This window comes from Cystobacter fuscus (genome assembly GCF_044360685.1).
In the GTDB taxonomy this organism is placed as follows: Bacteria; Myxococcota; Myxococcia; order Myxococcales; family Myxococcaceae; genus Cystobacter; species Cystobacter fuscus_C.
This window is the reverse complement of the sequence record NZ_CP043491.1, coordinates 10,325,466-11,248,211: the sequence shown is the minus strand read 5'-3', so window position 1 is coordinate 11,248,211 and position 922,746 is coordinate 10,325,466. Positions and strand designations below refer to the sequence as shown.

General features: G+C 68.6%; 727 protein-coding genes, 8 pseudogenes and 1 riboswitch (2 of these 736 running past the window's edge). Of the genes and pseudogenes, 392 read left to right on the top strand and 343 right to left on the bottom strand.

Annotated elements, in window-relative coordinates; translation table 11 throughout:
• Window positions 1-84: the 5' portion of an LEA type 2 family protein gene (locus tag F0U63_RS45995; RefSeq protein ID WP_395841347.1), read on the bottom strand. It extends 756 nt beyond the left edge of the window; 84 of the gene's 840 nt are visible here — the first part of the coding sequence; it begins with the start codon at window positions 82-84; its stop codon lies beyond the left edge, outside the window.
• A 108-nt stretch (window positions 85-192) separates the two neighbouring features.
• Between F0U63_RS45995 and F0U63_RS45990 the strand changes: the two genes are divergently transcribed.
• Genes F0U63_RS45990 through F0U63_RS45980 form a run of 3 tightly spaced genes read left to right on the top strand, consistent with a single transcriptional unit; the run spans window position 193 to window position 3,571 of the window.
• Window positions 193-1,671 carry an alpha/beta hydrolase gene (locus F0U63_RS45990; RefSeq protein WP_395848530.1) on the top strand — a complete coding sequence of 493 codons (1,479 nt, stop codon included), beginning with the start codon at window positions 193-195 and terminating at the stop codon, window positions 1,669-1,671.
• Window positions 1,668-2,402 (top strand): ATP-binding cassette domain-containing protein, encoded by a 735-nt coding sequence (locus F0U63_RS45985; protein ID WP_395841345.1) that lies wholly within the window; start codon window positions 1,668-1,670, stop codon window positions 2,400-2,402. The genes F0U63_RS45990 and F0U63_RS45985 overlap by 4 nt, the downstream gene beginning before the upstream one ends.
• Window positions 2,399-3,571: an ABC transporter permease gene (locus F0U63_RS45980; RefSeq protein ID WP_395841343.1), complete on the top strand. Its 1,173-nt coding sequence runs from the start codon at window positions 2,399-2,401 to the stop codon at window positions 3,569-3,571. Before F0U63_RS45985 ends, F0U63_RS45980 begins: the two co-directional genes overlap by 4 nt.
• A gap of 494 nt (window positions 3,572-4,065) precedes the next feature.
• Here the strand turns inward: F0U63_RS45980 and F0U63_RS45975 are convergent, their stop codons facing one another.
• Both F0U63_RS45975 and F0U63_RS45970 read right to left on the bottom strand, forming a co-directional pair.
• The gene (locus F0U63_RS45975) at window positions 4,066-4,446 is read right to left on the bottom strand and encodes a hypothetical protein (RefSeq protein ID WP_395841341.1); all 381 of its coding nucleotides are present in this window, start codon (window positions 4,444-4,446) and stop codon (window positions 4,066-4,068) included.
• On the bottom strand, window positions 4,443-5,342 hold the full coding sequence (locus F0U63_RS45970) for a TIGR02587 family membrane protein (RefSeq protein ID WP_395841339.1): 900 nt from the start codon (window positions 5,340-5,342) through the stop codon (window positions 4,443-4,445). The genes F0U63_RS45975 and F0U63_RS45970 overlap by 4 nt, the downstream gene beginning before the upstream one ends.
• Before the next feature lie 171 nt (window positions 5,343-5,513).
• On the opposite strand from F0U63_RS45970, the gene F0U63_RS45965 reads away from it, so the two are divergent.
• Window positions 5,514-6,125, top strand: coding sequence for a gamma-glutamylcyclotransferase (locus F0U63_RS45965; RefSeq protein ID WP_395841337.1), 612 nt, complete (start codon window positions 5,514-5,516; stop codon window positions 6,123-6,125).
• On the opposite strand, the gene F0U63_RS45960 is transcribed toward F0U63_RS45965, so the two are convergent.
• From F0U63_RS45960 to F0U63_RS45945, 4 genes are all read right to left on the bottom strand, one after another.
• A complete protein-coding gene (locus F0U63_RS45960; RefSeq protein ID WP_395841334.1) occupies window positions 6,122-6,601 on the bottom strand; it encodes a DUF4126 family protein in 480 nt (159 codons plus the stop codon). The genes F0U63_RS45965 and F0U63_RS45960 overlap by 4 nt on opposite strands.
• A gap of 113 nt (window positions 6,602-6,714) precedes the next feature.
• On the bottom strand, window positions 6,715-7,440 hold the full coding sequence (locus tag F0U63_RS45955) for a hypothetical protein (protein ID WP_395841332.1): 726 nt from the start codon (window positions 7,438-7,440) through the stop codon (window positions 6,715-6,717).
• A gap of 66 nt (window positions 7,441-7,506) precedes the next feature.
• Window positions 7,507-8,571 (bottom strand): MBL fold metallo-hydrolase, encoded by a 1,065-nt coding sequence (locus tag F0U63_RS45950; protein ID WP_395841330.1) that lies wholly within the window; start codon window positions 8,569-8,571, stop codon window positions 7,507-7,509.
• Between the two features lie 391 nt (window positions 8,572-8,962).
• Complete coding sequence (locus F0U63_RS45945; protein ID WP_395841328.1) at window positions 8,963-10,513, bottom strand: SIR2 family protein; 1,551 nt, start codon at window positions 10,511-10,513, stop codon at window positions 8,963-8,965.
• A gap of 300 nt (window positions 10,514-10,813) precedes the next feature.
• Between F0U63_RS45945 and F0U63_RS45940 the strand changes: the two genes are divergently transcribed.
• Entirely contained in the window at window positions 10,814-11,881 is a 1,068-nt protein-coding gene (locus F0U63_RS45940) for a DUF2804 domain-containing protein (RefSeq protein ID WP_395841326.1), read from the top strand.
• 73 nt (window positions 11,882-11,954) lie between these two features.
• Window positions 11,955-13,079 carry a hypothetical protein gene (locus tag F0U63_RS45935; RefSeq protein WP_395841324.1) on the top strand — a complete coding sequence of 375 codons (1,125 nt, stop codon included), beginning with the start codon at window positions 11,955-11,957 and terminating at the stop codon, window positions 13,077-13,079.
• 3 nt (window positions 13,080-13,082) lie between these two features.
• On the opposite strand, the gene F0U63_RS45930 is transcribed toward F0U63_RS45935, so the two are convergent.
• Together F0U63_RS45930 and F0U63_RS45925 are read right to left on the bottom strand one after the other, a co-directional pair.
• Window positions 13,083-14,447 carry a hypothetical protein gene (locus F0U63_RS45930; RefSeq protein WP_395841322.1) on the bottom strand — a complete coding sequence of 455 codons (1,365 nt, stop codon included), beginning with the start codon at window positions 14,445-14,447 and terminating at the stop codon, window positions 13,083-13,085.
• 127 nt (window positions 14,448-14,574) lie between these two features.
• Window positions 14,575-17,130 carry a M1 family aminopeptidase gene (locus tag F0U63_RS45925; protein ID WP_395841320.1) on the bottom strand — a complete coding sequence of 852 codons (2,556 nt, stop codon included), beginning with the start codon at window positions 17,128-17,130 and terminating at the stop codon, window positions 14,575-14,577.
• 208 nt (window positions 17,131-17,338) lie between these two features.
• On the opposite strand from F0U63_RS45925, the gene F0U63_RS45920 reads away from it, so the two are divergent.
• Window positions 17,339-17,911 (top strand): HutD family protein, encoded by a 573-nt coding sequence (locus F0U63_RS45920; protein WP_395841318.1) that lies wholly within the window; start codon window positions 17,339-17,341, stop codon window positions 17,909-17,911.
• A gap of 79 nt (window positions 17,912-17,990) precedes the next feature.
• Window positions 17,991-19,280 carry an MFS transporter gene (locus F0U63_RS45915; RefSeq protein WP_395841316.1) on the top strand — a complete coding sequence of 430 codons (1,290 nt, stop codon included), beginning with the start codon at window positions 17,991-17,993 and terminating at the stop codon, window positions 19,278-19,280.
• Here F0U63_RS45915 and F0U63_RS45910 read toward each other — a convergent pair.
• Complete coding sequence (locus tag F0U63_RS45910) at window positions 19,274-20,986, bottom strand: trehalase family glycosidase (protein ID WP_395841314.1); 1,713 nt, start codon at window positions 20,984-20,986, stop codon at window positions 19,274-19,276. The two genes, F0U63_RS45915 and F0U63_RS45910, sit on opposite strands and share 7 nt — an antisense overlap.
• 98 nt (window positions 20,987-21,084) lie before the next feature.
• On the opposite strand from F0U63_RS45910, the gene F0U63_RS45905 reads away from it, so the two are divergent.
• The gene (locus F0U63_RS45905) at window positions 21,085-21,756 is read left to right on the top strand and encodes a hypothetical protein (protein ID WP_395841312.1); all 672 of its coding nucleotides are present in this window, start codon (window positions 21,085-21,087) and stop codon (window positions 21,754-21,756) included.
• Window positions 21,757-21,766: 10 nt separating this feature from the next.
• On the opposite strand, the gene F0U63_RS45900 is transcribed toward F0U63_RS45905, so the two are convergent.
• Together F0U63_RS45900 and F0U63_RS45895 are read right to left on the bottom strand one after the other, a co-directional pair.
• Window positions 21,767-22,345: a hypothetical protein gene (locus F0U63_RS45900; protein WP_395841310.1), complete on the bottom strand. Its 579-nt coding sequence runs from the start codon at window positions 22,343-22,345 to the stop codon at window positions 21,767-21,769.
• The gene (locus F0U63_RS45895) at window positions 22,345-23,103 is read right to left on the bottom strand and encodes a hypothetical protein (protein WP_395841308.1); all 759 of its coding nucleotides are present in this window, start codon (window positions 23,101-23,103) and stop codon (window positions 22,345-22,347) included. The genes F0U63_RS45900 and F0U63_RS45895 overlap by 1 nt, the downstream gene beginning before the upstream one ends.
• 84 nt (window positions 23,104-23,187) lie before the next feature.
• Here F0U63_RS45895 and F0U63_RS45890 point away from each other — a divergent pair, with 84 nt between their 5' ends.
• Window positions 23,188-24,606 carry a phosphatidylglycerol lysyltransferase domain-containing protein gene (locus F0U63_RS45890; RefSeq protein WP_395841306.1) on the top strand — a complete coding sequence of 473 codons (1,419 nt, stop codon included), beginning with the start codon at window positions 23,188-23,190 and terminating at the stop codon, window positions 24,604-24,606.
• A 6-nt stretch (window positions 24,607-24,612) separates the two neighbouring features.
• Here the strand turns inward: F0U63_RS45890 and F0U63_RS45885 are convergent, their stop codons facing one another.
• From F0U63_RS45885 to F0U63_RS45870, 4 genes are all read right to left on the bottom strand, one after another.
• Window positions 24,613-24,852: a DUF2171 domain-containing protein gene (locus F0U63_RS45885; RefSeq protein ID WP_002621976.1), complete on the bottom strand. Its 240-nt coding sequence runs from the start codon at window positions 24,850-24,852 to the stop codon at window positions 24,613-24,615.
• 109 nt (window positions 24,853-24,961) lie between these two features.
• A complete protein-coding gene (locus tag F0U63_RS45880) occupies window positions 24,962-25,996 on the bottom strand; it encodes a rod shape-determining protein (protein ID WP_002621977.1) in 1,035 nt (344 codons plus the stop codon).
• A gap of 186 nt (window positions 25,997-26,182) precedes the next feature.
• Entirely contained in the window at window positions 26,183-26,656 is a 474-nt protein-coding gene (locus tag F0U63_RS45875; protein WP_395841303.1) for a hypothetical protein, read from the bottom strand.
• 147 nt (window positions 26,657-26,803) lie between these two features.
• Window positions 26,804-27,523: a glycosyltransferase family 2 protein gene (locus tag F0U63_RS45870; protein ID WP_395841301.1), complete on the bottom strand. Its 720-nt coding sequence runs from the start codon at window positions 27,521-27,523 to the stop codon at window positions 26,804-26,806.
• 102 nt (window positions 27,524-27,625) lie between these two features.
• Here F0U63_RS45870 and F0U63_RS45865 point away from each other — a divergent pair, with 102 nt between their 5' ends.
• Window positions 27,626-28,435, top strand: a complete 810-nt coding sequence (locus F0U63_RS45865) for a GNAT family N-acetyltransferase (RefSeq protein ID WP_395841299.1) — start codon at window positions 27,626-27,628, stop codon at window positions 28,433-28,435.
• On the opposite strand, the gene F0U63_RS45860 is transcribed toward F0U63_RS45865, so the two are convergent.
• On the bottom strand, window positions 28,425-29,336 hold the full coding sequence (locus F0U63_RS45860; protein ID WP_395841297.1) for an alpha/beta hydrolase: 912 nt from the start codon (window positions 29,334-29,336) through the stop codon (window positions 28,425-28,427). The genes F0U63_RS45865 and F0U63_RS45860 overlap by 11 nt on opposite strands.
• Window positions 29,337-29,501: 165 nt before the next feature.
• On the opposite strand from F0U63_RS45860, the gene F0U63_RS45855 reads away from it, so the two are divergent.
• From F0U63_RS45855 to F0U63_RS45845, 3 genes are all read left to right on the top strand, one after another.
• The gene (locus tag F0U63_RS45855) at window positions 29,502-30,257 is read left to right on the top strand and encodes a tRNA(His) guanylyltransferase Thg1 family protein (protein ID WP_395841295.1); all 756 of its coding nucleotides are present in this window, start codon (window positions 29,502-29,504) and stop codon (window positions 30,255-30,257) included.
• A gap of 105 nt (window positions 30,258-30,362) precedes the next feature.
• Window positions 30,363-31,268: a LysR family transcriptional regulator gene (locus F0U63_RS45850; protein WP_395841293.1), complete on the top strand. Its 906-nt coding sequence runs from the start codon at window positions 30,363-30,365 to the stop codon at window positions 31,266-31,268.
• 24 nt (window positions 31,269-31,292) lie between these two features.
• The gene (locus F0U63_RS45845) at window positions 31,293-31,814 is read left to right on the top strand and encodes a GNAT family N-acetyltransferase (protein WP_395841291.1); all 522 of its coding nucleotides are present in this window, start codon (window positions 31,293-31,295) and stop codon (window positions 31,812-31,814) included.
• A gap of 3 nt (window positions 31,815-31,817) precedes the next feature.
• Here the strand turns inward: F0U63_RS45845 and F0U63_RS45840 are convergent, their stop codons facing one another.
• The 3 genes from F0U63_RS45840 to F0U63_RS45830 form a co-directional block, all read right to left on the bottom strand.
• Window positions 31,818-32,765, bottom strand: a complete 948-nt coding sequence (locus F0U63_RS45840) for a hypothetical protein (RefSeq protein WP_395841289.1) — start codon at window positions 32,763-32,765, stop codon at window positions 31,818-31,820.
• Between the two features lie 69 nt (window positions 32,766-32,834).
• Window positions 32,835-33,617, bottom strand: coding sequence for an SDR family NAD(P)-dependent oxidoreductase (locus tag F0U63_RS45835; RefSeq protein WP_395841287.1), 783 nt, complete (start codon window positions 33,615-33,617; stop codon window positions 32,835-32,837).
• Window positions 33,618-33,721: 104 nt separating this feature from the next.
• Window positions 33,722-35,296: a hypothetical protein gene (locus F0U63_RS45830; protein ID WP_395841285.1), complete on the bottom strand. Its 1,575-nt coding sequence runs from the start codon at window positions 35,294-35,296 to the stop codon at window positions 33,722-33,724.
• Between the two features lie 115 nt (window positions 35,297-35,411).
• On the opposite strand from F0U63_RS45830, the gene F0U63_RS45825 reads away from it, so the two are divergent.
• The gene (locus F0U63_RS45825; RefSeq protein WP_395841283.1) at window positions 35,412-36,614 is read left to right on the top strand and encodes a glycosyltransferase family 39 protein; all 1,203 of its coding nucleotides are present in this window, start codon (window positions 35,412-35,414) and stop codon (window positions 36,612-36,614) included.
• 27 nt (window positions 36,615-36,641) lie between these two features.
• On the opposite strand, the gene F0U63_RS45820 is transcribed toward F0U63_RS45825, so the two are convergent.
• On the bottom strand, window positions 36,642-36,917 hold the full coding sequence (locus tag F0U63_RS45820; protein WP_395841281.1) for a hypothetical protein: 276 nt from the start codon (window positions 36,915-36,917) through the stop codon (window positions 36,642-36,644).
• Window positions 36,918-37,070: 153 nt separating this feature from the next.
• Here F0U63_RS45820 and F0U63_RS45815 point away from each other — a divergent pair, with 153 nt between their 5' ends.
• The 7 genes from F0U63_RS45815 (at window position 37,071) to F0U63_RS45785 (ending at window position 42,625) form a co-directional block, all read left to right on the top strand.
• Window positions 37,071-37,673 (top strand): Coq4 family protein, encoded by a 603-nt coding sequence (locus tag F0U63_RS45815; RefSeq protein ID WP_395841279.1) that lies wholly within the window; start codon window positions 37,071-37,073, stop codon window positions 37,671-37,673.
• Between the two features lie 281 nt (window positions 37,674-37,954).
• Window positions 37,955-38,623, top strand: a complete 669-nt coding sequence (locus tag F0U63_RS45810; RefSeq protein ID WP_395841277.1) for a hypothetical protein — start codon at window positions 37,955-37,957, stop codon at window positions 38,621-38,623.
• A 219-nt stretch (window positions 38,624-38,842) separates the two neighbouring features.
• Complete coding sequence (locus F0U63_RS45805; RefSeq protein WP_395841275.1) at window positions 38,843-39,142, top strand: PRC-barrel domain containing protein; 300 nt, start codon at window positions 38,843-38,845, stop codon at window positions 39,140-39,142.
• Between the two features lie 49 nt (window positions 39,143-39,191).
• On the top strand, window positions 39,192-40,016 hold the full coding sequence (locus F0U63_RS45800) for a 2,3,4,5-tetrahydropyridine-2,6-dicarboxylate N-succinyltransferase (RefSeq protein WP_395841273.1): 825 nt from the start codon (window positions 39,192-39,194) through the stop codon (window positions 40,014-40,016).
• A gap of 56 nt (window positions 40,017-40,072) precedes the next feature.
• The gene (locus F0U63_RS45795) at window positions 40,073-41,215 is read left to right on the top strand and encodes a bestrophin family protein (RefSeq protein WP_395841271.1); all 1,143 of its coding nucleotides are present in this window, start codon (window positions 40,073-40,075) and stop codon (window positions 41,213-41,215) included.
• 25 nt (window positions 41,216-41,240) lie between these two features.
• Window positions 41,241-42,317 (top strand): succinyl-diaminopimelate desuccinylase, encoded by a 1,077-nt coding sequence (dapE, locus tag F0U63_RS45790; protein ID WP_395841269.1) that lies wholly within the window; start codon window positions 41,241-41,243, stop codon window positions 42,315-42,317.
• Window positions 42,318-42,346: 29 nt separating this feature from the next.
• On the top strand, window positions 42,347-42,625 hold the full coding sequence (locus F0U63_RS45785; RefSeq protein WP_395841267.1) for a hypothetical protein: 279 nt from the start codon (window positions 42,347-42,349) through the stop codon (window positions 42,623-42,625).
• Window positions 42,626-42,644: 19 nt separating this feature from the next.
• On the opposite strand, the gene F0U63_RS45780 is transcribed toward F0U63_RS45785, so the two are convergent.
• On the bottom strand, window positions 42,645-43,697 hold the full coding sequence (locus tag F0U63_RS45780; protein WP_395841265.1) for an NAD(P)-dependent alcohol dehydrogenase: 1,053 nt from the start codon (window positions 43,695-43,697) through the stop codon (window positions 42,645-42,647).
• A 116-nt stretch (window positions 43,698-43,813) separates the two neighbouring features.
• Between F0U63_RS45780 and F0U63_RS45775 the strand changes: the two genes are divergently transcribed.
• Window positions 43,814-44,776, top strand: coding sequence for a LysR family transcriptional regulator (locus tag F0U63_RS45775; protein WP_395841263.1), 963 nt, complete (start codon window positions 43,814-43,816; stop codon window positions 44,774-44,776).
• Window positions 44,777-44,821: 45 nt separating this feature from the next.
• On the opposite strand, the gene F0U63_RS45770 is transcribed toward F0U63_RS45775, so the two are convergent.
• Genes F0U63_RS45770 through glpK form a run of 3 tightly spaced genes read right to left on the bottom strand, consistent with a single transcriptional unit; the run spans window position 44,822 to window position 47,869 of the window.
• A complete protein-coding gene (locus tag F0U63_RS45770) occupies window positions 44,822-46,057 on the bottom strand; it encodes a hypothetical protein (RefSeq protein ID WP_395841261.1) in 1,236 nt (411 codons plus the stop codon).
• The gene (locus F0U63_RS45765) at window positions 46,057-46,368 is read right to left on the bottom strand and encodes a 4a-hydroxytetrahydrobiopterin dehydratase (RefSeq protein WP_395841259.1); all 312 of its coding nucleotides are present in this window, start codon (window positions 46,366-46,368) and stop codon (window positions 46,057-46,059) included. Before F0U63_RS45765 ends, F0U63_RS45770 begins: the two co-directional genes overlap by 1 nt.
• Window positions 46,369-46,384: 16 nt before the next feature.
• Complete coding sequence (glpK, locus tag F0U63_RS45760; protein WP_395841257.1) at window positions 46,385-47,869, bottom strand: glycerol kinase GlpK; 1,485 nt, start codon at window positions 47,867-47,869, stop codon at window positions 46,385-46,387.
• 99 nt (window positions 47,870-47,968) lie between these two features.
• Between glpK and F0U63_RS45755 the strand changes: the two genes are divergently transcribed.
• The 4 genes from F0U63_RS45755 to F0U63_RS45740 all read left to right on the top strand — a co-directional run bounded on the left by F0U63_RS45755 (window position 47,969) and on the right by F0U63_RS45740 (window position 51,755).
• The gene (locus F0U63_RS45755) at window positions 47,969-48,505 is read left to right on the top strand and encodes an FHA domain-containing protein (RefSeq protein ID WP_395841255.1); all 537 of its coding nucleotides are present in this window, start codon (window positions 47,969-47,971) and stop codon (window positions 48,503-48,505) included.
• A 75-nt stretch (window positions 48,506-48,580) separates the two neighbouring features.
• Window positions 48,581-49,336: an MBL fold metallo-hydrolase gene (locus F0U63_RS45750; protein WP_395841253.1), complete on the top strand. Its 756-nt coding sequence runs from the start codon at window positions 48,581-48,583 to the stop codon at window positions 49,334-49,336.
• A 281-nt stretch (window positions 49,337-49,617) separates the two neighbouring features.
• Window positions 49,618-51,000 carry a Tox-REase-5 domain-containing protein gene (locus tag F0U63_RS45745; RefSeq protein WP_395841251.1) on the top strand — a complete coding sequence of 461 codons (1,383 nt, stop codon included), beginning with the start codon at window positions 49,618-49,620 and terminating at the stop codon, window positions 50,998-51,000.
• 14 nt (window positions 51,001-51,014) lie between these two features.
• Window positions 51,015-51,755: an Imm52 family immunity protein gene (locus tag F0U63_RS45740; protein WP_395841249.1), complete on the top strand. Its 741-nt coding sequence runs from the start codon at window positions 51,015-51,017 to the stop codon at window positions 51,753-51,755.
• Between the two features lie 24 nt (window positions 51,756-51,779).
• Here the strand turns inward: F0U63_RS45740 and F0U63_RS45735 are convergent, their stop codons facing one another.
• A complete protein-coding gene (locus F0U63_RS45735; protein WP_395841247.1) occupies window positions 51,780-52,358 on the bottom strand; it encodes a hypothetical protein in 579 nt (192 codons plus the stop codon).
• Between the two features lie 216 nt (window positions 52,359-52,574).
• Between F0U63_RS45735 and F0U63_RS45730 the strand changes: the two genes are divergently transcribed.
• Window positions 52,575-55,139, top strand: a complete 2,565-nt coding sequence (locus F0U63_RS45730) for a PAS domain-containing protein (RefSeq protein ID WP_395841245.1) — start codon at window positions 52,575-52,577, stop codon at window positions 55,137-55,139.
• 45 nt (window positions 55,140-55,184) lie between these two features.
• Here F0U63_RS45730 and F0U63_RS45725 read toward each other — a convergent pair whose 3' ends face one another.
• The 4 genes and pseudogenes from F0U63_RS45725 to F0U63_RS45710 all read right to left on the bottom strand — a co-directional run bounded on the left by F0U63_RS45725 (window position 55,185) and on the right by F0U63_RS45710 (window position 61,640).
• Window positions 55,185-57,356, bottom strand: coding sequence for an AbfB domain-containing protein (locus tag F0U63_RS45725; protein WP_395841243.1), 2,172 nt, complete (start codon window positions 57,354-57,356; stop codon window positions 55,185-55,187).
• 234 nt (window positions 57,357-57,590) lie between these two features.
• Window positions 57,591-59,366: a T6SS phospholipase effector Tle1-like catalytic domain-containing protein gene (locus F0U63_RS45720; RefSeq protein WP_395841241.1), complete on the bottom strand. Its 1,776-nt coding sequence runs from the start codon at window positions 59,364-59,366 to the stop codon at window positions 57,591-57,593.
• A gap of 62 nt (window positions 59,367-59,428) precedes the next feature.
• Window positions 59,429-60,888: pseudogene (gene tnpC / locus F0U63_RS45715) on the bottom strand (IS66 family transposase).
• 116 nt (window positions 60,889-61,004) lie between these two features.
• The gene (locus tag F0U63_RS45710) at window positions 61,005-61,640 is read right to left on the bottom strand and encodes a DUF3304 domain-containing protein (protein ID WP_395841239.1); all 636 of its coding nucleotides are present in this window, start codon (window positions 61,638-61,640) and stop codon (window positions 61,005-61,007) included.
• 270 nt (window positions 61,641-61,910) lie between these two features.
• On the opposite strand from F0U63_RS45710, the gene F0U63_RS45705 reads away from it, so the two are divergent.
• The 3 genes from F0U63_RS45705 (at window position 61,911) to F0U63_RS45695 (ending at window position 70,137) form a co-directional block, all read left to right on the top strand.
• Window positions 61,911-63,167, top strand: coding sequence for a patatin-like phospholipase family protein (locus tag F0U63_RS45705; RefSeq protein ID WP_395841237.1), 1,257 nt, complete (start codon window positions 61,911-61,913; stop codon window positions 63,165-63,167).
• A gap of 200 nt (window positions 63,168-63,367) precedes the next feature.
• On the top strand, window positions 63,368-68,647 hold the full coding sequence (locus F0U63_RS45700; RefSeq protein WP_395841235.1) for an AAA family ATPase: 5,280 nt from the start codon (window positions 63,368-63,370) through the stop codon (window positions 68,645-68,647).
• Between the two features lie 161 nt (window positions 68,648-68,808).
• Complete coding sequence (locus F0U63_RS45695) at window positions 68,809-70,137, top strand: vanadium-dependent haloperoxidase (protein WP_395841233.1); 1,329 nt, start codon at window positions 68,809-68,811, stop codon at window positions 70,135-70,137.
• Between the two features lie 81 nt (window positions 70,138-70,218).
• Here F0U63_RS45695 and F0U63_RS45690 read toward each other — a convergent pair whose 3' ends face one another.
• Window positions 70,219-71,178, bottom strand: a complete 960-nt coding sequence (locus F0U63_RS45690; protein WP_395841231.1) for an AraC family transcriptional regulator — start codon at window positions 71,176-71,178, stop codon at window positions 70,219-70,221.
• On the opposite strand from F0U63_RS45690, the gene F0U63_RS45685 reads away from it, so the two are divergent.
• From F0U63_RS45685 to F0U63_RS45640, 10 genes are all read left to right on the top strand, one after another.
• Window positions 71,153-72,259 (top strand): oxidoreductase, encoded by a 1,107-nt coding sequence (locus tag F0U63_RS45685; RefSeq protein WP_395841229.1) that lies wholly within the window; start codon window positions 71,153-71,155, stop codon window positions 72,257-72,259. The genes F0U63_RS45690 and F0U63_RS45685 overlap by 26 nt on opposite strands.
• Window positions 72,260-72,380: 121 nt before the next feature.
• Window positions 72,381-75,632 carry a PPC domain-containing protein gene (locus F0U63_RS45680; RefSeq protein WP_395841227.1) on the top strand — a complete coding sequence of 1,084 codons (3,252 nt, stop codon included), beginning with the start codon at window positions 72,381-72,383 and terminating at the stop codon, window positions 75,630-75,632.
• 232 nt (window positions 75,633-75,864) lie between these two features.
• A complete protein-coding gene (locus F0U63_RS45675) occupies window positions 75,865-77,367 on the top strand; it encodes an alpha/beta hydrolase (RefSeq protein ID WP_395841225.1) in 1,503 nt (500 codons plus the stop codon).
• A 325-nt stretch (window positions 77,368-77,692) separates the two neighbouring features.
• Complete coding sequence (locus F0U63_RS45670; protein ID WP_395841223.1) at window positions 77,693-78,427, top strand: class I SAM-dependent methyltransferase; 735 nt, start codon at window positions 77,693-77,695, stop codon at window positions 78,425-78,427.
• A gap of 148 nt (window positions 78,428-78,575) precedes the next feature.
• Complete coding sequence (locus tag F0U63_RS45665; protein ID WP_395841221.1) at window positions 78,576-79,169, top strand: VanW family protein; 594 nt, start codon at window positions 78,576-78,578, stop codon at window positions 79,167-79,169.
• Between the two features lie 105 nt (window positions 79,170-79,274).
• Window positions 79,275-80,825 carry a Tox-REase-5 domain-containing protein gene (locus F0U63_RS45660; RefSeq protein WP_395841219.1) on the top strand — a complete coding sequence of 517 codons (1,551 nt, stop codon included), beginning with the start codon at window positions 79,275-79,277 and terminating at the stop codon, window positions 80,823-80,825.
• A 13-nt stretch (window positions 80,826-80,838) separates the two neighbouring features.
• Window positions 80,839-81,591 (top strand): Imm52 family immunity protein, encoded by a 753-nt coding sequence (locus F0U63_RS45655; protein WP_395841217.1) that lies wholly within the window; start codon window positions 80,839-80,841, stop codon window positions 81,589-81,591.
• Between the two features lie 340 nt (window positions 81,592-81,931).
• Window positions 81,932-83,692, top strand: coding sequence for a tetratricopeptide repeat protein (locus F0U63_RS45650; protein WP_395841215.1), 1,761 nt, complete (start codon window positions 81,932-81,934; stop codon window positions 83,690-83,692).
• Window positions 83,693-84,058: 366 nt separating this feature from the next.
• Window positions 84,059-84,487: a hypothetical protein gene (locus tag F0U63_RS45645; protein ID WP_395841213.1), complete on the top strand. Its 429-nt coding sequence runs from the start codon at window positions 84,059-84,061 to the stop codon at window positions 84,485-84,487.
• Window positions 84,488-84,678: 191 nt separating this feature from the next.
• Complete coding sequence (locus F0U63_RS45640; RefSeq protein WP_395841211.1) at window positions 84,679-85,149, top strand: NUDIX hydrolase; 471 nt, start codon at window positions 84,679-84,681, stop codon at window positions 85,147-85,149.
• A gap of 18 nt (window positions 85,150-85,167) precedes the next feature.
• Here the strand turns inward: F0U63_RS45640 and F0U63_RS45635 are convergent, their stop codons facing one another.
• From F0U63_RS45635 to F0U63_RS45620, 4 genes are all read right to left on the bottom strand, one after another.
• The gene (locus tag F0U63_RS45635; protein WP_395841209.1) at window positions 85,168-86,352 is read right to left on the bottom strand and encodes a lipocalin-like domain-containing protein; all 1,185 of its coding nucleotides are present in this window, start codon (window positions 86,350-86,352) and stop codon (window positions 85,168-85,170) included.
• Window position 86,353: 1 nt separating this feature from the next.
• Complete coding sequence (locus F0U63_RS45630; RefSeq protein WP_395841207.1) at window positions 86,354-88,906, bottom strand: FtsX-like permease family protein; 2,553 nt, start codon at window positions 88,904-88,906, stop codon at window positions 86,354-86,356.
• Window positions 88,903-89,598 (bottom strand): ABC transporter ATP-binding protein, encoded by a 696-nt coding sequence (locus F0U63_RS45625; protein ID WP_395841205.1) that lies wholly within the window; start codon window positions 89,596-89,598, stop codon window positions 88,903-88,905. The genes F0U63_RS45630 and F0U63_RS45625 overlap by 4 nt, the downstream gene beginning before the upstream one ends.
• An 85-nt stretch (window positions 89,599-89,683) precedes the next feature.
• On the bottom strand, window positions 89,684-90,391 hold the full coding sequence (locus F0U63_RS45620) for a Crp/Fnr family transcriptional regulator (protein WP_395841203.1): 708 nt from the start codon (window positions 90,389-90,391) through the stop codon (window positions 89,684-89,686).
• Window positions 90,392-90,514: 123 nt separating this feature from the next.
• Between F0U63_RS45620 and F0U63_RS45615 the strand changes: the two genes are divergently transcribed.
• The 15 genes and pseudogenes from F0U63_RS45615 to F0U63_RS45545 all read left to right on the top strand — a co-directional run bounded on the left by F0U63_RS45615 (window position 90,515) and on the right by F0U63_RS45545 (window position 106,601).
• Window positions 90,515-91,564, top strand: a complete 1,050-nt coding sequence (locus tag F0U63_RS45615) for a zinc-binding dehydrogenase (RefSeq protein ID WP_395841201.1) — start codon at window positions 90,515-90,517, stop codon at window positions 91,562-91,564.
• A 14-nt stretch (window positions 91,565-91,578) separates the two neighbouring features.
• Complete coding sequence (locus F0U63_RS45610) at window positions 91,579-94,761, top strand: bifunctional cytochrome P450/NADPH--P450 reductase (RefSeq protein ID WP_395841200.1); 3,183 nt, start codon at window positions 91,579-91,581, stop codon at window positions 94,759-94,761.
• Window positions 94,762-94,911: 150 nt separating this feature from the next.
• Window positions 94,912-97,038, top strand: a complete 2,127-nt coding sequence (locus F0U63_RS45605) for an ATP-binding protein (protein ID WP_395841198.1) — start codon at window positions 94,912-94,914, stop codon at window positions 97,036-97,038.
• Between the two features lie 218 nt (window positions 97,039-97,256).
• Complete coding sequence (locus tag F0U63_RS45600) at window positions 97,257-98,141, top strand: alpha/beta hydrolase (protein WP_395841196.1); 885 nt, start codon at window positions 97,257-97,259, stop codon at window positions 98,139-98,141.
• Window positions 98,142-98,224: 83 nt separating this feature from the next.
• Window positions 98,225-98,314 (top strand): annotated as a pseudogene (locus F0U63_RS45595) (DUF3467 domain-containing protein); the annotation flags it as partial.
• Window positions 98,315-98,436: 122 nt separating this feature from the next.
• Window positions 98,437-99,198 carry a hypothetical protein gene (locus F0U63_RS45590; RefSeq protein WP_395841194.1) on the top strand — a complete coding sequence of 254 codons (762 nt, stop codon included), beginning with the start codon at window positions 98,437-98,439 and terminating at the stop codon, window positions 99,196-99,198.
• Window positions 99,195-100,094 (top strand): oxygen-dependent coproporphyrinogen oxidase, encoded by a 900-nt coding sequence (gene hemF, locus F0U63_RS45585; RefSeq protein WP_395841192.1) that lies wholly within the window; start codon window positions 99,195-99,197, stop codon window positions 100,092-100,094. Before F0U63_RS45590 ends, hemF begins: the two co-directional genes overlap by 4 nt.
• 1 nt (window position 100,095) lies before the next feature.
• On the top strand, window positions 100,096-100,572 hold the full coding sequence (locus tag F0U63_RS45580; RefSeq protein ID WP_395841190.1) for a hypothetical protein: 477 nt from the start codon (window positions 100,096-100,098) through the stop codon (window positions 100,570-100,572).
• Between the two features lie 63 nt (window positions 100,573-100,635).
• Window positions 100,636-102,519 carry a hypothetical protein gene (locus F0U63_RS45575; RefSeq protein WP_395841188.1) on the top strand — a complete coding sequence of 628 codons (1,884 nt, stop codon included), beginning with the start codon at window positions 100,636-100,638 and terminating at the stop codon, window positions 102,517-102,519.
• 43 nt (window positions 102,520-102,562) lie between these two features.
• The gene (locus tag F0U63_RS45570; protein ID WP_071896319.1) at window positions 102,563-103,180 is read left to right on the top strand and encodes an RNA polymerase sigma factor; all 618 of its coding nucleotides are present in this window, start codon (window positions 102,563-102,565) and stop codon (window positions 103,178-103,180) included.
• A 72-nt stretch (window positions 103,181-103,252) separates the two neighbouring features.
• A complete protein-coding gene (locus tag F0U63_RS45565) occupies window positions 103,253-103,921 on the top strand; it encodes an anti-sigma factor family protein (protein WP_395841186.1) in 669 nt (222 codons plus the stop codon).
• 2 nt (window positions 103,922-103,923) lie between these two features.
• Entirely contained in the window at window positions 103,924-104,400 is a 477-nt protein-coding gene (locus F0U63_RS45560; protein WP_395841184.1) for a hypothetical protein, read from the top strand.
• Between the two features lie 331 nt (window positions 104,401-104,731).
• The gene (locus F0U63_RS45555; RefSeq protein WP_395841182.1) at window positions 104,732-104,971 is read left to right on the top strand and encodes a chaperonin; all 240 of its coding nucleotides are present in this window, start codon (window positions 104,732-104,734) and stop codon (window positions 104,969-104,971) included.
• A 130-nt stretch (window positions 104,972-105,101) separates the two neighbouring features.
• Window positions 105,102-106,430, top strand: coding sequence for a hypothetical protein (locus F0U63_RS45550; protein ID WP_395841180.1), 1,329 nt, complete (start codon window positions 105,102-105,104; stop codon window positions 106,428-106,430).
• A 9-nt stretch (window positions 106,431-106,439) separates the two neighbouring features.
• Entirely contained in the window at window positions 106,440-106,601 is a 162-nt protein-coding gene (locus tag F0U63_RS45545; RefSeq protein WP_395841178.1) for a hypothetical protein, read from the top strand.
• On the opposite strand, the gene F0U63_RS45540 is transcribed toward F0U63_RS45545, so the two are convergent.
• The 3 genes from F0U63_RS45540 to F0U63_RS45530 form a co-directional block, all read right to left on the bottom strand.
• A complete protein-coding gene (locus tag F0U63_RS45540; RefSeq protein ID WP_395841176.1) occupies window positions 106,598-107,731 on the bottom strand; it encodes an NAD-binding protein in 1,134 nt (377 codons plus the stop codon). The genes F0U63_RS45545 and F0U63_RS45540 overlap by 4 nt on opposite strands.
• A complete protein-coding gene (locus tag F0U63_RS45535) occupies window positions 107,728-109,320 on the bottom strand; it encodes a cation:proton antiporter (protein WP_395841174.1) in 1,593 nt (530 codons plus the stop codon). The genes F0U63_RS45540 and F0U63_RS45535 overlap by 4 nt, the downstream gene beginning before the upstream one ends.
• Before the next feature lie 110 nt (window positions 109,321-109,430).
• Window positions 109,431-110,285, bottom strand: a complete 855-nt coding sequence (locus tag F0U63_RS45530) for a hypothetical protein (RefSeq protein WP_395841172.1) — start codon at window positions 110,283-110,285, stop codon at window positions 109,431-109,433.
• 316 nt (window positions 110,286-110,601) lie between these two features.
• On the opposite strand from F0U63_RS45530, the gene F0U63_RS45525 reads away from it, so the two are divergent.
• From F0U63_RS45525 to F0U63_RS45515, 3 genes are all read left to right on the top strand, one after another.
• On the top strand, window positions 110,602-111,837 hold the full coding sequence (locus F0U63_RS45525; protein WP_395841170.1) for an acetyl-CoA C-acetyltransferase: 1,236 nt from the start codon (window positions 110,602-110,604) through the stop codon (window positions 111,835-111,837).
• 22 nt (window positions 111,838-111,859) lie between these two features.
• On the top strand, window positions 111,860-112,444 hold the full coding sequence (locus tag F0U63_RS45520; protein ID WP_395841168.1) for a TetR/AcrR family transcriptional regulator: 585 nt from the start codon (window positions 111,860-111,862) through the stop codon (window positions 112,442-112,444).
• 239 nt (window positions 112,445-112,683) lie between these two features.
• On the top strand, window positions 112,684-113,430 hold the full coding sequence (locus F0U63_RS45515; protein WP_395841166.1) for a transglutaminase domain-containing protein: 747 nt from the start codon (window positions 112,684-112,686) through the stop codon (window positions 113,428-113,430).
• Here the strand turns inward: F0U63_RS45515 and F0U63_RS45510 are convergent.
• The 3 genes from F0U63_RS45510 to yedA are packed head-to-tail and all read right to left on the bottom strand — an operon-like array spanning window position 113,394 to window position 117,028.
• Window positions 113,394-113,762, bottom strand: a complete 369-nt coding sequence (locus F0U63_RS45510) for a hypothetical protein (protein WP_395841164.1) — start codon at window positions 113,760-113,762, stop codon at window positions 113,394-113,396. The genes F0U63_RS45515 and F0U63_RS45510 overlap by 37 nt on opposite strands.
• Window positions 113,763-113,812: 50 nt before the next feature.
• The gene (locus tag F0U63_RS45505) at window positions 113,813-116,050 is read right to left on the bottom strand and encodes an RCC1 domain-containing protein (RefSeq protein ID WP_395841162.1); all 2,238 of its coding nucleotides are present in this window, start codon (window positions 116,048-116,050) and stop codon (window positions 113,813-113,815) included.
• 54 nt (window positions 116,051-116,104) lie between these two features.
• The gene (gene yedA, locus F0U63_RS45500; protein WP_395841160.1) at window positions 116,105-117,028 is read right to left on the bottom strand and encodes a drug/metabolite exporter YedA; all 924 of its coding nucleotides are present in this window, start codon (window positions 117,026-117,028) and stop codon (window positions 116,105-116,107) included.
• Between the two features lie 261 nt (window positions 117,029-117,289).
• On the opposite strand from yedA, the gene hrcA reads away from it, so the two are divergent.
• Window positions 117,290-118,321, top strand: a complete 1,032-nt coding sequence (hrcA, locus tag F0U63_RS45495; protein WP_095991187.1) for a heat-inducible transcriptional repressor HrcA — start codon at window positions 117,290-117,292, stop codon at window positions 118,319-118,321.
• Between the two features lie 35 nt (window positions 118,322-118,356).
• Here the strand turns inward: hrcA and F0U63_RS45490 are convergent, their stop codons facing one another.
• The 4 genes from F0U63_RS45490 to F0U63_RS45475 form a co-directional block, all read right to left on the bottom strand.
• On the bottom strand, window positions 118,357-119,358 hold the full coding sequence (locus tag F0U63_RS45490) for a lipid kinase (protein WP_395841157.1): 1,002 nt from the start codon (window positions 119,356-119,358) through the stop codon (window positions 118,357-118,359).
• A 131-nt stretch (window positions 119,359-119,489) separates the two neighbouring features.
• On the bottom strand, window positions 119,490-120,200 hold the full coding sequence (locus F0U63_RS45485) for an HAD family hydrolase (protein WP_395848529.1): 711 nt from the start codon (window positions 120,198-120,200) through the stop codon (window positions 119,490-119,492).
• A 71-nt stretch (window positions 120,201-120,271) separates the two neighbouring features.
• Window positions 120,272-121,039 (bottom strand): hypothetical protein, encoded by a 768-nt coding sequence (locus F0U63_RS45480; protein ID WP_395841155.1) that lies wholly within the window; start codon window positions 121,037-121,039, stop codon window positions 120,272-120,274.
• A gap of 84 nt (window positions 121,040-121,123) precedes the next feature.
• Window positions 121,124-121,474, bottom strand: a complete 351-nt coding sequence (locus F0U63_RS45475; protein ID WP_395841153.1) for a hypothetical protein — start codon at window positions 121,472-121,474, stop codon at window positions 121,124-121,126.
• A gap of 173 nt (window positions 121,475-121,647) precedes the next feature.
• On the opposite strand from F0U63_RS45475, the gene F0U63_RS45470 reads away from it, so the two are divergent.
• From F0U63_RS45470 to F0U63_RS45450, 5 genes are read left to right on the top strand one after another with little or no spacing between them, the layout of a single operon-like run.
• Window positions 121,648-122,634, top strand: a complete 987-nt coding sequence (locus F0U63_RS45470) for a site-2 protease family protein (RefSeq protein ID WP_395841150.1) — start codon at window positions 121,648-121,650, stop codon at window positions 122,632-122,634.
• Window positions 122,631-123,791 (top strand): hypothetical protein, encoded by a 1,161-nt coding sequence (locus tag F0U63_RS45465; protein WP_395841148.1) that lies wholly within the window; start codon window positions 122,631-122,633, stop codon window positions 123,789-123,791. The genes F0U63_RS45470 and F0U63_RS45465 overlap by 4 nt, the downstream gene beginning before the upstream one ends.
• A 5-nt stretch (window positions 123,792-123,796) precedes the next feature.
• A complete protein-coding gene (locus tag F0U63_RS45460; RefSeq protein ID WP_395841146.1) occupies window positions 123,797-125,089 on the top strand; it encodes an ATP-binding protein in 1,293 nt (430 codons plus the stop codon).
• On the top strand, window positions 125,086-125,646 hold the full coding sequence (locus F0U63_RS45455; RefSeq protein WP_395841144.1) for a response regulator transcription factor: 561 nt from the start codon (window positions 125,086-125,088) through the stop codon (window positions 125,644-125,646). Before F0U63_RS45460 ends, F0U63_RS45455 begins: the two co-directional genes overlap by 4 nt.
• 10 nt (window positions 125,647-125,656) lie before the next feature.
• The gene (locus F0U63_RS45450) at window positions 125,657-128,107 is read left to right on the top strand and encodes a PAS domain-containing protein (RefSeq protein WP_395841142.1); all 2,451 of its coding nucleotides are present in this window, start codon (window positions 125,657-125,659) and stop codon (window positions 128,105-128,107) included.
• A gap of 3 nt (window positions 128,108-128,110) precedes the next feature.
• Here F0U63_RS45450 and F0U63_RS45445 read toward each other — a convergent pair whose 3' ends face one another.
• From F0U63_RS45445 to F0U63_RS45405, 9 genes are all read right to left on the bottom strand, one after another.
• Window positions 128,111-128,665 (bottom strand): glutathione peroxidase, encoded by a 555-nt coding sequence (locus F0U63_RS45445; RefSeq protein ID WP_395841140.1) that lies wholly within the window; start codon window positions 128,663-128,665, stop codon window positions 128,111-128,113.
• A gap of 48 nt (window positions 128,666-128,713) precedes the next feature.
• A complete protein-coding gene (locus F0U63_RS45440) occupies window positions 128,714-130,060 on the bottom strand; it encodes a DUF6986 family protein (RefSeq protein WP_395841138.1) in 1,347 nt (448 codons plus the stop codon).
• Between the two features lie 9 nt (window positions 130,061-130,069).
• On the bottom strand, window positions 130,070-130,411 hold the full coding sequence (gene uraH / locus F0U63_RS45435; protein WP_395841136.1) for a hydroxyisourate hydrolase: 342 nt from the start codon (window positions 130,409-130,411) through the stop codon (window positions 130,070-130,072).
• Complete coding sequence (gene uraD, locus F0U63_RS45430; RefSeq protein ID WP_395841134.1) at window positions 130,408-130,920, bottom strand: 2-oxo-4-hydroxy-4-carboxy-5-ureidoimidazoline decarboxylase; 513 nt, start codon at window positions 130,918-130,920, stop codon at window positions 130,408-130,410. The genes uraH and uraD overlap by 4 nt, the downstream gene beginning before the upstream one ends.
• On the bottom strand, window positions 130,917-131,933 hold the full coding sequence (gene alc, locus F0U63_RS45425; protein ID WP_395841132.1) for an allantoicase: 1,017 nt from the start codon (window positions 131,931-131,933) through the stop codon (window positions 130,917-130,919). Before alc ends, uraD begins: the two co-directional genes overlap by 4 nt.
• A 27-nt stretch (window positions 131,934-131,960) precedes the next feature.
• Complete coding sequence (allB, locus tag F0U63_RS45420) at window positions 131,961-133,322, bottom strand: allantoinase AllB (protein WP_395841130.1); 1,362 nt, start codon at window positions 133,320-133,322, stop codon at window positions 131,961-131,963.
• Window positions 133,319-134,773 carry an FAD/NAD(P)-binding protein gene (locus F0U63_RS45415; protein ID WP_395841128.1) on the bottom strand — a complete coding sequence of 485 codons (1,455 nt, stop codon included), beginning with the start codon at window positions 134,771-134,773 and terminating at the stop codon, window positions 133,319-133,321. The genes allB and F0U63_RS45415 overlap by 4 nt, the downstream gene beginning before the upstream one ends.
• Window positions 134,774-134,885: 112 nt before the next feature.
• Window positions 134,886-135,635, bottom strand: a complete 750-nt coding sequence (locus F0U63_RS45410; RefSeq protein WP_395841126.1) for an Imm52 family immunity protein — start codon at window positions 135,633-135,635, stop codon at window positions 134,886-134,888.
• A gap of 9 nt (window positions 135,636-135,644) precedes the next feature.
• Window positions 135,645-137,153, bottom strand: a complete 1,509-nt coding sequence (locus F0U63_RS45405; protein ID WP_395841124.1) for a Tox-REase-5 domain-containing protein — start codon at window positions 137,151-137,153, stop codon at window positions 135,645-135,647.
• Between the two features lie 321 nt (window positions 137,154-137,474).
• Between F0U63_RS45405 and F0U63_RS45400 the strand changes: the two genes are divergently transcribed.
• A complete protein-coding gene (locus F0U63_RS45400) occupies window positions 137,475-138,839 on the top strand; it encodes a cellulose binding domain-containing protein (protein WP_395841122.1) in 1,365 nt (454 codons plus the stop codon).
• 161 nt (window positions 138,840-139,000) lie between these two features.
• Here the strand turns inward: F0U63_RS45400 and F0U63_RS45395 are convergent, their stop codons facing one another.
• Window positions 139,001-139,750: a hypothetical protein gene (locus tag F0U63_RS45395; protein ID WP_395841120.1), complete on the bottom strand. Its 750-nt coding sequence runs from the start codon at window positions 139,748-139,750 to the stop codon at window positions 139,001-139,003.
• Between the two features lie 140 nt (window positions 139,751-139,890).
• On the opposite strand from F0U63_RS45395, the gene F0U63_RS45390 reads away from it, so the two are divergent.
• Both F0U63_RS45390 and F0U63_RS45385 read left to right on the top strand, forming a co-directional pair.
• Entirely contained in the window at window positions 139,891-140,583 is a 693-nt protein-coding gene (locus F0U63_RS45390) for an NADPH-dependent F420 reductase (protein ID WP_395841118.1), read from the top strand.
• A 335-nt stretch (window positions 140,584-140,918) separates the two neighbouring features.
• A complete protein-coding gene (locus F0U63_RS45385; RefSeq protein WP_395841116.1) occupies window positions 140,919-143,597 on the top strand; it encodes an FG-GAP repeat domain-containing protein in 2,679 nt (892 codons plus the stop codon).
• A gap of 127 nt (window positions 143,598-143,724) precedes the next feature.
• Here the strand turns inward: F0U63_RS45385 and F0U63_RS45380 are convergent, their stop codons facing one another.
• Complete coding sequence (locus F0U63_RS45380) at window positions 143,725-145,506, bottom strand: WD40/YVTN/BNR-like repeat-containing protein (RefSeq protein WP_395841114.1); 1,782 nt, start codon at window positions 145,504-145,506, stop codon at window positions 143,725-143,727.
• A 321-nt stretch (window positions 145,507-145,827) separates the two neighbouring features.
• Here F0U63_RS45380 and F0U63_RS45375 point away from each other — a divergent pair, with 321 nt between their 5' ends.
• Entirely contained in the window at window positions 145,828-148,476 is a 2,649-nt protein-coding gene (locus F0U63_RS45375) for an FG-GAP repeat domain-containing protein (protein ID WP_395841112.1), read from the top strand.
• Window positions 148,477-148,492: 16 nt separating this feature from the next.
• On the opposite strand, the gene F0U63_RS45370 is transcribed toward F0U63_RS45375, so the two are convergent.
• Complete coding sequence (locus F0U63_RS45370) at window positions 148,493-149,440, bottom strand: sigma-70 family RNA polymerase sigma factor (RefSeq protein WP_395841110.1); 948 nt, start codon at window positions 149,438-149,440, stop codon at window positions 148,493-148,495.
• Entirely contained in the window at window positions 149,437-150,732 is a 1,296-nt protein-coding gene (locus tag F0U63_RS45365) for a phytoene desaturase family protein (protein WP_395841108.1), read from the bottom strand. The genes F0U63_RS45370 and F0U63_RS45365 overlap by 4 nt, the downstream gene beginning before the upstream one ends.
• A 172-nt stretch (window positions 150,733-150,904) precedes the next feature.
• Between F0U63_RS45365 and F0U63_RS45360 the strand changes: the two genes are divergently transcribed.
• Window positions 150,905-151,555 (top strand): hypothetical protein, encoded by a 651-nt coding sequence (locus F0U63_RS45360; protein WP_395841106.1) that lies wholly within the window; start codon window positions 150,905-150,907, stop codon window positions 151,553-151,555.
• 366 nt (window positions 151,556-151,921) lie between these two features.
• On the opposite strand, the gene F0U63_RS45355 is transcribed toward F0U63_RS45360, so the two are convergent.
• Complete coding sequence (locus F0U63_RS45355; protein WP_395841104.1) at window positions 151,922-153,058, bottom strand: epoxide hydrolase family protein; 1,137 nt, start codon at window positions 153,056-153,058, stop codon at window positions 151,922-151,924.
• Window positions 153,059-153,660: 602 nt separating this feature from the next.
• On the opposite strand from F0U63_RS45355, the gene F0U63_RS45350 reads away from it, so the two are divergent.
• The gene (locus tag F0U63_RS45350; protein WP_395841102.1) at window positions 153,661-155,382 is read left to right on the top strand and encodes a CotH kinase family protein; all 1,722 of its coding nucleotides are present in this window, start codon (window positions 153,661-153,663) and stop codon (window positions 155,380-155,382) included.
• Window positions 155,383-155,514: 132 nt separating this feature from the next.
• On the top strand, window positions 155,515-157,503 hold the full coding sequence (locus F0U63_RS45345) for an ATP-dependent DNA helicase (protein ID WP_395848528.1): 1,989 nt from the start codon (window positions 155,515-155,517) through the stop codon (window positions 157,501-157,503).
• A 10-nt stretch (window positions 157,504-157,513) separates the two neighbouring features.
• Here F0U63_RS45345 and F0U63_RS45340 read toward each other — a convergent pair whose 3' ends face one another.
• The 3 genes from F0U63_RS45340 to F0U63_RS45330 form a co-directional block, all read right to left on the bottom strand.
• The gene (locus tag F0U63_RS45340) at window positions 157,514-158,644 is read right to left on the bottom strand and encodes a type IV pilus twitching motility protein PilT (RefSeq protein ID WP_395841100.1); all 1,131 of its coding nucleotides are present in this window, start codon (window positions 158,642-158,644) and stop codon (window positions 157,514-157,516) included.
• Between the two features lie 3 nt (window positions 158,645-158,647).
• On the bottom strand, window positions 158,648-160,294 hold the full coding sequence (locus tag F0U63_RS45335) for a type IV pilus twitching motility protein PilT (protein ID WP_395841098.1): 1,647 nt from the start codon (window positions 160,292-160,294) through the stop codon (window positions 158,648-158,650).
• 256 nt (window positions 160,295-160,550) lie between these two features.
• Window positions 160,551-161,087, bottom strand: coding sequence for an N-acetyltransferase (locus F0U63_RS45330; RefSeq protein ID WP_043430744.1), 537 nt, complete (start codon window positions 161,085-161,087; stop codon window positions 160,551-160,553).
• 289 nt (window positions 161,088-161,376) lie between these two features.
• Between F0U63_RS45330 and F0U63_RS45325 the strand changes: the two genes are divergently transcribed.
• Together F0U63_RS45325 and F0U63_RS45320 are read left to right on the top strand one after the other, a co-directional pair.
• Window positions 161,377-162,081 carry a GTP-binding protein gene (locus F0U63_RS45325; RefSeq protein WP_395841096.1) on the top strand — a complete coding sequence of 235 codons (705 nt, stop codon included), beginning with the start codon at window positions 161,377-161,379 and terminating at the stop codon, window positions 162,079-162,081.
• The gene (locus tag F0U63_RS45320; protein WP_395841094.1) at window positions 162,078-163,556 is read left to right on the top strand and encodes an ATP-binding protein; all 1,479 of its coding nucleotides are present in this window, start codon (window positions 162,078-162,080) and stop codon (window positions 163,554-163,556) included. Before F0U63_RS45325 ends, F0U63_RS45320 begins: the two co-directional genes overlap by 4 nt.
• Before the next feature lie 81 nt (window positions 163,557-163,637).
• On the opposite strand, the gene F0U63_RS45315 is transcribed toward F0U63_RS45320, so the two are convergent.
• Window positions 163,638-163,832 carry a hypothetical protein gene (locus tag F0U63_RS45315; RefSeq protein ID WP_395841092.1) on the bottom strand — a complete coding sequence of 65 codons (195 nt, stop codon included), beginning with the start codon at window positions 163,830-163,832 and terminating at the stop codon, window positions 163,638-163,640.
• A 144-nt stretch (window positions 163,833-163,976) separates the two neighbouring features.
• Between F0U63_RS45315 and thiL the strand changes: the two genes are divergently transcribed.
• The 12 genes from thiL to F0U63_RS45255 all read left to right on the top strand — a co-directional run bounded on the left by thiL (window position 163,977) and on the right by F0U63_RS45255 (window position 178,211).
• A complete protein-coding gene (gene thiL / locus F0U63_RS45310; protein ID WP_395841090.1) occupies window positions 163,977-164,945 on the top strand; it encodes a thiamine-phosphate kinase in 969 nt (322 codons plus the stop codon).
• Between the two features lie 64 nt (window positions 164,946-165,009).
• The gene (locus tag F0U63_RS45305; RefSeq protein WP_395841088.1) at window positions 165,010-166,371 is read left to right on the top strand and encodes a methyl-accepting chemotaxis protein; all 1,362 of its coding nucleotides are present in this window, start codon (window positions 165,010-165,012) and stop codon (window positions 166,369-166,371) included.
• A 91-nt stretch (window positions 166,372-166,462) separates the two neighbouring features.
• The gene (locus tag F0U63_RS45300) at window positions 166,463-166,888 is read left to right on the top strand and encodes a chemotaxis protein CheW (RefSeq protein WP_071896373.1); all 426 of its coding nucleotides are present in this window, start codon (window positions 166,463-166,465) and stop codon (window positions 166,886-166,888) included.
• Between the two features lie 72 nt (window positions 166,889-166,960).
• On the top strand, window positions 166,961-167,329 hold the full coding sequence (locus tag F0U63_RS45295; RefSeq protein WP_002632150.1) for a response regulator: 369 nt from the start codon (window positions 166,961-166,963) through the stop codon (window positions 167,327-167,329).
• 38 nt (window positions 167,330-167,367) lie between these two features.
• On the top strand, window positions 167,368-169,596 hold the full coding sequence (locus F0U63_RS45290) for a chemotaxis protein CheW (protein WP_395841086.1): 2,229 nt from the start codon (window positions 167,368-167,370) through the stop codon (window positions 169,594-169,596).
• Window positions 169,593-170,189, top strand: a complete 597-nt coding sequence (locus F0U63_RS45285) for a chemotaxis protein CheC (protein WP_395841084.1) — start codon at window positions 169,593-169,595, stop codon at window positions 170,187-170,189. The genes F0U63_RS45290 and F0U63_RS45285 overlap by 4 nt, the downstream gene beginning before the upstream one ends.
• A gap of 212 nt (window positions 170,190-170,401) precedes the next feature.
• Window positions 170,402-171,940 (top strand): alpha-amylase family glycosyl hydrolase, encoded by a 1,539-nt coding sequence (locus F0U63_RS45280; RefSeq protein ID WP_395841082.1) that lies wholly within the window; start codon window positions 170,402-170,404, stop codon window positions 171,938-171,940.
• A 63-nt stretch (window positions 171,941-172,003) separates the two neighbouring features.
• Complete coding sequence (locus tag F0U63_RS45275) at window positions 172,004-173,098, top strand: ABC transporter ATP-binding protein (protein ID WP_395841080.1); 1,095 nt, start codon at window positions 172,004-172,006, stop codon at window positions 173,096-173,098.
• Between the two features lie 47 nt (window positions 173,099-173,145).
• The gene (locus F0U63_RS45270; RefSeq protein ID WP_395841078.1) at window positions 173,146-174,378 is read left to right on the top strand and encodes an extracellular solute-binding protein; all 1,233 of its coding nucleotides are present in this window, start codon (window positions 173,146-173,148) and stop codon (window positions 174,376-174,378) included.
• Window positions 174,379-174,388: 10 nt separating this feature from the next.
• Complete coding sequence (locus tag F0U63_RS45265) at window positions 174,389-176,443, top strand: carbohydrate ABC transporter permease (RefSeq protein ID WP_395841076.1); 2,055 nt, start codon at window positions 174,389-174,391, stop codon at window positions 176,441-176,443.
• On the top strand, window positions 176,443-177,321 hold the full coding sequence (locus F0U63_RS45260) for a sugar ABC transporter permease (protein ID WP_395841074.1): 879 nt from the start codon (window positions 176,443-176,445) through the stop codon (window positions 177,319-177,321). Before F0U63_RS45265 ends, F0U63_RS45260 begins: the two co-directional genes overlap by 1 nt.
• Before the next feature lie 47 nt (window positions 177,322-177,368).
• Window positions 177,369-178,211, top strand: a complete 843-nt coding sequence (locus F0U63_RS45255; protein ID WP_395841072.1) for a glucodextranase DOMON-like domain-containing protein — start codon at window positions 177,369-177,371, stop codon at window positions 178,209-178,211.
• A 59-nt stretch (window positions 178,212-178,270) separates the two neighbouring features.
• Here F0U63_RS45255 and F0U63_RS45250 read toward each other — a convergent pair whose 3' ends face one another.
• Entirely contained in the window at window positions 178,271-179,926 is a 1,656-nt protein-coding gene (locus F0U63_RS45250; protein WP_395841070.1) for an alpha-amylase family glycosyl hydrolase, read from the bottom strand.
• A gap of 206 nt (window positions 179,927-180,132) precedes the next feature.
• Between F0U63_RS45250 and pulA the strand changes: the two genes are divergently transcribed.
• From pulA to F0U63_RS45225, 5 genes are all read left to right on the top strand, one after another.
• Window positions 180,133-183,597: a pullulanase-type alpha-1,6-glucosidase gene (pulA, locus tag F0U63_RS45245; RefSeq protein WP_395841068.1), complete on the top strand. Its 3,465-nt coding sequence runs from the start codon at window positions 180,133-180,135 to the stop codon at window positions 183,595-183,597.
• A 135-nt stretch (window positions 183,598-183,732) separates the two neighbouring features.
• Window positions 183,733-184,485, top strand: a complete 753-nt coding sequence (gene larB, locus F0U63_RS45240) for a nickel pincer cofactor biosynthesis protein LarB (RefSeq protein WP_395841066.1) — start codon at window positions 183,733-183,735, stop codon at window positions 184,483-184,485.
• 12 nt (window positions 184,486-184,497) lie between these two features.
• The gene (gene larC, locus F0U63_RS45235; RefSeq protein WP_395841064.1) at window positions 184,498-185,670 is read left to right on the top strand and encodes a nickel pincer cofactor biosynthesis protein LarC; all 1,173 of its coding nucleotides are present in this window, start codon (window positions 184,498-184,500) and stop codon (window positions 185,668-185,670) included.
• 47 nt (window positions 185,671-185,717) lie between these two features.
• Window positions 185,718-186,794, top strand: coding sequence for a dipeptide epimerase (locus tag F0U63_RS45230; protein ID WP_395841062.1), 1,077 nt, complete (start codon window positions 185,718-185,720; stop codon window positions 186,792-186,794).
• A gap of 13 nt (window positions 186,795-186,807) precedes the next feature.
• Window positions 186,808-188,457, top strand: coding sequence for an FAD-dependent monooxygenase (locus tag F0U63_RS45225; RefSeq protein WP_395841060.1), 1,650 nt, complete (start codon window positions 186,808-186,810; stop codon window positions 188,455-188,457).
• A 1-nt stretch (window position 188,458) separates the two neighbouring features.
• On the opposite strand, the gene F0U63_RS45220 is transcribed toward F0U63_RS45225, so the two are convergent.
• Window positions 188,459-189,304 (bottom strand): DMT family transporter, encoded by an 846-nt coding sequence (locus tag F0U63_RS45220; protein ID WP_395841058.1) that lies wholly within the window; start codon window positions 189,302-189,304, stop codon window positions 188,459-188,461.
• A 128-nt stretch (window positions 189,305-189,432) separates the two neighbouring features.
• Here F0U63_RS45220 and F0U63_RS45215 point away from each other — a divergent pair, with 128 nt between their 5' ends.
• The 4 genes from F0U63_RS45215 to F0U63_RS45200 all read left to right on the top strand — a co-directional run bounded on the left by F0U63_RS45215 (window position 189,433) and on the right by F0U63_RS45200 (window position 194,276).
• Window positions 189,433-189,930 (top strand): transcriptional regulator, encoded by a 498-nt coding sequence (locus tag F0U63_RS45215; RefSeq protein WP_395841056.1) that lies wholly within the window; start codon window positions 189,433-189,435, stop codon window positions 189,928-189,930.
• An 84-nt stretch (window positions 189,931-190,014) separates the two neighbouring features.
• Entirely contained in the window at window positions 190,015-190,890 is an 876-nt protein-coding gene (gene grpE, locus F0U63_RS45210; protein ID WP_395841054.1) for a nucleotide exchange factor GrpE, read from the top strand.
• Between the two features lie 6 nt (window positions 190,891-190,896).
• Window positions 190,897-192,729 carry a molecular chaperone DnaK gene (gene dnaK, locus F0U63_RS45205; protein WP_395841052.1) on the top strand — a complete coding sequence of 611 codons (1,833 nt, stop codon included), beginning with the start codon at window positions 190,897-190,899 and terminating at the stop codon, window positions 192,727-192,729.
• Between the two features lie 53 nt (window positions 192,730-192,782).
• A complete protein-coding gene (locus F0U63_RS45200; protein ID WP_395841050.1) occupies window positions 192,783-194,276 on the top strand; it encodes a serine/threonine-protein kinase in 1,494 nt (497 codons plus the stop codon).
• Window positions 194,277-194,279: 3 nt separating this feature from the next.
• Here F0U63_RS45200 and F0U63_RS45195 read toward each other — a convergent pair whose 3' ends face one another.
• Window positions 194,280-194,984, bottom strand: a complete 705-nt coding sequence (locus F0U63_RS45195) for a hypothetical protein (RefSeq protein ID WP_395841048.1) — start codon at window positions 194,982-194,984, stop codon at window positions 194,280-194,282.
• Window positions 194,985-195,230: 246 nt separating this feature from the next.
• On the opposite strand from F0U63_RS45195, the gene F0U63_RS45190 reads away from it, so the two are divergent.
• From F0U63_RS45190 to F0U63_RS45170, 5 genes are read left to right on the top strand one after another with little or no spacing between them, the layout of a single operon-like run.
• Entirely contained in the window at window positions 195,231-196,433 is a 1,203-nt protein-coding gene (locus F0U63_RS45190) for an ABC transporter substrate-binding protein (RefSeq protein WP_395841046.1), read from the top strand.
• On the top strand, window positions 196,433-197,362 hold the full coding sequence (locus tag F0U63_RS45185; protein ID WP_395841044.1) for a branched-chain amino acid ABC transporter permease: 930 nt from the start codon (window positions 196,433-196,435) through the stop codon (window positions 197,360-197,362). The genes F0U63_RS45190 and F0U63_RS45185 overlap by 1 nt, the downstream gene beginning before the upstream one ends.
• A gap of 8 nt (window positions 197,363-197,370) precedes the next feature.
• On the top strand, window positions 197,371-198,426 hold the full coding sequence (locus F0U63_RS45180; RefSeq protein ID WP_395841042.1) for a branched-chain amino acid ABC transporter permease: 1,056 nt from the start codon (window positions 197,371-197,373) through the stop codon (window positions 198,424-198,426).
• Window positions 198,426-199,292, top strand: a complete 867-nt coding sequence (locus F0U63_RS45175) for an ABC transporter ATP-binding protein (RefSeq protein ID WP_395841040.1) — start codon at window positions 198,426-198,428, stop codon at window positions 199,290-199,292. The genes F0U63_RS45180 and F0U63_RS45175 overlap by 1 nt, the downstream gene beginning before the upstream one ends.
• A complete protein-coding gene (locus tag F0U63_RS45170) occupies window positions 199,289-200,044 on the top strand; it encodes an ABC transporter ATP-binding protein (RefSeq protein WP_395841038.1) in 756 nt (251 codons plus the stop codon). The genes F0U63_RS45175 and F0U63_RS45170 overlap by 4 nt, the downstream gene beginning before the upstream one ends.
• Before the next feature lie 22 nt (window positions 200,045-200,066).
• On the opposite strand, the gene F0U63_RS45165 is transcribed toward F0U63_RS45170, so the two are convergent.
• On the bottom strand, window positions 200,067-201,122 hold the full coding sequence (locus tag F0U63_RS45165; protein WP_395841036.1) for a hypothetical protein: 1,056 nt from the start codon (window positions 201,120-201,122) through the stop codon (window positions 200,067-200,069).
• 105 nt (window positions 201,123-201,227) lie between these two features.
• On the opposite strand from F0U63_RS45165, the gene F0U63_RS45160 reads away from it, so the two are divergent.
• Window positions 201,228-203,342 (top strand): hypothetical protein, encoded by a 2,115-nt coding sequence (locus tag F0U63_RS45160; RefSeq protein WP_395841034.1) that lies wholly within the window; start codon window positions 201,228-201,230, stop codon window positions 203,340-203,342.
• A 122-nt stretch (window positions 203,343-203,464) separates the two neighbouring features.
• Window positions 203,465-204,205: a hypothetical protein gene (locus F0U63_RS45155; protein WP_395841032.1), complete on the top strand. Its 741-nt coding sequence runs from the start codon at window positions 203,465-203,467 to the stop codon at window positions 204,203-204,205.
• Window positions 204,206-204,253: 48 nt separating this feature from the next.
• On the opposite strand, the gene F0U63_RS45150 is transcribed toward F0U63_RS45155, so the two are convergent.
• Both F0U63_RS45150 and thpR read right to left on the bottom strand, forming a co-directional pair.
• The gene (locus tag F0U63_RS45150) at window positions 204,254-206,551 is read right to left on the bottom strand and encodes a MopE-related protein (protein WP_395841030.1); all 2,298 of its coding nucleotides are present in this window, start codon (window positions 206,549-206,551) and stop codon (window positions 204,254-204,256) included.
• Window positions 206,552-206,652: 101 nt separating this feature from the next.
• Window positions 206,653-207,210 (bottom strand): RNA 2',3'-cyclic phosphodiesterase, encoded by a 558-nt coding sequence (thpR, locus tag F0U63_RS45145; protein ID WP_395841028.1) that lies wholly within the window; start codon window positions 207,208-207,210, stop codon window positions 206,653-206,655.
• Here thpR and F0U63_RS45140 point away from each other — a divergent pair.
• Window positions 207,209-207,373, top strand: coding sequence for a hypothetical protein (locus F0U63_RS45140; protein WP_395841026.1), 165 nt, complete (start codon window positions 207,209-207,211; stop codon window positions 207,371-207,373). The two genes, thpR and F0U63_RS45140, sit on opposite strands and share 2 nt — an antisense overlap.
• Here the strand turns inward: F0U63_RS45140 and F0U63_RS45135 are convergent.
• From F0U63_RS45135 to F0U63_RS45120, 4 genes are all read right to left on the bottom strand, one after another.
• Entirely contained in the window at window positions 207,357-209,081 is a 1,725-nt protein-coding gene (locus tag F0U63_RS45135) for a bifunctional metallophosphatase/5'-nucleotidase (RefSeq protein ID WP_395841024.1), read from the bottom strand. The two genes, F0U63_RS45140 and F0U63_RS45135, sit on opposite strands and share 17 nt — an antisense overlap.
• Before the next feature lie 95 nt (window positions 209,082-209,176).
• Window positions 209,177-210,610 carry a proline--tRNA ligase gene (proS, locus tag F0U63_RS45130; RefSeq protein ID WP_395841022.1) on the bottom strand — a complete coding sequence of 478 codons (1,434 nt, stop codon included), beginning with the start codon at window positions 210,608-210,610 and terminating at the stop codon, window positions 209,177-209,179.
• A 91-nt stretch (window positions 210,611-210,701) separates the two neighbouring features.
• On the bottom strand, window positions 210,702-212,081 hold the full coding sequence (locus F0U63_RS45125; protein ID WP_395841020.1) for a family 16 glycosylhydrolase: 1,380 nt from the start codon (window positions 212,079-212,081) through the stop codon (window positions 210,702-210,704).
• A 72-nt stretch (window positions 212,082-212,153) separates the two neighbouring features.
• Window positions 212,154-213,425 (bottom strand): saccharopine dehydrogenase family protein, encoded by a 1,272-nt coding sequence (locus tag F0U63_RS45120; protein WP_395841018.1) that lies wholly within the window; start codon window positions 213,423-213,425, stop codon window positions 212,154-212,156.
• Window positions 213,426-213,725: 300 nt separating this feature from the next.
• Between F0U63_RS45120 and F0U63_RS45115 the strand changes: the two genes are divergently transcribed.
• The 4 genes from F0U63_RS45115 to F0U63_RS45100 all read left to right on the top strand — a co-directional run bounded on the left by F0U63_RS45115 (window position 213,726) and on the right by F0U63_RS45100 (window position 217,977).
• Window positions 213,726-214,559, top strand: a complete 834-nt coding sequence (locus F0U63_RS45115) for an endonuclease/exonuclease/phosphatase family protein (RefSeq protein WP_395841016.1) — start codon at window positions 213,726-213,728, stop codon at window positions 214,557-214,559.
• A gap of 229 nt (window positions 214,560-214,788) precedes the next feature.
• A complete protein-coding gene (locus tag F0U63_RS45110) occupies window positions 214,789-215,874 on the top strand; it encodes a type III polyketide synthase (RefSeq protein ID WP_395841014.1) in 1,086 nt (361 codons plus the stop codon).
• Between the two features lie 70 nt (window positions 215,875-215,944).
• Window positions 215,945-216,226: an acyl carrier protein gene (locus tag F0U63_RS45105; protein WP_395841012.1), complete on the top strand. Its 282-nt coding sequence runs from the start codon at window positions 215,945-215,947 to the stop codon at window positions 216,224-216,226.
• Window positions 216,223-217,977 (top strand): fatty acyl-AMP ligase, encoded by a 1,755-nt coding sequence (locus F0U63_RS45100; protein WP_395841010.1) that lies wholly within the window; start codon window positions 216,223-216,225, stop codon window positions 217,975-217,977. Before F0U63_RS45105 ends, F0U63_RS45100 begins: the two co-directional genes overlap by 4 nt.
• A gap of 70 nt (window positions 217,978-218,047) precedes the next feature.
• Here the strand turns inward: F0U63_RS45100 and F0U63_RS45095 are convergent, their stop codons facing one another.
• The 9 genes from F0U63_RS45095 to F0U63_RS45055 all read right to left on the bottom strand — a co-directional run bounded on the left by F0U63_RS45095 (window position 218,048) and on the right by F0U63_RS45055 (window position 229,056).
• Window positions 218,048-218,929 carry a zinc metalloprotease gene (locus tag F0U63_RS45095; RefSeq protein ID WP_395841008.1) on the bottom strand — a complete coding sequence of 294 codons (882 nt, stop codon included), beginning with the start codon at window positions 218,927-218,929 and terminating at the stop codon, window positions 218,048-218,050.
• Window positions 218,930-219,046: 117 nt separating this feature from the next.
• Entirely contained in the window at window positions 219,047-220,891 is a 1,845-nt protein-coding gene (locus tag F0U63_RS45090) for a fatty acyl-AMP ligase (RefSeq protein ID WP_395841006.1), read from the bottom strand.
• Window positions 220,892-220,941: 50 nt separating this feature from the next.
• Window positions 220,942-222,003, bottom strand: coding sequence for a type III polyketide synthase (locus F0U63_RS45085; RefSeq protein ID WP_395841004.1), 1,062 nt, complete (start codon window positions 222,001-222,003; stop codon window positions 220,942-220,944).
• Window positions 222,000-222,338, bottom strand: coding sequence for an acyl carrier protein (locus F0U63_RS45080; protein ID WP_395841002.1), 339 nt, complete (start codon window positions 222,336-222,338; stop codon window positions 222,000-222,002). The genes F0U63_RS45085 and F0U63_RS45080 overlap by 4 nt, the downstream gene beginning before the upstream one ends.
• A 143-nt stretch (window positions 222,339-222,481) precedes the next feature.
• Window positions 222,482-224,281, bottom strand: a complete 1,800-nt coding sequence (locus tag F0U63_RS45075) for a methyl-accepting chemotaxis protein (RefSeq protein WP_395841000.1) — start codon at window positions 224,279-224,281, stop codon at window positions 222,482-222,484.
• 195 nt (window positions 224,282-224,476) lie between these two features.
• Window positions 224,477-225,214 carry an SDR family oxidoreductase gene (locus F0U63_RS45070; protein WP_395848527.1) on the bottom strand — a complete coding sequence of 246 codons (738 nt, stop codon included), beginning with the start codon at window positions 225,212-225,214 and terminating at the stop codon, window positions 224,477-224,479.
• Between the two features lie 12 nt (window positions 225,215-225,226).
• On the bottom strand, window positions 225,227-226,543 hold the full coding sequence (locus F0U63_RS45065; protein WP_395840998.1) for an FAD-dependent oxidoreductase: 1,317 nt from the start codon (window positions 226,541-226,543) through the stop codon (window positions 225,227-225,229).
• 10 nt (window positions 226,544-226,553) lie between these two features.
• Complete coding sequence (locus F0U63_RS45060) at window positions 226,554-227,882, bottom strand: UbiA family prenyltransferase (RefSeq protein ID WP_395840996.1); 1,329 nt, start codon at window positions 227,880-227,882, stop codon at window positions 226,554-226,556.
• A 133-nt stretch (window positions 227,883-228,015) separates the two neighbouring features.
• On the bottom strand, window positions 228,016-229,056 hold the full coding sequence (locus F0U63_RS45055; protein WP_395840994.1) for a methyltransferase: 1,041 nt from the start codon (window positions 229,054-229,056) through the stop codon (window positions 228,016-228,018).
• A 217-nt stretch (window positions 229,057-229,273) separates the two neighbouring features.
• Here F0U63_RS45055 and F0U63_RS45050 point away from each other — a divergent pair, with 217 nt between their 5' ends.
• The gene (locus F0U63_RS45050; RefSeq protein ID WP_395840992.1) at window positions 229,274-230,617 is read left to right on the top strand and encodes a response regulator; all 1,344 of its coding nucleotides are present in this window, start codon (window positions 229,274-229,276) and stop codon (window positions 230,615-230,617) included.
• Between the two features lie 39 nt (window positions 230,618-230,656).
• On the opposite strand, the gene F0U63_RS45045 is transcribed toward F0U63_RS45050, so the two are convergent.
• The 4 genes from F0U63_RS45045 to F0U63_RS45030 form a co-directional block, all read right to left on the bottom strand.
• A complete protein-coding gene (locus tag F0U63_RS45045; RefSeq protein WP_395840990.1) occupies window positions 230,657-231,289 on the bottom strand; it encodes a pentapeptide repeat-containing protein in 633 nt (210 codons plus the stop codon).
• A gap of 11 nt (window positions 231,290-231,300) precedes the next feature.
• On the bottom strand, window positions 231,301-232,869 hold the full coding sequence (locus tag F0U63_RS45040) for a hypothetical protein (protein WP_395840988.1): 1,569 nt from the start codon (window positions 232,867-232,869) through the stop codon (window positions 231,301-231,303).
• A gap of 210 nt (window positions 232,870-233,079) precedes the next feature.
• Window positions 233,080-233,385 carry a hypothetical protein gene (locus F0U63_RS45035; protein ID WP_395840986.1) on the bottom strand — a complete coding sequence of 102 codons (306 nt, stop codon included), beginning with the start codon at window positions 233,383-233,385 and terminating at the stop codon, window positions 233,080-233,082.
• A 35-nt stretch (window positions 233,386-233,420) separates the two neighbouring features.
• Window positions 233,421-234,404, bottom strand: coding sequence for a D-alanine--D-alanine ligase (locus F0U63_RS45030; protein WP_395840984.1), 984 nt, complete (start codon window positions 234,402-234,404; stop codon window positions 233,421-233,423).
• Between the two features lie 175 nt (window positions 234,405-234,579).
• Between F0U63_RS45030 and F0U63_RS45025 the strand changes: the two genes are divergently transcribed.
• Window positions 234,580-235,230 (top strand): GDSL-type esterase/lipase family protein, encoded by a 651-nt coding sequence (locus F0U63_RS45025; RefSeq protein ID WP_395840982.1) that lies wholly within the window; start codon window positions 234,580-234,582, stop codon window positions 235,228-235,230.
• Between the two features lie 8 nt (window positions 235,231-235,238).
• Here F0U63_RS45025 and F0U63_RS45020 read toward each other — a convergent pair whose 3' ends face one another.
• The gene (locus F0U63_RS45020) at window positions 235,239-235,616 is read right to left on the bottom strand and encodes a zf-TFIIB domain-containing protein (RefSeq protein ID WP_395840981.1); all 378 of its coding nucleotides are present in this window, start codon (window positions 235,614-235,616) and stop codon (window positions 235,239-235,241) included.
• A gap of 126 nt (window positions 235,617-235,742) precedes the next feature.
• On the opposite strand from F0U63_RS45020, the gene F0U63_RS45015 reads away from it, so the two are divergent.
• Entirely contained in the window at window positions 235,743-237,200 is a 1,458-nt protein-coding gene (locus F0U63_RS45015; protein WP_395840979.1) for a hypothetical protein, read from the top strand.
• A 1-nt stretch (window position 237,201) separates the two neighbouring features.
• Here F0U63_RS45015 and F0U63_RS45010 read toward each other — a convergent pair whose 3' ends face one another.
• Window positions 237,202-238,569, bottom strand: coding sequence for an MFS transporter (locus tag F0U63_RS45010; protein WP_395840977.1), 1,368 nt, complete (start codon window positions 238,567-238,569; stop codon window positions 237,202-237,204).
• Window positions 238,570-239,052: 483 nt separating this feature from the next.
• Here F0U63_RS45010 and F0U63_RS45005 point away from each other — a divergent pair, with 483 nt between their 5' ends.
• A complete protein-coding gene (locus tag F0U63_RS45005) occupies window positions 239,053-241,554 on the top strand; it encodes a discoidin domain-containing protein (protein WP_395840975.1) in 2,502 nt (833 codons plus the stop codon).
• A gap of 85 nt (window positions 241,555-241,639) precedes the next feature.
• Here F0U63_RS45005 and F0U63_RS45000 read toward each other — a convergent pair whose 3' ends face one another.
• Window positions 241,640-242,281: a hypothetical protein gene (locus F0U63_RS45000; protein WP_395840973.1), complete on the bottom strand. Its 642-nt coding sequence runs from the start codon at window positions 242,279-242,281 to the stop codon at window positions 241,640-241,642.
• Window positions 242,282-242,353: 72 nt separating this feature from the next.
• On the opposite strand from F0U63_RS45000, the gene bcp reads away from it, so the two are divergent.
• The 4 genes from bcp to F0U63_RS44980 all read left to right on the top strand — a co-directional run bounded on the left by bcp (window position 242,354) and on the right by F0U63_RS44980 (window position 245,665).
• Window positions 242,354-242,893, top strand: coding sequence for a thioredoxin-dependent thiol peroxidase (gene bcp, locus F0U63_RS44995; RefSeq protein ID WP_395840971.1), 540 nt, complete (start codon window positions 242,354-242,356; stop codon window positions 242,891-242,893).
• 76 nt (window positions 242,894-242,969) lie between these two features.
• Entirely contained in the window at window positions 242,970-244,589 is a 1,620-nt protein-coding gene (locus F0U63_RS44990) for a sigma 54-interacting transcriptional regulator (protein WP_395840968.1), read from the top strand.
• 99 nt (window positions 244,590-244,688) lie between these two features.
• Complete coding sequence (locus F0U63_RS44985) at window positions 244,689-245,024, top strand: hypothetical protein (protein WP_395840965.1); 336 nt, start codon at window positions 244,689-244,691, stop codon at window positions 245,022-245,024.
• A 206-nt stretch (window positions 245,025-245,230) separates the two neighbouring features.
• Window positions 245,231-245,665 (top strand): hypothetical protein, encoded by a 435-nt coding sequence (locus tag F0U63_RS44980; protein WP_395840962.1) that lies wholly within the window; start codon window positions 245,231-245,233, stop codon window positions 245,663-245,665.
• Window positions 245,666-245,703: 38 nt separating this feature from the next.
• On the opposite strand, the gene F0U63_RS44975 is transcribed toward F0U63_RS44980, so the two are convergent.
• A complete protein-coding gene (locus tag F0U63_RS44975) occupies window positions 245,704-249,339 on the bottom strand; it encodes a protein kinase (protein WP_395840960.1) in 3,636 nt (1,211 codons plus the stop codon).
• A 49-nt stretch (window positions 249,340-249,388) separates the two neighbouring features.
• Complete coding sequence (locus tag F0U63_RS44970) at window positions 249,389-250,105, bottom strand: hypothetical protein (protein WP_395840957.1); 717 nt, start codon at window positions 250,103-250,105, stop codon at window positions 249,389-249,391.
• Between the two features lie 213 nt (window positions 250,106-250,318).
• Here F0U63_RS44970 and F0U63_RS44965 point away from each other — a divergent pair, with 213 nt between their 5' ends.
• Both F0U63_RS44965 and F0U63_RS44960 read left to right on the top strand, forming a co-directional pair.
• Window positions 250,319-250,870: a hypothetical protein gene (locus F0U63_RS44965; protein WP_395840954.1), complete on the top strand. Its 552-nt coding sequence runs from the start codon at window positions 250,319-250,321 to the stop codon at window positions 250,868-250,870.
• A gap of 190 nt (window positions 250,871-251,060) precedes the next feature.
• A complete protein-coding gene (locus tag F0U63_RS44960; protein ID WP_395840952.1) occupies window positions 251,061-251,516 on the top strand; it encodes a hypothetical protein in 456 nt (151 codons plus the stop codon).
• Window positions 251,517-251,571: 55 nt separating this feature from the next.
• Here the strand turns inward: F0U63_RS44960 and nagZ are convergent, their stop codons facing one another.
• The 4 genes and pseudogenes from nagZ to F0U63_RS44940 all read right to left on the bottom strand — a co-directional run bounded on the left by nagZ (window position 251,572) and on the right by F0U63_RS44940 (window position 255,830).
• Complete coding sequence (nagZ, locus tag F0U63_RS44955; protein WP_395840949.1) at window positions 251,572-252,687, bottom strand: beta-N-acetylhexosaminidase; 1,116 nt, start codon at window positions 252,685-252,687, stop codon at window positions 251,572-251,574.
• A 156-nt stretch (window positions 252,688-252,843) separates the two neighbouring features.
• Complete coding sequence (locus tag F0U63_RS44950; RefSeq protein WP_395840947.1) at window positions 252,844-253,626, bottom strand: Rpn family recombination-promoting nuclease/putative transposase; 783 nt, start codon at window positions 253,624-253,626, stop codon at window positions 252,844-252,846.
• 502 nt (window positions 253,627-254,128) lie between these two features.
• A pseudogene (locus tag F0U63_RS44945) lies at window positions 254,129-255,241 on the bottom strand (recombinase family protein); the annotation flags it as partial.
• 244 nt (window positions 255,242-255,485) lie between these two features.
• Complete coding sequence (locus tag F0U63_RS44940) at window positions 255,486-255,830, bottom strand: Rpn family recombination-promoting nuclease/putative transposase (protein ID WP_395840945.1); 345 nt, start codon at window positions 255,828-255,830, stop codon at window positions 255,486-255,488.
• Between the two features lie 260 nt (window positions 255,831-256,090).
• On the opposite strand from F0U63_RS44940, the gene F0U63_RS44935 reads away from it, so the two are divergent.
• On the top strand, window positions 256,091-256,255 hold the full coding sequence (locus F0U63_RS44935) for a hypothetical protein (RefSeq protein ID WP_395840942.1): 165 nt from the start codon (window positions 256,091-256,093) through the stop codon (window positions 256,253-256,255).
• Window positions 256,256-256,273: 18 nt separating this feature from the next.
• Here the strand turns inward: F0U63_RS44935 and F0U63_RS44930 are convergent, their stop codons facing one another.
• Window positions 256,274-256,741: a MarR family winged helix-turn-helix transcriptional regulator gene (locus F0U63_RS44930; RefSeq protein ID WP_395840940.1), complete on the bottom strand. Its 468-nt coding sequence runs from the start codon at window positions 256,739-256,741 to the stop codon at window positions 256,274-256,276.
• A 181-nt stretch (window positions 256,742-256,922) separates the two neighbouring features.
• On the opposite strand from F0U63_RS44930, the gene F0U63_RS44925 reads away from it, so the two are divergent.
• A complete protein-coding gene (locus F0U63_RS44925) occupies window positions 256,923-257,702 on the top strand; it encodes an alpha/beta fold hydrolase (protein ID WP_395840938.1) in 780 nt (259 codons plus the stop codon).
• A 49-nt stretch (window positions 257,703-257,751) separates the two neighbouring features.
• Here F0U63_RS44925 and F0U63_RS44920 read toward each other — a convergent pair whose 3' ends face one another.
• The 3 genes from F0U63_RS44920 to F0U63_RS44910 form a co-directional block, all read right to left on the bottom strand.
• Window positions 257,752-258,252, bottom strand: coding sequence for a hypothetical protein (locus F0U63_RS44920; protein ID WP_395840936.1), 501 nt, complete (start codon window positions 258,250-258,252; stop codon window positions 257,752-257,754).
• A gap of 93 nt (window positions 258,253-258,345) precedes the next feature.
• Window positions 258,346-259,320: a hypothetical protein gene (locus F0U63_RS44915; RefSeq protein ID WP_395840934.1), complete on the bottom strand. Its 975-nt coding sequence runs from the start codon at window positions 259,318-259,320 to the stop codon at window positions 258,346-258,348.
• 259 nt (window positions 259,321-259,579) lie between these two features.
• Window positions 259,580-260,650, bottom strand: a complete 1,071-nt coding sequence (locus F0U63_RS44910) for a glycoside hydrolase family 5 protein (protein WP_395840931.1) — start codon at window positions 260,648-260,650, stop codon at window positions 259,580-259,582.
• 609 nt (window positions 260,651-261,259) lie between these two features.
• Between F0U63_RS44910 and F0U63_RS44905 the strand changes: the two genes are divergently transcribed.
• Window positions 261,260-263,563: a hypothetical protein gene (locus tag F0U63_RS44905; RefSeq protein WP_395840929.1), complete on the top strand. Its 2,304-nt coding sequence runs from the start codon at window positions 261,260-261,262 to the stop codon at window positions 263,561-263,563.
• A 93-nt stretch (window positions 263,564-263,656) separates the two neighbouring features.
• Here F0U63_RS44905 and F0U63_RS44900 read toward each other — a convergent pair whose 3' ends face one another.
• The 4 genes from F0U63_RS44900 to F0U63_RS44885 form a co-directional block, all read right to left on the bottom strand.
• Entirely contained in the window at window positions 263,657-265,045 is a 1,389-nt protein-coding gene (locus tag F0U63_RS44900) for a chitosanase (RefSeq protein ID WP_395840927.1), read from the bottom strand.
• Window positions 265,046-265,187: 142 nt separating this feature from the next.
• Window positions 265,188-267,284 (bottom strand): BatA domain-containing protein, encoded by a 2,097-nt coding sequence (locus F0U63_RS44895; RefSeq protein WP_395840925.1) that lies wholly within the window; start codon window positions 267,282-267,284, stop codon window positions 265,188-265,190.
• Window positions 267,281-268,159 (bottom strand): DUF58 domain-containing protein, encoded by an 879-nt coding sequence (locus F0U63_RS44890; protein ID WP_395840922.1) that lies wholly within the window; start codon window positions 268,157-268,159, stop codon window positions 267,281-267,283. Before F0U63_RS44890 ends, F0U63_RS44895 begins: the two co-directional genes overlap by 4 nt.
• 9 nt (window positions 268,160-268,168) lie before the next feature.
• Window positions 268,169-269,200, bottom strand: a complete 1,032-nt coding sequence (locus tag F0U63_RS44885) for an AAA family ATPase (protein WP_395840919.1) — start codon at window positions 269,198-269,200, stop codon at window positions 268,169-268,171.
• 277 nt (window positions 269,201-269,477) lie between these two features.
• Between F0U63_RS44885 and F0U63_RS44880 the strand changes: the two genes are divergently transcribed.
• Together F0U63_RS44880 and F0U63_RS44875 are read left to right on the top strand one after the other, a co-directional pair.
• Window positions 269,478-270,839: a hypothetical protein gene (locus F0U63_RS44880; protein WP_395840917.1), complete on the top strand. Its 1,362-nt coding sequence runs from the start codon at window positions 269,478-269,480 to the stop codon at window positions 270,837-270,839.
• A 121-nt stretch (window positions 270,840-270,960) separates the two neighbouring features.
• Entirely contained in the window at window positions 270,961-273,783 is a 2,823-nt protein-coding gene (locus F0U63_RS44875) for a TIGR02266 family protein (RefSeq protein ID WP_395840915.1), read from the top strand.
• A 20-nt stretch (window positions 273,784-273,803) separates the two neighbouring features.
• Here the strand turns inward: F0U63_RS44875 and F0U63_RS44870 are convergent, their stop codons facing one another.
• Window positions 273,804-275,240: an MFS transporter gene (locus tag F0U63_RS44870; protein WP_395840913.1), complete on the bottom strand. Its 1,437-nt coding sequence runs from the start codon at window positions 275,238-275,240 to the stop codon at window positions 273,804-273,806.
• 103 nt (window positions 275,241-275,343) lie between these two features.
• On the opposite strand from F0U63_RS44870, the gene F0U63_RS44865 reads away from it, so the two are divergent.
• Both F0U63_RS44865 and F0U63_RS44860 read left to right on the top strand, forming a co-directional pair.
• Complete coding sequence (locus F0U63_RS44865; RefSeq protein ID WP_395840911.1) at window positions 275,344-276,282, top strand: glutathione S-transferase family protein; 939 nt, start codon at window positions 275,344-275,346, stop codon at window positions 276,280-276,282.
• Between the two features lie 322 nt (window positions 276,283-276,604).
• Window positions 276,605-277,672, top strand: coding sequence for a glycosyltransferase family 4 protein (locus F0U63_RS44860; RefSeq protein ID WP_395840909.1), 1,068 nt, complete (start codon window positions 276,605-276,607; stop codon window positions 277,670-277,672).
• 14 nt (window positions 277,673-277,686) lie between these two features.
• Here F0U63_RS44860 and F0U63_RS44855 read toward each other — a convergent pair whose 3' ends face one another.
• Complete coding sequence (locus F0U63_RS44855) at window positions 277,687-278,988, bottom strand: inositol-3-phosphate synthase (RefSeq protein ID WP_395840906.1); 1,302 nt, start codon at window positions 278,986-278,988, stop codon at window positions 277,687-277,689.
• Window positions 278,989-279,165: 177 nt separating this feature from the next.
• On the opposite strand from F0U63_RS44855, the gene F0U63_RS44850 reads away from it, so the two are divergent.
• The 10 genes from F0U63_RS44850 (at window position 279,166) to F0U63_RS44805 (ending at window position 290,370) form a co-directional block, all read left to right on the top strand.
• A complete protein-coding gene (locus F0U63_RS44850) occupies window positions 279,166-280,053 on the top strand; it encodes a beta-xylosidase (protein ID WP_395840904.1) in 888 nt (295 codons plus the stop codon).
• Window positions 280,054-280,079: 26 nt separating this feature from the next.
• Window positions 280,080-281,048 (top strand): zinc-binding dehydrogenase, encoded by a 969-nt coding sequence (locus F0U63_RS44845; protein WP_395840901.1) that lies wholly within the window; start codon window positions 280,080-280,082, stop codon window positions 281,046-281,048.
• 77 nt (window positions 281,049-281,125) lie between these two features.
• Complete coding sequence (locus tag F0U63_RS44840; protein ID WP_395840899.1) at window positions 281,126-282,055, top strand: Gfo/Idh/MocA family protein; 930 nt, start codon at window positions 281,126-281,128, stop codon at window positions 282,053-282,055.
• Between the two features lie 294 nt (window positions 282,056-282,349).
• Complete coding sequence (locus F0U63_RS44835; RefSeq protein ID WP_395840897.1) at window positions 282,350-283,471, top strand: NAD-dependent epimerase/dehydratase family protein; 1,122 nt, start codon at window positions 282,350-282,352, stop codon at window positions 283,469-283,471.
• Window positions 283,468-284,553 carry an NAD-dependent epimerase/dehydratase family protein gene (locus F0U63_RS44830; RefSeq protein WP_395840895.1) on the top strand — a complete coding sequence of 362 codons (1,086 nt, stop codon included), beginning with the start codon at window positions 283,468-283,470 and terminating at the stop codon, window positions 284,551-284,553. The genes F0U63_RS44835 and F0U63_RS44830 overlap by 4 nt, the downstream gene beginning before the upstream one ends.
• A gap of 16 nt (window positions 284,554-284,569) precedes the next feature.
• Window positions 284,570-285,691 (top strand): glycosyltransferase family 4 protein, encoded by a 1,122-nt coding sequence (locus F0U63_RS44825; RefSeq protein WP_395840893.1) that lies wholly within the window; start codon window positions 284,570-284,572, stop codon window positions 285,689-285,691.
• A gap of 18 nt (window positions 285,692-285,709) precedes the next feature.
• Entirely contained in the window at window positions 285,710-286,849 is a 1,140-nt protein-coding gene (locus F0U63_RS44820) for a glycosyltransferase (protein WP_395840891.1), read from the top strand.
• Window positions 286,846-287,952 carry a glycosyltransferase gene (locus F0U63_RS44815; protein ID WP_395840889.1) on the top strand — a complete coding sequence of 369 codons (1,107 nt, stop codon included), beginning with the start codon at window positions 286,846-286,848 and terminating at the stop codon, window positions 287,950-287,952. Before F0U63_RS44820 ends, F0U63_RS44815 begins: the two co-directional genes overlap by 4 nt.
• A gap of 18 nt (window positions 287,953-287,970) precedes the next feature.
• Window positions 287,971-289,044, top strand: a complete 1,074-nt coding sequence (locus F0U63_RS44810) for a glycosyltransferase (protein ID WP_395840886.1) — start codon at window positions 287,971-287,973, stop codon at window positions 289,042-289,044.
• Window positions 289,045-289,065: 21 nt separating this feature from the next.
• Window positions 289,066-290,370: a UDP-glucose dehydrogenase family protein gene (locus F0U63_RS44805; protein WP_395848526.1), complete on the top strand. Its 1,305-nt coding sequence runs from the start codon at window positions 289,066-289,068 to the stop codon at window positions 290,368-290,370.
• Between the two features lie 22 nt (window positions 290,371-290,392).
• Here F0U63_RS44805 and F0U63_RS44800 read toward each other — a convergent pair whose 3' ends face one another.
• The 8 genes from F0U63_RS44800 to F0U63_RS44765 form a co-directional block, all read right to left on the bottom strand.
• Window positions 290,393-290,863, bottom strand: coding sequence for a DUF4328 domain-containing protein (locus F0U63_RS44800; protein WP_395848525.1), 471 nt, complete (start codon window positions 290,861-290,863; stop codon window positions 290,393-290,395).
• A gap of 419 nt (window positions 290,864-291,282) precedes the next feature.
• Window positions 291,283-292,635, bottom strand: coding sequence for an adenylosuccinate synthetase (locus F0U63_RS44795; protein WP_395840884.1), 1,353 nt, complete (start codon window positions 292,633-292,635; stop codon window positions 291,283-291,285).
• Window positions 292,632-293,603 (bottom strand): VWA domain-containing protein, encoded by a 972-nt coding sequence (locus F0U63_RS44790; protein ID WP_395840882.1) that lies wholly within the window; start codon window positions 293,601-293,603, stop codon window positions 292,632-292,634. The genes F0U63_RS44795 and F0U63_RS44790 overlap by 4 nt, the downstream gene beginning before the upstream one ends.
• A 37-nt stretch (window positions 293,604-293,640) precedes the next feature.
• Complete coding sequence (locus tag F0U63_RS44785; RefSeq protein ID WP_395840880.1) at window positions 293,641-294,663, bottom strand: lipopolysaccharide kinase InaA family protein; 1,023 nt, start codon at window positions 294,661-294,663, stop codon at window positions 293,641-293,643.
• 59 nt (window positions 294,664-294,722) lie between these two features.
• The gene (locus F0U63_RS44780) at window positions 294,723-295,769 is read right to left on the bottom strand and encodes an NAD(P)-dependent alcohol dehydrogenase (RefSeq protein ID WP_395840878.1); all 1,047 of its coding nucleotides are present in this window, start codon (window positions 295,767-295,769) and stop codon (window positions 294,723-294,725) included.
• A gap of 184 nt (window positions 295,770-295,953) precedes the next feature.
• Window positions 295,954-297,684, bottom strand: coding sequence for a peptidase MA family metallohydrolase (locus F0U63_RS44775; RefSeq protein ID WP_395848524.1), 1,731 nt, complete (start codon window positions 297,682-297,684; stop codon window positions 295,954-295,956).
• Window positions 297,684-300,842 (bottom strand): DUF4175 family protein, encoded by a 3,159-nt coding sequence (locus F0U63_RS44770; protein ID WP_395840875.1) that lies wholly within the window; start codon window positions 300,840-300,842, stop codon window positions 297,684-297,686. Before F0U63_RS44770 ends, F0U63_RS44775 begins: the two co-directional genes overlap by 1 nt.
• Before the next feature lie 151 nt (window positions 300,843-300,993).
• Window positions 300,994-301,578, bottom strand: a complete 585-nt coding sequence (locus F0U63_RS44765) for a MarR family winged helix-turn-helix transcriptional regulator (RefSeq protein ID WP_395840873.1) — start codon at window positions 301,576-301,578, stop codon at window positions 300,994-300,996.
• 258 nt (window positions 301,579-301,836) lie between these two features.
• On the opposite strand from F0U63_RS44765, the gene F0U63_RS44760 reads away from it, so the two are divergent.
• Window positions 301,837-302,598 (top strand): class I SAM-dependent methyltransferase, encoded by a 762-nt coding sequence (locus F0U63_RS44760; protein ID WP_395840871.1) that lies wholly within the window; start codon window positions 301,837-301,839, stop codon window positions 302,596-302,598.
• Between the two features lie 83 nt (window positions 302,599-302,681).
• The gene (locus F0U63_RS44755) at window positions 302,682-303,437 is read left to right on the top strand and encodes an SDR family oxidoreductase (protein ID WP_395840869.1); all 756 of its coding nucleotides are present in this window, start codon (window positions 302,682-302,684) and stop codon (window positions 303,435-303,437) included.
• 10 nt (window positions 303,438-303,447) lie between these two features.
• Here the strand turns inward: F0U63_RS44755 and F0U63_RS44750 are convergent, their stop codons facing one another.
• Genes F0U63_RS44750 through F0U63_RS44735 form a run of 4 tightly spaced genes read right to left on the bottom strand, consistent with a single transcriptional unit; the run spans window position 303,448 to window position 307,265 of the window.
• Window positions 303,448-304,509 (bottom strand): sulfate/molybdate ABC transporter ATP-binding protein, encoded by a 1,062-nt coding sequence (locus F0U63_RS44750; RefSeq protein ID WP_395840867.1) that lies wholly within the window; start codon window positions 304,507-304,509, stop codon window positions 303,448-303,450.
• On the bottom strand, window positions 304,506-305,354 hold the full coding sequence (gene cysW, locus F0U63_RS44745) for a sulfate ABC transporter permease subunit CysW (RefSeq protein WP_395840865.1): 849 nt from the start codon (window positions 305,352-305,354) through the stop codon (window positions 304,506-304,508). The genes F0U63_RS44750 and cysW overlap by 4 nt, the downstream gene beginning before the upstream one ends.
• Window positions 305,355-305,370: 16 nt before the next feature.
• On the bottom strand, window positions 305,371-306,210 hold the full coding sequence (gene cysT / locus F0U63_RS44740) for a sulfate ABC transporter permease subunit CysT (protein ID WP_395840863.1): 840 nt from the start codon (window positions 306,208-306,210) through the stop codon (window positions 305,371-305,373).
• An 8-nt stretch (window positions 306,211-306,218) separates the two neighbouring features.
• The gene (locus F0U63_RS44735; protein ID WP_395840861.1) at window positions 306,219-307,265 is read right to left on the bottom strand and encodes a sulfate ABC transporter substrate-binding protein; all 1,047 of its coding nucleotides are present in this window, start codon (window positions 307,263-307,265) and stop codon (window positions 306,219-306,221) included.
• Window positions 307,266-307,607: 342 nt separating this feature from the next.
• On the opposite strand from F0U63_RS44735, the gene F0U63_RS44730 reads away from it, so the two are divergent.
• The 6 genes from F0U63_RS44730 (at window position 307,608) to F0U63_RS44705 (ending at window position 316,822) form a co-directional block, all read left to right on the top strand.
• Window positions 307,608-309,236 (top strand): serine/threonine-protein kinase, encoded by a 1,629-nt coding sequence (locus F0U63_RS44730; RefSeq protein ID WP_395840858.1) that lies wholly within the window; start codon window positions 307,608-307,610, stop codon window positions 309,234-309,236.
• Window positions 309,237-309,545: 309 nt separating this feature from the next.
• On the top strand, window positions 309,546-310,532 hold the full coding sequence (locus F0U63_RS44725; RefSeq protein WP_395840856.1) for an arabinan endo-1,5-alpha-L-arabinosidase: 987 nt from the start codon (window positions 309,546-309,548) through the stop codon (window positions 310,530-310,532).
• Between the two features lie 124 nt (window positions 310,533-310,656).
• A complete protein-coding gene (locus tag F0U63_RS44720; protein WP_395840853.1) occupies window positions 310,657-312,498 on the top strand; it encodes a rhamnogalacturonan lyase in 1,842 nt (613 codons plus the stop codon).
• Window positions 312,499-312,581: 83 nt separating this feature from the next.
• Window positions 312,582-312,716 carry a hypothetical protein gene (locus F0U63_RS44715; protein ID WP_395840851.1) on the top strand — a complete coding sequence of 45 codons (135 nt, stop codon included), beginning with the start codon at window positions 312,582-312,584 and terminating at the stop codon, window positions 312,714-312,716.
• A gap of 338 nt (window positions 312,717-313,054) precedes the next feature.
• Window positions 313,055-315,787: a hypothetical protein gene (locus tag F0U63_RS44710; RefSeq protein ID WP_395840848.1), complete on the top strand. Its 2,733-nt coding sequence runs from the start codon at window positions 313,055-313,057 to the stop codon at window positions 315,785-315,787.
• A 63-nt stretch (window positions 315,788-315,850) separates the two neighbouring features.
• Window positions 315,851-316,822, top strand: coding sequence for a hypothetical protein (locus tag F0U63_RS44705; protein ID WP_395840846.1), 972 nt, complete (start codon window positions 315,851-315,853; stop codon window positions 316,820-316,822).
• A 377-nt stretch (window positions 316,823-317,199) separates the two neighbouring features.
• On the opposite strand, the gene F0U63_RS44700 is transcribed toward F0U63_RS44705, so the two are convergent.
• Window positions 317,200-318,768 carry an alpha/beta hydrolase gene (locus F0U63_RS44700; protein WP_395840844.1) on the bottom strand — a complete coding sequence of 523 codons (1,569 nt, stop codon included), beginning with the start codon at window positions 318,766-318,768 and terminating at the stop codon, window positions 317,200-317,202.
• Window positions 318,769-319,022: 254 nt separating this feature from the next.
• On the opposite strand from F0U63_RS44700, the gene F0U63_RS44695 reads away from it, so the two are divergent.
• Complete coding sequence (locus F0U63_RS44695; RefSeq protein ID WP_395840842.1) at window positions 319,023-321,179, top strand: family 43 glycosylhydrolase; 2,157 nt, start codon at window positions 319,023-319,025, stop codon at window positions 321,177-321,179.
• Window positions 321,180-321,353: 174 nt separating this feature from the next.
• Here F0U63_RS44695 and F0U63_RS44690 read toward each other — a convergent pair.
• From F0U63_RS44690 to F0U63_RS44675, 4 genes and pseudogenes are all read right to left on the bottom strand, one after another.
• Window positions 321,354-321,480 (bottom strand): annotated as a pseudogene (locus tag F0U63_RS44690) (IS3 family transposase); the annotation flags it as partial.
• Between the two features lie 105 nt (window positions 321,481-321,585).
• Window positions 321,586-321,978: a hypothetical protein gene (locus F0U63_RS44685; RefSeq protein ID WP_395840839.1), complete on the bottom strand. Its 393-nt coding sequence runs from the start codon at window positions 321,976-321,978 to the stop codon at window positions 321,586-321,588.
• Window positions 321,979-322,512: 534 nt separating this feature from the next.
• Window positions 322,513-322,863, bottom strand: coding sequence for a ComEA family DNA-binding protein (locus tag F0U63_RS44680; RefSeq protein ID WP_395840837.1), 351 nt, complete (start codon window positions 322,861-322,863; stop codon window positions 322,513-322,515).
• Window positions 322,860-323,117: a hypothetical protein gene (locus F0U63_RS44675; protein ID WP_395840835.1), complete on the bottom strand. Its 258-nt coding sequence runs from the start codon at window positions 323,115-323,117 to the stop codon at window positions 322,860-322,862. Before F0U63_RS44675 ends, F0U63_RS44680 begins: the two co-directional genes overlap by 4 nt.
• A 270-nt stretch (window positions 323,118-323,387) precedes the next feature.
• Between F0U63_RS44675 and F0U63_RS44670 the strand changes: the two genes are divergently transcribed.
• The 8 genes from F0U63_RS44670 (at window position 323,388) to F0U63_RS44635 (ending at window position 334,888) form a co-directional block, all read left to right on the top strand.
• Window positions 323,388-323,954, top strand: coding sequence for an FHA domain-containing protein (locus F0U63_RS44670; RefSeq protein WP_395840833.1), 567 nt, complete (start codon window positions 323,388-323,390; stop codon window positions 323,952-323,954).
• Between the two features lie 54 nt (window positions 323,955-324,008).
• The gene (locus F0U63_RS44665; protein WP_395840831.1) at window positions 324,009-325,964 is read left to right on the top strand and encodes a TonB-dependent receptor plug domain-containing protein; all 1,956 of its coding nucleotides are present in this window, start codon (window positions 324,009-324,011) and stop codon (window positions 325,962-325,964) included.
• Window positions 325,961-327,529 carry an MXAN_6577-like cysteine-rich protein gene (locus tag F0U63_RS44660; protein WP_395840829.1) on the top strand — a complete coding sequence of 523 codons (1,569 nt, stop codon included), beginning with the start codon at window positions 325,961-325,963 and terminating at the stop codon, window positions 327,527-327,529. Before F0U63_RS44665 ends, F0U63_RS44660 begins: the two co-directional genes overlap by 4 nt.
• Before the next feature lie 84 nt (window positions 327,530-327,613).
• Window positions 327,614-327,836, top strand: a riboswitch (cobalamin riboswitch).
• Between the two features lie 143 nt (window positions 327,837-327,979).
• The gene (locus F0U63_RS44655) at window positions 327,980-329,260 is read left to right on the top strand and encodes a hypothetical protein (RefSeq protein ID WP_395840826.1); all 1,281 of its coding nucleotides are present in this window, start codon (window positions 327,980-327,982) and stop codon (window positions 329,258-329,260) included.
• Window positions 329,257-329,955, top strand: a complete 699-nt coding sequence (locus tag F0U63_RS44650) for a cell surface protein (protein WP_395840824.1) — start codon at window positions 329,257-329,259, stop codon at window positions 329,953-329,955. Before F0U63_RS44655 ends, F0U63_RS44650 begins: the two co-directional genes overlap by 4 nt.
• Window positions 329,952-330,443 (top strand): ubiquinol-cytochrome c reductase iron-sulfur subunit, encoded by a 492-nt coding sequence (locus tag F0U63_RS44645; protein WP_395840822.1) that lies wholly within the window; start codon window positions 329,952-329,954, stop codon window positions 330,441-330,443. Before F0U63_RS44650 ends, F0U63_RS44645 begins: the two co-directional genes overlap by 4 nt.
• A 21-nt stretch (window positions 330,444-330,464) precedes the next feature.
• Complete coding sequence (locus F0U63_RS44640) at window positions 330,465-332,174, top strand: FHA domain-containing protein (protein ID WP_395840820.1); 1,710 nt, start codon at window positions 330,465-330,467, stop codon at window positions 332,172-332,174.
• 101 nt (window positions 332,175-332,275) lie between these two features.
• Entirely contained in the window at window positions 332,276-334,888 is a 2,613-nt protein-coding gene (locus tag F0U63_RS44635) for a serine/threonine protein kinase (protein ID WP_395840818.1), read from the top strand.
• Between the two features lie 48 nt (window positions 334,889-334,936).
• Here F0U63_RS44635 and F0U63_RS44630 read toward each other — a convergent pair whose 3' ends face one another.
• Entirely contained in the window at window positions 334,937-335,308 is a 372-nt protein-coding gene (locus tag F0U63_RS44630; protein WP_395840815.1) for a hypothetical protein, read from the bottom strand.
• A gap of 228 nt (window positions 335,309-335,536) precedes the next feature.
• Here F0U63_RS44630 and F0U63_RS44625 point away from each other — a divergent pair, with 228 nt between their 5' ends.
• Entirely contained in the window at window positions 335,537-337,588 is a 2,052-nt protein-coding gene (locus tag F0U63_RS44625) for a chloride channel protein (RefSeq protein WP_395840813.1), read from the top strand.
• A gap of 6 nt (window positions 337,589-337,594) precedes the next feature.
• Here the strand turns inward: F0U63_RS44625 and F0U63_RS44620 are convergent, their stop codons facing one another.
• On the bottom strand, window positions 337,595-337,939 hold the full coding sequence (locus F0U63_RS44620; protein ID WP_395840810.1) for a histidine triad nucleotide-binding protein: 345 nt from the start codon (window positions 337,937-337,939) through the stop codon (window positions 337,595-337,597).
• Between the two features lie 18 nt (window positions 337,940-337,957).
• The gene (locus F0U63_RS44615; protein ID WP_395840808.1) at window positions 337,958-339,346 is read right to left on the bottom strand and encodes a hypothetical protein; all 1,389 of its coding nucleotides are present in this window, start codon (window positions 339,344-339,346) and stop codon (window positions 337,958-337,960) included.
• A gap of 129 nt (window positions 339,347-339,475) precedes the next feature.
• Between F0U63_RS44615 and hprK the strand changes: the two genes are divergently transcribed.
• The 9 genes from hprK to F0U63_RS44570 all read left to right on the top strand — a co-directional run bounded on the left by hprK (window position 339,476) and on the right by F0U63_RS44570 (window position 346,823).
• Window positions 339,476-340,441 carry an HPr(Ser) kinase/phosphatase gene (gene hprK, locus F0U63_RS44610; protein WP_395840806.1) on the top strand — a complete coding sequence of 322 codons (966 nt, stop codon included), beginning with the start codon at window positions 339,476-339,478 and terminating at the stop codon, window positions 340,439-340,441.
• Window positions 340,438-341,301: an RNase adapter RapZ gene (gene rapZ, locus F0U63_RS44605; RefSeq protein ID WP_395840804.1), complete on the top strand. Its 864-nt coding sequence runs from the start codon at window positions 340,438-340,440 to the stop codon at window positions 341,299-341,301. Before hprK ends, rapZ begins: the two co-directional genes overlap by 4 nt.
• 258 nt (window positions 341,302-341,559) lie before the next feature.
• Complete coding sequence (locus tag F0U63_RS44600) at window positions 341,560-342,006, top strand: PTS sugar transporter subunit IIA (RefSeq protein ID WP_095991021.1); 447 nt, start codon at window positions 341,560-341,562, stop codon at window positions 342,004-342,006.
• A gap of 33 nt (window positions 342,007-342,039) precedes the next feature.
• Window positions 342,040-342,525, top strand: a complete 486-nt coding sequence (locus F0U63_RS44595) for a PTS system mannose/fructose/N-acetylgalactosamine-transporter subunit IIB (RefSeq protein ID WP_395840802.1) — start codon at window positions 342,040-342,042, stop codon at window positions 342,523-342,525.
• A gap of 4 nt (window positions 342,526-342,529) precedes the next feature.
• Window positions 342,530-343,246, top strand: a complete 717-nt coding sequence (locus F0U63_RS44590; RefSeq protein ID WP_395840799.1) for a PTS sugar transporter subunit IIC — start codon at window positions 342,530-342,532, stop codon at window positions 343,244-343,246.
• Window positions 343,243-344,010 (top strand): PTS system mannose/fructose/sorbose family transporter subunit IID, encoded by a 768-nt coding sequence (locus F0U63_RS44585; protein WP_395840796.1) that lies wholly within the window; start codon window positions 343,243-343,245, stop codon window positions 344,008-344,010. Before F0U63_RS44590 ends, F0U63_RS44585 begins: the two co-directional genes overlap by 4 nt.
• A 38-nt stretch (window positions 344,011-344,048) precedes the next feature.
• Window positions 344,049-344,327 carry an HPr family phosphocarrier protein gene (locus F0U63_RS44580; RefSeq protein ID WP_395840794.1) on the top strand — a complete coding sequence of 93 codons (279 nt, stop codon included), beginning with the start codon at window positions 344,049-344,051 and terminating at the stop codon, window positions 344,325-344,327.
• Between the two features lie 45 nt (window positions 344,328-344,372).
• Entirely contained in the window at window positions 344,373-346,136 is a 1,764-nt protein-coding gene (gene ptsP, locus F0U63_RS44575) for a phosphoenolpyruvate--protein phosphotransferase (protein WP_395840791.1), read from the top strand.
• Window positions 346,137-346,142: 6 nt separating this feature from the next.
• Window positions 346,143-346,823: a hypothetical protein gene (locus tag F0U63_RS44570; protein ID WP_395840789.1), complete on the top strand. Its 681-nt coding sequence runs from the start codon at window positions 346,143-346,145 to the stop codon at window positions 346,821-346,823.
• 18 nt (window positions 346,824-346,841) lie between these two features.
• Here the strand turns inward: F0U63_RS44570 and F0U63_RS44565 are convergent, their stop codons facing one another.
• From F0U63_RS44565 to F0U63_RS44540, 6 genes are all read right to left on the bottom strand, one after another.
• Window positions 346,842-347,342: an MgtC/SapB family protein gene (locus F0U63_RS44565; RefSeq protein ID WP_395840786.1), complete on the bottom strand. Its 501-nt coding sequence runs from the start codon at window positions 347,340-347,342 to the stop codon at window positions 346,842-346,844.
• A gap of 2 nt (window positions 347,343-347,344) precedes the next feature.
• Complete coding sequence (locus F0U63_RS44560) at window positions 347,345-347,941, bottom strand: MXAN_6521/LA_1396 family lipoprotein (RefSeq protein WP_395840783.1); 597 nt, start codon at window positions 347,939-347,941, stop codon at window positions 347,345-347,347.
• 138 nt (window positions 347,942-348,079) lie between these two features.
• Window positions 348,080-349,105 (bottom strand): anion permease, encoded by a 1,026-nt coding sequence (locus F0U63_RS44555; protein WP_395840781.1) that lies wholly within the window; start codon window positions 349,103-349,105, stop codon window positions 348,080-348,082.
• A gap of 1 nt (window position 349,106) precedes the next feature.
• A complete protein-coding gene (locus F0U63_RS44550) occupies window positions 349,107-349,733 on the bottom strand; it encodes a DUF47 domain-containing protein (protein ID WP_395840778.1) in 627 nt (208 codons plus the stop codon).
• A 171-nt stretch (window positions 349,734-349,904) separates the two neighbouring features.
• Window positions 349,905-351,431: a pyridoxal phosphate-dependent decarboxylase family protein gene (locus F0U63_RS44545; RefSeq protein ID WP_395840776.1), complete on the bottom strand. Its 1,527-nt coding sequence runs from the start codon at window positions 351,429-351,431 to the stop codon at window positions 349,905-349,907.
• 14 nt (window positions 351,432-351,445) lie between these two features.
• Window positions 351,446-353,032, bottom strand: a complete 1,587-nt coding sequence (locus tag F0U63_RS44540; RefSeq protein ID WP_395840774.1) for an FGGY-family carbohydrate kinase — start codon at window positions 353,030-353,032, stop codon at window positions 351,446-351,448.
• Between the two features lie 119 nt (window positions 353,033-353,151).
• Between F0U63_RS44540 and F0U63_RS44535 the strand changes: the two genes are divergently transcribed.
• Window positions 353,152-353,982, top strand: coding sequence for an urease accessory protein UreD (locus F0U63_RS44535; RefSeq protein WP_395840772.1), 831 nt, complete (start codon window positions 353,152-353,154; stop codon window positions 353,980-353,982).
• 46 nt (window positions 353,983-354,028) lie between these two features.
• Here F0U63_RS44535 and F0U63_RS44530 read toward each other — a convergent pair whose 3' ends face one another.
• Window positions 354,029-355,780 (bottom strand): helix-turn-helix domain-containing protein, encoded by a 1,752-nt coding sequence (locus F0U63_RS44530; RefSeq protein ID WP_395840770.1) that lies wholly within the window; start codon window positions 355,778-355,780, stop codon window positions 354,029-354,031.
• A 772-nt stretch (window positions 355,781-356,552) separates the two neighbouring features.
• Here F0U63_RS44530 and F0U63_RS44525 point away from each other — a divergent pair.
• Window positions 356,553-357,341, top strand: coding sequence for an SDR family oxidoreductase (locus tag F0U63_RS44525; RefSeq protein ID WP_395840767.1), 789 nt, complete (start codon window positions 356,553-356,555; stop codon window positions 357,339-357,341).
• A 71-nt stretch (window positions 357,342-357,412) separates the two neighbouring features.
• On the opposite strand, the gene F0U63_RS44520 is transcribed toward F0U63_RS44525, so the two are convergent.
• On the bottom strand, window positions 357,413-357,556 hold the full coding sequence (locus tag F0U63_RS44520) for a hypothetical protein (protein ID WP_187344895.1): 144 nt from the start codon (window positions 357,554-357,556) through the stop codon (window positions 357,413-357,415).
• A gap of 190 nt (window positions 357,557-357,746) precedes the next feature.
• On the opposite strand from F0U63_RS44520, the gene F0U63_RS44515 reads away from it, so the two are divergent.
• Window positions 357,747-359,042 (top strand): cytochrome P450, encoded by a 1,296-nt coding sequence (locus F0U63_RS44515; protein ID WP_395840764.1) that lies wholly within the window; start codon window positions 357,747-357,749, stop codon window positions 359,040-359,042.
• 43 nt (window positions 359,043-359,085) lie between these two features.
• On the opposite strand, the gene F0U63_RS44510 is transcribed toward F0U63_RS44515, so the two are convergent.
• Window positions 359,086-360,021, bottom strand: a complete 936-nt coding sequence (locus F0U63_RS44510) for a DMT family transporter (protein ID WP_395840762.1) — start codon at window positions 360,019-360,021, stop codon at window positions 359,086-359,088.
• Window positions 360,022-360,091: 70 nt separating this feature from the next.
• On the opposite strand from F0U63_RS44510, the gene F0U63_RS44505 reads away from it, so the two are divergent.
• Complete coding sequence (locus tag F0U63_RS44505) at window positions 360,092-360,877, top strand: helix-turn-helix domain-containing protein (RefSeq protein WP_395840760.1); 786 nt, start codon at window positions 360,092-360,094, stop codon at window positions 360,875-360,877.
• A gap of 285 nt (window positions 360,878-361,162) precedes the next feature.
• A complete protein-coding gene (locus F0U63_RS44500) occupies window positions 361,163-362,275 on the top strand; it encodes a YopT-type cysteine protease domain-containing protein (RefSeq protein WP_395840757.1) in 1,113 nt (370 codons plus the stop codon).
• A 123-nt stretch (window positions 362,276-362,398) separates the two neighbouring features.
• Here F0U63_RS44500 and F0U63_RS44495 read toward each other — a convergent pair whose 3' ends face one another.
• Window positions 362,399-362,977 carry a TetR/AcrR family transcriptional regulator gene (locus tag F0U63_RS44495; RefSeq protein ID WP_395840755.1) on the bottom strand — a complete coding sequence of 193 codons (579 nt, stop codon included), beginning with the start codon at window positions 362,975-362,977 and terminating at the stop codon, window positions 362,399-362,401.
• A gap of 343 nt (window positions 362,978-363,320) precedes the next feature.
• Here F0U63_RS44495 and F0U63_RS44490 point away from each other — a divergent pair, with 343 nt between their 5' ends.
• The 3 genes from F0U63_RS44490 (at window position 363,321) to F0U63_RS44480 (ending at window position 366,736) form a co-directional block, all read left to right on the top strand.
• Window positions 363,321-363,689: a DUF1330 domain-containing protein gene (locus F0U63_RS44490; protein WP_395840752.1), complete on the top strand. Its 369-nt coding sequence runs from the start codon at window positions 363,321-363,323 to the stop codon at window positions 363,687-363,689.
• A gap of 233 nt (window positions 363,690-363,922) precedes the next feature.
• Window positions 363,923-364,327 carry a hypothetical protein gene (locus tag F0U63_RS44485; RefSeq protein ID WP_395840750.1) on the top strand — a complete coding sequence of 135 codons (405 nt, stop codon included), beginning with the start codon at window positions 363,923-363,925 and terminating at the stop codon, window positions 364,325-364,327.
• A gap of 135 nt (window positions 364,328-364,462) precedes the next feature.
• Window positions 364,463-366,736 (top strand): M14 family zinc carboxypeptidase, encoded by a 2,274-nt coding sequence (locus F0U63_RS44480; RefSeq protein WP_395840748.1) that lies wholly within the window; start codon window positions 364,463-364,465, stop codon window positions 366,734-366,736.
• Between the two features lie 926 nt (window positions 366,737-367,662).
• Here the strand turns inward: F0U63_RS44480 and F0U63_RS44475 are convergent.
• Together F0U63_RS44475 and F0U63_RS44470 are read right to left on the bottom strand one after the other, a co-directional pair.
• Window positions 367,663-368,937: a hypothetical protein gene (locus tag F0U63_RS44475; protein WP_395840745.1), complete on the bottom strand. Its 1,275-nt coding sequence runs from the start codon at window positions 368,935-368,937 to the stop codon at window positions 367,663-367,665.
• A 6-nt stretch (window positions 368,938-368,943) separates the two neighbouring features.
• Complete coding sequence (locus tag F0U63_RS44470) at window positions 368,944-369,132, bottom strand: hypothetical protein (protein WP_395840742.1); 189 nt, start codon at window positions 369,130-369,132, stop codon at window positions 368,944-368,946.
• Window positions 369,133-370,079: 947 nt separating this feature from the next.
• Between F0U63_RS44470 and F0U63_RS44465 the strand changes: the two genes are divergently transcribed.
• The 5 genes from F0U63_RS44465 to F0U63_RS44445 all read left to right on the top strand — a co-directional run bounded on the left by F0U63_RS44465 (window position 370,080) and on the right by F0U63_RS44445 (window position 375,135).
• Window positions 370,080-370,727, top strand: coding sequence for a serine/threonine protein kinase (locus F0U63_RS44465; protein WP_395840739.1), 648 nt, complete (start codon window positions 370,080-370,082; stop codon window positions 370,725-370,727).
• 770 nt (window positions 370,728-371,497) lie between these two features.
• A complete protein-coding gene (locus F0U63_RS44460) occupies window positions 371,498-372,202 on the top strand; it encodes a hypothetical protein (RefSeq protein ID WP_395840737.1) in 705 nt (234 codons plus the stop codon).
• A 31-nt stretch (window positions 372,203-372,233) separates the two neighbouring features.
• Window positions 372,234-373,193: a DUF2381 family protein gene (locus tag F0U63_RS44455; protein ID WP_395840735.1), complete on the top strand. Its 960-nt coding sequence runs from the start codon at window positions 372,234-372,236 to the stop codon at window positions 373,191-373,193.
• A 413-nt stretch (window positions 373,194-373,606) separates the two neighbouring features.
• On the top strand, window positions 373,607-374,788 hold the full coding sequence (locus F0U63_RS44450; RefSeq protein WP_395840733.1) for a hypothetical protein: 1,182 nt from the start codon (window positions 373,607-373,609) through the stop codon (window positions 374,786-374,788).
• Entirely contained in the window at window positions 374,785-375,135 is a 351-nt protein-coding gene (locus F0U63_RS44445; RefSeq protein ID WP_395840731.1) for a hypothetical protein, read from the top strand. The genes F0U63_RS44450 and F0U63_RS44445 overlap by 4 nt, the downstream gene beginning before the upstream one ends.
• A 479-nt stretch (window positions 375,136-375,614) precedes the next feature.
• Here the strand turns inward: F0U63_RS44445 and F0U63_RS44440 are convergent, their stop codons facing one another.
• On the bottom strand, window positions 375,615-377,174 hold the full coding sequence (locus F0U63_RS44440) for a PAS domain-containing protein (RefSeq protein ID WP_395840728.1): 1,560 nt from the start codon (window positions 377,172-377,174) through the stop codon (window positions 375,615-375,617).
• 133 nt (window positions 377,175-377,307) lie between these two features.
• Window positions 377,308-378,291 carry a helix-turn-helix transcriptional regulator gene (locus F0U63_RS44435; protein WP_395840726.1) on the bottom strand — a complete coding sequence of 328 codons (984 nt, stop codon included), beginning with the start codon at window positions 378,289-378,291 and terminating at the stop codon, window positions 377,308-377,310.
• 64 nt (window positions 378,292-378,355) lie between these two features.
• Between F0U63_RS44435 and F0U63_RS44430 the strand changes: the two genes are divergently transcribed.
• On the top strand, window positions 378,356-378,907 hold the full coding sequence (locus F0U63_RS44430) for a dihydrofolate reductase family protein (RefSeq protein WP_395840723.1): 552 nt from the start codon (window positions 378,356-378,358) through the stop codon (window positions 378,905-378,907).
• Window positions 378,908-378,959: 52 nt separating this feature from the next.
• Here the strand turns inward: F0U63_RS44430 and F0U63_RS44425 are convergent, their stop codons facing one another.
• Window positions 378,960-379,157 carry a hypothetical protein gene (locus F0U63_RS44425; RefSeq protein WP_395840721.1) on the bottom strand — a complete coding sequence of 66 codons (198 nt, stop codon included), beginning with the start codon at window positions 379,155-379,157 and terminating at the stop codon, window positions 378,960-378,962.
• A gap of 466 nt (window positions 379,158-379,623) precedes the next feature.
• Here F0U63_RS44425 and F0U63_RS44420 point away from each other — a divergent pair, with 466 nt between their 5' ends.
• From F0U63_RS44420 to F0U63_RS44410, 3 genes are read left to right on the top strand one after another with little or no spacing between them, the layout of a single operon-like run.
• Window positions 379,624-380,385 (top strand): hypothetical protein, encoded by a 762-nt coding sequence (locus tag F0U63_RS44420; protein WP_395840719.1) that lies wholly within the window; start codon window positions 379,624-379,626, stop codon window positions 380,383-380,385.
• Between the two features lie 27 nt (window positions 380,386-380,412).
• A complete protein-coding gene (locus F0U63_RS44415) occupies window positions 380,413-381,891 on the top strand; it encodes a spherulation-specific family 4 protein (RefSeq protein WP_395840717.1) in 1,479 nt (492 codons plus the stop codon).
• 13 nt (window positions 381,892-381,904) lie between these two features.
• Window positions 381,905-383,503: a serine/threonine protein kinase gene (locus F0U63_RS44410; protein WP_395840715.1), complete on the top strand. Its 1,599-nt coding sequence runs from the start codon at window positions 381,905-381,907 to the stop codon at window positions 383,501-383,503.
• Window positions 383,504-383,516: 13 nt separating this feature from the next.
• Here F0U63_RS44410 and F0U63_RS44405 read toward each other — a convergent pair whose 3' ends face one another.
• Together F0U63_RS44405 and F0U63_RS44400 are read right to left on the bottom strand one after the other, a co-directional pair.
• Entirely contained in the window at window positions 383,517-384,749 is a 1,233-nt protein-coding gene (locus F0U63_RS44405) for a glycosyl hydrolase family 8 (RefSeq protein WP_395840712.1), read from the bottom strand.
• A 326-nt stretch (window positions 384,750-385,075) separates the two neighbouring features.
• Window positions 385,076-385,264 (bottom strand): hypothetical protein, encoded by a 189-nt coding sequence (locus F0U63_RS44400; protein ID WP_395840709.1) that lies wholly within the window; start codon window positions 385,262-385,264, stop codon window positions 385,076-385,078.
• Window positions 385,265-385,352: 88 nt separating this feature from the next.
• On the opposite strand from F0U63_RS44400, the gene F0U63_RS44395 reads away from it, so the two are divergent.
• Entirely contained in the window at window positions 385,353-386,069 is a 717-nt protein-coding gene (locus tag F0U63_RS44395; RefSeq protein WP_395840707.1) for a hypothetical protein, read from the top strand.
• A 79-nt stretch (window positions 386,070-386,148) separates the two neighbouring features.
• Here F0U63_RS44395 and F0U63_RS44390 read toward each other — a convergent pair whose 3' ends face one another.
• Entirely contained in the window at window positions 386,149-386,946 is a 798-nt protein-coding gene (locus tag F0U63_RS44390; RefSeq protein ID WP_395840704.1) for an SDR family NAD(P)-dependent oxidoreductase, read from the bottom strand.
• A gap of 65 nt (window positions 386,947-387,011) precedes the next feature.
• Here F0U63_RS44390 and F0U63_RS44385 point away from each other — a divergent pair, with 65 nt between their 5' ends.
• Window positions 387,012-387,881 (top strand): LysR family transcriptional regulator, encoded by an 870-nt coding sequence (locus tag F0U63_RS44385; RefSeq protein ID WP_395840701.1) that lies wholly within the window; start codon window positions 387,012-387,014, stop codon window positions 387,879-387,881.
• An 8-nt stretch (window positions 387,882-387,889) separates the two neighbouring features.
• Here the strand turns inward: F0U63_RS44385 and F0U63_RS44380 are convergent, their stop codons facing one another.
• From F0U63_RS44380 to F0U63_RS44360, 5 genes are all read right to left on the bottom strand, one after another.
• Window positions 387,890-391,171, bottom strand: coding sequence for a protein kinase (locus tag F0U63_RS44380; protein WP_395840699.1), 3,282 nt, complete (start codon window positions 391,169-391,171; stop codon window positions 387,890-387,892).
• Between the two features lie 137 nt (window positions 391,172-391,308).
• Entirely contained in the window at window positions 391,309-392,595 is a 1,287-nt protein-coding gene (locus F0U63_RS44375; RefSeq protein ID WP_395840696.1) for a sigma 54-interacting transcriptional regulator, read from the bottom strand.
• A 172-nt stretch (window positions 392,596-392,767) separates the two neighbouring features.
• Window positions 392,768-393,988: a cytochrome P450 gene (locus F0U63_RS44370; protein ID WP_395840693.1), complete on the bottom strand. Its 1,221-nt coding sequence runs from the start codon at window positions 393,986-393,988 to the stop codon at window positions 392,768-392,770.
• A 143-nt stretch (window positions 393,989-394,131) separates the two neighbouring features.
• Window positions 394,132-395,556 carry a hypothetical protein gene (locus F0U63_RS44365; RefSeq protein WP_395840690.1) on the bottom strand — a complete coding sequence of 475 codons (1,425 nt, stop codon included), beginning with the start codon at window positions 395,554-395,556 and terminating at the stop codon, window positions 394,132-394,134.
• A gap of 260 nt (window positions 395,557-395,816) precedes the next feature.
• Window positions 395,817-398,228: a glycoside hydrolase family 6 protein gene (locus tag F0U63_RS44360; protein WP_395840687.1), complete on the bottom strand. Its 2,412-nt coding sequence runs from the start codon at window positions 398,226-398,228 to the stop codon at window positions 395,817-395,819.
• A gap of 431 nt (window positions 398,229-398,659) precedes the next feature.
• Between F0U63_RS44360 and F0U63_RS44355 the strand changes: the two genes are divergently transcribed.
• The 9 genes from F0U63_RS44355 to ureG all read left to right on the top strand — a co-directional run bounded on the left by F0U63_RS44355 (window position 398,660) and on the right by ureG (window position 408,825).
• On the top strand, window positions 398,660-400,087 hold the full coding sequence (locus F0U63_RS44355; protein WP_395840685.1) for an MFS transporter: 1,428 nt from the start codon (window positions 398,660-398,662) through the stop codon (window positions 400,085-400,087).
• 98 nt (window positions 400,088-400,185) lie between these two features.
• A complete protein-coding gene (locus F0U63_RS44350) occupies window positions 400,186-401,823 on the top strand; it encodes a cell division protein FtsK (RefSeq protein WP_395840682.1) in 1,638 nt (545 codons plus the stop codon).
• Between the two features lie 158 nt (window positions 401,824-401,981).
• Window positions 401,982-402,815: a hypothetical protein gene (locus tag F0U63_RS44345; protein WP_395840679.1), complete on the top strand. Its 834-nt coding sequence runs from the start codon at window positions 401,982-401,984 to the stop codon at window positions 402,813-402,815.
• Between the two features lie 71 nt (window positions 402,816-402,886).
• On the top strand, window positions 402,887-403,858 hold the full coding sequence (locus F0U63_RS44340; RefSeq protein WP_395840677.1) for a hypothetical protein: 972 nt from the start codon (window positions 402,887-402,889) through the stop codon (window positions 403,856-403,858).
• Window positions 403,859-403,960: 102 nt separating this feature from the next.
• A complete protein-coding gene (locus F0U63_RS44335; protein ID WP_395840675.1) occupies window positions 403,961-404,824 on the top strand; it encodes an urease accessory protein UreD in 864 nt (287 codons plus the stop codon).
• 83 nt (window positions 404,825-404,907) lie between these two features.
• Complete coding sequence (ureA, locus tag F0U63_RS44330; protein WP_395840672.1) at window positions 404,908-405,684, top strand: urease subunit gamma; 777 nt, start codon at window positions 404,908-404,910, stop codon at window positions 405,682-405,684.
• The gene (gene ureC, locus F0U63_RS44325) at window positions 405,681-407,402 is read left to right on the top strand and encodes an urease subunit alpha (RefSeq protein ID WP_395840669.1); all 1,722 of its coding nucleotides are present in this window, start codon (window positions 405,681-405,683) and stop codon (window positions 407,400-407,402) included. The genes ureA and ureC overlap by 4 nt, the downstream gene beginning before the upstream one ends.
• A gap of 14 nt (window positions 407,403-407,416) precedes the next feature.
• Window positions 407,417-408,079: an urease accessory protein UreF gene (locus tag F0U63_RS44320; protein WP_395840666.1), complete on the top strand. Its 663-nt coding sequence runs from the start codon at window positions 407,417-407,419 to the stop codon at window positions 408,077-408,079.
• An 8-nt stretch (window positions 408,080-408,087) separates the two neighbouring features.
• On the top strand, window positions 408,088-408,825 hold the full coding sequence (gene ureG, locus F0U63_RS44315; RefSeq protein ID WP_395840663.1) for an urease accessory protein UreG: 738 nt from the start codon (window positions 408,088-408,090) through the stop codon (window positions 408,823-408,825).
• A 72-nt stretch (window positions 408,826-408,897) separates the two neighbouring features.
• Here ureG and F0U63_RS44310 read toward each other — a convergent pair whose 3' ends face one another.
• Together F0U63_RS44310 and F0U63_RS44305 are read right to left on the bottom strand one after the other, a co-directional pair.
• Window positions 408,898-411,549: an RND family transporter gene (locus F0U63_RS44310; RefSeq protein WP_395840661.1), complete on the bottom strand. Its 2,652-nt coding sequence runs from the start codon at window positions 411,547-411,549 to the stop codon at window positions 408,898-408,900.
• Between the two features lie 144 nt (window positions 411,550-411,693).
• Window positions 411,694-412,272: an ABC transporter substrate-binding protein gene (locus F0U63_RS44305; RefSeq protein ID WP_395840659.1), complete on the bottom strand. Its 579-nt coding sequence runs from the start codon at window positions 412,270-412,272 to the stop codon at window positions 411,694-411,696.
• A gap of 229 nt (window positions 412,273-412,501) precedes the next feature.
• Between F0U63_RS44305 and metK the strand changes: the two genes are divergently transcribed.
• Entirely contained in the window at window positions 412,502-413,704 is a 1,203-nt protein-coding gene (metK, locus tag F0U63_RS44300; RefSeq protein WP_395840657.1) for a methionine adenosyltransferase, read from the top strand.
• 87 nt (window positions 413,705-413,791) lie between these two features.
• Here metK and F0U63_RS44295 read toward each other — a convergent pair whose 3' ends face one another.
• The 11 genes from F0U63_RS44295 to F0U63_RS44245 form a co-directional block, all read right to left on the bottom strand.
• Window positions 413,792-414,307 (bottom strand): hypothetical protein, encoded by a 516-nt coding sequence (locus tag F0U63_RS44295; protein WP_395840655.1) that lies wholly within the window; start codon window positions 414,305-414,307, stop codon window positions 413,792-413,794.
• A gap of 83 nt (window positions 414,308-414,390) precedes the next feature.
• Window positions 414,391-415,437 carry a hypothetical protein gene (locus tag F0U63_RS44290; protein WP_395840653.1) on the bottom strand — a complete coding sequence of 349 codons (1,047 nt, stop codon included), beginning with the start codon at window positions 415,435-415,437 and terminating at the stop codon, window positions 414,391-414,393.
• An 11-nt stretch (window positions 415,438-415,448) separates the two neighbouring features.
• Entirely contained in the window at window positions 415,449-417,161 is a 1,713-nt protein-coding gene (locus F0U63_RS44285) for a FliG C-terminal domain-containing protein (protein ID WP_395840650.1), read from the bottom strand.
• 3 nt (window positions 417,162-417,164) lie between these two features.
• A complete protein-coding gene (locus F0U63_RS44280) occupies window positions 417,165-417,791 on the bottom strand; it encodes a flagellar motor protein MotB (protein ID WP_395840646.1) in 627 nt (208 codons plus the stop codon).
• On the bottom strand, window positions 417,788-418,588 hold the full coding sequence (locus F0U63_RS44275; protein WP_395840644.1) for a MotA/TolQ/ExbB proton channel family protein: 801 nt from the start codon (window positions 418,586-418,588) through the stop codon (window positions 417,788-417,790). Before F0U63_RS44275 ends, F0U63_RS44280 begins: the two co-directional genes overlap by 4 nt.
• A 4-nt stretch (window positions 418,589-418,592) precedes the next feature.
• Complete coding sequence (locus tag F0U63_RS44270; protein ID WP_395840641.1) at window positions 418,593-419,276, bottom strand: tetratricopeptide repeat protein; 684 nt, start codon at window positions 419,274-419,276, stop codon at window positions 418,593-418,595.
• On the bottom strand, window positions 419,270-420,430 hold the full coding sequence (locus F0U63_RS44265) for a hypothetical protein (RefSeq protein WP_395840638.1): 1,161 nt from the start codon (window positions 420,428-420,430) through the stop codon (window positions 419,270-419,272). Before F0U63_RS44265 ends, F0U63_RS44270 begins: the two co-directional genes overlap by 7 nt.
• Window positions 420,420-422,123 (bottom strand): hypothetical protein, encoded by a 1,704-nt coding sequence (locus F0U63_RS44260; RefSeq protein ID WP_395840634.1) that lies wholly within the window; start codon window positions 422,121-422,123, stop codon window positions 420,420-420,422. Before F0U63_RS44260 ends, F0U63_RS44265 begins: the two co-directional genes overlap by 11 nt.
• A complete protein-coding gene (locus F0U63_RS44255) occupies window positions 422,120-422,722 on the bottom strand; it encodes a hypothetical protein (protein WP_395840632.1) in 603 nt (200 codons plus the stop codon). The genes F0U63_RS44260 and F0U63_RS44255 overlap by 4 nt, the downstream gene beginning before the upstream one ends.
• Window positions 422,722-423,651, bottom strand: coding sequence for a hypothetical protein (locus tag F0U63_RS44250; protein WP_395840629.1), 930 nt, complete (start codon window positions 423,649-423,651; stop codon window positions 422,722-422,724). Before F0U63_RS44250 ends, F0U63_RS44255 begins: the two co-directional genes overlap by 1 nt.
• Before the next feature lie 168 nt (window positions 423,652-423,819).
• A complete protein-coding gene (locus tag F0U63_RS44245; RefSeq protein ID WP_395840627.1) occupies window positions 423,820-424,311 on the bottom strand; it encodes a YchJ family protein in 492 nt (163 codons plus the stop codon).
• A gap of 80 nt (window positions 424,312-424,391) precedes the next feature.
• On the opposite strand from F0U63_RS44245, the gene F0U63_RS44240 reads away from it, so the two are divergent.
• The 4 genes from F0U63_RS44240 (at window position 424,392) to F0U63_RS44225 (ending at window position 427,879) form a co-directional block, all read left to right on the top strand.
• On the top strand, window positions 424,392-425,285 hold the full coding sequence (locus F0U63_RS44240; RefSeq protein ID WP_395840625.1) for an undecaprenyl-diphosphate phosphatase: 894 nt from the start codon (window positions 424,392-424,394) through the stop codon (window positions 425,283-425,285).
• Between the two features lie 2 nt (window positions 425,286-425,287).
• Window positions 425,288-425,875: an NUDIX hydrolase gene (locus F0U63_RS44235; protein WP_395840622.1), complete on the top strand. Its 588-nt coding sequence runs from the start codon at window positions 425,288-425,290 to the stop codon at window positions 425,873-425,875.
• A 259-nt stretch (window positions 425,876-426,134) separates the two neighbouring features.
• Window positions 426,135-426,503, top strand: coding sequence for a response regulator (locus F0U63_RS44230; protein WP_395840619.1), 369 nt, complete (start codon window positions 426,135-426,137; stop codon window positions 426,501-426,503).
• A 131-nt stretch (window positions 426,504-426,634) separates the two neighbouring features.
• The gene (locus F0U63_RS44225) at window positions 426,635-427,879 is read left to right on the top strand and encodes a hypothetical protein (protein WP_395840617.1); all 1,245 of its coding nucleotides are present in this window, start codon (window positions 426,635-426,637) and stop codon (window positions 427,877-427,879) included.
• A gap of 13 nt (window positions 427,880-427,892) precedes the next feature.
• Here the strand turns inward: F0U63_RS44225 and F0U63_RS44220 are convergent, their stop codons facing one another.
• On the bottom strand, window positions 427,893-429,470 hold the full coding sequence (locus F0U63_RS44220; protein WP_395840615.1) for a ricin-type beta-trefoil lectin domain protein: 1,578 nt from the start codon (window positions 429,468-429,470) through the stop codon (window positions 427,893-427,895).
• Between the two features lie 172 nt (window positions 429,471-429,642).
• Between F0U63_RS44220 and F0U63_RS44215 the strand changes: the two genes are divergently transcribed.
• From F0U63_RS44215 to F0U63_RS44200, 4 genes are all read left to right on the top strand, one after another.
• Window positions 429,643-431,178 (top strand): glycosyl hydrolase family 18 protein, encoded by a 1,536-nt coding sequence (locus F0U63_RS44215; protein WP_395840613.1) that lies wholly within the window; start codon window positions 429,643-429,645, stop codon window positions 431,176-431,178.
• A 72-nt stretch (window positions 431,179-431,250) separates the two neighbouring features.
• Window positions 431,251-433,149, top strand: a complete 1,899-nt coding sequence (locus F0U63_RS44210) for a glycoside hydrolase family 30 beta sandwich domain-containing protein (protein ID WP_395840610.1) — start codon at window positions 431,251-431,253, stop codon at window positions 433,147-433,149.
• A gap of 90 nt (window positions 433,150-433,239) precedes the next feature.
• Window positions 433,240-434,715 (top strand): glycosyl hydrolase, encoded by a 1,476-nt coding sequence (locus tag F0U63_RS44205; RefSeq protein WP_395840608.1) that lies wholly within the window; start codon window positions 433,240-433,242, stop codon window positions 434,713-434,715.
• 119 nt (window positions 434,716-434,834) lie between these two features.
• Window positions 434,835-438,683 carry an SNF2-related protein gene (locus F0U63_RS44200; RefSeq protein WP_395840606.1) on the top strand — a complete coding sequence of 1,283 codons (3,849 nt, stop codon included), beginning with the start codon at window positions 434,835-434,837 and terminating at the stop codon, window positions 438,681-438,683.
• A gap of 16 nt (window positions 438,684-438,699) precedes the next feature.
• Here F0U63_RS44200 and F0U63_RS44195 read toward each other — a convergent pair whose 3' ends face one another.
• Together F0U63_RS44195 and F0U63_RS44190 are read right to left on the bottom strand one after the other, a co-directional pair.
• Window positions 438,700-439,632, bottom strand: coding sequence for a sterol desaturase family protein (locus F0U63_RS44195; protein WP_395840604.1), 933 nt, complete (start codon window positions 439,630-439,632; stop codon window positions 438,700-438,702).
• Window positions 439,633-439,744: 112 nt separating this feature from the next.
• Window positions 439,745-440,956 (bottom strand): glycoside hydrolase family 19 protein, encoded by a 1,212-nt coding sequence (locus F0U63_RS44190; protein WP_395840602.1) that lies wholly within the window; start codon window positions 440,954-440,956, stop codon window positions 439,745-439,747.
• 237 nt (window positions 440,957-441,193) lie between these two features.
• On the opposite strand from F0U63_RS44190, the gene F0U63_RS44185 reads away from it, so the two are divergent.
• Window positions 441,194-442,483: an amidohydrolase family protein gene (locus tag F0U63_RS44185; protein WP_395840599.1), complete on the top strand. Its 1,290-nt coding sequence runs from the start codon at window positions 441,194-441,196 to the stop codon at window positions 442,481-442,483.
• 393 nt (window positions 442,484-442,876) lie between these two features.
• Here F0U63_RS44185 and F0U63_RS44180 read toward each other — a convergent pair whose 3' ends face one another.
• From F0U63_RS44180 to F0U63_RS44165, 4 genes are all read right to left on the bottom strand, one after another.
• The gene (locus F0U63_RS44180) at window positions 442,877-444,730 is read right to left on the bottom strand and encodes a serine/threonine protein kinase (protein WP_395840596.1); all 1,854 of its coding nucleotides are present in this window, start codon (window positions 444,728-444,730) and stop codon (window positions 442,877-442,879) included.
• 13 nt (window positions 444,731-444,743) lie between these two features.
• A complete protein-coding gene (locus F0U63_RS44175) occupies window positions 444,744-445,613 on the bottom strand; it encodes a DUF2381 family protein (RefSeq protein ID WP_395848523.1) in 870 nt (289 codons plus the stop codon).
• A gap of 222 nt (window positions 445,614-445,835) precedes the next feature.
• On the bottom strand, window positions 445,836-447,005 hold the full coding sequence (locus tag F0U63_RS44170) for an IS4 family transposase (RefSeq protein WP_395840594.1): 1,170 nt from the start codon (window positions 447,003-447,005) through the stop codon (window positions 445,836-445,838).
• Between the two features lie 523 nt (window positions 447,006-447,528).
• Window positions 447,529-449,289 (bottom strand): ATP-binding protein, encoded by a 1,761-nt coding sequence (locus F0U63_RS44165; protein ID WP_395840591.1) that lies wholly within the window; start codon window positions 449,287-449,289, stop codon window positions 447,529-447,531.
• A gap of 473 nt (window positions 449,290-449,762) precedes the next feature.
• On the opposite strand from F0U63_RS44165, the gene F0U63_RS44160 reads away from it, so the two are divergent.
• From F0U63_RS44160 to F0U63_RS44125, 8 genes are all read left to right on the top strand, one after another.
• Window positions 449,763-450,869, top strand: coding sequence for a hypothetical protein (locus tag F0U63_RS44160; protein ID WP_395840589.1), 1,107 nt, complete (start codon window positions 449,763-449,765; stop codon window positions 450,867-450,869).
• Between the two features lie 73 nt (window positions 450,870-450,942).
• On the top strand, window positions 450,943-451,668 hold the full coding sequence (locus F0U63_RS44155) for a type 1 glutamine amidotransferase (protein ID WP_395840587.1): 726 nt from the start codon (window positions 450,943-450,945) through the stop codon (window positions 451,666-451,668).
• Window positions 451,669-451,801: 133 nt separating this feature from the next.
• Window positions 451,802-454,951 (top strand): tetratricopeptide repeat protein, encoded by a 3,150-nt coding sequence (locus F0U63_RS44150; protein ID WP_395840585.1) that lies wholly within the window; start codon window positions 451,802-451,804, stop codon window positions 454,949-454,951.
• Between the two features lie 159 nt (window positions 454,952-455,110).
• Entirely contained in the window at window positions 455,111-457,216 is a 2,106-nt protein-coding gene (locus F0U63_RS44145) for a hypothetical protein (RefSeq protein ID WP_395840583.1), read from the top strand.
• Window positions 457,217-457,294: 78 nt separating this feature from the next.
• On the top strand, window positions 457,295-457,726 hold the full coding sequence (locus F0U63_RS44140; protein ID WP_395840581.1) for a hypothetical protein: 432 nt from the start codon (window positions 457,295-457,297) through the stop codon (window positions 457,724-457,726).
• A 229-nt stretch (window positions 457,727-457,955) separates the two neighbouring features.
• Window positions 457,956-458,276, top strand: coding sequence for a hypothetical protein (locus F0U63_RS44135; RefSeq protein ID WP_395840579.1), 321 nt, complete (start codon window positions 457,956-457,958; stop codon window positions 458,274-458,276).
• Window positions 458,277-458,349: 73 nt separating this feature from the next.
• Entirely contained in the window at window positions 458,350-458,784 is a 435-nt protein-coding gene (locus F0U63_RS44130) for a hypothetical protein (RefSeq protein WP_395840577.1), read from the top strand.
• Window positions 458,785-459,031: 247 nt separating this feature from the next.
• On the top strand, window positions 459,032-461,308 hold the full coding sequence (locus F0U63_RS44125; protein ID WP_395840574.1) for a membrane dipeptidase: 2,277 nt from the start codon (window positions 459,032-459,034) through the stop codon (window positions 461,306-461,308).
• A gap of 68 nt (window positions 461,309-461,376) precedes the next feature.
• Here F0U63_RS44125 and F0U63_RS44120 read toward each other — a convergent pair whose 3' ends face one another.
• From F0U63_RS44120 to F0U63_RS44110, 3 genes are all read right to left on the bottom strand, one after another.
• Entirely contained in the window at window positions 461,377-463,503 is a 2,127-nt protein-coding gene (locus F0U63_RS44120; protein WP_395840571.1) for a hypothetical protein, read from the bottom strand.
• A 252-nt stretch (window positions 463,504-463,755) separates the two neighbouring features.
• The gene (locus F0U63_RS44115; protein ID WP_395840569.1) at window positions 463,756-464,844 is read right to left on the bottom strand and encodes a hypothetical protein; all 1,089 of its coding nucleotides are present in this window, start codon (window positions 464,842-464,844) and stop codon (window positions 463,756-463,758) included.
• Window positions 464,845-465,113: 269 nt separating this feature from the next.
• Window positions 465,114-466,499, bottom strand: coding sequence for a glycosyltransferase (locus F0U63_RS44110; protein ID WP_395840566.1), 1,386 nt, complete (start codon window positions 466,497-466,499; stop codon window positions 465,114-465,116).
• Between the two features lie 217 nt (window positions 466,500-466,716).
• Between F0U63_RS44110 and F0U63_RS44105 the strand changes: the two genes are divergently transcribed.
• Complete coding sequence (locus tag F0U63_RS44105; RefSeq protein WP_395840563.1) at window positions 466,717-467,739, top strand: hypothetical protein; 1,023 nt, start codon at window positions 466,717-466,719, stop codon at window positions 467,737-467,739.
• A 66-nt stretch (window positions 467,740-467,805) separates the two neighbouring features.
• On the opposite strand, the gene F0U63_RS44100 is transcribed toward F0U63_RS44105, so the two are convergent.
• From F0U63_RS44100 to F0U63_RS44070, 7 genes are all read right to left on the bottom strand, one after another.
• The gene (locus tag F0U63_RS44100) at window positions 467,806-468,321 is read right to left on the bottom strand and encodes a putative immunity protein (RefSeq protein ID WP_395840561.1); all 516 of its coding nucleotides are present in this window, start codon (window positions 468,319-468,321) and stop codon (window positions 467,806-467,808) included.
• A gap of 137 nt (window positions 468,322-468,458) precedes the next feature.
• Entirely contained in the window at window positions 468,459-469,274 is an 816-nt protein-coding gene (locus F0U63_RS44095) for a sterol desaturase family protein (protein ID WP_395840558.1), read from the bottom strand.
• Window positions 469,271-469,561, bottom strand: a complete 291-nt coding sequence (locus F0U63_RS44090; RefSeq protein ID WP_395840556.1) for a hypothetical protein — start codon at window positions 469,559-469,561, stop codon at window positions 469,271-469,273. Before F0U63_RS44090 ends, F0U63_RS44095 begins: the two co-directional genes overlap by 4 nt.
• A gap of 108 nt (window positions 469,562-469,669) precedes the next feature.
• Window positions 469,670-470,893, bottom strand: coding sequence for a sensor histidine kinase (locus F0U63_RS44085; RefSeq protein ID WP_395840554.1), 1,224 nt, complete (start codon window positions 470,891-470,893; stop codon window positions 469,670-469,672).
• A complete protein-coding gene (locus F0U63_RS44080) occupies window positions 470,890-471,564 on the bottom strand; it encodes a response regulator transcription factor (RefSeq protein WP_395840551.1) in 675 nt (224 codons plus the stop codon). The genes F0U63_RS44085 and F0U63_RS44080 overlap by 4 nt, the downstream gene beginning before the upstream one ends.
• Before the next feature lie 42 nt (window positions 471,565-471,606).
• Entirely contained in the window at window positions 471,607-473,397 is a 1,791-nt protein-coding gene (locus tag F0U63_RS44075; protein ID WP_395840549.1) for an ABC transporter ATP-binding protein, read from the bottom strand.
• Between the two features lie 150 nt (window positions 473,398-473,547).
• The gene (locus F0U63_RS44070) at window positions 473,548-474,624 is read right to left on the bottom strand and encodes an alkene reductase (RefSeq protein WP_395840547.1); all 1,077 of its coding nucleotides are present in this window, start codon (window positions 474,622-474,624) and stop codon (window positions 473,548-473,550) included.
• A gap of 757 nt (window positions 474,625-475,381) precedes the next feature.
• Here F0U63_RS44070 and F0U63_RS44065 point away from each other — a divergent pair.
• The 3 genes from F0U63_RS44065 to F0U63_RS44055 all read left to right on the top strand — a co-directional run bounded on the left by F0U63_RS44065 (window position 475,382) and on the right by F0U63_RS44055 (window position 480,360).
• Entirely contained in the window at window positions 475,382-476,203 is an 822-nt protein-coding gene (locus tag F0U63_RS44065) for a glycoside hydrolase family 19 protein (RefSeq protein WP_395840544.1), read from the top strand.
• 170 nt (window positions 476,204-476,373) lie between these two features.
• Window positions 476,374-479,562: a TonB-dependent receptor domain-containing protein gene (locus F0U63_RS44060; protein ID WP_395840541.1), complete on the top strand. Its 3,189-nt coding sequence runs from the start codon at window positions 476,374-476,376 to the stop codon at window positions 479,560-479,562.
• A 27-nt stretch (window positions 479,563-479,589) separates the two neighbouring features.
• A complete protein-coding gene (locus tag F0U63_RS44055; protein WP_395840539.1) occupies window positions 479,590-480,360 on the top strand; it encodes a hypothetical protein in 771 nt (256 codons plus the stop codon).
• 156 nt (window positions 480,361-480,516) lie between these two features.
• On the opposite strand, the gene F0U63_RS44050 is transcribed toward F0U63_RS44055, so the two are convergent.
• Both F0U63_RS44050 and F0U63_RS44045 read right to left on the bottom strand, forming a co-directional pair.
• A complete protein-coding gene (locus tag F0U63_RS44050; protein WP_395840537.1) occupies window positions 480,517-481,308 on the bottom strand; it encodes an SDR family NAD(P)-dependent oxidoreductase in 792 nt (263 codons plus the stop codon).
• Window positions 481,309-481,374: 66 nt separating this feature from the next.
• The gene (locus tag F0U63_RS44045; protein WP_395840534.1) at window positions 481,375-481,863 is read right to left on the bottom strand and encodes a cupin domain-containing protein; all 489 of its coding nucleotides are present in this window, start codon (window positions 481,861-481,863) and stop codon (window positions 481,375-481,377) included.
• Window positions 481,864-482,156: 293 nt separating this feature from the next.
• On the opposite strand from F0U63_RS44045, the gene F0U63_RS44040 reads away from it, so the two are divergent.
• Both F0U63_RS44040 and F0U63_RS44035 read left to right on the top strand, forming a co-directional pair.
• Window positions 482,157-482,888, top strand: a complete 732-nt coding sequence (locus F0U63_RS44040; RefSeq protein ID WP_395840532.1) for a TIGR02269 family lipoprotein — start codon at window positions 482,157-482,159, stop codon at window positions 482,886-482,888.
• A gap of 16 nt (window positions 482,889-482,904) precedes the next feature.
• Window positions 482,905-483,624, top strand: a complete 720-nt coding sequence (locus F0U63_RS44035) for a double-CXXCG motif protein (protein WP_395840530.1) — start codon at window positions 482,905-482,907, stop codon at window positions 483,622-483,624.
• A 212-nt stretch (window positions 483,625-483,836) separates the two neighbouring features.
• On the opposite strand, the gene F0U63_RS44030 is transcribed toward F0U63_RS44035, so the two are convergent.
• Both F0U63_RS44030 and F0U63_RS44025 read right to left on the bottom strand, forming a co-directional pair.
• A complete protein-coding gene (locus F0U63_RS44030; protein ID WP_395840527.1) occupies window positions 483,837-484,307 on the bottom strand; it encodes an NUDIX hydrolase in 471 nt (156 codons plus the stop codon).
• Window positions 484,304-485,737: a DUF2380 domain-containing protein gene (locus F0U63_RS44025; protein ID WP_395840525.1), complete on the bottom strand. Its 1,434-nt coding sequence runs from the start codon at window positions 485,735-485,737 to the stop codon at window positions 484,304-484,306. Before F0U63_RS44025 ends, F0U63_RS44030 begins: the two co-directional genes overlap by 4 nt.
• A 391-nt stretch (window positions 485,738-486,128) precedes the next feature.
• Between F0U63_RS44025 and F0U63_RS44020 the strand changes: the two genes are divergently transcribed.
• Together F0U63_RS44020 and F0U63_RS44015 are read left to right on the top strand one after the other, a co-directional pair.
• Window positions 486,129-486,947: a helix-turn-helix transcriptional regulator gene (locus F0U63_RS44020; RefSeq protein WP_395840523.1), complete on the top strand. Its 819-nt coding sequence runs from the start codon at window positions 486,129-486,131 to the stop codon at window positions 486,945-486,947.
• Window positions 486,948-487,013: 66 nt separating this feature from the next.
• Entirely contained in the window at window positions 487,014-487,376 is a 363-nt protein-coding gene (locus tag F0U63_RS44015) for a DUF3703 domain-containing protein (RefSeq protein ID WP_395840520.1), read from the top strand.
• 131 nt (window positions 487,377-487,507) lie between these two features.
• Here F0U63_RS44015 and F0U63_RS44010 read toward each other — a convergent pair whose 3' ends face one another.
• Window positions 487,508-488,275 (bottom strand): protein kinase, encoded by a 768-nt coding sequence (locus F0U63_RS44010; RefSeq protein WP_395840518.1) that lies wholly within the window; start codon window positions 488,273-488,275, stop codon window positions 487,508-487,510.
• 86 nt (window positions 488,276-488,361) lie between these two features.
• Here F0U63_RS44010 and F0U63_RS44005 point away from each other — a divergent pair, with 86 nt between their 5' ends.
• The 3 genes from F0U63_RS44005 to F0U63_RS43995 all read left to right on the top strand — a co-directional run bounded on the left by F0U63_RS44005 (window position 488,362) and on the right by F0U63_RS43995 (window position 490,022).
• Window positions 488,362-488,778 carry a hypothetical protein gene (locus tag F0U63_RS44005; protein ID WP_395840515.1) on the top strand — a complete coding sequence of 139 codons (417 nt, stop codon included), beginning with the start codon at window positions 488,362-488,364 and terminating at the stop codon, window positions 488,776-488,778.
• Window positions 488,760-489,317, top strand: a complete 558-nt coding sequence (locus tag F0U63_RS44000; protein ID WP_395840513.1) for an imm11 family protein — start codon at window positions 488,760-488,762, stop codon at window positions 489,315-489,317. Before F0U63_RS44005 ends, F0U63_RS44000 begins: the two co-directional genes overlap by 19 nt.
• Before the next feature lie 183 nt (window positions 489,318-489,500).
• A complete protein-coding gene (locus F0U63_RS43995) occupies window positions 489,501-490,022 on the top strand; it encodes a hypothetical protein (protein ID WP_395840511.1) in 522 nt (173 codons plus the stop codon).
• 270 nt (window positions 490,023-490,292) lie between these two features.
• Here the strand turns inward: F0U63_RS43995 and F0U63_RS43990 are convergent, their stop codons facing one another.
• The 6 genes and pseudogenes from F0U63_RS43990 to lepB all read right to left on the bottom strand — a co-directional run bounded on the left by F0U63_RS43990 (window position 490,293) and on the right by lepB (window position 495,693).
• Entirely contained in the window at window positions 490,293-490,583 is a 291-nt protein-coding gene (locus F0U63_RS43990; protein ID WP_395840509.1) for a hypothetical protein, read from the bottom strand.
• Window position 490,584: 1 nt separating this feature from the next.
• Entirely contained in the window at window positions 490,585-492,804 is a 2,220-nt protein-coding gene (locus F0U63_RS43985) for a hypothetical protein (protein ID WP_395840507.1), read from the bottom strand.
• Between the two features lie 162 nt (window positions 492,805-492,966).
• Window positions 492,967-493,110, bottom strand: a pseudogene (locus tag F0U63_RS43980) (transposase); the annotation flags it as partial.
• A gap of 42 nt (window positions 493,111-493,152) precedes the next feature.
• A complete protein-coding gene (locus F0U63_RS43975) occupies window positions 493,153-493,773 on the bottom strand; it encodes a hypothetical protein (protein WP_395840505.1) in 621 nt (206 codons plus the stop codon).
• Between the two features lie 9 nt (window positions 493,774-493,782).
• Window positions 493,783-494,724, bottom strand: a complete 942-nt coding sequence (locus tag F0U63_RS43970) for a nucleotidyltransferase domain-containing protein (RefSeq protein ID WP_395840503.1) — start codon at window positions 494,722-494,724, stop codon at window positions 493,783-493,785.
• Window positions 494,725-494,844: 120 nt separating this feature from the next.
• Entirely contained in the window at window positions 494,845-495,693 is an 849-nt protein-coding gene (lepB, locus tag F0U63_RS43965; protein ID WP_395840501.1) for a signal peptidase I, read from the bottom strand.
• A gap of 30 nt (window positions 495,694-495,723) precedes the next feature.
• Here lepB and F0U63_RS43960 point away from each other — a divergent pair, with 30 nt between their 5' ends.
• Entirely contained in the window at window positions 495,724-495,867 is a 144-nt protein-coding gene (locus F0U63_RS43960) for a hypothetical protein (protein WP_395840499.1), read from the top strand.
• Between the two features lie 357 nt (window positions 495,868-496,224).
• On the opposite strand, the gene F0U63_RS43955 is transcribed toward F0U63_RS43960, so the two are convergent.
• Complete coding sequence (locus F0U63_RS43955) at window positions 496,225-497,460, bottom strand: MBOAT family O-acyltransferase (protein WP_395840496.1); 1,236 nt, start codon at window positions 497,458-497,460, stop codon at window positions 496,225-496,227.
• Window position 497,461: 1 nt separating this feature from the next.
• On the bottom strand, window positions 497,462-500,209 hold the full coding sequence (locus F0U63_RS43950; protein WP_395840494.1) for a GDSL-type esterase/lipase family protein: 2,748 nt from the start codon (window positions 500,207-500,209) through the stop codon (window positions 497,462-497,464).
• Window positions 500,210-500,316: 107 nt separating this feature from the next.
• On the opposite strand from F0U63_RS43950, the gene F0U63_RS43945 reads away from it, so the two are divergent.
• The 3 genes from F0U63_RS43945 to F0U63_RS43935 all read left to right on the top strand — a co-directional run bounded on the left by F0U63_RS43945 (window position 500,317) and on the right by F0U63_RS43935 (window position 504,615).
• Window positions 500,317-501,381: a mannose-1-phosphate guanylyltransferase gene (locus F0U63_RS43945; RefSeq protein WP_395840491.1), complete on the top strand. Its 1,065-nt coding sequence runs from the start codon at window positions 500,317-500,319 to the stop codon at window positions 501,379-501,381.
• Between the two features lie 334 nt (window positions 501,382-501,715).
• A complete protein-coding gene (locus tag F0U63_RS43940) occupies window positions 501,716-503,413 on the top strand; it encodes a protein kinase (protein ID WP_395840488.1) in 1,698 nt (565 codons plus the stop codon).
• Window positions 503,414-503,496: 83 nt separating this feature from the next.
• On the top strand, window positions 503,497-504,615 hold the full coding sequence (locus F0U63_RS43935; RefSeq protein ID WP_395840486.1) for a leucine-rich repeat domain-containing protein: 1,119 nt from the start codon (window positions 503,497-503,499) through the stop codon (window positions 504,613-504,615).
• 2 nt (window positions 504,616-504,617) lie between these two features.
• Here the strand turns inward: F0U63_RS43935 and F0U63_RS43930 are convergent, their stop codons facing one another.
• Window positions 504,618-505,649 (bottom strand): Rpn family recombination-promoting nuclease/putative transposase, encoded by a 1,032-nt coding sequence (locus F0U63_RS43930; protein WP_395840483.1) that lies wholly within the window; start codon window positions 505,647-505,649, stop codon window positions 504,618-504,620.
• A 256-nt stretch (window positions 505,650-505,905) separates the two neighbouring features.
• Here F0U63_RS43930 and F0U63_RS43925 point away from each other — a divergent pair, with 256 nt between their 5' ends.
• On the top strand, window positions 505,906-506,496 hold the full coding sequence (locus F0U63_RS43925) for a hypothetical protein (protein ID WP_395840481.1): 591 nt from the start codon (window positions 505,906-505,908) through the stop codon (window positions 506,494-506,496).
• A 294-nt stretch (window positions 506,497-506,790) separates the two neighbouring features.
• On the opposite strand, the gene F0U63_RS43920 is transcribed toward F0U63_RS43925, so the two are convergent.
• The 4 genes from F0U63_RS43920 to F0U63_RS43905 form a co-directional block, all read right to left on the bottom strand.
• Complete coding sequence (locus F0U63_RS43920) at window positions 506,791-507,774, bottom strand: hypothetical protein (protein WP_395840479.1); 984 nt, start codon at window positions 507,772-507,774, stop codon at window positions 506,791-506,793.
• Between the two features lie 16 nt (window positions 507,775-507,790).
• Entirely contained in the window at window positions 507,791-508,258 is a 468-nt protein-coding gene (locus tag F0U63_RS43915; RefSeq protein ID WP_395840476.1) for an ABA4-like family protein, read from the bottom strand.
• 157 nt (window positions 508,259-508,415) lie between these two features.
• Complete coding sequence (locus F0U63_RS43910) at window positions 508,416-509,966, bottom strand: response regulator (protein WP_395840473.1); 1,551 nt, start codon at window positions 509,964-509,966, stop codon at window positions 508,416-508,418.
• Window positions 509,966-511,594 (bottom strand): PAS domain S-box protein, encoded by a 1,629-nt coding sequence (locus F0U63_RS43905; RefSeq protein ID WP_395840471.1) that lies wholly within the window; start codon window positions 511,592-511,594, stop codon window positions 509,966-509,968. Before F0U63_RS43905 ends, F0U63_RS43910 begins: the two co-directional genes overlap by 1 nt.
• Window positions 511,595-511,738: 144 nt before the next feature.
• On the opposite strand from F0U63_RS43905, the gene F0U63_RS43900 reads away from it, so the two are divergent.
• From F0U63_RS43900 to F0U63_RS43865, 8 genes are all read left to right on the top strand, one after another.
• Window positions 511,739-513,349, top strand: coding sequence for a Na+/H+ antiporter (locus F0U63_RS43900; RefSeq protein ID WP_395848522.1), 1,611 nt, complete (start codon window positions 511,739-511,741; stop codon window positions 513,347-513,349).
• Window positions 513,350-513,601: 252 nt separating this feature from the next.
• Window positions 513,602-514,612 carry a DUF2169 domain-containing protein gene (locus F0U63_RS43895; RefSeq protein WP_395840468.1) on the top strand — a complete coding sequence of 337 codons (1,011 nt, stop codon included), beginning with the start codon at window positions 513,602-513,604 and terminating at the stop codon, window positions 514,610-514,612.
• Window positions 514,609-515,658: a hypothetical protein gene (locus F0U63_RS43890; protein ID WP_395840465.1), complete on the top strand. Its 1,050-nt coding sequence runs from the start codon at window positions 514,609-514,611 to the stop codon at window positions 515,656-515,658. The genes F0U63_RS43895 and F0U63_RS43890 overlap by 4 nt, the downstream gene beginning before the upstream one ends.
• Window positions 515,659-515,671: 13 nt before the next feature.
• Window positions 515,672-516,835, top strand: coding sequence for a PAAR-like domain-containing protein (locus F0U63_RS43885; protein WP_395840463.1), 1,164 nt, complete (start codon window positions 515,672-515,674; stop codon window positions 516,833-516,835).
• 45 nt (window positions 516,836-516,880) lie between these two features.
• Window positions 516,881-517,609 (top strand): SMI1/KNR4 family protein, encoded by a 729-nt coding sequence (locus tag F0U63_RS43880; protein ID WP_395840461.1) that lies wholly within the window; start codon window positions 516,881-516,883, stop codon window positions 517,607-517,609.
• Between the two features lie 1,058 nt (window positions 517,610-518,667).
• On the top strand, window positions 518,668-520,038 hold the full coding sequence (locus F0U63_RS43875; protein WP_395840458.1) for a phosphomannomutase/phosphoglucomutase: 1,371 nt from the start codon (window positions 518,668-518,670) through the stop codon (window positions 520,036-520,038).
• A gap of 66 nt (window positions 520,039-520,104) precedes the next feature.
• The gene (locus F0U63_RS43870; protein WP_395840455.1) at window positions 520,105-521,037 is read left to right on the top strand and encodes an ROK family protein; all 933 of its coding nucleotides are present in this window, start codon (window positions 520,105-520,107) and stop codon (window positions 521,035-521,037) included.
• A 63-nt stretch (window positions 521,038-521,100) separates the two neighbouring features.
• Window positions 521,101-522,306: a BMP family protein gene (locus F0U63_RS43865; protein ID WP_395840453.1), complete on the top strand. Its 1,206-nt coding sequence runs from the start codon at window positions 521,101-521,103 to the stop codon at window positions 522,304-522,306.
• A gap of 69 nt (window positions 522,307-522,375) precedes the next feature.
• Here F0U63_RS43865 and F0U63_RS43860 read toward each other — a convergent pair whose 3' ends face one another.
• Both F0U63_RS43860 and F0U63_RS43855 read right to left on the bottom strand, forming a co-directional pair.
• Window positions 522,376-523,464, bottom strand: a complete 1,089-nt coding sequence (locus F0U63_RS43860) for an OmpA family protein (protein WP_395840452.1) — start codon at window positions 523,462-523,464, stop codon at window positions 522,376-522,378.
• A gap of 23 nt (window positions 523,465-523,487) precedes the next feature.
• A complete protein-coding gene (locus F0U63_RS43855; RefSeq protein WP_395840450.1) occupies window positions 523,488-523,862 on the bottom strand; it encodes a hypothetical protein in 375 nt (124 codons plus the stop codon).
• Window positions 523,863-524,118: 256 nt separating this feature from the next.
• On the opposite strand from F0U63_RS43855, the pseudogene F0U63_RS43850 reads away from it, so the two are divergent.
• Window positions 524,119-524,937, top strand: a pseudogene (locus F0U63_RS43850) (endonuclease/exonuclease/phosphatase family protein); the annotation flags it as partial.
• A 155-nt stretch (window positions 524,938-525,092) separates the two neighbouring features.
• The gene (locus tag F0U63_RS43845) at window positions 525,093-525,512 is read left to right on the top strand and encodes a hypothetical protein (protein WP_395840447.1); all 420 of its coding nucleotides are present in this window, start codon (window positions 525,093-525,095) and stop codon (window positions 525,510-525,512) included.
• A gap of 28 nt (window positions 525,513-525,540) precedes the next feature.
• Here the strand turns inward: F0U63_RS43845 and F0U63_RS43840 are convergent, their stop codons facing one another.
• The 7 genes from F0U63_RS43840 to F0U63_RS43810 all read right to left on the bottom strand — a co-directional run bounded on the left by F0U63_RS43840 (window position 525,541) and on the right by F0U63_RS43810 (window position 534,825).
• Window positions 525,541-526,329 (bottom strand): energy transducer TonB, encoded by a 789-nt coding sequence (locus F0U63_RS43840; RefSeq protein ID WP_395840444.1) that lies wholly within the window; start codon window positions 526,327-526,329, stop codon window positions 525,541-525,543.
• 15 nt (window positions 526,330-526,344) lie between these two features.
• The gene (locus F0U63_RS43835; protein WP_002626527.1) at window positions 526,345-526,779 is read right to left on the bottom strand and encodes a biopolymer transporter ExbD; all 435 of its coding nucleotides are present in this window, start codon (window positions 526,777-526,779) and stop codon (window positions 526,345-526,347) included.
• 3 nt (window positions 526,780-526,782) lie between these two features.
• Window positions 526,783-527,487, bottom strand: coding sequence for a MotA/TolQ/ExbB proton channel family protein (locus F0U63_RS43830; protein WP_395840440.1), 705 nt, complete (start codon window positions 527,485-527,487; stop codon window positions 526,783-526,785).
• 162 nt (window positions 527,488-527,649) lie between these two features.
• Window positions 527,650-530,043, bottom strand: a complete 2,394-nt coding sequence (locus F0U63_RS43825) for a DUF4215 domain-containing protein (protein ID WP_395840437.1) — start codon at window positions 530,041-530,043, stop codon at window positions 527,650-527,652.
• 11 nt (window positions 530,044-530,054) lie between these two features.
• Window positions 530,055-531,257, bottom strand: a complete 1,203-nt coding sequence (locus F0U63_RS43820; RefSeq protein WP_395840434.1) for a hypothetical protein — start codon at window positions 531,255-531,257, stop codon at window positions 530,055-530,057.
• An 8-nt stretch (window positions 531,258-531,265) separates the two neighbouring features.
• Entirely contained in the window at window positions 531,266-534,226 is a 2,961-nt protein-coding gene (locus tag F0U63_RS43815) for a protein kinase (RefSeq protein WP_395840432.1), read from the bottom strand.
• Window positions 534,227-534,471: 245 nt separating this feature from the next.
• Window positions 534,472-534,825, bottom strand: coding sequence for an SET domain-containing protein-lysine N-methyltransferase (locus tag F0U63_RS43810; RefSeq protein WP_395840430.1), 354 nt, complete (start codon window positions 534,823-534,825; stop codon window positions 534,472-534,474).
• Between the two features lie 315 nt (window positions 534,826-535,140).
• On the opposite strand from F0U63_RS43810, the gene F0U63_RS43805 reads away from it, so the two are divergent.
• On the top strand, window positions 535,141-536,919 hold the full coding sequence (locus tag F0U63_RS43805) for a M20/M25/M40 family metallo-hydrolase (RefSeq protein WP_395840428.1): 1,779 nt from the start codon (window positions 535,141-535,143) through the stop codon (window positions 536,917-536,919).
• A 157-nt stretch (window positions 536,920-537,076) separates the two neighbouring features.
• Here F0U63_RS43805 and F0U63_RS43800 read toward each other — a convergent pair whose 3' ends face one another.
• The 8 genes from F0U63_RS43800 to F0U63_RS43765 all read right to left on the bottom strand — a co-directional run bounded on the left by F0U63_RS43800 (window position 537,077) and on the right by F0U63_RS43765 (window position 546,321).
• Window positions 537,077-538,288 (bottom strand): ATP-grasp domain-containing protein, encoded by a 1,212-nt coding sequence (locus F0U63_RS43800; protein ID WP_395840425.1) that lies wholly within the window; start codon window positions 538,286-538,288, stop codon window positions 537,077-537,079.
• A gap of 3 nt (window positions 538,289-538,291) precedes the next feature.
• The gene (locus F0U63_RS43795; protein WP_395840423.1) at window positions 538,292-538,984 is read right to left on the bottom strand and encodes a phenylalanine--tRNA ligase beta subunit-related protein; all 693 of its coding nucleotides are present in this window, start codon (window positions 538,982-538,984) and stop codon (window positions 538,292-538,294) included.
• A gap of 35 nt (window positions 538,985-539,019) precedes the next feature.
• Window positions 539,020-541,320 carry a DUF5916 domain-containing protein gene (locus F0U63_RS43790; protein WP_395840420.1) on the bottom strand — a complete coding sequence of 767 codons (2,301 nt, stop codon included), beginning with the start codon at window positions 541,318-541,320 and terminating at the stop codon, window positions 539,020-539,022.
• Window positions 541,321-541,347: 27 nt separating this feature from the next.
• A complete protein-coding gene (locus F0U63_RS43785; protein WP_395840417.1) occupies window positions 541,348-542,574 on the bottom strand; it encodes a hypothetical protein in 1,227 nt (408 codons plus the stop codon).
• The gene (locus F0U63_RS43780; RefSeq protein ID WP_395840414.1) at window positions 542,571-543,836 is read right to left on the bottom strand and encodes an acetyl-CoA carboxylase biotin carboxylase subunit family protein; all 1,266 of its coding nucleotides are present in this window, start codon (window positions 543,834-543,836) and stop codon (window positions 542,571-542,573) included. Before F0U63_RS43780 ends, F0U63_RS43785 begins: the two co-directional genes overlap by 4 nt.
• Entirely contained in the window at window positions 543,833-544,132 is a 300-nt protein-coding gene (locus F0U63_RS43775; RefSeq protein WP_395840411.1) for a Rieske (2Fe-2S) protein, read from the bottom strand. The genes F0U63_RS43780 and F0U63_RS43775 overlap by 4 nt, the downstream gene beginning before the upstream one ends.
• Entirely contained in the window at window positions 544,129-545,352 is a 1,224-nt protein-coding gene (locus F0U63_RS43770) for an iron-containing redox enzyme family protein (protein WP_395840408.1), read from the bottom strand. Before F0U63_RS43770 ends, F0U63_RS43775 begins: the two co-directional genes overlap by 4 nt.
• 657 nt (window positions 545,353-546,009) lie before the next feature.
• Entirely contained in the window at window positions 546,010-546,321 is a 312-nt protein-coding gene (locus F0U63_RS43765; protein ID WP_395840406.1) for a hypothetical protein, read from the bottom strand.
• Window positions 546,322-546,513: 192 nt separating this feature from the next.
• Between F0U63_RS43765 and F0U63_RS43760 the strand changes: the two genes are divergently transcribed.
• From F0U63_RS43760 to F0U63_RS43740, 5 genes are read left to right on the top strand one after another with little or no spacing between them, the layout of a single operon-like run.
• Window positions 546,514-547,866 (top strand): hypothetical protein, encoded by a 1,353-nt coding sequence (locus F0U63_RS43760; protein ID WP_395840403.1) that lies wholly within the window; start codon window positions 546,514-546,516, stop codon window positions 547,864-547,866.
• Between the two features lie 15 nt (window positions 547,867-547,881).
• Window positions 547,882-548,877 (top strand): AAA family ATPase, encoded by a 996-nt coding sequence (locus F0U63_RS43755; protein WP_395840400.1) that lies wholly within the window; start codon window positions 547,882-547,884, stop codon window positions 548,875-548,877.
• Complete coding sequence (locus F0U63_RS43750; RefSeq protein WP_395840397.1) at window positions 548,870-550,657, top strand: hypothetical protein; 1,788 nt, start codon at window positions 548,870-548,872, stop codon at window positions 550,655-550,657. Before F0U63_RS43755 ends, F0U63_RS43750 begins: the two co-directional genes overlap by 8 nt.
• A gap of 25 nt (window positions 550,658-550,682) precedes the next feature.
• Window positions 550,683-551,660, top strand: a complete 978-nt coding sequence (locus F0U63_RS43745; RefSeq protein WP_395840395.1) for an ABC transporter ATP-binding protein — start codon at window positions 550,683-550,685, stop codon at window positions 551,658-551,660.
• 16 nt (window positions 551,661-551,676) lie between these two features.
• Window positions 551,677-552,588: a hypothetical protein gene (locus tag F0U63_RS43740; protein WP_395840392.1), complete on the top strand. Its 912-nt coding sequence runs from the start codon at window positions 551,677-551,679 to the stop codon at window positions 552,586-552,588.
• Window positions 552,589-552,591: 3 nt separating this feature from the next.
• On the opposite strand, the gene F0U63_RS43735 is transcribed toward F0U63_RS43740, so the two are convergent.
• The 11 genes from F0U63_RS43735 to F0U63_RS43685 form a co-directional block, all read right to left on the bottom strand.
• Window positions 552,592-553,404 carry a type VI immunity family protein gene (locus F0U63_RS43735; RefSeq protein WP_395840389.1) on the bottom strand — a complete coding sequence of 271 codons (813 nt, stop codon included), beginning with the start codon at window positions 553,402-553,404 and terminating at the stop codon, window positions 552,592-552,594.
• A gap of 71 nt (window positions 553,405-553,475) precedes the next feature.
• Complete coding sequence (locus tag F0U63_RS43730) at window positions 553,476-554,315, bottom strand: hypothetical protein (protein WP_395840387.1); 840 nt, start codon at window positions 554,313-554,315, stop codon at window positions 553,476-553,478.
• A gap of 3 nt (window positions 554,316-554,318) precedes the next feature.
• Window positions 554,319-555,221, bottom strand: coding sequence for a type VI immunity family protein (locus tag F0U63_RS43725; RefSeq protein WP_395840385.1), 903 nt, complete (start codon window positions 555,219-555,221; stop codon window positions 554,319-554,321).
• Entirely contained in the window at window positions 555,221-556,057 is an 837-nt protein-coding gene (locus F0U63_RS43720) for a hypothetical protein (protein WP_395840383.1), read from the bottom strand. The genes F0U63_RS43725 and F0U63_RS43720 overlap by 1 nt, the downstream gene beginning before the upstream one ends.
• Before the next feature lie 65 nt (window positions 556,058-556,122).
• Window positions 556,123-556,896, bottom strand: coding sequence for a class I SAM-dependent methyltransferase (locus F0U63_RS43715; protein ID WP_395840381.1), 774 nt, complete (start codon window positions 556,894-556,896; stop codon window positions 556,123-556,125).
• Between the two features lie 35 nt (window positions 556,897-556,931).
• Window positions 556,932-558,005, bottom strand: a complete 1,074-nt coding sequence (locus tag F0U63_RS43710) for an NAD/NADP octopine/nopaline dehydrogenase family protein (protein WP_395840379.1) — start codon at window positions 558,003-558,005, stop codon at window positions 556,932-556,934.
• A gap of 98 nt (window positions 558,006-558,103) precedes the next feature.
• Window positions 558,104-558,916 carry a putative DNA-binding domain-containing protein gene (locus F0U63_RS43705; RefSeq protein ID WP_395840376.1) on the bottom strand — a complete coding sequence of 271 codons (813 nt, stop codon included), beginning with the start codon at window positions 558,914-558,916 and terminating at the stop codon, window positions 558,104-558,106.
• Window positions 558,913-559,743 carry a DUF692 family multinuclear iron-containing protein gene (locus tag F0U63_RS43700; protein WP_395840374.1) on the bottom strand — a complete coding sequence of 277 codons (831 nt, stop codon included), beginning with the start codon at window positions 559,741-559,743 and terminating at the stop codon, window positions 558,913-558,915. The genes F0U63_RS43705 and F0U63_RS43700 overlap by 4 nt, the downstream gene beginning before the upstream one ends.
• Complete coding sequence (locus F0U63_RS43695) at window positions 559,740-560,468, bottom strand: c-type cytochrome (protein WP_395840372.1); 729 nt, start codon at window positions 560,466-560,468, stop codon at window positions 559,740-559,742. Before F0U63_RS43695 ends, F0U63_RS43700 begins: the two co-directional genes overlap by 4 nt.
• A gap of 81 nt (window positions 560,469-560,549) precedes the next feature.
• Window positions 560,550-560,957 (bottom strand): FixH family protein, encoded by a 408-nt coding sequence (locus F0U63_RS43690; RefSeq protein WP_395840370.1) that lies wholly within the window; start codon window positions 560,955-560,957, stop codon window positions 560,550-560,552.
• A 133-nt stretch (window positions 560,958-561,090) separates the two neighbouring features.
• Complete coding sequence (locus F0U63_RS43685) at window positions 561,091-561,609, bottom strand: gamma-glutamylcyclotransferase (RefSeq protein ID WP_395840367.1); 519 nt, start codon at window positions 561,607-561,609, stop codon at window positions 561,091-561,093.
• Window positions 561,610-561,707: 98 nt separating this feature from the next.
• Here F0U63_RS43685 and F0U63_RS43680 point away from each other — a divergent pair, with 98 nt between their 5' ends.
• The 6 genes from F0U63_RS43680 to F0U63_RS43655 all read left to right on the top strand — a co-directional run bounded on the left by F0U63_RS43680 (window position 561,708) and on the right by F0U63_RS43655 (window position 570,825).
• Window positions 561,708-563,183 carry an ABC transporter permease gene (locus F0U63_RS43680; protein WP_395840365.1) on the top strand — a complete coding sequence of 492 codons (1,476 nt, stop codon included), beginning with the start codon at window positions 561,708-561,710 and terminating at the stop codon, window positions 563,181-563,183.
• Complete coding sequence (locus tag F0U63_RS43675; RefSeq protein ID WP_395840363.1) at window positions 563,180-564,046, top strand: DUF58 domain-containing protein; 867 nt, start codon at window positions 563,180-563,182, stop codon at window positions 564,044-564,046. Before F0U63_RS43680 ends, F0U63_RS43675 begins: the two co-directional genes overlap by 4 nt.
• Window positions 564,043-565,779, top strand: coding sequence for a VWA domain-containing protein (locus F0U63_RS43670; protein ID WP_395840360.1), 1,737 nt, complete (start codon window positions 564,043-564,045; stop codon window positions 565,777-565,779). The genes F0U63_RS43675 and F0U63_RS43670 overlap by 4 nt, the downstream gene beginning before the upstream one ends.
• Window positions 565,776-568,508 carry a VWA domain-containing protein gene (locus F0U63_RS43665; protein WP_395840358.1) on the top strand — a complete coding sequence of 911 codons (2,733 nt, stop codon included), beginning with the start codon at window positions 565,776-565,778 and terminating at the stop codon, window positions 568,506-568,508. Before F0U63_RS43670 ends, F0U63_RS43665 begins: the two co-directional genes overlap by 4 nt.
• 83 nt (window positions 568,509-568,591) lie before the next feature.
• Window positions 568,592-568,987, top strand: coding sequence for a hypothetical protein (locus tag F0U63_RS43660; protein ID WP_395840356.1), 396 nt, complete (start codon window positions 568,592-568,594; stop codon window positions 568,985-568,987).
• On the top strand, window positions 568,984-570,825 hold the full coding sequence (locus F0U63_RS43655; protein WP_395840354.1) for a hypothetical protein: 1,842 nt from the start codon (window positions 568,984-568,986) through the stop codon (window positions 570,823-570,825). The genes F0U63_RS43660 and F0U63_RS43655 overlap by 4 nt, the downstream gene beginning before the upstream one ends.
• 24 nt (window positions 570,826-570,849) lie before the next feature.
• Here the strand turns inward: F0U63_RS43655 and F0U63_RS43650 are convergent, their stop codons facing one another.
• The 3 genes from F0U63_RS43650 to mgtE are packed head-to-tail and all read right to left on the bottom strand — an operon-like array spanning window position 570,850 to window position 574,370.
• A complete protein-coding gene (locus F0U63_RS43650) occupies window positions 570,850-571,752 on the bottom strand; it encodes a YIP1 family protein (protein ID WP_395840351.1) in 903 nt (300 codons plus the stop codon).
• A 42-nt stretch (window positions 571,753-571,794) separates the two neighbouring features.
• Window positions 571,795-573,006: a cytochrome P450 gene (locus tag F0U63_RS43645; protein WP_395840348.1), complete on the bottom strand. Its 1,212-nt coding sequence runs from the start codon at window positions 573,004-573,006 to the stop codon at window positions 571,795-571,797.
• Between the two features lie 41 nt (window positions 573,007-573,047).
• On the bottom strand, window positions 573,048-574,370 hold the full coding sequence (gene mgtE, locus F0U63_RS43640; protein WP_395840345.1) for a magnesium transporter: 1,323 nt from the start codon (window positions 574,368-574,370) through the stop codon (window positions 573,048-573,050).
• A gap of 144 nt (window positions 574,371-574,514) precedes the next feature.
• Here mgtE and F0U63_RS43635 point away from each other — a divergent pair, with 144 nt between their 5' ends.
• Window positions 574,515-574,847, top strand: coding sequence for a hypothetical protein (locus F0U63_RS43635; protein WP_395840343.1), 333 nt, complete (start codon window positions 574,515-574,517; stop codon window positions 574,845-574,847).
• Entirely contained in the window at window positions 574,819-576,423 is a 1,605-nt protein-coding gene (locus tag F0U63_RS43630; RefSeq protein WP_395840340.1) for a hypothetical protein, read from the top strand. Before F0U63_RS43635 ends, F0U63_RS43630 begins: the two co-directional genes overlap by 29 nt.
• 13 nt (window positions 576,424-576,436) lie before the next feature.
• Here the strand turns inward: F0U63_RS43630 and F0U63_RS43625 are convergent, their stop codons facing one another.
• The gene (locus F0U63_RS43625; protein ID WP_395840338.1) at window positions 576,437-578,749 is read right to left on the bottom strand and encodes an ATP-binding protein; all 2,313 of its coding nucleotides are present in this window, start codon (window positions 578,747-578,749) and stop codon (window positions 576,437-576,439) included.
• 536 nt (window positions 578,750-579,285) lie between these two features.
• Between F0U63_RS43625 and F0U63_RS43620 the strand changes: the two genes are divergently transcribed.
• Window positions 579,286-580,473, top strand: a complete 1,188-nt coding sequence (locus F0U63_RS43620) for a M12 family metallopeptidase (RefSeq protein ID WP_395840336.1) — start codon at window positions 579,286-579,288, stop codon at window positions 580,471-580,473.
• Between the two features lie 180 nt (window positions 580,474-580,653).
• Here the strand turns inward: F0U63_RS43620 and F0U63_RS43615 are convergent, their stop codons facing one another.
• The 9 genes from F0U63_RS43615 to F0U63_RS43575 form a co-directional block, all read right to left on the bottom strand.
• Window positions 580,654-581,844 (bottom strand): alpha/beta fold hydrolase, encoded by a 1,191-nt coding sequence (locus F0U63_RS43615; RefSeq protein ID WP_395840334.1) that lies wholly within the window; start codon window positions 581,842-581,844, stop codon window positions 580,654-580,656.
• Between the two features lie 74 nt (window positions 581,845-581,918).
• Window positions 581,919-582,200: a hypothetical protein gene (locus F0U63_RS43610; RefSeq protein WP_395840332.1), complete on the bottom strand. Its 282-nt coding sequence runs from the start codon at window positions 582,198-582,200 to the stop codon at window positions 581,919-581,921.
• A gap of 158 nt (window positions 582,201-582,358) precedes the next feature.
• Window positions 582,359-583,798, bottom strand: a complete 1,440-nt coding sequence (locus tag F0U63_RS43605) for an NAD(P)/FAD-dependent oxidoreductase (protein ID WP_395840330.1) — start codon at window positions 583,796-583,798, stop codon at window positions 582,359-582,361.
• A gap of 5 nt (window positions 583,799-583,803) precedes the next feature.
• Window positions 583,804-585,192 carry a radical SAM protein gene (locus tag F0U63_RS43600; protein ID WP_395840328.1) on the bottom strand — a complete coding sequence of 463 codons (1,389 nt, stop codon included), beginning with the start codon at window positions 585,190-585,192 and terminating at the stop codon, window positions 583,804-583,806.
• A 3-nt stretch (window positions 585,193-585,195) separates the two neighbouring features.
• Window positions 585,196-586,065, bottom strand: coding sequence for a hypothetical protein (locus F0U63_RS43595; RefSeq protein WP_395840326.1), 870 nt, complete (start codon window positions 586,063-586,065; stop codon window positions 585,196-585,198).
• Window positions 586,062-587,462: a hypothetical protein gene (locus F0U63_RS43590; RefSeq protein WP_395840324.1), complete on the bottom strand. Its 1,401-nt coding sequence runs from the start codon at window positions 587,460-587,462 to the stop codon at window positions 586,062-586,064. The genes F0U63_RS43595 and F0U63_RS43590 overlap by 4 nt, the downstream gene beginning before the upstream one ends.
• A 9-nt stretch (window positions 587,463-587,471) precedes the next feature.
• The gene (locus F0U63_RS43585) at window positions 587,472-588,953 is read right to left on the bottom strand and encodes a ferritin-like domain-containing protein (protein ID WP_395840321.1); all 1,482 of its coding nucleotides are present in this window, start codon (window positions 588,951-588,953) and stop codon (window positions 587,472-587,474) included.
• 233 nt (window positions 588,954-589,186) lie between these two features.
• Window positions 589,187-589,525: a peptidoglycan-binding domain-containing protein gene (locus tag F0U63_RS43580; RefSeq protein WP_395840319.1), complete on the bottom strand. Its 339-nt coding sequence runs from the start codon at window positions 589,523-589,525 to the stop codon at window positions 589,187-589,189.
• Between the two features lie 6 nt (window positions 589,526-589,531).
• A complete protein-coding gene (locus F0U63_RS43575; protein ID WP_395840316.1) occupies window positions 589,532-590,713 on the bottom strand; it encodes a DUF748 domain-containing protein in 1,182 nt (393 codons plus the stop codon).
• Window positions 590,714-590,937: 224 nt separating this feature from the next.
• On the opposite strand from F0U63_RS43575, the gene F0U63_RS43570 reads away from it, so the two are divergent.
• A complete protein-coding gene (locus F0U63_RS43570) occupies window positions 590,938-596,205 on the top strand; it encodes an AAA family ATPase (RefSeq protein ID WP_395840314.1) in 5,268 nt (1,755 codons plus the stop codon).
• A 39-nt stretch (window positions 596,206-596,244) separates the two neighbouring features.
• Here F0U63_RS43570 and F0U63_RS43565 read toward each other — a convergent pair whose 3' ends face one another.
• Together F0U63_RS43565 and F0U63_RS43560 are read right to left on the bottom strand one after the other, a co-directional pair.
• Window positions 596,245-596,946, bottom strand: coding sequence for a DNA-binding protein (locus F0U63_RS43565; RefSeq protein ID WP_395840312.1), 702 nt, complete (start codon window positions 596,944-596,946; stop codon window positions 596,245-596,247).
• Between the two features lie 114 nt (window positions 596,947-597,060).
• Window positions 597,061-600,219 carry a fused MFS/spermidine synthase gene (locus F0U63_RS43560; RefSeq protein ID WP_395840309.1) on the bottom strand — a complete coding sequence of 1,053 codons (3,159 nt, stop codon included), beginning with the start codon at window positions 600,217-600,219 and terminating at the stop codon, window positions 597,061-597,063.
• 406 nt (window positions 600,220-600,625) lie between these two features.
• On the opposite strand from F0U63_RS43560, the gene F0U63_RS43555 reads away from it, so the two are divergent.
• Window positions 600,626-601,285: a LysE family translocator gene (locus tag F0U63_RS43555; protein WP_395840307.1), complete on the top strand. Its 660-nt coding sequence runs from the start codon at window positions 600,626-600,628 to the stop codon at window positions 601,283-601,285.
• A 21-nt stretch (window positions 601,286-601,306) separates the two neighbouring features.
• Here F0U63_RS43555 and F0U63_RS43550 read toward each other — a convergent pair whose 3' ends face one another.
• Window positions 601,307-602,158 (bottom strand): phytanoyl-CoA dioxygenase family protein, encoded by an 852-nt coding sequence (locus tag F0U63_RS43550; protein WP_395840305.1) that lies wholly within the window; start codon window positions 602,156-602,158, stop codon window positions 601,307-601,309.
• A 297-nt stretch (window positions 602,159-602,455) separates the two neighbouring features.
• Here F0U63_RS43550 and F0U63_RS43545 point away from each other — a divergent pair, with 297 nt between their 5' ends.
• The 6 genes from F0U63_RS43545 (at window position 602,456) to F0U63_RS43520 (ending at window position 609,749) form a co-directional block, all read left to right on the top strand.
• Window positions 602,456-603,346: a CBS domain-containing protein gene (locus tag F0U63_RS43545; RefSeq protein ID WP_395840302.1), complete on the top strand. Its 891-nt coding sequence runs from the start codon at window positions 602,456-602,458 to the stop codon at window positions 603,344-603,346.
• A gap of 149 nt (window positions 603,347-603,495) precedes the next feature.
• Window positions 603,496-604,278 carry a hypothetical protein gene (locus F0U63_RS43540; protein WP_395840300.1) on the top strand — a complete coding sequence of 261 codons (783 nt, stop codon included), beginning with the start codon at window positions 603,496-603,498 and terminating at the stop codon, window positions 604,276-604,278.
• A 322-nt stretch (window positions 604,279-604,600) separates the two neighbouring features.
• Entirely contained in the window at window positions 604,601-605,530 is a 930-nt protein-coding gene (locus F0U63_RS43535; protein ID WP_395840297.1) for a transposase, read from the top strand.
• A 353-nt stretch (window positions 605,531-605,883) separates the two neighbouring features.
• Window positions 605,884-607,656, top strand: a complete 1,773-nt coding sequence (locus tag F0U63_RS43530; RefSeq protein WP_395848521.1) for an SLC13 family permease — start codon at window positions 605,884-605,886, stop codon at window positions 607,654-607,656.
• 120 nt (window positions 607,657-607,776) lie between these two features.
• Window positions 607,777-609,234: an AlkA N-terminal domain-containing protein gene (locus F0U63_RS43525; RefSeq protein ID WP_395848520.1), complete on the top strand. Its 1,458-nt coding sequence runs from the start codon at window positions 607,777-607,779 to the stop codon at window positions 609,232-609,234.
• The gene (locus F0U63_RS43520; RefSeq protein WP_395840294.1) at window positions 609,231-609,749 is read left to right on the top strand and encodes a methylated-DNA--[protein]-cysteine S-methyltransferase; all 519 of its coding nucleotides are present in this window, start codon (window positions 609,231-609,233) and stop codon (window positions 609,747-609,749) included. Before F0U63_RS43525 ends, F0U63_RS43520 begins: the two co-directional genes overlap by 4 nt.
• A 78-nt stretch (window positions 609,750-609,827) precedes the next feature.
• Here the strand turns inward: F0U63_RS43520 and F0U63_RS43515 are convergent, their stop codons facing one another.
• The 12 genes from F0U63_RS43515 to F0U63_RS43460 form a co-directional block, all read right to left on the bottom strand.
• The gene (locus tag F0U63_RS43515; RefSeq protein WP_395840292.1) at window positions 609,828-610,433 is read right to left on the bottom strand and encodes a DUF1801 domain-containing protein; all 606 of its coding nucleotides are present in this window, start codon (window positions 610,431-610,433) and stop codon (window positions 609,828-609,830) included.
• Between the two features lie 201 nt (window positions 610,434-610,634).
• Entirely contained in the window at window positions 610,635-611,570 is a 936-nt protein-coding gene (locus F0U63_RS43510; protein ID WP_395840289.1) for an SPFH domain-containing protein, read from the bottom strand.
• A 5-nt stretch (window positions 611,571-611,575) separates the two neighbouring features.
• Entirely contained in the window at window positions 611,576-612,463 is an 888-nt protein-coding gene (locus tag F0U63_RS43505) for an SPFH domain-containing protein (RefSeq protein ID WP_395840287.1), read from the bottom strand.
• 48 nt (window positions 612,464-612,511) lie between these two features.
• Window positions 612,512-614,626, bottom strand: coding sequence for a SulP family inorganic anion transporter (locus tag F0U63_RS43500; RefSeq protein WP_395840285.1), 2,115 nt, complete (start codon window positions 614,624-614,626; stop codon window positions 612,512-612,514).
• Window positions 614,627-614,838: 212 nt separating this feature from the next.
• Window positions 614,839-615,171 carry a hypothetical protein gene (locus tag F0U63_RS43495; protein ID WP_395840283.1) on the bottom strand — a complete coding sequence of 111 codons (333 nt, stop codon included), beginning with the start codon at window positions 615,169-615,171 and terminating at the stop codon, window positions 614,839-614,841.
• A gap of 201 nt (window positions 615,172-615,372) precedes the next feature.
• Window positions 615,373-616,692 (bottom strand): amidohydrolase, encoded by a 1,320-nt coding sequence (locus F0U63_RS43490; protein WP_395840281.1) that lies wholly within the window; start codon window positions 616,690-616,692, stop codon window positions 615,373-615,375.
• Window positions 616,693-616,784: 92 nt separating this feature from the next.
• Complete coding sequence (locus tag F0U63_RS43485) at window positions 616,785-616,961, bottom strand: hypothetical protein (protein ID WP_395840279.1); 177 nt, start codon at window positions 616,959-616,961, stop codon at window positions 616,785-616,787.
• Between the two features lie 132 nt (window positions 616,962-617,093).
• A complete protein-coding gene (locus F0U63_RS43480) occupies window positions 617,094-618,578 on the bottom strand; it encodes a Dyp-type peroxidase (RefSeq protein ID WP_395840277.1) in 1,485 nt (494 codons plus the stop codon).
• Complete coding sequence (locus F0U63_RS43475; RefSeq protein WP_395840274.1) at window positions 618,566-619,879, bottom strand: hypothetical protein; 1,314 nt, start codon at window positions 619,877-619,879, stop codon at window positions 618,566-618,568. The genes F0U63_RS43480 and F0U63_RS43475 overlap by 13 nt, the downstream gene beginning before the upstream one ends.
• Before the next feature lie 211 nt (window positions 619,880-620,090).
• Window positions 620,091-624,116 carry a protein kinase gene (locus F0U63_RS43470; protein WP_395840272.1) on the bottom strand — a complete coding sequence of 1,342 codons (4,026 nt, stop codon included), beginning with the start codon at window positions 624,114-624,116 and terminating at the stop codon, window positions 620,091-620,093.
• 194 nt (window positions 624,117-624,310) lie between these two features.
• Entirely contained in the window at window positions 624,311-625,711 is a 1,401-nt protein-coding gene (locus tag F0U63_RS43465) for a sigma-54-dependent transcriptional regulator (protein WP_395840269.1), read from the bottom strand.
• Window positions 625,708-627,171 (bottom strand): ATP-binding protein, encoded by a 1,464-nt coding sequence (locus F0U63_RS43460; protein WP_395840267.1) that lies wholly within the window; start codon window positions 627,169-627,171, stop codon window positions 625,708-625,710. The genes F0U63_RS43465 and F0U63_RS43460 overlap by 4 nt, the downstream gene beginning before the upstream one ends.
• A gap of 215 nt (window positions 627,172-627,386) precedes the next feature.
• Between F0U63_RS43460 and F0U63_RS43455 the strand changes: the two genes are divergently transcribed.
• Together F0U63_RS43455 and F0U63_RS43450 are read left to right on the top strand one after the other, a co-directional pair.
• Window positions 627,387-627,809 carry a response regulator gene (locus tag F0U63_RS43455; protein WP_395840265.1) on the top strand — a complete coding sequence of 141 codons (423 nt, stop codon included), beginning with the start codon at window positions 627,387-627,389 and terminating at the stop codon, window positions 627,807-627,809.
• 15 nt (window positions 627,810-627,824) lie between these two features.
• The gene (locus tag F0U63_RS43450) at window positions 627,825-629,900 is read left to right on the top strand and encodes a tetratricopeptide repeat protein (protein ID WP_395840262.1); all 2,076 of its coding nucleotides are present in this window, start codon (window positions 627,825-627,827) and stop codon (window positions 629,898-629,900) included.
• 46 nt (window positions 629,901-629,946) lie between these two features.
• On the opposite strand, the gene F0U63_RS43445 is transcribed toward F0U63_RS43450, so the two are convergent.
• Window positions 629,947-630,189, bottom strand: coding sequence for a hypothetical protein (locus F0U63_RS43445; RefSeq protein WP_395840259.1), 243 nt, complete (start codon window positions 630,187-630,189; stop codon window positions 629,947-629,949).
• 313 nt (window positions 630,190-630,502) lie between these two features.
• Between F0U63_RS43445 and F0U63_RS43440 the strand changes: the two genes are divergently transcribed.
• The 5 genes from F0U63_RS43440 to F0U63_RS43420 all read left to right on the top strand — a co-directional run bounded on the left by F0U63_RS43440 (window position 630,503) and on the right by F0U63_RS43420 (window position 636,968).
• The gene (locus F0U63_RS43440) at window positions 630,503-632,017 is read left to right on the top strand and encodes an SAVED domain-containing protein (protein WP_395840257.1); all 1,515 of its coding nucleotides are present in this window, start codon (window positions 630,503-630,505) and stop codon (window positions 632,015-632,017) included.
• A gap of 11 nt (window positions 632,018-632,028) precedes the next feature.
• Window positions 632,029-633,168, top strand: a complete 1,140-nt coding sequence (locus tag F0U63_RS43435) for a nucleotidyltransferase (protein WP_395840255.1) — start codon at window positions 632,029-632,031, stop codon at window positions 633,166-633,168.
• The gene (locus F0U63_RS43430) at window positions 633,165-635,021 is read left to right on the top strand and encodes a HesA/MoeB/ThiF family protein (protein ID WP_395840252.1); all 1,857 of its coding nucleotides are present in this window, start codon (window positions 633,165-633,167) and stop codon (window positions 635,019-635,021) included. Before F0U63_RS43435 ends, F0U63_RS43430 begins: the two co-directional genes overlap by 4 nt.
• On the top strand, window positions 635,018-635,554 hold the full coding sequence (locus F0U63_RS43425; RefSeq protein WP_395840249.1) for a Mov34/MPN/PAD-1 family protein: 537 nt from the start codon (window positions 635,018-635,020) through the stop codon (window positions 635,552-635,554). Before F0U63_RS43430 ends, F0U63_RS43425 begins: the two co-directional genes overlap by 4 nt.
• Before the next feature lie 961 nt (window positions 635,555-636,515).
• On the top strand, window positions 636,516-636,968 hold the full coding sequence (locus F0U63_RS43420) for a hypothetical protein (protein WP_395840247.1): 453 nt from the start codon (window positions 636,516-636,518) through the stop codon (window positions 636,966-636,968).
• A gap of 71 nt (window positions 636,969-637,039) precedes the next feature.
• Here the strand turns inward: F0U63_RS43420 and F0U63_RS43415 are convergent, their stop codons facing one another.
• Complete coding sequence (locus tag F0U63_RS43415) at window positions 637,040-637,399, bottom strand: hypothetical protein (protein ID WP_395840245.1); 360 nt, start codon at window positions 637,397-637,399, stop codon at window positions 637,040-637,042.
• Between the two features lie 550 nt (window positions 637,400-637,949).
• Here F0U63_RS43415 and F0U63_RS43410 point away from each other — a divergent pair.
• Complete coding sequence (locus tag F0U63_RS43410) at window positions 637,950-638,654, top strand: TIGR02269 family lipoprotein (protein ID WP_395840243.1); 705 nt, start codon at window positions 637,950-637,952, stop codon at window positions 638,652-638,654.
• Window positions 638,655-638,670: 16 nt separating this feature from the next.
• Window positions 638,671-639,390 carry a double-CXXCG motif protein gene (locus F0U63_RS43405; protein WP_395840241.1) on the top strand — a complete coding sequence of 240 codons (720 nt, stop codon included), beginning with the start codon at window positions 638,671-638,673 and terminating at the stop codon, window positions 639,388-639,390.
• A gap of 42 nt (window positions 639,391-639,432) precedes the next feature.
• On the opposite strand, the gene F0U63_RS43400 is transcribed toward F0U63_RS43405, so the two are convergent.
• Both F0U63_RS43400 and F0U63_RS43395 read right to left on the bottom strand, forming a co-directional pair.
• Window positions 639,433-644,148 carry a translocation/assembly module TamB domain-containing protein gene (locus F0U63_RS43400; RefSeq protein WP_395840238.1) on the bottom strand — a complete coding sequence of 1,572 codons (4,716 nt, stop codon included), beginning with the start codon at window positions 644,146-644,148 and terminating at the stop codon, window positions 639,433-639,435.
• The gene (locus F0U63_RS43395) at window positions 644,145-646,310 is read right to left on the bottom strand and encodes a BamA/TamA family outer membrane protein (RefSeq protein WP_395840236.1); all 2,166 of its coding nucleotides are present in this window, start codon (window positions 646,308-646,310) and stop codon (window positions 644,145-644,147) included. Before F0U63_RS43395 ends, F0U63_RS43400 begins: the two co-directional genes overlap by 4 nt.
• 122 nt (window positions 646,311-646,432) lie before the next feature.
• Here F0U63_RS43395 and F0U63_RS43390 point away from each other — a divergent pair, with 122 nt between their 5' ends.
• Complete coding sequence (locus F0U63_RS43390; protein WP_395840234.1) at window positions 646,433-646,762, top strand: hypothetical protein; 330 nt, start codon at window positions 646,433-646,435, stop codon at window positions 646,760-646,762.
• Between the two features lie 63 nt (window positions 646,763-646,825).
• Here F0U63_RS43390 and F0U63_RS43385 read toward each other — a convergent pair whose 3' ends face one another.
• On the bottom strand, window positions 646,826-648,373 hold the full coding sequence (locus tag F0U63_RS43385; RefSeq protein WP_395840231.1) for a 4-alpha-glucanotransferase: 1,548 nt from the start codon (window positions 648,371-648,373) through the stop codon (window positions 646,826-646,828).
• A gap of 135 nt (window positions 648,374-648,508) precedes the next feature.
• Between F0U63_RS43385 and F0U63_RS43380 the strand changes: the two genes are divergently transcribed.
• The 5 genes from F0U63_RS43380 to F0U63_RS43360 are packed head-to-tail and all read left to right on the top strand — an operon-like array spanning window position 648,509 to window position 651,756.
• The gene (locus F0U63_RS43380) at window positions 648,509-649,105 is read left to right on the top strand and encodes a DNA-3-methyladenine glycosylase (RefSeq protein ID WP_395840229.1); all 597 of its coding nucleotides are present in this window, start codon (window positions 648,509-648,511) and stop codon (window positions 649,103-649,105) included.
• Between the two features lie 34 nt (window positions 649,106-649,139).
• A complete protein-coding gene (locus tag F0U63_RS43375; protein WP_395840227.1) occupies window positions 649,140-649,754 on the top strand; it encodes an RNA polymerase sigma factor in 615 nt (204 codons plus the stop codon).
• Window positions 649,755-649,813: 59 nt separating this feature from the next.
• Window positions 649,814-650,053: an anti-sigma factor gene (locus F0U63_RS43370; protein WP_002622638.1), complete on the top strand. Its 240-nt coding sequence runs from the start codon at window positions 649,814-649,816 to the stop codon at window positions 650,051-650,053.
• Window positions 650,050-651,123, top strand: coding sequence for a radical SAM protein (locus tag F0U63_RS43365; protein WP_395840224.1), 1,074 nt, complete (start codon window positions 650,050-650,052; stop codon window positions 651,121-651,123). Before F0U63_RS43370 ends, F0U63_RS43365 begins: the two co-directional genes overlap by 4 nt.
• Before the next feature lie 18 nt (window positions 651,124-651,141).
• Window positions 651,142-651,756, top strand: a complete 615-nt coding sequence (locus F0U63_RS43360) for a DedA family protein (RefSeq protein WP_395840221.1) — start codon at window positions 651,142-651,144, stop codon at window positions 651,754-651,756.
• A 30-nt stretch (window positions 651,757-651,786) separates the two neighbouring features.
• Here the strand turns inward: F0U63_RS43360 and F0U63_RS43355 are convergent, their stop codons facing one another.
• Complete coding sequence (locus tag F0U63_RS43355; RefSeq protein WP_395840218.1) at window positions 651,787-654,951, bottom strand: ABC transporter substrate-binding protein; 3,165 nt, start codon at window positions 654,949-654,951, stop codon at window positions 651,787-651,789.
• A gap of 76 nt (window positions 654,952-655,027) precedes the next feature.
• On the opposite strand from F0U63_RS43355, the gene F0U63_RS43350 reads away from it, so the two are divergent.
• Entirely contained in the window at window positions 655,028-656,044 is a 1,017-nt protein-coding gene (locus F0U63_RS43350) for a transglutaminase domain-containing protein (protein WP_395848519.1), read from the top strand.
• 18 nt (window positions 656,045-656,062) lie between these two features.
• Here the strand turns inward: F0U63_RS43350 and F0U63_RS43345 are convergent, their stop codons facing one another.
• The 3 genes from F0U63_RS43345 to F0U63_RS43335 all read right to left on the bottom strand — a co-directional run bounded on the left by F0U63_RS43345 (window position 656,063) and on the right by F0U63_RS43335 (window position 659,468).
• Entirely contained in the window at window positions 656,063-657,088 is a 1,026-nt protein-coding gene (locus tag F0U63_RS43345; protein ID WP_395840216.1) for an arginine N-succinyltransferase, read from the bottom strand.
• Between the two features lie 147 nt (window positions 657,089-657,235).
• Complete coding sequence (locus F0U63_RS43340) at window positions 657,236-658,402, bottom strand: acetyl-CoA carboxylase biotin carboxylase subunit family protein (protein WP_395840213.1); 1,167 nt, start codon at window positions 658,400-658,402, stop codon at window positions 657,236-657,238.
• A 124-nt stretch (window positions 658,403-658,526) separates the two neighbouring features.
• Complete coding sequence (locus F0U63_RS43335; protein ID WP_395840211.1) at window positions 658,527-659,468, bottom strand: iron-containing redox enzyme family protein; 942 nt, start codon at window positions 659,466-659,468, stop codon at window positions 658,527-658,529.
• Between the two features lie 65 nt (window positions 659,469-659,533).
• Here F0U63_RS43335 and F0U63_RS43330 point away from each other — a divergent pair, with 65 nt between their 5' ends.
• A complete protein-coding gene (locus F0U63_RS43330; protein ID WP_395840209.1) occupies window positions 659,534-660,457 on the top strand; it encodes a dimethylarginine dimethylaminohydrolase family protein in 924 nt (307 codons plus the stop codon).
• Here F0U63_RS43330 and F0U63_RS43325 read toward each other — a convergent pair.
• A complete protein-coding gene (locus tag F0U63_RS43325; protein ID WP_395840207.1) occupies window positions 660,400-661,320 on the bottom strand; it encodes a methyltransferase in 921 nt (306 codons plus the stop codon). The two genes, F0U63_RS43330 and F0U63_RS43325, sit on opposite strands and share 58 nt — an antisense overlap.
• Before the next feature lie 235 nt (window positions 661,321-661,555).
• Here F0U63_RS43325 and F0U63_RS43320 point away from each other — a divergent pair, with 235 nt between their 5' ends.
• The 3 genes from F0U63_RS43320 to mug all read left to right on the top strand — a co-directional run bounded on the left by F0U63_RS43320 (window position 661,556) and on the right by mug (window position 664,736).
• A complete protein-coding gene (locus tag F0U63_RS43320; RefSeq protein WP_395840204.1) occupies window positions 661,556-662,539 on the top strand; it encodes a polysaccharide lyase in 984 nt (327 codons plus the stop codon).
• 71 nt (window positions 662,540-662,610) lie between these two features.
• The gene (locus F0U63_RS43315; protein WP_395840202.1) at window positions 662,611-664,131 is read left to right on the top strand and encodes a pyridoxal-dependent decarboxylase; all 1,521 of its coding nucleotides are present in this window, start codon (window positions 662,611-662,613) and stop codon (window positions 664,129-664,131) included.
• A 101-nt stretch (window positions 664,132-664,232) separates the two neighbouring features.
• Entirely contained in the window at window positions 664,233-664,736 is a 504-nt protein-coding gene (gene mug / locus F0U63_RS43310; RefSeq protein ID WP_395848518.1) for a G/U mismatch-specific DNA glycosylase, read from the top strand.
• On the opposite strand, the gene F0U63_RS43305 is transcribed toward mug, so the two are convergent.
• Complete coding sequence (locus tag F0U63_RS43305; protein WP_395840200.1) at window positions 664,733-665,080, bottom strand: hypothetical protein; 348 nt, start codon at window positions 665,078-665,080, stop codon at window positions 664,733-664,735. The genes mug and F0U63_RS43305 overlap by 4 nt on opposite strands.
• Window positions 665,081-665,581: 501 nt before the next feature.
• Between F0U63_RS43305 and F0U63_RS43300 the strand changes: the two genes are divergently transcribed.
• The 13 genes from F0U63_RS43300 to F0U63_RS43240 all read left to right on the top strand — a co-directional run bounded on the left by F0U63_RS43300 (window position 665,582) and on the right by F0U63_RS43240 (window position 686,167).
• Window positions 665,582-667,246 carry a hypothetical protein gene (locus tag F0U63_RS43300; RefSeq protein ID WP_395840198.1) on the top strand — a complete coding sequence of 555 codons (1,665 nt, stop codon included), beginning with the start codon at window positions 665,582-665,584 and terminating at the stop codon, window positions 667,244-667,246.
• Window positions 667,206-667,631 carry a DUF5372 family protein gene (locus F0U63_RS43295; protein WP_395840196.1) on the top strand — a complete coding sequence of 142 codons (426 nt, stop codon included), beginning with the start codon at window positions 667,206-667,208 and terminating at the stop codon, window positions 667,629-667,631. Before F0U63_RS43300 ends, F0U63_RS43295 begins: the two co-directional genes overlap by 41 nt.
• Window positions 667,628-669,997, top strand: coding sequence for a recombinase family protein (locus tag F0U63_RS43290; protein ID WP_395833432.1), 2,370 nt, complete (start codon window positions 667,628-667,630; stop codon window positions 669,995-669,997). The genes F0U63_RS43295 and F0U63_RS43290 overlap by 4 nt, the downstream gene beginning before the upstream one ends.
• Before the next feature lie 75 nt (window positions 669,998-670,072).
• A complete protein-coding gene (locus tag F0U63_RS43285; protein WP_395840194.1) occupies window positions 670,073-670,423 on the top strand; it encodes a hypothetical protein in 351 nt (116 codons plus the stop codon).
• Window positions 670,420-671,760 (top strand): hypothetical protein, encoded by a 1,341-nt coding sequence (locus tag F0U63_RS43280; protein ID WP_395840192.1) that lies wholly within the window; start codon window positions 670,420-670,422, stop codon window positions 671,758-671,760. Before F0U63_RS43285 ends, F0U63_RS43280 begins: the two co-directional genes overlap by 4 nt.
• A gap of 29 nt (window positions 671,761-671,789) precedes the next feature.
• Complete coding sequence (locus tag F0U63_RS43275) at window positions 671,790-673,070, top strand: TIGR04013 family B12-binding domain/radical SAM domain-containing protein (protein WP_395840190.1); 1,281 nt, start codon at window positions 671,790-671,792, stop codon at window positions 673,068-673,070.
• 72 nt (window positions 673,071-673,142) lie between these two features.
• A complete protein-coding gene (locus tag F0U63_RS43270; RefSeq protein WP_395840188.1) occupies window positions 673,143-674,399 on the top strand; it encodes an exonuclease SbcCD subunit D in 1,257 nt (418 codons plus the stop codon).
• Window positions 674,396-677,602 (top strand): AAA family ATPase, encoded by a 3,207-nt coding sequence (locus tag F0U63_RS43265; RefSeq protein WP_395840186.1) that lies wholly within the window; start codon window positions 674,396-674,398, stop codon window positions 677,600-677,602. The genes F0U63_RS43270 and F0U63_RS43265 overlap by 4 nt, the downstream gene beginning before the upstream one ends.
• A gap of 122 nt (window positions 677,603-677,724) precedes the next feature.
• A complete protein-coding gene (locus F0U63_RS43260) occupies window positions 677,725-680,316 on the top strand; it encodes a carbohydrate-binding protein (protein WP_395840184.1) in 2,592 nt (863 codons plus the stop codon).
• A gap of 132 nt (window positions 680,317-680,448) precedes the next feature.
• Complete coding sequence (locus F0U63_RS43255) at window positions 680,449-681,213, top strand: esterase family protein (RefSeq protein ID WP_395840181.1); 765 nt, start codon at window positions 680,449-680,451, stop codon at window positions 681,211-681,213.
• Between the two features lie 114 nt (window positions 681,214-681,327).
• Entirely contained in the window at window positions 681,328-682,725 is a 1,398-nt protein-coding gene (locus F0U63_RS43250) for an FAD-binding oxidoreductase (protein WP_395840179.1), read from the top strand.
• A gap of 132 nt (window positions 682,726-682,857) precedes the next feature.
• Window positions 682,858-684,483 carry a multicopper oxidase family protein gene (locus F0U63_RS43245; RefSeq protein ID WP_395840176.1) on the top strand — a complete coding sequence of 542 codons (1,626 nt, stop codon included), beginning with the start codon at window positions 682,858-682,860 and terminating at the stop codon, window positions 684,481-684,483.
• Window positions 684,484-684,757: 274 nt separating this feature from the next.
• Window positions 684,758-686,167 carry an MFS transporter gene (locus F0U63_RS43240; protein WP_395840173.1) on the top strand — a complete coding sequence of 470 codons (1,410 nt, stop codon included), beginning with the start codon at window positions 684,758-684,760 and terminating at the stop codon, window positions 686,165-686,167.
• Window positions 686,168-686,206: 39 nt separating this feature from the next.
• Here F0U63_RS43240 and F0U63_RS43235 read toward each other — a convergent pair whose 3' ends face one another.
• On the bottom strand, window positions 686,207-686,692 hold the full coding sequence (locus tag F0U63_RS43235) for a response regulator (RefSeq protein WP_395840170.1): 486 nt from the start codon (window positions 686,690-686,692) through the stop codon (window positions 686,207-686,209).
• Entirely contained in the window at window positions 686,689-688,827 is a 2,139-nt protein-coding gene (locus F0U63_RS43230; RefSeq protein ID WP_395840167.1) for an ATP-binding protein, read from the bottom strand. Before F0U63_RS43230 ends, F0U63_RS43235 begins: the two co-directional genes overlap by 4 nt.
• 625 nt (window positions 688,828-689,452) lie before the next feature.
• Here F0U63_RS43230 and F0U63_RS43225 point away from each other — a divergent pair.
• From F0U63_RS43225 to F0U63_RS43200, 6 genes are all read left to right on the top strand, one after another.
• Window positions 689,453-693,397, top strand: a complete 3,945-nt coding sequence (locus F0U63_RS43225; protein WP_395840164.1) for a Dyp-type peroxidase — start codon at window positions 689,453-689,455, stop codon at window positions 693,395-693,397.
• Window positions 693,398-693,492: 95 nt separating this feature from the next.
• Entirely contained in the window at window positions 693,493-694,773 is a 1,281-nt protein-coding gene (locus F0U63_RS43220) for a multiheme c-type cytochrome (RefSeq protein WP_395840161.1), read from the top strand.
• Window positions 694,770-695,627: a hypothetical protein gene (locus F0U63_RS43215; protein WP_395840159.1), complete on the top strand. Its 858-nt coding sequence runs from the start codon at window positions 694,770-694,772 to the stop codon at window positions 695,625-695,627. Before F0U63_RS43220 ends, F0U63_RS43215 begins: the two co-directional genes overlap by 4 nt.
• 3 nt (window positions 695,628-695,630) lie before the next feature.
• A complete protein-coding gene (locus F0U63_RS43210) occupies window positions 695,631-696,104 on the top strand; it encodes a hypothetical protein (RefSeq protein ID WP_395840157.1) in 474 nt (157 codons plus the stop codon).
• Window positions 696,105-696,206: 102 nt separating this feature from the next.
• Window positions 696,207-697,382: an RNA-binding domain-containing protein gene (locus tag F0U63_RS43205; protein WP_395840154.1), complete on the top strand. Its 1,176-nt coding sequence runs from the start codon at window positions 696,207-696,209 to the stop codon at window positions 697,380-697,382.
• Entirely contained in the window at window positions 697,375-700,746 is a 3,372-nt protein-coding gene (locus F0U63_RS43200; RefSeq protein ID WP_395840151.1) for an NACHT domain-containing protein, read from the top strand. Before F0U63_RS43205 ends, F0U63_RS43200 begins: the two co-directional genes overlap by 8 nt.
• A gap of 113 nt (window positions 700,747-700,859) precedes the next feature.
• Here F0U63_RS43200 and aceA read toward each other — a convergent pair whose 3' ends face one another.
• Entirely contained in the window at window positions 700,860-702,146 is a 1,287-nt protein-coding gene (gene aceA, locus F0U63_RS43195) for an isocitrate lyase (RefSeq protein ID WP_395840149.1), read from the bottom strand.
• Window positions 702,147-702,508: 362 nt separating this feature from the next.
• On the opposite strand from aceA, the gene F0U63_RS43190 reads away from it, so the two are divergent.
• Window positions 702,509-703,105, top strand: coding sequence for a Uma2 family endonuclease (locus F0U63_RS43190; protein ID WP_395840146.1), 597 nt, complete (start codon window positions 702,509-702,511; stop codon window positions 703,103-703,105).
• 3 nt (window positions 703,106-703,108) lie between these two features.
• Here F0U63_RS43190 and F0U63_RS43185 read toward each other — a convergent pair whose 3' ends face one another.
• Entirely contained in the window at window positions 703,109-703,591 is a 483-nt protein-coding gene (locus F0U63_RS43185) for an MOSC domain-containing protein (RefSeq protein ID WP_395840143.1), read from the bottom strand.
• Between the two features lie 87 nt (window positions 703,592-703,678).
• Between F0U63_RS43185 and fumC the strand changes: the two genes are divergently transcribed.
• A complete protein-coding gene (gene fumC / locus F0U63_RS43180) occupies window positions 703,679-705,076 on the top strand; it encodes a class II fumarate hydratase (protein ID WP_395840140.1) in 1,398 nt (465 codons plus the stop codon).
• A 240-nt stretch (window positions 705,077-705,316) separates the two neighbouring features.
• Window positions 705,317-706,546 carry a nitrous oxide reductase family maturation protein NosD gene (locus F0U63_RS43175; protein ID WP_395840137.1) on the top strand — a complete coding sequence of 410 codons (1,230 nt, stop codon included), beginning with the start codon at window positions 705,317-705,319 and terminating at the stop codon, window positions 706,544-706,546.
• Between the two features lie 9 nt (window positions 706,547-706,555).
• Here the strand turns inward: F0U63_RS43175 and F0U63_RS43170 are convergent, their stop codons facing one another.
• The gene (locus tag F0U63_RS43170; protein WP_395840134.1) at window positions 706,556-707,281 is read right to left on the bottom strand and encodes a hypothetical protein; all 726 of its coding nucleotides are present in this window, start codon (window positions 707,279-707,281) and stop codon (window positions 706,556-706,558) included.
• Window positions 707,282-707,504: 223 nt separating this feature from the next.
• Between F0U63_RS43170 and clpP the strand changes: the two genes are divergently transcribed.
• Together clpP and F0U63_RS43160 are read left to right on the top strand one after the other, a co-directional pair.
• Window positions 707,505-708,110 carry an ATP-dependent Clp endopeptidase proteolytic subunit ClpP gene (clpP, locus tag F0U63_RS43165; RefSeq protein ID WP_002622689.1) on the top strand — a complete coding sequence of 202 codons (606 nt, stop codon included), beginning with the start codon at window positions 707,505-707,507 and terminating at the stop codon, window positions 708,108-708,110.
• A gap of 53 nt (window positions 708,111-708,163) precedes the next feature.
• Window positions 708,164-708,547 carry a hypothetical protein gene (locus F0U63_RS43160; protein ID WP_395840131.1) on the top strand — a complete coding sequence of 128 codons (384 nt, stop codon included), beginning with the start codon at window positions 708,164-708,166 and terminating at the stop codon, window positions 708,545-708,547.
• Window positions 708,548-708,550: 3 nt separating this feature from the next.
• Here the strand turns inward: F0U63_RS43160 and F0U63_RS43155 are convergent, their stop codons facing one another.
• Window positions 708,551-709,522, bottom strand: a complete 972-nt coding sequence (locus F0U63_RS43155) for an alpha/beta fold hydrolase (protein ID WP_395840129.1) — start codon at window positions 709,520-709,522, stop codon at window positions 708,551-708,553.
• An 88-nt stretch (window positions 709,523-709,610) separates the two neighbouring features.
• Window positions 709,611-711,194 (bottom strand): bifunctional metallophosphatase/5'-nucleotidase, encoded by a 1,584-nt coding sequence (locus F0U63_RS43150; RefSeq protein WP_395840127.1) that lies wholly within the window; start codon window positions 711,192-711,194, stop codon window positions 709,611-709,613.
• A gap of 230 nt (window positions 711,195-711,424) precedes the next feature.
• Between F0U63_RS43150 and F0U63_RS43145 the strand changes: the two genes are divergently transcribed.
• Entirely contained in the window at window positions 711,425-713,236 is a 1,812-nt protein-coding gene (locus F0U63_RS43145; protein ID WP_395840125.1) for a M48 family metalloprotease, read from the top strand.
• A gap of 87 nt (window positions 713,237-713,323) precedes the next feature.
• On the top strand, window positions 713,324-713,584 hold the full coding sequence (locus tag F0U63_RS43140) for a hypothetical protein (RefSeq protein WP_395840123.1): 261 nt from the start codon (window positions 713,324-713,326) through the stop codon (window positions 713,582-713,584).
• A 3-nt stretch (window positions 713,585-713,587) separates the two neighbouring features.
• Here F0U63_RS43140 and F0U63_RS43135 read toward each other — a convergent pair whose 3' ends face one another.
• Window positions 713,588-715,411: an AMP-dependent synthetase/ligase gene (locus F0U63_RS43135; protein WP_395840121.1), complete on the bottom strand. Its 1,824-nt coding sequence runs from the start codon at window positions 715,409-715,411 to the stop codon at window positions 713,588-713,590.
• 183 nt (window positions 715,412-715,594) lie between these two features.
• Here F0U63_RS43135 and F0U63_RS43130 point away from each other — a divergent pair, with 183 nt between their 5' ends.
• Window positions 715,595-715,843 carry a hypothetical protein gene (locus tag F0U63_RS43130; RefSeq protein ID WP_395840118.1) on the top strand — a complete coding sequence of 83 codons (249 nt, stop codon included), beginning with the start codon at window positions 715,595-715,597 and terminating at the stop codon, window positions 715,841-715,843.
• 46 nt (window positions 715,844-715,889) lie between these two features.
• Here the strand turns inward: F0U63_RS43130 and F0U63_RS43125 are convergent, their stop codons facing one another.
• Window positions 715,890-716,474: a GAF domain-containing protein gene (locus F0U63_RS43125; RefSeq protein WP_395840116.1), complete on the bottom strand. Its 585-nt coding sequence runs from the start codon at window positions 716,472-716,474 to the stop codon at window positions 715,890-715,892.
• A 276-nt stretch (window positions 716,475-716,750) separates the two neighbouring features.
• Between F0U63_RS43125 and F0U63_RS43120 the strand changes: the two genes are divergently transcribed.
• Window positions 716,751-718,022 carry a phosphatidylserine/phosphatidylglycerophosphate/cardiolipin synthase family protein gene (locus tag F0U63_RS43120; protein WP_395840113.1) on the top strand — a complete coding sequence of 424 codons (1,272 nt, stop codon included), beginning with the start codon at window positions 716,751-716,753 and terminating at the stop codon, window positions 718,020-718,022.
• 4 nt (window positions 718,023-718,026) lie between these two features.
• Here the strand turns inward: F0U63_RS43120 and nth are convergent, their stop codons facing one another.
• A complete protein-coding gene (gene nth / locus F0U63_RS43115; protein ID WP_395840111.1) occupies window positions 718,027-718,725 on the bottom strand; it encodes an endonuclease III domain-containing protein in 699 nt (232 codons plus the stop codon).
• A gap of 78 nt (window positions 718,726-718,803) precedes the next feature.
• Window positions 718,804-719,301 (bottom strand): GNAT family N-acetyltransferase, encoded by a 498-nt coding sequence (locus F0U63_RS43110; RefSeq protein ID WP_395840108.1) that lies wholly within the window; start codon window positions 719,299-719,301, stop codon window positions 718,804-718,806.
• A 187-nt stretch (window positions 719,302-719,488) separates the two neighbouring features.
• On the opposite strand from F0U63_RS43110, the gene argC reads away from it, so the two are divergent.
• The gene (argC, locus tag F0U63_RS43105) at window positions 719,489-720,553 is read left to right on the top strand and encodes an N-acetyl-gamma-glutamyl-phosphate reductase (protein WP_395840105.1); all 1,065 of its coding nucleotides are present in this window, start codon (window positions 719,489-719,491) and stop codon (window positions 720,551-720,553) included.
• Window positions 720,550-721,398: an acetylglutamate kinase gene (gene argB / locus F0U63_RS43100; protein ID WP_395840102.1), complete on the top strand. Its 849-nt coding sequence runs from the start codon at window positions 720,550-720,552 to the stop codon at window positions 721,396-721,398. Before argC ends, argB begins: the two co-directional genes overlap by 4 nt.
• 41 nt (window positions 721,399-721,439) lie before the next feature.
• Here argB and F0U63_RS43095 read toward each other — a convergent pair whose 3' ends face one another.
• Both F0U63_RS43095 and F0U63_RS43090 read right to left on the bottom strand, forming a co-directional pair.
• On the bottom strand, window positions 721,440-722,183 hold the full coding sequence (locus tag F0U63_RS43095) for an Imm52 family immunity protein (protein ID WP_395840100.1): 744 nt from the start codon (window positions 722,181-722,183) through the stop codon (window positions 721,440-721,442).
• A 13-nt stretch (window positions 722,184-722,196) separates the two neighbouring features.
• Window positions 722,197-723,588, bottom strand: coding sequence for a Tox-REase-5 domain-containing protein (locus tag F0U63_RS43090; RefSeq protein WP_395840097.1), 1,392 nt, complete (start codon window positions 723,586-723,588; stop codon window positions 722,197-722,199).
• A 601-nt stretch (window positions 723,589-724,189) separates the two neighbouring features.
• On the opposite strand from F0U63_RS43090, the gene F0U63_RS43085 reads away from it, so the two are divergent.
• From F0U63_RS43085 to F0U63_RS43060, 6 genes are all read left to right on the top strand, one after another.
• The gene (locus tag F0U63_RS43085; RefSeq protein WP_395840094.1) at window positions 724,190-729,574 is read left to right on the top strand and encodes a hypothetical protein; all 5,385 of its coding nucleotides are present in this window, start codon (window positions 724,190-724,192) and stop codon (window positions 729,572-729,574) included.
• A 58-nt stretch (window positions 729,575-729,632) separates the two neighbouring features.
• The gene (locus F0U63_RS43080) at window positions 729,633-730,235 is read left to right on the top strand and encodes a DJ-1/PfpI family protein (protein ID WP_395840091.1); all 603 of its coding nucleotides are present in this window, start codon (window positions 729,633-729,635) and stop codon (window positions 730,233-730,235) included.
• Between the two features lie 101 nt (window positions 730,236-730,336).
• Window positions 730,337-730,945 carry a hypothetical protein gene (locus F0U63_RS43075; protein ID WP_395840089.1) on the top strand — a complete coding sequence of 203 codons (609 nt, stop codon included), beginning with the start codon at window positions 730,337-730,339 and terminating at the stop codon, window positions 730,943-730,945.
• Between the two features lie 53 nt (window positions 730,946-730,998).
• Window positions 730,999-731,754: an NlpC/P60 family protein gene (locus tag F0U63_RS43070; RefSeq protein ID WP_395840087.1), complete on the top strand. Its 756-nt coding sequence runs from the start codon at window positions 730,999-731,001 to the stop codon at window positions 731,752-731,754.
• 206 nt (window positions 731,755-731,960) lie between these two features.
• The gene (locus F0U63_RS43065) at window positions 731,961-732,827 is read left to right on the top strand and encodes an MbnP family copper-binding protein (protein WP_395840085.1); all 867 of its coding nucleotides are present in this window, start codon (window positions 731,961-731,963) and stop codon (window positions 732,825-732,827) included.
• 23 nt (window positions 732,828-732,850) lie between these two features.
• The gene (locus F0U63_RS43060; RefSeq protein WP_395848517.1) at window positions 732,851-733,978 is read left to right on the top strand and encodes an MbnH family di-heme enzyme; all 1,128 of its coding nucleotides are present in this window, start codon (window positions 732,851-732,853) and stop codon (window positions 733,976-733,978) included.
• A 4-nt stretch (window positions 733,979-733,982) separates the two neighbouring features.
• Here F0U63_RS43060 and F0U63_RS43055 read toward each other — a convergent pair whose 3' ends face one another.
• The 3 genes from F0U63_RS43055 to F0U63_RS43045 form a co-directional block, all read right to left on the bottom strand.
• The gene (locus F0U63_RS43055; protein WP_395840082.1) at window positions 733,983-735,050 is read right to left on the bottom strand and encodes a cytochrome-c peroxidase; all 1,068 of its coding nucleotides are present in this window, start codon (window positions 735,048-735,050) and stop codon (window positions 733,983-733,985) included.
• A 26-nt stretch (window positions 735,051-735,076) separates the two neighbouring features.
• A complete protein-coding gene (locus F0U63_RS43050) occupies window positions 735,077-736,174 on the bottom strand; it encodes an MbnP family protein (RefSeq protein ID WP_395840080.1) in 1,098 nt (365 codons plus the stop codon).
• Window positions 736,175-736,291: 117 nt separating this feature from the next.
• The gene (locus F0U63_RS43045) at window positions 736,292-738,895 is read right to left on the bottom strand and encodes a protein kinase (protein WP_395840077.1); all 2,604 of its coding nucleotides are present in this window, start codon (window positions 738,893-738,895) and stop codon (window positions 736,292-736,294) included.
• 311 nt (window positions 738,896-739,206) lie between these two features.
• On the opposite strand from F0U63_RS43045, the gene F0U63_RS43040 reads away from it, so the two are divergent.
• Both F0U63_RS43040 and F0U63_RS43035 read left to right on the top strand, forming a co-directional pair.
• On the top strand, window positions 739,207-739,521 hold the full coding sequence (locus tag F0U63_RS43040) for a YciI family protein (RefSeq protein ID WP_395840074.1): 315 nt from the start codon (window positions 739,207-739,209) through the stop codon (window positions 739,519-739,521).
• 556 nt (window positions 739,522-740,077) lie between these two features.
• Entirely contained in the window at window positions 740,078-741,313 is a 1,236-nt protein-coding gene (locus tag F0U63_RS43035) for a carbohydrate porin (protein WP_395840071.1), read from the top strand.
• Between the two features lie 98 nt (window positions 741,314-741,411).
• On the opposite strand, the gene F0U63_RS43030 is transcribed toward F0U63_RS43035, so the two are convergent.
• Window positions 741,412-742,416: a patatin-like phospholipase family protein gene (locus F0U63_RS43030; protein ID WP_395840068.1), complete on the bottom strand. Its 1,005-nt coding sequence runs from the start codon at window positions 742,414-742,416 to the stop codon at window positions 741,412-741,414.
• Between the two features lie 199 nt (window positions 742,417-742,615).
• Here F0U63_RS43030 and F0U63_RS43025 point away from each other — a divergent pair, with 199 nt between their 5' ends.
• Window positions 742,616-742,969, top strand: coding sequence for a hypothetical protein (locus F0U63_RS43025; RefSeq protein ID WP_395840066.1), 354 nt, complete (start codon window positions 742,616-742,618; stop codon window positions 742,967-742,969).
• Between the two features lie 68 nt (window positions 742,970-743,037).
• Here the strand turns inward: F0U63_RS43025 and F0U63_RS43020 are convergent, their stop codons facing one another.
• The gene (locus F0U63_RS43020) at window positions 743,038-743,562 is read right to left on the bottom strand and encodes a DinB family protein (protein WP_395840064.1); all 525 of its coding nucleotides are present in this window, start codon (window positions 743,560-743,562) and stop codon (window positions 743,038-743,040) included.
• A 225-nt stretch (window positions 743,563-743,787) separates the two neighbouring features.
• Here F0U63_RS43020 and F0U63_RS43015 point away from each other — a divergent pair, with 225 nt between their 5' ends.
• From F0U63_RS43015 to F0U63_RS42980, 8 genes are all read left to right on the top strand, one after another.
• The gene (locus F0U63_RS43015) at window positions 743,788-745,071 is read left to right on the top strand and encodes an ATP-binding protein (RefSeq protein WP_395840061.1); all 1,284 of its coding nucleotides are present in this window, start codon (window positions 743,788-743,790) and stop codon (window positions 745,069-745,071) included.
• A 29-nt stretch (window positions 745,072-745,100) separates the two neighbouring features.
• Complete coding sequence (locus F0U63_RS43010; RefSeq protein WP_395840059.1) at window positions 745,101-746,063, top strand: alpha/beta hydrolase; 963 nt, start codon at window positions 745,101-745,103, stop codon at window positions 746,061-746,063.
• Between the two features lie 323 nt (window positions 746,064-746,386).
• Window positions 746,387-747,811, top strand: a complete 1,425-nt coding sequence (locus F0U63_RS43005; protein ID WP_395840057.1) for a lipase maturation factor family protein — start codon at window positions 746,387-746,389, stop codon at window positions 747,809-747,811.
• A 286-nt stretch (window positions 747,812-748,097) separates the two neighbouring features.
• Window positions 748,098-748,970, top strand: a complete 873-nt coding sequence (locus F0U63_RS43000; RefSeq protein ID WP_395840055.1) for a fascin domain-containing protein — start codon at window positions 748,098-748,100, stop codon at window positions 748,968-748,970.
• Between the two features lie 118 nt (window positions 748,971-749,088).
• Window positions 749,089-750,252, top strand: a complete 1,164-nt coding sequence (locus F0U63_RS42995) for a polysaccharide lyase family 7 protein (protein WP_395840053.1) — start codon at window positions 749,089-749,091, stop codon at window positions 750,250-750,252.
• A gap of 646 nt (window positions 750,253-750,898) precedes the next feature.
• A complete protein-coding gene (locus F0U63_RS42990; protein ID WP_395840050.1) occupies window positions 750,899-753,124 on the top strand; it encodes a MopE-related protein in 2,226 nt (741 codons plus the stop codon).
• Window positions 753,125-753,303: 179 nt separating this feature from the next.
• Window positions 753,304-754,485, top strand: coding sequence for an acetylornithine transaminase (locus F0U63_RS42985; RefSeq protein WP_395840047.1), 1,182 nt, complete (start codon window positions 753,304-753,306; stop codon window positions 754,483-754,485).
• Between the two features lie 220 nt (window positions 754,486-754,705).
• Window positions 754,706-755,068, top strand: a complete 363-nt coding sequence (locus tag F0U63_RS42980) for a GFA family protein (protein ID WP_395840045.1) — start codon at window positions 754,706-754,708, stop codon at window positions 755,066-755,068.
• Between the two features lie 96 nt (window positions 755,069-755,164).
• On the opposite strand, the gene F0U63_RS42975 is transcribed toward F0U63_RS42980, so the two are convergent.
• Both F0U63_RS42975 and F0U63_RS42970 read right to left on the bottom strand, forming a co-directional pair.
• The gene (locus F0U63_RS42975) at window positions 755,165-757,255 is read right to left on the bottom strand and encodes an alkyl/aryl-sulfatase (protein WP_395840043.1); all 2,091 of its coding nucleotides are present in this window, start codon (window positions 757,253-757,255) and stop codon (window positions 755,165-755,167) included.
• A 138-nt stretch (window positions 757,256-757,393) separates the two neighbouring features.
• Window positions 757,394-757,987, bottom strand: a complete 594-nt coding sequence (locus F0U63_RS42970; RefSeq protein ID WP_395840040.1) for a hypothetical protein — start codon at window positions 757,985-757,987, stop codon at window positions 757,394-757,396.
• Between the two features lie 272 nt (window positions 757,988-758,259).
• Here F0U63_RS42970 and F0U63_RS42965 point away from each other — a divergent pair, with 272 nt between their 5' ends.
• The 6 genes and pseudogenes from F0U63_RS42965 to F0U63_RS42940 all read left to right on the top strand — a co-directional run bounded on the left by F0U63_RS42965 (window position 758,260) and on the right by F0U63_RS42940 (window position 761,886).
• A complete protein-coding gene (locus F0U63_RS42965) occupies window positions 758,260-758,745 on the top strand; it encodes a hypothetical protein (RefSeq protein WP_395840037.1) in 486 nt (161 codons plus the stop codon).
• Window positions 758,746-758,757: 12 nt separating this feature from the next.
• A complete protein-coding gene (locus tag F0U63_RS42960) occupies window positions 758,758-759,237 on the top strand; it encodes a MarR family winged helix-turn-helix transcriptional regulator (protein WP_395840034.1) in 480 nt (159 codons plus the stop codon).
• Complete coding sequence (locus F0U63_RS42955; RefSeq protein WP_395840031.1) at window positions 759,234-760,079, top strand: lysostaphin resistance A-like protein; 846 nt, start codon at window positions 759,234-759,236, stop codon at window positions 760,077-760,079. Before F0U63_RS42960 ends, F0U63_RS42955 begins: the two co-directional genes overlap by 4 nt.
• A gap of 15 nt (window positions 760,080-760,094) precedes the next feature.
• A pseudogene (locus F0U63_RS42950) lies at window positions 760,095-760,253 on the top strand (SRPBCC domain-containing protein); the annotation flags it as partial.
• Window positions 760,241-760,993, top strand: a complete 753-nt coding sequence (locus F0U63_RS42945; protein ID WP_395840028.1) for a hypothetical protein — start codon at window positions 760,241-760,243, stop codon at window positions 760,991-760,993. The pseudogene F0U63_RS42950 and the gene F0U63_RS42945, both read left to right, overlap by 13 nt.
• An 86-nt stretch (window positions 760,994-761,079) precedes the next feature.
• Window positions 761,080-761,886 carry a hypothetical protein gene (locus tag F0U63_RS42940; RefSeq protein ID WP_395840025.1) on the top strand — a complete coding sequence of 269 codons (807 nt, stop codon included), beginning with the start codon at window positions 761,080-761,082 and terminating at the stop codon, window positions 761,884-761,886.
• Between the two features lie 48 nt (window positions 761,887-761,934).
• Here the strand turns inward: F0U63_RS42940 and F0U63_RS42935 are convergent, their stop codons facing one another.
• Together F0U63_RS42935 and F0U63_RS42930 are read right to left on the bottom strand one after the other, a co-directional pair.
• The gene (locus F0U63_RS42935) at window positions 761,935-762,336 is read right to left on the bottom strand and encodes a hypothetical protein (protein ID WP_395840023.1); all 402 of its coding nucleotides are present in this window, start codon (window positions 762,334-762,336) and stop codon (window positions 761,935-761,937) included.
• A gap of 339 nt (window positions 762,337-762,675) precedes the next feature.
• A complete protein-coding gene (locus F0U63_RS42930; protein ID WP_395840020.1) occupies window positions 762,676-763,113 on the bottom strand; it encodes a hypothetical protein in 438 nt (145 codons plus the stop codon).
• 552 nt (window positions 763,114-763,665) lie between these two features.
• Between F0U63_RS42930 and F0U63_RS42925 the strand changes: the two genes are divergently transcribed.
• Window positions 763,666-764,442, top strand: coding sequence for a hypothetical protein (locus tag F0U63_RS42925; RefSeq protein WP_395840018.1), 777 nt, complete (start codon window positions 763,666-763,668; stop codon window positions 764,440-764,442).
• A 512-nt stretch (window positions 764,443-764,954) separates the two neighbouring features.
• Here F0U63_RS42925 and F0U63_RS42920 read toward each other — a convergent pair.
• Both F0U63_RS42920 and F0U63_RS42915 read right to left on the bottom strand, forming a co-directional pair.
• Window positions 764,955-765,551: a restriction endonuclease gene (locus F0U63_RS42920; protein ID WP_395840015.1), complete on the bottom strand. Its 597-nt coding sequence runs from the start codon at window positions 765,549-765,551 to the stop codon at window positions 764,955-764,957.
• Window positions 765,538-766,509 (bottom strand): hypothetical protein, encoded by a 972-nt coding sequence (locus F0U63_RS42915; protein ID WP_395840013.1) that lies wholly within the window; start codon window positions 766,507-766,509, stop codon window positions 765,538-765,540. The genes F0U63_RS42920 and F0U63_RS42915 overlap by 14 nt, the downstream gene beginning before the upstream one ends.
• A gap of 298 nt (window positions 766,510-766,807) precedes the next feature.
• Between F0U63_RS42915 and F0U63_RS42910 the strand changes: the two genes are divergently transcribed.
• From F0U63_RS42910 to ddpX, 4 genes are read left to right on the top strand one after another with little or no spacing between them, the layout of a single operon-like run.
• A complete protein-coding gene (locus F0U63_RS42910; protein WP_395840011.1) occupies window positions 766,808-776,350 on the top strand; it encodes a flagellar hook-length control protein FliK in 9,543 nt (3,180 codons plus the stop codon).
• A gap of 12 nt (window positions 776,351-776,362) precedes the next feature.
• Window positions 776,363-776,983, top strand: coding sequence for a hypothetical protein (locus tag F0U63_RS42905; RefSeq protein WP_395840008.1), 621 nt, complete (start codon window positions 776,363-776,365; stop codon window positions 776,981-776,983).
• Window positions 776,970-777,671 carry a 7-cyano-7-deazaguanine synthase QueC gene (gene queC / locus F0U63_RS42900; protein WP_395840005.1) on the top strand — a complete coding sequence of 234 codons (702 nt, stop codon included), beginning with the start codon at window positions 776,970-776,972 and terminating at the stop codon, window positions 777,669-777,671. Before F0U63_RS42905 ends, queC begins: the two co-directional genes overlap by 14 nt.
• Before the next feature lie 3 nt (window positions 777,672-777,674).
• The gene (ddpX, locus tag F0U63_RS42895) at window positions 777,675-778,271 is read left to right on the top strand and encodes a D-alanyl-D-alanine dipeptidase (RefSeq protein WP_395840002.1); all 597 of its coding nucleotides are present in this window, start codon (window positions 777,675-777,677) and stop codon (window positions 778,269-778,271) included.
• Between the two features lie 11 nt (window positions 778,272-778,282).
• Here ddpX and F0U63_RS42890 read toward each other — a convergent pair whose 3' ends face one another.
• On the bottom strand, window positions 778,283-780,037 hold the full coding sequence (locus F0U63_RS42890) for a HEAT repeat domain-containing protein (RefSeq protein WP_395839999.1): 1,755 nt from the start codon (window positions 780,035-780,037) through the stop codon (window positions 778,283-778,285).
• Between the two features lie 572 nt (window positions 780,038-780,609).
• Between F0U63_RS42890 and F0U63_RS42885 the strand changes: the two genes are divergently transcribed.
• The 9 genes from F0U63_RS42885 to F0U63_RS42845 all read left to right on the top strand — a co-directional run bounded on the left by F0U63_RS42885 (window position 780,610) and on the right by F0U63_RS42845 (window position 791,048).
• Entirely contained in the window at window positions 780,610-781,779 is a 1,170-nt protein-coding gene (locus F0U63_RS42885) for a hypothetical protein (RefSeq protein WP_395839996.1), read from the top strand.
• A gap of 420 nt (window positions 781,780-782,199) precedes the next feature.
• The gene (locus F0U63_RS42880) at window positions 782,200-783,144 is read left to right on the top strand and encodes a Hint domain-containing protein (protein WP_395839993.1); all 945 of its coding nucleotides are present in this window, start codon (window positions 782,200-782,202) and stop codon (window positions 783,142-783,144) included.
• Between the two features lie 113 nt (window positions 783,145-783,257).
• Complete coding sequence (locus tag F0U63_RS42875; protein WP_395839990.1) at window positions 783,258-784,046, top strand: hypothetical protein; 789 nt, start codon at window positions 783,258-783,260, stop codon at window positions 784,044-784,046.
• Window positions 784,043-785,494: a hypothetical protein gene (locus F0U63_RS42870; RefSeq protein WP_395839987.1), complete on the top strand. Its 1,452-nt coding sequence runs from the start codon at window positions 784,043-784,045 to the stop codon at window positions 785,492-785,494. Before F0U63_RS42875 ends, F0U63_RS42870 begins: the two co-directional genes overlap by 4 nt.
• Before the next feature lie 28 nt (window positions 785,495-785,522).
• Window positions 785,523-787,124, top strand: a complete 1,602-nt coding sequence (locus tag F0U63_RS42865) for a S8 family peptidase (protein ID WP_395839985.1) — start codon at window positions 785,523-785,525, stop codon at window positions 787,122-787,124.
• 125 nt (window positions 787,125-787,249) lie between these two features.
• A complete protein-coding gene (locus tag F0U63_RS42860) occupies window positions 787,250-788,284 on the top strand; it encodes a hypothetical protein (RefSeq protein WP_395839983.1) in 1,035 nt (344 codons plus the stop codon).
• 86 nt (window positions 788,285-788,370) lie between these two features.
• On the top strand, window positions 788,371-789,348 hold the full coding sequence (locus F0U63_RS42855; RefSeq protein WP_395839980.1) for a hypothetical protein: 978 nt from the start codon (window positions 788,371-788,373) through the stop codon (window positions 789,346-789,348).
• A gap of 114 nt (window positions 789,349-789,462) precedes the next feature.
• Window positions 789,463-789,852 carry an FAD-dependent monooxygenase gene (locus F0U63_RS42850; RefSeq protein WP_395848516.1) on the top strand — a complete coding sequence of 130 codons (390 nt, stop codon included), beginning with the start codon at window positions 789,463-789,465 and terminating at the stop codon, window positions 789,850-789,852.
• On the top strand, window positions 789,831-791,048 hold the full coding sequence (locus F0U63_RS42845) for a hypothetical protein (protein WP_395839977.1): 1,218 nt from the start codon (window positions 789,831-789,833) through the stop codon (window positions 791,046-791,048). The genes F0U63_RS42850 and F0U63_RS42845 overlap by 22 nt, the downstream gene beginning before the upstream one ends.
• A 53-nt stretch (window positions 791,049-791,101) precedes the next feature.
• Here F0U63_RS42845 and F0U63_RS42840 read toward each other — a convergent pair whose 3' ends face one another.
• The 3 genes from F0U63_RS42840 to F0U63_RS42830 form a co-directional block, all read right to left on the bottom strand.
• On the bottom strand, window positions 791,102-791,722 hold the full coding sequence (locus F0U63_RS42840; RefSeq protein WP_395839974.1) for a hypothetical protein: 621 nt from the start codon (window positions 791,720-791,722) through the stop codon (window positions 791,102-791,104).
• Between the two features lie 164 nt (window positions 791,723-791,886).
• Window positions 791,887-792,135, bottom strand: coding sequence for a hypothetical protein (locus F0U63_RS42835; RefSeq protein WP_395839971.1), 249 nt, complete (start codon window positions 792,133-792,135; stop codon window positions 791,887-791,889).
• A 358-nt stretch (window positions 792,136-792,493) separates the two neighbouring features.
• Window positions 792,494-793,897 carry a carotenoid oxygenase family protein gene (locus F0U63_RS42830; protein WP_395839968.1) on the bottom strand — a complete coding sequence of 468 codons (1,404 nt, stop codon included), beginning with the start codon at window positions 793,895-793,897 and terminating at the stop codon, window positions 792,494-792,496.
• A gap of 178 nt (window positions 793,898-794,075) precedes the next feature.
• Here F0U63_RS42830 and F0U63_RS42825 point away from each other — a divergent pair, with 178 nt between their 5' ends.
• Window positions 794,076-794,795: a TetR/AcrR family transcriptional regulator gene (locus F0U63_RS42825; protein ID WP_395839965.1), complete on the top strand. Its 720-nt coding sequence runs from the start codon at window positions 794,076-794,078 to the stop codon at window positions 794,793-794,795.
• A gap of 18 nt (window positions 794,796-794,813) precedes the next feature.
• Here the strand turns inward: F0U63_RS42825 and F0U63_RS42820 are convergent, their stop codons facing one another.
• From F0U63_RS42820 to F0U63_RS42800, 5 genes are all read right to left on the bottom strand, one after another.
• Entirely contained in the window at window positions 794,814-796,019 is a 1,206-nt protein-coding gene (locus F0U63_RS42820) for a threonine synthase (protein WP_395839962.1), read from the bottom strand.
• A 9-nt stretch (window positions 796,020-796,028) separates the two neighbouring features.
• Window positions 796,029-796,865 carry an aldose epimerase gene (locus F0U63_RS42815; RefSeq protein ID WP_395839959.1) on the bottom strand — a complete coding sequence of 279 codons (837 nt, stop codon included), beginning with the start codon at window positions 796,863-796,865 and terminating at the stop codon, window positions 796,029-796,031.
• Between the two features lie 116 nt (window positions 796,866-796,981).
• Window positions 796,982-798,265 carry a glycosyltransferase family 4 protein gene (locus F0U63_RS42810; protein WP_395839956.1) on the bottom strand — a complete coding sequence of 428 codons (1,284 nt, stop codon included), beginning with the start codon at window positions 798,263-798,265 and terminating at the stop codon, window positions 796,982-796,984.
• A gap of 109 nt (window positions 798,266-798,374) precedes the next feature.
• Complete coding sequence (locus F0U63_RS42805) at window positions 798,375-799,865, bottom strand: YcaO-like family protein (RefSeq protein WP_395839953.1); 1,491 nt, start codon at window positions 799,863-799,865, stop codon at window positions 798,375-798,377.
• 105 nt (window positions 799,866-799,970) lie between these two features.
• On the bottom strand, window positions 799,971-800,852 hold the full coding sequence (locus F0U63_RS42800) for an HD domain-containing protein (protein WP_395839950.1): 882 nt from the start codon (window positions 800,850-800,852) through the stop codon (window positions 799,971-799,973).
• Window positions 800,853-801,594: 742 nt separating this feature from the next.
• On the opposite strand from F0U63_RS42800, the gene F0U63_RS42795 reads away from it, so the two are divergent.
• Complete coding sequence (locus F0U63_RS42795) at window positions 801,595-802,461, top strand: type VI immunity family protein (protein WP_395839947.1); 867 nt, start codon at window positions 801,595-801,597, stop codon at window positions 802,459-802,461.
• Between the two features lies 1 nt (window position 802,462).
• Here the strand turns inward: F0U63_RS42795 and F0U63_RS42790 are convergent, their stop codons facing one another.
• The gene (locus F0U63_RS42790; protein WP_395839944.1) at window positions 802,463-803,500 is read right to left on the bottom strand and encodes a 6-phosphofructokinase; all 1,038 of its coding nucleotides are present in this window, start codon (window positions 803,498-803,500) and stop codon (window positions 802,463-802,465) included.
• Window positions 803,501-803,711: 211 nt separating this feature from the next.
• On the opposite strand from F0U63_RS42790, the gene nagB reads away from it, so the two are divergent.
• A complete protein-coding gene (gene nagB / locus F0U63_RS42785; RefSeq protein WP_395848515.1) occupies window positions 803,712-804,455 on the top strand; it encodes a glucosamine-6-phosphate deaminase in 744 nt (247 codons plus the stop codon).
• Here the strand turns inward: nagB and F0U63_RS42780 are convergent, their stop codons facing one another.
• From F0U63_RS42780 to F0U63_RS42765, 4 genes are all read right to left on the bottom strand, one after another.
• Window positions 804,456-804,947 (bottom strand): hypothetical protein, encoded by a 492-nt coding sequence (locus F0U63_RS42780; protein ID WP_395839941.1) that lies wholly within the window; start codon window positions 804,945-804,947, stop codon window positions 804,456-804,458.
• A gap of 74 nt (window positions 804,948-805,021) precedes the next feature.
• A complete protein-coding gene (locus F0U63_RS42775) occupies window positions 805,022-806,641 on the bottom strand; it encodes a von Willebrand factor type A domain-containing protein (protein WP_395839938.1) in 1,620 nt (539 codons plus the stop codon).
• Between the two features lie 58 nt (window positions 806,642-806,699).
• A complete protein-coding gene (locus F0U63_RS42770) occupies window positions 806,700-807,374 on the bottom strand; it encodes a lytic transglycosylase domain-containing protein (RefSeq protein ID WP_395839936.1) in 675 nt (224 codons plus the stop codon).
• A 59-nt stretch (window positions 807,375-807,433) separates the two neighbouring features.
• The gene (locus tag F0U63_RS42765; RefSeq protein WP_395839933.1) at window positions 807,434-808,504 is read right to left on the bottom strand and encodes a ketopantoate reductase family protein; all 1,071 of its coding nucleotides are present in this window, start codon (window positions 808,502-808,504) and stop codon (window positions 807,434-807,436) included.
• A gap of 125 nt (window positions 808,505-808,629) precedes the next feature.
• Here F0U63_RS42765 and F0U63_RS42760 point away from each other — a divergent pair, with 125 nt between their 5' ends.
• Complete coding sequence (locus F0U63_RS42760) at window positions 808,630-809,289, top strand: hypothetical protein (RefSeq protein ID WP_395839931.1); 660 nt, start codon at window positions 808,630-808,632, stop codon at window positions 809,287-809,289.
• Here F0U63_RS42760 and F0U63_RS42755 read toward each other — a convergent pair.
• Window positions 809,279-809,845 carry a hypothetical protein gene (locus F0U63_RS42755; protein ID WP_395839928.1) on the bottom strand — a complete coding sequence of 189 codons (567 nt, stop codon included), beginning with the start codon at window positions 809,843-809,845 and terminating at the stop codon, window positions 809,279-809,281. The two genes, F0U63_RS42760 and F0U63_RS42755, sit on opposite strands and share 11 nt — an antisense overlap.
• Before the next feature lie 13 nt (window positions 809,846-809,858).
• Window positions 809,859-810,560, bottom strand: coding sequence for a hypothetical protein (locus tag F0U63_RS42750; protein ID WP_395839926.1), 702 nt, complete (start codon window positions 810,558-810,560; stop codon window positions 809,859-809,861).
• A gap of 154 nt (window positions 810,561-810,714) precedes the next feature.
• Between F0U63_RS42750 and F0U63_RS42745 the strand changes: the two genes are divergently transcribed.
• Together F0U63_RS42745 and F0U63_RS42740 are read left to right on the top strand one after the other, a co-directional pair.
• A complete protein-coding gene (locus tag F0U63_RS42745; protein ID WP_395839923.1) occupies window positions 810,715-811,584 on the top strand; it encodes an SRPBCC family protein in 870 nt (289 codons plus the stop codon).
• 63 nt (window positions 811,585-811,647) lie between these two features.
• A complete protein-coding gene (locus F0U63_RS42740; RefSeq protein ID WP_395839921.1) occupies window positions 811,648-813,048 on the top strand; it encodes an FAD-binding oxidoreductase in 1,401 nt (466 codons plus the stop codon).
• A 52-nt stretch (window positions 813,049-813,100) separates the two neighbouring features.
• Here the strand turns inward: F0U63_RS42740 and serA are convergent, their stop codons facing one another.
• The gene (gene serA, locus F0U63_RS42735; RefSeq protein WP_395839918.1) at window positions 813,101-814,351 is read right to left on the bottom strand and encodes a phosphoglycerate dehydrogenase; all 1,251 of its coding nucleotides are present in this window, start codon (window positions 814,349-814,351) and stop codon (window positions 813,101-813,103) included.
• A gap of 50 nt (window positions 814,352-814,401) precedes the next feature.
• Entirely contained in the window at window positions 814,402-814,779 is a 378-nt protein-coding gene (locus tag F0U63_RS42730; RefSeq protein WP_095990729.1) for an STAS/SEC14 domain-containing protein, read from the bottom strand.
• Between the two features lie 210 nt (window positions 814,780-814,989).
• On the opposite strand from F0U63_RS42730, the gene F0U63_RS42725 reads away from it, so the two are divergent.
• The 5 genes from F0U63_RS42725 (at window position 814,990) to F0U63_RS42705 (ending at window position 822,089) form a co-directional block, all read left to right on the top strand.
• Entirely contained in the window at window positions 814,990-815,283 is a 294-nt protein-coding gene (locus F0U63_RS42725; RefSeq protein ID WP_395839915.1) for an acyl carrier protein, read from the top strand.
• Between the two features lie 173 nt (window positions 815,284-815,456).
• Complete coding sequence (locus tag F0U63_RS42720) at window positions 815,457-816,392, top strand: class I SAM-dependent methyltransferase (RefSeq protein ID WP_395848514.1); 936 nt, start codon at window positions 815,457-815,459, stop codon at window positions 816,390-816,392.
• Between the two features lie 287 nt (window positions 816,393-816,679).
• Complete coding sequence (locus F0U63_RS42715; RefSeq protein ID WP_395839912.1) at window positions 816,680-818,635, top strand: fascin domain-containing protein; 1,956 nt, start codon at window positions 816,680-816,682, stop codon at window positions 818,633-818,635.
• Between the two features lie 17 nt (window positions 818,636-818,652).
• The gene (locus F0U63_RS42710) at window positions 818,653-820,884 is read left to right on the top strand and encodes a LodA/GoxA family CTQ-dependent oxidase (RefSeq protein ID WP_395839910.1); all 2,232 of its coding nucleotides are present in this window, start codon (window positions 818,653-818,655) and stop codon (window positions 820,882-820,884) included.
• Between the two features lie 56 nt (window positions 820,885-820,940).
• Complete coding sequence (locus F0U63_RS42705) at window positions 820,941-822,089, top strand: NAD(P)/FAD-dependent oxidoreductase (RefSeq protein ID WP_395839907.1); 1,149 nt, start codon at window positions 820,941-820,943, stop codon at window positions 822,087-822,089.
• A 6-nt stretch (window positions 822,090-822,095) separates the two neighbouring features.
• Here F0U63_RS42705 and F0U63_RS42700 read toward each other — a convergent pair whose 3' ends face one another.
• From F0U63_RS42700 to F0U63_RS42645, 12 genes are all read right to left on the bottom strand, one after another.
• Window positions 822,096-827,090: an ATP-binding protein gene (locus tag F0U63_RS42700; RefSeq protein ID WP_395839904.1), complete on the bottom strand. Its 4,995-nt coding sequence runs from the start codon at window positions 827,088-827,090 to the stop codon at window positions 822,096-822,098.
• Window positions 827,091-827,320: 230 nt separating this feature from the next.
• Window positions 827,321-828,670: a TolC family protein gene (locus F0U63_RS42695; RefSeq protein WP_395839901.1), complete on the bottom strand. Its 1,350-nt coding sequence runs from the start codon at window positions 828,668-828,670 to the stop codon at window positions 827,321-827,323.
• Window positions 828,670-829,905 carry an ABC transporter permease gene (locus tag F0U63_RS42690; protein WP_395839898.1) on the bottom strand — a complete coding sequence of 412 codons (1,236 nt, stop codon included), beginning with the start codon at window positions 829,903-829,905 and terminating at the stop codon, window positions 828,670-828,672. The genes F0U63_RS42695 and F0U63_RS42690 overlap by 1 nt, the downstream gene beginning before the upstream one ends.
• Complete coding sequence (locus F0U63_RS42685) at window positions 829,902-830,648, bottom strand: ABC transporter ATP-binding protein (protein WP_395839895.1); 747 nt, start codon at window positions 830,646-830,648, stop codon at window positions 829,902-829,904. Before F0U63_RS42685 ends, F0U63_RS42690 begins: the two co-directional genes overlap by 4 nt.
• A gap of 22 nt (window positions 830,649-830,670) precedes the next feature.
• Window positions 830,671-832,032: an efflux RND transporter periplasmic adaptor subunit gene (locus tag F0U63_RS42680; protein WP_395839892.1), complete on the bottom strand. Its 1,362-nt coding sequence runs from the start codon at window positions 832,030-832,032 to the stop codon at window positions 830,671-830,673.
• A gap of 87 nt (window positions 832,033-832,119) precedes the next feature.
• Complete coding sequence (locus F0U63_RS42675) at window positions 832,120-833,496, bottom strand: sensor histidine kinase (protein ID WP_395839889.1); 1,377 nt, start codon at window positions 833,494-833,496, stop codon at window positions 832,120-832,122.
• Window positions 833,493-834,221: a response regulator transcription factor gene (locus F0U63_RS42670; protein WP_395839886.1), complete on the bottom strand. Its 729-nt coding sequence runs from the start codon at window positions 834,219-834,221 to the stop codon at window positions 833,493-833,495. The genes F0U63_RS42675 and F0U63_RS42670 overlap by 4 nt, the downstream gene beginning before the upstream one ends.
• 162 nt (window positions 834,222-834,383) lie before the next feature.
• Window positions 834,384-835,742, bottom strand: a complete 1,359-nt coding sequence (locus F0U63_RS42665; RefSeq protein WP_395839882.1) for a cation:proton antiporter — start codon at window positions 835,740-835,742, stop codon at window positions 834,384-834,386.
• On the bottom strand, window positions 835,739-836,566 hold the full coding sequence (locus F0U63_RS42660; RefSeq protein WP_395839879.1) for an iron-containing redox enzyme family protein: 828 nt from the start codon (window positions 836,564-836,566) through the stop codon (window positions 835,739-835,741). The genes F0U63_RS42665 and F0U63_RS42660 overlap by 4 nt, the downstream gene beginning before the upstream one ends.
• A complete protein-coding gene (locus tag F0U63_RS42655; protein WP_395839876.1) occupies window positions 836,563-837,957 on the bottom strand; it encodes a cytochrome P450 in 1,395 nt (464 codons plus the stop codon). The genes F0U63_RS42660 and F0U63_RS42655 overlap by 4 nt, the downstream gene beginning before the upstream one ends.
• On the bottom strand, window positions 837,942-839,021 hold the full coding sequence (locus F0U63_RS42650; protein WP_395839874.1) for an alpha-hydroxy acid oxidase: 1,080 nt from the start codon (window positions 839,019-839,021) through the stop codon (window positions 837,942-837,944). The genes F0U63_RS42655 and F0U63_RS42650 overlap by 16 nt, the downstream gene beginning before the upstream one ends.
• Window positions 839,022-839,042: 21 nt before the next feature.
• Entirely contained in the window at window positions 839,043-840,617 is a 1,575-nt protein-coding gene (locus tag F0U63_RS42645) for an NAD(P)-binding domain-containing protein (RefSeq protein WP_395839871.1), read from the bottom strand.
• Window positions 840,618-841,019: 402 nt separating this feature from the next.
• On the opposite strand from F0U63_RS42645, the gene F0U63_RS42640 reads away from it, so the two are divergent.
• The gene (locus F0U63_RS42640) at window positions 841,020-841,961 is read left to right on the top strand and encodes a DUF2167 domain-containing protein (protein WP_395839868.1); all 942 of its coding nucleotides are present in this window, start codon (window positions 841,020-841,022) and stop codon (window positions 841,959-841,961) included.
• A gap of 434 nt (window positions 841,962-842,395) precedes the next feature.
• Here F0U63_RS42640 and F0U63_RS42635 read toward each other — a convergent pair whose 3' ends face one another.
• On the bottom strand, window positions 842,396-842,587 hold the full coding sequence (locus F0U63_RS42635; protein WP_002622798.1) for a hypothetical protein: 192 nt from the start codon (window positions 842,585-842,587) through the stop codon (window positions 842,396-842,398).
• Between the two features lie 224 nt (window positions 842,588-842,811).
• On the bottom strand, window positions 842,812-842,985 hold the full coding sequence (locus tag F0U63_RS42630; protein WP_395839865.1) for a hypothetical protein: 174 nt from the start codon (window positions 842,983-842,985) through the stop codon (window positions 842,812-842,814).
• Window positions 842,986-843,535: 550 nt separating this feature from the next.
• Here F0U63_RS42630 and F0U63_RS42625 point away from each other — a divergent pair.
• The 4 genes from F0U63_RS42625 to F0U63_RS42610 all read left to right on the top strand — a co-directional run bounded on the left by F0U63_RS42625 (window position 843,536) and on the right by F0U63_RS42610 (window position 847,532).
• The gene (locus F0U63_RS42625) at window positions 843,536-844,534 is read left to right on the top strand and encodes a hypothetical protein (RefSeq protein ID WP_395839863.1); all 999 of its coding nucleotides are present in this window, start codon (window positions 843,536-843,538) and stop codon (window positions 844,532-844,534) included.
• A 160-nt stretch (window positions 844,535-844,694) separates the two neighbouring features.
• A complete protein-coding gene (locus F0U63_RS42620; RefSeq protein WP_395839861.1) occupies window positions 844,695-845,672 on the top strand; it encodes a fumarylacetoacetate hydrolase family protein in 978 nt (325 codons plus the stop codon).
• A complete protein-coding gene (gene maiA, locus F0U63_RS42615) occupies window positions 845,669-846,316 on the top strand; it encodes a maleylacetoacetate isomerase (protein WP_395839858.1) in 648 nt (215 codons plus the stop codon). Before F0U63_RS42620 ends, maiA begins: the two co-directional genes overlap by 4 nt.
• 52 nt (window positions 846,317-846,368) lie before the next feature.
• Window positions 846,369-847,532, top strand: a complete 1,164-nt coding sequence (locus F0U63_RS42610; protein ID WP_395839855.1) for a 4-hydroxyphenylpyruvate dioxygenase family protein — start codon at window positions 846,369-846,371, stop codon at window positions 847,530-847,532.
• A gap of 24 nt (window positions 847,533-847,556) precedes the next feature.
• On the opposite strand, the gene mutM is transcribed toward F0U63_RS42610, so the two are convergent.
• Entirely contained in the window at window positions 847,557-848,411 is an 855-nt protein-coding gene (gene mutM / locus F0U63_RS42605) for a bifunctional DNA-formamidopyrimidine glycosylase/DNA-(apurinic or apyrimidinic site) lyase (protein WP_395839852.1), read from the bottom strand.
• Between the two features lie 142 nt (window positions 848,412-848,553).
• On the opposite strand from mutM, the gene F0U63_RS42600 reads away from it, so the two are divergent.
• Both F0U63_RS42600 and F0U63_RS42595 read left to right on the top strand, forming a co-directional pair.
• On the top strand, window positions 848,554-849,279 hold the full coding sequence (locus tag F0U63_RS42600; protein ID WP_395839850.1) for an SDR family oxidoreductase: 726 nt from the start codon (window positions 848,554-848,556) through the stop codon (window positions 849,277-849,279).
• Window positions 849,276-850,112 (top strand): dihydroneopterin aldolase, encoded by an 837-nt coding sequence (locus F0U63_RS42595; protein ID WP_395839847.1) that lies wholly within the window; start codon window positions 849,276-849,278, stop codon window positions 850,110-850,112. The genes F0U63_RS42600 and F0U63_RS42595 overlap by 4 nt, the downstream gene beginning before the upstream one ends.
• Window positions 850,113-850,140: 28 nt before the next feature.
• On the opposite strand, the gene F0U63_RS42590 is transcribed toward F0U63_RS42595, so the two are convergent.
• Window positions 850,141-851,208, bottom strand: a complete 1,068-nt coding sequence (locus tag F0U63_RS42590) for a YgfZ/GcvT domain-containing protein (protein ID WP_395839845.1) — start codon at window positions 851,206-851,208, stop codon at window positions 850,141-850,143.
• Between the two features lie 38 nt (window positions 851,209-851,246).
• Here F0U63_RS42590 and F0U63_RS42585 point away from each other — a divergent pair, with 38 nt between their 5' ends.
• From F0U63_RS42585 to F0U63_RS42575, 3 genes are read left to right on the top strand one after another with little or no spacing between them, the layout of a single operon-like run.
• Complete coding sequence (locus tag F0U63_RS42585) at window positions 851,247-851,573, top strand: cupin domain-containing protein (protein WP_002622809.1); 327 nt, start codon at window positions 851,247-851,249, stop codon at window positions 851,571-851,573.
• Window positions 851,570-852,904: a thioredoxin domain-containing protein gene (locus F0U63_RS42580; RefSeq protein ID WP_395839841.1), complete on the top strand. Its 1,335-nt coding sequence runs from the start codon at window positions 851,570-851,572 to the stop codon at window positions 852,902-852,904. The genes F0U63_RS42585 and F0U63_RS42580 overlap by 4 nt, the downstream gene beginning before the upstream one ends.
• Window positions 852,905-852,913: 9 nt before the next feature.
• A complete protein-coding gene (locus tag F0U63_RS42575; RefSeq protein ID WP_395839838.1) occupies window positions 852,914-853,291 on the top strand; it encodes a translation initiation factor in 378 nt (125 codons plus the stop codon).
• Between the two features lie 3 nt (window positions 853,292-853,294).
• Here F0U63_RS42575 and F0U63_RS42570 read toward each other — a convergent pair whose 3' ends face one another.
• Both F0U63_RS42570 and F0U63_RS42565 read right to left on the bottom strand, forming a co-directional pair.
• Window positions 853,295-854,299, bottom strand: a complete 1,005-nt coding sequence (locus F0U63_RS42570) for an isocitrate dehydrogenase (NAD(+)) (protein ID WP_395839836.1) — start codon at window positions 854,297-854,299, stop codon at window positions 853,295-853,297.
• 66 nt (window positions 854,300-854,365) lie between these two features.
• Window positions 854,366-855,151: a DUF2270 domain-containing protein gene (locus tag F0U63_RS42565; RefSeq protein WP_395839833.1), complete on the bottom strand. Its 786-nt coding sequence runs from the start codon at window positions 855,149-855,151 to the stop codon at window positions 854,366-854,368.
• Window positions 855,152-855,230: 79 nt separating this feature from the next.
• On the opposite strand from F0U63_RS42565, the gene F0U63_RS42560 reads away from it, so the two are divergent.
• The 7 genes from F0U63_RS42560 to F0U63_RS42530 all read left to right on the top strand — a co-directional run bounded on the left by F0U63_RS42560 (window position 855,231) and on the right by F0U63_RS42530 (window position 862,210).
• Window positions 855,231-857,291 (top strand): response regulator, encoded by a 2,061-nt coding sequence (locus F0U63_RS42560; RefSeq protein WP_395839830.1) that lies wholly within the window; start codon window positions 855,231-855,233, stop codon window positions 857,289-857,291.
• A 149-nt stretch (window positions 857,292-857,440) separates the two neighbouring features.
• A complete protein-coding gene (locus F0U63_RS42555; protein WP_395839827.1) occupies window positions 857,441-858,067 on the top strand; it encodes a TIGR02265 family protein in 627 nt (208 codons plus the stop codon).
• A 13-nt stretch (window positions 858,068-858,080) separates the two neighbouring features.
• The gene (locus tag F0U63_RS42550) at window positions 858,081-858,773 is read left to right on the top strand and encodes an HAD family hydrolase (RefSeq protein WP_395839824.1); all 693 of its coding nucleotides are present in this window, start codon (window positions 858,081-858,083) and stop codon (window positions 858,771-858,773) included.
• 228 nt (window positions 858,774-859,001) lie between these two features.
• Window positions 859,002-859,625, top strand: coding sequence for a TIGR02265 family protein (locus F0U63_RS42545; protein WP_395839822.1), 624 nt, complete (start codon window positions 859,002-859,004; stop codon window positions 859,623-859,625).
• A gap of 28 nt (window positions 859,626-859,653) precedes the next feature.
• Complete coding sequence (locus F0U63_RS42540; protein ID WP_395839819.1) at window positions 859,654-860,256, top strand: TIGR02265 family protein; 603 nt, start codon at window positions 859,654-859,656, stop codon at window positions 860,254-860,256.
• 127 nt (window positions 860,257-860,383) lie between these two features.
• Complete coding sequence (locus tag F0U63_RS42535) at window positions 860,384-860,935, top strand: DUF2378 family protein (RefSeq protein ID WP_395839817.1); 552 nt, start codon at window positions 860,384-860,386, stop codon at window positions 860,933-860,935.
• A 33-nt stretch (window positions 860,936-860,968) separates the two neighbouring features.
• Window positions 860,969-862,210: a tetratricopeptide repeat protein gene (locus F0U63_RS42530; protein WP_395839815.1), complete on the top strand. Its 1,242-nt coding sequence runs from the start codon at window positions 860,969-860,971 to the stop codon at window positions 862,208-862,210.
• A 65-nt stretch (window positions 862,211-862,275) separates the two neighbouring features.
• Here F0U63_RS42530 and F0U63_RS42525 read toward each other — a convergent pair whose 3' ends face one another.
• Entirely contained in the window at window positions 862,276-862,899 is a 624-nt protein-coding gene (locus F0U63_RS42525) for a hypothetical protein (RefSeq protein ID WP_395839812.1), read from the bottom strand.
• Window positions 862,900-862,999: 100 nt separating this feature from the next.
• Window positions 863,000-865,723 carry a CHAT domain-containing protein gene (locus tag F0U63_RS42520; protein WP_395839810.1) on the bottom strand — a complete coding sequence of 908 codons (2,724 nt, stop codon included), beginning with the start codon at window positions 865,721-865,723 and terminating at the stop codon, window positions 863,000-863,002.
• Window positions 865,724-866,002: 279 nt separating this feature from the next.
• Between F0U63_RS42520 and F0U63_RS42515 the strand changes: the two genes are divergently transcribed.
• Together F0U63_RS42515 and F0U63_RS42510 are read left to right on the top strand one after the other, a co-directional pair.
• On the top strand, window positions 866,003-866,503 hold the full coding sequence (locus F0U63_RS42515) for an RNA polymerase sigma factor (RefSeq protein ID WP_395839808.1): 501 nt from the start codon (window positions 866,003-866,005) through the stop codon (window positions 866,501-866,503).
• Entirely contained in the window at window positions 866,500-868,140 is a 1,641-nt protein-coding gene (locus F0U63_RS42510) for a zf-HC2 domain-containing protein (RefSeq protein ID WP_395839805.1), read from the top strand. The genes F0U63_RS42515 and F0U63_RS42510 overlap by 4 nt, the downstream gene beginning before the upstream one ends.
• 26 nt (window positions 868,141-868,166) lie before the next feature.
• On the opposite strand, the gene F0U63_RS42505 is transcribed toward F0U63_RS42510, so the two are convergent.
• Entirely contained in the window at window positions 868,167-868,787 is a 621-nt protein-coding gene (locus tag F0U63_RS42505; RefSeq protein WP_395839802.1) for a DUF4230 domain-containing protein, read from the bottom strand.
• Between the two features lie 48 nt (window positions 868,788-868,835).
• Between F0U63_RS42505 and F0U63_RS42500 the strand changes: the two genes are divergently transcribed.
• Window positions 868,836-869,447, top strand: a complete 612-nt coding sequence (locus F0U63_RS42500; RefSeq protein WP_395839799.1) for a 2OG-Fe(II) oxygenase — start codon at window positions 868,836-868,838, stop codon at window positions 869,445-869,447.
• A 6-nt stretch (window positions 869,448-869,453) separates the two neighbouring features.
• Here the strand turns inward: F0U63_RS42500 and F0U63_RS42495 are convergent, their stop codons facing one another.
• Both F0U63_RS42495 and F0U63_RS42490 read right to left on the bottom strand, forming a co-directional pair.
• Entirely contained in the window at window positions 869,454-870,674 is a 1,221-nt protein-coding gene (locus tag F0U63_RS42495; RefSeq protein WP_395839796.1) for a zinc-dependent alcohol dehydrogenase, read from the bottom strand.
• Between the two features lie 163 nt (window positions 870,675-870,837).
• Window positions 870,838-872,340, bottom strand: a complete 1,503-nt coding sequence (locus F0U63_RS42490) for an HD domain-containing protein (protein WP_395839793.1) — start codon at window positions 872,338-872,340, stop codon at window positions 870,838-870,840.
• 170 nt (window positions 872,341-872,510) lie between these two features.
• On the opposite strand from F0U63_RS42490, the gene F0U63_RS42485 reads away from it, so the two are divergent.
• The 5 genes from F0U63_RS42485 to F0U63_RS42465 all read left to right on the top strand — a co-directional run bounded on the left by F0U63_RS42485 (window position 872,511) and on the right by F0U63_RS42465 (window position 876,738).
• On the top strand, window positions 872,511-873,221 hold the full coding sequence (locus F0U63_RS42485) for an Imm52 family immunity protein (protein WP_395839790.1): 711 nt from the start codon (window positions 872,511-872,513) through the stop codon (window positions 873,219-873,221).
• Between the two features lie 128 nt (window positions 873,222-873,349).
• A complete protein-coding gene (locus F0U63_RS42480; RefSeq protein WP_395839788.1) occupies window positions 873,350-874,927 on the top strand; it encodes an RAD55 family ATPase in 1,578 nt (525 codons plus the stop codon).
• On the top strand, window positions 874,924-875,289 hold the full coding sequence (locus F0U63_RS42475; protein WP_395839786.1) for a response regulator: 366 nt from the start codon (window positions 874,924-874,926) through the stop codon (window positions 875,287-875,289). The genes F0U63_RS42480 and F0U63_RS42475 overlap by 4 nt, the downstream gene beginning before the upstream one ends.
• A gap of 204 nt (window positions 875,290-875,493) precedes the next feature.
• Window positions 875,494-876,504: a serine/threonine-protein kinase gene (locus F0U63_RS42470; RefSeq protein ID WP_395848513.1), complete on the top strand. Its 1,011-nt coding sequence runs from the start codon at window positions 875,494-875,496 to the stop codon at window positions 876,502-876,504.
• 18 nt (window positions 876,505-876,522) lie between these two features.
• Window positions 876,523-876,738: a hypothetical protein gene (locus tag F0U63_RS42465; RefSeq protein ID WP_395839783.1), complete on the top strand. Its 216-nt coding sequence runs from the start codon at window positions 876,523-876,525 to the stop codon at window positions 876,736-876,738.
• A 7-nt stretch (window positions 876,739-876,745) separates the two neighbouring features.
• Here the strand turns inward: F0U63_RS42465 and queF are convergent, their stop codons facing one another.
• The gene (gene queF, locus F0U63_RS42460; protein WP_395839780.1) at window positions 876,746-877,165 is read right to left on the bottom strand and encodes a preQ(1) synthase; all 420 of its coding nucleotides are present in this window, start codon (window positions 877,163-877,165) and stop codon (window positions 876,746-876,748) included.
• Between the two features lie 178 nt (window positions 877,166-877,343).
• Between queF and F0U63_RS42455 the strand changes: the two genes are divergently transcribed.
• The 9 genes from F0U63_RS42455 to F0U63_RS42415 all read left to right on the top strand — a co-directional run bounded on the left by F0U63_RS42455 (window position 877,344) and on the right by F0U63_RS42415 (window position 894,438).
• On the top strand, window positions 877,344-879,293 hold the full coding sequence (locus tag F0U63_RS42455) for an ATP-binding protein (protein WP_395848512.1): 1,950 nt from the start codon (window positions 877,344-877,346) through the stop codon (window positions 879,291-879,293).
• Window positions 879,294-879,427: 134 nt separating this feature from the next.
• Window positions 879,428-883,981, top strand: a complete 4,554-nt coding sequence (gltB, locus tag F0U63_RS42450; protein ID WP_395839777.1) for a glutamate synthase large subunit — start codon at window positions 879,428-879,430, stop codon at window positions 883,979-883,981.
• A 4-nt stretch (window positions 883,982-883,985) separates the two neighbouring features.
• Entirely contained in the window at window positions 883,986-885,449 is a 1,464-nt protein-coding gene (locus F0U63_RS42445; RefSeq protein WP_395839774.1) for a glutamate synthase subunit beta, read from the top strand.
• A 111-nt stretch (window positions 885,450-885,560) separates the two neighbouring features.
• A complete protein-coding gene (locus F0U63_RS42440; protein ID WP_395839772.1) occupies window positions 885,561-886,175 on the top strand; it encodes a glutathione S-transferase family protein in 615 nt (204 codons plus the stop codon).
• 99 nt (window positions 886,176-886,274) lie between these two features.
• A complete protein-coding gene (locus F0U63_RS42435) occupies window positions 886,275-890,138 on the top strand; it encodes an SNF2-related protein (protein ID WP_395839769.1) in 3,864 nt (1,287 codons plus the stop codon).
• Between the two features lie 162 nt (window positions 890,139-890,300).
• Window positions 890,301-891,581: an amidohydrolase family protein gene (locus F0U63_RS42430; protein WP_395839767.1), complete on the top strand. Its 1,281-nt coding sequence runs from the start codon at window positions 890,301-890,303 to the stop codon at window positions 891,579-891,581.
• 101 nt (window positions 891,582-891,682) lie between these two features.
• Window positions 891,683-892,222, top strand: a complete 540-nt coding sequence (locus tag F0U63_RS42425; RefSeq protein WP_395839763.1) for a peroxiredoxin — start codon at window positions 891,683-891,685, stop codon at window positions 892,220-892,222.
• A gap of 161 nt (window positions 892,223-892,383) precedes the next feature.
• Window positions 892,384-893,607 carry an ATP/GTP-binding protein gene (locus F0U63_RS42420; RefSeq protein ID WP_395839760.1) on the top strand — a complete coding sequence of 408 codons (1,224 nt, stop codon included), beginning with the start codon at window positions 892,384-892,386 and terminating at the stop codon, window positions 893,605-893,607.
• Window positions 893,608-893,610: 3 nt separating this feature from the next.
• Window positions 893,611-894,438 (top strand): DUF3226 domain-containing protein, encoded by an 828-nt coding sequence (locus tag F0U63_RS42415; RefSeq protein ID WP_395839757.1) that lies wholly within the window; start codon window positions 893,611-893,613, stop codon window positions 894,436-894,438.
• A gap of 1,030 nt (window positions 894,439-895,468) precedes the next feature.
• Here F0U63_RS42415 and F0U63_RS42410 read toward each other — a convergent pair.
• Window positions 895,469-896,077: a glutathione S-transferase family protein gene (locus F0U63_RS42410; protein ID WP_395839755.1), complete on the bottom strand. Its 609-nt coding sequence runs from the start codon at window positions 896,075-896,077 to the stop codon at window positions 895,469-895,471.
• Between the two features lie 229 nt (window positions 896,078-896,306).
• On the bottom strand, window positions 896,307-897,050 hold the full coding sequence (locus F0U63_RS42405; RefSeq protein WP_395848511.1) for a patatin-like phospholipase family protein: 744 nt from the start codon (window positions 897,048-897,050) through the stop codon (window positions 896,307-896,309).
• 232 nt (window positions 897,051-897,282) lie between these two features.
• On the opposite strand from F0U63_RS42405, the gene F0U63_RS42400 reads away from it, so the two are divergent.
• On the top strand, window positions 897,283-897,723 hold the full coding sequence (locus F0U63_RS42400) for a hypothetical protein (RefSeq protein ID WP_395839752.1): 441 nt from the start codon (window positions 897,283-897,285) through the stop codon (window positions 897,721-897,723).
• Window positions 897,724-897,756: 33 nt separating this feature from the next.
• On the opposite strand, the gene F0U63_RS42395 is transcribed toward F0U63_RS42400, so the two are convergent.
• From F0U63_RS42395 to F0U63_RS42385, 3 genes are all read right to left on the bottom strand, one after another.
• Window positions 897,757-898,332, bottom strand: coding sequence for a redoxin domain-containing protein (locus F0U63_RS42395; RefSeq protein ID WP_395839750.1), 576 nt, complete (start codon window positions 898,330-898,332; stop codon window positions 897,757-897,759).
• Window positions 898,332-899,057, bottom strand: a complete 726-nt coding sequence (locus tag F0U63_RS42390; RefSeq protein WP_395839747.1) for a protoglobin domain-containing protein — start codon at window positions 899,055-899,057, stop codon at window positions 898,332-898,334. Before F0U63_RS42390 ends, F0U63_RS42395 begins: the two co-directional genes overlap by 1 nt.
• A gap of 428 nt (window positions 899,058-899,485) precedes the next feature.
• Complete coding sequence (locus F0U63_RS42385) at window positions 899,486-900,001, bottom strand: hypothetical protein (RefSeq protein ID WP_395839745.1); 516 nt, start codon at window positions 899,999-900,001, stop codon at window positions 899,486-899,488.
• 180 nt (window positions 900,002-900,181) lie between these two features.
• Between F0U63_RS42385 and F0U63_RS42380 the strand changes: the two genes are divergently transcribed.
• Window positions 900,182-902,668, top strand: a complete 2,487-nt coding sequence (locus tag F0U63_RS42380) for a ribonuclease H-like domain-containing protein (protein ID WP_395839742.1) — start codon at window positions 900,182-900,184, stop codon at window positions 902,666-902,668.
• Between the two features lie 197 nt (window positions 902,669-902,865).
• On the opposite strand, the gene F0U63_RS42375 is transcribed toward F0U63_RS42380, so the two are convergent.
• Both F0U63_RS42375 and F0U63_RS42370 read right to left on the bottom strand, forming a co-directional pair.
• Entirely contained in the window at window positions 902,866-906,855 is a 3,990-nt protein-coding gene (locus F0U63_RS42375) for a protein kinase (protein ID WP_395839740.1), read from the bottom strand.
• 591 nt (window positions 906,856-907,446) lie between these two features.
• Window positions 907,447-907,497: pseudogene (locus F0U63_RS42370) on the bottom strand (hypothetical protein); the annotation flags it as partial.
• Window positions 907,498-907,881: 384 nt separating this feature from the next.
• On the opposite strand from F0U63_RS42370, the gene F0U63_RS42365 reads away from it, so the two are divergent.
• On the top strand, window positions 907,882-908,652 hold the full coding sequence (locus tag F0U63_RS42365) for a transposase (protein WP_395839738.1): 771 nt from the start codon (window positions 907,882-907,884) through the stop codon (window positions 908,650-908,652).
• A gap of 924 nt (window positions 908,653-909,576) precedes the next feature.
• Here F0U63_RS42365 and F0U63_RS42360 read toward each other — a convergent pair.
• The 4 genes from F0U63_RS42360 to F0U63_RS42345 are packed head-to-tail and all read right to left on the bottom strand — an operon-like array spanning window position 909,577 to window position 917,562.
• Window positions 909,577-913,149, bottom strand: a complete 3,573-nt coding sequence (locus F0U63_RS42360; protein WP_395839735.1) for a M1 family aminopeptidase — start codon at window positions 913,147-913,149, stop codon at window positions 909,577-909,579.
• Between the two features lie 13 nt (window positions 913,150-913,162).
• Window positions 913,163-914,074: an ABC transporter ATP-binding protein gene (locus tag F0U63_RS42355; protein ID WP_395839733.1), complete on the bottom strand. Its 912-nt coding sequence runs from the start codon at window positions 914,072-914,074 to the stop codon at window positions 913,163-913,165.
• A gap of 54 nt (window positions 914,075-914,128) precedes the next feature.
• Window positions 914,129-915,523 carry a DUF1552 domain-containing protein gene (locus F0U63_RS42350; protein WP_395839730.1) on the bottom strand — a complete coding sequence of 465 codons (1,395 nt, stop codon included), beginning with the start codon at window positions 915,521-915,523 and terminating at the stop codon, window positions 914,129-914,131.
• 2 nt (window positions 915,524-915,525) lie between these two features.
• Window positions 915,526-917,562, bottom strand: a complete 2,037-nt coding sequence (locus tag F0U63_RS42345; protein WP_395839727.1) for a DUF1588 domain-containing protein — start codon at window positions 917,560-917,562, stop codon at window positions 915,526-915,528.
• A 182-nt stretch (window positions 917,563-917,744) separates the two neighbouring features.
• Between F0U63_RS42345 and F0U63_RS42340 the strand changes: the two genes are divergently transcribed.
• Window positions 917,745-919,781, top strand: a complete 2,037-nt coding sequence (locus tag F0U63_RS42340; protein ID WP_395839724.1) for a carotenoid oxygenase family protein — start codon at window positions 917,745-917,747, stop codon at window positions 919,779-919,781.
• Between the two features lie 13 nt (window positions 919,782-919,794).
• Here F0U63_RS42340 and F0U63_RS42335 read toward each other — a convergent pair whose 3' ends face one another.
• From F0U63_RS42335 to F0U63_RS42325, 3 genes are all read right to left on the bottom strand, one after another.
• A complete protein-coding gene (locus F0U63_RS42335) occupies window positions 919,795-920,679 on the bottom strand; it encodes a pirin family protein (protein WP_395839721.1) in 885 nt (294 codons plus the stop codon).
• 88 nt (window positions 920,680-920,767) lie between these two features.
• Window positions 920,768-921,223 (bottom strand): MarR family winged helix-turn-helix transcriptional regulator, encoded by a 456-nt coding sequence (locus tag F0U63_RS42330; RefSeq protein WP_395839718.1) that lies wholly within the window; start codon window positions 921,221-921,223, stop codon window positions 920,768-920,770.
• Window positions 921,224-921,342: 119 nt separating this feature from the next.
• Window positions 921,343-922,746 carry the 3' end of an OmpA family protein gene (locus tag F0U63_RS42325; protein WP_395839716.1) on the bottom strand. It continues 2,835 nt past the right edge of the window, so 1,404 of the gene's 4,239 nt are visible here — the last part of the coding sequence; its start codon lies off the right edge, out of view; its stop codon occupies window positions 921,343-921,345.

The window sequence follows — 922,746 nt, the reverse complement described above, 5'->3', positions numbered from 1 at the left end:
GGCCATCTTCTGCAGCGCGGCGCAGCCGGTACCGAGCGAGAGGCCAAGAACAGCGAGGAGGAGGAAGGTTCGGTTCGTCTTCATGGGTAGGGAGGCGGACGGGAAGAGCGCCGGGGCCATTCAATCGCCCCTCGCGCGGGCCGTCACCGGGACAGTGCACCGGGTGAGGGGCGATGGTAAGTCTTGAGCACCTTGAGACCGCGTGAATTCCGCTGGTTGTCCGTCCTGCTCGGCGCCTTGTTGTCGCTGTCCGCCTGCTCCCGGAGCACGGGCGGGGAGTCGAACCGTACGCTGCCGCTCGCTCCGTGCCGCCTGGAGGGCGTGGGACGGCAGGCCCTGTGCGGCACCCTGGAGGTGTGGGAGGATCGCGCGGCGAAGCAGGGGCGCAAGGTGCCCTTGAAGGTCGTGGTGGTGCCCGCGCTCGCCTCCTCGCCCCTGTCGGATCCACTGGTGCTCCTGGCCGGTGGCCCCGGACAGGGCGCCGCGAAGCTGGCCGGACAGGTGATGCCGCTGCTCGATCGCATCCAGCGCCAGAGGGATCTCGTCTTCGTCGACCAGCGCGGCACCGGCGACTCCCGGCCGCTCGAGTGCAACCCCGTCCCGCCCACCGCGCCGCTCACCGAGCAGTTCGACGACACCTTCCGCGAGAAGGAGGTGCGCGCGTGCCTCGCCAGCTACGACGCGGACGTGCGCCTGTACACCACGCCCATCGCCATGGATGACCTGGACGAGGTGCGCGCGGCGCTCGGCTACGACAAGCTCAACCTGTGGGGCGTGTCCTATGGCACACGCGCCGCGCTCGTGTACCTGCGCCAGCACCCCGAGCACGTGCGCACCGTCATCCTCGATGGCGTGGCACCCCTGTCCCTCGTACTCCCCCTCTACGTCGCGCGCGATGGCCAGCGCTCGCTGGACCTGCTGCTCACGAGCTGCGAGCAGGACGAGGTGTGCTCGCACCGCTACCCGAACCTGCGCGACCGCTTCACCACGCTCCTGGAGAGCCTGGCGCGTGAGCCCCTGAAGACCCGCGTGCAGCACCCCCTCACCGGTGCCCCCGAGGACGTGACCCTCACCCGCACGGCCTTCGTGGGCGCGCTGCACTCCCTGCTCTACCTGCCCGAGACGGCCGCCATGCTCCCGCTCGTGGTGGACCGCGCCACCCAGGGCGATTGGGGCCCCTTCGTCGCCCTCTACGTCACCATGCACGGCAGTCTCGAGCAGAACATGAGCCGGGGCATGTACCTGTCCGTGGTGTGCTCCGAGGACGCGCCCCTCATCACCGAGGAGGCCCTCGTGCGCGAGACGCGCGGCACGTGGATGGGCGAGCGCGAACTGCGCGACACGCTCCGGACGTGTGCGCTGTGGCCCCGGGGCAGCGTGCCCGCGGGCTACCGCGACCCGGTGACGTCGGACGTGCCGGTGCTGCTCCTGTCCGGGGAGCTGGATCCCGTGACGCCGCCCCAGTGGGCCGAGGACGCGAAGAAGACGCTGTCCAACAGCCTGCACGTGGTGCTGCCCGGCGTGGGCCATGGGACGAGCTCCGTGGGGTGCGCGCGCACGCTGATGGCGGACTTCGTGACGCGCGGGAGCGTGAAGGGACTCGAGCCCAAGTGCCGCGAGAGCCTGGCCCGTCCTCCCTTCTTCACCTCCTTCGCGGGGCCGGTGCCATGATCGACGTGACGAACCTGCACAAGCGCTTCGGCGCGGTGACGGCCGTGGAGGACGTGAGCTTCCGCGCCGAGGACGGCGTGGTGACGGGGCTGCTCGGGCCCAACGGCGCGGGCAAGACGACCACCCTGCGCATGCTCTACTCGCTCATCCGCCCGGACCGGGGCAGCGTGAAGGTGGACGGCCTGGACGTCGCCGAGCGCCCCCTGGACGTGCGCCGCGCCCTGGGCGTGCTGCCCGACGCCCGCGGCCTCTACCCGCGCCTCACCGCGCGCGAGCACGTGCGCTACGCCGGGGAGCTGCACGGCCTGTCCGGCGCGGCGCTCGACTCGCGCATCGCCGAGCTGGTGGAGCTGCTCGACATGAAGGACATCGCCGACCGGCGCACCGAGGGCTTCAGCCAGGGCGAGCGCATGAAGGTGGCGCTCGCGCGGGCGCTCGTGCACGGGCCGCGCAATGTGCTGCTGGACGAGCCCACCAACGGCCTGGACGTGATGAGCACGCGCGCGGTGCGCACGCTCATCCGCCGCCTGCGCGAGCAGGGCCACTGCATCGTGTTCTCCAGCCACGTGATGCAGGAGGTGGCCGCGCTGTGCGACCGCATCGTGGTGGTGGCGCGCGGCCGCGTGGTGGCGGACGGCACCCCGGACGAGCTGCGCGCGCGCACGGGCAAGGAGAACCTCGAGGAGGCGTTCGTGGCGGTCATCGGCAGTGATCAGGGGTTGATGCTATGAAGTCGCTGCTCTCGACGGTGTTTCGCAAGGAGCTGCGCGACCACCTGCGCGACCGCCGCTCGGTGTGGAGCGCGGTGGGCATCACCCTCATGGGCCCCATCCTCTTCGGGGTGATGTTCACGGTGATGGCCTCCTGGCTCAACAAGGACAAGCCCCTGGAGCTGCCCGTGGTGGGCCGCTCCCATGCCCCGAGCCTCGTCGCCTACCTGGAGCGCGCTGGCGCCACGCTCACCGAGCCCCCCGCGGACTACGAGGCGCGCATCCAGGCGGGCAAGCTGGACACGGTGCTCATCATCCCCGAGGACTACGGTGAGGACTTCGCCGCGGGCCGCACCGCCAAGGTGCACCTCGTCATGGACAACTCGCGCAACCAGGCGCGCACCACCATCCGCCGGGTGCAGCAGTTGCTCAACGGGTACTCGGGACTCCTGGGCGCGCAGCGGCTGCTCGCGCGCGGGGTGGCGCCGGAGCTCGCCTCGCCCATCAAGGTGGAGGAGGTGGACCTGTCCACGCCGGAGCGGCTGGCCGCGAGCCTGCTGTCCATCATCCCCATCTTCCTCGTGCTCGCCACCTTCTCGGGCGGAATGAGCGTGGCCATCGACGCCATGGCCGGCGAGCGCGAGCGCGGCTCGCTGGAGGCCCTGCTGCTCAACCCCGTGCGGCGCGAGGCGCTCGTGCTGGGCAAGTGGCTCACCGCCGTGGTGTTCGCCATCGCGGCGACGACGCTGTGCCTCGTGGCCTTCCTCCTGGTGATGAACCGGGTGCCCTTGCAGGACCTGGGCGTGAAGGTGCGGTTGGATCCGCTCGCGGTGCTGGGCCTGTGGGCGGGCGTGCTGCCCCTGGCGCTCATGGCCTCGGCGGGACAGATGCTCCTGTCCACCTTCGCGCGCTCCTTCAAGGAAGCACAGACGTACATGCAGGTATTGTCGTTCCTGCCCACGCTGCCCGGCATGGTGCTGGTGCTCTCGCCCGTGCAGAGCCAGACGTGGATGTTCGCGGTGCCGGTGCTGGGTCAGGAGATGCTCGTGCAGGAGCTGATGCGCGGCGAGCCCCTGGGCCCACTGCCCTTCGTGCTGGGGCTCGTGAGCTGTACGGCGCTCGCCGGGGTGTTCCTCGCGTGGACGGCCCGCCTGCTGCGCGACGAGCGCATCATCTTCGGCCGCTCCTGAGCCGCTCGCCTTCTGAAAAGCACCTCCCGTCGGAGTCGAGCGGCCCGAGGAGTCGCCCTGACGGGATTCAATTCGTGCACGCTCCCTTGTACCGGTGGGGCTCGCGGGTGACCCCACAGCTGTAGATGGTCTGGCCCGAGCATGAACAGAAGGTCTCTGCACAGGGGGGCGGCGGACCCATGCAGTGCGGCGCGATCTCAGGGCCACAACCCGCCTCGCTGTACCACAGTGACTGACCGGCCGGGCACGAAGCTTTTTCCAACTGTGGAGTGACGTCGTCCTGGCCAGAGCAAGCGGTCAGGGTGGCGAGGGTCCAAAGACAAATCAACGCGAGACGGAGAGAGTTCATCCGTCCATTGTACACGGACTGCCAGTCAAAAAGGGGGACGGGTACAACCTTCGATGAATGCTCAAGCCGAGGGCAGATAACAAAGCTCAAACTGCTCAAGCGCCAGAGGTCCGGTCGCGCCAGCTTTGACTTGCGCCTGAGCCGCTCAGGGCCTGGCGTAACCGAGTGGCCGCGCCTCCAGGTCGGCGGGGGAGGGGGGGTGCATGAAGGTCACCCACCCCTCCCGCCGGGAGTGCCGGGGCACGTAGGAGAGGAACAGCTCGGCGCGCTCCCGCACCTCGCCCCCTTGGCGCAGCTCCACCCCCACCCGGACCTCCTCCGCCGTCTGCTCGCCGCGGTTCTCCACCGTGATGGGCACCCGCCAGTGGCCACTGCCCTGAAGCGGTGTCCCCACGGTGATCACCAGGTCCGGTGGCATGTCGCTCATCGTCCACGCGTCCACCGCGATGAAGCCCAGCACCGCCGCCACGAGCACACAGCTCACCGCGAAGACGATCCGCTCCAGCCAGTTCCACTTCGCCGTCATGATTGGATGAGCAGCCTTCCCGCGGAGGCGCCGAGCACCCCCGCGAATCCCAGCACCACCACCTGCGCCACGCAGATGGACAACCCATTGCCGTCGAAGCGGCCGAAGAACCACAGCACCAGCGCCCCGGAGACGAGCGCCAGCGCGTAGGTGATGACCGTGCCCATCAGCACGTCCGCCAGCCGGCGATGCCTCGTGAAGCGGCTCGCCCCCGTGAAGTCGAGCTGGTACAGGATGAGCCCTCCGAGCAGCAGCGACAGCAGCGCCGTCCCCATCAGCCGCCACGGGGTCAGCTCCACGGCGATCATCACGATCTCCTCCGTGGGCGCCACGTTGGCCGCGAAGAGCACCGCTCCGCAGAAGCCGATGACGAGCTGCCCGGGCACGTGCTCGGCCGCTTCGCGCTCCTGCTCCTCGTCTCCTTCCTTGCCGCCCTCGCCCCCGCCTCCGCCCCCACCGCCGAACTGCGCGCTGCCCACCGAGATGCCAATGGCCACGCTGCCCGCCTCCACCGTCACCATCCCCACCACCTCCGGCCACGAGCTGTCCGCGGTGATGCGGCCAATCAGGAAGAGCACCGCCGTGGACACCAGCAACCCCAGCCCCAGCTCCTCCACCGAGTCCGTGAGCACCTCGCTCCAGTTCACGTCCCGCCGGAAGCCGCCATAGCGGTTGTAGCCGAGCAGCAGCACGAAGGTGCCCAGCAGGTAGAGCAGCAGGTGGACGGGCCGGGTGATGAAGCCCGCCCACCACACCTCCATCGTGTAGAGCAGCGGCAGGCTGAAGAGCAGCCCGCCCGCGATGCCCCGGCCGTACTCGCGCAGGGACTCCATCACCGGGCGGCGGCGACTCTCCGGCGAAGCGTTTCCCTCGGGCTCGTGCCGCGCGTCATCCATGGCGCCGCCCAATGTATCCAGCCCCCTTCAGGTGGACAGTTCCCGGAAGGCACGCCGCGGTGGGTCATGCGTATCCGGACTCGCCGCCATGTGCTCCCCCCGTTTCCCCTCCATGGGCCCCTTCTCCTCCCACCCGTCGCGCCCTACCTTCCCCCCACGCATCGAGGCTCCGTGAACTACCACCTCCGCACCCAGGCCGAACTCGACGCCTCGCTCGACCGGGCGCTCGCCGCCGCTCCCCATGACGTCACCCGGAGTGACTCCTGGTTGCTCGTCTATGGCTCCATGCTGGAGGCGCCGCCGTTCTCGCCCGAGGATCGCCGGCCCGCGACCCTCGAGGGCTGGGAGCGGGTCTTCTGCCTCGCCGACCCGAAGATGCGTGGCACCGGGCGGCGCCCCGGGCTCTGTCTGGGACTCGTCCGGGGACACCGCTGCCGCGGACTGGCCTACCGGCTCGCCGCGCGCACCGTGCGCGAGGATCTGCGGCGCGTCTGGGAGCGCGAGATGCTGTTGCCCTTCTACCTGCCCTGCTGGCTCAAGGCCCAGACGCCGCGCGGCGTCATCACCGCGCTGACGTTCTGTACCGACCCCGACGGCCCGCTGTACGAGCCGTCCCTGAGCGAGCCGGCGATGATCGAGCGCCTCGCCCGGTGCGAGGGCGAGAACGGCTCGAACGCCGAGTACCTCGACGAGACGGTGCGGCAGCTCGCCGAGATGGGCCTTCCCGACACGGGGCTGGACCACCTCGCCGAGCGTGTTCGCGCCGCGCGCCGCCGTGCCTAGCCCATCACCGCCGTGAGCCGGTGGCCCGCGGACGCGACGAGCGCGTCCTCGATGAAGCCCGCGATGATGTTGGGGATGTGCAGCTTGCGGGTCGCGAACTCGCGCACCGTGTAGAGCGCGAACGAGGAGGCCAGCGCGGCCACCGCGCCCACCACGGCGAAGCCCAGCACGGGCCGCTCCTTCTGCCGGGCCACGGCTGCCCCCACCAGGGCACCGGAGGCCAGCCGCATGAGGAGCACCGGCGGCACGATGCGCGCGGGCATCCCGGGCAGCTTGTCCAACACCAGCTCGCCCAGCGCCAGCACCGGCAGGACGCGCGCCGTCGTCGACGACGCGAGGAACTGCTCCACGGGATTCGCCTTCGAGCTCGCTCCCTCTTCGGCCAGGTGCTGGCTCAGGAAGGCCGGAGCACTCAGCGCCCTCATCCCCGCCATCGCCCCCATCCCCGCCGCGGTCATCATGTCGCTTCGATTCATGTGTCCACCCTCGTGGCTGAGACCACTTCGCCTGTCAGCGAGGATGGGGATGCCGACGAGGAGCGACCATTCCCCACACAAGGGTTGCCTGCTCGGCTGCCGCTCCCCGCGCGTCAGGGCTGGAGGGAGTTCGGGGTGGGCTCTGGCTTCTTCACGGGGACATAGCACTTGCCCTGGTACTCGGCCGTGCTGCGAGGGCAGGGGGCTGTTCGTGCGTGGGGGGTCCAGCAGCCGCCTCGGATTTCCACCTCCGCATCGGGGATGCAGGGGGGTCTCGCCTGCTCCTTGAAGGGGGCCTCCGGCATGGGGTAGCCAATGAAGGGGGGAGTGGTGCCCGGCCGGTTGGTGAAGGCGATCGGCTCATCGATCGCAGCGCGTGTCTCCATGGGTTCGGGAGCGTGCGGCCGGAGGGCGAGGGCGACTCCCGCCGCCGCGGCCCCCGCGAGTCCCCAGCGGAGCACCTGTCGCCGGAGGCGAACGTAGAAGCGCACACGGGTGAAGTGGGCGCGTGCGTCCTTGCGGTTCTCGATGTGCGCGGTGGCGCCCGCGAGCCGGATGAGCAGCAGCGTCAAGTCATGCAGGGAGGCGCGTCCCTGGGGCGTCTGCTCGACGTGCACGGCCTGGTAGGGCGGGTGGATGGAGCCCTCGGCCCGGACGCTCCAGGCGCTTCGCGGGCGTCCGTCCTCGTTCTCGCCCGGGAGCACCACCAGCGCCGGGGCGCCCGTCTCGACATGGTGCGCCTCGTGGATGGCGCCCTCGCCCGGGTCGGTGCCCCGGTAGCGTCTGCCCAGCCGATACGGCCCGATCCTGTCGCCCTTCTTGCCTGGGGTGCGGCCCATGTGCATGCCTCCCGCTGTCGGGGCCTTCCTACCTGGAATGTCGGATGCTTGTACAGACGTTGGAGGTCAGGGCGGAACGTCCCGGCCCTCGCCGAAGCCGAGCACCCACCACTTGGGGGCCTCCGCGCCGCGTTCCACCAGCGCCCCCGCCAGGTCCCACAGGGGCTCCGTCTCACCATCATCCGCGAGCCGGAAGGTCCCGTAGTGCATGGGCACGCTGTGGCGCGCGCCCAGGTCCACGCTGGCCTGCACGGCCTCGCGCGGCGAGATGTGCACCGGCGACATGAAGCCCTCGGGCTTGTAGGCCCCGATGGGCAGCACCGCCAGCCGCATCGGCCCGTAGCGCTCCCGGGCCTCGGCGAACTGCCGGCCCCAGCCCGTGTCCCCCGCGAAGTACGTCGCTCCGTGCGGCCCCCGGAAGACGTAGCCCGTCCACAGCGTGCCCCCGCTGTCGGTCATGCCCCGGTTGGTGAAGTGCTGGGTACGCGCGCTCACCAGCGTCACCTCGGGGGTGAGCGGGAACTCCTTCCACCAGTCCACCTCGGTCACCTGGCGCAGACCCTCGCCCTCGAGGAACGCCCCGTTGCCCAGCCCCGCGAACAGGCGCATCGCGGGGAACTTCTCCTGGAGCCGCCGCAGCGTGGCCACGTCCATGTGGTCATAGTGATTGTGGCTGAGCACCACCGCGTCGATGGGCGGCAGGTCCTCGAAGCGTATGCCCGGCGGACGCACGCGCTTGGGCCCCGCGAAGGACACCGGGCTGCACCGCTCGCTGTAGATGGGATCCGTGAGGATGTTGAGCCCGTCGAGCTGCAAGAGCACCGTGGCGTGGTTGATGAACGTCACGCGCAGGCCCCCGCGGCCCACGCGCTCGGGCGGAGGCGGGCCGTGCGGCACGTCGTGCCAGTCCTTCCACGGGCCGGGCCGGCGCGTCCGCATCCAGTCCATGAAGCCCATCTGCTGCTCGCGGGGCTCCAGGTTGAAGAAGCGCCGGCCATCGAAGTGATCGCTCGGAGGACCCTTCCAGGTGGGCGCGGCGAAGACGCAGCCACTCGCGCCCACCGCCATCCCCAGGACGAGCACTCCGAGGCCAAGGCGCCGCAGGAGACGAGAGGAGGGGAGCGCATTCATCCCTCCTATATACTTGAGGCTGTTGCGAGTCTGTCAGGGGCACGAACGCAGTGCCCACTGGCCGAGACTTTTCCCTACAACGTGCCTTCGGGTGTGACTCAGCCCCTCTGGGCTCCACTTGAAGGAATCGGCTCCTGGGCAGACTGCTCTGCCTGTCGTCTCGATTCCATCGACTCATGAGCCTCACGAGCCTTCTGGGCGATCGCTTTGACCTGAGCTCGGATGTTCGCTCGGCTAGTCGGCGAGGAGTCGGCCGCTGTCACCACGAACATTCCATCGACCTCAACCCGTTCGACCTTCCTCATCGTGATCTCCCCTACACCTGAGTGCATCTTCCATTTTCTTAACACACCTGCCTCTACCATTCACCTTCAGCATGGGAGTACTCGACCTAGATAGGGGCGTACCTCAAGACCTCGGTGAAGGTGTTGCGCAGTAACGTCTCCAGGGTGTCGTAATCCTGGGAGGAGTCGAGTTCTGCCCAGAAGGGGCTGGGCCGGTTCGATGTGAGATAGATGACCCCAATGGGGACCCAGTCCACCGAATCGTAGATGGGCACGCAGAGCATGGAAGAGAAGAGCTGATCGTTCGTCCATGTTTCCAACATCGGCTCTGTGAAGTTGTCGTGCAGTCGAGGGCTGCTCGAAGCTTCGAGTGTGACTCCACGGAGAAAAGCGCGTCCGGAGACACCTTGCGCCTGCTCCAGTGAGGCGACGCTCAGTCGCCGACTTTGAGCATACGACTCAGTGACGATGTCGTCCGTGTCTTTTCCACCTCGATAGCGGAAGCCCAACTGGATGACCGCACCCGCCGCCGGTACGAATCCCCCGATGTGGATCTCCTCCTCCTGTGCGACGGCGAACCGCCGCTTCAAGAAGGAATGCATTCCCTCGAGCACGCTGAGGGCCTTGCGCTGGACGTCCTCGCGGTAGAGATCCTTGAAGATCGGAGAGTTGTTTCGCAGGAATGCTTCTCCCTTCTCCGCCCATGTCCCTCCGTTGGAGCCCAGCCGGATCTGCCGCAGGTAGAAGGGCACCAACTCATGGCTCTCGATGTTGAGCACGTGCATTTGCCAGGAAGCCCAGAAATCTTCCTGGTGCCGCCGCACGAAGTTGCGCGCCAGTCGCTCCATGAGCTCCGCATCGGGGGATGGAGGACTGTTCGACAGCAACGCGTAGACGTGGGCCACGGGTTTGTTTCGTTGGGCCAGCTTCACGCGCTCCAGCAACAACCCACGCAGCCGGGGATCGGCCAGGCTCAAACCGACCATCAACACGGTCTTCTTCTCGTCCGTGAAGAGATCGTCGAGCTTGCGGCTTGCCCAGTCTCCCCGTGCCTCATGGTAGTCCTTCTCCGAGAGCACCACCGTGCCTGACGGCGCCTTGCCTGAAGTCGGTGGGGGGAGGTAGCCGTGAAGGTGCACGACGTGTGGCTCCGCAGACCGTTCCCCGGCCACGATGACCTCGGGCACTTTTCCCAGCAGGCGCTCCGCCGCACGCTCCAACAGATCATCGAAGTTGAAGGTGTAGAGCCCGTTCAATCTCCTGCTCGAGGTGCTTTTCGAGGCGGCCAGGATGGCGGCCAGTTCCAGGTGGATGCTGCTCACGTCCTTGGAGCCATTCAGGTACAGTGCGCCGCGGAGCATGTCGAGGTAGCGGCCGTCGGACTTGAGCTTATTACGGACGACGTCCACCACGGCTTCCCGGCCGAAGTTGTCCACGAAGATCTGGGCGGCCACATCCAGGTCCCTGGATTGGAACTCAAGATCGCTGTGCTCCTGAGCCAGGAAGGTGCTCAACAGTCGGCGGTTGAGTTCGTTCCATGTGGGCAAGCCCGAGGCAATGGATGCGCCCGCGCCCACGAGGAACTCCAAGGACCCTTCTTGGAAACTCTTCTGGAGGCTGGCAATGAAGTCACTTGCCGGAAGATTGGTCGTGCTCATGAGCACCTTGCTCCCCTGGGCTGCGATGATGCTGACGGATGTTACCTTACGGCCAGTGTCTGACACCTCTACCGGAAAAGTCACCAGGGAAGGTGCGCCGCGTCATCGGTGCCTCGTGCTCCCTCGGCGGGAGAGCGGGCAACCGCCCGCCGTTCATTCAGGTACAATCACTTCACCTAGCCCGCACGAGTGGGCTTCAACCACTTGTTCACACTGGGGTCGGATCTTCCGTGCGCGACGCTCCGGCCGTACCCACGGACAACAGACGGTGGGCGGGCATTGGCCCACCTTGGAGCCGATATGACCCCGGAGAGAGAACTCACGCTGATGTTGGCGCCGGCCTCCGTGGCCACGGCGTCGGGCGAGCCCCGATTCGGCACCTACCAGGGTGAACTGCCCGAGGTGGACCTGCAGAAGCTCAGCGGCCGGTGGGCCCCGTCGGCGGCGAAGGATCGCCTGCTCAAGCGCAAGCGCTGGCACTACACCCTGGCGGCCACGCGCGAGGTGCTGGCGCTCTTCGCGGTGGTGGACGTGGGCTACTCGGCCAATGCCTTCGCGGTGGCGTTGGACTTGAAGGAGCGGCGGGTGCTCTGCGACGTGAGCTTCCTGGGGGCACCGGGGCCGCTGGCCGAGGTGGGCAACCGGCCCGGGGCGGGGCTGTCCGTGTCGTTCCGCACGCTGGGTGGACGGATGACGGCGCAGCGCGGCGCGGAGGACGAGCGCTACCGGCTGCGCGTGGACGTGAGCCGCTTGCGCACCGGCAGCCTCCAGACCTTCCAGTGGGATGGGAGCCTGTTGGTGGCCGGGGGGGCTCCAGCGCTGTCGGTGATCGCCCCCGTGGAGGGGGACGGCTTCGTCAACGTCACCCAGAAGCGCGGCGGGATGCTGGCCTTCGGCACGCTCGAGGCGGGGGGCAAGCGCTTCCAGCTCGACGGGGGCGTGGGGGGCACGGACTACACCCAGGGCTACCTCGCGCGGCACACCGCGTGGCGCTGGGCCTTCCTGGCGGGGCGGCTCGCGGATGGCACCCCCGTGGGCCTCAACCTCGTCGAGGGCTTCAACGTGAGCTCCCACACCAACGAGAACGCCTTGTGGCTCGGCAACCGGCTCATCCCCCTGGGCCGCGCGAGCTTCGAGTACGACCGTCAGGAGTTGATGAAACCGTGGCGGTTGCGCACGGACGACGGGGTGGTGGACCTGAGCTTCCAACCCCTGCACGTGCACCGTGAGGACCATGACTTCAAGGTGGTGGTGAGCCACTTCGCCCAGCCCCTGGGCCTCTTCGAGGGCACGGTGCGCGTGGACGGCCACACGCACGTGCTGTCCGCGGTGCCCGGCGTCACCGAGGACCAGGACATGCTCTGGTGATCGGCCCCGGTGGGGGTGGGTGGCTGCGGTGGGAGTGGGACTGGCCTATGCTCGGGCCGCGCTCGGGGGCTCCATGCGTTGCTCGAAATGCGGTCACGTCATTGACGATGAGTCGTTGGACTATTGCGCCGAGTGTGGCGAGCCCCTGAACGTCGACGAGGACGGCGAGCGGACAGAGGTCTCCGAGGTGCGGTACGCCGCCGAGGACGAGACGACCGCCGTCACCGACACCGAGGACGACAATCCGGACGGTGCCGCGCCGGATTACGAGGAGAGGGCCCGGCCCGCTCCCGCGGACTCCTGGGGGGACTGGCTGTCCCAGGCCTCGGGCGCGCTGTTCGCCGCCGTGACGCAGGTGGGCGGCACGTTGCAGGGGCTGCTGGATGATCCCCGCTTCCGGGCGCACCTGCCGGGCGGCTCGCTGACGTTGGTGGGCGTAGGGCTCGTGGGATTGGGGCTGGTGCTCTCCGTGGCGCCCCCCATCCCAGGCATCGGGCTGATGGGCTCGGGGGTGGTGCTCCTGTGGGGCGCGCTCGTGGCGGTGAACGAGTGGCGCCAGGTGCACGAGGCGCCCGAGTACCCGGGCCGGCCCGTGCCGCCCCTGCCTCCGGCGCTCGCGAAGCTGCCCCGGGAGATGGAGCATCCGGCGGTTGGCCAGACGTTCGCGCTGCTCGTGTGCGCGTATGCCCTGTTGATGCTGGGCTACGGGCCCATTTCGTGGGTGTGGATGCTCGCCGCGGGGCTGCTCGGTTATGACCAGGGCCGGAAGTACTTCGTCCCCGCCGGGGACGGCCGGCCCGAGGGAGAGCCGGGGTCCGCGTCACACCCGTGGGTGTTGGCGGGCGTGGTGCTGTGCAGCGTCTCGCTCCTGCTGCCGTGGACGCCGGGGAGCACGTGGGCGTCGGGCATGCGGGGTGGAGAGTTGCCGCTGGTGGCGCTCACCCAGTTCACGCTGTTGTTCCTCGCGTGCACGGCGGTGAAGCACCGGGGGCTCGGGGGCCTGCACCCGCTCTTCCTCACCCTCATGACCGTGTGGCTCATGCTGTGGTTCTTCTTGATGAAGAACTCCCACAGCCCGGGCCCGTGGCTCTTCCTGCCGGGCGTGTTGACGCTCGTCATCGTCGTCGCGCGCCACCTCATTCCGCAACGCACCCCGGAGGCGAAGGAGTCGGCCTCGGACCTGGACCTCCAGGGGTGAGCCTTACGGTAGGGAAGGGTCGTTCGCGGAAGTCGAAGGGCTTGCGAGGGTGGGCATGAGTACCGGAGCCGTTGCCGCGCTACTCCGCGTGATTTGTCCGTAGAGCGGGTGGGAGGGAGTGACGAGGGCCGAATAGATCCGGCTGGTCCACTCCTTCGCACCACCCGCCTGGCTGAACTGCCCCTCCGTGGTCAGCTTGAGCGCAACACCAATCCAGCGCTGACCCTTCGTCCAGTCAATCTGGCTCAAGCGCTGGATGGCCGCTGACAGCGAAAGTGGGTTGCCCTGGGTCTTCTCATACAGGACCGCATGCCCCATCGCCCCCAGCGCGGCGAGCACCTGCGGGGTCGATGCAACGGAATTCCTGCTGGTCAGGTGGTCGCCCAGCGTCGTGGCAAGCGTTTCGGTCCAGTCGAGAGCTTTCTGGCGCAACCCATCCAGTTCGTCCGGATCCATGTCGTCGGGGATCTTCCCCTTCTGGAGTCCTCCCAGTCCGAGGCACAGACACGCGACATACTGAGACAGTGAGCCGAGAGTCAGCGGATGCTCGTCGGTCGCCTGACGCGCCTTCGGATGGAGCGACGCCTTGAGGGTGGGGAATCTCTGGAGGATGGAGTTCACCACCGAGATCATCGGATCATCGGAGTTGTTGATCGACAGACCCGAATGTTTGATGCCCTTGCGATTGCGCACCCAGAAGGAGTGTTTGGCCCAACTGAGCTGGGCCTCGAAATGCAGTTCCACGGTGATGGCCAGTACGTCCAGCCGCTGCTTCAGGCTCTTCAGCCTCTCCAGTTCGTGCGGATCCCCAGCACGCATCGCCTCGTGGCTCTGACTCGACAGCCGCTTGTACGTCTCGAAGAGAGCGGCGCACTGGGTCTCTGCATCGGTGTTGATGATGACGGAGCCAGGCATGAACCAGCAGGTGCACAGACCCAGAGAGCCCTCTCCCTCCGGCTCCTCTTCGATGTAACCACCCTTTTCGACATTGATGAGGCGCACGAGCACACTGTCCGGAGTGTAGAGACTCTGGGGCGGGAGCGAGTAGGGTTGCGCCGAGAGTGCCCGCCGCTCGATGTATTCGGAGAAGGATTGGACGTTCTGCACGCGAGCACCGACGAATTCGCGCTGCACCTCCTCACGTAGAACCTCGACGTCATCGTTGTCCAGGGTGAGAGAGAGGTTCTTGGAGCGCGAGGCCTTCTTGGCGGCCTTCTCCAGATCCATGGGGGACTGGTGGATGAACTGTGTACGGAACACCGTGAATGGAACGGAACCCACCACTTTGCAGTGGCTGCTATTCCTTTCCAGGCTTCCGTCCAGCCGGACACCCAGGCGGCGGACATTCATCGGATTGGGGGACGTCATCCGTGCCTTCTACGATCACGGTCCGTTCCGGAGGAATACGCCTCAAGAGGTAGGCTCTCATGTAAGAGCGCCCCGTGAAGCCGGGGCCTCACGGGGCGCTCAAGGAAACATCAGGGAAGACTGCCTGTCACTTCTGCTTCTGGAGCCACGCGCGCACCTCGGGCAGGGCGCGCTCGCGCAGCATCACGTCCTGCTCCAGCTTCTCGATCGTCTGGTTCATGGCCTGCTTGGCTTCCTCCACCGGGTGCGCCGTCAAGAGCTTGCGCACCTCGTCGAGCTGCTTGCGCTCGCGCAGCGCGCCCAGCGACTCCACCACCCGTCGCAGCAGCATGGGCGCCGCGCCCGTGCGCGCCAGCACGTCCTTCCAGCGCTTCTGCTTCTCCGCCCACCACGCGTCGCGGCCTGTGCGGTTGGCCATCAGCCCCGTGAGGAAGCTCGCCACGTCCTGCATCTTCACCTTCTCGCCGAAGAAGAGCTGCTGCGCGGCGGCCGCGAGCTGCGGATCCTCGAAGGCGGTGATGGCCATGAGGTAGCGCCGCTGCGTCGCCGGATCCGGCTCCACCGGCATCTTCTCGAGCAGCTTCTCGTACAGCGCCCGGTCGCCCTCGCGCGCCACCATGCTCACCGCCACGTCGAGCAGGTTGGGCTCCAGCGCGCTCGTGTCCCCGTTGAGCGCCCGCTCCACCCGGGGCCGCGCCTCGGCCAGCGCCTTGCGGCTGCGCGCCACGCCACCAATGGCCCGCACCAGCGCCGCGCGTCGCAGCTTCACCCGGTCCGTCTCTCCCGGCGCCGGATCCCACCCGAGCTTCTCGAGCCCCGCGCCCAGCAGCTTCTCCACCCACCGGCGGAAGCGCTCCTGGTCCTCGCCGTCCACCAGCCGGTTCTCCACGTACGAGAGCCGGCCCACCAGCTCGTCCAGCACCGCGTCGTCCTCCTCGTGGCCGAAGCGGCCCGCCAGGTCCAGGAACGCCGCCAGCGTCGCCTGCCCGCTGCGCGCCAGCGCCCACTGGTCCGCGAGCAGCGAGATGCGCTCGCTGGGCTCCAGCGCGTCCACGCTCGCCGACAGCCGCTCCAGCGCCCGCGCGTCGTACTGCACCCGGTAGAAGCCCGTGGAGTTCGCGTTGGCCACGAGCCACTTCACCTCGCCCGTGCTCTCCAGCTTCACCTCCGCGTGCGACTCGCGCAGCAACACCCGCTGCTCGCGCACTCCGCTCGCGTCCGCGTAGCGCAGCACCATGGGCACCGGCCAGTGCTCGTGGCTCTTCACCCCCGGCTCCGAGTAGTAGCGCTGCTGCGAGAGCTTCACCGTGCGGCCCTCCAGCGACACGCTCACCAGCGGGTAGCCGTTCTGGCCAATCCACGCGTTGGCCAGCTCCAGCACCGGCTGCGACGACGCGTTGGCGAGCGCCCGCCACAGGTCATCCGCCACCGCGTTGGAGCGCGCGTGCTTGCGCATGTACTGGCGCATGCCCTCGCGGAAGGCGTCCTCGCCGAGGAAGCCCTCGATCATCCGCAGCACCGCGCCGCCCTTCTCGTAGGTGATGAGATCGAAGCTCTCACCGGCCTCGTGCGCGTTGCGCACCTCCCCGCGGATGGGGTGTGTGGAGCGCAGCGCGTCCAGGTGCAGCGCCGCCGCCTTGCCCGCGTCGAAGTCCAGCCACACGCGCCACTCGGGCTTCCACGAGTCGACGATCTTGTACGCCATCCACGTGGCGAAGGCCTCGTTGAGCCAGAGGTCGTCCCACCACACCATCGTCACCCAGTTGCCGAACCACTGGTGCGCCAGCTCGTGCGTCACCACCTCGGCCACGCGCTTCTGCACCGACAGGGGCGCGGTGGCCGGGTCGAGCAGCAGGGCGATTTCCCGGTAGGTGATGAGGCCCGCGTTCTCCATGGCGCCGGCCTCGAAGTCGGGGATGCCCACCTGGTCCACCTTGCCGAAGGCATAGGGCAGGCCGAAGTAGGCCTGGAGCCGGGGCAGGGCCGCGAGCGCCGCGTCCTGGCCGAAGCGCGTGAGGTGCGCCTTCTCCGGCAGCGCCCAGGTGCGCACCGGAATCCCCTCCACCGTCTCCTCGATGGTGCCCACCAGCGGGCCCACCACGAGCGCCACCAGGTACGAGCTGAGCACCTCCGTCTCCTGGAAGTACAGCTTGCGCACGTGGCCGTCGGACTCCTCGCGCTCGAGCCGGCCGTTGCTCAGCGCCGTGAGGCCCACGGGTACCTGGACCGTGAGCGCCCAGCGCGCCTTGAAGGCCGGCTCGTCGAAGCACGGGAAGAGCCGCCGCGCATCCGCCGCCTCGAACTGCGTGGCCGCCACCTTGCCCGCCATGTACAGGCCGCGCAGGCCCTCGGTGAAGCGGCCCGTCCACGCCACGTCCAGCGCTCCGGCTCCCGCGGGCAACTGCTCCGGGAAGCGCAGCACCACCGTCTCGCTCTCCGGCGCCACGCGCACGTCGTTGCACACGCAGATGCGGCCATCGCTCGTGCGGAAGAGCACCTCGCCAATCTTCAGCGCGATGGCGTGCAGGATGATTTCGTCCGTGGGCCTCTCCAGCTCCAGCTCGATCGTCTGCACGCCCGTGAACGCGCGGGCCTCCAGGTCGAGCGTCAGGGTCGCCGCGTACCGGCGCGGGCGAACGGAGAGGGGAAGCCGGAAGTTCTTGTCTTGGGTCAGGTGAGCCATAGGCGCTGGCACTCTACCGGGAGCGCGAGCGCTTGCCGGGCCGGACGCGCATGCCTTTTCCCTCGGGCGTCCACCGGGTAACGGCTCCCCGTGCCACCCCTCCCGGCCCTTCGTTTCCCTGCTCACGCGAGAGGGTGTATGTCAGAAAACCACATTGTTCGAGCCAGGGCGGCGTGAGGTCATCGGCCGCGGCACGCGAGGGGTGACGATGAGACGATGGGGACCCACGGACTACCGCGACATGCCCTGGAAGAACGGGGGCGGCGTCACCCGGGAGCTGCTGAGGCTGCCGCATCCGAGGGAGCCGGAGCGCTTCCTCATGCGCCTGTCGATCGCCACGGTGGCCTCGTCGGGGCCGTTCTCCCTGTTCCCGGGGGTGGACCGGACGTTGCTCTTCCTCGAGGGCGAGGGCATGGCGCTGCGCCGGGAGGGAGCCCCCGAGGTGGTCCTCGGGCGGGGCAGTGCGCCGTTCCGCTTTCCGGGCGAGGTGCCCTTCGAGAGCCGGCTGCTTGGGGGGCCGGTGCGCGACTTCAACCTCATGGTGGACCGGGAGCTCGCCGAGGCCCGGTTCGACGTGGTGGAGCTGGCGGCGGGCGGCGAGCACTCCATCGAGGGCGTGGGGAGCGTGTGGCTGTACGGGCTTGAGGGGCGGGCGGAGGTGTCGGGCGAGCCACTGGCTGAGCAGGAGCTGCTCGGCTGGGAGGCCCCTGGGAGTCTCCGGGTGCGAGGCGTGGGAGCCTCACGCGTGGTGGTCATCCATCTCACCCCGCGAGGAGGGTGAGCCGCGAGCAGGGGCCTGCCCGCCCGACTGGGGATGACTGGCGACGAGGGGGGAGATTGCGTTAGAGCCCTCGGACCTCATGCCTTCGTCCGACACCCCCGAGCCCAGACCCTCCGTCTTCCGTCACCGTGACTTCCGCCTGTTCCAGCTCGCCCGCCTGTGCGCGGTGCTGGCGATGCAGGTCGAGTCGGTGGCCATCGGGTGGCAGGTGTACGAGCTGACGGGCAGCGCGCTGGCGCTGGGCTACACAGGCCTCGCGCAGTTCCTTCCCTTCCTGATCTTCGCGCTGGTGGGCGGACAGGTGGCGGACCGGGTGGACCGGCGCGCCATCCTCGTGGTGTGCCAGAGCGTCATGCTGCTGTGCAGCTTGATGTTGCTGTCCTTCACGATGGGCCACGTGCGGGATGTGCGCTTCGTGTATGGCGTGCTGGTGCTCTTCGGGACGGCGCGGGCCTTCTACTCGCCCGCGAGCTCGGCACTCGTGCCCCGCCTGGTGCCCGCCGAGGATCTCCCGCGCGCGGTGGCCCTCAACTCGACGACGTGGCAGGTGGCCACCATCGCGGGTCCCGCCGTGGGCGGCGTCCTCTACGGCTGGGCGGGAGCCATGGGGGCCTATGTGGGCTCCGCCTCGCTGTGCGCGCTCACCGTGGTGTGGATGCTGTTGCTGAAGGTCCGCACGGGCCGCTCCTCGAGCGAGCCCTTCTCGATGAAGACGTTGCTGGCGGGCTTCCACTTCGTGCGCCGTCAGCGGCTGCTGCTCGGCAGCATCACCCTGGATCTGTTCGCGGTGTTGCTGGGGGGCGCGGTGGCGCTGCTGCCCATCTACGCGCAGGACGTGCTGCACACCGGGCCCTGGGGCCTGGGGCTGTTGCGCAGCGCGCCCGCGGTGGGGGCGGCGGTGGTGGCGCTCCTGCTGGCCTCGCGTCCGCTGGGGGGCCGGGCGGGGTGGAAGATGTTCATCGGGGTGGCCATCTTCGGCGTGGCGACGCTCGTCTTCGGACTGAGCCACTCGCTGCCGCTGTCCGTGGTGGCCCTGGCGGTGGCGGGGGCGGCGGACATGGTGAGCGTGGTGGTGCGCGGCACGGTCGAGATGCTGGCCACGCCGGACGACATGCGCGGCCGAGTGGGCGCGGTGAACATGATCTGCATCGGCGCCTCCAACGAGCTGGGCGAGTTCCGCGCCGGCTCCTTCGCCGAGTACATGGGCGCGGAGAAGGCGGTGGTGTCCGGAGCGGTGGGCACGCTGGTGGTGGTGGTGCTGTGGGCCTGGGGCTTCCCCGAGCTGCGGCGGGTGGACCACCTGGAGACCGCGGCGCGCGAGCCCCAGCCGTCCGAGCCCGAGCCCCTGGCGGCGCAGTCGGCTCACTGAGCCGGAGGCCGCGGGGACGGTGAAGCGGGCCGAGCCGGGGGCGTGGGCTCACGGCGCAGGCCGTGCCACAGCTCCAGGAAGACGCCGTTGGTCCAGCCGAAGCCGATGACGTTGTGCGCGTAGCCCGCGGTGACCTGCACCTCGGTGGTGCGCTTCACCACGTCGTACTTCTCGCGCAGGTTGCCCTCGCGGTGGAAGTTCTCGGCGACCATGTCGAGGAACTTCCGGGACAGGCGATCCGCGTCGGTGTCATGGCCATGGCGGCGCAGGCCCTCGACGGCGAGGAGCTGGACGGGGGCCCAGCCGTAGGGCAGGTCCCACTGGGCCGACGTCCGCTCGCGGCTCATCGCGAGCCCTCCGGCCCGCTCGAAGTCCGGGAGGTGGGCGGCCACGGCGCGCGCCTGCTCGGGTGAGGCCAGTCCCGCCCAGAGCGGGTAGAAGGTCGTCGCGTACTCGTAGGTGGAGCGCTGGCGCTTCTCGACGTCGTAGTCGAAGTACATGCCCCGCTCGGCGTCCCAGAGGTAGCGGTCCACCAGTGCCCGGCGCTTCGTGGCGCGCTCGTGCCAGACGCGGGCCTCGGTGTCACGGCCGAGCAGCGTGCTGATGCGCTCCAGGTCCGTCTCCGCCTTGTACAGCAGGCTGTTGAGGTCCACCGCGGCGTAGTGGTGCGTGCGCGCGCTGAAGGGCCCGAAGCGGAAGGAGATGTCGAAGCCGGACTCGCGCATGGCGCGATCGCCCCGGTAGAAGTCCTCGGTGAGGGTGACGGCGCCCTGGGTGGTGCAGGTCGTGGCGCCGGGGTCGCGCTGGCACACCTGGGTGAGGAACACGGGGGCCGTCGTGCTCGGTGAGACGGCGTCCCGGTCCACCTCGCGCAGGAAGGGCCTTCCCTCCTCGGGGTGGCGCGTGAAGTAGCTCACCACGTCGCGGTAGTAGCGGGCCTGGTCCACGGCGAGCTCGGGCACCGGCCCCTCGTTGAAGTCGAAGTAGCGCGACAGGCCCGTGTCACCCGCCAGGTGCGCCTCACCCACCCACAGCGCATGGTCGCGCACGAGGAAGGGCCAGGCCTCGGTGAGCCAGGCGCGGCCCTCGTCCTCCGGCAGCGTCCGGTGGATCTCCATCACCATGGAGGTGAGGAAGGGCGGCTGGGAGCGGGACAGGAAGTAGGTGCGGTTGGCGTTGAGCAGCGCGCCGTAGTGTTGGAGCTCGAAGAAGAAGTTGCGCACCATGCCCTGGGCCAGCTCCCGCCGTCCGTCGCGCAACAGCCCCCGGATGATGAAGTAGCTGTCCCAGCCATACATCTCGTTGAACATGCCGCCGGGCACCACATAGGGGTGCTCGAGGTAGAGCAGTCCCTGGGTCTCCAACGCGCGCACGTCCACCTGTCCCGCTCCGGTGAGCTCCTCGGGCAGGCGGTGGATCTCCACCTTCGGGCACTTCTGGCGCAGCCGCTGGACGATGGCGGGCTCGGGCAGCTCCCGGGGCAGATAGAGCACGGCGCGGCCCGCGACCTTGGGGTCCGCGAACACCTCACAGGACTCGAGCGAGCGCGTGAGCGCGTCCCAGGTGCGCGCGATGTAGCCGCGCACGTCGGCATGCTCGGCGGCGGGCACTGGAGTGGGGGCGGGTGCCGCGCTCGCGGAGAGGGCCAGCGAGACGAGCAGCCCCGTCACCCACGGAGCACTCCTGGAGCGTCGAGCGGTGGCCATCGGTCCTCCCGGGCCCGTGCGTGACGGGCGGGCCAAGGGGGCAACGCTCGCCATCCCCGTGCGGGCGCGCAATGGGACGGTGGTGTAGAAGAACGTTCATGCCGCCCCCCGCGCCGCTCGTCTTCCTCCAGGACTCCGCCCTTCCCGAGGCCCACTTCCAGCGCCTGTGGCGGCGGGTGCGCGCGCTGGGCCGCGAGCGGTTGCGACAGACCTACCAGACGACCTTCTGGTTCGACCTGGGCGAGCCCACCAACCTCGTGGAGGAGGCCATCCTCGCGCTGCGCCCGCGCGTGCCGGTGCGCCGGGGGCTGGCGGGGGTGGAGTGGTGGTTGTCGCGCATGTACACCACGGACGTGCAGGTGGACTTCCATCAGGACCGCGACGAGAAGCTCGCCCTGAAGGGAGGGCCGCTCGTGCATCCGCGCTTCACCTCGCTGCTGTTCATGAACCGGGTGCGGGGTGGGGCGCTCGCGGTGACGCGGGCGCTGCCGTGCGAGGACAACCCGTCGCTCGCGCCCGACACGGACGAGTTCGATCTGGTGAGGCCCCGGCCCAACCGCTTCACGTGCTTCCGGGGCAATCTCACCCATGGCGTGCTGGACGCCCGCAACCAGATTCCCGACGGGAAGCTGCCGGGGACGTCGCGCCTGCGGGTGACGCTGGTGATGAACTGGTGGCACCAGCGTCCCACGGACCTGCCGACCTTCGCCGAGTCGCGCGCGTACCGCTCGCTCGCGCTGCCCGCCAGGCGTCCGGCGGGAGCGCGGTGAGAGCCGGGTTCTAGAGACCGGTGATGCCCAGCGCGCCCTCGAGGCCGTTGAAGTTCTTCTCCACGAGGACATGGAGGATGGCGTTATCCAGGCGGATCACCACGGGCAGGCCCCCGGGGCCGGGAGTCGCGTTGGAGATGGTGTTGCTCACGATGAACCAGATGCGCGGCTGGCGCACGGCCTTGAGGAACGTCTCCGAGCTGGGGATGGTGGTGTCCGTGCGCGAGTTGGGCCCGTAGGTGGCCGACAGCAGCTTCTGGCAATCGGCGAAGTACGGGGGCAGGTTGCGCGGGGTGTAGAAGTTGGGCTGATCCGGCGTGGCGGTGCCCGTGAGGGACAGGCACGCGGACGCGTTCAGCGTGAAGATGTTCGACGGGTTGACCACGGTCAGGGTGGCGGTCACTTCCTTCACGAGGACCGCGAGATCCTGCGTGTCCGCGGGCAGGTCGATGGCCACCTCGGCATAGGTGGGCTCGATGACGGAGTTGACCGGAATCTCCGTGGAGATGGGATCCGAGTCGAGGGCCACCTCGGCGGAGCACGCGGTGACCAGCGGGAGGCAGAGCAGGGCAAGAGCGAGGCGGTTCATTAGAAGGTCAGGGACAGGTCGAAGGCGGGGAGGAAGGGAACGCGGCCCTCGTTGTAGGGCAGCAGGGGCTCGGTGACGTCGACGTACGCGAGGCCGAGCGACACACCGAGCGTCGGGCCGCCGTAGCGCAGACCGAAGGCGCCGCGCAGGGGCCTGCCCTCGGAGAAACGGACACCGAGCTCGCCGACGGCGGACAGGTTGCCGATGATGTTGAACACCACCGCGCCGGTCACCGTGGTGAGGGTGTGCTGGTAGATGTAGTGGCGCACCTCGCCCTGCACCAGGAAGCGTCCGAGCACGATGCCGTAGAGCGCATAGAAGTTGGGTCCGCTGAAGTTCACGTCGACGCGCTGGATTTCGGGCACCTGCTCGCTGAGGGTGTTGGACAGCGTCTTGCCGCCGAGGAACCACGTGTAGCGCCCGCCGATGACGAAGCGGTGGATGCCCCACTCGGCGCCCCAGCGCACGCCCACGTTGGCGGCGGTGGCGATGTCCGCCAGCAGCGAGGTGTCCACGGCGATACCCAGGGCCAGGGGGATGGCGGTGCGCTGCAGGCCGATGGTCAGGTGCTTGATGGGCGCGGCCTCATCGCTGGACAGCAGGCGCGCGTTGCCGGCGTGGGGGAAGAGGCGCGTGTCCTCCTCGATTTCGTCGTCGGCGCGGGCCGCGCTCAGGGGAACGAGCGCGGTGAGCGCCCAGAGCGCGAGCCCCGCCGCCAGCGGGCGGCGCAGAGCGGAGAATACATGTCGAGGTGTCAACCCAACTCACTCCTTGCAGGGATGGGAGGGGATTTATCTACCGCGCCGCTCCGCGCCGTGTCACTTCAATGAGGGGCCGAGTGGGTGTTCGCCGACAGGGGCGTGCTCGGACCTGGACCCACACGCGAGTACGGCATGGCCATGAACGGGGAAGGCGGGGAGAAGTCTCGAGTCCTGGAGTTGTTGCGGCGTCACGGTTGGAACACCACGTCCTTCCAGGTGTTGGAGCCCGGGTACGCGTACTGGTTCGACGGGGACGACGCGTGCGTGGCCTACGTGGACACGGGGAGCGCGTGGGTGGTGGCGGGGGCGCCCATCGCCTCCACGGAGCGGCTCGCCGAGGTGTCCGAGCGCTTCGCGACGCACGCGGCGGCGAAGGGCCGGCGGGTGTGTTTCTTCGCCATCGAGACACGGTTGTTACACGCCACGCCGCTCGCGTCCCTACTCATCGGTGAGCAGCCGGTGTGGGACCCTCGACGGTGGGAGGAGTGCCTGCGCGACAGCCGCCACCTGCGCGAGCAGCTGCGCCGCGCGAGGGCCAAGGGCGTGCGCGTGCGGGTGGTGGACGTGGCGGAGGTGCGCGAGCCCACGAGCCCGGTGCGCGTGGCGATGGAGCGGTTGATGGCGCGCTGGCTGGAGTCGCGGCGGATGGCGCCCATGGGCTTCCTGGTGCAGCTGTCTCCCTTCGATCGGCCCGAGGAGCGGCGCTGCCTCGTGGCGGAGCGGGACGGGGAGGTGATGGCCTTCCTGTCGGCCATCCCCGTGTACGCGCGCGAGGGCTGGTTCGTGCAGCACCTGCTGCGCGACAAGCGGGCGCCCAATGGCACCGTGGAGTTGTTGGTGGATGGGCTGATGCGCGCCGCGGCGGCCGAGGGCCGGAGCTTCCTGACATTGGGCCTGGCACCGTTGTCAGGCGAGGTGGCCGGGGTGCTGCGGCTGGCGCGCCGGCTGGGCAAGCCCCTCTATGACTTCGAGGGCCTGCGAGCCTTCAAGTCCCGGTTGCGCCCCCATTCGTGGGACCCCGTCTTCCTGGCGTGGCCCCGGACGCGAGGTCCCGTGCTCGCGGTGTTCGACTCCCTCGAGGCCTTCGCCCAGGGCAGCCTGCTGCGCTTCGGTGCGAGGAGCCTGCTGGAGCATCCCCTGCTGCTCATCTGGCTGACCGCGGTGCTGCTGGTGCCCTGGACGGTGCTGCTCGCGCTGCCCATTACCACGAGCCACTTCCCCTCCTGGCACGTCCAGGCCGCCTGGGTGCTCTTCGACGTGGGGCTGACGGTGGCGCTCTTCTCGCTCGTGCGGCGCTGGCGCCGGGGGCTCGCCACCCTGCTGGCCTGGGTCATCACCGGCGACGCGAGCCTCACCCTGCTCGAGGCCCTGCTCTACAACCTGCCGCGCGCCGAGGGCTGGGGCGACTGGCTGGTCATGGTCGTTGCGGTGATGGCTCCGTCGCTGGCGGCGGCCCTGCTCTTCTGGGCGCGCGGACACCGGACACTTCAGCGTCCCTGAGGGGTCTCACGCCCGGCGGGGCGGAGGCTCTTCCTCGGGGGGCAAGGGGGGATGCGTCGGCGTGAGGTAGATGTCCGCGCCCTGGACACGCGCGACACGGTGGAACTGCACCGCGTATTCCCGGCGGGCGGGCGAGCCCTGTCCGAGCTCGAAGTGGGTGGTCCCCACGTTCTCCACCGTCCCGAGCTTGCGCCCGGTCCCGTCGCGCACCGTCATTCCCTCGTGGATTTCTCCAGGGTCGATCATCCTCCGCTCCTCTCGTGTGTGTGGCTGGACCCAAGAGATGAACACGGTGGAGTCCATCCACCCACGGCGCCTGCCCGTCCGGCTGGTGCTGGAGGGCAGGGAGGGCGGCCTAGCCCGGCTGGCAGACCTGCCGGAGGATGTCGAGCGTCTCCAGCGCCTTGCCCGCGCCCATCACCACCGCGGACAGGGGATCCTCGGCGAGGAACACCGGCAGACCCGTCTCCTCGCGCAGGAGCGTGTCGAGGTTCTTGAGCAGCGCGCCACCACCGGCGAGCACGATGCCGCGGTCGGCGATGTCGCCGGCGAGCTCCGGCGGGGTGCGCTCGAGCGTGAGCTTCACCGCCTCGACGATGCCGTTGACGGGCTCGGCGAGCGCGTCACGCACCTCGTCGCTGCTCACCGTGAGCGTGCGCGGAACGCCGGCCACCAGGTCGCGACCCTTGATCTCCATGGTCATGACCTCCTCGGTGGGGTACGCGGTGCCGATGCCCATCTTGATGAGCTCCGCGGTGCGCTCGCCGATGAGCAGGTTGTACTTGCGCTTGACGTACTGGATGATCGCCTCGTCCAGCTTGTCGCCGCCGATGCGCACGCTCTTGGCGAACACGATGCCGGCGAGGCTGATGACGGCCACGTCGGAGGTGCCGCCGCCGATGTCGACGATCATGTTGCCGCTGGGCTCGGTGACCGGCAGGCCCGCGCCGATGGCGGCCGCCATGGGCTGCTCGATGAGGTACACCTCGCGGGCGCCGGCGTTGGCGGCGGCCTCGCGCACCGCGCGGCGCTCCACCTCGGTGATGCCCGAGGGAATGCCGATGACGATGCGCGGGGAGACGAGCGACTTGCGGTTGTGCGCCGTCTGGATGAAGTAGCGCAACATCGCCGCGGTGATCTCGAAGTCGGCGATGACGCCGTCCTTCATCGGGCGGATGGCCACGATATTGCCCGGGGTCCGACCGAGCATCTCCTTGGCCTCCTTGCCGACGGCGAGCACCTTCTTGCCGCCGCGCGCGTCCTGCTGGACGGCCACCACGGAGGGCTCGTTGGACACGATGCCCTGGCCGCGGATGTAGATGAGCGTGTTGGCCGTGCCCAGGTCGATGGCGAGGTCACGCGAGAAGAGAGTGTGGAGCCAGTCGAACATACGGGGGCGGGAACTTTCCGGACTACGTCGTCAATTCCCACGGAACAGTGGGATCGCGCGGCAACCTACTACGCAGCCCCCGTTGCAGAAAGAAAAGGCAACGTCAAGCCCGGGGCCCGGCCGCAGAGCGTCCAACCCCGGAACCTTTTACTCCAGGTTTCCTTATCTGTCGGATTTTTTACGGATTCACGCGAGTGAGGGCTGGTCGGCCTCGGGGAGGGGGCGGCCGGAGAGGGCGGCAGCCCCAGGGCCCTGGAGGGTGGAGTTCGAGCCCGGGGTCTCGAGCGCGGGAGGGGCGCCAGGTGCGTGGCGCAGGGCCTCGCGGGTGACGAGCAGGAAGGCCTCGTGCATGGGCTCGAAGAGCAGGGCGGTGGCGTACCAGAAGGGAGCGTAGTCCAGGCGGATGAGCCCCTTCACGCTCCAGCCCTTGTCGTCGTAGTCCCAGGGGCAGCGGCCAAGCCCCTTGCGCAAGAGCCAGCCGCTGACGAACTCCGCGCCGAAGATGACGGCGGTGTAGGCGAGCGCCCGCAAGGGCCGGGAGAGGGAGCGCAGCCGCTGTTGGAGGGACTCCAGGCCCAGGGCCGTGGCGCCGTAGATGGGGTGCATCCACAGGTAGGTCTTCGCCGTGCCGCTCCGGTCCCCCTTCAGGGCGTTCTCCATGCCGGTGAAGCACACCTCCAGCACCCAACCCGCGCAGCCATAGAGGACGTATCGAGGTAGCACGCCCCGAAGTTGGGGATGCCCGTCATGCCGGGCACTGGGACCGCGGAACGGGCCGCCATGAAGCCCGTGGTCCCGGTGGGCGGCTCAGCGCTTGAGGGCGTACTTCCCGATGGCGTAGAGCGCTCGCACGCCATCCTTCCAGCCAATCTTCTTGCCCTCCTCGTAGGTACGCCCGTGGTAGCTGATGGGCACCTCGAAGACGCGCCAGCCGCCGCGAGCCACCTTGGCGGTGATCTCCGGCTCGAAACCGAAGCGGTCCTCCTCCACGGTGACGGAGCGGATGACCTCGGTGCGGAAGGCCTTGTAGCAGGTCTCCATGTCGGTGAGGTTCAGGTTGCTCGTCATGTTGCTCAACGTGGTGAGCAGGTTGTTGATGACCGAGTGCCAGAAGTAGAGGACGCGCCGGGGCGTGCCGGTGAAGCGGCTGCCGAAGACGACGTCCGCCTCGCCATCGATGATGGGCTGGAGCACGCGGGGGATGTCGCGCGGGTCGTACTCGAGGTCCGCGTCCTGCACGATGATGATGTCCCCGGTGGACTCGGCGAAGCCGCGCCGCAGGGCCGCGCCCTTGCCCTGGTTCTTCTCCTGCAGGAGCACGCGCACCTCGTTGCGGTTCTTCGGGGTGCCGCCCACGACCGCGATGCCCTCGGTGGTCAGACGCTGGAGCAACTCGCGGCTGCCGTCACGCGAGCAGTCGTCCACGAGGACGAGCTCCTTCGGGAAGTCCACCGCGGTGACACGGCGGATGATTTCGGCGAGCGTGGCGATCTCGTTGTAGACGGGGATGACGACGGAGACGAGCATGGCGAGTGGCGCTCTAACCGATTTCCGGGCTCCGCGCGACTCTTCGTTCTCCCCCCGGCCCGGGAAGTGAGACACCCGGCGCCCGCTGTCCGAGGATTCGCCATGAGCCCACTCATCGATCGCCTGCAGTCGTACATGCGCCGTGCCGCCGCGCAACGCTACGAGTCGCTCTGCGTGCCCCCCTTCACGGTGTTCCTCCACGCCTTCGATCCGCTCATCTATTTCAACTACGCCATTCCGGATGGGCCCCTCACCGGGGACGTGCGCGAGCCCTTGCGGCGGCTCCGGGAGGAGTTCCAGCGGAGGGGAAGGGTGCCGCGCTTCGAGTACGTCTCCGAGCTGGCCCCGGGCCTGGCGGACACGCTGCGGGCCGCCGGTTTCCGCCAGGAGGCCGAGGCCCGGGTGATGGTCTGCACGCCCGAGACCTTCACGCCCGTGGCGGTGCCGGAGGGACTCATGTTGTCGGTCCTCACGTCCAGCTCCTCGCGTGAGGAGGTGCGCGCGTACTGCACCACCGCGCGGCGGGGCTTCTCTCCGGACGAGCCCTACGAGGCCTCCGAGGAGGAGGTTTCCAAGACACTGGAGGAGCTCGCGAAGGGCAGGGCGATGGTGGGGCGGGTGGAGGGAGCGCCCGCCGTGGTGGGCATGTTCACGCCGCCCTCCGAGGGCATCGCCGAACTCGGCGGGGTGGCGACGCTCGCGCACTTCCGCAAGCGGGGGCTTGGCACCGCGCTGACGTCCCGGCTCGCCCAGGAGGCCTTCGCGCGGGGCGTGGACATGTTGTTCCTGAGCACCATCACCGAGGAGGCCGGCCGCATCTACGAGCGGGTGGGCTTCCGGTTCGCCACGCGGATGCTCTTCATGGTCGAGGGCTCGCACCCGGAAGGGGCGGTGCTGCCCGTCACGGGTTGAGGCGGCGAGGTGGGTTGGGGTGGAGCCTCGAGGCGCTCACGAAGTCGAGGAGGAGCTGCTGGTAGCGCTCGGGCTCGGAGTCCCGGAGCGTTCCATGGCGGCCCTCGCGGAACACCTCCAGCCGTGCATGGGAGGAGATGCGTCCCGCGAGATCCTCCACCTCGTCCAGATGGGCGTGGCGGTCCCTTGCCCCGGCCAGGAACAGCACGGGAACGTCCTGGGGAATGCCGGTCACGTGGTCGAGCGGGCGGATCCGCTCCGCGGACAGGGGCAGGAAGGCGTCTCCGAAGAGCCACATGCCGTGGAACGCCAGTCGGTCGAACCCCGGTGGCAGGTTGCTCTTCAGCCGGTTGCTCACGGCGGTGCGCAGGTCCCTATAGGGCGACTCGAGCACGTAGCCCTGAACGCGGGAGCCCACCTCCCGTGAGGCGAAGATGGCGGCAGCCGCCCCGAGCGAGGTGCCGAACACGATCCTCGGGCGATCCGGCGCCTCACGCTCGAGGAAGGCAATGCCGGCGAGCACGTCTTGACGGGCACTCCAGCCGAAGTCATTCACCTCACCCTCGGAATCCCCATGGGTGCGCAGGCTGAGGGCCAGCACGCAGTGCCCCCGTCCAGAGAACTCCTCGAGGAGGGAGCGCAGCGAGGTGCGAGAGCCCCCGTTGCCATGCAACATCAGCACGCAGGGCGCGCCGGGCTCTCCCCGCACCAGCCAGGCTCCGACTTTGATGCCATCGGCCACGATGAGGCGATGCTCCTCGACGCTACCTTGGGCGAGCGCCGGAGCTGGTTCGGGGAAGAGGGGCCGGGCCCGGCGCGTAAGCCGCCACGTCATCAGCGCGCCGGAGACCGCCCAGCCCATGCCCAGGAGGGCGAGCACGAGCACGATGTGGCGGAACACCCGAGCGCGAAGGGCTGGCTGGAGCACGGAGACAGACCGTACCCCAGTCCGGCACTTCCTCCGCAAGTGGAGCGGGGGCCGTGGTCGGGAAAGGCTTCTGCGTGCGCCAGTTCGTTCCGTAGAGTCGCCGGGTCTTCCTGTAGGACAAAGACTGGAGGATGGAAGATGGACCCAGGTGACTTCGAGTCCCGGATGCGCGAGGGCGAGTTCTTCCACTCGTTGCGGCTGCTGCGCGGGGCGTGGTGCGTGGTGCGGGTGGATGGCCGGGGGTTCTCGCGCTTCACCGAGACGCACTACGACAAGCCCTTCGACGTCCGGATGCACGAGCAGATGGTGCGGACGGCCTCGGCGCTGCTGGAGGAGTTGCAGGGCCTCTACGCCTATACGGAGAGCGATGAGGTCTCCATCCTCTTCCGGCCGGAGTGGTCGCTCTACGACCGGGAGGTGGAGAAGCTGGTGTCGCTCAGCGCGGGCCTGGCCAGCGCCACCTTCACGCACGCGGCGGGAGTGCCGGCCGTGTTCGACAGCCGGGTGTGGCTGGGCGTGAACGAGGACGCGGTGCTGGACTACTTCCGCTGGCGTCAGTCGGACGCGACCCGGTGCGCGCTCAATGGCTGGTGCTACTGGACGCTGCGCAAGGAGGGCCAGAGCGCGGCGCAGGCCTCGCGGGCCCTGCACGGCCAGTCCGTGGGTTTCAAGAACGAGCTGCTCTTCCAGCGCGGCATCAACTTCAACGAGCTGCCACCCTGGCAGCGGCGTGGCTCGGGCGTGGTGTGGGAGCAGTACGAGAAGGAGGGCGTCAATCCCGTCACGGGCCAGACGGTGCGCTCCACGCGCCGCAGGTTGCGCGTGGACCAGGAGCTTCCGATGAAGGACGCCTACGACGCCTATCTCCGCGAGCGGATGCGCCCCGAGTCCTGACCTCTTGTTTGCCTTGGCCGCACGAGGTGCAGGGGCGCTCCGCACTTGATAACCCGGCGGAGCACCCCATGATCTTTGAAGCGGTTTCACGGATGGGGAAGGCGAATGGACAATCGCGCGGGCGAGATGCAGGTGTTCGTGCGCGTCGTGGAGGCGGGGAGCTTCTCCGAGGCGGCGCGGCAGATGATGATGACTCCCTCCACGGTCAGCAAGCTCATTGGCCGCATCGAGGCGCGGCTGGGCGTGCGTCTCATCGAGCGCTCCACGCGCCGTCTTTCCCTCACCAACGAGGGGCAGGTCTACTACGAGCGCAGCACGTCGTTGCTCGGCGAGCTCGACGACATCGAGAAGGACCTGTCCCACGGGGCGCAGCACGCGAGCGGCACGGTGCGGGTCAACGCCTCGGTCGCCTTCGGCGTGTACGGGGTGGAGCCGTTGCTGCCCGCCTTCTGGGCGGCGCATCCCCACATCCTCGTCGACCTGTCGCTCTCCGATGAGATCGTCGACCTCTATCTGGACCGCACCGACGTGGCCTTCCGCGTGGGTGCCCTGGAGTCCTCCAGTCTGATCGCGCGCAGGATTGGCACCGCGCGACGCAAGATCGTGGCCGCACCCGCCTATCTCGAGCGGCACGGGGTGCCCCGCACGATCGACGATCTCGATCACCACAACTGCCTGGGCTTCAACTTCCGCCGGTCCGCGCCTGTCTGGCCACTCAGGCAAGGCGGGCGCATCGTCGACCGGATCGTCGGGGGCAACCTGCTCGCCAACAACGGCGAGACGGTCCGGCGGATGGCCATCGCGGGGGTCGGGCTCGCCCGGCTCGCTGATTTCCATGTGGCGGCGGACCTCGCCGCGGGCCGGTTGGTCGAGGTATTGGTCAGAGATGGCACGGGCGACGCGGAGGAAGTCCACGCGCTGCATCTCGGAGGGCAGCGCGTGCCCCGGCGGGTGCGTGCCTTCCTCGACTTCATGGTCCCCCGTCTCCAGGCCTTCATGAAGGGGAGCTGACGGGCGGCGTGCTAGGAAGGGCGCATGACCGTCCTCTTCCGTGCCGCGGACCTCCTCGCCGAGCGCGTGGCCGACGCCGACGTGGAGTGCTTGCAACCGTTGCTCGAACATTGCGAGGACTACCACCAGGTCGTCTATGGCCGGCCCGCCACCGAGGACGAAGCACGCCGGATGCCCTCCGAGCGTCCTCCAGGCCTGACGCCGGAGCAGCCCCACCTGATGGCCTTGCGCGACACGCACGGCCGGAGCGTCGGAGTCCTCGAGGGATTGAGGGACTACCCCTCGCCCGGTGAGTGGTACCTGGGGTTGCTGTTGCTGTCGCCCGAGGTGCGAGGCCAGGGGCGGGGCGAGGCCGTGCTCCGGGCCTATGTGGACTGGGTGCGAGCCGAGGGTGGCCGGCTGCTCAGGCTGGCGGCGGTGGAACAGAATGAAGCGGGCCGCCGCTTCTGGGCGCGCATGGGCTTCCGGGAGGAGAAGTGGGTGGGTCCCCTGGAGCAGGGGCTGCGCATGAACCGCCTGGTGCGCATGACGATGACGCTGGGCTGAGGGTCAGGAGGCCCGCGCGGGGTTCCCGCCCCCGGTGTAATAGACGGGGAGCACGAAGGTGATGTCCAGGTCCGCGCCGGACACCTCGCTGGAGAGCTTGAGCTCCCAGTGGCAGCTGCGCGCGGCGTGGAGCGCCGTCGAGTGCTCGGGCCCGCCCTCGGACAGCTCGAGGGGAAGGGCGAGTGCCTTGCCCTCGCGCAAGGCCGCCGCGTCCACGGTGTACGCGTGCGAGTGCGCGATGTGGATCACCGACTGGGTGCACTGGCTGTCGCCGGAGCCCGTCGTCTCCGCCCACTCCCGGATGCACCGCAGCTCGACCTTCACGTTCGACAGGTGGGCGAGGCTCGGCCGGGCCTCCAGGTGCACCTGGCACTGGGAGCCGAGTTCCAGGGGTACTCCAGGCAGGTGCAGGCGCATCCGGCCAGAGCGCAGCAGGGCGAGGGTGGCGCGCACCGTGGGCCCGAGCACCCTCGTGAAGATGATGACGTCGAAGGCGAGCAGGACGAGGCCCAGCATCGCACCGGGCAACACATGCCCCCGGCTGAAGGCCTGACTGTAGAGCAGCCAATGAACGACGGCGAGGATCGCCAGGAGGATGAGGCTGACGGGCCAGGAGACCAGGAGCTGGGTCAACCGCTGGTCGTACAACTCGCGCCGCCAGGAGTGGTCCCAGAGCCAGGGTTCATACGGATGCTTCTGCGAGCGCATGACCCGCAGGCCCCAGTGGCCCAGCGAGAGGAGCGCGGACAGGTAGGCGAGTGCGCCGACCGCGGCGAAAGGCATACCGGTGCCGTGGAACCAGGCGAAGCTCTCGTCGTCCAGGCCCAGGTAGCGCGCGCCCAGGGGCGACAACACCACGGCGCCCGCCCATCGGGGAAGGGAAGCCGGCCGGGCCTCGGTGAGAACCGGAGCGGAGGTTTCCCGTGAGGTGGCCGACAGCGGAGGGCTCATGGCCGGCAGCTTAACGCCCGGCCCGGCAGGAGAGCCATCCCGCCCCCCCGGGGTGGAGACGGTGGCGGTTCACAGTCCCGCCATGACTCCCCCATCCACCGTCATCACACAGCCATTCACGTACGAGGCCTCTTCCGACAGCAGCCAGGTGATGGCCCTGCCGCACTCCTCCGGCGCTCCCAGGCGCCCCATGGGAATCCTCGCCAGGTAGTACTGCTCCTCCGCCTTCTTGGGGTCCCCCGGAGACATCTTCTCCAGGAGCGTCTCCAGCATGGGCGTGCGGTGCGCCCCGGGGCACACCACGTTCACCCGGATGCCCTGCCGCGCGAACTCCATGGCCGCCGTCTTGCTCAGCCCATGCATGCCGTGCTTCGCCGCCGTGTACGCCGACCCCATCGGCGTCCCCGCCAGCCCGTTGATGGACGACACGTTGACGATCGCCCCGCCTCCCGCTCGCAACATCTCGGGGATCTCGTACTTCATGCACAGCCAGACGCCCTTGAGGTCCACCCCGAGGATGCGGTCGAACTCCTCCTCTGGCAGCTCCGTCAGCGGCACCAGCATCATGTCCGCCAGCGCCGCGTTGTTCACCGCCACGTCCAGCCGCCCCCACTTCTCCACCACCGTGCCCACCATGCGCCGGATGTCCTCGCTTCGCCCCATGTCCGCTGGCACGTAGAGCGCCTCCAGCCCCTCCTCCCGCAGGGCCCGCGCCGCCGCCTCGCCCCGCTCCTTCCCCCTGCCCACCAGCGCCACCTTCGCCCCCGCCCGTCCCAGCTCCCTCGCCGCCGCCAGCCCGATTCCCGAGCTTCCCCCCGTCACCAGTGCCACCTTGCCCGTGAGTCCCTTCATCGGAGTGCCTCCTTGTTCCCAGCTTGGGTGCGCCACCACCCTAGCCGCCCCACCTCCGGCCACGGCTCATGACGAGGAGGTTGGGATGGATACGCAACGGAGGCTCAGCGTCCCTGCCCGGGCTCCGGAGCGGTGCGCTGGCGGTTGAGCTCCCAGATGGCGAGCCAGCGCTCCTGGGAGAAGAGGGGGCCGCGCACCACGAGGTTCAGCTTGTCGAAGTACTCGGCGAGGGCGGGATCCGTCATGACGTTGCGCCCGGTTCTCAACGTCTCCAGGTAGCCGTGGGGCACGTCGCGGTCGAAGTGGCCGATGCGCCAGTCGCGCCGCGGGCGCACCGTGCGCGCGAGCAACGGATCCGCCAGGGCGTAGATGTCCACGTAATGGAGGGCGGGCCCGGCGCAGAAGCCCCTCATGCCGATGCTGTAGGCCAGGAGCACCGCGCCCTCGGGGTGGCGGGCGTGGTCCCTGCGTCCCTCGTCGCAGAAGTAGTAGGCGGGCCACGGCCGTCCCGGGCGCCAGTTGCGGAGGCCGACGCCCTCCGCGTAGAAGGCGCGCTCGTCGGCGATGCCCGGGGGGTCCGTCGGGTGTGTGATGTTCCAGTGCAGGGGCGCCACGCCCGTCGCCTCGGCCACGGCGGCGCCTGGCGGACCGGGCACCTGTGCCAGCACCAGCACGGCGAGCGTCAGCCTTGCTCCACGGGTGGACAGGGTGGGCCGCGCGAGCAGCCCCAGCATCACCGACGCATAGAAGGGCGCGGTGAAGAAGCGGCCCGCCATGAAGTCTCCGCCCACCCGCACCACGTAGAGCAGGTACAGGGCGACGCCCACCGCACCCGCCACCAGCACCGGCCGGCGCGAGCGCACCGCCGCCCCCAGGCCCACCAGCAGCGTCACCGAGGCGAGCGGATCATAGCGGGTGGAGATGTCCAGGTAGCGCAGCCCCTGGAGCGCGATCTCTCCCGAGGGCACACCGGTGTTGAGCTTGGCGTAGGCCGTGTTGGGGAAGGGGAAGCCGTAATAGACGAGCGAGAAGAGCTCCCACGCGAGGAAGGGCACCTGTCCCAGCACCAGCAGCCCCGCGGTGCGCCAGCTCCGCGCGTGCCACGCCTCCCAGAGCAGCGCGGGCCCCACCACCAGCCCCAGGTCCATGCGGTTGGTGATCAGCAGGGACGCGAGCAGCGACAGCAGCCCCATCCGGTACGTGCCTCCGGCTTCCGGCCGCGCCAGCGCGAGCAGGAAGGCGCCCAGCAGCAGGTGCGACAGCGGGTTCTCGAGACCGGAGGTGGCGTAGTCCACGAAGGCCCGCGAGCCGGTGAGCGCCAGCACCGCGAGCAGCGCATGGGTGCGCGTGGGCGCCGCGCGCAGGCACAGGGCGAGCGCCCCCAAGGTCACCGTGACGGAGAGGGCCAGGGTGGTGAAGAACTCCTCGCGAGTGAGGGCGTAGACGGCCGTGACGAGCAGCGTCCACAGCGGGCAGGTGAAGGCTTGCACCCGCTCGGCGATGTTCCAGCGCGGACCGTACCCCCGCACCGTGTGGTCCACCGAGCGCAGCAGGATGTAGGCGTCGTCGCTGAGCCATGCGTGCCACAGCACCACGCCGAGGAACAGCGCGCAGGTGGCCAGGAGCAGGGAGCGCGGAGGGAGACGGGGCTCTGCCGTGGAGAGTGTGTCGGGGGTCATGGTGGGAGGGGGGCTGTCGCGGGCCTCCATAGCACAGGCGTGTCGCGCGCTCGCGAGCCATGCCGGAAGGCGATGGGGGAGCGGTGGCTGTGGTAAGTACCCGCGCCCTTCGCCCATGCTCCTCCCGTCTTCCTCGCGCAAAGTCCTCCTCGTCCTCCTGGCCCTGGTCGCGCTTGGCTTGAGCCTGCGTCTGCCGCACTACGGGGGGCCCAACCTCTACGGGCTCCAGGCCCAGGGCTGGTTGGAGGGGCGGTTGGATGTGCCGGGTCCGGTGGAGGACTTGAGCCTGTATGGGGGCCGCTACTACGTGGCCTTTCCGCCGTTCCCCTCCCTGGTGGTGTTGCCGGTGGTGGCGCTCACGGGGCATGAGCACGTGCCCTACCGGGCCGTGGCGCTGGTGCTCGCGGGCCTCGTGGCGTGGCTCGCCTGGCGGGTGTTGCGGCGGTTGGACATCCCCGAGGCGGATCGCCCCTGGTTGGTGGCGGCGCTGCTGGCGGGGACGGCCTTCTGGTTCTGCGTGGTGCAGAGCGAGGGCGTGTGGTTCCTCGCGCACGTGGTGGCGGTGACGTGCTCGCTGCTGGCCCTGGAGGAGGCGCTGGGACCGGCGCGGGGCGCTCGGGCGGGGTTGTGGGCGGGGCTGGCCTTCCTGTCGCGCCAGCTGTGCGTCTATTTGATTCCCTTCATCCTGTGGGTGGTCTGGTGGCGCCACGCGGAGGAGGGCCGCCGGCGACAGGTGCGCGAGGGGGCGCTGGCGCTCGTGCTGTTGGGCGTCTGTGGCGGCGTGTACCTGCTGCTCAATGCCTTGCGCTTCGGGGACCCCTTCAACACGGGCTACGCGGGGATGCCCCTGAGCGATTTCCTGGCCGCGCGCGTGGAGCGCTATGGCCTGTTCCATCCCGCGTACGTGCCCTTCAATTTCTTCCACATGTTCCTGGAGGGGCCCCACTTCAACTTTGGTGGGCCGCGGCTGCTGGCGCCCACGGGAATCGATGGCATGGGCACGTCGCTCACCCTGGCCAGCCCCTTCCTCTTCGTGGCGCTGGCGGCGAGGCCGGAGCGCCGCTTGCGGTGGGCGGCCTGGACCATGGTGGGCCTCAGCCTCATCCACATGCTGCACTACTACAACAACGGCTGGGTGCAGTTGAACGCGCAGCGCTTCAGTCTGGATTTCCTGCCGGTGCTGTGGGTGCTGATGGCGCTGGGCACCCGGCATGTGGAAGCGCGGTGGTGGAAGGCATTGGTGGCCTGGTCCATCGGGCTCAACGTGTTCGTCCTGGCGCTCTTGCCCGTGCTCGGCCGTGCCCTGCGCAAGTTGTGAGAGGCCTTCCCGCGCCGCGCTTGAGGCTCAGGACGCGGGGCGCTTGTAGCAGGCGAGCAGGTTGCCAATGGCTATGTTGGTGGAGGTCACGCCCACCAACTCCCATCCCTTCTGCCCCGCCCTGTTCGCGGATTCATTGACTTCTCTGTCGTTGACATTTCGCTCGCAGAAATACTCCCACTTCTGGATGGGAGGGGCGGATGCCGCGGGAGCAGGGGGCGGGGTGCCCTGCGCCAGTGCACGCGAGTCCATCGACATTCCCGCCGCGCATCCCACGATGAAGACAATCAAGAAGAGAAGCATGTTCCGGTTCATCTTGGTCTTCTACCATGCATTTTCATGGTCTCCCACTGGCTCCGCCCCTCTCCTGGCGGGTGAAGCCTGAATCTTCGACGGACTCCGAGTAGACTCCCGAGCCCAGGAGTCCGGCTCCAGCGGGGGGACGGAGGAGACACCATGAAGTGGAGCATGCTGTGGCGTGCGGTCCAGAGCGCGAGGGCGGGCCGGATCGGCGATGCGGCGGCCCTGAAAGGCGCGGCGACGGGTGGCAGGGCCTACCCTGAACTCCATGCGAAGCTGGAGCTGCTCGAGGAGCCCTTTCCGTCGATCGACCTCGAGGTGCTGCGACGGCTTCCCGAGGGAACCTTCGGGCGCGAGTATGTGCGCTTCATGGATGACCAGGGATTGAAGCCCTTCATCGTCTCGCGGGAAGTGGCGGAGGAACTGGCGAGGACCTCTCGCCTGGAAGTCCGCTATCCCCTGCTCCACGACGCCTTCCATGTGCTGCTCGGCTTCGACACCAGCCTCGTGGGAGAACTCGGCGTCTGGTCCTTCGTGTCCGCCCAGCACTACAGCCCCGATTACGATCGCGCGGCCCGGTGGGGCCGGCGGCTCTACCCCCTCGTGCGCCCGGGGCAGGGCGCCGCGTTGCGCGAGGCCTCCGCGCGCGGCGAGGCCCTGGCCCGGCGGGCCCGGTGCCTCATCGCCGAGCCCCTGGAACAACTCTTCACGCTTCCCTTGCCGGAGGCGCGCGACCGCCTGGGCATCGTGCTCGAATAGCGGGGGACTCCTCCAATCAGCGCATCAGCTGGCTACGCCTGCGATGCCGTTGACAGCTATTGAAAGAAACCGCGGAGCTTCACTTCACACTCGCTCCGGTCCTGGAATTGCTTGCCCTCGCCAGAGCCGATTTCCTCACACACCCGTAGTTCAGAGTGAGACAGGAGTTGTGCGACCTGGGTACGACTGTCACTCCGTGGATTTCCGATTAGAAGCCCAGACGCGCCATGTAGCGCTGGCGCTCAACGCTTCCAACGGGAAGCAGAACCCAGGAGCACGTCATGGTTGCAATGCGGATGCAGTGGATGGCCGGACTGGCCGCGCTGCTCGCGGTGGTGGCTATTGCCGCTCCTGGCCCGGTCATGGCGCAGCCCCCCAACGGCTCCATCGCCGCCGCTCGCGAACAACCCCTGGGGACCACCGTGACGGTGGTGGGCGTGGCGACGTCATTCACGGGAGCCTTCTTTCCCAATGACAATGGCTTCGCCATCCAGGAGGAGAAGGTCGGCATCTACATCCTCGACTCGCTCGACGCGAACATCGAGGTCGGCCAGGTGGTCCGTGTGACGGGCACGCTGACCAACTCCTTCGGGCAGGTGCTCAGCGTGGCACCGACGTCCATCGAGGTGCTGGGGGAGGCGCACGCACCCCCACCCCATCCCGTGAAGACTGGCGACGTGAGCGAGGAGACCGAGGGCCGCCTCGTCCGCATCCTGGGCACCATCGTCAGCGACATCGAGAATGACCTTCCCTTCGGATACAAGTTCGCGGTGGATGACGGTACCGGTCCCACCTTCGTGTTCGTCAATGCCGGCACGGGCATCGACGTGAGCGAGCTCGAGCAGGGGCAGCGCGTCGTCATCCAGGGCGTCAGCGGAGAGTTCCTCGGCGAGTACGAAGTGGACCCCGTGTTCCCGGAGGACATCCGCATCCTCCCTGCGCGGTGGTGAGGGGCGCACGGGGAGGGGCCATGGGACGGGGTGCATGGCGCCAGCCGGCCCGGGCGTCAATCCTCTGGAACCCTGTCGCTCGGAGGGGCCCCCGCTACCCGGGGAGGCAGGCCCCTCGCGTGCCTGCTTCCGGCCAGGGAATCGGCGCGGAGGGGGCTCCCCTCCAGACGGCCCAGACCTCACATTGTCAGTTCGAGGTTGGGTCCAGGAGGTGGAGCCATGAACGCGGATTGGTTGAATTCCCCCTTCGAGCGGCGCTCGATCCAGCACGCGATGAAGGTGTGGGACGAGGACGGGAAACTGCTGGGTCGCGTGAAGGCGATTGGCCAGACGGTGGTGTTCGTCCATCAACGCTCCACGAAGGAGCTGTGGGCGGTGCCGCTGTCGCACATCCGGGGAGTGTCGGGGCGGGGTGTGACCGTGTCGGGCAAGGCGCTGGAGCCCGCGGGAGACCGGTGGCGCACGGAGATCGTCACGGCCATCCACCCCCTGTCCGAGTCCTCGCACGCTCCGGCTTGAGGCAGGAGGATGATGCGTCCCCAGGCGTTTCGTGCTTGAAGAAGTGACCATGTCCTCCATCGAAGAGTTGTCCCAGAAGGTGTCCGCGGCATTCGCGGACCGGGCGAAGTTGAAGGAGTCCGGGTACGCCGAGGCGGTGCGCGAGACGTTGGCGCTGCTGGACTCGGGGGCCCTGCGGGTCGCGGAGAAGGGCGCCGGGGGCTGGAAGGTGAACGCCTGGGTGAAGGAGGCCATCCTCCTCTTCTTCGGCATCTCCGACATGAAGGTGATGGAGGTGGGGCCCTTCGAGTTCTTCGACAAGATTCCGTTGAAGAAGGGGCTGGAGGCGGCGGGTGTGCGGGTGGTGCCGCCCGGCGTGGTGCGCTACGGGGCGCACGTGGAGAAGGGCGCGGTGGTGATGCCCGGCTACGTGAACATCGGTGCGCGCGTGGGCGCGGGGACCATGGTGGACACCTGGGCCACGGTGGGCAGCTGCGCGCAGGTGGGCCGGGACGTGCACCTGTCCGGTGGCGTGGGACTCGGGGGCGTGCTCGAGCCGCCCACCGCCTCGCCCGTCATCATCGAGGACGGCGCCTTCATCGGCAGCCGCTGCATCGTCGTGGAGGGAGTGGTGGTGGAAGAGGAGGCGGTGCTCGGGGCCAACGTGGTGCTCACCTCCTCCACGCCCATCATCGACGTCTCCGGCCCCGAGGAGAAGGTCTACAAGGGCCGCGTGCCGGCACGCAGCGTGGTCATCCCCGGCATGAAGGAGAAGCAGTTCCCGGCGGGCCGCTACATGGTGCCCTGCGCGCTCATCATCGGGCAGCGCAAGGAGAGCACCGACAAGAAGACGAGCCTCAACTCGGCGCTGCGCGACTTCGCCGTTTCCGTCTAGGCGCCGCTGGTCGAGGGGTTCAGGGGGGTGGCGCGGCCACCCCGGGAAGGAATGCGATGATTGTTGGCAAGACGCCGTCCTGGCGCATCGTGCTCAAGTACACGGGCCGTCCGGTGGCGGTGCACGTGCTGGTGGCCACCGCGGTGGTCATCGCGTACAGCGAACTCGAGCTCACCTTCCTGGCGGTGCCGGCACTGCCCGTGACGGTGCTCGCCGCGACCGTCGGTATCCTGCTCACCTTCCGCAACAACTCCGCCTATGACCGGTGGTGGGAGGCGCGCACGCTGTGGGGCTCGCTGGTGAACACGTCGCGCACGTTCTCGCGTCAGGTGCTCACCTTCCTGCCCGGCTCCCTGTCCAACGAGTCCTCCACCGTCTCCAGCGTGCCGCGGGCCACGTCGCGCCTCTTGCGAACGGCGGTGGAGACGTCTCCCCATGGCGGCACGCTCGGGGTGAGCGATGGCGCCGTGCGCGACCGCTTCGGCACGGCGCGGGGCGCGTTCATCGCCCCCCACGTCCCCACGGACCCGGCCGCCCTCGGTGTGCTCCAGGCCCCACCGGATGGGCGCGCCGACATCCCGGTACTCTTCGAGTCCATCACCACGGACGCGCGCGAGCTGGTGTACGCGCAGATCGGCTTCGTGAACGCGCTGCGCTGCCACCTGCGGCGCCAGGATCCCTTCCCCTCCATTCAGCCCTTCTTCCACCCGTCCGTGGTGGAGGCGCTGCGCGAGGAGCAGAACGTGCCCACGGCCATCGTCGTGTGGATGTCGGCACGGCTGCGCCGCGTGCTCAGCGAGGTCCCAGGCGTCGAGTCCATGCTTCGCTTGACCATCCTCAACAACTCGCTCACCGAGCTGATGAACATCCTCGGGGCCTGCGAGCGCATCAAGAACACCCCCATCCCGCGCCAGTACGACGTGCTGCCCCACGCCATGGTGCGCGCCTACCTCGTCCTGCTCCCGCTCGGCGTGGTCGCCGATCTCGGAATCCTCACGCCCTTCGTCACCGCCATCATCGCCTTCCTCTTCATCGCCATGGATGCCGTGGGCCGCGACGTCGAGACCCCCTTCGAGAACAGCTACAGCGACATCCCCATGACGGCGCTCAGCCGCACCATCGAGATCAACCTGCGGCAGATGCTCGGCGAGACGGAGCTGCCTCCCCCCTTGCAGCCCGAGGACGGACTGCTCTACTGACGGCTCCTCGGGAGCCCCTTCTTCCATGACCGATCTCGCCACCCGTCTCGCGCAGTCCACCCTGGCCCTGTGCCGCATCCCCAGCCCCATTGGCGAGGAGCGGGCGCTCGCCGACCACGTGGAGCACTGGGCCCGCTCGCACCTGCCCGGCAACGAGGTGTTCCGCCTGGGCCACTCGCTGGTGCTGGGCCACCTCCAGGACGAGCGGCCCACGGTGGCGCTGGTGGGCCACCTGGACACCGTGCCCGCCCACCCGGAGGACCGGCCGGCGCGCATCGAGGGCGAGCGGGTGTACGGCCTGGGCGCCTCGGACATGAAGGGCGGGCTGGCGGTGATGATGGCGCTCGCCGAGGACCTGCCCCGCGAGCGGCTGCCGGTGAACCTGGTGTGGGTGCTCTACGAGCGCGAGGAGGGCCCCTACCTGGAGAGCGGACTGGGGCCGTTGTTCGACGCGCGGCCGGAGCTCAAGCGGGTGAAGTTTGGCATCGCCATGGAGCCCACGGACGGGGTGGTCCAGGTGGGGTGCGTGGGCACGATGCACGTGACGTTGCGCTTCAAGGGCCGCAGCGCGCACTCGGCGAGGCCCTGGCAGGGGGAGAACGCTATCCACAAGGCGGGGCCGCTGCTCGCGCACCTGCTCACCCGGCCCCGGCGCGAGGTGGTGCAGGACGGCTTCACCTTCCACGAGGTGATGAGCATCACCAAGGCGTCGGGCGGGCGCGCGCGCAACGTGGTGCCGGAGTCCTTCGAGCTCAACCTCAACTACCGCTTCGCGCCGGGCAAGCCGGTGGCCCGGGCGCAGGAGGACGTGCGGGAGCTGGTGGGCGACGCGGCGGAGCTGGAGTTCCTCGACCTGGCGCCGAGCGGCCGGGTGTGCGCGGACAACGTGCTCTTCCAGCGGTTGATGGCGCTCACGGGCCTGCCGGCGGAGTCGAAGCAGGCGTGGACGGACGTGGCGCGCTTCTCCGAGCTGGGCGTGGACGCGGTGAACTTCGGGCCGGGCGAGACGGCCCAGGCCCATCAGGCCAACGAGAGCGCCCCCATTCCCGCGCTGGCGCTGGCTTACGAGAAACTGGCGCTGTTCCTGAAGCAGGCGGGCTGAGATTTCCCCCGGCGGTTGTTGGGAGGCTGATGACTCCACATCCACTCTTCCAGGAATCCGCGTCCCTGCGGCGCACGGTGGTGATGATGGTGTTGATCGCCATCCTGCTCTTCAACTGGCAGCCGGATCCCCGGCTGCTCGGTGCTCCCGCGCTCCGGCGGGAGGAGGACCGGCCGCTGCCCGAGGACGCCGAGGGCGTCGAGACCCACGCGGCCCGGCCCCCGCGCTCCGCGCACCTGGAGGAGGCGGGCCGGCAGTTGCCCGGAGGCCGCCAGGCCGCGAGGCGCCGTCCAGGCCGCCGGGGTTGAGCCCTCGAGCGCGCTCGCGCTACGCGCGCTCGAGGCTCGCGATGTCGATGACGAAGCGGTAGCGCACGTCGCCCTTCATCATGCGCTCGTAGGCCTCGTTGATCTTCTGGATGGGGATGATCTCGATGTCCGACACGATGTTGTGCTTCGCGCAGTAGTCGAGCATCTCCTGCGTCTCGGCGATGCCGCCGATCATCGACCCGGCCAGGCGCTTGTTCCCGCCGATGAGCGAGAACGCATGCACGGGCACCGCCTCCGGCGGTACGCCGACCACCACCATGGTGCCCTGGGGGCGCAGCATGCCCAGGTACTGGTTGTAGTCATGCGGGGCGGAGATGGTGTCGATGATGAGGTCGAAGCGGCCCGACAGCTTCTTGAAGGTGTCCGCGTCCTTGGTGACCGCGAAGCCCTGGGCGCCCAGGCGGCGCGCGTCGGCCTCCTTGGAGTGGGACGTGCTGAGCACCGTCACCTCCGCGCCCATGGACGCGGCGAGCTTCACGGCCATGTGGCCCAGCCCGCCCAGGCCCACCACGCCCACGCGGTCGCCCTTCTTGCAGTTCCACTGGCGCAGCGGCGAGTACGTGGTGATGCCCGCGCACAGCAGCGGCGCGGCGGCGGCGGGGTCGAGCCCTTCGGGCACCTTCAGCGCGAAGTGCTCGGTGACGACGATGCGGGACGCGTAGCCGCCGTAGGTCGGCGTCTTCCGGTCCATGTACGTGCTGTTGTAGGTGCCGGCCATGCCCCGCTCGCAGAACTGCTCCAGGTCGCGGCGGCACGTCTGGCAGTCGCGGCACGAGTCCACCATGCAGCCGACGCCCGCCATGTCGCCCACCTTCAGCTTCGTGACGTGCTGGCCCACCTGCTTGACGCGGCCGATGATCTCGTGGCCCGGCACCATGGGGAAGATGGCGCCGCCCCACTCGTCGCGGGCCTGGTGGATGTCGGAGTGGCAGACCCCGCTGTAGAGGATGTCGATGAGCACGTCATGGGGGCCGACCTCTCTCTGCTCGAACGAGAAGGGCGCCAGCGGCTTTCCAGCGGCGGGGGCGGCATAGGCAGCAGTCTTCGGCATGGGGTTCTCCTTGGGAGGTTTCGTGGCCTGGGGTTCCACGTGTCCCCAGGTATGCGCTCCGGGAACGGCGGGCGACACTGGCAGGATCCATATGGGTCATTTAGAAATACTTCAAGATGACCTCCACCTCGCTCAATGCCCTGAATGCGTTCCTCGCCGTGGCCCGGAAGCGCGGTTTCACGGCGGCGGCCGCCGAGCTCGGCATCTCTCCGTCCGCGCTGAGCCAGTCCGTCCGCCAGCTCGAGGAACGGCTTGGCATCCCCCTGCTCACGCGGACCTCCCGGAGCGTGGCGCTGACGGAGGCGGGGCGGCGCCTGCTGGAGAACGCCGGGCCGGCGGTGGACCAGGCGCTGGAGGCGCTGAAGACGGCCGCGGTGCAGCCGGGGGAGGTGACGGGCCGGGTGCGGCTGACGGTTCCCACCATGGCGGTGTCCACCCTCATCGCGCCGCTGCTGCCACGCTTCCTCGCGCGCTACCCGAAGGTGGAGGTGGACGTCCGGGTGGAGGACCGTTTCGTGGACATCGTGGCCGAGGGGCTGGACGCGGGAATCCGCCTGACGGAGTCCATCGAGCGGGACATGGTGCAGGTCCGGCTATCGGACGTGTGCCGGTTCGTGGTGGTGGCCGCGCCCTCGTATCTGGAGCGCAGGGGCACGCCGGAGACGCCAGACGACCTGCTGTCCCATGACTGCATCTGCATCCGCTCCCCCACGACGTCAGGCATCTACCAGTGGGAGCTGGAGCGCGGGCAGCGGAGCTGGCGCGTGCCGGTGCGGGGGCCCGTCCTCACCTCGGACAGCCACCTGATGCTGCGGATGGCGGAGGCCGGGGTGGGACTCGCCTACGCGTTCGAGCCCATGGTGACGGAGGAACTGCGGCGAGGCACCCTGCGCGTGGTGCTGGAGCTCTACGCGGCGTTGGTGCCGGGCCTGTTCCTCTACTTCCCCAGCCGCGCGCAGGTATCGCCCGCGCTGCGGGCCTTCGTGGACGTGGCCCGCGAGGCGGCGCCCCGGAAGAAGAGGGAGGCCCCGGAAGGCGCACGGAGCCCCTCGAGCCCTCGCCCACCGCGAAAAGCATGATGCGAGTTGACCACCTTCTTCCGGGACAATCCGAGGCCACGGGTCCTAGCGCCAGAAGCCCACGGAGATGCCGAAGTCGGAATAGCGCCGGGACAGGTCGAAGGAGGCCGTCACCGCCCAGTCATCCAGGTAGCGGAAGAGGAACAGCTCGAAGCCGCCGGTGAGGTGCGGCCGGGCCGGGCGGCCCTCGAAGGGCGAGGGCTCGATGAACGCCCCCATCCGCAGGCGCAACCGTCCGAGGAACGGCTCGTACTCCACCCCCGCGCGTGGTTGCACCAGGGCCGAGCCGCCCACGCGCTCGGCGGGGGTGAGCGCCGTGAAGGAGTGCACCGACACCGCGTTCTCCACCGAGGAGAGGAGATCCGCCTGCACGCTGAAGAGCCACCGTCCCTCGACGGCCCGGCTGTCGAGCTCGGGGGGCACCTCGGCGAAGTAGTCGCCCTCCAGCATCTGCTGGCGCGCGGCGGGCGAGAGCCGGTTGTACAGCTCGGCCCCCTCGCCCATGCGCCAGCTCAAGCCCAGGGACACCGTGGAGGGGGACACCACGGCCGAGTAGAGCTGCCGGCCCGCGATGAAGGGGGCCTGCCCCTCCTGGGGCTTCCAGGGTCCCCGCAGCTCCGGCCGCACCGACAGGCCCAGCCGGTAGGGCCGTCCGAGGGGCCGGTAGAGCAGATCCAACGCGACGCCCGTGTTGCCGTAGAACCAGTCGCCCTCTCCCCGGTGGTTGAAGACGGCCTGCGCGCTGTAGATGCCGAAGCCGAGGATGAAATCGTCCCGGCCCAGCGCCACGGCGCCCGCCAGCGAGGCGTGGAGCTGCGACACGCGGATGAGATCATCCCGGTCGCACGCGGGCGTGTTGCAGTAGCCCACGCTGTAGTTGCGCAGCGAGAAGCCCACGCCCACGTTGTGGTACTGCAACATGACGGCGCCGAAGAGCTGCAACGTCTCCGGGGCGTCGTCGGGCGCGCCGTCGTTGTCCAGGTCCTTGCCGCGCGCCTCCGCCAGCGGCAGGTCCATCCAGGACAGGGTGACGCCCACGTCCCATTCCTTGTCCAGGCGGGGGGAGCGGTGCGCGAGCGCCGCCAGGTTGCTCGCGAAGCCCACCACGCCCTCGGCGATGCCCACGTAGGCGCCGCCCATCCCCACCTCTCGCGAGGAGCCCATGAGCACCCCCGAGTTGAGGTACAGCCGCTCGGGCCGGGTGCTCACGGGCACGTCGTCCTGGGCCCGCGCCCCCGGCGCCGCCAGCACCACCCCCGTGAGGAGCAGTCCCGCGCGCATCAGCTCGAGGACGCCACCTGGGCGAACAGGGTGTCCGCCTCGGCCGCCAGCTTCGTGTCGCGCCAGGTGAGCCCGCCCGCGTCGTGCGTCACCAGCGCCAGCGTCACCTTGCGCCACCGGATGTCGATGTCCGGGTGGTGGTCCGCCGCCTCGGCCGCCTTCGCCACCCGGTTCACGAACTCGATGCCCGCGAGGAAGCTCGGCGCCTCGTAGGTGCGCCGCAACATGCCCCCCTCCTGCTTCCACCCGGTGTGCTCGGCGAGGAAACGCTCGAGCTCCGCGGCGCTCAACTGCGTCTTGTCGTAGGCCATGGTGTGCTTGCTCCCCTCAGGCGCGCTCCACCGCGCGCCGCCACTTGGTCAGGTACTTCTCACGCACCTCGGGCTTCATCTTCGGCTTGAAGACCTTGCCCACCTTCCACGCCTGGCGGATGGCGTCCGTGCCGCTCCACACGCCCGCGCCCAGGCCCGCGAGGAACGCCGCTCCGAGCGTCGTCGTCTGCAAGTCCTTCGGGCGCACCACCTCGGTGCCCAGCATGTCCGCCTGGAACTGCATCATCAGGTTGTTGGCCGACGCGCCCCCGTCCACCTTGAAGGCGGGAATCTGCCGGCCACTGTCCTGGCGCATCGCCTCGGCCAGGTCATGAATCTGCATCGCCACGCCCTCGAGCGCCGCGCGCGCCAGGTGCGCCACCGTGGTGGAGCGGTCCATGCCCGCGAACAGGCCGCGCGCCTCGGGCCGCCAGTGCGGCGCCCCCAGCCCCGCGAGCGCCGGGACGAACACCACGTCCCCGCTCTCCTTCACGCTCGCGGCGAGCGTCTCCACGTCCGAGGACTTCTTGATGACCTTGAGCCCGTCGCGCAGCCACTGCACCGCGGCTCCGGCGATGAAGGAGCTGCCCTCGAGCGCGTACGTCGTCTGGTCCCCAATCTTCCACGCCACCGTGGTGAGCAGCCCCGCCTTCGACGTCACCGGCGTCTCGCCCGTGTTCATCAGCAGGAAGGCGCCCGTGCCGTAGGTGCACTTGGCCTCACCGGGGGCGAAGCACGCCTGGCCGAAGAGCGCCGACTGCTGGTCGCCCGCCATGCCGGTGATGGGGATGCCGTCGGGCAGCGAGCGCATGCCGCGCGTGGTGCCATAGGACTCGGCCGAGCCGCGGATCTCCGGCAGGCACGCGGCCGGCACGCCGAAGAGGGTGCGCAGCGAGTCGTCCCACGCCAGGCGCTTCACGTCCATGAGCAGGGTGCGGCTGGCGTTGGTGACGTCCGTGACGTGCGACTGGCCCCCGGTCATCTTGTAGACGAGCCAGGTGTCGATGGTGCCGAAGCACGCGTCGCCCTTCTCGGCGCGCTTGCGCGCTCCCTTCACGTGCTCGAGCAGCCAGGACAGCTTGGTGGCGGAGAAGTACGGGTCCAACACCAGGCCCGTTGCCTCGCGCACCCGGGCCTCTTCGCCCTGCGCGCGCAGTTTGGCGCAGTGCTCGGCCGTGCGCCGGTCCTGCCACACGATGGCGCGGGCGAGCGGCTTGCCACTCGAGCGCTCCCAGAGGCCCGTCGTCTCGCGCTGGTTGGTGATGCCCACCGCGGCCATCTGCTTGCCCGACAGCTCGGCGTCCTTGAGGGCCGAGCGGATGCACTGCTCGATGGTGGCCCAGATTTCGTCCAGGTCGTGCTCCACCCACGAGGGCTTGGGGAAGTGCTGGGGGAACTCCCGGTAGGAGCTGCCCACCACCCGGAGTCTGTCGTCGAGGATGGAGACATGGGTCCCGGTGGTCCCCTGGTCCACTGCCAGCACGTACTTCGCCTTCGCCATGAGTGCGCTCTCCTGCGGCTGCCTGGAGGGTGTGGGGGTGCACCATACCCGAGCCAAGGCTCTTGGCACGCGCGGCGCGCGCGCCTAGCGTGGCGCGCCATGCCCTCGGTGAAGGAATTACGGGCGCGGGCCCGGGTGGAGTTGGAGACGTTCGTGGCCGAACATGGCCCCGTGGCGCTCATCCAGCAGCCGCCCTCGCTCGTGTTCCAGATGGTGGCCCAGCAGATGGGAGGCTCGCGCACGGTGTTCATGGCGCACCGCTCGCGGTTGACGGACCGGCTGCTCGCCATGTTGCAGGGCTTCGAGCACCTGCAGGTGCTCTTCCTCCACCCCAAGCAGGATGGCGAGGTCTTCGCCGTGGGCCGGTTGGAGACGAGCTGCTCCGTCGTGGTGCATGACCCGTCCGTGTCCAAGGTGCACGCCATGTTCCGCTGGAGCGAGGCGGATGGCGGTTGCACCCTGCGCGACGCGGGCTCGATGAACGGCACCTACGTCAACTCGGTGCAGCTCGGCGGCGAGGAGCAGGCGCTGCTCGATGGGGACGGGCTGGCCTTCGGGGACGCGCAGTTCCTGTATGTCAGTACCCAGACACTTCACGCGCACCTGAACGCGGCCGTGCCCACCTCCGCCCGCTGACGTCCGCCCCGGATCGTCGACTTCCGAGCGCCTGGGGTGTCCGGCGGGCCGCTGGACCTCGCTGGGGGGTGGACCGTGCCTAGGTTGACGCGGGTACTACTCGCGGCACGGACGGGGGTTGGGGTGAAGGGGCTCATCTTCGAGGAGCTGAACGGCGGAGCCAGTTGTCGCACGTATCTCATCGCCAGCGCGTGGACGCGCGAGGCGATCATCGTGGATCCGGTGTTGGAGCTCGTGCCGGGCTACCTGCGGCGGCTGGGCAAGGACCGGCTGCAGTTGATCGCCGTGGTGGACACGCATACCCACGCGGACCATCTGTCCGGGGGGCGGGAGCTCGCGCGGATGATGAACGCGGTGCACATGGGGGCGCCCGCGCACGCGGTGCAACGGCCGTTGGGCGAGGGGGATGTGCTCGCGGTGGGCGACGTGCGCGTGCGCGTCTGGGCGAGCCCGGGCCACACGGCCGATGGGCTCGTGCTGGTGCTGGACGACCGGGTGCTGACGGGCGACACGCTGCTCATCGGTGCCACGGGCCGCACGGACCTGCCCACGGGCGACCCCGAGGCCGAGTACGAGAGCCTGGAGCGCCTGCTGTCGCTGCCCGACGACACGCTCGTGTTCCCCGCGCATGACTACGGCGGGCGCACGTTCAGCACGATTGGCCACGAGCGCGTCTCCAACCCGCGCCTGCGCCTGGACCGCGAGGCCTTCCTCCAGTTGATGAGGATGCCGCGCTCGGAGAAGCCCGAGCGTCTGGCCGAATCGCTCGCCTACAACTCGCGGCCCCGGGACGCGCGCGATGCGCCTCCCGAGCAGGTGTTCTCGATCTAGGTTCGAGGAGCGTCAGCCAAGGGGACTACCCTGTTGGAGCGGTACGACCAACGGGGGGGTCTCTCATGTTGCCGTCAAAGACTCGCGGGTTCGTTCCCGGGAGTGGACATGTCGCGAAGGTGGGCCGCCGTGAGGCATTGTTTGCCCTGGCCGCCGTCGTTCTCCTGGCCGGGTGCGCCACGGGCGCTCCGCGCGGGAGCCTGACCCGCGGCATTGGCCTCCACTCGCGGGCCTCCTCATTCCACGACAACTCCACACCTCGGCGGCCCGAGGCCGTTCCCGTGCCTGGAGAGGCGGCGGGAGGCTCCGGCGGATTTCTCGAGGACACGGCGGACCCCTTTCAGGTGGTGCAGGAGGCCAGTGGCCTCGGGGAAGAAGCACGGCACCCGGCGGGCGCAGCGCTCTACCTGGGGCAGGCGCGTCAACTGCTGGCGCAGTTGACCAGGACGCCCGTGACGTACCGGAACTTCGCCCCGCGCCGGGTGCTGTGCTGGCTGCTGCGCGAGGTGCTCGCGGGCGGCGAGCGCGTGGAGTACGCCGACTTGAAGTGGCGTGCCGAGCGCTTCTGGCTGCTGGTGATGGTGCGACCGGATGGCTACCTGGCGACCGCGCTCACCGGCACGCCCCTGCAGCGCCTGGGGCAGCTCCAACTGGTGGAGGGCGAGTGGCGGGTGGGCAACCTCGCGGTGGGTGACTTCTACTTCTCGCGAGGCGGCGTCTTCTATCCGGTGAACGAGGCCTTGAGGCGCGTGGACAGCCCACCCCTGGCCGAACTGGGCCTGGGCAAGGACTGGCTCAGCGCCGCGCTGGATGGAGCCCAGGTCGCCCTGGGGGAAATGGTGGTGGCGACGGCCCAGTGCCTGCTCCATCCCATCCGCACCGTGGAGGACCTGGCCCAACTGCCCACCACGGTGGCGGGCCTCATCGCCTCCTCGCCGGAGTACTTCGCGCGCTACGGGGCCATGTCCCGGGAGGACCAGATTCGTGAGGCGGCGCGTCTGTCCACGCACGTGCTCATGCTGCTTGGGGGGGCGGAGGCCACGGTAGGGCGCATAGGAGGGCTGGGGGCGGAACTGCCGGTGCTGTCGCTCACGGCCAGGGGAGAACTGGCGCTGGGCGGAGCGGTCGTGGTGGGAGGCGCCGCGAGCACCACCGGGGGCATGGCACTGGGAAACCTCTCTCTCCTCCACATGGCGGGGAAAAGGCAGGGAGGCACCGGAGGCGCGAGCGGCAAGAAGGGGAAGTCCTCTCAGACGACCGTGGCGAAGGGTCCCGGCAAGTGGACGTACAAGAAACCCACCACCGAGTCCCAGCAGGCCCGCGAGTACCAGGAACAGATAACGGGACGGCCCGCGTGGTGGGTCTACATGATTGGAGAAGTGGAGTTCGATGGCATCCGGGGCAAGGAGCTGTTGGAAGCCAAGGGTCCTGGCTACTGCGCCTTCTTCAATCCGGATGGCACGCCCAAGTACTGGTACAAGAACTCCGGCAAATTCGACCAGATGATGGAACAGGCCGGTAAACAGTCAAGGTTGGCCCACGACTTGGGACTGCCGCTGACATGGCATGTTGCCGATGCCAAAGTCGCGCAATTCCTTCGGAAGGAAGCCACGCGAAGGGGATGGCACAACATGGCCATCCATCATACATCACCCACGCGCTAAGCGGAGGAACACTCATGACTGAAGACTACTACGTGGGGGCGTACTGGGGACCACGCAAGGAGACGGCGCTGGAGTGTGCACGGCGCGCGGAACTCTTCTTCCACATGCTGGCGCGGTGTGATCCGTCCTTCGTCCAGTGGTACAGGGCGGGCCGAGGCTTCCCCCGCGAGTTGCCAGGCCATCCTGTCAACACGGAGGTGGAGGCGCTGGAGAAGTGGCTCCTCAAGGGCAGGAGTCGCACGGACGTCAGTAAGCACGTCATCGAGGATATGGGCTTCAGTCAGTCGATGTGGAATGCGAAGAAAGAAGCCACGGACATCCGCATCCACTGTGGTATGTATACTTCGTGGGCGCCCAATTCATGTCTGTTGAAAGTGACCCGGGAGAGCCCGATACGGGAGCGGCTCCTGCGCGTCTCGGTTCTGGCCGAAGTGCTCACCGTCATGGCCACCGCGTGGGACCCCGACTTCGCCATGGCCAGCTCCTCGGAGATGGTGGAGCTGTTGGAGAAACAGGGGTTCGAGGTGCGGGTGGGCTGGTTGACGTACCTGTCACGCAGCCGGGGCCGGCTGCCCCCGCTGCCCGCGCCCGTGCGCATCGAGCCGGTGGGCACCCTCGGCTGGCTCCTCGTCCTCTCTCCCGAACCCATGACGGCGAGCAACCCCGAGCACGTGGCGTTCACCTCCCGTATCCGAGAGCTGCTCGACCGGGCGGGTCTCATTTCATGGCCGAGGCCCGCGCCCGTGGCGGAGTGAGCGACATCAAGTGCCGCCGAGGCGCTATCCCTTCGCGCCGCGCTTCTTGGCGACGAGATCCTTCCAGAGCCCTGAATACTTCTTGCGGTATTTCGGGTCTTCTTCGGTTTCGCTCAGCGCCAGGGCATGCTGTTTCAAGTGCTCGTCGTGCACCTGGTCGTAGATCTTCCGGAAGACCTCCAGGATGTCGTAGCGGATGAGGGTCCCGTTCTTCTCGGTGGCGCAGTCCCGGAAGCGCTGGCTCAAGCGGTCCACCACTTTTTTCTGGAGGGCCGGGCTGGCGGTCCCCACCCTCCAGAGCGATTGGAGGGAATGCCGGGCCGTGACGAACCTTTCATCCTTCGTCACCGCCATGAGTTGATCGAGATCCTTCAACATCCGTTGCTGGGGGTCGCTCCTGGCCAGGCCGCTGAGCAACTGCACCCCGATGGCCCGCTGGTGGTTGTCGCCCTCGCGCAGCAGCGTCAGCAACTCATCCCAGACTTCGTAGGCCCACTCCACCGGCTGCTGGGTGAGTTCCAGGAGGTGCATGAAGGAGGCCGCGCGGGATTCGGCGTCCGTGCCGTGCAGGCGGGTGAAGTGTTCGCGTGTGCTCTGGTCCATGGGCCGGAATCTTCCACGTTTCGACGAGCGGATGGGTAAGGGAACGTCTGGACGCCTCTGGTGTCGCGCACAGGCCAACGGGTTGTGTGCCTGGCATTCGAGCCGATGGGCAGAAGCCGCGGGAAGGTCTCCCTGTTGAACAGTGGAGACATGGCGGAAGGTGCCGCCAGACGGCCAGTCTCTCGCGAGCCATCCCGCCCGGGTCATCCCCTTCCCGTGACTCCTTGCCTGACCTGCTTCACCACGCCCATGCCCCTGCCGTCCCCACCTGACTTCCAGCTCCTCTTCGAGCAGAGCCCAGGCCTCTATCTGGTCGCCATCCCGGACGCGGACTTCACCCTCGTGGCGGTGAGTGATGCCTACCTGCGTGCCACCTTGACGACTCGCGAGGGCATTCTCGGCCGCCCCTTCTTCGAGGTGTTCCCCGACAACCCGGCGGATCCGAACGCCACCGGGGTGCGCAACCTGCGTGCCTCGCTCGAGCGGGCCGTGGCCACTCGCGCGCCAGACACCATGGCCGTGCAGAAGTACGACATCCGGCGTCCCGAGGCCGAAGGCGGTGGTTTCGAGGAGCGCTACTGGAGTCCCATCAACACCCCCGTCCTCTCCCCCGAGGGCGAGGTGCTTTACCTCCTGCACCGGGTGGAGGACGTGACGGACTTCGTGCGCCTGTCCCGCCGCCGCGAGGAGGAGCGCGATCGCACCGAGGCCCTCCAGTGCCGCAATCTGGAGATGGAGGTGGAACTCCTCCGCCGGGGCCAGGAACTCCAGTCCGCCAACGAGGCACTGCGGGAGGCGGTGCGTGTGCGCGACGAGTCGCTCGTCCTGGCCTCCCAGGCCCGCGCGCAAGCCGAGCGCCAGCGGGAGTGGCTCCACTCGCTCTTCATGCAGGCGCCCACCGCCATCGCCATCTTCCGGGGTCCCGGCTACGTCATCGAGCTGGCCAATCCCCAGGTGTGCCGTCTCTGGGGCCGCCGCCCGGAGGACGTGCTGGGCAAGCCCCTGTTCCAGGCCCTGCCCGAGGCCGCGGGCCAGGGCTTCGAGGTGTGCCTGGATGGGGTGCTCACCACGGGCGTGCCCTTCGTGGGGATGGAGATGCCCGCCCGGCTGGCTCGCCTGGAGGGTGGGGCCATCGAAGACGTGTATTTCAACTTCGTCTACGAGCCCATGCGCGGTGCCCAGGGGCAGGTGGAGGCCGTCATCGCCTTCGCCTTGGACGTGACGGAGATGGTGCGGGCGCGCCGGCGGGAGGAGGCGCTCGCCGCCGAGAAGGTGCGCGTCGCCGAGGAGCGGCTTCGCCTGGCGACGGAGGCCATGGAACTGGGCATCTGGGACATGGACCCCGCCACGGGCGCGCTGGAGTGGGACGAGCGCTTGCGGGTCCTCTTCGGGCTGCCAGCCGGTGCTCCCGTGGATTACCCCACCTTCCTCTCGCGCGTGCATCCCGAGGATCGCCTCCAGGTGGACCGCCTCGTATGGGAGAGCCTCGCGCCGGGCAGCACGGGGGCCTTCGCCATGGAGTTCCGTACCCTTCCCGTCGAGAACCAGCAGGAGCGGTGGGTGAGCTCGCAAGGCCAGGTCCACCGCGATGCCTCGGGGCGGCCCATCCGCTTCCTGGGCACGGCACTGGACATCACCGGACGCAAGTGCGCCGCGCAGGAACTGGCGCGCAACGCGGCCATCCTCGAGGCCATCCTCCAGAGCATCCCGGATGCCCTGTACGTGGGAGATGCCACCGGGATCCGGCTGGCCAACACTCCGGCGCTGGAGATGCTGGGCTTCGAATCACTGGAGGCGCTGAATCAGCACGTCACCCTCCTGGGGGAGCGGCTCCAGAACCGCTCCGCCGAGGACGGCCACCGGCTCACGCTGGAAGAGGAGCCCTTCATGCGGGCCTTCCATGGGCGGCCGACCATCCAAGAGGTCCTCGCCCGCCATCTGCTGACGGGCAAGGACCTGGTGGTGCGCTGCGCCGCCGCTCCCGTTCGCATGGGGGAGGACATCGTGGGCGCGGTCGCCGTCAACACCGATATCACCGAGCGCAAGCGTGCCGAGGCGGAGCTGCGGCAGGCGGCGGAGTTCCGCGAGCGCTTCATCGGCATCGTCTCCCATGATCTGCGCAATCCGCTCAACGCCATCCTCCTGTCCGTCAACGCGATGATGCGCTCGGATTGCGCGGTCCAGCACCACCTGAAAGCCGTGCGCCGGATCGCCATCAGCGCCGAGCGCATGGGGCGGATGATTGGCGACCTGCTCGACTTCACCCGCGGACGGTTGGGCGGCGGCATTCCCATCAGTCCCCGTCCGGCCAATCTGCTCGCCATCTGCCGGCAGGTGGTGGAGGAGCTCGAGGTGGGCAACCCCCAGCGACAGCTCCGGCTGAGCATGGTGGGAAGCTTCCAGGGCGAGTGGGATCCGGACCGGCTCGCGCAGCTCCTCGGCAACCTGGGCAAGAACGCGCTGGACTACAGCCCCGAGGGCATTCCGGTGGACTTCGTGCTGCGCGACGAGGGGGACGCCGTGTGCGTGGAGGTTCGCAACGGGGGTCCACCCATCCCGGCGGACCTGCTCCCGCTCATCTTCGAGCCCTTCCGGCGGGCCACGGACGGCCGACATCCGACGTGCGGACTGGGTCTGGGCCTCTTCATCGTCCAGCAGATCGCCCGCTCCCACGGGGGCCGCGTCGAGGTGCGCTCCACCGAGGCGGAGGGAACCACGTTCACCGTGTTGCTGCCGCGCTCCGCGGAAGGTGTCACGGAAGGTGTCAGAGGATTCGTCTAGCGCCTCGGCGGGCGCCGGCCCGAATCCTCTGACACCTGGATGGGCCTATTTGGCGGCCTTCTTCCTCACGATGATCGAGGCGGCCTTGTCGTTCCAGCCCGCGCCCACCAGACAGCTGTTGGTTCCGGTGGTGAGGGAGGCCTGATCGAAACGGCCGCCGTCGTACAGCACCGCTTCGTACCCATCGGCCACCTGGAGCGAGGAGATGACATCCGGGCTGAACCCCAGGGTCCTCATGGTGTCTTCGTCGTAGCTGCCCACGGGGAGGTGGATGCCCGGGCTGGTGAAGTTGCAGTCATTGTGGACCACGACGGTCGGCGCAACCGCCTCGACGACCAGCGAGTTGGCACGGTCATTCCACCCCGCGGCGACGAGGCAGCTGTCATCCGCGGTCTTGACGAGCGAGGCGCCCGTGAAGTCGGCGTTCTCGTAGAAGGTCACCTTGTAGCCGGGCTGCACCCGCACCGATGAGATGTCCTTGCCCGCGATTCCGCGGAACTGGAGGTCGCTCAGCTTGTAGCGGCCCACCCAGAGTCCCGCCCTCCAGTCTCCCGTGTAGTTGCAGTCCCTGAAGATCGCGACGGGATCCCTCGGCTTGATCGTTCCCCCGCGGGTGTTCCCCATCCGGGCGAAAGCGCGGGCGGCGGAGGCCTGGTACAGCAGGACGGGGTTGCCGGGCTGCCCCACGCTGTTCCACCACTCGGGGTACCTGCCGTTCGCGTCCTTGCCATTGTCACGCACGAACTGGAGGTAGCCCGCGACGATGTTCAGCCAGTTGATGTCGCCATCCGTCTCGTAGAGGTCCACATAGGCATTGGTCATGTCGTGACCCCCCCACTGCCCGGTCTCCCTCAGCGCGCGGGTCTGCCAGTCGATGTACGTCGACTCCATGGCGTAGGCCATGTGGCGCGCGTCATCCAGGTAGGTGTAGTTGCCCGTGATCTTGAACAACAGGAGGGCCGTCTGGGCCACCACGGCGTTCTCATACCCTCGGTAGCCAGGGCCGTAGCCGAAGCGATTGGCCTTCACCCAGTTGTACAGCCGCAAGCCGTCGGTCAGGTACTGCTGGGTTCCGGTGGCCCGGTAGATCATGAGGTTGGCCGCCATGGTCGGAGCCGTGGCGCACAGGCAATGGCCGCCGGTGTCCCCCTCATGCCAACGAATGCCGCCGTTCGGGTTGCTGGTCGCGGTGTTCTCCCCACTCATGCTGAACGCCACGACCTCCTTGGCCCTGTTCAGATAGGTGGTGTTGTTGGTCTTCTGGTACAGCTCCATCAAGCCCTTGGCCACCCAGGCGTTGTCGTCGTAGTACCGATCGCCACATCCATAGGCCACGGCGTTGTACGCCCAGCGGTTCTTCGTGTAGCACCAGTAGGCTTGGTGCATTTCGTTGGCGAAGGCCTCGGCCTGCTGGATTCTACCGCCCGCGATCAAGGCGTGAAGCTGAGTGCCCGCGTCCCAATTGAAGGCGGTCGCCTGGCGATCCGTGCCCTCGTAGTAGAGGTTGCTGCCGGGCTTCCTGAAGTCCTGCTCGATCTTGTTGAGGGTTTCGTCTCCCCAGGCCTTGAAGTCACTGCTGGCCTGGCTGATGGCCTTCCAGCTCGCGTCCTCGTTGAAGCTGACCGCCGTATCGCTGGGCAGCGAGCCGCCCCGCTGCGCGAGCCACACTTCCGAGTTGATGTGCCGCATGTAGCGGCCGGGGAAGTTGAAGGACTCCAGGCTGACGCCTTGCCCCGACAAGCCAGGGCGCGTGCACCACGTGGCATCCTCGTCGAACACGCGGGTGCTGTCGCGGCTGTCGAGGCGAATCCGTGAGTTGGAATGCCGCAGGTACTTGCCCGGGTAGTTCTGCGACTCCAGCGAATAGCAATCCTTGTCGGCCAGGCCGGCCACGACGCGGAAGCTCGAGTCCGCTTTCTCGGTCGCCGAGGTCCCGATGACATCCGTGCGCGCCAGGCTGTCATAATGACGCAGGACGCGGTTGGTGTAGTTCGGCGTCGTGACGCCAAAGCTGTAGTAGACGTTCAGCCTCAGCGGGACCCAAGACAAGACGGTGTTGACCGGTTGCGCGCCAGCACTGACAGCGGCGGCTTGGACCGTGGTGGCCTCGGGGTTGTTGCTCGCTGGATCCGCGTTGTCTGTATCGCGTGCACCGCCGCAACCCACCATCACGGTGGATGCGAGCAGCGTGGTGAGTCGCAGCCCTGCTCTCCTCATTCTTTTACCCTCATGCGGTTACCCGCCCATGAGAGGTGGGCTTGTATAACAAATTAGTCCGTTTAATCAAGTAAAACGAGGAGATGTGGGTGATGCCTGCCAGGGCCGGTGGTTGCCGCTGGATGAAGAAAGTTCAGGCAGGGACGGATGGTCGGTCGGTCGGGGGACTCGTTGGCGCCCTGCATCATCGATAGGGTCCGCCCGACGGGCCGCCAGCAGTGGGTGTTCGGAGACTCAGCCGAGGGCCGTGTGCGGCATGGGCTGGCCGCGCGGCGGACTCACGGCGTACTTCATCTTGTTGTTGCCTCCCGTATAGATGACGCGGGGATCGGACGGCAGGGTCGAGTCCTGGGCGAACGCCGCCAGCGAGTCGTGGACGTAGGTGTCGAAGAACTGGATGATCGTCTGATCCTTCAATCCCTGTCCGCGCTGCTCGTCCTCGTAGGCCTGGAGCAGTTGCTGATAGTGGGGCCGGAGCTTCTGCCGGCCGAGGAACTTCGCGAGCGCTTGGATGGCGCGAGCGTCCTCGAGGAGTTGTTCGTCGTAGACCTTCAGGGATTCCAGGAACGAACCGTCCGAACTGGGCAGGGTGTCCAGGCGGGCCTTGAGGGACAGGTAGTCATTCTTCATGGCTTTGGCCATGAATTGTTCCCTCTGCAGGAGTTGCTGACGACGCTGGGTGCCGAATGAATTTTGCAACTCACTGGTCCGTTGCGCTTGGGTGAAGTACTTTCGTTTGAGCGCTTCCGTGTCCTTGGACAAGCCCTGGTGCTCGGTCTTCCACCTGGTCTGGAACTCCCGGAGGAGTGTTTCGTCCTTGGTGGGTCGACGGGCCGCCCGGTCATTCTTGTCACGGGCGATCCGGTGGAAGCGCCACTGGTAGTAGCGCTTCATGTGGGCCAGGACTCCAGCGCCGAGGGACTGCTCGCCCCAACCCACGGCATTCATGTAGCCAGTGAATCGCTGGTGGAGCAGTTCGAATGACTCCTTGCTCGCGGCATCCTCGGCGAAGTCCTGGCTGTTGAGGGCATTGCCCAAGGGGACGCCTGCCTGAATTGCTTGCTCACGCATGACTCTCAAGGGGAGCATGCTCAGGAGCGAGCCATTCGTCCGGCTTCGGGCTCCTTCTCCCGGGCGATAGCCGCCACCCACGTCCGAGTGGGCTCCGGGATAGAGCATTTCGCGGCAGTTGGAAGGGTACTCCAGTCCCTGGAGAAGACTGTCCACGGGGAACGAATTACGGAGCTCATGGGCGGCCACCATGTGAAGACAATCCTCCACCATCTCGGGGATGCGGAGATCATTGGCCCAGGCCCAATGTCCGGTGGACAATCCCGGCGCGGGATCCGCACCCGGTTCGGTGCCAAACGCGAGTTTGGAGAGGTCACGGGCGTTGCGATCCATCATGCCCGCACGCGTGCTGACCGCGCTCAACAGCACGGAAGCCGTGTTGTTGAGACTGAGGGGTGTTCCCACCGAGGCCACGGTGTCGAACAGCCCCATGAAGTAAAGGCGAATGGGCGACGTGCGTTGACCCAGTGTGATGAGCCAGACGCCATCTCCACGGCGCTGGCATTTCTGTGCGATGCGCAGGGCAAATGCGCGTGCGAGCGTGGCGCCACGCGAGAATCCGAACAGCGCGAGATGGAGCGTTTGTCGGCCATTGCTCCGGGCAAGGCATTTCTCCAGTTTGGCCATCGCCCACTTGAGCCGGTCTTCACCCTTTCCTCCCGCTCCGTTGCCCAGGAGTTCGCCGCCGGGGTCTCCTATCTCCCGGAAATACGTTCCAATACCTGGCACGTAGTGGCGGTATATGCCTTGTTCCGGAGTTTCAAGATGGTCCAGGAAGAGCCGAGCCACGTTGCTGTGCTCTCCGGTGTCACGGTCTGCTTCCAGATTGTTTCCCGTACCATCGAAGAAGATGGAGACGTGTGTTCCACTGGAGAGAGAGGGCTTCTGGGCACTGTTTCCTTTGGCCCCGAGTGCTCGTGCGGTCTTGCTGCTGCGCATGTTCAAGAACGCGACGGACTTGCTCAGACTGGAAAGTACCTGGTTCGTAACCGTTCACCGACTCAGGCAGCGAGCGCGAGCTGAGATACGGGCAAGGCAGGAAGGAGCGAAGGCCCGCGCAAGCCGCGGCGGTGCGCGGCGAGGGTATCGGTCAGGAAGGCAAGCACGTCACGGCCCTGCAACTTGAGGGTGGTGGTGGCGGTGAAGATGCGCTCCACGAAGCGGCTGCCCTCCTCGCTCTGCGTGCCAAAGGACGTCTTCCTGTACATGACGGCGTGCCGGATGCAGCGCTCGCCGAAATTGTTGGTGGGCTCGAGGCCTGGCACATCGACAAACGTCCAGAGACACTTCTCCCACTGAAGGATTTCCCGGGCCATGCCAGCCGTCTTCTTCTCCGCCCGTCGCGCCGCCTCGCGCAGCAGTTGGCCGACTCTGTGTTCCACCTCGCGCATGCGCTCTTCAAAGTGCTCGCGTGCCAGGGTGCCGTCGCGCACGCGGTGGTACCACTTGAAGAAGCGGTTGCGTTCACGCATGAGTTCTCGGCCTATCCGCCCGCCCCGTCCTCCTCTGTCAATGAAGCCCTGGAAGTCGCGGGTGAGGTGTGCCCAGCACAGCTGGCGCAGCCCCGCATCCACCCACTCGTAGGCGCTCCACCTGTCGGTGGTGAGGAAGCCCGCGAAGTCCGCGCCGAGCAGTTGGCGGGCCACCTTGCCGCCGCGGCTGGTGGCGATGTGGAACACAACCACCAGCGCACTGGCCACCACCCACAGCCAGGCGCGGCCAGCCCGGCCGCCCTCTCGTCCTTGCGCGAATCCCGTCTCATCGGCGTTGGCTGCCTCCGAGGCTCGCACGTAGTCGAGGGCTTCGGCTGCCGCTGGCGCGAGCGCCTCCGACATCTCGCCCTCCAGGTTGCTGACGCTGCCCACCGACAACTCCACCCCCAGCATGTCCGACAAGGCGTCCTTCACCAGCCTTTTGGACAGGCGGTATTTGCCCACCAGCAATGAGGCGAGCGCCGCGAGCCTGTCACCGAAAACGCTGCGCGCGTGCGCGGGCACCTCCCCGCGCGTCACCACCCGCACTCAGGGCACTGCAATGCATGACAGCGGTACTCGGTGACAATGGCTGACAGGGGCGGCACCTCCACCACCTGGTGACGCCGGGGGGCGCTGTCCTGCCCCCGCAGCTGTCGCTTGCAACCCCTGCACTCCCGGGGCACCACCTCCACGGCGTGCTGCACCTGCTCGGGCGGTAACAGCGCGCGCTCATGCTTCTTGTGTCCAGGCTGGCCTCCCGGACGGCGGCCCGTGGGCCTCTTCGGCTGGCGCCTCGTCCCGGGCCCATCGGAGGACGGCGGCCTCGAGGAGTTGCTCGAATCCTGGCGCAGGCGCGCCTCCAATTCCGCCACCCGCGCCGTGAGTGCTTCCACCTTCGCCATCAACTCGGCGATGCGCGCGTCTCGCTCCGCCACCATCGCTTCCAACTGCGCGATGCGCACGTCTCGGGGGTCCACCTCGGCCATGCTTCTGCTACACCACGTCTGCCGTCCCCTTGTCCAGCACCACTTCTGCGGTCACCTCTCCTCTGCCTCCTCCTCAACCGAGCCGGGTCGGTGAACGGTTACCCTGGTTCTTCTGGTCACTGGGAGTTGACATTCTTGCACTTGGCGACTTGCTCGTCCAATACAGCGTTGCCGGACTGCTTGCGCTGTGTCGGGCTGTATCGCTCCAGTCGCAGTTTGAGTTCTGGATAGTCTTCCGTGAGTTCGATCTCGATGTGCCCGTCGGGGAAGAAATGCACCGCGAAGTTCTCTGGATTCGGAGGTACGGGGCCGGTGATCATGACTTCCTTCTCACAGCGGCGCATGTTGTCCCGTGTCCAGGAAACCTTGATGGGGATGGGAAGGGCCGCACCGGGATACCAGGGGATGCAGCACACGCCGCCACTGCTTCCGGCAGTAGGAGAACTAACGGGAATGTCGGCCCCTCCAATGCCCGACACGGAGAAGCTGCTGATATAGAGGTCGGTGTAGTTCAAGCCGTAGAGCGTCAGTTCGATGGGCTTGAGCGACTCGGGCAAGGGCTCGTTCCCCGACTCGTATTCGCGAAGCAGTTCCTCGTCGCTCTTCTTGCACGTGCAGGCGCCTGGGGCCATGAACAGCCCGAGCAGCATCAGGCTCTGGTACATCCTGGAGGTCATTGTCCGAATCCCGAGGGCAGAGGCATGGAGCGTTCTAGCGAAGCCACGGCCGAGCTTCTTCCAGAATTCCGCCAAGGGGTAACTCCAGCCCGTCAAAGGGGAAGGAGCTGGCCTTCCGTGGGGCCGTGCTCCCGAGGGTACGTCTTCCGTCCTCGGTCCAGCATCTTCTGCTCGAGGGTGCTCGGACCGGGTGGGTTTTTGCTGGGTACCGGTCACCCGAGGCTCGGGGAGAGCCGTCATCGCCTCGAATCCAGGCATGCTGCCGTTCGGGAGCCGACGTCCGGAGCCGGGCCTGCTTCCACTCAAGGCCGTCCTGCGAGTGTCCTTCGCATGAGGGGGCGCACCATGGAGCATTTCAAGATTCTCTCGCTGGATGGAGGAGGCACCTGGGCACTCATCGAGGTCCGGGCGCTCATTGAACTCTTCGGTCCCGAGGCGCGCGGCCATGAGGTGCTTCGGAGATTCCAGCTCGTCGTGGCCAATTCGGGAGGGAGCATCGTCGCCGCGGGGCTGGCGGCGGACTTCACCCTGGGGCAACTGCTGCAACTCTTTCGCGACGAGGCGAAGCGCCGGAGCATCTTCGTCGAGCGGCCGTGGTACCAGCGCATGCTGGCGGCCATTCCCGCGCTCCAGGATCTGGAGGCGCGTTACGCGGCGCGCAAGAAGTTGGAGGGGCTCGAGCGGACCTTCTCGGAGTCGAAGCTGGAGGGCTTCGCCCGGCTGACGATGGAGGAGTGGAAGGCTCGTGCCGGTCAGGGCCTGGCGGACATCATCATCACCGCGTTCGACTATGACCGTCGGCGTGCCATCTTCTTCCGGACCCGGCCGGCAAGCCCGGCGGCCTCGCGCTCGCCAGCGAAGAACCCGACCTTCGCCCAGGCGGTGCATGCCTCGAGCAACGCGCCCATTACCTTCTTCGATGAGCCCGCCACCTTCCTGGAGCGGCGTTTCTGGGACGGGGCCATGGGGGGCTACAACAACCCCACGATGGCCGGAGTGGTGGAGGCCTTGAGCCACATGGGCGACGGCGCGGCGCGAGTGGATCCCTCCACCCTTCGCGTGCTCAGCCTGGGCACGGGCATGGTGCTGTCCCTCCCTCCGGATGCCACCGGAGAGGTGGAGGACAAGCGGCTCTTGCACACCCCCGAGGAGCCGGGCCTCGCCAGTGACATCCGCAAGGCGGCGCTCTGCATCATCGATGACCCGCCGGATTCCGCCAGCTTCATCGCGCACGTCACGCTGGGACACCGGCTGCCCCGCGACCAGGGCGACGTCGTCCAGGATGGGCCGGTCATCCGGTTGAGTCCCGTCCTGCGTCCCGTCAAGCGCAACGGCCGCTGGATGTACCCGGAGAAGATCGATCCCGGCTTCTACCAGCGGGTTTCGGAGCTCGGCATGGATGCCGTGCAGAAGGAGCACGTGCTGCTCATCGACTCCCTGTGCGATGCCTGGCTCCAGGGCCGGATTCCCAACCAGTCCTTGCGCGCCAACCAGGACCTCGAGCCGGAGGTGGGCCACGCCCGCTTCAGCGACGCGCTCACGCAACTGCGGACGTGGCTCGACGGCGAGCTCGCTCCACCTTCCGTGGCGGCGGCACGTTGAAGTCGCCGGGCGCCCGACGTGTCGGTTGACACTTCCGCCGGAGACACTTCCGCCGGAGTCCTTCTCTGGTGGATGGTTCGGGAGCTACGCAGGGTGCGGGTGGGCGCGGAGGAGGGTCGTGGACAGGGGCATGGCGCTTGCCCGCTCGGAGGCTCCAGGCACTTCAAGGAGGCGCGCCCAAGGCGCTAGGCTCTGCCTGGATGCTGAATATTCCTGGCTACTCCCTGCTCGGGGCGTTCAAGACCACGGGCACGAGCCTGCTGTTTCGCGCGGTGCGCGGTGCCGATGGTCTGCGGCTCATTCTCAAGACGCCGCGGGTTTCAGCCCCTGGCCCCCGTGAGCGCGAGAGCTACCTGCGCGAGTTCGGCATTCTGCAACGGCTCCAGGACGTGCGCGGCGTCATCCGGGCCCACGCGTGTGAGCAGCTCCAGGGCCGGCCGGTGCTCCTCCTGGAAGACGTGGACGGCACGCCCCTGTCCGAGTCCACCGGCGAGCCGCTCGAGGTGACCCGGGCCGTGGACCTGGCCATCGCCGTGGCCTCGACGCTCGCGGAGCTGCATCGCCGCGGCATCGTCCACAAGGACATCAAGCCCTCCAACATCATCCTCACGCCCTCGGGGGAGACGCGCCTCATCGACTTCGGCATCGCCAGCCTCCAGCTCGTCGAGCACGTGGACGTGACGCAAGCCTCCCTGGTCGAAGGCACGCTGGCCTACATGTCCCCGGAGCAGACCGGGCGCATGAACCGCTCGGTGGACTACCGCACGGACTTCTACTCCCTGGGCATCACCCTCTACGAGCTGCTGGCGGGCCAGCGCCCCTTCCAGGGTCGCGACGCGCTCGAGTGGTTCCACGCCCACATGGCGCAGGCCCCGCGGCCCCTGACGGCACGGGTGCAGGGGCTGCCGCCCGTCCTGTCCGCCATCGTGATGAAGCTCCTGGCCAAGGTCGCCGAGGAGCGCTACCAGAGCGCCGAGGGACTCAAGGCCGATCTCGAGCGATGCCGGGAGGGGCTGAGCCGGGGGGTGCTCGAGGACTTCGTTCCAGGCCGGCACGACTACCCCAGTCGCTTCCAGCTCCCCCAGCGGCTCTATGGGCGCGACAGCCACGCGAAGGTCCTGCTCCAGGCCTTCGAGCGCGTCGCCGAGCGCGGCCGCCCGGAGCTCGTCCTGGTCAGCGGCTACTCGGGGATTGGCAAGTCCTCGGTGGTCAACGAGCTGCACAAGCCCGTGGTGCGGCAGCGCTCCTTCCTGCTCAGCGGCAAGTTCGACCAGTTCCAGCAGGACATCCCCTACGCCACCGTGGCGATGGCCCTTCAGGGACTGGTGCGGCAGTTGCTCGGCGGCACCGATGAGGAGCTGGCGCGGTGGCGTCAGGGCCTGAGCGACGCCTGGGAAGGCCAGGGTCAGGTGCTGGTGGACCTCGTCCCGCAGCTCGAGCTCGTCGCGGGCAGACAGCCCCCCGTCCAGGAGCTGCCGCCTTCCCAGCTCCAGCAGCGCTTCCACCGGGTGCTCTGCCGGTTCCTTGGCGTCTTCGCCACGTTGGGGCACCCGCTGGTGTTCTTCATGGATGATCTCCAGTGGGCCGATCTGGCCAGCTTCCAGCTGCTGCTGCATCTGCTGACCCACCCGGAGACACCGCCGCTCCTGCTGATCGCCGCCTATCGCGACAACGAGGTCCATTCCTCCCACCCGCTGGCGCAGACGTTGGAGCAGCTGCGCCGGGCGGGCGCGCGGATGTCCCACGTCCAGCTCGAGCCGCTGAGCCTCGAGGATGTCCGGCGGCTCGTCATGGACACGCTCCCCGGCGCGAGCGCGGAACTCGTCGGGCCGCTGGCGGCGCTGGCGCGAGAGAAGACCGGAGGCAACCCCTTCTTCCTCCTGCGCTTCCTGCAGACGCTCCACCAGGACGGTCTGCTGGTGCGCACGCCCGAGGGCTCCTGGCGCTGGGACGAGCAGGGCGCCCGGCAGAAGGGCTACTCCGACAACGTCGTCGACTTCATGGTGGCCAAGCTGCGCCAGTTCCCCCCCCGGACGCAGCACCTGTTGCGGCTGGCGGCCTGCGTGGGAAACACCTTCTCGCTGCGCACCCTGCTGGTCATCTCGGGACTGGAGGAGCCGGGCGAGGTGGAACAGGGCCTCGAGCTGGCGCTCCAGGAGGGCGTGCTGGCCACCACCGGCCCGGAGCAGTACCGCTTCCTCCACGACCGCATCCACCAGGCGGCCCACAGCCTCATCCCCGAGGCGCAGCGCAAGGCCGTCCACCTGCGCGTGGGCCGCTTGCTGCTGGCGAGTCTGTCGCCGGAGGAGGTACGCAAGAACCTCTTCGAGGTGGTGGGGCAGCTCAATACCGGCGCGGAGCTGCTCACCGATCCCGAGGAGTGCCACCGCGTCGCGCGCCTGAACGCCGAGGCCGGCGCGAGGGCCAAGGCGTCGACCGCCTACCGCTCGGCCATCACCTATCTGGCGATGGCCTTCCAGCTCCTCCCCGGAGATCCCTGGGAGGTGGATCACACGCTGGCCTTCAAGCTCCGGTTGGATCTCGCGAGCTGTGAGTTCATGAGCGGCAACGCCGCCCAGGCGCGCCGCATGGTGGAGGAGCTCCGTGGCCGCCCGCGCACTCCGGCGGAGATGGCCGCGCTCTACCGGCTCAAGTGCGACCTGCACGTGGCCGCCGGCGAGAACCAGGTGGCCGTCGATAGCCTCCTGGAGGGCCTGGCGATGATGGGGATGCCGCTCCCACCGCACCCCTCCTGGGAGGAAGTGGTGGCCGCCCAGGCGGAGGTGGGGGCCCTGTTGGGAGAGCGGTCCATCGCCAGCCTCGTGGAACTGCCCCGCCTGAGCGATCCGGTGAAGGAGGCGACGATGAGCCTCCTGGTGGCCCTCAACACGTCGGCGCTCAACACGGACCGGCACCTGTACCTGCTCCACCTCTGCAAGCTGGTCTGCTTCAGCATCCGGCATGGCAACACGCCGGCCTCCGTCCACGGGTACTCCACATATGGGATGGTGCTGGGGCTCGCCTTCAAGCGCTACCAGGAGAGCCTGGAGTTTGGCCAGCTCGCGTGCGCGCTCGCCGAGCGCTACGACGTGGCCGCGCTCCGGGGCAGGGCGCTCTTCGGCATGGGGATGCTCAGCCACTGGCTCCAGCCCATCTCCGAGTCCCTGAACAGCCTGCGCGCGGCCTTCCAGTACGCGCTCCAGGCCAGCGATTTCCAGATCGCCGGCTTCTGCTGCACGCACATCGTCTCGCAGCGGCTCACCCTGGGGCACGCCCTGGAGGAGGTCTACCAGGAGTCGGTGGCGCGGCTGGACTTCGCGCGGATGAGTGGCTTCGTGGACGTGCGGGACGTCGTCCACGTCTACCAGCGGCTCACCCAGCAGCTCCGGGGACGCACCGTCTCGTTCCAGTCGCTCGACGGAGAGGACTTCACCGAGGCGGCCTTCGAAGCCCGGCTCACCCCGCAGCGCACGAGCATCGCCCGGTGCATGTACTGGCTCGTCAAGATGCAGTCACGCTTCCTGAGCGGGGCGTACGACGAGGCGCGAGAGGCGGCGGACCGGGTCGCCCAGCTGAGCTGGTCGTTGCTGGGCCGCGTCCAGCTCCTGCAATTCCACTTCTTCCATGCCCTGACCCTGGCCGCCTGCTTCGGGAAGATGACACCGGAGGAGCGGGGGCCGGCCCTCGAACAGATCCGCGAGCACCAGGCGCGGCTGGCGGAGTGGACGAGCCATTGTCCCGAGAACTTCCGCGCGCTCGAGCGCATGGTGTCCGCAGAGCTGGCGCGCCTGCTGGGCCATGAGGCCGAGGCCCTGCGTGCCTATGAAGAGTCCATCCAGGCCGCGCGCGAGCAGGGGCGCATCCATGACCTGGCCCTGGCCAGCGAGCTGGCGTCGCGCTTCTGGTCCGAGCGCGAGGTGCCCACCATCGCCGAGGCCTACGCCCGCAAGGCACGGGAGGCCTGGCTGCGTTGGGGCGCCCTGGGCAAGGTCCAGCACCTGGATGCCCAATGGGCGCACCCGCCCGTCCTCCCGTCCTCGGAGGAGACCAGCACGGACACGAGCTCCACGCACCTCGACGCGCTCACCCTGGTGAAGGCCCAGCAAGCCATCTCCGGGGAGATCGTCCTGGACAAGCTGGGGGACACGCTGCTGCGGGTGGCCATCGAGAACGCCGGTGCCCAGCGCGGCGCCCTGCTGTTCCCACAGGGCGACAAGCTGTCGGTGGTGGCCCTCGCGGACCCCGCGCCGGAGGGGCCCGTCGCCGGCCCTCGGGACGAGCGCCTGCCGTGGACCCTGCTCTCCTACGTCCGGCGCACCCGGGAGCACGTGCTCATCGGAGATGCCTCTCAGCCCCACCCGTTCGCGGCCGATGCGTGGCTGCGGCGCGGCGAGGCCCGCTCGGTGCTGTGCCTGCCCCTGGTTCGCCAGGAGGAGTTCCGGGGGGTGCTCTACCTGGAGAACTGCCTGGCCAGCAACGCCTTCACTCCCGCGCGCATCTCCCTGCTCGGCCACCTCGCCTCCCAGGCCTCCATCTCCCTGGAGAACGCGCGGCTGTACACGGAACTCCAGCAGGCCGAGAGCGCCCTGCGCCGCGCCAACGACGAGCTGGAGAAACGGGTGGAGGAGCGCACACGCGAGCTCCGGCACGCCCAGGCCCAGCTGGTGGACACGGCGCGCGCGGCGGGCATGGCCGAGGTGGCCACCAACGTGCTCCACAACGTGGGCAACGTTCTCACCAGTGCCGTCATCAACGCCCAGGTGCTGACCCAGACGGTGAGCACCTCCCGCATGCTGCGGGTGAAGCAGGTCTCCTCGATGTTCGAGCAGCACGAGGGAGCCCTGGCGGACTTCCTCACCCGCGACCCCATCGGCAACCAGCTGCCGAACTATCTCTCGAGCCTCGCCGAGGAGCTGCTCCGCGAGCACGCGACGCTACAGGAGGGCCTGGAGGCGATGAACAAGCACATCGAGCACGTGCGGGCCATCGTCCAGGTGCAGCAGACCTACGCCCGCAGCACGCTGCTCACCGAGGAGTGTGATTTGTCGCGCCTCGTCGAGGACGCCTTGAGCATCCAGCTGCCCGCGCTCAAGCGACAGGACGTCCACATCGTCCAGTCGCTGTCCGCACTACCCCCGGTGCGGGTGGACAAGCACAAGGTGTTGCAGATCCTGATCAACCTCATCAGCAACGCCAAGAACGCGATGAGCGCGATTCCCACCAGCCAGCGGCAGCTGCACGTGCGGCTCGACGCGGCGGACAACATGGCGCGCATCCAGGTGGTGGACAGTGGGGTGGGCATCGCGCCGGAGCTCCGCGAGCATCTCTTCACCCAGGGCTTCACCACCCGTGAGGGTGGACATGGCCTGGGCCTGCACTCGAGCGCACTGGCAGCGCGGATGCTGGGCGGGCAGCTCTCGCTGGAGAGCGAAGGGCCGGGCAGGGGGGCCACGGCCACACTGCTGTTGCCGCTGGTGTAGCGGTGCGACGCGTTCTCCGGGTGGATTTGCCGCCCGCGGGACGGCGCTGTCATCATGGCGTGGGAACAGGGGGGGCCTGATGCGCCAGCTCACGCGCGGACGTTCACCGCGCTGGCTGTCTCATGAACGTACGAACGCATATGGCTCTGGGAGAAACTCCGATGATGCACGTCCTGGTCGCAGTGAGAAGAGTTTGGGAGAGAAGGCCGCGGGGCAATCCGCGTCACCGCCAGGGAGCCCTGGCCACGGTGCTGCTCGTGGGGTTGCTGGCCGCCGCGCCCGGCACGGCCCGGGCCAATGTGGTCGCCGACTGGAACCACCTGATGCTCAGGCTCGAGCCGACGCCGAGGTTCACGCCCCACACTCGCGGCGCGGCCCTGATGCACGTCGCGATGCATGACGCGCTCAACTCCATTCCCGGCTCGCGGCGATACACCACCTATCTGCCTCCCGTGCCCGCCTCCGCCGGTGCCTCCCCTGAGGCCGCGGCCTCCGCCGCCGCGCGTTGGATGCTGCGCAGCTATACCCAGACCGTCCACCCGGAGAACACCACGCTGCTCGGGCAGATCGACACGCTCCACGCCACCACCCTCGCGTCCATTCCGGACGGTCCCGCGAAGACGGAGGGAATCCGGGTGGGCGAGGCGGCGGCGGAGCAGCTCTGGACGGCGCGCGCCAACGATGGCTGGAACAACCCGGACCAGGTCCAGTACACCTTTCCCACTCCCGCGCCCGGCGTCTGGCGGCCCGTGCCGCCCTGGCCGTCCAACAACCTCCCGCCCTTCTACTGGTGGAACCGGGTGACGCCCTGGACGATGACCCAGGCCTCGCAGTTCATGTCGCCCCCTCCGTTGGACCTCACCAACATTCGGTTCTGGAGCGATGTCGTGGAGACCTGGGCCTATGGGGACAGCCAGAGCAAGGTGCGCACCGCGGACCAGTCGCTCGCCGCGCACTGGTGGGGCACGTGCGCGGAGAGCAACTTCGGCTCGCCCGGCCTCATCGCCCAGCAGCTCGTCCGGGATCACGGTACCGGGCTGTACGAGAGCGCTCGCATCTTCGCGCTCCTCGCGCTCGCGCAGGCCGATGCGATCATCTCCAACATCGAGAACAAGAACACGTGGAACTTCTGGCGCCCCATCACCGTGATTCGGCAGAGCGTCGACCCGAACTGGACGCCCTTCCTCACCACCCCTCCGAACCAGGAGTACCCGGCGGGCCATCCCATGGTCAGCGGCTCCGGGGTGTACGTGCTCGCGAAGTTCTTCCCCGGCCGGCTGGCGCAGCCCTTGCGCGTCACGAGCGCGGGCTGCAGCACCCGGACGTTCCTCCAGGTCTCGGATGCCGTCCAGGAGGTGGTGGGCGCGCGGATCTGGGGCGGCATGCACTTCCGCCACTCGGGAGAGGTGGGCGCGAGCCTCGGCGAGAAGATCGCCCACTGGGTGTCCCAGCGCTATCTGCTCCCGCTCGACGAGCCCCTCTCGCCGTGAGGCGGCTGCCCGCCCACCCGCCGCTCTGATTCAAGTCCCGGCCCGGGCGGCGGGTTCGCCGCCCGTGGGACGGCGCTGCCATCACGGCGCGGGAACAGCCGGGATTGGCGCGCCCGCTCGCGCGTGGAGCTTCGCCGCGCTCCGGTAGTGCTTGGGTGCACGGCCCGTGACGCGCTTGAAGGCGTTGCTGAACGCGCTCTCCGACGTGTAGCCCAACGACCGCGCGAGCTCGGCGACCGAGGCGTCCTCGTCTCGCAATCCCCGCTGGGCCAGACGCATCCGCCATGCGGTCAGGTAGGCCAGAGGCGAGATCCCGGCGACCGATTTGAAGTGCACGGCGAAGTGGGTCCGGGACATCGCGGACGCCCTGGCGAGTTCCTCGAGCCGCCAGGGGTGACCTGGCTCGCGATGCATCAACCGGAGCGCCGGAGCGATTCGCTGATCGCCCATGGCCCGGAGCCACCCGGCTGGCAGGGTGCTGGCTGTCGCGAGATGCGCGCGCAGGGTCTGCACGAGCATGAGCTGGACGAGCAGCTCCGACGTGAGGCTGACCCCCGAGAGGTTCGTCTCGTGCTCGTGAACGAGCCGGTCGATGAGCCAGTTCAACATCGTCGCTTGCGGCGAGGCGGCTCGAACATGCATCAGCGAGGGCAGCAGTTCCTCCAGAAGGCCGCTGCTCGCCGCGTCGATGCGCACGTGTCCGCCGAGCAGGAAGAAGTCTTCGCCTTCGCCCAGCTTCGGGAACCGGGTGGTGCTCGTGGCGAAGACACGCGTCCCGTCCTTTGGGATGGCCCGTGGATCACTCGAGAGAACGAAGGAGCGTTGCGCCGAGATGAAGACCACATCTCCCTCGTCGACTCGCACGGGAGCCCTCTCACCATCGATGCGAAGCTGGCATTCACCCTTCACGAGCGCGAAGAACTTGATGTTCTCGGGCGCCGGAACGCGGATCGCCCATGAACCTCCAGCCGTGAAGCCGCCCGACAAGACCGAGCGGGGATTCGCGAGCCGGAGGATGTCGGAGAAAGGATCATCGCTCATCTTCGAACGATCACGCATGTTTTCAGGACGTTCAAGCATTAAAAATTCGGAGACACGGGGGTATCTCTCGCTCATGTCTACTCCCCAAATTCCAATCGAGTCTGGCTTCGGTGCCGCATCCACGGCGGCCGAGGTCATCCACGGCCGGGACCTGACCGGCAAGATCGCCATTGTCACGGGAGGCGATTCTGGCCTCGGTCTGGAGACCGCGCGGGTATTGGGTTCCGCGGGCGCCAGGGTCATCGTCCCGGCCCTGAATCCCAACACTGCCCGGGCCGCGCTCGAGGGGCTCGCCAACGTCGAGTACGAAGTGATGAACCTGCTCGACCCCGCCTCGATCGACGCCTTCGCCGGGAGGTTCCTGGCGACTGGCCAACCGCTGCACCTCCTGGTGAACAACGCGGGAATCATGGCGTGTCCCCTGGCGCGTGATGCACGGGGATATGAGTCACAGTTCTCGACGAACTACCTGGGTCATTTCCAGCTCGTGGCGAGGCTCTGGCCCGCCCTGCGCCAGGCGAACGGGGCGCGAGTGATCTCGGTAGCCTCCTGGGGCCATCACTACTCTCCGGTCGTGTTAGAGGACCCCCACTTCGAGCGGCGGACCTATGACCGCTGGGCGGCTTATGGGCAATCGAAGACAGCCAACATCCTTTTCGCGCTCGAGTTGGACGCGCGTGGCAAGTCGTATGGGGTGCGTGCCTTTTCCGTCCACCCGGGCAGCATCGTGGCCACGGGTCTTGGCAAACATCTCACGCGCGAGGAACTCCAGGCGGTTGGCGTCCTCGACGCGCACGGCGATCCCATTGTCGACCCATCGAGGAACATCAAGACGGTCGCGCAGGGAGCCGCGACCAGCGTCTGGTGCGCGACGAGCCCGCGGCTCGACGGTCTGGGAGGCGTCTACTGCGAGAACTGCGACATCGCCCGGGTGGAAGATGAGAAGGCCGTGGCCGGTGGGGAGCTCGAGGGATCGGCGCGGCAGACCGGTGTGATGCCCTATGCCGTCGACCCCGAAGCGGCCCGGCGCCTCTGGAGCCTGGGTGAACGCCTTTCAGGCACGACCCTCTCGGAGCGGTGACCAGGTGGCAGGTGGAGGAACTCCTCCATCCCTCACTCCGCGTGATCGTTCATGTCGGACCTTCCGTGAATAATCCGTCCTCGCCGCATCTCGAGGACTTGAAGGTCCCAGGAACGAAACCATGCGCATCGAAAGTCGCGGTGTCCTGTTCGTTGGACTCATGTGGAGTTTGGCCGTGGGCTGCGGCCGCACGGAAGGAACCGGAGATCCTCCCCCCCTCGAATCCCAGGTGGCGAGCGCCGTCACGCTGCCTGGAACGGAGCTCAAGGACGGCATTCCCATCACGCTCAGCGGAGCCACCGGCTCGCTGACCTACTTCTACGTCAACCTTCCCGCCGGTCTTTCGGAAGTCTCCTTCGCGCTGATGGGTGGCACCGGCAACGCGAACCTGGCCGTCAAACGCGGTGAGATTCCCACCAACATCCTCTACGACTGCAGCTCACGCGGGAGCGACAACGAGGAGCGGTGCAACGTGCAGGCTCCAGCCGCCGACACCTGGAGCGTGAGGGTCGAAGGCCAGTCGGCGTACGACAATGCGAAGCTGGTCGTCTATTTCAATCAGCCCTTGCCGCTCGCCCCCAACGTCAATCTGTTCCACTACTCCAACAAGCCGACGATGTTCTTCGTCGACGTCCCCGCGGGAAAGGGCCGGTTCAAGATCGACTCCTCGGGCACCAGCACGGTGAGGGCACGGTTGGGCGCCCGTCCCACGGATACGCTCTACGACTGCGACGTCACGTGTGACATCTTCAAGCCCAAGGCGGGCCGGTACTACGTCCTGCTGACGACCAACAAGTCTCCGACGCAGATCCTCCCCTGGGTGACCGGAACGGCGAAGACGCCCGTGGCGCTCACGAATGGGCAGACGGTGACGGGCATCAGCGCGGCGAGGGATGACCTGGTCTATTACACGCTCAACGTCCCCTCGGGGCAGTCCCGGCTCGTGGTGGAAACCTCGTCCGTCATCCGCTCGCTCTACGTCCAGCGGGGAGACCCGTTCCCCGGGAGCAGCGCGGTGGATTGTCTCGCCAGTTACTCGAGCGGCCCCGCTTCGTGCACCTTCGACAATCCACAAGCGGGGACGTGGTACCTGATACTCCGGGCGGACACCGCGCTCTACAGCCTGAATCTGACTGCCCGCGTGGTGGCCTCCACGAGCAACGGAACGGTGACACCGCTGCAGAACTATCAGCAGGTGACCGGCCTCTCCGGCAGCCCGGTCGAGGACCGCTACTACTCCATCACCGTTCCCGAGGGCCTGCCGTACCTGAACGTCCAGACGACGCAGGGGACGGGCATCGCCGAGATGTTCGTCCAGCAGGGCACTCCACCGAAGCGGGGGCAGGGCACGGCCTGCGGCACCGGTTGCAGGTTCCAGGCTCCGGCGCCAGGCACCTGGTACATCCTGGTGCGCGGCTTCACCTCGTTCTCGGGCCTGAAATTCTCCGCGGGATATCCCCCGGTGTATGCGCTGTCGCAGGACCAGCCGGTGCAGTACGGCGGCGAGAGCCTCCACTACTACTTCGACGTTCCGGACGGGCAGTCGGAGGCCAACTTCACGCTCACGAACGAGTACGGCAACTGGGCCATGGTGAAGCACGGCACGTGGCCGACGAACCTCAGCGACGGTTGCAGGACTCCCTGCTCGCTGGCCAATCCCCTGCCCGGGCGCTACTACGTCACGGTGTATTTCACGACGGGAATCGTCTACGGCATGCTGGCCGCGTGGTACGGGGGCGGCCCGGTCTCCCCGCTGGCGGATGGCATTCCCGTGGCCTTCACCGCCAGCGCGCTGCGGGAGTTCCGGTACTGGCGAATCGACGTTCCGCAGGGACAGGCACAGCTGCGCGTGGACCATGTCTTCCAGGGCGGAACCCCGTCGCAACTGTATGTCCGGTACGGGGCTGTTCCCGCGACGTCCCTGTTCACGTGCAAGGGGACGTCCTGGACGTACAACGACGTCCCGGCCGGCCGCACCTGCGTCATCGACAATCCCCAGGCGGGTGCGTGGTACGTCCTGGTGGAGAGCAAGGCCGCGCTGCGGGGCCTCGTCCGGGCGACGACCTCCTCCACCCTCCCGCTCCTGACGCCGGGCTTCGAGGAGCAGCCGTTCGCGGGTTCGCCGACCAGTGAGCGCGTGTGGAAGGTCGAAGTCCCCTCCGGGCTCAGCGACTTCCGGGTGATGCTCAGCAGCGGCACGGGCAACGCGGACCTGTACGTGAAGTACGGCGAGGCGCCGGGCACGACGTCCGACTGCGCGTCCACCCATCCCAACAACGAGGAGAACTGCGAGTTCGCCAACCCGCGGCCGGGCACCTGGTACGTGGCCGTCCGGGGCACCCAGTCCTTCGCGGGTGCCCGCCTGGTAACGACTTTCGCGACAACGCCTGGAGAGGGCGTGAGGGCACTGGCCAGCGGGGAGAACGTGGTGGCGTTCAAGGGTGCCCTGGGCTCCGTGCAGTATTTCAAGGTGGAGGTGCCTCAGGGCAAGAACCGGTTGGTGGTGGGCATGTCCGGTGGCCGGGGCAATGCGGACCTCGCCGTCCGCCAGGGCGCCCGCCCGACGCTCACGGAAGCGGATTGCCGGAGCGAAGACCCCACCAACCTGGAGGTCTGTGTCTTCGAGAACCCGGCACCGGGGACATGGCTCATCCGCGTCGAGGGGAGGACGGACTTCAAGGACGTGGTGCTGACCGCCCGGTACAGCATCACCAACGAGGTCATCCCGCTGACGCTGGGCACACCGGTTCCCAACATCTACATCGGTCCCAATGAAGCCCAGCTCTTCTCCGTCACCATCCCTTCGGCCGCGGACATGATGCGGGTCGACATCCAGTCGGGCGTGAATCCGCCGACCGACGTGCGCTTCGCGGACATGTCCTACAACAACGTCTTCACGTGCACGACGTCCGGCCGCTTCACCCTGTGCCCGGATTCTTTCTCGTACAGCTCCCCGGGGCAGCGGCGCGTGTCCATCAAATCCAAGACGCCCGCGACCGCGTCCTGGGGAAACATGGTCACCATCAACGATGGCATCGATGGCTGGAACGACGACACGACCTACGCGTCCTTGATGAATGGAGTGGCCGTGACGGAACTCACCGGGAACGGCCGGTTCAAGATCGAGGTGCCCTCGGGGGCGACGAAGCTGACCATCACCACCCGGGGCCCCACGGAGACGTCGAGCGACCCGGGACAGCTCATCCTGTACGTCCAGGGCCTCAAGCCCGCCTCGAGCACGAAGTACAACTGTGCTTCGACGAATACGGGCGTCTCGCAGGGGTGCAGCTGGACCACCCCGACAGTGGGAACGTGGTACCTCGCGACCGACTGGACCAGTGGCTCCTATGACGTGAAGGCCATCTTCGAGTAGCCAGGCTCGCATTGGCGGAAGTGAGGGAGCGCTCTCGCACGGACCTGTCCACGCGTGAGCGCCTTCCCGCTGCGACCCAACGGGCGCACCCAGCACGTCCCGCCTCGTGTTTGGGATTGATAGGATGGATGAGCCCCCTCGGTGCGCTTGACTGGCCGCGGTGTGCACGCGAGCTTTCGCGGACACCGACAACGAGGGGCGCACCATGAGAAGGGTGGTTTTCGCACACGGAATGAAGTTCGTTGTTTCCATGTCCCTGATGGGAATCGCCGCGACGGCGATGGGGAAGGAGCCAGCCCCCAAGGTCGGATCCCTCGTCAGCGAGAGCCGTACGCTCACCACCGCCGACGGTGTGACGGTGAATTACGAGCTCGGCACGTTCTACGTGCCGGAGAACCGGCACAAGGCAGGTAGCCGTGCCATTGGCGTGGGGTTCGCGCGTATCCGCGCGCCGCGACCCACTGGAGCACCGCCCGTGTTCTGGCTGCCCGGAGGCCCCGGTCTCGCCGTGCTCGGCGCCTTCGACCCATCCGACAACGCGGGTCGTAGCCGCCTCAAGTCGTGGATCAATTTCGGCGCGGTTGGCGACCTGGTGGTGATCGAGCAGCGTGGCTACACCTCTCGGGGCGAGATGCTGGAGGTGAATACGGACGCCCATCCGCTGAATGAGCCAGCCACGATCGCTCAGTCGAAAGCCGGTGCGCTGGCAAAGGCACGCAGGGCGCTGGCCTCGTTTCCGGGCAAGGACCTCGCGGGATACGACATCGGTGCGTATGCCGACGATGTGGACGACCTGCGAGCGGCCCTCGGTTACGACAACATCACGTTGTTCGGCGGCAGCTTCGGCTCCCAGTGGAGTTTCGCGGTGATGAAGCGGCATCCCGGGTCCGTCGCGCGCGCGGTCCTCTCCGGCGTCGAGCCGCTCGACCATGGCTACGACATGCCGTCCCACGTGTATGCCTCGATGCAGCGGATCGCCTTCGACGCGGACCGCGATCCTGGCCTGAAGCCCTATCTGCCCGAGGGCGGAACGATGGCCGCCCTGCGTGCCGTGCACGCGCGACTCGCCGCCGCGCCGGCCGTCGTTTCCGTCGCGGACAAGGACTCGGGCAAGCCGGTATCGGTGACGCTCGGCGTGGGCGATTTCGAGAACGCGCTGGTCGAGCGTTCGGCCGATGCCAGTCAATGGCCGGCCTTCGTGCTCAGCCTCTATCGCCGGCACTACGACGACTGGGCGCGCGACACGATCGAGGGGCGCAAGGCGGGCACGAGCGCGGTCATCGGTCCGCTGGTGGATACGAGCCTCGGCGTCACGCCGGCCCGCGCGCACCGGCTGCGCACCGACCCGGCGGTCGGTGTGCTGGGCGAATGGAACTTCGCGCCGTATCTGGCGGCCGCCGATGCCTGGCCTACGGCCGACATGGGTGACGCGTTCCGCGGCGTCGTGCCGACGGACATTCCAGTGGTGTTCGTGCACGGCGACTGGGATACGTCGACGCCGATCGAGAACACGCTGGAGGTGCTGCCTTATTACTCGCATGGACATGCGATCGTCGTGCATCGGGGTGGGCACGATGGGACGTTCTATTTGTTGCGCGAGGATGCGAAGGCCAAGGCCGCCGTTTACGCGTTCCTGCGGACAGGGAGCATGGAAGGGCTGCCGTCGAGCGTGACGTTGCCGCTGCCAACGTTCGCGAAACCGACGTTCGCCGCGAATGGGACTGATCCGCTTTAGTGGACATACCCCATGAGTCGGCTACACGAGAGGCCGTGTCCATGGAGCGAAGGAAGAGGCGGAGTTTCACCCCGGAGTTCAGGGCCGAGGCAGTCAACTTCCCCTTCGCCGTCTCCTCCCTCTCTTCTGCCACTGTCTGAATACGAGCCCGTGTTGCAGGAGGCTTGTTGAGGACCTTGACCAGCGTCTCCTGGGGGTGATCCACCTGGAAGGACTTCTTGGCTGCCGGCACGGAGAAGCGCGTCTTGTGAGACGGCATCTTTGGACCCCCAGTCACCGGCCCACTCTACTCCATCGGGCAAGCATGATAGGTCCCCGTTCACGCATGACCCCCTCGTCGAATGATCCGTTCGAACACACCGCCGACTGGCCAGCGGAACTGCTCGGCGAGGCTCGTGAGGTGGTCGCCTACTACGATGCACTCGCCTCGACCTATGACGAGAGCCGCTTCGGTCACACCCATGGCACATGCCTGGATGCCATCGAGCGGTCGCTGCTGAAGGAGTGGCTCGTGGGGCCGCGGATTCTCGACCTGGCCTGTGGAACGGGACGATTCCTGGAGCTGGCGAGCGAGGGCGTGGATCTCAGTCCGGAGATGGTACGGCACGCCCGGGAGCGGTGGCCGGACAAGCGCATCCACCAGGCGCCCGCATGGCGAATCCCCGTGGAGGACGGCGCTTTCGATACGATCTTCTCGATGCACTTCTTCATGCACCTGCGACCTCGCACCCTGCACTTCATCCTGGAGGAGTGCTGGAGGCTGCTGCGGCCCGGGGGGCTGCTGGTGTTCGACCTCCCCAATGCCTTGCGCCGTCGACGCGCGGGCCCGTCGGCGTCACACCCGTGGCACGCGGCGACGACCCTCGAGGACTCCCAGCTCCTGGCTCACCTGGGGAGCCGCTGGCGGCGGACCGGTCAACGGGGGATCGCGCTCGCTCCCATTCACCGTGTCCCTTCCCCGCTGCGCAAGGCCCTCGTGCCCGCGGAGCGGCTCCTGGCCCGGACGCCCTTGAAACACCTGGCCTCCTATCACCTGGTGAAGCTTGAGAAGCGGGCTTGAACTGCTCCGGCCCTTCGTACCGGTTCCCGTCCGCGTCTGGATCGCGGCCTCCCGTCGCGCGCTGGTGGACGTGCGGACAGGCGCGCGGTGGCGGATGGTCCGGCGCCCTTCCCGGCCTCGGGCCGAGGGGGGAACGTGGAAGGAGTGTGTGTCCGTCACCCAATCCCTGGGCCAGTCGTCTCACCTGGAGGGGAAGCGGCACAACCTGACCGTGGCCCTCCATCGATTGGGGGAGCCGTGCATCGAGCCGGGTAGGCTGTTCTCGTTCTGGGCCCTGGTGGGCAACCCCTCGCACCGTCACGGCTTCATGCCCGGCCGGAACGTGGTGGGCGGGCACCTCCAGGCGAGTGACGGGGGCGGCCTCTGCCAGCTCTCGGGGTTGATCTACCTGCTGGCGCTGCGGGCCGGCCTGCGGATCGTCGAACGCTTCCCGCACTCGGTGGACCTCTACACGGAGGCCACGCGCTATACGCCCCTGGGGGCGGACGCCACCGTGGTCTACGGTTACAAGGACCTGCGCTTCCTCAACCCCCACTCCTTTCCCGTGGCCCTGGGCTTCTCCTTGAGTGAGAGCTCGCTCACGGGCTGGGTGCGTGCCCCCGTGGCCCTGGAGCCCTGCGCCCTCGAGTTCACGCTCCAGGAGGAGGGAGACTTCCGTTGCGTGAGGACGTGGAGATACCCGCCGGGTGCGTCCGCTCCGGAGAACCTGGGCGAGTCCCGCTACCGTCTCGCCCCCGCGTGAAGCTGTCAGGGATGGGGACTACCCTGTTGGAGCGGTACGACCAACGGGGGGTCTCTCATGTTGCCGTCAAAGACTCGCGGGCTTGTTCCCGGGAGTGGACATGTCATGAAGGTGGGCCGCCGTGAGGCGCTGCTGGCCCTGGCCGCCGTCGTTCTCCTGGCCGGGTGCGCCACGGGTGCTCCGCTCGGGAGCCTGACCACGGGGATTGGCCTCCACTCGCGGGCCTCTTCGTACCGAGAGGGCTCCGCACCTCGGCGGCCCGAGGCCACACCCATGCCCGGAGAGGCGGCGGGAGGCTCCGGTGGATTCCTCGAGGACACGGCGGACCCCTTCCAGGTGGTGCAGGAGGCCAGTGGCCTCGGGGAAGAAGCCCGGCACCCGGCGGGCGCGGCGCTCTACCTGGGACAGGCGCGTCAACTGCTGGAGCAGTTGACCAGGACGCCCGTGACCTACCGGAACTTCGCCCCGCGCCGGGTGCTGTGCTGGCTGCTGGGCGAGGTGCTCGCGGGAGGAGAGCGCGTGGAGTACGCCGACTTGAAGTGGCGTGCCGAGCGCTTCTGGTTGCTGGTGATGGTGCGACCGGATGGCTACCTGGCGACCGCGCTCACCGGCACGCCCCTGCAGCGCCTGGGGCAGCTCCAACTCGTGGAGGGCGAGTGGCGGGTGGGGCGCCTCGCGGTGGGCGACTTCTACTTCTCGCGCGGCGGCGTCTTCTACCCGGTGAACGAGGCCTTGCGGCGGGTGGACGTCCCGCCCCTTGGCGAGTTGGGCCTGGGCAAGGACTGGCTCAACGCCGCGCTCGATGGGGCGCAGGTCGCCCTGGGGGAAATGGTGGTGGCGACGGCCCAGTGCCTGCTCCATCCCATCCGCACCGTGGAGGACCTGGCCCAACTGCCCACCACGGTGGCGAGCCTCATTGCCTCCTCACCCGAGTACTTCGCGTGCTACGGGGCCATGTCCAGGGAGGACCAGATACGCGAGGCGGCGCGTCTGTCCACGCACGTGCTCATGCTGCTTGGGGGCGCGGAGGCCTCGGTGGGGCGCATGGGTGGGCTGGGGGCGGAACTGCCGGTGTTGTCCCTCACGGCCAGGGGAGAGCTGGTGCTGGGCGGATCCGCCCTGGCGGGAGGCGCCGCGACCGCCACGGTGGGCATGTCCCTGGGAGACCTCTCCCTTCTCCACATGGCGGGGAAGGGACAGGGGCGCACCGGAGGTGCGAGCGGCAAGAAGGGGAAGTCCGCCCAGACGACCGTGGCGAAGGGTCCCGGCAAGTGGACGTACAAGAAGCCCACCACGGAGTCCCAGCGAGCCCGGGAGTATCAGGAACAGATAACGGGGCGGCCAGCATGGTATGTGTACATGATTGAAGAGTTGGAGTTCGACGGCTTCAATGGCAAGGAACTGCTGGAAGCCAAGGGTCCCGGCTACTGCTCCTTCTTCAACCCGGATGGTACTCCCAAGTACTGGTACAGGATCTCAGGGAAGTATAACCAGATGATGGAACAAGCTGAGAAACAATGGAAGATGGCTCGACGGTTGGGCTTGCCGCTGACGTGGCATGTTGCTGATGCCAAAGTTGCTGGATTCCTTCGGAAGGAGTTCACGCGAAGAGGATGGAACAATACCGCCATCCATCATACATCACCCACGCGCTAAGGGAGGAGCACGCTTGATAGAGGACTTGGAGGACTACTACGTGGGCGCGTACTGGGGAGTGCGCAAGGAGACTGCGCTGGAGTGTGCGCGGCGTGCGGAGCTCTTCTTCCACATGCTGGCGCGGTGTGACCCCTCCTTCGTCCAGTGGTACAGAGCGGGTCGAGGCTTTCCCCGCGAGTTGCCAGGCCACCCTGTCAGGACAGAGGTGGAGGCGCTGGAGAAGTGGCTCCTCCAGGGCAGGAATCGCACGGACGTTGGTAAGCAGGTCATCGAGGACCTGGGCTTCAGTCAGATGATGTGGAATGCGAAGAAGGAGGCCACGGACCTCAGCATCCACTGTGGTGGATACTCTCCCTGGGGCGGCCCCAACTCATGCCTGCTGAAAGTGACCCGGGAGAGCCCGATACGGGAGCGGCTCTTGAGTGCCTCTGTTCTGACCGGAGTGCTCACCGCCATGGCCACCGCGTGGGACCCGGACTTCGCCATGGCCAGTTCCTCGGAGATGGTGGACCTGTTGGAGAAGCGGGGGTTCGAGGTGCGGGTGGGCTGGCTGACATACCTGTCGCGCCGCCGGGGACGGCTGCCCCCGCTACCCGCGCCCGTGCGCATCGAGCCGGTGGGAACGCTGGGGTGGCTCCTCGTCCTCTCCCCCGAGCCCATGACGGCGGGCAACCCCGAGCACGTGGCGTTTACCTCCCGTGTGCGCGAGTTGCTCGACCGGGCGGGGCTCATCGCGTGGCCGAGCCCCGAGCCGGAGGGCGCGTGAGTGAGCTGAAGTGACGACGCCGAGGCTCCATCCCTTCTCGCGAAAGAGGCGGCATGGGACTTGGTGCCCTCTCCCTTCGCGTCGATGTGAACGAACAGAGTCCTGGTATGCGCGGCTTCTTCGGACACTTGGGCATTTGGCTGGTGGGGCGCATGACGGTTTATAGTATGGGCCGAGCTTATTAATCCTGCATTGGCGCGAGGTCTGAGCAATCATGAAGTCAAGTCAGATGAGGCCATTTTTCAGCAGATCTCATACCCTATCAATGCGCGTGTTTATCATGGGGATTGTTACCATCCTGGTAGCTGCATGTACGGGACCCGTGAGGAGCGGTCGGTCCATGCATGATCGCTACGGGGTGATGGGGGCAGAGACGAACACTCCCGTTTACTGTGACGAAGAGACGGTTTCGCACGAGGTGTCCTGGCGCAAGGGAGCGACTCGCTTCGTGATAGCTGATTTTCGTCCCAGGTCTGAGCGTGCGGAGGATACGGAACTCGGGCGCAGGGCGGCCAATGTGGTGGACCGCTTGTTGAGGGATTATATGGGTCGCGTTTCTCTACCTGAAGCGGGAGAGTTTGAACAAGCGCGAGTAGCACGGGAGATGGACGTGCGCCGCCTGGGGTGCGTCATCAGGGATGAGACGGCAGCACTCACCGTTGGAAGGGCGACGGGCGCTGACCTGCTCCTGTGGGGAGATGCGGTGTGTCCGCTTGTGAGTGGGACAGGGACACCGTTGATCAACATTGTCCTCGAAGCCAACGACAATGCACGGATTCTCACGGAGAGGATCGTAGCAGAGGTGAAATTGCCGAAGGATGAACCCGGTTCGTTTTGTGCACGTGCATCACTCACCGCGTGGGGATGGCCAGCGATGGGAAGTAATAGCGACGAATTCCGCTCGGCTTCGGTGTTGGATTCGGGAGGTCTGGAACTGCCCCAAGTAGTAGCGGGAGATGCGCTGGGGCTCACGCTCTTCGTCGCTGGGTTGCATTTCTACGTTCGGGAAGATTATGCGCGGGCGCTTCCGCTGTTTCAAAGTGCCTCCAAGCAACTTCTGACGGACTCGAGGAGTGCCGCAGAACTGTTCCTGGCCATGGGGCTTACCGAGCACCGGGCGGGGCGATTCGATAGAGTCCCTGACTACCTCGGTCGTTGTGAACACTTGGCGAAAAGAGAAAGTGCCGTGTGGTGGCATTGTCGTATGTCCTTGGTGGATGCACTTGGTTTTGCGTCTGAGCCCACGAAGGCGAAAGAGCTTGCGAAAGAAACGGTTCACCTTGCCCGTACCACGGGGTTTCAACGGGCGGAGGCGAACATGCTGGGTGGGCTAGGATATTTAGCGCATACCACGTCGGAGTTCGAGGACGCCAAGAAGTACTACGAAGATTCATTGCATCTATACACGGTCCTTGGCGATCGCTTGGGCTTGGCGTTGACGCTGATGGGTTTGGGAGATCTGGCGCGAGACATGTCGGCCTTCAAGGAGGCCAAGGCTAGATACGGTGAGGCACTGTTGTTGTTTCGAGCCGTCGGTCAAACATCGGGAGTAGCACACATCCTGCATGGGCTGGGGGAGTTGGCGTTGCTCGCGGGAGATTTCGAGGAGGCAAAGAGAAAGTACGATGAAGCGCTGTCGCTCTTTCGGACGCTTGACTATCGGCGAGGCGAGGCGGCTGTTTTGAGGAGCCTGGGAAATCTGGCTTTGGATATGGAGGATTTGATGGAAGCCAGACCGAGGCTCGAAGAGGCGCTGGCGCTCTACCAAGCTATCAGCGATAAACAGGGTCAGGGAAGCGCGTTGCAGTTCTTGGGAATAGTAGCGCTTCGCAGATCGGAGTTGAAGGAAGCCAGGGAAAGACTCGATGCGTCGTTGTCGTTATTCCTGATTACCCGTGACCGACAGGGAGAGGCCATCACGCGTGTGTATCTAGGAGGAGTGGCGCTACGTGCGGGGATGTTATCGGAGGCCAGAGCGAGGTTCGATGAAGCACTGTTTCTGTTCCGGGCCATCGGAGACCGACGAGGGGAGGCTTTCGTTCTCTCCGCGTTTCGAAAACTTGCCGACGTCGCGAATCGTCATGACAAGGCCGAAAAATAGACACTTCTTCAGTGCCTTGCTATCTTTGAACGGAGCTTCAATTCGGAGGACGGAAAGATGACATACGGGTGCCGAGCCCTCTGTGGGATCTTGTTTTTCTTGTGTGGTGTGCGTCCTGGTCTCGCGCAGAGTCTTGGGTCTCGTGACGAGAGTTCCTCCGCCTGTCCCGGTACTTTGGTGAACGTCCGACGAGAATGTGGGTGTGAGCCTCGCGAGGAGGCGGTCTTCAACAGTCTGGCGCAGACGAAGCTGAGTTCGGATAATCTGCGGTCAAAAGTGATGGATTGTTTCAGGCTCGCTGGCGGGTTGAACATTGAGAGGTTACGGTTAAATGGGGATGCTGCACTCACCGGGTGTTTGTCAAAAATGGAGGAACAGTATCCAGAGTACCGGCAGACGCTCGCGGAACTGGTGAAGGCAGCCAAGGATGTCCCTCCGCGCAAGCTGGATATCTGGCTTGGATGTTATGGGAAGGTGCTTGGTCATGAGGGCAGGTCAAGCACTAAGCCACCCAAGAACACTCGCACAACGGGGGGCCGCCCGCTCACCGATGTCTCAACAACCGCTGCTACTCAGGCGGCAAGCCGTCTCAGCACCGGAAGAGCGATGCCACCGGCTACCCAGTCGGACATCGAGCAGCGCGTCGAAGCGGAGGGTGACGGCAGTGTCACGATGGAAGGCATGGAGGCAGTACATGACGGCAAGTCGGGCCTTGGCACCGTCCGTCAGGTCATTAAGGCAAGTGGCAAAAGTGCCATCCACACTGGTCCCATCAAGGCACACGTCGGTCATTAGCATTGTTCTGTGCTGTTCGCAGCATACATGGACTCCACGATGAACTGCCCTTCGTTCCGGAAGGGCGCGGAGTTGCCGGAGCAGGTGCGAACGCTTCGTCTGTCTGCATCAAGATGTTGGATGGGTTCGTTTGCTGCGGCATATGTCTATGTGTATTGGTTGTCTGTGAGATTCTCTCTCTGGAGAAGGCGATGAGCGATGGACCTTCCTGGGAGGGCAACTGGAAGGTTCGCCTCTATGAGCGGGTCCGCGAGCGTGGTTACGAGTCACTCACCGCTTTCGCGGAGGCTCGCCCTGCTGTCCCGTTGTACGTGTTGGCCGAGGAACTCGGTAAGGACGACGTCGCCGCCGTGCAGGTGTTGAGCGGATTGCTTGCCGAGGCGGAGCAGCGCAAACAGATCACGCGATCCACACGTGATGTGCTTGCGCGTGAATTGACCCAGAGTCTCCCCAATGGGTGGCCAACCGTGCTGGACGATGCGAACCGTTTCAAGGTCGCCAAGGCGCTCGGTCGATGGTCTGCTTACTCTCCTACCTCCCATGAGAAGCGCGTCGCGCAGGTCAGGGCAACGCTCCTCGCCACACCGCCGCCGCCCGGCTGGCGTCCGCTCGGCCCCGACGACGAACTGCTTCTCACGCTGCTTCCCGATGAAATGGTTTGACCCATTCAACACGGGTGCTCAGCGCGCGCGGGGCGGGGTATCTCCATAGCCCGTCAGTTCCACGTAGCCCCGGCCCTCCACGGGTTGTCCTTCATGGTGACCCGACAGGTGCACCGCTCCTTCCCAGTAGCGCACGGTCACGGGCAACTCCTGGTCGGCGAGTGCCGGCATCACTTCCAGAGAGAGGTCGCGTGAGGGCAGCACGAGCCGCCAGCGCGCGGGGTACTCCACGCCCGTCCGGGGGCTCTTCCACGTGTCGAGCACCTCCAGCCGTGTGTCCTTCGCGGTCAGGTGCACGGGCTCTCCCCGGGCGGGGATGAGGGTGCCCGAGGTGAAGTCATCCACCGTGCCGTCGCGTCGGCGCAGTTGGTAGTACATGAGCTCGCTCCCATCCGAGAGCTGGAGCGAGAACCAATCCCAGCCCACCTGCTCCTTGCCAAGCGCACTCGTGCTCCACTCGCGGTCCATCCAGCTCTCGCCCGTCACCGCGTAGGCACGGCCGCCCACCGTCACCTCTCCACGCGTGGGCATGCGCGGCAGTGAGTAGTAATAGGAGGCATTGCCCGGCTCGGACCCCTTCCGGCTCAAGCCCCGGTCTCCCTGGAGCACCACCGGCTTGCCCTCCTCCAGCACGAGCGATAACGACACGTCTCCACTCCGGGCGGTGAGACGCAGGGGCAGGGCCGCTCCGCCCACCGCCTCCGCGCTCCAGTCCTCCAGCCACACCCGGAAGGGCTCGGTCCGTGCCCCCGCGAGCCCCAGGGCGCTCCGGCTGAAGCGTTCGAAGGCGTGGAAGCGGCCCCCCTGGAGGTCAGACACCGTGAGGTGTCCCATGTAGATCTGCCGCGCCCCCCACGCGGACGCGCGCTCGGACTCACCGGGCGCCAGGGCACTGCGAAACAGGGTGAATTGGTAGCCGAACTCGCGTCCGTCCGCCGTGGCGAGGTGGCCCGTCCAGTACCACCACTCGTTGCGGAAGCCCGCGTGGGGCCCATGGTCCTCGGGGAAGTGGAACTCCCGGGGCTCGAGCGCCCGTGCGTACCCCTCGTCTCCTCCCGCCTTGGCCCCGAGCGCCTCGGAGACCTTCAGGGTGGTCGTCCGCGCCGGAGGAGGCGCCGCCTCGCGGGACACCCACCCCGCGCCCGCCGCGAGCCCCACGAGCACCACGCCCACTCCGATGACCAGTCCACCCGCGCGTGTCATCTCACTCCTCCCTCAGGGCCCGCGCGGGGTTGGCGCGCGACATCTTCCAGGATGGGTACAGACCCGCGAGCGCCGCCGCGAGCAGCGCCAGCCCCAGCGCCTGGAAGAGCACCGGGGGCGCCACCACGAGCTGCAACGTCCACCCGAAGGAGCGCTGGTTGATGACGTGGACGAGCACGTACGCGAGCGCCACGCCGAGCGGCAGGGAGAACAACCCCGCCAGCGCTCCGAGCAGCCCCGTCTGTAGCGACACGAGCGCCCAGAGCTGACGCGGGGTGAGTCCGGTGGCGCGCAGCACGGCGAACTCCCGGGCGCGCTCGAGCTGCAGCGCCATGAGCGCGCTGAGCACGCCCACGAAGGCCACGCCGATGGCCAGCAGCCGCAGCACGTGGGTGATGGTGAAGGTGCGGTCGAACACCTCCAGGGACGTCTCGCGCAGGGTGCGGTTGGCGCGGATGTCCAGCGTCTGTTCGGTGCCGACGCGCTCGCGCACCCGGGCGACGAGCGCGTCCACGTCCTGCCCCGGCGCGGCATAGAGGGCCACGCCGCTCACGGTCTCGTCCCGGAAGTGGTGCAGCCAGGTGCTCCGCAACATCATCACCGTGCCCGCGTCCGAGCCATAGTCGAAGTACACGCCCACCACGCGGAAGGACGCGGGGCCCTCGTCCGTCGCCAGCTCCACGCGCGAGCCTGGCCCCACGCGGCGGTGGGAGGCGAAGGGCTCGGAGACGATGACGGTGTCGGGCGCCTCCAGCTCCTTCCACACGCGCGCCGCCTCGCCCTCCTTGAAGCGGTAGGGGCGCGTGGGCGTCGCGCCAAAGTCCACCGCGCGCACGTCCGTGGGTACCCCGTCCACGCGCACCTGCGCCGTGCGCATCGTGCTGCTGCTGGCCACCCCCGGCGTGGTGCGCACGCGCTCGGCGAGCCCAGGGAGGAAGGCCGCTCCCCCCCGCCGGGCCACGAGCGAGGGCGGGGAGACATAGATGTCCGCCACCAGCGACGAGCCGAGCCAGTCCGCCACGGTGCCGCGGAAGCTCGTCACCATGAGTCCCACGCCCACCGTGGTGGCCACCGCCACCATCAGCGCCGCGAGCGCCACCGCGGTACGGCTCAGGCTCGCCGTCACCCCTCGCGCCGCCATGCGCCCGAGCAACCCGAAGGCTCCGCCCAGCGGTCCCGCCGCTCCTTGCGCGAGCAGGGCCGTGAGCCAGGGCACCAGCAGGGACGCGCCGAGCAGCACCGAGAAGAGGCCCGCGTAGGCGGGAAGCAGCTCCCGCGTGGGCAGGGCGAGCAGTCCCACGCCCGCGGCGAGCACGGCCACTCCCGTCAGCGCGAGCCGCGGTGCCCGGCCATGGGCCACGTCCTCCAGGGTGGAGCGGCGCAGGGTGAGCGCGGGCGCCGAGCGGGCCGCTTCCCACGCGGGGCGCAGCGCGGCGGCGAGCGTGGCTCCCAGGCCGAGCACCAGCCCCTTGCCCAGCGTGAAGGGCTCCAGCGCGAGGCCCCGCACGCTCACCGAGAGGTACAGGTCATTGATCGTCCGGGTGACGAGCTCCACCAGTCCCCGCCCGAGCAGGATGCCCAGCAGCACGCCCGCCACGGTGCCCACCACGCCCAGCACGCCCGCCTCTCCGAGCACCAGCGCGAACAGCTCGTTCCGGGTGACGCCCAGCGCGCGCAGCCGGCCGAGCTGTTCGCGCCGCTGCACCACCGAGAAGGTCATCGTGTTGTAGATGAGGAAGGTGCCCACCACGAGCGCCAGCAGCGACAGCGCGGTGAGGTTGGTGCGGAACGCCCGCGTCATCTGCGCCACCGCGTTGCCCCGGGCGCGCGGCCGTACCACCTCCACGCCCTCGGGCAGCAGCGGACGCAGGTGCTCCAGCGCGGCCTCCGCCTCCGCCCTCTCTGGCAGCCGGAGATCGATGCGCGAGAGGCGTCCCTCCTGGCCGAACAGCTCCTGCGCGGTGGCGATGTCGGTGAGCACGAGCCCCTCCATCGCCCGGGCGCTGCCCTCGTCGCCGGGCGTCAGCACCGCCAGCACGCGCAGCCGTTTCTCCACGCCCTCCACCGCCACCCTCAGGGCGTCTCCCGCCTTCACCTCCAGGGCCCGCGCGGTGCGCTCGGTGAGCAGCGCGGCGCCGGGCTCGGTGAGGAAGCTGCCCAGGTCCACCTGTCCTCCACCCTGGGGCACATAGGAGCGGAAGGGGCCCTCGGCGAACGGGTCCACCCCGAGCACGGTGAGGGGCCGCTGGTCGCCACTTCGCGCACGCACGGAGCCCTCCACCATCGGGGCGGACACGGGCGTGCCGGGCAGCAGGCGCACGTCGCGGTACAGCGTCTCCGGCACTCCCGAGGGCCCTCCGACGAGCTGGTGCGTGGCGCGGCCCGTCACCGTGTCCGTGGAGCGCTCGAAGGCACGCATCGCGCTCGCGTTGGCCAGGTCGATGGACACCACCACCGCCACCCCGAGCGCGATGCCCAGCAGCGACAGCGCGGTGAGCCACGGGTGGCCGCCCAGGTGGCGCAGGCTCGCGCGCAAGAGCAGGCGCTGTTTCACGGGCGGGCCTCCTCTCGCAGCCGTCCCGCCTCCAGCCGCAGCACGCGGTGGGCGCGCGCGACCATTCCCGGATCATGCGTGACGATGAGGGCGCAGACGCGCTCGCGGCGCGTGAGTTCCTCGAGCAGATCCAACACCCGTTTTCCCGTCGCCTCGTCGAGGTTGCCCGTGGGCTCGTCCGCGAGCAGCAGGGGCGGGGCGTGGGCGAGCGCCCGGGCCACCGCCACGCGTTGCTGCTCGCCGCCGGAGAGCCGGTCCGGGAAGCTCGCGGCCCGGTTGCCCAGGCCCACCGTGTCGAGCAACTCCCGCACCCGCTCGCGCGAGGCCGGGCCCGCGCGCCCGGTGAGCTCCAGCGGCAGGAGGATGTTCTCCTCCACCGTGAGCGTGGGCAGCAGGTTGAAGGCCTGGAAGATGAAGCCAATGCGCTCGCGGCGCAGCAGGGTGCGCCCGTGCTCGCTCAGGGCGCCCAACTCCTGCCCCGCCACCCGCACCGTGCCCCGAGAGGGCTGGTCGATGCCGCTGATGAGGTTGAGCAGCGTGGACTTGCCCGAGCCGCTGCGGCCGAGCAGCACGGTGAACTCGCCCGCGTGCAGGGTGAGGCTCGTGCCGGCGAGCACCTCGCGCACGGCATCGCCCTCGGCGTAGGACTTGGAGACGTCGTTCAGCTCGACCACGGGCGGGGAGGGGGACATGCAGGGGAGTGCCTAATGGAAGCGCGCCCCGCGTGCACGCTCCGTGTGCGCGGCGCTGCCTCGTCAGCCCGCTTGGGGCCCCGCGTCACCCGTTACCCGCCACCACCGCGCGCAGCTTCTCCAGGTCGAGGATCTCGATCTCCCCGTAGCGCAGCCCCACGATGCCCTGGGCCTCGAGCTGCTTGAGGATCTGATTCGTCGTCTGCCGGGAGATGGTGAGCATCATCGCCAGCTCCTCCTGCCGCACCTCGATGACCCGGCTGCTGTGGGCGTGCAAGTCCCCGTAGTTCTGGGCGATGAGCAGCAGGCGCCGCGCGAGCCGGATGGGGGCGGCCTCGTGCGCGACCTCGTCGATGGACAGCAGGGTGAGCCGCATGTGCTGCGCCATGAGGCGGCCAAATTCGAACCAATAGCCGGGCTGCTCCGTGAGCAGGGCCGCCAGGGGAGCGTGCGGCACATGGACGACGACGCTTGGCGCATCGGCGATGGCGTCGTGGGTCACCGGCAGGCCGTCGAAGAGGGCGATTTCTCCACACCAGGACGGGGGCTCGAGGAACTTGAGCAGGGCTTCCCGTCCGGACTGTCCGAGCGTACGCAGCCGGATGGCGCCGTCGACCACGCCGTAGAGGCCGCCGGGGAGGTTGCCCCGGGAGAACAGGTGCTGGCCCGTCTTCAGGGAGCGGAGGACGCCGAGCCGGAGCACTCTCTCCTGGAAGTCGGCCGGGGTGGCGCGAAACCAGCTCCCAGAGCGGAAGAGTTCCAGGTAGTCGAGTGCCGTGCGGTCAGGCTTCATGGTGGGCCACTCCGGGTGCCCCGCTCGGGGGCGCTTTTTCGCGAGTGTGTCGCGGTCGCGACAGAGTTTGGGAGGTGGAGTGCCCATCATTCTCCTCGGATTCGACGCGAGAGGAGAAGCGAGATGGCGACGATGTTGGCGGGTCGGCTCGACCTCGTGACGGGGAAGTTCGGGATGGAACAGGTGGCCATTCCCGAGCCGGGGCCGGGTGAGGTGCGCATCAAGGTGTTGGCGGCCGGTATCTGTCTGTCGGACGTGCACCTGATCGACGGTTCGCTGCGGCTGAAGCCGCGCCCGGGGTTCACTTCCGTCACCCTGGGCCATGAGGTCGCGGGCGTCATCGAGAAGCTCGGCGAGGGCACGGGGACCTGGTGGAAGCTGGGCCAGCGCGTCCTGCTCCAGGCGGGACAGTCGTGTGGGGCCTGTGCCCTGTGCATGACGCGGACGGGGTGTCTGCATCCGCTCACGCGTGGCGTGGATTACGACGGAGGCTGGGCCGAGTACGCGCTCGCCCGCCAGGACACGCTCATCGCCGTTCCGGACATGCTGCCCATCGAGCAGGCGGCCATCCTGCCCGACGCGGTCTCCACGCCGTACGCGGCCATCGTGGACACGGCGGCGCTGCGGCCCGCGGAGTCCGTGGGCATCTGGGGCATTGGCGGACTGGGAGCGCACGGCGTGCAACTGGTGCGCGCGTTCGGCGCGGCGCCCATCATCGCCTTTGATCCGCTCCAGGAGGCCCGGGAGCGGGCGCTGGCGCTGGGCGCGGACCTGGCGTTGGATCCCCAGCAGCCGGACGTGCGCGAGCAGGTGTTGCACTGGACGGATGGACGGGGCCTGGACGTGGCGCTGGACCTGGCGGGCGTGGCTCCCGTGCGTGAGCAGGCGCAGTCGGTGCTGGCGCCGCGTGGCCGGCTGGTGCTGGTGGGCCTGACGCCCGCGCCCCTGACACTCTCCCAGGGCATCGGCTTCTGCGCGGCGATGCAGCAGGTGCGGGGGCATTACGGCTCGCGGCCCGAGCACCTGCCGCAGCTCGTGAAGCTCACGCGGCTGGGCCGGCTCGACTTCTCCCGTTCGGTCAGCGCCGTGCTGCCCCTGGCGGACGCGCCCCTGGGCGTCGAGCGCCTGGTGAAGAAGCAGGGCAATCCCATCCGCCTCGTCCTCCAACCGTGATCCGGAGTCCTTCGATGAAGTCTTCCCATTCGAGCACGATTCCCCAGCCCCTGGTGCGTCCCCTCGTCGGCAATGTGCCGGACGTCGGCTTCGAGACGCCCACGCAGAACCTGATGAAGCTCGCGCGCGAGTTGGGGCCCATCTTCCGGCTGTCGTTTCCCGGGGGGCGCACCGTGCTGGTTCTCAGCTCGCATGAGCTGGTGGCGGATGTCTGCGACGAGAGCCGCTTCGACAAGCAGGTGAGCGGGGCACTCAAGCAGATCCGCGACTTCGCCGGTGACGGCCTCTTCACCGCGATGACGGAGGAGCCCAACTGGGGCAAGGCCCACCGTCTGTTGATGCCCGCGTTCGGTCCCGCGGCCATGCGCAACTACCACGACGACATGCTCGACGTGGCCGACCAGATGTTCACGCGCTGGGAGCGCTTCGGGCCGGAGGCCGTGCTCGACGTGCCGGACAACATGACGCGGCTCACGCTCGACACCATCGCGCTGTGTGGCTTCGGCTACCGCTTCAACAGCTTCTATCAGAAGGAGATGCACCCCTTCGTCGAGTCCATGGTTCGAGCCCTGGCCGAGGCGGGCAATCGCGCCCGGCGCGTCCCACTCCAGACGCAGCTCATGCTGCGCACCCAGCGCCAGTTCCAGGCGGACATCGGCTACATGCACGAGGTGACGCGCGAGCTCATCGCCAAGCGCCGCGCGCTCTCGCCGGAGGAGGCCCCGCGCGACCTGCTCAGCCTCATGCTCGGCGCGAAGGATCCCCTCACGGGCGAGGGGCTCGACGAGGAGAACATCCGCAACCAGATGGTGACCTTCCTCATCGCGGGTCACGAGACGACGAGCGGCCTGTTGTCCTTCGCCACGTACTTCTTGCTGCGCCACCCCGAGGTGCTCGAGAAGGCCTATGCCGAGGTGGACCGGGTGCTGGGCGACGAGCTGCCGCGCTTCGAGCAGGTCAGCCAACTGCACTACATCGATCAGATTCTTCGCGAGTCGCTGCGTCTGTGGCCCACCGCGCCGGCCTTCTCCGTGCACCCGAAGGCGGAGGAGACGCTGATCGCGGGCACCTACCCCATCCGCCGCGATGACACCGCGGTGGTGCTCACCACGATGCTGCACCGTGATCCCACGGTGTGGAAGGATCCGGAGCGCTTCGATCCGGATCGCTTCGCCCCCGAGGTGCGCGACAGCATTCCGCCACACGCGTGGAAGCCGTTTGGCAACGGGCAGCGCTCGTGCATCGGCCGGGCGTTCGCGCTCCAGGAGGCCACGCTGGTGCTGGGCATGATGCTCCAGCGCTTCCACCTCGTGGAGCCCGCGCCGTACGAGCTCCACGTCCGCGAGACGCTCACCCTCAAACCCGAGGGGCTCAAGCTGCGCGTCCGTGTGCGCAAGCCCGTCTCCCGTCCGCTCGCCTCGCGTCCCACGCCCGTTGCAGCCGTGCCCGCCGCGAAGCAGGAGGGGGTGGCCTCGCATGGCACGCCTCTGCTGCTGCTCTACGGCTCCAACTCGGGGGCCTCGGAGGCGTTCGCCCGGCGCATCGCCAGTGACGGGCTCGCGCGGGGCTACTCGGCGAAGGTGGCGCCGCTGGACGACTCCACCGGGAAGCTGCCCAAGGAGGGCGCCGTCGTCCTCGTGACGGCCTCCTACAACGGCCAGCCGCCGGACAACGCGCGGGCCTTCCACACGTGGATTTCGAACGTCCCCGAGGGCTCGCTGCTTGGTGTGCGCTACGCGGTGTTCGGCTGCGGCAACCGGGACTGGGCCGCGACGTACCAGGCCATTCCCAAGCACTTCGACGAGCGGCTGAGCGCCGCGGGAGCCGAGGCACTCGTCGCGCGCGGCGAGGCCGATGCGCGGGGGGACTTCTTCGGCGACTTCGAGCACTGGTACGCGCCCTTCTGGGAGAAGGTGGGCGCGGCGCTCGGCGTGTCCTCACGCGCGGTGTCGTCCGAGCCGCTCTACACGGTGGAGCTGGTGCCGTCCTCGAGCGCGGAGCTGGTGAAGCAGAACAAGCTCGAGCTGGCCACGCTGGTGGACAACCGCGAGCTCGTCGACATGACGTCGCCGCTCGGACGCTCCAAGCGGCACCTCGCGTTCAAGCTGCCCGAGGGCGTGACGTACGCGGCGGGTGACTACCTGGCGGTGCTGCCGGAGAACCACCCGGACCTCGTGGAGCGCGCCGCGCGGCGTTTCGGGGTGCGCACGGACGCCGCCGTCGTCCTGCACTCGAGCCGGGGTGCCATGGCGTCGTCGCTGCCCACGGACAAGCCGGTGTCGGTGCAGGAGTTGCTCGGCCGGCACGTGGAGCTGTCGGCGCCCGCCACGCGCAAGGACCTGGAGCGGCTGGCGGAGAAGAACCCGTGTCCGCCGCACGCCATGCACCTGGCGGCCCTCGCCCAGGACGCCGAGCGCTACAAGAAGGAGATCCTCGACAAGCGTGTGAGCGTGTTGGATCTGTTGGAGCAGTACACCTCGTGCATCCTCACCTTCGGGGACTTCCTCGAGCTGCTGCCGGCCATGCGCGTGCGGCAGTACTCGGTGTCGTCCTCGCCGAGGGCGGATCCCACGGTGTGCACGCTGACGGTGGCGGTGGTGGACGCGGAGGCGTGGAGTGGCCAGGGCCGCTTCCATGGCACGTGCTCGAGCTACCTGGCGCGGCTGCGTCCGGGCGAGCAGGTGGCGGTGGCGGTGCGCACGCCGAACGCGCCCTTCCATCCGCCCGCGTCGAACGCGACGCCCATCATCATGGTGGGAGCGGGGACGGGACTGGCGCCCTTCCGGGGTTTCATCCAGGAGCGTGCCCTGCGCCACGCGCGAGGGGAGGCGGCCGGGCCCGCGTTGTTCTTCTTCGGGTGTGACCACCCGGAGGTGGACTTCCTCTACCGCGAGGAACTGGCGACGTGGGAGCGGGAGGGCGTGGTGAAGGTGCTGCCCGCCTTCTTCCGCCAGCCGGAGGGCGACGTGCTGTTCGTGCAGCACCGGCTGTGGAAGGAGCGCGAGCAGGTGAAGGCGCTGCTGGCCCAGGGCGCGATGTTCTTCATCTGTGGGGATGGGCGGCGCATGGCGCCCGCTGTCCGCGAGACGTTGGCGAGAATCCACCAGGAGACGGTGGGCTGCTCCGAGGCGGAGGCCACGGCGTGGCTGGAGGGCATGGAGAAGCAGGGCCGTCTGGTGGCGGACGTTTTCGCCTGACGCGTGAGGAGGGGTTCACGAGGTGCGAGGAGGGACAATCGCCTCGTGTCCCTCCATGACTTTCAAATCGAGGGGTGGTGGGTCTCGAGGAGGGCTCTTAGAGTGGCTGGGACGACCGGGGCCGGGTCACGGCATCGGCAGGAGCTGACCATGGCACGCGTCCCCGACTCACCACCCACTGGAGGCGCGGTGGCCGCCCCACTGCCCGACAACGAGCAGGAGCGGCTGGCGGCCCTGCGCAGCTACGCGGTGCTCGATACGGAACCCGAGCTGTCCTTCGACGACGTCACCCACCTGGCCTCGCGGATCTGTTGCACCCCCATGGCCGCCGTGGTCCTGGTGGATGAGACGCGCCAGTGGTTCAAGTCCCGCCAGGGTGTGGGCATCGAGGGGTGCTCGCGGGAGGAGGGCTTCTGCGCCCACGCCATCCTTCAGCCCGAGCCCTTCATCATCGAGGACACCACCGCCGACGCCCGCTTCCGCGACAACCCGTTCGTCACCGCGCCCTGGAGCATCCGCTTCTATGCGGGCGTCCCCCTCATCAACCCGCAGGGGCATGCGCTGGGCACCGTCTGTGTCCTCGACTACACGCCCCGCCAGCTCACCCCGGAGCAGACCCGCTCGCTCGAGGCCCTGGCCCGGCAGGTGGTCAGTCTGCTGGAGCTGCGCCGCATGAATCACGAGCAGCGGCGGCTCATCGCCGAGCTGCGCGCCAGCCAGGAGCGCATCGACATCCTCCAGCGCACCACCCATGACGCCATCTGGGATTGGGATTTGAAGGCCAACCAGCTCACGTGGAACCCACGCGTCGCCGAGATGCTCGGTGATGAGTTGGAGCACGCGAGGAGCGACGCCTCCTGGTGGTTCGATCGCTTCCACCCGGGGGACCGGGCGCGTGTGAAGGAGAGCCTCAAGCAGGCCCTCGCCCAGGGCGCCTCGATATGGACGGATGAGTACCGCTTCCGCCTCGCCAATGGCACGTGGTCGCGAATGTTCAGCCGGTGCGCCATCCTGCGCGATACCGAGGGCCATCCGCTGCGCCTCATCGGCATGAGCCTGGACATCAGCGAGCGCGAGGCGCTGCGTGCTCGCGTGGCGCTGGCGGAACGGATGAGTTCGGTGGGCACGCTCGCGGCCGGGGTGGCGCACGAGATCAACAACCCGCTGGCGTATGTCATGGCCAACGTGAGCTACGCGCTGACGGAGGTGCGTGAGCGTCCGGCCGGAGAACTCGATGTGGACGAGCTGACCCAGGCCCTGGGGGAAGCGCACGAGGGAGGCGAGCGCATCCGGCGCATCGTGCGCGACCTGATGGCCTTCAGCCATCCGGCGGACGATCGCATGGAGTGGCTGGAGCTGCACCGGACCATCGACTCGGCGGTGTCGCTGGCGTGGAACGAGCTCCGCCACCGGGTGCGCGTGGTGAGGGAGTACCAGCCGGTGCCCCCGGTGTACGCCAACGAGGCGCGTCTGAGACAGGTGTTCCTCAACCTGCTGATGAACGCGGCACACGCCATCCCCGAGGGCGCGGCGGACCAACACGAGATCCGCATCACCACGCGCGTGGACGCCGAGGGGCGGGTGCTCATCGAGGTGAGCGACACGGGCCATGGCATCCCGGAGTCCATCCGCTCGCGCATCTTCGAGCCGTTCTTCACCACCCAGCCCGTGGGCGAGGGCATGGGGCTGGGGCTGTCCATCTCCCACACGCTCATCACCCACATGGGAGGGGAGCTTCAGTTCGAGAGCGAAGTGGGCAAGGGCACGGTGTTCCGGGTGGTGCTCCCGCCTCCCGCGCGGCGCGAGCCTGGCGGGCCCGAGGCCGCCCCACCCGGGCCCGTGCCCCCGCGCGCCGAGGTCCCGGCCATGCGGCGTGGTCGCCTGCTGGTGGTGGACGATGAGGCCCGGGTGCTCTCCTCCCTGGAGCGCACCCTGGGCCGGACGCACGAGGTCATCGCCTTCGATCGGGCCCAGGCGGCGCTGGCGTGGATGGAGCAGGGACAGCCGTGGGACCTGATCCTCTGTGACGTGATGATGCCCGAGATGACCGGGATGGAGTTCCATGAAGCGCTCGCCCAGCGCATGCCCGAGCGCGTCCGGGACATCATCTTCATCACGGGTGGGGCGTTCACGGCGACGGCCCGCGAGTTCCTCGCGCGTGTGGACAACGCCCGGCTGGACAAGCCGTTCGACCTCGAGGCCTTGTGTGCGTTGGTGGAGGCGCGGCTGGGGGGAGGGCTCCAGAAGCCCGGTGAAGAAGAAGCTCGAGCCGGGTGAAGGGGCGTTCCAGGGTCCGTCCGGGGTGGGGAGAATCCACCAGGAGACGGTGTGCTGCTCCGAGGGGTGAGGCCATGGCGGGAAGCAGGGTCAACGGGTGGCCGACGTCTTCGCTTGAGGGGTAGAGTGGCAAGGAGGGATAGGCCACAGGGTGTCCCTACAGACGTCGGTGGGGGCGGGTGCGGTCACCTCTCCCACCTCGCCGAGAACGGAATCCCATGACTCAAGCAACCCACCGAGATGCTTCACGCGAGAAGGGGCAGCCGACCTTCGTGTTCGTCCACGGAGCCGGCAGCAATTCGTTCAGCTGGGCTCCGCTGCTTCGCGAGCTCACCCTGCTGGGGCATCGCACGCTCGCCGTGGATCTACCGGGCCATGGCTTCGACGCGCAGTTCCCCATTTCGTACCAGGCCCCCCAGGACCTGGAGGCGTTCGCCAACGAGCCGTCGACGATGGCGCGGTTCAGCCTCCAGGACAACGTGGACCACGTCGTCGACATCGTGCGGCGCGTCGCCGTGCACGGGCCGGTCATCCTGGTCGGTGTCAGCATGGGCGGGGTGACCATCAGCGGAGTCGGCAACGCCATCCCCGACCTGCTCGCCCGGCTCGTCTACATCTCCGCCTGGTGCTGCGTCGATCTGCCCAGCATCGCCGAGTACAGCCAGGCGCCGGAGAACAACGAGAGCCTGCTGCCCAGCCTGGCGGGCGTGGCCGTGGGGAATCCCACGCAGATTGGCGTGGGCCGGGCCAACTACCGGTCGTCGGACCCGAGCTTCCTCGCCAATGCGAAAGCCGCCCTGATGGCCGAGGCCACCGATGACCAGTTCCGGGCGTTCCTCAATACCTTGCAGCCCGACGAGTCCATCTCCGTCATGGTGGCGGATGCGCGAGTCGATGCGCGCACCTGGGGGCGGATCCCCCACAGCTACATCCGGCTCACGCAGGATCGGTCGATCCCGCTCGCCATGCAGGACAAGATGATCGCCGAGGCCGATGCCCTGACGCCGGACAACCGGTTCGACGTGAGGACCGTCGAGTCCAGCCACGTCGGTTTCATCCTGAAGGCCCGGGAGGTCGCCGGGATCCTCGCCAGTCTCGTGTAGGGGGACCCTGACCCGGTCCCCGCGCGGCCCATCGAGGAAGCGGTCCCCCTGCGCGGCGGGCAGGGGGCCGCCAACGTTCCGGGGAGCGCTCGCGAATCATCCTCAACCCCAAACACCTCAAGCGCCTGCTCCTCGTGATGCGGGAAAGTCTTGCCTCCCATGAGGCGCGCTTCGGCCCCCTCGACCCTTCGGGCGAGGGCCCGTCCATGAACCGAGGTGGGACATGTGGGACGGAGCTCGAGAGGTTTCGCGACGCTGGCCTCCGACGCCGGGCCGGCGCAGACTCGGAGGCCTCGTGCGACTCGTCGGCTTGCTGCTCACTCTCTGTTTGTTCGTTCCCTCGGCCCATGCCGCCTGCCCCGCGGATGGCGTGCAATTGTTTCCCGCGCCGGGCTCGGTGGTTCCCACCAATACCCGCCTCCTGCTCGAGGGTGTGGGATCGCTCTCCGAGAAGGTGGGGGCGCTGCCCGGCCGCATCCTGCGGATGCAGACGGAGGGGCACGAAGTGGAGGTACGCATCCAGCGCGGCTGGACGAGTACCCTGGGCCGCACCCTCGTCGTCCTGCGGCTCGCGGGCCCGCTCAAGCCGGGCCTCGTCTACACGTTGCGCCTGGACGACGTGCTGCCCGGGGTGAAGGTGCTCAACAGCATGGGCCACTCGATGCCCGAGTGGAACAGCGGGCGGGGGCAGGATCTGGCGCGTCCGCGCTGGCTCAAGCGTCCCGTGGTGAGCGAGGGCATCTTCCGCCGCACCCGCGAGGGCAGCGAGCGCTTCGTCAAGCTGCGCATGTCCTTGTCCGAGGACAGCCCGGCGTACGCACAGGTGACGCTCAGCCGGAGCAAGGACAAGGACAACATGTCGCCCCAGCACTATGTCCTCCCGCTGCATGATGGCGTGGCCATGTTGGGCCATGGCGCCTGCGGAGGGGCGTTCGCCCTGGAAGACGGCAAGAGCTATCGGGCGAAGATCGATGTATTCGATGCGGCGGGCAACCTCGTGCAGGGGGTCGCTCCCCTGCAATTCGAGGCACCCGTGGCGACCCAGGAGAACCCATGACGGTGGATTTGGAGACGCTCAAGAAGCAGATGGCGGATCACATTCACGCCCTCCAGGATGACATCTGTGGCGCGTTGGAGCGGCTGGACGGCAAGGCCCGTTTCCGCGAGGACCACTGGAAGCGGCCGGGAGGCGGCGGGGGACGCAGCCGCGTGCTGGAGGAGGGGGCGTTCCTGGAGAAGGGCGGGGTGAGCACCTCGGTGGTGTTCGGCGAACTGGAGGAGGCGTTCGCGAACAAGCTGCAGGGCCAGGGGCGCACGTTCTGGGCGGGGGGCCTGTCGCTGGTGCTCCACCCGCGCAATCCGCATGTGCCCACCGTGCACGCCAACTACCGCTTCATCCACCAGGGCTCGAAGGCCTGGTTCGGCGGGGGCGCGGACCTGACGCCGTACTACCTCCAGGAGGAGGACGCGGTGCACTTCCACCGGGTGCACAAGGAGGCGTGTGACCGGCACGATCCCGCGTACTACCCGCGCTACAAGAAGGCATGTGATGAGTACTTCTACCTGCGCCACCGGGAGGAGGCGCGGGGCGTGGGCGGCATCTTCTTCGAGAACACGGGGGAGGGGCTGGAGCGTGAGTTCTCCTTCGTGAAGGACGTGAGCCGGGCCTTCCTGCCCGCGTACCTGCCCATCGCCGAGCGGCGCAAGGACACGCCCTACACCGAGGAGCAGCGCGCCTGGCAGGAGTTGCGGCGCGGGCGGTACGTGGAGTTCAACCTCGTGTGGGATCGGGGCACCATCTTCGGTCTGGAGACGAAGGGGCGCACCGAGTCCATCCTCATGTCCCTGCCGCCGCGGGTGCGCTGGCGCTACGACTACCACCCGGAGCCGGGCACCGAGGAGGCGCGTCTGGTGGAGGTGCTCCGTCGTCCGCGCGACTGGGTGGGTGCCTGACATGACTCGCAACGGGAAGATGCTCGTGGGCGGCGCGGTGGTCGCCGTCCTGGGGCTGGGCGCCCTCGGCGTCTTCGTGTTGCGAGCGCCGGGAGGCGCGGGGGCCGTGGTCGACGCGACGGCCCTGTCGCAGGAGGCGCGCGTCAACGTGCTGCGCCTGTGCGGTGACGCGCAGGCCTACCGGGATGAGAACGGCGTCTTCCTCGCGGCGGGCCCCGTGCCCGCCCAGGTGCCTCGCGGCGGACAGGCCGTGCCTTTCGCACCCGATGAGAACATGCGAAAGCTGGGGTTCGAGCCCGGCGAGCACGTGCGGCACCAGTACCAGGTGGTGGTGCAGGAAACCCCTCTGGGAGAGGCCGAGGTCACCTGCTTCGCGCGAGGTGATCGGGATGGGGACGGACAGGTCTCCGTCTTCAGCGTCACGTTGGATGTCAACGGGATGACGTCCGCGGTGAAGGTGGAGCGCGAGGAGGAGTGAAGGATCGACGGCCTGATCCCGCCCCCTGGAAACTTGCTCGCCATCCAGACGACAATCCAGGGGATGAGCCAGGCTGGAAACATCAAGGGGTCTCCGGGGTCCTCGGGCTTCGTGCCTTCTCGCGCTTCCGGCAACGGCTCGCCGGGTCGGGGCGACAGGCCGGGAATGGGGGAGGAGCGCACGCGCATCGGCCGCTCCCCGCTGGACACGGGTCGAGGCGACAGGCCGGGAATGGGGGAGGAGCGCACGCGCATCGGCCGCTCCCCGCTGGACACGGGGACCACGACGTCGGGAGGGCGACCCGTTCCGGAGGGAGAGTCCCCCCGTACGGGAGGTCCGCGTGAGACGAAGGGCGGCGGCATCGACTTCTCCCAGGATGAGTTGATGCCCCGGGAGGCGCCCCGCACCGAGCGCCCCCGGGAAGGCAAGTCCGCGGAAGTCTTCGAGAGCAGCCCCTCGACGGAGCGGCCCCGGACGCGTGGCCGCACGGAGGAGGGGGGCGCGCGCGGGTCGGATTTCGAGAGCTCCCGCCCCTCGGGAGAGCGGCCCCAGGTGCCGACCCGGGCACGGGACGCCGCGGATGCGTCTTCCGGTGAGTTCGATGCACCCCCGGAGCTGGGCGAGCCGACGGAGCGGCCCCAGGTGCCGACCCGGGCACGGGACGCCGCGGAGGCCTCCTCCGGTGAGTTCGACGTTCCGCGGGATGCGGATGATCCCTGGGCGTCGGCGGAGCGGCCCCAGGTGTCGACCCGGACGCGGGACGCCGCGGAGGCGTCTTCCGGTGGGTTCGACGTGCCCCACGAGCTGGAGGAACCCCGGGCTCCGGGAGGGCGGCCGGGTCAGCCCCGGAGCGCCGAGGACGCGGCGAGCGGGTTCGAGGCTCCCTCGGAGCTGGGGACGCCGGAAGCTCCGCCGCGGGGGCCCGGGCGGGGCCGGGTCGCCGACGGCCAGTCCACGGGAGTGTTCGGGGCTCCGCGCGGAGAGGCGGGGACCCGCACCGTGCGAGGTGAGCGGCTCGCCAATGCCGGCACGCTCTTCGAGTCCAGTCCCTCGACGAGGCCGGGTGGACGCCCCTCTCTTCCCGCCTCCGGGCCTGGCTCGCCGGTCGCCTCCCCGACGGGACCTGCCGGTGCTCGGGGCGAGGTGTCCCTGGAGGATCTGTTGCCGGATTTGTCCGGCATCATCGGCCAGGAGGCGCTCGCCGAGCACTTCGCGGAGAACCTGCTCCTGCTGCCTCCGAGGCAGTCCTCCGCCAGCCGCTCCCTGCGGCTGTGGGCCATGTTCAGCGCCTACGCCGAGGCGAACGCGAGGAATCCCCTGGGCCAGACGCCGGCGGGACGCCAGGCCTTCGCCGAGACGCTCACCGCCAACGGCTTCGCCGCCCTGCGGGACGTTCGCACGGGGCGCGATGGGGTGGAGGTGGCGCTCGAGCTGCTCGACGCCCCTTCGTTGGAGGAGTTCCACGCCCAGCTCGACCAGGTCCACATGGAGCCCGGTCTCGAGCGGCTCCCCACCGAGGTCTCCCTGCCGGTGGCCGAGGAGCGCCGCACGCCGGAGCAGCCCGAGGTGCGCAAGGAGGCCGCCGCGCGCCAGCCCCAGGGCCAACGGGTGACCGAGCAGAAGGAGAAGGAGGCGGAGCGTACTTCTCCGTCCGCTGTCCAGGCGGGCGTCCAGGCATCGGGTACGCAGCAGGCTCAGGTGCTCGCCCCTGGGCAGCTCGCCCCGCGCGACCTCCGTCAGGAGTGGGAGGAGGAGAAGAAGGAGCGGGAACGTCGAGGGACGAACAAACGCCTGGGGCCGCAGATGCTGTGGAGCGTGCTCCATTCGCTGCGCGCCTCGCCCGAGGACAGCGCGGTGCTCAAGGAGAAGTGGAGTCAACTGGCGTTTGGTGCCGTCATCTGCCTGATGGGGGCCGCTTTGTTGGTGGCCATGCTCGTGAGCCTCTGAGAATGCTTGGGAAGAGGGTGGCCCGTGCTAGGGTGGCCCACCCTTGGCCACCGACGACCTCACTCTCGTCAAGCGCGTCCGTGATGGAGACCAACGCGCCTTCAAGCTCCTTGTCGAGCGCTACCAGCGCAAGGTGTACGCCGTCGCGCTGGGCATGCTCAAGGACAAGGACGAGGCGATGGACGTCTCGCAGGAGGCCTTCGTCAAGGTCTACAAGTACCTGGACCACTTCAAGGGCGACTCGTCCTTCTACACGTGGCTCTACCGCATCACCGTCAACATCTGTATCGACGTGATGCGCCGCAAAGGCTCCTCGGGCGGGCAGATGGAGGAGTTCGACGAGTCCATCGCCACGGATCTGGGCGAGGCCCGCATCGGCGCCCTGGGCAGCCGCCTGGGCACCAACCCCCAGAAGAGCGCCCTGCGCCGCGAGCTGGCCGAGAAGATTCAAGAGGCCCTGGCCACCGTGCCGGAGAAGCACCGCGCCATCCTCCTGCTGCGCGAGGTGGAGGGCATGTCGTACGAGGACCTGTCGCGCACGTTGGACATCCCCAAGGGCACGGTGATGAGCCGGCTGTTCCACGCGCGGGCCAAGGTGCAGAAAATCCTCAGTGAATACCTGGAGTTGGACGAGGCCAAGAGCGGAGTGGGCAGTGAGTGAGACGGCTTGGAATATTGCTTTTCCATTACCGTCCAAGCCGCACGTCCCCTCTTGGAACGGGTAGGAAACACCATGGCCCCCGCCAATCCCGCATGTGAGCGTTTCATCCCGTTGTTGTCGCCGTACATCGACGGCGAGGTGTCCCCCGCCGAGCGCATCAACGTCGAGCGGCACCTGGGTGCCTGCCGTGACTGCGCCAGCCGGGCGGCCGACCTGCGCGCCGAGTCCGCGCTCCTGCGGGTGGGGCTGGAGATGGCGGTGGACGAGGTGGACTTCAAGGACTTCACCCAGAAGGTGATGGCCCGGGTGACGCCCGAGCGTCCGCCGCTGCTCGAGCGCGTGCGCATCTCGCTCTCGGAGATGTTCCTCTACCACCGCACGGCCATGCTCTCCTCGCTGGCCACGGCGGCGGTGGTGGTGCTGGTGGCCGTCCCCATGGTGATGAACCGTCCCTCGGCCCCCCTGGGCTATGGCGCCGAGCGCATGAAGGTGCGCGCCGTGCGTGCCTCCGAGGGCGCCACGGCGGCCCCGGTGGTGCTGGAGTCCGATGATGGTAACACCATCATCTGGGCGGTGGACGAGGACGCGCCCGCGGCGCACGATGCCTCTCCGGCCAAACCCCGCGGCGTGCCCGGTGATGAAACGGACGAGCTGGAAGGGGAGTCGCTCAAGGACGTGCCGGCGCGCCGGCCCGCGAAGCCCGCGGCGCCGGAGCAACCGCCCAAGGGAGGAGAGCTGTGACGATGACGACGCGCATCCTGGTGGCCCCACTGCTGTTGTCCCTGCTGGGGTTGTCCTTGCTTCCCACCCAGGCGCGCGCCCAGGCTCCCGCTCCCGCCGCCAAGGCCCAGAAGCTCCAGGTGGAGGTGGCGGTGGTGCTCGTCTCCCGGAATGGCTCGGAGGTGAGTCCTCCCGAGCTCCAGAAGATGAAGGAGACCTTCCAGAAGCAGAACTTCAACTTCACCTCCTTCAAGCGCCTGTCGCAGCAGGCCCTGGAGGTGGGCACCCAGGTGTCCGCCGAGGTGAAGCTGCCCAATGGGGTGACCGCCTCGCTGCGGCTGTTGCGCCTGCAGGGCGACACCGCCACCCTGCGCGTGGACGTGCCCCAGTTGTCCGCCGTGGACGTGGAGCTGGGCCGCGAGGGCGCCGTCTACCAGCGCGCCGGCAAGCACGTGGGGGGCGAGCTCATCCTCGTGCTCTCCTCTCCCGCCGCGAAGTAACACCCCTCCCTTCTCCTCCTCGCTTCTCCCACTCGGGCTCACCCGGCCGCCTCCCTGGCGCCGCGTGGGCCCGAGGTCGTTTGAGCGGCTCCCGACGCATGCATGCCCGCTGGTCTGGCGTCCGGTCATTCGTTCCGGGGGGAATTCCCCGCCACCCGGTAGAAATGTCAGTGCCTGGCCCGGCTCTTGTGCGCTCGTTCGCGGAGGTACCCCTCTGATTTCAAGGGGTTAAGTGCGGGCACGCCGGTTGCTAAGAGATATTCCCGTCGGGCGGCGGCGGTGGGCGGCGGGCAACACGGTGGACGAGCGACTCAAAGGGACGGGGCGAACCATGGCGAAGACCCAGCGGAGTGGTGCGGTGATGAACCAGGTGGCGCGTCAGGTGAAGAAGGCGGGGCGGGTGGTGGCCAAGGCGAAGGCGAGCCGTCCGGTGCACAAGGTGCAGGTGACGCTGGGGGATTTGATCGCCGCGGCGTTCGACGTGGCAGGGGAGACGAAGGCCGCCGCGAAGCTGGTGTCCTCGCGCGCCATGTCCCAGGCGACTGGCACGCACATCGTCGTCGTCGCCTGAGCGGCGCGTCGGGACGCGTCCAGTCGGATACTGGACGCCTGGTCGTACGCTGTTCAGAGGGACAAGGTGCACTCCTGGCGGGGCCGGAGTTCACGGACGTGTGGCGGAAGGCGGATTAGAGTGACGCGCCATGATTGGTGCCCTCCTCCTCGCTTACACGCTTCAGCAGACCCCTCGGGCCTTCGTCGAGAATCCCGCCCCGGCGGAAGAAGGCATTCGCTTCCATGCCTCACTCGAGGCGGGGGCACTCGCCCTTCCCTCCGGCCTGGGCACCAATGGGATGGACGGTTTCGTGGCCGTGTTTCCCCGTCTGGGCGTCAAGGGCGGCGAGGAGTTCGAGTTCGAGATGGGGGCGCCGCTGCGCTTGCGGCTGATCGACACGGAGCCCTCCCAGGCGGAAGCGGACCATGCCGCCCGGCTGCGGCGCCAGGACTGGGACGAGCTCAGTGACTTCGGTCAGCTCGTGCGTGAGCTGCGCATCGGCCGGGATGACGGCATGCTGCAACTGCGCGCGGGGGCGTTCTCCACCTGGACGCTGGGCGCGGGCTGGCTCATCAACCGCTACAACAACAACCTGTCCCAGGACTACCACCCCGCGGGGGCCAACTTCGTCGCCTACCTCGGCCCCACCCGGGTGGAGGTGTTCGCCAGCGACGTGCTGGGCGCGCGGCTCTTCGCGGGGGAGTTCCGCCTGGACCTGGGCCGCGTGCTGAGCGATCAGGACACGGCCTTCGACCGCTTCCTCCTGTCGGTGGACGTGGCGCATGACTTCGGGCTGGCGGGGGGCACGACGCCCTCCCTGTCCGCGGCGAGCCTCGGGTTGCAGGCGGGCGTGGTGCGCAGCGACACCTTGCAGTTGTGGCTCCAGGCCGCGGCGGGCGCGCGGGCGGACACCCTCATCGAGTCGGTGCCGGACTACGGCGCGACCGTGGGCCTCGTCGTGCGGGGCAAGCCGGATCCCTCGTTGGACATCACCGGCCGGCTCGAGGGCCGGCGCCAGGGCGGCCGCTTCCGCTTCGGCTTCTTCGGCGCGGGCTACGAGCTGGCGCGCTTCTCCGGGGTGGGCCTGAGCGCGGCGCCGCTCGCGGAGGAGGTGCTGCCGGGGACCTTCTCGGGGTATGGCGAGGTGGCGGCGGCGGTGATTCCCCTCAACCCGGAGGACCTGGCGCTGAGCGTCAGCGCCTCGGGCGAGTACTTCGTCACCACCGGACGGGTGGACGCGGACGCCGCGCTCCAGCTGCACCTGCCCGGCGACAAGACGGTGGGCGAGCTGCGCGTCATCCTCACGGACCTCACGGGCAGGCCGCGCTACTCCGTGGCCGCCGAGCTGCGCCACCGCTTCCTGCCCGCCCTCTACGGCGTGCTCATGGGCGGCACGGTGCACTTCCCCCAGGCGGAGGGCCACCTGCTGCAGGGCTTCTCCGCGGGCCTGGGCGTGGGCGTGGACTTCCAGCGCTGAGGGCCTCGCGTGGGAGCCGACTACGTGGTGACGCTGGCCCCCGCGCCCATCGAGGCGCGGTGGATGGCCGAACACCCGGAGCTCTTCCAGCCCGCCTTCGGCGACGCGAATCACGACAACGTGGCCTGGCGCGTCCTGCCCGTGGCCGCCGATGGACGCGGCGCGCGTTAGCGGCCGAACAGACCCTTGCGCTTGCGCGGCGCGGGGTCCTCCTGCGCCATGCGCGACAGCCGCTGGCCGAGGATGCGGCTCATCTCCAGGGCGATGACGGGATTGGCCATCACCACGCCGCGGAAGTCCTCGCGGCCCACGCTCGCCAGCTCGCACACGGTGGCCGCCGAGGCATGGGTGGCCCGCGGCTCGCCGGTGAGCAGGGCCAGCTCCCCGAAGAAGCCCCCGGGCTTCACCACCTCCACGAGCTTGTTGCCCTCGCCCAGGAGGTTCACCTGCCCGGAGACGACGACGAAGAACGTCTCTCCCGCGTCCCCCTTCTTGAAGATGGGCTCTCCGGCGTCCTTGCGCAGGTACTCGGCGCCGTGCGCCAGCTTGAGCACCTCCTCGGTGCCCAGCGGCGCGAGGAAGTCCACCCGGCGCAGCATGTCCGCCAGCGGCGTGTCCGGCGTGTGCTGGGGCTCGAGCGTGAGGCACTCCACCGCGCGGGCCAGCTCGGCGCGGCGCGCCACGAGGATGAGGGTGTGGCCCGCGCGCAGCACCGTGTTGCCGTCCGGCAGGGTGATGCGCCCCTCGGGGTCCACCATGCCAATGAAGACGCACTCGCGCGGGAAGTCCGGCTGGGCGCGCACCTGGGCCACCGTGCGCCCGGCCACCACCGCCTTGGTGTTCACCTTGAGCTCGAAGAGGATGGCGTCCCCGGCGGCCAGCGGCAGCGAGCCCGCCACCTGGGGGAAGTCGATGGCGGTCGCCATCTTCGTGACCACCACTTCCGCCTCTTCCACCAGCTCGCCCACCCCGGCGAGCCGGTAGGGCTCGCGGTAGCGGCTGTCCAGCATGCGCACCATGACTCGCGCCGGGCTCACCGCGCGCACCAGCGTGGCGAACGCCAGGTTCTCCGCGTCGCGCGCCAGCACCCCGGCCGCGATGTCCGCGTTGATGATGCCCGTGGACTCGAGCACCCGTGGGTCCGTGGCATCCCCGCACACCGTCACCACGCCGATGTCCTCGAACAGGCGGTGGCACGTCGCGGCGTCCCGGTCCACCACCGTCACGTGGTGCTGCTCGTTCACCAGCCGCGCCGCCAGCGCGCCTCCCACCCGGCCTCCCCCCGCGATGACCACCTTCATGTCGCCTTCCTCCCATTGCCCGGAGGCTCATCGGGCACATCCGACAACACGTGCTCCAGCTCCAGGGTGCGCGCGTCCAGCCGCGCGAGCTGTGCTTCCGCCGTGGCCTCGGGAATGAGGCCCGCGAGCCGCGCCGACAGGAGCGCCGTGCGCTCGGCGTCCACCAGGTGCCGGCGCGTCGTCAGCACCAGCCGCGCCGCCTGCGTCAGGTGCTGCTCGCTCAGCCGGCGCAGCTCCCGCTCGGCGCTGGCGATGCCCACCTGGTAGTCGCTGCGCAGGTGCTCGTAGGCCGCGCGCGGGATGAGCCCCTGGTCATGCAGCTGCTCCAGCTCCTGACGCGCGGCACGGCTGGCGATGAGCCGCGCCTGCTGCTCGCTCACCGCGTGGGCCACGGGGTCCTCGTGGATGAGCCCCAGGCGCCGCAGGAAGCCGGTGAGCGTCAGCCCCTGGACCACGAGCGACAGGAAGGTGACGCCGAAGGCGATGGACACCAGCTCCTCGCGCGCGGGTGTGCCCGCGGGCAGACCGATCGCGAGGCCGATGGACAGCGCGCCCTTGATGTTGCCGAAGATGAAGACGTGCTGCCAGCGCACGGGCACGCAGGCCGAGGGGCGCAGCCAGCGCAACAGCAGGAAGGGCCCGTAGATGGCCACCGCGCGCCCGGCGAAGACGCACGCCACCGCGAGCAGGGTGAGCGGCAGGTGGCGCACCAGCGCCCCGGGCTTCGTGGCGAGCCCCACCGACAGGAAGAGGAAGGTGTTCACCCCGAAGGTGACGTACTCCCAGAAGGTGTGGATGGCCACCTGGCTCTGGGGCGCCACGTGGCGGCGCAGGGTGATGCCCGTCGTCAGTCCGGCCGTCACCGCGGCGATGGCGCCCGACAGGTGCACCTGCTCGCCAATCGTGTACGCGCTCAGCGCGAGCGCCGTGGTGACCATGATCTCCGCGAGCGGATCCCTCGTGCGGCGGATGATGAAGCCCGCCCCGGTGCCCAGCGCCAGCCCGATGGCGACTCCCCCGATGGTGGCGAGCACCACCTGGGCGCTCAAGAGTGGCAGGGAGAAGCTCGTCTCGCCCCGCGTCACCACGCCGGCGATGGCCGCGTAGGCCACGAGCGCGGTGCCGTCATTGAAGAGGCTCTCGCCCTGCATGATGCCCGACAGGCGCCGGGGCACGGCCACGCGGCGGAAGGCGTAGAGGATGGAGACGGTGTCGGTGACGGAGAGCATGGCGCCGAGCAGCAGCGCCGGCCCCCAGCTCAGCCCCAGCGCGTAGTGCAGCGCGGTGCCGGTGGCGGTGATGGCCAGCACCATGCCCAGGCTCGCCAGCGTGGCGATGGGCACCAGGTTGGCGCGCACGTTGGCCACGTCCGCAGTGATGCCCCCCTCGAAGAGCAACAGCGGCAGGCACACGAGGAAGACGAACTCCGGGTTGAGCGGAGGAATGCCGGGCAGCAGGCCCGCCACGGAGATAAACAGGCCTCCCACCACCAGCGCGACGCTGTAGGGGATGCGCACGCGCTTGGCGGCGATCGCGAGGGTACTGGCGGCCACCATCAGGCCGATGAGCAGGGGCATCTCGAAGTGCACGCGGGGCGGAGCCTCGCAGATGCACCCGGTCCCTGCCTAGACACCGCGCACCGCCCCCACGGCATTTCCGCGCGAGCCCGGACCACCCGGGCCCTCGGTTGTCCGCCCGCTCAGTCGTCGCCGCCACCCCCGATGCCGCCGCCGTCGTTCTCATAGACGGGATCCGGCACGTCGTACTTGCCCTGGACGCGGTTCTGCGCCTGGCAGTCCTGGGTGCACGAGGTGGCGGGCGGCGAGTTCTCCACCGCGTCCTCACCGAGCACGCCTCCCATGCGGCCCCCGGACGTCACTCGCCAGACCGTCTCGCGCTCGCCCTGCACGAGCTTCGCCGCCACCTGGGGGCTGTCCTTGCCCCGGAGGAGGTTGGCGTTGCCGAAGTTGATCTTCCCGGTGTACGGATTGGTGAAATAGAAGACGTCGGGCCCCAGGGTGTGGGTGACGTCGATCGTCGCCCCGGCCGTCTCCGTCTCCGGCTCCATCTGGAAGATGCCGCCCTGGGCGCAGTCCTTCGCCTGGATCTTCATCTTGATGCGCTCGCCCCGGCGCAGCAGGAACAGGTCGCCCGCGCCCATCTCCACCTCGAGGTCGTCCTTCTCCAGCGTCTGCGTGCCGAGGTTGGGCACCTTGCCCGCGAAGAGCACCGTGGTCACCCCGCCCGTGATGTCCAGCGGGTTGCTCGTCGCCTTGAGCGTGTAGTTGTAGACGGCGAACGTCGACACATCGATGTCGAAGTCGATGTAGGTGCCGCGCACGCGCAGCGTGCCGTGCGAGGGCAGACTCCGCCGGTCGATCTTCGTGCGGACCGAGCCGGACAGCGTCTTGTTGTTGGGCAGCTCCAGGCGGAAGCCGCCTCCGGCGCACGCCTCGGTGCTGGCGGCCTGCGCGGAAGCGGGCGCGCCGAGCAGCGCGCAGAACCCAAGCGAGAGCATCGCGCCGAGGGCACGCGAGCGGATGGAGAGGGACATGGGGGCCTTTCCAGCGAAATGGTTATGGTTTGGGTTGAAACAAGAAAGAACGGCGAGGACTGGAATCCAGTGAAAGGCACCCTAGCGCTTGTGGCTGTCATAAACAAATCCAATCTGAGGCACGCTGAGAGGAGGGACTCCGAGTGGAGTTCATCCACACGCGCGAGCCGTCCGGGGAGGTGATGTCTGCCATTCCAATCATCTGGCCCGGGGTGAACACGCCACACACCGCCCATCCGGGTGCTGTCCTGGGGGCCGACTTGATTCTCCGGAGGAAGGCAGACATATTACGCTCATAATCCAAAGGAGCCGGGCCATGACCACCAGCTATGTCATCGACGCCGCACGCACCCCCCGGGGGAGGGGCAAGGCGGGCAAGGGAGCACTGTCGGGCATCCACCCGCAGGAGTTGTTCGCGCAGGTGTTGAACGCGCTCCGAGCGCGCGGGCGCTTCGAGGCGGGCGATGTCGATGACGTGATGGCCGGGTGTGTCTCCCAGGTGGGAGAGCAGGGCGCCAACCTGGCGCGCAACGCGGTGCTCACCGCGGGCTGGCCCCAGCAGGTGTCGGCGGTGTCGCTCAACCGCTTCTGCGCGTCGGGGCTGCAGGCGATCCACTTCGGGGCCATGGGGGTGGCCTCGGGCGCGATGGACCTAGCGGTCGCCGGAGGCGTGGAGAGCATGTCGCGCGTGCCCATGGGCGCGGACGGCGGCGGCCAGGATGGCAACAACCCGCACCTGCGCGAGCGCCTGTTCCAGGTGCCCCAGGGCATCAGCGCCGACCTCATCGCCACGCTCGAGGGGTTCTCCCGCGAGGACCTCGACGCCGTGGCGCTGCGCTCCCAGAGGAACGCGGCGCGCGCCATCGAGGAGGGCCGCTTCGTGAAGTCGCTCTTCCCCGTGAGGGATCCAGGCACCGGGGCGGTGGTGCTCGAGCGGGACGAGTTCCCCCGGCCGGACACCACGGCCGAGGGGCTCGCCGCGCTCAAGCCCTCCTTCGTCGCGATGGGGGAGACGGTCGCGGGGCCCCGGGGCGAGACGCTCGATCAGCTCGCGCTCGCGGCCTATCCGCGGGCCCGGGCCCTCCAGCATGTGCACACCGCGGGCAACTCGAGCGGCATCGTCGATGGCGCCGCCGCGGTGGTGCTCGCCTCGGAGCGCTACGTCCGGGAGAAGGGAATCCAACCGCGCGCCCGCATCCGCGCCATGGCGACCGTGGGCACCGAGCCGGTGCTGATGCTCACGGGACCCGCGCCGGCGAGCCAGAAGGCGCTGCGCCAGGCGGGCATGACGGCGCGCGACATCGACCTGTGGGAAATCAACGAGGCCTTCGCGGGGGTGGTGCTCCAGACCATTCGCGCGCTGGGCATCGACCCCGAGCGCGTGAACGTCAACGGGGGCTCCATCGCGCTCGGCCATCCGCTCGGCGCGACGGGGGCGATGTTGCTCGGCACGGCGCTCGATGAACTCGAGCGTAGCGGCAAGCAGACCGCGCTCATTACCATGTGCGTGGGGGGCGGTCAGGGGATCGCCACCATCATCGAGCGGCTCTGAGCCGTCGTACCGGGGTCCCTTCATGAACCAGAAGACGGAACAGAAGCAGAAGTCGCGTGAAGCCATCCTCGCCTCGGCGGCGGCGCTCCTGCGGGAGCGGGGCATCAAGGCCAGCTCGGTGATGGATGTCATGAAGGGCGCCGGGCTCACCGTCGGCGGCTTCTATGGGCACTTCGAGTCCAAGGAGCACCTCTTCACCGAGACCATCCAGAGCGCGGCGAGCACGATGTGGAACCGGCTGCTGGGCTCGGCCAAGGGCGATTCGCCCCGGGAACGGGTGCTGAGCGTGGTGGAGCGCTACCTGTCCCGCCAGCACCGCGACCATCCGGACATGGGGTGTGTGATGCCCAGCGTCGCCCCGGAGGTCGCGCGGGAAGGAGAGCCCTATCGCGGCGCGCTCGAGAAGGAGCTGTCTCATTATGTCCGCTCGCTCGCCGACCTCATGGGGTCCGAGGGCGAGCACCGGCAGCAGGCGCTCGGGTTGATCGCGCTCATGTATGGCGCGCTCTCGTTGTCGAGGGCGGTGAGTGGCACGCCCCTGAGTGACGAGCTCCTCCGGGCCGCGAGGAAGTTCTCCGAGCGCGCGCTCGGCCCCGCGCAGCCGTGACGGGACGCGTGGCGTCATGCCGGGGGCGGCCCTGATGACATCAGTCACCAGGAGGCGGGCGATCTGGTGACGGTTGTCACCGGGTCCTCGGAAGGGGAGGACTCAACTCTCGATAATGATGCTGGGAGGTTATGAGGAATCGAGAGGTTCGGAAGGCGCTGGCACGAGGACTGCTTTGGGGAGAGTGGGCGGCACGGGCTGATGCCGCTTCCTTCCCGACGACTCCGAGACCTCGCGCCATGTCCATTTCCCGCCTCCCCTCCTCGTCCTCCTATCGGCTCCCCCCGCGGGCTCCCATCGCTCCCGCCGAGACGAAGTACGCCGACGCTCCCGGGTCGAAGCAGCAGCCGAACATCGATGAGCTGATGAAGCTGTTGCAGGAGCTCATCAAGGCGCTGACCCAGGATGGCTTCGAGTCCTCGCAGAAGGGCGGCGGCGGTGGTGGTGGCGGTGGTGGTGGGATCCCGGGCGGTGGTGGCGGTGTTCCCCAGGCGGGCGGGCCGGGTGGGCTGGATGCTCTGGGGGAGGGTGGGCCGACGGACTTGGGGCTCGATTCGCCCCCCGGACAGGGCCCCTCGTTCAATGGCTCGGCCAATGCGGACGCGGTGGCGCAGCAGATCGCCCAGGACGCGACGAGCTGGAACTACGACAACTCGGGCGGCAAGTCGTTTGATGCCGCGGTGGACAACGAGAACAACTTCGATGGTTCCAAGTCCGGCATCTGCACGGACATGGCGGTCGAGGCGGCGCAGCGCTTCGAGGCGGCGGGCATCGATGCGCGCGTCGTGGGTGGAGAGACGAACAAGGGCAATCACGCCTGGGTCGAGTACAAGGGCGCGGATGGCGAGTGGAAGCGGTTCGATCCCACGGCGGCGGCCTGCACCAAGGACGCGAGCCAGGCCATCAACACCGACAACAACGTCTACAATTACGGCAACGTCATCGCGTACTACGAGGATGTGCCGGCCGAGGTGCCCTCGATCTGAGCAGGCAGGGCGTGGAACCACGCGGCATAGGGCGTGTTCTCCACCCGGTGGCGGTTGAAGTCCGGAGCGTCATCCGTCCACCACGGCGGGCCCCGCTCCCCGAGCGCCACCTTGGCCTTGTGGACGCGGGCGCGCGCCTGGCGCTCGGCCTCCGAGTCCCCGGCGCGAAGGGCCCGGCCCACGTCCCGCCGCGCGTGCATGAGCGCCTCCACGAGGAGCGCGCGCTGCTTGGGCCCGAGCCCCGGGTCCGAGCACCGCCACAGCACGCCCTTCATCACGAAGTAGCGCCCATCTGGGGTGGTGGGTGGCTTTTGCTTCGGCTCGCGGCTCATGGCTCCTCCAACCCAGATGCGGGCGTCAACGCCTGTTGTGCTCGACCCTGTCAGGGCACCTGCACGGGATAGGGGAAAAAGGCAGCGGTCCCATCACCGAGTTGTCCGTATTCGTTGTCGCCCCAGGCTCGTGCGGTCCCGTCCATACGCAGCGCCAGCGAGTGTCCTTGACCACCGGATAGACTGGTCGTGCCCGTGAGACCGGATACCAGGACTGGGGAGAAATGATGGGTGGTGGTGCCATCGCCGAGTTGGCCGGAGGAGTTGTCGCCCCAGGCCCGGACGGTTCCGTCGGTGCGCACCGCCAGGGAGTGGTTGTCGCCCGCGCTCAGCGCCACCACGTCTGTCAGGCCCGGCACCTGAACCGGGGAGCGTCGAGGGGTGGTGGTGCCATCGCCGAGTTGGCCGAAGGAGTTGTGGCCCCAGGCCCAGACGGTGCCGTCGGTGCGCAACGCCAGTGAGTGGTTGTAGCCCGCGCTCAGCACCACCACGTCCGTCAGGCCTGGCACCTGAACCGGGGTGAGTCGAGGGGTGGTGGTGCCATCGCCCAGTTGGCCGGAGCCGTTGTTGCCCCAGGCCCAGACGGTGCCGTCGGTGCGCACCGCCAGGGAGTGGTTGTAGCCCGCGCTCAGCGCCACCACGTCTGTCAGGCCTGCCACCTGAACCGGCGTGCGTCGAGGGGTGGTGGTGGTGCCATCGCCCAGTTGGCCGAAGGTGTTGTGGCCCCATGCCCAGACGGTGCCGTCGGTGCGCACCGCCAGGGAGTAGAGGTGGCCCGCGCTCAGCGCCACCACGTCCGTCAGGCCCGGCACCTGAACCGGGGAGAGTCGAGGGGTGGTGGTGCCATCGCCCAGTTGGCCGGAGGCGTTGTCGCCCCAGGCCCGGACGGTACCGTCGGTGCGCAACGCCAGGGAGTGGAAGCCGCCCGCGCTCAGCGCCACCACGTCTGTCAGGCCTGGCACCTGAAACGTCGTGAGTCGATGGCTGGTGGTGCCATCGCCCAGTTGGCCGGAGTAATTGTAGCCCCAGGTCCAGACGGTACGGTCGGTGCGCAACGCCAGGGAGTGGTTGCCGCCCGCGCTCAGTGCCACCACGTCTGTCAAGCCGGATACTGGGACTGGAGAGGACCGCTTTGTGGGGATGCCATTTCCCAATTGTCCTGAGGCGTTTCTGCCCCAGGCCGAGATGGTGCCGTCGGTGCGCAACGCCAGGGAGTAGTAGCCGCCCGCGCTCAGCGCCACCACGTTTGTCAGGTCTGGCACCCGAACCGGTCTGCGTCGATTGGTGGTGGTGCCATCGCCGAGTTGGCCGGAGGAGTTGTCGCCCCAGGCCCGGACGGTGCCGTCGGTGCGCACCGCCAGGGAGTGGTTGTAACCCGTGCTCAGCGCCACCACGTCTGTCATGCCTGGCACCTGAAACGGGGGGCGACTGAAGATGCTGCCATCGCCCAGTTGGCCAGAGGAGTTGTTGCCCCAGGCCCAGACGGTGCGGTCGGTGCGCAGCGCCAGGGAGTGGTCGCCGCCCGTGCTCAGCGCCACCACGCCTGTCAGGCCTGGCACCTGAACCGGGGTGAGTCGAGGGGTGCCGGTGTCATCGCCCAGTTGGCCAGAGGAGTTGTTGCCCCAGGCCCAGACGGTGCCGTCGGTGCGCAACGCCAGGGAGTGGTTGTAACCCGTGCTCAGCGCCACCACGTCTGTCAGGCCTGACACCTGAACCGGGGTGAGTCGAGGGGTGGTGGTGCCATCGCCCAGTTGGCCGTAGGAGTTGTTGCCCCAGGCCCAGACGGTGCCGTCGGTGCGCAACGCCAGGGAGTGGTAGCTGTCCGCGCTCAGTGCCACCACGTCTGTCAGGCCCGGCACCTGAACCGGGGTGAGTCGAGGGGTGGTGGTGCCATCGCCCAGTTGGCCGAAGGAGTTGTGGCCCCAGGCCCAGACGGTGCCGTTGGTACGCAACGCCAGGGAGTGGAAGCCGCCCGCGCTCAGCGCCACCACGTCTGTCAGACTTGGCACCTGAACCGGGGAGAGTCGAGGGGTGGTGGTGCCATCGCCCAGTTGGCCGTTGTGATTGTGGCCCCAGGCCCAGACGGTGCCGTCGGTGTGCAGCGCCAGGGAGTGGGCGTCGCCCGCGGCCAATGCGACCGTCGAGGACTCCAGCCGGGTGGCCGCACCCGAGGCGCGTGTGGCCAGGGTCAGGGCTGCTTCGTCATGGTCATCCGTCGCCGCACAGCCAATCTCCAGGACCGCACTCAGCACCACGGCCAGCCATGCCCACCTGAATGGATTTCGCATGGGGTGGAGAACACCACACCCTCATGGCTTTTTGATGCCGGAGAAGAAGCCGCTTCACGCCCGGGCGCGAGTGATGAGCACCACGGAGCCGAGGATGGCGCCCATGGCGACGAGGCCACCCAGGCTCAAGGACTCGCCCGCGAGCGCGACACCCAGGAGCACCGCCACCATCGGGTTGACGTACGCGTAGCTCATGGCGAGCGCCGGCCGCGTGTGGCGCAGCAGGTAGCCGTACGCGCTGAAGGCCACGAGCGAGCCGAAGATGACGAGGTAGGCGAAGCTGAGCAGCGCCCGCGTGGACGGCACGGCCGTGAGGTGCTCGCCCCGCAGGAGGCTGACCAGCAGGAAGAAGGCACCGGCGGTGAGCATCTGCGTGGCGCTGGCCATCAGCCCCCCGGCGAGCGGCAGCCGGCGCGAGATCACCGAGCCCAACGCCCAGCTCATCGGGCCCACCAACAGGGCCAGCGTGGCCCAGGTGTTGCCGCGCAAGTCATTGCCCATGTTGAGCACGATGAGGCCGCAGAAGCCGATGGCCAGTCCCCAGCGCTCGGCGCGTCCGGGCCACTGGCCCATCAGCCCGCCGAAGAGCGCCGCCCACAGCGGCACGCTGCCCACCACGAGCGCCACCACTCCCGAGGACACCCACTGCTGGGCGAACACCACGGCGCCATTGCCCAGGAGCAACAGCAGCACGCCCATCACCGCGCCCCCCGCCCACTGCCGGGCCGTGGGGTTCGCCGCGCCGCGCAAGCGCAGTGCCGTGTAGAGGATGAGCCCCGCCGTCAGGAAGCGCACCGAGGCCATCAGGAAGGGTGGCAGGCCGCCCTGGAGCGCCCAGTGCACCGCCAGGTACGTCGAGCCCCAGATGACGTAGAGCGCGAAGAGGCAGAAGACGAGCAACGCGCGGCTGCCCTCCGCCAGGGGCGCGGCGGTGGGCAAGTTCGAGGAGGCAGTCGTGGGCGAAGACAGGGTGGCCAAGGCGCGCTGCTTCTAACGTGCCTCCCGCCACCCCGCGATGTGTGCCCCCGGCGTACCCCGCCGCTGGTTCCTCCACCCGAACGCCGCTCTCCTGCCCGCTGAAGGTTCGACCTCCGAGCGCTCGGGTCCGGGGCAACCGGGGAGAAGGGGATTGAACCGTTCTCGCCGCCTTTTTAAACTTTCAGTGCACCCGCGGCGGGCCGTGCCGAGAGCCTGGGCGCAACCATCGTCACCGCACCGTCACCAGGGAATGTGAGCAAGATGTCCGAGGAGCTGGGCGATCGCGAGAAGGAAGTCCTCCGTGCCGTCGTGCAGGAGTACATCACGACGGGCGGGCCCGTGGGCAGCCAACACCTCGCGCGCAAGCCCGAGTTCGACGTGTCCTCGGCCACGCTGCGCAACGTGCTGGCGGACCTGGAGGAGCTCGGCTTCCTCGAGAAGCCCCACACCTCGGCCGGCCGGGTGCCCACGGACCGCGGCTACCGCTTCTACGTGGACACCCTGGTGCGCTTGAAGGATCCCGGTCCGCGCGATCGCGAGCTCATCCACGCGGGGCTCACCCACGAGGCGGGTATGGAGGAACTGCTATCGGAGGCCTCGCGCCTGCTTCACGCGCTCACCCGGCACGCGGGCGTCGTCGTCACCCCGCGCCCGGACGCCGCCGTGTTCCACCGCATCGAGTTCGTGCGCCTGCGCGAGGATCGCGTCCTCGCCATCCTCGTGGGGCAGAACGGCCAGGTGCAGAACAAGCTCCTCACGGTGGACTTCCCCGTCACCTCGGACGAGCTGCTCAAGGCGAGCAACTACCTGTCCGAGCTGCTGCACGAGGTGACGCTGGAGGAGGCACGCGAGCGCATCCGCTCCGAGCTGGACCACGAGCAGGCGCTCTACAACGCGCTCACGGCCAAGGCGCTCAAGCTGGGCGCGGCGGCCACGGATCTCCAGACGGGCGAGCGCGTGCTCATCGAGGGCACCGGCTCGTTCCTGGAGCAGCCCGAGTTCGCCGACGTCGAGCGCATGCGCGCGCTCTTCAAGGCGCTCGGGGAGAAGCACAAGCTGCTGTCGCTGCTCGACCGGGTGCAGCGCGCGCGCGAGATGCAGATCTTCATCGGCACCGAGAGCGACTTCTCCTCGGCGGGCGATGTGTCCGTCATCGCGAGCCCCTACGGCAGCCGCGAGCAGGTGCTGGGCACGGTGGGCGTCATCGGGCCCACGCGGATGAACTACCAGCGCATCATCCCCCTGGTGAACTTCACCGCCCAGGCGCTCTCGCTGGCGCTCGACAAGGCGTAGGCCCCCCAGGCGACTTCAGCCACCCCCGGGCTTCTTCAGTGGGGCCCGGCCGGGTGCGCGGGCACGAAGACGCGCAGCGCCGAGGGCGCGAGCTCGAAGCGCACGGGCGTCTGGCCAATCATCTCCCCGTCCGCGTTGACGTCCTGAGGAGGCGTGGCCTCCACGAGGATGCGCGGCCCGCTCAACGCCTTGACGGCGGGGTGGGCCAGGTGCTCGCCCCGGCGCACGGTGAGGGCCACGCGCGCCAGCGTGGACATGTCCTGCATGTGTCCGAGCCCCGTGCCCTCGCGGCCCGCCTCGGCGGAAGGCGCCGAGATGACGTAGGCGTCCAGCAGATGATCATCGAGCGTGGCGTCGGGCGTCACCATGTTGCCCGCGCCGTGGTAGCGGCCATTGCCCACCACGAGCTGGAGCACGTTCTGCTCCAGCTCCTCCGTGTCGGTCACCACGCGGACGCGAAAGGGTTGGTGCTCCCAGAGCTCGGCGGCGGCGGCCACGGGGTAGGCGAGCTTGCCCACGCGGCGCTTGAGCTCGGGGGTGAGCCGCTTGGCGATGGCCGAGGCCAGGCCAAGGCTCACCGCGTTGAGGAAGGGGTGGCCGTTGGCGAGCCCCACGTCCACGCGCGCGGTGTAGCCCGCGGCGATGACGTCGCAGGCGGCCTCCAGCGTGGGCTCGATGCCGAGCGAGCGCGCGAAGTCGTTGCCCGTGCCCAGCGGCAGCACGCCGAGCGTCACGTCCTGGCCGAGCAGGGGTTTGATGGCACAGTTGAGCGTCCCATCTCCGCCGCCCACGAGGATGCGCCGCACGCCGCCCGCCACGGCCTCGTGCAGCAACTGCTCCATCTGCTCGTGGTCCTGGACCTCGTGGCTGGCCGTCAGGCGGATGCCCCGGGCCTCGAGCGCGGCGAGCGTGGCCGACAAGGCCTCCCCGCCCATGCGCGAGTTGGGATTGAGCAGCAGGATCGCGGGCCCCTCATCGAGGGACACGCGCTCGGGGCTCGCGCGGAGCGCGGCATCTGGATGGATCTCGCTGTTCATGCCCGTTCAAGCTGTGCATCGGACGGCGGTCCAGCCAGCCGACAGCGGGGAATCCAGCGGGTGTGCCGTCATCCACTCCCAGGCACACCGAGCGGGAGGAGCGCGCCACCTGCACGCTCCTCCTGCCAGCGTCAGCGCGACTCCTCGTCCTTGGAGGACAGGGACTCGGCCGTCCACGGCCACGTGTTGGGCGAGGACTCGTAGCGGGCCAGCAGCTCCGCGGGATCCTTGTAGATGTCCCGGCAGCCCGCCGTGCGCAGGTCGTCCTCGGGGAAGCCGCCGCAGCGCAGCCCCACGCTGGCCAGCCCCAGCTTGCCCGCGGCCAGCGCGTCGAAGGGCGTGTCGCCAATCACCACCACGCTGTGCGGATCCGGCCGGCCCAGCCGCTCCATCGCCGCGTCGAAGATGTCCGGATTGGGCTTCGTCTTCGACACGTCGCCCTTGGACGTCTCGCCGTGCGTGAGCCCCTCGATGCGGCACAGGCGCACGTAGCGCTCCAGCTCGTCCTCGTTGGCGCTCGAGGCGAGCACCAGCTTCAGCCCGTCCTGGCGCAGCCGCTGGAACAGCTCGCGCACCTGCGGGAAGGGACGCAGCTTGGGCATGAACTCGCGCTTGAAGAGCGCGGAGCGGTAATCGCTCAGCTCCTGGCCGAACTTCTCCAGCTCGTCCTCGGTGAAGAAGACGGGCAGCAGTTGATCCGCGCCCTTGCCAATCTGACTGCGCACGTGAGCGAAGGGCACATCCCGGCCGAACTCCAGGAAGGCACGTCGCCAGGCCTCGGCGTGCTCGTCCACGGAATCCACCAGCGTGCCATCCACATCGAAGATGACGTTCTGCACCAGCGCCATACCGTCGCACTCCTTCCGGGAGAAGGTGGGGATGGCCCTGAAGGGGTTCAACCCGGAATAATTCGCTAGGGGCTTCCCTGGGGAGCGAATGTCTTGGAGCCGACATTGTAACCCCCTGGCGCGGTGAGTGCGAAGGTCTCCGCGGGCAGCACGGGGTTGAGCTCCACACGGGTGAGGACGGTCTGGGCCACCTGCTGGGTGCCTGCCCACTGGGTCAGCCGCCGGGGGACGCACAAGTCCAGGTCCGGCTCGCACTGCTCCTCTTCCACCCGGAGTTCCGAGAGCGCCTCGCCGCTGCGCATGCGCTTGCCGAGGAAGTCCAGGGCGGGCCAGCGCAGCACGTACGTCACCTCCACGTCGCTGCCCGCGGGCTTCACCGTCAGCTCCACGGCCTCGGGGCCCCGCGGGTGCGAGGCGCGGCGGGCCGTCACGCCCTGGCCCGGCAACAGCGGCGCGCGGAAGCCCTCGGGGACGAAGGGGGCGAAGAGCTGGGTGAGCACGCCCATGCGCCGCTCGGGCGTGAGCGTGTCCTCGTAGGTGAAGAAGCGGCGCGCCCCGTCATCGCGCTCCACCAGGCGCTCGCCGTCCCAGGCGAAGGTGCGCGAGGCGGGCGCCCCGAGCGTGCCCAGCATCTTGAGCGGGGCGCGGTAGGCGAACTGGAAGTCCATCGTCTGGGCCCCCTCGGTCGCCGTGCCCGCGAGCACGTAGCTGGTGAGCTTGCCGTCGCGCGTGGCCAGGCGTTGGCGCACGCCCGTCAGCAGGGCGGACGGGTCTTCTCCCCGGCGGCAGCCAGTGAGCACGAGCAGGACGAGGACAAGGAAGCGAGCGGGCATGTGCATGGGCCCAAACAGAAGAAGGCCCCACTGTCGCCAGCGGGGCCTTCGAAGAACCCTCCGTGCGGGACGGAGAGCGGGGAACTACTTCACCGCCACGCCGGTGGCCGTGGACAGCGGGAAGGCGATGATGGTGCCGGTGAGGGCGAAGATGCCGTGACGCGGCGTGGTGCTGGCGTCGAGCAGCTGCACCTTGTTGCCGCCCATGGCCTTGGCCTCGCTGACCAGCAGCCGGTTCACCACCGTGTCCAGGTCGCTCTGCACCAGGTCGATGACGTGGAAGATGGCGGTCAGGCCGAGGGCGGTGCCCTGGATGACGGCGATGGGCTCGCCACCGGTGGCCGCCACTTCATTGCCGGAAACCACCGCGGTCTCCACGCTGGTGCACGCCACGAGACCGCTCGCCAGAACCGCCGCAACAATCGCCTTCTTCATCGTGTGTTTCCTCCGAAACGCTCAGGCTCAGAGCCCCCGTCGAATGAAGCAAGCCCTCGACGAGTTGCTCGGCCTTCGAGTGGCGTGGGGGTCGTAGCAAAGGCCGCTTTCAAGTCAAGCAATGGATGGGCGTATTGAAATGCCCGGAACGGGTTGCTACCCCGTGATTCCCCATGGAGCGCGTCAACGTCCGTCCCGCCACCCACCGTCTCTGGCTCCACCTGCTGCTCTTCGTGCTCACGGTGGGGACGACGTCCTTCACCTTCGACCGGGCCTTCCCCAGCGGCCCCCTGCCGGATGCCGCGCGGCTCGCGCACGCGCTCACCTTCAGCGCCGCGCTGCTGTCCATCCTCGGCGCGCACGAGATGGGACACTACGTGCTGGCGCGTCTGCACGGGGTGGACGTGTCCCTGCCCTACTTCATCCCGCTGCCGTACCTGGGCGTGGGCACGCTCGGCGCCGTCATCCGCATCCGCGCCCCCATCCCCACTCGCAACGCGCTGGTGGACATCGGGGCGGCCGGGCCGCTCGCCGGACTGGCCGTGGCGCTCCCCCTGCTCGTCTGGGGCCTGGCCCACTCCGAATGGATCGACGCCCCCCCGGTGTCCGATACCGGCTTCCCCGGCTCCACCTCGCTGTGGAGCCTGGGGCGCCTGGCCGTGGAATGGGCCGGGGTGCAACTGTCGCTCCTGCCCGCCCCCGCCGAGGAGCCCTTCTTCGGCCACCAGGCCATCATCTTCAGTGACAGCCTGCTCATGCGCGGCCTCAAGGCGCTGGTGCTCGGACCCCTGCCACCTGGCCGGGACATCCAGGAGCACCCGGTGGTCATCGCCGGCTGGTTCGGCCTGCTGGTGACGGTGCTCAACCTCATGCCCGTGGGCCAGTTCGACGGTGGACACATGGCCTACGCCCTCTGGGGCCCTCGCGCCCGGTGGGTGGGCAAAGCCATGGCGCTGGTGCTTCTTTTCCTCACCCTCTTCTACACCGTCACCTGGGCGGTCTGGCTCCTGGTGGCCACCAGGCTGGTGGGCTTCGGTCATCCCGAGCTCACCCACCCCGCCGAGCCTTTGGGCTTCGGGAGAAAGCTGGTGTGCGCGCTATGCTTCCTCGCCCTGGCGGGATGTGCCATGCCCGTGCCTATCCGGATGGTGATCTGGTGAAGTACTTCTGTGAGGCGTGTGAGCGGCTCGTTCCCCCGGCGGCGTTCCGGGTGGAAGACGGTCTGCTCGTGCTCAAGTGCTCGCGCTGCAAGGTGGAGATGCGCGGCGCCATCGAGCAGGACGAGGGCGCGGCCCCGGCTCCGGCCGCCAGGAAGTCGGACAAGTCGGACGGGGGCGGACCCATCATCGCGCTCGGACAGGACGAGGCCGAGCCGGATCCCATCGAGAACGAGCCCACCCGGCGCATGGCGGTGCCCGCGGAGCTGCTGCAGGCCATCGAGGAGGAGGCCCGGGAGAACCGCCGCAAGAAGGAGAAGGGCGCCTCCAAGGACAAGGAGAAGCAGGACAAGGCGGCCGAGCCCGTGAAGCCGCCCGAGCCCGTGAAGGTGGCCGAGTTCCTCAAGGCGCCCGCGAAGCCGTCCGAGTCCGGGGCCGCCAAGGACAAGTCCTCCCGTCCGTCGTTGTCCGATGCGGCCGGGGCGAACCTGACGGTGTTGCGCTTGTCGGACGTCCAGCAGCCGCCGCGCACGCGCACGCCATCCGAGTCCCCCTCCGTGCCCCCGTCCGAGCCGCCGCCTCCGGCCGCTGCGCCCCCGGCGCAGGGCGCGCGCGCCTCGAGCAGCTCGCTGCGCGTGGTGCGCGACACGGGCTCCATGCCCTCGGTGGGCGCGGGCTCCTCGGTGTCGGAGGACGCCTTCATGCCCCCGGCGGGCTTCTGTCCCAAGTGCATCGGGACGCGCAAGGAGGGCTCGGTGGTGTGTCCCTTCTGCGGACTGGACTTCGCGCGCTACCGGCAGGACGACTTCCGCCCCTCGCCCGTGGTGTCCTCCACGTGGCTGGGCGTGCTGGAGCTGTGGGACAGCAAGAGCGCCCATGACAAGGTGCTCGCGCTGGCGTCGGAGCGCGGGGAGCTGCCGGCGCTCGGCCGGCTCTACCGCATCCGCCTGGCGCGCCATCCCGAGGACGCCATGGCGCTGCGCGGGCGCGAGGAGGTGCTGCGGCTGGCCTCGGCCGGCTCGGTCCTCCTGGCCACGCCGCCGCCGGACAAGGGCACGAAGTTCCGCATGGCCGCGCTGGGCGTCTTCCTCTTCATGCTGCTCATCCTGCTGGTGGCCATGGGCGTGCGCGTGTGGAAGCTCACCTTCGGGGCTCCGTAAACCCGGTGCGCGACGCCCACGCCATCGATCTGTCGTGGCTGCTGCGCCTGCGCTGGGGCGCCATCATCTGCCAGGTGGCGCTCGTGCTGGGGGTGCACTTCGGCCTGGGCCTGTCCCAACAACTCGTGCCCCTGTTCGCCACCATCGCCGTGGCGGTGGCGAGCAACACGGCCCTGGCCCTGTGGGAGCGGCGGCGCGAGCGCGCTCCCCCCGAGGTGGTGCCCGCGGCGGTGATGGCCCTGGACGTGGTGCTGCTCACGGTGTTGCTGGCGCTCAGCGGCGGTGCCTTCAACCCCTTCAGCGCGATGTACATCGTGCACATCGCGCTCTCGGCGGTGGTGCTGCGCGCCAGGTGGACGTGGGCGCTCACCGCCCTGGCCATCATCTGCTTCGGCGTGCTGTTCGTGGACACGCCCCATCACCACATCCACGACATGCGCATGCACCTGCAAGGCATGTGGGCGGCGTTCGCGCTGGCCGCGGCCTTCCTCGTCTACTTCGTGCGGCGGGTGACGGGGGCCCTGGCGGCGCGCGAGGCGGAGCTGGTGGCGGCGCGCGCGGCCTCGGCGCGTCACGACAAGCTCACCGCCCTGGCCACGCTCGCGGCGGGTGCCGCGCATGAGCTGTCCACGCCTCTGTCCACCATCGCCGTGGTGGCGCGCGAGCTGGAGCGCCACCTGCCCCGCACCCCCGATGCGGCCGGCTCGCTCGAGGACGTCCAACTCATCCGCGGCCAGGTGGCGCGCTGCCGTGACATCCTCGCGCAGATGGCTGCCGACGCGGGCGCCAGCCAGGGCGAGGCGCTGGGCTCGCGTGCGCCCGCGTCCCTGGTGGAGGAGGCGCTCGGGGGACTGCCCGGCAGCGAGCGGGTGCGCGTGGAGATGGAGGAGCGCGCCCGGCACGAGCGCACGCTCGTCCCCGCGCAGACCTTCGTCCGGGCGCTGCGCGGCGTGGTGAAGAACGCCCTGCAGGCCTCGCCGCCGGAGGCGCCCGTGCACCTGCGCCTGTCGTCCGGGCCGGAGGCATGGCGGCTGTCGGTGGAGGACTCGGGCGCGGGCATGCCGCCCGAGGTGCTCGCGCGCGCCGGGGAGCCCTTCTTCACCACCAAGGCGCCCGGCGAGGGCATGGGGCTCGGGCTCTTCCTCACGCGCGCCATGTTGGATGGGCTGGGCGGGCAGCTCTCGCTCCAGTCCACCCCGGGCCAGGGCACGCGCGTGGTGCTGAGCTGGCCCCTGGCCGGGGTGCGACAATCCGCCGCGTTGTCTCCGGGGTCCTCCTCGACACAAGTGGCTCCATGACGAGCCCCAATCCCCAGCTGTCTTCCGCTCCCACGTTGTTGCTCGTGGACGACGAGGCGGTGTTCCGTGAACGCCTGGCCCGCGCCTTCCGCGAGCGTGGCTTCGAGGTGGGCACCGCCGGCTCCTACGAGGAGGCGCTCGCCCAGGCCACGCGCGAGTCGCCCGAGGTGGCGGTGGTGGACCTGCGCATGCCCGGCCGCGGCGGCCTGGAGCTCGTGCGCGCCCTGCACGCGCTGGACGGCTCCACCCGCATCATCGTCCTCACCGGCTACGGCAGCATCGCCACCGCGGTGGAGGCGATGAAGCTCGGTGCCTTCAACTACCTGCCCAAGCCCGCGGACGTGGATGATCTGCTGCTGGCCTTCTCGCGCGGCCCGGGCGAGGCCGCCCACGTGACGGAGGACTTCCAGCCTCCCTCGCTCGCTCGCGCCGAGTGGGAGCACATCCAGCGCGTGCTCTCCGACTGTGGGGGCAACATCTCCGAGGCGGCGCGGCGGCTGGGCCTGCACCGGCGCTCGCTGCAACGCAAGTTGCAGAAATACCCGCCCGCCCAATAGGCACAGGTGCATGGACAGTGACGAACACGAGCTGGAGCGTCAGGCCGTCGAGCGGATGTTCCCGGGCGGAGGCCAGATGGGCGCCCGGATGCGTGCCACCGACTGGGCCTCGACGCCGCTCGGTCCCGTGCTCGCCTGGCCGCGTGAGCTGCGCGCCTGCGTGGGCATGGTGCTCGCCAACCACTTCCCCATGAACCTGCTGTGGGGGCCGGACCTCGTCCAGCTCTACAACGACGCCTACATCCCCCTCATGGGTGACAAGCATCCGGCCTACCTGGGCCGCCCCTGCCGCGAGGGGTGGCCGGAGGTCTGGCTCCAGCTCGAGCCCCGCTTCCGGCAGGTGCTCGACTCGGGCGAGTCCAGCACCCGGGCCAAGCTGCTGCTCTTCCTGCATCGCCACGGCTTCGTCGAGGAGTGCTACTTCACGGATTCCTATGCCCCTGTCTGGGGGCAGGGCGAGCAGGTGGCGGGGGTACTCGTCACCGTGGTGGAGGACACCCAGATGCTGCTCGCCGAGCGGCGGCTGCTCGCGCTGAGGGATCTGGCCACCGAGACCGCCGGAGTGGGCACGTCGCGCGAGGCCTGCGAGCGCATCGCGGACGTGCTGCGGTTCCACTCCGCCGATGTGCCCTTCGCGCTGCTGTACCTGTGCGAGGGCCACGATCGGCGCGCCCGCCTGGCCCTCGCCGTGGGGCTGGAGGCGGGGGGAGTGGCCAGTCCGAAGGAGATCGTCCTCGACGCCTCCGTCCCGAGCCCCTGGCCCCTGGCCGCCGCGCGGTCCGAGGCCCTGCTGCGCGTGGACCTGCGAGCCCGGGCGGAGCGCCTGCCGGGGGGTCCCTGGCCGGAGTCGCCGCGCGAGGCGCTCGTCCTGTCGCTGGGCATGGGGGAGTCGTCACCGCCGTTCGGCTTCCTGGTGCTGGGCACCTCGCCCCGTCTGCGGCTGGATGGGCCCTATCAGGACTTCCTGCGGATGTTGGCGGGGCAGGTGTCCACGCTCCTCTCCAGCGTGCGCGCGCGCGAGCGGGCCGAGCGGGAGCAGCGCGAGGCCCATCAGCGCATCGCCGACATCCTCGAGACCATGGGCGACGTCTTCCTCGCCGTGGACAAGGACTGGCGGCTCACCCGCGTGAATTCCATGCTCGAGCGGATGGCCGGCAAGCCCCGGGGGCAACTGGTGGGCCGCATCCTCTGGGAGCTGTGGCCGCATCTGCGCCTGCCCACCCGCGACTACTGGGCCGAGTACCACCGGTGCATGCACGAGCGGGTGCCGGTGCGCTTCCTGGACCACTACGAGGAGCTGAATTCCTGGCTGGAGGCCCGGGCCTATCCCACGCCGGACGGCGGCATGGCCGTCTTCCTGCGTGACGTGGGAGATCAGAAGCGCGCCGAGGCCGAGCTCGACCGCATCTTCACCCTCTCCAGGGAGCTGCTGTGCGTGTCGGGGCTCGACGGCTACCTCAAGCGCATCAACCCCGCGTGGGAGCGCACCCTGGGCTGGAGCGAGGCGGAGCTGTTGTCCATGCCCCTCGCGCGGCTCATCCATCCCGAGGACCTGGCGGCCCATGCCGCGACCGTGGAGCGGTTGCGCGAGGGCAAAGAGGTGACCCAGTCGGACATCCGCATGCGGCACCGCGACGGCACCTGGCGCTGGCTGTCGTGGAGCATCACCTCCGAGCCGCACCAGGGTCTGTTGTTCTCGGTGGCCCGGGACGTGACGGAGGCCAAGCGCCTCGCCGCCGACATGAAGGGCCGCGCCGACTTCGAGCAGCAGCTCATCGGCATCGTCAGCCATGACCTGCGCAACCCCCTGAGCGCCATCACCCTGGGCGCGCAGGCGCTCTTGCGGCACGAGACCCTGGACGCGCGAGCCACCCGCACCGCCGTGCGCATCCTCTCCTCGGCCGAGCGTGGCACCCGGATGGTGAGGGACCTGCTCGACTTCACCCAGGCCCGCCTCGGCGGTGGCCTGCCCATCCGGCCCGAGCCCATGGACCTGCACCTGCTCACCCGGCAGGTGCTGGACGAGGTGCAGATGAGCTTTCCGGAGCGCGACTTCCAGCTCTTCCAGCAGGGAGAGGGCCGGGGCGAGTGGGACGGCGACCGGATGGCGCAGCTCATCACCAACCTGCTGACGAACGCGGCGAAGTACAGCCCGGCGGGCACGCCCATCACCATCTCGACGCGCGGCGGTGCGCCGGGGGTGGAACTGGAGGTCCACAATGGTGGAACGCCCATCGCGCCCGAGGTGCTCGCGCGCCTCTTCCAGCCCATGCAGCGCGGGGATGGCCCGAGCGCGACGGCCTCGCGCAGCGTGGGCCTGGGGCTCTACATCGTGAAGCACATCGTGGATGTGCACGGCGGCCACATCGACGTGTCGTCCACCGAGGCCGACGGCACCGCCTTCCACGTCCGCCTGCCTCGCCGGCCGCCCTCCTCCTCGAGGGCGGAGCGGACCTCCTGACTCTCAGGCCCGGGCGAGCTCCGCTTCGATGGCCTGGGTCAGCGCGGGGTCATCCGGGGTCGTGTCCGGGGAGAAGCGCGCCACCACGTCACCCTGGCGGTTGATGAGGAACTTCTCGAAGTTCCAGAGGATGTCGTTGCTCTTCTGCTGCTTCATGCCGTGCTTCTCCAGCCGGGCGCGCATGGAGCTGTTGGTGGGAAAGCGCGCCTCGGGGAGCGTCTCCGTCAGGTGCTGGTAGAGCGGGTGCTGGCCCTCGCCCTTGACGACGATCTTCGAGAACATGGGGAAGTCGATGCCGAACTTGGAGCGGCAGAAGTCCTGGATCTCCGTGTTGGTGCCCGGCTCCTGGGCGCCGAACTCATTGGCGGGAAAGCCCATCACCACCAGCCCTCGGGCCTGGTAGTTCTTGTAGAGCTTCTCCAGGCCCTCGTACTGGGGCGTCAGTCCGCACTGCGAGGCCACGTTGACCACCAGCAGCACCTTGCCCTTGAAGGCGGCCAGCGAGGTCTCGGTTCCGTCGATGCGCTTGAGCGGCAGGTTCGCGATCTTCTCGTTCATCTGGGTTCTTCCCTTGGGTGAGAGGGTGATTCAGGCGGTGAAGGCCACTTATTCGGGAGGACGGCGGCCCTGGAGGATGCGGAGGAACGAACGGCCGCGCAGCTCCTCCAACGTCAGGCCCGTGGCGCGCGCTTCCTCCTCGGTGACGGCGCCGCAGGCCAGGCCGCGCAGGAAGGAGTTGAGCAGCCCCTGACCCGTGGCCGCGTCGTCGAACACCTCGCCCAGCCGCGTGGCCCGGGCCGCCTGCTCCACGAAGGACTTGAGCCGGCGCGAGGCCACCTCCAGTCCCTCCAGGAAGAAGGCGTACACGGCCGCGTAGCGCACCGGGAGCTGGGCCGGGTGCAAGTCCCACCCCTGGTAGAAGCCGCGCTCCAGGGCGTGGCGCGTGTTGGTGTACATGTGCCGCCACGCGCGGTGCACCACCTGGTGGTTCTCCTCGCGCTGGGCCTCGGTGAGCGGGTGGGCTCCCGGCTTGTGGGGCGCCACCGGCAGCACGTTCGTCGGGCCATCCGAGAGCGCCACGCCGCTGCCCGCCAGCGACACCTGCATCACGTTCCGGGCGAAGTCACATGCCGGGTGCGAGAGGTCCTGCTGCGCCGCGGTGATGTGGAGCGAGGCCGTGTAGTCATACGGCCCGAGGTGCGCCGCCACGCAGCGCCCATGTGCCGCCTCCACGAGCGCGGGCAGCGCGAGGCGTCCGTCCGGCGTGTAGAGCGCCCGGGGCGTCTCCACCATCAACTCCAGCTTCAGCGCGCCGGGCTCCAGGCCGTAGTCCGTCTCCAGCAACTCCAGCATGCGCACGAGCGCCGTCACTTCCTGGGGGAGGGAGACCTTGGGCAGGGTGACGACGAACCCCGGCGGGAGCCGTCCCCCGGTGCGATCCAGGAGCGTGCCGAGGAAGAGCCCGAGCGTGCGCGCGCTCCGGTCGAAGAGCTCCTCGGTCAGCGCCTTGACGCGGATGCCGACGAAGGGCGGCAGGGTGCCCTCCGCGAGGCCCCGGGCCAGCGCGATGGCGGCGCTGGTGGCATGGCCATCCTCCTCCTCGTCCGGGCGGTGGCCGTAGCCGTCCTCGAAGTCGATGCGGAAGTCCTCCACCGGCTCGCGCTCGAGCTTGGTGAGCACGCGCGCGTGGACCCGCTCGGCGAGCGCCTCGTCCAGACCGAGGCACGCGGCGAGCGCGCGGCCATCCGGCGCGTACTCGCGCAGCGCGTTCACGGCCGTGCGCCCCATCTTCTGGGCCGTCTGCGCGGTGAAGAGGTGGGCGCCGCCATACATCGTGTGCACGGGCTGCCGGCGCGGGGAGGCTTCCGGGTGGTGGCGCTCGTACGCCAGGTGGGCGTGGGCCAGCGCCGCGCGGGTGATGGCGAGTCGCTCGGAGGAGAGGGGAGAGCTCATGGCGAGAGGTCAACTCCCCCGGTAGGTGGAGTAGCCGAAGGGGCTGAGCAGCAGAGGGACATGGTAGTGCTCCTCGGGGGCGGCGAGCTCGAACACCACGGAGACATACGGGTAGAAGCCACGCAGGGCCTGGGCGCGGAAGTACTCGCCGGTGTGGAACGTCATCCGGTAGACGCCGGGCTCCAGCCGGGTGCCGGTGGGCAGGAAGTCGCGCACGCGGCCATCGGCGTTGGTGGTGCCCCGGGTCAGCTCGTGCCAGCCCTCGGCGGACTGGAACTCCAGGGTGATGGGGACGCCCGCCGCCGGGCGGCCCGACTGCGTGTCGAGGACGTGGGTGGACAGGGTGCTCATGGGGACGAGAGAAGCTTCTCCAGGCGGATGCGGGTGATTTTTCCCTGCTCCCCCGCCGCGACCCGCAGCTCCTGGTCCGGCGGGTTGTTCATGCGCTCGCGCAACAGGCCGAGCATCTCGCGGGCGCTCTTGCCCGTGGCGCACACGAGGAAGATGAAGCCGAAGCGCGCCTCGTACTCGCGGTTGCCATCGGCGAGCGCTTGAATCACGTCCTCGCCCGCGTCCCGCATGCCCTGCTGCTCCTGCTCGCTCCAGGCGCCGGTGGCCTTGAACTTCTCGCGCAGCCGCGACACGTCGCCGATGCGCGGGTGGTGCGTCATCGCCTCGCGCCAGTCCTCGGGCCCCGTCTGGGCCCAGAGCGTCTCGGCGCGCTCGTACAGCGCGGCCTCGCTCGGGAAGGGCCGCGCCTGGGCGAGCGCCGCGGCCCAGCGCTTCGAGCCGCAGCAGCGCGAGAACTCCGCCTGGGCCTCTTCGGCGGACAGCCCGTTGAGCCACGCGAGCCGGCTCACGCCGCCCGTCCGTGCACCCGGAGCCGGCTGATGCCTCCGTCCGGGAAGATGTTGAGCCGCACGTGGGTGAAGGGGCCCTTCTCGCGCAGCTCCTGCTCGTAGAAGTGGCGGTGGCTCGCCTGGAGCTTGGTGCGCGGGAGGATCTCCTGCCAGGAGATGTCCTTGGCGTTGGCGAAGTCGAGGATGTCGTCCTTGAGGAAGCAGCCCTCGAGCGAGCAGGTGTCGGGGAAGTTGCCCTTGAAGTGGTTGGTGTCCACCTCCACGCGCTGCACGGTGCCGGCGGTGGCGAGCTTCACGACGATCCAGTCGAAGCCCGGCACGCGCTTGCGGCGCGTCTCCCAGCCATCGCCCATGGTGGGCGCGCGGCCGGGGAGGATGAGGTTGTCCTTGGGGCCGAAGAAGGAGTCGTTGCAGGTGACGACGATGCCGCCGTTCTCCGCCGCGGCCAGGTCCACCAGCTCGCTTCCGCGCAGCTTCTCCAGGTCCGGCCGTACCACGCCGTGCACGCGGAAGCGCGCCACGCCACCATCCGGGAAGATGTTCAGGCGCACGTGCGTCCAGCGCGCCTCGCTCGCCACGGGGAGGTAGTTCTGCGTGCCGCCGTGGAGCTTCGTCCTCGGGACGATGGGCGTCCACGCGGCGTCCACGAGCGACTCGGGCGTGACGTCGCCGCGCGCCTCGAGCGCGTCCACCGAGGCGTACTCGGGGAAGTTGCCGACGAAGTGGTTGGTGTCGACGTTCACGCCGCGGATGGTGCCGGGCAGGCCGAGCTGGATGATGCAGAAGTCATGGCCCGGCACGCGCTTGCGGCGCGTCTCCCAGCCGTCCATCCACTTGCCGAACTCGGTGTACTTGTCGGGGATGAAGACGCCGCGCCCCGGCTTGAGCAGGTTCTCCTTGGGGGCGAAGAACTCGTCGTTGGCGTAGAGGGCACGGCCGCCGACCTTCTCGGCGGCCAGATCGATGAGCTCGGCGAAGGCGACACGCACCTTGCCTTCCTCGGGTGTCTGCATGGTGGGGCTTCTCCTCGAAGGGCTACCTTATTCCACGCGCCGCGCCGTGGAAGGGCGGCGAATCCACCGGCCCGTGGGAGCCGGCGGCGGCTCGCCCCGAGTGTGGACCTTCTGACCTCGCACCCAGGTGTGCTCCACCACGCCCACCAGCGCGCGGCCCGCGTAGGGGGTGAGCTTGTGGCGGTGCAGCACGCCCGAGGCGTCGGGAGTGAAGGAGGCGTCGGGGTCGAAGACGAGCAGATCCGCGTCCGCTCCCGGAGTGAGCGAGCCCTTCACGCCCGTGAGGCCGGTGAGCCGGGCGGGCGCGTGGCACATCCAGCGCACGAGCTGCTCGAGTCCCTGGCCGCGCTCGCGCATGCCGGTCCACACGGCGGGAAGGCTGAACTGGAGCGAGGCGATGCCACCCCAGGCACGGCCGAAGTCCCCGTGCTCCAGGTGCTTGAGGGCGGGGGTGCAGGGCGAGTGGTCGGACACCACCATGTCGATGTCGCCGCGCGCCAGGCCCGCCCACAGCTTCTCGCGGTTCTCCGACTCGCGGATGGGGGGCGCGCACTTGAACCAGGTGGCGCCGTCGGGGATGTGCTCCGCGTCGAAGGTGAGGTAGTGCGGACACGTCTCCACGGTGAAGGGCAGGCCCTCCTTCTTGGCGGAGGCGATCTCCCCGAGCGCGTCCGAGGAGGACAGGTGCACGATGTGCACGGGGCCGCGGTGCTTGCGGCACAGCTCCACCATCATGTGGATGGCGTCGTCCTCCCACTTGCGCGGGCGCGAGGCGAGATAGCTCCGGTAGGTGCGCGTGTCGCCCTTGGGCGGCTCTTCCGAGGCCGTCAGCTCCGCGTGGACGATGAGGGGCACGCCCCGGCGCGCGAGGATGGGCATGGCGCGCTCGAGGTCCTCGCGCGTCACGTGGGGGAACTCGTCCACGCCGGACTGGATGAGGAAGCATTTGAAGCCGGCGACACCCGCGTCGATCATCGCGTCCAGCTCGCCCGCGTTGCCGGGGATGACGCCGCCCCAGAAGCCGTAGTCGATGGCGCAGTGGCGCTCGGCGGCGGCGGCCTTCTGGGCGAGCGCCTCGCGCGAGGTGGTGGCGGGGATGGAGTTGAGCGGCATGTCCACCACGGTGGTGATGCCGCCGGCGGCCGCGGCGCGCGTGGCCGTCTCGAAGCCTTCCCACTCGGTGCGTCCGGGCTCGTTGATGTGGGCGTGGCTGTCCACCACGCCGGGCATGATGACCTTCTGCCCCACGTCCGTCACCGGCAGCCCCGTAGGTACGTCCTTGGGGCCGACGAGGGCGGCTACCTTGCCGTCGCGCACCACCACCGCGGCCGGGCGCACGCCCGTGTCCGTGACGACGCGCTCGCCGCGCAATACCCAGTCCTGGCTCATGGCTCGAACTCCTTCAGGTCGAACTTCATCAGCGAGTCGAAATAGGCGTCCTTGTCCTCGAGGTACAGCTGCCGGGTGATGCCCGCGACGAGCCGGGGCAGGCTGTACTTCATGCCGGAGATGCTCGCGCCGCCGAAGCCGAGCGAGAGCAGACAGCCGAAGGTGTAGTTGAAGACGGAGCCGAGGTAGGGGGCGCGGCCGGGCACCTTCTCCTGGAACTCGAAGCCGGGGCCCAGGTAGGGGTGGCGGGCGAGGTCCGCGTGGGCCTCCTGGGCAGGCGGGGTGTAGCGGTCCTTCCACAAGGCGATGTCGCCGATGAGGTGGGCCAGCTCCGGGCGCAGGGACAGGTCCGTCACCGTGCCGCTGCCGACGATGAGCTTGTCGAAGGTGAAGGTGGCCTGGGGCGTGGTGACCTGGGCCTTTCCATTCACGGCCTGGACGTCCTGCCAGGGGCTCTCCGCGTGGAGGAAGAAGTGGGGGAGGGCGCGGGCGCGGTGGTAGGTGTCGTGCGGGGGGAGCTGCCCCATTTCGAGGATGCGGCGGATGAAGCGCCAGCGGTCCGCGTCCGGCAGGTCGGCGTGGTGCTTGAGGAAGCCGACGAACTCGGCCCAGCGGTAGGCGTTGACGGTGGGCAGCGTCTTGCGGCGGTAGAAGAGGTGCACCTCGGCGGCGCCGCGCTCCAGGGCGACGGAGGCGTTGTCGAAGGCCGAGGCGCCCGCGCCGAGCACGCCGATGCGCTTGCCGCGCAGGGCCTCGAAGTCGATGTCATCGCGGGTGTGGAGCCAGAGCTCGCGGGGCAGGCGGGCCACGTTGGCGGGAGTCTCCCAGCGGCCCGAGCCGTCGATGCCGGTGGCGAGCACCACCTTGCGCGCCAGCAGCGTCTCCTCGGGAGCGTCCTTGGGGGCGTTCTTGTCGGTGGAGCGGACGGGGACGGCGAAGCAGCGCTCCTCGGGGAGCCAGGACAGGGCGCCGACGCGGGTGTGGCTGCGCACGGGGATGGAGAGGACGTGGCGGTACCAGTGGAGGTAGTCGGCCCACAGCTCCTTGGGGACGAAGCCCACTTCCTTCCAGGCGTCCTCGCCGAACTGGGCCTCGTACCAGGTCTGGAAGCAGAGGTTGGGGAGGTTGAGGTCGGGGCCGGTGAGGTGCTTGGGGGTGCGCAGGGTGTGCATGCGCGCGAACGTCTTCCAGGGGCCTGAGAGGCCGGGGGCGGAGTCGTCCACGACGAGGAGGTTGTTGACCTTCTCGCGCATGAGGCCGAAGGCGGCGGCGAGGCCGCTCTGGCCGCCGCCGATGATGAGCACGTCGAGGATGGGGCGGCCGTCGCTCGCGTGGCGGGAGAGGACCCAGGGGCGCTTGGGGTACTCGAGGCGCTCCAGGTCCCGGCGGATCGAGGCTTCGAGGGTGGACAGACCAGACGCGGACTTCGCGGCGGGGGACGGGAGGCTCATGGGGGAGTCAAATCACGCTCCGCGCCTCGGGCCAATGGCATGGGGGGGCAGTGTGGGCTGCTGGTCAGCAGGCGCGGGGTGCCTGCTTCCCTGGCCCCCTGGGAGGACTGGCTCAGGAGTCTTCGCTGGAGGGTTCGGGTTCCGGACGTTCGATGAGGCCGGCCCGGTCGAGCAGTTGGCGGATGCGGGCGGTGAAGGCCACGTGCTCGGGGTTGCTGGCGGTCATGGGCTCAGGGGAGAGAACGAGGAGCCAGCCGAGGGTGCCCACCGGCTCGATGCGCACGGGGGCGGGCAGCGGGGGCAGCGTGCCCAGACGGCGCGACAGGTACGTCAGCCAGCCTACCCGGACCTCTGGTTTCCGTTTCTCGATGAGACGCACCATCTCGGTCGAACTGGCCATGGCGAAGTCGGGGTCCCACGCGGTGGCCATGGCGGTAAGCACATCAGTGAGTACTGGCACGCGCAGAAGCCGATTCCTTATTGCGCCTTTACTGGGTGGGCTTAGCAGGCAAATGTTGGGGCCACCCCATGGCGAATATTTTCCACAAGAAAGGTGGAGGTCGGTGGCCTCTTCCTTGGCATTCCACATGATTCGGCTGAACCCCAGATCCTCGATGACCTTCTTGCCGACGTCCGTTCGATTCCTGCTCTGGAGAAAGAGTTTCTCCAACTCCTTTATCTCCGGGTGGACAGGGTGGCCCGGCAGCTCGCGAGGGAAGCCCCGGCCCGCGCGGTACCATTGGGTGAACGACGGGTCACATCGCGCCAGCATGTGGAAGAAGAGTTCCGCGCGTCGGGCACACTCCAGCGCTGTCTCCTTTCTCGGACCCCAGTACGCTCCGACGTAGTAGCTCTCGTCCATTTCTGCTCCCTATCGCATGGGTGGCGTATGGCGGACGGTCGTGTTGTTCCATCCACGCTTTTCAAATTCCTTACTGAGGAACTGCGCGACTTTGGCATCGGCGACATGCCAGATCAATGGCAGCCCTTTGTGTTGAGCCCGCCTTTTCTGTCTCTCTGCTTGGCTCATCATCTCGTCGAATTTTCCGGAGCTCCTGTACCAGGACTTGGGTGTGCCATCCGGGTTGAAGAACGAGCAATAGCCGGGACCCTTGGCCTCGAGTAGTTCCATGCCGTTGAAGCCGTCGAACTCCAGCTCTTCAATCATGTACACGTACCATGCTGGTCGTCCCGTGATCTGTTCCTGATACTCCAGGGCTCGCGTGGACTCGGTCGTGGGCTTCTTGTAGGTCCACTTGCCGGGACCCTTTGCCGCGGCCGTCTGGGCAGACTTCCCCTTCTTGCCACTCGCGCCGCCAGTGCGCCTCTGTCCTCTCCCCGCCATGTGCAGGAGGGAGAGGTCACCCAGCGCCATGCCCCCAGTGGCGGTGCTTGCCGCTACGGCCGCTCCGCCCAGCACCAGCTCCCCCTTGGCCGTGAGGGACAATACTGGCAGTTCCGCACCCAGTCCGCCCATGCGCCCCAGGGTGGCCTCCGCTCCTCCGAGCAGCATGAGCACGTGCGTGGACAGGCGCGCCGCCTCGCGAATCTGGTCCTCCCGGGACATGGCCCCGTAGCGCGCGAAGTACTCGGGCGAGGAGGCGATGAGGCTCGCCACCGTGGTGGGCAGTTGGGCCAGGTCCTCCACGGTGCGGATGGGATGGAGGAGGGAATGGGCCGTCGCCACCACCATCTCCCCCAGGGCGACCTGGGCTCCATCCAGCGCGGCGCTGAGCCAGTCCTTGCCCAGGCCCAACTCGCCAAGGGGCGGGACGTCCACCCGCCGCAAGGCCTCGTTCACCGGATAGAAGACGCCACCTCGCGAGAAGTAGAAGTCTCCCACCGCGAGGCGCCCCACCCGCCACTCGCCCTCCACGAGTTGGAGCTGCCCCAGGCGCTGCAGGGGCGTGCCGGTGAGCGCGGTCGCCAGGTAGCCATCGGGTCGCACCATCACCAGCAACCAGAAGCGCTCGGTCCGCCACTTCAAGTCGGCGTACTCCACGCGCTCTCCTCCCGCGAGCACCTCGCGCAGCAGCCAGCACAGCACCCGGCGCGGGGCGAAGTTCCGGTAGGTCACGGGCGTCCTGGTCAACTGCGCCAGCAGTTGACGCGCCTGCCCCAGGTAGAGCGCCGCGCCCGCCGGGTGCCGGGCTTCTTCCCCGAGGCCACTGGCCTCCTGCACCACCTGGAAGGGGTCCGCCGTGTCCTCGAGCAATCCGCCGGAGCCTCCCGCCGCCTCTCCGGCCATGGGTGTGGCCTCGGGCCACTGGGGTGTGGTCGAGGCGATCCTCGAGGGAGGGCCGAGGCCGTTGGTCAGGCTCCCGCCCGAAGCGCCCGTGGCGCACCCTGTCAGCAGCACGACCACCGCCAGAGCCAGCAAGACCCCTCCGATTCGAGGGCTCGGGAGACGAAGCGCCGCGAGGGACGACGGCCTCGTGTCGGGTGCATGACGTGTGTTCTTCACGAGCACCTGGAGTGTCAGGGGAACCGCGGTGCGGTCAATCACACTTGAAGTAAAGTTGCCTAGGCAGCTACAGGCTTCTCAGGAATTAATAGAATTAAAGTTATTGCGAATTAACCCGGATAAATCAGTATCGCGCTCTATTACATCGAACGTGGTCGCGCGCCGGTGCGTGCGTCACCCGAACCAATTTCCACGGAGATGGGCCCAGGCTCCCTCCGGGGAAAGGACCAGGAGCCGATGAAGACGATCTGGAAGCAGAGCCTGCTCGCCGCGATGTCGCTGGTGGTGCCCTTGAGCGAGAGCCTCGCGGGGACGGCGGATTTCACCGTTCAGTATCAGAACTACAACGCGGCGGGGCCCAACGACGACATCATCGAGGCGGGCATCCAGGTGCGCAACAACACCTCGGCCGCCATCCCCCTGAGCAACATCGTCGTGCGCTACTGGCTCACGAAGAATGGCGCCTCCACGGTGGCTCCGGCGTGCTGGTGGTGGAACGCGCCGGACTGCTCGGCCATCTCGCTGACCACCGGGAGTGCGTCCGCCTCCGGCGCGGATCAGTACGTGGAAATCCGCTTCACCAGCGCGGCCGGAAGCCTGGCCGCTGGCGCGACGACCGCGCCCATCGATCTCGGCGTCACCTTCGGGGGCGCCTTCGTCAACGAGACGGATGACTATTCCTACGGCAATCAGACGGCGCCCACCGACTGGAGCCGCATCACCGTGCACGACGCGGGCTCGGCGCCCACCGGCGGCCTGCGCGGCGGCACGCTCCCCACGGGCGGCACGACTCCTCCGCCGACGGACCCGCCTCCGCCCTCGAACCTGGCCGAGTTCTTCGATGACTTCACCTACTCGGGCACGGGTGACGCGGCGTTCACCAACCTCTGGAATGTGCGCACGTACGCGGGCGGCCCCGGCGTGAGTGGCGCCACCTGGTCCGCGGGCAACGTCTCCATGGTGACCGAGGGCTCGGACCGGCTGATGCGGCTGCGGGCGGGCACCAACGGCACCGCGGCGGGCACCACGCACTCGGAGGTCCTCACCCACGCGCAGAAGTTCCGCTTCGGCACCTACGCGACCCGGATGCGCTTCCGCGACACCCCGCTGTCCGGCACGCGCGTCTTCGCCGACAAGTACGTCGAGACCTTCTTCGCGCTCACGCCCTACAGCAGCCCCAGCTACTCGGAGCAGGACTACGAGTACCTGCCCAACGGTGGCTGGGGACAGGGCAACACCCCCACCATGTTCATCACCTCGTTCGACAAGAACAAGACGGCGAGCACCTCGGCCCGGCTCGGCTACAGCCATGATGGCTGGCACACGCTCGTGCTGCACGTGAGGCCCACGGGCAATACCTATCACATCGACGGCGTGGAGCGGGCCAACCACCCGGCCCAGTTCGCGCCGCTCATCAACCAGTTCCTCGACTTCCAGATGTGGTTCATCGAGCTCGGCCCCTCCGGCGGCGCGCGCACGTACTTCGAGGACGTGGACTGGGTGTACTTCGCCAAGGACGCGTACCTGGACACCAACACCGTCAATTCGAAGGTGTCGAGCCTGCGCTCGGCCTCCGTCCCGCGCAAGGACACGGTGCCCTGAGCGCTCGTGCGAGCCGGCTCGGCTACTTGTCGATTCGTTCCCTGACGTCGAGCCGGCCCGCCGTCACCTGGTGTCGTTCCACCGTGAGGGTGTCGGCCTTCAGCGTGCCACGAACCTCCAGGCTGTAGTCATAGCTCCTCGGCGGTAATGCGAGGGGGGGGTCATGGCGCCTGTCTACCCCAGCCATGGACCGTGGGGCATGAGACCGGTGTGCTCAGGAGCTCCAGGGCGAGGTTCTCGTAGAGGGACACCATGTCCGGCACGTTGACATGCAACAGCGACTCCAGGCTGCTCCGCGTGGGTGAGGACAGGCGGCCGCGGCGCTCCGAGAGGAAGCGCTGGATGGTTTGTGTCGTGTCCTGCGCCGTTGGCGGCTTGCCTCCACCCAGCGCGGAGAGGGCACGGCAGAGGGCTTCGAATTCCTCGCGGATTCGAGCCAGCTCGGCCTTGCGCTCGGCCGCCGTGGTGCTGAAACGCGCCTCGATCTCCACACTCACCTTCTCGCCCTGGCGGGCGGGGAAGGCGGGAAAGACCCAGGAGCGCACGAGCAGCCTGACGCAGTTGCGTTCCAGATAGAGACCTCCCACGTGAGGGATGTGTCCACCGCGCGCGTCATCCAGCACCTTGCCGTCGCGCCCCACCTCGAAGCGCAGCAGGATCCGATCATCCACATCGGGAGGAGGGTTCCAGGGAGTGTTTTCCCTGAGGGCTTCTTCCGTGAGCAGGCGCATGCAGGAGGCCAGCGCCGGCCGCTGCTGGTCGAAGACGCGCTTGACTGCTTCGGGAGAGAGGCCGGGGGAAGTCTCCACCCGGCTGGCGGGCGAGACCTCGGCCGCCTGAGCAGCGGGTGTCAAAAGGCAGAGGGCTAGAGCGAACCACCTGGGAACGATGTGGGAGGTGCAGAGGTGCATACGCTGCCTCCTAGCAGAAACGCTCTTCCGGCTCTGAATCCCCGCCGGGAATCCGGCTCGCACCGCGCAACCCCTCGCGGGGGTCGGGCATCGAACCGGCGCACGGAGTCAGGGGACTGACTCCCCAGGAGGATGGCGGCATGAAGATCGGAATCATCGGCGCGGGAATGATCGGTGGGACCCTCGCTCGGCGCTGGACCCGGCTCGGACACGAGGTCTTCATCGCGAATTCGCGCGGGCCCGAGACGCTTCGCGAACTCGCGGCGGAGACGGGCGCGAAGGCCGTTACTCCCGCCGAGGCGGCGAGGGCCGGCGAGGTCGTCGTCCTGACGATCCCTCAGAAGGCGGTCCTGGACCTGCCGAAGGACCTCTTCGCGAACGTGCCGAAGGACGTCGTCGTGATCGACACGGGCAACTACTACCCCATCCGCGACGGACAGATCGAGGAGCTCGACAGCGGAAAGGTCGAGAGCGAGTGGGTGGCGTCGCGAATCGGCCGCCCCGTCGTCAAGGCCTTCAACAACATCTTCTTCAAGCACCTTCTGGAGAAGGGCACGGCGAAGGGCACACCGGGGCGGATCGCGCTGCCAGTCGCGGGGGATCCGCCCGAAGCCCGGGCGAAGGTGCTCCGGCTCGTGGAGGAGCTCGGTTTCGATGCCATCGATGCCGGGAGCCTCTCGGACTCCTGGCGCCAGCAGCCCGGCACCCCGAGCTACACCCAGGACCTCGATGCGGCACGCCTGAAGCAGACCCTCGCCCAGGCCGAGCGTAGCCGCATCCCGGAGTACCGCAACGCCGCCAACGAATCCTTGAAGAAGTACCTGACGACGTAGTTCGACGGTGCGCTGGCCTGAAAGAGCGTCAAAGGCAGGCCGACAACCCCGCCCCGCCGCCACCTGGCGGGCCGGGCGTTGTCTGTCGTTCGTGAAGGTTGTCAGGCGAGGCGGAGAGGAGGCGTCGGTGGCCTCTCTCTTCCGGCTCGGCGCCATGCGCTGGGCGTGGGGAGCTTCCTCTCTTCCCTGCCACCCCCATGACTCCTCCTCGCACGCAGACCCTGTCCCGGCCCGTGGGCCTTCTCCAGTTGACGCTCCAGGTCACACATTGGATAAGGCGCCGTCCGAGTCGGCGGCGCCTTTCGCCGCCCTCGATCTCCAAAGGGGGGACGGCCATGTCACGGTATTTGTATTCGTTCATTGTCGCATCGATGGCGGTAGGGGCCGCCTGCGAGCCCCATCAGCCCGAGCCCGCGCGGCCCGTGCTCCCCTCCGGCACCGTGTCGTCCGCCTCGCCCGAGGTCCGGCTGCTGAAGGAACCCGCGCGGGTGACGGCCCTCTCGGTGCCGACTTCCTCGGACGGGTGCTTGTCCATCTCCTATACCCTCCAGCAGCCGGACGGGGAGCGCGCCGACGTCGTGGTGGAGGTGGACGCGGAGGGGGATGGCTCCTTCCAGCGCGTCACCCAGGCGGGCTCCACGGACCACGAGGGGCTGCTCGCGCGCTCCACCTCGCCCGAGGGTGTGGCCCACCGCTTCCTGTGGAATCGCGCCGTGGACGTGCGCGCGGCCACCTCGGTGAACGTGCGCGTGAGTGCCCAGGTGCCGGGCGCTGCGCTGGACTCGAGGACCGTGGCGCTGGCCCTGCCCGCCCTCGGCCGTGGCTGTGATGTGTGGATGGACAGCAGCCGCGTCACCAGCCTGTCGATGGACGTTCGCCGCCTCATGATGACTCGGGGCGACTTCGATCGGGATGGCAAGCTGGACCTGATCCTCGTCACGGATTACGGCCCCATGCAGCTGATGAAGGGGCTGGGCAATGGAGGCTTCCAGCCCGCCGTCCCGCTCGTACTCGGCTTCTCCATGCCCGATGACGCCCCGCCTGTCGCCGCGGACCTGGACGGAGACGGCGTGTTGGATCTGCTCTGGACGAGGGGCTATGAGCAGATCCTGTTCGTGGCGCGGGGCCTCGGGGATGGTTCGTTCGCCCCCGTGATTCAATACGGTGTGCAGGCGGGTATGCAGGCGGGCTTGTTGTCCGCTGGCGGCAAGTCGAGCCTCGTCGTCGCCGACTTCGACGGCAATGGCAGTCCCGACGTGGCCCTGAAGAAGGGATACAGCAGCCTGGTGCTCTTCTTGAACCAGGGCGATGGGACTTTGGCTGCCTTCCAGCCCCCGGAGACCTACTGGTTCTTCACGAGCAGGCTCGCCACGGCCGACCTCGATGAGGATGGTCTTCAGGACCTGGTGGCCACGAGTTATGGCAGGCCCTTCGTCGTGCTGTTGTCCAACGGGGATGGCACCTTCCGCACCCAGCAGCAGACGGGGGATGTCTGGATGCTGGACTCGGTACTGGGGGACTTCGACGAGGATGGTCACGTGGATCAAGTCATCGCCAGCCCTGGGTCCTCCACCACCGAGCTGCTCCTGCGCCGGGGCAACGGCCAGGGCGGATTCTCCGCGGCGGCGCCCGTGGCTTCGGTCCCGGGCGCTCCCAACTCCTCGAGCCCGACCCTCCTGGATGCGGACGATCTGGACGGCGATGGCCACCTGGACCTCGCGGTGACGATCGAGCAGGAGCAGAACGCCGGTCTCGAAGTGCGCAACACGCTCAACCTGGTGAAGGGGCTGGGAGATGGCACCTTCGCGCCGGCCGTGCGGCTGCCCTCGGGACGCAGGCCCTCCTTCGTCACCACCGGCGACTTCGATGGGAATGGTGTGTCCGACGTGGTGACGCTGCAGTGGGAAAGCAAGGACGTGCGTGTATGGCTCGGTGGCCCGGGGCGTACGACCCGGACGCTGCCCATCGGGTCCGAGGGCCCCTCCGCTGTCGGAGATTTCAACGGCGATGGGTGGACGGATGTCATCTCCACCACGGGGTACCCGTACCCGACGATGCAGGTGAAGATGAGCCTCGGGGGCCCAGGAGGCCTGTCCAACCCCGGACTCGTCGCCACGTTGAATTCCACCAGTGTCGCGTTGCAGGTGGCCCACGTGGATGTGGGAGCGACGCTGGACGTGGTGCTGTATTCCTCTTCTGGGCCCGCGCAGCTCCTGCTGGGCAATGGGGACGGCACCCTGCGTCCCGCCGTCGCGCTCCCGCTGGGCTCGCTCGTGGAGCATGTGGAATCCGGCGACGTGAATGGGGATGGCAAACCAGACCTCGTCTTCATCGCCGGACGCGAGGCCTCCTCCGGCTGGGAGGCGCGGCTGTTGATCGGCCGGGGAAATGGGACCTTCGAGCCGCCCGTCTCCCTGGCGACTGGAGACCTGCTGCGGCAGGCGGTGCTGGCGGACCTGGACCGTGACGGCAAGCTGGATGTGATGGTGCCGCGCTCCGGGGCCGACGCGGGCGCGCAGGTGCTGATGGGCAGGGGTGATGGCACCTTCACGCCTGGACCCGAGCTGTCGCTCGGAGTCAACGTCGCGACGGGCCAGCTGCGCCTGGCGGATATGGATCAGGACGGCGTCCTGGATGCCGTGTACTGCCGCGCTGTCTACGAGCAACCCATGGTGAAGTACTTCCTCGAGGTGCTGAAGGGCATGGGCACCGGGGGATTCACCCGCCTGGGCTCCTACTCCACGCAGGGCAGCTGCACGACCCTGACCCTGGCGGATGTCGATGCGGATGGATGGCAGGACGCGTTGTCTTCCAACCCCAACACGGACTCCGTCTCCGTGCTGCGGGGCGTGGGCCAGGGCGTGCTCGCTCCGGATCAGTGCTTCGGGCTCTATGAGCACGACCCGGTTGGCTGGCCACATCTCTCGGTGCTGGACGCGAATGGGGATGGCCGGCTGGAACTTCTGAGTGGGGGCGGCATTTTCAGGCGGAACGCGCTGCTGCTCCAGCGCTGAGGAGCTCGCCCGCTTCGGCGGGCGCCACGGTCCATGCCGCGCGAGGACACGGTGCCCCGCGCGCTTGTCCGGTCCGGCTCGGGATGCCTCTCCGGGCCGGGCGTTGTCTGTCTTTCGGGTCCCTTCATCAGAGGGACGTCCGCTCGAGCACCTCGTGCACGGCTTGATGGATGCCCAGGGCACGCGAATACGCGCTGAGAGGGTCAACGCCCAGGATTCTCAGGTACGAGAGGTCTTGAGGATCACAACTCGAATCATTGAGGCTCACGGACCTCTTCTTGATGGGTCCGGAAGGACAGGACCACTCGATGGAGGCCGAATACGATGTGGTGAAACCGCAGTCGGGCATTGTCTCCTGACGGGCCGCCGCCGCCATCAACTCCCGGATGATGCGCTCTCCATCACCGCGGGAGAGCTTCCTCCGCTCGCGCACCTGCTTGCCCTCCGCTCCCCCCGCGTCCCGCTCCACCGAGAGCAGGGCTTCACCTGGGGACAACTGCACGGAGAGCACTCCCTCGAAGACGTTGAAGCAACCGCTTTCCGTGTAGTGGACCTTCATCGACGCGGGCGCGGTGCCGGGAACGCACTCGAAGGGGTTGCCTGGGGCCGGGGTGCGGCCCGAGGCCAGCGCGAAGTCGTAGGCGTCCAGGGGACTCGTGCTCGTCTTCCAGGTACGCCCGAAGTTCTCCGAGCGCAGCAGCGCCCCCGTACCGAGTTCGGCGAGAACCGTCTGGGTCTTCAGGAAGGCGATTGCCCGGAGAGGGGTCTGGGGAACACGGCCCACCTGGAACCAGCTCCGGCCCTCATCGTGGGAGGCGACGATCTGGTCGCCGGCCCATCCCAGCCACTCATCGGGTGCCTTCCGGGCGATGCCCTCGAGTGGCGTCAGGACGCCTGAACCCTGGCTGACAGGAGGACCCGCTCGCAGCAGCTGGCCGGAGACGAAGGTGTACAGCCTCCCCTTGCCCAGCGCCACGACGGTGTCCTCACCCAGCGCGGCCGCCTTTTCCTCTCCGAGGAAGGGAACCCACTGCTCCACCGGAACGCCGTCGCCCGCGGGCCCTACGGTGATGATGCGCTGGCCACCGGGAGTCCGCGAGATGGAGAGGCTCGGGTCCTTCTCTTCCAGGGCCCTGGACTGCCAGGTCTTCCCTCCATCGGTCGTGAGGAACCGCTCGCCCGAGCCATGGAGCCAGGCGACCTGGGGGGTGAGACGGACCACGTGGTCCAAGCCCGCTGGATGTGTGATGTCGCCCAGGGGAAGGCGCTGCCAGCTCGTTCCTCCATCTTCCGTGGACCAGAGGGACGCTTTCGTTCCCATGGCCCATCCGCTCTCCGGGGAGAGAAAGGACATGCTCATACAGCGATCATCGTGATTGAAGGGCGAGCCCTTCAGCTCCTGCCAGCTCGCTCCGGCGTCATCACTGCGGAAGATGCGCCCGGACGAGCCACAGAGCCAGAGCCGATCCCCCAGGTGTTGCAGGTCGTAGACCCGCGGGTCGTCCGTGAGGGGAATGGATTTCCAGGAGCGCCCCGCATCCGTCGTTCGCAGCACCCGCGGGCCGATGTCGCCAGCGGCGATGCCCGTGTCCGGGCCGAGCCAGCTCATGTGATCGAGGGTGTTGTGCGAATGGGCGAGGAGCGCTTTGACCAGGGCCTCGGTGGCCTGGGCATCCACTCGCCACGAACGGCCGACGTCCGCGCTTCGCGATACCCGGACAGCGGACTGTGCGTCGCCGAGGACCCACAGGTCCTCCTCCGTCCGTTTGGAGACGAGCCGCGCCTGGAGACGGAGTTCGTGAATGCCCAGATCCACCGAAGGCAGCGGCGGTGGGGGGACCTGCGCCGAGGCGGGAAGGACCAGCAGGAGCGCGGCGGACACGACGGGCATCCACGAGCCAAGGTGCATGGGGAGAGCCTCCTGGCATCAGGGTAGACCGTCAGGTGGGCCAGGACCATGGGCGTGGGTGGTTGATGCTCCGGAGCTCCTTGTCAGGTTCGGCGCAGGGGAGGTGTCGGTGGACGCTCTCTTCCGGCTCGGCGCCAGGTGCCGGGTGTGGGGAGCTTCCTCTCTTCTCTGCCACCCACCATGACTCCTCCTCGCACGCAGACCCTGTCCCGGCCCGTGGGCCTTCTCCAGTTGATGCGCCAGATATCGCGTTGGGGTAAGGAGCCGCCCGAACGGGTGGCTCCTTTCGCCGCCCTCGAGCTCCATAAGAGGGGGAAAGCCGTGTCACGGTATTTGTATTCGTTCATTGTCGCATCGATGGCGGTGGGGGCCGCCTGCGAGCCCACGCGGTCCCTGTCGCCCTCCGGCGTCGTGTCGTCCGCCTCGCCCGAGGTCCGGCTGCTGAAGGAGCCCGCGCGGGTGACGGCCCTGTCGGTGCCGACTTCCTCGGACGGGTGCCTGTCCATCTCCTATACCCTCCAGCAGCCGGACGGGGAGCGCGCCGACGTCGTGGTGGAGGTGGACGCGGAGGGGGATGGCTCCTTCCAGCGCGTCACCCAGGCGGGCTCCACGGACCACGAGGGGCTGCTCGCGCGCTCCACCTCGCCCGAGGGTGTGGCCCACCGCTTCCTGTGGAATCGCGCCGTGGACGTGCGCGCGGCCACCTCGGTGAACGTGCGCGTGAGTGCCCAGGTGCCGGGCGCCGCGCTGGACTCGAGGACCGTGGCGCTGGCCCTGCCCGCCCTCGGCCGTGGCTGTGATGTGTGGATGGACAGCAGCCGCGTCACCAGCATGCAGAATGACATGCCCCGCATGGCAACCTCGGGCGACTTCGATCGGGATGGCAAGCTGGATCTGATCCTCGTCATGGATTCCGGCCCCATGCAGCTGATGAAGGGGCTGGGCAATGGCTCCTTCCAGCCGACCCTTCTGCTCGCGCTCGGCTTCTCCAGGCCCGATGAATTCCCACCCGTCGCCGCGGACCTGGACGGGGACGGCGCGTTGGATCTGCTCTGGACGAGAAGCTATGACCAGGGCCTGTTCGTGGCGCGGGGCCTCGGGGATGGTTCGTTCGCCCCCGTGCTCCGCCAAGGACTGCAAGCTGGCTTGTCGTTCTCTAGCGGCCAGTCGGGCCTCGCGGTCGCCGATTTCGACGGCAACGGCAGTCCCGACGTGGTCATGCAGCGGGGCTACAGCCTGGGCCTCTTGCTGAACCAGGGAGATGGGACTCTTGGCGCCTTCCAGTCCTTGGGGACCGATTTGTCCTCGGTGAACAGGTTCGCCGTGGCCGACCTGGATGAGGATGGTCTTCAGGACCTGGTGGCCACGGGCTATGGCAAGGTCTTCGCCGTGCTGTTGTCCAACGGGGATGGCACCTTCCGCACCCAGCGCCTGACGGAGGAACCCTGGCCGATGGACTCGGTGCTGGGGGACTTCGACGAGGATGGCCACGTGGATCAGGCCTTCTCCTCGACCAGGTCCTCCACCACCGACATCTTCCTCCGTCGAGGCAACGGCCTGGGCGGCTTCTCCGCGGCGGCGCTCGTGAGGTCGGTCCCGGGCGTTGCCAGCTTCATCGGCTCAACCGTCCTGGCGGCGGACGATCTGGACGGCGATGGCCACCTGGATCTCGCGTTGACGATTGACCAGAACTTCGATCTCACCGTGCGCAACACGCTCACCCTGGTGAAGGGGTTGGGGGATGGCACCTTCGCGCCGGGCGTGCGGTTGCCCTCGGGACGCAGGCCCGCCTCCGTCACCACTGGCGACTTCAACGGGGATGGTGTGTCCGACGTGGTGACGCTGCAGTGGGAAACCAAGGACGTGCGCGTGTGGCTCGGTGGCCCGGGTCGTACGACCCGGACGCTGCCCATCGGGTCCGAGGGTCCCTCCGCCGTCGGAGACTTCAACGGCGATGGGTGGACGGATGTCATCTCCACCACGAGGAACCATGCCTCTCCCACGGTGCAATCGCTGGTGAAGATGAGCCTCGGGGGCCCAGGAGGCCTGTCGGCCCCCGAGCTCGTCACCGCGTTGGATTCCTCCACTGTCGCGGTGCAGGTGGCCCACGTGGATGTGGGGGCGACGCTGGACGTGGTGCTGTACTCCTCTTCTGGGCCCGCGCAGCTCCTGCTGGGCAATGGGGACGGCACCCTGCGTCCCGCCGTCACGCTCCCGCTGGGCTCGCTCGTGGAGCATGTGGAATCCGGCGACGTGAATGGGGATGGCAAACCAGACCTCGTCTTCATCGCCGGACGCGAGGCCTCCTCCGGCTGGGAGGCGCGGCTGTTGATCGGCCGGGGAGATGGGACCTTCGAGCCGCCCGTCTCCCTGGCGACCGGAGACCTGCTGCGGCAGGCGGTGCTGGCGGACCTGGACCGTGACGGCAAGCTGGATGTGATGGTGCCGCGCTCCGGGAGTGGCGCGGGCGCGCAGGTGCTGATGGGCAGGGGTGATGGCACCTTCACGCCTGGACCCGAGCTGTCGCTCGGAGACTACGTCATGACGGGCCAGCTGCGCTTGGCGGATCTGGATCAGGACGGCGTCCTGGATGCCGTGTACTGCCGCGCTGTCTCCGAGCAACCCAGGGTGAAGTACTTCCTCGATGTGTTCAAGGGCACGGGCACCGGAGGGTTCACCCGCCTGGGCTCCTCCTCCACGCAAGGCAGCTGCACGGCCCTGACGCTGGCGGATGTCGATGCGGACGGATGGCAGGACGTGTTGTCTTCCAACCCCAACACGGACTCCGTCTCCGTGCTGCGGGGTGTGGGCCAGGGTGTGCTCGCTCCAGAGCAGTGCTTCGGGTCCTCTGAGCACGACTCGTATGGCCAATCGCATCTCTCGGTGCTGGACGCGAATGGGGATGGCCGGCTGGACCTTCTGGATGGGGGCGGCATTTTCAGGTGGAACGCGCTGCTGCTCCAGCGCTGAGCGGTTCCCGGACTGCTCACGCCGAGGTGGGCAGTCCCGTGAGCTTGCGGCTCGCCTGGATGGTGTGCAGCACCCGCACCCGTCCGTCCTCGCCGATGTCCAGGCGGATGACCACCCGCGTGGGGCGGCCGGGAGCGGGCTGCTTCCAACAGGCCACCAGCGCGGGCAGCCCGTTGATCATCCGCACCTCCAGCGCGTCCGCCACGCCGCCCAGCTCGTGCAGCCGCCGGTAGAAGAGCGCCACGCGCTTGACTCCCACCACGGGCACCCGCGCCGCGAACGTCTCACCGCCTCCGTCCGACAGCGCCCGCACGGGCTCGGCCAGCAGCGCCTCGGCCGCCGCCACGTCCCCCGACACGAGCGCCCCCAGGAAGTCCTCCAGCGCCCGCCGGGTCCGCTCCTGGAGCTCGCGCGTGGGCACGCACCGCTCCCGGTCATACGCCGCCATCACCGCCCGCGCCCGGTGGTGCGTCACCTTCACGTTCGTCTCGCTCATCCTCAAGCACCCGGCCACCTCGTGCACCGGGTAGTCGAAGACGTCGCGCAGGAGCAGCACCGCGCGCTGCCTCGGCGTGAGCGCCTCGAGCGCTAGCAGGAACGCGAACGTCACGCTCTCCAGCAGCTCGTAGCGGCCCTCGGTCGTGCCGCCTCCGGGCAGGTGCACCTCCACCGACGCCACCGCCTCCTCCCTCGTCTCCACCGGCGAGGGCAGCCACGGCCCCACGTAGCCCTCGCGCTTGCGCCGCCGGAGCCTGTCCCTCGCCAGGTTCATCGCCACGCGCGTGAGCCAGGGGCGCAGCTCCTCGGGCCGCCGCGGCGGCATGGCGAGCGCCCGCGCGTAGGTCTCCTGCACCAGCTCGTCCGCGTCCGCCGCGACGCCCGTCATCCGGTAGCACAGCCCCCACAGGAAGCGCTCGTGCTCCCGCGCCGCGTGCTCCAGCGCCTCGTGGCCCGCGGACGTCATGCCGCGCGGGCTCCCACGCGGCGGCCTGTCCACGCGCGCGCCACCGCCTCGGCGCTCGAGAGCGAGGCATCCACCAGCATTCCCTCGGGCCCCACCCAGTCCCCCACGAGGCCCAGTCCCTGGAGGTGCTCCACCACCGGCCGGGGTCGTCCCGCGAGGCCCGCGGTCTTCGTCGGCAGCGCGTGCATCACCGTCAGCCCCGGCAGGAACCGCCGCGTCACCACGTGCTGCCGCCAGCCCGGCTGCAACAGGTCCAGCACGCCCTCGAGTTCCGGCTCGCTCGCCTCCGCGTCGCGCGCCCCGAGGTACTTGGCCACGTGCACCAGCGCTCCTCCCTCCGGGGCCACTCGCGCCCACGCCGAGTGCACCGACGCATACCACGGCCGATCCACTCCGAATGCTATCAGCGCCCCGGGCTTCGGCAGCCGCGACAGCCCCACTTCCAGCGAGGCCGCCTTCACCGGCACCGCCTTCGCCGCCCAGCCCGCCGCCACCGCGTCCCCCGGCAGGAGCGCCGCCACCTCGTGAGGCCCCGCCGCCAGCACCACCGACTCGGCCGCCCACTGCGTTCCGTCCGCCAGCCGCACGCCGCGCACCCGGGGGCGCCCGCCTCCCTCCTCGCGCGTCACCTCTTCCACCCGCGCCGACAGCACCCGCTCCACTCCCGCCGCGTCGGCTAGCGCGCTCAGCCCGCGCACCAGCTCGACCCAGCCCCCATCGAGGTAGCGCACGCCCTGGGCCAACGCCGTCTGGTGTTGTGCCACCGCCGCGTCCGCGCCCAGGAGTGCCAGGTCCGCGCAGTACGTCGACACCCGGAAGAGCATCTCCACCGGAGCACGCACCTCGTCGCGAGACACGTTCGCGCGCAGCCATTCCTCCAGGCTCATCCCCTTGAGCGTCGAGGCGTTCACGCGCATCAAGTTCCCCATCACCCGGGCGAACTCCAGCTTGCCCGCCGTGCTCAGCAGATCCGTGGTCAGCAGCGACACGAGTCCCGAGGGCAGGGTGTGCAGCCGGCTTCCACGCAGCGCGAAGCCGCCCTCGCCGCGAGGCCCCCGTCCCTTGAGTTCCAGGCCGAGGTGTCCGAGCACCCGCGCCGCCGCTCCGGCCAGGTAGAGCGCGTGGGGACCCAGGTTGAAGTGGTAGCCCTCCTGCTGCGTGGTGTGTGCCCGGCCGCCGAGGTGCCTGGCCTTCTCGAACAGCACCACCCGTCGGCCTCCCCGCGCCAGCAGCGTCGCCACCGCCAGTCCGCCCAGCCCTCCGCCCACCACCGCCACGTCCATCGTCTTCATGGTCTCGCTCCCTTTCGAGCCCCGTGCTTGGGGCTTTCGGTGGGACCACGAAATGGGCCTTTAAAAGGTTACGGGGGTCCCAAAAAGCCACGAAGAGCCAACTCGTGCACTCGTTCGGTTCTCCTGGGATGCACCTGGAGCTCCTGTCAGGCCAGGCGGTGGTAGGGGGTCGGTGGCCTCTTCCTCCTTCACCACCATGATCCCTCCTCGGACGCAGACCCTGTACCGGCCCGTGGGCCTTCTCGAACTGGAGCTCATCCTCGACGCGGGCTCGCGGGCGTTTCCGCCGCGCCTGCCGGAGCAGCCCATCTTCTACCCGGTCCTCAACTCCGGGTACGCCGAGCAGATCGCCCGCGACTGGAACCCTCCCGACGTGCGCTCGGGCTTCGCCGGGTACGTCACCTCGTTCGAGGTGGAGGCCGACTACCTGCTCGCCTTCGACGTGAAGGTGGTGGGCGACTCGCGCCATCAGGAGTTGTGGGTTCCCGCCGGGGAACTGCCCGCGTTCAACGCCCATCTGGCCTCGCTCATCCAGGTGAGCGCCGTCTGGTATGGCGCCAGCTACACCGGACCCGTGCCCACCTCGGCTCAGCTCCAAGGCCTGTCTCCTCGGGAGCAGCTGCGCGCGCTCGACGTCTCGCGGCGCGACGACCCGGCGGCGTTCCAGGCACTCGTCCAGAGGGAGTGGAAGCTCGTGTTCTGCAACCATGCCCTCTGGCGGAGCCTCGCCTCCGGTGCGTCCGAGACCCGGACGTGTGAGGCCCTCGCGGCCATCTGGCGTTCTTCTCCGAGGGCCGCGCTCGCCTTGCCGGAGTGCCGCTGAGGCCCAAAAAGGAATCGGGGAGGAGCCGCTCCCCAGCAGCTCCTCCCCGACTCACTTTGCTTGCGCCACTTCCCCAAGTGGCGCTCCCCGTACTGCCCCCGTTCGACTCCTTCTCCCCCTGAATGAAATGGTTGTCTTTCCCGACCCCGACCCGCCCGTCCTGCCCCGTGTTACCCGTACCGCCCCGACCCGCCCGTCCTGCCCCGTGCTGCCTCATCCCGACTTCGTGCCAGAGGGCTATTGCAGTCCGAATGCCAGTGTGCTCACGAGAGATGAGGCCGTGATTTCAAGGGGTTACGTGGAGCGGGAGCCGGGGGCCCGTCCGGGAGCGGTAAGACTTACCGGGGAAAGACTCCCCCCATTTTCCTAGCGAAGCTCCCGGAAGAACGAGCGCACGTCCTTCAGGAACAGTTCCGGCTGCTCCGCGGCGGCGAAGTGTCCCCCGCGCGGCATCTCCGTGTAGCGCCGCAGGTCGTAGCGCGCCTCCACCCAGGGCCGGGGCGTGTGGGCGAGTTCCTTGGGGAAGTCCGCGAGCGCCGTGGGCACGCGCACCGGCTTCTTCAAGTCCAGGCGCTGCATGCCGAAGGTCTCGTAATAGAGGTTGGCCGCGCTCGCGATGCTGTTGGGCGCCCAGTAGAACATCAGGTTCGTCAGCAGCCAGTCCTTGGAGAAGGCTCGCTCGACGTCCCCGCCACAATCGCTCCAGGTGCGGAACTTCTCGACGATCCACGCGGCGAGCCCCGCGGGTGAATCCGCCTGCCCGATGCCCAGCGACATGGGCTTGGTGCCCTGCACGTGGCTGTAGCCGGACTCGACGGCGGAGAATGCCGCCATCTTCTGGCCATACTCTCGCGCCAGCTCGCTCTGCTCCTGTCCGGCCGGCGGCGCCGCGAGGGCGAAGTTGAGGTGGATGCCCACCAGGTGCTCGGCATGCTCCACCCCGAGCGCCGTGGTGACGATGCCTCCCCAGTCGCCGCCCTGCGCGCCATAGCGCGAGTAGCCCAGGTGCTCGACCATGAGCCGGTCGAACACGGCGGCCACGCGCGTGGCATCCCAGCCCGGCTCGCGCGGCTTGCCGCTGAAGCCATAGCCCGGCAGCGCGGGGATGATGACGTCGAAGGCGTCCCGGGCGTCGCCTCCGTGCGCGGCGGGGTCCGTCAGCGGCTCGATGAGGTGATGGAACTCGTAGATGGAGCCGGGCCAGCCGTGCGTCAGCAGGAGCGGCAGGGGAGCGGGACCCTTGCCCCGGACATGCCAGAAGTGGAGGTCCACGCCGTCCACCTCGCACAGGAATTGAGGGAAGCGGTTGAGCTCGGCCTCGTGCTTGCGCCAGTCGTAGCGCTCACGCCAGTACGCGCACAGCTCGCGGACATAGGCGACGTCGGCGCCGCGCTGCCAGGGCTCACCGGGTAGCGGCTCGGGGAAGCGCGTGGCCTCCAGGCGGCGTTGAAGATCCGTGAGCACGGCCTGGGGCACATCGATGCGAAAGGGACGCGGAGACATGGGGCTCCTGGGAAGAGGAAGGCACTTCTGGATTCACCGTGCCACGCGGGCCGCGAGCGGGAGACGCCAAAAAAGAATCGGGGAGGATCCGCCCCCAGCGGATCCCCCCCGACGCACTCCTCTACCCACTACCCCCGTAGTGTTGCTGCCGTGATGCACTGCCCCCGTACTGCTCAACCCCACTCGAAAACCTGTCCGCCCCGACCCCGCCCGTCCTGCCCCGACCTCGCCGTCCTTGCCCCGACCCCGAATCCGCCGTCCTGCCCCAACCCCGACTCCGCCCGTCCTGCCCCGACCTGCTGGTCCTCGACCCGCCCGTCCTGCCTGAGGTCCATAGCAGTCCGCATGCCAGGGGCCAGGAGGGGGAAGTACCTCCTGATTCCAGGGGGTTGTGAAGTGCGCGGCCTTGGCATTGTACCGGAGGGCAGTAAGAGTTACGGAAAGGGACTTTTCGGGGGGTGCAAGAAGTTCCACGCTTCGGGTGTGTGCCTTCCCTGGACGGGACTTTCCCGGAACCCGCTCGAGTCGCGGTCCGTCTGACGCTTCGTTCGTGGAGGAAGGGGACGGGCAGGGCCCCGATGACGCGCGCATGGGGCGAACGCATGTTCGCTCGCGTGAACAAGAGATTGCCGCTGGCCTGTCTCGTCGCGTTGCTCGCCGCCTGCTCACCGCCGACTCCGGAGCCCGAGCAGCCCGGTGAGGGGCCTCCGGCTTCTCCGGGCGAGCCGGTGCCACCCGGGCCCACGGAGCCCTCCGGGCCGCCGCCCGGGACCGAGGTTCCGTGTGAGTCAGCTCCGGTGGAAGCGGCGGCGCCCGTCATCGAGCGCCCCTCGCCCGAGGAGTGGGTGGTGCCCGGGGAACTGGTCCTCCAGGCAACGGGCTTCGAGAACTCCGGAGGCGCGGCGCCGGGCCGGGCCCGCTTCGAGGTGTGGTCCGTGGAGGACGGCGCGCCCGGGGTGCTCGTCTGGTCGGCCACGGTGAGCGCGCCCGAGGCGCGGCTGTCCGAGGGGAGTTTCGAGTCCACCAAGGCCGGCTTGTCCGAGCGGACGCGGTACGCGGCGCGGGTCCGCTACGCCTACGGGTCCTCGTCCTGTGAGGCGTGGGGGCCGTGGAGTGGCTTCCGCTTCTTCCGGACGGAGGATGGCTCCGCGCGGCTCTTCGACGAGGGGCAGGTGCTCGAGTTCCACCTCGACATTCCGCCGGACTCCTGGGCGGCGATGAACGCGGAGGCCGTTCCGCCCGACTGTGTTCCGCACGAGCGCAATGACTACCGGGCCACGCTGCGCTTCGGCGCCCAGGTGTTCGAGAACGTCGGCGTGCACGTGAAGGGGGGCTGTGGCTCGGCGCGCACGCTCGAGGGCAAGTCCTCCTTCAAGGTGGACCTCGAGTGGGATGACCCGGACGTGCCGGGAGGCGAGCCCTCGCGGGAGCTGCTGGGCCGCAAGAACTTCACCTTCGACAACAACGTGCAGGACCCGAGCTTCATGAACGAGCGTCTGGGCTTCGCCTTCTTCCGGGCGTTGGGGGTGCCGGCGCCCCGGGCGGCGTCGGTGCGGCTGTTCGTCAATGGCGAGCCCTGGGGCCTCTACACGCATGTGGAGACGATCGACCGGCGCTTCCTCGCGCGCTGGTTCGAGGACAAGGATGGCGCGCTCTACGAGGGCTCGTACTGGTGCGATCTGCTCGCGCGGAACATTCCGGCCCCGGGGGAGGACGCGAGTGGCTACTGCCTGGAGCGCAAGCTCGGGGGGGACTCCTCCACGGAGGAGGGGTATGCGCCCCTGCGCGAGCTCACGCACCGGCTCGAGGGACTTGGCCGGGGCGGGTTCTATCCCGAGGTCCTGGCGTTCTTCGACTACGACCGCTTCCTCACGACGTGGGCCATCGAGGGCGTGATTTCCCACTGGGACGGCTACTCGTTCGACACGCGCAACAACTACCGGGTGTACCAGGAGCCCTCGACGGGGCGCTGGACGATGATTCCGGGGGGAATCGATCAGACCTTCGGCCACCGCCAGGGCTCGAAGGCGGGCACGGTGCAGGACCCGTGGGCGGTGACGGGGCTGCTCGCCGCGCGCTGCCTGGAGGAGGCGGACTGCCGGGCGGCGTACGCGACGCGGCTGGAGGAGGTGACGCGGGCGTTCGAGAGCGCCGGGCTCGAGGCGCGGGTGCGGCGGATGCGCGAGCAGCTCGCCGGGCACGTCCGGGCGGATCCCCGCAAGGAGACGACCTCCGAGGGCTTCGAGCGCGCGGTGGAGGCCACGCTGCGCTTCATCCGCGAGCGTCCCGCGCGGGTGCGGGACACGCTTCCTCCCTCGCCCTGACAGGGGGCTTCGGGCGGGGCGTCATGCCCCCCGGGCGAGCGGCCTGCGAGAGTGGGTACAAAACCCGACGGGACAGGGGGTGGCTGTTATCTTTCCGTGCCCGTCTTCCCCCGCCTCGTGCCGCCCCCGACCATGGCCCTGCCTGCTTCCTCGCATCTTCCCTCGGTGGATTCCCTGCTCGGCCCTGGCGGTGCGCTGGAGGCGGCGCTGGAGGCATACGAGTACCGTCCGGAGCAACTCCAGATGGCGCGCTCGGTGGAGCGGGCCTTCCAGGAGCGTGGCTACCTGTTGGCCGAGGCGGGGACGGGGACGGGCAAGACGCTCGCCTACCTGGTGCCCGCGTTGTTGTCGGGCCGGCGGGTGGTGGTGTCCACGGCGACGAAGACCCTGCAGGAGCAGATCTTCTTCAAGGACCTGCCGCTGTTGCGCGAGCGCATGGGCCTGTCCTTCGAGGCGGTGTACCTCAAGGGGCGCAGCAACTACCTGTGCCTGCACCGCTACGACACCTTCAGCAAGGATCCGCAGTTCGCCTCGCGCGAGGAGGGGCGGTACTGGAAGCACCTGAAGACGTGGGCGGGGAGCACGGAGACGGGGGACCGCAGCGAGCTGGAGCTGCCCGAGTCCTTCAGTGCATGGGGCCGGCTGTCGACGACGTCTGACACGTGCCTGGGCTCGAAGTGCCCGGTGTACGACAACTGCTTCGTGACGCGGGTGAGGCGGGCGGCGGAGTCGGCGGACCTGCTGGTGGTCAACCACCACCTGTTCTTCGCGGACCTGGCGCTGCGGGGCCGGGGCCAGCGGGGCGAGGGCGTGCTGCCGCCGTATGACGCGGTCATCTTCGACGAGGCGCACGCGCTGGAGGACGCGGCGGGCAGCTACTTCGGGCACTCGGTGTCGAGCTTCCGGCTGGAGGAGCTGGTGCGCGACGCGCTGGGGGTGATGTCGCCGCAGGACTCGCGCTTCGGGATGTTGTCGTCGCTGGTGGTGCGCCTGCGCACGTATTCGGAGGCGCTCTTCTCGCAGGCGCCGCGGGTGCTGGGGCTCACCGAGCAGGAGGGCGCGGTGGCGCTCAAGCCCGAGCGGCTGGAGCAGCTGTCCGGGTCCATCGAGCAGGTGAAGGAGTCGCTCTCGGCGCTCTCGGCGTTCACCACGACGGAGCGCGAGCCGGAGCTGACGTTGCTCACGCGCCGGTGCGCGGACCTGGTGGCGGACTTCTCCTTCCTGCAGAAGGTGGAGTCGAACGACCACGTGTACTGGGCGGAGGCGCGGGGGCGGGGCGTGTTCTTGCGCGCGAGTCCCATCGAGGTGTCCCGCGAGCTACAGGAGCGGCTCTATGGCGGGGTGGACACGGTGGTGTTCACCTCGGCGACGCTGGCGGCGGCGGGCCGCTTCGACTTCTTCGCCAAACGCATGGGGCTGTATGACGACGAGGGCTCGCCGGTGACGAGCGTGCGCACGGTGGCGGTGCCGAGCCCCTTCGACTTCGAGCGGCAGTCGGCGCTGTACCTGCCCACGCACCTGCCGGACCCGGCGGCTCCGGGCTTCATCGAGGCGGCGGCGGAGGAGATCGTCCGGCTGTGCGAGGTGACGGGGGGGCGGGCCTTCGTGCTCTTCACCAGCTTGCGCAACATGGAGCGGGCGCATGCGCTTGCGCGCCACCGGCTGCCCTACCAGGTGTTGTTGCAGGGCGAGCGGCCCAAGCAGCAGCTCCTGGAGGCGTTCCGCTCGCAGCCCAGCGTGCTCTTCGCGGCGCACAGCTTCTGGGAGGGCGTGGACGTGCCGGGGGATGCGCTGAGCCTGGTCGTCATCGACCGGTTGCCGTTCGCCTCGCCGGGAGACCCGCTGGTGGCCGCGCGCATCCGCCAGTTGGAGGCGCGGGGCGAGGAGCCCTTCGGGGGCTACCAGTTGCCGCAGGCGGCGTTGGCGCTGCGGCAGGGCTTCGGGCGGCTCATCCGCACGCGGGCGGACCGGGGCATCGTGGCGCTGTTGGACAGGCGGATCGTCACCAAGAGCTACGGGCGGTCCTTCCTCGCGAGCCTGCCGCCCGCCTGGCGCACGCACTCGCACGACTCGCTCCATGCATGGTTCCACGGCGAGCCTGTGTACGACGTGGAGGAGTGAGGCACGGGCTTCAGTGCCCGAGCACCTCGCCCCCGTCGGCGGCGGAGACCTGGAAGTCGGGCTTGAGCCGCTGGAGCGTCTTGACGAAGGACTCCTTGTCCTGGGCCTTCTCGAGGGCGGCCTCGGGGGTGATGGTGTTGGCGGCCACGAGCCGCTCCAGGTGCATGTCGAGCGTCTGCATGCCCAGGCCCTGGCTCGACTGCATCTTGCTGGCGATCTGGAACACCTTGTTGTCGCGGATCATCGAGGCGATGGCGCTGGTGCCGATGAGGATTTCCAGCGCGGCGACGCGGCCCTTGCCGTCGGCGGTGCGGATGAGCTGCTGGGCGACGATGCCGGCGAGGCCCTCGGCGAGCATGCCGCGCACCTGGGGCTGCTCGTCGGCGGGGAAGGAGTTGATGATGCGGTCGATGGTGGCCGGCGCGCTGTTGGTGTGCACGGTGGCGAAGACGAGCACGCCGTAGCTGGCCAGTTGCAGCGCGAGCTTCATGGTCTCGTTGGTGCGCAGCTCGCCGATGAGGATGACGTTGGGGTCCTCTCGGCCCGCCGAGCGGATGGCGGTGGCGAAGCTGGAGGCGTGCAGGCCCACCTCGCGGTGGGTTACCTGGGACTTCACCGACTCGTGCACGAACTCGACGGGGTCCTCGATGGTGAGGACGTGCGCGGCGCGGGTGTGGTTGATGTGGTGGATCATCCCCGCGAGCGTGGTGGACTTGCCGCTGCCGGTGGGGCCGGTGACGAGCACGAGGCCGCTGCGGCGCTCGGCGAGCTTGCGCACCACCTCGGGCGTGTTGAGCTCCGCGAGCGACAGCACCCGGCTGGGGATGGTGCGGAAGACGGCCGCGATGCCGCTCGTCTTGTAGAAGTAGTTGGCGCGGAAGCGCGCGCGCGTGCCGTAGCTGTAGGCGAAGTCGAGGTCCAGCTCCTCGGTGATGTGGCGCTTCTGCTCGGGGCTGGTGAGCTCGAAGAGCATGGCCTCGAGCTCGCGCTGGGTGAGCACCTCCTCGCGCAGCGGCTGGAGTCCGCCCCGGATGCGGCCCAGCGGCGGGTGGCCGATGCTCAGGTGCAGGTCGCTCCCCTTGTGCTCGAGGAGCTTGTCGAAGAACGCGGCGATGCGCGGCGAGGCACTGGGCGTGCTCATGGGTCAGGCGCTCTTACGGTTGAGGAGGTTGCCCATCTTGGAGAGCAGCGGCTTGGAGCCGTCGGGAGGCGGGGGCTCGGGGGGCGAGCCGGGGCGCTTGCCCGTCACCACGGCCTCCAGCTCGTCGGGGTTCTCGGCGTAGAGGCGGGCGTGCTCGAGCGTGGTGCGGCCCGAGCGCACCAGTTCGGCGAGCGAGTCGTCGAAGCGCACGATGCCCAGGCTCTTGCCGCGCTGTTGGAGGGAGGGAATCTGGAACGTCTTGTTGTCGCGGATGAGGTTGCCGAGCGCGACCGAGCCGGGCAGCAGCTCGGCGGCGGCCACGAGGCCCTTGCCATCCGCGGAGGGCAGCAGGCGCTGGCTGACGATGAGGCGCAGGCTGCTGGCGAGCGTCATGCGCACCTGGGCCTGGTCGCCCGGGGGGAAGAGATCGATGAGCCGGTCGATCGTCTTCGCGGCGCTCTGGGTGTTCATGGTGCTCACGAGCAGGTGGCCCGTCTCGCTGGCGGCGAGCGCCATGCGCACCGTCTCGGTGTCGCGCAGCTCGCCCACGAGGATGACGTCCGGGTCCTCGCGCAGGCTGCCCTTGAGGGCGCTGGCGAAGCTCTTGGTGTGGGTGCCCACCTCGCGCTGGCTCAAGAGCGCCTTCTTGCGCGGGTGGAGGTACTCGACGGGGTCCTCCACGGTGAGCACGTGGTGCGTGGTGTCGCGGTTGATGATGTCGACGATGGCCGCGAGCGTGCTCGTCTTGCCGTGGCCCGAGGGGCCGGTGACGACGATGAGGCCCTGGTGGTGGTGGGTGGCCTTGGCGATGTCGGCGGGCAGGCCGAGCGACTCGAGGGTGGGAATCTCGCGGGAGATGAGCCGGAAGCAGCCCTTGTAGCCGGTGCGCTGGCGGGAGACGTTGACGCGGAAGCGGCCGGACGCTCCCAGGTCGAGCGCGAAGTCACAGCTGCCCTCGCGCTCGAGCACGAGGCGCAGCCGGTCGGGCACGTGGGGCAGCAGCATCTTCTCCACCGTCTCGGGCGGCAGCACGGCGCCGTGGGGCAGCAGCTCGCCCACCAGCCGGAAGAGGGGAGGGCGATCGGCGATGATGTGCAAGTCACTGGCGCCCACGCTCCGGGCGTCTTCCAGGAGCATCGCCAGGTTGCCCGCGGACGCGGGCCGCACGACGAGCCGGGGCCCCGCCGAGGCGTCGGCCCTGGACTCGGCCGAGGGTGGGGGCGCCGAGGGGGGAGGCTCGGTGGGCGCGGAACGCCCGGTGCTGGGGAGGATCTGCATGCCAGAGGATCGGGCGGGCCTGCCCGTGGCGGTGGGCGGCGGGGCGGGCGGGGGCGCCACGGTGGGCGCGGGCTCGCCGCGCAGGATGCGCACGTGGAGCACGTCGCCGCGGCGCATGGCGCCCACGATCACCGGACCGAAGCCCTCCAGCTTCAGGCCCCACTGCCCGGGCTTCTCGGAGAGCGAGGCGACGCGCGCGGCGCCCACCAGGCCCTTGAGCGTCTCCTGCAGTCCCTCCGTGGTGAGCAGGCTGTCATCCAGCGTCTCGAAGCCCGCGGCCGTCTTGGCCAGCGGCGCGCGCCCGCTGATGAGCGTCAGTTCCACCACGGCCGGTCGAGCCAGTTGGCGCAGCAGTTCCGTGAAGCTCTTCATTCGCGGGGCCACCCTTCGGGCCCTCCCGGGGAGTGGAGGGCCGACGGGAAAGGGTACAGCACAACTGGGAATGCCGGGTATTCCCGAAAGAGAGGACGGCGCGGCCATGCTCCTGGGCTGCCGGGGGGGAGGACGGACAGGCGGTGGGAAAAAAGAAACGCCCGGACGGGGACCCTCGCGAGAGGGCCCCGACCGGGCGGAATCAAACGAGGGAAGGAGCGGTCCCTCGAAGAGGGCCGGGCCTACCCAGGCCGGCTCACAGCTCGCGCGACATGAGCAGGCGCAGCTTACCGGACTTCTTGGACACCACCGTGGCGACGGTGGTGAAGCCCGCGTTGCGGTAGAAACTCACCGCGGGGGCGTTGGCCGGGTCCACGCGCAGGGCGATCGTCTTGCGGTACATGTCCCGGGCCACCTGGAGGGCCTGGTTGAGCACGGCCAGTCCCACGCCCTTGCGGCGCAGCTCCGGCTTGATGACGATGTTGCGCATATAGGCGGCGCCGGGAACCGGGCCGTCGCGCTCCACCGTCACGTAACCCACGACTTGGTTCTGCACCTTGGCCACCTGCACGAACGGCCGCAGCCCCGTGAGGGCCTTGAGGCTGTCCTCCAACGTCTCTCCGCGGCTCAGCCACGGCTCCGAATTGGCGCGCAGCGCGGCCACGGAGGCCATGTCCTCGTCGCTCGGGGCGTTGAATTTGACCGCCAGCGCCAGGTCATTGGGCATGGTCGTCATGTCCGGCACCGGCATCGCGCCTACCTCCACGCCCGGCTCCACCCGCTTCATCGTCATGCCTTGCTCCTCCATTGCGCTACGAATCCTAACCGCTTCATTGTCTCCCTTGCACGCCCTTGGGTTCAGCGCACATTTCCACTCATGGGTGGGGGGACCGGACTACCCCAAACTGCGCACGTGGCCCGGGCATTCCAAGGCCGTTGGCTGCCGCTTCGTTCCGGGGCTGCCCCATGCGACAAACCGGAGACGGCTTTCAATGATGAACACCTTTCACTATAAAAAACCGTCCTCCCCGAGCGGGTTGGTCGATCCTTTCCCTTCTTGCCCGGCACCCTGAGCTCCGCACGTGCAACTCAACCACGCCCAGCGCGAACTCACCCTGAAGATCGTCTACTACGGCCCTGGGCTGAGTGGGAAGACGACGAACCTGCGCTGCATCCACGCGCGGGCCCGGCCGGAGGCGCGCGGCCGGTTGCTCAGCGTGGAGACACACGAGGACCGCACGCTCTTCTTCGATCTGCTCCCCGTCTTCTTCACCAGCCAGTCGGGCTTCAAGGTGAAGCTCAAGCTCTTCACCGTGCCCGGCCAGGTCGTCCATGACGCCACGCGCCGCGTGGTGCTGCAGAACGCGGACGCGGTGGCCTTCATCGCCGACAGCCGCCGCAGCGCGGGCGCGGAGAACAACGCCTCCTGGCGCCGCCTCCGGGCGAACATGCGGGAGAACGGCCTGGACACCTCGCAGGTGCCGGTGGTCATCCAGTTCAACAAGCGGGACCTGCCGGACGCCCAGACGGACGAGGAGCTGGAGGCCGCGCGTCAGCGGGGCACCGAGCCCATCGTGGGCGCGGTGGCGCTGCGCGGGGAAGGGGTGATGGAGACCTTGCACGCGCTCTTGCAGTCGGCCTGGCGCAACCTGGACGAGCGCATGCGGCTGGCGCGCAACATCGGCCTGGAGGAGCGGGAATTCCTCGGCCACATCTTCCAGCAGATGGACCTCAAGGGGACGCCCCTGGAAGCGCTCTACCCCCCGTTGGGGGGCAAGTCGCGATGAGCGCCGAGAAACCGGGGCCCACGGGCAACGGGTCCGAGCCCACCGGCCTGGCCCTCCAGCGCAAGCTGTCGCTGGTGGACTTGCTGGATCCGCTCACCTTCGGGGACGTGGTGGAGAGCCTGGGCGCGCTGTACCAGGTGGGCGTGCGCGTGCTGGACGAGCGCAACCGGACGCTCGCGGACGCGCAGGGCGCGCACGGGGAATTCTGCGGCTTCATCGGCGCCAACCCCGCGGTGCGCGTGCGTTGCTCCGCCCAGGTGACGCGGGTGAAGGAGGGCCCGCTGGCGGCCCTGTTCTCCTCCCAGGTGCTGGGAACGGAGGGCGCGGGCGAGCTGCTGCTGCACACCTGCCTCACCGGCCTGTGCTACGTGGTGGTCCCCGTGGTGTGGGAGGGAGACGTGCTCGGGCGCGTCGTGTTCGGGCCCTACGCGTCGGAGGAAGGTGGCACTCCCGTCTGTCCCGAGGGGCCGGACGCGGAGCGGGTGCGCGAGGCTTGGGCGAGCGCGCGGCACCTGTCCCAGGAGGAGCTGGCGCGCATGGTGACGCACCTGGCCCAGGTGCTGGCGGCGCTCCTGGCGGCCGGACAGAAGTCCTATCTCACCGGGCAGCTCCACCTGGAGGCCATGGTGGAGACGCAGCGCGAGCTGGAGCACCAGAACTCGCAGCTGTTGCGGCTCAACCAGCGGCTCAAGGAGTCGGACCGCAGCAAGTCGAGCTTCCTGAGCACGGTGAGCCACGAGCTGCGCACGCCGCTCGCGTCCATCATCGGCTACTCGGAGATGCTCGCCGAGGGCCTGGTGGGCGGGCTCAATCCGGAGCAGATGCAGTTCGTGCGCACCATCATGGAGAAGGGCAACACGCTGCTCAAGCTCATCTCCTCCATCCTCGACATGAGCCAGATCGAGGCGGGCAAGGTGCGGCTGGCCTTCGAGTGGGTGGACGTGCGGGAGATGGTGGAGAGCGCCATCACCAGCGTGACGCCCCAGGCCCAGCGCAAGGGCCTGACGCTCGAGGCGAACCTGCCGGTGGGGCCGCAGCCGCGGGTGGTGGCCGATCGCGAGAAGCTGCGGCAGGTGGTGGTGAACCTGCTGGCCAACGCGGTGAAGTTCACGCCCTCCCTGGGCCGCATCGAGGTGCGGCTGTCGGAGGTGGGCACGCGCTCGGAGCTCGCCACCGCCGGCTACCACATCGAGGTGGAGGACACCGGGGTGGGCATCCCGGAGAACCAGCGCGACCGCATCTTCCAGAGCTTCTACCAGGTGGACGACAGCCCGACGCGCGAGTACGGCGGCGCGGGCCTGGGGCTGGCCATCGTGAAGAGCTACGTGGAAGGTCACGGTGGCCAGGTGTCGGTGCGCAGCGAGGTGGGCAAGGGCTCGTGCTTCCGGGTGGTCCTCCCGAAGGAGCCACCCCTGTCGGGCCAGGGCCCGGCCTATATCCCGCCCCCCGTGGACACCGAGCCCGAGCGCTTCTAGTCCCCCTTCTAGTCCCCCCATGACGCACCGAAGCTCCACCCGGCGGGACCGGATGGAGCTTCGCGCGGTGGGACGGGGTGCCTACTTCTTGTGTGGGTTCGGCAGGTACGGAGGAGGAACGGGCTCCTTGCCCGCGGCCTGCTTCAGGGTGTCGCCCACGTCCTGATTCAGATCCTGACCCTTCTTGTGGTTCAGGTCGTGCTTCGTCTGCTCGAGGTCGCGCTTGAGGGCTTCCTTCACCTTGCTCGTACGGCCCGGCTTCTTGTCGTAGTCCATGACGTGCCTCCCTGGGTTCGTCCCTCGTGGTGCGCCTCAACATGGGCCCGCCCGCCCCATCCGGCAGTCCGAGGCCCCGGGGCGGTCCGGACGGCGGACGGGCGGGCGGGCGCTTCACGGGCCGGGTGCGCTACCCTGCGGCGCGTGAGCCAGAAGCGCGCGGGCGAATTCGCCCTCATCGATCTCTTCCTGTCCCAGTTCCCCCGGGCCCGGGTGCCCGTGGGGCCCGGGGATGATTGCGCGGTGCTCGCGCCGTCCCGGGGCGCGCAGTGCATCACCACGGACGCGGTGGTGGAGGACGTGCACTTCACGCGCGCCTGGTTCTCTCCCGAGGACATCGGCCACAAGGCGCTCGCGGTGAACCTGTCGGACCTGGCCGCCATGGGCGCCCTGCCGCGCTGGTTCGTCTGCGCGCTCGCGCTGCCCCGCGACTTCCCCCGCCGCGCGCTGCTCGGGCTCGCGCGGGGCATGAGCGCGCTCGCGCGCGAGCACGGCATCGCCCTGGTGGGCGGCAACTTCTCCTCCGCGCGCGAGCTGTCCGTCACCCTCACCGCCGCCGGGGAGCTGCCTCCGGGCAGCCCGCCCCTCACCCGCGCGGGCGGCCGGCCCGGGGACGTGCTGTACGTCTCGGGCACGCTCGGCGAGGCCCGGCTGGGCCTCACCCAACTCCAGGCCGGCCGACGGCGCTCCTCGGCCATCCTCCGCCAGAAACGCCCCGTGCCCCGCATCGCGCTCGGCCGGCTCGCCTCGCGCTTCGCCTCCGCCGCGTTGGACCTCTCCGATGGCCTCGCGCAGGACCTGGGCCACCTGTGCCGGGCCTCGGGCACGGGCGCCGAGCTGGACGTGGACCGGCTCCCGGTGTCGCGCGCCGTGCGGGCCTCCCTGGGACTCGAGGGGGCCCTGGCGGGTGGGGAGGACTACGAGCTGCTGCTCGCCGTCCCACCCGGGCGCACCTCCGCCTTCGAGCGAGCGTGCCTCCGGGCGGAAGAATCCATTACCCGTATAGGCCGGCTCACCCCGGGTCCGGCCGGACACACGCGTGTCACGGGGGGGCGAGCGCTGCGCCTGCCCGCTGGCTTCGACCACTTCCAACAGGATGGGGGGGCGGATTGACCGTTCCGAACGGGAGGGCTAAACCCTGGAGTCCGCCGTTGCCGCCTTCCTGAAAAGCGAAACCGTGCGCCGCCCTCTTCGCGACGATCCACCTCCCGGCTTCACTCCCCGCCGCGACACCGTGCAGCGGCTGTTGCGCACGGTCGAGCAATCCAGCACGGGAGGCCATGAAGTCTCCCTCCAGCTGAAGATCTTCGTGGGCTACCTGATGATGGGGTGCGTGCTCACCGGCACGCTCTTCATCACCGAGCCGCTGCTCACCTTCTGGTGGCGGATCGCCCTGGCCCTGGGCATCACGCTCGCCCTGTCCCTGACGCTGCCGCGCTACCTGCCGCGCGTGACTCGCCTGCGGGTGCTCTCGCGCTCCGCCTTCGAGATCTCCCAGGGCGATCTGTCCAAGCCCCTGGTGGTCGAGCCGCCGCGCGCCTGGCGCCGCGATGAAATCGACGAGCTGGCCCTGGCCATCCGCAAGATGCAGGAGAACCTGCGCGAGCTGGTGGGGAAGATCCAGGACACCGCCAAGAGCGTGGCGGACACCGCCAAGGACCTGCAGGGCTCGGCCGAGAACGTCAACGGCACCAATGAAGAGGTGGGCTTGTCCATGGACAAGATCGCCCGGGGTGCCGAGACGCAGTCGCAGCTCGTGGGCCGCACGTCCAAGGTCATCACCGAGATGGCCAGCAGCATCCAACGCACCGCGGCGAGCGCCGAGGACGCCGCCCGCACCGCCGCCGAGACGAGCAGCGCCGCGGAGAACGGCAGCAAGGCCGCCCTGCTCGCCGGCGAGAAGGTGAAGAAGGTCTTCAACCGCATCGAGGCGGCGAGCCAGCAGGTGTTCGCCTTCGGCGAGAAGACGCAGGAAATCTCCAAGATCGTCGACGCCATCACCCAGGTGGCCCAGCAGACCAACCTGCTCGCGCTCAACGCCACCATCGAGGCGGCGCGCGCGGGCGAGTACGGCCGCGGCTTCGCGGTGGTGGCCGACGAGGTGCGCAAGCTCGCCGAGAGCGCGGGCCGCTCCGCCGAACAGATTTCCCGCCTGGCGCGCGACATCTCCGGCCAGTCCACCGCCGTGGTGAGCGCCATGAAGGTGGGCATCGAGGAGCTGGCGGAAGGCCGCGAGGACCTCACCGGCATCGTGCGCTCCATGGGCTCCATCACCGACACGGTGCGCAAGGTGGCCGAGAAGGTCCACCTCATCTCCGACAGCGCCCGCGAGCAGCAGAAGGGCAGCGAGGAGATGGTGAAGGCCACCGAGGAGATCTCCCTCGTGGCGCGCAACAACGCCACCTCCACCGAGGCCATCCAGTCCGTCATCCAGGAGCAGACCGACGCCATGGTGCGCATGACGTCGCTGGCCAGCGAGCTGACCAACCTCTCCATCGAATTGCAGAGCGTGGTGCGCAGCTTCCGGCTCAATGTGTGAGGGGGGGCCAGGCCCTCGTCCAAGCCCTCCTTGAGGACCTTCGTGGGCATGGATTTTCCCCGCTCCCCGGATTGCTGGTAGAAGAGCACTCGTGCGGCACGTCATCTTCCGGGTGGAGAAGGAGCGCTACGGGCTGCCGCTGATCGCGGTCAAGGAAGTGGTGGTTCCTCCGGAGCGCTTCACCCGGGTGCCACGAGCCCCCAAGGCGGTGACGGGGGTGATGAACCTGAGGGGCCGGGTGGTGACGGTGGTGGAGCTGCGGCAGCTGTTGGGCCTGCCCGAGGGGCCTTCTCCCAACGGGCGGGTGGTGTTGTTGGAGCGGGGCCGGCGTGATCTCGGGTTGTTGGTGACGGACGTGGAGGGCATCGAGGCCGTGGAGCGGGTGAGCGCGGCTCCAGGCAGGACGGTCCCGGCGGTGCGCGGCGTCGCGCGGTTGCGGGGCCTGGCGGTGACGGTGTTGGATCCAGAAGGGCTGGATTCCGCGGTGGTTGGACTCTTCACCGCGGCGCAGAAGTGAGTAGCTGTCTGAAATGGGCGGGTGGTAGTGTCCGCGGCCCTCTCGGGGCCTTACGCGGAGGCGGAGCTTCACATGGCTAAGCGGGTGCTGGTCGTCGACGATGCCATCTTCATGCGCAACATGATCAAGGACATCTTCGCGTCCGGTGGCTTCGAGGTCGTCGGAGAGGCGGCCAACGGGCTGGAGGCCGTGGAGAAGTACAAGGAACTCAAGCCGGACCTCACGACGATGGACATCGTCATGCCCTTCAAGAGCGGCATCGAGGCCACGCGCGAAATCATCAAGTTCGATGGCAACGCGGTGGTCATCATGTGCTCGGCCCTGGGGCAGGAGAGCCTGGTGATGGAGGCCATCGAGGCGGGTGCCTCGGACTTCATCGTCAAACCGTTCCGCGCCGAGGACGTCCTGGCGGTCGTCAAGAAGGTCCTGGGGGAGGGCTGAGTCCCCTCCCATGAATCGATGAATCACCGAGGCTGGACATGACCATGGACATGTCCCGCTACCTCGGCCTGTTCCTGACCGAGGCAAGCGAGCATCTGGAAGGCTTGGGCCGGGACCTCGTGCAGCTCGAGCGCGAGGGCGCGCGGGCCGTGGTGGACTCGATGTTCCGCCACGCGCACTCGGTCAAGGGCATGGCTTCGTCGATGGGCTTCGAGTCCATCGCGGTGCTCGCCCACCGGGTGGAGGACCTGGTGGACGCCATCCGCCAGGACCCGAGCCGCCTCGAGCGCACCCTGGTGGACCTGCTCTTGTCCGCCACCGACGCGATGCTCGCCCAGGTGCGCTGCGTGGCCGACAACCGCACGCCCGAGGATGCCTCGGTGCTGCTCGGGCAGCTCGCCGAACGCGTGAGCCTGCTCACCGGCCAGGCTCCCTCCGCCACGAAGGTGCTCAGCCGGCTGACCGACTCCATCGCCTCGGCGACCGTGTCGGTGCCTCCCCCCACGCCGCCCGCGCCGCCTCCCGCGCCGCCGGCTCCTCCCCCCGCTCCCGTCGAGCCCGCGCCCGTCGCCGCCGCGCCGCCCACGCCCGCCGCCGCGCCGCCCGCTCCCGTCGTCGAGCCCCTGCCCGCCGATTTCCTGTCCGATGACTCCCCCACCCCCACGGGGGTGAGCGCGAGCACCGCGGCGGCCCAGCTCGCCACCGCGGTGGTCAAGGCCGTCAAGGCGCAGGAGCTGGCGCGGCAGGACGCCGAGCCCAAGAAGGTGCCGCGCTGGACGATGCACCTGCGCCTGTCCCCCACCTGCCAGACCCCGGGCGTGCGCGCCTTCCTGATGCACAAGCGGCTGCTGGGGCTGGGCACGTTGCACGACCTGCGCCCCGGGCTGGATGACCTCAAGGCCGGCCGCATCCCCGAGGGGAACATCCAGCTCGAGCTGGAATCCACCGAGTCCGAGGAGGGCATCCGCAAGGCCCTGCGCAACGTGGCCGACGTGGAGCTCGTCTCGATGACACCGGTGGTCGCCGCTCCCCCTGTGGCCAGCCCCGCGAGCGCGCTGCAGGCCTCGGCGGAGGCCGCCCGGGGTGCCACCGCGACGGGGGCGGATGGCGCGCGCACGGTGCGCGTGCGCACGGAGCTGTTGGATCACTTCCTGGACACCGCGGGCGAGCTGCTCCTGGCCACCGCGCGCCTGCGCGAGCTGGGCAAGATGCTGCCGGAGGGCTCGCGCCCGCCCATCGAGGAGGGCGTGTACCGGCTGCACACCCTGGTGAAGGACCTGCACGACAAGGTGATGAGCGCGCGCATGACGCCGCTGTCGACCATCACCGACCGGCTGCCCCGCGCGGCGCGCGACATCGCCCGGCGCAAGGAGCGCGAGGTGGAGCTGGTCATCACCGGCGCGGAGATCGAGCTGGACCGGGCCATCCTCGACGACCTGGCGGATCCGCTGCTGCACCTGTTGCGCAACTGCATCGACCATGGCCTGGAGTCGCCCGAGGAGCGCGTGGCGGCGGGCAAGCCGCCCCGGGGCCGGGTGGTGGTGTCGGTGCGGCGCGTGCGCGACCGCGTGGTGCTGGAGATGGAGGACGATGGCCGCGGCATGAACGTGGCCAGGCTCAAGGAGGCGGCGGTGGCCCGGGGCGCCGTGTCGGCCGAGGCCGCCGCTCGCATGACGGACCGGGAAGCGCTCCTGCTCTCGTGCCTGCCCGGCGTGTCCACCGCGAAGGACGTCTCTGAAATTTCCGGCCGCGGCGTGGGCATGGACGCGGTCAAGCGCGTGGCGGAGAACGTGGGCGGGACGCTGGAAATCGAGAGCGAGCTGGGCCGCGGCTCGCGCTTCACCCTGCGGCTGCCCCTGACGGTGGCCGTGGTGCAGCTCTTGCTCGTGTCGGTGGGGGAGGAGGTCTTCGGCCTGCCCATCGCCAAGGTGGTGGGCGCGCTGGAGGCCGACTCGGAGAAGCTCGAGCGCAGCCGGCAGATTCCGCTCCTGCCCCACAACCAGGGTCTGCTTCCGGTGTATGCCCTGGGCGAGCTGGTGGGAGTCGAGGCGTCGCCCCGCGGGGGGGGCGTGCGGCCCTATGTGGTGATGGAAGGCGAATCCGGCCGCGTCGCGCTCGCGGTCGACAAACTGATGGGGCAGGAAGAAGCGGTGCTCAAGCCGCTCTCCCGGCCCTTGGACTTGCTCCCAGGGCTTTCAGGGGTCACCATCCTGGGCACGGGCCGGCCGGTCTTCATCCTGGACGTGCCAAGGTTGCTATCCGCGTGAGCCCTCTTCCGAGCGACATTCAGCTGGACGCCCTCCGAGAGGTGGCGAACATCGGCTGCGGCCATGCCATCAACGCGCTCGCGCGCCTGGTGGGTGGCCGCACCGTGAACCTGTCCATTCCCCGCGCCCTCGTGGCCGAGACCCCGGAGCTCACGGAGCTGTTGGGCGGGGCCGATGCGTCCGTGGTGGCGGCGAGGCTGGGCATGGACGGGGAGCTGGGCGGGGTGCTGCTGCTGGTGATGCCCACCCAGGACAGCGTGGCCCTGGAGTCGCTGCTGCTGCGGCGGGAGGACGCGCCCCAGGAGGAGCGCGAGAGCGCCCTGTCCGAGGCCGCCAACATCGTGGCGAGCGCGTGCTTGTCGGCCATCGGCATGCTCACCGGCTGGCGGCTGCTGCCCACGGTGCCGGTGCTCCTGCGCGGCGCGGCGGGCCCGGTGCTGGCCGAGGTGATGCAAGCCACCGGAAGCGATGGCCGCGTGGTGGTGCTGGAGACGCGCTTCTCGTCCGCGGGCGTGCCCGCCGTGTCCGGCCAGATGTTGCTGCTGTTGGATCAGGACAGCTCCCGGGCCCTGCTCACCCGCCTGGGCGTGTAGCCGAGCGGGGCGCACGGCCCGACGTGAAACGTCCCATGGCGCGCACGCTCCCGGTGAAAACCGGGGCAGACCTGTCGGGTTCGGCGCTGAATCGTGACACTCAAAGCATCGAGGTTTCCATTCCGGAACGGGTGTGAAAAGGTGCCGCCGCAATGGTGGATTGGTCGTCTCGCCGCCCCCCGGCCAAACGCGCGAACACTCGTCATCCGGTCGTGACCTCGCTGCTGCTTCCCCTGGCGTTCACGGGCTGCCTGCACGCGCCGCCCTCCGCCGGGAAGGTGACGTCCGAGGTTCCTACGGACACGGCGGTGTCCGCTCCCATGGCGGCGCCCACGCCTCCTGCTCCCGCGGTGGCTCCCCGCCCCTGGTCTGACGAGGTGCTCTACTTCGTCGTCGTGGATCGCTTCGCGGATGGCGACCTGGCCAACAACCTCCAGGTGGACGCGAAGGCCCCGGGCACCTTCCACGGCGGAGACTTCAAGGGCCTGCGCGAGCAGCTCGACGAGCTGTCCTCGCTGGGCGTGACGGCGCTGTGGATCACCCCCGTGGTGAAGAACATCGACGGCTTCGTCACCGGTGCGGGCTTCCCGGACTGGGGCTATCACGGCTACTGGGCCGAGGACTTCCAGCAGTTGGAGCCGCGCTTCGGCTCCGAGCAGGAGCTGAAGGCCCTGGTGGACGCCGCCCACCAGCGCGGCATCCGCGTGCTGCTGGACGTGGTGTACAACCACCCGGGCTACAACTCGCACTACCAGAAGGATTCCCGAACGAGCGGATGGCTGCGCTCGCAGGAGCAGGGGACGTGTGGCCAGGACGACGTGACGAGCTGCGTGTCCGGCCTGCCCGACTTCAAGACGGAAGTGCCCGAGGTGGCGCAGTACCTGCTCGACGCGCAGCTCGCCTGGGGCAAGCGCTCGGGGGTGGATGGCTTCCGCCTGGACACGGTGAAGCACGTGGACCACCCCTTCTGGCAGGAGCACCGCCGCCGCACCCGTGAGGAGCTGGGCCCCCACTTCTTCCTGCTCGGCGAGGTGTGGGGCGGGGACCGCGAGTCGCTCGACCCGTGGTTCTCCGGGGACGAGCTGGATGCCGGCTTCGACTTCGGCTTCCAGGGCAGCGCGCTCGCGTGGGTGCAGGGGCGCGGGCGCACCGTGGCCTTCGACGCCTACCTCCGCTCGCGCCACAAGGTCCGCCAGGGCTACCTCCTGTCGCACTTCCTGTCCTCGCACGACGTACCGGGCGCGCTCTTCCAGCTCGGGGGGGACAAGGCGCGCTTCCGGCTCGCGGCGCTCTTGCAGCTCACCACCACCGGCATGCCCGTCATCTACTACGGCGAGGAAGTGGGCCGCCCGGGCGGAGACTGGCCCGCCAACCGCGGCGACATGCCCTGGGGCGAGCGCGGCGTGGGTCCCGGGGCCGGGCTGCCGCGCGATGAGTCCCTGCGCCAGTTCTACCAGCAGCTCGTCGCGCTCCGGCGGGCCCATCCCGCGCTCTCGCGGGGTTCGCACAAGGGCCTGGCGACCGAGGGCGATGTTTACACTTTCGTGCGCCACGACCCCGAGTCCGGTGACGCGGTGGTTGTCGCGGTGAATCGCGGTGGTAAGAAGACCTCCGTCTCGGTCCCCTGGCCCGAGGCGTGGGGTGGCGCGGCCGCGCGAGACCTGCTCGACGGAAGCGGACTGGAAGCCGGTCCGACACTGGAGATCTCCGTCGAGGCGCTGTCTGCCCGCATCCTGGGTCGAGCCCCGTGAAGTTCGTGCAGTCCTAGCAGGCAGAGGGGCCCCTCCGAGTGGGCCCTCGGAGGGAGAGCCTGAATGTCCGGTGTGGTTTTCAAGAATGTGGCCAAGCGTTACGGCGACGTGTCCGTCATCGAGGGGTTGAACCTCGACATCCAGGACCATGAGTTCATGGTGCTCGTGGGTCCGTCGGGCTGTGGCAAGTCCACCGCGTTGCGGATGATCGCCGGTCTGGAGGAGATCACCGGCGGCAGCCTGTCCATCGGCGATCGCGTGGTGAACCAGTTGCCGCCCAAGGACCGGGACGTGGCGATGGTCTTCCAGAACTACGCGCTCTATCCGCACATGTCCATCCGGGAGAACCTCGAGTTCGGCCTGAAGATCCGCAAGACGCCCAGGCCGGAGATGGACAAGCTGGTGAACGAGGCGGCGGAGATCCTCGGCATCACCCACCTGCTGGACAGAAAGCCCAAGCAGCTCTCGGGCGGTCAGCGTCAGCGCGTGGCGCTCGGCCGCGCCATCGTGCGCAAGCCGGCGGTGTTCCTCTTCGACGAGCCCCTGTCCAACCTCGACGCCAAGCTGCGCGTGCAGATGCGCTCGGAGATCAAGAAGCTCCAGCAGCGCCTCGGCGTCACCTCGGTCTACGTGACGCACGATCAGATCGAGGCCATGACGATGGGCCACCGCATCGCGGTGATGAAGGAGGGCAAGCTGCAGCAGCTCGGCACGCCGCTCGAGGTGTACGAGCGTCCGGCCAACGTCTTCGTGGCCCAGTTCATCGGCTCGCCTCCCATGAGCTTCACCTCGGCCACGCTGTCGGCCAATGGCGAGATGCTCGAGGGCGAGGGCTTCAAGCTGCCGGTGCCCCAGACCATGCGCGCGGTGACCGCCGGCAAGGGTGGGCGCAAGCTCAAGGTCGGCATCCGCCCCGACAACATCCAGTCGCCCGAGGCCACCGCCCGCGGCGAGACGGCGCCCATCGAGGTGAACGTCGACCTGGTCGAGCCGCTCGGCAACGAGGTCATCGTCCACTCGCACCTGGCCGACAACTCCCTCGTCTTCCGCCTGCCGCCCCATCACACGCCCGCGACGGGCTCCAAGCTCAAGGTGCTGGTGGAGCTGGATTCCTTGCACCTGTTCGACGCCGAGACCGAGCAACGGTTGTCCGCCTGAGCCCGCGCCTCCCCTTATCCCCTCCTCATTCCTAGGACTCCCCCGACATGAAGAACCTGCGATGGATGTTCGCGGCCGCGAGCGCCTGTGTGCTCGCCCTGCTGCCCTCGGCCTCTTCCGCCGCCGAGACGAAGGAACTCGTCCTCTGGCACGGCTACCGCGCCGAGGAGAAGGCCGCTCTCGAGAAGCTGGTGGGCCAGTTCAACGCCGCCCACGCCGCCGAGGGCATCAAGGTCAACACGCTGGCGGTGCCGTATGACGCCTACGCGGACAAGATCTCCGCCACGGTGCCGCGCGGCAAGGGTCCGGACGTCTTCATCTTCGCCCAGGACCGGCTCGGCGGATGGATCGAGGCGGGCAACACCGTGGAGCCCATCGACTTCTATCTGGACGATGAGCTCAAGAAGCGCTTCATCCCCTCCACGCTCCAGGCGATGGTCTACCGCGGCACCACCTACGGCCTGCCGCTCAACTACAAGTCCATCACGCTCATCTACAACAAGAAGCTGGTGCCCACGCCGCCCAAGACGAGCGGCGAGCTGGTGGCGATGGCCAAGAAGATCACCGACCAGAAGGCGGGCCGCTTCGGTCTGGCCTACGCCTACGGTGACTTCTACTACCACGCGGCGCTGATGAACGGCTTTGGCGGGGGCGTGTTCGGCGCGGATGGCGCGCCCACGATGAACTCGCCGGCGAACGTCAAGGCGGCCGAGCAGCTGCTCAAGTGGAAGGAGAAGGACGGGATTCTTCCGGCCGAGCCCACCACGGCGCTCATCACCTCGCTCTTCAACGAGGGCAAGGCGGGCATGGTGTTCTCCGGCCCGTGGTTCCTCGGGGAGATCGCCAAGGGCGTGGACTACGGCCTCGCGCCGCTGCCCACGCTGGACGAGGCGGGCGGCAAGCCCATGCGTCCGTGGACGACGGTGGAGGGCGTGTATGTCGCCGCCCCGTCGAAGAACAAGGACGCGGCGTTCGAGCTGGCCAAGTTCCTCACCAGCACGGAAGGCGCCAAGGTGCTCGCGCTCGAGGGCCGTCAGAGCCCCGCCAACCAGGCGGTGTACTCCGACCCGAAGGTCTCTGCGGACCCGCAGCTCAAGGCGTTCCGCGCCCAGGTCGACACGGCGGTGCCCATGCCCAACGTGCCGGAGATGTCGATGGTCTGGGGCCATGCCACCTCGGCGATGAGCGCCATCCTCAAGAAGACCGCGACCCCCAAGGCCGCCCTCGACGCCGCCCAGAAGGGTGTCGCCAAGGACGTGGCCAGCCTGCGCAAGAAGTGAGAGGTCGAGCGTGAGAAACGTGGTCCCCCAGCCTCCCAGCAGCGAACCTGGGAATCCCGCCGCCCTGCTCACCGACCAGAGCGGCCTCAATGGTGTTCCCGGTTCGGGCGAACCCTCCGGAGGAGCCCGTACGCTCCGCCGCGGGCGGGTGCTCGTGGGCCTGTTCCTCTCGCTCGGCGTGGCGCTGTTCATCGCCCAGGGCCTGTTGGCCAAGGCGCTGGACAGCGTGTCCACCGAGCGCGCGGATCGTCAGTCCTTCGTGTCCCTGCGCGCCCTGGAGGATCTCGTCCAGCGCGCCGGGGGCTCGGGCGACTCGGTGCGCGCCGTGGTGGACTCATGGAAGACGCAACTGCCCGCCGGCAGCGCGGTGCGGGTGGTGGCCTTCTCGGGCATCCGGCTGGAGGCGTCCACCTTCCCCGAGGACGTGGGGGAGCGCGTGGCGCCGCGCCGGCTGAGCCGCGAGGAGAAGCCCCTCTATGACCGCGGCCAGCGGCTGCGCGCCGCGGTGGAGACCAACCGCGAGGAGGGCGGGGCTCGCAAGCTGGAGGTGGAGGCCGAGGCGCTGCCTGGAGGCGGACGCCTGCTGAGCGCCCCGGTGGAAGTGGAGGGCTCGGTGGTGGGCATGGTGGAGCTGGCCACGGCGCCGCTCGCGGCCCCGCTGAAGCCCTCGCTGCCGACGCTGCTGTTGTGCTGGCTGTTGCCGCTGGCGCTGTGCGCCGTGGCGTCCTTCGTGGCGCGGCGCCAGGGCGTGCTCGTCGCCGTGTCGGTGGTGGCGCTCGTGTTGGGCCTGGGTGCCTATGGCTCCTATTCGCTGGGCACGCTGGGCGCCGAGGTGCGGGGCACGCAGACGCTCGTGGCCGAGCAGGTGCGCGCCATGTCCGAGCGGGCCCAGGCGGTGATGGCGGAGCGGCAGCTCGCCACCGAGCCCGTGCTGCGGCCCGGGGACTGGGACGCGGACGCGTACCGCCGTCCGCTGGGGCTGGTGAGCCCCGAGGGACAGGTGAACGAGTCGGTGGTGTCCGCGCGCATGGAGGAGCTGAGCTCGGGCGTGAGCCGCGCGATGACGGGCCTGGGCGTGGTGGCGCTCGTCGTGCTGCTCTTCATCGGCCTGGGCGGCGTGCACCGCACGGTGGCCACCGTGGTGGAGAACCGCACCGCCTACCTCTACATCGCTCCGGCGATGGTGGGCATGCTGGTGCTCGTCTTCTTCCCGTTCTTCTACGGCATCGCCCTGTCGTTCACCGACTCCACGCTCTACAACGCGGGCCAGCCGTTCATGAACCTGTGGGTCGGCCTGCGCAACTACGTGGAGATCCTCGGCGACTTCAACATCGTCAAGCGCGCGCAGGACGGCTCGCTCGTCTTCAACTACCTCAACTTCTACTACACGCTCTTCTTCACGGTGGTGTGGACCCTCACCAACGTGGTGCTCGGCGTGACGCTGGGCCTGGTGCTGGCGCTGGCGCTCAACGTGGACAAGCTGGCCCTGCGGCCCGTCTACCGCGTGCTGCTCATCCTGCCCTGGGCCATGCCCAACTACATCACCGCGCTCATCTGGAAGGGCATGTTCCACCAGCAGTTCGGCGTGGTGAACCACATCATCCGCATGTTCGGCGGCCAGGGGCTGTCCTGGTACGACACGCCCTTCACCTCGTTCCTCACGGTGCTCGCCACCAACGGCTGGTTGAGCTTCCCCTTCATGATGGTGGTGTCGCTCGGCGCGCTCCAGTCCATCCCCATGGAGCTGTACGAGGCGGCGCGCGTGGATGGCGCCAGCCGCTGGCAGCAGTTCACCGCCATCACCCTGCCGGCGCTCAAGCCCGCGCTCGTGCCCGCCGTCATCCTCTCGGTGGTGTGGACCTTCAACCAGTTCAACGTCATCTTCCTGGTGACGGAAGGTGAGCCGAGCCACTCGACGGAGATCCTCATCACCCAGGCGTACAAGTACGCCTTCCAGCTCTACCGCCACGGCTACGCGGCGGCCTACTCCACCATCATCTTCGGCATCCTGTTGCTCTACAGCATGGTGCAGAACCGGGTCTCGCGCGCCACGGAGGCCGCCTGATGTTCTCGCGTCGTGACGGACTTCCGCACTGGCCGCTGCACGTGCTGCTGGTGCTCTTCACCCTCTTCGCGCTCTATCCCATCCTCTGGGTCATCACGATCGCGTTCTCCGGGCGGCAGAGCCTCGCCATCACCACGCTGCCCGAGTCGCCCACCGCGCTCGAGCGCGTGCGCGCCATCATCCCGTGGCCCGAGACGTGGTCGGCCTCCAACTTCACCTCGGTGATGACCGAGCAGCCCTTCGGGCACTGGTTGTTCAACAGCGCCGTCATCTCGCTGGGCACCACCGTGGTGGGCGTGTTCCTCGCGTGCACGGCGGCGTACGCCTTCAGCCGCTTCAAGTTCGTGGGGCAGCGCACGGGCATGATGGCCTTCCTCGTGTCCCAGATGTTTCCGGGCACGCTCATGCTCATTCCGCTCTACATCATCCTGGTGCAGTGGCTGGGGCTGGGCAGCTCGCGCCTGGGCCTGATGATCGTCTACGCCACCACGTCCATTCCCTTCAGCGTGTGGATGCTCAAGGGCTACTTCGACACCATCCCCAAGGATCTGGAGGAGGCGGCGCTCATGGAGGGCGCCTCGGTGGGGAAGATCTTCTGGACCATCATCCTGCCGCTGGCCAAGCCCGCGGTGGCGGTGACGGCGCTCTTCTCGTTCATGACGGCGTGGAACGAGTTCATCCTCGCGGCCACCTTCATGGACCAGGAAGCCATGTACACGGCGCCCGTGGGCCTGCGCTTCTTCGTGGGTGGCTACTCGCAGCAGTGGGGCTACTTCGCCGCGGGTTCCATCATCGTGTCCATCCCCGTCGTCTTCCTGTTCCTCTTCCTGCAGAAGTACCTCGTGTCCGGGCTCACCGCCGGCAGCGTCAAGGGCTAGCCCGTCCGCCTTCCTCGCCTCTGCCTTACCCCAAGGAGAAGTGCCTGATGAAGACGTCCTCCCGACTCGCGTGGTTCTCGCTCACCGCGGCGCTGCTGGGCGCGCCCGCCCTGGCCGCCAACAAGGTCTCCTTCAAGGACCCTACTGGGGATGACAACGGCCCGGGCACCTACAAGTACCCGACCGACCCCGTCTACAAGCCCGGCTCGTTCGACCTGACCGACTTCTCCCTGGCGAAGAAGGGCGACAAGCTCGACGTGTCCCTGGGCTTCAACTCCACGCTGGAGGACGCCTGGAAGACGGGCAGTGGCTTCGCCGTGCAGCTGGCCTTCATCTTCATCGACACGGATGGCAAGCCGGGCAGCGGCTCCACCGAGTCTCTTCCCGGGCTCAACGTGAAGTTCGCCCCCGAGTTCGGCTGGGAGAAGGCCATCGTCATCTCGCCGGCGGGAGCCGAGCGCGTGAAGTCCGAGGTCGCCTCCAAGGCCGGCGCCGTCAAGGACAACGTCCTCGTCCCGGAGCGCGTCAAGGGCTCGGGCAAGAAGATCACCGCCACCGTCAACGCGCCGGGCCTGCAGGGTGACCCCTCGCAGTGGCGCTACCAGGTGCTCATCCAGTCCAACGAGGGCTTCCCCGCGGACAAGGACCTGATGACGCGCAAGGTGAATGAGTACGAGGGTCAGCACCGCTTCGGCGGTGGCAACGACGGCGAGTGCGATCCGCACGTCATGGACATGCTCGCGGGCGCGGGCAAGGGCGACGCCTCCGAGGTGAAGGCCCAGCACGACGCGCTCGCCTTCGAGTGTGGCGCGGAGGGCGCGGTGAAGAAGGAGGCCACCCTCCCCATGGTGGGCGGTGCGGCGGCGCCCACGGAGAAGGAGAAGAAGTAGTTCCCCGTGGCCTGAGTCGTGTCGGCGCCCGGGAAGAATCCGGGCCCGGCGCGTCCGCGCTACCGCAGGCGCCAGATGCCGGTGGCGCGGCCGGGCAGGGTGACGCTCCAGGCGGTGCCGCTGCGCGCGGGTGAGCCCACGGAGGCGTCCGTGAAGAGGGGCTCGAGCAACTCCGCCTCCAGCTCGAGCGGCCCCGTGGTCTGCGCGGTGTCGCCGAGGTTGTGCACGACGAGCACGCGCTCACCGCCGAGCGTTCGCAGGAAGGCGAGCGTGGGCGCTCGGCCCCGGGTGGAGGTGAGCAGGGTGAGGCCGCCGCGCTCGAGGGCCGGCGAGGCGTGGCGGGCTCGGATGAGCTCGCGGTAGCGCGAGAGCAGCGAGCCCGGGTTCTTCGTCTGCGTGGCCACGTTGGTGAGCTCGTGCCCCGGGGCGAACGCGAACCAGGGCGAGCCCGAGGTGAAGCCGCCCGCCGCGCTCGAGTCCCAGGGCATGGGCGTCCGCTTGTCCTCGTCCTTCGCCGTGGGGCCGTTGGCCATCCCCAGCTCCTCGCCGTAGTAGAGGAAGGGCGAGCCGGGCAGCGTGAGCATCACCGACGCCGCGGTCACCAGGGGCCCGGGCTTGCCGGCGAGCTGCGTGGCCACGCGGATGTTGTCGTGGTTGGTGAGGAAGGGCGTGTCCGCCACGCCCGCGGGGTAGTGGCTGCTCATCTCCAACAGCTTCTGGGCGATGCCGTTGCCGTCTCCACTCTGGGCCGCCTCGAGCAGCGCCTTGGCGAGCGGGAAGTTGAAGTTGAGCGGCAGCTCGTCCCCCTGGGGCAGCCGCTCCGTGGATCCGTAATAGGCCGCGATGAGGGGCGTGGTGGTCCAGTCCTCGCCCACGAGCACCGCGTCGGGCTTCACGCTCCGCACGTGCTCGGCGAACTCCTTCCAGAAGGCATGCGTCTCGGCGGTGTCGGCCTGGCCGGTGGTGCCGCCACCCGTCTCGATGAGGTGGCGCGCGGCGTCCAGGCGGAAGCCATCCACCCCCTTGGCCAGCCAGAAGGAGGCGATGCGCTTGACCTCTTCGCGCACCGCGGGCGTGCGCAGGTTGAGGTCCGGCATGCCGCTCCAGAAGACGCCGTAGTAGTAGGCGCCGTCGAGGGCGTGCCAGGTGGGGGCCGGGGACGGGGTATCGAACGGCTGCTTCCAGCCCAGGTCCCTGTCGCTCCACACGTACCAGTCGCGCCGGGCCGAGCCGGGCGAGGACGCGGAGTCGATGAACCACGGGTGCTGCGAGCTGCTGTGGTTGATGACCAGGTCCACGATGACGCGCATGCCCCGGCGGTGGGCCTCGGCGCACAGGCGCTCGAGGTCCTCGTTGGTGCCGTAGTCCGGGTTGATGCGCTCGTAGTCCGTCACGTCGTAGCCGTGGTAGCTCGGCGAGGCGAACACGGGCATGAGCCACAGCGCGTCCACGCCCAGGTCCGTCGTGGTGCGCGGGTCTCCGTCGTTGAGGTAGTCCAGCCGGGAGATGAGGCCGGGCAGGTCTCCCTTTCCGTCTCCGTTGGAGTCCTGGAAGCTGCGCACGAACAGCTCGTAGAAGACGGCGTGCTCGTACCAGGCGTCACTCGCGGGCGCGGCGAGCTCCACCCGGGCGGGCGGCGATTCGTTCGGGTTGGCCGGACCCGTGACGCAGGATGTCACGGCGAGGAGGGGCAACAGACGCGAGGCGCGGGGCATGGTGCGGCTGGCTTACCAGCGTCCTTCGCTCGCGGGCCAGTGCCTCAGGTGAAGGAGTGTGTTCCCTCTGCTATACGCTCGCGAGGCACCGCGGTGCTTCCGCGTCTTCGTGAGGCGGTCGCGCCGGGGTGCCTGCTCCCATTCTCCGACTGGTGTCCGGCCGTCCGTGTTCCGCGTGGCGGCTGGCTCACGCAAGAGGCGTACTCATGACCCCTGCATCTCCACCCCGCGGAAGAACCCGGGCGCGGACCCTGCTCTGTGCCCTGTCCCTGCTCTCGGCGGGAGCCGCCTCGGCGCAGCCCGCGAGCGTCACGCTCGTCGGCTCCACGCCGCTGTGCGCTCCGGATGACACGGCCTGCACCACGTCCCGTCTGGAGCAGGACACAACCGACCTCGTCTGGACGAAGTCGTTCTCGCTGCCGGCGGGCCCCACCACCTTCCGCGCGGCCGTGGACGAGGCGGGCACGGTGTCCACCTATGGGCAGAAGGGCGAGAAGGATGGGGCCGAGTACTCGCTGACGCCTGGCCAGCCGGAGAGCGTCAAGTTCTACTACGACCCGGGGAGCCACTGGGTCACCCACAACAAGTCCGTCATCGCCACCATCGCGGGCAGCTTCCAGGGCGAGCTGGGCTGCCCGATCATTTCCGGCTCTTCGCCGGAGGGGGATTGGCAGCCGGACTGTCTGCGCTCGTGGCTGAAGGACGTGGATGGAGATGGCACCTACACGTTCACGACGACGGCGATTCCCGCGGGCAGCTATGCGTGCAAGGTCGCCATCAACGAGAGCTGGGATGAGAACTACGGGGCCAATGGTGAGAGGAACGGCGGCGACATCGGCTTCTCCGTGCCCTCCTCGGGGATGCCCGTGGTCTTCACCTACAACCCGACGAGCCACATCTTGAACATCGAGGTCATCGGCGCGCCCAAGGGGGACATCGAGCGGGCCCGGGCCTACTGGGTGTCCGGAGAGCTGCTGGCCTGGAACGCCACGGGCACGGCCCAGCTTCCCGCGGGGGCCACCTTCCGGCTGCACCACGATCCCACGGGCGCGATGACGCTCGGAGCGACGGGCATCTCGGGGGGCAGCGTGTTGCCGCTGTCGATCGAGCCCGCGGGGCTGCCGCCGCACATCGCGGAGAAGTACCCGCATCTGAAGGGCCTGACGGTGCTGCGCATCGCCGACACGGACCTCATCCAGGTCAAGGACATCCTCAAGGGGCAGATGGCGCTGTCGCTCACGGACGACCAGGGCAACGTGGTGAATGCCACGGGCGTGCAACTGCCGCTCGCGCTGGACGCGCTGTATGCCAACGACGAGGCCCTGGGCGTCACCTGGTCGGGCAACACCCCCACCTTCAAGCTCTGGGCGCCCACGGCGCGTAACGTGGCGCTGCTGCTCTACAGCAACTCCAAGCCGGAATCGGTGGGCACGCGCGTGGCCATGTCGCTCGATGCCGCCACGGGCATCTGGAGCGCGAAGGTCGATGGGAGCTGGCGCAACAGGTTCTACCTCTACGAGGTGGAGGTGTATGTCCCCTCCCAGAAGCAGGTCGTGAAGAGCCTGGTCACCGATCCCTACTCGCTGGGCCTGTCCCTCAACAGCAAGCGCAGCCAGGTGGTGAACCTGGCGGATCCGGCGCTCGCGCCCCAGGGGTGGAACTCGCTCCAGAAGCCCGCGCTCGACGCGCCCGAGGACATCGTCCTCTACGAGCTGCACGTGCGCGACTTCAGCATCCGCGACCTGACGGTGCCCGAGCCGAGGCGCGGCACCTTCCTGGCCTTCACCGAGCTGGAGTCCAACGGCATGAAGCACCTGCGGGGCCTCGCACAGAAGGGCCTGACGCACGTGCACCTGCTGCCGGTGTTCGACATCGCCACCATCGAGGAGGACCGCTCCAAGCAGCAGGTGCCCGCGGGCAACCTCGCCGCCCTGCCGCCGGACTCCGAGGAGCAGCAGAAGGCGGTGGTGGCGGTGAAGGAGACGGACGGCTTCAACTGGGGCTACGATCCGTTCCACTACACCGTGCCCGAGGGCAGCTACGCGGTGAACCCGGATGGCAACTCGCGCATCGTCGAGTTCCGCCAGATGGTGAAGGCGCTGTCGGACAGCGGCCTGCGCGTGGTGATGGACGTGGTGTACAACCACGTCAACGGCTCGGGGCTGTCGGACACGTCGGTGCTCGACAAGGTGGTGCCCGGCTACTACCAGCGGCTCAACGCGGACGGCAACGTCGAGACGAGCACCTGCTGCCAGAACACCGCCTCCGAGCACGCCATGTTCGAGAAGCTCATGGTGGACTCGCTCGTCACCTGGGCGAAGTTCTACAAGGTGGATGGCTTCCGCTTCGACCTGATGGGCCACCACATGAAGTCCAACATGCTCAAGGTCCAGGAGCGGCTGCGCGCGCTCACCGTGGAGAAGGACGGTGTGGACGGCTCGAAGATCTACCTCTATGGCGAGGGCTGGGACTTCGGCGAGGTGCAGGGCAACAAGCGGGGCACCAACGCCACCCAGCTCAACATGACGGGCACGGGCATTGGCACCTTCAGTGATCGTCTGCGCGACGCGGCGCGCGGCGGAGGCCCGTTCAGCGGCCTGAAGGAGCAGGGCTTCATCAGCGGCCTCTGGTACGACCCCAACTCGGCCACCTCCGGATCGCCCGAGGAGCAGCGCCAGCGGCTGCTGCACCACATGGATCAGATCCGCGTGGGCCTGGCGGGCAACCTGCGCGACTACACGCTCGTGAACAAGGAGGGCAACACGGTGAAGGGCTCGGAGGTGGACTACAACGGCCAGCCCGCCGGCTACACGTCCGATCCCCAGGAGGTCATCACCTACGTCTCGGCGCACGACAACGAGACGCTGTTCGACGCCGTCCAGTTCAAGGCGCCCGCCTCGGCCGACCTGGACACCCGGGTGCGCATGCACAACATGGGCTTGAGCCTGGTGGCGCTCGGCCAGGGCATTCCCTTCTTCCACGCGGGCGACGAGCTGCTGCGCTCCAAGTCACTCGACCGCGACAGCTACAACTCGGGAGACTGGTTCAACGCGCTCGACTTCACCTACACGACGAACAACTGGGGCGTGGGCCTGCCCCCCGAGGAGAAGAACAAGGACAACTGGCCCGCCATGAAGGAGCTGCTGGGCAACCCGGCGCTCAAGGCCACGCCGGAGCACATCCGCCGCGCGCACGAGCACTTCGGCGAGCTGCTGAGCATCCGCAAGAGCGCGGCCCTGTTCCGCCAGCGCACCGCCCAGGACGTCCAGGAGCACGTGAGCTTCCTGAACACGGGCTCCTCGCAGGTGCCGGGCCTCATCGTCATGAAGCTCCAGGACGGCGCGGCCTCTGACGGGGTCACCGACGTGGTGGTGTTCTTCAACGCGAACGACGAGCAGCAGAGCTTCCAGATCCCCGAGTACGCCAACCGCGAGATGGTGCTGCACCCCGTGCAGCAGGGCTCGTCGGATCCGGTGGTGCGAGGCGCGTCGTTCCAGTCGGGCTCCTTCACCGTGCCGGGGCGCAGCACGGTGGTGTTCGTGAATCCGGGGCAGGTTCCCTCCGAGGGGTCGGACGGCTGTGGCGGCTGCGCGGGAACCGGCGGCGGGGCGATGGGTGGTCTGGCCCTGCTGGCGGGCGGCTTGCTGCGCAAGCGGCGCCGTGCGTCGTGATTCACGGGCCGTGATGACGCACCGTTGAGGGAAGAGCGGGGCCCCGGAGGGAAGTCCGGGGCCCTTTTTCATTCCCGCACAGCGCGAGCGCTTGCCGCGTGCGGCCCCGGGCGGAGTGGAGTAGAGGGAGCGGCCATGGATGAGAAGACGCTCACCCGATTGCTCGAGCAGGTGAAGGGCGGCAAGGTCTCCGTGGACGCCGCCGTGGGGCAACTCAAGGACCTCCCCTTCGCCGAGCTCGGCTATGCGACGCTGGACACCCACCGCAGCCTGCGCTTCGGCTTTCCCGAGGTGGTGCTGGGCGAGCCGAAGACGGTGGAGCAGTTGCTCGGCATCGTGGGCAAGTTGGTGGAACGCAAGCAGACGGTGCTGGTGACGCGGCTGCAGCCGGACAAGGCCGAGGCGCTCCTGGCCGCCCATCCCAAGGGCGAGTACCACGCGGTGGCGCGCATCTTCCACCTGAAGCAGGGCAAGGCCAAGGCGGGCCGGGTGGCGGTGGTGACGGCGGGGACGAGCGACATTCCCGTCGCCGAGGAGGCGGCGCTCACCGCCCAGGCGATGGGGGCCACGGTGACGCGCGTGTACGACGTGGGCGTGGCGGGCATCCACCGGCTCTTGCGGCGGCGCGAGGAGATTCAGTCCGCGCACGCGGCGGTGGTGGTGGCGGGCATGGAGGGGGCGCTGGCGAGCGCGGTGGGCGGGCTCGTGGGCATCCCCGTGGTGGCGGTGCCGACGTCGGTGGGGTACGGGGCCAACTTCGGCGGGGTGTCCGCGCTGCTGGCGATGGTGAACTCGTGCGCCTCGAACGTGGCGACGATGAACATCGACAACGGCTTCGGAGGCGGCTTCTACGCGGCGCTCATCTCGCGCACGCGCGGGCAGCGCTGAGGAAACACGGGCATGCGCAAGGTTCTCTATCTGGAGCCCGTGGGCGGCATCGCCGGGGACATGTTCCTGGCGGCGGGCATCGATCTGGGCGTGTCGCCAGAGGCGCTCACGCGGGCACTGAGTGGGCTCGGGGTGCCGGGCTGGAAGCTGGCGGTGAGCCGGGCGGTGCGGCACGCCATCAGCGGCACGCACCTGGACGTGGTGCTGGACGAGCGCGAGGCGCATCCCCACCGGGCCTATGCGGACATCCGCGCGCTCATCGAGGCGGCGCCCACGCTGCCGCCCCGGGCCAAGGAGCGGGCGCTGGCGGTGTTCCGTGCCATCGGCGAGGCGGAGGCGAAGGTGCACGGGGTGTCGCTCGACGCCATCCACTTCCACGAGGTGGGCGCGGTGGACTCCATCGTGGACATCTGCGGGGCGGCGGTGGTGCTGGAGCTGCTGGGAGACCCCGAGGTGTACGCGGCGCCGCCGCCCCTGGGCAGTGGCACCATCCGGGTGGCGCACGGCAACATGCCCATTCCGGTGCCGGCCACGCTGGAGCTGCTCCGGGAGCTGCCGGTGCGCTTCGAGGGCGTGGGAGAGCTGACGACGCCCACGGGAGCGGCGCTGCTCAAGGTGCTCACGCGCATCGCCCCGCCGCCGGCGGACTTCCGCATGGAGCGCATCGGCTACGGCGTGGGGACGAAGGACTTCCGCGACCGTCCCAATGTGTTGCGCGCCACCCTGGGCCGGGCCGAGAGCCAGACCGAGGGCCTCTGGGTGCTCGAGGCGAACCTGGATGACAGCACGCCGCAGTTGCTCGGCTACCTGCTGGAGCATGTGCTGACGCGGGGCGCGCTGGACGCCTGGGTGGTGCCCGCGACGATGAAGAAGGCGCGGCCGGGCCATGTGCTGAGCGTGCTGGTGGAGTCGAGCGTGAAGGAGGCCGTGGTGGACCTGCTGCTGCGCGAGTCCACGACGCTCGGGGTGCGCTCCTACTCCGTGGAGCGGCGGGCCTTGGAGCGCGACTGGGTGGAGGTCGAGACGCCCTGGGGTCCGGTGCGGGTGAAGCGCGGCCTGCGCGACGGCGTGGTGCTCAACGCCCACCCCGAGTTCGAGGACTGCCGCCGGGTGGCCGAGTCCGCTGGAGTTCCACTCAAACAGGTGATGGCGGCGGCGCTGGCGGCGCTCGGTTCCGGGCGCTGACTTCCGCCGCTCCGTTCTCTTCCCCTTCCTCACTTCCCCAAGAGCCCATGAACCCGACCCTCATCACCGAGCTGCGCTTCGAGCCCCTGAACCTTCCGCTCACCGAGCCCTTCGCCATCGCCACCGGGGCGCCGGAGCGGGCGGACAACGTGCTGGTGCGGCTGACCCTCGCGGACGGCACGGTGGGGCTGGGCGAGGCGGCGCCCTTCACGGCCGTCTCCGGCGAGACACAGGCCAGCACGCTCGAGGCCATGGCCTCCGTGCGTGACGCCCTCGTGGGCCGGGACGCGAGCGCCTGGAGGCCCATCGGCGCGTGGCTGGGGGAGGCGCTGCCCCGGGCTCCGTCGGCGCGCTGTGGCATCGAGCTGGCGCTGCTGGACGCGCTGGGCCGCCATCACCGCATGCCCCTGGCCACCTTCTTCGGAGGCGCGGGCCATGCGCTGGACATCGACATGACGGTGACGGCGGGGGACGAGGCGCACGCGGCCTCGTCGGCGCGGGCCATCGTCGCGCGGGGCATCCGCACCCTCAAGGTGAAGGTGGGCGCGCTGACTCCGGAGGAGGACGTGCGGCGCATGGTCATCATCCGCCGGGAGGCGCCCGGAACCCGGCTGTTCGCGGACGCCAACGGGGGCTACACGGTGGCGGGCGCGCGCGCCTTCCTGTCCGGCCTGGAGGCGGCGGGCGTGCCGCTGGCGCTCTTCGAGCAGCCCGTGCCGCGCGAGGACTGGGAGGGCCTGGCCGAGCTGACGCGCTCCTCGCGGGTGCCCATCTGCGCGGACGAGTCGGCGCGCACGGTGGCGGACGTGGTGCGCCTGGGCCGCGAGGGCGGCGCGCACGGGGTGAACCTCAAGCTGATGAAGAGCGGGGTGGTGGAGTCGCTGGCCATGTGGAACGTGGCGCGCGCCTTCGGCATGGAGCTGATGATGGGCGGCATGCTGGAGAGCACCCTGGCGATGAGCAGCGCGGTGCACTTCGCCGCGGGATTGGGCGGTTTCGATTACGCGGACCTGGACACCCACCTCTTCATTCGCGAGCATTCCTTCCGCGGGGGGTTGCGGATCGAGGGGGGACGGGTGGACGTCGGTCACGTCCAGGCCGGCCATGGTGTCGAGCTGGAGTGAGCGGGGGCGGTACATGCTGGACGCACTGGTGGTGGGCGCCGGGCCGACGGGCCTGACGATGGCATCGGAGCTGGCGCGGCATGGGCTGAGCTGTCGCGTGGTGGAACAACTCACGGCACCCTCGCCGCTCTCTCGCGCGCTGGCGGTGCAGGCCCGCACGCTGGAGATCTTCGAGGACCTGGGCATCGCGGAGCAGGCCCTCGCGCTCGGTCGTGAGGCCCTGGGCTTCAACGTGGTGGGGAAGGGCGGAATGCGCGCGCGCGTCTCCCTTCGCGGCTTCACCTGGCTGGAGACGCGCTACCCCTTCATCCTCATGCTCCCCCAGGACGCCACCGAGGCGCTGCTCACCGAGCACCTGGGCTCCTTCGGCCCGAAGGTGGAGCGGGGCGTGGCGCTGGAGCGCTTCGAGCAGGGGGCGGACGGGGTCGTGGCCACCTTGAAGCACGAAGAGGGCCGGACGGAGCGCGTGTCCGCGCGGTGGCTGCTGGGCTGTGACGGCGCGCGCAGCCGGGTGCGCAAGGGACTGGGCTTTCCCTTCGAGGGCTCGACGTATGAGGACTCGTGCGTGCTGGCGGACGTGCGCGTCGAGTGGCCCCTGGGAGAGGGGGAGCTGTGCATCATGCCGTCCGCCCACGGCGTGGTGGGGGCCTTCCCCATGCCGGGCGAGCAGCGCTACCGGCTGTTCTTCATCCGGCCGCACGAGGAGGCCGCGGACGCCGCCGACGACATGGCGCCCCTCACCCTGGAGGAGATGCAGGCGCTGGCGGATGAGATGGTGCCCGTGCCCACGCGCTTGAGCGAGCCGCGGTGGATGTCGCGCTACCGGCTGCACAGCCGGGGTGTGACGCGCTACCGCCAGGGCCACGTATTCCTCGCCGGCGACGCCGCGCACATCCACAGCCCCGTGGGTGGCCAGGGGATGAACACGGGCATCCAGGATGCCTATAACCTCGCCTGGAAGCTGGCGCTCGTCACCCGGGGCCGTGCGCCGGAGTCCCTGCTCGACACGTACGAGCTGGAGCGGCACCCCGTGGGACGCCATCTGCTGCGAGGCACGGATCGGGCCTTCTCCCTCATGGCACGAGGGGGGCTCGGCGCGCGGCTGTTCCGTGCCCACGTGGTGCCCCGGGTCGCCACCCGCCTGTTCAACATCGCCGCCGCGCAGCGCCGCGTGTCGCGCTTCATCTCCCAGCTCACCATCCGCTACCGCGAGAGTCCCCTGTCCTCCGAGCGCCTGTGGGGTGAGGAAGTGGAGGGCGTGAGCAGGCGGCAGGGTCCCGGACCCGGCGAGCGTGTCCCGGAGCTGCTCATTCGAGGCGAGGGCGTGGAGCGCCTGCACCAGGTGCTGCGCGGGCCCCAGCACACGCTGCTGCTGTTCACGGGCCTGAAGTTCGAGGCCCCGCGGCGTGGGGAGCTGGTCGCGCTCGCGGGCCGGCTTGAGCAGCAATACGGGCCCTGGCTGAAGGCGCGCGTGGTGGTGGCCGGAGAGGGCACGCCCTCCTCCCGGGTGCTGGCCGACGAGGACGGCGCGATGCATCGCCGCTTTGGCTCCGGGGCGGAGGGGTTCTACCTGGTGCGGCCCGACGGGTATGTGGGCCACCGCGAGTGGCCACTCGAGACCACGCGGCTGGAAGCGGAGCTCGCGCGCCGGCTGGGCCGGTAGCTCAGGTTTTTTCCCGCGCGGGGGGGCTGCTGCCCGAGGGCGCGGCGCTCAGCGTGCGCCACGCGGTGGCCAGGAGGATGATGGCGCCGCCCACGAGCGCCCAGGGGCCGGGCCGCTCACCCGCGAAGAGGAAGGTCCACACGGGGTTGAGCACCGGCTCGAGCAGGATGAGCAGCGAGGCCTCCAGCGCGGGCGTCTCGCGCAGCCCACGCTCGAAGAGCGCATAGGCGCACCCGAGCTGGAACACGCCGAGGAAGACGAGCATGCCGAGGTCCATCGCCGTGGGGCGGGGCCCCTCGAGGGCGGGCACGAGCGTGGCGAGGCCCGCGAGGACGTTGCCCCACACGAGCACGGAGGTGCCCTCGCCGCGGGTCGCGCGCAGCCCGAGGATGCACAGCGCGAAGGTGACGCCCGAGCCCAGGGCCACCATGTTGCCCCAGAACTGGCCGGGGTTGAGCTGGTCGAGGAAGAAGAGGCTCAGGCCGAGCAGGAACACGGGCACGGCCATCCACTCGCCGCGCGAGGGGTGCTCGCCGAGTACGAGGGGCGAGAGCAGCAGCACGTAGAGCGGCGCGGTGTCCTGCAGGAAGATGGCGTTGGCCGAGGTGGTGAGCTTGTTGGCCACGATGAACGTCACCACGGTGGCCGCGTAGGCGAGCGTGGCCAGGAGTCCACGCGCCGAAGGCCACTTGCGCCCCGCGGGGAGGGCGAGCGCGAGTGCCGCGGCGGCGATGAGCGAGCGGCCGGAGGCGAGCTGCCAGGCGGTCAGGCTGGACAGCTTCACGAGCACGCCCGCGGTGGACCAGAGCGCGGCGGCGGCGAGCAGGTAGAGGCGGGAGGGATGCATGGGCGGGACGCGGGTCCCTTAGCATGCCGCGACTGTCCGGTTCGTGGACGAGCCCGCAAGATTGCTTTGCGCATTGCGTAAGGGTGCAGTCAGATGGCCGCACTGGCTGTCCTGGGGAGGCAACGATCATGGCCGAGAAGTGGGACAAGCAGCTGATGGACTTCCTCAAGCGCACGGGCGATGACCTCAAGACCGAGGCTCAGCGGCTGTTCGTGGAGGTGCAGGACCCGAACAATCAAGCCAAGGTGAAGGAGGGTCTGCAGAACCTGCGCGTCTGGGCGATGGCGACGGGCAAGCAGGCCGCGGAGCACCTGGAGTCCGCCGTGCGCCGCGTGGAGGAGACCGTCGAGGGGGCCTTCGACAAACGTTCGTCTTCCGCCTCCCCCCCGCCTCCGGTGCCCCCCGCCTCACGCACCCCCTCGGCGCCTCCCCCGCCTGCCCCCACGCCTCCGGTGCCTCCCGAGGCCAAGGCGGCGGCCAAGGCGGGCGCGTCCAAGTCGATCGGCCGCAAGAAGCCCTCGGCCAAGACCGCTCCCGCCAAGACCGCCGCGAAGAAACCGGCGGCCAAGAAGGCGAGCTCTCCCAAGTCGATCGGCCGCAAGAAGCCCGCCCGTCCGGCTTCCTGAGGTCCACGAGCAGCCGTCGGAGCGGGGCGTGGGGCCCTGGCCGTGGGCGTTGGATCAACCCGCGCCCCATGCCATAGTGCGCGCGTGGCCGGCTCGAATCGTGATGAGAAGGGCAGCATCCAGGCGGATATCTCTCAGGACGTCATCGACGAGGCGCTCAAGAGCGTCGAGCGGCGTGCCCATCCTCCCGCGAGTGAGGATGGGGATGTTCCCGAGGGAGGCAGAACGCTGGAAGTGGATATCCCCGAGGGAATGACCCTGGAGGTGGACGTTCCTCCGTCCGTCCTCGGCGAGGGCGGCTCCGGCTCGGGCGCGCGCATGGCCGCCCTGAGCGATACGCGCCAGCGTCTGGAGACCGTCCAGCGCGAGCTGGAGGAGGCCCGCGCCCAGCTCGAGTTCAGCCAGACCAAGAGCCGCGAGACGATGGAGCGCCTCAAGGAGAGCCACGAGCGCGCCCTGCGCGCCACGGCCGACCTGGAGAACTACAAGAAGCGCGCGCAGAAGGAGAAGGAGGAGCTCCAGAAGTTCGGCCTCGAGCGCCTGCTCAAGGACTTCCTCCCGGTGCTCGACAACCTGGATCGCGCGCTGGAGGCGTCCCAGAAGTCCACCGACTTCGAGGCCTTCCGCACCGGCGTGGAGATGACGCGCAAGCTGCTCGACAACGCCTTTGGCAAGCAGGGCGTCAAGGGTTTCTCCGCCGTGGGCCAGCCCTTCGATCCCCGCCTGCACGAGGCCATGCAGCAGGTGGAGAGCGCCACCGTGCCTCCGGGGCACGTCGTCTACGAGGCCGTGCGCGGCTATCTGCTCAACGAGCGGCTCATGCGGCCCGCGCTGGTGGTGGTGGCGCGTGCTCCCGAGGGAGCGAAGCCCGAGCCGGCTTCCAGCACAACGCCGGGGAGTGCGCCCACGGGGGGGGCCACTTCCACGCAGCCCGGCAAAACACCCAGTGAGGGCCGATAGAACGCCATGGGCAAGGTCATTGGAATCGATCTGGGGACGACGAACTCGTGCGTGGCCGTGATGGAAGGCGGCGAGCCGGTGGTCATCCCCAACAGCGAGGGCAGCCGCACCACGCCGTCGATGGTGGGCTTCACCGAGTCGGGTGAGCGTCTGGTGGGGCAGATCGCCAAGCGGCAGGCCATCACCAATCCCGAGAACACCGTCTTCGCCGTCAAGCGGCTCATCGGCCGCAAGTTCGACTCGCCCGAGGCCAAGAAGGCCATCAGCGTGAGTCCCTTCCGCGTGGTGCCCAGCCCCAATGGGGACGCGTGGGTGGAGAGCCGCGGCAAGGGCTACAGCCCGCCGGAGATCAGCGCCATCGTGCTGATGAAGATGAAGCAGACGGCGGAGGACTACCTCGGCGAGCCCGTCACCGAGGCGGTCATCACCGTGCCCGCCTACTTCAACGACAGCCAGCGTCAGGCGACGAAGGACGCGGGCCGCATCGCCGGCCTCAACGTGCTGCGCATCATCAACGAGCCCACGGCCGCGGCGCTCGCCTATGGTCTGGACAAGGTGCGCGAGACGAACGCCGAGCGCATCGCGGTGTACGACCTGGGCGGCGGCACGTTCGATATCTCCATCCTGGAGCTCAACTCGGGCGTCTTCGAGGTCAAGAGCACCAACGGCGACACGTTCCTGGGCGGCGAGGACTTCGACCAGCGCCTCATCGACTTCCTGGCCAAGCGCTTCGCCGAGCAGAACAACGGGTTGGACCTGCGCAAGGACCGCATGGCGCTGCAGCGCCTGAAGGAGGCCTCCGAGCGCGCCAAGCACGAGCTGTCCAGCGCGACGGAGACCGAGGTCAACCTCCCCTTCATCACCGCGGACGCCACCGGTCCCAAGCACCTCACCGAGACGATCGAGCGCACCACCTTCGAGTCCCTGGTGTCGGACCTCGTGGAGCGTTCCATCGAGCCGTGCCGCATCGCGCTCAAGGACGCGGGCATTCCCGCGCAGCAGATCCACCAGGTGTTGCTGGTGGGCGGCATGACGCGCATGCCGGCGGTGCAGCAGAAGGTGAAGGAGTTTTTCGGCAAGGAGCCGCACAAGGGCATCAACCCGGACGAGGTCGTCGCCGTGGGCGCGGCCATCCAGGGCGGCGTGCTCAAGGGCGAGGTGAAGGACGTCCTCCTGCTGGACGTGACGCCGCTGTCCCTGGGCGTGGAGACGGCGGGCGGCGTCTTCACGAAGATCATCGACAAGAACACCACCATCCCCTGCAAGAAGGGCCAGGTGTTCTCCACGGCGGTGGACAACCAGCCGCTGGTGAGCGTGCACGTGCTGCAGGGCGAGCGCGAGATGGCGGTGGACAACAAGACGCTGGCGCGCTTCGAGCTGGTGGGCATTCCCCCGGCGCCCCGTGGCGTGCCGCAGATCGAGGTCTCCTTCGACATCGACGTCAACGGCATCGTGCACGTGAGCGCCAAGGACCTGGGCACCGGCAAGGTGCAGCAGGTGCGCGTGGTGGGCAACTCGGGCCTGACCGAGTCGGAGATCCAGTCGATGATCTCCGACGCCCAGGCCAACCAGTCCAACGACAAGCTGAAGAAGGAACTGGCCGAGCTGCGCAACAACGCCGACTCGCTCATCTACACCACGGAGAAGAGCCTCGAGGAGTACGGCAACGTGCTCCAGGAGAAGGACCGCACGGAAATCAAGGCCGACGTGGACCACCTCAAGGAGACGCTCAAGGGGTCGGACGCGGCGGCGGTGCGCGAGGCCTACCAGAAGCTGGAGACGAGTGCCTACCGCATCGCGGACGCCCTCTACGCCGACCAGTCCAAGGCGAGCTCCTGAGGTGACGTGGGGCCTCTTCCCGGGGCCCGCGTCTCCGGTGTTCAATACGCCTCGTGGAATTCCCTTCGCTTGAAGCCGAGGTCGCCTTCCTGCGCGGCCTGACCGCCGTGGTGCGGATAGCGGACGACATCCTCGAGGACTGCCTGGAGCGGGGGTTGAGCCTCGACGCGGCGGTGGATGTCTTCCTCACCCAGTGTGCCCGGTTGGTGCACGCCTCGGCGGGTTTCATCAGCCTCCGGGGCACCACGGGGCCGGTGCTCACCCGCGTCTCGGGCCGGCTGGGGGTGGACGTCTTCGAGGCCGCGGGCTGGAAGGGCTGCCGCCGCCTGTCCCCGGAGCGCGTGCTCTTCTGTGCTCCGCTGGCGCTCGGCCGCCTGGAGCTGGGCACGATGGGGCTGGTGGTGGACGGCCGCTTCGACGATGGCGGCGCGCTGGTGATGAAGCTGGTGGACGCCATCGCGGATCAGCTCGACAACGCGCTCCTGGCCTTCATCGCGCTGGCCGAGGGGCGCAACGTGTTGGAGCGCCTGGACGAGCTGGCTCCCGAGGACCCGCTGACGGGAACGCGCGGACGGATCGGCCGCTATGAGCTGGTGACGCCGCTGGGCTCGGGAGGCATGGCGCAGGTGCTGGTGGCGCGCACGCGGGGGCCGGAGGGGCTCGGCCGGCTGGTGGCGCTCAAGCGGATCCTCCCCCACCTGGCGTCGGATCCGGACATGGTGAAGCAGTTCCTGGACGAGGCGCGGATCGGCCTGCGGCTGTCCCACCCCAACCTCGTCACCTTCCACGACTTCGGTGAGTCGCAGGGGGCGTACTTCCTGGTGATGGAGCTGGTGCGCGGGGTGGACTTCGATCGGCTGCTGGCGGTCACCCGGCCCTCTCCGGCGGTGGTGGTGGCCATCGTGGTGCAGGCCCTCCACGGGTTGCACGCGGCCCACCGTGCGCGCGGCGAGGATGGGCACCCGATGCAACTGGTGCACCGGGACCTGTCCCCGCACAACCTGATGGTGGGCTTCGACGGGCGGGTGAAGGTGCTGGACTTCGGCGTGGCCAAGGCGCGCGCCCAGCGCACGGTGACGCTGCCGGGCATCGTCAAGGGCAAGCCGCTCTACATGTCTCCGGAACAGGCCCGGGGGCAGTCTCTGGACGCGCGCAGCGATCTCTTCGCCATGGGACTCATCCTCTACGAGGCCCTCACCGGCACGCGCGCCTTCGACCGGGGCGACGAGGTGGAGTCCATGCACGCCATCTGCCTGGACCGGTTGACCCGGCCCGAGGGCATGTCGCTCGGGCTGTGGGAGGTGCTGGACAAGGCCCTGGCCAAGAAGCCGGAGCAGCGCTTCGCGCATGCGCTCCAGATGGCCGAGGCCCTGCTGCGGGTGTGCCCCCCGGCGCGGGAGAGCGACGTGGGGCAGCTCATGGCCACGCACTTCCCCGAGCGCCTGCACGGCTTCGAGCGCCTGGAGCGCGTGCACCTCGGCTCGGGCAAGCAGTCCGGTCCACCGGCGGGAGCGCCCCCCACCGTGCGGGGGGACGCGAAGCGTTGAGGCTCAGTATCCGCGCTTCTTCGGATCCTGCTCGCCGCTGAGGTTCAACCGGCGCGCGGAGTTCAGGTCGGCGTCTCCCCGCATGTCCATCCGGCGCGTCTCCTCGTAGAGCTCGTCCTCGACGATGACGGTGGGCTCTTCCTCCGGGGTCGAGGCGCGCATCTCGGGCCGGGTGCCCTCGTGGCGCAGGGGCAGGCCGATTCCCGGCTCCTGCGGGAGGACCTTCGGCGTGGGCCGCTCGATGGCGCGGTCGCGGGCCCGGTCCTCTTCCGTCAGGAAGGGGCTGGCCTGGGCGCCTTCCGTGTTGCGCGCTCCGATGCCCTGGTTGCCCAGGTCCTCGGTCCGCAGGCCCTCGATGCGGCGGCTCATGGGGAGGGCCGCGTAGGCGTCCGGGTCGCTCCGGGCCATGTCCCGCTCCACCGCCGCGGTGCTGGCGGGGGCGCTTCCGACCCGGCCCGAGTCCAGGGGATCGATGTCGTGGAGCTCGCTGGTGGTGAATGGACGCAGGCTGTCCTTGCCGTGGACCAGGATGATCTCACCATCCAGGATGTCCCCGACTTCCGAGTAACGCACGGAATAGTCCTTGGGGAAGAAGAGCCCCTTCTCGATGTGGAATTCGCTCTCGCCCACGGCGTACACCCTGCCCAACCGGTGCCCGTCGACGCTGCGAACGGTCATGCCTTCCTTGATTCCCTCGCGTTGATACATGATCCGCCTCCTCGCGGTTGGCTCCAGGGAGAAGATGGAGATTCCCCCGAGGGAAGGGCACCTTTCCGCGGGGAGTCCGGGAGGAGGCGCCTGGTGGGCTGGCGGCTCTTCGGGGGGCGGGAAGGCTGTTTTGGGATTGAGAAAAGACCCCCGAAGGCGCGGGGAAACGGTTGCGTGCTTGACCCCTCTTCCGGCTTCCCATACAAAACTGGGGCTTTGCCGCACCCTGGCCTCGCGAGGACGCCCATGCGCCGTTTCACTCCGCTACTCCTGGCAGCGTTTGCTCTCTTTTCGGCTGCTTGTGAAAAGAAGTCGCAGCCCACTCCCGCTGATACGGGCTCGCAGGGCCAGGCTGCCCAGCCTGCTCCCACGGGAGGTACGCCGCCCGCTTCCGACACCCTGGTGCTGGGCCAGATCAGCAGCCTCACCGGCTCCCAGGCGTCCTTCGGCGTGTCCACCCAGCACGGTGTGGAGATGGCCATCAAGGAGGCCAATGCCGCGGGCGGGGTGAAGGGCAAGAAGCTCGCGGTGCGCCTCTACGACAACCAGAGCAAGCCCGAGGAGGCGGCCCAGGCCGCCACCCGGCTCGTCACCCAGGACAAGGTGCTGGTCATCATCGGAGACGTGGCCTCGTCCAACTCCCTGGCCATGGCCGACAAGGCGCAGGCCGCCGGGGTGCCGATGATCACCCCCGCCTCGACCAACCCCGCCGTGACGGAGAAGGGTGACTTCGTCTTCCGCGTCTGCTTCATCGACCCGTTCCAGGGCTTCGTGATGGCGAAGTTCGCGCGCGAGAACCTGAAGCTGGACCGGGTGGCCGTCATCCAGGACAACAAGAGCGCCTACTCCATCGGCCTCACCGAGGTGTTCTCCCAGAAGTTCGCGGAGATGGGCGGCAAGGTGCTGACCACGGAGAGCTACTCGCAGGGCGACACCGACTTCCGCGCGCAGCTCACCGCCATCAAGAAGCTGAAGCCGCAGGGCATCTACGTTCCGGGCTACTACAACGACGTGGGCGTCATCGCCCGCCAGGCGCGCGAGCTGGGTCTGACGGTGCCGATGATGGGCGGGGACGGCTGGGACTCGGACAAGCTGTTCGAGCTGGCCGGCAACGCGCTGGATGGCAGCTACTTCTCCAACCACTACTCGCCGCAGAACCCGGATCCTCGCGTGCAGAAGTTCATCTCGGATTACAAGGCGGCCTACGGCAGCACGCCGGACGCGCTGGCGGCGCTGGGGTATGACGCGGCGCGCGTGGCGGTCGCCGCGCTCGAGAAGGCCAAGGATCTGACCGGCCCCTCCATCCGCGACGCCATCGCGCAGACGAAGGACTTCCCGGGCGTGGCTGGCAACATCACGCTGGATGAGAAGCGCAACGCCGTGAAGTCGGCGGCGATCCTCAAGGTGGGCGACGGCAAGGTCGAATTCGTCACCACGATCAATCCGTAATGTCCCAGCTCATCCAGCACCTCATCAACGGCATCGCCGCGGGCACGATCTACGCACTGGTCGCGCTCGGGTACACGATGGTGTACGGCGTGCTCAAGCTCATCAACTTCGCCCATGGCGACGTGATGATGGTCGGCGTGTACATGGGCTACGCGACGGCCATGATGCTCGGCCGGCAGGCGCGGGGTTCGGTGGGCGGCGTGCTGCTCATCTTCCTCGTGGCCATGGCGGGCTGCGCGCTCCTGGGCTTCCTCATCGAGCGCTTCGCCTACCGGCCGTTGCGCGAGAAGCCCCGGCTCACCGCGCTCATCACCGCCATCGGCATCTCGTTCACGTTGTCCTACGGCTTCCAGTTGGACATCGGCTTCCTGCCGGGCTCGGCGCCGCGCGCCTTCCCGCAGATCATCCAGCCGGCGCAGTGGTTCACGCTCGGCGACCCCGAGTTCCCCGACGTGGTGCTGTGGAACTGGCAGGTCATCTCGCTGCTGCTCGCGGTGGCGCTGATGGCGGGCCTGCAGTTCCTCGTCTACCGCACGCGCTTCGGGCGGGCGATGCGCGCGGTGTCCTTCGATCACCGCGTGGCGGCGCTGATGGGCATTCCCACGGACCGGGTCATCTCGGTGACGTTCATGATCGGCAGCGCGCTGGCGGCGGGTGCCGGCCTGCTCTACGCCATCAAGGACACCTCGGTGAGTCCGCTGATGGGGCTGTACGTGGGCCTCAAGGCCTTCGTGGCGGCGGTCATCGGGGGCATCGGCAACGTGCCGGGCGCCATGGTGGGAGGCCTGTTGCTGGGGCTCGTGGAGGAGTTCGTGGTGGGCTATGCCGCGAGCACCTGGCGTGACGCGGTGGCCTTTGGCTTCCTGATCCTCGTGCTGCTCGTCCGTCCCGGAGGCCTGTTCGGCCGGGTCGCGGCGGAGAAGGTCTGACGCCGCGCATGGAAACGCCTCCCAACGTGTCTTCCTCCTCCCGGATGCCCCCCGCGCTGCGCGGCATCCTCCCGCTCCTCATCGCGCTGCCGCTGCTGCTGCTGTTGGATCTGCTGCTGCGCGACTCCCCGTTCGCCACCTACCTCCTGTCCGTCATCGGGGTGAACATCCTGCTCGCGGTGAGCCTCAACATCGTGAACGGGATGACGGGTCAGTTCTCCATCGGCCACGCGGGGTTCATGGCGGTGGGCGCCTACCTCGCGGGCATCACGTCGCTCGCGTTGAAGGACGTGGCCATCTCCTTCCTGCCCGTGGCGTTGAGTGACCAGGTGCTCCTGCTGGTGGCGCTGCTGGTGGCGGGTGGTTCCGCGGCACTGGCGGGCTTCCTGGTGGGACTGCCCTCGCTGCGCCTGCGCGGGGACTACCTGGCCATCGTGACGTTGGGCTTCGGGGAGATCATCCGTGTCGTGGTGACCAACACCGCGTCGTTCGGCCGCGCGCTGGGGCTGAGCGGCATTCCCCAGACGTCCTCGCTGGCCATGGTGGGCCTGTGGGTGTTCCTGTGCGTGCTGGTGGCGCGCCGCATCGCCGGCTCCAGCCACGGCCGCAGCCTGCTGGCCATCCGCGAGGACGAGGTGGCGGCCGAGGCGATGGGCGTGAACACCACGGGCTACAAGGTGCGTGCCTTCGTGGTGTCCTCGTTCTTCGCGGGCGTGGCGGGCGGACTGTTCGCCCACTTCGTGCCCATCATCAACCCGGGCTCCTTCACCTTCGTGAAGTCCATGGAGGTGGTGGTGATGGTGGTGCTCGGGGGTCTGGGCTCCACCACGGGCGCCATCGTGGCGGCGGTGTTCCTCACCCTGCTGCCCGAGGTCATGCGCTCGGCGTTCGGTCTGCTCGGCACGGAGAGCAGCCTGGCGCATCAGGTGGATCAGATCCGCATGCCCATCTACGGCCTGTTGCTCGTGGCGCTGATGCTGTCGCGGCCCCAGGGGTTGTTCGGAACGAAGGAACTGTGGGACGTCGTGCCACGCTGGCTGCCTCGGCGCCGTAAGGGGATGTGATGAGCGGACCACTGCTCGAAGCCGTCGGAGTGAGCATCCAGTTCGGAGGCCTCAAGGCGCTCTCGGACTTCAACCTCGCCATCCACCCGGGAGACCTGCAGGGGCTCATCGGGCCCAATGGCGCGGGCAAGACGACCGCGTTCAACGTGCTCACCGGCGTGTACCGGCCCACCCAGGGCGAGGTGCGCGTGAACGGAGTGCGGGTGAACGGGCGGCTGCCGCATCAAATCAACCACGCGGGGCTCGCGCGCACCTTCCAGAACATCCGCCTGTTCCGGGCGCTCACGGCGCTGGACAACGTGAAGGTGGCGTGCCGGGCGCAGGGCGCGCTGCACCAGAACGGCGATGTGGGGCTGGGGGCCAAGCTGCGCGAGGCCTTCGGCAACTACCGCGACTGGTGGCGGGCGATGCTGCTGACGCCGAGCTTCCAGGAAGAGGAGCGTGAGCTGACGCGGCAGGCCGAGCACCTGCTGGAGGTGATGGGGCTCGCGCACCGCCGGGACGAGGAGGCGCGCAACCTGCCCTACGGCGAGCAGCGGCGCCTGGAGATCGCCCGGGCGTTGGGCACGCGGCCTCGCGTGTTGCTGCTGGACGAGCCGGCGGCGGGCATGAACACGCGCGAGAAGGCGGACCTGATGGTGCTCATCCGCAAGCTCCGGGATGACTTCCAGTTGGGCATCCTCGTCATCGAGCACGACATGAAGCTCGTGATGGGCATCTGCGAGAAGATCACGGTGCTCGACCACGGCGAGAAGATCGCCTGGGGAGCGCCGGCCGAGGTGCGCAGTGACCGCAAGGTCATCGAGGCGTACCTGGGAGACAGCTATCTGGAGTCGCAAGGACAGTCGCACGGAGGCTCGGCGTGAGCGAGGCGCAGGTGAAGCTGTTGGGCACGCGCCCCGAGTTTCCGCCGCTGTTGGCGGTGGACGGGGTGAAGGTCTCCTATGGGGCCATCCAGGCGCTGAGGGGCGTGACGCTGAAGGTGGGCAAGGGCGAGGTGGTGGCGCTCATCGGCGCCAATGGCGCGGGCAAGACGAGCACGCTGCGCGCGGTGAGCGGGATGCTCAAGCCGGTGGGCGGGCGCATCTCCTTCTCGGGTGAGGACATCACCGGGAAGAAGGCGCACCAACTGGTGCCCAAGGGCATGGCGCACGCACCCGAGGGCCGGGGCATCTTCCCGAACCTCACGGTGCTGGAGAACCTGGAGCTGGGAGCCTACCTGCGCAACGACGCGGAGGGCATCGCGGCGGACCTGGAGAAGAGCTACACGCTCTTTCCTCGGCTCAAGGATCGGCGCAAGCAACTGGCGGGGACGCTGTCGGGAGGCGAGCAGCAGATGCTGGCCATTGCCCGCGCCCTGCTCAGCCGGCCCACGCTGCTGTTGTTGGACGAGCCCTCGCTGGGGCTGGCGCCGCAGGTGACGGAGACCATCTTCCGCAACCTCCGGGACGTGAACGCCGCGGGGGTGAGCATCCTGCTGGTGGAGCAGAACGCCCACCTGGCGTTGAACTTCGCCCACTACGGCTACGTGCTGGAGACGGGCGAGGTGGTGATGGCGGGAGCGGGCAAGGCGCTCCTGGACAGCCCGGAGATTCGCAAGGCCTACCTGGGCGAGTAACGGGGCTCGCCCCGGGGCGGCGTCACGGCAGGACGCCGAGGATGCTCACGCCACCGGGGCCGACCGAGAGGGAGGAGACTCCCGGGGTGGGTGCGGCCGCGGCCGCACGGTCCTGGAGCCAGAGGTAGACGCCTGCTCCGGCGAGCGCGGCGCCCACGGCGGCGCTCACGCCCGAGAGGACGCGGCGGGAGGCGGCCTTCTCGCGCAGGGCGACGATCTGGGACACGTCGTTGGACGTGGGGTAGCGGCCATCGGCGTAGTAGGCATTGGAGTCGCGCATGGCCTTGTCGCCGTCGAGGACGAGGAAGCCCGCGAGTCCCAGGGCGGCGACGCCCACGCCCGCGGCGGTATAGGCGACGGGCTTCTTCCAGTTCCGTGCGGAGGATGAGTCGCGGACGGAGGGGACGAGGACCATGTCCTCGGCCGCGACGGGAGCGGGCTCCGCCACGATGGGAGGCGCCGTGGGGGCAGGTGCCTCGGCGGCGGGAGGGGCGGGCGGCGGCTCGGCGCGGGGGGGAGATCTCCTGGGAAGGATGCGCAGTTGCCGCAGCAGCCGGAGGGCGAAGGGCCTGTTCCTGATGTCCTCCTCGTCCTCGTTCTCCTTCAGGAGTTGCTCCGGGTCGCTCAGCCGGAGGGTCATCTTCCGGAGCTCCTCACCGCGGGTGTCCACCACGTGGCCCGAGACGAACGTGGGGACGCCGAGCTTCACGGTGACGAGGAGCGAGTGACCCGACTGGGTGTCGGCGGCGAGCCGGCCGAGACACTCGAGGGACTCCTTGTTGGCGGAGACGCACGACTTCTTGGGCTCCTTCTCGAGGAAGGCGCTGACCTGCTCGTCGGGGACGTGCTTCACGCCCGTGCGAGCGATCGCGGCCGAGCATGCGGCCTCGTAGTGCTGGACCTTCTTCTTGTCCTTCTCGCCGATGACGACGCACGGATGGACGGCGACGAGGCTGATGTCGTCCTGCGCGGCGGCGTCGCGCGAGTGCACGGTGGGGGCGAGCAGCAGGGCGAGCGAGAGGAGGACGGAAGGGGAGGCGCGGCGGAGCAGGGCGGACTCCTCGGAGGAGGGGAACACTTGTGCGGAATCAGGTCATCGCAGGGGAGTTCCCAGGACGCAACCTTCCGCGAGCGGGAACCCCATGCTATCCACGAAGACTGGACCGTCCAAGAGTGTGAAGAGGTGATTGTCGTGATGTGGCGCAAGGTCCTCGGACTGTTGCTGATGGGCGCGCTCTGCGCGTGCACGCAGCCGATCAATCGGTGCGAGACCGCGGCCGATTGTCGCTCCGGTGCACTGTGCCTGCAGAACGTCTGTGTCTACGACGGTGAGATCGACAGCCAGGCGTGTGACCGGCCCTGCGCCACCTACGAGGCCTGTTCCGCGTTGACGTTGAAATGCCAGCCGCGGTTCACGGGGCTGGTGGTGAGTCCGAGTGACACGACGGTGGATGGAGGAACGCTGTCGGTGCGGGCGGAGCTGCGGGTGACGCCCGGGTTCGCGGCGAACTTCCCCGAGTCGCTGAACATCGGAGTGTCGCGAGGGGACGGAGGGACGGTCGCCTCGCTGCCGACGACGACGGAGGGTGATGGGGTCTACACCACGCAGTGGAGTCCTTCGGGAGAGGGCGCGTATCGGCTGACGGCGGCGTATCCCGAGCAGGGCGGGCCGAGCACGACGGTGGGGCTGACGGTGGACACGACGGGCCCCTTGCTGTCGGTGGTGCCGACGGCCTCGCCGAGCCGGGAGCCGGATGGTGGCTTCATCTACAAGGACCCTGCGGCACCGGGGGCGTGGCGACGGGATCAGACGGCGACGGTGCGGGTCGATTCCAGTTCGGCGGACCTGGATCCGCAAAGCGTGAGCGTGCTCGTGCGCGGATTCGACGGAGGGGTGGCGCTGGAGGGGCTGACCCTGGCTCCGTCGACTTCCTGCGACGGGAAGGCGTATTGCGCGACGGTCGAGGTTCCCTTGTGGAAGCCGGGCCTGCCTGCGTTCCGCGGCGAGTTCGCCGTCGAAGTGAGCGCGAAGGATCGGGTGGGGAACCAGACGTCCGCTAAGGGGAGCATTCCCGTGACGCGCTGGAAGTGGCGACACGGTATCAACTCCGCCGTGATTACCGCCACGCCCGCCGTGGGGAACAAAGGTGTCCTCTATGTGGGGACAACGAATGGCGGTAACAACGATGGACGACTCCTCGCGATCTCCGAGGAGGGTCGTTTGTTGTGGGAGGCGAGCACTGGAGCTGTCATTGCCAGCCCCGCGGTGGGCAATGCGTTGCCTGACGGCTCGGAGCGAGTCTACGCCGCTCATAGGAAAGCCAGCGCAAATCGAGTCGGGTTCTACGCCGGGAGCAGTTCCTTCGTCAGTTCGTGTGTTGATTTCGCTTCGACGACCGCGCTCGTTCAATCGGCATTGTCAATTGGCCAAGTCTCTGTAGGGAGTGCCTCGGAAACAGTCTATGGCGTTTATACAGGGCGAGCTGGAGGAACGCTCTTCGCTGCGCGTCCAGATGAGAGCGATCCTCTGTTGCAATGTCCGACAAATCTTGGTGTCGGCGATGTTGTTGCTCCGGGGACGATGCTTGCTTCAGGACCCTTTGTCGTTCTGGGGACTTCAACGGGCAGGCTGAAATCCTACGCTCTTGGATCCAGTGGACTTTGGAGTAGCTCAGCACAGTGGGATCGCCCGCTCGGAGTGTTAAACCCCACGGCGATGGCCGTGGCGGATGGGAGGATATTCGGTGGCAGCAACGATGGCTCCAACAGCAGGCTTTTCACCGCGCCGCTGGATGGTGGGCAGGACCCGACGAACACCCCCACCGGGGCTCCGGCCTGGAATGCCAGCATTGGGGGCTCGCCCGAGTCCCGGGTGGTCGTAGGGCTTCAGAACAACAACCTGCTCGCATTGGATGCGGCGGATGGCGGCACCCAGAGCATCCAGACTCCCTCCGAGGTCATCAAGGGGGCTCCCGTCTGGGGCGCGGGTGGCTACGTCTACACCGCCAGCTCGACGAGTGGAGTCATCCAGGCGCGTCGGCCATTGGATCACCTCGAGTGGCAATTCGACGCGGAATCCCCCATTGAAGCCTCGATGAACCTCGACTGTAGCCGGGCGGCGGATGGTGGCGTGATGCCCGGCATGCCCGGTGTGCTGTACGCGGCGAGTCAGGACGGCAGGGTCTTCGCCATCGTCGTGGACAGCCCGGGATTGGATTCCACCGCCCCCTGGCCCAAGTACCAGCACGATTCACGCAATACCGGCAATCCCGACACTCCTCTCACCTCTTGCCCCTAGGAGAAGCACGAGGCGGCTTGTCCTCGTGTCGTCACTCCCGACACTCGATGTAGAGACCCCGGGCGGACTCGTCTAGGGTTCGCCCGCTTCCATTCCACCTCAAACATCCTGGACTCGCACCTATGTCATCGTTGTCCCGCTTGTTCGCCGCCGTCGTTACCCTGTCGCTGATTGGCCTTGCTTGCGCCACCTCGGGCTCCTCCACGTCGGGTGGGTCCACGGTTGAGGAGGTTCCCAACGAGAACACCCCCACCGAGCGGCCCCTGGCCCAGTTCCAGAAGATCACCGCCCCCGAGGGCTTCTCCGTGCAGCTCCCCGGCCAGCCCGAGGCCCAGCGCGGCAAGGTCTCCATCCCCGGTGGCGAGGTGCAGACCGCCTCCTGGGCCATCAATGACGCGACGGGCGTCCTCTACTCCATCAGCACGCTTGATTATCCCGAGAAGGTCGTCTCGGCCCACCCGGCCTCCGCCTTCTTCAACGAGGGCAAGGCCGGTCTCGTCGGCAAGCTCAATGGCACCGTCAAGTCCGAGGAGGACATCACCCTCCAGGGCTACCCCGGCAAGTCCCTCACCATCTCCTCGCAGTCCGGAGAGGTGCGTGCGCAGAACTTCCTCGTCGGGCCGCGCCTCTACACCCTGCTCGTCCTCTACAACCCGAGCATCGGCGCTCCCCAGGCTGATCAGTTCTTCTCCTCGCTCGAGCTGATCAACCCTCCGCCCTCCATCTCGCCGGCGCCCAAGGGCTCGGCGGCGGGCGACGGGGGGACTCCGGCGGGCGATGCGGGCACCACCCCCGGTGACGCCGGGACTCCCGCGACCGATGCCGGGACCACTCCGGCCGGTGACGCGGGTACCCGCCGGTAGTTGTTGTCCTCGGGACCCGCGTGGCCTGTGCCCGCGGGTCCCCGTGCTTCACTGGGGCCAGTGGTAGCGCTTGCCTTTATCGCCCACGACCCAGATGTCCCCCGGATTGTTCGCCGCGATGTCCAGGAGCGGAACGGCCGGACTGGTTTTGAATGCCTCCGTCCACGCACTGCCGTTGTAATGGTAGACCTTTCCGCTCATTGCGGTGACGTAGATGGAACGGCTCCCAAAGGCCACCACCGAGCTGAAATTGTCATTCGGTGCGTTCGAAACCTTGCTCCAGTTCGAACCATTCCAACTGTACATGGTTTTATTGTTGCCCACGGCGTAGGCCAGCTTGGGATTCACGACCCAGACACCCAGGAGGGTGAACCCTCCGCTGGGAACGCTCTCTGTACTCCAGTTCCCCGAGCCGCTGTCGAACCGGTAGATACGAGACGAGGTCGCCCCACCGACGGCGAACAGCGCGTCTTGTGAGAGGCCATGCACGTCCAACACTTTCTCGGACAGGGACTGGTTGTCGTAGTTGGCGCCTTGGGGTGTGAGCACCCGGAACGCACGTCCCAGGTCTGTGCCATTCCTGTTCGATCCCACGAAATGGGCTTCGATGTCGTTTCCAACGGAGAGGGCGGTGGCGCCCTTGATGTCCGTATCCACGGACTTCTTCCCAGGGTTCACACACTGCATGGCGCTCGGGTCGTACCGCGCCATGAACCCTTCTTCCCCTCCGAGCAGGGCGTCCCCTGAGCCCGGAGTCGCCGTGACGGCGTTCACGTCGCCGCCCGCCGTACAGGTGCTGAGATCATCAAAACCCGTTCCCCCAGGCTTGAACTGGTGGAACTTGTCACCGCCTACGACCCAGACGCCTCCATTTCCATAGAGCGCCACGGAACGCCAGGTATCCGTATTCGCCGAGGAGTACTCCTTCCAGGTCGGGCCGTCCGCGGGACACACGCTTGCTTCCGTCGTGGCGGCGTCGCAGTCGTTGTCCTCTTGATCACACAGCTCGTTCGCCGTCGGATGGGTGAACGGGTTTCCGTCGTTGCAGTCCCCTCCCTGGGCGATGTACCCGGCACTGGGTGTGCCGCACGTCTTGATGACCGAGGCGTTATCCCCGTAGTTGTCGGAGTCGTTGTCCGCGTAGTACTGCGTGGGGGCCGTCGTGGGCTTGCACTGGGTGTCCTTTCCACCCGCCGAGCACTCCTTCGTGCCCGCGCACTGATAATTATCGGTGCACGCCCCGCCTACGTCGAAGCCCTCGTCCGTCTGGTTGTCGCAGTTGTTGTCCAGCGAGTCGCAGAATTCCGTGGCGCCGGTGTACACGTTGCCCTTCGTGTCATCACAGTCATCCGAGCTGGTGACATAGTAGCTACCGGGTGCGGTAGTGCCGCAGACCTTGATGCCCGCGCCCGTTGCTCCATGGCCGTCCTTGTCCCCGTCCGGGTACCAGGTGCTCGTCACGACCGAGCACGCGGCCTGGGTGGTCGTGACACACTTGATCGTGCCCCCACAGTTGGACTCCCCCGTGCAGGTGGCTCCAACGTTGAATCCCTCGTCGGTCTGGCCATTACAGTTGTCGTTCTTCCCGTTGCACAGCTCGGTCGCGGTGCTGTAGCGCTCCTTGTCCTTGTCGTCGCAGTCGAGATTGTTGTTCACGTAGCCCGCCGGTTGGGCGCACTGGCTCAGGGCCTGTTGGGGGTTGCCTTCGCCGTCCCCGTCCTCGTCGCGGAACCATTCGGACTTGGCGTCCTGACAGCTCATGGCTCCCTGGGTGTCACAGGTCCAGATCTGACACGCGGCCTCCGGGCTGCTGCACTGCTGGCCGAGCTTCTCGAACCCCTCGTTCGTCTTGCCGTCGCAGTTGTCATCCCATTTGTTGTTGCACAGCTCCACCTGCCCGGGACGCACCGTGGCCTCGTCGTCATTGCAGTCCGTGCCGCCGGAGGCCTGGGAGACGTACCCGTCGTTATCTCCGTCAACCGCCTCGAGCGTCAGCTCCACCGGCGCAACGCCCCGGCCCACGTTGACGGAGTCCGACGCGACGAACTCGGGTCCCTCTGAGCACTTCTGCTCGAACGCCGTCGCGGTGATGGTGAGCCTCGAACCCCAGCCCTCCTCGCGAAACGCCGCCACCGTCACCTTCTCGCCGCGTTTCTTCTCCGCGAGCTGCTCCTGGAGCTCCGTCGAGCGCTCCTCGCCCGCGCCTTGAGCGTCCTTCACGCTCACGCGGATGCAGCCGGGTTTGAAGTTCGGAAAGGAGATAGTGAGCTTCACCGCTCCCTGATCTCGACAGCCAACGCTCAGGCAGGCCACCAGGCCCACGAGGAGTACGAAACGTGAGGACATGATCCGGCATCATGCCCTATTTCCGGACTCATCGAACGGCACACACCCCTCGTGTAATCACGGGCCGCCCGTGGCCGCCCGTCGCGCGAGCCTGGGTGCGTTCAGGGGGCCCGGGCGCCCAGGGGAATCTCGGCGCGGGGATGGTAGCGGCCACCGAGGCTCTCGAAGAGCACGAGGCCGTCCACCCGCGCCTCGCCCCAGCGCGCCTCCTGGAGGGCTCGCACGCACCCGGCCAGCTCCCGGTCTCCCCGGGGCTGTTTCGCCCGCGCCAGCGTGAGGTGCGCCACGTACGCGCGGTGCTCGGGCTCGAACCCCAGGGGCCGCAAGCCCTCCGCCACGTCCGCCTGGAGCGCGCCCAGCGCGGCCGTGTTCCCCTCGACTCCCGCCCACAGCACCCGCGGGTGTGAAGATGCCCCGAAGCTCCCACCACCCTGGATGCTCAGCACCAGGGGCTCATGCCGCGGCCCCACGTGCTCGAGCACCTGCTTCACCCGGGCGGCCCGCTCGTCGTCCACCTCTCCCAGGAAGTTCAGGGTCAGGTGCAGGTTGGCGGGAGGAACCCAGCGCGCGCGTGGCGCCAGGCCGCGCAGCTGCTCCAGGGCCGCGGTGGCCGCCTCCTCCACGCTCCTGCCCAACGTCACGGCAACGAAGAGTCGCATGCTCATCTCCTCCGGGTCAGCGCGTCCCTGCGAGGTGACGCGCGAGCGGTGTGGCGAGGCGTTCCACTTCGAGCCGGCGGCGCCGCCTCCCATCGCGGGAGAGGCGGCGCCGCGGGCGATCTACATGCCCGTCCGTGCGCCGGGGCTCACGGAATCCAGGTGATGCGCTTGTCCGTCGGCGGGGTCAGCGGGTTGTGGGCCTCGAGGTAGGCCGCGAAGGCGTCGATGTCGATGGGGCCCGTGCGCAGATCCTGTCCCTGGGTGAAGACGCTGAACCCATCTCCTCCCGCGGCCAGGTAGTTCGTCTCCGTGATGCGGTAGGTGGCCGCCGGATCCAGCGGCACGCCGTTGAGCTGGATGGACGCCGGGTCCACCTTCTTCCCCACCGGTGCCGACGCGGACCAGGAGTAGGTGAAGCCGGCCGACACCTGGAGGATGCGCGTGGTGGTGCCCTGGAATTGCTGCTCCAGCATCTGGTGGATCTGCGCGCCGGTGAGCGTCAGCGTGGTCACGCTGTTGGCGAAGGGCTGCACGGTGTAGGCCTGCCCGTAGGTGATGTCCCCAGCGGGGATGTCCGCGCGCACGCCACCCGGGTTGGTGACGGCGATGACCGCGCCTCCCTTGTCCGGATCACGCGTCGCCTCGAGGAACGCGTCCGCGATGGCGTTGCCCAGGAGCGACTCGCCCGACTGTCCAGAGGGGATCGTGGTGCGCGGGGGAATCTTGAGCTCGACGGGGGTCCTGCCGATGACGCGATTGGCCAGCGGGGCGGCGCGGGCGGCGTAGTCCTTCACCATCGTGTCCACGGTGGCGTTCGCCGCGTCCCTCGTGACGATGTGGTTGCGCGCTTCCGTCGACACCACGTCCTTGGTGCCGGTGTCCAACACCAGGTCCACCTGGGAGATGATGCGCCCGTGGCTGGCCGCGCTCGTCACGCGCCGGCCGTTGATGACGCAGTTGTAGGCCTCGTGCGTGTGGCCGGAGTGGATGAAGTCCACCTCGGGATCCAGCCGCGCGACGATGTCCAGGATGGGACCGGAGACGCCCTGGCAGTCGTCATACAGCTTGGCGGCGGGATAGCCTCCCTCGTGGATGAGCACCCCGATGGCCTTGATGCCCTGGGCCTTCAGCTCGGGCACGAGCGCGTTGACCGTGTCGGCCTCGTCCTGGAAGGTGAGTCCGGCGATGCCGGTCGGGTTGACGATCCCCGGCGTGCCCTCGAGCGTCATGCCGATGAAGGCCACCTTCACGCCCTCGAACTCGCGAATCTCGTAGGCGGGAAGCAGCGTCTCGCGGGTGGCCGTGTTCGTGAACACGTTGGCCGAGAGGTACTTGAACTTCGCGCCGGGAAAGGACGTGCTGCTCTGGCACCCATCCACGGGGTGGCAGCCCCCGTTCTGCATGCGCAGCAGCTCGTCGCGGCCATCGTCGAACTCGTGGTTGCCCACGGAGGTGATGTCCAGGCCGATCTGGTTCAGCACGGCGATGGTGGGCTCGTCGTGGAAGATGCCCGAGATGAGCGGCGAGGCGCCGATGAGGTCTCCGGCCGCCACGACCACGGTGTTGGGGTTCTGGGCCCGGAGCTGCTCGATGTGGGTGGCGAAGAAGGCCGCGCCGCCCGCGTTCACGTTGACGGTGCCGCCGTCCTCACCGGGCGTGGGGACGGTCCCGTTGCTTCCCGTGGGCGGCTCCAGGTTGCCGTGGAGGTCGTTGAAGGCCAGCAGCTGGACGTGGATCTGCTTGGACTCGGGGGGCGAGGAGTCCCCGCCGCAACCGGCGTGCAGCGAGAACAAAGCGCCCGAGGCGAGTGCTCCGAGCAGGAGGACGCGGGGGCGTGCCAGCGAGGACGAAGAGAGCAGGGGAGCGGACATGGGGGCAGTCCATATCCGAAATCCGGCCCGTCATCATCCACGGGCCGGTCACGAGTGGGTGGGGGTGCGACTCGGGGTGGCTCCCCCCGCCACGCTCAGTAGGCCTTGGAGAAGACGATGCGGCCGGGAGACGGCTCCCCGGTGACCACGCACTTGCCGGGCTCCTGGGCGAGCGCGAACGGCCGGTTGCGCGTCGTCAGGCCCGTCTCCTCCTTGATGCGCGCCTCGACCTTGGGGTCCAGGTTCCAGTGGGCGAGCAGGAAGCCCGCGTCCGCCTTCTCCTTCATCTCCTCGTAGCTGTTGACCTCGAAGGTGTTGGCCTCGCGGAAGGCCTTGGCCTTGTCGAACAGCCCCTTCTGCATCGCGTCGAGCATCTCCTGAGCCTTGGCCACGGCCTGCTCCAGGGGGATGAACTCCTTCTGGCGCACGTCGCGGCGCACCATGACGCAGGTGCCCTTGGCCAGGTCCTTGGGGCCCAGCTCCACGCGCAGACACGTGCCCGACAGCTCGTGCTCGTTGTACTTGAAGCCCGGGCTCTTGGTGTCGTCGTCGTCCACCACCACGCTCAGGCCCGCCTTCTTCAGGTCCTGGGCGAGCGCGTGCGTCTTCTCGAGCACCTGCGTCTTCTCCGCGTCGCTGGCCTTGCCGGCGATGGGGATGATGACCACGTGCACGGGGGCGAGCCGGGGCGGCACGATGAGGCCCGCGTCATCCGAGTGCGTCATGATGAGGCCGCCGATGAGGCGCGTGGACACGCCCCAGGACGTCTGCCACACGTGGTGCTGCTTGCCGTCGCGGCCCTGGAAGGTGGTGTCGAAGGCCTTGGCGAAGTTCTGCCCCAGGTTGTGGCTGGTGCCCGCCTGCAGTGCCTTCTTGTCCTGCATCATCGCCTCGATGCTGTAGGTGCGCAGCGCGCCGGCGAACCGCTCCGACTCCGACTTGCGCCCCGTCATCACCGGCATCGCCATGTAGTCCTCGGCGAACGTCCGGTAGACCTCCAGCATCTGCAGGGTCTCCTTCTCCGCGTCGGCCTCCGTCTCGTGGCAGGTGTGGCCCTCCTGCCAGAGGAACTCGGTGGTGCGCAGGAACAGGCGCGTGCGCATCTCCCAGCGCATCACGTTGGCCCACTGGTTGATGAGCAGCGGCAAGTCCCGGTAGCTCTGGATCCACTTGGCGAAGCTGCGGTTGATGATGGTCTCGCTCGTGGGCCGGATGACGTAGGGCTCCTCGAGCTTGGCGCCGCCCGCGTGCGTCACCACGGCGAGCTGGGGATTGAAGCCCTCGACGTGCTCGGCCTCCTTCTTCAGGTAGCTCTCGGGGATGAGCAGGGGGAAGTAGGCGTTCTTGTGGCCCAGGTCCTTGAACATCTTGTCCAGGACGCGCTGCATGTTCTCCCAGATGGCGTAGCCATTGGGACGGATGACCATGCAGCCCTTCACGTCCGAGTAGTCGGCGAGCTTCGCCTTCTGGACCAGGTCCACGTACCACTCGGAAAAGCCCTTCTCGCGCGGCGCCAGCTTCTCGGCCATCTGCTTGAAATCCTTCGGAAATGAGTGAGGCCCGTTGCCTACGCCGGGCCCTGCCCAAATGCAATGCCCCCCGAAGGCCCCCGCCCAGGATTCAGCGCTCCAGCTCGATGTCGTCGACGAAGGCCTCGTTGTTGCCCGACAGGGGCTGGAAGGCCAGGCCCCACACCCCCGACAGCGTCAGCCCGTCCTCGGGCGCGCCCGCGGGCTGGCCGTCCGTGCGCCGGGTGAAGGACGTCACGGGCACGCTCACCCACTTCCAGCCCTTGAAGTCGTCCTGGAAGCGGTACTCGAAGCGCTCCGCCGTGTCGGCGCTCGAGCCGTTGTCGCGCAGCTCCACCCGGAACGGGTTGCCCGTCTGATAGCCCCTGAACCAGAAGTTCAGGTAGCGCACCCCCGTCCAGTCCTGGGGCTCGGAGAAGGTGCGCGCGGTGTACGCGTACGCGGTGGCGCTCGTGGTGTAGTCCAGGTACAGCGACTTGCCCTGGTGTCCCTGGTTGGATTGCCGGGCGGTGAGGCTCGCGCCCGGGCCCACCGTGCGCACCCACAGGGCGGCCTGCTCGGGGGTCTCGAAGCTCTCCAGCAGCTCGACGGGCGCGGCCGGGCCGTAGCGCACGTGCTCGACGCTCACGACCAGGGGGCTTCCCGGGTAGGTGAAGCGGCCCATCCAGGACGAGGTGGTGCCCACGTTGCCGGGCCAGAAGTTCACGAGGGTGCGTCCTGGCACGGACGGCAGCGCTCCCTTGTAGCCCGTCTCGGAGTGGATGCGCTGATCGTCGACGTACCAGTGGATGGCGTCGCGCGTCCACTCGATGCCGTAGGTGTGGAAGTCGTCCGCGGTGTCGAAGGGCAGGTTCACCCCCAGGTCATGCCGCTGCCCGTTGGTGATGTAGTTGAGGCGCAGGGCCTTGGTGTTCTGCCCGAGGATGGCCAGGTCGATGGAGTCCGAGCGCGTCGACTCGGCGGGGCCCGTGGTGATGGCGAAGGCGGTCATCGTGCCCGGGGTGCGCACGGGCTTCATCCGCACCTCGTAGCGCCCATAGCCGTAATAGCGCTGGGTGGCGACCTCGCCCGAGGCGTAGGGCCGTCCGGAGCAGCCTCCCGTCGAGCACGTCGCGGTGTCGAGGATCAGGTCCAGCCGGCCATCGGTGACGACCGCGTGGTCCGCGCGCCAGCCGGCGTTGAAGTCCCCGCTGTTGGCCCAGCCGTCCGAGGGGCGCCAGCGCGCGAGGTCCAACGCGCCGGCGTCGAAGGGGTCGTCGAAGGCGGAGTAGCCGTCACGCCACTCGAGGGAGGGGGGCGCGCCGAGCTGGATGGGGGGCGGGGGGCCACTGGGGGTCTGCCCACCGGGTGGGTTTCCGCCGCCCGTGTTCCCATCGCCTCCCGGATTGTCTCCATCCGGGGCTCCGTTCGAGCCGCAGGCCGTCAGGAGCAGAGCGAGGGTCATCCGCTTCCACATCGCGTCGCGAGCCATGGGGTACTCCTCTTCCAGGATGAGTGGGGAGGCAGTGTAACCCAGGGCTCGCGCTGGCCGCGCGAGGGCGGCTCAGTAGGTGTTCGACGTGGCCTCGCGCACCTCGAACGTCATGTCGGCCTTGCGCAGCCGGTCGATGAGGCGGGTGCCCATGCCCGAGGCGGGGGTGAGGATGCCGCCCGCGGAGGGGATGTCATCGAAGGCGAGGCACAGCGCCGACTCGGCGAGCATCCGCGACGTCGCCGCGTAGCCCGGGTCTCCCTTGGCGGCCACCTTGCCCTCCAGCTTCACCCGCGCTCCCGTCTTGGCCGACTGGCCCTCGCCGAGCAGCTTGATGGCGAAGGAGCCCTTCTCGCGCTGCTCCTCCGAGGGGCCCGCGCCGGGGGCGGGCAGCACGCGCTTCTCGAGCTCCTTGCGCACGCGCGACACGCTCGACAGTCCGAGGAAGACACCCATTCCCGCGGTGAAGCTCGTGGCGGTGAGCAGGCCCTTGGCGCCGGGTCCGAAGCTGCTCGCCTCGGAGTAGAGGAAGTCCTTGCCCCAGGGGTAGCCGAGCAGGGCATTGGAGCGGCGCACCACGCGCGTGTTCACCGAGGCCATGAAGAAGGGGGCCGTCCAGCTGCCCAGCTCCGCGTCGTAGCGCACGCCCATCTGGTCGCGCTCCTCGGGGCGGCCGCGCCGCGGCTCGGGGTCGAGCGCGTGGGGATTGCCGAGCACCCGGCGCAGGGACGGGTCCTTCTCCATCTCGTCCATCATCTGCAGCATGCTCGCCACGGTGCCGCCGCTGACGCCGCCCTTGAGCTTCGTCGTGTAGTAGCGCACCCGGTCGCAGTGGCCCCCGTGCTGCTCGCGCATGTACTCCTGGAGCATGAGCACGCCCAGGTCCGAGGGGATGGAGTCGAAGCCGCAGGTGTGCACGATGCGCGCGCCACTCTCACGGGCCTGGGCATCGTGGGCGTCGATCATCCGGCGCATCCACTGCACCTCGCCCGTCAGGTCGCAGTAGTCGGTGCCACCGCGGGCACAGGCCGCCACCAGCTCATTGCCGTAGCGCGCGTAGGGGCCCACGGTGCTGATGATGACGCGGGTGCGGCCCACCAGCGTGTCCAGCGAGGCCGCGTCCTGGGCGTTCGCGAGCACCAGGGGCTGCTCGACACACGCGGCGTTGACGCTGGCGATCTTCGCGCGCACCTGCTCGAGCTTGGAGCGGTCCCGGCCCGCGAGTGCCCAGCGTGCCCGGTGGGTGTCCTGGGTACGGGCGAGGTACTCCGCGACGAGGCGGCCGGTGAAGCCGGTGGCTCCCCAGACAATGACATCGAACTCGGGTTTGGCGGACTTGGGCATGGGCAAACGGTGCGGTTTGCCTGGAGGCCCTCCTGGGAGTCAATGTTTCCGCGTGGCTTGTTCCTGGCGCCGCGCTTATTCCCAACTCTCGCGAAGTGAGTGGGCGCATGACTCGCCCGGCCGCTCCCCGGCCTGTCCTGGGAGGTAGGGAAGACGCGGCATGGAGGGGGCTGGCATCTTGCCCGCCACTTCATGCGAATCGACCGACTCCTCGCCGGCCTGTTTCTCGCGACTCCCCTCGCGTGTGCTTCGTCCTCCTCCTCGCGTCACGAGGCGCTGACCGAGCCCTCTGTCCTTCCAATGACTCCGTCGATCGCCGCCCCGGCCCAGACGGTTTCCGCCGTGGCGCCCGGTCAGGAAGAGGTGGATTTGAGGGTGATGACCTTCAACATCCAGTCCGGCATCCAGGGACTCGACAAGGTGGCGGACGTCATCCGCGCCGCCGCGCCCGACATCGTCGCGCTGCAGGAAGTGGATGTCCGCTCCCAGAGGGCCAGCGGATTGGATCAGCCCGCGGTGCTCGCCGAGCGCACGGGGCTGCCGTACTACGCCCACTTCCGCACCACCTCGCTGTTCGGCGGGGACTATGGCGTGGCGCTCCTGTCGCGCTTCCCGCTGGAGTCCGTGCGGCAGCACCCGCTGCCCGTGGTGGAGGGCACCGAGCCGCGCACCCTGGCCCATGCCCTGGTGAAGGTGAACGGGCAGGAGGTGAGCGTCTACGTCACCCACCTCACCCGGCGGCCCTTCAACAACGCCATCCGCGTGCGCCAGAGCGCGGCCATCATGGCGCTGGTGGGCCAGGACCCCCGGCCCAAGCTGCTCATGGGCGACATGAACGACACGCCCCAGTCCAACTCGTTGCGGCTCTTCAAGCGCGAGCTCATGGACGTGTTCGCCCAGCGCGGCGAGGGCTCCGACATCACCTACCCCCTGCCCATCATCCCCAGCCTGCGCCTCGACTACGTCCTGGCGAGCGAGCGCTTCATGCCCCGGCGCAGCAAGGTGTTGCGCGTGAAGGCCTCGGATCACTATCCGGTGGTGGCCGAGCTCACCCTGCTCGGGCCCGTGCGCGCGCCTGGCCCCCAGCTCGTGACCGGCGAGCCAAGCATGGCCTCTTCCGCCAGCAGCCAGTAAGTCGCCCCTCCCTCACGCACGGGGAGTCTTGGCACCAAGGTCTCATGGACTTGTTCTCTAGCTGACACTTGTCACCCCAGGGTCACGTGTTGGATGGGCAAGTTGTCAGCCAGCCAGCATCCCCTGCAGGGGAGGGTGCGCAGGGACATTCAATCTTCCGCGTCCAGGTCGCACCCTCGGGGCGGGGTGATTAACCGTCGATCCCCCACTCTTTCGAGGGATGGCGTCGATGAACTCCGCAATCACCCAGGACTCCGCTCCGGTCATCCGCGCCGTGGAGCGGTTGCTTCCGCCGCACTACTCTCCGCAGGAGCAGATCATCGGGGCGCTGCGGGACCTCTGGGCCACGAGGCACTACAACATCGAGCGCCTGGAGGAGCTGCATCGCTCGGTGCAGGTGGACGGCCGCTTCCTCGCCCTGCCCATCGAGCAGTACCGCGCGCTCACCACCTTCCAGCAGCGCAATGACGCGTGGATCAAGGTGGCCAGTGAACTGGGTGAGCAGGTGGTGGGCAAGGCGTTGGAGCGCACGGGGCTCACGCCGCGGGACGTGGACCACATCTTCTTCGTCACGGTGACGGGCATCTCCACGCCGAGCGTCGACGCGCGGTTGATGAACCGCATGCGCATGCGCTCGGACGTGAAGCGCACGCCCATCTTCGGGCTGGGGTGCGTGGCGGGGGCGGCGGGCGTGTCACGCGCCTCGGACTACCTGCGCGCGTGGAAGGGCCAGACGGCGCTGCTCATCACCGTGGAGCTGTGCTCGCTGACGCTGCAGCGCGAGGACCTGTCCATTCCCAACATCATCGCCTCGGGGCTGTTCGGGGACGGGGCGGCGTGCGTGGTGCTGCAGGGCGCGGACAAGGCCCCGGCGGCCACGGGGCCGCGCATCGTGGCCACCCGCTCGGTGCTCTTCCCGGACACCGAGCGCATCATGGGCTGGGACGTGGTGGACTCGGGCTTCAAGGTGGTGCTGTCGGCCAAGGTGCCGCAGCTGGTGCGCGAGCACATCCGTCGGGACGTGGACGGCTTCCTCGGTGAGCATGGGCTCACGCGCAAGGACATCCAGCACTGGGTGGCGCATACCGGTGGCCCCAAGGTGTTGCAGGCCTTCGAGGACTCCCTGGAGCTGGTGGCCGGCTCGCTGGAGCGCTCGTGGAAGTCCCTGCACGAGGTGGGCAACCTCTCCTCGGCCTCGGTGCTCTTCGTGCTGGGGGACACGCTGGAGTCGGGCGTGGCCCAGCCCGGGGACTGGGGCGTGATGATGGCCATGGGTCCGGGCTTCTGCGCCGAGCTCGTGCTGCTGCGCTGGTGAGCCGGCGGGACGGCTCGCCCCTTTCGAGGCTCCCGCCAGGGGAGCCTCGCTTCCTTGCCGGAGGTACTCCGTGGTTGAGCATGAGCTGGTCGTCCTCGATGAAATCCGCCGCATCGTTTCCCATGAGCTGGAGTGGAGTGGCCCGGTGGAGCCCGTGCATCACCTGATGCGCGACCTGCAACTGGACAGCCTGGGCCTCACGGTGCTGGCGGTGGAGTTGGAGAACCGCTTCCGCATCCGCCTGTCCATGGAGGACTCGGTGAGCGTGGTGACGGTGGGAGATCTCATGCACCTGGTGGCCTCGCGGATGGCGGGCGGCAGCCGGGACGCCTTCGTGGAAGGCTCGCCATGAAGGGCCCCCCGCTGCCGCGCGTGAAGTACCCCACGCTCAACGAGGCCCTGGAGGGCGCGGCCCGTGGGCGGCTCGGGCTCATCTTCGTGGACGCGGCCGAGCGCGAGACGCACCTGCCCTGGGCCCAGGTGTACGAGCGGGCGCGCCGCACGGCCTCGGGGCTGCACCGCCTGGGGGTGCGGCCCGGGGATCGCGTGGCGCTGCTGCTGCCCACCTCGCCGGGCTTCATGGACGCGTTCTTCGGCACGCTGCTGGCGGGCGCGGTGCCGGTGCCGCTCTATCCCCCGGTGCGCCTGGGCCGCCTGGAGGAGTACCACCGCTCGACGGCGCGCATGTTGGAGGTGTCCGGCGCGGCCGTGGTGCTCACGGACTCGAAGGTGCGGCTGCTGTTGGGCACGCCCGTGGCGGCGGCGCGTCCCCGGTTCGGGTGTCTGACGGTGGAGGACGTGTCGCGCGAGGGCGGGGACCTGGCCCTGTCCGTCACGCCCCAGTCGCTCGGCCTCATCCAGTTCTCGTCGGGCTCCACGGTGGACCCCAAGCCGGTGGCGTTGCGCCACGACAACCTGATGGCGCAGCTGGCGGCGCTGGAGGCGGAGATTCCGCCGCCGCTCGAGGGCGACCCCGTGGGCGTGTCGTGGCTGCCGCTCTACCACGACATGGGGCTCATCGGCTGTCTGCTCTCGGCGCTGTACTACCCGGGGCGCATGGTGCTCATCCCGCCCGAGGTGTTCCTCGCGCGGCCGGCGCTGTGGCTGCGCGCCCTGTCGCGCCACCGCGGCTTCGTGTCGCCCGCGCCCAACTTCGCCTATGGGCTGTGCCTCAAGCGGGTGAAGGACGCGGAGATGGAGGGCGTGGACCTGTCGGCCTGGAGGCACGCGCTCAATGGCGCGGAGCCCGTGTCGCTGGAGACGCTGCGGCGCTTCGGCGAGCGCTTCTCGCGCTGGGGTTTCCAGCCGGGGGCGATGCGGCCCGTGTATGGGCTGAGCGAGGCGTCGCTCGCCGTCACCTTCCCGGTGGCGGGGCGGGGGCCGTACGCGCTGGGCGTGGACGCGCGGGTGCTGGCCACGGAGCGGCGCATCGTGGACGGCGAGCGCCCGGTGGTGTCCGTGGGGCATCCGGTGGCGGGAGTCGAGGTGCAGGTGCGCGACTCGCTGGGCCACGTGCTGCCGGAGCGGCGCGTGGGGCGGGTGTTCGCCCGGGGCCCCTCGGTGATGGAGGGCTACTTCGGCCTGCCCGAGGCCACGGTGCGCGCGCTGGACGAGGCGGGCTGGCTGGACACGGGGGACCTGGGCTTCGAGGCGGATGGCGAGCTGTTCCTCACCGGCCGCGCGAAGGACCTGGTCATCATCCGCGGCGCCAACCACGCGCCCCAGGAGTTCGAGGAGGCGCTGGAGGGCGTGGAGGGCCTGCGCACGGGGTGCGCGGTGGCGCTGGGCTTCACCCCCGAGGACGGCCAGGACGAGGCCCTGCTGGTGCTCGCCGAGCATGCGCCGGGGGCGCGGGTGGAGGGCCTGGAGGAGCGGGTGCGCGAGGCGGTGGTGGCGAGTACGGGCGTGCGGCCCCACACGGTGCGGGTGCTGGAGCCGGGCACGCTGCCGCGCACCTCCAGCGGCAAGCTGCGCCGGGGCGAGGCCTTGCGGCTCTTCCTGGCCAACGAGCTGACCGCGCCCAAGAAGGTGAAGACGGTGGGGCTCATGGTGGAGATGGCCCGGAGCGCGCTGGCCTTCGCCCGGGCGGGGCGCGAGGAGTAGGAAAAACGAAGACGCCGGGCGCGCTGTGGGGCGCGCTCCGGCGTCGGGACGGCGGGACTTCAGACGGGGATCAGATCCCGCGGTACTGCTTGGTCAGGGTGTCCATGCGCTCGATCTGGCCCGCGGAGAAGGTGTTCATGCAGGCGTCGTCGCTGTAGTCCATGAAGTTGGTGATGGGGTCCAGGCCGGCGGAGGAGCAGGTGTCGCGGCCCGTGGGGCAACCCGACGCCGGGGTGGACTCGGCCGGGGTGTCGCTCACGCTGTCGTTCGTGGTGGTGCAGCCGCCCTGGAAGGTGTGGTACAGGCCCAGCCAGTGGCCGACCTCGTGGGTCGCCGTGTCACCCTGGTTGAAGGGGGCCGCGCTGCCGCCGGGCAGCGAGCTGTAGAGGATGACCACGCCGTCCATCTTCGGCTGCGAGGAGTAGCTGGAGGGGAAGGTCGCCCAGCCCAGCAGGCCGCCGCCCATGTTGTTGGAGTAGACGTTGAGGTCGCCCGCGCCACCCTTGCGCAGCGCGTTCTTCATCTGCGTCTCGTAGGTGCCGCCCGTGGTGGTGTACCAGGAGTTGTTGGCGGTGGTGTCCGTGCTCACGAGCGAGAACTTGAAGGGCGTCTTCGAGTAGGCGGCGTTGAGCACGGAGATCTGGTTGGCGATCGCCGTGGAGCTCAGGGCGCCCGCGCCCGAGGTGTTGGTGATGGTGTGCCAGTAGACCTTGATGGTCACCGAGCCCGGGGTGCGCGCCTGGCCCTTCACCGTCCCTGCGATGGCCTGCTCCACCGCGTCCCTCTCGGCCTCGCTCAGGTCCTTCGTCACACAGCCGCGCGCGAAGCCCTGCTCCTGGGGAGCTGCCTCCTCCGCGGGCACCTGCTCCACCTCGGTGCAACCACCGAGCGCCAGGACCGCACCCAGGACCACCGCGAACTTGCCACTCTTCGACACGACGCTGCGGGACATTCCAACTCCTCGGGGGAAAGTTGGAAATCTTCTACTTTACCCAATCAGGGCGAGCAAGGGAGCGAGTGCTTTTTCTTGAAAAAATGAGAATCGATGAAAACGGGTGGGCTGTGATTTTCAGTGCACCACGGCGAGAGGGGGTGGCGGCTTCACCAGCAGGGAGAGGGCCTCGAACTCCTCGATGTTCTGGCGGATGTAGGCGCGCTTGAGCTTGCCGCTGGTCGTCTTGGGCAGGGACTGGGGGGGCACGGGGACGACGCGGTTGGGACGGACTCCGGCGCCCTGGAAGACGGTCTCCTCCACGTGCTTGCACAGCTGGCGCAGCGCGTCGGGCTTGCTCTCGGTCGTCTCGCACACGATGACGATGTCCTCGGTGCCCGTCTGGGCGTTGTTGACGCCCACCGCCGCCACGCAGCCCACGCGCACGCCCGCCACGCGCCCGGCGGCGTTCTCCATGGTGTACGGGTGGTGGTTCTCCCCCGCCTTGATGATGAGATCCTTGCTGCGCCCGCAGATGAAGAGCTCGCCGCCGGCGAGGTAGCCCAGGTCTCCGGTGTACAGCCAGCCGTCGCGCAGCACCGCGCCGGTGGCCTCGGGGTTCTGGTAGTAGCCGCTGAAGAGGGACGTGCCGCGCAGGAGGATTTCCCCCTCGTGGCGCTCGGGCACCGGGTGGCCCTCCTCGTCCACGATTCTCAGCTCGATGCCCTTGAGGGGCCGGCCCACGCCGTGCACCACGAGCGCGTCGGTACGGGTGCCCGGGGCCACGGGCACGGCCTCGCGCCGCGTGGCAAGGGCCGTGCGCGAGAGCGTCTCGACGCGCAGGGGCTCGCCCCGTATGCGGCACGTCACCCCCACCACCATCTCCGCCATGCCGTAGGAGGGCCGCCATGCTTCCCGCTCGAAGCCATGGGGGCCGAAGCGCTCGGTGAACTGCTGCACCGTGTCGGCGTGGATGAACTCCGCGGCGTTGTAGGCGCGCTTCCAGGCGCTCAGGTCCAGCCCGTCCAGCTCCGCGTCCTTGATGCGCTTGACGCACAGCTGGTAGGCGAAGTTGGGCGCGAAGCACGAGGTGGCGCGAAAGGCGTGCATCGCCCACAGCCAGCGCGAGGGCTTGAGCAGGAAGCCGAAGGGCGGCAGCAGCGCCGTGGGCAGGCCGTGCACGAGCGAGGCGAGCACGCTCGCCACCAGGCCCATGTCGTGGAAGAGCGGCAGCCAGCAGACCATCAGGTCATCCGAGTCCCACCCGCCGCCCTCGCCGATGGCCGCGCAGTTGGCCAGCAGGGCCCGGTGGGAGATCTGCACGCCCTTGGGCGCGTCCGTGGTGCCCGAGGTGAACTGGATGAAGGCCGTCTCGTCCGCGTCCAGGGTGGGCGGGGTGAGGGGCTCGGCGTCGGCCACCAGGTCCGCGGGGATGGCCACGAAGGGGGCCGCCTGGCCGGGCTCGGGGGTGTATTCGCCCAGGGCTTCGTGCGCCAGGTCCACGAAGTCCGGATCAATGAGCATGGCGCGGGCGCCGAGCAGCCGCAGCTTCGCGCGCAGCCGCTCGCCCCAGGCCTGCACGGACACCTTGGAGGAGGGCAGCTCGATGAGGCAGGGCGTGGCGCCCACCAGCCCGCAGGCCAGGAAGCACTCGAGGAACTCGGGGCTGGTGTCGAACGAGAGCACCACCCGGTCCCCGTGCCGCACGCCGCGCGCGTGCAGGTTGGCGCCCAGGCGCAGGGTGTTGTGCAGCACGTCCCCCGCGGTGAGCACGGTGAGGCGCTCCTCCAGGTCCACGAAGTAGAGCAGGGGCTGGGAGGGGCGGGTGCGCCCCCAGTGCACCACGGCCTCGGCCAGCGTGTTCACGGGGGCGGGCGAGGCGCGGGTGGGGGCGCGGGGGGCGAGCTGCCGGCTCGGGTGGCGCCCCGCTCCGGGCCCGAGTGCGATGGGACCCGTCTGTCGCCGCAGCGGCTCCTGACTCATTGGATGTGACCTCGGTGATGCGGTGGAGGAACGGCCCGGGGGAACCGGGCTCAGAAGCGGACCAGGATGCCCTCGACGGTCAGCCCGGGCCCGAATCCCATCATCACGCCGTACTCGCCGCGCTGGGGGTTGTCCGAGCGCAGCACCTCCTCGAGCACCAGCATCACGGTGGTGGCGCCGCAGTTGCCGTACTCGCTGAGCACGTGCCAGCTGGCGCGCATGCGCGACTTGTCCAGCTTGAGCTGCTTGGCCAGGCCCTCGAGGATCTTCGGCCCGCCCGGGTGGATGAGCCAGTGCTTGATGTCCCCGGCCTTGAGCCCCTCGGGGCCGAGCAGCTTCTCCAGGAAGTCATCCACGTGCTCGGCGAGCACGAAGGGCACGTAGGGCGACAGGTTCATGCGGAACCCGTCGTTGTGCATGTTCCAGCCCATCAGCTCGTGCGTCTCGTAGAGCTGCTCGGTGTGCGAGCGCAGGAACTGCACGCCCTCGCCGTCCGGGGCGCTGCCCATCACCACCGTGCACGCGGCATCACCGAACAGGCCGTGGATGACCACCTGCTCGGGGTCCGGCGTGTCGTGGTAGTGCAGCGAGCTGTACTCGGAGGCGTTGGCGATGACGTACTGGTCCGGACGCGCGGCGACGCTGTCCATGGCGGTGCGCAGCACGGGGAAGGCCGCGAAGCAGCCCATGTGCCCCACGAAGGTGCGGCGGATGCTGGAGGGCAGCCCGAGCTTCTTGGCGATGTACAGGTCCAACCCCGGCCCCGAGTAGCCCGAGTTGGTCGTCATGGTGAAGGCGCCCACGCGCGAGCGCTCCAGCTCGCCCAGCGCCTTCTGCACCGACTCCCCGGTGACCTGGAGGCCGACGCGCTCGTACACGCGCACCCGGTCCCCCACGCCCATCCGGCCCTGCTTGAGCTCCACGCGGGGGTCCCACGCGAAGAAGCGGCGGCGCACCCCGGTGTTCTGGATGATGCGCCGGGCGTTGGGCACATCCTTGAACCAGTCCTTGAACAGCCCCTCGTAGATTTCTTCCTGCGTGAGCGACAGCGGGGGGACGGCCGAGGCGATGGACAGCAGGGTGGGGCGACGCTCGGGTGCTGCCGGCGTCATGCCGCCTCCGAATCCAGTGGCTCGAGCCCGTCGCCGAGGGCGGCCTCGTCGCCCACCGTGTTCGCGTCCTGGGGCTGCGGCTGGCGCTCGTCGATGAAGTCCACCAGGCTGCCCACCGTGTCATGTCCCCGGCGCGACGCCTTGATGTACCAGGGGGTGAACTCGATGTTGGCCACCTCATCCTTGAGCCGGGAGATCATCGACTCCAGGTGGAAGGAGTCCATGCCCAGGTCGTACGTCATCGAGGAGAACTCGTTCACGTCGTCCGGATACAGGCCGGTATGGGTGGCCAGGATGATGTTGCGAACGTGATCCAGAATCTCCTGCCGGTGCATACGGACCTCCTGCCGAGGGGCGGGGCTGCGGCTGTCAACTTCCCCGTTCGGCCACTCTTTCAGATTACAGCTCTGTAACATGTGTGGTCAATCTGGAATATTCGAGCAAAAGCGTAATGCCTGATATCACCGTGAAGGAGGGTTCACTCGACGTGATACTGCCGGGCCACCTGGCTGACTTGGTGGGAGACCTTCTGGAGCATGTCGGCGGCTTCCTGGGTGGATTCCAGGCGCTCCAGGGATTGGTCCATGCTGCGTGACAGGTCGGCGATCGCATTGAAGATTTGAGCGAAGCCGGCGTTCTGCTGGCTCACGGCGGCGGTGATTTGTGTAACGGCCTCGGAGCTGTTGTTCACCATGAGCGACAGCTGGCGCAGGCTGTCGCCCGAGGTCTTCACCTTGCCGAGGCCGCCCTCGACCTGGGCGGTGCTCACGTCCGTCATGGCGACGGCGTCGCCGATGGCGTTGCCCACCTCGTCGAGGATGGTGGTGATGCGGCTGGTGGAGCGGATGGATTGATCGGCCAGGAGGCGGATCTCCCGCGCCACCACGCCAAAGCCCTTGCCGTGCTCTCCCGAGCGCACCGCCTCGATGGCGGCGTTGAGGGCGAGCAGGTTGGACTGGTCGGCCAAGTCCTTCACCGTCTGGGTGATTTCACCGATCTGCACGGCGCTGGCCTGCAGGCGCTCCATCTTGCCGCGGATGGCGAAGACGGAATCGCGGATGGCGCTGAAGCCGGCGATGGTCTGCTCGATGGCGAGGGTGCCCGAGCGGCTGAGCTCCTCGGCGTGGCGCACCACGTTGAGCACCTCCTCGGCGCGCTGGGCGGTGAGGTCCGAGGTCTGCTTGATTTCCTGCGCGGTGACGTTGGTGTCCTGGATGGCGGTGGCCTGGGTGGTGAGCGCCAGGCGCTGGGCCTCGTTGGCGTGGCGCAGGGTGGCGCCCGCCTCGACGAGCTGGGCGGCGGACTGCTGGAGCTCGCGGGGCAGGGCGCTCAGCTGCAACACCACGGCGTTGAGCCCGAAGGCCAGGTCGCCAATCTCGTCGCTGGACACCCACTGGGCCGGGCGCACCTTGCCCACCGACAGGCCTTCAATCGCCTCGAGCACCGCGAGCGAGCCCTGCTCCTGCCGGCGTGCCAGCATCCACGCGGAGCTCGTGGCGAGCGCCAGCAGCATGAAGACGAGCACGGCCACGGGAATGCTCAGCCCGGACAGCAGCGCGGCGCCGAGCCCCTCCAGCATGTAGGCCGCCTGGTGTTGCCCCGCCGCCTGGAGGTCCTCGATATAGCGGTTCTGCACGTTGCCCATCTGCACCGCCACGGTGAGGCCCCCGAGGACGATGAGCGACAGCACGCAGACGGCGAAGGCGTAGGGAAGGAACCAGGACTGGCGCAGCCAGAAGAAGCCGCCGCCCACCACGCGCAGGTGGGGATGGCGCCCCTGCTCCTCGAGCGCCAGGGGCTGGGTCCAGCGCTCGATGGTGATGCCGGCGGGGAACGCCAGCAGCAGGCCCACGGACAGCCCGATGAGGCTGCCCCAGAGCACCAGCCACAGGCTCTTGTCGAAGAGCAGGCACACGCCGGTGCAGAAGAAGCCCGCGCCGAACGTGTACGAGCCGGCCATCACGTAGATGGCGATGCGCCAGGGCATCTGCAGCAGGCGGCCCAGGCGCAGGCCCTGGGGCTCGCCCGGGGTGACGCGCACGGCGTCGCGGTGCAGGTAGTTGATGGTCAGCGGCGGGTAGAGCACGCCGAAGAACAGGATCGTGGGGGGCAGCAGCCAGAGGACGGACTGGGTGATCTGCTCGCCCTGGAGCCCCAACATCATTCCCACCAGGTAGGCCAGGAAGGGCGCCAGTGGCATCGCGCACGCGCGCATGAGCGCATCAATGCGTCCGGGCAGGGAGCGGTTGCTGCTGCTCAACGGATTGAAGAACGCCATGGGGAGTGCCTGGAGGGGAGCGGTGAGGGCGTGGCCGCCGGAGGGAGGGGCGCGTCCGTCGGACCGGAGGCTATCACCTTTCAATCCCCGGGGTGGGAGGGGGCCGGGATGTCACCAGGAGTGGAGACCTCGGCACCTCGCGGGACGCGGTGCGTCCGCCCGCCTGCCCCTCGTGGGGGAGCGGGACGGCGTGGGTCAGAGCTTCAGGCGCTTGAACACACGCTCGGGGATGGAGCGGATGAGGAACATGATGGGGCGCCAGAAGTCGGGCAGGTACACCTCGTCCTGGCCCGCGTCCACGGCGCGCAGCAGACCCCGGGCCACCGCCTCGGGCGAGGCGAAGAGCGCGTTCTTCTTCACGCTGGCCGTCATCGGCGTGTCCACGAAGCCCGGCTTCACCGTCACCACGGCCACGCCCGCGGGTGCCAGGCGGTTGCGCAGGCCCTGGAGGAACACGCTCAAGGCGCCCTTGGAAGCGCCATACACGTAGTTGCTCTGCCGTCCCCGGTCTCCGGCCACCGAGGAGATGACCACGAGCGTGCCCGCGCGCTGGGCCTCGAAGCGGTTGGCCAGGGGCGTGAGCAGCGACACCGCGCTGAGGAAGTTGGTGCGCAGCACCTTCTCCGTCTCCCCATAGGAGCGCTGGGCCTGCTCCTGGTCCCCGAGCACCCCGTGGGCGAGCAGGGCGCCATCCAGTCCGCCGAGTGCCGCCGTGGCGCGCTCCACCAGGGGCTCGTGCTGGGCGAAGTCGTCCAGGTCCAACGTCTCGGCCTCCACCCGGGCCGCGCCCCGGGTGCGGGCATCCTGCGCCACCGCCTCCAACCGCTCGGCGTGGCGGGCAACGAGGTACAGCGACGCGCCCCGCGCGGCCAGCAGCCGCACGGTGGCCTGGGCAATGGCGCTCGTGGCGCCGAGGACGAGGACCTTTTTCATCATGGAGCCTGTCTATCCCGCGCCGCGCACCCGACGCCAGAACGACGAGGAGAACGCCGGGTCCACGTACCGGGCGAAGCGCTCGCGCTCCGGGTAGTACGCCGCGAAGCTCTCCGGGCTCATGCGCGAGTCCTTGGCCGGATACACCCTCCCGCCCGCCTCGCGGGTGAGCCGGTCCAGCTCATCCACGAGCTGGTACGTGCGCTCGCCCCGGTTGGCGAAGTCCAGCGCCAGCGAGTAGCCCGCCTTGGGGAAGCTCATCCACCCGGGCGACGGCACGTCCCCGTAGATCTTGAGCACCGTGAGGAAGGAGGGCATGCCGCTGTGCGCGCTGCGATCGAGGATCTCCTTGAGCGCCGCCACGCCCGTGTCGTTCGGGGGCACGACGCACTGGAACTGCACGAAGCCCTGGCTGCCGTAGATGCGGTTCCAGTGGTGCACGCTGTCCAGGGGGAAGAAGTACGGCTCGTAGTGCATGAGCCCCTGGTTGCGCATCCGGTAGTGGAGCGCGTTGAAGGCCGCCACCGAGACGCGGTTGAGCGCCAGGCCCGGGAAGTCGAAGGGAACGGCGAGCCCCGACAGGCGCGGGGGAGACGGCGCCCGGGCGTTGAACTGTGGGGGCGCGTGGTTGGCGCGGTGGAACAGGCCCCGGCCCAGATGGCGGCCCCGGGCGAGGCTGTCCACCCACGCCACGGTGTACTCGAAGTCCTGGTTCGACTCGCGCGCGAGGTTGAGGAAGCCCTCCAGGTTGGAGAAGGCGATCGTCTCCTGGTGCATGTAGGAGTTGCTCACGCGCCGCAGCTGGAGCTCCGCCCAGGTGATGAGCCCGGTGAGCCCGAGCCCGCCGATGGTGGCCTCGAACCAGTCCTGATTTTCCTCGGGCGAGCACACCCGGCGTGAGCCGTCCGAGCGCACCAGCTCGAAGCGGCGCAGGTGCCGCCCGAAGGTGCCCACGCGCACGTGGTTCTTGCCATGCACGTCATTGGCGATGGCGCCGCCCACCGTCACGAACTTCGTGCCCGGGGTCGCCGGCAGGAACCACCCCTGGTTCGTCACCAGCCGGAGGATGCCGTCCAGGGTGACACCCGACTCGCAGCGCAGCACGCCCGTGGCCGGGTCGAAACCCAGGAAGTGATCCAACCGCTCCGTCGTCAGCAGCGAGCCGCCCTCGTTGAGGCACGAATCGCCATAGCTGCGGCCCAGGCCATGGGGCAGCAGCGAGCCGCCTTCCGGGGGCACGGGCAGCGGCTCGCTCGTCCACGTGACGGGGTGCGCCTTCTGTCCGGAGACTCGGGGGTAGCGCCCCCAGGATTTCGGTTCCATCGTCATCTTCATCTCCTCACGCCGCGGCCAGCAGCACGCCCGCGGCGATGACTCCCACCGCGTAGCTCACCTTGTCCTTGAGCGCGAACACGAGCGGGTCCTCGTTCACCAGTCCCCGGTGCGCCAGCAGCCACACCCGGCCCACCCAGTACAACATCACCGGACACAAGAGCCAGAGCCGTTCCGGATGCACATAGAGCGCCGTCACTTCCTTGCTGGTGATGTAGAGCGCGAGCACCAGCACGGACAGGTAGCCACTGGAGACGCCGAGCGCGGCGAGCTGCTCGTAGTCCCCGGACACGTAGCCCCGTCCATGCGCCACCGACTCGTTGGCCAGCCGCAGCCGCCGCACCTCGCTCAGCCGCTTGACCAGCGCGAGCGACAGGAAGAGGAACATGGAGAAGCTGAACAGCCAGCTCGACGTGGGGATGCCCACCGCGAGCGAGCCTCCCAGGATGCGCACCGTGTACAGCCCGGCGAGCACCAGCACGTCCAGCATCATCACCTGCTTGAGATAGAAAGAATAAGCGATGGTGATGAGGTAGTACGTGCCCAGCAGGGCGAGGAACTCGCGCGGCAGGAGCAGGGCCACCGCCGTCCCCGCGCCCAACAGCCCCAGTCCCAGCCATGGCCCCGCGCCCAGCGGCAGCGCTCCCGACGCGAAAGGCCGGCGGCGCTTGCTCGGGTGTTGGCGGTCCGAGTCCAGGTCCAGCAAGTCGTTGAGCACGTACACGCTGGAGGCGCACAGGCTGAAGGCGATCATCCCCAGCATCGCGCGCAGGAACAGGGGCGCGTTCATCGCCTTGTGCGCGGCGAGCAACGGCACGAACACGAGCACGTTCTTGGCCCACTGGTGCATGCGCAGCGCCTTGAACAGCGCGCGCACGCGGGGCATGAACGGGGGCGCGTGACGCGCTTCCTCGTGCGGGGCGCCGAGCGTCTCGCGCAGCCGGGCCTCGCGCAGGGCGCCGGACAGCTCCTGGGTGCCATCGCTCGCGAGCACCGTCTCGAAGAGGCCCAGGTGCGCGGCCACCGCGTCCGCCACGCGCCGGTCCGCCACCGTGGCCAGCACCAGCCGGCGGCCGCTCGCCTTCTCCTCGGTGAGCCGCGACAGCAACGCCTCGTCATAGGGCAGCCGCGCGGGGTCCAACTCCACGTGCCGCGCCACCTCCGCCCGGCAGAAGGCCCGGCCCCGGAGGCGCCACCCCAGCGCGGCGGGAATCAGGTGGGGTTGACGCTTGATCAGCCGCACGAGCCCCTCATGGAGCGAGTCCGTGCGGATGAGCACTCCGTCCAGCTCGGTGACGAGCGCTGGGGCGTCGGATGCGGGGGTCGCGGAGGGCATGGGCGTCGGCATGGGAATCGGGCCGGAGGGTAGCGCGACAAGCCGAGACCGTGCCTCATTTCTCTGTGCGGCTGCCCTGGCCGTCAGGCCAGGGGGCGGACATCACACGGCCCCCCGCGCTTCGTGTCCCGGCTCACTCCGCGTGGGCGATGACGAGCGTCTGCAGCGGCACGTGGCGCATCGGCTTGGCGCTCTCGATGCGGAAGCCCGCGTCGCCGAGGAAGCCCTCCAGCTCCGCGGGCGTGTACGCCGCCGCCTTCGAGGTGAGGAAGTAGTGCAGGCCGATGAGCGGGGCGGCGCTCGGCGGCTTCTCCACGTCCTCGCGCAGGTACTCGAGCACGGCCAGCGTTCCCTTGGGCGCGAGCGCGGCGCGCACCCGGCGCAGGAGCGCCACGTTCTGCGCGGGGGACAGGTGGTGCACCACCTGGAAGAGCAGCACCCCGTCATACGGCCCGCCCAGCTCGGCGGTGAGCACGTCGCCCTCCTGGTGCGTCACCAGGTGCGACAGCTGGGCCTGGGCGATGACCTCCCGGCCCACCCGGACGCTGCCCTCCAGGTCCAGCACCGTGGCCCTCAGCCCCCGGTTGCGCCGGCACAGCTCCGCGGCGAACCACCCATGCGCCCCTCCCAGATCCAACACCCGCCGGGCTCCCCGGGGCAGCGGAATGGCGCGGGCCACCTCGGGCGCGGACAGCCGCGCCATCTGGTACATGGCGAGGATGTAGGAGCGCCAGCGCGGGTCCTCCGGCGCGAACTGGTGGATGTCCACCGCCTCGCCCGTGCGCACGGCGTCCTCCATGTGGCTCCACCACTCCCACTGGGTGTAGTTGAAGTCGAGGAAGCCGCCCACGTACTGGGACGAGCGGGGATCCAACCAGCGCCGGGCCCGGTCCGCCATGCGGTAGCGGCCCTTCTTGCGCTCCACCGCGTCGCACGCCTCCAGCGCCTCGAGCAGCGCGCGCGTGCCCTCCGGCGCCAGCTTCAAGCGCGCCGCCAGCTCCTCCACCGTGGCCTGCCCCTCCGCGAGCGCGCCGAAGATGCCCAGACGCTCGCCGGCCATCAGCGTGCGCGCCGCCATCATCCCGAAGAAGGCGTGCGCCAGGGGCTGGGGCGCCAGGTTGAACCAGTCGGCGAAGCGCTCGAGCAGGTTGTCCGCCTTGAGTCCGAGCCTCATGCCTCCTCCCGTCTGTTCCGGAGGGGTGCCGGGGGGGCGGCGAGCGGATGGGCGGAGGAGGGAGGGGACGACCAGGTGCTTCGCTTCAAGGGCAGTCCTTCATGGGGGCATCCCATCGAGTCGGGGACCGCCGACCTTACCCGCCCGGACGCCGGGATGCATCAGCGGCAAGAGAGGGCCTCCCGGGAGTGGTGGCTTTTGGTAGGGTGGGCGGGAGATGGCCCCCCGAATTCTCGTCGTCGATGACAACCCGGAGTTGCTCTCACTGCTCGTTCAGCTCTTCGAGGACGAGGGATATGAGGTGACCGGGGTGGGCAGGGGCGCGCAGGCCGTGGAGAAAGCGCGCGGCCAGCCACCCGCCGCGGCCGTGCTGGATCTGCTGTTGCCCGACATGATGGGCTTCCAGGTGGCGGACGCGCTGCGCAAGCAGCAGCCCCAGCTCCCGCTCATCTTCATCACCGGCGTCTTCAAGGGTGGCAAGCACGCCGTGGATGCCCGGCAGAAGTACGCCCCCGCCGACTACTTCGAGAAGCCCTTCGATGCCGCCCGTCTGCTGGAGGCGGTGCGCCGGGCGGCGCCGTACACCAAACCCGCGCCGGCGCCAGCGCCGGAGGCCGCTCCCGCGGCGGGTGATGCCTTCGAGGACGTGGACCTCGACATCGACGTGGAGGAGGAGGGGGTCCAGGACACGTTGGAGCTCACGGGCCGCGTCAAGGTGACGGGCGGCAACCTCACCGCGGAAATCCGTGGCGCCAATCTCACCGCGGCTCCGCTGGTGCCCCAGGGGCCCGCCGCGTTGGTACGTCCTCCGCCTCCACCGGGGGGCCGTCCCGCGCAGTCCCGGCCCGTGGCGCCTCCCAGCAATCGCCGCGGAGAGCTCCGGGACAACCTGCCCTCGCTCATCACCGCCTTCTACCTGTCACGCGAGACGGGTGAATTGGGCCTGCAGCGCGGCAAGGTGAAGAAGGTGGTGTACTTCGAGCGGGGCATGCCCGTGTTCGCCCTGTCCAACCTGCTGGCGGATCGCTTCGGCTCGTTCCTCGTGCGCGTGGGGAAGATCAAACCCGAGCAGCTCGAGGACGCGGCGGCCGTGGCGGCGGCGAGCCAGCGGCGTACGGGCGACGTGCTGGTGGAGCGGGGGCTGCTCAAGGACACCGAGCGCATGTACTACGTGGGCCAGCAGGTGAAGGCCATCATCTACTCGCTCTTCGCGTGGGAGGACGGCACCTGGGTGATGAGCTTCAAGGAGAAGGCCGCCGCCGAGTCCATCAAGCTGGACGCGCACCCGGCCAACCTCATCGTCCGGGGCGTGAAGAAGCTCTACAAGCCCGAGCGCCTGCGCGGGATGATCCAGCCGGAGGACAGACTGATTCCCGCGGTGGCCCCGGCCTATCAGCTCGAGGACGTGGACCTGGAGCGCTGGGAGACGGAGCTGCTGCCCAGGATCGATGGCCACCGCACCGTGGCGGAGCTGCTCGCGCTCGCCAACCGTCCGGAGCCCCTCGTCCAGGGCTTCCTCGTGGCGCTCATGTCCCTGGGCCTGCTGGAGCGGAGCGGCTGAGTCGAAGCGGCCCGAACCCGCGGCGGTGTCTGTCTTTCGTCAGAAGAGGATGCAGTCGAATTGCTCGATGACGGCCTTGAGCTCCTCGGGCGTGGTTTCGAGTTGCTTGGCCAGGGTGGGGGCGTGTTTGGTCAAGGCCATGGTGCGGGGAGGTTGTTTGTGGAGCTTTTCCACGACGACATCGCCCACCAGTCCTGGCCATGTGGCTCGGCGGAGTTCTGGGGCTCTGCGGATGGGATCCAAAATGGTAAAGCAGGGCCACTTGGGAAAACGTAGGGTCGAGGGGTCGCAGCCCATGAAGCGGCAGCCGTCCAGTTGGGCCTCGGTGAAGTCACAGTCCTCGATGGAGCCGTGCTGATACTCTGGCTCATCCCCATATTCGGGCCAGTGACCGAAGTCACACCCGGTCAGCCGCCCCTTGAAGCGGCAGCCCTCGAGGGAGGCTCTTATCCATTGCTGATGGTTCTTCAGTTCCTGCTTCACCTCGAAGGTGCAGTTGATGAAGTGGGCCTGATTGATGAACAGGCGGCCGGCAGGCACTTTCAAAATGACGGTGCAGTGGCGTAGCGTCAGATTGGGGCCGAGGAAGTAGTGCGAGTTCTTGTCCGTTAACTCGAACCGCTCGTTTTCAATCTCCTTGTCTTCGATGATGATGTTTCCGAGCCAGTCCATGGTCGCCTCTTTCAGAAGGTGAGCATCCGGAAGAATTCGGTGGCCATGCGCCGCCCGTGCCGCGCGAGATTGGACTCAGTGCCAGAGAGAATCTCGTACCGGGTGCCCGTGGTCGGGTCAAACACGTCCACGCCCTGTTGGTTGAATTGATAGATTCGCTGGAACTGTCTTTTCACCTTTTCGTGCACGAAACGTCCCCGGGCCTCGCGCTCCAAGAGGCGCGCCAGCCAGTACTCGCCCTTCTTCATGGCCCGCTCGATGGCGTCTTTCTCGGCATCCGAGAGCTTGTCGGGCCCCCACTGCTTGGCGGCACGGGTGACAGCCTCCTGGATCTGGTCGCCCACCTTGTCATGGGGCGGAATGTCCGCGAGAGACTTGCCGCGCGGCACGTGCCAGCGTTGGCCGTCGCTCAGCTCCACCTGCCGGTTGCCACCCCGGTGTTGGAGCTCGGTGGAGGCGGAGCGGCCACCTGGGGCCCTCTCAGCTCCCGAGCCCGTTTTCTGCTTGAGCAGTACCACCGCCAGCGGGCCCTGCGGCGACAGGGCCACCGTGTCCACCGCCACCACCGCGTGGGCCAGTGCCTCCCCCTGCGCCCACTCTTCCACGCCCGCTCGTCGCAGCACGCCAGCTCCACCCTGGGCCTCCCAACGCGCCGAGGCCAGTCCATGACCCGGCAATGACTTCACCCGCGCCGCCACCTCTCCCAGGGTGCGCCCGCTGAGCGTGGCCACCGCCAGAATCATCGCCCGCGCCGCGTCCTCGCCCAGCACCCGGCCGAAGTCCGCGCCCGCGGCGCGCAGCTCCGCGAAGGTGCTCGCCTCGCGCGCCGCCACGGCCATTCGGCTGTACCCGTCCATCAGCCCCCACACGGTCTCCAGCCCCAGCCAGCCCACCAGAATGACTGTCAAGGTAGCGGCCAGGGCCTTGGTGGTCGGTTCGGGTAGTACCCACAGCAGGCAGTAGAGCGTCACCGTCCAGGCGACCAGGGACACCACTGCCCTCACGTCCAGCAACTCGCGCGCCAGGGCCGCGCGTGTCTCGTCGAGTACCGGGCCGAGGGCCAGCGCCAGCGCCAGGACGCGCCGGTCATCCGTGCGCAGGAAAGGACCGTCCTCCAGCAGGCACAGACAGTCCCCGCCACCTCGGGGCACGCACCACGAGAGATAGCTGTCGCGCAGGGCAGCATCCGCCTCGGGTGTCAGGGGCTCGGGGCCGAACTGGTCCAGGGGCACGAAGGTGTACGTCCGCTCACCGTAGCGCTCCATCAACCACTGGCCCGCCATCTCCATGTGCTCGGCCTCTGGCGGGAACTGGTGCGAGAGCGAGAGCAACTCGTGCGCGGCCTCGCGAGCGCTGCCCGTCACCCGCGTGTCGCGGGATAGCCGCTGGAAGGCGCGCTGGAAGTCGGCCCGGGACAGGGGCACGGGACGGGAGGCGGAGGCGCTCGGCTCCAGGAAGTCCACGGTGTAGAGGCGGGCTGACTCGAAGCCCGGTTCGGCGGCGAGGGCGACTCCCTGCCGGGGGACTGGGGGAGGCTCGGACGGCGTGGTTCGGCCTGTCGAGAGACTGTCGCGAGGCACACCCGTGGCACACGCACTGTGCAGCAGGAGAGTGAGGATAAACCAGACGCTCACCAGGGGGCGCGGGCGGATGCCCACTGGAAGTGGGCCAACAGGATTCATGAACACGGCTCACCTCCGGTGGTGACGTGGTTGGTCAGCCATCGTTCCGCCATCACACGGACGTGTGGGCGTGCTCGTCAAGCGCGATGAAGGTGTTCAAACACCTCGTCACGGCTTTTCGTGTTGTCGCGCGAGGGTGCGCAGCCGCTGCCCGGTCGGCGTGCCGGGGACGGGCAGATAGAAGACGACGCGCTGCTCGCGCTCGGGCACCTCGAGCACCTCGCACAGCAGCACCAGCGGCCCGGCGACCGGATGCATGAATGATTTGTTCGCGGTACGGCGGGGCACGGCCTCGGTGCCCGACCATCGCCGTGCGAATGTCTCGCTCGCCGCGCTCAGTCGCTCGGCCAGTCGCGCGATGACCGGGTCACCCGCACGTCGCGAGCGCCGCGGAGCTACTCTCCCACCTGCCACGCCCCCCCCACCACCGGAGTCCTCATGCCACGACTTCAAGTGCCAGACGTGTTCACCCCGTGCGCACGCCGGGCACAATCGATGATGTGCAGGAGGAAGTCCCGGTGCCCGTGCGGTTGGAGTGACAGGATGAAGTCGGCGCTTCCCGGCTGGTCCGGAGGGTAGAACACGCCCGGGTTCGCGTTGCAGTCGAGCATGAACAACTGGCCCGCGTCGTCCATGCGGATGTCACAGCGGCAATAGCCACGGGCGTTCACGGCCGAGAAGGTTCGCTGGGCGATGTCATCCAACCGTTTCACGAGACCCTCATCGGTCACGGGACGGGTGTTCATGGCCTCGTAGTTCATCCACTTGAGGTCGAAATGCTTGAACGTCTCCCCTTCAGGAAAGTGGATCTCCACCGGGGGGTGTACCCAGGGCCACTGTTCTCCCGGCCGAGGCTCGGAGACGAGCACGGTGAACTCGCGCCCCGCGATGAACTCCTCGATGAGGACACCGCCGAAGCGGGAGAGGGTCCGCCCGGCCCGCTCGAGCAGTGCCTCGCGGTTGTCGACCCGCGAGTCCAGCTCGATCCCGATGCTGGCGTAACCGGAGTGGGGCTTGACCAGCAGGGGGAAGCGCAGCTCTCCGGCGGCTTGCTCGACCGTGGCCAGATCCGAGGCGAAGCGATAGCCCGGCGTGCCGATGCCCTGGTTCAACCAGGCCTGTTTGTGCTCTTCGCGTGAGGCCGCGTAGAAGTGCGAGTTCGCTCCCGTGAAGGGCAATCCCAACCGTTCCAGGTGCTGGATGACCTCGACTCCCGCGATGTCCTCGTCCGGTGCTCCGTCACAGAGGTTGATGAACGCGTCGAAGCCCTCCTTGGCGAGCTGTTCGAGCACCTCTCGCGAGTTGGCGCGTGTCAGGGGCTGGCGCGACCAGGTGTGATCGGGCAACCACCAGGAGGGATCGACGGCGGGATCGATGTCCTTGTAGGGAGACTGGGAGCCTTCATAGGAGGAGTACAAGGTACAGAGTCGCATGGGGCTTGTTCCGTACGTTGGGGAAGGCCTTCACCTGGTCTCAGGACTTCGTTTCGAGTCTGCCCTACTTCCCGGGCGCCGTCCCGGGCTTCGGGCGGGCGGACGGACGGGTGCCTCCAGGGCCCCGCGCGCGACGAGCGTTGCCCGCCAAGGGAGTCCTCCCCAGTGTTGGAAGATGACGCTCACGCTCTTCACCTTTGGTGATTCGGTCCTCGATTGTGCCCATTACAACCGGCACGGCGTCTCGCCCGGCGAGCTGCTGGTGCGCAACCGGGACGACCTCTTCCCGGAGTTCCGCGGCCAGGACCTGGACTCTCGCGGCGGCGCGCGGCTCGTGCATCGCGCGCAGGACGGAGGAACGGTGGATTCCCTTGCGCGCCAGTTGCGCGGAGTGGAGGGCTCCGGTCCGGCGGTGGCGCTCGTGTCGGTGGGCGGCAATGATCTGCTGCGCGGCCTTCTCCTGGACAGGGACCCCGGCTTCGAGGCGTTCCAGCGTGAGCTGTCCGCCTTCCTCTCGGCGTTGCCCATCCGCCCGGTGCTCCTCGCCAACGTGTATGACCCCTCGGTGGGGGACGATCGCCGCAACTTCACCGGCGTGTCGATCCATCAGGCCCGCGAGAACCACCGGCGGATGAATGGCATCCTCGCGGCTCTCGCCTCGGAGTATGGCGTCCTCGTCGACCTGCACGGGCACTTCCTCGGGGGGGACGCCTCCTGGTTCACCTCCACCATCGAGCCCAGTCTGCGCGGTGCTTCCGAGGTGCGGCGCTGCTTCTGGCGGGAGTTGGTGAAGGTCCTTCCCGCTGGAGCCGAAGCGGCGCCCTGACTCCGGCCTCAGTCGTTCATGATGAAGCGGACCGCGTCGACGAGTGCCGCCACGACGCCCATCTCCTGGATGGCGCGCAGCTCGCCCCCATCGAGCCACACCCCATGGCAGCGCTCGCAGGCGTCGAGCAGCACGTGCCGATCGCGCTCACTGCGCACCTTCTTCATCACCTGGCGGGGAGTGCACCGGGGGCACGCCAGCTCGCGGGCCTGGACCTCCTCGGAGGGCAGCGTGCGCCACTCGAACAGCCGCACGTTCACGGTCGACTCCAAGAGCTTCAGGTCCTCTCCCTCGAGCCAGTGTCCCTCGCATTGAGGGCACTGGCGCGCCTCCACCTCATCCAGGTGCGTGGGGGCCATCACCTTGTCGCAGCGGGGGCAGTGCATGGTGTCTCCTACCGTACGGTATCAAGGCCCGAAGGCGGAAGACGACGCCTCCCCGCCTGCCTCCTTTTGTCGGTGAGCGCCGTCGGCCCGGGACTTGCGAGCAGTCCCCCGTCAACGGAGGGACGGATGGGCATTCGTGCAAGTGCGGTAGGGGTAGGACTCGCGGTCATCGCAGTGCTCGAGGTGAGTTGTGGTGACCACTCCAGGACAGACGACCCGCGAGGGCAGTTGGAGCCGGGTCCATCGGTGGGAAACGAAGTTCCCTCGGACACGCCGCCCGTTCCCTCCGAGGATGCCGGCACGCCCTCGACCCCTCCGCCGGATACGAGCGGGCCGGGTGACGACGCGGGAACGCCCCCCGAGCAATTCGCCGGTCCGTGGCCGGTGGACGCGGTGCTCGATTATACCCAGGCGTTTGGTGTTGGCACCCCGCAGAGCGTTGGCGTCGACGAGGGGCTGAACCTCTGGCTCCTCGATGGCAATCGCATTGGCGTGCTGCGCCCGGGTGACACCGCTCCGACGTGGACCACGGGCGTGGGTCAGGCGCGTCAGCCCTTCGGCCGGGATTCGCTCGCGATCGGCTCGACGGTCATTTGCGGCGGTGAGGCCGGGCGCGCGTACGTGGGCTATCGCGCCGCGGAGATGCGGCGGGCGGAAGGGATTTCCCAGCGCACGTACATCCCCGGACCCAACGATCCGTTCTACACGCCCGAGCGCTACGCCGAGTACCAGAAGGGAGATCTCGACGCCGTCCGCCTCCAACCCGATGGCACGGTGGCGCTCGAGGAGCACATCTGGCGCACCACCGGCGCGTCGAACGCGGGCAAGCAGATTGGCATCCACAACACCAACGACTTCCACTACGAGGAGGATCGCAGCATCCTCAACTGCGCCCGGGTGACGCGCGGCAAGCATCGCGGCGATCTCTACGTCACGACGAACCACGGGGTGACGCGCATCCAGGGGCTCACGTACAACAGCCACCGTCATCCCGGCTGGTACCTCGTCACCCAGAATCCGGACGGCTCGCGCGACGAGTCGCTCCAGTGCCCGCCGATGTACGGGCTCGGCCTCGCGCGCAATGGGGATGTGCTCGTGGCGAACGAGCAGATGCTCGGCGTGCTCGTGCCGAGTGACAAGCTCGAGGAGTGGGACCGGGAGTACACCTGGGAAGGCCCGACGCCCTGGACGTTCAAGGGCTTCAACGAAGCGCTCAACGGACAGGCCACGGATGATTACTGGCGCGCCTTCGAGCAGAGCACCTCGGGCCGCTACTACCTGGGGAGCGCGGAGTTCGGCGTCTGGGAGATGACGCCCAGGTCCCGCTCCACGGGCAACTGGTCGAAGCTCGCCGGGCTGCCCACGGATCGCATCCTCTCGCTCAAGGCCACGGACGATGGCGCGCTCTACATCGGCACGGAGGGCGGGGGCCTGTGGCGGCTGGAGTCCGACGGGAAGACGCTGGCCCGGGTGGAGCAGGTGCCGGGCCAGCGCGTCCTGCAGCTCGTCTACGAGCCCACCGTGACGCCGAGCATGCTGCTCGTCGTCACCGAGCGGGGCGTGACGGTCCTGCGCGGCCCGTAGCTCAGGCCACGTCGCGCCGGGAGCCGTCCGCCGGGGCTTCTCCTGGAGGAGCCTGGGGGGACGGCTCGGCGAGCTGCTCGCGGAACGTCTCCGCGGACAGGTACACGGACACGAGCGTGATGAGGGCGAGTCCCACCATGTACAGCGACACGGGCCAGGCCTGCCCGTTGCTGCCCGACAGCAGCGCGGTGGCGATGAGGGGCGACAGGCCTCCGGCGAAGACGGACGCGAGCTGGTAGCCGAGCGACGCGCCGCTGTAGCGCACGCGCGTGCCGAACAGCTCGGAGAAGAAGCTGGCCTGGGGCCCGTACATCGCCGCGTGGGCGATGATGCCCAGGGTGATGGCGAGCCACACCAGGCCCGTCTGCTGGGTGTCGATGAGCCGGAAGAAGGGGAAGGCGAGCAGCGCGCACCCCACGGCCCCGCCGAGGTACACGGGGCGGCGGCCGAGCGTGTCCGACAGGGCGCCGAAGCAGGGGATGGCCACCAGGTGCACGCACGTGGCCACCAGCACCGCGGTGAGCATGTCCGAGCGCGCCATGCCGATGCTGGTGCCGTAGGTGAGCACGAACGTGGTGACGATGTAGAAGAAGCCGTTCTCCGCGAAGCGCGCTCCCATGGCGAGGAGGATCTGCTTGGGATAGGTGCGCAGGGCCTCGAGCGCGGGCAGGCCCTTGCTGGCGGGGCGCGAGTGCTGGAGCGCGCGGAACGCGGGCGACTCGGCGACGCCCAGGCGGATGAAGACGCCGATGCCGATGAGCACCGCGCTGAAGAGGAACGGGACGCGCCAGCCCCAGGAGACGAACTGCTCCTCGGGCAGCCGCGAGAAGAGGGAGAACACGGCGTTGGCCACCAGCAGGCCCGCGGGCGCTCCCATCTGCGGCCAGCTTCCATAGAAGCCCCGGCGGTGGGCGGGCGCGCTCTCCACCGCCATGAGCACCGCGCCTCCCCACTCGCCCCCCAGGCCGAAGCCCTGGATGATGCGCAGCACCACCAGGAGGATGGGCGCCAGGACGCCCACGCGGTCATACGTCGGCAACAGGCCGATGGCGAACGTCGCCACGCCCATGATCATCAGCGTGGCGCTCAGCATGGACTTGCGTCCGAGCTTGTCGCCGAAGTGGCCGAAGATGATGCCGCCCAGGGGCCGCGCGATGAAGCCCACCGCGAAGGTGGCGAACGCCGCGAGCGTGCCCATCAACGGATCGAACGAGGGGAAGAACAGGCGGTTGAAGATGAGCGCCGCCGCGGTGCCATAGAGGAAGAAGTCGTACCACTCCACCGCGGTACCGATGAAACTCGCGGCGGCCACCTTCCAGATGGGGGTGACGGCGGGCTCGGGGGAGGCCGAGGGAATATTGGGTTCCATGACCCCAGGGTCTCATGGATTTGTGCACTGGAGGACCCCGGACTCCTCGTACGAATGTGCTTCGCTGGGATTCGCTGCCGTGTCCCCTCCGGGCAGCGTCTCCTCACCTGACGTGGCATGTCCGCGGAATCGTGTCAGCCCATGGATATTCCGGGCTTCGGGGAGTTCGTCCAAGTCCCTGCCGAAGCAGTCATGTGGGGTGGGGCCGCGCCATTCGGGCTCCAGCCGGGGCCTCGGCCCATTCCTGGCTTTGTCGCATTGCGTCAAGATTTTCCCGTTTCCCGGGTCTCTGACTTGGTATAAAACTTTATTTACGCGTTTTACTATTTCTTCTCGAAGTCAGAGAGATACCGGAACAAGGAAGGGTTTCGAGGACATGAAAACCGGCACGGTGCGCGCTCCTGCTGTCACGTGTCCGCGGTCCGCTTCTGCCTTCCCTTGACGAACGCGTCGCCCTGTCGTCCGTCAGTCCCCCCCCCCTTCATGGGAGTAGATGAAGTGATCAGAAGACTCGCATCAACGATTTCCGTATCGGCCGCCGTCGCGGGGTTGTGCTCGGTCATTCCTGGGGTCGCGCTGGCGGTGCCGGTCTCCCAGGCAAACACAACCATCTTTGGCCCCCGGGTCTATGTGTTCGACACGACCATGCCGGCCGCCGACATCTCGAGCCTCGCCAACTCCGTGTTCACCAGGCAGGAGGCCAATCAGTTCGGCGAGGACCGCTATGCGCTGCTCTTCAAGCCCGGCTCCTATGGTGTCGACTTCAAGGTGGGCTTCTATACCCAGGTCGCCGGTCTGGGTCAGAGCCCCGATGACGTGAACATCAACGGGGGCGTGAACGTCAACGCCCAGTGGATGCCCAACGCCAACGCCACCTGCAACTTCTGGCGGGCGCTGGAGAACTTCGCGGTCACCCCGTCCAACGGTCAGACGCGCATCGCCGTGTCGCAGGCGGCCCCGCTGCGGCGTCTGCACATCAAGGGTGAGCTGCACCTGTTCGACTTCGACTCGAACTGGAACGCGGGTTGGGCCAGCGGCGGCTTCCTCGCGGACTCCGTGGTGGACGGTCAGGTCGTTCCCGCGTCGCAGCAGCAATGGCTGTCGCGCAACAGCAAGTGGGCGAAATGGGGCAACGCGGTGTGGAACATGGTCTTCGTGGGCGTGAACAACGCGCCGACGGGCCAGTTCCCCGAGCCGCCCTACACGGTCGTCGAGAAGACGCCCATCATCCGGGAGAAGCCCTACCTCTACGTCACCAGCGCCGGCCAGTACGCCGTGTTCGTCCCGGCCCTGCAGACGAATACCCAGGGCGTGAGCTGGGCGAACGGCCCCACGCCGGGACAGTCCATCGGCATCGATCAGTTCTACATCGCGCGTCCGGAGACGGACAGCGCCGCGAGCCTCAACAGCGCGCTGAGCCAGGGCAAGCACCTGCTGTTCACCCCGGGCATCTACCGGCTGAACGACTCGCTGAAGGTCAACAACGCCAACACCATCATCCTCGGCATCGGCCTGCCCACGCTCATCCCCACCAGCGGCCTGCCCAGCATCGCGGTCGCCGACGTGGACGGCGTGAAGATCGGTGGTCTGCTCCTCGAGGCCGGCACGGTCAACTCCGCCTCCATCCTGGAGGTCGGTCCCACGGGCAGCTCGAGGGACCACTCGGCCAACCCCACCTTCCTCTATGACCTGACCGTGCGCACCGGTGGCGCGTTCGCCGGCCGCAACGACGTGGGCATCAAGATCAACAGCCACAACGTCGTGGGCGATCAGCTCTGGCTGTGGCGCGCGGACCACGGCGAGGGCGCCGCGTGGACGACCAACCCCACCAAGAACGGACTGGTCGTCAACGGCAACAACGTCACCATCTACGGCCTGTTCAACGAGCACCACAACGAGTACCAGACGCTGTGGAACGGCAACGGCGGCCGGGTGTACTTCTACCAGTCCGAGATTCCCTATGACGTGCCCAACCAGGGCTCGTGGCTGAGCAAGAATGGCACGGTGAACGGCTACGCCTCGTACAAGGTCGCCGATACCGTCACCACCCACGAGGCGTGGGGCCTGGGCGTGTACTCCTTCTTCCGCGACGCGGCCGTGAAGTCGGAGAACGCCATCGAGGCGCCCAACGTCCAGGGCGTCAAGTTCCACCACCTGACGACCATCTGGCTCAACGGCACGGCCGGCAGTGAAATCACCCACGTCATCAACGGCCAGGGTGGCCGCGTCTACGCCAACTCCCCCGCCGAGGCCATGCGGCAGACCATCTCCGAGTACGCGGGCACGGGCACGCCTCCGACGGGCGACACCCAGGCGCCCACCGTTCCGGCCAGCCTGAAGGTCGCCTCGTCGACGAGCAGCCAGATCTCCCTGAGCTGGACCGCCTCGACGGACAACGTGGGCGTCGCCGCCTATGACGTCTACCGCTTCGGCGTCCTCATCGGCTCCTCGACCACGACCTCGTACACCGACTCCGGTCTGTCGGCCTCGACGGCCTACAGCTACACGGTGAAGGCGCGGGACGCGGCCGGCAACGCCTCGGCGGCGAGCAACACCGTCAGCGTCACCACGCCCCCGGGCGGCTCCACGGGCACGGCGCTGTCGCGGACCGGCTGGACGGCCACCTCGTCGCCCACGAGCAGCGAGCCCGCGTCGGCCCTGCTGGATGGCAGCCTGTCCACGCGCTGGACCACGGGCGCGCCCATGGCCAATGGCCAGTCGCTGACCGTGGACATGCAGTCGGCGAAGACCTTCACCAAGATCGTGATGGACTCCACCGGCAGCAACTCGGACTACGCCCGCGGCTACGAGGTCTTCGTGTCGAACGATGGCACGAACTGGGGCAGCGCGATCGCCACCGGCACGGGCACCGGGCCGGTCATCACCGTCACCTTCACGGCCCGCACCGCCCGTTACATCAAGGTGGTGCAGACCGGCACGAACTCGAGCTGGTGGTCCATGCGCGAGTTCAACGTGTACAACTAGGCGGCGCCCCGAGCCCCCCTCGAAGTGAAACGGCCTTGCTCCGGGAGTCCCAGGAGCAAGGCCGTTGTTCGTTGGGGGGGAAAGCTCAGAAGCGGTCGACGATCCAGAACAGGCCGAGCGCGGCGGAGCCGGCGGCCACGACGCGCTGGATGCGCTCGGCCAGGGACGAGCCCACGCGGGAGAGCCCCTCGGCGAAGAGCAGGCCCACCGCGCCCATGCCCAGGAGGATGCCGAACGCGAAGCCCGGCAGGAAGGTCCACCCGGCCGTGCGCATGCTGCCGCCCACCAGCAGGGGAGGCAGGGCGAGCAGGAGCGCGCGCACGCCGCTGAAGGCCATGAGGGCACCCGCGGTGGTGCTCACCTGATCGTGGATGTGCGAGTGCGGCTCGTGCGTATGGCCCGGCAGGTGGGGGTGGCCGTGGCGCAGCACGTTGGGGAAGAGGAACGCGGCAACGGCGAGCGCCACCAGCACCGCGCCACCGAAGATCTCCGCCCAGCGCTCGAAGGTCTCCGACAGACCCACCCCCGCCAGCAGGCAGAAGGTGGCCACCGAGCCGAGCACCGCGGCGTGGCCGACGGCGAAGCGCAGCGCGACGAGCAGGGTGGCGCGGCGGCGCGCCGGACCGAGCGTGCCGAGGGTTGCCATGGCGGCGCAGTGATCCGGCCCCACCGCGTGGAGCAGGCCCTGGCCGAGACCGTAGACGAAGGCGAAGAGAAGGGGCGGCACGGGGGTCCACCCTAGCCGCCGGGCGGTCCCAGGCCAAGGGGATGCGCGGTCATGCTATTCAGGCGTCCACTCATGCCCATTCCCCAGACCGGCGCTCCCGCTCCCGACTTCCACCTCCAGGACCAGGACGGTCACGACGTGTCGCTCTCGCGGCTGCGGGGCCGGCACGTGGTGCTCTACTTCTATCCCAAGGACAACACTCCGGGCTGTACGCAGGAGGCGTGCGACTTCCGGGACGAGCACTCGGCGCTGACGGCCGCGGGGGCCGTGGTGCTGGGCGTGTCGCCGGATGGCGCCGCGAGTCATCAGAAGTTCGCCGCGAAGTTCTCCCTGCCCTTCCCCCTGCTCGTGGACACGGACCACCAGGTCTGCGACGCCTATGGGGTGTGGGGCGAGAAGTCGCTGTATGGCCGCAAGTTCCAGGGCGTCACGCGCGCCACCTTCCTCATCGATCCCGAGGGGCGGGTGGCCCGTGTCTGGCCCAAGGTGAAGGTCGCGGGCCATGTGCGGGAGGTGCTCCAGGCACTCGAGGGAGGGCCCGAGCCGGAGGCCGCTCAAGCACCCGCGCGCAAGAAGGCGGCGGTGAAGAAGTCTCCCGCGAGCCGCCGTTAGCCTCTTTCATCCGGGGAGCACACACGAGGGCGTTAGACTCTCCCCGGATTCCCAGGGCCCTTCCGAGCGTACCTTCATGAAGGACAAGCCGTTCATCGACATCTCCACGGCCGCCACCCCCCGCCGCGAGCGCGAGGTGGCCGCGCGGCCCGTACCCGCCCTCACCATCGTCGCCCATCCCATGCCCCACCGCGCGGGGGAGCGGCTGTTGCTCGAGGAGGTGGCCACCGGCGGCTCGGTGCTGGTGTCGCGCGTGGGTCCGGACTTCGCCCTGCCGGGCGCCACGCTGGGCATGCCGCTGGCCGACACGTTCCTGAGCCGCAAGCCCCTGGTGTTCGAGTCCGCGGGCCCGGGCCGTGTCCGGCTGCGCATGCAGGAGGGCGGCACCCAGGTGTGGGTGGAGGACGAGCCGCTCACCGGGGCACGTGAGTTCGGTCCCGAGGCGCTCGCCGTGGGGGTCCCGCTCGTGCTCGCCGAGCGCGTCGTGCTGCTGCTGCACCAGGCGCTCTCCTCGGAGCCGGTGGTCCAGGACTCGCTGGGCATGGTGGGGCACGGACCGGGCACGCGCCGGGTGCGCGAGGACGTCATCCGTGTGGCGGACCTGAACGTGCCCGTGCTCATCCGCGGGGAGACGGGCTCGGGCAAGGAGCTGGTCGCGCGGGCCATCCACCAGCGCAGCGCGCGCCGGGCCAGGCCCTTCATCAGCGTCAACCTGGGGGCCATTCCCAAGGAGCTGGCCGCCGCCGAGCTGTTCGGCGCGCGGCGGGGGGCCTACACGGGGGCCACCCAGGATCGCGAGGGCTTCTTCCGCGCCGCCCATGGGGGCACGCTCTTCCTGGACGAGGTGGGCGAGGCGCAGCCCGAGGTCCAGGTGATGTTGCTGCGCGCCCTGGAGACGGGCGAGGTGTACCCGGTGGGCGGGCACGCGCCCGTGGCCGTCGACGTGCGGCTGATCACCGCCACGGACGCGGACCTGGAGGCGCGCATCCGCCAGGGCGCCTTCAAGGCGCCGCTGCTGCACCGGCTGGCGGGGTACGAAATCCAGGTGCCACCCCTGCGCGAGCGCCGCGAGGACATCGGCGTGCTCCTGTACCACTTCGCCCGGCAGGAGATGGAGGCGCTGGGGGAGGCCCAGCGGCTGGACTCCGCCGCCGCCCAGGCCGAGCCCTGGCTGCCGTCCGCGCTGGCTGTCCGGCTCGTGCGCTTCCCCTGGCCCGGCAACGTGCGGCAGTTGCGCAACTTCACGCGCCAGCTCGTCATCGGCAGCCGGGGGCAGGGGGGGTTGAAGGCGAGTCCACGCCTGGAGCAGGAGCTGGACTCCTTCGATACGCCCCGGCCCGCGCACCCGGGCGGGTCCGCGGGGGAGCGGCCCGCCGTGGAGTCCCCCCCGCGCGAGCCCTCGGGGGCCCGGCGCAAGCCCTCCGACGTGACGGACGCGGAGTTGCTGGAGGCCCTGCGCGCCAGCGCCTGGGACATCAAGGGCGCCGCCGAGCGGCTGGGCATCACCCGGCCCTCGCTCTACATGCTCATCGACAAGAGCCCCAGCCTGCGCACCGCGGGGGACCTGAGCGTGGAGGAGATCTCCACCTGCTTCCGCGAGTGCGGGGGCGACCTGGACGCCATGGTGCGGCGGCTCGAGGTGTCCAAGCGAGGGCTCCAGCGCCGCATCCGGGAACTGGGGCTGGACGATGCCTGAGTTCGGTCACCCGGGAGCGGCGTCGGCCTGTTCTCGGAGGGTGCCCGCGCCTCATTTCTTGTCCTGGCTCGAGCTGGGATGACACAGGAGCAGACACGCATGGCTCAGCTGACCGTCTTCATCGGCACCGCCTCCCAGGCCACCTACAGCCGTACTCCGCCCGTGGTCAGACCGGGCGACTCCGTGCTCTTCATCCTGCAGAACAGGACGGACACCGTCACGGTGGAGTTCGACTCGGGCTCGCCCTTCCGGCAGAAGACCTTCGTGCTCGCGGGCGCCCATTCGCTCACGGCCCAGCAGACGAAGACCGTCGTGGCGGGTGCCTCGGGGACGTACCGGTTCCAGGCGGTGCCGGGCGGCGATGATGGGCTGCTTCGCGATCCGCCGGGAGCGGTCCTCGGAGACGTGAAGGTCAATCCCGAGTCTGCGCGGTAAGGAGACCTGTCCCGTCGGAGGCGGGACATGGGCCTTGGCCGTGTGACGCTGTCATGTCAGTGACGTGTCAGTTCATGCCGTGGACATGTCCGTTCGAGAGAGAGTCCTCGGACTGTGTCTAGGACGCCGCTCGAGCTCTCCTGGTACGGTGTCTGCATTCCAGCGTGTATCCCCTCCAGGGCTGGAAGGAACAGAGACCGATACTCATGACCACACAGAACATCTCCATTGGCGCCACCCAGCCGACGTACGACCCCCCGGCTCCTCCCCCCGCCAACCCCACGGCCGTCGCCATGCCCGAACTCACGCCGGGCGAGACCGTGGTATTCGCCCTGGACCTGAAACAGAGAAAAGACACCGTCACGGTGACGCTCACCCCGAGCTGGCCCTTCGAGGAGAAGGCCTCCGACGCGGGGGTGAACGTCTTCACGCTCAATGGCTCCAGTGAGCAGACCGCCAGCAGGACGCTGACCGTCAAGTCCGACGCCTCTGGAAGATACCAGTTCGTCGCCGAGCCCGTGTCCGTGCCCGGGGGGGGGACGAAAATCGGGGGCGAGGATCCCACCCAGCCAGGAACGGTGGCCGGGGATATCGATATCACGCCACCAACGACGCCGCCGCGCGACCCGAAACCTGTCTGAGCATTCGCGTCGCGTGACGTCAGCGATTCCCGGGCCACTCAGCGCGCACCGCGCGGGGGGGCCCATTCCGGGGAGAGGTTGGGGTTGAGGGAGAGCGCCAGAGCCAACTCCTCGCGAGCCTCGCTCCCTCGCGCTTCGCGCTCCTGGGGGGACTCGAGCCTCCTGGCGAGTGTCAGCATCAGGTGAGCGCGTACCGCATGGACCTGGGCCTGCTGGGGATGAGCGGCCAGCACCTCATCCAACCGCCGCAGTCCCTCGCGCAGCACCGGTAGGGGGTCTCCTCCCGTGCGCGCCAGCCACGCCGCCCACTCCTGGCTCAACAGCCCCGTGGCCAGCAGGGAGTCCTGTTGCCACTCGGGGTTCTCGTCGATGGCTTGTTGGAAGAAGCGCGCGGCCTGTTCGAAGTCCGTGCCTCGCGCCTGTCCCCTCCGTGCGAGCCACCGGGCTCGCACCGCCTGGACCTCGCCCTGGTAGTGCAGCGCGTAGCCCATCCGGGGATGGAGCTCGAGCGCTTGCTTCAGCGCCTCCGACGCCCGGTCGAGCGAGGGGCTCGGATCCTTCCCCTGCTCCAGCGCCCAGAGGGCCTGGGTGTGGTGGACCTTGGCCAGGTTGGCTTGGAACTGGGCCTGCTTGGGAATGCGCTCGAGGGCGAGGGCATAGTTCTCCAGGGCCGCCTTGACGCTGGCGGAGGGGTCCTCGCCCCGTCGGCGCAGGAAGAGCGCCCGGTAGGCGTGCACCTCGCCCAGGTTGTTGTAGGCGAAGCCCTGCTGGGGGGCCTGGGTCCGCGCCTGCTCGAGGGCCGCCTGGGCCTCGTCGAGCAGGGGAAAGGCGTTGCCTCCCTTCTCCCAGGTCCGCTCCGCCCGTAACAGCAGCGCGCCGCCCAGGGCGTTGTGCAATTGGACGAGCCTGGTGTTGATGGCCAGTCCCTGGCGATAGAGCGCGATGGCTCGTTCCAACTCCTGGTCTGGCGCGGTGTCGCCGCCGCGGTTGTACATCCGCCGGGCCCGCCATTCGTGTACCTGCGCCCCGTAATAGTAGGGGACGGGGTTGCCGGCATCGATGCTTCGCGAGCGCTCGAGCGCCTCGCGCGCCCGCTCCAGGTCGCCATCCGCGTCCACGGCCCGGTCATGGGTGGCCCGCTTGAAGTATGCCGTCCCGAGATTGACCCAACCCTCCTGCCGGTTGGCGTCGAGCGTGGTGGCCGCGAGGAATGCCTGGATCGCCCGGTCCCGGTGGCCCAGGGAGTCGCCTCCGCTCTGGTCCTCGTAGTCGGCCCAGACCTTGAAGATCTGGCCGAGCTCGACCTGGAGCGTGTAGTCACGCACCGCCACCCGCTCGAAGGCCTCCACGGCCTGACGCAGTTGTTCGCGGGGGTCCTCCCCATGCTCCTGCCGGTAGCGGGCCCACAGCCGCAGGATGTAGCCGAGTGCCTCCTGGGCCCGGTTGTTCCCGGGCGCGAGCGAGAGGGCCGTGCGCGCGGCGGCGAGCCCTTCTTCCAGCAGGGGTATCACCTCGCCGCCTTTCTGCATGCGGAACTCGGCCATCCGGAACAGGAAGAGGGCACGTTGCACCTGGGACGTGCTGTCCTCCGGGTCGGCGGTGAGTGCGTGGGCGAGCGCTTCCATGCCCCGCTCGTAGTGCGGTTGGATCTCTCCCGGGCCGTAGAGTTCCAGGATCAGTGAGCCCAGGTGCAACCACGCCAGGGAGCGGTGCACGGCGGGATCGCTCTCGCCGATGGCGGCGGCGGTGGTGTACGCCCCGTGGGCGGCCTCGAGATCGGCCCGTGCTCCGGCGCGGTCGCCCTGGTTGCGCCGCTGGATGGCCCGGGCCTCCAGGATGTTGCCGCGCAGCAGGGGCGCCTCGTGGAACCACGGGTGGGAGGTGCCCATGGTCTCCAGTTCCTTCAGCGCCTGCTCGTGCCGTCCCTCGTGGAAGGCCAGGAGCGCCGCCACGTAGTGAGGCGAGGGCGCCTCGGTGCCCTGACTCTGCTTGAGGTAGGCGAGGGCGGGGTCGCGGTAGCGCTGCTCGAGCTCCCGCCGGCGGGCCTCGCGCTGGACGCTGTCCTTCATCCACTTCACTTCCCGCAACTGCTCCTGGTAGAGCTGGCCCAGCGCGAGCGCGAGCGCGTAGGCCACCCGTGCCTCGTGGTAGCCGCCCTTCCAGGCGGATTCGAGCCGCGTGAGGGCACCCTCGGGGTCCCCCAGCGCGAGCAGCGTGCGTCCCACGGCGTAGTGGCCGGGAGCCTGGGCCGCCGCGCCTCCCTGGCGGATGTCCTCCTCCAGCGCCTTCATTCCTTCGCGCAGGGCGCTCCGGTCGGGGCGTGTGTCGTGCAGGGGCGAGAGCGCCGAGTAGCGCGCCTGGGCCTCCAGTCGTTCCACGCGCTCGGTGAAGCGCTGGGCCAGGCGCTCGCGCAGCGCCACCTCGCGGCGGGTGTTCGCCGCCTGTCCCAGCGCCAGGAGCACGCCCGTGAGCGCCAGCGAGCCCAGGCCCACCACCAGCCGGTGCTTGCGCAGCTTCTTGCCCAGCCGGTAGCCAGGCCCCGCGCGCCGCGCGTGCACGGGCTCTCCGGACAGGAAGCGCTCCAGGTCCTCGGCGAGCGCCCGCGCCGAGTCGTAGCGTGCCGAGCGCTCCTTCTCCAGGCACTTGAGGACGATGGCCTCCACGTCCAGGGGGATGTCGGGCTCCAACTGCCGGGGCGTGAGGGGCTCCTCGGTCTGGATGCGGTTGAGCAGCTCCAGGGCGTTGCCCGCGGAGAAGGGGGGCACGCCCGTGAGCACCTGGTAGAGCGTGGCGCCCAGGCTGTAGACGTCCACGCGCCGGTCCAACTTGCCCACCTCGCCCCGGGCCTGCTCGGGCGCCATGTAGTGCGGCGTGCCGAGCACGTCACCCGTGGCCGTGTGCTCCGCGTGCCAGTCGCGCGCCAGGCCGAAGTCCATGACATAGGGCTTGAGGCCGCCGTCCTCGGCGCGCTCGACGAGGATGTTGGAGGGCTTGAGGTCGCGGTGGATGAGGCCGGCGCGGTGGGCGGCGTGGACGCCCTCGGCCACGTCGCGCAGGACGAGCAGCTTCTGCTCCAGGGTGAGCTCGCGGGCGAGCTGGCCCAGGTGGCGCCCGTTCACGAACTGCATGGCGATGAACGCCCGGCCCTGAATCTCCCCCACCTCGTACATCTCGCACACGCGCTCGTGGTGGACGCGCGCCTGGGCACGCGCCTCGGACAGGAAGCGCTGGGCGAGATCGGGCGCGCCATCGCGCACGAACTTGAGGGCCACGTTGCGGCGCAGCCGGGGATCGTAGGCGAGGAACACCTGGCCCATGCCGCCCTGGCCGAGGAAGCGCACCGCCTGGTAGCGGTCCCAGTTGGGCAGGGGGAACACGGGCTCGGAGGACGAAGGCGAGCCAGGAGAGGAGGAGCCCGGCCGCTGGGTGGGAGGCGCCTCGGCGGGGGTGTCCTGCTCACCCGTGTCGGGCGGCTCTTCCGTCTGCTCGCGCATCGCGGAGAGGGTGTCCGGGGAGAGCAGGCCGCGCTCGAGCAGCAACTCCAGGGGGCTGCGCTCCAGGCGCAGCGCCTCCTCGCGCAGGGCTTCCACCTGGTCGCGGGTGACGATGCCCTCGACCAGCGCGCAGTGGAGTTCTTCCTCGTATCGGGCCGGAGCCGTGCTTCGTGGATTCACCCGCCGAGCATAGAGGGGGCGCCGAGCCCGGCGAAATGGGGAGGGCGTCTCAGAGGCGGCCAACGAGACCGAGCAGCACCCGGGGGGACACGTCCAGCGCCGTCGTGGTGACTCCCACGGTTCCCGTCACCACGAAGGCGGAGCCCACGCCCACTCCCGCGCCCACGTTCGCGTGCAACGCGCCTGGCTCCTCGCCGAGCGGCTTCAGGTAGTAGGCGTCGCCCTGCAACAGCAGCCGGCCGCCGAGGGGATGGTCCGCGGCGAGTCCCACGAGGTAGTCGTCCGGTGCGTTCCGGGTTGCCCGGTAGGCCACGTTGCCGTGCAGCCGCGTCTGGCCGAACTGCTTCGTCGCCAGCACGGAGGCCTCCGCGCTCACGCCCTCCTCGCCCTGGGGGCTGAACACCTCGCCGCGCAGCGCCAGTTGGGGCAGCACCCGCTGCTCCTCGACGAGCTGGCCCACGGCATGGACGCCCACCGCTCCCGTGGTGCCTTCCTGGGCTCCGGCGGGGTTGTGCACCTCCGCTCCCGCCCCCAGCTCCACCTTCCACGGCGTGCCCACCCGGAGCTGGGGATGGAGGACGAAGCCCGCCTCGCCTTCCCTCGTCCGATTGGCCACCGACACCTCGCCCAGCACCTGCCGCTCCTCCAGGGGACTCGCGTTCTGCACCACCAGCGCGTCCGTGTTGCGCAACAGCTCCAGGGTCTCCTCGGGTCCGGTCGCTCCCAGGCTGGCCATCGTCAGCAGCACCATCAGCGGTTGCGGCATTCCGTCCTCCCCCTCGCGCCGAACATGGGTTCCAGGGGGTCTTCCAGCAAGCCAGGGCCGTCATGCTCGGCTGCTCCTCGGGACGTCCGATTTCACGGAGCGTGAGCGCTTCCGGGCGGACGAGCCCACGATGTGCCCGTCCGCCAGCCGCTACCGCTCCTCCGCTCGCATGAGCATCCCTCTCTTCACGACAGGGGATGACAGGGAGGCTTCATGCGGAAGACAGGAATGACGCGGCTGCTGCTCGGTGCGCTCGCCGGGGCGGCGATGCTCGCGGGATGCGATGACAACGGACGCTCCTGGGCGATGGTGGCCCCGGACGACTACATGTCCGTCCCGGGCCACCAGGCGAACGATCCGCGCAATCGGGGTTCCACCACCGGTCTGCCCCGGCACCTGCCCGAGGCCTCTCCGGAATCGCGTGACGCGGACGTGGCGGAAGGCTCGGCGTCGGGAGGCGCGGGCATCACCCGGGCGACGTCTCCGGCCGAGCCCCAGGGCAAGCAGAACGACGAGTGGTTGAAGCAGGACTTCCGGGTGTCCTATCCGCCTCCGCCCTTCGAGGCGCGGGTGGCCCAGGAACTGGGCACGGGCAAGCCGCTCAAGGCCAACGCCCAGGGCGTCTGGGTGCAGGGCATCTACGCGGTGGAGGTGGCCTCGGGTGCCACCCAGGCCCTGGCTCCCGAGAGCGCGGGTTACCAGCCGCAGCCACGAACCCCGGGCAACTTCTCGACGCCCGACAGTGCTCCCCGCCGCGCCCACTGAGGGCCCGCCGTACGCCCGGGCGGAGTCCGTCATGGGACGTCAGGGAGGCCAGGCGGACGCGCGGGCGTCCGTCGGCCCTCCGCCCGGTGGTCTGGAATGAATCCGGTGCCCACTCTGGAAGAAGGGGCACGAGGCCGTGGCGGTGCACGCGCACGGGGTGGATCAACCACGAACGATTCCTGGAGACGACATGCGCAACAATGGCTTCAAGTGGATGGTGTGGGGAGTGCTGGCCTCGGCGGCGGCGGGAGTCGTGGGCTGCGCCAAGCTGCCGCAACAGGCGGGAAACGACACCTACCAGCCGGGGTTCACGCGAGACCCCAAGGTGTCCCTCTACAACGGCACCATCCAGCAGATTCCCACCAGCATCGATCCCCGGACTCCCGACAAGCAAGGCACGCCCAATCGCACCCTGTTGATGGATGAGGGGGAGCGCGCCCTGCGCGGACAACGGCAGTCCAAGAACGAGGAGATTGGAATGGGAGGCAGTGGTCCCGCTCCGCTCCCGGGCACGACGCCCTACCTGAATCTGGGCGCCACGGGCAGTGTGATTGCACCGACCAACCAGATGCCCGCGGCGCAAAGCCTCCCATCGGGCAGCGATCAGCCCACGCCCATCTACCCGAGCGTCCAGCTCAAGAAGTGAGAAGGGGGGCGAACACCAACTCCGGTGGGGTGCCCGCGCAGTAGCCGGCGGGCGTTCAGGACCGGCGGGACGCCAGCATCACCTCGGTGGGATCCTTCCCGCTGAAGGAGCTGGCGAGCCCGTGGGCGAGCGCGCGGTGCTCCTCGTTTCCGAGCGTGGCGAGCCGATCCTCGGGGCCATGGGCGAAGCGGGACTCGAGCCGGGCCAGGCGGCGGTGGGCCTCGGCGATGCGCTCGCGGGGAACGCGGCCGGACTCCACCGCGCGCACCAGTGCCTCGATGGCGCGGCGCTGCACGTCCGCCTGGTGGCACACGAGGAAGAGATCCACTCCGGCCAGCGTGCCCTGCACCGCGGCCTCCTCCACCGAGTAGTGGTCCGCGATGGCCTTCATCTCCAGGTCATCGCTCACCAGCACTCCGTCGAAGCCTAGCTCCTCGCGCAGCAGGCCGTTGAGCGCGCGGGGGCTCATGGTGGCGGGCACCTTCGGGTCGAGCGCGTCGAAGAGCACGTGGGCCGTCATCAGCGAGGCGAGCCCCGCCCGGGCGAAGGCGCGGAAGGGCACCAGCTCCACGCGGTGCAGACGTTCCAGGTCATGCGGCAGCCGGGGCAGGGTGAGGTGGCTGTCGGTGGTGGTGTCGCCGTGTCCCGGGAAGTGCTTGCCGCACGAGGCCACGCCGCCGGCCTCGAGTCCGCGTGCGAGGGCCACGCCCAGGCGAGCCACCTCGTCCGGATCCCGGCTGAAGCTGCGGTCGCCGATGACGGGGTTGGTGGGGTTGGTGTCCACGTCGAGCACGGGCGCGAAGTCCCAGTCGAAGCCCACCGCGCGCAGCTCGTGCGCGAGCAGCCGTCCCACGCGCTCCACCAGGGCGAGGTCCTGGCGCTGGCCCAGTTCGCGCATGGAGGGCAGGGTGGTGAAGGGCTCACCCCGGAGCCGAGCGACCCGGCCGCCCTCCTGGTCCACGGAGAGGATGAAGGGGCGGCCCGCGCGGGACTTGATGTCCCGGCACAGGGCGGCCGTCTCCTGGGCGGTGCCCACGTTGCGCTTGAAGAGGATGGCGCCGAAGAGGCCGTCGTCCATCAGCGCGGCGAAGTCGTCGTCGATGCGGGGGCCGGGAAAGCCCACCATGAAGAGCCGGGCGCAGTCCCGGTAGAGCGCGTTGGCGTTGCTCATAGGGGCCGCACTGTCTCACGCCCCCGGCTCCCTGGGCAGGGAAGAACCCGCGGCCTGTTCTCCGCTCGTCAGGGCCCGTGGGAGGGCGGACAGGGGAGCGGGCGCGGGTTCGAATCCCGCCGCTTCCTCGTCAGAGGCACGCGAGCGGAGGCCGTGTCACGAGTCCTTTCGCCGAGACGCGTGTGCCCCGCCGTCCAGCACCTCGGAGAGGGTCGTGACCTGGAGGGCCCGGTCGAACCAGCTGTCGAGCGTGTCCACGTCCGTGCAGTCGAGGATGCGCTGCCGGGCTCCTTCGTCCACGTGGATCCCTCGGATGGCGAGAATCCGCAGGATGGACTCGGCACGTCCTCGGCTCAGCCCCCGCGCCAGACCCTCTTCCCTGCCTCGCGCCAAGCCCTGCTGACGTCCCTGCTCGATGAGTTCCTCACCATAGCTTCGCATCCACTCCTCCGTGCGTTGCTCATCCAGGACTGAATGTAGCACCTGCCCCGTGCTGTCGTGGACGGCCTTGTCCCCGGTCCACAGCAGGTAACGGATGACCATCCTCAGATGTTCGGCGCCCTCTGGCGCCGCCTGCACCTGGGCGAAGAGGCCCACCCACTCCGGCAACTTGCGCGCCAGTTCCCCCGTCCGCCCATAGCGCAGCACCAACCACGCCAGCCGGACCAGCGGAGGACCCGGCCGTGCCTTCAACGCCTCTTCCCGCTCGACCGTCAGGTCATCGAGCAGGTACTCGAAGTGCGGCACCCACGCTCGCCAATACTCCCGCTCCTCCTCGTTCTTCCCTGGCAGCTCGAACAGATCCTCCACCCGCCGCGGTGCGGTCCAGGCCCCTTCCGGTCCGTGGTACATCACCAGCGGGAGGATGACTGGCAACTGGGAGCACTCCGGGTGCTCCTGACGCCAGCGCTCCACCTGGCGCACCACGTAGCGCAGCATCCTCAGCGCCATCCACCGGTCCCTCGTGAAGGCGCAAACCAATAAAACGGCCGGAGAGGGGGATGGCGTGCTCGATGGTGACATCCTCCCCCTTCACCACGATCCGCTCGACGAGCAGGCGGACGAGCCGTTGGCGTCCGGCGAAGTCGAGCGCCTCCAAGCCATCGCGCATGGCTGCCGCGAAGGCCTCGAGGTCGGCCCCCAGCCTCTTCAAGCGCGCCTCATCGGCATGCTGTGCCTGCAGGGCCATGGCTCGAGCACGAGTCGCCTCAAGGGAGGCTTCCAGCCGCTGGCGTCGGACCTTGAGTTCGTCTACCTCAATGGCGCCCTGTTGGTAGGCATCGACGAGACGGTCTATCTGTCCCTGCAGGTGTCGGCACGCCCCCTCCAGCCGCGCAGTCTCCTGGTGTGCAGCCTGAGCGTTCTGCTGGCTCAGCTGCCAGGTCTCCACCTCCTTCTGCAGCATCTGGGGCTGCTTTAGCCACTCGCACAGCGCCTTCCACACCACCGCATCCAGTTCCAGGGCTCGGACGAGTCTGGCGGTGCAGCGCTCGGGGCGGCCCGTGTCCGTCGGCGATTTTCGCCAGCATGCGTAGTAGAAGTATTCATAGGGGAGGCTGCTGCGGGTCTGGCGGATGCAGGCCATCTTCCAACCGCACTGGCCACACACCACCAGGGTGCGCAGCAGGTACTCATGGCGGACATTGCGCGGGCTGAGCAGCTTGTGGTGCGCCAGACGCTCGCGCACCTGGCTCTGTTGCGCCGGCTCCACCAAGGCAGGCACCGGCACCTGCAGCCACTGTGCCTTGGGACGAGCCCGGCTACTGCTCTTGTAGGTCTTGCGGTACGTACCCGGGTGCCGGGGCCGCGTGGGCTCCACCGGCTCGCGTTTATTGTAGGTCGCCAGGCCCGCGTAGGCCGGGTTGGTGAGCGTCTTGTACACCGTCGACTGGCACCACAGGCGCGCCTTGCGTGGGCGGATGCCCTGGGCATTGAGGCGTTTGGCGACCTGGCGCGCACTCAGGTCTTCCTCCAGCACCCACTGAAACATCTGCCGCACATTCGCCGCCTCCACCTCGTCCTGGACAAGGACTCCCTGAGGCAGCTGGGGCGTGCGCACCAGCCGATAGCCATACGGCGGAGTGTTGAAGGGCAGCATCTGCCCGTTTCTGACCTTGTGCAGGCGCCCGCGGCGGGTGCGCTCCAGAATCTTGGTGCGCTCGTACTCGGCAATCACGCCCTGCATTTGCACCAGCAGCAGGTCCTCGGGGTTGTGGCTGATGGGCCGCTCCAGGAAATGCACCTGCACGCCTCGCTTGCCCAACTCCTCCAGGAGAATCTGCTGGTGGACGTAGTTGCGTGCCAGTCTGTCCGGAGCGCACACCAGCACCAGGTCGAGCAGGCCGTCAGCGGCTGCGTCCCGCAGTGCATCCAGGCCGGGCCTGTCCAAGCGTGAGCCGCTGTAGCCCTCGTCCACGTAGTGCTGCTCGGCGGGCACCAGCACTCCCATGCTCTCAGCGGCCTTCTCCAGGAGTGCCACTTGCGCGGCCACCGTCCTGTCCTCCTGCTGGCGCGTCGTCGACACGCGCGCATACAGCGCCGTCCTCTGCGTCATGACCCACCTCCTGGGCGTGCTCCACGCCCCTTGCCTCCTGGCCGCAGGGTGCGGCCCCGAGGCCTATCGCGCTTGCCGATGAGGCGCCGCGGGCTGTCTCCAGCAGCAGCTTGATGGCCCTGCTCAGCCGCTCCTCGCCGTCCGGCGCTGGACGCGCATTCCACTTCACCTTCCAAACACGCTTGCCCATTCAGCTCGCTTGGGAACCCCTGTTGCTGAGAGCAGAGGCTGCCTGGCCGATTGGCTACGCGCGAAGGAGATGAGCGCCTGGCGCGCGTGAAGACCCGGCGATGGAGCGAGAAGCGGATGAGGTTTTTCTGGTTTGCGTCTTCACGACGTCCACCGAGGACTGGTGCTCCAGCAGCACGTACAGCAGCAGCGAGCGGCCCGTGCGCAGGCGGGCGGTGAAGAGCAGGTCGCTCTCCGTCTCGCGCAGTTCCGGGTCCACCACGCTGCCGGGCTCCAGGCGCAGGCTCGACCAGTCCACAGCGGAGACGATATGGGCGGGCAGGACGGCCCGTAGCTCGGCCTCCGCGCGCTCGGGGCGGCCAAAGGTATAGCGGGCGAAGAGGTCATGAGGTCCGGGCATGGCGCCCGGTGCCTTCAGCACGGAGCGGGCCAGTCGCACCCCGCGGGGAACCACCAGGCCGTGGACGTCCGCGTTCGCCCTCCTTCGTCTCGTTGGCGAGACGTCATTCTCCCGGGAGGAGCCTCCACCTGGCCCGCCCGAGTCGGACGAATCGTCTCTACAAATCGTCCGTACAAATCGTCTGACACCTTCTCAGGGTACAAATCGTCTGACACCTTCGCAGGCCGCATGCGGAGGAGGCCCTGAAGTCGATCGCGGAGATGCTGGTCCTGGACGACGACATCACCGAGCTCGACAAGGACGGGCGCGCCGAGCTCCACAAGGAGCTGGACGCGCTGGAGACGGCGCTCGCCAAGGTGAAGCCCGAGCAGAAGAAGAAGGCCCTGGAGATGATCAATGCCATGCGAAAGGCCACGGGCCGCTGAAGACGCGCGCGCCGCGGTCTAGTCGCCGCCCGGGCTCCAGCCGCCGATGCTGCGATAGATGCTGTCGCGCAGCTCGCGCGCCTCGGCATTCAGCCGGGCCAGCCGGTCCATCGACATGCCGGAGGCCGAGAGCAGCCTTTCTCCCAGGCAGCCGGCTCGCGTCCGCAAGGCGCGGCTCTTCTCGGTGAGGGCGATCAGCACCTGCCGTTCGTCCTCGGGATTGCGTATCCGGCGCACCAGGCCCGCCGTCTCCAGACGCTTGAGCAGGGGCGTGAGCGTGCTGGACTCCAAGGCGAGACGTTCCGCGATGCGGCCCACACTCTGCTCGTCCGTGCTCCAGAGCACGTTCAGCACCAGGTACTGCGGATAGGTAATCCCCAGCTCGTCCAGCACCGGTTTGTAGGCGCGCTGGATCGCCAGGCTCGCGGAATAGATCGCGTAGCAGACCTGCTCGTCCAGGCTCGCTGGGCTCTCGACCTCGTCCATCTCGGCTCCTTCCCTTCCTCCCCTACATCATCACTCGATTATTCCGTTATCGCAAGAAATAATATCGCGATAACTTTCTGGTGGACGGCGGCGGTCGGCGGATGTACCTATTTGCTTATCGCGATAACGAACTGGGTTGTCACGACAACGGATTTGCCCCTCTCGAACAGGAGACAGAACCATGAACCGCACGCTTCGTACCCTCGTCTCGGCCGCCGCCATGCTCGTGGCCGGCCTCGCCGTGGCTGCCCCCGCCGACAACCCGGCCCCCATCAAGAACGTGGTCCTGGTCCACGGCGCCTTCGCTGACGGCGCTGGCTGGCGCGGCGTGTACGATGTCCTCACCGCTCGGGGCTACCGGGTCAGCATCGTCCAGAACCCGCTGACGTCGTTTGAAGACGACGTGGCCGCCACCCAGCGGGTCCTGAACCGTCAGGACGGGCCCGCGATCCTGGTGGGTCACTCCTACGGAGGCAGTGTCATCACCCAGGTTGGTGAAAACCCCAAGGTCGCGGGCCTCGTTTATGTCGCCGCCTTCGCGCCCGAGGTCGGCCAGTCCGCGCTTGATCAATACGCGGAGATCCCCCCTCCGCCGAACTTCGTGCCCGAGGAGCAATCCGATGGCTTCGCCTTCCTGAAGGGCGAGACGTTCCGGGCTGGCTTCGCGGGCGACGTGAGCAAGAAGGACGCCGCCTTCCTGCGCGACTCCCAGGTCCCGATCGCCATGGCCGCCCTCAAGGCCAAGGTCACGGCCGCGGCGTGGAAGACCAAACCCAGCTGGTTCATCGTGGCGACCGAGGACGGAGCCATCGCGCCGGAGCTGCTGCGGCGGACCGCCAGGCGGATCGGAGCCCGGACGACCGAGGTGAAGGGCAGCCACGTGGTGTTCCTGACCCAGCCCAAGGCGGTCGCGGACGTGATCGACTCCGCGGCGCGCGGGGTGTCGTCCGCGGCACGCTGAGCACTCGGGGCGCCGCGCCTGCTCGAGTTCTTTGCCACCCGTCGGCTGCTCAGCAGGTGCGCTTGATCTGGCCGGTGTCGCAGTTCAGCTTGCGGTGGCAGATCTGGCAGGCCGGGTCGGTGCTCCCCGGATCCTGGTAACAGCTCCAGAGCGACGGGTCGGTTCCGGTAGAGGAACAGGACGCATCACCGACGTCGAAGTAGCCAACCTGGATGCCGAACTTGATGCAGCGGTCCGCGCCGCTGAAGGAGTGGCCGTTGATGATCGCCGGAGTGTTGTAGCAGGCCTCCGTCGAGGACTGGCCCTCGGGGACACCGGTCAACCAGCCGGTGTAGGTGCGGAACCCGTCGCACTTGCAGTCCTCCGAGGGAGCAATGGCGTACCAGTAGGGGTCGGCGCTCGCGGTGGTCGCCGACAGGGTCAAGGTCAGAACCGCACTGAGGAATGTCTTGCTCATCAGGTTCTCCGGGTGGGTGTCGCGCAAGGCCAGAGGTCCGGCCTTGGGGTGCGCGCTACGGTACGGAGCGGCACGCGCGCGCGTCTCGACCATGCCGTGAGACGCTCCACCGGTGCTGTGAGCCGGCCTTTCCTGCCCGTGAGCAGCCACCTCCTCGACCGGGCGAGGACCTGTGCACGGTGTCTCTCAGGGAGGGCCCGCCCCCGCGTCGGCCCCGGCGGGGCAAACCTCCGGTGGAGAGCCCTCGAGGCGGCAGTATTTGGCCAGGGTCTCACAGTACTTGCTCATCCCCTGGGCACAGGCTTCGCCCCAGCGCCGGGCGAGGACCCTCATGTCCTGGTCCGTCTCCGCCACCTCGCGCTGCTTGGGTGGGAGTTCCTGCCATTGCGCCGCGTTGAGCGCCTGGAGCGCCTTGGCCCGCTGCCTCAGCCGGGCCACGGCCTCCGCGTCCCCGAGCCCCTCGGCGATGTCCGCGGCGAGGGTGCAGTACTTGGGGGGGATGCCCTGGGGCGACAGCATCTGCTCGCAGATGCGCTCCAGACAAGGCCGGACGGCGGTGTAGAAGCCCAGCTCGGTGCTGGGGCTCCAGGGGCGTTCGGACCAGGGCACGGCGATCTCGGGACAGGCCAGTCGGTAGGAGCGGGTGACTGTCGCCATCCCGGGCTCTCCCCTGATGAGCGGGAGGACCTCCTGGCACAGCGGTGAGGACTTGACGAGCGAGGAGGCTTCGCCCGCGTCGACGCCGGCCGGGGGCTCGCACATCCGGCTCATGCACTCCATGCTGATGAGTTGCGCGGCCAGCTGGGAGGGCCGCTCGGCCTGGCCCCCGCTGATGGCGGCGAAGCGCGGGCAGAGCTGCGCCAACTGGGCCCGGAACTGCTCCTTCGACACGCCTGGGGTCTCCAAGGAGGCCTGTCCCTGGGCGTCACCGGAGGGCTGCTGGAAGGGTTGGCGCGAGGGAGGTCGGGAGGCCCACACGCCGAGCCCGATCAGCACCACGGTTCCGCCTACCAGGAGCAGCCAGAGCCAGCGCTGATTAGGGGGAGGAGGGGGCGGCTTCTTGCCTCCAGGCCGCGACCTGGAGCGGGCGGCGAGCGCCAGGGGCAGCAGCAACACCAGGGTGGAGGGCCAGGAAGCGGGGTCAGCCGGGAACGAAACCATGGCGGGAGTGTATGCCCTGGAGCTGGACGTGTGTCCGGCCTTCGTCTTCCTGGCGGGGACCGCGCTGGCGCTGTCCTTTCACCGTCGTCTGGCGGAAGGAGAGTCACCTCGTGGCCTGGACCATGTGGAACCACCCAACGCCACCGCCCGAAGTGCCCCTCCAGTTGGCCCCGCAACGGTGTGAGGTACCGCCCTGGCCTCCTCGGAGCCTTCCAGCTCACGGAAGAGGCCAGGACGATGTCCGGCGGGGGAGGCTCCGTCAGAGGTGGCTGCCCAGCGCGCTCATCTGGGGCTTGTCCACGCCGCTCGCCGGCTCGAGCGAGAAGAAGTAGCTGCCCCACCAGGGTCCACCGGCCCAGTACGTCCACCCGAGATAGACATCCGAGTTCGCCTCGAGGTGGTCGATGATGTTGTCGAGGGCGCTCAGGCAGACCGAGTCCGTTCCGCCGGCGAACTCTCCCAGGAAGCCCTTCTTGCCATTCGCGCGCAGCCAGTTGGTGAAGGACTGCATCCGCTGCGCGCCGATGGTCGTGCTCACACAGGAGGCCTGGGTGCCCGAGGAGTCGCTGTCCAGGTACTGGTGGACCTCGAAGGCGTAGTTGTTGCGGGGATCCTTCACCTGCAGCATCACCGTGGCGTTGGGCGTGCCGTACCAGTTGCCCGTCCACGAGTGCGCACCGGTCCACGCGTTGCCCGGCACGAGGATGAGCTGGGTGGCACCGGTGTTGCGGATGGCCTGGATGGCGGCGTTGGCCGCCCCCAACCACTGCTCCGTGGGCATGCTGTGGGGCTCGTTCATGAGGCCGAAGACGACCTTCGTGTTGCCCTTGAACTCGTTGGCCAGGCGCGTCCAGAAGTCGGCGAAATCCGCGTTGGGGACAGCCGAGCCGATGAGGGCACCGTTGTAGCGAGCGTAGTTGTGCGGATCCAGGATGACGGTCGCGCCCTTGCCGGTGAGCCGGTTCACCGTCGTCTTCAGCCGGCTCAACTCCGTGGCGTCGAACGCGGCATTCCGCGTCCGCTGCAGCCGCTCCCACCTGAAAGGCAGGCGGAACGTCGTCATGCCCTTGGTGATGTAGTAATCCGCCGTGGTGTAGTTCGTGTAGGCGGGATCCGGGTAGATATAGTCCTTGCCGTGCGTGCCCGGAATCGCCGAGCCGAACTCGGCACCCGCGAGGTTGATCCCGCGGTAGGGCAGGGGTCCGGCCAGCGTGGCCTCATTCGCGCGGGCCTCCGGCTCCTGAGCCACGGACTGCTCCTCGATCGGTCCACCGCAACCCCAGAGAAACGCCCCCAGGGTGAGCCAGCCCATCATTCGGGTGTTCTTCATATGTGGTTTTGCCTCCAACTTGTGGGATGGGCAATGTGAGCTCAATCCCAGAGGAGGTCAAGCAAATTAGGTAAATCATTACTACCAGTGATTTGAGTCTGCCTGGCGGATGGATGAAGGTGCAGGCCATCGGGCCGCCACTTGGGGAGCGGACGACTCGTCGGCGGCTTGGGAGCGTTAGGGGCCGGTGCGCCGTTGCGCGTTTCCGAGGTGCGCGAGCACCGCGTCCGCGACCTTGTCCGGGGCTTCCCGTGCGGGGAAACGGCACGGCCATCGCGGAACGTCTCCGTGGAGAGGAATCCCGTCGGGCCGGGGCTCCGGAGGTAGGGCGCGAGCGTGCGATAGCCGGCCGCGTGGAGCCGTGGTGCGACGTGCCGCCAGCCGCGCACGGCATCCGGCCAGCCATGCAGGAGCAGGCGCACCGGTCCATCCTCGGGTCCGCCTGCCTCGTAGGCGATGTCCAACAACTCAGTCCTGGTTCGTTCCATGCGCCTGCGCCATCGCGAGTCGGCCCCTTGGCGTCCATGGTGGGAATTGCGTCCCGTGCCTTCCATGTAGACTGGTGCTCTCTCAGGGGCGCGTGTGGCCCGAGCGTGGAGATGGAGCGATATGAAGGTCGGGTGGTGGGTCGTGGTGGCGGCACTCGTGCTGGCTGGCTGCAAGTCCGAGCGAGAGAAGTACCTGGAGGGAGTGGAAGCCGAGTGGCAGCGGCTCACGGCCAATGAGCCCGCGGCGAACATCGAGCGGGTGCGCGCCTACGAAGCCTTCCTCACGCGCTATCCCGAAGACAGCCCCCATGGCAATCCTCACACAGGGGAGGCTCGACGCCGCATGGGCGAGGCCCAGGCCCGGCTCGACGCGGAAGCGAAGCTCCTGCAACTCGTCCAGCAGCGGCGCACCCAACTCCTGCCACTGCTCTCCGACACGATCTTCTCGCTGGCGGGCGGTGCTCGGGATATCGGGCGTGACACCCACCTCATCCATCTGGTGAACCGGGGCATGCACCTGGTGCGCCGGGGGGTGGTTCGTACCGCCAACTGGGCGGTAGCCCGCGAATTGCCTCCGCTGAGCCGGCTGCGCGCGGTGATGGGGGCCGCCATTCATGACAAGAAGAGCCGTGCGTACAACCCAGAGTTGCTGCGCGAACTGCTCGAGGCTGCCTACCTTCCGCCGGGTACTCCCCTGCTCGGCACCACGACGGACGAAATCTTCCCGGTGTTCCGCCGTCGCCTCCGAGTGGAGATGCAACTCCACGACTGCCTCGCCGAGCTCGTTGCTCCGCGCATCCCTGAAATCGAGCGCGAGTTCACCACCGCGCTCAAGTCCAAGTCCACGCGCCGCTGGCTGGATGACGAGCCTGCCGAACCCGGTGGATGGCACTCCGAACACGCGTGGGATCGTTCCTGGTGGGATCATCCAAAAGACAGACGCTCCTTCTACGCCTGGGTGTATTACGAACGTCGGGTCACCTACGTGTGCGGCATCGCCCCCGGGGAGTCCTCCCCCACGGAGGTGGGCTTCTGGATCCGCCGCTTCGAGGATGGCACCGCGCCGGTGCTCGCCGAGGCTCTCAAGCGCGTCCTGAGCGCCTATGACGGGGAGTGGTTGAAGTCGCTCGATCCCTCGTTCGCCCATCCCAAGGTCGCCTATCTCGGGGACAAGGCGGTCGAGTACTTCGGTGAGCGTCGGAGGACGGACCCCGCCCGGTTCGAGCTGGTCTTCCGCGATTGGAATGACAAGCCCGTGGGGGAGGACGGCGAGCAGGAAACCCCAGAGGAGCAGACCGTCCCAGAAGGTGACCCGCTCTGGTTCGAGGAACCGGGAGTTCGTCCCGAGTATCATGACGGGAAGACGGGGGACCGGCTCATTCGCCTCGAGGTCCAACTGCGCAGGTTGTTCTTCACGGAGGACAGCAATCAATTGCTCGCCATCTTCGAGGACCGGCTGGACTGGTTGAACGTGGAGACGATGCGTAGCGGAGAACTGGTGCGGAGCGCACGGAGCATACCGACTCCCAACGGGACGCAAGTGTACGGTGTGGTGCTCAGCCGTGACGGGCGCACCTTGGCAGTTCAGTACCGGGAGTTCATGATGCTGGTGGAGATGAATCTGCCGGACGCAGAAGCGAGCGAGAAAACCTCGCGGTTGGAACTCCGACTCGACCCTATCGCAACCAACGCGGACGCCACGATCCTGGCTGGCTTTGGAGCGAACCAAACAATGGAGGCGCACTTCCTCGGTACGGCCGAGAGCCCCGAGCGGAAGGTGGTGCAACTGCCGCTCAAGTCGTTGCCGCTCAAGTCGTCGATGATCGTGCTCCATCCCACGCTGCCATTGCTCGTTGTTGGCCAAGGGCAGCCCGTGCTGTGGGACTTGAGCACGGGCGAAAGGATTGGCACGGCAGAGGGAGATAGTCTGTCGGCTGAGGCGTTCGATGCGGAGGGCAAGCGGTTGTTCACGGTGAGCGGGGAGTTCGACCCGGAGGATGATGAGAGGGAGGGGATCCTCTCTCGCTTCGATCCAAAGACCCGGACGTTCACCGTCGAGAAGCGATTCAAGGGGGTTCGCTCGGGCCACTGGCTGCCGAAGGGACGGCTTCTGCTGCGTGAGGGGGACGTCTTCCGGGTCGTGGATGGCAAGACGTTCCAGACGGTCGGTCGACCGGTGCACGCGGATGGCTTCTCCGCAGCCTCTCCGGATGGGCGCTGGCTCCTGTTGGATCTGGAGGACGATATGCTGCTCTGGTCCCTACCGGCTCCCGAACCCGGGGTGGAAGAGGCGGCAGACGCTGGCGCTCGGATCGACGCAGGGGACGGGGACGCTGGCACCCAGCTCGACGCTGGATACGTAGGAACTCAGACCGAGGCGGCAGACGCTGGCTCTCAGCCCGATTCCGGGGACTCTGGAGCGTAGAATCATGTTCACTCCATGAGTGAGGGGGCTTCTCCCCGGGCGTCTCGTGAAAAGGCGCCCGGGAGTGCTCACCGCATTCGTCTGTCTTGGAGACTAGTTGCAGGAGTAGGTATAGCTACCCGGCGTGCTCCAGGTGCCATCCGGGTTGATCTGCCGCACGGTGTAGCCGCTGCTCGGGTAGGTGGTGCCCCAGCAGTCCCGGGCGCGCACGTCGTTGCGGACGGCGGTGGACAGGTCCCAGTTGCCCTGGCGGCGCAGCTTCTCGTAGAGGGCGACGCGGTCCACGGCCTCGCGCCACGTGGAGTCGTTGTAGAGCACGTCCCGGCGCTTCTCGAGGAACTTCTGCAGGAAGGCGCTCTCGGTGATGCCATTGCGGCCCACCGCGGGCGCCGTCTGGCTGGTATTGCCCAGGGCGTTGTTGGCCGCCCGGATGAACTCCCCGAGCGTGCCGTGGTTGATGTACGCGTCGTAGAAGGCGGCCTTGGACAGCGCCGTGGTGAGGCCCCACTTCCTGGCCTCGTTCATCGCGGGCGTGTAATACAGCCGGTCGCTCACCTGATCCTGGCAGCTCTTGAAGTCCGCCCGGGTGGTGGTGTTGTTGTAGCTCGCGCCCCAATCACTCCGCCAGTTGCCGATGACATCCAGCTCGGACGTCGACGCCTGGCTCTGGCCGGTCGACAGGAAGCGATTGTTGATGGTGGTCAGCCCCGGCATGTACTTGGCCAGGAGGTTGCCATTGCTCGCGCTGCGCAGCGCCTGGTAGCACTGGACGACCTGGATGGCATCGCCCGTGCCCGTGCAGAAGCCCGCGCGCCCGCTCGTGTAGCCCCGGCCGTCACCGATGTTCTCGGAGTACGCGTAGTCGAGCGCCGGGGTGTCGTTCTCCCAGATGCTGGTGATGCCCTCGGCCACCTTCTTCTGGTTGGCCGTCATCCCCGTGCCGCCATCCGTGCCGGTGCCACCGTCCGTTCCCGTACCACCGTCGGTGCCGGTGCCGCCGTCGGTGCCCGTGCCGCCATCCGTGCCAGTGCCACCGCAGCTCGGGTCGCTGATCTGCACGTTGCCGGCGGTGAACGAGGTGGAGGAGGTGGTGGAGTAGTAGAACGTGTAGGACGCGTTCACCCCCACCGTCAGCGCCGACGTCCGGGAGTAGGTGCACGTCGTGCCGCTCTGGGTGTGCGTCCAGCCGGCCTCGTCATGGTCACACGTCACGCCGCTGGGGACCGTGAAGGCGATGCGCGGGCTCGTCATGGCGCTCGCGCCCGTGTTCTTGAAGATGATCGTCCCCCAGTAGTCCGGGCCGTCGTAGGTGTTCGTCGTGATGGAGTACGAACAGGCCGCGAGCTCCTGGCTCAGCGTTCCCGACGCCTCTTGCGCGAAGTCCTCGCCCATCCCGCCACAGGCGGCGAGCGAGGCGGCCAGTCCCACGAGGGCCAGGTGACGGGCCCCCGTACGCGGTGTTCCGTGTCGATGATGGCTCATGATCGGCGTTCCTTTCCTGCCGCGCTGGGCCTCCTTGGGGTGGAAGGCACGTTTCCAGGCGAGGGCCTGGACGCGGGGAACGCTACGTCATCACGATTTACCCGATTTGCGCGAAGGGAATTTTATTCGCGTAAAGTCCGAGCTACTTCCGCAGCAGGGTGCCCTCGAGGAAGAAGGCGATCGCGGCGGCGACGATGAGCCACGTCCACAGGGGCACGGGAGGACGTTCCGCGTCGGCGCTCGAGGCCTTCACGGTCTCCTCGCCGAAGTGGGCGGCGAGCGTGTCCTGGGGCAGCCGGGACAGGTCGCTCTCGGCGGGGTCGAGCGTCGAGGCGAAGGCGAGCGCGGGCACGGGTTTGCCGTCCGTGCCCAGCACCGAGAAGGTTCCGGGCTGCTCGACGGGGCCCACCACCACGGTGCCATCGGGCTGCGGCTTGAAGGGCACGTCCTGGCCGTCCGGCGCCTTCACCGCGGATACCGTCTGGGTGCCCTCGGGGCGAAGGGCGAGCGTCTCGCCCACGCGCACGCGCTGCTCCTCGCGCTCCTCCAGGGAGCCGGTGAGGTACGCGGCGAAGCGCTGCATGAGGGGCAGGAAGCTCGTGCGGATGGGAAAGTCGGTCCAGTCCCGGTCCACGGTGCTGGTGAAGAGCGCCACGCGGCCCTTGCCCCGCCGCGCCACCGCCACCGAGGGGGCTCCATCCTGGTAGGCCGCCAGCACCTGGTTGGTGCCGTCCGTCGCACCGCTGCCCTCGGCCTCCAGCAGCATGTACCGGTAGAAATGCGCCCCCGTGAGTCCTTCCTCCGCGCGGCCGGTGAAGGGCGCGAAGAGGGGGTGCTCCGTGGTCACCCGCGCGAGCTTCTCCGCCTTGTCCTCGGCGGAGGGGTCATCGCGCTCCACGCTCGTGCGCACCAGCCGCAGCGGGCGGGGCAGCAGCGCGCCCAGGCGCGTGTTGTACGCCTCCGGGTCCACGTGGTCGCCCATGCTCACGAACAGCCCGCCCCCGTTCTCCACGAAGGTGCGCAGCTTCGCCGCCTCCGCCGGGTCCGGCGCCGTCACGTTCAACAGGAGCACCAGGTCATACGGGGTGAGGTCCTCGCGCCAGCCGGCCTCGGTGTCTCGCACCACCGCCTGCACGGGCGAGCCCGGCGCCGACAGCGCCGCTTCCACGAAGAAGGCCTCGTCCCGGTAGCGCGTGGCGTTGGGCGCGCCGTTCACCACCAGGGCCTTCAAGGGCCGGGGCACCGCGAGCACGAAGGCGCGCCGGTCATCCTCGGCCAGCCCGTCGGGCGTGAGGGTGACTTCACCGGTGAGCGTGCCGCCCTGGGTGAAGCGCACCGTGAGCGACTTCTGCGCCGTGCCGTGGGCGGGCACGTCCACGAAGCCCTTGCCCAGCGTGGTGTCTCCCACCCGCACCGCCGCCTCCAGGTCCTTGAGGGGCGCGTCCGAGTGGTTCTTCACCGTGAAGGTGAACTGGAAGGCGCGGGGGCCGGCCTGCAGCGCGGGCTCCACCTTCAGGTCCACCAGCGCGTGGTTGGGCAGGGCGTCCCGGCCCGCGTCGCGCAGCACCACCTCGGGCCGCACCGCCTCGCCCGTGGGGCCCTTCACCGTGGGCGCCGGGGACTCGAGCCGCAGCGAGCCCGCCGTCAGGTCCGACACCACCACGAGCCGCTTGCCCGCCAGCGGGCTCTCCTCCAGCGCGCGCGCCGCCAGATCCAGGCAGCGCGACAGGTCCGCCGCGGCGTACGTGGGGCGGGCCTCGTCGATGAGCTGCCGCAGCCGGCCTCTGTCGAAGGCCGGGGCCACGGGCGCCTCGGGCGCGTGCGTGCACACCAGCACCGTCGCGGGCTCCTCGGGGCGCAGGTCCGCCAGCGCGTCGCGCGCCTCGTCCCGGGCGCGCTCGAAGAGCGAGGTGCCATCCGACCAGCGCATGGAGAGCGACGCGTCCAGCACGATGGCCGTGGCCGCCGGGCCCTTCACCGTCACGGCCGCGTCCGCGTCCCGCCGGAACTCCGGCATGGCGAGCGCGATGGGCAGGGCGAGCAGGATGAGGGTGCGCAGCGCGTAGAGCAGCAGCCGCTTGAGCTTGAGCCGGCTCGCGGTGCGCTTCTGGCTGCGCAGCACGAAGGCCATGGGCCCGAAGGGGTGGGGCCGGGGCCGGCGCCGATCGAAGAGGTGCACGAGCAGCGGGATGAGCGCCGCCAGCGCGCCGAGCAACATCCAGGGGTGCGCGAAGGTCACCGCCGCCTCCCGCGCTTGCCGAGGAAGCGCAGCAACACTTCGTCCAGCCGCTCGTCGGTGCGCACCAGCTCGTAGTCCACGTCCGCCTCCGCGCAGGCCGCCTTCACCCCGTTGAGGAACGCGCCGAACTCCTCCAGGTAGCTCTCCTTGATTTCGCGGGGGTTCACCTCGACGCGGCCCTCGCCCTCCATGTCGAGGAAGAGCGTGGGGTCATCGAAGGGGAACGTCAGCTCGGCGGGGTCCACCAGGTGGAACACCGCCACGTCGTTCTTGCGCTGGCGCAGCGCGAGTATCCGCTTGAGCGCCGTCGGGTCCTCGTCGAGGAAGTCCGAGAGGATGACGACGGAGGAGCGGCGCGGGAGCACCTCGGCCAGGTGGTCCGCGGCGGACACGAGCTGGGTGCCGCCCTTGGCGCTGGCCTCCTCCAGGGCATCCAGGAGCACGTTGAGGTGGCCGGCGGAGGCGCGCGGGGGCACGTCGCGGAAGCGCCCCTCGGTCATGACGGCCAGGCCGGCGGCGTCCTGCTGGCGCACGAGCAGGTAGCACAGCGCGCCCGCGAGCGTCTTGGCCACCTCCAGCTTGGACAGGGCGGTGCTCTGGTAGCCCATGGAGGCGGAGGCATCCACCACCATCACCGAGCGCAGGTTCGTCTCGTGCTCGAAGCGCTTGACGTAGTACTTGTCGAACTTGCCGTAGGCCTTCCAGTCCAGGTGGCGCAGCTCGTCGCCGGGGGCGTACTCCTTGTGCTCGGCGAACTCCACGCTCTGGCCCTGGTGCGGGCTCTTGTGGAGGCCGGACAGCACCCCCTCCATCACCGCGCGGGCGCGCAGCTTCACGCCCTGCAGCCGCGAGAGTGTCTGGGCGTCCAGCAACATTCCGGGCCGCTATCCCTTCACCAGCGAGACGAGCTGATCCACCAGCTTCACCGACGTCATGCCCTCGCTCTCGGCGGTGAAGTTGGGCAGCACGCGGTGGCGCAGCACCGGCCGGGCCACCGCCTTCACGTCCTCCACCGAGGCGACGAAGCGCCCCGAGAGGATGGCGCGCGCCTTGGCCGCGAGCACCAGGTACTGGCTGGCGCGAGGGCCCGCGCCCCAGGACACGTTCTTCTGGATGAAGTCCGGCACGCCCGGCTCCTTGGGGCGGGTGTGGCGCACCAGCTCCACCGCGTAGCGCACCACGTGGTCGGGCACCGGCACGCGCCGCACCAGGGCCTGCAGCGCGAGGATGCGCTCGGGCGAGAGGATCTTCTCCAGCGGCGGGGGCGTGCCGCCCGTGGTGGCCTTGACGATCTCCACCTCTTCCTCGGCCGTGGGGTAGCCCACGTCCACCAGGAACATGAAGCGGTCGAGCTGGGCCTCGGGCAGCGGGTAGGTGCCTTCCTGCTCGATGGGGTTCTGCGTGGCGAAGACGAGGAAGGGCAGCTCCAGCGGGTAGGTGCGGCCCCCGGCGGTGATGCGGTACTCCTGCATGGCCTGCAGCAGGGCGGCCTGCGTCTTGGGCGGGGTGCGGTTCACCTCGTCCGCGAGGATGATGTTGGCGAACAGGGGCCCTTGCAGGAAGCGGAAGGCGCGGTGCCCCGTGGCCTTGTCCTCCTCCAGGATGTCCGTGCCGGTGATGTCGGACGGCATCAGGTCCGGGGTGAACTGGATGCGGTTGAAGGACAGGTTGAGCACGTCCGCCAGCGTGGAGATGAGCAGCGTCTTGGCCAGGCCCGGCACGCCCACGAAGAGGCAGTGGCCGCGGGCGAAGAGCGCGATGAGCAGGTGATCCACCACGTCTCGCTGCCCCACGACGCGCTTCTCGATCTGGGCCTGGATCTGGGCCTTGGCCCGGGCGAGCTCCTCGACGGCCTGGAGATCCTCGCTGGTGGGTGCCGGGGCGGTGGAGGGGGTGGTCGGGGAGGCGCTTTCCATAGAGGAGGATCGTCTTAATCGCGGGAAGGCACGCGGACCAAGGGTTTCGCGTGGGGCCGCGGTTCGAACGTGGGCTGCCAACCTTTCCGGGAACGGTCTATTCCTTTCCCACCCGGCGCGCCCGGGAACCCCTCCCCCCAGGTTGTCTCCCTGCCCTCCGGGGGGGTTGGGACGGTGCCGGGACGGGGGGGATGGCAAGGGGAATGACCCCATTACCTTCCACCGGTTCGTTTCTCCTGGGGTCCTCGCGGACCGGGAAACGGGTGGAGGGAAGCTCATGCATCGTCTGTCCGAGGGAATCACCCACCGTGCGTGGTACCGGCTGCTGCCCGCCGCATGGCTCGCCTTCGCCGCCGGGTGTGGTGGCCTGGAGGCCGGAGCGGAGGCGTCCGAGGCCCCCTCGACGGAGGAGCGGGTTCCCCAGGAGGCGGGTCCCATCACCTCGTCGGCCCCCGGCGCGACGCCTCCCGCCGAGGCTGCCCCCGCTCCCCAGGCCCGGCCCTGGTTCCACCGGGTGGGGGGGCCCCAGGACGACCTCGGCACGGGGCTCGCCGTGGATGGCTCCAGTCATCTCTCCCTGGTGTGGCTGTCCACCCCGCGCCAGGACGCGGGCCGCGCCCCCGTCGAGGGGGAGCAGCTCGCCCTGTCCCTGGCCCGCTATGATTCAGAGGGACAGCGGCTCTGGACGCGCGAGTTTCCCCGCAACCGCGTGGACGCTCCCCGGGTGGTGGCCTCGCCGGGTGGGGACCTCTTCCTGTCGGGCAACGCCTTCCTGTACGACATCGACTTCGGCCTGGGCGCGGCCTCGGACGGCTTCCTGGTGAAGTTCTCCCCGGAGGGCGAGCCCCTCTGGCAGCGGCGCGCGGGACAGAAGGTGTACGCGACGGTGGCGGATGCCTCGGGAGGCGTCTTCGTCGCGGCCGAGGAGTGGACGCCAGACGGCCTCCTCCCGGTGCTCACCCACCATGACGCCCAGGGCGCCTTCGTCTGGACGCGGCAGCTCGACGTGGTGGCGCGGGGAACCGAGCTGCGCGCGGCGGCGCGGACGTCCTCGGGGCAGTGGCTGCTGGCGGGCCGCCTGGAGGGCGTCCTCTCGGTGGACGGACAGCGCTTCGGCGCTCCCGGGGAGCCGTCCCTGCTCCTGCTTGCCTTCAATGGCGAGGGGCGCCTCGCCTGGGGCAAGGCGTGGCGGGGCGTGGACGCGCACGTCTCCGGGCTGGAGGTGGACCCGGCGGGGGGGGCGGTGCTCGTGGGCGGGTTCTCCGGCGACCTGACGTGGGGGAACTCCCGACTGTCCGGTCCCGGCGCCTTCATCCTCTCCACGGGGGCCGAGGGCGCGGAGCGCTGGGCCCGCGCGCTCCCCTGTGGCCAGGCTCCGGCGGCTCCGGTGGTGACGCTGGACGGGGCGGGCTCGGTGGCGGCCGTGTGTGGCGACACCCTGAGCCAGTACTCGCCCGAGGGCGAGCAGCGGAACGAGCAGGTGCTCACGCCCGGTGAGTGCGCCGAGGGCAACTGCTCGGTGGTGGCCACCGCATTGGACTTCGTCCCGGGCCATGGCCTCGGCGTCACGGGCCTCCAGCGCCATGGCGACGCGGTGAACGGGGACCAGGAGGCCTTCCTCCGGCTTCTCGCTCCGTGAGAGAAGCGTGGGAGCAGGGGGTACACCCCGCGCGTCCCCTTTGGGGGGTGGCTGGCATTCGAGCAGGCGAGGCCGACGGAAACACTTGAGCGAGGCAGTCGGACCCGCGACAGTCCATGGGATGGATCAGGGTCGGCGCACCTCGGAACGCAAGGCCGTGGGCCTGCTGGTGAAACTCAAGCACACGAGCGTCGTCAGCTTCGTGCAGGAGTACGCCGTCAACATCAGCCCCGGGGGCATGTTCATCCGCTCGCGCGAGCCGCAGCCGGTGGGCACGCCGGTGCGCTTCGAGGTCCGCATCGCGGATGGGCAGCGGATGCTCAAGGGCTCGGCGGTGGTGCGCTGGTCGCGGCCCGTCGAGGACGTGACGGGGCCGGCCGGCATGGGCATCCAGTTCACGGAGCTGGATGAGGCCTCCCAGGCCCTCGTCGACCGGATGTTGCAGGTGAAGAACGCCGCGGCGCAGGCGGGCGCGCCCGCGCCGGGGAAGGCTCCTCCCAGCCTCACGCCGCCTCCCGTCGCGGCCCCTTCCGTGGCCCCGCTCATCCCCTCGGTGGCTCCCGTGCCCCGGGCGCCCTCCCGGCAGGGCATTCCCGCCGTGACGCCCGCGAAGACTCCCGCGGGGACGCGTCCCGCGGTGGCTCCCACCCGGACGCCCGCTCCCGTCGCGCCGCCGCCCGCTGTTCCCCCGCCGCCTCCCCCCGTCACGGCCCCCGTCAACGCCGTCGACATGTCGCTCGACGAGCTGCTCGCCTTCACGCCCCCGAGCTCCCAGACGGAGGAGTCCGAGCCGGGCGCCGGATCGTCCGGGAGCCTCCGGGAGTTCGACCTGGAGGATCTCTCGGCGGCGGCCAGCTCCGGGCCTCCGCTCAAGCCTCGCGGCTCTCCTCCGGCGGCCGCTCCGGCTCCGGCCACTCCCGCGCCCGCGGCGCCCGCCCAGCGGGGCAGCGCGGTGGAACTGGAGCTGGAGTCCTCCGACGACGACGAGCCGCTCGAGCTGGCGCGGCCGGTGGCGGGGCAATCCCAGCGGCCCGCGGCGAAAGCGCCCGCGCCGCCTCCTCCCGCGAGAGCGCCCGCCGCGCCACCGCCTGCCGCGAGAGCACCCGCCGCGCCACCGCCTGCCGCGAGAGCACCCGCCGCGCCGCCTCCTTCCGCGGTTCCGACACCCGCGCGCCCCTCCACGGTGGTGCCGGTGGTCGGGCCCGCGCCCTCGCCCTTCAAGCCCCAGGCCCTGCCGCTCGAGCCGAAGACAACCCCGGGGCAGGTGCTCACCGTCTTCCTCACGCCGCCCACGAGCATCGAGGGCAAGGGCCCCGTCATCGGCATCGACCTGGGCACCACCAACACGTGCGTGGCGGTGATGCAGAACAACAAGCCCACGGTGCTGCGCTCGCGCGAGGGCTACAACACCATCCCCTCGGTGGTGTCGCTGTCCACGCAGAGCAAGCTGCTGGTGAGCCACCGCGCCAAGAGCCAGGTGCTGCTGCGCCCGGAGCACACCATCTACGGCGCCAAGCGCATGGTGGGGCGTCCCTACGACAGCGCCGTGGTGAACCAGGTGCGCGAGCGCTTCCACTACGAGATCCTCCCCGACGCGCGTGGCCGGGCGGCGGTGCGCATGGGCGAGCACGTGCTGTCGCTCGAGGAGGTGCAGGGCATCATCCTGCGCGAGTGCAAGGAATTGGCCGAGCAGCACCTGGGCACGAAGGTGGAGCGCGCGGTGGTGACGGTGCCCGCGTACTACTCGGAGCCGCAGCGCGAGGCGGTGCGCCGCTCGGGGTGGCTGGCGGGCATCAAGGTGGAGCGCATCCTCAACGAGCCCACCGCGGCGGCGCTGGCGTACGGGCTCAACCGGGACATGGCCAAGCGGGTGCTCGTGTATGACCTGGGTGGCGGCACCTTCGACGCCACCGTGCTGCGCATCGACAAGAACGTGTTCGAGGTGCTGGCCACCGGCGGCAACATCTTCCTGGGCGGCATGGACTTCGACAACGTGCTGGTGGACCTCTTGCTCGAGCGCTTCCAGCAGCAGGAGAAGGTGAGCTTCCAGGGAGACCGGGTGGCGCTGTCGCGGGTGTCGGACGCGGCCGAGCGCGCCAAGGTGGCGCTCTCCGAGTCCAACTCCTACGAGGTCCACATCCCCATGCTCATGGTGGACGAGGCCGGGCGGCCCCGGGACATGCACATCACCCTCACGCGCGCGGAGATGGAGAAGGTGTGCATGCCGCTGGTGATGCGCACGCTGGACGTGGTGGGCGACGTGCTCCTGGACGCGAAGCTGCGCCCCTCGGACATCGACGACATCCTGCTGGTGGGCGGGCAGAGCCGCATGCCGCTGGTGCGCGAGAAGCTCAAGGAGGTGCTCGGCCGGGCGCCGCACGCGGGCGTCAACACGGACGAGGCCGTGGCCCTGGGCGCGGCGCTCTACTCCAGCGCGGTGGACCGGGTGAGCAGCGTGGTGCTCATCGACGTGCTACCCATGACGATCGGCGTGGCCATGCCCGGTGGTGCCTTCACGCGCGTCATCGAGCGCAACACGCCCCTGCCCGCGCAGCGCTCCTTCGCCATCTCCACCACGAAGGATGACGAGGAGGTCATGGAGCTGTCCATCTTCCAGGGCGAGGACGCGCACATCTCCGCCAACGAGTACCTGGGCACGGCGCGGCTGGAGGGCCTGCCCAAGGGGCCCAAGGGCTCGGTGCGCGTGGCGGTGACGCTGCGGCTGGACTCCGAATGCGTGCTGCACGTCAACGCGCAGGAGTACTCGACGCGCAAGGAGATGAAGGCCACGCTGGCCACGCGCTACACGCCCGAGGAGCTGCGGCAGCGGCTGGGCGTGGCCAAGGACGCGGCGCGGGCGGCCGAGGAGCGGCGGGGCCAGGAGCTCAAGGAGCGCTCGGGCCGCTTCTGGGGCTTCCTCAAGAAGGTGGTGGGCAAGAGCTGAGGAGGGCGCCGCGCGGCGCTCTACGCGGCCATGCGGCGCCGTCCCTGGATGCTGGCGCCGGCCTCGGGGGACATGCGCCGGAAGAGCGGCCCGGCGAGTGCCGTCACCACGCCCACGCCGACGAAGGGGAGGATGAACTGGCTCGGGGTGATGACCCCCTCGGCGTCACCGCGCGCCAGGTGCAGCATCAACCCGCCGAAGCTGATGCCCAGGCTGAGCCCCATCTGCTGCGTCACCACCGACAGCGTGGAGGCGTTGCTCACCGTGCCCTGGGGGATGTCCGCGTAGGCCACGGTGTTGAGGGCGGTGAACTGCATGGAGCGCATGAAGCCGCCCACCGCCAGCACCACGACCATGAGCGCCACCGGCGTCCAGCCCCGGAAGAAGGCGGGCAGGGCCGTGAGCGCGGCGGTGACGAGGTTGGAGAAGATCAGGGTGGAGCGGAAGCCGAACCGGCGGATGATGCCGGGCGCCACGGGCTTGCACGCCATGGCCCCCACCGCCGTGCCCACCGTCACCAGTCCCGTCTCCAGCGGCCCCCACCCGAGCCCCACCTGGAACAGCAGCGGCAGCAGGAAGGGCGTGGCGCCCAGGCCCACCCGCACCACGGTGCCGCCGATGAGGCTCGCCCGGAAGGTGTCGTAGCGCACCAGCCGCACGTTGAGCACCGGCCGCTCCACCCGCAGGGCATGGCGGATGTAGGCCGCGATGAACCCGAACGCGAGCCCCCACAGGCCGAGCTGCACGGCCACCGGCACCAGCCCCATGCCCACCACCTCGGACGCGCCCACCAGCGAGGTGATGGCGGTGGCCGCCAGGAGGAAGCCCTTCCTGTCGAACCGGCCCGGATACGGCTGGTGCAGGGGCGGCACGAAGCGCAGCACCGCGAGCATGCCGAGCAGTCCCACCGGCACGTTGATGAAGAAGATCCACGGCCAGTCCGCGATCTTCAGGATGAAGCCGGCCAGGGGCGGCCCCACCAGCGGACCGACCAGCGCGGGCATGGTGAACCAGCTCATCGCCGACACCAGCCGCTCGCGCGGCGCCGAGCTCACGACGATGAGCCGGCCCACCGGCACCATCAGCGCGCCTCCGACTCCCTGGAGCGTGCGGAAGACGACGAGCTCGGCCAGTGAGCGCGAGAAGCCACAGAGCACCGAGCCCACGAGGAACACCCCCATGGCCGTCATGAACACGCGCCGGGGCCCGTAGCGGTCGGCGATCCACCCGCTCGCCGGCGCGACCACCGCCAGCGCGAGGATGTAGGACGTCAGGGCCAGCTTCAGGTGCACCGGATCGCTGCCGAACGCCGTGGACAGAGCAGGCAGCGCGGTGGACAGCGCCGTGGAGTCGATGAACTCCATGAACAGCGCGCTGGCCACCGCGAGGGAGGCCAGCCGGGAGCCAGTCGTGGAGGAGGGGCGCGGGGCCTCGGTGGACGGCGGGGGAGGTGTCACGACTGTCCTTATGCTCCCAGCCCCCGGACCTGTCACGCCCACCGTGTTGACGGGCTTGGAGGCGATCGCTCAGATGGCCGCTCCCTCTTCACCAGGAGTCCACGTGCCCCAGCTCATCCTCCACCACTACCCGAGCTCGCCCTTCTCCGAGAAGATCCGCGCCATCCTCGGCTTCAAGGGGCTGCGCTGGTCCTCGGTGGTCATCCCCGTCATCATGCCCAAGCCCGACGTGGTGGCGCTCACGGGCGGCTACCGCAAGACGCCCTTCCTGCAGATCGGCTCGGACATCTACTGCGACTCGGCGCTCATCGCGGACGTGCTGGAGCGGCTCGCGCCCACGCCCACGCTCCACCCGCCCGAGTCCGCGGGGCTGGGGCGCCTCGTGGCGCAGTGGGCGGACTCCTCGCTGTTCGCCGCCGCCGTGGGCCACATCTTCCAGCCCGCGGGCGTGCACAGCCTCTTCGGCAACCTGCCCCCGGAGCACATCAAGGCCTTCCTGGCCGATCGCGCCGCCCTGAGCGCTGGCGCCAGCTCGCCGGGCATGAATCCCCAGGAGGCCACGGGGGCGCTGCGCCTGTACCTCCAGCAGCTCGACGCGCGGCTGGCGGATGGCCGGCCGTGGCTGTTCGGCCAGGCCCCGAGCCTCGCCGACTTCTCCGTCTACCACTGCCTCTGGTTCGTCCAGCAGGTGAAGGCGGTCTCGGGCATCCTCGACGAGTCCCCACACGTGAAGGGCTTCCTCGATCGCTTCCAGACGTTCGGCCAGGGCGCGCCCGAGCAACTGTCGAGCACGGAGGCCATCGCGATCGCCGCGCGCGGCCGGCCCGAGCCCCTCGCCGACGAGCCCTTCGTGGAGCAGCAGGGGCTGGCGAAGGGCGCGCGCGTGAAGGTGTCGGCCACGGACTACGGCAAGGATCCGGTGGAAGGCGAGTTCGTGCTGTCGCGTCCGAACGAGCTCGCCATCCGGCGCACCGATGCGCGCGCGGGCGAACTGGTCGTCCACTTCCCGCGCCTCGGCTTCCAGGTGCGCGCGGCGGAGTGAGCCACCCACCGCGGGAGGCGCCCGTCTGTCCTCCCGCCGACATCGCCGGCTCCTCCTGCCCCCGAGGGTGATGGCAGTGACTCCCACCGCCAGACGCTCCTCGGAACGAAGGAAAGGCGCCGATTCCACGCCACATCGGGAATCGCCGTGGTTACTGTTTTCGCGAGGTGCTGGAGCCCTCGCCCCGTGATCGGCTCCTGGACCTTGAACCCGGGCCGCGCGGGGGGTGGGGGGCGCGTGTCCGATGGGAGGCACCATGCCGCGCCGGAGCCCGGAAACAGGCGGACCCTCGAGTCCCATGAGGGAGCAGTCACGGAACTCCATGACCCCGCCGGTCCAGCGGGTGTTGATGACCACGGACGCGGTGAGCGGAGTGTGGACGGACTCGCTGGAGCTGTGCCGGGCATTGGCGGCCCGGGGCGTGCGGGTGGACCTGGCGCTGCTGGGAGGACCCCTGTCCACCGCCCGGGAGATGGAGGCGCGGGACGTGCCCGGCCTCGTCCTCCACGAGAGCCCCTGCCAGGCGGAGGTGTGGGAGGCGTGGCTGCTGGAGTTGGAGGAGCAACTCGCCCCCGACATCGTCCACCTCCATATCGCCAGCCATGGAGAGCTGGCCTGGAAGGCACCGACGCTGGTGGTGGCGCGCACGTGTCCCCTGTCGTGGGGCGAGGCCCTCCCGGGAGAGCGCTCGCCCGAGCGCTGTGCGCATCACTGGTGGGAGACGACGCGGGGCCTGCGCGCGGCGGGGTGCGTGGTGGCGCCCACCTCCGCCCTGCTCGCCTCCGTCGAGCGGCACCATGGCCCCTTTCTCTCCTCGCGCGTCATTCCCCCCGCGCGGCGCGCGGAGGCCTTCCTCCCGGATGCGAAGGAGCCCTTCGTGTTCTCCTCATGCCGGGTGTGGGACGGCACCAAGAATCTGGAGGCGCTGGAGGCCATCGCGCCGAGGCTCTCCGTGCCGGTGCGCATCGCGGGGCAGGCGCCTCGCACCATTCAGGCGGAGTCGCTGGGGGTGCTGTCGGAGGAGGAACTCGCCGGGTGGATGTCCCGGGCGGCCGTGTTCGCGCTGCCCGCGCGCTACGAGCCCTTCGGGCTGTCCGTGCTGGAGGCCGCGCTCGCCGGGTGCGCGCTGGTGCTCGGAGACCTTCCGAGCCTGCGCGAGGTGTGGGGAGACGCCGCGCTCTTCGTCCATCCGGATGACGTGGAGGGGCTCGCGCAGGCCCTGCGCTGGTTGATGTCCCACCCCACCGAGCGCGAATGCCGGGCCCACCGGGCCCGCACCCGGGCGCTCACCTTCTCGCCCCGCCGCATGGCGGAGGCGTACCTGGAGCTCTACGCCACGCTGCGCGTGCAGCCCGTGGACTCCTGGGCGCGGCTCTTGCGCGCGGGCTGACGCGAGGGGCGGGCTCAGCCGTCGCTCTCGGTGCTGGACGGGCCCCGGGCCTCGTCCCCCATCATCGCGCGCAGGGTGTTCTTGAGCCGCCGCTCCTGCAGGAAGAGCTCATGCTCGGCGGCGCGGCCCGGATCCGTCATGGGGCTCTTGAAGTAGAAGCCGAGCCAGTCCTGCGTGCCGATGCGGCCCGCGCGCTGCGCCAGGTCCATCAGCAGCGCCAGGTCGAGCACGATGGGCGCCGCGAGGATGGAGTCGCGGCACAGGAAGTCGAGCTTCATCTGCATGGGGTAGCCCAGCCAGCCGAAGAGATCGATGTTGTCCCAGCCCTCCTTGGCGTCGCCCCGCGGCGGGTAGTACTCGATGCGCACCTTGTGGAAGAGGTCTCCGTAGAGCTCCGGGTGGTCGCCCGTCTGGAGGATCTCCTCGAGCACGCCGCGCTTGGTGAGCTCCTTGGAGCGGAAGGACTCGGGATCGTCGAGCACCTCGCCATCGCGGTTGCCGAGGATGTTGGTGGAGAACCATCCGCGCACCCCGAGCATGCGGGCCTTGAGGGCGGGGGCGATGACGGTCTTCATCAGGGTCTGACCCGTCTTGAAGTCCTTGCCGGCGAGCGCCACCTCGTGGTGGCGCGCGAGCTCGGCGGCGGCGGGGAAGTCCACCGCGAGGTTGGGTGAGCCATTGGCGAAGGCCACCCCTTCCTGGATGCAGGCCCAGGCGTAGAGCTGCGAATTGGTGATGGAGGGATCGTTCTTGAGCAGCCCGGCCTCGAAGGCGCGGCGGGAGGCGTGCACCAGATCGGCCGCGACATAGGTCTCGGTGGAGCCGCACCAGATGGCCACCGCGCGGGTGCAATCCTTGTCACGCAGGAAGGCACGGATGTCCTGGCGCACCTGCTCCACCAGATCCGCCTTGGTCGCGCCCGTCTTCACGTGCGTGCCGTGCAGCCGCTTCACGTATTGAGGATGGAAGACGCCCTTCATGGGCCGGATGGCTTCCAGCTCCGCGCGCACGGGCTCGAGCTGCGCGGGCTCCAGCACCTTGGAATGGAGGGCCGCTTCATGGGCATTCTCGGGGAAGATGTCCCAGCCACCGAAGACGAGCTGGTCCAGGCGGGCCAATGGCAGATATTGGCTCAAGCGCACCTGCTCGCCGCCCACGCGCAGGCCGCCCATCTGCGTGAGCGAGCCCACCGGCAGTCCCAGGCCCCGGCGGGCCAGCAGGACGCCCGCGATGAACGTGCTGGCCACGGCGCCCATTCCTGGCAGCAGGACGGCGAGTTTTCCTCCAGGGGGAGGAAGGGAGGTCGATCGTTTCATCTGTTCCTCGAGGTGTGGTCCGCGGCGGCTGGCGGACCATGTACACACCACCATGGCATGGAGAGGGTGTCCTGCGAGGTCATGTCGACCGGGTGACTTCCGAGGTGTCCTGTAGTGGTCTGTTCGTGGAATGTCTCGCGTCACTTCTCGCGCTTCGTGCGAATCCTGGCGCTTCCAATGATCGAAGCCATCAAGTTGTGGAACGAGCCCAACAACATGTCCCACTGGGACTTCGGGATCGACAAGGATTGGAGCATCTTCTCGCGCATGGTGCGCCTCGCCGGAGCGGCGGTGCGAGCGGAGAATCCATTGCTCACCCGGGTCCTCGGGGGCATGTCTCCCATTGATGTCCCCTTCCTCCGCCGGATGTCCGACCTGGGCGCGCTGGACGAGGTGGATGTCGTGGCGGTGCATGGCTTTCCACTCGATTGGAATCACTGGCAGATCCACGAGTGGCCCGAGCGCATCGCCGAGGTGCGAGCCGCCTCGCGCCACCCCGTCTGGGTGACCGAGGTGGGCGTCTCCACCTTTGGTGCCGAGGAGGTGCAGGAGTTCGGCCTGCGGCGCACCGCGGAGCTGCTGCTCGGCCAGGTGGACCGGGTGTTCTGGTACAGCCTCTATGATCTGCCGAAGGCGTGGCCGGCGACCACGCGCCACCGCGAGGCCGAGGGCTCGTCGTACTACCGGCACTTCTACATGGGGCTTCTCACGGAGGACGGCACGCCCAAGCGCGCGCTGCGCCACCTGGCGGACTACACGCCCCAGCTGGGCATCTGCCAGTGGTTCCACTTCGAGGATCCCCGGCTGGAGGACGCGGTGGCGTGGCTCAAGAAGCTGGGCGTCAAGAAGCTGCGCACGGGCCTGAGCTGGGCGGACAGCCACCGGCCCAACGCGGAGGCCTGGTTCGACCGGCAGATGAGCGTGCTCGACGACTTCGATGTGACGCTGACGTATTGCTTCACCCCGGGCTCGCGCGGCATCAACGATCACCACACGAGTCCGCCCCAACAGGTCGAGGAGTTCGCCGAGTTCTGCGCGCGCATGACGCGCCGTTACGCGAAGTAGGAGGCAACGACGGTATGGAGGTGGGAATGTCGAGCGCGACAATGGATGCGGCGGTGCTCGCGGGGCCCAGGGGCGCCCGGGTTCAGCGCGTGGCGCGGCCCGAGCCGGGGCCGGGCACCCTGCGGGTGAAGCTCGAGGGCTGTGGGGTGTGTGGTTCCAACCTCCCCGTCTGGGAAGGGCGTGAGTGGTTCCGCTATCCCATGCAGCCGGGCGCCCCGGGTCATGAGGGCTGGGGCGTGGTGGACGCGGTGGGCAGTGGCGTGACGGGCTTCCAGGTGGGCCAGCGCGTGGCGGCCCTGTCCTCGGCCGCGTATGCCGAATACGACGTGGTGGGCACGGACGCGGCGGTGCTGCTGCCTCCGGCGCTCGCGGGCAAGCCCTTCCCGGGCGAGCCGCTGGGCTGTGCCATGAACATCTTCCGCCGCGCGGACATTCAGGCCGGACAGACGGTGGCCATCCTCGGCATTGGCTTTCTCGGAGCGCTGGTGACACGGCTGGCGACGAACGCCGGGGCGCGCGTGCTCGCCATCACCCGCCGGCCCTACGCACTCGAGCTGGCGCGCCTGTACGGCGCCGCCGAGTGCATTCCCATGGATGACCACGCCAAGATCATCGAGCGCGTGAAGTCGCTCACCCAGGGCACCTTCTGCGACCGGGTCATCGAGGTGGTGGGCGAGCAGTGGCCGCTGGCGCTCGCCGGCGAGCTCACGCGCGAGCGCGGCAAGCTCATCATCGCAGGCTACCACCAGGACGGACCGCGCCAGGTGAACATGCAACTGTGGAACTGGCGGGGCCTGGACGTCGTCAACGCGCACGAGCGCGATCCCAAGGTCTACGTGGAGGGCATCCGGCTCGCCGTGGACGAGGTCGCCGCGGGCCGGCTGGATCCCTTCCCGCTCTTCACCCACCGCTTCGGGCTGGATGAACTCAACCTCGCCTTCGAGACGATGCGTACCCGTCCCGAGGGCTTCCTCAAGGCGCTCATCACCGTATGAAGGGACATCCCATACAGCGAACCGTGCTCCGTCCGAGGCTGGGCTTTCTCGGCGTGGGTTGGATTGGACGCCACCGCATGGAGGCCATCCTCCGCGCGGAGCGGGCCGAGGTGGTGGGCGTGGCGGATCCCAGCGAGGCCGCCGCCCGGGAGGCCTCGCGTCTCGCGCCGGGCTGCGTGCGGGTGGACTCGCTCGAGGCGCTGCTGGACCTGGGGCTCGATGGGGTGGTCCTCGCCACGCCCAGTGCGTTCCACGCCGAGCAGTCCGTGCGAGCCCTGGAGCGGGGCGTGGCCGTGTTCTGCCAGAAGCCGCTCGGCCGCACCCAGGAGGAGGTGCGGCGCGTGGTGGACGCCGCGCGCGCGGCGGACCGGCTGCTGGGCGTGGACCTCAGCTATCGCTTCACCACCGGGATGCGGCGGCTGCGCGAGCACATCCAGTCGGGCGCGCTGGGTGACATCCACGCGGTGAACCTCGTCTTCCACAACGCCTATGGCCCGGACAAGGCGTGGTTCTACGATCCGAGGCTCTCGGGCGGCGGGTGCGTGATGGACCTGGGCATCCACCTGGTGGACCTGGCGCTCTGGGTGTTGGGCTTTCCCGAGGTGCGGCGCGTGACGAGCCAGCTCTTCGCCCAGGGCCGCCCCCTCTCCGGACGCACGGAGGCCGTCGAGGACTTCGCCGCCGCGCAGTTGGAGCTCGCCCCGGGCACCGCCGTCCAGCTCGCGTGCTCCTGGAAGCTGTCCGCCGGGTGCGACGCGGTCATCGAGGCTTCCTTCTATGGGACCCGGGGAGGCGCGTCGTTCCGCAACGTGAACGGCTCCTTCTACGACTTCACGGCGGACCTGTTCCGAGGGACCTCGCGCGAGCGTCTCACCGAGCCGCCGGAGGAGTGGGGCGGCCGGGCCGCGGCGGACTGGGTGGCCCGTCTGGCCCAGGGCGCCCGCTTCGAGCCGGAGTCCGAGGAGTTCGTCCAGGTGGCGGGCGCGCTCGAGCGCATCTACGGATAGACGCGCGGGCTGCTGCCCGAGGTGTCCTCGTTCTCGGACTCCCACCCTCCGTCTCCGCGGTGGACTGAAGCCGTGGTTTCCAAGCACGACATCTGAAGTAGGGTCGGCTGCACGACTTTGGACGTTGTAAAATGTCGCTTCTCCGACGGATGTCGCGCGGTGTTCTCAATCCCTTGTCCCAGGGGCAGTGAGTCCGGTGTAGATCGCCTTTGTCCTAGGACAAAACCATCACGCCACGACTGACGTGAGTCATTGAGCCGCAATGGCTCACGCGGCATCTGTCTGGGAGGGAGCATGAGGCGCAAGCAAGTACTCATCACGGGGGGCGCGGGTTTCATTGGATCTCATCTGGCGGATGAGCTCCTCGCGCGGGGCTATCACGTCCGGGCGTTGGATGTGCTGTTTCCCCAGGTCCACGGAGAGAGACGGGAGCGTCCGTCCTATCTGAACCCAGACGTGGAGCTGGTCATCGGCGACGTGCGGGACCGCGATGCGGTGCGGAGCGCGCTCGAGGACGTGGATGTGGTCTATCACTTCGCCGCAGCCGTGGGCGTGGGCCAGAGCATGTACGAGGTGGCGCACTACACCTCGGTGAACAATCTGGGCACCGCGGTGTTGATGGAAGCACTCATCGCTCGTCCCGTGGAACGGCTGATAGTCGCCTCCAGCATGAGTATCTATGGCGAAGGGCTCTTCCGCGCAACGGATGGACGGCTCGTGCCCGGCACGGAGCGAACCTTGGATCAACTCCAGTCGGGCGATTGGGAATTGCGCGGCGCCAACGGGGAGCAGCTCTCGCCGCTGCCCACGCCCGAGACGAAGGCGCCGGGGCTGTCGTCCGTGTACGCCCTGTCCAAGTATGACCAGGAGCGGCTGTGCCTCATCACCGGGCGCGCCTACAACATCCCCACGGTGGCGCTGCGCTTCTTCAACGTGTACGGCCCGCGCCAGGCGCTGTCCAATCCCTACACCGGGGTGCTCGCCATCTTCGCGTCACGGATGCTCAATGGCAACGCGCCGCTCCTCTTCGAGGATGGGATGCAGCAGCGCGACTTCGTGAACGTGCACGACGTGGCGCGTGCCTGCCGTCTGGCCATGGAGTCCGAGGACGCTCCCGGCCATGTCATCAACATCGGCAGCGGGCGCTGCGTCTCCGTGCGCGAGGTGGCCCGGGCGCTCGGCGAGGTGATGGGCCTGCCGCACCTGCGGCCCGCGGTGACGGGCAAGTACCGCATGGGTGATATCCGCCACTGCTTCGCCGACATCACCCGCGCCCGCCAGTTGCTGGGCTACGAGCCCCAGGTGGAATTCCAGACGGGTCTGGCCGAGCTGGCGCAATGGCTCGAGGGGCAGGTGGCCACGGATCGCGTGGCCGAGGCGAAGGCGGAACTCGAGGCTCGGGGATTGACCGTATGAGCACGACGCGGGTGGGACAACGCAACGGTCACGGCGGGAAGGTGGTCATCTTCGGAGGCGCCGGGTTCATCGGCTCCAACGTGGCGGACCAGTACCTGCGCGAGGGCCGCCAGGTGCGCATCTTCGACAACCTCTCGCGTGCCGGCGTGGAGCGCAACCTGCGCTGGCTCGAGGAGCGTCATGGCTCGCTGCTCGACGTGACGGTGGGCGATGTCCTGGACGAGCAGGCGGTGCGGCGGGCGGTGCAGGGCGCCGCGGAGGTGTTCCACTTCGCGGCGCAGGTGGCGGTGACCACCAGCCTCGAGAGCCCCGTGCACGACTTCGAGGTGAACGCACGCGGGACGCTCAACGTGCTGGAGGCCCTGCGGAGCATGCAGGAGCCGGCCTCGCTGCTCTTCACCTCGACGAACAAGGTCTACGGTGGGCTGCCGGGGATGGAATTCGTCCAGGAGGGCCGCCGCTACGTGCCCCGGGACGAGGACCTCCGCGCCCAGGGCCTGAGCGAGCGCTGCCCGCTCGACTTCGAGAGCCCCTATGGCTGCTCCAAGGGCGCGGCGGACCAGTACGTGCTCGACTACGGGCGCTCCTTCGGCCTGCGCACCGCGGTGTTCCGGATGAGCTGCATCTACGGCCCTCGTCAGTTCGGCACCGAGGACCAGGGCTGGGTGGCGCACTTCCTCCTCCGGGCGCTGTCGGGCCAGCCCATCACCCTCTATGGGGACGGCATGCAGGTGCGCGACATCCTCTTCGTGGAGGACCTGGTGCGCGCCATGCGTCTGGCGCAGACGAACATCGAGCAGCTCCGGGGACAGGCCTTCAACATCGGTGGTGGCCCGGAGCGCACCGTGAGCCTGCTGGAGTTGCTCGAGCTGATTTCCCGGCACACCGGGCGGGAGCCGGAGATCCGCTTCGAGGACTGGCGCACCGGGGATCAGCGCTACTACGTCTCCGACACCCGCGGGTTCCAGGCCGCCACGGGCTGGGCGCCGCGGGTGGGAGTCGAGCAAGGGGTGGTCCGGCTCCTCCATTGGTTGGAAGAGCTGGCAATGACAAGCACCGCGGTCGCGGTCCACGCGGGATGAACCGGGAGGTGTCCTGATGCCGACGGTCCAGCGGGTGTTGATGACCGCCGACACTGTCGGTGGTGTGTGGGCCTATGCCCTGGAGTTGTGCCGCGCGCTCGGGCACGAGGGCATCCAGGTGGACCTGGCGACGCTGGGGGCATCGGTGTCCGCCGCGCAGTGGCGCGAGGCACGGCAACTGTCGAACCTCACCCTCCATGAGAGTCATTACCGGCTGGAGTGGATGGACGAGCCCTGGGAGGACGTACGCGCCTCCGGGCAGTGGCTGCTTGAGCTGGAGGCGGCGCTGGCTCCCGACATCGTCCACCTCAATGGCTTCTGTCATGGCTCGCTGCCCTGGCGGACGCCGGCGCTGGTGGTGGCGCACTCGTGCGTCCTCTCCTGGTGGGAGGCGGTGAAGGGAGAGCCTGCCCCCGAGCCATACGCGCACTACCGGCGCGAGGTGTCGCGGGGGCTGCGCGCGGCGGCGTGCGTGGTGGCTCCCAGCGCCGCCATGCTCGCCGCCACCGAGCGGCTCCATGGTCCCTTGCGCTTCACGCGCGTCATTCCCAACGCGCGGCGGGCGGAGGCCTATCCTCCCGGCCCGAAGGAGGAGTTCGTGCTCGCGGCCGGAAGGCTGTGGGACGAGGCCAAGAACCTGGCGGCGCTGGACGCGGTCGCGCCGGGGCTGCCCTTTCCCGTGCGCGTCGCGGGGGAAGTCCAGCACCCGGGAGGTGGCGGCAGGGCCCGGGCTCCGCACGTGCAGTCGCTCGGAACACTGGCGCCAGGGGAGCTCGCCGGGTGGATGGCGAGGGCGGCCATCTACGCGTTGCCCGCGCGCTATGAGCCCTTCGGGCTGTCCATCCTGGAGGCCGCGCTCGCCGGGTGCGCGCTGGTGCTCGGGGACATCCCCAGCCTGCGCGAGGTGTGGGGCGAGGCCGCGCGCTTCGTCCATCCGGACGATGAGGACGGGCTCGCGCGCGCGCTGCGCGAGTTGATGGCCCACCCCGACGAGCGGGAGCACCTGGCCCACGCGGCCCGCGCCCGGGCGCTCACCTTCACGCCCCGCCGCATGGTGGAGGCCTATCTCGAACTCTACGCCGCGTTGCGCGCGCGGCCCTCCGAGGCGTGGGTTTCCCCCGCGCCACATGCTTCCTGACGGCCCCCTCGCTTCCTCATGCGCATCGTTCTCTTCTGTCATTCCCTGTTGTCCGACTGGAACCATGGCAACGCGCACTTCCTGCGCGGCGTGGTGACGGAGCTCACCCTGCGCGGCCACGAGGTGCGGGTCCTCGAGCCCGAGGACGCCTGGAGCCTGCGCAACCTCCTGGCCGAGCCTGGTGGGGCGGTGGTGCTGGAGGAGGTGCGGACCGTCTACCCGGCCGCGCGTCCCGAGCGCTACACGCCCGATGTGCTCGACCTGGATCGCGTGCTCGACGGGGCCCACCTCGTCATCGTCCATGAGTGGAGCCCGCCGGAGCTGGTGCGGCGTCTGGGCGAGCGGCGCCGGGCGGGCGGCTCCTTCCGCCTGCTCTTCCATGACACCCACCACCGCGGCGTGAGCGCCCGGGAGGAGATGGCGCGCTACGAACTCACGCACTACGACGGCGTGCTCGCCTTCGGGGACGTCATCCGGCGCATCTACCTGGAGCAGGGCTGGGCCGCGCGTGCCTGGACGTGGCACGAGGCCGCGGACACGCGCGTGTTCCACCCCCTGCCGCATCTGGCGGTGGAGAGGGAGCTCGTCTGGGTGGGCAACTGGGGCGACGGCGAGCGCACCGCGGAACTGCACGAGTTCCTGCTGGAGCCGGTGAAGGCGCTCGGCCTGAAGGCGCGGGTGTATGGCGTGCGCTACCCGGACGCCGCGCGTGAGGCGCTCGCCGCCTCGGGCATCGAGTACGCGGGATGGCTGCCCAATCACCGCGTGCCCCAAGCCTTCGCCCAGGCGCGCGTGACGGTCCACGTGCCGCGCCGGCCCTATACCCAGGCATTGCCTGGCATTCCCACCATCCGCCCCTTCGAGGCGCTCGCTTGCGGTATCCCCCTGGTGTCGGCCCCCTGGTCGGACGTGGAGGGGCTCTTCACTCCGGGCCGGGATTTCCTCGTCGCCGCCAATGGAGAGGACATGCGGCGCCACCTGCGCGCGCTGCTCGCCGACGAGGGGCTGCGCCGCGAGCTGGCGGAGCACGGCAGGCGCACGGTGCTCGCGCGCCACACCTGTGGGCACCGCGTGGAGGAGCTTCTGCGCATCTGCCAGTCCCTGGGCCTGAGCGCTTCACAATGTCACCCGCTGGCGCGGGAGAGGAGCACCCCATGAGCAAGGGGTCGCGTATCGCCTTCTTCGGCTCGAGCCTCGTCTCGGCCTACTGGAACGGAGCGGCCACCTATTACCGTGGCATCATCCGCGCGCTGCACGAGCGCGGGCACCACGTCACCTTCTATGAGCCGGATGCCTACGAGCGCCAGCAGCACCGCGACATGGCGGATCCAGACTGGGCGCGCGTGGTCGTCTACTCCGCGCAAGGTACCGAGGCGCTCGAGCGCTGCCTGGAGGAGGCCCGGGACGCGGACGTGGTGGTGAAGGCGAGCGGCGTGGGCGTGTTCGACGCCCTGCTCGAGGCGCGCGTGCTGGAGCTGCGGCGTCCGGGCAACCACGTGGTGTTCTGGGATGTCGACGCGCCGGCCACGCTCGAGCGCATGGAGAAGGAGCCGGGAGATCCCTTCCGGGCGCTGGTGCCTCGCTACGATCACATCCTTACATACGGGGGCGGAGAGCCGGTGGCGTCGGCCTACCGGGCGCTCGGGGCGCGCGAGTGCGTGCCCATCTACAACGCGTTGGATCCACGCACCCACCACCCGGTGGCGGCGGAGGCGCGCTTCGAGGGGGACCTGGCCTTCCTGGGCAACCGGCTGCCGGACCGCGAGGCGCGCGTGGAGGCCTTCTTCCTGAAGGCAGCGAGCCTCCTTCCCGGCTCTCGCTTCCTGCTGGGGGGCAGCGGCTGGGGCGACCGGGCCCTGCCGGAGAACGTGAAGTACCTGGGCCACGTCTACACGCAGGACCACAACGCGCTGAACTGCTCGGCGCGCGCGGTGCTCAACATCAACCGGGACAGCATGGCCCGCTTCGGCTTCTCACCGGCCACGCGGGTGTTCGAGGCCGCGGGCGCGGGGGCCTGCATCATCACGGATGCCTTCAAGGGCGTGGAGCTGTTCCTGGAGCCCGGGAAGGAAATCCTCGTGGCGCACTCGGGGGAGGAAGTCGCCGAGCACGTGCGCGCGCTGAGCGGGCCCGAGGCGCGGCGCATCGGCCAGGCGGCGCTCCAGCGTGTGCTGTCCGAGCACACGTATGCCCATCGCGCCTCGAAGGTGGAGGAGGTGCTGGGTCTTCCCTCCACCGGTGCTCACGAGCGGGTGGCCTGAGCCATGGAGACGCAGCGGATGAGGATTGTCATTCTCGGTCTGTCCATCACCTCGAGCTGGGGCAACGGACACGCCACGACCTATCGGGGACTGGTGCGCGAGCTGGTGCGGCGCGGGCACGACGTGTTGTTCCTCGAGCGGGACGTGCCCTGGTACGCCTCCAATCGCGACATGCCCCGGCCGCCCCATGGGCGCACCGAGCTGTACGCGGACCTGGTGGACCTCAAGGATCGCTTCACGGACGCGGTGCGCGGCGCGGACCTGGTCGTGGTGGGCTCGTACGTGCCCCAGGGTGTGGAGGTGGGCGCCTGGGTGCAGCGCACGGCCCGGGGGGTGTCTGCCTTCTATGACATCGACACGCCGGTGACGCTGGCGAAGCTCGCGCGGAGGGATTTCGAATACCTCTCGCCCGAGCTGATTCCCGGCTACGCGCTCTATCTGTCCTTCACGGGAGGGCCGTTGCTCCAGCGCATCGAGCGCGAGCTGGGTTCACCCGCGGCCCGGCCGCTCTACTGTAGCTGCGACCCCGAGCTGTACGCGCCCCAGACGCGCGAGCCGCTCTGGGACCTGGGCTATCTGGGCACGTACAGTGATGACCGGCAGCCGGTGCTGGATCACTTGATGCTCGACGCGGCGCGGGCGCTGCCCTCGTGCCGCTTCGTGGTCGCCGGACCGCGGTACCCCGCTGGCATCGCGTGGCCCGCGAACGTGGCGCGCGTGGAGCACCTGGCTCCGCCCGAGCACCCCGCGTTCTACAACTCCCAGCGCTTCACGCTGAACGTCACCCGGGCGGACATGGTGCGCGCGGGCTACTCGCCGAGTGTGCGGCTGTTCGAGGCCGCCGCGTGCGCGGTGCCCATCATCAGCGATGCGTGGGAGGGGCTCGACACCTTCTTCCGGCCGGGCGAGGAGATCCTCATCTCGCGCTCCGGGGAGGAGACGCGGCGCTACCTCCAGGAGGTGCCGGAGGCGGAGCGCCAGGAGCTGGGCCGGAAGGCACGGGCCCGGGTGCTGGCCGCGCACACGGCGGCGCATCGCGCGGAGACGTTGGAGGACTACACCCGGTCGGTGAACTCAGGACGCAAGCCCTAGGCAAGAGAGGCGGAACATATGATGAAGATCGCGGTCATTGGCACGGGGTACGTGGGTCTGGTGGCGGGGACCTGCTTCGCGGAGTCGGGGCACGAAGTCACCTGCATCGACGTCAACCCGAGGAAGATCCAGGCGCTGAAGCGGGGCGAGGTGCCCATCTACGAGCCGGGCCTGGAGGAACTGGTTCGCCGCAACATGGCCGCGGGGCGGTTGCACTTCACCGAGGAGTTGGCGGGCGCGGTGAGTCCCGCGCAGGTGGTGTTCATCGCCGTGGGGACGCCCGAGGGAGAGACGGGGCGTGCGGATCTGCAATACGTGCTCGCCGCCGCCGAGCAGGTGGGTCGGGCGCTGAAGCAGTACACGGTCATCGTGGACAAGAGCACGGTGCCGGTGGGCACGGCGGACAAGGTGCACGAGGTCATCGCCCGCCACACCCGGTGTGAGTTCGACGTGGTGTCCAACCCCGAGTTCCTCAAGGAAGGCGCGGCGCTGGAGGACTTCCTCAAGCCGGACCGGGTGGTGATCGGCACGCGCTCGGAGCGGGCGCGCAAGCTCATGGCCGAGCTTTACGCGCCCTTCGTGCGCACGGAGAATCCCATCATCTTCATGGATCCGTGCTCGGCGGAGCTGACCAAGTACGCGGCCAACGCGATGCTCGCCACGCGCATCTCGTTCATGAACGACATGGCCGCGCTCTGCGAGAAGGTGGGCGCGGACGTGGAGCAGGTGCGCAAGGGAATGGGCGCGGACAAGCGCATCGGTTATTCCTTCCTGCACTCGGGGATTGGCTATGGCGGGAGTTGCTTTCCCAAGGACGTGAAGGCGCTGACGGCCACTGCTCGCGACATGGGGCTGGAGTTTGATTTGCTGCGCGCGGTGGAGAACACCAACGCGAGGCAGAAGCGGTGCCTGCTGACCAAGGCGCTGAAACACTTTGGCGACTTGTCCGAGCGAACCTTCGCGGTGTGGGGTCTGGCGTTCAAGCCGAAGACGGACGACATGCGGGAGGCGCCCTCGGTGGAGCTCATCGAGGGCCTGCTCGGCAAGGGCGCGCGGGTGCAATGCCATGACCCGGTGGCGATCGAGAGCGCCCGGCGCTACTTCGGCGATCGGGTGCTGTACGCGCCCACGAGCTACGCGGCGGCGGAAGGGGCCGATGCGCTCTTCCTGGTGACGGAGTGGAACGAGTTCCGCCACCCGGACTTGAAGCGGCTCAAGGCGACGATGAAGAGCCCCACGATCTTCGATGGCCGCAATGTCATCGATCCCTGGAGCGCACGCGAGGAAGGCTTCACCTACTTCGGCATCGGTCGGCCCTCCGCCTGAGCGGCGGGGTGCTCCTGATGGATCAGGCCCAACTCCGGCGAGATTCGAGCCGCACCTGCACCGCACGGATCATCCGGATGCAGAGGATTGCCGCGACGAGGGTGCACGCCCACGAGCCGATTTCGATCAGGTACACCCTGAGAGCGAGTGACGGGGGCAAGAGGGGCATCGACAGGCGCCGGGCGATCCCGGTCAGAATTCGGGATAGAAGGAATGCACTCCACATTACGCCCAGATGCAGTGAGGCAGCCAGCTCTTTGCCCCCCAGTCCCTCAACAATACCCTGCATGATGCGGAGCGGCTTGACGAGATTCACGAATGGTACGAACCAACAACCCACGGCCCATGCTGGCGATGCTCCAACATGGGTACCCCATGCATTCATCTGCCGGACGGCCCGTTGCATCCACATCAAGTAGACGACAGTCGTTAGAGGAAAGAGAACCAAACCCACGCCAGTCAGAAACATCGCAATGGTAGCAAGCGTTTCCATTGTCCTGAGGGACTCACGCGCACCGGGCACTAGCACTGCCCAGAGGTTGAGGAACATCTCGCCTACCACCAGAACTGCCACCATGCGCAGGGACAGCGTGGCCCGCCGGGCGCGAGCCTCCGACGAAGGGCTCGCCGCCACGTACCGGCGGAGACACTCTTGGCAGCGCTCGCCACTGCTCATGCAATGAGAACAGAAGTATCGCCCACAGCGCTCGCACGCGTTTACTGCCACCAACTCTGAGTGAACAGGACACGAGGGCCGAAGCGAGGATGATGCATCGGAAATACTTACCATGACGATTGAGTAGAGCAGTCCGAGAGTTGGGTCAACCGGCCTGGGCGTCGTGCCCGGGTTCGCGAGCTACAGTTACCGCGCATCCTGGCTGATGCCCACCAACCCGCCGGTCCAGATCTCCATCAACAAGCGTGCGCGGTAACACTGAGGGGCGAGGGAGCGACATCCTCCGCCCGAGGCCCCCTTGAGACGAGGTCCACTCGCCGGCCAAGCAACTGCTCGAGGTGCTCCAGGACGAGGTTCTCCCGGGGCTCGCGTTCCTCGAGCGCGGGCGTCACGTGGAGGAGCCATCGCGTGAGCGCGGCCTGCCCCTCGAGCGAGGGATTCGGTTCCACGGCCAACCGGGTGACGGGGCTGTCCTGATAATGCGCCGCGGCCTTCCAGGTGCGCAGCCGACGGAGCAGATCCAGGTGGGTGATCGCCAACACGTCCACTCCACCCAGGACATCGAGCGCGTACCGGGCGAGCACCGCGTCGAACCAGCCATAGCGGACCTGGCCCTGCCAGTCATTGAGCGTGTTGTGCTCGGAGAGCAGCGGCCGCAATTCCTCCGTCTCCGTGGGCAGCGGTCCCGCGCCGTGGCGCACCATGTGGCCGCGCAGCACGCCCACCCGCTCGATTTCCAGGTCCACGCCACTCTCGGCGATGAGGCCGAGCGCGTTGTCCGCGGTGCAGCAGGACCAGGTGGTGTACGGGTGGAAGCCGCGCCACTCGTCGAGCAGCACGCCCTGTGCTCCCTCGAAGACCGTGGCGGGGGCCTCGGCCATCCAGCGCGCGAGCAGCGTGTCCGGGGCCACGAGTCCGAGTGTCTCCAGCCGCGTTGCCCGCTCCATCCACGCGTCGATGACGCCCTCGGCCTCGAAGAGGGAGCGCTCGCGCTGGACCTGGGGGCTGTCGGGGAGGGAGCTTCCCAGGGCCCGCAGCTCCTCGTGCTCGCGCTCCCGGATGCGCTGGAGCTTTCGCCGCAGCCGGGGCACGTCGCGCAGATCTCCCGCGAGCACGGCGTCCTCCGGCCAGGCGAGCGCGTCCCGCACGGTCTCCCCCACGCCGACGCCACAACTGCCGTGCCGGGAGTCACCGCGGGCCAGCTCGCGCAGCCGGTTCGCCGCCTGGTGGAAGGGGGTGATGACGCGCGCGCGTTCGCTGACCCGCAGGCGCGAGAACACGTCTCCCACGCCCTGGGCGCGCAGCGCCTCGCCCTCGAGCAGCAGCGCGGTGGGGTGGAGCAGGAAGGGGTGGGCGAGGAAGGTGTGCACCCCGGGGACGAACGTCCCCGCGCCGAACTGCGCGAAGGTGTGGTGCCGGCCCTCCGAGGTGACGACGTTGTGGCCCGCCTGCGCGCCGCCGTTGTAGCGCACCACGAGCGACGCCCGGTCGCGCCGCACGAGGTAGTCCGTCATCAGCCCCTTGCCCGCGTCCCCGAAGCCCAGGTCGATGACGATGGAGGCGCGCCGCGGGTTGCCCGGAGCCTTCACTTGATGAGGCGGACGAGCCGCTGCAGGACTCCCTCGGACGGCGGGGCCCCCGCCAGCGTGGGCCCTCCCGAGCGGCCGAGCGCCTCGGCCAGCGGCGTCAGGGCGCGCAGCGTCGCGTGCACGGACGGCCGGGGCACGTTCGCCTCCTGGAGGACGCGGCCCAGGCCGTCGATGTCTGGGACGAGCCCCTCGTAGAGGCAGACGGCCCCCGCGGACACGAAGCAGATGTCCTCGGCGGACTCCATGCACAGCACATGGTCGCCGAGCAGCTCACGCCAGCGCGGCTCGCACTTCGCGCGGCGGTTCACGTCGGGGATGACGAAGAAGGGCACGAAGGTCTTCTGCAGCTCGGCGACGATCTCCTCGACCTTCAGGTCCTCGTCGAGCCGGTCGCCGATGAGGCTCTCGACGATGTGCTTGGACAGGGCGGGATAGGGCAGCTCGTCGCCCGTCATGAAGAGGTAGCCCTTCTTCTGGCGCTTCTCCCAGCAGTCCATCGCCGTGTGCTCGGCGAGCAGGTACAGGCCCAGCTCGTAGCTCTCCAGTCCGGTGCCGCCGCCACGCCCCTCGAGGTAGCTCCAGGTGAGCCATTGATCCATCAGCTCCGCGGTGGACTCGAACTGGCCCACCTGCAGCGGCGCCTCGTCGCTGTAGGCATCGCCCACGGCCATGAAAAGCAACTGGGGGTCCGCCACCTTGCAGTCGGTGAGGACCTTCATGAACTTGGGCAGCAGCTCCGTGGCCATCAGCTTGGGAATGGTCCCCATGGAGCCCGTGACGTCCAGCGCGAAGACGATGCCCAGGGAGTTGGGGTGCTCGGCGCTGTCGCGGCACTCGCGCACGCGCAGGCCCTTGGGGTTCATCAGCGGGTGGCACTTGCGCTGCTGGAAGACCTCCTGCACCGGCACCTGGGCGCGGTCTTTCAGGAGGGCTTCGTGGGCCTGGTTGCTGTAGTTGCCGTACCCCATGGTGCGTGCTCCTCGCGTCTGGCGGCCGGGGACGGACTCAGGGCATCACGAGTGGATGGAAGCCCGGACTTCCGTGGACCGCGGCGCTCACTTCACCAACGCGCTCGCGAAGTGTCCAGGCCAGGTCCCGCGTTCCCTCGCCGTCCGCTCCCACGGCGGCGCCCTCGAGGAGGGCCGCCAGGGCGCCCGGGACCGAGCGGGGGACGGTGCCCCGGACGGGATCTCCACCGAGCACCGCGATGATGCACCGGGCGCTCATCCGCACGTCGTCCGCGGGCGTGGGCCGCTGGGAGTCCAGGAGGCTCGCGGGATAGAAGTCCTCGTAGCGCGTGCAGACGGCACGCAGGCGGCCTCCCTTCACGCGGTCCGCGCAGCTGAAGCCCACGAGCCGCACGCCATGCTCACCGTGTTGCACGAGCAGGTGCGGGGGCAGCACCGCGCCGTGCACGTAGCCCGCGCGGTGCAGCACCGCGAGCGTCTCCAGGATGCGCCGCCACATCCACACGGACACGCGCGGATCGACGCCCGAGGCATGCACCCGGCGCACGGCCTCGAAGGTGTGGAGATAGCCAGCGGCCTGGCGCACGAGCAGGGCCTGGCGGCCCTCGTACGGTCCCCCACTCAGGGTGCCGTGGGCCACGGGCTGGGGCACGCGGGTGAGGAAGGCCGGGGCCTCGTGCCCGAGGGCCCCCTGGAACTCCACGAGCATCCTCCACTCGTGCTCCATCAGCGGCGCGTGCTCGGGGTCACGCAGCACCTTCAACAGGACGCGCTCGGTGGGCCGCCGGGCCCGCTCGGCGGCGTAGACATCCGAGACCTCCCCCCGCGCGATGAGCGGGCCGGGCGCCCAATGGCCCGTGCCGACGGTCCACCAGTGGGAGTAGCCCTGGCTGGCGGGGTCGTTCCACTCCTGGAGCGCCCGCCGGTAGCGCGCGGCGGAGACGGCGCTCGGGTCGATCTGGACGGTGGTGCCGCAGTAGCCACAGACGGCCGAGCGGGCGAAGCGCCCCGGAGCGAGGGGGGCGTTGCACTGGGGGCACTTCACGACGCGCTCGGCCATTGGGGCGTTCTCCTGGGGGCGACGGCCCCCGAGGATAGCCGCTCACCGCGCGAGCCGGCTCACTTGCGCAGGCTGGCGATGTCGATCACGAAGCGGTAGCGCACGTCGCTCTTGATCATGCGCTCGTAGGCCTCGTTGATCTTCTGCACGGGGATGACCTCGATGTCCGCGGCCACGTTGTGCTTGCCGCAGAAGTCGAGCATCTCCTGGGTCTCGCGGATGCCGCCGATGAGCGAGCCGGCGAGCCGGCGCCGGCGGAAGACGAGGGGGGCGGCGGCCAGGGGCACGGGGGTTTCGGGCAGGCCCACGAGCACCATGGTGCCATCCACCTTCAGCAGGTTGAGGTAGGCGTTGTAGTCGTGCGTGGCGGAGACGGTGTCGAGGATGAAGTTGAAGGAGCGCGCGAGCTTCTTGAACGTGTCCGGGTTGGACGTGGCGGCGAAGTGCGTGGCGCCCAGGGCGAGCGCGTCCTCGCGCTTCTTCTCCGAGGTGCTCAGCACGGTGACCTCGGCGCCCATCTGCCTGGCGAGCTTCACGCCCATGTGGCCGAGCCCGCCGAGGCCCACCACGGCCACCTTGTCCCCGGCCTTCACGCCGAAGTGGCGCAGGGGCGAGTAGGTGGTGATGCCCGCGCAGAGCAGCGGCGCGGCGCGATCCAGCGGGATGGAGTCGGGGATGCGCAGCACGTACTGCTCGTCCACCGTGATGCGGGTGGAGTAGCCACCCTGGGTGACGGCGCCGTGGCGATCCTTGGCGTTGTACGTGCCCACCATGCCCCGGTCGCAGTACTGCTCCTCGCCCGCCTTGCAGTTGTCGCACTCGCGGCAGGAGTCCACGAAACAGCCCACGCCCACGGAGTCGCCGACCTTGTAGCGGGTGACGGACTGGCCCACCTGGGCGACCTTCCCGACGATTTCATGGCCGGGCACGAGCGGGTACTTCGCCTTGCCCCACTCGTCGCGCACCGTGTGGATGTCCGAGTGGCACACGCCACAGAAGAGGATGTCGATGAGCACGTCGTGAGGGCCGGGCTCGCGGCGCTCGAACGAGAAGGGGGCCAGGGGGGCCTTGGCGTTGGGGGCGGCGTAGGCTTGAACGGTCGGCATGGGGAAGATTCTCTGAAGGGTGAAGGACCACACGGCATGCGCCGGATCGACTCGGACCCGAGCTCGTCACGCGACACTAACGAGCACCTCTGGCGCGGTGCCCTGAAAGAATGTGGGGGGGTGAGTGCTCGCGTTCTTATACGTGCGAGCGCTCAGGACCGGGAGTGCGGCTGACGCCGGGACGTCAGCGGCCAGCGTCCGGAGGAGTGGCGGGTGCCTTGCCCTCGGGAGTCTCCACACCGACGTTGCCGGCGTTCACGAGCTCCGAGTCGTCGCGCAGGAAGGCCCGGGCGCTGGCGCTGACCTCGTCCGGGGTCATCCCGGTGAGGACCGCGCTGGCGGAGCGGGCGCGGCTGGCGAGCGCCGTCTCGCCGAGTTCTCCGTGGATGCGGGTGAGCGCGATGTGGATCTCCGGATCGAACGGGTCCGAGGAGAGGGCATCCAGGTAGGACTGGCGGGCCTTCTGGTAGTCCGCGCGGTGCAGGAAGATGCGGCCCAGGTGCACGTTGGTGGTCGGGGAGCCCGGGTGCACGCGCAGCGAGCCACGCAGGACCTGCTCCGCCTCGTCCAGCCGCCGCAGCTCCAAGAGCGCGAGCGCGTACTTGTTGGACACGGACTCGTACTTGTCGCCCACGAGCTTGTGCGCGCGCGAGTACTCCTCGGCGGCGGCCTTGATGCGGTTGCGCTCGCGCATGAGCTCGCCCAGGTGCGCGGACTTGCGCGCCGGTATCTCCGTCACCTCCGCGAAGTCGCCGAAGGAGATCTCCCGTCCCTTCTTCTTGTCGTCCGGCTCCTTGGCGTTCTCCTTGAGGACGACTTCCTCGGGCGGCAGCAGCTCCTGGGGGAAGGGTTGCTGCTTGATGTGCGCGAGCCAGTTCTTCTCGAACTGGGCGAAGGACATGGCCGTGGCGCCCTCCACCGCCTTGCGGTCCTGCTTGCCATCGCGCAGGCCGAGGATGATGTCGCGCAGGCCCCGGTTGCCCTGGGTCTTGTAGACGTAGTCCATGGCGAAATAGACCTCGGCGAAGGCGGTGGCGGCGTCCTCGGCCGTGGGCAGCATGGCGATGGACGGGTGCATCTTCTCGAAGGGGATGAGCTTGTCCTCCTTCACCCGCCGCCCGAGCAGCGCGAGCGTGGAGGGCGTCATGGCGAGCCCCGGCTTGCCGCGCCAGCGCGACTCGAGGAACTTGGCCAGGCCCTCGTGCAGCCAGATGGGCACGGTGTTGTGGCTCATCTGGCTGACCACCAGGTGGATGTACTCGTGCGCGAGCGTGTCCTGCCAGTCGTAGCCGCGCGCCACGGCCTTGGGGCTCGTCACCATGAGCTTGTTGAACTTGCAGATGGCGATGGTGCCCGTCGTTTGAATCTGCTGGTAGGTGAGGGTGCTCACCTTGGACAGCTCGCGGGCGTTGTTCACCACCTCCACGCGCACCTTGCCCGGAGGGCGGTGGCCCAGGTCCTCGGCGAGCGCGCGGTGGATGGACTCGAGCGTCTCCAGCGCGTAGGGCGCCAGCACCTCGTCCTTGCCCGGAGGGTAGTAGAAGATGAAGTGCTCGCTCTCCACGTGGCGGTGGCCCTTGACGATGTCGCGCGTGTCCTTGGCCAGCCGCAGGTAGCTGCCCGGCTTGTCCTCGATGCGGGCCTTCTGCAAGAGCTCCACCGCCTCCGGGTAGTTGCCTTCCTCGAAGGCGACGCGGCCCTGGAAGTACTTGAGCGGTTCGATGTCCTCCGGGACGAGGCCCTCGAGCGCCGTCAGCTCGCGGCGCGCGGTGGGCACGTCCCAGTTGTCCAGCGCCGACTCCACCTTGCCCAGCCGCTCCTTGGCCTCGTTCTTCGAGTCCTCGGCGCGTGCACCCAGGGGGGTGCTCAGCACCAGCGCCAGCAGCAACAGGGATGTGCTCGCGGCACGCGTCATCACTTCACCAGCTCCTCGTAGTAGCGCTTCACCTGATCCCGGTACTTCTCCGGCGTGCCTTCCTTCATGGCGTCGAGCAGGTCCTTCCGGAACTCGCGCGGCGCCTGGTAGGCCTCCTCGTCGGGGATCTCCACCTTGTCGCGCGGATCCTGGCCGTTGCCCTGTCCGCGGCCCGAGCCCATGCCCATGGGCAGCGGCAGCCCGCGTCCCTTGCCCTTGCGCTGCTGGCTCTCCTTCATCTGCTTCTGGAACTGGCGCAGCCCCTCGAGCGCCGCCTGCTGCTCGCCGTGACCCCGGTTGGCGTCCTTGCCCTGCATGCGCTGCGCGGCCTCGCCCATGCGCCGGCCAATCTCCTCCATCTGCTCGCCGGCCTCCTGGCCGAACAGGGGCGCCATCTGTTCCATCTCCTCCATCTGCTGGCGCAGGCCCTTGGACTGCTGCTCCAGCGACTGTTGCTCCTGGGCGAGCTGCTGCAATTGCTGCTTCTCCTGGGGGCTGAGCTGTGAGCCGGGGGGCGGGAAGAGCGACTGGAGCTTGCGATTGACCTCCTCCATGGTGCGCGCGTCCTGCTCCAACTGCTCGGCGAGCTGCTCCGACTGGCGGCGCACCGCGGGCGGGTTGCCGTACATCTCGTCCAGCGAGCGCTGCTGCTCGCCGTAGTGGGCGAGCTGCTGGGCGGCCTCGGCGGCGCGCTGGGTGGACTCCGCCGCCAGGTCGTAGTCGTCCACCTTGAGCGCGTTCTTCGCGTTCTCCAGCTCCGACTGGGCCTGCTCCAACGGGAAGGAGGCGCGGCTGCTGAGCTGATCCGGCCGCAGCTCCTGGTAGTCCTTCTGCACCTGCTCGATCTGCCGCTGCAGCTCTTCCTTCATCGCCTTGCCGCGCTCGGCGAGCCGGTCCTGGTTCTGCTTCTTGGCCTGATCCCGGATGGCCTGGGTGGCGTCGGCCACGCGCTGCTGCTCCTTGGCCGTCTTCTCCAGATCGCTCATGAACTGGCCGAACTTCTGCGTGAGCTCGGGGAACTGCTCGCCGCCGAACTCCTCTTGCGCGTCGTTGAGGCCGTTGAGCATCTCGTCCATCTGCATGGACAGCTCCTGGAGCTTGGCGAGCGCCTCGTCCGTCTTGCCCTCGCGCATGAGGCGCTCCACGTCATCCAGCGCGCTCTGCATGTCCTGGTCCTTCATCATGTCCTGAAGGGCCTCGGCGTTGAGGTGCTCGTCGCGGATGCCCCGGCGCAGCTCGGCCATGCGCTGCATCAGCTCCTCGATGCGCGCGCGCATCTGCTGGATCTGCTGCATCACCTGCTCGCGCGTCTGCTCGTCGGGCTTGGACTTGTACTCCTCGATGAGGTTGGCCAGCTCCCGGCGCTCGTTGGCGAGCTGCTTGGCCAGCTCCTGCAGCGCCTCGAGCTTCTGCCGGTCCAGGAGCGACTCCAGGTAGAGCACGTCCTTTTCCAGCTCGACGATCTCCTCGTTGACGAGCGCGCCCAGGCGCTCGCCGATGCCGAAGTCTCCTCCACCTCCAGCCTGGCGCTGCTGGGTGCGCTGGTAGACGCGGCGGAAGTCCGAGGTGGCGCGCACGCGCTGGCCCAGCGTGCTGGCGATGTTGGTGAGCGCGGTGACGAGCTCGGCCGGGGTGTCGCGCTCGCGGCGCAGCTCCTGGGCGAGCGTGCTCAGGTCCGCCACCAGCGTCTGGCCGTTGGTGTCCACCGCCTGCGCGGCGAGCACCTTCTTCGCATCCCGCACCTTCTCCCGCTCGGGGCCCTCGAGCCGGTCGGCCAGGTGGTCCACCATCCGGTCCCAGAGTGCCTCGACCTTCTGCAGCGCGGCGCGCAGGTGCTCGGCGGCGCTGTAGACGCGCAGCACCTGGGTGCGGCTCACGCCCCGCTTGGGGCCCTCCACCGCGTCGTTGTCCTTCGCCTCGATGAAGTAGGAGATGCGATCTCCCGGCTGCACCTTCAGCGTGCCGAGGTTCCAGTTGTAGGTGCCCTTGTCGCGGCGGCCATCCTGGCGGGGCAGGGGGATGCGCGACTCCTCCTTGGAGCCCGGCACGCGGAAGACGAGCGCGAGGCCGTTGAGGCCATAGTCGTCGCTGGCCTCGTACTTGAGCACCACCTGCTGGCCGGGATCGATCTCGAGCTCCGCCGCGGGCGTGAGCAGCTGCACCTGGGGCGGGGCATCCGCCTCCACGTTGAGCGGGATGTCCGGCCCGGTGGCCAGGGGAGAGCGGCCGGTGTCATAGAAGACGAAGCGGTAGCTGCCCGCCTTCTTCGCCACGAAGGAGCCCACCAGCTCGCGCTTGTCCGTGACGGTGAGCGGGAGCGTCTCGCCGTTGACGACCAGCTCCGCGCGTTGCACTTCCCGGTCCGAGCGCGTCTTGAGCTGCACCTCGGTGCCCGCCGGAGCGCTCACCTCGCCGTTGGTGCCCGGCACGGTGCGGGGGGTGAGCCCCGTATACGCCGGGTAGCGGTAGGTGATTTCAATGTCGCCGGTGATGGGCTCGCGCGTCTCGGCCTGGGCGATGGGGTTGAGCGACTCGAGCGCCTTGTTCCACCCCAATCGCCAGTGCGTACCGGCGAGCAGGAGCACGCACGCGAGCACGAGCACCGTCCCACCGAGCACGAGCCCCGCCTGCTTCACCCGCGAGCCATCCACCACCTGTCCCACGTCCACCTGCCGCACGCGCGCGTCCATCTGGCGCAGGAAGGCGTCGGCGAGGATGGGGGAGTGGCCTGGCTGGCGGTCCTGCTCCCGGGCCAGCTCCACCGCGGCGAGCACGTCCAGCGACAGGGCGGGCTGGCGCTCGCCGATGAGGCGCGCGGTCCGGAAGTCATCGCCCACGGTGCGCAGGGAGAGTCCGACGCCGAAGCCCACGGCGAGCAGCGCGCCCGCCACGGGCGCGAGCATCATCACCCAGCGGCCTCCGGTGGGCGTGAGCAGGGCGAGGAAGCCTCCGGCCACCCACAGCCCGAGGCACAGCGCGACTCCGAGCAGCGCGCCCTGGAGCCAGAGCTGACGGCGTTGGCGCGCGCGCACGGCGGCCAGCAACTCCACGACGCCCGAGGGGCGCGGCCCGAGCGAGCGCACCGCGGGAGGCGCCGGGGGCGGAGGCGGTGGGGGAGGAAGTTCGGGACCTGGGGGCTGCGGGGGTTCGATGTTCACGCTGTCTCGTCCGCTCGGTCGTGTGGCAACCCCCGACAGGGTCGCCTATTTCCGATCTGTAGCAGGCTCGAGCGCGTGGTGCGCTGTCATGCGCCCTGGGCGGGCGGGCTTTCGCCACCCGTGTCCGGCGTTGGAAGCTTGGGGCGGGCGTTCAGCGCTGGGGCGTGGGGCTGGCCGGGTCCTCGGCGGCCGACGCCACGGCTGTTTCTTCCCTGGACAGGGAGGTGCCCTGGGCGTACTCGCCGGGTGCCTCCGCTCCGCCCAACTCCTCGGCGAGCGCCGTCAGGGCCTCCTGGGCGCTCTGGAGCCGGGCGCGCGACAAGCGCGAGAGGACGCGCTCCACGGCGGCCTCCACGGTCCCCGTGGCGGGCACATCCATGGCACGGCCCGCTTCCGTGAGGGCGAAGAGCGCCTTGCGTCCATCGAGCGGATCCGACTTGCGCTCGAGCAGGCCGCGCTTCTCCATGCGCTTGAGCACGCCAGTGAGCGTGCTGGGGTGCACGTGCATGATCTGCGCGAGCCGGCCCGCGGTGATGCCTGGGAAGCGCCCCACCAGCCGGAGCACCAGCCGCTGCGGACCCGTCAGGCCCAGCGTGGACTCCATGCGCTTGGAGGTGGACTGCAACCCGTGGTCGACCGCCCACAGCAGCCGCATGAACTCCAGGACCTCGCCCAGAGGGGCTTTGTTGTCCCTGCCCGCAGTGGGCGACTCAGCCACTTCGTCGATTGGCTTCATTTCTACAGTGTCCCTGAATTCTACCGGTGATCGCCTGGCCCGGCGCTGCACGGAGTCACGCATCCAAGTCCTACCTGTTCTGAAAAATCAATACCTTGGCGTTCCCAGGATCTTCCTGGTTCGTCCTCGGCTGGGGTGCCCTCCGAGGGACGAAACGAGAGTTCGTTGAGTTCCCCACGACTTCACTTTTGGAGGATTCTGCCGGTCACCCGGCACCCCTCGGGGCACACCGCCCATGTGGGAGAAGGGCTCCTCGGTATGACGCCATCCCTCGATTCGGAAGCCCGGAAGCGCGACCAGGAGGACCTGGACGGGTTCGAGCTACCCTTCTTCCAGAAGCTCGTCGTCCTGCTCTGGGCGCTGCTCGTCGGCATCCTGGCGCGGCTCACGGACCTGGTGCTGGTGCTCGGGCGTCCCCGGCTGCTGCGGCCCTACCTGGGCATCTGGCTCGCCGAGCGCCTGCGCTCCCCCTACCGGGCCCGGCGCACGTTCGAGGTGGTGCGGGCGCTGCAGAGCACGGGGCAGCGCTTCCGGGAGCTCATCTACGGCGAGACGCCGCTGATGACGGCGCTGTGGGCGTTCCGGCGGGCGGGGCTGGGTCCGGGCAGCCGGCTGGTGGACCTGGGGGCGGGGCGGGGGCGGGTGCTCATCGCGGCGCGCTGGCTGGGGGCGGAGGCGGTGGGCGTGGAGCTCATCGCCAGCCACGTGGAGAGCGTGGCGAAGTGGCTCGTGCCCGCGGGCATCACGCTCGAGCAGGGAGACGCGGCCCGGGCGGACCTGAGCGGCGCCACGCACGTCTTCACCAACTGGCTGGCGCTCACCCCGGAGACGAAGGCGAAGCTCGTCGAGCGCTTCCGCACCTGCGCGCCGGGCACGCGCTTCCTCACGGTGGCGCATCCCATCGAGGCCGAGGACTTCGTGCTCCGCTCGCGCCACCGGCTGCTCTTCACCTGGGGCTTCGAGTTCGTGTGGATCCACGAGTACCGGCCTGGGGCATTGTTGGCGAAACCTGAACAGTGATGCCCATCCCGGCTCATTGTCTCCGCGTGTCCGCGGACGGATACATCTCCCATGCCGACGACGGCCGGCGAGGGAGAAAGACCATGAGCGAGACAAAGCAGGGCGGAACGAAGGACAAGGTGGCGATCGTCACGGGTGCATCCCGAGGCATCGGCGCGGCGATCGCGGAGCGGTTGGCCCGGGATGGCTTCTCCGTGGTGGTCAACTACTCGAGCGATGCCGCCCCTGCCGAGGCGCTGGTGCGCGCCATCCAGAGCACGGGAGGGCGTGCGGTCGCCGTGAAGGCCGATGTCAGTGATGCGCAGGCGGTGCGCCGCATGTTCGAGGCCACGGAGGCGGAGTTCGGTGGCCTCGACGTGCTCGTCAACAACGCCGGCATCATGTCGCTCGCCCGCATCGGCGAGACCGATGACGCCACGTTCGAGCGTCTGATGAACGTCAACGTCAAGGGCACGTTCAACACCCTGCGCGAGGGCGCTGCCCGCATCCGCGAGGGCGGCCGGATCATCAACTTCTCCTCCAGCGTGGTGGGTCTGCTCCAGCCGACCTATGGCGTCTATGCCGCGACGAAGGCCGCGGTGGAGGCCCTGACGAGCGTGCTCGCCAAGGAACTCCGGGGCCGCGCCATCACCGTGAACGCCATCGCTCCGGGACCGACCGCGACCGACCTCTTCCTCAAGGGCAAGCCTCAGGAGGTTGTCGACCGGCTCGCCAAGGCCGCTCCGCTCGAGCGGCTCGGCCAGCCCGAGGACATCGCGCGGGCCGTGTCCTTCCTCGCCGGCCCCGACGGGGCGTGGATCAACGGTCAGACCCTGCGCGCCAACGGCGGAATCATCTAGGCCCCCCGGCTCAGATGACGTAGTCGCCGACGAACACCTTGGCCATGCGCACGTCGGCATGCACGAGGTCTCCCTCGACGACACCCAGCTTGTCGAACTCGGCGCGCGGCACCTCGACGGCCATGCTCTCCCCGGTGGGCAGCTTGAGCAGCACCTTCACGTAGCCGCCCACGGGCTTGAGCCGCTTCACCAGGGTCGTCGCGGGCTCTCCCACGCCCTGCGCCGGTTTGACGAGCGTGATGTCATGCGGGCGGACGAAGGCCTGTACCGTCTCGCCCTCGCGTGCGCTCTGGGGCGCCTCCACCACCAGCGAGCCCACCCGCGCCCGGCCCGACTGCACCTGGCCGCGCAGCACGCTCGTGCCTCCCACGAAGGAGGCCACGAAGGGCGTGGCGGGGCGATCATAGATTTCCTCCGGCGGCCCCTCCTGCGCCACCCGCCCCTCGCTCAGCACCACCACGTGCTGGGAGATCTCCAGCGCCTCCTCCTGGTCATGCGTGACGAGCAGCGTGGTGACGCCCGTGCGCTCGTGCAGGGACTGGAGCCACTCGCGCAGCTCCACGCGCACGCGGCTGTCCAGCGCGCCGAAGGGCTCGTCCAGGAGCAGCAGCTTGGGCCGGATGGCGAGCGCCCGTGCGAACGCCACGCGCTGGCGCTGGCCTCCCGAGAGTTGCCCGGGGTAGCGCTCGCCCAGCTCCTCCAACTGCACGAGCTTGAGCATCTCCTCCACGCGCGCCTCCACCTCGGCGCTCGGCAGCCGGCGCGTCTCCAGCCCGAAGGCCAGGTTCTTGCGCACCGTCATGTGCTTGAAGAGCGCGTAGCTCTGGAAGACGACCCCGATGCCGCGCTGCTGCACGGGCATGTTCGTGCAGTCCACGCCCTCGATGAGCACGCGCCCCGCATCCGGCAGCTCCAGCCCCGCGATGATCCGCAGCAGCGTGCTCTTGCCCGCCCCCGAGGGGCCCAGCAGCGTGGTGATGGCGCCCGAGGGCGCCTGGAAGGACACGTCCGACACGGCGGGCGTCCCGCCTTGCGTGAACTGCCGGGTCAGGTGCTCGACGATGACACTCATGGGGACTCGGCCCTCCACTCGACGTACTTCTTGATGGCCAGGGTGATCAGCGCGAGCACCGTGAGCAGCGAGGCCACGGAGAACGCTCCCGCGAGGTTGTATTCGTTGTAGAGGATCTCCGCGTGCAGCGGCAGGGTGTTGGTCACCCCGCGCACGTGTCCGGAGACGACCGACACCGCGCCGAATTCGCCCATCGCGCGCGCGTTGCACAAGAGCACGCCGTAGAGCACGCCCCACTTCACCTTGGGCAGCGTCACGTGCCAGAAGGTATGCCAGCCATTGGCCCCCAAGGACAGCGCCGCCTCCTCCTCGTCCTGCCCCTGCGCCTGCATGACGGGCAGCACCTCGCGCACCACGAAGGGGAAGGTGACGAACACCGTGGCCAGCACGATGCCGGGCACCGCGAAGATGACCTGGAGGCCCCGCTCGGCCAGCCACGGGCCGAACCAGCCCTGCCGGCCGAAGAGCAGCACGAAGATGAGTCCCGCGATGACGGGCGACACGCTGAAGGGCAGGTCGATGAGCGTGAGCAGCACGTCCCGCCCCCGGAAGCGGAAGTGGGCGATGAGCCACGCGGCGGCCAGCCCGAACACCAGGTTGAGCGGCACGGCGATGGCGGCGGCCAGCAGCGTGAGGCGGATGGCGGACACCGTCTCGGGATCGCTCAGGGCCGCCAGGTACGCGCCCACGCCCTTCTGCAGGGCGTAGGTGAACACGGCCACCAGCGGCACGACGAGGAAGACGCCCAGGAAGGCGAGCGCCCCGCCGATGAGCAGCCAGCGCATCAGCGCGGGCGCCGCGACGGTGCGCCGGGCGCGCTGGGGGATGACGGTGGCCGGGTGCATGGGCGCGGCTCTCCTCCTACTCGTGCCGGGCCTCGAGCCGGCGATGGCTCCAGCGCTGGAGCAGGTTGACGGCCAGCAGGAGCGCGAACGACACGAGGAGCATGACCCCGGCGATGGCCGTGGCGCCCGCATAGTCGTACTGCTCCAGCCGGGTGATGATGAGTAGCGGCGCGATTTCCGTCTTCAAGGGCATGTTGCCGGAGATGAAGACGACCGAGCCGTACTCGCCGATGGCCCGGGCGAAGGCGAGCGTGAAGCCGCTGAGCAGCGCGGGGAAGACGGCCGGCAGCAGCACGTGCGTGAACGTCCTCCACGGCGAGGCGCCCAGCGTGGCGGCGGCCTCCTCCACGTCCGCGTCGAGCTCCTCGAGCACGGGCTGCACGGTGCGCACCACGAAGGGCAGGCCGATGAAGGTGAGCGCCACGCCCACGCCCAGCGGGGTGAAGGCCACCTTGATGCCCCAGGCCTCGAGGTAGCGCCCGTACCAGCCGTTGTGCGAGTAGAGCGTGGTGAGCGTGAGCCCGGCCACGGCGGTGGGCAGGGCGAAGGGCAGGTCCACCAGCGCGTCCACGAACGCGCGGCCCGGGAAGCGGTAGCGCACGAGCACCCACGCCACGAGCAGTCCGAAGACGGTGTTGACGAGCGCGGCGAAGAAGGCCGCGCCGAAGCTCAGCCGGTAGGCGGCGAGCACGCGGGGCGAGGCCACGGTGGCCCAGAACTGCTCCCACGTCAGGCTGAACGTCTTGAGGAAGAGGGCCGACAGCGGAATGAGGACGATGAGGCCCAGGTAGAACCAGCTCAGGCCCAACGTCAGCCCGAAGCCCGGCAGGACGCGGCGGCGCGCGGAGGCTTGCATGGGCGCGCTCACTTCGCCTGGGGCACGTAGAGTTGATCGAACGAGCCGCCGTCCTCGAAGTGCTGCTTCTGTGCCTGCTTCCAGCCGCCCGCCACTTCCTCGAGCGTGAAGAGCTTCACCGGGGCGAGGCTCTTGCCGGCCTTCTGGGCGGCCTGGGCCGAGCGCGGCCGGTAGTGGTGCTTCGCGGCGAGCTCCTGTCCCTCCTCGGTGTAGAGGAAGCGCAGGTAGGCCTCGGCCAGGGCGCGCGTGCCCTTGCGGTCCACGTTCTTGTCCACGATGGCCACGGGCGGCTCGGCGAGGATGCTGTCCGTGGGGGTGATGATCTCGAAGCGCTCGGGGCCCACCTCCTGGGTGAGCAGGTAGGCCTCGTTCTCCCAGGCGATCAACACGTCCCCGAGTCCGCGCTCGGCGAAGGTGGTGGTGGCGCCGCGCGCGCCCGAGTCCAGCACGGGCACGTTCTTGAACAGGGCGGTGATGTACTGGCGCGCCTGGGCCTCGTCCCCACCGGACTTGCGCAGCGCATGGCCCCAGGCGGCGAGGTAGTTCCAGCGCGCGCCCCCGGACGTCTTGGGATTGGGGGTGATGACGGACACGCCTGGGCGCACCAGGTCCTCCCAGTCATGGATGCCCTGGGGGTTGCCCTTGCGCACCACGAAGACGATGGTCGACGTGTACGGCGCGCTGTGCTCGGGCAGGCGCGACTGCCAGTCGGCCGGCAGGAGCTGCGCCTTGTCGTGCAGCATGTCGATGTCGTACGCGAGCGCGAGCGTCACGACGTCCGCGTCCAGCCCGTCGATGACGGCGCGCGCCTGCTTGCCCGAGCCGCCATGGGACTGCTTGATGGTGGGCTTCGTCCCCGTCTTCGTCTCCCACTGTCTGGCGAAGGCGGCGTTGATGTCCGTGTAGAGCTCGCGCGTGGGATCGTACGAGACGTTGAGCAGGGTGGGGGCGTCGGTGGACGCGGCGCCGGGCTTCGAGCAGCCCGTCCAGACGGACAGGGCGGCCAGCAGCACGGTGAGCAGGGGCGCGGTGAGGGGCGGGTGATGAGTCTTCATGTGGTGGCCTCGGTCGGGTGACCGCGAGTTCCCGGGTGCATTCGAGGCCCGACAAGAGCCATGAAAGTCGAAGGCCCACCGTCCCTCGCGGGCGTGGGCTCTTCCTTGCTCGCCTCCGTCAGCCTCCACGCTGACGGCGGACGAGCGCCCACCGCCGGGACCGACAGCAACAGCAGACTTCCTGGCGGCTCGGAGTGGGCATTGATGGTCCTAACGTGCCCGGCACATGTCCGTTTGTCAAGACGACTCTCCGTTATAGCGGAAGGGGTGGCCGAGCAGGTCTCTCGCCGCGCGGGCAGGCGACTCCGGGTCGTTCCGGGCGGGTCGGCTAGAGTGGGCAGCATGCAAGCCGCCGCACCGCGCGCCGCGCGCTCATCCCAGTTGCTGCAGGAGTACCTGGCCCAGGACGTCGTCCCCCGGGAGGTGTCCATCGCCCGGTTCATGCGCGGCATGGTGTCGTTCAGCTGCGTGGCGGCGTTGCTGCTCTCCGGGCCGATCGGCTGGAAGTTGTCGTTGTGCCTCGCGGCGCTGACGGGCGCGTTGAGCATCTATTACACGCTCATGCTGCGTGCCTTGCAGCAGGGCGGCTTCCATCCGGCGATGCAGTGGGTGGACAGCGCCCTCACGGTGTCCATTCCGGCCGTGGTGTTCCTCGCCGACGTGTACTTCAACGGGGCCGTGTACGCGCTCACCACGCCGCCGGCGTATGCCTGGGGCACGCTCATCGTCGTGTGCGCGCTGCGCACCAACCGGTATCTGGCGTACTTCGCCGCGGCGCTCGCGGCGCTGGAGTACCTGCTGCTCTACCTGCTGGTGGCCTGGCCCCGGCTGCCCCACGACGCCCCGGACACCCTGGAGCTGCCCATGGTGTTCCTGCGCTGCGTGTTCCTCTTCTCCTATGGCCCGCTCACGGCGACGCTCGGCACGCTCATCATGAACAAGGCCGGGGATGCGCTGCGCGCCATCCGGGAGAAGGACGTGATGGGCAAGTACTTCCTCCACGAGCGGCTGGGCGTGGGCGGCATGGCCGAGGTGTTCCGCGCCACCTACAGCCCCGAGGGCGGCTTCGAGAAGCAGGTGGCCATCAAGCGCGTGCTGCCCGCGTACGCGGACAACGAGGAGTTCCTCGCCCTGTTCCGGCGCGAGGCGGAGCTGGGCTCGCTGCTCAACCACCCCAACATCGTCCAGGTGCTCGACCTGGGCCGGCACCAGGGCACGGTCTTCCTCGCCCTGGAGTACGTGGATGGTCTGCCGCTGAGCACGCTCCTGCAGCGCGTGCGGCGGCTGACCCCGGCGGCGGTGGCCTACATCGGCGCGGAGATGGCCCTGGCGCTCGCGTACATGCACGGGCGCACGGGCCGCCGTGGCGAGCCGCTCGGGCTCGTGCACCGCGACCTCAATCCCCCCAACATCCTCCTGTCGCGCATCGGCGAGGTGAAGCTGTCGGACTTCGGCGTCGCGCGCGCGGCCAAGCAGCTCGCCCTCACCCGTGCCCAGACGGTGCGCGGCAAGGCGGGCTACATGGCGCCCGAGCAGGCCCACGGCCTGGAGTTGGATGGCCGCGCGGACCTCTTCGCCCTGGGCCTCACCCTGTACGAGGCCCTCACCGGTCAGCCCGCCCTCCACGGAGAGACGGACGCCGAGCTGATGATCGCCTCCACCCAGCAGGACGTGCCCCCGCCCTCGCACCTGGTGCCGGGCATCTCGCCCGCCCTGGATGCCATCATCGCCGGCCTCTTGCGCAGGGACCTGGAGCACCGCACACGCTCGGCGGAGGTGCTGGGGCGGCAGTTCCTGGCGCTTCCGGGCGCCGAGGCCCCGTATGTCCATGGCCAGCGGCAGTTGCTCGAGGCCCTGCGCGAGGCCACCACTCAGCCCGCCACGCCCGTGCAGCCCCTGCAACTCACCCCTGACCTGGCCCTGACCGAGGCGGCCGACGCACTGCCCGCGCCCCATGTGAACCGGCGCTGAGGCGCGCTCGGTCCCTGGAGCGTCCAAAAGACATGACGCCTCCCGTGGCACCCAGGGAGCGTGTGGCCTCCCAGGCCGCGTGGTGTTGAAGCCCGCTCCCCCGCGGCTCGCCTCCAGCGCACGCGGGTCGGGCAGGCCCGCTTCAATGGCATACAACTGTCCAAGCAGACAGCTACCACCGTCATCGAAAGCGCACCGCCTCCGGGGAGCCAAGCGCGGCCATTGCTTACATTTCCTTGCCGCCATGTGAGCCAAGGGCGGCCATTACCTACATTGCTTGGTCGCCATGTGAGCGCTAACAATGCGGGAATGACCAGGAAAGACAGGTTTGCTGCTCTAGCGGTTCTGGCGGTCCTCACCACCGCCTCCCAGACGATGGCCGCGACCGGGGCCCCCCTCGCGGACCCGCTGGCCGCGTACCCGAATCCCGGACGCGTCACCGGCGACATCGGCATCCACGATCCCTCCGTGGTCAAGACCCTGGCGGGGACGTACCTGGCCGTGGCCACGGGACCCAATTTGCAGCTCAAGACGTCGGTCGACCGCACGGCCTTCCGCAACGCGGGCGCGGTCTTCCCGAACGGCGCGGCCTGGACCACCGAATACACCGGCGGCGGCCGCGACCTCTGGGCGCCGGACATCTCCTACCGGAACGGCCGTTACTACCTCTACTACTCGGCCTCGACGTTCGGCTCGAACCGCTCGGCGATCTTCCTGGCCACCAGCACGACCGGCGCCTCCGGTTCGTGGACCCATCAGGGGTTGGTGATCGAGTCCTCGTCGGCCAATAACTACAACGCCATCGATCCCAACCTTTACGTCGATCCGCAGGGCCGCTGGTGGCTGACGTTCGGCTCGTTCTGGTCGGGGATCAAGATGATCGCGCTCGACCCCTCCACCGGCAAGCGCTCGGACAACACGATCCGTTCCATCGCCGGGCGCGGCGGAGGAGCGATCGAGGCGCCCTTCCTCACCCAGCGCGGGTCGTACTACTACCTGTGGGTGTCGTTCGATCGGTGCTGCCAGGGCGCGTCGAGCACCTACCGGATCATGGTCGGCCGCTCGACGAGCGTGACCGGGCCGTTCGTGGACCGCAATGGCACGGCGATGACCGCCGGCGGGGGAACCGAGATCCTGGCCGGGCACGGCTCGATCCACGGCCCTGGGCATCAGGCGGTGCTGACGGACAATGACGCGGACGTGCTGGTGTATCACTACTACACGGACAGCGGTGCGCCCACTCTGGGGATCAACCTCATCGGTTACGACTCCCAGGGATGGCCCTTCGTCTATTGAGGGCATGCATCACGAGAGGTTTCTCCCCCGGCGGAGGCACCTGGGCCGCCATTGTGCCGCGACAGTTCCAGCCCGGTGAGCAGAACGAAGTCCTGGAACGTGTTCCTGAAATGGACCCCTAATCATGCTCAGACATCTCCTGTTTGGCCGCGCCGCTTGCCTGCTGGCAGGCGCCACGATCGTGGGTATTGCCACTCCCGCCACTGCCCAGTACCAGCGCGAGACGCTTGGACGCGGCGTCGTGGCCGTGCCCGCATCGAGCGGCGGCACCCTGGTCTCCTGGCGCCTGCTGGCCACGGACCCGGCCGGCGTCGGCTTCCACGTCTACCGCGATGGCACCCGGCTCACGACGGAGCCGCTCACCGACCGCACCAACATGCGTGACACGCGGGGCACGACGAGCTCCACCTACACCGTTCGCGCGGTCGTGAACGGCAGCGAGCAGGAGGCCTCCCCCGCGGCCGCGATCTGGTCTGGCGGCTATCTCAACATCCCACTGCAGAAGCCCGCCGGCGGCACCACGCCCGACGGCGTCGCCTACACCTATGTGGCGAGCGACGCGAGCGTCGGCGACCTCAATGGCGATGGCCAGTACGAGCTCGTGCTGAAGTGGGACCCGACCAACGCCAAGGACAACAGCCAATCGGGCTATACCGGCAATGTCTACATCGACGCCTATCAATTGAACGGCACCCGGCTGTGGCGGATCGACCTCGGCCGCAACATCCGCGCGGGCGCGCACTACACGCAGTTCCAGGTGTTCGACTATGACGGCAACGGCCGCGCCGAGGTCGTGATGAAGACCGCCGACGGCACCGTCGACGGCCAGGGCCGCGTCATCGGCAACGCGAGCGCGGACCATCGCAACAGCGGGGGTTACATCCTCGCCGGCCCCGAATTCCTCACCGTGTTCGAAGGCACCACCGGCCGCGCGCTGTCCACCGTCAACTACGTCGTGCCACGCCACCCCGACACGCAGAACCCTTCGCCGAGCCAGCTCAACAGCATCTGGGGCGACAACTACGGCAACCGCGTCGACCGCTTCCTCGCCGCCACCGCCTATCTCGATGGCAGCCGTCCCAGCATCATCATGGCGCGCGGGTACTACACCCGCACCACCGTAACCGCCTGGGACTTCCGCAACGGCTCGCTCACCCAGCGCTGGCTGTTCGACAGCCGGGCGCTCGGCGATTCGAGCTCTACCGGCCAGGGCAACCATCAGCTCAGCATCGCCGACGTCGATGGCGACGGCCGCGATGAAATCCTGTACGGCGCCATGGCCGTGGACGACAACGGCACGCGGCTGTGGAGCAGTGGCCTCGGCCATGGCGACGCGATGCACGTCTCTGATCTCATCCCGTCGCGCCCTGGCCTCGAACGGTTCGGTGTCCATGAGAGCCCGGGCAGCAACGGCGGCATCGGCGCCGCGATGCTCGACGCGCGCACCGGCCAGCGCATCTGGACGAGTTCCGCCTCCAGCGACGTCGGCCGCGGCATCTCGGCCGACATCGATCCGCGCTACCCCGGCGCCGAGGCGTGGGCGTCCAACTCGGGCACGCTCTACAGCTCCACCGGCCAGAACATCGGCACGCGCCCCGGGCCGATGAACTTCGCCATCTGGTGGGATGGAGACAAGCAGCGCGAACTGCTCGACGGCATCACCATCAGCAAGTGGAACTACACGGCGCAGACGCTCTCGACGTTGCTCTCGCCCTCGGGCACCGCGTCCAACAACGGCACCAAGGCCAACCCGGTGCTCAGCGCCGACATCCTCGGTGACTGGCGTGAGGAGCTGATCGTTCGGACCACCGACAGCACGGCACTGCGCATCTATTCCTCTCCCTATTCGTCCAACTACCGCTACGTCACGCTGATGCACGATCCGGTGTACCGGCTCGGCGTCGCCTGGCAGAACACCAGCTACAATCAGCCGCCGCACCTCAGCTACTTCATCGGCGACAACTGACGCCGGAAGGACTCCCTCACGGATGAGCTGGCCCAGGGAGCCCACTGGCTCATCACCCTGGGGGGCGGTGAGGCCTGCCCCATGTGCCGGGCCTCCAGCGTGACGACTGGCCGCTGGAGGCCCCCAAGGGCAAGCCCGTGGAGCAGGTCCGGCGGATTCGCGAGGAGGTCTGCGCACGCGTGTCGGCGCTGCTGGTCCGGCAATGCTGGGCCCGGTAGCGCCTTCGGCCGCGTTCCTCTCCTGCACAGCCCTTGCTGGCCTCTTGTTCGCGTACGCGCTCGGCCTTGTGAGGGGAGCCGCGCTCGCCTCCTTCATGCGGTACCTGAGAGCCAACCTGTCCAAGAAGGTAGGCAGGCTGGTGGACCGGAGCGGCTGCTTCTGAGTGTTCCAGTGGTTCAATGACGCTTGCTCCGAGCGCTACCACGATGTGGATGATTCATACATATGGAGTGAATCTTGCCACTTCCGTTAGTAAAAAAACGTATGGGTTTGATTGAGCCAAGACTTCGTAGGGTGATGGTGTAGGTTACCCTGGTCATCCAGACAGGGGGGGACAATGTATTTCGAGAAGTGGCTGAGATGGAGGCGTGGCGGAAGCCTCGCGGTTCTCCTGGTGACCATCGGCCTGGGCGGAGGCGCCCTGGCATTCAAGGTAGGCTTCCACGAGGATCTCACCGAGCGGTTGTTGAGGGGCCAGGGGTTCGACGAGGACTCCTCGGATGAGGTCGGAGACTCGAACTACTATACGGATGTCTTCGAGGCCTCTAGTGAGGATGCCCATGCCGACGGCAACATGCTCGGGCCGGCGTCGCAGCGGCTGCGCCAGAAGCGGAGGGACATCGGTGATGCGCTGAATGCGTGCGAACGGCGCGACGCGCTCGACGCACTGGGCGAGGCGCTCCACACCGTTCAGGACGTCTACTCGCACTCCAATTCCATCGACAACGGGCATGCGATCAACGATCTGCTGGGGATGATCAACGGGACGGCGACCTGCTCGCTCCCGGACTTCGCTCCTGGAGGGCTGGTGACGGGGTACTTCAGCCTGGGGGGCATCGCCTCGGGCAACCAGTGCCGCGGCATCCCCGCGGGCATGTGCTGCCATCGGGAGCTCAACAAGGATTCTCCGAGTGTTCCCAACGGGGCCCGGCACGGCGCGGCCCTGAATGCCGCGGGGTCCGCCACGCTCGACTACCTGCAACTCATCGAGCAGGACCTCCGCGCTCGTTTCGGCGAGCCCAAGGCGTCGCAGCTCATCAAGCTGCTCAAACGCAAGCAGCGCATGCTCTACTTCGCCATCGACACGACCGGCAGCATGGGCACCGACCTCGCCGGTGTGAAGTCGGCGGTCGGCGCGCTCGTGGAGCAGGTCCTCGCTGGCGAGGAGATGCCGCAGCTGGGCCTGGTAACGTTCAAGGACTCCGTCAGTGATTCCGGCCTCACATGCGATGCCGAGCTGCTGCGCTCCCGGGTGAATGCCCTGTATGCCTCGGGTGGAGATGACTGCCCGGAGGCCTCCAACTCGGCGCTGATGGCGGCCCTGTTGAACTTCCCGTACGTCAGCACGGACATGATGCACAAGGGGGGGCGCGTTGTGCTCGCGACCGATGCCTCGGCGGGTGATGCCTATCTCGGACCCCAGGTGGTGAACGAGGCCGCGGCACGCGGGGTCAGCATTGATGCGATTCTCACCGGAGACTGCACGGCCGAGGAGTTCGCGGGTCTGACCGCCGCGGAGCCGTGCTCCGTGAACGAGCCCACGGAGGCGCCCGTCCCGGTCGCGCAGGTGGCCTCCGCCGCGGCCGATCCCCTGGTCTCCGGCTCGGCTCGTACCCAGCTGCGGGCCGTGACCGAGCAGACGGGAGGCGTGCTCTTCAATGTGTCCCGGCTGGAGGTGGACGATGTCGTCCCGACCTTGCTGGAGCTGAGCGAGCCCGACAGCGCCATCCTCTTCAGCCGCAAGGTGCAGCTGCGCGCCGGTGTCCCCTCTGTGCTCGAGATGCCGGTGGATGACACGTTGCGCCGCAAGGTCACGTTCATGGTGACGGCTTCGCGCGCGGGGGCGCTCCCCACCTTTACCCTGCGGCGGCCAAACGGGGCGACGGTGGCGTCCACGGACCCGGACGTCGCATACCGGGTGCTGACCTCGGTGAAGAGCTACGCCGTCACCACTCCCGCCACGGGCCGCTGGAGCATCCGGCTGGAAGGGGAGGGCACCTTCGTCCTGCGCGTCTTCGGCGGCACGTCCTTCCGCGTCAATGGTCTGCGCCTGCAGGTGCCGGCGGATGACCAGCAGCGGCCGGAGGTGGAGACGCTTCCCATCGAGGGCCAGCCGGTGGTGGGTTCCAACGTCCTCGCTGACGTGCGTCTCACCTATGTGCCGCGCTCGCTCGCCCTCTCGCTTCGGCGCCTCGATGGCAGCCTGGTGCAGGATCTCGTGCCCTCCCGTGTGGACGAGCTGCGGTGGTTCCGCAGCCCGCTGGTGATTCCTGGCGAGCTCTTCGTCTTCGAGGTGACAGGCATGACGCCGGATGGCCACGAGTTCGTGCGCCAGGTGCCCACGCCCGTCGTCCCGCAGACGCTCGCCGTGCGCGCCAGCCCCGAGACGAGCTTCGCCCTTCCGGGCTCGACAGCGAATGTCGAGGTGGTGCTCCAGAACCACGCGACGGTGGATGCGACCTTCCGGTTGAATGCCACCTCCTCGCTCGGCTGGCCCATCTCCGCTCCGACGCTGGTCCCCGTGGCCGCGGGCGCCTCGGTCCGGCTGGCGGTGTCCGTGCACATTCCCTCGGGAGCCACGCAGGGCCAGCGCACCGCCGTCACCTTCTTCGCGCAGGACGTGAGCGCCCCTCAGGTCCGCAATAGCGCGACGGTGTCGGTGGTGGTCGGCAATCCGAACCAGCCGCCCGTCTGTACGCAGGCGGTGCCGACCCTCACCTCGCTCTGGCCTCCCAACCACCAGCTCGTCGACGTGGGGATCCTCGGTATCGTGGATGCGGATGGTGACGCCGTGAGCGTGTCCATCTCTGGCATCACCCAGGATGAGCCGGTGATCGGGCAGGGCAGCGGCAACACCACACCGGACGGCGAGGGTCTTGGTACGTCAGTGGCCCGGCTGCGGGCGGAGCGCAGTGGCAATGGGAACGGACGTGTCTACACCGTCCAGTTCACCGCGAGCGACGGCAAGGGTGGTAGCTGCACCGGGAGCGTCCAGGTCGCCGTCCCCCATAGCCAGGGGAAGGCGGCGGTGGATGATGGTCCGTTGTACAGATCGAGCGGCAACCCGTAGCGATTGAGCAGGCAGGGGCTGGCACTTTGCTGGCCCCTGCCTTCGTTTTCCGAGAAGCCAGACATGCGCAACGTACTGAGCACCTGTTGTCTCGCCATCACGGTGGTCCTACTGGTCGCCGGCTGTATGCGGACGCGGACGGGCATGCAGGTCATCAAGGTGGGAGAGCAGTCGCAGCCCCTGGGCGGTGGGGGGTTGAGAATCGACCGGCCCCGCTGGGAGGCCGGGGGGCGCCTGGGCTGGGATGGCTCGCCGGTGGCTGCGCCTGGAGCCGACATCTGCACCCAGGAGGGTGCCGGGCACCAGCGGCTCACCCGTCTGCTCGAGCCGCGGGTGGATGAGGTGCGTTGCGCGCGAGCCGGGACCGCGGGGCTCGGAGGGAATGAGTCCTTCCTCGTTGGCTTCGATGCGCAGGGCCAGCTCGCCTGGAAGCGGCGCCTGGGACTCGAGTCGGGCAAGTACACCTTCGACGAGGCCATCCTCGGGGCCAGTCGCGAGGGAATCGTTCTGAGCAACCTGACGGTCGTGTCGCCGTGGACGGGCGAGACCCTGGTGCTCGCACCGACCCACCCGGTGGACCTGGAGCGCCGGCCCGTCCCGGACTACGAGTTCTCTCAGAGCGCCCTCTACCTCTCCGAGCGCGGTGCATTCGTGCTCTTCGAGGCGGATGTCACCCTCGTGCGGAGCGAGGGGGGCCTCTATCTGCTGGAGCCCCGGCGGGGACAGAAGGAACTGCTGCTGGGGGTTGCGACGACCTGGGGAGGGAGTTACTGGCGTGTTGAGGAGATGCTGCTGAGCGAGAGTCGCCGCTACCTCATCCTGGCGCAGAACCAGGCGACTCGCGGGAAGGGAGGCGTGTCGTTCTCCATCTACGACTTGCAGGAAAGGCGCCTCGTCTTCGAGGAGAAGTTCGGCGAGCAGCGCTACAGCAGGGATCCCAAGCTGGTGCTCGGGAAGGGGGGCGATGTGGGGTTTTCCTATGTCGACGAGACAGGGGGCAGAGTCGTCCTCGTGCACTACCGGCTGACGGGCTGAGTCCGCTCTGGTGGCCGCGGGCGCTTCAAGGTGCTGCGCCCCGAGCACGTGGGCAATCCCACCTACGAGCGGATGTTCCTCGAGGAGGGCCCAAGACGGTGTCAAAGGACTCGAAACGAGGGACTCGCGCCCGAGACCCTGAGACGGTGTCCCCGAGACGGTGTCAAAGGACTCGAAACGAAGGACTCGCGCGAGAACGGAGGACTTGGAGTTGGCCCACGGGTGCAACGTTCCGAGAGGCGGCGGCTCGCTGGGGACGAGGGGATTTCTCAGCGCCCTTTCCGCCTTTCTCCTTCCCGCCGCGGGTTGTGCCAGAGCGCGTCGCTCGAGTTCTTTGACACCCTCTCGGGGACACCCTCTCGGGGGGACGCCGACGTCTACCGGGCCTCGTTCCCATCCGCCTGGGAGGTGGTGGTGGCTGGGGGCTCGACGAGGAACCTGATGCGGCCCTCGGCCGCGCAGGAGGTATCAGGCCGAACCGCGGGCTTGCGCAGGAACGCCCGGGAGATGTCCGCCGCGCAGGGATGCGTGGAGAGCACCGCGTGAGAGCCGCCCGCGATGACCACGTGGTGGCCATGCTTGAGGGGCTGCACCGCGGCGCTCGCCAGTCCCGGTGGGGTGGCGGGGTCGAACTCTCCCGAGAGCAGCAGCGTGGGCACCTTGGACACCACCGGCTCGTACCAGGAAGCCTCCGCGGTGCCCGCGGGCCACTGGGCGCAGGTGTTGAACATGTCGAGCTGCGTGGGCAGGAAGAAGCCCCGGAGTTCCGGCAGCGTCCCGGCCGCTCCCGCCGTCACCGCCTCGGGGGTGGTGGCGGACACCTCTTCGCGGCACAGCGTGGAGAGGTGCATGCCGTAGCTGAGACGCATGAACGACGTCAGCACCGGCGAGACGCCGATGGCGTTGCCGAGCAGCGTGGTCCGCTCCTCCTTCAGTGCGTGGAGCATGGCGGGGAGCGTCTCCAGAAGCGCCGGGTCCTGGAGGAAGCTGTGCAGGAACTGGACGAAGATGGCTCCGTTCACCTGCATGCGGCCACTCCGGCCCTCCTGGGTCTGGAAGACCACCGGGAGGGGCCGCGCGTCGAGGGACCGCACCACCGAGGAGAAGAGGGGCTCCAACGCGGGATAGCGGGCGTTGCAGGCCGCGTCCGCGGCGCAGGCCTCGAACACCTTGCGTAGGGAGCGGTCGAAGCCCGGCACCGCCTGGAGGTAGAGGTTGTCCCGCGGCGGCAGCACCGAGTCGACGATGGCGCTTCGCACGCGCTGTGGCGCCCGGCGGAGCACCTCCATCGCCAGCCGCGAGCCGTAGGCGGAGCCTCGGAGGTTGATGTGCTGGAACCCCAGCGCGACCCGGAGCGCCTCCACGTCCCCGGCGCTCTCCTGGGTGTTGTAGGCCGTGATGTCAATGCCCTGGCCCTCCAGGCGCGCACTGCACCGGCGCAGCGGGTCCGGATACGGCATACCGACCTCCCAGCACTCCAGCGCCGGCTGGGACGCCCCGACGCCGCGCTGGTCGAACACGATGAGCTGCCGGTCCGGGGCGAGGGCCTCCACGCGCTGCCGTGTCAGGGTGCTCGCGAGGTAGGCGGCGCGAACTCCCGGGCCTCCCTCCAGGAGCACCACCGGATCCTTCGCCTTCACCTCCTCGGGGTTTCCGAAGAGGGCCACCGCGAGGCGGATCCACTTGCCCTCCGGCTGGGCGTGGCGCTCCGGGACAGCGACGTAGCCGCACCGCACCGTCTCGTCTTCCACCTGGTCAGGTGCCAACGAGAACCAGCACGGCGTTGGCTCGAAGCCCGCTGGCGCGTGTTTCTTCACCAGGGCCATGCCAGTGCTGTCCGCTGCGGGGGATGGCTCGGCCTCGTCCGCCTGGCCGCAACCCGCGAGCAGCAACCCACTTCCCACCCGCACCAGCCAACGCGTCAGCCCACTTCTCGAGAAACGCATGCTTCCTCTTGGGTTTGGTTGGGCACGGCGTGTCGCGTGCAGCCGCGGGCCTTCCCCTGGAGGTGTGGCCCCGTGCGCCAGTCCTCGGTCTGGCGTGATTACGGGAATTACTGAAAATTTTGAATCCCTTGACGAAATGCCTCGCCAGCGCCACGCACTTCTTCCAGTATTTCGATTATGTCTCGTATTTCTTGTTTTTATTGACGCGAGACCTGGCCTTGCTCTTCGATGGGCGCCCCTCCAGGAGGATTCTCGTGCTGATCTCCCCGTGCCCCCAAGCCACCCCATGGAAGGCCGCTGCGCTGCTGCGCGTGATGGTGTGCGGCCTCTTCGTGCTCATCGCGCCGCGTGCCCACGCATCGGGGACGTTCGTCAACCCGCTGAACACCAGCGCGGACCCGTGGATGCAGTACCACAACGGCTCCTACTACCTGGCCACCACCCAGGGGAGTTCGATCAAGATCTGGAAGGCGGCGTCGATCTCGGGCCTGCTGACGGCCACGCCGACGACCGTGTGGACCGGCTGCTGCAACGTCTGGGCAGCCGAGTTCCACCTGCTCAACGGCCCGAACGGCCCGCGCTGGTACCTCTACTACACCAAGGACGACGGGACCGACGTCAACCACCGCATGTACGTCTTGGAGAGCAGCGGCACGGATCCGCTGGGCCCCTACACGGACAAGGGCCGGATCGCGACCGATCCCAACAACCAGTACTACGCCATCGACGGCAGCGTCCTGCGCAAGAGCGACGGCTCGCTGTACTTCCTCTGGGCCGGACACCCGGGGCACCTGCTCTACATCGCGCCGATGAGCAACCCGTGGACCATCAGCGGCGCCCGGGTCAACATCCCCGCGTCGGGCTTTGGGTGCACCGAGGTGCGTGAAGGCCCGGTGGTGCTCCAGCGCAACGGCCGGATCTTCCTGACCTACTCCGCTTGCGACACGGGCAAGCCGGACTACAGGCTTGGCATGCTCACCGCCAACGAGAGCAGCAACGTGATGAACCCCGCCTCCTGGTCACAGACGGCCAACCCGGTGTTCCAGCGCGACGATGCCAACGGGGCCTTCGGGCCCGGGCACCATGGGTTCTTCAAGTCGCCCGATGGGACCGAGGACTGGATCATCTATCACGCGAAGACCACCACCGAGTTCACGTACAACGGCCGCACGACCCGAGCGCAGCGCATCACCTGGAATGCCGATGGGACGCCGAACTTCGGCAGCCCGGTGTCCCTCGGAGCCACGCTGACCAAGCCCTCGGGTGACAACGGGCCCAGCCCCATCACGCTGAACGACAACGCCACCGGCACGGGCCTCCAGCAGTTCGAGTACACCGGGAGTTGGAGCTACGGGCCTTCCTGCGGGGTCGGCTGCTACCAGGGAGATGATCACTACTCCAACACCGCCAACGCCTCCGTGCAGGTGCGCTTCAACGGCACGCGGATCGTCCTTTATGGCGCGAAGGATCCCTCGCATGGCATCGGGGCGGTCTCGATCGATGGGGGAGCGGAGACGCTCGTGGACTTCTACCAGTCACCGCGCCAGGGCCATCAGGTCATGTACATCAGCCCGGTGCTCGGCGCCGGTCCGCACACGCTCAAGCTCCGCGTCACCGGGACCAAGAATGGCGCCTCCGGTGGCTACTACCTCACGATCGATCGGGTCGACATCAGTGCCAGCGCGACCGATGCCACCCGGTACGAGGCCGAGCACGCGCAGTTGACGAATGCCCGTGTCGCCAGCATCGCGAGCGCGTCGAACGGGCAGAAGGCTGGGTACATCGACTACGCGGACAGCGCGGTGCGCTTCACCGTCAACGTCCCCAAGGCCGGCACGCACGCGGTCACCGTGCGCTATGCCAATGGTTGGGGGGCGAGCAGCCACAATGTCTCGGTCAACGGGGGAGCGCCCTTCGGCGTGAACTATGCCAACAACGGGGTGGATGTCTGGAGCTCGCTGACGCTGCAGGTGCCCCTGAACGCGGGGAACAACACGCTCACCTTCGCGAAGGGCAGCAATTTCACCGAGCTGGACTACCTCGAACTGCCCCGCTACGAGGCCGAGAACGCGACGATCTTCCACGCCGCGATCGCCTCCCATGCCAGCGCGTCGAACGGGCAGAAGGTCGGCTACATCGACTACGCGGACAGCTTCGTGGAGTTCCGGGTCAATGTCCCCAGCTCGGGCACCTATACCCTGCGCACGCTCTACAGCAATGGCTGGGGAGCCAGCAGCCACAACATCTCGGTCAATGGCGGCGCTCCCTTCAGCCAGAGCTATGCCAACAACGGCGTCGATGTCTGGACGGCGGCCACCACCACCGTGAACCTCAACGCGGGCACCAACACGATCCGCTTCACGAAGGGGGCCCAGTTCACGGAGTTGGATTACATCGAGCTCTACAGGTGATGGTCGCCAGTGACCCGGGGTGGTAGGCAGCGCGCATGGTGCTGCCCGATCCTGTCGTGAACGAGATCCACACCCTGGTCGCCGCTGGCTTCGACAATCACGAAACGCTCTACCTCCATCTCGTCCAGACGATGGGGGACGTATGGGATTGAGCCGCCTACGTGGACAGTGGGGTTATGCTGCCAACCTTGGCGGTAAGGCCGCGAGTTCAAAATCCACTGGACTGACATAGCCCCAGGGTCGAATGCCGCCGCTGCCGGTTGTAGAAGACCTCGATGTAGTCGAAGAGTGCCTCTCGTGCAATTCACGCACGAGCTGGCCGCGCACCAGGCGAGTAACCTGATGGCTTCGCTCTGCCTCGTCAATTACTGCTCCCAGCGGCTTCCGCGGGACGGTTCAACACCCTTTAATGCTCTGGCTTGTGAGGCGTCAGTTCTTCCGGTAGCGGTATCCGGACGAGCTTTAGCCCCTTCGGTCCATGGTCCACCACCGTGAAGCCCTGTCCGGCGACTCTGACGAGCTGGCCATCGGTTGCGGTTCCACTCGCCAGCCACGCGTCCGCCTCTTGTCGCGAGGCGAACGTGTGTGCGACCTGGACGCCTACAATCGCCGGGGTCGTGATTTTGCGAAAAAATTCGCGAAGCTCTTCGAGCTTCTTGGCTTCATCGCGGACGAAGAGCAGCGCGGTCGCACAAACCCGGAGTGCCTCGTCCTCCGGCGTTCCCTCGGCGTGGTGTCTGCTCATGGCCTCCATGGTCTGGAGGACGGCATCAACATCAAAGTTCCTATTGTAGGTCATTGTGAGTGAAGGCCTGGTTGGTGTCGCTGCGGGGCTACCCATGGGGTATGTGCCATCATTCCCAACCACGCCTTGTTTCCTTGGTAGGAAAAACCCAGCAATATCAGGTGTTTACAGCGTTAGGAGGGGGGGGGGGGGGGGGGGGCTGTACATAAATTCAGTACGGCCTTGCTCCCCCTACTGGTCGCCAACCACCCGTTCCGTCCGCGCGGATCCTACGGACCGACGCAAGATACCCTAGTGGGTCAGGTGTTCTCCGACAACGTCACCCATCCGATTGCGGTAGGTAACAAACGTTTTCGGCTCTGTGCATGACCTTCAACGCCGCCAGCTCTCTCCGGGGAGCGTGTCCCAATGAGCACTGACGTGGGATGTGGAAGAGATCATGGGCAATCCACTACGCGCGCAGGGCTGCCAACCGTGGTGTTCGACCGCCACGCCCGTGCAGCCTCTGCAACTCACGCTCGACCTGACCCTGACCGAGGCGGCCGAGGCGCTGTCCGCGCCTCGTCCGAGCTGGCCCCTGAGGCATGCTCAGCCCTTGCCGGGCTCCTCCGCACGTACGCGCTCGGCCTTGAGGGTCGTGGCGCCCTGTAGCGTGAGGTAGGGCTTGAGCTGGAGGAAGCGCTTCTTACCGAAGCCCTTCACCCGCACCAGCTCCTCCACCCGTTTGAAGGGCCGCTTCTCCCGGAAGGCGATGATGCGCTGGGCGGCCTTGGCCCCCACGCTCGGCAGCGCGTCCAACTGCTCGCGCGTCGCCTCGTTCAGGTTCACCTGGCCCGTGTATTGGGTACGCCACTTCGCGCCCGCCGCCTCCGCGTCCACCGCCCCGAGCACCCCCACGAGCGCGAGCACCACCACGCACCAGCCCGCTTGCCCTCTCATGAGTGGCCACCCGCCGCCGACAGCGCGTCCAGTCCACCCTCCACGCCGTAGCGTCCGCCCCCGCCCGCTCCCGCCGAGTCCTTCTTGTCCGCCGCCTCGCGCACGTGCAGCTTGCCGTCCAGGGGCAGCACGTCCAGCAACACATTGAGCGAGCCGTCCTTGTTCACGAACGCGCTGCCCGCCCGCACCCAGATGCTCCCGCCCTTGCCCTCGCGGATGGAGAACACCGCCAACCGCTTTCCCGCCGTCAACATCGTCTGATCCTTTGTCCCGCTCCCGCGCCTGGAGTGGCGCGGTCCTTCGCCCCACAGCAGCGGTCATGCCAGCGCGGCCCACCTCGGAGGACACCCGCGCGAGGCGTACACGCCGGCCTCTTCCATCCCGGCGCGAGGACGGAGCCGGGGCGCGCTCCCACCACCCGGAGCCCCGTTGTGCTCCCGCGTCCCACCGCGTCATGGGGGCTAGCGCGGTTGAAAACCGTGCACACCTTGGTGCCCTCGCCACATGAGCTGGAGGCAGGAACCGTGCATCTGAAGTTCTCCACCCTCGCGTCTCAGTTCCTGGATGATCCCCAGTCCGTGCGGCGCGCGGTGTGCTGGCCGGTGCTGGTGTGGGAGGCCACTCCCGTGGGCGTCGGTCCCGCCTTTTCCCGCAGGACGATGACGGGGCTGTCCCTGCGCCGCCCCACGGTCGCCGAGCCGCTGGTGCTCGAGGTGCGCAAGCGCTCGCACGTGGTGACGCCCTCCACGGGCATCGTCCTGGGCCGCACGCTCGACAGCGACATCATGGTGGAGGATCCCACCGTGTCTCGTGTGCATGCCTCCTTCAACGAGGAGGCACAGACGGGCATGTGGTACGTCTCCGACAGCGGCAGCCACAACGGCACCTGGCAGAATGGCACCCTGCTCATCCCCGGCCGCCCGTCGCCGCTCTTCGAGCGGGCCTCGCTGCGCTTCGGGGACGTGATGGCCACCTTCCTCCAGTTCTCCGCCTTCAATCAGTTCATTCTCGATTGGTTGGCGCGTCACTCGCGCGCCACGCCCACGCCCGTGCCCGAGAGTTTCTTGACGCGCCAGGGGGAAGCCCCCTAGGAAAGGCACGCCCCTGGGGGCCCATGCCGGGTCCTCGAGCGGGAAGGCGGGCCCATGCGGTGGTCTTCCCTCGCCGGGTGCCTGGCACTCGGCACGAGCGCGTCCGTCCTCGCCCAGCCTCCCGAGGCTCCTGGTCCGCGAGGCGAGCCCTTCCGCGTTCCCACCGTGGAGGTGGAGGAGGCGCGTCCCGTCTCCGAGCCCGCGGACTCCGCCTCGCGGCGTGATCCCAGTGGGGCCCTGACGGTGATCGACGCCGAGGAGGGCGCGGGCGCGGCGCGCGACACCGCGGCGCTGCTGTCTACCGCGCCCGGCGTCGTGGTGCAGGACTCGGGTGGCTACGGACAGAGCAAGGCCGTGGTGGTGCGCGGGGCGTCCTCGAATGGGACGCTGGTGCTGCTCGATGGCATTCCGCTCAACGGAGCCGGAGGGATCGCGGACGTGTCGCGCGTGCCCGTGGCACTGGCCGAGCGCATCGAGGTGCTGCGCGGCGGCGCCGGGGCGCGCTACGGCTCGGGAGGCCTCGGCGGCGTCATCAACATCATCACCCGCCGTCCGGGTGAAACCGCGCGCGTGGCGGGTGAGCTGTCGTATGGGAGCTGGGACACGGCGGTGGGCTGGCTGTCCGCCACGGGGCCGATCGCGGGCAACGAGGTGCTGCTGTTGCTCCACGGCGGCCTGTCGCGCGGCAACTTCCGCTACCTCTTCGATCCGAGTCCCACGCTGCCCGGGGACGCTCTCGTGGAGTCGCGGCGCGCGAACAACGATGCCCATGGGGCGGGGGGTCTGCTGCGGCTGCGGCGTGAACTGGGCGGGGGCTTCTCCGTAGACGCGCTGGGCGAGCTGTCGCTCGATGGGCGGGGGCTCGCGGGCACCGCGCAGAACCCGAGCGTGGACGCGAGGCAGTCCGCGCGCCGGGGCTCGGCGACGGTGCGGCTCGCGGGCGCGTTGCCGGGAGGCGGGAGCGTGGAGGTGCGCGCGTACTACCGGCGGGACGGGCTGGCGCTCGACGGAGGCGCGTGGGGCGGGACACCGGCGCAGGTGCAGCGGGTGGGGAGCGTGGAGGCGGAGGGGCGGAAGCGCTGGGGGCGGCACGCGCTGTCCGCGCTGGTGGGCATGGGGGGCGAGGCCGTGTCCGCTGCGGAGACGGCCGCGGCCTCCGGAGGCGAGCCCGCGTGGTTCCGCGCGAGTGTCATGGCGATGGACGAGGTGCGGGCGTGGGACGAGCGCCTGACGATCGCGCCCTCGGTGCGCGTGGAGCAGGCGGGGCCCTACACGTTGTGGTCGCCGAAGCTGGGCGCCACGCTGCTCCTGCCCGTGGGACTCGAGCTGCGGGCCAACGTGGGACGGGCCCACCGCGCGCCGTCCTTCCTGGAGTTGTACGTGCGCCAGGGCACGCTCCTGCCCAACCCGGGCTTGCGCCCCGAGAGCGCGCTGTACGCGGACGCGGCGGTGGTGCATCGCTCGGAGGTGTCCTCCGCCTCGGTGGGGGGTTATGCGAGCCTCTACGAGGATCTCATCTCCTACGAGGCCTATCCTCCCGGAGCGGCCCGGCCCTACAACTTCGTCCGGGCGCGCGTGGTGGGGCTCGAGGCCGAGGGGGAGTGGCGGCCCCATCCGTTCCTCTCGGGCGCGTTGAGCTACACGCTCACCGTGTCGGATGATCTGCAACGCGACGGGCGCTTCTACCTGCGCGAGCTGCCCTACCGGCCCCGGCACAAGCTGTTCGCGCGGGTGCTGGCGGGCCCCCGGTGGCTCATGGGGCGCGTGGAGGTGCTGGCCCAGTCGGCCCACGCGCTGTCTCGGGACGGCGTGCTGACCCTGCCCGGCCGGGCCTTCGTCCACACGGGGGTGTCCAGCACCTTCGGCTCGCGCCCGGAGCTCACCGTGTCCCTCGAGGTGCGCAACCTGCTCGACGCGCGCGCCGAGGACTTCGTGGGCTATCCGCTGCCAGGCCGCGCCGTGTACGTGTCCGTGTCGGGCGCGTTCGAGCCGGGAAGGAAGACGCCATGACGCCGATGCGATGTGGGGGGCTGGTCCTCGCGGTGTTCCTGTGCCTCGTGCTGGCGGGGTGTCCGGACGAGGGGCCGTTGTGCTCCGAGGGCCTGAGCGCTTGCGGAGACGCGTGCGTGGATCTCTCCAGCTCCTCGTCCCAGTGTGGTGCGTGCGGGGTGGCCTGTTCCGCCACGCAGCAGTGTGTCGAGGGCGCCTGTGAGTGCCGGGCGGGGGCGGTGCGGTGCGGCGGGGAGTGTGTCGTGACGGCGTCGGACCCGGCGCACTGTGGCGGGTGCGCGGGCGCGGGCGGCGTGGCGTGTGGCCCCGAGCAGGTGTGCGAGCGGGGCGAGTGCAAGGCCGCGTGTACCCTGGCCTCCTCCTCGCTCTGCGGGCGCTCGTGCGTGGACGTGCGGACGGATGCCTTCCATTGTGGCGCCTGCGGGAGCGTGTGCGCGGACGCTCGGAGCTGTCACGGCGGCCTATGCACGGATGACGTCGTCGCCGCGTGTTTCAACACCGGGCAGGTGGTGGGCATCCAGGCGGGGGCGGACGTGAGGGGGCCCGCGGTGCGGGTGGGCACGAGCCCCGTGTCCCTCGCGCCCATGCAGGACGTGCTGCTCGTGGTGGATGTGTCCTCGCGGCTGCTCCAGGCCCGGCTCTCCGACTACGGCGAGCTGCCCGCGCGCACCCTGACCGGACAGGTCCCCAATCAGGTGCTCGTGCGCGAGCCTTTCGTCTACATCCTCAACTCCACGAGCAACACGTTGCAGGTGCTGCGGCGCGACGGCGAGCCCGCTCCGGGTCCGGGCCCCCGCTTCCCCACGGGCATTCCCTTCACCAACGTGGGCAGTGTGAACTTCGGCGCCAACACCAATCCGTATGCCTTCACCCTGGAGGGGCCGGACGCGTATGTCACGCTCCTCGGCAACCTCCAGGGGGACGCCTCCGCGGGAGGCCGGGTGGTGCGCGTCTCGGTGGCGGAGCCCACCGCGCCCGTCATCACGGACACCTTCGTGCTGCCCTCGGGCGAGGCCCTGCGCCCCTTTCCCGGCCGCACCACGCTCCCCGCGCCCGCGGGCATCACCTCGCTCCAGGGCCGGGTGTACGCCGCGCTGGGCAACCTGGATGCGCGCGACTACTCCGCCGGAGGCCCCGGGTTCCTCGCCCGGATCGACCCGGGCACCCGCGCGGTGGAACTGCTCGCGCTGGGCGAGGCGTGTCTCAATCCCTACTGGGTTCTTCCCGTGGGCGAGCGGCTGCTCGTGAGCTGTGGTGGTGCCGCCACCTATGACGTCGACTTCAACCTCACGGACGTGCGCGGCACGGGCCTGGTGCTGCTCGGCGCGGATGGCCGTGTGCTGGACTCGCTCGCGCTGGGCTGTCCGGAAGCGACGTCGTGTCCGCTGCCCTCGGCGGGACGCTTCGCCCTGGTGGGCCACCGGGCCTACGTGGGCGACAACAACGCGGGCCGCGTCTTCATCATCGAGCTCGTGGGAGACACGCTCGTGGAGCGCAAGGAATTGGCCCTCTGTCCCCGAAGCTCGGGCCCCTCGCTCGTCAGTGATGTCATCGCCCTGCCGTGAGCTGTTCTGATGGATACGTTGCATTCTCCGTGCGGCGCCGCGCGTCACGGACAACTGATTTGACAAAGGTGCCTCCGCGACCCTATCCCCGCTGCCGTCCTTGGTTCTTCCACCGGGCGGTGGAGGCTTGAGGGAACCCGGTGTGACTCCGGGACTGCCCCGCAGCGGTGAACGGGAACGAACGCTGTCAGAGAAGGCACTGGTCCTCTGGTGAGGGCTGGGAAGCGACAGCCGGTAGGAAGGGGGCCCTGTCGAGAGCCTCCCATGCCCGTGAGTCCGAAGACCTGCCAGGGACCCGTGCCGGTGGGCACGGCCCATACCGATGCTTCCGAGGGGGGGCAGCGGATGAACCATCGTGTGCGTCCTCTCACGGCCGCGCCCGAGCGCTCATTTCGCATCCACTCCCGCCGTGAAGCCGTTGCGCCCGAGGGGGCAAGGAGCAGGACGCGGATGATGACGGAGATGAAGAAGTCGCGCTCGCTGAGTCAGGTCGTGATGGCGGTGGGAGCCGCGGCGTTTGGCTTGATGGTGGTGGGCTGCAATGGCCCGGAGTGCGTGGATCGTTTCGACTGCCAGAACAAGAATGGAAGCCCCGGGGCGGGCAAGCAGTACGTGTGTGAGGCCAGCACCTGCGTGGTGAAGGATGTCGTTCCCGAGACGCCCGGGACGGGCTCGGACGCGGGGACGGAGCCCACTCCGGACGCGGGGTCGGATGCTGGAACGGATGCTGGAACGGAGCCCACGGCGTGCGCGGATCTGCCGCATGACGCGCAGCTCGGCACCCTGCAACTCCAGCCGGGCTTCAGTGTCGTCGAGTCCGCTGCTCTGCCCACGGGCATCGGCGTCATCACCGCGGTGGAGGGGGCCTCGGGTTCGTACACGGTGTACGGCGTGAACTCGGACAAGAGCGTCTATGCGCTTGGCACCTGGCCGAATGTCGCGGCCAGCACCACGCCCCTCTACCCCATCGTCCCCGCCGAGGTGACGCAGGCCGCCTATGTCAGCAGCTACCTCGCCAGTGATGGCGTCCGCTTGATGGCGGGCTATACCCTGGGTGATGTCTCCGGCAAGGTGGCTGTCTACGATACGGTGACCAACACGTCCACGTACCTCTCCGCGAGGGGCAACTTCTCCGCCGTGGGCCTGGACGGGGCCTTCCTCCTCAACGGGCTGGCTCTGGAGGGCGCGAGCGAGACGGGCAGCGCCGTCTATGCCCTCAAGACGCAGAGCACCCCCTTCTCGGTGTCGAGGCTGGCCACGTTCCCGGTCGCCAATAGCGCCAGCGGTTTCAACGCGTTGGCGACCAACAAGATCGTCGTCCTTGGCTATTACGGCAGCAACAACGTCCTGCACGCGGTGTCCCCCGAGACGTACGCGCCCGCCCTGGCGGCGGGGACGAGCCTGGAGCTGTCGGGCGCCAACACGCCCCAGATCTACGCGGGGTCCGACCTGTTCTATGCCGCCGGCTTCGGGGCGGGGGTGGCGCTCCATCGTGGCGTCTATTCGGAGTCCTACGAGCAGCTCACCCATGACGTCTCGCGCATCGCGCTGAGCCCGGCGGGCAGCGACGGGAAGGGCGTCACCGCGGGGGACCTCAAGGCGGTGCTCACCCAGAGCAACAATACCTGCACCAGCGTGGTGGCCATGGCCCCCCTGGCCGAGGACCTGCTCGTCGGCGTGGAGGACAAGAACGGCCGCCGGCTCGTGCGCCTCCACGCGGAGACGCCGTGATGCGCTCGCTCGTTCCCCGGCTGTCCGGGGGCGCCTGGCTCCTCCTTCCCGTGCTCGCCACGGGCTGTGGGGGGGCTTCTCTCCAGGACGAGGCCCAGGTCCTCGCGGCATGCCCGGCGGAGCCCCAGCCGTTCGCCGATCGGGTGGTGTCCTATTCGCCCGGCCCGAACGCGGGCTTTGGCCAGCAAGACTTCCCCGGCATCGTGCTCGGACCTCCCCAGGGAGCGGGCGCGGACCTGGGCTCGCTGGATGTCCTCTCGCTGGGTCGCGGGGGAGAGATCGTCCTCGAGTTCACCGATATCGGCGTGGTGGACGGCCCGGGCGTGGACCTGCTCGTCTTCGAGAACGTCTTCATCAGCCCCAGCGGCCCCTACACGGAGCGGGGCATCGTCTCGGTGAGCGAGGATGGCCAGACGTGGCACGAGTTCCCCTGCGCCTCCACGGACGCGGCGGGGGGGTACCCCGGTTGCGCGGGCACCACGCCCGTGTACTCCTCGCCGGCCAATGGGGTGAGCGCCACGGATCCCGCGGTGGCGGGGGGCAATGGCTTCGACCTGGCCACCCTGGGCGTGCCCCGGGCCCGCTTCGTCCGCGTGCGCGACAGCGGGAACAATCCCAATGGCGCCCCCTCCTCGGGGTTCGACCTGGACGCGGTCGCCGTGGTGAACGGCTACGCCCTCTGCCAGACGCCATGACGCGGCCGCTCCCTCCTCCCTTGGTGCTCCCCCGCCGGCGCGTGCTGGGCTCGCTCGTCCAGGGCACCTGTGCCCTGGCGGCCCTGTGCGCCGGGTGTGGCCCTCGGGAGGGGGAGGGGGACTCCGACGCCACGACGTGTGGCGTCACGCCCGGCTCCACCGCCGAAGGCTGGGTGGAGGTGCGGCTCGCCGACCACCCGGAATTGCGCGAGCCGGGGGGCTCGGCCGTGGTGCGGGTGCCCGAGGCGCTGCTCGACGTGGTGGTGATGCACACCGCGTCGGGCTGCTTCGCCTCGGTCTGGCACATCTGCTCCCATGGGGACTGTCTGGTGGCCTACAAGCCTGGCGAGTCGCTCCTCGAGTGTCCGTGCCACGGCTCGCGCTTCGGGGAGGACGGCCGGGTGCTGCGCGGTCCCGCCACCCGGCCCCTGAAGACCTTCGCGACGGCCCGGGTGGGCGACTCGGTGTGGATCTCCCGGGCGCGCTGATCGTGTAGGCTGCCGGGTGCGATGTGGCAGATCATCATCAACGGCCCGGGTTACTTCGATACTTCCTACGAATTGCCCGAGGGTGTCACCTACCTCGGCCGAGCGGATGAGAACGACATCGTCCTGGGAGGCGATCTCGTGTCGCGGCGGCATGCCCGGCTCGTGCTGGAGGGCGACCACCTGCGCGTGGAGGACCTGGGCAGCCGCAACGGCAGCCGCCTCAACGGCACCCTCTTCCAGGGCAGCGCCGACCTGCACCCCGGCGACACCATCTCCCTGGGGGAGAACTCCGTGTCGGTGCGCCAGGCGCAGCAGTTGGAGAACGCCGCCACGGAGATGGTGGACCTGGGCGCCGGAGGCGTGCGCCGCTTCGGCCACGGCGACGACGTGGGCCCCTCCGTCCTGCTCGCCAAGAACATCAAGGACGTGGATCTGCTGCGGGCGCTCGACAACATCTCAACGCCCTGGGGCGACTCGTCTCCTCCCCTGGCCGCGGCGCCCATCGCGCCAGCGCCGCCCACCGCGGCGCCCCAGCCCCAGCGCGGACTCGCCGAGACGATCTTCTTGCTCTTCCGCACCGCGGAGACGCTCGCCACCGCCACGAATCTGACGTCCTTCCTCGAGTCCACGATGGACCGGCTGCTCCAGCGCATCGACGCCACCACCGCCGTGGTGCTCCTGCGCCACCCCACGGGCGTGCTGGTGCCCGCCTCCGTGCGCCACCGGGGCAAGCTGTCCCAGGGCGAGGTGCCCGTCTCGGACGCCATCATCGACGAGGCGCTGCGCCAGGGCCGCGCCCTGCTGGTGGGGGACGTGCGCGACGACCGCCGCTTCGCCAGCCGCGAGAGCGTCATCCTCTACGGCGTGGACCGGGTGCTCTGCATCCCCCTGGGCAGCGAGCCCACGTTCGCGGGCGTGCTCTACATCAACACCTCGGCGCGCAGCGACACGGAGCTGGAGGTGATGCTCGACGCCTGCACCGCCGTGGCGCACCTGGTGTCCACCGGCATCCAGAAGTTCTCCGCGCCCGCGGCGTCCAGCTCCGGCCCTCCGCTGCGCCACCACCTGGAGCGCTTCCACGCCCCCGACGTGGCCGAGCGGCGCGCCACCGAGGCCCTGCGCTCGGGCTCCCGGCCCCAGGGCCTGGAGGAGCGCACGGTGAGCATCGTCCACGTGGAGCTCGCGAGCTTCGGCGCGCTGGGCGCCCGGCTAGGGCCCGCGCGCGCCTCGGTGCTGCTCAACGACTTCCACTCGCGGCTGGGGGGCCTCGTCTTCAGCTTCGAGGGCGCCCTGGAGGGCCTGCTCGGCGATGCGATGCGCGCCATCTTCGGGGCCCTGCAGACCCGGCCGGATGATGCCGTGCACGCGGTGCGCGCCGCGCTCGCCCTGCGCTCGGACTGGGACCGCCACATGGCGCGCCGCCCCGCGGACGAGCGGTGCGCGCTGCGCATCGGCGTCAACACCGCCAAGGTCCTGGTGGGCATGGTGGGTCCCGACTCGCGCCCCTCGCTGTGCGCCGTGGGCGAGGGCGTCAACGTGGCCACCTGGCTCGCTGGCTCCGCCGAGCCCGGCCAGCTGCTCGTCACCGGCAAGACGCTCGCCGTCACCGGCGCCCGCTTCGACGTCGTCCCCCTGGGCGAGCGCCTGCTCCGTCCCCCGCGTGACAAGGTGGCCGCCTTCGAGGTCCTCGACGAGGACGTCGGTCAGCTCACCAACCCCGGTGTGCGCTGAGGTAGGTCTGGGTGGAAAAATGGAGGTGGAGACTCGCGCTCCGCCCCGAATCAGTGCGAGCATGAGGCCCCCTTGTTGAGCATGAGTGCCCCGCCCCCGGCATGAATCCGTCGTCCTCGAATGCGCGACTGCGCCCGTTCCGGCCGGTGCCGTTTGGCCGCTACACGTTGCTGACCCAGCTGGCCACGGGCGGCATGGGGGAGATCTTCCTCGCGCGGCTGGAGGGGATGCAGGGCTTCGAGAAGCTGTGCGTCATCAAGAAGATCCTGCCGCAGCTCGCGGAGGATCCGGAGTTCGTCGAGCGCTTCGTGGGCGAGGCGCGCACGCTGGTGAAGCTCACGCACGGCTCCATCGCGCAGGTGCTGGACATGGGGCTGCACGAGGGCGATGCGTACATGGCCCTCGAGTACGTGGACGGCAAGGATCTGCGCAAGGTGGCGGCGCGGGCGAGGGACCGGCAGATGCCGCTGCCGCTCACCTTCGTGCTGTTCGTGATGGGGCGGGTGCTGGACGCGCTCGCCTACGCGCACCGCAAGAAGGGGGATGACGAGAGCGAGCTGAACCTGGTGCACCGGGACATCTCGCCGCAGAACATCCTCATCTCCTACGAGGGGGAGGTGAAGGTCATCGACTTCGGGCTGGCCAAGAGCCGGCTGAGCGCGGCCAAGACGAACCCGAGCATCATCCTCGGCAAGTTCCTCTACATGTCGCCCGAGCAGGCCCGGCACCTGCCGGTGGACCGCAGAAGCGACCTGTACGCGGTGGGCCTGTGTCTGTACGAGCTGCTGTCCGGGAAGAACCCCTTCGACTCGCTGCCGCCCGGCGAGCTGATGTCCGCGGTGGCGCACCCGAACATCCCGCCCCTGTCCCAGGTGGCGCCCGGGGTGCCGGACTCGGTGTCGCAGCTGGTGATGAAGGCTCTGGCGGTGGAGCCGGCGCAGCGCTTCCAGGCGGCGGAGGAGCTGCGCGGCCGGCTCAACGCGTGCCTGCTGGAGCTGGACTCCGCCTCGGGTCCGGAGTCCATCAGCCGGTACATGCAGGAGCTGTTCGCCTCGGAGTACCTGACCGAGCGGCGGATGCTGGTGATGTTGCGCGAGGTGGGACGGGTGCCCGAGCCGGAGCCCGAGGCAGCGGGTGTGCCGGAGGGCGCGCCGCCACGGTCCGTGCCCATGTTGCCGCCGAAGACGATCCGCCTGGATGGGCCCGTCGAGCCGCTGTCCTTCAAGCCCACGCCGCGCACGCGCGAGGGCGCCGCCGGGCGTGACGAGGGCGAGACGCGGCCGGCCGTGGCGATGGAGGAGCCCACGGCTCCCGGCGCCGTGTTGGAGGGGCCCACGCGGCCCGCCGTTCCCCTGGAAGCCATCGAGGAGTCCCGGAGCGAGCGGCCCTCGGGCTCCCACGTGCCGACGCTGGACGAGATGAAGGCCGTGCCGGAGCCGCCTCCGGCCTTCCTCGAGGGGATGATGCCGCGCACCCTGGAGGATGTGCCGCCGCCCATCGAGGACACGCCGGGCTGGTCCGAGTCGCTTCCTCCCGAGGAGCCGCTTCCTCCCGAGCAGGCGCCGAGCCCCGAGCGGTGGCGGGATCAGCCGATGTCTCCTCCCATGTTGTTCGAGACGGAGGAGCGCGAGCCGTCCGAGCCCGACGCGCGGCCGGAGGAGGAACCGGCGTATGTCGGGACCGACCTGCACGAGGACTCGGAGGAGGGGCGGTTGGGGGTGGAGGACACGCAGCCGCGCATCCAGATGCCGCTCGCGCGCACGGATGACACCCAGCCGCGCGTGGTGCTTCGCGACGTCTACCACGAGGATACCCAGCCACGCGTGGTGCTCGACGAGTCGCTGTTGCGCGACACGGAGGAGGACGACGTGCCGCCGTCGCAGCGGCCGAAGTCCGGTGGGTCGCGCGTTCCCCGCCGGCGCGTGGTGACGACGGGGGTGTCCCGCCCCTCGTCCGTGCGCAGGGCGATTCCGGACGACCTCGAGCCGGAGGACGAGGGGGATGAGCGGACGGAGGAGACCCCGTCCCTGCCGTCCGTGCGCGAGCCCACCGCCTCCATGCCCGTGGCGGGGAGACGTGCGGCGCGACCCCGGCGTCGGTGGGTGCCCCTGGTCTTCGTGTTGTTGGGCGTGCTCCTGGTCGTGGGTCTCTGGGCCTCCATCGTCTCCCAGCAGCCCGCGCCGCGCCCGCCGCCCGCGCGTTCCCTGGCGCGCCCCACGCCCAAGGTGGAGCCTCCCGCGGCCGTTCCACCGCCATCCGCGCCTCTTCGCGAGGAGGTTGTACCCCCCGCGCCTTCGTCCACCCCCGGGGCCGTCCCCTCCGGGTCCGCCTCGGATGCGGGCACGGCGCTGGACGCGGGGATGGCGCTGGACGCGGGCGCGGAGTCGTCCGAGTCCGTCATGGAGTCGGATTTGCTCTTCCCCCTCGCGGCCCCGTCACCGGAACCCGAGGCGGCTCCCAGCAAGGCCCCGACGGGGCGCAAGCCGCGCGCCACACGGGGGGCGACGGAGTTGCAGAAGGAGTGGGCCCGCACGCGCCTCGCCTACGAGCGGCTCACCCGGGTCATCGCGTGTGACAACCTCAGCTTCCTGTGCAGCCGCTATGAAAGCCTCGAGCATCAGGTGGAGCAGGCTGGGGACGCCGAGGACCCTCAATTGCTCGGCAAGGTGAGGCAGCTCCAGCGCGACCTCACCAAGAGAAGGAATGGCTCCTGAGCCTCGCGCCCCCCTCCCCTGGATGGACGGGGGCGCGGCGCCCGGAAATCACTCCTTGAGTTGCTCCTGGGCCATCCTCCGGGCCGAGTCCGTGCCCGCGCCCACGCCGAAGGGCGCCGACCGGCGCTCCCGGGGTACCGCCTGGGGTTGATCGATGACGTAGGGACCCCGCTCGTATCCCTTGTTGCTGTCCTCGTTCGCCGGGTGATCCTTCCAGCCCTTGTCCAGGGTCACGCCCGAGCCCGCGCTGCCCGAGCCTCCCTGCCCGCTCTCCGCCTCCGAGGCCGCCGGGCTCTGGTACTTCTGGTGGACGGGCTCGTTGAACCGGCCGGACTGCTTCGAGGCCTCCGGCCCATTGCAGCCCGCCATGAGGGCGCCGCCCATGCCCACCGCCAGCATCCACCCCATCCAACGCGACATTGTCTGCCTCCTGGTGGAACTCCGTCTTGTCTTCCTGGCTCACAAGGTAGGCCCTCCTCCCGAGGCGAGCAGGCCAGGAGCGGGGGGTTGCCTGGCCGGTTGGTGAGAGGCGTTGGTGGAAGGCAGCGCGAGTGTCGGACGGTGGGACGTCGTCCCGGGGTGGGGCTGTGCCCGCCCGGGCGCGGTGATGAGGTTGTGGGCTCTCAACCCCAGCGTGCTCGAGAGCCCATGGAATCGATCGAGGAGGGTGGGCGGCCGGGGACGTGGGCGCGCGTGGAGCGGTGGGTGTTGCGGCTGCTGGCGCTCACCAACCGGCTGCGCCTGCCGGGGCCCTCGGTGTTGCCGGTGGCGGGGGCGTTGGTGGGCCTCTACAGCGGTCTGGCCGCGGGGCTCTTCGCCAACCTCATCGGGCTGGTGAGCGGAATGGCCCTGGGCTTTCCCAAGCTGCTCGACGCGCTCGATGCCCACTCGCCCACCCGCGCGGCCCTGCGCCAGGCGTTCGCCGAGGCGCGCTGGGAGTTCGAGCTGCTCCTCGTGGGGATTCCGCTCGGGCTGAGCGCGTTGGTGCTCTCGCGCCTCATCCAGCCGGGGGGCCCGAGAAGCCAGGTGAAGCGCCGCCTGGAGGTGCTGGGGTTGCTGGTGCTGGGGGCGCTGTCGCTCTACTACCCGCTGGTGGCGTTGGCGGCGGCCAACTCGGTGCTTGGGCACATGCATGACGTGGGGCGGGAGATGCGGCACCTGCCGCCCTGGTGGGTGATGTTGCTGCCCATGTTGGGGGGCATGCTGGTGGGCCGCGTGCTGCGCGACCGTCCCGAGACGCATGGCCACGGCGTGCCCGAGGTGGTGAAGGCGGTGGAGCGCGAGGGCCGGCTGCCCGGGCGCGACGGGGTGCTCAAGCTGGTGGCGAGCGCGATCACCATCGGCACGGGGGGCTCGGCGGGGCGCGAGGGGCCCATCGTCTTTGGCGGCGCGGCGTTCGGCTCGGAGGTGGGCCGCACGCTGGGCTTCACGCGGCGCGAGCTGGCCATCCTGCTGGCCAGTGGCGCGGGCGCGGGCATCGCCGCGTCCTTCAACGCGCCCATCGCCGGCGCCCTGTTCGCGATGGAGATCATCCTGCGCGAGTTCCAGCTGCGCGTCTTCTCGCCCATCATCCTCGCGAGCGTCACCGCCACGCTGGTGGGCCGGGGCGTCATGGGCAGCGCGCCCATGGTGCGGCGCGTGGCGTACAGCATGGTGAGTGGCTGGGAGATTGTCTTCTACGCGCTGCTGGGGCTGGTGACGGGGCTGTTGGCGTACGCCTTCATCCGCTCGCTGCACGGGGTGGAGACGTTCTTCCACGGCGAGGGCAAGGGCCGGTGGAGCGCGCGGGTGGGGCGGCTGCCGCTGTTCGTGAAGGCGGGGCTGGGGGGTCTGGTGGTGGGAGGGCTGGCGCTGGTGCACCCGGTGGTGTGGGGCACGGGCCACGAGTCCATCAACGACGCGGCGGTGCGGGCGCTGTCCGTGTCGCTCCTGGCGACGGGCTGCGTGCTGAAGCTGGTGGCGACGGCGATGACCCTGGGCTCGGGGGGCTCGGGCGGGACGTTCTTCCCCATGACGGTGATGGGGGCGCTGGCGGGCGGGGCCTTCGGCGAGGTGATGCACGCGGCGCTGCCCGGCATTACCGCGCCGAGCGGCGCCTACGCGATGGTGGGCATGGGCGGGGCGGTGGCGGCGCTCACGCGCGGGCCGTTGACGGGGCTGATGATGGTGTACGAGCTGAGCGGCAACTACGCCATCATCCTGCCGCTGATGGTGACGTGCACCATCGCCTCGGCGCTGTGCCACGCGCTGGTGGAGCGGCGGGCGGGCGTGGACGCGGCCACGCTCGGGCGCCTCCCCGTGGACGTGCTGGTGGCGTGGATGGAACCGGTGGAGCCCGGGGCGTGGGCGCCCGAGGTGCGCGAGCGGCTGCTCGCCTCGCACGAGAAGGCGCTGCCCGTGCGCGATTCAGCGGGCACGTTGCTGGGCGTGGTGAGCGCGAGCGTGCTGGAGGCCCGGGAGCTACGGGCCGACCGGGGCACGGTGGAGGGGTGGGTGAGGCGGGTGCCCGCCGTGTCCGTGGAGACGCCGGTGGGCGAGGCCCTGCGCGCCATGGACGCGCACGAGGTGGATGCGCTGCCGGTGCACGGCGAGGGGCGGGTGGGGGTGGTGACGCGCGCGGGTCTGCTGCGCTTCCTCGCGCGCGAGCGGCGCATCCGCCAGAAGGAGCCGCCCTTCTCCCCCACGGAATTGTCCCGGTAGGGCGGCCTACCCCGGGGGCCAGTGCAGCGAGCGCCCGGCGAGCAGGTGCAGGTGGATGTGGAACACCGTCTGCCCGGCGTCGCGCTGGGTGTTCATCACCACCCGGTAGCCGTTGTCGGCGTGGCCACGCTCGCGCGCCAGCTTCGCGGCGGCGACGAAGAGCTGGCCCACCACCTCGCGGTCCTCCGGGGCGATGTCGTTCACCGTGGCGATGTGCTTGTGGGGGATGAAGAGCACATGCGTGGGCGCCTGGGGATTGATGTCCTCGAAGGCGAGGCACTGCTCATCACGGTAGACGACCTTGGCGGGAATCTGGCCGTCGCGAATCTTGCAGAAGAGGCAGTCGGACATGGCCTCGCAGTCTAACCCTCACGGCAGCCGCGAGGTCCAGTTCGGATCCGGCACGCAGTGCGTCTGGGGCAGCCGCACGAGGATGAAGGGGCCCTCTGCGGCCACGCGCTGCCCCGCGCCCTCGGCGCCCGCCATGGTGAGCACGTAGTTGTAGAAGCCCGAGTCGCGTCCCGCCGCGTGGTGCGGGAAGAGGGGGACGTCGCGGTGCAGGTAGCTGTAGCCGCCGGACCAGGCCAGGTGCACCGCCTCCACCTTGAGGCCGCACAGGTCCTCGCGCTTGCCGGCCTGGATGAGCAGGCGGTTGAGGGGCCCGAAGTCGTCCCAGGCGCTCGAGAGGGCCTTGGCTCCGGAGTACTGCCCCAGGTCCTGGAAGGTGAGCCGCCCCATGCGCAGGGCGGAGACGCCCGCCACCGCCACCACCACCAGGGGCAGGGCGAGCCGCGCGGGCGAGGGAGGCAGGTGGCGCAGCAGCGTGTCCAGGCCCACGCCCGCGAGCGCGGCGAACAGGGGCAGCACGGGCAGGATGAAGCGCAGCTCCTTGTGGGGCTGCCATGCGTGGAGCGCGACGAAGACGGCGGCCACGGCGAGCAGGCCCGGGGCCCGCCGCGTGGCGAACAGGGACAGCCCGAGCGCCACGGCGGTGGGCGCGCCCATGGACCGCCAGAGGACGTCGCCGTAGTAGGAGAAGGGGGCGGTGCCGAAGGTGGCGGCCTTGCCCTGCACGAGGTTGAAGTCCAGGTAGACGCGCGCCGAGTGGAACCACCGGCCCCAGGTGAGCCAGTCCAGCAGGCCGAAGAGCAGGGCCCACCCGGCGAGCACCGCCAGCGCCTCGCCCGCCTGGCGCCACTCACGCCGCGCCACGAGCACCCCGAGCAGGCCCACGCAGAAGATGCCCGTCTGCAGCCGCAACAACACCGCGAGCCCCAGCAGCGAGGCCCCCACCAGGCGCTGGCGCCGGGAGGCGTCCGGGGCGAGCGCGAACGCCAGTCCCAGCACCACGGGCAGCGCGGAGGCGTTCTCGCTCAGGGCGCGGGGGGCGAAGTAGAGGGGCACGGCGGTGAGGGCGAACAGCGAGGCCCCCGCCGCGGCCGCCAGCGCCGACGCCCCATATGCCCGCGCCAGCCGCGCGCTGCCCCAGGCGGTGGCCGCTCCGATGAGCGCGAACACCCCGCGTGTCAGGCCCAGGTACCCCCGGGGCTCGTCCAGCCCCAGCCAGGTGGACAGCTTGAAGAGGGCGGCCACCATCGCCGGCAGCGCCCAGTTGCGCGCCCCCTCGATGAACTCCCAGGCGCGCATCCCATAGCCGAAGACGAGCCGGTGGGCCGGCTCCAGGCTCTGGTAGATTTCGTCCGGCCAGTACACCCCGTCATCGGAGAGGGCCAGCCACACCCGGAGTGCGGCTCCCACCCCCACCGTCATCAGGAGGACTGCCCGGGCGAGGAGCCGTTCGGACGAGGCTTCGGGTCGGGGGGGAGGGGTCGGCATGAGGGTTGGCCACGCGAAAAGGGCCGCCGGGTGATATTCCACCTGGGTCCGATGAACTCCATCCGCGTATCCCAATTGCTGGAAGACCGCGAGTACGACCTCCAGCTGACCCTGGTGGCGGGGGAGCGGGGCCTGCAGCGCCGCATCAACTCCTCGCGCATCCAGAAGCCAGGACTGGCCCTCACCGGTTTCACCGAGCACCTGCATCCCCAGCGGGTCCAGGTGTTCGGCAACACGGAAGTCTCCTACCTGCGCACACTTACCCTCGAGCGGCAGCGCGAGGTGCTCGACTCGCTCTTCCAGGAGGAGCTGGCGTGCGTGGTGGTGACCAAGGGAATCGAGCCGCCGCCGGCCCTGGCGGAGGCGTGTGAGAAGGCGGGGCTGACGCTCATGTGCACGCCCCTGCTCTCCAGCGCCTTCATCCAGCAGGTGCAGGCCTTCCTGGAGGAGTCGCTCACCGAGTCGAGCAGCCTGCACGGGGTGCTCATCGACGTGTTCGGCGTGGGCGTGCTGCTGCTGGGCAAGAGCGGCATCGGCAAGAGTGAGATCGCGCTGGACCTGGTGATGCGCGGCCACCGGCTGGTGGCGGACGACATCGTGGACGTGACGCGGCGGCGCCAGGGCGTGGTGTATGGCACGGGCAACGCCGTCATCCGCCACCACATGGAGATCCGCGGCCTGGGCATCATCAACATCAAGGACCTGTTCGGCGTGGCCGCGGTGCGCGAGCGCAAGATGATCGAGCTGGTCATCGAGCTGCAGGAGTGGGATCCCCACCAGGAATATGACCGGCTGGGCGTGGAGGACAGGTTCATGAGCATCGTGGGCGTGGACGTGCCGCTCTCGGTGGTGCCCGTGCGCCCGGGCCGCAACATGACCACCATCATCGAGGTGGCGGCGCGCAATCAGCTTCTCAAGCAGCGGGGCCACCACTCGGCGCGCGAGTTCGCCGAGCGTCTCAACCGTGCCATCGCCGAGGGTGCGACGCGCCGCGCCCGTCGGGAGGAAGTCGAGTGAGCAACGCGCTGGCCAAGCACATCGTCGTCATCTCGGGCATGTCCGGCTCGGGCAAGTCCACCGCCATCCGGGCCCTGGAGGACGTGGGCTTCTTCTGCATCGACAACCTGCCGGTGCTGCTGCTGCCCAAGCTCACCGAGCTCGCCGGCGCGGGCCAGTTCGAGCACCTGGCGCTCGTGGTGGACGCGCGCGAGGGCATCTTCCTGCACGAGGCCCCGCGGGTGCTCGACGAGGTGCGCCGGGTGGGGCACCACGTGGAGGTGCTCTTCCTGGACGCCAGCGACGACAGCCTCATCCGCCGCTTCAGCGAGACGCGCCGCCGCCATCCGCTCGCGCCCCAGGGCACCGTGGCCGAGGGCATCGCCATCGAGCGCCAGCGGCTCAAGGATCTGCGCGAGCTGGCCGATCAGGTCATCGACTCGTCGGTGCTCAACGTCCATGACTTGAAGCGCATGGTGCAGGGGCGCTTCTCGCCCGAGCCCGCCAGCCCCTCGCTGTCGGTGATGAGCTTCGGCTTCCGCCACGGCGTGCCGCCCCAGGCGGACCTGGTGCTCGACGTGCGCTTCCTGCCCAACCCCTACTTCGTCCCCGAGCTCAAGGGGCTCACCGGCCGCGACTCGCGCGTGTCGGCGTACGTGCTCGATCGTGAGGAAACGCAGCAGTTCGTGGACAAGGTGGTGGACCTGTGCCGCTTCCTCTTCCCGCGCTACCAGAAGGAGGGCAAGGCGTACCTCACCGTGGCGCTCGGCTGTACCGGCGGGAAGCACCGCTCGGTGGCCATCGCCGAGGAGCTGCGCCTGCGCCTCTCCGGGGACCATCCGCGCGTGCAGGTGTGGCACCGTGACATCGAGAAGGAGTAGCCGGCAGACCCTCGCCGTCCCAGGACGGGGCACCCGTGACGGGTGCTCGCCCCCTCGTCTGCCAGACGACAACGCGGGGCGTCGTCGAAAGTGAAATTTCGGGCGTGCCGTGTCGTTCGACCTTAGTTTGAAGGAAGGGTGACAAGGTGGTAGCAGGTGTGGAGTCGGGATTGGGCGGCAACGAAACTTTCGGTGGGGGTTGCGCGTCGTTCCGTTCAGGCGTAGTCAGGCAGCCCCGGGGGGCTGGTGGAGGTGAACATGGTCGGCCTCGTAGTGGCATCGCACGGACGTCTGGCGGACGAACTGGTGACGACCGCGGAGCAGATCGTGGGCAAGCTGCCCGCGGTGGCGACCTGCAACATCGAGCCGGGAACCTCTTTGGAGGATCTCCGGGCGAAGATGCGGCAGGCCGTGACGGAGCTGGACCAGGGCGATGGCGTCATCGTCATGGCCGACCTGTTCGGCGGTACGCCTTGTAAGGAATCGCTCATGATGTGCTCGGAGCGGTGTCAGGGTCGGCTGGAGGTGCTGGCGGGGGTGAACCTGCCCATGCTCCTCAAGGCCAACTCGCTCCGGTCCGAGGAGATGCCGCTGGCGGAGATGGCCGCCCAGCTTGCATCCTATGGGCAGCGCAACATCACCTGTGCGTCGGCCCTGTTGCGTGAAGCGCAGCAACGTCAGCAGCAGAGTGTACCGCGAACTTGACGTCCCCCCCCGGGTAGGCGATTCGAGACTGCCGTGATCTCCCTGGTCCGTGTCGACAACCGCCTCATCCATGGACAGGTCGTCGAGGCCTGGCTGCCGCACTTGAAGGTCTCGCGCGTCATCGTCGCGGATGACGAGGCTGCCGCCAGTCCGCTGGTGCGCGCGGCGATGGCCCTGGCGGTGCAGAGCGCCATCGAGGTGCAGATCCTCCCCCTGCAGCAGGTGGACTTCGCGGGGGCCTCCCGTGACACCCTCAAGACGCTGCTGTTGTTGCGCGACGTGGCGGCGGTGCCCTTCGTCCAGACGCACGGGCTGAAGCTGGAGCACCTCAACCTGGGCAACGTGCACTTCGGCACCGGGCGGCGCCAGGTGTCCCCCTCCGTGTTCCTGTCCGAGTCGGAGCTGCAGACGCTGCAGCGGCTGGGCCACGACGGCGTGCGGGTGGAGGCGCGCGCGGTGCCCACGGAGAAGCCCGTGGAGCTGCCGGAACTGGTGGAGCGCTGGGGAAAGGCGGGGTGAGTCCGTGAGCGTGGGCTGGACCCAGGTGGCGCTCGCCGGCGTCTGGGGCGGCCTCGTCGCGGTGGAGCGCAAGGCCTTCCTCCAGGCCATGTTCTCCCGGCCCCTCGTGGCGGCCACCGCCATGGGCGTGCTGCTCGATGACGTGCCCTCGGGGCTCTTCGTGGGCCTGGTGCTGGAGCTCTTCCACCTGGGCTCGGCCAACCTGGGCGCCTCGCTGCCGGACCATGACACCCTGTCGGCGACGAGCGCCTCGGCGTCGGCGGCGTGCATGGCGGCCGCCACGGGCGCCGGCTCCACCCCGGCCATCTGGTCGCTCTCCGTCCTGCTCTTCCTGGGCCTGGGCCGCCTGGGCCGCGAGGTGGATCGCTTCCTCGAGCGCTATTCGGCGCGGCTCGCCAAGAAGGCCCTCGCCTCGGCCGAGGCGGGCCAGCTCACGCGCGCCATGCGGCAGAACCTCTGGGGCATGTGGCCGCACTTCGTCTTCTTCGGCGCGATGACCAGCGCGTGCGCCCTCCTGGGTTTCCTGCTCGGGCCCCTGCTCGAGCAGCTGCCGCTGCGTGTGCTCCGGGGGCTCGCGTGGGCCTACCCCGCCATGGCCTCGGTGTCCGCGGCGATCGCCGCGCGGGGCAGCCATGCCAAGCGCGCCTCCTTCTACGCGGGCCTGGGCGCGGGCGCCGTCATCCTGACCGCGTCCCTGCTGGCGCTCCGGGAGTGGCTGTGAGCACGCCGGCCCTCTCCCTGCCCTGGTGGGTGTTGCTGCGGGTCTTCGTGCGCTCGCTCTTCCTGCAGGCCTCCTGGAATCCCCAGGGCATGCAGAACCTGGGGCTGGCCTACGCCGTCTACCCGGCGCTCCAGCGGCTCTACCCGGAGCAGCGCGACCTGGAGGCCGCGGTGCGCCGGCACCTCGTGTTCTTCAACACCCACCCCTATGTGGCGGCGGCCATCGTGGGCGGCGTGCTCCACCACGAGCAGCGCATCGCCCGGGGCGAGGAGACGCCGGACAAGGTGGTGGCCTTCAAGGCGGCGCTCATGGGCCCGCTGGCGGCGCTGGGGGACGGCTTCTTCTGGTTGTCCCTCAAACCCGCCACCGGGGCGGTGTGCGCGGCACTGGTACCGGTGCTGGCGGCGTGGGCGGCGGTGCTCTTCCTCGTGCTCTACAACCTGGTGCACTTCTGGCTGCGGGCCCGGCTGTACGTGCTGGGCCTGTCCATGGGGGACCGGCTGGTGGAGGCGGTGGCCCGGGCCAACCTGCCTGGCCGGGGGGCGAAGCTGCGGTCGGTGGGGGCGGCGTGCGCCGGGGGTCTGGCGGCCTGGCTGGCGGTGGACTTCGGCATCGACGCCGGGGGGCGCTTCGCCCCGTTGCTATCCATGGGCTGTCTGGCCCTGGGGGCGGTATCCTACGTCCTGGTGGCCCGGCGGGTCCCCGGCTACGTGGTGCTGTACCTCGCCGCGGGATTGGCCTGCGTGGCGGGTGCTTTCTTGTAGAAACGTCGAGCAAGACATCGAGCGAACAGGGACGGGCAATGGCGAGCGTGGTCGAAGGGACATTCGAGATCATCAACGCCCTGGGGTTGCACGCGCGCGCCGCGGCGCAGCTGGTCCAGGTGGCCAACCGCTACAAGAGCGACGTGTCGCTCGAGTGCGAGGGGCAGCGGGCCAATGCCAAATCCATCATGGGCGTGCTGATGTTGGCGGCGGCGCAGGGCATGCAGGTGACGGTGACGTGCAAAGGCGAGGACGCCCCGGCGTGCCTCCAGGACATCCAGAAGCTCATCGCCAACCGGTTTGGCGAGTCGCAGTGAACGCCCCCCGTGCCGCGGACAGTGGCCGCGGATGAAGAAGGAACCGTGAGCAGCCAGGCTTCTCCCACGTTGAGTCTCAAGGGCATCGGCGCCTCGCCGGGCGTGGCGGTGGGCCATGCCTACATCCTCGATCGCAAGCGCGTGCGCACCCCCAAGCTGCGTCTGGCCGAGGCCGAGGTGGACCCCGAGCGGATGCGGATGAAGACGGCGCTGGACCTGTCCGACCAGCAACTCTCCGATCTCAAGGAGCAGATCGCCCACTCGGAGGGGCCCGAGCACGCCCTCATCCTCGAGGCGCACCGGCTCATGCTCCACGATCCCATGTTCGTGGACGAGGTGAACCGGCTCATCGTGGAGGACCGCATCAACGCCGAGTGGGCGGTGCGGCGGGTGGCGCGCAAGCTCAAGCACCTCTTCGACAACATCCCGGACGAGTACTTCCGCGAGCGGCGCTCGGACGTGGAGTACGTGGCGGACCGCGTGGTGCGCAACCTGCTCGGCCAGGTGGTGGACGAGGAGGTGGCGGTGCCGGAGAACGCGGTGGTGGTGGCGCATGACCTGTCCCCGGCGGACGCGGCGCTGCTCGCGCGCTCGGGGCAGGTGGCCGGCTTCGTCACGGACCTCGGCGGACAGACGAGCCACACGGCCATCGTCGCGCGCGCCCGCTCCATCCCGGCGGTGCTCGGCGCGGGGCGCGCCAGCGAGCAGATCTCCCCCGGCGACCTGGTGGCGCTCGACGGTCAGCGCGGCGTCCTCCTGGTCAATCCCACCGAGGCCCAGCTCGCGCAATTCCACGAGACGATGCGTCGCTACCAGGAGAGTGAGGCGCGGGCCCTGGCGGCCAAGGATCTGCCGGCCGAGAGCACGGACGGCTTCCGCATCCGGCTGGTGGGCAACATCGAGTTCCCCGAGGAGCTGCCCGCGCTCTTGTCCCACGGCGCGGAGGGCATCGGCCTGTACCGCACCGAGTTCATGTTCCTCGACCGCAAGGAGGCCCCGAGCGAGGAGGAGCAGTACCGGGCGTACCGGCAGGTGCTGGAGGCGATGGAGGGCCGGCCCGTCACCATCCGCACGCTGGACCTGGGCGGGGACAAGGTGCCGGGCAAGGGCAAGCACGAGAAGGAGCCCAACCCGGCCATGGGGCTGCGCGCCATCCGCTACTGCCTGGCCAACCGGGAGCTGTTCCGGGTGCAGCTGCGCGCCCTGTTGCGCGCGAGCGTGCACGGCCACATGCGTCTCATGTTCCCGCTCATCAGCGGCATGAGCGAGCTGCGCGAGGCCCGGAGCGAGCTGGAGGCCTGCCGCACGGAGCTGGGGCGCGCGGGCGTTCCGCTCGGCAAGCGCATCCCCATCGGCATCATGGTGGAGACGCCCAGCGCGGCGCTCATCGCCGACCGGCTCGCCCAGGAGGCGGACTTCTTCTCCGTGGGCACCAACGATCTCATCCAGTACTCCATGGCCATCGACCGGCAGAACCGGGACGTGGCCTACCTGTACAAGCCCTTGCACCTGTCGGTGCTGCGCTCGCTGCGCAACATCGTGTCGGCCGCCCGGGACGCGCGGATTCCGGTGGCCATGTGCGGCGAGATGGCGGGCGACTCCGTCTACGCGCTGGTGCTGCTGGCGCTGGGCTTCGACGAGCTGTCCATGACGGCCGGGCAGATTCCCACCGTGAAGAACATCCTGCGCCAGTCCAGCCGCGCGGAGGCGCAGAAGCTGCTGGACCAGGCCATGGAGCTGACCACCGCGGAGGAGATCGAGCGCTTCATCCGCATGGAGATGGACAAGCGTTTCGCCTCGGAGGGGTGAGCCGGTATGGAGGGTGGGGGACGGCGTGTCATCCTGGACGTGGCGGAGGTCTTCCGCCTCGCCGCGCGTGCGTCCACCCAGGCGGAGCTCGACGCGCTCGAGGTGCCCTTCACCGAGGATCCGGACGCGCTGGCCTATGGGGAGCGCCTGCGCCTGCTGGAGAAGGATCCCCGCGCGGCCACGGACTTGCGCGGCCTGTCCTTCCGGCCCTCCTTCGTGAGGGATGGGCTCGTCCTCGCGTCGCAGTACGCCCCGCCGGTGCGCATGTTCGTGCTCGGGGTGCTGGCCACGGGCCTGACGGACTTCCTGGACCACTTCGCGCTCATCGCCCGCCGTGAGGGCACCTCGCCCCCGCCCGCGGAGCTCGAGGCCGCGCGCGTGCTCCAGAAGCGCTACTTCGCCTACTGCCTCGCCCAGTGGACCGAGCTGGGGATGGAGTTCGACGAGGTCTTCCTGTCGATGAAGGAGGACGCCCTGGACCTGTTCTCCGCGGCCCAGGTGCGCGAGTGCCTCGACGGAGGACCGGAGGCGATCCTCGGCTCGGAGCTGTTCACCGAGGAGGAGCGGGCGTTGTGGAAGGACGTCTTCGAGGGTGCTCCCGGGGCGTGGACGCGGATGCGGCGGCACCTCGTCGACACGTACCAGTTGCCCTTCCGGGCCCTGCCCACGCCCGGGCCCCGGCCCTGACGGCCCGCGGCGCCAGGCTCAGGGCGGCTTGTTGCTGGGGGGATCATCCTCGGACGGCAGGCGGTACTTCGCGCGCAGGCGGACGATGTAGCCCTCGACGAAGCGCAGGCCCACGAGCGCGATGAGCGCGAGCGCCACGGCGGTGCCGGCGGCCAGGTTGAAGCCCAGCCCACAGGCGAGCCCCACGGAGGCGGTCAGCCACAGGTTGGCCGCGGTGGTGAGGCCCTTGATCTGCGTCTCGTGGCGGATGATGGCCCCGCCACCGAGGAAGCCGATGCCCACGACGATCTGACTGGCGATGCGGCTGATGTCGGCGCGCGCCTCGTGGGTGGTGTCGCTCACGAGCGGCAGGGCCACGAAGAGGCTGCACAGGGTGAACAGACACGCTCCCAGGCACACCAGGATGTGGGTGCGCAGCCCGGCCTGGTGCCCGCGCAGCTCGCGCTCCAGACCGAGCGTGGCGCCCAGTCCGAAGGCGAGCAGCAGCCGCAGGACGATCGCGGTCTCGTCGAGTCCCACTCCTACTCCCCGAGTTCGATCTTCTCGTTCGTGTCCTCGTCGTTCAGGACGGGATTGGGCAGGGTGTCGAGCGTGGCGCTGAGCAGGCGGAAGGAGGGCGCGACATAGGGGCCGGCCTCTTCGCCCAGCTCGCCCGTGTACTGCTCGGTGAGGGCCGCGTAGCGCTTGTCCTCGGAGTTCCAGCTTCCGGCGGCCTCGGCGGCCCAGATCTCCCCCCCGTCCGAGCAGCGCACCAACTGGGCCTTCACCCCGGCCTCCACGCCCTTGCCCACGAGCTTCACGCCCTCGGGCACCAGCCAGAGCACGCCCTCGATGCCCTCGACGCACAAGTCCTTGAAGGTGGTGTCCTCGGGGGTGCCCGAGCGGGCGAAGTTGGCCTTCACGAGGAAGAGCCGGTTCTGGTTGACGTGGCGGCGGGCGATGAGGCTCCACAAATCGCCGAGCTGCTGCCGGTTGTCCGGCATGGGCTGGACGACCACGGCGAGCCGCTTCACGCGCGTCTTGTCCGTGGTCTCGTAGTCCGGGCGGACACGGCTGCTCTTCACGGTGGCGCAGCCAGCGAGCAGCGCGAGTCCCAGCACCAGCACGAGTCGGTTCATCGTCGGTTTCCCTCTCCCAGGTTCCGTTCCCTCCAGTGGGAACGGAAGGCGCCCGGGTTCTACCTCACGCCCCTTGAAGGGGCGGAGGGAATGGGAGGGGGTTTCCACCCGGAGGCCGAGTGGAAGACAGAAGGCGCCTCAGCGCACCACGAGCAGTAGGCCCTTGGACACCGCGTAGACGATGACGGCCATGAGCGCCGAGGCGGGAATGGTGAACACCCACGCCCAGATGATGCGGCCGGCCACGCCCCACTTCACCGCGCGCCAGCCCCGGGTGGAGCCCACGCCCACGATGGCGCCGGTGATGGTGTGGGTGGTGGACACGGGGATGCCCAGCTTGGCCAGGGCGATGATGGTGACGCCACCGCCCGTCTCCGCCGCGAAGCCGCCGATGGGCGCGAGCTTGGTGAGGCTGTGGCCCATCGTCTTCACGATGCGCCAGCCGCCGAAGAACGTGCCCATGGCGATCGCCGCATGGCACGAGATGATCATCCACCAGTCGATGTGGAAGGGCCGGTCCTTCCAGATGGTGCCGAAGAGCACCACGGCGATGATGCCCATCACCTTCTGCGCGTCGTTGGTGCCGTGGCTGAAGGAGAAGATGGCCGACGACACGAGCTGCAGCCGCCGGAACCACGTGTCCACCTTGAGCGGCGTCTGCTTGTGCACCGTCCACGTGCTCACCAGCATCATCGCCGTGCCGAGCACCATGCCGATGAGCGGCGAGAGCACGATGAAGCCGGCGATCTTCGCGATGCCCGCGCCCACCAGCCCCTGGTAGCCGAGCACCGGCAGCGTGGCGCCAATCATCCCGCCCGCCAGCGCGTGCGACGAGGACGACGGCAGTCCCCACCACCACGTCAGCAGGTTCCAGGCGATGGCGCCCATGAGCGAGGAAAAGATGACGAGCAGCACGGCCTCGGAGCCCTCGGCGCGCAGCATGTCGAAGTTGATGATGCCCTTGCCCATGGTGTTGGCCACCTTCACCCCTCCGCCAAACGCGGCGACGAAGTTGAAGAAGGCCGCCCAGGCCACGGCCAGGTTGGGCGAGAGCACCCGGGTGCCCACCACGGTGGCGATGGAGTTGGCCGCGTCGTGAAAGCCGTTGATGAAGTCGAAGACGAGCGCGACCGCGACAATGAGGACGACGGCGGTGAGCAACATCTCAGGAGTGCTCCAGGACCACGCCCTCGATGACGTTGCCCACGTCCTGGCACTTGTCCGTGGCCATCTCGATGAGATCGTAGATCTCCTTCCACTTGATGACCGTGAGGGGATCCACGCCGCTCTTGAACAGCCGCCCCAGGCCCGCGCGCAGGGCCTCGTCCGCCTGGGACTCCAGCTTCTTGATGTCCTTGACGCCCGCGAGGATCTGATCCGGCTGCTTGATGAGCCGCAGCGCCGCCACCACCTCGCGCACCTTCTCCGTGCACAGCACGAGCAGCCGCGCCAGCTCGGTGGCGTCCGGCAGGCTCGACTGGATTTCGTAGTACTGCAGCCGCGCCGCCGCCGCGTTCGTCAGGTCCAACACGTCGTCGATGCGCGAGAGCAGCGAGTGGATCTGCCCGCGATCGAACGGGGTGATGAACTGCTGGTGCAGCCGGTTGAAGGCGGCGTGGGTGACCTCGTCACCCCGGTGCTCCACGTCCTTGAGGGCCTGCACCCGGGCATCCACGTCCCGGTAGTCGCTCAGCAGGGCGTGCAGCATGCGCGCGCCCTCCACGGTGACGGCGCACTGCGCGTCGAAGTCGTCGAAGAACTCGTCCGACTTGGGCATCAGCTTCTCGAGCATCGTGCTTCTCCTGGGCCGGACCTCGTCCCAACCGGGGGACCCCGTCCGTCACGGGGGCGTCACTACCTCACCTGGAGGCGAGCGCCAACACGAAGATGCGAGGGGTGTATGCACCCCTCATGTCCGGCTCGTGTCGCTTTGTTTCCTTGTTTCCAAGCGGGGGGGCGGCGATCAGACCTTGTAGATGAGATCCATGTATTTCTTGAGCAGGTCGCTCACGAGCCCCCGGAAGGGCACGGTGCCGGCCATGCCGTACACGGGCGCCATCGTCCCCTTTTCATTGGGATTCGCGCGGACCTCCTCCACGGCGGCGCGCAGATCCGCGAGGAAGCGCTCGGCCACGCCGGGCTGGGTGTGGCGCTGGGTCACACACAGGTGCACCGCGGGTGGCTTGTGCAGGCCGTTGAGGTTCCAGCCCTTGGCGCTCAGCCGTTCCATCACCTGATAGATGTTCAGGCTGTCCGAGCCGAAGGCGATGACGAAGAGCGGCTCGCCGAGCACGTGGAGGCCGGGGATGGCGCGGATGCCGCGCTTGATGGCGTCCGCGGTCTCCAGGATGCGCCGGGTGGCCTCGCGGTAGCCCGCGTCGCCCGTGGACACGAGCGAGGCCCAGGCCGCCGCGATGAGCGCCCCCGGACGGCTGCCGGAGAAGGTGGGTGAGAAGTAGATGCCGCCGGGCCACTCGGTGGAGGTGAAGTACTGGTGCGAGCGCAACGCGGTGCCCCGGTAGAGCACCACGGACGTGCCCTTGGCCGCGTAGCCGAACTTGTGCGTGTCCGCGGAGATGGACGTCACCCCCGGCAGGCGGAAGTCGAAGCCCGGCACGGGGTAGCCCAGCTCGCGCGCCCACGGCAGCACGAAGCCGCCCAGACACGCGTCGGTGTGGAAGCCGATGCCCCGCTCGCGCGCCAGCTCCGACAGCTCCTCGATGGGATCGATGACCCCGTGAGGGAACGACGGCGCCGAGCCGATGACCATGACGGTGTTGCGCGAGAGCGCCTTGCGCGTGGCCTGCACGTCGGCGCGGTAGTCCGCTGCCACGGGCACGCGGATCATCCGCACGCCGAAGTAGTGCGCCGCCTTGTCGAAGGCGGGGTGCGCGCTCGCGGGCGCCACCATCTCCGGGTGCTCGATGCCCCGCTCGGCGCGCGCGTAGTCCCGGTACGTCTTCGTGGCGAGCATGATGCTCTCCGTGCCGCCCGAGGACAGCGAGCCGCAGATGTGCTCGTCGGGGGCCCGGCCCGCGTTGGCCTCGGCGGCGCCGAGCAGGTGGGCCGTCATGGCCACCACCTCGGCCTCGAACTTGGTGGCGCTCGGCCACAGGTCCGCGTGCAGCGGGTTGCTCTGCGAGTTGAGGGCATACACGCGGTTGAGGAAGTCGATGTGCTCGGAGTCGCCGTGGTAGACGGCCCCCGACACGTAGCCCTCCTTCCAGCGGTCCTGCTCCCGGGCGTTCATCTGCTCCATCTCGCGCAGCACCTCCTCGCGGGGGCGGCCCTGCTCGGGAAGCCGGGTGTGGGTGGGCACCTGGTTGCGGTAGGGCTTCAGGTCCCCTTCCATCTCGGCGAGCATCGCGTCGGTCTCCTTCGCGAGCCGCTCGCGCACCATGGGGACGCGTTGCAGGTAGCGCTCCGCCACGGAGATCCATCGGGGCGGGACGTGCTTCAGGAAGCGGTTTCCAAGCTCGGGCAGTTCCATGGGGTGTCCTCGGGTCACGCGCTGCGCTTGCGGTTGAGGCGCGCGAAGATGGCCTTGTTGTTCTTGTAGATGTTCAGGAATTCGTCGAACAGCTCGTCATAGATGGCCCGGTTGCGCGGGTCCGGCTCGAAGGTATTCGCGATGGGCACCAGCGAGGGGATTTCGTCCACGCTCAGCCGCCCGAGCGCCACCGCCGCCTGGAAGGCCGCTCCCCGGGTGTTGGCGAGCACGGGCTCGTCCACTTGCTGGATGGTCCGGCCGAGCACGTCCGCGTGGATCTGACACCACAGCCGCGAGCGGGCGCCGCCCCCGATGATGCGCACGGGATTGAGGGTGTGGCCGGCGGCCTTCTCCACGTAGGAGAAGAGCCAGCGCGAGTTGTAGGCCACACCTTCCATCACGGCGCGCACGAAGTGTCCCCGGGTCGTCTTGAGGGATTGGTTGAAGAAACCGCCGCGCAGCGTGGAGTCATCCACCGGGCTGCGCTCGCCGTTGAGCCAGGGCAGGAAGATGAGCTGATCACTCCCGGGGGGGATGCGCTCGGCCTCGCTCACGAGCATCGCGTAGCGCTCGGCGGAGTCCTGGGGGGCGCTCTCGGGGCCGAAGAGGATGTGGTCCTTGAGGTAGGACAGGCAGATGCCGGCGGACTCCTGCTCGTTGGTGAGCAGGTAGCGGCCCGGGAGCGCCGAGGGGATGCTGCCCAGCTGGTGGAAGATGTCGGTCTTCTTGGTGGGCACGTGGCAGCTCACCCAGGAGGAGGTGCCGATGCACAGGTGGGCCTCGTGGTTGCGCACGGCGCCCGAGCCCACCGCGGCCGCGAGGATGTCCGGGGCGCCGGAGATGACCTGCACCGAGTCGCTCAGACCCAGGGCGCGGGCGGCCTCGGGTTGGAGCGGCCCGAGCACCGTGGCGGCGGGGACGAGGTCGGGCAGCTTCTCGCGCGACAGGCCCGTCATGCGCAGCAGGCTGTTGTCGTAGTCGATGCGCGCCAGGTCGCGGTTGTCCGTCACCCAGTGCAGGGTGATGGAGTCATGGGAGGACACCATGCGGCCGCTCAGGCGCTGGTTGAGCCAGTCCTTGGGCTCGAGGAACTTGTAGGTGTCGCGGTAGATCGCGGGGTGCTCGTTCTGGAGGTACAGGATGTGGCCGACCGGATCCTTGCCGGAGAGGGTGGGCGCGCCGCCACAGATGTGCAGCCAGGTGAGGGCCTTGCGCAGACTATAACCCTCGACGGACACCAACCCCTGGGCGGCGCGCCGCACGTGCTCGCGTCCGCGCGAGTCCATCCAGAGCAGCGCGGGGCGCAGGGGCTTGCCGTGGGCGTCGACGGCGACGGTGCCGGACCACTGGGAGCTGACGTTGACGGCGACGATGTCGGCGGCCGGGACGGTGCCCGACTCCAGCAGGCGCCGCGTGCCGCGGATGATGGCGGCCCACCAGGATTCAGGATCCTGTTCGGCGCCGCCGTCGGGGAGGAGTTGGAGGTCGATGGATTCCTCGGTGCCCCCGAGGATGTTTCCGCGCAGGGTGACGGCGGCCAGCTTCACGGCCGAGGTCCCGAGATCGATGGCCAGGATGGAGGCGTTACCGGAGGAGCTCACACGGGCAGTGTAACGAAAGGGGACCCGTCCGAGGCCAGGGAGATCTTCACGCGAGCGTTGCTTATCGGAAAGCGATGGCTGGCTGGGGTATGTACGGACTCGTGATGCGGCCCGAGCACATGGCACCTTCCCCCACCCGTTCCCGGCGAGAGGGGAGCGCGCGGCTCGCCTTCGAGCGGGTGGGTCCTCGCACCGTGGTGCGTACCGCGCTCGCGCACAGCCCGCTGCGCCTGCTCACGCCGCGCAACCACGGGCACGCCGCCTGGGTCTACACCAGCTCGCTCGGCGGAGGGCTCGTGGACGGTGATCACCTCCACGTGGACCTCGAAGTCGCCCCCGGGGCCTCGGCGCTCCTGTCGAGCCAGGGCTTCACCCGCGTCTACCGCTCACCGCGCGGCTGCCGCAACGAGCTGGATGCCCGGGTGAGGGAGGGCGGTCTGTTGGCGCTGGTGCCCGATCCCACCGTGTGCTTCACGGACGCCTGCTATACGCAGCGCCAGGACATCCAGCTCGCGCCGGGCGCCTCGCTTGTGTTGATGGACCTGGTCAACGCCGGACGCAGCGCCAATGGCGAGCGCTGGGCGTGCGCCTCCTTCTCCTCCTCGCTCAGTGTCCACCAAGGGGGCCGTGCGTTGCTCGACGAGCGGTGGTTGCTCGCGCCCCGCCACGGCCACCTGCCCGAGCGGCTTGGCCGGTTCGACGCGCTCGGGACGGTGTTGCTCATCGGTCCCGCGCTCGCCGCCGCCCGCGAGGCGCTCGCCGCCCGGGTGGGCGCCCTGCCCGTCATCCCCCGCGCCGGGCTCATCTGCTCCACCAGTCCCCTGGGGCCCGAGGGCCTCATCCTCCAGGCGGCGGCCACCTCGGCGGAGACCCTGCTTCAGCAGACGCGGGAGTGGTTGGGCTTTCTTCCCTCGCTCCTGGGAGATGACCCCTGGGCGCGCCGGGCCTGAGGGACGCCTGAAAATAGAGCCCGGCCTTTCGCGAGGCTGTCGCCGCTCACGAGAGTGAGAAACCTCGGAGCTGTCTGAGCAGCGACTCCATTTCGGCGCGTTTCGTGCGGCTTCTCGCGACCACGTCCTTCATTTTTTCCCCAAGGGTCGTGGAGAGGGCCTTGAGACGGGTGGCTTCCTCCTGAGCATGGGAGTCGGGTTCTCGCCCTGCTTGTTCCTTCTGTGCGAGCCGGTTCTGCAAGGCCGCAAGTGCCCTGTCCAACTCCTCTTGCTCCAACTTCCCTTCGAGGAACTCGCTTATCGATTCCAGGTTCTCGAGTTGGCTCAACTGAGCGCGCAAGAGGGCCAGGGTTCCTTGGAGTACAGGGTCCACCTTCTCGGGGAGAGGCGGAATCGAGCGCCTCACTTCTGGAATGCGCTTCAACCAGGTCAACATCTCTAGCGTGTCGTCCCGAGCGTCGATTTCCTGCCATTCTTTCGTGAGTAGGGCAATTCCCTGTGCATAACCGAACCAGATCAAGACCTCCCAACGCATCCGTTCGTGATCGTTTCGCGCGGAGCGGATATGGAGTTGACTGGATTCGGCGATTTCCATCGACATCCGCCAGGCCTCGGGTCTTTCTACTTCGGAGTGATTGTATTCCTCCGAACGGTAGTAGTTGAGAAACCGTCCCATCAGAGCGAGGAGCTGCTCGGGAGTCCCCTTGAAGTCAGGGCCCAGGAAGGAGCGCAACTTCTCGGGGGACACGAAGACTCCGATCATTCGAGACAGACGGGTGCGCTCCTCGTCCGCCCACAGAAAGGTGAATCCCTTCACGCTCCTGATTCGCTTCATGTCAAGCGCATGTTTCTCGATGGACAGTGCATTGGTCAGGAATGCCTCCCATTCATGCATGGGCGTGGAAATGACGCCCTTCCAGTCATCACCTGCCTCTCGTGCGAGCATGGCGCGCCGGAGTTCAGGTCCTGGAGGCAAGTCCGAGCCCAGAAGCAGGAGGTGCGTCAGGACAGACATCCGCTCCAGTGTTCCGAGCGGGGCCACCTGCTCTTTCAAGGAGACGAGCGCGGATTGAATCATTCCTGTCAGGGCGTTGACCATGTGATTGGGCTCCTCGGAGTCCACCCGAGCACTTACGCCCCTGAACAGTTGCGTCCATCCGCGCGCCAGCCGGAGGATTCTCCTGAGAAAATCGGGATCCTGGCCCATCCCAGCGGAGAGCATCTCGGCGATCTCATCGAGCCGCTCGACCGCGACGAGCGCATCCCGCGCGAGCCATTGGTCCACTGCCTCCTTGGTCACACCCAGTTCTTCCGCCAGTTGCTGACGCGTGATTCCCGCTCGTTTGAGCGCCTGCCGCAGAATCATGGGGAGCAGGAATTTCTGTACATCGATGCGCGCGGTTTCCTGCTGGGCTGAGGAATCCACGCGGTAATCAACGAGTAGGAAGAGGGCACTGGCACGGATCGCGACTTCGACGACGGCGAGTCGGAGCACCGCCATGTTGATGATGTCTGTGGATTCTACCGGAATGGCGGATTGAAGCCGTTCACACAGCCCATCCCACCAATTCGAGTGGAGGACGAGCACTTCGTGGAGTTGGTCCTTGATGACCTCCAGTGGAATGACCTGGCCCTCGACAGTGCGTTCTTCCTCGGTCAACTGCGGGGTGAGGTCTGCCGCGATTTCACCCAGGATGTCTTTCCGTGTGTCCTGATGGATGCGCTTGCCGTGAATGAACTTTCTCCATGTCGATTCACCTGCGGCCCTGTGGGGCTTCCAGCCGATGATGCCCGCCAAGCTGCCCACGAGCTCCCCAGTCGTGGGCAACGGGCCGTTCCACTGTCTTCTCGAGGGTTTGCGTGCCATCTCTGGTGCTCTCCCGCCCTTGTCCTTCATTCCAAGGTTAGAGGCCCGCCGCCCCTGGCGCAGCGAAGTGAATCCGGTAAGTGCCCGGTGAGTCATGGGTCATTTGTGACCCATGTGCAGGGAGAGTCCTTCTGTGCGCAGCACACGCCGGATGTTCGCCAGGACCAGGCGGGTGACTTCGGAACCCGGCCGGTCGATCACCACTGAAAAGGACGCGCCTCCTGGGGTGGTCCATTTTTGATGGGAACCGCCCCGTGGTGGGGCTGCGCGGCACCCTATGCCTCTCAATGCATGAACGAGGTCACGTACCTTTGGACGGTATGACATTGACGCTCTCCACGGCTCTAATGCCGAGAGGTCGTTGTCCTCCTTCCTCGGAGAGAAATCAGCATAGGGGCTTTGGTAAGCGCCAGCCCATGGGCTTACCGTTTTCACTGCGTTGACATTCCCTCTGCTTGTCCGCCCATGCGGTGAAAGAGAGCGGAGACCCTGCTCCAGCGGACGCGGGAGTGGTTGGGCTTTCTTCCCTCGCTCCTGGGAGATGACCCCTGGGCGCGCCGGGCCTGAGTGACGCATGTGCCTGTGTGCACTTCCGCGCGGAGCGGGCTGGAGCTGTCGACACGTGGACCCATGGCGCACGCATCCGGCGGTCCACGCACTGCCCCGTGCATAGGGTGCGGCCAAACGCGAATCGGGAGGGAGCATGGTGCGTGTGGCAATCATCACGGGGTCGGACTCGGGCATCGGGAAGGCCTCGGCGGTGGCGCTCGCCGAGGCGGGCTTCGATGTGGGCATCACCTGGCACGAGGACCAGAAGGGCGCCGAGGACACGGCCGCCCAGGTGCGGGCGAAGGGCCGCCGGGCCGAGGTGCGCCGGCTGGACCTGAATCAGCTTCCGGAGGCCGGAGGCGTCATCGACGAGCTGGCCGATGCGCTCGGAGGCCTCGACGTCTTCGTGAACAACGCGGGAACGGGTGACAGTACCGCGTTCCTCGACCTGGGCTGGGAGAAGTGGCGCCAGACGCTTCGCGTGGACCTCGATGGCGCGTTCGTCTGCTGTCAGCGGGCCGCGAGGCGGATGGTGAAGCAGGGCCGGGGAGGGCGCATCATCTCCATCACCTCGGTCCACGAGCACGTCCCTCTGATGGGCTCCTCGGCGTACTGCGCGGCCAAGGGCGGGCTCGGACTTCTCACCAAGGTCATGGCCGCCGAGCTGGGGCAGCATCAGATCACCGTCAACGCGATTGCCCCGGGGGAGATCTCCACGCCGATGACGGACCAGGACAACGTGAACCCGCGCACCGTCAAGCGTCCGGGCTATCCGTTGGGCCGGCCGGGTGACGCCCGCGAAGTGGCGGGCCTCGTCGTCTTTCTCACCACCCCGGCGGCGGCCTTCATCACCGGCACGTCGCTCGTCATCGACGGAGGACTCGAGCTGATGGCGGCCATTGGTGCGCACGGCCTCCAGAACGACGACTGGCGCAAGGTCTGAGCCTGGACATCGCCGTGGCATTGGCGCGGCCATCGCGCGGCGGCTGGCGCGATGGCTCCGGCCGGGCCGTCCTAGGCGGGGACCTTGCGGTCCTGGAGGAGTCGGAACGCCCCGAAGCCCGCCGCGGCGATCACCGCCCACTTCGTCACGCCGGTCAGGATCTTCCAGCCCGCGTATCCCTTGAGCGCCTTCTTGCCCGCACGTTTGAATTTCATCGTCTTCCTCCCAGTGCAGCGTGAGTGATTCGGGTGTTGCCCTGCTCAAGTTGGGAGTGGGCGGCACGCGCGGGGATGAGCCGGGAGGATGGGCCACGCCAGTTCGTTACGAGGGGCACCGGGTGAGCAGGCGGGTCCTGGAGCGAGCCGGGATGGACAACCGGGCCGCCGTGTCCATGTTCCGTGTGCCATGGCTGGAGTGCCGCGAGATCCGAGGCCGGACAGCACGCTTGCGCTGTTGTCGGAAGGCTACCGGTTCATCGGTCACGGCTGCGCCCGGCATCGCTCCGATGTCTTCGAAACGCGCCTGCTCTTGCGGCCCACCCTCTGCATGAGCGGGGCGGAGGCCGCCCGGATGTTCTACGATTCGGAGCGCTTCCAACGGCGCGGCGCCGTCCCGCTTCGTGTCCGCAAGACGTTCTTCGGCAGGGGGGCCGTGCAGGAACTGGATGGTGAGGCCCACCGCTCGCGCAAGGCGATGTTCCTGTCGCTCATGTCGCCGGACGGTATCCGGCGTCTCTCCGAGCAGGCGGAGACGCACTGGAGGGCTTCCCTCCGCGAGTGGGCGCGCAAGGGGCGGCTCGTGCTCCTCGACGAGGTTCAGCAGCTCCTCTGCCGTGTGGCTTGCGCGTGGACCGGGGTGCCGCTGCCCGAGGCCGAGGTGGTCCAGAGGACGCGCGAACTCGCGGCATTGCTTGATGGCGCGGCGAGCGTCGGGCCGAGGCACTGGCGCGCGCGCCTCATGCGGATGCGGTCCGAAGTCTGGCTGGGAAGGTTGGTCATCCGGGTTCGCGCGGGCAGGCATGCTGCTCCCGAGGGGAGTGCCCTCCGGACGGTGGCGGAGTACCGGGGACCGGATGGAAAGCGGCTGAGCCCACGCCTGGCGGCGGTCGAGTTGCTGAATGTGCTGCGCCCGATCGTCGTCGTCGCGCGGTTCGTGATGTTCGAGGCCCTCGCGCTTCACGAGCACCCCGAGCGCCGCGCGCGGCTCCTGGAGGAGGATGACGACGAGGCGTATGAGCACTTCGTGCAGGAGGTCAGGCGCTCCTCTCCCTTCATGCCGTTCGTGGTGGCCCGCGTCCGGCGGGACTTCACGTGGAAGGGCTACCATTTCCCCCGGGGCCGGCGCGTGCTGCTGGACCTGTACGGCACGAACCATGATGCCCGGCTGTGGGAGCGTCCCCACGAGTTCCGGCCGGAGCGGTTCCGGACCTGGGACGGGAGCCCCTTTTCGTTCATTCCGCAGGGTGGGGGTGAGCATCACACCGGGCACCGCTGCGCTGGCGAATGGAGCACCCTCGCGCTCATGAAGGTCGCCGCGCGCATGCTCACGCGCGGCATGCGCTACGACGTACCGCCACAGGATCTCCGGGTCAGTCTCTCCAGGATTCCAGCGGAGCCGGCCAGCCGGTTCGTCATCGCGAACGTCAGGGCCGTCGAGGAAGGGATGGAGCGCGCTGGCGACAACAGCGCGCCCATGCCCTGAGCCGAGCGCGGACTTCATGCCCGCGGCGGCACCCGGCGAGACCTCACGCCTCGCCGGTCTTCAGGGCCGGGCGCGGGCGCAGCAGGCCCGGCGCGCTGACGACGAGAATCCCCGCCAGGACCAGCACGGCGCCCACGGCGAAGGAGGCGTCCGCCTGCTCGTGCAGTACCAGTACGCCCGCGGTGACGCCGAACAGGGGCGTCATGAACGAGAACACCGACAGCGTGGAGGCGAGGTAGCGCCGCAGGAGCCAGAACCAGACGAGATAGCTGGCGAAGCACACCACGATGCCCTGGAAGAGCAGACTCGCCCACGCCACGCCGGTGAGCGACACCGGGCCCGCCTGACCCGTGAGCAGGGCCACGGGCAGCAGGAACACGAAGCCGCCCAGCAATTGGTAGAGCAGCGTCTGGGTGGGCCGCGCGTCGGACAGCGCCGAGACGCGCACCACCACGGTGGTGGCGCCCCACGCGAGGCCCGCGAGCAGGCCCAGCGCGTCGCCCGCAATCATTTCCAGGCTGACCCCTCCCCGGAGCCATCCTCCGCCGAAGGCCAGCAGGATGCCGGCGAACGCCACCCCCATGCCGGCCCACTGAATGGGCCGCAGCCGCTCGGAGGGCACGAGCCAGTGCAGGCCCAGCGCGGCGAACACGGGCGAGGTGTAGAGGAACACGGCCATGTGCGAGGCGTGGGTGTGGCGCAGGCCCTCGCCGACGAAGAGGAACTCCGCGGCGAAGAGCGCGCCCGCCAGCACGCCGGGACGCAAGGTTCCATCCCGGAAGGACAAGCGCTCGCCACGCACCCAGCACAGCAGGCCCACGAGCAGCGCGCTGATGCCCGAGCGCAGGGTCATCTGCATCAAGGGGGGAACGTGGGGCGCGGCCAGTTTGACGGCCACCTGCTGCATGCCCCAGATGGAGCACAGCAGGAGCATCGTCGCGAGCGCGAAGCCATCGGCGGGTTTCCGGGAGGAACTCATGCCCCCATATTGCGTATGGCGGGCTCGATTCATATAGCGCGAATCCGACAACCCATGCCGAGAAGCCGCCATGGCGAAGCAACTCCAGGTTCCTTTCACCACGAAGCTTCCGTACCCCGTCTATTTCCGCACGGCCAACCTGACGGAGGAGGCCTCGTACCCCCGGCACCGACATCCCTGGGGCGAGTTCGTCTACGCCTTCAGCGGGGTGATGGAGCTCAAGCTCGCCGACAGCCACTACCTGGCGCCGCCGCAGTACGGCATCTGGCTGCCACCCGACGTGGAGCACGTCGGCATGAATCGCCACGAGGCGAGTCACTGCTCGCTCTATCTCGCCCGGGAGCGCTGCCGTGCCCTGCCGAAGACGACGTGCGCGCTCGCGGTCAGCCCGCTGATCAAGTCGCTCCTCGAGCACCTGCGCGAGCACGGGGTGGACCATCCCCGCACGAGTGCTGACCGCCGGCTCCTCCAGGTGCTCATCGACCAACTCGCCCAGGCTCCGCCCCAGGGCAGCTACCTGCCCATCTCCGACGATCCGCTGCTGCGGCAGGTGCTGACGGCCCTGGAGGAGAATCCGGCGGATGGGCGCTCGCTGGCGCAGTGGGCGCGAGAGGTGCACACCACGGAGCGCACGCTCGAGCGCCGCTGCCAGCAGCACCTGGGCCTGTCCTTCACGGACTGGCGTCAGCGGCTGCGCGTCGTCAAGGCGCTGGCGATGTTGGAAATGGGCCGCTCGGTGGAGGCCATCGCGCTGGACCTGGGCTACAGCAGTGCTTCCGCCTTCATCGCGATGTTCCGGAGAATGACGGGCACCACGCCGGACAAGGTGCGCGGCCAGGGCTTCGCGGCTTCCTGACGCGTCGTCTGAGCCGCGGGGCCGCGTGGGCCAGTCCCTGGAGGCGGCGGGTGCTGGCGGACGTGAAGCAAGCGGGAGCTCGTCGCGAGAAGTGCTTCTGGCGCGCCGTGCCATGGCGCCGCACCGGGTTCTCGTATTCGGAGAAAACGAGCCAGACCACGATTGTTTCCAACGAGTCTTTATTTCCCGTTTGTTCCGCTTATACTACATCTGCCGCATTCCCTCCACATTGGAAGACCGGGGCTCGCGCACCAGGGACCGGAGACAGCGGCTCGGAGGACTATCATGGAAGGAATCAGGAACAAGTCGCCCGGAAGGTACGCCCCCGCGAGGCAGTCGGGTCAATCTCATGCTCCGGCCAATGTGACGAGGTCTCCCCAATCGTACCCGACACAAGGGCCGGCGCCGACCTCGACCCCGGGCTACCCGGAACAGAGTCAGTACGCTGGGCGGTCGTCGCGAACGTCCCCTTCATCCCACCACCGGACGCCGTCGCCCCAGGAACACGCCGCGTACAGTGCACGCGCTGGAACAGTGGGCTATGGGCGCTCCTCGCGGACGCCCTCTCCGCCCCCTCCCGCGGTTCCGCCGTGGGGGGTCCGGCCCAACATCCAGCAGTTCTGTGCGGATGTCGCGAAGGAGAACAAGGGGACCCGTCTCACCCAATTCACAGCCCAGGGCTCCTGCCCCGGTACGAATGGTGGGGTCTGCAACGCCATGACCGAGGAGTGGATCAAGCAGGGCGCCCGGCATTCCTCCATGGACCAGGCCTCGGCGGCTTTTACCCAGTCACTGCATCACGGCATGCCGCAACTGATTGACAGGCAAGAGCGCTTCAATGGCCGGATGGATGCGCTGCGCAATGAAATGCTGCAGAACAAGGCCGAGAGTGAGCAGCACATGCGGGATCTGCAGGAACTCACCCCTCACATCCAGGCGATGCAAGCGGGGCGGCTCTCGCCCAAGAAGGCGAATCAGGTGAGGAAGTGGGTGGATCAGCTGGAGTCGGACATGCAGGCCACCCAACAAAAGATCGCCAATACGGGTGCCAGGCTCGCCCAGGCCGAGAAAAACGAGGCGGCGCGCCTCGGAGGAAGGCTGCCGCACACCCAGATGGTGAGCAACAAGAACATCACCCATGACTTCGCCCATGACCTGGATGCCGCCACCCAGAATCCGGGCTTCTATTCCCTGTCCGTGCATTCGAAGGACGGAGGGCCTGGGCACGTCATGGGCATCGAGGTGGGGCCCCATGGTTGCAAGTTCATGGACCCGAACACCGGCGAGTTCGTCATGAAGGATCGCAAGGCCATGCTCAATGTGGCCACGGATCACATTGCCTCGCTCTATATGGATAGCAACGACCGGTTCTCGGTCAGCCACTTCGGGGTGAGGTGAAGGCAGGCGCCGGGTGTTGGCGCACGGAGCCACCTGGGCCGGTGTGCGGCCGGCACCCGCCCGCGGCCCTCCTCGGCCCCTCCGCTCCAGCCCTCACTCCCAGCAGCGCCCAGTCCCGATGCGTTATTTCCGCGGAGGCGGCTGGAGGAACCCCTCGAGCATCCGGCGAAAGCGCTCCACCGCGGCCGGATTCCGCTCGACCTTCATCCTGAGCAGCGTGCCGTACCAGGCCGCCAGCAGGAAGGCGCCGAGATCGCTCGCCGCCGCTTCGTCGTCTGGCCGGAGCAGGCGAACCACCTCCTCGAAGCGCGCGGATTGATGCTCGAGCACCGCGCAGAGTCGCTCGCGGAGCGCGTCGCCATGAACCGCGATCTCGGCGGCCAGGTCGGGGACGATACACCCGCGCTGCCACCCCGCCTCGGCGGTTGTCCTCGAAATGTGCGCGAAATAAGCCCTGAGCCGATCCGCCGGCGAGAGCGCCTCGTTGCCGAGGGTCTCATTCATGATGCCGTCCAGCTTCTGCTCATAACGATCGAGAATGAGGACGCCGAACCCCTCCTTGGAACGGAAGTGGTTCGTGAACGAGCCCTGGGGCACGCCCGCCGCCTGCGTAATCTCCCGGACCCCGGTCGCGCCGAAGCCTCGCGCGTGCACGAGCTCCATTCCCGCTTCGAGCAGCGCCTCTCGTTGGTTCTTGCTCACGAGCCCGTCCTAATACACTCGTCTTGCCAGTTCAATACGACCGTGTTAGAAGGGTCGGGACATTGAGGAACAGCGGCGGAAGACGCCTTCATCCTGTCGAAGCAGCCGTGCGCCGGCCCGGCGCGGTCACGAGCCGTCCTGGGAGACCGGGTTCGAGCGGCATTGTGCCCATCGAAGAAGCAAGACATTGACCTCGGTTCGAGGCGCCGGACGCGATTCGAGACGGCACTGCTGGCTTTCCTGTCAGGTTTGAAGGGGCCGAGCAACGGGACAGGTGCATGACGCCACACGTCTTCAGTGCAACACCATTACAGCAACACCCTCCACGTTGGAAAGGCGAGACATGCGTACGCTGATGAGCGATGAAGTCAAACGTTTTATCAAGAATGATGATGGCAAGCCGGTCGTCATGCTCAACCTCCTGCGCTTCCAACCGGGCGGAGGACGTGAGCGTTACTCGAAGTATATCGCCCTGTCCGGTCCCCTGGTGGCGCGCTACGGAGGGGAGGTTCTCTATGTCGGTGACGGCCTGCCAGCGCTCGCGGCGGAAGACGGGCAGGCCTGGGACGCCGTGGCACTCGTGAAGTATCCCTCCCGGAAGGCCTTCGCCGACATGATCGAGGATCCGGACTACATCCAGCAAGCCGGTCCCATGCGGGAATCGTCGCTCCTCGAGGCCGTGCTGCAACCGCTCCGTACGGTCAACGTGTGAAGGACTCGGCCGTCGAGCGCCGCGGCCAGCAGCACCTGGGCCTGTCCTTCACGGACTGGTGCCAGCGGCTGTGCGTCGTTGGCGCGCGATGAGCGGGGGTGACATGGCCCGGCTGCGAGGAGCAGCCGGGGCTTTTCGTCATCCAGGAGGGCAGGTTGAGTGGCGAGGCCTGGTTGCGACGGCTGGTTCAATCGCGCTAGACGGGTGCACATCCAATCGATGGGTCACCCTCCATGACAGACAAGCAGGTCTTCCAGGATGAGTACTTCACCGTCCTCGTCGACGAGCAGAGGGGCATCGTCCGCACCGTTCGCAGCAGCACACCGTTCCCCTCGCTCGAGGAGCTCGGCGGCATCTTCGCGCGGCTCGGTGACGCCCTGGATGCATTGGGGCGCTCGCGGTACGGACTGCTCGCCGACCTCCGGGCCGGCCCCGGCCGGAACGATCCCGAGTTCGAAATCGTCATGGAGCAGCGTCACCGCCCCCGTTGGATCAGCGGCTTCCGCAAGGTCGGCGTGCTCGTGCGCAGCAACGTGGGCGTGATGCAGATCCAACGTCATGCCCGAAGTGACGGCTTCGAACGGATGATTTCCAAGGACGAGGACGAGTTGCTGACGTACCTCACCGCGGGCAGGTGAACACGTCGAAGTCAGACGTCCTCCTCGGCACATCAGACATGCCGTGCGCGGATTCCTGCCGCGTGATACTGGGCAGGGTGACCGTCAGGTCGCGGACCTGTCAGGTCCCGCTGTCTCTTCAGGAGAACTGAAAATATGAGAATCAGCTCCACGGTGCTGGCGTTTCTGCTGACGACCACAGGGGGATCCTCCGCCGCGTTCGCGGCCGAGCCGCTTCCCGTTTTCGTCACCGCCCACTACGACCAGGAATCGCAGGTTCGTTCCATTGCTCCGCGCTTCCAGCACCTGATTGTCGACCGCATCAAGAAGACGGTGCAAACCGAGGCGCTGCCCGAGGAACTCGATGCACTCCGCCGCGCCGGCCTGCGGGTGGAAATCGACAAGGTGGGCACCGAGCGTCTGCAGCGACTCCAGACGGCCCTGACGCAGCACAACAGCCTGAGGAGCATTCCCGGCTACTCCTGCTACCGCACGGTGGAGGAAACCTACGGCGCCATGGATTCGCTGGTGCAGCAAGCACCCAACCTGGCCTCGGTGGTGGAGATTGGCCCGAGCTGGGAGCGCAGCAGGAACGCGCAGGCGGGCTATTCGATGAGGGTGTTGCGGCTGACCAATGCCGCGACCAACGCCACCGTGCCCGACAAGGCGAACATGGTCGTGCTCAGCGCCATCCATGCCCGCGAGTACACGACCGCCGAGACCATGACCCGTTTCGCGGAATGGCTCGTTTCCGGCTACGGAAGCGACGCCGAGGCGACCTGGCTGCTCGACAACTTCCGCTTCCACTTCGTGCTGCAGGCCAACCCCGACGGCCGCAAGCGCGCCGAGGCGGGCGCGTCGTGGCGCAAGAACACCAACAACACCAACGGCACCTGCAGCAGCTCCCGCTTCGGCGTCGATCTCAACCGCAACTTCCCGTTCCACTGGAACAGCGTATCCGGGGGGGCCAGCACTTCCCCCTGCGACGAGACCTATCGCGGGCCCACGGCTGGTTCCGAGCCGGAAACGCAGAACGTCGTCAAGTACGTCGCTGGCGTCGCCGGTAGCAACGGCGTCTATACCGGAGGAGTGTTCCCGGATCGCCGCGGAGACACGGCCAGTTCCGCGGCACCGGACGATTACCGAGGCCTGTTCTTCGACATCCACAGCTACTCGCAGCTCGTGCTGTGGCCCTGGGGCGATACGAGCGCGAAGGCACCCAACTCCACCGCGTTGCAGACTCTCGGCCGCCGGCTCGCCGGCTTCAACGGATACACGCCCCAGCAATCCGTCGGGCTGTATCCCACCACGGGAGCCACTGACGACAACTTCTATGGTCTGCTCGGCGTGCCGGCGTACACGATCGAGCTCGGGATCGCCTTCTTCGAGGACTGCTCCAGCTTCGAGTCCAGCACGTTCCCGAAGAACCTCGCCGCGCTGCGCTATGCCGCGCGCAACCTGTACGCGCCGTACCGGTATCCCTCCGGGCCGGACACCACTTCCGTGAGCACGGGACTGTCGGTCGTCTCGCCCGGCACCCCGCTGCCCGTCACCGCCACCATCGATGATCGCCGCTTCAACCAGAGCAATGGCTCCGAGCCGGTGCACACGATTGCCTCGGCCCGCGCCTACCTGGATCTGCCTCCCTGGGCCACGGGGGCGACGCCGATCGCGCTCTCCGCGGCCGATGGCACGTTCAACGCATCGGTCGAAACCGTCACTGGAAGCATCCCCACGACCGGCCTGCGCGCCGGAGTGCACACCCTCTACGTGCAGGGGACGGACGCCGACGGCAAGCCGGGCACCCCCCAGGCCGTGCGCTTCGAGGTCGGGGACAGCAGCAACGCCGCGCCCGTCGCGCTCTTCAGCTACAGCGCCAGCCGGATGACGGTCAATTTCACGGATGCCTCCACCGATGCCGACGGCACCATTGCCACGCGCGCGTGGAGCTTCGGTGATGGCAGCACCGCCACCACCACCCATCCGAGCCATACCTACGCCACCCCGGGGAGCTACACCGTCACCCTGACCGTCACCGACGACAAGGGGGCCCGCCACGGCCTCTCCCAGCAGGTCTCCGTCTTCGAGGGAGGCGTGCTCCAGAACGGAGTGCCCGTGTCCAATCTGGCCGCGCAGAAGGGGCAGCCGCTGTACTACCGGATCGACGTCCCCACTGGCGCGACGCTCCTCAGCGTGCGTGTCTCTGGCGGTTCCGGTGATGCCGACCTGTATGTGCGCTACGGCGAGCTGCCCACGTCCTCCGCCTATGACTGCCGCCCGTACGCCTCCGGCAACAACGAGACCTGCGGTGGGTCTGGCAACACCGAGAATCCCCTGCAAACGAAGGCGGGCGGCTGGTTCGTGATGCTCAACCCGTATTCCTCCTTCTCGGGGGTGACGCTCACCGCCAGCTATACCTCCGCCCCCTGAGCCCATCCGGCGGCGCGCTTCAACATCTGAGGCAGCGGGTTCGATTCCCGCCGCCTCCAGTAGAGTTTTCCCGCCGCCTTGAGTCGAACCCACTCCTAAAAAGAAGGCACGGCTCGCATCAGGGGACCAAATCGGTTCTTGTCGGACCAAATTTGGACCAAATCCGGAGTATAGGCGGGATGAGGGCCCTGTTGAGGGAGAGGGAGGGAGCGGAGGGGGGCGGCCAGGGCTGTGCGCCGGGCCGGTGGAGAGGAGGTGCAGCCCTCTTCAGGCACACGTCGGCCCAAGCGGCCCACCCAGCAGGGGGCGGCGGCAAGGGGCGTGGGCTTGTGGGGCAGCGTGAGGGCTTGGGGCTCAACACCACGCGCGCTGGGCGGGCCTCTGGGCTTTAGCCAAGCGTGCCCTCGACGTCGGCAGCCCCAGGTGCTCCAGAATGGCGCGTACCCCACCGGGTGCAGTCACGTCCGCCAAAACCCGTCGCCTGCCTCCACATCTCACGCAGGCGAACACGTCCAAGTCGAACGTCCTTCTGAGCAGCTCGGCCCCATTCACTCGCGGCGTCCTCTCCTCCAGCAGTTCCTTGCTGGCTGCCTGTGCGGCAGCGTCCGCATCGTCGCGTCGGGACGGCCGTGCCGCGTCGGCGTGTGCCACTGCCTCGACTGCCGCAAGCATCACGGCGCTCTCTTTCATGCCTCTGCGATCTTCCCGCAGGATGCTCATACCCGTTCAGAGAAGGCCGTGCTGACGGTCGAGGTCGCGGCTGCTACTTCGTCGGGCGATGCTCAGAAAGCCCGACGAGCGCACCGAGTCGCGGATATGTCCTGCCGTTATAGTTTAGCACTCCCTTCATCACGAGCGCACAGATTGGGGCGCGTAGGCGGTGCATTAGGGAGCCCGACTCGCCTGTGTTCCCATCTTCCGAAGAATCATGGGATTGAGGTCGTAGCCTCTAGGCGAACCACTTCATCGAGCATGCCAGCAGTCGCTTCGCGTCGGTCCACGGGCGTGACGGGGAAAATATGATACTTGTGGCGCCGCGACTCGTGGTTCCAATGTCTTGACATCAGTAACAGTGCGTCAATGCGTGCGTGGTTGTCTAGGACTCTCCTGCGCAATCCCTTCAACTGCCCTTCCGTTGCCCTGCTCATCTGGGTTGCTATCCATGTTTCAGCAATTACCAATCCTCTGACCCCTTCGTCTCCACGGGTTTGGGCAACTTTCTTCTCGATCTTCTTGCTGAGTTGCTCAATGTCCTTCGTCAAATCCTTGCTGAGCGACGCCTCAGTCTCCTCTTCAGGTGGAAGCCAAAGAGCCACAATGCCGCGTGCTACTCCGTGGATGTTCGCACGCTGGATGCCGCGGAGCCCATGTTCGCTTGCGTGCCCCACGGTACAGGCTGCGACGTAGTCATTGCCCTGCCGCGGAAACGCCGGATGCCTAACAACAGGAGGAGCCGACCCTAGGGGAATTTCGAATGATTGGCTCAAGGAGATGATTGCATGCTTCCCGGATATGAGCACTTGTTTGAATGTATCCGCATGCGGCGGACATTCTTTGATTTCCTTCACCTGCTCCCGTATCAGCCCCACCATCACTTTGCGTAAAGCCGCATTCGGCATCGACCATAGTTGAATGGCGGCAGATATCGGAACGTCCGCTTCCTTCAATATCTTCAGGCAATCCTTCAGGAGGAGTTCACACTCAGGCGTAACTTCGCCTTCAATCCGCGGCAGGTAGCATTCGGCATTGTACCTATTTGAGGCATACTCGAAGGAGATGTCGCCAAGACGGCCATTCTGAGCAGGCGGCTCAAGATGCACGTCCACATTGAGTGCGCGCCGCAGCCTATACGCAGTGGCGAGTTGCAAAAGGGTGCTCTGATACTGAGATGGAGCAGCCAGCGTGCTCACAATCGTTCCGAATGCCGGAGAGCTGGAGAAGGCCAGGAGGTATCTGCCCAATTCAATCACTTCTGCGATCTGCGGCTCTCCTGCAACGTGGAGGAATCTTCCGAGCGGGTGTTTGCGATCCGGAAATATCGAAGCTTTCTTTACGTCATTGACACAGGCGCATAGCCACTCTGTCCCAAAGCTGGCGCATAGGATGCTGAGCGATTCGTTGACCAGTTCAGCCTTGATGCGCATGGGGTGTGCATTGGCCAATGCGCGCAACCGAAAGAACTCTAGTGGATCCTCTGGCATGGGGCTCTAGTTGGCGATGGTGAACGGCTTGGGCGTCATGGCTAGGTCGTCGTAGTACCTGCGCAACGCGAGGTTGGCCTCGGCCACATAGCCGTCTCTGTCATCAAAGCCAACCTCTCGGGCTACCCCGAACCCTAGCTGCCACGCCCGTATCTCCTCGTCGATGATGAGCTGCTTTTGGGCGACAGGAAGCATTGCGGGGTTGGGCTGGTTGTAAACCGCCTCGTAGGCTTCGCTACGGGTTCCATTGATCCATGAATACGCATGGCCGAGTTTATGAGCTAGCGTGCAGAACTCCTTGAATGCCCCCTCCCCGGAGGTGGGTATACGGCGACGATACCGAGTGCTGCACCCCTGGGGATGAACTCACCCACGCGGCCTTGCTGCGCAGAGCCCCGCTTAATTGCAATCTTCTTTCCGTTGACCCACTTGTCGTGGTGCGCGTTGAAAAGCTGTTTGCATAGCAGCATGTACTGATCGTCTGTGGTCATGGCTAGTGACATCTTCCGAGGTTTGCCACAGCAGTCTATCTGCCCCGTTATCGGGCCCGCCGCTTTGTCGGCAGGGGGGGATATAACCAACACCAGTGGGCCAGCGCGGTCAAACCGTCTTCGCAGGGGGCCGGATTGAACCTCGTCTGATAGTCGTCCCGGGCCGGGCCATGGGCCGAAGATCTGAACTCGCCCTATCAAATCGTAGAGAATCATCCGGGCCTCCGCTACTCCTGGAGATCGACGCCGAGGGCGAGCGAGGCTGCTGCCCTCCTGTGGCCGCTAGGTGGGATATCCACCTCACCGGCCCGCCACCACCGGGGCCACCGGCCCGCCACCACCGGGGCCACCGGCCCCTCCTTATGGGCCTCCAGGTGAGCAGCGGACTGTCCAGGAGATCTGGCCGAGGTCTGGCCCTGGCTCGTCCTGGCGGAACGGTGCTTCCACGCTCGTCAGCCGCAAGATGCGCGGCTGCCTCCGCAGGTCCGGATGCCCGAAACTCGGGCTTTGCGATGATGGACCAGGGCGGAGTTTGGAGCGGTCGCGCCTGGGGGCGTGCCTCAAGGCGGCATCACCCACCCTTCCTGCTCCCGCCTTCCGCGCCTCATCCAAGTGGTCGTGCTACGCTCCTCCACCGAGGAGGTAGTCCGTGTGTACATCGCACTGAGACATCCCGACATCGGCGAGACCGTGGGGAACTACAAGGTCGTCGCGGAGTTGGGAGCGGGGGGCCTTGGCGTCGTGTACAAGGTCGAGCGCGGGGGCCGCTTCTTCGCGTTGAAGCTGCTCCTGGGTTCGATGGACGGGAGAACCAAGCGGGAAATTGGCATTCTCGTCCATCTGGAGAACCCGGGCGTCGTCCGCTACGTCGGCTCGGACTTCTGGCCGAATCCAACGAGAGGCCATCCCTACATCGTCATGGAGTACGTGCCGGGAGACACGCTGGAAGCGTTCGCTCTCAAGCACAATCCGTCCTCGCGCCAGTGCGTGCGCATCCTCCTGGATGTCGCGCGAACGCTGGGGGAAGTGCATGGGGCAGGCGTGTTCCACCGCGATTTGAAGCCCACCAACATCCTGATTCGCGAAACGAGCGAACGTCCAGTGCTGATTGATTTTGGTATCGCGACTCTGGGCGGTGCGGCGTGTCTCACGGAGACGCGGCTTCCACCCGCGACGGAGGAGTTCCGCGCCCCGAGCCGTTGCGCTTCTGGCGGGAGAAGGCGGACGACACGGCCCAGTATGAATACACCACGACGGATGAGATGTGGGCCCTGGGCGTCACGTTCTATTGGCTCCTGACGGATGTGTACCCCTTCGGGGACAGGACAGACGAAGGGGCGATGGCGGGGTTGCGCGAGCGCATCCTGACGCGGCGACCCCTCGCTCCGCATCTCCTCAATCCGAGGGTTCCGCTCGCGGCCTCCCTGCTCTGCATGAAGATGCTGGCCGAGTGGCCCCATGAGCGCCACGCGAACGTCCCGGAGCTGTGTTCGGCCCTCCAAGAGGCGCTGACCCGAGCCGAGGACGATGCCACCTGGGACGTGCCCCTCGTCGATCCCCACGATCCCCAGGTCACCACGACCCTCGAGGACCCGGAGCGGAGGGAACCCAACGAAGCGAAGCGCCTCTTCATGAAGTGGGGAAGGCATCGCCCCCGGCGTGGGGTCGTGCGTCCGAACAAAGCGCTGGACCTTCTCCCGCCTCCCTTCCCAGTAGAGCCGCCACGAGTCCTCGTCCCGGAGGGGGTCCAGGAACTCATTCCGACGGTGGGCACTCCGCATGAGGCAGTGTCCGCTGAAAAGCACGGGCCGGACGGAGGCCACCCGCCGCCCGCAACGCGCGTCCAGGTGATGCCACCACGCGGCCAGCTCGCCCCGTCCGAGGCGGCCCGACTCTCTCGGGCCTCGTGGCGACTGGGACTCGCGGCGGCCCTGGCTACCCTGTCCGTCGTGGGCCTGTCTGTGGGCCCTGCACTGTGGAGACTTGGCTCTTCGAGACCCACCGGCAGGGGACAACCGGAGATGACGCGACCGTCAGCGTCCCCCACTCCTGGCTTGGCCGGGGGAATCGTGACCGGTCATGAAGTGGCGCCCGCCTCGAAGCCGCTGGAATCTTCCCTCGGAGAAAGCGCGGTGCCCTTGGGGGATCCATCTCCCGCGCTGAACGCCAACGCCATGCCTCGCACGCCTCAGACGAAGAAGAATGAGACTCAGACGCAACGCGCAGGGCTCCACCTGCCGGTGAAGCCCGCGACCGTGGCCGCTGCCGCCATCGCAGGCTGTACCCTGGTGGAGGGTTGCACCCGTAGCACTCCCCAGGTGCGCCCCGGCCCTCCGGCAATCACCTGCCCCGAGGGTTGGCGGGAGACACATAAGAGGTTCGACCTTGATACTCGAGAAGACACGGCCACGGTGGTGGGGTTCAAGGGAGAACCCGGAGAACTGGCCCGGGTGACCGATGGTCCCGCGACCCTCCAGATCGGTGTCTTCGGTGGCGCGGGGGATTTACCTGATGGCACCCTGCTTCTTGGAACGTGGCAGCTTGGAGAAGGTCGCCTCTTCGGCACGTTCAACCGCGCGCAGATTCCAGGCAAGGGAACCGTTCCCGTGTGTCTGGTGACCTACCTGAAAACCGTTACGCCCTTCATGGACGAACAAGGCAAAGAATATAATTGCCCCCGCGGGTTGGGCACCTGCCTCGCCCCCGGAAGCAAGCCCGGCAACGCCAAGATAGCCACGCGCGTTCTTCTCTTTCCGCCCGCCGGGCAGCCCTGAGTAGCGCCGTTCTTTTGGAGGTTGAGATTCCGTGCTGCATTCGTATCCTGGTGCCGTCTTGGTGGTTTCCCTCCTCGCTGGTGTCGTGAAAGCCGAAGAGCTGCCCCCCGTCTCCCATTGCGCCGCGACCGCCCGGTTTGACTTGTCGGTGGAGTCTCCCGAGAGAGCGTCGGACGTGTGCGTGAGCGCGGACGAGCCGACGACGTTCTTCTTCGATTCGCGTGTCGCCGTGGGAGCAGTCGAATTTCAGCCGGAGGGTCGCCTTGTCGATTGGTCGCAGGGCAAGGAGGGCCTGAGTATCACCGTCATTCCCAAGGGGGACTATCTGCCGGGGGAACGGGTCCGGGTGACGGTGCGCTTCGCGGATGGCACCCTCCCGACGAGCGCGAGCTTTTGGCTCGTGGGCCATGCGGCAAGGGGAACGCGGCGGGTGGAGGTGTATCGCCAGCCGCGCCCGCCGGACGTGCTCAAGAAAGAGAGGGACGAAGCACGGGCCGAGGCGCGGCAATGCCAGGAGGACAAGGCGCGGCTTCTGGCCGAGCATGAGGCGCCGGGCGGGCTCATGGGATCGGCATGGTTGGAGCGGGCCGGGGTCGTGGCGTTGAAGGAGCTTAAAGGGTTGCTCAAGGAGCGGCAGGCCAACGCGCTGTGGCTCCGTGAAGCCACGAGCTACAGTTACACGCTCACGGGAGAGACCCGCCCAGTGAGCGAGGCTGTGAGGCTGCGCCTCAAGAATCCCGGCGCTGAGCCCTGGACGCTGGCGGGGGCGGCGCTGGTGGACTCGACGGGGGAAGAGGTGGAACTTGCCCGGTGGCAACCGGAGCCCATTCCCGCGAATGGGGCCGGTGACGTCGTGGTGGGCATTGAAGGGAGGGCCGCGCAACTCGGCTGCCCTTGCTTCCTCAAGCTCTGGGAGTCGGCCGGGCCGCGCACCATCATCCTCGGAAACGTCACATTCCCACCTGTAGAGCAAGGAGGCGAGCACGAGTGAGGCGGAATGCTGTCGTGTCGTGTGACCCGAGGGAAGCACAACCTATCCGATGGGTCTTCGGCGTCTCACCAGACCCGACGGCTTGACGTGGCGGTCAGCCGGTCTCTGTAATCAGCGGGTTGGGCTTCCAACTCGGGCAGCTCGCCCAGAGAGGTGCGGCAATGTCTAAGCACTCTGTCGGTACTCGCCCCGTGGGCACACGGCAGCCGTTGCGCGTGGGGGCGCTGGCGCTGACTGCGTTGATGCTGGTGACGGCGTGCGCCACAGGAACCCCCATGGGCACGGCTCACCGGAACCATCCGTCCCAGGGATACGACTCGCCCCAAACGGGGACCCCGAGGTCGGAAGCTGGGTCCGGAGGGCAGGGAGAGGCTTACTTTACGAAGCTGCCAACGGACTTCGCACAAGTGCATGTGAGTGACGCCGAGTTTTCGGCAGCCATGGCAAGCCTTTGGCTTGACATGCCGCTGCGGGTGGCCGCGTCCCGCTCCCCGTTGTATGTCGGCCGTAGGCTGGCGTTGGCCTCCGCGTCCTTGAATGGCGAAGCGTGGCAATCAGATCTGGCGGGCTCCTATGGGCATTTTTGCGAGCAGTGCGGCACTCCTGGGGATTGCTTGGCACTGTTTGAGGACGGGCCCCGCTTCCAGGAAGAAGACAAGCGAAGCCTCGCGCTCGCACTGGCGGTGGGGCCCGCCCTGGAAGGAGTAAACGCGGAGGTGCGGGCCATGCTCAATCCTACACAAATGCTTGCGATGCTCAGCATTAGCATCACGGCTTATATGGCGCTGCTGTTAGCGCCAGTTCCCGAGCCGATAACAAAAGGCGCGGCCCTGGTGTTTAGTGCCGCCCTGTGGGGCTATCTCGGTTACGAATTCTTTGATTTGCTACGCGCCTATGCGCAGCTTTACGAGGATGCGCCCCGGGCTTCTACCTTTGCGGAGTTGCGCGAGATTGGCGAGCGTTTTGGACGTGTCATCGGTCCCAACAGTGTGCGGATTCTCGTCATCGTGGGGACGGCCGCGATAGGTGAAACGGTGGCCCTTGCATCCAAGGCCCCAAAGCTCCCCGGATTCGCACAAGCGTCGGAGCGGGTTGCAGCCAATACCGGCTTGAGCCTGCTGGAAATGGCGACTGGAGCCGAGCGCGTGATTGTCTCTGTGCCCGAGGGGACGATCCGCATGGTGCTGGCGCCTCACGTCGTGGCCATGGTTGCCAGAGGCGTTGGCGCTGGGAGTCCTGCGCCGAGTCGGGGAAAGCTCCTTCCCAACGGACACAGAGCGTGGGGGTCGTTTAGTGGCTTCAAGTCGGCGATGGGGCCAGCGGGTCCGGGAAAGGCATGGCATCACATTGTGGAGCAGACTCCGGGCAACGCGACGCGGTTTGGCGGAGAAGCTCTGCACAACACTGAAAACATTGTTGCAATGGACAAGACGCTACACGACAGGGTGAGCGCCTTTTACTCGCGGATTAGCCCCGGCGTCACCAGATCAACGCGGCTGACGGTGAGGAAATGGCTGAGCATTCAGTCCTACGAAGCACAGAGGGAATTCGGCTTGCTTGCAATGGAGAACGTTAGGAAGGGAATTTGGAGATGAACTTAGAGAACCTCGCAGAGGAGTTCGCTCGAAACGTGGCTGCACAAACAGACGCAATCATGCGTGGCGACCGCAGGGGAGGTAACAAGGAAGCGAAGCGATACGTCGCCGCCTACAAGAAACTGCGCGACCATGGCGAGGCTGGACGGGATGCGCTCTCACGGCTATTGACGCATTCACGCATGGATGTGCGAGTCTACGCGGCGACTTTTTTGCTTAGCGATAGGCCAGAACAAGCCTTGCCTGTTCTCAGGGAAGCCGCCAAGAGCGAAGGTTTGATTCCTTTTGAGGCGTCCCAAGCGTTGAAGTATTGGGATGAGGGCACATGGAGCTTGGAGGTTGATTAGGGGTCGCTGGCCCGGTAGTCGGCCACCTGTTGCGGCAATAGACAGTGAGATCCCCAGGAGGGGAGGCAAGGCTCGGGCGGTAGAGGTCGCCAGAGGGCGGGGCAGGCAAGGCCACCACTTTGGCTCAACGGCGCTTGGAGGTTAGTAGGGAGGCTGTCGGGGTACGTTGGCAGTTACAGCGGGCACCTCATGCCGGTGGATGCCACCAGGGCGGCTTGGCAGCCACGGTAGTCACCATTTGCCGCCCGCGAGGGGTCCAAGGGGACCAAAAAAGGACCAAACCGAACGGACGCGTCTGGACTCGCCCGGACAGATGGGCGCCCCATTTTCAGAGGGAAAACGGGGGTGTGCCTCTGGTCCCGAGTGGGGGCGACTTCGCCCTTAGCGGCTTCAATTTCCGCCGCTTCCAGAGCATCAGTAGATGTCGCATCGTTGCCGCAGGGCGCGTGGAGGGAGGCGGCGGGAAGCGAAGCCACCGCTCAAGCGGCGCACAGGGGCAGCCGGAAGGTGAAGGCGCTGCCCTGACCCACGCGGCTCTCCACCGACAGCTCTCCCCCGGCCTCGCGCAAGAGGTTGCGCACCACGGGCAGCCCCAGGCCCGTGCCCCGGCCCGGCGGCTTGGTGGTGAACCACGGCTCGAAGATGGAGCCGAGGTTCTCCTCGGGAATTCCCACCCCGGTGTCCTCCACCCGGCAGCACGCCCATCCCGCGTGGCGCTCCTCGAACAGCCGCACCCGCACCTCCGCGGGCCTGTCCTTCACCGACTCCACCGCGTCGGCGGCGTTGCGCACCAGGTTGAGCAGCACCTGCTCCACCCGCGTGCGGCTGGCCCGCACCCACAGCGGCTCACCGGGCTCCGAGGCCGACACCCGCACGTAGCGTGTCACCCCCGCGGTGCGCAGCATCGCCAGCGTCCCGGACACCAGCTCGCGCAGGTCCACCGGCTCCACCACCGCGTTGCCCGGCCGTCCCAGGTCCATGAGGTGCCGGCCGTGCGTGGCCACGTGCGCGCACACCCGCTCGAGCTCCTCGAGCTCCTCGCGCTCCGGAGGCACGCCGCGCTCGGCGCACTCGACGAAGGCGCCGCGCAGGCTGTCGAGCACGGTGGAGATGTTGCGCAGCTCGTGGCCCACGCCCGCCGCCAGCGTGCCCAGCGACGCCAGGCGCTCCACCTGGAGCAACTGCCCCCGCGTGCGCTCCAGCTCCGCCTCCAACTGCTCCTGGGCTCGCACGCGCTCGCTCACGTCCAGCGCGACCCCGATGGTCCCCTGCACCGTGCCCGACTCGTCGTGGACCGGGGTGAAGCGGGTCTCGTAATGCATTCCCTTCACGAGGGTGTGTGTGCTGAAGGCCTCTCCGGCCAGCGCTCTCCGGGTCTGCTCCAGCACCTTCGGCATGTTCTCGTAGACGTCGAACACGGAGCGCCCCAGGTTCTGCCCGGGCGTGAGGCCCAGATCGCTCAGTCCACCGCCATCCGAGAAGGTGAAGAGGCCCTGCGCGTCCAGGGACCAGATGACCATCTGTGCCCCGCGGACCGCCGTCCGCAATCGCAGATCGCTCATGGCCAGGGCCCGTTGCATCGCCTCCTGAGCGGCCGCCTGCGCCTGGAGCGTCCGGTTGGCCGCCTCGCCCGCGGCGAGCGCGAGCCTCAGCTGCGTTTGCGTGTCGCGCCACGCCGTGATGTCGATGAGCAGTCCGAGCACCCCGAAGACGCGGCCCTGCGCGTCGAACAAGGGCACCTTGCTCGTCTGGGTCCAGTGCCGCTGGCCGTCACCGTCCCAGACGCCCTCCTCGGTGTCGGGCTGGGGCAGGCCCGTGCTCAGCACCTTCTCGTCACTCGCGCGGTAGAGGTCCGAGTCCTCCTTGCGCCAGGGCAGTTGGTAGTCGTCCAGCCCCACCACCTGGTCCGGATGCTCCTTTCCCGCCAGCTGCGCGAACGCGGTGTTGCACCCCAGGTAGCGCAGATCCCGGCCCTTCCAGAAGAGGGGACAGGGCAGGGCATCGAGGATGGACCGGAGCAGCTCTGGGGTGTGCTTCATTCGAGGCCTGAAGGTACTCCGCTTCGGAGAGCCGGGAACATTGGGCCCGGGGAGGGGGGCCGCCACGCATCGGGTGAGCAGCCGCCTGGGATGAGCCGGGGGCGGGGTGGGGCAGTGGGATGCCGTTGGCCCTTCAACGTTTTCGTGCGCGCGGCTCCCCGGCATTGTGGGCCGCCATGCGCAGGGCGACCGCATGGAGGCGAGAGCGGAGCGAGAGGGGGGCGAGGACCTCCACGCCGTCACCGAGCCCGGCGAGCTGGTCCACCGCCACCTCTTCGCTCTCCATCCGGAGCTCCGCCGTCCGCCAGCCCTCCGCGTCCTCCGGCCCCGCCGCCGCGAGCATCTCCCGCACGGCATCATGGGGCAGGAGGTGCGGCAGCAGGCGGCAGGCCCGCCGTGACAGGCGCACCGTGCAGGGATGGCGCAGCAGTGAGCGGTCGAACTCCGCCGAGGTTTGTTCCCACCAGGCGGCCAGCTCGAAGCCCGCGGGGCGTGTGAAGCGCGCTCCGGTGAGCGTGGCGCGCGCCACGCGGCTCACCCGGTAGGTGCGCACCTCCCCACGGTGGCGTGCGACGAGGTACCAGGTGCCCCCCTTGAGGACGAGCCCGAGCGGGTCCACGCGCCGCCTGATGCCCTCCTTCCCGTAGCGCAGGTCCAGCCGTCGGCACTCCCACACGGCCTCGGCCACGGCGGGCAGCGCCCCGAGCGGCTCGGGCCGCGAGAACCACCCGGGCGCATCCAGGTGGAAGCGCTCGCGCAGGGCCCCTGCCCTCGCGCGCAGGGCCTCGGGGAGCGTGGCGTCCACCTTCGCGCGCGCGCTTGCCGCCACCGCGGCGAGCCCCAGGTCCGACACGGCCCGGGGCGCGCCGGAGAGCAGGAGGGCCGTCGCCTCGGGCGCCGTCAGTCCATCCAGCCGCGTCCGCCACCCCTCCACCAGGCGGATGCCGCCCTGCGGTCCGGGCTCCGTCCACAGCGGCACGCCCGCGGCCATCAGCGCGGCGACGTCCCGGTAGAGCGTCCGGACGGACACCTCCAGCTCGGCGGCCAGCTGCGGCGCGGTGGCCTTCCCACGGCGCTGGAGCTGTAGGAGCAATGCCAGCAGGCGGCTCGATTTCATGGCCGCATTCTGCCCGGGAATCCCTGACAGGAGGTGTCAGGGAGAGGCGCGCAGGCTCCCGCCCATGACCAGGACCCAGTACTACGTGGCGGCGAGCATCGACGGTTACATCGCGGATGCGGAGGGGCGGCTCGAGTGGCTCTTCCAGTTCAACGATGCCGAGGGGGTGATGGAGCACTACCACGGCTTCCTCGCGGGCATCGGCGCCCTCGCCATGGGGGCTCGGACGTACGAGTTCCTCCTCGGCGAGGGCAAGGAGTGGCCCTATTCGGGGCTCCCGACCTGGGTGTTCACCCATCGGCAACTGCCCGTCTTCCCGGGCGCGGACGTGCGCTTCACCTCGGAGGACGTCCGGGCGGTGCATGCCCGGATGGTCGAGGCCGCCGGGGGCAAGAACATCTGGATGATGGGGGGCGGGGACCTGGCCGCGCAGTTCGCGGCGCACGGCCTCGTGGACGAGCTGCACCTGTGCGTCGTCCCCGTCTTCCTCCGCGCGGGGGCTCCCCTCCTGTCGGCGGCCCTGCGCACGCCGCTCGAGCTCGCGGGGGTGACGCGCTTCGGACAAGGGTTGGTGGAACTGCGCTATGTCCTCCCTGCGGACCCCCGTGCCCGGTGACGGGTGCGCCCTGGTGGCCTGCGACGCGGGCCCCCGGCGCACACGGCACCTGTCACTGCACCTCCACGGAACCCTGCGCCCCGGCCCGGTCCATCTTCGCGGCAAGCGCCTTCCCCTCGGGCGTCAGCGACAGACCTCCGAAGGTGACGGTGACCAGGCGCTCGAGCTGCATCTTGTCGATCACGTCGAGGAACTCGGTCCGGGGAATCCGCAGTGTCTCCCCCAGCGCGTTGACCTCGTCGTGGCTCAACAGGGTTCCATCCCTGGACTCCTCCATCGAGTACAAGGCGAGTAAGAAGGCTCGAGACGTGTCTGTCATGATTTGCATTCCTGGAGCGATCTTTCTTACAGGATGAGCCCCTGGGAGGGCCATGGCAGTAGAGAATGAAGTATGCCTCTGGCCCTTCTCTTGGAGGGCATCGTCGTGTTTCGGGCAGGCATGGATGGGTCGGGCTGCCCGCCTGAGCGCTCGGGGTCGCGCCGTGAAGGGCGCGCTCCTTGGCCACCCTGCCGCCCCCGTCAGCTCCGCGGCTCTCCCCTGCCTGTGTGCACCGACCCTCCACCGCACGGGGCTCTCTCTTCTTCCTCGTATTCCGCTTAGGCGTCAGACGAGCGCTGATGTATCCTCGGGTAGGCAAGGACACGACGAGCCGTCCCCCGGAAAGTGGGCTCGAACGCGTCCGCGCCCCCCCTTGTGCTTCGGTTGGAGAAACACCATGCGCGCCGTGCTGGGTTGGATCGCGATCGTGCAGATCATGTGGGCCGGAAGTGCCAGAGCGGACGAGATGGCCACGCTCGCGTTGTCCCAGGCCAAGGCCTTCTACCAGGCGCTCGACTACGAGCGGTGCCTCAAGCGGCTGAAGCGTGCGAGCACGCTGAAGCTGTCGGAACCGGAGCGGGCCGAGGTGGCGCTCTACCAGGGGTTGTGCGGCGCTGGCCTGGGCCAGTCCAAGGCGGCCCGGAAGTCCTTCCAGCGCGCGTTGGAGCTGGATCCGGAGCTCCAACTCCCCCTGGGAACGAGCCCCCGCATCGTCGAGCTCTTCGAGGAGGTGGGTGGAAAGCGCCGGGCCCGCCCGGTGGAGGCACCCGCCGTGGCCGCCGCCCCCGCCCCCACTCCGGATGTGCCGTCGGCACCGCCGGCGGAGCCTCCCGCGGTCACGCCCGACTTGAAGCCCTCGGCCCCCCCGGCCGTCGCCGAGCGTCCAGCCTTCCTTCCTCAAGCCCAGCCGGCGAAGAGTGGGGTGGTCCGCGCCATGCCCTATGTGTTGGGCGGCGCTTCGCTCGCGGTGCTCGCCACGGGCGTCGTCTTCGGTGTCCAGGCCCGCTCCTCCGAGGCCGAGGCGCGCGGCGCGCACTTCGACTCGGACATGGCCGCCTTCAACCGGCAGGCCGCCTCGCGCGCCCGCACGGCCAACATCCTCTTCGTCGGTTCGGGAGTCGTCGCCGCGGCCACCGTGGTGAGCGCGCTCCTCCAGTAGTTCGTCGCTCCCCCCAAGGATCCCCCCATGAATCGCGACACGAGAGTCGCTCTTCCAGTTCTTCTGCTCGGCCTGCTCCTCGCGCCCGGCTGTCTGGTTCAGAGCATCGATGAGGAGGGCCGTGCCTGTGATGTGGAGCACCCGTGCAGCGCGGGACGCTCCTGCGTCGGCGGCGTCTGCCTGGCCCAGGTCTCGCCCACCGCGGATGGTGGTCCCTCGGAACAGGGGGATGGTGGCCCCGCGGACGGCGGTGGAAGCTGCCTGGACGCGTGCGTGGACTGGCTCTGTGGCACCTCCAACGCCTGTGGAGCCGTCTGCCAGCGCGAGAACGGGTGCGTCGAGGGGAGCGTGTTGGACGGCTTCGAGCCGGGGGACACGGGCTGGGTCATCTTCAAGGATGAGCCGACCACCCTCCAGCTGACGACCGTCTCCAGCCCGGCCCTGAGCGGGCTGGCGCTGCGGCTGGACTACGACATCAACCCGGCGGGCGGCTTCGGTGGAATCGAGCGGCTCCTCGGGGAGGGCCAGGATTGGCGGCAGGCCACCGGCCTGGGCATCTGGGTGTATGGGGCCTCCACCGGCCATCCCTTCCGGTTGGAGCTCTACGACACCCATTGGGCGCGCTTCGAGTTCATCGTCCCGGAGGATTGGACGGGCTGGAAGCACGTGTATGCCCCGTTCAGTGCCTTCACCCGCTCGGCCTTCCAGCCCAATCCCGACGCGGGCAGCGGCACGCCGGCGCTCGAGGCGGTCAAGGGACTGAGCATCTCCCCCGGGTACTTGTCTGGCGCCCACGGGTACGTGGTGGTGGATCAGCTCGCGCTCCTGCGGCGGCCCGAGGCGGGCGCCATCGTCCCGCTCTACATCTATCCCTCTCCCGGAGCGTGGGCGCCGCTCATCGAGGGCAAGGCCGCGCATCCGACGGTGCCGGTGCTGGCCATCGTCAATCCAGACACCGGCCCGGGACAGGCCATCAAACCGGAGTACGCCACCTCCATCGGCGAACTGGCGGACGCCGGCATCACGGTGCTCGGCTACGTGCATGCCTCGTACAGCCAGCGCGACGCGGGCCTGGTGCGCGAGGAGATCATCCGCTATCGCGCCTTCTATCCGGAGACGCGGGGCATCTTCATCGACGAGATGTCGAACCAAGAAGGGCAGGAGGGCTACTACCGCGCGCTCAGCGACCATGCGCGGGACGCGGGCTTCTCGCTCACCGTCGGCAATCCGGGCGCCCGCACGCCCGTGAGCTTCCGCGGGGCGGTGGATGTGCTCACCATCTCCGAGGGGCCTGGACTGACGGATGCCGGCATCATCCAGGCGGCGGCGGCCGGCTTCGACAGGGGCTCGCTGGGCGTGCTCCGCTACGGCCTTCCCTCCGCCAGCCCGGCCTACGTCAACCAGGTCCGCCGCGACGTGCGCTACATCTACATCACGCATGATGCTCAGGACCCCTGGATCTCCTTGCCTCCGTACCTGAACGATCTGCTCGACTCGTTGCGTTGAGCCCCCGCGCGCCATGACCCAGGTTCAGCTACCCCAGCTCGGGAAGTACCGGTTGCTCGAAGTCATCGCCAAGGGCGGGATGGGCGAGGTGTACAAGGCCCAGCAGGAGGGGCCGGCGGGGTTCTCGAAGACCGTGGTGGTCAAGCGCGTCCTTCCGCACCTGGCGGACGCGGAGAACTTCATCGAGATGTTCCTCGAGGAGGCCCGCCTGGCGGCGCGGCTGTCCCATCCCAACGTGGTGCAGATCTTCGAGCTGGGAGAGGACCGGGGCGAGTACTTCATCGCCATGGAGTACATCCAGGGGCCCTCGCTCCACCGCGTGCGCAAGCGCCTGCGGGAGCTGGGGCATCCCTTTCCCGTCGACATCGCCGCGTACGTCGTCGCTCAGGCGCTCCAAGGACTGCACTACGCGCACGAGCTGCGGGACGAGGCGGGCAAACCCCTGGGAGTCGTCCACCGCGACATCAGCCCGGACAACATCCTGGTGACGATGGATGGCGTGGTGAAGGTCGTGGACTTCGGCATCGCCAAGGCGACGGATTCCGCGTCCAAGACCCAGTCGGGCATGCTCAAGGGCAAGCTCTCGTACATCTCGCCCGAGCAGGTGAATGGCTGGCCCGCCTCGGTCCACTCGGACATCTACGCCACCGGGGTGGTGCTCTACCAACTGTTCACCAACACGCTGCCCTTCAGCGCGCCCTCGAACGCGGCGCTGCTCCAGAAGATCGCCACGGCGGAGCCCGAAGCGCCGGATCGGCGCGAGCTGGACGTCCCTTCCGAGCTCAGCGACATCGTCATGAGGGCGCTGCGGAAGGATCCACGCGAGCGCTTCGCCTCCGCACAGGAGATGTCCCGGGCGCTCCTCGAGGCACTGGAGTCCTGCCAGAGAAGGATCTTCCCGGAGGACCTCAGCGCCTTCCTCAAGCAGGTCTTCGAGCAGGAAGGCTCGCCGCGGCGCTTCTTCTCGCGGCCCACCTCGCGCGTCGCGCGGCCCTCCTCGCCTCCCGTGGCCGTGGAGGACGAGGCGACGGCACCCCTGGCGGGCCCCGTGCCCACGAACCCGCGAACGTTGACGGTGGCGCCTGCTCGCCCGCGCAATCGTGCGATCGCCTGGGTGTTGGGGGGAGCCTTGATGACCGTGGCCGTGGGGGTGGCCGCCCTGCGACCCTGGGAGCGGGGGACGTCTCCCGCTCCAGTGGCTCCCTCCCCCGCGCCGGCTCCTGCTCCCGGGAACGTCCAGGCCCAGAAGCCAGCCACCCCGGCGCCACCACGGGCCGCGGTGTCACCGGAGGCGGTGGCGCCACCTCCGGAGCAGGCGGCACCAGCGGAAGCGCCCACGCCCACGCCCGCGCCCACCCCGTCCCCTGCGCCGTCGCCCCAGGAGCCCTCGCGGGTGGCCTCCATGGGACGGGTGCAGGTCCGGGTCAATCCCTGGGCGGAGGTCTTCTACGAGGGCCGCAGGCTGGGCATCACTCCCATGCCCGCCATCCGGCTCCCCGCGGGACGACGGACCCTTACCTTGAAGAACAAGGAGCTCGGGGTGTCACGCGACTACCGCGTCTCCGTCCCCGCCAACGGCGAGGTCACGCTGAAGGCGGACCTGTTGGAATAGGGCTTGCTCCGCGCTACGGCGTCATCCAGTTGCGCGAGACGCTCAGCATGGCCAGCAGCTTGACCGTGTCGCCGTAGTAGTCCTCGGTGGGGGGGGTGGAGACGATCTGGTTCCACAAGCTGTCCAGCCACGCCTGGCCGCCGGAGTCCACGGTGGCCGCGACGGCGAACGGCGCCATGAAGACCATGTCGTTGTAGGACTCGATCGCGGTGCCGTTGAGCTGGTAGCCAGCGCGGATGTTGTTCGGCCTGCCTCCGGTCTTGCCGCGAATCCAACGGCTGATGAGGCTGGCCGCGTTGCGCGAGCGGGTGTCGCCGCTGATGGCCGCGTCGATGCCGATGCGCCACGGCACGCGGCACGCGTTCCAGGAGTAGCTGCCGTCGTACGGCGCCTCGAGGAATTCGGCCGGGGCGGGGCGAGGCGTCGTGGTGTTCGCCTTGATGATGAAGTCGGGCACCAGGCCGGTCGCGCTGGCGTAGGTGGTCTGCATCTTCTCGAGCAGCGTCTGGTGCGCGCTCAGCACCTTCGACCAGTCGGTGCTGGCGTGGCCGATGAAGCCGCGGAAGTGGCCGAGCATCCAGTCGGAGCTGCGCGTGGCGTAGTAATAGTCCGGAGCATCCTGCTGCAGCAGGCTGGCCCAGTCGCCGAGGTTGACCAGTCGCGTGGTCGGGTTGATGTTGCTCTGGGCGATCGCGTTGAGCACGCGCGTGGCCTCGGCCGCGTAGTTGATGGCGCCAGTGGAACCCCACTGCTTGTGCGCGAGCAGCAACGAGTAGGCGATGTCGAGATCGCCATCGGTGGCCGAGTCGTGATCGAGGATGTCGTTGCAGTTGACATCCTGCGCCCAGGCCAGCAGGTTGGGATTGTTCTGGCTGGGATGCCGGAGGTTGTAGCGGTGCAGGCCGTCGAAGATGGCCTGGGCCTGCGGATCCTGCCCGGCCATCATCACGGTGATCAGCATGCCGTAGCCCTGGCCCTCGGACACGACGTAGGCGCCGTCACCCGTGCTGGCCTTGATGCGGTAGTCGCCCGCCTGGCACCCGGCGACGACGTAGCGGCTCTTCCACTTCCAATAGAAGTCCGCCGTCGCGCTGTCCGCCGCGGCCGTGCCGGCCGAGACGCTCAAGGTCGACGCGTTATAGGGCTGATGGTGGCTGCCGAACGGATGGTTCTGGGCCTGCGCGGCCCCGGCGATACCAAACAAGGACAGCGCCAGTCCTGGCAGAAGGCGTTTCAACGAAGGCATGGGCATGGACGTTCTCTCCAGTCAGTAACGGCAGGGATTCTGCTGATGCCGCACGCGCGGTCCAAATGCAAGACAAGAAGATGGAAAAGCCGCCGTACATGACTATCAAGAAATGAGAAGAGTCCGACGCTCCGGCTGAGAAGAAAAGACTCCTGCAACCTCTGTGACCGGGAGTGCGTGAGCCGCGCTGGAATGACACGGCGCGCATGCACCCCAGGCGTCGCGGCGCGTCATCGCGATCCAGCGTGCTCGAAGTGACATCTTCATGACGCCTCGATGGAGTGTTCCAGGAAACAGAAGACTTTCACGAAGTCTTCACGCGCGGGTTAGGACGACAATGCCTGTGCGAGCAAGGCAAACACACTTATCCTTTCCATGCATTCTTGTCTCTCGCGCTGCTTGCCGGCATGGCTATATTCAAAATGCAGTTCAGGCAGCGCGAGCCTTCCGCGGCCATCGTTCGCGACCTCTGAGAATGCACCCATATCATCATGATTAATGAGTCCATCGAGCATGGGCTTCTCATGAGCACTGCGCCCGGTGACCAAGAAGGTGTTGTTGTTTCATGACGCAGCACATCAATCACCAAGGAGAGGGAGTTTCATGATCAAGCTGATGAGCAGCGCCGTGTGTGCCATTGCCGTGACGGCATCCCTCGTGAGTGGGCAGGCGAATTCCCAGGCCACCGCGCCGGTGTCCGTGAGCTACACCTTCGCGCAGGGCGCGGAGGGCTGGACGCATGGGTTCGCCGATCTTCCGACGGATTACGTCAGCCAGGGCATCTACGATACCGCCTTCGGGTGGAGTGCCATTCCGGATCAGTCCGGGGTGAATGGCCTGATGATCCAGAGCAGTAACCGCAGCGACGACGTCTTCATGTACATCACGAAGAAGGTCGACGCCTCCGCGGGCCTTCTTCCCAACAAGCAGTACACCGTCTACCTGAGCTTCGATCTCGGGACCAACGTCAGCGAGGGGATGATCGGCATCGGCGGCGCGCCGGCCGAGGGCGTCACGGTCAAGGCCGGGGCGGTGAACTACGCGCCGACCCTCCAGGTGGAGGACGTCGGCGGGACCCCGTACTACATCCTCAACGTCGACAAGGGCGATCAGACCAACAGTGGTACCGACATGCAGGCGATTGGCCACCTCGGCAAGCCCAACCCGGACCAGGAGGGCTACCAGCTCAAGCACTTCGAGCACACCTTCACCGTGACGACCAATGCCCAGGGAGCGGCCTACCTGATCATCGGCACGGATTCCGGATTCGAGGGGCTGACCCGGATCTACTACACGAACATCCAGGCGGACTTCATCTAGTCAGACCTGAGCCAGGGGAGGTCCATGGGGCGTCCATGCCCGGTGGACTTTCCCCCGTCGTGGGCGGGTGGCTGGAAGCTCAGCGCGTGGTGGCTTGCAACGCCGGCTGCTTCGGCGCCGAGATCCGCGCCATCAGCTTCACGACGAGGGCTCGCGAGAGGAACCGCGACGCGAACGAGGCCAGGAAGTTCCCGAGGCCGTAGATGACCGACGGCCGGTTCTTGGGGAACTCGTCGAGCCCGAGCCGCACGACTCCCTCGGGACGCGCCTTCTTGGTGCCCCCGGCCGCGGCCTCGCCCGCGCGCGCGAAGAACGGCGTGTCCGTCGCGCCGGGAGAGAGGGCCATCACCCGCACGCCGCGGTCCTTGTATTCGGCCCACAGCGCTTCACTGAACGAGAGCACGAAGGCCTTGGTCGCTCCGTAGACCGCCATGTACGGCGTCGGCTGGTACGCGGCCATTGAGGCCACCTGGATGATGCCGCCGCGCCGCCGCTCGATCATCGGGAGGAACACGTACGTGAGCTCGACGAGCGCTCCGATGTTGAGCTCGAGCTGCCCGCGCTGCGTCTCGAGGGGAATGTCCGCGAACGGTCCGTGTGCCCCGAAACCCGCGTTGTTGATCAACACGTCGACATCGAGCCCACGCCGCGTCACCTCATCGAACACGCGCTGCGCGGCGCCCGGCTTCGTGAGATCCTCCACGATGACCTGGGCGTGCTCGAGCCGAGCGGCGAGCGCCTCGAGCTTCTCCTTGCTGCGCGCGACGAGCACGAGCTTCGCTCCGCGGGCGTCGAGCTCCCGCGCGAAGGTCTCTCCAATACCCATGGAGCCGCCCGTCACCACCACTGTCTTTCCCGCGAAATCGAAGTCGTTCATGTTCCCAACATGCGTGACGGGGGATTTTCTGGGAATGGACATGTTTGGTAAGCTGGTTTCCATCCATGGAAACCTCGATCCAGCCGTCGTGGGATGACCTGCGGGTGCTCCTCGCGCTGCACCGGCACCGGAGCTTTCTCGCCGCGGGCCGCGCGCTCGGTGTGTCGACCTCGACCGCCGCCCGGAGGATCGAGGCGCTGGAGAAGGCGCTCGGCCGGTCATTGGTGCATCGCTCGAGCGCGGGCACCTCCGTCGAGCCGGACGCGCTCGAACTGGTCAGTCTCGCCGAGCAGCTCGAGCTCGGGTTGCAGGCCGTGAAGCGGGACGAGGGCGACGCGGCGGTGACCGGCACCGTGCGGCTGTCGATGTCCGATGGCTTCGTCCGGGCGGTGACGCGGATGCTCGCGGCGTTGCGGCGAACGCATCCGGCCCTGCACTTCGAGCTGATTTCCGAGGCGCGCATGGCCGACCTCGCGCGGCGCGAGGCGGACATCGGCGTTCGCGTGGCACGGTCGACATCTCCGGTACTCATCCAACGCGAGGTCGGCCGGATTCGATTGGGGCTCTACGCCGCGCCGTCGTATGTCGAGCGACGCCTGCGCGATGGCCGGCTCAAGCGGGAGGACATGGCCCGGCATGACTTCCTGGGCATCGACAAGACACCGCAGTGGTTGGCCGCGCAGGGCGCGAAGCGGTTCGTGTTCACGAGCAATTCCAACTTCGCGGTGCAGGAGGCGGTCGAGCAGGGGCAGGGCATCGCGCTGATGAGCGCGCCGCAGGTGGCCGGGTTGGCGCCGCTCGTGCGGCTCGAGACGGATCTCGAGTTCCCCTCGATACCAGTGTACCTCGCGTTCCATCGCGAGCTGCGCAACGTGAAGCGCGTCCGGCTCGTGCTCGATGCGCTCGAGGCCGAGATTCGCACCGCGACGGCGTAGCTCCCGGGCTACCGTGGTTTCGTGCTGGTACGGAGGCTCGCTGCCTTCCGCGCCCACAGCCACCAGCCTTTCTTCTGGGCGTCGCGCTCGAGGGCCTCGAGCCGCGCGAGCCCGGCGCGGGTCTTCCCCGAGGCGAGTTCCACCTCCCCGAGCGCCAGGCGCGCCTCGAGCTGCCCCTCGAACCACTCGCGCCCGCGCGCCTCCTCGAGGATTTCCTGGAGGTGCTTCAGGGCGGCCTCGCGCTCCGGGGCCGCCCCGTACAGGGCCTCGAGGCGGGCGCGCTGGATGTGGAGCCCGAGACGGAGCATGAGCAGGGCGGGCTCGCCGGCGTGCAGGAGCGAGATGCGCGCCTCCCTCGGGTTGCCCTGGGCCAGGGCGATCCGGGCGCGCAGGTGGTGGACGGTGGCGGCGGGGGGTCCAGCGCTCACCGATGACTCCGCCTCGGCCGTCAGCCGCGCGGCTTCCACGAACAGCCCCTCCTCGAAGGCGATCCGGGCCCGCAGGAGGTCGACGGCCAGTTCCCGCTCCAGATCCTGCCGCTTGAGCCCGTGGAGCAGCTCGCGCGCCTCGGCCGAGAGCCGTCGCGCCTGTGCCAGGTCTCCCCGGGCGAGCAGCACTTCCGCCAACCCCGTGAGCCCCATGGCCATCGAGGTTTTGTTCTCGTGCTTCCGAGCGAGGTCGAGCTGCTCTTGGAAGGAGGACCCGGCGGAGTTCAGGTCCCCCAGGGCGCGGTGGGCCTGACCTGTCACGAACAAGCGGTTCATCTCCACGTTCGGCTGGCGCGTTGCGCGGCAGGAGGGGAGCGACTCCTCCGCGGTGTGCAGGGCGGCGCGTGGCTCCCCCAGCGCGTACTCGTTGTCGGAGATACCCACGAGCCTCATACACACGCCGTGCTGGAGACCCTGCTCGCGGTAGATCGACAGTGCCTCCTGGCTCACCTGGAGCCTGCCCCGGAGATCCTCCTCCGGCAGCAGCTCGGCCAGCTGGGAGATGGCGTCCGCCTCCGCGTGCCGGTTTCCGGCGCGCTGCTGGAGCCTCACGGCGTGGTGGATGGACTCGAGTGCACGCTCCTTGGCTCCCTGGCGCTTCCAGGCCGTCGCCTCCAGTCTCCGGCACTCCCCCGCCAGGGACCAGTTCCGCCAGGCTTCCGCCTGGGTCGCCGCGCGAGCCGCGGCTGCCTGCGCCCGGGAATGAGCCGAGACTTCCAGGGCCGCCTTCGCCTCGAGGAGATCGATGCGGGTGGTGTAGCAGGGAGCCGGGAAGCGCTCGCGGAGCGTCGCCAGGGTGGAGAGCGCGGCCTCGGCTCTTCCCGCCACGAGCTGTGCGTCCACCAGGTTCAGCCCGATATCAGGGGAGTCCGGATGGAGCTCGAACAGCGTCTGGCTTGGCTCCAGCATCCGAGTCCGGTCCGTGTAGCGGTAGTACATGCTCTTGAGCAAGAGCCGCTCCCGGAGGGTGAGCGGACCCGGGTCCGCGAGTAGCGCTCCCAGGTGCTCCACGGCCCGGTCGCGCGCCCCGGTGCCGAGCAGGGCGCTCGCGAGCGCGGTCCGTGGAGCCAGTGAGTGCGGTGCCAGCTCGATCGCCCGCTGGAACAACGCCACGGCGGTGGTGGCGTCGGACTGCTGGTACTTCGCATTGCCCTCCGCGAGGAGCTGGAGCGCCTCGAGGTTGGAGGGGATGAGGTTGCCGAGTGGCGTGGCCGATGGCTTCGTCTGGAGACCGAGCGCCTCGCGGATGCGCCCGCCGAGCCGGGAGATCAAGGGCAGCGGCTCCCGCAGGGGGCCGCTCTCCGTGAAGGAGGCGATCGCCGCGCCCGTGGAGGCGCGCTGGAGCTCGAACTCCAGCCGCAGGCGCGGGGACCCGCCGGATTCCTCCACGGAATAGGAGCCCCGCATCACGAGATCGCACCCCGTGAACGCGTGCAGCCGCGCGAGCGTGTCGGGGGTGAGGGGCCCGGTGTCCGGCAGGGAGAGCACGGTCTTCGCGGTGGAGAGCTCGGAACTGAGGAGGAGGAGCTGGTCGTCCATCAACAGCTCCGTCCTGAGCGCGTGGGTGAGCGCGGCGGGGAGCCAGGCCGTGTCGGACCGGCCTGTCGGACCCGAGAAGCCGAAGAGGGCCACCATGGGCCGGGCCGTCGCCAGGCGGGTGGCGCGTAGCGGGCGGGGAGGGAGCGCGCGGGGGTGGATGCCCGCCAGCAGGCTGCCGAGGCCGAGGGCGAGCAGCCGGGGCAAGGTCCGGCTCCAGCGGCGGGGCCTGCTCGGGGCGGGGGCCGGCGCCAGGGGGGGAGGGAGCGCGGCGATCAGCTCGCGTGCGCTCTGGAAGCGGCGGGCGGGCTCGCGCTCGAGGGCGCGCAGGACGAGGGCTTCCCACCGCGTGTCCAGGCCGGGGCGGAACTGGCGCGGCGAGGGCGCCGGCGTGTGGAGCCGTTGCAGGACCGTGCTCTTCGTATCCTCGCCCGTGAAGGGCCTGGTGCCGGTGAGCATCTCGAACAGGATGATGCCCAGGGCGTAGAGATCGGTCCTCGCGGAGAGTGGCTTGCCCTCGAGCTGCTCCGGCGCCATGTACGCGGGGGTTCCGCTCCGCCGTGTCCCGGGCGCCGAGTGCTCCGGTGCGGCGTCTCCCATGGCTTGTGCCAGGCCGAAGTCGGTGATGACCGCACGCGGGGTCTCACCCGTGGGCGAGCGGATGAGCAGCACGTTGGCGCTCTTGAGGTCGCGGTGGATGATGCCGGCCTCATGCGCGGCGCCGAGCCCCTCGGCCATCTGGCGCACCAGGTGCAGTGCCTCGTTGGGGGAGAGCGGCCCGTCGCGGCGCAGGACGGCGGAGAGGGGCTCGCCCTGGAGCAGCTCCATGCTCAGGAAGGCGATGCGCTCCTGGCCGGCGGCGCGCAGGTGGAAGCCCACGTCGAAGATGCGGCAGACATGGGGGTGGGACACCTTGCGCGCGAGGGCGATCTCCCGCTTGAGCAGCTCGAGGGCATCGGGCCGCTCGGCGAGCTCGTGCCGGAGGACCTTGAGGGCCACGCGCTCGCGCAGCTCGCAGTCCTCGGCCTCGTAGACCTCACCCATGCCCCCCCGGCCGAGCAGCCCGCGGATCCGGTAACGGTAGGCGACCAGCTCGTCATCCGCGAAGACGCGACCCGGATCGGAGGCGGGTGTCACGGGAGGCGTGAGCGCCCGCGAGGTCGAGGCGGTGACCAGCGTCTCCTCGCCCGGCTCCTCCGTGGGGCTCCCAGTCCGCGCCCGGGAGTCCGGAGAATGGGAGTCGGGAGGCGGAGACGCGGAGGACATGGGACTCCGGGCAGATTGCCACCTCGTCCCGCTGGGGGGATAGTGCCCCTACTTGCCGCAGGCGATGCTGACAGCGTCCAAGCGACGGGGGCGATCCACCCGTCGCTCAGGTTCTTGTCGTTGCTGCCGCGAGAGGGTCAGGAACGGAAGTCGCCTGGTGCCAGCCCGTGCCGCTTGAGCAGCCGGTGCACCTGGGCCCGCGAGGTGTTGAGCGCCTGGGCCATCCGGCTGATGTTCCCCCGGTGCTCGCGCAGCAGGGCGAGCAGCCCATTCCGCTCGCCCTCCGGGGTCGAGGGTCTGGGCGCCTCGTCCCCGGGTATCCGCCGCGGTGCTTCCTCGCGGAGTTCGGCGGGCAGGTGCTCCAGGTCGATGCGCTCGGGGGAGAGCGCCACGGCCAGGGCCAGGCCGTGCTCGAGCTCGCGCACGTTGCGCGGCCAGTCGTGGCGGAAGAGGGCCCGCGCGGCCTTGGGGGTCAGCGAGGGCCCCGGGGCTCCCGGGGGGGTGCTCCGGCCCAGCAGGTGCGCGACGAGCAGCCCCAGATCCTCCGGCCGCTCGCGCAACGGCGGCACCCGGAGCTGGAGCCCCGACAGCCGCGCGAGCAGATCGCTCCGGAAGGTGCCCTCGCTCACCATGCGCCCCAGGTCCCGGTTCGTCGCGGCGATGACGCGCAGGTCCACCGCGACGGGCCGTGTTCCCCCCACCGGCAGCACCTCACCCTCCTGGAGGACGCGCAGGAGCGACGCCTGGGAGACCAGCGGCAGCTCGCCAATCTCGTCGAGGAACAGCGTGCCGCCGTGGGCGCTCCGGATGAGCCCGGGGCGATCCTCGGTGGCACCCGAGAAGGCGCCCTTGCGGTAGCCGAACAGCTCGGACTGCACGAGCGTGTCCGGCAGGGCTCCGCAGTTGACCGCCACGAACTGCCCGCTCCGGCCCGAGAGCGTGTGGTAGGCGCGTGCGAGCAGCTCCTTGCCCGTTCCCGTCTCGCCCTCCACCATCACCGGCACGGGCGTCCTCGCCACGCGGGCCAGCTTCGCCAGCTCTCCGGTCAGCCCGGGGCTCAGCGTGGCGAACCCGGGCACGGGCGTGTCCAGCTCTGGCGCCGCGGGGGGCGGGGTCCCGGGCGCGGCCAGCTCGCGGAACAGCAGGAAGGTATGACCGAGCTCGATCAGGTCTCCATCCGCGAGCCAGCCCCGGGTGCGCGGCTCGTCGTTGACCAGCAGCCCGTTCTTGGACTTCACATCCTCGAGCATCCACTGTCCGCCGGCCCGGATGAACCGGGCATGCTCCCGGGAGATCCGCCGGTCCGGCAGTTGGAGCAACAACAGCCGCCTGCCCTCGTGGAGCTGGCGGCTCCACGCGCGCAAGGGACCTCGGCCCACCTGGATCTCATCGAACGCCTCCAGCCAGTGCAGGGAGGGCGGCACCAGGGGCCGGTCACACTCCAAGGCTACCACGAGCAAGGGCCGCGGGGGAGCGACAGGTTCCCGCGACTCCCCCTGGAGATCGGACAGTGTGTCGTCGTCAGGAGACACGGTGCGGGCACCCGGCGGTTCGTGGGGGCACTATCGCCCCCGGGTGAGGACGTGGCAATCACCCTCACTGCCGCGCAAAGCGCAGGTGCAGCGAGCTGGGCCCGCGATCATTGAAGTTGGAGCCCTGGTAGTCGTAGGGCCTGTCGGTGAGCTCCCAGTGTGGCAGCGTGAGCAGGGCGCGCAGGGCTTCCTCGACCTCGAGCCGGACGAGGGAGGCCCCCGGGCAGTAGTGGGCGCCGACCCCGAAGGTCATGTGCCGGTTGGGCGCGCGGGTGAGATCGAAGCGCTCCGGGTCGGGGAAGATGGAGGGATCGCGGTTGGCCGCGGCGACCATCGCGTAGACGATCCGCCCCTTGGGAATCCTCGTGCCGCCGAGCTCCGTGTCCTCCACGCACACCCGGTTGATGGACATGACGGCCGGTTCATGGCGCAGGCCCTCCTCGATGGCGCCCCGGATGAGTCCCGGGTTCTGCCTCAAGGCACGCAACTGCTCGGGGTGACGCAGCAGCGCGAGCACCGTGTTGGAGAGCTGGTTCGTCGACGTGACGAAGCCGGCGCCAATCATCTGGAAGGACTGGATGACGGCCTCGCCCGCGAGCTGGGAATTGCCCTGCTCTCCCGCGATGAGCTGGCTGATGAGATCGTCTCCGGGCGCCGCCCGGCGCTGCTCGACGAGGTCCGCCAGGTAGTCCACCATGTCGTTGGTGGTGCGCCGCACGGCGTTCCTCGCCTCGTCCGAGCCGACCCCCGCGCCCGCGGGCTTGAGCAGGTCCCTCGACCAGTCCATGAACCGCGGCCGGTCCGCTTCGGGGAGCGCGAACAGCTCGGCGATGGTGTTGAGGGCGATGGGCTCGGCGAAGTCCGCGACGACGTCCATCTCCCCCTGACGCCGTCCCTTCTCCAGGGCCCGCTCCACGAGCGACACGAGCCGGGGCCGGAAGTGCTCGATCGCCGCGGGCGTGAAGCCCTTCATGACGAGCTGGCGCAGCAGCGTGTGGCGGGGAGGATCCTGGAAGAAGACGAGCCGCGACCAGACCGAGATCATCTTCTTCGTCGCCTCATCCTCCCCCAGCATCCCCATGCTTCCGAACAGCGCGTCCGCGCGCCGCGAGGAGAAGCACGGGCTCCTGGTGAACGCCTCGATGTCGGCGCCACGCGTGAGGATGAAGCACTGGAAGGGTTCGAAGAAGTAGACGGGCCGCTGGGCGCGCAACCGCTCGAAGGTGGGGAAGGGATTGGCGAAGAAGCTCTCGCTCATCAAATCGATATCGGCGTCCGCGCTCATCGTTCCTCCAGGACTGTCTGGCGAGACAGCCTGGGAGGCTAGCCCGAAGGCCTGGAACGCGACAGGGGGCGAGGGAGGGCTCTCCTGGCCTCCTCACCCCCCCGGGGAATTTCAGAGCTGCCCGTTTGTGCTTGGGCTTCGCGTTAGTAGCTGGTCTTCAGCCACTGGCTCTTCGTCCAGGTGAGCTTCCCAGCGCCCGCTCCGTCGGCGGCCGTCAGCCGGCTCTTGATGGTCGACGGATCCTCCGGCGTATAGCTGTAGGGCAGGGTGGAGAAGCCGTTCCAGGAGAAGGCCTTCACGTCCGCGGGTACCGGGCTGAGCGGGCTGCCGGAGGCGTCGCTGCTTCCCCGGAAGGTCACCCCATTGAGGGAGTCGATCGTGTCGACGGCGCGGATCTTCCCCGTATAGCTTGCATCCTCGGGGTCCGTCTGGTTGTTGCGCACCGGGTACTGCACATCGATGATCTGCGACTTCTCGACCAGGACGGCGCCGCCTTCCGTGGAGATCGCGCCGTTGCTCGTCACGGTGAAGTGGTAGCCCTTGGAGGAGATGGCGGTGGCCATGGCCGAGGTGATCTTCGACTTGGCGGCCCAGGCTCCCGCGCTGTCCATGACGATGTTGTAGGCGTGCGCGTTGCCGCCGCGCAGGCGGGGCATTCGGTCCTGGATGTCCTTGTAGTAGTTGTGATGCAGCGTGATGGAGAGGTTCGGGTTGTCCGAGGCGAATTCCGTCGAGCCGACCAGGTGGCCCTTCTTCTGCGCGCCCGCGACCGCGATGATGTCCTGCTTGCTCAGACCCACCGAGCTGCTGCGCAGGTAGTTGTACATCGGGTAGGCGGACTTGTTCGCCTCGAGCGCATCGAACTGCCTGGCCACGAAGCTCGTCGAGCTGCCGTCATCCCCCTTGAACGTGGACCAGGAAATGGTCACGCCCGAGGTGCCCTTCTTCGAGTCGACGAGGCCATCGTAGGCCTTGTTGAAGGTGCAGTGGTCGATCCAGACCTTGCTGCTCTCCTCCAGCGTCAGGTAGTCCCAGTCGTTGGAGTCGTAGTCGCCCTTGGTCTTCTCGTCCCACTCCCACAGCTCATCGAACTCCAGGTTGCGGATGATGACGTTCGAGCTGCGCTTGATCGTGATGGCGACATGCTTGAGCCTGGCGCCGTTGGCCGAGAAGATGGTCAGCCCGTTGAAGCCATCCACGTTGATCTTGCTGACCCCCGACTGCAGGAGCACGGGATGGGTCGACGCCGCGTTGTGGGCGGAGAAGGGTGAGACCTTGGCCGCGGAGGGGAGCTCGTTCCAGCCCAGGTTGAGATCATTCATGATCTCCACGACCTTGACGCCCGAGCCCTTCTTCAATGCCTGGGCGAGCTCCGTCGCGGTGTAGACCTTCTTGTAGCGAGCGGTGTCCGACTCGCTGAGCTCGCCACCACCGGTGTTGCCAGCGGAGAACCCCGTGAGGTTGTAGTCAGTGATTCCGGCGGCCCGGGCATCCGTGGCGGGGATGGCGGAAAACGCCAGACCCAAGGCCATCGAAAGGCTGCACATCCCCTTGACATGAATGTTCATGGAAACCCTCTCCAATCCGAGATGACTCAATCCCTGGAATCGCTCCCTGGAATGATTTCTCTATTACCAAGAGACGGAACCCGAGGTCAAACGTTTTCCCAAGATTAACCGGATTAATCATGAAATGAGGGATGAAGTGCCACAAGACGAATCGTGTCAGTCGGATGAGACGAGTTGTGATGAATTCTCGGGCCGCGGGAAAAACAAAAAGCCCCCGGCCGGATGAGGGCCGAGGGCTCGGAGTTCAAACAGTCAACTGGCTACGGCTCGAGACCACCCGCCAGCGTGCCGTTGCGGTAGACGGTGATGTGGCTGTTGTCGCCATAGGCCGTCTGCCCGGCAATGAACGAGTAGTCATCCGCCTCGTTGAAGTTCGACCAGGACGTGTTGTTCACGCGCAGCTGGATGTCACCCGTGTCCTGGCCGGCCGCCAGGGTGCCGCCGAGGAAGCTGACCTCGATGTAGTGGGTGGCGCCAGGCCGCGGAGCGGAGAGCTGCCCGGACTGGAAGCTCATGGTCGAGCAGCCCGCGAGGGCCCAATCGCAGTTGATCTGGAGGCCGGCCGCGCCGTCCAGCGAGATGTAGTAGCGGACCTTGACGTCCGCCAGGCTGACCGACGTGGTGCCGCCGTTCTTCACCCGGAGGTGGGGGCGGAACTGGTTGGTGGTCGGGGAGTTGTTGTTCCCGTCGCGGTAGAGGGCGGAGAGGGCGCCCACGCTGGCGGCCTGCGTCGTGGCGGAGGCCTCGTTCGACCCGGCCGACTCGAGGGCGGCGTTGGAGGCCGTCACCTTGTAGTAGTGGGTCGTGCCAGGCAGCAGGCTCGTGTGGGTGAAGCTGGTGGTGGAGCTGGTGCCCACCCGGTTCGCCGCGGTGAGGGCCACGCTCGGCGAGGTGGAGTGATAGATGTTGTAGCCGGTGGCGTTGGCGGAGCCCGTCCAGCCCAGGGAGATCTGGCTGGAGCCGGCCGCCGCCGCGGTCAGGCTGGAGGGCGCGGAGAGGACCTGCTCGGCCGGAGTCGCGGAGACCACGCTGCTGTTGGGGCTCTCACCCTTGGCGTTGGACGCGCTGACCACGAAGTAATAGGGGGTGCCATTGGTCAGGCCGGTGTTGGTGTAGCTCGTCCCCGTGACGGAGGCCACCGTCGCGAACGGTCCGGTGCTGGCGGTGCCCCGCTTGACGGTGTAGCTCGTCGCGCCGAGCGAAGCGCTCCAGCCGATCGTCACCTGCTTGTTGCCCGGGGTGGCGGTCAGGCCCGTGGGCGCAGAGGCCGGGTCATTGTCTCCGGCGGTCAGCGGGATGGAGGGATAGGCGTTCTGCACCAGCATCGTGAACTGCTCGTGGAACCAGTGGCCAGACAGCGGCGCGTTCGGCAGGGCGTTGGTCTTCGTGTTGTACATCGTGGTGAAGTCCGGGTCGCACATCGGGTCGGCGCCCTTGCCCTCGTCGTTCGGGATGAGCTTGCTCGCGCCGTCCGAATCGCCGGGCGGCTTGACCCAGACGAAGGCATCCAGGTGAGAAGCGCTATAGCCAGCCGGAGTCGACTGGGGCGGCATTCCCATGCCGGTCCCGGCCTGGTTGCACCAGAGGCCGCGGTGGGCGCGCCGATCGATGCGACCGGAGTCGGCGTACGCGTCGACCGTGGTGCCGTAGGCGCCCGTCGGCCGGTTGGGTCCACCCCAGCCGTTGCGCGAGGTGTCGATGAGGAAGCCGATGCTGGCCGGCCAGCCCGCACCCGTGAAGCCGGTGTAGAGGGAGGCCGCGAAGTCGGTCTCGTCGAAGTTGGGGTTCCACTCGTAGTACTTCGCCGAACGGAGCGGCTGCCCGCCCACGGTCACGTTCGGGTTCACCAGGTTCGGCTCCGCGAGCGGCGTGTAGTTGGCCGTGTTGGTCACGAAGCCATCCACGCTGGACAGCCCCGCCGTCGTCGCACCCACCACGGAGGTGTAGAGCGCGATGGTCTTCTGACGGTTGTCATCCCAGCCCAGCCAGCCCGAGTGGCCGAGGTCCATGTAGATGTAGACGTTGGGGATGGCGTGCAGCTTGTTCATGGCGTACTGCGCGGCCGCCACGTAGATGCCACTGGAGTTGGCCTGGGCGCACGCCGGGTCCTGCAGGTTGGTCACCAGGTTGGGCAGGCCGTCCGGCTCGAGCGCCGTGACGATCCGGATGTCCTTGTACTTCGGATCGGCGAAGATGGCCGTGATGGGGTCGATGTACTCCGTCTTGTAGCGCTGCAGGCCCTCCGCCGTCAGCGGCAGCTCGCCGTTGGACGCCAGCGCATGGCAGTCGCGCCCTGGCATGTCGTAGATGACGAAGCTCGCGGTGATGGGCTGGCCGGCCTTCTTCTGGGCCAGCGCCAGGTCGAGGTGGTCACGCAGGCTCTTGCGGCCGCCGTTCGCGGTGCCGCCGTGAATCGCCGCGATGCGGTCCAGCCAGACATAGGTCGGATACGTTTTGACCGTGCGCATCTTCGCGGCCAGCGTGCTGTCGGTCGTCTTGGCGATCGAGCTGTCGACCTGCGCCGCGTAGTCGGGATTGATGTAGGCGCTCGCGCTCTCGAACGGGTTGTCCACATGCGTCTGAGCGGAGGCGACTCCTCCACAGAGCGCCACTTGCAGGAATGCCAGGGACTTCAGCGCCATGCCGCGGATGTTGGAATGCCTTTGTTGCATGCGTTCCCTCCTGATGAAATGTTGCAGTAAAGTCAGAAAACGTGGAATACGTTTCCGTCGCGAAAAACGATTAAAAGCCGAAAAGCTCATACGATGAAAACGTTTTGATTGCAACCTGTCCGTGGATGAACAGAGCGGATGCTCGTGTCTGAAGCGGGAGCGAATCAGAACGCTTTCATCCGTCTATCGCGGGAAATTCGCTGACTCGTGGCAACAGGCCATTTTTCTTGTATTCACAGGCGTTGAGAACGCCTGCGTTTTCAACGCGAGGCGTCAAGGATTGCCGGAGGTCCCTCCCCTGTCCGCTGGATGGCCAAGCGCGTCGTAACGTTGTCATCTTCATTTCAACGCAAGGCGTCAAGGATTGCGGGCCGAGCGCGCCGAATCGTGTCAGCGACACCGGGCTCGCGCTGGCGGACGGCGTCGGCTAGATGGCCGCGATGCACGAGGTGGGGAAGGGTTCGAAGGGTTGGGGAGATCTGCTGGCCGAGGGGAGGCTGCCCCGTTTCGCGCTGATCTGCCTGGGCGTCTGGTTGAACGCCGCCGATGCGCTGGTCACCGCCACCATCATGCCGAGCGTGGGCGCGGACCTGGGCGGCTATGCCTATTTCAGCTGGTCGGTGGCTGGGTTCCTGGTGGGTGCGATCCTGGCTGGGGCGAGCGCCGGGCGGCTCGCGGAGCTGTTTGGCCTGCGCCGGGCCAGCGCGTTGGCGGGGCTGGTGTGTATGGCTGGTTGCGTCATGAGCGCGGTCGCGCCCGATGTGGGGCTCTTCCTGGCGGGACGCGTGGTGCAGGGGATGAGCTGTGGATGGGTGTCGGGCTTCTCCATGGTGGCCGTGGCCCTGCTGTTTCCGGAGCGGCACCTCGCCCGGGTGTTCGCGTCCATTTCCGGGGTGTGGGGGGTCGCCACGGTGTTGGGGCCGTTGGTCGGCGGGCTCTTCGCGCAAGCGGGCGCCTGGCGCGGCGTGTTCTGGCTGTTCGCCGTGCAGGCCCTGGCCTTCAGCGCGGCGGCGCTCTGGCTGCTGCGCGGCTCGGCCCAACCCACTGGCGGCGCGGGCATTCCGTGGACGCAGCTCGTGGTGCTCACCCTCGGGGTCGGCGCCATCGCCGTGGCCGATGTCATCCGGCATCCCTGGACGGCGCTGGGCCTGGTGGCGGCGGGCGTCGCGCTGCTCGGCCTGGTGCTGCGCATCGACGCCCGCGCGAGGGTCCGGCTGTTGCCGCGCCAGGCGGGTGATGTCCGCACCGTGGTGGGCGCGGGCTATTCGGCCATGTTCTGGATGACGGCCGCGTCGATGGGCTTCGCCGTCTACGGGCCGGCCATCCTGCAGACGCTGCGAGGAATGTCGCCGCTGTGGGCGGGCTATGTGATTGGCGTGGAGTCGATCGCCTGGACCCTGGCCGCTTTCGCGGTGGCGTCCGCGGGTGAGCGCTGGGAGGCCTTCTGGGTGCGCCTGGGCGCGGTCTGTCTGGTACTCAGCCTGGTGATCCTCACCGGGTTCATGGGGGGCGGAGCCCTCGCCTGGGTGCTGGTGGGGGGCGCGCTGCTGGGGGCGGCCTTCGGTTTCTCCTGGAGCTTCATGACCCGCCGGATCATGGCGGCGCTGTCGGACGAGGAGCGCGCGATGGGCACGTCGGCCACCATCGCCATCCGCCAGACGGGTGCCTCGGCCGGCGCGGCGATCTCGGGCGCGGCGGCGAACGTGGTGGGCTTCTCGTCGGGCCTGACGGTACACACCGCGCAAGCGGCGTCCATCTGGGTGTTCGCCAGCGTCATCCCGCTGGCGCTGATCGGCGGCTGGGCGGCGTTCCGGTTGACCGGCCAGAATGCCCAGGACCGCCATCTCCGTGAGGGATGAGGAATACTGCCGTTTTATCCTGTTTTCCTTGAAAAAAAGGATGTTCTCGTCCAGGAAAGTGATGGTCACGAGCTCGTGGCCTCGAGGAGGAGAACGTCATGCGCCGCACCCGACCGGATGAGTCGTTCCTGGTGGTTCACCCCCGCCGTACACGAGTCCTGGGGCTCGCGGCCATGACGCTCCTCGCGGCCAGTGTCGGTTGCGCTGGCGGCCCGGAGCTGGAGCAAGAGGAGAGCACGGGGACCCAGGAGGCGGCGGCCGGAGCCCAGGGCAGCATCCTCTTCGTAGGCAACAGCTTCACCCACGGCCACGAGGAGCCGGTCTACTCGTACAACAAGGGTGCGGTCATCGATGCCAACAACTCGGGGCAGGGCGGTGTGCCGGGCATCTTCAAGAAGCTGACCGTCCAGGCCGGCCTGTCGTACGACGTCACCCTCGAGACGGTCAGCGGAGAGACCCTCAGCGGGCATTACGCCACGAAGGCCGCGATCATCGGCCGCGCCTGGAACACCGTCGTCCTGCAGGAGAACAGCACGCGTCCCCTGCCCACGGCCCGAGGGGGCAGTCCCGAGGCCTTCTTCACCGCCTCCAATGATCTGCGCAACCTCGTATTGAAGGCCAACCCGTCGGCCCGTCTGTTCCTGTACGAGACCTGGGCTTCGCCCACCTCGGTGTCGGCCCAGGGCTATCCGAGCGGCACCGCGGGTCTGCAAGCCATGCAGAGCGACCTGCGCACCGCGTACTTCAAGGCGTATGACGATTTCGACTTCACGGGCGTGGCCCGGGTGGGCGACGGGTTCCTGCGCGCGGTCGAGCAGGGTCTGGCGGATCCCTCCAATGGAACTTCCGCGGGGACCTTCAAGCTCTGGAGCACCTCGGACAACCGCCATGCGAGCAAGTACGGCAGCTACCTCGCGGCGGCGGTGCTGTACGCGAAGATCACCGGAGGGGATCCGCGCAACCTGTCCGTCGGCGCGGGCAGCGCGGCGGCCGAGCTGGGCATTGGCGCGACCGATGCCTCCAACCTCAACCGCATCGCCTACGAGAGCGCCACGTTGCCCGATCCCATCGGCTCTCCCGTGTCCCAGCCCCTGCCCGCGACCCGGGCGAGCTTCACGGGCTCGGTGACGACCGGCACTCCGGCCAACCTCACCGGCAATGCGCAGTTGAGCTCCCTCACCACGTCGGAGGGCACCTTCACGAACCTCCTCGGCGCGACGGCCAGTGGCATCACGGGGACCAACACGCCCAACTCACGGGGCTCGACGCCCGCGAGCGCCCAGGCGGCTGCCTCGGGCCTCACCGTGAATGACGGCGCGAACAACCTGGGCGCGGGCAACTTCCAGTTCGGCACGGCCTTCTCCGCGAAGACGCGCTTCTTCATCGTCGAGAGCGCCCTCGCCTCCGGCACGGTGGGCGATGACACCGTCGTCACGCTGATCGATGCGTCGAACAATCGGGTCGGCTCGTTCTCGCTCTCCCTGGTCGCGAGTCAGTTCACCGCCTCGGCCGCGGGCAACACGTCGAACGCGCTGGCGACGATCAACTACACGAGCGGCGTCGCGAGCGTCACCGGCAGTCCCCCGGGCACGGTGCAGTCGAAGCTGGGCGCCGTCACGTTCTCGCTGGCGGACCTGGGCGTCACCAACTCCACGAGCATCGGCGCCGCCACCGGCATCCGTCTCTCCAGCTCCACGCTCGATCCGAACGTGGTCGGCCTCTACACCGTGCCCTGATTTGCCCCAGGGCTAACGCGCGAACTGGCAGCCCGGACGGTGCGTCCCGGAGCATTCCCGCTCCCTGTCGGGTCGGCGAGAATTCATTCGCTCCGGCGGCCGAGTCGTGTTGTCAGCGGCCCGAGCTCTGCTCCGTCCCTGCCCGCCCGGAGGGTGTCATGGTGCATGGAGAGGAAAAGGCGCGGGAGATGGCCCGCTCCCTGTTGCCGTCGGTCAACCGGGAAGCCGCACGTGCTGGGAGGGCCGCCATCCACCGCGCCCATCGCCGTCACTTCCGCGTGGAGATGAATCGGCTTGTCCGCGATCCCGAGTCGTTCGACGAGCGCGCTGGTTTCGACGCGCAACCCGTCGTGGAGATCCGCCAATTGATGAGGCACCGGCGCTCGGGGGACAAGGTCGCCCCCTTCATCCGCTGGGCCACCGCTCGCGCCCGGTCCATTTCCCGGGAGAGCCGGCTGAGCCACATCCGCGCCCTCGTGCCTCGGGGTCTCATTGGAGAGCATGCGTTGGTGCACATCCGGGAGCGTGAGGAGTTCCAATCCCTGGAAGAATTCGAACGGTGGAAGGCTCGGCGTTCGAGCCACCCACGCTCCTTCCTGCTCGATCGGGGAGAACAAGCCACACTTCTTCATTCCTTGCTGCATGCTCCAGGCGGACACCGCCTTTTCAACCAATGGCTCAAGGCACGCCATCTCATCCACCACCGCGAGGAGTTGAAGGGTTGGCATTGCACGTGCGTCCCCAGGTGCCGCATCCCGAGCCGGCTGAATGCCGCCCCGCCCCCGGTCCGATTGCTCCTGGGCGCGCATGACGTGCTGCCGTTCCTCGCCGCCATCTGGGGCCCCCAGGGCGAGCCCTTGAAGAGCCGCCGCACTCCCCTCGACAGTCCTCGGAGCACCGTGAACACCTTCCTCCGAGCATTCAAGCAGTGCCGGGGAGACGTGCTGGCCACGGCGCGGGTCCTGGGACTCGCGCCGGCCCTCCCCGACTGAGGGGGAGTCGCGTGACACGAGTCGTCTGGCTCCCTCGCCGCTAGAATGCGGACCCGAACATGGGACTGGACATGACTACGGTTGAACTCGCACGGGCCGCGTGCCTCCTCCTCATCGTCGCGCTCGTGGTCGTGGCGGTAATCCGGAGCAGGCGGTGGGACGCGTGGCTGCGCGACACCCAGGACGTATTCGCCCAGCATGGCGTCAAGCTCGCGGACCACGACAAGCTCCGGTGGGTCGCGAAGCCCGTCGAGAAGTCGGAGGTCGAGCTGGAGGGCTTCGTCGAAGGCCTGCTTCCGCCCGGGGCGGACTCCGAGCGGGTGAGTGGGGCGAGCAGCTCCCGGTTGAAGGTGCCACTGCCCGGAGGGGGGCTGTTGATGATTCCTCCCGACCTCGTCGAACCGCTCCTGGGTCCGTTGCCGCCCGTGCCGCGTGTGCGCACGGGCGAGGCCCGGTTCGACGCGACGTTCTCGTGCTTCGCCCAGGGCGGCGAGCTGCCGCGCTGGCCGAGTGGTACTGCCTTTCCCTCGCCCGAGGACCTCGCCTTCCTCCAGGCGCACCGGATGCGCTGGCTGCGGTGGAATGATGACCTGCTCGAAGTCGCCTTCGAGCCGAGCTCCCCCGCGGATGCGGTGCCGCTGCTCGCCTTCGCCCAGGCGCTGCGCCGCAGGCAGCAGGGACGCGCGGTGTCGACTCCCCCGGCCGCCGCGCCGTCCATGCCCGTGGCGCCCATCGCGGGTCTCAAGACGGAGGACCAGATCTGGTTCTTTTTCGCGTTCGGCGGCGTGATGATGTTCTCGGCGTTCGCTCCCCACTTGTTCGACCCGCTGAAGGACGTGGTGTCGCTGCACGTGTGCGGCGTCAAGGGAATCCAACTCAGCAACGAATGGGCCCGGTGCCCAGACGGACGCGAGGTGATGGGGGCCTCGCTGCTCGCTGCGGCCTGGATTGGGCTGTTGCCCCTCCTCGCCTTCCGCCTGCGGCGCAACCTGTCCCGGTTGGTTGGTTCCGTGAAGCCGCTGAAGGTGTCAGACGATTCGTAGGGCGCGAGGTGCACTGGCGAGGGTTGGTGCGTTCCAGAGCGCGGCCGGCGGCGTAGCCGTGTACCCATGGTTCGCGCCGGGGATTTCGAGTAGGTCTCCCTCATGCGTGCCTTTCAGATGTCGAGCGAGCAGTCCCCTCCCGATGTGGCGATCCTGCCCGGACGCGCGGGCCAGGCACGGCTCGCTTTCGAGCGGGTGGGCAAGCGCACCATCGTGAGCCGTGCCCGGGCGAAAAGCCCGGTTCGCTTGTTGACGCCGCGCAATCACGGCCATGCCGCCTGGGTCTACACCAGCCTGCTGGGGGATGGGCTGGTGGATGGGGACCACCTCACCATGGATCTGGACGTGGCCGAGGGGGCCTCCGCGCTCCTGTCGAGCCGGGGCCACACCCGTGTCTACCGCTCGCCGCATGGTTGCAGGAGTGAGGTCGTCGCCAGGGTGGGCGAGGGGGCGCTGCTCGCCTGGGTGCCGGACCCCACCACGTGTTACACGGGCGCCCGATACGAGCAGCGGCTGGACATCCAGCTCGCCCCAGGGGCCTCGCTCGTCCTGATGGAACTCGTCACCACCGGACGCAAGGCCACTGGCGAGCGTTGGACCTTCTCGCGCTTCTCCTCCGCGCTGCGCGTCCACCGGGAAGGGCGCGCGTTGTTCGACGAGTGTTGGCTGCTCGATCCCGCCCAGGGAGCGATCTCCGAACGGCTCGGCCGTTTCGATGCGATTGGGACCGTGCTGCTGGTGGGCCCCGCGTGTGCGTCCGCCCGTGAGTCGCTCGCCAGCGGACTGGGGGCACTGCCCATCACCCCGCGCGCCGGGCTCGTCTGCTCCGCCAGTCCGCTCGGTCCCGATGGGTTGGTGCTCCGGGCCGCCGCCGTCTCTCCCGAGCTCTTGCAGCACTCAGCCCTGGATTGGTTGTCTTTCCTTCCCCCCATGCTGGGAGACAATCCCTGGGCCCATCACGGATGATGGGGCACTCACGCGGTGTGTCATGGTAGAAGTCCGATTCGTCGGATGGGCCCGTGCCCACGAAGCATCGCAGAAGGAGACACATGCACCTGTCACCGCGTGACATCGACAAGCTGCTGTTGCATGGAGCGGGCTTCCTGGCCCAGAAGCGTCTGGCTCGGGGCTTACGGCTCAACTACCCCGAAGCGGTGGCGCTCATCTCCACCCAGCTCCTGGAGTTCATCCGCGACGGCAAGCACAGCGTGGAAGAGTTGATGGACCTGGGAGCGTGCCTGCTGGGCCGCGCGCAAGTGATGGCTGGCGTACCGGAGATGATCGCGGATGTGCAGGTGGAAGGCACCTTCCCGGATGGTTGCAAGCTGGTGACGGTGTCGAATCCCATCGCGAAGCATCACGGTGACCTCGAGCTGGCACTCCACGGCAGCTTCCTTCCCGTGCCACCGCTCTCGCTCTTCCCTGATGTGTTGCCCACGGTGATGGAGACGCCGGGCCAGCTGATCGTGCAACCCGGTGAGCTGGTGCTCAACGAGGGCCGCGACGTCGTCGAACTGGAGGTCACCAACACGGGTGATCGTCCCATCCAGGTGGGCAGCCACTACCACTTCATCGAGACGAACCGGGAGCTCGTCTTCGATCGACGAAAGGCGTACGGCCGGCGGTTGAACATCCCGGCGGGCACGGCGGTGCGCTTCGAAAAGGATGAGGTCAAGACGGTTCCGCTGGTGAGGATCGCCGGAGCACAGGTGATTCGAGGTGGCAATGCACTGGCCTCCGGTCCCCTGTCCGCGGAGAACGCGGAGCGGGCCATGGCGCAGGTGCTCGCGCGGAACTTCGGTCACAAGGACCAGGAGGAGACATGAGCACGAAGACGATCAATCGCGCCGATTATGCCGTCCTGTACGGTCCCACCAGGGGTGACAAGGTCCGGCTGGGGAACACGGGGTTGCTGGCGCAGGTGGAGCACGACCACACCGTCTACGGAGACGAGTGTGTCTTCGGCGGCGGCAAGGTGCTGCGCGAGGGCATGGGGCAGCAGGTGGGCGCGAGCAACGCCGAGGCGCTGGACTGCGTCATCACCAATGCCCTCATCATCGATTGGACGGGCATCTACAAGGCGGACATCGGCATCAAGGCGGGACGCATCCGCGGCATTGGCAAGGCGGGCAACCCGGACGTGATGGCGGGGGTGACCCCAGGTCTGGTGGTGGGCGTGACCACCGAGGTCATCGCCGGCGAGGGGCACATCGTCACGGCGGGCGGCATCGACACGCACATCCACTTCATCTGCCCGCAGCAGGCGGATGAGGCGATCGCCAGCGGTGTCACCACCTGGGTGGGTGGAGGAACGGGGCCCGCCACGGGCAGCAAGGCCACCACCTGCACGCCCGGGATGTGGAACATCTTGCGGATGTTGGAGGCCACGGACACGTTGCCGCTCAACATCGGCATCACCGGCAAGGGCAACACGTCCAGCCCCGAGGGCCTGTGGGAGCAGATTGGCGCGGGCGCCGTGGGTCTGAAGCTGCACGAGGACTGGGGTTCTTCTCCGGCGGCCATCGACGCGTGCTTGTCGGTGGCCGAGCAGGAGGACGTCCAGGTCACCATCCACACGGACACGTTGAACGAGTCCGGCTCCGTGGACGACTCCCTGGCCGCCTTCAAGGACCGCACGATCCACACCTACCACTCGGAAGGCGCGGGCGGCGGGCATGCGCCCGACATCATCCGGGTGTGCGCCGCCCCCCATGTCCTGCCCAGCTCGACGAACCCCACGCGCCCGTTCACGGTGAACACGCTGGATGAGCACCTGGACATGCTCATGGTGTGCCACCACCTGAAAAAAGAAATCAAGGAGGACATGGCGTTCGCCAACAGCCGTATCCGCGAGGGGACGATCGCCGCGGAGGACATCCTCAACGACCTGGGCGCCATCAGCATGATCTCCTCGGACAGCCAGGCGATGGGCCGGGTGGGCGAGGTCATCAGCCGCACGTGGCAGACGGCCCACAAGATGCGCGAGCAGCGCGGCCCCCTGCCCGAGGAGCAGGGCTACAACGACAACTTCCGCATCCGCCGCTACGTGGCCAAGTACACCATCAACCCCGCCATTGCTCACGGCATGTCCCATGAGGTGGGCTCGGTGGAGCCGGGAAAGCTGGCGGACCTGGTGCTGTGGAAGCCCGCCTTCTTCGGGATCCGCCCGGAACTGGTGCTCAAGGGAGGGTTCGTCGCCTGGTCGCAGATGGGAGACCCGGGCGCGGCCATCCCCACGCCTCAGCCCAACTACATGCGGCCCATGTTCGGCGCGCGGGGACGGGCCCTGGGGGCCACGAGCATCGCCTTCGTGTCGGCGCGTTCCCTGGACGAGGGACTGGTACGGGGATTGGGTCTGTCCAAGCAGCTGTCCGCGGTGCGCCGGTGCCGGGGAATCGGCAAGCGAGACATGAAGCTCAACGACTTCCTGCCGCCTGATCTGCGCGTGAGCACGGACGACTTCAAGGTGTACATCCAGGAGCAGCTCCTCCACTGCGAGCCCGCTGGCTGGCTTCCCCTGGGACAGCTCTACTCGCTGTTCTGAGGCTCGAGCGCGCCATGGGCTCTTCCTGGAGGGTGTTGCAGCTGGCGGATTCGGGCTTTCCCACCGGGGGCTTCGCGCACTCGGGGGGACTGGAGGCGGCGGTGCAGCACGGCGAGGTGCGCGGCCGCGAGGGGCTGGAGCGCTTCGCGCGGGAGCTGCTCTGGCAGGTGGGGCAGGGCGCCCTGCCCGCGCTGGGCGCCGCTCACCGCGAGCCCTCCCAGGTGGCGGCGGTGGACGCGCGGGTGGAGGCGTTCCTCACCAACCACGTGGCCAACCGGGCGAGCCGCACCCAGGGCCGGGCCTTCCTGGACACCTGCGCGCGCATCTTCCCCGAGCAGGTGGGCCCCCTGCGCCACTCCGCGCGCGGGGCCGGGGTGCGCTTCCACCACGCGCCCCTCTTCGGCGCGGTGCTGCGCGTGCTGGAGGTGGAGCTGCTCGAGGCCCAGCAGCTCCTCTTGTCCTTGTCGCTCCGGGGCGCGCTGTCCGCGGCGGTGCGCATGGGAATCGTCGGCACGCACGAGTCCCACCAGCTCCAGCACCAGCTCACCCCGCTGCTCGACGAGGTGCTCGCCACCTGTGGCGGGCTGGGCCTGGAGGCGCTCGCCCAGACGTCACCGTTGTTGGATCTGCTCGGCTCCACGCATGACCGGTTGTACTCGCGGCTCTTTCTCTCTTGAGGTGAACCATGCACGACGACGAACACCGTGGCCACGGCCAGGACGACGCTGATCACACGCACGAGGAGTGGGATCATCCCGGGCACTTCCACGAGCGCGACAAGCCCCATCGCGCCGACTTCTCCGAGCGCTCCTTCACCATCGGCATTGGCGGGCCGGTGGGCAGCGGCAAGACGGCGCTGGTGCTGGCCCTGTGCCGGGCGCTGCGCGACAACTACCGCCTGGGCGTGGTGACCAACGACATCTTCACCAAGGAGGACGCCGAGTTCCTCGTACGCAACCAGGCCCTGTCGCCCGAGCGCATCAAGGCGGTGGAGACGGGCGGCTGCCCCCACGCGGCCATCCGCGAGGACATCAGCCACAACCTGCTCGCCCTGGAGGAGCTGATGGAGCAGCTCAAGCCGGAGCTGCTCATCGTGGAGAGCGGTGGCGACAACCTGGCGGCGCAGTACAGCCGCGAGCTGGCCGACTACACCATCTACGTCATCGACGTGGCGGGCGGGGACAAGGTGCCGCGCAAGGGCGGGCCGGGCATCACCCAGTCGGACCTGCTCATCATCAACAAGACGGATCTCGCGCCGCACGTGGGCGCGGACCTGGCCGTCATGGAGCGAGATGCCCGGAAGATGCGTGGCGACGGGCCCTTCGTCTTCACCCAGGTGACCAAGGGCGTGGGGCTCCAGTCGGTCATCGACCACATCATCGGCGCGTGGCGCAAGGCCACCGGGCCGGCGTCCCGGAGCTGAGCGCCGGGGCGGTACGGGTGGAGCCGGACAGGTGCTTCCGGCTCCACCTTCAGCTTCCCGCCTTCGGGCTGCTCAGGCGGCGTGCTCCGGCGTGTCCGACTTGCCGGAGGACGGAGCGCTGGGGGCGCCCGAAGCACTCGCGGCCCGCTGACTCGCGCGGCGATCCCACATCACCTGCATCACCGCGGCGAGCACCGTGAAGGACACGATGAGCGTGGTGATGAGGCCGATGCACGCCACGAGTCCCATGGACTTCAGGCCGTTGTGGCTGGCGACGAGCAGGGCGGCGAAGCCCGCGGCCGTCGTCAGCGTGGACGAGGCCACCGCGGCGCCCACGCTGCGCAGCGCCACCATGGGCGAGGTGCCCTCGAGGAAGCGGTGCAACAGGTACAGGCCGTGGCTCACCCCGAAGCCCAGGAGGATGGGCAGGATGATGATGTTCATGAAGTTCAGGTGGATGTCCGCCAGCGACATGATGCCGAGCATCATCGCCAGACCCACCGTGAGCGGGATGACCGAGGCGAGTGCCAGCGACACGCTGCGGAAGTCCAGGAAGTGCATGAAGAGAATCCACAGCGTCACCAGGAACACCGCCAGCTTGCCGTCGGCGAGCACGATGCGCGCCAGCCGCGCGAACAGCGGCGCCGCACCCGCGGCCCGGTGGATCTCCGCCGGGGCGATCACCTTGCCCGACGCGTCCTTGATTTCCGGCGTGGGGATGGAGCTCGTCTGGTCCGCGAAGTCGAGCATCTTCTTGCCGTCCCACAGGTCCACGGCCGGGTAGATGAACGTGAGGTAGCCGTGGTTCTCCGGCTTCGTCTCCGGCAGGTGGACGAACTGCTCGCGGTAGTTGGCCGGCACGCCGTGCACGTCGAAGGGCCGGGCCTCCAGCATCTTCATGAACAGCGCCGCCTTGTCCTGGGTCTCGGGCGGCAGCGCGTTCACGTCGATGTCCTTGAGTTCCTCCTTCCACTCCTGGAGGATCTTCGCGTTGGCGGCCGCCGTCTCGGGCGGCGGCACGAAGGTGTAGATGCTCACCACCTGATCCACGGTGTTGTACTTGTCCGGGTGCTGGGTGAGCTCCTCGTAGATGGCCTTCGCCTCCTCCAGCGTCTTGGAATAGACGGCGATGGGGTCCGCGGAGATATTGAAGCGCTTGGTGATTTCATCCTGCAGCCGCACGGACGGCTGGCCCTCGGGGATGAGCGCGCGGCTGTTGTAGTTGAAGCGCACGCCCCCCTTGATGCGCTCCCACAGGGTGGTGGGGCGGTCGAGGGGAATCTCCTGCTCCGTCCAGTTGATGGCGCAGGCGCACAGGGCGAGCACGACGACGGTGCTGATGCCGAGCACGAGTCCCGGCTTGGGCACGCGCAGCTCCTGGCCCGACTTGCTGTTGAGCGCCGGGGGCTTCATCTCGCCGATGAGCTTGCGCGGCAGCTCCGGGTTGATGCGGCCCGCGATGGACAGCAGCGCGGGGCTCCACGCGAAGAGCAGCACGCCGATGATGAAGGTGCCGCAGCCGGCCAGGAAGCCGAACTGGCTGAAGCCGCGGAACTCGCTGACCATGAGCACGAAGAACGAGCCGGACGTCACCACCGCGGCCACCAGCGCGGGCCGGCCCGCGTTCACCACCGCGTCGCGGATGGCCTGGTCGTACCGCTTGCCCTGGCCCAGCTCCAGCCGGGTGCGGAAGATGAAGTGGATGCCGTAGTCGATGCCGAAGCCCATGAGCAAACCACCGAGGATGCTGGTGATCATGTTCAGCTCGCCCACGGTCACGTAGGTGAAGCCCATGGTGATGATGGTGCCGACCACGGTACCGCTCGCCACGATGATGGTGGGCACCCACTTGCGGAAGGCGAAGATGGTGATGATGAAGATGGCCGCGAACGCCAGCAGCGTCACCGGCTGGAGCGACTCCTCGATGGCGTAGGAATCATCCACCGCCGTCTTGTAGGAGCCCGTGAAGCCATAGGCCACCGTCTGCTTGTTGCCCATCAGCTCGTAGTCCTCCACGAGCTTCACCCCGTCGGAGCCCGGCTGGGTCGAGTAGGCCGCGAGCTTCTGGCGCAGCTCCTCGATGTACGCCCGGGACTTGCCCAGCTCGTTGGAGTCCCACATCGGCTTGATGAGCATCATGATCATCTTCTTGTCGTTCGAGATGTTGTAGTCATCCCGGATGCTCTTCTTGCCGACGCTGCCGTACTTGTTCACCAGGTCCGTCATCTCGAGCTTCACCGGCTCGGTCTTCTGGATCTCGATGAAGAAGGGGTTGGCGCGGCGGATCTGATCCTTGAGGAAGGCCATGATGCGGCGCTTGCCCTCGACCAGATCCTCCGTCTTGATGAACAGGGCCATGTTCTGCTGGATGAACTCGACGGGCAGCTTCCAGGTGACGGAGCGCACGTTCTGCTTGTCCGCCAGCAGCTGGGCGCCGAGGTTGTCCGCGACCTTCTTGAGCGTGGCCTCGTCGTCTCCGCGCAGCGCGAGCATCAGGTGGCCGCTGCCACCGATCATGTCGATGATGCGCTTGACCTCCTTGACCTCGGGCAGGCCCTGGTCGATGAGGTCGAGCTGGTTGGAGTTGATGGTCAGCTTCGTGGTTCCCCACAGGCACACGGCGAACAACGCGGCGATGACCAGGAGAACGAGCCCGGGCCTGCGGACCAGCAGGCTGGCATAGGCGAGGGCGAGGCGCGGCGGCTTGTGGGTCGAGTCACTCATGCGGCCGCGGACCCTATCGGAGAACCGCCCCCACCAGAAGCGCGGCGAGGGCCCCTGTCGCCCGTCCAGCCGCTCTCCGGGGTGCCCTGGGGCCCGGGGCCAGGACCCGGAGTGGGAATAAACTCCGGGCCTCGTGGCTGAGTGCTACTTCTTGGACAGTTCCGCGTCCTTCTTGCGCATCATGTCGAGCAGGTGGTCCCACCCGCCCTGCTGGAAGATGGGGCGCACCTGGTCATCGCGGATGCCGGTGAGCATGGAGTCGCCGAGCACGAACACGTCGAGCACCTTCCAGGCGTTCGCGTCCTTCACCACCGCGTACTTCAGCTTCATCTCCTGCTTCTTCATCGGGTGGTTGATGATGACGAGCGAGCTCACGTTGCCCTTGTCCCCTTCCACCGTGGGCGCGTCGTAGGTGATGGACTGCAGGTTCTTGAAGTTCTCGCGCACCTTGGGGAAGGCAATCTTCGCGAAGAGGCTGTGGAAGAGCCTGGTGAACTCCTTGCGCTGGGTGTCGGTGCCCTTGGCCCAGTCGTCGCCGAGCAGGAAGCGGCCCATCTCCTCGTCGGCCAACTGCTTGAGCGCCAGGTCGTCCTTGCTCAGGCGCACGGACTGGACGACCGTCTTCACGGGCTTGGCCACGGCCTCGTTGGGCGGCGCGGCGAGCGCGGGCATGCAGAGCACGAGAGAGGCCAGGAGGGTCAGGGAGCGAAGTCGAGTGTTCATGAGGTTCCTTCCAGTTGAGGAGCGGTCTCTACTAGCCCAGAGAGGAACGGAAGGCCGGGGATGAAATTCAGAGGGCTTTCCGCCGGTGGACACAGCCGGGGGCCTGCCTGGCCGGTGGCAGCAATGGATGAATTTTCCAGGGGCGGATCGGGGTTTGACTCTCCTGAACCCTCAAGTCTAGTGTGCCCCGTTTTCACGCTTTCCCTGCCCGTCAACCCAAGAAGAACCCATGCCGACTGACTACCTGTTCACCTCCGAATCCGTCACCGAAGGGCACCCGGACAAGATCGCCGACCAGATCTCCGACGGGGTGTTGGACGCCATCCTCTCCAAGGATCCCCAGGGCCGCGTGGCCGTGGAGACCCTGGTGAAGACGGGTCTAGCGATCGTCGCGGGTGAGGTGACCACCAACTGTTACGTCGACATCCCGAAGATCGTCCGCAGCACCATCTGCCGCATCGGCTACACGGACAGCTCCATGGGCTATGACGGCAACACCTGCGGCGTCATGGTGGCCATCGAGGGGCAGAGCCAGGACATCGCGCGCGGCGTGGACAACAAGAAGGAGCAGGGCGCGGGCGACCAGGGCATGATGTTCGGCTTCGCCTGTGACGAGACGCCGGAGTTCATGCCGGCCCCCATCCACTACGCCCACGCGCTCACCAAGCGCCTGGCGGACGTGCGCCGCAAGACGCACAACTGGCTGCGTCCGGACGGCAAGAGCCAGGTCACCGTCGAGTACCGCGGTGGCCGCCCGGCGCGCATCGACGCGGTGGTGGTGTCCACGCAGCACTCGGACGACATCTCCAACAAGAAGATCCACGAGGCCATCCGCGAGGACGTCATCGCCAAGGCGCTCCCCAAGAAGCTCATCGACGCCAAGACGAAGATCTACATCAACCCCACCGGGCGCTTCGTCATCGGCGGTCCCATGGGCGACTCGGGCGTGACGGGCCGGAAGATCATCGTGGACACCTACGGCGGCATGGGCCGTCACGGTGGCGGCGCCTTCTCGGGCAAGGACCCGTCCAAGGTGGACCGCTCGGCCGCGTACATGGGCCGCTACATCGCCAAGAACGTGGTGGCCGCGGGCCTGGCGCGCCGCTGCGAGGTGCAGGTCTCCTACGCCATCGGCGTGGCCGAGCCCGTGAGCGTCCTGGTGGAGACCTTCGGCACGGCCAACGTGCCCGAGGAGAAGATCGTCGCCGCCATCAAGCAGACGTTCGGCCTCAGGCCGCGTGAGATCACCGAGCACCTGGATCTGCTGCGCCCCATCTACCAGAAGACCGCCGCGTACGGTCACTTCGGCCGCGCGGAGAAGGAGTTCACCTGGGAGCGCATCGACAAGAAGGACGCCCTGCGCGATTTCGTGGGCCTCTCGGCGTCGGCGCCGGTGGCCGCCGCGAGCACCCGCCTCAAGGCGGCCGTCTGACGTCGCGCCGCTGAGCGCATCCAGCGCCTGAACGCGCGTGGGCCCCTGGTGGTCCACGCGCGTTTTGCTTTCCGGGGGGAGGGGCCGTCACCCGCCGAGCGCGAAGTCGACGAAGATCTCCACGTCCGAGCCCAGGCCCACGTCCGAGAACTCCCACTGGAGCAGGCGCTGGCGAAGGCACTCGGCCAGCTCCCGGGGCAGACGCTGTCCGGACGCGAAGGCGACCGACTTCGTGGCTCCCCCACGCGCCACGCGGATCCTCGCCCCCAACGTCGTGGGCGCTCCGGGGGGCAGGGGACAGACGCGCAGGTCCGGGGCTCGTGCCTCCATGGCCCGGCGCAGCAGCGCCCGCTGCGAGGACATGGGCGCCGCCGGCGGTGGAGGGGCGGGCTTGGGCGCCGGCTTCTTCTTCACCACCGGCCGCGTGACGACGGGGGGCGGCGGCGGCGCCTCGGGCACGGCCACCGGTGGGGGCACGGGCTCGGGCGCGGAGGGCCACAGCCAGAAGAGCATGAACAGCAGGAGCAGCGCCGCGAGACCCCACCGCCAGCGCCGCGCGGGCCGGGGCGCGGGTGGACGCCTCCTGGCCCCACGTGCGGCCACTCCTCGGGGCGCTCCGCGCGGACGCCAGGCGGCGCGGACTCCCCCCGCCACCGGCCCGGCCCTTCGCGGTGCGCCCCGTGCTCTCATCTCTGGTCGGCGGGCAGGCTCAGCAATTGGGCCCAGTCCTTCGCGAAGCCGCGCGAGAAGCCCGCCCAGTCCCGCGCCACGGCCTGGCACAGGTCGATCCGCGTCCCCAGTCCGGGCTGGAAGGTGCTCAGCTCGGCGCTGAAGGGCTCGTAGAAGGGGTGCTCCGAGGGGCTGATCGCATCGAGTCCGATCCGGGGGAAGGTGCTCATGCTCGCGCAGCGCTCGCGCAGCTGCGTGTAGCTCTCGTTCTCCGACGTGGAGACGAAGAGGAAGCGCGTCTGGGCACGGGGCAGGCTCCAAGCGGAGGTGGCGGGACTGCCGATGTTGAGCCAGCCAGGCCCGGTGGCGAACCGCTTCGCCGGGGTCATCGCGGCCGGGTCACAACCGGGGCCGTAGTCTTGCGGATGGCTCCCATGGTCGATCATCACCACGAGCAGGGCGCTGAGCGGGTCCGCGAAGGGACGGGAGCCAGACGGCGCCTGCGCCTCGCTGAGCCGGACTCCGAGCGACAGCAGGTACTGGCTGCTGCAACCCGTGGGGGCCGTGCCGTTGTAGTTGGCCGCGCTCTCCAGCAGGGACTGCACGCTCGCGGCGGACGGGGTCGCGCTCTCGTTGCCCGAGAACAGCCGCGGCTCGTAGAGCGAGCCCACGGCCGTTCTCCGGATGTCGAAGCCCTGGGCCTTGAGCTGCTGGGTCATCGTCTCGATGAGCGAGCCATACGAAGCGGCCAGATTCGCCGTGCTCCGGTCGATGCGCACCAGCCAGAGCACGCCCGTCCCACGGTCTCCGTTCGTGCCGCTGCCCGGGAAGGTCGCCCGTGGCCCGGAGCCCGCGTCCCAGGCTCCGCCGTCCCAGCCGCCTCCTCCCCCGCCACCTCCCCCGCCGAGGCCGCCGTCCCAGTTGATGTCGAAGCCACCGTCCGAGGTCGGACGTTTGCCCCCATCGGGCCACTCGTCCCCTCCGTCCAATCGGATCAGGTCCGGCGGCTCGATGATGCAGCCGCTCCCCAGGGTGGCGACGAGAATCAGTCCCAACGCGCGCATGGACTACCCCCTCAATTGGCGCGCCCGGCTCGCGCGCCATTCTGCGATGTATTCAATCCCCTGCGCACCATCTCATCCTTCACGCAGGCAAGCAGCTCTCTTCTGGCGCCAGTGAACTCCTCCGGACGTCCCGCGCCACGCATTCCCAGCTCCTCGCGCAATTCGCGCTGGAGCGAGGCGGGGCAGGCATTCAGCAGTTGCTCGCGCAAGGAGCCCTCGGCCCCGCTCAGGTAGGTGACGACCTGGGCGGCGGGCAGGCGCAGCAGGGCCGCGCCGAGCACCTCCACCGGCGCGTTCACCAGGGTGGACTCGGTGACCAGGGACGAGGCCAGCCGCTCCGAGCCCTCCTGCCGCAGCCGCTCGACGAGCCGGTCCTGATCGGCCATGGACAGCGTGTCGAGCACCTCGCCCAGGACGCGCTCGAGCTGGGAGAGGCCTCCCGTGCTCTCGGCGAGCTGGGCGCGCAGCTCGTCCGCCACCGCCAGGGCGTAGCGCGTGCTCAGCTCGGGCTGCCGGGCGAGGCCCAGCGCGAGCTCCCGTCGCTGGGCGGAGTTCAGGGACTGCAAGGCCGCCGAGCGCAGCGCGGAGGGCGCGAAGCGCAGCGCCACCTCCCGGGCTCCCGGCGCCAGTCCCAGGCACGTGCTCGCGAAGCGCTCGGGCCGCACGCCCTCCAGGAAGGCGAAGGCCATCTCCACCGAGCCGTCCGCCTGGGTCAGCCGCGAGGCGATGGTCCTCCCCTCCAGGTCGTACAGCGCGGAGGCCCGCGCTCCCTCGTCCACGGAGGGCACTCGCCCCAGCTCGGCGGCGAGCCCCACCAGCGACGCGGACAGGGCGGGGTCTCCTCTGAGGTCCTCCAGGAGGAACTCCCCCATCTCCCGGGTCCACAGCGCCACCTGCCGCAGCTCGCCCCGCGCGAGTGCCTCGCGCACCACGGCGTTGCGCACCGAGCGCTCCTCTCGCAGCGTCCGCTCCAGCCGTCCGGCCCGGTGGGACGGGTATTCGGTGGGGGCGGGAGGGGCCGCGGGCGCGGGCTCGAGGGGGGCCAGGGGCAGCTCTGGCCCATACTCCAGGCCCGGGGGCGGCGACGCGCGGCGGGTGGCCACCACGAGCAGCACGCCCAGCACCAGCACCGTCAGCGCGAGCAGCGCCGCCACCGCCAGCAGCGGGGCCGCCTCCAGCAGCCGCTCCTCGGCGCGCTGGCTCAGGGGCACCGCGGGTGTGGGCTCGGGCTCACTGTCGGGCGTTGGCGGGGGCGTGGCCGCGGGCGGGGGCGGCTTCGCCTCGCGCGGGGGGGCCTCCAGGTGGGGGGCGTTGCGCGGCGGGAAGGCCACGGACTCCAGCTCGACCGTGGGCTGGGCGCTCACCGTCTTGAGCCGCTGCGCCACCAGATCCTTGAGCCGGGTGCGGAAGGTGCCCGGGAGCTGGCTGTCCGTCAGCACGCGCGCGCTCACCGAGCGCAGGGTGGGCAGGCTCGCGCTCGTCGACAGGCTCTCGAAGCCCGGAGCCGCGCCGCCCACGGTCTCGTCCTCGACGCGGGCCTCCACCGACACGAGCACGCATTGCTCGGGGCAGAGGGTGCGCAACAAGTCGGTGATCTCCGCGCGGGCCCGCTCCTCGGACTCCGCGCGCAGGCGGGCCTGGGGCGTGGAGGGCGCGGCCAGGGCGATGCCCGTCCAGGCCAGGACGGCGAGCAGCGGCAGAAGGTGTCGTGACAGGCGAGTCATTGGCTATTCCACCCGGATGACGACCCGGCGGTTGGCGGCGCGTTGTTCCTCGGGCGAGCCCGGGACGTCGACGCGGCGGGTATCGGCGAAGCCCCGCACCGACATCCGCTCACGGCCCACACCGCTCTGCTCGAGGGCGGTGCGCACGTTGATGGCGCGCTGCGAGGACAGTTCCCAATTGGAGGCGAAGCGGGCGGTGCGGATGGGTACGTCATCGGTGTACCCCTCGATGACGAGCCCGCGGGAGGGCAGGGTCTGCAGCATCCGGGCGATCGAGGTGATCGCCGCGCTGCCCTCGGCGCGGATGTCCGCCGAGCCCGAGTCGAACAGGAGCGCGTCCTTGAACTCGATGGCCAGCCCGTCCGCCTCCTGGCGGGTGAGCACCTTCTGCTGCAACCCCTCTTGGGTGATGAAGGTGTCCACCTTCTCCTTGAGTTCCTCCAGGGGGGTCGCCTCGCCCGAGAGCGAGGCCGCCATGCGCTCGAACTGCGCCATCTTCGGCGGCGACACGGCGAGCAGCAGCACGAAGAAGCCGATGAGCAGCGTCAGCAGGTCCGCGTAGCTGATGAGCCACAGCTCGTCGTCCTGGCCGCCTTGCAGCAGCGCTTGCAGCTCCGGATCCTCCTTCACGGCTCACCCGCCGTTCCGGTGGCGATCTCCGCGGCCGGGGCGCCCGCCGCATGGGGCGAGGTGCCGGACAGCTCGAAGAGCTTGCGCACGTCCGCGAGCGGCTTGTCCTCGCGGATGAGCACGAGCGCGCGGGTGATGAGCCGCGCCTCCTCCACCGCCACCGTCATGTGTGAGTGGATGATGCGTGCGAGCGGCTGGTACACGGCGTTGGCGAGCAGCAGCCCGTACAGGGTGCACAGGAGCGCGAGCGCCATGGAGGGGCCGAGCTGCTCGAAGCGCGACAGGTCCTTGAGCAGCGAGATGAGTCCGAGCACCGTGCCCACGAGGCCCGTGGCCGGCGCCACGCGCGACAGCGTGCCCAGGACGTCCTCGGCGCGCTTCATGCCGCTCACCATGCAGAAGAGCGACGTGCTGGCGGTGCTCTCGATGTCCGCGGCGGAGTACTGGCGGATGACCAGGGGCCCGAGCTGCCGCAGCACGTCGTGTTGCGCCTGGCTGGCGATCTCCAACGCGCGGGCTGGACGGCGCTGGCGCACCTCGGCGGCGAACTGGGTGAGGGCCTCATAGAGCTGGGCACGCGAGCGCGACGCGGAGAAGCGCAGCGCGCGCACCACCGCCCGCGCCGCGCCCCCGAGCTCGCTGAACTTGTACGAGGCCACCGTCATGCACAGCGGCGCGAACCCCAGCAACACGAGCGAGGGCACGTGGATGATGCCCCCGAAGCCGCTCGCGTGCCCCTGGGTCAGGGTGTAGGCCAGGGTCAGGCCGAGCCCCAGCATTCCGATGATGAAGTGCATGGTCCTATTCCTCTCCCGAGGTGGTGGCGCGCAGGGCCTCGGCCACGCCCGCGTCGTCCGGATTGATGGACAGGGCCTTCTCCCACGCCTGCCGGGCCAGCTTGGGCTGGTTCAGCTTGACGTAGAGCGAGCCCTTCATGGCCAGCAGCCGCGCGTCCTGGGGGTACTCCTTCTCCAGCGCGACGAGCTCGATGAGGGCCAGTTCGTATTTGCGCGAGGCGTACATCTCCTTCACCCGCGCCACGCCCCCGAGATAGCTGCGCGTGCGCGCCGCCCGGTTCGCGTCCACCACCGGGGCATTGCCGGGCGCCTTCGGCTGCTCGCCCTTGGGCGCGGAGGCCGCCTTGTCCTGCTTCAGGCTCAGCACGGACTCGGCGAGCATCTCCTCGTCCGCGGAGGTGAGCATCTCCACGGGGCCGCCGCCCGCGAGCGGCAGGCGCACCTCGTAGCCGCCCGAGCCCTCGGGCAATTCCATCTCCCACACGCGGCCGTTCTCGGCCATGCGCAGGATGTACTTCTGCGGCGGTGGGAGGGGCGGGCCCTTGTCCCTGTCGGCTCCCGGCCGCCGGCTCGGGGCCGCCGAGCGCCGCATCTCGTCCGGCACCACCAGCACCTTGGTTTTCGGCGTACTCGTGCACGCGGGCAGCACCGCCACGAGCACCCATCCCCAGAACCTGGTCCTCACCATGTGAAACCCATTCCTACCTGCGGGGTCAGCCCGCCCACGAAGTACGTACTGTCCTCGCTGCTCGCGAAGGGCACCAGGAACCCGAGGCTCGCCTGCAGGGTGATGCGGTGCGCCAGCACGCACTCCGCCTGGGCGTTGAACATGGGCGAGTTGCCCGTCGCCCCCGTGACGAAGAAGCCCGCCGAGCCGCCCGCGAAGCAGTTGATGCTGTAGACGTTCTCCGGGTTGATGCGCGAGAGCAGCGTGGCCTCCAGCAGCGCGCCGCCGATGCGCGTGGGGTTGATGATGGCCGCCACCGTCCCGCCCGCGCGCCAGGTGCGCTCCTCGCCGAAGGCCTCGGTGAACCGGTAGGCGGTGTAGGGCGCCCAGATGGCCCCGTCCGGATGGTTCTGGGTGGGGATGACGATGGCGCCCAGGTGCACCGAGTGGTTGAAGCGCGGCTTCGCGTTGATGCGGTCCTCCAGGTCCTTGAGCCGCGCCTCCCGGTGCTGCACCTTGTCCGCGGAGCGGTAGAGCAGCGCCGTGTGCGGGTGTACCCGGTAGCCCTCGGCGAAGAAGACGGAGGCGTCCTCGCCTCGCACCATCTCCACGTCGAACGCGAAGGAGTTGGGCGCGGTGTACAGGGTGAGGCTCGCGTTGAGCACCACCTGGGCGTTGTACTTCTTCATCACCTGCTGGAGGTCCTCGCGGCGCGACAGGCCCCGGCGCACCACCCACGTGCCATTCTCCACCTCGGCGTGCGTGGCGTAGCACTCGTAGCAGCGCACCACCCGCACGTTCGCCGCGCGGTAGATGGCGGCGATGAGGCGCGCCTCGAAGACACTCGCGAACTCGGGATTCATGTTCTCCGAGACGCGCACCCGCTCCAGGAGGATGGGGGAGATGCGGTTGGCGCCCAGGCGCGCCACGTCCGCGGCGAACTCGTCGATGATCTCATCCAGCACGTCGTTGGCGTCCACGCGATCGCCCGGCCGCACGAGCCGTCCCTCGCGCGCCTCCAGCCGCGGGGGCGTCCGCGGCCGGGCGTAGATGCTGGCCTCGCCGGACATCTCGTTGTCGGGGGGTGACGTCGGTGGCGCCTCTGTGGGCGTCTGGGCCCCCGCGCCGAGCGCCCACAGGAGCCCGGTGAGGAGGATGATGGCTTCACGGCGCATGCGGAACCTCGGTCTTCGCGGGAGCGGAGACGGGGGATGGGGGCTCGCGCGGGAACCAGTCGCGCCAGGAGCCCTCGGGAAGGGGAAGGGCGAGCAGGGACCAGGGCTCGGGCCAGCTCACGGTGAGGGGCGGCGGAGGCTCGAGTCCCGGAGGCGCGCCCACCGCCACCTGACCCACCGCGACGAAGGCCTCCAGGCGCTTGCCCTTCGCCGCCGCCTGGGGACCCCGGTCCTCGAGCGCCGCGAGCAGCGCGGGGAAGGTCTTCTCGTGGCGCGAGTGCACCGCCTGGCGCATCCCGTCCAACTGGGTGGCGAGCAGCGGGCGCCACCGCGCCTCCGTCAGGTCCGCGCTCGCCGTCACCAACGCCTGCGCGAGCGCGAGCACGATGCGGTCCAGCTCCTCCAGGTCCTTCGCGGGCACGTGCTCCTGACGGCGCAGCACGAGCAGCCGCTCGACGGCGCGGGTGAGTCCCGCCGAGTCGCCCGAGGCGAGCGCCACCTCGGCGCGCAGCGTGTGCCCCCGGGCCCGGAAGAGGGCGCTCTTCTCGAGCAACAGCCGCTCGGAGACCTCGAGCGCCAGCCGCACGTTGCCCCGGTCCAGCGCGAGGCCCCCCAGGGTGGCCAGCCGCCGGGGGAAGGCCGCGGCGGGTCCCAGGTCGCGCAGCAGCGTCAGGGCCTGGGCGTCCAGCGTGCCACGCGCCAGGTCGACGAGGGCGATGCCTCGCAGCGCCTCCACCCGGGGCTCCTGGGCGCTGGCGAGGGCGGGGAAGACGGAGGGCCACATGCGCGCGAGCGACTCGCGTTCCCCGAGCGCCTGGTACGCCAGCGCCCGCCGGTAGAAGACATCCCAGCGCTCGGGCGACTCGGAGAGCGAGGCCCGGGCGTCGGGCCCTGGCGCGTAGGGCTCGGTGAGCGCGAGCACCTCCCGCCAACGGGCCTCGGTGGACAGGTGCGCCGCGGCCTGCGCGACGATGGGCAGCCGCGACGGGGCGAGCACGGGCTCGTCCACCAGGGCCAGGTAGCCCGCGGGAGGATCGATTCCGAGGCCGAGCCGCAGCAGTTGGCCCAGGGGCCGCGGCGCGTCGCCCATCGCGGAGGGGCTCAACCGGCGTGCCACCTCCCGTGCCTCGTCGGCCCGCCCGAGCATGAGCAGCCGGGACGCGCGGTGATAGAGCAGCCGGTGCGCCACCTCCGCGCCCAGGGCCTTGTCCACCTCCCGCTCCAATTCGGAGGTGAGCAGGGGCAGCTCATCCGTGGCGGGGACGGGCTGTGCACAGGACGAGGGCCGCAGCCGCAGCTCGAGCGTCTCGGAGGACCAGTTCTCCTCCTCGATGGGCCAGCGCAGCGCCTGATCCTTGGGGAGCAGCGCGGCGCGCCGGAAGAAGCCGGGGGTGAGCACGTCGCGCCACAGCGTGGCGGAGGAGGCGGCGGATGCGCCGAGCCGGCCCCGGCGGGCCACCTCCAGGCGCAACAGGGCGCGCGGGGCGAGGGGGCTGTCCTCGGGCCGCAGGGGCGCGAGGGGCTCGCAGTTGAGGAAGCGCACCACGTCGCCGAAGAGCCGCTGCCGCTCGGCATCGGCCGGGTCCACGGGGGGCTCGGCCAGCCGCTCCACCAGCGCGGTGAGATCCCTCGCCCAGAAGGGCTCGGCGTAGGGGTGGGCGGTGAGCGCCACCGCGAGCAGCGGCCCCCTCACAGCACCACCCCGAATGTCAGCGTGGGCAGGACCCCGAACGACACCAGGCCCCGCTGGCGCTTCTCGAAGGTCACCACGAGGGGCACATCGAGCTGCGCGTGGACGCGCGGACTCACGCGCACGAGCAGGCCGGGGCCCACCATCGGGGAAGGGCTCACCCCGCGATCGGTGAAGGTGAAGCCCAGGTGGGCGGCGGCCTGCACGTCGAAGTGCAGCAGCGTCCCGGTGCCGACGAGCACCTTGCCGTAGCCGAGCCCCTGCCGCCAGCCGGCCGCGAGCAGCGCGACGGGGCGCTGGGCGTCGGGGACGAGGCCGGTGCGATCGAAGACCTCGGAGCCCGCGGCGCTGAGCGAGGAGAGGAACAGGGCGAGCTTGAGCTCCACGCCGCCCATCTCCATCGGGTACCAGCTTCCGGACAGCAGCAGGCCCGGGTTGTTGTAGTAGTCGCCGCGCGCCAGATAGCCCAGGCCTCCGGTGGCGAACACGTGGTCCTTCTTGAGCAGCAGCCGCCGCTCGACGCGCACGGGCGTGCCCTCGGCGCCGGGAATGGGCGAGGCGGGGTCCGCGGCGAGCAGGGCGAGGAGGAGTCCGGAGAGCATCAGCGGGGGCCCGTCAGGAAGCAGCGGGGCGTGGCGTTCCAGGCCAGGAGCTCGCCCTCGGGAGTGGAGAAGAAGCGCTCGCAGTCCTCGCGGCACACCTCGAGCGTGAAGCGGAAGCTCAGTGGCTCGAGCTTCTGGTTGCGAGGGACCGGCTCCTGCTGTGGGACGGTCACCTGGAAGCGGGGCGGCTGGGCCGCGTTCACCGGTACGCTCTGGGGTCCGTAGACGAAGTTCACGCCGTCCAGGCCGCTCGGGCGGGTGCACCCCTTGAATTCGCGCACCCCGGAGAGCTCCTTCGGGGTGAAGAGGGCAAAGCCCTCCGCGGGAGGCTGCTCGAACTGGATGAAGGGCAACTGCACCCGGGCCAGCTCCTCGAGTCTCGCCGTCAGGCGGGGATCCGTGCTGTAGGTCCAGGGCGCGCTCTGGGTGAACCGGGTGTTGCTCAGGACCTCCGGGGTCGTCAGGGCCCAGACATGAGGGGGGTTGCTGCCCCCGTTCTGCAGATTGATGAAGTCTTCCCTCAGGGACGATGGAAGCGGCAGCTCCACGTTGTTGAAGTAGAGCAACACCGGCTTGATCCGCCCCCGGCCGAAGAGCTCCTCCGCCTGCCTGAGCTGATCCGCGTATTGGCTATAGGGATACGACCGGAAGCTGGACTGAACACACCCCGGTGAGAGCTCCCAGGGGGACAGCTCCATCCCCTTGCGGCCCGGGGGCAGCAACGCGGTCCGGAAGGCCGCCGTCAACTGCTGCTTGACGCGGGTGCACTCGGCGGCATTGGGAACGTGGAGATCGAAGATGAGACCGTAGACCAGGGGGACATCCTGCGCCTTCACCACCTGTTCACGGGGCAGGGTGCTGAGCTCGGGCGGGTAGGGGTCCACGAAGTACGTCTCGCAGCCTCCCAGCAGGGCGCCCAGGAGCGCCACCCCACCGAGACTCCCCCTGCCCTGGTTGCGTGGTGACCTCGACCGCGTCCGATTCACGTGAACGACCCGTCCCCCGCTTCGGCCCGCATGCGCGTGGTGGATCACCTTTTACCCGAAGGGGCCCCGGGTCTGAAAGGGGGGCTCTCCCCCGTCCCACCGGGCGACATCCTACTCCCCGGCCGGACCCGTGGACGCGGCGAAGGTGGCCAGGGTGAGGGACTCCGGGGGCGCGGGCAGGGACTGGGGGGCGCGCGCCTCGCCGCTCCGGTAGCGCCAGCCCGTGCCATCGTGGCGGAACTCCGAGCGCTCCACGAAGGAGCGATCCTTACCGCTCTCGAAGACGCGCGCGTAGAAGAGCACCACCGACGTCCCGGACGGGTCGGTGAGCTGGCGATCCAACACGTACAGCCGGGGGTACTTGAGGGCGCCGGCCTGGGCGCGCAGCTCGCGCACGAAGTCTTCCCGGGGGCGGGAGCGGTCCGGGTGGTCGGGGTGCAGGGTGCGCCAGAGGTAGTCCACCTCGCGCAGGGCGAAGGCGCTGTAGCGCGAGCGCATGAGGGCCTCGGCGTCCGGGGCTTCCGCGGTGCCGCGGTGGTAGCGGGCGCAGCACGCGGTGTAGCGCAGGCCCGAGGAGCAGGGGCAGGGAGGGGTGGGGGGCATGGGGTGTTTCCGGAAGACAGCTCCGACGTGAAGGACCTTGCTGCCCTGGAGGCTAGCGCATACATGCACTTCCCTCCTCTATGAGTCTCTTCCAAGCCATCGTTCTCGGACTGGTCCAGGGGTTGACCGAGTTCCTGCCCATCAGCTCCACCGCGCACCTGCGCATCGTCCCGGAGCTGTTCGGCTGGGCCGACCCGGGCGCGGCGTACTCGGCCGTCATCCAACTGGGCACCGTGGCGGCCGTGCTCATCTACTTCCGCAAGGATCTGGTCACGCTCGCCCGGGCCTTCTTCCAGGGGCTCGCGCGGCGCCAGCCCATGGCCACCACCGAGTCGCGCCTCGCGTGGTTCGTGCTCGTGGGCACGCTGCCCATCGGCGTGTGCGGCCTGCTCTTCAAGAAGAGCATCGAGACGTCGCTGCGCTCGCTCTACGTCATCTCGGCGAGCCTCATCCTGCTCGCCCTCATCCTCTTCATCGTGGAGCAGCTGGCCTCGCACCAGCGCACCCTGGAGCAGATGACCTGGCGCGACGGCATCATCGTGGGGCTGTGGCAGGCGCTCGCCCTCATTCCGGGCTCCTCGCGCTCGGGCACCACCATCACCGGGGCCCTGTCCCTGGGGCTGCGGCGCGAGGACGCGGCGCGCTACTCCTTCCTCCTGTCCATTCCCGCCACCTCGCTCGCGGGCCTCTTCGAGCTCAAGCACCTCCTGGAGGCCACCGAGCGTCCCTCGACGCTGGCGCTGGTGGTGGGGACGCTGGTTGCCTTCGGCTCGGGATGGGCCGCCATCGCGTGGCTGTTGAGCTACCTGCGCCGGCGCTCCACGCTCGTCTTCATCGTCTACCGTGTGGTGCTCGGCTGCCTGCTGCTCGTGCTGTTGCAGCGGGGCGTGCTGCACCCCCAGTCCGGGTTGGAGAACACGGACACGCCCTCCAGGCCCCTGAAGGTCCCCGTGGAGAAGCAACTGACGGAGTAGCCGTGCACCCTCTCTTCGACGCGCTCGAGAACCATCTGTCCACCCGGCCGCCCCGGGCGTTGCGCGTGCCGGGGCTCGTGCTGCGCGAGGCGGCGGTGCTGGTGCCCCTGCTGCTGCGCGACGGGGTGCCCCAGGTGCTCTTCACCAAGCGTCCCTCCACGCTGCGTCACCACGCCGGCCAGTACTCCTTCCCCGGCGGCTCGCGCGACGCCGCGGACCCCACGCCCCTGCAGACGGCGCTGCGCGAGACGCGCGAGGAGCTCGGCATCGACGTGACGGGAGTGCGCGTGCTCGGCGCCCTGGACGAAGTGGCCACCCTGGGCGGCTCGGGCTTTCGCATTCATCCCTTCGTGGGCGTGCTTCCCCATGGCCTGGAGTACAAGCCCAACCCCGCGGAAGTGGAGTTCATCGTCGAGGTGCCCCTGGCGCACCTGATGGACCCCACCGTCCACCGCACCGAGCCCCACTTCGCTCGGGGTGTGGCGTACGAGGTGGATTTCTACACCTACGAGAGCCACGTCATCTGGGGCGCCACCGGCCGCATCCTGCGCCACCTGCTGAGCCTCACCGGCGCGCTGTCCCCGCCTTGAGGCGCTTCCAGGGCTTTAGAAATTACAGGCTGGCGCCGCATGCTCCGGTGCGGGTGCTTGGCCCGAGACGTTCCAGGCCGCGCGTCCGTTGTCGCTATTGCTCGCACCCGGCTTCTTCGTGGATGGTTCGGGCTCGCCGCGCGCCGTCTCCGACTTGTCTCCCGAGCGCTCGTTCATCCGTGGCACGGTGTGTCCCGGAACGAGGAACCCGCATGGGGGTGGGCTGGAGGGGAGCGCGCCGGTGTGGTTCGGAGCCCGTATGGCCAGGATTCTCATCGTCGATGACGAAGTGCATGTGGTGGGCGCCCTCCGCAGATTGTTGCGGCGCGAGGGCTTCTCCATCGAGGTCGCCCTCGGGGGCGAGGAGGCCATCGAGAAGCTGGCCACGTTTCCCGCGGACGTCGTCATCTCCGACTTCCGCATGCGGGGCATGAACGGCCTGGAGCTGCTCGGCCAGGTGTTGCGGATGGCGCCCTCGACCGTGCGGGTGCTCATCTCCGGCCACGCGGACCTGTCTTCCGGTGGACCCGAGGCCGGGGTCATCTCCCACTTCATCAGCAAGCCGTGGGATGATGACCGCCTCATCGCCGATGTCCGGGCCCTGCTGGGCACCCAGCGGGCCTCCTGAGGAAGGGGAGGGCGCATGCTCTCCTGGCTGCCCTCCAGGCTTCGCCGCGGGGCACGGCCGGGCGGACGCGGGTGGATGGAACTGGCGGACCCGGACTGTTGGGACGGGGAATTGTCGAGAGGACTTCCGGCATGCATCTGGCCTTTCCCCGCGATGTGACTGCCCGCGAGAGCGGCTCCCTGGACGTCGCGGACGAGGTGCTCGGTCCCCAGGCCCTGGCCTGCTACGGCGAGCTGCTGCGGGTGTTGCGTTCGCCGCGCTGGAAGTGGCGCCTGCGCGTGCGGGTGGACCTGCTGCGAGGGGCGCTGGCGCTGGAGCCCGCGGTGAGCGAGTGGCTCGCCCGGGGCGCTCCGGGGGCCCACCGGCGGCTGCTCGCGCGGCGCGAGCGGGTGGAGCGCGTGGCCCGCGCGCGGCTCGCCCGCCTCTCGCACCAGGAGGGCGCGTCGCTCGCCGAGGTGTGGGGGCACCTGGAGCGGCTGATGTCCGAGCCGCTGCCCCGGCCCCCGGGTGACGACGAGCCGGTGTTGTTCGAGGGCTCGCAGGGGTTGCGGCACTTCCTCGCGTGGCCGGGTGCGTGGGTGTTCGCGCTGCTCGTGCTCACCCACCAACATCTCCTCGGGCGGCGGGGCGGCGTGGTGCCGGTGCTCGTCCTGGGTGGAGTGCTCCTGGCCGTCTACTCCTTGCGCTACACGGGGCGCTTCTGGCTCACCGCGAAGCGGCTGGTGTGGCAGCCGCGCCTGGGCGAGCCGGTGCAGGTGTCGCTCGCGTCCATCGCTCCGGAGGGCATCACCGCCCTGGCGGCCTGGGGCGAGGTGCGCGTCGAGGGCGAGCGCCGGGTCACCGTGCGCCACGCGGGGGCCGCGGGACGGCTGGCCGCGCTGCTCGAGCTGCACCGCCGCTCGCCCTTCCTCGGGCGGGTGGATGGCACGCCGCGGGTGCGGGACGTGTCCGTGGTGCCCGCCTGGCGTGTGCCCGAGGGCGCCGCGCCGGGCTCGCGCACGGAGCCGGGCGTGGCGGTGTTGCGGCCCGGCTATGCCGCGTTCCTGCCGGCGCACCGTGCCGCCGGGATGTTCCGGGGCCTGACGGCTCCGCTCGGCGCGAAGCCGGAGGCGGACGCCGCCGAGGTGGACGTCACGGTGGAACTGCTGGTGGAGCAGTTGCGGCTGTTGCCCGAGGCGGACTTCGACGCGTACCTGCGCCAGGCGGTGTTCGCCCAGGGCGGCGAGCTGTGGTTCGCGGACGAGGTACGGCCCGGAGAGGCCGCGAGCGCCGGCCATGTGTGCCTGGTGGGCGCCCGCGGCGTGGGGATGCAGTTGCGGCCGGACTCCGTCCAGGCCGAGGCCACCCACCGCATCGTGCGTCAGTGGGCGGCGTGACCCCGGGCCGGGACTAGCGGGCGTCCCACTTCTGGTTCGAGGTGCCGGTGCAGTTGTAGATGCTCAGCTTGGCGCCGTCGTTGGCGTTGAAGCCCTCGATGTCCACGCACTTGTTGGCGAGATAGCTGACCAGGTCGCCCGCGGGGCTGAGCGTGAAGTCCTGGGCGCGGTTGCCATTGCAGTTGGCGAGTTGGATGCGGGTGCCGTCGGCCGTCGAGGCCCCGGCCACGTCCATGCACTTGCCGCCAATCTTCAGCCGGGCGCCGTCCCAGGTGAACTTCTGGGCGGCGGAGTTGTTGCAGGTCCACATCTGCAGCTGCATGCCGTCGTTGAATTGGGAGTTGGGCACGTCGATGCACTTGCCGTTCATCCGCGACACGAACGACACACCGCCGCCGCTGCCACCGCCGCTCGTGAGGAGCGTGAGGCCGAACTTGCTGAGGATGGGGTTGACGGGCTGGAAGAACGTCTGGGGAGCGCTGCTGTCGCAGCCGCCCGCGATGCCCGAGGTCACGCCCTGCGCCTGGTTGCCGGAGAGCACCGAGCCACCCGAGTCACCGGGATTGGCGCACGCACTGGTCTTGGACAGGCCATAGACGGGGCCATCGGAGTAGTTGACGGTGATGTTCGTGGCCTGGAGCGTTCCACACCGCCAGCCCGTGGTGTTGCCGGAGCGACAGATGGACGCGCCGATGCCGGCCTGGTTGGAGCCCTGGACCAGGACGTTGCCGTTGTTGTGGTTGTACACCCAGGGCTGCGGCGTCCACGAGCCGTTGGTGCCCACCCACCCCATGTCACTGCCGGGCCAGACGGAGCCCCGGACGCTGCCCATGGACTGCCAGTTGAAGCCGAGCGCGGGGGTGCCCGCCCCGCCGCAGTGTCCCGCGGTGACGAAGCCGCCCACCACGGAGAAGCCCACCGAGCAGGCGCCGTAGGAGCCACCGGCCCCGGTGCCGAAGAAGTAGACCTCGCCGCCGCGCACGTCGTACGCCGGGCGCGGGGCCTGGGCGGAGTGCTCCACGCGGATCGCCCCGTCCTTCGCGCCGCTGCTCAGGGAGACGAACGACTGGGCGCGCGATGCCATCAGGCTCGTGGCGTTCTCCGCCTGCACGACGACGCTGTTGGTGGCGACGTCCACGTACCAGGAGTAGACGGAGGAGGGCGCGTTGTGGGCGTTGCGGTTCAGCTCCTCCATGATCTCGTCCAGCCGCGCCTTGCTGTGCTTGACGAGCCGGGGCTCGGCTCCGGCGCGGCGAACGCGCGCGGCGCTGGCCTCATCGGTGACGCCGACGATGAGCCCGGTGCCCTCCGCGTTCAACCAGGCGCCGCCGAAGCGCTCTCCGAGCTGCTCGCGCAGGCCCCGCTCCAGGGAGGGCGCCTTCGCCTCGAAGTCCAGCCGGCGCAGCAACTGCTCCTCGGTGCCCGGCAGGTCCCGGCGCATCGCGTTGAGCATGTCCTGCGACACCTCCGGCGAGGTCACGCTCTTTCCGGCGGGAGCGGCCTCGGCAGTCGCTGGCAAGGCATTCACGGTGGCGATGGTGGCGAACAACGCCGTCGCGGTGGAGAGCGCATTGAGCTTCGTATTCTTCATGTCTGTCTTTCTCTACAGGTGAAGTGAAGCCGCTTCGTCCGCGTGGTTTCAGCGGCGAAGGGTGAGGGGCAGGACTGTGATTGACTATGGAACAAGAGTCTCGGGGTTAGCAAGGAAAACTAACCAGGACGGAAAAGTTCCTAATACCCAGATTTCGAGAGGTGCCTGCTGGATGCCATCGGTCGAAACGTTTCGATTGATTGACCCGAAAAAAAGCAACTTTATCTCCAGTCCCTCGAAAACGGAGATGCAGGAAAACCCGACGAAAGCAGAGGAGTCCTCCTTGTCCTACATCCCCTACCCCTTGCGCGGATTGACCGCGGGTGCCGTCCTCTCCACCGTGGTTGCGTGCTCCGGGGCGCCGGATGCACTCTCCGAGCAGCCCCTGGACACCCAGGAGCAGGCCGCGCTCACCACCCGGGTCGTCGGCTACTTCCCCACCTGGAATGGCAACGTCAATGACATCCAGTACGGCAACCTCACACACATCAACTACTCCTTCCTCCTTCCCACCGCGCAGGGCGGGCTCACGGGGTTGAGCAGCGGGGACACCCGGCTCAAGTCCCTGGTCCAGACGGCGCACTCGCGGGGCGTCAAGGTGCTCATCGCGGTGGGCGGCTGGAATGACGGAAACGATTCTGGCTTCGAGCAGCTGGCCGCCAATGCCTCGACCCGGACGGCCTTCGTCAACAACCTGGTCAACTTCGTGAACCAGGCCGGGCTGGATGGCGTTGATATCGATTGGGAGTACCCGGATCCGGGCAATTCGGCCACGAACTACGGCCTGCTGATGCGGGAGCTGTCCACCGCGATGCACAGCCGCGGCAAGCTGCTCACCGCGGCGGTCGTGGCCAACGGGTACACGGGCGGAGGCATCCCCACGGCGACCTTCGCCGACGTGGACTTCCTCAACATCATGGCCTACGACGGCGGCTACCCGCACTCCACCTATAACTATGCCGTCCAGTCCCTGGATTACTGGCTCGGCCGCGGTCTGCCCAAGGACAAGGCGGTGCTCGGTGTGCCGTTCTACGGCCGCTCGCAGACCGCGTACGTGGGCTATGCCGCGCTGGTGGCCCAGGACTCCCAGGCGCCCTACAAGGACAACGTGGGCGCCGTCTATTACAACGGCATCGCCACCATCCAGTCCAAGTCCAAGCTGGCGCTCCAGCGCGGCGGCGGCGTGATGATCTGGGACATCTCCGATGACGCCAAGGGCAGCGCCTCGCTGCTGACGGCCATCGCCCAGGCGGTGGGCGGCACCACGCCTCCACCCACGGGCAACCTGCTGGACAACCCCAGCTTCGAGTCGGGTCTGACGGGCTGGAACTCCGAGTGGCACAGCCCGGCGCTGGCGCACAAGGTGGACACCGACTACCCCTACGCGGGCGCCTCCAAGCTCACGCACTACGCGTCGACCGCCTACCAGCAGGTGTCGGGTCAGTCGAAGGCCGTGGCCAATGGCACCTACCGCGCCAGCGTGTGGGCCCGCTCCAGCGGCGGCCAGAAGGCGCTGCGCCTGTACGCGAAGAACTACGGCGGGGCCGAGGTGACGGCGGAGATCGGCTCTGGCGCCGTCTCGGGCTATACGCAGTACGTCATCAGCAACATTCCCGTCACCAACGGCAGCATCGAGGTGGGTGTCTACAGCGACGCGAACGCGGGGAACTGGTCGGCCTTCGACCAGTTCGAGCTCGTCAAGCAGTGAGCCCCCGCGGTTCCCGGTGCCCCTGGTGGGCGCCGGGGGCCGTTCGTCGCCTGAACACGAAAGAATCAACACATGACATCCCTCACTGCATGGAAGCGATTGACGACGTCCGCCCTGGCTCTCGGGGCGCTGGCGATGGGGACGGCCGCCTCGGCCGCGCCCTCCGCGCAGGTCATCTGGAGTTCGGAGAAGAACCCGGGTGATGGCGCCTGGTTCAACGGTCCCCTGTCCATTCCCTACGCGCTGAGCCCGCAGGCGAACATCGCCCTGACGAGCCCGACCACCACCTCGGCCACCACGCTGGCGGTGGATCCCTCGGTGCAGTACCAGACGATGCTGGGCATCGGCACGTCGCTGGAGGAGTCGACGGTCTTCAACCTCTCGCGCATGTCGCTGGCCAAGCGCACGGAGGTCCTGAAGAAGCTGCTCGATCCGGCCACCGGGGCGGGCATGAACCTGCTGCGCATCACCTTCGGCACGTCTGACTTCACCAGCCGCCAGTTCTACACCTACGACGATCGGCCCGCGGGGCAGACCGACCCGAACCTGACGTACTTCTCCATCCAGAAGGACATCGACTACAACATCGTCTCCACCATCAAGCAGGCGCTGGCGGTCAACCCGAACCTGAAGATCTTCGCGAGCCCGTGGAGCCCGCCCGCCTGGATGAAGGACAACGGCAGCCTCATCGGCGGCAAGCTGCTGTCCCAGTACATCCCGACCCTGGCGACGTACTACCGCAAGGCCATCCAGGCCTACCAGGCGCAGGGCATCCCCATCTACGCGCTGACCGTGCAGAACGAGCCCCTGTACCAGGCGCCGGACTATCCCAGCGCCTCGGTGGATTCGAACCAGGCGCGCCAGCTCATCGTCGCCCTGAAGAACGAGCTGAACGCGAACGGCTTGAGCACCCGCATCTGGGCGTTCGACCACAACTTCGATTCGGCGCTGGCCTATGTGACGCCCACCCTGAACGATGCCGCCGGGAACGCGGCGACGGACGGCGTGGCGTTCCACGACTACGCGGGCGACCCCAGCAGCATGACCCAGGTGCGCAACGCCTGGCCCAACAAGAACATCATGATGACCGAGCGCTCGGTCTGGGGCACGAGCGGCGCGGACCGGATGGCGCAGTACTTCCGCAACTGGGCCGCGGGCTACAACGGCTGGGTGACGATGCTGGATAGCAACATCCAGCCGGAGAAGTGGACCGGGACGCCCGGCCCCACCATGCTCATCCAGAGCGCGTCCTCCTACGACAACTACTGGGCCCTTCCCGAGGTCTACCTCATCGGCCAGTACTCCAAGTACGTGAAGGCGGGCGCCAAACGCATCTCCAGCAGCTACGGCTCGGCCAGCACGGTGACGAACGTGTCCTTCCTCAACCCGGACAACACCATCGTCTCCGTGGTCATCAACCAGACGGCCTCCAGCCAGCGCTTCAAGCTCGCGTCCGAGGGCTGGGAGCTGCTCGCCACGCTGCCGGCGAAGACCGTGGGCACCTACGTGTGGGCGCGTGAGAACGCCCCCACGGCGACGAACCTGCTCGCCAACCCCGGCTTCGAGGCGGATGGCACCCTGTCGGGCTGGAACGCCGAGTGGCACAGCGCCGAGCTGGCGCACAAGGTGGACACGGACTATCCGTACACGGGCAACTACAAGCTCACGCACTACTCGGCGGCCGCCTACCAGCAGATCTCCGGCCAGACGAAGGCCGTGGCCAACGGCACCTACCGGGCCAGTGTGTGGGTCCGCTCCAGTGGTGGTCAGCGCGCGCTGCGCCTGTACGCGAAGGGCCACGGCGGGGCCGAGCTGACGGCGGAGATCGGCTCCGGCGCCGTCACGGGTTATACGCAGTACGTCATCAACGGCATCCCGGTCACTACCGGCAACATCGAGGTGGGTGTCTACAGCGACGCCAACGCGCAGAACTGGGCGGCCTTCGACCAGTTCGAGCTCGTCAAGCAGTAGGCCACGAGAGGCCCCCGGTGGCGGTGTGTCTTCCGCCACCGGGGGCCTCGTGCATTTCAAGGATTTGATCCAATCAACATGGGATTCGATATGACTTCGCGTTGCAATCGGCGGGTACTCGCCACGCTGTTCGTCTCGTTCCTCGCGGGCTGTGGTGGCGAGGAGCGTTCCCCGGCGGCGCCCGGGGTTGGCCACGAGGAGGCGGCGCTCGCCGCGTCGCTGTTCACGGTGAACCTCCAGACCTGGACGGGTCACTACCTCGTCGCCGACAAGGGCGGCGGCGCGGCGCTCCAGGCCTACAGCACCTGGGCGAAGGAATGGGAGACCTTCACGCTCTCGGACCTCAATGGGGGCACGCTCCAGAGCGGAGACCTGGTGACCCTGCGCGGGGTGAATGGACAGTGGGTCTCGGCGGACAAGGGCGGTGGCGGGGCCATCTACGTCAATGCCCCGCATGAGCTGGGCTGGGAGCAGTTCCGCGTCGTCAAGCTCAACGGTACGGGCACCGTCGTCTCGGGAGACAAGATCGCCCTCCAGACGACCATCGGCGGTCAGTACGTCTCCGCCATCAATGCCGGGGGAGGGGACGTGCTCGCCAACGCCCCCGCGGCCAAGGAATGGGAGACCTTGACGCTCCTCGTCGCCGGGACGGGCACGCCCACCTCCCCCAAGCAGCGGGTGCTCAACTACATCCAGAGCATCTCCGGCTCGAAGACGATCGCCGGACAGCACAACCGCGAGCCGAACTGGGATCCGGCGAAGTGGACCAACACCATCCACGGCACCACGGGCCGCTGGCCGGGTCTGTGGAGCGGGGACTTCCTCTACCAGCAGGAGAACATCGACTCGCGCTGGACGATGATCAACGAGGCGAAGAACCAGTTCAACGCGGGCGCGATCGTGCAGCTCATGTGGCACTCCTGCCCGCCGACGCAGGGCGAGGCCTGCGGCTGGGATGGCGGCGTCAAGAGCAGGCTGAGCGACAGCCAGTGGAACGAGCTCCTCACCGACGGCTCCAACCTCAACAAGGTCTGGAAGACGCGCGTGGACAGGCTCGTGCCCTTCCTGCAGGACCTGAAGAACAATGGCGTGCCCGTGCTCTTCCGCCCGTATCACGAGATGAACCAGGGCGTGTTCTGGTGGGGAGGCCGCACGGGTCCGCAGGGCACGCGCCGCCTGTACCAGATGCTGCACGACTACCTGACCAAGACGAAGGGCATCGACAACCTCATCTGGGTCTGGGACGTGCAGGACCTGAGCTGGAACTTCAGCGACTACAACCCGGGTGACGCCTACTGGGACATCGCGGCCCTCGACTTCTACAACGGCGACGGTTTCACGAAGGCCAAGTACGACGCCATGCTCGCCGTGGCGGGCAACAAGCCCATCGCCATTGGCGAGTGCGACCGCCTGCCGACCTCGGCCGAGCTGAGCAGCCAGCCGCGCTGGGTCTTCTTCATGGGCTGGTCGGAGCTCGTCTATGAGAAGAACTCGACCACGGCGATCCAGAACGTCTACTGGGCGGGCAACGTCCTGACGCGCGAGGAACTCCCGGCCTGGCGGTAGTCAAGCGCTCCCGGGTGTAAGAGGAGGGGTCTCGCCCGCTCGCCGGGGTGGCCGGGGCGCGGCCCCTCCTGTCGGAATGGGCAGCCGGGCACCGGCCACGCGGTTAGAGTCCGCCGCCCATGTCGTTGTCCACGTTGCTGACCGCCGACTCCCTCCGCGCGGCCTCGGGAAGTGCCTTCCTCTCCGGTGAGGCGTCCTGGCGCGAGGGGCGGGTCCTCTCCTGTGCCCTCGAGAACGATGCCCTCGAGGGGCTTGTCCGGGGACGGGAGACGTACCGTGTCCGGCTCACGGCCTCGGGGGACGCGCTCGTGTCCCGCTGCGCGTGCCCGGTGCGCGACGCGGTCTGCGAGCATGCCATCGCCCTCGGGCTGTCCTTTCTCTCCCAGGGCGCCGTCCCGGCCGAGCCTTCCGAGGGGCCCTTCGCGACGCGCGCGGACCTGGAGCGCTGGGCGGACGCACACCACGTGCGGCACGCGCTCGCGGTCTCCGTGTCCGTGCTCGTGGCGGAGCTGCCCCTCAACGAGGCGCGGCGCAATGGACTCCAGCACGCCCTCCATGGGCTCGCCCTGCGCGATGTGGGCTCGCGCGAGGGGGCCCAGCGCTACGTGGGCGCGCGCGGCGCTGGCCTGGAGACGGCCATCACCGAGGCGGCGTGGGCCTACCTGCGCCAGGAAGCGGACTCGGTGCGGCAGGCGCTCTCCGAGGAGTCGGCCCGGGGCGAGGCGCACGCGGATGCCGCGCTCGCGCCGTTGTGGACGCGCCTGCTCGAGGTGCGCCGCTCGCTCCGGGCCCAGAGCTTTCCGCGCTCCCGCGAGCGCCGGGCCTCGGCGACCTGGGGCTTCGAGGCGGCGACGTGCGCGCTCACCTGGAAGGAGCGGGACCGGGTCGTCCGCTCCGGGCCGGACTACGGCACCATCGGCGTCTCCACCCGGTTGACGTTTCCCGGAGGCGGCGAGGGCCGTGTGGAGTGCAGCTGCGCGGCCCGGCAACGCGGCTGTGCCCACGCGCTCGCGCTCGTCGACACCGTGCTCGATGTCCTGGCCGAGCCCGCCCGGGCTCCCGAGGCGCGGAGGATCGCCGAGGAGCTCCTCCGGCCGGGCTGGGCCCGTGCGTTGAAGGACCTCGAGCTGCTCGAGACGGAGGCGGCCCGGCCCCGCGCGGGGGTCGAGGTGTGGTGGTGCATCGAGCATGAGCTGGGCGCGCTGACGGTGTCGCCCCTGGTGAAGAAGCAGACGCGCAAGGGCACCTGGAGCACCGGCGCGCGGATGACCGCGGCCCGGCTGCTCGAGGAGCATCGCGAGCTGCTCTCCGAGGTGGATCTCCGGGTCGCCGAGCACCTGGCCTCCTGGGCGCCTGCGTCACGCGCGGCCGGGACCTACCCCTCGCGGGCCTTCCTCGCGCTTGTCGGACATCCGCGGGTCGCGCTCGAGCTTCGTCCCGATGAGCCGCTCGAGGTGAAGCGGGTGCGGCTCGGCTTCACCGCGCTCTCCGCCGCGGACCACATCCGCCTGGAGCCCTCCCTCGAAGGCGAGCGTCTCAACCCGAAGACCCTGGGGGCGATGCTGCGGGCGTTCGCTCCGGGCGAGCCGCTGTTCCTGGCCGAGCCGACGCGGGGCCTCTTCCTGCTCATCGACGTGAACGAGGAGGCGCGGCAGCTCTGGAACGTGCTCGAGAAGCATGGAGACCAGTTTCCCCCTGAGAGCCACGAGCAACTGCTCGAGCGGCTCTCGCGCCTCGAGACACGGCTCCCCCTCGTCGTCCCGCCCTCGCTCAAGGGGCGTGAGTACCCGACGGACATGGTTCCCGTCGTCCGCCTGCGCTTGCTGCCCGATGTGTCACTCGAGATGGAGCTGCTCGTGCGGCCCGGTCCGGGCGCGCCGCTGTACCCTCCCGGCGTGGGTCCGCGCGATGTGCTGCTCTCGCGTCACGGGGAGCGCGGTTATGTACGCCGCCACCTGATGTCCGAGGAGGAGCGTGCCCGCGCGGCGCTCGTCTCCCTTCCGCTCGAGGACGCCGAGGAGGGGCCGCCGTTTCGTTTCCAGCTCGGGGACACGGAGTCGGCGCTGCGGCTCGTCGCCGCGTTGCAGCGGCCCCCGGAGGGACTCGAGGTCGAGTGGCTCGACGAGCGGCCCGTCATCACCTCCTCCGCGGGCCCGGAAGCCCTGAAGGTGCAGGTCGAGCGCAAGAAGGATTGGTTTGGGCTCTCGGGCAACCTGAAGGTGGAGGCGGGGAGGATCGAGCTCGCGGTGCTCCTGGACGCGGCCCGGCGGCAGAAGCGCTTCGTGCGGGTGGATGCCAACCGGTGGGTGGAGCTCAGCGACACCCTGCGGCACCGATTGCAGGCGGTGGCGGATCACGCCTTCCTCGGGAAGAACCGGGTGGAGTTGTCTCCCGGCGCGGTTCCCGCCATCAGCGCGCTGTTCGACGCGGGCGCCGAGGTCGAGGCCGCGCCCGCGTGGCGGCTGTTGACGGAGCGCCTCGCCGCGTCGCTGTCGCTCAAGCCGAAACCTCCCGCCTCGCTGGGAACCACGCTGCGCGACTACCAGGTGGAGGGGCATGCGTGGCTCAGCCGGGTGGCGGCCTGGGGCGCCGGCGCGTGCCTCGCGGATGACATGGGCCTGGGCAAGACGGTGCAGGCGCTCGCGATGCTGTTGGATCGCTCGCGGCTCGGTCCCGCCCTCGTCCTCGCGCCCACCTCGGTGGCCTTCAACTGGGTGCAGGAGATCCAGCGCTTCGCGCCGGGCCTGCGCCCCGTGCTCTACGCCGAGCAGGCGGATCGCGTGAAGTGCCTGGCGAAGCTCAAGAAGAACGACGTGCTCATCGTGAGCTATGGCCTGCTGGTGCGCGACGCGGCGAGTCTGGGCGCGGTGCAGTTCGCCACGCTCGTGGTCGACGAGGCGCAGGCGTTGAAGAACCCGAGCACCCGGCGGGCCCGTGCCGCGCGGCAGTTGAACGCGGGCTTCCGCATCGCCCTGTCGGGCACGCCCCTGGAGAACCACCTGGGTGAGCTGTGGAGCCTCTTCGCCATCGTCTTCCCGGGCCTGCTCGGCAGTTGGGAGCAGTTCCGCGAGCGCTTCGCCGGGCCCATCGAGCGGGGCAAGGATCCCGAGGCGAACGCGGCCCTCTCGCGGGTGATCCGTCCCTTCCTGCTGCGGCGCACCAAGCAGGAGGTGGCGCGGGAGCTGCCGCCGCGCACGGAGATCCAGCTGCCCGTGGCGCTCTCCGAGGAGGAATGGACGCTGTACGAGGACGCCCGGCTCGCGGCGGTGGCGGAGGTGAGCACGCAGGGCAAGGGCATTCGCGACGAGCAGCAGCGCTTCCAGGTGCTCGCGGCGCTCACGCGGCTGCGGCTGCTCGCCTCGCATCCGCGGCTCTACGACGGGCAGTCGGCCATTTCCTCCTCCAAGATGCGGCGGCTGCTCGAGCTGCTGGAGGAACTGCGGAGCGAGGGCCACCGGGCGCTGGTGTTCAGCCAGTTCACCTCGCACCTGGAGCTCGTCCGGGAGGAATTGGAGCGCGCGGGGTTCACCTACCAGTACCTGGATGGGTCGACCCCCGCGGCGGCGCGGGCGAAGCGGATCCAGGCGTTCCAGGATGGAGAGGGCGAGCTGTTCCTGATCTCCCTCAAGGCGGGCGGCACGGGCATCAACCTCACCGCCGCCGACTATGTCATCCACCTGGAGCCCTGGTGGAATCCAGCGGTGGAGGATCAGGCGACGGATCGCGCCCACCGCATCGGGCAGACACGGCCGGTGACGGTGTACCGGCTGGTCGCCCGTGGCACCATCGAGGAGCAGATGCTCTCGCTCCACTCGGACAAGCGGGCGCTCGTGGCGGGGGTACTCGAGGGGACGAACGTCGCGGCCCGGTTGACCACGAAGGATCTCCTCGCGCTGCTGGAGGGGGGCGACGCTCCTCGTGACCGGGACGACGACGAGGAAGAGCCGCCCGCCCGGACGATGCACTGACTTCCCCCGCTGGGGTTCAGGGCAGGGCGGCTTCGTAGACCGGAGCCGGTGCTGCTTCGGCCGGCTTCTCGCCCGCGGCCTTGCGGCGCATGTCCTCGGTGGTCTCGCTGTTGCCATCCGGCCGCCAGCCCGGCGGAGAGCTGATGTAGCCCCACACCTCGCGCGGGCTCCGGGCGCTCATCACATCGCGGAAGAACGGGCCGAACTGGTGGAAGACGATCTTCAAGGGGTTGTTCGTCGTCAGCGGGTGCACCAGGCCGTAGCGGCAGGGCAGGTCATCGCGCTCGGGGATGTACGTACCGAAGAGGCGATCGAAGAGCATGAGCACGCCCCCGTAGTTGGCATCCAGGTAGTCGAGGTTGGCCGCGTGGTGGACGCGATGCGCCGACGGGGTGTTGAGGATGCCCTCAAGGAAGCCCAGCTTGGGCGCCCAGTCCGCGTGGATCCAGAACTGGTAGCTCAGGTTCAGCGCGTAGCCGGCGAGGATGGTCTCGGGGGTGAAGCCGAGGAGGGCCAGCGGCGTGAAGATGGCGTAGGCGCCGGTGAGCTGCGACGTCCACGCGAGCCGGCCCGCGGCCACGAGGTTGATCTCGTTGGTCGAGTGGTGCACCGCGTGTGACAGCCAGAACCACCGCACGCGATGTCCCAGCCGGTGGTACCAGTAGTAGAGGAACTCGATGCCGAAGAAGAGGACCACCCAGGACACCACGGTGCCATGGGCCGAGGCGTCGAAGAGCCGGTGCTCGTAGAGCCAGGTTGCGCCGGGGAGGACGAGCGCGAGGGGAATGAGCCGGGTGAAGCTCCGTCCCACGATGACCGCGAGCGTCGCCAGGGCGGAGCGCCAGCCATAATCACGTTTGAAGACAAACTTGTAGGCCAGCACTTCCAGCAAGGTGGCGCCCAGGCTCAGGATGGCGAGGACGCGGGACACAGAAGCGAGGTTGTTCATGGGGTGCCTGGGAGGGGGGCGGACAGCGGGTGTTTCATAGCACCGCCCCCCAGGCGTCTCCAGGGCCCTTGACGCACCTCGCCAAGAAGTGTCCAGGGCGAGGCACGGAGGCTCAGCAGCCGGTGTTGCCGCCGGGGTCCACGCCGAGCTTGCTCGCGAAGTTCAGGTAGTTGTTCACGCGGCTCTGCACCTGGCCGGGGTTGCGGCCATAGCACTCGACGGAGCCGTTGATGCTCATGATGGTCTGGCCGAAGCCGTAGCCGTTGACGATGGAGTCATGCGCCGGCCGGGAGCCCGCGCCCGCCTGGGTCATCCAGAACCAGAAGCCGGTGCGCCAGGAGATGGTGGCGTCGCGCGCGACCCGGTCGGGGTCGTTCATGAGGTCCACGCCGAGCGCGTTGCCCGCGGCGCAGTAGTTGCCGTTCCACGACAACTGGATGGGGCCACGGCCGTAGTACCACTTGCCCGGGGCGCAGCCGCAGCCCGGAGGGCCCCAGCTGGTGTCGCACATGACGCTCTTGTTGATCTCCTCGACGTGCACGAGGCCACCGGTCTCGTGGGCGATGTTGGCGAGGAAGGCGGCCACCTCGCGCTTGCGCGCGGTGGTGTCACCCGTGGTGGCGAAGCCGGGGAAGGTGTTCGCCGCGGCCACCAGGGCCGAGTAGGTGTAGAAGGGACCGCGGCTGGGGAACATCGAGTTGAACATGGACTCGCTCAGGATGGCGGCGATGCCCGTGCCCGTGGGAGGCGGGTTGGTGCCCCCGTCGACCTTGTCGAAGGTATAGAGCTGGTTGGCGCCGCCGGTGTACGGGTACTGGACGTACTGCGTGCCGTTGGCCGCCGAGCCCCAATACAAGTCGAGCGCCATGTCCGTGTGGCGCACGTGGATGCTGAACTGGTTGTTGCCCCGGCCCACGAACTTGAACTGCTGGTTGCCGCCGCCCACGTAGCTCCACTGGTGGACCGGGGCGTTCTGCGCGTAGCTCACCTCCTTGATGTCGAGCCCCTTGTTGCTGTTGACGTTGATGATCTTGAAATAGCCATCCGACGTCGGGGAGATGTGGAACTTCTGCGCGTTGGTAAAGTTGCAGTCATATTGTTGCACCGCGGCGCCATCCGCGGTGCTGGCATCCGCCACGTCGATGCACTTGTTGGTCATGGCGGACCGGATGAAGTAATCCCCCTCGGTGATGTTGGAGACGATGGCGGCGCTCTCGAGTTGAGAGAGTTTTTCGGCGGACTGCACCTCGTCCACCGTGCAGCCGCTCAATCCACCGAGAACTCCCAACAGCGCCATGCCGCGATACGTGAGCTTCCGATCCATTTCCTGCTCCTTGTCTGGGCGGGACGCACCTCGCGGACACCCGACGTGTCTGGATCCGCGTGCCTGCGTCGTGATGACAAACTAAAGCATGAAATGGAATAACCCGCCAGATTGGCGCTGATCTGAAAACGTTGAAAATCCGTGGAAAGTAGCGGATTGACCCGAAATCCACGCCCACGCTCTCTGTTGGATTTGGGCCCGTGTGCGTCCTGGCCGATGGGCATATCGTGCCGGCCCATGCGCTGCCTGCTCTCACTGCTCGTCATGTTGCTGGGTGTCGTGCCCCGCCTCGCGGCCGCCCAGACGGCGTCCGCCGCTCCCGCTGCCTATCTGTTGCGCCCCGCGCGTGTCTTCGACGGGGTCTCCGCCAAGGCCCAGGAGGGCTGGGTCGTGCTCGTCCAGGGCGAGCGCATCGCCGCCGCCGGTCCGGCGGCCCAGGTGAAGGCGCCTGCTGGCGCCGAGGTCATCGATCTGCCCGGCACCACCCTGCTGCCCGGCCTCATCGAGGGCCACTCACACCTGCTGTTGCACCCCTACAACGAGACTTCCTGGAATGATCAAGTGTTGCGCGAATCGCTCGCGCTCCGGGTGGCCCGCGCCACCAACCATGCCCGTGACACGTTGATGGCGGGCTTCACCACCGTGCGCGACCTGGGCACGGAGGGCGCCGCCGACGCGGACGTGGGCCTGAGGCAGGCCATCCAGCAGGGCATCATTCCCGGGCCGCGCGTGCTCGCCACCACCCGCGCCATCATCGCCACCGGCTCCTACGGGCCCAAGGGCTTCGCTCCCGAGTGGCACGTCCCCCAGGGCGCCGAGGAGGCCGATGGCGTGGACGCGCTCGTGCGCGTGGTGCGCGGACAGATGGGCCGGGGGGCGGATTGGATCAAGGTCTACGGCGACTACCGCTGGGGGCCTGGGGGCGAGGCGCTGCCCACGTTCTCCGAGGAGGAGCTGAAGCTCATCGTGCGCACGGCCCGAGATGGGGGACGCCCCGTGGTGGTCCATGCCAGCACGCCCGAGGGCATGCGCCGCGCGGTGCTCGCCGGAGTCGAGACGATCGAGCATGGGGATGGAGGCACGCCCGAGGTCTTCAAGCTCATGGCCGAGCGCGGTGTCTTCCTCTGCCCCACGCTCGCCGCGGGTGACGCCATTCAACAGTACGGGGGGTGGAAGAAGGGCAGCGACCCCGAGCCCGCCTCCCTCCAGCGCAAGCGCGCCAGCTTCCGGGCCGCCCTCGCCGCCGGTGTGACGATTTGCGCTGGCAGTGACGTGGGCGTGTTCGCTCATGGGGATAACGCGCGGGAACTGGCGTTGATGGTCGACTACGGCATGACTCCTGTGCGGGCGCTCCAGGCGGCCACCTCCGTCAACGCGCGCATGCTCCACCTGCAGGACATTATCGGGCAGGTGAAGCCCGGGTTGCTCGCGGACCTCGTCGCGGTGGAGGGGGACCCCACCCGGGACATCTCCGCGCTCCGCCACGTGCGCCTGGTCATGAAGGGCGGCACCCTCCACCGCCGGTAAGAGCCCTGGACATGGTTTCTGTTCACGTCGATAGATGCGCTGGCTGTAGTGTGCCAGCGCCCGCCGATGGCGGCGAGTAGCTGCTTCAGGGGCTATAGCCTTGTCGCGTCGGGCGTCGGCGAGTGACTGGTTGCGTTGTTCTATGCGTGAGTGCCACTGATGACGTGACACGGGACATCATGGACAGCATCTACGTGACGGTGGGCACCAGCGAGCGTTTCGAGGTTCCCGGTGCAGTGCCTCTTTGACGAAGTCCACGCGAAGAAGGCGGCCTCGCTCTCGAAGAGGGCGCGCGCTATCGTCCGCAGGCGTGTGGACGGGCTGTTGATGAATCTCTTTGGTGACGGACTGTGAGTTCATCGGCCTGTAGTTAGCCCGAGCGAGACAGCTAACTCAGGGCCACCGCCAGACGGCGCTTACCGGAAACTCGCGGTTGAGCACGGCGGCACCGGGTTTCGAACTCTCGAACTTGGGAACACGCCCATCCGGGTTGCCCAGCACGATGCACACGGGGAACTTCCGCCCGTCGGGCAGCACAGCCAGGGAGTAGCGGCCCATGACCGCTGGAAGTTCCTTCCCCGTCTCCAGGTCGTAGATGCCGGGCCCTGTCCAGAGCTGTCCGTGCAGGAGCGTCCCTTCGGCCAGCAGGCCATCACCCTTCGTGAGTCGGCCGATGACGGCCCCGTCCGTGTAGACTCCCTCCTGGTTCCTGTTGCCGGGCTGGTCGATGTCCACGATGGCGCTGAGGTCACTGCCCGTACGGAGTTTCAACTCCTGGAACATGGCCTGGGTCGCCTCTGGTGGGCAGTCCGCGGGAGAGGGGGGCTTCACCTGGGCGGCGGGGCAGCCCAGTCCAGCCACGGCGCACAACCAGGTGGCGAGGCGAAGCGAAGGAGACGAGCGAGTGGGCACGGGCGGACTTCCTTTGTTGAGGTGGACAGCCCCAGGCGGCAGCGCCTCGGGTGAAGGTGCGAGTGTGAGACGTGCCAGCCACAAGGCAAGGCCGACCAGGGCCAGGCCCCCGAAAAGGGCCATGAGCCACCTCGCGCGGCGTGGGCGGACAGGCGCCTTCCCCTCCTGGGGCGCTTGTTCCTCGCTGGGGTGTGGTGATGCCCCCGGGACTTCGCGCGTCGCTTCGGGCAACGAAGGCGGTTGCGCCCCCACCTCCTCCCCCTCCCGCTTCTCGTCGGGCGGTGGTGTCTCGGAAAGCTCACCTGCCGTTTCCGGCAACCGAACGGTGAGTGCCGCCATGTCCTGGGCTGGAGGCTCCGCCGCGCTGTCCTCGGCGGCGAAGAGTGGCACGCTCCAGGCGGGTGAGTGCCCCTCCTTCTCGGTGGCCTGCTCCAGCGCCCGCAGCAGTGCGTCGGTGCTGGGGTAGCGATCCTCGGGCCGCTTCTCCAGCAGCTTCATGGCGATGTCGCTCAGGGGGCGCGGCACCAGGGGATTGAGCAGGTGCGGGGCCTTTGGAGGACGGGTGGCGATGGCGGCCACCAACTCCTTGTCCGGCAGCTCTGGGTTGAAGGGGTGCAGGTCCGTGAGAGCCTGGTAGAGCAACACCCCCAGGGCGTACAGGTCCGCGCTCACGCCCCCTTGGAAGGGCTTGCCCTGCTCCCATGCCTGGCTGCGGGCGTAGGCCAGCAGCTCCGGAGGCACCAGGTGCAACACGCCCTCGGGCAGCCCCATGGTCTGGGTGAGGGCGCCGGGCAGGCGCGCGGTACCGAAGTCGATGAGGAAGGGGCGGCCATCCGCACGGCGGATGAGGATGTTCTCCGCCTTCAAGTCCCGGTGGTAGACGCCGCGCGCGTGCAACACGCCCACGGTGCGCACCACGTCACTGAAGGTGAGCACCAACCGGGTGGCGTGAGGCGGCGTACGCCAGCGCCACTCGTGCCACGTGTCTCCGTCCACGTAGTCGGTGACGAGGAAGGGGTAGCCCGTGTTGGGGCTGGGCCAGAAGTCCACCCCGTACACGCGCAGCAGGTTGGGGTGGGAGGAATAGGTGAAGAGGGCCGCGGCCTCGCGTGCCAGCCGCCGCCAGGCGCTCTTCTCCTCCACGTATTCCTCCTCGCGAAGCTTCTCCCGGGAGTCGGAGAGGGGGCTGAGCGCCACCTTCATGGAGTAGGGCTGGCCGTCGCGCTCCACCTTGAAGACGCGGGAGGAGCCACCACGGCCCAGCACCTGGGTGATGAGCCAGGGCCCCACCCTGTCGCCGGGCTGGAGCTGGTCCGGATGCAGGACTTGAGACATGGGAGCGCGTCTCCTAGAGCACCACTTCAAGGCGGGGGATCTGCCGAGCACCGCTCTTATCCATGACCTGGAGGAGGAAGACCTGACCTGCCTCCCAGAACGGAGCATCAGGCTCCACAGCCACCACGCCGGCCTCACCGGGCCCGAGTTGTGCCTTATCCATCTCCACGGTGCGCACCTTCACGGGCGAGCCATCCTGCCGAGTGAGCAGCGCGGAGACTGGCCTCCAGGGCTTCTCCCCCGGCAGGTTGCGCACGTGGATGACCGCGAGCGCCCAGGGGCCAGCCCGGTAGCCCATGCCATCCGTCACCTCCAGCCCACCCCGAGTAAAGGTGGGCACCTTCTCAATGCGGCGGACCTGCACGCCCTCCCGGTCAATGCGGCCCGAGAAGATGAGCCCGGCGGGCCCACTTGCCCCAGACTGGGCCTTCAGCGCAGTGACCTCCGCCTGGCTCTCCGCCAGCGCCGCCTCCAACGCCTCAAGTGTGCGCGGGCGGCGCACCACCTCTACCTCCTTGTCCACCACGCCCGGGTGCGTCACCAGCACGAGCGTGACCTTGGCTGGGGAAGCGCCGTCCCGGTAGCGCACGCGCACCACCAACTTCTCCTCGGCACCCAAATCAACCGAGGGCTCCAGGCAGAGAATCGTGTCTCCCACTTCCACCCATCGAAAGCGGACGGAGCGTCCCTCTACTTCTATGGCGGCCCTGTCTAGGGGCGCGTCGAAACGCAGGTAGGTGACGATGCCGGCGGCCACGCTTACCTCTGGCCCGGGTTCATCGGGGTTGCTGGGAAGCGTGACGCGCCGCTCCTGGCGCTCGCGGGAACGGGGCTGGGGCTGCGCTGCCACTGTAGCTCCCGTAAAAAGGAGCGTGAGCGGCAGCCACGGGAGAAGTCGAGCCAGGGTGGGATACCTCCAAAGCCCAACCTACCAGATATAGCACTCGACACGACTCAATTAGTCATGGTGAGTAGGAGTAGGAAGAGGTGCGGCTACCCTCCGGTAGAAACCAAGCCGCGCCGAGTCGTTAGGCACGGCGTTCTGGCGCTGGCAGATATCAAGCAAGAGCCATGCCATCTGTAGGTCTACTCCTGAGCCATCCCCTCATATTGGGCCGAAAACTTCCTGGAAAACAGGCTGCTCGCGCAACAAACCAGCGAATCGCTCCATCAAAGGAATCAGTTGGTCCTCCGGCATCATGGGGATGGCTTGGTAATACTCACAGCCTTGCCGGAAGAGTGAGTAGGTGCGCGTCTTCGCGGTGTTGGCCTTGAGATAGCGCTCCATCCCCAGGCTCTCTCCCGCTGCCCCCAGGAGCGTCAAGAGGGCGCACGCGAGCGCACTGACCAACAGCAGTCGGTCTCGTCTATCCGCTGAGCGCACCCTCACCCACGACAGGCCCATTCCAAAACGCAAATCCTTCATGTCGCGAAAGGTCTCTTCCGTCCGGAACCTCTTGGCATAGAGCCCCACCACGAAAGCCGCGGTCGCTTCTTTCAAACTTGTCGCCAGACACCACGCTTCCTCCATTCCCTTCTTCTTCACGCACACCACGGCTCCCACCGACGCTTCGTCCTGGGTGACCCTCGCTCCCGTCAGCCTCACCGCTCGCCCCGACTCGGGCACCCACTCGCCCGCGCTCTTCTTCTCTCCTTTCTCATCCATGACTTGAATGCACTGACGGAAGCGCACGACGTAGTCGAACTTCAGTTGCTCAAGCAGCGCGTAGAACTTCTGGTCTCCAAATCCCCGGTCGGCCAGCACCGTGAGCCGCACCCCCTCGGGCACGACTTGCCGCAGTCGATGGAGCACGAAATCCTCCGTTTCGTTGCGCATCCCCTCCAGGGCGGACTTCTCCAGCGTGTGCCACACCAGCGGCGTGGTTCTCCCATGGCTAGCCACCAAGGACGCCACCAGCGTCGTCTGTCCGTCCGCATCGAAGTCCGTCCAGTCCAAGGCCACGACCGCCTCTTTTCTCTGACCCAAGGCGTAGGGCACCCATTGCGCGAAGAGTTCCCAGACGTTGATGTCCTGGTTGGACAAGAGCCGGTCCACCTGCTTCACGCCATGCTTGCTTTTTGTTCCTCGCGCCCACGCCAGGGCCTTGCCAATGAGATGCACCCCCAAGCTGGCCGCGTGAATGACACCCAGGACCGCGTAGGCCAGGGACAACACGCGCTTGGCGTGGAGGTCCTCTTCGAAGAGCGACTCCAAGAAGGCATGGACCTGCTGGTCATCAAGACGAGGCTTGCGCACGACCGCAGAAGTAAGCATGCGGGTCTTACTTCTCGCACCAACCAGCCTACACACCGCTTCCTTGCTCGCCTGCTAAAATGAGGGGATGGCTCAGGGTCTACTCCAGTAGGACAACAAGGAGTCGTTCGGCCTGGGTGGCAGTTCTCCATCCCAACGCCAGGGTGACGTCTATGAGTCCATAGGTTACGAGGAGTAACAGATTAGAGTGCCTAACAACCAATTGCACCTATCGCCCAACTTGGCATCGGCAGCAGAGAGATGCTCGGGCGCCACCGCTGTAAGGTAGAGCGGCGGCTCGCGCACCTGCTCTGCTTCGGACGGCTGTGTATACGCGACGATCGTCGCGACGACATCCACTTGGCGCTCTCCTCCTCGGATGCGACCTCATGCTCTTCCGGTCGCTGTGTCGGTTTTTTAGGGCATCTAATGCTACCCGGTTACTTCCCGAGGGCCGCCGTGAAACTCCGAAGGAGATTTACCTCCCGAAGGGAGTTCGAAGTGACCGAGTAGTATTAGGATAGTCGGCGGTCATTGTCTCCGTTCACGGTCGGTTGATCTTAAGTTGCTCCAGGAGCCAACCGAATCGCGCACGCGCTGCGCCTACGATGGCGCCATAGGTGCGCACATTGAGGCCTTGCGGTCGGAAGTTCGCGTCTACACCCGAAGATGCTCTGCCGCCAACCATGAGTACATCGAGGGGGTCAAAGTATTTGCGGAGGTCGTCTCGGTACTTTGTTGCCTGAGTCTCATCGTCGCGGTTGATCGCATGACGAGGCTCCTTGAACTCGATCAATAGGTAGCGTCCGGTCAGCGTGGCGCAGGCGAGTAAGTCAGGCCTCTTTTTTGCGCGCTTACCGCTGAACTCTGTATCCACCCACTTCTTGAGGGTCTTTGCCAGCGTCTCATTCGAGGAGAGTAATGTGTATTCACTCTCAAGCAGCCATAGGTTGTGTTCGATGACTTGGTGCATCTCCTTCTCGAGAGTGTCCAGTCGCTCCATCAATTCGTCTAGGCGGTCAAGGATCTCAAGTCTGCGGCGAGCCTGTTGGTGGATGACAGCCATATCCACGAGACCAAACTCGCTGAGGGCATCTGCGAACGTGGCGACGCCTCCGTGGCGGGCCTGCTCGATAGCTTGAATGACAGTCCAGTATTCATCGCGCTCGAACCCGTCCAACATCACGTTGATGATGGTATTCCTGCGGTCCTCGCTCTCGCCGTAGAATTTTGACAATACTCGGTGGAGAGCAGTCTCCGCGAACTTGCGTCGGTGTTCCGGGATTGCAGCCAAGCGGCGGTCGATCTCCTGCTGAAGACGCGCTTTGGCGAGGCTCATCTCTTTTGAGTACACCTTCTTGAGCTTGCCCTTGATCTGATCTCGGGCCCAATTTTCCATGTTCTTGAAGCCGGTGCTGTTTTCGACGACAGCGCCCCAATCGGCAGTCACATCTGCTGCAAGCCCATCGGCTTCAATTTCGCCGTAAACCTTCTTCAAAAGTTTTTCAGGGATTTCCTCGTCTGTCTCCAGTCCAAAATAGATGGGCTTGCCCACAACCTTCCCACCCACGCGTAAGACGATTCCCGAGTGCTTGAGTGGCTTCTTGCCGTCAGCGACCGTCAGGGAGAGTTTCACCGGTCCTAAACTTGGTAGTTGCACGATCTCCGTAAAGGGTTCCCCCGGAATATCCTCAATAGCAAGCTGTTCGCCGTTCACTCGAATAAGGAAGTCCGAACTGCGGCCATACTCTAGCACTAATAACTCCCGAAGACGCTCTGGAGTTGGAAACGCCAGCGCATGGCTCAAGTCAGTAAGGGTTATCGTTGTACCATGCTCTTGTTCATCACACGCTGAAGCTGAGATGGGCAGGTCGATCTTCTCCAAGTCCTTGCTGGAATCGAGTAGGTCTTCCTTGCGGATAGTGAGGCTCGTTCGCATCCCTTGCGACTTGGTCTCTACAGTCATTGTAGAGGCAGCCATGAGGCCAGCGAACTTCCCGATGCCTTTGCGCCCTTTGATCTTCCGCTTCAGGTGTTGGGTGAGCTCGCCCTTCCGCGAACGTCGGTCGCTGGCAACCTTTAGATACTCACTTCGGACCTCCTGCTCCGTCATCCCCGTGCCGTTATCTTGGATCGTGATCGGCTCAGAAGTCATTGGGGCAGGGAGGCTGATGTGAATCTCGCGAGCCTCCGCGTCCCAGGCATTGTCCACCAGTTCCTTCAGTGCGTGCTCCGAAGAGCGGTATCCCTCTCCAAGGAGAGTGGCGAGACGAGGGTCAACCTGGAATCGTGCTGACGTAGCCATGTGCTTGGGTCCTTGCTGTTCGTCTCAAGGCGGAGAGCCGGGGAAGGAGTTGCTTGTCAGAGCGGCACTGATGCATCCTGCCACTGCTCGTCCTGAAGTTGAACTAAGACTGCATGGGTCAGGTGAAGCCTGGGGTGCTTGCGGACCCCATTGCGGAGGAGGGAGATCCCACCCGGGACATCTCCGCGCTCTGCCACGTGCGCTTGGTCATGAAGGGCGGCGCCCTCTACCGCCGGTAGGTGGGCGAGCTCCGCGAGGACCTTCATGGTGCCGGCAGCGGGCTATTGGTGCACTGGTGGAGACGAGGAGCGGCGTTGGTTTCATTGAATGAAATGAGTCCCCAGGGCGGCACTCGAAGGCGGAGGGCATGGATCGCAGGACTGCTCGCCTCGATGTTGCTGTTGCTCGCGGCGCTCCTTGTCCTCTTGTACAGGGCAGACGCTGTCCTTCCTCCTTCGATAGGGCGGAGTGACATGGGGTGGGCTCGAGAAGTCGAGCGGGAAAACAGCACGGGGCACGAGTCGGCCGAAGGGGTCGTCGCGAACGGGAGTGGTTTCTCCGTGGTCGGCTACACCAACTCCCGGCAGCCCGGAGTCCAGCAGGCTTGGGTGCTCCAGTTCGAGAAAGCTCCGCCTCCCCGCTGGGAGCACACCTATGGGGGAAAAGGTACGCTCGGGACCCTGGGCCGTGCCATCGCCCTCATGCCGGGGGGAAGGCTCGCCGTCGCTGGGGCGGAGGGGGTGGCCGGGGGTGGATTTCGGGGATGGCTCTTCGTTCTCTCCCCGGAGGGAAACGTCCTCTGGGAGCGGACCCCGGGTCACGACGGCGTGAACGGGTTCCATGCCGTCTCGGTCCTCGAGGATGGCTCCATCGTCGCGGGGGGAACCCAGGACGGAGAGGGCTGGGTGGTGCGGATGGATCCACGGGGCCAACTGCTCTGGGACGTGAAGCTTCCACGAATCGAGCGTGTCACCGCCCTGGTGGCGCTCCCGGCTCAGCGTGTCGCCGTTTTGGGGACATCGGAATCCTCGACCACCGGGCTGGGGATTTCGAGGCTGCTTCTGCTGGAGGCGGATGGACGGGCCACCGGGGAGAATCGATTGCCGGCCGAGGGCCGGGGAGAACTGGCCGCGCTCGCCCTGCTGCCGGATGGGGGACTCATCGCGACCGGACGTCTGAGTCGTCCTGGTTCGACGGATTGGAACCTCTGGGTGGTACGCATGGCGCCGCGAGGGGACACCCTCTGGGAGCGCGTCCTGGAAGGCTCTGATGTGGAGGCAGGTCGTGCCATTACTCCCTTCCCTGATGGAGGTATGGCCGTGGTGGGGTACTCGTTGAAGGAGTTGGTTGATCGGGAGGCCAAGGTCTGGCGCTTCTCCGCGGACGGCAGCCTGCTCTGGCAGCAGTCCTATGGGGGCGCCGGAGACGATATGGGCGACGGCATTGCCCGCCTGGCGGACGACAGCCTCGCGGTCGTGGGCTCGACGACCTCCCAGGGAGCAGGCAAGACGGACCTGTGGACCTTCGGCCTGTCCTCCGAGGGTCAGTTGCTCTGGGAGCAGACGTTCGGGTCTCCCTGAAACAGCCGTCTCTCCAAGTCCAGCCAGGGTTTGGGTGGCCTGTCCCGCGGGACCAGCGGTTATCCTTCCGCCCATGTCCGACTCCCTCTCCACTCCCAAGCCCCGCGCGATCCTCTTCCAGCACGACCTTCCCGTGAGTGCGGGGGCCCTCGAGGGGGCACTCACGCGGGCCGGTTTCACCCTCGAGACGCGCTTTCGCGAGGTCCGGCCGGGAGACGCCGATGCGGATCTCGTGGTCGTCCTGGGCGGCTACATGGGCGTCTACGAGGCCAACCAACACCCATACCTTCACGAGGAACTCGCCCTGATGGAGCGGCGGCTCGCGCGGCGCCGTCCCTGTCTGGGCATCTGCCTGGGGGCCCAGATGCTCGCGGCCGTCTCCGGCGCCCGCGTCTTCCAGGACCCGAAGGGAATGGTCCTGGGCGTGCAACCCATCCACGTCACACCCGCGGGCCATGCGCACCCCATCTTCTCCGGGGCTCCGGCGTCCTTCCCCGTCGTCCAGTGGCACGGCGATACGTTCGACACCGTGCGCGGAGCGGAGGCTCTCGCCTCCTCCGAGCGCCAGCCCCAGGAAGCCTTCCTCCTGTCGAACTCGGTGGGTTTTCTCTTCCACCCGGAGGTCGAGTCTCCAACGCTGGAGTCCTGGGTGCGCGCCTTCCCTCAATCCCTCACGCGCTCGGGCCGGCGGCTCGAGGACGTGCTCACGGAGGATCTCCCCCGGCTCGAGGCGGCACGCTCCGAGATCGACGGGCTCCTGGATCGCACGGCCCGCTACCTCGCGCACGAGGTCTCGTGAGCCTCCGGACGCGGTAGCACCCGTCGTGCGAGCGGAGTGGGAATGTCCGCGAGAGACACCCGTCTTCCGGGGCTCGCCGGGTAGCCAAGACTCCGGGCTCCAGGGGAAGATGGGGGCGCACAGCGGAGACGGAATGGCTCACAGCGTCATCGACAGCATCTGCCCCGAGGAGCCCCTCGTGCGGGAAGTCGCCTCGGGACGTTTCCCGGAGGCGGAGGTCGCGCGGTTGCTCGCGCACGCGGAGAACTGTCCCGCCTGTGGCCGGCTGCTGATGCACTCCGGTGGTTTCGAGGCGACGGGGGAGGTGCTCACCCACGTGGTGCCGCCTCCCACGACCCCGTCGAACTCCGCGCCCGAGGAGGTGCTCCCGCGTGGCGCGACGGTGGGCCGTTACATGGTGCTGGAGAAGCTGGGCGCCGGTGGCATGGGCGTGGTGTACGCGGCGTATGACCCGGAGCTCAACCGCCGGCTGGCCCTCAAGCTGCTGCATGGCGGGTCGGCTCAGGTGGAGCGCAGCGGCGGACAGGCCCGGCTGCTGCGCGAGGCGCAGGCCCTGGCGCGGCTGTCCCATCCCCACGTCATCTCCATCTATGACGTGGGGACGTGGGAGGAGCGCGTCTTCATCGCCATGGAGTTGGTGGAAGGGCCCTCGCTGCGCGACTGGCTCAAGCAGGGGCCACGGCCCTGGCGCGAGGTGGTGGAGGTCTTCATCGCCGCGGGCCAGGGACTGGCGGCCGCGCACGCCGCGGGCCTCGTGCACCGCGACTTCAAGCCAGACAACGTGCTGCTGGGCAAGGATGGGCGGGTGCGCGTGCTGGACTTCGGGCTGGCCCGGCAGGTCTCCGCCGCCGCTCCGGGAGAGGAGCCTCCGCCGCAGCCCGTGGACGTCCCCTGGTCCGAGCTCGGCCAATCGCCCTTGAACACGCCCCTGACGAGCACGGGACTCGTCATCGGCACCCTGGCCTACATGGCGCCGGAGTCATACGACGGCATCTTCGACGCGCGCGCGGACCAGTTCAGCTACTGCGTGACGCTCTACGAGTTGCTCTATGGCGAGCGGCCCCATGGCAAGACGCCGGGCCCGCCCTCGACCTGGCGCACTCCGGAGCCCCCTCGCGACGCGCGGGTCCCCGCCAACGTGCGGCGCATCGTCTTGCGGGGGCTCGCGCTCGAGCCCGAGCAGCGCTGGCCGTCCATGGATGCATTGCTCGGGGCGCTGGGCGACACGCTGCCCCGGCGGCAGCGCCAGTGGCTCGCGGTGGGCGGACTGCTGGTGCTCTCGCTCGGCATCGGGCTGCCGCTGCAACTGCGCAGCACGGCCGAGCCGCCGTGCCAGGGGGGGGGCCGGCGCCTGGAGGGCTTGTGGGACGGGAACCGCCGGGAGGCGCTCGGCCAGGCCTTCCAGGCCACCGGCAAGTCCAACGCGGAGGAGTCCTGGACGCGCGCCGCGCAGGTGTTGGACACCTACGCACGCGACTGGACGGCCATGCATGTCGAGGCGTGTGAGGCCACGCGCGTGCGGGGTGAGCAGTCCGACGCGGTGCTCTCGCTGCGCATGGCCTGTCTGGAGCGGCGGTTGCAGTCGCTCCGGGCCCTCACCGACGTGTATGCCCATCCGGACGCCGCGCTGGTGGATCAGGCGGCCAAGGCGGCCAGCGTCCTGCCCCTCATCGCGGGGTGCGCGAACGTGGAGGCGCTCCAGGCGCCCGTGCTGCCGCCGGAGGACGCGGCCACGCGCCAGAAGGTCGAGCGGCTCGAGGTGCGTCTGGCCGAGGCCCGGGCCCTCTTCGACAGCGGCCAGTTCGAGCCGGCCCTGGAGCGCACCCGGACGCTCGCCGACGATGCCCTGGCGCTGCGCTACCGCCCCCTGCAGGCCGAGGTGCTCGAGTTGCGTGGCGCCCTGGAGGAGAAGGCCGGGGACGTGGTGGGCTCGGAGGCCTCGCTCCACCAGGCGGTGTGGGCCGCGGAGGCGGGCCGCCATGACGAGGTGATCGCCTCGGCCTCGGCCCGGCTGGTGCGCTCGGCGATGCTCCAGGCGCACTTCGAGCAGGGCCGTGAGTGGGCCGAGCACACCCGCGCCGTGTTGGAGCGACTGGGCGGGGACGCGCGCATCGAGGCCTTCCTCACCAACGCGATGGGCGCCATCTTCATGCGCGAGGACAAGACGGCCGAGGCGCTGGAGAACTTCCGCCAGGTGGTGGCGCTGCGCCAGAAGGTCTACTCGGCCGAGCACCCGGAGGTGGCGGCGGCCTACAACAACCTGGGGGCGGCGCTCATCAAGGACGGACGGCTCGCGGAGGCGCGCGAGGCGCTGTCGCATGCGCAGGCCCTCTATGCGAAGACACTGGGGCCGCATCACCTGGAGACGGGCAATGCATTGCACAACCTGGGAATCCTCGCGCAGCGGGTCGCCGACGACCAGGCCGCCGTGGACTACCTCCAGCGGGCCCTGGAAGCACGCGAGGGGGGGACGCAGCGCGGGACGCTCGACGTGGCCATGACGTGGGGCACACTGGGGGTAAGCCAATGCCACCTGCGCGATTACGCGCGGTGTCTGTCTTCCTATGAGCGCGCCCTGGAGATCCGCCGTGGGATCCTCGGCCCCGAGCACACGGATGTGTCCTCCAGTCTGGCGGATGTCGCCATCGCCCTGCAGGCCCAGGGCCGCTGGGGCGAGGCGCTGGAGCACTACCAGCGGGCGCTGCGGATCGCCGAGGCGGCCGAGGAGCACGAGCCCTATCAACTCATCAGTCCCCTGAGCGGCCTGGGCGAGGTGTTGCTCGCGCAGGGCAAGCGCGCGGAGTCGCTGTCCTACCTGCAGCGGGCGCTGGCCCTGGCGGAGAAGAACGAGGTCGACGATGCCTGGGCGCTCTCCACCGTGGTGGAGAAGCTGGCCGACTGGTACCTGAAGGGGGGCCAGCACCGCCAGGCGCTGCCGTACTACCAGCGGGCGCTGGCCCTGGAGGAGAAGCGGGTGCCCGCACGCCACCCGGACCTGTTCGGACCGCTGGTGGGCCTCGCGGAGTGTCAGCTCGCGCTCCACGCGCCCGCCCAGGCCCGCGCCGCGCTGGAGCGGGCCCTGGAGACCGAGCCGCTCTCCCGCTTGTCCGCCAGCTCCCTGGCCCATGCCCGTTTCCTGCTCGCCCGGGCCATCTGGGAGGGCGGTGAAGCGGCCCAGGCCCGCCAATTGGCCCTGCAAGCCCAGAAGGCGCTCCGCGAGGCACACGAGGACTCCCAGGCCTCCCAGGTGACGGCCTGGCTGGACGCACACGCGGAGCGCTGAGCCGGGCCTACCTGGCGCTCAAACCAGACACCGCCCGTCTCTTCGCGGATGAGAAAAAGAGCGCTCCACGCCCCCTGATTTCTTAGGAGCAGGAAAAGACAGACTCCTGCTGAAATCCAGACGACCACGTCGTATCATGGACGACAGAGGAGCTGCCCCATGTCCATTCGGATCAACCCGAACACCGTCTCTACCCCTCGACCGCTCGTGGAGCAGAAGCCCTCGGGCGTCTCTACTCCTTCCACCGGGGTGCAGGGACCGTCGGCCTCCGTTCCCGTCAATGGGGTGAATGGCACGGGCTTCCAGACGAAGACCGAGGCCGTGAATCTCCAGGGGACCTCGAGCGCGTGGACCCAGGACAGCGTGCAGCGCCAGCTCGCGGTGACGTCGACCTACACCCGGCTCATGGAGGACGTGGTGACGGCGAAGGCGCTCAACGCCCTGCGGGTGCGGGACGGCGCGGCCCTGGCCGCCCTGGGCAACCTGCTGACGAGCGGCAAGTTCTCGCTGTGGCCGGACAAGCAGGCTGCCCTCGAGAAGCTGCAGCAGACCCAGCCGGAGCTCTTCACCCGGCTCGTCACCCTCGCGCAGCAGCTCGGCTCCAGCGCCCCGTTGCCGGTGGGCTCCACCCCGGACGTCGCGGCGACTCAGGCCGCCAACGCCCTTACCGCGGCGCAGAACGCCTACACGCACGCGCGCGACGTGGTGAACGTGTTGGATCAACAGCTGGCCGCCGGCCTGGATGCGCTCGGCCCCGCGCTCACGGGCGCGCAGAAGCAGGCCTACATCGAGGCCTTCCGGGCCGCGCACCAGGCGGACTACGACCGCGCGCTCCAGACGGAGGCCACGCTCGCCGCCTCGCTGCTCAATCCCGAGCTGGACAAGATGCTCGGAAGGGATCTCCACCTCGCCTATACGTCGGCGGAGGTGGCCCAGGCCCTGGCTGGTGGCGCGCACTCGGTGGAAGTGCTCCAGTGGGCGGCGCGCGTGCTGAACGAGGCCAACGCCGCCCAGGACATGTTCGAGCAGACCCAGACGGGGGTGTCGATTCCCGGCTGGACGGGGACGAGCGAGCTGCACGCGCCGGTCGACTTCGCGGAGCTCCAGCGTCTGGCGTTGGGCGGTGCGGCCGGGGAGCTGCTGGCCCAGGCCAACGGCGATCCCCAGGCGGCCCTGGCGAACTTCTCGGCGCTCGCGTCGGCCGTGGGCGGAGATCCCGCGAAGACGAAGGAGCTGCTCTCCGCGCTCAACAAGGCCTCGGCGGGCGACTACTCGGGCCTCTCGCAGCTGCTCAACTCGGCGGATCCCTTCACCCAGGGTCTGGGCACGGCCGCGGCGGTGTTCGCCGGACTCAACGCCCGCAACCCCACCCAGCAGGCCGCGTATGGGAAGTTCCTCAAGGACCTGGCCGCCACTCCGGCCGGAGCGAAGGTGCTGGGCGATGCGCTCCACTCCCTGGCCGGGGCGAGCCTCGCCGCCGCGGAGGGCTCGGCCGTGCCCGCGCAGATCGCGCCGACCCTGAGCGCGTTGACCTCCGCGCTCGACAGCGGCACGGAGCCCCTGGAGCTCTTCAGCGAGTCCTCCTTCGACGACGGAGCGCAGCAGGCGCTGACGGACCTGAGCGCCCTGGCCGACAGCGGCGCGCCGGCCGCGGTGCCGCAGCCGGAGACGCTCACCGAGTCCATCACCGACCTCATCACCGACCTGGGCGAGGAGATCTCCGAGCTCAAGAGCAACCAGTCGGCCGAGGAGAAGAAGCACACGGAGCGCGAGGCGAAGAGCCGCGACGAGGACAAGAAGCGCACGGAGCGCGAGGAGAAGAGCCGCGACGAGGAGGTCCGCAAGAAGGAGGCGCGCAAGGAGCTCCGCGAGCAGGAGCACCAGGAACTGCTCGAGAAGGCGGGCGTGGAGAAGACCCTGGCGAAGACGCTCTCCAAGGGAGCGGAGCTGCCCAAGGTGCTGAGCAAGAAGGTAGGCCTGACGCCCGCGCAGATCGCGTCGCTCGCCGTCTCGCACCCCGAGGTGTTCGCGTCGGCCCGGGCCGCCCAGGATGCCGTCGAGTTCGCCCAGGCGTGCGGCATGCGGGGTGACAACGTGCGCAAGTTCTTCGATGCCCTCGCGCAGGACTCCGCCAACTACCTCCAGAAGCTCTCCCAGGAGGGCGCGGCGCTGGAGGGGAAGGACGCGGAGATGCGCGCGTTCGTCGAGCGCTCGTTCCCGAAGGCCCGTGCGCTCCTGCGCGAAGCCGACCGGGCCGCCGCCTGATTCATCCGCGGAGGGTACTCGGGAAGCGGTGAGGTTCCTCCGTTGCGGCGGGCGCGCCTTGTGGCATAGGACGGGCGCATGGAGCCCATCCAGGGACAGTGGACGATAGGCCAGCACACCTTCCACTTCGAGGCCCCCGATCTCCTCTGGTCGAAGCACCAGGGGTACTGCACCCTGGATGAGGCCATGCGGATGGTGAGCCTCTACCGGGAGCTGGGCGGGATTCGTCCCTTCTTCCTCCTGTCGGACATGGCGCAGGCCGAGGGAATGGAGCCGGAGGCCAAGCGCTATGTCAGCGAGAACCTCCGGCCCGAGTGGCTCCTGGGCGTCATCTATTTCAATGCCCGGCTGCTGCACAAAGCCCTCGCCAGGGGCCTGCTCCTCGCCGCGCAACTGACCCGGTCGGAGGATGATCCTCCGCGGACGGAGGTTCACTTCGTCTCCACCCGGGACAGCGCACGAGAGCTCAGCACCCGGTTGCGCGCGCAGCGGGAGGAACACCGCGTCTGAGTCGGTGTCCTCGAGGAGCCGCGGTCCGGGTACCTCGTCGGTGGGCTGGCTCATGTCATGCCGGGGCGGCGAGCGCTCGCCACCTTCCTCGGGAAGAGCGCCCCGGGTGGACATGTGAGCGGGGTTGCGCCGGCCCGAGCGTCGGTTCCCTCCTCGTGGCTTCGTTCCCACCGTCACGAGGGGCCATCATGCGCGGAGGTGTTTCATGGCATCCCGAGGGCGTTTGGTAATGATGGTGCTGCTCATCATTCTGCTCAGTCTGATGATGCAGGCGTGCATCGTCGTGCCCGTGGAGTCGCGGCCCCGGAGCCGTCCGGCCTATGGCTACGGAGGGAGCGGCTATGACACCGACGTGGACCCACGGGAGGCCCAGCGGGAATGCTTCCGCGTGGCGCGTGACTTCAGGGGCTACCAGGGGGTTCGCGTGGGGGCCGTGGACGTGACGGGGCCCGAGACGGCCCGGGTCGAGCTGCGCGCCCGGACGTACGGTGGCTACGTGCGCATGGGCTGCACATACGACGCTCGGACAGGCCGCGCCTATGTCCCGTGAGGTGCCAGAACCCGGGTAAGGGAGGACCCACCGGGTTGTCTGCCAGGAGAGCCTTGTGTCATATGGAAAACACATGGCGCCCATCCAACGAGATTGGACGATCGGGAGGAACACCTTCCACTTCGAGGCTCCCGATGTGCTCTGGGCGAGGTTCCAGGGGGACTGCTCCCTGGATGAGGCCATACTTCTGGTGAAACTCTACCGGGAGCTGGGATCGGTCCATCCCTTCTTCGTCCTGTCAGACATGGCGGCGGCGGGAGGGATAGATGCCGAGGCCCGGCGCTATATCAACGAGCACGTCCGGCAGGAGTGGCTCCTGGGCATCATCTATTACAAGACGCGGCTGCTGCACCGCGCCATCGCCAAGGGCCTGCTCCTCGCCGCGGAGATGACCCGGTCGGAGGATGATCCCCCGAGCACGAAGATCTACTTCGTCCCCACGCGGGACAGGGCCTGGGAACTCCTCGTCCAACTGCGTGCGCGGCAGGAGGAACACCACGTGGGCTGAGCATCCGGCTCCGTGCTTCTTCTTCACTTGCCTTGCACCGGGATGCGTAAGCGCGTTTGCCATTGAGGGTCGCGGGCGTATTGACGCATGCCGTTCCCCAGAGGCCGATGGTGACACGCAGCGGGGGCACAGACACGTCGATTGGGGACCCGAGGCAGCGCCAACCATCGTCCATTCGTGGTCGGATGGAGGGGCATGGGAGAATGTAGCCCCTCCTGGATGCATGCACCTCTGGAGTCACCACGCCATGATGAAGATGTTTCGCCTTGCCTCGATGGGGTGGGTGCTGTGTTCCACCTCACCAGCACTCGCCGCCCCTTACTGGGGAACGTTCCAGTCGGACGCCTGCACGGGTCTCGGCCAGCGTCAGAAGTCCTCCGTCCTCTGGGGCATTCCCTCGGGGACCTCGTGGGAGTCCACCTGTGCGAACACGGGCGCCACCATTGATGGGCGCTGGTACGCACGGCCGAACCGCTGTGTGAGGACCAGCACCAACATGTGGGGCCAGTTCGACGTGCCCGACAGCTCGTGCAACCCCAACTGGAGCACCTTCAAACAGGATCGGTGCACGGACTCGGGCCGGCGCCAGTACTCGGCGCAACTGATGAACATCCCTCCCAACACCTCCTGGGAGAGTGCGTGCCAGGCCACCGGCGCCACCGTGGCCGGCTACGCCTTCCTGCACCCGACCCGCTGCGTGAACAAGGGCACCTCCGGCATGTGGGGCGAGTTCGAGGTGAATGACACCACCTGCAACCCGGTGACGGAGTGCAACTCCTCCCTCCCGGCGGGCACCTTCTCCAAGCCCGGGAACACCGGCTCGGTGAGCTGTGAGGCCTTCTGCGCCAACCGCGACGCCAACTGGGGCCCGCGCGGCACGTGTGTGAAGGGGCTGGTCACCAGCGGCCCTCATGCGGGCTCCTGCCTGGCCTGCACCGACGTCGCCTCCGAGCAGGGCGACACCGGCGTCACCTGCACCTGCAAGGCGCCCGCGAAGGGCTTCGCGGATCTCCATGCGCACCCGTTCGCCAACCTCGCTTTCGGCGGCGAGGCCTTCTTCGGCAAGGCCTACGGTCCCCTCAGTACCACCCTGCCGTGGTGCGACAGTGTCCACGGGCCGGGGGGCACTCGGGACTTCTTCGGCAGCATCATGGCGACCCTCGGCTACGGCACGGGCGGCTCGGGCCATCGGGTGGGTGGCTACCCGCAGTACGACGGCTGGCCCCGCTGGAACAGCTACACGCACCAGTCCATGTATGAGGATTGGCTCTACCGCTCCGTGCAGGGCGGCCTGCGGCTGATGGTGATGCTGGCCGTCAACAACCAGGACATCTTCGGCTTCCCCATCTACGCCACCAAGGCGCCGGGCCGCACGGGAGAGGACATGGAGGCGGTGGAGCTCCAGATCGCCGAGGCCTACGCCATGCAGAGCTACCTCGACAACAAGGCGGGCGGCGCGGGGCGTGGCTGGTTCCGCATCGTGAAGTCTCCCGCGGAAGCCCGCACCGTCATCGCCCAGGGCAAGCTGGCGGTGGTGCTGGGCGCCGAGGTGGACTACCTCTTCGACTGCCGCCGCAACGGTTCATGCACGAGCGCGTATGTGGAGGAGCGGCTGGATCATTACCAGGCCCTGGGCCTGCGCCACCTCTTCCCCGTCCACTTCAAGCAGAACGCCTTCGCGGGCTCGGCGCTCACCAGCATCGCGACCGAGGGAGACTCTCGCGACTGCAAGCAGGAGGGCTACGTCTACAAGCGAGACATCGCCAAGGATCCCATCTGCGGAGCGCAGGGGCTCACGGCCCTGGGCCGCACGCTGGTGCACGGGATGATGCGCCGGAAGATGCTGATCGACATCGACCACATGTCGAAGCTGGCCTTTGATGACACCATGGGGATGGTGGAGCCCTACGGCTACCCGGTGGTGAGCGGCCACACCACGCTGTTCGAGACGGCCCGTGGCAACAAGCGCCACGAGGGCAGCCTCAAGTCGGAGCAGCTCCAGCGCATCCGCCACGTGGGCGGCATGGTGTCGCTCATCCTGGACCAGGGCAATCGCGACGAGGTCCCCACCTGGCGCGGCGCGGGTCAGCCGGTGGTGGAGCACCAGTGCGGCAGCACCTCGCAGAGCTGGGCCCAGGCGTACCTCTACCTGACGAAGGAACTGGGCGGGGCGCCGGTGGGGTTCGGCTCGGACTTCAACGGCTTCGCGGGCCTGCCGAGCCCCCGCTTTGGCGCCGAGGCATGCCACGGTGGCAGCTCCGCCGCGCAGGTGGCCCGCACGAGCTACCCGCTGAGCATCGCCGTGGAGAACAGCGTCACGAAGCTGGAGCGCAGCGTGGTGGGCAACAAGGTGTTCGACATCAACGAGGATGGCGTGGCCCACGCGGGCATGATGCCGGACTTCATCTCGGATCTCCGCCGCCAGGGCCTGCGCGGCCAGGATCTGGAGCCGCTGATGAACTCCGCCGAGGGCTACCTCCAGGTCTGGGAGCGCGCCGAGGCCATGGGAGCCACCGTGCCGTGAGCCCGCTCGCCGCCTGAGCGCCTGAAAGACGGGTCCCCGAGAGCGGAGACCCGTCTTTCAAGGGAGGCCTACGGCAGCTGGTAGATGAAAGAGCGCACCGCGCCCTGGGGGTTCAAGGCCGCGTCCGGGTAGGCATCCACGGTGGTTCCCCCCAGCGAGGGATTGTCTCCCAGGAAGAACAGGTTGATGACGGAGGGATTGTTCACCCACGCCCGCGGGACGAAGAGCTCGGCGTTCAGGCCGCCCCAGCTGAAGCCCGCCGTTCCCACCAGGGTCCACTGCCAATCCAAACCCGTGCCCTTGTATTGGTAGAGGCTCGTGCCCAGGAGGACGAACTCGGCGCCCACGGGGAACTGGTCCCCTCCGCCCCGGAAGCCCGTGGAGCGGGTGTTGTCGGTGTCCAGGTACACCGAGAAGGCGGCGTTGAGCTGGGTGATGGAGACGTGGTTCTGCAGGGCGAGGTAGAGGTTGTTGGCGTCGTGGGCGAGCCAGGCCCGGGCCCAGTCCGCCACATCACCGGCCGCCGTGGCGTCCTGGGGGTCCACCGCGAACGACGTCAACGTGGCCCAGTCGGAGAGATCTCCATTCACGTTGATGCTGGCATTGGGGTTGGACACGTAGGTGGGCACGGTGATGGACAGGGTCACCGTGTTGGTGTCCTCGTGCGGCACGGAGGCGCTGTCCTCCGCGCGGACCCGGAAGTAGTGCGTCCCGGGAGTCAGGCCGGTGACGGTGTACTGGTTGGCGAACTTCGTCGTCGGATCCGTGGACCAGCCCTCGCCGACCTCGAAGTTCACCTGGGCATACTTGACCGGATTGCTGAAGGTGGACGAGGTGGAACGGTAGATGTTGTAGCGGACCGGGAGGCTCTGATCGCGCGCCACGTCCCAGTGGACGACGACCTCTCCGGGCCGGGACGTGAGGGACAGTCGCTGGACGCCCACGCGATCCGGCACGTCCGGGAAGGCGGGATTGATGACCTCGGCATAGGCGGCGGTGCTGTCCCAGACGGGCGCGGCGGTATCGGCCGGGGGCGGATGGGTGGCGACATAGGTGCCCAGGGTGTCCAACTGGCCGGTGGGCGCGATGTACTCCACCCAGCCGTTCTTGATGGCGGTCTCCTGGAGCGCCTGCGCGGACAGGGCCGCGCCACGGCCCATGTCGTAGTCGAGGCTGAAGACGGTGAAGCCGTCGGGACGGTTGGCCTCGGCCATGAGCTTCTGCGCGTAGTTGTCCCGGTTGACGGGCAGGTAGGGGCTCAGGCCGGTGTGGGAGGCATCACTGTCGAGGGCATAGCTCTCGAACAGGGCGGCATGGATGTAGGGCCGCGGGGAGTACTGGTACGGCCGGATGCCATAGGTCGGGTTGGCGATGAGCGGATTGAAGAAGAACGTCCCCCGGTTGGCGAAGACGATCTTCCCCGGGTAGCTGTCGTGGATGAACTTCACCGTCTTCTGCATTTCCGGAGCGACCCAGGCGTAATACCCCCAGGCATTCACATACGGTCCGGCCGTGTCGAGGGTGTCCAGGAAGAACCCATCGAAGCCGAAGTCGTGGGTGCGATCGCTGTCCGTCGCGCTCGTCCGGGCACCCGCCAGTTGCTTGAGACCCGCCACGCTGCGATTGGCCAGGGACGTGGCGGGAACACCTCCGATGCGCTGCTCGTTGAGCACCCAGCGCCAGTCATCATTGGGCCAGATGAAGAACCCCCCGAAGTTCGTGTTCACGTCCGGCAGCCCATCCGAGACGTACTGGCCCTGGCTGGAGCTCCAGAGCTGGTCCACGTAGAAGGACGCGACGCCGCCATTGGCCGGCACGATCTTGCTCGCGTCGTACCCCGTGTTCCCCCCGGTGTAGCGGACCGGCCCCTGTCCGTTGCCCACGATGGGAATGGGGTTGCCCGCGGCATCGTGCGGCGCCGGATCCTCACCCACGCTGATGTAGGCGATGACCTTCACGCCCGCGCCCTGCAACTCGGCCACGACGCGGGGCGTGAGTTGCGCCGAGTTGGTGGGATGCAGGACGACGATGTTCGCCTGCTTCAGGGTCGCGAGCACCGTCGGGCCGTAGTCCTGACCGTAGTAGACCAGGAACCGGCTCGAGGACGTGATGCCCGGCACTCGGCTCGCGGCGGAAACCGCCGCGGGCCCACCCGCCAGGGCGAGGGACAGCAGGAGACCAAGACTTCGTTTCATCGGATGAACTCCATCGGGTTGTTCGAGCAGGATTGCCGGAGCACCCTACCCGAAAACCCATGGGCCAACCGTTTCACTCCGGGAGATTCGTCTCCACGAAGACGTGCCGGTCGTAGACGGCGGCCGCACGTCCACCGCTGTCCAGCGCAGCCGCTGCTGCGGCGCGTACCGGGTGCACCCTACGTGATGGCGCCTCCAGTCCCGTGGATGCCGCGGGTCCCCACGGGGTTGCACGGGGCCGAGAACACTCGCTCAGTCGAGCTTGTAGAGACTCGGGTCCTGAACGACGAAGCGATTCGAGACACCACCATAGGCAGCATTGAAGTCCTCGCGATGCTTCATGTAGACATCATTATAGTTGTGCGCCGCGATGAGGCTCTTCTCCTTGAATTTGATGATTCGTGCCTCGTGTCCGAGGACGTCCTTGCCGGGGTTGTTCATGAAGCTCGTGCTGCCTTCCACGCCGAACAAGTTGGAGACAGGGTCCGACTCGTTGATGTAGTGCACGTATTGAGGGCCGTCCGGGTAACGGCCCGAAGCCGCGCCGAACGTCTCCACCTTGATCTGGCCCATCAGATCGGACTTGTTTTCCTTCTTGAGCTGCTCGGCCACTTCGCCGAGCGCGCGGCTGGTGATGAGGCCCCCCTGGCTGTGTGCCATCAAATGGACCTTTTTGCCCGCCCTCAGCTCGCCGAGGACGATATCCCTCATCGAGTCCACCGCCAGGTTCTTGCCCGTGTTGAGCTTGTCGCCCACGCTCTGCATCAGGTCCCCGGCGAAGCCGTCGGTGGCGTTGTGGATGCCAATGACACTGGCGCCTGTCGCATCGGCGGTGGCCTGAAGGGCTTGCTTCTGCTGGCTCAGGTCCGTATTGATGCCATTGACCTGGATGATGAGTTCGTTTTTTTTATCTCTCCAGTTCTTCGGCTCGAAGGGGGAGAGATCCCCCGGCTTGAGGGCGCTCAGATCCCTCATTCCCTGGAGATCGCCCATCTTGATGGCCTTGTCGACGCCAACGAGGGCTCCGTCGAATTCCGAGTCATTGGAGCGCTTCTGGAGGTTGACGTGTTCAACGCCAAACGTCTCGGCCAGGTCCTGGATGACCTCGGGATTGTTGAGGTCGAGCCCGGAGATGTCCAAGGGCTCCTCGTAGCTGCTCGCCTTGGCGAGATCATCGGCGCCATTCGATGCGGCTTCGAAAACATCATCCTTGGAGTAACCCAGGTGGGTGGGGCCCGTCGGCGATGGGTCCGTGGAAGGAGTCGCGGGCGGCGTCGGCGGGGTGGCAACGGGGCTGGGAGGAGGGACCACTGTCGGCCGGTTGCGATTGACGCTGAGCATGCTCGGAATCTCCTGGGCTGGGTGGACGCGAAGGGGGCGTGCGATGGGATTCACTCTCTGTGCGTCTTTCATGCCACAGGGGCGGCAGGTGGTTGCCTCTCATGAAATCAACGGCTTGGCTCACGGGGTGGGGCTCGTGGCTGGTGACTGGAGTCACCTTGGATGACTGCTGACACCAGGGCGGATGCGACGAGGGGTGACCTCCGGTGAGAGGCCCCCAGGGCCGGGAGCGAGCACCGCTCCCGGCCCTGCCCGTCTCCTCCCAGCCCCTACTTCTTCTCCAGCAGCGTGCCGTCGCGGCCCTGGACCGTGAAGCGGCCCGGCCTGGCCTGGAGCACCGCGGCCACCACCGCCCGGGCACAGTGCTCCCACTTGTACCCTTTCAGGATGCCGTAGCAGTTGTTCGCCTGGGTGAAGCGGGTCTGGAGGTTGGTCTTCAGGTTCTCGATCGCGTCGGCCCAGGCCTGGGGCCGGTGGTCGAAGGCATCCCGGGCGACCGGGCCCAGGAAGTCCGCCGGCTTCAGCGGGCGGGACAGCCGCGGGTCGAAGTCCTTGACGACGAAGACCCCGCCGTCCTTGCCGAAGATGGCCTCGTCGGACAGGAACATGCCGGCGCCGCTGAGTTCATTGGCCAGCACGGGGACACCGCAGGCCAGCGCGTCGAAGGGCACCAGGCCGAAGTGCTCGATGTAGGAGGGCATCAGGATGGCGTGGTATTTCTTCACCTCGGCCATGACGTCGTTTGTCTTGCCCAGGATGTTCACCCGGATCACGCGCGTCTCCGGCTTCCCCAGCACGCCATCGACGAAATGCTGCACGTTCTCGCTGGTCACCTTGCCGTGGCTGTAGGCGCGGTCATCCCAGTAGCGGATGTCGATGGTGATGTCGTGCAAGCGCAGCTTCAGGGCGGCGAGCAGCAGATCCTCCAGCCCCTTGATGGGAGCGCTGGCCCGGCCGAGGAAGAGCAGCTTGAGGGTGGGGCTCGCCGCGTAGGGCACGGGGGTGGGCTCCACGTCCACGCCCCCGATGCATTCGTGGATGGCGGGGAGGTGCCCCTTGGGCATGTAGTAGCGCACGCCGGCGCCGATGAGCGGCCCCACCGGGACGACGACGTCGGCCCGGGGCATCCACTCCTGCTCCAGCTTCACCTTGGCCTGGGCGACCTTGGCATCGATGTTCTCCTCGTAGGCCTCGTAGCCGGCCAGCACCGAGCCCTCCACCGGAATGGAGTGGACGAAGTAGGCGACCTTGGCGCTCTTGAAGAAGGTGTCCTTGAGGTGGATGGCCGCGGGCCCCGAGAAGCGGGAGTGCCCGATGATGACCTCCGGGACCCAGGCACCGAACAGCTCCTTCACGGAGGGCGCGCACACGACCTCCGGCTTGTTGAAGAGGTCGTACAGCGTGTTGCGGTCCTTCTCCCCCGCCGCACCGCCGGGGTCGCTCATCGCCTTGGTCGTGGCGTTCGGGATGTGGAGCAGGGTGGCCCCACCGTGCTCCTCGGCCTTGGGGGAGCACTTCTCCGGTAGCTCCAGGGTCAGGAGCTTGACGTCGTGCCCCTGCACCTTGAGGGCCTTCGTCAGCGCCGCGTTGAAAACGGCCAGACCGCCACCAAAGTCGCGGCCGCTGTACGGCAACACAATCAGGATCTTCGTCACAGCCAAACCCTCCGAGGTTCGCGGGCCGAGTGCCCGCAGGGGATCGGCGGGCATGCATGGCCCTCTGGAGAGACGTCGGTCGTCACGCCTTGTGATGGCGCGGCGGTCCGAGGGGAGGCCGGGGCTGGTGTCAAAGAACTCGAAAAGTGGAGCCTCCTCCCTACTACACTCGTGACCACCACGCGTTCTGGCGGGAAACGGCAAGGAGACACCAGGCATGGCGGACCTCGACACCCACGGCCACCCGGCGCCGGCTTCCCGCACTCACCCTTTCGTGGCCTGGGCCGGTGTGATCTGTGGGGTGCTCTACGGCTTGCTTGCGCGACTCGTCTTCGGGCTGAGTGTGCTCCAAGGTCCCTTCGCGGTGATGAGCGTGGCGTTCATCTTCGGTGTGCCCTTCTCGCTCGGTTTTCTGACGGTGGCGCTCGGAGAGCGGAACGGCACGTGGACCTGGGGGCGGCGGATCACGGCCCCCTGGGTGCCGGCCCTGGTGTCGCTCGCGGCGGCACTGGTGCTCGCCTGGGAAGGCATCATCTGCATTGCCCTCTGGCTGCCGCTCTTCCTGCTGATGTCCAGCCTGGGAGGTGTCGCCGCGGGGCTCGTGGCGCGGTGGCGCCGCGAGCGGGGCCCGCGGGAGGGGCGCCTCATGGCGGCGGTGCTCGTCCTGCCGTTCCTCGCCGCCCCGCTGGAGAGCCGGCTGGCGGCGGCCACGCAACTGCGGGAGGTGGATACCGCCATCGACATCGACGCACCGCCGGCCACCGTCTGGCGCCATATCATCCGCGTGCCCGCCTTCCGGCCCGAGGAGCACCGGGTTGCGTTCTCGCATGTCATCGGCTTTCCACGTCCCGTGGAGGCTACCCTCTCCCACGAGGGGGTAGGAGGGGTGCGTCACGCGACCTTTGAACGAGGCGTCCTCTTCGTGGAGACCGTCACCACCTGGGAGCCCGAGCGAGAGCTCGCCTTCTCCATTCGCGCGGACCCCGGCACCATCCCGCCCTCCGCGCTCGACGAACACGTCACGGTGGGCGGCCCGTACTTCGACGTGCTCGATGGACGCTACCGACTGGAGTCCCTGGGAGTGGGGCGCGTGCGGCTCCACCTCTCCAGCACGCACCGGCTCTCCACCCACTTCAATCTGTACTCGGGCGCCTGGACGGACTTCGTCATGCGCGATGTCCAGCGCTATATTCTTGGCATTCTCAAGGAGCGCTGCGAGCGCGAGGTGGGCACCCCCTGAATCCGCACCCCGGCGGCCTCGCCCATGTGGATCCGCGCCTGAAGGTTTTGGAGCATGGCGTCGTAGTCAATAATCAAATACAGACCAGCACGCCTTGTTGCGTAAGCGCTGGTCGTCAAGCACAAGCTCCCGGATTTCGTTTGGAAGCTGTTCGCGCTGCCACTGACACTCCTGACGGCCGGCTTGCTCGCGCTCGCCTTCAGGCGCTGCGGCTTGTGCGGCCCTGATGGCATAGGCTGCCGCGCCCAATTCATGAGCTGCCACATGCGCGACTGCCACCGCTTGGCCGGCCGCGAGGGCCGCGAACTTTGCCGCACCGGAAAGCTCTCTCGCCGCGGCGTTGGCGACAAAGGCCGCATTATGAGCCTGACGCATGGTGATTTCGCCTCGTGTCCAGGCGTGAATCAGCTCAATTGCCTGACGCGGACGGGCATCGTCTGGTTGTGCTTCTTCAAAGAAGTGCAGTACATGCTCCGCGCAAGCGGCCGCCCATAGCGCGAGCAGGCGGTGATTGGCGTCGCTCAGAGTACCGCCACGACGAATGGTTATGAATCTCGGATCGCGCGGCTTGGTAAGTATCATTGTGCCTGGTCCTCCTGACTTTGGATATCGTGGGCCTCGGGCTCCTCGAATGCGCAGTGGCCGGAGTTGGAGAGGATGAGAAGGATAGGGGCTGCACGGTCATCCTTTCCAAGGCCGCTCATGTTTCTTCCCTGCACTCAGGAGGGCTGCGCGCGTTCCTCGGCCCTCCTGCGGGGGAGCACGAGGTCTCGCAGGGGGAGCAAGAGCTGCCCCAGGTAGCCGCGGGGGAAGGGCTCGGCGAGCCCGAGTTCCCACCGCTCCGCGTCCGTTGGCCGGTAATAGGTACCGAAGAGCCAGTCCATGTACGGAGCGAGGTTGGCGAAGTTGTGCCGGGTCTGCTCGACGCGCGCGTGGTGCCAGTGGTGCAACTCGGGTGCGCCGAAGAGGAAGCCCAGTGGGCCCAGCGGCAGCCTCACATTGGAGTGGATGAAGATGGCCCACATCCCCCGGAAGGCGGCCACCATGGTCAGTGGCCCCAACGGGATGCCCAGCACGAAGGCCGGCAGGTTACACACCCACTGCGTGGTGAGCCCATCCAGCGGGTGCTCGCGGTGGGCCGCCACCCAGTCCAGGTGCTCCACCGAGTGGTGCACGGCATGGAAGCGCCAGAGCCAGTCCACCTGATGGCACAGGCGGTGCCACCCATACACGCACACGTCGCAGAGCACCGTCGCCTCGGCCACCTGGAGCCATGTGGGCTGAAGGGCCACCGCCGCTCGCAGGCCCGCCAGCGCCTCCGGGTGCAGGAGCGGCCGGGCGGCCATGATCGCGAGCACCGAGAGTGGGGCCCACACGAAGTACTGGCCGAGGAAGAAGGAGAAATCCACGCCCCAGCCCGGGCGCAGGATGCGCTGGCCGGCTCGCGCGGAGAACGCCCACTCCAGGGGCCAGAACGCGGTGCCCAGCACCACGAACGCCAGCGCCGCGTCCGTCAGGAGCTGCTGGAAGGTCATCGCCCCTGCTCGCCTGGCGCGTTCACCCGGGTTCCCGCGTCGGTGCCCGCATCGGCGGGCTGCTCGTCCCCGAACTCGGGCACGCGCGCATCGAACTCCGAGCGCGTCATCGTCTTCCCGCCGCCTTCATTGCCCGCCAGCGCATCGGGCGACGCTCCAAACAGCCTCCGGACCTTCGTCCCAGGCATCAGGGTCGTCCCCGCTGTCAGCACCACGATGGCGAGAATGGCGACCGCGCCGCCAATGGCGAGCCCCCTGAGAATCTTGATTGCCACGTTTCTGGCCATGCCGCGAATTGCTCCTTGAATCACGAAAGCCAGCGGCCCGGTGACCGTTGGCTTCGTACGGGCTCGTCGGATGTGGATGCCCTGGGGGGAGTATAGGACGAATCGGCTCTACCGGCGGGCGTGGGAACCCGAGGAGGGAGCCTCGGGCGCGGCGATGGATGCCGGGGCGCATCCCGCTGATACGTCGGGTTGCGCTCCCTGCTCCGAAGACGTGTCCGATGAAGCAGGCTCGGGTGCTTTCAGGTAGGGCTCCGCCGAGGGGAGGCGCACCGTGAAGCAGGAACCTTTGCCCAGACCCTCGCTCAGCGCCTCGATGCGCCCTCCGTGGAGCTCGACAATCTTCCGGGCGATGGCGAGCCCCAGTCCACTCCCACCCGAGGCATCGGTGCGGCTGCGAGCCTTGTCCGCCTTGTAGAACCGATCGAAGACGAAGGGCAGGTCCTCCCGCGAGAGGCCAATCCCCGAATCCGTGAGCCGCACGAGGGCCTGTCCGCCCTCGAGCCGCAGCTCGAGCCCAATCCTTCCGCCCGCGGGAGTGAACTTGATGGCGTTGTGGACGAGGTTGGTCCAGACTTGGTTCAGCATGTCCTCGTCCGCGGTCTGGTACACGGCGTCCAGGTCCGCCTCGATGTCGAGCCCCTTGGCCGTCCACTGAGGCTCGGCGGCCAGGGCCACTTCGCGCAGCTGGCTGTCGAGCCGATAGCGCCGCGGGACCGGGGCCTGGGCCTTCGAGTCCAGCGAGCTCAGTCTCAGGAGGTTCTCGCTCAGCCGGGAGAGACGCCGGCTCTCGGCCTCGATGGTGGCGAGGTAGTGCTGACGGGTCTCCTCGGACAGCCCGCCTTCTCTCAGGGCCTGTGCGAAGCCCCGGATGGAGGTGAGGGGCGATTGGATCTCGTGGGAGACGTTCGAGATGAACTCCTGGCGCATCGCCTCCATGCGCTGGAGGGCCTCGGCCACCTGGTTGATGTTGACGGCCACCTCGAGGACCGGGTTCTTCCGAGTGTCATTGCCCGTCTCCTCCACCGGTACGCTGACGGAGAAGTCGCCTCGCGCGATGCGGCTCAGCGCGTCGTTCAACACGGTGAAGATGGTCATCCGCCAGTGGAAGAAGGCCTTTCCGATGAACCTCATGATGAAGCCGAACAGCAAGAGCGAGACCACCAGATCGATGACCTGGCTGACGTAGGGAGAGAGCCGGACACCGAGGGCCGCCAGGGCGGCATCCTTGAGCCAGGACACCAGCGTCCACTCCGCGACCAGCCCCGCCAGCATGGCCAGGGTGACCAGCCCTGGCCCGAGGCGAGGCGTGCGCTTCAGGGCGGGCCACTTCACTGTGCGAGCTCCAGCCGATAGCCCAAGCCGCGGATGGCGGTGATGCGATAGCCGAAGCGCTCCTCGGGAAACCGCTCGCGCAGGCGGTTGACGTGCACGTCCACGGTGCGATCCGTCCCCTCGAAGTCCGGGCCCCAGATGGCCTGGATGAGCTGCTCCCGGCTGAACGTCTTCCCCGGCGAGCTGCCCAGCTTGAAGAGCAACTCGAACTCCTTCATGGGAATGGTGAGGCTCTCCTCGCCAGCCTGGATCAGGTACGTCTTCCGGCTGAGGAAGAGCTTGCCGACCTGCACGCTCTGTGACGCCTCGATGCGGTAGCGCTTGAGCAGCGCCTTGACGCGGGCCGCGAGCTCCGCGGGCTCGAAAGGCTTCACCAGGTAGTCATCGGCTCCGAGCTCGAAGCCCTTGAGCTTCTGCGAAGTCTCCCCCTTCGCCGTGAGCATCAGGATGGGGATGTCTCGCAGACGCTTGAGTTCCTGGCAGAGCTGCCAGCCGTCCATCCTTGGCATCATCACATCCAGCACGAGCAGGTCCGCCTGGGTCCGCTCGAGCAGGCGCAGGGCCTCCCGGCCGTCGGAGGCCTCGACGACGTCGAAGCCCGCGGTCCCGAGGAAGTGCCGGACCACCTCGCGGATGTGGGGGTCGTCATCGACGACCATGATCCTCGCCATGCGCCCTCCTGGGTTCGCATTCTACAGGGAACACTCCGCGAGTCAGGCGCGTGCCACGCGGCTGTCGTGGGAGCGGAGCTGCTGCTCGGCGAAGCTCCGGTAGAGCTCGTGGCTGTTCACCAACTCCGAGTGGGTGCCGCGCCCCGTCAACCGCCCCTTCTCCACGAAGAGGATGAGGTCCGCATCGATCACCGTGGACAGGCGGTGCGCGATGATGAGCGTCGTCCGGCCGCGCATCAGGTTCTCCAGGGCCAGCTTGACGAAGTGCTCCGAGGTGCTGTCCAGGCTGGAGGTGGCCTCGTCGAGCATGAGGATGTCGGGGTTGCGCAGGAACGCCCGGGCGATGGCGATGCGCTGCCGCTGTCCGCCGGAGAGCTTCACGCCCCGCTCGCCCACCTCCGTGTCATAGCCGTTGGGCAGGCCCTGGATGAACTCGTCGGCATAGGCCAGGCGAGCGGCCTCGAGGAGCTCTTCATCGCTCGGCTCCCGGTCGAGGCCATAGGCGATGTTCTCGCGGATCGTCCCCGCCATGAGCGGGCTCTCCTGGGGGACGTAGCCGATGCGGCGGCGCCACGAGGCCAGGGAGAACTCCCGCAGCGGCTTCGAGCCGATGAGGATGGTCCCGGAGTCCGGCTCGTAGAAGCGCTCCAGGAGCGAGAAGAGTGTCGTCTTGCCCGAGCCGCTCGGGCCGACGATGGCCGTCACGGTGCCGGGCTCCAGGCAGAAGCTCAGCTCCCGGCTCACGGGCTCGCCCGGCAGGTAGCTGAAGCTCACCTGGTCGAAGCGGATGGGCAGGCGGGCCGCCTCGAGGTGCACTCCCTCCTCCGGCTTCTCCTCGGGCGTCTCCAACAGGGTGATGAGGCTCTGCGTGGCGCCGCGTGCCTTCTGGAGCTGGACGAAGAAGGCGGTCAGCTGGCCCACGGGGATGATGGCCTGAATCAGGTAGAGGATGAACGCGACCAGGTCTCCCGCCGAGAGCTGCCCGGACGAGACGAGCAGCCCGCCATAGCCGATGACGAGGACGAGCAGGCCCATCATCACCAGACCCATCATTGGCCCGACGAGCGCCTGGACACGGCCCTCCTTGAGGCCGAACTGGAAGAGCCGCTCGACGGTCTCCTGGCCCTTGCGGTACTCGCGGTTCTCGGCGTTGGAGGCCTTCACCAGGCGGATCTCCGACAGCACCTGGGCGAGCAGGGCGGTGAAGCGGGCGTTCTCGTCCATGGTCCCCATGGACACCCGGCGCATGCTGCGAGCCAGGGGCGCGATGACGCCGATGCCCACCGGCAGGGCCACCAGCATGATGAGGGCCATCTTCCAGTTCAGGGAGATGAGCAGGCTGACCGAGCCGACCATGGCGAGGATGCCCGAGACGAAGCTCGAGAGGTTCTCGGTGATGAGCGCCTTGACGACGGCGGTGTCGTTGGCCATGCGGGAGATGAGGTCTCCGGTGCCGTGCGCGTCGAAGTAGCGGATGGGCAGGGCCAGCTGCTTCTTCCAGAGCCGGTCTCGGATGCCGACGACGATCCGCTGGCCCACGAAGGTGAGCAGGTAGAGCGAGATGCCGCTGGTGGCGGCCTGGAGGGTGAAGGCCGCGGCGATCAGCGCCAGCTGGCGGTAGTTGAGGGCGGCGAGCGAGAAGCCATCCACCAGGTTCTTGGTGAAGAGCGGAACGAAGAGGCTCACCAGCGTCGAGCCCACGCTCAGCACCAGGGCGGTGATGAGCAGGGGCAGCGAGGGCTTCGTCGATGCGATCAGGTTGAAGAAACTCTTGAAGGACGCGGTGCCGGAGGACGCGGTCCCATCCATTTTCAGGCGATTGCGTGGGTCCATGGGAAGGACCCTACGCCCCATTTTTAAACGGACGATAAACCGCGCGCCGGGCGATTCTCCGGAGGACTCCGCTTGCTCCGCCCTGGGTTCTGGCCGGCCGTCTGGGAGGCGGCGGCTTGCCGAGAGATTCGGGCGGGTGGGGGGCCGTGATCAGGAGGCGCGGGGATAGTCCACGTAGCCTTCCGTCCCCTGGGAGTACCAGGTCGCCATGTTGTCCTTGGCGAGCGGCAGTTTCCTGGCCAGACGGTGCGGCAGGTCCGGGTTGGAGATGAACGGACGGCCAAACGAGATGGCGTCGGCGACGCCCGCGTCCAGCTCCCCTTGGGCCCGCGCCAGGTCGTAATCCGAGTTCAGGATCAAGACGCCCTTGAAACCCTGGCGGATCGCTGGCGCGAGGGGCGGCCGCTCCCCCTTGCCAAAGGTGCCATCGAGTGGCGGCTCGCGCAGTTCCAGGTAGGCGATGCCCAGGGAAGACAGCGCCTGGGCGGCGGCGACGAACAAGGGCTCGGGATTGCTGTCGTTGACGCCCTGGCTGTCACCATTCGGAGACAGGCGCACGCCCGTGCGGTCCGCGCCCACCGTGTCGATGAGCACCCGCGTCACCTCGCGCAGCAGGCGGATGCGGTTCTCGATGGGGCCGCCATAGGCATCGTCGCGGAGGTTGGAGTTGTCGCGTAGGAACTGGTCGATGAGGTAGCCATTGGCGGCGTGCAGCTGCACCCCGTCGAAGCCCGCCTTCATCGCGTTGCTCGCGGCGCGCCGGTAGTCCTCGAGCAGGCCCGGAATCTCGTCCAGGCGCAGGGGCCGCGCCTGCGCATAGGGCTGCTTGCCCTCGTAGGTGTGCGCGCGGCCGGGCGCCGTGGTCGCGGAGGCCGAGACCGGCTGTGCACCCCCGAGGTAGCTCGGATGGACGATCCGGCCCATGTGCCAGAGCTGCGCCACGATCCGGCCCCCGGCGGCGTGGACCGCATCGGTGGCCTTGCGCCAGCCGGCGACCTGCTCGGCGGACCACAGCCCCGTGGCATGGGGCCAGCCCAGGCCCTGCTGGGAGATTCCAATGGCCTCGGAGATGATCAACCCCGCGCTGGCGCGCTGCGCGTAGTAGTCCGCCATGATGGGGGTGGGCACGTGATCGCGCGTGCCCCGGGCCCGCGTCAGGGGCGCCATCAGGATGCGGTTGGGCGCCTCGATGGCGCCAAGTCGGATCGGATCGAAGAGAGTCGGCATGGCTTGCTCCTTATTGGGAGCCAGGATGCGCGACCCAGCGAAAGGTCGCTGGGTCCGTGGGCTTACCGCGCGAACGCCTTATGAAGGCGAGAAGGTGGTGGGGAGGGTGGTTCCACTGAGACGTTGGACCCGGTGCTCCCCGTGCTGGTGCGGCCGCACCGGGAGGGAAACCACGCCCGTCTGGACGTGGTGGACCCCCAGCATGGGCGAGGGGGTGCCCCTGCACGACACCCGCTCGTGCTTGTCAGAAGACCGCGATGGGGTTGGCGGGAAAGCCCGTTCCGCCTTCCACGTGCATGACGTGCAATGGCAGTGGGGCTCCCTCCACGCCCGAGGGAAGCACATCCAGGCCTGAATCCGTGGCACGAGGGCGACGCCGCGCTTCTTGAACCAGTCGGCGGTGAAGGCGTGCAACCCCCGGCAGGTTCGTGTGTCCTGACGGCCTTGCGGTCCCGTGCCAGGTCCGGCAGGCGGCGGGTGCTGACCGGACGCTCTCATGCCCGCAGGAGGGCGAGACGGGCTGCGTGTCACATTCTCGCCCACGCTCATCCATCGATTGGCACCTGAAGAAGGAGGGCAATCATGGCGACGCCTGCTCCCGCGGCTCGACAAGCATTGTCGCCAGACATGCGGTGAAAGACCGCGGCATTCAAGAAGCTGGGTCTGTGAAGAATCAATCTGACTTCAGGAGGACGTCATGTTGCTTGATACACAGTCATCCCAAGACATCGCGGCTAAGGAACCCGCGTCGAAGCCCATGGGCGCGCTGAGCGGTATGGCGTTGCCCGCGAGAAACCTGAAGCGCGGCTCCAAAGGGGCGGAAGTGCGGCAGCTCCAGGCCGCGCTGGTGAAGCTGGGCCACATGACGCAAGCCCAGATGAACACGGGCCCGGGGAACTTCGGCCTCCGGACGCAGCAGGCCCTCACGAAGTTCCAGGCCAGTCACAGCGTGCCAGCCACCGGCTTCTACGGACCCCTGACGCGCGCGGCCTTCGTGAAGCTAGGCGCGAAGGTGAGCAGCGTGACGCCCCCGCCGAAGCCTTCGCTGAAGAAGGGCGGGGTGACCCTGGCACAGCTCCAGGCCATCATGACGCACCTGCCCACCGCGCGGGCGAAGCAGTGCCTGCCGTACCTCAACAAGGCGATGTTGGAAGCAGCCATCACCACGCGGAAGCGGCAGGCGGCATTCCTGGCGCAGCTCGCGCACGAGAGCGGCGAGCTCGTCTACTTCGAGGAGCAGGCTTCGGGCGCCGACTACGAGGGGCGAAGGGACCTCGGGAACATCCACAAGGGGGATGGCAGGCGCTACAAGGGCCGTGGCCCCATCCAGCTCACCGGCCGCAGCAACTACCGCGCCGCGGGCAAGGCGCTGAAAATCGACCTGGAAAACAACCCGAAGCGCGCTGCCGCGGTGGACGTAGGTTTCCGCACGGCCGCGTGGTTCTGGACCAGCCGCAAGCTGAACCGCTACGCGGACCAGGGCAACTTCCGGGAGCTCACCCGCCGCATCAACGGCGGTTACAACGGATTGGCCCGCCGCCTGGCGTACTACCGCCGCGCCCTCAAGGTGCTGGCCTGAGCGTCAGGAACTCGCCCCAACCTGAAGGGCAACGAAAACTTCAATCCACGAGGACTGGAACCTCGCGGCATGAGTAAAGGCCGCAAGGCGACAAAGGGCCAGAATCCACCGTGACAACGGGTGCGCCTCGGCTATTTTCGCGCTCCTTTGGGGTTGCGAGGGGTTCCAGCATGAAGGCAAGGCGGAGTCTCCGAGCCACGGGAGCGATCGTGGCCGCGGGGTTGTCCTATGGGACGGTGGCGAGCGCGGACAGCGTGATTCTCGGAACGGTGCTCGACGCCGAGACCCGGAAGCCAGTTCCGGACGTGGTCATCACGGCCACCTCGCCTGGGCTCCAAGGGGAACAGGCGGTGGTGACGGACGCCCAGGGGCAGTACCGCCTTCCCCAACTGCCACCGGGTGTGTACGTCCTGCGCTTCGACAAGGAAGCCTTCAGCCCCTACTCCCGCTCGGACATCCAGCTGCGGCTGGACCGCACCTTGCGCGTCAACGTGGAGCTGCTGCCCGAGAACGCCTCGCGGTCCCTCACGCTCGACCTCGAGGGCGTGGCGCCGACCCTCGACGTGGGCTCGACGGCGACGGGCCTCAACGTCGACCAGGACTTCATCCGGCGCATCGCGGTGAACCGTCCGGGCGGCAAGGCGGGCGCCGCCCGCTCCTTCGAGAGCCTCGCGGAACTGGCGCCGGGCGCCCAGAACGACGCGTATGGCGTGTCCCTCAACGGCACCACCTCCCCGGAGAACGGGTACGTGGTGGACGGCCTGTCCAACAACGATCCCGCCTTCGGCGTCAACGCGAGCCCCCTGAGCGTGGAGTTCGTGCAGGACATCAACATCATCACCGGCGGCTACATGCCGGAGTACGGCCGCTCCACGGGCGGGGTGCTCAACGCGGTGACGAAGTCCGGCTCCAACGAGTTCCACGGTTCCGTTTTCGGCACCGTCACTCCGGGAGCCCTGGAGGCCACCCGGACCCAGGTGGTCAGCGCCTCCTCGGTGATCGCCGGTCGCAACGCCCTGGACGTGCTGGGCGACGTGGGTGCCACCCTCGGCGGTCCCATCCTCGAGGACAAGCTGTGGTTCTTCGCCGGGGTGTCTCCCAATTACAGCCACTACACGCACACGCGTTCGATCAACGCCTACCAGACGGAACTCGACGCCTCGGGCAAGGTCGTGGTGAAGACAGATGACCGCGGCATCAACCTGTTCACGGAGATTCCAGGCTCGGTGCGGCGGATCGGCGCCCAGGCGCGAAGCCTGCAGTATCTCGGCAAGCTGACGTATTTGTTCAACCCGGAGCACCAGCTCTCCCTGTCCGTCTCTGGCACGCCGAGCACGACGGGAGGACGGGGCACCCTCTCCATCAACCCGTTGACGGGCGTCGTGCCCCCGGTCCTCGCTGGCCACCCCGGCGCCGAGAACTTCTATACCGAGGCGGCGTCGAGCACGACGTCCACCGCGCTCAAGTACGCGGGCTCCTCCGCCGACAAGAGACTCCTCCTCGACGCCACCCTCGGCTGGTTCCACCAGACGTCGTCCCTGCTGCCCTCGGACGGCTCGCGGGTGGATTCCTCCTCGGGCCTGGCGGGCCTGGCGGCGGTCAACTACATGGCCCCGCGGCCCATCTACGCCTACGAGCCCGACCTCACCCAGGCCCAGGCGGCGTGCACCCAGAACGGGGACACGACGGGGCTCGTGGCCTGCCCGGTGTACTCGTACCTCGCGGGAGGGCCTGGCTACATCAACACGGCCCGGCTGGACCGCGTCCAGGCCAACGCCAAGGCCACCTACCTGCTCAAGGCCCTGGGCACCCATGTGTTCAAGCTGGGCGCGGACGTGGAGCTGCTGCGCTATGAGAATCTCAAGGCCTACTCGGGGTCCGTGTACCTGCTCGAGGCCACCAACGGGGCCAACTGGGTGGACGTCCGCCGCTTTGGCTATCTGTCCGGCCCGGACATGGCCACCAGCCTGCCCTACCTGCATTCGGTGACCGGCAGCAACACGTCGGGTGGCTTCCTGCAGGACAGCTGGACGATCGGCCAGCGTGTGACGCTCAACGTCGGCGTGCGCTACGACACCCAATGGCTCTACGGCGGTGACGGCAACCTGGCCTTCACGCTGCCCCACGAGCTCTCGCCGCGCCTGGGGGTGGTCGTGGACCCGCTGGCCAACGGCCGCATGAAGCTCTACGCCAACTTCGCGCGCTACTACGAGCAGATGCCCATCAACGTGCTGGACCGCGCCTTCCCGCTCGAGCCGCGCTATGTGGCCAAGCATGCCGCGGGCATGGGCAGGTGCGATCCGGACACCCTCCCGACGCGGGAAGGTCAGGCCACCTGCCTGGCGGACTCCAACCTGGAGCTGTTCAACGGCGACGCGGGCCCCGCGCTCTTCGACCCGAGCTTCCTGCACTCCGGCGGCAAGGCCGACCTCGTGCCGGTGGAGCCCACCCTCCAACCCCAGTCCTCGGACGAAGTGCTGCTGGGCGCCGAGTACGAGTTGTTGACCCACCTCCGCGTCGGTGCGTCCTACATGCACCGCTCCATGAACCTGATCATCGAGGACATGAGCCGGGATGGGGGCAACACGCGCTTCCTGGGCAACCCGGGCGTGGGCTTCGCCCAGGAGTTCCCCAAGGGGGTGCGCGACTACGACGCGGTGACGGTGTTCCTCAGCCACACCTTCAGCGAGGGCTGGCTGGCGCAGGCGAGCTACACCTGGTCACGGCTGTATGGCAATTACTCGGGTCTGTTCCGCCCGGAGAACAATCAACTGGATCCGAACTTCAACTCGGACTTCGACCTGGTGACGCTGATGGAGAACCGCGTGGGGCTGCTGCCCTTCGACCGGCCCCATGCCATCAAGCTGTTTGGCGCCAGGCAGTTCGACATCTCCCGGGCACTGAGCGCGAGCCTGGGGCTGTCGTACCGCGGCAACTCCGGCATTCCCATCAGCTACCTCGGCGCGCACCCGATCTACGGCCCCAACGAGGCGTTCATCCTGGCCCGTGGCTCCGCGGGCCGCACGCCGTGGGTGCACACCCTCGATGCGAATGCCGGGGTGGATTACCGCCTGGACAAGACGCACGTGCTGTCGTTCAGCGTGGACGTGTTCAACCTCTTCAACTTCCAGCAGGTCACGGCCGTGGACGAGGCCTATACCTTTCAGGGCGTGCTCCCCATCACGGGGGGCAAGACGGCCGGAGGGGCCCTGACGGCGGACCAGGTCACCGTCCTCGACCCCGCCACGGGCCTGCCCGCCGGCAAGCTGTCCGCGGACGACGTGAACAAGAACTTCAAACAACCCACCGCCTACCAGAGCCCGCGGCAGATCCGTCTGGGCCTCCGGTACACCTTCTAGCCCTCCCGTGGATTGGAGCGACGCGCGATGAACATGCAGATGGCGACCCTGATGGTCCTGGTGGGCACGGCCGGCGGCCTGTCTGGCTGCGCCGTGCAACAGCCCTCCCCCGGCTGTCAGATCCAGGACGGGCTCTGGCAGGTCGCTTACATTCCGAAGCACCCCGTGGATGTCTCCCGGTCGTGCGAAACCCTCACCGCGGACCAGTTCGGGGTGTTCAAGTACATGCTCCCCGTGAGCGAGGATCCCCAGGCACCGGCCTCCGTGGCCCTGCGTCCCCTCGCGGCGGTCGCGCTGACGACCTACATCGACACGACGGGCACCCGGCGGCCCCGGGTGACGCTGAGTCCTCCGGCGGATCCCTCGAGCCCGACGGATCCCACGGGCTCGCTCCGGGCCTCCGCGCTGGCCACGGCCCTGTCGGCGTTCTCCCAGGAGCCGGACGACCGGGACGTGTGCCTGGCGCCGTCCTTCAGCCGGATCTCGATCGAGGCCCAGGCCGTGGCGGACGCCAGCGGCGGTCCATTGCCCGCGCGGACGGTGGATTACCAGTTCAGCAACGTGTCTGTGTATTCCTCGCCGTCGGCCCCGGGAACCACGTTCGAGGGCTCGCTGGTGTTTGGTGATGGCTCCTGCACGGCCGAATACCGGGTGCTGGGCCTGTCTCCCGCGGTGCCGTGCGGCACGACCGACGACTGTAGGAACCCGGCCCTGGGCATCAACCCGGAACTCGACGTGGTGTGCCTCAACGGAGGCTGCTCGCCCAATCCGGCCAGGACGATTCCGTTTCTCAAGTAGTCGCCAATATTTCTTCTAGGTCCTTGAGGATGTATAAGAGAAACAGAAGGGCCGGGAACGCGCCAAAGTGGCATCCCCGCGTGGACCTGACCCCAGTCGCCGCCTTGGCCGATTTCGAGAAGGCTCGGCCGGTCCTTCCCCCCCGCGGCTCCCTGCTCAGCTGATGGTGTTGACGAGACCGCCCTCGGCGCGGAGCACGGCCCCGTTCGTCGCGGCGGACAGGGGGCTCGCCAGATAGGCCACCATGCTCGCGATCTCCTGCGGCTCGATCATCCGCTGCAGGAGTGAGGCCGACCGGTGGTTCTTGAAGAACTCGGCCTCGATCGCCTCCGGTGGGGCGCTGGGATTGGAGGACACGCTGCGCAGGAAGTCGACGATGCCCTCCGAGCGCGTGGGCCCTGGCAGCACCGAGTTGACCGTCACCCGAGTGCCCCTGGCCAGCTGGGCGAGACCCCGCGCGATGGACAGCTGCGCCGTCTTGGTCGTCGCGTAGTGGATCATGTCCGGGGGGATGGTGAGCGCGGACTCGCTGGAGATGAAGATGATCCGCCCCCAGCCCCGCTCGAGCATGCCCGGGAAGTAGGCCCGCGCCAGCCGCACGCCGCTCATCACATTGACGTTGAAGAAGGACAGCCAGTCGTCATCGGAGATCTCGGCGAAGGCCTTGCTCTCATAAGCGCCGAGGTTGTTGACGAGGATGTCGACGTCGCGCGCCGCGTCGCGCAGTTGGGGCAGGCCCTCGGCGGCCGTCACATCCACCACCACGCCGCGGATGTGCTTGCCGCCGGAAGCGCGGATGTCCTCCACCGCCTGGTCGAGCTTCGTGCGCGAGCGGCCGGTGATGAGGACCTCGGCCCCCTCCACCGCGAGCGTGCGCGCGATCTCCAGTCCGATGCCCGCCGTGCCGCCCGTGACCAGCGCCGTCTTCTTGTTGAGTTGCAAGTCCATGATCGCTCCAGATTCGTGTCGAGAAGTGTTTGGGTTGGAAAAGTGTCTGGGTGGAACGGGGAGGGCCTACAGGCCGGGGGCGCCCTTGCCGACGTCATCCTTGCCGGGGCCGCCGTTGAGCCAATCCACCTTCCAGCCATCCTCAAGGATGATGACCGCCTTGGAGCCCGCGGGGACCCAGGCCTCGTGCACGAACGTGCCGGGCATGTAGATGTAGCCGTGCTCCTTCACATCGAAGCGCTGGCCGTCGTACTCGAAGACATGCGCTCCCCCGAGGATGACGTGCGTCTCGCTCTTGCGGTGCGTGTGCTTCGGGATGTAGAGCGCCTGGGGGAACTCGATCATCAGCGTCGTCGCCTGGGTCTCCGGGTCGACGCGCAGGATGGAGAAACGGGGCGAGTCCCCACCCAACTCGGGCAGCATCTGCTCCCAGGTCAGGTCGCCCTGGTTCTTGAAGACAATCCCGTCCGCATGTGCATGGGTGCACCCGGGAGCGACCAGGAGGGAGGAGAGCCCCAACAGGGAGGCGGCGATTCGGTTGAAGGTGCGGTTCATGCGGGTGCTCTGGCGGTGGTGGAGGTGATGTCCGACTCGCCCAGGGAAATAGCGCCCACCTGCCCGCGCGAACATTTCCAGTGGGGGGTAACACCTGTGAACGCGATTCACGAATGGCACGCCCCCGAAACGGCCGTGTGGCCCCCGGTCCGCTGCTCCGGGGCGCTGTCGGAGGCTCACCGCCGCGAGCTGCTGGGCGTGCTCCAGTCGGAGCACGCGTGCTTCTCCAGCTCCGCTGAGCGGGGGCGTTTTTCGAGCGTGGGATGTCCACGCGGCGAACGTAGGATGGTCGCATGAGCTTTCTGCGCTCCAGAGTGGGGCTTGCGCTCCTCGGCGTGCTGCTGAGCGCCTGTGCCTCCTCCGCGCTCATGGTGCGTGAGGAGGCTGGGGCGCCCGATGTCGTGTCCTCTTCATGGGTGGAGGCCCGCGCGGACGCCACGTGCGTGGTGCCGCTGTGTGACGAGGAGCACTGCGCCATCTGGCGTTGCCAGGACGTGGTGGAGGCGGAGGCCCTCCCGGTGCGGCTAGCGCAGGCGATGATCCCGGCGCCCGCGCCCGCCCCGATGTTCCGCGTGCCCTTGGTGGCGGGTCCCAGTGCGAGCCGCTGGTGGGGACATCCTCTCGCCGTGCCCTCCGGGGTTGAGCCTGTATTCGAAATCCCCTGGCACAATTGGAAGACGCGGGAGCTGAGCGCGCCCAGGCTCTTCCGCCACCAGTGCCTCTCCCCTCCGCGTGAGCCCCTCGAGAAGCACCACATCTTCCCGCAGCAAAAGGAACTGGCCGAATGGTTTGGCAGCAGGGATATTGATATCCATGCCTTCACCATCCGACTACCGAGGAGTTTCCACCAATGGCTGCACAGTGGCGAACCCAAGGGAGGACAATGGAATGAAGCGTGGCGGCAGTTCATGAGAAAGAACCGCACCATCGCCAACGCGGAGGACATCTGGCGGTTCGCGGGTGAACTCATGATGCGGTTTGGAGTGAATGGTCCATTCGAGCCCTACTCTTGCGATGAGCGGTAGGGGGGCGAGCACGTGCATGCGATATTTCACCATTGACGAGGACAGAGCCGCGGGGCACACGGGCTTCGTTGACGCCGCACACAAGTGGAAGCTGCCAGGCATTCGCAATTGCCCAGTCTGCAAGTCCACCTGGAGTGCCGGGTTCGCTTATCCATGCGTGGACCTGACCCCAGTGGCCGCCTTGGCCGATTTCGAGAAGGCTCGGCCCGAGCCCATCGAGGAGTACGAACGGCTGTGTGAGTTGGTTCGTCCCCTGCTGCCTCCTGGTGCGCTGTTGGAACCGGGTACGACTTTTGGCCCACTGGTGGGTAGGGGCCAGGGTCGTTTCGGGCAGCTGGTGTCTCCTTATCCCTGGTGGCTCCTGGCGCGGCGCGAGGCGCTGGTGAAGCTTCAGTCGGAGGGCTTGCGAGGACTCGAGGGGTGCCACACCGAGGTTCGTTTCCGCCAGCGCAACTCGCCCGAGTTGCTCGAACTGCAAATTCTCCCAACGGGCCGATTGCACCGGGATTGCCTGCCTCATTATCAACCGCCCTGCTCGCGCTGTGGTCGGGGCCGTATTCCCCTTCCCGATGACCTCCTGGTGGATGCCACCACTATTCAGAGGGACCTGGACTTATTTCGATTGGAGGACTTCTCCACGGTGATCGTCTGCACCGAGCGTTTTGCCGGCGCCTACCAACGCCTGGGCTTGGACGGCATTGCCTTCAAGCCGCTGCCGTCGAAGAGGAGCCACTGAGCCGGGAAGCCCGGTGCAGAACAGCGGCAACCATTTGAGGCCGAGCTTTCTCGTCATGGGGACCCACTCGCTGCTGTACACTCCCTGGGCGGCCACCGGGATATAGTGGAGGGTTGGTGCAGAGGGGCCGACGAGAGCGCTTGGGGCTTTCCTGTGGCTTCGGCTCTGCTCCCGCTTGGGGGAGTCCAGCGGGTGAGGTCCACAGGGGAGGATCAAACTTCCTTGTCGGGCAGGAGCGTGAGCAGCAGCTCGTCGTCGGGGCCGAGCGGGCGCCACCCGGGCGACGGTGGCGTAGCAAGGAGCGCATCGCCGGCCTTCGTGACGCGCTCCTCGTGAGTTTCAGGGGTGTACGCGGACCATCGGCCGAGTGCCTCGGCAACTTTGAAACGGTTGGCGTCGTCCAGCACTACCGGCCAACCCTCGGGGACGCTCTGGGTCCACAGGCGCACGAATACATCGCGGACAAAGCGTGTGACCTGCTTACGTCGCTCCGCCTCGGCGAGCAGCCCGCGCAGCACCTGCACCCCAGCAACATCGTCCTTGCCCAGTTCCTTGGCCAGCAAATGCAGTGGCATGGTGGGGCGCGCATCCGCGAAGGCGGTGAGCGAATCGTAACCCCGCTCGCGGACCCGCTCGTACAGGCGTGCCACCCAGTTGCCCTGAAAAGGATGTCCGTCGCTCATGGCCCTCTCCACGGGATGAAATTCATCGGGATGAAGTAGTCCTCCATCGCCTTCGCGACGATGTTCAGGATCTCATTTCGCGTCAACATCCGGCCAGCTCTGGCCTCGGCCTTGTCCAGCGTCTTCATGATCATCCGGTTCCATTCACCGGGCCATGTGCGCCCCAGCTTCCAGTCGCCGCCACCGTGAATGGCCTCGTGGTGCGCCTGCTCCAGCCTGACGCAGAACTGGTCGATCTCCATCTCGCCGGTGAAGCCGCGCTTCTCGAACCACTCGCGGAACTCCTTGGGCAGGACGTGGTGTCGGGGGGGCTCGGCCATACCGGCCCCCGCTTTGCCCGTCACGCGCATGCCCCGCACCTCGGGCCCATCGCCGAGCGCCTCGCGCACGCCCTTGGGCAGTTCGCCGTGCGCCTCGGCCATCATCACATGGCCGGCTTGAATCCGCACGGCGGCGGTGACAGCAGGCACGGAGAGGACGCCCGCTCGCACCAACTGGCGCATCATCTCCACCCACTCGGCGGAGACGATGAGCCGTGTGCCCATCATCACGCCGTTGGTGCTCACCATGAAGCCCACGCCGAGAGTGGCGGGACCGGCTCGCGGCAGCAGCCGGGGCAGGGAGAACCTCAGCGCCGACAGCGTGGTGAGGGCCTCCATGGCATCCTTCAGTGCCAGCGCCTTCTGGAGGACTTCCGCCCCCTTGCGTATGGCCTCACGGAGTGCGGCGAACTCGCCGGTGAGGTGGCCGACCAGGGCGGGGACGTCTTGCGCCGCGGCCTCCACCTGCTCCGGCTCCAACGAGGAGAGCGCCGTCATGGTGGGCTCGAGCATCTTCTGGATGCGGTCCATCTTCACGAACAGCGTCTCCACTCCAAGGAGGTGCCGGGAGAGCGCGGCGTCGGTGAGGTGGAGGAAGTCAACCCAGACGGCCAGGAGAATGGAGCCCATCATGGCGGCTTCCAGCCGTGGGCCGGCCAGACGCAGCAGGGCGAGCCGCATGTCCGAGTCCTCCACCTCCGAGGCGGCAGTGGCCAGCCGGGTGGTGGCGGCGAGCTCGGCGTCAATCCACCGCCGTTGACGTTCTCCATATTCGACGTAGCGGACGAAGATGCCGCTGCCTGCGCCGGCGATGCCCAGGTGGCTGGCCTTGAGCCTGGAGAGTTCGCTGGAGACGCGGCGCGAGGAGGTGGAGACCTCGTCCACGGCACCGAGAAACGCCACATGGGTTGAGAGGGTGCTCAGCCACGCATTCCCCTCCACCCGGCCAGGACCCGCCGCCGTCACGGCCTCCCGCGAGTCCCGGCGCCGGTGCTGCCGCTCCGCACTGTCGGGCCTGGTCTGGGAGGATCGGGTGAGCGGAGACGCCTCGCCCGATCCTCCGGCCAGCGCGGTCTCCGTGGCCTCGCGCGGCGTGTAGTGCAGGCTCATCCCCCGGCCAGGCGTTGGCCTCCTCGGCGATGCACAGGCGTTGGACAGCATGGCCAGGGCGAGCAATAGCCCCGTTCCCCTTGTCCCTGGTAGCTCAGCGCGCATGGTCCACCCCCAGGCCCACGGAAGCGAAGGCCCCCGGGCTCAATGCGCCAGCGCCTTCCGAAAACAAGAGTGTGCCACCCGTGCCCATCATGTACAGGCCTTCCCCTTGGGGAACCGCCAGCGCACCTCCGCCGCACCCGAGATGGGTGTCAGACGACTCGTAGGTACGACTCGGGGGGCGTGAGGTAGTGCAACGAGTTCTTTGACACCTCCTCGGACCTCCTCGGAGCGGAGGAGCCGAGGAGGGCCGCTGACGGGGGCCGCCCGAGCAGTGAGCCTCGAGAAGATGTCAAACACCTCCGCCCAGATGCGCTACAAAGGCAGCGTGGCCGCGAATCCCAAGTGGAGAGGGCATCTCTTCTTCGGGACCGGGCGCCTGCTCTACGCGGGACCCCTGGGCGAGACGCGGCTGCATGCCCACCACAGCTTTCAGTTGGTGCTCTCGCTCGGGGAGCCGGTCGCGCTAGGGGACTGCCACCAGCGGGTCAAGGAGTGCGAGGCGGCCGTCATCCCGCCGGATGTGGGGCACGCGGTGCTCGGTGCGGCCAGTGCCGCGGTGCTGTTGCATGTCTCCCCGGATGACCTCGTCGGGCGGAGCCTCCGGACGCTCGGTCTGGCCAGGGACTCGGTAGCCGACTGGCAGCGGGCGGGTGAGCGTCTCGTGGCGCTTGCCCCACGAGCGCTGCCACGGCACTGGCACGAGGCCGAGGCGCTCGCGCGGGCGATGACGCTCGCGCTCCAGGTGGACGTGGCGGACCCACGACCCGCTCATCCGGCGGTGAAGCGACTGCTGCGCCTCCTGCCAGGGATGCTCGCGGACGACGTGCGCCTCGAGGTGCTCGCCGCCCGGGTGGGGCTCTCCGCCAGCCGGCTCTCCCATCTCTTCGGCGCCGAGGTGGGCCTCCCGCTCCGGCCCTACATCCTGTGGCTGAGGCTTCTCCGCGCCGCCGAGTCCCTGAGGCATGGCTCGACTCTCACCGACGCGGCGCACGTGGCGGGCTTCACCGACAGTGCCCATCTGAGCCACGTCTTTCGCCGCATGTTCGGGCTGTCTCCCTCGGAGGTTGCCGGCGTGGTCGGGTGGGTCCTCCCCCCGGCGGAATAGCGAGTTCTTACAAGCGCGTGCTTCCCCCCTCGCGAGAAGGTGACGTGGTCACGGAGGAGGAAAATCATGCCGATGCAGTCGAAGCTGCGTGCCGCGTTCGAGGCCGAGTTGCGCCAGGCGGTCGAGGCGGAGCGGGAGGGTGGGTTGCCGCGTGCCTGGCGTCACCTTGAGCGGGCCCACATCTTGAGCCAGGCGTATGCCGGGCCCCATGTCTGGGTGCATTGCCTCATGTTCGCCTTCGGGTGGCGGCGCGGAGATGGGCGCGAGCTGCTCGGACAGCTCGCGAGAGTCCTGGTGGCCGGGCCTGGCTCGTTGCTCGGCCGGGCACCACTCGGCAACACGGGAGGCGCCAACGTGGGCATTCTCACCCCCATGCCGATTCCCGAGGACCTGCGAGTCCTTCTCGTGGGCGCCAATGAACTCGAGTGACACGAATTGTCGCTCGGGCACGTGCGATAGCCCCCGCACATCCGTCACCCCTCCGCAGGTGTCAGACGACTCGTAGGGAGCGTCTCACCCCTTGCCGGAGAGCGCGAACGGCTCGGCGGTGGGACGCGGTGTCAGGGCTCGAGCGAGCGTGGCTCCGGCTTTTTGGCGCGCACGGGCATGTAACACTTGCCCTCGTATTCGGCGGTGCCCTTGGGGCAGGGTGCATCGTGCTTTCCCTGGTGCCAGCAGGCGCCCCGGATTTCCACGTAGGCCTCACTGCCGCAAGGAGGTTTCAGCTGCCCGGGAAACGGGTCCTTGGGCATGGGGTAGCCAATGGCGGAATCGACGTCTGCCTGGTCGGCCCAGAAGGTGGGCTCGGCGGGCGTGGGCTCGGTCGTGTCCGCTCCCCGCACCGGAGAACCGAGGCCGCGGGGCCAGAGCACCACGGCCACCAGCACCAGCACTCCCGCGACGAGTGCACCCGTCCCCACGTGCCGACAGCCCGGGACCCGTGTTGTGTGTCTCTCGCTGGGCGGGGGCGTGGGCATTTGGGTGAACGCGGTGTTCGCATCCTCCCGGTCCTCCACGGCGGCCATGGCCCCCGCGAGCCGGATGAATCCCAGGTCCACATCGGAGAGGGCGTCGGCGTCGGCCGGAGGAGGACGCTCCAACTCCGTGGCGAGGAAGGGAGGAGACACCTGGGAGGTGACTCGCGCGGTCCAGTCGCTGCGAGGTGCCCAGGTGTCTTCGGGCTTCGGCACGAGCACCAGCGCGGGGCGGCCGGTGTCCACGTGGTGGGCCGCGTAGACCTGGCCGCCGGGCTCATCGAGCTCCTGGTAGCGCGTGTCGAGGAGATACGGCCCGAGTCTTCCACCCGTCCGGTCGTGGCTGTTGCCCATGTGAGAGCCCTCTCAAGAGGTGATGCGGCGCAGCCTACTGCGGACGTCACGTCGGGTGGAAGTGGGACGGAGACCACGGTGCCGCCATGACGGCAAACGGTGGCGATGGCTCCGAGCCCCGCTGTGCGGGTACGCTCGCGAACGCCGAGGAGGCCGGAATGTTGGCGAAGGCAATCGGGACATGGCTCGCGGTGGCCGCGTTTCTCCTCGGGGCAAGCCCCGCCTACGGCGACACGAGCGCGGAGATCGCCATGCGCTTGGCCCATGCGAAGGCGGCATTGACGGCGACCCGTGGCCAACTCACGCCGGAGCAGTGGGCCCTGCTCAGCGACAAGCTCGCGGGCGCGGAGAAGGCCCTGGCGGACTACGACCATCTCGTCGCGCGGACAGGACGGACACTGGCCACTGCCGGAGTGCTCGACTCCTGGAACAAGGCTGAACCAGTGGATGACGACGCCAGCGGCAAGATAGGAACACCCAGCGAATGCGCTACTTCCAGTTGATGGACGATGTGAATGTCCCTGGTGGATGGATACTGGGAACCCCGACCGATGAGCGGACGGGCCAGCCTCTGAGTGGCGTATTTCTCGCGGGTCATCCACTTCGCGTTAGCGGGCCTGTTCGAGTTCCCTTCCTACAGCCCGGAAGAGCGCTCGATTTCTCCCTGGCGGATACAGCGCTGGTCGTCCACAAGAAGGTGGCCTCGGTCCTGGCCGAGCTGGCGCCAGCCGATGTCCAGCTCATCCCGGCGAATGTTGAGACACAGCCCGAGCCATATTGCCTCTTGAATGTGCTGAGCATCGTGAAGTGCATCGATGATGCCGCTTGCGAAGAGGTCAATTACTGGACGCCCGAAGACGGAGTTCCAGAGAAGACCGGGCGATACTTTTCCGTGTACGGCTTGAGAATCACTCCCACACAGGTCGGAGGTGCCCGTATCTTCCGTCCCTGGGGATGGGAGATTGCCCTCATCGTCTCGGAAAGCATCAAGGAGGCGATGCAACGACTGGGCGTGACGGGTGCCCGGTTCGAGGAGGTTTGAATCACCCAGGCGGGGAACCTGTGTCAGGGGATTTGAGCAGGGCGGGGACAGGGGCGGGCTGCGCGCCCACCGACGCTCGGCGGAACAAGGGGGGACGAGGTGGTGGTCGCCGCCAACAAGCTGGAAGAGTGGTTTGGATAGGTTGGTGCAAAACATCTTGAAGATGAAGAAGAGGTGGAAGTAATGGCCGATCACGCCGACACAACCGCCAGGCGCATCATGGCCGTCGATTGGGAGAGTTCGTACGAGAAGACCCGTTCCCGGGTGACCCTGGTGTTCGAGTACCTGCGCCGCGCTGCCTGGTGGGCCCCGGCTGTGAAAGCACAGCAATGGCCCTTCTTCGACATTGCCGAGGTGATCAACCCGAAGATACGGGCCAGCCCGGCCGTGGTTCGGCGAGTGGAGGCTGACCTTGCCGCCAAGTCGCAAGGCGAGTTGGTGGTACGCACCTGCATGCGGGCACTGAACTTCGCCACGCTGCTGGATGCGGGCACGAAGCTGCCGCAGGTGCCGAGCTCGGCGGCGGAGCCCTTCGAGCCGCTGCTGGTGATGTTCGAGCGTGGCGGCGGCTTTCGACTCGAAGGGGGGAGGTTCATCGAGGTCGACCTCAAGGGCGTACCGGTTGGCACCAGCGAATCGAATCGTGCCGATAAACCGGTGGTGGCGTTGACCTCTGCCGCGCTCGATGCCTTGGACGCGCGTTGACGGCAATCGGTCGGGGGAGGCGGGCCCGAGATGGGTGTCAGACGACTCGTAGGTACGACTGAGGGGGGGAGATAGTGCAACGAGTTCTTTGACACCTCCTCGGGCACGCAGGACTGCGCGCGCCGGACGGAGCGAAGCGACGGAACGCTCGACCTGACCTTCTCGACGCGACCCACCGGTCGGCCGGTAAGCGCTCGCTTTCGGCGTGACTGAACAAGCCAGCTCTGGCGCTCGCACTCCATTCAGCGAGCTTCGCCGGGCCCCTGAGACTCACGGCGCGATGAGCGCCTCCAACTCCTTGATCATAGCAGCTGGCGAACATACGGCTTGCTGATCGAGAAACGAGACGTGGAGTCGGTCGCCACGGTGCTCGAACTGCAACTCCTGGACGCCATAGCTGTTCTCTTGGCGCAGCTCCGCGAGCAGCTCTCGGATTTCGTCTCGACCCAGCCAGCCAAGCTCAAGACCCTGCAGAACGCACGGCCAACACTTGAGGACTTCCTTGTCAATGGGGAGTCGACGTTCCGCTCGCGCGAGGAGAGTGCTGTCGGGATTTGGCATCTCAGTAGTCCTTTGGTGCAACAGCCGGCCAGTTCATATCGTACTTGGGCGCGTGCGATCTAATAATCTTCGTCCCGTTGGACGCCTCTATATACCAACCTTCGATTTCGAGGGTTCGGGGAGGATTTCCTACCTTTACCTGCGCCTTGAAATAGCCATTTACAGGAACCACTTGGCCCGCCTTGATCGTGTTTCCAGGTGGGCTCCACGAGGTGCCGGGATTCTTCTGGACGGCAGCTTCCAGTGCGGCCTCTCCAGCCGCGTCGATCTGCGTGAGGGTAAGATCCTTCGGATAGATGGTCTTGTCTTCGAGGCCGGAGACCGGCTTTTTCGTCTTGGGGTGGATCCCAGAACGACGGAGCTTGATGCGTCGCACGCCCGTCACCGGATCCTGGATGACATGTTCGACATTGAAGCCATCTCGTTTGCATACCTTCAGGACCCCTTCCCAGCTGTGGAGACCATTGCCATCCCACTTCTGGTGATAGGGCGATTGAGGGTCGAGCTTGATGTCACCCTCATGGACGTGTTTCCTCCACTTGGCCCTTTCCGCAGCAATCTCCGTGGCTTGCTTCGCAGCGGCGTCCTTGGCCTTCTCGGCGGCGGCCTCTTCGTCGGCCTTCTTGACGGGGGCCTCCTCGTTGGCCTTCGGTGATTTCGACGACGAGCCGCCGTTCTTCTCAGCCTGCATTTTCACTGCGTCCGCCGCGCCGAGCGGACCGCTTGCTCCGGGCGGAACAATGGCCACCCCAGTGATGGGCCGCGCAGTCCCAACCACGACCCTGGTGCCATTGGGAGCGATTGCCACGGCCATCGCGGAGGGGGGCGGTAGCGAGTTCCCGAGCTTGACCGCCTTGTTCCAATTCCCCTTGACGCCCATGTACGACAGGGCCGCCAGTGCGATCGCCTGTAACATCTTGAGAAACTCTTCGCTCGCGAGAGCGATGTCCTCGGCTTTGCCGCCCGCATGAATCGCAAGGCGGAGCCACTCCGCCCCATACTCGGCCGCCGTGACGAGCCCCTCGGCCAGGGCCGCCGCTCCGAGCGCAGCCAACACGAGCTGGATGCCAATGGCGACGAGCTGGCCAATGAGCGTCGGAGTCGCGGCAAGGAGCGCCGACACGCCCTCCGCCAGGAGGAACAACGCAATGACGCCGAGGATTTGATCGAGGTTCTCGCGGATGACTTTTGCGTCCTCGCGAAGAATCTTGTCAATGTACTTCGGAGAGTCAGTGATGCTCTTGAGGACGTCCACCACGGACTGGGCGGCCCGCTTGATGCCCCTCTCGATCGCCGCGGCGAGTTCCTTGAGATCGGCGACCATCCCGCCGGTCAACGAGCCCGAGGGCACGACGCCCTCGAGTGTCTTGGCGAAAGCGGGGCTCACCAGCCAGATCCGCTCTTTCTTGATGAGCTTGATATTGCTTCTGGTGTCGCCGAAGACGATGTCGAAATAACTCGGGTCGCGGTAGGTGCCGGTGATGCCCGGCCGTTTCTTCAGCTGGTTCACGTACAGCAGGACGTTCTCGTAGAAGTGCAGATCGTGGCCCTTGCGAACCGAACTGGAGAACATCTTGACCGCGAGCCCCTCGGCCGTGTCCCCCTCCTCGAGCTGGTGCAACCTGGCGGTCGGCTCGGGCAGATCGACGTTGACGCGGAAGCCCTGGACGTAGCCCCGGAAGATGCCGTCCTTCGCATACGCGGTCACGTACCACCATTCTGGCTTGTCGGGATGAGGCCCGCTCACGAACACGGGGGTCGCGGGTGGCAGAGGCTTCGTCCGCACCAACTGGCCGCCCAGTTCCCACGGCCCAGTGCGAATATTGCTGCCGTCGTCACTATCGATGAAGCCAGGTTTGTTGATGGGAGCCGTGCGCTTGCCCTTATCTGCAGCGCGGACGACGACCTCTCCCAAGACGGCGAAGGGGTACTTGACCTCGGATGCAAGGAGGTCTCCATATAGGAAGGCTTTGTCGAGAGCGGTCTTCAGGGTGGAGACCTGGACAGCGGTCTTCTTGGAAACCTTCACGGCGTTCCCCGGAAGAGCGGCGTAGATCTTCTCGAGGATCTCGCGTTCTTTCTTGTTCTCGGCCCAGAAGCCCAGCCTGTCCTTGATGGCCGACGGGGAGGCACGCGGGTATCCGGCCAGCAGTGCCCTGTCTCTCGCGAGGACGACGATGTAGTCGGAGAAGTCTCCAGTCAGCGTCCAGAATTGAGACATGCTCTGCCCCCAGGTCAATCCGTCGTCATCAACGTTCGAGCCGGACGTCCCACCTGCCTGCCGGTGCGAACTCACCGAGGCGTCGGCTCGGCGTAACCGTCGGACCTCCCAGGGCGGGAGACTACCACTTCCACCCTGAACGGCCTAGGGCGTGTCCGCAAATTAGAGCCAGAGCCGGATTGAGGCGATGTGCACCATCGCCAGGTAGTTGGCGGCGCGCTTCTCGTAGCGCGTCGCCAACCGCCGGTTTTGCTTCAAGCGATTGAATAGGCACTCAACGCGGCAGCGCTTGCGATAGGCGGCGCGCCGAGATGGGTGTTGTCCTGACGCTCGAGCCGAAAACCTGCTCTAGCGTACCGCTGGCGTCGAGAGTGCCTGGGCCTGCTGGAAGTCATGGGCCAACGAGTCCGACACCCGTTCGAATCTCATCTCGCCGTGGGTATTGCGGTCGGTCCAATACATGCCGGACAGCGACTTTCCCTCGATACGCAGTCTGAGCCCACCGTGATGGATGGGACTGCGACTACGCACGGACAACTTGGGCTCGTTGCTGTAGATGCCAGCCAGGGTGTACTGCTCGTCGGCATCTCGCATGATGGTCGCAGTGAGGGTGATGGATTGGGATTCGTGCGTGAACATCCGGACGTGAAGGGTCGAGTACGTCTGCCGGATGACGACATACGCCTCGATAGGAGGCACTTTCTGCGTGGTCTCGGGGTTCACCCAGTTCGAGGCGAGTGTCCCCTTCCAGGTTCCCTTCAGCCGAGGACGGTCCACGAGTTGGTTGATCCCCGGCAGAGACCAGAGCCACCGGTCGAAGGCCATCAATCCCACGGAGAGCACGCTGACGACCCCAGAGAGGGGGGCGAAGAAAGAGCGGGGTATCACCCAGCCGTTGGCGCTCAGCAGGAGGGCCCAGGAACCCGCCGCGAAGCAGATCATCAGGGTGAGAGCGAAGCGGTTGATCATCAGCGACTCCTACGTCTTGAAGCCCACGTAGTTCCAGGCCCGCGCCAGGAACGTGTTGGCATCCGTCCGGGTCCAAGGCTGGCCCGGACCAAAGAGCGGCTTCATCCCGCTGACCTCGACAAGTGAGGCGCCCTGCGCATCATCCCGCGTCCTGCTCCAGCACTCGAGGATGACCGCCTTCACGTCCTCATAGTAACTGCCCTCGACACGGTTGAAGCACGCATCGGTGGCATTGAAGGCGAGACACTCGAGCAGGAAGGATGGCGCGGCGTTCGCCTCCGCCTTGACCTCGGACGAGCCCTGCTCCTTCATCTCATCGCGCAACCGCTTGAGGATACGGGTCATGCGTTTGAAACGCCGCCGTGTCGCATCGTTGCGCGCGACTCCTCGCTCGTAGTGCTGCTGGTGCCAATTGATGATCCTGCGCGAGGAGTCATACGCCGGGCGCATCTCCACCCCACGGTGGAAAACCCATTGCCCGTCACGATTCTTCTCGCCCGTGTACCGCCGGTGCTCCAGGAAGACCGCCACATCGGCGTCCATCCGGTTGGTGTTCTCACGGATGTTGAAGGCCTTGGGGCCCGCAGTGACATTGCTCACTCCGAAAACGGCTCGAAGGGCCTTGCCCACATCCTCGCGGAAGGGGGCGAAGCCATAGACGACTCCGCCCTCCTTGATGCCCAGCGTCTGAAAGGTCGGCCCGCTTTGCGGCAGATCGTAGAAGGCCGCATCCTTGAGCACGACAGCCACGTCGATATCGCCACCCAGGCGGGTGTTCGTGTTGTTGCGGTAGGAACCCGTGGCGTAGACGTCGATGTTCTTCACCGCGAGTACTTCACTGCCGCGGATGGCCTTGCGGATCATCTCCGCCGCATGGCTTCCCTTGGCCTCCTCCGTCTCGCTCGGTGGCTTCGCCCACGTCTTGAATGTCTCGTGCCAGTCCTTCGCCATGTGGTGCCCCCCGGTGATCATCCCGCTGGAAGCAGCAAGCTACCGCAAGTCCCATCCGCTCGCACTCCCCAGGCGTATTGCTCCGCACCACGAACGGTGCAGGTGGGGAGGCGCGCCGGGTCAGCGCACCTTGGTGCCGAGCCGCGCCCAACGAATTCCTTCTCCTGGTGTCCACGAGAAGTGGATGAAGCGCACCGCGCCCACCACGTTCTCCACCGGCAGTGGCCCCCAGAAGCGGGAGTCCCAGGAGTTGTCCCGGTTGTCCCCGAGCAGGAAGACGTGTCCCTCGGGCACCACGCACCCCGTCTCGCGTGTCTCCATGCCCTCCGGGCACCCGTCGCTCGTGGGGAAGTCCATGGAGTCCATGCAAGAGGACTCCTCGCCGGAGGGGCGGCTGTCCACCGTCTGGCCGTCGATGGAGAGACATCCGCAGCGCACCTCCACCGCCTCACCCGCCAACGCCACCGCGCGCATGACGTAGCGCTGCCCGAACTGCTCAGGATGCTGGAAGACGATGACCTCGCCTCGCTCCAGCGGCCGGCCCCACGGACTCGCCACCCGCTTGTCCGTATAGAACTGGTCTCCCGGGAGGAGCGTGGGCTGCATCGAGGCGGAGGGCATGGTGAAGGGCTCGGCCAGCCACCTGCGGGAGGCGCTCGCCACGATGCCGGACCCCATCCAGAAGCCCACCAGGGTCAGCAGCACCCGCCACAGCCGCGGTACGCCCGCCTCCGGCGGAGGCAGCCTCGCCACGTCCACCGCCGCGCCGAGGATTACCCCCAGCCCAAGCATCAGCCCGGCGAAGCCCGTGAGTGGCAGCGAGGCCTGCGCCAACAACAAGGCTCCCAGCCACACGAGCCCTCGCCGCCAGCGGCCCCACAGCACGTGGCCACAGCCTGGGGTGATGCTGAGCAGCACCGCCAGCAAGCGGCGCCAACGAGAGACAGGGGGCGAGGAGAGCGTCGTCATGGGGAGTGGGGAGCGGCTCCGAAGCGGGTCATGAACAGGTACTTCCAGCAGCAGATGCTCGATGCTCACCCCCACGGGGTGAAGTCAAAGGACTTCGCCCATGTGCCCGGACCCACGGAGGAGAACCACATCGGCGAGCTGACTGGAACCTGGATCGCGCTGCGGATAGCCTGAAGACTCAAGGACTCCGTGTGAGGTCGCACTCCCCCCCGATATTCCTGGAGCCTGGGATGTTCATCCGCTTCGTCATCAACAGACTCGATCCGGATTCAGGCCGACGTCAGGGAATACTGCAAGCCTTGAGGGAACTCAGGGACGATGACCTTCTACTGCCCGAGGAACAGGAGGTGTGCGATGAAGTCTTTGCCTGGCTTTTCGACAATCTGGACAGACCCGACATGTTCTCCCGCTCGCGGAAGCGTCATGCGGCGAATGTCGCGTTGAGCTGGTTCAAGCCGACGGCGAGAGAGCACATCGCGCGCATGCATGTGCTGGCCAGGGTCCTGGAGGCGCATGGGCTCCAGGTGGACGTCATCGAGGAACGACGGCCCGGGTACATCGTCCATGAGGACGAATATCAGGTCGTCGCCGAGCCCTTTCGGGAGACGCGCACGATACAAGTATCTCGTAGCACCTTTTTAATCCGCTCAACTCACGTGGCACACCGCCAGTATCACCCTGCTCACGTTGGCATTTCAAATAGCGAGCTTGGCCAGCATTCGGTTCCTTCGGCTTTTGGCACTCCATCGCCCGTGCGCCAGGCCAGATGGCGAAGCGCCAGTCCGCCCCGTGCCACAGGCCTCCGAGCCCCATCACCACCATGAGGTTGAAGAGCGCCCGCGGCTTGGACACCCGGTTGCCGCCCAGCGGCCGGTACAGGTAGTCGCGCAGCCACGTGGACAGGCTGATGTGCCAGCGGCTCCAGAACTCGAACAGGTTCGTCGCCAGGTACGGCCGGTTGAAGTTCTCCTCGAACTTGAAGCCGAAGAGCGCCGCCGTCCCAATCGCGATGTCCGAGTACGCCGAGAAGTCGAAATACAGCTCGAAGCTGTAGGCCACCGCCGCCACGAAGCACTCGGCCGAGGTGTACGCGTCCGGCGTGGCGAACACCGGATCCACCAGCCCACTGCCCAGCACGTCCGCGATTACCAGCTTCTTGGCCAGTCCCACCGCGATCCGGTACAGCCCCTGGCCCCCTTGCTCCGCCGTCAGCGAGGGCACGTCGTCGAAGCGCTCGATGAGGTGCGAGGCGCGCACGATCGGCCCCGCCACCAGGTGCGGGAAGAAGAGCAGGTAGAGCAGGTGCTCGAAGTACGTGCGCTCCTTCGGAATCTCGCCCCGGTAATGGTCGATGACGTAGCTGAGCGCCTGGAAGGTGAAGAAGGACAGTCCCACCGGCAACAGCAGCCCGAAGGGCTCGGCGCGCACCGCCATGCCCAGCGGTGCGAGCAGCACCCGCGCGCTCTCGCGGAACAGGTCCGCGTACTTGAACGTGCACAGCACCCCGAGCGTGCTGACGATGGACAGCGTGAGCAGCGCGCGGCGCGGCCCCTGCGACTCGAAGCGCCGGAAGCCCTTGATGCACAGGTGGTTGATGGCCGTGGCCCCCGCGAAGAGCAGCAGCGGCCACGGCGTCCACATGGAATAGAAGAGGACGCTCGCCCCCATCAACACGCCGAGCCGCGCCCACTTGTGGCGGTGCACCGCCCAGTACAGGGCGAAGGTGGCGGTGAGGAAGAAGAGGAACTGGAGGCTGTGGAAGTACACGTCAGCGGCCCTCCACCGCGAGCGCCGGGGGCTGGGCCTTGAAGGACTCGTAGGCCGCGAGCAGATCGTTCAGGAACAGGCCCGCGAGCTTCTCCTCGCCCTCGGGCGTCAAACGGCTTCCGTCGGTGTGGCCCAGGCCCTCGGCCTGCCAGCGCGCCATGCCGCCCTTGCCCATGGCGGCCCGCGCGGACCAGTACGCGCAGCCCTGCTCGCGCGCCACCTCGGGCAGCACCGTCACCACCGTGGCCAGCCCCGGCGCGTCCTCCCATGTCCCGTCCGGCCGCAGCTCCTGCCGGTCCGGCGCGCCGAGCACGAGGCACTCGGCCCCACCCGCGTCCTTCTTGAGCCGGGCGATGAGCGCGCCGTAGTCCGCCCGCAGCGCCTGGGCATCCACGTCCTTGCGCCCGCTCTCGTTCTGGCCATACGTGAAGACGAGCAGGCGCGGCTGGCGCGAGGAGAGCTGCGCGGCGAGCGCCTGGGGCTCGAGGCCCGCCAGGGTGGTGGCGGTGGCCTCCGGCAGCTCCACGGCCTCATAGCCGATGCCCGGCTGCTCCAGGTCCAACGCCGCGCCCAGCACCGTGAGGCTTCCCCCGCCCGTGTTGCGCGCCACCACCTCGTGCGCGGTGCCGGACACGGGGAAGGAGCGCACGCGCACCGTGGGGGTGGTGAAGGGCTCGGGCGGCGGCGGCTCGGGCGGCACGGCGGCGCCATCCACCGTCACCTCCAGGCCTCCGGTACCGGGTCCATCCAGCGTGTACAGCGACAGGCGCGCGGGCGGCGTGGTGGCCGTGGGGCAGCCCTCGCAGAAGCGGATGCGCGAGGCCGCCTGGGGCGCTCCCACCGCGCGCACGCCCCCGAGGCCAAAGGCCTGTCCGGGCGCGGCGGCCTTCAGCGCGTCCTCCATCGTCCAGTCACCCGTCAGCTCGCGCGTCACGCCCACGGCGGCGAGCCCCTCCGAGGCCGGGCCCGCGGAGATGAAGCCCCGGCCCGCGTCGCCGAAGCGCTTCGTCAGCGCGCCGCGCACGGCCTCCGTGAAGGGCCTCGTGTCCGTGGGCGCGGCGCCGAACTGGAGGATGCCCACGCGCGAGCCCTCGCCCTTCTCCAGCGCGAGCAGGTGCTTGAAGGTGGCCGCGAGGGCCTTGTCCGCGTGCTGGAGTCCGGGCGGGTCCACCAGGGCCACGCGGGGCGGGGCGCTCGCGGCATAGGCACGCTGGATCGCCAGGTCGAAGAGGTGCCCGAGCAGGTTCGAGCCCTTGGCGCGCGGATGGATGAGGTCCTCGTTGAGCAGGCCCGCGGACAGCCAGCGGATGGCGGAGCCCTCGTCGCCCATGGCGCTGAGCGCGTCCCAGTAGGCACAGCCGCCGTCCCGGGCCACCTCGCGGAAGACGTCCGCCACGGCGCGCGAGCCCCGGCGCGGCACCAGCTCGCCGCCCATCGTGCGCACCGCCGCGTCGATGGGAGACCAGACCAGGCACGCGGCGTCCGGCGCGGACTCGCGCACGCGCTTCACCAGCTGCTCGGCCTCTTGCTTGATCTCCTCGAGGTTCGTCCACTCGCGCGACAGGCGGAAGGCCTCGTTGCCGCCGAACATGAGCACCACCAGCGACGGCTTGCGCTGGCGCATCTGCGAGCGGAAGTAGGGCGGGTGCGTGCGCAGGAAGACGCCCGCGTAGGCGCCCGGCAACCCCAGGGTGTCGTACACCACGCCCGGGGTGCCGTTCTCCAGCGACACGCCATGCAGCTCCACCTTGCCGCGCGTCTTGAGCGTGAGCGTCCTGGCGCCCTCGGGCAGCTTCACCCGGGCCGAGGCGACCTCCGCCGGGCTCCAGCGCGTCTGCACGCGTTGCAGCGGCTTGCCATCCACGAACACCTGCACGGAGCCGCCGCCGGGTTGGGCGAGGAAGAAGATCTCCGCGGTGCGCGCGTCCTCGACGGAGAAGCGCACGTCCTGGGCCCCCGCGTTCGCGGCGAAGGCCACGCCCGTCATGGGCAGGCGATCCTTCGGTGGGGCACGGTCGATGATGCGGGTGAACTCCCAGCCCGCGGAGGCCTGGCCCGCGCGCGTGCCCCGGCCCGAGCGCGTGGGGCGATCGATGTAGAGAAAGCCCTTGCCCCCCGAGCCATGGCGCTCCTGCAGGCGATCTCGCGCCACGTCGGTGATGTGGTCGGAGGCGATGAGCGAGTCGCCCAGGTGCTCCACGCGCACGGGCACGGTGCGGCGGCCCTCGTCCAGCGCGCGCAATGCCTGGAAGAAGGGGGCCAGTCCGCTCTCCTCGCACCCCGAGGGCCCCTGGCGCCGGCAGCCGGGCTCCAGGTCCACGTGCCGCGCCTCCATCTTCTCGCGCAGGGCCTCCAGGCGCAGGGCGTCCTCGCGCGTGGCGGCGCCCAGGCCCGACAGTCCCAGCGAGTCCGCCTCGGCCTGGGCCACGGGGGCCACGGGCTCGAGCGGGACGCCCGCGTCGGTGCTCCCGGCCGAGGCCAGCTCGGGCTCGTCCTCCTCGGGGAGGAGGGGCACCTCGGGCGTGTTGCGCTCCGCGTCGGGCTCCACGCCCACGGCCTTGCGCTTGGAGGCGGCGCTCGACGTGGTGACGAGCGCCACCAACTGCGGCACCACCGGTCCCCGCGCGAGGCTGGGGATGGGACGCCATGCCTCCGGCACCGGGGCGAGCGACAGCCCCACCGCGAGTGCCAGTGTGAGGGCGAGCGTCAACCCGACCGATGTGTGCTTGGACTCCAACGCGGGCGACATGAGACTGGCTTTTGGCCCCCGGGTCAAAACTCCTGCCCGAACTCGTTGGGTAACCAGACAGTCGAGCCCCTGGCGGGCGGCGGACGAGGCGCTATGTTGCGCCGCCCATGGCAATCCATCCCGTCATCATGGCCGGTGGTTCCGGCACTCGTTTCTGGCCCTTGTCGCGCAAGGCCCGTCCCAAGCAGTTCCTCCCGCTCGCCTCGAAGAACCCGCTGATCGCCGACACCGTCTCCCGGCTCAAGGGCCTGGCCTCGGTGAAGGACACGCTCATCGTCTGCGGTCCCTCGCACGCGAAGCAGGCGGCCAGGCTCGTGAAGGGGTTGCCCAAGAAGAACCTCCTTGTGGAGCCGGTGGCGCGCAACACCGCGCCGGCCATCGCGCTGGCGGCCCTGGCCGTGGCGGCGAAGGACCCCGAGGGCATCCTCGTGGTGCTGCCCTCGGACCACCACGTGGCGGACACCAAGGGCTTCCAGAAGGTCCTCACCGAGGCGGCGCGCGTGGCGGCCGGCGGGCACCTCGTCACGCTGGGCATCACGCCGCAGCGGCCGGAGACGGGCTACGGCTACATCCAGGTGGGCGAGGCGCTCCCGGGGGGCGGCCGTCAGGTGAAGGCCTTCCGCGAGAAGCCGGACCCCGAGACGGCGCGGCGCTACGTGGACTCGGGCGAGTACGTGTGGAACGCGGGCATCTTCGTCTTCCGCGCGGACGCCATCCTCGCCGCCTTCGACGAGCACATGCCGGAGATGCGCAAGGGCCTGGACGCGCTGCGCAAGACGGTGGGCAAGCGCACCTTCCCGGCCACGCTCAAGCGCGTCTTCCCCAAGCTGCCCTCGGTCTCCATCGACTACGGGGTGATGGAGAAGGCGAAGAACCTCGCGGTGCTGCCGGGCGACTTCGGCTGGTCCGACGTGGGCTCCTTCTCGGCCATCCCCGAGGTGCGCCCCGCGGACGAGCACGGCAACGTCGTCTCCGGCCCCGAGGCGGTGGTGGTGGACTGCAAGGGCTGCGTGGTGCTCGCCGACAAGCGGCCGCTCGCGGTGGTGGGCCTCACCGACATGGTCGTCGTGGACTCGGGCGACGCGGTGCTCGTCGTCCCCAAGGACAAGAGCCAGGACGTGCGCAAGGTGGTCGAGGCCCTCAAGGCCCGCAAGCGCGACAAGTTCCTCTGAACTCCCCCGAGCGCCTGGCTACCCCGGGTGCTCCGTTTTTTTCAGGGCCGGATTTGTAGGAATGACGGGGCCGGTTCACCGTCCGTCCGCCATTTCGCCTGCTTTCGGGACTTGCCGTGTTCGCTTCCGCCCACGGTAAGGGTGCACGGAGGTTGCAATGCTTCCGTGTCACGCGACCCGCCAGACGGGCGCGGCCGGGGGCGGCGATGGGTTGTGAACACTGTCTGACAGAGCATGAAGCGGGGGCGCCCTGCTCCCCCGGCGACGACTTCCCGTGCGACAGCGAGACGTTGTCCGGCATGGGGTACGGCCCGCTGGTGTTCGTGCGCAAGCTGTGGGCACCGGGACGCTGGCGAGCGTGTACCTCGCCCAGCACCCGTCGAGTGGTGCGCTCTTCGCGGTGAAGGTGCTGCACTCCCACCTGGCGCGCACGCCCGCGGTGCTCCAGCGCTTCTACGCGGAGGCGCGCACGCTGCAACACCTCGTGCATCCGAGCGTGGCGCGGGTGCTCGACGTGCGCCAGGCGCCCAATGGCCACCACTGCCTGCTCATGGAGTACGTGGACGGCCTCGCCCTGTCGCGGCTGCCGCTGCCCCTGCCTCCCGCCGAGGCCGTGTTCCTGCTGCTCCAGGTGCTCGAGGGGCTGGAGGCCGCGCACGCGAGTGGCATCGTCCACCGCGATCTCAAGCCGGAGAACCTGGTGCTCACCACCGGGCGTGACGGCTCGCGGCGCGTGAAGATCCTCGACTTCGGCATGGCGAGCACCCTGGCCGAGGGCTTCTCGCCGGAGGAGCTCTCCGCGGGCATGGTGGTGGGAAGCCCCGCCTACCTCGCGCCGGAGCTGTGGGTGCGCGCCGAGCCGGATGGCCGCGCGGACCTGTACTCGCTCGCGGTGCTGGGCTACCGGCTGCTGACGGGACGGCTTCCCTTCGGCGGCGGGGGCCGCATGGGGGAGATGCTGCTCGTGCACAAGCCGAGCGTGCCGCTGGCGCCGCACCAGTTGGACGAGCAGGTGCCCGTCGCGCTCTCCGCGGTGTTGATGCAGGCCCTGTCGCTGCGGCCGGATGATCGCTTCGCCACCGCGCGCGCCTTCCGGGCGGCGCTGAACGAGGCGATGCGGCGGCCCGCCTTCGGGTGCATGGCGCCCGCGGCCTTCCAGGTGCGGGTGGAGGATGCCGGGGGCCTGGGACTGGTGCCGGTCTTCGTGAACGACGTGAGCGATGACGGGCTGCGCATCGCCTGTGATGGGGAGCTGCCCCGGTTGGGCGCGCGCCTGGAGGTGGAGTTGTCGCTCAATGGGTGGGTGCTCGCGTGCACGGCGGACGTGGTGCGCCTGCTGCCCGCCGAGGAGGCGCGGACGTGGGGAGGCCGCCAGGGCTTCATCCTCCAGTTCTCCGAGCCCTCCGAGGACGTGCGCCGGCTCATCGCCCAGGCCCTGGCGCCGCCGCCGCCGGAGACCCCGCTGGATGCGGAGCTCGCGCAGATCCTCGCGCGGGCGAGCGCGTGCGGACAGGATCCCTACTCGCTCCTGTCCATTCCACCGCACGCGGACTTCTCCGAGGTGATGCGGCGCCTCGCGCTGGCCGAGCGCCGGTTGGCGCCCTTCTGGCACCGGCCGCTGCCGGCCGAGCAGCGCCAGGCGCTGGAAGCCCTGCACGGCCGATTGGAGGCCGCCCGGCGCACGTTGGGGGATCCGCTGGCACGCGCCCGCTTCGATGCGTCCCGGGGCAACTTCCACGGCGTGGCGCATTGCCTCGCGGCCGGAGTGCCGCATGCGTCGGTGAACCGCCTGCGTCAGGCGTTCCTCGCCGCCCGGCCGGACGCGGAGGCGCGCGCGCGGGAGCTGTTCGACGGGGGCGTCGTCCTGGAGGCGCAGCACGTGCTCGATGGCGCGCTGGCGCGCTACACGGAGGCGCTGCGCGTGGATCCGCTCAACGTGGGCATCCACCGCTACTACCACGCGCTGGCCAGGCGGATGCACTCTTCCCGGCTCCAGGCTCCTGGCACGGAGCAGACCGCCGCGTCCTCGTGAGTTCGCTTCACGAATCCATGCACAGCGGGTAGACCATGAGCCCCGGTGGGAAGGGTGCCCGGCTTGCATGATTCGAGGGAGCGATGGTGGCGAAGAAGGCGGTGAAGAAGTCTGGTGACACCTCGCTCGCGAAGGAGTGGAAGCGCCTGGAGAAGCAGCTCTCCAAGGCGCTCGGCAAGGCTTCCATCGGTGGCTACCCCGCGGAGCTCGAGCCGCGTGGCATGTCCTTCGAGCACGCGTTCGATCCCTCCCCACTGCTTCCCCCGGACTATCTCCAGTTCGTGAAGGAGCTGGGTTACCGGTGGGTCAACTCCGGTGACACGGCGCTGGGCTTTCTTCCTCCCCGGTGGATGCTGAATCTCTCCCAGCAGATGGGGGAGCCGGGCCGGAAGTGGGAAGCGGTTCGCTCGGAGCGGGAAGCCGGTACTCACACCTACCGCTTCGTGATGTTCGCCTCCCGCGACATCAACGACGTCAACGGGTACTGCTTCGGCAAGAGCGAGGCCGGCGACGCGCTGGTGGTCTGGAACGTGGAGGACAGCCTGCCCGAGAGCGAACTGGGGCCGTTCTCCACCTGGCTCAAGGCGGAAATGGAAGCGCTGGGCGAAGCGCTCTCGGAGCTGGACGGGCAGAGCGGGGACGATGAGGCGCTGGGAGAGCCGCTGGGCCTCGAGGGCGAGTCCCTCGAGATGAAGGTGGCGGTGAAGCTTCCCAAGAAGGGGAGCGCGGAGGGCGTGCTGGCCGCGTTTCCCAGGACGGAGAAGGAGCTCACGCTGAACGGCCGGAAGCTGGGGACGCTGCCGGCGTCGATCGGTGAGTTCTCGGAGCTGGAGCGGCTGTGGCTGGGCTCGACGGGGCTCAAGCAACTGCCCGGGGAACTGGGCCAGCTTCGGAAGCTGAAGAAGCTCGATCTGTCCTTCAATCGCGAGCTGTGCTCCCTTCCTCCCGAGGTGGGGCAGCTCCAAGCGCTCGAGTCGCTCAACCTGAAGAACACGGGGCTCACCACGCTCCCCGAGGAATTGGGCCGGCTCGAGCGGTTGACGTTCCTCGACCTGCAGGCGACGGCGCTCAAATCCCTCCCGGCCTGTCTCTTCCAGATGAAGAGCCTCAAGACCCTGGACCTGTACTGGACGCCCATTCCTCCCGAGGAGCTGGAGCGGCTGCGCCGGGCGCTCCCGGACTGCAAGGTGGGGACGCTCTGACTCTACTGCGTCAGGTCCTCCATCACGTCGGAGAGGGTCGTGGCGTTCAGGGCCCGATCGAACCAGTGGTCGAGGGTCGCCAGATCCGTGCAGGTGAGGATGCGCTGCCGGGCCGCTTCGTCGACGTACAGACCCCGCGTGGCGAGAACCCGCAGGACGTACTCGGCACGCCCTCGGCTCAGACCCTCCTCCCGGCCCTCTTCCCGGCCCTTCGTCAGACCTTGTTGGCGACCACGCTCGATGAGTTCCTCGCCATAGCTCCGCATCAGCTCCTCCGCTCGTTGCTCATCCAGCACCGAATGTAACACCCGCCCGGTGGCTTCGTGGACGGCCGCGTCCCCGATCCACAGCAGGTAGCGGATGAGCACCACCAGGTGTTCGGCCCCTTCGTGGGCTGTCTGCACCTGCGTGAAGAGCGCCACCCAATCAGGCAACTTCTGGGCCAGCTCCTCGGTACGCCCATAGCGCAGCACCAGCCAGGCCAGCTGGGCCAGCGGTGGGCCTGGGCGCGCCCTCAGCGCCTCCTCCCGCTCTGCGGTCAGGTCGTCCAAGAGGTACTCGAAGCGCGGCACCAGCGCTCGCCACCGCGCTCGCTGTTCCTCCTCTCCACCCGGAAGGTCGAAGAGGTCCTCCACCCGGCGCGGCGCCGTCCAGGCTCCGTCTGGCCCGTGGTACATAACGAGTGGAATGACGAGGGGGAGCAGCGCACTTTCTGGATGCTCTTGGTGCCAGCGCTCCACCTGGCGCACCACGTAGCGCAGCATGCGCAGCGCCATCCACCTGTTCACCGTGGACTGATGCTCCAGCAGCACATACAGCAGCAGCGGGCGACCCGTGTTCAGTCGAGCCGTGAAGAGCAGGTCGCTCTCGGTCTCCCGTAGCTCCGGGTCCACCACGCTGCCGGGCTCTCGCCGCAAGGATGCCCAGTCCACCTCGGAGACGACATGCGGGGGCAGGACGGCGCGCAGTTCGGCCGCCGCCCGCTCGGGGTGGCTAAAGGTGTAGCGGGCGAAGAGGTCATGCGGTCCAGACATGGCGAGCCGTGCTCCAAGCATGCGGCGGGCCAATGTCTCCGGAACGAGTTCTGTGACGCCTTCTTCGGACACCTTCTTCGGGGTGACACCTTCTTCGGGAAATGCGCTCAAGCGCGCTGCCGCGACGGCTCGCTAGACCTCATCCTCCTGGCCCCGATGGGCGGGTTGAAGACATCTCAACCAAACTCCAAGCTTTTGTCGTGAGCCCGAGAACCTGCTCACATCGGGAGGAGGACACGTCATGAGGAGTTTCCTGTTGAAGGAGATGCTCGCAGGTCTGGCTCTGGTGCTGGGGGGCTGCGGCGGCCTCGAGGTAGCGGATGAGCCGAATCCGGACATCGGAGATACCGCGCCCGTCCAGGGGCAGCACTGCGTAGTGGAGGCCGCGGCTGTCAAACCGGAAGAGGAGCCTCCCAGTGATCTGCCGCCGGCAAAGCTGGACTGCTTCGTCTCGTTTGCCGAGGCGATCACCTTCGCGACCAATGGGGTCGTCCAACTGCCGCCTGATGCGACTCCGGATGAGTTCACACCGGAACCGCCGTCGGCGCCGGACGTGACCCCCACGCAGTATGTCATCGCCGTTGAATACCAGCACCGCGGGTACGGTGGCCGCTCGCTGACCATTACCAGCAGGACCACCTGCGCCCAGGGCAATATTGTCATGCCATCCATGCCCTCGGGCTGGAATGACATCATCTCCTCGGCCCGGGCGTACGCAGAGTGCAAAAACTCGTACCACTATCAGCACGTCAACTACGGAGGGGCGGTCGTAAACTGCGGTACTGCCTGCTCCTACATCGGTGATCCGATGAACGACCGGACCTCGTCCATTCGCTGGACGCGCTGAGCCCGGTCCACTGCCTCTGGCCTGCCTCGAGTGCCTTTTAGGGGGAGCGGGCGGGAGCAGAGTGGGAGGTGAGGGCCGCTGACGGGTAGCCCATGAGCCGCACGCCGGGCCGGCGCGGAGTAACAGCTCGCCGCTTCCCATCCGAGTGAGGCGAAGAGAAGCCAGCCGTATCTCCCAGCCGTGTCTCAATGTGGGGGTGTTGGTCGGGAGGGGGCGCGTGAAGGTGCTGGGGTCCGCAATGGCGGAGAACGCGGCGCGCAGCAGGTCGCGCTGGGAGAGACTCCCAGCACCCGTTCAGCCCATGCCGACGGGCGCGGGCGGAGGGATGGATTCGGACGCGCGGCGGCGGAGCGTGTGGGCGGCGAGCGTGAGAAGGCTCGTTCCGGCGACCGCGCCCAGGCTCGCGACGCCCACCGCGTCCCAGGAGACGATGGACTGGCCGCGCAGGGCCTGGAGCCCGAGCACCAGGGTGATGCCCAGGTAGCCCACTCCCGCCGCGCGCACCCATGCCAGCTCCCGCGACTCGGAGCGCTGCTTGCGGCGCGCGAGCCCCAGCGCGAGCAGCGGCAACACCTGCAGGGCGTGCATCCCGACGAAGTGCGCGGGCCGCATGTCTCCCGCCGTGCGGCTCCACCCGACGAGCGGCAGGCCCGGGCCCCCATCCCGTCCACCAAAGGTGTGTCCGCCCACCTCGAGCGGCCGCTGGCCGGACGCCAGGGTCTCGAGCTGCTCGCCGTGGGGCGAGGTCATGAAGAACCCGAGCCCCATGCCCACCAGCGTCACGAGCAGGCCCATCCGCAGGGTCGAGGCCAGCACCCGGTCCTCCAGTCGCGAGCGCAACAGGACGAGGGCGAAGACCAGCACGGTGACCCACATGACGGTGATGGCGATGCCCATGGAGGAGAAGACCGCCTGGTCGAACGCCGTCGCGGTGTTGAAGTGACTGCGCACCCCGCGCGCCGCCTGGAGCGTGATGGCCACCATCTCCAGGTAGCCGCAGGCGGCGATGACGACGCCCACCCGGCGCAGGAAGCGGCGGCGCTCCGGCAGGAAGGAGAAGAAATAGAGCAGGGTGGCCTCGAAGATCGTGAGCGAGACGTAGAACTTGAAGGGCTTGAGCCAGAGCGGCTCGCCCACGAGCTGGCGCTCATCCACCCCCAGCAGCAGGGCGGTGATCACGGCGCCCGCGAACATGAGCACCGTCTTCACGGTCAGGGCGGGCGAGAGCGCCCAGGCCCGGTTCCAGACGTCACGCGGCGAATAGGTCGTGGTCGACATGGGGCGTCTCCTGGGGCTACAGCGCGGCGGCGGGTTGAGCGGCGGAGGGAATGGGCGCCACGGCGGGAAAGAAGCGCCGGGTGGCGAGCCGGACTCCAGCGTAGGCGAGGTACCCCGACGGCCCGAGCATGAAGGTCAGCAGCAGGCATGGCACCACGAGCAGATGCGGGATGCCTCGGCGCTGCGCGTCCGCGAGCACCACCCGGCCCACCAGGAAGTCGAACGCGAGGTAGTGGATCCACCCCGCGAGCAACATGCCCGGCATCCGCAGCGCGGCCTCGATGTGCGGCAGCGTGTCGAACTGGCTCAACAGCCCCGGCAGGTGCGGCGCGACCTTCAGCAGGTACACCCCGCCAATCACCAGCGGCAGCACGTCACTCTCCAGGTACCACTTCGTCACCCGCGTCCGGGGCGCGAACACCATCGCCGCCCACCCCAGCAGCACCGGGACATTCAGGATCCTCAACCACACGTCATCGCTCATGGTCCACCCTCGAAGGAGCGCGGCAGCGGCTCGCGCCCTCATGATGTAGACACTGTAAGCAGACATGTTTTCGTCGTCAACATCCATGTTTTCGCCGTCAACATGTGGACGGAAGGGGGGCCCTCGTCCTCCTGGAGGCAGAGGGAGGGGGGGCGGCTCAGGCGCGGGCGCGCGCTTCCAGCGGGGGCAGGGCGGCCATCTGGGCGCGCAGCTTCTGCAACTCGATGGGCTTGTCGAGGCAGGGCCGGCCCGTGCCATCGAGGAAGGCGCGGGTGTGCTCGGTGATGGCACCCCCCGTCATGAAGATGACGCGCTGGGCCTGGTCGGGCGCCAGTTGGAGCAGCATCTCGTAGAACTGGGGGCCGTCCATCTCCGGCATGAGCAGGTCGCAGAGGATGATGTCGAAGCGCTGGCCCGCGGCCACCCGTGCCAGGGCGGTGGTGCCCTGGACGAGCACGTGGACATCGCAGGGCGCTCCGAGCAGGCGCTGGAGCGCCCGTCCCACCATGGCGTCGTCATCCAGGACGAGCACGCACCTGGGCTGCGCGGGGGTGAGCAGCTCGCGCGAGGGCTGGGGCTCCAGGGCGTCGGCGCGGGGCAGCAGCAGGTGGAACACGCTGCCGCGCCCCATCTCGCTCTCCACGCCGAACTGGGCGCCCAGCTCCAGGGCGAGGCGGCGGCAGATGGACAACCCCAGGCCCGTGCCCACGCCCACCGGCTTGGTGGTGAAGAAGGGCTCGAAGATGCGCTCGCGCAGCTCCGGGGGGATGCCCCGGCCGGTGTCGTGCACCTCCACGCGCACCTGGCCGGTGTCTTCTTCCTCGCGCGTCACCAGGCGGATCTCCCGCGCGGTGCCGGGCCCGTCGGCGATGGCGTCCGCGGCGTTGATGAGCAGGTTGAGGAAGATCTGCCCGAGGGGCCCCTCGCCGCCGAGCACCTGGGACGTGGCGTTGTATTCCTTGATGACGCGCGCCCGGTGGGAGACGTGGTTCCACGCCATGCGCAGCGACGAGTCGAGCACGCGGTGCACGTCCAGGGGCCCGCGCTGCTTGTCCTCCGGCCGCGAGAAGACCTTGATGTCGCGCACGATCTCCCGGATGCGGTCGGCGCACATGCGCGAGTCGATCAACGCCTGCTCCTGCTCGGAGTCGGGGCCCTCGGCCAGCCGGGCGTCGAGCCCGCCGCGCTCCTCCAGGAGGAAGTCCAGGTTGGCCATGAGCGAGGCGAGCGGGTTGTTGATTTCATGCGCCACGCTGGCCGACAGCAGCCCCAGCGAGGCGAGCCGGTCCGACAAGAGCAACTGCTCCTGCATGCCCCGGCGCTCGGCCCGCACGCCGGCCTCCCGGAGCTCGCGCGCCATGGCGGGCCCCAGCCGTCCGAGCCGATCCTTGAGCAGGAAGTCGTGGACGCCGGCCTTCATGGCCGCCACGGCGGTGTCCTCGCCCATCTGTCCGGAGACGATGAGGAAGGGCAGGTCCAGGCCCCGCTGCTTCACCAGCCGGAAGGCGGCCAGCGCGTCGAAGCGCGGCAGGGCATAGTCCGCGATGATGGCGTCCCAGGGCCCCTGGTCGAGTGCCTGGGTGAACGCCTCGGCCGTCTCGACGCGGGTGTGGGTGATGTCATAGCCGCCGCGCCGCAGCTCGCGCAGCACCAGCAGGGCATCGTCCTCGAGATCCTCGACGAGCAGCAGTTTCAGGGGGGTGGCCATCAGCTGTTCCTTCGTCCATCGTCCCTTTGTCCGTCCGTGGAGGGGGGGGCTCCTCCACTCGAGGTGTCGTGCAGGGTGAAGAAGAAGGTGGCTCCCTGACCCACCCGCCCCTCGCCCCAGACGCGGCCTCCATGGCGCTGGATGATACGCCGCACCGTGGCCAGACCCACGCCATTGCCTTCGAATTCCTGGGGGCCGTGCAGGCGCTGGAAGACGCCGAAGAGCCGGGACTGATACCCCATGTCGAAGCCCGCCCCGTTGTCCCGGACGAAGTAGACGCGCCCTGGGCCCCCCTCCCCGGGCAGGGCGCCGAACTCGATCTCCGCCAGGGGGCGCTCCCGGGTGAACTTCCAGGCGTTACCCAACAGGTTCTCCAGCACCGAGCGCAGCATGCGCGCGTCCCCCCGGTCCATCAGCCCCTCCTGGATGCGCAGGTGCACGGTGCGCTCGGGCTGCGCGCGCTGGAGCTGCTCGGCGCTGGCACGCGCCAGGGCGGACAGGGAGACGTCCGTCTCCTGCAGTCCCGTGCTGGTGACTCGTGAGAGCGTGAGGATGCCGTCGATGAGCTCGGACATGCGCTGGGCCGCGCCGCGGATGCGCTGGAGGTAGTCCTCGCCCGTGGCGTCGAGCTGGCCCGGACAGTCCTCGCTCAGTGCGAGGCTGAAGGTGGAGATGGCGCGCAGGGGGGCGCGCAGGTCATGCGCCACCGAGTAGGCGAAGGCCTCCAGCTCCCGGTTGGAGAACTCGAGCTGGGCGGTGCGCTCGGCGATGCGGCGCTCCAGCTCCTCGTTGAGCCGGCGCACCTGCTGCTCGGCCTCGCGGCGCTGGGTGATGTCGGTGACGGTGGCGAGCGCTCCGGTGTAGTGGCCCGCCTCGTCGCGCAGGGGATTGGAGGACAGCATCGTCCAGATGGCCCGCCCGTCCTTGTGGCGCAGCGCCATGTCGTGCACGGAGCTGAACCCCTGCATGCGCCGCTCGAGGTTGAGCGTGACCTGGTGGTGGCTGCCCGCGTCGACGAACGCGAGCACGTGCTGGCCCAGCATCTCCTCCACCGTGTAGCCGAGCATCCGCGCCATGTAGCGGTTGGCGTAGGTGGTGCGGCCCTCGCTGTCCAGCATCCAGATGCCTTCCTGGGCCGCCTCCACGATGAGGTGGAAGCGCTGCTCGGCGCGGCGCTGCTCGGCCTGGGCCCGCCGCTCCTGGGAGATGTCACGCATGAAGAGCAGGACACCGAGCATGCGTCCCTGCCGGTCGCGCACGCTCCGGGTACTCACGCGCACGTAGTAGCCCGTGGGCAGGTGATCCGCCTGGACGAAGAGATCGGCGGAGGGGGCCTCCTCGCCTCGCAGCGCGCGGTTCACCGGCAGCCGCTCGGGCGGCACGGGCGCGCGGGTGTCCGGGTCGGAGAAGCGGAAGTGGTGGTACCACTCCTCCTGCGTCATGCTCTTGAGCCCTAGCCCCTGGAACTCGAGGGCCGAGGGGCTGAAGTAGATGATGTGCCCCGTGGCGTCGGAGACCATGACCCGCTCGGAGAGCGTGTCGACGAGCGCTCGCAAGAGGGCGGGGTGCTGGAAGAGGCCCTCGGCCATTGTGTCGGAGAGGTCGGTCGAGGAGGACGAGGCGCTCATGCCTTGGCAGGAATGCCCCATCCTCCTTCCGGGCGCCAATGCCCGGAGCGCGCCCGGCTCCTCGCCCGCCTTCCGCGCCCCAGCGTCTGTTCCAACCTCCATCGCGGTGGAGTAGTCTGTTTTGACCTCAAACTGGGTGGGATGATGACTTTCGAGCTGGGCTTCGTGCTGCTCTTCTCCATCGCGACGGCGGTGGCGATCGTGGCGCGCTACTTCAAGTTTCCCTACACGGTGGCGCTGGTGGTGGCGGGGCTGACGCTGGGGGTGGTGCACGCCTTCGAGCCGCCGCATCTGACGAAGGAGCTGCTCTTCGCCATCATCCTGCCGGGGCTCATCTTCGAGGCGGCCTTCCACGTGGAGTTCCGCAAGTTCTGGAAGAACAAGCTGGCCATCCACGCGCTGGCCATTCCCGGGGTGGTGGCGTCGGTGGCGATCACCGCGCTGCTCCTGTCGCCGGTGGTGGGGGGGCTGAACCTGGTGCCCGGCTTCGGCTTCCTGTCCGCGCTGGTGTTCGCCGCGGTCATCGTCTCCACGGATCCCATCGCGGTGGTGGGGCTGTTCAAGGCGCTGGGCGCGCCCAAGCGGCTCGCGGTGCTGGTGGAGGGCGAGAGCCTGCTCAACGACGGGACGGCCGTGGTGCTCTTCACGCTCATCGTGGCGGTGGCGTCCGGAGGGCAGTTCACCGTGGGCGGGGCGACGCTGGACTTCATCCGGGTGGCGGGCATGGGCGGGCTCATCGGGGGCGCGGTGGGCTTTGGCGTGTCCCAGGTCATCCAGCGCGTGGATGACGCCATGGTGGAGATCACCCTCACGGTCATCGCGGCGTACGGCTCGTTCGTGGTGGCCGAGCACTTCCACTACTCGGGCGTGATCGCCACGGTGACGGCCGGCATGCTGTGCGGCAACTGGACGGCGCACCTGAGCATGAGCCCCACCACGCGCGTGGCGGTGGCGAGCTTCTGGGAGTACCTGGCCTTCGCGCTCAACTCGGTGGTGTTCCTGCTCATCGGGCTGGAGGTGCAGCTCGGCTCGCTGCTGGCGTCGTGGAAGCCCATCCTCCTGGCGTACGGGGCGGTGCTCGCCGGGCGCGCGGCGGTGGTGTTCCTGGTGTCGGCGCTCCTGCGCTTCACCTCCGAGCGCATGCCCTGGAGCTGGAGCGCGGTGCTCACCTGGAGTGGCCTGCGCGGCGCCATCTCCATGGTGCTGGTGCTGGGCCTGCCCGACGACTTCGCCCACCGCGAGCTGCTGGTGAACATGACGTTCGGCGTGGTGGTGCTCTCCATCATCTTCCAGGGGCTCACCATGGCGCCGCTGCTCAAGCGGCTGGGCATCACGGGCGTCAAGGACGTCTACCAGGAGAAGTACGAGCGGGCGCGGGGGCGGATGAGCGCCATCCACGCGGCCCTCACGGCGCTGGAGTCCATGCGCCGCACGCGCGACATCCCCGCGGACGTGCTCGAGCAGCTCGAGCGCGACTACCAGCTCAAGGCCACCGAGGCCGAGCGGGAGCTGTCCGCCCTCAAGCAGCAGACGACGCGCTTCCACGAGGAGGAGCACGAGGAGGCGGTGCGACGCATGCTCATCGTGGAGAAGGACTCGCTGCTCAAGAGCTACCAGAAGGGCGCCATCGGCCGGGACGTCTTCGAGCACCTGAGCGCCGAGCTCGACCAGCGGCTCGCCGGGGTGAAGGACGCCGAGGGCCACGTGCCCCTGGAGCAGTCCTCCTCCGCCGTCGCCGAGCCGGTGGGGGGCTGAGTCAGCGCACGATGAAGTCGAACCGGTCCACGGCCGCCTTGAACTCCTCCATGGTGGTTCCCGAGCGCTTGGCCTCGGCTGGCGCATAGAACGTCAAGGCGGCCGTCGAGCTCTGTTGAATGGGGTCTCGGGCGGAACGTCCCAGATCTTTCGTTGCCGTGGTTGCGAGGCGGCTCAAGTATCGGCTTCGTTCATGAGATGGCTGCCCCATGAATTGACATCAAGCGTGTGGACTTTGTACTCTTTGAGTCCATGTGGGGGTTGAAGAATCGCACAGCCTACGCTGCGGAGCGTAACTGGACGCGTGACAAGAACGGTGTCCATTGGTGGCTCGTCGCGGTCAAGGCGACGTTCAACATCACGCCTGGGGGGCGGCCCATATTGGCGGACACGCAACTACCCCCGGTGCTTGTGCCGGAGTACTTTGGCGAACCAGGCAGGTCGAGCTTGCGCTACGACTCTGATCTTCTCGCGGCGAAGCCGGGCTCGGAGCTGCTAGTCATCGCGCACGCGCACGCGCCTCACGGGCGGCCTGTTCCAACGGTTCCGGTCTCGCTTCGTATCGAGCGACTTCACAAGGAATTGCTCGTCCACGGGGAGCGCATCTATGAGTCGGGGTGGCGCAACGTGACAGTGACTCGACCGCAGTCATTTACCACTCGTCCGATTCGGTACGAATTCGCATTTGGCGGTAGCGATTTGTCCGACCCTGATCCCCAAAAACACCGCACTGACGAGCGAAACCCCATCGGGCGTGGTTTCGCGCGGCGAGCTGCCCATGTCGTTGGTAAATTAGCCCACGCGATCGAGTATCCAAGGGGCGATCCTGCGGAGATGGGACCAGCGGGGTTTGGGCCAATTGATCCCTCATGGATGCCTCGGCGCGCACTCGCGGGGACGTATGACGAGCGGTGGGAACAATCTAAGAAGCCGTTGCTCCCGGATGACTTCGACCCCTTGTTCGCACTGAGCGCCCCTGCGGATCAGCGGCTTGATAAGCCCATCATTGGCGGAGAGCGTGTCGAACTCCTGAACATGACCCCCGATGGTGCTTTGATCTTCGAACTCCCGCGCATTTCAATCAGCTGCACTACCCGCATTGGTATGCGGAGTGAGAAGCACAGCGCACGCGTGGTGACGGTACTCGTGGAACCTGAAGAGAGGCGCCTCTTCCTGGTATGGCAGAGCGTGCTGCGCGTTGCTGCTCCTGACGCGGACTACCTCGACGAAACAGAAATCGTCGAACAAAGGAACACGGCGTGAACGCCCAGGTCGAGGTGGTGGCTCTTGGTGCGCGAACACCCGTCGGCCTCAGCGCGGAGAGTAGCGCGGCGGCAGTGCGCGCTGGCATCTCGCGTTACGCAGAGTATCCTTTTATCAATGCACGCGGCGAACCGCTCGTAGTTGCCGCTGACCGGTTGCTGGAACCCAAGCTTGAGGGGCGGGAGCGTCTGGTTCCCATGGTCGAGAGCGTTCTTGAAGAAATTGAGGCCAAACTCGGCCACAAGGTGCTCTACGTGGGCAGTCTTCGCGTGTTGCTTGCGCTTCCAGAAACCCGTCCGGGATTCTCCGAGAGCGACGCAAAATGGGTTGCGGACTCCCTGGCCGCGCGTTTCCGAACGAAAACATCCAGCGCGCGCGTAGAGATTGCCGGACGTGGGCACGCCGGGGCGATTCAGGCAGTCGAGCATGTGTTGAGGGAGTGCTCCGAGAGTAGAGACAATCTGTTCTTGGTCGTTGGCGTCGATAGCTACCACCACACGGAGACATTCACTTGGTTGGAGCGCGGCCGCCGGTTCAAGCAGCCAGGGATTCGCAGCGGGTTCACCCCAGGAGAGGGAGCGGGATGCCTCGTCTTGATGAGTGCGGGATTGCGCCGTCACTTGCAACTCCCCCAATTGGCCGTCGTGAGAGGGGCGTGCACGGCACAGGAGCAACTCCTGCGTGACAGTGAGACGGGCTCGTTCGGCGCCGCGATGACACAGGCCGTCCAAGGCGTCGTCAAGGGGCTTGACCTTTCGCGAGAGGGGGTGGACACCCTGTACGCGGATATCAATGGGGAGCGCTACCGCAGCGAGGAGTGGGGCTTCGTTGCGTTACGTGCGCCGCCAATTTGGAAATCACCTGGATACAAGTCCCCGAGCGACTGCTGGGGCGATGTGGGGGCCGCGTTTGGAGTCCTTGGGAGCATACTTGCAGTCCGATCGTTTGCTCGGGGCTATGCGCAAGGTCCCAGGGCTCTGGTGATGGCTGGTTCAGACCATGGACTGCGGGGAGTGATGCTCCTGCAAGCTCCGCAGATGTCATGAGGAGTCATGATAAATGACAAGCGTCTTGGTGAATCCTCCGAAAACTCCGGTGACCGAAGGGACTAACGGGGTTGCTGCGGCGACGTTACCTAACATATGCAAGATGCCAGGGCCGCCAGCGCCGTTCGTTCCGACTCCGTTGCCCAACATAGGCAAGAGTGGAACTGCACCGAGGAACTACTCCAAGAGCGTTACCATTGAAGGTAAGAAGGTGGCGATCCGGGGCGCCACTTTCGGATCTATGGGCGATGTGGCCAGCAAGGGCACTGGCGGCGGGCTGGCCTCCTCGAACGTGGAAGGACCCACGAATTTCGTGGGTCCTGGGTCCATGGATGTGAAGATCGAGGGGAAGAATATCCATTTGCTCGGCGAGCCGATGCTCAACAACTGCGGGCCGTGCGGGAGTCCACCCAACGCTGCGACAATGACGGGTGTGCTTCAGGAGTCCGGGTACTATATTTATAACACTGGACGGGATAATTGTCCCCTTTGCAATCAAGTACATGGCTCGGAGACTCTAATAGAGGAGACCAAAGACACGAAAGATGAATCCGAGCGTCTTGCCAACGAACTCGCCATGAAGGGCTATAACAACACCACGATGCTCGGCGTGGGTCGGTGCGAGTGCAAAAAAGAGTACTATGCGCATCGGTCAGGTTCTGCGGACAATGACTCCGAATTCTGCACGAGTGTTGAACGTCTTGGGTGGCATGGTCCCAAAGATGTAAAGCAAGATGTAGATGCGGTCAGTACTACAGACCCTCAGGTTCTGGCCTTCCTCAAGCAGCGTTTCAAGCACCGCGAGGCCGATGTGCAGGATCAATGGACTGAGGCTGGTAAAAAAAATGACGTGTATAATAGAATGAAGGGTAAAAAAGACGGCGAAGGCAAGGATTTCCCGGCAGCCTATGTGCCGGGTAGTTGCGCTGCTCCCAAGGTACTCATGCTTATCATGCAAGATGAAGCCTGGCCCGGCAAGATTACCGAGCGGTGGTTCCACAAGAAAGGGAGCGGCGGGTTGACCGGCGGGGAAATTGAATTTCATGACGTGAAGCTCGGCGCCAAAGTGCAACGAAAGTTCGAGCACGGCGAAACAGTTCCGCCGTGTACTACATGCGGGATTCTTGTCCCGTTGATGCTTTGTGTTGAACGTCAAAGGCCGAAATGTCGGCACTGAGCGCGGAAGGGTAATGATATGTCAGAACGAAAGATAGAGCTTGAAATGCAAGAGTTGCTCCTACGAATCGTGCCTGGGCTCGCTGAGCAATGGCGGGGTAGTTCTCCCGGGCAGATTGAACAGATTGAGCGGATTGCAGGTCGCCCATTGCCTTCATTCTATCGCTGGTTTTTGGCTCACATGGGCAATAGTATGGGGCCTTTGACTTATCCGACGCTAGATTTCTCAACGCAGAGAGTGCTCTCCTGTTATGAGCAGAGATTGGTCGTTCCTGATTCTCGATTCTTGCTCATCGCGCATGAGGCTGATGAGATGATGCCTTTGCATCTTTTTTATGATTTCGATATGTCGACACGAGAGGATGCTCTGGTGACGATGCGCGATGCCGAGGGAGGGGAGCTTTATGATAAATTTGAGACCTTGTATGAGATGTTGGCATGGGGGGCAGTCCTTGAATTTCGAATTTTTAGAATGCCACAGCAATGCGGAGGTGTTGTTGTAGGCGATTGTCCAGAGTTTCTCTCGCGCCTTGATCCAGTAATGGAAAGCCTGGGGTTCGCGGAGCCGCTTTCCACCGGTTCCCTTTGTCGACTGTATGAGCGATCTGATGCGGCGATGATCTGCAATCGTGCTCCAAGGGTAGGGCTTGGTGATAGGCGGGCTTTCATGCTTGGAGGCAGTAGCGCTGGAAGTCTCAGGAGAATTTTGGGCGAGATAGCAACGCAGCCCTCGCTGGAGGTCAGGGTTGGCGAGTGGACTCCGAAGCTGCAATAATGCGCCCGTTCTGCTTGGTTGGAGAACTCCTGGTGATGGCAAGAAAATAAATAATGACCCGGTCGCTGATGCTCCGGTAGTGGGAACTGAGCAGAGCATGGACGGTGACGCAGGTTGCCTCTTCTGGCGAGTATTCCGAGCGCGATGGGCGCCGAGATGCGCTACAGGGTGAACTCCACGTTCCCAGCGAACTGCACGTTCACCGCGTTCCTCTCCCCGAAGACCGCTGCGGCTCCCGCACCCGCGAGGAGGACGCGGACACAAGCCAGTGCATCCCGAGCACGACTGGATGTTGGGCTTTTCGTTCAGTCACAGCACCACCTCACCGCGCTCGGCCAGAATCCGCGCACGCTCGTAGCACCAAAGGATTCGTGCTGCCTTGTGCCGGAAGTTTCGGCAGGAGTCAGGGTCTTGGTACTCCAGCCGCACCACCGCGATTCGCTGGAGGGGAATTCTCCTGCGGGCGACCGGGGCAGGGAGCATCCATCACCACGTCCACGCCGAACTCGTCGAAGCGACGAACAGAGCGTCCAGGTGTTCTGCGGTCCAGTTCGAGCCGGTCAGCCAACTCCGACACGATAGTCGCTGGGTTGCCATGGCCAGCAGGGCAAGCGCTCGACGCGCGATGCGCTGCTCGGTGCGCCCATCTCGCACCAGCCTTTCCGGAGTAGGAGAACTCCTCTGCCGTAAGGTGAATGAGCCGCAGGGGACGTCTTCTCATCCACCAGAGCCATTCATCCACCGCGACTATGTCCACGAACTTACTAGATGAGCCATTCGTTCGGGTTCCGCTTGCCGCCGCCCCTGGGGATGGACAGACCCTACAAAAAGGGCTCTGGATGATGTGTGTGAATGTGTGTTTTAGGGCTGGTGGGTGGATGTGGGTGGTGCCCCGCGTCAAACTTCCGGGATGAAGGAGTTGTTCCCGGCCGGGGAGCGGCCGGGGGGAGGGGCGGCTGATCCAACCGCGCTTGGATACCCGCCCAATCCGCGCTTGTGTACAGTGCGCCGCCCTCGAACCGGACTCCCCTCGAGGGCTTCAGGAAAAACACAGCCTCATGAACGCGCACATCTTTCGCGAGTACGACATCCGTGGACTGGTCGGTAAGGATCTCACGCCCGAAGTGGTGGAACTGCTCGGGCAGGGACTAGGCACGGTGGTGCGGCGCAAGGGTGGGCGCAGCGTGGTGGTGGGCCGGGATTGCCGCGAGTCCTCGACGACCTTCCGGGATGCGCTGTGCCGGGGCCTGACGAGCACGGGGCTCAACGTGTTCGACGTGGGGGTGGTGCCCACGCCGCTGACGTACTTCGCCGCCAACACCCTGCCGGTGGACGGCCTGGCGATGATCACCGGCAGCCACAATCCGCCCGAGTACAACGGCTTCAAGATTGGCGCGGGCAAGACGACGTTCCACGGCCCGGAGATCCAGGCGCTGCGCAAGCTCATCGAGGAGCGCGACTTCGAGTGCGCGGAGCTGCCGGGCACGGTGAGCCCCTATGACATCACCACCCCGTACAACCACTTCATCCGCCAGACGGTGAAGGTGGGCCGCAAGGGGATGAAGATCGTCATCGACGCGGGCAACGGCACGGGCGGCGCGGTGGCCGTGCCGCTCTTCGAGAGCATGGGCTTCGAGGTGGTGCCGCTGTTCTGCGACATGGACGCGCGCTTCCCCAACCACCACCCGGACCCCACGGTGGTGGAGAACATGCAGGATCTCATCGCCGCGGTGAAGCGCGAGAAGGCCGAGGTGGGCATCGCCTACGACGGCGACAGCGATCGCATCGGCGTGGTGGATGACCAGGGCAACATCCTCTGGGGCGACCAGCTGATGATCCTCTTCAGCCGCTACGTGCTCAAGGCGAGCCCCGGCGCGGCCATCGTGGGCGAGGTGAAGTGCTCCTACACGCTCTACGACGACATCGCGAAGAACGGTGGCAAGGCCGTCATGTGGAAGGCGGGCCACTCGCTCATCAAGGCGAAGATGAAGGAGGAGCACGCGGAGCTGGCCGGGGAGATGAGCGGCCACATCTTCTTCAAGAACCGCTACTTCGGCTTCGATGACGCCGTGTACTCCTCGGCGCGCCTGCTGGAGATCCTCACCCACGAGAAGCAGAAGCTGTCGGAGCTGCTCTCGGACGTGCCCCGGACGTACGCCACGCCCGAACTGCGCGTGGACACGCGCGAGGAGCAGAAGTTCGAGATCGTCCGCCGGGCCACCGAGTGGCTGCGCAAGGCGGGCCACGCCCTGGTGGACGTGGATGGGGTGCGGGTGACGTTCTCGGACGGCTGGGGGCTCATCCGGGCCTCCAACACCCAGCCCATCCTGGTGCTGCGCTTCGAGGCGCGCACCCCCGAGCGGCTGGAGGAGATCCGCCAGCTCATCGAGGGCACGGTGGAGAAGATGCAGCGCGAGGTTGGCGCCTGAGTTAAAGGGGCCCGCATGCCCCGAGGCGGGGCGCGGGTTTCCGTGACGGACGGAGAAGGCACGCACATGGCCAGGCTTGGTATCGATCTCGGTGGCACGTTCGCGCGTGCCGCGGTGGTGGATGAACAGGGGAAGATCATCGCCGCCAACAAGGTGGCGCTCGAGGAGCGCACGCCTCCGGCGGTGGTGGAAGCCATCGCCCAGGCGGCTCAGCACGCGCTCAAGGACGCGGGCACCGCGGACGTGCGCACGTGCGGCGTGGGCGCCGCCGGGCAGATTCAAGGGGACTCGGGGGTGATGGCGGTGGCGCCCAACCTGGGCTGGCGCAACGTGCCGCTGGGCTCGCTGCTGGCCCAGCGCCTGGGCCACACCGTGAGGCTGGTGAACGACCTGCGCGCGGCGGCCTGGGGCGAGTTCCGCGCCGGCGCGGGCCGGGGCTCCCAGGACATGTACACGGTGTTCGTGGGCTCGGGCGTGGGCAGCGCCGCCATCTCCAATGGGAAGCTCATCCAGGGCGGCGGTGGGGTGGCCGGAGAGCTGGGCCACACCAAGGTGGTGCCGGACGGGCGCCTGTGCGGCTGCGGCGAGAAGGGCTGCCTGGAGGCCTACGCGGGCGGCCACAACATCATCGCGCAGGTGCGCGAGCTGCTCGCCTCGGGCAAGGCGCCCGTGGTGCGTGAGCTGACGGGGGGCAACCCCGACGCGGTGACGCCGGTGACGCTGGAGCAGGCGGCGGAGAAGGGCGACCCCGTGGCGCGCGAGCTGTACGAGCGCATCGGCCTGTACCTGGCGCTGGCCGTGGCCAACCAGGTGACGGTGCTCAACCCGGCGCGGCTCATCCTGGGCGGTGGCGTGCTGACGCACTGCCCGGGGCTGCGGCGGCGCGTGGTGGAGGGGGTGCAGCAGTACTCCTCCCGCACGTCGCGCGAGGGGCTGCTCATCACCGAGGCCGAGCTGGGCGACGACAGCGGCATCATCGGAGCGGCGCTCCTCGGTTGAGTGGCCCGGTTGAGTGGCCGGGGTGACTTGATGGGGAGGGTGCGGCTCTGCTAGAGGCCGACCATGGCCCCTTCCTCCTCCTTGTTGCGACTGTCCCTGCTGTCCGCCCTGGTGCTCGTGTCCGGCTGCAAGAAGCAGTCGGACGAGAAGCCGGCGGGCAGCGCTCCCTCCGCCGCCGCGCCTTCCGCCACCCCCGAGGCCCCCAAGGCCAAGGAGCTGAAGGTGGGCCTCGTGACGGACGTGGGCGGCCGGGGAGACCACTCCTTCAATGACTCGGCGCTGCGCGGGCTGGAGCTGTGGGCCGCGGGCAAGAAGATGGAGTCGGGCCGCTACGCGGACGTCTCCCCGGACGAGCTGAAGGCGACGCTCGTGCAGGACCTGGCCTCGCGCGGCATCGCCCCGGTGGGCGTCACCCCCGTGGTGCTGCAGAGCAAGGTGGCCGAGGACTACGAGCCCAACCTGCAGCTGCTGGTGGATCAGGGCGTGGACCTGTCCGTGGGCGTGGGCTTCATGCTCGAGAGCGCCGTGGAGACGGTGGCCAAGCGCAACCCGGAGGCGAAGTTCCTGCTCATCGACAGCCCCATCGTCGGCGCGGATGGCAAGCCGTACACGCTGCCCAACGTGCGCACGGCGGTGTTCCGTGAGGAGCAGGGCAGCTTCCTCGTGGGCGCGCTGGCGGGGCTCGCCACGCAGGCCGGCAAGGTGGGCTTCGTGGGCGGCATGGAGGTGCCCCTCATCAAGAAGTTCGAGGCGGGCTTCCGCGCGGGCGTGGCCGCCACCAACCCCAAGGCGACGGTGCTGGTGAACTACACCGGCAGCTTCGACAACGTGTCCGCCGGCAAACAGGTGGGCCAGGACCTGGTCTCCAAGGGCGCGGACGTCATCTTCCACGCGGCCGGCTCGGACGGCCTGGGCGTCATCCAGGCGGTGAAGGAGGCGCGCGAGGCGAAGAAGAACGTGTTCGTCATCGGCGTGGACTCGGATCAGTCCCCGCTCGCGCCCGAGGCGGTGCTCACCTCCATGGTCAAGCGCGTGGACCTGGCCGTGTACGAGGCCGTGCGTGACCTGCGCGACGGCAAGCTGACGGGCGGCGACGTGGTGCTGGGCCTCAAGGAGGGCGGCGTCACCTACGCCCCCGTGCGCGTGGAGTTCCCCGGGCGCGAGGCGGCCCTGCAGAAGGTCGAGGAGCTGCGCGCCAAGGTCGTCTCCGGTGAACTCCAGGTGCCCAGCCACCCCTCGCAGCTCAACGCCGCGCCCGCCAAGCCCTGAGTCCGCATGCGCTCGCGCGAGCGCTCGAGGCCCCGCGGCCCCGTGAAGGGCGGCGGGGCCTTTTCTCTTCTACGGCTTGGGGTCCTGCTTCACGCCCGAGCCACCCACGCCGCGCTCGAGGATGATCTCCACGCGGCGGTTGTTGGCGCGGCCCTCGGCGGTGGCGTTGGAGGCGACGGGCTCGTCCTTGCCCTTGCCCTCGGTGCGGATGCGCTCGGGGTCCACGCCCCGGCCGATGAGGTAGTCGCGCACGGCCTCGGCGCGCAGGTACGACAGCTCCTCGTTGAGCTCCGCCGAGCCCAGGCTGTCGGTGTGCCCCTCGATGACGAGCGGGTTGGGGGCCTTCTTGAGCGCCTCGGCCACCTCGTTGAGCCGCCGCCGGGCCGACACGAGGAGATCCGAGCTGCCCGAGCGGAACAGCACGCTGCCGGAGAGCGTGAGCACCAGGCCTCGCGACTCCTCCTTCACCTGCACCTGGCGGATGTTGCGCAGCTCGTCGGCCACCTCGCGCTGGGCACGGGCCTCGGCCTCGGCGGCCGCGGCGCGCTGCTCGGCCTGGAGCCGTGCCTGGCGCTCCTGCTCGAGCTGCGCGTTGAGCTGCTCCATCCGGCGCTGGCTCTCGGTGAGCTTCGCCTGGCGCTCCTGCTCCTCGCGCTGGGCGCGGGCCTGGGCATCCTGCTCTGCCTGGAGGCGCGCCGTCTCCTCCTGCTGGCGTTGGATCTCCGCCTGGCGCTGCTCCGCCTCCGCGCGCAGCCGCTGCGCCTCGGCGAGCTCCTGACGCGACTGCGCCAGTTCCCGGCGCGTGCGCTCGGCGTCCTCTGTCCGGATCAGCGCGAGCTGCTGCTCCGCCTGTGTCCGCTCATTCAGGGCCACCGCGGTGCGGGCGAGGGACTCGGCGATCTGCGCCCGCCGCAGCGCCACGTAGGCGAGCGTGCGCGTGCGCTCCGTGTTCTTCTCGCGATCATAGGAGCGGTTGGCCTCGTCGAGCGCGTCCCGGGCCTGCCCGAGGGCGTCCGGGGCGTATTGCACCGCCGGTCCCGCGGAGGCCTCTTGATAGGCACCGCGCGCATCCACCAGCTCGCGCGGTGTCATGGCCGCACACCCCGAGAGCGCCACGGTTCCGAGCACTCCCCATGTCAACGCCTTCCATCCCCGCATGGCTCTCTCCTTGGGCATTCCCGTCATTGCTGTGCCGGCACCGTGTTCTGCTGGAGCTCGCGCACCTGCTGGAGCACCTGATCCGCCTCGGCGCGGGCCGGGGCCTCGCGCGCCAGCGCCAGGGCCAGCTCCGCGTCCGCCGCCGCCCGCTTCAGGAACAGCGCCGCCTCATCCCGCCGGTTCTGCTCGATCAACCGGCGCGCACCCTGTGTCTGCTGCCGTGCCCACTCCAGGTGTTGCGCCGCATCGGGATGCTGGGCGGCACCCGCCTCCTCCGCCTGCTGGATGGGCACCTGGGTGTCCACGAACGGCTCGGACGGACCGTACCGCAAGGGCGCACCCACACAGCCTGTCAGTCCCAGCACGCACCACACCGCGCCGGCCATTGCCTTTCGCATCGCTGTCGCTCCCTGGCTTCGAGGCCAACGCTCGGGAGATGTGCATGGGAGAGCAGCGGTACAACCCAGGGGCCCCCTTGCTGGCTCGCCCTCCTTCCTTGTCTGATGGGCTTGCCTCCTCGCCCTCCCACCGGACGACCCCATGCCCATCAGCTCCCTGGCCTCGACGCCGAGCCGCCCTGGCTCGCGTCTGCTGTTCTCCCTTCTCTCTCTCTCGCTCTCCGCTTGCGGAGGAGACCTCGCGCCCGACGCTCCGATGGTTTCGGACGCCGTCTCCCAGAGCGCGCCGCTCGCCAGCACCCGGGTACGGTTGATGGCCGCCAACATCTCCAGCGGCAACTACCAGAGCTACGACCCGGGACACGGCACGCGCATCTTCCAGGGCACCAAGCCCGACGTGGTGATGATCCAGGAGTTCAACTACGGCGACAACTCCGCCACCGCCATCCGCTCCTTCGTCAACACCGCCTTCGGCTCGAGCTTCTATTACTACCGCGAGGCCGGCGCGCAGATCCCCAACGGCGTCATCAGCCGCTATCCCATCATCGCCTCGGGCGAGTGGGACGACACGCAGGTGACCAACCGCGACTTCGCCTGGGCGCGCATCGACATCCCGGGTCCCACGGACCTCTGGGTGGTGAGCGTGCACCTGCTCACCACGAGCAGCTCCGTGCGCAACACCGAGGCGACCAACCTCGTCAACTTCATCAAGTCCAAGGTGCCCGCGGGCTCCTTCATCGCCATTGGCGGTGACTTCAACTCCGACTCCCGGAGCGAGGCGCTCTTCTCCACCTTCTCCTCCGTGGTCTCCACCGCGAGCCCCTACCCGGCGGACAAGAATGGCAATGGCAACACCAACGCCAGCCGCGCCAAGCCGTATGACCATGTGCTGGTGAGCAGCAACCTGCGCGCCTACCAGACGTCCACCGTCATCGGCACGAGCTCCTTCAGCGGGGGCCTCGTGGTGGACACGCGTGTGTACTCGCCCCTGTCGGACATCTCCCCGGCGCAGAGCGCCGACAGCGGCGCCACCAACATGCAGCACATGGCCGTCATCAAGGACTTCCTCGTCCCCGTGCCGTAGCACGTGCGCCGGGTCGGCCGTTCGCCCCCTGACACCCGCTCCCCGTGCGTCAAAAGCCTGTCGGGCGCGGGGCACGGACGTGCATACGATGTGGACTCTCCGGTGGGGCGGTGCGCCGCTCCCCTTCCACTTCGGAGGGAGACAGCATGGTCGACTTTCGCAACTTCATTGGCAAAGGCACCACCTCGGGCACGCCGCTGAACATCTTCGCGCAGGTGGTCTTCTTCGTGAACGTGGGCGGCGGCGAGTTCGTGGACCTCGGTCCCCAGCAGGCGGCCTTCAAGGGGAAGATCGACACCCCCTTCTACAAGGGCGAGCTGTCGCTCACGCTCAAGCTGCTCGAGGGCGGCAAGGCGGAGATCAACCTCAACGGCTCCAAGGCCGCCCAGGCCACCTACACCACCGCGGGCAGCAAGCTGAGCATCGAGGCGAAGTTCGGCTCCCACGAGCAGGTCATCTCCTTCGAGCCGGGTGGCAAGGGCAACGTGGAGACGTACCTGTCGGTGTCGGGCAGCAAGAGCATCAACGTGCACCTGGCGCCGGGCACGAAGCCCGCGGTGAGCTGAGGCCCCGAGCGGGCCCGGCGCGGGCCCGTCAGTCCAGCACGAAGGTGTAGGAGTACTTCATCTCCGTGGACACCGGCTCGCCGTTCTTGATGGCGGGCTTGAAGCGAAAGCGCAGGAGGGCGCCGCGTGCCGCCTCGTCGAGCCCGTAGCCGAGCCCCTTGATGACGACGGCCTTCACCACGCGCCCCTCGGCGTCGATGGTGATGGACATGGTGACCGAGCCCTCGACGCCCGCGCGCCGGGCCTCGTCGGGGTAGGGGATCTTCACCTCCGAGGCGACCGTGGGCTGGGTGTCCACCTGGTACACGGGCACGTACTTGGGCGCCGAGTACCCCTTCACGTCCTTGGGATCCGCCGCCGTGTTGCCCGTCTTGCCATAGACGGTGTTGCCCACCGGCGCGGCGAAGCCGCCCGCGGCCGTGGTGGAGGACAGCGACAGGCCCACCACCAGCGGCACCGGCTTGGCGGACGGCTCGGGCGGAGGCGCGTCATTGGGGGGCGGGGGCGGCGCGTCCGGCGGAGGCGGCGGAGGCGGCTTCTCGGCCCGGGCAACCTTCACCGGGGGTGGCGCCTTCGGCTTGGGCGGGGGCGGCTTGGGCAGCTCCTGCTCGGGTGGAGGCGGCGGCGGGGGAGGCGGCTTGATGACCTCCACCATTTCGAGCTCCACGGGCCGCTGGACGTTGGGGGCCGGGCGCTCCGCCACGTTCGAGAGCAGGGCGAAGCCCACCCCGTGGGCGCCCAGCGACACGAGCAGGAACATCGGCACCCAGTCGCGGGAGCGGCGAGGGGGCAGGGCGGAGAGGGTGGCCTGGCTCATGTCCGGGGGCCCTCCTCAGGGCGTGGCGGGAGAGGCCGTGGGCGCCACGTCCTTCTCGATGTTGAGCGCGAACTTGGCGATGCCCTGGCCCTTCACCACGTCGATGAGCCGCATCACCCGGCCGTACGGCAGGCTCTGATCCGCGCTGATGATGGCGCGCGTCTCCTTGTCCTTGGCCAGCGCCTCGGTGACGCGGCGGCGCATCTCGTCCTCGCTCACCTCCGCGCCGTCGAAGAAGAGCTTGCCCTGCTTGTCGACCACCACGTTGACGAGCCCCTGCACCGTCTCGCCGCCGTTGGCGGCCCGGGGCAGGTCCACCTCCACCGTCTCGCGCACGATGAAGTTGGCCGTCACCATGAAGATGATGAGCAGCACGAGCACCACGTCCACCAGCGGGGTGACGTTGATGCCGGTGATCTCCTCGTCGTTGTCCTGCGCGCCGCCGGCCATGGACTAGCGAGCCTCCGTGGAGGCGCCGGGGCGCGCGGCGTTACGGGCCTTGAGGCTGCCCACGAGCGCATGGCCCAGCGCGTTGGTGCGCGAGGTGAGCGTCTTGAGCTGGCGGTTGAAGACGTTGAAGGCGACCACCGCGGGAATGGCCACCGCCAGGCCCACCGCCGTGGCCACGAGCGCCTCGGAGATGCCCGCCATCACCGTCTGCTGGATGGCGGCGCCCTTGGCTCCCATGTTGCCCAGGTCGTGGAAGGCCTTGATGATGCCGAGCACCGTGCCGAACAGCCCGATGAAGGGGGCGTTGTTGCCCAGCGTGCCCAGGAAGGACAGGTAGCGCTCGTACTGGGGACGCTCGCGCGCCACCGTGGAGGCGATGACCTGCTCCACCGTGTCCGGGCCCTGCTCCACCGAGGCCAGCGCCTCGCGCAGCACCGCCGCCTCCATGCCCTTGCGCTCACCCACCGCGGCGCGCACCGCTTCCAGCTCGCCCCGGGCCAGCCGCACCGCCAGCGCCTCGGAGTCCGGCAGCCGGTGCGTGGCGAAGTACACCGCGCGCTCGAGCATCAGCCCGATGGAGAACACCGAGAGCACCACCAGCACCCACAGCACCCACTCGGCGCTGGTGAGGGTGACGCCGAGCAGCTTGCGGCTCAGCCAGCCAACCTGCTCATTGCCCGTCTGGGCCAGGAGGACGAAGGACATCATGCGAGACCCGAGGAATGACGAGGGAGGAGCGTGCCGGGAGAAAACATGCCGGGTGTAACATCAACGCGCCGCGTTCATTCTTCGCCCAGGTTGGAAAGTCAAATGAATCAGTCTTCACGTGCGCTCAGGTGCGAGGTGTAGGACTCCCACCTGCCCCGGGATTCAGGGAGGCACGCAGGTGTGGGTGGTGGGGGAGCAGGAGAGGGAGGGGGCGCAGTCCTCGTTGCGCACGCAGCCCGTGGCCTGGGGACAGTCGAAGCCCTTGCCGCCCGCCATGCCGGTGACGAGCAGGGCGTCCTTCTCCTGTCCGTTGCCGTCCGTGCTCTCGAGGATGGGCCGGTTGCCGAAGGTGCCGTGCTGGTTGTGGGTGAGGAGGATGTCGTTGCCCGCGAGGGCCGAGGCGGAGAGCTGGAAGTCACCGCCCACGTTCCGGATGGCGGAGTAGATGCTCAGGGCCACCTCCTCGGTGGAGGCGCCGTTGGAGACGGACACGGCCTGGTGGCCCGAGGCGACGGCGCCGTTGTGGTCGAACTCGAACACCACCGGGGGGTGGAGGCCGTCATCGAGGGTGAAGGTGTCGCCATCCCGGAAGAAGACGCCGCGGGTCTGGACGGAGAGGCGGCCCGTGGCCTGGGCGAGCTGGGCGTGGGTGCACGCGTTGTCGCAGGTGCCACAGGCCTGGGTGTTGCCGTCGTCGCACGCCTCGGGGCCATTCTTGACGCCGTCTCCACAGACGGGGCCGGTGAGGGTGAGGACGGTCGAGCACGTGGCGTCGCACCGGGTGCAGCTCGCGGTGCCGTAGTCGCACGCGTTCTCGGTGAGGGTGTTGCCGTCGTCGCACTTCTCGTTCGGGCCATTCACGGCGCCATCGCCGCAGTAGTTGCCCTTGAGCGACAGGGGCGCCGAGCACACCGCGTCACAGGCCGTGCACTGGGGCACGCCATAGGGACAGGCGGTCTCGGTGGTGGTGTTGCCGTCGTCGCACTTCTCGCGCGCGTCGTTCACGACGCCATCGCCACAGGCCCGGCCCTTCAGGGAGCGCAGCTCCGAGCAGGTGGCGTTGCACGCCGTGCATTGGGTGGTGCCGTAGGGGCACTCGGTCTCGGTGATGGCGTTGCCGTCATCGCAGACCTCCACGCGCTTGGGGCCGTTGCGGTTCACCTTCCCGTCGCCGCAGATATTGGGCCGGCACGTGCCGAGGCAGTCGTCCTCGTCGCTCCGGTTGCCGTCGTCGCACTGCTCGTTCGCCTGGAGGTTGGCGAGGCCATCGCCACAGGCCGCGGGCGTGCAGTCGTTGTCGCACCAGGCGGAGAAGCCGCCGGTGTCGCACTGCTCCTTCGCCTCCGGGTTGAGGAACCAGTCGCCGCAGACGGCCGGGGTGCAGTCGGCGTCGCAGGTCGGGGAGTTGCCTCCCGTGTCGCACTGCTCGCCGCGCACGGCGTTGACGTGGTTGTCTCCGCACACGGCGATGGTGCAGTCGCTGTCACAGCCGAGGCTGTCGACGGCGCCCGGGTTGTCGCACTGCTCCCCGGCGGTGGCGTTCACCAGGCCATCGCCGCACACGCGCCAGGTGCAGTCGCGGTTGCACTGCTTCGTCTCCTTGCCGTCGTCACAGTCCTCCAGGCGCGGCTGCTGCCGATCCACGAGGGCATCGCCGCAGGTCGCCAGCAGGCAGGAGTTCAGGCAGTTGTCGGTGTTGGACGCGTTGCCGTCGTCGCACTCCTCGTCATCGTCGCGGATGCCGTTGCCGCAGCCCTTGCCCGAGCGGCAGTCGAAGCTGCACTCGTCGTTGGGCAGGGTGTTGCCGTCGTCACACAGCTCGCCGGTGGCCCGGTCCACGATGCCATTGCCACACGTCTCGTCGGACTTGCAGTCCACGCTGCACCCGTCGCCCTCCTCGTTGTTGCCGTCGTCACACACCTCGCCGCGCGCCCGGTCCACGATGCCGTTGCCGCAGATCTCGTTGGACTTGCAGTCGGCGCTGCACCCGTCGCCCCCCTCGGTGTTGCCGTCATCGCACTGCTCGTCCCGCGAGCCGTCCGTGTAGCCGTTGCCGCACACCTCCAGCGACAGACAGTCGGCGCTGCACCCATCGCCGTTGTCGTTGTTGCCGTCGTCGCACACCTCGCCTACCTGGGTGTCGGTGATGCCGTTGCCACACGCCTCGCTGGACTTGCAGTCGGCGCTGCACTTGTCGCCGTCCTCGGTGTTGCCGTCATCGCACTTCTCGCCCTGGCTCACGTCCACGATGCCGTTGCCGCACACCTCGATGGAGCGGCAGTCCCGGTTGCACCCGTCGCCCTCGAGCAGGTTGCCGTCGTCACAGGCCTCGCCCGGCTGGAGGCGGCCATCGCCGCAGTCCGTCTTGATGCACACGTCCTGGTTCGCGGCGCACTGCTGGCCCGTGGGGCACACCAGTCCGGTGGGGCAGATGACGCTCGTGGGCTCGAAGCAGGCGGTGAAGAGGAGCAGGAAGAAGGGCACCCCGAGCAGCACGGCCCAGGGCCGCGGGTGGCCGCGGCGGGTGGGGAGGGCGGAGGAATGCACTCGGTTCATGGGATTCCTCTTTAGAAGCGCACCAGGGCCTGGACTCCGCCCGAGCCGCCACCCAGCAGCGGGCTGATGCTCACCTGGGGCTGGGCGAGCTGGGCCGGGTCGATGCGGTAGGCCTGGGGTTGATTGAGCGCGGTGAGGACCGCGCCCGTGATGAAGGCCGCGCCCCCGACGGTATAGCCGACGATGGCCGAGGTCTGCAGCAGATAGCCGCGCTCGAGCTGGGTGGCGAGGGCGAGGGGCGGCACGCAGCCGCCGCACGCGGCGATGCCCTCGTCGAAGGAGCGGAAGTGCTCGCGGGCATGGGTGTGCATCCAGGCGCTACCTCCGGCGAGCGCCACGCCCGCGCCCATCACCAGCCAGGGCATGGCGACGGGGAAGCGGCGCCGGTAGCGCGTGAGCTCCTCGGTGGTGTACAGCCGCAGCGCGACGTGGGCCGTCTCGCCGGGCAGCAGGGTGCGGTTCAGGTTCTGGGGCAGGTAGCCCGGGCGCGCCGCCGCGAGGGTGTGCGCGCCCGGACGCACCAGGCCCGAGTACTTCCCGGGGGCCTGGAACAGGGGCTTGCCATCCAGCAGCACGGTGGCGCCGGGCGTGTCGCAGGTGATGTCCAGGCGCGCGAGCTGCTTCTCGAGCAGCAGCTTGTAGTTGCGCGCGTACTCGTACTTCTCCGTCTCCAGCGGCTCGGCGCCGAAGCGCAGCGCGGCCACCAGGTGCTCGTACACCTCGAGGGGCTGGTCCAGGTTCATCAACGCCAGCGCGAGGTTGTAGTGGATGGCCGGGTGGCTCCACAGCGCCAGGGCCTCGCGGTACTTCTCGCTGGCCTTCACGAAGACGGCGTCCTTGAGCAGGGCATTGCCCGCCTGGAACAGCTCGAGCGCCCGCTGCTGATTCTCGAGCGGCACGCCCTCGGCCCAGGGGCGCTCGGGGGGCGCGCTCGGGGGCGGCATGGGAGGGGTCGCCTCCGGAGGGGGCGCCGTGGGGGCGTCGGGCGCGAGGGTGGAGGGCGGGGGCTCGGACGAGAACGGCTCGGGGGCGGCGAGCGCCTTCGGCGACCGCTTGTCGCGGGCCTTCCGGGAGCCCGTCTGTTTTCCCCGGCTCCCCTCGGGGGCGGAGAGGGCCTGCTGGGGAGCGCGGGGGCGTGGCGCCGCCAGCGAGGACGGAGTCCACGGGGACACCAGTGTCACCGCCATGGCCAGGGCCACGTGCCCCCTTCTCATGGCGTGCCTCACTTCAACACCTCGATGACGGGGCCGCCGAGCTGGGATTGCAGACGCTGCGCGCGCTGCTGCTCGCGGTGCAGCAGGTTGGACAGCTCGCTCGCCGCGCGGATGGCGTCCTCCTGGGCGTCGCGCGCGGTGACGGCGCTGTGCTCGGCGCGCCTGCGGGCCGTCTTCGCGCGCACCCGCGCCACCTGGGCGCGTTGCAGCGCGAGGATGAGCTCGTCGTTCTTGCGCAGCAGCTCGGCGTTGGACAGCTCCACCCGCGCGTTGGCCTCCTCCGCCGCCTTCTGGGCCTTCTGCCGCTCCAGCTCCTTGGCCTGCACCTCGGCGAGCCGCTGGCGGGCCTCGGCCTCCGCCGCTCGCGCCGCCGTCTCCGCGCCGCGCGCCACCGCCTCGGCCGCCTGGGCCGCCGCCGCCTGCCGCTGGGCCTCGCGCTGCGAGTTGCGGATGACCACCAGCGCCACCGCCGCCGCGATGACCAGCAGCACCAGGAACGTCGTGCTGCCGGCCACCAGCACGCGCCGGAGCCGCCGGCGCTTCCTGGCCTGCGTGGACACGGCCGCGAGGAAGTCGCGCTGCTGCTTCGGCAGCTCTCCGCGGAAGCGCCGCTGGAAGTGCGCGGCCTCGTCCACCAGCTCGCCGCGCCACAGCAGGTTGGGGTCCTGGTTGTTCGCCTGCCACTGCCGGGCCGCGTGGCGCAGCTGCTCGAGGAACGCCGAGTCCTCCTGGCCCTCGTCCAGCCAGCGCTTGAGCGTGGGCCAGCTGTGGATGAGCGACTCGTGGACCATCTCCACCGTGGCCCCCGTCGCGCCGCCTCCCGTCTGCACGACGAGCAGACGCGCCTGCACCAGGTGATCGATGAGCCGCTGCATCTCCGCGGTGTCCTTCGTCAGCTCGCGCAGCTCGTCCACCGCCACCAGGGCGCGGGTGCGCTCGGGCGTCACCAGGCGCAGACACAGCGCCCGCACCAGCGCGCGCTCCTGCGCGGACATGCTCGCGAGCACGCTGTCCGCGTGGCTGGCGAGCGCGCCGACGATGCCGCCCATCGACTTGTAGGCGTCCACGGTGAGCTGCTGCTGCTTCTTGTCCCGCTCCTCCCACAACTGCGTGGCGGCGAACTGGAGCAGCGGGAGCGCGCCCTGGGTGGCCTCCAGGTGCTCCAGCATGTTGTCCACCAGGGCGGGCGTCTCGAACTGGTAGCCGGCCATCTCCGCGGGCTGCACCAGCGCGTCGCGCAGGCCCTCGCGCGAGGGCGAGGTGAGGAAGAAGAGCCCCTGGGCCAGCTCCGCCATGAACTGCTCGTCCTCGGGCACCCGGTCCAGGAAGTCCGAGCGCAGGGCGACGACGAGGCGGATGGGGCTCGTCGCGTCGTCCGCGATGCCCGTCAGACACGCGGTGAAGGCCAGGCGCTCGCGCGCGTCGGGCACCAGCGTGTAGAGCTCCTCGAACTGGTCGACGAAGACGAGGATCTTCCGCTTCTGGCGCCGGGCGCGGCTGCGCAGCACGCTGCCCACGTAGCCGGGCTCGGTGTACAGCCGCTCCATGAGCCGCTCCTGCTCCTGGATGTCCTCCTCCACGGTGGTGGTGGAGCTCATCAGGGGCACCACGGTGCTCGCCAGGGCGGACAGGGGGTGGCGGCCGGGGCGGATGACGATCGCGTCCCAGGCGGTGCCCGAGCGCTTGAGCACGGGCACCAGGCCCGCGCGCACGAAGGAGGACTTGCCCGTGCCCGAGGGGCCCACCACCGCGAGCAGCGGCCGGTCCTGGATGCGGTTGACGAGCGCGGCGATCTCCCGCGTGCGGCCGAAGAAGCGGTCCGCGTCGGCCTCCTGGAAGGAGGACAGGCCCGCGTAGGGGCTCTCGTCGAGCCTCAGCTCGCGGCTGAAGCGCCCCGGCAGGAAGGGCTCCAGGGCGTGCAGGAGCGAGAGCGCGTCCGGGAAGCGCTCCTCCTTGTGCTTGCGCAGGCAGCGGTCGACGACGGCCGCCAGCTCCGCGGGCACGCCGGGCGCCATCTGCCGCAGGCGCGGCATGGGGTCGTCGAGCACGCCCGTCACCATGAGCTGCGGGCCGCGCAGCGGCTCCAACGGGTGCTTCCCGGCGAGCATCTGGAAGAGCAGGATGCCCACCGCCCAGATGTCCGTGCGGTGATCCACGGGCACGCCGATGCCCCACTGCTCCGGGGACATGTACGCCATGGTGCCCATGAGGGCGCCGAAGTGGGTGAGCTCGCCCTGCTCCTGGGGGCCGCCGGACGGCATCCGGAGCGGGCCGGGGAAGGCGGAGGGGTCGGACGTCTCCACGCCCTGGAGCGTCTTGGCGATGCCGAAGTCGAGCACCTTGATGGCGCCCGAGTCGGTCACGATGATGTTCTCCGGCTTGAGGTCGCGGTGGACGATGCCCTGCTCGTGGGCACACGCGAGCGCCTTGACCACCGGCACCATCAGCTCGACGGCGCGTGTGGGTGGCAGTTGGGCCGTGCCGATCGCCTTGGTGAGGGGCTGGCCCTGGAGGTACTCCAGCACCATGAAGGGGCTGTTCTCGTACTCGCCCACCTCATGGATGATGACGATGTTCTCGTGGCTGCAGCGCGCGGTGGCGCGCGCCTCGAGGATGAAGCGCTGGGTGAGCTCGGGGTCCTGGGTGTGCAGGAACTTGATGGCCACGCGCCGGCCGAGCCGCACATCGCGTGCGAGGAAGACGGTGCCCATGCCGCCGCTGCCCAGCTCGCGGATGAGCTCGTAGTGCTGCAGGTGCACGCCGGGGCGCAGCTTCTGGACCCGCTTGCCGGGGCGCGTGTCGTCGTAGGACGCGGGGGCGGGGGGGGCCGCGGGGGGCTCCTGGGTGGCGGCGACCGGCTCGTAGAGCGCCTCCAGCTCCGCGGCCACCCTGCGCTCGTCCAGTGCTCCCGCCACGGCCATGGGGCGCGGCAGCGGCCTGCTCTGGGCGATTGCTTCGTTGTTCTTCATGTCCGGCGACGTTCCCTGCGACCGCGTTCCCGAACCGGGGGGTTGAGAAGGGGAGGCGCCGTCCATTGTCGCTGAGCACGAAGCCCGTGGAGCCACCCCCCGTGTTCATCCAGAAGCGCTGGAATCATACACGGACGGGCATACGGAAGCACCCATGCCTCCCCTCCCAGGCTCTCTTCCGGGAGGCGCGCGCCGTCCGGTGGCTTTTCACGGGGGGAGCGCTCAGGCGGGTGGGGCGCCCGGGCTCAGGGCATCTGCTGGCCGCGCGTGTTCCACCAGTTCTCCCCGTAGCTGATGCACAGCTGCTCACCCGGCTCGATGTCACGCAGCGCGTAGAAGGTGAACACGTCCTTGGGCGAGGGGCCGCGCTGGTAGCCCCGGTAGTACGACACGTTGGGCTCCTGTGCGTGGTTGTAGATGGACCCGAAGCCGAACACGAGCGCCACCCACTCGCCCCCCTGGTCCTCCTCGTGCGGGCCCCACTCGATGTTGAACACGTAGTCGGTCAACGGTGAGGTGCGCAACGTCCGGAAGGGCGCCTTGAGATAGTGGCACTCCTCCAGGATGGTTCCCTCGGCGATGGCCTGGTCCGTGAACACCCCGTACCCCCACTCACACGGTCTGACCTTCAATCCTGGATGAACGAAGAGCGACTCGCCTGGCTGCATTCCGGGGTTGCTATCACGAACGGCCACACCCGCGAGAAGCGCCTCCGCACCCCTCCCTCCCGGGCGGCTTGATGCTCTGTCCTCCAACGTCCGCCGGCCTCCGTCCGCGACTTCACACTTCTAAATCTTCCCTGAAGTGCCCTGGGTGCAATAAGTTCGCGCATTGGTGGATAAGTCCGCCTTTAGTGGGAACCGGACTGCTCCGGTTTCCACTTCCCCCCTGAAGAAGCACCCGAGGAGAAGTCCATGGGAATGAGCAAGTTCGGTTCTGTCGCCGTATGGCTCGTGTGTGCCACGCCCGCGTTGGCGGAGGCCCCGCGGGAGAAGCAGGTGTGGATCACCATCGGCACGGACGCGCTGGAGCCCGTGCGGGGTGTCTTCCAGGGGAAGGGGCTGAAGCTGGCCGCGCCCACGTCCCAGAAGGGCGGCGTGGCGGTGCTGCGCGTGAGCGAGTCGCAGGTGGAGCAGCTGGCGCTGGCGGTGCACGACAAGCTCAACCGCTGCGCGGGCTTCATCGCCCATGACTCCGAGCAGGAGGCGCTCGCGGCGATGGAGGCCGCCAACGCTCCCCCGACGCTGGCCGCCTCGCTCATCAGCTACAACATCAACAACCCGGAGACGGTGAGCGCGCTCCTGGGCTCGGTGACGGAGACGGAGATCCGCGGCACCATCAACTCGCTGTCGAGCAACTGGACCAACCGCTACTACAACGTGCAGAACGGCGTGGACGCGTCCAACTGGCTCAAGAACAAGTGGACGACGATCGCCGCCGCGCGCTCGGACATCACGGTGGAGCAGTTCGCGCACACCTGGAAGCAGCCCTCCGTCATCGCCACCATCACCGGCACCACGCTGCCCAACGAGGTGGTGGTGATCGGTGGCCACCTGGACTCCATCAACCAGAGCAGCCCCTCCACCGGCACGGCGCCGGGCGCGGATGACGACGCCTCGGGCGTGGCCTCGGTGACCGAGGTGCTGCGCGTGGCGGTGCTCCATGGCTACAAGCCGGCGCGCACGGTGAAGTTCATGGCGTACGCGGGCGAGGAAGTGGGCCTGTACGGCTCCAAGGCCATCGCCAACTCGTTCAAGACCAACGGCGTGAACGTGGTGGGCGTGCTGCAGCTGGACATGACCAACTACAAGGGCTCCAGCTACGACTTCGGCATGGTGACGGACAACACCAACGCCACGCTCAACGCCTTCACCACCAGCCTCATCACCAAGTACCAGCCGGGGCTCACCTACACCAACATCTCCTGCGGCTACGGCTGCTCGGATCACGCCTCGTGGAACAGCGCGGGCTACCCGGCCACGATGCCTTTCGAGGCGACGATGACCACGGACAACCCGCAGATCCACACCACGGGTGACACGCTGGCGTTCATGGGCGGCACGGCGGCCAACTCGGTGAAGTTCGCCAAGCTGGGCGCCTCGTTCGTGGCCGAGGTGGCCAAGGGCGCCACCACGGGCGTCACGCCTCCTCCGACGGACGGTGGCGGCAACGGCGGTGGGACGATCCCGACCGCGACCTACGACGCGACGTACAAGGCGCCCCGCTGCGCCACGGCGGGCATCGGCTGCGACTCGGGCACGCTGCTCAACGGCCGCGGCAGCAAGGGCCCCGAGTCCAACGCGCCCAACACCATCAACGCGAGCTGCGCGGACGGCTCCTCGGGCACCTACCACTCGGATGAGTCCAACGACGCCCTCAAGGTGAGCACCACGGACGGCACGACCCTGGCCGCGGGCAAGACGGTGAAGATCGAGGCCACCGTGTATGCCTACTCCACGTCCTCCGACAAGCTGGACCTCTACTACACGACGAACGTGGCGAGCCCCACCTGGACGCTCATCGGCACGTACAGCCCGAGCTCCACCGGCACCACCACCATCTCCGCCACGTACACCCTGCCCGCGGGCAGCGTGCAGGCCATCCGCGCCAACTTCCGCTACCAGGGCAGCGCGTCCGCCTGCAGCAGCGGCGGCTACGATGACCGCGACGACCTGATCTTCGCGGTGCAGTGACGCCGTCCGGGCGGCTCCCTCCTCCTCGAGGGAGCCGCTCGTGTCCCGGAAGCACGACGCCCCGGACCGTGGCCCAGGAGGCCAGGGTTCCGGGGCGTCGTGTTTCACGCTCCCGAGGAGCGCGCCCCGCTCGGGCGCCTCCCCAGGCTCGTCCAGGTCAAGCCTTCTGCTGCATCTCGATGCGCACCATGTCGACGACCCGCTGGCAGATCTTGGCGGCCTCCTTGGCGGTGGCCGCGGTCGCGATCACATACCCCGAGCGATCCAGGGACTTCTGCACCGTCCGGACCACCGAGCCGGGACGCAGGGGCAGATTCAGCGTGACGACTCCTGGCTCGAGCCGGGCGTACTCGACGCCGCTCACCTTCTTCACGACTCCGGGCGGAGGCGTGAAATACCGGATGGCCGCGCCGCCGAAGGGCGTGGGGGCCTGGACGGGCGGTTCGATGACGCGGGTAGGCCAGCCCACGGCGCACTCGTAGAGGTCGAACCCGCACGACAGTCTCACCAGGATGGGCAGCCAGTCTCCGCCCAACCGGTTGTGGGTCTCGATGAGCCGCGGCCCCTGGGGCGTCAGCTTGAGCTCGGTGTGCGCCGGACCGTCGGAGATGCCAATGCAATCCAGGAACGACCCGAGGTACTTCACCACCTCGGCCTTCTCCTGCTCCGACAGGAGGGCGGGCATCTCGTGGGCGATCTCGACGTAGGGATTGGCGCTGTTCTCGAAGTATTTGGTCTCCTCGTTGATGCCAAACACGAAATGCTTCCCGTTGAACGAGTAGCTCTCGAGCGAAAGCTCCCGGCCTTCCAGGAACTCCTCCATCAGGAAGTCACCATTGAACATGGCCACCGTCTCGGCCAGGTTCGTCTTCTCCTCCACGCAGTAGACGAGCTGGCTGCCCACGCCGTCACGAGGCTTGATGATGAAGCGGGAGGAGCCCACCTTCTCCCGGAACCGCAGCAGATCCTCGACGGTCCGTCCGAGCTCCGCCTTCACCGTGTCGAATCCAGCCGCGGCGAGGGCCCGGCGCATCGCGTGCTTGTCGCGCGTCTTCTCGACGACCTCCGGAGGCACCGCCGGCAGACCCAAGGCGACGCTCAGCTTCGCCGCGGGCATCAGGCCATACTCCGTCAAGGAGATGACGCGATCGACGGGATGCGTGCGGTGGATGGCCTGCGCGATGGGCTCCAACAGGGGATCGTTCTCGTAATCCAGGACGATCACGCGCTCGGCCATCTGGAAGAGCTCATCCTTGACGAGCTCCCGCTTCTGGACGACCACCGTACTGATCCCCAGGCGGTTCGCACGATCCAGGAGGCTGATCAAGGCCTCCGCTCCACCGATGATCAACAGTCGTTTGTGGCTCATGTCTCACTCTCCCTGAGTGTTTTTCGAAGGAACTTCGGTTTCGAGGAACCGGACCGTCACGTCCGGACAGGTCAGCCGGATGAGGCGGATGAAGTGCTCGCAAATCTCCTGATTGAAATCGCGCCCGGTCCGGGCGTTGCCCAGCGCGATACACAGGAGCGAGCGGGTGTCGTTCACGATCCGGAAGTCGTGGGCGTCCACGTCGCGCCGCCCCAGCCACGCCAGCGGGCGGCCACCGCTGGCATAGAGGAGGTCGCCGGCCCCGAGACGCTGGGGCTTGTTCTTGAACAGGGGGATGATTTCTTCCTCGCCCGTGGCGCGGCCCACCACCAGGTCATCCCGAAGCCCGGACGCATCGTGGAGACCGAGTCCCGAGCAATACATTGCACTCACGACATTGCCGGCATCGACGACGTTGTTGTAGCGCGGGAAGCCCTTCCTGGTGATGCCCTCGACCAGCCGCTGTCCCGCGGGGAGCTGCTGGGAATACCCCAACGCCTCGAACAAGTCGGCGAAGCCCGCCGTCTCGGGCCGTTGCTGGGGAAGGCCCGCCTGGATCATCTCGACGACTCGCGCCACCGGCTCGTCGAGCGCCTCCTGCCTCCCTTCCCGCACGAGGACTCCATCGAGGATGCACGCCACGGGGTTCTTGATCCCGAGTTCGTAGGCGGTCTTGTGTACGATGAGCTTCTGCATTCATCCGGCCTTGGAAGAGGAGCCTGTCCACCGGGTCAGAGGTCGAACCGGTAGCGCACTTTCATCATGAACTGGCTGACGGTGGGATACCTGAACGATTCGCGAGCCAGGGCGCCGTACGAGCCCTCGGCGCTGGAGTCGCCACCCCGGGCATACACCAGAAACAGATCCGACAGGGGGGCGAACTCGTAGCGGTAGCGGAGCTGGAGCGCGAAGGTGCCCTGGGAGATGTCCGCAGAGGGCGCGCTCGTCAGGGTCTGGAAGAGGTCTCCCGTATCGTCGATCTCCCAGTTCGAGGTGGGGCGGGCGCGCAGGCCGAGCCACTGCATGCTCAACTTGAGTTGTTGCCGCGGCGAGAGCAGGGCCGTCAGGTCGATGCGTGGCGTGATCTGCAACCCCTCATAGGTCGCGAACGTCCGTGCCTTCTGCCAGATCAGCCAACCGCTGAGCCGCTCGACGGTCACATTCGTTTCCATGCTGAAGTACTCGGAAGGACTCAGTCTGACCACCAGGCTCGCCAACTGGGAGAATCCACCCAGATCCTCGCCACGCCCTTCCGCGATGACTCCCAGGATCCAGGGCTTGCTCTTGTCGGACCAGGCCTCGACCCTGGCCTCCAGCCGATCCGCGACCCGGAAGGCACCATTGCCCCGGCTGTTGCGATCGTCCCAGTGGCGCGGCTCATAACCCAACTGGGCCGTGATGAAGGTGTTTCCCCGGAAGGTGAGATCCTGGGTGAGCTGGAACAGGGTGTCCACGAGCTGCCGGTCGGTGTTCCACCCGTGGTTCGTCAGGAACTCGGTGCGCATCTCCTTGAGCAGGCCATCCAAGGGCCGCGTCCGCGTATAGGTATACTCCACGCGCGAGAGATCATTCCTCCGGAGGTATCCGAAGTCGTTGAGCTGCAACTTGTCGCCGTAGTGCTCGAGCGCGAGCTCGTGGGTGTCCCCAGGCGAGGGCGTCAGCGTGTTCTCGACCCAGGCGCCGTAGGCACCTTCCCCCGAGCGCAAGCTGAAGAGGCCCTGTCCATCGGTCTGCCACATGCCGTTCGCCGTATGGAAGTGACCATCCATCGAGCCCACCCAGGCGGTCGTCCGCGGGGTCTGGACCACGGTTCCGAGCAGACCGAGGGCGCGGTATCCTCCGCCCTCGCCCTCGAGCAGAACACGCCCCGTGCCGAACTTCCGCCCCTTGAGCCTGGCGTTCGTCACCGAGTCGTCGGTGAGGAGCTTGTAGTTCGCGTCGGACTCGGCCGCCCCCATCACGCCGTACTGAACGTTCCCGGTCTGGCCCACCAGCTTGGTGGCCGCGAGGATCTCCGACGCGCCGGGCAGCCCTTCGATGCGTGTCCCAGAGGAGACCGCGGGCCGCTCGGGTGCGTTTCCAATGCGGCGCGTGTGCACCACGTTGACCCGCCCTGTCTGGAAGATGTCCTGCCCTTCGGTGAAGAACGGCCGCTTCTCCGGAAAGAAGGTCTCGAAGGCCGACAGGTTCACGACCAGCTCATCCGCATCCACCTGTCCGAAGTCGGGAAGGATGGTCGCGGACAAGCGCGTCTGGGCCGTTGGATTCCAGAAGGCATCCAGACCCGCCCGGAACCCGGGCTTCATCCCGGTCTGATCCAGATTGGGGGAAGCATACGGGTACAACGTGATGTTGGGGCGAGGCTCGACGTCCTCCACCACCATGGGCTGGAACGCCGACAGGAACTGGGGGTTGGCCGCCGGAATGGCGGGCCATGTCCAGCGCTCGTTCAATGCCGCGACCCAGCGGGCGAAGTACAGCCCGATGCGCCGTTGCTTCTCCACCCCTTGGGGCAGCGCGAACATGGACCAGGGGAGAAGCGCCTCCGCGCTCCACCCGTCCGGCCGCGACTTCGTGGCCCGGCGCCACGGCCCATCCCAATTCCAGTTGTAGCGCCGCTCCGGCAACAGCGTGCTGTCCGCCGCGGAGCCACCCAGGAAGATGCCGAAGATGTAGCCGTAGCGCCCGGTGCCGGTGGGATCGATCCCTATCTGGATGAGATCTCCTTCCAACCAGAGATCATGGGGACTGAGCCGCTGGACCTGCTGCTCCAGCGGCTGCTCCGCCCAGACGCCGACGTAGATTCCCTTCTCGGAGTAGAAGACCTTCGCGAGCGTCGGGTAGGTGGGCTTGTTCCCCGAGTTGGGAATCACGACCACGAAGTCACTCAAGGTGGTCGCATCCGCCCAGGCGGGCTCGTTCAATTCACCATCGATCTGGATTCGCGCCGAGTCCTCGCTGATTCGAGGAAGCGGCAATGCTCCGGATGCACCGACCAGACTCGCGATGAGGATGTGTGACAAGAGCATCATGGGCGGTCAGACCGGTGAGGAATTCCTCTATTTGGTGGTCGTGACCAACGAGACGAGGCGCACCTGGCGCGTGATGAGCAACACCAGGCTCATGGCGATGGCGCATCCCGCGAACACGAACATCGGTCCCGCTTGTTCAGTCCCCATCCGGTCGATGGCCAGCGCCAGGAAGAGGGGGACCGCGGCCTTGAGCAGCTGGAACACCACGGTCGTCCGCCCAGCCCACTCGGCGCCTTCCTCGTCGGTGGTGACGTTCTCGAAGATGATCTTGCGCTGCCAGATCCTCAGGGTGTTGAAGGCATAGCCGATCAAGAACGCCAGCGCGGCGCCGAGCAGGACGCTGCCCGTCGCCCAGAGGCCATAGTCCGCCAGGGCGAGCGCGACCACGGACAGGGCGACGTTCCAGAGCTCACCGCGCCGTTCGATCACGATCGACGTGGCCAGCAGCGCCCCGAAACCCGCCGCCGCGCTCACCACGCCGTAGTCGCTCACCGCCCACAGCTTCTGCTTCTGCATGATGATCGGAACGAGATAGTTGTACGCCCCGAGATGCAGGGTGAGCACCGCGATGCCGACGAGCGCGAGCCACAGGACGAGGGATCTGGAGGAGTCCGCCGCCGGTGCGTCGTCGGTGGCATCTGTTGAGGAGCCGCCCGCCTCCTTCGAGGGGTGCGTGCTCGTGAGCTGTTCCGCGCTCCCGGGGAGCAGGGCCGGAATCAACGCCCCCACGGCCAGCGTGCCAATCAGGGCCACGAAGGTCCATTTGATGCCGGCCCGCTCGTAGAGAAGCCCTCCGAGCGCACCTCCCACGAAGGCACCGAGCTGGATGCCCGCCTGGGAGATGCGGGCGGACTCCTTCGCCGACAGCACCTTGCGCAGGGAGAGCCCGGCCATGGTGCTCTCGAGGGCCTGCTGCGCGACGAAGGCGGTCATCGTGAAGGCCCCCGCGACCGCGTAGAGCCCCCACATGGGAAGGGGAGAGGGCAGCAGCAGGCCCGAGGCCGCGACCAGCAGGCCGGCGAAACGCGCCGTGGCGAACGCCTGCATGTTCCGGCGGGCGATCCACTCCTTCATCCGCGGGAAGACGCGTTGGAGCGTGTAGGGCACCGCGCTCATCAGGGCCAGGGTCATCCCCAACGGCAGGAAGGACTGGCTGTTGGCCATCGCCGTCCAGATCAGGGCGACGGTCAGCATGGTGTCACCGGACAGGGTGATCGCCAGCAACAGGATGAGCCACGTCTTGCCCGTCTTCACGTGCTCTCACCAGAGACCACGAGCCCGAGCTCCCGCTCGAGTTCCGCGGCTCGCTGCTCGACGCGCGCGATGTCGCCCGGCTCCCGGTACCTTCCCTTCACCGACAGCAGGCCGGCGATGTCGAAGCCCTTGGGCGCCGAGTGGACAGTCGTACCGGCGGGGGCCGTCGGGTAGTAGGCCGTGAACGCATCCGACAGACTCGCCTTGCCGGAGTGGTTCTCCACCACGCGTCCATCGCGGTAGACGAACTTGATGCAGGTGGCCATCCGCGGCGCCGAGCGGTGGAGCATGTGCTCGCGCAGCGGCGCCAGCTCCGGGATGCACGACACGAGGTGGGCCGCCACGAGGTCGATCTGATACACGTCCCGGACGTTGCGGTAGACGTGTCCACCGCTGATGCGCGGGCTGAACTCCACGACGCGATACTCCCCGCGCGTATCCTGGCGAAGCTCCACGTTGAACAAGGCGTTTTCCAGGCCGAGCGCCTCGCAGATGCCCGCCGCGATGCGGGCCAGCTTCGGCTCCTCGTCCGGGTGCTTGAAGGGCAGCGAGTAGAGATCCTCCTCGAAGAAGGGCCCCGGCATCCGCATCTTGTTGTGGATGCCACCCAGATGGAACCGGCCATCGATCACGATGCCATCGAGGGTGACCTCATTGCCAGGCAGGAACTCCTCGACGAGGGCGAACGCATCCGCCGTCCCCTGGTAGTAGTTGCCCGTGCCGCTGCGCGCGAGCTCCTGGATGGACGTGAGACGGGCCCGGAGTGCCCCTTCCTCGGAGACCAGGGCCACCTGGACGCTCGAGGCGGCCCGGGTGGGCTTCACGATCACCGGATACCCGATGCGCTGGGCGGCGGCGCAGGCCTCCTCGATGTTGCTGACCTCGATGGCCTGCGGGCTCGGCAGGCCATGCCGCGCCAGGAACCGGCGCTGCTGCGACTTGTCCCGGGCGGTCATCGCGGCGGAGGTCGACGTGGTGCGGGCGCCCAGCTCGGCATTGATGGCCGCGCACACCTCGATGTCGGTCTCCTGGAACGTCACCGCGAGCCGGATGCCGTGCGCCCGGCTGTGCTTGACGCCGATTTCCACCGCGCGCGCCTTCTCCTCCCCGGAGAGCACCACCGCGTTGGCGAACCGCGCATCCTCGGTCGCCTGGGTGAACTCGGTGAGGACATGGATGCTCAAGCCGAGGCGCCGCATCGTCTCGATGTGGTCGCCGTGGATCCGGTAGCCTTTTCGCATCACCAGCAGGACGTTCGTCATTGTTGTTCTTTCGTGAACACAAAGGAAATGGATTGCCCGACCCGGACCGCTGGCAGCGCCTTCTCCAGCAGGCTCGAGATCCGGTTGTGGTGGGCGTGCCATGGACACACGAGCGTGGCCCTTTCCTTGTTGCACGTTCCGAGACTCAGTGGTCCTCCGCGATGGGTGCAATAATCGGGAACAACGAAGTTATTGCCACTCCAGTTGAGGATGAACAGACGCTGGCCGTGGACGTGGAAGGGGCCCGTGCGATCGCTGGAGACCGTGAAGATCTCGCCTGGTCCGTTCTTGCTCATTTCCGCAGCCGTACTTTCTGGACGCGGTAGGTGCAAGCCTCGCTGATGACGCGGGTGCCGTGCAGACGGCCCGCGGGAATCACGACGCTGCTGCCAGCCTCGAGCACGATGGGCTCGGGGCCCGCGAAGAACTCGAGGGCTCCCTGGGTCACCGAGAACAGCTCGTCGTCATCGTGGATGTGGGAGAAGGACAGCTCCCCCTTCGGCTCGTTGAACGTGAGGGACTCGGCCTCGAGCGGCTCGTAGGTGGCGGCATCGGCGTGGAACCCGTGGCCACGCTGCTGCTCCAGCTTCTCGATGAACGCGACCTGGGCCAGATAGTCCTGATCCGCGCGATCCTGAAGGAGACGGAACGATTCGAATCCGAGCAGGATCTCGGGAATCACCTGCGTGCCATGCATCTCAATGGTCGGCTTGATGATGGAGTCGAGCACCATCCGGCGGTGGTGCTTGTCGATGTGCACGTGCTCATCGAAATAGGCGGTATTCACCTTGTTGCCGAAGGCGCGCTTGAGCGACTGGCTCATCGCCTTGTTGAAGTGCGGGATGGACGCTTCGGTGTAGTAGAGGGCACCGATGTAGCGGAACCACAGGTGCTTGTTGCTGCAGATGTAATGAAAGTAGTTCGTCAGGGCCAACGAACTCGGCAGGTAGTGGAAGTAGTAGGTGTGGGCCTCGGGGCTGAGTCCCGCCGAGGTGCAGCAGTGCTCGAACAAGGTCGAGTGCTTCTTGTCGTGGATCCCATACCCATACTCGTCGATGAAGACCTTCATCAACTCGGACTGGACGGGGCCGTAGTTTCCGGGAATGGCTCGCGCCATGGCGGAGGCCTCGCTCAGGAAGTCGGAGGCCTGCTGGATCAGGAGGTACTTCATTGCCCTGGCGGGATCCCTCATCGCGTCGATCCGCGCCATCAGCCCGGAGGGCTCCTGCTCGTACTTCGTGATGGTGCCGACGAGGTAGTCCTCGAGCCGATCACTGTTCCAGGGCCCCGAGATCTGGATTTCCTCGTCCAGAGAGGCGAAGGCGGCCTTCTCGATGTTCGCGCGCAGGCTCTGGCCCAGGGCGACGGACTGGGCGTCGTAGAACGCGCGGAAGATGGCCATGTCTCCCTCTCCCAGCTGCCGCTGGGGAAGGAAGAGCATGGACTGCTCATAGATATTGAGGAGGAGCCGGTGGATCGCCAGCGAGCGGTTCGACGTCAGCTCCGTCGCGCCCAAGGGCCTCGTGAAATCCAGGGAGGGGAGATCCTGGGCTCGGAAGGGCCGATGCCACGGCGTGGGCGGAGACATCTCCGAAGATAACTGGAAGGCAGGCGAAGAGACGTATTCTTGAAGAGCTGGGGTAAGCATGTGGTTTGGATTGCTTTCCCTTGTCGGGAGGGAAGTGGGCAAGGAAGGGGTGCACCCGGATGTTTGGGAATAGGGAGGCAACGACTGACCACTACCGGGTCAGTTCGATACGCACGGCGCTTCGGCGCAGTCCGTGGAGCGCCAACATCGTGTGTGTCCCCACCACCTCTTCATGTAGTCACTTTACAACATGTTGAGAGAATGAGTCAAGCAGGAAATAAGAAAATTCGATGAGAACCATGAAGCAGCGATTTCCGGGGCTTCACGTGAATGGCGCTTCTCCTTGGCCGTGGTGCAAGCGAAGGGGCGTGCCATGGCCGGGCCTGGAGTGTGGGGTGGAAGCCCCCCTCCTGCCCCCTGGAGGACGCTTGTCACAGGCAGGTCCGACAGGTCCGGGTGCCCGCGGCGAAGCGCCCTGGCGAAGAATCCCAGACTGGGACTGGAGTGTTGCTCACGGAGCTACAGCGAGGAAGCGCAACACCTGTTTCCTCGAATCCCTCTCACCCTTCAGCGGAGCCCTTCGTGCTACACGCTCCCGGCCTGTTCGATGACGAGGATTCGCGCTTCTCCCTGGGGGTGGGCGACATGCTCATCACCCACCTGGGCGTGGAAGATGTCTCCCGCACGCAGCGGGATGATGCGCACCTCTCCGCCCTGCTTGACGTGCATGTCGACGACACCATCGAGGACGGCGAACACCTCCTCGCCATCATTGACGTGCCACTTGTAGGGCTTGTCACTCCAGTGCAGGCGCACCGAGATGCCATTCATCTCCGTGATGTCCAGGGCGTCCCATGCGTTTCCGGCGCGGAAGTCCCGACTCTGGATGTGTCGCATCTGTCTCCTGCTCCCTTCGGCGTGCGGCCGCCCCAGCGGGCTCATAGCACGCCGGCGAGAAGGCTGGGAACCCGTTGCCCATGGGGCAAGGCTGGGTTCATCGTTGCCCTGGCGCTTCATTCAAGCCGGCTTCTGTTCGTGAGGGGGACGGTGGCTTGTGATGGACGGCCATCTGGCCGAGACTCGGGTGCAATGCCCGCCAGCGATGAACGCCGTCTCCAGGCCCTGGTCCTCGCGCCCGTGCGGCGCGTCCAGCGGCGCCTGCATACCGCGCGCTTCGCCGAGGCGGGTGTGGTGCCCGTGTGGGCCGCCGCCACCGCGTGCGTGGTGGGCCGCCTGGTGCTGCGCGACGCCGTCCTCTGGGTGCTGCCCGTGCCGCTGCTCGCCTCGGGTGTCTGGTGGTTCGTCCGGGCGCGCGCCCGGCGCGTGTCCCTCGCCCACGCGGCGGTGCTCGCGGATCGCTCGGCGGGCGCGGGGGGCTTGCTGCTCACCCGCCTGGAGCGCCCCGTGGGCGAGTGGGAACTCGCCGCCAACCAGTACGCCCGCGCGGTGACTCCGCCTCCGGTGGCCTGGCGGCGTCCGGTGGGCGCCCTGCTCGCGGCGCTCGTCTTCCTCGCCGCGGGCCTGCTCCTGCCACTGCCCGCCCGCGCGGTGCGCCCCGCCAACGCGGCCGCCGCGGCCAAGGTGGACGCCGTGCGCGCCAAGGCCGAGGCGCTCGCCCACGAAGAACCCCCGGGCTCCGCCGTGGACGAGGAGTTGCGCCGGCTGGCCGAGGAGGTCGCCGAGGGCCGCTTCGACGCCGCCGATTGGGAGGCCGCCGATCGTCTGGAGCACTCCCTCGACGCCCAGGCCGCGCGGGCCGCCGCCGAGCTGGCCTCCGCGTCCGAGGCCGCGCGGGAGCTGGAGTCCGCGCTGGATGCCGCCTCGGGCGCCGAGGCCGCCACGCGCGAGCGCGAGGCCCTGGAGAGCGCGCTGACGAAGCTCGGCTCTTCTGGAGAGGGCCAGCCGGGTGAGGCGCCCCGGACCAGCGAGGCGGGGGGCACGGGGAGTCTGGGCGAGCAGACGCCCCGCTCTCGCGCGGAGGTGGCGGACCTGCGCGCGACGCTCGAGCGCCGGCAGCGGGAGTTGGAGCAGCGCTTTGGCCAGGGGGAGGGACGCAAGGGACGTCCCGGCCGGGGACGAGGCGAGGGGGAGGGAGAAGGCGAGGGCGAGGGCCGTTCCGGAGGCCACGCGAGCCGTGGGGCGGGCAAGGGCAAGGGAGCGGGCACGGGCGGAGGCAAGGAGACCCGGCCGCTCGTGTTCGGCGAGAAGGCGGAGATGGATCCCGAGCGGCTCGCCTTCAAGCCCCTGCCCAAGGGACAGGGCGGCGAGGCCGCGGGCTTGTGGGGCCTGAAGGCCGTGGAGCCCGAGCGGCGCGAGGCGGGTCCGGGGGGAGGCGCGCGGGGGGAGGGCGCGCGGGGCGATGCGGAGGCGGGGCATTCCACGGGGCCGCTGCTGCCGCGCAATCGGGAGTTGGTGAAGCGTTATTTCGGGGAGCAGCCCTAGGAGAAGGAGTCGGCCGTGTCGGAATTGTTGAGCCCCGCCGAGGTGCAGGGCGCGGCGGAGCGGGTGGCCCTGCTCCAGAAGGCGTTGAACCAGGTCCTGCTCGATCAGACACAGGTGGTGGAGCAGGTGGTGGCGGCGGTGCTCGCGCGCGGCCACGTGCTGCTCGAGGGTCTGCCGGGCCTCGGCAAGACGGAGCTGTGCAAGGCGCTCGCGCGGCTGCTCGGGCTGCCCTTCCGGCGCATCCAGTTCACCCCGGATCTGTTGCCCGGCGACATCACCGGCACCTACGTGCTGGAGGGCGAGGGCCGCCGCGACTTCACCTTCCGCGAGGGGCCCCTCTTCGCCCACGTGGTGCTCGCGGACGAAATCAACCGCTCCAGCCCCAAGACGCAGGCCGCGCTGCTGGAGGCCATGCAGGAGCGGGGCGTGACGGTGCTCGGCCAGACGCGCCCGCTGCCGGATCCCTTCTTCGTGCTCGCCACGCAGAACCCCATCGAGCTGGAGGGCACCTACCCCCTGCCCGAGGCACAGCTCGACCGCTTCCTCTTCCGCGTCCAGGTGCCGCCCGTGGGCGCGAAGACGCTCACCACGCTGCTCACCACGCGCGTGCGTGGCGCTCCGCCCGCGCTGCCGCCCGTGACGGATGCGGAAGGGCTCGCCTCGCTCTTCGCCGCGGTGGACCGGGTGCACCTGCCCGTGCCGGTGGCGGACTTCATCGGCCGCCTGGTGGAATCGAGCGATCCGCGCGCCCCCGGAGCACCCGAGTCCGTCCGCCGCTTCGTCCGCTTCGGCGCCAGCCCCCGCGCCGCCCTCGCCCTGGCCGCCGCCGGCCGCGCGCTCGCGCTGATGCGGGGCAAGCCCAACGTGGGCTTCGACGAGGTGACGGCCTGCGCCCCCGCCGTCCTCAACCACCGGCTGGTGCTCGCCTACGAGGCCTCCCTGGAGAAGGTGGGCCCCTGGGAGGTGGTGCGCTCCCTGCTCCAGTCCACCCCCGAGGTGCCCCGTGCGTGAGGCCTGGAGAGGGCTGCTGCTCGCCCTGGGGTTGTGCGCGGGTGTTGTCCGGGCGGAGGAGGAGGAGGCAGCGGTCCCGGCCGAGGAAGCGCTCCCGGCCGAGGAAGCGCTCCCGGCCGAAGAGGACACCCGCCTGCCCGGCTACGTGGAGATCTCGGGCGCCCCGGAGAGCGCGTCCGACGGAGGGCTGCGCGTGTCGGTGGCCACCGCCTTGCTGCGGCCGCCCCGGGGTTACTACCCCCTGGAGGTGGAACTCCACAACACGGGCTCCACGCCGCGCGTCGTGGACATCGGCGTCACGGCCACGACCTCGGAGGTACGCCGCGTCGAGGTCTCCAGGCGGCAGGTGGAGGTCGGCCCGCGCCAGCGGCTGTCGGCGTGGATGATCGTCCCCGTGATCGCCCGGAACGGCATCGTGCGGGTGGAGAGCCCGGGCCTGAAGTTGCGCGCCTTTTCCTTCTACGCGACGGAGGGCAGGGCACAGCCCGTGCTGGTGCTGGGCACGGAGAAGGCCTTCGAGGAGGGCACGCACCTGCCGCGCGTGGAAGAGGGACGGCTGTCGGTGCGCTTCCTGTCTTCCGAGAACGCGCCGCGCGAGCTTGCCGCCTACGTGGGCCATCCCCGCATCGTGGTGGCCGGGGACGTCACCGCGCTGCCCGCGGATGTGTGGAGCGCGCTCGAGGCCTACGCGGCCACGGGGGGGCTGTTGACCCTGCTCCATCCGCCGCGTGACGTGGACCTGCGTCTGCCGCTGCTCACCCGGTCCACGACGGGAGTCGTCCAACCCTATGGCTTTGGCCAGGTTCGCTTGTGTGCCGGGGCGGAGGGCTGTGCCTCCGCAATCCTCGCCGACGCGGCCGCGATGGATGCCGATGCGACGCTTCCCCTGGGCCCCGTGCGTGTCGCCTCGCCTCCGAGCAGATGGGGGGGCTACCATGGCCTGAACATGATGTTTCCCCTGTTGCCCGGCGTCCAGGCGCCGGTGGGCCGCTTCCTGGGCCTCATCACCCTCTTCGTGCTGGCGGTGGGGCCCGGCGGGCTGCTGCTGGCCCGGCGCAAGGGGCCCGTGGCGCTGCTCATCGCCGTGCCCGCGGTGGCGCTCGTCACGTGTCTGGCCTTCGTGGGCTGGTCCGTGTTCGTGGAGGGCTTCGACCTGCATGCCACGCGCTGCAGCGTCACCTGGCTGGACCGGGCGCGGGACCGGGCCGCCACGGTCGGCTTCGGCGGGTACTACGCCAACCTGGAGCCGGAGCCCTTCCAGGTGCCCGTGCTGAGCGCGCTGCTGTCCTCGGACGTGGAATGGGAATCGCGGCCCATCGAGGCCGACTGGACCCGGGGCATGGTGGTGACGGGCGGCTTCCTCTCCGCGCGCACCTACCAGGAATGGGGCGAGGTGGCCGTGGCGCCCTCGCGCGCCCGGCTCGGCGTGTCGCTCGAGGGAGAGCAGCTGCGCATCCGCAACGCGCTTGGCGCGCCGCTCGCGGAGGGCTACGTGCGCTCCGGGGGCGGGTGGTGGAAGTTGCCGGCGCTCGCCGAGGGCGCGGAGGGCCTGGCCACGCGGCTGCCCGAGACCACCCGGGACACCGTCACCGAGGCGCTGCGTCCCACCCAGGAGATGGAACAGCGGCTCGACCGGGTGCTCGGGCGCATGTGGGAGCCACTGCCCGAGGGCGGTTTCCTCGCGAGGCTGGAGGGTCCGGGGAGGACCTTCTCGGCGGCGATTCCGGTGCGCTTGCACGAGGGGGTGCACCTGGTGCGGGGACAGGTGGACGGACCATGACGCGGACGCGAGACCAGGTGGTGGGATGAGCCTGCTCGAGGTGAAGGGACTGCGGCGCGACTTCGGCGCCCTGCGCGCGGTGGACGACGTGTCGTTCGAGCTGGAGGCGGGAACCGTCCTCGGCTTCATCGGGCCCAACGGCGCGGGCAAGAGCACCACGATGCGCATCCTCGCCACCCTGGACACGCCCACTGCGGGCGAGGTGCTCCTGGACGGCCACTCGCTGGTGGACGCGCCGGACAAGGTGCGGCCGCTCATCGGCTACATGCCGGACCGCTACGGCACCTATGAAGATGTCACCGTGTTCGAGTTCCTCGACTTCTTCGCGCGCGCCTACGGCCTGACGGGCCCGGCGCGCGCGCGGCGGCTGGCGTCGGTGATGGAGTTCACCGGCCTGGGGCCCCTGGCGGACAAGCTCACCCACGCGCTGTCCAAGGGGATGAAGCAGCGCGTGGCGCTCGGGCGCACGCTGCTGCATGACCCCAAGCTGCTCATCCTCGACGAGCCGGCGGACGGTCTGGATCCGCGCGCCCGCATCGAGCTGCGCGAGCTGCTGCGCGCGCTCGCGGATCAGGGCAAGGCGGTGCTCATCTCCAGCCACATCCTCACCGAGCTGGCGGAGATCTGCGACACGTGCGCCATCATCGAGCAGGGGCGGCTGTTGGCCACGGGCAAGGTGGCGGACGTGCTCGCGCAGGCGGCGGGCACGGCGGTGGTGGAGTTGCTGGTGCGGCTGTTTCCGGGAGCGGAGGGGGAGGAGGCATGGGCGCGCGCCGAGCGGCTGTTGTGGGAGCAGCCCCACGTGAAGGCGATTTCCCGCGAGGGCCAGGCGCTGCGCGTGCGCCTGGAGCAGGAGGGGGCGGCGGCGGCGTGGGGAGACGAGGCGGCGGCGCGGCTGTTGAGGGTGCTCGTGGAGGCGGGCGTGCCGGTGTGCGCGTTCGGCCACCGCGAGCGCAACCTGGAGGATGCCTTCATGCGGGTGACGCGGGGCCGGGTGGCGTGAGGCGGGAGGTGGGCGGATGAACGGGCGGGTCTGGGGCGCGGTGGCGGTGGGCGTGTTGCTGGCATTGCCCCTGGTGGGGCTGTTGTGGATGAGCGTCTCGCCCCAGCAGGCGGGGACGTGGCGGCGGTTGCCGATGATTTCGCCCGACGAGCGCCTGGCGCGGCCCTCGTTCCTCGAGGCTTGCACGAGCAGCGCGGAGTGCGATCCGCCCCTGGCCTGTTTCTCGGACCGGCGCTACGACCGCCAGACGTGTAATGGCAGTGATTGCCTCACGGACGCGGATTGCGCTCTGGGATCGGTGTGCCGGTGGAACCCGGTGGGGGATGGGACGAAGACGGCGATGGCGTCCTGCACCTTCGTGGGTGTGCGCGAGGAGGGGGAGTCTTGCCTGCGTCTACCCCGGCGCGACGAAGGGGCCTGTGAGCGGGGACTCGTGTGCGCGGACTGGTGCGCGCGGCGGTGTGGACTCTGGCCCTTCAACTCGTGTCCGGAAGGGTATTTCTGCGCCGAGGACGATCCCAACGGTCCGGTATGTCTGCCCACGTGCGAGGGCCGGGAGTGCCCGGAGGGAGAGCAGTGCGTGCGGGAGGCGACGCCGGGCGTGTCGGTATGCGCGCGGGTGCATGGCCCGAACTGCCAGCGCGAGCCCTGTGAGCCAGGACTGACGTGCAAGGTGGACACGAGTCCGGTGCGGCCCGGAGAGGCCTGGATGGAGTGTGTCGCGCCGTGTACGGGCGAGGGCTCCTTTGCCTCGCCGTGTCCGGGGTATAGCGCGTGTCTGTTCGGGACGTGCCACGACATCTGTAGCCTCGGAGAGGAAGACCCGTGTGCCCCGGACTACATCTGCATCCCCATGCACGGCGACTCCGGGGTGTGCGCGTGGGCCCCGCAGCTGCCGGAACCCGTGGACGCTCCGCGCGGGAAGTGAGCTTCAGTCGAGGAAGCGCTGCTCCCAGCGGCGCATGTCCTCGGCGGGGAGGACGGGAATGGTCTCCTGGTAGAGGTGGGGCTCGAGCACGCGCGCCAGTTGGCGGTAGGGACGCATCTCGCCGTCCACCTCGGGCCACTCGCCGAGCTGCACCAGGACCTTGTCTGGCTGCAATTGCTCGACAGAAATTCCGGGCAGGGTCAGCTGCTCGCGCAGTCCCGCCACGCCGCCCAGCTTGTCCAGGAGGGGCTGCCCGTAGAAGTTCAGCCAGTAGGCACCTTTTGGACGCGTGCCAATACGCATGCTCATTTCGATGTTGAGGATATCCATACCTGGGAAGCGAGTACTCAGTTCGAGAAGTACCCGGTCGACTCCCATTTCATCTGTCAGTGTGTTGAAGGCGGGGCTGACATACCCGGTGTTGAAGGGCAATTCATGCGCTAGCTCCAATGCCAGGGCTCGAACCCGAGCCGGGCCCTGTTCATCCAGATACTCCGTGGGCAGCCAGAATGACACCGCGGACACCGCTTGGGGAGACCATTGATAGCTGGCCGTGCCGAGTGCCCGGCCTCGGTACTCGAAGCGGTAGTCTCCCACTTGGGTTTCAGACTCCCAGAGATCCACGGGCCATCCATTCTCGCTGCGCAGCTTCTCCTGGATGAATGACCAGCCGCCCGCATCGAGCGGTTGGGCCTCGCCCTCCGCATTGGTGTACCACCGCAGTTTTTCTTCCCCCACGGTTCGCTGATAGATGTCCAAGGCCCTCTGAATATTCGTCGAAATCTCCCGATGGTGTCTCTGGATGAAGAAGGTCACGACAAGGCCATCACGGATGATCAAGAATCCGTTGCTCAGATGGCGTCGGATTCGAGGGTAGCGCTCCCCTGTCATTGGAACATCTCCCAAGGGGTGATGCGGCGAACCTTTACCTTGAAGATTTCTTTGTACACTTCTCCCTGGTTCCTGAATGCGTAGGGATGTCCCTCTTCATAAATGGTCCATTTCGGAAGGGTCTCGCGAAGGCAGGGAAATTTGAAGTCGTAGATCATCTGGACCTTGGTCGGAGTTCCTGAATGGAGGACGACATCGGGCTTCACGGTTCCTTTCAAGAATCGGCTTTGATTTGTCCTCAGGAGTTCCTGGTACTGCTCGGGGGTTATCCACTCGAGCTGACCCGTGGTGGGATTGACCCGGTATCTTTGTTCCAGACTGAATCGACCCGGTATCAATGCGTGCAGTCGCGCTTGAGCACAGAGAGCGGCTTCGGCGTGCTTCTCCTCGCCCAACTGCATCGCCCGCGTGACGGGCTTCCCATTCGGGTCCCATTTCAGGATTTCTTCACATTGCTTCCGAGTCGGGTCTCCGCCAATGCGTCTGCGATTCACCGCCTCGTGTGCTTGGACGGCGCACTCGCGCAGGAGCTTCTCCACGGCCGCGCGCAGTTTCCCGGAGAAGATCTCCCCATCGGACGAGAGCGTCGCCGCCGCGACCACTGTGCCCACCGCCACGGCCGGCCCATGCGTGCGTGGCGTACTGGGGTGAACCGTCGGCGTGAGGACTCTCACCTCCGCCTCGAGTGTGTTGCACTGGGAGGCATCGCCCAGGTGCTGCTTGACGCAACAGGAATAGGTGGTGTCCACGGGGGTGCACACGTCGTCGGACAGCAGGCAGCCCCCGATGCCCCACGAGAGCCCCACGAGCAGTCCGATTCGAGCAAGCACATTCATGTTTTAGCGGACATCCAGAATCTGGTCGAAGAAGCGCCGCTCCCAGCGGCGCATGACCTCCGCGGGGAGGACAGGGCGGGCCTCCTGGTAGAGGTGGGGTTCGAGCACGCGCGCCAGTTGGCGGTAGGGCCGCAGCTCGCCGTCCGCCTCCGGCCACTCGCCGAGCTGCACCAGGACCTTGTCGGGTTGCATTTCCTCGACGGAGATTCCGGGCAGGGTCAGCTGCTCGCGCAGTCCCGCCACTCCGCCCAGCTTGTCCAGGAGGGGCTGCCCGTAGAAGTTCAGCCAGTAGGCCCCTTTGGGGCGCGTGCCCAGGTCATAGGTCACGTTGTCGTCAACGATATCGAGTCCCGGGTAGCGGAAGCACAAGTCATGAATCAGCGGACCGACCCGAAAGGTGTCCATCATGCCATTGAATGCGAGATTGGCATAACCCGAGGTGAGTGGAAGTTCTCGCGCCAGGGCCATCGCCAGTTCCTTCACTCGTGCCGGGCCCTGCTCTTCCAGGTACTCGGTGGGCAGCCAGAACGAAGCACAACTGACCGCATCGGGCGAGCGTATGTAGGTGTCCGTGCCGAGCATCCGGCCCCGGTAGTCGAACCGGTATCCACTCCACTGGTCATGGTGCTCCCAGAGCTGGATGACGCAGCCGTCCCAATCGAGCAGTTGCTGCTGGATGTATTTTGAAGCCCATGGGTCGAGAGTTTGGATGTATCCTTCCTCACCCGTGTAGAAGCCCAGCTTTTCAACCCCCACGGAGCGGCGATAGGTTTCCAATGCGCGGGCGACGGAGTCTCCAATCTCCCGGTGGGAGCGCTGGATGAAGAAGTTCATGACGAGCCCATCGCGCAAGATATGGAGTCCGGCTGGCGTATGTCCTTTGAAGTGGGGATAGCGGCCGTTCATTAGATGATCTCCCATGGAGTGACGCGCAAGGCAGCTCCAAATACTCTCTCATAAACCTGCCCCTGGTTCTCACCGTAGTAGGGGCTGTCTTGAGGGTAGGGGGTCCAAGTGGGCAGAGTGGTTTCGAGGCACGGGAACTTGAAGTCGTAGGCAAATTGAGTCTTTAATGGGTTGCCTTTGGCGTGGATGGCGACGTCGGGAACGAGCGTTCCTTTCATGTCCTTGCCTTGATTGCGCTTCATTGATTTCTGGTGTTGCTCCGGGCTCACCAACTCGAGTTGGCCTGTTGCCTTATCGTGACGGTATCGTTGTTCCAGGCTGAAGCGCCCTGGCAACAGGTGGTTCAGGCGACTCCTGGCACATTCGATGGCCTCAGCATGCTTCTCAGCACCCAGTTTCATGGCCAGTGTGAGGGCTCTGCCTCCTGCTTTGCGTTCCACGATCTCTTCACATTGCTCCCAGGTCGGGTCTGCGCCAAGGCGTCTGCGATTCACCGCCTCGTGTGCTTGGACGGCGCACTCGCGCAGGAGCTTTTCCACGGCCGCGCGCAGTTTCCCGGAGAAGATCTCCCCATCGGACGAGAGCGTCGCCGCCGCGACCACTGTGCCCACCGCCACGGCCGGCCCATGCGTGCGTGGCGTACTAGGGTGAACCGTCGGCGTGAGGACTCTCACCTCGGCTTCGAGCGCGTTGCACTGGGAGGCATCGCCCAGGTGCTGCTTGACGCAGCAGGAATAGGTGGTGTCCGCGGGGGTGCATACGTCGTCGGACAGCAGGCAGCCCCCGATACCCCACGAGAGCCCCACGAGCAGTCCGATTCGAGCAAGCACCTTCATGTAAGAAGTCTAGCCAGTCGGCGCCTTTGGGGCGCGTGTCCAGTTCGCCGGGAGTACACGCGGAACTAGCGCACCGCCAGGATGATGCGGTCGTCCAGGTGCTGCCAGAGTACGCCCACGTCTTGGAAGCCCGCGTCACGAAGCGCCGCCTCGTGCACCTCCAGCAACGGCTCGCTCCAGTCTCGGCGAATGCCGGCGAAGAGGCGCTGGCGCTCCTCGATGAGCGGGCCCATCCCCGGCTCCGCCGCCAGCGCCTTCCACCAGACCTCCCAATCCTCCACTCCCCGCTCGCCGAAAGCCTTCGCCTCGTCCCTCCGGCGCGCCTGCTCCGCCAGCCGCTGGAAGGGGCTGGGCCGGCGCGAGAACGGAATGTTGTCGCCGTTGAGGAACACGCCCCCTGGACGCACCAGCCGTCCCAGTTGGTGGTAGAGCGCCACGAGCCGCTCGGCCGGCAGCCAGTGCAGCGCCGTGGTGCTCAGCACCGCATCCACCGACGCAACCTCCAACCGCGCCACCAGGTCCACGGTCATCAGGTCCGCCGCCACCCAGCGCAGCCGCCCCCCTCCATCGCCGAGCGCTCCCCTCCCCAGCGTCAGCAACACCGGGTCCAGGTCCACCGCGATGCACCGGGCCTTCGGAAAGCGCTCCAGCACGCGTTGGCTGATGGAGCCCGGCCCACACGCCAGGTCCACCAGCACGAACTCCTCCGGCAGCAGCTCCGAGAGCACGTCCAGCATCACCTCGAAGCGCTGCTCACGGCGCGGCAGGTAGCCCGTCTGCTGCGCGTCCCAGCGCCTCAGCCAGCTCCTCCAATCCAGCGAGGGAGGGGAGTTCGTCATGTTGTCTTCTCCTGGGGTCCGTTCGGGCTGTCCACTCACTGCTCCATCCACCGCACGATGGCTTCATGGCTGAGGCCGCCCCACCCCAGCCGCTCCAAGGTGCGCCCCTTGGCGCGGAGATCCTGGCCACTGAGCACCGAGGTGAAGGTGATGACGGCGTCCACCATGGGCACCGCCACCCCCGCCTTGCGCGCCAGCCCCTGCAGTGGCACCAGGCTGGTGGCGATGTCCTCGGTGAGGAAGCGGTGCTCCAGGCAGGTGGGGGCATAGAGTTCCCGATAGCTGGGCACGGTCCGCATGGCCTCCAGCAAGCTCCCCGTCTCGCAGCCATAGTAGCGGTTGAGCAGCTCCTTCATGGGCAGCAGGCTCGTCCCGTAGGCCCGGGCCACCGCGTGGAACTCCTCCTCCATCCGCTCCAGCAGGACGATGGTGCGCTCGGACAAGCCCTCCACGTAGAAGCGCAGGCGCTCTCCCCGGTCGATGCTTCCCAGGTTGACGAGCGACACGATGGCGTGCGCGAGCGCGCCGAAGTCGGTGAGCCCCCGCTGCACCAGGTTGCTCGCGTCCTCGAGGCCCGGAAAGAAGCGGCGCACCAGCGGGCCGTGGCTCAACGTGCCCGAGCGCTGGGGACAGGCCAGGAACGTCCAGCCCTTGAGGCCGGCGATCCAGATGCCATGGTCCTCGCGTGCCCGGCAGGCGAAGAGCGCATCCGTCTCGATGACGGGCACCCCCTGGACGCCATGCCCGTGAAGCGCGCGCGTCATCTCCAGGCTGCCGCACAGCTTGCTGGAGAAGAGCACGAGGGAATGGTGCTCGCGCAGGTGGGGCGCCAGGGCCGCCGCCACGTCCAGGTAGGCCGTGGTGATGCTGGCCACGAAGAGCGTCCCGCATTGGCGCGCCAGGCGCTCCGGCTCGTTCGTCACCTCCTCGATGGGAAACATCCCCTCGAGCAGGCCCGTGGCCTCGATGTGGCCCCGGCGGCGGATGGTTTCGAGCTTCTCCGGGTGGCGTGTGTAGACGCAGACGGAATGTCCCTGGTGCGACAAATAGGCCGCGAGAGCCCTCGCGGTGTTGCCAGAACCGATGACGCCGATGCGCTCGGAGCCCATGCTCTCCCCCCTGGAAGCGATGGCCTCTTGTCGTAGCAAGCGCGGCTGTGTCCACGGAATGCGGCACGGTGTCGCACGCGGCCCTCGCCTGCTCCTCCCTACCGGTCGGCCGTCCCCACCCAGAAGCCCCACCGCAGGCCCTCGGCGAGCCAGGTGCCGATGTGCGCCACGAGCGCCTCGTGCTCCGAGGGAGGCAGGGACGCCTCCACTTCCGCGAGCGCGGCGCCGAACGTCTTCGTGCGCAGGGCCCCCAGCAGGCGCGCCCTCACCGGGGACAGCGGCACCTGGACCAGGGCCTCCCCGTGGCGCAGCAACATCCAGTGCTGGCGCGTGGGGAGGGGGGGCGGCAGGGGCTGGCGCCGCGCGTCCGCGTCCGGCCCCAGCGCCCGCCGGAGCGCCACCAGGGGCCAGCTCTCCTCCAGCAGGCGGCACGCGGGGGAGGCCCGCAGGAACCGCTCCTCGAGCGTCGCGAGCTCTTCTGGAGAGGGCGCCCAGGCGGGCACCTCCGGCGCCATCCACACCTCGCTCCAGGCCGTGTCGATGTCCGCCGCCTCGGCGAGGGCCGCGGCGGGCAGCCCCGCAGGCAGCGAGGACTCCTGTGTCCGGAGCCAGCTTCCAAAGCCCCGGCCCGCCAGCCGCAGCTCCCACTCCCGGGGGGGATGCTCGCGCGCGAAGCGCTGGACGAGCAGGTTGAAGGGGAACAGCCCGAGGAGTCGGGCCGTGAGCGGGTACTCGCCCTGGAGTACCTCGAAGAGCCGGAACCAGTATTGCCGGTTGTAGAGCCCCCGCCCCGTGCCCTGCTCCACCGGGCGCAGCGTGCCCGACGAGGCATCCAGTGGCGTGCGCAGTGTGGCACCGAACCGCTCCTGGAAACCGGCGAGCCAGTCCGGGGGCGCACGAGAGGGGCTCACGCGCGAACCCCGGCGGCGCGCTCCAGCTCCTCTACCGCGCGAGCCAGGGGCGGCACGTTCGTGTCCCACTCCAGCAGCGTCGGGAAGGGCCCTCCCCGGCGCCACGCCTGGGCGTAGAGCTCCCACACCGCCCCGTCCACGGGCTGGCCGTGGGTGTCCACGAGCGTTCCATCCGGCTCGGGCTCGTGCCCCGCGAGGTGCACCTGGAGGACCCGGCCGAAGTCGATGGCGTCCAGGTAGCCGCGGGGGTCGAAGCCGTGATTCCTCCCCGAAACGTAGAGGTTGTTCAGGTCGAGCATGAAGTAGCACCCCGCCTCCCGGACGACGGAGGCGTAGAAATCCCACTCGGTCAGGTCCGACTCGGGAAAGGAAACGTACGAGGAGAGGTTCTCCAACCCGAAGGGCCTGCCCAGCCGGCGCTGCACCCATGCGGCCCGCTCGGCGGCGAAGCCGATCAGATCCGCCCGGAAGGGCGTTGGAAGCAGATCATGGTGCGACAGTCCTCCGGCGCGCACCCAGCACAGGTGGTCGCTCACGAAGGGCGCGTCCAGCGCGTCCGCCAACCGGCACACGTCGTCGAGGTAGGCCTCGTCCAGCGGCTCATGGCCCAGCAGGTTCAGGCCCACGCCATGGAGCACCACGGGCACGCGCTCGCGCACCCACGCGAGGTGCCTCCGGGGGGGCGCCGCCACCCCCAGGTAGTTCTCGCTGATGATTTCCACGTAGGCCACGGACTCCGGCCACGCCTGCTTGAGTGCTTCCAGGTGGGGCAGGCGCAGCCCGAGCCCCAGGGCATCCGCCCTCAGCGTGGGGACCGGACGGCTCATGGGACCGGGGCGGCGGGCCCCATGACCTCATAGGCCTCGACCTCGAGCTCCAACTGGCGCACGTAGTCGATGACGCGCTCGATTTCCTTGCGCGAGTACTTCGCGTGGAACGCGGGCATGTTGGCGGACAGGACCCCGTCGGCGTTCACCCCGTGGATTCCAAAGGCCACGATGGACTGCTGGTAGAGCCGGGAACGGCTGAGGAATTGCTGCCGGGCGGTGTCTGAATTTGTGCCCGGTGCCACGTAGTACACGAAGGCCGTCGTGTTGGTATGACTGTGGCACACGGGGCCGCACGAGTTCTTGTAGACCTCCTCGCCCGTCTTGCCCGAGTCCGCGGGGAGCTCGACGCAGCTCATGCCACCGCAGGAGTTGATTGCCTTGCAGGTGTGCTCGATGAGCGAGTAGTCGAAGCGGTTGTAGGAGACGCCTTTGCAGGAGTTGTTGCCAGAACACACGGCATGCGTCTGCACGAAGCCGCCTCGCTGCTCGCAGTCAGCGGAGAAGCGCTCGAAGGTCAGCCCTCCCTCGACGGTACTCCGGCTCACGACGTGGGCCCCCTGCGGCTCCGGATCGGGTTCGCCCTGGGAAGGAGGCGGCTCGTCGGGCTGGCCGCAGCCAGCGGAGCCGAGTCCCATGAGGCCGGCCACGGCGGCCAGCAGGAGCTTCCGGGATGGCCGTCCAGGGCTGGCGTTCGGGGTGGAGGAGGTGTCATTCGGCGTCATGGCTTCTCCTTGGCATATATGGAAGGAGAGTCACCCTACGTCAGCGGCTCGGGCGTGGCTCCGCGACAAAACGTCACACGCTCACGGGGCATCCACGGATAACTCGAGGGTGTCGCTGCGCCCCTCCGTGTCCACCTGGATGGTGACGGTCCACGTGCCCGGCATGGTGAAGTCAACAGTGGCCAGATAGTCTCCGCGCGCCTCGCGGGTGACGGCGGGCGCGGGCGCACCATGGCCGTGTGCGAGCATCCACAAGCTGACGGAGACCCGCGTGGCCTCCACCGGTGTCCCGGCGGTGTCCGTCACGTGGATGCGGAGCCTGTTGCCGCGCGGTTGCAGCGTCCCCTCGAAGCCCGCCTCGAGCCGCACCCGCACGCTCGCGGTGTCTCCTCCGGCATCGGGAGAGGTGCCAGGCTCGGACCCGGGAGCGCACGCGCAGGCGAGCAGGACGGGGAGCAGGACATGGGCGAGGCGAGCGGGAAGACGCATGGCCATGGCCCGCAGGCTAGCCCGGATGATTCACCAGGGCTCGCGGAGGAGACGCGAAGCCGGGCAGGTTGTCAGACTCGAAACAGCTTGTGTGCAAGGTGGACACGAGTCCACGAGCCCACGGCGGCGCGGCTCAGCGTGGCCGTCTGGCGTGGCCGCGCTGCACGGCCTGGATGAGCCGGGCCTCGACCTGGAGGCGTGAAACGTAGTCCGTGGGCAGTTTCGCGTGCTCGGCGGCCCGGGCGAGCGCCTCCAGGAACGATTCGCTCACCAGTCCCGGCGAGGGCACGGGCGGAGGCGGTGTGAAGGCCCGCGCCGAGAGCATGGCGCCCGTGGCCGTGCGCACCCGGACCGGGCGCTCGCCGGTGGCCAGGGACAGGGTCTCCTCCAGCTTCGCCACCTGGGGCCAGCTCTCCAGGGGCATGACGCGCACGCGCCCCATCACCCGCCGGCCAGGTGCATCCACCAGCCTCGGCACGTGGCCTCCCCAGTCCGGTGCCGGCACGTCATAGAGCAGGTCCACGTCGAGCGCCGCCGCCACTTCTCCCTCGGGCAGCTCCGGAAGCAGGGCCCCCTGGACCCGTTCACGCGTGAGCCCGGGCGCCAGGGCCAGCGAGAAGGAGAACCAGACGTATGATGGGGTGGCGGACATGGTGTCAGTGTGCCTGGGAAGGTGTCTTCCTTTCTATACTGAGGGGCGCCCTCGGGGCACCGGAGGAGTTTCATGGAAGTCACCAAGGGGGCGGGGACGTGAGCGCGACGGCTTCGGTGGAGGCGCCCCTCGCACGATGGCTCGCCCGGTGGGCCGAGCGGCTCAACCCGCTCGTGGTGAAGGAGGTGCGCCAGGGGCTGCGCTCGCGCGTCTTCTGGTTGAGCTTCGGGCTGATGTTGCTGGCCTGCTTCATCATCTCCCTGGCGGCCTATGTCGCCACGATCGAGGAGGGCCTGAGGCCCCAGGGGCGCACCTTCTTCCTCGCCTTCTTCCTCTGCCTGGGCATGGTGCACTTCTTCCTCCTGCCCTACGGCGCCTACCGCTCCCTGGCGCGCGAGCGCGAGGACGAGACGTGGGTGCTGCTGCTGCTCACCGGGCTGGGGCCCCGGCGCATCCTCCGGGGCAAGGTGGCCTCCTGTCTGGTGCAGGGCGGGCTGTATGCCTCGGCCGTGGGGCCCTTCCTCCTCTTCAGCTACTACCTCAACGGCATCGACCTGCCGACGCTCCTGCTGGTGCTGCTCCTGGGCGCCTGCTGGTTCCTCTTCCTCACCGTGGTGGCGGTCTGCACGGCCACCCTCGCCGAGGGGCGTATGGGCCGCGGCCTCGCGCATCTGGCGCTGCTGGGGGCGTTGGGGCTGGGATTGATCTACGGGCAGGCCATGGCCTTCGCCCTGTGCGAGCAGGGCTTCCGCTCCCTGCTCGCCAGTGACGAGGCGCTCGCCTTGGCCCTGGGCTCGTTGTGGATGATGCTCACCTGCGCCTGGCTCCTGTTCGAGACCGCCGCCGCGCGGCTGTCCCTGATCACGGAGAACTACTCGTGGGGACCCCGGCGGGCACTCGTCGTGCAGACCGTGCTCTCCGCGCTCGTCGTCCTGGGCGGGTGGTGGGACTCCCGCTCCCTGACATGGGCCTGGGTCATGAGCATCCTCGGGTGTGTGTACCTGACGCTCTGCGGCCTCCTGCTGGCCACCGACGTGGATGGACAGGCCCGCTCCCTGCGCGCCGCCACACGGCCCTGGTCGCTCCTGCGCCCGGGCGCCTTGCGCGGCTTCCGGCTCGCCGTGCTGCTGCTGCTCTTCTGGTCGGCGGCGTGCGGTGTGCTCCTCGTCCTCTCCACGCACACCCGCTCCGCCGTGGAGCTGCCCGGGGTGATCTCCCTGCCCCTGTACGCGCTCCTCTATCTCTCCCTGCCGCTATGGGTGGCGCGCCTGCCGCGCTCGCCGGTGTTCTCCTCCCCCGCGCCGGTGCGGCTGCTGTTCTTCGTGCTCGGCGGGCTCGGCCTCCTCCTGCCCTCCCTGGTGTCCTACGTCTTCTGGCGCGAGGCGGATGGCACGTTCCTCTCGCTGCTCAACCCCTTCCTCGGAGTGACGCTCTTCGCCGAGGGGGATTCTCCGCTGGATGAGCCGGTGCTGGCCTGGTCCCTGCTCGGGTGCGTGGCGCTGCTCGCCGCGCTCTCCGTCTTCCTCGCGGATCGCTCGCTCGCCGCCCGGGAGCGGCAGGTCCACGCGGCATGAGCGCTCTGGTGGACTTCGACGAGGCGGAGGTGGCGCGGCTGGCTCCGGGGCTCGCCCTGGCGCTGCCCCGCACGCCCCACCGCGGCCGGGTGGGCGAGGTGCGCGCCGCGTCGGCGGGCTCCTCGTTGGACGTGCAGGACTTCCGCGCCTATCAGCCGGGGGACGACCTGCGGCAGATGGATTGGAACGCGGTGGCGCGCACCGGCGAGCTCATCCTGCGCGTGCGCCAGGAGGAGGTGTCGCCCCGGCTGGAGGTGCTGCTGGACGGCTCGCGCAGCATGGCGGTGTCGCCGCGCAAGGCCGGGTGCGCGCGCGAGGTGGCGCTGCTGGCCACGGAGGTGGGCGCGCGGCAGGGGCTCGCGCCGACGCTGCTGGTGGGCGGCTCCCGGCCCGAGCGGGTCCAGGGCGCGGTGTGCCGGGGCGTGCTGCGCTCGGCCTCCTTCGACGCGCGGGAGGACCTGGCCACGGCCCTGGGCCGGCTGCCGCCGTTGCGCCCCTGTGGGCTGCGCGTGGTGGTGAGTGACTTCCTCTTCGAGGCGCCCCTGGCGGAGCTCGTGTCGCGGCTGGCGCGGGGGGCCGCGGCCCTCTTCCTGGTGCAGGTGCTGGACGCGGAGGACCTGGAGCCCTCGGGAGGCGAGGGCGCGCGGCTGGTGGACGCGGAGAGCGGCGAGGCGCTGGAGGAACTGCTCACCGGGAGTGTGCTGGCCGCCTACGCGCGGCGCTTCGCCGAGCACCAGAAGCTGCTCGGAGCCGCGGCGCGGCGGGCCCAGGCCTCGCACCTGGTGCTGCCCGCCCCTCAGTCCCTGGGCGTGCTGGTGGCTGGCGCGCTGCGGCCCCTCTTCCCCCCCGCGGGGGGCGCATGAGCCTCGGCTTTCCCTGGGGACTGCTGGCCCTGGGCGCGCTCGCGCCGCTGGTGGCGGCGTACTTCCTGCGGCGCAAGCAGAAGCCCGTGGTGGTGAGCGCCCTCTTCCTCTGGCGCACGCCCCGTCCCCGCGCCGAGGCCGGCCCGCGCCTGGAGCGCTTCACCCGCGAGGCCTCGCTGCTGCTGGAGGTGCTGGCGGTGGTGGCCGCGGCCTTGTTCCTCGCGGACGCGCGGTGGGGCGAGCGCGAGCAGGCGCGGCACCTGGTGCTGGTGGTGGATGGGAGCCTGTCCCTCTCCGCGCGGGGCCCCGATGGGGTGTCCGGGGTGGAGCGGGTGCGCGCGGAGGCGGCCCGGCGGGTGGAGGAGGCGCGGGCCACGCGGGTGACGGTGCTGGTGAGTGGCGGTGTCCCTCGGGTGCTCGCGGGGCCGGAGGCGGAGCCCTCGCGGGCGCTGGCCGCGCTGGAGTCCTTCCGGGCGCTCGGCGCGGACCATGACGTGGCGCCCACGCTGCGCTGGGCCGAGGAGCTGGCGGGCCCGGGCCAGCGCGTGCACTTCCTCACGGATGCGCCGCCCGGCCCGGGGGTGGCCGTGCCGGACGCGGTGCGGTGGACGGCCCTGGGGGCGCCCCGGGACAACGTGGGACTGGTGTCCGCGTGGCGCCGGGACGAGGGTGCCACGGCCACGGTGACGCTGCGGGTGGCGCGCTGGGGCACGCTCCCCGAGGAGACGGAGGTGCGCGTGGTGGCGAGGCCCGGGCCGGGGGCGGTGGAGGGCACGGAGCGGCGCGAGCGGGTGCGGCTGCCCGAGGAGGGCGCGGCCACGTTGCGCTTCACCTTCGAGGGCGCCGGAGACGTGGAGGTGTCCCTGCCGCCGGACGCGCTGCCCGAGGACGGGGTGGTGCGGCTGCCGCCCGCGGCGGAGCGTCCGCTGCGCGTGGCGTGGGCCGAGGGGTTGGAGGCCCCGGTGCGCTCGGCGCTGGAGCGCTTCTTCTCCGTGGTGCCCGGGGTGGAGGTGGGCCCGGGAGAGGGGGCGCTCGTCGTGGGGCCGAGGGGCTCGGAGGCGGGGGTGACGGTGGGCGCGCTCGGCGCGGTGCGCACCTTCGTGGGCCCCTTCTTCGCGGAGAAGGGCCACCCCTTGCTGGACGACGTGCAACTGGGCGGCGTGCGCTGGGCGGCGGGAGCACAGGCGCCTCCGGGCCGTCCCCTGATGACGGCGGGCGAGGTGGTGCTCGTCTCGGAGGAGGAGGGCCGGGTGCACCTCAACGTGGACCTGTCGCGCTCCAACGTGCAGCGCACCTCCGCCTGGCCGGTGTTGCTGGGCAACGTGGTGCGCGAGGCGCGGCGTGCGCGCGAGGGCTTCACCCGGCGGCAGTTTCCGCTCGGCGAGCCGCTCGCGGTGGTGACGCGGGCGGGGGCGCGCTACACGCTGAGGGGCCCCGAGTCGGAGCGTCTCCTGATTGGCGCGGGGGCCTTGAGCCTGCCCGCTCCGGAGTCTCCGGGCCGCTACACGCTCGTGCGCGAGGGCGAGCCGGTGGACGCGGTGGAGGTGCTGCCGCTGGATGCCCGCGAGTCGGACCTGCGGGGGCGCGGCGCGGGCGATCGGCCCGCTGCCGAGGCGCATAATAATGATGCGGGGCGGGCGGCCTCCGAGGGCCGTGAGCGCTGGCCGCTGTGGGTGCTGCTGGCGGCGTTGCTGGCGGACTTCTTCCTCACGCGGCGCGTGGAGGCGGCATGAGCTTCTCCCTGCCCCAGGTGTGGCTGCTCCTCGTGCCGCTGGGCCTCTTCCTGTGGAAGCGGGGCCGGCGTCCGGGGCCGCCCATGGTGCTGCGCTGGGCGCTGCTGGTGCTCGTGCTGGGGGCGCTCTCCGGCCCCGAGTGGGTGCTGCGCCACGCGGGCAGCGACGTGGTGGTGGTGGTGGACCGCTCGCGCTCCATGCCGGCGGACGCGGGGCGTCTGGCCTCGGAGTGGGTGGGCCTGCTGGAGACGCAGCGGGGGGTGGGGGATCGGGTGGGCGTCATCTCCTTCGGGCGCGAGGCGCGGGTGGAGCAGCCGCTGTCGGAGACGGGCCGCTTTGGCGGCTTCACCCGGCCGGTGGACGCGGAGGCGTCGGACGTGGCGGCGGCGCTGGACGCGGCGGGGGCGTTGATTCCTCCCGGGCGCACGGGCCGGGTGCTGGTGGTGTCCGACGGGCGGGCCACGGGGGAGGACGCGCGGGGCGCGGCGCGGCGGCTGGCGGCCCGGGGGCTCGCCGTGGACTTCCGTCAGGTGGCGCGCGAGGACGCACCGCTCGACCTGGCCGTCGTGGCGCTGGAGGCCCCGGCGTCGGTGACGGCGCACGAGCCCTTCCAGATGACGGGCGTGGTGCGGGCCACGGCGCCCGTCACGGGCACGGTGCGCCTGGAGCGTGATGGCCGCGTGCTGCTCCGGGGGCCCTTCGACTTCCAGGCCGGCTCGAACCTGCTGCCCTTGCGCGACCTGGTGGACGCACCGGGCCTCGCGGCCTACCGCCTGGTGGTGGAGGCACCCGGGGACGGGGTGGTGGAGAACGACGTGGGCCTGGCGGTGCTGCGGGTGGAGGGGCCTCCCCGGGTGATGCTGCTCACGGACGCGCCCCAGGGCACGCTCGCCCAGGCGCTGCGCGCGGCGGGCCTGACGCTGGAGGTGCGTGCGCCCTTCGTCCTCTCGCTCGATGCGCTGGAGGGTGTGGGCGCGCTGGTGCTGGAGAACGTGGACGCGAACCGGCTCGGCGAGTCCGGGCTGCATGCCCTGGCCGCCTACGTGGAGCAGGCGGGGGGTGGGCTGGTGATGACGGGAGGCCGCTCGAGCTTCGCGGAAGGGGGCTACCGCCGCTCGCCGGTGGAGCCGCTCCTGCCGGTGTCGCTGGAGATGCGCGAGGAGCAGCGCCGCTCGGCCGTGGCCATGAGCGTGCTGATGGACTGTAGCTGCTCCATGGGCGTCCAGGTGCCCGACGGGCGCACGAAGATGGAGCTGGCGGCCGAGGGCGTGGTGGGTGCGCTCACGCTGCTCAACGAGAAGGACGAGGTGTCCGTGCACATGGTGGACACCGAGCCGCACGAGCTCTTCCCGATGAGCCCGGTGTCGGAGGGGCTGCCGCTGGACGAGGTGGCGCGGGGCTTCAGTGGCGGCGGGGGCATCTACGTGGGCGAGGCGCTGCGCGTGGGGCGGGAGCAGGTGCTGAGCAGCCGCCAGCCCACCCGTCACGTGCTGCTCTTCTCGGACGCGGCGGACTCGGTGGCGCCGGATGACTACCTGAGGACGCTGGACGAGCTGCGGCGCCAGAAGGTGACGGTGTCCGTCATCGGCCTGGGCACGGAGAAGGACCCCTACGCGCCGCTGCTCAAGGAGATCGCCACCCGGGGTGGGGGCCGCGTCTACTTCGCGGAGGACGCGACGAGCCTGCCGCGCATCTTCAGCCAGGAGACGCTCGCGGTGGCGCGGGCCACCTTCGTGGACACGCCCGCCTCGCTCGAGGCCGCGCCGGACCTGCCGCTGCTCGGGCGGCTGCCGGCGCTGGGGCTGCCCCAGGTGGGGGGCTACCACCTCACCTACCTCAAGCCGCGCGCGAGCGTGGCGCTGCGCACCCTGGACGACAACGCGGCGCCGGTGCTGGCGCTGTGGCCGCGAGGGGCGGGGCGGGTGGTGGCCTTCCTGGCGGAGGTGGATGGCGAGTACACGGGCGAGCTGCGCACCTGGAGCGGCCTGCGCGCGGCGCTCGAGGGCATGGTGCGCTGGACGATGGGGGGCGCGGGGGGGATGGACGAGGCGGTGGCGCGCTCGGAGCGGCGGGGGGACCGGCTGCGGGTGACGCTGGACTTCGCGCCGGACGCGCCGTTGCCGGGAGCCCTGCCCACGCTGATGTTGTTGCCGGGGGACGGACGGGGCGCTCCGGTGGAGCTGCCCATGCGCTGGGAGGACGAGGACCGGGTGGTGGCCGAGTACACGCTGCCGGGCAGCGGCACGTGGCACCCGGTGGTGAAGCTGGGCACGCGGGCGCTGCGTGCGCCCCCGGTGACGCTGCCCTACGCGCCCGAGTTCGAGCCCGGCAGCTCCCAACAAGGGCTGGAGGTGCTGCGCGGGCTGGCGTCCGTGAGTGGCGGGGAGGAGCGCCTGTCATTGACGGGCCTCTTCGCCCACTCGCCCGAGTCCGAGGGCCGGGTGGCGCTCGCGCCGTGGCTGGTGGGACTGGCGCTGGTGGCGCTGCTGGCGGAGGTGGCCGCGCGCCGCTTCCTGTCGGCGCCGAGGCTCCGGCCCGTTCGGGCGGCTCCTTCCGTGGCGGCGACGGCGAGTCCTCCCGGGGGGCCGGAGCGGACGAGGGTGGACGCGGCCCCGCGAGCACCGCCCCCCTCCGCCTCGCCCGAGCCGGAGCGGCCCCGGGAAGAGTCCGGAATGGACTCGGCGCTGGAGGCCGCCCGGGAGCGGGCCCGCCGCCGGCTGCGCGAATGAGGCCCGGGAAGGAGCCCCGGCGGGAAATGTCGGGGTGGCGGTAGAGTCTTCCCTGGCCGTTCATTCACCGAAGGGAACACGCCATGGAGTTCCGCAAGACCACTGTCCTGCCTCTCGACGACGCGCAGGCGGCGAGCCATCTCTTCCGCCAGTGGGTGCATGATCGGCCCCATGTCCTCTTCGTCGTGCTGGGCAGCGGTCCCGATCGGGAGGCGCTGGTGTCCAAGGCGGGGATGTTCGCGGGAACGGAACACCAGCCGCGCTGGGTCATCTGGGCGCGGAACCTGTCGGCCATCCAGGCCGACATCGCCCAGCTCAAGGAGAGCACGGCGGGGCTGAAGCAGGCGGTGCTCGGTGGGGAGGCGCGCGCCTTCGTGCTGTCGCTGGGGGACTCCATCCAGGACGTCATCTCCTCGAGCGAGACGGCGGACAACTTCCGGGTGAACCTGGCCTACATGCGCGCGGAAGTGCTGCCATGATGATGCTGCTGAAGGCGTGGGCCCTGACGGTGTCCCTGGGTGCGGCGCCAGCCCCCGCGCGGACCCTGCTGCGCATCGAGGAGAGGGATCTCGACGGCGCTTCCCATGTGGTGGGGCCGGGGGTCGCCATCCTCGACATCAGCAGCACGTTGAACATCGGGGTGGACCGCGCCGCGCTGCTCGAGCGTGTCCAGGCCTCGGCGCCGGGCTCCTCCAGCCAGGAACTCGTCCAGGATCTGCTCCAGCTCCAGTCCTTCTTGAACGAGGGGGCGGGGGCGGGCCTCAAGCCCCTGGAGCAGGCGCTGTCGGAGTGGGCCCGGGAGGGGGGGACGCCCGCGGCGAACGCGAAGCTGCAGGGGGCCTATCGCCAGTGGGGACAGTCCTCGCTCCAGGTCATGGAGTACGCCCACCGCTCCCTGTCCGGCGGAGACCCCCGCCGCGCCCGGCTGCGCGAGGCCCTCAACGTCGCCCTGGAGCGCAACGCGGGGGCTTCCATCGAGCAGCTCTACGCGACCATCACCCAGGTGGGAGCGGAGGAGGCGCGGCGGCTGCGCGGCGAGCTGGAGGAGGTGCTGCGTGAGGAGGGCGTCTCGGTGCAGATGGGCGCCTGGGTGACGACACGGGGGGAGGGCAGCCGTCCTGTCCACCTGCCCAACTTCGACACCTACGAGCCCCAGGGCCGCGTGGACATCGAGCGCTTCAAGATCCTCCTCTCCGAGGAGCAGAAGGCCCAGCTGCGCCAGGCCGATCAGCTCGCGCGCGACCTCCAGTCACGCCGCTTCTCCGGGGCGCTCGGGCCCGAGGCGCGGGAGCGGCTCGCCCAGCTCTTCTCCAGCACGCGCGCGTGTGTCGGCGCGCTGCGCGAGCAGTTGGACGCCTTCCTGCGGGGGAAGGATCCCACCACCCAGCGGCTCCGGGCGGCGGCGGAGACCACCCGGGCCCAGCTCGAGTCCTATGGCGTCTTCATGGATGGGCTCGCGGCGAAGTACCGCGCGCCCCCCAGCACGGCCTCCTCGGCGGACTTCCTCATCGGCACCAACGAGGATCTGGACGAAGCGGCGCGACGCACCCGCCAGAGCGTCGAGCAGTTCTCCGTGCTCCTCACCGCGCTCAACGCCCAGGCCGCGGGCCTGGACGAGGTGGGCAAGCGGTTGCTCAAGCAGCTCACCGAGTGCCGACAGACCTTCACCACCGACGTGGGCTCGGTGCTCCAGACGCTGACGTCCGTGTTCCAGACGCTCGCGGGCGCGCAGTCCATCCACACCGCGGCGCTGGAGCTGGGCGCGGAGGTGCTCCGGCTCGCCCTGGAGGACCTGCCCGAGAGCACCACCCTGGACCTGGCGGACGCGGGACGGCGCGCGCCGGGAGACACCGTGGTGCTCAAGTTCGCCCTGCGGCGCGGCGAGCGCCCCGCCCAGGAGCTGGAAGTGCGGCACCTGCAGCTCCAGCGGGTGCTCGTGCACCTGGAGACGGTGGTGGGCCTCATCTTCGCCCAGCAGCCCCGGGACATGGGGGGCTCCTCCACCAGCCGCTTCCAGGTGGCGCCCGCCTACAGCGTGCTCTTCAAGGGCGCCTCGCGCACGAGCGGCTTCTGGAACAACGTGCTGACGCCCGGCATTGGCGCCAACCTGTCCGCGCTGGACTTCGACAAGGACGGCACGCCCGAGCTGGGCGCCGCCGTGACGCTCGCGCTCTTCCGCGACTTCGTGCAGGTGGGCTACGGCTACAACGTGTTCCGCGACCGGGGCTACCTCTTCTTCGGCGTGGGCCTGCCCCTGCCGGTGCTGGGCTTCTCGGCGGGGGCTTCCCGTGCCACCTCGGCGGGCTCGGTGCCCTGAGCCCGTTTCCGCCTACCCCGCTACCTACTTCTGGGCGGCGAGGCCGAAGATGGCGAGCATCAGGGCCATGTAGCCTCCGCCGCACAGGCAACAGGTGGCCAGGGGGGCGATCAGCGCCCCGGCGAGCGCCGTGCCGGTCGTCGTGCGGTGCAGCCCGCGGTAGGCGAAGAAGCGCGACACCAGTGCCCAGAAGGGGGCCACCTGCGTGCCGATGAAGGGCACGATCCCCAGCGCCCAGGCGGCCTCGGAGAGCGAGTGGGCGCGCAGCGTGACGCTGAAGGGCCGGGTGACGCCGCCCGCGCGCAGCACGAGGTGATCCACGCCCGTGCCCAGCAGGGTCATGAGCACGGACAGCGGGGGCCCGAGCAGCACGGTGGCCACGAACATGCCCACCCCCGTCCAGCGCATGAACACCGCTCCGGAGCCATCGCCCGTGGGTTGGCTCGAGTCCGGGAACGCCTCCATCAGCGAGGGCAGGCCGACGAAGATGAGCATGTAGGTGAGGCCCGTCATGAAGCAGGCGGGCAGCGAGCAGAGCAGAGCGAACAGCAGGGAGTCGCTCGTGCGGCCCTCGGCGCGGGCCTGGGCGAAGGTGCCCGGTTGGAGGAGCACCTGGACGAACGTCTTCCAGAAGGCGCGCCACAGGCCCAGCTCCTCGCGCTGATCCCACGGCAGGGGCGCGTCCGGTTCCAACTGGTGGCAGCGGACGCAGAGCGTTTCCCCCTGGGGACCGGCCCGCAGACACCGGGCACAGGCGAACGTGCCGCAGCGCGAGCAGGTGCCGAGCCCGCGCAGCGTGGGGTGCACGGCGCACACGGGCTGGGTGCCGCCCGGGATGGCTTCGAGCAGCAGGGAGGCGCCACAGCCCGGACAGGACTGGGCGCCGGGAGGGAAGGGGTGCTGGCAGTAGGGACAGGGGATGGACATATCGCGCCGTCCATCCTGTCATGAACGCGCGGGGCCGAGCGCTCAGAAGGCCACGGGCAGGCGCTGCAGGCCGTGCACGAGGATGCCGTCGCGCCAGCGCAGCTCGCGCTCGTCCACCGCCAGGCGCAGGCGCGGCATGCGCTCGAGCAGCAGGTTGAGGGCGACGGTGGCCTCGAGCCGGGCCAGGGGCGCGCCCAGGCAGAAGTGGATGCCGAAGCCGAAGGCGATGTGCCGGTTGGGCTCGCGGGTGATGTCGAAGCGCTCCGGCTCGGGGAACTGCGCCGGATCATGGTCGGCCGCCATCAGCGAGGCGAGCACCGCCTCTCCCGCGGGAATCACCTGGCCGTGCAGCTCGGTGTCCTGGATCGCCCAGCGGTAGGTGGTGGTCTCCACCGGGCCGCGGTAGCGCAGCATCTCCTCCACCGCGGAGTCGATGAGGGCGGGGTTTTTGCGCAGCCGCTCGAGCTGCTCGGGGTGCTTGAGCAGCGCCCAGACGCCGTTGCCCATGAGGTTCACCGTCGTCTCGTGGCCGGCCACCAGCAGCAGGAACAGCATGCTGACGAGCTCCACGGGCGACAGCCGGTCTCCCTGCTCCTCCGCCGTCATGAGCGCGGTGAGCAGGTCATCGCGCGGCTCGTCCCGGCGCCGGGCCATGAGCTGCTGGAAGTACTGGAGGAACTCCATGCCGGCCTTCTTCATGGGCTCCACGTCGCCATTGAGCGGCGGGTTGATGATGAGGTTCGTCCACTCGCGGAACTGGTCCTGGTCCTCGGCGGGCACGCCGAGCATCTCGGCGATGACCGTCACCGGCAGGGGGAAGGCGAAGGCGTCGAGCAGATCCATGCTGCCCTGGGGCTGGGCGGCGTCCAGCAGGCGCTGGGCGATGGCGGTGACGCGCGGGCGCAGCTCCTCCACGCGGCGCGGGGTGAAGGCCTTGGAGACGATGGTGCGCAGGCGCGTGTGGTCCGGGGGATCCGCCGAGAGCATGTGCTGGTTGATGGCCGCCAGCGAGTCGATGCGCGTGCGCCGTGACGGCGAGTTCTCGGGCAGCTTGTCCTCATCCTTGGTGAAGCGGCTGTCCCTCAGCAGCTCCACGGCTTCCTTGTAGCGGGTGACGATCCACACCGGCGTCTGGAAGTAGGGATCCATCATCCGGACGACGGGGGCCTCCTGGCGGATGCGCGCGTAGAAGGGCAGGGGGTTATGGCGCGTCTGGGGTGCCCACAGCTCACTGGTGAGGGTGCTCGTGCTCATGGATGTGTCCTCCGGGGGTGTAGGAACCACCCTGGATAACGTCAGAGCAGGGTTCCTCGCAGCAGGAGACTGGCCACGGTGAAGTAGATGACAAGTCCAGAGACGTCCACGAGGGTGGCCACGAAGGGGGCCGAGGCGCTTGCCGGGTCGAACCCCAGGCGGCGAAGGGCGAAGGGGAGCATGGAGCCGGAGAGGGTTCCCCACGTCACCACCCCCACGAGGGACAGGCCCACGGTGAGGGCCACCAGGACGAAGTGCTCCCCGTAGGAGCCGAAGAAGTGCTGCCACACGAGGATGCGGATGATCCCGACCACCCCGAGCGTGGCGCCCAGGGCCACGCCCGCGATCACCTCGCGCCGGGCCACGCGCCACACATCGCGCAGCCGCACCTCGTTGAGCGCGAGCGAGCGGATGATGAGCGTGGTGGCCTGGCTGCCCGAGTTGCCCCCGGAGCTGATGATGAGGGGGACGAAGAGCGCGAGCACCACGGCGCGGGCGATCTCATCCTCGAAGTAGCCCATGGCGGTGGCGGTGAGCATCTCGCCGAGGAACAGCACGAGCAGCCACCCGGCGCGCTTCTTGAGCATGGAGAGGATGCCCACCTCGAAGTAGGGCGCGTCCAGGGCCTCCATGCCGCCCACCTTCTGGATGTCCTCGGTGGCCTCCTCCTGCACCACCTGGACGATGTCGTCCACGGTGACGATGCCCTTCATGCGCCGCTCGGCGTCCACCACGGGGATGGCCATGAGCGACTGCGAGGCGAACAGCCGGCTCACCGCCTCTTGATCCGTGTGCTCGGAGACGGTGACGAGGTCGCGGCTCATCACGTCCTCCACGCGCTTGTCGGAGGCGGACTGGAAGAGCTGACGCAGGGACACCACGCCGAGCAGGTGCTGCTGGGGATCCAGCACGTAGGCGTAATAGACGGTCTCCACCTTCTCGCGCGTCTGCCGACGCAGGTAGCTGATGGCCTCGTCGATGGTCATCTCCGGCCGCACGCGCGCGAAGCGGGGATTCATCAAGCCGCCCGCGTTGTCCTCGGCGTAGGCGAGCAGGGCATGCACCTCGCGGCGCGTGGTGTCGTCCAGCTCGCTCAGGAGCGCGTCGCGGGTAGCGGGCGGGGTGGCCTGGATGACGTCCACGGCGTCATCCGGGGCGAGCAGCCGCAGCCAGGTGCGCCGCTCCCCCGGACCGAGCGCGAGGATGAGATCCGCCTGCTCCTGGGCGGAGAGCGACAGGAAGAAGTCATCCGCGGTGGAGTGGGGCACCAGCTTGAAGCTCTCCACCCGCTCATCGCGGGAGAGCGCGGGCCAGGCGTCACGCAGTTCCTGCGGGAAGATGGGCTCGGGATCCTGGGTCTCCATGCGGCCTCCCCATCATCCCAAGCCCGGGAGATTGTCCAGCCGGAAGACGGCCGGCGGTTTCGTGGAAATCACCGGCCGTGCGGGGCTGTCAGTGGAGAAACTTGATGTTCATTGCAAGCAGCCCGCGTAGGAGCCAGGAATGGCATGGCTGTTCACCGATGCTCCGGCCACGACACGGCAGGTCAGCGCTCCGGTGTCTCCAGGAAAACCTACCGGACGGAAGACAGATACAGCCAGAATGCCAACGCCTTGCTCGAGGACTTCATCATGAAGCTGGCTGCCCTTTCGATGTATGCACTTGCGATGCGCATGGAGACGCGTACCGTTGGCATCAATACTTCGTTTGGACTCTGGATTCACGACTCCTGCGGTCCGGCGGAGGAGGGGGCACCCCTGGCCGCGATCTCCCGCGAGGCCCCCGAAGGTGCTAACAGTGCGCGCGCCCGTCATGTCGACTCCCTCCTCGCGCTCGCCTGAAGCTTCCTCCCGTTGGAACTCCCCGCTGCTCTGGGGGCTCGTGGGCTGGGTATTGGCGTTGATGCTGGCGCACCATGCGGTGTGGCTGTCGGGCCTGCGGCTCACCCAGGGGGACGAGGGCGACGCGCGCTTCGTGCACTACGTCCTCGAGCATGGCTTCCGCTACCTGCGCGGGGACGCCGCGCACGCGCGCTTCTGGGACGCGCCCTTCTTCCACCCGGCCACCAACACCATCGCCTACTCGGATCCGCTGCTGGGCGTGCTGCCGTTGTACGCGCTCTGGCGTGCCGTGGGCCTGCCTCCCGACACGGCCTTCCTGTTCTGGGAGTTCACCGTCACCTCGCTCAACTTCCTGGCGGCCCTGTGGCTCTTGCGCCGGGGGTTCGGGGCGTCCGCGAGCGCGGCGATGGTGGGCGCGGTGCTCTTCGCCGCGGGGGCCTCGCGCATCCATCAGGCCAATCACCCCCAGTTGCTGCCGCAGTTCTACAGCGTGCTCGCGGTGGGGGCGCTGCTCGCCCTGACGCGGCCCGAGATGTCGCGCCGGGCTGGCGCCGCATGGGGCGCGCTGCTGGTGGCCTCCTGCGTGGCGCAGCTCTACGCCGGCTTCTACTGGGGCTGGTTCCTGGCCTTCTTCCTCGCCCTGACCGGACTCGTCGCGCTCGGCTTCTCCGACACCCGTGCCCGGCTGTGGCGGGGCCTGCGTGTGCACGGGCCGGTGCTCGTGTTGTGGGGCGTGGTGGGGCTGGTGGCGCTGGTGCCCATCGTCCAGCACAGCCTGGCGGCGATGCGGGAGGTGGGGCCGCGCTCCTTCGGCGAGGCGGAAGGCATGGTGCCGCGCTTCGCCACCTGGTTCCACATGGGCGACTCGAGCTGGCTCTACGGTTGGATGGGCCGGCTGAAGCCCTTCTCGCGCATTCCCGTGGAGGGCGAGCACCGGGTGGGGCTGGGCGTGCTGACGCTGGTGCTGGCGGGGGCGGGGCTGTGGCGCGCCCGGGAACGCGCGGCGGTGAGGCTGCTGCTGGGGGTGGTGCTCGTCACCGTGCTGCTCGCCACGCGCTACCGCGGGGGCCTGACGCCCTGGTGGCTGGTGTTCCACGGCGTCCCGGGCGCCAGCGCCATCCGCGCCGTCTGCCGGATGGGCGTCTGGTTGTTGCTGCCGGCCTCCGTGGGGCTGGCCCTCTTCCTGTCGCGCCTGTCTCGCGAGGGCAGGGCGTGGGGCGTGCTGGTGCTGGGCGGGGTGTGTCTGCTCGAGCAGGGCGTGAGTGGGGGCACCTTCGACGCGGCGGCGGCGCGCGCGGACGTGCAGCGGCTGGCGGCTCGGGTGGGGCCCGGCTGCCAGAGCTTCTTCTACGGCCCGGCCGAGGAGCACGCGCCCTCGTGGAAGTACCAGATCGACGCGATGTGGGCCGCCCTCGAGCGGGGTGTCCCCACCCTCAATGGCTACTCGGGCAACGTGCCGCCGGGCTGGGCGATGGATCCCGTGTTCCGAGCGGACGCCGCGCTGCTCTCCTGGGCACGGGCGCGAGGGCTGGAGGTGTCGGACATCTGCCGCATCACGACTCCGTCGCCCCCTTGAGCCACGCGCCCGCTCAGAACGGGCCGACGGTGCCCAGGGGGCTCGAGGGTGAGGGGGCCGTGAGGGCGATGGGCACGGAGAAGAAGAAGGAGCTGCCCTGGCCCTGTTCGCTCTCCACGTGGATCCTCCCTCCATGGGCCTCGATGATGTCCTTGACGATGGACAGCCCGAGCCCGGCCCCCCGGCGATCTCCGTGGTTCGCCTGCCAGAAGCGCTCGAAGAGGTGCTGCTGGGCGTCGGGAGTGAGTCCGGGGCCGGTATCCTTCACGAAGAACACCACCTGCCCGTCTTCCGCATGGGCCCCCACCCGGACCTCTCCTCCCGAGGGGGTGAACTTCAACGCGTTGCCCAGCAGGTTGGAGAACACCTGCAGCAACCGGTCCCGATCGGCGAGCACCGGCGGCAGGCTGCCAGGGGGCTCGAGCACCAGCTGTACCTCCTGGGCCTGGGGCCGGACCGTGTCGAGCGCCTCGTGCAGGAGCGGCTCGGCGGGCTGGGGGCTCGCGCGGATGGAGAGCTGCCCCGCCTCCACGCGCGCCACGTCCAGCAGATCCTCGATCATCCGGTTCATCCGATGGGCGGAGTCGGACAGCCTCTCCAGGAGCTTTCCCTGGCGCTCGTCGTTCACCCCGCCCGGGAGCGCGGCCCGCCGTCGCAGCAGCGGCAACGCGAGGAGGATGGATTGCAGCGGGCTGCGCAGATCATGGGCGACGACGCCCAGGATCCTGTCCCTCGCCTGGGTGGCGTCCCGCGCGGACTGGTAGAGCCGGGCGTTCTCCAGGGCCAGGCTGGAGTAGCGGCCCAACTGCTCGGCGAACTCGAGATCCCTCGGGGTGTAGACGTGGCCGGAGTCCGAGGAGATGAACGTGAGGGCTCCCAACATCCGCTCGTTGACCATCAAGGGCACGGCCATGAAGGAGCGCACGTTGAGCCGCCGCAGCAGGCGCAGGTGCGCGTCGCTCTGGGCCAGGGCCGCGAGCTGCTCCGCGGAGACATGGGAATGGAGCAGGGGTTTGTGCTGGAGCAGCACCTCGTGTGCGAGGAAGGCGCGGCGCGAGTCCAGCGGGAAGCCCCGCATGAGCGAGGCCGTCTGCCGCTGGGCGGGGTCGCGGTGGGCGACCTCGGACAGGCGCACCCGGCCCTCGTCCCACAGGTAGACGAGACACCAGTCGGCCAGCCTCTCCACGGCGAGCTGGGCCACGCGCGAGAGCGTGCGCTCGGAGTCCAGGGACGTGGACGAGAGCAGCTCTCCGGCGCTCACCAGGAAGCGTTGCTCCTCCTCCACCCGCTTCTGCTCGGAGATGTCCCGGAGGATGACCGTGAGGGTGCGTCTGCCCTCCACCTCGAGTCCGGAGATGGCCGCGTCGATGGGGAACTCCTCGCCACTCTTGCGCAGGCCGTGGACGCGCTGGCGCTCGCCGATCCTCCGGGTCTGAAGGCCCTGCTCGCGGAACGTCCGCATGAACTGGTGATGCCGCTCCCGGAAGCGCTCGGGCATCAGCACGTCGAGGGGACGCCCGAGCACCTCGGGGGCCTGGTGGCCGAAGATGGTCTCGGCTCCCGAGTTGAAGAGGGTGATGCGCCCGGCCTCGTCCACGGTGATGATGGCGTCCGCGGCGAGCGAGACGATGCCGGAGTAGCGCGCTTCCGAGGCGGCGCGCTCCGCCGCGTTGCGCTCGGCGAGGAGCTGGGCGAGGCGCCGCCGGTGCAGCTCGCGCATCGCGAGCACCGCCTGGAGCGCCAGCATGAGCACGGCGATGGTGACCGCGGCCAGGCGCATCCCGCCCGACTCGGCGAGCACCTGATGGGCCTCGGACTCCAGGGCGTTCATCCTCTCCCGCTCATGGCGCAGCAGCACCCGCAGGGCCCCATCCAACGCCTCCCGCAGGGTCTGGTACTCCCCGGTGAGCGGGGGCTGGAGTTGATCGACGGGGACGCCCGCGCCCCGCTGCTGGTGCAGCTCCCGGGCGATGCTCCGCAGGAGCTTGTCGGCACGGGAGATCTCCTCCATCAGCGCCTGCTCCTGCGCATCCAGGTGGCCCGCGATGAGCTGTCGCACCAGCGCGTCGAACCGGGTGCGCGAGGTGTCCACCTCCTTCATGATGTCCGGGTGGGGTGTGAGCAGGTACGAGCGGCTCAGCCGGGCCAGGCGCTCCCCTTCGGCGTTCAGACGCTCGGCGCGGAGTGTTTGCTCGGTGACGAGTGCATAGCGCCGCAGTACGGCCTGTTCCCCCTGCGAGCTCTGGAACACCCGCAGCAGCGCGGCTCCCGCCACCAGGGGGATGATGAGCACCAGGGCCGTCGTCATGGAGAAGAAGTGGCGCATCTCCAATCTCTCCTCCTCGAGCCGTTGCTCTAACGAGTAGACTTTAGCATGATTCCCAAGGGGGGAAGACGGCATCCTGGTTGTCTTAGTGCGCATGACGCGCTCGCGCTGCATCGGCGCGGGCCAGGCGTCCTGACGGGCGTTGGTCTGTCGTGCGAGGAGGAGGGCGGCCTCGGGCCCGTGTGCCGCGCCGGTGCACCGCGGGTCCGTGCTGGACGCGGAGGCGCTCGGGCGGGGACACGGGCGCTGACTGCCGGTGAACCGGGACGTGGGTGGGCGCCCCCGTCCACTCAGTCCGAAAGGGTGAGGGCTCGGGATGTCTCGAATTGGGCGGGGGTAAATCCCTGCTCATGCTGCCTCCCTCTCCCGGTTCAGGTATACCGGATAATTATTTTATGCATGAATTGCGCGTATTACGCGTATTGCGGCCCTTCTTCGTGGCTTCCTGCTAGGGTTCTTTCACGCTCGACCCGAACCGAGCCGCGACGAAAGGTACAACCCCCATGCGCCGTCATCCTCGATTCGCCCGTCTGTCCATGAGTACTTCCGCGCTGAGCGCCCTGCTGCTGGGCGGCTGTGGTCTCTCCCATGAGACGGAGCAGGCCTTCCCCGGAAAGGCGGGTGAAGTGGTGACCGCCCGGGTGGCGTTGCCGGGACTCGGGGTCCAGACGGTCACCTACGAGAAGATCGACGGAAGGGCCGTCCTGGAGGGGGACATCCTGCTCGACCTGCGGGAGGAGCCGACCCGAAGCGGCCAGTCCGTGGCCCGGACGGACTCGTACTCGCGTTGGCCGGGGGCCACTGTCCCCTACGTCATCGATGGGAGCCTGCCCGACAGCGGCCGGGTGACGTCCGCCATCCGCCACTGGGAATCCAAGACCTCCTTGCGCTTCAAGCCGCGCACGACGGAAGCGGACTACGTGCGGTTCCGGCCGGGTTCTGGCTGTAGCTCGTACGTTGGCAGGATCGGGGGAGAGCAGACGGTGGACCTGGCCGGTGGATGCGGCCTGACCGCGGCGATCCATGAGATCGGACATGCCGTGGGCCTCTGGCACGAGCAGAGCCGTGCCGACCGGGACAACCACATCATCATCAATTGGGGCAACGTCCAGTCCGGAACGGAGCACAACTTCCAGACCTACGCGCAGCAGGGCGCGGATGGCATGGACCTGGGCCCCTACGATTATGGCTCCATCATGCACTACGACGCCTACGCCTTCTCCTCCAATGGTCAGCCGACCATCGTGCGCAGGGATGGGGGAGGGAGCCTCGGGCGGCAAGATTCGCTGTCCGATGGGGACACCCGTGGCGCGGAGTCGCTCTACAGCCCGCGCGCCCGCTTCGGCAGCGGGGTGGCCGGGAATCGCTGCCTGGACGTCGCCGACGGCAACCCGGCGCAGGGGACTGTCACGCAGAGCTGGGAGTGCAATGGCTCGGCCGCGCAGGAATGGTTCCTGACCGTCCGTGGGGAGCTGCGCAGCACCCTCGCTCCCAACCGCTGCCTGGATGTGTCCGACGGGAAGACGGCGTGGGGCACGCGGGTCCGGATCTGGGAGTGCAACGGTTCGGCCGCGCAGAGATGGACGCTCAACGGCGGAGAGGTGCGCAGCGCGCTGGGGAGCAATCTCTGCCTGGACGTGTCCAACGCGGGCACGGCCATGGGAACCGCGGTGCAGATCTGGGACTGCAACCGCTCGGCCGCCCAGATGTGGACCCGGTTCTGAAGAGCCGCGACGCTTCCCTCTTCCTCTCGGGCCTGTGACTTCTGCGCGTGCATGGACTTCATGGCGTACTACCACGCGCCCAACGAGCAGGCCCGGCTGGAGGACTTCCGCCAGGGCTTCTCCATCCTCCGCGAGCTGCTCGTGCGGCTGTGAGCGGGCGGGTGGTGCGCCGCCGGGTCTTCAGGTGGGCCCGGCGGAGTTCCGGCCGATGAGCTGGCGCAGCCGGGTCTCGAAGCCGCGAGGATCCTCCATCATCGGGAAGTGGCCCACGCGCTCCATCATCTCGAGCTCCAGGCCCTCCAGTCCTTCGATGGGCTGGATGAGCGGGACGAGGGGGGCGGAGTTGATCGTCGCCACGGGGCGGGTGAGGAGCGGCCAGCGCGCATCGATGTCCCAGCGCAGCAGCGCGTCCAGCACGGCCACCGCGGTCTCGGGCTCTTGAGCGCTCATGGTGGCGGCGATCCAGTCGGCCACGCCGTAGCCGAGCGCGTCGTGCAGCGTGATCATGCGGACGAGCGCCGTCATCGCTTTCGGAAAGTCCGCCCGGAAGGCGTTGCAGCGCTCCGTGATCTCCGCGGGTGGCCTGCGCCGGTACATGGCGGCATCGGTGAAGGTCTCGACGCCAATCACCTTCCGGCACCGGTCCGGTCTCGCGATCGCTATCTCGAGCGCGACCGGCCCACCGAGCGAATGGCCGACGAGGATGAGTTCACGCAACTCCAACTGCTCGATGGCGGTGACGACGTCCCGAGCCATCGCGTCGATGGGATAGGCGGAGCCCGCGGGGAGGCGGCTCGACAGGCCATGGCCGGCCAGGTCCACCGTCACGACGGTGAAGTCACGGGCCAAGGACTCGCGCTGCGCATCCCAGAACCGCTGGTCACAGCACCAGCCATGGATGAGGAGGAGGGTCGGCGCACGGGTGCCATGCTGGGACCAGGCCAGGGTACGGCCATCGGGCAGCGTCACGGTGCCCTGCCGGGAGGTCCCGTCCTTGTTCGTCCCTGCCCGGGTGTGTCCCTCCGGGGGTGGTGAGCTCTCGGTGGGGGGAAGATCGGCGGCGTGTTTCATGCGGACGTAGCCCATGCAGAGCCCCACGAGAAACAGCAAGCCCCCGGCTTCGATGCTCGCGATGTTCATGAGGAGCAGGCCCAGGGGATCCAGCGACTGTCTATCGGTGAAAATGAAGGCGAGGAACGAGAGCAGCGCCGCCATGCTGGTGGCGGCGAGCGCGAACAGCAGGCCCATGCGGAGGACGCGTGCCGTCCGGGGAAGGACACGCTCCAGCAAGAACACCAGGATCAGTCCGAGCAGACAGATCGCGGCGGGAGCGAAACCGAACACCACATAATCGAAGGGATCTCTTTTCATAGGGGTCCCCCCGCGAGCAGGAGAAGGACAAGGGTCCCTCGGGCCGCGGGGGCGACGGGTTTGGAGGACGCGCCTCAGGGACAGACGCAGGTGCCCGTACACGCGTAGTCACGCGTGCAGGTGTCGCCGCCACATGCGGCGGCGCACTGGGTCTGGGTGGTGTAGTAGTTCTGGTAGTTGCACGTCCACTTCAACGGGCAGATCCCCACCAGGGCCGTGCTCTGCTCCTCGACGGAGAGCTGCTGCTCGGCGGTGGCGGGCTCGGACTCCGGGACCTGCACGGCCTCGGTGCCACAAGCCGTCAGGGAAAGGGTGAGGCCCGAGATGAAGACAGCCAGAAGAGACTTGATGCGCATGAGGGAAGCTCCTGGGTGGTGACTGCCAGGAAGACGCTACCCCCACGCTTCGAGCACCCGCAAGCCAGCGGCGAGGTGCCGGAACGAATTCCTTGAATGCCCTGGTGTGTCCCTCCAGGCGGCGATAGGCCCCTCCTGCCTTGAAACCTGGAGCTGCTCTACCCGCTGCCTGGGTTCGGTGGGCCGCGCGGGTGGAGCATCCCATTGGCGATGAGCCAGGCGGCGATCTCCAATCCCTGGCGCATGGGCACTCGCGGGGTCCACCTGCGCACGATGTCGAGCAGCGTCCCTCCGCGCTCCACCTCGTCGAGCAGCGGCGCGAGTTCGACGTCTCCCAGGAAAGCCACCGCCCTGGACAGGCTCGGGTGGTGCAGTGCGCGGCAGGGCTCGATGAAGTCGCCCCGGATGCAGGGCAGCTCGACGAGTCGCATTCCCTCCGAGCGCATGACGGGGACATGCAGCAGGGCGGCGGGGTCGGACACGTTGGGTGCCGCCTCGGGTCTCGCTGGGTGCTGGGCCTCGGGAGCCGCGCGCCTCCTCCAGAAGGGACTCTCGGCATGGCGGACCAACTCCCGGTAGTGCCCGGCTGCCCAGGCCGCGTGCCGCTCCACGGCCTCGTGCTGCCGTTGCTCTTGGAAGGAGCGCACGACTGGGGCACTCCCGGGCCTCTCCAGGAGCGTGTGCACCGCGATGCTCCCGGACAAGGCCGTCTGCATCGCCTTCTCGACCCCCGTCGAGGAAAGGGGGTCGATTGCGAAAGCCGCCTCACCTAGCTTCACGAAGTCCTGCCCGATGCTCTCCGCATCAGCGTAGGCCGTCGCATCTCGAGCGCGGATGTCACCCAGGAGTTCTGCCCGGGCGCATGCCTCGAACAGGTGGGATGCCGCCAGCCGGGAACGCAGGAGGGCCTCCAGCCCACGCCGGCCCGCCAGGCTGACGGTTTCGGGATCGAGGAAGAGCATCACGCTGAAGGTTCCGTCCGGTAGCTTCGTGCCCCAGTACCAGCCATCCTCCACTGCCTCGATCCGGGTGGTGTCAGGCAGCTTCTCTCCATGCAGATAGGCATGGAGTGCGAGGGTCCGGGGGGCGGTGGGCCGCCGCGCGCCGGGGAGGAAACCTCCGCGACCACTCGCATCGACGATGAAGCGCGCTTCGATGGACAACGCCTCGCTGCCCTGGAGCGCGAGGAGTTCATGGCCACCGTCACGGCGGTGGAGCCGCTGCGCCACCGCCGGCCGGAGCACGTGCACTCCCTGCTCCGCCGCGGCTGTGAGCAGCAGGTTGTCGAAGCGAGCGCGGTCGACGATCAAGCCTGGCGCATGGCCGCGTTGCTCCACCTGCTCCACGTGTTCGCTGGCCCAGCGCACCTGGGACCGCTTTCCCAGCGCGAAGTCCGCCGAGGCCACCCGGTCCCGCAGCCCGAGTATCTCCAGGATGGACCAGACACCGGGCGTCAGCGACTCGCCCGGGCGGCGCTGGGAGGACACACTCCGCTCGAGGAGGCAGACCCGATGACCGAGCGCCACCAGCCTCATCGCCGCGGTCGCTCCTGCGGGGCCTCCACCGATGATGCACACGTCGGTCCGGATGCTGGTCATGGGGTTCAAACGCCAGCCACGATCCCGAACCACTCCGGCTTCGCGCGGGAAAGCCGCAGGTAGGCGTCCAGACAATAGTGCAGCCATCCGCGGATGTAGTTGCAGGCCGGGCGTCCACGGTGGATGACCTCGTGGTGGCAGCCACCGCTGCACATGTAACGCGCCCAGCAGCGGTTGCAGGGCTGCTGCACGTGCACATGCCGCTCGGCGAGCCACCGTCCCTGGAGCGTGGGGTCCACTCCGGTGTCGGCATGGCCGAGTTGGCCCTCCTTGTCGCCGACGAAGCGGTGACAGGCTGCTACGTCCCCATCCGCGGAGATGCCCACATATCCAGCGCCTGCTCCGCAGGGATAGGGGCGGTGCGTCCCCTTGTGGATTTCCCTCAACGCGTTGACGATGTTGGTGAAAGGGTAGCGTTCACCGGCGAGGACGCGTTGTTCGAACTCCCGTCCGCAGTCGACCATCTGTTGCAACATGGCCTCGAGATCCTCCGCCTGCATCTCGTCCTTGCCGGTGGGGGAGCGGAGCATCGGTGAGAAGCCGACGCCGTGGAATCCCAGCGCCACCATCTCATCCAGCGCCTCGCGCAGTTGAAGGTTGCGCGGTGTCACGGTGACGCGGGCGGAGACCTGCATGCGCCGTTGTGAGGAAAGCAGCGGGCGTACCGCGGCCATGACCGTATCGTAGCTGCCTCGCCCGCCCTTGAAGGGCCGCAGGCGGTTGTGCGCCTCCCGGGGCCCGTCCAGGCTCACCGTCACCGCGAAGCCGTACTGTTCGAAGAACTCGCCGTCCTCCGGGGTGAGCAGGGTTCCATTGGTGGTGATGGAGAAGGTGAGCTGTACTCCGCGTGCTCGAGCCTGCTCGGCGGCGTAGCGGGTCGCCGCGCGCAACACGTCGCGGTTGGCGAGCGGCTCTCCCCCGAGGAAGGCGAGGTTGGCCCGGCTGCCGGGTGCCTTGCTCGCGAGCAGGAGATCCACCGAGCGCAGGGCCACTTCGAGCGGCATGTTCTTGGCCCGGCCGCCGAAGTCGCCCTCCTGGGCATAGCAGTAGGTACAGCCGAGGTTGCACTTCTGCGCGACCGCGAGCGAGATGGCGGTCACCTCCGCCGAAGCGAGCGGCTCGTCCCGGACGAACGGCGGCGCGTCCACGCCCAGCGCCTCGAGCAGCCGCTGCACCGCCGCGTCATCGCCCGCCTCCGCCGCGGCGTCCAGGGCGGCGAAGGCTTCCTCGTCCACATCGAACAGGCGGCTGCCGTCCACCACGAGCAGGTGCCGCCTCTCTCCCGCGGAGAGCAGGTGCACGTCGCGCGTGCGTGGCCTCGAGACCGTGAACAATTCTCGTGCGGCGGGTGGCTCACCCATGGGCATCACCTGGGAGCTCAGCGGAGGCGCCATGGGTTACTTGCTCCCCACGCGCTCTTTGTCCTGGGCGCTCACCGGCAGGGACTCGTCGGCGTCGCGCCCGTGGATCTGGAAGCGCAGCAGGCGTTGCCACTGCTTGAACAGATCGTCGTACGAGAAGAGGCGTGAGTCCTGACGATTGTCGGGGACGTACTCTCCGGTGCGCTGCTTCTGCATCCAATTGTCGCCCCGGCTGCTCCCATCCGCGTCTGGCCGGACGTTCACGTAGTCCGGGCGGCTGGCGGCCCAGTAATAACAGGCGCACTCGCGGTAGTCGTTCTGCCACGGAGAGCACAGGCCCTGAGTGAGCTCACCGGGCTGGAGCAACTCGGGGTTGAGGGCGACGCCACGAGCGGAGGTGCCCTGCGCGGGCGTGTCGAAGACCTTGCGCAGCTTCAGCTCCACGGTGAGCATTCTTCCGTCGGAGGGGATGGGGGTGTCGCCCGGTGCCTCCTCGAGGGTGAAGTCGCACGCGACCATCTCGCCCTGCTTGCTCCACAGGCGCATCAGGGCGTTGGACCACTCCATGAAGGCCGTGGCGCTGGGGTTCTGCGCGGTGCCGAGCGGATTGGGGTCCCCGCCTGGCATCTGTGGCCCCTTGACCTGGGTCACGAGCGGGAGGCCATCGACGCGAAGCATGCGGTGTCTCAGCAGGTTCGCATGCCTTTCGTCCTCCACGGCGACGACGTAGTTGGAGTTCTCCGACATCACCAGGCCCTCGAACATCCTGCGCCAGAGATTGCGGAAGTCGAACTCGAGTCCAGGGAACGAGTTGGAGATGGCGCTGTCCGGGAGCGTGCTCGCGGGGTTGCCGGTCGCGCGGTGATTGAGCTGCGCGGTGAGATTCCTGGGATTGAGCTTCTTCATTTCTTGTCCCCCTTGCTCTCGCTCTCTCCGTCGAACAGCGCACGGCTCGCCGTCTTGAGAACGGTGTCTATCTGCCGCCGCGTGAGCGCCAGCGCTCGCCCGTCGGCGCCGCGCATCAGCGCCGGCATCTTGCGCCGTCCCTCGTCGGACATGTCACCGATCTCCTCTGGCTGCCGCAGCACCTGGTAGAACCACGGCGCCGCACCGGACCGGACCGAGGTGAACACGCGCTGGTGCAGCGCGAGGAGGGCGAGGTTGTCGACCAGGGTTGGCGACATGATGGGCTCGTAGCGTCGGCCGTAGTCGTTGGTGTCCTGGCGCACCATGGTGCTGGCCACGTTGAGCCGGCCGTCCACCGCGTTGCCATTCATCACCGCGGTGTTCATCAGCCTCACCGTCTCGAAGGCCTTGCGCACGATCTCCTCCGCCTCCGCGATGGGCACGTCGTCCGGCGCCGTCGGGCCGAGGAGCGCCTGCTCCAGGTCGTCGTAGACGGTTCGGATGGGCAGGGTGTCGGGCGAGAAGGCGGGCGGGCCGGCACCAATGTGCCCGATCGCCCTGAGTGAGCCAGTCCCCGTGCGCAGTTCCACGGCGACGAAGCCATCACACTCGTCATCCAGGTAGCCCCAGCTCACTCTCCGGCCGTCCTGGGTGTCATATCCCGCGAAGATCTGGGCGGGATTGGTGTACGCCGGGTTGTAGGACGAGGTCTCGGAATATCCGCGCCAGGTGCCCCTGCTCGCATCGTAGAGCACCTTGTCCTCGGAGTTGATGATGGGATCGTTCTCCTCCTGGCGGGCACTCGTGTGCCGCGTGGTGCTGGCGCCGTAGACCTCACCGCGGGCCGGGGTGAAGCGGAAGCGTATCTCGGGGAAGTTGGCGGTCGGTTTGATGTATCGCACCGAGCCCAGGGGCAACGTCTTCCCAGGGTGGAAGTTGTCGCAGCGGCCCAGCAGCGGGTGGGCCGCGTGGTCATTGAACGGTTCGAGGATGGCCTTGATGCGGTCCGCCGGCTGGCCCGTGCGCCGCTCGACCTTGATGTTGGCCACGTGCACCGACCAGTGGACATCCGCCGGACTGAGTCCCTCCTCCGTCAGGATGTCGAGGGTGAGCGGCACCAGGTCCGCCTCGTCTCCGCGTCGCACGAAGACCTCGAGGAAGGGCGCCACCGGGCGGATCCGCCCATCGTCCTTGAAGCGGATGACCTCCGGGACGTAGCTGTGCTCTATCTCCCCCGTGGTGGAGTTCACCACCAGGGTCTGCTCGGGGTGTATCTGCCGGTACCCCAGGGGGTCTTTCTCGGACACGCGCAGCTCATAGGCCTCCAGCGGTGTCTCGGAGTCGCCGAGCCGCCCGATGGCGAGCGGCGGCAGGATGCGGATCTCTGTAATCGCCATGGGGTTCTCCTAGCCTCGTCTCGCGCGTGGGGTACCGGGGTTGTCCTGCAGCATCGCCTCCACCGTCCGCATGGCACGCTCATCCGCTCCCTGGAGTGCCACGAGGTATTGCTGGCGCTCGGGGCTGGTGATGGCCTGGAGGTCGCGGACCAGTGTCGCCGAGGCCTCCAGCAGGTCGCGGTGCAGCCTCCAGCGGTTGTATTCGCCCTCGGGAAGGACGAGCGTGTAGGGCATCTCGAACGTGGGGGCGGCGACGCCATCGCCCGTCTCGTTACGAGGGGTGCGGACGAGGATGTTGGCGATGGCGCGGACGTTGTACATCTCGCCGAAGGTCGCGTTGATGATTGCTCCGCGCGCCGTGGGCATGCCCTCGTGGGAGAGTGGCCCCGGAACGGTATAGGCGTGTGAGATGTCGGCGAGGAGCATCCGGTAGCGCAGGTTGAAGAGGTGCGCCCAGAGAAGCGCCTCCGGGTGGGTGATCGCCGTGGCCGGGGTGGTGCCCACCTGGCCATCGCCGTCCAGGTCGTCTGGAGTGGCCGGGTTGGTGGGGACACTGCGTGTGGCGGTCCACCCGCTGTGGGCACCGGACTCCTTGTATTCGATGTAGATCTTCAGGAACCGCGCGAAGTGCGAGGGAGCGTTGTCCGAGTCCACGGGCGCCTCGCCCTGCTCGGCGATGGCCTCGAGCGCGGTCACGGCGTCATCACGAGAGGCCAGCGGTTTGACGATCACATCGGGGGTATCCGCCACGGCCGCCTTCGTCGCACGGGCGAAGGTCTGGCCGCGAGCGCCGCCCTGATAGCCGCGCCCCCACTCGTCCCAGGAGGCCTGGAAGGGGTAGGTGCTGGCGTCGAAGTCGGAGTCCGGCAGGTAGGGCCGCTCGCCGGGCTGCGCGGGGCTGAGCAGCTCGATCATGGTGGAGTAGAGCGCGCCCACACGGTGGAGTTGCCCTCCGTTCGCGGCTTTTTCGGCCTCCTGCCGTATCTCGTCCGCCAGCGGGCCCGTCCAGTCGGCGGGCATCTCGGCATAGACATATTTGGCGAGTGAACCCAGGGTGAGCGGCTCGAGCGCGAAGGGGAAGGGATAGAACTCGCTGCTGAAGGGATAGTCCTCGCGGTCCAGATTGAGCGGACCACCGAGGAGGCGCAGGACGTTCTGGACCGAGATGAGATGCCCCATCTCCTCCTTGGCGATGCCGAGGATGACCTCCTGCCAGCCCTGCACCATGGCCTGGTGTTCCGGGGGAACCTGGGAGCCGCCCAGTGAGTAGGCGGCGTAGAGATACTCCACCATCAACGCGTGCTCTATCTGCGCGCCGATTTGCAGGAGCATGATGGTGTAATCACGGATGTTGAATTCGGGCGGTGGCTTGATCTGCCGCTCATCCGTGTGTTTCGCCTTCAGCGCGGCACCCAGCGTCATGTAGGCCGCTCGGACTTGCTTGGGCGGGACGCGGAACGAACCCAGGTGACGTTTCAACCGTGTGCGCATGTAACCCCCCTCTATGCCGTGATCCGGTCCCCGCCAGCTGAAGACGCCGACCTACGCCACCGGAGGAAGAATCACGTGGGCTGCACGCAAGCACAGGGTTTTTAATTTTGCAAGTCACTCCCAGGTTACGGCACAGGGGAAGGAGTTGAGGCGGCCGCGCATCCTGAGCCTGCCCCGTCCTTGTTTCTCCATTCCTGACGCGTGAAGTCTTTGTCACCTGCCTCGGGACGACGTCACTTCAAGCGCTCGAACACGTCTCCCGGTGCGAGCCCCAGGGCCTCCATGGTCCTCGCATCGGGGACGCCGGTGGCTGGCAGGCGATGGGCCTTCTGGGCCCGCTGGAGCGCGGTGCTCGTCGGCTCATCGAGCACCCCCTCCTTCCACTCCTCACGGAAGTCATTCCTCGCGAGCGCCTCCTGGATGCGCTTCACCGCCCCCTTCTGCAGGAGTGCCTCGGGGTCGAGCGCCACCTCGACGGGCTTCTGGGTGGCCTCCTGGCGCGCCTGTTCACGGTCCTCCACACAGCCGCAGAGGGCGACGCCGAGTGCCGTGATTCGCAATGTCTTTCGCATGGGGGGCTACTCCTTCACCGGTTGGGCGCGTGGTGTGTCGCCGCTCGGCTTCAGCGCTTCCGCGGCCTGTTGGAGGATGTTCTGCTTCTCGCCCGCGACGGCTGGCGGCGTATTCCTGAAGGAGCCGGCGAGTCCCTCGACGAAGGCGTTGCGGATGACGCCGAAGATGGTGGGCCAGAGCTGGATGTCGGGGCTGCTGAGGTCGCCCCGGATGGGGATGATGGTCGCGACCTTCTCCTTGCCCTCGGGGTCCTCGTCCTTGTTGCTCTTGAAGAGGTCGAAGGCGATGTCCGCGAGCGCGGCCTTGATGCGCGCGCCCAGTCCCTTCTCCGCGGGCTTCGCGTCGAGGCCGGAGAGCACGGGCTTCACGCCTCCCTCGAGGTGGCCCCGCTCGGTCTTGAAGCTGGCGAACATCTCGAAGACGCCCTTGGGCAGGTCCACGCCCGTCTTGGCCTTGAGCAGACCATGGAAGTCGTTGAGCTCGAGCCCCTTCACCTGGAAGCGGCCGGCGAAGTGTGGTGGCAGCGTGAGCGGGTCGACCGAGAGGAACATCGAGACCTGGCCGGTCTTCTGCAGCGTGGCGCTCATGGCGATGATCGTCGCCTGGCCGAGCGACAGCGGGCGGTTGGTCGCGAGGTTCTCGAGCGTCAGGTCCATCGAGTGCAGCCAGATGGACGGCAGCTCCTTCTCGCGGCGGTCCTCGATGAGAAGCTCTCCGTCCAGCAGCTCGACCCGGTCGACGCGGCTGGGTGGAACGGACTCGAGCGCCCGGACGAGCCGCTCGAACGGCGGTTGGAGCTTCTCCCGCGTCTCCTCGACCTCCTGCTTCACCGCCTTGCGCAGTACGTAGGAAATCTTCGGCTTCTCGATGCGCACCGAGCTGATGACCCGGCCGCGCAGCAGGTCCAGGAACGACAGTTGCGCCTGGATGCGCTCGGCGTAGAGGAGCGGCGGCCCCTCGCGGCCGGGGGGCTCCTCGAAGAGCTTCAGCTGGGTGATTTCGTAGCGCAGCGGAACGAGCGACAGGGAAACGCTCTTGAAGTCCGAGGAGAACCCCTTGAGTTCGCTGAGTGCACGCCGGGTGCCCCAGGCGGCGAGCGGATTCAAGAAGACGCTCAGGAGCACGCCCAGGACGGCCAGCATGAGCAGTGTGCCGAGGAGCAGGCGGCGTTTGCGTGTGGAATGCATCGTGCAGCGGGATCTAGGAATCCCGCTTCGTTCACGGAAGGACTCCTGGAGAGGAGGACCCGCGAGATGGTCACCTCTCGCACACTCACCGGCCGCGCCCGGGTGGCCGTCGAGGAACACGCCACCCGATGGGAGGGGCGAGCCCACCCCCGGATGCGTACAATTTGGAGTGCCAACGCAACAACGTCATGGAAACTGGTTCTGGCCAACGGGTGTGCTCAACCATGTTGGATATTCCGGGGTACAGGGTTCTCGGCACTCTCCGAGCCACGGGCTCGAACGTGCTGTTGCAGGCGGTGCGCGAGGCGGATGGCCTGCCCGTCATCCTCAAGACGCCCACGGTGGTCTCTCCTGGTCGCACGGAGAGCGAGCGATACCGGCGGGAGTTCGCCATCCTGCAGAGGTTGCGGGACGTGCGAGGGGTGGCCAGACCCCACGCCTGCGAACGGCTCGGCGAGCGCCCCGTGCTGCTGCTGGAGCAGGTGGAGGGGCAGGCCCTGTCCGAATCCACGGGTCAGCCCCTGGCGCTCCCCCGGTTCTTGAGTCTGGCCCTCTCCCTGGCCTCCACCCTGGAGGAGGTCCACTGCCGCGATGTCATCCACAAGGACATCAAACCCGCCAACATCATCCTGGAGCCGTCGGGGGAAGCGCGGCTCATCGACTTCGGCGTGGCCACCTTGCAGCGGGTGGAGCACCTGGACGCGGCGCCCACGCATCTGGTGGAGGGCTCGCTGGCGTACATGTCACCGGAGCAGACGGGGCGGATGAACCGGGCGCTGGACTACCGCACGGACTTCTATTCGCTGGGGGTGACCTTCTATGAGCTGCTCACGGGGCATCATCCCTTCCAGGGAAAGGACGCGCTCGAGTGGTTCCACGCCCACATGGCGCGCAAGCCCCGGCCTCCGCACGAGCTGAACCCGCGGGTGCCCCCTGCCTTGTCCGCCATCGTCCTCAAGCTGCTGGCGAAGGTGGCCGAGGAGCGCTACCAGAGCGCCGCGGGACTCCAGGCGGACCTGGAGCGCTGCCGCGAGCTGCTGGGCCGGGGCGTGCGCGAGGTGTTCCCGCTGGGGACGCGGGACACGCCCAGCCGCTTCCAACTGCCGCAACGGCTCTATGGGCGTGAAGCGCAGGTCTCCACCCTGCTGGAGGGCTTCGAGCGGGTGGCGCGCACGGGAACGCCGGAGCTGTTCCTCGTCAGCGGGTATTCGGGCATTGGCAAGTCCTCCGTGGTGCAGGAGCTGCACAAGCCCGTGGTCGAGCGCCGCGGCCTCTTCTTGAGCGGCAAGTTCGACCAGTTCCAACGGGACGTTCCGTACCTCACCCTGGCCCAGACGATCCGGGGCCTGCTGCAACAATTGCTCGCGGGGAGTGATGAGGAGGTCGCCCGGTGGCGCGAGCAGGTGAACCGGGCCTGGGAGGGCCGGGGGCAGATGCTCGTGGACCTGGTGCCCCAGCTCGAGGTGCTGGTGGGTCCTCAGTCCTCGCTCCAGGAGGTGCCTCCGAGCGAGGCCCAGCGCCACCTGCATTGGCTGGTCCGCCAATTCGGCTCGGTGTTCGCCACCCGGGAGCACCCCATGGTGGTGTTCCTGGATGACTTGCAGTGGGCGGACCTGGCCAGCCTCCAACTGCTCGCTCAACTGCTGTCGGGGCCCGAGGCCCTCCCGGTACTCTGGATTGGTGCCTACCGGGACAACGAGGTGAGCCCCGCGCATCCGCTCCTGTTGGTATTGGAGGAGATGCGCAAGGTGGGGGCGAGGGTGACGGACCTCCGCCTGGAGCCCCTGAGCGTGGCGCAGGTGGAACTGCTGGTGGCCGACACGCTGCCGGGAGCGGGAAAAGAGGTCGTCGTGCCCCTCTCGGCGCTGGTGCACGAGAAGACGGGAGGCAACCCCTTCTTCCTGCTGCAGTTGCTGGTGGCGCTCCACCAGGATGGTCTGCTGGTGCGCGTGCCTGGAAGCGGATGGCGGTGGGATGCCGAGGGAGTACGGGCCCGCGACTACTCGGAGAACATCGTCGACTTCATGGTGGGCAAGCTGCGCCAGTTCCCCCCGGGCACGCAGCACCTGCTGCGGCTGGCCGCGTGCGTGGGCACCCACTTCTCCCTCCAGATGCTGGGCACCCTCGTCGGTCTGACGGAGGTCGGGGAGGTGGAACAGGGGCTCGAGCCCGCGCTCCGGGAGGGCATGCTGGTGCGCACGGGCCCGGAGCAGTACCGCTTCCTGCATGACCGCATCCAGCAGGCGGCCCACTCCCTCATCTCCGAGGAGGAGCGCAAGGCGGTCCACCTGCGCATCGGCCGGCTGCTGCTCGTGAGTCTTTCCCAGGAGCAGCTGCGCGACTCGCTCTTCGACGTGGTGAGTCAGCTCAACGCCGGGATGGAGCTCATCGAGGAGCCCGCCGAGCGCCACCAGCTCGCGCGGTTGAACGCCGAGGCGGGTTGCAAGGCCAGGGCCGCGGTCGCGCTCCGCCCCGCCCTCTCCTATCTCACCACGGCCTTCGCGCTCATTCCCGGAGACCCCTGGGAGACGGACCCCGAGCTGGCCTTCAAGGTGAGACTCGAACAGGCGCTGTGTGCCTTCACGCAAGGCGACATCGCCGAGGCGCGCCGTCTGGTCGACGAGCTCCGCCCCCGGGCTCGGACTTCTTCGGATACCGTCGCCGTCTACACCCTGAAACAGGATGTCCACTTCGCCGCGCGTGAGGGCCAGGAGGGCATGGCCTGCATGCTGGAATGTCTGACGTTGTTGGGCATGTCATTCCCTCGTCACCCCTCGCGAGAGGAGACGATGGCCATCTACGAGGAGGCCTGGGCCTTGCTGGGGGCGCGTCCCATCGAGAGCCTCATCGACCTGCCCCCCATGACCGACCCGGACATGAAGCTGATCGTCCGGGCCCTGCTCAAGCTTTTCTATGCCGCGGCCGGCACCAGCAAGCACCTGGTCATCATCGCCGTGAGCCGGATGGTCTCTCTCTCCCTCCGCCATGGTTTCGTGGATGCCACCGCGAGCGGATGCAGCTGGTTTGGTCTCATCGCCGGCACGTACTTCAATCGGTACCGGGAGGGCCTTGCCTTCGCCAGGCTCGCGCTCGAGTTCACCGAGCGCTACAACCTGTCCACCAGCCGGGCGGGAGTCCTCCTCTGCCTGCAGTACATCGGTTCCTGGAACCTGCCTCTCCCCCAGGTGCAGCAGGGCCTCCTCGACGCCTTCCACCAGGCGATCCACGTCGGGGACACCACGGTGGCCGCCTACTGCAACCTCTTCATCGCCACCAATCGCCTGGCCATGAGCCACGATCTGGAGGAGGTCTACCAGGAGTTGATCGTCCGCGGCGAGTTCGCGCGCAAGATAGGGTTCCTGGATCCCCAGGAGGCGCTCCTCCTGGTTCAGCGCTACGTGCAACAACTGCGCGGGCACACCCTCTCGTTCAACACGCTGAACGGAGACGGCTTCGATGAGCAGTCCTTCGAGGCCCGGATACCCGGGAGCATGATCCGCACGTGGAGTTCCTATTGGATCATCAAGCTCCAATCGCGCTTCATGTGTGGCGCCTACGTGGAGGCCCTTCGTGCGGCGGACAAGCTGGCCGAGCTCCTCTGGGTCCACAATGACGTCTTCCACCTGGGCGGGTACCACCTCTACCGTGCCCTGTCCCTGGCCGCGTGCTTCGAGGGCGCCACGCCGGAGGAGCAGGGCCAGTTCCTCGAGGCCATCGCGCTTCACCGGCAGCGGTTCGTGGAGTGGGCGGAGAACTGTCCCGAGAACTTCCACGTGCCCGAGCGGCTGGTCTCCGCGGAGCTGGCCCGCCTCACGGGACGGTCCGAGGAGGCCACGCGCGCCTACGAGGAAGCCATCCGCTCGGCCCGGAAGAGCGGGGCCACCCAGTACGTCGGACTGGCCAGCGAGCTCGCCGCGAACTTCTGGCGCACCCGGCAGTCGCCCATCGTCGCTCATTCCTTCGCGCGTGAAGCCTGGGCGGCGTACCGGCGGTGGGGGGCCCTGGGCAAGGTGCAGCACCTGGAGTCGCTCTGGCCCGAGCTTTCCTCCTCCTCGAGCACGCAAGAGGCGCGGACCACCGGCGGCACGGATTCCACCCGCATCGACGCGCTCACGGTCGTCAAGGCCCAGCAGGCCGTCTCCAGTGAAATCGAGCTGGAGCGTCTGGTGACCACACTGCTGCGCGCGGCCATCGAGAACGCGGGCGCCCTGCGAGGCGCCTTGCTGCTGCCCCAGGGAGACACGCTCTCGGTGGCCGCCGTGTCTGATACTTCCGGGGAGGCAGGGGCCTCGGGGCTGCCCTGGCCACTCATCTCCTATGTCCGGCGCACGCGCGAGCACGTGCTCATCGGCGATACCTCCAAGCCCCATCCCTTCTCCTTCGATGAGTACCTGGCGCACGGTGGAGCGCGCTCGGTGTTGTGTCTGCCCTTGTCGAGGCAGGAGCAACTCTCCGGGGTGCTCTACCTGGAGAACCACCTGGCCACCAATGCCTTCAGCCCCGCGCGGCTGACGATCCTGGAACACCTCGCCTCCCAGGCGGCCATCTCCATCGAGAACGCCCGGCTCTACGAGGATGTCCAGCGCGCCAGGATGGAGTTGCGCCGGGCCAATGAAGAGCTGGAGCAGCGGGTGCAGGAGCGCACGCGCGAACTCGAGCAGGCCCAGGCCCGCCTGGTGGACACCGCGCGCGAGGTGGGCATGGCGGAGGTGGCCTCCAACGTGCTGCACAACGTGGGCAATGTGCTCACCAGCGCCGTCGTCAACCTCGAGACGATGCGTCAGTCCGTGGGCGCTTCTCGCGTGGGCCGTTTGAAGCGGGCCACGTCGCTGCTGCTGGATCACCAGGAGGACCTGGCCGACTTCCTGGCGCAGGGGGCTCGCGGCAGCCACCTGCCGGGCTACCTGTCCGCGCTGGCCGACGAGCTGGTGCGCGAGCAGACGCACCTCATGGAGGACATGGATGCGATGGGCCGTCACATCGAGCACATCCGCGCCATCGTCCAGGTCCAGCAGACGTACGCCCGGACCACGCTCATGACGGAGGAATGCGACCTGGCCCAGCTCATCAACGATGCCTTGCGCATCCAGCTACCGGTGCTGCAGCGTCACGGCGTGTCCGTCCGCCGTGAGCTGTCCCCGGTGCCCCGGGTGATGGTGGACAAGCACAAGGTGTTGCAGATCCTCATCAACCTGCTCAGCAATGCCACGCACGCGTTGGACCCGAAGCCCGAGGGCACGCGCCACCTGTGGGTGCGGCTGCGGGCGGAGGGGCCGGTGGCGCGCATCCAGGTGGTGGATGATGGGGTGGGCTTCGCTCCCGAGGTGAAGGGCAGGCTGTTCTCTCATGGCTTCACCACGCGCAAGGGCGGCCACGGCTTCGGACTGCACTCCAGCGCGCTGGCGGCACAGCTGCTGGATGGCCGCCTGACCCTCGAGAGCGAGGGGCCGGGCAAGGGCGCCGTGTCCACCCTGGAGCTTCCGCTCAACTAGGTGGATGGGCGCCCGCGCCCGACAGGCCATCGCCGCCGGCTACCGGGCCTGCACCACGAGATCCGAAGGCTGCCGGGGCGCCACTTCCAGGGTATCCTCGTACTGCGACGAGAAGCCCGTCACCTGGAGGGTCTGTCCCACCGTGAGGGCGTTCAGCGTGGCCGGGTCGAAGCCGGCCGAGCCGTGGATGTACACCTGCACCTCGCCCGAGCCGTCATCGACATACAGCTCGTACCCGTAGGGCAGCTCGTCGTTGATGGGCTGGGTCACCCTGGCGTTGATGCGCACGAGCAGACCCTCGGTGGACTCGCCCACGTCTCCGGTTTTCACGTCCTTGGCTCCCACCTGCTGGGTGCCGGCCAGCGTCTCGACGGAGCCGGGCTCGCTCTCGAGGATGCGCAGATTGGACTCGTCGTTCAGCGTGCCCGTCACGCGCACGTGGGCGCCCAGCCCGAAGCCGGGCTTCTGCGCCAGCTTCACGTAGATGCCACCGGTGTTGTCCTGGAGCGCGAAGCCCTCGTTGCCCAGGGCCGAGGCGAAGGCCCCGGGCTGCACCGTGACGTACCCTTCCACGGTCACCTGGGTGCCGTTGGCGCGTCCGCGCGCCTCGGAGATGGGTGTGCTCCTGGGCCCTTCGGAACCTGTGTGGCCGCAGGCCGCGAGCACCACCGAGAGCGTCAACAGCAGGAAGCGCGTCCCCATGGGCATGCGCGAGGAGAATGCCGACGAAGAGAGGGTCATGAGGCGCGAACTAATGACCCCTCGAGTGGAGCGTCAAGCAACAGGGAAATGGTGCGTGGGCATCCGTTTGGAAGGCTTCAATGCCGCGGCGTCCGGTTCCAGGCAGCGCCCTCCTCAAGGGGGCGGGGCGTTCGCGCCATCCTCCAGCAGGGGAGGAGGCTCCGTGGAGATGAAGCGCGCGAGGTCCGCGAGCGCCTCGTCCTCCAGGGCGTGGTGGGTCTCCACGTAGCATCTCGCGCGCTTCTCCAGGAAGGGCCTGTTCCAGGGGATGTGGGGCTCGTAGGGCGCGAAGGCCTCGACGCACCGTTGGGTGAACCCCAGGACCGTGGCCAGCGTCAGGCGCACCTGCTTGCGGCTGCTCTCTCCCCGGTGGTTGGAGAAGGGCTGGGCCAGTGCGTTCCACAACCGCTCCGCCAGGGCGGCGTCCTTCCGGGCGATGCTCTCGCTCAGGGACATGGCCCGTTCGAGCTGGTTGCCGCTGCCCCAGGGCACCTGGTGGAGTACGGCGAAGGCGCTCTCGAGTGACTGCGTGGCCTCGGCATGGCGGTCCTTGCCCACCAACCACTGGGCGCGCAGGGACCTGGCATCGAAGGGAAGCGAGACTTCCAGCTGCTCCAGCAGGGGCAGGGCGGCTTCATCGCCTTGCTGGACCAGGAGCTCGCCCACCAGCCGCAGCTCGGTGATGTCCCGGGGCCGCGACTGGGTCTTCTGCCACAGCTTCAACGCCTCGGGCAGCTGCTGGCGGTCATAGGCTTCATACACGGCGCGGTGGGCCTGGAGCTTGCTGGCGTTCAGGTCGGGCCGGCGGGGCGGGTCCGACTGCATGTTGAGCAGCCGCAGCTCCTCGACGCGCTGCCAGTCCACCGTCCCTCGCCCCACGTCCATCCGGTCCGCGCCCAGGTCGATGCCGAGCTGGCGCAACAGCACCGGGGCGAAGCCCGTGTGGGTGCGGCCCACGCTGCGGGCGAAGGCGAACTCCACGTAGGACAGATCATCCGTGTTGATCAACGCCTCCTGTCCCTTGGACATGCGCTGGGCCAGCGCCGGGCCCGCGAGGAAGTGGGACAAGACGCCCTCCAGCTCCGTGGTCTCGAACGTCGCGGCCAGGGCCCGGCGGTAGGGCTCCTGGGCCACCCGGGCCCGCATGCGCTCCATGTCATGGCGCCACGGCTCCGCGGTGGCCATCAAGATGAGGTCGCCGGCCTGCGTCTGCCAGGACTCCACGGCGCCGAACTCGGAGGACAGGGTGGCGTAGATGCTGCGCACCGTGCGCGAGTCCACCTCGTAGGCCTGTACCCACTGCAGGAAGATGCCTCCGGGTGCCAGCCGCCGCCGCACCCCCTGGTAGAACTCGCGGGAGAAGAGACTGGCGATGCCGGCCCGGTAGGGGTTGGAGGGCTCGGAGAAGATGATGTCGTAGGACTCATGGGAGGCGAGCAGCACCTCGCGCGCATCATCGAAGATGATGTTCACCTTGGGGTTGTCCAGCACGCGCTCGTTGACGTCCGCGCACCGGCGCGCCATCTCCAGGATGGCCGGTTCGATCTCCACCACGTCCACGCGCTCCATCTCCGGTACCGAGCCCAACCAGCCCGCGGTGCTGCCGGTGCCCAGTCCGATGACGAGGGCGTGGCGCGGATTCGGATGGGCGAGGGCTCCAATGAGTCCGCCCATCACCTGGGTGCTCGCATCGCCCACGCTGTTGCCATCCGACTTGCCATTGACGAGGAAGGACAGGCCGTCCGAGCCGAGGATGCCCACGCTGCTCTCCACGCCATCCGCTTCCCACAGCAGGGAATCGCGCAGCTGGGATGTGGATTCACGCAACCCCTGGGTGGAGCTCGTGTCCACCCGGCTGCGTCCGGCGCCGATGCCGCTGTGCCGCCAGACGGCGGAAGGCCCCTCGGCCGTGAGCAGGACGACGGTGAGCGCGGCCGCGAACAGCGAGGGCACCAGCCGCGAGGGCGGCGCCTGCTCCCAGCGCAGGGCCATGGCCGCCGCCACCAGTCCGAGCACCACCAGCACCCCGCCCACCGTCCGCCACACGCCCGGGGCCGTCAGCAGCGGCAGCAGACCGAAGCCGCCGGCCAGCGAGCCCACGATGGAGCCCACGGTGTTCCACGCGTAGGCCAGACCCACCTGCCGGCCCACCTGCTCGCCGCCCCGTCCCAGCAGCGCCAGCAACAAGGGGAACTGCACGCCCGAGACGAAGGCGGCGGGAAACACCACCAACGCGGCGAGCAGGGTCCAGCTCAACACCAGGCCGCTGAAGCCGAAGACGGACAGGGGCCGCGTCAGCGTCGCGAGCACCGCCACCTTGTCTCCCAGGGCCAGCGGCACGGCGAGCAGCAGCGCCTCCAGGATGCACGTCAGGGCGAAGCCTCGCAGGGTGGCCGGGCGCGTCTGGCCCCAGGCCGCGTACGCCGCGCCCCCCAGGCCGATACCCGCCAGCGCCACCATCAGGATGAGGCCGAAGGTGAAGGTGGAGCCTCCCAGCAGGGGGCTCGTCATCCGGTACCACACCATCTCCATGAGGAAGAAGGCGAAGCCCACCAGGGCCGCCGCCGTGAGGACGAAGGAGCGGGGGGGCAGGGGGAGCGCCTTGGCGTCCTCGGGGGTGGGGCCCGCCTGCGCCTGGTCCGGCTCGGACTCGGGCAGACTCCGCGCCACCGAGCGCGCCACGAGCGCGACCAGCACGTTGACCAGACTGGCCAGCCACAGCGTCGTGCGGGTGCCGAACACCTCGAAGAGCAGGAAGGTGGACGCGGTGGCGCCCGCCACGGCGCCCAGGGTGTTGACGCCGTAGAGCACCGCGAGTGCCCGGCGCCGCACGTCCTCGGGTGTCTCCGCGGCGCGCGCGGCCGCGGGCAGGGTGCCGCCCATGAGCAGCGTGGGCACCGCGAGCACCAGCGTCGAGAGCAGCAGCCGGACCACGGAGCCCAGGCCCAGGCCCAGTGACACCGTACCGCCCAGCGTCACGTAGAGGGTGCGCGCCAGCCACACGAGCAGCGGCGTCACCGCCGCGCTCAGGGAGATGAGCAGCTCCAGGTCGGCGTAGAAGGCCAGCGGACGCTTGTGCCGGTCCACGCGCGCCCCGAGCAGGGCGCCCCCCAGGCCCAGACCGCCCATGAAGATGGCCAGCACCGCGGCCGACGCCGCCGTGGACGCTCCGAAGATGAGGCGCAACTCACGCTGCCATGCCGTCTGGTACACGAGGGCACAAAATCCCGAGCCAAACAGCAGGGGAGCAATCTTCCAGACACGTGCGTTCATCGGATCCTGAGAGAGGGGGCGGGACGGGCCCGGACGTGTCCGATTGAATCAGCCGGGTTGCGTCCTGACAAAGGACTTCGTCACGAGACGGAGCCCTCGGTCACCCCGTGCCCTCCAATCCGCTGAACCGGGTGCCGGGCGAGCGTCTCGATCGGGGCTCGCTCCCCCGCCCTCGGTGCGAGTTCCTGGCTCCAGATCGCCGCTCGCGCCTCGGCGCGGGGAGCGCTGCGCTCGGACGCGCTGTCGCGCCTGCCCCATGCTGCTGGTGGTGGCACCCGCCGTTGGACGTGGCGTCCGTGTTCGAGGGGCTGCTGGACCTGCTCTTCGTTGCTCCTCCACGGGGCGGGACTCGGGCAGCCAGGGGCTGACACCTCACCGGAAAGGGTGATGAGGTGGGGGCCACGCCATGACTCCTCCCGGCCCCCTGCTCGCCTCCATCTATGGCCTGTACCTGCTCGCGGTCATCACCCCCGGGCCGAACACGTTCATCGTCACGCGCCTGGCGCTGTCCGCCTCGCGCCGGCACGCGGCCCGGGCCGTGCTGGGGATTGCCCTGGGCAACACGGCGTGGCTCTGCGTCACGTTGGGCGGCGTCGCCGTGCTCCTGCAGCAGCTCCCGGGAGGGATGCGCGCCGTGCGCTACGTGGGCGGGCTGTACCTGCTCTACATGGGCGTGCGGGGATGGCTCGCCGCGCGGGGGGCCTCACGTGCTTCCGCGGCGCGGCCGGCCGTGGCTGATGAGAAGGCGCTGGTGGATCGGGCGCTGGCGGGGGAGGAGGCCCGGCCGTTCCGCAGCGGGCTGTTCGCCAGTCTGTCCAATCCGAACACGATGCCGTTCTACCTGAGCCTCCTCGCCCCCACGGTGGTGTCGGGCATTGCCCCGTGGGTGCGCGTGGCGGCGGGGGCGGGCATCGTGACAATCGCCATGGCCTGGTACGGGACGCTGGCCTGGGGCCTGTCCACCGGGCACGTCCGGCGGGCCTACTCCCGGCGCGAGCCGCTCATCCGCCGGGTGCTCGCGCTGGTGCTGGTGGTGTATGGGATTCGGCTGCTGGTGACGGGGTAGGGCGTCGGGCGGCCCGTCGCCTCAGCGGGGCGAGGTCGTGGCGAGGGGGCCGAAGCCCCGGAGGGGCAGGGTGGGCGCGCGGTGCAGCCAGTTGTCCTCGGGGTAGCGCGCGGTGCCGTCGATGAGGTGGAGCGAGTAGGCGTGGCGGCTCCTGGGCGAGGTGTTGGCGCCGCTCTTGTGCGGCAGCAGCCCGTGGAGCACCACGAGCGTGCCCTTCTCCACCTCCAGGGGCACCATGCCCTCCTCGGGCAGGGGCGTGGCATCCAACACCTGGAAGGCCGTGCCGCCTCCCTCGGCGCGCACGAAGCGCTTCTTCAAGCCCAGCGTGTGTCCGCCCGGCAGTGCCCACAGACAGCCATTCTCCAGCGTGGCGTCCTCCAGGGCGAACCAGAAGCCCAGACAGGTGGTGGGCTCCGTGTACAGGAACGTCGAGTCCTGGTGGCTGTTCACCTCACCGCCGATGAAGGGCTGCTTGAAGATGTACATCGACTGGAGCAGCAGCGCCTGCTTCAGGCCCAGCTCCGCGGCCAGGGCCGCCAGCTCCGGCGTGCGCGAGAACCGCTCGAAGACGGGGTCCAGGTCGTGCATCGCGTGGCCGATCTTGTTGATGGACAGCGTCTTGTCCTGGCGCAGCGAGCCGTCCGGGCGGAAGGCGTTCTCCTCGAAGAAGAACCGGATCTGGTCCCCCGAGGAGAGGAAGTACTCGTCCGAGGTGCGGCTCTGCTCGTGCGTGGTGAAGATGGAGACGGTCTCCGGCTGGAAGTCCGCCACGAGTGCTTCCGCCCGGGCCTTCAAGGCCTCGCAGGCGTGCGCCGGGACGAACCCGGGCAGTACGAGGAAGCCCTGTCGCGCGAAGTCTCTGGCTCGGTCCATGTCCACTCCTCCGGGGTGAAACGTACCACGAGGAGCCCGCGCTCAATGTCAGGCGCCAACGTCCAATATCCCCGTGCGGCACGTCCTCCCGGAGTCCTGTCGCTCGGCGGACAGCGGACGCTGGACCTCACCCACGTCGGGCGGACAGGGGGCCTGGGCTTCGCGGGGCAATGCCTTGGCGCCCGTGGTGGCGGGGCATGCGCACGCCCGCTCCGATGTGGCCGATGACACGCGGACGCTCCAGGTTCGACAAGAGCGCATGAACCACTGACGGAAACACAGACAGGAGGACTCCTCATGGCGCCGCTTCCACAGTCCAATGACCCCCATTCCCTCGCGGAGCGGGATCGACGCGCCGCGGAGTCTCCTCCTGGCTCGAGCGAGCGCGCGGACTCGGACGTCACCGGTTGGAGCGTCGAGCGCGATGAGCCTCCCGAGCTGCGCCAGGACCGCTTTCAACGCGCCGCCCGGATGGGCATGGCCGACCCGCGCACCGACACGCCTCCCTCCGGGGCTGGGAGCGCGAGCGTGCCGGACGGTCCCTATGGCCAGGATGACCGCGCGCTCGGCGACGCCGTCGGATTGGGGGCGGGGCCTCGCATGGGCGATCAGGATTGGGACACGTCCCAGGGGCTCCGGCACCCGGCCCGCGAGTACCGCCCGTGGGACCGCTCCGGCTCTGGCGCGCCACCGAGCGCCCCCTCGGAACCGTCTTCTCCGACAGGGCGCCGTTGGGCCCGGGAGCCGCTGACGGCGCGCGAGGTGATGACGCGCCAGGCGCGCACCGTGAAGCCCGACAGCGGATTGCGCGAGGTGGCGTGGCGGATGAAGGAGGAGCGCGGCATCGTCCCGGTGGTGGACGAGCACGGCCGGTTGCGCGGTGTCATCACGGAGCGAGACCTGGTCGTCCGGGTCCTGGCCGAGGGGCGTGCGCCCGACAACCTCCATGCCCAGGACGTGATGACGGACGAGGTGGAGACCGTGCCACCCCACGAGACCCTGCCCGCCGTCGTCATGTTCATGGGCCGCCATCGGCTGCGCCGCGTGCCAGTGGTGGAACGTGACGGCCGGTTCGTGGGCCTCGTCTCGATGGCGGACCTCGCCACGCGCGCCGAGCACGACGAGGAACTGCGGGAGACCCTGCACCACATCACGGCGCTGCGCTCCTTCTGGAGCCACCTGGACTGAGTCTTCCGGCGGGGGCGGTGAGCGGTTCTGGCCCGGGCTCGGGCTTGGAGGGCAGCCGGACGGAGGAGCCGCACCCGAGGGCACTCCGGGTTGGCGTCGCGCTCACGCGCTCCATCTTTGGCCTGTCTCGTATCCAACAGGAGATGCTCATGCCCAAGGGTTCGTGGTGGTGGTCCGCCGGGGTGGCCGCGTTGCTGCTCACCGCCGGTTGCAAGCAACAGGGTCCGCAGCAACAGCAGGACGTCCAGAGAGATGCGCACGCTCAGGTGGAGACGGCGCAGGAGCAATCGGAGCGGGCGCTGAATCAGGCCGAGGACGCGCAAGCCAAGGCCCGCGATGAGCAGAAGGACGTGGCCGACGCGCAGCTGGACGTGCAGAAGGCCCAGCAGGACCTCCAGGAGGCTCAGGCCAGGGCCCAGAGGGAGACCCAGGAGGCGCAGACCGCTCAGCAGCAAGCGAGCAACCGGGCGCAGCAGGCTCAGGCCGAGGTCCAGCAATCCCAGCAGCAGGACGCCGAGGCGCAGCGTCAACAGCAGGAGCAGATGGCGCGCACGCAGCAGCAGGTTGCCCAGCAGCAGGAGCAGATAGCGCGCACCCAGCAGCAGACGGTCCAGCAACAGCCGTCGGGCCAGATGCAGCAGATGGTGACGGGCCGGGTGGTGAGCTCGAGCCCGGATGAGCTGTTGCTCAGCAGCGCGGGGGCTCCGGGGCAGCCGCAGATCCGCTTGCAGGTCAATGCGCAGACGCAGGTGGTGGTGAACGGGCGTCAGGGCTCCACCGCGGACATCGCCGAGGGCAGCCAGGTGCGCGCCTCGTACCAGGACGTGGGCGGTGAGCCGACGGCGCTGCGCGTGGACGTGACGAGCAGTCACCAGGGCACCGGAGGCAGCCAGGACCTGGGTGGCAGCCAGGACGGACAGCCGCGGCAGTAACGGGAGCGACGCATGGGATGGATGGGCGCCCGTGGACAACTGCTCCCTGGCGCTCAACATCCCCCCGAAATGGTGTCCCCCGAAATGGTGTCAAAGAATTCCCCCTCCCCCCCCGGGTGTCAAAGAATTCCCCCTCCCCGAAATGGTGTCGAAGAATTCGAAACGCCGAAATGGTGTCGAAGAATTCGAAACGCGGGACTTGAGCCGGAAGAGACTCGACGTGGACGGTTGAAGCCACCCACCTTCAAATGTTTCTGCGGACTTGCGAGTTGGCGCGCGAGATGCATCCGGTTTGGCGGAGCGCACGCAGGGGGGGAAGGGGATGGGCTGGCCGCTGAGGATGTTCCAGGAGGAGGGCTACTACTTCGTCACATCCAGATGCTACCAGGGACGACTGTTGCTGCGCCCCAGCGCGGAGGTGAACGAGGTGGTCGGAGGAGTGTTGGCCCGAGCCATCCAGCAAAGCGCCGGCACCGTGCGGCTGTATGCCTTCACCTTCGTCTCCAACCACTTTCACCTGTTGGTGTGGGCACGGGGAGCCGCGCTCTCCGGCTTCATGCAGTACCTGCGCGCCAACCTCTCCAGGAAGGTGGGCAAGCTGGTGGACTGGAGTGGAGGATTCTGGGAGAGGCGCTATTCGGCGGAGCCGGTACTGGACGACACGGCGCTGGTGGGACGGTTGCGCTACATCCTGGCCCATGGAGTGAAGGAGGGTCTGGTGGAGCGGAGTGCCGAGTGGCCGGGACTCACGTGCCTGCCTCAATTGCTGGGGCCAGCACGGCGGCTGTTCCGGTGGTTCAACTGGACGAAGCGCTGGAGCAAACGGGGAACCGAGGACAGGGCGGAAGAGGGACGCTTCGCGCAGGAGTGGGCCGAGCCGGTGGAATTGGAAGTAGCGCCACTTCCATGCTGGGAAGGACTGGAGGAGATGGAGAGACAGCGTGCGGTGCGGGAATTGGTGAGGGAGGTGGAAGCTGAAGCTCGAAGCCGGAGCACTTCCGTGTTGGGGGTGCAGGCCGTGAGGGCGCAGCACCCGCATACCCGGCCCGAGCGCCTTGATCGCAGCCCAAGACCGTTAGGGCATGCATCCACGCATCAGGCGATGAAGGAACTGCGTGAGCAATACCGGGCTTTCGTCGCGGCATTTCGAGAGGCGGCGGCTCGGTGGATGCGAGGAGATTTCTCGGTGTGTTTTCCGCCCTTCTCCTTTCCGCCGCGTGTCACGCCAAGCCGTGCTGCTCAAGTTCGTTGACTGCTCAAGTTGCTCAAGTTCTTTGACACTCTCGGGGCTCAAGTTCTTTGACACCCTCTCGAGCGAGCTCAAGTTCTTTGGACACCCTCTCGCTCAAGTTCTTTGACACCCTCTCGACACCCTCTCGGGGAGGCTCAAGTTCTTTGACACCCTGACACCCTCTCGGACACCCTCTCGGACACCCTCTCGGGACACCCTCTCGGGGACACTCTCTTGCTCGCCCTTCACCCGGCATGACCCGAGCAGGCAGGCATTCGCCTGATGCATCCCCGAGGCCTGGAGCTCGCCTCATTGCTCCCACTCCAGGTTCTCCTCACTCTACAGACATGGTCACGATAGTCGCCCTGGGCGTGATGGTGATCGCCATCGCCCTGCTCTCCATCGATCGCATTCCCATCGAGGTGAGCTCCCTTGCCATCATCGTGCTGTTGGTGCTGAGCGGGCTCGTGACGCCGCGGGAGGCCCTCTCCGGGTTCTCGAGCGACACGGCCATCTTCATCTTCACGCTCCTGGCGCTGACGCAGGGGCTCAGTGCGACCGGGGTGATGCAGATTGTGGGCCGGCGGCTGCTCTCCCTCTCGCGTTTCAACCCGCGGGTCTTCATCGTCATGATGCTGGTGGCCGTCTGCGCATTCTCCTCCGTTGCGTCGAACACGGCGGTGACGGCGGCGTTTCTCCCCGTCGTGACCGCGGCGTCCACTCAGGCGAGGGTGGCCCCGCGCAGGCTGTTGATGCCCATGGCGTTCAGCTCCATGCTGGGGGGCACCATCTTCCTGTTCGGCACGTCCACCAACCTGGTCGTCAGCGCGGCGCTGGAGCAGGTGGGACTCGAGCGCATTGGCTTCGCCGAACTCGCGCCGGTGGGGCTCCCTCTGGCGATCGTCGGAATCATCGCGGTGCTGGTCCTCGTGTGGCGCTTCCTCCCGGAGCGTGGCGCGGAGGGCGGCGAGAGGACCCTGACCCAACGTGAGTACGTGACGGAGGCGGTGCTGACGCCTGGCTCCCGTCTGGTGGGAAAGGAGCTTCGCTACGTCACCGAGGGACTTGGCATCCCGGTGCGGGGACTCGTGCGGGATGGCGTCACGTTGCCTCCCGAGCCTCGGGAAGTGCTCGTGGCCCAGGAGCGCCTCATCATCGCTGGCGGCCTGGACGACATCCTGCGAGTAAAGGATCTGCGCAGCATCGGCCTCAGCGCCGATCTTCGGATTCCCGAGGGCCAGCGACAGGCGTATACCCTCGTCGAGGTGTCAGTGCCACCGACGTCGGCCCTGGCCGGCAGGTCCTTGCGCGACATCCGCTTCGCGGAGCGCTATGGCCTCGTGGCGCTGGCCATCCACCGCCATCCCACGCTCCAGAGTACCCATCAGCATCTGAGCTTGATGGGCAGCCTCAAGGGGAGGGATGCCATGAAGAACCTCCCCCTGGCCGTGGGCGACCTGCTGCTGCTCGGTGGGCCCGAGAAACGTGTCCGTGAGCTCGCGGGGGACGAGGAGCTGACGGTGCTCGGCAGTGTCGAGTACCAGCGGCCGCGCTACCGTCGCGCCGTGCTCTCCGTGTGCATCTTCGCCAGCACGGTGGTCATCGCGGGGCTGCGAATCACCTCACCGGCCATCGCGGGGCTGGCGGGCCTGGTGGTGATGGTGGCGGTGGGCTGTGTCGACACGCGCACGGCGTTCCGCGTGGATTGGCGGGTCGTCATCATGATTGGCGCGTTGCTGACCTTGGGGTTGGCGATGGAAAAGAACGGCGTGGGAGAGTTCCTCGCCCAAGGAGTCATCCCCCTGGTGGGAGTCGTGGGACCCCGCGGAGTGCTCTGCGTGCTCATGATCGCCACCGTCCTGCTCTCCGTGCCCATGAGCAATCAGGCCGCCGCGCTGATCATGCTTCCCGTTGGAATCCATGCCGCGCTGGACATGGGGCTCGACCCACGAGCGTTCGCCATGGGGATCTGCCTGGCCGCGTCGTACTCGTTCCTCACGCCCCTGGAGCCGTCCGCCGCATTGGTGTACGGCCCCGGGCGCTATCGCTTCCGCGACTTCCTGCGCGTGGGCACGCCCCTCTCCGTGCTGATGCTCGCGCTGCTGACGGTGGCCGTGCCGCTCGTCTGGCCGTTCACGAGCGCATGAGCGGAGTGCGCCGGCAGGAGCTGTGAGTCACCAGGCCAGCGGCGGTGGCGACCCGATTTTCGCGGTCAGGTCCGAAAACGGCCAGACTGGGGGATGCGGCCACGCTACGAAAGCCCCGTGATGAAGACGCTGGAGAACGAGACCTGCTATCGGGCCCTGACCGCGCGAGACCGGCGCTTCGATGGGCTCTTCTTCGTCGGGGTGTCGACGACGGGCATCTACTGTCGGCCGGTGTGCACGGCGAGGACGCCCCGCCAGGAGCGCTGCGCCTTCTACCGCACGGCCGCCGAGGCGGAGCACGCGGGCTTCCGTGCCTGCCTGCTGTGCCGCCCCGAGCTGGCCCCGGGCAGCGCACCGGTGGACTCCGTCCCGAGGCTGGTGGCGGCCGCGGTGTCGCGCATCGAGGGGGGATTCCTCAACGAGTCGTCCCTGGATGAGCTGGCGGCGGAGTTGAAGGTCACCAGCCGGCACCTGCGCCGGGCGATGGAGGCGGAGCTGGGCGTCTCCCCGGTCGAACTGGCCCAGTCGCGGCGGCTCGCGCTGGCGAAGCAACTGCTCCAGGACACCGCGCTCCCGCTGGCGGAGGTCGCGTTCGCCAGTGGTTTCCAGAGCGTCCGGCGCTTCAACGCGCTCTTCCAGGAGCGCTTCGGCAGGCCCCCTTCGGAGCTGCGGCGAGCCAGTGACGAGGCGGCGGGCTCGCGCTCGCTCGTGCTCCGGCTGGACTATCGCCCGCCGCTCGACTGGGAGCAGCTCCTGCTCTACCTGCGAGGTCGCGCCATTCCAGGGGTCGAGCACGTGGGGGAGTCCGACTACCGGCGCACGGTGCGCCTGGGGGGCAAGACGGGCTGGCTCGTGGTCCGGAAGGATCCGAAGCGCCCCGCGCTGCTGGCCGAGGTGTCGTTGTCACTGGCGGGGGTGCTGATGCAGGTGGCCACACGGCTGCGGGCGCTCTTCGACCTCGATGCGCAGCCGGAGGTCATCTCGGAGTGCCTCGGACGTGACGCGCTCCTGGCGAAGTGCGTCCAGACGCACCCGGGGCTGCGGGTGCTGGGGGCTTTCGAGCCCTTCGAGCTCACGGTGCGCGCCATTCTCGGGCAGCAGGTCACCGTGCGCGCGGCGACCACGCTGAGCGGGAGGCTCGTCGCGCGCTTCGGCGAGCCCGTGGACGGTCCCCATGCGGAACTCTCCCGGCTCTTCCCGCTGCCGGAGACGCTGGCGGCGGCGTCGGAGGACGGCGTGGCGGCGTTGGGACTCCCCGGGGCGCGGGCGAGGAGCCTGCTGGGGGTGGCGCGGGCGGTGGCGGAGGGCTCGGTGCGGCTGGACCGGCACGCGGACGTGGACGGGACGATGGCGGCGCTGGAGGCGCTGCCGGGCATCGGCGCCTGGACGGCGCACTACGTCGCCATGAGGGCGCTGCGCTGGCCCGACGCATTCCCCGCGAGCGATCTCGGGATTCGCAAGGCACTCGGAGGCGTGACGGCGAAGGAGGCCGGCGCGCGGGCCGAGGCCTGGCGGCCGTGGCGTTCCTACGCGGCGATACACCTCTGGACTTCTCTTTCGGAAGGAGCAGGCGGATGAAGCTGTACACCACGACCCTGAAGAGCCCGGTGGGCCCCCTCCGGTTGTACGCCAACGATGGGGCACTCACCGCCATCTACCTGGAGAACCACAAGCGGGCACCCGTGCTCGTCGCGAGCGAGGGGGAGGAACACTCGGTGCTGCGGGAGGCACGACGCCAGTTGGAGGAGTATTTCGCGGGCGAGCGTGGGTCCTTCGAGCTTCCGCTCGAGCCGATCGGGACACCCTTCCAGCAGATGGTGTGGAAGGCCCTCCGGGAGATTCCGTTGGGGGTCACCTGGACCTATGCGGGCCTCGCGCGCCACATCGGCCGGGAGGGGGCGTCGCGGGCGGTCGGGTCCGCGAACGCGAGGAATCCGCTCTCCATCGTCGTTCCCTGCCATCGGGTGGTGGGCACCAGCGGGGCGCTCACCGGGTACGCGGGGGGCGTGCCCACCAAGCAGTGGCTGCTCGAGCATGAGCAGCGGCTTCGTGGGGGCTCCTCGCGGGGGGACCAGGCCGCGCTCCCCCTTTAATCGCACACACAGGGTGAACAGACATGGAGGAGGCACGAACGATGACGTCTATTCAAGCCTCACCCAGACGTCCGCCGCTCACATTCGTTCGCCGGGCAATTGGCTGGCTTGCCTCACCCAAGCGGCGAACTGAGCCTCGTCGAGCTGGCGGTCCTCATGGATGTCGAGGTAGCGCGTGTCCTTGCTCTTGGACTCGCCGGGGGGGACAGGACGCAGCGACGTGCCGCGGAAGAACGCCACCTTGACGTACTTCGTGAAGCAATGGATGCCGAGGAACCAGCCTTGGCCCTCGACTCCGTACATCGGCGAGTTCCATTTGACTGCCTTGCGCACGCCGGGGACGGTGCGCGCGATGAGCGCGTCGAGGCGAAGCCCGACGTCGCGTTTCCAGCCCGGCATGGCCGCGATGTAGGCCTGCACGGGGGCGTCGCCGTCGGCCTTCGCGATCTGAGGGTTGCCGCCTGTGAGGAGGGCCGGCTTCGCGGCCACCGCGGGGCCCTTGGCCTTGGTTGCGGTGGCTTTGGGCACTGGATGCGCCGTCGGTTTCTTCGCCGCGGCCTTCGTGGGCTTGCGGGCTGATGACCTGGTGCCCGGCTTCTGGGGCTTGGCCACCTTCGCGGCGACCCGCTTGGCGGTGGCCTTCTTTGCGACCTTCACCGGCTTCTTGGACGTCTTGTTGACCATTGCTGACCAAACCGAGAGTGGGTGGGTTCTCGCCGATACCGGCGTCGACAGCAGGCCACTTCCGACACGGAAGATTGGCGCCCTGGCGCCCGCGAACATAGCACTGCTCACTCGCGGGCTTGCCCGTGCTCGCTGGAGTCCCGGAAGGGGAGCACCCGTGGGTGCCCCCTTTCCGGGGTGCAACACTTCAAGGCGAGACGCTCAGGCCTCGACCTTGCGCTCGTCCCCGTTGGGGCGCAGCGCCGGGACTTCCAGCTCCTGGGCCCCGTTGGTCGGGGTGGGGAGCATCGCGGCGTCGATGGCCCGCATCTGGTCGCCCTCGAAGCCGTGGAAGGCCACGGTGCGGTGCGGGCGCACCTGGGAGAGCGAGTACAGCTCGTTGTAGGCGTGGAGCACCCGCGGCTGCTTGCCCAGCACCATGAAGGCGCGGCCCACCGCCGCCGGGTACTGGCCCTTGGCCTCGGCCACCAGCGCCGCCACCTGGGCGCTCGTCTGCGCGTCCAGGAGCGCCACGCGCTGGCGTCCCTCCTCCTCCACCTCCGCCGTGGCGCGCTCGAGCCGCGCCGACAGCGTGTCGAACACCTGCTGGGCCACCTCCGGCCGCAGGCTCACGTTTCGGATGAGCACCCGCTCCACCTCCAGGCCCCAGCGCTGCGTCTCGTCCTGGATGTCCTGGCGCACCTTCTCGCCCAGCTCGCTGCGATCACACAGGATGTGCTCGAACGAGCGGTTGCCGAGGATGGACAGCGCCGCGTGGGTGACGAGCGCCCGGAGCGACTTGTCCCAGTCCGCCACCCCGAAGAGCGCGCGCGCCGGATCCGCCACCCGGAACTCCAGCCACAGGTCCACGATGACCGTGGTGCCCCGCGCGTCGTTGACCTGGATGTTGGTGATGTCGCGGAAGTCGCGCGCCCGGCTCACCGGGAACGTGCGCACCCAGGGCAGCACGCGCTCGGGCACCCAGTGCCAGCCCGGCTTGTTCAGCGTCTTCTCCAGCTTGCCAAAGCGCGTGACGAGCACCGTCTCCTCGTCTTCCACCTGGAGGCCGAAGAGGCGTCCCAGTCCAATGAGGAAGGGCAGGGTGCACAGGCCCGCGACGATACCGCCGATGAGTTGAAGCAGTTGGCTCGAGTTCATGGGGGTTACTGTCCCTTGAGGTAGACGGTACGCGACTCGGACATGACCTCGGACCGGCGGCGCGACACGTAGAGGTGGAGGGTGTTCTGCCGGTCGAGCTCCGAGAGGAACTCGCCCAGCTTGAGGATTTCCGTCTCGGTCGCCGCGGCGCGCGCCCGGGCGATCTCCACGCCGCGTGCGGCGGCCAGCACGCGCTGCTGGCACTCCGCTCCGGCGCGCGCATAGGCCGCGTCCGACTCGTTCTGGGCGGCGATGACGGCGTTGAGCGCGCTGTCCAGCTCATCCGGCGGCAGCACGTCCGTGAGGTCCACGCCGACGAACTGCACGCCGTACTTGCGGCCAATCTCCTTGTGGCAGAACGCCTCGATGCGCTGGCTGAGCAGCCGGCGCTCGCGGCGGATGAGCGCGTACGAGTTCTCACCCGCCTGGTGCGTCGCGGCCAGCGCGCCGCTCACCGTCTCCGGACCCGCGGCGGGGGCGTGGAAGTTGGCGATCTCGTTGCGCAACAGGCAGGAGAACAGCCCGGTGATGTGCTCCACCGGCGCGCGCAGGCCGAAGAGGAAGTGGCCCAGGCTGTCGCGCACGGGCACGTAGCGCAGGGTGCTGTCGAAGCGCAGCACCGTGCCATCTCCCGTCATCGCCGTCTGGCCCCCCTTCTCGCCGGCCAGCTCCAGGGCCTGCTCCATCATGGGGATGTCATGCGCTCTCTCCCAGGGCAGCTTGCGGTGCAGCCCCGGCCCCCAGGTGCGCAGCGTCTTGCCATCCGGCTCGGTCCGCGCCGCGCCGAGGGAGGTGAGCACCGACAGGTGTCCCTCCTCCACGCGGAAGAAGCAGCGGGACAGCACATAGGCGCCGTAGACCGCCGCGCCAATCAGGATTCCCATCAAGAACATGTTCGTGTGACTCCGTAGGAAAGGTTGTCGTTCACGGGGGCCCCGCGCTCAGAAGCGCCCGTCGCGGGCGCGCCGCCAGTTCGTCCATCCGGACGTGGACTCGGTGTTGCTGGTCGCCAGGGGACGCGAGGTCTGCCGGACCTCTCCATCCTGGGTGCGGTAGGCGGCGGCCAGGCCGCGGTTGACGTCCACCACGTCCTCGTTGAACTCGCGGTGGGCCTCGCTCACCGGCGGCAGGCGCTCGGCCTTCTCCGCGGTGTCCACGATGGTGCCGTGGGGGACGAACCTGCCATCCGGCACCTCCACGCCCACCACGATGGCGCCAATGCCGATGTAGCAGTGGCTGCCGACGACGGCGTCGTGCACCACCGCCTTGAAGCCCACGAAGGTGTCATCCCCGATGTAGCAGGGGCCGTGCACCAGGGCGTTGTGGGCCATGGAGACGTTCTTGCCCACGTACACCGCCCACTCCTCGCCGCCCACCACCACCTTGCGCTCCTTGAGGGCGTGGATGACCACGCCGTCCTGGATGTTGGAGTTGGCGCCGATGTGGAAGGGCGTGCCCTCGTCCGCGCGCACCGAGCTGCCCGCGGCGATGTGCACATGCTCACCGAGCACCACCCGGCCGATGACCGCCGCCTGCGGGTGGACGAACGAGGAGCTCGACATGAGGGGCCGGGACTTGATGTGCCGCAGCCAGCCGAGCGAGTGCGGCGAGGCCTCGAGGTGGCTCGGGTGCCGCGCCTCGGCGTGGGCCCGCGAGAGCACCGCGCGCACGCCCTGCTGCTTCTGCTCCACGGAGGGCGCGCTCGGGTGCGGCTTGTGCCGCCGCCGGTGCAGGAAGCGGCCCACCGCGTGGACGAGCATGCCGCCCGTCAGGCCCTCCACCAGATGGCCACTCAACGTGCCCACCGCGGTGACGAGGAAGGCCACCGCCTCCACCCGCTCCTCCTTCCACAGGTGGACCAACGTGCCCACTTCCACCAGACGCAGGCCCACCACGCACAAGAGCCCCGCCAGTCCCGCCAGCGGCACCTTGGCGATCTGATCCGACAGGTAGAGCATGACGAAGAGCAGGGACGCGGAGTGCAGGAAGGAAGAGAGGCGGGTGCGGCCTCCGCTCTGCACGTTGACGCCCGAGCGCACCACCACGCCCGTGACGGGCATGCCGCCCATCACCCCGGAGCCCAGGTTGGCCAGGCCCTGGCCCAGCAGCTCCAGCGTGGGCTGGTGGGGACGAGCGGCGGGCGCCATGCGGTCGGTGACCCGCGCGGACAGCAGCGACTCGGCCGCGGCGAGGATGCCGAGCGGCAGGCTCGCGGCGAACAACTCCAGCCACCGGCCCTGCAGGTCCGGCAGCCGGGGCGGGGGGAGACTGGAGGGGACCTCGCCCACGCGCGAGATGTCCCAGCCAAGGTAGCTGGCCAGCGCCGTGACGATGCCCACGCCCACCAGCGCCGCCGGGAAGCGCTTGAGGTGCCGCGCGGCCACCACCAGGAAGGCCACCGCGAGGCCCGACAGCGTCGACAGCCAGGACACCTCGTGCAGCCACTCCGGCCGGTGCATCATCTGCGCGAGCTCGAACACCCGGTAGTCGAAGCCGAGCAGCTCGGGAATCTGTTGATCGAGCAGCTTGATGCCCACGCCCGTGGTGAAGCCGGCGAGCACCGACTCGGGCACGTACTTCATCAGCCGGCCGGCGCGTCCCAGGGAGAGCAGCAACTGCATACAGCCCACCGCCAAGGCGGCGGCCGCCGCGCCCGCCACGCCGAAGCGGGCGACCAGGGCGAACACCATGGTGGACAGCGCCGCGGCGGGGCCCGTCACCTGCAGGGGCGTGCCGCCCATCATCGCCGCGATGCCGCCACCCACCACGCCGGCGATGAGGCCCGCCGAGGGAGGCAGGCCGCTGGCCACCGCCAGGGCCAGGTTGAGCGGCAGCGCCACCGCCGCCACGGTGACACCGGACAGCACGTCCTGGGGAATGAAGCGCACCACGTCCTTCCAGGAGTCCACGAGGTAGCGGCGCACCGAGCGCCACTCGGCGCCGAAGCTGTTCTCCGAGGGGGGGGGGCGTTGTCTCTCCAGGACGCGCGACAGGGGCCGCGGCGCGGGCAGTCGCCGGGCGCGCGTCAGGGCATTCTTCTCACGGGCTCGTTGCATGGGCATACACGTGTGGAAACCGGCACGTGCCAGAGGGCACGCAGCCAGGGGGGGGACAGGGAGGCCGGACGGGTGGAAAGGACACGTGAGTGCCTTTCCTCTCGCGGAGGCGGGATGGAGGGTGGAACGCCGTGCGGAGGCGTCACGCACGCGCGCGCATCAGCACCCGGGGCGCTGATGGCAGGCGGTCGTCGGACGTGAGCGGAGTCCGCTCAGTGACAGAAGGGTTCTTCGTCCGGGGCTGGATTCGAGGGCCGCCACACCACCACCGCCCGGGGGGTGATGACCTGCGCGGGCGGCAGTGCCCGCGCGCGGCGGTCATGCCGCGCACGCGGGCGCTCTCGAGGGGGACACGGCGGCAGGCGGCGTGCCCCCGACAGCCGGGCCATGATGCGCGAGAGGGTGAAATCCTTGTCGAGCGATTCCTGCGTCTCCTCGGCCGTCTCCCCGCTCCGGGCGGCCAGCTTCCAGGTGTAGGTGGTGAGCGGGCCAATCAGCCCGAACACCAATAACCCCAGGAGCATGTGATGGATGACGCGCCTCATCGGCCTTGGAAGCCCCCCGCAGATGGTAAAACCAGCCAAAACCCGTTCTTCTAACACCTCTGGGCGGGTCATGTGCAAGTCAATCGCACCAAGACTTTTCTCATTCCTACAAAGAAAAATGGATGAGGGGTAGACTCGTTTCACCCGAAAGTAGTTGAAGCAATCTAATGAGTTGCATCCATCAGATTGAAGGGGTGGGCTTTAGGGTGTGCCCAACAGCTCCAGGGCGGACGTGGTCAGGGTGGTGACGCCCGTGCGCAGCGTGCGCTCGCGGTCGGGCGCGAAGAGGGGGGAGTGCAGGGAGGGAAGCGTTTCGCCCGAGGTCTTGGCCTGCGCGTGCCGCTTGGGTTCCACCGTGCCCACCCAGAGCAGCACCGAGGGGACGCCGGCCAGGCCGTACTCGGAGAAGTCCTCGCCCCCCATGACGGGCTGGCCCTCGCGCACGTTGGGCTCGCCGAGCACGCGCGACACGGCCCCCACCAGCCGCTTCGTCAGCGCCGGATCGTTGTAGGTGGCGGGCGTGCCCTCGGAGATGACGATCTCGGGCTTGCGCGGGGCGCCGGCGGCCTGGGCCTCGGCGTTCACCACGCGCTCGATGGCGGTGAAGAGTTGCTGGCGCACCTCGGGCTTGTAGCTGCGCACGGTGAGCTGGAGCTTCACGTCGTCCGGGATGATGTTGTGCTTGGTGCCGCCGTGGATGGAGCCCACCGTCACCACCGCGGGCTCCAGGGGAGACTTCTCCCGGCTCACGATGGTCTGCAGCGAGAGGATGGTGCGGGCCGCGAGCACGATGGGGTCCACCGTGGTGTGGGGATAGGCGCCGTGGCCGCCCTTGCCGTGCAGGGTGATGTCGAGCGAGTCCACGTTCGCCAGGGCATAGCCGGGCACGTACTCGATGGTGCCCGCCGCGGCGGTGGCGCTGTTGTGCACGGCGACGGCGAAGTCGGGCTTGGGAAAGCGCTTGTAGAGGCCATCGTCGAGCATCCGCTTCGCCCCGCTGCCGCGCTCCTCGGCGGGCTGGCCCACCATGACGAGCGTGCCGCGCCAGCGCTCCTTGGAGCGCGCGAGCAGCGTGGCGGTGCCCAGCCAGACCGTCATGTGGACGTCATGTCCGCAGGCATGCATCACGGGCACGCCCTGGCCCGTGTCGTCCTTCATCTTCACCTGGCTGGCATAGGGCAGCCCCGTCTTCTCCTCGACGGGCAGCGCGTCCATGTCGGTGCGCAGCAGCACGGTGGGGCCCTGGCCATTGCGCAGCACGGCCACCACGCCGTGGCCGCCCACCTTCTGCGTCACCTCGAAGCCGAGCTGACGCATGCGCCCGGCCAGCTTCGCCGCCGTCTTCTCCTCCTGGAGCGACAGCTCGGGGTGCTGATGCAGGTCGCGGTAGAGGCCATCCAGCTCGGGATAGAGCGCATCGAGGCCGGCGAGCACGGGGGCGGGATTCGTCGCGGCAGGCGCGGCTCCAGGGAGCCCGAGCGTCGCGGCGAGGCACAGCGGCAGGAGAGGGAGTGTTTTCATGGTGGCGACGTCGTACTCCGGTGGAGGGGACTTCGCCCAGCACCCCCGCGCTGGTCGCGTCCCGCTCCACCGTCTCCCGCCATGTGTATTGTTCAGTTGTGCGGAGGGAACGCCGCCGGCTCACCCGTGGCGCCGTTGCCGTCGGGCTGAGGGCCGGAGCGCTTCTCCTCCTCGGTGGAGCGATCCGGGCCCTTGTGACGGACGGGCTCGTCCTGCTCCGACTTGCCTTGGCGGGGAACCTGCTTCTCGTCGAGGTTCTTCTTGTTCATGTCTCGCCTCTTCCGTGAAGGGTTATTCCCCAGAAGGTGGGCATGGTGGGATGGGCTGGCACGCGCGGGCGGGGGGGGATGCGCCGCGCCTGCCTGGATGCTCTCCGAGTGAGACATGCACGAGGGCGCCGTTCACGAGGCCAGGAAGCGGAGGGCCTGGATTCCTGGCAGGAAGAAGTAGGCGCCTCCCCGGACGTGGACGAAGCGGGGCACGCCGGTGATGCGCTGGCGCACGGGCTCGGCGGGAATGCTCACCGCGTAGTTCTCCGCGCGAGAACCCTCCAGTTCGGGGTCGTGGTTGTTTCCAGCGATGGGATCCCTGCTGTCGTAGAGCCCCGTGAACTTGGGGTTGTTCATCCAACTCTGTTGGATGAATTCGAACTGGCGCTGGATGTTCGCATTGAGCGCGACGAACATCATGCCCTGCTCCCCATTGGAGTCCTGGTAGGGCCGGCCCCGCCGGATGAGCTGCCGACGGTCCGAGACCTTCAGCGACGTCTTGCTCGAATCCGGAATGAGCGTGTCGCGGGGGTTGCTCCGGCGGATGTGCGAGGCCATGGGGCAGCGCAGCCCATGCGGGTCATTTCCATACAGGAAGTCATTGTTGCGCGTGGTGTCCCGTCCGAGCTCCTTGTCGTCCCGTGCCGGGCACAGCGAGAGCGGTGCGCCGCTGCGCCAGCGCCCCATCAGCTTCGCCGCCAGCAATTCACGCCGATGGGCATCGCCCTGGGGGTCTTCGGGATCCCGTGAGTGCTCGTGCAGGAAATGCTCGAAGGACTCCACGTCCTGCCGCAGCTTGCGCAGCACCAGATAGGTGCCATTGCATCCCAGATCCTTCCGGGACGAGCCTTCGAGCGCGGGGAGGAGCCCGCGCGAATCCTGCTCCGCGGACACGGTGGGAGAGGAGGGCAGCTGCCCGTATGCGTTCTCGTAGCCGAGGATGAATTCTCCCGCCTTGATGGGCGGTGTCTGTCCGGGCTTCGCTGGAGTGCCCTCGATGGTGGGCTGGGTGATGCCATCCCGGAAGCCAAACGCCTCCTTGAAGCCGTTCTGGGTGCCCTCCTCGCCGTCCATCCTCCGCAGGCACGCGTCCTGGACGAACACCTCGCCAAGTCCGGCGGCATAGCGCTCGCGGTGGCGCGCGTGGAGGGACTCCATCTCTTCCAGGTGCTGCTCGTCCCCGTGGGTGAAGAGCATGAGGACGAGGTGGATTTCCTTGTCCTCCTCGCCCTCGCGGACCGGCCCGCCAAAGCACCACTTGTGCGGCGCGCTCGCGCCCGTGTCGCCGAGGGCACGCGCACGATGGGCACTGGTCTGTCCCTCGACGAACTCCGGCAGGAAGGACTCGCGCACCTCCCGAGGCAGCCCGAGCGCCGCCAGACCCTTCTCGGTGAAGGCCACATGCACCGCATGGTCCTTCCGCTGGCCTTCCGCCTTGGCCCCCTGGAGCTGCTTCATCGTGGTGACCTGCTCGGACAGCTCCCGCAGCCAGGCCTTGGCTCGCTCTGGATGCTTCACCCGGAGGAACGCGTAGCGTGCGCGCGGCAGGTCGCCATAGCCGGCGAAGACAATCGCCTGGATATCATGCCAATCGAGCTGCTTCTTCATGAGAGCCATCTCAGCCATTCCTTTACCTGCTCCGCCGACAGGCGGGCCTTCGCCTTCGCGCGGATGTTCCTGTTGTTGTAGATGTTGGAGACGCTCAGATCCGGGTGCCGGGTGAACCAGACCTGCGTGTAGACCTGATGCTGGCGGACCCACTCCTTGAATTCCTCCTCGCGGTCGGCACCCAACTCCAGACGTGGAGGCCAGACGCGCAGCCGCATGGAGGGGAATCCCTCGGTGTTGCACCAGATGGTGGTGAGTCCGATGCTCGCCCGGTCCACGAACGTGCCGAGGTAGTCCTCCCAGCTCCCATCGTAGTTGCTGAAGAAGAGCAGGCGGTGCTTCGCGCGCCCCGCCCCGAGCGGCTCCTCGTTCCGCACGAGGATCCAACGCGCGAAGTGGATGCCCTCGATGCCCCCGAGGTGGCCCTCGGCGAAGGAGTACCTGGCCCAGTAGCCCCACACCCACAGCGCCAGCTTGACCAGGAGCAGCCGTGACAGGCCCGGCTTGAGGTCCACCAGGTGCGTGAGCTGGTTCTGCGTCTGGAAGTCCTCGCGCTCGAGCAACCTGCCCCGCCTCTCGCGCCCCTTGAGGCGGTAGGTGGGGTGGGCCGCCGCCCCGCGTGCTCCCCTCAAGCGATTCGCCGCGGCCTCCACGAGCCTCAGCCCCAACAAGGCCAGTCCCGTGGGGAGCGCCACTGGCAGCGCGAGCACGCCCAAGCCGACACGCACGGCGCCCGTGTGCAGCAGCCGCTTCTTCCAGGATGGCCGCTCGGGGTCGAGGGTCAGCGCCTGGGCGGAGGCGCGCGCTTCGAGGTATCGCCCGATGTCCGCGTGGAGTTGATGCTCCTCCCCCGGCTGGTACTTCCCGCGAGCCTCATCGAGGTAGCTTTGGATGTGCTCCCGTACCCGGGCGTCGTTGTCGATGCTCTCGACGCTCATGCCCGGGTAGCCCTGGAAGAAGAGGGGCTCGGTCAGCGCGTGGTCGAGCAAGTAGCCCATGAGGGCCTCATCCGTGTCCTCGGCTCGGAGTGGTGGCGCGCAATGGCAGTAGATGTGCTCGCGCAGCGTGCTCCCGGCCAGGCGCACGAAGCTCCGCAGGAAGTCTTCCACGGTGGAGTCGAAGTTGGCCTCGAACGCCAGCATGGGACCGGGAATGATGACCCAGCGCAGGAAGTGGGTGGCCTTCAGCTCGTCGAACGAGAGGTGTGGGTTGTGTTGGATGTCATGGCCGATCTTCTCCAGCACCTTTTCCAGCGAACGGAAGCGCTCGAGCTGGATGGGCACGAGCACTGTCAAGGCATTGCGCCTCATGGCCACCTGCTTGCGCTTCCTCGCCTGCCCGCGCGAGACCTCCCGTGGGACCACGCGGAGCGGTTCAACGCCTGGTCGGGTGAGCGGGTGGACCGCTCCTGTACTCGTGTCATCCATGCAGAATTGCCCTCGCTTCTCCTGGTCTGAGCGAAGGGAGTGCATTCGTGACGGGTGATTCGCGGGAGCCGTGGCGCATGCCCACGCCCGCGCATCACGAGCTGCGGGAGTATTCCCCGTACGGCTTCGAAGCCTGGTACGTCCCGAGCAGACTCGCGCGCGCCCGCTGCTCATAGACGGCCATTCCGTGCTCGTGGGCGAAGTGGATGGCCTCGAGGAGTTCCGCGCGCGCCTCCTCCTCCCGGCCCGCCAGCCGCAGCAGTTCGCCCCGGGCGCGATGCAACTCGGGCAGGTACGAATACTCTTTGACCGTTGTCGCCGCCGCCAGCGCGTCGCCCACCACGGCCAGGCCTTCCTTCGCCTGTCCCAGCCGCAGGTGGATGGAGGCCATCATCCCCAGGGTGTGGTGTACGCCCGCGAGGATGCCGGAGCGCTCCCACTGCTCATGGGTCTGCTGTATCAGGACCAACCCCTCCTCGGGACGCCCCAGTTCGGACAGGGCCCAGGCCCGCAGCAACGAGGGCCACAGGTACCACAGGAAGATGCGGTGCTCGCGCGCGAGTGGGATGCACTGCTCGGTGAGCGCCAGCGTGGTGCTCGCGTCCCAGCGCAACTGGCTGCCGAGGGCGCAGTAGGTGAGCGCGAGTGCCATCGTGTGCGGATGGCCGATGCGGCCGGCCAATTCCAGTGCCTCATGGGTGAAGCGTTCGGCCTGCTCCGCCTGGCCCACCACCGAGAGCGGAAGCGTGCCATAGGCCAACACGGCCACGCGCGGATTCACCGACTGGCTCACGGCGAGCTCCCGGTGCCGCTCAAGGTCGAAGTCCGAGTGGGCCCGTGCCTGCTCCACATGCTCCAGAGACCGGGCCATGTCCCCCCAGATGAAGAAGTTCGTGGCCATCATCCGGTGGCCCATGCAGAGTAGCTCGCGGTTGCCCTGGCGCGCTCCCAGGCTCACCAGCAGATTGGCCACCTCGTGCGCGTCGTCGAACCTGGCTCGCGCGGAGTAGTAGGCGAATGAGCCCCAGAAGCCCAGCTCCAACCGTGGCAGCTCCTCGCCCACTTCTCGGAAGAGCGCCTGCGCCCGCGCGTACGTGCTCTCCACCTCGGCCGACTGGTAGCCTTTCACCTGCGCCAGCGGAACGCCCAAGGCGATGAGCAGCTGCAGTTCCTCCTTCGTGATCTCCGTGGCGTCCGGCAGGCTGCGTAGCAGCTTCAGCGCCTGGGTGAGGTGGCTCACCGCCTCCTCGTTGGCCGAACGCAGGCTGGCGAGCATGCCGCCCTTCTTCCAGTAGTGGATGGCGGGCTGGAACTCCTGGGCCTCCTCGTAGTGGTAGGCCAGCACCTCGGGCCGTGTCTCCGCCACCCCGGGAAAGTGTTTCTCCAGCACGTGGGCGATCTTCCGGTGGGAGTTGCGCCGCATGCCCCGGGGCTGGGACTGGCAGGCCGCCTCCTGGATGAGGGCGTGGCGGAACTGGTAGGTGAGCCCGGTGTTGTCGGGCTGGAGCTGGAGCAGACCGGCCGACACCAGCCCCATCAGATTCCGGCGCAGCGAGGGCTCGCTCTGGCCCGTGAGGATGACGAGCAACGTCTGGGAGAAGGTGCGCCCCACCAGCGCGCACAACTGCGCGAGCTGCTTCTGCCGCCTGGGCAGCGAGTCCAGCCGCGCCAGCAGCAACTCCTGGAGCGTCACGGGAATGGAGGCCGATGCTCCGCCCTCCAGGAGCACGCGCGTCATCTCCTCCACGAAGAGCGGAATGCCGTCCGTTCGGGCCACCAGTTGCCGCATCGCCTCCGCCGGCAGGGACTGGCCGCGCGTCACCTCCTTCACCAGCCGCTCGGTACTGGCCGCGGGCAGCCGCTCCAGGGCGATGGACTCGAAGCCCGGGCCTTGGGTCCACGGTGGGTGGAACTCCGGGCGTGCGCTGAGGACGAAGAGGATGCGCGCCCGCTCCACCTTTTCCCTCAGGTAGCCGAGCAGTTGCAGCGTGGAGGGGTCCGCCCAGTGCAGATCCTCCACCACCACCAGGACCGGTTGCTCCCCGGCGTTCCACATGAGCAGCAATGCCAGCGCCTCCAGCGTTTCCTCCTTCTGCCGCTGCGGAGTGAGGCGCAGGTGGGGCGAGTCCTCGGCCACCGGCAGTGACATCAGCGCGGCCAGCAGCCGCACCTGGATGGGCGACAAGCCTCGTTGCTGGAATTGTGCCTCCACCACGCGCAGGTTCTCCTGGCGCGAGCGCTCCGGGCGAAGCCAGTTGCGTTGCAGTACCTCGATGAAGGGGTGCAGCGCGCTGGCGCTGTACTGGCTCCAGCACTGGAGCCGCAGTCGCATGGGCCGCTCCGGTGACACCCGCGCGAGCAGTTCCTGGATGAGGCGGGACTTGCCGATGCCGGCCTCGCCAGACAGCAGCACATAGCTTCCCCGCCGCTCGCGGGCGCGCCTCCACGCGTCGAGCAGGCGCTCCAGCTCCCGCTCACGGCCCACCAGCGGGCTCAACGTTCCACCACCCATGTGCGCCCGCTCGAAGCGGATGATGGCCTCGCGCGAGCGCAGCACACGGTGCACGGCCAGCGCGCGCCTGCCGTCGAACGTCCTCGAGCCGAGCGGCTCCGTGTCGAAGGCACGCCGCACCAGGTTGTGTGTGTTGGGGCCGATCACCACCTCGTCCGGCCCGGCCTGCCGCGCGAGCCACGCCACCACCCGGGGCGCCTCTCCCTGGATGGTGGGGGTGCGCCCGCGCAACTCGGGGAGGATGTCGTCGAGCACCACCATGTCCGTGTAGATGCCCACCCGCGCCGACAGCACCGCGTGACTTCCCGGCGGCACCTTTCCCTGGAGAACCTCTCGCACGGCGGCGGGCAGCGCCAGGCCCGCGAGCACCGCGCGCTCCGAGTCCCCCTCGCGTGCCACCGGGTAGCCGAAACAGGCCAGTGCCTCGTCTCCCATGCACAGGTGGACGAAGCCTCCGTGGCGCTGCATCACCTTCGACGCACACTGGTGGAAGGTCGCTTCCAGCTCGCTGAAGTCCTCTGGATCCATTTCCTCCGCCAGCGCGGAAAGCCCTTCCAGCTGGCACGACACCAGCGTCACCTGCCGTCGCTGAGGCGCCACGGACAGGGAGGCCTCGTGTCCCGGCCGGAGATGCTCCCCCAGTTCGCGCAGCTCCTCACTCAGCTCCTCGGCCGACAACAACCGTTGCGAGGGCTCCTTGGCCAGCACCACGGACAGGAGCGACTCCAACTCCCCACGCAGCTCCGGGTGGCGCGCGCGCAGCGGCGGCACCGGCTCCGGCGACAGCACCTGCTCGCGCAACTCCTCCAGGTCCATGGAGGGATAGGGCAGCTCTCCGGTGAGCAACTCGTACAAGATGATGCCTGCGGCCCAGAGGTCGGTGCGCTCGTCCACCGTCTGCCCGCGCCATTGCTCCGGTGCCATGTAGGCCGGCGTGCCGGCGGTGGGAAGGTGCGGCAGCGCCGAGGGGCCTTCCGTCAGCCAGGCGAGTCCAAAGTCGAGCAGCTTCACCGTGCCTTGTCTGGTGATGAAGACATTGCTCGGCTTGAGGTCGCGGTGGACGATGTGATGCTGGTGCGCGTGCGCCAGCCCGGCCGCCACCCCGCGCATGATGTCCAGCGCGTGCCACGGCGCGAGCCGCTTCTCCCGCCGCAGCACCGCCGCGAGCGATTCGCCCTCCAGACACTCCATGACGAGCACGGGCACCGGGGACTTGCCCGGTCCCTCTGCCCACTCGGAGATGTCGAAGATGCGGACGATGTTCTCGTGGTCCAACTGGGCAATGGCCCGTGCCTCCCGCAGGCCCATGCCGGCCAGCTCCTCGCGGGGAAAGAGGAGCTTGAGCGCCACCACGCGCTGTAATTCCTCGTCCCGGGCGCGGAAGACCTGCCCCATGGCGCCCTCTCCCAGGCTCTGGAGGATTTCGAAGCGGCGTCCGTCCAAGCCTCCCAGGCGCTCTCCAGGCACCAGACGGCGGAACGCGTGCTTCGGCGAGGAGCCAGCCACCTCTTTCAGGAGCGAGTCCCCGAAATCCGAGTCCTCGAATGACTCCTGGGAGGGGGGGGGCGGTTGTTGGTCGCCCTGCTCGCCGTCGCCGCTCTTCCCCATGGTTGGACCCCCGTGAGTTGTCCTGAAAAAGGTAGGAGCCCCTCGGGGCACGGGCAATGAACCCTCCTCCATGGCGCCAGCGGCCGGCCCACCGTGAGCCCGGTCTCTTGGACTTGTTGCTCCGGAGCGGCGTGGCGGCGGCCAAGCCCTCGAATTTCGGGGCAGATAACCCAGACAGCCATCACCCCCGTGGCCTACTCCTTGGCGTCGTCCTTGTCCTCCGTCCCGGCGGCGGGGTGGCGGCGGCCGAGCTTGCGGTAGAGCGTCTTGCGATCCACGCCGAGGATGCGCGAGGCGAGTGTCCGGCTGCCTCCCACCGTCTCCATGACGCGCTGGATGTAGCGCCGCTCCATCTCCTCCAGTGACACCAGTTCGGACACGTCCTGGTTCTGTGTCTGGGGATTGGGCGCGCGGTAGTCCCGGATGCGATCCGGCAGATCCTCCACCGTGAGCTGCTCGTAGGCCGTGAGCGCCACCGCGCGCTCGATGCAGTTCTGCAACTCGCGCACGTTGCCGGGCCAGCTATAGGCCAACAGCCGCTGGGCCACCGCGGGACTCAGCCCCACCACGCGCTTGCCGCTGCGCGTGGCGAAGTGCTCCAGGAAGCGCTGCGCCAGCAGCAACACGTCATTGCCCCGGGCCCTCAAGGGCGGCAGCTCCAGGCCGATGACGTTGAGCCGGTAGTACAAGTCCTCGCGGAAGCGTCCCTCCTCCACCGCCAAATCCAGATCCCGATTGGTGGCGGCGACGATGCGCGCGTCGAAGGCCACCTCCGTCTCGCCGCCCACTGGGCGTACCGTGCGCTCCTGCAGCGCCCGCAGTAGCTTGGGCTGGAGCGTGAGCGGCAACTCCCCCACCTCGTCGAGGAACAGCGTGCCGCCGTTGGCCTTCACGAACAGGCCCGGGCGCGACGTCTTCGCGTCCGTGAACGCGCCCCGCACGTGGCCGAACAACTCACTCTCCAGCAGCGCCTCGGGCATGGCCGCGCAGTTGATGGCCACGAACGGCCCCGCCCGGCGCCGGCCCCGCGCATGCAACGCCCGCGCGGCCACCTCCTTGCCCGTGCCGCTCTCGCCCGTCACCAGCACCGACGTGTCCGAGTCCGCCACCCGGTCGATGAGCTCGTACACCCGGCGCAGCGCGAGGCTCTCGCCCACCACGCCCCCTTCCGTGGACACCTCGCCCAGCGCCCGGCGCAACCGCCGCACCTCCTCGCGCAGCGCCCGGTGTTGCACCGCCCGCTCCAGCACCAGCGCCAGCGCGTCCAGGTCCACCGGCTTCGTCACGAAGTCGTACGCGCCCGCGCGGATGGCCGCCACGGCCGTCTCCAGGCTTCCAAACGCCGTCACCACCACCACGGGAATGTCCGGACGGTTGAGCGCGATGCGCTCGCACAGCGCGATCCCATCCATGCCCGGCATCCGCAGGTCCGTGAGCACCGTGTCGAAGTCCTCCGACTCGAGCAGCGCGAAGGCCTCGTCCGCGCTCCCTCGCGCCGTGGGCACGAAGCCCCGGCGCCCCAGGCCCTTCTCCAGGAGCGCCCGCATCTCGCGCTCGTCCTCGACGACCAGCACGCGGCCCTTCGTCGCGCTCATGTCCCCGCCTCCTGTGCGTCCCTCGCTCCCGGTGGGAGGAAGATGGAAAAGCAACTACCGCGTCCGGGCTCGCTGCTCACGGAAATCCACCCCCCATGGTCCCGGATGAGTCCATAGGAGACAGACAGGCCGAGCCCCGTTCCCTCGCCCACGTCCTTGGTGGTGAAGAAGGGCTCGAAGACGTGGGGCAGCACCTCGGGGGCGATGCCCTCGCCCTCGTCGCGTACGTCCAGCCGCACCCACTCGGCCTCGGGTCCTCCCAGGTCCTTCGGGGGCAGGGCGCGCTCCCGCCCGAGCCGCACCCGGAGCACTCCCCCCTGCTTCATCGCCTGCATGCCATTGACGATGAGGTTGGTGAGGGCCTGTTGGATCTGCCCCGCGTCCAGCTCCAGCATCAGCGGGCCCGCGGCTTCCTGGTCCAGGGTGACGTGGCGCCGTGCCGCGAGCGGCCGCAGGAGCGCGAGCGTGCGCTCCACGAGCTGGGTCAGGTCCTCCGGGGCGCGCTGGGGCGTGCGCCGCCGGGCGAAGTCCAGGAGCTGGCGGATGATGCCCGTCATGTGCTGCACCTGCTGGGAGATGATGCGGGCGTATTCGGGCACCTCCTCGCCCTCGGCCTCGCCCGAGGCGATCATCTTCGCGCGGCCGAGCACCACGTTGAGCGGCGTGCCCAGCTCGTGCGCCACGCCCGAGGCGAGCTTGCCCACGGTGGCCAGCCGGTCCGAGTGCCGCAGGTGCTCGAGCGTGGCCACGCGCGCCGCCGTCTCCGCCTCCACCTGCGCGCGCGCGGACGACAGCTCGTGGGCCATCTGGTTCATCGCGCTCGCCAGCGTGGCCAGCTCGTCCTCCTGGCGCAGGTGCACCCGGGCCTCCAGGTCTCCCTGCCCCACGCGGTGGGCGAGCTCCACCAGTTGCTCCACCGGCTGGCCCACCAGTCGCCGCCCCATGGCCATGGCCACCACGAGGAAGGCGAGGGTGATGGCGCCCGTGGCCACCGCGGTGCTCACCACCGTCTGCCGCACGTGCTGGTGCTGCTCCACCAGGGGCTCGATGATCTCGATGGCCCCCAGGCGCCCGTTGACGGTGACGGGGGTGAAGGAGATCAACCACCCCGGTGGCCGGGATTGGTCCGTGAAGGACGTGTCCTGTCCGTCGAGCAACGCCTCCCATTGCTCGGCGGGCAGCGCGTTGCCCTCGCGCGAGTTCAACCACAGCCAGCGCACCCGCACCTGCTCCTGGAAGAGGTTGGCGTCGGAGAGCAGGGTGAGCGCCGCCTCCTGGCCCTCCACCTGCCAGGACCGGACGAAGGAACCTCCCAGCGTGTGGCCGAGCAGGCGGTGATCATGTTGCATGTCCAGCTCGGAGCGAGCCAGCTCCCTGCGCACCTGGATGGTCTGCAGCCCGGCGATGACGGCGAAGACGAGCAGCACGAGGGCGAGGACGATCTTCCGGGCGAGCTTCATGGCGTGATTCCGGGGTCTGGCATACCCCCTGGGACTTCTTCAAGAAACGCACCCATCCCCCTGCTTCCCAGGGCCACCCTCCGCGAGGCGGAATGCCCCCGATGGGGCAGGCTGCCCCCGGAGCGCGTCCTCCCGGCCCCGTGTCCCCTCCGAGGCGCGCACTGGCACACGGCATGCTCCTGGGGGGGAGTGACCTTCCTCCCGGAGCGTTCGCCATGATGCTTTCCGAACCCCAGCCGCTCCGCGTCCTCCTGGCGGAGGACGATGAGGAGATGCGTTCGCTCCTGACGTTGACGCTGGTGCGGGCCGGCTTCGCGGTGGTGGCGGTGGAGGACGGCCACGAACTGGCCGACTACGTGGCGCTGACGCGGGTGTGTGGGGGGCCCTTGTCGCCGCCGGATCTCATCCTCTCGGACATCCGGATGCCGGGGCGCACCGGGCTGGAGGTGCTCGCCCAGACGCAGGCGGCGGGGCTCGCCTGCCCCGTCATCCTCCTGTCGTCCTTCGCGGACGAGGAGACGCGCGAGGAGGCCAGACGGTTGGGGGTGCGAGCGTTCCTGGACAAGCCGGTGGACCTGGAGGTGCTGCGGGACACCGTGCGGCAAGCGGCCGGAGCGCCCGGCCCGTCGTTGCGCTAACCTCCGCCGCCGCGCATGTCCCGCTCCCGTCCGATCCTCGTCGCGTTCGTCTCGCTGCTCGTGTTGGCCGCCGGAGCCGCTGTGTGGCGCACCTCGGCGTCCACCCCGCCTCCGCCCCCGGCGGTGGCCGTCCCGAGTGCTCCACCCGCGGTGGCTCCCGCGGCCGTGAAGCCGGCCGAGGCGATGGCCCAGGCACCCGCCCGGTTGTCCTCGCCCGCGGCGGGCTACGTGGGCGCGGAGAAGTGTGGCGAGTGCCATGACACCGAGCACGAGGCGTGGAGCAAGGACTGGCATGCGCGGGCGCTCTCGCCGGCCGAGCCCCGCTTCGTGGTCGGTGACTTCGCCAACACCCACTACAAGGGCGAGTCCAGCGAGGCGTGGATGACGCGGCGCGACTCGCACTCCTTCATGCGCACGCGCGGGCCCACGGGCGTGCTCGCCGACTACCCGGTGGACTGGGTGATGGGCGGCAAGCACATGCAGGATCCCGTCACCCAGATGCCGGATGGCCGCTGGCAGGTGCTGCCCATCTACTTCCACGTCACCGGCCACGGCGAGTGGGTGGACTACTCCGAGGCCAAGCAGGGGGCCCTGCCGCCGGACCATCCCTTCTTCTGGTCCAACTGGCAGCGCAATGCCCAGCACTCGTGTCTGGACTGCCACGTCACCGGGCTCGACACGCGCTATGACCGCGCGACCCATCGCTGGAGCACGGGCTTCGCGGACGCGGGCGTGGCGTGCGAGAGCTGCCATGGCCCGGGCGCGCGCCACGTGGAGACGCAGCTCGCCCGGGACATCGTCCAGCCGGAGAAGCTCCCGCCGGAGAAGGGTCTGGCCCTGTGTGCCCAGTGCCATGGCCCCCACCGCACGCTCTTTCCGTCGCTGGACGCCGCGCACCATTTCAAGCCGGGCGAGCGCTACGAGGACAGCTACCAGCCCATGGTGTTGCTGCTGGGCACGGAGCGCTCCGGCGACTTCTTCGACGATGGGCGTCCGAAGACCTCCAGCTTCGAATACCAGGCCCTCATCCAGTCGCGCTGCTACCTGAAGGGAGGCGCCACGTGCCTCACCTGCCACGACGCGCCCCACGACGGGCACGTGAATGAGCTCAAGCAGCCCAAGCACCCCGCGAAGGCGGTGACGGTGGGCTCGGCGACCTGCCAGGGCTGCCACGCGAAGGAGTTCGCCGAGGGCTCCCGGCACACCCACCACACCGCCTCGGCCGAGGCGCCCGACTGCGTCGCCTGCCACATGCCGCCCACCATCTCCGGCGTGCTGGACACGTTCGCGGACCACGCCATCGACGTGCCGGTGCCGCGCAACACGGTGAAGCATGGCATCCCCAACGGGTGCAATGCGTGCCATGCGCATGCGAAGGCCACGCCCGAGGCGATGGACGAGGCGCTGGCGAAGTGGTGGCCCCAGGCCAAGGTGCGGCAGGCCCGGCGCATGCGCCTGGCGGATGCCCTGGCGGTGAAGACCGCGGCGGACAGCCGCCCGTTCCTGGAAGGCGTGCTGGCGGACACGAAGGAGGCGCCGTCCCTGCGTGGCGTGGCGGCGCAACTGCTCGCCCAGCGCTTCCACCAGGACGCGGTGCCCGCGCTGAAGGCGGCGCTCGCCACCGCCCGGGACTCGGGCCTGCGCTCGGACCTCGCCGCGGCGCTGGCCGCCACGGGCTCGCGCGAGGCGCTCGACCTGCTCGCTCCCCTGCTCGAGGACAAGTCGCTCTGGGTGCGCCAGTCCGCCGCGCTGCCGCTCGCCGGGGCGGGGGATGTGCGCGGGCGCGAGACGCTGGAAAAGCTGGCCCACACGCCCGCTTCGGAGGGGCTGCCGATGCCGCACGTGTTGCTCGGCCAGCTCGCGCTGCGCCAGGGCGACATGGCCAAGGCCACCACCGAGCTGGAGCGCTCCCTGGACCTGCAGCCGTACAACGCCGGCGTGCTGGTGATGCTGGCCGATGTCTACGCCCGCCAGGGCGACCTGCCCCGGGCCCGCGAGCGCTTGGAGGAGGCCCTGCGGTTCGATCCGCGCAACAAGGCGGCGCGGCAGCGGCTGAGCATGTTGCAACGGGGGCCGGGCCCGCGCCGCTGAGCGGGAGGGCTGGCATGGAGGCGCCGCGCCGGGGACGGGGCGCGCCTCAGTACTCCTTGCTCCAGATGAAGTCCGCGCCACCCACTTGAGCGTCGCCATACTCGGCCTCCACGCCCCAGCGCGGGCCGAACTGGTACTCCAGCCGCACGGAGTTGGCGTTCTCCCGCCGCGTGGTGGATTGGTTCTGGGGCGATCCCAGCCGGCTGCTGTAGCCCAGGTAGAGCTTGTCCGTGACGAGGAGGTTGTGGAGGGGGGCTCGCGGACCTCTGAGCGACTTCCAGGGCCCCATTGGCCGGAGGCTGGTGCCGGACCGAGGTGGTGGCCTGCCGACTGGAGCTGAAGTGGGCGCGGTTGATTCAGCTCCTTACCTGTTCCTGCTCGCGTCGGACCTTCAAGTCGCGGTGCTCGCCCTGAAGGTGGGCGAGGCGCCAAGCTCATGGGGGCGTGCGGGGGCTGTGGGTCATGGCGTGCGCGGACGCTTGGCGCGCACAACGCGGAACTTGCTCTGGCCGCGTAACAGCCTGATTTGACTCGATCAACATCGAGTTCTAAAGGAAATATCCGACGCCGTCTTCAAGTTGCTGGTGGAGCGAGAGGACGCGATGGCACTTCACCAAGTCGGTGCACGCATCGAAGGCGACATCTTCCAGGGGATGATCTTCTGGTGGAATGCGGCCATGCTTCTTCGGCCGTCATCAAAGGTGGTGCGCGTCACCATCGAGAACGACAAGGCTGCCGGCGTCGACGACGTCTCGATTCACTATGCGGCGCCCGGCATTGACGCCGGTGGTCGCCCGTGCGCGGCCGACTACTACCAGGTGAAGTACCACGTCGATCGCAGCTCCGAGTACGCAGCGGACAGCTTCTGCGATCCGTCGTTCATCAACGCCACTCGCTCGCTGCTTCAGCGGTTCCATGATGCGCGCTCTCGCCTCGGCGACACCGACGGATGGCATCGGCTGCACTTGATCAGCAACTGGCAGTGGTCCGCGACGGACAATCTCGGCCCGCTGTTGCGTCTCTCTGATGAGGGAGCGCTTCCCGGCCGGTTCTTCACCGATGGCCCACGCTCTGCCCTCGGCAAGATCCGAGAGGCTTGGCGTGACCATCTCAAGCTGACGGAAGATGCTTTCGAGGACTTCGCTCGGCGGCTCCGGCTTCGTGTGGATTACCTGAGTCGAAGGGAGCTCAAGGAGAGCTTGAACGAGCGGTTCATCAATGTCGGGCTGCGAGGGATCCCCGTCGACAAGACGCAGAACGTTTACGACTCGCTGACGCAGCAGCTCATCATGAACGGGACCAACTCGTTCGACCCGCAGACGTTCCGGGAGTTCTGCGAGCGCGAAGACCTGCTCGCGTCACTGCCGCCGTCCGGCCCTCCGGTCCTGGGGATTCGCAGCTTCATGCGATGCGCGGAGCGCATGGAGGACGAGTGCTCCTCCTTCGTCTGCGTGGCAGGCAACTTCGAGGGCCGTCATATCCGCTCGGCAGAGTCCTGGCAGAGCGCGGTCGTGCCTGACGTGGCGTCGTTCTTGAAGAACGCCTCGCAGTCGCTTCGCAGTGGTGAGAACCACCTCCTCCTTGAGTGCCATAGCTCCGTCGCCTTCCTCGCTGGTTACGAACTCGATCGGAAGTCGGGCACGCAGGTCTTCCCCGTGCAGAAGGGTATCCGGAAGTCAGTCTGGAAACCTGAGGCCTCGACCAGCACTGCGAATAGCACGTGGGCGACGACAGCCAGCGCCACGTCCAGGGGGGGCGATGACGTAGCGGTCGTCGTCTCGGTGTCGCGAGACGCGCTCGCCGATGTGAAGGCGTACGCGGAGGGTATGCCGGCGATCGGGACCGTCGTCGACGCGCGCCCCGTATCGGGCGTCGGGCAACGTGCGGTCGCCGATGCCGACCACGCCGTAGCTCTTGCCGACAGCCTCGCCGAGGTGATTCGCACGAACCGGCCCAAGAACGGTGGGACGACGCACCTCTTCATCGCCGCCCCGAACGCGCTCGCGTTCTTCCTCGGGCAGCACCGAGGAGCGCTGGGCAAGGTGCAGCTCTACGAGTTCGATTTCGAAGGTGAACGGGGCGGATCGTACTCGCCGAGCATTAGCCTGCCGGCATGACGAGGTACGCAATGGAACTACCGACTGACTTCAAGGATTTCCTGCAGGAGATTCGGCCGACCGAGAATCAGCGCTCGGATCTGCAGACCGGGCACAAGACGCTGCGTGAGCGTCTGAACGCCTACGAGGACCTGAAGAAGTGCCTCATCTCGGACTTCCTCCAGGGTAGCTATCGACGGGCAACGGCCATTCGCCCGAAAGGCGACCGTCGTTCCGACGTCGACATCATCGTCGTCACGAAGCTCTCCGAGGAGGAGTACTCGCCTGTGAAGGCGATGGACCTGTTCAAGCCCTTCCTCGACAAGCACTACAAAAACAAGTGGCGGCAGCAAGGCCGCTCGTTCGGCATCGAGTTGTCGTACGTCGAACTCGATCTGGTTCTCACATCGGCGCCGTCGGATGCGGAGATCGGCATCCTGCGGTCGGACGCGGTCACGAGCGATGACGATCTTGAAGAGGCGAAGGACTGGCGCCTCCACAGTTCGTGGGTCGCGCTCGGCTCGCGGTACCAAAGCGACGCGAGAACGCTGCTCGTCAAGGCGAATGAGCAGGACGAGTGGAAAGCGCAACCGCTCCATATCCCCGACCGCGACGCGAACAAGTGGGAGCCCACCCATCCTCTCGCGCAGATCACTTGGACGCGGGACAAGAACGCGCGCACCGACCGGCACTTCGTCAACGTCGTGAAGGCCATCAAGTGGTGGCGCGTCGAGAACTACGAGGCGCCCAAGCACCCGAAGGGCTTCCCGCTCGAGCGGCTCATCGGTGAATGCTGCCCCGACGGTATCACGGGTGTCGGCGATGGCGTCGTGAAGACGCTCGAGAAGATCGTCTCGGAGTACGCGCAGACTGTCCTGGTCGGTGGCAAGCCGAGCCTCCCGGACTACGGCGTGTCGACGCACGATGTCTTCAAGCGAATCTCCGCTGACGACTTCAAGAAGTTCTACGATCAGGTCAAAGACGGCGCGGCTCTGGCGCGGCGCGCCTTTGACTCCCAGGACCGGACGGAGAGCGGGAACCTCTGGCGCGATCTGTTCGGGAGCAAGTTCCCGAAGCCGCCGGAGAACGGCGGTGGTGGTTCGAGAGGGTCGGGCCGTGGCTACACGCCGCCGACCGGCCCCGCCGTTCCGGGGAGTGGACGCTTCGCGTGACCTCTGCGCCCGTCCTCACACCTCCTGCGATTGAACGCGGCCTTCGCGGCCTGCGGGGCATCGATGCGTGCGTGGTTGAGGACGAGCCGAAGTTCCATGCCAACGTGAAGCAATGGGTCGTCACGTTCTCTCTTCGACGTGAGACCGGCGTTCGCTTCATCGGCGCCTTGACGCGTTGGTGCGCGCTGATCGATGAGGGCTATCCCTTCGGCGAGATCGCGGTCTACCCTGCAGCCGAAGGCGGGATCACGGCGACCTTCCCGCACCAGTCGCGAAACACGCCGAGCCGTGAGCGACGAGGCTGGCGAGGCGGCAAGCTGTGCCTCGACTCGCCCTTTGGCGGCGAACGACGACTGACCCTCGTTCGCGATCCTGTCGGCGACGCGGACACCCGATTGCGGTGGCACGTGGAGCGCGCGTTAGTCTGGCTTCACCACGCGGCCAACGACCAGCTCTTGGCGATGGGCGATCCGTTTGAGCTTCCGGCTCGGTCCCACACGACGGCGCGCGCATGGCTTCGACAGCGCTTGGTTCACGATGAGACCGCTCTGACGTTCGATGCGTGGAGCGGCCGCGAAGGATCCTTCGGCCGCGCTGACCTCGGCTTGGTGACCGACATCGGCAACGCGATCGGCGTGAGTCGCTTCGAGGACCGGACCGAAGCAACCGTCCGTGAGTGGGCAGGCCGCAAGCTCGGGAAGTGCGACGACGTCACCGGCTTCTGGTGGCTGTGGCCGAAGCCCATCGTTCTTCCGCCGTGGCAAGCCCCCAGCACATGGGGAGAACTTCGGCGCGTCGCGAAGACGATGGGACTCGACGCTGACGGAGTGCTGCGCTGGATCCTCGCCTCGGTTCGAGGCGCGAAGACGAGCAACATCCTCCTACTCGGCTACCCGGTGTCGTTGCGTGTCGGCACGCCCGTAACCGAGGTCCACTGGGATGCGCTTCTGCTTCCGCCCGTGGGAGCGGCCGCAGGAAAGCCGCCGAGTGGTTTTCGCCCGAACGCGCGAGGCTGGTGGCAACGCGATCGGTACGGGACGTTCGCCGACAAGGTGGCGCTCCAGTACTTGCGCACGGAGAACTGGAGCCCCGAACGTCTCCAGGCTCGTGGCCGACTCCCGAGCGCGGTTCGAGACCTCCGTGTCGCGCTCCTCGGTGTCGGCGCGCTGGGCTCGACCCTGGCCGAGATACTCGTGCGCGCAGGCATCAAGGACATCGCTCTCGTCGACGAAGACCTGCTGGAGGCAGGGAACGTGTGCCGACATGTGGCCACGCTCGTCGATGTCGGGAAGACCAAGGTGCAGGTCGTTGCGCAGCGACTGAGGCAGATCTCGTCGGCCGTTCGGGTGACCGAGTTCAACGAGGAACTGCACGGCGATGCGAAGGCGATCGGAGCACAGTTCGACGAGTACGATGTCATCATCGATTGCACGTCGTCTGACGAAGCCCTTGCGCTGCTCGCGACGGCATGGTGGTCGATCCCGCGTGTCTTCGCTTCGTTCTCGCTGGGCTACGGCGGGAAGCGCGTCTTCTCGTTCGGCGTGAGCGGCCACCAGTTCCCGCAGCAGGAGTTCTCCACGAGAGTTCGTCCCTGGCTTGAGCACGAGGCGAAGACCTGGGCCAGCAGCGAAGAGGTCCTCGAGGGAGCCGGATGCTGGTCGCCTCTGTTCCCGGCTCGCTACGACGACGTTGTGCTGGCTGCTGCAACGTGCGTAAAGGAACTCGAGATGCTCGTTGCGCAGAGGCCGCGTGCACCTCGCTTCCGGGTGTTCACGCAGTCGATTTCCGATGATGGCTTCCAGGGCTTCGTCCCGGAGAGTGCGCCGCCCGCCGTGGAGGAGATGGCGTCATGATGGACTGGAGCGGGAAGACCGTGGACGGCACCTTCGCCGTGCAACTTCAGGCGCACGTGCTTCGCATGCTGGATCGCCTTTGCCGCGAAGCTGGCACTTCCGAGACGGGTGGCATCCTCATCGGCCGCCACTCGGACGATCTCACGGTCGCGATCGTGCGGGAGGCGACGCCGCCGCCGTCGGACTCTCGTCGCGGGCGGTCGTGGTTCGTGCGCGGCGTGAGCGGGCTGCGCGACATGCTCGGCAAGAAGTGGCGCGCGAAGGAGCGCACCTACTACATCGGTGAGTGGCACTTCCATCCCGTCGACCATGTCGAGCCGAGCGGCGATGACTTCGAGCAGATGCTCAAGATCAGTCACGCCAAGGAGTACGACTGCAAAGAGCCGCTGCTGCTCATCCTTGGCACCGGCCAGCAGCAGGGGCAGCGCTCTTTTCGAGCGTTCGTCTGCCCCTCCGATGGCGCTCCGCTAGAGTTGCTTGCGGCTCCGAGCGAGAAGAGTGCGGGCGCCCTGACTGAGGGAGGAGCGCTGTAGCGCAGAGGCCCATTGGGGGGGCGCCTGACGCGCCCGCGAGTGCTGCTCTGGTTGACTTGGCTATCAACAGCGAGGCGATGCGCCAAGCCTCGCTTCGCCCTCGTTCGGGCGTGGCCAGTTAAACGTCAGCGGCTCCGTCCCAGAAAATCACCCTCGGCTGTTAGGATGGCCCCGGCGGCGGGGTGGGAGTAGCCCAAGAACTAGGTGATGGAGAGCGGGCACCCAGGTTGACGGACGGGCCGAGGACGAAACCCGTGTTCGCGAGGTTGTGTGGGTCGTCCGGAACTCCCCCACGGGGGACGAGGAATGCGGAGGTGTCGAGTGCGCGGCGCACGCCGTCGAGGCAGGGCCTGTTCAGGCTGCGCAGCATCGTTTCGGGGTTGTCGCGCAACCGGTAGAGCCTGGCCACGTCCACGGCCACTTTCACCTTGCCGGCCATGCCCGAGGAGAAGGGGTGGGGTTGGCCCGAGACGTGCTGAGGGGACTTCAGGCGTACGGGCAAATCCGACAGAAAGCACTCGGTCCGAAAGGCGGGAAGGTGGCTCTATGGGTGGGAATAAACGGCAGGAACTGGCGGCGAGGCTTCTGCGGGCGGAGATGGCACTTCAGGAGGCGCAGCGGGAGCCTGATGGGACGCGGTTGCGCTACTTGGTGGCCCGGGTCGAACACGCGAGGGTCGGGCGGGCCGGTGTGATGGTGTTTCTCGATGAGGCAGGGGCGCATGTGTGTGCACGTGAGGCTGGTCATGCCCTCTGGTTGTTCTGGTGTTCCACCTCCTGCGATTGGCAGGGTCATTACGCAAACTTGCCGCGCCTCACAATTCAGAGTGTCCTTGCGTACATGGCGTGTTTTGTAACGAAGTTTGAACTTCGAGGGGGTTGTTGTGAGTTCGTGGAAGGTTGGACTTGACTCTCAGTGCTTGTCGTATCTGCTTGATGCTATCAGGGGGACTGAGGAGGCGGTGGATCGCCTCGCCCTGGAGCGGAAAGCTCTTGTTCGTGTTTATTTGTACATGGTGGGTACGTTTTACGTTTCAAAGACGGTGGTTGTTGAGTGTGACCGAATTCGGGACGAGGAGCGTCGCCAAATGCACGACAGCTCCATCAGTGTGCAGTTTCTGGATCTACCAGTCCAGTGTGTCTCCAGGGTGGACGAACGAGCTGCGTATTTGCTCGGGTTCCATTCAAAGCAGGGAGACTGTAGGGTTCTTGCTGAGGCGGAGGATTTAGGCCTCAACGTATTGCTGACATATGATGGCGACTTTAAGAAGCGCCTTGCCCCTGTGGCCAATGCCGTCTCGGTGCTCACGCCTAGTGAGTATTGGGAGCGGCTCGGTATTGCCAGGGGAACACCTCCACGCAGAGTGCCCGATTACATCAACCCTTTGAGCAAACAAAGCTGGTGGCAATGGTAGGTGACTGCAACCGTTGGTCGACGCGGCCAGTCTATAGGGATGAAGTTACTCCTGAGATATGTATGCCACGTCTACTGTGAACGACAAGTGGTGCCGCCCCTCCTCGCCCTCCCTGCGGTACCAGTGAGTCCTCCTTTCTCGACGTCCACGTACACATAGCCCTCGGGGTGGGCGTCGTACATCGCCTCCCAGGCAGCCCGGGCGATTCCTTCGCTGTATCCGTCCGGCCCGCACTCGCCGCGCACCAGCACCGTCACCGTGCAGCGGTGGAGCGCCGTCCTCGTGCCCGCGAGGTACTTCTCCGGCTTCTCCCCGCCAGAGAACCGGCACGTCATGATGGCGTCCGGGGCGCCGGGAGGGTAGGGCCCCGCGTAGAGCGTGGGCAGGCCGTCTGCGGGGGTCGCTGGAGCAAACGCGGAAAGCGAGGACATGGAGAGGGGCGCTTCGCTCAGGAATGGGCCAAGCCGGTGGAACTGGAAATAACGCCACTACCGTGTTGGGAAGGACTGAAGGAGGACGAGAGGTAGCAAGCGGTGCGGGGGCTCGTGGAGCAAGTGGACGCCGAGGCTGAATCCCGGGGCAAACCGGTCTTGGAGGCCAGCGCCGTGGGGGCTCAACACCCGCGACCCGGCCCGAGCACCTCGAGAGGAGCCCAAGGCTGTTGGGGCATGCCTCCACGCGGAAGGCGTTGAAGGAACTGCGCGAGCAGTACCGGGCCTTCGTTGCGGCATTTCGAGAGGCGGCGGCTCAGTGGTGTCGTGGAGATTTTTCGGCCTGCTTTCCTCCCTTCGCCTTCCCGCCACGTGTCGCGCCAGTTCGTGCTGCTCAAGTTCTTTGACACCCTCTCCGGGTGCACACGCGTCCGCGAGGATGCGCAGGCCCCGGGGACGTCGAAGATGGCTTCCACGTCATTGGAGCAGGAGCGAGGCCCGCGATCGCGCCTATACTCCATCCGACCCGAGCCTCCGCTCTCACGAGACCATGCGCCCCCTTCCCTGTCCACGATGGCTCGCGCTTCTCTGTGTGCTGCTGACAGCCTGCGCCACCTCGGCCCTCGATGCGCGCGGGGACGACGAAGCACAGGAGTCCATGTCCTCATGGGAGGAGGCCCGGGAAGACCCGAGCTGCGTGGTGCCTCAGTGTGACGAGGCACGCTGCGCCCTCTGGCGCTGCCAGGATCTGGTGGAGGTGGACGAAGCCCCTCCTGCCGTGGTGCTGGTACGCGGACCCATGCCCCAGGCCATGCGGCCGCCCCTGGTGGGAACACCTGGTCGATGGTGGGGACGCACCCTGGCGGCACCCAGCTACCAGGAACCGGTCTTCGAGATTCCCTGGCACAACAGGAAGACCCGCGAGCAGCTCGCGCAACAGCGGCGACATTCTCTCGGGTGCATGCTTCCGCCCGAGCCACTCGAGAAGCATCACATCTTTCCGCAAGCCCAAGACCTGGCGGAGTGGTTCAAGATCAAGCGCATCGATATCCATGCCTTCACCATCAGTCTTCCCAAGAGCGTTCATCGAAGACTCCACAGCGGCGAACCCAAGGGTGGCCAATGGAATGCCGCCTGGCGGCAATTCCGCGATGAGAACAAGGGCGCCACCGCGGAGGAAGTCTGGCGATTCGCATTTGAACTCATGTTGCGATTTGGCGTGAACGGCCCTCTCACGCCTTATTGTCAGGGCTGAGTCTTGGAGCACATGGATGCCGTATTTCAGAATCAAGGAAGACACATCATCTTCGGAATATACGGGCGATATTGACGCCGCCCACAAATGGAAGCTGCCGGGTGTCTTTGAGTGTCCTGGCTGCGGAGCCACTTGGGGTGACAACTCCATCGCCTATCCTTCGGTGGACCTCACGCCTATCGCCACCAAGGCAGACTTCGAGGAAGCGCGAGCAGAGCCCCTTGAAGAGTATGAACGACTGTGTGGACTGGTGCGCCCTTATCTGCCGCCGGGAGCAATGCTGGAGCCGGGCACGGCGCTTGGCCCCCTCGTAGGTAAGGCCCAGGGCCGCTTCGGGCCGCTCGTGTCCCCCTATCCCTGGTGGCTGTTGGTAGAGCGCACGGCACTGGAAAAGCTCCAGGCCGAAGGTGTGCGCGGCCTCAAGGGCTGCCGCACCGAATTGCGCTTCCGTCAGCGCTCACCACCCGAGCTCCTCGAGTTGGAACTCGTCGTCACGGGCCGTGCCCATCCAGATTGCCTGCCACCGAACCCCAAGCCGCCTTGCCCTCGCTGCGGCCGTCGTGGACTTCGCTTGCCCGACAATCTCCTGTTGGACCTCAGCACGCTTCCGACGCACCTGGACGTCTTCCGGTTGGAGGACTTCTCCACCGTCATCGTCTGCACGGGGCGTTTCGCCGAAGCCTGCCGCGGCTTGGGCCTGAAGGGTGTGTCATTTCACCCTCTGCGCGCGAAATAGCAGGGCCAGGCGGGTGAGCCACCTGTGGTTGCTGGAGGCGCCTCAGTACTCCTTGCTCCAGATGAAGTCCGCGCCACCCACCTGGGCGTCGCCGTACTCGGCCTCCACGCCCCAGCGCGGGCCGAACTGGTACTCCAGCCGCACGGAGTTGGCGTTCTCCCGCCGCGTGGTGGACTGGTTCTGGGGCGAGCCCAACCGGCCGCTGTAGCCCAGGTAGAGCTTGTCCGTGAGGTACTTGCCCACCTCCAGTCGCGCGCCCGCGAGGCCCTCGTCACCGGACTCGATGGTGAGCACGTCCAGCGGCAGCTTCGCCGCCAGGGCCTTCTTGGCCTGCGAGGCCAGGAGCGAGCCAAGCACCGAGGCCACCTGGCCCTGGTTCATCGACGAGGCGCCCGAGCCCGCCTTGAGCGTGCGCCGGCCCGTGGCCAGCAGCGTGTAGATGTCCGTCTCCGGCAGCGGCGGATCGCTCGTGGGCTTGATGGTGAAGTCCTTGCCCTGGCCGCGCACGGCGACATACACCGTCACGCCCGCGCTCTCGTTCTTGTACTCGGCGGTGGCGTTGATGTAGGGCGCGGCCGCGGGGCCGGTGAAGCGCACCTGGCTGGAGTTCTGGATGTTGAAGCGCCGGCCGAGCACCTCCACCTCGCCGCGATGCACGTGCACCTCGCCGTAGATGGAGGCGGTGTCCGCGTACTCGACGCGGAAGTTCTCCGACAGGCCAACCTCCACGTTGACGTCGGCGCCCTGGACCCAGAGGTTGCGCGGGGCGTTGATGTTGATGCGGTACTGGCGCTGGGGCTCGGGCTGGGTGGGGCCAGCGCCGCCCGTGGCGGTGTCCGTGGGGGGGGCCTCGGCCTGGGCCGGATTCATCGGCTGGCCCTGGCACGTGAGCACGATGCCCTCGGGCCGATCGAGCACCTGCAAGTCCTTGCGCTTCTCCTCCGGCAGTTTGATGTGGGCCTCGGGAATGGAGAGGTTGCGCAGGTTGATGAACTGGGCCGTCTTGGAGATGTCCCCCTCGAACTCGGTGCGCAGCTGGATGATGGCGAAGAGCTGATCGTCGAGCACGAGCGGGAAGTCGTCCAGGTTGCCCTCGCCCGTGAGGTTGAACGAGCCGGACGCCGTGCGCGTCCCCTCGGCCTTGAGCTTGAGGCGGCCCTGGCCGCTCTGGGCGGAGAAGTCGGAGAGCGCGATGCGCTGGTCGTCCACGGCGAGCGCCACGTGCACGTCGCGGTAGTCGCCCATTCCATCCAGCGAGAGCCGGCCCTGCTTCCACTCGAGCTGGCCCTGCAGCTTGGGCGCCCCGAGCGTGCCGTCCACGCGCACCTTGTTCATCACCAGCTCGCCGCCGATGGCGCGCACCATGGGCAGCCGGGCGCCGGAGAGGAAGGAGAGATCGAACTGGTGCGAGTCCAGCTCCACCACCAGGGGGATGCGGCGGGTGTCCATGCCCTGGCGCAGCGCGGGCAGGGACAGGTCCTGTGTGGCATGGCCCCGGGCGGTGAGCGTGCCGCCCTTGGGCGAGGTGAGGAGCGCGTCGAAGGCGGAGCGCGCGTCGGCGTAGGTGTAGTGCAGCCGCGCCTGGCCGAGTCCCAGCTCCCGCACGCCGATGTTCTGCACGCCGGCGGTGAGGTCCACCTGGGGAGCGTTCAGCGTGCCGCGCGCGCTCAGGCTCAAGGCGACGACGTTCTGGGGCTCGGAGGTGTTGTTCTGCTCCTGGGGCTGAGGCTCGCTCCCGCGGCAGCGGGCATCGAGGGCGGCCCGCGGGGAGATGCTGGCCAGTCCCTGCAGCTCGCGCTGGGACAGGGGGCCCGCGCGCGCGGTGAGGGTGAAGGGCACATGGCCCACCACGTCCTGGTCCTGCAGCGCCACGAGCGAGGCGCGCACGTGGGCCTCCAACTGCGCGAGCAGCGTCTCCTCGCGCCGGGCCTCGAGCTGAATCTTCACGGAGGAGGGACCGGTGACCACGGCGAGGTCTCCATCCAGGGGCACGACGCCACTGACCGTCGCCCGGCGGGCCTGCACCTTCAGCTCCCCCTCGGGCGCGAGCAGCGGACCGGTGAGGTGGGCCGTCATGGAGAGCTTGCCGCTCGCGTCGGTGGCCAGCCCGTACTGCGACAGCAGCGCGAGCGGCATGTCGACGACCTCGGCGCGCAGCGCGCGCATGGGGGTGTCCATGGCCTGCGCCGCGGTGGGCGGACGGGCGATGAGCCCGCCCAGGGTGAAGGGCGTCTCCAGGGTGGCGGTGGCCTTCTGGGCGAGGCCGCGCAGGTGGAGGGTCGCGCTGAGCGTGCCGTCCTGCTCGTCCGACTTCGCGGTGAGCTCGAAGCCGAGCTGCTCTCCGGCCAGCTGGGGCGGGAGCGCGCCGAGGGCGAGGGGCACGGGCGGGGCCTGCTCGGAGTTCGTCGCGGAGACCGCTCCCCAGTAGCGCAGATCCGCGCCCTGGAGCGCGAGGTCCAGCCGCGGGTCGTTCGCCATGCCCTTGAGGGTCACCTTCCCGGACAGCCGGCCGGTGGCCGTCTCGGGCTGGCCGGCCATGCGCAGCGCGGGGCCGATGTCCAGGTGGTCCAGGATGAGCTCCAGGTCCACGGGCTCGCGGCGGTGCTTCATGAGACCCTGGACCGGCACGTCGAAGTGGCTGGAGACGCGCAGCGCGGGCGCGCTCGCGGTGAAGGTCCCGGTGGCGCGGTCACGCGCGTAGCGGCCGTCCAGGTCGAACGCCAGGTCCGAGTACTGCTGGTAGCGGCCACCGCTCAACTTGAGCTGGGCCCGGGCATCCGGCCGGGACATGCGCCCGTTCACGGACACCTCGCCGGAAATCAATCCCGCCACGTCGAAGGACGCGGGCAGGTAGGCCTTGGGCAGGCGGTTGAGATCCAGGGCGCGCAGCTCGGCGTGCGCGCGGATGGACTCCCCCTGCATCTTCAGGGCGAGCGACAAGCCCTGCCCGCCGGAGGTGAGCGACAGCGCGGGCTCCACCTCCACGCGGCCACCCCCCCAGGTGACGTGCGTGGGGTGTTGCAGCGTCCAGGCCGCCTCCGGGTACTTGAGGGTGACGTCCTCGAGCGCGAGGCCCGCGTTGTCCTTGTCCAGGGTGCCCCACAGCGCGAGCTCGAGGGGCGCATCGCCCTCGGCGTGCACGGAGACCTCGAGCTGGCGGCCCTTGGTGCCGACGAGGGCGCGCAGGTTCTTGTAGGTGCGGCCTCCGGCGGTGAGCTGGTTCACCTGGAGCCGGGCATCCGTGGTGAGCGGCTGGGTGGCGTCGGGCAGGCGCACGTCGACGGTGAGTCCCTGGAGGGAGGTGTCCGCCCAGGCGAGCGTGTCGAAGCCGCCCACGAGGCTGACGGCGGGCGCGCGCACGGGCCCGGACGCGGCGAAGTCGAGCGAGCCGTGGCCCGACAGGGGCATGGGCGCGCCGCCGGGGCCCAGCCGGCCCACGGTGTGGGCGAAGGCACCGAGGTCGGCCGCCACGAGCCTGCCCTCCACCTTGAGCTTCTCCTGCGTGCCCGCGCCACTCGCGTAGAGGCTGAGGCCGGGGGCGCGTGCCTGGAGCTGGGTGAGGGTGAAGCGTCCGTCCTTGGCGCTCGCGTGGATGTCCACCGGGCCCAGCGTCTGTCCCTCGATGGGCGAGGCGGGCATGGTGAAGTCCAGGGTGCCCTCGAGCGTGTCCAGGCTCTTGCCGCCGCCGCGCACGAGCAGCTCCGCCGCGAGCGTGGAGTGGGGCCCACCGCCCAGCAGCTTGGAGAGATCCAGGTCGCGCACGCGCACGGTGAAGCCCTGGGTGATGAACGTCTCGAGGTTCACGTCGCCCTGGGCCGTGGCGGTGCCGTCGGCGGCCTGGGCGTTGAGGTCCACGCGCACGACGTCGCCCGTCTTGGCCACCGTCCCCGCGAGGGTGACGGGCGCGGCCACGGGATAGGAGGGCAGCACGGCGCGCGCCAGCGCGGGCTCCAGGCGGAGCTTCTTCACCTCGGCGCGCAGCGTCTCCTCGCCCTCCATGGCGCCGCTGCCCTGCAATTCGAGCCCGGGGGCGGTGAAGTCCACCTGGGCGTTCAGCCGGCCTTCCTCACCTCCGGCCTGGAGCGCGAGCCGCACGGGGCCCTGCTGGGGACTGGCCAGGCGGGCGGTGGCGTCGAGCTTCGCGGCGAGCGCCTCGGTGGCGGCGGCCCAGGAGGCCGAGCCCCCGGCCTCCAGGCCCTCGAGGCGCACCTCCTGGTTGCCCTGGGGAGACTCCGACACGAAGGCCACCGCGCCGCCCTTCAAGCGCAGCTCCTCCAGGGTGAAGCGCAGCGTGCCGCGGGGCGCGTTGGGATCCTCCGGCTTGGGCTCGGAGGGGTTGCGCAAGGCGATGGCGCGCGAGAGGTTGAGCCCGCGTGCGTCCTGGCGCAGGAAGAGGTGGGGCTCGTCGAGACCCACGAGCTTCACCACGACGTGCTTGCGCAGCAGGGGCAGGAGCGCCACGCGCACTTCCAGTTGCTCCAGCTCGGCCACCAGCTCGTTGTCGGGGTCGTACAGCTTCACCCCCGAGAGCACGAGCGAGAGCGGCCCCAGGTCCAGCCCGGCGAGTTCCAGCCGGCCAGACAGCTGCTCATTGGCCTGGGTGAGGGCGAAGTCGCGCAGGCGGGCCTCGCCCGGCGGAGTCATGAGGTAGACGAGGGCGCCTGCCACCAGCACGAGCACGAGCCCGATGAGGCCCACGAGGCCCCAGAGGAGTCGGCGGCCCCAGCGTCGGGCACGGGTGGGATGCGGTGTGCTCAAAACGCCTCTCCAATCGAGAGGAAGAACGTGCAGAGGCCCTCGGGAGCGCCCGCATATTTCTTCTTCGCCTCGCCCTTCAGTTCAAACAGTCCAAAACAGGTGGCGTCACTCTCCAGGTTGGAGAGTGCACCAACCGTGGAGCCCAAGATGGGCAGCGGCTGGCCGATATTCAACCTCCGGGCGACATCCACCCGGATGGGGCCGACGATGGTGGAGTAGCGCAGACCCAGGCCCACGGCCTGATAGTGATAGTCGCCAAAGACGCGGCCGCTCTCCAGGCGGATGTCGTCCCGGTGGGGCCCGAAGTTGAGCGGCCCGATGCCCGCGAGCCCCGAGTCGTGGAAGAGGGCGAGCGTGAGTTCCGAGAACAACTTCACGCGCAGTTCCACGCTCGTCTCCAGCAGGCTGTTGCCGCCGATGGGGACGAGGTGGTCCGCGAGCTGCTCGGAGGTGGAGCTGATTGCACTCATGGGCGAGAGCCGGCGGGTGTTGAAGCCGCGCATGGAGGCGCCGCCGCCCAGGAAGAAGCGGTTGACGATGGCGCTGTCCTGGCCGGCGGGCGTGAGCAGGGTGCCCATGCGCAGCCGGGCCGCGAGCGTGAAGCGATCCCTGGGCCCGAAGGTGTAGTAGCCGCGCAGGTCCGGCAGGATGCGCACGAACGTGTACTGGCCGAGCAGGGGGCCGCCGCCCTCCTGCAGGGACAGTGAGGCGTAGAAGCCGCGGCGGGGCGCGAGCGGATCATCCCGGCGGTTGAGCTCGATGAACTGCTCCAGGTAGCTCACGGAGATGTTGCACTCGGCGCGGTCACCGTCCTCCGGACAGCCCAGCAGGATCGCCGGGGCGGTCGCCTGGTCCACGCTGCCGCGCTGCCCGTTGAGGTTGTAGAGCTCCAGGTTGTAGGTGGGGGAGATGGAGAAGTCGGGCCGGGGCTGCCAGACGACGCCGCCGCGCAGCCGTCCGCCGAGGTAGTTGTAGGCCTGCTCCAGGCCGCGCTCGGCGGTGAGGGACGTCTGCAGGCGCAGGTCCCGGGCGAGGAAGCGGGGCTGCTCGAACTGGGCGGAGAACTGGAAGATGGGCCCGTGGGGGGTACTGATGTTGGGCGAGCCGTCCTCGCCTCGATCGAACGCGGCGGTGATGTTGGGGATGAAGGCGTAGCCCACGCGGCCGGTGAGGGTGAGCTTGCGCAGGCCGCCGAAGAAGTTGCGGTCCGTCCACTCGCCGAGCACGCGGATTTCCTGGCGGGCCGCGTCCAGACCGATACCGCCACCGGCGCGCACCGAGCGGAAGGGGGCCTCGCGCACGTCCACCACCACGGGCACCGTGCGCGCCTCGCGGTCCGGCGCGCCGCGGTTGACCTTCACCGCGCCGAACACACCCATGCGGAAGACGCGCGCCTGGGCCTCCGCCAGCGCCGACTCGCTGAACCACTCGCCCTTCTTCACCGAGCCCTGGGCCTGCTCGATGATGCGCCGCGGGTTCACCTGGGGATCGGCGTCCGTGGCGACGAAGATGTTGCCGAAGCGGTAGCGCGGCCCGGGCACTACCCGCAGGTCCACCGTCGCGCCCTGCGTCGCCAGGTCCACCCGCACCTCGCCGCCCACCTCCGCCTCGGCGTAGCCCAGCTCGTGCAGGCGCTGCGCCACCAGCTCCTTCGTCACCGCCCACTGCTCCTCGCGGAAGACGGCGCCCTGGGCGAGCGGCAGATCCTCCAGGGCGCGAGAGCGGTGCTCCTCGCTCAGCTCCTCCAGGCCCGTCACGTTCAGGCTCGTGACGAGCGTGGGCGAGCCCTCGTGCACCGTCACCTCCAGCGCGACGGCGTCCTCGCCCTGGGGCTCCTGCTTCGCGTCTTCCACCCGGGCCTCGTAGAAGCCCTGGGCCTGGTAGAAGCGGACGATGCGCTTGAGGTCCGCCTGCCAGGTGTTGGGATCGAAGTAGCTCGGCTTGCCGAACGGGTTGAGCCGCTGCCACCAGGGTGTCTTGGTGGTGACGATCTTCTCCTTGATGTCGGAGGCCTTGACCTGGTCGGTGCCCTTGATGTCCAGGGCGACCACCTTGGGTTGGCCCTCGGTCGAGGCGCCCTGGGTGTGGGCGCACCCGGCGGACAGGGTGAGCAGGGAGAGGATCGCGAAGACCGGGCGGAGTGAAAAGGAGGCGGCGTCCACGGGGAGTACATAGCCCGGAAGCCCTCCTGGGGAACCCCCACCCGCGCGGGTTCTCCGCCAGAGGACACTTGGAGTCGTGAAAACGTGCATCCCGGGCGGGGCGGCTCCAAAGTCAGCACCCTATGCGAGGACCAATCCGGAGAATCCTGGCAGGGGTGGTGCTGGTGGGGCTCACCGCGTGCGGGGTGACCGAGGACGAGGCGGTGCGGCTCAAGGATGGCCAGACGCTGAGCATCCCCGGCGTGCCCCTGGAGGGCTGCGGCAGCTTCGGCTGCCTGTACGAGGGTCAGGTCTGCATGGAGGTGTTCTTCGAGTACGGCCGCTCGCCCGCGGTGTGCGTCTTCATGGACGTGTGCGAGCGGCTCGATTGCCAGACCCAGAAGCCGGGCTACAAGTGCACCCTCTTCGACGGCTTTCCCGGCCAGGTGAAGTGCATCGAGCGGGACGACTGACGGACCCGCCCCGTGGCGCCGGGGCCTCGGGTGGGAGGCGCCCGGGCGGGTGGGGCGAGCGCGTCAGCGCCGGGCCGAGGCGGTGAGCAGGCCGAGCCGATCGGCCGCCCCACGCGTCTCCTCGTGGGTGAGCAGATCCTCGGTGTTCTGGGCGATGCGGTAGGCCCAGTTGGAGTCGCCCACGGAGCCGGGCAGGTTGATGCGGTCCTTGGTGCCGAGCACGTCCTGCCAGGGCAGCACGCACAGGTCGCTGCCCGCGTTGAGCGCGGCGGCGAGCGTGGCGCGGTGGACGGCGGGGGTGAACTCGCGCGTGGCGGCCACGCCCTGGAACTCGGGGTAGACGCGCGCCATGGCCTGGCGCTCCCCATCACTGGCGGACTCCCACCAGTCCGCCACGGGCTCGGTGTCGTGGGTGCCGGTGGTGACGAGCGACACGGGCGGGAAGGCGTGCGGATCGCGGTACACCCCGTCGTCGCGCTCCCAGCGCAGCACGCGGTAGCCGGGCAGGTTCAGGTCCCGGAGGATGGTGCGCACGAAGGGCGGGATGACGCCCAGGTCCTCGGCGACGATGCCGGCGCCCTTGGACAGCAGGCGGAAGTGGCGCTCGCCGTAGAGCTTCCACTGCTCCTCGTTGTCGGGGACGAAGCGCCCGGTGGGCGTCTTCTCGTCGCGGATCCACTGGCGGAAGTAGCCCACCGCGTGGTCCACCCGGCGCAGGTCGTAGTAGCTGGCGGCCTTGGCGGCGCGCGACTTGAGCCAGCCGTAGTCGCCCTTCTCCATCTCCGCGAAGTCGAAGTAGGGCAGGCCCCAGTCCTGGCCGGTGGCGGAGAAGTCGTCCGGGGGCACGCCCAGGCGCGCGTCCCGGCGCAGGATGTCCGGGTGCGCCCACACGTCCGAGCTATCCTGGCCGATGATGAAGGGCTCGTCGCCGCACAGCAGCACGTCGCGCTTCTTGGCCAGGGCGCGCATCTCGTTCCACTGCGTCTCGGCCACCCACTGCAGCCACGCGTGGTAGCGCACCTCGCGCTCCAGCCGCTGCGTCTCCGCCTGGATGGCCTGGGGCTCGCGGTGCTTGAGCGGCTCGGGCCACTCCCACCAGGGCGCCTGGTTGCGCTCGTTGGAGATGGCCGTGTAGAGCGCGTAGCTCTCCAGCCACTCGCCCTGCTGCTGGCGCCAGGCGGCGAACTGCTGGGCGCGCGGGCTCTTGGGCCACTCGGTGCGCTCGAAGTGGTCGAAGGCCCGCCGGAAGGCGGCGTTCTTGAGCGGGAAGACCAGGTCGTAGCGCACGCGGGGCGCGGCGCGTGCCTCGGCCAGCATGCGCTGCTCGTCGGGGGAGAGCGCCGCCTCGCCTCCTGAGGCGTGGAACTCCGGCAGTGACTCCAGGTGGATGAACAGCGCGTTGAGGCCGAACGCCGAGCGCGTGGCGTAGGGGCTGGGGTCCCCGGGCGCGGTAGGCAGCAGCGGCAAGAGCATCAACATGCGCTGGCGCGCCGCCTCCATCCAACGCAGGAGACCATCGAGCCCGCCGAAGTCACCGATACCGAAGTCGGTCTTCGAGCGGAGGGAGAACAAGGGCAGGAGGAGACCGGAGATGCGGCCGGTGGAAGACATGGTGCACGCACAATGCACCACGCACCCCTCCATGTGAACTGTCCTGGCACTTGGTTCGTGGCCGGGGGTCGGGCTCGACCTCCTGGAGAACACTTGGGCTTGTTCCGGCGTGGACGGGAATCTCCCGCGCGTGGCATGCCTTCTTCCCGCGTGCGCCTGCCCGTCTCGTTCTATGCGCGCCCCGCGCTCACCGTGGCCCGCGAACTGTTGGGGACCCACCTCGTGCTCGAGGGGGAGGCGGGGCGGCGTGTGGGCCGCATCGTGGAGACCGAGGCGTACGTGGGGGCACATGACCTGGCGTGTCACGCGTCCAAGGGGCGCACGGCCCGCACCGAGGTGCTCTTCGGTCCACCGGGGCGCGCCTACGTCTACCTCATCTATGGGATGTATCACTGTTTCAACGTGGTGACGGACGAGGAGGGGGTGGCGTCGGCGGTGCTGGTGCGGGCGGTGGAGCCGGTGGAGGGCCTGGCCCCGGCGCTGCGCACGGACGGCCCGGGGCGGCTGTGCCGGGCCATGGGGCTGACCCTGAGCCACAATCGTTGGGACCTGCAGTGCGCGCCGCTCTATCTGGAGGAGGGCTCGCCCGTCGCGGAGGCCCAGGTGGCGCGGGGGCCGCGCATCGGGGTGGACTACGCCGGGGAGTGGGCGCACGAGCCCTACCGGCTCTGGATCCGGGGCAGTCAACATGTGAGCCGGCCGCCCGCCCGGAGGGGACTCAAGTCCGCTTGACGGGCACGGTCCGGACTGGGAGGGTGCGCACCAAATGTCCGACGAGGCCGTCAAGGAAGAGGACCGCCAGCTGGTGGAGCGGGCTCAGGCGGGCGACATCAGCGCTTTCGAGGCGTTGGTGGATGCCCACCGGGATAAGGTGTACGGCCTGGCGCTGCGGATGACGCGCTCCGAGGCGGACGCCGCGGAGATCAGCCAGGATACCTTCCTCTCCGCCTACCAGCACCTGCGGGAGTTCCGCGGGGATGCCGCCTTCAGCTCATGGGTGCACCGCATCGCGGCGAACAACGCCCTGATGCGCCTGCGCCACCGGCGGGTGGTGCAGGCGGCCGAGGGAGAGCTCCAGGGCCCGGAGTTCACCGAGCGGGGGAGCCTGACCGAGTACCCCACCCGGGACTGGAGCCGGGATGCCGAGGGGCGCATCCTGGACGCCGAGCTGGGGCATGCCATCCAGCAGGCGACCGACCATCTTCCCGAGGGCTACCGGGAGGTCTTCCTCTTGAAAGACGTGGATGGGCTCAGTTACGAACAGATCGCCGAGGTGACGGGGGATTCCATTCCCGCCATCAAGAGTCGATTGCACCGGGCCCGGCTTGCTCTTCGTGAGGCCATCGACCGGTTCTATAATCAGGGCGACGCGAGTGGGTGAAACCCATGAGGGGGCTGGGCATCTCGTGAATGACGAGGCAGGCCACGGCCGAGGTCCGGATGTACACGTGTAAAGACTCCATCAACCTGCTGCAGTCGATGCTCGACGGGGAATTGTCCCCCGAGGAGACCCGGCACCTGCGCGAACATCTGGCGGGCTGCGCTCCCTGCGTCGACTTCCTGCGCACCTACAGGGCCACGCCGGGGCTGTGTCGCAAGGCGCTGGCCCAGAAGATGCCCCAGGAAGTCTCGGCCAAGCTCACCGAATTCCTGCGCACGCGCATCAAACCCGCCCCGTGAAATTCCACCTCAAGACGCTGTCGCTGCCGGAACTCGAGGCGGCCCTCGCGCCCGTACAGCCCTCGCCCGTGGCGGTGCGCAAGGTCTTCGCCGCCGTCTTCGCCCATGGGGCCTCCACGGTGGAGGAGGTGTGCCGGGCGCCCCAGGTGCCCAAGCGCGTGGCGGATTTCCTGCGCGAGCACGCGGAGATGCCCCGCCTGACGGTCGTCGAGCGCCGCAAGGCCGAGGACGGCTTCGTGAAGTACCTCTTCGACTCGCCTCTCGGGGGCCGGGTGGAGGCGGTGCGCATCCCCATCTTCGACCACAAGTACGTGGTGTGCATCTCCAGCCAGGTGGGCTGCGCGCTCGCGTGCGACTTCTGCATGACGGGCAAGCTGGGCTTCCAGCGCAACCTGCGCACCTGGGAAATATTGGAGCAGGTGATGCAGATCCGCGAGGAGGCCGACCGGCCCGTGCGCGGCGTGGTCTTCATGGGCATGGGCGAGCCGCTGCTCAACTACACGGAGACCTTGAGGGCCGCGCAGATTCTCTCGCACCCCGCGGGCTTCGCCATCTCCGGGCCCTCCATCACCTTCTCCACCGCGGGCATGGTGCCGGCCATCCGCCGCTACGTGCGCGAGGGGCACCCGTACCGGCTGGCCTTCTCGGTGACGAGCGCCATCCCCGAGAAGCGGCTGAAGGTGCTGCCCATCGAGAAGGCGCACCCGCTGCCGGAGCTGGTGGACGCCATCCGGGAGTACGCCACGGTGCGGCGCGAGCGGGCGATGATCGCCTACGTGGCCATCAGCGGCTTCAACCTGGGTGAAGAAGACGCAGTGGCGCTCAAGCAGGCCTTCGAGGGCATCCCCATCAAGGTCGATCTCATCGACGTGACGGACCCCCAGGGCAAGTACCTGCCGCCCTCTCCCGAGGAGCTCAAGGCGTTTCGCGACCACCTGCAAATCCTCGGCGCGCCCATCGCGCGGCGCTACTCGGGGGGCAAGGACATTGGAGCGGCGTGTGGCACGCTCGCCGCCTCCCAATATGGGGGCGTGGTGTTGCCGGCCCCGCCGCCCGTGAGCATCTCGTAGTCTCACCGCGAGAGGCGCATGGTCGAGTTCCTCGACAACTTCATCGCCCACCTGGGCCTCTTGGGCCTGCTGGTGTTCGGCGTGGCGGCGGCGCTGGAGTACGTGGTGCCGCCCTTTCCCGGAGACACCATCACGCTGCTGGGCGGGGTGTACGCGGTGCGCGGGGACCATCCCTGGCCGCTGGTGTTCGGGGTGGTGGTGGCCGGCAGTGTGCTCGGCGCGCTCATCAACTACCAGGTGGGACACTGGCTGGGGGGCCGCTTCGAGCATCGGCCGGGGGAGGCCTTCTTCGGCATCACCCACGCGCGGCTGGAGTCGGTGCAGGCGCAGATGCGGCGCAAGGGGCCGTGGCTCCTGCTCGTCAACCGTTTCCTGCCGGGCATCCGCGGGCTCATCTTCGTCGCGGCGGGAGCCGCGCACATGCCGCGCGCCAACGCGCTGCTGCTCGGGGCGCTGTCGGCCGTGGCGCACACGGCCCTGGTGCTGGCGCTGGGCGTGGCGGTGGGCGGCAACCTGGAGCGGCTGGAGTTCCTCGTGGGGCGCTACCAGCGGGGCGTCATCCTCGGCGTCGCGCTCGTCGTCCTGGTGCTGGGCCTGCGCACCCTGTTCAGGCGCCAGCCGCGCACCGGGTGAGCCCGGGGCGGGGTGGGCTCCGCCCGGGCCTCAGTCCTTCGGGGCCGCCGCCTCCGGCCTGTCCAGCCACAGCTCCTCGAAGCGCACCTGGGGCAGCGCCTGGTGCAGCCGCATGCCCTGCACCAGGCCGTTGGCCACCGTGTGCATGCGCTGGTGGAAGAGCGGGATGATGGGGCAGTCCTCGTGGACGACCCGCTCCGCGTGCCGGTAGAGCCGCTTGCGCTTCTGGGGATCGATGGTGATGCGCGCCTCTTCCGTGAGCCGGTCCAGGTCCTCGTTGCGGTAGTTCAACGCGCACAGGAGCTGGGCCTTGGAGTGCAGCAGGTAATAGAGGAAGTTGTCCGGGTCGGGATAGTCGGCGACCCAGCCCACGCGGAAGGCGGACAGCCGCCCGTTGCGCCGCCGCTCGAAGAACTCGTCCGCGTGCAGCCCCTCGTGCCGCAGCTCCACCAGCCCCGCGTCCACCAGGGGCTGGAAGAGCACGGCGTCCTCGAGCGACGTGTCGTTGCCCAGGGGATGGTGCAGGGTGACGGGCAGGGTGCGCACTCCGGCCTCGCGCAGCAGCCGCTCGGCCAGGGCGATGTCGGTGCCCGAGCCCGACTCGCCCAGGGTCATCTCCTCCTCCAACAACTCCGGCGGCGTCAACGTGCGCGCCAGGCGTGCCCCCTTGTGGAACTGGTCCACCATGCCGCGCACGTTCAGGCCCGCCCGCAGCGCCTTGCGCACGCGCACGTCGTTGTAGGGCGCCTCGCGCATGCTGAAGCCGAGGAACGTCGTGGAGGGCGTGTTGCTGGCGAGCACCTGCTGCCCATCCCGCTCGAGTGACTCCACCTGCCGCATGAACAGGTGGGAGACGATGTCCACCGCGCCCTCGCGCAGCGCGTTCACGGCATGCTCACGCGACTCCAACAGGTGGAACTCGACCCGGTCCAGCAGGGGCTGCCCCGCGCGCCAGTAGCTGGGATTGCGCTCGAGCGTGATGAGGTCCGTGCCGAAGTCCACCAGCCGGAACGGGCCGGTGCCCACCATCTGCCCCCGGGCGTCGAGCCGGGCCACCGCCGCGCCCGGCAGGGTCATCAACTGGAGGAAGAAGGCCTTGGGCTCCTCGAGCCGGACCTCCAGCGTCAGGTCGTCCACCACCACCAGCCCCTTCACCTCGCGCGCCTGCCCCGAGGTCACCTCCTCGGCCCCCTCGACGACCTCCATCAGGGTGCGGTCCGGCGAGTTCACGGCGGGGTCCAACAACCGCTCGAAGTGGCGCTTCACGTCGCGCGCGTTCAGGGGCGTGCCGTCGTGGAAGACGACGCCCGGGCGCAGGTGGAAGCGGTAGCGGCGCGCCGAGGCATCCACCTCCCAGCGATCGGCGAGCTCCGGCACCAGCACGCCATCATCCAGGCGCAGCAGCGGCGAGAAGACACAGCAGGTCATCTCCAGCACCTGGGTTTCCACCGCGAAGAGGGGATCCAACCCGCCCTGGTTGTGCAGGAACGCGGACTGATGGACGCCCGCGCGCAGCGTGCCACCCGGCCGCGGCGCGGGCAGCCGGAAGCGGAACACCTCGCCGTCCAGGCTCGCCGCCTCGTGCGCCAGTTGCTGCACCGAGCGGCTCAGCCCATCCCCGATGCGGATGACCTGGAGCGCGTCCTCGCTCACCCGCGCCACCTCCTCGGCGATGGCCGTGTCCCCGCGCATGAGCACGCCGTGCGCCGCGCGGATCTCCTCGATGGCCGTGCTCAAGCGCACCACCGCGCCCGACAAGTCCCGCCCCGTGCGCGCCTGGCCCTCCGCCTTCTGCGACGCCTCCTGCGCGAGCTTGGCCATCTGCTGCGTCTGGTGCACCAGCTCGCGTCCGTGGCCCGCCTGCTCGATGGCCGCGCGCGTCACGTCGTCCACCCGCCGCGCCACCCGGCGGCTGGCCTCCACCACCGTGGAGCCCTGGGCATCCAGCCGCTTCGTCTCGGCCACCGTGGCCTCCACCGCCGAGAAGGTGCGCTGGGTGATGGCGCGGATCTCCCGCAGCGCCTCGGCGGCCCGGTCTCCGAGCTGCACGCCCGTGCTGGCCTGCTCGCGGCCCTCCCTCACCAGCGACACCGCCGTGCCCACCTCGCGGCGGATGCCACTGACCATGGTGGCGATCTCCCGCGTGGAGCGCGCGGTGCGCTCGGCGAGGCTGCGGATCTCATCCGCCACCACGCCAAAGGGCCGGCCCTGCTCTCCCGCCTGCGCCGCGATGATGGCGGCGTTGAGCGCGAGCAGGTTCGTCTGATCCGCGATCTCCTGGATGACGTCCACGATGCGGCCAATCTGCGTGGAGCGCACGCCGAGCGAGTCCACCAGCTCGGCCGTCTTGCGCACCGTCTCCTCCACCCGGTACATGCCCTGCACGCAGTCGTTGACGAGCACCGCGCCGTGCTCGGCGGTGGCCGTCACCGCGTGGGCGAGCTGGTTGGTCTCCGAGGCGCGGTGGCGCACGGCGTCGATGCCCGTCTGCACCAGCTGCACGAAGGCCTCCGCCTCGCTGGCGAAGCGCCCCAGCTCGTCACCCGAGGAGGCGATGTGGTGCAGCCGCTCGCTCATGGCCTGCACCTGCTGGGTGGTGCGGTGCGAGAAGTCGTCCAGCGCGAGCAGCGCCTCGGCCACCTGTCCGAGCCGCTCCGTCATGTCCGTGAGTGAGCCGTTGGTCTCCTGGATGAAGCTCTCCAGCTGCGTCACGCGCTTGCCCGCCGCCTGCATGCTCTGGCCCATGCTGAGCACCGACTGCTGCGAGCGCTCCACCGCGCCGCTCTGCCGGTGCGCGGCCTCCAAGAGCACGCGCACCTCCTCGGACACGCCCTGGCAGGTGCGGCGCACGTTGCCCGTCACCCGCTGCACCTGGGTGAGCGCCCGGCGCAGGGAGTAGAGCAGCCGGCGCACCTCGCGCTCATCGCGCAGGCCATTGTAGGCGCTGTTGGTGAGGTCTCCCTCGGCCAGGCGCGTGAGCAGGCTGGCCCGCTCCTGCAGGCGCCGGTTCGCCCACAGCGTCCAGAAGGCGTAGGTCGCCGCCATGAGCAGCAACGGCGTGCCGATCAGCAACACGGCCCAGCTCGACGGGGTCATGGGTTGACCGGCGACGAGGTGCAGCAGTCCGCCCGTCAGGATTCCGAGGGTGAGCCCGATGACGACGCTGAACGAAAGGAGGTACTTGTAGAGGTGCATGAGAGACCGAGGTCCCACCACCGTATCCCGCCTCGCCCATGGGGTCCTCATCTCGTCGCGCGGGAGCGCCCGGCGCGTGCTTCTGCCCGTGCTCCTGCTCGCACTGCCAGCAAGGGGCGGCGAGACCCCGGCCCCCACGACCGAGCAGGCCCGCTTTGTGTTCGCCTGGAAGGGCGTTCCGGTCGGACTCGTCACCCTCTCGCTCTCCCCCGAGGCCCGGCGCTTTACCTACACCTCACGGCACCTGCACACCCGCGGGGAGCACGTGGGGCAGCGCACGCGGGAGGAGACGGTGACGCTGGGCGAGGAGGGCGCCGTGGTGGGCCGCTCGAGCGTGTCCCAGGCGCTGTGGCTGTGGCACAAACCGCCCGCGAGCGGATGCGTGCTCGGCCGGGAGGAGCTGTCCGGACGCGAGGGGCCCCACTGCGTCACCTCCCTCCAGGAGGACCGTGTCGAGGGGACGCTGTTCGGCCAGCCCTTCTCCGCGCGCTATGACTCGCGGGGGCGGATGGTCGCGCTGGAGGTGGGGGAATCGCGCTTCACCCAGGTGCCCCCGGGCACGCGGCTGCGCGCGCCGCCGGAGCTCTTCGTGGACGGCGTGCCGGTGGAGGGCAGCCGGGGCGTGCTCGGCTTCGAGCCTCCCTGGCCGCTCGCGCGGCGCCCCGCGTGGTTGACGGAGTGGCGGGAGGCGCCGGCACGCGCGCTCGCGCGGGAGGTCCACGCGGCCTTTCCCGAGAAGCTGCCGAGCGCGGCGGACTGGAGCGACACGGGAGAGGGCGAGGCGGGCGGGTGTCTGGCGCATGCCTCGCGCTTCGCGGCCCGGGCGGCGGCGCGGGGGCAGCGCGTGGCGCTGGTGCAGGGCCTGCTCGTCGTGGACGGGGGTCCGGCCCGGCCCCATGCCTGGGTGCGCGTGGGGCTCGAGGGGGGTGGGGTGTTGGATCTGGATCCGACGTCGCTGGACGCCGTCCTGCCCACCACCCACCTGGCGCTCGCCGTGATGGAACCTGGCCGTCCCTCGGTGGAGGCCGGAGAGCGGTGGCTCGCGCTCTTGCGTGGCGAGCACCGAGTGGTGCGGGCTCCGGCCGCCCGGTGAGGCGGGCCCGGGAGCGGCTCAGTCGAAGGGGATGATGGAGAGCCGGGCGCCCGCGGGCGCGTCCAGCAGTTGCTTGGCGCGCGCGGGCAGGTAGGCCGTCTTGTCGTCCAGCCGGGCCATGGTGCGCACCGCGCGGAAGCGGTTGCGTCCCGACTCGCGCTCGTAGCCGACGAGCACGTCATCCCCCTGCATGTCGAAGTCCTCCGCGGCCAGCTTCACCGAGCGGTAGCGGCGCACGAGGGAGATGTCGGCGAGGTTGGCCTCGAAGTGCGGGCCGCCGTCGAAGGGATCGATGCGCTCCACGTAGCGGAAGCCGATGCGCTCGAGCATCCGCTGCACGCCCTGGGTGTTGGGGCCCACCTCGCCGAGCACCTTCTGCACGCGCTCGGGGAAGAGCGAGGCGTAGATGTCCGAGGAGGGGAAGAGCTCCTTGATGAACTCCTTGTTCTGCCGGCTGAGCCGGTCCGCGTCCTGGTAGTCCAGCCCGGTGAACTTCTTGCCGCACGCCTCCCACAGCAGGCTGCGCCCGTCGGGCATCAGCGGAGGCAGCAGCTCGGCGAGCACGCGCGGGCGGAACAGCCGCTTGTGCATGGCCATGAAGAGGAAGCGCACGTAGGACAGCTGCTTGCCGGGCTTGTCCGCCGTGGCGCGGTAGGGCGGATCCACCACCAGGCCGCCAATCTCCGTGGGGCCCTCGTAGTTGTAGCCGATGGAGAGCACCTTGTGCCGGAAGTGCCGGCCGATGCTGGCCGAGTAGTGCTCGCGCTCGGACACGTCGTAGTAGATGTGCGGCGCCTCGTAGGTGCCGTGCTGCGCGATGACCATGGACGTGCCGATGATCAGCTCGTTGCGCACGTCCTCCAGCACGAAGAGGTACTCGCGCTCGAAGGGATCCTTCACCTTGTCCGAGAAGCTCTTCACGGACTTGTCGATGATGGCCTCGAGCGTCTCCTCGTTGTTGGGCAGGTTGACGGTGTTGAGCACCGCGGCGAGCCGCTTCAGGCCGGGCAAATCGGTCTTCTGGACATCGCGCAAGACGAGCATGGGGGCACCCGCGCCTCTTTCCCCCCTTGGGAGAGGGCGCTGCGAGAAATCACCTTACACCACCGAGGGGAACCGCCAGCCGTTCCCGTCCTTCCGGATGCGACGCGTTGCGTTGGCTTTCGTGCTCGCCCGGCTGCCTGACACGTTTCAACGCACCTGGGCATGAGCCCAGGAGATGGCTTGATGCAGATCCTCAATCCTGGTGTAGCGCACCAGGTACATCTCGTCGCCCAGATTCACCCGGTAGGCGGGGGGCGTGGGGCCGTGGAGCAGGAGGTTGCCGCCGAGCCGCTCCAGCAACTGCTCGCGCGAGAGCTGGTAGTGCCGGTGGTGGTGGCGGCGGGTGATGTGAGCGGCGTGGAAGTGCGCCTCGAGCCGGATGCCGTCCATGTCCTCGCCGGTGAGCATGCGGGCCCACAGCCGGTAGACGTCCGCGTCACACGCGTAGTTCATCGTGTCCGTCATGGTCGCTCCGGGGGGGCGCAGGTTCGCCTCGAGCACGAGGAAGCGCCCGTCCTCTCCCCGGAAGAACTCGAGGTGGAACCAGCGCTCGCGCAGGCCCAGGGCCGCCAGCGTCTTGCGGCCGATGGCCTCCAGCTCCGGAGGCAGCTCGCGCAGCGTCCAGAAGGCCGAGTCGCGCGCCTCGTTCACCACCTCCATGATGCCGTCGAGGTACTGGTGGCTGATGGCGAAGACGACGCGGCCCTTGGCGTCCACGAAGCCGTCGTAGGTGAGCATCTGTCCCTTGATGAAGTTCTGCACCACGGCATCCGCCAGGGGCTGGATGATGGCGGCGTCCACCTCCTCGTCCGAGGACAGCTTGAAGGTGCGCGCCGCTCCCGCGCCCACGTCCGGCTTGATGACGATGGGGTAGCCCGCGCGTTGGGCGAAGGCCTTCACCTGCGGAGCGTCCACTGCCTTCTCGCACAGCGGATGCGGGATGTCCGCGGCGCGGAACACCACCGCCATGCCGTACTTGCTGCGCAGCCGGGCGATGTCCGGGGGCCGCAGTCCCGGGATGTTGAAGTGCTCGCGCAGGGTGGCCTCCACCGCGAGCCAGCTCTCGTTGAGCGACTCGATGCGGTGGATGAGGCCGTGCTTCCAGGTGAAGTAGCCCACCGCGCGCACCATCGCGTCCGTGTCGGTGAGGTTGGGCGTGTAGAAGTACTCGGTGAGTGACTCCCTCAGCTCCGGGCGCAGCGAGTCGTAGGGCGCATCTCCCAGTCCGAGCACTCGGAACCCCTGCTCCCGGAGCGCCTGGACGAAGAGGTAGAAGTGCGGCGGGAACTGGGGAGAGATGAAGACGAAGTTCATGGTGCCTCGACCACGGGGACAGGGAAGGGAGGATGCCGCGTTCCCCTGCCCCCGGGCGGTGTCACGTCGAGGGACGCGTCCGCCCGGTGACTCCCCGTGGACACTTCACGGGCCGGTGTGCGTCTCAGGCCCGGGACAGCTTCAGCCCCAGCTCGCGGCGGTAGCGCTCGAAGCACCGGGCGCCCGCGTTGAGGCGCATCAGCGCGCCTTCCGCGATGGGCCGCGCCACGCGGGGATTCGCCGCCACCAGAGGCTTGAGCACCTCGCGGTTCCACGCCTCGGAGTGCTTCACGTCCAGCGTGGCGTGCACCGCGTAGTAGCGCCGCACCGGCATCTTGAAGCCGAGCCGTTGCAGGCCCGCGTTGACGCACGCCGAGCGTCCCGGCGCCGTCAGCTCCACCGCGCCGAGCGCGCCCACCGACTGGTAGGTGTAGCGGCGGTTGGCGGCGAGCGCGACGAGGAGGTTGGCCAGCGCGTGCGCCTCCCACACCGTGCCCTCGTCCGTGGGGCGCAGGGTGAGCGCCGTGGCGAGCTGCGACAGCATGGGCCCATGCATCGCGTCCTCGCGGCCCCGGCCCATCTCGTCCCAGTAGTTGCGCGCCAGCTCCAGCTTGGCCTGCGTGGGCAGCTTCACCTGCGTCAGCGCCACCAGGTCATCGAAGCCCGCCTCGCCCGCGAACTCCTGGGTGAGGAACCAGTGGAAGGGCTCCAGCGGCGCCTCCGTGGCGAGCCACGCGAAGAGGGGGTCTCCCTGTCCCGGGCCCGTCTGCTTCAGCTCCTCGAACCAGGCCACGAAGGCCTCGGGCTCCTCGGGCGCCTCGGCGGCCCGCTCGGCCACGAGCGCGCGCTCGCGCTCGACGAACTCTCCCTCCAGCAGACGCAGCCGCGTCTCGCGCGTCACCTCCTCGCGCCAATCCTCATGCGGAAGCTTTGGCCGCAGACGCGTTCTGTTGAATTGAAGAAGCACCCGGTGGAGCGCGTTCTGTTCCTGCTCGCTCGCCCCTTCACCGAGGAGCGCACCGAGTTGCACATTCTCCGAGCCCCCGCTCTCTCCAAACCCCGCCATGGTGCACACCCTCCTGTCTGGTGCCCCGGCCTGATGCCGAGGCACATACAGGGGAGAAGGTGGGGATGCTCGCGGTCACAAGCCAGTCGTCGCTGACATTCGCGATCAGTGAGATTCGTTGTGAGAGGAATCAGTGCACCATCCAGACGGTGGACTGTGCCTATCAGGTGGCTTGGAGCATCAACCCACATATGAAGATTGGCGCCGTCAACTGGCGTCACGCCCGAGCCCAACATCAGGCCTACCGTCGCGCCCTCGTCGAGGCCGGCGCCGAGTTGATTTCCCTGCCCTTCGTTCACGGCGCGTATGATTCCGTGTTCGCCAAGGACAACGCCGTGTTGCACTCCCAGCGCGGGCGGATGCGGGCGCTGCTCGCCTCGCCCGTCCACGGCGAGCGCCAGCAGGAGCAGCGGGCGCGGGCGCGTGTGTTGGACACCCTGGGCTTCGAGGTCTTCAGCCCTCCCTCGGCGCACTTCGAGGGAGGGGATCTGGCGATGCTGCCCCGGGCGAGCGGGGCGCTGCTGGGCTACGGCCAGCGCTCCTCGGAGCGCGCGGCGATGATGCTCGAGGTCTTCCTCGACGCGCCGGTGACGCCCCTGGAACTGCGCGATCCGCACCTCTACCACCTGGATACCGCGCTGCACGTGTTGTCCGACGGTACAGTGCTCGTCTGCGAGGAGGCCTTCACGCCCGAGGCCTTGCGCACGCTCGCGCGCACCGAGGGCGTCAACCGCGTGCTGCGCGTGCCCTACGAGGAAGCGCTCGTCTTCGGGCTCAACCTCGTGGAGGTGGGCAACACGGTGCTGGTGGGCGCGCGGGCCCCCCAGGTGATGTCCCTGCTGCGAGCGCTGGGCCGCCGGCCGGTGGAGGTCCGGTTGGACCAGTTCCACCTGGCGGGTGGCAGCGCCGCGTGCCTCGTGTCACAGATTCATCACGCCGGGCGCGTGGCCACGAGCGACACCACGGCGATGCGCTCCACGTTCGCGTAGGGCCGCTGTTCCAGCTCCTCGCCGAAGACATCCGGGTCCAGCTCCTCGTACTGGAAGTGGGCCCGGGCCTCGGCGAGCACCGGGGCGAGCGCCGCGCGCAGCTGGTCCTCGCCATCCACCACGGGCGCGCCGCTGTAGAGCACGAGCGTGCCGCGGGGGGACAGGCGGCGCAGGGCCTCCCGGGCGAAGCGCACGGACAAGTCCACGCCGTGGGGACCGCCGCCATCGCGGTACGTGCGCGCGCCCTCGTCCACCAGGTAGGGCGGGTTGGCGATGACGAGATCCACCTCGCCCGGCACGCCGCCCAGCGCATCGCTCGTGAGCACCTCCACGTGGGACACCCCGTTGAGCGCGGCGTTGATGCGCGAGAAGCGCAGCGCCCGCTCGTTCACGTCGGCGAGCACGAGCGTGTCCACCCGGTGGGCGATGGACAGGCCGCCGGCCCCCGAGCCACAGCCCACGTCCACCGCGCGCCGGAAGTGGCCCGGCACGCGCGTGAGCAGGGAGGCGAAGCGGTAGGTGTCCGGACCGAAGAAGACGGCGTCCTTCTGCGACGTGGGATAGGCCTCGTGGAGGTAGAGCCCCGGGCCCAGGCTGGAGTAGCGCACGAGGCTGCGCAGCCGCCCATCCGGTTGTTTCTCCACCATCCGCGCGCGGTCCAACAGCGCCAGCATGGGGGAGGGCAGCACCTCCGCGGTGAAGGGCCGGTTCCAGCCAAACACATCGCGCGGCGAGCGCGCCGTCTCCGAGGCGCGGCGGGCGTTGACGCGCCGATGGGTCTCGGGCGTCACGGTGATGAAATGGTAGCCGGCGGAGCGCAGTGCGCGTCCGAGCTCGATCAGGGCCTCGTCCTGGGAATTCACCCCCGTACCCTTTGGCCGCGCGAGCACCCCGTCAAGCAAGGGCCGGTTTCCCGGCATCCTCCAGAGCACAGTTTTGCAGCGTCCGTGTTGGCGGACGACAGACCCGGCACCAGGCGCTCCAATGCCTGTCTGCTCTGCGGTCAAGGCCATAGAAATAACAGCCGCTTGAAATAAAAGCCGAACATGAAAGTGTGGGCCCCCACCGTTGGATGCCAGACGTTTCCGAGGAGGCCCATTGAGAAGACTCCTGCTTGCGCTGTTCGCCGTGTTGATGCCGGGCCTGTCGTGGGCGGGCGTCGTCTGGAGGGGAGACTTCGAGACGGGAGGCATCACGCAGTACACCCGCGCGCAACGGGTGAGCGCGGACCGGTTGCAGATCGTGCAGTCGCCCGCCTTCCAGGGCAAATACGCCCTCAAGGCCACGGTGCGTCAGGGCGATGATCCCATCGACTCGAGCGGCAATCGCAACGAACTCGTCTACCAGGGGCAGGAGAAGGAGGGCTCGGAGTACTACTACCGCTGGCAGGTGATGTTCCCCTCGGACTACCCGAGCGTGGACGCGTGGCAGGTCTTCACCCAGTGGCACCACTCGGGGTGCTGTGGCTCGCCGCCGGTGGAATTCTTCGTCAAGGGCGAGGAGATGCGGCTCACGCTCGCCGACAGCGCCACGCCCTGGAAGACGAAGCTCGTGCGCGGCGTGTGGCAGGACTTCGTCTTCCACGTGAAGTGGTCCTCGGACGCGTCCGTGGGCTTCGTGGAGCTGTGGCTCAACGGCCAGCGCGTGTTGTCCAAGTACAAGCACGCCACGCTGTACGAGGGCGATGGCGTCTACCTGAAGCTGGGCCTCTACCGCAGCGACACCGTGAAGCCCGTGGGCGTCGTCTACCACGATGGTTACACGCAGGCGACGCAACTGGCGGACGTGATGCCCCCTCCAGCGCCCCCACCCGCGCCGGTGGACGCGGGGACGCCAGCACCGGTGGACGCGGGCACGCCCGCGCCGGTGGACGCGGGGACGCCCGGGTCCGGGCCCGGGACGGAAGTGCCTCCGGCGGGCGAGACACCGGTGGACTCCTCGTCGCCCACGCCGGGAACGGGAACCGTGCTTCCGCCGGGCGAGCAGGCCCACGCCGTGGGGTGCTCGAGCACCGGCGGCGCACTCGGCGTCCTGGCGCTGTTGGGACTCGCCGGGCTGCCGCGGCGGTGGCGGCGCCGGTAGACGCGCCCTCGCGCTCGCTACCCATCCTCGTGGGGCTGTCGTAAGAGGCACCCCGCGAGGAGGAATCCGAGATGAGTGATGCGCGTGAGAAGGCGGTGCCCCACCTGAGCCCGGAGGAGTTCCGGCGGCTGGGCCACCGGATGGTGGATTGGATCGCCGACTACTGGGCGCGGCTGGAGTCCTTCCCCGTGCGCGCGGCGGTGGCGCCGGGCGAGGTGGCGGCGAAGCTGCCCGCGCATGCGCCCGAGGAGGGCCTCGAGGGCGCCGAGGGCTGGGAGGCCATCTTCCGCGACCTGGAGGACGTGGTGCTGCCGGGCCTCACCCATTGGCAGTCCCCCTCCTTCTTCGCCTACTTCCCGTCCAATGCCTCGGGGCCTGCGGTGCTCGGCGAGCTGCTGTCCGCGGGCCTGGGCGTGCAGGGCATGCTCTGGTCCACCAGCCCCGCGGCCACCGAGATGGAGACGCGCGTGCTGGACTGGCTGGCCGAGCTGCTCGGCCTGCCCACCTCCTTCCAATCGGGCTCGGGCACGGGCGGCGGCGTCATCCAGGGCACCGCCAGCGAGGCCGTGCTCGTGGCGCTGGTGGCGGCGCGTGAGCGGGCGCGGCGCGCGCTCGGCCGCGAGGCGGAGTGGGTGGCCTATACCTCCACCCAGACGCACTCCTCCGTGCTCAAGGCGGCCATGCTCGCGGGCGTGGCGAGCGGGGCGCAGGACGGTGTGCACCTGCGGCAGATCGACACGGACGGCGGCTACGCGCTGCGCCCGGACCTGCTGGAGAAGGCGGTGCGCGAGGACCTGGCCGCGGGCCGCCAGCCCTTCTTCGTGTGCGCGTCCCTGGGGACGACGTCCTCGGGGGCGATGGATCCGGTGCGCGCGGTGGGCGAGGTGTGGGAGCGCACCGGGGTGCGCGCCTCGGGCGGATGGCTGCACGTGGACGCGGCATGGGCGGGCTCGGCGCTGCTGTGCCCCGAGTACTCGGGCTTGCGCGAGGGGCTGGAGGTGGCGGACTCCTTCGCCTTCAACCCGCACAAGTGGCTGCTCACCAACTTCGACTGCGATGCCTTCTACACGAGGGACCGCAAGGCCCTCATCGACGCGTTGAGCGTGACGCCCGAGTACCTGCGCAACGCGGCCAGCGCGAGCGGTGCGGTCATCGACTACCGGGACTGGCAGGTGCCACTCGGCCGCCGCTTCCGCGCGCTGAAGCTGTGGTTCGTGCTGCGCCACTATGGGGCCCGGGGGCTGCGCGACTACGTGCGCGAGCACATCCGGCTGGCGGAGCGCTTCGCGGCGTGGGTCGAGGAGGACGCGCGCTTCGAGCTGGCCGTGCCTCGTTCGCTCGCCCTGGTGTGCTTCCGGCTCAAGCCCCGGCCGGGCGAGGCGCCGGCGGACACGGACACGCGCAACCGCCTGCTGTTGGAGCGGCTCAACGCGAGTGGCCAGGCGTTCCTCTCCCATACGGTGCTGCCTGGCGTGGACGGGGCACCCGCGCGCTACGTGTTGCGCCTGGCCATCGGCGCGGTGCGCACCGAGGAGCGGCACGTGCGCGCGGTCTGGGAGCGGCTCGTGGCGCTCGCGGGGAGTGGGGAATAGCGGGGCGGGCCCGACGGTAGAGGTCGAGTCACCGGGAGGAACGCCTGAAGTCGACTCACAGACCCACGAAGGAGGAGCTGCTGGCCGCGGTGGGAGCGAAGATGGTGGACGTCATCGCTCCCGGCCTGAAGGTCCTCTTCTGCGGCATCAACCCGAGCGTGTACTCGGCCGTGGTGCGCCACCACTTCGCGCGGCCGGGCAACCGCTTCTGGCCGGCGCTGTACGCCTCGGGCTTCACGGACCGGTTGCTCGCCCCCCACGAGCAGGGCGAGTTGCTCGTGCGCGGCTATGGCATCACCAACGTGGTGGAGGAGGCCTCGGTCGCGGCGGATTCTCTGACGGCGCGGGACTACGCCGAGGGCGGACGGAAGCTGGAGGCCAAGGTGCGGCGCTATCAGCCGCGCTACCTCGCGGTGCTGGGCATCGGCGCGTGGCGCACGGCGTTTGGCAAGCCGAAGGCCCTGCTGGGATTGCAGCCGGAGCTGCTGGCGGGCACCCGCGTCTGGGTGCTTCCCAATCCGAGCGGACTCAACGCGCACTACCGCCCCGCGGACCTGGCGCGGATGTTCCGAGAGCTGCGTCTGGCGGTGGAGGCGGGTGGCTAACGCGTGCTGCATGCCAGGGCGTAGACGAGTCCATCCTGGGGACTGCCCTGTTTACGGTAGGTGCCCAGGCTGTCCGTTCGGTATTTCGTGGCGTTGAGGTCCAGCGTCCAGCTCTCGCCGGTCGGGGTGCCATTGGCGGACGCGTGGACGGTGCATTGACCTGTTTGGGCCTCGGGTTGATCGCCCCGGAACACGCTGGAGCCACTTCCCTGGAGCACACCCTCCAGGTGACAAGTGGAGATCACGCTTCCGTCCGACATGACGTTCACGATGTGAGCGATGCTGAAGCTCGTCATGTCGGTGTCGATGTGGACGAACCGGAGGCAGTCGTGGGTCTTCGTCAAGGTGAGGGCGGCGGTGGCCTCGGATGGGCGCTCTTGAAGGGAGACGACAGTGTTTGCCGGGGCGTTGTCGGAGATGTGTTCACCAGGGCCACAGGCGCTGGTGAGAAGCGAGGGAAGGAGAAGGGACGCGAGGCGCATGGAATCACTCCCTTGAGAGCGGTTGGGCGTGTGGGAACCCTACGCGTCGCGTCTCGGAAGGCCGTACCCACCAAAGTGGTACGTTCAGGCTCTTGCGCGCATGCTCGTCGTCCTCTTCGGGATGGAGGTGCCGCCAGAGATGCGCCTGTCATGCCGACGAAAACCCGTTCATTCATTCCCACGAGGAGTCCTGTCACGACGCCAGCCGTCGTCCCGGTGCTCCTCGCCTTGTCGGTGCTCGTGTTCCTGGCGGGGTGTGCCACGGCATCGCCCGAGAGCCTGACGAGCGGTATGGACCTGCCGCCATGGCCGGCCACTTCGCCTATCTCGACGTGGGCGACGGGAGGGGCGGGCGGCCTTTCCATGCCGACGGATGGTTCTCCGGTGGAGGGCAAGGCGGGGGATGCGCTCGCCTGTGGGGGAGTGCCCGTGCCGCCGGGCTGGCCCGACCTGTCCTCTGGCGACGCAGAGGCGTTGCTGGCCCCTTTCCTGACGTGTGCCTCGCCCGGCGAGTACGTGGCATTGCAGCAGCGGGTGGACATGCCCCGGTTGGTGGAGGCGCTGGATGATTGGTCCGCTGTTCGCCTCGGCGCCCTGGGGCCCGTGCGTGAGGACGCCGCCGGAATCCTCCACCGCAAGCGTGTCGCCTTCCTGCTCGCCGCCACCGAGCGTTACGGCCTCTTCTACGCGGAGGTGTTCGCCCTCTTCGTCCTGCACTCGGCCCATGACGACGACGTAGCGGCGGTGCTGCGGCTGTTGGCCCGGGACAAACAGTTGGGTCAGACGCTGGCGCTCATGCCCGCCGTGCGCGAGGAGTTGGAGGCGCGAGGGTTGTCGCTCTCGGCGTACCCGGACAGGAGCGAACGGGCGAGTGACGTGCTGCGGGGGCTGGGTCGCGCGGCCCGGGATGCCCTGTCCTCCAGCCAGGCGAGTGACGGCGCTCGCTACACCGAGTTTTCCGCGAGGCGGGAGCAGTTGCCCGCACCCTACCGGGACGCCCTTCATGAGGTGGAGCAAGCCCTGGCGCTCAGGCACTTCGCTCCAGGGAGCGTGGCGGTGGGAAGCCTCGATGCGGCGACGTTCGGTGTGCCGCTGGGCTTCTATTACCTGGTGGCCGGTACGGGCCAGGGCCTCTCCTCGTTGTCCCAGGGCCAGTACGAGCAGGCCACACGCGAGCTCGCGCCCGCGATGCTGTTGGGGGCGCTGTATGCGGGCGGGCGGAGTCTGCGCGTCCTGTCCGAGGCGCGTGGCAGCGCGGTGGGCGGGACGCACCGTTTGCACGGGCTCCAGGCAATGGAACTGCGGTTGAGGGGCCTCAAGGAGGTGGCGCGGCGGTTGGAGGGGCTGCTGGGTGGGGAGGGGATGCGCGAGTTGGCCCGGGACATCCGAGCCAGCCGGGAGGCGGGTCGCTTCGTGGCCGTGGGAGGCGTGGACGCCGCCCTGGCGTTACGCGAGGCCCGAGGAGATGTGGCGAGGGCACAGGCGTTGATGTCCAAGGCCAGGCCCGGGGCCACGGGTTCCTCGGAGGTGGGGCGCGGTGCGGCGCGTGCCGGGGGCCTGGCCTCGTTGGTGGACGAGCACGTGGGCCTCACCCGCGAGGTGGTGGAGGCCAAACTGGCGCGAGTAGAACTGGAGGCCACGGGCCCGCGCCTGTCCAGGGACGTGACGGTGCTGGAGCGGCAACCTCCCTCCCTCGAGGTCCCGCCGCCCGAGGCCCGAGGCAATCCACGCTGGCGTGAGTACGTCGAGTACTACGAGAGACGCCTGGGGGAACTCAAGGAGGGCAAGAGCACCAAGGGGCCTTTGCGATGGGAGTCCTACGAGCGGATGTGGGGATGGTTCGCCCGGGGGCTGACCTTCGAGCGCCTCATGGTGAAGGTGCTGCGCGAGGACGCGCTCTTGCCTCGGGCCCAGCGCCGCTTTCTCGGGGACTTCAACAAGCCCCCATCGACGCACCCCCTCATTGTCGCAATGGTCGCGAAATTCGGTGGTCATCACCCATCCACTCCATCCGTTCGCAGGCCGTAGGCTTCCTCTGCTACAGCACATCCGGCACCTCGGACGCCCTTGTGTCGTGCTGCTCTTTCCTGATGGCCGACCCGCCAAGCTCCCCGAGGACTGGACGGACTTGAGGCCCTGGCCCACTCCGGTCGAGTTCCGAGGGAAATGTCCGAAGCTACACCCTGAATCGCTCCGCGAGCTGAGTGCCCTTCTTGACGACTTGAAGCATAGGTCGCAGCCTTATGACCAGAAAAGTAGTACGTCGAACGAGAAGCCCCCACGGTCGGCCACCGCCGGGCACGCTCTACGCCGCACTGACTGCGGCGGCCCGGCACGAGCTGCTGGGCGTGCTGGCCGACGTGCTGCTCAAGGCCACCACCGAAGCTCCCTCAAGACACGAGACAAGCGATGACCACCAAGATTCGGCCCGAGCACCTGGCCAGACCCGCTCTGGTGTACATCCGCCAGTCCACCCTGTTGCAGGTCCATGAGCATCGCGAGTCGACCGAACGCCAGTACGCCCTGGTGGAGCTGGCCAAGACGCTCGGCTGGGACGCCGCCCAGGTCGAGGTCATTGATGAGGACCTCGGCCAGAGCGGCGCCAGTGCAACCCAGCGCAAGGGCTTCCAGCGGCTGACGGCCGAGGTCAGCCTCGGCAAGGTGGGCGCCGTCTTGTCGCTGGAGGTGTCACGCCTGGCGCGCTCCTCGGCGGATTGGCATCGGCTGCTGGACCTGTGCGCGCTCTCCGACACGCTCATCATCGATGACGATGGTGTCTACGACGCCAACGATTTCAACGACAGGCTGGTGCTGGGCATGAAGGGCACCATGAGTGACGCCGAGCGCCACTCCATGCACCTGCGCCTGCGAGGCGGCATCCTGCACAAGGCCAAGAAGGGAGAGCTCGTCTTCCCCCCTCCCACCGGCTACGTCTTCGACAACGGCGCGCTCGTCATCGACCCCGACGAGCAGGTGCAGAAGGCCATCCGCCTTCTCTTCGAGCGCTTCCGCCTGGAAGGCAGTGTCAGCGGCACCGTGCGTTACTTCGCCCGCAACAAGCTGCTCTTCCCCTCGCGGCATGCCCACCGGGGCGCTCCCGCCGAAATCCGTTGGCATGCGCTGGACGTCCCGCATGCCCTCTCCATCCTGCGCAATCCGGTGTACGCCGGTGCCTACGTCTGGGGACGCACCCATGAGCGGCGTGTCCTCGTCAAAGGCGAGGTGCGTCGCAAGCAGGAGAAACTCGAGGCCCGTGAGCAGTGGCATGCATTCTTCCGCGATGCACACCCCGGGTACATCACCTGGGAACAACATCTGGAGAACTTGAAACGGATAGAAGAAAATGCGGTCAGGAGCGGGTATGTCCATGGACGCGGCGCTCCTCGCAATGGACAGGCGCTCCTCCAGGGGCTGGTGCTGTGTGGCAAGTGTGGCCGACGGATGAGCCCTGTCTACCCCGTCGCCCACTCCCCCAGTTATCAGTGCAGCCGGCACAACTACGGTGAGGGAAACTGCTGGTCCACCGTCGCGCGCCGCGTTGATGACAAGGTGGTGGAGACCATGCTCGCGGCATTCGCGCCGCCCGAGCTGGACCTCTCATTGGCGGTCCTCAAGGAAGTCGAACGGCAGGCCGCGGATGTGGACCGCCAGTGGAAGTTGCGCCTGGAGCGGGCGCGCTACGAGGCTCAGCACGCCGAGCGCCAGTACAACGCTGTGGAACCGGAGAATCGAGTAGTGGCCCGCACGCTGGAGACACGCTGGAATCAGAAGCTCCAGGAACTCGCTCAGGTGGAGCACGAATACGAGCAGGCCAGGAGTACGCGCAAGCTGGAACTGTCGGAAGAGGACAAGAAGAAGATACTGGCGCTCGCTCGTGATCTGCCTGGCCTGTGGAACGCGCCGACCACGACCAACTCGGACAAGAAACGGATACTGCGGCTGCTCGTCCAGGAAGTAGTGCTCTTGCCGGTGGAAGTGCCAAAGCGCGCCATCCGCATCCGAATCCTCTGGAAGACGGGGGCCATCACGGAGTTGCTGGTACCTCGGCCGACCATGCATGAGGCCAGAAGGACGCCGCCACAGGTCATCGCCGAAATCCGGCGCCTGGCCCAGCAGCACTACTCCGATACGCAGATAGCCGAGGACCTCAACCGGCGTGGCTTCAAGAGCGGCCTGCGCCGCGCCTTCAACACGCGGCTCGTGGCGGTCCTTCGTACGCGACGCAACATTGCTGCTGGGCGACGCCCGGGAGGATGCAACACGCAAATGCCCGAGCGCGACGAGCAGGGGCTCTATTCCACCAGAGGACTGGTCGTGCATTTCGGGGTGACGGTCGCGATGATCCACCACTGGGTCAGACGCGGCCTGCTCATCCCCGTGCACAGCCGCACGCCCATGCCCAAACGTGGGACGGAGCCCTTCTGGTTCGAGATGACGCCCCAACTGGAGGCGCTGCTGGCCAAGGCGCGCGCCCAGGGCTACGAGCCGGGCAAGCCACCGCCCGGCCTACACGTCAGTGGCCGCCCGCGCCCGCCGAGCCGTCTGCCAGATGGCCGCTACTCCACTAGCGGCCTCGTCGAGAAGTACGGAGTAACTTGGAACACCGTGCGGTACTGGATAAGGAAGGGCATCCTCACGCCCGAGCGCACTCTGCCGGGGGGCAGTTTCTGCTTCCGGCTGACACCCGCGGTCGAGCAGCGCATCCAGGCAGCCCTCACTCGAGGAAGGCGGTCACGTGGGTCCAAGCAAAACCACCGTCGTCACATCGATTCCCACTAACACAGGTGTTCTGATGCCAGTTCCAACAAGCCTCGTGTCGAGGTGTACGTGGGCGTGAGGAAACCGGGCCCTGGCTTGCGCTACGCGGATGTTCTCGTCATTGAAGAGGGCGAGTCCACTGGACGGCCGCCTCGCGTCGAGACATTCAGCTTCAAGAGCCGGGACCTCTCGGGACTGGGGCCAGAGTCTTTGACAGCGCAGCTGGTTGCGGACGCGAGTGAAGCACTGCGGTATTACGGTAGGACTCTCGACATTCGCCGTTCCTCCCTTCGTCCCCTTCTCCCCGAAAGGAGCGAGGTGACAGTCTCGAGGGTTCGTCTCATCTATGAGGGGGGCCAGCTCAAGCCCAGGGATGTAGACATATTGGACGCCGCCGTGAACAGCGCCCGGATCGACGTGCCGGGAGTGGAGGTATCTTTCCAATGAAGGTGTTGGAGCTTCGCGGCTCGAACGCGGAGGACAGTCTCCGGCTCACGTTTGTCGGTGCGTTCGAGCCCAAGGTGGCACTGGAGGACGCGCTGGAACCCTTTCTCCAGGCGACTGAGAGGTACTCCGGTGGGTGGATGCCAGAGGTCGTCAGCGGCAAGCGGCGGCGCAGATACTCTCGCGCTACCTTTTGGAATGCGCTGGAGGAGCGGCGTGGCGAAAGAAGCACCGGCAGCTATTTCTATCGCACCCACTGGCCCACGTTGGAGATGTCACTTGGTCTCTCCTTCTCTCCTCTTGCTCCTGAATTGAACATCATGGCCACGGTGCAACCGCTCTCCTTCTTCGCGGAGGCGGAGCGCTGTCTCCAGGTCATGGAGTTGTTGCGCGCCTGGGCTTCTCACTATCCGGTGTCCCATGCCTCGGCGCACAGTGTCGCGGACAGGGGAGCCGCGGATGCTCCCCGCTTTGGCCGCGATATGCAGACCTCCATCCGGGATGGGTTCGATAAAATCTACGAGGTCTTCTGGCTGAATGTCTTCGGCCCGAAGCTGGTGGAAACCGTTGGTCGCGAGCGCATGCTGTCCACTCCGGCCTGGAGGGTCGAGGAACTCCCCAACGGCTCCGTCCTCTTGGTGACGTGGCCTACCATCGTGGATCTCGCCAGCGACGAGGCACGTCAGGCCCAGGCCCGCGCCCATGTGCATCTTCGGCCGGACCTCGACTACGCCACCGTGCTGCGCACCTTGCGCGAGCGCAGCGCCGCGCTCGCCCCCGTGCAACCCCGCTTCCATCCGGACGTGGCTCCGCTCCTCTCACGCGTGGTGGATGGCGTCGCCATTCATGAGCGCCAGCGGAAGATCGCCGGGTTCAACGCGTACCAACCACCAGAGCCCTCGGAGTGGCGCCCCGCTGATGCGGCCCTTCCTCCGGACGTGGACGACCCGGAAGCGGCGCGCGAGCATTACGGCGACCTCGCCGAGCACCTGGTGGCGCTAATGCACACGAAGGTGCCTTCCGTCTTCGAGGCAACGCCTGAGTCGTTGACGGATGTGGACTATCAGTTCTGGCACGAGGAGTTCCCGAGGGTGTTCGAGCGGCGGAACATCGACGCGCACGCCGTGCCCGCCATTGGCGCCTACCTCGGCGAAGTGCTGGTAAGCCGCCTGGGCGGCCAGTGGATCCCGCGCCGGAAGCTCGAGGAGGCCCAGGTGCTCGTGGGCCGGCGCGTCTGGTTGCCCTTTGTCCGGGCACACCACTACATGCGCTCGTGTCAGTCGCTGCTGGACTGTTCCCTCACCCAGCTCTACCGCGTGGCCGAGCGGCACCGTTCCTGAGCGGGAGCGCGTGTTAAGGTTCGTGGGCGATGTCCTCCACGAACAAGGTCGCGCTCGTCCTGAGCTACCAGTACCCGGGCAAGTACGCCCTCACCGTCCTGGCGGGAGCGGTGGAGTCCGATCCGGTGGGGCGGGACGTGGCCCTGCGCTTCCCGAGGGACCGGGACTCCCTGCTGGCCTCGGTGCGCGAGTGTCTCGACGAGGGCTACCAGGTGGTCGTGGCATGGTCCTTCTACTCGGCGAGCTTCCCCGCCGCGGCGGAGGAGCTGGCCTGGTTGCGCGAGCACCTGGCGGGCCGCGAGGTGTTGTGCATCGCGGGTGGAGTGCACGCCACCGCCGAGACGGAACAGACGCTCCAGGCGGGCTTCGATCTCGTGGCGGTGGGCGAGGGCGAGGTCATCCTCCTGGACCTGCTCGGCCGGATGATGCGCGGGGAAGATCCCCGGCAGACGCGGGGCTTCTCCCAGCTCGTGGAGGGGCGCGTGGTGCCTCGGGGCCGGGGCGAGGGCGTGGTGCTCGACCACTACCCGCCCTTCGCGGCGAGGAACATGAAGTTCGGCGCCATCGAGATCACGCGCGGGTGCATCTACGCGTGCCGCTTCTGCCAGACGCCCTTCCTGAACAAGGCGCGCTTCCGGCACCGCACCGTGGAGAACATCGTCCACTGGACGCGCGTGCTGCGCGAGGCGGGCAAGCGGGACGTGCGCTTCATCACTCCCACCTCCATGTCCTATGGCACCCAGGACGAGTCGATGAACCTGGAGGCCGTGGAGCGGATGCTCGCCGCGGTGCGCGAGGCGATGGGTCCCGAGGGCCGGGTGTTCTACGGCACCTTCCCCTCGGAAGTGCGCCCCGAGCACGTGACGCCCGAGGCGTTGGCCCTGCTCAAGCGCTACGTGGACAACGACAACCTCATCATCGGGGGCCAGTCCGGCAGCGAGCGTATCCTCCTGGAGACGCGCCGGGGCCATGACGTGGAGACGGTGGTGCGCGCGGCGAGTCTGGCTGTGGAGTGGGGCTTCGTGCCCAACGTGGACTTCATCCTCGGCCTGCCGGGGGAGACTCCCGAGGATGTCCGGGCGACGCTGGAGTTGATGCGGCGCCTGGCGCACGTGGGCGCGAAGGTTCATGGTCATACGTTCATGCCGCTGCCCGGAACGCCCTACCGCGACGCGCCCCCGGGCTCGGTGGACGACGAGACCCGGCGGGAGTTGGATCGGCTCGCGTCGCAAGGCCGCCTGTATGGCCACTGGAAGCAGCAGGTGCGCCTGGCGAACGGAATCGCCACACGGCGTCAGCCCAGGCGCTGAGTCAGTAAGCGGGCATCCAGGAGGCGGGGAAGGTGAAGGACCTCCCGGGGGCGGCTACTGTGCGCCCTCGCGATGCACTTCAAGTTCGTCCACGCCGCCGATCTGCATCTGGATACTCCCTTTCGGGGCGTGCCCGTCGACTCGGGGCTCCTGGGCGCGTTCCAGCAGGCCACCTTCCGGGCCTTCTCCCGCATCGTGGACCTGTGCCTGCGCGAGCGCGTGACCTTCCTGTTACTCGCCGGGGACCTGTTCGACATGAAGGATCGCTCGGTGCGCGCCCGGCTGGCGCTCCGGCGCGAACTGGAGCGGCTGCACGTGGCGGGCATCCAGACCTTCATCGTCCATGGCAACCATGATCCCCTGAGCGGGGACACGGGCACCCTCGGCCTGCCGGAGTCGGTGAAGGTGTTCGGCGCCGGGTGGGAAGAGGCCGAGGTCCGCTGCCAGGGACGGCTCGTGTGCCGGGTGCAGGGCCTCTCCTATCCGGACGCGGAGGTGCGCGAGAACCTCTCGGCGCGCTTTGGCCGCACGGCACCGGACTTCACGGTGGGCCTGCTGCACGCGAACCTGGGCGGCGTGGAGGGCCATGCCAACTACGCGCCCTGCACGCTGGAGGATCTGGCCGCGCGGGGGCTCGATTACTGGGCGCTGGGCCATGTGCACACCCGCGCCGAGTACCCGCTCCCCGGTGGCGCGGTGGCCGTCTACCCGGGCAATCCGCAGGGCCGGCATGTCAACGAGACGGGCGAGCGCGGCTGTGTGCTGGTGGATGTCGAGGACGGACGCACACGGCGCCGGTTCGTCCCGGTGGACACCGTGCGCTGGCACCGGCTGGAGGTTCCCCTCACAGGGCTCGTCTCGCTCGACGCGCTCGTGAACGCCCTGCTGGAGCGGGTGGACACGGACTGCTCGGCGGAGCTGGAGGGCCACGCGGTGCGGCTCACGCTCACGGACCGGGGGCCGCTGCATCGCGAGCTGGCCCGGCCCGGCGCGCTCGCTCAGTTGGAGGCGGAAGTGCGCGAGCAACTCGCCCAGCGTCACCCGCCCGTGCTGCTCGAGTCCCTGCGCGACACGAGCCGGCCCGCGCTGGACCTGGAGGCGGTGCGGCTCGCGGGAGGCTTCTCCGGCACGCTGCTCGCCGAGGCCGAGTCCCTGACGGGCGACCCCGAGGCCCTGGCCGCGCTGTGGGCGGAGGAGGAGGAGCTGCGCGCGCTCTCGCAGCGCTTGCGGCGCCTGGGCGTGGATGCGCTGGAGCCTCTCCGGCCGGAGTGGGTGGAGGAGGCGGGGGCACGGGTGGTGGAGGAGCTTCACGAGGAGGAGGCGGGATGAAGGGGGGACTGCGGGTCGAGCTGTTGCGCGTCCAGGGCTTTGGCCACTTCTCGGACTACGAGCTGGAGCTGCGGCCGGGTCTCAACCTGCTGTACGGGCCCAACGAGGCGGGCAAGAGCACGCTGCTCGCGTTCCTCCGGGGCATGTTGTTCGGCTTCGACAAGAAGGGCCGCGCGGAGTCCCGGTACGAGCCCGAGGTGGGGGCGCGGGCGGGCGAATTGTTCGTGAGCGCGGCCACGGGCTCCTTGGTGGTGAAGCGCATCAAGAAGACGGTGAAGGTGTTGGATGCGCAGGGGCAGGAGCTGAGCGCCTCGCGGCTGGACGAGGCGCTGGCGCACGTCTCCCGGGAGCTGTTCTGCGAGGTCTTCGCCTTCGGCCTGGATGAGCTGTCCAGCTTCGAGCGCCTGTCCCAGGAAGACGGGGTCTCCCGGGCGTTGTTCGCCGCGGGGCTGAGGGGGGCGCGCCGGCTGCCCGAGGTGGAGAAGCACCTGGAGACGCGGGCCGGAGAGATCTTCAAGAAGACGGGCAAGATCCCCGAGCTCAATCAGGTGCTGCTGCGATTGGAGGAGGTCCGTCAACAGCTCGGCGAGCTGAAGGATCGGCCGGCGCGCTACTTCCAGGAGCGCGAGCGGCTGCTGTCCCTGGGGCGGGAGCGCGAGGAGACGCAGCGGCTGCTGGAGACCTGCACGCGCGACTTGCGTCGGCTGTCCCGGTTGGAGGAGGCGCTGGGCGACCTGAGCACCCTGGCACGGCTCGACGAGGAATGGGCGCGGCTGCCCGACCTGTCGTCCTTCCCGAGCGAGGGCGTGCCCCGGTTGGAGGCGTTGCTGCAACGGGGCAAGGCATTGCAGGCGGAGCAATCCCGGCTGGAGGCGTTGCTCGGGGCGGTGGAAGAGGAGCGCGGCCAGTTGTCCTCCGCCACGCTGACGCGCGAGCGGGAGGAGGCCCTGCGCTCGGCGTGGGGGGCCTTTACCGCGAGGGCCGAGCTGTTGCGGGCGCTGCCCGGGCGGCGCTCGGCGCTCGATGCCCGGCGCCAGGACGTGGAGCGGGCGGTGGAAGGGCTGGGCCTGGAGGTGGACCTGACCGGGCTGTTGTCCCTGGAACTGGGCGCGGCGGCGCGCGGCACCCTGGAGTCCCTCGCCGAGCGGCTGTCCAAGGCGGAGGGCGAGCGGCGCGAGGCGGAAGTGGCGCTCGTCCGGGCCCGGGGAGAGCGTGAGCGCATCGTGTCCTCGCTGACGCGGCTCCAGGCGGAGCGGGCGCGGCTTCCGGATGTCTCCGCGGCGGAGCTCCGCCAGCGGCAGGTGGCGCTGGGGCGGGTGAAGTTGCTGCGGATGGAGCGCGAGCAGGTGGTGGCGCAGCGCACCGAGTTGCAGCAGCGGCTCCAGTCACTGCGCGCCTCGTCCGAGCCCGAGCCCGGAGCGGCGCCCTCGCCCCTGGGCATGTGGCTCGGCGTGGGGCTGGCGGTGGTGCTCGTCCTCGGGGTGGGCGTCTCCTCGGGCGCGGTCGCGGGGGCCCTGGCCACCCTGGGCGCGTTGTTGCTCGCCGTGCCGCTGATGCTCGGGCACCAGGGGGCCGTGCGGACTCACCAACGCATGGCCGAGGCCCACGCCGCGCGCCAGCGTCAGCACGCGCAGGAGATGGCCCGGGTGCAGTCGGCGTTGGACGCCCTCATGGGGCGGCGCGTGGCGGTGGAGCGGGAGCTGGCGCTGGCCGCGAGCGAGGCGGGGGTGGCCGCGGATGATCCGGTGGCCGGGCTCGCGTTGGTGGAGGCTTCGCTGGCGGACGCGCTGAGGCAGGCCGAGCGGGTGGAGCACCTCGGCCGCGAGCGCGAGGGGCGCCAGGCGGAGGCGGATGCGGCGGGGCGCGAGGTCCAGGCGGCGGAGCTGGCGGGACGGCGGGCCGAGATGCAGGTGCGCACGCTCCGGGGAGAGCTGTCGCTCGTGCTCGATGCGCGGGGATTTCCCTCGAACCTCTCCGCGCAGCGGGCGCTGGAGCTGTGGCGTGACGCGGCCGAGCAGCGGCGGCGGCTGGTGGAGCTGAACGTGGAGGAGCGGGCCCTGGCCGCGGACGAGTCGGGCTGCGAGGCCGTGGTGGCCCGGTTGTACGAGGAGGCCCGGGCGGTGGGGCTGCCGGAGGGCGGCTCGGTCGAGGCGCTGGCCTCGCGGGTGGCCTCGGCCCTGGAGGAGCACAAGGCGCGGGAGGCGCGGCTGCGGGAGCTGCGCGCGCGCGCGGAGGACCTGGGGGGGGAGTGGGCCCGGCTCTCGCGCCTGCGGGAGGCCGAGGCGCGGGAGGTGGAGGCGCTGCTGGCCCAGGGCGGCGCGGACTCGGAGGAGTCCTTCCGTCAGCGGGCGCGGCGGGCGGAGCGCTTCGAGGAACTCACGGGGCAGCGGCGCGAGCTGCGCTCGCGGGTCGAGGCCGCCACGGGACTGACGGCGGAGGTGGCGCGCGCGGCCATCGAGGCGGAGGGAGGCGAGGAGCGGCTGCGCGAGCGGCTGGGGCAGCTGCGCATCCAGGAGCCGGCCCACGCCAGGCGCCTCGAGCAGTTGCACACGGACTATGGCGCCGCCCGAAGCCAGCTCGAGCGCTGGGAGGGGGACGAGGAGCTGGCGCGGCTGCGCACCCAGGAGGAGCGCCTGCGGGCACGGGCCGCGGAGCTGGCCACGCGCTACGCGAAGGACCGGCTGGCGCTGGCCCTGTTGGCGCGGGCGCGGCGGCGCTTCGAGCAGGAGCAGCAGCCGCGCGTCATCCAGCTCGCCTCGGAGCATTTCGCGGCGCTGACGGAGGGCCGCTACCGGCGCGTGTTCGTTCCGGCGGGGGGCTCGCGGGAACTGCGGGTCACCGGAGCGCGGCGGGACTGGAGCCCCGAGGAGCTGTCACGGGGCACGCGCGAGCAGCTCTACCTGGCGTTCCGGCTGGCGGTCATCCAGGACTTCGGCGAGACGCGTGGCGCGCTGCCGCTCATGGTGGACGACATCCTGGTCAACTTCGATCCCCGGCGCGCGCGGGGCACGCTGGAGCTCCTCGCCCGGCTGTCCACGCACCACCAAGTCATCGCCTTCACCTGCCACCCGTGGCTGCGCGAGCTCTTCGAGGACAAGGGCGCCCGGGTGGTGGAACTGCCCGCGAGAGGCGAGGCCGCTGCTTCGCGCAGGGACTCCTCGGATGAAGTGGCTCCAGTGGTGCGCTGGGTAGTGAACCGCTGACGGCCTGACGGTCCCATGAACACTGCTTTCCATATTTGTTGAAAGTTGTTTTTTAGGAATTCGTTGTTTAACCCTGAAAATATCCTCCCCGTCTCTACCCTCGACGACGGAGAGGAGTTTCAATGGGCGCAGCGAAGAAGAACATGTGGCGGGCATGGGGTGGCCGGATTCTCGTGGCCTCGTGCTTGAGCGCTGGCGTGGGATGCGGAGCCCCAGCGGGCCTGTCCATCGAGGAAGGACTGGCCTCGGAGCAGCAGGCCGCCGGGTCCACCTATGAAGCGGAGTCGGCGGCGCTGTCGGGCGGTGCGGTCATCGCGACCGACCACACCGGTTACTCGGGCACCGGCTTCGTGGGAGGCTTCACGGACGGGAACAAGGGCAATGCCGCCGCCCAGTTCACCGTCAGCATCTCCACGGCCGGTAACTTCGACGCGACGCTGCGTTACGCCAATGGGACGGGCAGTGCGCAGACGTTGAGCCTCTACGTCGATGGCGTGAAGGTGAAGCAGCTCTCCCTGGGCGCGACGGCCAACTGGGATAGCTGGGGCACGAGGACCGACACGCTCAGCCTGGGCGTGGGCACCCACACCCTGCGCTACAAGTTCGACACGACCGACTCCGGCAACGTCAACCTGGACAGCGTCAACCTCAGTGCACAAGCCACTCCCCCGCCCGCGGGCTCGGGCTTCGTCTATGAGGCGGAGGAGCAGTTCTTCTCCGGGGGCGTCGCCCGGGAATCCACCTGGCTGCGGAACTTCTCCGCCCCCGGCGCGAGGGTCATCTTCACGGTCAACATGGACGCGGCGGCGGCCTCGAGCGTGGGTCTGCGTTATCTCAACGGCTCGGGGACGAACAAGACCCTGAATGTCTATGTCAATGGCCTGTTTGTCTTGACCACGACCCTGGCGAATACCGGCACCACCTGGGCGGGAAAGACGGAGACCCTGAACCTGCGCCGGGGGCTCAACACCATCACCTATCAGTATGACAGTGGAAACTCCGGAGGGGTCAGCATCGACGCCCTCACCGTCGTGAATGGCAAGGCCCTGGCCGCCCGGGGCGCCACCATGCCCTACCAGGAGCTGGAAGCCGAGGCGGGCACGACCAACGCCACGGTGCTCAACCCCAACCGCACTCCCGGCACCGTGGAGGCCGAGTCCTCGGGCCGCCGCGCCGTCAAGCTCACGCAGACGGGCCACTACGTGCAGTGGAGCGCGCCCCAGGCGGCCAACTCGCTCGTCGTCCGCTACGGCATGCCGGACGCGGCGGCCGGAGGTGGCATCAACGCGACGCTGAGCCTGTACGTCAACGGAACGAAGCTCCAGAGCCTGAACCTGACCTCCCGGCATGCCTGGGTCTACGGTGGGTATCCCTACGGCAACAGCCCGAGCACGCCGTCCAAGCCGGGCGAGTGGGATCCGGGTCCGCATCGCTTCTATGACGAGAGCCGGTTCCTGCTGCCGTCGTCCATTCCGGCGGGGGCCACCGTCAAGCTCCAGAAGGACAGCGGAGACACCGCAGCCTATTACACCATCGACCTGATCGACCTCGAGCAGGTGGAGGCTCCCCAGCCCATGCCCGCGAACTTCGTGAGCATCACGTCGTTCGGAGCCATCGCGGACGACAACGGAGATGACACCCAGGCGATCCTCAACGCCATCTCCAACGCGAAGTCCACCGGCAAGGCGGGGGTCTGGATTCCCTCGGGCGCCTTCAACATCAACAGCCGGGTGGCGCTGGACAACATCCACCTGCGCGGCGCGGGCCCCTGGCACACGCGCATCCAGGCCACCAATGTCGGCGAGCACTTCATCGGCACGGGCGGCAACGTCAAGGTGATCGACCTGGCGTATTCCGGCAACGTCGTCGAGCGCAACGATGGCGCCGACCGGGCGGCGTTCGAGGAGAACTTCGGCACGGGCTCGCTCATCCAGAACGTCTGGATCGAGCACGCGAAGGTCGGCTACTGGATCCGTCCTGGCACGGACGGTCTGTACATCGTCGATGGCCGGGTGCGGAACAGCTTCGCCGACGGCATCAACCTCCACGCGGGCGTCAAGAACACCATGGTCAGCCACGTCCACGCCCGCAACACGGGCGATGACGCCTTCGCCATGTGGTCCGATGGCTCCATCAACGAGAACTGCACGTTCCGCTACGACACCGCGCAACTGCCCAATCTCGCCAACACCTTCGCCATCTACAACGGCCGGGACAACAAGCTCCTGGACAGCGTGGGCGCGGATACGCACTACGCCTCCTCGGGCGTGCTCATCACCGACTGGTTCGCGGACCTGCCCTTCCTTGGAACCACGGAGGTCAAGCGCGTGACCTTCAACCGGACCGGTGGCGAGCAGACGGTGAACTTCAGCATGAACGCCGGGGCCGTGTGGATCCATGGGGTGAGAAGGGAAATCTCGGGGCACATCCTCATCGAGGACGTGGAGATCAACGACAGCACCTTCTCGGGCCTCAAGATCAGCTGGGGAAAGGGCGCGAGCACGAATCCCCCCGTGAACAACTACGCCATCTCTCCCGTGACCCTGAGGAACGTCACCATCAAGGGCGCCGGCACCTATGGGTTGGAGACCTTCAACGTGCCTGGGACGGCCACCTGCACCAACGTCACCGTGACGGGCGCGGCCTCGGGGGGGCTCCTGAACCACAACAACCGGTACACCTTCAACAAGGTCTCGGGCAACACCGGTTGGTGATGACGGCTTGCTGACGGCTTCCCGGGGAAGGCCGATGGGCGCGGAGGCTCGCGGCCTTCCCTCGGGAGTGGACGGCACCCACGACGCTGCTAAGAGGGGGGCGAGCCCCATCCACGAGAGGAAGCCGCCTTCATGTCATACGTCGATCCGAACCTGCGCCGGGAACTCTTCGGCTGGTACAGCCACCGGCTGGGCATGGACATGCCCGTCGTCCGCTACGGCCACTGGGGCCCGGCGATGCTGCTCTTCCCCACCGCCGGAGGCGACTTCCTCGAGGCCGAGCGCATGGGGCTCATCCAGGCCGTCGCGCACCACCTGTTCGCCGGCCGGTTCCAGATCTTCGCCATCAACAGCATCAACCCCTGGGCATGGATGAACCCTGGCATGCCCATGCACGAGAAGGCCCACAACCAGGCGCGCTTCTCCGAGTACGTGGAGCAGGAGGTCGTCCCGTACGTCCGCGGCTGTCTGGGCAACCCTCACGCGCGCATCGGCGCGGCGGGCGCCAGCTTCGGGGCCTTCCACGCCGCCAACGCCTTCTTCCGGCGCCCGGATCAGTTCGAGCTACTGCTCGGGCTGGGCGGTCTCTACGATCTCCAGACGGAGTTCCTCCACGGCTACTGGAGTGACGACGTCTACTTCAACAACCCCGTCTCCTACGTGCCGAACCTGCCCGAGGGCCATGCCATGGACCTGCTGCGGCACCACAGCCGCATTCACCTGGTGACGAGCCGTGGCGCGTGGGAGTACCCCGAGTTCTCCGAGCACCTGAGCCACCTGTTGCACCAGCGCGGCATTCCCCACAACCTGGACATCTGGGGCCACGACATGCCCCACGACTGGTCCACCTGGCACCGGCAGCTCGACCACTACGTGGCGGAGCGGCTCGGGTACTGACGCCGAGCATCCTGCTGGGCGGCCTGGCGAGCGAGCGCCGCTCCGGCGGGTCGAGGCTCACCGAGCGCCCGGAGGCCCACCACCCTCATGGGAATAGAGCGGTGGAGGCATACGGTGCGGACAGAATCGGCTCCCGGTGTGCGCTGGTCAGGGGAATCCTCGCGGCACGAGGCGCGTCATGCGGCGAAGGTCGAGAGGATCGCGCGGCAGTTGCGGCAGCGCCGGAGCACGCGGCCCGCGTCCTTCAAGAAGAAGACGCCGCCGCACCAGGTTCCCAAGCGCCACGACCAGCGGCGCCAGGACGAGAAGATCGACCTGAGTGACCTCGATCAGATTCTGGAGATAGACCCCGTGTCGATGACCTGCACGGCCGAGCCCGCGGTCACCTTCGACGAAGTCGTCCACGCGACGCTGCGCCATGGGCTCGTGCCCATCATCGTTCCCGAGCACAAGACCATCACCCTCGGGGGGGCCGTGGCGGGGTGCTCCATCGAGTCCATGTCCTTCCGGCGGGGTGGCTTCCACGACACCTGCCTCGAATACGAGATCATCACCGCCAAGGGGGACGTGCTGCGCTGCTCCCCCGAGCAGAACCCGCTCGTGTTCCAGATGATCCACGGCTCGTTCGGGACGCTCGGCGTCCTGTCGAAGCTGCGCTTCAGGCTCGTGCGCGCCGCGCCCTATGTGCACGTGACGTATGAGACCCACGAGACGCTCGAGGGCTTCCAGCAAGCCATCTGGCGCCACTTCACCGCCCAGGACGCGGACTATCTCGACGGGCAGATCTTCTCCCCGACGAAGCACGTGCTGTGCGTGGGCCGCTTCGCGGAGCAAGCGCCGTATGTGAGCCGGTACGACTGGCTCAAGGCCTACTGTGAGAGCATTCCGCGCCGCGCCGAGGACTACCTCACGGTCTACGACTATCTCTTCCGCTACGACCGGGGCGTCACCTCCGTCACGCCGAAGAGCCTCGTGGGCCGGGCGCTGTTCGGCAAGCTGGTGCACTCGGACAGCGTGTTGAGGGCCGCGGACCGCTTCCACCGCTTCCTGCCGGCGAAGAGCCCGAACGTCATCGTGGACGTATTCGTTCCCTTCTCGCGCACGGCCGAGTTCATGGACTGGTACCACCGGGAGATCAAGCACTACCCGGTGTGGTGCGTGCCCTACAAGCGGACGCGGGATTACGAGTGGCTCACGCCCCGCTGGTGGGCCGGCGTGCACGATCCGCTGTTCCTCGACCTCGCGGTCTACGGGCTCAAGCAGCCACCGGGCCGCAACATCTACAAGGAGTTCGAGGACGAGCTGCTGGAGGTCAACGGCACCAAGACGCTCATCTCGTACAACTACTACGACGAGCAGACCTTCTGGAGCCTCTGGAACAAGGAGACCTACCAGGCCGTGAAACAGCTCACGGACCCGGACAACATCTTCCGTGACCTCTACACGAAGACCTGCCGGGCGGCACTCGGGCTGGGTTCCCAGACGACCGGCTCCGGGGGCTCGCTGCACTGAGGCCAGGTTGTCGAGTGGGGCGGAACCGTCCGTCACATCCCTCTCCATGTCACTCCACCCCGTGAATCACCGAGCGCGGAGCGCGGCTCGGCTTCCGAGCCTTCCAGTGCTCGGTCACATGGGAGAGGACACATGGAGAAGACCAATGCGGGGCACGGCATGCACCCGGAACACCCTCAGCACCCGCATCAGCACGAGCATTCCCATCCTCATGCGCATCCGGGAGAGGTGGACGTGCGGTTGGAGGTCAAGTACGCCATCAACAAGATCCCCAGCGTCCTGGTGGATGGGCAGGCCCAGGGGGCCGACACGGTCAAGCTGCGCTCCTACAACGGGAAGCTGGTGGGACCCGTCATCGAGGCCCGCCCGGGAGACACACTGAACATCCTCCTGGACAACCAGCTCCCCATGACGCATGCGCCGGGGGCGGGCCACGAAGACATGTCACAGGACATCAACACCACCAACCTCCACGTGCATGGGTTGCACGTCTCGCCCGCTGGAAACTCGGACAACGTGATGCTCGAGCTGGTCCCCGGCCAGCAACTCCAATACGAGATCAAGATTCCAAGGGATCATCCCGCGGGGACCTACTGGTACCACCCCCACAAGCACGGCTCGGTGGCGATCCAGGTGTCCAGCGGCCTGTCCGGTGCCTTGATCATCCGCGGTGACATCGACGAGGTTCCCGCCATCAAGGCGGCCCGGGAGCAGATCCTGGTCATCCAACAGATTCCCTACGTCATCAACGATCAGACGAAGCTCGGCCAGGTGGAGCCTGGTGACGTGGTGGATGGCCATAGTGTCTTCTTCCCCCGCAACTGGGAGAAGATGAAGCGGCGCTTCACCATCAATGGAGAGGTCGAGCCGACCTTCCAGATGCGGCCGGGAGAGGTCCAGCGCTGGCGGTTCATCCACGCGGGCTTCCGCGAGAAACTCGAGGTCAAGCTGGTCAGGCGCGACCCCAAGACGGGCGCCGAGGAGTTCCTTCCTCAATACCTGATCGCGCTGGATGGCATCACGACGGGCGGCATCGATGCGGTGGAGGAGATTGAACTGCATCCCGCGTACCGCGCGGACGTGCTGGTGCGCGCGACCGACAACCAGGGCAAGGCCTTGCCGGAGGGCACCTACTGGCTCGTGGACGGGACCCAGGACGTCCAGGCCGAGAGCAGGAAGCTGGCCCGCATCGTGGTGAAGGGACCTGGCGTCCTGATGAAGTTGCCCACGGACAAGGAGCTGGCGCCCCTGGCTCCCTTCATGGACATCGACATCCAGGACGAGAAGATCGGGCATCAGAAGGTGGTGTTCGAGCTCAGGATCAAACCGTTGCCTGCCGTGGGGCTGATCAACGGCAAGCCCTTCAATCCCAGTGATCCGCCACGCAAGCTCTTGTTGGGCGCGGTGGAGGAATGGGAAGTCACGTCCCTAGCGCATCCCGACCAGGATCCCAACGACCCGGAGTTCGCCGATGAGGGGCATCCCTTCCACATCCACCTCAACCCCTTCCAGTGCACGATCAAGCTCAAGGGGATCGGCGGGGTGAAGGAAAAGCGCGTCTGGAAGGATACCATCTTCGTGGAGTCCGGCCAGACCATGACGTTGCGCACCCGCTACGAGCGCTACGTCGGGATGTTCATGGTCCATTGCCACATCCTGGATCATGAGGATCTGGGGATGATGGAGATGATGGAGATCGTTCTGCCAGGGGGCATGGTCATGGACATGCCGGACGGCGGCGGGGGCCACGTTCACTGACGCGCCCGCGTGGGATTGGGGGGCCCGTTCCGGGCCCCCTTTTTCATTCAATAGGCATCAACAGGCATTGCCACCAGGCCTTGCACACCGGGAGCATCCGGTGCCCGCCTACCTGGTGGGGATGCGGGCCCTTCCCAGAGGTGCCGAGCCGTCGGGCGGACCAGTGTTCGTACCGCCTGGCGGAGCCATACCCTTGCTCATGGGCCAAATAACAGAGACAGCACATGCGCGCGGCACGTGGTTGAAGACAAACATTCCAGGGCGGATGGATCGGATGCCTTGGTCACCCTGGCTCTTGCGAGTCGTGGTGGCGCTGGGCATCACCTGGATCCTGGACGGACTCGAGGTCACGCTCGTTGGCTCCGTCGCGGGCATGTTGGGGGATCCGCGCACCCTGCATCTGTCCGAAAGTCAGATTGGTTTCGCCGCCAGTGCCTATCTGTTCGGTGCCATCGTGGGCGCGCTCGTCTTCGGGCGGTTGACGGATTCGCTTGGCCGCAAGAAGTTGTTCCTCGTCACGCTCGCGGTCTACACCGGGGCCACGCTCGCCACGGCGTTCTCCTGGGGCTTCTGGCCCTTCGTGTTCTTCCGGGCCCTGACGGGGGCGGGCATTGGTGGGGAGTACTCGGCCATCAACTCCGCCATCGACGAGCTGATGCCGGCGCACCTGCGTGGCCGGGTGGACCTCACCATCAACAGCACCTACTGGCTGGGAGCGGGGTTGGGCTCCGCCTCCACGCTGGTGCTGCTCAACCCGAACGTGCTGCCGCCCTCGCTGGGTTGGCGCGTGTGCTTCGCCCTGGGCGGTCTGCTCGGCTTCTGCATCCTGTTCGTCCGCAAGCACGTGCCGGAGAGTCCGCGCTGGCTGTTGTTGCATGGGCGGGAAAAGGAGGCGGAGGCGGTCGTGGCCAGCATCGAGGCGGAGGTGGAGCGCTCGCTGAAGAAGCCGCTGCCGCCCGCGCCCGAGCCGCGGCCCCTCCAGGTCCATGGCACGGTGGGCTTCGGCACCATCGCGCGCGTGCTGTTCCAGCGGCACCTGCGCCGCTCCTGTCTCGGCCTGTCGCTGATGGTGGCCCAGGCCTTCGCCTACAACGCCATCTTCTTCACCTACGCGCTCATCCTCGGGCGCTTCTACGGCGTGCCGAGTGACAAGGTGGGCCTGTACCTGCTGCCCTTCGCGGCGGGGAACCTGCTCGGGCCCATCGTGCTCGGCCGCTTCTTCGACACCGTGGGCCGGCGGCAGATGATTGCCCTCACGTATGGCGTCTCCGGCATCCTCCTGTGTGTCACCGGCTATGCCTTCATGCGCGGGTGGCTCACGGCCACCACCCAGACGGCGCTCTGGTGCTGCGTCTTCTTCGTGGCCTCCGCCGCGGCGAGCTCCGCCTACCTCACGGTGAGCGAGCTGTTCCCGGTGGAGCTGCGCGGCATGGCCATCGCCCTCTTCTACGCGGTGGGCACGGCGGTGGGGGGCCTCGCGGCGCCGGCCATTTTCGGGGCGCTCATCCAGACGGGCGAGCGCGTGCAGGTCTTCCGGGGCTATCTGGTGGGCGGTGCGCTCATGATGCTGGCCGCGCTCGTCGCCGCCTTCTTCGGTGTGCCCGCCGAGGGCAAGTCGCTCGAGGCGCTCGCGGAGGATCCCTCGCTGGGCCAGCGCCCCCGCCGCGAACCCGTTCACGCCTGAGTTGTCCGGAAGCCGCCCCACCCGCGTGGGGCGGCTGCTTTACGCGCCGCTGAGGGCCAGGTGGCGCACCGCCTGGCGGTTGAAGGGCTTGCGCAGCTCCCTGAGCAGGTGGGAGTCACCGAACTCCTGGATGACCTGTGCCCAGGAGTAGTCGGAGTAGGCCGAGCAGAGCACCACGCGCAGCGAGGGGGCCACCTGCCGCAGGCGCCGGAGGGTCTCGGCGCCATTCCAGCCGGGCGGCATCCGGTAGTCGAGGAAGGCCATCTCGTAGGGGCGGCCGGCCGCCATGGCTTCCTTGACCTTGGCGAGGCCCTCCTGTCCCTGGAAGGCGGAATCCACCTCGAACATCGGCTTGTCGGGAGCGGTGTCGCGCGGGTTCGTCGCGCCGAAGAGGGCTTCTTCCAACTGGTCGAGCTCGTCCCGGCTCCGGGGTGGCTCTTCCTGCAGGATCCGGCGGAAATCCAGGTGGATGGCCTCGGAGTCGTCGATGACGAGAATCCGCCGCTTGCTCTCGTGCGTGCTCATGTCCCCTCCTGAACAGGATGATAAGGGATTTCCAGCGTGAAGGTGGCGCCCTTGCCGGGGCCTTCGCTGTGGACCGCCAGGGTTCCCCCCAGCTCCTGGGCCGCCAGGGCGCTGGAGTGCAACCCGAAGCCATGTCCCTCCGCACGGGTAGTGAAGCCGAACTGGAAGATGCGGGTGAGCATCTCCGGGGCGATTCCAATCCCATTGTCATGCAGCTCGATGCGGACGCGGTCGTTGGTGGCACGTTCCAGCTTGAGGCGGAGGAGCCGCTCGTTCGTGGGCACGTGGTCCAGGGCGTACTTGGCGTTGCTGACCAGGTTCACGAGGATCATCAACAGCTTGTGCTTGTCGGTGAGCACGGGCGGAAGGGCCTCCAGCCGCCGCTCGAGCTTCACCTGATGCCGCGACAGCCCGGCGGAGTTGATGCGCAGCGAGTCCTCCACCAGTTGAGCCAACAGGACGGGCTCCCTCATCCTGGGCAGCCGGGCGTAGTCCTGCTGCACCTTGACGATCTCCCCGATGTGCTCGGAGTAGCGGCCCACGTCATCGAGCAGGGAGAGCACCTCCCGGCGCTCGTCCACCAGATTCTGGCCGAGCTTGTTCAAGAAGGGCAGCAGGTGGCGTCCCCGCTCGTCCTGGAGGAAGGAGGAGAGGTCGGACTGGCGCTCCTGGAGCATGGTGGCGACGCGGGTCACCTGCTCCAGGCGCATCTCCGTCACGCGCTCCTTGGCGACCTGGGACGAGGTGTAGACGCTGTTGAGCACGTTGCCCACGTTGTGCAAGACGTTGGTGGCGATCTCCGCCATGCCCGTGCGCCGTGCCGTCTGGACGAGCTGCTGGTGGACATCCTTCAGCTCCCGGGTGCGCTCTTCCACCCGCTGTTCCAGCCCTTCATTGGCCACGCGCAGCTCCTCCTCGCGGTGCTGGATGCGATCGGCCATGACACGGAAGGCCCGGGCGAGCTGTCCCAGCTCATCCTGGCGTTGGATGTCCAGCTCGACCTTGAATTCGCCCGCCGCGATGCGCGCCGTGGCCTGGGTGAAGCCAAGCAGGGGACGGGTGATCTGCTCGCGCAGGACCCAGTACGCGAGGGCCAGCTCGAGCACCAGCGACAGCATACCGAGTAGCAGCACGAGGCGCGCTGCGTTCAGGGCGGCCTGGGTCACCACGTGCTCGGGCTGGATCGTGGCGAAGAACCACCCGGTGCCCCGCATGCGAGCCACGGCGACATACTCGCCATACTCTGGCAGCGCGAACGCGCCCTGCCCGGCCCCCGTGCTCTTCATGTGCTCGAGGATGCCGCGCAGGTGGGCCTGCTGCGCCTCGGCGTTGCTCTGCCCGGGGGCGCGTTCCAGATCCAACTGGGGATGAGCGATGATCTGTCCGTCCTCGCGGAAGATGACGTTGTACGCGGAGGGCAGGTGGTCACCGAGGGTGCGGGCCATCAGCTCCTCGAGCAGGATGTCATGGCTGATGGACGCGACATACTGGCCATCCATGTCCAGGGGAGTGGTGGCCACGGTCACCCATTTGCCGCTGACAGACTCCTGGTAGACGCTGGTCCAGCGCGTCTCGCGCCGCGGGTTGTTCTCGGGCTTGCTGCCGACGAAGTACTCCGCTTCGGCCACCGAGGCCTCCGCCGGGGCGTCCTGGCTGTAGGTGGGGCGCTCGGGCCAGTAGATGAGGCCGGGTTGCTCGGGCAGGGTGAGGAAGGTGTCCTTGAAGCGCACGAGGAAGGCGGGCCCGTATTGGCTGAGCACCTCGTAGCCGGCCACGAGCCGGCGGCGCATCCAGTCGTCCACGGGAATGCCCCGGGGAATGAACAGTCCCACCTGGCGCGTGCCGTCGAAGCCCTCGGGCCGGTTGCGGATGCTGCCGTCGGGGAGACGAACGAACAGGCGCTCGAAGTGGGCGTTCGCCTCCTCCTGGGAGAGGGAGCGGATGCGCTCCTCCAGGGCCCGATTGAAGGCGGCGTGGTTGTCCTCGGCGAGCTGGAAGATGGCTTCCTCTCGCGTGGTGCGCTCCTCTACGTGCCGCTCCAACGTCTCCAGCGCCTCGGTGCGCAGGGTGTGGAACATGTGCAGGTAGCTGAAGAGCGTGGAGAGGACGATGACCACCGCGATGCGTGCGCCCATCTTGATGAGCGCCGATCGGGCAAGGGGATCGCGGGGTGAAGTCGTGTGCGGCATGAAATGAGTCGCTCTGCGGTGCCAGTGGCGGGACGGTGAGCTCAACGCGATGGAGCCTCGCTGGGGGATCGTCCAGCGGAACGCCTCGTGGCGTGGTCGACATTAGCACCGGCGAATTTTCCATGCGTCTGGAATCACCGCGTCCCACCGCTCCTCGGCGTTCTCGTGGAGGGGGCACGAGTGCTCGCAGGGGCCCGTGCGCTGAAGCTCTCGTTGAATCTCTTGTCCGGTCGTGATTCCCCTTGCTCCGTTGTCCTGGGAGCAGGTGTGTTCGTGGGGAGACAAATCGTTACAAAACCTGGGCGTCCAACATTCCAGCTCGCCTGGAAGGGAGCCGGAACAATGGGCAGACGTCTCCCCGCCTGTCTTGCGTGTGAGGGTTGCCGCGCCGCGTCGCCCTTACGGAGGGCCACCGAGGCCCCGCTGGTCCTCCGAGGAGAGGGGGGCGCTTGTCCTTCCCGTTCTCGCGATGTGGCCTGGAATTCACCCAGAGATGAAATCAAAATGACTTGGAGTGTGGAATACTTCGCGCTGGAGTGATATCCCCAGGCCCTCTCGAGTCGGGGGGTTCATGAACCAGTCGTCAGCCACGTCAGAGCAGGTGTCTGTTTCCAACGCGCCGCGGAGCGCCGAGCTGCTGTCCACGCGGGAAGGCAATCAGCAACAGCATCGGATCTGGGAGTCCGTGCAGCGCGGTCTCATCTATCCCTCTCCACACGCGCTGTTCGCCACCTTCTTCCGCCAGCCAGAGGGGCAGGGCAGGCCGCTGACCAAGGCGATCCTCCAGCAGTTGATGAAGGACGTGCGCGCGGCAATCCATGAGCGGTGGCCAAGTGCCAATACCACCGCCATCGTGGGCGTGGGCTTCAAGCTCTGGCAGGAGTGGTGCGCCCAGGAGGGCACGCCGCTCCCGGAGGGAATGCGCTTCCTCTTCCCGGAAGCCGAAGGGGGCGCGTACCGCTCGACGGTCTTCTCCCGCTCGAACGGAACGTTCGTCGATTCGCAGGGAGACCTCTGGTTCCACATCAAGTCCGACAACCCGGAGCACTGTCCCCAGGTCTTCGCCTTCATCCGCGAGCGCCTGGTGGACCAGCAGCAGTGCCTGCGTGCCGGGCCCACGGATCACCAGGAAGCCCACAGCAAGTCCCTGCACCCGGAAGGCAAGGGCGGCAAGGTGCTCGGCTGCCGCTTCTCCGAGAACCTCAACAATCCGACGGATCCCCTCACCCTCCAGGATCAGACCCTGGTGGGTTCCGAGGATCCCGAGCGCATCGGCGCCTCGTTCGTGGTCGCCCAGCGCTTCCTCATCAACTGGGAGAACCTGCTCCACCTGAGCCCCCAGCAGATCGAGGACCTGGTGGGCCGCACCACCGACGACATCATCATTCCCTCGCGCGACGAGCGCAGCCACATCCGGTGCGCCCGGGTGCAGGACGCCCAGGGCAATACCTTGCAGGTGCTCCGGCTGGGACTGCCCTTCGGTGAGCCGCATCTGGAACACAACCAGGAACTCATCGCCCGGGGCGCCAGCAAGCGCGACGAGGCGGGCATCTACTTCGCGGGTTATGCCCGCAGCGTGCGCGTGCTGGAGTCCATCATGGACAGCCAGATCGGCGGCAGGAGCGGGTTCATGCGCGACCGGCTCCTGTGCGAGATGCGCGCCAACCTGGGCGGCTTCTATTACATCCCCAACCAGCACGAGCTCGGACTCGAGGCCGTGCCGGTGCGCTCGTTCGAGGAGACGGACTGGACGCGCTTCCCGGGCGTGAACTGGAACCGCCTGGACCGGCACTACGAGCTGCGCTCGTCCAACGGGTACATGTATTACAACCACCGGGACTACCTGTTCCGGATGTCCACCCTGTCGGCCGCCGAGCGCGAGAAATACCTGCCTCCCTCGCCCCGGGTCCTCCAACTGCTGGGCAATGCCTTCTCCCGCTGGCAGGACAACTGGTATTTCGACCGCGCCCAGCGCGAGCTCAAGCACCTGTGTGCCTATGTCGCGGAGAAGTACGGCCCGGACAAGGCCCGGGAGGTGATGGCCCTGCCCGTCATGGAGCGCATGGGCTGGACCATCAAGGTGAGTCTGGGAGATGTCTTCACGAGCGATGAGTATGGCTTCCGGGGCCGCCGCCGCGATCAGTATGGCAATTGGTACAATGGCGCCGATACCTACACCCTGAACGCCCATGAGCTCATCGTGGGCGCCCTGCCCAACCTGGGCCTCGGCCAGGGCCGTTACGTCATCGACTACGCCCGGAAGGACGAGGAGATCGGCAACTTCTTCGCCGGCTTGAGCCATGCCTCGGGCGTGGGCCACCTGGTGCCCGGCTTCCAACGCGCCCTGGACCTGGGCCTCGAGGGACTCGCGGTCGACGTGAAGGGCCGGAGGGATCGGGAGGGTGATCCGAAGAAGCGCTCGTTCTACGAGGCGGCCCTGCTCGCGCTCGAGGGCGTCCAGGACTACTGCCGGGCCTACGCACGGCTCGCGAAGAAGGAGTCGGAGTCCTTCCGGGAAGGCAGCCTCGAGCGGCGCAACCTGCTGGCCATCGCCACCCGGATGACCTCGCTGGTGACGGAGCGTCCCCGCACCCTGCTCGAGGCCGCCCAGCTCATCTTCACCCTGCACGCCTGCCTGCATCTCATCGGAGAGCCCACCGCCATCGGCCGGCTCGACCAGATGCTCTACCCCTTCTATGAGAAGGATCTCGCCGCCGGACACCTCGACGCCGAGCAGGCCCAGGAGATCATCGACTGCTTCTGGCTCAAGGTGGGCGAGAAGGTGCAGCTCAACCGGCAGTTCGTCGAGGACCACCAGCCCTACGGCAACCTCGCCATGGGTGGCTCCAGCGGCAACTACCCGCAGGGAGCCGCCAACAACCAGTGGATCCAACAGGTGACCGTGGGCGGCACCGTGGCCGACGACGCCGAGGGCGAGGGAAGGCCGGCCTACAACGCCATCACCCTGTTCTGCCTGCGCGCCGCGCGGCGCCTGCCCCTCAACGCTCCGTGCCTGTCGCTGCGCGTGCGCAGGGACATCCCCCCCGAGTACCTGCACGAGGCCGCGCTCTCCATCCTCAGTGGCGGCGCGCACCCCATCCTGCTCAGCGACGAGAAGATCATCCCCGGCCTGCTGCACAGCGGTGACCGGGTGGGTGATGGCACCACGCCCACCGCCCACACCCCCGTGAAGGACAAGGCCGGCGGGACGTGGCGCAACCAGGTCACCCTCCGGGCCGCGCGCGACTACGCGTGCGACGGCTGCTACGAGCCCCAGTTCGTGGGTCAGAACTGGTTCACCCTGGGTGGCTTGTGCGCTCTCGAGTCGCTCGAGGCCGCGCTCAACCAGGGCAAGAGCTGGTCGAGCGCCGGCCCCATGTTCTTCCGCGGCCAGCGCGTGTCCTTCACCTCGGTGCCCGCGCGGGAGATCACCTCGTACGAGCAGCTGGAGGAGCTCTTCATCCAGCACCTGCGCTGGATGTACGCGAAGCAGGCCGATGGGCTGCTCTCCGCGTTCGGCACCATGAGCGCCGTGTGCCCCTCGCCGCTCCTGTCCGTGTTCATCGATGACTGCCTCGACAAGGGGCTCGACCTCTACGAGGGCGGAGCGCGCTACCACGTCGTGGCGCCGTGCTTCACGGGCCTGAGCACGGTCATCAACTCGCTCTACGCCATCCAGAAGATGGTCTTCGACAAGACCACCGCCGTGACGTCCCTGCCCGAGCTGGTGCAGGCACTGCTGTGCGACTGGGGCTACAAGATGGACGAGCCCTTCGTCAGCACGCTCGCGGGGCCCGCGCGCATCCAGGCTCAGGCCGAGCGCTTCCAGCAACTGCGCGCGGTGGCGTTGGAGCTGCCCCGCTACGGCCGCGAGAAGAACCCGGAGCTGGCCGCCTTCGGCAACCGGATCCTCCAGCGCGTGGCGGAAGCGGGCGTGAGCGTCTTCACGGATCCGGTGGAGCCCACGGCCGAGAAGATGGTGCGGATCGCCCAGCGGCTGGGCACCCAGGACAAGCCCTTCGGCGGGTTCCAGATCCAACCGGGCACGGGCACCTTCGAGAACTACGTCGAGTTCGGCGCCACGTGCGGCGCCTCGGCGGATGGACGCCGGCTCGGACAGCCCCTGGCCTCGGACCTGAGCCCGACGCCGAGCGTCGCGGACCTGCCCGTGGAGCACCAGGAGGCGCGCTTCCTCGAGGCGCTCGAGGGCTTCACCGGCCCGGGCGCGGACGCCTTCACCAGCGGGGCGCCCACGGACTTCAACATCCGCGAGGACTTCTCCGTGGCCTCGCTCGAGCAGGTGCTCCACCGGTTCGCCCAGGGCCAGGGCGCCAACATCCTGACCATCACCTGCGCTAATCCGGAGACCTTCGCCGGAGCCTCCGAGGACCCGGAGAAGTACAACCTGCTGCGTGTGCGCATGGGCGGCTGGTCCGAGTTCTTCGTGGCCATGTATCCCGCTCATCAGGCGCATCACCAACGGCGTCCGCTCAGCGACGCCGCCACGCCGAAGTGATGTGGATGGGGCTTGCCATTCATCAGCGAGTCCCTTAACTGGGACTCGCTTGTGTTGAGTGGCGAGCCTCCCCCTCTTTCTCGTGCAGGAGTGACATGCCCTCGGTGAGCTTCAAGTCCGTGTTCATCGCCGTGCTGCTGGGCACGGCGATCATCGTCGCCGCGCTGCTGGTCAATTCCCGACGCCCCTCGGTGGAGACGGCGCAGCCCAGCGCCGACCTGGTGCGTGCCACGGGCAAGTGCGCCGAGTGCCACGCGCGGGAGACCTCCGCCGTGGTGCACCAGTTCGAGCGCAGCCGCCACGCGGAGCGGGGCGTCAATTGTTTGGACTGCCACAAGCCGGTGGAGGGCCAGGATCCCATGGAGCACCGCGGCTTCACGCTGGCGCGCTCCCTCACCGCGAAGAACTGCGCCCAGTGCCATGCCACCGAGTACGAGCAGTACGAGCGCAGCCGCCACGCGGGGCCCTCCTGGGCGGCGGTGCGGGGAACGCAGGGCTTCTCGCCGGAGCAGATCGCGCTGGGCGAGCGCTTCCATCCCGGGTGGATCAAGCGCCCGGCCCACCCCGTGGGGGAGATGGAGGGAGAGGCGGCGACGGTCGGTGGCTGCGACGCGTGCCATGACATCGGCAAGCCCAACGCGGACGGTTCCTTCGGCACCTGTACCGAGTGCCACTCCCGGCACTCCTCCTCCGTGGCGCTCGCGCGCGAGCCGCGCACCTGCGGCCAGTGCCACATGGGACCGGATCACTCGCAGATCGAGATCTTCGAGGAGTCCAAGCACGGCGTGATCTTCACCGCGCAGCGGGAGTCCTTCAACCTGAACGCCCATCCCAAGCAGCTGACGACGGTGGACATGCCCGCGCCCACCTGCACCACCTGCCACATGAGCGGACTGGAGGGCCTGAAGGTGACCCACAACCCGAGCGAGCGTCTGTCCTGGTTCCTCTTCGCGCCCGTCTCCACGCGCCGCCCCGAGGGCAACTCGGGCGAGCTGCAGATGAAGGAGGTGTGCCTGAAGTGCCATGCGCACTCCCAGGTGGAGAATTTCTACGGCATCGCGGAGAAGGTGCTGCTGAGCACCAATGAGAAGGTGAAGGAAGCGCAGGCCGTGGTGGCCGCGTTGCGCAAGGATGGGCTGCTCGACGACAAGCCTTTCAACCACCCCATCAAGTTCGTCGAGTTCGACCTCTGGCATTACTTCGGCCGCACGGCCAAGCACGGTGCCTACATGGGCGGCGCGGACTTCGTGCAGTGGCACGGCAACTACGAGCTGGCGCGGCTGCGCAACGAACTGGACACCATGGCCGAGGAGCTGCGCACCAAGGGCGGCAAGGGGGGCTCCGGGCCGGTGAAGCCGGGGGATGCCAGACCATGACGCTCCGGGAGCGGCTCGGCGCCGTGACGCCCTTTTTCGCGGCGCGTGCGTTCGCCCTGGGCAACCTGGCCTTCCTCGGCGTGGACATCCTGCTCGCGCACGCGGCCAATGACTTCGCCCTGGCCGCGGAGTGGGTGCCTGTCGTCTTCTCGGTGGTGGCGCCGCTGTTGCTGCTGCCCGGACTGGTCTCCGGGCGGCTGTGGGCGCGCACCCGGGCGGTGGACGTGGCCGTGGCGCTGGGCTCCATCGGCGTGGGAGTGGCCGGGATGATCCTGCACCTGCACAGCGCCTTCTTCGAGCGTCAGTCGCTGCACGATCTCGTCTACACCGCGCCCTTCGTGGCCCCGCTCTCCTACGTGGGGCTGGGGCTGCTCGTGTTGCTCAACCGCATGGAGGAGCCGATGGGCCCCGCGTGGGCGAGCTGGGTGGTGATGCTCGCGCTGGGTGGCAGCGTGGGCAACCTGGGGCTGTCGCTGCTGGACCATGCGCAGAATGGCTTCTTCTCCGCGACGGAGTGGGTGCCCGTGGTGACGGCTGCCTTTGGCACCAGCTTCCTGCTGGTGGCGATGCTGCGTCCGACGCGCGGCTTCTTGTGGCTCACCCTGGGGATGATGGGAGTGCAGTCGGCGGTGGGGGTGCTCGGCTTCGCGCTGCACCTGCTCGCCAACCTGCACCACACGAACGTGCCGCTGCGCGATCAGATGATCTACGGCGCGCCCGTCTTCGCCCCCCTGCTCTTCGCGGACATCTCCGTGCTCGCGGCCATTGGCATGTGGGGCCTGATGCGCAACGTCGCCCAGGACCAGGGCCCGCTCGGAGCAGGCTCGCTCGTCCACGCCTCCAAGGAGGGCTGAGCAATGTCCAGGCTGCTGCGCTGCATGGTGGTGGGAGTGTGTTTGCTGGGCGCGGCGCCGGTGGGCGCCGACGCGCCGAAGAAGGACGAGGCCCCTGTCCGGGTGAAGAGCTTCACGGAGCTGCGCAAGGCGCGGCCCGGCCGGGTCCTCGAGCTGCACGTGGCGCCCGCGGGAGTGCTCGCGGACTCGCCCGGCCTCATCTACGCCGAGCCGTGCGATCCCAAGGATCCGGCGATTCGCGCGCGCACGGGAGTCGTCGGCACGGTCGAGGTCGAGGACGTGCCCCAGGCGACGGCCACGGCGATGAACGCCAAGAATGGTGAGGAGTTCTCCAAGCGGACGGCCATCACCTGCTATCGCGTGGTCGCCCGGCTCAAGTCCAACCAGAAGGGGTGGACGAAGCTCGCGTTCGTCTCGGCGGAGCCCTCCGGCTCCCGGCCGTATGACGAGCGCCTGAATCCCGCCCGGGGGGACTGAGGCCCGGCCCGTGGAAGGCCGACGCGGAAGTGGGAAGGGGACGACGGATGCCGCACTGCGCGCTGTCGTCGAATAGGCGGGCAGGGCAAGATGCCCCCCACCATGACTTTCGAGGAGTTGGAGCAGCGGTTGAAACTGGGTGAGGACACCGTCACCGAGTTCAAGAGCACCGTGGTGAACAACTACCAGGTGGACTCGAAGGACATCGCCAAGGCCATCACCGCGATGGCGAATACCAAGGGGGGCCTCCTGTTCCTCGGCGTGGAGGATGACGGGATGGTGAGTGGTGCCGGAACTCCTCAACAGGTGGACAAGCTGATGCTCCAGGTGAGCAACATCTGTCAAAGCATCCAGCCTCCGCTGACCTGCTCCTTCCAGAAGCTGGAGTTCCAAGGTCAAACACTCCTGGTCGTGGAGGTTCCCCGCTTCAGCGCCGAGCGCCCGTACCACGCGGCGGGCAAGTACTACGTCCGCGATGCGAACCAGTCCCGGGAAGCCCGGCGTGACGAACTGCGCCGCCTGCTCGAGTCGGCTGACTACCACTTCGACGAGGAGCCCGTGGCCGGCTCCCGTTTCGAGGATCTGGACCCCGAGGCGATCCGCGTCTTCCTCGCCATCCTCTACGATGAGCCCGATGAGGCGAGTGGGCGGCAGCTGCTCTCGGCCCTGCAGTGCCTGGATGCCACGGGAACGCCGACCGTCACCGGCATGCTGCTCTTCGGACGGGAGCCCCAACGTAGGTTCCTGGATGCCCGCATCTCGGCGGTGCTGGTCAAGGGCACGGAGTTGACGTCCGATTTCGTCGATCGGAAGGAAATCACGGGCAGGCTGTTCGACCAGGTGGATGACGCGGTGACCTTCCTCAAGAAGAACGTGCGCTCGCCCTCGCATGTGGAGGGACTGGAGCGGATAGAGGAGGGCCTTCCCGAGAAGGTCCTGCGAGAGGCCGTGCTCAATGCCGTGGCCCATCGCGACTACCGGGCGGCATCGCAGGTGCGCATCTACGTCTTCGACGACCGGGTGGAGATCGTGAACCCGGGGGAACTGCTCAACCAACTCACTCTCGAGGGCATCCGAATCGGTGGCATCAGCCAGCGCCGTAACCCCGTCCTGGCGGGGCTGCTTGCCCGGGCGCGCCGCCGCGAGAACCTGGGCATGGGTGTTCCGGAGATGATTCGCCAGATGAAGGCGCGCAAGCTGCCGCCCCCCGAGTTCAGTGTGGGCAACGGCCATTTCCGCGTCGTGCTCCGACTGGCTGGGGAAGGCGGCCATGCCTGAAACGCCCTGGTGGGAGGGCACGCCCGAGGGCACTCCACTCCTGCTCGCCTTCGTCCAGGTGGTGCGGGAAGACGTGGCGGAGGACTCGCTTCAACAGCGGGATCGCTACATCGCGGGGGTCGAGTACGTCGCCGACAAGCTCGGCGCGGCCCAGCCCCTGCGCTGGCGCGAGAACGACGTGCTGTTGCTCGTCCAGGCAGATGAGCCGCACGCGGTCATCATGAATGCGCTCTCGGCCGCGGAGGCCATCCGGGAGCGCGCCATCGTGGACCTGTCGATGACCGTCCGGCTCGCGGTGCACGCCGCCCGGGTCGACTGGACTTCGGACATGGAGCAACTGGCACCCCGGGAGATCTCCCGGTGCGAAGAGCTGGCACGTGCCACACCCGCCCAGGGAATCGCCATCACGGAAGACGTGTACCTGGCCCTGACGGACACCGAGCGGCGGCGTTTCGCTCCCCTGGGTACATGGGTCCGCGATGGGCTGGTCACGTATGTCTTTCCCACGAGCTTGGCCGCGAAAACGACTCCCGGGATTTTCGGGCCCCTCGCGGATGCGAAACACTGGCAGTCCTTCCGGCGGTACGCCGACAGCCCTGAAGTCCGCCGGCTGCGCTACGTTGGCTTTCCGCTCCAGAAGAAGCAGCCCCCCAGTCTGGATATTCGCGAGGTCTTCATCCCACCCGAGGCCCGGCGACTCGTTGAACGAGGCCCGGATTGGGCTCATGCGACCCGAGCGCCAGACGTCGAGAGGCAAGAGGTCGCCACTCCGCTTGAATCGCTGGCGAGGCTCGTGCGGAGACACCGGGCGCTGGTGGTGCTCGGAGATCCCGGCTCGGGGAAGACCACGGTATCGCGCTGGCTGGCGGTGCTCGCCTCGGGGGGACCGCTCTCCTGGGCCGAGCAGATGGGCACCGAGGAGCGGCTGCTTCCCGTGCTGGTCAGCGTCGGCCGGTTGGCCCAGTTCCGCTCCCGGCTGGGAGAGGATTGCTCCGTCCTCGACGCGCTCGTGGTCTACCTTCAGGACCGTGGCGTGGGAGACGAGGCTGAGCTGAGGCCCTTCCTCGAAGGATCGCTGGAGGCGGGCGAGTGCCTGCTCCTGCTCGATGGGCTCGATGAGGTCCAGGGCGAGGAGCGAAGTGGTGTCCTGCGCTGGCTCGAGTCCTTCTGCGCCCGCTATCCCAGCAACCGCTTCGTTGTTTCCGCTCGCTGGGTGGGCTACTCCGGCTTCGCTCTCCCCGAGGGCGTGGAAGTGGAACTCGGCGGCTTCGAGGACGATCAGATCCGCCGCTATGTCCGAGCCTTCGCGCGTGCCTGCCGCCAGTGGGAGAACGAGGGAGTGCCGGACGAGTCGGGAGCTGACCAGGATGCGGAGCGGCTCCTGGAAGCGCTCTTCGCCAGTTCCCGCTTGAGGGAACTCGCCCGCAATCCCTTCCTCTTGTCCTCCCTGGCCTTGATTCACCGGGCAGAGGGGCGCCTGCCCCGTCACCGGGTACAGGCATATGAGATCTTCGCGCGGACCCTGTGCGAGACATGGGGGCAGGCCCGCCGGGTCGTCGCGAGTGGAACGTCCACCCGGGACATCCGTTACGAGGAAGAGGCCATCCCCATCCTCGGGGAACTCGCGCTGCGACTGCACCTGGACTGGCCCACGGGAGTGGCTCCCGAGGACTTCGTCATTCGCGTCCTCTCCCAGTCCAGTCAGGAACGGACAGGAGTGGAGCCCTCTGAAGCGGAACGCTCCGCGAGGGAGTTCCTGGATCGCGCGGGCCGGGAAGTGCAGATCCTACTGGAGCGCGGAGCGGGCCAATGGGGTTTTCTCCACCTGACCTTCCAGGAGTTCTTCACCGCCGTGGGGCTGCTTTCGGCGGAGAACTTCGAGTCTGTCGCCTTCGAGCACCTTTTCGAGCCCCGTTGGGAGGAGGTCATCCGGTTGGGCGTGGGCTACATGGCGCTCATCCAGAAACGGGCTCAGGCCACGCAGCGCTTCGTCCGTCGGGTCTTGCTCCATGAGGCGAGCGGCTCCCAGCAACCCGAGAGGAAGCAGGTCTACCTCGCGGCGCTACTGGCCAGCGAAGCTGGCGACATCCTTCCGCCCTCCCTACAAGCGGAGATCGCCAGGGCCGTGGTGGCGTGGCTCCAATCCGTGCCAGAGACTATCGCCCTGCCTTTGCTGCGTGAATTGGCCCTGACCGAGTTCTCGGAACGGATCCTGGATGAATTGCTGAGCAACGTCTCCGCGTATGAGGACCCCACACAGGGGAAGGCCATTCTCGCGCTAGGCGTGTTCCGTGGCGAGCGCTCGCGCAAAGCACTTCAACTGGCCGCGGCGGCGCGGAGCAGTGCGGTCAGAGTTCATGTCGCCAGGGGCATCATCATGGGTGGCGACCCAATGGATTGGGAAACGCTCTCCTTGCTGGTCGATGACCAGGAGCCCAGAGTCCGCAGTGCCGCATTGGCGGGATTCATTTCATCCCGCGACCAACACAGACGCGACGAGACGCTCGACCTGCTGCTGAACAGTTCTCGGGCAGAGGTGCTGAGGCCCGTCATACGAACCATCAGGGTCTTGCGCTCAAAGCGCTCTCACCCAAGTACCTTTGATGTAGTTCAAGCCAAGGTTGTTCGGCATGCCATCCGTCAAGGTCTTTCTCATGGCAACAAGAGTGTGCGAGAGGAAGCATTTTTTCTCCTCGCAATGGAGCGCGAGCACTTCCCAGATGAGGTCCACGCGCACGCGGAAGAACTCATAGAATTCATCGAGTCTACCCTCGACCCCGCTTTTTCACCAAGACGGGTTCCTCTGGTAAATGAGGATGGAGAGTTACACGACCGGGCACTTCAAGGGGACCCATTGCTCCCGACTGACCTCGTTCAGTCTTTCGCAAACCAGATCGAGGGCTTTCTACGCTCTGAGCTGATGTGCGATGCGGAGACGGCCTATGATGCCGTCATCGATGTGATCTTCACCTATCTAGCGAAGCCCGACCGGTACGACCCCCAGAGGGGTCGTCTGGTGACTTATCTGACGAGAGAGGCGAAGCATCGGGTGTGGGATCAGCTCAGGTTGGGGGCCTTGCGGGCCCAGCGCGAGCAGAATTTCGCGAGCGTTGTCGAACTCGGGCAGTCGTCTCCAAGGGACGCTTTGGAGGATTTCGTGGAGGTATCCCGTGTGGTGGACCGCCTGGAGAAGCACCTGAATGAAGGGGACAGGGCCTCCCTGCGGTTACTCGTGAGTGGGGAGAACTCCACCGAGAAGCTGGCGGAGGCGTTAGGACTGAACATCTCCTCTCCGGAGCAGATGCGGCAGGAAGTGAAGCGGCATCGGGATCGGCTCCTGAAAATACTGCAGCGTCTTGGCTAGGAAGATCGCGATGACCCCGTCTGACGGATCTGCCTTCGGTGCGCTTGCTCCCACGCGCCAGAAGGCTCTCGCGACGGATGGGGAGGAACTGCTCCCCATCCGTCCGCTCCGGCTCAGAACTGGTGCGCCTCGGTGGAGTCGTTCAGGGCGAGCGTGCTGGCATTGCCGCCGGAGATGACCTCGGCCACCTTGTCGAAGTAGCCGGTGCCCACCTCGCGCTGGTGGCGCGTGGCGGTGTAGCCGTCCTTCTCCGAGGCGAACTCCTTCTGCTGCAGCTCGGAGTAGGCCGCCATGCCGCGGTCCTTGTACTGGCGCGCCAGCTCGTACATGCCGTGGTTGAGCGCGTGGAAGCCCGCCAGGGTGACGAACTGGAACTTGTAGCCCATGGCTCCCAGCTCGCGCTGGAACTTCCCGATGGTCGCGTCGTCCAGGTGCTTCTTCCAGTTGAACGACGGCGAGCAGTTGTACGCGAGCAGCTTGCCGGGGTACTTCGCGTGGATGCCCTCGGCGAACTTCTTCGCCTGCTTCAGGTCCGGGGTGCTCGTCTCGCACCAGATGAGGTCCGCGTACGGCGCGTAGGCCAGGCCCCGGGCGATGGCGCAGTCCACTCCCCCTCGCAGTTGGTAGAAGCCCTCGGCGGTGCGGGCCGCCTTGCGGTCGATGAAGGCATGGTCGTACTCGTCCGCGTCGCTCATAAGTAGCTTGGCGCTGTCGGCGTCCGTGCGCGCCACCAGCAGCGTGGACACGCCCATCACATCCGCCGCCAGCCGCGCCGCCGTGAGCGTGCGGATGAACTGGCTCGTCGGCACCAGCACCTTGCCTCCCATGTGGCCGCACTTCTTCTCGCTGGCGAGCTGATCCTCGAAGTGCACGCCCGCGGCACCCGCCTCGATCATCGCCTTCATCAACTCATAGGCGTTGAGCGGCCCGCCAAAGCCGGCCTCCGCGTCCGCGATGATGGGGGCGAACCAGTGCACGTCCTTCTTGCCTTCGGAGTGGTCGATCTGATCCGCGCGGCGCAAGGCGGCGTTGATGCGGCGCACCACGTTGGGCACGCTGTCCACCGGGTAGAGGCTCTGGTCCGGGTACATCTGCCCGGCGGTGTTGGCGTCGGCGGCCACCTGCCAGCCCGACAGGTAGATGGCCTGGAGACCCGCGCGCACCATCTGCACCGCCTGGTTGCCCGTGAGCGCGCCGAGCGCGGCCACGAAGTCCTGGGTGTGCAACAGCTCCCACAGCCGACGGGCCCCCATCTCGGCCAGGGTGTGGGTGACGCGAATGGAGCCGCGCAGCTTGTCCACGTCCGCTTCCGAATAGGTGCGCTTGATGCCCTCGAACCGCTGGGCATGCAGCCTGGCGTGGGGCGAGGCGTCGTTCTTCATCGTCAGGGCGTCGTACATGTCGGGCTCCTGTCTTCCTCTGCGAGCGGTGGGACGGCGAAGACCCCGGGTGAACAGCCCCTGTCCTGCAGGCCGAGGCCTTTGTCGTGGTGCGTTGTAAAAAGCGCAGCGCGTCAGAATGTGCGCCTCCCCCGAGTGAAAGGGAAGACCCCCCCGAACCAATTGACGGGGATGTAGGGCTGTCAACAGGACGGCCATTAAAACTGTAAATCCACCGACCCGGGGAAGGTCCCCAGGGGACGGGCTGTCTCGCGGGGGTGCTCGGAGGCGCTTCGCGTCCAGGACCGCGACATGACGTCAGAGGTCAGGTGCATGATGGGCGCATGCACTCGGAATACGCGAAGCAGGGGAGGGGAGCGCCCATGTCACCAGAGAGGCCACTGCATCTCGGAGCCATGGAGGACCCGCGTTCACGGCGGGAGGCGTTGTACGCGGCGCTGGAGGAGCTTCCACCCAACGTCATGGGTGAGATCATCGGAGGTGAGCTGTTCGTGTGTCCCCGGCCAGCCTCTCCGCACGCTCGGGCGGCGTCCTTGCTGGGAGGCGAGCTGGTCGGCCCCTTCGATCGAGGGCGGGGTGGGCCGGGTGGCTGGGTCCTCCTGGATGCGCCGGAACTGCACCTGGGTCAGGACGTCGTGGTGCCGGACCTCACGGGCTGGCGCCGGAAGCGGATGCCCGAGATGCCCCATGTGGCGGCCTTCACCCTCGTACCAGACTGGGTCTGTGAAGTGCTCTCCCCATCCACGGCCGCGCTGGACCGGGCCCGGAAGATGACGGTGTATGCCCGTGAGGGAGTCGGGCACCTGTGGCTCGTGGACCCGGTGCTCCAGACCCTGGAGGTGTACCGGCGGGAGCTCGGGGGCTGGTTCGTCCTGGGCACGCACGTGGGCGAGGCGCGGGTGCGCGCCGAACCCTTCGAGGCACTGGAGCTGGAATTGAGCGCGCTCTGGGCGCGGTGAGCCTCAGGGCAGCTTGGGACGGATGGGGCGGGGCGCGTCCGGGTTGACGTCGAGCAGGCGCACCTCGTCGCCCTCGCGCACCGTGCCTCCGCGCAGCACCCGGGCGAGCTGGCCACGCTGGCCCCAGGACTCCTTGAGCAGGCCCGGGCGGATGCGCTCCAGCTTCGAGCACGGCACGCACGGCTCGGTCAGCTCCACCACCACCTCGGCGCCGAGCGCCATCCGTTGGCCCGCGGGCAGTGACTCCAGCGGAACGCCGGAGAGGACGACGTTCTCCTTGAGTTCGCCCACCGACAGCCGCAGGGCCTCCGAGGATGCCGCGTCCAGCAGCAGCAGCTGGCGCTTGCCGTTGGGCTTCTTCTTGCCGTGACGGTCTCCCACGAAGCCCCGGCCCTCCACCGCTTGGGCCTCGGGGACGCGCTTCATGGGAGTTCCCCGCTCCTGGGCGAGCAGCAGGGCGCGGATGGTGCCGGAAGGAGTGTCCACTTCCCGCAATCCTGTGCCGCCGCGTGCGCCGCCGCAACACGTACGCGCGTCCACGGTGTTATCGCACCGCTGAGGAGGCATCCATTCATGAGTCAAGACAAGGTTCGCATCGAGAAAGACACCTTCGGCCCCATCGAGGTGCCGGCCGACCGCTTGTGGGGCGCACAGACGCAGCGCAGCCGGCAGAACTTCGCCATCTCCACCGAGCGCATGCCCCTGGCCCTCATCCGCGCCCTGGTGCTGGTGAAGAAGGCCGCCGCGATCGTCAACCAGGAGAATGGTTCGCTGCCCCGCGACAAGGGCGAGGCCATCGTGAAGGCCGCCAACGAGGTGCTCGACGGCCAGCATGACGAGGAGTTCCCCCTCATCGTCTGGCAGACGGGCAGCGGCACCCAGACGAACATGAACGTCAACGAGGTGCTGGCCAACCGCGCCTCCGAGCTGATGGGCGGCGAGCGCGGCGAGGCGCGCCGGGTTCATCCCAATGACGACGTCAACAAGGGGCAGAGCTCCAACGACGTCTTCCCCACCGCCATGAGCGTGGCCGCGGCCGAGGCCGTGGTGCGCAACGTGCTCCCCGAGCTCATCGCCCTGCGCGACGTGCTCGCCGAGCGCGCCGAGCGCTTCCGGGACATCGTGAAGATTGGCCGTACCCACCTGCAGGACGCCACGCCGCTCACGCTCGGCCAGGAGTTCAGCGGCTACGTGGCCCAGCTCGAGCAGGCGCGCAAGCACCTGGAGGCCACGCTGCCGCACCTGTCGGAGCTGGCCCTCGGAGGCACCGCCGTGGGCACCGGCCTCAACGCCCCCAAGGGCTTCGCCGAGCGCGTGGCCGAGGAACTCGCCCGCCTCACCGGCCACCCCTTCGTCACCGCGCCCAACAAGTTCGAGGCGCTCGCGGCCAATGACGCGCTGGTGCACGCGCACGGCGCGCTCAAGGGCCTGGCCGCCGCGCTCTTCAAGATCGCCAACGACGTGCGCTGGCTCGCGTCGGGGCCGCGCTCGGGCATCGGGGAGATCACCATCCCCGAGAACGAGCCGGGCAGCTCCATCATGCCCGGCAAGGTCAACCCCACCCAGTCCGAGGCGCTCACCATGCTGTGCGCCCAGGTCATGGGCAACGACGTGGCCATCTCCCTGGGCGGCGCGTCCGGCAACTTCGAGCTCAACGTCTTCAAGCCGCTCATCATCCACAACTTCCTGCAGAGCTGCCGCCTGCTCGCCGACGGCATGCGCAGCTTCCGGCTGCACTGCGCGGTGGGCATCGAGCCCAACCGGCCCCGGCTCCAGGAGAACCTGGAGCGTTCCTTGATGCTCGTCACCGCGCTCAACCCGCACATCGGCTACGACAACGCGGCGAAGATCGCCAAGAAGGCCCACAAGGAGGGCAAGACGCTCAAGGAGACCGCCGTGGAGCTGGGCCTGCTCACCGCCGAGCAGTTCGATCAGTGGGTGCGCCCGGAGAAGATGACCGGCAACCTGTAGGCCCCGTCCGCCACGCGCGGCCACTCGTCCTCTCGCCTGGGTTTCAGGGGGGCTCCAGTTCCGGGTCCTCCATCGCCGTCACGCCCACGCCTGGTGCCCTCTGTCGGGAGAGCGCCAGGCGCGGAGCAGGGCGAGCAATGCCCGGAGAGGGAAGACATGATCGAGAGCGGCAAGCGACAGCCCGTGGAGCGGGGGTCCCTCGCGGGGAGGTTGGCGGAAGAGGGCACTCCGAGGTGGTTCGTGAGTCCCAGGCGCCCGGGTGTATCGGACGCGCATGACGGCTCCTCCTCCCGTCCCTTCCCCAGCATCCGCGAGGCGCTCCGCGCCGCGAGCCCTGGTGACGTCATCCTGATCCGGGCGGGCACCTATGAGGAACATCTCGTCCTGGACAAGGGCCTGGCCAGGGCAGGCACCCCGGAGGCGCCCATCCTCCTGCGTGGCGAGGGCATGCCGAAGCTGCGCGCCAGCAATCCGGAGCACCCCCTGATCCAGGTGCGGCTGCCCCACTGGCGCATCGAGGGCCTCGAGCTGGACATGGCCGGGAGCAGTGCCTGCGCCGTCAGCTTCAGTCATGCCACCCAGGGCTCGTGTCTGTCTCGCTGCGACGTGCACGGCGGGACGGGCTGCGGCCTCTCCACCCGCGAGGGGGCGGCCGGCGTCCTCATCGAGAACAACCACATCCATGACTTCCACCGGGAGCAGGCCGGTCACGGTTGCCACGGCGTGGTGATTCACGCCACCTCCCAGGGCATCACCCTGCGCGGCAATCACATCCACGACACCTCGGGTGACGCGGTGCAGTGCCTCCAGCCGGACGACGGGCGGACGCGGCCCGTCCGGGGCGTGCTCATCGAGGACAACACCCTCGAGTCGACTCTGGGCAGCGCGGTGAGCATCAAGACGAGCCATGAGATCATCGTGCGCGGCAACCGCATGCGGAACTTCCGCTGCTGCGAAGGCGGCTGGCGCGGAGGGGATGCGATCCTCGTCCACTACTCGGCCTGGAACGTGCTCATCGAGCACAACCTCATCTCCGAGGCGGGTGGGGGCATCTGCGTGGGCGGCTTGAAGGACGAGGGCATGCCGGACCCCAGCCGGATCGTGGTGCGCGACAACACCATTCGCGACATCCACCCCGAGCGGGCCAGGAACAATGATGCCGTCGGCATCCGCGTGAGCAACGCCAGCGATGTGCAGCTCCTCCACAACACCATCGGGCGGACGAGGGGCTTCGCGGTGAGCCTCGGCGAGGGCGGCGACGGCATCAGCCGTGGCGTCGAGGTGTTGGGGAACACGATGATCGCCGCCCGGCTCGTCCGGTTGGGGCTGGATCGGCCAGGGCTCCAGATGAATCTCAACCGTTACTCCACGGGGGGCCTGTTCGACGCGGGGGTCCTGGGGCAGACGCATGGACTCGCCGAGTGGCAGCGGTTCACGCGTCTGGATGCGGACTCCCTCCTGGAGGGCTGACGCCGCCGGTCAGTGCCCGGTGCGGCCCACCTGGCTCTGCTGGTAGGCCGAGCGGCGCATGTGGTGCAGGAAGCCGGTGGGGGTGATGCCGAGCCCGTCGCGGAAGGGGCTGAAGCGCAGGCGCTCCGGGTCCAGGGTGACTTCCTCGCGCAGGAAGATCTCCGCCAGGGGCCGCCAGGTGTGGGGCGCGTTCGAGTCCAGCGAGCAGGCCTCGAAGGTGAGCACAGCGGTGCCGGTGCTCATGGCTTCCTGGAGCCGCTCCACCCGCGAGCCCTGGCGCGGCGCGGCGTCACGCGGCGAGGTGAGCCGCAGCTTCACCCGGCCCACGCCCTCGACCCGGAAGGGCGCGATGCCGTAGTAGTCGTTCTCCAGGAAGTCGTGCACCCGGGTGGAGAGCACCGCGGGGGCGATCGTCCACATGTGGCGCATGGTGCTGAAGAGCAGATCCTGGTCACCGGGCACGGCGTCCTCGGTGATGTGGTTCTCGCGCAGGAAGCGCACCGCCGCCCCGAGGATGTCCGGCCACTCCTTGCCGTTGCGCCACATGGAGGTGGACAGCCGCACCAGGGCCGGGCCCGCCAGGCGCTGGCCCACGCTCAAGAGGGTGGGGCCGGCCAGCAGGGGAAGGACCTCGGCGCGCAGGCAGATGCCCTCGGCATGCAGGGAGCGGGCGTGACGCCGCTCGGCGATGGCTCGGAACGGAGGCCCCCACAAGGTGCCGACGGCTTTTCCCATCACTTCCCCCAACAGACCCATGTGGTGCCTCCCCTCGGGTGCGGAAACCAGAAAATGGGGAGGGGGGGGCGGTTTCGGCCAGTCTCCACCCCCGTTTTCCCCGGTCCACCCCTGCCTGCTCGTCGAACGGCCCGGGAGGCGGCGGGGCCGAGCGTGGGCTGGCGCACGGTCCACGAAGAACGCTGGGGCGTCCGGCACCGGAGCGGATTAGTGTTGGAGCGCCATGAACATTCCCCTCGTCATCGAGACCACCCATCGGGGTGAGCGCGCCTACGATCTCTACAGTCGGCTCCTCAAGGACCGCATCGTCATGCTGGGCACGCCGGTGAATGATGATGTGGCCAACATCATCGTCGCCCAGCTGCTCTTCCTCGAGTCCGAGGACCCCGACAAGGGCATCAGCCTCTACATCAACTCGCCGGGAGGCTCGGTGACGGCGGGCCTGGCCATCTACGACACGATGCAATACGTCAAGTGCCCCGTGTCGACCATCTGCATCGGGCAGGCGGCCTCCATGGGCGCGCTGCTGCTGCTCGCCGGGTCGCCGGGCAAGCGCTACGCGCTGCCCAACTCGCGCATCATGATTCACCAGCCGCTCGGTGGGGCCCAGGGCCAGGCGTCGGACATCGACATCCAGGCCAAGGAAATCCTCCGCCTGCGCTCGTACATCAATGGCCTGTTCGTGAAGCACACCGGCCACAACATCGAGCGCATCGAGAAGGACACCGAGCGCGACTACTTCATGAGCGCCGAGGAGGCCCGGCAGTACGGCCTCATCGACGAGGTGGTGTCCAAGCAGATCCTCTCGCCCGCTCCCTCCAAGGGCTAGCGCGGGAGCAGAGGGTCCGCCGCGCGCGGGGCCATGTCCACCTTTGAACGGCCATGGCCCCTCTCCGCTCCGTCGTCGCCCTCGTGTCGTTCTCCACCCTGCTGGGCCTGGGCTGTGCCGTGCGCACGCCCGAGCGCCGCATGGTTCCGGACACGCCCTCCACCGTCCAGCAGGAGGTGGGGTACGACGACGCCATCCGGCTCAGCCGCGACTACGCCGTCACCCAGGGCTATGAGGTGTCGGAGGTGGCCGAGGCCACGCAGGTGCGCCCCAACTACTGGCGGATCCGCTTCGGCCTCGCCCCGCGGGGCTCGGGCCGGCTGTTGGACCTGTCGTTCGACGCGGAGCAGCGCCGGGTGGTGGGTGCCACCGAACTGGGCGACACGGCCACGGGCGGGAGCGGCCCGGGCGACACGGGGGGTGGCCCCGGCCGGTGAGCCTCAGCGCAGCGACGCCAGGAAGCCCTTCACGTCCTGCTCGAAGCGGTCCGCCTCTTCCAGATAGGGGAAGTGCCCGCTCTTCTCGTACTCGAGGAAGGTGGCGCGGGGCAGGGACGCCGCCAGGGCCTTGAGGCTGGGCAGGCCGATGGAGGAGTCGTAGCGGCCGCCGATGACGAGCACCGGCGCGCTGACGCGCTCGGGCTGGGAGAAGCGGTACTGGGTGAGCTCGGTGGCGAACAGGGTGCGCGACAGCTCGCCCGTGTTGCGCAGGCCGCTCTCCATGTCCACCGCCTCCTGCTGTTGCAGGTACACGGCGTCGTGGAACTGCAGCCGGTTGAAGAAGGCCTGGGCATCCAGGCCGCGCAGGGCCTTCATCACCTGGGCATAGTCGGACGCGCTGCCCGCGGGATCCGTCACCGCGATGCGCCCGGGGTGCAGCCGCTCCAGCTCCTGCTTCCAGGTGGCGAAGGAGAAGGCCGCGTCCGACATGCCGCTCACGTACACCACGCCCACCACGCGCTCGGGGTAGCGCGCCGCGTACTCCAGGGCGAGCGTGGCGCCGAAGGAGTGGCCCATGAGCACCCAGCGCTCCACCTCCATCTCCTGCCGCAGCGCCTCCAGGTCGCGCAGCAGCACCTCCAGGGAGTAGGTGTTGTCCCAGGGGCGCTCGGAACGGCCGCAGCCGCGCTGGTCCAGGTACACCATGCGCTGGCCCTTCTCCAGGCGCGCGCCCATCAGCCGCGCGAAGCTGTAGCTGTTGTAGCCAGGGCCTCCGTGCAGGAAGAGCACCGGCGCCTGCCGGCGGGGGGCCTCGCCCGCCACGCGGTAGTACAGCCGCACGCCATTGACGACCTGCTGGTGCTCACCCGTGTCGAGCGGCTGGGACGCGCCGGAGGAGGCATGGTGGGTACATGCGACCACCAGCGCACACAAGAGGGCCCACCCGAGGACTTCGAGACGCGAGAAACGCATGGACGCTATCTGGCACCTCCCTCCCCGCCGTGCTCGGGGCGGATGTGGCAAGTGTCATCCTTTTTCGACGGAGGTGTTGGCCAGTGGACTAGGGAACGCGGGTAATGCGGTTTGTCTCTGGCGCGGAAAGTGGAGATTGTGCCTTGAGCCAGGACTCCAAGGCTTGCAGGTCCGTGGGTCCCCCCTTGCGCTCGGTGCCCTGGGTGAAGACGCGGAAGCCGTCTCCGCCCCCCGCCAGGAAGCTGCTCACCGTGACGCGGTAGTGACCCGCCGGCTCGATGGGGGCGCCGTGGAGCCGGAGGCTGGCCGGGTCCACCTTCTGGCCCACGGGCGCCGAGTCCTTCCACGTATAGGTGAAGCCGCGCGAGGGGTTGAGGATGCGCACGTGGTCGCCCACCCATTGCTCCTCGAGCAGCCGCCGCAGCTGCTCGCCGGTGAGCGTGAGCGTCACCAGGGAGTTGCCGAAGGGTTGCACGGTGAAGGCCTCGCCATAGGTGACGTCGCCCGCGGCGAGCTCACCGCGGATGCCCCCCGGGTTCATGAACGCCACCTGCGCGCCCGCCTCCTGTGTCGCCGCGAGCTGCGTGTCCGAGAGCAGGTTGCCCAGCGGGGACTCTCCCGAGGGCCACCGCCGCGCATCCGGTCCGCGCAGCGTCTGCTCCGCCCGCCCGAGCACGCGCTCGCGCAGGGGCGCGCTCAGCCGCTCATAGCGCTCCACCAACGCCCCCACCTCGGGGTCTCCCGCCCCCTCGCGCGTGACGATGACGTTGTGCGCGCGGCTGTCCACCACGTCGCCGCTCGCCGCGTCCAGCACGAGCTCCAGGTGGGTGATGAGCCGTCCGTAGGACGACGCGCTGGTGACGCGCTTGCCGTCGAGCACGCAGTTGTAGGCCTGGTGGGTGTGGGCGCTGAGGACGGCGTCCACCTCGGGATCCAACCGGTGGACGATGTCCACGATGGGGCCGGAGAGCCCCTCGCACCCGTCATAGGAGGCGCCGGGGCCGTTCTGTGTTCCCCCCTCGTGCACCAGCACGACGATGGCCCGCACGCCCTGCTTCCTCAGCTCGGGCACGAGCGCGTTGACCGTGTCCGCCTCGTCGAGGAAGCGCAGCCCCTGGATGCTGGTGGCGTCGACGATCTCCGGCGTGCCCTGGAGCGTCATGCCGATGAAGGCCACCTTCACGCCCTCGAACTCGCGCAGCGCGTAGGCGGGAAAGAGCGTGGCGCCCTTCGCGTCGATCACGTTGGCCGCGAGGAACTCGAAGCGCGCGCCCGCGAAGGGCTCCCGGCCCTGGCAACCCTCCACCGGGTGACAGCCGCCGTTGCGCATGCGCAGCAGCTCGGCGGTGCCCTCGTCGAACTCGTGATTGCCCACGCCGTGCAGCGCGAGCCCCATGAGGTTCATCGCCTCGATGGTGGGCTCGTCGTGGAACAGGGCGGAGAGCAGCGGGCTGGCGCCGATGAGATCTCCCGAGGACACCACCACGGGGGGGGCCGCCGAGGGCTCCGCGCGCAGGCGGGACAGATGCGCGGCGAGCCACGCCGCGCCTCCGGCCTCCACCCGCTCCGGCTTGCCCTCCACGAGCCGGCCGGTGCGCACCTCTCCCGCCGAGCCCGGCGGCGGCGCGAGGTTTCCATGAAAGTCATTGATGGCGAGGATGCGTGCGAGCACGGTCCTCCCGGCGGCGCCGCTTCCCGCCCGCGTGGTGGATGGCTGTCCTCCAGGCGGGTGGGCACAAGCGCAGAGGAGCGAGGCGAGCAGGGCCGCGAGGGACGCGAGGGGACGGGGGCGTGAACGGGGGAGCATGTGGCGCATGAGTCTGGCTTCTCGTGCGGACCCGGAGCGGGTTCGCACGTCTCCTGTTCCGCCGTTGTAGACTGGAGCCCGGGGAGGACAAAGCCATGCGAATCCGTTCGTCCATAGGTCGCGGCTTGCTCGCCGTGGGACTGCTGCTGCTGTTCTACGTGGGCATGATCGGGCTCGCCTTGGGGCTGCTCTCCCTGCCCTATGTGTTGCAAGCAGGCCCCCGCCTGCACACGCTGCTCACCGTGCTGTGCGTGGCGGCGGGGGGCGCGCTCCTCTGGAGCCTGGTTCCGCGGCTCGAGCGCTTCGAGCCTCCGGGTCTGCTGCTCACCGAGGCCGAGCACCCGCGGCTGTTCGCGATGATTCGCGACGTGGCCCGGCGCATGGACGCGCGCATGCCCGAGGACCTCTACCTCATCGCCGACGTCAACGCCTACGTGTCGCAGGTGGGCGGGGTGCTGGGGCTCGGTGGCCGGCGGGTGATGTGTCTGGGCATGGGGCTGTTCGCGGTGGACAACGTGTCGCAGTTGCGCGCGGCGGTGGCGCACGAGCTCGGCCACTTCCAGGGCGGGGACACGCGGCTGATGGGCGTGCTGTGCGCCACGCGCCAGGCGATGGCGCGCTCCCTGGAGTTGTTCGGGCGGGACGAGCACGCGCTCCTGCGCTGGCCCCTCGCGTGGATGTGCGGGACGTTCCTGCGCCTCACCCAGGCGCTCAGCCGGGAGCAGGAACTGGTGGCGGATGGCTGGAGCGTGCGCATCGCCGGCAAACAGGCGCATGTGTCGGGGCTGCGCTGGGAGGCGCTGCACGCCGCGGGCTACCGCCGCTTCCTCGAGCAGGAGGTGTGGCCCCTGGCCCACCGGGGCGTGGTGCCCGACAACCTCTTCGAGGGCTACCGGCGCTACCTCGCGAGCGCCGCCTGGCGCGAGAGCCTGGGGGAGTTGACGGCCGCGGCGTCCGAGCGCACCCCGTGCCCGTATGACTCGCACCCGAGCCTGGACGAGCGCGTCGCCTTCGCCGAGCGGTTCGATCTGCCGGACGTGCCCGTGGACGAGGCGCCCGCGTCCTCGCTCCTGTCGAACGTGGAGGCCCTGGAGCGCTGCTTCACCCAGCGGCTGTGGCCGCACGCGGTGGAGCTCATGTCGTGGACGGAGGCGGGCGCGCGCTGGAGCGTGTTGTGGAACGAGACGGCGAGCCGGGTGCAGGTCCGGGTGCCGGGCTTCTGTCTGGCGCGGGTGGTGGAGCTGCTCCAGGACGCGGCCGCGTGGGGGCCCTTCGCCGAGGCCATCCAGCCGCGGCTGGTGGGCTACCGGGCGCCGGATCGTGACGAGCGGGTGCTCGAGGTGGTGAGCCACGCGGCGAGCGCGTATCTGGCGAGCATCCTCGCCCAGCACGGCATGGTGTGGAGGACCTCGCCCGGAGAGCCCCTGCGGCTGGAGCGCGAGGGGGAGCCGGTGGACCCCACGGCCCTGGTGGAGGGCGTGCTGGAGGGACGGCTCGGCGTCGAGGCGGTGGAGGGTTTGTGCGCGCGGCTCGCGGTGGCGCGGGACGAGGCGTGGAGTGTCCGGGAGGAGGAGCGTGAGGAGGCCCTGGCACCCCTGGCGCCCGTGAAGGTGGAGCACGTGGGGGACGCGGTGACGGTGTGTGCTCCCTTCTCGCGCCTGGGTCTGCCGCACTGCTGCGCCCTCTGTGGGGGCGACATCTGCCGCCACGTGCAGACGCGCTTCCACGTGGGCGGGGTGCTGAGCGACGACGGCGACATCACCATCGAGGTGCCCGTCTGCCAGACGCACGCGCTCCAGCCGCACAAGGCCTTCAAGGTCCGCCGCTACGAGCAGGCCTCGGACCTCATCACGCTCGAGGTGCCCTCGCTCGAGTACGCCCGGCTCATCCAGCGCAGCAATGCTTGAAGCGGGCGGGCGGACGAGCGCTCGTTCCGCTCGTCTCGTTCCCAGCGCGGGCGGGAATGCGCAGCTTGGTTTCTCGAGGAGGGGTACATGCCAGAGAAGCCGACGACCACGCCGGGGGCCCCGGTGAAGGAGCCGGAGCCCAGGAAGGCTCCGCGTGAGGAGCCCGTGCAGCCTCCGCCGGAGATCGAACCGCCCAAGCCCCAGACGCCGGAGATCGAGCCGCCCCGGCGCGAGCCGCCCGTGACCGAGCCGGGCCGCACGCCCGAGCCGGAGATCAAACCGCCCGGCATTCACGAGCCGCCGGATCCGAACAAGCAGCCTCCGGGCGTTCCGGGCATCATCGCGTAGCCGTCACTCGCCGCCGCCGCCCTTGGCGTACAGGGCTTCGATCACCTGGGCGTAGTTCTGGCTGACGACGTGGCGGCGCACCTTGAGGGTGGGCGTCAACTCGTTGCGCTCCAGGGTGAAGTCCTGGGGGAGGATGACGAACTTGCGGATGGACTCCGCGCGCGACACCGAGCGGTTGGCGGCCTCGATGGCGCCCTCCACCTCGGCGCGCAGCGTGGGGTCCTCCGCGAGCGCCTCCACCGTCTGGCCTTCCTTGCCGTTCTTCTTCGCCCACTGCTTGAAGGCGCCGGCGTCGAGCGTGACGAGCGCGGCGACGAAGGGCTTGCCCTCGCCCACCACCATGGCCTGGCTGACGAGCGGGTTCTCCCGGATGCGATCCTCCAGGGGGCCGGGCGCCACGTTCTTGCCCGCCGCGGTGACGAGGATCTCCTTCTTGCGGCCGGTGATGCGCAGGAAGCCCTGGGCATCCAGGCTCCCCAGGTCTCCCGTCTGCAACCACCCGTCCGGGCTGACGGTGCGCCGCGTGGCCTCCTCGTTCTGGAAGTAGCCCCGGAACACCTGCGGGCCCTTGACGACGATCTCCCCGTCCTCGGCGATGCGCACGGTGGTGCCGGGCACGGGCTGCCCCACGGTGCCGGGCCGGGCGGCCGCGGGCGCGTTGAGCGTGAGCACGGGGCTCGTCTCGGTCATGCCGTAGCCCTCGAGCACCTGCACGCCCACGCCCCGGTAGAAGTGGTTCAACCGCTCGGGCAGCGGTCCGCCTCCCGACACGATGAAGCGCAGCTGGCCGCCGAGAATGCCTCGCAGGGTGCGGTACACGAGCCGGTCGAACACGCCGTGCTGGAGCCGGGTGAGGAGCGAGGCCCCGCCGCCGACGCTCTCGCGCGAGTAGCGCACGGCCGCGTCCGTGGCGAGGTCGAACACGCGCACCTTGCCGGACTGCTCGGCCTTCTGCCTCGCCGTCTGGAACACCTTCTCCAGCACGCGCGGCACCGTGCCGAACCACGTGGGCCTCACCAGCGACAGCTCCTCCACGAGCTTGTTGGGGCTGCTGGCGAAGGCCACCGTCAGGCCCTTCTCCACGGAGGCGAGGAACAAGATCTTCGCCAGCGCGTGCGCCAGGGGCAGGAACAAGAGCGTGCGATCCTGCTCGGTGATGACGTCCCGGGCATGCTCCATCACCTGCAGGACGTTGGCGCGCAGGTTGCCGTGCGTCAGCTCGCAGCCCCGGGGCCGCCCGGTGGTGCCCGAGGTGTAGATGAGGGTGGCCAGGTGCTCCGCGCGCAACCGCGACAGCCGCTCCTCCAGCCGTGCCTCCTCCACCCCCTCGCCCTGCCGCCGCAGCTCCTCGAGCGCTCCCTTCTCGATCACGAAGGTGTGACGGCAGTCCGGCAGCCGCTCCGCGCACGCGCGCTGGTGGGCGTGCAGGGCGTCCGTCTCGAAGAAGGCCGCCACCGCTCCGCTGTTGTGGAGGATCCACTCCACCTGCTCCGCGGAGGACGTCTCGTAGATGGGCACCGTGGTGGCGCCGGTGGCGAGGATGGCGTAGTCGATCAGCGGCCACTCCACGCGCGTCTTCGACATCAACGCCACGCGCTGGCCCGGCTCCACGCCCAGGGCGATGAGGCCCCGCGCCAGCCCGCGCACCGTGCGCACCGCCTCCGCGGCGGTGATGGGCTCGAACCGCTCTCCCACCCGGCGCGAGAACAACACCCGGTCCGGACGCAGGCGGGCGTGCTCCAACAGCGGCTGGAGCAGATGCGCCTCGGGCGCGAGCGCGACCTGCCCCTTACCCACGATTTCCTTGATTTGCGCGTTGTCGCTCATGAGCGGCGGAACCTACTACGCTCCGCGTCAAACCGGGACCGATAACGAGGCCCCACGAGGGGCTGGAAGGCACGCGAGCCCCGTCCGGGATTCGCACGGAACACGGGGCGGATGAGCCCCAGTCATCGCGGCGCCAAGGACTTTAAGGTGGGGTGGGAGGGGGACTCGCGTTAGCTTCAGCGCGTGGACAGGGAACTCATCATCCTCGTCGTCGGCGCGGTGCTGTGCCTCGGCGTGCTCTATTGGATGTTGTCGGGCAACGAGGCCGGCCATCTGCGCACCCAGTACTTCCTCAGCGTGCGCCTGCCCCGGGACGAGGCGGAGAAGTCACTCGCGCGGCATCTGGCGGGCCTCCAGGAGCGCCATCCCGGCAAGTCCGAGGCCTGGTATCTGCGTCAGGTGCTCGCGGATCTGCGGCGCGATCGCCGCTGAGCCTTCACGGCGGCCCTTGAGGGAGCCGATGAGGGAGCCGAGCGCTCTAGCGGGTGCCCGTCGCGCAGCGGGTCATCATCGTCTGCAGCTCCTGGCGGGTGCGCGCCAGCTCCTCGCGCCGCAGGTCCGCGCGCAGCGCGTTGGACAGCGAGCGGGCCAGGGTCTTCACCGCGCTCAGCTCGTCGGCGGACCAGCGGCGCTCCTTCTGGCAGTCATCCAGGCGCAGCACGCCCCACCAGCGGCCATTCACGGTGCCCACGTTGATGGGGCACAGCAGCACCGACTGCACGCCCTGGGCCTCCAGGTTCACCAGCAGCGGCCCCTGGATGTTGCGCACCAGCTCCCAGACGGGCTGGCCGCGCGAGAGGATCTCCACCCAGCCGGCCATCTGATCGCGCAGCGGGAAGGTCTGCATCAGCGGGGTGATGGAGCCCGCGGCCCACGCGTGGCGCAGGGGCGACAGGCGCTTGCCCGGCATCGTCGCGGTGCTGTTCTCGTACACCAGCGCCCGCTCCACCCCGAGCGCACGGCCCACCAGCTCGATGGCCGATTCCACCGCCGGGCCCGAGAAGCCCTGGTCCACCAGCAACTTCGCTGCCTCGGTCACCTTGGCGAACGCTTCGATCGACATCGCTGTCCCCACTCCAGCTGAAGAACGCCGGGTCCTGGCCTCCAACCGTTTGGAGTGCCGCCCTGGCGAACAACCATGCTCCCATTGAACAATCAAATCACCCGGTTTGTCAATGATACCGTGAAATTCAAGCGAGCCGGGAAACTGTTCACGCTCGGAGGAAGGAAGGAGACGGGGGGTGCGGACAACATGTCGTGCCTGCTCGCACACTTGCCCATCGGAAGAGGGGCGGGGTGGGCTTCCGGGCTGGGGAGACGTTCATAGCTTCACCCGGCCATGGAACTGGACACCTCATCATCTGCCGCGGCCTCGACTGCGGCGCGCTGGGAAGCGCCCGACACGGGCAACGAACTGCACGAGATGCGGGGGCCGGTGGTGCTGCCCCCGGGGTTCGAGGCCTTCAACCATGCGCTCTATCAGTCCACGCGCCTGCGGATGGAGCCGGGGCACGGCGTGGAGCTGGTGAAGAACGGCGTCATCTTCGATCAGATCTGCGAGACCATCCGCCAGGCGACCGAGTCGGTGCACATCCTCGTCTTCATCTGGCGGCCGAGTGAGCCGTCGGATCGGATTGTCGAGGCGTTGTGCGAGCGGGCGCGGGCGGGGGTGGCGTGCCGGGTCATCGTGGATCCGGTGGGCAGCGAGGAGGTGAATGGCGAGCACGACTTCAATCCGCGAGTGGAGCAGCGCCTGCGCGAGGGGGGCGTCGAGGTGCACTACTTCCGGCCGCTGTCGGGCCGGTGGCTGGGCCGGCTCTTCGGGCGCACCCACCACAAGCTCGTCATCGTGGACGGGAAGGTGGGGTTCACGGGGGGCTTCGGCATCTGGAAGTCCTGGCAGGGAGATGGCCAGTGCCCCGAGGAGTGGCGCGATACCAACGTGCGCGTGGAGGGGCCCACGGTGCGCGAGATGCAGCTGGCCTTCGCGCGCTCGTGGCAGGAGTGCGGCGGGGCGCTGCTGCCGGAGAGCTGCTTTCCGCGAGTCCCCTGGGGAGGGGAGGCGCACGCGGCGTTCGTGGAGAGCGCGGGCGTGTCTGGCATTTCCGACGCCGAGCGCATGCTGCGCATGGTCTTCGCCGCCGCGCGCGAGCGGCTGTGGATCTCCAATGCCTACTTCACGCCGCCCAATGCCATCCTCGACCAGCTCCTGGAGAAGCGGAAGCAGGGGGTGGACGTGCGCGTGCTCGCGGCGGGGCCGGTGCATGACTGGCGGATCGTCCGCGCCTCGCAGCGCGCCACCTACGAGAAGCTGCTCGAGGGCGGCATCCGCATCTGGGAGTACCAGCCCTCCATGCTGCACTCCAAGACGGTGCTCGCGGACGACTGGTTGAGCGTGGTGGGCTCGACGAACATGGATGCCCTGTCGCTGCACCGCATGCGCGAGGGCTCGCTCGTGGTGGCGGACCGGCGCCTGGCGTCCCACCTGGAAGAAACCTGGGCGCAGGACATGGAGTGCGCGGAGGAGATCACCCTCCAGCGCCGGGGCCGCACCAACCCGTGGCGGCGCTTCGCGCGGCGGGTGACGCAACTGCTCGCGGCGGATCGCTGACGGCTCACCGGTGGGTGCTCACGCCCACCTGCTGGCACATGGACAGGACGGGGCAGGTGGAGCACCGGGGCCGGGTCCCGGTGCATACGTGCTTGCCGAAGGGAACGAGCAGCCGGTTGAGCTCCACCCAGTGGGCCCGGGGCAGCTTCGCCTCCAGCGCGGCGAGGGTCTGCTCGGGCGAGCGCGTGCGCACGTAGCCCCAGCGGTTGGTCACCCGGTGCACGTGCACGTCCACGCTGATGTACGTCTGGCCCGAGGCAATGCCCAACGCCAGGTGCGCGCACTTGGGGCCCACGCCCTTGAAGGACTGGAGCACCCGCGCGTCCGCCGGCAGCTCTCCTCCGAATTCCTCCACCGTGCGCACCGCGATGTCGTGGATCGTCCGCGCCTTGGGCTCGGGGAACGTCACCGGATGGATGAGGGCCTCGAGGCGCCCGGTGCCCAGCCGCCGCATCGCCTCGGGCGTGCGGGCCGTGGACAGCAGGCGCAGCGCGACGGGCAGGGACACCTCGTCGCGCGTGCGGATGGACAGGATGCAGGCCACGAGCTGCTCGAAGAGGCTCGCGTGGCCGCGCCCGGCCAGCTCGAACATGGCGGCGGCCGCGTGGCCCTGGATGGCTCCACGCACCCGCTCCAGCACGGACTCGATGTCGAAGGGCTGCTTGTGCGTGCCCGGTGAGGAACCGAGGCCCGGTTGTTCCATGCGCCACCTTCCCTTTCCCCAGGGAAGATGGTGACGCCAGACGTCGAGTGGAAGAGGTGACCCGGGCGGTTGTCCGGCTCACCCGCGCAGGTCGAGCGCGTACCAGCGATCGCACCCGAAGTGCCCCGTGGCTCCCATGGGCGCGGACAGGGGTTGGAAGCCCAGGCGCTGGTAGAGCTTCTGGGCCTGGGTCATGCCCGCCAGGGTCTCCAGGTAGCACGTCTGGTAGCCCGCTTGCCGGGCGAAGGCCAGGCACTGGCGCAGCAACTGCTCGCCCACGCCGCGTCCCCGGACCTGGGGGCGGAAGTACATCTTGCGCAGCTCGCAGACGCCGGGCACGCCTCCATCCAGGGGCGCGATTCCTCCGCCGCCCATCACCCGATCCGCCTCGTCCACCACCACCCAATAGGCCCGCCCCGGCACCGCGTAGGCCGCGCTCAGGCCGTCGACTTCCGGATCGTGGAGGGCGAAGCCCGGACCGTCGGCGCCGAACTCGGGCATGACCTCGCGGATGACCGAGGCCATCTGGGCGTCGTCGCGGGGCTCGATGGGACGTGTTCTCCACTGAGTGCTCATGGTGCCGCTACCGTTCCATGACCTTTGTTCAGAGGCCAGCGTTCCCGCGCCGCCGGAGTGTTCCCTGGCCGCCTGCTCGCGGAAGGAGGGCGCGGCGTGGCCCATCGCGTCAGCGCGGCGAGGTGGATTTCCCGGGCAGCGCGCCCCTATACACCCAGCGGGGAAGTCCAACGCGGAGACATCGCACATGGCCAACAAGGTCAAGGCAGTCCTTATCGGAGGGACCGGCTACGGGGGATCCGAGATCCTCCGCCGGCTCCTCTTCCACCCGCATGTGGAGGTGGTGCGCATCACCTCGGTGGACAACGTCGGCAAGAAGGTGGGCGACGTCCACTTCAACCTCGCCGGGCTCACCGAGCTCACCTTCCAGGAGATGCCCGCCGCACAGGCCGTGGCCGGCGCGGACGTGGCCTTCCTGGCCATGCCCCACAAGACCACCGCCAAGGTGGTGCTCGACATCATCAACTCGGGCGTGCGCATCGTGGACCTGTCGGGTGACTTCCGCCTGCGCGACGCGGCCGCCTACGCGAAGTACTACGGCGTGGAGCACCCGGCGCCCCAGATGCTCACCGACGGTGCCTTCACCTACGGCCTGCCGGAGCTCAACCGCGAGTCCATCCGCAAGGCGCGCTACATCGCGAGCCCCGGGTGCTTCGCCACCACCATCGCGCTCGGGCTGATGCCGCTGGCGCGCGCGGGCCTGCTCTCCGGCCCCATCCACACGGTGGCGGCCACGGGCTCGTCGGGAAGCGGCGCCAACCCTCAGATCACCACCCACCATCCGCTGCGCGCGTCGAACCTGCGCACCTACAAGCCGCTGGAGCACCAGCACGTCCCGGAGATCCTCCAGTCCCTGCGCATCGCGGGGGCCCACCCGGAGACGTCCCTGGAGTTCGTGCCGGTGTCGGCGCCGCTGCCGCGCGGCATCTTCGCCACGTCCTTCGCCGAGGTGCCCGCCGCCACCACCCAGGAGCAGCTCACCGCGGCGTGGAAGAGCGCCTACGGCAACGAGCCCTTCATCCGCGTCATCAGCGGGAGCCGCCAGCCCGAAGTCATCGGCGTGGCGGGCAGCAACTACGTGGAGGTGGGCTTCACGCTGGGTCCGGTGACGGGCGCCACGCGCCGCGTGGTGTGCTTCTCCGCGCTGGACAACCTGGTGAAGGGTGGGGCGGGCCAGTCCATCCAGAGCTTCAACATCATGATGGGCTTCGACGAGCGCCTCACGCTCACCGAGCCGGGGCTGTGGCCGTGAGCGGATTGAACGACTTTCGCGGGCGGTGGTTCGTGGTGAAGATTGGCGGCGAGCTGGCGCAGGACCGGCCGAGGCTCGCCGCGAGCGTGGGGGCCGCGGTGCGGGCCTTCCTCGACGCGGGCATCCGCGTGGCCGTCATCCATGGCGGCGGGCCGCAGGCCACCGAGCTGCAGAAGAAGCTCGGGTTGCAGCCGAGGATGGTGGCCGGGCGGCGCTACACGGACGAGGCCACGCTCGAGGTGATGAAGATGTCGCTGGCGGGTCAGGTGTCCGTGGACGTGGCCAGTGCCTTCCGGCTCGCCGGGGTGCCGGCGCTGTGCACCACGGGCATGTCCGCCGGGCTCATCACCGCCGAGCGCCGACCGCCCAAGGTCATGAGCGGCGCGGGCCCCGAGCCGGTGGACCTGGGGCTCGTGGGAGACGTGGTGGGCGTGGATGTGGATGCCTTGCGGCGCCTGTCCGACGCGGGCTTCGTTCCGGTGCTCGGCTCGCTCGCGGGAGATGCCCGGGGGCAGCCCTTCAACATCAACGCGGACACGGTGGCCACCCGCGTGGCCGCGAAGCTCGGGGCGGCCAAGCTCTTCCTCGTGTCCAACGTGCCCGGGGTGCTCGCCAACAAGGATGACCCGTCCACGCGGCTGCCCACGCTCACGCCGGCCCAGGCGCGCGAGAAGATCGCCTCCGGCGTCATCCAGGGCGGCATGATTCCCAAGGTGGAGGAGAGCCTGGAGATGCTCGAGGAGGGCATCGAGGCCATCCACATCGTGGGCATCTCGCCCGCGGAGGCGCTCCTGCACGAGGCCGAGCGCCCTGGGAGCCAGGGGACGGCCTTCCTGCGCGGTTGAGGGAAGGTTCGCGCCCGTCCTCTAATAGCGCCTCGGCATTGTCACTCCCCCTCGGGCTCGGGTCTCGGCCACGAGATGAGGCCTGCCCGGTCAAGCAGCTCACGCACGCGGCTGGTGACCGCCACGTGCTCGGGGTTGCTCGCCGTCATGGGCTCGGGGGACAGCACGAGCAGCCATCCCAGCGTCCCCACCGGCTCGATGCGCACGGGCGCGGGCAGCGGTGGCAGCCGGCCCCGGCGGCGCGACAGGTACGTCAGCCAGCCCACCCTTACCTCGAACCCTCGCTTCTCCAACAGGTCCACCATCTCCGATGAGCTGGCCATGGCGAAGTCCGGGTCCCACGCCGTGGCCATGGCGGTGAGCACTTCGGCCAGGACCGAGACACTCAGGAGCCTCTCCCGTATCGGGCTCTCACGGGTCACTTTCAGCAGGCAGGAGTTGGGGCCGCCCCAAGGAGAGTATTTACCGCAGGAAATGTTGAGTTCCGTGGCCTCCTTCTTCGCATTCCACATCGTCTGGCGAAAGCCCAGATCCTCGATGACATGCTTACCAACGTCCGTGCGATTCCTGCCCCGAAGGAGCCACTTCTCCAGTGCCTCCACCTCCGTGTCTACAGGATGGCCTGGCAACTCGCGGGGGAAGCCTCGGCCCGCCCTGTACCATTGGGCAAAGGACGGGTCACACCGCGCCAGCATATGGAAGAAGAGTTCCGCGCGCCGTGCACACTCCAGCGCCGTCTCCTGGCGCGGTCCCCAGTACGCCCCCACGTAGTATCTCTCCTGCATACCTGCCGCTCCCCTACCACTTTGGTGGCGTATATTGGACGCTGATGTTGTCCCACCCTTCGGTCATGAATTCCTGACGAAGGAATTCCGCCACCTTGGCATCGGCGACATGCCACGTCAGCGATAACCCCAGCTTTCGAGCCACCTTCGACTGGTTCTCAGCTTGTTCCATCATCTGGTTGTACTTCCCTGAGTTCCTGTACCAGTGCTTGGGGGTGCCATCCGGGTTGAAGAAGGAGCTGTAACCGGGGCCCTTGGCTTCCAGCAGTTCCTTGCCCCGGATGCCATCGAACTCCAATTCCCCAATCATGTACACCCACCACGCGGGCCGTCCCGTTATCTGTTCCTGGTACTCACGGGCCCGCTGGGACTCGGTCGTGGGCTTCTTGTACGTCCACTTGCCCGGCCCCTTCGTCACGGTCGTTTGGGCGGACTTCCCCTTCTTTCCACTCGTGCCTCCGGTGCGTCCCTGCCCTTTTCCCGCCATGTAGAGGAGGGATAGGTCTCCCAGGGACATGCTCGCAGTGGCGGTCGCGGCGCCCAGGGCGGTGCCGCCCAGCACCAGTTCTCCCCTGGACGTGAGTGACAACACCGGCAGTTGCGCCCCCCACCCGCCCATGCGCCCCACCGTGGCTTCCGCTCCTCCGAGCAGCATGAGCACGTGCGTGGACAGGCGCGCCGCCTCGCGTATCTGGTCCTCCCGGGACATGGCCCCGTAGCGCGCGAAGTACTCCGGCGAGGAAGCGATGAGGCCCGCTACCGTGGTGGGCAGTTGGGCCAGATCCTCCACGGTGCGAATGGGGTGGAGGAGCGACTGGGCCAAAGCCACCACCATCTCCCCCAGGGCGACTTGGGCCCCATCGAGCGCGGAGTTGAGCCAGTCCTTGCCCAGACCCAGTTCGGCCAGGGGAGGGACGTCCACACGCCTCAAAGCCTCGTTCACCGGATAGAAGACGCCGCCTCGCGAGAAGTAGAAGTCGCCCACCACGAGGCGTCCCACCCGCCACTGGTCCTCCACCAGTTGGAGCTGCCCCATGCGCTGCAAGGGCGTGCCGGTGAGCGCGGTCACCAGGTAGCCGTCCGGACGCACCATCACCAGTGGCCAGAAGCGCTCGGCACGCCACTTCAAGTCGGCGTACTCCACGCGCTCACCGCCTGCGAGCACCTCGTGCAACAACCAGCACAGCATCCGGCGCGGAGCGAAGTTCCGGTAGGTCACGGGCGTCCTGAGCAACTGACCCAGGAGCTGGCGTGCCTGCTGCTGGTAGAGCGCCGCGCCCGCCGGGTGCCGGGCTTCTTCCCCGACACCACTGGCTTCCTGCACCGCCTGGAAAGGGTCCGCCGTGTCCTCGAAGAATCCGCCGGAGCCTCCCACCGCCTCTCCGGGGGCGGCAATGGACTCCAAACGCCGAGTTGCGAAGTCTTCTCGAAACGAGGGGACCCGCGAGTGAAGACCAATGCCCGTGGTCAGGCTTCCGCGCGGAGAGCCCGTGGCACACCCTGTCAGAAGAACGACGGCGGCCAGGGCCAGCAGCGCCTCACGGCAACCCACCTGCGCGCCAGGTTCTCTCCCGGAAACGAGCCCGCGAGTCGTTGACGGCAACATGACTGCCCCCGTTGGTCGTACCGCTCCAAAAGGGTAGTCCCCTCCCCTGACACCTCCTCAGCGTGGAGACAGCCTCACTCTTCCGCGGGTTTCGGCCACGCGATGAGACCCGCCTAGCCAAGAAACTCCCGCACGGCGCTCCTGCGCGAGGCCGAACGGCCTGGGAGCCAGGGGACGGCCTTCCCGCGCGGTTAGAGGTGCGCGCGGTCGCCTTTTCGCGTGGCGAGGGGACGTCCATGCGTCCGGAGTGGTGGGTGAGGTAGGCTGCTCGCCCAGCCCGCCCCGCCGCATGATGCGGTGCCGCCCGGGCGCACATCTTCGAGGACGTCCCACCATGTACTGTTCGTCCTGCCGACAGGAGCGCCTGGGTGGCCAGCTCTGTGCGGCATGCGGCAAGCCGATGACCGCACGCTCCCGCGAAGCGCTGGAGCAAGAGCTTGCCCACATCCGTTTCCTCCTCGGTGAGTTGCCTCACTGGGACACCTCCTCGGTGCCCAAGGGGACGCGCAACTACCTCACCCAGCGCTACGAGCGTCAGGTGCGCATCCTCGACCTCGTGCTCGCGGAGACTGCTCCGGTCGCCGTGCCCGCTCCCGTCCAAGGGGCCCCTGTCGAGACCGCTGCTCCGGTCGTGGTGCCCGCCTCCATCGAGGCTCCACAGCAGGTAGCACTCTCCGCCGAGGCCCTTGCTCCGCCCGTCGCGCAACCTTCGCCTTCCTTGATCGTCACCGGAGAGAGCCCGGAGAACCCGCTCCTCGCCGCGACGCAGGCCTCTCCAGCGGAGGCGTTGCCCGCGCCGAAGATGTCCTTCTCCAAGCCCGAGCCGGAGACGTTCTTCTCCAAGCCCGAGGAGGAGGAAGAGGAAGAAGAGGAGTTGGCTCCCCTTCCTCCCGTCGTCACCGAGCCTCTCTTCGACGCTCCCGTTCGCCGCTCCCCCACCGCGCGCCTGGTGGAAGAGGTCTCCACCTGGGACACCGTCTGGCGGCCCTTCCTCTACGAGAGCATCGGTTGGTTCATCGGCGCCTTCCTCATCGTCGCCGGCTCGCTCTACCTCGCCTTCGATAGCTGGGCCGGGCTCACCTCCGTCTCGCGCTCCCTCGTCGTCTTCGGCATGACCGCGGGCTACTCCGCCGCCTTCTCCATCTGTGGCGCATTGCTCGCTCGACGGGAGGCCCTGGCCAGCGCCGGCCGCATCCTCGGTCTCATTGGCGCCGCGGTCGGTCCCCTCGCGGGCCTCGCCCTGGGGCCGCTCGACAGCCTCAGCCTCGACGGCATTCCGCTCTACCTCCTGCTCCCCCTGCTCGTGGGCTGGTCCGTGGCGGCCGCCGCGCTCGTGCGCAAGCCCGCCGAGTCCTTCGATGTGCCCTCGCGTCCCCTCCTCCAGGGGGCGCTCGTTGGCACCACGTGGATGATGGGACTCGCGCCGCTCGCCGCGCGCCTGGGTACCTCCGCCGTCTGGTTCGATCTGCTGCCCTGCGTCCTCTTCGCCCTCCTCGCGCGCCAGCCCGTCCCCGCGCCCCGCACGAGCCGGGCCCTCGCCTTCACGCTGGCGGCTCCTTCCTACCTGCTGCTGCTCTACGCGGTGCGTCTGCACGTGGCGCTCGCCGCTAGCGGCACGCCCCCCGCCCTGGGCAGCTACGCGCCCTTCCTCGCCGTCCTCCTCGCCACCTGTCCGCGCTTCCGCCCGTTGCCGCCCGAGGAGGCCGCGGATTCGCTCTCCGTGGGCGTCGCCTCCCTCCAGGTGGGCTGTCTCGTGCTCGCGGCCACGGGCTCGGCTCCGGCCTTCTTCCTCACCGCGGCCATCTCCACCTGGACGGTGCTCGAGCTGTCCCGGGGCTCGCCGCACCGCGTGCGCTGGCTCTACCCCACCTACGCGGGCGCCTACCTCGTCTACACCTCCGTGGACCAGGTGCTGCCCGGCGCCCTCCGCGCCCACCTCGACTGGCCCTGGTCCCTGCGCACCGTTACGGCCCTGCCCTTCGTGCTCGCGGGCACCCTGCTCGCGGGCTGGCTGTCGTCCCGCGCCGCGCGGACTTCCTCGGAGCGGGACGCGGCGAGCGCCGAGGTGCTGCTGCGCTCCACCGCCATCGCCAGCCCCCTGCTGGTGCTCCTGGGGTGCGTGTCCCTGGAGTTCCGCCTCGTCTTCTGGAGCACGCTGGCGTTGATGGTGCTGTGCGTGGCCGCGGGTGAACGCCTCGAGCGCCTGTACCTGTCCGTCGTCGGTGCCGCGCTCAGCGTCTTCCTGTCGGGCTCCGCGTTTGGTCTCTGGAGCGCTTCCGGGGCCTCGATGGTGTGCGGAGGGGGAGCGCTCGTGTTCGCGGCCCTGCCGCTCGTCTGTGCGCCGCGCGCCCGGCACGTCTACAACGCCGCGGCTGGCTGGCTCGCGCTGTCGGGCTTCGTGGACGCGCTCCAGGCGGGAGCGCACGGGGGGGCGGTGGTGGGCCTGGCGCTCAGCGGCGCCGCGATGCTCCTGGTGGCGTGGAACCTCGCCAATCCCTACCTGTTCGCCGTCGCGGCCTTCGCCGCCGCGGCCGTGGTGCCCAAGCTCGCCAGTCTGGTGGGAAGCGAGTGGGTGCCCCTGGCGCTCGCCGTGTCGGCGCTGGGTCTCGCCTTCCTGGGCGAGCGTGGGGGCCGGGCGCGGCTGCTCGGCGCGTCGGGCGTCGCCCATGCCGTGCTGGCGTTCGGTTGGGGCCTGGCACTGGGCGTGCCCTGGTTCGGCGTCATCATCCTCCTGTCGGCCGCGGCGGTGGGCGTGGCCTCGCGGGTGCTGCCCTGGGTGCGTCCGCTCGCGGTGCTCCTCGCGGCCTTCGCGCTCCTGCCCCGGGTGGGGCCATTGGACACGTGGCCCTGGATGACGCCGACCTTGTCGCTGTGTCTCTTCGTCCCGTGGTCGCTGGGGGCCTCGGTGATCGCCGCGCGTCAGGGCCGGGGCGCGAGCACCGTGCCGAGCACCGTCCTCGCGGGCCTGCTGTCCGTGGTCTTCCCGGTGCTCGCCGCCATGTCGCGGGGGGGCTCGTGGACCGGTGGAGACGTGGTGCTCGTGGCGCTCTCGGCCCTGTTCACCGCGCGCTCGCTGCACCCGTCCTTCTCCGTCGCCATGGCGTCGTTGTGGCCGCTGCTGTACGTGGCGGCTTCCTTCCGTGCTCCCGTCGCGCTGGGCCTGGCGGTGCTGCTCAGCGCCCTGGGCCTCTTGGAGTCGCACCGCGCGGCCTTCCGGTACCTGGCGGGAGGGCGGCGCTTCGCGCTCATGGCGAGCCTGTGCGCCATGCCCTTCCTGATCCTCGCGTGCGTGGCCTGCCACGGCGCGGTGGTCCCCTTCGTGCTCGCGGGCACGGCGCTGCTTCCGCTCGTCTGGACACGTGCCAACCGCGAGCCCCTCTTCGCGGCGCTCGCGCCGGTGTTCGTCCTCCTGTTCGCCCTCGTCTCGCGCGAGCTCCTGGCCTGGGCGGCCGCGCTGCCGGTGGTCGCGCTCGGGGTGGTGCGCGCCGCGGAGCACCTGCCCGGCGCCCGCCGGTTCCTGCTCGGAAGCACGGAAGAGGCGGCGGTGCGGCGGCTCTCCCTCGGCATGCAGGTGGCGCTGACGGCGGTGGCGGCGGCGGTGCTGCTCGCGTGGGGGGCACCGCCCGCCGTATTCGCCACCCTCGTGGCCTCGCTCGTGCTGCTGCCCGGGCCGAGGCCCTCGGTGCGCGTGGGGTTGGGCGTGGGCCTGCTGCTGGGCTGTGTCCCGTTGCACCCGGTGGCCATCGTCCTGCTGCTCGCGCTGGGCCTGCTCACGCACCATGCTCCGGTGAAGCTGGGGGCCTTCCTGCGTGCTCCCCCGGACGAGGTGCTGCGGCCCCTGTCGGTGGTGGGGGCGCTCGTGCTCGCGGTGGGGACGCTGCTGCTCGGCGGGCCCACGCCGGGGGCCATTCTCGTGCTGGCGGGCGTCCTGGGCGTGGGGGCCTTCCTCCTGTCGCGGGGATGGATGCTCACCCTGTCCGTGCTCGCGCTCGCGTGCGCCTCGTTGGGCGTCACGCCCGAGCACCCCGTGGCGCGCTGGTATCCCGGGGCCGAGCTGGCCTTCACCGGAGTGGCGCTGGGCGCGGCACTCCTGTCGGCCCTGTGCCAGTTGGGAAGCGTGCAGCGCGCCCTGATGCGCGCGGCGGCGCGCCTGTCCCCGGGGTTGGGCTCCACCTGGAGTGAGCCCTTGTGGACCGCGGGTGCCTTCGCCCTGACGGTGCCCCTGCTGCGACACCTGCTGGAGGAGGGCCCCGGCGGGCTGTCTCCGGGCGGGGCGCTGCTTGCGGGCCTCACCGCGCTGGTGTTGATGGTGACGCGCGAGCGGGTGATGGCCAACGTGGCCGTCGCGCTCCTGGCCGGAGTGCTCGTCGCGGCGGTGCCGCCGCCCTGGTCGCCCGCGGTATTGAGTGGCACGGGGCTCGTGCTGTGCATGGTGGGCACGTGGCTGGACGAGCGCGACCTGGACATGGGGGCGGCGCTGCACCACGCGGGGTGGGTGCTGTCGCTCGTGGCGGTGTTCGGCCTGAGGGACTTGCGGCATCCGGGGACGGCGGCGTGTTTCGTGGCGGGCCTGGGCTCGGCGTGGGCGGTGGTGTACCGGCGCCGGGAGCGGGAGATGGTGGGCTGGGTCGCCACGCTGGTGGCCGTGCACGCGCTGATGGCGCACGTGGGCGCGGTGTTGTCCACGGGCCGCGGTCCGGTGCTCATCCTCCCGGTCTTCGGGGCGCTCAGCGCGCTGCTGGCCGCGGTGGCGCTCCAGGTGGCGGGCGAGCGTGTGCGCCGCCACGTGGGACATGGCTTCGCCCTGGTGGCGCTGGTGGAAGTGCTTGGCTCGCTGGTGCTGGTGCCGGGCTCCATGGGCGCGCTGCGCGAGTCACTCCTGGCCTGTGGTGGGCTGACGGTGCTCTTCTTCGCCCTGGTGCGCCGCGCGGTGCGCGAGGAGGACGAGGGCTCCGCGTTCCTGGCGCAGGGGGCCCTGTCACTCGGCTACCTGTCGGTGCGGCTGCACGCGCTGGCCTCGGAGTTGGGGGGGACGGACAGCCTCGTGGCGCTGGGGGGCGGCGTCGTCTTCTCCGGCCTCTACGTCTTCGCGCAGCGCGAGGGGGCGGGGCTGCCCGCCTTCCGCCGGCCGGCGTTGTGGGGCGCCTTCCTCTTCCCCCTGGCGGGTCTGCTCACCGCGCCGTGGCACCAGCCCCTGTACGTGGCCGCCCTGCTGGTGGGCTACGCGGCCCACTTCGCCGCGCTGGCCGCTCACCCCTCGCAGCGCGGAGTGGGCTCGCTCGTCTCGGCGGCGGCCTTCAACGCGGCGCTGTTGCTCGTGTGGCTGGGCACGGGGGCGGGCGAGCCGCAGTACTACGCCATCCCCGTGGGACTCTCCCTGCTGGTGTTGCTGCGGGTCTTCCGGGACGCGCTCGAGCCGGACACCCGGGCGAAGCTGCGAGCGTTCGCCATCACCTTCGTCTACGTGGCGGGGGCCTGGAAGCCGCTCATGTTCCAGGACAGCCGGGCCATGCTGCTGTGTGTCCTGCTGTGCGTGGTGGGGGTGGCGGTGGGAGTGGCGCTGCGCATCCGCTCCTATGTCTACCTGGGCAGTGCCTTCCTGGTGACGTGTGTGGTCGCCAACCTGGCGCGTTCGGGCATGCGTGACCACCGGATGGGTGCCGCCTTCCTGTCCCTGCTCGGCGTGGGGGTGGTGGGATTCATGGTGCTCTTCACCGCCAAGCGCGCCGAACTGCTGGAGCGGTATGCTCGGGTGCGCGCGTTGATGGACACCTGGGAGGGGTGACGCGCGCCGGGCTCCGGTCTTCCCACGGCCGGGCCCGGCGAACCTGGAGGAAGTACACATGCCGAAGACGCTCGTCTTTTATGTGCAGGATGGATTCGCGGATTGGGAGGCGGCCTACATCCTGCCCCTGCTGCGAGAGAAGGGGGTGGGAGTCCGCGTGGTGTCCGAGAACGGGGCGTCCGTGACCAGCGCGGGAGGGTTGGGGGTCGTGGCCCATACGCGCCTGCGCAATGTGGTGTACCCGGCGGACATCGACGGGTTGATCCTCCCGGGAGGCGACTTCTGGATGGACGACTCCGCCAACCAGCCCGTCCTCGCGTTCGCCCAGGACCTTCTCGCTCAGGGCAAGATGGTCGCGGCGATCTGCGCGGCCACCGTGGCGCTCGGCCGGCAGGGGCTGCTCGACCAGCGCCGGCATACGAGCAACGACCTCGGAGTCTTGAAGCAGGAGGCGCCCGGCTACCGGGGAGAAGCGCTGTACGTCCAGAGTCTGGCCGTGACGGATGGCAACCTCATCACCGCCTCCGGCATCGGCGCCCTCGAGTTCGCCCGGGAGATCGCCGACTACCTGAAGCTGGGCAGCGAGAGCTACCGCAAGCAGTGGTACGAGCTGTTCAAGCACGGGGTGGCGCCTCCCGCGGACTTCTGGACGCAGACCTGAGCCTGGGGAATGTCCGGCCGCGAACCGGGTTGGGTTCGCCTTTCGTCACCCGGAGCCCCGGGGCGGGAGGTCTCGACGAGATGGAGAGCCTGGAGTCGCGTGTGGAACAGTTGGAGCGCCGCTACCACCGCTCACGCCTCGTGAGCTTCGCGGCGCTCGGGTTCGGAGCGCTCGGGCTGGGCGTGGCCGCCTGGCGTCCGGTGGAGTCCGCCGGGGGAGGGGAACTGGTGGCCTCGCGGCTGACCCTGCGCGATGCGCGGGGCCTCACCCGGATGACCCTCTCGGCGCAGGAGGGGGGCGAGGGGGGCCTGGTGCTGCATGACGCGGAGGGCCAGCCCCGGGCGCTGCTGGGCGTGGACAGTGGCGGCTCGCCCCGGCTGCGCTTCGCCACCGCCGAGGGCGTCATGCTCGCGGAACTCACCGTGTACGCGAACGAGGCGCCGCGGCTGGCGCTCCGGCAGCTCGGGGGGACGGAGTTCTTCTCGGTGTCCCTCTTGCCGGATGGCTCTTCCCGCCTGGAACTCGCGGATGGACATGGGCGTCCGCGGGCCATCCTCGGCGCCGACGCGCAGGGGGCGCCCGGGTTGTTTCTCGTGGACAACAAGGGCGGGTCTCGCGCGTCGCTGCGGGTGTCGCCCGGGGACGAGCCGAGCCTCGTGCTCGAGGGGCTCGCGGGGACGCTCTTCCGTGCTCCCGTCCCGGTGCAGTAGCGGAAGAGAAAATGCGTGCGAGCAAGAGGTGCGCGGGTAAGGTCGCCGCCCCCATGCGTCGCCTGCTTCTCGCCCCCCTGTGTCTTCTCGCCGCGTGTGCCGGTTCCGGGCCCGTGCGCCGGCCGGACCCCTCCCCCCCCCGGGTGGCGTTCGGGAGCGCCTTCGAGGTTCCGGTCCCCTTCGCCACGCTCGCGCCGGAAGCCTTGTCCGGACAGGAGGCCTCCCCGGCGTCCGGCGCCCCGGAGCCCACCCGGCCCGTGGCCTCCGACACCGCGCGGGCCCAGGCGATCGCGGCCGCCATCGTCGAGCGCGCGGTGCAACTGGTGGGGATTCCCCGCCTGGGCCGGGTGGCGCGGGGCGTTCCGGATGACTGCTCGGGCCTGGTGCGGCTCGCCTACCAGAAGGCGGGCATCGACCTCGTGAGCGAGGGCTTCCTGTCGGGAGAGAACGCGGTGTCCGCCATCTACCGCCGCGCGCGGGCGCGGGGAGCGCTCCACGAGAACCCCCAGCCCGGGGACCTGGTCTTCTTCCGCGAGACGTATGACCGCAACCGGGATGGCCGGCGCAACGATGGGCTGACGCACGTCGCGGTGGTGGAGCGCGTGGATCCCGACGGCACGCTCACCTTCATCCACCGGGGCCGCAAGGGCATCGCCCGCTCGCACATGAACCTCGCCTTCCCGCGCACCCATCGGGAGGGGCAGGGCGGCTCCATCCTCAACGACATCCTGCGGCCCGCGTCCCGGGGCCAGCGGGCGTGGCTCTCGGGAGAGCTCTTCGCGGGCTTCGCCTCGCCCGCGGCGCTCTGAGCCCCAGCTCGCGTCTGGATTTGTCCGGACAATGAACAGTCAACTGGACGCGAGGGCTTTGTCCTCATGTGAGGACAAGTTGGTAGGAGACAATTCAAAACAAACGCCGGGCCCAGGCCAGCAAGCCGGGCTGTAATAGGACAAACCATGCGGCAATACGCCGCGTTCCCAGACGTGGGGGGGCCGTGTAGAAGCCGTGCCCAGCCATGAACTCATTCCCCGCGCGTCTCATTGCCATTGCCCTGCCACTCGCCTGCTCCCTGGGGTGTGGAACCCAAGGACCCGAGCAGAAGAAACTGCCAGTGGACATCTCCTTCGAGGCCCGGGTGGGAGCGCGGCCCTTCGCCTGCGGGGACACGTACACGGGACTGGGCACCACGGCGACCACCTTCGAGCCCATGGACTTCCGCCTGTTCCTCCATGACGTCCGGCTCGTCTCGGAGGACGGCACGGAGGTTCCCGTCGCGCTCACGGACGATGGGGTGTGGCAGAAGGACGGCGCGCTCCTGCTCGACTTCGCGGACAAGTCGGGCCAGTGCACCAACGGGACGGCGGCGACCCGCACGCACCTGGTGGGCACGGTTCCCGAGGGGAACTATCGCGGGCTGCGCTTCAAGCTCGGCCTGCCCCCGTCGCTCAACCACCAGGACGTCTCCATCGCGCCCTCTCCCTTCAATGACATCAGTCTGTTCTGGAGCTGGCGTATGGGCTACCTGTTCACCCGCATCGAGGGCCGGACGGCGGGGCTGCGCTCGGGCTATTTCATGCACCTGGGGAGCACGGAGTGCCCCCCCCTGGTGCCCGGTCAGTCGTACGACGAGTGCACCTACCCCAACCGCCCGGAAATCTTCCTGGAGGGCTTCGTGCTGGACCAGGGCAAGGTCGTGCTGGACCTGGCGAGCCTCTTCGAGGGCAGCAACCTGGACGTCAACGCGAACGTGCCCAATACCGCCATCGGGTGCATGTCCCAGCAGGAGGATCCGGATTGCGCGCCGGTGTTCAACCGGATGGGGCTCGCGTTCGGTGACCCGTCCAGCGCCGCCGTGAAGCAGACCTTCATCCGTCTGGAGTAGGGGGGACCATGAGGCCATTCATGATGAAGCAGTGGGTCTTGCTGTCGGCACTGACTTGCCTGGGAAGCGCGTGCGGCGACCGCCCGGCGCCCGGGCCCGAGAGGTATCAGTGGCGGTTGCCCGCGGGCTTTCCGACTCCCCGCGTTCCCGCGGACAACCCGATGACGGAGGCCAAGGTGCAACTGGGCCGGCGCCTCTTCTATGACAAGCGCCTGTCGCTCAATGGCACCCAGGCCTGTGCCTCCTGCCACGAACAGGCACGTGCCTTCACGGATGGGCGCACGCACGGCCTGGGCAGTACCGGCGAGTTGCACCGCCGCAACGCCCAGGGCCTGGCCAACATCGCCTATGCCACGAGCTACACCTGGGCCAACCCGAACCTCACCTCCCTGGAGCTCCAGGCCCTCACTCCCTTGTTCGGCAAGGAGCCGGTGGAGCTGGGCTTCGCGGACAAGGAGGAGGAGCTGCTCGCGCGCCTGCGCGCGGATCCGGACCTCGCGGCGCGCTTCGCCGAGGCCTTCCCGGAGGAAGCCGAGCCCGTGTCCCTGGCGTCCATCACCCGCGCCCTGGCGAGCTTCGAGCGGACGTTGCTGTCGGGCAATTCGCCCTATGATCAATACCTCTATGGGGGCAAGGTGAATGCCCTGTCCCCGGCGGCCAAGCGGGGCATGGAGCTGTTCTTCTCCGAGCGCCTGGAGTGCAATCATTGCCACTCGGGCTTCAACTTCCAGGACGCCGCGATCCATGAAGGCTCTTCCGAGGCCGTGCTGCCCTTCCACAACACGGGCCTGTACAACGAGGATGGGGCGGGCGCCTATCCCGCGACGGACCCGGGCCTCATCGAGCTGACGGGACGTCCCGAGGACATGGGGAGCTTTCGCGCGTCGTCCCTGCGCAACGTGGCGCTCACCGCGCCCTATATGCACGATGGGAGCATCGCCACGCTCTCCGAGGTGTTGGACCACTACGCCGCGGGGGGCCGGGCCCGGATGCTCGACTCCAGCCAGACGAGCCCGCTGCGCAGCGGCTTCGTGCGAGGCTTCACCCTGACGCCCGAGGAGAAGGCGGACATGCTCGCCTTCCTGGAGGCGCTGACGGACACCGAGTTCCTGACGGACCCGCGCTTCGCGGACCCGGCCCTTCATCCCTGAGCCGTCACGGCTCGGTGCTGGGGGCTCCCAGCGCCGGCTCACCCAGGAAGGCCTCGTCCGTCAAGGTGTCGAGGAAGAGCAGCAGGGCGGCCTTCTCCACGTCGCTCAGGGGCAGGCCGGGGGCCTGGTGGGAGTCCCCGCGCAGGGCGATGTCCAGGGTGGGCGAGGGCACCACGCCCCGGCGGTAGTGCTCCAACACCGCGTCCAGCGTGGCGAAGCGGCCATCGTGCATGTAGGGCGCCGAGCGCGCCACGTTGCGCAGCGTGGGCGTCTTGTAGCGCCCCGTGTCCTCGGGCCTGAGCGTGATCCGGCCCCGGCCCCGGGTTTCGTCCTCCCCCTCGCCCCAGACGGAGTCCAGGCCATTGTTGTGGTAGGCGTTGTCCGTGAAGAGTTCCGTGTCGTGGCACGGTGTGCACCGCGTCCGCACGAGCCCGTAGCCCGCCTGTTCCAGGGCACTCAGCCCGCTTCCAGGCTCGCCTCGCCGCCACGAATCGTAGCGCGAGCGCGCCGACACCAGCGTGCGTTGGAACTGCGCGAGCGCTCGCAGCAACTGGCTGAGCGTGGGCCCACCGGGTCCGAACGCGGCCTCGAAGCGTTGGACGGCCTCTGGCGTGGAGGCCAGCCGATCCATCAGCGCTTGCAGGTCTCGCTGGCCCATCTCATCCGGGTTCGTGATGGGCCCGAGCGACAGCGACTCCAGGTTCTTCGCGCCTCCATCCCAGAAGAGGCCATCCATCCAGGCGAGGTTGATGAGCGAGGGGGCGTGACGCACGAGCGGACGTCCACTCACGCCTATCCTCGCGAGCGAGGCATCGAGCGAGAAGGCATGGGATTGGACGTGGCAGGAGGCGCACGACACGCGCCCGTTGCTCGACAGCAGGGGCGAGTAGAACAGCCAGCGCCCCAGGGCCACGCCCTCGGGGGTGGTTGGGTTGTCCGGGGGCGCGGGCACGGAGGTGAAGCCCAGGGGAAGGACGGGTCCAGGCGCCTCGGTCCCCTCCGGGGGCGGCACGCTCTCCGGACCTGGCCCACAGGCGCCGAGCAGGGCCAGCATCAGGTTCCATGCGGCCACGTTCCCTGCTCGGCGTCCGTGCCAGCTCATCGGTTGGGGTTCTCCACCGACGTCAGGGAGAAGCCCTTCGCGAAGTTGTCGGACAGGGTGGCGCGCTCTCCGCTGTCGGAGACACCGATCGAGGGCGTGTGGAGGGGGTTCAGCCCGGAGAAGAGCCGCGCCGTGTCCAGACGCAGGTTCACGCTCAGACTCTTCTGGCCGTTCACCGTGACGGACGAGGGGAAGGTGTAGCGCACGGTGCGGAAGTTGTCATTGGTCCCCGTCTCCCAGCCAAACTCCGAGTGGCTTCCATCGGCCTTCACGTACTGGCCCTTCGTCTTGGTGAAGATGTAGCTGGTGAACCACATCCAGGTCTCGTAGGTCATGTTCTTGAGGATGTGCAGCTCACCCGCCTGGCGGCTCAGGTTGTCATTGTAGGTGGGATCCACGCCGATGCTGAAGGTGATGCCGGTGTAGACGCCCGCGGGCACCACGGGCACCTGGACGCGCTCGCGGCGGTTGGCCGGTATGTGGAGTTGATCATCCGCCGAGCCATGCACCAATTGCTCCTTGATGGCCTCGATGAGGTAGTAGCTGTTCGGCAGCGGCACCTGTGTTCCGTCCTGCTTCAGGAGCGTCACATTGGACAGCCAGTAGCGCACCTCGGTGAAGAGGAACTGCCCCTCTGGAGTGCTGTAGGGTGTGTCCAGCGCGAGTGGCTGGTCGCCGAAGAACAGTGCGGCGTTCAGCTCGAGACTGCCCGGGGTGGCGGCCAGCCGCGCCTGGAGTTGTCTCACCTGCTCGTTCGCCGCGTCCAGCTTGACGAGCACCCCATCCCAGTCCTGGGTGGCCAACAGCTCCCGGGCCTCGGCGAGCTGTTGCCGGGTGTCCTCCAGCTGCGCGGTCAGCTGCTCCTTTTCCTGCCGTGCCGCGGCCCCGTCCTGCTCATGTCTGGCGAGCTGGGCCTGCAGCTCGTCGAGGGTGGCCTGCAGCGCGGCCAGCTGCCGTTCCAGTTCCTGGCGCTCACTCGTGGAGAGGGGAGGGGAGGGATTGTCCCCGCCGCACGCGGGAATCACCACAACCGTCATCGCCGCCACGAGCAGGGCCCGGGCGTACCTGGAGGATGAAGACAGGAAAGAGCGCATGCATGGGCTTATACGCCGCGCCACATGTTGGAGAATGCGGCGTGTTGACGCATGCCGGATGGGGCTGGATGGGTATTCCGCCCCGGGTCCGATTGAAATGTCTGTTTTTGGAAGAGCCTACTTCTTCGTCAGCGTATCGAGGGCGTTGCGCGCCTCGTTCTGACCGCAGTTCTTCGTGCCCACGCGGGGCGTCCGGCTCAGCTCCTCCAGCGCGGCCACCGCCTTCGCGTCGCCCAGGCCCTCCAGGCGCCGCGCCGAGCTGGCTCGCACGGCGCAGTCCTTCGAGGCCAGGGCCTGGATGTACAGCTTCACGAGGTCGAGCCCGTCGGTGGACTGCATCGCCTCCAGGTAGCGCAGCGCGCCCCACTGCCTGGGCGAGAAGTCCTCCTCCGCCAGCTCCTCGAAGCGCTCCTTCACCTGCTCCTTGGACAGCGTCGCCATGAACTTGCGCAGGCTCTTGAGGTTCTCGTCCTCGCCGAAGTCCGCGGCGAGGCCGTCCAGGACGCCCTCGTCCAGGGACTCGCGCGAGGCCGCGTCCAGGGTGTTCAACGTCGAGAGCTCCTCGGTGTGCCGGTTCACCTCGTGCAGCGCCCGCGCGCGCACCTGCAGGACCCTGGCCTCCTTCTTCGTCTCCGCGGGCAGCTCCGCCAGCAGCTTCAAGGCCTCGTTGGCCTTGCCCTCGGCCAGGAGCTGGCGTGCCGCGTAGGTGGGCTCGTGGCGGCGCACCCACTCGAACGTGCCCACGCCCAGCAGCACGAACACGCCGAGCCCCACGCCCAACGCGCGGCGGGGATGGGAGCGCACCCGGGCCCCGCTCTTCTGCACCACCGTCTTCGCCGCCCACACCACCGAGTCGCGCGCCGCCAGCACCGGCCGCATCGCGGTGTCCAACCGGTCCTTGAGCGGAGGCCTCATGGACACCTCGTCCTGGCCACCGAAAGGCAATCCCTCGCTGGCCCGGCGGCAGCGGTAGAGCGGCAGCGGCTCGTTCGTGCCGGGCAGGGGCACGTCGCCGAACGTCTCGCAGTCTCCCTCCACCCGCGTGCGCGCCAGGTTCACCGAGCCGGTGAAGACGACGTCGCCCGCCTCGGCCACCTGCTCCACCGCCTTGACCACCTCCACCGGCTCGCCAATCACCGTGTCGCGGGTGACGAGCACCTCGCCGGTGTGAAGACAGACGCGCACGGGCAGCCGCTCGTCCGGGCCGCACTGCTGGTTGTGCCGCCACAGCCGGTCCTGCATGGCCATGCCGCAGAGCACCGCCTGGGTGGGTGAGGAGAAGACGATGAGCAGCGCGTCCCCGCGCTTCTGCACCAGCCGGCCGTTGTAGTCGCGCACCAGGGGCAGCAGCAGCCGGTCATGCGTCTCCAGCATCCGCGCGTTCTGCTCGTGCGTCTGCCGCGAGGTGCGCTCGGTGTAGTCCTGGAGGTCCGTGAGCATCAACGTGAGGTTGCGCGTCTTGCCGGACGCGGAGCCCACGACGGTGACGAGCTGCGAGCCCGAGCTGGACGGCTCGGGGGACTCCGGCTCCGGCTCCTCGCGTGCGGCGTTCAGGGGGGAGGGGGAGGGGACGGTGAACGCACGGGAGGGTGAGACGGCGCCCTCGGGCAACTGCCGGCCCGGCGTGGCGCGGGTAGGCGCCTGCGAGGTCGAACGGGCGTTCCGGGGCGCGGGTGCCTCCGGAGGAGGTGGACCGCCGAAGGCGGAGGTCCCCGCGGGGGAGATCTCCGTCTGCTCCACCGTCACGGGCTCGGCGAAGGCGAGCGTGCCGCTCGAGGGTGGAGTCGAGGAGGGGATGGGGAAGCGCGAGATGCTGGGGAGCGGCGGGAAGGGGGTGCCCGAGGCCAACACCTGGGGGAAGGGCGTCGGGACGGCGGGGGCCGACATCGCGCCGAGCGCCTCCACCAGGGCGTGCGCGCTGGGCAGCCGCAACTGCGGATCCTTGCGCAGCAGCTGCATCACCAGCGCGACGAGCGGGGCATGTCCGGAGAGGGTGGGCGCCGCCTCGATGAGGGGCATGGGAGAGGCCGAGGCGTGCTGGGCGACGTACTGGGTGGGGCTCGGGCCCGGGAAGGGGAGCTGGCCCGAGAGCATGCGGTAGGCGAGCGCGCCGAAGGAATACAGGTCGCTTCTTGCGTCCACCGGTGCGCCCACCGCCTGTTCGGGCGAGAGGTACTCCGGGGTGCCGACGACGAGGCCCACCTGACTGAGGTTGCCCGCCTTGTCCGCCTCCATCAGGCGGGCGATGCCGAAGTCCAGCAGCCGGGCCTGTTCGCCGCGCGGCCCCCGGGTGAGCAGCACGTTCTCCGGCTTGATGTCGCGGTGGATGATGCCCCGGTCGTGGATGGCCGCGAGGCCCTCGGCGAGCTGGTGCAAGAGGGGCAGTGCGCGCATGGGCGGCAGGGCTCCCTGCTGAAGCACGTCATAGAGGTTCTCCCCCTCGACGTACTCCATGACGATGCAGGCGCCGGCCGCCGTCTCGCCGTAGTCGATGACGCGCACCACGGCGGGGTGATCCACGGCCGACAGCATGCGCGCCTCGCGCTTGAAGCGCTCGATCATGCTCGGGTGCACCATCAGGTCCGAGTGCAGGACCTTGATCGCCACCCGGCGGCCCAGGGACACCTGTTCGCCGAGGTACACCTCGCCCATGCCCCCGGTGCCGAGCAGCTTGAGGACGCGGAAACGATCATCGAGAACGAGGGATCCGGTGTTGATCACGGGCGCGCCATCTTCGCCGGAAACGCGGGGCGCGGGCAGGGGTCTTGTGCGGCCTTTGTCGGCCTCCCCGCTTGCCCTCCAGCCAACGGGATGATGACGCTGGCTTTTTCCGGGCTCCCCGTGGACTGGGAGTGAAGGCGTCACGGGCAAGCGCCTGCTCTCCGTTGGATCACGGCGCCTGGGTGGCTCGCGGCTGGTTCCTCAACTGCTGCCTGCCCCCGTGTCCCGCGCGCCGGTCTCGGGCCGGGTCTCCTCCACCATGATACGACGGCGGCTCGCCGTGTCCGTCGCCGCCACGCAAGGATGACCCCATGCCCTCCAGCTTCTTCTTCGCCCGCCTCGTTCCGAATCGTCCCGACTTCGCGATGTCCATGACCGCCGACGAACAGGCCACGATGCGCGCGCATGGCGAGTTCCTCCAGGCCCAGCTCGCGGCGGGCACGCTGGTGGTGGCGGGACCGGTGCTCGACCCCGCGAGTGTCTTCGGGATGGCCGTGTTCGAGGCGGAGTCGATGGACGAGGTCCGCCGCCTTCTCGAGCGCGATCCCGCCAGCGCGGTGGGGCGCTACGAGGTCGTGCCCATGGGCCCGGCCATCGTCCGGCCGGCGCGTCCCGCCGGCTCCTGAGCCCAAGAAGAAAACCACGGCCCCGACGGCGGGAACGTGGCGGGTCGTCCACCTGGGGGATGCCGCCAGCCGTGTCCGCAATGCCAATCAGGTGGAGGGCGCGGTGGAGTCGACGCTCATCCGCGGGGCGCGGGATGGCCTCCGCCGCCGGGCACTTCCTTCTCGAACTCTTGGCCCGTGAGCGCTCGGGAACGTATTGGTTGGAAATTTTGATTTCCCCGGTGCGAACGCTCCCGGTTCGCGGGTGACGCGTGGAGTCAATCACTGCCGTCCGCACGATGGTGCCACCGCGGACTTGACGGACGAGGCTCGCTCCTTGCTAGTGTCCGCCGCCCGCGCACGTCGCCGCTTTCCGTTCCGGCATTTTATTTCACGCTCAAACCTTCTGCCGCTTCCAGCGGCAGTGGGTATGGGCATGCCTTTGCGCTCGCGGTGGGCTCGGACGTGGAGGGGGGAAATCAATCTGAGAAAGATAAGTAACCCCTCTACAACCGGCCTCTTTTTCTCATATGCTCCTTGTCGCAGTCACTCCTCACCCCTCGTGAACAACAACCCGATGACGAACAAAGCTCTGCTCGCGGCCCTCTCCGCCACCTGTGTTGCTGTGACGGCCCACGCCGACCCGCTCCCCCTCCCCTTCACCTTTTCGGGCTACATGCGTGCCGGCACCGGCATCAACGTCCGAGGTGGCACGCAGGTATGCATGGGGTTGCCCGGTGCCGATACCAAGTGGCGTCTGGGCAATGAGTGCGACTACGTGATCGAGCCGACCTTCAATGCCCGGCTCATCTCGCATGAGGGCTCCGACTGGCATGTGCACTTCATGCCCGGCATCTATCGCGCGTGGGGTGGCAAGGAGTTTCAAACCTACAGCTCGCCGGGCGGAGTGGTCTTCCCTGACAGCGGTACGGACGAGCTCGTGGCCCGCTTTGGCCAGGTTTACGCCTACGGGACCAACATCGCGGCGCTTGGCAATGGCAAGGTGTGGGTGGGCCGGCGCTTCTACAACCGTCTGCAGACCGGCATCAACGACCAGTTCCTGGAAAACAACGATGGCGATGGCGCGGGCATCGAGGACATCGACGTGCGCGTGGGCAAGCTCAGCGTGGCCGCCATGTTCAACCCGCGCGGGGGCGTCAGCAACAACCGCATCTCCGTGCCCGTTCGCCTGACCAGCATCCCCGTCATTCCCAATGGCGGACTGGCCCTGTACGTCACCCCGTCCATGCAGCTCAAGAAGGACATCCAGACGGACACCCCCAACCCCCAGGAAGCCAACGGACTGGCCGTGGGCCTCTACCAGACCCTGAACGGCGTCCTGCTCGGTGGCAATACGCTCGTCGCCTTGAAGATGGACTGGCTCGGGACCACGCGCAACAGCCGGGTCCTGCTGCAGCAGTCCGCCAATCTTGGCATCACCGTCCTCGAGGGTGTGGCCGAGTACCGCATCAACAAGTCCGCTGGCAACGCTGGCAACAAGTGGTTCGGCGTTGGCATGCGCGCCGACACGCGCGTCATCGGTCCCTTCCGCGTGCTGGCCGAGGTGGGTCATGACATGGTCAAGCCGGACAACGGTGGCCACACGCGCAACATGACCAAGTTCACCCTGGCGACGGCGGTGTCCGCGGGCCAGGAGGCGGGTTCCCGTCCGACGATCCGTCTGTTCGCCACGCACGCCATCTGGGACGAGGCGGCTCGTCTGGCCCTCGACCCGACCTCGCGTCTGGGTCAGGTCTTTGGCGACCAGAAGGCGGGCACCTCGGTGGGTCTCCAGGCCGAAGCCTGGTGGTGATGCGGTCCGGACGCGGCGCTCTCATCCGCTGACCGCGTCCGAGCCTGGTGGTCCTGGAGTTCGAGGGCGGTCCATGGTCCGCCGCGCTCCTTTTCCCCTCAGTTTCCAGCCCCCACGACCCGCGCCGGCGGAGTCCGCTCCGCGTTGTGCTCGAACCATTCCGTCGTGGCGAGCACCCCGTTGTCCACCAACTGCTGCTTCCTTTCATCCGACAGGGTGAAGTCCGTGGTGCCCACGCCCGCGTTGTCGATGAACACCGTGCGCCCGAGCGCCAGCTCGTCCACGTGCAGCCGGCTGGACGTGTGCAACATGAAGCTGAAGAGCGCCTGGGTGTAGCTCTTCAGCCCCGTGATGGGCACCGGCAGCGGCTGCCAGTCCTTCCGGGCGGCGGCGATCTCCTCCCGCGTGCCCAGGAAGAAGCCCAGCGTCTCGGGACTCACGCCCACCTCCGGAGGCACCTCCGGCAGTCCGAGCACCGCCTGGCGCCGCACTCCATCGAACAGATCGATGGGGTAGTTCCACGAGACGCCCCCGTCCACGTACACGCCCTGCTCGAACTGCACCGCCTCGAAGAACAGGGGGATGCTCATGGACATGCGCACCGCCCGCCACAAGGGCACCTCTGGCCGCGTGCTCGCGGAGAACACTTCCGGCAGCTGGCGCGTCAGGTTCGTCGTCACCACGAAGAGCTGGCGGAAGCGGCCTGGATCGCGCCGCGCCAGGGCCTCGAGCCGCGCGAAGGTGAGATCCGGTTGGGCCTCGCCCAATACCCTCGCGGTGATCTGCCCGATCTGTTGCCGGCACCACTGCTCGAAGACGTCACCTTCGTAGAGGCCGTAGTGTTTGACGAGCCGGCTCGTGTCGCGGAAGACCCAACCCGGCCCATCCATGAAGGTGGCGAAGTCGGTGCTGCCCAGGACGGCGCTCAGCTCCTCCGCGGTCGCTCCCACCGCCACGAGCGCCGCGGTGATGGCTCCCGCCGAGGTGCCCGCCACGTTGCGCACGTCACCCAGCAGGCCCCGGGCTTCCAGCACCTGGAGGGCGCCCACGTAGGCCATGCCCTTCACGCCTCCACCTTCGAACACGAGATTTCGCAAGGTCATGTGGCGGAGGATCGTGCCCTGTGGGCTCGCGCGGAGCAAACCCACCCCAGGGGCAGGGGTGTTCGCGACGAAGGTGTCGACGAAGGTGTCAGAGGATTCGTACCCCGCGACGAAGGTGTCAGAGGATTCGTACAGCCGCGGGCCCGAGCCATGTCCACATTCCCCGGGCCGGGACGATCCGGAATCGAGGAGGTGCTGCATGGAGAACTGGACGCTGGGTTATGGCTCGCTGCTGACGACGCTCGGTGTGGGCGGGTTTCTCGCGACGGGCGGACAACACAAGACGGCGCTCATCCCCGCGGGCTTCGGCACGGCGGCGCTCGGGCTGGGCCTGCTGTCGCGCCGGGTGTCCTCCCAGCGCTGGGTGCTGGGAGGCACGGCGCTCGTCGGGCTGCTTGGTTTCCTGGGGGCCGCACGAGGCCTCCGCCAGCTCCCCGCCCTGCTGCGTGGGGAGAAGCTCGAGCGGCCCGCGGCCGTCATCTCCCAGTCGGTGATGGCGGGGCTGTCGGCGGCGTACACGGTGCTCGGCGTTCGCGGCCTGCTGCGCGCGTAGGGCCGGGCCTCCGCGGTGGCCCCGGGTCTCACTCCACGGGAGGTCCGGGACTCATCGCTCATGCGGCCTCAGCCGACGCGGACGGCGTGGAGGAAGCGTGCATAGCCGAGCTCGGCGGCGTTCTTCGTGAGTTCGACATTGGCCCAGGCGACGACGTCGCCGAACGGACGGTCCTGCATGGGCCAGCGTGTCCGCTGGGTGGAGTGCAGGTCGTCGTCGGTGAGTTGCTCCAGCGCCGCTCGCCACTGTCCCTGGAGCCCCTCGAGCCACTCGCGTACGCCGTCGGCGGTGCCAGGCCACGTCACGTTCTCGCGGGAGAGCGTCCCGCCGCCGAAGGAGTGGTCGAGCACCATGGACCACCAGAAGCCGAGGTGCCACGTCAGCCACGCGATGCTCGCCGGACCGATGTCGTAGTCCTCGCGCTCCGGCCAATCGGCGAGCCACCTTCCCTCGGGGCCTCGATGCACGTGCATGCCCTTGGGTGCGGGGCGCCACAAGCACTCCGCGGTGGTCAATCCATTGAGATGGTACTGGGTGAGGCCCCACGCCGTTTCGAACTGCCGGAACAGGTAGCCACGGACGTCGTTGGACATGGGGGGAGCATACTGGTTGGGTCCTTTGACGTCGTTTCGGAGAGGGCTCACACTGCTTCCGCGTGAGCACCGTTTCCTCGTCCACCTCGCTCCAAGTGTCTGACACCCTCGTACTACTAAGTGTCCGTACGAAGTGTCTGACACCCCGTACGAAGTGTCTGACACCCGGGGCCGGACATCTGGGGCCGGACACCTGGGTCTCGGACCCACGAAGGGAGACATTGCTTGAATACGAATCGAGATAACGCTCCGGACATGGATGCGGCGAAGTCCGCTCCTCCCCCCGAGGCCCAGGACGTGACCGTCGAGGAGTTGCTCGAGGCCATCTCACGGATGACGGCCAGTGAACCCCACGTGCGTTGCCGCGAGGGCGGCGGGCCCCTCGCTCCGCTCGCCACGGCCCTCAACCGGCTGTCCAACCGACTCTCGGCGGCCCCCATCGGAACAGACGACATCTTTGGTCCCCAGACGCTGGTCGCTCAATCACACTCCATCATGATCACCTGTGACACCGAGGCGCGCATCCGCTTCATCAACGCCACCTTCCCCGGCCTTACCCGGGAGGGCGTGATGGGAACGAGCCTCTATCGCTGGCTCATGCCCGACATCGTCGAGCGCACGCGCGAACTCGTCCAGAGGGTGCTCACCACCGGCGAGTTCGCCCAGATCGAGAGCCAGGGCATGAGCGACTTCGGCAACCCCTGGCTCTCGACCCAGCTGGGTCCCATCAAGGAGGGCGAGCGCATCGTCGGCTTCACGGCCATCAACACGGACATCACCGAGCTCAAGAACACCCAGTTGCGCCTGGAGCGCTCCAACCAGGAGTTGGAGAGCTTCGCCTATGTGGCCTCGCACGACTTGCAGGAGCCGCTGCGCAAGATCCAGACCTTCGGCGAGCGCCTCAAGTCCACCTCCGCCGAGAACCTCGGCCCAGAGGGCCTCGACTACGTCGAGCGCATGAGCAAGGCCGCGGTCCGCATGCGTGGCCTCATCGACGACCTGCTCGCCTACTCGCGCGTGTCCTCGAGCAACCGCCCCTTTTCCTCGGTGGACCTGGCCGCGATCGCGCGCGAGGTACTCGAGGACCTGTCGGCGATGACCGAGCGCACCGGGGCGCGCGTCACGCTCGGGGAGTTGCCCGTGCTCGAGGCGGACCCCACCCAGATGCGCCAGTTGCTGCAGAACCTGGTGGCCAATGCCCTGAAGTTCCACCGCCAGGGCGTGCCGCCCGTCGTCTCCGTGCGCGCCACGCTCGACCCACGCCTCCAGCGCTGCGAACTGCGCGTGGAGGACAACGGCATCGGTTTCGAGGAGAAGTACACCGACCGCATCTTCAGCGTCTTCCAGCGCCTGCACGGCCGTGGCCAGTATGAGGGCTCCGGCATTGGCCTGGCCATCTGCCGCAAGATCGCCGAGCGGCATGGCGGCACCATCGGCGCTCGCAGCACACCGGGCCAGGGCACTACCTTTCTCGTGTCCCTCCCGCTCCGGCGGCTCGCGGCCCCCTGACGTCCCCCACCACGGCACAAGGAGCCTTCATGAAGAGCAAGATCGCGAATCCAACGTTCGACCCGGAGCTCGCCGCGCTCCTCCCGGCCCTGGAGGGATATGTGCCAGTCAACATGACTCCCGACCGCTTGGAGCATTTCCGGGCGTTGAAGATGCCGACCATCGAGGAGCTCATCGGCGACCTGCCCGTCCAGTGCGTCGACTACACGATTCCCGGCTACCAGGGGGTCGACATCGTCGTCTCGGTGATCTCACGCAAGGACCACCGCGAGCCCGGCCCCGGCATCTACAACATCCACGGGGGCGGCATGGTCATGTGCAACCGGTTCGCGGCGGTCCACCCGCTGGTGGACTGGGCCATGAAGCACGACGCGGTGGGCGTCACGGTCGAATATCGACTGGCTCCCGAGCACCCCCACCCGATCCCCGTCGAGGACTGCTATGCCGGGCTCGAATGGATGGCGAAGCATGCCGGGGAGCTGAGGTTCGACCCCGACCGTCTGGTCATCTTCGGCGGCAGCGGAGGCGGCGGGCTCGCGGCGGGCAGCACGCTGCTGGCGCGCGACCGCAAGGGTCCGAAGCTGGCCGGACAGTTGCTCCAGTGCCCGATGATCGATGACCGCAACGAGACGGTCTCTTCCTACCAGTACCAGGGCACCGGCGTCTGGGACCGCACCAGCAACCTGACCGCCTGGACGGCGGTGCTCGGCGACCGGCGGGGTACCGACAACGTGTCTCCCTACGCCGCGCCCGCTCGCGCCACGGACCTGAGCGGCCTGCCGCCCACGTTCATCGACGCCGGTGCCGCCGAGGTGTTCCGTGACGAGGCCGTGGCCTACGCCAGCGCCATCTGGGCCGCGGGGGGCCAATGCGAACTGCACGTCTGGGGCGGCGCCTTCCACGGGTTCTACGACATCGCACCCCAATCCGCGCTCGCCCAGGCCTGCATCGCCGCGCGCGAGGCCTGGCTCACACGTCTTCTGTCCCGCTGAGGCGCCAGCCGGGTGTCCCAGCTTCGGAGTGAAGTATCAATGATGACTGAATGTATGGGTGGGAGTGGGTTCTTCTTCGTTCCCGCTACTTGATTTGGATGTGCACGTGTCAGGATTGGCGAGGGCTGCGGAATGGAGTGACAGGGAGCGTCATGAACGCTGCCTTTGAAAAACAGCAACACATCCCGCGGAAGAGTCTCAAGACTTGAGAGGCGCATGGAGCTGCACGGCGCCGTACACGAGCCCTCGTTCGGCGACCAGGCGCTCCAGGCGACCAGGCCGTCACGGCTGAAAGCGTGCCGAGGCGGACCTAGCGTTGAGGTGTGCCAGACTGGTTCCACGCCTCGGACTTCTGGATCGCGCGGCTCGTCCTCCAGCGCGGCCTGGGGCTCGCCTACCTGATTGCCTTCCTGGTCGCGCTGGAGCAGTTCCGCCCATTGCTCGGTGAGCGGGGTCTCCTTCCCGTGCCGCGGTTCATCGCCAGGGTTCGCTTCCGCGACGCGCCCAGCCTGTTTCACTTCCGCTACTCCGATCGCCTGCTGGTCGTCGTCGCGCTCGTGGGCATCCTCCTGTCGCTCACGATCGTCCTGGGGCTGCCGGATGCCTGGCCGGTGCCTCTCACGATGGCGGTGTGGCTCGTGGTCTGGGCGCTCTACCTCTCCATCGTGAATGTCGGACAGACGTTCTACTCCTTCGGCTGGGAGTCACTGCTCCTTGAGGCGGGCTTCCTCGCCGTGTTCCTCGGCCCGGCTTGGAGCGCGGTGCCCACGCCAATCCTCTGGCTGTTCCGGTGGCTGCTGTTCCGCGTGGAGTTCGGGGCCGGGCTCATCAAGATGAGGGGTGACCCCTGCTGGCGTGATCTCACCTGCCTCGACTACCACCATGAGACGCAGCCGATGCCGAACCCCCTCTCCTGGTACTTTCACCGCCTGCCCAGGCCGCTGCACCGGCTCGAGGTTCTCGGCAATCACTTCGCCCAGCTCGTCGCGCCGCTGCTGCTCTTCTTCCCGCAGCCAATCGCCTCCTTCGCGGGGCTGGTGCTCGTCATCACCCAGGCATGGCTCGTGCTGAGCGGCAACTTCTCGTGGCTCAACTTCGTGACCCTCGTGCTCGCCGCCTCGGCGTTCGACGATGCCGCATTCGCCCGCGTTCTACCCCTCGAGCGGGCCGGCACCACGGGGGTGGCCTGGCACGACGGTCTCGTCATCGCGGTCACGGCGCTCGTCGTCGTGCTCTCGTACCGTCCCGCGCGCAACCTCTTCTCGCGGGAGCAGATCATGAACACCAGCTTCGATCCCCTCCACCTCGTGAACACGTACGGTGCCTTTGGCAGTATCACGCGCGAGCGCTACGAGATCGTTCTCGAGGGCACCCACGACGAGCGTCTCACGCCGGACACGCAGTGGCGTGAATATGAATTCCGAGGCAAGCCAACCGACCCGAAGCGGCGTCCGTCACAATGGGCGCCGTACCACCTGCGGCTCGATTGGCTCATGTGGTTCGCCGCGCTGTCGCCAAGATATGCGCCCAGGTGGTTCCCGCCGTTCGTGGAGAAACTCCTGGAGAACGATCCGGCGACCCTCCGCCTGTTGAGGCACAATCCCTTCGCGGATCGCCCGCCGCGCGCGATCCGTGCGGTCCTGTACCGCTACCGCTTCACGACCTGGAAGGAGCGGCGCGACACGGGCGCGTGGTGGACGCGCACGCGCCTGGGAGATTACCTCCCACCCATGGCGCTCAGCGACTGACGGCCACGCGCGACCTCATCTTGCCCTCATGTACCTCCAAAAGGTGATCGGATCCTCCCTCGAAATGGGGATTTCGAATAATCAGGGAATCAAGTAATTTAATAGGATTCCCTGGTTGTGAGATCGTAAGGCGGCAATCATGTTCCAGAATAAGTATTCAAGACCCTCCCTTCGTGCCGCGTGCGCGGTTCTGTTCCTCGCGAATGCGTGCGCCCCGACGAGTGACTCGCCTGAAGGGCAAGACGTCGCGACAGAGACTGCTTCGAGCGCGTTGCTCGCCTCCGGCGTGAGTTTCAAGACGGTGCTCGGCGGCCGCTATGTGGGCGCTCAAAACAACGGCGGCGGCGCGGTCATCGCGACGGCGACCACCGCCCAGGATTGGGAGAAGTTCTCGATCGAGGACATCAACGGCGGGGCCCTCGAGAGTGGAGACAAGATCTTCATCATCGCGGGCACCGGGCAGTATTTCCAGGCCGCCAACGGCGGTGGCTCCACGCTGAACGCCGCCAGCGCGAATCGCAAGGACTGGGAGACGTTCCGCATTGTCAAGAAGAGCGGGACCGGTGCGATCGCCAACGGCGACATCGTCGGCCTGCAGACGGTCACGACGGGCCATTGGGTGTCGGCGGAGAACGGCGGCGGCAGCACGGTGTTCGCGTATGGCGCCGCGCTCGGCTCGTGGGAGCAGTTGACGATCTCTGGCTTGTCCGGAGGCACGACGCCGCCTCCCGCTACGGGCTGTGACGCTCCCGGCCTCGTCTGGAAGACCGGCAACAAGACCAACTTCACGTCGTACCCGGATCCGGGCAGCGAGGAGTGCACCAAGTACAACGGCTGCACGTGGGCAGGGCAGTTCGCGGCGTGCTCGGGGAAGAAGTCGGAGGCGTGGGTGGCGGCGCACAACATCGTCGCGGTGTTCCCCAACATGAACGCGCTCAAGCTCCATGACCTCTGCTTGAAGTCCGGCTCGAAGACCATCGTGGTCACCGTGCTCGACACGTGCGCCGACTCCGACTGTTCGGGTTGCTGCACCCAGAACAAGGGGAACGCCGACGCGCTGATCGACCTCGAGAGCTATACCAACGAGCGCTGGGGCGTCCCCGACGGCAGGATCCAATGGGCGGACCTCGGCCCGACCAAGGGTAGCGGCTGCAACTGATTCCCACTCGGGTCGAAGTTGTGGGTCGCCGAGCAGCCAGCCCTGGTGCTCGGCGCGCCCACTCCGAGGTGCACCGCGGGGGCACCGCACACTGGTTTCAAAACCGAAAGAGATAGAGATGTCCAAGAATCCTACCCATCCCAAGGTGGCGGGCGGTGCTGGCAGGCTCTCCACCTCCGTGCTCCTGGCCGCGGTTCTCCTGGTGTCGCTGCCCGCGTCCGCGCAAACGAAGCTGGTCATCCCGGAGGCCAACATCAGCGCCAGTGCCAGTGACAGCAACCTGCCGGTCCATGCGAACGACGGGTCGCTGAGCACGCGGTGGTCGGCCGATGCCACCACGGGCACCCAATGGCTCCAATATAATCTGGGAGGCTGCTACAAGATCGCGTTCGCCAATCTCGCCTGGTACAACGGCGATTCGCGCAAATACAATCTCGCGCTCAAGACGTCGGACAACGGCACCACCTGGTCCACCGTGTTCAGTGGAACCAACAGCGGCACGACGGCGGCACTGAAGCCCTATGCCTTCGGCGACAGGCCCGCCAAATACGTGCGACTGGAAAGCACGGGCAGCGACGTCAACAAATGGGTCAGCCTGTCGGAAATGGAGATCTGGACCCAGGGAACGGGCACCTGCTCCGGGCTCGATCGGACCCGCTCCCCGGGCGAGAACTTCGACCTGTCGGACTACCAACTGCAAACCTTGAGCAGCTCGCTCCAAGTGAAGTTCGTCGACCCCATCAACACCTACACCGACAAATATTTCTATACCGACCCATCGACCGGTGCGATGACATTCTACGTGCCTTCCGGAGCGGGCTCGACCGCCAACTCCAAGTATCCGCGCTCGGAGCTGCGCGCGGACACCACCTGGCATATGGGCGGCACGCATACGCTGGCCGTGTCGATGAAGGTGCTGCAACAACCGGCCACCGGCCAGATCATCATCGGCCAGATTCATGGCGAACAAACCGGCGGCTCGGAACTGCTGAAGCTGCGCTGGACCGACGGTGACATCCTGATGGGCGTGAAGAAGAACTTTGGCGACTCCGAGCAGAAGATCCTGATCAAGAGCGGCGTCGCACTCGGGGAGAACATCGACTACGTCATCAAGCTGGTCGACTCCACCGTCACGGTCACCGTCAATGGCACGTCGAAGTCTTTCACCTACAACCGTGCGTCATGGAGTAACGTCGATCTGTATTTCAAGCTCGGTGCCTACTCACAGGACGCCTCTTCGGACGGCACGTATGCCAAGGTCGCGGTGACGGCGCTGGACTGAGCCGAAAGGGTGTCAGGGAATTCGATCGACACCACGAGCCACGACCCGTGGAGGAAATGAGAAGGGGCGGGGGGGCATCGAAACCGGCGACGGCGCGAAGCCGGGGGGCAGACGCGCAGAGCCTGGCCGCGCAGAGGTCAGGTTGAGGTGGGCGAACCGCATGGGTTGGAGGAGGCTCCGCGCGCCGCTCGCGCCGAGGGGATTGTCCGATCCGAGTCGCCGCATGGTCCGGAGGCGCGACAGGCGCCGGCTCGCGGTCCCCGCTCAGCCACGGGGGCGATGACTCGCGCGGCACGGGCGGCGCGAGGCGCCCCCGCGATCGGGATGGAGGCGGACTGCCGCGGTGCACCTGTCCAGACGGCGGCTGGGGTGCATCGCCCGGTTCGACCGCTCGGCCTTCTTCCCCGGGCCGTTCGTCATACGAGGGAGACTCTCCCGGGGGGCGCGCTCCCGTTTCCCGGGCGGGAGACTTTGGACTCCAAGGAAAATCACACGAAGTGAAGCATCTTTCGCGACCGACAGGTGGATGGCCTGTAGGGTGGGCGGGGATTTCTGCGAGGCAGAGGAGTGTGCAATGCAAAGACAGCCGTCAGGGGCCTGGATTTTGTGGTCGGTACTTTGTGGCCTGTGGGTGACAGGTTGTGGAGTGGTTGGCGCGGAAGATGACGGGCTCGGCAGCGAGCTCTCGGCGCGAACGGGAGAAGCGCTGCCCGCCGAGGTGAAGGACGAACGGACCGCGGCCGTCGTGCTCGTCACCAGCAGCCCCGTGACGAAGGCCATCTCCGCCGGCAACTACCACTCCCTGGCCCTGCGCACGGACGGCTCGGTGTGGGCGTGGGGAGTGAACTCGGATGGGCAGCTCGGAAACGGGACGCAGACCCTCGGCAAGATCCCGGTCCGCGTGACGGGCCTTCCTTCCATCAAGGCGATCGCCGCGGGCAGGAACCACTCGCTCGCGCTCGGAGTGGACGGCAAGGTCTGGGCCTGGGGACAGAACAGCTCGGGCCAGTTGGGGGATGGAACGACGACCGGCCGCCTGACCCCCGTGTCCGTGACCATTCCGGGCGGCGCCGTGGCCATCGCCGGAGGCCTGTACCACTCGCTGGCCATTGCCGCCGATGGCAGTGTCTACGCGTGGGGCGCCAACGCCTATAACTATGGCCAGATTGGCGATGGAACGACGAATCCCCGGCTGACGCCGGTCCGCATCAGCCTGCCTGTCCGCATCACGGCCATCTCGGCGGGGTGGTTCCACTCGATGGCATTGGGGGCGGATGGACGAGTGTGGACGTGGGGCCGCAACCTCAATGGGCAGATCGGCAATGGGAGCGCCTCGAGCATCAACCAGCTCTCCCCGTATCAGGTGAGCCTGGCGCGCGCGGCCACCGCCATTGCCGCCGGAGCCAACCACTCGTTGGTGCTGCTCTCCGACAAGAGCGTGGTGGCGTGGGGACAGAACACCAATGGACAGCTTGGCAACGGGACGACCGCCACGGCGCAGAGCACACCCGCGGCGGTTGGACTCACGGGGGCCGTGACCGCCATCGCCACGGGAAGCAACTTCTCGCTGGCCATCGACTCCACCGGGGCGGTCTGGGGCTGGGGACAGAACAGCTCGGGCCAGCTCGGTGACGGGACGACGGCCCAGCGCACCAGTCCGGTGCGGATGCAGGGGTTGAATGATGCGCTGGCGGTCTCCGCGGGACTCTTCCATGCCCTGGCGCTGCGCCCCGGCTGCCCATTCTGGGCCTGGGGGATGAACTCCTCGGGGCAATTGGGCGATGGCACGCTGACCAACCAGCTCGCGATGACCCAGACGCAGTTGCTGAACATCTACTTCTACGATCTCGAGGGCGATGGCTATGGCGCCGAGCTGCTTCCCCCCGAGGAAGCCTGCCAGCCGCCAGGCGCGGACTACGTGGAGAGTGCCCTGGACTGCGATGACTTCGATTCCGCGATCAACCCCGGGGCCACGGAGGTGTGCGATGGCCTGGACAACAACTGCAATGGCCAGACGGATGAGGAGGGGTCGCTGACCACCTGGTACCGCGACGCGGATGGGGATGGATACGGCAATGCGGCGGTGAGCACCCAGGCCTGCACGCAGCCTTCGGGTTACGTGTCCGACTCCAGGGATTGCAACGACGCCAACACCAGCGTGAAGCCTGGAGCCACCGAGGTGTGCAACCAGGTGGATGACAACTGCAACGGCTCCATCGACGATGGGCTGCCCGTGACCACCTGGTACCGCGACACAGATGGGGACGGACGCGGCAATCCATCGGTGAGAACCCTGGCGTGCGCGGCACCGGCCGGGTACGTGTCCACCTCCGACGACTGCAACGATACCGACGCCACGCTGCCTCGCTACTTCTCAAAGGATTCTGATGGGGACGGGTACGGCACCAGTTTTGTCGTGGGCCCGGCTCCCGCGCCTCCCTTTGGCTGCACTCCGCCCGCGGGGTACTCCGCCACGTCCGGCGATTGCGACGACAGCAAGCCCAGCGTGCATCCCGGAGCCACGGATATGTGTGACAGGGTGGACAACAACTGCAATGGCTCCGTCGACGAAGGCTGCTCGTGCTCGGCGTGGCTCACCAGTGACAGGATCCCCAGTGGAGGCACGGCGACCTTCGGTTTCACCTCGTCGGGCCCCTACCTCGCGGGCTCCAGGGCCTACCTGTATGGAACGAGGAATGGCGTGGTGGATGCGAACGGCTCGCCCTCCTACGACCAGATCTCGTTCTCCTACCTCGTTCTGAACTCCCCCGGCCTTGAAGGCTACTATCAGCGGTATGTCGTCATCCGAGGGCCCGACAACGCCGAAGTCTGCAGGACCAACACCGTCTCCGCGTGGTTCCTCTACCCGTAATCCTTCAGACGCCGATGCGACGAGACCCCGGAGAGCGCGTCCAGCTCCCCGGGGTCCTTCACGAATCGAGTGCTTCATGATGGTGGACGCGCAGTAGCGAGCGCACGAGTTTCCGTGATAGGGGCGCGAGCAACGGGCCGGCCTTTCTTCCCACGGCCCGTTGCGAGGGAAACACCGAATTGAACAGCCCCACCACGACCCCTTCTCCCCAGTCCTTCCTCATCCAGAACTACCGCCGCCAGGACGTGAGCTTCGTTCGCGGTGACGGTTGCTACCTGTACGACGACGCGGGCCGTAGCTACCTCGATGCCTTCGCCGGAGTGGCGGTGTGCACCCTGGGCCATGCGCACCCGAAGCTCGTGGAAGCCCTGTCGCGGCAGGTCGCGACACTCATCCACACCTCGAATCACTTCGAGCAGCTCGGGCAGGAGGAACTGGCGGCACGCATCGTCCCCGAGGCCTTTCCTGGACGGATGCTGTTCTGCAACTCGGGGACGGAGGCGAACGAGGCGGCCTACAAGCTCGTGCGCCTGTGGGGCAACGTGGCCCATGAGGGCCGCAAGCGCCGCATCATCTCCTTCGAGGGGGGCTTCCATGGCCGCACACTCGGAGCGCTCAGCATCACGCACACGCCCTCCTACCGCACGCCTTTCGAGCCCCTGCCTTCCACGGACTTCGTGCCATTCGGCGACGTGGACGCGCTCGCCGCGGCCATGGGGGATGACGTGGCCGGTGTGTTCATCGAGCCCATCCAGGGAGAGGGCGGCGTGCACGTGGCGCCTCCGGGGTTCCTGACGCGGGTCCGCGAACTGTGCACCCGGCACCGGGCCCTTCTGGTGGTGGATGAAATCCAGACAGGGCTCGGCCGCACCGGGAGGATGTTCTGTCACCAGCATGAAGGCATCACCCCCGACGTGATGACCCTGGCCAAGGGGCTCGGAGGCGGCGTCCCCATCGGAGCCGTGCTCGCGGCCGAGCCGGTGGCCGCACTGCTCAAACCCGGCCTGCACGGCACCACGTTCGGCGGCAATCCCCTCGCGTGCGCCGCCGGGCTGACGGTGATGAAGGAAGTCACCTCGCCGGGCTTCCTCGGCAACGTCGTGGAGCGGGGCCACCAACTCGTGGAGGGCTTGCGCCGCATCTTCGGCCCCACCCATGAGGTCCGCGGCATGGGGCTCCTGGTGGGAGTCCAGCTCCAGCGGGCACCCGCCGAGCTGGTGAAGGCAGCCCGCGCGGAGGGACTCGTCGTCGGAGTGGCGGGCAACGACACGTTGCGCATCGCTCCGTCACTCATCATCACCGCGGCCCAGGTGGACGAGCTGCTCGAGAAGCTCTCGGCCGCCCACCGCGCGCAGCGCTGAGGACTTCAGGCCGCGGAGTCCCTCGGGAACTGCACGAGAGCGCCGGGCATCCCGGCTTCGAGCTCGCCCGATCGGGTCGCCTGGCAGCGTACGCCTCGCGACCCGGTTGCTCATCGAAGGGCCGCCTCATCACTGGCGCCCCATCACGCTGGAGGGGGCCTCGGACCCGTGGGCTATACTTCGACGCATGATGAAGACCGGCGGATGTGCATGTGGCGCAGTGCGGTACGGCATCACCCTCGAGCTCACGCCAGTGACGTTCTGCCACTGCTCGAAGTGCCGTCGATGGCACGGGCACGTCGGCGCCTACACCGCCGTCGACCGGCCCGGTTTCGAATTGACTGAACAGCGCGGGTTGAGGTGGTACGCGGCGTCCGCGACGGTGCGGAGGGGCTTCTGTGGTGAATGCGGGTCGAGCTTGTTCTGGGACGAGGAGGGCGTGCCGAAGATGTCGATCTGCGCGGGGACATTCGACGCCCCGACCGGCCTGACGCCGAAGGCGCACATCTACCTGGGCAGTCAGGGTGACTATTACGAAGTGCCCGACGATGGGCTCATTCGGAGGGAAGAATTCACCCGCTGAAGCGTTGGCGTGAAGCCGGACTGGCATTGAGGGGGCCTTGGGCGACTGACCACCGTTCAGTGCGCTTTGACCCTGAAAGGTTGTCAGCTTCGACGTCTATGGCTGCTGCTCACCCGCTCCACCCACGCCCATCGGTTCCTGGCCCGGCAGTGGCTTGCCTGGCGTGACGATGTCGAAGGACGGATCGAAGTCGTCCAGCATCTCCATCAGCGCCTTGAACTTCCGTACGTCGCCCTGGACCTTGATCTTCCCGGAGGAGACGGCCTCGTCGAAGGAGAGCTTCTTCAGGTTGATGTCGTCCAGGACCGTGCGCGTGAGGGTGAGCGTGGCATCCGGCCTGGGAAGCTGCTTCCTGTCGGAGTAGATGAGCACCGAGTTCTGGAGGGTGAGGGCGTAGTTCTCCCGGGTATCGGTGAAGCGCAGGTGGAAGCCCAGTTCCTGGCCGAGGGCCTTGCTCGCGTTCAGCCGGATGCCGAGGTAGTCCAGGTACATGTCCGTGGGCAACGCCCTGAGGGTATCCGGGCTGGCGATCTGCACGTGCGGCGTCCTGGGGACGCCATGGCGGAGCTCGAAGGCTCCCGTCAGGTATTCGTTGCGCCAGGTGGCGTTCTCCGTCTGGTAGCCCAGCTGCTCGAGCGCGTCCGCCTGGAGGTGGCGTGCCTGGGTGTTGCCCGGGTCCGCGAAGATCACGTGGTTCATCACCTCCGCCACCCAGCGGTAGTCGCCCTGCGCGTAGGCGCTCCGGGCCTTGTCCATCACCAACTGGGCGCCTCCCATGAACTCCACGTAACGACGGGCGGCCTGCTCGGGGGGCAGGGGATGCAGGTGCGCGGGGTTCGAGTCGTACCAGCCGAGATATTTCTGATACACGCCCTTGGCGTCGTGATTCACGGAGCCGTAGTAGCCACGCAAGAACCACTCGTGGCCCAGGCTGTCCGGGAGCTTCAGGGCCTCGGCGACCTCGTTCATCGTGTAGCCCTGGTTCATCAGGTGCAGCGCCTGGTCGTTGAGGAACTTGTACGCATCCCGCTGCTTCTCCAGGTAGGACACCAGCCGCTCCCTTCCCCAGACCGGCCAGTGGTGGGAGCTGAAGACGACCTCGGCCTTGGCGCCGTAGGTGTCGATGGCCTCGTTGAGGTACTTCCACCAGTTCATGGCGCTGCGCACCTCCGCGCCCCGCAGGGTGTAGAGGTTGTGGAGGGTATGGGTGGCGTCCTCCGCTGCGCACAGCGCCTTCTTCTTCGGGAGGTAGAACATCATCTCCGTGGGCGCCTCGGTGTTCGGTGCCATGAGGAAGACCAGCTCCACCCCATCGAGGGTGCGCTTGTCGCCCGTCTTGCGGATGGTGTCGGTGGGAGGGATGAGCGTCACGGTCCCCCTGGCGGAGGTGGTCTTTCCCAGGCCGGCGTCCACCTGTCCCTCCGGCCCCCGGTCGAGCAGCGGCCCATACATATAGATGGAGCGGCGGTTCATGGCGTTGCCCGCGTAGACGTTCTCGCTGACGGCGGACTCGGTGAAGTTCTCCGGAGCGAGGATCCTGACCTTGCCTGCCTTCACGTCCGCCTCCGACACCACGCCCTTCACGCCGCCATAGTGGTCCACATGGCTGTGGGTATAGATGACGGCGCGAACCGGCCGCTGTCCCCGGTGCTTCTCGTAGAGGGCGTAGGCCGCCCTGCCAGTCTCCGCGGTGATGAGCGGATCGACGACGAGGGTTCCGGTCTTGCCCTCGATGATGGTCATCACCGACAGGTCATAGCCTCGCACCTGGTAGATGCCGTCGGTGACCTTGAACAGGCCATTCTGCATGTTGAGCTGGGCCTGCCGCCACAGGCTGGGATTGACGGTGGGGGGCGCCTCCCGGCCCTGGATGAACTGGTAGGGCTTCAGGCTCCAGACGACATTGCCGTCCTTGTCCGTGATGGTGAGGTCGGGCTCGGTTCCAATGAACCCGCGACTGGCGTCCTCGAAGTCCTGTGTGTCGGAGAAGGGCAGCTCCTGCCGGACCTGGGCATTGAGCCGAACCGTTCTCTCGGTGGGGGGGCGGGGACCTGGTGTCCGCGCCTGCTCTTGCGGCTGTGCAGGAGCTGGTGTCTGCGTCTGACCTTGCGACTGGGCCTTCGCCGCGGTGGGCAGGGCCAGGGCCACCACCACGAGGCACCGTGTCCACCGATGTCTTCCGGACATGCCAGCTCTCCTTTCGACGTCAAACCGTGAGAGGGTGTGCACGCACGCGGGCCCGTTCACCCCGGCCTGGATGGCCGAGGCCCTTGCTCGGTAGCCAACTGGCTCCTATCGGCGAGCGCCTCGGTGGCGAGGTTCACTTCAGGGCAGCACATTGGGCTCCAAGGTGAACAAGGCCTTGAAGAGGGAGGCATGACCGGGCTCGATGTGATCGAGGCACAGATCAGGAATCAGGGTCCTGGCGACATGAGGGGGAAGTGACTGACAACCGAGCGCCGACTCGATCAGGTCAGCCAATCTGGAGACTGTAGGACCCAGCTTCACCGGCATCTCTTCGAGAAACACCGTGTCGGCGGGGCTCTCACGTCTGCCACCTCGGTAGCGGTGCTGGGTGCAATAGATGAAATAGACGGGCGCGAGCAGGCTCACGCACCCCACCACCTCTTGAGAGACCCCATCTGCTTTGTCTCGAGGCTCAACCGCGTAGATACAACAGCGGTAACCGCCGTCATGGGTGTAGGCAGTCGCGTCTCCAACAAGGCTCGTTGGAAAGGCCGCCGCCACCCTGCGGCGGAATTCCAACCACTGATGCTGATCCGCCAGGGCTTCATGCCATTTCGCATGGAACCGTTGCCACTGCGAACTGGTTTCATGCAGGTGGTCGTCGAGGGTACGTCCCGTGGGATAGTACTGACGGCACAGCTCTATCAGCTCGGAGACCGTGAACGACATCATGGTTCCTCCCTCACCACCTCGACGGGAACCAGCCTGGGGTCACAATCCGCTTTGACACGAGCGCCAGCGATGGCCCTCGGCATACTTCGCTTGAGAGAAGAGCCTCATTCGTTCCATATGGCGCCTCAGAGCGTACTTCGGTGCCTCCGGATGGATGCCCGAAATCTCCCGCCACCGTTGCTGTGATGTCCGGTATTCATCCTCCGGACCGGGTGTCAGACGAGCCGTAGGATCTATGAAGGAGGCGAATTCCCCAGTGGAGCGCGGAGCGAATGGCCAGGCGGCTCGCCGCGCTGCTGCGCTTCTGGGAGGTACTCCAAGGCCCGCGTTATGCGTACAGGGTGCCCGACACCCACCACACGCTCGATGACCTCATGGGCTACATCTACCGTGAGACGCTGGATGCTTGGTGCCCCGGAGGCCCCACCTCGGTGCGCGAGCACCTGGCGCTGACGGTGGAGCGCATGTCTCGCGCAACCCGGGAGGATTGCATGGAGGCCGTGCTCCGGGTGATTCCCGGCGTGGTGCGGGCCAACGCCGCGCTCAAGCACCGCGAGGTGCTCAACGACCCCGGCTTCCTGCGCGAGCGCCTCGACGCGCTTCGCCCAGAGGACTTCGAGGCTGTCTCCAGCGCCTACCGCTACGCGGTGAACGGGCCGCTGTACGCGCGCCACGCCGGGCGAGCTCTGATCCGCCGCCGGCCGTCCTGGCACGGGCACGCATACCGAAATATGGTTAAGCACTTATATAAGCTGTGATATTCTTGGGTCGTGAAACAAGGACTCGGCACTCAATTGCGGCACCTGATCGAACTGCTGGACGGTGATGTCGCGCAGGCCTATGTGGACGCGGGCCTCGATTACCGGCCCCGCTACACGCCGGTCATGCGCGTGCTGGCGGCCGAGGAATCGGCGTCCGTCGGCCGGATCGCACTGGTGGCCGGCATCACGCAGCCGGCGGCGACGCAGACCATCGCGCTGATGAAGAAGCAGGGCCTGGTGACCGTCAGCGCGGGAGCGGACGGGCGCGAGCGCGTCGTGCGCCTGAGCGCGGAGGGCAAGCGCATGCTGCCCAAGCTGCAGGCCTGCTGGGCCGCCACCAAAGCCGCCGCCGATTCGCTCGACGCCGCCCTGCCTTACCCGCTGTCCCAATGCCTCGCCGATGCCATCGAGGCGCTGCGGGCGGAGTCCTTCGGCACCCGTATCCGCAACGCCCACACACCCACCCACAAGAAAAGGAAGGCCACGTGAACACCGCAGCCGATGTCCCAGCCGATCGCGCCCCGTTGAAGCAGCGCGTCCTTCAATCGTCCATCGTCCGCATCCTCCTGACGGCGAGCGTCGTGGTGTTCGCGGCCTTCCTGCCCGAAGCGGTGATCCACTCGTTCGTGCCCAAGCCATGGCGACCGGTGTGGCCCGAGCTGGTGTCCGCGGCGATGGCGCTGCTCGCGTACCGCTGGTACACGCGCAGGCGCGAGCAGCGGGACGTGGCCGAGGTGTCCACCATGCGTGCGGTGCCGGAACTGGCGGCGGGACTCGGCGTGGGCTTCGTGCTCGTCGGCGCGGTGATCGCGGCGCTCGCGGCGATGGGTGCCTATCACCTGCAGCGCATGAACGCGTGGAGCTTCGCCATCGTCAAGCCGATCGGCGAGATGGTCTTCGTGGGCACGCTGGAAGAGCTGCTGTTCCGCGCCATTATCTTCCGCATCCTCGAACGCGCCTGGGGCACCTGGCCGGCGCTGGCCGTGTCGTCGGTGCTGTTTGGCCTGGCCCACATTCCGGGAGCCTCGCCGACTCTTCTGGCCATCGGCATCGTCGTGGTCGCCAGCGTGATGCTGACGGCGGCTTACCTGCTGACGCGCCGCGTGTGGCTGTGCATCGGCATCCACATCGGCTGGAACTACACGCTGGGGACCGTCTGGTCGATTGCCGTGTCGGGCCATGAGGCCAAGGAAGGCCTGTTCTCCGGCCAGCTGACCGGCCCCGAATGGCTGACCGGCGGCGCCTACGGCCTGGAGGGCTCGGTTGTGTCGCTGGTGGTGCTGGCCATGGCCACCGCCCTCCTGGCGCGCCGCGTCCAGCCTCCGCGGTAACCCTACCGCGAGGTCGTCCGCCCCGAGCGCCTGGTGTACAGCCACGGCACGAGTACCGAGGTTGAACAGTTCCACGTCATAGTGACGTTCGAGGAGCAGGGCGGGAAGACCCGCCTCGGCATGCATTTTCCTCCGAAACCCGACACTGACACGGGAGGCGCATGGTGGGCATGAAGGAGCGTGGAATCAGAATGCAGTGCACCTGGAGATTGGTGGGTCTTCTCCTGGTGCTCGGGGCGGCCCTCGGAGCCCACGCGGAGCCTCCCTCTTACAAGCTCCCGGGCCGCAATCCAGTCTCCACGGAGCCCTGGGATGCTTTTCTTGGCCGGGCCGCACACTTCGCTATTGGTCAGCAGTACCGCGTGCAGAACCCACTCAGCGCCGTCTTCCTCGACACCGTCAATCTCTCCACCATCATGAAAGACGGGAAGTTGGGAGACCCCGAGCGCCTCTCGAAGTTCGTCAGACGCTTGCGCCCGGACATCACCGATACGGACGCCTTGGTGCTCTTCGAAATCAAGCCGGACAATGAGGATGGGCTCAAGGAAGGCAGAGAACAGGCGGAGCGCTATCTGGCGGCGCTCAACGCTGCCGTCGATAACCACAAGCAACTCGCGGGCGGCACCGGCTTCGACGGCTCCCTGTTCCTCGAATTCGAAAACGGGGGAACCCTCTGGCAGTTGTCCTGGCGCACGCCCGAGCCCGGAGTGACGCTGTATCGCTGGAGCTATCGGCGCAAGAAGCCTCATGCTTCCTGGAAGGAGCGGGCGGCCCAGAAGGAAGAAGCGTTGCCCAGGGAAGAAGCAGCGCGTCATGGTGAGATGGCCGAGCAGGTGCTCCGGGCTGCCTATGGAGGAGGCGAATTCCCCAGTGGCTTCCAAGGCCAAGTCTATTTGCCCGTGGACTGCCGCTGAGCCAGTAGGAGGCATCCGGCGCCCTCGGATCGAGCGCGCGTCCCGGCGCTTGAGGCGCACGTAACCGCTGTGGTAGGGCCAGTGACATGACCGCGCCCCAGTCCCCGGTGCTCGAGTTTCCCGCGATGCTCCACGGCCTCACCGGCGCCGTTCTCCGCAAGGTGAGGGCCAAGGGCCAGGGGTGGGCTCGGGAGTACCTCAAAACCGGTGCCTTTACCCAGCCCCGGCAGATGCTGCAGGTGCCGCCCGGTGAGATTCTGGAGGTGATCTCAGGGGCCGAGTTCGACGCCATCCCCCGCCCGCGCTGGAGGGTGCACCTGTTCGCCGACGTCTTCTTGAGCTTGAGTGAAGGCGTCCCGAAAGAGCAGCGCCAGCGAATGGAGGAGGCCTTCGAGTCCTTCTGCCTGAGCACTCCGTGGGGCGCGCTCTACCATGCCGTGTCTCCGCCACCTCCGCGGAGCGCGGAGCGCATGGCCAGGCGACTCGCCGCGCTGCTGCGCTTCTGGGACGTGCTCCAGGGCCCGCGTTATGCGTACAGAGTGCCCGACACCCACCACACGCTCGATGAGCTCATGGACTACATCTACCGCGAGACGCTGGAGGCGTGGTGTCCCGAAGGTGCCGCCTCGGTGCGCGAGCACCTGGCGCTGACGGTGGAGCGCATGTCTCGCGCGACTCGGGAGGAGTGCATGGAGGCCGTGCTCCGGGTGATTCCCGGCGTGGTGCGAGCCAACGCCGCTCTCAAGCACCGCGAGGTGCTCAACGACCCAGGCTTCCTGCGCGAGCGCCTCGACGCGCTTCGCCCAGAGGACTTCGAGGATGTCTCCAGCGCCTACCGCTACGCGGTGAATGGGCTGCTGTACGCGTGGGACAGGACGTTGGGACGGCATTAGGAGTTGTTAGCAGCTCGGGTTTCAGACGACTCGTACGGGTACCGCTGCTCAGCGGCCCTCACACTCCGGAAGCGTCCAGCCCTCGTATCCCTTGGTGGTGGGGTAGACCAGTTGCCCGTCTCCCACCCATTTGGGGACCTCGTCATCTGCTTCGTTCTGGAAGAGGCGCCACTCGGAGCTGCGCACGAGCACGCCCCGCGCGTCGTGCACCCGGAAGAACGCGGGCGAGCTGAAGAAATGAAAGAAGCGGCTGCTGGGTGTCCGCTTGCCCAGGGAGGGAAAGTAGGTGGTGACGGAGCAGGTGTGGTTGGGATTCCAGCTCACGCTCACCACCTCGGCTTGCTGGCCGGCCACCCGTTTCAGGAGCAGGTAATAGGCCGTGGGCAGGGCGACGAGCAGTCCCCCGCATAGCCCCATCAGGAGCACGAAACGTGAAGGGGGTGCTCCCATCTGTCGTCTAGCGTTTCCAAAAAACAGTGACATAGGTTTGCCAATTGTCCGTGGGCGGTGGCCAGCGCTGGAGGTACTTCTCTTGCGCTGCATCATCTAGTGCTTGCCAGAACGGCAGCCAGGTTTGCAGAAGCCACTCTTCGCTTGTGCCTTGGCGCCAGCCACCCCACCAGGGTTCCACACCAGGGTATTGAATCCATGGTGGTCTGAGTTCTTCTCCTGTGCGCATGGTCGAGCCTATAGACGGGGGCTTATCTGCGAGCCGGGACCGGGTGACAGACGGCTCGTAGGAGGTGTGGTGTCGGAACGAATCTTTCGACACCTTGGCGGAGTGCTGCGTTACGGGATGATGCTCGGGTCGCTTGTGAACAACGCATGGAAGAGCGTGGCTTCCGAAGGCTCTCGCCATCCGACGAAGAGCGGCACAGGCGTTTCCGCAATCTCACGAGGAATCGCGCTGAACCCGAACGTTGTTTCAATCTTCCTGGCGACGACCTGCGCCGGGAAAGCCATGTTGAGTGGAGGTTGCTCGAAGCTGGCTCTATGATTCTGCAAACGACCATTGATGTAGTCACACTCCACGCCATACACGAAGTACACAGGTGCCAATATGCTTACACAGCCCAAGACGATCCAATTGGAGGATGGCGCTCTTGACTCCTTCAAGGGATAAACCATGCAGCGGAGACCGCCATCACCCGTTGAGCCCGTGTCTCCGGTGATGAAGTTGGGGAGCGCGCTCCTTAGTTCGATCCTGAAAGCCTTCCAGGAACTCATGTCCTCGGTTCTTTGAGCCCACAGTGCATGAAGGCGCTTCGTTTCGGGGCTTGTCTCTAGCGTGTAAAGAGATTCGGTGCTTGGAGGGTAATAATTCCGGACGACGGCGAGCAGTTCTTCTTTCGAGAGGGTCAAAGGTTGGCGCGCCTCGGGTTGTGAGTCACCTGGCCTTTCAATCGCGGCTCCGTCACGCGGGCCATGGGCTGGAGCAGGAGTACGCTACACGCGCGGAGACGCATGAGCACCTCCTTACGAGAGGGGCATTCTGTCGGTCAAGGGTGGGTCTGTTGGGATGTGGAATGATGCCCAGTACGGATTGACTACGAGGAGGCTTTGCGCTTGCCGACGCGCGGTCTGGGTCGCACGGGGAGGAAGCCAGCGCAGCCGCAGCTCAGCTTCCAGGGGCACGACAGCAACCACGACGCCAATCATGGAGGGGACGGCACTGCCGCAGTCCTCCTGGCAAGGACGTGACCCCGGAGGGCTCCTGGTCCTTCTTGACTTGAAGGGTCAAATCCGCTCCTCTGTGAGCCTCCACGGAGGCACGTCACCATGGCGGACGAGAAGAGAGGGAAGGGCGGCGGGTCGGGGCCCTTCGAGTTGGGCAGGTGCTACGAGGTGGATGCCCGCCTGGGGCGCCTCCACGAAGCGCGGAACGTGGCCACGGGCACTCCAGCCCTGACGCTCGTTCCGAGCGACGACGTGGAGTGGCAACCTGCGGGGCCCTGCCGGATGAGTCTCGTCTACGAGCCGGAGCGGAAGTCCGTGACGGTGGACGTGGAGCAGGCGCCCGCCTCGGTGCGCACGTCGGATCTGACCAACCTGCTGGTCCTGATGTCGGCCGCGTTCAAGCGCGTGGAGGATGATGACGAGGTAGACGCTCACCTCGCCAGTGGGCCCGTGCGTCGCCTGGGGTCCGAAGGTGCGCCTGTGCGCCGGGGTTGGCCTTCCCTGTCGTGGCGTACCGCCGCCGGGGTCGCCGTGCTCGCGGCTGGTCTCGGTGTCTGGTTCTGCTCGACGCGTGTTTCCAAGGTCCCGGCTCCTGAAGATGTCGGCATCGCGGTCGGGAATTGCCCTCAACAGAAGATGGATTTCGTCGACCGGAATGAGTCCCCGGTGGCCGTTGCCTACCCCCTGCCCTCGAAGCCTGTGCCGAAACAGGCCGTAGCTCCCTGCGAGGCCGATAATGGGGAGGTGGAGATCAACAAGGGCTGTTGGGTGACTCTGGAGAAGAAGCCCCCCTGTGGCCCCAGGCAAGCCGAGTACAAGGGTAAGTGCTACCTACCCGTGCGCAAGGAAGATCCCTTGCCTCAATCCGTCAAGCCGTGAGCGCACGTCTTTTTTGTCACGGGGGAGAGGGGGCGTGAGAGCTTTATTCAAGGAGGTTCCGACCTGCGATGTCGAGCGCCGTCTGTGTCGTGCGCGAGATGGCGAAGACGAGCAGCGCGGATCCTGTCCATGGGGCGTTTGGGATCTCCCATGTGCGTGGGTGGGTAGGAGTAAGGACTCCACAGCGATGAGGGCATTGGGAGTTGGGGTCGAGCCGCGTACGAGTCCTTTGACACTTTTCCCTAGGCTTGGAACGAATTCTTTGACACCTTCCTCGCGGCGTTGTCGTCGGCTTGGTATTCGTCGTCCCATCAGCGCAACTTCCACAAGCAGAGCTTCTCAAGTCTTGCATATTTGACTCTAGGAATGGGCGCTTGCACAAGGGGAACAAGATAGACGAAGGGCCTGGTTTTTATTGTGGCAGCGGACCAATCATCTGACGATTCGCGGGGGACTCGCTAGAAACCCTGCGTTCCAGCGGTGGGGTAGAGCAGTATGGCGTGTTGGGCGATTCACTTGCTGTCTTTAACTGCTTGTTTCTTCGCTCCTTGCTGCTTCTTGACGGTCGTTCCTTCAATAGCTGCAACTTGACTCTTGACTTGGTCTAAAAGGCGCCTTCGTAAAAGAGCTACGAGTTCCTCGCCAGATCCGATGATCTCCAAATCCACGCCAGTTATAATGAGCACGGTCTGGCCAGCCGCCATTGCGGACGCGATGTGGAAGAAACCTGCAGTTAGGTCCTTCGCCTTCCCGGTGATCCCTTCGAGTGCGATAAACACGCCGCTACTCCGCCCTTTATCCTTCAGCAGCGTCGCAAAATATCGCAACTCCCGACCGGGTACTGGTTTGGACCACCCTTTGCACTCGACGATAAGCGGGCAATCGAGAAAGTGCAGCCCCTCCTTTTCGCGGTGATTCCAGAAGAAGAGGTCTATTTCCTCAGTTTCATAATTATTTTCGATATCCTGATCATCTAGGTCGAGACCGGCAACAGCCTTGAAAATTAGTGCGATGAGCGCTTCCAAGCGCTTGCCTTTTTTCTCGGTATTCATCTCGCTGCGGATTGCGGCGAGTTCAGCGGAGATATGAGCCCGATCAAGCGTCGCCATTGGACGCTCCTGACTTGATGGAAGCACGATGACGCCGAACCAGAACCTCCTTGGCAAGTGTGCCTTGTTCCAACTTGTCGACGAGAGTCTCGACCGCGAATGCCAGGACGCGGGGCGTTTCGTGGAGCGATGGTGGTGTGTGGGGCCGGTCGTGATCGAACACAACAAAGGCGAGCGAGGCTCCGCTGACCTCAACCAGCCGCTTATCGAGCCGCATAACTGTGTTCTCAAGATTCTTGATCACGCTGCCGCTGCCACCACCATAGCTCTTGCACTCGACAAGGATCGGTCCTCCAACCTCATAGGCGACGTCGTTTAGCCATACGATGAGGTCAGCATCCCTCTCGGTCGCTACATCGTTTTCCTCTCTCGTTCTTACCACGTCGGCGCCAGCTTGTCGGAACACGTCCGATACTAAATCTTCGAGTGCGAAACCGCGCAAAGGACTCTTCATGGTCCGGATGGACGCGAGCTTTTTTCGCGCCCATGAAAGGTCACCCGAACGCGTACCTGCTGGTGCATCAGGTACGATCGGCGGCGGAGCTTTGGCATGGCGTAGGAATCGGTCGATATCTGGCGCGATATCAGTTAGTCGGCGCAGTTCGGGAACTGGCACAACGTTGATGCCGCGTAGGTCGAATATGCTTGGCAGACTCAGTCGTTCAATACTTCCCACTGAAAGTACCAGTATCGGTTTTGCCAAGGCATGCGCGACCCCGAGTTCGAATGCCTCATTCGGTGAAGGTGTAGATGTCCAGATCGCGACCACGAAGTCAGCTGCTGCGAGCTGGCGAAGCAGTTCAGAGTCAATTGCTGTAGCCGCAGGAAGATCATGAGCCCAAGTGACTTCTATGCCACGTTCGGCGAGAAACTTGGCGACCGTGTTTGCTCCGGAGCTTGGCGCTGCAATCAAGAAGCAACACCGTCGCTTATTTTTGCCCCCGACTTCCTCCGTCATACGTATCTCCAAGCCTATTGCGGTCCAGTCAATAGCCCAGGGGAAGAGTAGGCCAGTAACTGAGCACTTGTCTCCGAGCGCTTCGCCCACTTCGTCGCCCGCCACGGGTTCACGAACCTGGCGCTCACCCTGATCGGGGACTATGCCTGGGACCCCCTCCAACTCGGTCTGCCCCCCAGCGTGCCGCCAGGCTCATCCTGAGGGTCCTCCGGCTGCCTTCCGGGCGGGAGAAGGGCAAAAATTCCAGGGGGTTGCACCCCATGCTACGCTGCGTGGTCCCTCCGAAATCCCCCGTTCGATGGCCACCGACAGCGACTCCCTCAAGCCCACGCCCGACTCCAACGCCGCCACCCCCGAGCTGCGCCTGTTGGATCGCCGTGCCTTCGTCGGGTTCCCCCCCCTCGAGCTGGCGCCCGGGCTGTCCATCGCCGATTTCGCCCTGCAGATCCCCGACGTCACCTTCCCCTTCAACGTCAGCGCCGGCGCCTCGCGCTACCAGCGCAAGAAGCTCCTCTTCGGCTTCCTCGAACTGCACGTCGACGCGGACCTCGTGGCCCGCAAGGTGGCCGAGCTCGCCGGCCGTGTCGCGGGCCTCGGCGACCTCAAGCTCCACTTCCGCCCTGGCTACCTCGAGGGCCAGGCCGTCCTCCAGCCCCCCGAGCGCACCCCCGTCACCTTCAAGGTCGCCTTCGACGCCGATGGCGAGCGGCTCGCCCTCTACGTCTACGACGTGCGCCTGTACGGCTTCTCCTCCACCCCGTCGGTGCAGATCCCCGGCCTGCTCGCCGCCAGCGTGGCCCAGCTCGGCCTCCTGCCCGAGGTGGAGGTGCGCGGCGCCACCGGCTTCTCCACCCGCGTGCTGCCCGCCCTCTGCCAGCGCGCCGCCGTGAGCCGCGGCTTCAAGATGCCCGTGCTCGACACCGCGCGCCTGTCCTCCGCCGAGGTCGGCCCCGCGGGTCTGCGTCTGCGCTTCGCCGCCGGCGGCATGCCTCCCCCCGCTCCCCCCGACGAGGAGCTGCTGCTCGCCCTGGAAGGCTCGCGCGCCTTCGCCGAGGCCGAGGCCTTCCTCGCCCAGGGCAAGCTCGCCGAGGCCCGCGACGCCTTCCTCCAGGCCGGTGACGCCCAGGACGCCCACCCCTTCGCCGCCGAGCGCCTCCTCTCCCTCCTCGTCGCCGACCCCCAGGCCCATGACCTGGCCCTCGACGTCGCCGCCACGCTCCTGCGCCGCCGCGACAAGAGCCCCGCCGCCCTCTGGGGCGAGGCCGTCGTGCGCGAGCGCCGCGGCGAGCACGCCCGCGCCGCCGAGCGCTACCTCGCCCTGTGCGCCCTCTCGCGCCGCGCCTCCGAGGAGGCCGCCGCCTTCTTCTCCGCCGAGGCCGCCGCCCGCGCCGCCCGCGACCACGCCCCCCAGGTCGCCGTGAAGGCCCTCCACGAGGTGCTCGGCCTCCGGCCGGATCACCTCCCGTCCCTCAAGGCCCTCGCCCGCGCCGCCGACCAGAGCCGCGACCGCGCCGGCGCCGTGCGCGCCTACCGCCGCATCGCCGCGCTCGCCCGCGACCCCTCCGAGGCCGCCGAGGCCCACGTGCACCTCGCGGACCTGTGCGCCCAGACCGAGGACGACGTCGCCGGCGCCCGCCTCCACTGCGAGGCCGCCCTGCGCCTCTCGCCGGACCATCCCGATGCGCTGCTCCTGCTCGGCGACTTGTGCCACCGCGGCGGTGAGCACCTGCGCGCCCTCAAGGCCCTGGACCGTCTGCGCGAGGTGGCCATGGCCCGCCACGAGCTGGACCGCGTCGGCCGCGCCAACCTGCTCGCCGGCCGCGTGTGGGAAGAGGGCCTGCAACAGCCCGACAACGCCCTCCTGCGCTACCGCGAGGCCGCCTCGCTCCTGCCCCACGAGCCCGAGGCCCTCTTCGCCTCCGCCCGCGTGGCCGAGAAGCTCGGCAAGTTGCAGGAGGCCCTCGCTGGCTACCAGCAGGCCCTGGAGCTCGCCGGCCCCTCTCCGCGCTCGGAGTCCGTCCGCCGCGCCGCCCACCAGAGTCACCATGCCCTGGCCCGGCTGTCGCGCACGAAGCTCGGCGACCCCGCTCGCGCCCGTGAGCACCTCGAGGCCGCGCTCGCGTTGGACCCTCGCGACGCGCTCGCGCTCGACGAGCTGATTCCCTACTTCCGCGCCACCGGCCGCATGCTGGAGCTCGCCGAGGCCCTGGAGAAGGCCGCCGCCGTTCACGAGGAGCCCGGCCGCCGCGCCGCCCTCTGGGCCGAGGCCGGTGAGCTCTACCGCGGCCGGCTCCAGCAGCCCGAGCGCGCCGAGCGCCTCCTCACCTCCGCCCTGGAAGCCGACCCCCAGCACGCCCCCGCCCTGGAGTCGCTGCTCACCATCGCCGAGGCCCGCCGCGATGGCGGTCTGCTCACCCGGTGCCTGTCCACCCTTGCGCGCCTCACCCCCGAGCCCGCCGAGCGCGCGCGCAAGTACCGCCGCCTCGCCGTCGCCGCGAGGGATCTCGCCTTCGACCTGGACCTCGCCGCCTCCGCGCTCCAGGAGGTGCTCAAGTCCGAGCCGGATGACCTGACCACCCTCGGCGAGCTGTGCGCCCTGCAGCGCAAGCGCGCCGACATGGCGGGCCTCGCCACCGCCCTCCAGGAGCGGGCGCGCGTGGCCGAGGCGCAGGGCGACAAGCGGCTCGCGTCGGCGGCGCTGCGCGAGCTGGCCAACGTGCTCGAGGCCCGCCTGGGCCGGCTCGGTGAGGCGCTCGTGGCCCTGGAGAAGGCCGCGCGCCTGGCGCCGGAGCAGGCCGTGCTCCTGGAGCTGGCCGACCTGTCCCTGCGCTGTGAGCGCCCCGAGCACGCCCGGCGCGCCCTGGAGACGTTGCTGTCCACGCTGCCGCGCACCACCGCCCCCGAGCGCCTCGCGGACATCCGCGCCCGCCTGGGCCGCGCGTGTGAGCTGGCTGGGGACCGCGAGGCCGCCATCACCGCCTACTCCCAGGCCTTCCCGCTGCGCCGCCTGGATGACGCCCTGGCCGAGCGGCTCGAGTCCCTCTACGCCGAGGCGGGCGAGACGCGCGAGCTGGCCGAGCTGTGGGCCTCGCGCGCCCAGGCGCTCGCCGCCGCCGACCGCGCCGCCGAGGCCGCGCCCCTCTTCCTCAAGAGCGCCCGCGTCCTCCTCGAGCGCGGTGAGAAGGGCCCCGCGCTCCTGCGCCTGTCGTCCACCCTGGACGCGAGCCCCACCGGGCCGCTCGCCGCCGAGGCCCTCGACGCGCTCGCCGAGCTGGAGCTGGAGCGCGGCGAGAAGCTGGAGGCCGCCCGGCTGCTCGCGCGCAAGGCCGCGCTCGTGCCCGAGCCCCGCGCTGGCGCCCGGCTCCTCTTCCGCGCCTCCGTGCTCTCCCTGGGCACCAGCCGCGAGGAGGCCTTCCTCGCCGAGGCCCTGGAGCGCGATGGGTCCTTCGCTCCCGCGCGCATGCGCCGGGGTGAGCTGCGCATGCAGGCCGACCCCCGCGCCGCCCTGGAGGACTTCGAGGCGGTGCTGGTGCTGCCCGCGACGGACCCGGACGCCCCGCGCGAGGACGAGTTGCTGGAGCTCACGCGCCGCGCCGCCTCCGCCGCCCAGCGCGCCGGCCGCCCCGACGCCGCCCGGCGTCTGCTCGGGCACTACTGCTCGCTCGCCCCCGAGGACCTCGAGGCCCAGTTGGAGCTCGCGGGCCTCCACCGTCAGGCGGGCGCGCAGGAGCCGCTGGCGGACCTGCTCCTGTCCCTCTGGCCCCGTCTCTCCGGAGACGCGCGCCGCGCCGCCCGCCGCGAGCTGGCCGGACTGTGTCTCTCCCAGGGCCGCACCGCCGAGGCCGCCGAGGCCCTGCGCGGCCTGCTCGCCGAGGAGCCCCTGGACACCTGGGCCACCCAGGCCCTGTTGGAGCTCTTGCCCCCGGCGGGCTCCGGCACCGCCCAGCAGGAGGTCGAGCGCCTCACCCTGCTCGGCACGCTCATCTCCTCCTCCGAGGGTGAGTCCCGCGCCGAGCTGCTCGCCCGCCGCGCCGCCCTCCACCGCAACGCCGGCCGCGCCCAGGTCGCCCGCGACGACTTCCTCGCCGCCACGCGCCTGTCCCGCCGGCCCGCGCCCCTGTGGCTCGCCCTCGCCGCCATCGCCCGCGAGGAGGGCGAGGACGTAGACGAGCTGGAGGCCTGGCGCCACGTGCTCGCCACCGAGCCGGAACTCGCCGAGAGCGCCCGCTCCCGGCTGCTCGCGCTCGCCTCGTCGCTCATGGACAAGGACGCGCGCGCCCCGGCCCGCGAGGCCCTGCTCGCCGCCGTCTCCCTGTCCCTGTCTCCCGCCGAGCGCTGTGATGCCTTCTTCGCCCTCGCGACGCTCGCGCACCGCGACGGGCAGCCCGCCGCCGAGGCGGAGGCGCTCGCCGAGGCCGCGCGCCAGGGGCCCGTCTCCCGCCGCGTGGAAGCGCTGCTCGCGCGCGCGCGTCTCCTGGAGAAGGCCGGAGAGCGCGAGGAGGCCGCGCGGGGCCTGGAGGCGGCGCTCGCCCTCGCCCCCCGCCATTCCGGGGCCACCACCGCGCTCCAGCGCGTGCTGCGCGATCTGGAGGACTGGGGGCGGCTCACGGCCCTGCTCGCCGCCGAGGCCCCCCACGCCCCGCCCGCCGAGGCCACCGCCCTCTACTCCGAGCTGGGCACGCTGTACCTGGAGCGCCTCGCCCAACCCGAGGCCGCCGAGGCCGCCCTGCGCCAGGCCCTGCGGCTCTCCCCGACGGACAGCGCGCTGCGCCGCCGCCTCGTGGTCCTCGCCGCCAGCCGGGGCAACTCCACCGAGGCGGCGCAGCTGCTCGACGTGGAGGATGGGCTCCTGCCTCCGGACGAAGCCGCGTCCCTGCTGCGCGAGGCGAGCACCCATGCCCGGGCCGCGGGCGACATGTCGCGGGCGCTCGAGCTGGCCCGCCGGGCCCACGCCCTCGTTCCGGCGCGGGACGGAGACCTGGCCGAGCTGGCCGAGCTGCTCTTCCTCCACGGCGACGTGCGCGAGGCGCTGCCCCTGCAGGAGCAGCTCGCCGCCGCGGCGGACTTCTCCTCGGACGCCGAGGCCTCGGAGAAGGCCTGGCTGCGCCTGGGCGCGCTCGCCGAGAAGCTCGGGGACATCCGGCGCGCGGTGTCCGCCTACAAGCGCCTGCTCGCCGAGCGCCCGTTGAACGAGGTGGCGGTGCAGCGGCTCGCCGCGCTGCTGGAGAAGGACGAGCCCCGGGCCTCCTTCGAGGTGCTCGTCGCCCACGCGCGCGCCCTGCCTCCTTCCGTGGCCACCGCCCAGCGCCTCGTCGTGCTGTCCGAGCGCGCCCGTGAGTCCCTCGCCGATACCTCCCTCGCCGCCTCGCTGCTGGCCCAGGCGGCGAACATGGCCGAGCACCCGCTGCCCCTGCACGAGGCGCTCGCGGCCCTCCACCGCGAGGCGGGGCAGCTGCCCGAGCTCATGGGGCAGCTTCAGATCATCGCCTCGCTCAACGAGGAGGCCGGCCAGCGCGACGCCGCCATCTCCGCCTGCGCCGAGCACGCGCACCTGGCGGAGATGTCCGGCCGGGTGGACGAGGCCATGCGCTCGCTCAAGGCGCTGTGCTTCCTGCTGGAGAAGGAGGGCCGCAAGGACGAGGCCGCCGCCTGCGAGCGTCACCGCGCGGAGATGCTGCGCGACGTGAAGCTGGACATGTCCGCCGCCGAGGCCGCGCTGGAGCGCTCCTTCACGCTGTTCCCCCAGCTCGACACGGCGCGCATGGGCATGGAGCTCACGAGCCGCCGGGACGACGCCGCCGCCGAGGCCCGGTGGCTCGAGCGCGCCCTGCCGCTCATGCCGGCCACCCCCGCCCGGGCCCGCTCCCTGCTGCGGCTGGCGCGCCTGTTCCTCGACGAGCTCGGGGAGACGGACAAGGCCGAGGGCTTCCTGCGCGAGGCGCTCCTCCAGGATCGCTCCCTCCAGGAGGCCGAGACGCTCCTGTGCGAGCTGCTCGAGCGCGAGGGCCGGGTGGCCGAGCTGGCCGCCTGGTTCGAGGACGCCGCTTCCCACGTGGAGGAGCCGTCGCGCCGCGCGGAGCTGCTGATGCGCGCCGCCACCCTCTACCGCGAGCGCGCCGGGCGCCCGGATGCCGCCGCCATCGCGCTGCTCGCCGCGCGCGCCTCGCTGCCGGATGACCTGGACCTGACCCGGCAGGTGGCGGATCTCCTCCACGAGATGGGCCGGTCCGCGGACGCCGCCGAGTTCGACGCGATCCTCCTGGAGGCCGACCCCTTCCAGGAGCCGCGCTACTCGCGCCACCGCGCCTTCCTCGAGGAGACGGAGGACTTCCAGTCGCTCGCCGCGCTGTTGTCGCGCCGGGCCCAGCGCCAGCCTCCCGTCGATGCCGCGCGGAGCTACCTCGCCGCGGCCCGGGCCTTCCGCGAGGCGGGGGCCCTGGAGCGCGCGCTGCTGTGCGAGGACCAGGCCTTCGAGCTCGCCCCCTCCAGCGCCGAGGCCTTCCACCTGCTCCGGGCCCGGGCCGCGGGCGACGTGCGCCGCCAGGCGGAGCTGCTCGCCCTGCGCGCGGGCGCCGTGTCTCCCGAGCAGGCCATCCCCCTGCTGCGCGAGCGCGCGGAAATCCTGCTCAAGGCGGGCGAGTCGCTGCTCGCCGCCCAGGCCTTCGATGACCTGCTCGCGCGCGCGGGCGACGACGTGGAGGCGCTCGCCACCCGCGCGGAGCTGGCGGCCGAGGGCGGAGGACCGGCCGCGGCGTGGCCCTATGACCGGCGGTTGCTCGCCGCGGGGGGGGACGCGCTGCCGGTGCCCCTGCGGGTGCGCACGCAGATGCGGCTCGGACACGCGTCGCTGGCGTCGGGGGCCCACCATGACGCCGCGCGCGCCTTCGAGGCCGTGGTGTCGCTGGATGGAGACGGGGCCCGGGGCCAGGAAGCCCTGTCCCTGCTCACCGAGGTCTACGGCCACACGGGCGACTCCAAGGGCCTGTACCGGGCCTCGATGAAGCTCGCGCGCAAGGCGGACGCGGCCACCGCCGAGGTGCTGTACCGCCGCGCCGCGGACCTCTTCGACGACCCCAAGGACGCCATCGACGCGCTGCTGCACCTCATGCGCCTGCGTCCCGCGGACAGCACCATCATCGACCGCGCGGTGCGGGGGCTGCGCTCGCTGGGCCGTCCGGCGGACCTGGTCGCCGTCTACGAGGCTGGGGCCCAGGCCGCGGGGGGCTCGCGGGCCGCGCAGCTGCTCCTGGCCGCCGCCGATGTCGCCGCCGAGCAGCTCGATGATGCCCCGCGCGCCGCGGCCCTTCGCGAGCGCGCCGCCGAGGCCGACCCGGACAACCTCCCCGCGCTCCGGGGCCGCCTGGTGGGGCTGCGCGCGCGTGGGGAGCAGGCCGCGCTGCGTGACGTGCTCACGCGCCTCATCGGCGTGACGGAGGACGCCGACGAGGCGTCCCTGCTGCGGCTGGAGCTGGCGTCGCTCGCGCGGGCCGCCGGGGACGAGTCCTCCGCCCGTGAGGCCCTGGAGGCCGTGGTGGCCCGGGGGGCCTCGGGGGCGGGCTACAAGGAGGCGCTGGAGGCGCTGGAGCCGCTGCTCGTGGAGAACCCGGGACGGCTCGCGGAGGTGTACCTGGCGCGGGCGGAGATCCTCCCCGACGCCGAGCGCACCCAGTGGCTGTGGGCGGCGGTGCGCGAGTTCGAGTCCGCGGGCCGTCTGCCGGAGGCGGTGCGCGCGGCCTGGTCCGCCGTGTCCGTCGCGCCGGATGGGGAGGCCCTGCGCCGGGTGTCCGCGCTGCACCGCGCCCTGGGCGAGTCCCGGCGCGCGGCCCAGGCCCTGGCCCAGGCCGTCCGCCTCGTGTCCGCCGAGGAGCGCCCCGCGTTGCAGTTGGACCTCGTCGACCTCTGGGAGGCCGCGGGCGAGCGCGCCGAGGCCCTCGAGGTGCTCGAGCGCCTGGCCAGCGCGTCCTCCGAGGCCGTGGATCCGCGGGTGGTCGCCGAGCGCTTCCTCCGGCTGGAGTCCCCCGTCCGCGCCGCCGAGGTGGGCTTCGCCGCCACGCTGGCGTCGGGGGACGCCGCCGGGGCCCTGTCGCTCGCCGAGCGCGCCCAGGACGAGGCGCGGATCCGCGAGGCGCTCTGGGCGATGGTGGAGGCGGGCGGCGCGGAGGAGGCCCACGTCTCGCGGCTGACCGCGATGCTGCGCGAGGGCGCCCAGCTGGACGGGCTGCTGCGGCTGGCGGAGCTGCTCGCGCCGAGCGACGAGGCCCTGGCCACGTGGCTGCGCGACGAGGTGGTCAACTCGGAGTCGGCGCCGGTGGAGCTGCGCCTGCGCGCGTTGGAGCCGCTCTCGACGACGCCGGACTTCAAGCAGCGGCTGTGGCGCCTGTTGCCGGGACTGGGAAGCGCTCCGGCGGAGCTGGCCGAGGCGGTGCTGACGCATGTCCGGGAGCTGCCCGTGCCGGAGCGCGTCGAGGCGTTGGCCGAGGCGGCGGAGAGCTGGCCGGAGCGGCGGGGCAAGCTGTTGCGCGAGCGCTTCCGGTTGCAGCGGGACGGCGGCCTCACGGCGGACGCGGCGGACACGCTGGGCCTGCTCATCCTGTTGGAGACGGAGCCCCGCGCGCGCGGTGAGCTGTACGTGGAGCAGGGCGACATGCTGATGTGGGCGGGCGACAAGGCGCGTGCCCGCGAGGCCTTCGAGAAGGCGCTGGCGGACGCGCCGGGGACGGTGCGCGCGCTGGAGTTCCTGCTGCCCCTGTACGACGAGGAGCGCAACCACGCGCGTTTCGTGGAGGTGGCGCAGCAACTGGCGGCGGTGCTCGCGGGCCCGGCGGCCATGGGGCTATGGCGCGAGCGGCTGGCGGAGGCCTACGAGGCGCTGGGCCGCCTGCAAGAGGCGAACGAGCAGCTCCAGGCGCTGCCGGAGACTCCCGAGCGGTTGGAGCGGCGGGCGCGCATCGCCGAGGCGCAGGGCCTCACGGGCGAGGCGCTGCGGCTGCGCGAGCGCATCACGGACGATCCGGAGCAATTGCAGGACATCCTGCGCCAGTACCTGGACGCGCAGCTGGTGGTGTTCGCGGTGCACCTGGCCGAGCGCCTGTACCAGGCGGACCAGCTCTCGCCGGAGATGAAGCGCCTGGTGGCCGAGCGGCTCTCGCCCACGGTGCATGGCGCGGCGCTGGCCACCCACATCTGGCCGGAGCTGTTGCGGCGGCAGCCGGCGGACGCGGACGGGTGGACGCTGTTCGCCGAGGCGCTGGCGGCCAGCGACGACATCCCCATGGAGGTGGCGCGGGTGGACGGCTTCGGCGCGGCGCTCGTGTCGAGCACGGCGAGCGCCCCGGCGGTGAGCATCTCCCCGGTGTCCTTGCGCGACGGCTTCCGGCACGCGCTGCCTCCCGGCGTGGTGCCGGTGACGGCCGAGGCGATGCCCCGGCTGCACACGGCCCTGGGGCTCACGCTCCAGTCGCTGGGGGCGGGTGGGGTGCGCGTCTTCCTGGCGCCGGCGGGCGGAGTGGAGGCGTACCTGGCCTCGCCCGGGGAACTGGTGGTGGGCGTGGGCGCCCTGGCCTGCTTCGGGCTGGTGGAGCTGAACTACCTGTGCGCGCTGGCGCTGTGTCTGGGCGCCTCGGGCGAGGCGCTGAGCCGGCCCGGTCCGGTGCCCGGCTTCGACGAGGCGGCGGTGGAGGCCTTCCGCGCGGTGCCCGCGTCGCTCGCCGCCTCGCGCGTGCTGGCGCACCTGTCGCCCGAGGTCCGGGGGGCGGATCCCACCGGGCTGGAGGTGGGGGCGGTGCTGCGCGACAACCCGGCCTTCCACGCGGTGGCGCGCGCGGCGCTGGAGAGCGTGTAAGGTCGAAAGGTCATGCCGCTCCCCCGTCGTCCGCTCCTGTTGCCCCTGCTCGCGTTCGTGGCCGCCGCGTGTGTGTCGGAGACGGTCTACCCGGGGGACGTGGTAGTGGGCCTGTTCAGCTTCCATGCGCAGGCGGACTGGGCGCGCACGGACTGCGACGCGGGCAGCCCGGACTTCAGCCGGCTCGTCGACGGAGGCTTCGACTTCTCGGGGAGCTTCTCGCGCGACAGCGTGGATGGGGGCGCGTGGCTCACGGTGAATGGCTTCTCGCGCTCGGCGACCTATGAGCCGCGGACCCAGCGCTACGTGTCCGTCCAGCGCTCCGGGGCTCCGCTGCCGAGCTGTGGCGAGACGTGCCAGGGCGCGCAGATGGAGGAGACGCTGTCGGTGGTGGTGCTCAGCGACAGCCAGTCCCGGGCGATGGGCAGCCAGTGCGCGAACCTGCCCACGGACGGGGGCCTGCCGGATGGCTCCGTGCCCGGCCCCACGGTGAACGGGTATGACGCCGAGAAGGCCTGTGGGAGCTTGAAGGTGACCTTCCTCCCGGGCACGAGTGGGGTCTGCACTTGCACGACGTCGTGCACGGCGGTGTACGGCGTGGAAGGAGAGCGGCGTTTCAATGCTGGCCAGTAAGAAGAAGGCGGTGGTGTTGCTGTCGGGCGGGTTGGACTCGACGACCTGTGTGGCCATGGCGAAGGCGGCGGGCTTCGAGCCGGTGTGCCTCGCGGTGGCGTATGGGCAGCGGCACGCGGTGGAGCTCGAGCGGGCGCGCGGGGTGGCCCAGGCGCTGGGCGTCACGGACTTCCGGGTGGTGACGGTGGACCTGCGGCAGGTGGGCGGCTCGGCGCTGACCGCGGACATCGACGTGCCCAAGGATCGGGACGAGGAGGAGATGTCCCACGGCATCCCCGTCACCTACGTGCCGGCGCGCAACGCGCTCTTCCTCTCGCTGGCGTTGGGGCTGGCCGAGTCGGTGGGCGCGAGCGACCTCTACATCGGGGTGAACGCGGTGGACTACAGCGGCTACCCGGACTGCCGGCCCGAGTTCATCCGGGCCTTCGAGCAGATGGCGACGCTGGCGACGAAGGCGGGCGTGGAGGGCACGAGCTTCCGGGTGCACGCGCCGCTGTCGGGGATGACCAAGGCGGACATCATCCGCGAGGGCGTGCGGCTGGGCGTGGACTACGGGATGACGCACTCCTGCTATGACCCGGATGAGCAGGGCCGGGCGTGCGGGCGGTGTGACAGCTGCGCGCTGCGGCGCCGGGGCTTCGAGCAGGCGGGAGTGCCGGACCCCACGCGCTACACGACGGGAGCCTGAGCCATGGGGGGACTCGCGCACGGAGTGTTGGGGCTGTGGCTCGCCGCGGCGGGCTCGCCGGTGGTGGACGCCACCGAGGTGGTGGAGGACCTAGTGGTGGACATGCGCTACGCCACCCCGGACAACTTCCTGAAGCAGAAGGTGTACCCGGACGGCGCCCGGTGTCTGTTGTTGCCCCAGACCGCCGAGCGCTTGAAGAAGGCGGCGGACACGCTGCGCGCCCAGGGCTACCGGCTGAAGGTCTACGACTGCTACCGGCCCATCGCGGTGCAATGGCAGATGTGGAAGATCATGCCGAAGCCGGGCTACGTGGCGAACCCCAAGAAGGGGGGCAATCACAACCGGGGCGCGGCGGTGGACCTGACGCTGGTGACGGCGGACGGGGCCGAGGTGGAGATGCCCACGCCCTTCGACTCCTTCGAGCGCGCCGCGCACCATGGCTACCCGGGCGGCACGAAGGCCTCACGCGAGCACCGCGAAATCCTCCGCGCGGCCATGGAGGGCGCGGGCTTCAAGCGCAACGCCATGGAATGGTGGCACTACGACTTGCCGGGCGCCACGAAGCTCCCGGTGCTGGATGTGCCCTTTTCCGCGAAGTGACACCGCCTCGGTCAAGGAAGGGCCTGCCCAACGGCGTTGCCAAGAAAGCGGGCGGCGAGCTGACGGATGGCCGGATTGGCGTCGTTCTGACTGCTCCAGTTCAGCAGCTCTCGCGCGCCGGGCAGTTGAGTCAGATGACCCCCGAGCACGTGGACGATTTCGGTCCTGACCGCGGCCGCGGGATCCTGCTGCAGCGCCTGCCGCAGGGTGGGCAGGAGGGGCTCGAGGGGCCGGAAGCTGGAGGCGAACACGGCGGCTTTGCGTACGTCGGGCGACTCATCTCCGAGGAGTCTGGCCGCCAGGAGCCGGTCGGCGGCTGGATCCGGAATGAGGCGCAGGGACGTGACCGCCGCCTGCCGTACCTGGACCGAAGTGGAGCCCAGTGCGTTCTGGAGTGTCGTCAAGGCATGCGCATCCCGGGTGTTACCCAGGGCGCGCAGGATCATGGCCTGCTCCTCCGGGGTTTTCGCGGAGCGGTACGCGGTCTCGAGCTCTCGCACGAGCGCTTCCGAGCCGCGGGCGTTCTCGTCGTGCATTTGATACGCCGCATTGCCTAGCGCCAGGGTCGCCGTGTCGCGCAGCTCCGGCCGGGGCTCGCGCGTGAGGTTCCTCAGGGCATTGATTCCTTCCTGGGTGGGGGCGTCCGCCATGCCCAGGGCGGCGACCGCGTCCGTGCGCACCGGCACCTCGAGGACGGAGTCGTCGACGACCTTCGAGAGGGCCTGGATGGATTCTGGCGTGCTGGCCGCGGAGAGCGCGCCGAGAAGGGGACTGGCCGCGATCGGCTCCAGCCCTCCCTGGCGCAGGGTCTCCGGGACCTTCAAGGCCTCGGTGGGCTCGAGCATGAAGAGCGCGCGGAGTTGTTCCAACGCCAACGAGCGCGCATCGTCCCGAGCCCGCTCTTCCTTGGGAAGGGAGCGCAAGTCCTTGAGCAGATCATCGAAGTGCTTGCCCGCGAGGATCCGACGGTAGTTCTCCTTGGGATCCTGGGTCTGGGCTTGATAGCTGGCCAGGAGGATCGTGTTCAGACTCGCCCGGCGCGCCTCCAGTGCGCTGAGCAGGGAGAGATCCCTGGTCCGTGCCAGCAGACGCAGTCGGCACTGGAGCTGGTTGGTCACCTTGGGCATTCCCTGACCGGCGTCCACCTCCAGCCGCTCCTGGGCCTGCATCGTCTCGGCCCAACCATCCTCGGCGAGCCCAAAGGTGGAGCGCGAGTGCACGTCGATGCGCAGCGTGCCCGCCTCATAGGGCTGGAGTCCCTTGGACGTGGCCACATGCGTGTAGCCCTGCTTCGTCTTCTCGAATTGTTTTTGACCTGGAGCCCGCTGGTACGTGGCCTGGTACTGGCCCGTGACGTCGTATTCCTCGCTCCGCCACGACTCCGGGGGAACTCCCGTCACGACGAACTGGGACGTGGCGACCAGGGAGCGGAGGATGCCTTGTGCCAGCACATCCGTGCCCATCTCGAAATGAACCCATTTCACTGCACCAGAGCGCTGCAGGGTCATGAAGAAGGGCATCGTCAGGCTCTTCATCATGGTCTGGCGCACCTCGGGCGCGAGGGCGTCCTTTCCATCGACGCTGACGGAGACATTCGCGGGCACCAGTCGCACCTGGGCCTCGACCTGGGCCTCGCCAGCACTGACGATTCCCACGTTCCACTCTCCGCTGATCTGGAAGCGCATGCCAGGAGGAATGGGCGCACCCGGCTGGGATGAACTGAAAGTCACCTCCTGGTCCGTCTCCACGGAGTAACGATAGTTCATGCCCGGAGCCCACAGCCGGGAGCCATCGGCTGTCTTTCGTGGGAACGCTGGGGGTTCCTCGATCGCGGGCTGTGACGGTGGCGCCTTCCGGGGACTGTCATTCCGGACCTGGAGCTGCGTGGGACTCGCGCCCTGATCGCTCGAGGGAATCACCCACCACGCCACGAAGCCCAATGAGAAGAGGACAACCGCCAGCATGAGAAGGTGATGCCATTTCCAGGACATGCGCATGGTGCCCGAGAGTTAGCACGGCCCACGGTGCCCCGCCTAGCTGGCGGCTGAAAAAGTCCGGCGGCGGTCCGTCACGCCACTCTTGCTTGGAATGCCATTGGGCCCCAACCGCATATCAGCCTGTCCTCGGCTCCGTCCCTTTCCCCGGGCTCTCCCAGGAATTCCAGCGAAGATTTAAAAATTAAACAGGGCGGTTTTCCGCGTTATTTCGGGACGTCCCAGTAGCTCAGGCCTGCGGTTTTTTTCTTCACTTCTGGTAAAACCCGCTTGACACCATTAGTGCGTATGATATCTGGCATTTGTTTTTGGTCTCAATAAACCGGATTTTCAGAGGGGGATTCATGTCCAGAGTTCGTCTGGCGGTGAGTGCTGGTGCATTCCTGCTTACTATCGGCGTTGCGCAGGTGTCCTCGGCACAGGTTCCGTCGTACGTCGACCCAGTCGTCTATGAAGTGGATCCCACGAGCTTTCCCACCACCAGTTATCCGGGTGGCTATCAGCTCAACAATAATTACGAGTGGGAGTCCAGCTATCCGTTCGCCGGTTCCTATTCTGCCACCGAGCAGGAGCTCATCATCAAGGATGAGCTGGTGCGCACCGGAGGCACGCGGAGCACGGACTCGGATGGCAGCACGATCATCAACATCGATCAGGGCATCATTCCCGAGGCGAACCAGGGGGACATCACTCCTCCCCTGGAGGTGAACAACGACAACGTCGCGCCCTCCGGTACCGCTCCGTTCACCAAGAGCTACTACCGCAGCGATAACCTGGGCAACAGCGTGTTTGGCGCGGGCTACATCATCGATGCCTCGATGACGTCCACGCCAGCGACGGGCACGGCCGAGAAGCGGGTGGAGGCCCATGCCGAGGGCAAGGTGTACGCCGTGGCCTTTGGCGCCCAGAAGGAGATCGTCCGGGGCCGCGCCGAGGTTTCCGGCCAGGCCGGCGGCAACAACAGCGGCACCGCGAGCCTGTACGCGATGGGCCAGCAGGTGTGGTCCGGCAATCTCTACTACAGCTTCGAGATCACCCCCATCAACTGGAGCCGTACCTTCTTCTCCGCTTCCAAGCGCTTCATGGTGGGCCCCGTGCCGGTCTCCGTGTCGGCTTCGATCAGCGGCGGTCTCAAGCTGACGGTCTCGGGACAGATTGGTCCGACGATCGCCCGGCTTTCCGCCACCGCGGGAGGCTGGGCCAACGCCAACGCCTCCGCGGGCGTGGACATCGTCGTCGCGGGCGTGGGGGTGGAGGGGGCCGTGACCCTCATCAACGTGAGCCTGCCCGCCTTCGCCGAGCTGTTCTGGCCGTTCTACTCCCTCGACTGGAAGCTCAAGGCGGATCTCAGCCTGAACACCCTCAACGGCAACCTGAAGCTCTGGGTGCGGGTGGGGTTCTGGTTCTTCAAGAAGACCTGGCGGCTGACCATCGCCAGCTGGTCCGGCTACACGCAGAACATCAACGTCTACAACAACGCCGGCTCGCTCATCCTGGGCATCGATCCCATGTAGTTCTCCTCGGGAGGGGAGCGGGAGCGCCGGAGTTGCTCTCCAGGCGCCCCCTCCTTTCCCCTGGCCCGGTCCTCGGCGCCTTGATTCCACGTCTGGCCGCTGTTTTTCGTTGAAGCTGTATTGTGGGATTTTGTGAATCCTGCTTCCATTTTCCGTCCAGGTCGTTTACTCTCGTTTTCCAGGTAGGCGTGGTGTTTTGCCGCTTCCGCCGCGTGGTTGCTGTCTTCCTGGGGGGCTCCGAGTCAATTCCTGGTCATGAGACGTCAAGCCCCAAGGCTCCCCGCGATTCCGCAGTGGCCAGGGGTCTGCCGTAAGAAGGGCTATTTCCCATCGTCAGGCGGGAAAGCAGCATTCCTGTCGCCATCGCGGGGCGCGCGACAGGGAGGAAGTCCAGCCAACATCACACCACAGGAGTCAGGCATGAAGAAGAACCTGTCGTTTTGCGCCATCATCACGACTCTGGGGCTCGCCACGCAGGCGTCTGCGGGTTGGGCACCCAGCAACTACCGCTGTGCTTTCGATCAAATCACCAACGCGGATCAGTCCCGTGGCCGCCAGCAGTGGGCCAAGAAGTGGGCCGATGCCGATCCTTATAACATTTCGGCCACCAAGGATCAGCGTTTCTGGGCGTCTGTGTTCAATCAGGACGCGCTGGACTCGTTGAACAACTACGGCACCTATCTCTACCCGGTGTATGTGGATCCCAACCAGGGCTATGATCCCGTGATGGGGCCTGGCGCCGCGGGGAGCGCCACCGCCTCGCTCACCGGCGATCAGATCTCCAACCTGCCGTACACGGAGAAGCCGGTCCAGGTGTTGATGGACGGTGTCTGCGAGCCGGGCTGCTACACGCCGGATCAGAGGATCCTCTTCCAGAGCGGTGAGGTGCAGGTGGAGAAGGCCCAGAAGGCGGGCGCCGACGATCTGGTGACGCTGTCCGCCGAGTCCACCCTGGACGCCGTGCAACTCGTCAACAACACCGTCGAGCGCTACACGGTGGACCGGGACCCGGTCAACCAGCAGGTGCTCGACTTCCGGATGGCCTCCGGCGGCAAGCTGACGGTGACGCGCGAGCACCCGCTCGTGACGAGCCAGGGCAGCCTGCGCAAAGCCAAGGAGTTCATCGTCGGCGAGCACCTGGTGAAGCAGGACGGCTCGTTGGACAAGATCGTCACCATCGAGGAGCGGGCGTATTACGGCAAGGTCTACAACCTGCGCCCGGTGAGCCGGGATCTCACCTCCAACATCCTGGTGGCCGAGGGCTATCTCAATGGCTCGGCCCGCTTCCAGAGCGAGTATGTGGAGGAGCTCAACCGCCTCATTCTGCGCAACAACGTGCCGGACGACGTCATCCCGCAGAACTGAGTGAAGGCTGTTGTCCAGCTTGGGGGCGGGGAGCCCATCCATCCGTATCAGGCTCCCGCCCTCGGTTTCGTTCGCCCGCCCAGTGTCGCCAGTTCTCGAGGTTGGAGCCCTGAATGGACCGTAAGTTCGCATCCAAGCATCTACTCTTCCCCTTCCTGGCCGCCCTGCTCCTGGGCTTTGCTGTCATCTTCTTTGCCCTCTGGACCGACGTGCCGATGCCGGCCCCCGCGCCGGAGCAGCCCCGCGTGACCGCGCGGCCTCCAGAGCAGCCCGCGAGGCCGTTGAGTCCTCAGCCCGCCACGGCGCCGCTGCCCCTCGAGCCCTCACGCCCCGTGGTCGTCAGTGATCCGTTGGAGACGGATACCACGCCGCCGCTTCTGGCCAAGCCCCGCTCGCCACTGGATTCCCTCCGGCAGCGCGTCATGGTGGCCCATCCGGACATCGCCCAGTTCCGGCAGCTCCAGCGCAAGGTTCTTCTCAAGCCGCAGGAGAAGGAGATGTTGCGCGACATGTACAAGGATCGCGAACTCATCGAGGCGGCCAAGCAGGATCTGCTCGCCGCCGACGAGGAGACCTTCACGGAGGAGGGGCAGTTCAAGCGGCTCTACCGGGTCGAGTATCTGGGGATGGGGTTGGAGTGGAAGGAGAACCCGGAGCGCGAGACGCTTCTGAAAACAGTCGAGGAGGTCATCCTCGCCAAGAACATCCAGTCCGAGCAGGGCCTGGACCTGCGCCGCTCCTTGTCCGGGGACAAGGTCGAGCTCTTCATGGTCATGCTCTACAACGATCGGAAGCGCGCCGAGGAGTTGCTCGCGAGTGTGCAGGGGACCGATCTGGAAAAGCTGCTCAAGTACTCCATGCTTCGCTACGACGCCCTCTGGGCGATCGCGGACAAAAAATGAACACGCGCCTACGCTCCACGCTCCACGCTTCCTCGCTGCTCTCCACCCTGCTGCTGGCCTCGATGGGCTGTACCGGGGGCCCCGTGCAGCCGCCAGATGAAGACCCCACGGACTGCGAGGGCACGAACGGCTGCGGCAGCCTGTCCTCTCCCGCCTGCTCCCGGGTGCATCTCTGGGACGTCTTCCAGTTCGGCACGGACCAGGACGACACGGGGGTCGTGGTGGGCGCCGATGGCGATTGCAACATCTATGTCGCCGGTAATACCCGCGGTCGCTTCAGTGGTGGGGGGGACGTCATCACGTCGGAGGCCGGGGCCATGCAGGATATCTTCTCCATCCGCCTGCCCGCGGTCATGCCGCCCGAGGATCCGTCGGATTCCGTGGACCTTCCCTTTCCCCGGGTCATCCAGCTGGGCTCCTCGTTGGACGACAGTGTCAAGGACTTCGCCATCGCGGATGATCGCACGGTCTTCCTGGTGGGGGCGACCGCCGGCCAGATGCCAGGTGCGTCCGAGCCCGGGCAGGGCTTCAATGACATCTTCGCCACGAAGCTCAACTCCAGAGGTCAGCGGGAGTGGACGCAGCAGTACGGCTCGGCCGAGGAAGACTCCGCGCTGGCGGTCGCCCTGCGCAGGGAGGCGTCCGGCGTGAACGTCTACATCGCGGGCACCACGCAGGAGCAGGTCGACCGGGGCTTCGAGATCACGCTCGACATCCTGGGACCCACCGGTGCGGCCATCTCGAGGGCTACGTACGGAACGATCGACCATGACCGGGCGGAGGGGCTCGCGCTCGACGCGTCCGGCAACATCTTCATCGTGGGCTCGACGATGGGTGATTACAGCGAGCCCGGGAGCCACGCGGGCTCCACGGATGCCTTCGTCACGAAGATCGCCCAGCAGAACCTGGCCGAGGAGGAGTGGAAGAGCCAGATCGCCACGTCGGACATCGACGCCGCGCTCGATGTCGTCGTGGACGCCGACGGCAACGTCTACGTCCTGGCTGTCTCCTTCAGTGACCTCGACGAGGGGCAATCCGAGAACGACGGCATCCAGAATTCGTTCTTGATCAAGTACGCGGCGGGGAGCGGCCGGCCGGAGTGGACCAGGCGGATAGGCTCGAAGTCGCAGTACAGCCGCGCGACGGGGCTGGCTCTCGACGCCCAGAAGCGCATCTACGTCGCGGGCTTCACGACGGGTTCGATGGTGGAGGGCGTGGGGAACAAGGGAGGCAGGGACGCGTTCGTCGCCCGGTATGACGCCGAGGGTGTAAAGAATTGGGCCAGGCAGATCGGGACGGCCGGCACGGATGAGGCCTCGGACGTTGTCGTCACCAAGGCGGGCGACGTCGTCATCACGGGCTTCACGACGGGTGACCTGTGGGGCCTCGGGAACCAGGGCCGGCAGGATGCGTTCATCGCCCGGTTCAATCCCAGTTCACAGCCGTAATGATCATTCGAAGGTGAGGAGTCATTTCATGCGTTCCAAGGGTATTCAGCTGGGTGGTGCCATTCGCGGTCTGTCCATGGCGCTCGCCGTGGGGGTTGCCTTTCCGGCGGCCGCGGCGACACAGGCGCAGGCACTGGAGCTTCGCGCAGTGCCGAAGAAGGGGTTCGCCTCGAACCTGCGCGGGGACATCCAGGTCTCGCGCATCGTCATCAAGTTCCGTGAGGGCACCCATGTGCGTCTGCGCGGCAGCTCGCTGAGTGTGGAAGCGGGAGCGCGCAGCGCACAGGAGCGCTCCAGGCTTTCACAGCTCAAGCTGGACGATGCCCAGTTGGCATCGGACCTCGACGCCGTCCACAAGTATGTGTCGCGAGAGTCGCGTGCGGGCAGGCTGGCCCGGCTGTTCTCCGTGGACGAGCAGACGCTGATGTCCAAGAAGGCGGAGGCGGAGCTGCGCAGTGGCCGGGAGCTGGCGGACCTCAATCTGTACATGGAAGTCCCGGTGGCGGCGGGCTCCACCTTCGCGGATGTCGCGCAGCTGGTGGCCGCGCTCGACGCGCTGCCGAGCGTGGAGACCGCCTACGCCGAGCCCCCGGCGGAGCCGGCGTCAGTCCCCTGGTCCAGCATGCTGACCGCGCTCCAGGGGGCCACGGATCTCGCCCCGGTCACTCCGCAGTTCGACGGTGAGCAGGGCTATCTCCAGGCGGCGCCGCTGGGCGTGGACGCGGTGTATGCGTGGACCGTCAACGGTGGCACGGGCGCGGGGGTGAAGATCGTCGATGTGGAGGGGGCATGGCGCACCTCGCACGAGGATCTGCCCGCCTTCTTCCATACGGGGGGGACCCAGTTCGCCGACCTGGGCTGGCGCAACCATGGCACCGCGGTGGTGGGGGTGATGGTGGGCGTGAAGAACGCCTATGGTGTGACGGGTGTGGCCCACGGGGCCCAGATTGGTTTCGAGGCCATTGGCGCGCAGAGCGTGGCCAGCGCCATCACCAATGCCGCCAACGCGGCGGGGGTGGGGGGCGTCGTCCTGATCGAGGTGCACCGTCTCGGGCCGCCCAACAGCACTCCCTGCACGTGCAACACCCAGCAGTGCGACTACATCGCCATGGAGTACTGGCAGGCGGAGTACGATGCCATCTCCCTCGCGACCTTGAGTGGCGTGACGGTGGTCGAGGCCAGTGGCAATGGCAGCTCGAATCTGGATGATGCCGCCTACGGGGGAGCCTTCGACCGCAGCTCGCGCGACTCCGGCGCCATCCTCGTGGGCGCTGGCTCCTCGGCTGGCCGGGCGCCGATGTGCTGGACCAACTTTGGCAGCCGGGTGGACGTGCACGGCTGGGGCGAGCAGGTCATCACATCGGGTTACGGCGACCGATTCAACCCGGGTGACGAGAACCAGTTCTACACCGCGGTGTTCAACGGCACTTCCAGTGCCTCTCCCATCATCACCGGCTCGGTGGCCAGCATCCAGGGGGCCTTGAAGGCCAACGGCCGCAACCCGCTGTCGCCCCTCGCCATCCGCGATGTGCTGGTGAGCACGGGGACCGCGCAGGCCCCTGACGCGAAGCAGATCGGGCCTCGGCCCGACCTGCGGCGTGCGCTGGGCAAGCTCAACCTCCGTCCCTGAGCCCGCCACGTTCCCGTTGACCCGGAACGAATGAAGGAGGGGCGCCCGGCGGCGCCCCTCCTTGGCTCGAAGGCGCTTTCGCGGTTGCTGAATTCCAGATGTCTCGAGGATTGGAGAAATCAGTCATGAAGTCTCTTCCCCTGTGGGGGCTTGCCCTCTGCGTGAGCTCCACGACGGCCTTCGCATTCGAGCAGACCCGGCTGGAGCAGCTCAGACCCATCGAGGACATCGAGATATACCCGGATGATCCAGGTGGTGGTGGCGGCGGGCAAGTACCGCCACCTCCCTGGACGCCCAGCTACTACCGGTGCACGCAGGATCAACTCAACCCCGACCAGGGCCGGGGCCGTCAGAAATGGGCCCAGCGCTGGGCCAACAACGATCCGTACAACATCTCGGCCAGCCGGGATCAGCGCTTCTGGTTGTCGGAGCACACGGAGTACGCGATCACCGCCTATGAGAGCTACAGTATGTGGCTCTACCCCGTGTATGTGAACCCCGACAACTATTATGAGCCATACCCCGGTCCGGGCGCGCCCTCTTCCTCGACCGCGGGCTACACGGGCGACCAGATCTTCAACCTCAGTTACATCTACAAGCCTGTCTCCGTGGTCGTGGATGGTATCTGCGAGCCGGGTTGTTACATGCCGGACCAGAAGGTCCTGTTCCAGCAAGGGGGGGTCTCCATCCAGGAGGCCCAGACGAGGGGCATCTCCGAGCTGGTGACGCTGGCCGCGGAGTCCACCCTGGGTTCCATCCAGCTCGTCCAGGACACCGTCGAGCGTTATACGCTGGACCGGGACGCCGCGAGTCAGGAGATCCTCCACTTCCGGATGGAGTCCGGGGGCAAGCTGGCCGTGACGCTCGAGCACCCGCTCGTGACGAGTGAGGGCCGCGTGAAGAAAGCCAGGCTGTTCACCCCCGGCGATTCCCTGGTGAAGCAGGATGGCTCCCTGGACAAGATCGTCTCCATCGACTCGCGCCAGTGGTACGGCAAGGTCTACAACCTGCGCCCCAGCAACCGGGACTTCGTCTCCAACATCCTGGTCGCGGAGGGCTACCTCAATGGCTCGGGACGTTTCCAGAGCGAGTTCGTGGAGGAGCTCAATCGCATCCTCCTGCGCGACAACGTGCCGGATGAGGTCGTCCCCTCGAACTGAATCAAGGTTTTCTCCCTGAATTGGAACGTTGATGCGGGTAGCTCCCGTATCTCACTCGCAGTCCCCTGGCTTGGAGAGCACCACGAATGAAGAAGAACATCCATTTCCTCGCTGCCATGGCGATTCTGGGTAGTGCAGCCCAGGCCTCCGCCACTACCTGGGCTCCCTCGGAGTACCGTTGCACCTTCGATCAGCTCACCTCTGACAAGTCGCATGGACGGGTCCGGTGGGCCCAGACGCAGGCCAACAAGAACTTGTACATGTACAAGGGCGGGGCCGCGGCGGGGAAGAAGGATTCGCGGTTCTGGGGTTCTCAATTCACGGAGGATGCCACCAACGCGTATGAGCTGTACCAAATCTACATCTACCCGGTGTATGCGGATCCGGCGACGGGATACGAGCCCTGGATCGGCCCTGGCGCCTACGGTTCCCAGGCCGCGGTGACCGCCAGTTCCTGGCTCCTGACGGGAGAGCAGCTCGCCCAGCTGGGCCACCTGGAGAAGCCGGCGGACGTCCTCCACGATGGCGTGTGCGAGCCGGGTTGCTATGCCCCCGACCAGACGCTCCTCTTCGAGACGGGTGAGCAGAGCATCTCCGGTGCCCAGTCCATTGGCCGCGCCGACCTGGTCACCCTCTCGCCGGACGCGACCTTCGACAACCTCACCTTCATCGCCAATCCCATCGAGAACTACACTCTCGACAAGGCGCCCGCCAAGCAGGACATCCTGGACTTCTCCATGGAGTCGGGGGGGCACCTGTCGGTGACCGAGCATCACCCGCTCGTCACCAGCGAGGGTGCTGTCTCCAAGGCCATGGATTTCATCCCGGGTGAGTACCTGGTCAAGCAGGACGGCTCGTTCGACAAGATTGTCTCCATCGAGCGGCGGCAGTGGTTTGGCAAGGTCTACAACGTGCGTCCCGTGAGCCGGGATCTCACCTCCAACATCCTGGTGGCCCAGGGCTATCTCAATGGCTCGATCCGCTACCAGAGCGAGTACGTGGAGGAGCTCAACCGGATCATCCTGCGCAACAACGTCCCCGAGGAGTTCGTCCTTGGGGAGTGAGCGCCGCGTCTGAAGGTCTGCGTAGGTAGAAAGGAAGCCGGCCCCTGGGGGTCGGCTTTCTCTCGTTAGAGGGCCTCGGGAGTTCTCCGCGGCCGCGTCCCCGCTCCCACCGAGCTGAGCGCGTTCGAGCAGGACGGCGAGGGGGTGACGGCCACGCTCGTCTCCCCGGGAGGCACACCCGAGCGGGTTCGGGCGCTCTACCTGGTGGGCGCCGATGGCGGGCACAGCCTCGTGCGCAAGCGGCTCGGGGTGTGGTGCGCCCGGATGGCTACCTCGGACTCGTCACGCCGGGCCTCGGCACGGAGCGCGTGGAGGACTACCTCGCCCTCGTGCTCGCTCCCTTGCTTCGCCGGGGTGTCGGGGCCTCCGGGTGTGCGGTGTGGGTGCTCCGAGGGCCGTTGTCCGACAGTCACCCGGGACAGTGCGTTGTTTCCTGGCGGCGCTTGGACGATCCTCTCGTGCCACCCTCAGGAGTCCACTCGATGTCCCCGCGAAACTTCGTGAAGCAGGCCCTGCCCTGGGTCGCGCTCGTCCTGGCGATCGCCGCCCTCGGCTACACGTGGAGGTGGGCCCTCTCGAAGTCCTCTGATCGCCAGCGGATGCACCACGCGTTCAGCACCGGCACCACGAACTACATCTTCAGCCTGTGTCCGAGCACCCCGCTCGCGGAGACCGAGCCCCGGTGGGCGAGCGACATGCGCGGGCGCTGCATGGCGAATCAGCCCACCTGGGGCACCCCGCAGCAGGGCGGCGTCCGCCCCGAGCTCGACATCGAGAAGGGCTCGACGTGGCAGTCCATGCAGCTGCTCTCCCGGCTGGTGCTGGAGATCTCCCCGGGCAAGATGCTGTCGCTCTTGTCGCTGGTGGTCATCTCGCTGGCGGGCACCCTGGGCGTGCAGCGCAAGGGCTGGCTCGAGCGTCAGGGGCTGAGCCTGAGCGTCACGCGGGGGGCCGCCGTGTCCATGCTCACCGTCGTCCTGGTGGCGCTGAGCGTCTCGCTCGTGCTGCTCGACGAGCAGGAGACGCTGTCCATGTGCCAGGTGACCGGCGGCACCTACGCCAACCTGCTGTCCGTGGACGCGCGCTGCTCGCAGCAGACGATGCTGTTGCGCGAGACCCAGGAGAAGCTCGAGCAGAAGAAGGGCGAGCTGGACGCGCGCGCCGAGGAGCTGGAGGAGCTCAAGCGGGAGATCGCCTCGCTCGGGGTGATGCGTGACGCGCTGGGCTCGTTCAAGACGGAGCTGCAGAGCCAGAGCGAGAGCACCCAGCAGCTCATCCGCGCCGTCACGGGCGCCACGCTCGAGGGCATCAACAAGGCGTTGGATCCCATCCACGCGGACGTGAAGGGGCTGGACTCGTCGCTCAAGACGGACTTCCGCAAGGGCCTGCGTGGCGAGCTGCAGGAGGACATGACGTCCCTGGTCCGGGCCGAGTTGAAGACGGCGCTCCAGGGCGAGCAGCTCCAGGAGCTCATCCGGCGCGAGGTGCGCGAGGCGGTGCGCGCGGACGTGCGCGAGGTGGTGCGAGGCGAGCTGCGCGAGTCGGTGAAGACGGTGCTGGCGGCGAGCCCCGCGGTGCTTCCCCCGGCCCCGAAGCCCGAGACCAAGACCCCGGCGCGCACGAACGTCACCGCCGCTTCCTCCAAGCCTCCCGCCCCCGGGCGCAAGCCGTCGCCGGCACCCACTCCGCCCAAGCGCTGAATTCCGGGGGGGGGAGCGCGGCGCGTTCACGCCGCGAATCCGGCCGGGGGGGCTCAGCGCGTCTGGCGCCGGTGCACGCCCTGCTCGCTCAACTTCCGGGCGAGGTCGCGCGCGGCCTCGAGCTCGAACGGTTTGCGGATCCACAGCAGATCCGCGCGGCCCACGCGCTGGGCGACTTCATCCCGGGAGATGTCGGAGAAGGCACTGCAGATGGCCACCTCCAGCCGGGGATCCTTCTCCAGCATGTGCAGGATGGTCTCCAGCCCGTCCCAGCCGGGCGGCATGCGCATGTCGACGAGGGCGAACGTGTAGGGCCGGTCCTCCTCCAGGGCGCTGATGACCTTCTGGTAGCCCTCCATGCCCTGCGAGGCGGTGTCGATGGCGAAGCCCGCGTCCGTGGGCGCGGCGGGCGGGGTGGCCCCGAAGAGCTTCTTCTCCAGGTGATCCAACGACGAGGGGGCGGTGCGGGTCCCCAGCACCCGGCGCCAGACCTTGAGGATGGCCGGGTCATCGTCGACCACCAGGATGCGCCGCTGGCCCTGCCCCTCCGTCCTGGGCCCGCTCGACGCGGTCGGCGGACGCACCCCCGCGCCCGGGAACCCGGGAGGGGAAGCGGCCATCCAGGCGAATGGATCGGGGCGCCAGGGGGGCGGAGCCGTCGGGGTGCTGCTCATCGGCATTGGGTTGTCCTCCCAGCCATTCTACGTGGGTCCGGGAAAGGTGGAAGACACCGCTTTCATGCTCCTTCCCCTTCCAGGGGGCCGGAGGGCACTTGCGGTGTCCGGGGTCCGTGGGGAGACGGAGAGGCCGGGCGAGCGGTGGACGTCCAGGCCCTTTCTCATGGCTTGCAGATCGTCGTGGTGTCCGAGTCGCTCAGGCGCTGGCAGTTCGGCCGCACCTCGTAGCACTCCTTGTTCGTGGAGCAGCGACGCACGCACACCTGTTCGTCCGGGTGGCAGAGCTCGGAGTCGAGACAGTCCTGGTCTCTCCGGCACGACAGGTCCATGTCCGCCAACCCGCAGGCCGCCCCCAGCATGCCCAGCGCGCTCAGGGCGACCCTCCTCCACGCCATCGTCCGAAGCTGCATGCTCGACTTCCTCCCGAGGGGCCGCTGTGCGCGGGGCGAACACCTCCGCCGTCCCGCGCACCGGCCGGGTCTTCTGCTTCCCGGTCCCGTCCGCGGTAGCCCGCCGTTCTCGCACACCTCGCCGCCCAAGTCTTCGGGGAATCCCCGGCTGCTCGATTCCCGAGCCGCCTTGGGAGAAGACAAACATGCCCACGCGGGGAACTTTCCCGTGGCACGGGCCGGCCACCGCGTCAGCGGATGTCCGGGTGGAATGTCCTACTTTGTGCCGTGCCGAACCACATGGAAACCCCAGCGTCTCCTCGGATCCTCTCGAGGGCGCCCGCGCGGGCTCCCACCGGTGCCTTCCATGGAGCGGGGCTCACGGCCGGGGAGCGTCGGGAATCCAGGAGCCGTGGATGCCGCCGGGCACCCACGGCAGCTCGATGGTGGCGAGGGGGCGCGCGGTGAGGTCGGTGGCATCCAGCACGAGCAGCTCGGCGGCGCCGCGGCGCGGCTCGTTGACGACACTGAGCAGGTAGCCCTCGTCCTCGCCCGTGGCGCCAGCGGCCGGCACGAACACGGCTTCGCCAGGCATGCGTCCCGGGCCCATCGGGTGGAGCTGCCGGCGGCCGGTGCGCTGGTCGTACTTGACCAGCGCATGCTCCGCGCCCTCCGTCGCGGGGAAGCTGACCGCGTAGTCGTAGCGGTGGGCGCGGCCGTGCCAGTCATTGTTGAGGGTGGGGAACTCGGTGACGAGATCGTCGGTGCGCTCCTCGCGGACGGTGCCGGTGGCCAGGTCGAGCGTCCAGCGGTGCTTGTGCGCGTGCGAGACGGGAGCGGGTCCGTGCCCGGGGCGGTTGGCCCACCAGCTCGAGGATTCCAGCCAGCCCGTGCGGTCCAGCCGCGGGCCGTCCACCACGACGCGTCCCTGTCCGTCCTCGTAGGCGTTGGCGAGGTGCAGGACATAGCCCGGTTCGACGCCGAACCAGCGCACCTGGGCGGGCACGTCCCGGCGCATCAACCCGATGCGCGCCGGGTAGTCGTCGCTCCACTGGTAGGGCATCCCCGTCGTGTCCTCGGGGTCGAAGATGACCGGCAGGTCCAGCCACACCACGTAGTGCTCGGTGATGGCGAAGTCGTGCATCATCGACGGGCCCACGCCGGGGATTTCCTCGCTGCGCACGAGCCGTCCGTCCGCCGAGGCCACGTGGTAGGTGAGATAGGGCGGGAACGGTGAGTAGCCGTAGAAGTGCAGCTCGCCCGTGGCGGGGTCCACCTTGGGGTGCGCGTTCATCGCGGTGGTGAGCTTGCCCGCGAAGTCGTAGGCGCCCAGCGTGTCCAGCTCCCGGTTCAGCTCGAAGGGCAGGTTGGCCTCGCACAGCGCGAGGATCCTCCCCGCGTGCTCGATGACGTGGGTGCCCGCGGTGCTCGCGGTCAGATCCGGCCCTCGGGGCGTCAGGTACGGCTTGCCCTCGAGCGCGGGGGTGCGCACCCAGCGGTTGCGGTACCACTCGGCACGGCCCTCCCGCAGCCGGATGCCCTGGACCATGCCGCTGCCCTTGAACCAGTGCACCGGCGTGACGCCCGGCAGGGGGTTGTGGCTGTTGCGCAGGAACCGTCCCGTCAGCTCGGGCGGCAGCGCCCCCCGCACGCGCAGGCCCGTCGCGGTGTGCTCCTCGGAGACCGGGGCGAAATGGCCCGAGAGGAATGTCGGGGAAGAGGGCGGCTCGGCCAACGGGACGCGCTCGTGAACCACGGAGGACCGCGAGGGGACGGGACGCATGACGGCTTCCTTTCAGATGGCGTGGGTGCCAGGGTGATGCGGTGAGTGGGTGATGCTTTTGTTATAGCGTATAACTGTCGTGTGGGGCCGTTGCAACCTTCGCGGAGGCGTTTCGTTGGACAGGGGGGCGGGCCCGCGGGCTTGACTCGGTGGCGGAGGGAGACGAGAGAACTGGCCCATGACGCAGCCGCCTCTCACCCCCCGCCAGCGCTACCGTGCCCAGACGGCCGAGGAGGCCAAGCGCATCGCATCCCGCCAGCTCGCCGAGGGAGGACCTGGCGCCATCTCGCTCAATGCCATCGCCAAGGAGATGGGGCTCACGGGTCCGGCGATGTACCGGTACTTCGCGAGCCGCGACGAGCTCCTCGCCGAGCTGGCCACCGACGCCTACAACGACCTGGCCGACGTGTTCCAGGCCGCCATCGGGCAGGAGGAGTCCCCGTCGCCCCGGGCCCGGCTGCACGCCCTCGCCACAGCCTGGCGCAAGTGGGCCCTGGCCCAGCCCCACCGCTATCAGTTGCTGTTCGCCTCCGCCGCCGGCTCGGGCCGGGCCGTGCCCGAGCGGACCATCCCCGCCGCCCACCGGACGATGGCGCTCCTCTTCGAGGCGCTGCTCCAGCCGCTGTCCGCGTCTTCCTCGAGCGCCGAGCCTCCTGCCGCGCTGGAGCGTCAGCTCGAGCAGTGGGTCGGGAATCGGCCCGGTCCGAAGGTGGAGGGCCGGGTGGCGCGGCTGGGCCTGCTCTTCTGGACCCGGCTGCATGGTCTGCTCAGCCTGGAGCTGCTGGGCCACTTCGACGTCATGGGCATCGATCCCGCCCTGCTCTTCGAGGCGGAAGTCGATGCCCTGGCGGGCGGCGGCGGCGGCGAGGAGGCTCCGCGCCGGCCGAGGAAGCGCTAGTCGCCCACCGCGGGGGCGCTACAGGGTCGCGTTCAGCTCCAGGATGGGGAGCTTGGGCGACATCACGTCCGGGTATTTGATGCCCGCGCCGGTGTTGAGCAGGAGCACGCGCTGGCCCGCGTCCAACCACCCCTCGCGCAGCAACTGGCGCGCGGCGCCCACGAGCGCGGCGCCCTCGGGGCAGATGAAGGCGCCCTCCTGGCGGCTGATCTGCTCCAGGCCCCACAGCGTGTCCGCGTCGGACACGGCCACGCAGGTGCCGCCCGTCTCGCGCACCGCCTGGAGCACGAGGAAGTCCCCGAGCGCCTTGGGCACGCGGATGCCCTGCGCCACCGTGGACGCGTTCTCCCACTTCTCCGAGACGTCCTTGCCCTCGCGGAAGGCCTTCACGATGGGCTGGCAGCCCTCGGCCTGCACGGCGACGAGCTTGGGAAAGCGCACGCTGTCCGGCAACCAGCCCAGCTCGCGCATCTCCAAGAGTGCCTTGTAGATGCCGATGATGCCCACGCCGCCCCCGGTGGGGTAGAGGATGACGTCGGGCAGGCTCCAGCCGAGCTGCTCGGCGATCTCGTAGCCCATCGTCTTCTTGCCCTCGATGCGGTAGGGCTCCTTGAGCGTGGCGGCCTCGAACCAGCCGTGCGCCTTGGCCGAGCGGCCCACGATGGCGCCCGCGTCGGTGATCTGCCCGCGCACCATATAGGCGTGAGCGCCCACGGCCGTGGCCTCCAGCACGCTCATGGCGGGCGCGTCCGTGGGCATGACGAGGGTGACGGAGATGCCCGCGCGCGCGCCGTAGCTCGCCCAGGCGCCGCCCGCGTTGCCGTTGGTGGGCATGGCGAGCGCGGTGACCCCCAGCTCCTTCGCCCGGCTCACTCCGGTGGCGGCGCCCCGCGCCTTGAACGAGGCGGTGGGGTTGAGCCCCTCGTCCTTCAACCACAGGTCGGGCAGGCCCACGGAGGCGCCCAGCCGGGGCAGGGGAAACAGCGGCGTCATGCCCTCGCCGAGCGTGATGAGGTGCTTGTCATCGCGCAGCGGCAGCAGCTCGCGGTAGCGCCACAAGGAGGACACGCGGCCGGCGAGGTTCGCGGGGCGCACCGCGCGGGCGGCGGCCTTCAGGTCATAGCGCACGAGCAGCGGTCCGCCGCACGTGCACAGGTTCTGCAACCGGTCCGCGTCATGGGTCTGGTGGCAGCGCGAGCACTCGAGGTGGGAGAGGAAGGACATGGCCGCGTCTTATTCCCTTCCGGCGCGGATCTCGAACTCCGAGGAGAAGGTGGCCCCGGGGGCCACGCTCAGCAGCCCCTCGCCGGTGCGGAGCGCGCCGCCGGGCGCCGTCCACGGCTCCACGCAGACGAAGTCCCGGCCCGTGATCGTCCACACCACCACCGTGCTGAAGCTCTCGCTCCAGGAGAGCACCACCGGCCGCAGGCCCGGACCGCGATGGAGGGTAGTGCCCGGCCGGGAGTGGTCGAGCAGGTGCATGTCCACCTCGGTGCCGGTGAGGTCCAGGCCGGAGAAGCTCACGGGTGCCCCGGTGCGGTTGTCCCAGGCGCGTGTGGCCTCCGTGTCGAGCCGCGTGACGGCCTTGTTCGCCTGGGGCACGTGGAAGTACGGGTGGTAGCCCAGGTGCAGGGGCATGGGCCGGGTGTCGCGGTTCTCGGCGGCGAAGCCCAGGCGCAGCGCTCCGCCCGAGAGCGTCACGGTGAGGCGCGCCTCGAAGCGCCAGGGAAACTCGCGCAGCGTCTGCTCCGAGTGTCCGAGCACGAGCTCCGCGCGTGCGTTCTCCCGGTGGCGCACTTCCCAGGCCAGGTCCCGGGCGAAGCCGTGGCGGCGCATCGTGTAGTCGCGGCCCTCGGCGGGGTAGGTGCCCCCGGGAAGGACTCCGGGAGAGGGGAAGAGCACGGGGATGCCGCCCCGGACGTTCTTGCCGGGGTCGGCCAGGGTGCTCGCGTCGAGGAAGAGCAATTCCTCCCCACCGGCGGCGAAGCGGCTGACGAGCGCTCCACGTTCCGGGACGATCTCGGCGACGCAGTCGCCATCCTTGAGCAGCACCGTGTCCTCCTCCTGCATGGGAGGGCGCGTCCTAGCCCAGGCGCCGCGAGGATTCACGGGGCCTTTGGGCCAAGTGCTTCCCACCCGTCAGCGAGAAGGCGGCGGCATCCGGGGCGGGAGGAAGAGGATGGAGCTCATAGCAGGTGGGGGGCTCGGCGGAAGCGGCAGGAGGGATCGGCCTGCTCGTGGGTCGTCGCCGGGTCGTACAGCCCCGTCCAGCGCGTGTCCGGCGCGGTGCCGGCGAGCCGGGCGTAGACGTCCTGAATCCGCCGTCCCACCGCCTGCCACGAGTCCAACTGCCGCACCTCGGAGAGCGCCGTGCGTGCGAGGCGCTCGCGCAGGGCGGGGTCATCCAGCATCCGGCCGATGGCCCCGGCGAGCGCATGGGCGTCCCGGGGGGGCACCAGCAGGGCGTCCCGGCCATCCTCCAGGCAGTCCACCACGCCCACCACCCGCGTGGAGACGATGGGCAGGCCCGAGGCCATGGCCTCGAGCAGGGTGTTGGAGACGCCCTCCGAGTACGTGGGGAACACGAAGAGATCCCCGCGCCGGTACACCCGGGGCGTGTGCTCGTAGTCGGAGTAGCCCGGCATCTCCACGCGGCCGCCGAGTCCCAGCTCGCCCACGCTCTCGCGCACCGCCTCCTCGTCCGGGCCGATGCCCGACACGATGAGCTTCAGGTCGCGTCCCTGGTCCACCAGCAGGCGCATGGCGTGCATCAGCTCCCTCACGCCTTTCCGGGCATCCACGCGGCCGTGGTAGAGCAGCACGGGCTTGGCGCTCAGCGCGCCGATCGCCGACTCGTCGCGCGGGTGGAAGCGCCGGGGGTCCGTGGCGCCGGGCACGAGGGTGAAGCGCTCCAGGCCGGTGCCGTGGTGGCCGTGCACCTCCTCGGCGAACGAGCGGCTGCCGACGAGCAGCGCCCCCGAGTGCCCCAGGACCGCCAGCATGGCCTGCTTGTGCGTCGTGCAGCAGGTGCCCATCTGGTGGCCATCCCCTCCCTGGATGGACACCACATTGGGCAGGCCGAGCCGTCGGCTCGCCTCCAGCGCCGCGAGCCCACACGGGTAGCCGTGTTGCGCGTGGATGAGATCGAAGGGCCGCTTGCGGTGCTCGCGCTCCACCACCGCCACCATGTCCTCCACGTCTTGCTCGAAGCTGGCCAGCAGGCCGTCGTTGACACGCTGCTCGCCCAGGGACTCGCGGCCCACCACCGTCGCGCCCACCACCTCCGGCGGAGGTCCGTCGCCGTACACCGAGCAGCCCGCCGCGTCGCCGCGGTACTGGCTGACCAGGGTCACGTCGTGACCGCAGGACACCAGCTCCCGCACCAGGTTGAGGGCATAGACGCTCATCCCCGAGATGGCGGGGAAGAAGCGCCGCGTAATGAAACACACCCGCAGTTGATTCCTGCTCATGCGGACATCTCCCTGTTGGAGGGAAGCTGCGACCTCGGTCATTCGAGCGCCTGGGGTACCAGCAGGTGGCCCACGTCCAGCGCCAGCGTGTTGGAGGCGGAGCGCGGGCTCACGACGAGGTGCCTCCGTAGCGGCGCTGGCGCAGCAGGAGCTGGGCGGCGTGACGCTCGGGCTCGCGGTAGAGCGGATAGAGCCGGCCCACGATCGCCTCCGCCAGGCGCGAGTGGAACCAGGCGGGGCCGCCGAGCCGCTCCTCGGCCTCCGGCGTGAGGCGTACGCGCTGGGCGCCCTCGGGCGGCTTGCCCAGGCCCGCGAGCGGATCCTGCCGCGCGAGCAGCTTCGCCACGCCGCGCTCGCCGATGCGGTGGTCGCTCATCGTCTCCACTTCCAGCCCCGGGACGATGACCTTGAGCGAGAAGACGGAGTGCTCCGCGGGCGACATGTCCGCCACGAGGATGTCGAAGCCCGCCTGGGTGAGCTTGCGCACGAGCAGCTCGCCGCGCTGCCGGGCGTCCCCGAGGTTCGGGGGGGTGGGTAGCGAGGTGAAGGGCACCCGGCCGCGCTCGGCGAGCACCCGCTGCTCCATGAGCGAGCGCATCTGGGGCGCGGAGAGCTGGGTCCAGTCGGCCATGGCCTGCAGGGCGCGAGGCTCCTCGTCCTCCAGCTTGGTGTGGGACAGGAATCGGTTCATGTACCCCGGAGGGGCGAGCTTCTCCGCCAGCTCCAGGGAGCCGTTGGCGAAGGCCTTGCGCGTGCGCGACTCCGCGTACTCCAGCAGTGCCTTGTGCAGCGCCCGCTCCCGATCCAGGTCCGCCGCCTCGCCGCACGCCGTGAGGGCCATGGGCTGGTCGCGCAGCACCGGGTCGCGTCCCACCACGTACAGGCTCACCAGCCCGAAGTCCGAGCAGGCCAGCTTCGCGATGACCTCGATGCCCAGGCGCCCGTAGTGCGCGAGCAGGGACTGGAGCTCGGGGCCGAGGGCCGCGTCCTTCAGGTCGAGCACCACGCCTTGATCGAGCGCGCGGGATCTCAGGGCGTTGCCGTCGTGCTGGAACAGCTCGAGGAGGCCGTGGGTCAGGGCCTGCTCGTGGGCGAGGCCCGCGCCCTGACCGTGGGTGATGGGGGTGATGAGGGGCGTGCGGCCCCGGAGCCGACCGCTCCGGGTGGCCACCCACTCCTCGGGGATGAGCACCTTCTCCCCGGTGGTCAGCCGCGTCACCGTCACCCACGTCAGCTCCATGTCCGCGTGGTAGGGGCTGCCCGCGGGGAGGCACAGCTTCAGCGGATCCACCACGCCGGAGGGACCGCGGGTGCGCGCCAGCTCGCGGTAGGTGCCCTTCTCGCGCGCGAGTGCCCGGAGCGCGGCCTCGGTGAAGACGCCCTCGGCCAGCTTCCCGAGCGCGTCGGCCTCGGCCTCCTCCAGGGTGGCGCCGTGGCCATGGGTGGCGAACTGCGTGCCGGTCTTCAGCCGCAGGCTCGCGGCCACCACTGGGATGCCCACGCGATCGATGGGATCCACGCGGAACATCTCCAGCTCGCCGGGCGGAAAGGCCGCGCGGTAGGCCTCACACGCTTCCTGCGGATTCTTCTTCGCGCTCATGACAACTCCTTCAGGGCAATGGTCTGGGGGTGCGGCATGCCCGACAGCAGCCGGTCGAACAGGGCCAGGGCATGGGCACGGGTCAGCACGACTGGAGGGTCGTGCTCAGTGGGAGAGCCCCGCCGCGGCGAGCACCGCGTTCTCGTAGGCCCGCATGGGCCCGTCGTGGATGAACTCCGGGTCCTCCAGCACCCGATCCAGCGTGTCGGCGGCATGGAAGGCGCGGGCCTCGGGCGTGTCGGTATGGGGGAGGATCCGCCGCGCCTCGCGCACGCGGTGGGCGAGCTCGGACGGGAGCGTGTCGAGCACCTGCTCGGTGAGGCGCGCCATGAGGGGCGCCAGGTGCTCCCCGAGCAACCGGTTCCCGTGGCTGCCCGCGTCGGGCAACACGGCGTTGAAGACGTGATGGCTCAACGCGGCCACGAAGGGCCCGGTGGGGTCCGCCTCGAAGAGGGGGGAGACGAGCACCGAGGCGACGGCCACCACATAGCAGTGGTCGGCGTGGCTCTCCGCGGGCAGGAGCACCACCCGCTGCTTGTTGGCGCGGGTGGGACCTGCCCGCGGCTGGCGCACCAGTCGCTCCACGAAGGCGGGAGGCTCGGCGCCCACCCACGTGGAGGCTCCGGCGAGCGCGGTGCGCAGTTGCTCTCGCAGCCCCGCGTCCACGGGCGCCGTCGCGGCCTCGAAGCCACGGCGCAGCACTTCCAGGGTCTGCTCGAGGGAGAGGCCGGCGCGGCGCAGGGCGTCGAAGTCCATGCCCCCCAGCCGCACGGCGCTCAGGGCGAGGGCCGTCTCGCGCAGCGCCAGGGTGGCCGGCGCCTCGCCCGAGACGAGTGCCGCCCACGCCCGGCGGAAGCCGTGGGCGGCCAGCCCATCGGGCAGGTCGGGCGTGCGTACGCGTTTGAGGGCCATCAGCTCGCTCACGAGGGAGCGCAGCTCGGCCAGGCGGTTGGGAACCGGGGCCACTTCCAGCACGGGGTTCTCCATGGCCTAGCCCATCCCGACCATGGCCGTCGTCGCCACGGCACCACCCGGACCGATCCACGCGACTCCCAGACGCTCCATTCCAGACATGAGCCTGTTCCCCCCTGTGGTCACTGCACGGCCGCCCCGTGCGCTTTCCTGTCCGGAACGGATGCCACGCTTTCGAGGCGAGGTGCGTTCAGGTGATTCCTTGTTGCTGGGTCGTTGCCGGGGGCGCGGGCAATGATTTGGCACGTCTTCGTTATGTCACAATCCCTGGAAACCAATACGGCTCCTCGAGACGAGGTCCGGGTCTGAAAGTCAAACAAGGGCTCCTCTCATCCTGTCCCGCGGGGTGGCCCCAAGGTGTGGAAGCGGACGGTGCGAAGGGTTGTCTTTTCGTGACCGCCCGATCAGAGCATGCGCACACGAGCGTGTCCGGCTTGACGGACGGTAGCCCGGTTTGTGTAATCGAGGGTATTGACCTGGAATACGCACTTGAGGGATGCACGGTGTCCTCTCCACGACTTGGAGTGAGCCTCGTGACACCGAGCGGAATCAAACCGTACGAGGGGAAGTGATGGCGAACGACTACCCCCGATTCCGCTTCCGAGGTATTCCCGAAGTCCGGGTTTTGATGTGCCCTGGAGGAATTCAGCGCCCCCAGCGGCTACTGCTCGCGCGTGATGTGTTTCGTATTGTCTTCTACATGCCTCACGATCACCCTGACATCGCGCACGGGGTGAGTCATGCCATCGATTGTTACATGCGAGCCGTGGGGGAGGGGCCCAAGACCATCAATTACGTGAGCCGCTCCTATGACGAGGGCTCCGCCCTGACCGAGGAGCAATGGGGACGGGCGCGCCTTCTCCTCCAGAACACCAGGCGTTGGTCCTTCCCTGATGATTACGAGGACTGGGAGCAGAGGGAAATCGAGAAGCGGCGCTTCGAGCGGGGGCTCCTGTTCACGGGAGGCTCTGGCAGCCGGAATGGCTACGAGCTCGAATACAAGGCCCGTATTCCGTGGCGGCCCGCTCCCGAAACGACCTTCGTGAGCCTGCTCACGGCGACGCTCCCCATCGAGTTCCTCGAGCGGCAGGGGCCAGGGCCCGTGCGTCGGTTGGTGCTCGACATGGCCTCCCAGCTCCGTTTCGCCTCGGGACACGCGGGCTTGGCCTTGCGGCTCTATTGGTGGCTTCCTCGAGAGGATGAGACCCTCCGCGTCGGGCCCCTGCGCTACCCAGGTCTGGATCTCCGCGATGCCTGGCGTCACGAGAATCAAATGGGCTTTCAGGTGGACGGTGTCCACTGGCTCAACTTCCTCGGCTCCCCCGTCCTCACCCAGCTCGGCGGCGCGGAGGCCCTGCGCTCCCGATTGCGGTCGGCCGGGACGACCGTGGTCCCGCTCGACGACGAGCGCGCCGTGGTCTCCCTGGGCGAGCGGCCAGAGGCGGGAGGGCCGGTCACTGGGGAAACCCTTCCCGCCTATCGTGAGCTTGCCCGGGTGCTGGAGCCCTGGCTCGAACCGTTGTTCCTCGGCCCTTCCAGGGACATCGCCGGAGAGGCGCGGTACACCTCGCTCCTGCTCACCGAGGGCGAGGCGCGGCGTTGGTGGAGACGCTTCCTCGACTGAGCTAGCCGAAGAACACCTGGGCGACCTGAAAGAACTCCTGCGGCACCTTCTTGAGCTCGCGCGTGGCCTCGGACAGGTCCACGCTGACGATCTCGTTGCCCCGCAGGGCGGCCATCTTGCCGAACTCGCCCCGGGCCACCATGTCGCAGGCGTGCACGCCGTAGCGCGTGGCGAGCACCCGGTCATGCGCCGTGGGCGCGCCGCCGCGCTGGATGTGGCCGAGCACCGACACGCGCGTCTCGTAGCCCGTGCGCCGCTCGATTTCGTTGGCCAGCAGGGCGCCCACGCCTCCCAGCCGGGGCCGGCCCGCCTCGTCCAGCGCGCCCGAGGTGATGAGCTGCTCCTGGCCCTCGTGCGACAGCTTGATGCGCGTGCCCTCGGCCACCACGACGATGGAGAAGGTCCGCCCGGAGGCATGGCGGTGCTTGATGTGCTCGGCCACGCGCTCCAGGTCCGCGGGCACCTCGGGCACGAGGATCACGTCCGCGCCGCCGGCCAGGCCCGCGTACGTGGCGATCCACCCCACGTGCCGGCCCATCACCTCGCACACGATGACGCGCTTGTGCGACTCGGCGGTGGAGTGCAGCCGATCAATCGCCTCGGTGGCGATGCCCACCGCGGTGTCGAACCCGAAGGTGAAGTCCGTGCCGTTCAGATCGTTGTCGATCGTCTTGGGCACGCCCACGATTCGCACGCCCTCCTGGGACATGCGCGTGGCGGCCGACAGCGTCCCCTCACCGCCAATGGCGATGACGGCGTGGATGTCATTGCGCTCGATGGCGCGCTTGACGCGCTCCAGCCCGTTCTCGACCTTGAACGGGTTGACGCGAGAGGTGCCCAGGATGGTGCCACCCCGGTGGAGGATGCCCGAGGTGGTCTCCCGGGTGAGCCGGAAGTGGTTATCGTCGAGCAGACCCTTCCACCCATCGCGCAGGCCCATCATCTCGAAACCATGGGCGCTCGCGCGGCGAACGACAGCGCGGATGACCGCGTTGAGGCCGGGGCAATCACCCCCGCCCGTGAGAACGGCGACTTTCATGAACGCGACTTCTAGCTCACCTCCCGCGCGAGTCATCCTCGAAGTTGAGGTGAATTCGCCCGTCCGAGGGGGGGGCCACCGGCCCCGGGGGGAGGCACCCTGGCCGACCCTACCCACCTCGCCGCGAGCGCCCCGCCCGATGCGATGGGTGACGGGGGCCTCGGTGGACGCTATGCTGGAGCCCTTCCCCAGGCCCCACGGTCCTTCCTCCTTGAACGTCCGCGTCTTCTCCTCGGAAGTGGAAGCTGCCGCCGCCTGTGCCGCCCATGTCGCGGCGGCGGTCCGTGAGAAGCCTTCCCTGGTGCTCGGTCTGCCCACGGGACGCAGCCCCCTCAACGTGTACCGGCAGATGGTGGCGCTCCATCTGCGCGGGGAGCTGGACTTCTCCCAGGTGACGACCTTCAACCTGGACGAGTTCCTCGGCCTGCCGCCGGACGATCCATGCAGTCTGCGCGCCTACATGGACCGCCATCTCTTCCAGCACGTGAACCTGGCCCCGGAGCGCGTGCACTTCCTGGACGGCAGCGCGGAGAAGGCCCAGTGGGAGTGTGCCCGCTACGACGCCGCCCTGGAGGCGGCGGGGGGAATCGATCTGCTGCTCCTGGGCATCGGGTCCAACGGGCACGTGGCCTTCAACGAGCCGGGGGACAGCCTCCAGGCGGCGAGCCACCGGGCGCGGCTGTCGCGCGAGACGCGCCAGGCCATGACGCCCATGTTCGGGGATGAGATTTCCCGGGTGCCCATGGCGGCCCTCACGCTGGGGATGGGGGCCCTCTTCAAGGCGCGCCGCGTCATCCTGCTGGCCTTCGGGGTGAACAAGGCGGCGGCGGTGACGGCGATGGTGCGCGGCCCCATCACCTCGCACTGCCCGGCGTCCTTGCTGCAACTGCACGGGCAGGTGGAGGTGTGGGTGGATCCCGAGGCCGGGCACGGCCTGGAGGGCTCGGCCGCCTGATCAGAACTGCCAGTACGGCGTGGTGCCGCTGGCGTACTGGCCGATGTTCTTGAAGTAGATGTCCACGAAGCAGGAGTCCGAGTAGCCGCCCGGGGTGTAGGGGCCGCTGCACTCCACGCTCTGGCTCGTCCGGTCGAGCCCGCCCGCCGTAGGCGAGCCGCAGACGATCTGCCCCGGGAGATCCCGGTTGTAGAGCGTGTTGTGCATGTTGATGGCGGTCTTGTCCTTACAAGTCACCACGCAGTAGGAGTACATCTTCGTCCCGTCCAGGGACCGGCCGATCTGCTGGGTCACGGTGCAGTTGGCCCCGGTCAGCCCCGTGCGGGTGTAGGTCTGAGTGCCCGTCGTGGGAGTGGGCGGGGTGGCGTAGGACGTCGTGCCGCCGCGCTGCTCGAGCGCGCCCGCCTGCTCCGCGGACGCCACGTCCAGCTCCGCGCCACCACAGCCCATCATCAGCCACATCGAACCCACCGCCAGCGCCACTCTCTTCATGATGCGAACTCCATCCCGAGGAATGGCAGCCTGATACAAGAATTCCTGTTTTGTTGCAATTCCCCTTCTTGGGCTCAGTAGGGAGTGCCACGGGCGACGGACGAGACGTTCCACTCGCGCACCTGGCGCAGCAGGCCGAGGAACTCGGCGCGATCCGGTTGGCCGTCCACGGACTCCTCGGCGAGGGCCTCGGCGGTGGCCAGGCTCCAGTCCTCGGCCTGGGGGGCGCCCCGGAGGATGTCCGCGGTGCCGGCCACGGCGGCGGCGAAGCGCAGGTTGGCGGAGGCCTCACGCAGGGTGGGGTGCAGGCTCGCGCGCTCCAGGGGGAAGCTCTGCTCGGCGGCCTCCACGCCACCGGGCCGCTTGGAGCGCACGCGCACGGTGGCCACGCGCGAGCCCTCGCCGGTGAGCTCCACCTCGTACAGGGCGGTGACGGTGTGGCCGGCGCCAATCTCCCCGGCGTCCACCTTGTCGTTGCGGAAGTCCTGGTCGGCGATGGCGCGGTTCTCGTAGCCCACCAGCCGGTAGCCGCGCACGGCCCGGGAGTCGAACTCCACCTGCACCTTCACGTCCTGGGCGATGACCTCCAGCGTGCCGGCCAGCCGCTCCTGGAAGACGCGGCGCGCCTCGCGCTCGCTGTCGATGTAGAAGCTGTTGCCGTTGCCCTTGTTGGCCAGGCGCTCCATCAGGTCATCCCGGTAGTTGCCCATGCCCAGGCCGATGGTGGACAGCGTGACGCCCTCCTTCACATAGCCCTGGATGCTCTCGAGCAGGGCGTCCGGGCTCGTGGGGCCGATGTTGGTGTCGCCGTCGGTGAGGACGATGACGCGCGAGACGTTCTGGGGGTGGGCCTTGCGCGCGGCGTGGCGGTAGGCGATCTCCAGCCCGCTGCCCATGGCGGTGCCGCCCCCGGCGGTGAGCGAGTCGATGGCGGAAAAGAGCGTGTCACGCTCGGAGGCCGGGGTGGGCGGCAGCACGTCGCGCACGCCGCCCGCGTAGGTGACGAGCGCCACGGTGTCCGTCTCGTTGAGCCCGTCCACCATCAGCTTCATGGACTTCTGCGCGAGCGGCAGCTTGTCCGCGGAGTTCATGGAGCCGCTGGTGTCCACCAGGAAGACCAGGTGCGTGGGCTTGCGCTGGCTCTTGGCGATGGTGCGGCCCTGCAGCCCCACCTTCACCAGGTGCCGGCCGCGCGTATACGGCGAGGGCGCTCCCTCCAGGTCCACGCGGAAGTCACCGTCCGTGGGCGAGGGGTAGCGGTAGCGGAAGTAGTTCACCCACTCCTCCACGCGGATGGACTCCGGCGGGGGCGGATTGCCCTGGGTGACGTAGCGGCGGAAGAGCGTGTAGGAGGCGGTGTCCACGTCCACCGCGAAGGTGGAGAGGCGATCCTCGCTCGAGAGGGTGAAGGGGTTGGGGCGCTCGGCGGAGTGGGTGGAGCTGGCCACGGCGCGCCCCCTCCCGGCCACCGGGGCGTAGGTGCTGCCTTCCTCGGAGTTGCTGCCGAAGGTGCGCAGGGACTTGCGCGCGGGGCTCGGGGCGTACTGGATGTCGTTGCCCGCGAGGGACTCCGCGCTCGCGCCCATGAGCTTGCGCAGGTTGTTGCCGAAGAGGGTGACTCCCCCCGCGCCCACCACCAGGGTTCCCATGCACAGGACGACGACGCGCTTCGCGAGGCTCGAGCGTTTGTTCATGCATGCGGAGATCGCACGCTTCGCCTGCTTGCCGCGTCGGTCATCCGGCGGAGATCGGTCAACCGGCCGAGGGTCGGTCACCCGGAGGATGGCGCGCGGTGGAGCGCACCGGACGGGCCTGGCGCTTCACGCTGGCCGGAGGCGGTGGAGGCCGGTGGCGCGCGTAGGCGGCGAGCACCTTCTCCACGTAGAACTCCGTCTCGCCGTTGCGGGGCACGCGGCCGCGCACGTTGCCGGGGCCCGCGTTGTAGGCGGCCACCGCGAGCGTCACGTTGCCCTGGTAGCGCGCGAGCTGCTCGGCGAGGTAGCGCGCGCTGCCGTCCAGGGCTCGCGCCGGATCGAAGGGATCCTCCACGCGCATGAGGCTCGCGGTGGAGGGCATGAGCTGACCGGGGCCCATGGCGCCCGCGGGGGAGATGCGGTGGGGCTGGGTGTTGGACTCCACCTCCACCACCGCCTCGAGCAGGCCGGGGGGCAGGCGGTGGCGCCGCTCGCTGTCGCGGATGAGGGGCTCGAGCTCGGGGTGTCCGTCGAGCAGGCATTGGGGCCGGTGGCGCGCGTAGGCGGCCAGGGCGTGGGCCTTCTCCGCGAGGAAGGACATCGACAGGGGCGACACGGTGGTGTCGCCGAAGAAGGCCACCGCCAGGTTGAGCAGCACGAGCGGCACCAGGGCGCACAGCCCCACCTTCACCCAGGGAAACCTGTTGGCCCTGTTGGCCCGTTTGCGCCGCACGCCTTCCTTCCTACGGGCCCCCCGGCGTTCCGTCCAACTTCCGGCCCGTCAGGACCCCTTCATGCCTTCTTCGGACGTGTCCGCTCGTGGATGCGGCGCAGCGTCTCCACGCCGGGCGTGAGCTGCCGCCGGGCCATGGCGTGCACCGCCTCCAGCAACTGTTCGTTCACCGGCACCGCGAGGCCGTGCGCGCGCGCGTGCCGCACCACCTCGCCATTGAGGAAGTCCACGGGCGGCTCCCGCCCCCGCTCGATCGCCGCCAGCATGGACGAGCGCATCCGGCGGTAGCGCAGGCCCACGGCGAGCAGGGCCGCGTGCTTGAGCACCAGCGACGGCGAGCCCCACGCGTGCCGCTCGGTGTCGCTCAGCGCGAGCCAGTCCAGCCCCAGCGAGGAGGCCACCTTCTCCAGCTTCACGCCCTCGGCGCGCGCCACCTGGACCACCTCGGTGAAGATCTCCAGCGCCAGCTCGCGGATGAAGCGGTGGCGCAGGAGGGGCCCCAGCCGGCTGCCCCCCACGGTGCCCAGGGTGGAGATGGCGCAGTTGATGCCCAGCTTGCTCCAGCGCGCGCCACGCAGGTTGGGGGTGAAGTCCACCGGACCCACCGCGCGCAGCACCTCGGCCAGCCGCTCCAGGCGCGCATCCGGCTCGCCCCGGAGCGTGCCGAGCACCATGCCGCCCACGGCCGTCTGCTCGTAGACACCCGTCGCCGGTGACGAGGCCCCCCAGGCGACGATGGTGCCGATGACCCGCTCCTCGCCCACGAGGGCGGCCACCCGCTCCTCGCACAGCCCGTTGGGGAGCACGGCCATGGCGCCTCCGGGCGCGAGCAGGTGCGCCGTGTCCCGGGCCGCCTCCTCCACTCCGGTGGGCGGCGTGGCCAGCAGGAGGAAGTCATAGGCCCCGTCCGCGGGGGGCTGGACGAAGACCTCCAGCTCGCCGCGCACGGTGCGCTCGCCCTTCGTGTCGCGCAGCACCGGGCCGCGCGTGCGCAGCACCTGGGCGATCTCCTCGCGGCGGGCCACCGCGGAGACCTTCCGGCCCGACTCCAGCAGGCGTGACAGCAGGACGCCGCCGATGCCACCACAGCCGACGACGAGGATTCGAGGAGCGCTTCGCGGGGAGTCCATGGCCCCCGCTGCCTACCACGAGCCGCGCCAGTGCGGGGGTGCTTCGGCCCGATGCGTGACATGACCTTCGCCGTCATCTACACTGAGGTGACCGCCGAGGACACCCCTCCGAGGAGAATCCCGTCATGCCATCCGCGATCTCGCTGCCCGGTTTCGAGCGTCTGTTGGAGCTCTGCCTCATCCGGGCCCACCCGCTGAAACTGGAGCCGCCCCTGGCCCCGAGCCGCCGCGGGGAGGTCTCCGTGGCCGGGCAGCCGATGGATCCCCAGTTGGCGGCCGTCCACTCGCGCACGGGCTACCTGTGGATCCAGGGCGAGCTGCTCCTCTTCCCGCTCCGGCACGAGCGGCGGCCGGATCTGCACCGGGTGAACGCCCACTGGCGCCGGGACTGGGCAGCGCCCTTCGGCTCGTTGCTCGTGTTTGGCAAGGATGACCGGCTGGCCTACTGCTACGCCACGGTGCCCGAGCTCGCGGACGCCAGCGGGGTGCAGCCGGTGGTGTGGGTCGACGTGTACGAGTCGCTGTACGCCATCCCCGTGGCCTCGAGCGTGGACCGGTTCCTCACCGCCTACGCGCGCTACCTGGAGGTCGCTCCTTCCACCACGGCCGACAGCGAGGACCTGCCTCCGCCCCGGACCTTTCCCTGGGATGCCGCCGACATCATCGCCCGCGACGAGGTGCTGGTGCGGCGCATCCAGGCCGGGCACTTCGACCACCTGCTCCAGGCCAACACCCGGGCGCGCGAGTGGGTGGCGTGCCAGTTGGGCGCGGGTGTCAGAAGATGAACTCGAAGTAATGCACCTCGGCGCGCACCCCCACGCACGCCCTGAGGTTCGCCGTCCATGGCTGGGCGGGCAGGGTGCCGCGTGCCTCGAGCACCAGCACCAGCCGCTCGTCCCGCGCCAGGTCCGGCACGCTCGTGGCTTCCACCGCTCGCAGGGCGAGCAGCTTCGGAGTGAACGCCTGCGAGGGCTGGCTGTACTCCAGCAGCGTCCGGATGAGTTCCGTCGAGCCCTCCCGGCGCAGCGAGACCTTCACCGTCTGGAGCTTGCTGAGGTCCGCGTCCCCATCCGTGACCTCGAGTGTGAACAACTGCAAGGACAAGTCCGTGTCGAGCCGTCCCGCGGGCAGGTCCTGGCCGATCTGCCCCAGGGGAACCTCCAGGGTGCGCTCGAGCGTCTCCTGGCCCGGAGTGGCACCGGAGAACGACACGCCGGACTCGCTCTGGCAGATTTGATCGGTCTCGGCCGTCACCACGAAGAAGGTGTCGGCGATCTTCCGGCAGCCGGAGGCGGGCAGCGCGAGGGCGGTCAGCAGGAGGGCTCGGGCAAGGGCGGGCACGCGGGACACCCCGTCAGTTGAAAGAGAGGATGAGGCCGAGCCTCACCACGGGCGTGGAGAGGTTGAGCAGCAGGGGGTTGGCGGTGAGCGACGGCTTCTCCTCCCCCGCCCCCGCCTCCGCCTCGCGGATGAAGGCCGACGCGTCGCTCACCCCGAGGAACCAGTAGCTGATGCCGACACCGCCGAAGAAGGTCACCGGGCGCCAGGGTGAGTACTCCAGGCCCACGCTGAGGTTCACCTGGTCGTAATCCACCCGGCGGATGCCCGTGACGGGGGGGGTGGGCTGGCCGTGCAGCCGCGTGAGCAGCCGCTCGTAGTCCGCGCGGAAGGTGTGCCCATACTCCAGTCCCAGCACGGGCGAGACGAGCAGTTGCACGGGCAGCAGATCCACCCCCGCGCGCACGCCGGTTCCCAGGCTGTTCCTCGCCGCTCCCGCGTGCACCCGGAGCCAGGATCTCGGGTGGATGAGCAGGGCGGCGCCCAGGCCGTCGGGAGGACCCACGGACAGCCTCGCCCCGAAGCGTGTCTTCCACTCGGGCTCGGCGTCGGGACTGACGGGAGCGGGCGCCGGCCGTGTGATTTCGGTCTCCGGCGGTGGGTCCTCGTCGTCCGGCTCCTGCGCCGCCGCGCTGCCCAGGGGAAGGCCCAGGAGCAGCAGCGGGAGCAGTCCACGGGGCAGCGGGGAGAGCTTGTGGGAGGAAGGGAAGGGGAGCATCGCCGGATCAGGGGGGGCGGATTATTCGCGAGCCCGATGAGGGAGAGAAGGCCCGTGCGGGAATTCGCGGGGGGCCCTGGCGGACAGGGTTCGGGCGGGAGGTGGGTTCTGCTACGGTGTGCCCGCCGGGTGCATCCGCCCCCGGAACCGTTCGATGCTCAAGAAGATCCTCATCGCCTTCGCGAGCCTGCTGGGGCTCCTGCTCGTCATTGGCCTGTTGCTGCCGACGACGTACCGTGTCGAGCGTTCGCTGCTCATCCTCGCCCCGCCCGAGGCGGTGTACGCCCAGGTGGCCCAACCGCGGCGCTGGGGGGAGTGGACTCCCTGGAACGCGGAGCGCTACCCCGGTGGGCAGTGGATGTTCGGAGGGCCGGAGCTGGGCGCGGGCTCGGTGCGGACCTGGGAGGGGGGCCCCCTGGGCCGTGGCACGCTCTCCCTCTCCGAGGCGGACCCGAAGACGGGCGTGACCTATCAAGCGTCGCTGGACGGGGGCCGCTTCTCCGCGCGGGGCCGCATCTCCCTCGCGTCCGTGGAGGGGGGCACCCAGGTGACGTGGGTGGATGAGGGCAGCATTGGCCGCAGTCCCCTGCGGCGCTACCTCGCGCCCTTCATCCGCTCCCGCCTGGGCGCCGGCATCGAGCAGGGACTCGCCCGCCTCAAGCTGGGGGTGGAGTCGTCGAAGGACGCCGCCCCTTCCGGGGAGGCACCCGCCGCGGCCGGGCCTACCCCTTCCCCCGACGCTTCCCCCGGGATCGCGGCGCCGCCCGTTCTCCCCTCGGCCGAGCCCACGGTGTCCGCGCCCCCGCCCGATCCCACTGCGACGCCGTCTCCGGGGGGCACGCCGCCCCCGCCCACCCCGGAGCCGGCCGTGACGGCGCCGACGTCGCCCGGCGATGGGGGCGCCGTGTCCACCCCGGAGCAGCCGGCGCAGGCCTCGACGGGTGGCTCCTCGCCAGTGGATGCCGGGGCCGCCGTGCCCCCGCCCACCGCGCCCGCGCCGGGTGACGCGGGAACGCCCCGTTAAGCAGCGGTTTCTCGCGTGCTCGTTGGCTTGCCATGAGGGGTCCGCTGCACTAGTGCTCGGCTCATGGCCGATGTGCTTCCCGAAGCGTTCCTGCGCGCCGTGGCCGAAGGGTTCCCGGCGGACTTCCTCACCCGTGAGCCGAGCGAGCTCCAGGAGTACGGACGCGATTGGACCCGGGTCCATACGCCCGCGCCCTCGGCGGTGGCCTTTCCGCGCACCACCGAGGAGGTGGCGCGCCTGCTCGCCCTGTGCGACGCGCACCGTGTCCCCGTGGTGCCCTCCGGTGGGCGCACGGGGCTCGCGGCGGGCGCGGTGGCCGCGCGGGGCGAGCTGGTGCTGTCGCTGCGGCGGATGACCCGCATGGAGCCGGTGGAGCTGCTGGGCAACACGGTGCGGGTGCAGGCGGGCGCGGTGACGGAGGCGGTGCACCAGCACTGCGCCGAGCATGGCCTCACCTGGCCGGTGGACTTCGCCTCCAAGGGCTCCAGTCAGGTGGGGGGCAACATCGCCACCAACGCGGGCGGCGTGAAGGTCATCCGCTATGGCCTTACCCGCCAGTGGGTGCTCGGCCTGCAGGTGGTGACGGCCCAGGGCAAGGTGCTGGAGCTCAACGGCTCGCTGGAGAAGAACAACACCGGGGCGGACCTGCGCCAGCTCTTCATCGGCAGCGAGGGCACGCTGGGCGTCATCACCGAGGCCACCCTCAAGCTCACGCCCTTGCCGGGCAAGCAGGACGTGTTCCTCTTCGCCGTGCCGGACGTGGCCGCCGTGCTGCGGCTGTTCCGCGAGGCGCGCCGCGCGCCGCTGCTCCTGAGCGCCTACGAGTTCTTCACCGACAAGTGCCTCGCGCGCGTGCAGCGCCACCGCAAGCTGCGCTCGCCCTTCGAGGCGTCCAGTGGCTGCTACGTGCTGATGGAGGCCGAGGGCAAGGACGCCGCCGCGGTGGAGGCGTGGCTGGGCTCGCTCTTCGAGCGCGAGCTGGTGACGGACGGCACCCTGGCGCAGAGCCCCTCGCAGGCCAGTGAGCTGTGGGCGCTGCGCGAGAGCATCAGCGAGAGCCTGTCGGCCACGGGGCTGCCCCACAAGAACGACGTGTCGCTGCCGGTGGCCGCGCTGGAGGCCTTCTGCTCCGAGCTGGACACGGTCTTCCGCGAGCGCTACCCGGACTGGGAGATCGCCCTGTTCGGCCACATCGGGGACGGCAACCTGCACATCAACATCATGAAGCCCGAGGGCATGGAGAAGGCCGAGTTCCTCGCGCACACCAAGCAGGCGGACCCCACCATGTTCGAGCTGGTGCGCAAGCACGGCGGCAGCATCTCCGCCGAGCACGGCATCGGCCTGCTCAAGAAGGACTACCTGTCCTTCTCGCGCTCGCCCGCGGAGCTGGAGATGCTGCGCACGCTCAAGCGCGCCCTGGACCCGAACAACATCCTCAACCCGGGGAAGATCTTCGACGTGTGAGCCGGGTCGGGGGGGCGCCTTCCGTTCCGGGTGCGCCCCCCGGGTGCGCGCCTCAGGTGACGATGCGCGTCTTGATGTCCGTCTGGAGGCCCGCGATGGCCTCGCACACCGGGCGGCCCACGTTCTGGTCCAGGTCCATGACCAGGTAGCCGATGTTCGAGTCCGTGCTGAGCACCTGGGCGTGGATGTTGGCGTTGAGGTCCGAGACGATGCGGTTGATGTCGCGCAGCACGCCCGGCGTGTTGCGGTGCACGTTGAGGATGCGGTGCGTCTTGGGAATCAGCGGCGTCTCCACCTGGGGGAAGTTCACCGCGCCCGTGGTGGCGCCGCTCTTGACGAACTTGATGAGCGAGGTGGCCACCTCCTTGCCGATGGACGCCTGGGCCTCCTCGGTGGAGCCGCCGATGTGCGGGGTGAGGAGGACGTTGGGCAGCCCCTGCAGCGGGGTGATGAAGCCGTCGCTGTTGGTCTCCGGCTCCTCCGGGTACACGTCCACCGCCGCGCCACCGATGTGGCCCGAGCGGATCGCCCGCGCCAGCGCTTCGATATCCACCACCGTGCCGCGGCTCGCGTTGATGAGGAAGGCGCCCTTGCGCATGCGCGCCAGCTCCGCCTCGCCCACCATCTTCTCCGTGGAGGCCGTGGCCGGCACGTGCAGCGTCACGAAGTCCGAGGAGGCGAGCAGCTCGTCCAGCGTGGCCGTGGCGCGCGTGTTGCCCAGCGGCAGCTTCGTCATCACGTCATAGAAGATGACGCGCATGCCCATGGACTCGGCCAGCACGCCGAGCTGCGAGCCGATGTGCCCATAGCCGATGATGCCCAGCGTCTTGCCGCGCACCTCGTAGCTGCCCGTGGCCACCTTGCGCCACTGGCCCGCGTGCACCTCGCGGTTGCGGTCCACCAGCTGGCGGCTGAGCATGATGATCTCCGAGATCACCAGCTCCGCCACGCTGCGCGTGTTGCTGAAGGGCGCGTTGAACACGGGCGTGCCGTGGCGGTTGGCCGCCTTCAGGTCCACCTGGTTGGTGCCGATGCAGAACGCGCCGATGGCCAGCAGGTTCGGGGCCTTGGCGAGCGCCGGCTCCCACACGTTCGTCTTGCTGCGGATGCCCAGCACGTGCACGCCCTGGATGCGCTGCTCCAGCTCCTCGGGCTTGAGCGCCACCTTGAGCCGCTCCACCTCGAAGCCCTCCGCGCGGAACATCTCCTCCGCGGACGGGTGGATGTTCTCCAGCAACAGCACCTTCGGGGGTCCTTCGATGGATATCGGCGTGGAGGGCGACGGGAATGGAGTCGTGCTCATGGCCCCGCGCGTTAGATCCCGCCTTCCACGCTGTCAAGCGTCATCACCCGTCACTCGTCGTCGGGGTGGCGCAGCCACGCCAGGGCCGCTTCTCGCGTCTCGAAGGTCCGGGTGGGAATGGTCAACAGCGCCCGCTTGGTCATCCGCCAGGCCTGCAATCCCGACGCTGCGTCGCTCACCACGCGCGCCGAGCGCTTCATGCCGTTGAGCTGCGCGAAGGCGTTGAGGCTCGCCATGGTGTCCACCATCTCCGGCGACATCACCCGGAGCTGCTCCTGGTCCACCAGCGCGCTCCAGGGCCCGTTGAGCCGGAGGATCGTCTCGCGGATGCGCTTGAGGTAGTCCGCCACGTCCTCCGCGCTGGGCTGCGGAGGATAGACGACGTCGATGATGCGATCCGCCTCGTGGACGGTGATCTGAAAGGGCATGTGTTGCTCGGTGCTCCCGGTGGCGGCGCACTCTACCCGCTGCGCGGCCCGGGTCGACAACCTCGCCGGTTTCTCCCCTCGCCACTTCCCCTGGGCCCTCGTTCTCTCGTCCGCCATGGGAGCGGCTGTGGGGAGAGGTGGCATGACACCCGAGGGCGAGGTGGGTGGGACCGGGAATGCAGCGGGGAGGGATCGGTCGTTCGAAAGAGCATGGAGATCTCCGACCAACTGCGCCAGTTCATCCGTACGACCTTCCTGCGAGGGGAGAACCTCGAGTTGTCCGACACCACACCGCTCATCACCTCGGGATTGTTGGATTCGACGGACGCGCTCGAGCTGCTCCTTTATATGGAGAGTGAGTTCGACATCACCGTGGGTGACGACGAATCCGGACCGGAGAACCTGGACACGCTCGAGCGCATCACGGCCTTCATCGAGGCGAAGCGCGAGGCGGGCGGAGGCAGGCAAGAGACACGGGAGGGGAGCGAGCCCCTCGCACGCTGACACGTTGCCCTCCGGGCGGAGGAGCGGGCGGAGGGCGCACGTGTGCATTCTTCGGAAAGGATCGGTGAAGACTTCCCGTTGTGCGGGGCATGGACGATCCCTCCCTCCCCTTCAAACACGCCATCGGTCATGGTGAGTCCTGGTCCCACCGAAATGAATTGGCCGCGCCCGTGATGGAGTGGGTCGAGCGAAGTGATGCCTTCCTGCAGGCGGACGTGTGGCTGCACGACATCTTCGTCCGGCTTCAACGGGGCAATGTCGAGGCCAACATGTCGGCGCTGTACCAGGGGCTCCACCTGTTGCGCCGCAAATGCGACCGGGAGGAGTGGCACGTGTTCTGTCTCGAGTCCACGCGCGCCCACCCCCTGCGTGAGCTGCTCCACCTGTGCCCCTACTCGCGCCACAGCTATGAGCGCCCGAGGGGCTACGCGGGTGACGCGGAGCTCATCGACTACGTCTACTCCCAGCGCAAGACCAAGGCGCCGCCCATCGGTCAGTCCATCTACCGCTTCCTGTATCAACAGACAGGGCCCCAATGCGTGCGGGAGCGGCGGATGATCCTCGCGCGGGAGATCGACACCATCGCCGAGCGGGTGCACAAGCCCCGGGTGCTCTCCATCGCCTGTGGACACCTGCGCGAGGCCGAGCAGTCGCGCGCCGTGGCCGAGCGCCGCGTGGGGCAGTTCCTCGCGATGGACCAGGACACGTCGAGCCTGGAAGAGGTGGCGCGCCAGCACCCGGGGGGCCTCGTGCGTCCCGTCTGTGACAACGTGCGCTCCATCATCCTGGGCCGCAGCGTCTTCGAGCCGCAGGATCTCATCTACTCGGCGGGCCTGTACGACTACCTGTCTCAGAACGTGGCCCAGCGCCTCACCCGGCGGCTCTTCGAGATGTTGCGCCCGGGGGGCCGGCTGGTGATCGCCAACTTCGCCCTGAGCACGCCGGACGCGGGCTACCTGGAGGCCTTCATGGACTGGTGGCTCGTCTACCGGGACGAGGAGCAGATGCGCGACCTGGCGGCGGAGATCGACCCCGCGCACATCTCCCACATGAACCTGTTCCGCGACAGCGTGGGCCACGTCATCTATCTGGAGCTGGAGCGGCACTGACGGGGCTCCAGTCCCCGAAGTCCTGACGGGTTGGCGGGTGGGATGGCATGTCAGCCATGCGGGTTGACATGTCATCTCCGTGGATGCCGGGTCCGGGGAGGGGCCCTTTGTCGCTCGTGAGACGTTGTGGCGGAGGCCCCGCCGAGCGGCGGTATGGTTGTTGCTAAGCTTTGATTCCCGAGGGCCACCATCGTGTCGGGCCTCGTCTTGGGGGAATCAAAATGACCATGTTCCGCTTCTCTTCGTCGCGTTCGCGGCGAAGGGCACTCCTTTCCCTTGGCCTGGGGATGGCGGCGCTGTACGCGCCGCTTGCCGCCGCGCAGCGTCCCGCACCCGCTCCAGCATCCACTTCCGCCCTTCCCGCCGCCCCCACGCCGCTGCCGAGCGCTCTCAACAACGGCAGCCCGCAGGAGGCGTCCAAGTACTACCAGGAGCTCTCCGGGAAGTTGGGGCTGCTCACGCCCACGACGATTGAAGCGCAGGCCAATGTGAAGGTGCTGCTGGACTACCTCGGGTATCAGGAGTTCTCCCCCGAGGACATCGAGTTCGCGACACCCGAATCGTTGATGGCGCCGGCGCCGGGCAAACCAGGCACCGGCGCGCCCGTCCTGGCCATTGGGAGCAAGGTGTCGCTCCAGTCGGACACGGGCTCGTTCTTCGCCCGTTGCAGGAACTGCCAGAGCAGCGTGAACAACGGTGCTCCCGATTCGATCACCACCCACGTCACCAGTCCGAACCCCGTGCCCTACACCGTGTTCGAGGTGGTCGACGCGGGCCAGGGCAGGATCGCCCTCAAGGCGGACACGGGCCTGTTCGTGGCCCGGTGCCTCAACTGCATCATCGGGGGCCGTTTCCCGGAGTTCGTGACGGTCCATGCGATTGGCCCGATTCCCCCGGCGTTCGCCCAGTTCACCCCGGAACTGCTGCCCAACGGCAAGATCGCCCTCAAGGCGGACACGGGCAGGTACGTGAACCGGTGCAGGGGGTGCTCCACCGGTGCCGCCGTGACGGACACGGTCACCATCAACGTCACGGATCCCCTGAAGGACACCTCGGCCCAGTGGACCGTCGTCACGCGCGCTCCCGGCTCCGCTCCCGCGCCGCGCCCGGGGGAAATCCTCGTCTCCCGCTTCTTCGCGCCCAAGATCGTCAATTTCGCCGTCCCTCCCGAGAAACGGCAGACGGGCTGGCGCCGGTTGGTGCGCATCAACTCCCGTCCCGGTTCCGAGGCGCACAAGCACTTCGTGGAGAGCGCCTGGATCCTCTTCAATCACTTCACCGGCCCCGACATCCACAGCCCCTTTGGCGGCAGCAACGTCCCCACCCTGGAGGTGAAGCCCTCGCCCTGGGGCAATGTGACGGTCTCCACGCCGCCGTCGAAGAAGAACAGCTCCGTCAACACGCAGGTGGCGCTCGTCACCCGCTGTCCGGAGTCCACGCCCCAATGCCAGCAGGCGGCGCTGAACAGCATCTACTGGCTGGACTTCGGCCCGTCGGAGAAGGGCGCCAGGCTGTCCTACCAGCTCGATGCCTTCTTCGACGCCGGCTCCCTGCCCGGGGACAAGCAGCAGGCGCCGTACTTCGTCCCCAATGGGTGTGACACCTGCCATGGCTCCCTGCGTGGCAACGCCGTGCTCAACCACCTGGACACGGACCACTGGATGGACCGCCTCACGGATGGGGACTTCCCCGCCCTGAACCGGCCCGATGCTCCCGCCCCGCTCTTCGACGCGGGCAAGGCCATCCAGTCTCCCCAGTACGCCGCGGCCTTCGACGTGCTGCGCCGGCTGAACCAGGAGATCGCGACCATGCAGCAGCGCACCAACCCCGCGGGCTTCCATCTCGCCGCCACCCGGAAGTGGTTGGAGATGCACCAGACCGCGGTGGCGCCGGAGCCGGACCTGGTCAAGCGCTCCGTCAACTTCTTCAATACCGGCCACCCGCTCAAGAAGGACCGCAAGCCCTCCAGCACTCCCCTGAACTGGACGGCGAGCGCCGAGGACCGGGAGCTGATCGGCCTGATGAACAAGTATTGCTACCGCTGCCACGGCGCCGTCCGCTTCGACGTCTTCAGCAAGGACATGGTCGCCGACGAGAGCAGCCCCATCCTCGACCGGCTCGATCCCAATCCCACGCAGCAGAAGATCCTCGGCTTCAAGATGCCCGTGGATCGAGACATGGATCCCAAGGACAAGCAGCGCCTGATTGAACTCGTCGAGAAGCTGTACGACCAGACGCATTGAACACACAGGAGCACGCCATGACCCGATTCTTCAGAATCCATCCCGCCGTGGGCGTCGCCCGCGTGGGCAATTCCCCGGAGGAGTTCTTCGTCGGCCCCGAGCGGCCCGGAGAGCCCGCCAACTTCGACCTCGCCCAGAAGAAGTTCCGGCCCTTCAAGGACAGCCAGGGCCGCATCAAGCGTCAGGCGGCCCGCTTCCGCGTCTTCGAGTACGAGCTGAAGGGCGGCAGCATCGTTCCCCTGCGCGAGGTGACCGCGGGTGGCAACGGCGTCGTCGGCATCAAGTGGAAGGTGCATCTGGCCAATCGCAAGGCGGCCTTCTTCACGTTCGACGGACAGGATGGGGTGGACGGCATCTGGAAGGGACCCGAGCCGGAGGCGGGCAAGCCGCGGGTCAACCTGCGCAATGCCCACGTGCGGGGCGCGGCCGAGCGGGAGCGACTGCTCGTCATCGATCCCGGCCTCAAGGCCATCTCGGGCCGCAACCAGGCGCCCGTGGCCTTCACCAACACCAAGAGCCACATCCCCATCGCCACCCTGGGCGAGCTGCGCACGGATGAGAATGGCCACCTGCTCGTGCTCGGTGGGCTCGGGCAGTCCAACAAGCTTCCCCAGGGCAAGCTCATCGACAACTATGTGAACAACGATCACTGGTTCGATGACATGTCGGATGGGCCCGTGAGCGCCGAGGTGACCTACACGGAGGGAAGCCAGACCCAGACGGTGACGCTGGAGGGCGCCACCGGCGCCTGGGTGTTGGTGGGGCCGCCGGACTTCGCGCCCTCGGTGAGCAACGTCGTCCGCCTGTTCGACACCATGTGGGACGTGGCGGTGCGCTCCCCCTCGGTGGAGCTGTTCGACACCGATGGTCTCTTCGACCAGGGGCTGCTGGCCCGGCTCAAGAAGCAGCGCAAGGATTGGAATGAGCAGACACAGTCCTTCCAGACCTACCGCCCCTCCTTCCGGCAGGAGATCTTCCCCCTCCTCGAGCGCGCCATGCTGCACCGGCAGGTGCACAACCCCGAGGCCTCCAAGGCCTACCATGGCACGTTCATGGGCGCGGAGCTGGATCTGGGAACGGTGGGCTCGTCCAAGGGCAAGCGCCTGCGCAAGACCATTTTCAATTACATGCGCAACCCCTCCAGCGACAACAGCGAGCCCCTGCTGATGCCCAAGGGATTGGGCGACAACTACTCGGACACCGAGGGGCCCCGGCCGGGCTACTTCATGTCCCTCACGCGCGTGCAGTACGCGCTGCTCAAGCGCTGGTCCGAGGGGGAATTCGAGGAGCACTTGAACGGGGCGGTGGCCACGGCCGTTGATCCAACCATCACCGCCGAGGGTCTGGACAGGGCTTCAATGGAGAACAGCGTGGGAGGCCCCTTCTTCCCCGGCATCGACTGCAGCTGGATGGTGCGTCAGCCCGAGCTGTATGCGTCTCCCTTCCGGATCAAACACACGGGCGTGGCGTTCCCCAACACGGCGAAGTTGCCCATTGGCCCGGGGTTCTTCTCCCAGCAGATGGCGCTGCCCTGGCAGGCGGACTTCTACCAGTGCAAGAAGCAGTTCTTCCCCCAGCCGCATGTCCAGTACCAGGGGGAGGGCATGTATCACATGTGGTGGTCCGCCCACCGTCCGGATGACGTCTACGAGAAGAAGGGCGACTTCCAGATGGTCCCCTGGACGCGCAAGCTGGAGGCGGTGGCCGAGGTCGAGGCGAAAAAGCCGGAGTTCACGAACATCGCCACCGAGGACGTCCCCGCCATCGATCTGACCATGTACATCCAGATGCAGCAGAACTGGTCACAGCTGGGCTTCGTCATCAACGAGGGCGACAGCCACTTCGAGACCCAGGAGCGCAGCGCTGCCACGACTGGCACTCCCCTGTACGGCGCCACCCGGATCAAGCTGAAGTCGTGGAAGACCGACTACCTGCACCGGCCCGACGCGGCTCAAGGGGTCACCACCTGGGGCGAGGGCATCGGCTCGGAGTGGAACGTCGAATGGGTGAGCAACAACAAGCTCAAGCTGAAGTCGTGGAAGGGCGACTACCTGCTGCGGGCCGACACGCCGCAAGGGGTGACGACGGGGGGCCCGGGTGTCAGTGCCGAGTGGCTCATCGAGGCCGCCAACGGCAAGTTCATGTTGAAGTCCTCCAAGGGCGATTGCCTGCACCGGCCCGACTCGGCTCAAGGCGTCACCACCTGGGGCGAGGGCATCGGCAACCTCTGGCAGGTCGAAGTGCTGTAGCCGACCGGACCCCCCACACGGCCCCCCTCATGAGCACTCCTCTCGATTCCAGCCCCATGGACCCGATGGACACCCCTGACTTCGAGGCCCGACCCCCACGCGTCTCCTCCCATGACGTCGTGGTGGTGGGAGGCGGCGTGGCGGGCCTGAGTGCCGCGCTGACCCTGGTGAGGGCGGGCCTGTCCGCGTGCGTGCTGGAGCGCACGGACTACTCCCCGTGGCGCCCCGGGGAAACCCTGTCCCCGGTGGCGTACGCCGAACTCCAGCAATTGCTGGCACCCGAGCCCCTGGCGTTGGAGACCGAGGGCTTCCTCGTCTCCCACGGCCTGGAGGCCACCTGGGGTTCGGAGCGGCCCCACCACCACTCCTTCCTCACCAACCCCTACGGGTGCGGCTGGCATGTGGAACGGCGGCACCTGGATGCGCTGCTGGCCCGCCACGTCCAGGCGCACCAGGTGCCGATGTGGCGGCAGACCTGTGTCACCCACCTGGAGCGGCGGGATCGCGGGTGGCGGGTTCGGGCCCGCACTCCCCAGGGTCCGCTGGAGTTGCACTGCGCGGCCCTGGTGGATGCGACCGGGCGCTCGGCCCAGGTGGCGCGGCACTGTGGTGTGCGGCGTCTCGACTGGGATGCGCTGTGCAGCGTCTCGGCGATCCTGGACAGGCCGCCGGGCCACCAGGAGCAGCAACTGGTGGTGGAGGCCACCCCCCTGGGCTGGTGGTACGCCGCGCCGCTGCCCCAGGGACGCTTCATCCTCACCCTGGTGAGCGACGTGGATGTGCTCGAGCGCCACGGGGCCCTGAAGCCGGCGGGATGGAGCGCGCTCTTCTCCTCCACCCGGCACCTGTCCGGCAGGCTGGGGCCGCTTCCCAAGGTGGCGCGGTTGCAGGTGCGCCGCTGCGAGACGAGCCGCCTGGAGCACGCGGCGGGCGCGGACTGGGTGGCGGTGGGGGACGCCGCGGCCATGTGGGATCCCCTCTCCTCGAGCGGCATCCTCAAGGGGCTGCGCACCGGGCGCGAGGCGGCCCGGGCCCTGGGGGCCGCGCTGGGTGGAGACGGTGGCGCGCTGCGGGACTATGACCGGCGGCGGGCCGAGGAGTTCACCCACTACCTGTCCGCGCGCCAGGCCCACTATGCCCAGGAGCAGCGCTGGGCGGGCGAGGACTTCTGGCGGCGACGGCTGAGCGCGCCGGTGGCGGCATGACCGGGCTCAGCTCCCAGGCGGTGGCGCGGCGCTGAGGGCGCCCGGCTTCGGACCCGCCAGGGGCAGCAGCACGGTGAAGGTGGCGCCCTGCCCGGGCGTGCTGCGCACCTCGACACGGCCGCCGAGGGCCTGGATGATTTCCCGGACGATCCACAGGCCGATGCCGAAGCCGCCATAGTGGCGCACGGACACCGCGCGCTCGAAGCGCTCGAAGATGCGCTCGGTGTCCTCCGGGGCGATGCCGATGCCCTGGTCGCGCACCACGAGCCGCGCGTAGGTGGCATCCCCCTCCACGGTGATGTCGATGGGCCGCCCCGCGCCGTACTTCATCGCGTTGGTGAGCAGGTTGAGCACCACCTGCTCCAGGCGCATGGCGTCCCAATGGCCCACCACCTCGGGGGCCAGGTGCAGCCGCAGCTCGCACTCGGCGCGCGCCAGGCCGTCACGTGTGCGCTCCACCACGCTGTGCACCACCTTCACCAGGTCCACCGGCTCCAGGTCCCCGAGCAGGTTGCCCTGGGCGATGCGCGAGATGTCCAGCAGCTCGTTCACCAGCTTGCCCATGCGCTGCGTCTGGTGGTTGGCCGACTCGAGCTTGGTGGCCAGCCGCTCGGGGGCCATGGCGCGGGCGCCCGGGCGCAACTGCGACATCAACCCCTGCAGGTGGAGCTGGAGCGAGGTGAGGGGCGTCTTGAGCTCGTGCGCGGCGATGGAGAGGAAGTCGTCCCGGCGCCGCACCGCCTCCTGCTCCTCGCGGTAGAGCCGGCCCTGCTCCTCGCTCAGCGCCGCCATGCGCTCGAAGCCCTCGGCGTTCTCCAGGGCGGTGCCCGCCAGGATGCAGACGAAGGAGGCCAGCCGCTCCTCGTCCTCGCCGAACAGCTCCCCCACCTGCCGGTGGCTCGCGCACACGCACGCCACCGTCTTGCCGCGCACCTGGATGGGCGCGCACAGGAGCGAGCGCACCCCGAGCATCTCCATGCTCTCGCTCATCCCGCCGGGCATGCCCTGGCCCATGATGGCCGGGCGTCCCGTCTCCAGCGTGCGGTGCAGGGCGGTGCGCGCCACGCCCGCGGCGGCCAGCTCCTCCTCGGGCAGGAGCGTCCTCGGCTCGAACACCACGCAGTGCTCCGCGCGCAACAGCTCCTGCATGGACTGGCGCACGGCGTCGAACACCGCCTCTCCCGTGAGCGCGGAGGCGATGCGCCGCCCCGCCTCGAGCACGCGCGGGAAGCGGTCCACGAGCGACAGCGTCTCCAGGCGCTCCGGCCCCTTGTCGAGCGCGGAAGGCCCCGACGTGCCCAGCCCCTGCTCCATCTCCTGCAACTCGCGCCCGGCCGTCTCCAGGTCCTCCGCCGCCCCGGGCCAGCCGAGCTCCTGGCCCACCTGGCCGCGCGCCAGCCGCGTCTGGGCGGCCTCGTGGCGCATCTTCAGGGACTCGGCCACGCGCAGGCTCTCGTCGAGCCACTTGCGGGCACGGCGGGGGTGGCCCTCCATGGCATGCAGCAGGCCGCGCTCGCGCAGCAGGTGGGCGAGGTTGTTGCGGAAGGACTCCGCCGAGGAGCGCGAGCGCTTCTCCACCAGCCACGCCCGCTTGAGCAGCGCCGCGCGGCGGTGGGGCGCGAGCGGTGACACCCGCGAGGCCAGCAGGCGCAGCGCGGTGATGAACCAGGGGCCCACGGGCGTCACGTACTCGTTGCGCAGCTTCGCCTTCTCCACCATGCGGTGGGCCGCCTCCAGCGTGGCCACCGCGCCCTCCAGGTCCTCCTCGCGCATGCGCCGCAGGGCCTCCACCTGGAGCAGCCCCGTGTGCGTCTGCGTGTCGAGCCCCGCGTCGGCGAGGCTCTCGTCCAGCAGACCCTTGGAGATGCGGCCCACGGCGGCCTTGCCCCAGGCCTCCAGGCTCAGGCGCACGGCGTACCGGTCTCCAATGGCGAGCGCGGAGGCGTGCAGTTGCTGGCTGGACTCCTCGGCCTCGCGCAGCCGGCCCAGGCGGTAGAGCGACATGGCCAGGTGGTAGTGGGCGTTGTTCATCTCCCATTTGTCCCCGGTGCGCGCGAGCAGCCGCATCCCCTCGCGCGCCTTCTCGATGCTCTCCTCGAAGCGGCCGGAGACGTAGAGCGCGAGCGAGTAGAAGTGCAGCGTCTGGCCCTGGCCCCACGTGTCGCCCCACTGCCGGCGCATGGCCAGCGACTTCTCCAGGTAGGCGATGGCCCGGGAGAACCAGGGCACCTGGGTCATCACCGGTGAGTGCGTGGAGTAGGCCTGGGCCAGCTCGGGCGTGGGCGGATAGCGCTCGGCGGTGTTCACCTCGCGCAGGTGGGCCCAGAAGGTGGGCACCGGGCCGCGCTTGTACCAATAGCCATACGTCAGCCGGTTGTAGAAGTGCACGGCGAGGAGATCCTCCTCGGCGTGCTCCAGCGAGCGGCGCGCGAGCCGCTGGGGCATCAGCGTATGGCCCGCCTGGATGAGCAGCTCCCAGACGGCGCGCAGGCCGTAGGTGATGTCATGGCCGGGCACCCAGCGGCGCAACAGGGCGAGCCCCTGCTCGTTGGCGGCGTTGCTCTCCTCCATGTTGCCGCGCTTGAACTCGAGCTCCCCGAGCTTGGAGGAGATGCGCGCCTGCTCCAGGGCGTTGTGGGCCAGCTTCTGGGCGAGCTCGAACTGGGGCTGGGCGTCGTCGTAGCGGCCGAGCAGCATGAGCACGTCGCCGAGGCCGGTGGCGATGCGGAAGCGGGTGCTCGCATCGGCCTGGGCCGCGCCGCGCTCGGCGATGCGGTAGTTGAGCTCCGCGGTGCCCAGGGCGAACTGGGTGCGGGCGCGCTCCGCGGCGACGATGGCGTGGGGGAGCGCCTGGGCGTGCTCGCCCGCGGCGTCGAAGTGGTAGGCCAGCTCGAAGGAGTCCGCCTTGTCGCGGGCGGCGAAGGTGCGCGCCGCCAGGCGGTGCAGCTCCCGGCGCTCGTCCGGCGCGAGCATGCCCAGGAGCGCCTCGCGCAGCTTGTCGTGGACGAAGGTGTAGTGGCCCTCCTGTCCCGCCCACAGCATGTGGCGGTGCTGGGGCTCCACGAGCGCCGCCACCACCTGCTCCTGCGGGGTGCCCGAGAGCGCGGCCACCTGCTCCAGCGCGAAGCTCTTGCCCAGCACCGCCCCCACGGACAGCAGGTGCAGGGACTCGGTGGGCAGCAGCTTGAGCCGGCGCACGAGGAAGGACGCGGCCTGGCGCGAGGAGCGCACGTGCGCCATGGCCGCCGGCTGCACCTTCCAGCCGCGCTCGCCGGGCACCAGCGCCCCGTCCTCCACCAGCCCGTGCATCACCGCCGAGGCCATGAAGGGATTGCCCTCGGACAGGCGCACCACCAGCTCCATGGCCTCGCGGGGCAGGGGGCCCGCCATGGACTCCAGGAGGCGGGTGAGCTCCTCGGGGCCGAAGGCCGCCAGCCTCAGGTGCGCGTCCGGGCGGAGCCGGCGCAGCGGATGGTCGGTGCCCACTTCCTCGCTGCGAAAGGCGATGACGAGCAGCACATGGCCCGGCCCGTCCTGGAGCGGTCCCCGCTGGAAGCCCTCCAGGGCCTTGAGCGTCGGTTCATCGGCCCACTGGCAGTCGTCGAGCAGCACCATGGCGGGCTCGGCCTCGCTGCCCAGTGCCCCGAGCAGGGCCGAGAGGGCGGCGATGCCGCGGCTGGCGCCGAGCGACTCAGGCCCGAGGTTCTGCTGCTCCGGGCGCAGGATGGGCGTGAGCTGCGGCAGCACCGTGCACACCGCCACCGCCTGCTCCTTGAGCCGCTCGCGCAACCGCTCGCCCAGCTCGGGCCGCTCCAGGGCCATCTGGGTGATGCCCGCGGCCACGTCGGTGAAGAGCTGGAAGGGGCGTTGCGCGGCCTGGGCCACGGCCTGTCCCTTGAGCAGCGAGGCGCGGTGGCGCGGGGCGCGCGAGGCGAACTCCTCCAGGAGCCGGCTCTTGCCCCCGCCGCTCTCGGCCTCCACCACCACCAGGCGTCCGGGCTCCGTGCGCGCGCGCTCCAGCTCGCGCTCCATCTGCGCCAGCTCCTCGTGGCGGCCCACGAAGGACGGCTCGGTGAGGCTGTGGCGCGTGTCGTGCGCGCCCGCCACCAGCTCCGGATCCTGCTCGCCCCGGGCCAGGGCCACCGCGATGGCGTGCAGGTCCTCGCGCGCGGACTCGGCGGACTGGTAGCGATCCTGGGGGTCGGTCTGCAGCAGCCGGGCGACGACTTCCTCCAGGGCGCGGGGGACCTCGACGCCGGTGGCGCGCAGGCGCGGACGCGGGGTGAGGTGTTGACGCAACACCTCGCCCACCGACGTGCCGTCGAACGCCGGATGGCCCGCGAGCGCCTCGAAGAGGACGGCGCCCAATGCGTACAGGTCCGAGGTGGCCTCCACCGGGCGGTTGAGCAGTCCCGCCTGTTCGGGCGAGAGGTAGCGCGCGGTGCCCACCGGTAGGTCGCGCAGCGACGGATCCAGGCGCTCGCTGCGCGCCAGCCCGAAGTCCACCAGGGTGACGTGGGTGACGTTGGGAAAGCCGTCGACGATGATGTTGGAGGGTTTGACGTCCCGGTGGAGGACGCCCTGGGCATGGGCCTCGGCGAGCGCGGACAGCACCCCCTGGCCCAGCGTGAGCGCCTCGGTAACGGACAGCGTGCCGCTGGCCAACCGCTCCTGGAGCGACCGGCCGGGCACGAAGGGCGTCACGAGGAAGAGCAGCTCCCCGCCGGTGCCGAAGTGCAACAGCGGCACCAGGTGGGGGTTGTGCAGCGAGCCGAGCACCCGGGCCTCGTGCTCCAGACGCTGACGGGCCGTGGGCACCAGGGAGTGGGCAGCGGTCGTCTTGATGACGAGCCGGGCGCCGGTATGCAGGTCGGTTCCCAGCCAGGTGACGATGCCCCGGCCCTGCTTGATGCGCTGGGTCAATTCGAAGCGGTTACCCAGCCTGCGGCCCGCGTGCACGCCTTCCCGTGAGGGTCCCACCTGTTCGTAGCCCTCCGACATGAAAGCCCCTCCCCTCGGGTCGCACCACCACGACGTGATGGGGTCGGCACGTCCACCGACAAGCTTGGGACCGCGTGATGCGGTGCCAAGGGGGGCGGTGTGGTGCCATTTGCCAAAAGGTAGGGTTCATCAGATGCGCCGGCTTCCCTGCTCGCGCATCCGCTCGAAGAGGAAGGCCGAGGCCCGTTGCGCCGCCTGGAGGGCGGGCGGACGGGCCCACGGCGCCCGGCTCACGTCTGGGGGCCGGTCTGCTGCCCGAGCGAGCGGGCGAGTTCCGTGCGGGCGGTGGCCAGGTCGTAGGAAGCCTGGACGCGTTGGACGGCGGCGTTGGTGGCGGAGAGCTGGGCGTCGGACAGCTCGATGATGTTGCCGACGCCCGCGCGGTAGCGCCCCTCGGCCAGCCGCAGCCGCTCGCGCGCATTGAGCAGGGCCTCGTCCGCGGCGGTGACGCTCTCGCGCGCGGCGTGCACGGCGAGCTGGGCGCGCTCCACCTCCAGCCGCACCTGCTGCCGCAATGCATCGCGCTGGGCCTGGACGCCGCTGATGTTGGCTCGCTGCTCGCGCATCTGGGCGAGCGTGAGGCCGCCCTGGAAGAGGGGCCAGCTCAGGCCCACCTGTCCGGTGACACCCCACTGCAGCTCGGCCGGGGTGGGCCCCGACTCGTTCGCCGACACGGAGACGCTGATGCTCGGGAAGAAGTTGCCCCGGGTGGCGGACAGCTGCTGCTCCTGGGCGAGCAACTGGTGGTCGGTGGCGGCCAGGTCCGCGCGGTTCTGGAACGCCAGGTCCACCAGGGCGCCGGTGGGCTCGTCCTCGCCCCGCACGAGTCCGATGACTTCCTCCCGCACGGCGTAGTCGGTGGGGCCCTCCACGCCCATGGCCTGGTTGAGCTGGGCCTTGAGGGTGGCGGAGTTGTTGCGCGCCTGGATGAGCTGGAGCCGGGCGTTGGCCACGAGGGTGCGCTGCTGGACCAGATCGATCTCCGGCCGGGTGCCGACCTGCACCTGGGCCTGGACCTGGTCCAGGTGCGCCTGCTGGTTCTGCAGCGTCTCCTCCGCGACCTGCACGAGCACCTGCTGGGCGAGCGCGTTGAAGTAGACGGTCTGCACGTTGGCGAGCACGTCGCTCTGGGTCTGCTGCTCGCTGCTCTTCTGGGCGGCGGCGGACTCCTGGGCGGCGCGCCAGCGGCCCGTGGTGCGGCCGAAGTCCCAGACGAGCTGGTTGACGCTGGCGCCCACGTTGAAGCCCTCGCGGCGGATGATGCCGGAGGTGGGGTCCGCGGTGCCGAAGTTCGTGTTGCTGGAGAAGGAGCGCTGGTAGGAGGCGTTGGCGCTCACCTGGGGCAGCAGCGAGGAGAAGTTCTGATCCACGCGGGCGTTGGCCGCAGTGGTGCTGGCCTGGGCCTGGCGCAGCTGGGGCTGGCGCTCCTGGGCGGTGCGCAGCGCCTCGGCCAGGGTGAGCACGCGCTGCTGCTGGGCCGGCGCCGGTTGCTGCTGTTGGGTTTGTTGCTGCGGCGGCTCCTGGGCGAGCGCCGGGGTGGCGGCGAGCAGGAGGGCGGTCATCGGGAGGAAGGAACGCATCACTCGTACCTCAAGGCATCGATAGGGTCGAGCCGGCTCGCCTTGCGCGCCGGGTAGAGGCCAAAGCCCACGCCGATCAGCGCGCTGAAGCCGAGCGCGAGCAGGATGACGTCGGGCCGCACCAGCAGGGGCCACTGGAACTGGGACGCGAGGAACCGGGCCACGCCCAGGCCCACCGCGGCGCCGAGCAGTCCTCCGAGCAGCGACAACGTCAGCGCCTCGATGAGGAACTGCAGGAGGATGTCCCGGGGGCGCGCGCCCACCGCCACGCGCACGCCAATCTCGCGGGTGCGCTCGGTGACGCTCACCAGCATGATGTTCATGATGCCGATGCCGCCCACCACCAGGGACACGGCGGCGATGGAGGCGAGCAGCAGGCTGAGCGTCTCGGTGCTCTGCTGGCGGCTGTTGGCGATCTCCGACAGGTCACGCACGTCGAAGTCGTTGGGGTCCTCGTCGGCGGTGATGCGGTGGCGCTCGCGCAGGAGCGCGGTGACGTCGCTCTGGGCGCGGGCGGTGCCGGCGCTCGCGTCGGCCTGCACGTAGATCACGCCGGTGATGTACCGGGCGAGGCTCTGCGACTGGATCTGCCGCTGGAAGGTGGTGGCGGGCACGAGGATGCTGTCGTCGTAGTCCTGCCCCATGGGGGACTGGCCCTTGCGCGCCGTCATGCCCACGATGGTGAAGGGCGTCTTCTTGATGCGGATGACCTGCCCCACCGGGTTGAAGCCCGAGCCATAGAGCTTCTCCACCACCGTCTGGCCGACGACGGCCACCTTGGCGCCCGCCTCCACGTCGGCCTCGTTGAGCTTCCGGCCCTGCGCCATGCTCCACCCGCGCACGTCGAAGAAGTCGGGCGTGGTGCCCGTGACGCTCGTGGTCCAGTTCTGGTCCTCGCTGAAGACCTGGGCGCTCGTGCGCATCTCGGGCGCGGCGGCGCGCACGCTGGGCACCTGGGTGCGGATGGCCTCCAGGTCATCCCAGGTGATGGTGGGCTGGCTGCCGGAGCCTCCCCGCGCACCTCCGGTGTTGCTGGAGCCGGGCATGACGATGAGCATGTTGGTGCCCATGGCGTCGAACACCTTCTGCACGTTGGCGCGGGCGCCATCGCCAATGGCCACCATGGCGATGACGGCGCCCACGCCGATGATGATGCCCAGGGCGGTGAGGAACGAGCGCATCTTGCTGCGCAAGAGCGAGCGTACCGCGAGCATCAGGGTCTCGAGGATGTTCATGAAGCGGCCTCCTCCACGGGGGGCACGTGCGCGGCCACCGGCGTCTGCCGTTGGTCCGAGCGGATGAGGCCGTCGCGCACCACCACCACGCGTCCGGCGTAACCGGCGATGTCCGGCTCGTGTGTCACCAGCACGAGCGTCATCCCTTCCTGTTGCAGCTCCTGGAAGAGGGCCATCACCTCGATGCTGGTGCGCGAGTCCAGGTTGCCCGTGGGCTCGTCGGCGAGGATGACGCGCGGCCGGCTCACCAGGGCCCGGGCGATCGCCACGCGCTGCTGCTGACCGCCGGAGAGCTGGCGGGGGTGGTGGTCCAGGCGCTTGCCCAGTCCCACGCGCTCGAGCGCCTCGCGCGCCCGCTCGTGCCGCTCGCGTGCGGGCACCCCGGCGTAGAGCAGGGGCAGCTCCACGTTCTCCAGGGCGCTCGTGCGCGCCAGCAGGTTGAAGCTCTGGAAGACGAAGCCCAGGGTGCGGTTGCGCACGAGCGCCAGGTCATTGCGGTCCAGGCGCGCCACGTCCTGACCCTCGAGCAGGTACTCGCCCTCGGTGGGCCGGTCCAGGCAGCCCAGGATGTTCATCAGCGTGGACTTGCCCGAGCCGCTCGAGCCCATGATGGCCACGAAGTCGCCGTGGTTCACCGTGAAGTCCACGTACTTGAGCGCCGCCACCTCCACGTCGCCCGTGCGGTAGATCTTCTTCACGCCCCGGAGCGCGATGAGAGGTTGTTGTTCTGGGTTGCCGTTCATGGTCGTCGCGCCTCCGCCAGTCCTAGAAGGGACCTCCGCCACGCCGGCCGCCGCCGAAGCCACCGCCTCCGCCGGGACGCTGGCCCGCGCCCGCGCCCGGAGCCGCGCCCGTGCCCGCCGCCCCCGCCGTGCTCAGGGCGGTGATGACCTGGTCGCCCTCGTTCAGCTCACCCTCGACCTCCGTGTACGAGCCATCCGTCACGCCGGTCTTCACGTTCACGCGCACGGGACGCCCCTGGCGCAGCACGTACACCGTCTTGGTGCCGGCGGGCGGCGGCGCCGCGGCGGCCTCCTGCCCCTCCGCGCCACCCCGGCCTCCGGACCTGCCGCCCTCGGGGGGAGCGGGGGGACGGAAGCGCAGCGCCGAGTTGGGCACGGTGAGCACGTTCTCGCCGCGCGCGGTGACGATGTTGACGTTGGCCGTCATGCCCGGCTTGAGCTTCATCTCCGGGTTCTGCACGTCGATGACGGCGTCGTAGGTGACGACGTTCTGCACCGTCTGGGCCGCGTTGCGGATCTGCCGGATGACGCCCTCGAAGGTCTGCCCCGGCCAGGCGTCCACGGTGAAGGTCGCGGCCATGCCGTCGCGCAGCCGGCCCACGTCGGACTCGGCGATGCTGGTGTTCACCTGCATCTTGCGCAGGTCCTCGGCGATGGTGAACAGGGTGGGCGCCTGCAGCGACGCGGCCACCGTCTGGCCCACGTCCACGCTGCGCGAGATGACGATGCCATCCGTGGGCGACACGATGGTGGCGTAGCGCACGTTCACCTCGGCCTCGTTCTGCGCCGCCTGGGCCTGGGCGAGCGCCGCCTCGGCGGACGTCACCTGGGCCTGGGCCGACTGGGCGGTGGCCTCGGCGGTGTCCAGATCCGCCTGGGCGATGAACTGCTGGGCCCGCAGCGCCCGGGCCCGATCCGCCTGCAACTTGGCGTTCTGCGCCTCCACGCGGGCGCGCTGCACACCGGCCCTCGCGGACAGCAGGTTGGCCCGGCTGCGCTCCAGGGCCGCCTGGAGCAGCTGGGGATCGATGCGGGCGATCACCTGGCCCTTCTTCACCAGCGAGTTGTAGTCGACGAGGATCTCCTGGATGCGGCCGGACACCTGACTGCCGACCTGCACCGTGACGAGCGCGGACAGGGTGCCGGTCGCCGACACCCGCGCCTCGACGGTGCGCCGCTGTACCCGGGTCAGCTCGAAGTTGGCGGCCGGATCCTTCGGCCGGGGCCAGAAGAACCAGGCGCCCGCGGCCGCGATGACCGCGAGGCCCAGCAACCACCAGCCCCAGCCGCGGGGTGGGCTTCTGCGCCGGGCGGGCTCGGCGGGCGCGGGGCGGTTCTGGGTGGACGGGGAGGACTTCTCGTCTCGCTGTGGCAGCTCACTCATGGGCCTCATGGTCCAAGAATTAAGCTCCAGAGCATTTGGATGGATGAAGTGCAGATTACGAAATGTGACGCCGAGCCTGGTTGGCTGCTACACGGCGGGGGCCCCGGGAAGCTGGACCCGGGCCGTTGTTCCTTGACCCGGCTGGCTTTCCAGGGACAGGGAGCCGCCATGGGCGACGACGATGCGGCGCGCCAGGGCGAGCCCCAGCCCCACGCCGCCGGTCCGCCGTGCCCGGCTCCGGTCGCTGCGGAAGAAGGGCGTGAAGAGCTGCGCCATGTCCTTCTCGTCGATGCCGATGCCCTGGTCGGCGACCTCCACCTCCAGGCCATTTCCGGAGCGCCGGGCGCTCAGGCGCACCGTGCTGTGGGGCTCGGAGTACTTGCCCGCGTTGTCGAGCAGGTTGTCCAGGGCCCGGCGCAGCAGCACGGGATCCGCCTCCAGCTCGGGCAGCGTGGAATCCATCCGCACGTCCAGTGTGTGCTCGGGCCGGGCGGAGCGGAAGCGCGCGGCGGCCTTGTCCACCAGGGCGCGCGTCTCCACCCGCTCCAGGCGCAGGGGCGGGGTGGCTCCCGGCATCTGCGTGGTGGTGAGATCCAACCGGGCCGTGGTGAGCACGTCGTCCACCAGCCGCTCCAACTCCGACAGGTCCTCGGCGATGTCCGCGAGCGACTCGCGCGCGAGCACGGCGTCGCCCTCGTTGGCCAGGTCCAACGCCACGCGGATGCGGGCCAGGGGGGTGCGCAGCTCGTGCGACACGTTGGCGAGCAGCTCCTTCTGCGAGCGCAGCAGGTGGGTGATGCGCTCGGCCATCTCGTCGAACGCATCGGATACCTGCCCCAGCTCGTCGCGGCGGCGCAGGCCCACGCGCGTGCTCAGGTTGCCCTCGCCGAGCGAGCGCGCCGCGGCCGCCAGCTTCTGCAGGGGCACCGCCAGGGTCCGGGCGAAGAAGAGCGACGTGACGGCCAGGCTGCCCATCATGATGAAGAGGGGCAGCATCAGGCGGCTGGGGGGTGGGGGCGGCCGCGGTGGCCGAGTCTCCTGCATGAGGGCATAGGCCTCCAGGGGACCCGTCTCGGGGATGGCCACCGCGACCCGGTGGGGCCGCTCGGAGTAGAGCATCACCCGCTTCTCCTCGAGCTCGCGGAGCATCTTCGGGGAAAGGGCCTCGAGGGGCGGTGAGATGTTGGCGCCGAGCAGCCGGCCATCGGGGGTGAGCACCGTCGCCCTGGCTCCCGGGCGCATCTCCTGCAACGCGGCCTGGAGCGCGTCGGGGTCGTTCCTCGAGGAGGACCATTCGGCCACCCGGCTGGCCATGTCTCGCTCCACGCCCTCCTTCCAGGGCGCATCCAGGACGTACTTCTGCAGGAACGTCATGCACACCAGGAAGAGCACCACCTGCGCGACGCCCACCAGGTAGATGCGCAGCAGCAGCCGGCTGGCGAAACGAGGCCGCCGCGGGCTCACGACTCCTCTCCGCTGGCGAGCAGGTAGCCCGCGCCGCGCACGGTGCGCAGGAGCTTCGGGTTGCGCGGGTCCTCTTCGATCTTCTGGCGGATGCGGAAGATGTGGACGTCCACGGAGCGGTCGAAGACCTCCTCCGCGTTGCCCTTGACCAGATCCAGCAGTTGCTCGCGGCTGAGCACGCGGCCCGCGCGCTCGGCGAGCACCCGCAGGAGGGCGAACTCATAGGTGGTGAGCGGCAGCACCTTGCCATCCAGCGTGGCGCGCAGGCTCCGGGGATCGAGCGACAGCTTGCCCGCCTGGATGGGCTGGGACGAGGGGCCGGCACGTCCGCGGGCCCGGCGCACCTGGGCGCGGATACGCGCGAGCAGCTCGCGGGGGGAGTAGGGCTTGGCCAGGTAGTCGTCCGCGCCCGTCTCCAGGCCGATCACCCGATCGACCTCCTCGCCGCGCGCCGTCACCATGATGATGGGGATGTCGCTGCGGGTGCGCAGCTCGCGGCACACCTCGATGCCATCTCTCCCGGGGAGCATGACGTCCAGGAGGATGACGTCGTAGGCGTGGCGGTTGGCCTCGGTGAGGCCCTCGGGGCCCGTGCTCGCCACGGTGACGAGCAGCCCATGCTCCTGGAGGTAGCGGCTGGTGAGCCGCGCCAGCCGGTCATCGTCCTCCACCAGCAGCACCTGGATGGTGCCTTCCTCCGAAGGGGAGTGTGTTGTCTCCTCCATGTCCCGATTCCTCCTGCCGCGCGGGGCCTGCCCTGGTCCACTGGGGTGAAGATACGGCCTGGGCACGGCGGATGGGGGAGTTGCTCCCCCTATCGCACCGCAGGATGCCGCCGGGACATGTCGGGCGGGCTTCCCTTGGATGAAGAAATATTACGCGCGCCCTCACGCTCCGTGTGGGAGCGAGGGAGCATCCAGGGTGATGGGGGTGGGGTCGCGCTCCTCTCCGCGCATCAACCAGCGGATGAGCGGGGTGGCGATGAAGGTGGAGACGATGGCCATGAGCACGAGCATGGTGAACATGCTCCGGGGCAGCACGCCCAGGTCGTACCCCACGTTGAGCGCGATGAGTTCCATGAGGGCCCGGGTGTTCATGCAGACGCCGAGCACCAGGGACGAGCGGTGGTCCTCGCCGACGAGGCGGGCCCCCACGTAGGCGCCTCCGAACTTGGAGACGAACGCCACCGCCATCACGAGCAGGCAGATGCCCACCTCGCGCAGGGAGGACAGCGAGCCGACGTTCGTGCGCAGCCCCGTGTACGTGAAGAAGAGGGGGAGGAAGAACGTGTTCACCAGGGGGGACACCCGCGTCTTCCATTCGTTCACGAACTGGCGGTCGTCGTGCAGGGCCGCGCCCATGACGAACCCGCCGATGATGGCGAACACGCCGATGAGCGACGTGATGGACGCGGACGCGAAGACCACGAGCAGGATCAGGGCCACGGCACTCGCCTGGAGCCCGCCGCGGCGCCGCAGGTGGGTGCTCACGAAGCGCTTGAGGAGCGGCCGCACCACCAGCAGCGCGAAGGCGACGTACGCGGCGAGCGTTCCCGCCCGGAAGAGGAGCTTGGAGGGCGCGAACTGGTGCTGCACGAGCAGCGTCACGACGCCCAGCAGCAGCCACCCGGCGATGTCATCGATGGCCGCCGCGCCGATGCTCAGGGCCGCCACGCGCGTGTGGGACAGGCGCAGCTCCATGAAGATCCGCCCCAGGATGGGGATGGCGGTGATGGACATGGCGATGCCGAAGAAGAGCTGGAACCCGAACAGGGCGGGCCGGGGCTCGGCGAGCCGCTCATGGAACCAGGGGGCGGTCAGATAGCCCATGGCGAAGGGCAGCAACAGCCCCACCATGCTCACCACCACGATGGACTTCTTCGACGTGCCCAGGTTGGCCTTGAACTCGAACTCCAGGCCGATCTGGAACATCAACAGGATGAGGCCCACCTGGGAGAGTCCGACGAAGGTCTGCGAGGTGGAGCCGTCGAACAAGGTGTGCATCAGACCCGGCGCGAGGGCGCCCAGGATGCTGGGGCCGAGCACCAGCCCCGCGAGGATCTCCCCCGAGACGTCCGTCTGACCGAGCTTGCGGGCCACGTACACGACCAGGCGTGTCGTGGTGAGGATGGCGATGAACTGAAAGAGCAGGTGCAGGACGAGTTCTTCCGCCTTGCTGCCAACGGCTGAATCAGCGCTCTCGGCGGTGGCCTGGATGAGGGAGGGGATCAGCTCGAGTGGGTTCATGGGTGCACCTCGGCGAAGAAGTCCGGGCGAGTGGCCCGGAGGCACAGGTCGTTGAAGTAGCGCGCGGAGGTCTCGAGGGCCGCCGCGATGCCTTGCGCGATGGGCAGGCGCACGCGCGGATCGCGCCGCACGCTCTCCTCGATGACGTTGTCGCCCCAGTCGCGGGCGTGGTCGTCGTCGCAGGCGAGGTGGACGCGGATGAACTCCATGTCGGCGGCGGCGAAGCCCAGGCGCTCGAGCCCCTTGCCCATGTGCTCGAGCCGGTAATGGGCGATGGCCTCGGTCGCGAAGAGCGAGCCGATGAGGTTCCAGGGCTCGAGGTAGTAGCCGTAGTAGAGGACGAGGCAGCGATCGATGAGGCTCGGGTACGTCGCGAGGGGGAGGTCCGGGCTGGCCTTCGCCTTCACCGCGAGGAACAGCCGCCGCATCAGGTCGGCGTGGGGGACGGGCACCTGCTCGTCCTCGATGTTGCGGACGATGGCGGTGCGCGCGGTGTCGGTGAGCGGCAGGTCGAGCGTGCGCCGCACGAGCGGGAGGAAGGAGGGGTAGGCGGCGTTCTCCAGGAGGAACGTCGCGTACTCGCGCACGCCCACCTCGTGGGCCAGCTGGCCATACCAGGGGTGGCGGGCCGCGGGGTGCTGGAGGATGGCGGCTGCCCAATGGGACTCGGGGGTCGCGAGGAGCGTGTTCGCGAAGGCGCTCTGGTGCCCATGCTCGCGTGCCCACCAGTGGCGCAGCGCGCTCTCCTCCACCGGCTGGAGCCGTGAGCCCATCCGGGCCACGCACGCCTTCAGCAGCTCTGAATCCGTGGGACGTTCCATCATGCACTCCGTTTTTCGTTCAAGGGGGGGCGGACTCCGGAGAAGGGGCACCCGGAGGGTTGGGCGCTGGGGGGCGCGGCCTTGCGCTCGGCCTCGAAGTAGCGCTGGCACAGCTTGAGCCGGCGCGCGTCGAGGACCATGTACGTGCCCAGGACGAGCTGCAGCACGCTTCGTCCGACGTCCTCCCACGGCTCACGGGCGCTCATGGCCGCGAGGAGGCGCTCGCGCGCGCGGGGCTCGGGCCGCTCCCTCGGCTCCAGCACGCATGGCCCGCGGTGGGGCAGCGAGCGCGTGTGGGTCGCCGTCGAGAAGGCCCGGAAGCGCCGGATCGTCTCCCGGGCCACGGCCCGCATGGTGACGAGGGCGATGGCCTGGGCGGGGCAGGGCCGGTTCGCCGCGGCCCCGAAGGGCATGTAGTTCACGTCCTTCGTCGACTGACTCAGCCAGCGATCCGGATCGAAGCGGCCCGGGTCCTCGAAGCCCGCGTGGTGGTAGGCCTGATAGTTGAAGCAGAGGACCGAGCCCTTGGGGATGGGGGGCACGCCCTCGAGCGTGATGTCGTCGGTGGTGATGCGGTGGGCGATGCCGAAGAGGGGGTGGACCCGGAGGGACTCGGTGATGATCCGGTCCAGGTAGCGATCGTCCTCCAGCGTGTCCGCGAGCCGCTGCTGGACGGTGGGGTCCTGCGCGAGGAAGAGCAGCAGGTGGGCCATGGCCTCGGACATCTGCACCACGGCGGTGTTGAAGAAGACGCCTTGCAGGTAGAGCGCCCGCTGTTCGAGGGACATCCAGGAGGGGAGCTCGTGCGCGACGTGGCCCGCCTCAAGCCGCCCGCGCAGATAGCGCGTGAGCCGCAGGCGCCGGCGCATGTGGCGGAGGCTCGAGCCCTTGAGCGAGGTGACGACGTCGTCCGCGTTGCCCACGATGAGCTCGTGCGCCTCGCGGGGGCACGGCTCGCCGAAGACGACCTCGTAATAGAACTCGGCCCAGATGGGCATCATCAGGTCGCGCAGGCGCACGAGCGTCGCCTTCTGGAAGCCCTGCTCGTCGAGGACGCGCGCCGCGCACCGGGCCGCGAGTTCCTCCGCGCTCTTTCGCGGCAGCGCGAGGATGCGCTTCGTCACCCGGGCGACCTCCTCGTAGCGCTCACCGGGCTCGAGGTGTTCCTGGTGCAGCTCGGCGCCGGGGGACAGCCAGTACCAGAAGAGGTCGGACAGGCCGGCGCCCTCGCTCCGGCCGTTGGCGGCGGGGTGCGAGTACAGCTCCTTGAAGCGCGACACGTCGATGCGCTCGCTGGGGACGGGGAGGCCTTCCTCTCCGTTGATGCGCGTGAAGATGCGCGTGCGCAGCCCGATGATCGCGGCGGGCAGGCGGGATGTCAGGAAGTTCGCCATCGGGGTTCCCATCGTGAGAAGTGCAGCAGTTCGGGGCTGGCGTCGTCCGCCGAGCCGCAACCGCACAGGGCCAGGGCGCGCTCGAGCTCCGAGCGCAACAGCGAGAGGACATGGGCCACGCCGGGCTCGCCGCCCACCGCGAGGCCCCAGAGCACGGGGCGGCCGATGGCGACGGCGCGGGCGCCGAGGGCGAAGGCCTTGAGGGCATCCGTGCCGCGCCGCACGCCCCCATCGAGCACCAGGGGGAGCCGGTCCCCGACGGCGTCGGCGAGGCGTGGAAGCAGCTCGAGGGGCGCGGGGACGGTGTCGAGCTGCCGGCCCCCGTGGTTGGAGACGAAGAGCGCGTCGACGCCGCTGTCCAGGGCCCGCTTCGCGTCCTCCGGGTGCAGCACGCCCTTGAGGGCGATGGGCAGGGAGGTGAGCTCGCGCAACCAGTCCACGTCCGCCCAGGACAGGGTGGGGGAGAACGCGATGGAGCGCGCCGGGCCGCGCTGGCCGTCGGGGCCGAGCGGGCGCATGTTCTCGCAGCACAGGCCGGGCGGCAGATCCATGAAGCCGTTGCGCAGGTCGCGCTCGCGGCGGCCGAACACGGGCGAGTCGACGGTGACGACGAGCGCCTTGCAGCCCGCGGCCTCCACGCGCCGCACGAGCGCCTCGGTGAAGCCGCGGTCGGGCTGGAGGTAGAGCTGGAACCAGAGGGGACCGCCCGCCTGGGCGATGTCCTCGATGGCGGTGGTGGACGCCATGCTCACGGTGAAGATGGCGCCCGCGGCCGCGGCGGCCCGAGCCGTGGCGCGCTCGCCCTCCGGATGGGCCAGCCGGTGGAAGGCGGTGGGCGCGAGGACGATGGGCATGGAGGCGCGGCAGCCGAGCAGCTCGGTGTCGAGCCGGGGGGCGCCCCGTCCGCGGAGCACCCGCGGCACGAGGCCGACCCGGGCGAACGCGTCCTCGTTCGCCCGGAGCGACACCTCGTCATCGGAGCCCCCCGCGAAGAGATCATGGATACCGGGCTCGAGGAGGGCGCGGGCCGCGGCCTCGAGTTCCCGCAGGGAGAGGGCCTTCATCGCTTGGGGGGCCGTGGGTGCTCAGGCCGCGGGGCGGTTGTTCTTCCCGGCGGCCCGGGCGAGCTCCCGCTCGAAGAAGGCGCGCAGGGGACCGCGGTGGACGGTCTCGCTCGTCCAGTCGTTCTCGAGGTTCTCGGTCACGTGGTGCGTCGCCACGAGTTCACGCTGGTGGTAGCAGCGCACCACGGGGTGCAGGTAGCGGCCCTCGCCGGAGCGCATGGCGTCGTTCTGGGCGATGCGGCCCACCTCGACGTCGAAGGGATCCACGTCCGCGTGGCCCGGGCCGTACTCGAGGCTGATGGTGAAGTGGCACGGGGTGTCGCCGAACGAGCTGTCCTGGGTGTAGGCGAGCGGCACCTCCTCGAGGTACTTCGCCTGGCCGTCCTGACCCACGAGGATGGAGTCGCCGAGGAAGGAGAACTGCTGCCAGAGGCCGGAGCTGCGGTTGACGCGGGCGAGCACCGCCTCCATGAGGGCATCGGGGCTGGCCGGGTGCACCTGGTGGGGCCACTCGGCGCCGTGGTACTTGCGCTCGAGGATGCGGTGCAGGGCGCGCACGCTGTAGCGGAAGCCGTGGATGAAGCCGCCGGTGGACTTCTTGAAGTCACGCACCTGGCCGATGGTGCCCGCGAAGTGCAGGCCCGGGACGTTGGTGGACTCCCACTCGGCGGTCTGGTTGGGGAAGCGGTCGCGGATGACCAGCTCGGGCCGGCAGCTCTCGTCGAAGATGGACGCGTCGAAGCGGAAGCCCGTGCAGAGGATGATGCGATCGTAGCGCAGGTCCTTGGTGACCTCGTTGGCGCGCGAGAAGCTCAGGGTGACGACGAAGCCGTTGTCCTGCTTCTCGATGCGCAGGATGTTGCCATCCAGCAGGGCGTTCTGGGACTTGAGCTGGTAGGTGTCCAGGAAGTTGTTGTTCACCGCGCGCAGGTGGCCCACGTAGTGGGTGCGCCACGCCATGCGGATGGAGGACGGGCCCGCGACGTGGATGACGGCGGCGGTGGGGATGAGGTTGTCGGCGGTCTCGAAGGCGGAGTTGCCCTTGCCGATGATGAGCACGCGCTTGTTGATGAAGTCCTTGGGGTCCACGGACACCTCCCCGTAGAGCTCCGCGTGCTCGATGCCGGGGATGGGGGGGATGTTGTGCTTGGTGACGCCCGTGGCGGCGATGAGCCGCTTCGCCTCGAAGGTGCGTCCCTGCTGGGTCTCGACGCGGAAGCCACCGTCCGGGGTACGGCTGACGCGGGTGACGCGGGTGTCGTACTCGATGGGGAGCTGGGTCTTGCTCGCGAAGTCACTCAGGTACTTCACGATCACGTCGGCGGGCGGGAAGTAGCGGTCCGTGTATTTGGTGAACAGGAGCTCCGGGTCATCGGACAGGATCGAGTTCCAGTCCATGCGCAGGTTGAGCTCGGGGTCGCTCGTGCCGTTGTAGACCTTGTTGCTGGAGATGAGCGTGCGGTGGCGCGGATAGGTCTTGAAGAACGTACCCGCGGAGGAGCCCGCCTCGAGGATGCGGAAGCTCCGGCCCGTCTTGGCGAGCAGATAGCCCAATTGCAGCCCCGCCGGGCCCGCGCCGATGATGAGGTAATCCATGGTGGTGTCGTCTTCTCGAGGGGCATCGTGTGGAACGTCTCGATGCCGGGGGGGCCCCTCGTCGTCTCCGTTCGAGACAGTGCAAAGGCTGGCACGTGCCACCGAGACATGTCAACGGAATTGCCATGGAAGTCTGTCTTTTCCATTTCTCACGGTCTGCGAATGTGAATGGCGTTGGGTGTGGGCCCGCTCCTACAGCGGTGACTGGCATTGGAATATTCGCGTGTCATGGCCGATCGGGCTTGACACGGGAGGAGATCCTGAGATTGATTTGCGAAATCATCCTCGCTCGAGAACTCGTCGGGCCGCGCACGGGCTCCTCCTGGGGATTGTGCGCGCGAGCCCCGGGCGGCTATACCGCGCTCTCACTTCCCCGCCGTGATGAAGAAGAGAGGACGTGCGATGCGAATCGCTCGGAGCTGGACTGTCGCCGCCGTGTTGTTGCCCCTGCTGGTGTGGGCTGCCCCCAACCCTTCGCGGGATGAGGACCCCGCGGCGGCTCCCGGTGAGCAGCCCGAGGGCGAAGCCGGGCCGGCGTTCAACTGGCAACCCGGTCCCCGCGAGGTGGACCTCGGCCATGAGCTCACGTTGGCGCTGCCCGAGGAGCACCTGTTCCTCGAGAAGGCCGAGGCCGCGCGGATGATGGAGATGAATGGCTCCTTCTACAACGACAACCTGCTCGGCGTGGTCACGGCCAAGGACGAGTCGTCACGGTGGTTCGTGGTCGTCCGCTACGCGGACGAGGGCTACATCAAGGACGACGAGGAGCTCGACGCCAAGGAGATCCTCACCGCCATCAAGGAGGGCACCGAGGAGGCCAACAAGGAGCGCGTGGAGCGCGGCTTCAAGCCCTTGCAGGTGAGTGATTGGACCGAGGTCCCGCACTACGACAAGGTTCACCACGAGCTCATCTGGGCACTCGAGGCCCGCTCGGACGATGGCGCGTCGGTGAACTACAGCACGCGCGTGTTGGGGCGCCGCGGCTACGTGTCCATGAATCTCGTGGTGGATCCGCTGGGCCTCGTGGACAGCAAGCCGCACGTGGCGAAGCTGCTCGCGAACACCCGATTCAACCCGGGCGCGCGCTACGAGGACTTCCAGGCCGGCACCGACAAGGTGGCCGAATATGGCCTCGCCGGCCTGGTGCTCGGAGGCGCGGGCGTGGGCGCCGCCAAGCTGGTGAAGGTGGGTCTCTTCGCCAAGTTCTGGAATGTCATCCTGGGCGTGCTCGTGGCCGGCAAGAAGGCCATCGTCCTGCTCGCCGTGGCCGCGTTCGCCTTCCTCAAGCGGCTCTTCGGCAAGAAGGAAGCGGAGGCTCCGCCCTCGGTCCCCCCGAGCGAGTGAGCGCGCGGAGGGGCGTCTTGTTCCGGAGTCCAGCTTGACCGGCGCCGTCCTCGTGCCGGCTGGAGGTCTCGGCTCGGACGCCCAGGCGCATGGAGCCGGGTTGCCACGCAGCTCCATCGCGCCGGACGTCGTCACTTCCGCCTGGCCTACCCCCTCGGGGGCTGGCCTCCTCTTCCCCGGGACTCACTGCCCTTCTTCTTGTCGGCCCGGGACACCTTGGGCACCTTGTTCCGCCCCTTCCTCGAGCGGTCTGAAGCCTGGGATGCCTCGGCCTGCATCTTCTTGGCCTTGGATGCGCGCACGCCTGCCATGTCGACCACCTCCGTTGTCATCCAAAGGTGGGGATTGAACACGGCGGGCGCACGGCGAGGAGAGGACGACGGGCCGGGCGCCCGCGGGCAGAGCAGGCGGGGAAGACGCGCGGCCCGCGTGCCTCAGCCGCGCAGCTTCGCGCGCGAGGCGGGAGGGATTTGAACGAAGCAGCCGGGGGCTCCCGGCATCCGCGCGAAACGGCTGAGTTTGCTGGAGTTCCCCTCCTCGAAGAGGATGGCGTATACCTGAGCGAGTGTCTCCGCGGCCTCATTGAAAAGGCATGCATCCTGGACGGCGAGAGCAGCGAACGTCATGGCGTGGCTCCCTGCGTGAGGTTGGCTGTCGTATCGGGACTTCTTGGAAGATAATCCCGAGCCCCTTCCGCGGCACCCCATTCCGCGGGGCCGGTGGATTCCCGACGTCCTCCCCGCCGCGAAGTTCACTTCCGTCTGCCTGCCCTCATGACGGACCGGGAGGGGGGTTGCGCCACCAGGGTCCTCCACCCGCAGGCACACCGCTTGTCCCTCCCGCCGCGCGCTCACCGTGATGTGCGCGCGGCGCGGGGGGTCGCGGCCTCCACCGCGTCCGCGGCGTTGAGCAGCGGATTGACCAACACCTGCACCATGTGCCGCTGGCTCAGCCGTACCGCCGACAACTCCGGTTCGATTTCCAACGACACCTCGCCCTCCCGGCCCGGTCGCACCGAGGCCACTCGCCTCGTGCGGGGCTTCCTCCAGCGCGCCCTCCTCGGCCTCGCCCAAGCACGAGCCGCTCCACCTCGGCGCGCTCCCGCTCGGCGCGTCCGCGCAGGCGCTCGCTCTCCGCGAGCTGCTCCAGCGCCTGGAGCCGGGCGTGGTGGGCCTCTTGCCGCGCGGCGATCATTCGGCAGGGCGCCGAACACGTGGAAGGAGGGGCTGAGGGGTCCGCCGCTGAAGTAGACGAGCGTCGTCGCGCACAGCAGTCCGACCAGTCCGCTCAGCACCCCACCTGCTCCGGCTCGCACCAGCCTTCGGAGGGGTCGGGTCCCATGACGAGGCGAATCCTACACGTCGCATTTGTGCCTCCCGGGTGGGCTCTCACGCGGTGAGAACGTCTGGGTCGCGCGCGGCGGCCTCAGGGTTTTCATGGGGTTGCTCGGCAGGTGACAAATCAGGACGCCACCCCCTGAATGGGATAGAATTCAGCTCGTGTCTGCTCTGGCACGTTCGCTGTCGCCACGGACCCATTCCGCGCGGGTGGGTTCTTCACCCGAGGCTTTCCACATGGGACGCGCCCCCCGGTCTTCCACGGGCCTGTCGTTCACGCCCGCCATCTCCACGCTGGCGACTCCCGCGTTGATGACGCTCTGGGGGGGGCACCTGCCTTTCGCGCCCGAAAGGGAAAAGCTCCAGCGGGAGCTGAGCCGGCCGGAGTTGTTCTCTCGCATTTGTGTGAGTGAGCCCTACTTCGCGTTGCAGGAGGTGAAGGCGGTGGGGCGGGGCGAGGTGGTGGCGCGTCTGCCCGTGGAGCCGCGGCCGGGGGTGGAGTGTTCGCCCCTGCATGCCTCGGAGGTGTACCGGCACCTGTCGGTCCTCGGCGCGTGCGCGGCGTCGCTGGTGAACCCGAGCGAGGGTCCGCACTGCTACCTGCCCCGGCGCGCGTGGGTGGAGCGGCTCCACGAGGGGCCGCTGCCCCTGGCCACCCAGCCGTTGCAGGGCTCGGCGAAGGCGGAGTTCAACCAGCGGCGCACGGCGATCGCGCACGCGCTGCTGTCGGATCCCGACGGCCAGCCGCTCTTCGCGATGGGCGTGGATTACAACGTGCTGCACGCGGAGTCCTTCGTGCGGCTGTTCCAGGGAACGCGGCAGGATCCCCGGTCCGAGGGCCCGTGCCAGGGCCCCGTCGTCCAGGGTCCGCTTCCGTCCCTGCGGGACGTGGTGCGCGAGGGGGAGTGCCTGTGGGGCACGCTTGGCCCGGTGGGTCCGGAGCTGTGCCAGGGCCACTTCGTGCTGTTCCCGGTGCTGCCGATGGCGGCGGTGGTGGAGGGCCTGTGTGGACTGGCGGGCACGCTGCTGGGCCAGGAGGAGGGCCGGGAGCCGGCGCGCTACCTCGTGACACACGGGGACGTGCGCACCGAGAGCTTCGCCCACGCCGGGGAGACGGTGCGCTTCGACGCCCACCGGCTGGCCGTGAAGGGCCGCGACCATTACTTCGACTGCTGGGCGTCGGTGGAAGGCCGCGTGGTGGCGGTGATGGAGCTGACGCTCACCTGTCTGGATTGAGACCATTCGCTTTAGCTGAATGGTGTCCATGAATCGAAGTCCTGGCATCGCATGAGCGATGCTCCGCATAACGCGGTGCGAGGTGCCCGCCTTCCGCTTGACACCCCGTGCTCCGGTGCGGAAAAGCCGGGGGGCAAGCCACCTGCCAGGAGCTCGACGCATGAAGCTCGCCACCCTCAAGGACGCAACGCGCGACGGACGGCTCATCGTCGTCAAGCGGAACCTGTCGGCATTCGTGCCCGCCACCGACGTGGCTCCCACGCTCCAGGCCGCGCTGGACCAATGGGACGCGCTGGAGCCCCGGCTGCGCGCCCTGGCCGAGGAGCTGGAGTCGGGCCGCGTGCGCGGCGAGCCGCTCGACGTGCGCGCCCTGCACTCGCCCCTGCCCCGCGCCTACGAGTGGGTGGACGGCAGCGCCTACCTCAACCACGTGGTGCTCGTGCGCAAGGCGCGCAACGCCGAGCCCCCCGCCACGCTCAAGACGGATCCCCTCGTCTACCAGGGCGGCTCGGGCACCTTCCTCGCGCCCACGCAGGACCTGGTGCTGCCCGATGAGGGCTGGGGCCTGGACTTCGAGTCCGAGGTGGCCGTCATCCTCGGTGACGTGCCGCTGGGCACCCAGGCGAAGGACGCGGGCCGGTACGTGAAGCTGGTGATGCTCTGCAATGACGTCACCCTGCGCAACCTCATCCCCGCCGAGCTCGCCAAGGGCTTTGGCTTCTTCCAGGGCAAGCCCTCCACCGCCTTCAGCCCCTTCGCGCTCACCCCGGACGAGCTGGGCGCGGCGTGGAAGGACGGCCGGGTCCACCTGCGCCTGCGCTCCACCCTCAATGGCCAGGTGGTGGGCGACACGGACGCCGGCCCGGAGATGCACTTCTCCTTCTTCGATTTGATTCAACACATCGCCAAGACGCGCGCCTTCACCGCGGGGACGATCCTCGGCAGCGGCACCGTGTCCAACGAGGAGCGCGCCCGGGGCATCTCCTGCCTCGCCGAGCGGCGGATGATCGAGACCATCGAGCAGGGCGCGCCCCGGACGCCCTTCATGAAGGTGGGCGACACGATCGACATCGAGATGTTCGGCCCGGAGGGCACGAGCCTGTTCGGCCGCATCTCCCAGAAGGTGGTGGCGGGGTGAGGCTCCATAACTACTGGCGCTCGTCCTCCTCGTGGCGGGTGCGCATCGCGCTCAACCTCAAGGGCCTGTCGTACGAGTACGTGCCCGTGCACCTGGTGAAGGACGGAGGCCAGCAGCACTCCGAGGCCTACCGGGCCCTCAACCCCCAGCGCACGGTGCCCCTGTTGGAGTTCACCGAGGGAGGCCGGGTCCACTACCTGAGCCAGTCCCTGGCCATCCTCGAGTACCTCGAGGAGCGCCATCCCTCGCCTGCCCTGCTGCCGGCCGACCCCATTCTCCGGGCCCGGGTCCGGATGTTGTCGGAGGTGGTGAACTCGGGCATCCAGCCGCTTCAGAACCTGATGGTCCTCCAGCACATCAAGAGCGAGTGGAAGGGCGATGACAAGGCCTGGGCCGCGCGTTGGATTGATCGGGGGCTGGAGGCGTTCCAGGCGATGGCCCAGGAGACGGCGGGCCGTTACTGCGTGGGGGACAGCGTGTCGTTCGCCGACGTGTGCCTGGTGCCCCAGCTTTATTCCGCCCGGCGTTTTGGAGTCGATCTCCAGCCGTATGGACTGCTCACCCGCGTGGAAGCGGCGTGTGCCTCCCTTCCCGCCTTCCAGGCGGCCCACGCGGACCGGCAGCCCGACGCGGTCCCCGCTTGAACTGGTTTTCGCAGCACATTGAATCGCGACGCACCAAAGGAGCCGATGACACATGGCAAAGCTTGAATCGCTGGGCATCAAGGGTTTGGAGAGCGTTCACTGGTATGTGTCCGACCTGGAGCGCAGCCGCCGCTTCTATGTGAATGGGATGGACTTCACGGAGCGGGGCGTGTCCTCCCCCGAGCTGGAGGCCAAGGGCAAGCAGAAGTCCGTCGTCTTCCAGGCGGGGCAGATCGTGCTGGTGGTGAGCCAGCCGGTGGGCGAGGGCGGCCGGGCGTGGCGTTATCTGCGCAAGCACCCGGACGGCGTGGGCACGCTCAACTTCCAGGTGGAGGACATCGAGAAGACCTTCCGTCTGCTGGAGGAGCGCGGCGCCACCTTCATCAACGACATCGAGCGCTACACGGACGAGAAGGGCGGCAAGCTCGCCCAGTTCTCCATCACCACGCCCTTTGGCGACACCACCTTCCGCTTCATCCAGCGCGATGGGTATCAGCCTCTCTTTCCGGGCTTCGTGGCGCACCCCGAGCCGCGCGGTGGCACCAACCGCTACGGCTTCAGCCACGTGGACCACATCACCACCAACTTCCAGACGATGAAGCCCATGCTCCTGTGGATGGAGCATGTCATGGGCTTCGAGAAGTTCTGGGAGGTGCAGTTCCACACCGAGGACGTGAAGGCGCAGCAGAAGCGCTCGCACGGCTCGGGCCTGCGCTCCGAGGTGATGTGGGATCCGGCGAGCCGGGTGAAGTTCGCCAACAACGAGCCCCTGCGCCCGTTCTTCAAGGCCTCGCAGGTCAACCTCTTCAACGAGGACAACCGGGGTGATGGCGTGCAGCACCTGGCGCTCATCGTGAAGGACATCCTCACCACCGTGCGTGAGATGCGCGACCAGAAGGCCGTGAACTTCATGCCGACGCCGGGCTCCTACTACGACGTGCTGCCCGAGCACATCCAGAAGCTGGGCATCAAGAAGATCGACGAGGACGTCGAGGTGCTGCGCGACCTGCAGGTGCTCGTGGATGGCGGCGGCGAGCACAGCTACATGCTGCAGATCTTCATGCAGGAAGGGGCGGGGCTCTACAAGGACCAGAGGGCGGGTCCCTTCTTCTACGAGCTCATCCAGCGCAAGGGTGACCAGGGCTTCGGCTTCGGCAACTTCCGCGCGCTCTTCGAGAGCATCGAGCGCGCGCAGCAGGCCCAAGGCCGGGTCTGAGCCGCACGTCCCGGGGCCCGGGGTTCAGGGCCCCAGGGGCAGGGCGGGCGCGTGGGTGGACGGGTGCTCGGGCTGGCAGTGCGGGCACCAGTGGGTGTTGCGTCCGCCGAGCTTGCTCGCGTGCACCGCGGTACCACAGCGGGGACAGGGCTCGCCCGTGCGGCCGAACACGTGGCGGCGGTGAAGGGCCTGTCCCTGGACGCCGAAGAGATCCCGCTGGGTGCCCCGCAGGCGGATGCCCTCGTCGAGCACCTCGAGGATGGCCTGGTGGAGGCGGCCCATCTCGGTGGGCGTCAGCGAGGCGGCGGAGCGGCGGGGATGAAGGCCCGCGCTCCACAGGCTCTCGTCGGCGTCACGGTTGCCGAGCCCCGCGAGGACGCGCTGGTTGAGGAGCACCGTCTTGAGCGGCCCCCGGCGCCGGCGCAGTTGCCGCGCGAGCAGCTCGGGGGTGAAGTCATCCGCGAGCGCCTCGGGCCCCAGCTCGGACAACTTCAGGCGCTCGGCCAGCTCGTCCGCGGGGGCGAGCGCGGCCCGGGCATAGCCGAGGGTGTCGCTGAAGATGAGCTCCTCGCCCCCTTCGAGGCCGAACACCACGAGGGTGGCCTCGGGCCGCGTGCCGCTCACGGGCCGCAGCGCGAGGTTGCCCCAGAGCATCAGGTGGAGGGCCAGCACCTGGCCGTCGTCCAGTGACAGGAGCATGAGCTTGGCCCGCCGCCGCGCGGCGGTGACACGGCGTCCCTCCAGGCGCGAGGACAGCTCCCGGTGCGAGGGGAAGCGCACCGCCGCGGGCTCCAGCACCTCCGCGCCGGTGAAGCGCCGTCCCACCACCGCTTGTTGCAGGTCGCGCACCAGCGTTTCCACCTCGGGCACTTCCGCCATGGCCTGGAATCCTCCTCTCCCGCTCAACCTAAGCAGCCAGCGGGGGAGACTCAACCGGTCATCTCGGGCGGAAGGACTTTTGGGGTGGGATGGGTCGAGGGGCTCGCCCGCCTGCTCGGCCCGCGATAAGGATGCCGCCCATATGGGGACCGCATTCGTCACAGGGGCTGGAATCCGCGTGGGCAGCGCGGTGGCTCGTGCGTTGGGCCATGCCGGGTATGACCTCGCGCTCCACGTGAATCGTTCGATGAAGCCGGCGGAAGCACTGGCCGAGGAGCTGCGGGCGCTCGGCCGCCGTGTCACCGTCTACGCCGCGGACCTGTCCCAGCCCGGGGCGGTGGATGAGCTGGGGGCGCGGGTGCGCGCGGAGCACCCGGCCCTGGACGTGGTGGTCCACAACGCGGGGCTCTATGAGCGGGTGGCCTTCGGCTCCATCTCCCGCGAGCAGTACCGGACGATGCTCGGGGTGAACCTGGACGCGCCCTTCTTCCTGACGCAGGCGTTGCTGCCGTCCCTGCGCCAGGGCACGCAGCCGCTGGTGGTGCACATCACCGACATCGGCGGGGAGCGGGCGGAGAGCGGGTATGCGCACTACACGGTGAGCAAGGCGGCGCTCATCATGCTCACCCGGGCGCTGGCGGTGGAGCTGGCGCCGCACGTGCGCGTCAACGCCGTGTCTCCCGGCACGGTGGCCTTTCCCGAGAACTTCGGCCCGGCCGAGCGCGAGGCGACGCTCGCGCGCATCCCGTTCGGCCGCGTGGGCAGCGTGGAGGACGTGGCCCGCACCGTGCTCTTCCTCGCCCGCGAGGCGCCGTATGTCACCGGGCAGGTGATCGCCGTGGACGGTGGCCGGAGCGCGCAACTGTGAGCGCGGAAGCCTTTCATCCTCCCCAGGTGATGGACGACCGGGGCCGGCCGCTGGACGTCATCGCGCTGCGAGGCCTCACGGTGGACTGCATCGTGGGCATCTACAACCGCGAGCGCGTGGCGGCCCAGCCGCTGCGGCTCGACGTGGCGCTCTTCCTGGATACCCGCTCGGCCGGAGCCAGTGGACGGCTCGGGGACACGGTGCACTACGGGCGGCTGGCCGGAGAGCTGCGCTTCCTGCTGGAGGCCTGCCGCTTCGAGCTGCTGGAGTCCGCGGCGGAGGCGGTGTGTCACTACCTCCTCGTGCCTCCCCGCGAGGACTCGCCCCGCACGCGCCTGGAGGCCGCCTCCGTGCGCATCACCAAGCCCCAGGCGCTCGGTGGCCTGGTGGTGCCCTCGCTCCAGGTGCACCGCGCGGCGCGGGAGATGGTCTACGCGGAGCGGGAGACGTCGTTCGGACGCGTGGAGGTGCTGCACGAGGGCACCGGCTATGGCGTCTACCGTCTGCGCGTGAAGCCCGGCGGTGTCCTGTCCATGCCCGCGCATCCGGAGGGAGAGGAGAGTGAGCTGGTGCTGGGCTCCGGGCTGTTGGCGCAGGGCCAGCCGGTGGCGCGCGGCACGGCCTTCCATTGGCCGCGGGGCATGGCGCACCGCTATGACAACCCCACGGGCAGCGAGCAGACGGTGTTGTGCGTGGCCCGGCCCCGCCTGGTGCTGCCGGCCGGGCCGGGGACGGAGCTGCCCGTGGAGGGCCTCCAGCCCGTGCCGGGGCACGGGTACTACCCGCGCGACGATCAGGTGGCTGCCGTGCGGGATGCCCCGGGTCCCGGATGAGCCGGGCCGGAGGTGGAGGGCGCGGACGTCAGGCGAAGGGGAGCGCGGACACGGTGGCCTCGGCGGGTCCGTCGCCCACCGTCAGCACCGTTCCCGGCTCCAGGTGGTCGCGGTGCACGTAGCCCAGGGCCAGCGACTGGCCGGAGCCCGGAGCGCGCACCACGCTGGTGAGCCAGCCGACCTTCTTGCCGTCCTTCTTCAGCTCGGTCCCGGGCGCCGTCTCGGCCGTGCCGAGGCGCAGGCCGGCCAGCTTCCGGTTCATGTGTCCCCGGAAGGTGGCGCGGGCGATGACCTCCTGCCCGATGTAGCACCCCTTGTTGTAGGAGATGCCGTGCGTGAGGTTGGCTTCCAGGGGGATGGTGGTGTCGACCATGTCCTGGCCGTAGCGCGGCACCCCGGCCTCCACCCGCAGCACCTCCAGGGCGCGCCAGCCCAGGGGCTTGAGCCCGAAGCCCGAGCCCGCCGCCACCAGCGCCTTCCAGACCGCTTCCAGTCCGGAGCGCGGCACCCACACGTCCACGCCCGGGGGGGAGGGCCAGGTCGCGCCCTGGAGCAGGACGTCCTGGCCGGCCAGGGTGACCGCCCGGGTGGTGTGCGGGGCGAGGGGGGCGAAGGGCTGGCCCAGGACGGCCCCGAGCAGCTCGGACGTCCGGGGGCCGAGCAGCCGCAGCACCCCCTGCTCCTCCGTGGCGTCGTGCAGCTCCGCGTCCTCGGAGATGAGGAACTTCTCCAGGAACTCCCGGACCTTGCCGCCCAGCCCCGGCTCCAGGTCGAGCACCAGGTCGTTCTCCCGGCGGAGGATCCGGGCGTCGGCCACCATGGCGCCCTTCACGGTGATGAGGGCGGTGTAGGCCGAGGCCCCGGCCGCCAGCCCCTTCACGTCCTGGGTCACCATGCCGTGCAGGAAGCTTGTACGGTCCTCCCCGGTTATGCGCAGCGCTTCGCGGTAGGTGGCATCGTGCAGGGCCACGCTTTCCCGGGCCGCCCGGTATTCGGCCTCCGCGTCCCCATAATCGGCCACGACCTCGCGGCCGTTGGCTTCCTGGAAGCGGGCGCCTGCCTGCTCGTGAAGAAAATGCAGAGACAGCGGTTGCATGACCGTCGCTATATAGAGGCCCGGGAGTGAATGCCACGATGGATGTGAAACACCTGTCCGACTTCATGGGCTTCTCCGCGGAGAAGCTCCAGAAACACAACCTCTTCAAGTCGGAGCGCTTCTTCCTGGACGTGTACTGCCTCGCGCCCGGCCAGACCCAGAAACCCCACCAGCACGCCCACTCGGACAAGGTGTACCTCGTCCTGGAAGGGCAGTGCCGCTTCCGCATCGGCGCGGACGAGGCCCCTCACGGCCCCGGCGCCGCCCTCTTCGCACCCGCGGGCGTCGAGCACGGCGTCACCAATGATGGTCCCGGCAACGCCCGCCTCCTCGTCCTGATGACCCCCCCTCCGGAGCACGCATGAGCAAGAAGGCCAATCCGCCCCCTCCCACCCCCGTTCGCGGAGCCCAGGTGCTGCTCGCCCTGGGGCTCGCCGAGAGCGCCCTCTCCCTCTTCCAGTGGAGCCAGCTGCTCACCCTGCGCCAGGGCGGCGCCACCGTGTGTGGTGTCTCCGATCACGTCAACTGCGAGACGGTGTGGAACACGCCCTTCGCCGGCGCGGTGCACGAGTACCTGCGCATGCCCGTGGCGGGACTCGGGCTCGTGTGGGGCCTCGTCGCCGTGGCGCTCTCCGCGCTCTACCTCGTCTGGCAGCGGGGCGGACGTCCCGTGCGGCCCGCCGTCAACGGGCTGCGCCTGACGGCCGCCGCGGGCGTGGCCGCCTGTGCCGTGTTCGCCGCCGTGAGCGCGAGCACCGGCGTGCTGTGCCCCACGTGTCTGGGCACCTACGTGCTCACGCTCGCCTTCGCCGCCGTGGCCTGGAAGGGTCTGCCCGGCGCGCTCCTGCCCCAGGCGGACGAGTGGGCCACCACCCTGAAGTGGACGGCGGGCTTCACCGTGGCCGCCTATGTCGCGCTGCTCGTGCCCGGCCTGCAGACGCCCCGCTCCTCCTCGTCCTCGGCGGAGTCCGTCGCCCAGGCGGCCCCGCTTCCGGGCTCGCTGGAGGCCTACCTCAAGAGCCTGTCCGCGCAGGAGCAGCAGGCCGTCTCCGACGCGCTCGCGGCCTATCGCCGGGACATCCCCCTGCCGGCCCTGTCGCCCGCGCGCCGCCTGTATGGGACGACGAGCGCGCCGGTGAAGATGGTGGAGTGGACCGACAGCCGCTGCCCCCACTGCAAGTCCCTGGTGGAGACGCTCGCCGTCATGAAGAAGCGCCTGCCCGAGGGCAAGTTGTCCCTCGAGGCCCGCCAGTTCCCGCTCGACAGCGAGTGCAACTTCACCATGCCTCCCCAGGCCACCGACGGCTCCGGCATCCGCTGTGTCGCCGCCAAGGCGCAGATCTGCATCGAGGGCGCTCCGGACTATTGGGAGCTGCGCGAGAAGCTCTTCGCCGCCCAGCGCTCGCTCACCAGCCGCGACGTGGTGTTGCAGGTGCTCTCCTCGGGCAGCGTGTCCCGCATGCAACTGGATGGGTGCATCGCCATGCAGGACACCGAGCGCAAGCTGCGCGACGACATCGCCTACGCCCGGCAGCATGACCTGCACGGCACGCCCCTGGTGGTCGTCAATGGCCGGGAGGCCGCCGCGTTCCCGGCGTTCCTCTATGCGCTGGTGCTGGCGGACGGCAATCCGGACGCGAGCGCCTTCGGCACCCTGCCCGCGCCGCGCGCCCTCCAGGCCCACGAGGCGCACTGAGCGGACGTCATGGGCAAGCGCGACAAGAAGCCCGAGGCGCCCGCCCCCGCGGCGCCCTTCCACAACCCCTTCGCCTCGCTCGCGCTCAACCGCGAGGCGCTGCCCGCCGGGCCGGCGCCCGCGCCCGTGAAGGACGAGCCGGCCAAGGGGCCCGCGCGCGCCGTGGTGCGCATGGAGCGCAAGGGCCGCGGCGGCAAGGAGGTGACGGTGGTGGAGCAGCTGGGGCTGCCCGAGGCCGAGCGCGAGAAGTGGCTCAAGGCGCTCAAGGGCGCGCTGGGTTGTGGCGGGACGGTGGAGGAGGACACCCTGGTGCTCCAGGGGGATCAGCGCGAGCGGCTGCCCGCGCTCCTGGAAGCCCGCGGCGTGCGCCGCGTCACCGTCGGCTGAGCGCTACAGCGCGGCGATGACGGCGTCGGTGAAGTCGCGCGTGCTGGAGGTGCCGCCCAGGTCTCCGGTGCGCGCCTTGCCCTCGGAGTGCACGCGGGTGAGCGCGGTCTCGAAGCGGCGCGCCGCGTCCTTCATGTCCAACCAGTCGAGCATCATCACCGCCGACATCATCAGCGCGGTGGGGTTGGCCAGGCCCTTGCCCGCGATGTCCGGCGCCGTGCCGTGCACCGCCTCGAACATCGCCGTGCGCTCGCCGATGTTGGCGCCCGGCACCAGGCCCAGGCCTCCCACGAGCCCCGCGCACAAGTCACTGAGGATGTCCCCGTACAGGTTCTCCATCACCAGCACGTCATAGCGGCTCGGATCCTTCACGAGCTGCATGCACATGTTGTCGACGATGACCTCCTCGTACTGGATCTCCGGGTACTCGCGGCCCACCTTGCGCGCGCAGTCGAGGAAGAGGCCATCCGACAGCTTCATGATGTTGGCCTTGTGCACCGCGGTGACCTTCTTGCGCCCGTTCTTGCGCGCGTGCTCGAAGGCGAAGCGCGCGATGCGGGTGGAGGCCTTCTCGGTGATGATCTTCAAGGACTCCACCACGCCCGGCACGATGATGTGCTCGAGGCCCGCGTAGAGGCTCTCCGTGTTCTCGCGCACCACCACCAGGTCCACGCCCTCGTAGCGCGTCTTCACGCCGGGCACGCTCTTGACGGGGCGCAGCGCGGAGTACAGGTCCAGGCGCTTGCGCAGCCCCACGTTGGCCGAGGCCATTCCGCCGCCCACCACCGTGCCCGTGGGACCCTTGAGCGCCACGCCATTGCGCAGCACCGACTCCACCGTCGCGTCGGGCAGGTTGGTGCCGAACTTGGCGATGCACTCTGCTCCCGCGTCCCGGTGCTCGAACTCCAGGGGGACCTCGAGCGCCTGGAGGACCCGGAGGGTGGCCGCCATGACCTCGGGGCCGATACCGTCGCCATTGATGACCGTGACCGTACGCGGAGTCGCCATGGCGTTCGCTTCAACCACAAAAGCCAGGGGCTCGGAAGGAGGAAAACCCGCCGTGCGCGGGCCGCGCTAATTCATGGACGAAGGCGGAACAGGAGGCGGGGGCGGAGCGGGGCGGCGGCCCCGGCGGCGGGGAGCGAGCGTGGCGTAGGGCCGGTAGAACGACTCCCACAACGCGGCGCGCCGGCCCCGGGGCAGCGGGCGCAGCTCGCCCATGGGCGCCCGGGTGAAGAAGGAGGACGCGAAGATGTAGGCGAAGACGAGCACCACCAGCCCCACCACCACCGTCACCACCCCGCCCGGCACCGGGCCCACGCTCGCCCGCTGCATGAAGTCGCCCACGTCCTTGGGGGCGGAGGGGTGGGTGTACACCTTGACGAACCAGGTGAGCGTCAACACGAGCAGGATGGGGCCATAGGCGCGGTTGAGCCGCGTGGAGATGGCCGAGAAGAGCGAGAGCTGGATTTGCGGCCGCTCCACCAAGCTGACCAGCTCGCGGATGGCATCCGGGTCCACCGGCTCGCGGCGCAAGAGCGGCACCCAGTAGCCGTTTTCCAACAGTCGCACCCGGCGGATCCACAGGTCGTAGTAGCGGTAGCGCCGCGCCTCGATGAGCAGGAACGTCAGCACCATCCAGATGCCCACCAGGAACACCACCGGCGAGGCCGAGGTGGTGAAGCCGAAGGAGATGACGGCCGCGGTGGTGGTGAGCGACCAGTTGGTGGTGTTGTCCAGTCGCGAGCGCCAGGTGTCCGAGCGGCTGAGCTCGCCCCGGAAGAGCTGCGCCATGGCCGAGTCCGAGATCGGAGAGACCTCGAATTCGTTCTTGTCGCGATCATTACCGTCGTTCGCCATCCTCGCCCTCTCGTGGGGGACCGTCGTATTTGCGGCTGGCCTGTCCCAGCTCCCATGCCCACTCTGTACGGGAGGAACCATGGTCATTCCCTTCCTCCAAAACACCCCACGGCCCCTGGATCCGGTATCGGCCCTGCTCTCCCTGCTGGAAGAGGAGGGCGAGCGCGTGGTGCGGCTGTGGGCCAAGCGCATCCGGGCCGAGACCCATGAATTGGATGTCCCCGGCAGGGACTTGCGCGCCCCCTTGCGCCCGTTGGTGGACGAGCTCGTCCGCCTGCTCAGGGATCGGGGGAGGGACGCCCTCATCCTCTGGCCGGAGGTGGTGCGTTCGCACGGCGCGCGGCGTTATGACCAGCGCTTCGACCCGGAGGACCTGGCGCGCGAGTTCAAGGCGCTGGGGGAAGTGCTGCTCTACGTGTACGCGCGGCGCAACCGCCAGCGGCTGGAGCCGGAGGTGGCCACCTTCGTGGTGGAACTGGTGGGCGAGGCACATGCCTCGGCGCAGGCCTCCTTCACGCGGGTGCTCAAGACGGAGGAGGTGCGCTTTCGCGAGGCGGCGGTGATGGAGTCGGTGCTCAACCACGTGGAGGTGGGCATCCTGCTGGCCGAGCTGGATGGGACGGTGTCCTTCGCCACGCCGCCGGTCAGCCGCCTCATCGGCATGCCCATGCGCGCCGTGGTGGGCTCGCGCTCGCACACGTCGCTGGCGACGATGCTCTCGCAGGTGAACGCGCGCCACCCGGACGGCACGCCCTTCAAGGTGGCCGACATGCCCTTCATGCGGGCGCTGCGCGAGCACGGCCCGGTGCGCGGCGTGCTCATGGTGGTGGAGCGGCCCGGCGGGGATGAGGCCACCCTGGAGCTGAGCGCCACGCCCCTGCGGCAGGAGGGCGACGAGCTCGCCGGCGTCATTCAAACCTTCACCGACCGCACCGAGGCGGCCAACCAGAACAAGGCGCTCTTGAGCGCTCATGACGAGCTGCGCCGGTTGCAGGGCCGGCTGTTGCAGCGCACGCGCACGCAGGCCCTGGGGCAGCTGGCCGGTGGCGCGGCACACGCGCTCAACAACCTGCTCAACGTGCTGCGCCTGCGCATCACCCTCTTGCGGCGCGAGTACAACCCCGAGCACCTGGACTCGCTGGACAAGACGGTGGGGCAGGTGGGGGAGCTGGTGGCGCGGCTGCAGGAGTTCAACGTGGAGCGCAGCGAGGAGCACCTGCACGACGTGCAGGTGGATGCCATGGTGCGCGAGGCGCTGGAGCTGGCGCGCGGGGAGCTGGAGCAGCGCGAGCACCCGGTGACGGTGGAGCTGCGCCTGGGCAATCCCGGTGTGGTGCGGGCCGATCCGGGCTTCTTCCGCGAGCTGGTGGTGAACCTGCTGCTGGCCGAGCGCGAGCGGCTGGGCGACGGGGGCGGGCGCGTGGTGATCCAGACGCGCGCGGAGCCGGGGGGCCAGGGCATGCTGCGCGTGGAGGACTCGGGCGCGCCCTACACCGCCGGGGAGATGACGCGCATGTTCGATCCGCTCAACCGCGAGGTGGGCGCCCCCCAGCTCTCGCTGCTGCTCGCGGTGGCGCGCGAGCAGGTGCGGCGCTGGGGCGGGGAGCTGACGGTGGAGAACCTCGCCGGGCGCCCGGGCGCGGCCTTCGTCGTGCGCATGCCGCTGGTGCGCTCGGCCCAGGAGCGCGAGGAGGACGAGCGGCTCGCGGGGGAAGGCTTCGGCATGGTGGGACCCCGGCGCTTCCAGCGCACGCGCCGGGTGCTGGTGGTGGACGACGATCCGGACAACGCGCGGATGATGGCGGAGCTGCTCAGCGAGGAGGGCTACGACGTGAAGGTGGCCCCGGGCGGCGAGGTGGCGCTCAAGATGTGGGACGAGCGGCTCTATGACGCGGCGCTCCTGGACGCGGTGATGCCGGACCTGTCCGGCTGGGAGGTGGCGCGCGAGCTGCGCCAGCGCTCTCCCCATGCGCTGCTCGCCATCGTCACCGGCATGGACGTGCGCGGGCAGAATCGCGCCAACCTCGCCCTCGTGGACGCCGTGTTCCGCAAACCCATCGACGTGGGGGCCCTGGACGACTTCCTCGGGCAGTCCGACCTCTCCTCCTCCGGTTCCGCCTCACCCTCTTTTCCGGCTTAATCCCTCTCTTCAGGTCTGGTTTGCAGGTAGAATGGATTTGTGCAGCCGGATTGAGCTGGTCAATGATCAGACATGTGAGCGCCCATGGAGGGAAATATGCGCGGGGGCTGTGGACGGCGCGGGGGGGAGCGGTGTGAAGTTGCGGGCGCATGCACAGACACGATGAACAGGACCCATGGGTCGTGGTCCCGCCTGGCTCGGATGAGGATCTGGCGCGGCGTCTGGCCATGGCATCGCCCTCGGACACGGCGCGGGGGATGTTCTTGCGCACCACGCTGGAGGCGGTCCGCTGTCTGGGAGACGAGGACGCGGTGCGCGACTGCCAGCGGGCCAGTGGCGAGGACAAGCTCGTCGACTTCTTCGCCTATCCGGTGAGCGCCAGCCTGCGCATGGTGTTCATCGCGGCGCGCATGCTGGAGGACCGCTGTGGCGGCATCGACGAGGCACTGCGCGCCCTGGGCTACCGCGCCGCGGATGGCTTCCTGTGCTCGGCGGCGGGCATGGCGCTGCAACTGCTGGCCAATGGGGACGTGAAGAAGCTGGTGGACAACCTGCCGGCGACGTACCGGGCCTCGGTGAGCTTTGGCAGCCGCTCCATCGTGTGGACGGGCCCCACGCGCGGCCGGCTCATCATGCGCCGGGAGTTCATGCCCTACCCCTTCCTCGAGGGCGTGTTGATGGGGGTGCTGGACAAGGCGAGCGCGCGCGACGCCCAGGTGCGCGGCCACCAGCTCTCCACGCTGGAGAGCGAATACGAGGTCTCCTGGCAGACGTGATAGGGCGTGGGGCATGTCCATGCCCCTGCCTCCCCCCTCCGCCGTCCTCTTCGACATGGACGGCACGCTCGTCGACAACATGCGCTTCCACGTCCAGGCCTGGGTCGCCCTGGTGCGCTCGCTCGGCCTGGATGAGGCCGGCGCGCCCGAGGAGCGCTTCGAGCGGGAGTTCGCCGGCAAGCGCAACGAGGAGATCCTCCCCGCGCTGCTGGGCCGCCCCATGGCCCCCGAGGAGGTGACGCGCCTGGCGGAGCAGAAGGAAGCGCACTACCGCGCGCTGTACGGGCCGCACATGGTGGCCCTGCGCGGAGCCCCGGAGCTGCTCGCTCGCTTGCGGCAGGCGGGGCGGGGGCTCGCGGTGGCCACGGCCGCGCCCGCGCCCAACCGTGACTTCGTGCTCGATGGGCTCGCGCTGCGCTCCTTCTTCTCGCGCGTCGTCGGCGCCGAGGACGTGAAGCGGGGCAAGCCCGCGCCGGACATCTTCCTCGCCACCGCCCGGGCGCTCGGCGTGGAGCCCTCCGGGTGCGTCGTCTTCGAGGACGCCATCAACGGCATCCTCGCGGCGCGCGCGGCCGGCATGTTCGCCGTGGGTGTCACCACCCTCGTTCCTGAACAGACGCTGCGTGAGGCGGGCGCCCATTGGGTCATTCCTGACTTCGCCTCGCTGCCCGAGGAGCTCGAGCGCTGGCTGCTGCACGCGCGCTGATCCTCACACCACGCGGCACCTCGCTGTGGCCGGAGTGAAAGCTTTCAACGCTCCGGTAGGGGCCGGGTGATGACAGCGCAATCCCACAAGGGGAATGGAAAGACAGACAATGCCTATCCTTTCCCCTGGAAAAAGGAATAGGATGTCGCGGGCTGTTGCTGACGTCCCGGCGGGATGGCCTACGCTAGGAATTGGTCGTTCGAACGGGTTGCCGCTCAGGGGGCACTCATGGCCGTGAATGACAGCGTGGGCCTTGGTGGGGCAAAGGCAGACGCCTGGGAGCGGGAGCTGGCGCGGCGCAGCGGTCTGGTCGCGGAGCGGCACACGGTGCGTGGGATGTACTTCAATGGCACACTCGACGCGCTCCGCTCCCTGGGACAAGAGCCGCTGGTGAGGCGGTGTGTGGAGGAGAGTGGCGAGTCGCACTTCCTGGACTTCTTCAGCTACCCCGCGAGGCTGCACTACCGGATGGTCTCCACGGCGCTGCCGGCCCTGGCGCAGGAGTATGGGGGAGCGGAGGAGGGGCTGCGGCAGCTCGGACAGCAGGTGGCGCGCAGGGTGTGGGGGCTCGGGGTGGGCAAGGTGATGTTGTCACTGTCACCGCTCAGTCCCCGGCAGCTGCAATCCGCGCTGCCCATGGCCTATCGCACGTCGGTGAGCATTGGCGAATACGAGGTGCGTTGGATGGGGCCGTGCAGTGGACGGCTCACGCTCAAGCAGGACTTCATGCCCTATCCGTTCCACGAGGGCATGGTGAAGACATCGTTGGGTTTGTGGGGGGGGCGCGCGGTACGTGTCAGTGGCAGGCAGACAGGTGGGCTCGACAGTGAATGCGACTTCTGGTGGCAGTGAGCGGCTCCTCCATGGGCGAGGGAGCAAGGTGAGCCCCCCGCTCGAGTTTTCTCCGGGACGCGAGTCGCTGTGGGCGCCACGGCTGGCCCAGGCGACCTCGGAGGACATGGCGCGTGGCTTGTTCTTCCAGGGCGCCCTGCGGGCCATCCGGGTGCTCGGCGACGAGGAGCTGGCGGCGCGGTGTGCCGCCGCGTGCGGACAGGCCTGGTTCTTCGACTTCTTCAACTACTCCATCCGGCTCTTCCTGGAGATGGTGTCCACGGCGTTGCCCCCGCTCATGGAGCGCCATGGCGAGGCGGAGTGCACCCTGTGGTTGATGGGGCATTGCGTGGCGACGGACTTCCTGGAGTCGGAGGCCGGCAGGGCCATGCAGGTGCTGGTGCGTGGCGAGGCGCGGCGGCTCGTCAATCACCTGCCGTCCACCTATCTGGTGTCGGTCAATGGCACGCGCTCGGTGGAGTGGTTGGGCCCCCAGCACTGCCGCTTCACCATGCAGCGGGACTTCGCGCCCGCGGCGTTCCACGAGGGCATGCTGGTGGCCATGTTGGAGCGGATGGATGCCCGCCGTGTCCACGTGGTGGGTGTGCAGACAGGCGTGCTGGACAGTGAGTACGACATCTCCTGGCGGTGAGTGTGGGGATGAGGTACCTCCGCGGTTGGATCCGGGCTTCGCGCCCCCCTTCGAATCCGAGGTCCGATTGATTGCTTCTCCTTTAGGAGACGGGTGGGTTCCCGATCTCTCGCGGCGGCTGGAACTCGTGACGTCCTCGCACACGACGCGGGGGCTGTTCGTGCGCAGCTTCCAGTCGGCGGTCCTCGCGCTCGGCCAGGGGGACGCGGACGTGCTGGAGCGCTGCCGCCAGGTGTGGGCGCAGCACGACACGTACGTGGACTCCTTCCAGTACCCCTCCCGGCTGCAACTCGAGGTGCTGAACGTGGCCCTCGAGCCCCTGGCCGCCCGGCATGGAGGTGCCGTCCAGGTTCTGCGGATGTTGGGACGGCGGTGCGTGCGCGACTTCCTGGCGTCCCACGTCGGCCGGGCGCTGCTCGTGGCGGCGGGCAGTGACGCGAGGCGGTTGATGACCCAGGCCCCCGAGGCTTATCGGATCGCCGTGAACGCCGGCGTGCACTCCTTGCGGTGGCTGGGGCCCAATCGCTGCGTGTGGACCATGCACCGCGACTTCATGCCCATGCCGTTCCAGGAGGGCGTCATCCTGGGCCTGTTCGAGGAGGCACGCATCCTGGGCGTGACGGTGTACGGCCGGCAACTGGATACGCTCGAGGGCGAGTACGACATCTCCTGGCGCTGAGCCAGGGCGGCTTGGGAGGGCTACACTCCTTCCGTGCTGACTGCCCTGGAGCGGATCCGTCGCAAGGTGGAGGCTGGCGAGCCCCTGGAGGAAGGGGAGTGGGAGGTGCTGCGCTCGGCGGCCCGGGACACCCCGGGGCCCACGCTGCGGCTCGCCCTGGCGCATGCCTGGGTGAACGCGGGCGCCGAGCGCGAGGCGCTGCGTCTGCTCGAGTCCCTGCGGCGTGACTTCCCCCAGGACATTCAGGTGCGCCTGGGGCTGGCGCGGGCGCTGCTCGGGCTGGAGCGCATGGGCGAGGCGGAGAGCGTGCTGCGCGAGGTGCTCGTCCTCAACCCGGGAGATCCCGAGGCGCTCAAGGTGCTCGCGGTGCTCGCCCTGCGGCGGGGTGAGCACGGTCGCGCACGGGCCTTCGTGGCGGACGCGCTGGCGCGGGATCCCTTCGACGCGGAGGCGCGCCTGCTCAAGGAGGAGCTGGAGTCCGGTGAGCTTCCTCCGCCCCCGGCTCCGGCTCCGGCGTCGCGCGCGGAGTTCCTCGCCGCGCTGCTCGCCGCGCTGCACCGCGCGGGCGTGGCGTGCCGGCGGCAGGGGACGCACCTGCTGGTGAAGTTCGCCTCGGGAGGGGTGGGCCGGATGGACGTGGACTCGCTCCATGCCGCCTACCGCGAGGGCACGCAGCCGCTGAGGGAGCACGTGGCGGAGCTGGTGGCGCGGCTGCGGGGGTTGTCGGGGCCCACGGGGGCGGAGGACGGGTGGGCGCGGCGAGTGCGCCCGGTGCTGCGGCCCGCGCGATTCTCGGAGCGGGCGGTGGGCGCGCTGCACCGGCCCGCGGGCGCGGGGCTCGAGGTCTTCTATGTCCTGGAGGACGAGGCCTTCGTGCGCTACCTGCCCGAGACGTCGCTCGGGCCGGCCGGGCTCTCCGCGCCCGAGGTGGACGCACTCGCCTGGAGCCACCTGGAGGCACACCCCGCGCCGGTGCGCGCCGTGGTGCTGGAGGAGGGGCGGGTGGTGCTCGTGGAGCGGGGCACCGGTGTCTGGGCGGTGGCGGGAGGCGACGGGTTGGATGGGGCCCGGCTGCTCACCGAGGCCCAGCGGCGGCGGCTCGTCGCGCACGTGGGCGAGGGGCCCTGGTGCGTGCACCTGGGCTGGCGCGAGTTCGCGCTGGTGTGCCGGGAGTCGGACGAGGCCTCGCGCGGCGCGCTCTCCCGGCTGGGCGCGGCGCCGGATGGAATCGAGGGCCTCTTGCGGCTCGCGGACGGAGGACTCGAGGTGCTCTGAGTCCCATCACTGCGCAGATTGCCGCCCCCGTTGCCGCTGGAGACGATGAGCTGCCAGTTGTTGAGTCAGCTGTGCCCGCCCGGCAGGAAGCTGCTGGGGATGACGGCGTTCACCGCGCGGACCATCTCCGGCAATCGATTCCAATCGACGTCCCAGTGGGGAACGTAACCATCCCTGCCCTGGGGCGGGGGGGGCGGGGTGACGGGCTCGGTGCCCCACGAGATCGGGGGGCCCGCATCAGCGGTCGCCGCGTCCGTGGTCTGGCTCGGGAACGAGCCGTGGTAGCTGACCCCGGGAGGCGTGGTGATGAGGATGGCCTTTTGGCGGAGCATGTTCTCGGTGAAGGGGCCCAGCTCCGTCTGGAGCTGCCCATCGATCACGAAGACATAGGCGCCGGTGGACATGTCCAGGCCGAAGGCGCGGAAGCGCGGCGGAGCAACCTGGCCCGCGGCATTGGGCGGGAGCGTGTACGCCACCACTTGGACGTACTTGCGCGCGGTCCTCGTCGTCCGCCAGAGCTGGTTCAGGTCCACCGTGCTCGACAGGGTGATGACGGGGGGGGGGACCCCCGGATGCGCCAGGGCCTCGCCCGCTCCGCTCTCCCCCTGACGGGGCTCCGTCGGCTTGATGCCGCCCGCGACGGACAACCCAGACCCCTGCGCCCCCATCAATGGCTTCACGTCCTTCATCGTCATTCTCCCTCGCGCCACGGCTCCTGGAACGCTCACGTGCTGCCAGCAGAACGCTGCCCCCCTGGAATCTTCCCGGGGGAATTTCCCAGGGATTTTCTCACTCGAAGAGCAGCACGTCACGGACCCAAGGCGCGTGGGAGCGCTGGAGCCAGAGCTGACGCTCGTCCCGGAGGGCCACCGAGGGCGCGGCTCCGGCCCGGATGCGCCCACGCACGGACTCGAAGAAGGGACCCGCCTCGGCGTCCGGAAGGTCCACGGTGGCGGCGAAGACGGCACGGGCTCCGGCCTCCACGAAGGCCACCGGCAGGCTGAAGGACTCGTGCAGGAAGGGGGCGGTGTGCGCCGCGCGGCAGGCCGCCAGGATGACCACCGGCGAGCCCCGCAGGGTCTGTGCGCGCACCTCGCGGGCCGTCAGGGCGTAACGCCCGTCCGGCTCCGGGGACAGCACCACCAGCGAGGCATCCGAGACCTCGGGATTCAACAGGCCGTGGGCGTGGATCTCAATCTCGGTGGCGTCCGCCATCTCCGCGAGCACCCGTCCGGGAGTGGCCGAGGCCCCGGAGAATACGCCGCGCCGCACGTCCGGCTCGCCCGGTGCCCAGGCCTTGAGCCGAGGCAGACCGAGCGCCGCCGGGGGCTCCACGTCGGAGACGACCAGGTGACGGGCCACGACGGGAGCCGGGTGCAGGGCAGCGGCGCGGCCCACGTGGTAGCTCCAGGGCAGTTCGGGGGGCAGCAGACCCGCGTGCCCCTGCACGGGGGGACGCGCGAGCACCTGGATGCGCTCACACGGGCGGAGCACCTCCAAGAGGGGGGCGGGCACGAGCCCCTCGGCCTCGCGGAAGGGGGTGGTGCGGCTCGCGTCCTGATGGCCCCGCACACCTCCCTCGGGGCCGCGAGCCACCAGCAGGGTGCGCTCGTCGTCCACGGCCACCGCCAGCGAGCAGCGCTCCGGTACCGGCATGCCTTGCTCCTCGGCGAAGAGCGCCAGCGCGGCCTCGAAGTCCCCGGCCCCGCCCGCGTCGAACAGCAGCGAGGAGTAGCTGGCCGTGCGGGCCTTGCGGGCGTTCACGTCCTCGCGCGCGAGCTTCGCCGTGTCCTCCAGATTGCCGCGCAGCAGCTCGCGGCCCCGGGCCGGGTCACGCTCCAGCTCGAAGCGGGCCTCGTAGTGGGCCAGCAGGAGCTGCTCGCTGGGGTTGAGCGTCCCGCTGGCCCGGAGGGATGCCAGCGCGGCCCCGAAGTGCTTCGCGTCCTCGTCGAGCTGGGTGCTGGAGCGGGCCAGCTCGGCGAGCACGGCCACGCCGGAGAGCTGATTGAGCGGGCCACACGCCCTCGCCAACTCGAGGCGCGCGCGGGCCTCGGCGGGACGCAGGGCCAGCTGGTACATCACCGCGAGGTTCTGCTGGATGCCCTGCACCATGGGGCAGTCCCGAGGCGCCCGTGCGAGCGCCTCGCCGAACCAGGCCTCCGCCAGCGGCGGGCTGCGAGCGATGTACGCGATCTGCCCCAGTGCGAGGAGCAGGCGCATTTCCATCACCCAGTCGTGGTCTCGCCGGGCGCGCTGGAGTCCCGCGAGCGCGTGCTGGCGTGCGTCGGCGGGGCGGTGGAGCACGGAATAGACGAAGGCGAGATCGTTCTCGAGCTCGGCGCAGCGGTAGTCCAGCTTGCTCGTGGAGCAGGTGCGCAGCGCGGCCTGGAGAAGCTGCTCGGCTTGGACACGGTCTCCGCGCTTCTGCACGGTCTCGGCGCGCCAGTGCGCGGCGAGCAGGGTGAACCAGGTGTCACCGGTGCTGGCGGCGAGCGCCTCGTAATCTTCCAGGTGGGTGGGGATGGACTGGCTGTGGAAGAGCGCGCCCATGAGCACGTCCGTCTCACCCGCCCGGCGGGACTGCTCGATGAGGGCCCGCCACCCGGCGGGAGGGCCGCGCTCGCGGCGGAGCCGATCATGCTCGCGCGCCAGTGGCCCCCGGCGGGAGAAGTCCCGCCCGGCCACGTGGTGCACCAGCGCCACCAGGGTGCCCTGGCCCTCGTGCGTGTCCAGCGCCTGGGCCAGTGGGAGCAGTTCCAGCGTCCGCTCCCGCGTGGGGGCGGCGCGCAGCGCATCGTAGAAGAAGAGGCGGAAGAGTCCTGGGAAGGCGCGGGCCTGCTCCAGCGGGACGGGGCCTCCGGCGCGCATCGCGTTGCCGACCTCGAGGGCCCTGGTGTAGGCGGACTGGTGCGCCTCCACCTGTCGGCGCAGTTCCTCCGCGCGCTGCTTCGCCTCGGTGCTCCAGCCGGGCTCGCCCACGGAGGCGACACGCTCGAAGGCGTCGGCGGCCATCAGGCCCAGGCCGAGCTCACGCAGCACCAGTCCGCGGTTCCACAGCGCCCGCGGGTGCCGGGGGGAGGCGGTCAGCACGCCGTCGAGCAGCTCCAGCGCCTCGGGGAGGTCTCCCTTGTCCAGGGCGAGGAGGGCGCGGTCGCAGTCCACGTCCGGGGAGTGCCCGGCCTTGTCCAGGTACACCGCGGCCTGGGTGGCGTTGCCGCGCAGCAGATACGCGGCGGCGAGGCCGTGGAAGTCCTGGGCCTCCTCGAGCGCGGCGAGCTCCTGGAGGAGCGGTGGAGGGAGCATGGCGGAGGCTCCCGCGCGCACGGGGGAGTGGGGGCGGTAGACATCGGCGGCCGGGTAGCCGAGGCGGGCCTCGCGAGCGCGCGTCTGCGTCCGGGCGAGCCACACATCTCCCGAGGGCTTTCGCGGCCGCGCGAAGAAGAAGAAGAGCGCTCCAGCCGCGACCGCGGCGAGCACCAGCCCCACGCCCCACCCGCTTCCATGGCGCCTCACGGGTCCAATTCGCCTTTCGTGGTGGGACGGAGTCAGGCCCCAAGGGGGGACAGTGTACCGAATCGTCCTGGAGGAAAATCGGCCCGGGAAGATCCCGGGGCCGTGGCGTTGAGAAGGCGGACCATGAATGTCTTCTCTCTCTCAGCGCGGCCTTCGGTACGGAGTTCCCGGATTTCACGGAGCTTGACCGGCCCGGCGGGCACGGTCCACTGTGCTGATCTCTTGGAATCGCGTCCTCCTGCCGCCGTCGCCCTGGACGGTCCCTGGTTCGCTGCCTTCGTGAGGGAGCATGAGGCGGTGCTTCATGCCACCGCGCTCCGGCTGTGCGGCAATTCCACGGACGCGCGGGATCTGGTGCAGGACACCCTCGAGAAGGGCCTGCGCAACCTCGCGCGCTTCCAGCCAGGGTCGAATGGACGGGCCTGGCTGCTCACCATCCTCAACCACCTCTTCATTGACCGGTGCCGCTCGCGCAAGCGAGAACCCCGTGAGGACGTGTCCCCGGAGACCCTCGAGGAGCACGTGGCGCAACCCGAGCGCGAGGACGCTCCGGCGTGGGCCTCGCTGGGGCCGGACGCCCTGCATGCCGCGCTGGAGCGGCTTCCCGAGGAGTTTCGCACCGTGTACCGGCTCCACGCCCTGGAGGGCCGCTCCTACCAGGAGATCGCCCAGAGTCTGGGCATCCCCAAGGCCACGGTGGGTACGCGCCTCATTCGCGCGCGCCGCCGGTTGAAGGATCTGCTGCTCCCCCTCACCAGCGGACAGGACGTCTCCCGATGAGCACGCCCATCGATGAAGAGATTCATGATCGGCTGCATGCCTTCGTGGATGGCGAGCTGGAGCCCGCCGAGGCGGAGGCCTTTCGCGACCACCTCGGGGAGTGCACGCGCTGCCAGGAGGAAATGGAGGACGTGCTCCAGCTCCAGTCCCTCGGTGAGCAGCTGGCGCGGCAACAGGCCTCCCCTCCGCTGCGGAATACCTCCCGCCCGGAGAGGGCCCCGAGGGGGCGAGCCTTCCGCACCGTCTGGGCCCACCGCACCTGGCTGGCTTCCGCGGTGGGCGTGTCGCTCGCCGCGGCCCTGCTCCTCGTCCTTCCGCGGCTGTCGGGCTCGGAGCAGTGGGGGCCCGAGGCGCTGGCGCTGGGGCCGACCCGCTCCCTCGAGGGACGGCTGAGCTGGCGGGGGACGAGCACGTACCGGCCCTATGCGGTGAACCGCTCGGGCAACGAGCGCCCGACGGATCCGGTGCCGCTCAAGGTGCTGGTGCGGCTGGAAGAGGAGGGGGACTTCCAGGGCGTCGCGGCGGCGCACCTGCTGCGAGGCGAGCGGGAGCAGGCCGCCGAGGCCCTCGAGCGGGCGCCCTCCACACCGGACGCGGACAGTGACCGGGCCCTGGCCTTGCTGTCCAAGGGCGAGCTGGAGGCGGCGCTCAGCCTGCTCGAGGACGTGCTCGAGCGGGACCCGAACCATTCCGCCGCGTTGTGGAACCGCGGGCTGGTGTTGCGTGAGCTGGAGCTGAACATCCTGGCGGCCCAGGCCTTCACGCGCGTGGCGGCGCGCGACGAGCCGGGCTGGAGCACCGAGGCGCGCGAGAGGGCCGCGTCGTTGAAGGCCCGGACCGAGGCGCGCTCCCGCCGGTGGGAGGTGGCCAGGGCCGCGAACAAGGCGCTGCTCGAGAAGGGCACGCCCCTGCCCGAGGGGACGCTGCGTGATGCGCCGTCGCTCGCGCGCGAGCACCTGTACCTGTCGGTCTGGTCGGCCCCGAGCGCGCAGCGCCTCCGTGAGCTGCTGCCCCTGGCCCGGGAGCTGGACGCCCATTATGGCGCCCGGGTACTGGAGCCCTATGTCGAGCGCATGGCCCGGCGTGACTTCCGCCAGCGAGGACCGCTGGCGGCCACCTTCTCCGAGGTGCTGGCGGGACGGAGCGCCCCCGGCGCGGCGGAGACCTTCATTCGGAACATCCAGGCGGCGGGCGAGACGGATCTGTTGTTGGGGGCACTGCCCCTGCTCGGACTGCTCCCGGCCCGGTTGGACGAGTACACGCGGGCGGCGCGCGAGTTGGGAGATCCGTGGTTCCTGATGGACGTGGAGCTGCGACGCGCCGAGGTCCAATTCGCGCAGACCCGTCTGGGTGAGGCCGAGGCCACGGTGCTCACGGCCCTGCCCGAGTGCGAGCGGCAGGGGCTGGATGCTCGATGTGGGGAACTCGAGTCGTTCCTCACGCACCTCTACACGGTGCAGCATCGGTTGGTGGAAGCGCGCGAGCACGCGCTCCACGGTGGGCAGCGCGCACGCGCCACGAACAACATGGAGTTGGAGACGCGGTTCCTCCAACACATGAGCAACATCAGCCGTGACCGGGGCGCGTTCGCCCTGGCCCGGGCCTACTCGAATGAAGCGGCTTCACGGCTGCCCTAGGTCTGCTCGTGTCCCGCGGCGCGCGCTCACCCCGCGCTGGCCTTGGGCGGGAGCACGTCCACCACGTTCACCTCGCGAAAGCCCACGGAGAAGAACAGCACCCGCAGGGTGTTCTCCGCCGAGCGCCGGGCGCGCTCCCTGAGGCGGGCGTCCGCCTTCACCTCGCGCTCGAAGGCCTCGCGCGCCTTCTCCAGGAGCTGGGTCGTCTCCGCGCTGTCCAGGTTGGAGCCGATGATCTCCGTCTCGCCCGGCTTGAGCTCCACCTTCGTCTCCAGCGGGGGGAGCACCACGTCCACGCGCGAGCCCTGCACGCGCAGCGCGGAGTCATCGAGCCGGCCGAAGTCGTAGCCGAGGTGCACGTCGGCGAAGACGATGGCGCGGCCCCGCGGCGTGTGCAGCGAGTAGCTCGCCCAGTTGATGACGTCCTTCCAGAGCGAGTTCGTGCTCTGCGGCTCCGGCGAGAACTCCACCTTCTTGTAGAGGGAGACCGTGAGGGTCTCCAGCCTCGCCACCTCGCGCACGCGGGTGACGAGCGCGGGCGTGTCCGGCAGGGCGGGCGCCTTGGGACGCATCAACAGGAAGGTGCCCACGGCACCGGCAACCAGGGCGAGAACGACGACCACCACCCGCACGAGCAGACGCACCATGGTCCGCCATTCTAGGCCATCTGGAGGTGCGGTAGGGTTCGCCCCGCCATGCACCCCCTGTCCCTGCGCGATGAGGAAGTCCAAGCACTCGGTGAGCACGGCTGGTTCACCCGCGAGGGCTTCCTCGGGGAGGCCGAGGCCCAGGCGCTCCTCGTGGAGGCGAGGGCGTGCGTGGAGGCCGGCCGGCTGCGGCCCGCGGGCATCCGCCGGGGCGCGGATCTCACCCTGGACCGCTCCACGCGGGGCGACTTCATCACCTGGGTGGAGCCGGGAGAGGCCGACACCGCCTTCGGCCGGCTCCGGGACACGTACACCGCGCTCGGGGAGGCCCTGTCGGCCGAGGCCTACCTGGGGCTCGGACGCTTCGATCTCCAGCTCGCCTGGTATCCGGGCGCGGGCGAGCGCTATGCCCGCCACGCCGATGCCTTCCCAGGCCAGTCCAACCGGCGGGTGACGGCCATCTACTACCTCAATCCGGAGTGGACGCCGGAGCACGGGGGCCTCCTGCGCCTCTACCCCGGGGGGGAGCCCGTGGACGTGGAGCCCCGGCTCGATCGGCTCGTCGTGTTCCTCAGCGAGCGCATCGAGCACGAAGTCCTACCCGCGCGGGCTCCCCGGCTCGCGCTCACGGCCTGGTTCTACGGCCGCGATGCGGGGTGAGCCGGCTCAGGTGAGCAGCTGTGGCTCGAGCTCCACCTTCAGCCAGCCCGGCTGACGCACGTCGAAGGCGCGGTAGGCCTCGATGGCGCTGGTGATGGGCTGCACGCGCGTGAGCAGCTCCGTGGGGTCCACGGCGCCCGTGCGCACCAGATCGACGAGGTGGGGGATGTACTTGCGGTGGTGGCAGTTGCCCATGCGCAGCGACAGGTTCTTGTTCATCGCCATGCCGATGGGGAAGGTGTTCATCTGCTGCGGGTACACGCCGATGATGGACAGGGTGCCCGCCTTGGCGAGCGCCTCCACCGCCCACATCACCGCCTGCATCGGCGCATCGCCCTGGACCCAGTTGTCCCCGTGGGACTTCGTCTTGGGCGCCGCTTCCTTCTGCTCGCGCTTGAACTCGGCCTTGAGCGTGTCGGCCTTCTTGCCCGCGGGGCCGTGGTGCGCGTGCATCGAGTCCACGCCCACCGCGTCGATGGCCCGGTCCACCCCGATGCCGCCCGTCAGCCGCACGAGCGTCTCGACGGGATCCTCCTCCTCGAAGTTGATGACCTCGGCGCCCTGGGCCCGGGCGGCGTCGAGCCGGTCCTCGTGGCAGTCGATGGCGAAGATGCGTCCGGCGTTCATCAGCCTGGCGCTCAGGATGGTGAACTGGCCCACCGGCCCGCAGCCGAACACCGCTACCGTGTCACCCGGTTTGATCTCCGCCAGGTCCGCGCCGAAGTAGCCCGTGGGGAAGATGTCCGACAGGAGGATGGCCTGCTCGTCGTTCACCTCGTCCGGAAGCTTCACCAGCCCCACGTGCGCGAAGGGGATGCGCGCCTTCTCCGCCTGCAGGCCATGGAAGGGGCCCGACATCGCCGGCCCGCCGAAGAAGGCCGTCCCGGCGCGCTTGCCATTGGGGTTGGCCACGTCGCATTGCGCGTAGTAGCCCGAGCGGCAGTACGAGCAGCTCCCGCAGGCGATGGTGGAGGGAATCACCACCCGGTCGCCCACGCGCAGGTTGCGCACGTCCTTGCCCAGGGCCTCGACCACCCCCACGCCCTCGTGCCCGAGGATGGTGCCCGGCACCATGCCCGGCATCGTGCCGCGCACCATGTGCAGGTCCGTGCCACAGATGGCACTCGCCGTCAGCTTGACGATGGCATCCGTGTCCTCCTTGAGGACGGGCTCCTCCACGTCGTCGAGCCGGATGTCTCCAATTCCATGAAAGACGACCGCCTTCATTGCCGCTCCTTCTCCCCTCGGGGGACGCCGGGCGCCAGGGACGCCACCGGTCTGGACTCTTCCCGGTGAGGAGTGGCCACGTGCCCGTGCGGGTGCCAGCGGCGGATGCTTCCCCTCGTGGAGGGCAGGCGGCGGGGGGACCGGCCGCCATGGGCGGGGATTTTCAGCGGCCGACGTGGAAGGTCAGCCGCTTGCCGAAGACGCGGCGGAAGAGGGCCACCTCGCGCTCGGCGGACCACAGCTCCAGGTCCACCGGCTGGCGCGCCTTGAGGTGCAGGGCCACCGCTTCCCGGCCATTGGTGGCGCGCATCTCCTTGATGGGTTGGTGATGGCTGCCGTCCAGCGCGTTGGCGATGCGCAGCAGCGTGGCCAGCTTGCGCACCAGGCGGGCCTCGGCGGCGCTCAGCCCCTGCATCCCCGAGTGGTTGAGCTCTGGTGGGCTGCGCTGGTGGTAGCGCGCCACCCGCGCCACCAGCTCGCGCTCGCGGTCGGCCAGGCCCGGGATGTCGCCGTGGTGGATGAGGTAGTAGGCGTGCTTGTGGTGGCGCTCGTAGCTCACGGCGTTGCCCACGTCGTGCAGCAGCGCCGCCGTCTCCAGGTAGGGGCGGGCGGACAGGGGCAGGTTGTGCAGCGCCGCCAGCTCGTCGAAGAGCGTGAGCGCCAGCCGTGTCACCTGGCGCGCGTGCTTCTCGTCGAAGAACAGGCGCCGCCCCATGGCCACCGCCGCGTCCGCGAGCGAGTGGTCCTCCCGCGTCTCGTCCTGCCGGTAGAGCAGGTCCACCAGCAGCCCATCCCTCAGGCCCCGGTTGACCGCGGCGATGCTCTCCACGCCCAGGTGCCGCGCCGTGCGCTCGAGGATGGTGGCACCCGCGACGATGATGTCCGCGCGCCGTGGATCGAAGCGCTTGCGCCGCCGCTCGGGCGTCATCTCCGCCAGCGTCTCCACGCTGCTCTGCAACTGGCGCAGGGACGCGTGCGCCGTGCCCTCGCTGGCCGCGAAGCCCACCACCGCGCTGATGGTGCCCGAGGAGCCCAGGGCCATGCGCGGCAGGCCCGGAAGGCGCTCGGGGATGGCCTTGCGCAACTGTTCCTCCACGTAGCTGCGCATCAGCCGCAACTGCTTGGGCGTCACCTTGCCGGCCGCGTCGAACATCTCCGTGAGCCGCACCGAGCCCATGGCCAGGCTCCACAGCTCGTCCGGCTTCTCCCCGGTGGCGAGCACCACCTCGGTGGAGCCTCCTCCGATGTCCACCAGCAGCGAGCGGACGTTGGGGGGCTTTCTGTGCAGCACGCCCAGGCAGATGAGGCGCGCCTCCTCCTTGCCGCTGACCACCTCCAGGTTGAGCCCCGCCTCGTCGCGCACCCGCTGGACGATCTGCTGCTGGTTGCGCGCGTCGCGCATGGCGCTGGTGGCCACCGCGCGCACCCGGGCCTTGTGCCGCCGGCACAGCGCCGCGTAGCGCCGCAGCGTGGACAGGAGCCGGTCCGCCGTCTCCTCGGGCATCATCCCGCTGGCGAACACCCCTTCTCCCGGGCGGATGGGATCTCGCTCCTGGTGCAGGGTTTCCAGGGCGCCGTCGGCGTCCGGCCGCGCCAGTTCCAGGCGCACGGCGTTCGTGCCCACGTCGATGGCGGCGAGCACGGTTTGGAGGGGCGGAGTGGCCATGGAGACCCTGCTTACCAAAGTTCCAGGGGCCTCTTCGGTGACAGATTGGGGCTCGCGCGCCCACTTGGAACGCCCCGCCGGGTGCTGGGGCGCCAGGGCCGGGTGTTTCCTCCCGGTTCCGATGCGCTTCCGGGTGGTGCCTTTGTTACCCATGGCGTATGACATGGCGGATGGAACGTTTCCAGGCGGGGGCGCATTGGGGAGGCCGCAAGGAGTCCGCCGCGGCGTGTGCCGCGCGGGCGGAGGAGTTCTTCCGCCTGCTGGCCGGGTGCGATCCGGCCTATTCGCGCTGGTTCGAGTACGCGTACTCCCGCAAGAACGCGCTGCGGCTGCCCTTCGAGCCCACCGCGGAGACGTTCCTGCGCTTCTTCGAGCGCAAGAAGTACCGGCTCGGCCGGGATGCCTTCTACTTCGATGCGTGGACGGGGCAGGAGCAGACGGGACGGGGTGGGTTGCTCAACCTCACCTGTGGCTCGGGGACGCCCTTCTACGCCAATGGCTGTCTGCTCCACCTGCCGCGCCAGGGGGCGGCCGCGCAGCGCGTGCTCACCGTGCCGGTCCTCAAGCAGGTGGTGCGCGCCATGGTGCGGGCCTGGGAGCCGGACCGGTGCGCGGTGGTGTCCGAGACGGATCCCTCCGCCAGGCGGGTGGTGGAGGCGGATGGCGCGTGCGTCGGCTGGCTCACGTACTTCTCGCGGGCGCATGGACGCGTTCCCGCCCTGCCACGCCCGGTGCGCGTCGAGCCGGTGGAAGAGCTGGGCACGCTCATCGTCCTCACGCCGGAGCCCTTCTCACCGGGCAATCCGGCGCACGCGGAGCTGGCCGGGCGCGTCCGCGAGCGGCTGGAGCGCTCGGGCCTGTTGCCCGCCCGGGCCGGGTGAGGTTTTTCGCGGCATCCGTCCTCCACGTGACGATTGGCCCACGTCCGCGGCTTTCCGCGTGCTAGGGCGCTCCTGGCTTGTGGCAGATCCCTCAGCGCGGGAATGACCTTGGGAGCACGGCAGGCGGCATGAGCGGATCCGAGACGGACAGTTCGGGGCAGCCTCCGCGCGACGAGCGCGTCGAGAGTGGCATTCCCCGCCTGGATTTCATCCTCAAGGGAGGCTTCAAACAGGGCGGCATCTACGCGCTGATGGGCCCGCCCGGCAGTGGCAAGACGATCCTCGTCAACCAGCTGTGCTTCAACCACATCGACAAGAGCGAGGGGCGGTGCGTCTACATGACGCTGCTCATCGAGTCGCACGCGAAGATGCTGCGCCACCTCGCGTCCTTGCGCTTCTTCCAACTGGAGCACATCCCCGACAAGCTCTACTACATCAGCGGCTACAAGGTGGTGCGGGACCAGGGCTTCGGTGGGCTGTTGGAGCTCATCCGCGGCACGCTGCGCGAGCGCAAGGCCACCGTCTTCGTCATCGACGGCATGGAGAGCGCGGAGCAGTTCGCCCCCACCGCCCAGGCCTATGGCGAGTTCGTGCACTCCCTCCAGGCGCTCGCCAGCCTCCTGGGGTGCACCACGTTCCTCGTCTCCAACGTGCGCGAGCGCACGCACACGGAGAACGCCCTGGTCGACGGCGTCGTCGAGCTGTCGGATCGGCTCATCGGTCCGCGGGCGGTGCGCGAGCTGACGGTGCACAAGTTCCGGGGCAGCGACTATCTCCGGGGCCGTCACGAGGTGGAGATCTCCTCCGATGGCATCTCCATCCATCCCCGGACCGAGGTGCAGTTCGCCCACCCGGGCCCCTCCGCCCGCGAGTCGCGTCCGCGCATGGCCTTTGGCCTGCCCCGCTTCGACGAGATGCTCGGGGGCGGCCTGCTCTCCGGCTCCACCACCGCGCTGGTGGGCTCGCCCGGCACGGGAAAGACGCTGCTCGGCCTGTCCTTCCTGGTGGAGGGGGCGCGGCGGGGTCAGCGGGGCATGTACTTCGGCTTCTATGAGCCTCCCCCGCGCCTCATCGAGAAGGCCGAGGCGGTGGGCATCCCCCTGGAGCGCTACGTCCAGGACGGCAGCATCGCGCTGGAGTGGCAGCCTCCGCTCGAGCACCTCATGGACTCGCTGGCCGAGCAGATGCTGGAGAAGATCCGGGCCGCGCCGGAGCGGGAGCACCGGCGCCTGTTCGTCGACGGGGCCGAGGGCTTTCGCGCCGCGGCGGTCTACCCGGAGCGCGTCCCCATCTTCCTGTCGGCGCTCACCAACCAATTGCGCTCGCTGAACATCACCACCGTCATCACCGACGAGCTGGAGCTGTTCCAGTCCGAGCTGGTGCTGCCCACCCCCGAGCTGGCCAATGTGGCCGAGTCCGTGGTGCTGCTGCGCTACGTGGAGTTGCGCTCGCAGATCTACCGGCTCTTGTCCGTCATGAAGATGCGCGAGAGCCGGTATGACAGCTCGCTGCGCGAGGTCCACATCACCCCCAGCGGCATCGATGTGGCCGACTCCTTCCAGAGCGCCGAGGCCATCCTCAGCGGGCGTGGGCGCGTGCGGGAGGCGCGCGTGGCGACCACGGACGGGAAGGCTCCGAAGAAGGGCTCGGCCCCCCTCAAGCCGGCGGGCAAGAAGCGCGCGCGGCCCTCCAGGAGGGGCCGTTGAAGACCATCCTGGTCGTCGAGGACGAATTCGACGTGCAGCAGGTCGTCGCCGACGTGCTGAGGGACGAGGGCTATGAGGTGTCCGTGTGCGGCACCGGCGCCGAGGCGCTGCGGCGCCTGAGCGAGTCCCACCCGGATGTCGTCCTCCTGGACGTGATGCTCCCCGTGCTCTCCGGCATCCAGGTGCTGGAGGTGATGCGCAAGACGCCGGGCCTGGATCAGGTGCCCGTCATCCTCATGAGCGAGGCCATCCCCAGGACCGCCCACGCCCACTCCTGGCAGCTCTTCCTCAAGAAGCCCTTCCGGCTTGAGCAGCTTCTGGACGCGGTGAACGGCCTGGCCGCCCCGGACGGGCGGGGCTGAGCCCCTCACTCCCCGTGTGATGGGATGTGCACGGGTGTGCGGTGAACGGCGATTTCTACCGCGGGGCTGTGCATCCCTCCGGACGGGTCGACGCCCCCGGGACGAATCGCTACCCTCGCGGCCGTGCCCTCCACTGACAAACCCGTCGTCAAACATCGCAAGATAGGTGCCTACCGCGTGCTCGGAGAGCTGGGCCGTGGTGGCATGGCCCAGGTGTACCGAGGGCTGCACGAGATGCTGCAGCGCGAGGTGGCCATCAAGGAGATGCTCGCGGACCCGCTGAGGGACAAGGAGTCCGTGTCGCGCTTCCGCCGCGAGGCGCTCGCGCTCGCCGCCTTCCGCCACCAGAACATCGTCACCCTGTACGATCTGGTGGAGAAGAACGACGTGCTCTTCATGGTGATGGAGTACGTGGATGGGCCCACGCTGCACGAGCTCATCAAGGAGGGCGCGCTGCCGCCGGAGGTGGGGGCCGCCGTGGGGGCGCGCATCGCCGACGCGCTGGAGCACGCGCACTTCCGCCGCATCATCCACCGCGACCTGAAGCCCGCCAACGTGATGCTCACCAAGGCGGGGGACGTGAAGCTGATGGACTTCGGCGTGGCCAAGGACGTGGGCCTGGAGGCGCTCACCGCGCAGGGCATGGCGGTGGGAACGCCCTCGTACATGTCCCCCGAGCAGGTGACGGGGGCGCCCATCGACGGGCGCACGGATCTGTTCTCGCTCGGGGTGCTGCTGTACGAGTCGCTCGCCGGGCAGCGCCCCTTCCTGGGCCGCAACGCGGGCGAGGTGTTCGCCCGCATCCGCGAGGGCGCCTTCAAGCCGCTGCACAAGGTGGCGCCCCAGGTGCCCAAGGCGCTGGCGGACATCATCCACCGTGCGCTGCGCGTGAAGCCCGAGGAGCGCTACCCCAACGCCGCCGCCATGCGCCGCGACCTGGAGGCCTTCCTGTCGCCCCGCCTGGGCATGTCCTGCGAGGCCTTCCTCGTGGGCTTCCTGCGCCACCGCGAGAAGCTCACCGAGAGCGAGGCGCTGGCCCACCTCACCCAGGAGGAGCTGGGCGTGGCGGGCAACCTCGCCAAGGAGTCGGCGCCCGTGCGGCCGTGGAAGCGCTGGCTCGCCGCCTTCGCCATCGCCGCCGGGGGGGTGGGGGCTGGACTGCTGTCCACCCAATCCTATTGGATGGAGCTCGTGCAGCGGCTCTCCGTCCGCTGACGCATCCGGAGTGGCTCCATGGGAAAGATTCTCACCGCGGTTCTTGGTCTCGCCCTGCTCGGGGGCGGTGCGTGGTACGCCCTGAATCGCGCGGCGGCGGTGGACTCCACCGCCTCGGGCACCAGCGCGCCCAAGCGGCAGCTCGACAACGTGCGCGGCGCCGCCAGCCGCATCGAGTCGGAGGCGGACGCGCGCGCGAAGGAGCTGGAAGCGAAGATGCGGGCGGACCCCTGACGGGGGTCTACTTGCGGCGCGCCGGGGCGGCCTTCTTCGCGCTCCGGGCCGGCTTCTCGTGGGTGACGGTGATCACCGTGCCGATACCGCCGCGCACGAAGAAGTCCCCCTCCACCGTGAGCTTGCGCGGCTGGATGGCGCGCACGATGTCGTCGGCGATCGTGTTGGTCACCTTCTCGTGGAAGGCGCCCTCATTGCGGTAGGACCACATGTAGAGCTTGAGGCTCTTGAGTTCCACGCATAGTGTGTCCGGCACGTAGCGGATCCGGAACCGGGCGAAGTCCGGCTGCCCCGTGAGGGGACAGACGCAGGTGAACTCCGGCACGTCGAAGGCGATCTCGTAGTCGCGATCCGGCGCGGGGTTGGGGAAGGCCTGCAGCTCCTTGGTGGGCTGGGTGGGTTGGGACGGGGCACGTTGAGAAGCCATGGCGGATGTCGTCTAACACACACCTCGGGGATTCCAGTCGCCAATGGTGAACGCTCTCCCGCCTCCTGGGCTGTCGGGTTGTCCGGCCCTCAACGAGATCGACACCTGGGAAGGCAGGAGTGAACCGGGCCACCTTGTCGGCGAGCGAGGCAGGGCGTAACTCCTCATGTTGTCCCCCATGCTGCCGCCTGATTTCCAAGATCTGATCGCGTGCGTTCCCCAAGGGGTGATGCGCTTGGGCGCGGATCTGCGGGTGGAGTGGCTGGAGCCGGGCTTCACCGCCAAGACGGGAGTGGCGCTCAAGGTGGGCGACTCCGTGCTCTCCGCGCTGGAGTCCGGGCGGGGCCGGGATGACCTGGAGCGGGCCCTGCGCGAGGGACGCAGCCACTCGGGCCACGTCATCACCGTGGGACTCAAGCAGACGCGCATCCAGGCGCGGCCCTGTCGTCCCGGCATGCCCCCGGGGGCCTGGTTGCTCTTCGAGTCCTCGGGCGCCGACGACGACGTGGCCTTCTCCCAGGCGCTGCAGGAGATCGCCCGCGAGGTGGGCGAGACGCTGGACGTGGACAGCGTGTGCAAGGCGGCGGTGCTGGCGGTGGTGCGCTGCGCCCAGGTGCGACGGGCGGAGGTGTTCCTCGCCGAGGATGGCCAGGCGCCTCGCCGGGTGGCGGTGTCGGATCTGGCCAACACCGAGACGCCCGACGATGCGCTGGACCAGCACGCCGACTCCTTCGAGGCGGCGCTCGTCACCCGCCAGCCCCAGATTGGGGTGCAGCGCGGGGTGGGGGACTCGGCCGGCTCCATCTTCGCCGCGGTGCCCCTGCTGTCGCAGAAGCGCGCCCTGGGGCTGCTCGTGCTCTACAAGGAACAGGGCCGCTCCTTCTCGCTGCGCGAGCTGGAGTTGTGGAGCGCCGCGGCCGGGCAGGTGGCGGTGTCCGTGCAGAACGCGCGCCTGTTGCGCGAGGCCCAGGCGGCCCTGCGGGTGCGCGAGGAGTTCATGTCCATCGCCTCGCACGAGCTCAAGACGCCGCTGACCCCGCTCAAGCTCACGCTCTACTCCATGGAGCGGAGAATCGCGCAGGGCCTGCCGGTGGAGCTCTCCAGCGTCATCAAGTCCAAGCGCCAGGTGGAGCGGCTGGCGGGGCTGGTGAATGACTTGCTGGACGTGTCGCGGCTGGAGCTGGGGCGGCTGTCGCTGCAGCCCGCGCCCCTGGAGATGGGCCACCTGGTGGCGGAGGTGGTGGACCAGTTCCGCCATGCCTTCGCGCGTCCCTTCTCCCTGGTGGTGCCGCGCGAGCACATCTGGGTGCGCGGCGATCGGGACAGGCTGGAGCAGGTGCTCGTCAACCTGCTGGAGAACGCGAACAAGTACAGCCCGGCGGGCGAGTCCATCGGCGTGGAGGTGGAGTCGCTGGCGGGCCAGGCCCGCATCCACGTGAAGGACCAGGGCATCGGCGTGCCCGCGTCGGATCAAGCCCGGCTCTTCGAGCGCTTCTACCGGGCGGCCAACTCCTCGCATCGCCACTTCGGTGGCCTGGGGCTGGGCCTGTTCATCAGCGACTCCATCGCGCGGCTGCACGGCGGCGCGCTGTCCATGGCGAGCGCCGAGGGGCAGGGCTCCACCTTCACCCTGTCGCTGCCGCGCATGCCGGTGGGCGAGGTGCGCCGGCTGCCCCGGCGGGTGCTGCTGCTCGACGAGGATCCAAAGCAGGAGGCGGCGGCCGAGCGGGTGCTGTGCGCCGAGGGCTTCGAGGTGCTCACCGCCAACGGGGGCGTGGAGGCGCTTCGCCGGGCCTCGGTGCTGCCCGTGGACCTGGTGCTGCTGTCCTCGAGTGTTCCACCCACCCACCTGGGCATCTTCCTGGCGGCCTTCGCGGAGCTGCCGCGCGCCCGGCCCATTCCCATCGTCCTGGCCGGAGCCACCCGGCCCGCCTGGGCCCAGCCGGACACCGCCGTGTGTGCCCGGCCCTACCACGGCGCCGAGCTGCTCGCCGCGGTGCATGCCCTGATCGGCCCCCGGGAGGAAGGCAGCTACTCCGGTGAGCCCTCGGGCGTCACGCTCGCCGCTCCCACCCCCTCGCTGGAGCCCCTGGCCGCGCTTCCGGCCGCCTCCCAGCTGCACTCCTAGGGAAGACAACGTTCTCACGCCCGACCGCCTGCTCCAAGCGCTGGCGTGCGGACTCTTTTTCCCCTCCCCGGAAGCAACGCGTTAGAGTTGCCGGTTCACGCGTGGTTCCATCCGCCGCGAGGGGAGCACTACTGATGCTGGACCGAGGCCCGGGCCGTTATGGATTGTACGAGCCGGACACCGAACACGATGCCTGTGGAGTGGGATTCGTGGCCCACATCCGGGGCGAGAAATCGCGCAGCATCGTCGAGGAAGCGCTCGAGCTGCTCAACCGGCTGAGCCACCGCGCCGCCGCGGGCAGGGACCCGGAGACCGGAGACGGTGCCGGCATCCTGCTGCAGATTCCCCATCGCCTCTTCGAGCGGGAGCGGCTGGGCTTCACGCTGCCGCCGCGCCGCCAGTACGCCATCGGCATGGTGTTCCTCCCGGCGGATCCCGAGGCCCGCATCGCGTGCGAGGCGGCCCTGGAGCAGGTGGTCACCGACGAGGGTCAGCGCGTGCTCGGCTGGCGCGACGTGCCGGTGCAGCCCGAGCACCTGGGCCGGCTGGCGCGCGAGCGTGCGCCCGTCATCCGCCAGCTCTTCGTCGCCCGGCGCCGCGTGGTGCCCAGCGCCTTCGAGCGCAAGCTGTTCCGCATCCGCAAGCTCACCGAGCGGCGCATCCAGGATCGCGACCTGGATCCGGATGGCCAGTTCCACGTGGCCAGCTTCTCGGCGGAGACGCTCATCTACAAGGGACTGCTGCTGCCCCGGCAACTGCCGCTCTTCTACCCGGACCTCCAGCACCCCGAGTGCGTGAGCGCCCTGGGGCTCGTGCACTCGCGCTTCTCCACCAACACCTTCCCGACGTGGGACCTGGCGCAGCCCTTCCGCTACATCGCGCACAACGGGGAGATCAACACGCTGCGCGGCAACCGCAACTGGATGAACGCGCGGCGCGGCCTCTTGCAGTCGGCCAAGTTCGGCGGGAGCCTGGAGCCGCTCTTCCCCATCATCGTCCCGGGCAAGAGCGACTCGGCGCAGTTCGACAACATGGTGGAGCTGCTCTTCCTGGGTGGCCGGCCGCTGCCCCACGCCATGATGATGATGATCCCCGAGGCGTGGGAGGGCCACACGCTCATGGGCGACGAGCGACGCGCCTTCTACGAGTACTCCAGCGCGCTCCTGGAGCCGTGGGACGGACCCGCCGCCATCGCCTTCACGGACGGGCAGCTCATCGGCGCCACGCTGGACCGCAACGGCCTGCGCCCCGCGCGCTACCTCGTCACCGAGGATGATCGCATCATCCTCGCCTCGGAGACGGGCGTCATCGACGTGCCCGCCGCCCAGGTGCGCCGCAAGGGCCGCCTCACCCCGGGCCGCATGCTGCTGGTGGACACGCTCGAGGGCCGCATCCTCGAGGACGAGGAAGTCAAACGCGACATCACCACGCGCTGGCCCTACCGCCGCTGGCTCGAGCGCAACGTCGCCACGCTGGATGACCTGCCCAACGAGCCCGCGCCGCCCCGGCCCGACAGCGAGGAGCTGTGGCGCCAGCAGCGTGCCTTCGGCTACACGGACGAGGACGTGCGCCTCTTGCTCAAGCCCATGGCCGAGGAGGGCAAGGAGCCCACGGGCTCCATGGGCACGGACACGCCGCTGGCCGTCCTCAGTGACCAGGCGCCCACGCTCTTCAACTACTTCCACCAGCTCTTCGCGCAGGTGACCAACCCGCCCATCGACCCCATCCGCGAGTCGCTGGTGATGACGCTCGCCACGGGCCTGGGCCCCGAGGGCAACACCTTCGAGGAGACGCCGGAGCAGTGCCACCGCCTGTCCCTGCCGGGCCCCATCCTCACCAACGGGCAGCTCGCCACGCTGGCGGCCATCCGCAACGAGGGCGCCTTCGAGACGCAGCGCGTGAGCCTGCTCTACCCGCTGCATGAGGAGGGCGCGAGCCTGGAGGCCGCGGTGGAGCGGCTGTGCACCGAGGTCATCGAGGCGGTGGACGCGGGCGTGAGCATCCTCGTGCTCAGCGACCGGGGCGTGGACGCGGCCCATGGGGCCATCCCCGCGCTGCTCGCCGTGTCCGCGGTGCACCAGCGGCTCGTGCGCGACGGCATCCGCATGTACACCGGCCTCGTGCTGGAGACGGCCGAGGCGCGCGAGGTGCACCACTTCGCCTGCCTGTTCGGCTACGGCGTCTCGGCGGTCAACCCCTACCTCGCCCTGGACTCCCTGCGCGCCATGGCCGAGGCGGGTGAGCTGACGGTGGACGCGGACAAGGCCGAGGCCAACTTCGTGCACGCCGTCGAGGAGGGAGTGCTCAAGGTGATGAGCAAGATGGGCATCTCCACGCTCCAGTCCTACCGCGGCTCGCAGCTCTTCGAGGCCGTGGGCTTGGAGCGCAAGCTGGTGGAGCGGCACTTCACCGGCACGCCCTCGCGCGTGGAGGGTGTGGGCCTGGCGGAGCTGGGCCGCGAGGTGCGCGAGCGCCACGCGCGGGGCTTTGGCGCCGCGGCCGAGTTCGAGGTGGAGCAGCTTCCCGTGGGCGGCCAGTACCAGTGGCGCCGCCGGGGCGAGACGCACAAGTGGAACCCGTCCACCATCGCCTTGTTGCAGCAGGCGGCGCGCACCAACGACGCCGCGGCCTTCGCCGAGTACTCCCGCCTGGCGGATGACGAGAGCCGCGCGCACTGCAACCTGCGCGGGCTGCTGGTCGTCGCGGAGGAGGGGTGTACGCCCGTGCCGCTGGAGGAGGTGGAGCCCGCGAGCGCCATCGTCCGGCGCTTCGTCACTGGCGCCATGTCCTTTGGCTCCATCAGCGCCGAGGCCCACGAGACGCTCGCCATCGCGATGAACCGCATTGGCGGGCGCTCCAACAGCGGCGAGGGCGGCGAGGAGGCGCGCCGCTACATTCCGGACGAGAACGGCGACCTGCGGCGCAGCGCCATCAAGCAGGTGGCCAGCGCCCGCTTCGGCGTCACCACCGAGTACCTCGTCAACGCCGCCGAGCTGCAGATCAAGATGGCCCAGGGCGCCAAGCCCGGCGAGGGCGGACAGCTCCCCGGACCCAAGGTGGACGAGAGAATCGCCAAGGCGCGCTGGAGCACGCCCGGCGTGACGCTCATCTCCCCGCCGCCGCACCACGACATCTACTCCATCGAGGACCTGGCGCAGCTCATCTACGACTTGCAGTCGGTGAACCCCACGGCGCGCGTGAGCGTGAAGCTCGTGAGCGAGGTGGGCGTGGGCACCATCGCCGCGGGCGTGGCCAAGGCGGGCGCGGGCGGCGTGGTCATCTCCGGCTACGAGGGCGGCACGGGCGCCTCGCCCCTGTCGAGCCTCAAGCACGCGGGTCTGCCGTGGGAGCTGGGCCTCGCCGAGGCGCAGCAGGTGCTCGTGCACAACGGCCTGCGCGGCCGCATCCGCCTGCAGGTGGACGGCGGTCTGCGCACCGCCCAGGACGTGCTCGTCGCCACGCTCCTGGGCGCCGAGGAGTACGGCATGGCCACCGCGAGCCTCATCGCGCTCGGCTGCATCATGCTGCGCAAGTGCCACCTCAACACCTGCTCGGTGGGCATCGCCACCCAGGACGCGGGGCTGCGCGAGCGCTTCCACGGCAAGCCCGAGCACGTGGTGAACTTCTTCTTCATGGTGGCCGAGGATCTGCGCCGCCGGATGGCCGCCCTGGGCGTGCGCCGGCTGGACGAGCTGGTGGGCCGGGTGGACCTGCTGCGGCAGTTGCCCGCCTCGGACCACTGGAAGGCGAAGAAGGTGAACCTGTCCTCCCTGCTGACGCCCTCGCGCGCCCCGGAGACCGAGGACCGGCGCTGTGACACGCCCCAGGTGAAGGACGTGTCGGACCACCTGGACCACGAGCTGATCCTCCAAACCAAGGCCACCTTGGATGGGGGCTCGCCCACGCTGCTGGTGCGGTCCGTGAGCAACACCCACCGCGCGGTGGGCGCCATGCTCTCGGGAGACATTGTGCGCCGCTACGGAGCCCAGGGGCTGCCGGATGGACGGCTGCGCGTGCGCCTCAGGGGCTCGGCGGGACAGAGCTTCGGGGCGTTCCTCGCCAACGGCGTGACGCTGGAGCTGGAGGGGGATGCCAACGACTACCTCGGCAAGGGGTTGTCGGGCGGGCGCATCATCGCCTATCCGCCGCAGGACAGCCGCTTCGTGCCCGAGGAGAACGTGCTCGCGGGCAACACGGTGCTCTACGGCGCCACGGCGGGCGAGGTGTACCTGCGCGGGCTCGCCGGCGAGCGCTTCGCGGTGCGCAACAGCGGTGCCCAGGCGGTGGTGGAGGGCGTGGGCGACCACGGCTGCGAGTACATGACGGGCGGTGTGGTGGTGGTGCTCGGTCCCACGGGGCGCAACTTCGCCGCGGGCATGAGCGGCGGCACGGCCTTCGTGCTCGACCGGGATCGCTCCTTCCGGGGCCGCTGCAACCTGGAGATGGTGGAGCTGGAGTCGTTGGTGGACGAGTCGGAGCTGTGGCTCGTGCACGGGATGATTGAACGGCACCTGCACCACACCGGCAGCACGCTGGCGCGGCGGGTGCTCGACAACTGGGAGCTGATGGTGCCGCAGTTCGTGAAGGTGATGCCCACCGACTACAAGCGCGTGCTCCAGGCCCGCCGCGCTTCCCGCCGGCCCCCTCCGGCCCAATTGCAGCGCCTGCACGTCGTGGGAGGAGAGTAAGACCATGGGCAAGACGACGGGTTTCCAGGAGTGGAAGCACGTGCCCGCGCCGAAGCGGGAGAAGTCCGAGCGCCTCAAGGACTGGCGTGAGTTCACCCACCCCCTGCCCGCCGACGAGGCGAAGCGGCAGGCGGGGCGATGTATGGACTGTGGCGTGCCCTTCTGTCACCAGGGCTGTCCGCTGGGCAATCCCATCCCCGAGTTCAACGACGCGGTGTACCGGGGCAAGTGGAAGGAGGCCTTCCTCGCGCTCAGCGGCACCCACAACTTCCCCGAGTTCACCGGCCGCCTGTGCCCCGCGCCCTGCGAGGCCGCGTGCGTGCTCAGCATCGATCAGGATCCCGTCACCATCGAGCAGATGGAGAAGGAGATCATCGAGCGCGCCTTCGCGGAAGGCTGGGTGAAGGCCCATCCGCCCGCGCACCGCACCGGCAAGCGCGTGGCGGTGGTGGGCTCGGGTCCCGCGGGGCTCGCGGCGGCGGCGCAGCTCAACCAGGCGGGCCACCACGTCACCGTGTTCGAGCGGGATGACCGGCCGGGCGGCATGCTTCGCTACGGCATCCCCGACTTCAAGCTGGAGAAGTCCGTCATCGACCGGCGGCTCAAGCTCCTGGAGGAGGAGGGCATCGAGTTCCGCTGCGGCGTGGACGTGAGCCGCGCTCCGGGCTGGCGCGCGCTGCGCGAGCAGTACGACGCGCTCGTGCTGGCCGTGGGCGCCCAGCGCGGCAAGGACCTCACCGTGCCGGGGCGCGAGCTGTCCGGCGTGGTGATGGCCATGGACTACCTGACGCACCAGAACCGGGTGGTGGCGGGCCTCGCCTCGCTCGAGCCCCGGTTCAACGCGGCCGGCAAGCGCGTCATCATCCTCGGCGGTGGCGACACGGGCTCGGACTGCCTGGGCACGGCGCTGCGCCAGGGCGCGGCGCACGTGATGCAGGTGTCGTACGCGCCCCCGCCCCCCGCGGTGCGGGCCCTGAACAACCCGTGGCCCCGCTGGCCGCTCGTCTTCCGCACCTCGTCCAGCCAGGAGGAGGGCGGCCAGCGCGAGTTCGGGCTGGTCACCCAGCGCCTGGAGGGGCAGGACGGCCAGCTCAAGGCCCTGCACTCGGTGAAGGTGGAGCTGACGACGGGGGTGGACGGCAAGCCCGCGCTCACGGAGATTCCCGGCTCGCAGACGGCCCACCCGGTGGACCTGCTCGTGCTCGCCATCGGCTTCACGGGGCCGGACAGCCACACGCTGTCCGAGGAGCTGGGCGTGAAGCTCACTCCCCGGGGCACCGTGCAGGTGGACTCCCACTTCGCCACCTCGGCGCAAGGGGTGTTCTGCGCGGGCGACGCGAGCCGTGGGGCGAGCCTCATCGTCTGGGCGTTCGCGGACGGGCGCGAGACGGCTCGCTCCGTTGACGCGTACCTCTCCCGGGGCACCTCCGCGCTGCCCACGCGCGGCAAGGACTGCGCCGTCGGCTGAGGCGCCCGGCTGAAGTGTGTGCTTCCCGTCCTTGGACGCATCGGGGCGGGATGAGCGCGCGGGGTCTTCGCTAGCCTCGCGCCGCTTCAATCCCCTCGAGGAGGCACACACATGAAGGTCTACGGTCATCCGATGAGCACCTGCACCCGCAAGGTGCTCACCACGCTGGCGGAGAAGGGTCACACGTCGCACGAGTTCGTGCTGGTGGACCTCATGAAGGGCGAGCAGAAGTCGCCCCAGTACCTGGCCAGGCATCCCTTCGGCGTCATCCCCTTCCTGGAGGATGAGGGCTTCTCGATGTACGAGTCGCGCGCCATCATCCGCTACCTGGACGCGCGGCTGCCGGGCCCCAAGCTCACCCCCAGTGACTACCCCTCGCTCGGCCGCATGGAGCAGTGGATCAGCGTCGAGCAGTCCAACTTCACGCCCCACTGCATGGACATCGTCCGTGAGCTGGTGTTCAAGCGCGGCGGCAAGCCCGACCTGGACAAGGTGAACAAGGGCCGGGATGCCTGTGCCCGGGCGCTCGACGTCGTCGACCGGGCCCTCCTGTCGCAGGGCCACCTCGCGGGGGATCTCTTCTCGCTCGCGGACATCTGTTGGCTGCCCTACTTGCAGTACCTCTCGATGACGCCCCATGCCTCGCTCATCACCGAGCGGCCCCACGTGAGTTCGTGGTGGCGGCGCATCAGCGCCCGCCCCTCGTGGAAGAAGGTCACGGGGTAGTCCGGGTCTCTCCGGCGGGACGGTGCCTTCCCGGCTGCCCTGCATGATGGCGGGTTCGGAAACGAGCCCGCCGCGCCTCCGGGAGTTATCCTGGAGGTCATGTCGCGGCAACCACTTGCGAAGTCGTCCTCGTCCGTCCCCTCCCGGCTGTCTCCCTGGCTCGAGCCGTCCCGGTTGAGGGAGCTCGTGGAGGCCCGGGTCTACGCCCGGGGCGAGGAGCTGGCTGACACGGGGCGCGTGACGCGGTGGGCGGTGACGTCCACGGGCCTGGAGGGGGTTGTCCGGGGCCGGGGCCGCGCGCTCCACGAGGTGGCGCTCTCCCTGGACCAGGAGGGGCTGAATGGAGATTGCTCCTGCGAGCGCTACCTCCTGAGTGGCTTCTGCGAGCATCTGGTGGCGCTGGCCCTGGTGGGGAACAGGGCCCCGCCTCCCGAGTCGCGGACTCCAGGGGAAGTGCGGGCGTGGCTGGCGGACCACCAGGTCGCCCACCTGGAGCGTGTGTCCCTGCTGGAGGTGAAGCCCTTCCTGCCGCGCTCGGCCGGTTGGCGCTCCCTCCTGTATCGGATCGCCCACCACCCCCTGGTGTCGCTCCTGGACGGGACCCTGCGGCCTTCGTTCCTGAGCGGGGCTCAGCGTGACGTGGCGGAGCGCGCGGCCTGGGCCCGGGTACAGGCCGAGGTCGAGTCCGTGCGTCGGGGACTGGAGCGCGAGCGCCTCCATCCAGGGCCTCCCGTCCCCACGGACGCGCGGCTCGCTCCCCTGGTTCAGGGGCTGTATCGGCTCCGGGGCCGGATCCGTGAGCAGGCCGTGCCCCGGGAGCTGCCCACGAGTTCCCTCACCCTCGTCATTCATGGCGAGCCTCCCTCCTTCCTCGTGTACGAGCTGCCTCCCGGCCATGCGCACATGATGGAGGGGGAGGCGACTGGCTCGCGGGCGGTGAGGGTGGATCCGTCGCGGGTGCTCGAGGGCGGGGAGGCGGTGGCGTGCTCGCACTGCGATCCCTCGCGTCCCGCGCGCTGTGTCCATGCCCTCTCCGCGGTGGACGGGGTGCTGGAGGCCCTGAGCGACACACGGCGGGTGGAGGAGAATGCCCGGCTCGCCGAGCGGCTCTTCGTGGAGCCGGGCCGCAAGCTCCTGGAGGCGCTGGACAAGGCCCGGGTGTTGGCGGACGTCCGCTCCGCTCCGGCTTCGAGCGCCCAGGTGAGCTTCCGTCTGGAAGGGGCGGAGTCCCATGCGCCCCGGTTGCGGCCCCTGCTGCACCGGCCCGCGAAGAAGGGAGGCGTGTCGAAGGGGAGCCTCGTGTCGTCCCGTGACACGGCCGAGGCCCGTGAGTTCCTCACTTCTCCCGAGGAGGAGCAGGCGTTCGAGCTGTGCCTGTTGATGGAGCGGCAATACGGCGAGGCCGAGCGCCACCCCTTGCTGGTGCAGGCCTTGAAGCTGCTCGCGCACGGCCACCGGTTGGTGCTCGATTCCCGCCGGGATGCACCACTGCGGGTGCGCTCCCTGCCTCTCGGCTTCTCCGTCGATGAGGGGGAGGTGGGGGAGGACGAGCTGTGGGTGCTGCCGAGCGTGGAGGGGCTCGAGGTGCTGGAGTGGGTCCGGGGAAAGCTGCGCGACCGGTCCCCCACGCCATGGCTGCTCGTGCACGGCGAGGCGCCCGAGCCGCCGGAGCTGGTGTTGGTGTCCGTCTCGCCCGCGGCGATGGCGGTGTTGCGCACCGTGGTGGAGCACGGCGGGCGGCTGCCGCTCGCATGGCGCGCGGAGCTGTTGGATCGGCTCGGCGGCGTGGAGTCGGCCTTTCCGCTCTCCCTTCCACCGGCGCTGGAAGGGCGCGAGGTACCGGCCGAGCCGGGGCTGCTGCTGCGCCTGAGGCTCACCGGTGGCGAGGTCCTGGAGGGACAGTGGTTCGCGAGGCCCCTGTCCGGGGCCCGGCCCCGGGTGCCGGGAGAGGGGAGCGAGCTCGTTCGGGGCTCGCGTGAGGGCGAGCGCGTGTGGACGCGCCGGAACCTGGAGGACGAGCGGGCCCGGGTGGCCTCGGCGATGGAGTGGCTGGGCCTGCCGATGACGGAGCCGGGCCGCTTCGAGCTGGAGGGCGCGGAGGCGTCGCTCGGCTTGTTGGAACGCCTGGAGGAGCCGGGACGCCCCGCGTGGGACGTGGAGTGGGAGGAGCATCCCTGGCGCGTGGTGCGGACACCGGATGCGAAGGGGTTGAAGGTGTCGGTGCACCGGGAGCGGGATTGGTTCAGCGTGAAAGGGGGTGTGCGGGTCGAGGACGAGCGGATGGAGCTGGCGGTGCTGCTGGACGCGCTGCGGCGGGGTCACCGGTACGTGCCCCTGGGCAAGGGCCGGTGGCTGCGGATCACCCAGGAACTGCGTGGGCAGCTCCAGCCGTTGGCGGACGTGGCGCATGCCTCGCGGGGCCATTGGGAGGTGGGGGCGGCGGCGGTGCCCGCGCTGGACGCGCTGGCCGAGGCGGGCGCCGACGTCCAGGAGCCTCCGGACTGGAGTCGGCTGGCCGGACGCATCCGGCAGGCGGGGCGCCTGGAGGTGCCGGTGCCCGCCGGGCTCCGGGCCGAGCTGCGCGACTACCAGCGCGAGGGCTTCGAGTGGATGGCACGGCTGGCCGAGTGGGGTGGGGGAGGGTGCCTGGCGGACGACATGGGGTTGGGCAAGACGCTGCAGACGCTCGCGCTGCTGTCGCGCCGCGCGGACGAGGGCCCCGCGCTGGTGGTGGCGCCCACCTCGGTGTGCTTCAACTGGATGCGCGAGGCGGAGCGCTTCACGCCGTCCTTGAAGATGCATGCCTACCGGGACGCGGAGCGCGAGGCGCTGTTGCCCCGCGTGGGCCCTGGGGACGTGGTGGTGGTGAGCTACGGCCTGCTGACGCGCGAACTGGAGCGCTTCACGCCCGTGTCCTTCGCCACGCTGGTGCTGGACGAGGCCCAGGCGGTGAAGAATCCCGACACGGCGCGTGCCCGGGCGCTGCGCTCGCTCCAGGCGGGGGCGCGCATCGCGCTCTCGGGTACGCCGGTGGAGAATCGCCTGTCGGAGCTGTGGAGCCTCTTCCGGCTCGTCTTCCCGGGACTGCTGGGCAGCCGCGAGTCCTTCCGCCAGCGCTTCGCGGGACCCATCGAGCGGGACAAGGATCCCGAGGCGCGTGCAGCGCTGGCGCGGCTGGTGCGGCCCTTCCTGTTGCGGCGCACCAAGGCGCAGGTGGCGCGCGAGCTGCCCGCCCGCGTGGAGACGGTGGTGCCCATCTCCCTGTCCGAGGCGGAGCGCCGGCTGTACGAGGACACGCGCCTGGCGGCACTCGCCCGCATCGAGAGGGCGGAGGGGCTGGAGAAGCGCTTCGCGGTGCTGGCGGCCCTCACGCGCTTGCGGCTGGCGGCGTGTCACCCGCGCCTGGTGGACGCCGACTCACCGGTGTCGTCCTCCAAGCTGGAGCGCCTGCTGGAGCTGGTGGACGGGCTGCGCGCGGAGGGGGGCCGGGCGCTCGTCTTCAGCCAGTTCGTCAAGCACCTGGCCCTGGTGCGCGAGGCCCTCGACGCGCGTGGCGTGTCCTTCCAGTACCTGGATGGGGCGACACCGGCCGCCGAGCGGGAGGCTCGCGTGACGGCCTTCCAGGGGGGCGAGGGAGACGTCTTCCTCATCTCCCTGAAGGCGGGTGGCACGGGCCTCAACCTCACCGCGGCGGACCATGTCTTCCACCTGGACCCCTGGTGGAACCCGGCGGCCGAGGATCAAGCCACGGACCGGGCCCACCGCATCGGTCAGACCCGGCCCGTCACGGTGATGCGCCTCATCGCCGAGGGCACCATCGAGGAGGCGATCCTCGCCTTGCACGAGGAGAAGCGCGACCTGGCCAACAGCCTGCTGTCGGAAGCGGATGGCGCCGCGGCGCTCTCCACTGAACAGCTCCTGGGCCTCTTGCGCGCGAGCACCGAGGGGGAGCGTGCTGGCTGAGCGGAGGTTTCCGCCTCGTCGCGGGGGGCGGGTTCCTGGAAGAGCGGGTAGGAGGGGACGCGCGCGGGGAGGCGGTGCTAGGGTGGCCATCGGCTCGGCGTCTGGGGTGGGCTCGCGGACGCCGGAGCGCTGAACTGGCCGCGGATTGACTGGAGGGACGGGTTGGGCACGCTCCTGAAAGGTGGCATCGTCGTCGAACTCGAGCCGGCGCACGTCGAGCGCGTGGACTTGCGCATCGAGGGCGAGCGCATCGTCGCCCGAGGCCCCGACCTCCAGGCGGCGCCGGACGACGAGGTGGTGGCGCTCTCGGGCAAGCTCGTCTTTCCGGGCCTGGTGAGCGCGCACCAGCGGCTGAGCGCGAGCCTGGGGCGCGGCATGCCCCGGCCGAAGCTCGAGGGCTACCAGGAACTGGTGGACAAGGTGCGCTGGCGCTACGAGGACGCGCTGGACCTGGACGCGGTGCAGGTGGCCGCCACGGCGGGGGGCCTGGAGGCGCTGCAGTGCGGCACCACCACGCTCTTCGATCTGCACTCTTCTCCCCGGGCGGTGCAGGGCTCGCTGTTGCGCGCGGCCCGCGGGCTGCACGAGGTGGGCGTGCGCGGGGTGCTCTCCTATGCGGTGTCGGATCGCCGGGGAGCGCTGGGGCGCGAGGAGGGGCTGGATGAGACGGTGTCCTTCGCGCGCAAGGCGCGGGGCCGGCTGCGCGGGCAGGTGGGCGCGGCGCCGCTGTTCACCGTGGGCAAGGAGGCCCTGGAGGGCCTGACCGAGGCGGTGAAGAGCACGGGCGTGGGCCTGCACGTGCCGCTGGCGGAGGATCCGCTGGACGAGAAGCTGTCGGTGGAGCGCTACGGCAGCTCCCCGGTGGCGCGGCTGGTGGAGGGCGGCCTGCTGTCACCCCAGACGGTGCTGGTGCACGTGGGGCACCTGGCGTGGCCGGAGCTCGCGCAGCTGCTGCCCACGGGCGCGTGGCTCGTGCACACGCCGCGCTCCAACATGGAATCCGAGGTGGGTTACGCGCCGGCGCTGAAGTTCGGCCACCGGGCGACGCTGGGCGCGGACGGGGTGAGCGCGGACATGTTCGCCGAGGCCCAGGCGGCGTGGCTGCGCTCGCGCGACGCGGGACAGCCCATCGACGTGCTGCGCTACCTGGCCAATGGCCAGCGCCTGGCCTCGCAGGCGTTCGGGTTGCAGATTGGCGCCATGCGCGAGGGCGCGGTGGCGGACCTGCTCGTCATGGACTACCTGCCGGCCACGCCGCTCACGGCGGAGAACCTGGCGTGGCACGTGGTGTTCGGCCTGGGCTCACGCCACGTGGAGTCGGTGATGGTGGATGGCGTGTGGCGGGTGTGGGCGCGCCGGCCGCTGTCGGTCAACCCGTCCGTGGTGGCCGAGCAGGCGCGGGAGGCCGCCGCCGCCATCTGGGCGCGCATGGGAGAGAAGTGAAGCCTGGCGGTAAGGGGTGCTCCCGGTCCCGATGACGGGTGGACAGGCCGCCATGGTGTGGGCGTGGGTACACCCGGGCGGGAAGTGATAAGCCTCCGGGCATGCTCAATTCCATGCTCGTAGCGGGCTTCCTCATGGGAGCCACCCCCCAGGTCGGCGAGGTCGCGCCGGACTTCACGGTGAAGGACACCTCCGGCAAGAGCTACACCCTCTCGGAGATGGTGAAGACCGGTCCGGTCATCCTGGCCTTCTTCCCCAAGGCCTTCACCGGCGGCTGCACGAAGGAACTCGCGGCGTACACGGAGCGGTACGCGGACTTGCAGAAGCTCGACGGCCAGCTGCTGGCCGTCAGCACGGACGCGCCGCAGGATCTGGTGAAGTTCAAGGAGTCGCTCAAGGCGCCCTTCGCCTTCGTGCCGGATCCGGACGCGACGCTCACCGCTCTCTATGACGTGAAGATGCCGGTGATGAACCTGGCCAATCGCTACACGTTCGTGATTGGCGAGGAGCGCAAGATCCTCAAGGTGGACGAGGGCAAGGACGCCATCGATCCCAAGGCCGCCATTGCCGCCTGCCCGCTGCGCAAGAAGGCCGACGCGGCGGCGAAGGACGCGACGAAGGCTCCCGCCCCCGCGAAGTAACGGGCGCTGACCCACGTTCCACCCGCTGGGCCTCAAGGGGCCCAGTGCGTGGCGCGAGAGCGCTCCGACTTGGCCGGGTGCGGTTTTTTGTACCGGACGCTTCCACCGCCTCCTGTGCCCCATGCCGAGCTATATTGAGAGCGCTCCAGCACGAGCCCCACATGGCCGGGCGCATTCTGAGGCGGTGTGCGCAGGGGCGCATCACCTGCGGTGAGGTTCTGGCGCTCTCGCGTCAAACCAACGAATATCGGATGAGGTCGGCACCGGGCCGGTCCTTCGGTATGACCCGGGCCGACGAGAATGCCATGCCCCTGCCCTTTGAGCACCTCTCCATTACGGCGTTCCGAGGCCTTCGCCAGTTGACGCTGGAGAAGCTCGGTCGCGTCAATCTGCTCGTGGGACTGAACGATAGCGGGAAGACGAGCGTGCTTGAAGCTGTCTCGCTGATGGCGCGGCCGCTTGACCAGCTGGGATGGGTTCGCCTCGCGCGCCAGCGGGAGCCATCGCCCGTGCCTTTGAGATACCTCTCGAACACCGAACGCATCCGGTGGCTTTTTCCGCCGAGCGGGCGGCCCGATGGCGACCCCGCGGAACTGGTCATCAAGGCTGGAGGGCGACTTCCCATCACGGATTTGACAGCGAGGTTCAAGCGGGTCGTTGCGATGCGACCGGAACGTGGCGTTCGCCGGGATACTGGAGCGCTGGAGAAGGAGACTACCGGTGCCGAACTCCATATCGAGTTCGCCTCTGCTGGCCAATCGCACACGCGCTCCTTCACCCTATGGCCGAATGAACCCACACGGCGACCTGACAAGGAGAGCAGGGGTCCGCCCTGTGAGGTGGTGCTCGCCTATCATCATTGGATGCCGACACTTCCCCTTCGCGGCTACTCCCAAGCACGCCTGCAGGGAACGAGTGAGGTGCTGGCACGCTTGCTTTCCCTCATCGACCCAGAAATCCGGGGATTGGAGATACTGCAACCGGAAGAGGAGCCGGTTCTCTACGTGACGCACGCGATCCACGGACCGGTGCCGCTCAGCGTCTATGGAGATGGCATTCGTCGCACGTTGCTTCTCGCCGAATCCGTGGTGAATGCGAAGGGGGGCCTCCTCCTCGTCGACGAGATCGAAACCGGAATCCATGTCAGTGCGTTGAGTGGTGTCTACTCCTGGCTTGTCCGCAGCTGCCGCGAGTTCGATGTTCAGCTCTTCGTGACGACGCACAGTCTCGAAGCCATCGACGCGCTGCTTGCCGCCGATACGACTCCCGAGGAGGACGTCGTCGCATTCAAGCTCGGCCGTCATGGCGGGCGGAGCGTGGCCAAGCGCTATGGTGAAGGGCAGCTCAAGTGGATGCGGTTCGAGCGTGGTCTCGAAGTGAGATAACCCATGCACCATGTGTATTTCGCTGTCGAGGGTCCACACGACCTTGAATTCGTAGGCCGCTTCCTCAAACTCCACGGTCTAAAGAGGGTCCAGCACAAACCACGACTCACTCCGTTCTGGACGCCGCTCCTGCCGAAGAGCTGGCCATCGCCGCCCGGGTCCACGGATCTGCTGAAGCGGGTACCGGTGCCGGTGTTCTTCCAGAACCAGCACGTATCTGTCGCCATCGACTCGGTCACCGGAGACAGCCAGCTACTCTCCAGCACCATCAACACCCGTGGCACGGTCGAGCAGCCCGGCGGAGAGATCCTCCACTCCATCGGGATCGTCCTCGACTCGGACCAGAACGAGTCGGCCATGGCGAGATTCAACACGATCGCAAAGGGACTCAATGCGGAGAGGTTCCCCCTTGCGACAGTCCCGGGCCAAGTGGTCGAGGGTCCGCCTCGGCTCGGAATCTTCGTGCTTCCCGATAACGCGACCGCCGGTACCCTCGAGGATCTGCTCATCGAGTGCGCGGAGACGCAGTATCCACAGCTCCTCGCGTCCGCGCGCATTCACGTCGAGTCCGTACAATCCGAGGTGCCACCGTATGAGAAAAGCGACCTTGAGGATTTCCTGAGTCCAGCGGGCCGACGGAAGGCCGTTGTTGGTTCGATTGGCTCGATCCTTCGGCCCGGAAAGTCCATCCAAATATCAATCCAGGACAATCGTTGGGTCGATGGCGATGCCCTTGCGCTGCCACGCGTGAAGATGTTCCGCGCGTTCGTTGATGCGTTGTTGGCTCCGCTTCCATCGACGCCCATCAAGGATGCCGCGCAGCCGCCATAGCGTGAAGCTCGGCGCACGGGTTCGCGCGCCGGGCCTGTTGCGGTATTGCGAGAGGCGGCGGCGCGGTGGAGGTGGGGAGACTTCTTGGCACGTGTCTCGTTATTTGGTGCTGATCAAGTTCTTTGATGCTCTCTCAGCACTCTCGGGCCTCTCCTCTTGGGGCTGCCTCGCAGGTCTCATCGTTACCCGTTGCCACCGCCATGTCCCACACTGTCGCCACTGCCATGGAGAAAGGGGCCCGTATCTCCCATGAGTCCATGACCCACTCTGTCGCCTCCTTCCGCGAACGAGAGGGCCGCGACCAACATCATAGCGTTCAGAAGATTCCACATGGCAGGACTCCTCGCTCGTGCTGTGAGTTCAGACGTAGGCACGAGTCCTCTACTTATATGTCGAAGCAGTGCCAGGGATTTCAACGAATTTTTTGACCGTGGGAGTTCATGCCCGAGATGGGTGTGAGATGGGGAGATGGGTGTCAGACGACTCGGAGATGGGTGTCAGACGACTCGTGTGCGCCAGGCAAAGCCTGGGTGAGAAGAAAGCTGAAGGGACCCTGCGGGTCCAAACCCCGTCCGGCCAAGGTTTCCACCAGCCGGAAGCGAGTCTTGAGTGGTGTCGGGCTGCGAAGCGTAGACAGTGAGTTTGTGGGCCGCGTGATTAAATCTGAATCGTCGCGAGATACGATAGCGGAAGGCCGCAGCCCAGGGCCGAAACAGGCTTGGTCCTGAGTTTTCGTCGGGTTTGAGAGCGGGGCATACAGACAAGAGGGTCTTTCAGGAGCCTGGGAGGTGTTGACGACTCCACGTCGAGTGGCCCCCAGAGAGGGTGTCCAGAGAGGGTGTCAAAGAACTTGATCAATACGACGTGACGCGACACGCGGCGGGAAGGCGAAGGGGGGAAAGCAGACCGAGAAATCCCCCCGACTCCACCGAGCCGCCGCCTCTCGAAACGCCGCGTCGAAAGCCCGGTACTGCTCGCGCAGCTCCTTCAGGAGCTGTCTTCGTATCGGGCGTCACCCTCTCCCCGCCCGTCAGTTGCCCGCCGGGAGCCGGTGGCGGGTGTCGCGCATCGAGGGGCGAGCGTCAAGCTGTTGGAACCAGGCGGCGAGGCGCGGGCAAGGGGCACGCCAGTCGCGCTCGGGCCAGCGGAAGTCGAGAGAGCCGAGCAGGGCGGCGACCGAGACCTCGCCGATGGTCAGCGAGTCGGTGCGGAGGGCCTGAGACTCAAGGGCGCGGAGGGCGGCGTCGATGGCTTGCGTGAAGCGGGCCAGCATGGCCTCGGCGCGTTGGTTCGCGGGGCGCCGCTCGTCGGCGAAGAGGCGGCTGGCTACGGTGCTCGCGCCGTCGGCGAGACCTTGGAGGAGGAGGGCGCGCCACCTCTGCGGACCCGCGGCGGGGAACAGGTGGGGCTCGGGGGTGAGGCTGTCGAGGTACTCGCAGAGCACGCCGGACTCGTAGAGGACCTCGCCGCTCTCAAGGACCAGGGTGGGCACCTTGGCTAGCGGGTTGAGGGTGCGCAGGCGCACGTCGGTCCAAGGGTCGACCTCCACCAGGCGAATGCGATCGGCCAGGCCGAGCTCGTGCGTGGCGATGCGCACCTTGCGCGCGAAGGGCGAAGTGGGGGCGTACCAGAGTTCCATGCAGCGAGATGGGTGTCGAGATGGGTGTCAGACGATTCGTAGGAGACAAGGCATCGGAACAAGTCCTTTGACACCTTCCCCGGCCATGGATACCCGCGTTCCAGATTCCGCCGCAGTGAGCAATCAGCGCGGGATTGGGTGGCGGGGAGTTGCCCACGGTGTTCCGTACCCTCACGCGGGATTGACGCATTCTCCCGCCTCGGGACGCAGGCAGGAGTACCTGCACGGGTCATTCGGGGCGCGCGCGCGCCGCGAGCGTTGTCGTGAAGAACTCCAGCGCATCCTCGCGGCCTTGCTCGAACAAGCGCTCGACGATCGTCACCCGAGGAAGGAGCGCGGTGATCAGCGGTGGCTCCTCCTTGGGGAAGATGTCGAGCCGCTTGCGCTGGAAGGAAGGCGTAGGGGAGACCAGAACCGTGTGGGCATCCAGTTGGGGCAAGTTGTCCGAGGCCCCTCCGTCCAGCGCGGGAAAGCCGCCGTAGAAGACGGGCCGTTCGTAGTACAGGGGGATGTAGCAGGACGCGAGCGCGATGCGGAGCAGCTCCTCGTTCGAGCGGAGTTCGCGCTCTGGCAGCAGCAGGTTGCGCAGGGTCGGCAGGCGGGTCACCGAGATGTAGACCCGCCCCCGCACGCGCAGATAGGTGTCCTCGGGCATCAGCCGCCGCAGGCCCGCGGTCACCGTCTGGCTCATCCGCCCGAAGGGTCCCAACCACCTCGGCTCCACGGCTCGCACCATCGTGATGATGAAGTCCAGTGCGTCCGCCGTCTTGATTTCCGCGGCCGCCAGGATCGCCGCCAGGCTTCCAGAGGAGGCCCCCAGGAACGTCGTCCGCGACAGGTCGCATACCTCGCGCGCCACATCGATGACGCCGAGATGGTACGATATGAGCCACGCGCACCCGGCGAAGGAAATGGACGGCAGCGGAATGCCCGGGGACCCAGTCGGCGCTGTCTCTCTCCTGTTCAGGACCATGCTGCTCATGGGTTCATGGACCTCGGCGCTCGGTGCACCCGCTACTCTAATCGAACAAGGCCCCACCCGTCCGCTGAGCCCCACTCGAGGACCCCTCCGTTTGGGGAGGGCGGCCTGGGCCTCCAGGAGGTGTCCCTGGAATCGTCGTGTGAGTTTTCGTACAAACAAGGCCATGGCCAAACGTAAAAAAAGGAATGTGGCTGATTCATCCATCGTGGCTCAACTGCCTCGGATGATCACCCTTCTCCAGAAGGCCACCGACCTCTTCGAGGAAGAGGTGCGGGAGCGGCTCGGGAGTGGAAACGCGTCTCTCCTCGAGAGCATCCAGGAAGCGCGAGACTTCTACGTTCGAGCCGCTCGCACTCCGGTCCACCCCGTGCGCCGCATGGAGTGGGGGGCCATGGCCGAGATCCATGTGACCTCCTTACTCCAGGGCAAGGTCATCGAGAGCCGTGTGGCTCATTTCTTCCAGGGACCGCTCACGGGCCACGGCGAGTTCCAGAGGATCGTCCGGCAACGACTCGGCGAGGATCTTCCACTCACGCCCGTACTCCCCTCCTCGTACGCGGAGGTGGGGGAGCGTTGGAGTGTGTCGGCACATAGCCGCGACGAAATCCACGACCGCCACGACTGTGAAATCAAGGCGATCTACTCCGTGGGAAGCTCTTCCTGAAGACAGCCCGGGCGCCATCGACAACAGGCCATGTCAGTCCGGCGCGGCATCCGAAGGCGCAGCGCAGCCGCTGTCGTCACAGGCCGTGGCGGGAAGCACCTGGGTTGTAGATCGCCGCACATCGAACGCTGGGCCCGGCTGGGCCTCGAGCAGCAGGGTCTGCAGTTCGGCGCCTAGCCACAGGTCGTCGTGAACACCGAAGATCTGCCGGCGAAGACGTCCCTGCGCGTCGATCAATACCGTCGTCGGCGTTCCCCTCATGGCGTACGCACTCATTGTCTGCGGGATGGGATCACCGGCTTCGCCCGGTGCGTCCACGCCCACCGGGAATTTCACCCGGTATTCGTGGAGGAACGCCCGGAGTGACTCGAGCTTCATGGCCTCGTGGTGCTCGAAGACCGTGTGCAGTCCGACCACGACGAGCGGCGCGCCCGCGAAGACTTCGGCGACGCGCTGTGCCTGCGGAATGCCTCGGGAGACGCATCCAGGGCAGAGCATCTGGAAGGCGTGGAGGAGGATGACCTTGCCGCGGAGTCGCTCGAGAGAGAGCGGCTGCGGCGTGTTGAGCCAGTCGGCTGTCCGCCACGCGGGCGCGGGACGCAATATCATTAGAAGTCCCCGTCCTTGACGTAGGGGTGGGCCCAGAGCGTCACCTGCAACAGGCAGGACTTGAGCCACGCCGCGGCCATCTTCTCGACGTCCGCTGCGGAATGGCCCTGCTCGGCCAGGAAGGGGCGCAGGGTAAAGGTCACCGGGAAGATGAGCGCGAACAGGTCCCGAAAGGGCACGACGTCCGTCGAGGGGGCTCCGTCGGTCTTGTTCTTCTTCGCCCGATGGTGGCGCAGGCCGATCTCGTGCTGGTAGTCGAGCCAGGCCTGGTCGTACTGGGCACGCGACGTATCGAGAATCCACTGGCCGAAGCGCTTGCGGACGAGGCCAAGGTAGTCGCCAAGGGGCTTGCCGTCCGTCCTTCCGCTGAACGAGGCGAGCAGATGCGGCTGACTCCCGACAAACCCGTACCAGACGTCGAGGATCGCCTCGACGCGCCCCTTCACGATGTCGTGCGACATGCGGAGGTACTTCACGTCCTCTTCTCCGAACAGGACGCTGGCCTTCATCTGTTCGAAGACGGTGAGGGACACAGGTGAGCGCGGAACGGACGGGGTGCCATGGGTATAGCCGGGGATGTTGCTCATTTCGTCTTCTCCTTCGTGGAGCAAGGCTCCGCTGTTGCCGCCAGCCGGAATGGCCGCGGAATCCAGGTAGCCCGCGCTGAGTGGGGAGAGATCGGCGGAGTGGTACTTCGTGCTGGGGGTGCTCACGGTCCGGCTCATCGCGGGGCTTCCTTGTGTGAGACGGAAGGTAGAGATCTACCGGCACCCTCAAAAGAGCCGGTTTCGCGAAGCAGACTGGGCCGGTGCTGTGTATCTGGAAGCTCACCTTGGAGGTCGATCCATCCTCGTCCGTGCCGCTCTTCGTGGACGGCGCCGCGGCGGGTGGAGGACCTGTTCGACCTGCCCGGGGATGAGGAAGAGCGGGAGCGGTGGGGGGGCCGCGCTTCGACGTGGCCACACTCGATGGAGCCCGCGGACCACGAACCATGCCGGGCTCCGGCGCGTGCACGTCACCGGGGCATACGCTGGGCACTCGCGGGAGTGGGGCTCGTGCTCGCGGCGGGACTCACGCGGATGCTCTGGCCGAGCACGCCCGCTCAGGGCAAGTGCTGCGCTCGGGAAAGTAGAGGATCCCGAGCCGTGCTCCGTCACCCCTCGGTGACGCGCAACTGGCAGTGGGCGAAGGCCTTGCCCGAGAAGATCTGGCCCATGAACAGCTGGACGGGATCCTTGCCGTTGACCTGGAGGGACAGCTCGTTCTTCTCCCCGCGCAGCTTCGCGCCCGGAGCGGCGTGAACCCGCCCGCCCAGGGCGGACACTTCCCCTTCGAGGGTCGCACCCTCGGCGACGTGAACGTCCCCTCCGAGCGCGACCACCTTGCCCAGCACCCGGGCACCGGCCTCCACCGTCACGTTGCCGCGCATCGCCACCACGTCCTTCACCGTGGCACCCGCGCGCACCACCACGTCCCCATCCAGGGCTACCGCGTCGTGTGCCCCCTGCGCCCCCTCCACTCTCAGCGTCGTGCCTCGGGAGAACAGGTCGCTCTTCTTGACGCTGATGGAACAGGTGGAGTCGTGAAACGCGGCTTCTCCCCTGTCCTCCGCCAGGGAGGGCGTGGCGAACAGGAGGACCGCGAGGATGGAATGGATGAGTGAAGTCATGCGGGCAGCTCCTGGAGCATCGTGGCCTCCCCTTCTACGGCCAGCCTCCGGCGCCATTGCACCCCACACCCATCACGGCTGGGCGCCCAGGCGGGCGGAGGGGCCTTCCTTCACCACCAGGGATGTGGGAGCGTCGCTCCACGCTCTCCCCCGCCTTCGAGCGCCACTGAAGCCATCACGATGACCACTTCACGGGAGGACGAATGGCTCTGGGGTTGGGACCCGACACCAGGCATCGTCTCGGTCTGGGCGGAGCCTGACGGCCGCGCGTTCGTCTGGCGCCGGCTCCCCGGGAGTGGCGAATTGGTGCGGGAGGATCTGCGCTTCCGCCCCTGGCTGCTCCTCTCCTCGCTAGAGGACGTGGCGCACCTCGGCGCGAGGCTTCTTCCCGAACGCGAGGGACCCGCGCCCAACCGGGTGACGTGGCAGGAACTCGAGGGACCGGGCGCGCTGCGCTTCCTGCTCCGCGCGGACGATGGGCGGGCGCTGAACTCCGCCGTGCTCCATGGCGCCTCGCGGCGTCTCGGCCGCCCGCTCGCGCACCCACGGGAGCTGGGCCCGGAGACGGCACTCGTACTGCCTCCCGAGGAGCAGTACCTCATCGCCTCGGGGCGCACGTACTTTCGAGAGCTCGACTTCGACGATCTGCGCCGTCTGCAGTTCGATCTCGAGACCACCGGGCTCGATCCCAGCCGTGACCGCATCTTCCTCGTGGCCCTGCGAACTCCCGAGGGCGGAACGGAGGTGCTCGAGGTCCAGGGTGAGGGCGACGATGCCGAGGCAGACCTCCTCCGCCGGCTGGTCGAGCGGGTCCGGGCCTGCGATCCCGACGTGATCGAGAACCACAACCTGCACGGCTTCGACCTGCCCTTCCTCGCCCACCGGGCGCGGGTGCTCGGCGTACCGCTGGCGCTCGGGCGTGCTGGAGCACCAGGCCTTCGGCAGCGCCCCGCGGCGCGAGGTGCTTCCTTCGGACGTGGCACTCCGGGGCGATTCAGCGAGGCGGCGCGTCGCATACGGCACACGGTGCCCGGGCGCGAGCTGATCGATACGCTGGATGCCGTCCTGCGGCACGATTTCTCGGCCCGGGATCTGCCGGGCCATGGGCTCAAGGCCGTCGCGCGTCACCTCGGACTCGCGGGCCCGGCGCGGGAGTACATCCCGGGAGCCCGGGTGTACGAGTTCTTCCGCCGTGCCCCCGAGCGCGTGCGGCGGTACGCCCGCGACGACGTGACGGAGGCCGCGGGGGTCGCGCGCATGCTGGGAGGGGCGGCCTTCGCGCTCGCCCGCATGGCACCGCGCCGCTACGAGCGCCTCGCGGACGCGGGTCCCGCCACCGGGGTGATCGATCCGCTGCTGGTGCGCGCCTACCTCCGAGCGGGGGCCGCGTTGCCCGCCCACGAGCCTGGTGACGGCACGGCCCACAGCGGCGCGGGGCTCCACCTGTTCGCCACGGGGGTGGCACGGCACGTCGTGAAGGCGGACGTCGCCAGCCTGTATCCCTCGCTGATGCGCGAGTACCGGATCGGTCCCCGGCGTGATCGGCTTGGTGTCCTGCTCGCGCTGGTCGACCGGCTGGTGGAGCAGCGGCTGGCGGCCAAGGCACGGGCGCGTGCTGCGGCGTCCGGCTCACCGGAGCGGCACGGCCATGAGGCCATCTCCGCGGCGATGAAGATCGTCGTCAACTCGGCCTACGGCTACTTGGGAGCGGGCGACCTCACCCGCTTCTCGGATGTCCACGCCGCCAACGAGGTGACACGGCGCGGGCGCGAGGTGCTGGGGCTGCTGTGCAACGAACTGGCACGGCGCGGCGTCACGCTGCTGGAGGCCGACACGGATGGGGTGTACTTCGCCGTGCCGCGGGACTGGAGCGAGGCCGATGAGCGCCGGGTGGTGTCCGAGGTCGCGGCCCTGCTCCCACCCAAGGTGCAACTCGAGTTCGACGGACGCTACGCCGCGATGCTCTCGCACGAGCCGAAGAACTACGTGCTCCAGCCCTATTCGGGGCCCCTCGTCCTGCGCGGGGTGGCGTTTCGCTCCAGCCGGGCAGAGCCTTTTGGTGAGAGCTTCCTGCGCCGGGCCCTGGGTTGTCTCCTGGCGGGTGATATTCCGGGGCTGAGAGAGGCCTATGTCGCGACGGTGATGGCGCTGCGCCGGAGAGAGGTCAGCACCTTCGAGGTGTCGGCCCAGGTCCGGCTGACGAAGGGGCCCGAGCAGTACCTCGCCACGCGCGGGCGCAGGCGAGAGCTGCTATACGAGGCCATGCTCGCGAACGGGCGAACCCACTGGCCTGTCGGCGAGCAAGTCCGGATCTATCGCGCTGTGGGAGGACGTGCGGGCCTGCTGCCCAACCTGGAGACGGACGATGACGGCAGCGCCCGGAGTCCCGGAGCCGAGGACGACGCCGTGAGTGAGCCTCGGGATTACGACGGCGAGTTCTATGCCCGGCTGTTGCGCGAGACGTTCGCGGCACGGCTCGTGCGAGCACTGACCCCCGAGGACTTCGCGACGGTCTTCGCCGATCCCGGGCAGCCCTCCCTCTTCGCCTCCTCGCTGGCACAGTCGCGGCCTGTCCTGACCGTTCTGCGCGACCTCCGGACCGAGCCCCTTCGGAGCGATGAGGCCCCGGGAAGGGTGTCGGCGGGAAGGGTGTCAGACGACTCGTAGGCCGGGAGGGGTGTCCCGGGAAGGGTGTCAGACGACTCGTAGGCCCCGGGAAGGGTGTCAGACAACTCTTAGGGACAACTCGTAGGCAGCTCGGGAAGGGTGTCAGACGACTCGTAGGCCCCGGGAAGGGTGTCAGACAACTCTTAGGGACAACTCGTAGGCAGCAAGGGTGTCTTCTCTGACACCTTCTCTGGAGTTCAGCCTGGTTCGGAGCCACCCCAACGCTGGCGGGCCAGCTCGAGGGTGCGGGCATTCTGGGGCACCTGGCGCAGGAAGCGCTCGCGCGCGGTGGCATCGGGAATATCGGAGGCGCGCTCGTGCACATACCTCAAGGCCTGGCGCAGGGCGGCCTCTCCCTGGCTGACCTCGCCCAGCGCAAGGCGGGCTTCCGCCAGCGCCAGGTACAAGGGCACCGCATACACGCCCGTGCTGCCCATCCGCTCCAGATCCTGGACGCCGAGCTCCGCCACCTGCCGCGCCTCCTCGGCAAGTTCCTGGGACAGCAGGATGGAACTGAGAACGCCGCGTGCGAAGAGCAGGAAGAGCAGGAAGGGAGACAGCAGCTCACACGCCTTGCGTGCAAACGATTCCGCCTCGTGGAGCTCCCCCCTCGCCTGCGCCATCTGGGCCACGATGGCGTACCACATGCCTCGCCTGAAGGAGGGGGCGTCCTCGCTGTCCATCCACTCGTGCACCAACGAGCGGGCCTCCTGCTGGTGTGCCGGCTCGGAGCTCTGGGAGAGCGCATGCAGCAGGTAGTACTGGCCATGGGGCGCCGCGTGGTGCTGCTCCGTCCGGAGCGCGGTGGCCAGGGCCTCGCGGAGCACCTCCACGGCGCGGGGCTGGTCGCCCAGATCGATCAGACAGTTGCCCAGGACCATCTGCGTCATGCACGCATTGCGCTCCGCGCCCACCTCGAGGTAGTCGCGCATCCCCATCTCCGCGAGCGAGAAGGCCTGCCACGGCTTGTTCTCGAAGAATTGGATGAGCTGGCTCTTCAACAACCTCATCGAGCCACGCGTCATGGCGTCATGCGCCATGACGTCGGCCCCCACCTCCAGGATGCGCTCGAGCATGGCTTCCGCCCGCTGGTGCTCGCCATTCCAGAACGACGTGGCGCCCAGCTGGTTGAGGGCCTCCGCGTAGACCGCTACCGCCTCGGGCCCCGGATTGGTGCGCAGCAGCAGTCCGCCCAGCCGGTCCGTCTCCTCCTGGTTCCCGGAGAAGCCGTTGGCGAGAATCAAACCCGCCGACAGCCAGCACCACAGTTGGCTGCCCGGCTTCAGCGCGGGGAGCACCGGAGTACCGAGCTCCAGGACCCTCGGCAACTGCTCCATCCTGAGGGCCACCAGCGCCTGGAGCGCACGCGGGCGTGTGAAGACCTCGCCGCTCACCCCGCAGGCCAACGCCGCGTCGGCGCACCTCATCGTCCCCTGCAAGTCATTGCGCTCGTAGAATTGCTCGGCGGCCAGGGTATGGAAATGGGCGGCGCGATCCGGCCATTGGCCGAGCTGGTAGTGGTGGGCGAGCACCGTCGCATCCGACTCGCCCCTGCGCTCCAGCCAGACGCCGGCCAGCCGGTGGCCGGCTGGCCGCTGGGCCTCGGGGACCAGTCCATGGGCCGCGTCCACCACCAGGGCGTGGCGGAAGCGGTACTCGGCCTCGGAGGGGAGGCGGCTCTCGAGCTGTGGCTCGATGATCTCCTGCTCCACGAACCGCCGCAGGTGTTCCTCCAGCTTGCCGTCCGGCACCTGCTCTCCCAACAACTCCTGCACGCCCCCTGGCCAGAAGGTCCGTCCGAAGAAGCTGGCGGCGAGGAGCACCTGTCTGGCTTCCGGCTCCATCCGCATCAGACGGGCCTGGAGCATGGCGAGTACCGTCTCCGGTGGCGCCTCCCCACGCCCCTCCACCTCCATGCGGATGAGCTCTTCCAGGAAGAGGGCATTGCCATCGGACTGCTCCACCACGCGCCGCACGACGGAGTCGGTCGCCCGCGGTCCCAGCACCTCGCGCACCAGTTGGGCACCGGCCTTGGGGCTGAGCCCGTTGAGCGGCATCTCCAGCACGCGCCGGGCCCAGAGGCCGGGGAAGAGCTCCTTCACCTCCGGCCGCGCCAACGCCAGCACCATGAAGGGGTGTTCGGCCAGCCCGCGCAGGGCCTCGTCCACCAGCTTCACGGTGAGCGCGTCACTCCAGTGCAGGTCCTCCAGCACCAGCAGCACCGGGCCGTGGGCGCACTCGGCCCGGAGGAAGGTCACCAGCGCCTTGCTCACCAAGGCGCTCATCAGCCGTGGGTCGTGCCGGGCCGCGCATAACCGGGGGCTCTGCTCCTCGGGGAAGGGGATGGCGCAGAGCTCACCCAGGAACTCGGCCGTCTCCCGCGCCTCGGGGGGTGGCAGGTGCCGGGCCACGCGCTCGTACAGTTTCGTGCGGCGCGCCTCCGGGGGGGCCACCTCCACGACGCCACACAGCCATCGCAGCGCCTGGGCCAGCAGGTTGGAGGCGGCCCCGGTACTCATGGGATCGCCACGCCCCCGGAGCACCAGGGCCTGGGGGGCCCTGCGCTCGATGCGGCGGAGGAACTCGTGGCGCAGCCGGGACTTGCCCGTGCCCGGCGGAGCCATCACCAGCAGGGCGCGGGCGGCGGGCTCCTCCACGCAGGAGGTGAAGGTGAACTCGAGCAGGGCCAGTTCCTGGGCGCGGCCCACACAGGGGGTGGGCTTGCCCAGCAGGGGGCGGGACTCGTCGGTTCCGAGCTGCTCACCGCGCAGCAGGTAGTTGCCCCCGGCGGAGCGGGACAGCTGGAAGCCAGAACCGAGCAGCCCGGCCGTCACCTCGTCCAGCACGACGAGCGCCGAGGAAGCGCTCAGCCCCTCCAGCTCGCGCAGCAACTGCCCCGCCCTGTCCATGGCGGAGCCCACCGGCAGGCGCTGGTTCATGAATCCGAGCCCGGTCACCAGCACCACCTTGGCGTCCGGACAGCGCTCTTTGAAGCTCAGGGCGCAACGGACCGCCAGGGCCGCCTGGTCCGTGACGGTGCCGCGCTCCAGCACCAGCGTGGCCGCCAGCGAGCCGTCCGCCAGCAGCTCCACCCGGCCTCCATAGGGCGCCAGCGTCGTGCGCAGCGCATCGCGCAGCGCGCGCCTGTGGGCCTCATCCTCCTCCGGCTTGCCCGTCGCCAGGGTGCGGAGCGACACCATCAGGATGCTCACGAGCTGCTGTTCCACGCTGACGAGCTGTTGCTCGTGCGCGGCCTGGACGGGCAGTGACTCCGAGGGCGGGGCGGGCAACGACAGCAGCTCGGATACGGATTCCAAGGTCGCGAGCGACTTCAGAAGACTGGTGGCATCCGGCAGCCGCCGCTGCGGGTCCTTGTCCAGCATGCAGTTCACGAGCACCTGCAGGCCTGGGGGCAGGTCGGGGCGCAGGGAGTGAAGACGGGGCGGCTCGGCCATGAGAATCTTGGCCAGCGTGGCGGCGAAGTGGGGCGCGGCGAAGGGGGGCTGGCCGGTGAGGCACTCGTAGAGCACACACCCCAGCGAGAAGATGTCGGCGCTGGGGGTGATGTGAGGCTGGCTGGAGGCCTGCTCCGGGGACATGTAGCCCGGAGTTCCCAGCACCACGTGGGGGCCCGTTACCGCCACCAGGGTGGGAGCGGCATGGCGGGCCAGCCCGAAGTCCAGCAGCACCACGTCCTCGGGGCGCCCCCCTCGCAGGAAGAGGTTGGAGGGCTTGATGTCGCGGTGGACGATGCCCTGGCGGTGGGCGGTGGCGAGCGCCTCGGTGATACGGCGCAGCAGGGCCAGGATCTCGGAGAGGCCAAGGGGCTGACGGCTCAGACGACACGCCAGGTCCTCGCCCTCGAGCCACTCCATGACGAGGAAGGGCTGACCCGTTTCGATGACGCCCTGATCGATGTAGGAGACGATGGCGGGGTGGCGCAGCTCGGAGAGCAGGAAGGCCTCTCGCTTGAAGCGGTAAGCGGCCTCCGGAGAGGTGAGGGCATGCAGCAGCTTGAGGGCGACACGCTGACCGGTGCGCGAGTCGATGGCCCGGTAGACGAAGCCCATGCCGCCGCGGCCGGCCAGCTTCTCGATGGTGAAGCGGCCGGCGATGGTGATGCCCTGGCTGAGCGTCGTACCCGGAATGTATTCCAAGGGGTACGTGTACGTGTCGCCATCTTCCATGTTGTCGCCGTGCCTCATGAAGTGCGTCGGGAGCATATCCCCTGTGAAGGTGTCAAAGAACTCGTTGCAGGCCCCCTGGGAAGGTGTCCCCGTGAAGGTGTCAAAGCACTCGTTGTGACACCTCGTGCTCTCGAAGTCGCCTCGCTGAGAAGGTGTCGCTGAGAAGGTGTCAAAGCACTCGTTGCGACACCTCGCGCTCTCGAAGTCGTCTCTACGAGTCGTCTGACACCCTTCTGGCCCTTCGAGGACCGTGATGGTGCGGCGGTGGTCTCGCCTCCCGCCTATCATCCCGAGAGCACCGCGTGCCTGGCGAAGTGCTACGCGGAGAACAACGAAGCCCGCTCGCCTGTAGGGCGGACACCCGGGGTGCCTTCAAAAAGGCCAAGATGCTGAAGGCCCGCGCGCTGCCGTGTGGAAAGCCCTGAGCGTCGGGGGCGTCTGGCCGCTCAAGCGACGCGAGCCCGTCAGGCCGGGGATGCCGCCACCAACAGGGAGGTGGGCGCCGTCAGGGACAAGCCGGAGCTGCGCGCGGTCCGCCGTCCGTTGGTGGCATCCCACTTGAAGGACACGACGTTGTTGCTCTTCGAAGACGACGATGCTGTCGTGGCCCCGGTTGAGGCCATAGAGGAACCGGCCATCCGGACTGACGCGGACTTCCGCGCAGTAGCTCGTTCTGGTGTACCCATCGGGACGCGCCGGGAATGGTGTCCGGAGATGGTGTCAAAGATCTCAAAACGGGGAACTTAAGAGTGAGACACTGCCTGGAGCCTGGACGGGTGAACCTGGCGCTCTCGAGTCCTTATGAGGGCTTGCGGCTGGCCCACAGGGTGCATTCAGCCTCATGGGCCGCGGGCGGGGACAAAGGGGATGGGGATGGGTTGGCCATTGAGGATGTTCCGGGAGGAGGGTGTTTATTTCGTCACGTCCAGGTGCTTCCAAGGGCGGCTCTTGCTGCGTCCCGGCCAGGAGGTGAACGAGGTGGTGGGGGGGGTGCTGGCCAGAGCCGTGCAGCAGAGTGGAGGCAACGTGAGGCTGTACGCCTTCACCTTCGCCTCCAATCATTTCCACCTGTTGGTGTGGGCACGGGGGGCCGCGCTCGCCGGCTTCATGCAGTACCTGCGCGCCAACCTCTCCAGGAAGGTGGGCAAGTTGGTGGACTGGAGCGGAGGCTTCTGGGAGAGGCGCTATTCGGCGGAGCCAGTGCTGGACGATACGGCGCTGGTGGGACGGTTGCGCTACGTGCTGGCGCATGGAGTGAAGGAGGGCCTGGTGGAGAGGAGTGCCGAGTGGCCGGGACTCACGTGCCTGCCTCAGTTGCTGGGGCCAGCACGGCGGCTGTTCCGGTGGTTCAACTGGACGAAGCGCTGGAGCAAGCGGGGAAGCGAGGACATGGGGGCGGGGGAGGGCAGATTCGCCGAGGAATGGGCCGAGCCAGTGGAGTTGGAGGTGGCGCCACTGCCGTGCTGGGAAGGACTGGGGCAGGAGGAAAGGCGGCGTGCGGTGAGGGGACTGGTGGAGGAGGTGGAAGCGGAGGCTCGAAGCCGCAGCATGTCCGTGTTGGGGGAGCGGGCGGTGAGAACTCAGCACCCGCATACCCGGCCCGAGCGCCTCGAGAGGAGTCCGAGGCCATGGGGGCATGCCTCTACGAGGCAGGCGTTGAATGAGTTGCGCGAGCAATACCGGGCGTTCGTCGCGGTATTTAGAGAGGCGGCGGTGCGGTGGAGGCGGGGTGACTTCTTGGCGCGTTTCCCGCCCTTCTCCTTTCCGCCGCGTGTCGCGTCACCTGGTGCTGCTTGAGTTCTTTGCCATCCTCTCCGAGCCATTCTCTCCGACATCCTCTCCGGAGTTCTTTGACATGCTCTCGGCTCTCGGAGGCATCCTCTCGGAACATGAGGTGCGTCCCGCCCCACCGAACCTGACACAATGTGCGTCATGATCTCCTCCCAGCTCGGGCTCGAGTTCACCCCCCCTCGAGCCCCACTTCCTCGAGAATCCGTTCTCCTTCTACGCACGGCTGCGACGCGAGGCGCCCGTCACCTTCGCCCCCGCCTTCCACTTCTGGCTCGTCAGCCGCTACGCGGACGTGATGACCGTCCTCAAAGACGCGCGCCACTACAGCTCACGCGGCACGCTCCGTGCTCCCGTGGCGCTGCCTCGCGAGGTGATGGCCATCCTCAAGCCCGCCGGCTACACGTCCGACTACTCTCTGCTTGGAGATGATCCTCCTGCCCATACGCGCCTGCGCGCCCCGGAGAAGGTGTCCGGAGAAGGTGTCAAAGAACTCGTTCCCCGGAGAAGGTGTCCGGAGAAGGTGTCAAAGAACTCGTTCCCCGGAGAAGGTGTCCGGAGAAGGTGTCAAAGAACTCGTTCCGGCATTGAAGAACGGACAAGTCGACGAGGGGGGCTATAGGAATCGTCTGGCACCCTTCCCGGAGAAGGTGTCAAAGAACTCGTTCCCGGAGAAGGTGTCCCCGGAGAAGGTGTCAAAGAACTCGTTCCGGCATTGAAGAACGGACAAGTCGACGAGGGGGGCTATAGGAATCGTCTGGCACCCTTCCGGGAATCGTCTGACACCCTTCCGGGCTATACGAATCGTCTGACACTCTTCCGGGCTATACGAATCGTCTGACACGCTTCCGGGGGAGGAATCGTCTGACACCCTTCCGGACACCCTTCCGGGGGAGGAATCGTCTGACACCCTTCCGGAGGGGGCAGGGCATCTCAGAGCTTCTCCACCGCCACCGTGTTGTCATCCGGCTTGCGGTCGATGAGTTTGTTGAGCGGATCCACGCCCGCCTTCGCTGGACGCTTGTCCACCCGTGCCGTGAATTCCACGTCCTCCTTCGTCACCTGCACCTTCTCCAGGTACAGTGGCTTGCCGTCCTCGTCGAGCACGCCCACCTCCACCCAGTCGGCGAGCTTCAGGGGCGACTCGGTGCCCGTGCCATTGGCCTCCACCTTGCGTGCCTTGGCCGTCACCTTCACCTCGAACTTCCCGCCCTCCACCTCGGTGTACGTCGCCTTCAGCGCCCGGTTCTCGTAGAGGGTGATCCGCTCGAAGAAGTCCTGGAGGAGGTAGAGCAGGGGCTCGGGTGTCACGGTGCGCAGCTCGGCGAGCAGCTCCGGCGAGTTCGTGAAGGGCGGCTGCTGGAAGGCCACCTTCTGGCGGTACGCGGCCAGGGCGCGGTTGAGGGTGTCCTCGCCCAGATAGTCCTGCAGCGCGTACATCACCACGCTGCCCTTGTTGTAGTGGACGTATTGCTGGTTCTCCACGAGCAGCAGCGGCATCTCCCGCTTGCGCTCGAAGGTGCGCCCGCGCAGGTACCCGTCCATCTCGTAGCGCAGGAAGCGGCCCATCCGCTCCTCGCCATACTTCTTCTTCATCACCATCAGTGCCGAGTACTGCGAGAGCGTCTCGGACAGCAGCGTGGAGCCCTGCACGTTGCCGCCGATGACCTGGTGGGCCCACCACTGGTGAGCGACTTCGTGGGCCGTCACGTAGTAGGGGAAGTCCACGTCCTTGGGATCCTCCGGGTCCACCTTCGCGATGAAGCCCATGCTCTCCGAGTAGGGAATCGTGTTGGGGAAGGACTGGGCGAAGCTGGCGTAACGGGGGAACTCGAGGATGCGCACCTGCCGGTGCTGATAGGGCCCGAAGTTCTTCGTGTAGTAGTCCAGCGAGTCCTTCACCGCCTGAATCATCCGCTCGACGTTGGACGTGTGGCCCGGGTGATGGAGGACCTCGATGGCCACGCCGTTCCACGTGTCGCGCTTCACCTCGTAGCGCGCCGAGAGGAACGAGTAGAAGTTCAGGATGGGGCTGTCCATCGTGTAGTGGAAGTAGCGCCGTCCGTTCTCCGTCCACTCACGCTGGAGGTAACCGGGGGCCATGGCGATCTGATCCGGCGAGGTGCTCACCGTGGCCTCGAACGAAATCCAATCCGAGTCCGAGGCGATGTACGTGTTGCGCCGGGCCTCCAGGTCGTTCACGTCGGCCATGCGCTCCTTGGTGGGCAGCCCTTGCTTCTTGCGCGCCTCGTCGTCCTGGAGCTCGTGGTCATCCACGTAGCCCAGCCGCGGGAAGAGGGTGCTGTGGAGGAAGGTGCCGTTCTCCACGAGTGCCGTCTGCGCGCCCTTGTTGCGGAAGCCGCGCGGCTCCAGGCCCAGCTCGAACTGGAGCTCGGCCGAAGCTCCCGGCGCCAGCGGCGTGGGCAGGGTGTACGTGAAGAAGCCCAGCCGCGTGTCCTGCTCGGAGGCGGACTCCGCGCCCGCCACCGCCAGCCGGTACACCTTCAGCTCGGTGGGCAGGTTGACGTACACCGTCTTCACCGGCTCGGCCGTCTTGTTGACGAGTCCGAAGGTGCCCCGGGCCCGCATGCGCGGCTCCTCGGGGAAGAGGTCCACCTCCACCTTCACCGAGACGATGCGCGGCTGCGCCACCTTCGCGAGCGGCTTGTACTTCTTCTCGTAGTCGGCGGACTCCGCGTGCTGCTCGTGCTCCGTCTTGTAGGGGTTGAGGCGGTTGGTGTTGTGGAAGATGAAGGCACCCGCGGCCACGGCCGCCATCACCGACAGGCCCAGGCCCACCCGCACCGGCGTGGAGGCCCGCGAGCCCGCCAGCCGCAGCCGCCACCCGGCCCCGCTCTCCGTGCCGCGCACCCAGAAGAGGTGGGCGAGGAAGGCGAGCGCCACCGCGACCAGCGCCCAGTACACGCGGAACCACACCATCTGCGCGACGAAGGGCCCGTAGCCGTTCATGTCCGAGTACGTATACGGGGGCGTACCACCGTAGCTGTAGAGGCCGTGCTCGAAGCCCATCGACGGGGCGAAGGTGCTGGCCAGCAGGTAGAGCACCATCACGAAGTGGCCCACGTACTTGTGGTTCACCAGCACGTGGACGACGACCGCGAGCACGCACAACTGCCACAGGTCCAGCAGACGCAAGCCGAAGAGTTCCGTGAGGTAGAGGCCGAGCTCGAGGTGGGTATAGCCCTTGAAGAGCTGCACCAGCACTCCACAGACGAGCAGCACCGCGCTGAGCAGCACCTGCACGCCCATCAGCGCCAGCAGCTTGGAGAGGTAGGGCAGCCACCCGGGCACGGGAAGCGCGTCGGAGAGCTGGTTCATGCGCGCATCGCGCTCGCGCCAGATGAGCTCGCCCGAATAGAAGGTGATGATGATGACGTGGAAGAGGCTGAAGCCGCCGCCCACCAGCTCCACCACCAGGTACGTCACCGGGTAGACGGAGGTGCCATGGATGGCGCCGAGCTGGCTCGTGGTGCCGAAGACCATGATGATGCCGGCCAGCACCATCACCAGGAAGTAGACGTTCTTCACCGTCTCCTTCAGATCCAACCACGCCAGGCGTGGGAGCAGCCGCAGGAAGGTGGCGCCCCGGAAGTCACGCGTGACGGTGGGGGCCGCGAGCGGTGCCTGGGCGGGCACGGTCTCGGCGGGGGCCTCCGCGCGGCCTCCCGCCAACGCGTGGGTGCGCTGGAAGCGCAGGAGGGTGAAGCCGAGCACGGCCACGCCCAGGCCCACCCAGACGAGCCGGTTGACGAGCAGCCAGCCCTCGAGCGGCACCAGGAGGGAGTTCTTCTCCGCCGCCGTCCAGTACTCCATCCCCAGGCGCAGCGCGTTCATCCCGAACGGATCCACCAGCGCGGCCATCCACTTCGTGTCGAGCTCCCTCACCAGGTTGTTGCCCATGAGGTAGCCCACGAGCAGCACCACGCTGGCGACGTAGACGGGGAGGATGCGGCGGGTGAGCGCGGCCATTCCGAAGAAGAGCGCACCGGTGAAGAAGAGGTTGGGCAGGATGCTGACGAGGTAGGGCCGCAGGTACGAGCCCGACACGGTGGGGCCCACCATGCTCTGGTCCAGGAAGGGCATGCTGGCGCCGAAGCGGGCTCCCAGGCCGATGCTCGAGAAGATGACGACGAGCGTGAGGAAGGCCCCGAGGAAGCGGCCGAGCAGATAGCGGGTGCGCGAGATGGGCGCGGTGAAGAAGAGCGCGTGCGTGCCGTGGGCGAAGTCCTGGTAGACGGCCTGGCCCATCACTCCTCCGGTGACGATGACTCCGGAGAAGCCGAGCATGGTGAGGAGATTGACCAGCGTGAAGGGCGAGTTGGCGAGCACCTTGCCGCCGGAGCCTCCGCCCACCATGACGCTCTTGAAGGCGCCTCCCGCGGCGTTCATCGCCAGACAGGCGAGCGCGAAGAAGACGCCGAAGTAGACCCAGGTGGACAGCAGCTTGAGCCGCTGGCGCAGCTCGAAGAGGGCGATGGAGAGCATGGTGGGTGGCTCCTCAGCCCGCGTTGGCCTGGAGGGCGGCAGCCGCCTCCTGCGCGAGGTGTCCCTTGATGGCGGCGAAGTAGGCGTCCTCGAGGTCCGGCACGGCCGGCGAGAAGGAGGCGTCCGGCGCCCCGCTGCTGTAGACGTGCACGAGCGTGCGGCCCATCAACAGCCGGTGGGAGATGACGGGCAGGGCGGACTGCAGCGCGGGCAGTTCCGCCTTGTCCACGAACTTCTTCCAGATGCGGCCCTCCAGGCGGGCGATGATGTCCTCGGGCGCGCCGGTGAGCAGCACCCGGCCCCCGTTGAGCACCGCCATCTGCGGGCACAGGTCGCGCACGTCGGAGACGATGTGCGTGGAGAGGATGACGATGACGTCCTGGCCGATCTCGCTCAGCAGGTTGTGGAAGCGCACGCGCTCCTCGGGATCCAGGCCCGCGGTGGGCTCGTCCACGATGAGCAGCTTGGGGTTGCCGAGCAGCGCCTGGGCGATGCCGAAGCGCTGGCGCATGCCCCCGGAGAAGCCGCCGAGCTGCTTGCGGCGCGCATGGTGGAGGTTCGTCTGGTGCAGCAGCGCGTCCACCACCTGCTTGCGCTCGCGCGTGTTGGCGATGCCCTTGAGGGTGGCCAGATGGGTGAGGAGATCCTCGGCCGTCACCTTCGGATAGAGGCCGAAGTCCTGGGGCAGGTAGCCGAGCACCCGGCGCACCGCGTCCTTGTCCTTCAGCACGTCGATGTCCCCGAGGAAGGCGCTGCCGCTGTCGGCCTCCTGCAGGGTGGCCAGCGTGCGCATCAGCGTGGACTTGCCCGCGCCGTTGGGCCCGAGCAACCCGAACATGCCCGGCTTGATGGTGAGCGTGACGCCCTGGAGCGCCTGCGTGCCGTTGGGGTAGCGCTTGGACAGATTCTGGATGCGGAGCTCCATGGAGCCCTCCAAAAGAGAGGAGGGCATCATGCCATCAAGGCTTCCCGTCCACCCCTACCCGATCAGTTCCGACAGGGGTCCTTCGGCGATTCTCGTCGGTCCTTCCGCTCCGAAGGTGTTGAAGCCGGAATCTCCGAAGGCGTGGCCCAGGGTGTTGAACAGGTTGGAGACCTGGCGATTGCGTGCCGTGCCCTCGGCTGGATACACCACGGTCCGTCCATCCGTCTTCAGCCCCAGCGCATTGCCGCCGAGGACGAGCTTGGGCCACTCCCGCGCTTCCGAGTGGTGCTGTTCGCCATTGTCGGACATCAAGACGATCACCGTGTGATCCAGCATCGAGCCGGACGCGTTGAGCTCCGGCGTCGCCGCCAGCGTGCGTGCGAGCTTCGCCACCAGGGCCACGTGCTTCCGGGTGACCGCCGCGATGCCGGTCCAGTTGGCCGGGGTGTCGATACCGTGCTGGAGGTTGTGCCGCCCGACCTTCGAGAGGCTCGGATCATAAGCCACGTCGAACCCCGAGGTTCCCGCCGCCAGCACCACCAGGTTCGTCAGTCCGCCCAGCAGCGCCGTGGTGGCGATCTCGAATTGCGCCTCGAGCCACTTGAGGGAGTCGGGTGGGGTGCTGCCTCCCTGAAGCAACGGATTCACGGACGGGTCCGGGGGCAGCAGCGGCTTCACTCGTGCCGCCATTGCCTGCAACTGCGTCTCTCTCGCACGCAGCGCCTCGAGCGAAGCCAGGTAGCGCTCCAGCTTCGTGCGCTCGTGGGAGCTGCCCTTGAAGGTGCCGAGCGCGGCCTTCGCGTCCTCACGGGCGAAGTCGAAGAGCATCCGGCGCTCCTGGCCCACCGCCGTGCTGGCCGAGAGCGAGCCGAAGATCGTGTTGTACGCGAGCATCGGGTTCACCAGGATGCCGGCGGGCTTGCGCGGACCGTACGCACACGTCTCGTAGACGATGGGGGTGCTCGCGGAGCTGGTGCCAAGCCGGATGGCGTCGAAGGGCGCGGTGCTCTTGAGCCTCGGCGCCAGCACCGCATCGAGGGTGGCGGCCGAGCCATTCACCGCGCAGCTCAGCGCCCCCGTTCCCGTCGAGTGCCCACCTCCGGTGATCGTCGACGACAGCCCGAGCAACACCGCCGCCCGGTTCTCCATGGAGGGTGCTCCGCTGCTTCCAGCGAGCGGCCCCAGGCACAACGCGCTGGCGAGGCCATCTCCCGTGCGGATCAGTGGCGTCCCGGGATACACGTCGCGGAAGTTGTGCCGCGTGCCAATCTTCGGGCCGAGGGCCGTGCGCGTCCCACTGGACAGGAACGCCTCGGGATAGATGCCGTTGCACTCCAGCACGAGCACCAATCGCATGGGCTTCGCCGTCTGGGCGAGCGCCTCGCGGTAGAACGGCGCGAACACTCCAGCGGCCACGGCGGATTTGAGCAACGCGCGTCGGGTCAGCATGGTCACTCTCCCCGCGCCGGTTCGCGGCGCGTCGTCCAGGTGTCGCTGGTCATCAGGGCTTTCAGCAGGGCCTTGAACGAGCCCTGGTGTGCGTCGTAGGCCTGCTCCATCCGAGCCAGCGTGCAGGCATCGCTCCGGTTTTCGTCGCGGCCCATGAAATAGCGGAAGGCCTGGCGGACGAAGCAGCGCTTCACGTGGCCCGAGACGGCGAGCTTCTCGCTGAGCTCCACCGCGTCCCGCACGGGTCCGTTCAAGCCCGGGTCCGGCAGGTTGCTCAACATCACCTGCCCATTGGGTGCCATCCATCCACCGTCGGGGGCGTGGTCCCTCGTTCGCAAGTAACCGGCATGGTTGTAGATCTCGAACGTGAGGCCGAGCGGGTTCATCAGCGAGTGACAGCCCTGGCATTCGCTCTTGCCGGTGGCGTCCTCGAGCCGGGCACGCGCGTTCTTGTCCGGCGCGTGAGGCCCCACCTGCGCCACCACGCGCACCGAACTGAGGGGTGGCACATAGCCGCAGAGCAGGTTCTCCCTCACCCACTTGCCCCGGTGGACCGCGGACGGATCGTCCTCGAAGTTCCCGCCATGCGAGGCCAACCACGCCGGGTGGGTGAGCACTCCGGCGCGCTCCGCTGCCGGGAGCATCCGCCAGCGCGCGTCGCGGGTCGCGGCGATCTCCGCGTTGGTGCCGTAGGGCTGGCCCGTGTATCGCGTGGCGTTGCCGTCGAAGCCCGAGTCCTGGGTCGCGGCGAGGAAGAACCGCCGGGAGGTCAACAAGGTCTCGAGCACCGCGACGTCATTCACCACCGCCCGCGCGACGAAGTCGTCCATCTGCTGGATCAGCGTCGACTCGTCGCCGTAGTAGCCGGAGAGCAGATTCTCCCAGGCCGCGGCCTGCGCGCGGTAGCCACTCAGCTCCCCATCATCGAAGGCGCTGGTCGCCTCCGGACGCTCCTTGAAGATCGCCTCCACCTGCGTGTAGCCCAGCCATTGGCGGAAGAAGTTCGCCACACCATCGGAGAGCCAGAACTCGCCCCGGCGGGGACGCTCCGGCTCGCCGAAGTCCTGGAGCAGATCGAAGCGGGTGGAATCCACGCCGCCGAGGTGCTGATCGATCAGCGAGCCCACGACCTCCGGTGAGCGAATGCCTCCATCACGCGCCGCGTCCGCGATGTCTCCGTAGTGGCCCTTGGAGGAGGCGGAGGTGTCGGGCCACCTCCAGGTGGGAACCGCGCCCGGACCACGATCTCCCAGCGCATAGGTGAGCTGCTGCGCCAGTTCCCATTCACCGAGCTCGACCCGGCCGTCGCCGCTCGGCGTGCCCAGCTCCTCGCGGAACAGCGCGCCGCTCATCAAGGTCGCCGCGGTGACGACGCGCGAGAGGCTGTGGGTCCGTGTGCCCGTGCCTCCATCGGAGGATTCCTGCGCGAGCACCGACTGGGTGAAGGCCGCCAACCGGTCCAATTCATCCGTGCGCGCCGGCCGGTACATCACGCCCCGCTCGAGCAGGGTGGCGAGGTAGTTGCGAATACACGCGGTGCTCGGCTTCGCTTGCTCCCACATGCAACGCAACGACGGGTCCTCGCGGAGCAACTCGAGTCTGTTCGAGCCGGTATAGGGGCCGGCCCACGTCGCGCCGTATTCGTCCACGATGGGGAGGATGATCTCCACCATGGACTCATCGACCGTGTCATCGGCGGGATAGCTGCCGTAGGGCGAGCGTGGATCCGGATCGAGCGGATTGTCGTAGAAGCTGAAGCCAGTCCATCCGCGCGTCACGGAGCCGCCGACGTTGCGGGTCCACTGCCATCGGTTGATGCGGCGAAGGCGGGTGGGAGCGTCGGAGTCGGCCCCGCGGCAGTCGAAGAGTTCCTCCTGCGGAATCAGGTTCGGCGACAGCTCGGTGCCCACGCTTCCGCCATCGGTGGAAGCTCCTCCGCCGTCCGAGGCGTCTGGCCCCTTCTGGGGCTGCGTGCACGCTCCGAGCACCACCAGGACTCCGGTGACGCAGGCGCGCACTCCGTTGTGACGAGCGCTCATTCCACTGCCCTCCTGGTGGGGTAGTCTAAACCAGGAAAAAGCCGTTTGATGCACACGCCTGCCCGGGCCGCCCTCCCAGCAGAGCGCGGCGGTGGTGTGCTCTGCCGCGCATGTGACGGATTCGATGCAGCTGCTGTCGCCGCCGCCGGAGGGGATGGCGCGGTTGTGTTACGCCCTTTCCCATGCCCCTGCCGCCCGTCTCGATGCCCGAGCCCGCCTACCGAGCCGCCATGGCCGCGGGTCTGAAGCACGTCTACCACGGTGAGCTCGAGGACCGCGTCGTGCGGTACGTGCCCACGTCGCCCCTGCCCGCCGGGCTCTCGGGGCGCGTGCTCCTCACCGCGTTTCCCTACGAGGCCATCTTCGACGTCAACACCGCGCGCTTCGCCAACCCGCATCTGCTGACGGCTCCGGGGCGCCTGTTGTCGATCGATCTGGATGCCAGCTCGGGCGGTCAGCACGTGCTCGCGACCCGCTTCCTCGACGTGCAGTCCCAGCACCTGCGTGCGATCGCGCCCGAGGCCTCGGTGCGCACCGACTTCGCCGAGGTGAGCTGGCTGGGCATCGCGAACCTCGCCAACACGGCGCCCATCCCCACCTTCGAGATCGGCGCGGGGGGCCGCCGCCTCGTGCTCTCGTACGACGCGGGGCGTCCCACCGAAATCAATCCCCGCGCGCTCCTGCACGTGGGTCCGGTGGGTGGCACGCGCGACTACGAGGCCTCCGTGGGCAGCTCGTTCAGCCCGATGATCCTGACGACGGGGCACCCCGTTCATGACCCCGACTTCGACTCGGGCCGGCCGGCGCTCCTCTTCACCAATGTCGTGCCTCGCGTGCTCGACTTCCTGACCCCGAGCGCCCAGCGCGCCGTGCGGGGCGACCTCTACGTGACCGCGTGGGATGGCACCTCGCGCGCGCCCGCGCGCCCGCTGCGTGTCCATGTCGACGGCGAGCCCGTCACCCTGGAGCAGGCGTCGGCGCACCAGTTGTGCCTCACGCGCGACCACCTGCTCGTCTTCAACTCGAACCTCGTGCTCAACACGTGGGCACTCGTCGAGCCGATTCTCGGACTGCTCACGGACGAGCTGCGGCGCAAGCTCCCCTCGTTCGCACGTCCCACGCTCGACGCGCTCTGGAAGCCGCTCGAGCACTTCATGCGCCCGCCCGTCCCGAGCACCCACTGCGACCTCTATGTGATTCGCAAGGACGCACTGCGCGGCGCGATGGAGCAGGGAGCACGCCGCGTCGAGGCCCTCCGTGTCCAGCTCCCGGGCGAGCTGAGCCACGCCCTGGCGGACTGGGACGACACCGGGGGACGGCTCACGCTCTATGCGCAGCACAACCTCGGTGCCGACCCGGCGGACCAGCTCCACGCGCAGGACGTGCTCGCGACGGGCGAGCGTGTCCACGCCGACTACCGCGGGCTCTTCACGGGCTCCACCGATCTGAACCAGGTGCGCAAGCACGTGGTGCACGTGAGTGCGAACTCGGCGGTGGTGGGTGAGACCCGCGCGTTCCCGGACCCCACGCGCGCGAGCGACTTCCGCTTCGGCGTGAACCTGTTGCCGCCGTGTCAGCCGCTTCCCTACGAGCGCGCCGGGGGGGCGAGCGCGGCGAGCAGCCTCGCGACGCAGACCCAGGTGCAGACCCATACCTACTGGGTCGCGGGCGGATACCTGCCGGAGACCCTGGTGGTCCGCACCTTCGATGACTTCCGCCAGCACCGGGCGCCAGAGGAGCGCCTCGTGCCCGAGGCCGAGTACCTCGAGCGGCTGGTCGATCCCTCGAACACGACGCAGCTGTTCCGGCTCGACGCGGACCTCGTGCTCGAGAGCGCGTACGCGTTCCCACCCGGCTGGCTGATGGGCGCGCCCGTCTGGGTGCCCCGCGCGGGTGGGACGACGATGAAGGATGGCTGGCTGGTGGGCTGCGTGTGGGGGCCAGCCGACCCGCATATGGAGGTCTGGATCTTCGACGGGCAGCAGCCGCTCTCGGCGGGACCGATCTCGAAGCTCGTGCCGGCCCCGGGGGAGCAGGGGCTGCGTCCCGGGTTCCCGCTGCACGGCGCCTGGGTGGATCGCACCGGCATCGACGCCTGGGAGCGCCCCGAGCTACACACGGCCCTCGTCGATCTGCCGCTCTACCTCAAGCTGGCGGAGACCGGGGTCATGGCGGGTGGCTTCCTGCGCCGTGCCGTCCAGCAACTGCTGGAGCGCTGACGAGCACTCCGCCTCAGGGCTGGATGCTGCCCATGCGCCCGCTCTGGTAGTCCTCGAACGCCTGGAGGATCTCCGCCTGGGTGTTCATCACGAAGGGTCCATAGCGCACCATGGGCTCTCGCAGCGGGACTCCCGACAGGAGCAGGAACTGGAGCGGCGCCTTCCCCCGGTTCTCCAGCACCACCGAGTCCGCGTCATTGCCAAAGAGCACCGCCTGCCCGTCCGCCGCGGGCGTGGCCTCGGGGCCGAAGTGCCCCACACCCTCGAAGACATAGGCGAAGGCGTTGTGGTCGCGCGGCACCGGCTGCTCGAGGCGGCCTCCCGGCTCGAGCGTGAAGTGCAGGTATTGGATGGGCGTGCGCGTGTCGATGACCGCGCGCGCACCGAGCGACTCGCCCGCGATGACCTTCACCCGGACCCGGCCATCCGGTGTCGAGGCCACCGGGATGCGTCCGGCTGGAATCTCCTGGTAGCGCGGCGCCATCATCTTGTCGCGCCGGGGCAGGTTCACCCAGATCTGGAAGCCATGCATGCGCCCGCCCTTCTCGGTGAACTCGCGCGCCGGCATCTCCGAGTGCACCACCCCCGCCCCCGCCGTCATCCACTGCACGTCCCCAGGTCCGAGCTCTCCCGCGTGGCCCGCCGAGTCCCGGTGCTGATGCCGCCCCTCCAGGATGTAGCTCACCGTCTCGAACCCCCGGTGGGGATGGTCCGGTGCGCCCTTCGCCTCGCCCGGCGGCAGCTCCACCGGCCCCAGCTCATCCACCAGGAGGAACGGGTCGAACTGCATGAAGCCAGGAATGGGGAACGGCCGGCGTACCAGGAAGCCCTCGCCCTCCATCGTCTGGACGGCCTGCACCACCTTCACCACGGATCGCGTGCTCTCTCTCTTGGACATGATTGCCTCCGAATTTGGTTCGAACCTGAATGATTCGTACTGGAACTAAATGCGCGAGCGAAAACTTCGTTGCGGGGCCTCGTGCCGCTCAGCCCGCGGACAGGGAGAGCCCCAGCTTCTTGCAGAGCGCGCCGAGCTGCTCCTGCTCCTCGGCGGAGAGGGCACCCATCAGCGCCGCGATGTGGGCGGCATGGGCCGGGAACACCTTCTCGATGAGGCTTTTGCCCTCGGGGGTGAGGCTCACCACCACCACCCGGCGATCCTCCGGGCTGCGCTCGCGCTGGAGCCACCCGTTGCGCTCCAGGTTGTCGAGCACCGCGGTCATGTTGGGGTTGCTGCGCAGCAGCTTGCGGCCCAGCTCGCCCTGGCTCATGGGTCCCAGGTGCAGCAGGGCCTCCAGCACCGCGAGTTGGGGCGGCGTCATCCCCAGGCTGGCGAGGTGCCGCTGCAGATGGCCCCCCATCGTCTCCATCGCCCGGGTCAGCTTGACGAACGTGTCGAGCGACCGGGTCTCCCGCGTGCTGCCCTTGTAGTGCGTCGGCATCGTTCAGCCCCAAAAGGTTCGTATTGGAAGTAACCTGGGGCGGGCACGGACGCAAGGGATGTGAAGAAGGAAGGCCCCCCTCCCGAGGTGACTTCCGGGAAGAGGGCCCGTCCAGGGTGCTACTCGACGAGCACGAACTCCACGCGCCGGTTGTTGGCGCGGCCCTCGGCCGTGTCGTTGGTGTCGATGGGCCTGGTCATGCCGAAGCCCTCCGACGTGAGCCGCTCGGGCGCGATGCCCTTCTGGATGATGTACTCGCGCACCCACTTCGCCCGGCGGGCCGACAGGTCCTTGTTGTAGGACGCCTTGCCCGCGTTGTCCGTGTGGGCCTCGATCCGCAGCTTCTTGATGTCCGGGTTGGTGCGGAGGACCTCGTACACCTGATCGAGGATGGGCAGGGACTGGGTGACGGCGTTGTCCTTGTTGAGGGCGAAGTACACCTTGTCGAGCGTGCGCAGCTTGCCCTTCTCGACGACCACCTTGGGGGGCGCGGGAGGAGGCGGCGGGGGCGGAGGCGGCGCGGTGACGGTCACCACGACCGTGGCCGTGGCCGTGCGCCCGTCATTGCCCAGGACGCGGTAGGTGAACGTGTCCTGGCCGGAGAAGCCCTCGCGGGCGGTGTAGCGCAGCGTGCCGTCGGCGGCGGCCTCCACGCGGCCCTCCTTGGTGTTGCCCACCTCGTTCACGCGCAGCGACTCGCCGGGCTGGCCCTCGTCGTTGCCCAGCACCTCCAGGTCAATGGACTGGCCCGCGAGCACCTGGCCCGAGTCATCCCGCGCGATGATCGCGGGAGGAGGCGGGGGAGGCGGGGCGACGACGACGGGCGCGGGCTCGGGCGCCGGCTTCGGACGGGGTGTGGTGTCCGAGGGCGCGTAGCTCAGGGCCGCGAGCAGCCGGTAGCGCGGCGTGCCGTAGCCGTTGGTGAGGCCCGGGCCACCGCCCACGGTCGCTTCCAGGTTCTTGAGGAAGCCCCAGCGCAGGGCCAGCAGCAACTCCAGGGGGCTCGTGGGCACCGAGGGCCGCCGCAGCCCCACCTCACCGGCCAGCGTGGCGAGGAGGGCGAGCTTGTGCTGGGGCACCAGGTCCACCTTGCCGCCGACACCGTAGGTGAGCGCCGTGCCGAGGTTCAGGTTGTGGAACCGCTGAGCGCGGGCGAGGTACAGGCCCACGTTGGCCATGAGGGCGGAGCCCCGCTCGCCGCGCCACTCTCCCGCGAGGGTGGGGTTGAAGGTGACGCCACTCGTTCCCGAGTAGGAGTCCCGGGGCGCGGTGGGGAAGGAGAAGGGCAGCGACAGCGCGAGTCCCAGATTCTGGGAGCGCACCAGCGCCGTCTTCAGGTTCAGGCGCAGGTCGGAAATGGCCGTGGTGACGCCCGTGCCTCCGAACTGGGGGTTCACCGTGTTGGGGCCCCCCGTGTTCTGGGAGAGCAGCAGCGGGATGGCCGCGCCGAGTTCGAACCGGTCGAACAGCGCCACCGAGCCCGCCAGCGTGAGGAACGCCTGCCGGCTCACGAGCAGCCGCTG

What these genes read in the sequence shown, in the direction of transcription:
- F0U63_RS42905 (WP_395840008.1), top strand. Translation starts at nt 776,363, where the DNA reads ATGCCGCTCCCCCGTCGTCCGCTCCTGTTGCCCCTGCTCGCGTTCGTG.
- F0U63_RS44555 (WP_395840781.1), bottom strand. Translation starts at nt 349,105, where the DNA reads ATGTTGCTCACCGCCGTCGTCCTCATTGTCGCGGTCGCGCTCGTCTTC.
- F0U63_RS45010 (WP_395840977.1), bottom strand. Translation starts at nt 238,569, where the DNA reads ATGGAACCCAATATTCCCTCGGCCTCCCCCGAGCCCGCCGTCACCCCC.
- ureA (WP_395840672.1), top strand. Translation starts at nt 404,908, where the DNA reads ATGCACCTGTCACCGCGTGACATCGACAAGCTGCTGTTGCATGGAGCG.
- F0U63_RS44790 (WP_395840882.1), bottom strand. Translation starts at nt 293,603, where the DNA reads ATGGGGTACGGCAACTACAGCAACCAGGCCCACGAAGCCCTCCTGAAA.
- F0U63_RS43405 (WP_395840241.1), top strand. Translation starts at nt 638,671, where the DNA reads ATGCCGTATTTCAGAATCAAGGAAGACACATCATCTTCGGAATATACG.
- F0U63_RS43290 (WP_395833432.1), top strand. Translation starts at nt 667,628, where the DNA reads ATGACCACCAAGATTCGGCCCGAGCACCTGGCCAGACCCGCTCTGGTG.
- F0U63_RS43120 (WP_395840113.1), top strand. Translation starts at nt 716,751, where the DNA reads ATGGAACTGGACACCTCATCATCTGCCGCGGCCTCGACTGCGGCGCGC.
- F0U63_RS43950 (WP_395840494.1), bottom strand. Translation starts at nt 500,209, where the DNA reads ATGTCGCCCGCGTTGGAGTCCAAGCACACATCGGTCGGGTTGACGCTC.
- F0U63_RS45775 (WP_395841263.1), top strand. Translation starts at nt 43,814, where the DNA reads ATGACCTCCACCTCGCTCAATGCCCTGAATGCGTTCCTCGCCGTGGCC.
- F0U63_RS43425 (WP_395840249.1), top strand. Translation starts at nt 635,018, where the DNA reads ATGATGGACTGGAGCGGGAAGACCGTGGACGGCACCTTCGCCGTGCAA.
- F0U63_RS45220 (WP_395841058.1), bottom strand. Translation starts at nt 189,304, where the DNA reads ATGCATCCCTCCCGCCTCTACCTGCTCGCCGCCGCCGCGCTCTGGTCC.
- F0U63_RS44635 (WP_395840818.1), top strand. Translation starts at nt 332,276, where the DNA reads ATGAATCCGTCGTCCTCGAATGCGCGACTGCGCCCGTTCCGGCCGGTG.
- F0U63_RS42690 (WP_395839898.1), bottom strand. Translation starts at nt 829,905, where the DNA reads ATGAACATCCTCGAGACCCTGATGCTCGCGGTACGCTCGCTCTTGCGC.
- F0U63_RS42455 (WP_395848512.1), top strand. Translation starts at nt 877,344, where the DNA reads ATGCTGCCGCCTGATTTCCAAGATCTGATCGCGTGCGTTCCCCAAGGG.
- F0U63_RS45950 (WP_395841330.1), bottom strand. Translation starts at nt 8,571, where the DNA reads ATGAATGCGCTCCCCTCCTCTCGTCTCCTGCGGCGCCTTGGCCTCGGA.
- F0U63_RS44390 (WP_395840704.1), bottom strand. Translation starts at nt 386,946, where the DNA reads ATGAACGACTTCGATTTCGCGGGAAAGACAGTGGTGGTGACGGGCGGC.
- F0U63_RS42635 (WP_002622798.1), bottom strand. Translation starts at nt 842,587, where the DNA reads ATGACGTTCGCTGCTCTCGCCGTCCAGGATGCATGCCTTTTCAATGAG.
- F0U63_RS42730 (WP_095990729.1), bottom strand. Translation starts at nt 814,779, where the DNA reads ATGCCCTTTCAGATCACCGTCCACGAGGCGGATCGCATCATCGACGTC.
- F0U63_RS45555 (WP_395841182.1), top strand. Translation starts at nt 104,732, where the DNA reads ATGGCGAAGACCCAGCGGAGTGGTGCGGTGATGAACCAGGTGGCGCGT.
- F0U63_RS44570 (WP_395840789.1), top strand. Translation starts at nt 346,143, where the DNA reads ATGGAGGGTGGGGGACGGCGTGTCATCCTGGACGTGGCGGAGGTCTTC.
- F0U63_RS45450 (WP_395841142.1), top strand. Translation starts at nt 125,657, where the DNA reads ATGGACAGTGACGAACACGAGCTGGAGCGTCAGGCCGTCGAGCGGATG.
- F0U63_RS45650 (WP_395841215.1), top strand. Translation starts at nt 81,932, where the DNA reads ATGCATGATCGCTACGGGGTGATGGGGGCAGAGACGAACACTCCCGTT.
- larC (WP_395841064.1), top strand. Translation starts at nt 184,498, where the DNA reads ATGCGCAAGGTTCTCTATCTGGAGCCCGTGGGCGGCATCGCCGGGGAC.
- F0U63_RS43905 (WP_395840471.1), bottom strand. Translation starts at nt 511,594, where the DNA reads ATGAGCGCCTCGTCCTCCTCGACCGACCTCTCCGACACAATGGCCGAG.
- F0U63_RS43720 (WP_395840383.1), bottom strand. Translation starts at nt 556,057, where the DNA reads ATGAAGGTGCTTGCTCGAATCGGACTGCTCGTGGGGCTCTCGTGGGGT.
- F0U63_RS44840 (WP_395840899.1), top strand. Translation starts at nt 281,126, where the DNA reads ATGGAGGCCATCCTCCGCGCGGAGCGGGCCGAGGTGGTGGGCGTGGCG.
- F0U63_RS44400 (WP_395840709.1), bottom strand. Translation starts at nt 385,264, where the DNA reads ATGCTCGATGGACTCATTAATCATGATGATATGGGTGCATTCTCAGAG.
- F0U63_RS43645 (WP_395840348.1), bottom strand. Translation starts at nt 573,006, where the DNA reads ATGAGCACGAGCACCCTCACCAGTGAGCTGTGGGCACCCCAGACGCGC.
- F0U63_RS44835 (WP_395840897.1), top strand. Translation starts at nt 282,350, where the DNA reads ATGAGGCGCAAGCAAGTACTCATCACGGGGGGCGCGGGTTTCATTGGA.
- F0U63_RS43500 (WP_395840285.1), bottom strand. Translation starts at nt 614,626, where the DNA reads ATGCAACGAGCCCGTGAGAAGAATGCCCTGACGCGCGCCCGGCGACTG.
- F0U63_RS42440 (WP_395839772.1), top strand. Translation starts at nt 885,561, where the DNA reads ATGAAGGTCTACGGTCATCCGATGAGCACCTGCACCCGCAAGGTGCTC.
- F0U63_RS42625 (WP_395839863.1), top strand. Translation starts at nt 843,536, where the DNA reads ATGGGACGCGCCCCCCGGTCTTCCACGGGCCTGTCGTTCACGCCCGCC.
- F0U63_RS43135 (WP_395840121.1), bottom strand. Translation starts at nt 715,411, where the DNA reads ATGAGCGACAACGCGCAAATCAAGGAAATCGTGGGTAAGGGGCAGGTC.
- F0U63_RS45700 (WP_395841235.1), top strand. Translation starts at nt 63,368, where the DNA reads ATGCTGAATATTCCTGGCTACTCCCTGCTCGGGGCGTTCAAGACCACG.
- hprK (WP_395840806.1), top strand. Translation starts at nt 339,476, where the DNA reads ATGAACTCCATCCGCGTATCCCAATTGCTGGAAGACCGCGAGTACGAC.
- F0U63_RS44415 (WP_395840717.1), top strand. Translation starts at nt 380,413, where the DNA reads ATGAATCGCGACACGAGAGTCGCTCTTCCAGTTCTTCTGCTCGGCCTG.
- F0U63_RS43435 (WP_395840255.1), top strand. Translation starts at nt 632,029, where the DNA reads ATGGAACTACCGACTGACTTCAAGGATTTCCTGCAGGAGATTCGGCCG.
- F0U63_RS44830 (WP_395840895.1), top strand. Translation starts at nt 283,468, where the DNA reads ATGAGCACGACGCGGGTGGGACAACGCAACGGTCACGGCGGGAAGGTG.
- F0U63_RS45050 (WP_395840992.1), top strand. Translation starts at nt 229,274, where the DNA reads ATGGCCCCCCGAATTCTCGTCGTCGATGACAACCCGGAGTTGCTCTCA.
- F0U63_RS43625 (WP_395840338.1), bottom strand. Translation starts at nt 578,749, where the DNA reads ATGCGCCACTTCTTCTCCATGACGACGGCCCTGGTGCTCATCATCCCC.
- F0U63_RS45415 (WP_395841128.1), bottom strand. Translation starts at nt 134,773, where the DNA reads ATGAGCCTCCCGTCCCCCGCCGCGAAGTCCGCGTCTGGTCTGTCCACC.
- F0U63_RS44685 (WP_395840839.1), bottom strand. Translation starts at nt 321,978, where the DNA reads ATGACCTACAATAGGAACTTTGATGTTGATGCCGTCCTCCAGACCATG.
- F0U63_RS43820 (WP_395840434.1), bottom strand. Translation starts at nt 531,257, where the DNA reads ATGAGAAGGGGGCACGTGGCCCTGGCCATGGCGGTGACACTGGTGTCC.
- F0U63_RS43080 (WP_395840091.1), top strand. Translation starts at nt 729,633, where the DNA reads ATGCCGAAGACGCTCGTCTTTTATGTGCAGGATGGATTCGCGGATTGG.
- F0U63_RS42930 (WP_395840020.1), bottom strand. Translation starts at nt 763,113, where the DNA reads ATGAGTTCCTGGAAGGCTTTCAGGATCGAACTAAGGAGCGCGCTCCCC.
- F0U63_RS44810 (WP_395840886.1), top strand. Translation starts at nt 287,971, where the DNA reads ATGAGGATTGTCATTCTCGGTCTGTCCATCACCTCGAGCTGGGGCAAC.
- F0U63_RS44150 (WP_395840585.1), top strand. Translation starts at nt 451,802, where the DNA reads ATGGCTCACAGCGTCATCGACAGCATCTGCCCCGAGGAGCCCCTCGTG.
- F0U63_RS42740 (WP_395839921.1), top strand. Translation starts at nt 811,648, where the DNA reads ATGGCCGATGTGCTTCCCGAAGCGTTCCTGCGCGCCGTGGCCGAAGGG.
- F0U63_RS43065 (WP_395840085.1), top strand. Translation starts at nt 731,961, where the DNA reads ATGAACTCATTCCCCGCGCGTCTCATTGCCATTGCCCTGCCACTCGCC.
- F0U63_RS44535 (WP_395840772.1), top strand. Translation starts at nt 353,152, where the DNA reads ATGGCACCTTCCCCCACCCGTTCCCGGCGAGAGGGGAGCGCGCGGCTC.
- F0U63_RS45875 (WP_395841303.1), bottom strand. Translation starts at nt 26,656, where the DNA reads ATGGAGAACGCCCTGAAGGGGGACCGGAGCGGCACGGCGAAGACCTAC.
- F0U63_RS43740 (WP_395840392.1), top strand. Translation starts at nt 551,677, where the DNA reads ATGAACGGGCGGGTCTGGGGCGCGGTGGCGGTGGGCGTGTTGCTGGCA.
- F0U63_RS44480 (WP_395840748.1), top strand. Translation starts at nt 364,463, where the DNA reads ATGAGAATCAGCTCCACGGTGCTGGCGTTTCTGCTGACGACCACAGGG.
- F0U63_RS42400 (WP_395839752.1), top strand. Translation starts at nt 897,283, where the DNA reads ATGATCACCCTTCTCCAGAAGGCCACCGACCTCTTCGAGGAAGAGGTG.
- F0U63_RS44020 (WP_395840523.1), top strand. Translation starts at nt 486,129, where the DNA reads ATGTCAAACACCTCCGCCCAGATGCGCTACAAAGGCAGCGTGGCCGCG.
- F0U63_RS45560 (WP_395841184.1), top strand. Translation starts at nt 103,924, where the DNA reads ATGACGACGCGCATCCTGGTGGCCCCACTGCTGTTGTCCCTGCTGGGG.
- F0U63_RS45080 (WP_395841002.1), bottom strand. Translation starts at nt 222,338, where the DNA reads ATGCACCGGCAGGAGATTCTGGATCACGTTCGCAACATCATCCTGGCC.
- F0U63_RS45770 (WP_395841261.1), bottom strand. Translation starts at nt 46,057, where the DNA reads ATGCGCGCGGGACTGCTCCTCACGGGGGTGGTGCTGGCGGCGCCGGGG.
- F0U63_RS42620 (WP_395839861.1), top strand. Translation starts at nt 844,695, where the DNA reads ATGAAGCTCGCCACCCTCAAGGACGCAACGCGCGACGGACGGCTCATC.
- F0U63_RS43025 (WP_395840066.1), top strand. Translation starts at nt 742,616, where the DNA reads ATGGAGAACTGGACGCTGGGTTATGGCTCGCTGCTGACGACGCTCGGT.
- pulA (WP_395841068.1), top strand. Translation starts at nt 180,133, where the DNA reads ATGACCCCTGCATCTCCACCCCGCGGAAGAACCCGGGCGCGGACCCTG.
- F0U63_RS45830 (WP_395841285.1), bottom strand. Translation starts at nt 35,296, where the DNA reads ATGACCCCCGACACACTCTCCACGGCAGAGCCCCGTCTCCCTCCGCGC.
- clpP (WP_002622689.1), top strand. Translation starts at nt 707,505, where the DNA reads ATGAACATTCCCCTCGTCATCGAGACCACCCATCGGGGTGAGCGCGCC.
- F0U63_RS43335 (WP_395840211.1), bottom strand. Translation starts at nt 659,468, where the DNA reads ATGGCGGGGTTTGGAGAGAGCGGGGGCTCGGAGAATGTGCAACTCGGT.
- F0U63_RS42705 (WP_395839907.1), top strand. Translation starts at nt 820,941, where the DNA reads ATGGACCCGATGGACACCCCTGACTTCGAGGCCCGACCCCCACGCGTC.
- F0U63_RS42935 (WP_395840023.1), bottom strand. Translation starts at nt 762,336, where the DNA reads ATGGGAGCACCCCCTTCACGTTTCGTGCTCCTGATGGGGCTATGCGGG.
- F0U63_RS44210 (WP_395840610.1), top strand. Translation starts at nt 431,251, where the DNA reads ATGACATCCCTCACTGCATGGAAGCGATTGACGACGTCCGCCCTGGCT.
- F0U63_RS42580 (WP_395839841.1), top strand. Translation starts at nt 851,570, where the DNA reads ATGAGCAAGAAGGCCAATCCGCCCCCTCCCACCCCCGTTCGCGGAGCC.
- F0U63_RS44800 (WP_395848525.1), bottom strand. Translation starts at nt 290,863, where the DNA reads ATGGAAACGCTTGCTACCATTGCGATGTTTCTGACTGGCGTGGGTTTG.
- F0U63_RS44720 (WP_395840853.1), top strand. Translation starts at nt 310,657, where the DNA reads ATGCTCAGACATCTCCTGTTTGGCCGCGCCGCTTGCCTGCTGGCAGGC.
- F0U63_RS43875 (WP_395840458.1), top strand. Translation starts at nt 518,668, where the DNA reads ATGAACGCGCACATCTTTCGCGAGTACGACATCCGTGGACTGGTCGGT.
- F0U63_RS43685 (WP_395840367.1), bottom strand. Translation starts at nt 561,609, where the DNA reads ATGTCCGCCACCCCATCATACGTCTGGTTCTCCTTCTCGCTGGCCCTG.
- F0U63_RS43650 (WP_395840351.1), bottom strand. Translation starts at nt 571,752, where the DNA reads ATGTCCATCCCCTGTCCCTACTGCCAGCACCCCTTCCCTCCCGGCGCC.
- ddpX (WP_395840002.1), top strand. Translation starts at nt 777,675, where the DNA reads ATGGGGGGACTCGCGCACGGAGTGTTGGGGCTGTGGCTCGCCGCGGCG.
- F0U63_RS43255 (WP_395840181.1), top strand. Translation starts at nt 680,449, where the DNA reads ATGTCATACGTCGATCCGAACCTGCGCCGGGAACTCTTCGGCTGGTAC.
- F0U63_RS45085 (WP_395841004.1), bottom strand. Translation starts at nt 222,003, where the DNA reads ATGACGCCGGCAGCACCCGAGCGTCGCCCCACCCTGCTGTCCATCGCC.
- F0U63_RS44010 (WP_395840518.1), bottom strand. Translation starts at nt 488,275, where the DNA reads ATGGGCAACAGCCACGACCGGACGGGTGGAAGACTCGGGCCGTATCTC.
- F0U63_RS43205 (WP_395840154.1), top strand. Translation starts at nt 696,207, where the DNA reads ATGACTTTCGAGGAGTTGGAGCAGCGGTTGAAACTGGGTGAGGACACC.
- F0U63_RS43605 (WP_395840330.1), bottom strand. Translation starts at nt 583,798, where the DNA reads ATGACCAGCATCCGGACCGACGTGTGCATCATCGGTGGAGGCCCCGCA.
- F0U63_RS45900 (WP_395841310.1), bottom strand. Translation starts at nt 22,345, where the DNA reads ATGAACCGCCTCGCTCTTGCCCTGCTCTGCCTCCCGCTGGTCACCGCG.
- F0U63_RS45925 (WP_395841320.1), bottom strand. Translation starts at nt 17,130, where the DNA reads ATGGCTCACCTGACCCAAGACAAGAACTTCCGGCTTCCCCTCTCCGTT.
- F0U63_RS45825 (WP_395841283.1), top strand. Translation starts at nt 35,412, where the DNA reads ATGCTCCTCCCGTCTTCCTCGCGCAAAGTCCTCCTCGTCCTCCTGGCC.
- F0U63_RS43675 (WP_395840363.1), top strand. Translation starts at nt 563,180, where the DNA reads ATGAGCGCTCTGGTGGACTTCGACGAGGCGGAGGTGGCGCGGCTGGCT.
- F0U63_RS44785 (WP_395840880.1), bottom strand. Translation starts at nt 294,663, where the DNA reads ATGGCCGAGCGCGTCGTGAAGTGCCCCCAGTGCAACGCCCCCCTCGCT.
- F0U63_RS45490 (WP_395841157.1), bottom strand. Translation starts at nt 119,358, where the DNA reads ATGAACAGCGAGATCCATCCAGATGCCGCGCTCCGCGCGAGCCCCGAG.
- F0U63_RS43450 (WP_395840262.1), top strand. Translation starts at nt 627,825, where the DNA reads ATGTCCCGCTCCCGTCCGATCCTCGTCGCGTTCGTCTCGCTGCTCGTG.
- F0U63_RS45675 (WP_395841225.1), top strand. Translation starts at nt 75,865, where the DNA reads ATGAAGTTCGTTGTTTCCATGTCCCTGATGGGAATCGCCGCGACGGCG.
- F0U63_RS42970 (WP_395840040.1), bottom strand. Translation starts at nt 757,987, where the DNA reads ATGATGTCGTTCACGGTCTCCGAGCTGATAGAGCTGTGCCGTCAGTAC.
- F0U63_RS43555 (WP_395840307.1), top strand. Translation starts at nt 600,626, where the DNA reads ATGACTCCTCCCGGCCCCCTGCTCGCCTCCATCTATGGCCTGTACCTG.
- F0U63_RS45850 (WP_395841293.1), top strand. Translation starts at nt 30,363, where the DNA reads ATGGACAATCGCGCGGGCGAGATGCAGGTGTTCGTGCGCGTCGTGGAG.
- F0U63_RS45370 (WP_395841110.1), bottom strand. Translation starts at nt 149,440, where the DNA reads ATGACGTCCGCGGGCCACGAGGCGCTGGAGCACGCGGCGCGGGAGCAC.
- F0U63_RS44230 (WP_395840619.1), top strand. Translation starts at nt 426,135, where the DNA reads ATGGCCAGGATTCTCATCGTCGATGACGAAGTGCATGTGGTGGGCGCC.
- F0U63_RS42360 (WP_395839735.1), bottom strand. Translation starts at nt 913,149, where the DNA reads ATGCTCTCCATCGCCCTCTTCGAGCTGCGCCAGCGGCTCAAGCTGCTG.
- F0U63_RS44345 (WP_395840679.1), top strand. Translation starts at nt 401,982, where the DNA reads ATGGTGCATGGAGAGGAAAAGGCGCGGGAGATGGCCCGCTCCCTGTTG.
- F0U63_RS45330 (WP_043430744.1), bottom strand. Translation starts at nt 161,087, where the DNA reads ATGACGATGAAGCGGGTGGAGCCGGGCGTGGAGGTAGGCGCGATGCCG.
- F0U63_RS43970 (WP_395840503.1), bottom strand. Translation starts at nt 494,724, where the DNA reads ATGGCGAAGGACTGGCACGAGACATTCAAGACGTGGGCGAAGCCACCG.
- F0U63_RS45015 (WP_395840979.1), top strand. Translation starts at nt 235,743, where the DNA reads ATGGGCATTCGTGCAAGTGCGGTAGGGGTAGGACTCGCGGTCATCGCA.
- F0U63_RS44320 (WP_395840666.1), top strand. Translation starts at nt 407,417, where the DNA reads ATGGGCTCTTCCTGGAGGGTGTTGCAGCTGGCGGATTCGGGCTTTCCC.
- F0U63_RS44045 (WP_395840534.1), bottom strand. Translation starts at nt 481,863, where the DNA reads ATGAACCGCACCTTCAACCGAATCGCCGCCTCCCTGTTGGGGCTCTCC.
- F0U63_RS44015 (WP_395840520.1), top strand. Translation starts at nt 487,014, where the DNA reads ATGCCGATGCAGTCGAAGCTGCGTGCCGCGTTCGAGGCCGAGTTGCGC.
- F0U63_RS43440 (WP_395840257.1), top strand. Translation starts at nt 630,503, where the DNA reads ATGGCACTTCACCAAGTCGGTGCACGCATCGAAGGCGACATCTTCCAG.
- F0U63_RS43160 (WP_395840131.1), top strand. Translation starts at nt 708,164, where the DNA reads ATGGCCCCTCTCCGCTCCGTCGTCGCCCTCGTGTCGTTCTCCACCCTG.
- F0U63_RS42485 (WP_395839790.1), top strand. Translation starts at nt 872,511, where the DNA reads ATGGAACGTTTCCAGGCGGGGGCGCATTGGGGAGGCCGCAAGGAGTCC.
- F0U63_RS45835 (WP_395841287.1), bottom strand. Translation starts at nt 33,617, where the DNA reads ATGAAGGGACTCACGGGCAAGGTGGCACTGGTGACGGGGGGAAGCTCG.
- F0U63_RS43415 (WP_395840245.1), bottom strand. Translation starts at nt 637,399, where the DNA reads ATGTCCTCGCTTTCCGCGTTTGCTCCAGCGACCCCCGCAGACGGCCTG.
- F0U63_RS44960 (WP_395840952.1), top strand. Translation starts at nt 251,061, where the DNA reads ATGCGCAACAATGGCTTCAAGTGGATGGTGTGGGGAGTGCTGGCCTCG.
- F0U63_RS45155 (WP_395841032.1), top strand. Translation starts at nt 203,465, where the DNA reads ATGTCATCGTTGTCCCGCTTGTTCGCCGCCGTCGTTACCCTGTCGCTG.
- F0U63_RS44675 (WP_395840835.1), bottom strand. Translation starts at nt 323,117, where the DNA reads ATGTTGACGGCGGGAAAGCGGTTGGCGGTGTTCTCCATCCGCGAGGGC.
- F0U63_RS42345 (WP_395839727.1), bottom strand. Translation starts at nt 917,562, where the DNA reads ATGAGCGCTCGTCACAACGGAGTGCGCGCCTGCGTCACCGGAGTCCTG.
- F0U63_RS42845 (WP_395839977.1), top strand. Translation starts at nt 789,831, where the DNA reads ATGTCCCCGCGAAACTTCGTGAAGCAGGCCCTGCCCTGGGTCGCGCTC.
- F0U63_RS43520 (WP_395840294.1), top strand. Translation starts at nt 609,231, where the DNA reads ATGAAGCTGTACACCACGACCCTGAAGAGCCCGGTGGGCCCCCTCCGG.
- F0U63_RS45340 (WP_395841100.1), bottom strand. Translation starts at nt 158,644, where the DNA reads ATGAGCACGCCCAGTGCCTCGCCGCGCATCGCCGCGTTCTTCGACAAG.
- F0U63_RS42940 (WP_395840025.1), top strand. Translation starts at nt 761,080, where the DNA reads ATGACCGCGCCCCAGTCCCCGGTGCTCGAGTTTCCCGCGATGCTCCAC.
- F0U63_RS45820 (WP_395841281.1), bottom strand. Translation starts at nt 36,917, where the DNA reads ATGCTTCTCTTCTTGATTGTCTTCATCGTGGGATGCGCGGCGGGAATG.
- F0U63_RS44355 (WP_395840685.1), top strand. Translation starts at nt 398,660, where the DNA reads ATGGCCGCGATGCACGAGGTGGGGAAGGGTTCGAAGGGTTGGGGAGAT.
- F0U63_RS42435 (WP_395839769.1), top strand. Translation starts at nt 886,275, where the DNA reads ATGTCGCGGCAACCACTTGCGAAGTCGTCCTCGTCCGTCCCCTCCCGG.
- F0U63_RS42545 (WP_395839822.1), top strand. Translation starts at nt 859,002, where the DNA reads ATGGCCGTGAATGACAGCGTGGGCCTTGGTGGGGCAAAGGCAGACGCC.
- F0U63_RS44985 (WP_395840965.1), top strand. Translation starts at nt 244,689, where the DNA reads ATGGCTCAGCTGACCGTCTTCATCGGCACCGCCTCCCAGGCCACCTAC.
- F0U63_RS43220 (WP_395840161.1), top strand. Translation starts at nt 693,493, where the DNA reads ATGCCCTCGGTGAGCTTCAAGTCCGTGTTCATCGCCGTGCTGCTGGGC.
- F0U63_RS43030 (WP_395840068.1), bottom strand. Translation starts at nt 742,416, where the DNA reads ATGACCTTGCGAAATCTCGTGTTCGAAGGTGGAGGCGTGAAGGGCATG.
- F0U63_RS45355 (WP_395841104.1), bottom strand. Translation starts at nt 153,058, where the DNA reads ATGTCTCCGCGTCCCTTTCGCATCGATGTGCCCCAGGCCGTGCTCACG.
- F0U63_RS42760 (WP_395839931.1), top strand. Translation starts at nt 808,630, where the DNA reads ATGCCATCCGCGATCTCGCTGCCCGGTTTCGAGCGTCTGTTGGAGCTC.
- alc (WP_395841132.1), bottom strand. Translation starts at nt 131,933, where the DNA reads ATGCAGACACCCGAGGAAGGCAAGGTGCGTGTCGCCTTCGCCGAGCTC.
- F0U63_RS44750 (WP_395840867.1), bottom strand. Translation starts at nt 304,509, where the DNA reads ATGAGTGTCATCGTCGAGCACCTGACCCGGCAGTTCACGCAAGGCGGG.
- F0U63_RS44305 (WP_395840659.1), bottom strand. Translation starts at nt 412,272, where the DNA reads ATGAACACTCGACTTCGCTCCCTGACCCTCCTGGCCTCTCTCGTGCTC.
- F0U63_RS43530 (WP_395848521.1), top strand. Translation starts at nt 605,884, where the DNA reads ATGGTGATCGCCATCGCCCTGCTCTCCATCGATCGCATTCCCATCGAG.
- F0U63_RS43460 (WP_395840267.1), bottom strand. Translation starts at nt 627,171, where the DNA reads ATGAAGCTCGCCCGGAAGATCGTCCTCGCCCTCGTGCTGCTCGTCTTC.
- F0U63_RS44080 (WP_395840551.1), bottom strand. Translation starts at nt 471,564, where the DNA reads ATGGCGAGGATCATGGTCGTCGATGACGACCCCCACATCCGCGAGGTG.
- F0U63_RS42945 (WP_395840028.1), top strand. Translation starts at nt 760,241, where the DNA reads ATGGTGGGCATGAAGGAGCGTGGAATCAGAATGCAGTGCACCTGGAGA.
- dapE (WP_395841269.1), top strand. Translation starts at nt 41,241, where the DNA reads ATGACCGATCTCGCCACCCGTCTCGCGCAGTCCACCCTGGCCCTGTGC.
- F0U63_RS44410 (WP_395840715.1), top strand. Translation starts at nt 381,905, where the DNA reads ATGACCCAGGTTCAGCTACCCCAGCTCGGGAAGTACCGGTTGCTCGAA.
- F0U63_RS44755 (WP_395840869.1), top strand. Translation starts at nt 302,682, where the DNA reads ATGAGCGAGACAAAGCAGGGCGGAACGAAGGACAAGGTGGCGATCGTC.
- F0U63_RS42410 (WP_395839755.1), bottom strand. Translation starts at nt 896,077, where the DNA reads ATGGAACTCTGGTACGCCCCCACTTCGCCCTTCGCGCGCAAGGTGCGC.
- F0U63_RS45625 (WP_395841205.1), bottom strand. Translation starts at nt 89,598, where the DNA reads ATGTCCCCCTCCCCGCCCGTGGTCGAGCTGAACGACGTCTCCAAGTCC.
- F0U63_RS44940 (WP_395840945.1), bottom strand. Translation starts at nt 255,830, where the DNA reads ATGCCCGGACCTCATGACCTCTTCGCCCGCTATACCTTTGGCCGCCCC.
- F0U63_RS44190 (WP_395840602.1), bottom strand. Translation starts at nt 440,956, where the DNA reads ATGGATCGGAAGCTCACGTATCGCGGCATGGCGCTGTTGGGAGTTCTC.
- F0U63_RS44765 (WP_395840873.1), bottom strand. Translation starts at nt 301,578, where the DNA reads ATGAAGCCAATCGACGAAGTGGCTGAGTCGCCCACTGCGGGCAGGGAC.
- thpR (WP_395841028.1), bottom strand. Translation starts at nt 207,210, where the DNA reads ATGCGACTCTTCGTTGCCGTGACGTTGGGCAGGAGCGTGGAGGAGGCG.
- F0U63_RS44385 (WP_395840701.1), top strand. Translation starts at nt 387,012, where the DNA reads ATGGAAACCTCGATCCAGCCGTCGTGGGATGACCTGCGGGTGCTCCTC.
- F0U63_RS45680 (WP_395841227.1), top strand. Translation starts at nt 72,381, where the DNA reads ATGCGCATCGAAAGTCGCGGTGTCCTGTTCGTTGGACTCATGTGGAGT.
- F0U63_RS45520 (WP_395841168.1), top strand. Translation starts at nt 111,860, where the DNA reads ATGAACCAGAAGACGGAACAGAAGCAGAAGTCGCGTGAAGCCATCCTC.
- F0U63_RS42655 (WP_395839876.1), bottom strand. Translation starts at nt 837,957, where the DNA reads ATGGCGAACTTCCTGACATCCCGCCTGCCCGCCGCGATCATCGGGCTG.
- F0U63_RS43780 (WP_395840414.1), bottom strand. Translation starts at nt 543,836, where the DNA reads ATGACGAACGTCCTGCTGGTGATGCGAAAAGGCTACCGGATCCACGGC.
- F0U63_RS43275 (WP_395840190.1), top strand. Translation starts at nt 671,790, where the DNA reads ATGTCCTCCACGAACAAGGTCGCGCTCGTCCTGAGCTACCAGTACCCG.
- F0U63_RS43265 (WP_395840186.1), top strand. Translation starts at nt 674,396, where the DNA reads ATGAAGGGGGGACTGCGGGTCGAGCTGTTGCGCGTCCAGGGCTTTGGC.
- F0U63_RS44935 (WP_395840942.1), top strand. Translation starts at nt 256,091, where the DNA reads ATGCTGGTCCTGGACGACGACATCACCGAGCTCGACAAGGACGGGCGC.
- F0U63_RS44625 (WP_395840813.1), top strand. Translation starts at nt 335,537, where the DNA reads ATGGAATCGATCGAGGAGGGTGGGCGGCCGGGGACGTGGGCGCGCGTG.
- F0U63_RS44660 (WP_395840829.1), top strand. Translation starts at nt 325,961, where the DNA reads ATGACGCCGATGCGATGTGGGGGGCTGGTCCTCGCGGTGTTCCTGTGC.
- F0U63_RS44815 (WP_395840889.1), top strand. Translation starts at nt 286,846, where the DNA reads ATGAGCAAGGGGTCGCGTATCGCCTTCTTCGGCTCGAGCCTCGTCTCG.
- nth (WP_395840111.1), bottom strand. Translation starts at nt 718,725, where the DNA reads ATGGAACAACCGGGCCTCGGTTCCTCACCGGGCACGCACAAGCAGCCC.
- F0U63_RS45175 (WP_395841040.1), top strand. Translation starts at nt 198,426, where the DNA reads ATGAGCGGACCACTGCTCGAAGCCGTCGGAGTGAGCATCCAGTTCGGA.
- F0U63_RS44340 (WP_395840677.1), top strand. Translation starts at nt 402,887, where the DNA reads ATGACTACGGTTGAACTCGCACGGGCCGCGTGCCTCCTCCTCATCGTC.
- bcp (WP_395840971.1), top strand. Translation starts at nt 242,354, where the DNA reads ATGCCCATTCCCCAGACCGGCGCTCCCGCTCCCGACTTCCACCTCCAG.
- hrcA (WP_095991187.1), top strand. Translation starts at nt 117,290, where the DNA reads ATGTCCGAGGAGCTGGGCGATCGCGAGAAGGAAGTCCTCCGTGCCGTC.
- F0U63_RS42840 (WP_395839974.1), bottom strand. Translation starts at nt 791,722, where the DNA reads ATGAGCAGCACCCCGACGGCTCCGCCCCCCTGGCGCCCCGATCCATTC.
- F0U63_RS44135 (WP_395840579.1), top strand. Translation starts at nt 457,956, where the DNA reads ATGATGGTGCTGCTCATCATTCTGCTCAGTCTGATGATGCAGGCGTGC.
- F0U63_RS43375 (WP_395840227.1), top strand. Translation starts at nt 649,140, where the DNA reads ATGTCCGACGAGGCCGTCAAGGAAGAGGACCGCCAGCTGGTGGAGCGG.
- F0U63_RS43580 (WP_395840319.1), bottom strand. Translation starts at nt 589,525, where the DNA reads ATGCGAAAGACATTGCGAATCACGGCACTCGGCGTCGCCCTCTGCGGC.
- F0U63_RS42865 (WP_395839985.1), top strand. Translation starts at nt 785,523, where the DNA reads ATGCGTTCCAAGGGTATTCAGCTGGGTGGTGCCATTCGCGGTCTGTCC.
- F0U63_RS44095 (WP_395840558.1), bottom strand. Translation starts at nt 469,274, where the DNA reads ATGACCTTCCAGCAGCTCCTGACGGACGCGGCGCTGGCGTTCGTGGTG.
- F0U63_RS44140 (WP_395840581.1), top strand. Translation starts at nt 457,295, where the DNA reads ATGGAGCCCATCCAGGGACAGTGGACGATAGGCCAGCACACCTTCCAC.
- F0U63_RS44075 (WP_395840549.1), bottom strand. Translation starts at nt 473,397, where the DNA reads ATGGACCCACGCAATCGCCTGAAAATGGATGGGACCGCGTCCTCCGGC.
- F0U63_RS44050 (WP_395840537.1), bottom strand. Translation starts at nt 481,308, where the DNA reads ATGGACTTGCAACTCAACAAGAAGACGGCGCTGGTCACGGGCGGCACG.
- F0U63_RS43300 (WP_395840198.1), top strand. Translation starts at nt 665,582, where the DNA reads ATGCCGACGGATGGTTCTCCGGTGGAGGGCAAGGCGGGGGATGCGCTC.
- F0U63_RS44505 (WP_395840760.1), top strand. Translation starts at nt 360,092, where the DNA reads ATGGCGAAGCAACTCCAGGTTCCTTTCACCACGAAGCTTCCGTACCCC.
- F0U63_RS44370 (WP_395840693.1), bottom strand. Translation starts at nt 393,988, where the DNA reads ATGAGCGCGGACGCCGATATCGATTTGATGAGCGAGAGCTTCTTCGCC.
- F0U63_RS43915 (WP_395840476.1), bottom strand. Translation starts at nt 508,258, where the DNA reads ATGAGCGATGACGTGTGGTTGAGGATCCTGAATGTCCCGGTGCTGCTG.
- F0U63_RS45055 (WP_395840994.1), bottom strand. Translation starts at nt 229,056, where the DNA reads ATGAGGCTCGGACTCAAGGCGGACAACCTGCTCGAGCGCTTCGCCGAC.
- F0U63_RS44905 (WP_395840929.1), top strand. Translation starts at nt 261,260, where the DNA reads ATGAAGGTCGGGTGGTGGGTCGTGGTGGCGGCACTCGTGCTGGCTGGC.
- F0U63_RS43215 (WP_395840159.1), top strand. Translation starts at nt 694,770, where the DNA reads ATGACGCTCCGGGAGCGGCTCGGCGCCGTGACGCCCTTTTTCGCGGCG.
- mug (WP_395848518.1), top strand. Translation starts at nt 664,233, where the DNA reads ATGGTGGACGTCATCGCTCCCGGCCTGAAGGTCCTCTTCTGCGGCATC.
- F0U63_RS43370 (WP_002622638.1), top strand. Translation starts at nt 649,814, where the DNA reads ATGTACACGTGTAAAGACTCCATCAACCTGCTGCAGTCGATGCTCGAC.
- F0U63_RS44515 (WP_395840764.1), top strand. Translation starts at nt 357,747, where the DNA reads ATGGCTGGAGTGCCGCGAGATCCGAGGCCGGACAGCACGCTTGCGCTG.
- F0U63_RS42575 (WP_395839838.1), top strand. Translation starts at nt 852,914, where the DNA reads ATGGGCAAGCGCGACAAGAAGCCCGAGGCGCCCGCCCCCGCGGCGCCC.
- F0U63_RS45255 (WP_395841072.1), top strand. Translation starts at nt 177,369, where the DNA reads ATGAAGACGTCCTCCCGACTCGCGTGGTTCTCGCTCACCGCGGCGCTG.
- F0U63_RS43775 (WP_395840411.1), bottom strand. Translation starts at nt 544,132, where the DNA reads ATGAGCAAGAACGGACCAGGCGAGATCTTCACGGTCTCCAGCGATCGC.
- F0U63_RS44025 (WP_395840525.1), bottom strand. Translation starts at nt 485,737, where the DNA reads ATGAGCCTGCACTACACGCCGCGCGAGGCCACGGAGACCGCGCTGGCC.
- F0U63_RS45705 (WP_395841237.1), top strand. Translation starts at nt 61,911, where the DNA reads ATGGAGCATTTCAAGATTCTCTCGCTGGATGGAGGAGGCACCTGGGCA.
- F0U63_RS43050 (WP_395840080.1), bottom strand. Translation starts at nt 736,174, where the DNA reads ATGCGCTCTTTCCTGTCTTCATCCTCCAGGTACGCCCGGGCCCTGCTC.
- F0U63_RS45980 (WP_395841343.1), top strand. Translation starts at nt 2,399, where the DNA reads ATGAAGTCGCTGCTCTCGACGGTGTTTCGCAAGGAGCTGCGCGACCAC.
- queC (WP_395840005.1), top strand. Translation starts at nt 776,970, where the DNA reads ATGCTGGCCAGTAAGAAGAAGGCGGTGGTGTTGCTGTCGGGCGGGTTG.
- F0U63_RS43600 (WP_395840328.1), bottom strand. Translation starts at nt 585,192, where the DNA reads ATGGCGCCTCCGCTGAGCTCCCAGGTGATGCCCATGGGTGAGCCACCC.
- F0U63_RS42405 (WP_395848511.1), bottom strand. Translation starts at nt 897,050, where the DNA reads ATGGTCCTGAACAGGAGAGAGACAGCGCCGACTGGGTCCCCGGGCATT.
- F0U63_RS42480 (WP_395839788.1), top strand. Translation starts at nt 873,350, where the DNA reads ATGAGCGGATCCGAGACGGACAGTTCGGGGCAGCCTCCGCGCGACGAG.
- F0U63_RS43510 (WP_395840289.1), bottom strand. Translation starts at nt 611,570, where the DNA reads ATGAACTCGAGCCAACTGCTTCAACTCATCGGCGGTATCGTCGCGGGC.
- F0U63_RS43515 (WP_395840292.1), bottom strand. Translation starts at nt 610,433, where the DNA reads ATGGTCAACAAGACGTCCAAGAAGCCGGTGAAGGTCGCAAAGAAGGCC.
- F0U63_RS45480 (WP_395841155.1), bottom strand. Translation starts at nt 121,039, where the DNA reads ATGCCCGCTCGCTTCCTTGTCCTCGTCCTGCTCGTGCTCACTGGCTGC.
- F0U63_RS43390 (WP_395840234.1), top strand. Translation starts at nt 646,433, where the DNA reads ATGCGAGGACCAATCCGGAGAATCCTGGCAGGGGTGGTGCTGGTGGGG.
- F0U63_RS44640 (WP_395840820.1), top strand. Translation starts at nt 330,465, where the DNA reads ATGTGGCAGATCATCATCAACGGCCCGGGTTACTTCGATACTTCCTAC.
- F0U63_RS45115 (WP_395841016.1), top strand. Translation starts at nt 213,726, where the DNA reads ATGACTCCGTCGATCGCCGCCCCGGCCCAGACGGTTTCCGCCGTGGCG.
- F0U63_RS44700 (WP_395840844.1), bottom strand. Translation starts at nt 318,768, where the DNA reads ATGCGTTTCTCGAGAAGTGGGCTGACGCGTTGGCTGGTGCGGGTGGGA.
- F0U63_RS44155 (WP_395840587.1), top strand. Translation starts at nt 450,943, where the DNA reads ATGTCCGACTCCCTCTCCACTCCCAAGCCCCGCGCGATCCTCTTCCAG.
- F0U63_RS43410 (WP_395840243.1), top strand. Translation starts at nt 637,950, where the DNA reads ATGCGCCCCCTTCCCTGTCCACGATGGCTCGCGCTTCTCTGTGTGCTG.
- F0U63_RS44620 (WP_395840810.1), bottom strand. Translation starts at nt 337,939, where the DNA reads ATGTCCGACTGCCTCTTCTGCAAGATTCGCGACGGCCAGATTCCCGCC.
- F0U63_RS43455 (WP_395840265.1), top strand. Translation starts at nt 627,387, where the DNA reads ATGATGCTTTCCGAACCCCAGCCGCTCCGCGTCCTCCTGGCGGAGGAC.
- F0U63_RS45075 (WP_395841000.1), bottom strand. Translation starts at nt 224,281, where the DNA reads ATGGCGTTCTTCAATCCGTTGAGCAGCAGCAACCGCTCCCTGCCCGGA.
- F0U63_RS45975 (WP_395841341.1), bottom strand. Translation starts at nt 4,446, where the DNA reads ATGACGGCGAAGTGGAACTGGCTGGAGCGGATCGTCTTCGCGGTGAGC.
- F0U63_RS45095 (WP_395841008.1), bottom strand. Translation starts at nt 218,929, where the DNA reads ATGTCCCGCAGCGTCGTGTCGAAGAGTGGCAAGTTCGCGGTGGTCCTG.
- F0U63_RS44710 (WP_395840848.1), top strand. Translation starts at nt 313,055, where the DNA reads ATGTATTTCGAGAAGTGGCTGAGATGGAGGCGTGGCGGAAGCCTCGCG.
- cysT (WP_395840863.1), bottom strand. Translation starts at nt 306,210, where the DNA reads ATGCAAGCCTCCGCGCGCCGCCGCGTCCTGCCGGGCTTCGGGCTGACG.
- F0U63_RS42495 (WP_395839796.1), bottom strand. Translation starts at nt 870,674, where the DNA reads ATGAAGGCGGTCGTCTTTCATGGAATTGGAGACATCCGGCTCGACGAC.
- larB (WP_395841066.1), top strand. Translation starts at nt 183,733, where the DNA reads ATGGATGAGAAGACGCTCACCCGATTGCTCGAGCAGGTGAAGGGCGGC.
- F0U63_RS43790 (WP_395840420.1), bottom strand. Translation starts at nt 541,320, where the DNA reads ATGATGCTCTTGTCACACATCCTCATCGCGAGTCTGGTCGGTGCATCC.
- F0U63_RS43655 (WP_395840354.1), top strand. Translation starts at nt 568,984, where the DNA reads ATGATGATGCTGCTGAAGGCGTGGGCCCTGACGGTGTCCCTGGGTGCG.
- F0U63_RS42340 (WP_395839724.1), top strand. Translation starts at nt 917,745, where the DNA reads ATGCCCCTGCCGCCCGTCTCGATGCCCGAGCCCGCCTACCGAGCCGCC.
- F0U63_RS44195 (WP_395840604.1), bottom strand. Translation starts at nt 439,632, where the DNA reads ATGAACAACCTCGCTTCTGTGTCCCGCGTCCTCGCCATCCTGAGCCTG.
- F0U63_RS43745 (WP_395840395.1), top strand. Translation starts at nt 550,683, where the DNA reads ATGAGCCTGCTCGAGGTGAAGGGACTGCGGCGCGACTTCGGCGCCCTG.
- F0U63_RS45960 (WP_395841334.1), bottom strand. Translation starts at nt 6,601, where the DNA reads ATGAATCGAAGCGACATGATGACCGCGGCGGGGATGGGGGCGATGGCG.
- F0U63_RS45380 (WP_395841114.1), bottom strand. Translation starts at nt 145,506, where the DNA reads ATGCACCTTGGCTCGTGGATGCCCGTCGTGTCCGCCGCGCTCCTGCTG.
- F0U63_RS44725 (WP_395840856.1), top strand. Translation starts at nt 309,546, where the DNA reads ATGACCAGGAAAGACAGGTTTGCTGCTCTAGCGGTTCTGGCGGTCCTC.
- F0U63_RS43155 (WP_395840129.1), bottom strand. Translation starts at nt 709,522, where the DNA reads ATGCGTTTCTCGCGTCTCGAAGTCCTCGGGTGGGCCCTCTTGTGTGCG.
- F0U63_RS43315 (WP_395840202.1), top strand. Translation starts at nt 662,611, where the DNA reads ATGAGTGATGCGCGTGAGAAGGCGGTGCCCCACCTGAGCCCGGAGGAG.
- F0U63_RS43260 (WP_395840184.1), top strand. Translation starts at nt 677,725, where the DNA reads ATGGGCGCAGCGAAGAAGAACATGTGGCGGGCATGGGGTGGCCGGATT.
- F0U63_RS42590 (WP_395839845.1), bottom strand. Translation starts at nt 851,208, where the DNA reads ATGCAACCGCTGTCTCTGCATTTTCTTCACGAGCAGGCAGGCGCCCGC.
- F0U63_RS45985 (WP_395841345.1), top strand. Translation starts at nt 1,668, where the DNA reads ATGATCGACGTGACGAACCTGCACAAGCGCTTCGGCGCGGTGACGGCC.
- F0U63_RS43815 (WP_395840432.1), bottom strand. Translation starts at nt 534,226, where the DNA reads ATGAAGAACAACGAAGCAATCGCCCAGAGCAGGCCGCTGCCGCGCCCC.
- metK (WP_395840657.1), top strand. Translation starts at nt 412,502, where the DNA reads ATGCCGACTGACTACCTGTTCACCTCCGAATCCGTCACCGAAGGGCAC.
- F0U63_RS45530 (WP_395841172.1), bottom strand. Translation starts at nt 110,285, where the DNA reads ATGTCCCTCTCCATCCGCTCGCGTGCCCTCGGCGCGATGCTCTCGCTT.
- F0U63_RS44270 (WP_395840641.1), bottom strand. Translation starts at nt 419,276, where the DNA reads ATGGTGAGGACCAGGTTCTGGGGATGGGTGCTCGTGGCGGTGCTGCCC.
- F0U63_RS44255 (WP_395840632.1), bottom strand. Translation starts at nt 422,722, where the DNA reads ATGCTCTCCGGACTCCTCCTCGCCCTGCTCGCCGCGGACCCCGCCTCG.
- F0U63_RS45350 (WP_395841102.1), top strand. Translation starts at nt 153,661, where the DNA reads ATGTTCGCTCGCGTGAACAAGAGATTGCCGCTGGCCTGTCTCGTCGCG.
- F0U63_RS43710 (WP_395840379.1), bottom strand. Translation starts at nt 558,005, where the DNA reads ATGGGCTCCGAGCGCATCGGCGTCATCGGTTCTGGCAACACCGCGAGG.
- F0U63_RS44060 (WP_395840541.1), top strand. Translation starts at nt 476,374, where the DNA reads ATGAAGGCAAGGCGGAGTCTCCGAGCCACGGGAGCGATCGTGGCCGCG.
- F0U63_RS43230 (WP_395840167.1), bottom strand. Translation starts at nt 688,827, where the DNA reads ATGGGCGCACGCATCGCGGTGGTCATCGTCCTCTCCACGCTCTTCAGC.
- F0U63_RS45390 (WP_395841118.1), top strand. Translation starts at nt 139,891, where the DNA reads ATGAAGATCGGAATCATCGGCGCGGGAATGATCGGTGGGACCCTCGCT.
- F0U63_RS43690 (WP_395840370.1), bottom strand. Translation starts at nt 560,957, where the DNA reads ATGCGTCTTCCCGCTCGCCTCGCCCATGTCCTGCTCCCCGTCCTGCTC.
- F0U63_RS43505 (WP_395840287.1), bottom strand. Translation starts at nt 612,463, where the DNA reads ATGTTCTTGATGGGAATCCTGATTGGCGCGGCGGTCTACGGCGCCTAT.
- F0U63_RS43920 (WP_395840479.1), bottom strand. Translation starts at nt 507,774, where the DNA reads ATGTCGACCACGACCTATTCGCCGCGTGACGTCTGGAACCGGGCCTGG.
- F0U63_RS43585 (WP_395840321.1), bottom strand. Translation starts at nt 588,953, where the DNA reads ATGCGCACACGGTTGAAACGTCACCTGGGTTCGTTCCGCGTCCCGCCC.
- F0U63_RS44875 (WP_395840915.1), top strand. Translation starts at nt 270,961, where the DNA reads ATGGATCAGGGTCGGCGCACCTCGGAACGCAAGGCCGTGGGCCTGCTG.
- F0U63_RS44485 (WP_395840750.1), top strand. Translation starts at nt 363,923, where the DNA reads ATGACAGACAAGCAGGTCTTCCAGGATGAGTACTTCACCGTCCTCGTC.
- F0U63_RS45765 (WP_395841259.1), bottom strand. Translation starts at nt 46,368, where the DNA reads ATGGCCTACGACAAGACGCAGTTGAGCGCCGCGGAGCTCGAGCGTTTC.
- F0U63_RS42795 (WP_395839947.1), top strand. Translation starts at nt 801,595, where the DNA reads ATGCGAGCCGTGGGGGAGGGGCCCAAGACCATCAATTACGTGAGCCGC.
- F0U63_RS42570 (WP_395839836.1), bottom strand. Translation starts at nt 854,299, where the DNA reads ATGGCGACTCCGCGTACGGTCACGGTCATCAATGGCGACGGTATCGGC.
- fumC (WP_395840140.1), top strand. Translation starts at nt 703,679, where the DNA reads ATGAGTCAAGACAAGGTTCGCATCGAGAAAGACACCTTCGGCCCCATC.
- F0U63_RS43945 (WP_395840491.1), top strand. Translation starts at nt 500,317, where the DNA reads ATGGCAATCCATCCCGTCATCATGGCCGGTGGTTCCGGCACTCGTTTC.
- F0U63_RS42380 (WP_395839742.1), top strand. Translation starts at nt 900,182, where the DNA reads ATGACCACTTCACGGGAGGACGAATGGCTCTGGGGTTGGGACCCGACA.
- F0U63_RS44000 (WP_395840513.1), top strand. Translation starts at nt 488,760, where the DNA reads ATGCGCTACTTCCAGTTGATGGACGATGTGAATGTCCCTGGTGGATGG.
- F0U63_RS44820 (WP_395840891.1), top strand. Translation starts at nt 285,710, where the DNA reads ATGCGCATCGTTCTCTTCTGTCATTCCCTGTTGTCCGACTGGAACCAT.
- F0U63_RS43595 (WP_395840326.1), bottom strand. Translation starts at nt 586,065, where the DNA reads ATGAAGAAGCTCAATCCCAGGAATCTCACCGCGCAGCTCAATCACCGC.
- F0U63_RS43730 (WP_395840387.1), bottom strand. Translation starts at nt 554,315, where the DNA reads ATGAATGTGCTTGCTCGAATCGGACTGCTCGTGGGGCTCTCGTGGGGC.
- F0U63_RS43360 (WP_395840221.1), top strand. Translation starts at nt 651,142, where the DNA reads ATGGTCGAGTTCCTCGACAACTTCATCGCCCACCTGGGCCTCTTGGGC.
- F0U63_RS45195 (WP_395841048.1), bottom strand. Translation starts at nt 194,984, where the DNA reads ATGTATCAACGCGAGGGAATCAAGGAAGGCATGACCGTTCGCAGCGTC.
- F0U63_RS44510 (WP_395840762.1), bottom strand. Translation starts at nt 360,021, where the DNA reads ATGAGTTCCTCCCGGAAACCCGCCGATGGCTTCGCGCTCGCGACGATG.
- F0U63_RS44130 (WP_395840577.1), top strand. Translation starts at nt 458,350, where the DNA reads ATGGCGCCCATCCAACGAGATTGGACGATCGGGAGGAACACCTTCCAC.
- F0U63_RS45725 (WP_395841243.1), bottom strand. Translation starts at nt 57,356, where the DNA reads ATGAGGAGAGCAGGGCTGCGACTCACCACGCTGCTCGCATCCACCGTG.
- F0U63_RS42525 (WP_395839812.1), bottom strand. Translation starts at nt 862,899, where the DNA reads ATGAAGGACGTGAAGCCATTGATGGGGGCGCAGGGGTCTGGGTTGTCC.
- F0U63_RS43960 (WP_395840499.1), top strand. Translation starts at nt 495,724, where the DNA reads ATGAACAGGTACTTCCAGCAGCAGATGCTCGATGCTCACCCCCACGGG.
- F0U63_RS45550 (WP_395841180.1), top strand. Translation starts at nt 105,102, where the DNA reads ATGATTGGTGCCCTCCTCCTCGCTTACACGCTTCAGCAGACCCCTCGG.
- F0U63_RS43695 (WP_395840372.1), bottom strand. Translation starts at nt 560,468, where the DNA reads ATGACGCCGAATGACACCTCCTCCACCCCGAACGCCAGCCCTGGACGG.
- F0U63_RS44645 (WP_395840822.1), top strand. Translation starts at nt 329,952, where the DNA reads ATGACGCGGCCGCTCCCTCCTCCCTTGGTGCTCCCCCGCCGGCGCGTG.
- F0U63_RS42510 (WP_395839805.1), top strand. Translation starts at nt 866,500, where the DNA reads ATGAGCACGCCCATCGATGAAGAGATTCATGATCGGCTGCATGCCTTC.
- F0U63_RS44205 (WP_395840608.1), top strand. Translation starts at nt 433,240, where the DNA reads ATGACTTCGCGTTGCAATCGGCGGGTACTCGCCACGCTGTTCGTCTCG.
- glpK (WP_395841257.1), bottom strand. Translation starts at nt 47,869, where the DNA reads ATGGCGAAGGCGAAGTACGTGCTGGCAGTGGACCAGGGGACCACCGGG.
- F0U63_RS42725 (WP_395839915.1), top strand. Translation starts at nt 814,990, where the DNA reads ATGGAGATCTCCGACCAACTGCGCCAGTTCATCCGTACGACCTTCCTG.
- F0U63_RS42680 (WP_395839892.1), bottom strand. Translation starts at nt 832,032, where the DNA reads ATGAGTGAGCTGCCACAGCGAGACGAGAAGTCCTCCCCGTCCACCCAG.
- F0U63_RS44470 (WP_395840742.1), bottom strand. Translation starts at nt 369,132, where the DNA reads ATGCTTCCTGTCGCCCAAAAGCAGCTCATCATCGACGAGGAGATACGG.
- F0U63_RS42870 (WP_395839987.1), top strand. Translation starts at nt 784,043, where the DNA reads ATGAACACGCGCCTACGCTCCACGCTCCACGCTTCCTCGCTGCTCTCC.
- F0U63_RS43445 (WP_395840259.1), bottom strand. Translation starts at nt 630,189, where the DNA reads ATGGGGCCCTGGAAGTCGCTCAGAGGTCCGCGAGCCCCCCTCCACAAC.
- F0U63_RS45800 (WP_395841273.1), top strand. Translation starts at nt 39,192, where the DNA reads ATGTCCTCCATCGAAGAGTTGTCCCAGAAGGTGTCCGCGGCATTCGCG.
- F0U63_RS44580 (WP_395840794.1), top strand. Translation starts at nt 344,049, where the DNA reads ATGGCGAGCGTGGTCGAAGGGACATTCGAGATCATCAACGCCCTGGGG.
- F0U63_RS45780 (WP_395841265.1), bottom strand. Translation starts at nt 43,697, where the DNA reads ATGCCGAAGACTGCTGCCTATGCCGCCCCCGCCGCTGGAAAGCCGCTG.
- F0U63_RS43035 (WP_395840071.1), top strand. Translation starts at nt 740,078, where the DNA reads ATGACGAACAAAGCTCTGCTCGCGGCCCTCTCCGCCACCTGTGTTGCT.
- proS (WP_395841022.1), bottom strand. Translation starts at nt 210,610, where the DNA reads ATGGCCGAGAAGCTGGCGCCGCGCGAGAAGGGCTTTTCCGAGTGGTAC.
- F0U63_RS44775 (WP_395848524.1), bottom strand. Translation starts at nt 297,684, where the DNA reads ATGACGCGTGCCGCGAGCACATCCCTGTTGCTGCTGGCGCTGGTGCTG.
- cysW (WP_395840865.1), bottom strand. Translation starts at nt 305,354, where the DNA reads ATGCACCCGGCCACCGTCATCCCCCAGCGCGCCCGGCGCACCGTCGCG.
- F0U63_RS42445 (WP_395839774.1), top strand. Translation starts at nt 883,986, where the DNA reads ATGGGCAAGACGACGGGTTTCCAGGAGTGGAAGCACGTGCCCGCGCCG.
- F0U63_RS43475 (WP_395840274.1), bottom strand. Translation starts at nt 619,879, where the DNA reads ATGAGGCGCAATGCCTTGACAGTGCTCGTGCCCATCCAGCTCGAGCGC.
- F0U63_RS44825 (WP_395840893.1), top strand. Translation starts at nt 284,570, where the DNA reads ATGCCGACGGTCCAGCGGGTGTTGATGACCGCCGACACTGTCGGTGGT.
- F0U63_RS44350 (WP_395840682.1), top strand. Translation starts at nt 400,186, where the DNA reads ATGCGCCGCACCCGACCGGATGAGTCGTTCCTGGTGGTTCACCCCCGC.
- F0U63_RS43840 (WP_395840444.1), bottom strand. Translation starts at nt 526,329, where the DNA reads ATGAGCCAGGCCACCCTCTCCGCCCTGCCCCCTCGCCGCTCCCGCGAC.
- F0U63_RS42470 (WP_395848513.1), top strand. Translation starts at nt 875,494, where the DNA reads ATGGCCCAGGTGTACCGAGGGCTGCACGAGATGCTGCAGCGCGAGGTG.
- F0U63_RS42640 (WP_395839868.1), top strand. Translation starts at nt 841,020, where the DNA reads ATGCGAATCGCTCGGAGCTGGACTGTCGCCGCCGTGTTGTTGCCCCTG.
- F0U63_RS45290 (WP_395841086.1), top strand. Translation starts at nt 167,368, where the DNA reads ATGACCATGGACATGTCCCGCTACCTCGGCCTGTTCCTGACCGAGGCA.
- F0U63_RS45190 (WP_395841046.1), top strand. Translation starts at nt 195,231, where the DNA reads ATGCGCCGTTTCACTCCGCTACTCCTGGCAGCGTTTGCTCTCTTTTCG.
- F0U63_RS42915 (WP_395840013.1), bottom strand. Translation starts at nt 766,509, where the DNA reads ATGACGGAGGAAGTCGGGGGCAAAAATAAGCGACGGTGTTGCTTCTTG.
- F0U63_RS45615 (WP_395841201.1), top strand. Translation starts at nt 90,515, where the DNA reads ATGGCGACGATGTTGGCGGGTCGGCTCGACCTCGTGACGGGGAAGTTC.
- F0U63_RS43665 (WP_395840358.1), top strand. Translation starts at nt 565,776, where the DNA reads ATGAGCTTCTCCCTGCCCCAGGTGTGGCTGCTCCTCGTGCCGCTGGGC.
- F0U63_RS42775 (WP_395839938.1), bottom strand. Translation starts at nt 806,641, where the DNA reads ATGAACAAACGCTCGAGCCTCGCGAAGCGCGTCGTCGTCCTGTGCATG.
- F0U63_RS44910 (WP_395840931.1), bottom strand. Translation starts at nt 260,650, where the DNA reads ATGAAGAACACCCGAATGATGGGCTGGCTCACCCTGGGGGCGTTTCTC.
- F0U63_RS44065 (WP_395840544.1), top strand. Translation starts at nt 475,382, where the DNA reads ATGGGCGCGCTGAGCGGTATGGCGTTGCCCGCGAGAAACCTGAAGCGC.
- F0U63_RS45410 (WP_395841126.1), bottom strand. Translation starts at nt 135,635, where the DNA reads ATGGACGAGAGCTACTACGTCGGAGCGTACTGGGGTCCGAGAAAGGAG.
- F0U63_RS43855 (WP_395840450.1), bottom strand. Translation starts at nt 523,862, where the DNA reads ATGCGAAAGGCAATGGCCGGCGCGGTGTGGTGCGTGCTGGGACTGACA.
- F0U63_RS43060 (WP_395848517.1), top strand. Translation starts at nt 732,851, where the DNA reads ATGAAGCAGTGGGTCTTGCTGTCGGCACTGACTTGCCTGGGAAGCGCG.
- F0U63_RS45915 (WP_395841316.1), top strand. Translation starts at nt 17,991, where the DNA reads ATGCCTTCGTCCGACACCCCCGAGCCCAGACCCTCCGTCTTCCGTCAC.
- F0U63_RS45635 (WP_395841209.1), bottom strand. Translation starts at nt 86,352, where the DNA reads ATGACACGCGCGGGTGGACTGGTCATCGGAGTGGGCGTGGTGCTCGTG.
- F0U63_RS42505 (WP_395839802.1), bottom strand. Translation starts at nt 868,787, where the DNA reads ATGGTGCGTCTGCTCGTGCGGGTGGTGGTCGTCGTTCTCGCCCTGGTT.
- F0U63_RS45845 (WP_395841291.1), top strand. Translation starts at nt 31,293, where the DNA reads ATGACCGTCCTCTTCCGTGCCGCGGACCTCCTCGCCGAGCGCGTGGCC.
- F0U63_RS45670 (WP_395841223.1), top strand. Translation starts at nt 77,693, where the DNA reads ATGACCCCCTCGTCGAATGATCCGTTCGAACACACCGCCGACTGGCCA.
- F0U63_RS42665 (WP_395839882.1), bottom strand. Translation starts at nt 835,742, where the DNA reads ATGAACCCACTCGAGCTGATCCCCTCCCTCATCCAGGCCACCGCCGAG.
- F0U63_RS42350 (WP_395839730.1), bottom strand. Translation starts at nt 915,523, where the DNA reads ATGCTGACCCGACGCGCGTTGCTCAAATCCGCCGTGGCCGCTGGAGTG.
- F0U63_RS44965 (WP_395840954.1), top strand. Translation starts at nt 250,319, where the DNA reads ATGCGGAAGACAGGAATGACGCGGCTGCTGCTCGGTGCGCTCGCCGGG.
- F0U63_RS44930 (WP_395840940.1), bottom strand. Translation starts at nt 256,741, where the DNA reads ATGGACGAGGTCGAGAGCCCAGCGAGCCTGGACGAGCAGGTCTGCTAC.
- F0U63_RS44035 (WP_395840530.1), top strand. Translation starts at nt 482,905, where the DNA reads ATGCGATATTTCACCATTGACGAGGACAGAGCCGCGGGGCACACGGGC.
- F0U63_RS43880 (WP_395840461.1), top strand. Translation starts at nt 516,881, where the DNA reads ATGCAAGAGTTGCTCCTACGAATCGTGCCTGGGCTCGCTGAGCAATGG.
- F0U63_RS44105 (WP_395840563.1), top strand. Translation starts at nt 466,717, where the DNA reads ATGGCGGACCTCGACACCCACGGCCACCCGGCGCCGGCTTCCCGCACT.
- F0U63_RS45525 (WP_395841170.1), top strand. Translation starts at nt 110,602, where the DNA reads ATGACCACCAGCTATGTCATCGACGCCGCACGCACCCCCCGGGGGAGG.
- F0U63_RS45955 (WP_395841332.1), bottom strand. Translation starts at nt 7,440, where the DNA reads ATGGGCCGCACCCCAGGCAAGAAGGGCGACAGGATCGGGCCGTATCGG.
- F0U63_RS45135 (WP_395841024.1), bottom strand. Translation starts at nt 209,081, where the DNA reads ATGTCCGCTCCCCTGCTCTCTTCGTCCTCGCTGGCACGCCCCCGCGTC.
- F0U63_RS43630 (WP_395840340.1), top strand. Translation starts at nt 574,819, where the DNA reads ATGTCGACTCCCTCCTCGCGCTCGCCTGAAGCTTCCTCCCGTTGGAAC.
- F0U63_RS42830 (WP_395839968.1), bottom strand. Translation starts at nt 793,897, where the DNA reads ATGCGTCCCGTCCCCTCGCGGTCCTCCGTGGTTCACGAGCGCGTCCCG.
- mgtE (WP_395840345.1), bottom strand. Translation starts at nt 574,370, where the DNA reads ATGGAGACCCAGGATCCCGAGCCCATCTTCCCGCAGGAACTGCGTGAC.
- F0U63_RS44070 (WP_395840547.1), bottom strand. Translation starts at nt 474,624, where the DNA reads ATGCCGACTCTCTTCGATCCGATCCGACTTGGCGCCATCGAGGCGCCC.
- F0U63_RS43345 (WP_395840216.1), bottom strand. Translation starts at nt 657,088, where the DNA reads ATGCTCGTCTTGCGCGATGTCCAGAAGACCGATTTGCCCGGCCTGAAG.
- F0U63_RS44950 (WP_395840947.1), bottom strand. Translation starts at nt 253,626, where the DNA reads ATGCTGCGCTACGTGGTGCGCCAGGTGGAGCGCTGGCGTCAGGAGCAC.
- mutM (WP_395839852.1), bottom strand. Translation starts at nt 848,411, where the DNA reads ATGGCGGAAGTGCCCGAGGTGGAAACGCTGGTGCGCGACCTGCAACAA.
- F0U63_RS43535 (WP_395840297.1), top strand. Translation starts at nt 604,601, where the DNA reads ATGGGCTGGCCGCTGAGGATGTTCCAGGAGGAGGGCTACTACTTCGTC.
- F0U63_RS45270 (WP_395841078.1), top strand. Translation starts at nt 173,146, where the DNA reads ATGAAGAACCTGCGATGGATGTTCGCGGCCGCGAGCGCCTGTGTGCTC.
- F0U63_RS43085 (WP_395840094.1), top strand. Translation starts at nt 724,190, where the DNA reads ATGACCGCACGCTCCCGCGAAGCGCTGGAGCAAGAGCTTGCCCACATC.
- F0U63_RS43830 (WP_395840440.1), bottom strand. Translation starts at nt 527,487, where the DNA reads ATGATGTCCTTCGTCCTCCTGGCCCAGACGGGCAATGAGCAGGTTGGC.
- F0U63_RS42745 (WP_395839923.1), top strand. Translation starts at nt 810,715, where the DNA reads ATGCTCAAGAAGATCCTCATCGCCTTCGCGAGCCTGCTGGGGCTCCTG.
- ureC (WP_395840669.1), top strand. Translation starts at nt 405,681, where the DNA reads ATGAGCACGAAGACGATCAATCGCGCCGATTATGCCGTCCTGTACGGT.
- F0U63_RS43010 (WP_395840059.1), top strand. Translation starts at nt 745,101, where the DNA reads ATGAAGAGCAAGATCGCGAATCCAACGTTCGACCCGGAGCTCGCCGCG.
- F0U63_RS42910 (WP_395840011.1), top strand. Translation starts at nt 766,808, where the DNA reads ATGGCCACCGACAGCGACTCCCTCAAGCCCACGCCCGACTCCAACGCC.
- F0U63_RS44220 (WP_395840615.1), bottom strand. Translation starts at nt 429,470, where the DNA reads ATGAAGAATACGAAGCTCAATGCGCTCTCCACCGCGACGGCGTTGTTC.
- aceA (WP_395840149.1), bottom strand. Translation starts at nt 702,146, where the DNA reads ATGTACGACGCCCTGACGATGAAGAACGACGCCTCGCCCCACGCCAGG.
- F0U63_RS45690 (WP_395841231.1), bottom strand. Translation starts at nt 71,178, where the DNA reads ATGAGCGATGATCCTTTCTCCGACATCCTCCGGCTCGCGAATCCCCGC.
- F0U63_RS44145 (WP_395840583.1), top strand. Translation starts at nt 455,111, where the DNA reads ATGTCCATTCGGATCAACCCGAACACCGTCTCTACCCCTCGACCGCTC.
- F0U63_RS43565 (WP_395840312.1), bottom strand. Translation starts at nt 596,946, where the DNA reads ATGACCCTCTCTTCGTCGGCATTCTCCTCGCGCATGCCCATGGGGACG.
- F0U63_RS43020 (WP_395840064.1), bottom strand. Translation starts at nt 743,562, where the DNA reads ATGTCCAACGACGTCCGTGGCTACCTGTTCCGGCAGTTCGAAACGGCG.
- F0U63_RS45540 (WP_395841176.1), bottom strand. Translation starts at nt 107,731, where the DNA reads ATGAAGGTGGTCATCGCGGGGGGAGGCCGGGTGGGAGGCGCGCTGGCG.
- F0U63_RS44335 (WP_395840675.1), top strand. Translation starts at nt 403,961, where the DNA reads ATGCGTGCCTTTCAGATGTCGAGCGAGCAGTCCCCTCCCGATGTGGCG.
- F0U63_RS43200 (WP_395840151.1), top strand. Translation starts at nt 697,375, where the DNA reads ATGCCTGAAACGCCCTGGTGGGAGGGCACGCCCGAGGGCACTCCACTC.
- F0U63_RS45150 (WP_395841030.1), bottom strand. Translation starts at nt 206,551, where the DNA reads ATGTCCTCACGTTTCGTACTCCTCGTGGGCCTGGTGGCCTGCCTGAGC.
- F0U63_RS43700 (WP_395840374.1), bottom strand. Translation starts at nt 559,743, where the DNA reads ATGAGCCGTCCGGTCCCCACGCTGAGGGCGGATGCCCTGGGGCTCGGG.
- F0U63_RS43620 (WP_395840336.1), top strand. Translation starts at nt 579,286, where the DNA reads ATGAGTACTTCCGCGCTGAGCGCCCTGCTGCTGGGCGGCTGTGGTCTC.
- F0U63_RS42800 (WP_395839950.1), bottom strand. Translation starts at nt 800,852, where the DNA reads ATGGAGAACCCCGTGCTGGAAGTGGCCCCGGTTCCCAACCGCCTGGCC.
- lepB (WP_395840501.1), bottom strand. Translation starts at nt 495,693, where the DNA reads ATGACGACGCTCTCCTCGCCCCCTGTCTCTCGTTGGCGCCGCTTGCTG.
- F0U63_RS45695 (WP_395841233.1), top strand. Translation starts at nt 68,809, where the DNA reads ATGATGCACGTCCTGGTCGCAGTGAGAAGAGTTTGGGAGAGAAGGCCG.
- F0U63_RS44760 (WP_395840871.1), top strand. Translation starts at nt 301,837, where the DNA reads ATGACGCCATCCCTCGATTCGGAAGCCCGGAAGCGCGACCAGGAGGAC.
- F0U63_RS45645 (WP_395841213.1), top strand. Translation starts at nt 84,059, where the DNA reads ATGGAGGAACAGTATCCAGAGTACCGGCAGACGCTCGCGGAACTGGTG.
- F0U63_RS45855 (WP_395841295.1), top strand. Translation starts at nt 29,502, where the DNA reads ATGGACCCAGGTGACTTCGAGTCCCGGATGCGCGAGGGCGAGTTCTTC.
- F0U63_RS42550 (WP_395839824.1), top strand. Translation starts at nt 858,081, where the DNA reads ATGTCCATGCCCCTGCCTCCCCCCTCCGCCGTCCTCTTCGACATGGAC.
- F0U63_RS43825 (WP_395840437.1), bottom strand. Translation starts at nt 530,043, where the DNA reads ATGAACCGAGTGCATTCCTCCGCCCTCCCCACCCGCCGCGGCCACCCG.
- F0U63_RS45795 (WP_395841271.1), top strand. Translation starts at nt 40,073, where the DNA reads ATGATTGTTGGCAAGACGCCGTCCTGGCGCATCGTGCTCAAGTACACG.
- F0U63_RS44915 (WP_395840934.1), bottom strand. Translation starts at nt 259,320, where the DNA reads ATGGTTTCGTTCCCGGCTGACCCCGCTTCCTGGCCCTCCACCCTGGTG.
- F0U63_RS43470 (WP_395840272.1), bottom strand. Translation starts at nt 624,116, where the DNA reads ATGGGGAAGAGCGGCGACGGCGAGCAGGGCGACCAACAACCGCCCCCC.
- F0U63_RS43570 (WP_395840314.1), top strand. Translation starts at nt 590,938, where the DNA reads ATGTTGGATATTCCGGGGTACAGGGTTCTCGGCACTCTCCGAGCCACG.
- F0U63_RS42880 (WP_395839993.1), top strand. Translation starts at nt 782,200, where the DNA reads ATGAAGAAGAACCTGTCGTTTTGCGCCATCATCACGACTCTGGGGCTC.
- F0U63_RS45870 (WP_395841301.1), bottom strand. Translation starts at nt 27,523, where the DNA reads ATGCTCGTCTCCGTCGTCATCCCCGTCTACAACGAGATCGCCACGCTC.
- F0U63_RS42600 (WP_395839850.1), top strand. Translation starts at nt 848,554, where the DNA reads ATGGGGACCGCATTCGTCACAGGGGCTGGAATCCGCGTGGGCAGCGCG.
- F0U63_RS43280 (WP_395840192.1), top strand. Translation starts at nt 670,420, where the DNA reads ATGAAGGTGTTGGAGCTTCGCGGCTCGAACGCGGAGGACAGTCTCCGG.
- F0U63_RS45400 (WP_395841122.1), top strand. Translation starts at nt 137,475, where the DNA reads ATGAAGACGATCTGGAAGCAGAGCCTGCTCGCCGCGATGTCGCTGGTG.
- F0U63_RS42815 (WP_395839959.1), bottom strand. Translation starts at nt 796,865, where the DNA reads ATGCAGGAGGAGGACACGGTGCTGCTCAAGGATGGCGACTGCGTCGCC.
- F0U63_RS45475 (WP_395841153.1), bottom strand. Translation starts at nt 121,474, where the DNA reads ATGAAGAAGGCGATTGTTGCGGCGGTTCTGGCGAGCGGTCTCGTGGCG.
- F0U63_RS44920 (WP_395840936.1), bottom strand. Translation starts at nt 258,252, where the DNA reads ATGGTCGAGACGCGCGCGCGTGCCGCTCCGTACCGTAGCGCGCACCCC.
- F0U63_RS43490 (WP_395840281.1), bottom strand. Translation starts at nt 616,692, where the DNA reads ATGAAAACACTCCCTCTCCTGCCGCTGTGCCTCGCCGCGACGCTCGGG.
- F0U63_RS42875 (WP_395839990.1), top strand. Translation starts at nt 783,258, where the DNA reads ATGGACCGTAAGTTCGCATCCAAGCATCTACTCTTCCCCTTCCTGGCC.
- F0U63_RS44245 (WP_395840627.1), bottom strand. Translation starts at nt 424,311, where the DNA reads ATGCCCCCCACCCCTCCCTGCCCCTGCTCCTCGGGCCTGCGCTACACC.
- F0U63_RS45215 (WP_395841056.1), top strand. Translation starts at nt 189,433, where the DNA reads ATGGCCGAGAAGTGGGACAAGCAGCTGATGGACTTCCTCAAGCGCACG.
- F0U63_RS45510 (WP_395841164.1), bottom strand. Translation starts at nt 113,762, where the DNA reads ATGAGCCGCGAGCCGAAGCAAAAGCCACCCACCACCCCAGATGGGCGC.
- F0U63_RS44500 (WP_395840757.1), top strand. Translation starts at nt 361,163, where the DNA reads ATGGAAGGAATCAGGAACAAGTCGCCCGGAAGGTACGCCCCCGCGAGG.
- F0U63_RS43330 (WP_395840209.1), top strand. Translation starts at nt 659,534, where the DNA reads ATGCTCGCGGTCACAAGCCAGTCGTCGCTGACATTCGCGATCAGTGAG.
- F0U63_RS42790 (WP_395839944.1), bottom strand. Translation starts at nt 803,500, where the DNA reads ATGAAAGTCGCCGTTCTCACGGGCGGGGGTGATTGCCCCGGCCTCAAC.
- F0U63_RS42825 (WP_395839965.1), top strand. Translation starts at nt 794,076, where the DNA reads ATGACGCAGCCGCCTCTCACCCCCCGCCAGCGCTACCGTGCCCAGACG.
- F0U63_RS45605 (WP_395841198.1), top strand. Translation starts at nt 94,912, where the DNA reads ATGGCACGCGTCCCCGACTCACCACCCACTGGAGGCGCGGTGGCCGCC.
- F0U63_RS44545 (WP_395840776.1), bottom strand. Translation starts at nt 351,431, where the DNA reads ATGGAACTGCCCGAGCTTGGAAACCGCTTCCTGAAGCACGTCCCGCCC.
- F0U63_RS45785 (WP_395841267.1), top strand. Translation starts at nt 42,347, where the DNA reads ATGACTCCACATCCACTCTTCCAGGAATCCGCGTCCCTGCGGCGCACG.
- F0U63_RS43550 (WP_395840305.1), bottom strand. Translation starts at nt 602,158, where the DNA reads ATGGACCGAGCCAGAGACTTCGCGCGACAGGGCTTCCTCGTACTGCCC.
- F0U63_RS42780 (WP_395839941.1), bottom strand. Translation starts at nt 804,947, where the DNA reads ATGAAGAGAGTGGCGCTGGCGGTGGGTTCGATGTGGCTGATGATGGGC.
- F0U63_RS45945 (WP_395841328.1), bottom strand. Translation starts at nt 10,513, where the DNA reads ATGAGCACGACCAATCTTCCGGCAAGTGACTTCATTGCCAGCCTCCAG.
- F0U63_RS43140 (WP_395840123.1), top strand. Translation starts at nt 713,324, where the DNA reads ATGCCAGAGAAGCCGACGACCACGCCGGGGGCCCCGGTGAAGGAGCCG.
- F0U63_RS44090 (WP_395840556.1), bottom strand. Translation starts at nt 469,561, where the DNA reads ATGGCCAGAAACGTGGCAATCAAGATTCTCAGGGGGCTCGCCATTGGC.
- F0U63_RS42565 (WP_395839833.1), bottom strand. Translation starts at nt 855,151, where the DNA reads ATGGCGAACGACGGTAATGATCGCGACAAGAACGAATTCGAGGTCTCT.
- F0U63_RS43125 (WP_395840116.1), bottom strand. Translation starts at nt 716,474, where the DNA reads ATGTCGATCGAAGCGTTCGCCAAGGTGACCGAGGCAGCGAAGTTGCTG.
- F0U63_RS45685 (WP_395841229.1), top strand. Translation starts at nt 71,153, where the DNA reads ATGTCGGAGAAAGGATCATCGCTCATCTTCGAACGATCACGCATGTTT.
- F0U63_RS45815 (WP_395841279.1), top strand. Translation starts at nt 37,071, where the DNA reads ATGAAGTGGAGCATGCTGTGGCGTGCGGTCCAGAGCGCGAGGGCGGGC.
- F0U63_RS44525 (WP_395840767.1), top strand. Translation starts at nt 356,553, where the DNA reads ATGGTGCGTGTGGCAATCATCACGGGGTCGGACTCGGGCATCGGGAAG.
- F0U63_RS45565 (WP_395841186.1), top strand. Translation starts at nt 103,253, where the DNA reads ATGGCCCCCGCCAATCCCGCATGTGAGCGTTTCATCCCGTTGTTGTCG.
- F0U63_RS44850 (WP_395840904.1), top strand. Translation starts at nt 279,166, where the DNA reads ATGATCGAAGCCATCAAGTTGTGGAACGAGCCCAACAACATGTCCCAC.
- F0U63_RS43095 (WP_395840100.1), bottom strand. Translation starts at nt 722,183, where the DNA reads ATGCAGGAGAGATACTACGTGGGGGCGTACTGGGGACCGCGCCAGGAG.
- F0U63_RS43660 (WP_395840356.1), top strand. Translation starts at nt 568,592, where the DNA reads ATGGAGTTCCGCAAGACCACTGTCCTGCCTCTCGACGACGCGCAGGCG.
- F0U63_RS43995 (WP_395840511.1), top strand. Translation starts at nt 489,501, where the DNA reads ATGGCCGATCACGCCGACACAACCGCCAGGCGCATCATGGCCGTCGAT.
- F0U63_RS44005 (WP_395840515.1), top strand. Translation starts at nt 488,362, where the DNA reads ATGACGGCAAACGGTGGCGATGGCTCCGAGCCCCGCTGTGCGGGTACG.
- F0U63_RS42685 (WP_395839895.1), bottom strand. Translation starts at nt 830,648, where the DNA reads ATGAACGGCAACCCAGAACAACAACCTCTCATCGCGCTCCGGGGCGTG.
- F0U63_RS44030 (WP_395840527.1), bottom strand. Translation starts at nt 484,307, where the DNA reads ATGAGCGACGGACATCCTTTTCAGGGCAACTGGGTGGCACGCCTGTAC.
- F0U63_RS43615 (WP_395840334.1), bottom strand. Translation starts at nt 581,844, where the DNA reads ATGAAAAGAGATCCCTTCGATTATGTGGTGTTCGGTTTCGCTCCCGCC.
- F0U63_RS43885 (WP_395840463.1), top strand. Translation starts at nt 515,672, where the DNA reads ATGACAAGCGTCTTGGTGAATCCTCCGAAAACTCCGGTGACCGAAGGG.
- F0U63_RS45505 (WP_395841162.1), bottom strand. Translation starts at nt 116,050, where the DNA reads ATGCGAAATCCATTCAGGTGGGCATGGCTGGCCGTGGTGCTGAGTGCG.
- F0U63_RS42720 (WP_395848514.1), top strand. Translation starts at nt 815,457, where the DNA reads ATGGAGTGGGTCGAGCGAAGTGATGCCTTCCTGCAGGCGGACGTGTGG.
- F0U63_RS45345 (WP_395848528.1), top strand. Translation starts at nt 155,515, where the DNA reads ATGGCCCTGCCTGCTTCCTCGCATCTTCCCTCGGTGGATTCCCTGCTC.
- F0U63_RS44990 (WP_395840968.1), top strand. Translation starts at nt 242,970, where the DNA reads ATGAAGGACAAGCCGTTCATCGACATCTCCACGGCCGCCACCCCCCGC.
- F0U63_RS45005 (WP_395840975.1), top strand. Translation starts at nt 239,053, where the DNA reads ATGGGAGTAGATGAAGTGATCAGAAGACTCGCATCAACGATTTCCGTA.
- F0U63_RS42650 (WP_395839874.1), bottom strand. Translation starts at nt 839,021, where the DNA reads ATGAAGGCCCTCTCCCTGCGGGAACTCGAGGCCGCGGCCCGCGCCCTC.
- F0U63_RS44170 (WP_395840594.1), bottom strand. Translation starts at nt 447,005, where the DNA reads ATGCTTACTTCTGCGGTCGTGCGCAAGCCTCGTCTTGATGACCAGCAG.
- F0U63_RS43560 (WP_395840309.1), bottom strand. Translation starts at nt 600,219, where the DNA reads ATGAACGCACGTGTCTGGAAGATTGCTCCCCTGCTGTTTGGCTCGGGA.
- F0U63_RS43900 (WP_395848522.1), top strand. Translation starts at nt 511,739, where the DNA reads ATGACTTTCGAGCTGGGCTTCGTGCTGCTCTTCTCCATCGCGACGGCG.
- F0U63_RS43225 (WP_395840164.1), top strand. Translation starts at nt 689,453, where the DNA reads ATGAACCAGTCGTCAGCCACGTCAGAGCAGGTGTCTGTTTCCAACGCG.
- F0U63_RS45810 (WP_395841277.1), top strand. Translation starts at nt 37,955, where the DNA reads ATGGTTGCAATGCGGATGCAGTGGATGGCCGGACTGGCCGCGCTGCTC.
- F0U63_RS43070 (WP_395840087.1), top strand. Translation starts at nt 730,999, where the DNA reads ATGCGTCGCCTGCTTCTCGCCCCCCTGTGTCTTCTCGCCGCGTGTGCC.
- F0U63_RS43480 (WP_395840277.1), bottom strand. Translation starts at nt 618,578, where the DNA reads ATGGCTCTCATGAAGAAGCAGCTCGATTGGCATGATATCCAGGCGATT.
- F0U63_RS44490 (WP_395840752.1), top strand. Translation starts at nt 363,321, where the DNA reads ATGCGTACGCTGATGAGCGATGAAGTCAAACGTTTTATCAAGAATGAT.
- F0U63_RS42890 (WP_395839999.1), bottom strand. Translation starts at nt 780,037, where the DNA reads ATGAACTATCGTTACTCCGTGGAGACGGACCAGGAGGTGACTTTCAGT.
- F0U63_RS45580 (WP_395841190.1), top strand. Translation starts at nt 100,096, where the DNA reads ATGACTCGCAACGGGAAGATGCTCGTGGGCGGCGCGGTGGTCGCCGTC.
- F0U63_RS45060 (WP_395840996.1), bottom strand. Translation starts at nt 227,882, where the DNA reads ATGCCCTCCGCGACCCCCGCATCCGACGCCCCAGCGCTCGTCACCGAG.
- F0U63_RS44550 (WP_395840778.1), bottom strand. Translation starts at nt 349,733, where the DNA reads ATGCTCGAGAAGCTGATGCCCAAGTCGGACGAGTTCTTCGACGACTTC.
- F0U63_RS43240 (WP_395840173.1), top strand. Translation starts at nt 684,758, where the DNA reads ATGCCTTGGTCACCCTGGCTCTTGCGAGTCGTGGTGGCGCTGGGCATC.
- F0U63_RS45920 (WP_395841318.1), top strand. Translation starts at nt 17,339, where the DNA reads ATGAGACGATGGGGACCCACGGACTACCGCGACATGCCCTGGAAGAAC.
- F0U63_RS42425 (WP_395839763.1), top strand. Translation starts at nt 891,683, where the DNA reads ATGCTCAATTCCATGCTCGTAGCGGGCTTCCTCATGGGAGCCACCCCC.
- F0U63_RS45315 (WP_395841092.1), bottom strand. Translation starts at nt 163,832, where the DNA reads ATGGACTACGACAAGAAGCCGGGCCGTACGAGCAAGGTGAAGGAAGCC.
- F0U63_RS45940 (WP_395841326.1), top strand. Translation starts at nt 10,814, where the DNA reads ATGACCCCGGAGAGAGAACTCACGCTGATGTTGGCGCCGGCCTCCGTG.
- F0U63_RS45935 (WP_395841324.1), top strand. Translation starts at nt 11,955, where the DNA reads ATGCGTTGCTCGAAATGCGGTCACGTCATTGACGATGAGTCGTTGGAC.
- F0U63_RS44240 (WP_395840625.1), top strand. Translation starts at nt 424,392, where the DNA reads ATGAGTCTCTTCCAAGCCATCGTTCTCGGACTGGTCCAGGGGTTGACC.
- F0U63_RS42355 (WP_395839733.1), bottom strand. Translation starts at nt 914,074, where the DNA reads ATGGAGCTCCGCATCCAGAATCTGTCCAAGCGCTACCCCAACGGCACG.
- F0U63_RS44430 (WP_395840723.1), top strand. Translation starts at nt 378,356, where the DNA reads ATGACCAGGACCCAGTACTACGTGGCGGCGAGCATCGACGGTTACATC.
- F0U63_RS43845 (WP_395840447.1), top strand. Translation starts at nt 525,093, where the DNA reads ATGGTCGACTTTCGCAACTTCATTGGCAAAGGCACCACCTCGGGCACG.
- F0U63_RS42500 (WP_395839799.1), top strand. Translation starts at nt 868,836, where the DNA reads ATGCACCCCCTGTCCCTGCGCGATGAGGAAGTCCAAGCACTCGGTGAG.
- F0U63_RS44885 (WP_395840919.1), bottom strand. Translation starts at nt 269,200, where the DNA reads ATGGAAAGCGCCTCCCCGACCACCCCCTCCACCGCCCCGGCACCCACC.
- F0U63_RS45640 (WP_395841211.1), top strand. Translation starts at nt 84,679, where the DNA reads ATGAGCGATGGACCTTCCTGGGAGGGCAACTGGAAGGTTCGCCTCTAT.
- F0U63_RS44120 (WP_395840571.1), bottom strand. Translation starts at nt 463,503, where the DNA reads ATGAAACGAAGTCTTGGTCTCCTGCTGTCCCTCGCCCTGGCGGGTGGG.
- F0U63_RS42975 (WP_395840043.1), bottom strand. Translation starts at nt 757,255, where the DNA reads ATGTCCGGAAGACATCGGTGGACACGGTGCCTCGTGGTGGTGGCCCTG.
- F0U63_RS42670 (WP_395839886.1), bottom strand. Translation starts at nt 834,221, where the DNA reads ATGGAGGAGACAACACACTCCCCTTCGGAGGAAGGCACCATCCAGGTG.
- F0U63_RS45610 (WP_395841200.1), top strand. Translation starts at nt 91,579, where the DNA reads ATGAAGTCTTCCCATTCGAGCACGATTCCCCAGCCCCTGGTGCGTCCC.
- F0U63_RS44180 (WP_395840596.1), bottom strand. Translation starts at nt 444,730, where the DNA reads ATGTCTCAAGTCCTGCATCCGGACCAGCTCCAGCCCGGCGACAGGGTG.
- F0U63_RS43145 (WP_395840125.1), top strand. Translation starts at nt 711,425, where the DNA reads ATGCGAATCCGTTCGTCCATAGGTCGCGGCTTGCTCGCCGTGGGACTG.
- F0U63_RS42375 (WP_395839740.1), bottom strand. Translation starts at nt 906,855, where the DNA reads ATGGAAGATGGCGACACGTACACGTACCCCTTGGAATACATTCCGGGT.
- F0U63_RS44100 (WP_395840561.1), bottom strand. Translation starts at nt 468,321, where the DNA reads ATGATACTTACCAAGCCGCGCGATCCGAGATTCATAACCATTCGTCGT.
- F0U63_RS45600 (WP_395841196.1), top strand. Translation starts at nt 97,257, where the DNA reads ATGACTCAAGCAACCCACCGAGATGCTTCACGCGAGAAGGGGCAGCCG.
- F0U63_RS43795 (WP_395840423.1), bottom strand. Translation starts at nt 538,984, where the DNA reads ATGCAGAAGCTCATCGTACACAAGACCGCCTACGAACTCGGGATCAAG.
- F0U63_RS42965 (WP_395840037.1), top strand. Translation starts at nt 758,260, where the DNA reads ATGGCCAGGCGGCTCGCCGCGCTGCTGCGCTTCTGGGAGGTACTCCAA.
- F0U63_RS45395 (WP_395841120.1), bottom strand. Translation starts at nt 139,750, where the DNA reads ATGCACCTCTGCACCTCCCACATCGTTCCCAGGTGGTTCGCTCTAGCC.
- gltB (WP_395839777.1), top strand. Translation starts at nt 879,428, where the DNA reads ATGCTGGACCGAGGCCCGGGCCGTTATGGATTGTACGAGCCGGACACC.
- F0U63_RS44360 (WP_395840687.1), bottom strand. Translation starts at nt 398,228, where the DNA reads ATGCAACAAAGGCATTCCAACATCCGCGGCATGGCGCTGAAGTCCCTG.
- F0U63_RS43270 (WP_395840188.1), top strand. Translation starts at nt 673,143, where the DNA reads ATGCACTTCAAGTTCGTCCACGCCGCCGATCTGCATCTGGATACTCCC.
- F0U63_RS44310 (WP_395840661.1), bottom strand. Translation starts at nt 411,549, where the DNA reads ATGAGTGACTCGACCCACAAGCCGCCGCGCCTCGCCCTCGCCTATGCC.
- F0U63_RS42860 (WP_395839983.1), top strand. Translation starts at nt 787,250, where the DNA reads ATGAAGTCTCTTCCCCTGTGGGGGCTTGCCCTCTGCGTGAGCTCCACG.
- F0U63_RS44055 (WP_395840539.1), top strand. Translation starts at nt 479,590, where the DNA reads ATGAACATGCAGATGGCGACCCTGATGGTCCTGGTGGGCACGGCCGGC.
- F0U63_RS42855 (WP_395839980.1), top strand. Translation starts at nt 788,371, where the DNA reads ATGAAGAAGAACATCCATTTCCTCGCTGCCATGGCGATTCTGGGTAGT.
- F0U63_RS42390 (WP_395839747.1), bottom strand. Translation starts at nt 899,057, where the DNA reads ATGAGCCGGACCGTGAGCACCCCCAGCACGAAGTACCACTCCGCCGAT.
- F0U63_RS45660 (WP_395841219.1), top strand. Translation starts at nt 79,275, where the DNA reads ATGAAGGTGGGCCGCCGTGAGGCGCTGCTGGCCCTGGCCGCCGTCGTT.
- F0U63_RS42805 (WP_395839953.1), bottom strand. Translation starts at nt 799,865, where the DNA reads ATGAGCGCGAAGAAGAATCCGCAGGAAGCGTGTGAGGCCTACCGCGCG.
- F0U63_RS44225 (WP_395840617.1), top strand. Translation starts at nt 426,635, where the DNA reads ATGCATCTGGCCTTTCCCCGCGATGTGACTGCCCGCGAGAGCGGCTCC.
- F0U63_RS43715 (WP_395840381.1), bottom strand. Translation starts at nt 556,896, where the DNA reads ATGACGAACTCCCCTCCCTCGCTGGATTGGAGGAGCTGGCTGAGGCGC.
- F0U63_RS42610 (WP_395839855.1), top strand. Translation starts at nt 846,369, where the DNA reads ATGGCAAAGCTTGAATCGCTGGGCATCAAGGGTTTGGAGAGCGTTCAC.
- nagZ (WP_395840949.1), bottom strand. Translation starts at nt 252,687, where the DNA reads ATGAGCAACGCCAACGCGCTCTACCGGGACTGCGCCCGGCTCTTCATG.
- F0U63_RS44380 (WP_395840699.1), bottom strand. Translation starts at nt 391,171, where the DNA reads ATGTCCTCCGCGTCTCCGCCTCCCGACTCCCATTCTCCGGACTCCCGG.
- F0U63_RS43465 (WP_395840269.1), bottom strand. Translation starts at nt 625,711, where the DNA reads ATGAGCGCGACGAAGGGCCGCGTGCTGGTCGTCGAGGACGAGCGCGAG.
- F0U63_RS43170 (WP_395840134.1), bottom strand. Translation starts at nt 707,281, where the DNA reads ATGGGAAAAGCCGTCGGCACCTTGTGGGGGCCTCCGTTCCGAGCCATC.
- F0U63_RS45110 (WP_395841014.1), top strand. Translation starts at nt 214,789, where the DNA reads ATGAACTCCGCAATCACCCAGGACTCCGCTCCGGTCATCCGCGCCGTG.
- F0U63_RS44970 (WP_395840957.1), bottom strand. Translation starts at nt 250,105, where the DNA reads ATGCCGCAACCGCTGATGGTGCTGCTGACGATGGCCAGCCTGGGAGCG.
- F0U63_RS42465 (WP_395839783.1), top strand. Translation starts at nt 876,523, where the DNA reads ATGGGAAAGATTCTCACCGCGGTTCTTGGTCTCGCCCTGCTCGGGGGC.
- F0U63_RS42560 (WP_395839830.1), top strand. Translation starts at nt 855,231, where the DNA reads ATGGTCATTCCCTTCCTCCAAAACACCCCACGGCCCCTGGATCCGGTA.
- F0U63_RS45805 (WP_395841275.1), top strand. Translation starts at nt 38,843, where the DNA reads ATGAACGCGGATTGGTTGAATTCCCCCTTCGAGCGGCGCTCGATCCAG.
- F0U63_RS42995 (WP_395840053.1), top strand. Translation starts at nt 749,089, where the DNA reads ATGTCCAAGAATCCTACCCATCCCAAGGTGGCGGGCGGTGCTGGCAGG.
- F0U63_RS45880 (WP_002621977.1), bottom strand. Translation starts at nt 25,996, where the DNA reads ATGTTCGACTGGCTCCACACTCTCTTCTCGCGTGACCTCGCCATCGAC.
- F0U63_RS44900 (WP_395840927.1), bottom strand. Translation starts at nt 265,045, where the DNA reads ATGAGCCATCATCGACACGGAACACCGCGTACGGGGGCCCGTCACCTG.
- F0U63_RS43340 (WP_395840213.1), bottom strand. Translation starts at nt 658,402, where the DNA reads ATGAACTTCGTCTTCATCTCTCCCCAGTTCCCGCCGCACTTCTACCTC.
- F0U63_RS45260 (WP_395841074.1), top strand. Translation starts at nt 176,443, where the DNA reads ATGTTCTCGCGTCGTGACGGACTTCCGCACTGGCCGCTGCACGTGCTG.
- F0U63_RS45620 (WP_395841203.1), bottom strand. Translation starts at nt 90,391, where the DNA reads ATGAAGCCTGACCGCACGGCACTCGACTACCTGGAACTCTTCCGCTCT.
- F0U63_RS42335 (WP_395839721.1), bottom strand. Translation starts at nt 920,679, where the DNA reads ATGTCCAAGAGAGAGAGCACGCGATCCGTGGTGAAGGTGGTGCAGGCC.
- F0U63_RS43385 (WP_395840231.1), bottom strand. Translation starts at nt 648,373, where the DNA reads ATGTCTTCCACCGGCCGCATCTCCGGTCTCCTCCTGCCCTTGTTCTCC.
- F0U63_RS45185 (WP_395841044.1), top strand. Translation starts at nt 196,433, where the DNA reads ATGTCCCAGCTCATCCAGCACCTCATCAACGGCATCGCCGCGGGCACG.
- argC (WP_395840105.1), top strand. Translation starts at nt 719,489, where the DNA reads ATGGCCAACAAGGTCAAGGCAGTCCTTATCGGAGGGACCGGCTACGGG.
- F0U63_RS42835 (WP_395839971.1), bottom strand. Translation starts at nt 792,135, where the DNA reads ATGCAGCTTCGGACGATGGCGTGGAGGAGGGTCGCCCTGAGCGCGCTG.
- F0U63_RS43245 (WP_395840176.1), top strand. Translation starts at nt 682,858, where the DNA reads ATGGAGAAGACCAATGCGGGGCACGGCATGCACCCGGAACACCCTCAG.
- F0U63_RS43610 (WP_395840332.1), bottom strand. Translation starts at nt 582,200, where the DNA reads ATGCGCATCAAGTCTCTTCTGGCTGTCTTCATCTCGGGCCTCACCCTT.
- F0U63_RS43355 (WP_395840218.1), bottom strand. Translation starts at nt 654,951, where the DNA reads ATGCACCTCTACAAGTACCTCCTTTCGTTCAGCGTCGTCATCGGGCTC.
- F0U63_RS43870 (WP_395840455.1), top strand. Translation starts at nt 520,105, where the DNA reads ATGGCCAGGCTTGGTATCGATCTCGGTGGCACGTTCGCGCGTGCCGCG.
- F0U63_RS42700 (WP_395839904.1), bottom strand. Translation starts at nt 827,090, where the DNA reads ATGTCGGAGGGCTACGAACAGGTGGGACCCTCACGGGAAGGCGTGCAC.
- ureG (WP_395840663.1), top strand. Translation starts at nt 408,088, where the DNA reads ATGCACGACGACGAACACCGTGGCCACGGCCAGGACGACGCTGATCAC.
- F0U63_RS44925 (WP_395840938.1), top strand. Translation starts at nt 256,923, where the DNA reads ATGAACCGCACGCTTCGTACCCTCGTCTCGGCCGCCGCCATGCTCGTG.
- F0U63_RS44860 (WP_395840909.1), top strand. Translation starts at nt 276,605, where the DNA reads ATGACCCCGCCGGTCCAGCGGGTGTTGATGACCACGGACGCGGTGAGC.
- F0U63_RS42765 (WP_395839933.1), bottom strand. Translation starts at nt 808,504, where the DNA reads ATGGACTCCCCGCGAAGCGCTCCTCGAATCCTCGTCGTCGGCTGTGGT.
- F0U63_RS44285 (WP_395840650.1), bottom strand. Translation starts at nt 417,161, where the DNA reads ATGACTCGCCTGTCACGACACCTTCTGCCGCTGCTCGCCGTCCTGGCC.
- F0U63_RS45295 (WP_002632150.1), top strand. Translation starts at nt 166,961, where the DNA reads ATGGCTAAGCGGGTGCTGGTCGTCGACGATGCCATCTTCATGCGCAAC.
- F0U63_RS43485 (WP_395840279.1), bottom strand. Translation starts at nt 616,961, where the DNA reads ATGAACAAGAAGAACCTCGACGAGAAGCAGGTTCCCCGCCAAGGCAAG.
- F0U63_RS44435 (WP_395840726.1), bottom strand. Translation starts at nt 378,291, where the DNA reads ATGAAATCGAGCCGCCTGCTGGCATTGCTCCTACAGCTCCAGCGCCGT.
- F0U63_RS43760 (WP_395840403.1), top strand. Translation starts at nt 546,514, where the DNA reads ATGCCCGCCAGCGATGAACGCCGTCTCCAGGCCCTGGTCCTCGCGCCC.
- F0U63_RS44365 (WP_395840690.1), bottom strand. Translation starts at nt 395,556, where the DNA reads ATGAACATTCATGTCAAGGGGATGTGCAGCCTTTCGATGGCCTTGGGT.
- F0U63_RS43235 (WP_395840170.1), bottom strand. Translation starts at nt 686,692, where the DNA reads ATGAGCACGCACGAGAGCAAGCGGCGGATTCTCGTCATCGACGACTCC.
- F0U63_RS42555 (WP_395839827.1), top strand. Translation starts at nt 857,441, where the DNA reads ATGCACAGACACGATGAACAGGACCCATGGGTCGTGGTCCCGCCTGGC.
- F0U63_RS45045 (WP_395840990.1), bottom strand. Translation starts at nt 231,289, where the DNA reads ATGGACTGGCTCGGAAACATCATCATCGAAGACAAGGAGATTGAAAAC.
- F0U63_RS43525 (WP_395848520.1), top strand. Translation starts at nt 607,777, where the DNA reads ATGAAGACGCTGGAGAACGAGACCTGCTATCGGGCCCTGACCGCGCGA.
- serA (WP_395839918.1), bottom strand. Translation starts at nt 814,351, where the DNA reads ATGAGCACGACTCCATTCCCGTCGCCCTCCACGCCGATATCCATCGAA.
- F0U63_RS43765 (WP_395840406.1), bottom strand. Translation starts at nt 546,321, where the DNA reads ATGCGACACATCCAGAGTCGGGACTTCCGCGCCGGAAACGCATGGGAC.
- F0U63_RS44600 (WP_095991021.1), top strand. Translation starts at nt 341,560, where the DNA reads ATGGTCGGCCTCGTAGTGGCATCGCACGGACGTCTGGCGGACGAACTG.
- F0U63_RS42645 (WP_395839871.1), bottom strand. Translation starts at nt 840,617, where the DNA reads ATGGATTACCTCATCATCGGCGCGGGCCCGGCGGGGCTGCAATTGGGC.
- F0U63_RS44665 (WP_395840831.1), top strand. Translation starts at nt 324,009, where the DNA reads ATGCGGTGGTCTTCCCTCGCCGGGTGCCTGGCACTCGGCACGAGCGCG.
- F0U63_RS45970 (WP_395841339.1), bottom strand. Translation starts at nt 5,342, where the DNA reads ATGGATGACGCGCGGCACGAGCCCGAGGGAAACGCTTCGCCGGAGAGT.
- F0U63_RS42695 (WP_395839901.1), bottom strand. Translation starts at nt 828,670, where the DNA reads ATGCGTTCCTTCCTCCCGATGACCGCCCTCCTGCTCGCCGCCACCCCG.
- F0U63_RS42385 (WP_395839745.1), bottom strand. Translation starts at nt 900,001, where the DNA reads ATGACTTCACTCATCCATTCCATCCTCGCGGTCCTCCTGTTCGCCACG.
- F0U63_RS44980 (WP_395840962.1), top strand. Translation starts at nt 245,231, where the DNA reads ATGACCACACAGAACATCTCCATTGGCGCCACCCAGCCGACGTACGAC.
- F0U63_RS43975 (WP_395840505.1), bottom strand. Translation starts at nt 493,773, where the DNA reads ATGATCAACCGCTTCGCTCTCACCCTGATGATCTGCTTCGCGGCGGGT.
- F0U63_RS43910 (WP_395840473.1), bottom strand. Translation starts at nt 509,966, where the DNA reads ATGGCCACCCCCCTGAAACTGCTGCTCGTCGAGGATCTCGAGGACGAT.
- F0U63_RS45905 (WP_395841312.1), top strand. Translation starts at nt 21,085, where the DNA reads ATGCCGCCCCCCGCGCCGCTCGTCTTCCTCCAGGACTCCGCCCTTCCC.
- F0U63_RS45365 (WP_395841108.1), bottom strand. Translation starts at nt 150,732, where the DNA reads ATGAAGACGATGGACGTGGCGGTGGTGGGCGGAGGGCTGGGCGGACTG.
- F0U63_RS45455 (WP_395841144.1), top strand. Translation starts at nt 125,086, where the DNA reads ATGACGAGCCCCAATCCCCAGCTGTCTTCCGCTCCCACGTTGTTGCTC.
- F0U63_RS43540 (WP_395840300.1), top strand. Translation starts at nt 603,496, where the DNA reads ATGCCCAAGGGTTCGTGGTGGTGGTCCGCCGGGGTGGCCGCGTTGCTG.
- F0U63_RS45065 (WP_395840998.1), bottom strand. Translation starts at nt 226,543, where the DNA reads ATGACGATGGAACCGAAATCCTGGGGGCGCTACCCCCGAGTCTCCGGA.
- F0U63_RS43590 (WP_395840324.1), bottom strand. Translation starts at nt 587,462, where the DNA reads ATGGCGATTACAGAGATCCGCATCCTGCCGCCGCTCGCCATCGGGCGG.
- F0U63_RS42330 (WP_395839718.1), bottom strand. Translation starts at nt 921,223, where the DNA reads ATGCCGACGCACTACAAGGGCAGCACGCGGGAGACCCGGTCGCTCGAC.
- F0U63_RS43495 (WP_395840283.1), bottom strand. Translation starts at nt 615,171, where the DNA reads ATGAGGCGCGTCATCCATCACATGCTCCTGGGGTTATTGGTGTTCGGG.
- F0U63_RS45735 (WP_395841247.1), bottom strand. Translation starts at nt 52,358, where the DNA reads ATGGACCAGAGCACACGCGAACACTTCACCCGCCTGCACGGCACGGAC.
- F0U63_RS45515 (WP_395841166.1), top strand. Translation starts at nt 112,684, where the DNA reads ATGTCCATTTCCCGCCTCCCCTCCTCGTCCTCCTATCGGCTCCCCCCG.
- F0U63_RS42920 (WP_395840015.1), bottom strand. Translation starts at nt 765,551, where the DNA reads ATGGCGACGCTTGATCGGGCTCATATCTCCGCTGAACTCGCCGCAATC.
- F0U63_RS43575 (WP_395840316.1), bottom strand. Translation starts at nt 590,713, where the DNA reads ATGCATTCCACACGCAAACGCCGCCTGCTCCTCGGCACACTGCTCATG.
- F0U63_RS43210 (WP_395840157.1), top strand. Translation starts at nt 695,631, where the DNA reads ATGTCCAGGCTGCTGCGCTGCATGGTGGTGGGAGTGTGTTTGCTGGGC.
- F0U63_RS44680 (WP_395840837.1), bottom strand. Translation starts at nt 322,863, where the DNA reads ATGAGAGGGCAAGCGGGCTGGTGCGTGGTGGTGCTCGCGCTCGTGGGG.
- F0U63_RS44445 (WP_395840731.1), top strand. Translation starts at nt 374,785, where the DNA reads ATGAACTTAGAGAACCTCGCAGAGGAGTTCGCTCGAAACGTGGCTGCA.
- queF (WP_395839780.1), bottom strand. Translation starts at nt 877,165, where the DNA reads ATGGCTTCTCAACGTGCCCCGTCCCAACCCACCCAGCCCACCAAGGAG.
- F0U63_RS44705 (WP_395840846.1), top strand. Translation starts at nt 315,851, where the DNA reads ATGCGCAACGTACTGAGCACCTGTTGTCTCGCCATCACGGTGGTCCTA.
- F0U63_RS44735 (WP_395840861.1), bottom strand. Translation starts at nt 307,265, where the DNA reads ATGAAGACTCATCACCCGCCCCTCACCGCGCCCCTGCTCACCGTGCTG.
- F0U63_RS44265 (WP_395840638.1), bottom strand. Translation starts at nt 420,430, where the DNA reads ATGCGCCGTGAAGCCATCATCCTCCTCACCGGGCTCCTGTGGGCGCTC.
- F0U63_RS45755 (WP_395841255.1), top strand. Translation starts at nt 47,969, where the DNA reads ATGCCCTCGGTGAAGGAATTACGGGCGCGGGCCCGGGTGGAGTTGGAG.
- F0U63_RS44275 (WP_395840644.1), bottom strand. Translation starts at nt 418,588, where the DNA reads ATGCACTTCATCATCGGAATGCTGGGGCTCGGCCTGACCCTGGCCTAC.
- F0U63_RS45100 (WP_395841010.1), top strand. Translation starts at nt 216,223, where the DNA reads ATGAAGGGCCCCCCGCTGCCGCGCGTGAAGTACCCCACGCTCAACGAG.
- F0U63_RS44040 (WP_395840532.1), top strand. Translation starts at nt 482,157, where the DNA reads ATGAGCTTTCTGCGCTCCAGAGTGGGGCTTGCGCTCCTCGGCGTGCTG.
- F0U63_RS42710 (WP_395839910.1), top strand. Translation starts at nt 818,653, where the DNA reads ATGACCCGATTCTTCAGAATCCATCCCGCCGTGGGCGTCGCCCGCGTG.
- F0U63_RS42420 (WP_395839760.1), top strand. Translation starts at nt 892,384, where the DNA reads ATGGCCGGGCGCATTCTGAGGCGGTGTGCGCAGGGGCGCATCACCTGC.
- F0U63_RS45125 (WP_395841020.1), bottom strand. Translation starts at nt 212,081, where the DNA reads ATGGCTCGCGACGCGATGTGGAAGCGGATGACCCTCGCTCTGCTCCTG.
- F0U63_RS45445 (WP_395841140.1), bottom strand. Translation starts at nt 128,665, where the DNA reads ATGAACGAGAAGATCGCGAACCTGCCGCTCAAGCGCATCGACGGAACC.
- F0U63_RS45070 (WP_395848527.1), bottom strand. Translation starts at nt 225,214, where the DNA reads ATGAAAAAGGTCCTCGTCCTCGGCGCCACGAGCGCCATTGCCCAGGCC.
- allB (WP_395841130.1), bottom strand. Translation starts at nt 133,322, where the DNA reads ATGAGCCAGGACTGGGTATTGCGCGGCGAGCGCGTCGTCACGGACACG.
- uraH (WP_395841136.1), bottom strand. Translation starts at nt 130,411, where the DNA reads ATGAGCACCCTGTCCACCCACGTCCTCGACACGCAGTCGGGCCGCCCG.
- F0U63_RS42820 (WP_395839962.1), bottom strand. Translation starts at nt 796,019, where the DNA reads ATGTCCTTCCTCTCCCACCTCGAGTGCTCGCGCTGCCACCAGACCCAT.
- F0U63_RS44730 (WP_395840858.1), top strand. Translation starts at nt 307,608, where the DNA reads ATGCAAGCCGCCGCACCGCGCGCCGCGCGCTCATCCCAGTTGCTGCAG.
- F0U63_RS44395 (WP_395840707.1), top strand. Translation starts at nt 385,353, where the DNA reads ATGATCAAGCTGATGAGCAGCGCCGTGTGTGCCATTGCCGTGACGGCA.
- F0U63_RS45440 (WP_395841138.1), bottom strand. Translation starts at nt 130,060, where the DNA reads ATGAGCTCTCCCCTCTCCTCCGAGCGACTCGCCATCACCCGCGCGGCG.
- F0U63_RS45865 (WP_395841299.1), top strand. Translation starts at nt 27,626, where the DNA reads ATGAGCCCACTCATCGATCGCCTGCAGTCGTACATGCGCCGTGCCGCC.
- F0U63_RS44200 (WP_395840606.1), top strand. Translation starts at nt 434,835, where the DNA reads ATGTCGTTGTCCACGTTGCTGACCGCCGACTCCCTCCGCGCGGCCTCG.
- F0U63_RS44845 (WP_395840901.1), top strand. Translation starts at nt 280,080, where the DNA reads ATGTCGAGCGCGACAATGGATGCGGCGGTGCTCGCGGGGCCCAGGGGC.
- F0U63_RS42715 (WP_395839912.1), top strand. Translation starts at nt 816,680, where the DNA reads ATGGCGGCGCTGTACGCGCCGCTTGCCGCCGCGCAGCGTCCCGCACCC.
- F0U63_RS42490 (WP_395839793.1), bottom strand. Translation starts at nt 872,340, where the DNA reads ATGGCCACTCCGCCCCTCCAAACCGTGCTCGCCGCCATCGACGTGGGC.
- F0U63_RS43930 (WP_395840483.1), bottom strand. Translation starts at nt 505,649, where the DNA reads ATGTCTGGACCGCATGACCTCTTCGCCCGCTACACCTTTAGCCACCCC.
- F0U63_RS45575 (WP_395841188.1), top strand. Translation starts at nt 100,636, where the DNA reads ATGAGCCAGGCTGGAAACATCAAGGGGTCTCCGGGGTCCTCGGGCTTC.
- F0U63_RS45180 (WP_395841042.1), top strand. Translation starts at nt 197,371, where the DNA reads ATGGAAACGCCTCCCAACGTGTCTTCCTCCTCCCGGATGCCCCCCGCG.
- F0U63_RS44855 (WP_395840906.1), bottom strand. Translation starts at nt 278,988, where the DNA reads ATGAAACGATCGACCTCCCTTCCTCCCCCTGGAGGAAAACTCGCCGTC.
- F0U63_RS43865 (WP_395840453.1), top strand. Translation starts at nt 521,101, where the DNA reads ATGGCCCCTTCCTCCTCCTTGTTGCGACTGTCCCTGCTGTCCGCCCTG.
- F0U63_RS42660 (WP_395839879.1), bottom strand. Translation starts at nt 836,566, where the DNA reads ATGATGGAACGTCCCACGGATTCAGAGCTGCTGAAGGCGTGCGTGGCC.
- F0U63_RS44475 (WP_395840745.1), bottom strand. Translation starts at nt 368,937, where the DNA reads ATGCCAGAGGATCCACTAGAGTTCTTTCGGTTGCGCGCATTGGCCAAT.
- F0U63_RS44780 (WP_395840878.1), bottom strand. Translation starts at nt 295,769, where the DNA reads ATGCCGACCGTTCAAGCCTACGCCGCCCCCAACGCCAAGGCCCCCCTG.
- F0U63_RS43040 (WP_395840074.1), top strand. Translation starts at nt 739,207, where the DNA reads ATGCCCTCCAGCTTCTTCTTCGCCCGCCTCGTTCCGAATCGTCCCGAC.
- F0U63_RS44215 (WP_395840613.1), top strand. Translation starts at nt 429,643, where the DNA reads ATGCCATCGGTCGAAACGTTTCGATTGATTGACCCGAAAAAAAGCAAC.
- F0U63_RS43725 (WP_395840385.1), bottom strand. Translation starts at nt 555,221, where the DNA reads ATGAACGGCCGCTATCCCCACTTCAAAGGACATACGCCAGCCGGACTC.
- F0U63_RS42585 (WP_002622809.1), top strand. Translation starts at nt 851,247, where the DNA reads ATGGATGTGAAACACCTGTCCGACTTCATGGGCTTCTCCGCGGAGAAG.
- F0U63_RS42810 (WP_395839956.1), bottom strand. Translation starts at nt 798,265, where the DNA reads ATGAGCAGGAATCAACTGCGGGTGTGTTTCATTACGCGGCGCTTCTTC.
- F0U63_RS43835 (WP_002626527.1), bottom strand. Translation starts at nt 526,779, where the DNA reads ATGGCCGGCGGCGCGCAGGACAACGACGAGGAGATCACCGGCATCAAC.
- F0U63_RS43670 (WP_395840360.1), top strand. Translation starts at nt 564,043, where the DNA reads ATGAGCCTCGGCTTTCCCTGGGGACTGCTGGCCCTGGGCGCGCTCGCG.
- hemF (WP_395841192.1), top strand. Translation starts at nt 99,195, where the DNA reads ATGACGGTGGATTTGGAGACGCTCAAGAAGCAGATGGCGGATCACATT.
- F0U63_RS44890 (WP_395840922.1), bottom strand. Translation starts at nt 268,159, where the DNA reads ATGTTGCTGGACGCCCAGACACTCTCGCGGCTGCAGGGCGTGAAGCTG.
- F0U63_RS45025 (WP_395840982.1), top strand. Translation starts at nt 234,580, where the DNA reads ATGACGCTCACGCTCTTCACCTTTGGTGATTCGGTCCTCGATTGTGCC.
- F0U63_RS45030 (WP_395840984.1), bottom strand. Translation starts at nt 234,404, where the DNA reads ATGCGACTCTGTACCTTGTACTCCTCCTATGAAGGCTCCCAGTCTCCC.
- F0U63_RS45090 (WP_395841006.1), bottom strand. Translation starts at nt 220,891, where the DNA reads ATGAGTCAGGAGCCGCTGCGGCGACAGACGGGTCCCATCGCACTCGGG.
- F0U63_RS43860 (WP_395840452.1), bottom strand. Translation starts at nt 523,464, where the DNA reads ATGCGGGGATGGAAGGCGTTGACATGGGGAGTGCTCGGAACCGTGGCG.
- F0U63_RS45740 (WP_395841249.1), top strand. Translation starts at nt 51,015, where the DNA reads ATGACTGAAGACTACTACGTGGGGGCGTACTGGGGACCACGCAAGGAG.
- F0U63_RS44805 (WP_395848526.1), top strand. Translation starts at nt 289,066, where the DNA reads ATGAAGATCGCGGTCATTGGCACGGGGTACGTGGGTCTGGTGGCGGGG.
- F0U63_RS45230 (WP_395841062.1), top strand. Translation starts at nt 185,718, where the DNA reads ATGAACCCGACCCTCATCACCGAGCTGCGCTTCGAGCCCCTGAACCTT.
- F0U63_RS45140 (WP_395841026.1), top strand. Translation starts at nt 207,209, where the DNA reads ATGCTCATCTCCTCCGGGTCAGCGCGTCCCTGCGAGGTGACGCGCGAG.
- F0U63_RS42925 (WP_395840018.1), top strand. Translation starts at nt 763,666, where the DNA reads ATGGCGGACGAGAAGAGAGGGAAGGGCGGCGGGTCGGGGCCCTTCGAG.
- F0U63_RS45320 (WP_395841094.1), top strand. Translation starts at nt 162,078, where the DNA reads ATGAGCGCCGAGAAACCGGGGCCCACGGGCAACGGGTCCGAGCCCACC.
- F0U63_RS45020 (WP_395840981.1), bottom strand. Translation starts at nt 235,616, where the DNA reads ATGCACTGCCCCCGCTGCGACAAGGTGATGGCCCCCACGCACCTGGAT.
- F0U63_RS45335 (WP_395841098.1), bottom strand. Translation starts at nt 160,294, where the DNA reads ATGAAGAGCTTCACGGAACTGCTGCGCCAACTGGCTCGACCGGCCGTG.
- F0U63_RS43985 (WP_395840507.1), bottom strand. Translation starts at nt 492,804, where the DNA reads ATGTCTCAATTCTGGACGCTGACTGGAGACTTCTCCGACTACATCGTC.
- F0U63_RS44420 (WP_395840719.1), top strand. Translation starts at nt 379,624, where the DNA reads ATGCGCGCCGTGCTGGGTTGGATCGCGATCGTGCAGATCATGTGGGCC.
- F0U63_RS45720 (WP_395841241.1), bottom strand. Translation starts at nt 59,366, where the DNA reads ATGCGCAGCAGCAAGACCGCACGAGCACTCGGGGCCAAAGGAAACAGT.
- F0U63_RS45470 (WP_395841150.1), top strand. Translation starts at nt 121,648, where the DNA reads ATGGAGCGCGTCAACGTCCGTCCCGCCACCCACCGTCTCTGGCTCCAC.
- F0U63_RS44405 (WP_395840712.1), bottom strand. Translation starts at nt 384,749, where the DNA reads ATGCCTTCGTTGAAACGCCTTCTGCCAGGACTGGCGCTGTCCTTGTTT.
- F0U63_RS44520 (WP_187344895.1), bottom strand. Translation starts at nt 357,556, where the DNA reads ATGAAATTCAAACGTGCGGGCAAGAAGGCGCTCAAGGGATACGCGGGC.
- F0U63_RS42415 (WP_395839757.1), top strand. Translation starts at nt 893,611, where the DNA reads ATGCACCATGTGTATTTCGCTGTCGAGGGTCCACACGACCTTGAATTC.
- F0U63_RS42395 (WP_395839750.1), bottom strand. Translation starts at nt 898,332, where the DNA reads ATGATATTGCGTCCCGCGCCCGCGTGGCGGACAGCCGACTGGCTCAAC.
- F0U63_RS43110 (WP_395840108.1), bottom strand. Translation starts at nt 719,301, where the DNA reads ATGAGCACTCAGTGGAGAACACGTCCCATCGAGCCCCGCGACGACGCC.
- F0U63_RS43545 (WP_395840302.1), top strand. Translation starts at nt 602,456, where the DNA reads ATGGCGCCGCTTCCACAGTCCAATGACCCCCATTCCCTCGCGGAGCGG.
- F0U63_RS44290 (WP_395840653.1), bottom strand. Translation starts at nt 415,437, where the DNA reads ATGCGCGCGTTGGGACTGATTCTCGTCGCCACCCTGGGGAGCGGCTGC.
- F0U63_RS43935 (WP_395840486.1), top strand. Translation starts at nt 503,497, where the DNA reads ATGGTGGCGAAGAAGGCGGTGAAGAAGTCTGGTGACACCTCGCTCGCG.
- F0U63_RS45885 (WP_002621976.1), bottom strand. Translation starts at nt 24,852, where the DNA reads ATGATCGACCCTGGAGAAATCCACGAGGGAATGACGGTGCGCGACGGG.
- F0U63_RS43380 (WP_395840229.1), top strand. Translation starts at nt 648,509, where the DNA reads ATGCCTTCTTCCCGCGTGCGCCTGCCCGTCTCGTTCTATGCGCGCCCC.
- F0U63_RS45910 (WP_395841314.1), bottom strand. Translation starts at nt 20,986, where the DNA reads ATGGCCACCGCTCGACGCTCCAGGAGTGCTCCGTGGGTGACGGGGCTG.
- F0U63_RS44655 (WP_395840826.1), top strand. Translation starts at nt 327,980, where the DNA reads ATGATGACGGAGATGAAGAAGTCGCGCTCGCTGAGTCAGGTCGTGATG.
- F0U63_RS44160 (WP_395840589.1), top strand. Translation starts at nt 449,763, where the DNA reads ATGGGGTGGGCTCGAGAAGTCGAGCGGGAAAACAGCACGGGGCACGAG.
- F0U63_RS44560 (WP_395840783.1), bottom strand. Translation starts at nt 347,941, where the DNA reads ATGAACCGACTCGTGCTGGTGCTGGGACTCGCGCTGCTCGCTGGCTGC.
- F0U63_RS42885 (WP_395839996.1), top strand. Translation starts at nt 780,610, where the DNA reads ATGTCCAGAGTTCGTCTGGCGGTGAGTGCTGGTGCATTCCTGCTTACT.
- F0U63_RS44630 (WP_395840815.1), bottom strand. Translation starts at nt 335,308, where the DNA reads ATGTCGCGTTGGATGGGGTGGATGCTGGCGGTGGGCATGGGCGGCGCC.
- dnaK (WP_395841052.1), top strand. Translation starts at nt 190,897, where the DNA reads ATGGGCAAGGTCATTGGAATCGATCTGGGGACGACGAACTCGTGCGTG.
- F0U63_RS43990 (WP_395840509.1), bottom strand. Translation starts at nt 490,583, where the DNA reads ATGCCAAATCCCGACAGCACTCTCCTCGCGCGAGCGGAACGTCGACTC.
- F0U63_RS45930 (WP_395841322.1), bottom strand. Translation starts at nt 14,447, where the DNA reads ATGACGTCCCCCAATCCGATGAATGTCCGCCGCCTGGGTGTCCGGCTG.
- F0U63_RS44115 (WP_395840569.1), bottom strand. Translation starts at nt 464,844, where the DNA reads ATGCTCAGCGTCAATCGCAACCGGCCGACAGTGGTCCCTCCTCCCAGC.
- F0U63_RS45275 (WP_395841080.1), top strand. Translation starts at nt 172,004, where the DNA reads ATGTCCGGTGTGGTTTTCAAGAATGTGGCCAAGCGTTACGGCGACGTG.
- F0U63_RS43635 (WP_395840343.1), top strand. Translation starts at nt 574,515, where the DNA reads ATGGCTGTTCACCGATGCTCCGGCCACGACACGGCAGGTCAGCGCTCC.
- F0U63_RS45840 (WP_395841289.1), bottom strand. Translation starts at nt 32,765, where the DNA reads ATGAGCCCTCCGCTGTCGGCCACCTCACGGGAAACCTCCGCTCCGGTT.
- F0U63_RS44165 (WP_395840591.1), bottom strand. Translation starts at nt 449,289, where the DNA reads ATGGCTACGTCAGCACGATTCCAGGTTGACCCTCGTCTCGCCACTCTC.
- F0U63_RS43805 (WP_395840428.1), top strand. Translation starts at nt 535,141, where the DNA reads ATGGGAATGAGCAAGTTCGGTTCTGTCGCCGTATGGCTCGTGTGTGCC.
- F0U63_RS45250 (WP_395841070.1), bottom strand. Translation starts at nt 179,926, where the DNA reads ATGCCCCGCGCCTCGCGTCTGTTGCCCCTCCTCGCCGTGACATCCTGC.
- F0U63_RS44185 (WP_395840599.1), top strand. Translation starts at nt 441,194, where the DNA reads ATGCGCTGCCTGCTCTCACTGCTCGTCATGTTGCTGGGTGTCGTGCCC.
- F0U63_RS43895 (WP_395840468.1), top strand. Translation starts at nt 513,602, where the DNA reads ATGTGGGGGTTGAAGAATCGCACAGCCTACGCTGCGGAGCGTAACTGG.
- F0U63_RS44880 (WP_395840917.1), top strand. Translation starts at nt 269,478, where the DNA reads ATGCATCGTCTGTCCGAGGGAATCACCCACCGTGCGTGGTACCGGCTG.
- F0U63_RS44125 (WP_395840574.1), top strand. Translation starts at nt 459,032, where the DNA reads ATGATGAAGATGTTTCGCCTTGCCTCGATGGGGTGGGTGCTGTGTTCC.
- F0U63_RS44440 (WP_395840728.1), bottom strand. Translation starts at nt 377,174, where the DNA reads ATGAAGCACACCCCAGAGCTGCTCCGGTCCATCCTCGATGCCCTGCCC.
- F0U63_RS45120 (WP_395841018.1), bottom strand. Translation starts at nt 213,425, where the DNA reads ATGCCCAAGTCCGCCAAACCCGAGTTCGATGTCATTGTCTGGGGAGCC.
- F0U63_RS43190 (WP_395840146.1), top strand. Translation starts at nt 702,509, where the DNA reads ATGTCACCAGAGAGGCCACTGCATCTCGGAGCCATGGAGGACCCGCGT.
- F0U63_RS45225 (WP_395841060.1), top strand. Translation starts at nt 186,808, where the DNA reads ATGCTGGACGCACTGGTGGTGGGCGCCGGGCCGACGGGCCTGACGATG.
- F0U63_RS42750 (WP_395839926.1), bottom strand. Translation starts at nt 810,560, where the DNA reads ATGCTCCCCTTCCCTTCCTCCCACAAGCTCTCCCCGCTGCCCCGTGGA.
- F0U63_RS43800 (WP_395840425.1), bottom strand. Translation starts at nt 538,288, where the DNA reads ATGAGCCACAAACGACTGTTGATCATCGGTGGAGCGGAGGCCTTGATC.
- F0U63_RS45385 (WP_395841116.1), top strand. Translation starts at nt 140,919, where the DNA reads ATGTCACGGTATTTGTATTCGTTCATTGTCGCATCGATGGCGGTAGGG.